Source organism: Cereibacter sp. Soil_C_27 (assembly GCF_057657095.1).
Genome location: NZ_JBDGJD010000001.1, coordinates 436,964 through 1,319,977, shown reverse-complemented (window position 1 = coordinate 1,319,977; position 883,014 = coordinate 436,964). Strand labels below are relative to the sequence as shown.

Below are 883,014 nucleotides of genomic sequence, written 5' to 3'. Positions count from 1 at the left end.
AGCGGCGGTGGCCGCCTTGGCCGCCTGCGCATCGGCCAGCGCCTGCGTCGCGGGGCCCTTCGGCAGCGTCGGGCGCGACTTCATCGGGTCCCAGGCCTCGAACTTGGTCGCGGCATCCTTCACCGCGTCCAGCCCCATGCTCTTTGCCGAGGTCGCGTTCTTCACGTCCTTGGCCACGTCTTTCAGCCCGGTGTCATCCGCCGCAGCCTCCATCGCGCGCTGGAACTCGCGCGCCATGCTGCGGGCCTTGGCCGTGAAGCGGCCCAGCGTGCGGAACATCTCGGGCAGGTCTTTCGGCCCGATCACGATCAGCGCCACCACCCCGATCACCATGAGTTCGGACCAGCCGATATCAAACATGAGTCACCTCAGCGCTGCGCGGCAAGGTCAGACCTTATCCCGTTCCACCGGCGTCACGTCGCGCACGTCGGTGCGGGCGTCGCTGCGCAGGTCGGGGGCCGTCGCCGGCTTCTCCAGTTCGGCGGTTTCTTCCTTCACGCCCTTCTTGAAGGCGGAGATCCCCTTGCCAACCTCGCCCATGAGCGAGCTGACCTTGCCGCGGCCGAACATCACCAGCACGACGACTGCGATCAAAAGAAGGCCGGGCAAACCGATATTGTTGAGCATGTGTCTCTCCTTCGGGCCGCGGAACGGCCTCAGACTGTTCACTGACCTCATTTATTGATTAGAACGGCCTAATCAAAGCCCCATTCCATCAATGCGACGGAATTTCTGCGTGAACGCGGCGAACCGCTCACCGATGCGCCGGGAAGACGAAGCAGCGGTCGCGGCGGATCATCAGCCAGAGCGGGGTGCCCGTCTTGGGCATGAACACCCCCGGCACCGAGGCGGTGAGCCGCGAGCCGTCGAAATCCATGGAGAATTCGACGAGGCTCTCGCGCCCGAGGAACCGCGCCCGGACCACCGTGCCACGCGCCGCCGTCCCGTCGGAGGGCGTCGGCAGCGGGCCGCGGCCGCCGCGGTCGAAATCGATCTTCAGATGCTGCGGACGGATCACGATCTCCACCGGGGCGCCGTCGGCATGGCCGGGGGTGAGGAAGGCGCCGAAGGGTGTCTCGGTCAGCGCGCCGCGCGACTGGCCGCGGATCACATTCACGTCGGAAAAGAAGGCCGCTGCCGCCCGGTCCACCGGCGCGTTGTAGACGTTGTAGGGCGAGCCGCGCTGCACGATCCGCCCGTCGCGCATCAGCGCGATCTCGTCGCCCATGCGGAGCGCCTCGTCCGGCTCATGCGTCACCAGAAGGACCGCCGTGCCCTCCTCCTTCAGCACCTCGAGCGTGGTGTCGCGGATGCCATCGCGCAGTCGGTTATCGAGCCCCGAGAAGGGTTCGTCCATCAGCATCACCCGCGGGCGCGGCGCCAGTGCGCGCGCCAAGGCCACCCGCTGCTGCTCGCCGCCCGACAGCTCGTGCGGATGCTTCGCGCCGTAGCCGCGCAGGTTCACCCGCTCCAGCAGTTCGTCCACCCGCCGCGCCTTGGCCTCGCGCCCGTCGCGCAGGCCGAAGGCGACGTTCTGCGCCACCGTCAGATGCGGAAACAGCGCGAAATCCTGGAACATCAGCCCGACGGAGCGGGCCTCGGGCGGCAGAAAGCCGCCCTCGCCCGCAACCAGCCGTCCGTCGATCTCGATCCGGCCTGCGTCGGCGCGCTCCACCCCGGCGATCATCCTGAGCGTGGTGGACTTGCCGCAGCCCGAGGGGCCGAGCAGGCAGGTCACCTGCCCCGCCGCCACGGTCAGCGACAGATCGGCCACCACCGGCTTGCCGCCGAAGGCGCGGGTCAGGTGCCGGACCTCGAGCCGGGCGGCGGGGGCGGAGCTCTGGGTCACGGGGCGCAGTGTCCGATCAATTTCGTCAGGTTTCTCCCGGTTCTGCCGGGAAATGCGGCGGAGTTCAACCCGTCAGCCCTGCGACGCTTTCCATCCGGCGCCAGCCATGCCGCGCCCGGCCCGTCTCGCGCTCCACCTCCCAAGCACAGCCGCCGCCCGCGGGTTGATCCTCCGCCCGCCGGATCGCCGCGCCGGTCAGGGCGCACCACAGAAGCGTGCCCACCGCGCCATGCCCGACCAGCAGCAGATCCCCCGGCCCGAGGTCGGCCAGAGCCCTGAGCATCCGCGCCTGCGCGTCCACCGCCCGCTCCCAGCCTTCGGCGCTCTGCGAAGGCGCCGCGAACAGCGCATCCGCCAGCGCCTCGTGCCGGTCATGCGGCACATAGCCGGTGGCGGAGCGGTCCACCTCGCCCATGCCGGGATGCAGCTCGAACGTCCCGAGCAGCGCCGCCGTCTCCTGCGCCTTGCGCTCGGGGCTGGCGACGATGCGCAGCGGGCCGGGCCAGCCCGCCGCCGCCACCGCCTGCACCCGCGCCCGACCGAGAGCACTGAGCCCCCAGTCGGGCACCGGCACGGCCGGGTCGATCTCGACCTGCGGATGGGTCAGATAAACCAGCCGCGCCATCAGATCGTGGCGTTGGTCGCCCCGCCGTCCACCAGCAGGTTCTGCCCGACGATGAACTTCGCCTGCTGCGAGCAGAGGAAGGCACAGGCCGCGCCGAAATCGTCCTGCGCGCCATAGTGCCGCGTCGGGATCGTCGCCTGACGCTGCTTGCGCGCCTCTTCCATGCTGACGCCCTGCGACTTGCTCACGCCGGTATCGAGCGCCTCGGCACGGGCCGTGTCGTGGATGCCCGGCAGCAGGTTGTTGATGTTGACGCCATGCTGCGCCACCTGCCGCGCGGTCCCCGCGACATAGCCGGTGAGCCCGGTGCGGGCCGAGTTCGACAGGCCGAGCTGCGCGATCGGCGCCTTCACCGATTGCGAGGTTATGTTGACCACCCGGCCCCAGCCACGGTCGATCATGCCCGGCAGCAGTGCCGTCATCAGCGCGATCGGCGTCAGCATGTTGGCGTCCAGCGCCTTGATGAAATCGTCCCGCGTCCAGTCCGACCACACGCCCGGAGGCGGCCCGCCCGCATTGGTCACGAGAATGTCCACCGGCCCCGCCGCCGCCAGCACCTCGGCCCGGCCCGCCTCGGAGGTGATGTCGGCGGCGACCGTGGTGATGGTCACGCCGAACCGCGCCCGCAAGTCTGCCGCCGCCGCTTCCAGCGCCTCGGCGCCGCGCGCGTTCATCACCAGATCGACGCCCGCCTCTGCCAGCGCCGTCGCACATCCGAGGCCCAAGCCCTTCGACGCCGCGCATACCAGCGCCTTCTTGCCGCGAATCCCAAGATCCATCCGAGATGCCTTTCCTGCTTCCATTCCGCCAAAGGGATAGCAGCCGACCCGCCCTGCGGAAAGCCCGCGCGGCCCTCGGGGCGAGCGCTCCGGCCACGCCACAACCTGAGGTGGGCGTCGGACCTGTCTAAAAGATGCGTCAAAGAATTTGAAAAAGATGGCGCGTTGACAGGGGTTAAAAGCCTTTGCTAACGCTTCTCTGGCTTGGTGGGGACTAGGCTTTGCAATCTCGCGATTGCCTTTCAGATTTTGAAATATGGTGCTTCCGTCATGACCGTCCCGTCCCCCGCCGCCGCTCCGCTTCCCGGTCACGCCTGCGAGGTCTTCGCCGCCGACGATGTTTTCGTCAGCATCGGCGCCAATCTCGGTGACGGTCTGGACGAGCCCGACGTGGTCTGCCCCGGCGACATCTACGAACTCGCGCGCGAGGCGCGGACCCTGCGGCTGACGGTGGTCCCGGGCGAGAGCGGGGCGCTCGGCGTCGCGGCGGAGTCCGACGTGGGCCGCACCGGCGCCGCGGTCACGCTCACCGCGCGCTACACCATGATGACCGCCGACGGCGATCCGACGGACCTGCTCCTGCTCCGTGTCTCCGGCTCCGGCGGCGGGCTCTTCGCCCTGCCGCTCTCGCCGCTCGGCCCGCGCATCGAATACACGCTGGTCAAGGTCGATGCCTCCCCGCCGGTCAGCGCGCTCTCCGATCTGCTCTGCGTCTCCTTCGTGCATGGCACGATGATCACGCTTGCCGACGGCAGCCAGCGCCCCATCGAACGCCTGCGCGCCGGCGACCGGGTGTTGACCCGCGACCACGGCCCGCAGCCGGTCCGCTGGATCGGCAATGCCACGCTGCGCGCCACCGGCGTCTTCGCGCCGGTGGTCATCCCGCGCGGCACGCTCGGCAATTCCGGCGACCTGATCGTCAGCCAGCATCACCGCCTCTTCCTCTACCGCCGCAACCGCCGCCCCGACCTGCCGACGGCGGAGCTGCTGGTGCAGGCCCGGCATCTGGTCGATGGCGACACCGTCTACCTGCGCGAGGGCGGCTTCGTCGACTACTTCAGCCTCGTCTTCGACCGGCACGAGATCATCTATGCCGAGGGAATCCCCGCCGAAAGCCTGATGGTCAACGACGCCACCGTTGCCCGCCTGCCCTCCGGTCTGGCACAGGCGGTGAAGGCGCGCTTTCCCGGGCTCAGCCAGCGCCAGCATTTCGGCACCGAGGCCAGCCGCCAGATGCTCGACGTGCTCGGCCGCGGCGTGCTCTACCCGGCCCGGGGCTCCAGCGCGGCGCGCTGAACAGCCCGCTTTCCAAGCTCCGGTCCAGCCGCTATATCCCCGCCATGCTGGACCAGACAAACCGCCCCGCCCTGCCGCCCGAAATCGCCCGACGCCGGACCTTTGCGATCATCTCGCATCCCGACGCCGGCAAGACCACGCTGACCGAAAAGTTCCTGCTGTTCGGCGGCGCGATCCAGATGGCCGGTCAGGTGCGCGCCAAGGGCGAGGCGCGGCGGACCCGCTCGGACTTCATGCAGCTCGAGAAGGACCGCGGCATCTCGGTCTCCGCCTCGGCGATGAGCTTCGACTTCGCGCAGTACCGCTTCAACCTCGTTGACACCCCCGGCCACTCCGACTTCTCGGAAGACACCTACCGTACCCTGACGGCGGTGGATGCCGCGATCATGGTGATCGACGGCGCCAAGGGCGTGGAAAGCCAGACCCGAAAGCTCTTCGAGGTCTGCCGCCTGCGCGACCTGCCGATCCTGACCTTCTGCAACAAGATGGACCGCGAAAGCCGCGACACCTTCGAGATCATCGACGAGATCCAGCAGAACCTCGCGATCGACGTCTGCCCCGCCTCCTGGCCGATCGGCATGGGCCGCGATTTCCTCGGGTGCTACGACATCCTGCACGACCGGCTGGAGCTGATGGACCGCGCCGACCGAAACCGGGTGGCGGAATCGATCCAGATCAAGGGGCTGAACGACCCCAAGCTGGCCGAGCACATCCCGGCCGATCTCTTGGCCAAGCTGCTTGAGGATCTGGAGATGGTCCGCGTGCTGCTGCCCGCGTTCAACCGCCAGTCCTTCCTTGAAGGCCACATGACGCCGATCTGGTTCGGCTCGGCCATCAACTCCTTCGGGGTGAAGGAGCTGATGTCGGGCATGGGCGAATACGGCCCCGAGCCGCAGGTGCAGAAGGCCAAGGAGCGCGGCATCGCCCCCGAGGAGGATCGCGTCACCGGCTTCGTCTTCAAGGTGCAGGCCAACATGGACCCCAAGCACCGCGACCGCGTGGCCTTCGTCCGCCTCGCCTCTGGCCACTTCCTGCGCGGCATGCGGCTGAACCATGTCCGCTCGAAGAAGCCGATGGCGATCACCAACCCGGTGCTGTTCCTCGCAGCCGACCGCGAGCTGACTGAGGACGCCTGGGCGGGCGACATCATCGGCATCCCGAACCACGGCCAGCTTCGCATCGGCGACGCGCTGACCGAGGGCGAGGATCTGCACTTCACCGGCATCCCCTCCTTCGCGCCGGAACTGCTGCAGGGCGTGCGCGCGGGCGATCCGATGAAGGCCAAGCATCTGGAAAAGGCGCTGATGCAATTCGCCGAGGAAGGTGCGGCAAAGGTGTTCAAGCCGATGATCGGCTCGGGCTACATCGTCGGCGTCGTCGGCGCGCTGCAGTTCGACGTGCTGGCCAGCCGGATCGAGCTGGAATACTCGCTGCCCGTCCGTTTCGAGGGCTCGCAGTTCAGCTCGGCCCGCTGGGTCAACGGTCCGAAGGCCGCGGTGGACGCGTTCGTGAACATCAACAAGGGCCACATCGCCCATGACAGCGACGGCGACCTCGTGTTCCTGACCCGCCTGCAATGGGACATCGACCGCGTGCAGCGCGACCACCCCGAGGTGAAGCTGACCGCCACCAAGGAGATGATGGTCTGACACCGCGGCCCACCTACCCCGGCGGGGCCGAGGCGCTGATCGCCCATTGGCAGAAGCGCCGTGCCCCGCTGGATCTGGCCGAGGGCGAGGCGCTGCCGCTCGAGGCCGATCTGGCCGCCCTCGCCCGGATCACCCTGCCCGCCGAGCCTCTGCCGCTGCAGAGCCCCGCCTCCGGTCAGGCCCGGAAACTCTACGAGCTCCGCCGCGATCTTGCCGGGCAGAGCGAGTTGGCGCTGTTGAACGCGCTCTGCATCGCCCATCTGCGAAAGCGCAGCTTCCCGCCCGAGGCGCCCCGCCTCTTCCGCCGGATCTGGAGCGAACAGGGCGCGCTGCTTTGCGACAGCCTCGACACCCGCTGGCTGATCTCCTCCATCGTCACCTTCGCCGACCACGGCGAGACCGAGGCGCAGCGCAGGCTCGGCACCGCGCTGAACATGCTCTTCTCGCTGATGAAGCTCTACGAGGCCGAAAGGCTCTACTCCGGCCACGCGCCCGACGCGCCTTTCGGCTTGGGCAAGCGCGCCAAGGCGGCGCTGCCGATGGGCATGGCGGGCTTCTCGCTCACGGCGGGCGGGCTCGACGTGAACCTCCTCGCCCCGATCTGGGACGAGGCGCGGCGCACTCCCGTCGCGGGCCCCCTCGCCTGCCGGCTCCTGGAGCGGCTAAACACGGACGGCGGCACCGTCTTCCGTCGCCTCTCTCACCTGCGCGCGGCGCAGCGCGCCCGGCGGAAACCCGCGGCAAAACCGCCGGGGGTCGCCCCGAAAGCCTGAACTTTCCACAGTTTCGCCCAGAGGCGGCAGCAACCTTGACCTGAGCGTCTTTTTGCGATACTGCGCCAGCAGGCTTGACTTAGCCAAAAGACGCCGGGACGCCCGGATGATCAGCGTCCCCTTTGATTTACATGCGGTCCGATACCGCATTCACAGGACGCTCATGACCAAATTCTCCGACCTCGCGCTGGACCCCCGCGTGCTGAAAGCCGTGCAGGAAGCCGGCTACGAAACCCCCACGCCCATCCAGGCGCAGGCCATTCCGCATGCCTTGCAGGGCAAGGACGTGCTGGGCATCGCCCAGACCGGCACCGGCAAGACCGCGAGCTTCACGCTGCCGATGATCACCCTGCTCGGCCAGGGCCGTGCCCGTGCCCGGATGCCGCGCAGCCTCGTGCTGGCCCCGACCCGCGAACTGGCGGCGCAGGTGGCGGAGAACTTCGACATCTATGCCAAGCACACCAAGCTGACCAAGGCCCTGCTCATCGGCGGCGTCTCCTTCGGCGAGCAGGACAAGCTGATCGACCGCGGAGTCGACGTGCTGATCGCGACGCCGGGGCGGCTGCTCGACCATTTCGAGCGCGGCAAGCTCCTCCTGACCGGCGTGCAGATCATGGTGGTGGACGAGGCCGACCGGATGCTCGACATGGGCTTCATCCCGGATATCGAGCGGATCTTCTCGCTGACGCCTTTCACCCGGCAGACCTTCTTCTACTCGGCCACCATGGCGCCCGAGATCGAGCGGATCACCAACACCTTCCTGACCGGCGCGGTGAAGATCGAGGTCGCGCGTCAGGCGACCACGTCGGAGACGATCGAGCAGAAGCTGTTCTCGATCACCCCGGCCCGCAAGGACCGCAGCTTCGCCGACAAGCGCTCGGTCCTGCGCGCGCTGATCCGGCAGGAGGGCGAGGCCTGCACCAACGCGATCATCTTCTGCAACCGCAAGATGGATGTCGATGTGGTCGCGAAATCGCTGAAGCAGCACGGCTTCAACGCCTCGCCGATCCACGGCGATCTCGACCAGTCGGTCCGCACCCGCACGCTGGAAGGCTTCCGCGACGGGTCGGTGCACCTGCTCGTCGCCTCCGACGTGGCGGCGCGGGGGTTGGACATTCCGGCGGTGAGCCACGTGTTCAACTTCGACGTGCCGAGCCATCCCGAGGATTACGTCCACCGCATCGGTCGCACCGGGCGTGCCGGGCGGAAGGGCAAAGCCTTTACCATCGCCACGCCGCATGACGACAAGTATCTGTCCGCCATCGAGAGCCTCGTGAAGCAGCCGATCCCGCGGGGCGAGCTGCCGGAAGGTTTCGCGCTGGCCGATCCGGGCGAGGCTCCGGTGCGGGGCGAACGTGGTGAGGAGAAGAAGCCGGGCCGCAGCCGGACGCGGGGTCGCGAACGGCCGCGCGACGAGTCCGCCCGCCCGAAGGAGGCCGCGTCGATGGAGCCCGTGAAGCAGACCGAAGTGCCGGTCGAAACCGTCGCCGAGGTGCAGGAAGACCGCGCCCCGGTCCGGGAAGAGCGCGCCCCGGCACGTGAGGCGGCGCCGCGCGAAGAGCGGGCCCCGGCCCCGCGCCGCGACGATCGTCGGGGGGGGCGCGAGCATGGCCGCGACCGCCGCGAGGGGGGCAACGACCGGGTGGTCGGCATGGGCGATCATGTGCCCGATTTCATCCTGCGCAGCTTCCGCATCGACAGCGCTTCGAGCGCCGCCGAAGAAGATGGCGAGACGATGACGGATGACAGCGAAAGCTGATCCCGGCGCGTGGAACGGGGTGCCGTTTCACGCGTGAAAACCTGCGCAAGCGATTGATCTGACTGGGTTTCGGAAACGCTGTTAAGCTTTCCGAAACCTTTTCATTTGCGCCAACGGCGCCCGGGATGCCAAGCCGAATGAACAAAGCGGCGCTGCGATGCGTTGGACCGGCAGATCAACCCAACAAAGGATTGCTGCCATGCCCCGCTCCCTGACCCTGCTTGCCCCTGCCCTCGTCCTGATGCTCGCCGCCTGCGGCAGCAATGACACCGAACGCGCCGCGACGGGCGCGCTTGGCGGGGCTGTGGTGGCGGGACCGCCCGGCGCGCTGGTCGGTGGCGCGGCCGGGACGCTGGTCGACTGACGACGGTGGTCGTCAGCCCTCCATCAGGCGGCTGACGACCACGGTCACTTCCGGCTTCTTGCCGATCTCTTCCATCGCGACCTGACGCACGATCCGGCGGATCGCCTCGTCAAGCTTGTCATCGTCGCGCAGCACCTTGGCACCGGCGCGCGAGAGGAACTCGCCCAGCTGGTTTTCCAGCGTCTCGGCCAGCGGCTTGCCGGTCTTGCCGCGCTCCGGCAGGCCCATCAGCTCCACCCAGGCATCGCCCAAGGGCGCGTCGGATTCGTCGAGGATCACGGTCGCCAGCGCATGACCGTTCAACGCCATGCGGATCCGGTCGCGCACCACACCGTCTCGGGCGCCGATGAGGACGGAGCCGTCGAGATAGGTGCGGCCCGTCTCGATATATTCCACCACCTCGATGCCGCGGGTCAGATCGACCATCATGCCGTTGGTCACGACATCCGAGGTCAGCCCCTTGCCCGAGGCGATCCGCGCGTGTTCGCGCAGGTGGCGGTGCTCGCCATGCATCGGAATGACCATCTGCGGCCAGAGAAGCGTGTGCACGGCCTCGAGGTCGGGACGGTTGGCGTGACCGGAGACGTGGTAGAGCCCGCCCGCGTCATCCATGATGTCCACCCCCATCTCGGAGAAGGAGTTCATGATGCGGATCACGCCGCGCTCGTTGCCCGGGATGGTCTTGGAGGAGAAGAGGAAGAGATCGCCCTCCTTCATCTCCAGCCCGAGATACTTGCCGCGCGCCAGCTGCGCCGAGGCCGCCCGGCGTTCGCCCTGCGAGCCGGTGACGATCAGCATCAGGTGATCGCGCGGGATGTCATGCGCCTCTTCCGGGCTGACGGTGCGCGGGAAGTTCTGCAGGACGCCGGTTTCCTGCGCTGCCGTCACCATGCGGCGCATGGCGCGGCCCAGGAGGCAGACGGTGCGCCCGGCAGCCGTGGCGGCCTCGGCCAGTGTCTTCAAGCGGGCGACGTTGGAGGCGAAGGTGGTGGCCACCACCATGCCGCGCGCGCCTTTGATGAGGTCGCGCAGCGGGTCGGCCAGCGTCGCCTCGGAGCGGCCGGGATGCAGCGAGAAGACGTTGGTCGAGTCGCACATCAGCGCCTTGACCGGCTTCTCGGCGGCGATGGCCCGGAAGGCCTCGTCGCTCCAGGCCTCGCCGACGATGGGCGAGCGGTCGAGCTTGAAATCGCCGGAGTGGACGATGCGGCCCGCGGGCGTGTCGATGACCAGCGCCGAGCTTTCCGGGATCGAGTGGCTGACCGGGACGAATTGCACCTCGAAGGGGCCTGCGGTCACGGTCTCGGGGCGGGCGGCGACGATGCTGATCGCCTCGGTCGGCAGGCCGTATTCCTCGAACTTCAGCTTGCCGATGGTGCCGGTGAAGCGGCGGGCATAGACCTTGGCCTTCAGCTTGGGCCAGAGATGGCCAAGCGCGCCGATATGGTCCTCATGCGCGTGGGTGATGAAGATCGCCTCGATCCGGTCCTTGCGGGCCTCGAGCCAGGCGATGTCGGGCAGGATGAGATCGACGCCGGGCGTCGTGTCCATGTCGGGGAAGGTGACGCCGAGATCGACAACGATCAGGCGCTCGCGGTCTTCCGGGCCATAGCCGTAGACATAGCAGTTCATCCCGATCTCGCCCGCGCCGCCGAGGGGAAGGTAGATCAGTCGGTTCGTGTTCATTCCGTTTCCTTGTTGTAACGGTGGATGAGGACGAGACCCTGCATGGTCAGATCGTCCTCCACCTTGTCGAAGAGTTTGAATCCCTGGTCGAATAAGGGTGCCAGGCCCCCTGTTGCGATGACCTTCATCGGGCTTTCGCGCTCCAGCCGGATCTGGCGCACGATGCCTTCAACGAGGCCGATATAGCCCCAATACACGCCGGACTGCATGCAGGCCACCGTATTCGTGCCGATGGCATGCTGCGGGCGGCTGACATCGACGTGTGGCAGCGCCGCTGCCGCCATATGCAGCGCTTCGAGGCTGAGGTTCACGCCGGGCGCGATGACGCCGCCGATATAGGCGCCGTCCGCATCGACCACGTCGAAGGTGGTGGCGGTGCCGAAATCGACCACGATGAGATTGCCGCCATGGGCGTGGAAGCCCGCGACGGTGTTCACCAGCCGGTCGGGGCCGACGGTGGTGCCCTGATCGACGCGGGGGGCCACCGGAAGCCGGCATTCGGGCTTGCCGACGACCAGCGGGCGGCAGTCGTAATAGCGGTTGCAGAGCACGCGCAGGTTGAAGACGACGCGCGGCACGGTGGAGGAGATAATCGCCTCGGTGATCGGCGCCTCGGTCTTCGTCATCGCCATCAGGCTGGAGAGCCAGACGAAGTATTCATCCGCGGTGCGCTTGTGGTCGGTGGCGATGCGCCATGTGGCGACGAAGCGGGTGCCGTCCCAGATCGAGAAGACGGTGTTGGTGTTGCCGCAGTCGATGGCGAGAAGCATGGGCAGCCTTTCAGAAAAACACCTCGGCGGCCGGAATCGCGACGCGGCCCTCGGCGGTCATCATCACCAAAGCGCCGGTGGCGTCCACCGTCTCGAAGATGCCGTCACGGGTGGTCTGGCCGGTGCGGGCGCGGATCGGCTCGCCAAGACGCGCGGCATGGGCGAGCCAGGCGCTGCGGAGCGGGGCAAAGCCCTGGGTGGTGAAGACCTGCTCCCAGCGGGCATAGGCGGGGGCGAGCGCGTCGAGCAGCGCCGTGGGGGTGATGCGCAGGCCGGTTTCCTCGAGCAGGCTGACCGGGCGCAGGGCGCCGGGTTCGACCAGCGCGGGGTCAGGGGCGGCGATCAGGTTGACGCCGATGCCGATGGCCAGATGCTGGACCTGCGCGCCCTGACCCAGGCTTTCCAAGAGGATGCCGGCAAGCTTGCCGCCGTTCAACAGCACGTCGTTCGGCCATTTCAGGGTGAAGCTGTCCGGGAGGCCAGTGAGCGCCACGCAGGCGTCGCGCAGCGCCAGGGCGGCGGCGAAGGAGCGCAGGGCGACGATCTCGGGGCGTTCGGTCGGGCGCAGGATCAGCGTGGCGCTGAAATTGCCGCGCGGGCTGGACCAGGCCCGGCCCCGGCGGCCGCGCCCGGCAGTCTGGAGCCCCGCCATGATCCAGGCGGGGCCCGAAAGGTCGGGGGCGAGGCGCGCGGCGAAGGCGTTGGTGCTGTCCACCGTGTCGAGGACATGGCGGGCAACACCCTCGGGCCAGGGCTCAGCGGACAAGCGATTCCGCCGCCGTCGCCGCCATACCCTCGATGCCGAAGAGGTTGATCATCCCCAGAAGCATGATCGCCGCGGAGCCCATCAGCATGAGCCATTGCACCGACCCCATCTTGCCGTCGAGCCCCTCGTTCTCCTTGCCGAAGAACATCAGGTAGACGATGCGGATGTAGTAGTAGGCGCCGATGACCGAGGCGATCACCGCCAGCAGCGCCAGCCAGACCATGCCGCCATCGACCGCGGCGCGCAGCACCGAGAGCTTGGCCGCGAAGCCGAGGAAGGGCGGCACGCCGGCGAGGCTGAACATCAGGAACAGCATCGCCCAGGCCCGCATCGGCTCGCGCGTCACATACATGTTCAGGCTGTCGATGGTGGTGACGGGGCGGCCGTCCTTCTCCATCGAGAGGATGAAGGCGAAGGTGCCGATGTTCATGGTGACGTAGATCGCCATGTAGATCAGCATCGCCTGCACCCCGCCCACCGTGCCGGCGGCGAGGCCGACCATGGCGTAGCCCATGTGCGCGATCGAGGAATAGGCCATCAGGCGCTTGATGTCGCGCTGGCCGATCGCCGCCACCGAACCGAGGAACATCGAGGCGACGGCGAGGGCGGCCAGGACCTGGCTCCAGTCGGCGGTGATGCCGCCGAAGGCGTCGAAGACCACGCGGGCGATCAGCGCCATCGCGGCGACTTTCGGCGCGGTGGAGAAGAAGGCGGTGACCGGCGTCGGCGAGCCTTCGTACACATCCGGCGTCCACATGTGGAACGGCGCGGCCGAGACCTTGAAGGCGAGGCCCGAGAGCATGAAGACGAGGCCGAAGAGCAGGCCGTAGGGGATGTCCGCGTTCAGCGTCGAGAGGATGCCCGAGAACAGCGTGGTGCCGGTGAACCCGTAGACCAGCGACATGCCGTAGAGCAGCAGGCCCGAGGAGAGCGAGCCGAGGATGAAGTATTTCAGACCGGCTTCGGTGGATTTCACCGAGTCGCGCCGCAGCGAGGCCACGACGTAGAGGCCAAGGCTCTGCAGTTCGAGACCCATGTAGAGCGCGATCAGGTCGCCCGCCGAAACCATCAGCATCATGCCGACGACCGAGAGGCTGACGAGGATCGGGAATTCGAAGCGCAGGAGGTCGCGGCGGCTCATGTAATCCTGCCCCAGCGCCAGAACGGCGGCGGCGGAGACGAGGATCGTCACCTTGGCATAGCGGGCGAAGGCGTCGTCGGTGAACATGCCGCCGAAGGCGATACGGTCTCCGTCACGGCTGAGGCCAAGCCAGATCGCCAACGCCAGCATCAGCCCGGCGGTGGCCCAGACCAGCATCGGCGCCGCCTTGTCCTTGCCGGTGTAGACGCCGAACAGCAGCGCCAGCATGGCGTAGATGGCGAGGATGACCTCGGGAAGGACGGTCGAGAAATCGGCAGCGGTCATCTTGCGTCCCTCAATGCATGGCCAGTTGCGATGCCGGAGCGGCAGGTATCGCGGCCTGGTAGTCGGTCGTCAGCTTGGCCACGGAGGGGCCAATGATATCGGTCACGAGGCTGGGATAGACGCCCAGCAGCAGGGTCATCACCACCAGCGGCGCAAAGATTGCCCGCTCGCGGCGGTCCATGTCCTTGATGGTCAGCAGGCTTTCCTTGACCAGCTGGCCGAAGACGACCCGGCGATAGAGCCAGAGCGCATAGGCCGCCGAGAGGATGACGCCCGAAGTCGCCACCGCAGCCACCCAAGTGTTCACCTGGAAGATGCCCATCAGCGTCAGGAATTCACCGATGAAGCCGGAGGTGCCGGGCAGACCGACGTTGGCCATGGTGAAGAACATGAACATCAGCGCATAGACCGGCATGCGGTTCACGAGGCCGCCGTAGGCGTCGATCTCGCGGGTGTGCATGCGGTCGTAGATCACGCCGACCAGAAGGAAGAGCGCGCCCGAGATGAAGCCGTGCGAGATCATCTGGAAGATCGCGCCGTCGACGCCCTGCTGGTTGCCGGCGAAGATGCCCATGGTGACGTAGCCCATGTGGGCGACCGAGGAATAGGCGATCAGCTTCTTCATGTCGCTCTGCGCCAGAGCGACGAGCGAGGTGTAGACGATGGCGATGGCGCTCATCCACAGGACCAGCGGCGACAGCAGGTCTGCGCCGATCGGGAACATCGGCAACGAGAAACGCAGGAAGCCGTAGCCGCCCATCTTCAGCAGGATCGCGGCCAGCACGACCGAGCCAGCCGTCGGCGCCTGAACGTGGGCGTCGGGCAGCCAGGTGTGAACCGGCCACATCGGCATCTTCACCGCGAAGCTGGCGAAGAAAGCGAGGAACAGCAGCGTCTGTAGCCCGCCGACGATCTGGAAGCCGGCGATGCTCATGGTGCCCGAGGAGAACTCATGCGCCATCAGCGTCGGGATGTCGGTGGTGCCGGCGTCGAAATACATGGCGACCATCGCCACCAGCATCAGCACCGAGCCGAGGAAGGTGTAGAGGAAGAACTTGAACGCGGCATAGATCCGGTCCTTGCCGCCCCAGATGCCGATGATCAGGAACATCGGGATCAGCCCGGCCTCGAAGAAGATGTAGAACAGCACCATGTCGAGCGCGCAGAACACGCCGAGCATCAGGCTTTCCAGCACGAGGAAGGCGATCATGTATTCCTTGACCCGCACCTCGACCGTCCAGCAGGCGGCGATGGTGATGGGCATGAGCGCGGTGGTGAGCATGACGAACAGCACCGAGATGCCGTCGACGCCCATCTTGTACTTCAGGCCGAGGATCCAGTCGTAGGTCTCGACGAACTGGAAGTCGGTGTTCTGCGGATCGAAGCCCGAGAGCAGGAACAGCGAGACGAGGAAGGTCGCCGTGGTGGCCAGGAGCGCCAGCCATTTCGCGTTCCGCTGGGCGGCGGCATCCTCGCCCCGAAGGAACAGCGCCAGGATGAGGGCTGCGACCAGCGGGATGAAGGTGATGATGGAAAGCAGGTTTTCCATTAGTGCGCGCCCCCCGAGAGCGTCATCCAGGTGATGAGGATCGCGATGCCGAGGAACATGGCAAAAGCGTAGTGGAAGATGTAGCCGGACTGCGCCCTGCCCGTGAGACGGGTGAGCATCGGGATGAAGCCGAGCGCCACGCCGTTGATGGTGCCGTCGATGACATTGCCGTCGCCGCGCTTCCACAGGAAGCGGCCGAGCCACTTGGCGGAGCGGACGAAGACCACGTCATAGAGTTCGTCGAAATACCACTTGTTCAGGAAGAACAGGTAGAGCGGGCGCTGGTTGGCCGCGAGACGACCCGGCAGGCTCGGGTTGCGGATGTAGAACTGGTAGGCCAGCGCCAGACCCAGGAGCATCGCGACGAAGGGCGAGACCTTGACCCAGACCGGCGCCTCGTGCGCGGCGTGGATCACGTGGTTCTCCGGCCCGAGGAAGAGCGCGCCCTGCACCGGAGCGGCGGCGTGATGCTCGGCCTCGGCTGCGGTATCGGCCACCACGGGGGCTTCGGCTGCGGCCGGTGCTTCGATCGCGGTGTCGGCCACGGCGGGAGCTTCGGCTGCGGCCGGAGCTTCGGCCACGGCTTCCGCCCCATGCTCTGCCCCGGCTTCGGCCTGATGTTCCGCCGCGGCGGGCATGCCGAACCAGGAGCGCATCTTGGCCTCGTCGCCGAAGAAGGAATTGTACCAGACCATCCCCGAGAAGATCGCGCCGAGGGCGAGGACGCCGAGCGGGATCAGCATGACCTTGGGGCTTTCATGCGCGTGGTCATGCGCATGATGGTCGCCGCGCGGCTTGCCGAAGAAAGTCAGGAACATCAGCCGCCAGCTGTAGAAGCTGGTCATGAAGGCGGCGATCACCAGCATCCAGAAGGCATAGGTCGAGCCGACCCAGGCGCTCTCGATCACCGCGTCCTTCGACAGGAAGCCGGCGAAGCCGATGTGGGTCAGGGGGATGCCGACGCCGGTGATGGCCAGCGTGCCGATCAGCATCGCGGCGAAGGTCAGCGGGATCTTGTGGCGCAGACCGCCGTAGTTCCGCATGTCCTGCTCGTGGTGCATGGCATGGATCACCGAGCCCGCGCCGAGGAAGAGCATGGCCTTGAAGAAGGCATGGGTGAAGAGGTGGAACATCGCCACCGAATAGACGCCGACGCCGGCGGCCACGAACATATAGCCGAGCTGCGAACAGGTCGAATAGGCGATGACGCGCTTGATGTCGTTCTGCACGAGGCCCACGGTCGCCGCGAAGAAGGCGGTGGTGGCGCCGACCACGACGATCATGGTTTGCGCGTCGGGGGCGTATTCGTAGAGCGGCGACATGCGGCAGACGAGGAAGACGCCGGCGGTGACCATGGTGGCGGCGTGGATCAGGGCCGAGACCGGGGTCGGGCCTTCCATCGCGTCGGGCAGCCAGGTGTGCAGGCCGAGCTGGGCGGATTTGCCCATGGCGCCGATGAACAGGAGCACGCCGATCAGGTTGGCGGCATTCCACTCGGTCCAGAGGAAGGTGAGGTTGGTTTCGGCCAGCATCGGCCCGGCGGCGAAGACGTCGTCGAGACGGATCGAATCCACCAGGAAGAACAGCGCGAAGATGCCGAGGGCGAAGCCGAAGTCGCCGACACGGTTGACCACAAAGGCCTTCATCGCCGCGGCATTGGCCGAGGGCTTGCGGTAGTAGAAGCCGATCAGCAGATAGGAGGCGACGCCGACACCCTCCCAGCCGAAGAACATCTGCACAAGGTTGTCCGAGGTCACCAGCATGAGCATGGCGAAGGTGAAGAACGACAGGTAGGCGAAGAAGCGCGCCTTGTAATGCTCGTGATGGGTCCAGTTGTCGTCATGCGCCATGTAGCCGAAGCTGTAGAGGTGCACGAGCGCCGAGACCGAGTTCACCACCACCAGCATGATCGCGGTCAGACGGTCGAGCCGGATGCCCCAGTCGGTCGAGAGCGAGCCGCTCTCGATCCAGCGCAGCAGCACGACGTGCTCGGTGACGCCGTCATGGCTGAAGAAGATGATCCAGCTGAGGAAAGCCGAGAGGAAGACCAGCGCCGTGGCGATGACCTGCCCGGCCCGCTCGCCGATGAGGCGCCAGCCGAAGCCGCAGATCAGCGCGCCGAGGAGCGGCGCAAGGAGGATGATCGTTGCCATGATGCGCTCAGCCCTTCATCACGTTGACGTCTTCGACGTCGATGGTGCCACGGGTGCGGAAGAAGGTGACGAGGATCGCGAGGCCGATGGCAGCCTCGGCGGCGGCCACGGTCAGCACGAACATGGTGAACACCTGCCCCGTCAGATCGCCGAGGAAATGCGAGAAGGCGACGAGGTTGATGTTCACCGACAAGAGCATCAGCTCGATCGACATCAGGATGACGATGACGTTCTTCCGGTTGAGGAAGATGCCGAAGATGCCGATCACCAGCAGCAGCGCCGAAACCGTCAGGTAATGCTCAATTCCAACCATGTCCGTCCCTCCGGGTCATGCGCCCGTTATTCGTGTGCGGAGATCGCTCCGCCGTTCCGTAGGGTGGGGTTTACCCCCACCGTCCCTGCCGAGCGGGTGGGGCGGGCCCCACCCGAGGGGGTCAGAGCCCCTGCCCCGGCTTCACGTCCTTCAGCTCCATCGCCTTGCCCGGATCGCGCCACATCTGGTGCAGCACGTTCTGGCGCTTGACGTCCTTGCGCTCGCGCAGCGTGAGCACGATGGCCCCGATCATGGCGACGAGCAGGATCAGCCCGGCGATCTGGAACAGGTAGAGATACCTGTCGTAGATCAGGAGCCCCAGCGCGCGGGTGTTCTCGATCTGCAGCGGATCGGGGGTCACGGCCTGACGCAGTGCGCGGGCGTTGTCGGCCTCGATCCAGGCGCCGATGCCGAAGCTGAGCTGCAGCAGGATGATGATCCCCATCAGCAGCGCCAGCGGCATGTAGCGCGCCACCTCGCCCTTCAGCGCCTCGAAATCGACGTCGAGCATCATCACGACGAAGAGGAACAGCACCGCGACCGCGCCGACATAGACGATGATCAGCAGCATGGCGACAAACTCCGCCCCGAGCAGCACGAAGAGCCCGGCGGAGGAGAGGAAGGTCAGGATCAGCCACAGCACGGCATGGACCATGTTGCGCGACAGAACGACCAGCGCCGCTGCCGAGACGCCCATGATGGCAAAGACATAGAAGGCCAGATCGGCAATGCTCATTCGCTTTCCTCCTCGGTCTCGGCAAAGACGGACTGGGCGATATCCAGTGCCTTCTGCATGGCGGGAACCCCGCCGAACATGCTCATCTGATAGATCACTTCGGCGATCTCGCGTTTGGTGGCGCCCGCGGCGATCGCGTGGCGGATGGTGAGACGCAGCTGCGGCTCGGCCTGGGCACCGAGCACCGTCAGTGCGGCGATGGTGACGAGCAGCCGGGTTTTCGCATCCAGCCCCTCGCGGTTGAAGGTCTTGCCGAACCACATCTCCATCATGTCCTTGGAGAGCGTGGGGATCAGCTTTTCGAAGCCCTTCACCTGGAAGTTCTCCAGCGTGGGGTTGAAGGCGCGGGCCATTTCCTGGCCCTGCTCCATCATCGCCTTGAACATCCGGGTGAGATCGTCGGTCATCTGTAGGGCGCATCCAGCTCGAGGTTGCGGGCGATCTCGGGCTCCCAGCGGGCGCCGTTGTCGAGAAGCTTGGCCTTGTCGTAGAACAGCTCTTCGCGGGTCTCGGTCGAGAATTCGAAGTTCGGCCCCTCGACGATGGCATCGACCGGGCAGGCCTCCTGGCAGAAGCCGCAGTAGATGCATTTCGTCATGTCGATGTCGTAGCGCGTGGTGCGGCGGCTGCCGTCTTCGCGCGGTTCGGCGTCGATGGTGATGGCCTGCGCCGGGCAGACGGCTTCGCAGAGCTTGCAGGCGATGCAGCGCTCTTCCCCGTTGGGATAGCGGCGCAGCGCATGTTCGCCGCGGAAGCGCGGGGAGAGCGGGCCCTTTTCGTGCGGGTAGTTGATCGTCTCCTTCGGAGCGAAGAAGTACTTCAGCCCGAGGCCGAAGCCCTTGAAGAAGTCGAACAGGAGGAAATATTTCGCAGCCCGTGTGTAGTCGATCGTGCGTGCCGGACCCATCTCAGCCTCCAATCGCCCAGCGGGCCCAGAAGCCGCCGAACACTTCGAATTTCGCAAGGAACGCCACCAGCACGACCCAGCCGAGGCTCATCGGCAGGAAGACCTTCCAGCCGATCCGCATCAGCTGGTCGTAGCGGTAGCGCGGCACGATGGCCTTCACCATCGCGAAGAGGAAGAAGAAGAACGCCATCTTCAGCACCATCCAGAAGGCGCCGTCGGGCAGCCCCGGGATGGGCGAGAGCCAGCCGCCGAAGAACAGAAGGCTCATCAGCGCGCACATCAGGAAGATGGCGATGTATTCGCCGGCCATGAAGAGAAGGAACGGCGTCGAGGAATACTCGACCTGGAAGCCGGCGACGAGTTCGGATTCGGCTTCGGGCAGGTCGAACGGCGGGCGGTTCGTCTCGGCCAGGGCCGAGATGAAGAACAGCGCCACCATCGGCAGGTGCGGTAGCCAATACCAGTTGAACAGGCCGAAGTCACCGCGCTGCGCATCGACGATATGGCTGAAGTTCATCGAGCCGGTCGAGATGATGATGCCGATGATGATGAGACCGAGGCTGACCTCGTAGGAGATCATCTGTGCCGCGGAACGCAGCGAACCGAGGAAGGGATATTTCGAGTTCGAGGCCCAGCCGCCCATGATGACGCCGTAGACCTCGAGCGAGGAGGTGGCGAAGACGAAGAGGATGGCCACGTTGATGTTCGACAGCACCCAGCCATCCGAGAACGGGATCACCGCCCAGGCGAGGATGGCCAGGACGAAGCTGACCAAGGGGGCGAGGAAGAACACCGGACGATCGACGCCGGCGGGGACGACGACTTCCTTGAAGACGTATTTCGCGGCGTCGGCCACGGTCTGCAGCAGGCCGAAGGCGCCCACGACGTTGGGGCCGCGCCGCATCTGCACGGCGGCCCAGATCTTGCGGTCGCCATAGACGAGGAACAGCAGCGAGATCATCACGAAGGCGATGACCAGCAGACCCTGCGCCGCCATCAGCAACGTGATCCCCAGCCCGGTTTGCAGAAAATCAGCCATGATGCCTCGTGTCCCTCAAGCCGCTCATATCGTCGGTATTCCCTGTTCGCCGCAATCGCGCACCGTCACTTCGGCGTCGATTGTCTTCAGCCCGCGGGGCAGCGCGGACGAGATGGTGTAAACCGCATCGCCGCGCCAAATGCCACCCTCTTCTGCGACATTCGTCCGCAGATGGCGGGCGAAACCGAAGCCCCGGATCAGCGCATATTGCGCCGCCGCACAGCGGGCATAGGCATCCACATCCGGAATGCCGCGCCCGCCGGTCATCTCGACCCGGAAGTTCACCAGATCGCCGTCGAGCAGCAGCGTCTCGATGCCGTTGTAGACCGGCGGCGTGTCGGCGCGCGTCACCTCCGCCTCGCCCGCGCAGCCCATCAGCCCCGCCAGAGCGAGTCCGAGAGGTGCGAGGGCGACCGGCTGCTTCATGTCGTCACTCGGCGGCGAGCGAGGCTTTCGCCCGCTCTGCCGCATTGGCCGAAAGCTCGCCCATCAACGCGGAGGCGCGGGCAATCGGGTTGGTCAGATAGTAGTCGCGGATCGCGGGCCGGAAATCAGCCTGCCCCGGGTCGCGCAACTCCAGCGCCGGGCCCTCGTTCGCCGGCACCTCGTCGATCCGACCCAGATGCGGCACGGCCTTGACCAGTGTCTGACGGAGCGCGGCGAGGCTGTCGAAGGGCAGCGTGGCGCCAAGCTCGGCCGAGAGCGCGCGCAGGATCGCCCAGTTCTCCTTCGCCTCGCCCGGGGGGGTGCCGGCGCGGAACGCCAGTTGCGGGCGGCCCTCGGTGTTGACGAAGAGGCCGTTTTCCTCGGTATAGGCGGCGCCCGGCAGGATCAGGTCGGCACGATGCGCGCCCCGGTCGCCGTGGCTGCCCTGATAGATCACGAAGGCACCCGCCGCGATCTCCACCTCGTCGGCGCCGAGGTTGTAGACCACCTCGGCCCCGTCGAGCGCGGCACTGAGCCCGCCCTCGGTCACGGCGCCGATGTCGAGCGCGCCGACGCGCGAGGCGGCGGAATGCAGCACCAGAAGCTTGGCGCCATAGGCCGAGGCGAAGGTCATCGCCTGCGCCAGAACCGCCTCGCCGTCAGCTTCGGTCAGGGCGCCCTGCCCCACGATCACCACGCCCGGACCTTTGACATCCGGGTTCACCGGCTCGGAGGCGAGACGCACCAGCGTCGCGCGGTCGGTGCCGTAATGGGTGTAGTCATAGGTCAGATCCGCCGCGGCACCGATCAGGCCGACGGTCGCGCCGTTCAGCCAGGCCTTGCGGATGCGGGCATTGAGCACTGCCGCCTCGAGACGCGGGTTGGTGCCGATCAGCAGGATGTGGCCTGCGGTGTCGATGTCCTCGATGGTGGCGCTGCCGACATAGGCCGCGCGGTTGCCCGCCGGAAGCCGCGCACCGTCGGTGCGGGATTCGACGCGGCCACCCATGCCCTCGATCAACTGCTTCAGCGCGAAGGCCGCTTCCACCGGGGCGAGATCGCCGACCAGACCGGCGACCTTGCGGCCCTGCATGGCACGGGCGGCGACTGCCAGAGCCTCGCCCCAGCCGGCTTTGCGCAGGCGACCGTTCTCGCGGATATAGGGCGTGTCGAGCCGCTGGCGGCGCAGGCCATCCCAGACGAAGCGGGTCTTGTCGCTGATCCACTCCTCGTTCACGCCGTCATGGTTGCGCGGCAGGATGCGCATCACTTCGCGGCCCTTGGTGTCGACGCGGATGTTGGAGCCGAGCGCGTCCATCACGTCGATGGTCTCGGTCTTGGTCAGCTCCCACGGGCGGGCGGTGAAGGCATAGGGTTTGGAGGTCAGCGCGCCGACCGGGCAGAGGTCGATGATGTTGCCCTGCAGGTTCGAGTCCAGCGTCTCGTTGAGGTAGCTGGTGATCTCGCTGTCCTCGCCGCGGCCGGTCTGGCCCATCTGGGTGATGCCCGCCACCTCGGTGGTGAAGCGGACGCAGCGGGTGCAGGAGATGCAGCGCGTCATCTGGGTGGCGACCAGCGGGCCGAGGTTCAGGTTGTCGGTGGCGCGCTTCGGCTCGCGGTAGCGGCTGAAATCGACGCCGTAGGCCATCGCCTGATCCTGCAGGTCGCATTCGCCGCCCTGATCGCAGATCGGGCAGTCGAGCGGGTGGTTGATGAGCAGGAACTCCATCACCCCCTCGCGGGCCTTCTTCACCATGGGCGAGTTGGTCTTGACCACCGGCGGCTCGCCGTTCGGGCCGGGGCGCAGGTCGCGCACCTGCATGGCGCAGGAGGCGGTGGGTTTCGGCGGGCCGCCCACGACCTCGACCAGACACATGCGGCAGTTGCCGGCGATGGTCAGCCGCTCGTGGTAGCAGAAGCGCGGGATCTCGATCCCGGCCTGCTCGCAGGCCTGGATCAGCGTCATCGCGGCATCCACCTCGACCTCGACGCCGTCGATGATGATTTTCTTGAGGGTGCTCATCAGCTTACTCCGCCGAGATGATCGCAGCCGGGAGCGTGCCCGGCGGCAGGTTGTTCTGACAGGCTGCGCCGCTCATGCGCAGGCCCCCGCGAAGGTCCACACGCCCGCGCCGGTGACGCGGCCGATGGCCGAGGGGTTGAAACGGTGACCGCCCGAGAGGCAGGCGGCCTCGGCGGCCTTCTTGGCAGGCGCGCCGTCGCTGTAGTGCAGCGGCTGGCCCTCGCGGGTGACAGCCACGGAGAGGCCCGAGGTGCGGCGGGCGCCGCCCGGGGTCAGCATCTCGCCGGGGATGCCCGGACGCAGGTCGGCGCGATAGGCCACGCCCTCGACCGTGACCGGCAGCTGCGCGGCAGCAACGGGCCCGCCCGCCTGCGGTGCGCCGCAGGCCGCGAGAGCCCCCGCCCCGACCAGACCGAAGAGGACCGCTGCCCGCACCCTGCTTACTCCGCCGCCATGGCGCCCATGCGCCCGGTCCGCTTGGCCTTGATGCGGTCCTCGATCTCCTCGCGGAAATGCCGGACGAGACCCTGGATCGGCCAGGCCGCCGCATCGCCCAAGGCGCAGATGGTGTGGCCTTCGACCTGCTTCGTGACGCTCAGCAGCATGTCGATCTCCTCGACCTCCGCCTCGCCCTTCACCAGCCGGTCCATGACGCGCATCATCCAGCCGGTGCCTTCGCGGCAGGGGGTGCACTGGCCGCAGCTTTCGTGCTTGTAGAACTTCGACAGCCGCCAGATCGCCTTGATGACATCGGTCGACTGGTCCATCACGATGACGGCCGCGGTGCCCAGACCCGACTTCTGCTCGCGCAGCCAGTCGAAATCCATGATCGCATCCTCGCATTGCGCCGCGTTCAGCATCGGCACGGAGGAGCCGCCGGGGATCACCGCCTTGATGTTCTTCCAGCCGCCGCGCACGCCGCCGCAATGGCGGTCGAGCAGCTCGCGCAGCGAGATCGACATGGCCTCTTCGACCACGCAGGGGTTGTTCACATGGCCCGAGATGCCGAAGAGCTTGGTGCCGGCGTTGTTCGGGCGGCCGAAGCCTGCGAACCATTCCGGTCCGCGGCGCAGGATGGTCGGGACGACGGCGATGGATTCGACGTTGTTCACCGTGGTCGGGCAGCCGTAGAGCCCCGCCCCCGCCGGGAACGGCGGCTTCATCCGCGGCATGCCCTTCTTGCCTTCGAGGCTTTCCAGGAGCGCGGTTTCCTCGCCGCAGATATAGGCGCCGGCGCCGTGGTGCAGGTAGAGATCGTAGTCGTAGCCCGAGCCGCAGGCGTTCTTGCCGAGATAGCCGGCGTCATAGGCCTCGTCGATGGCGCGCTGCAGCGCCTCGCGCTCGCGGATGTATTCGCCGCGGATGTAGATGTAGCCCGCCACCGCGTTCATCGCGAAACCAGCGATCAGGCAGCCTTCGACCAGCGTATGCGGGTCGTGGCGCATGATCTCGCGGTCCTTGCAGGTGCCCGGCTCGGACTCGTCGGCGTTCACCACCAGATAGGAGGGACGGCCATCCGACTGCTTGGGCATGAAGGACCACTTCAGACCGGTCGGGAAACCCGCGCCGCCGCGACCGCGCAGGCCCGAGGCCTTCACCATGTCGATCAGCTTGTCACGCCCGAGCGCCAGAAGGTTCGCCGTGCCGTCCCAATGCCCGCGCGCCAGAGCGCCCTTCAGGCTGCGGTCATGCATCCCGTAGAGGTTCGTGAAGATCCGGTCCTGATCTTTCAGCATCGCGTCGTCCTCATTTGCCCTGGCGTCTGCGCCAGATCCGCCAGGTTACCACCAGCGCCCATATGAACCCGGCCAGCGCGGCCAGATCGAAGAGGAAAACATAGCGGGCTTCCCAGCCCAGCACGCTTCCCAGCCATTGCGCCCCCATCCACAGGACCATCGTCGCTACCAGCACGATGGCCACGAGCCGCGCCTGGTCTGCCAGATGCCGCTCGGGGTCGGGGGAGCCTTTCATCAGTCGTCCTTCGGCGCGTCGTCGGCGGTCGGAGCGCCGGGCTCCGCCGTGGCCGTGCCGCCGGTCGCCACACCCTCGGACTCCGGACGGCCCTTCTTCACGGCCTCGGCCTCCTGCACGGAGATGCCGGTCTTGTCGATCGTCTCGCCCGCGCCGGGGGTCGGCTCCTGCGCCGCGCCGACCGCCTCATGCACCGCTGGCTTGCGCCAGGGGGTGAGGATCGGCACTTCGGTGCCGTCGATCCGCTTCACCGTGTCGCCGATGTCGGTCGCCAGCTGCACCGAGGCGTTGTAGCGGTGACGGCCCTCGGCGTGGGACTCGAGGCTGGTCAGCCCCGACAGCGGCTCGGAGGCGTAGCGGCCGTTCTGCGGGCCGGGCACCGGAACCTCGCCCGCCGAGAAGCGGTCGATCAGGTTCGAGAGCACCTCGGCGGTGAGATCCTCGTAATAGTCCTTGCCGATCTGGGCCATCGGCGCGTTGGCGCAGGCCCCGAGGCATTCGACCTCTTCCCAGGAAAACTTGCCATCCGCCGAGAGCTGATGCGCCTTCGGCGCGATCTTTTCCTTGCAGATGCGGATCAGATCCTCGGCGCCGCAGATCATGCAGGAGGTGGTGCCGCAGATCTGGACATGCGCCACCGTGCCGACCGGCTGGAGCTGGAACATGAAGTAGAAGGTCGCCACTTCCAGCGCGCGGATATAGGCCATGCCGAGCATGTCGGCGACGGTCTCGATCGCCTTGCGGGTCAGCCAACCCTCCTGCTCCTGGGCGCGCCACAAGAGCGGGATGATGGCCGAGGCCTGACGGCCCTCGGGGTATTTCGAGATCTGACCCTCGGCCCATTCGAGGTTCGCCGGGGTGAAGGCGAAACTGGCGGGCTGGTCTTGATGCAGACGGCGAAGCATTAGCGGTCGATCTCCCCGAACACGATGTCGAGCGTGCCGATGATGGCCGCGACGTCGGCAAGCTGGTGGCCCTTGGAAATGTAGTCCATGGCCTGAAGGTGCAGGAAGCCCGGTGCGCGGATCTTGGCGCGGTAGGGCTTGTTGGTGCCATCGGCAACCAGATAGACGCCGAATTCGCCCTTGGGCGCCTCGACCGCGGCATAGACCTCGCCCGCCGGAACGTGGAAGCCTTCGGTGTAGAGCTTGAAGTGATGGATCAGCGCTTCCATCGAGGTCTTCATCTCGCCACGCGGCGGCGGCGTGATCTTGCCCCGCGCCAGCACGTCACCGGGCTCTACCCGCAGCTTGGCGATGACCTGCTTCATGATCTTGAGCGACTCGCGCATCTCGGCCATGCGGCAGAGGTAGCGGTCGTAGCAGTCGCCGTTCTTGCCGACCGGAATCTGGAAATCGAGCTCCGAATAGCACTCGTAGGGCTGCGAGCGCCGCAGATCCCAGGGCAGGCCCGAGCCGCGCACCATGACGCCGGAGAAGCCCCAGTCGAGGATGTCCTTCTCGGTGATCACGCCGATGTCGGCATTGCGCTGCTTGAAGATGCGGTTCTCGTTCAGCAGCCCCTCGATGTTGTCGAGGAGCGTCGGGAAGGTCTCGCACCAGGTGTCGATGTCGTCGATCAGCTTGGGCGTGAGATCCTGATGCACCCCGCCCGGGCGGAAATAGGCCGCGTGCAGGCGGGCGCCCGAGGCGCGTTCGTAGAACACCATCAGCTCTTCGCGGGCCGTGAAGCCCCAGAGCGGCGGGGTCAGCGCGCCGACGTCCATCGCCTGCGTGGTGACGTTCATCAGGTGGTTCAGGATGCGGCCGATTTCGGAGAAGAGCACCCGGATCAGGCTGGCGCGGCGCGGCACGACGGTGCCGGTCAGCCGCTCGATCGCGAGGCACCAGGCATGTTCCTGGTTCATCGGCGCCACATAGTCCAGCCGGTCGAAATACGGCAGGTTCTGCAGGTAGGTCCGGCTTTCCATCAGCTTTTCGGTGCCGCGGTGCAGAAGCCCGATATGCGGATCGCAGCGTTCCACGATCTCGCCGTCCAGCTCCAGCACCAGACGCAGCACCCCGTGCGCCGCAGGGTGCTGCGGGCCGAAGTTGATGTTGAAGTTGCGGATCTTCTGCTCGCCCGTCTGGGCGGCGTCGAACTGGGTGTCCATCAGGCGAGACCCTCGCATTTGCCTGCGCGGAGCAGGTGGGCATCGGTGGGCTGTGGCAGCGGCAGGGTCATGCGGTCACGCCTTCGCCTTGTCGTCGCCGGGCAGGATGTAGCTGGCCCCTTCCCAGGGCGACATGAAGTCGAACTGCCGGTACTCCTGCACCAGGCTCACCGGCTCGTAGACCACGCGCTTCTCGACCTCGTCGTAGCGCACCTCGGTGTAGCCGGTGGTCGGGAAATCCTTGCGCAGCGGATGGCCGCGGAAACCGTAGTCGGTCAGGATGCGGCGCAGGTCGGGATGGCCGGTGAAGAGGATGCCGAACATGTCGAACACCTCGCGCTCGAACCAGTTGGCCGCGGGATGCACGCCGGACAGCGAGGGCATCATCTCGTCCTCGCGCAGATTGACCCGCAGGCGGATGCGCTGGTTCTGGTACATCGACAGGAAGTGATAGACCACCACGAAGCGCGCCGGGCGTTCGGGATGGTCGATCGCGGTGATGTCGACGAGGCTGGAGAAGCGGCAGGTGCCGTCGGACTTGAGGAATTCCACCAGCGAGACCAGATGGGCCGCGGGCACCTCGAGCGACAGCTCGTCGAAGGCGATGCGCGAGGAGAGCACCGCCTGCGGCTGGCGCAGTTCGATATGGGCGGCGAGTTCCTTCAGGGCGTCGGACATGCGCGCCTCCTTCAGCGGGTGATGGTGCCGGTGCGGCGGATCTTCCGCTGCAACTGCAGGATGCCGTAGAGCAGCGCCTCGGCCGTGGGCGGGCAGCCCGGGACGTAGATGTCGACCGGCACGATCCGGTCGCAGCCGCGCACCACGGAATAGCTGTAGTGATAGTAGCCCCCGCCATTGGCGCAGGAGCCCATCGAGATCACGTAGCGCGGCTCGGGCATCTGGTCATAGACCTTGCGCAGCGCCGGGGCCATCTTGTTGGTCAGCGTGCCCGCGACGATCATCACGTCGGACTGGCGCGGCGAGGCGCGCGGCGCCACGCCGAAGCGTTCCACGTCGTAGCGCGGCATCGAGGTATGCATCATCTCGACCGCGCAGCAGGCCAGACCGAAGGTCATCCAGTGCAGCGAGCCGGTGCGCGCCCAGTTGATCAGATCCTCGGTCGTGGTCAGCAGGAAGCCCTTGTCCTGCAGCTCACGGTTGAGGCTCGCGGTCGCGTGGTCGCGATCGACCCCCGCCGTGTTGGCGCCCGCCATCATTGCCATTCCAGCGCACCCTTCTTCCATTCATAGGCAAAGCCCACCGTCAGCACCCCGAGGAAGGCCATCATCGCCCAGAAGCCGGTCATCGAGATCTCGCCGAAGGCCACCGCCCAGGGGAAGAGGAAGGCCACTTCCAGATCGAAGATGATGAACAGGATCGAGACGAGATAGAAGCGCACCTCGAACTTCATCCGGGCGTCGTCGAAGGCGTTGAAGCCGCATTCGTAGGCCGAGACCTTTTCCGGGTCCGGGTTGCGCACCGCGAGGATGATCGCGGAGAGCATCAGGACGAGGCCGAGCCCGCCTGCCAGTCCCGTCAGGATGAGGATGGGAAGAAACTCTCGGAGAAGATCGTCCATGAGCGGCTCCTTCGGCTGGCGGCTGGCCACCGGACAGGGGGGCGCAGGCGATCACGTGCTGCGCACCGTTTACTCCTCGCCCCCGCCGGGGTCAACCGAAGGTCGCGACAAAACACCGCTGCGCCACGCGCTGTTATCGCATTGGTATGCAATGGTGAACTGAAATTTCGCAGTTGCAGCAATGCGCCGCAGGCAGAGCGGAATTGCAAACCGGGCGAGTCGGGCTCAGCCGCTCCAGCCGGGTCGGCGGCGCGCGAAGAAGGCCGCGACTCCCTCGGCGGCCTCGGCGCTTTCCCAGCGCCGGACAAGGGCGGCGCCGGTGGTCTCGACGGTCTCGGCCCCGGGGGCGAGGGCGAGCCGGCGCAGGAGCGCCTTGGTCTCGGCCACCGCCCCGGGGGCGGCGGCAAGGAAGGGGGTGATCTCGGCCTCGACCGCCGCCGCAAGCTCGTCGGGCGGCAGCACGCGGGAGAGGAAGCCGAGCCGCATCGCCTCTTCCGCCTCAAAGAGCCGCCCCGAAAGCGCGATGCGCCGCGCCATCGCCTCGCCGATCCGGGCGAGAACATAGGGTGCGATGGTGGCGGGGATCAGCCCCAGCCGCACCTCGGTCAGCCCGAAGCGCGCCGAACTGGCCCCCAGCGCCAGATCGCAGACCGAGATCAGCCCGAGCCCGCCGCCGAAGGCCTGCCCCTGCACCCGGGCGATCAGCGGCTTCGGGAGTTCGTTCAGGGCGCGCAGCATCAGCGCGAGCTTCTGCGCCTCGGCAGCGCGGGTCGGGGCGTCGGCCTGCATTTGCGCCCGCATCCAGCCGAGATCGCCACCGGCGCAGAAGCTCTCGCCCTCGGCCTCGAGCAGGACGACGCGCACCGCAGGATCGGCACCAAGTGTCTCCGTCGCCTCGGTCAGCTCGGCGATCATCTGCGCCGAGAGGGCGTTGTGTTTCTCGGGCCGCGCCAGCGTCAGGCTCGCCACCCCGCGCGGATCCGTCGTCAGCCTGATCGTCTCGAACATCGCATCCCTCCCGCGCCTCTGAAGTCTCGCTGTCACCCGGTCCGCAGCCGCTGCGCCAGAGCCGCCGCCTCGGCCAGCCGCGCCGCATCGAGCCCGGTGGCATAGCCGCCCCGCGCGACATGCGCCGCCACCGCCTCGGTCGCCACATTGCCCGCCGCCCCCGGCGCATAGGGGCAGCCGCCGAGGCCGCCGACCGCCGCATCCACCACCCGCACGCCGTGCTCCAGCGCGGCGTCGATCACCTCCAGCGCGCGGCCCGCGGTGTCGTGGCAATGCACGGCGAGGCGGGTCACCGGCAGTTCGCCAGTCACCGCCGCCAGCATCCGCGCAAAGCTCTCGGGCGTGGCGCGACCCAAGGTATCGCCCAGCGCGATCTCGTGGCAACCTAGGTCGCGGAGCGCGGCGGCGACCCGGGCGACGGCGGCGGGATCGGTCGGGCCGTCGAAGGGGCAGTCGACCACCATGGAAATATAGCCCCGGAGCGGCATCGCATCCTCCCGCGCGGCCTCGGCGAGGGGGGCGAGCCGGGCGAGGCTTTCGGCCACGGAAGCGTTGAGATTGGCGCGGGAGAAGCCTTCGGAAGCCGAGACGAAGACCGCCACCTCATCCGCCCCGGCGGCGCGCGCGGCGTGGTAGCCGCGCAGGTTCGGCGCCAGCACCGACCAGCGCGTGCCGGGGCGGCGGGCGATCCCGGCCATGACCTCGGCGGCATCGGCGAGTTGCGGCACCCATGTCGGGCTGACGAAGCTCGTCACCTCGATCCGGCGGAAGCCGACCTGCGACAGGAGATCGACCAGCGCGATCTTCTCGGCGGCGGGCACGGGACGCTTTTCGTTCTGCAGCCCGTCGCGCGGGCCGACCTCGACGATCTCGACGAACTCAGCCATCGGCCTCCTCCAGCCGGATCAGCGCCGCCCCGGCCTCCACCTGATCGCCCGCCGCCACCAGCACCTCGGCCACCACGCCGTCGCGGGCGGCGGTCAGCACATGCTCCATCTTCATCGCCTCGAGCACCGCCAGCCGGTCGCCCGCCGCCACCGCCTGCCCTGCCACCACCGCGACCGCGCGCACCAGCCCCGGCATCGGCGAGAGCGTCAGCCCGCCCTGCCCCGCCGCAGCAGTGTCGCGGGCCAGAGGATCGGGCAGCGTGAAGCGGAAGGTCCCGAGCCGCCGGGCGAAGACGTCGATATGCGCGCCGTGGCGCAGCACCTTCGGCGCGGGATGGCCCTCCACCGCCCAGCCTTCGGGGGTGAGGTGGGCAGAGAGTTCGGTTCCGCCGAGCTCGACCAGCGCCCGCCCCGGCGCGGTGAGGCGGAGATGGGCGGTATGCAACTCGGCCCCCAACAGCAGCGTCACCCGGTGGCGCAACGGCTGCCAGAGGGTGAAGCCCTGCAACGCCGGGACCTTGTGGCCCAGCGCGGCGGTCAGCAGGGCGGCGGCGAGGATCCCGGGCGGGAGCGCGGGGCTCGCGGCCAGCCTGTCGATGTCGCGGGCGATCAGGCCGGTGTCGACCTCGCCGCGCGCAAAGCCCTCGTGCCGCGCGAGGGCGGCGAGGAAGCCGAGGTTGGTGACGGTTCCCGCCACCTCGGTCTCGTCCAGCGCGACGGCGAGGCGGTTCAGCGCCACGGCGCGGGTCGGGCCATGGGTGACGATCTTGGCGATCATCGGGTCGTACCACGGGCTGATCGTGTCGCCCGCCGCCACCCCGGTATCGGCCCGCGCGCCCTCCGGGAAGCGCAGGTGGTCGAGCCTTCCGGTGGCCGGCAGGAAGCCCGCGGGCACGTCCTCGGCATAGAGCCGGGCCTCGACGGCATGGCCGGTGATGGAGAGCTGGTCCTGCCGCAGCGGCAGCGGCTCGCCCGAGGCGACGCGCAGCTGCCACTCCACCAGATCGACGCCGGTGATCGCCTCGGTCACCGGATGCTCGACCTGCAGGCGGGTGTTCATCTCCATGAACCAGAAGCGGTCGGGGCGCAGGCCCTCGGAGCCGTCGACGATGAACTCCACCGTTCCCGCGCCGCTGTAGCCGATGGCGCGGGCGGCGCGCACCGCCGCCTCGCCCATCGCCGCGCGCATCTCGGGCGTCATGCCGGGGGCCGGGGCCTCCTCAATCACCTTCTGATGGCGGCGCTGCAGCGAGCAGTCGCGCTCGAAGAGATGCACGGCCTCGGCGCCATCGCCGAAGATCTGCATCTCGATATGGCGCGGGCAGTCGATCCATTTCTCGATCAGCACGGCGGCATTGCCGAAAGCGCCCAGCGCCTCGGCCCGGGCGGAGGCGAGGGCCGCCGCGAACTCGCCCGGGCGCTCCACCCGCCGCATCCCCTTGCCGCCGCCGCCCGCCACCGCCTTGATCAGCACCGGATAGCCGATGGCCGCCGCGGCCTCGGCCAGACGGTCGTCCTCTTGGTCGGCACCGTGATAGCCCGGGACCACCGGCACCCCGGCTTCGGCCATCAGCGCCTTGGCGGCATCCTTCAGCCCCATGGCCCGGATCGCGGCGGCGGAGGGGCCGACGAAGATGAGCCCCGCCGCGGTGACCCGGTCGACGAATTCCGGGTTCTCGGAGAGGAAGCCGTAGCCCGGGTGGATCGCCTCGGCCCCGGCTTCGAGCGCCGCGGCGATGATCGCCTCGCCGCGCAGATAGGAGTCGGCGGGGGCCGGGCCGCCGATGCGGATCGCCCGGTCGGCAAGCGCCACATGGCGGGCCGTGGCATCGGCGTCGGAATGGACTGCCACGGTCGCCACGCCGAGGCGGCGGCAGGTGGCGATGATGCGGCAGGCGATCTCGCCGCGGTTGGCGATCAGGAGCGTGCGGAACATGCGGCCTCGCGGCTCTGGCTGGCCCCGGAGGGCTGTCTGCCCTCCGGACCTCCCGAGGATATTTTTGCCAAGATGAAGGGGATGCGGGTCACGGGCGTCACATCCGGAACAGGCCGAAGCGGGTCGGCTCGATGGGGGCGTTGAGGGCGGCCTTCAGCGACAGGGCGAGGGTGGCGCGGCTCTTGCGCGGATCGAGGATGCCGTCGTCCCAGAGCCGGGCGGTGGCGTGGAGCGGGTGGCTCTGGCGGTCGAACATCTCGATCGTGGGGCGCTTGAAGGCCGCCTCCTCCTCGGGCGACCAAGTGCCGCCCGTCCGCTCGATCCCGTCGCGGCGCACCGTGGCGAGCACGCCTGCCGCCTGCTCGCCGCCCATCACCGAGATCCGGGCATTGGGCCAGGACCAGAGGAAGCGCGGCGAGAAGGCGCGTCCGGCCATGCCGTAGTTGCCCGCGCCGAAGCTGCCGCCGATCAGCATGGTGATCTTGGGGACGGAGGTGGTGGCCACCGCCGTCACCATCTTGGCGCCGTGGCGGGCGATGCCTTCGGTCTCGTAGCGGCGACCGACCATGAAGCCGGTGATGTTCTGCAGGAACACGAGCGGGATGCTGCGCTGCGAGCAGAGCTCGATGAAATGCGCGGCCTTGATCGCGGCCTCGGAGAAGAGCACGCCATTGTTGGCGACGAGGCCGACCGGGCAGCCCATGACATGGGCGAAGCCGGCGACGAGGGTCTCGCCGTAGCGGGCCTTGAACTCGTCGAAGCGCGAGCCATCGACGAGCCGGGCGATCACCTCGCGCACGTCATAGGGGGTGCGCAGGTCGGCGGGGACGGCGCCGAGGATCTCCTCGGGGTCATAGGCCGGGTCTTCGGGGGCCTGCCACTGCACGGTCGCGGGGGTCGCGCGGTTCAGGTGGCGCAGGGCGCGGCGCGCGAGGGCGAGGGCATGGGCGTCATCCTCGGCGAGATAGTCGGCGACGCCGGAGAGCCGCGTGTGCACATCGCCGCCGCCCAAGTCCTCGGCGCTGACCACCTCGCCCGTGGCGGCCTTCACCAAGGGCGGGCCGGCGAGGAAGATGGTGCCCTGCTCCTTGACGATGATGGTCACGTCCGACATCGCCGGCACATAGGCGCCGCCCGCGGTGCAGGAGCCCATGACCACGGCGATCTGCGGGATGCCCTTGGCCGACATCTGCGCCTGATTGTAGAAGATCCGGCCGAAATGGTCGCGGTCGGGGAAGACCTCGTCCTGATTGGGCAGGTTGGCCCCGCCGGAATCCACCAGATAGACGCAGGGCAGCGCGCAGGCCTCGGCGATCTCCTGCGCGCGCAGGTGCTTCTTCACCGTCATCGGGTAGTAGGTGCCGCCCTTCACCGTGGCATCGTTGCAGAGCACCATGACATCGCGGCCCTCCACCTGCCCCACCCCGGCGATCAGCCCGGCGGCGGGGGCCGCGCCGTCGTAGAGGCCATGCGCGGCCAGCGCGCCGATCTCGAGGAAGGGCGAGCCCGGGTCGAGCAGCGCCGCCACCCGCTCGCGCGGCGGCAGCTTGCCGCGGGCGGCGTGGCGGGCCTGCGCCTGCGCGCCACCCCCGGCGGCGGCGAGGGCGGCGGCCTCGGCGATGCCGTCGAGCAGCGCGAGATGCGCGGCGCGGTTGGCCCGAAACGACTCGGAGCCGGGGAGGAGGCGGGAAACGAGCTTCATGCGGCGCGCTCCGGAAGACGGGATGCCGCCGCATGCCATGGCATGCCCTGCGACATCTTCGCCCGGAGGCGGGGATTTGGGGTCATCGCGGGCCTCCCCGGCCGGTAGCCGACATTCGGTTGATGCAGGTCAAGGAATCCGCGGCGGGGCGCCGCGATGGTCCGCCTCGTTCGCAACCTGAAAGCAAGACCATGACCCTGAACCGTTCGGCCCTCGCGGCCACCGCCCTCGCCCTTCTCGCCGCTCCCGCCTTCGCCCAGTCGCAGGGCGACATGACGCTGGGGATCGGCTTCCATCAGGTCGCACCGAAATCCGACAACGGCAGCCTCGGCGGCGGCACGCTGGATGTGTCCGTGGGCGACGGCGCCCGCCCGACCTTCACCTTCGAATATTTCATCCGCGACAACATCGGCATCGAGGTGCTGGCCGCCACCCCCTTCAGCCATGCCATCGAGATCGACGGGCTGGGCCGGGTCGGCACCACCAAGCATCTGCCGCCGGTGGTCTCGATCCAGTATCACTTTACCAATGGCAGCGCCTTCACGCCCTTCCTCGGCGCGGGCCTGAACTACACCGCCTTCTTCAGCGAGGACACCGAAGGCGCGCTGGCCGGCGGCGATCTGAAGCTGGACGACAGCTGGGGCGTCGCGCTGCATGCGGGCGTTGACTACAAGCTCGACGAGCACGGCTCGATCCGCACCGATGTGCGCTGGGCCGACATCGACACCGACGTGAGCCTCGACGGCGCCGATCTGGGCACGGTGGAGATCGACCCGGTCATCTTCGGCTTCGCCTACGTCTACAAGTTCTGAGCCTGCCGCTGCCGGTCCGGGCGATCCGGGCCGGCAGCCCCCAGGGTGCGGGAGCCGCGTCATTCCTCGGCATCCTTCTTCAGCGACAGAAGCTCGCGGTCGAGGAAATAGGAAATGGCCGAGCGGATCAGCACCAGAAAGCCGAGATAGAGAAGATCGCCCAGCTCCTGCGACAGGGCGGTGTGGATCAGGTCGGCGACGATGAAGAGCTCGAGCGCGGCGAGGATGTAGCGCCCCAGCTCCACCCGCTCGGCATTGGTGCGCGAGACCCGCAGCGACCTCTGCCGCGTCAGCTCCGCCCGCACGCCGCCAAAGACGAAGCGGCCCGTTCCGACCAGCAGGATCAGGATCGCGGCGAGCAGGATGCCCGCCGCCAGCCATTCCAGCGGCCCGACCAGCCAGGCCAGATGCTCGTGCAGGATGTTGGGCCGGCCGAGGCTGACGAGATCCATCAGCGCCCCGCCATCAGTTCGCGGCCGATCAGCATGCGGCGGATTTCCGAGGTGCCGGCGCCGATCTCCATCAGCTTGGCGTCGCGGAACAGCCGGGCCACCGGCGCATCGGCGAGATACCCTGCCCCGCCGAAGGCCTGCACCGCCTGATGCGCCTGCACCATCGCCTGTTCCGAGGCATAGAGCACGCAGGCCGCGGCATCGGCGCGGGTGACCGTGCCCTTGTCGCAGGCCCGCGCCACCTCGTAGGTGTAGGCCCGCGCCGTGTTCAGCGCCACGAACATGTCGGCGAGCTTGGCCTGCATCAGCTGGAACGACCCGATCGGCTGGCCGAACTGCTCGCGCCCCTGCAGATAGGGCAACACCTCGTCGAGACAGGCGGCAAGGATGCCGGTGCCGATGCCCGAGAGCACCACGCGCTCGTAGTCGAGCCCCGACATCAGCACGCGGGTGCCCCGCCCCTCCTCGCCCAGCACGTTCTCGAAGGGCACCTCGCAGCCGTCGAAGATCAGCTCGCCGGTGTTGGAGCCGCGCATGCCGAGCTTGTCGAAATGCGGGCCGGTGGAAAAGCCCGCCATGCCCTTCTCGATCAGGAAGGCGGTGATGCCCTTGGAGCCCGCCTCGGGGTCGGTCTTGGCATAGACCACCAGCACATCGGCATCCGGCCCGTTGGTGATCCAGTATTTCGTGCCCGACAGCCGGTAATGCCCGTTGCGCTTCTCGGCGCGCAGTTTCATCGACACCACGTCCGATCCCGCCCCCGCCTCCGACATGGCCAGCGCGCCGACATGCTCGCCGGAAACGAGGCGCGGCAGGTAGCGGGCCTTCTGCGCCTCGGAGCCGTTCAGCACGATCTGGTTCACGCAGAGGTTGGAATGCGCGCCATAGGACAGCGCGACCGAGGCCGAGACGCGGGCGATCTCCTCCACCGCGACGGTATGGGCGAGATAGCCCATGTCGGCCCCGCCGAAAGCCTCGGGCACGGTGATGCCCAGAAGCCCGAGCTCGCCCATCTCGCGCCAGAGGTCCGCCGGAAAGACGTTGGCCCTGTCGATCGCCGCCGCCTGCGGCCTGACGCGGGCCTCGGCCCAGGACCACACGGTGTCGCGCAGCGCGCCGATATCCTCGCCCAGATCGAAGGTCGTTGCTGCGAACATGGTCCGGCCTTTTATTGAACAGTTGTTCAATAAGCTGCACGATGCACCGAGTCGGGTCAAGTGCGTCGCGGCGGGCACTGGGAAGACCGGCGGAAATGCTCCATGCTCCGCGCGAAACCAACGGAGGTATGGGCATGCGGTGGGTGTTGAGGGCGGCGGTTCTGGCGGCGGCGATGGCGGGCTCGGCAGTTGGGGGCCCGGCGGTGGCCGAGGTGGTGGGCAAGGTCGGCGTCGACTGGGTCGGCAACGACATCCTGATCGACGCGATCCCCGACCCGGGGGTCGAGGGCGTCACCTGCCACATCGCCTATTTCGACCGCTCGCTGATCGACCGTTTCCGGCAGGGCAACTGGTTCGAGGACCCCTCGAACGCCTCCATCGCCTGCCGCCAGACCGGGCCGATCACGCTGGGCGACATCGACCGCAGCAGCGACGGCGAGGAGATCTTTTCCGAGGGCCGCTCGCTGGTGCTGAAATCGCTGGTGGTGACGCGGGTCTTCGACGAGCCGAACCAGACGCTGATCTATCTGGTCCATGCCCGCGAACTGACCGAGGGCTCGGCCAAGATGTCGATCTCTACGGTGCCGCTCTATCGCCCGTGACCGGCCGCGCGCCGAGATCCTCGGCGAAGCGCAGCAGGTAGCCGTCGGGGTCGGCGACGATGAACTGGCGGTTGCCGACCTCCTCGGCGCCGCGCCGATACCAGCGCTCCTCGAGCGGCAGGAGGAGGGCGATCCCCGCGCCCTCCAAAGCCTGCAGCAGCGGCGCCACCGCGCTGACCGCGATCTGCAGGTTCAGCCCCCTGCCGAAGGGCTGCACCTCGGGGCCATGCCCGCCGTCGAACGTGCGCCCCAGCCCGATCTGGTCGAGCATCAGCTCCGCGCCTTCCCGCTCCAGATAGGCAAAACCCTCCTCGGGCCGCGCATAGCGCACCGAGAAGCCCAGCAGATCGCGGTAGAAGCGCAGGCTCGCGGCGCAGTCGCTCACCGCGAGCTCGGGCACCAGCGCCGGCATCAGGGCAGCAGCCGCGCGGCCAGCGCCGGCAGATGGTCGAAATGATCGAGCAGCGCCTCGGGCGAGAGCCGCTCCACCCCGCGCCCCTCCGGCCCGAAGGTCACCAGCGCCACCGGCACCCCGGCCGAGATCCCAGTCTTGCGGTCGGTCTCGGTATCGCCGATCAGCATCGAGCGCGCCACCGTGCCCCCCGCCTGCTCCACCGCCGCCACATAGGGCGCGGCATCGGGCTTGCGGGTCGGCAGCGTGTCGGCGCCGATCATCGCGTCGAAGAGGTGGCGGATCTCCAACAGCCCCAACAGCGTCTCGGCCAGAGCCTCGGGCTTGTTGGTGCAGATCGCCGTGGCAAAGCCCGCGTCGCGCAGCGCCTGAACCGCCTCGCGCGCACCGGGATAGAGCTGGGTATGCACGTCGATCGCGCAGCGGTAGTTCTCCAGCAGGAGCGGATACTGGATGTCCACCTCCGCCTCCGACCAGCCCTGCCCCAGCCGCTCGAACCCGAGCCGCAGCATCGCCCGCCCGCCGTGAAAGGCGGTCAGCGCATCTTCCAGCGGGTCGAGCAGGTCGCCATGGCCGAGCGCCCGGAAACAGGCATTGGCCGAGGCGATCAGGTCGGCGCTGGTATCGGCAAGCGTGCCGTCGAGGTCGAAAACAACGGTGCGCATGGGCTCTCCTGAAACAGGCCGTAAGACAGAGTGATGGCCGCCACCCTTGCGGTGCGGCGGAACCGAGGTAAAACGGGCCGACCGCAAAGGAAAGAGGCTCCATGGCATCCCCCTCCGTTTCTCTGATCGTGCTCGCCGCCGGGCAAGGCACGCGGATGAACTCCGACCTGCCGAAAGTGCTGCATCCTCTCGGTGCCGCGCCCCTGCTGCATCATGCCATGCGCGCGGGCCAGGCGCTGGACCCCGCCCGCATCGTCGTGGTGGCGGGCCATGGCGCCGAGGCCGTGACCAGGGCCGCCCGCGCCTTCGACGAGACGGTGGATGTGGTGGTGCAGGCCGAACAGCTGGGCACCGCCCATGCCGTGGCCCAGGCCGCGCCGCTGCTGGCCGGCGTGCCGGGCGAGGCCGTGGTGCTCTATGGCGACACCCCCTTCGTGCGCACCGAGACGCTGGAGGCGATGCTTGCCGCCCGCTCGCGGCATGCGGTGGTGGTGCTGGGCTTCCACGCCCGCGATCCCGGGCGCTACGGGCGGCTGGTGACCTCGGGCGACACGCTGGAGAAGATCGTCGAATTCAAGGATGCGACGGATGAGGTTCTGGCGATAAGCCTCTGCAATTCCGGCGTGATCTGCGCCGAGGCGAAGCTTCTCTTCGATCTGGTCGCCGCCGTGGACAACAAGAATGCCAGCGGCGAATACTACCTGACCGACATCGTCGAGCTGGCCCGCGCTCAAGGCCATTCGGCAGGCGTGGTGATCTGCGACGAATCCGAGACGCTGGGCATCAACACCCGCGCGCAACTCGCGGAAGCCGAAGCGGAATTCCAGAAACGCGCCCGCGCCGAAGCGCTGGAGGACGGTGTGACCCTGACCGCGCCCGAGACGGTGTTCTTCGCGCTCGACACCCATATCGGCCGCGACGCGGTGATCGCGCCGAACGTGGTCTTCGGGCCCGGCGTCACCGTCGAATCCGGCGCCGAGATCAAGGCCTTCTGCCATCTGGAGGGTTGCCATGTCAGCCGCGGCGCCACCGTCGGCCCCTTTGCCCGGCTGCGCCCCGGCGCCGAACTGGCCGAGGATGTGCATGTCGGCAACTTCGTCGAGATCAAGAACTCCGTGCTCGACGAGGGCGTGAAGGTCGGCCACCTCACCTATCTCGGCGACGCCCATGTCGGCGAGGCGACCAACATCGGCGCGGGCACCATCACCTGCAACTACGACGGCGTGTCGAAGCACCGCACCGAGATCGGCGCCCGGGTCTTCATCGGCTCCGACACCATGCTTGTGGCCCCGGTGAAGATCGGCGCCGGGGCGATGACCGGCTCCGGTTCGGTCATCACCGAGGATGTGCCGGCCGAGGCGCTGGCGCTGGGACGGGCGCGGCAGGTGAACAAGCCGGGCTTTGCCACGAAACTGATGGACGTCTACCGCGCGGCCAAGGCCGCCAGAAAGGGCAAGTGACATGTGCGGCATCGTAGGCGTTCTCGGCGATCACGAGGTGGCCCCGCTTCTGGTCGAGGCTCTGAAGCGGCTGGAATACCGCGGCTATGACAGCGCCGGCATCGCCACAGTGAACCACGGCACGCTCGACCGCCGCCGCGCGGTGGGCAAGCTGGTGAACCTGTCGGATCTGCTGGTGCACGAGCCCTTGGCCGGCAAGGCCGGCATCGGCCACACCCGCTGGGCCACGCATGGCGCGGCCACGGTGGTCAACGCCCATCCGCACAAGGCCGGCCCCGTCGCCGTGGTGCATAACGGCATCATCGAGAACTTCCGCGAGTTGCGCGCCGAGCTGTCCGAGGCGGGCTTCGCCGCCGAGAGCCAGACCGACACCGAGACCGTCGCCCTCCTCACCCAGCTGCACATGTCCAGGGGCATGAACGCGGTCGAGGCCGCCACCGCCACCATCGCCCGGCTGCACGGCGCCTTCGCGCTCTGTTTCCTCTTCGACGGCGAGGACGACCTGATGATCGCCGCCCGCAAGGGCTCGCCGCTGGCCATCGGCCACGGCAAGGGCGAGATGTTCGTCGGCTCCGACGCCATCGCGCTTGCCCCCATGACCGACGAGATCACCTATCTCGAAGAAGGCGACCGCGCCGTCATCACCCGCGCCGGGGCCGAGATCTTCGACGCCGAGGGCCGCCGGGTGAACCGCGCCATGACCCGCATCCAGCTGTCGGCCACGCGGATCGAGAAGGCCGGCTACAAGCATTTCATGGCCAAGGAGATCGCCGAGCAGCCGGTGGTCTTGGCCGATGCGCTGCGCCATTACGTGCAGGATCAGCACCTCAACCTGCCGGTCGATTTCACCGGCGTCGACCGGCTGACCATGGTCGCCTGCGGCACCGCCTCCTATGCCTGCCATGTGGCGAAATACTGGTTCGAGCAGCTCGCGGGCCTGCCGGTCGAGGTCGATATCGCCTCGGAATTCCGCTACCGCGAACCGCCGCTGTCCCCGACTTCCTGGGCGCTCTTCGTCAGCCAGTCGGGCGAGACCGCCGACACGCTGGCCGCCCTGCGCTATGCCAAGGAGAAGGTGGCCAAGATCGTCTCGGTGGTCAACGTCCCCACCTCCTCCATCGCCCGCGAATCCGATCTGGCCCTGCCGATCCTCGCCGGGGTCGAGGTGGGCGTGGCCTCCACCAAAGCCTTCACCTGCCAGCTGACAGTGCTCGCCCTTCTCGCGCTGAAGGCGTCGGTGGATCGCGGCCGGCTCGACGCCGAAGGTCTGGCGAAACACCTCGCCGATCTCGCGAGCCTGCCCGGCCTGATGAACCACGCACTCAGCGGCGGCGACTACCCCGAGATCGCCGAGGAACTGGCCGAGGCGCAGGACATCCTCTTCCTCGGCCGCGGCGCCATGTTCCCGCTGGCCCTCGAAGGTGCACTGAAGCTAAAGGAAATCAGCTACATCCACGCCGAAGGTTACGCATCGGGCGAACTGAAGCACGGCCCAATCGCGCTGATCGACGCCCGCGTGCCGGTGATCGTCATGGCGCCGCGCGACGTGCTCTTCGACAAGACCGTGTCGAACATGCAGGAGGTCATGGCCCGCCACGGCCGCGTCCTCCTCATCTCCGACGCGCAGGGTGTGGCCGAGGCCGGCGCCGGCTGCTGGCGCACGCTGACCATGCCGCAGGTGCCCGATGTGCTGGCCCCGATCCTCTACGCCCTGCCGGCGCAGCTTCTGGCCTATCACACCGCCATCGCCAAGGGCACCGACGTCGACCAGCCGCGCAACCTTGCGAAATCGGTGACCGTGGAGTAACCCGCCCGCAACAGCCGGGAGGCCCGCCATGCTCGATGCCCACCTCGACCAGATCCGCGCCCATGCCGTCTCCGGCAAGGCCCTTGAGATGCGTGCCTATCACAAGGCAGACCGGGTCTATCTCGGCACGTCGAACCCCGAGATCGATCTCCTGGTGAAGCACTGGCGCACCGAGCTCTCGCTCGAGGAGCGCCTGTCGCTGGCCGCCGATCTCTGGGCCAGCGACATCCACGAAGGCCGGATCGCGGCGGCAAAACTGCTGACCCAGGCCCGCATCCGCCCCTCCGACGAGGAGGCCTGGGCGCTGATCTGTTCCTGGGTGCCGGAGTTCGACGCCTGGGCCATTGCCGACCATGTCTGCATCGCCGCGCAGAAGCGCATCATCGCCGACCCCTCGCGGCTCGACGATGTCGAAGCCTGGACGACCTCCGAGCTGATGTGGGCCCGCCGCGCCGCCCTGGTCGCGACCCTGCCCTTCGCCAAGCTCAACAACCCCAAGCCCGCCGAGATCGAGGCGCGCGAACGGGTGCTGGGCTGGGCCGCCTCCTATCTCGGCGACCGCGACTGGTTCATCCAGAAAGCCGTCGCCTGGTGGCTGCGCGACCTCTCGAAACACGACCCCGCCCGCACCCGCGCCTTCCTCAACGAGCACGGCCCCTACATGCGCAGCTTCGCGCGCAAAGAGGCCGCGCAATATCTGCCACCAGAGGACGACGCGCCCTCTCCCCCCATTTTCTGTCCTTAAATATCCTCGGGGTTGGGGGGTGATAAGCGCCCGGAAAATCGTCCTGTGGACGATTTTCAGCGGCTCGGGGGGAGGGGCAGACAGCCCCGCCCCCCGGCTTCCGCCCTCAGCCGCCGTAGACCGTCACCTGCGGCAGGTCGGTCAGCGACAGCCCCAGCGCACGGAAGGCGGACAGCGACAGCGAGGCCGCGCCGCTGCCCGGCAGCAGCGTCACATTGGCCGATTGCCCGCCCGCCGTCTCCACCCGCCCCGGCTGCTCGGCGCTGACCAGGGACGAGCGCAGCCAGAAGCCGGGCTCGGCGGGCGGGCCCAGTGCCACCACCACCTCGCCCAGCGCGGCAGCCCCTGCGGCGGGCGGCGCCAGGGCGGCGGCGCGCTCTTCGGGCGTCGTGGTGTCCATTGCCGCGGCGCTGCTGGCGGCGGCGGGGGGCACGGCGGCGGGCCGGGGGGGCGGCGCGGTGGTCGCGGGCGCGTCCTGCATGCCGGTGCGTTGCATCAGCTGGTCGCAACCGGCCAGGAGCGGCAGGGCGACGAGGGCGATCAGGAGGGGGTTCTGCTTCATCCCTAGGACGATAGTCGCCCCCGCCCCGTCGTCAACCCGCCGCGATCGCCCTTGTGGACAGCATGTCGCAGCCCTAGGTTGGACGACATGGATGCTCCGCTCATCGACCCCTTCGCCCGCGCTATTTCCTACCTGCGCGTCTCGGTCACCGACCGCTGCGATTTCCGCTGCCTCTACTGCATGTCGGAAAACATGACCTTCCTGCCGAAGGCGGAGCTCCTGACGCTGGAGGAGCTTGACCGGCTCTGCACCGCCTTTGTCGGCATGGGCGTGGAAAAGCTGCGCATCACCGGCGGCGAGCCGCTGGTCCGGCGCGGCATCATGACCTTCTTCCGCGCCATGTCGCGCCATCTGGAGAGCGGCGCACTCAAGGAGCTGACGCTGACCACCAACGGCTCGCAGCTGCGCAAATATGCGCAGGAGCTCGCCGATTGCGGCGTCAAGCGGATCAACGTCTCGCTCGACACGCTCGATGCCGCCAAGTTCGCCGAGGTCACCCGCTGGGGCCGGCTGGCGCAGGTGCTGGACGGCATCGCGGCGGCCAAGGAGGCGGGGCTCAAGGTCAAGATCAACGTGGTGGCGCTGAAGGGCTTCAACGAGGACGAGCTCTTCGACCTCGCCGCGTGGTGCGCCCGCGACGGCCACGACCTGACCTTCATCGAGGTCATGCCGATGGGCGACATGGGCGAGGAGCACCGGCTCGACCAGTATTGGTCGCTGAAGGACCTGCGCGCCCGTCTGGCCGAGCGCTTCACCCTGATCGATCTGGCCGACCGCACCGGCGGCCCCGCCCGCTATGTGCGTCTTGCCGAGACCGGGCAGCGGATCGGCTTCATCACGCCGCTGACGCATAATTTCTGCGAAAGCTGCAACCGCGTCCGGCTGACCTGCACCGGCGAGCTTTTCATGTGTCTCGGGCAGGAGGATGTGGCCGACCTGCGCGCGCCGCTGCGTGCCTCGACCGACGACGCGCTCTTGAAACAGTCGATCCGCAATGCCATCGCCCGCAAGCCCAAGGGCCATGACTTCGACTACTCGCGGCAGAACGTGGCCGGCCAGATGACCCGCCACATGAGCCACACCGGGGGCTGAGCCTCAGGCTCTCCCCCGCGCTTCCACCATTCCGGCATACCAGCTCGCGCCAAGGGGGATGGCGCTGTCGTCGAAGACATAGGCCGGGTGATGCACCATCGCCGTGTCGCCATTGCCGAGGAAGATATAGGCCCCCGGCCGCTCGTTCAGCATGAAGGAGAAATCCTCGGCCCCCATCATCGGCGCCGTGTCGGTCTCCACACCCCCCGCGATGCCCGCCGCGACCTCGGCGGCAAAGCGCGTGTTCTCCACCGCATTCACCGTCACCGGATAGCCGCGGCGATAGACCACCTCGGCTCGCGCGCCCAGAGCGGCGGCCGTGCCGGTGACGATCTCGCCCACCCGCCGCTCGACGTACTCCTGCACGGCGGGGTCCATGCTGCGCGCCGTGCCGCGCATCTTCACCACCTGCGGGATCACGTTATGCGCCGTGCTGTCGGTCGAGACGGTGCAGACCGAGACCACCACCTGCGCCAGCGGGTCCACCCCGCGTGAGGCGATGGTCTGCAAGGCCAGCACGATCTGCGCAGAGACAACCACCGGGTCGATGCAGTCCTGCGGCTTGGCGGCGTGACCGCCCTTCCCCGTCACCGTGATGTCGAACTGGTCCGCCGCCGCCATGATCGCCCCGGGCCGGATCGCGAAGCTGCCGAGCGGGATGCCCGGCATGTTGTGCATGCCGTAGACCTCCTCGATGCCGAAACGGTCGAGAAGCCCGTCCTCGACCATCGCCCGCCCGCCGCCGCCGCCCTCCTCGGCCGGCTGGAAGATCACCACCGCCGTCCCCTCGAAGCCGCGCGTCTCGGCCAGATATTTCGCGGCTCCGAGCAGCATCGCCGTATGCCCGTCATGACCGCAGGCGTGCATCCGCCCCGGCACGGTGGAGGCATAGGCCACCCCGCTCTGCTCGTGGATCGGCAGCGCGTCCATGTCGGCCCTGAGCCCGATCACCCGCCCCGGCCCGCGCCCGCGGATCACGCCCACGACGCCGGTGCGCCCGATCCCCTCCACCACCTCGTCGCAGCCGAAGTCGCGCAGCAGTCCGGCCACCTTCCCCGCCGTGCGCTGCACCTCGTAAAGGAGCTCCGGATGGGCATGGAAATCGTGCCGCCAGGCGGTGATCTCGGGCAGCAGCTCGGCGAAACGGTTCTTGATCGGCATGGGTCTGTCCTGCGGAAGGTCTCTTGGATGGCGGTTACAGCGACGGCCCGAGGATGATCTCGGAGCCATCGGTGAAACGCGACAGGCGGAAGCGGCTGAGGTCGTGCCCCACGGCATTGCCGGTGACGAGATCGGCCACCACCCGCCCGATGCCGGGACCGATGCCGAAACCGTGCCCGCTCATCCCCGTCGCGATGGTCAGCCCCGGCACGGTCGGCGCGCGGTCGATCACCGGCACGACATCGGGCATGGTGTCGATCATCCCGGCCCAGACCGCCCGCAGCTTCGGCCGCCCGAGCCCGGGGAAAGCCTTGGCGAAGGCCGCCTGCGTGCGCGAGATCGTCGCCATGTTGGGCTGCGGGTTCAGCACCCGGATCGCCTCGAAGGGCGAGGCCCGGTCGGCATCCCAGCGCCGCGGCGTCGTCCAGCCATCGGGATAGCCCTTCGGTGCGGCGGCGCGGAAGTGGGTGGACTTGCGGTCCTTGCGGAAGACCTTGAGATATTTCGTGGCATGGCGCAGCGCGTCGGGGCCGAGGAAGAAATCGTGCTCGGCGCCGGGCGCAAGGCTCAAGCCGCCATCCTCGCGGCGGCGGAAGGCGAAATCGTCGGCCGCCGCCCCGCCGGGAAAGATCTCGGCCATCGGCTCGGTCGCCGCCACCGAAGCCAGCACCGACAGCTGCGGAATGTCCACCCCATGCGCCCGGGCAAAGAGCGAGGACCACGCGCCTCCCGCCAGCACCACCTGATCGCAGGCGATGCGGCCCTGTTCCGTCACCACCCCGGCCACCTTTCCGGCCTTCAGGTCCAGCGCCCGCACCGCGCAATCCTCGATCACCGTCACCCCGCGCGCGATGGCCCCCTCGACCAGCGCCGGCACCGCGACCCAGGGCTCCGCCCGCGCATCCGACGCGGTGAAAAGCGCCCCCGGCCAGCCCGCCGCCGACCCGGCCAGCTTCGCCGCGACCTCGCGACCGCTCAGCAGCCGGCTGTCCACCCCGTTGGCCTGCGCATGCGGCAGCCAGCCCTCGTAGCCCGCGATGGCGCTCTCCGACCCCGCCAGATACAGCACGCCGGTCTGGTGAAAGCCCAGCCGGTCCCCGAACTGCTGTGCCAGCCCCTGCCACAGCCGCAGGCTCTCCACCATGATCGGCAGTTCCGCGGCATCGCGGCCCTGCTGGCGGATCCAGCCCCAGTTGCGGCTCGACTGCTCGCCCGCGATCCGGCCCTTCTCGCAGAGCGTGACGCGCATGCCGCGCTCGGCCAGAAACCACGCGGTCATCACCCCGACCACGCCGCCGCCGATCACCACCACATCGCAGGCAGGGGGCAGCGGCGCGGTGAAGCGGGCGGGAACGGCCATCGAGATAGGGAAGTGCAGCATCAGGCAGGGTCTTTCGTGGCAAGGTCTTGGATCAGACGGTCGAGGAAAGCCTCGCCCGCCTCGAATTGCGCCAGTTCGAGGTATTCGTCCGGCTGATGCGCCTGCGCGATGTCGCCCGGGCCGCAGACCACCGCCGAATAGCCTTCGGCCTGAAACTGCCCGGCCTCGGTGCCATAGCTCACCACCCGCGTGGCATTGTCGCCCGTCAGGCGCCGCACCAGAGCCTCGGCAGGGCCATCGGTCTCGGGGCTCAGCGGCGGCACGTCGAAGATCGGCTCCATCGTAATCCCGGCGTCGGGATGCACCGCCTGCATCTCGGCCTCCAGCCGCGCCGCCTCGGCTTTCAGCGCGTCGATCCAGTCAGACGGGCTTTCATCCGGGACGACACGGAAGGAAAAGCCGAAGCGGCATTCGGCGGCGGTGATGTTCTCGGCGGTCCCGCCCGAGATCGTGCCGACATGCAGCGTCGTCCAGGGCGGATCGAAGAGGCCCGCCACCGCAGAGGGCTCTTTGGCCCGGTTCTGCTCGTTCATCCGGTTGGCCCAGTCGATCAGCCGGGCACCCGACATGATCGCATTGACCCCCTTGTGCAGCAGGGAGGAATGCACCTCATGGCCGCGCACCAGCACCCGGAAGGCGGGGCTGCCCTTGTGCGCCGTCACCACCTGCATCCGTGACGGCTCGCCGACGATGACCGAGGCGGCCTTCGGCAGACGCCGCGCCATCTCGGCGATCATCGCCGGGGCGCCGGTGCAGCCGAACTCCTCGTCATAGCTCAGCGCCAGCTGCAGCGGCAGGCGGAGCCCCGCCTCCTGCGCCCGCGGCAGCGCCGCCAGCGCCAGCGCCACGAACCCCTTCATGTCGCAGGTGCCGCGCCCGTAAAGCCGCCCCTCCCGCTCCGTCACCGTCCAGGGGTCCGAGGACCAGGCCTGCCCGTCCACCGGCACCACATCGCTGTGCCCCGACAGCACGACACCCCCCGGCACCTCCGGCCCGACATGGGCATAGAGCCCGGCCTTGGTCCGCTCGGCATTCCAGACCCGGTAGGCGGTGATGCCGAAACCGTCGAGATACTCCTCCACCCAATCGACCAGAGCCAGATTGCTGTCACGGCTCACCGTGGGAAAGGCCACCAGACGGTCGAGGATCTGGCGCGGGCTGAGCATGGTGGGCATGGGCGGTCTCCTCGTGAAGCCCGCAGCGTGGCCGGGGCATCCGGCAAGGTCAAGGGGAGGCGCCGGGAGAGGGGCGGTCTTCCCCTCCCCGCCGGGCCCTGACGGGCGTGCTCCGCTGAAAATCGTCCAGCGGACGATTTTCCGGGCGCTCATCACCCCCCCGAGGATAGTCCTCGATAGAAAAAGGGAAGAACCGAGGGCCCTAGTGCATCTTCCTGTGGATGCGCCGCACCATCAGCCAGACAAGCAGCATGACCAGCGGGGTCAGAACGGCCGTGGCCACCCCCTTGCTGATCCCCAGAGGCTCGGTCGCGGGATAGGCGACATAGGTCGCGAGATTCACCGCGTAATAGCTGATCGCCACCACCGACAGCCCCTCGACCGTGCGTTGCAGCTGCAGCTGCGTGTCCGCGCGCCGGTCCATGCTTTCGAGCAGCTTCTGGTTCTGCGCCGAGCGTTCGACATCGACCCGCGTGCGCAACAGTTCCGCGGCGCGCTGCGCCCGTTCGGCCATGTTGCGCAAGCGCGCGTCTGCGGATTTCACCGTGCGCATCGCCGGATCGTAGCGGCGCATCATGAATTCGGCGAAGGTCTGGCGCCCGCTGATCCGCTCCTCGCGCAGCGCGTCGATGCGCTGGTTGACGATGGCCTCATAGGCCCCGGTCGCGCCGAAGCGGAAGGTGAACTGCACGGCGAGGCTTTCGAGCTCGGCCGAGATCTTCAGGAGTTCATGCAGCGCGGTCTCGGGCGACTGGGCGCTCTGGTCGAGACCGGTCACCAGCGACGAAAGCTGCGGATCGAGCGCGTTCAGCCGCTTGTTCAGCTGCCTGGCCCGCATCAGCCCCAGCATCGACATCGAGCGGTAGGTCTCGATCTCGCAGAGCCGCGTCACGATCCGCCCGATCCGCCGCGGCCCGGTGCCGGGGCGGACGAAGACGGCAAAGCGCATGTGCCCGGCCGGGTCGATGCGGAAATCCCCCGCCACGATCGCCGCGCCGTCGATGATGCGCGAACAGGCGAGGCTTTCGGCCACGAACCAGTCTTCGATCTTCTCCACCAGCGCGCGGTCGTCCTCGGGCATCATCTCGATGCGGATCAGCACAGAGGACATGCGCTTTCCCGGGGTGCGCGCCAGCCAGTCCTCGGGCAGGATATCGGCCTTGGCCGGGTCGAAGGCCCGCTCGGCCAGACCGGGGACATAGGCGGTGTAGGTCACGAATTCGGTATGGCTCTCCCAGCGCAGGTCGGCGCGGCCGATGGTGCCGGCGAAATGCGTCGCCTCGGGCGGCGGATGCGCGGTGCCGTTGCGGTCCAGAAGCTCCAGCAGATGCGCCCGCTCCGCCGCGCGGTCGCGGTTGGCGGCATCGACCGGCTCCTTGAAGGTGACATAGACCGCGTGACAGGGCGCCTCCAGCGCCGGAAACGGCCGCGCGTGGAGTTCGTTGACGAGCGGGTAGCGTAGCGGGTGGTCTTCGACGGACATCTCGGGCTCCGATCCAATGCCCCGAGGGTAGTGGCGCGACCGGAGGGCGGAAAGCGGATTTGCCCGCCCCGGGCGGCGGGACGCGGGAATACATCGGCATACTGGCAGCGATGCCGCAACCCGAAATGCAAACGCCCCGCCGGAGGGGCGGGGCGTTGCTTCGGCATCAAGCGCCGGCGTCAGTCGATCATCGGCAGCAGGCTGTCGAGCGACTTCTTGGCGTCGCCGTAGAACATCCGCGTGTTCTCCTTGTAAAACAGCGGGTTCTCGATGCCGGAATAGCCGGTGCCCTGCCCGCGCTTGGACACGAACACCTGCTTGGCTTTCCAGACCTCCAGCACCGGCATCCCGGCGATGGGCGAGTTCGGGTCTTCCTGCGCCGCCGGATTGACGATGTCGTTGGAGCCGATGACGATGGCGACGTCGGTCGAGGGGAAATCCTCGTTGATCTCGTCCATCTCCATCACGATGTCATAGGGCACCTTGGCCTCGGCCAGGAGAACGTTCATGTGCCCCGGCAGACGGCCCGCGACCGGGTGGATGGCGAAGCGCACGGTCTTGCCCTTGGCGCGCAGCTTGCGCGTCAGTTCCGACACCGACTGCTGCGCCTGCGCCACGGCCATGCCGTAGCCCGGCACGATGATGACCGAATCCGCATCGTTCAGCGCGGCGGCTACGCCCTCGGCATCGATGGCGATCTGCTCGCCCGCGATCTCCATCGCCGGGCCCGTCGTGCCGCCGAAGCCGCCGAGGATCACCGAGATGAACGAGCGGTTCATCGCCTTGCACATGATGTAGCTCAGGATCGCGCCCGACGAACCGACCAGCGCGCCGGTGACGATCAGGAGGTCATTGCCCAGCGTGAAGCCGATCGCCGCCGCCGCCCAGCCCGAGTAGCTGTTCAGCATCGACACCACCACCGGCATGTCGGCGCCGCCGATGCCCATGATCAGATGCCAGCCGATGAAGCCCGCGATCAGCGTCATCAAGAGCAGCGTCCAGACGCCCGCGCCGTTGAAATAGATCACCAGCAGCACGAGCGAGGCGACGAGCGCCGCCGCGTTGATCATATGCCCGCCCGGCAGCTTCTTCGGCTTGCCGTCGACCTTGCCCGCCAGCTTGCCGAAGGCCACCACCGAGCCGGTGAAGGTCACGGCGCCGATGAAGATGCCGAGGAAGACCTCGACCTTCAGGATCGAGATCTCCACCCCGGTCTTGTGCGCCAGCACGGCGGCGAAACCGGCGAGGTTGGTCATGTCGAGCCCGGCCGCCTTCTGCGCCATCACCGAGGACAGCTCGAGCTGCGCGTTCAGACCGATGAACACCGCGGCAAGGCCGACGAAGCTGTGCAGCGCCGCCACCAGCTGCGGCATTTCGGTCATCTCGACCTTCTTGGCGACATACCAGCCCGCCACCGACCCGGCGAGGATCATCACCGCGATGATGACGTAATGCCCCATGCCCGGCCCGAAGACCGTCGCCGCCACGGCCAAAGCCATGCCGACGATGCCGTACCAGACGGCGCGCTTGGCGCTCTCCTGCCCCGAAAGGCCGCCGAGCGAGAGGATGAAGAGGATGGCCGCGGCGATATAGGCGGCGGATGTCAGTCCGATGCTCATCGGGGCCTCCTTAGGATTTCTGGAACATGGCAAGCATCCGGCGCGTGACCAGGAAGCCGCCGACGATGTTGATCGAGGCGATCAGCACCGAGATTGCCGCAAGGATCACGACCAGCCAGTTGCCCGAGCCGATCTGCAGCAGAGCGCCGAGGATGACGATGCCCGAGATGGCATTGGTCACCGCCATCAGCGGCGTGTGCAGGCTGTGCGAGACGTTCCAGATCACCTGGAAGCCGATGAAGCAGGACAGCGCGAAGACGATGAAATGCGACATGAAGCTCGCGGGGGCATAGATCCCCACCAGCATCAGGAGCGCCGTGCCCACGGCCAGCAGCGTGACCTGGCTCACCGTCGCCTTGCGGAAGGCGGCAGTCTCCTTGGCGCGTTTCTCCGCCGGCGTCAGCTCCTTGGCCTTCTCCTTGGGTTTCTGCGCCGCGATGGCCGCGATCTTCGGCGGCGGCGGCGGGAAGGTGATCGCGCCGTCATGCGTCACGGTCGCGCCGCGGATCACGTCATCCTCCATGTTCTGCACGATCACCCCGTCCTTCTTGGGCGTGAGATCGGTCAGCATGTGGCGGATGTTGGTCGAGTAGAGCGTCGAGGATTGCGCCGCCATCCGCGAGGGATAGTCGGTGTAGCCGACGACGGTCACGCCATTGGGGCTGACCACCTTCTCGTCCGGCACCGTCAGGTCGCAGTTGCCGCCACGCTCGGCGGCAAGGTCGATGACCACCGAGCCGGGCTTCATCAGCGACACCATGTCGGCGAGCCACAGCTTCGGTGCGGGGCGGCCCGGGATCAGCGCCGTGGTGATGACGATGTCCATCTCCGGCGCCAGCGCGCGGAACTTCTCCAGCTGCTTCTCGCGGAACTCGGGGGAGGACGGCGCGGCATAGCCACCCGTGGCGGCCCCGTCCTGCGCCTCGGCGAAGTCGAGATAGACGAATTCCGCGCCCATCGATTCGATCTGCTCGGCCACTTCGGGCCGCACGTCGAAGGCATAGGTGATCGCGCCGAGGCTCGTCGCCGTGCCGATGGCGGCCAGACCCGCCACACCGGCGCCGACCACCAGCACCTTGGCCGGGGGCACCTTGCCCGCCGCAGTCACCTGTCCGGTGAAGAACCGCCCGAAGTTGGCCCCCGCCTCGATCACCGCGCGGTAGCCCGCGATATTGGCCATTGACGACAGCGCATCCATCTTCTGCGCCCGGCTGATGCGCGGCACCATGTCCATGGCGATGACCGTGGCGCCCTTGGCCTTGCACTGCTCCAGAAGCTCGGCATTCTGCGCCGGCCAGAAGAACGAGATCAGCGTCTGGCCCGCGCGCAGCATCTCCGCCTCGGCAGGCTCCGGCCCGCGCACCTTCACCACCACATCGGCGGCGTCATAGAGCGCCTGAGCCGAAGGCAGGACCGTCACGCCGGCAGCGGAATAGCTCTCGTCGGAGAACCCGGCCTTCGCCCCCGCCTCGGTCTCGATGACACAGGTGTGGCCCAGCTTCTGCAGTTGCAGGGCCGAGTCGGGCGTCATGGCGACCCGCGCCTCGCCCGCGAAAATCTCTTTGGCTGCTCCGATCTTCAACAGTCTCTCCCCCTCTGGCGATGCCGCGCGGCACCGGATCAACATGCCGTGCTGTTAAACACCGCGAAAGAAAATATCACAAGCCGCTAGCGACGCTGCGTCAAAGTGCGGCCCGGAGGGCTGTTGCCGAAAGATCAGAGCCAGCGGCGCGTGCGAAGGCACCAGTCCGCGAAGTCCGGACCGAAGGCCGCGGCCAGCTTCGCCTCCTCCGGCAGGATGAAGCGCCGCGTCAGCACCGCCATCAGCACCGGCAGCATCACGAGCCCCAGCGGCGCGTCGATCCAGAGCGTGATGCCCAGAACCACCAGCACGTCGCCCAGATAGATCGGGTTGCGCGACCAGCGGAACACGCCGCCCGTCACCAGCGCCGAGGGCGCGCGATGCGGGATCACCGTGGTCGCCGCCGCCCGCATCCGCATGACCGCCGCCAGCATCAGCCCGAGCCCGGCCAGCACTGCCGCAGCCCCGACGACCCGCCCGGCCATGCCGAAGAGATCGAGCGGCAGCATCCGGTCCAGCGCCAGCACCGACCCGAGGCACAGCAGCGTCCAGAGCGGCGGAAGGTCGAAGACTTTCATTGGCACCCTCACCCAAAACCCCTGCCCGCAGGGATGCCATGCCGCCCCGCGCCGGAAAAGCCCGTTCTTCGCGCTTGAACCCGGCCCGGCTTCCTCGCTATCCCGCGACGGGGCACCCCCCGGAGGAGAGACAGATGACCGATTTCGCCGCAACCCGCGCCATGTTCGACCTGCCCGAGGGGGTGATCTACCTCGACGGCAACTCGCTGGGGCCGCTGCCGCGCGCCGCCAAGGCCCGGGTGGCCGAGACCGTGGCGGCGGAATGGGGCCAGATGCTGATCACCGGCTGGAACAAGGCGGGCTGGATGGCCCAGCCGATGCGGCTCGGCGACCGGATCGGCCGGCTGGTGGGCGCCGAGCCGGGCACGGTGGTGGTGGGCGACACGCTGTCGATCAAGGTCTTTCAGGCGCTGGCCTCGGCAGTGCAGCTGCGCCTCGACCGCAAGGTGATCCTGTCCGACACCGGCAACTTCCCCTCCGATCTCTACATGGCCGACGGGCTCTGCCGGATGCTGGGTCAGGGCTACAGCCTGCGCACCGTCGCCCCCGAAGCGGTCGAGGCAGCGATCGACGACAGCGTGGCGGCGATCCTGATCACCGAGGTGGATTACCGCACCGGGCGGCGGCACGACATGGCGCGGCTGACGGCAAAGGCCCATGCGGCGGGGGCGCTGGCGATCTGGGATCTGGCGCATTCGGCCGGGGCCGTCCCGGTCGATCTGGCCGGGGGCGGCGCCGACTTCGCCGCGGGCTGCAGCTACAAGTACCTCAACGGCGGCCCCGGCGCGCCGGCCTTCATCTATGTCGCCCCGCGCCACGCCGAAGCCGCCCTGCCGGCACTCTCGGGCTGGCTCGGCCATGCGGCGCCCTTCGCCTTCGATCTCGACTACCGCCCCGGGCCCGGTATCGAGCGGATGCGCGTCGGCACCCCGCCGGTGATCCAGATGGCGGCGCTGGAGGCGGCGCTCGACGTCTGGGACGGTGTCGAGATGGCCGATCTGCGGGCAAAATCGCTGGACCTCGGCGATCTCTTCATCAAGGGCGTCGAGGCCGCCTGCCCCATGCTCACCCTCGCCACCCCCCGCGCCCACGACCAGCGTGGCTCGCAGGTCAGCTTCCGCCACCCCGAGGGCTATGCCATCATGCAGGCGCTGATCGCCCGCGGCGTGATCGGCGACTTCCGCGCCCCCGACATCCTGCGCTTCGGCTTCACCCCGCTCTACATCGGCGCGGAGGAGGTGAGCCGCGCGGTGGAGATCCTCGCCGAGGTCATGGCCGGCGGGCTCTGGGACCGGGCAAAGTATCGCCAGCGCGCCGCGGTGACCTGAGCCGGGCAAGCAGCAGCCCAAGGGCCGTTTGCCGCAGGGTTTTCGCCAAAGCCTGCACAAAACCGTAGATGTCAGGCTTTGACCATGGCGCGAGGATGGTCTAGCCTGCGCATTCAGGCAATCCGGCGGCTCCAAGACCGCCCGCAGGCAGGAATGACGGAATGCAAGGCATCGGCATGAAACTGGCCTCGGCCGCGATGGTGGCTCTGATGCTGGGGGCCTGCGTGCCCGATCCGGCGATGGTCGAAGCGGGTCTGGCCAAGCCCCCCGCCCCGCAACTGATCCCCGACGTCTATGCGGCCCGCGCCGACGGCACCTTCACCGTGCCCGCCGTGCCGGTCGACAAGGTGCCGGTGCAGTATCAGCGCCAGTCGGTCTATTTCCCGACCGAGGAAGCGCCGGGCACCGTGATCATCAACCCGCAGGCCCGGCTGCTGCATCTGGTGACCGGCAAGAACCAGGCGATCCGCTATGGCATCTCGGTGGGCGCCGCCGGCTTCGAATGGTCGGGCGAGGCGATCATCGCCAACCGCCGCCACTGGCCGACCTGGACCCCCCCGCCGGAGATGATCGAGCGCAAGCCGCAGCTGGCGAAATGGGAAAAGGGCCAGCCCGGCGGGCCGACCAACCCGCTCGGCGCCCGCGCGCTCTATCTCGAGACCAACGGCCGCGACTACGGCTACCGCATCCACGGCACGCCGGAATGGCAGTCGATCGGCAGCAATGCCTCCTCGGGCTGCATCCGCATGATCAATCAGGACGTGATGGATCTCTACGAGCGGGTGCCGGACGGGGCGAAGGTGATCGTGATGACCCGCGACGGCCAGATGCCGACCGGCCTCACCCTGCCGCCGCCCGCGCCGAAAAAGCCGAAGCCGGCGGTGGTCGCCGCCGTCGAGCCGGTCGAGAAGGTCGTGGTGCCCTCGGGGCTGAGCAACCTGCCGATGCTCTCGCCGATGGGCGCCGCCGCCGGTGCGCCGGTCGTGACCGCCCCGGCTGCCGCGACGCCCGAAGCCGCGGCCCCTGCCCCCGCAGCCGAAACACCTGCTGCCGAGACACCTGCCGCCGACACGCCGCCGACCGCGCTCGACACGCCTCCGGCAGCGACGCCTGCCCCGGTCACCCCGGCTCCGGCAGCCCCGGCCCCTCAGGCCGAAGCCCCCGCCGCCCCGGCGCCGGTGCTGCCCACGCCGGGCACCACCACCGGGGCCACCGGCTCGCTCTGACAAAAGAACGGCCCGCCTCATTGGCGGGCCGTTTCAGTTTCGGGCCCACGCGCTGGCGGATCCCCTTCCAGACAGGATCAGGCGCTGAGCCGGGCCGGGGCCACCCCATGCGCCCAGTCACGCACCGCATCGCCGAAGGCCGAGAACAGCGGTCGCGACACCGGGTCTGAGGCCGCGTTCCATTCCGGGTGCCACTGCACCGACAGGGTGAAGCCCGGCGCGTCCTTCACGTAGATCGCTTCCGGCGTGCCATCCGGCGCCGTGCCATCGACGACGATCCGCCCGCCCGGCCGGTTGATCCCCTGCCCGTGCAGCGTGTTGGTCATCACCTCTTCCGCGCCCATCAGCCGATGGAACACCCCACCGCTGGAAAACTTCACCGGATGGCGCAGGGCGAATTTTTCCTCGATCGTGCCATCGGGCGGCATGCGGTGGTTCATCCGCCCCGGCAGGTCGCGGATCTCGGGGAAGAGCGTGCCCCCCATCGCCACGTTCACCTCCTGAAAGCCGCGGCAGATGCCGAAGAAGGGCTGGCCGCGCTCGACGCAGGCCCGCACCAGCGGCAGGGTGATCGCATCGCGCGCCCGCTCGAAGGAGCCATGCGCCGGGGTTTCGTCCTCGCCATATTCCGACGGGTGCACATTGGGCCGCCCCCCGGTCAGCAGGAAGCCGTCGCAGAGCTCCAGAAGCTCGGCCACCGAGACGAAATTCGGATCGGTCGGGATGATCAGCGGCAGGCAGCCCGAGACGAGCGCCACGGCTTCGGTGTTCATCGTGCCGCCGGCATGAACCGGGTAGGTTTCGTTCAGAAGCGTCATGTTGCCGATGATGCCGACGACAGGACGGCGGGTGGAGAGGCAGTGCATGGCGGGGCCGGTATGAGAGGAGTGCATCGTTAAAGAATAGGGTCTTGTGACGCTTCGGTGAAGGGGCAATGCGGATCTGCTCCGCTCGTGACTGCACAGACTGCCTGCGGAATGTGCAACAAGGCCGCGGTCTGGCCGCAGCAAGGCGCTGCCGCGCTGCCCTGTCGCAGGGCTCTCACGCCGCTGTGACTTGCCTTCCCGCCACCGGAAGGCCCGATCAGGAGGCATCCCAATCAGGAGCCTGCACATGACCCTTCTCCGCCTCACCCTCGCCGCCCTCGCCCTCGGCGCCGCCCCGGCCTTCGCCCAGGGGATGGACCACTCGGCCCACGGCATGACGGGCGACGACAGCCCGGCGACCATGGCCTACCGCGAGGCCAACGAGGCCATGCACGGCGCGATGGCCATTCCCTACAGCGGCGATGCCGATGTCGATTTCATCCGGGGCATGATCCCGCACCACGAGGGTGCCGTGGCCATGGCCCGCATCGTCCTCGAACACGGCAGCGACCCCGAGGTGCGCAAGCTGGCCGAGGAGATCGTCGCCGCGCAAGAGAAGGAGATCGCCTTCATGCAGGACTGGCTCGCCCGCCACCCGCAGTAAGGACCCTCAGTTCCCCGCGGCTTCGGCCAGCGCCGGGCGGATCGTGTCGTTCAGCGACCGCTCGGTGATCGGCCCGGCAAAGCGCAGAACGATCTTGCCCTCGCCGTCGATCACATAGGTCTCGGGCACGCCATAGACGCCCCAATCCAGCGCCATCCGCCCCGAGGCATCGGCGCCCATCCCGGCGAAGGGGTTGCCCAGCTCGTCGAGGAAGCCCATCGCGTTCTCGGGCTTGTCCTTGTAGTTCACCCCGAGGATCGGAATGCCTTCCGCCGCCAGCGCGGTCAGCGAGGGATGCTCGGCCCGGCAGGGCGCGCACCAGCTCGCCCAGTAGTTCACCAGCTTCACCCCAGGCGCACGCAGGCTCTCGTCGGTGAAGGGCGCCTCCGGCCCCAACGGCTCCAGCTGCACCGCAGGCGCCGCCTTGCCGGTCAAGACCGAGGGCAGCCCGTCCGGGTCGTCGCGCTGCATGCCGATGTAGAACATCGCCGCCAGCCCGGCGAAGATCACCGGGGGGGCCAGCATCAGAACCTTAGCCATTCCGTTTCGCCTGCCGTTCTTCCAGATCGCGCAATATCCGGCGCACCCGCGCACCGCGCCAGAGGCTCGCGCCGATCAGCACGAGGATCAGCCCGATGCTGGCCCCGTAGGCCGTCAGCACCGCAGCCGCGTATTTGCCGAGATCGGGCATCATGCCATCCGGTCCCGCGCCAGCAGCGCCTGCACCCGGCGCACGCGGATCTCGGTCCGGGTGCGGAGCAGCACCAGTGTCACGAACAGCGCGACGAAGCCCGCAATGCACAGGAGCAGCGGAAAATAGAACACATCCGACACGTTCTCTTCCTTGTCGAGGCTCAGCGAGGCGCCCTGATGCAGCCCCTGATTCCAGAAGTTCACCGCATAGCGGCTCAGAAGCGCGAAGACCGAGCCCACGAGGCAGAGCACCGAGGTGAGATCCGCCGCCGTATCCGGCGTGTCGATCGCCTGCCAGAGCGCGATATAGCCCAGATAGAACAGCCCGAGGATCAGGAACGAGGTCAGCCGCGGGTCCCAGGCCCACCAGGTCCCCCACATCGGCTGGCCCCAGACCGCGCCGGTCACCAGCGCCACCAGCGTGAAGGTCAGCCCGATCGGCGCCGCGGCCTTGGCCGCCAGCGCCGAGACATGGTGCCGCCGGATCAGCCAGATCAGCGAGGTCACCAGCATCATCAGCCAGGCATTGATTGCCATCAGCGCGGCGGGCACATGCAGGTAGATGATCTTGACGGTGGAGCCCTGCTTGTAGTCGTCAGGGGTGAAGAAGAAGCCCCAGACCAGCCCCGTCGCAAGGCAGATCACGGTCAGTGCGCTCACCCAGGGAAGGGCGGCGGCGGAGGTCGTCATGAACCTCTTCGGATTGGCATATTCCCAGATCGACATGGCGTTCCGACTAGGGCCTCCCGGCTTCTGATGCAAGCCTAGCATGCTGCTTTCACCGAAGGTTGACGCGGATTGCCGCAGCAGAGGCGAAGGGCAGCAATGCCGTCACGCCCAGCGTCAGACCGGCCAGCAGCAACAGCGGCGCGCCGACCTCCAGCCCCGCCGCGCCGCGCTTCACCACCTCGGCGCCGAAGATCAGCGTCGGCACATACAGCGGCAGCACCAGCAGGCTCAGAAGCAGCCCGCCGCGCTTCAGCCCCACGGTCAGCGCCGCGCCGAAAGCGCCGATCACCGACAGCGCCGGGGTGCCGAGCGCCAGCGAGGCGACGAGCCAGAGATAGCCCTGCGGCGGCAGGTTCAAAAGCAGCGCCAGCACCGGCGAGGCCAGCGTCAGCGGCAGGCCGGTGACCGCCCAATGCGCCAGCGATTTCACCGCAACGGCCCCCTCCAGCGGCATCGGCGCCGTGGCCAGAAGATCGAGCGAGCCATCCTCGAAATCGAGCGCGAAGATCCGGTCCAGCGACAGAAGGCAGGCGAGCAGCGCGCCGACCCAGAGGATCCCCGGCGCGATCTTCGCCAGCGTCGCAGGCTCCGGCCCGACGCCCAGCGGCACCAGCACCGCCACCAGCAAAAAGAAGGCCAGCCCGAGACCGAAGCCGCCGCCGGCCCGGATCGCCAGCCGCAGGTCGCGCAGCAGAAGGGCGATCATGCGAAATCCCCGCCGAACGGATCGTCGGCCGCCAACTCGGGCCGCAGCTCGGCACGGAACGGCGTCAGGTCCAGCACCTCCGCCTCCAGCCCCAATTCGATATGCGTGGCAATCAGCGCCGAGCCGCCCTCGGCCAGATGCGCCCGCACCACATCGCCGAAGAGCGCCACCGAGGCCGCGTCGAGCGAGACGGTGGGCTCGTCCAGCATCCAGAGGGGCCGCCCCGTCACCAAGAGCCGCGCGAGGCCCAGCCGGCGTTTCTGCCCGGCGCTCAGGTTCTGCGCCTGCCGGTCGGCCAGCGCGCCGAGGTTCATCCGCGCCACGGCCCCCGCCACGTCGCGCGTGCCGTAGACCGCAGCCCAGAAGCTCAGGTTCTCGGTGACCGTCAGCGTCGCCTTCAGCCCGTCGGCATGGGCGGCATAGGCGATGACCTCCGGCGGCATCGAGATCCGCCCCGCCACCGCCGGCTGCAACCCGGCCAGCGTGCGCAGAAGCGTCGTCTTGCCGATGCCGTTCGGCCCGCGCAGGATCAGCGCCCGCCCCGCGCCGAGCGTGAAGCCCACACGCTCCAGCACGGTGACGCCGCCACGGGCGCAGGCAAGGTCGGTGACTGTCAGGTCCATCGCCCTGCCCTAGCGCATCTTTTTCGTTACGGGAAGCTCAGACCGGCAGCAGCAGGACGGCGATCCGCCGCCCCTCCGACAAGAGCACGTTGTAGGTCCGGCAGGCCGCGGGCGAGGACATCACCTCCACCCCCATGCCCGCCGCCTCCATCGTGTCGCGGAATGCCTTCGGTGCATGGGCGACATCGCCGCCCATCCCGACAAAGAGAACGTCGATCCGCCCCTTCAGCGCCAGGGGCGTCTCGGTATCCTCGAGCCCGCCCCAGGTCCCCGCCCCCCAGGGCGAGATCAGGCAGGCGCCCTCCAGCCGCTGACCGCCGATGCGGAAGAAGCCCGGGCCGTAGCCCTCGATCGGCATGGCCTCGTCATAGGTGATTTCGGTCAGCTGCACCGCCGCCTCCTCAGTTCTCCGCCTCGGCAAAGCGCGTGCCCGCAGCCGAGTCCTGCTTCGGCCCACTCCGGTCCACGCCCAGCATCAGCACGATGTTCTTGGCGACATAGAGCGTCGAATAGGTCCCGACCACCACGCCGAACATCATCGCAAAGACGAAGCCGCGCAGCACGTCGCCGCCGAAGACCAAAAGCGAGGTCAGCGCGATCAGCGTCGTCAGCGCCGTCATGATCGTCCGGCTCAGCGTCTCGTTCGTGGTCAGGTTCATCAGGTCGCGCAGCGGCATCTTCTTGTATTTCGGCAGGTTCTCTCGAAGCCTGTCGAAGATCACCACCGTGTCGTTCACCGAATAGCCGAGGATGGTCAGCAGCGCCGCCACGATGGTCAGGTCGAACTTCAGCTGGAAGACCGCGAAGATCCCCACCGTCAGCAGCACGTCATGGATCAGCGCCGCCACCGTCCCCACGGCGAACTGCCACTCGAACCGCAGCCAGACATAGATCCAGATCCCCGCCGACCCCGCCGCCACCGCCAGGAGCGCCGACCAGATCAGCTCGGCCGACACCTTCGGCCCCACCGATTCCACCGACGGGAAGGTGATCGCCGGATCGACCGCCCTGAGCGCCGTCTCGATCGCGCCGATCACCTCGGGCGTGATCGCCTCGTCGCCGTCCTGCGCCTCGATGCGGATCATCGCGACATGCTGATCCGGCCCGAAGGTCGGGTCGAACACCTCCGAGATGGTCACGTCGCCCAGATCCAGCGTCTGCATCGCGTCGCGATAGGTGCCGACATCCACCGCCTGCGTCGACTCGGTGCGGATCGTCGTGCCGCCGCGGAAGTCGATGCCGAAGTTCAGCCCGAACACCGCCACCGCCAGCAGCGACAGGACCATCGCCACCACCGAGGCGCCGAAGGTGACATATTGCCAGCGGAAGAAGTCGATGCTGGTCTTTTCGGGAACGAGTTTCAGACGCATGGGTCTTCCCTTACACGACGATGGACTTGGGGCGCCGGAACGCCAGCCAGGTCGCGATGATGAGCCGGGTCACGTAGACGGCGGTGAACATCGAGGTCAGCACCCCGATCCCCAGCGTCACGGCAAAGCCGCGCACCGGACCCGAGCCGATCCAGAACATGATGACCGCCGTCAGGATCGCCGTGATGTTGCTGTCGACGATGGCCGACAGCGCCTTGTCGAAGCCGATCTCGATCGCCCGCGCCGGTCCCTTGCCCTGCCGGATCTCCTCGCGGATACGCTCGAAGATCAGCACGTTGGCATCGACTGCCATGCCCATGGTCAGCACGATGCCGGCGATCCCGGGCAGCGTCAACGTTGCCCCGATCACCGACAGAAGCGCGAAGATCATGGCGATGTTGATCGCCAGCGCCACATTGGCCATCATGCCGAACCAGCCGTAGCAGGCGACCATGAACAGCACGACCGCGATCATCCCGATCACCGAGGCACGCGACCCCGCATCGATGCTGTCCTGCCCCAGTTCCGGCCCGATGGTCCGCTCTTCCAGCCAGGTCATCTCGGCGGGCAGCGCGCCCGCGCGCAGCAGGATCGCCAGCTCCGACGACTCCTCGACCGTGAAGCTGCCGGTGATGATGCCCGATCCGCCCGGGATATGGCTCTGGATCACCGGGGCCGAGATCACCTCGCCGTCGAGCACGATGGCGAAGGGGGCGCCGATGTTGTTGGCGGTGTAGTCGCCGAACCGGCGCGCGCCGGTCGGATCGAAGCGGAAGCTGACCGCCGGGCGGTTGTTCTGGTCGAAGGCGGGCTGCGCATCGACCAGATCCTCGCCGGTGACGACCGGCGTGTTCTCGATGATGTAATAGGCGCCCGGCTCGTCTGCGGCGGGCAGCAGCAGGTTGCGCGGCCCGGGGTTGGCCCCGGCGTCGGTGGTGCGGTTGACCACCGGATTGAAGGTGAGCTTGGCCGTTGTGCCGATCAGCGCCTTCAGATCCGCCGCCGAGCCGATGCCCGGCACCTGGATCAGGATGCGGTCATCGCCCTGCCGCTGGATCGTCGGCTCGCGCGTGCCCACCTCGTCCACCCGGCGACGGATGATCTCGAGGCTCTGCTGGATGGTGCGCGTGTCGGTCGCGGCGCGTTCGGCGGGCGACAGCTGCACGACGATCGTATCGCCCTCTGCCGTCACTTCCAGATCGTTCTGCCCCACCCCTGTCAGCGAGACCATCGGCTGGGCCAGCGCACGCACCGCCTCCAGCGCCTGCGGCATCGCCTCGGGGTTGGAGATCGCCACCCGCAGCACGCCGGGCGGCGAGGGCTGGCGGCGGACGTTGCCCACCGTGTCGCGCAGCGGACGCAGCGCATCGCGCACGTCCGGCCACATGGCGTCGATCCGGTTGGCATAGACATCGGCGACCTGGACTTCCGCCAGCAGATGCGCCCCGCCCCGCAGGTCGAGGCCGAGGTTCACCAGCTCCGACGGAAGCCAGCTGGGCCATTGGGCCACTGCCGCTTCCTGTTCGGCAGTGGCGGTGCCACCGGCCACCTCGATGGCCGCGACCGCATCGTTATGACCCTCCACCCGCGTATAGAACATGTTCGGCACGGCATAGGCGATGCCGAGGGCGCAGATCGCCCAGATCAGAAGGCGTTTCCAGAGCGGGATGTAGATCATCGGTCAGGTCCGGTTCAGGCGGCGGGTTCGGTCTTGGACATGACTTGCACGATGGTGGCTTTCATCACCCGCACCTTCACGCCCTCGGCAATCTCGACTTCGACGACGCCGTCCTCATGGACCTTGGCGACCTTGCCGATGATGCCGCCGCCGGTCACGACCTGATCGCCGCGACGCAGCGCCTCGACCATGAGCTTGTGCTCTTTCAACTTCTTCTGCTGCGGACGGATCAGCAGGAAATACATGATCGCGAAGATCAGGATCAGCGGCACGAAACTGGTGAAAGCGCCGGCAGCGCCACCGGCGGCCTGTGCATAAGCGGGGGTCACAAACATGAATCGTCCTCTTGGTTCACCGGGGTTTCCCCCCGAAATTCGGTGGCGCACCCTATCCACGGGGGGATTGGAAGGCAAGCGAACCCCTGTGGATCTACAATCCCCGCTGGCGCAACGGAAGTCACGGATGCGACAACGCGGCGGCGGCTTCCGCAAAACAAACCTGCGCGCTGCGGCGAAGCGTGGTAGACCGTAGCTGCATCTTGCGTCCCTTCCCTGCAGTTCGACTCCTTCTGCGGCGGCCCCGGAGTCTCCGGCGCCTGCTGCGCGTGTCCCATTTTGTGCGTTTGCGCAGGAAGACCTTCAAATGCCCGCGTCGCCCTCGCCTGCCGATCTCTCCGTGGATCTGGCGCTCGCCGTCATCCTGACCTCGGATGCGCCGCTGTTGCTCCTGAACAGCGATCTGGCGGTTGTCGCCGCCAGCCGCTCCTTCTGCCGCGCCTTCCGCATCGACCCGATTCTATCACCGGGCTGAAGGTCTCGGCGCTGGGGAGCGGCGAATGGGATAACCCCCAGCTCGAGTCGCTGCTGCAGGTCACCGCCTCCGGTGCAGCGGCGGTGGAGGATTACGAGATGGACCTGCGCCGGCCCGGCCAGCCGATCCGCAAGCTTCTGGTGAATGCGCATCGGCTGGAACAGGGCAGCGAGGGCCGGACGCTGGTGCTCCTCTCCGTCTCCGACCAGACCGAGGCGAGGGCCCGCGATGCCCACAACGCGGATCTGATGCGCGACAAGGCCACGCTGATGGCCGAATTGCAGCACCGCGTCGCCAACAGCCTGCAGATCATCGCCAGCGTGCTGATGCAGAGCGCCAAGCGGGTGCAATCCGATGAACCCCGCACCCATCTCTATGACGCGCACAACCGGGTGATGTCGGTCGCAGCCCTGCAATCGCAGCTCTCCGCGGCGCAGGTCGAGGATGTGGAGCTGCGGCCCTATTTCACCAATCTCTGCCGCAGCATCGGCTCCTCGATGATCCGCGACCGCGACTCGGTGATCCTCGAAGCCGTGGTCGATGGCAGCGTGGTGAAGGCCGAAGTCTCGCTGAACCTCGGGCTGATCGTCACCGAGCTGGTGATCAATGCCCTGAAACACGCCTTCCCCGGGCAGCGCAGCGGACGCATCACCCTCGATTTCCGCTCCGAGGGCGAAGACTGGACGCTGACCGTCACCGACGACGGCATCGGCATGCCCGGCAGCGCCGCGGACGCCAAGCCCGGCCTCGGCACCAGCATCGTCAAGGCGCTGATCACCCAGCTCGACGCGACCGTCGGCACCGCCGATGCCGGCCCCGGCACCCTCGTCACGGTCCGGCACCGCGCCTCGGACAGTGCGTTCCGGGCGCCGGGCGCCGCCGCAGCGAAGAAAGCAGTCTGACCCGCAGCCGATGCGGCAGAAGTTGCCAATTCGTTAACAGATTGCGGGTATTCCTGCGATTACAGCGGCTTAACCGTCGTTTCACGCGTGAAAATTCCCGGTTCACCTGAGCCCCGCAATCGGGCATACCTTGCCCCGGACAAGAACCCCGAGGTCTGACATGCACGACATCCGCGCGATCCGCGAAAACCCCGCAGCTTTCGACGCCGCCCTTGCCCGCCGGAACCTGCCGGGTCAGTCGCGCGAGATCCTCGCCCTCGACGAGGCCCGCCGCGGCAAGATCCTCGCTGCCGAGACCGCCGCCGCCGAACAGAACCGGGCCAGCAAGGAAGTCGGCGCCGCGAAAGCCGCCGGCAACGATGCCGAATTCGAACGGCTGCGCGCCCTCGTCGCCGACAAGAAGGCCGAGATCGCCCGCCTCACCGAAGAGGCGAACGCCGAGGACGCGAAACTGCGCGACCTCCTGCTGACGATCCCCAACCTGCCCCACCCCGACGTCCCCGTGGGCCGCGACGAGTCGGAAAACGTCGAGCTCCGCCGCTGGGGCACGCCGCGCGGCTTCAACTTCGCCCCGCGCGAACATTTCGACATCCCCGCCGTGAAACCCGGCATGGATTTCGCCACCGCCGCCAAACTCTCCGGCTCGCGCTTCGTCGTGCTGAAAGGCGCCGTCGTCCGCCTCCACCGCGCGCTGGCCCAGTTCATGCTCGACACCCACGTGGCCGAGCACGGCCTGACCGAGATGTGGACCCCGGTCCTCGTCAAGGAAGAGGCGATGTATGGCACGAACCAGCTGCCTAAATTCGCCGAGGACAGCTACCAGACCACCAACGGCTGGTGGCTGATCCCCACCTCCGAGGTCACGCTGACCAACACCGTCGCGGGCGACATCCTCGAGGCGGCGAGCCTGCCGATCCGCATGACCGCCCTCAGCCAGTGCTTCCGCTCCGAAGCGGGCTCCGCCGGCAAGGACACCTCCGGCATGCTGCGCCAGCACCAGTTCGAGAAGGTGGAGATGGTGTCGATCACCACCCCCGACACCAGCCTCGCCGAACACGACCGCATGACCCGCTGCGCCGAGGCGATCCTGGAAAAGCTCGGCCTGCCCTATCGCACGATCGTGCTCTGCACCGGAGACATGGGCTTCGGCGCGCAGAAGACCCATGATCTGGAAGTCTGGCTGCCCGGTCAGAACACCTACCGCGAGATCTCCTCGGTCTCGGTCTGCGGCGATTTCCAGGCCCGCCGGATGAACGCCCGCTTCCGCCCCGTTGGCGAGAAGCCCGAGTTCGTCCACACGCTGAACGGCTCCGGCCTCGCCGTGGGGCGCTGCCTGATCGCGGTGCTGGAGAACGGACAGCAGGAGGATGGTTCGGTCGAGCTGCCCGAGGTGCTGCACCCCTATCTTGGCGGCAAGACCCGGATCAGCGCCGCCGGCGTGCTGGAATGACGAAGGGGGCCGCGGCCCCCTTTTTCGTCGCCGCCCTCAGCGGCCCCAGATCACCTGAACGTAGTTCTTGGTCTCGGCATAGGGCGGAATGCCCGCGTGCTTCTCGACCGCGCCGGGGCCGGCGTTGTAGGCGGCGAGCGCCAGCTGCCATGTGCCGAACTTGGAATACATCATCTTCAGATAGCGCGCCCCGCCCTCGAGGTTCTCGTGCGGGTTCAGGATGTCGACCCGCAGCAGCTGCGCCGTGCCCGGCATGAGCTGCGCCAGCCCCGTCGCCCCCTTGGGTGAGACCGCGCCGGGGTTCCAGCCGGATTCCTGCTGCACCAGCCGCAGGAAGAGGTTCTCGGGAATGCCGTGCTTGCGGGCGGCGGCCTTGGCCACTTCGAGGTATTCGCCCTTGTAGCGCCCGGAATAGCTGCGCACCGGCGCGTCCGGCACCACGGGAACCTTGGGCTTCAGCCGCGCCGAGCTCTCGTATTGTCGCGACAGACGGCTGTCGAGCAGGCGGACCTGCGACTTGAACAGGCTGCCGCGGTTCTTGGTGGATTCGGAGAGCGTGAGCCCCTGGGCCGTGACCGGCCCCGCCGTATAAACTGTTGCACCCATGGAGAGAGCCGTAACGAAAACCGCACCAATCAGCCGCCGCATAATGTGTCGCCTTCATTATCCCTTGGCGTGACTATACGTTTTTTCTCGAACGGCGCCAGAGTTTTGCGCGCAACCTTCGGGCGACCGGCGGCTCCCGCCCCCGGAAAGGCCCGGCGCATCTGCGGGGTGGTGCGGGCCGGAAGGGCACGATATAGGCATTTGTTAACCAGTCCGGGCGAAGCTGCCCGGCAAAATCAGGACGAAAATCGGGATTCGGAGGACGACATGGCAGGCTCGGTCAACAAGGTCATCATCATCGGCAACCTCGGTCGCGACCCTGAGGTGCGCAGCTTTCAGAATGGCGGCAAGGTGGTGAACCTGCGGATCGCCACCTCGGAGACCTGGCGCGACAAGGCCAGCGGCGAGCGCAAGGAGCGGACCGAATGGCACTCGGTCGCGATCTTCAACGAGAACATCGCCAAGATCGCCGAGCAGTATCTGCGCAAGGGCTCGACCGTCTATGTCGAGGGCCAGCTCGAGACGCGCAAGTGGCAGGATCAGTCGGGCGCCGACCGCTACACCACCGAGATCGTCATCCGGCCGTTCCGCGGCGAGCTGACCCTGCTTGGCGGGCGCGGCGACGCTTCGGGCGGCGGCGGCGCGGGCAGCGGCTCGGGCGGCTATGAGGATCGTGGCGGCTACGACAATTACGAGGGCGGCGCCAGTTCCGGCGGCGCGTCGCGCGGCGGCTCTTCGGGCGGCGGCGCACGGCGCAACGACATCGACGACGAGATCCCGTTCTGAGAGCCGCCCCCGCGAAAGCCCGGCTTTCGCCCGATACCCATCCGATGCCCCGCCGGTCCGTCCGCGCGGGGCATCATCCTTTTTGAGGTAGGGGGTAGGCCCGGCTACCCCTATCGGCGCCTCGACACGTCTTGGCCAATTCCGCTCGCCGCATCCGAGGGTTGCACGCCCTCCTTCACGTGCATCCAGGCCGGATTCGCGCAGGAGCGGTCAATCGACGGACCATACAATCTGTGCGATCATTTCTGTCATTAATTCTTGAATTAGCCGGATGATCAGCAATGTCTTTACGCAGCCGCATGGTTTTCGTCGCCCTGTGCACCGCAGGGCTTCCCGAAGCCGCCCTGCCACAGGACGGCGCCCCCGCGCTCACGTCCCCTGCCGCGGAAAGCTCCTACCACAGCATCATCGCGCTTCTGGAGGACGAGATCGAGGAGCTGGAATCCAGCATCTCGTCGCTGACCAGCGAACGGCGGCGCGAGCTCACGCGGCTGGAGAAGACGCGGACCAGTCAGGAACAGGTGGAAAGCCGCCTCGCCCTCCTCGCCCGGCGCGAGGTGCGGGCGGCGCGCGAACTGGCCGAGCTGGAGGCGGAGCAGAGCCGGATCATGGCCGCGATCCGGGCGACGCGGCAGGCGCGGCCCGACCTCGACGCGATGACGACGGCGCAGGCCGATCTGGAGCGGGTGAGAACCGAAACGGCGCGGGTGGCTGCCGAGGCCGAGACGCGGCGGGAGGCGGATGAGGCGGCGCTGGCCGAGCGGGCGGCCCGGGCCGAGACGCTGGACAGGGCGATCCGGGAGCGGCAGGCGATGCTGGCCACGGTCGCGGCCTCGCTGGCGGCGCTGCAGCGCGAGGCGCAGCAGGCCGAGACTGCGGTTCTGGCCGCCGCCAACGACCGCTCGGCGCAGAACGCGGCCGAGGACCGGCTGGGCGCGACGCTGGCGCAGATCGACAGGGGCACCGGCGAGCTCGCGACGCAGGCCGAGCGGCGTGCGGCACTGGGGGCGGAGCTCGACTCGCTGAGCGAGACGATCGCGCAGGGCAAATCCGAGCTGACAGGCCTGCGCGCCGAACGCGAGACGGCCGCGACCGAGCTTGCCGAACTGGCGGAGCGGCAGGCGGCGGTGCAGGTGGAGCTGGAGGGCCTCGGCGCGGCGCTGGATGAAAGCCGGGCGGAGCTTGCCGCGCAGGGCGAACAGCGGGTGGCGCTGGAGGCCGAAGTTGGCGCGCTGACGCAGGCGCTGGCCGAGAGCACGCAGGCTCGGGACGCGGCTCTGACGGCGCGCAATGCGGCGGAAGCGGAGGCGGTGGCGCTGCGGGAAGCGACGGAGAAGACGCGTTCGGAAGCAGAAGCTTATGCGACGAAACTGGCGGCGGACATCAAGAGCGCGGAGGCCTCGCTGGCGGCGCTGACCGAAGAGCGGGCACGGGTTGCCGGAGAGGTCGAGGCCGAGGGCGCGACACGACGGGAGGCGCTCGGCGCGGAGGTCGCTGGGCTGGAGGCGGAACGGGAGCGACTGGCGCGGGAGGTGGAGAGCGCCGGGGGCGAGGTTGCGGCGCGGAAAGCCGCGTTGGAGGCTGAGGTTGCAGAGCTTGGGGCCGAGCGGCAGCGGCTGGCGCAGGAGCTGGAGGCCGCTGGAGCCGAGGCTGCCGGGCGTGAGACGCTGGACGCCGAGGTCGCGGCGCTCCGGGAGGAGAAGGCGCGGCTGGCTGCGGAGGTGGAGGCTGCTGGGGCCGAGGCTACCGAGCGGGAGGCGCTCCAGACTGAAGTTGCGGCGCTGCGAGATGAGAAGGTGCGCTTGGCCGCGGAGGTCGAGGCCGCTGGTGACGAAGGCGCGAAGCGAGCGGCGCTTCAAGCCGAGGTCGCGGGGCTGGAGGGAGAGCGCGAGCGGCTGGCTCGGGAGGTCGAGGCCGCCGAAGCCGCAGAAGCGGCGCGGAAGGAGGCGCTCCAGACCGACATGGCGGCGCTTGAGACGGAACGGCAGCGGTTGGCTCGGGAGGTGGAGACTGCCGGAGCGGAGGTTGGGACCGCGCGGGAGCAGCTTGAGGCTGAAGTTGCGGCGCTTCGGGAGGAGAAGGCGCGGCTGGCGGCCGAGGTGGAGGCTGCCGGCGCTGAGGCTGCGCAACGGGAGGCGCTGGAGGCTGAAGTCGCGGCGCTTGGGGAGGAGAAGGCGCGGCTGGCTCGGGACGTGGAGGCTGCCGGGGCCGAAGGCAGCGCGGCGCGGGAGGCGCTTCAGGCGGAGGTCGCGGAGTTGGAGGCGGCGCGAGAGCGGCTGGCTCGGGACGTGGAGGCTGCTAACGCCGAGGCTGCGGGGGAGCGGGAGGCTCTGGCGGACGAGGTAGCCACGTTGCGGGATGAGAAGGCGCGGCTCGATGCGGATCTGGCGACGTTGAGCGAGCGGCAGGCGGCGTTGCGGGAGGAGAATTTGGCGCAGGAGCGGGGTGTTGCGGCTGCGCGGGAGGCAGAGGGGATGGTGGAAGGTGCGGGGACGCAGGTCTCTGACAGCCTCCCCGAACCTGCCGCGGCGCGGGCTTCCGCAGGCCGGGTGGAACCTGCCGTGGCGCAGGCCGCCGTGACACCCCCTGCCGTGACGCTGCCCGCGACGGAGCCGGAGGTGGCTGCCGCCGTGCCACGCGCGCTTGCGGTGGTCGAGGCGGCACTCAACCGCGCGCCCGGCTTGCCGGGGACGGGCAGTGCCGAGCGGGCGCGGTTGCGCGAACTTCTGGCCGGCGGCACCTGCCCGACCGAGGCGCTGCGCCAGAGCCTGCAGACGATCAACCGCCAGACGCTCGTCTCGCTCGTGCGCGATCTGGGGAGTTGCTGACGACCTACTTGCCGACCGATTTCTGGACCTGTTTTCATCGAAAGGTATCGACCGTGACCGTTTTCCGCCTTCTGCTGCTTCTTGCCAGCCTCGTGCTGCCAGCCCTGCCCGCCGCCGCCCAGTCCTTCGAGGCGAACATCCTCACCGGCGGGCCGAAGGGCACCTATATCCAGATCGGGCGCAACATCGCCGCCTCGGCGGAGCGTTGCGGCGTGTCGCTCACCGTGCGGGAAAGCGCGGGGTCGCTGGAAAACTTCCTCGGCGTGCGGGCGCGGCGCTTCACCCAGTTTGGCATCGTCCAGTCCGATGTCCTTGAATATCTTAAGACTTTCGCCGCCGACGATCCCGAGGTGGCGCGGGCCGTGCAGGGGGTGCGTATCGCCTTCCCGCTCTACAACGAAGAGGTGCATCTGCTGGCGCGGCGCGACATCGGCTCGCTTCAGGATCTGGCGGGCAAGCGCGTCTCGATCGGGGTCGAGGACAGCGGCACCTTCCTCACCGCCTCGCTGGTGCTAGATCTCGCGCAGGTGGCGCCGGCGGAGCGGGCGATGCTCAATCAGGACGACTCGCTGGCAGCCCTGCTGAAGGGCGATCTCGACGCCTTCTTCTATGTGGCCGGCGCCCCTGCCGCGCTGTTTCAGGCACCGGAGATCGACGGGGCGCAATACCATCTGGTGCCGATCGCGGACCCGACGCTGCAGGCGGTCTACCAGCCGACGGTGATCCCGGCGGGGGCTTACCCGTTCCAGACCGAGCCGGTCGATGTCATCGCGGTGAAGGCGGTGCTGATGACCTATGAATACGACCGCCGCCGCAACGCCTATCACCGCGAGAGCTGCCGGGTGGTGTCGAACATCGCCCATATCATCCGCAACGGCTTCGCCGAGCTCCAGGCCACGGGCCATCCGAAGTGGAAGCAGGTCGATCTGACCGACCTTCCGCCCGGCTGGGATATCGGCGATTGCGTCAACACCGGGCTCGCTCCCGATTTCTCGCTGGCCTGCACCCCGGCCGAGGGCATGGCCGAGGCGGCGGCCCCTGACCCGGCTACGGCGGAAAGTGCCGCCAATCAGGCCTATCGCCGCCGGATCTGCGCCACCGTCGGCTGCTGAGCGCGGCGGGAGCGCTTGCTCCCGCCCCGTCTTGCCACTAGCCTCGGCGCCCGGACGCCCTTCGCGACCGAAGGACGACCGATGACTGCCGCACCTGCCCGCCTGACCGTCACCAGCCGCGCCATCCTGTGGATGCTGCTGGCGATTCTTCTGTTCACCGCGATGGACGCGCTGGCCAAATCGCTGCTGCGGCTGGGCTATCCGACGCTGCAGGCGGTCTGGGCGCGCTATACCGGGCAGACGCTGATGGTGGCCCTGTTCCTGTTCCACCGGCTCGGGCCGCTGCTGCGCACCCGCCATCCGGGGCTGCAGGCGCTGCGATCGCTGTTCCAACTGGGCGCGACGGCACTGTTCTTTGCCAGCCTCGGCTTCATCGGGCTCGCCGAGGCGACGGCGATCATGGACACCAACCCGGTCCTCATCACGCTGGGGGCCGCGCTGTTTCTGGGCGAGAAGCTCGGGCCTCGGCGGCTGATCGGCATCGGTGCGGCACTGGCGGGGGCGCTGATCATCATCCGGCCTGGCTCGGGTGTCGTCTCGCTGGCCGCCCTGCTGCCGCTGGCCGCCGCGGTTTGTTATGCAGGCTATGCCATCGCCACCCGCAAGGTGGGCGCGACCGAGAATGCCTGGACCTCGCTGATCTATTCCGCGCTTCTGGGCACGGTGGTCACCACGGCGGCGCTGCCCTTCGTCTGGATGCCGATCGCGCCGGAGCATATCGCGGGCTTCGTCGGACTGGCGCTGCTGGGCACCGGCGGGCAGTTCTGCCTGATCCGCGCCTTCACCATGACCGAGGCATCGGTGGTGGCGCCCTTCGGCTATGTCGGGCTGATCTTCGCGACCTTCTGGGGCATCCTGCTCTTCGGCGAATATCCCGACCGCTGGACGGTGGTCGGTGCGCTTGTGATCGTGGCCGCGGGTCTCTATGTCTGGCATCGCGAGACAAGGGCGGCGCGCACCGCCGTTTGAGGACCAATGGCAGGAAAGAAGACCGGACCGGGAGCATGGCTGGAAGATCGCGCCCTGCGGCTCCTCTTCGCCGGATTGCTGGCCCTGCCCTACAGGTGGCGCGTGCCGCTCTGCGGCTGGGTGATGTCACGGGTGATCGCGCCGCTGGCGGGCTATCACAAGCGCGTGCGCGACAATCTCGCGCTGATCCTGCCCGACCTGCCCGCCGCCGAGGTGCGCCGCCTGATGCGCAAGGTGCCCGACAACGTGGGGCGCACGGTGATCGAGATCTACTCGGGGCAGGAGTTCATCGACCGCGCCGTGACCCATCCGCTGAACGGCCCGGGACTGGCGCCGCTGGACAAGGCCCATGCCGAGGGGCGGCCCGTCGTGCTGGTGACCGGGCATTTCGGCAATTACGAGGCGAGCCGCGCCGCGCTGATCGCGCGCGGCTATCCGATCGGCGGGCTCTACCGCCCGATGAACAACGCCTTCTTCAACGAGCATTACGTCCGCGCGATGGAAACCATCGGCAAGCCGCTGTTCCCACGCGGCAAGCGGGGTTTGGGCGAGATGGTGCGGCACCTGCGCAAGGGCGGGATGCTGGGGATGCTGATCGACCTGCACATGCGCGAGGGCGTGGCGCTGCAGTTCTTCGGGCATGAGGCGATGACGGCGCTGTCGGCGGCGGATCTGGCGCTGAAATACGACGCGCTCCTTGTGCCGGTCTACGCGATCCGCGCCGAGAACGGGCTGGATTTCGAGATCCAGATCGACGCGCCGATCCCGCATGGCACGGCGGGAGAGATGACGCAGGCGCTGAACGACTCGCTGGAAGCGGTGGTGCGCAAGCATCTGGACCAGTGGTTCTGGATCCACCGCCGCTGGCGCGCGCCGCGCAAGAAGACCTAGCGCAGGACGGCGGCGGCGAGGATCGAGGCCGGGCCCTCGTGCTGCAGGATCACCACCACCGGCTCGTCGCCCTTGGCCTCGGCCTGCATTTCGAGCGGGGCCTTGCCGCCCCATTCGCCGACGATCCGCCAGGAGGTGACGATGTTGCGGTAGGTCACGGTCTTGCCCGCATTCTCGCCGGTCTCGATATCCACCGTCTCCTTGGGGCGGTAGCGCACCAGCTGCACCCGCACCGCGCTGGTCAGCGGCGGATCGGCCTCGGCATGGATCTGCAGCAGGTCGCCCGACCGCTCCAGCCGCAGCGAGACGGGCTGCCCGGCGCCGAGATGGGTCTGCACCAGCATGGCCAGCTGCTCGGGCTGATGCCCCTCGACCCGCTCCTTGCCGCCGACGATCATCTGCGGGGTGTAGATGGTGCGACTGCCTGCCGCGCGGGCATAGGCCTTCTGCCGGTCGGTGAACTGCGGCTTGGCGAAGCGGTCCTTCCAGCCGATGTAATCCCAGTAGTCGACATGCAGCGCCAGCGGGATGATGCGCGGATCGGCGGCCAGCATGCCCAGATATTCGTCTGCCGGCGGACAGGAGGCGCAGCCCTGCGAGGTGAACAGCTCCACCACGACAACGGGTTCGGAACGGCTGGAAACCGCAGAAGATTGCGCGTGAACCGCGCCTGCAACCGCAACCCAGAGGCCGCATGCGGCGCCGACAATCATTCGCATCTCAATTCCCCGACCCCCCGCATCCTTTCCCGTTTGTAGACGCAGCCCCCCGCCCCCGCCAATCAAGGTTTTGCGAGTGCAGGGCAATGCGGGCAGCAGGCGTGCCGCAAAGGACACGAAATTCGCTCTGGATTTTCGGCATACAATTGCATACATAGGACCTGCTCGCTTGCGTCATCCGCCCCCGTCGGGCATGAACGCTGCGGAACCCGTAGCCAAATTCACCTCGCCACGTTGCCAGGAGGCCCGTATGACCGTCACCGTCGGACACGACAGCCAGAAGACCCGCCAGACCCTGACCGCGGGCGGCGCCACCGTCGCCTATTACTCGATTCCCGCCGCGGAAGCTGCCGGGCTCGGTCAGTTCTCGCGCCTGCCGGCCGCGCTGAAGGTCGTTCTCGAGAACATGCTGCGCTTCGAGGACGGCAAGACCGTCACCGTCGACGACATCCGCGCCTTCTCGGACTGGGGCGTGAACGGCGGCAAGAACCCGCGCGAGATCGCCTACCGCCCGGCCCGCGTGCTGATGCAGGACTTCACCGGCGTTCCCGCCGTGGTCGACCTCGCAGCGATGCGCGACGGCATCCTCGGGCTCGGCGGCAACGCCCAGCAGATCAACCCGCTCGCCCCGGTCGATCTGGTCATCGACCACTCGGTGATGATCGACGAATTCGGCAACCCGCGCGCCTTCCAGCTGAACGTGGACCGCGAATACGAGCGGAACATGGAGCGCTACACCTTCCTCAAGTGGGGCCAGAAGGCGTTCAACAACTTCCGCGTCGTGCCGCCGGGCACTGGCATCTGTCACCAGGTGAACCTCGAATACCTGTCCGAGACCGTCTGGCTCGACGCCGATCAGGACGGCCAGCAGGTCGCCTACCCCGATACGCTGGTCGGCACCGATTCGCACACCACCATGGTGAACGGCCTGGCCGTTCTGGGCTGGGGCGTGGGCGGGATCGAGGCGGAGGCCGCGATGCTGGGCCAGCCGGTGTCGATGCTGATCCCCGAGGTCGTGGGCTTCAAGCTGACCGGCGCCATGGTCGAGGGCACCACCGCCACCGACCTCGTGCTGAAGGTCGTGCAGATGCTGCGCAAGAAGGGCGTCGTCGGCAAGTTCGTCGAGTTCTACGGCGAGGGTCTGGACCGTCTGCCGCTGGCCGACCGCGCGACCATCGCCAACATGGCGCCGGAATATGGCGCGACCTGCGGCTTCTTCCCGATCGACAACGAGACGCTGCGCTACCTGCGCAACACCGGGCGTGACGAAGCCCGCGTGGCGCTGGTCGAGGCCTATGCCAAGGCGAACGGCATGTGGCGCGATGCGACCTACGACCCGATCTACACCGACACGCTGCATCTCGACATGGGCGAGATCGTGCCGGCCATCTCGGGCCCGAAGCGCCCGCAGGACTTCCTGCCGCTGACCGACGCGAAGGCCTCCTTCGCCCGCGAGATGGAAGCCTCGTTCAAGCGTCCGCTGGGCAAGGATGTCGCCGTCGAGGGCGAGGACTACAGCATGCATTCGGGCAAGGTGGTGATCGCCTCGATCACCTCCTGCACCAACACCTCGAACCCCTATGTGATGATCGGTGCCGGTCTGGTGGCGCGCAAGGCGCGTGCGCTGGGTCTGACCCGCAAGCCCTGGGTGAAGACCTCGCTCGCCCCCGGGTCGCAGGTCGTGTCGGAATATCTGGAGGCGGCGAACCTTCAGGAAGATCTCGACGCCATCGGCTTCAACCTCGTGGGCTACGGCTGCACCACCTGCATCGGCAACTCCGGTCCGCTGCAGCCGGAGATCTCGGCGGCGATCAACGAGGGCGACCTCGTGGCGGCGGCGGTGCTGTCGGGCAACCGCAACTTCGAGGGGCGGATCAGCCCGGACGTGCGGGCGAACTACCTCGCCTCCCCGCCGCTCGTGGTGGCCTATGCGCTGGCCGGTGACATGAACATCGACCTGACCACCGAGCCGCTCGGGATGGGCACCGATGGGCCGGTCTACCTGAAGGACGTCTGGCCGACCAATGCCGAGATCGCGGAACTGGTCGAAGCCACCGTGACCCGCGCCGCCTTCCAGAAGAAATACGCCGATGTCTTCAAGGGCGACGAGAAGTGGCAGGCGGTGCAGACGCCGGACTCCGAGACCTACGACTGGCCGGCAAGCTCCACCTACATCCAGAACCCGCCCTACTTCCGCAACATGTCGCGGGAGCCGGGGGTGATCTCCAACATCACCGGCGCGCGGGTGCTGGCGCTTCTGGGCGACATGATCACCACCGACCACATCTCGCCCGCGGGCTCCTTCAAGGAGAACACCCCGGCCGGCCGTTACCTGAACGAGCATCAGGTGCCGGTGCGCGAGTTTAACTCCTACGGGGCGCGGCGCGGCAACCACCAGGTGATGATGCGCGGCACCTTCGCCAACATCCGCATCAAGAACGAGATGCTGGCCGGTGTCGAGGGTGGCTACACGCTCGGGCCGGACGGGCAGCAGACCTCGATCTTCGACGCCTCGATGGCCTATCAGGAGGCGGGCACGCCCCTGGTGATCTTCGGCGGCATCGAATACGGCGCGGGCTCCAGCCGCGACTGGGCGGCCAAGGGCACGGCGCTCCTGGGCGTCAAGGCGGTGATCGCCGAGAGCTTCGAGCGCATCCACCGCTCCAACCTCGTCGGCATGGGGGTCATCCCCTTCGAGTTCACCAACGGCGACACCCGCAAGTCGCTCGGGCTGAAGGGCGATGAGGTCGTGTCGATCTCGGGTCTCGACGGCGATCTGGTGCCGCTGTCGATGGTGCCCTGCACCATCACCTATGGCGACGGCACGGTGAAGACCATCGAGCTGAAGTGCCGGATCGATACCGAGATCGAGATCGAATATGTCGAGCATGGCGGCGTGCTGCACTACGTGCTGCGCGATCTGGCCAAGGTGGGCTGAGGCCCGAGCCCGACGAGAAAAGCGAACGCCCCGCCGGATCGGCGGGGCGTTTGTCGTTTTGATGAAAGTCTTCAGAAGACTTTCGCGCGCAAGGCGTCAGTCGGAAGTGTCTCGGTCCGCCGGAGACGCCTCCGGCGGGAGTCCTGTCACCAGGAAGATGTCAGGGGTGCCGCGGCCTTGCCGATATGGGCTGCGGCCGCGGCGAGGGCGCCCTGCCCGTGCGGAATGTCGAGCGCGACCATGCCGGCCTCCATCACCGCGAGCGCGCCCAAGGTCATGTGGGCGTTCACATGCCCCATATGCGCGACGCGCAGGAAACCGTGAAAGGCGGGCTCGCTCGGCAGCGCCATGCCGAGGCCGATGCCCAGCGTCACCCCGCCGCGATGCTCGGTCCATTCGCGCAGCCGGCTGGCATGCGGCGCGCCGAGCCGGGCGGCGGTGACCGAGCGGCCGCGGAAGGCGGGGTCGGCGACGTTGAGGCCGATCTCGGGGTTGCCTGCGCCCCAGGCCTCGAAGGCAGCCCAGACGGCGCCCGCCAGCGCGTCGTGGCGGGCCCAGACCTGCTCCAGCCCCTCCTCGGCAATCATGTCCAGCGCCTCGCGCAGGCCGAAGAGGTGGTGGGTCGGCGCGGTGCCGGCGAAGTTCTGGTAGAACTCGGTGGCTCCCGCGCGCGGCGTCCAGTCCCAGTAGGGCGTGCGCAGGTCGGAGCCGCGGCAGCGCTCCTTTGCGCGGTCGGAGAACCAGACGAAGCCGAGACCGGGCGGCGTCATCAGCCCCTTCTGGCTGGCGGCCACCGTGAGATCGGCGCCCCAGTCGTCCATCCGGTATTCGTCGCAGCCGAGCGAGGCGATGCAATCCACCGCCAAGAGCGCCGGATGGCCGAGCGTGTCGAGCAGCCGGCGGATTGCCGCGACATCGGTGCGGATCGAGGTCGATGTGTCGACATGGGTCAGGAGCACGGCCTTCAGCTCATGCGCAGCGTCGGCCCGCAGCGCCGCCTCGACGCGGGCGAGATCGACGGGGGCGGATTTGCCGAAATCCAGCACCTCGGCAGCGACGCCCATCGCGCGGGCGGACTCGGCCCAGCCGATGCCGAAGCGGCCGCAGGCCAGCACCAGCGCCCGGTCGCCCCGGCTGAAGAGATTGGCATTCGCCGCCTCCCAGGCGCCATGACCGTTGCCGATGTAGATCGCCACGTTCTGGGTGGTGCCCGCCACCGCTTTCAGATCAGGCCAAAGGCTGTCGACCAGACGGTGCAGGTCGCCCGCATAGATGTTCGGCGCGGCGCGGTGCATGGCGGCCAGCACCCGGTCGGGCATGACGGAGGGACCGGGAATGGCGAGATAGGGACGACCGTTGGCAAGGCTCATGAGGTTCTCCGAAGGCTGCGCTCCTTGGCTACGCGGCGGCTTGACGAAGGTCAATGCGAGGGGGCTGCCTTGCAAGCCGCGCGGCTTTCGCGCTAGACCTGCGGGGACCGGCGCCGCCTGCGCCCTCCCCCGTGAAGGCCGTCCCTTGCCCCGCACACCCCAGGATCCGCGCTATGCTTCCGGCCGTCTGTTCGGTCGGCTCTGGCGGGGCTACCTTCGCCGCCATGTCGGGCTGATGGCGGTGGCTTTCGGGCTTACCGTGCTCGAGGGCAGCACGCTGGGGGCGCTCAGCTATCTGATCCAGCCGCTGTTCGACCGGGTCTTCGCCCCCGGCGGCGAGGGGCTGCTGATCTGGGTCGGCTGCGGCATCCTCGGGCTCTTCGCCATCCGCGCCGTGACCTCGGTCGCCTCGAAGGCGATTTTGACGACGGTGGCGCAGAAGAGCTCGACCGCGATGCAGGTGGATCTGCTGCGGCATATCCTGACGCTGGATCAAGGTTTCTTCCAGACCAACTCGCCGGGCGCGCTGATGGAGCGGGTGCAGGGCGACACGCTGGCGGTGCAGGGTGTCTGGTCGAGCGTGATCATGGGGCTGGGGCGCGATGCGGTGGCGCTGTTCTCGCTCTTTGCCGTGGCGCTGGCGATCGATCCGGTCTGGACGCTGGCCGCCCTGATCGGGGCGCCGCTGCTGATCCTGCCTGCTGTCGGGGTGCAGCGCTACATCCGGCGCAAGACCAAGCAGATGCGGCTGCAGTCGGGGCTGCGCTCCACCCGGCTGGACGAGATCTTCCACGGCATCCAGGCGATCAAGCTGAACCGGATGGAGGGCTATCAGACCGAGCGTTTCAGCCGGATCGTCGATACGATCGTGCGGGCGCAGACGCGGATGGCGGTCGGGCGGGCCAGTATTCCGGCGCTCATCGACATCATCACCGGGATCGGTTTCTTCACCGTGCTGATGCTCGGTGGGCGCGAGATTGCGGCGGGCGATCGCACCACGGGCGAGTTCATGTCCTTCTTCACCGCGATGGCGCTGACCTTCCAGCCGCTGCGGCGTCTGGGGGATCTGTCGGGCGTCTGGCAGATCGCGGCGGCCTCGCTGGAGCGGATCTACCGGCTGTTCGACACCGAGCCCAGCGTGGCGCGGGCGCCAGCCTCGGCCCGCCCGGCGCCGGGCGCGCCGGAGATCGTGCTCGAGAATGTCAGCTTCGCCTATGGCGACCAGCCGGTGCTGCGCGGGCTCAGCTTCACCGCGCGGGCGGGGCGGATGACGGCCTTGGTCGGCGCCTCGGGCGCGGGCAAGAGCACGGTGTTCCATCTGCTGACCGGGCTGGCCGAACCTGCCGAGGGGCGCATCCTGCTCAACGGCGTGGACAGCGCGACGCTGGGGCTTGCCGATCTGCGGGCGCAATTCGCCGTGGTCTCGCAGGATTCCGCGCTCTTCGACGAGACGGTGCGCGAGAACGTGACGCTCGGGCGGGCGGTGAGCGACGAGCGGCTGCGGGCGGCGCTCGATGCGGCGCATGTCAGCGACTTCCTGCAGGCGCTGCCGCTCGGCGTCGATACGGCGGCGGGCCCGCGCGGCTCGGGCCTGTCGGGCGGGCAGCGGCAGCGGGTGGCGATCGCCCGGGCGCTGCTGCATGACGCGCCGGTGCTCTTGCTGGACGAGGCGACCTCGGCGCTCGACGCGCAGTCGGAGACGCTGGTGGCCGAGGCGCTGAGCCGCCTCGGTGAGGGCCGCACCACGCTGGTCATCGCGCACAGGCTCTCGACAGTGCGCGAGGCCGACCGGATCGTGGTGATGGACAAGGGACAGGTCGTGGATCAGGGCAGCCATGAGGAGCTGCTTGCGCGTGGCGGGCTCTATGCCGATCTCTACCGTCTGCAATTCAATGCCGAAGGAATACGGGATGCTGGGTGAAGTGGCGCGCGACCGGGTCGTCCATGTGCTGACGGGCAAGGATGCCCTGCCCTTCCTGCAGGGCATGGTGAGCAATGATGTGCTGCGGCTGGAGAAAGGCCCCGGCATCGTCTGGGCGGCCCTGCTGACGCCGCAGGGCAAGTATCTGGCCGATTTCTTCGTGGTCAACACCGGCGAGCGGCTGCTGCTGGACATTAAGGCCGACTTTGCCGAGGTGACGGTGCGGCGGCTGACCATGTACAAGCTGCGCGCCGATGTGCAGATCGCGCCGACCGATCTGGCGGTGTCGCGCGGGCTGGGGCTGGCACCGCCGGGCGCCCTGCCCGATCCGCGGCACGAGACCTTGGGCTGGCGCGGCTATGGCGCGGCGGGCGGCGAGCCTGCCATCGACTGGGACGCGATCCGTGTCGCCGAGTGCATCCCCGAGACCGGGATCGAGCTGATCCCCGACGACAGCTATCTGCTCGAGACCGGCTTCGAGCGCCTGCACGGGGTGGATTTCCGCAAGGGCTGCTATGTCGGGCAGGAAGTGACCGCGCGGATGAAGCACAAGACCGAGCTCCGCAAGGGGCTGGCGCGCGTCAGCGTGGAGGGTGCGGCGCCGGTCGGGACCGAAATCGTCGCGGAGGGCAAGCCGGTGGGTGTGCTCTATACCCAGTCGGGCGGCCATGGTCTCGCCTATCTGCGCTTCGACCGGGCCACGGGCGAGATGCGGGCCGGGGACGCGGTACTGCGGCTGGCATGAGGAAGGCCGCCCCGAGGGGCGGCCCAAGATCCTTGACACAAGGATCTTGCAAAAATCTTGCTCAAGATTTTTGCGCGCCCGGATCAGGCGCGTTCGGAATATTCCAAGAGCTCGGTATGGACGATGATGTCCTCGTCCGGCCCGATGAACGGCGGGATCATGATGCGCACGCCGTTGTCGAGGATCGCCGGCTTGAAGCTGTTGGCCGCGGTCTGGCCCTTCTGCACCGGCTCGGTCTCCACCACCTTGCAGCGCACCTTCTGCGGCAGGGTGACGTTCAGCGGCTCGTCACCGTAGTAGTTCACCGTGGCGGTCATGCCATCCTGCAGGAAGGGCCGACGGTCGCCCAGCAGCTCGGCGTCGATCTCGGTCTGCTCGTAGGTTTCGGCATCCATGAACACCAGCTTGCCGTCGGTCTCGTAGAGGAACTGCTGGTCCTTGTTCTCCAGAGTGACCCGCTCCACCTTGTCTTCCGACCGGAACCGCTCGTTCAACTTGCGACCATCGCGCAGGTTCTTCAGCTCAACCTGTGCGAAAGCCCCGCCTTTACCGGGCTTTACATGGTTGACCTTGACAGCGGCCCAGAGACCGTTGTCGTGCTCGAGGATGAACCCCGGCTTGATTTCGTTTCCGTTGATCTTCGGCATTGCGGCGAAACCTTGACAAAAGGTTGAAGGATAACTTGCCGCCCCTATATATGCCGCTTAGCCCGCTGGCAATCCAACTAGATACGGTGATGGAAAGCGCGAGACATGTGCTACACGCATGGCAGCAATTCCAAACCGGAAAGACCGAATCGCGGTTAAACCGTCATATTCCCGGGACGCCGGAAAAGACAAGAGCAAGAACAGGACGACCTCATGGCCGATTTCATAGACAGCACCGCCTTCAACTTCGAACAGGGGCAGCGTGCCCGCAAGCTGTTCGCAGCGGTGGTGCTGGCCGCGCTGGATGACGCGATTGCCGATGACAAGAAGTATGGCAACGGTCCAGAACAGATTGCACGCTGGGCCCGCTCCCGCGATGGACGCGAAGTGCTGTCCTGCGCCGGGATCGACCCGAACGAACGGGTCGTGAAGGGCCTGATGGAATTCGTGACGAAGGGCATCCGCACCTCGGTCGCGCTGTCGCGCGAAGAGAGCGAACGCCGTCACGCGCTGGAACTGGATCAGGCCGAAGCCGCCTGATCTGCACTGGACGATCCAAATGAAAAACGCGCTCCTGCGGGAGCGCGTTTTCGTTTGTCAGGGGATGTGCTGAGGTCGCTCAGCCGATGTCGCGGCTGGTCCGGGCGCGGTTGATCTCGGCGCGCACCAGTTTGCGGACGTTGCGGGTGATGCGCTCGCCGAGCGGGCCCTGCAGCTCTTCGCGGATGATCTCGCGCACCATGTCGCGCAGCATCTGCTCGTCGAAGGCGGCGGGCTGGTCCAGCGGCGCGACCTCAACAGGCTCGTCCTCCGTCTTCAGCTCCGTCTTCAGCTCCGTCTCCGGCTCCGGCTGCAGCAGGTCCAGCGTGGCGGTGACTTCCCAGTCCTCCTGCCAGTCGTCGCCTGCGAAGGTATGCGGCGCCTCAGGCACCTCTTCGGCCTGCATCGGCTCCTCTGCCCCGATCGAGGCGTCGGAATGCAGTTGCATGAGGGTGATGCGGGCGGGCGGGGCCGCATGCTCTGCCGGGGCCTCCACGCGCAGCGCGGGGGTCAGCAGGAGCTTGTCGGCCTCGGGTTTGCGGGTGGACACGAAGTTGGGTGTCACGGGCCGGAGGTCATCGGAGACGAGCCGGCGGATTGAGGACAGCACATCCTCGATCTCGATATTGGTCATGCGGTCTGACATGGCGCCCCGCGCGGATGAGTACACCAGCAGTGTATGCCTGCTCATCCTCGGACACAAGACTTAGGCGCGGGTCCGTTAACTTTTCGGCGGGGTCGCCCCCGCCGAAAGACGTATCTGCCGACGAAGCGGGCAGAGTCAGTTCTGGCCGATCGACTGCAGCACGCGATCGAGCCGCTTGCCCTGGGAACTCGTGGCCGGGGCATGCTTGACCGAGTTGTAATAGGCCGAAGCGTCATAGGTCGGGATGCCCAGCTTGAGGTGGTCGACGGTCAGCAGACCCATCGAGGCCAGAAGCTGGTAGATGCCGATGTAGCGCTGTGCCACCGCCGAGAGCCGGTCGGCCTGCGCGTCGAGCAGGTCCTGCTCCGCATTCAGCACGTCGAGCGTGGTGCGGGCGCCGAGCGTCGCCTCTTCGCGGACACCTTCGAAGGCGGTGCGGGCAGCGCTGACTTCCTGATCGCCGGCCGAGATGCTGGCCGTGGCGACCTGCACGTTGGACCAGGCGTTGCCGACGCTCTGCGTGATGGTCACGCCGGTCTGCAGCAGGTTGGCGCGCTGCGCGTCACGGCTGGCCAAAGCGCTGCGATAGAGCGCCGAGGTTTCGCCGCCCGCATAGAGCGTCTGACGGAAGGAGAGGCCGACGGAGGAGTTCTCCTGCCCTTCGTTGTCGATGCCGACGCTGGCGTCGCCGGTCAGCGTCGGTCCGAACTGGGCCTTGCCGCGCGCCACGTTGATCTCGGCCACGGTGACCTGACGCTGGGCCTGACGCACCTGCGGATGGCTGCGCATCGCGACCTGACGTGCCTCTTCCACGCTGGGGGCGGTGCGCGGCGGGGTCGGCAGGGCAGCGAGGTTCACCGGATAGGCGCCGGTCGCCGCCCGGAAATACTCGCGCGCGACGACGAGATCGCCTTCGGCGGCAACGAGGTTCGAGCGGGCTGCGGCCAGAGCGGCCTCGGCCTGCGCCACGTCGGTCCGGGTGACCTCCCCCACTTCGAAGCGGTCCTGCGCTGCCTGCAGTTCCTGCGAGATCAGCCGGTTGTTGTTCTGCCGCAGATCGACGATCGACTGCGCCAGCTGCACCTGCACATAGGCGGTGACAGCATCGAGCAGCACGTTCTGCTCCACCGCGATCAGCGCCTCGCGGGTGGCGAGCACGGTTTCCTTCGCAGCCTCGATCGCCAGAGCGTTGCGGCCGAAGTCGTAGAGGGTCATGCTGGCGACGAGGCTGAGCGAGGAGTTCAGGCTCTCGTTGTTGCTGCGGTTCGGCGGCACAACCACGCCGTTGACGAGGCCGCCGGCATTGTGGGTGCGCGAGAAGTTGTAGTTGGCATCCGCCGCGAACTGGACCACCGGGCGCAGGGCCGCGACGGCGACAGCCACATCCTCGTCGGTGGCACGCAGCAGGGCGCGGTTCTGTTCCAGAAGGTTGCTGTTGCGGTAGGCGGCAATGAGCGTGTCGGCAAGCGTCTCGGCGCGCAACGCGCCCGCCGAGGTCAGCGCCGCCACCGACAGGGCCGCCACAGCCAGAAATCTCATCTTACGCATTCACGTCTCCAGTTCGGTCCGGTCGATTTGCAAAGCCGTGGTGGCAGTCACAGCGCGAAGGTTCGTTTCAGCGCGAAGCCGGGCAGAACCGGCGCGCTGGCATTGAAGACGGAGCGCCAGGTCATGGCGCCGTCGAGGCGGTAGCCGATGCGGGCCACGCCGAGGGCGCCCTCCATGAAGAGACAGCCGATGCGGCCGCCGTCCTTCAGTTGCGCGAGCAGCGCCTCGGGTACGGTCTCGACCCCGCCCTGCAGGGTGATGACGTCATAGGGGCCGTGCTTGGCCGCGCCTTCGGCGAGCGGGCCGACGATCACGGCGGCGTTGTCGACGCCTTCTTGCGAAAGGGTGCGCTGCGCCTCGGTCGCCAGCGCCTCGTCCTCTTCCACCGCGACGACGGCTTCGGCCAGACGGGCGATCACCGCCGTCGAATAGCCGAGCCCGCAGCCCAGATCGAGCACGGCCTCGCCGGGCTGGATGTTCAGCGCGTCGAGGAACTTGGCGAAGGTGCGCGGCTCCAGCATGACGCGGCCGGGGCCGATGGTGACGTTGTCGCTGACATAGGCAACATCGCGGCGGTCACGCGGCACATAGACTTCGCGCGGCACGGACAGCATGGCATCGATGATCGGGAATTTCGTCACGTCCGACGGACGGATCTGTGTGTCGACCATCATCACACGCCGCGTGGAAAAATCCGTCATGGGCTAAACTCTTGGGTCTAGTGAACATTGGTTCTCTTGTTGCCACAGAACAAAGGGCGCGGCAACAGAGGGCAGTCAGTCAATTCCGTGAGCGTGGCACATAATACACGTCAGCGGAAGGGCGCCCGTGCAGATTTTGCGCAGCGTCTCGGCAACCCTAGGGCGAGCCAGAGGAAACCTGCGCCCGCCGGCTGGGGATAAGCCCGCCCCGCTCCCGGGACGGCTTGCCAAGCGGCCCACCGCGCGTCCATCGTTCGCCTTGCCTGACAGGGAGCCCCAAGGATGCCGCAGACCCCCGCCCGCAACGGCGACATTTCCTTTTGGTATGCCGATATCGGCGGCCTGCCCGCCCCCCGCCCGCCACTGGAGGGCGACCGGACGGCGGATGTCTGCATCGTCGGTGCGGGCTACACCGGGCTCTGGACGGCCTGGTATCTGAAACAGGCCGATCCCTCGCTCGACGTGCTGGTGCTGGAGCGGGAGTTCGCGGGCTTCGGCGCCTCGGGGCGCAACGGCGGCTGGCTCACGGGGGGCTTTGCCTGGAACCACGAGAGCTACCTGTCGCATGGTTCGCCCAAGGGGGTGCGCGCCCTGGTGACCGCGCTCGGCGGCACGGTGGAGGAGGTGATCCGCGTGGCCGAGGCCGAGGGGATCGACGCCGACATCCGCCGCACCGACGAGCTGATGGTGGCGACCAACCCGGCACAGCTGGAACGTGTCGCCGCCGAGGTGGCGCATCGGCAGAGCTGGGGCGAGGGACCGGAGCGCATCCGCATGATCGGCGCCGAGGAGTCGCTGGCCCGGGTGAAAATTCCCGGCACGATGGGCGCGCTGCTGGTCGGCGGCGTGGCGCGGGTGCAGCCCGCCAAGCTGGTGCAGGGCCTCGCCCGCGCGGTGGAGCGCGCCGGGGTGCGGATCGCCGAGGGCACGGCGGTGACGCGGATCGACAAGGGCGTGGTGACGACCGAGCGGGGCCGCGTCCGCGCCTCGGTGATCCTGCGCGCGACCGAGGGCTTCACCGCCGGGCTGCCCGGGTCGGAGCGCGACTGGCTGCCGCTGAACTCGGCGCAGATCGTCACCGAGCCGCTGCCGGCGGAGGTCTGGGAGAAGATCGGCTGGCAGGGGCATGAGATCCTTGGCGATTTCGCCAATGCCTATTGCTATTGCCAGCGCACCCGCGAGGGGCGGATCGCCGTGGGCGCGCGCGGGGTGCCCTACCGGATGGGCTCGAAGACCGACAGGCGGGGACAGGCCGATGCCGAGACGGTCGCACGGCTGACCGCCATCCTGCAGCGGCATTTCCCGGCGGCCCGCGAGGCGCGGATCGACCACGCCTGGTGCGGGGTGATCGGCGTGCCGCGCGATTGGTGCGCGACGGTGGGGCTCGACCCTGCGACGGGGATCGGCTGGGCGGGCGGCTATGTCGGCGTCGGGGTCTCCACCAGCAACCTCGCCGGGCGCACGCTGGCAGATCTGGCGCTGGGGCGGCAGACCGACCTCACCGCCCTGCCCTGGGTCAACCGAAAGGTGCGGGTGTGGGAGCCGGAACCGCTGCGCTGGATGGGGGTGCGGGGAATGTATGCGCTCTTGAACGCCGCTGACCGGCGCGAGGCCGCGCGGCGGGGCCCGACCTCGCGGCTTGCCACCTTCGGCAACTGGCTGACCGGGCGCCACTAGCGCAAAATCCTTGGAAAGGATTTTGGGAAGAGTTTTGCGGAAAACTCTTCCCTGCGCTTCAGACCAGCCGGGGCTTGCGGGGCTGGCGCAGCGGGGTCACGCGGCCCGGTGCGAGCGCGTCGCGCAGGGTGGTCGCGATATCCTCGGCCCGGAGCCCGGCGTCGGCATACATCGCCTCGGGGCTGGCCTGCTCGATGAAACGGTCGGGCAGCGTCATTGCCCTGAGGATGAGGCCGCCATCGAGCCCGCCCGAATTGGCGAGATAGTGCAGCACATGGCCGCCGAAGCCGCCCATCGCCCCCTGCTCCAGCGTGACGAGTGCCGCGTGATGCCGGGCCAGCTGGTCGATCAGCAGGGTGTCGAGCGGCTTGGCAAAACGGGCATCGGCCACGGTGACACTGATGCCCTCCGCCTCCAGCAGCTCCGCCGCCCGCAGCGCCTCGTGCAGATGCGCGCCGAAGGAGAGGATCGCCGCATCCGTGCCCTCGCGCACCACCCTGCCCTTGCCGATCTGCAGCACCTCGCCCTGCGCCGGCAGCTCCAGCCCGACGCCCTCGCCGCGCGGGAAGCGGAAGGCGATCGGGCCCTCGTCATGCGCGACGGCGGTGGCGATCATGTGGACCAGTTCCGCCTCGTCGCCCGCCGCCATCACCGTCATGTTGGGCAGAGTGGTGAGAAAGCCCACGTCAAAGGCCCCGGCATGGGTCGCGCCATCGGCGCCGACCAGCCCGGCGCGGTCGATGGCGAAGCGGACCGGCAGGTTCTGCAGGGCGACGTCATGGGCGATCTGGTCGTAACCGCGCTGCAGGAAGGAGGAGTAGATCGCGCAGAAGGGCTTCATGCCCGAGGCTGCAAGGCCGGCGGCAAAGGTGACGCCATGCTGCTCGGCGATGCCCACGTCGAAGACCCGGCCTGGGAAGCGGCGCTGCATGATGTCGAGCCCGGTGCCTGAGGGCATGGCGGCGGTGATACCGACGATGCGCGGATCGCGCGAAGCGGCTTCGGTCAGGGTGTTGCCGAAGACGGAGGTGTAGCTCGGCGCGTTGGATTTCGACTTGGCCTGCTCGCCCGTCACCGGGTTGAACTTGCTGACGCCGTGATACTTGTCCTCGGCGAGTTCAGCCGGGGCGAAGCCCTTGCCCTTGACCGTGATCGCGTGGATCAGCACCGGCCCGGTGGTGCGGGCGCGGGCGGCGCGCAGCGTGGCCAGAAGCGAGGGCATGTCGTGGCCATCTACGGGGCCGATATAGGTGAAGCCCAACTGCTCGAACAGCGTGGAACCGCCGGGCATGCCGGTGACCAGCTGCCGCGCGCGGCGGGCACCGTCGCGCAGGGGCCCGGGCAGCACGGATTCCAGTCCGTCCGCTGCCGCCTTCAGCGCGGCGAAGGGCGCGCCGAGGCCGAGCAGGTAGCGCGACATCGCGCCCACCGGCGGGGCGATGCTCATGTCATTGTCGTTCAGGATCACGAAGAGCCGTTTGCCCAAGTGTCCGGCATGGTTCATCGCCTCATAGGCCATGCCCGCAGTGATCGAGCCGTCGCCGATCACGGCGATGGTGTCGCCCACCGGCTGGCCCAGCTCGCGCCCCATGGCAAAGCCGAGCGCCGCCGAGATAGAGGTGGAGCTGTGCGCCGCGCCGAAGGGGTCGTAGTCGCTCTCCGAGCGCTTGGTGAAGCCCGAGAGCCCGCCGCCTTGGCGCAGGCTGCGCATCCGGTCGCGGCGGCCCGTCAGGATCTTGTGCGGGTAGCACTGGTGGCCCACGTCCCAGATCAGCTTGTCGGTGGGGGTGTTGAATACGGCATGGAGTGCCACCGTCAGCTCGACCACGCCGAGCGAGGAGCCGAGATGACCGCCGGTCTCGGAGACAACCGAGATCACCTCGGCCCGCACCTCCTCGGCCAGCCGCGCCAGATCGGCGTCGGACAGCACCTTCATGTCAGCCGGTCCGCAGACGCGGTCGAGAAGCGGGGTTTCGGGGCGGGGGTGGGCCATCTGTGCCTCCTGAATGCAAAAGGATGCCGTGCGGTGAACCACACGGCATCAGGTTCCTGTCGCCACCAGGAAGGGAACCGGGCTGTGGTTGCGCCGCGGACCCGGGCCGGCGTCTGGCCCGAATGGCTGGGGCAGGCAGCGCTCCCGCCTGCCCCGGTGTTGCGTCAGACCAGCCGCGACAGCGCCGTGGCGCTCTCGTAGAGGAAGCTCGTCACCGCGGGGTCGATCGGGTTGGGGTTCTCCGGCAGCATCCGGCCGATGACGCGGATGATCCCGATGAAGATCACGGTCCCGAAGAACAGCGCGGCGGCGACGCCGGCCCCCTTCATCATCTGGAACGCGATCCAGTTGCGGAGCGCCGTCTTGGGATGGATGGAGAGGTGATCGTTGAATTTGTCAGACATGTAGATCGCTCCTCATCAGCGGGTCAAGGGCGCGTAGCCGTGGACCTGCGCCCAGACATACCAGTTGTCGACCACGGTGCCGGTCAGCAGGATGCCGATGCCGCCGGTTAGCGTGACCAGCACGGCGAACCACCAGGCCCAGCGGTGGATGCCCTCGAACGTGGCGTTGAAGCCCATGGTCCAGCGCCAGAACAGCGCGGCCCGCTCGGCGGCGGTGCCGCGGTCGACGATCTGCTCCAGCTCGCGCTCGCCGCCGAAGCGGGAGACCGCGAGGATGGTCGCGCCATGCATGGCGAACAGCAGGGCCGAGCCGTAGAGGAAGGCGATCGAGAGAGCGTGGAACGGGTTGTAGAACAGGTTGCCATAAGTCAGCGAGAACATGTTCGTCCAGTCGAGGTGCGAGAAGATCCCGTAGGGAACCGCCTGCGCCCATTCGCCCATCAGCACCGGGCGGATGAGGCCCAGCACCATCCACAGCCAGATGGCCGAGAGGAAGGCCCAGGAGGTGTGGGTGCCCATGCCGAGCGCCTTGGCGCGCAGATAGGTGCGGGCCCACCAGGCCCAGACCGAGATCAGCATGAAGAACGAGGCGATCAGCCAGAGCCCGCCTTCCTTCAGCGGGGCCGAGAGCGTCAGCCCGTATTCCGGCGCCGGCGGCTCGAGCGAGAAGTAGAACAGGTCGCGCATGAACACGGCCGGGTTCCATCCCGCCTGATACCAGAACCAGAAGCCGATGGTGAAGAACCACAGACCGCCGGCGATCAGCGACAGCACGCCGAGGCTCCCGAGGTAGATCGGGCCGAGTTGCGCGTTGCCGAAGTAGCCGAGCAGCGTGAAGAAGGGACCGGGGTTGGAGCGGTTCGAAAGGTTCACGTCCTCGGTCATCCCCAGGTCGGCAGGTCCCCGGACCTGAACCTGGGTGAAGATGTTCTGATACTCAGCCATTGACGCCTCCTGCGATATTGGCCCACCAGGGAAGGTCAACCCACCACGTCCACCAGGTCGCCCATTCGTCGAACCAGATGGTGCCCGAGATGATCATGCAGACGGCGCTGAAGAAGGTGGCGTTGAGCGCCAGGAGCAGGCCGAGGCGGTGAATGCCGAGGGTGCCGATCGAGTAGCCGACCAGGTCGCGGAAGAACGTGTCCTCATGATCGGGCCCGCGCATCTCCTTGCCCTTTTCGGGGTTGGCGGCCGAGAGCACCAGGGCGCCGTGCAGCGCCAGGGCCAGCGCGTTCGTGAAGAAGAACGTGATGGCGATCATGTGGGCGGGGTTGTAATGGAAGTTGCCGTATGTGTAGCCGGTGTTCGACACCCAATCGAGGTGGGTCCAGATCCCGTAGGGGAAGCCGTAGCCCCAGGCGCCCATGAGCACGGGCCGGATGACGACGAGCGTGATGTAGGCGAAGATCGCGAAGCCGAAGGCGACGGGGACGTGATACCCGATGCCCAACTTCCGGCAGATTTCCACCTCACGCAGCGCCCAGCTGACGAAGGCACCGATGGCGCAGATCGTGATGACCTGCCAGAGCCCGCCCTCGGCCAGCGGTGCCGCTGCCAGACCGGCCGAGACCGGCGGCGGGTTGATCGATATGAGCTGGGGGTTCCAGGTGCCCTGCATCGCAGCGCCCCAGAGGATCAGTAACGTTCCAAGGGCCGCGAAGAAAAACGTCGTGACCCCGAAGAAGCCGACGTAGAAAGGGCCGACCCAGAAGTCGAACAGGTTTCCGCCGACCAGCGTGCCCCCCGGCACGCGATATTTTCGCTCGAAGCTGAGCAGTGCCATGCTTCCCTCTCCGCTTGCAGTCGGCCCGGCCGGCACGGGATGCGCGCGGCGGAGCCGTCTCATGTGCTTGATGGTGGATCGTCGCGGGCGGTGCGCACCGCCCGCAACAGAGGGTGTTCCCGCTTATTCGACGGGAGCGACGCGCTGGTATTTCGCAGCCGCGATGTCCAGCCAGTTGTAGCTGGGCGTGCTGAGCAGGACGAGGTGGATCATCGCCGCCAGCAGGAACAGGAACACGCCCTGAGCCACGAACACGCGACGGGGGTCGAAGATCATCCAGATTTTGTAAAACTTGCTCATGATCTTGTTCTCCTCAGAACCACGGACGCCAGATGTACACCGCCAGGTGGGCGACGACGGCCACCGCTGTGAACAGCCAGAGCCCACTCATGTAGACGGAGTGCAATTCCTGCGCCTGCTCGTCCGTAAGACCTGTGTATCCCAGGTCAGATTTATCAGCCATGCTATCCTCCGGATCGTAAGACTGACGCCACGTGCCCCGTGGCGTGGTCACGGAAAGGGCACCATGCCCTCCCGATGATCCGCCATCCCGTTGGGATGGCGAATGGTGTGTACCGGGCCCTCAGGCCCGGAAAATCAGTGGCGTGATCGCCTTGGCATCGAACCAGGCGGACGCGAAGGGACCGCGCGCCGGCAGACGGCCATGGCGCACAACCGACGCCATCCAGGTGAGCAGCGCGACAGGCAGCGCTCCCAACAGGATCACGGCGAAATAGGCGTAGAACTCGGCACGCGGAGCGCGGTGGCCATGGGCCCTGGCGGCATGAACCGGTGAATTGGCGGTATGATCGCTCATTGGTTCTCTCCCCTCATCATGCCGAAGCCCGGCCCGCGCAGGGCTTCGACGGTTTCTCGCACGACCCTCTCGGCGCCCTGATCCAGGGCAGCCTTCTCCGCGGCGTCGCGCAGGGTGCGCGCGGCGCTGATCCGCGTGAGGATCGGATGTTCTTCCACGATGCGGTCCAGGGCCGCCTGCGCATCGGCATCCCAGGGGAAGTCGCGGCGCAAAGTTGTCGGCGTGGCTGCCGCACTGTCCATCTCCGTGCCGAGAGGCAGGATGTGGAACAGGGCATCGAACAGGGCGTTGCAAACTTCCTGAAGCAACCACGTTGCCCCTGCATAGCCCATAAACGGCGTTCCGGTAGCGCGCCGGATCGCCGCACCCGGAAAAGATGCATTGATAAAAGAGGGTTGCGGGCCATGCCCGGCCTTCAGCTCGGCGAGATAGATCTTCTCGTTGATCGATCCCATCATCACCAGGGGCCGATGCTGGCGCAGCAGGGCGCGCACGGCCTCGTTGTTGGTCTTCTTGCCTCTGGAACGGGCCACGGCGAAGGCGCAGGGCAGCCCCAGATCGTTTTCCAGGTAGTTCCGGATGCCGCGCGCATAGGTTTCGGTGGCCACGATGGCGAAGCTGGCGGTGCCGAAGAAATCCTGCGTGACACTGCGCCACAGGTCCCAGACCGGCTTCAGCGTCGAATGCTTCTCGCGCTCGATGAAAGGCTCGGGGTCGAGCCCCAACATCTCGCCCAGTGTGCGCAGGAAGGCGGTGGTGCTCTCCACCCCGATGGGGGCTTGCAGGTAGGGCTTCCCCAGCAGCTCGGCGAGGCCGCGGCCGAATTCGCGATACATGACGATGTTGGCGTCGGCGTTGACCAGATGTCGGATCTCGGCCAGATGCGCGCCGAGCGGCATCACCATGTTCACCTCGGCGCCGATTCCCTCCACCAGACGGCGGATCTCGTGCAGGTCCGAGGCCATGTTGAACACGCCATACATCGGCCCGAGGATGTTCACCCGCGGCCTGGCGCCTTCGGGGCGTTTCGCCTCGGGCGGCATGCGCCCCTTGGTCATCCCGAATTCCGAGAAGATCCAGGTCATCGCGCGGTCGGCGCATTCCCACTGGTCCTCGTCGATGGTGCGCGGCAGGAATCGCTGGATGTTGGTGCCCTGCGGCGTCACGCCGCCGCCGATCATCTCGGCGATCGAGCCGGTGACGACCACGGCAGGCAGCGCCGGGTCCAGCACCTTCCAGGCACGCTTCATCGACTCTTCGGTGCCCGAGCCCATCTCGCCCTCACCGAGGCCCGTCACCACGATGGGCAGTTCGTGCGGCGGCAGGCCGTCGGTGTAATGCAGCACCGAGGTCACCGGCAGGTTCTCGCAGCCCACCGGGCCGTCGATCACCACCTGCAAGCCCTTGACGGCGCAGAAGGCATAGACCGCCCCCCAGTAGCCCCCTGCCCGGTCATGATCCTGCAACAGCATCAGATCATCTCCTCGGCCTTGGCGGCCTTCGCCAGCTTGTCCAGCTTCTTCTGATGCGCGGCGCGGAAGTCGGGGCGCAGGTTGGGCGAGCCTTCCCAGATGCCAGCGGTATCGCCGCTTCCTACGCCCTCGAAGAAGCCGCGCATCTTCGTCATGCGGTCGCGGTTGGCGATGGCCGCATTGACCACCTGCGCGAGGCTCCCCGCCCCGGCGGGCCCCATCAGCGGACGGGCCGAGATGAGGTTGGTGAAATAGAGCGCCGGGATGCCGAGCGCCTTGGCCTTCTGCACCACCGGCGTCGTGCCGACGGCGAGATCGGGCTCGAAGCCTTCCATCGCGGCGCAATCGTCTTCCAGCGAGGCGCGGAACTTCACGGCGACGCCGCGATCCTCCAGCCATTGCCGGTCGAGGTCGGACCAAGGCGAGCGGGCGCAGGCGGTGCCGACGTAAGGCACATCCGCGCCGCTCTCGATCAGCAGGCGGGCGACCAGCAGCTCCGAGCCCTCGTAGCCCGAGAGGGTGATGCGGCCCTTGATCGGCGTGGCGGCCAGCGCGCCGCGGATCGCGGGCAGGAAGGCGTTCTGCGCGGCGGCGATCTTGTCGGCGGTGACGCCGTAAGCCGCGCCGATGGCGGCGAGCCATGCCGCCGTGCCGTCATGGCCCACCGGAGCGCTGCCGACGATGGTGCGACCGGCCTGCTGGAACTCGCGGACGGCGGCGGTGTAGAACGGGTGGATCGCCGCCGCCACGTCGCAGTCGAGCGCGGCGTAAAGCTCGCGCCACTCGCGGCAGGGCACGACCGGCCCGGCGGCGAGGCCCAGCGGGGCCAGCATCGCGCCGATCATCATCGGGTCGGCGGGGAACATCTCGCCCAGAAGCGCAACTGTCGGACGGTCGGAGCGACCAGAGACCGGGGCCTGCACCGGCCCGGCCTCGATCTCGGCGCGGGCGTATTTCAGCATTGCCCCGGCCAGCACATCCTTGGCCTCGGCATGGGTCGGGATGCCGAAGCCAGGCACGTCGATGCCGACGATGCGCACGCCGTTGATCTCGGAGGGCAGCAGCTTCAGCGGCACGCCGGAGGCCGTCGGCACGCAGAGGTTGGTCACCACGATCGCGTCGTAGCGGTCGGGGTCGGCCATCTCATGCACCGCGTCGCGGATGTCCTCGAAAAGCTTTCCGGTGACCAGCGTCTCGGAGTTGAACGGGACATAGCCGACCGAGCGGCGCGCGCCGTAGAAATGCGACACGAAGCTGAGCCCATAGACGCAGCAGGCCGAGCCCGACAGCACCGTGGCCACCCGGCGCATCCGCAAACCGACGCGCAGCGAGCCGAAGGCGGGGCACATGCTTTGCGGCTTGTCATGCGGGCCGACCGGATAGTCGGAGGCGAACTTGGCCATCAGCTCGGGGTTCGCGGCACGGGCGGCACCGGCCATCGTCGGGCCGGACTGGCAGCCCAGGCCCTCGGCCGAGACCGCCACCGGCGCCTCCGGCCCGGCCTGGTCCACGGACGCCTCGGTCAGGGGCGTTTCGCGGGCGCTGTCATATCCGATCTCGGAGGTCATTTCGCCCCCACGGTCACGGGTTTCGGACGGATCGCGAGCCGCTGCAGGGCACGGTCGAGTTGAGCCAGGGCATCGAGGTCAAGCATTGTCGTAGACCACTTCCAGAGACTTCTTCAGCACGGTGTTCTTGCCGCGCATGTCCTCGTCCGAGGCCGGCACCAGCACGAAATCCTTGCCGGTGGTTTCGGCGGAGAAGAGATTCAGCAGCCCGTCCTGCGACAGCGGATTCGGGCGGATCGGCGGCGCTCCGGCGACAGCTTCGGCCAGTTGCGCGAACAACTCGCCCCATTGCGTCGCATAGCTGCCGACGATCTGGTAATTGGCCGACTTGCGGCGCAGATCCTCGTCCTGCGGGATCGCCGCCAGAACCGGAATGTTCACCGCCTTGGCGAAGGCTGCTGCCTCGCCAGTGCCGTCGTCCTTGTTGATGACGAGGCCGGCCACGCCGACATTGCCGCCGAGCTTGCGGAAATACTCCACCGCCGAGCAGACGTTGTTGGCGACATAGAGCGACTGCAGGTCGTTCGAGCCGACAAGGATCACCTTCTGTGCCATGTCGCGGGCGATCGGCAGGCCGAAGCCCCCGCAGACCACGTCGCCGAGGAAGTCCAGGAGCACATAGTCGAAGTCCCAGTCGTGGAAGCCCAGCTTCTCCAGCAGCTCGAAGCCGTGGATGATGCCCCTGCCGCCACAGCCGCGTCCGACCTCCGGCCCGCCGAGCTCCATGGCGAAGACGCCGCCGCGCTTGAAGCAGACATCGCCGATCTTCACCTCCTCGCCCGCCAGCTTCTTGCGGGTCGAGGTCTCGATGATGGTCGGGCAGGCCTTGCCGCCAAAGAGCAGCGAGGTGGTGTCGGATTTCGGGTCGCAGCCGATCAGCAGCACACGCTTGCCCATCTCGGCCATCATGTGGCTGAGGTTGGCGAGGGTGAAGGACTTGCCGATGCCGCCCTTGCCGTAGATCGCGATGATCTGCGTCTTCTTTGTCGGCTCCGCCTGCGGGATCTCCAGCGTCGGCTCCTCCGCCGCCTCGTCTCTCAGCCGTTGATCGAAATCTTTGAGGTTGGGAACATCGAGCGTCATGCGGTGGCCCTCCAGTCCAGGATCATCTTGAGGCAGTCGGGGTCGGTGAAGGCCGTCTCGTAGGCCTCCGGCGCCTCAACGGCCTGGCGGGTGTGGGTGATGAGATCCGACAGCGACAGCGCGCCCGACTCGATCAGCGCGCGAGTCGCCACCATGTCTTCCGGAGCCCATTCGGCGGCGATGCGCAGCCGGGCCTCCTTCATGAAGGCGGGGATGAAGGAGAAGCTGATCGGCTGGGTGTAGAACCCGGCCAGAACCACCTCGCCGCCCTTGGCCATGCGACCGATCAGGCTGTCCAACAGCTGCGGATCGCCCGAGGCGTCGTAGATCGCCTGATAGTCGCGGCGCGGGTCTTCGGCGGGATCGACGCAAGGGTAGCCCTGCATGGCATGCCGCCGCTCGGCCCGCTTTTCCCAGACCATCGGCGCCGCCCCGCCCGCCGCGATGGTCAGCCGGGCCAGCAGCCGCCCGAGCGTGCCATGGCCGACGATCAGATCGGGCAGCGCGGTGTCGAGCCCCGCCAGCGCGTGCCGCGCGGTCGCGGCCAGCGCCAGGAGCGCGCCTTCGGCCTGAAGGCCCTCGTCGATGCGGACGGCGCGATGGGCGGGGGTGACGAGATAGCGCGAGGCGGCGCCGAAGAGGCCGCGCACCGGGCCGGTCTCGGTCGGGGCAAAGCAGTTGGCCCCGGGCACGAAAACCCGGTCGCCGGGCTTGAAGCCGGTCTCGGGTGCGGCCTCGACCACCTGCCCCGCCGCCTCGTAGCCGGGCACCAGTGGATAGCCCATGCCCGGGAAGGGCGGCATCGTGCCGGACCAGAACAGTTTCTCGGTGCCGGTGGAAATCCCGGAGTGAGAGATCTCGACCACCAGATCGCCCGCCACCGGCGCATTGAGCACGAGGCTTCCCAGACTCAGGTCCTTCGGACCGGACAGGATGACAGCAGTAGTTCTCACAGCGATTCCCCTGCGACTTGTCTGGCGTGACGTCCCTCCGAGGGACTCATCGCCAATCCGACGCTTCAGGTGTAACTTTAATCGGACATTACCAACTGTCAACTTTATTAGACAGTTTTGCCCTGCGTCGGATTTACACTTCCGCTGTCCTGCGACGCGACCAACGGACGCACGGCGGTGATCGCGCTGGTCACATAGGGCCGGAAGCCGGGCCGCGGACGGATCTCGGCGAATCCGGCCTGCGCCAGCAATGCGGAGATCTCGGCGGCAGACCGGGTCCGCCCGGTGCGCATCGCGGCGGTGTAGAGCGCGAAATAGGTATCGGTCTCGCGGTCGGGCCGGGCGCCGCCCGACATCGGCTCGGCAATGATGATCCGCCCGCCGGGCGGCAGGGCGGCGAAGACCTTGGCAAGCAGCGCCGCCACCGTCGCATCCTGATGGTCGAAGAGAATGCGGATCAGGCTGATCGCATCGGCGCCCTGCGGCAAGGGGTCGTCGCGGAAGCTGCCGCCGTGGATCTCCACCCGCTGCATCAGCCCCGCCTTGGCCAAGCGTTCCGGCGCGGCCTCGACCACCGCTGGCAGATCGAAGAGGCTCAGCCTGATCAGCGGATAGGCCCGCCCCACCGCCGCCAGAAAGGCCCCGGTGCCGCCGCCCACATCCATCAGATGTTTGATGCCCTGGAAATCCACCAGCCTCAGCGTGTCGGCGGCCACCAGCGACTGGCTGTCGGCCATGAGCCCCGAGTATTTCGCCGTCACCGCCGGATCGGAGGCGCCCGCCGCACCGAAGACATAGGGCCAGAAGCCGGAAAGCTCGGTCTCCACCTCGCCGCGGAAGAAGGCGACGGGATCGGCCAGATCGCGGTAGAGCACGTCATGGTGCCCGACCATCGCCTCGAGCCCCGGCACCGCGAGGAAGGCCGCGCCGCGGGTCGCGAGGTCGAAGCGCCCGTCGCGACGGCGTTTCAGCAGCTTCAGCGCCGCCCCGCCCTGCAACAGAAGCTGCATCCGATCCACCGGCACGGCGCAACGCGCGGCCAGCGCCGTCACGCTCTGCGGACCCTCGCGCAGCGCCGGCATCACCTTCAGCTCCACCAGCGCCAGCAGGATCTGCGAATGGACGAAGCCCGCCACCAGATCGAAGATCGCCTCGCCCTCGCGCCGCACCAGCCAGCGCAGGCCGGGGGTGCGGGCCGCCAGCGCTTGGACGCGCGGCGACCCGGCAAGGCGCAGCCCGAGCCGGGCGAGCTTGGGCAGCCCGCGCGCGGGACGGGGCGTCGCGGGCACGGCGGTCATCAGACGCGGCTGGCGACGGGGGCGGAGAGCGCGCCGGGGGTCATCTTCTCGGCATAGCGGCGGACCATCTCGGCCAGCATCGCCTCGCCTGGGCAAGAGGGGATCGAGGCGATGGCGCCGCCAAGGATGTCCTTCAACCGCTTCATCGCGCCCTGCACCCCCAGCTCCTTCACAGCGTTCGGTCGGGCGTGCAGCACGTCCTGCCCCACCGGCTTGCCGATCTCCTCGACGGCGCAGACCGCGTCGCGCAGGTCGTCGGCCACCTGGAAGGCCTCGCCGATCCGCGCGCCCAGCTCTTCCCAGGGCTCGGGCTCGTAGCCCGCCGCGATGGCGCCCATCTGGGTCGCCGCGATGAACAGCGCGCCGGTCTTGGCGCGGTGATAGGCCGAGAGGTTGATCTGGCTTTCGCTCTCCCAGCCCTGCCCGGCGCAGATGCCCATCGGCATGCCGGTGCGGGTGGCGAGGGCCGAGACGAGCTGCAGCGCGCGCAGCGGGTCGGCGGCGCCGGCACGGGCCAGCACGTCGAAGCCCATGACAATCAGGCTGTCGCCGGTCAGCACCGCCAGCGGCTCGGAATAGGCGCAGTGCACCGTGGGCTTGCCGCGCCGCAGGTCCGAGTCGTCGAAGCAGGGCAGGTCGTCATGCACGAGGCTGGCGCAATGGATCAGCTCCAGCGCGACGGCGGCGGCATCCGATAGGCCGGGCCGGTCGTCGCCGCAGGCGATGGCCACGCTGAGCAGCAGCGTCGGGCGGATGCGGGCCCCGCCGGGCGTCACCGCATAATCCAGCGCCGAGGCCAGCCGGGCGGGGGCGTCACCGCCCTGCCCGCGCGCAATCGCCGCCGTCATCGCCGCTTCAATCCGCCTGTCCAACGCCATCCGATGTTCCTCTTGCGGTTCCCGCGCGCCCCGGGCAGCCCGCCCGTTGGTCGCGTCCTCCAGCGCCGATCTGCATCGGCCGCAGTGTGTCATTTTTTTCTGACACACTATGTCATTCATACTGGACAGTTCACGGTGGAGTGTCAACAATCCCGGCCATGACGCGGACAGGCAGACGAGTGGTGGTGATCGGCGCCGGGATGGGCGGGCTGGCGGCGGCGATCCGTCTGGCCCGGGCCGGGCTCGAAGTGACATTGGTCGAGGCGCGCGACGGTCCGGGCGGCAAGATGCGCACCCTCCCGAGCATTGCCGGACCTGTCGACGCAGGGCCGACGGTGCTGACGCTGCGCAGCGTTTTCGACGATATCTTCGAGACTTGCGGGCAGAGGCTCGACGATCACCTCACCCTGCTGCGCCAGCCGCTGCTGGCGCGACACTGGTGGTCGGACGGCAGCACGCTCGATCTCGGCTCCGACCCCGAGGCCAATGTCGAGGCGATCGGGCGCTTCGCCGGGGCGGCGGAGGCGCGGGGCTTCCGGCGCTTCCACGATCTCTCGGCGCGGCTTTATGCCGCTTTCGATGCACCGATGATGCACGCGGCAGCGCCGGACCAGAGAGCCATCGCGCTGGCCGCGCTGCGCGACCCGAAGATCTGGCCCGCGCTGCTGCCCGGCATGTCCCTCGCGCGGCTTCTCGCGCTGCAGTTCCGCGACCGTCGGCTGCGCCAGCTCTTCGGGCGTTACGCCACCTATGTCGGCGGCACGCCCGACCGCTCGCCGGGGGTGCTGGCGCTGATCTGGGCTGCCGAGGCGCAGGGGGTCTGGGCCGTCGGGGGCGGGATGCACCGGCTGGCGCTGGCCCTGGCGAAGCTGGCCGAGGCGCAGGGGGTCTCGCTCCGCTACGGCAGCCCGGTCGCGCGGATCATGCGGCAGGGCGGCCGGGTGTCGGGCGTTCAGCTGGGCGACGGGCATGCGCTGCCTTGCGACCATGTGGTGTTCAACGGCGATCCGGCGGCGCTGCTGGCAGGGCTTCTGGGCGACGGGCCGAAGCAGGCGGTGGCCGAGGCGCAGGTGCATCCGCGCAGCCTGTCGGCCTGGGTCTGGTCCTATGCCGCCGTGCCGAGCGGGCTGCCGCTGGTGCATCACAACCTGTTCTTCGGCGACGATCAGGCGCAGGAGTTCGGGCCGATCCTGCGTGGCCAGATGCCCGCCGATCCGACACTCTATCTCTGCGCCGAGGACCGATCCGGGGGCACGACACCCACGGGGCCGGAGCGCTTAGAGATCATCATGAACGCGCCGCCGGGCCAGCCCCTGCAGCCGGAGGAGGACCGCCAGTGCCGCACCAGAACCTTCGACCGGCTGAGCCGCTTCGGCCTGAGCTTCGATCCGCTGCCGGGGCCGGAGTGCCTGACCGCCCCGACGGGGTTCGCCCGGATGTTCCCGGGCTCGCAGGGCTCGCTCTACGGGCTGAGCCCGCACGGGGCGCTGGCCTCGCTCAGACGACCGCTGGCCCGGACCTCGCTGCCGGGGCTCTATCTGGCGGGCGGGGGCGCGCATCCGGGAGCGGGGGTGCCGATGGCGGCCCTCTCCGGCAGGCACGCGGCCGAGGCGATTCTGGCGGACCTTGCTTCAGCGTCCAGGTAGCGCCGGACGGCTACGCCTGGTGGTATCTCGACGGCGTGTCGGACGAGGGCGACAAGGCCGTCTCGGTCATCGGCTTCATCGGCTCGGTGTTCTCGCCCTGGTATCGCTGGTCGGGCCGGCGGGAGCCGCAGGACCACTGCTGCCTCAACGTCGTGACCTACGGCCCCGGCGGGCGCTTCACCATGACCGACCGTGGCCGGGCAGCGCTGCGGCAGAGCGACGAGCGGCTGACGGTCGGCCCCAGTTCGATGCACTGGACAGGGCGGCAGCTGATCGTCGAGGTGAACGAGGTGAGCGCCCTGCCCCGCGTCTCGGCGGTGAAGGGGCGGATCGTGCTGACGCCGCAGGGGCTGACCGATGTCGAGGTGGCGTTGACCGAGGATGGCGCGCACGTCTGGCGGCCCTTCGCGCCGACCTGCCGGATCGAGGTCGATCTGACGCAGGGTCACCGCTGGCAGGGGCATGGCTATCTCGACGCCAACTTCGGCAGCGCGGCGTTGGAGGCGGATTTCCGGTTCTGGACATGGGGGCGCTACCCGGTGTCGGACGGCGCCGCCTGTTTCTATGACGCCACGCGCAAGGACGGCTCGCGGCTGGAGATCGGCCTGCATGTCACGGCGGATGGCGAGGCGCGGATGATCCAGCCGCCGCCCACCGCGCGCTTTGCCCGCAGCGGCTGGCTGGTGGAGCGGCACACCCCCGCCGATCCCGGCACGAGGCCGCGTCAGGTCATGCCGATGCTGGACGCGCCCTTCTACACCCGGGCGTTGGTCGAAACGACGATCGACGGCGAGCGGACGGTGGGGGTGCATGAGGCGCTCGACCTGCGCCGCTTTGCCTCACCGCTGCTGATGCCGATGCTGGCGGTCAGGGTGCCGCGGCGGGCGGGATGGCGCTTCGGCGACGGCTGAGCGCCGCCGCCGAAAGACCGGTCAGGCCCGCGCCTCGGGCAGCGCGCGGTTCAGCCGGATCGCCTCGAAGTTGAGGCCGGTCGCGGCGGTGGCCCAGATCAGATAGGGCACGAACAGCACCCCAGCCCAGGTGTCGAGCTGGAAGAACGACCACATCGTCGCCGCCACCGCGATCCACATCACGATCACCACGACCAGCGCCGAGGCCATCCGCTTCAGCCCGAAGAACACCGGGGTCCAGAGTGTGTTGAAGGCGATCTGCACCGCATAGAAGGCCAGCGCCTGCCCCGAGTCGGGCAGCTGCGCCACGCGCATCGCGGCAAGGCTCATCAGGAAATAGAGCGAGGTCCAAGCCACCGGGAAGACCCAGCGCGGCGGGTTCCAGACGGGCTTGTTCAGGTTGTCGTACCACTCGTCCGGTTTCATCATCGCGCCGGTGGTGGCAGGTGCTGCGCAGGCAGCGAGAAAGGTGAGGAAAAGCCCCCAGTCCATCATCATGACCGATACTCCAAGGTTACTCGCGCACAACCTAGACCGCCCGAGAGCGGTTCCCCAGTCTTTGCCGCGACATAAGCCGGTCTTGTGCTTCAAGTTGCGCCAAAACCGACAGCAAGGCCTCGCTGCGCCCGCGGTGCGCCCGGCTGCGGGCGGCGGCGCTCACCAGAAAGGCGACTTCGGGCTCCGGCGCGGCATGCAGTTGCGCCAGGGCGGGGCCGAAGGGCGAGGCGGCGGCGCGCGTGGCCGACAGGAGCAGCCAGCCCATCTTCTGCGCCTTGCCGGTATGGGCGCGCCAGCTCACGCTGTCATAGCCGTGCCGCGCCACCTCGCCGCCGATCCCGGCATAGATGTAGCGCGCGGCATAGATGCCGGGACGGCAGGCCAGAGGCAGCGCCGTCACCCCCGCCTCGGAGCGCTGATAGAGCCGGTCGGCCTCGGCCAGCAGCCGGGCGGTAACGCGGCGGATGCGGTCGCAGGCGACGGGATTGGCGAGGAAGGCCTCGGGGCTGAGCCCCTCCGCCTCCATCCAGTCGCGCGGCAGGTAGACCCGGCCCGAGCGCGCATCCTCGCCCACGTCGCGGGCGATGTTGGTCAGCTGCATCGCGAGACCCAGATCGCAGGCGCGCGCCAGCGCATCGGCCTCGCGCACCCGCATCAGCACGCACATCATCGCCCCCACCGCGGCGGCGACGCGGGCGGAATAGTCGAGCACGCCCGACAGCGTGTCATAGGTCTTGCCGACCGCATCCCAGGCCAGCCCCTCCAGCAGGGCTTCCGGCAGGGCGCGCGGCATGTCGAACTCCTCCACCACCTGCGCGAAGGCGCGGTCGGCGGGGGCGTTGCGCGGGCGGCCGGCATAGACCAGCTCCAGCCGGTCGCGCAGCGACAGCACGGCGCGGGCCTTCACCTCGGCATCCTCGGCATGGCCGGAGCCCACCGCCTCGTCCACCGCATCGTCGGCGACGCGGCAGAAGGCATAGAGCGCCAGCGCCGGATCGCGCACCGCGGCGGGCAGCAGTTTCGACGCTGCGTGGAAGGACAGCGAGCCGGTGCGGATCATCTCGCGGCAGGCCGCGAGGTCATTCGGGTCGATCATTCTGCAGCGAGCCTCAGGTCCGGGGCGGAACGGGTGGCGGTGAAGCCGGGTGCATCGGGGGCGAGCTTGCCCAGCACCTCGGCAGAGGCGACGACGCCGGGCAGGCCCGCGCCGGGATGGGTGCCCGCGCCGCAGAGGAACAGGCCCTTGGCCTCCTCCGAGACATTGTGCGGGCGGAACCAGGCCGATTGCAGGATGCGCGGCTCGATCGAGAAGGCCGCGCCGAAGGGGCTGAGGTAGCGGTCGCGGAACTGGTTCGGGGTGAAGACCAGCGAGGCGCTGATCGTTTCGCCGATGCCGGGCATATACTGCTCCAGCACGGTCTCGACGCTCTGCCGGTAGGGCTCGGCCTCGCGGTCCCAATCCACCCCGTTGTCGAACTTCAAGTTCGGAACCGGCGAGAGCGCGTAGAAGGTGTCGTCACCTTCCGGCGCGACCGAGGGATCGGTGATCGAGGGGCGGTGCAGGTAGAGGCTCATGTCCTTGGCCAGCTTGCCCTTGATGAAGATGTCGTCGCAGAGGCCCTGATAGCGCGGCGCGTTGAGGATGGTGTGGTGGCCGATGTCCTTCCAGCGGCCCGCCGTGCCCTTGGTGCCGAAATACCAGACGAAGAGGCCCATCGACCAGCGGCGGCTGGCGACATGGCTGTCGGTCCAGCGCTTGCGCGGCAGGTTGCGCAGGAGCCGGGTGTAGGTGTGGCCCGCATCGGCGTTGGAGACGACGAGCGCCGCCGGCATCACCTCGCCCGAGCCGAGCCGCACGCCCTTGGCCACGCCCTTCTCGACGACGATCTCGTCCACCTCGGTCTGCAGCCGCAGGCTGCCGCCCTGCCCCTCGATCACCTTGGCCATCGCCTCGGCGATCGCCGCCACGCCGCCCATGGCGTAATGCACGCCGAACTGCTTCTCGAGGTGGCTGACGAGGATATACATCGAGGTGACGTGGAACGGGTCGCCGCCGATGAACAGCGGGTGGAAGGACAGCGCCATCCGCAGCCGCTCGTCCTTCACCCGGGCGGCGGCATGGGCATAGACCGACTTGTCGGCGCGCAGCATGCCGAAGGTCGGCAGCACCTTGATCAGATCCCAGAGCCTGTGCATCGACCGCCGCCCCAGATCCTCGAAGCCGAACCAGTAGCGCCGCTCGCTGTCCTTGAGGAAGCGATCATAGCCCGCGAGATCACCCGGCGAGAGCCGCGCCACCTCGGCCCGCATCGCCTCGGTCGACTGCCGCGCGGTGAAGGTCGAGCCGTCGGGCCAGCGGATCTCGTAGAACGGGTCCATCGGGCGCAGGTCGACGTCGGCGTCGAAGTCGCGCCCGCAGGCCGACCAGAGTTCGCGGAACACCTGCGGCACGGTGACGATTGTCGGCCCCAGATCGAAGCGGTGGCCGTTCTGGCTGATCGACGAGCCGCGCCCGCCGGGCATGTCGAGCTTATCGATCACCGTCACCCGCCAGCCCTTCGCCCCGAGCCGCATGGCGGAGGCAAGCCCCCCGATCCCGGCCCCGATCACGATGGCATGGTTGGCGCCAGCTGTCGTGGCGTTGGGAGTTCTGGCGGGGCGCAACGGCTGATCTGTAAACATGCTCATACAGTATACTGTCTAGCCTGATTTACAATCGTCCTTGAGAGAGGTGCGACTTCGCGACTAATGTCGGGCAGGCAAGGTTGGATGTTGTATCGGCTTTACCCCGTTTCTGCAGGAGGAAAACACATGCAGACAGTTACGCTCAGCTTCTTCCGCTTCGACAGCTTCGAAAAGCGCCTCTGGGTCATCGGCCAGATGAGTGCCAATGCTCTGGGCATGCACTATATCCCGAAGGCGAAATTCTGGAAGATGTTCGGCTCCGGCACCGGCCAGGGCTTCACGCCCAAGCCGAACTGGAGCACCTGGGCCATCCTCGCGGTGTGGCCCGACGAGGCGACGGCGCGCAAGGAAACCGTCGATTCGCCGATCTTCGCGCGCTGGCACCGGATCGCCGACGAAAGCTACACGGTCCTGCTGTCGGCGACGAGCGCACGGGGCAAATGGGACATGAAGGAGCCCTTCGAGGCGCAAAAAGCCGAACCGGACATGCGGCCTATCGCCGCCCTGACCCGGGCCACGGTGAAGTTCTGGAAGGCCGAACGCTTCTGGGGCCGCGAACCCGCGATCTCGAACGCCATCGGCAAGGACACCAACGTGAAGTTCAAGATCGGCATCGGCGAGGTGCCCTTCGTGCAGCAGGTGACCTTCTCGGTCTGGCCCGACACCAAGACGATGGACGAGTTCGCCCGCGCCGAGGGTCCGCATGCCAAGGCCATCGAGGCAGTGCGCGCCGAGGGCTGGTTCAAGGAAGAGCTCTATGCCCGCTTCCGCATCCTCGGCACTGTCGGCAAATGGGAGGGCAAGGACCCCATCGGCGCGGCGCTGGCCGCATCGCCAGCCACCCCTGCGCCCGCGGTCGAACCCGCGAAACCCGCCGTTGCGGCGGCGAAACCGGCCTATCAGCCCCAAGGCAAGCCCGGAAAATCGGGCCGTAGAGAGAACGCATGAAACAGCCTTTCCCCTTCTCGGCCATCGTCGGCCAGGAGCAGATGAAGCAGGCCATGGTCCTGACCGCGATCGACCCGGGCATCGGCGGCGTGCTGGTGTTCGGCGACCGCGGCACCGGCAAGTCGACCGCCGTCCGCGCTCTGGCAGCCCTGCTGCCGCCGATCACCGCGGTCGAGGGTTGCCCGGTGAACTCTGCCAGACCCGAGGATTGCCCGGAATGGGCGCATGTCGCCTCGAGCAGGCTGGTGGAAAGACCGACCCCCGTGGTCGATCTGCCGCTCGGCGTGACCGAGGACCGTGTCGTGGGCGCGCTCGACATCGAGCGCGCCCTGACCCGCGGCGAGAAAGCCTTCGAGCCGGGCCTGCTGGCCCGCGCCAACCGGGGCTATCTCTATATCGACGAGGTGAACCTTCTGGAGGATCACATCGTCGACCTGCTGCTCGATGTGGCCCAATCCGGCGAAAACGTCGTCGAACGCGAGGGCCTGTCGATCCGGCACCCCGCGCGCTTCGTGCTGGTGGGCTCGGGCAACCCCGAAGAGGGCGAGTTGCGCCCGCAGCTTCTGGACCGCTTCGGCCTGTCGGTCGAGGTGCGCAGCCCGCGCGACATCGAGACCCGCGTCGAGGTCATCCTGCGCCGCGACGCCTATGACAGCGATTTCGACGGCTTCATGGCGACATGGGGCGCCGAGGACGGGGTGCTGCGCGAGCGCATCATTGCCGCGCGCGCCGCGCTGCCGAAGCTCAAGACGCCCAACACCGTGCTGCACGATTGCGCGGCGCTCTGCATCGCGCTCGGCTCGGACGGACTCCGGGGCGAACTCACGCTGCTGCGGGCGGCCCGGGCGCAGGCGGCTTTCGAGACCGCGCCGACCGTGACGCGGGCGCATCTGCGCGACGTGGCCAGCATGGCGCTGAGCCACCGGCTGCGGCGCGATCCGCTGGACGAGGCCGGATCGGGGGCGCGTGTCACCCGCTGCGTGGCGGAGGTGCTGCCCTGACATCCGCTCCTGCATTCACCGCCTGGGAACGGGTGGAGGCGGCGCTGGCGCTGCTGGCCGTCGATCCCGCCGGGCTGAAGGGCCTGTGGCTGCGCGCCCGCGCCAGCCCGCTGCGCGATCTGGTGACCGGGGCGCTGGCCTCGCTGCCGCTGCCGCTGCGCCGCATCCACCCGACCATCGGCGACGAGGCGCTGTTCGGCGGGCTCGATCTGGCGGCGACGCTGGCCTCGGGCGCGCCGGTCATCGCGCGGGGGCTTATTGCCGAGCCCGCGGCGCTGGTGCTGGCCATGGCCGAACGCTGCCCGGCGGGGCTGGCGGCGCGGCTGGGAGCGGCGCTGGATCAGCCGAAGCACTGCCTGATCGCACTGGACGAGGGCGCGGAGCGGGACGAGCTGCTACCGAACGGGCTGATCGACCGGCTGGGGCTGTTCCTCGATCTCGACGGGCTACAATCCGCCGACACCCGCTCCCCGGCGCTGGACGCTGACCGGCTGGCCGAGGCGCGGGCGCGGCTGCCGCAGGTCGTGCTTCCCGAACGGGCGGGCGAGACACTGGCCCGCGTCGCGGCCCAGCTCGGCATAGCCAGCCTGCGCGCGCCGACGCTGGCGCTGGCCGCCGCCCGGGCGCAGGCGGCGCTGGAGGGGCATGATGTCGTCACCGAGGACGATCTGCGCCGCGCCTGCGATCTGGTCTTTGCCCATCGCGCCCTGCCGGCGTCCGAGGAATCCCCGCCCGAACCGGAGCCGCCGGAAGACAGCGAGCCGCCTGAGGATCAGCCGCCCCCCGAGGAGCAGCAGGGCGAAGAGGTGTTCCCAGAGGAGATGCTGGTAGAGGCGACCCGCGCCGCCCTGCCCGCCGACCTTCTGGCGCAGCTCGCCGCCGGTCGTGCGGCGCGGATGGCGCGCGGGGCCAGCGGCACCGGCGCGGCCAAGGGCGGCAACCGGCGCGGGCGGCCCCTGCCCTCGCGCGCCGGACGTCTGGGCACCGGGGCGCGGATCGACCTCGTGGCCACGTTGCGCGCCGCCGCCCCTTGGCAACCGCTGCGCCGCAAGCAGCAGAACAGCGACGCGGTCCTGCTGGTGCGCCCCTCCGACATCCGGCTGAAGCGGTTCCGCGAGACCTCGGACCGGGTGCTGATCTTCGCGGTGGATGCCTCCGGCTCCTCCGCCATGGCGCGGCTGGCCGAGGCCAAGGGTGCGGTGGAGTTGCTGCTGGGTCAGGCCTATGCGCGGCGCGACCATGTGGCGCTGGTGGCCTTCCGCGGCCGCGATGCGGAACTGATGCTGCCGCCGACCCGCAGCCTGGTGCAGACCAAGCGCCGTCTGGCCGGGCTGCCGGGCGGTGGGGCCACGCCGCTGGCGCATGGCTTGCAGATGGCGCTGGCGGTGGGAATGCAGGCCCGCGCCCGCGGGCTGACACCGACCATCGCGCTTCTGACCGATGGGCGGGGCAATATCGCGCTCGACGGCTCGGCCAACCGGGCGCAGGCGGAGGAGGATGCGCAGAAGCTGGCGACCTCGATCCGCGCTTCGGGCCTGCCTGCGTTGGTGATCGACACTGCGAACCGGCCGCAACCCGGGCTCGCGGCGCTGGCCCGGGCGCTGGATGCACCCTATCTCGCCCTGCCCCGGGCGGATGCCTACAAGCTGTCGGCGGCCCTCGGTCAGGCGCTGGGGGACTGAGGATGGATCTGGCGCGCATGCCGCGGGACTGGCCGGGCCGCGCCGAGATGCGCCGGATCGACGCGGCGCCGCATCAGTGGTGCGTGTGGGAGACCGGCAGCGGCCCGACGCTGCTGCTGCTGCATGGCGCGGGCGGCTCGGCCCATTCCTGGCGCCAGCTGATCCCGCTGCTGGCGCCGCAGTATCACGTCGTCGCCCCCGACCTGCCGGGCCAGGGCTTCACCCGGGCCGGGGCGCGGCGTTTCTCGCTCGACGCCATGGCCGAGGATCTCACCCGGCTCTGCGCCCATCAGGGCTGGCGCCCGGCGGCGATCATCGGCCACAGCGCCGGGGCGGCGCTGGCGCTGCGGCTGACCGAGACCCTGCCCGAGCCGCCCCGCGCGGTGATCGGGCTCAATGCCGCGCTCGGCGCCTTCGAGGGCACGGCGGGCTGGCTGTTCCCCCTGGTGGCGAAGCTTCTGTCGCTGAACCCCCTCGTGCCGAGGATCTTCACCACGCTCTTCGGTGGGGCCGACAAGGTGGAGCGGCTGATCGGATCGACCGGATCGACGCTCGACGCCGCGGGGTTGCGCCAATATGCGACGCTGGTCGGCGATCCGGTGCATGTCGAGGGCACGCTGGCGATGATGGCGCAATGGGATCTGCAGGGCATGCGCCGCCGCTTCCCGGCAATGGACGTGCCGGCGCTGCTCATCGCTTCGGGCGGCGACCGCACCGTGCCGCCGCGCATCTCGCGCGAGGCGGCGGAGCGGCTGCCGAAAGGGCGTTATGTCGAGATCCCGCGGCTCGGCCATCTGGCGCATGAGGAAAACGCCGCGCAGGTCGCGGCGCTGATCCTGCCCTGGCTGGCGGAGAAGCTCTGACTACTGCACCAGATGCAGCTTGCCGAAGATCCGCTCCATATGCTCGGCAAGATAGATCCGGAGCCAGGGGGTGAAACGCTCCGGCGTCGCCTCCACCTCGCGGGCAAGCGCGTGCAGTTCCACCCAGCGGGTTTCCCAGACCTCTTCGGGGTCGGGCGACACCGGCAGGTCGAGCGTCGCCTCGGCGAGGAAGATGTCGACCACCTCATGCTCGATCAGCCCGTTGCCGACCTCGGCGCGGTATTCCACCCGGTCGGCGAAGACCGTGACCAGCCCGGAGATCCCCAGCTCCTCGCGCAGGCGGCGGAGGGCGCAATGCTCGGCCTCCTCGCCCCAACGCGGATGGGTGCAGCAGGTGTTGGCCCAGAGCCCGGGCGTGTGGTATTTCGACGCCGCGCGGCGCTGGATCAGCACCTTCGCGCCGCACATGACGAAAACCGAGATCGCCATGTGCCGCAGACCGCGCTGATGCGCCTCGAGTTTCTCCACCGGCATCAGGCGACCATCGACCCAGGCAGGCACCATTTCCACGGCGCTGCTCATGTCCAGACCGGCGAGACGAGCCGCATCAGATGGGCGAGGTTCTTCACGCCGATCTTGAGATGCGCCATCGGGCGGGCGCTGACCAGTTTCTTGTTCATGTAAGCCTCGAAGGTCAGTTTCTGCACATCGGTGTCATGGCACAGGCTGACGAAACGCTCGCGCCGTTCGTCATCCCGGTAATAGGCGTCCTGCATCGAGCGCAGAACCTTGAACACCGTCTTGTGATCCTTCATGAACAGCTTGCGCGCAAGCTGAAGATCGGTGGCGCGGCCGGATTTCAGCACGGCGAGGCAGGCTTTCGCCGCCACCTGACCGCCCACGAAGGCATAGTAGATCCCCTCGCCCGAGGACGGCGCCACCACCCCCGCCGCATCGCCCGCCAGAACCACGTCGCGGCCGTTGTCCCAGCGGTCCATCGGCCGCAGCGGGATCGGCGCACCCTCCTTGCGGATCGTCTCGCAATTGGTGAGCCCCGATTGCACCCGGAGCGCCGCGGTGCAGGCCTTCAGATCCACCCCGTCCACCCCGGTGCCCATGCCGACCGAGCAGTTCGGCCCGTGCGGGAAGACCCAGCCGTAGAAGTCAGGGCTGATGCGGCCGTCATAGATCACGTCGCAGCGGGTCGGATCGTAATCGACGCCCTGCGCCTCCAGCGGCGCCTTGATGATCTCGTGATAGGCGATGACATAGGGTGTCTTGTCGCCATCCGGCACCTCGGCCTTGGCCACGACCGAGCGCGCGCCATCGGCGCCGATCACCAGCTTCGTCTCGCTGCGCTGCTCCTCGCCGGTCAGCTTGTCGCGCCAGACGACGAAGGTATGGAAGCTGTCGTGCTCGATCCTGAGAAAGGTACCGGTCAGCCGCTGGGCGCCGGATTTCACCGCCCGCCTGCGCAGCCATTCGTCGAAATGCTCGCGGTCGACCATGCCGACGAAGCCGCCCTCGATCGGGATATCGACCTTGCGCCCGGTGGGCGAGACCATCCGCGCCGTGCGGATGCGGGCGACGATCTGGCTGTCGGGGATGTCGAAATCCGCGATCAGCCGGGGCGGGATCGCGCCGCCGCAGGGCTTGATCCGCCCGTCGCGGTCGAGAAGCGCCACGCGCTTGCCGGCGCGGGCCAGCTCATCCGCGGCGGTCGCCCCCGAAGGGCCGCCGCCCACCACGAAAACATCGTAAGCCATGGTCACTCTCCTGGCACAAGCCGCGTGGCGGGCATTACACGCCCGCCGTCCATGATCCGCAGCGCCATCAGGGCCGCCGCAATGAAAAGCCCGGCCTCGGCCAGGAAAACCAACCCGAAGGCCGAAGGCGCATCGGTCCAGAGCCGCAGGACATCCGCAGCCGCCGCCCCGGTCAGCCCGCCAAAGCCCGCCGCCACCGCCTGCGCCGCGCCCCAGAGGCCCATGCGCGTGCCCTCGCGTGCGCCGCGCCCCTCGCCCGCCAGCGCCATCATCGAGCCGATGGCGGCCACGGCGAACATGCCGTTGAAAAGCCCCATCAGCACGACCGCAGGCACGAGGAAGGGCAGCCCGGTCTGGCCCAGCAAGGCTATGCCGCTCAGTGCGAGCGCCGAGCCGAGACAACCCGCAATTACCCAGGTGCGCAGGCTACCGAGCTTCAGCCCGGTGCAGCCGATGCCGACCGCCAGCATGCCGACGAAGACGCCGCCATTCTGCGCCCCCGACAGCGAGGTGGACTGGCCGGGGGTGAAGCCGAAGACCATGCCGGCATAGGGTTCGAGGATGAGTTCCTGCAGGAAATAGGCGGTCATCGAGAGGAAGACGAAGATCGTGAAGGCCCGCGCCTTCGGCTCGCCCCAGACCTCGCGCAGCCCGTCGCGAAAGGGCATCGGGTCGGGCTCGGGCCGGGCGACGATGCCCCGCTCGATGCGGAAGGTGGCAAGCGCCGTGAGGGCAAGCGCGGCCGTGCAGACGGTGGCCACGATCTTCAGAAGCAGGCTGGGGGAATAGGGCTCCAGGAGCTTGCCGACGGTGCCTGCCGTCAGGGCGATCCCGAAGATCATCATCAGCCAAGTGATCGTCGCCGCCGCCGCGCGCCGGTCGGGGTGGGTGGCGGTTGCCAGAAGCGCCAGCAGCGAAGTGCCCGAGGCCCCTGCCCCCAGCCCGATCAGCGCATAGGCGACGAAGGACAGCACCAGCCCCGGCCAGAAGGCGCCCTGCATCAGCACGACCCCCAGCGCCGCCGCAAAGCCGCCGAGCGCGAGGATCGCCATGCCGCCAAGGATCCAGACCGTGCGGTTGCCGCCGGTATCCGACTTGTAGCCCCAGGAGGGCCGGGTGATCTGGATCGCGTAATGCAGCGCCACCATCAGGCCGGAAAGCACGGCAGGCAACGCCAGCTCCACCACCATCAGCCGGTTCAGCGTCGAGGTGGTGATCACCACGATGGCGCCGAGGCACATCTGCACCAGACCGAGGCGGAAGATGGCGAGCCAGCCGAGCGTCACTGGATGGCCTCCAGCGTACGGATGGCAAAGGCCGAGACCATCATCCCCGAGACGTAGAGCACGACGCCGGTTCCGTTGTACCACGGCGCCTTGGCCTTGGGATCGCGCAGCATGACCCGCATGGCGGCAAGCTGCGCCAGCAGCAGCGCCGTCACCGCCAGCGCGTGCCAGGGGCGGCCCCAGATCAGCAGCAGCGCGATGACCAGAAGCTGTGCCATCGCCATGACGGTGCAGGCGATCTTTGCCGCGACCTCCGGCCCCAGCATCACCGGAAGCGAGCGCACGCCATGCTGGCGGTCCCCCTCAAGCGCCTTGAAATCATTGAGCGTCATGATGCCATGCGCACCGAAGGCATAGAGCGCGGCCAGCGTCACGACATAGAAGCTCGGCACCCCCTGCGCCAGCACGGCGGCGCCGGTGAACCAGGGCAGCCCCTCGTAGCAGAGCCCGACCAACCCCGGCCCCCACCAGCCCGAGCGCTTCAGCCGCACCGGCTCGGCCGAATAGGCCCAGGCCGCCAGCACGCCGAAGATCGTGGCGTAGAAGCCCCAGGGCCCCAGCATCCAGCCGACCGCCAGTGCGACGGCCGACATGGCGAGCGCGATCCACAAGCCCCAGCGGCCCGGGATGCGACCCGAGGGGATCGGGCGGTAGGGTTCGTTCACCGCATCCACATGGCGGTCGCACCAGTCGTTCGCCGCTTGGCTCATGCCGCAGACGATCGGCCCGGCGAGAACCATGCCGAGGATCATCATCGGCCAGTTCGACCCGAAGCCCAGGCCCGCCGAAACGGCGCCGCAGAGATAGGCCCAGATCGGTGGGAACCAGGTGATCGGCTTGATCAGCTCCAGCATCGCTGCGGGCTGCGGGATGGTGCGGGGCTGTAAGGACAGATTTACACTCATGTGTAAACTAAACACTACATCAGGGAGTCGGGCAAGAGGATTGCCGCGCTCGGTGGGGCCGCGTCCGGGGCGTCAGCGCCCGTTCGGCAGCAGTTCGAAACGGCAGGCCGAAGCCCCGCAGGCGCAGCAGGCAGTTTCGCGCACCGCGACTTTCGGCCAGACCAGCCGGGAAAACAGCCGCTCGAACACGGCGGCGTGCCAGTGGCAGAGAGGCTCGGCCGCAACCTCGCCCGCCACCAGCGGATTGGCGGCGATCTCGAAGACCACCGGATGCTGCGACAAAATGCGGAAGCGGCCCGACCCGGCAAAGGTCCAGGCATGCTTGGCGATGGCCGCGCAGAGCAGCCGTGCGCCGAGCCGGGCCGGCAGCGCGCGGATGATCGTCTTGGCGAAGCCCGGGATCCGGTTGGCGAGGATGTAGTCGCCCGTACCGAGGCCGGCGTCACGCAGAAGCTGCGGCGCCTCGCCCGGCCAGATCCGGCGCACCACCCCGTGCAGGGTGGCGACGCCGGTTTCGGGCAGCATCCCCGCATCGGCCCCCGGTCGTGGGATACCCGCCGCCGCCAGCGCCTGCCCGGACGCGTCGGGCCCGAAAGCCCGGTCGAGCACCGGCAGGAGCTGCAGCACGGCGTTGGGGCCGATGCGGAAGACCTCCGGGGCGGCAGGGTGCCGCAACCCGGTGTTCGGCGCGTTCATCGCGCCTCACTCCGCCGGACGGACGAGGGTTCTCTCCTCGGCCGCCTTCGCCTCGGTGGGCGTCATCGGCACGTCGAACTCGTCCATCTGCTGCTTGCCACCACCGCAGGCCATCGGCACCGCGGGGGTTTCCTCCATCTGCTGCCGCCCGCCGCCGCAGGCCAGTGGCGCGAGGATCGGCACCTCGCCCCGCCCCGCCGCGGCATTGCGCTCGACGGCGCGCTCCTTGCCCTGCGCCCGCAGCGCCTCGCGGCGTTCGGCGGCCTTGGCGGCCTTGTCGGCGCTGGCCTCCCAGTCGGCCATCTGCGCGGCACCGATCTTGCGGGTCTCGTCGAAGTGGAAATCGACCTTGTCTTTCGACTGCGGCCCCCAGTAGCCAGCCTTTCCCAGATCGTAGAAGGTCCGCCCTACCCCGGCCTTGAGAAAGGCCTTGAGACAGCCGAGCAGGTAGCGGCGGCGGAAGCCGGTGCCGCGCCACGGATAGTGGAACAGCGCCTTGCGCATGTAGAAGCGGCGGTAGTTCTTCATCACCCCGTCCAGAAGCTCGCCGCGGCTCAGCGCCTTGGGCTTCATGATCGGCGTGACGAAATTGTATTTCGAGTAGTCGAAGACCTCGACCTGATCCTTCAGCTCCTGGAACAGCGGGGTGAAGGGCCAGGGGGTATACATGGCCCAGTTCGCAAGGTCGGGCTGCCAGTCCCAGGCCATCTGGAAGGTCTCTTCCAGCGTCTCCTTGGTCTCGTTGTCGAGGCCGACGATGAACTGCGCCTCTGTGAAGATGTCGGCTTCGCGAAGCAGGCGGATCGCCTCCTTGTTCTCGGCGACGGTGGTCTCCTTGTTGAACACGTCGAGCTTGAGCTGCGCTGCCGCCTCGGTGCCGAGCGAGATGTGGACGAGGCCGGCCTTGCGGTAGAACTTCAGCAGTTCCTTGTCGCGCTTGATGTCGGTGACGCGGGTGTTGATGCCCCATTTCACCCGGTCGGGCAGGCCGCGGGCGATCATCTCCTCGCAGAATTCGATGAATTTCTTGCGGTTGATGGTCGGCTCCTCATCGGCGAGGATGAAGAAGCCGACGTTGTGCTCGTTCACCAGCCGTTCGATCTCGTCCACGACCTTCTTGGGGTCGCGCACCCGGTAGTCGCGCCAGAATTTCCACTGCGAACAGAAGGAGCAGGTGAAGGGGCAACCCCGCGCCATGTTCGGAATGGCCACGCGCACGCCGAGGGGTTCGTAGATGTAGGATTTCCAGTTCAGGATCGACCAGTCCGGCTCGATCCCGTCGAGATCCTTGATCGTTGGCGCCGCCTGCGTCGCGATGATCTCGTCGCCGTCAAGGAAAGCGATCCCCTTGATCTCGCGCTTGCCGGTCTCGTAGCGCCCGTCCCGCACCGCATCGAGCAGGTTGACGAGGATTTCCTCACCCTCGCCGCGCACGATGACGTCGATCCAGGGCGCTTCCTCCAGCACCTGTCGGAACATAAAGGTGGCATGGATGCCGCCGAGCACGCGCAGCGCATTGGGAGCGGCCTCCAGCGCCGATTTCATCACCTCTTCCGCCTCGTAGATCGCCGGGGTGATGGCGGTGGTGGCGATAACGTCCGGCTTGAGATCGCGGAAGCGCTGGCGCAGCGCGTCATGATCGATGTGATCGGTCATCGCGTCGATGAAGGTGATGTCGGTGTAGCCCGCCTTCTTCAGCGCACCCGCCAGATACGCGACCCAGGCAGGCGGCCAGCTGCCGGCAATTTCAGCGCCGCCGGAATGGTAATTGGGGTGAACGAATACAATGCGCATGGTGGACTCCCGCTGTGTCCAGTTCAGTTGACACATTTCGATCTGCGGGAATTTGATACATGTCAAAGCGACTATTCGGCCCGGGATGACGGGGCGGGCCATGACGCCGCATCACCGGAAGGAGTGGCCGCGGTGGCAGGCCGATGCCGCCACCGGGGGTTTTCACTCGTCCCGGTTGATGAGCCCGAACTTGCGCAGCTTCACATAAAGCGACTGGCGCGACAGGCTCAGCATCTCCGCCGCCGCCACGCGGTTGTTGCGTGTCAGCTCCAACGCGGTCTCGATGCACATTTTCTCAACGACATCCGTGGTTTCCGCCACGATGTCCTTCAGCGTGGAGTTGCCCACCAGCTCCATCACGTTGCGCACCGGCTCCTCGGTGCTGGCGGCGGGCGCGGCGGGACGGCGCAGCGTCTCGGCCCGGCTCGCGTCGCGGATCACCAGAACGAGGAGCGGCTGGGCACGATCGGCCAGCCAGGTCGCCGAGAGCTCTGCGGCAATCTGCCCCGCGAAATCCGTCGTGAGGCGCGTGGCGTAAAGCCGCAACTGTCCGGTCCGCTTGACACTGTCGAGCAGCACCCTCAGATCCACCGTGCCCCGCGCGAGGAAATCGGCCAGCGATCGCCCCCGCACCGAGGCGAGGCTGGACGAGTCGGTGAGGTTCAGGAAGGCCTCGTTCGCGCCGCGGATGTTGCCCTCGGCATCGGTGAAGACCACCCCATCGACGCCCTGATGATAGAGCCGTGTCAGGTTGTCGGTCAGCTCGTCGGAGGAGGTCACCTGCGCCTCCGCCGGGTCGAGCTGGCAGAGCAGCAGCCGCTCGCCCGCGGCACGGAAGACCTTCGGCGTCACCAGCAGCCGCTTCTGCGAGCGTCGCGCCGAAACCTCCATTGGCGTCGCGGCATCCGCCACGGCAAGGTTGGCCATCGTCTCCATGAACTCGCCGCGCCGCCGCCCCTCGAATTCCTGGGCGATGGCGGCTCCCAGCAGATCCTGCCGCACGCCACCAAGAAGCGCCGCCGCCGCCTGGTTGAGATCGGTGATCCGCCCGGTGGACATGCTGACCAGCAGCATCGGATCGCGCGAGACGTCCATGATGACGCGATACCGCGTCTCCATCTCGCGCTGGGTCTCGTAGTCGCGCTCCATTGCCAACTGCGCCGAGACGAGCTGTTGCTGCACCTCGGCGATCGGGCGCAGGTCGTGGCCCAGCATCAGCACCGACTGGTCGGCCTCGATCCGGTGCATGGAATATCGGATCGGAAATTCGAAATTGTGGTGGTCGGCGTGGTTCAGCTCCACCGCGACCGAGCCCTTGCCGCTCTGCAGGGTCGCGAGCCGGGCCTTGAACTTGGCGACGCTCTCGCTGGTCAGCACATCGGCGATCGCGGCCCCTTCCCAGCCCGAGAGCTGGCCGAAGGAGGCATGATGCGGGTTGATCAGCACCGACTCGATCCGGCCTGCCGCAGAGACCAGCAGCGAGATGTCAGCGGTGGTCGAGATGATCTCGCTCAACAGGTCGGGGGCGATGAGCGGGATGTTTCCGCCGTTGAGAAGATGTCTACCGTCTGATGTCACGGAGGTACCGATTGTTCTTGCCGCCTACCCTGAACACGGGACAACGGGTGTTATGCACGCTTCCACGCGCGGGTGAGGCCACCGAACAGGCCGCAGGCCTGAAGGGCCACGTCGAGATCGCTGGTCACGATGTCAGCCCCCAAGCATAGCAACTCGTCCTCATTTTGCAAAAGCACAGCGCCCCCTACCGCGACCGGCACGGTGTTGCCCGAGAAGTCCTTGAGGGTTTTGACTAACTTTCTGCAAACTTCAAGTTTATCCGTGGTCGCGACGGAAAGTAGCACAGCATCAAAGCTCCGGCGCGCGAAAAGTTCCCTCAGTTCCGAAATTCCCGGCCCGATCCTGAGGCAGACCGACACGCCCATGCGCCGCAGCCGCGCCACGGCCACCATGGCGCCCAGCGTGTGCTGCTCGCCCGATGGCATCAGCACCAGCACCGTCGGCCCGTCGCGCGCCCCATGCTCGTCTGCCGACCAGACCGCCGCGATGTCGCGCAGGATGGCCTGCAGCCGGGCGGCGCCGATGCTCACCTCGGCAAAGGTCGCGGTATCCTCGTGCCAACCCTGCCCCAGCCTGCGCGCCACCTCGGGGATGTAGAGATCGGCCAGCATCGCCATGCTGACCCTCGCGCGGCGCAGGTCGGCCTTGAGCAAGGCGAGCGGCTTCGGATCGAAGCTGCGCACCGCCGCCATCAGCTGCAGCACCAACGCCTCGCGCAGCGCCGGGGGGGCTGCGACATCACGCGCCACCAGCCGGGAGACGACTTCGGCGGCGAAGTGGTTTACAGCAGCCGGAGCCTGATCCGCGCGCCCCGTCACTCCCCTGTGCTGGCCATCGTGCATCTGCTGCGCTCCGCGGTGCGCCCAGCCCTCGACGCGCCTCCGGACCGCCTCTGGGCCACGGCCCGGCTCCGGGAGGGGCGCTTGCGAGAGCCGCAGGGCGCTTGTGTCGCGACTGTCCACCAGAGCCGAAAAAATGTCAAAGTAAATTGACACTTCCCGGATGGCGCCAGGATCTGCCTGAGCCCAATCATTTGATTTCAATCATTCTATCTTCGAAATCATGCGCCGGACCCGCGACGATTTGCGCAGTCGAATCCCGCATGCAAACCGCAAAAGATGTAAGTTAGAGTTGACACTTTCAGAATCGAAACGGTAATCTTGGCCATCGGCAGCCCCCTGCCCTTGGACTTCTCTGCGGAAGGCAAAGGTAAAGATGCAGCTCTCCCATCAGACCCCACGCAAGCGCCTCTACACCGAGGCGGAGCGCGCGCGGCGCGATGCCACCCCCTGGACGCTGGTGCAGGCCATCCTCGCGCCGACGCAGTTCCTCGCCTTCGCCATCTCGCTGGTGCTGGTGCTCTGGTTCCTCGTGACCGGCGAGGGCTACACCGCCGCGACGATCTCGATCCTCGTCAAGACGGCGCTGCTCTATCTCATCATGGTCACCGGCGCGATCTGGGAGAAGACCGTCTTCGGCCAGTATCTCTTCGCCCCCGCCTTCTTCTGGGAGGATGTGTTCTCCTTCGCGGTGATCGCGCTGCACAGCGCCTATCTCTGGGCGCTCTTCACCGGCTCCGTCTCGCCCGCCGGGCAGATGGTGATCGTGCTTGCGGCCTATGCCACCTATGTCATCAACGCCGGGCAGTTCCTGTGGAAGCTCCGCCTCGCCCGCCTCGATCTGGAGGCCGTGCGATGACCATGGCCCAGCTTCCCGTCCCGCCCGCCCGCGGTTGCCGCACCACGCCGATCCTGAAGGAACGCGGCCAGCGTGAGGTGTTCTGCGGCCTGACCGGCATCATCTGGCTGCACCGCAAGATGCAGGACGCCTTCTTCCTCGTCGTGGGCTCGCGCACCTGCGCCCATCTGCTGCAATCCGCCGCGGGGGTGATGATCTTCGCCGAACCGCGCTTCGGCACCGCCATCCTCGAGGAGAAGGATCTCGCCGGCCTTGCCGACGCCAATGCCGAGCTCGACCGCGAGGTGGCGCGGCTCCTGGCGCGCCGGCCCGACATCCGCCAGCTCTTCCTCGTCGGCTCCTGCCCCTCCGAGGTGATCAAGCTCGACCTGCATCGCGCCGCCGAGCGGCTCTCGGCGCTGCACGCGCCTTCGGTCAGGGTCTACAACTACAGCGGCTCCGGCATCGAGACGACCTTCACCCAAGGCGAAGACGCTTGCCTCGCCGCCATGGTCCCCGCCCTGCCCGCCAGTCAGGCGCGCGAGCTTCTGCTGGTCGGCGCACTGCCCGATGTGGTCGAGGATCAGGCGCTGGCGCTGCTGAAGGCGCTCGGCATCGGCCCGGTGCGTTGCCTGCCCGCCCGCACCGCCGAGGACCTGCCCGGAGTCGGACCGAACACCGTCTTCGCCCTGACCCAGCCCTTCCTCGGCAACACCCATGCCGCCCTGATCGGCCGCGGCGCCCGCCACATCCCGGCCCCCTTCCCCTTCGGCGAAGAGGGCACCACCGCCTGGCTCGCCGCCGTCGCCGCCGAGTTCGGCGTCCCGGCCGCGCTCTTCGAGCAGGCCACCGCCGCCCCCCGCGCCCGCGCCCGCAAGGCTGTCGCCGCCCATTCCACGACGCTGAACGGCAAGTCGCTGTTCTTCCTGCCCGACAGCCAGCTCGAACCGCCGCTCGCCCGTTTCCTCACCCGCGAATGCGGCATGACGGCGATCGAGGTCGGCACCCCCTACCTGCACCGCGACATCCTCGGCCCCGATCTCGACCTTCTGGCCGAAGGCCCGGTGATCTCCGAAGGCCAGGACGTCGAAAGGCAGCTCGACCGCGTCCGCGCCGCCCGGCCCGATCTCACCATCTGCGGCCTCGGCCTCGCCAACCCGCTGGAGGCCGAGGGGCTGACGACGAAATGGGCGATCGAGCTCGTGTTCACCCCGGTGCATTTCTACGAACAGGCGGGCGATCTCGCCGGCCTGTTCTCCCGCCCGCTGCGCCGCCGCGCGCTGCTCAACCCGGAGGCCGCAGAATGACCTCCTTCACCTTTGCCCAAATATCCCGCGGGGGTCCGGGGGCGCGAAGCCCCCGGGGTCGGACATGAAGCTCACACTTTGGACCTACGAAGGCCCCACCCATGTCGGGGCGATGCGCGTCGCCACCGCGATGCAGGGCCTGCATTACGTGCTGCACGCGCCGCAGGGCGACACCTACGCCGACCTCCTCTTCACCATGATCGAGCGGCGCAACGCCCGCCCGCCGGTGAGCTACACCACCTTCCAGGCCCGCGATCTCGGCTCCGACACGGCGCATCTGTTCAAGACCGCCTGCAAGGAGGCCTATGACCGCTTCCGTCCCGAGGCGATCCTTGTCGGCGCCTCCTGCACCGCCGAGCTGATCCAGGACGACACCGGCGGTCTCGCCGAGGCGCTGGAGCTGCCGGTCCCGGTGATCCCGCTGGAGCTGCCGAGCTACCAGCGCAAGGAGAACTTCGGCGCCGACGAGACCTTCCTGCAGATCTGCCGCAAGCTGGCAAAGCCCATGGCCCGGACCGAGGCCGTCAGCTGCAACCTCCTCGGCGCCACCGCCCTCGGCTTTCGCCACCGCGACGACGTGGCCGAGATCACGGCGCTGCTGGGCGAGATCGGCGTCGCGGTGAATGTCTGCGCCCCGCTCGGCGCCGCGCCGCATGACATCGCCCGGATGGGGGCCGCGCATTTCAACGTGCTGCTCTACCCCGAGACCGGCGAAAGCGCCGCCCGCTGGGCCGAGAAGGCCCTGGGCCAGCCCTACACCAGGGTGGTGCCGATCGGCGCCGGCGCCACGCGCGACTTCATCGCCGAGGTGGCGGCGCTGGCGGGGCTCCCCCCGAGCGTCGACGAGAGCCGGCTGCGCCAGCCCTGGTGGTCGGCCTCCGTCGACAGCACCTATCTCACCGGCAAGCGGGTCTTCCTCTTCGGCGACGCCACCCATGTCATGGCGGCCGCCCGCATCGCCCGCGACGAGATCGGCTTCGAGGTCGTCGGCATGGGCTGCTACAACCGCGAATTCGCCCGACCGATGCGGGCGCTGGCCAAGTCCTACGGGCTCGAGGCGCTGATCACCGACGACTATCTCGAGGTCGAGGAGGCGATCCAGGGGCTCGCGCCCGAGCTGATCCTCGGCACGCAGATGGAGCGCCACATGGCCAAGCGGCTCGGCATACCCTGCGCCGTGATCTCCGCCCCGGTGCATGTGCAGGATTTCCCCGCGCGCTACTCGCCGCAGATGGGCTTCGAGGGCGCCAATGTCCTGTTCGACACCTGGGTGCATCCGCTGGTGATGGGGCTGGAGGAACATCTCCTGACCATGTTCCGCGAGGATTTCGAGTTCCACGACGCCGCCGGAGCCTCGCACCACGGCGGCAAGGCCGTGGCGGCGGTGCCGCAGGCATCCGCCCCGGCCGCCGAGGGCTCGATGCCCGAGGCGGACGGTCCCCCCGCCCCGCTCTACACCCGGGCCCCCGATCCCGCCAGCATCGTCTGGCTGAGCGACGCCGAGGCCGAGCTGAAGAAGATCCCCTTCTTCGTGCGCGGCAAGGCGCGGCGCAACACCGAGAGATACGCGGCTGACAAGGGGCTGTCCCGCATCAGCATCGACACCCTGTACGAGGCAAAGGCCCATTATGCGCGGTGATGTGAGTATCCAGAGTTCCGGGGCGAAGACCGGCTACAGCGTGGTCATCGTCACGCTCGACGCCCATGCGGCGGGCCCCGCCGCCCGGGTCGCGCCCCGGCTGCAGGCGAGCTTTCCCGGCCTCAGCCTGTCGATCCACGCCGCCGCCGAATGGGCCGAGACCCCCGCTGCGCTGGCCGAGGCCAAGGCGGCGGTCGAGGGCGCCGATCTGGTGATCTCGAACCTGCTGTTCATCGAGGAGCACATCAACGCCATCCTCCCCGAGCTGCAGGCCGCTTCCGCCCGCTGCGACGCCTTCGTGGGCATGATCGCCGATCCGGCCATCGTCAAGCTGACGCGGATGGGTGATCTCGACATGTCGAAACCCGCCTCGGGTCCGATGGCGCTGTTGAAGAAGCTGCGCGGCTCCAACAAGGAGCTGTCGGCCAACAATGGCGAGTCGCAGATGAAGATGCTGCGCACCCTGCCCAAGATGCTGAAGTTCATCCCCGGCAAGGCGCAGGACCTGCGGGCCTGGTTCCTGTCGATGCAATACTGGCTCGGCGGCTCCGACGACAATCTTGAGCAGATGATCCGCTATCTGGTCTCGCGCTATGCGAGGCACGCGGCCTGGCACAAGGTCACCGCCAAGCCGCCGGTCGATTACGCCGAGGTCGGGCTCTACCATCCCGAGCTGAAGAGCCGCATCACCACAGACCCCGCCGACATGCCGCGCCCGAAGGACGCGAAGGCGACGGTGGGCCTTCTCATGCTTCGCTCCTACATCCTCGCCTCCGACACCGCGCATTACGACGCGGTGATCTCGGCTTTCGAGGAGAAGGGCATCGCCGTGCTGCCGGCCTTCGCCGGCGGGCTCGACGGGCGGCCGGCGATCGACGCCTTCTTCCGCGACGTGCATGGGGTGAAGATCGACGCGATGGTCTCGCTCACCGGCTTCAGCCTTGTCGGCGGGCCGGCCTACAACGACAGCCCGGCGGCGGTGGAGGCTCTGGCGGCGCTCGACGTGCCCTATATCGCCGCGCATCCGCTGGAGTTCCAGACCCTCGGCCAATGGTCGCGCGCCGGCGGCGGGCTCGGCCCGGTGGAGACGACGATGCTCGTGGCCCTGCCCGAGATCGACGGCGCGACCAACCCGACCGTCTTTGCCGGGCGGCATGACATGGGCGGCTGCGACGGCTGCCCCGGCGGCTGCCACATGAAGGTCGTGGGCGCCGACGCCCGCGCCATGTCGCCCTGCCACGAGCGGATAAAGGTGCTGGCCGAGAAGACCCTGCGCCTCGCGCTGCTGCGCCGCTCGGAAGTGGCCGCGCGCAAGGTGGCCGTCGTGCTCTACGGCTTCCCGCCCAACGCGGGCGCGGTCGGCACCGCCGCCTATCTCGGCGTCTTCGAGAGCCTCTACAACGTGCTGCACGCCATGGCGCGAGAGGGCTACAGCCTGACCCCGCCCGAGTCGGTGCAGGCGCTGCGCGACGCGGTGCTGGGCGGCACCTCGAGCCAGTATGGCCAGCCCGCCAACATCGCCGCGCATGTTCCGGCCGAGACCATCGTCGCCCGCACGCCCTGGCTCTTGGATGTCGAGAAGGCCTGGGGCCCGGCGCCGGGGCGGATCCAGTCGGACGGGCGCGGGGTCTATGTGCTGGGGCAGCAGATGGGCAATGTCTTCGTCGGCATCCAGCCGGTCTTCGGCTACGAGGGCGACCCGATGCGGCTGCTGTTCGAGAAGGGCTTCGCCCCGACCCATGCCTTCTGCACCTTCTACCGCTGGCTGCGCGAGGATTTCGGCGCGGATGTGCTGCTGCATTTCGGCATGCATGGCGCGCTGGAGTTCATGCCGGGCAAGCAATCGGGCTTGAGCGGCGGCTGCTGGCCCGACCGGCTGATCGGCGCGCTGCCCAACGTCTATCTCTACGCCGCCAACAACCCGTCCGAGGCCTCGCTGGCCAAGCGCCGGTCGAATGCGATCACCGTCACCCATCTGACGCCGCCCCTGGCCAAGGCCGGGCTCTACCGCGGGCTGCAGGATCTGAAGGACAGCCTGATGCGCTGGCGCCAGCTTGCGCCCGATGCGGCGGAGCGGGCCGAGCTGGAGCTCTTGATCGCGGAACAGGCGCGCGCGGTGAACCTCGACGGGCAGGAGCCCGAGACGATGTGGCTGAAGCTCCTGGAGACGGAGGGGTCGCTGATCACCGACGGGCTGCATGTCGTGGGCCGGCCGATGACCGAAGAGCAGGTGCAGGAAAACCTTGCGCTGATGCCCGAGATGACCGAGGAGCGCCGAGCCGAGGTGGCGGCGCTGTTGCGCGACGAGACCGAGATCCGCGGCATCCTCAAGGCGCTCGGCGGGCATTTCATGCTGCCGGTGCCGGGGGGCGACCTGATCCGCGCGCCCGAGATCCTGCCGACCGGCCGCAACATCCACGCCTTCGACCCATTCCGCATGCCCACCGCCTTCGCCCTGCGCGATGGTGCGGCGCAGGCCGAGCGGCTGCTTGAGGCGCACCCCACCCTGCCCCGCTCGGTGGCGCTGGTGCTCTGGGGTTCCGACAACATCAAGTCCGACGGCGGCCCGATCGCCCAGGCGCTGGCGTTGATGGGGGCGAAGCCGCGCTTCGACCATTACGGGCGTCTGGCCGGGGCCGACCTGATCCCGCTGTCCGAGCTCGGCCGTCCGCGCATCGACGTGGTGATGACGCTCTCGGGCATCTTCCGCGACCTCCTGCCCTTGCAGACCCGCATGCTGGCCGAGGCCGCTTGGAAGGCCGCCCATGCCGAGGACGAGCCCCTGTCGCAGAACTTCATCCGCGCCCATGCCCTCGCCTATGCCGAGGAGATGGGGGTGGACATGGAGACCGCCTCGCTTCGGGTCTTCTCCAACGCCGAAGGGGCCTACGGCTCCAACGTCAACGTGCTGGTCGGCTCCTCGGCCTTCGGTGAGGAGGACGAACTGGCCGACGCCTACGAGGCGCGCAAGTCCTTCGCCTATGGCCGCACCGGCAAGCCGGTGCAGAACGCGGCGCTGCTGCAGAAGTCGCTGAAGACCGTCGACGTGGCCTATCAGAACCTCGAGTCGGTCGAGCTGGGGGTCACCACGGTCGACCACTACTTCGACACGCTGGGCGGCATCGCCCGCGCGGTGAAGCGCGCGCGGGGGGTGGAGGCGTCGGTCTACATCGGCGACCAGACCCGCGGCGCGGGCACGGTGCGCACGCTGAAGGACCAGATCGCGCTGGAGACCCGCGCCCGCAGCCTGAACCCGAAGTTCTACGAGGGGCTCTTGAAACATGGCGCCGAGGGCGTGCGGCAGATCGAGGCGCAGGTGACCAATACGCTCGGCTGGTCGGCCACGACGCAGCAGGTGGAGCCCTGGGTCTACCAGCGCCTCAGCGAGACCTTCGTCCTAGACGAGGCGATGCGCAAGCGGCTGGCCGAACTGAACCCCGAGGCGAGCGTGCGCATGGCCGAACGCCTCTTGGAAGCGAGTGCCCGTAACTATTGGCAGCCCGACGCCGCGACGCTCGCGGCGCTGCAGGGGGCTGCGGACGAGTTGGAAGACCGGCTCGAGGGGATCGCCGCCGAATAGGCGCGCGCCCGAGGCCCGGCAAGCCCTGCCTGTCAGGGATGGTGCAAACAGAGGAAAGGGGCCCAAGATGAGCCCGAGAGACGAAATACCGCTGCTGCGCGGTCAGGATGGCGAAGGGTCGGTGCAGGTGCATCTCGACCCCGAGGAGAAGATCACCAGCGCCAAGGTGTTCTCGGTCTATGGCAAGGGCGGGATCGGCAAGTCGACCACCTCGTCGAACCTGTCGGCGGCCTTCTCGATGCTGGGCAAGCGGGTGTTGCAGATCGGCTGCGACCCCAAGCATGACAGCACCTTCACCCTGACCGGGCGTCTGGTGCCGACGGTGATCGACATCCTGAAGGAGGTCGACTTCCACGCCGAAGAACTGCGCCCGGAGGACTTCGTCTTCGAGGGCTTCAACGGGGTGAAATGCGTCGAGGCGGGCGGCCCTCCGGCGGGCACCGGCTGCGGCGGCTATGTGGTGGGGCAGACGGTGAAACTGCTGAAACAGCACCACATGCTCGACGACACCGATGTGGTGATCTTCGACGTGCTGGGCGACGTGGTCTGCGGCGGCTTTGCCGCCCCGCTGCAACATGCCGACCGGGCGCTGATCGTCACCGCCAACGACTTCGACAGCATCTACGCGATGAACCGCATCATCGCGGCGGTGCAGGCCAAGTCGGTGAACTACAAGGTCCGGCTGGCTGGCTGCGTCGCCAACCGCTCGAAGAACACCGACGAGGTGGACCGCTATTGCAAGACCGTCGGCTTCAACCGGCTGGCGCATATGCCCGACCTCGACGCCATCCGCCGCAGCCGTCTGAAGAAGAAGACGCTGTTCGAGATGGAGGATGCCGAGGACGTGGTGCAGGTCCGCAAGGAATATGTCCGGCTGGCGGAAACGCTCTGGGCCGGCACCGACCCGAGCGCGCCGCATCCCCTGCCCGACCGTGAGATTTTCGAGTTGCTGGGTTTCGACTGAGCCTTTCCCCGCCGGCTGCCTCCGGTTCTTCAGGAAGATCCCATGAACGACTACTCAACCACCCGCGACCGCGTCGAGCACTATTTCGACCGTACCGCGACCCATACCTGGGAGCGGCTGACCTCCTCCGCCCCTGTCAGCCGCATCCGGCAGACGGTGCGCGAGGGGCGCGACATGATGCGCGACACGATGCTGTGGCGGCTGCCGCGCGACCTGACCGGGCTGCGCGTGCTGGACGCGGGCTGCGGCGCGGGCCAGACCACGGCGGCGCTTGCCGCGCGGGGGGCCGAGGTCACGGCGGTCGACATCTCGCCTCAGCTGGTGGAGATCGCCCGCAAGCGCCTGCCGCCCGAGCATCTGGACCGCGTGCGCTTCCATGCGGGCGACATGCTGGCCGATGAACTGGGGTCGTTCGACTACGTCGTCGCGATGGACAGCCTGATCTATTACACCGACGAGGATATCGCCCGCGCGCTCGACCGGCTCGGCGCGCGCACGCGGCATTCGGTCGTCTTTACCGTCGCGCCCAGAACGCCTTTCCTGATGGTGTTTTGGTGGATGGGAAAGCTGTTCCCGCGATCCGACCGCTCTCCGGTCATGATCCCGCACCCGTTCAAGCCTCTGAACGAGGTGACCGGGCGCAGGCTGGTGAAGATCGGTCGGGTCTCGCGCGGCTTCTACATCTCCGAGTGCCTGGAGTTCCGGCCATGATCCTGGGGCGGAAGCAGATCAAGAGACTGTCGATGCGCTCGCTTCCCTTCGCGGATGCGGCCTCGGAAGGTCTGCCGCTCGGTCAGCTCCTGCGGCTGTCGCTGTTCCAGCTTTCGGTCGGCATGGCGACGGTGCTGCTTCTGGGCACGCTGAACCGGGTGATGATCGTCGAGCTGTCGGTGCCCGCCACGGTGGTCGCGCTGATGATCGCGTTGCCGGTGCTTTCGGCCCCGTTCCGCGCGCTTCTCGGCCACCGCAGCGACACCTACCGCTCCGCCCTCGGTTGGAAGCGGGTGCCCTATCTCTGGTTCGGTTCGCTCTGGCAGATGGGCGGGCTGGCGATCATGCCCTTCGCGCTGATCGTGCTGGGCGGTGACCAGACCTTCGGGCCGACATGGGCGGGCGAGCTGCTGGCGGCCCTCGCCTTCCTGATGGCGGGTCTCGGCATGCACATGACCCAGACCGCCGGGCTGGCGCTCGCCTCGGACCGCGCGACGGACGAGACGCGGCCGCGCGTGGTGGCGCTGCTCTATGTCATGTTCCTCGTTGGCATGGGGATCTCTTCGCTCGTCGTCGGCTGGCTCTTGCGCGATTTCTCCGACATCCGGCTGATCCGCGTGGTGCAGGGTTGCGGCATCGCCACGCTGGTGCTGAACATCATCGCGCTCTGGAAGCAGGAGAAGGTGCGCCCGATGTCGGCGGCCGAGCGGGCCGAACCGCGGCCGCGCTTCCGCGACGCCTGGCGCGACCTTCTGTCGGGCGGCACGGCGGGGCGGCTTCTGGCCGTGGTCTTCGCCGGGACGCTGGCCTTCAACATGCAGGACGTGCTGCTGGAGCCCTATGGCGGCGAGATCATGGGCCTCTCGGTCTCGGCCACCACGCTGCTGACGGCGATGTGGTCGCTGGGCGCGCTCCTGGGCTTCGGGCTCGCCGCGCGCTGGCTCGCCCGCGGGCTCGACCCGATCCGCATGGCCGGGCGCGGCATCCTCATCGGCATCGCCGCCTTCGCGCTGGTGATCTTCGCCTATCCCGCCGGGTCGCAGCCGATGTTCTACCTCGGCGCCTGCTGCATCGGCATGGGCGGCGGGCTGTTCTCGGTCGCCACGCTGACCGCGGCGATGACCATGCCCGCGGGCGGCCGCGCCGGGCCCGGGCTGGCGCTCGGCGCCTGGGGCGCGGCGCAGGCGACCGCGGCGGGGCTTGCCATCTTCATCGGCGGCGCGCTGCGCGACGGCATCGGCCACTGGGCCATGGCGGGCCATCTCGGCTCCGCGCTGCAGGACCCGGCCTTCGGCTACAGCTTCGTCTATCACCTCGAGATCGGGCTGCTGTTTGCGACCCTCATCGTGCTTGGCCCGCTGGTGCGGACCACGATCCTTCACCCCGAAAGACTTGCCGGCGGTTCCAAGATGGGCATCGCCGACTTCCCCACCTGACACCGGAGGACCCTGCAATGGTTGGTGTAACTTTCTTTGGCGACTTTGACTTGGCAAGCCTCGCGATCTGGCTGTTCTGGGGCTTCTTCGCCGCCCTGATCTACTATCTGCAAACCGAAAACATGCGCGAAGGCTATCCGCTGGAGAACGAGGACGGGACCGTCGCCGCGAACCAGGGCCTGTTCCCGGTGCCGAAGCCGAAGACCTTCCTCCTCCCCTTCGGCCGCGGCTCGGTCACCTACCCCGGCCCGGAGAGCGAGGATCGCCCGATCCCGATGGCCCGCACCGCGGTGTCCGAAGGCTTCCCGCATGTGCCGACCGGCGATCCGATGAAGGATGGCGTGGGTCCGGCCTCCTGGGTGGCGCGGCGCGACATCCCCGAGCTCGACGGCCACGGCCACAACAAGATCGTGCCGATGTCGAAATGCGGCTTCGTCGTCTCGGCCGGGCGCGACCCGCGCGGCCTGCCGGTGCGCGCCAACGACCATGAATATGTCGGCAAGGTCACCGACCTGTTCATCGACGTGCCCGAACAGCTGATCCGCTATCTGGAGATCACTCTGGACAACGGCGGCAAGCGCCTTCTGCCGATGCCGATGGTGCTGGTCCGTCAGGGCCGGGTCGACGTGAATTCGCTGTCCTCGGACCTCTTCGTCGGCATCCCGACGCACAAGTCGGCCGACGAGGTGACGCTGCTCGAGGAAGACAAGATCTCGGGCTATGTCGCCGGCGGCATCATGTACTCGGCCGAGAAGCGCAAGAGCCGCTGGTCGGCTCTGGCGGGCCAGTTGGCCTGACCTCTCCGGCGCGGCCTCCAAGGGGGCCGCGCCGCATCCCCTTCCGCACGGAGCGCCCGACATGGACCACGACGATTTCGCCTTCGAGCCGCTTCCCGGCCTGCCCGCCCATCCGCCCAAGGGCGAAACGCTGCTCTGGCAGGGCAGCCCCGCCACGCTGCCCCTCGCGCGCGAAGCCTACAAGCTGACCTGGGTCGCCTGCTACTTCGTGCTCGTGGTGCTCTGGCGCGCCTCAACCGGCTATGCCGACGGCGGCGCGCCGATGGCCCTGGCCTATGGCCTGCCCTATGCGGTGATCGGGCTCTGCGCCTGCGGTCTGATCGTGCTTCTGGCCCATTGGCAGGCACGGACCGCCATCTACACCATCACCACCGCCCGCGTAATCCTGCGCATCGGCGCGGCACTCTCGGTGACGATCAACCTGCCCTTCAAGCAGCTGCTGTCGGCCAGCCTCGACAAGCGTCGCAACGGCACCGGCACCATCGCGATGCAGATCGGCGGCGACACGAAAATTTCCTATCTCGTCTGCTGGCCGCATGTCCGCCCGTGGTATCTGCGCGACGTCGAGCCCGCGCTGCGCTGCATCCCCGAGGCCGAGCGCGTCGCCCGCATCCTCAGCAATGCCGCCGAGGCCCGGCTTTCGGTACCCTCCGTCGCCCCCCGCGCCGCTGCGCAAGCGCCGCAGGGCGCCGTTCCGGCAGAGTGAGGAAAATCAGATGACAAAGACCACCAAACAGCCCGCCCTGCGCAACGAGGACAAGGAGATGATCCCCCCGGGCCTGCTGCGCATGATGCTGGCGCTGGCGATCGTCTCGCTTCTGGTGGTGACCTATGCCGTCGTGACCGATCGCGAACATGTCGGTCAACCGGTGGCAGCGGCGATTGTGAGTGAACGGACCATCATCTTCGAGGGACGCGGCGCCAAGGCGGTGGCCGTGCGCGCGGAAGATGGCTCCATGTTGTTTGAATCGGAGAACGGCGGCTTCGTCACCGTGATCCAGAACGGCCTTCAGCGCGCCCGCACCGTGGCGAAGGTGGACCAGGAACTCCCTGTGCGGTTGGTAGAGTACGAGAACGGCAGGCTTACGCTGCATGACGACGCAACGGGCTGGAGCGCGGAGCTTCAGGCCTTCGGCGATGACAACAAAGCCGCGTTCGAAAGGCTGCTCGCCGACTGATGCCAACAAAGGGAACCGAGCCATGGGAATTTTCACAAGGGTAGCGGAAGAGGTGCCTTGCACCGTCGAGGTCAGTCACAAGTTCGAAAGCCTGCATGCGCATGTGCGCTTCAACAACGGCGCGGTGGTCCATCCGGGCGACGAGGTGCTGGTGCATGGCGCGCCGGTGCTGGCCGCCTATGGCGAGGTGATCGTCGAGGACCGTCTGGCCACCATCACCCGGGCGAGCGCGCTGGAGCGGCTCTGGACCCGGCTGACCGGCGATTTCGATTTCATGGAGCTCTGCGAGTTCTCCTTCTCCGAAGAGGTGAAGCTGTGAACGCGCGCGCCCAAGAGATCGCCCCCGAGGTTTCCGCCCAGGCCGTGGCCGACACCACGGCGATGGCGACCGAGACCACGCTGCTCAATCCGCGGTTCTACACCACCGACTTCGACGAGCTGGACCGGATCGACGTCTCCTCGGTGCGGCCCGAATGGGACCGGCTGATCGCGCAGATGAAGTCCGACCCGAACAAAGGCCATTTCAAGAAGACCGACGCCTGGGACAAGGTGGATTGGGCGGGGATGGACCCTGCCCTGAAGGTGGAGTTCATCGATTTCCTCGTCTCCTCCTGCACCGCCGAATTCTCGGGCTGCGTGCTCTACAAGGAGATGAAGCGGCGCGGGAACAACCCCGACATCTGCGAGCTGTTCAACTACATGGCGCGCGACGAGGCGCGGCATGCGGGCTTCATCAACGACGCGCTGCGCGAGGCGGGGGTGGCGGTGAACCTCGGCTTCCTGACCAAGGCGAAGAAATACACCTATTTCCGGCCGAAATTCATCTACTACGCCACCTACCTGTCGGAGAAGATCGGCTACGCCCGCTACATCACCATCTACCGCCACCTCGAGGCGAACCCCGAGCATCGCTTCCACCCGATCTTCAAGTGGTTCAAGGAGTGGTGCAACGACGAGTTCAGCCATGGCGAGGCCTTCGCCCTGCTGATGAAGACCGACCCCAAGCTCACCACCTCGACGGTGAACAAGCTCTGGATCCGCTTCTTCCTGACCGCGGTCTATTCGACGATGTGGGTGCGCGACCACGCGAGGCCCGAGTTCCACAAGGCGCTGGGGGTGGACATCGACTGGTATGATCAGGAGGTCTACCGCAAGACCTCGGCCATCGCCCGGCAGATCTTCCCGGTGGAGCTCGACATCGACCATCCACGCTGGATTCCGGGGCTGAACCGGATGAACCGCGCCTTCCTCGCCATGGACGAGGCGAAGCGTTCGGGCGGTATCCGGGGCTGGGCGCGGCGCATGGTGGCGGGCGCGCAGGCGCTGACGGCCTTCGTGTCGCTCTACACCATCCCGGTCAAGACGAGCACCCTGCCCGACAGCGTGCGGATGGAGCCGGTCTATTGAGACGCGAACAGCACCGGGGGCGGGATTTTCCCGCCCCGACCGCCGCAGGAGACGAGGCGTGATCTTCACCAGCCCATGGGCCGTTGCGCTTTCGGCGATGTTCATCTGGTGGTTTTCCACCGGCATCCTGCTGATGCGCGTCCGCTATGCCGACAATCGCGGGCCCGATGCGCATATGGCCTCGGTGGTCCTCGGGCTGCCGCTGCTGTTCGGCGGGATCTTCGGCTATGTGCAGACGCTGACCGACATGAGCGTGGGGGGGGTCTATCTTGCCTTTCTCTCGGCGCTCTCGGTCTGGGCCTGGATCGAGCTGGCGTTTCTCTCCGGCGTCATCACCGGGCCCAACACCGCCCCCTGCCCGCGTTTTGCCAGCGAGGGGGAGCGCTTCCTGCGGGCGATCGGCGCCATCGCCTGGCACGAGTGCCTGCTGATCGTGGTGCTCTCGGGCATGGCGCTGCAGGCGCAGGGGGCGGCCAACCTTTTCGGGCTCTGGACCTTCCTCGTGCTGTTCATCGCCCGGATCTCGGCCAAGCTGAACCTGTTCTTCGGCGTGCCCCACATCAACACCGAGTTCCTGCCCTCGGCGATCTCGCACATCTCGACCTATTTCCGCCAGTCGCGGATGAACGGGCTCTTCCCGCTGTCGGTCACCTTCCTGACCTTCGCCACCGGCTGCTGGGTCGAACGGGCGCTGGCCTCGGCGGATGTGGGCCGATCGGTCGGCTTCTGGCTGCTTGCGGCGCTGACGGCGCTGGCGCTGCTGGAACATTGGTTCATGGTGCTGCGCCTGCAGGACCAGAAGCTGTGGCGCTGGATGATGCCCGCGCCGCGCGTCATGCCTCACGAGTCTGCCCTGTCGCGGCCCGCCCTGACCGATGAGAACACCCATGGACTCTGACAACCCCGCCTGCCTCTGCAGCGCTGCGGTGCGCGCCCGCGTCACGCACGCGCGGCGCCTTTCCGTCGCCACTGCGGCAATCCGTCACCTCAAGGCTTCCGAAGGCACGCGGCATAGTCGGCCCGATCGGGTTGCCCCCTCGCGGGCGCGGCTCGACGGTCTGGACCGTCCGCATCCGGCGCCGGAAAGCCGCATCATCCGTGGGATGATCGGCGATCGCGTCAGGCGCCGCCAGATCAGCGATGGCCTGCTGGGTGACTGGGGAAGACATGTTCTGCCGATCAACGACCCCACCGTCTTCCAGAGCAGCAGACGGCAGCCCTCCGCCCCCTTTCAGCCTCAGCGCGGCGCCGGGTTTCACCCGCGCGCGGCACGGCTGGCCCCGCTCTGGCAGCGCCCCGCGCTGGCCCCTGCCGCAGCCTGAGTTGGATGCAGCCGTGACCCCCGCCCCGAACCGCCATGCCGACCTTGTGAAGAGCCGCGCTTGGCCTACCGTTATACACTCTACAGCAATAGGGAGGACCCCCATGAAGCTTAGTACCCTCGCCGTCATCTCCGCCTTCGTCGCAGCCCCCGCCTTCGCCCAGGAAGGCGATCCGGCAGCCGGCGAAAAGGCGTTCAGCCAGTGCCAGACCTGCCACGTGGTGGTGGATGATGCAGGCAACGTGCTCGCCGGTCGCGCCGCCAAGACCGGGCCGAACCTCTACGGCGTCGTCGGGCGCACCGCAGGCTCGGTTCCGGACTTCAAGGGCTACGGCGACTCGATGAAGACCGCCGGCGAGAAGGGCCTCGTCTGGAACGAAGAGGAGTTCACCGCCTACACCAAGGACCCGACCAAGTTCCTAAAGGACTACCTCGAAGATCCCAAGGCGCGCGGCAAGATGACCTACAAGGTCCGCAAGGAAGAAGACGCCCACAACATCTGGGCGTTCCTGTCGACCTTCTCCGCCGGCCCGACCGAAGCCGCAGCTCCTGCGGCCGACGCACCCGCGGCTCCGGCAGCCACCACGAACTGAACGCTGCGAACAGAAGTCACCGGCGGGTCACCCCCGCCGGTTGTTTCATTCCCGTGGCTCAGACCGAGACCGCCTGCCGCATCCGTTCGCGCCCCAGCTCGGCCTTGGTGCCCGACACCTCGACCGTGCCGCGCTTCAGCACATAGAAGCGGTCCGCCAGATCGAAGGCGAAGTCGAAATACTGTTCCACCAGCACGATGGCGATGTCGCCCTTGGAGCGGAGGTACGAGATCACCCGCCCGATCTGCTGGATGATGTTGGGCTGGATCCCCTCGGTCGGCTCGTCCAGCAGCAGGAGCTTCGGCTTCATGATCATCGCCCGGGCAATGGCCAGCTGCTGCTGCTGTCCGCCTGAAAGATCGCCGCCCCGGCGATGGCCCATGTCCTTGAGCACCGGGAAGAGGTCGTAGATCTCGTCCGGCACCCGATGCTCGCCGCGCGGCAGGGTAGCGAAGCCGGTGTGCAGGTTCTCGGTCACCGTCAGCAGCGGAAAGATCATCCGGCCCTGCGGCACCACGCCCAGCCCGCGCCGCGCCATGCCCTGCGGCTTCACGACCGGCAGATCCTCGCCGTCGAAGATCACCCGCCCGCCCGAGCGCGGATGCGTCCCGGCGATGGCCTTGAGGAGCGAGGTCTTGCCCACCCCGTTGGTGCCCATGATGCAGGTCACCTCGCCCGCCCGCGCCTCCATGTCGATCCCGTAGAGGATCTGGCTGCCGCCATAATGCAGAGTCAGTCCTTCGGTCTTCAGCATCAGCCCCGCCCCAGATAGACTTCGATTACCGAAGGGTTCTTCGTCACATGGTCAAGCGTGCCCTCGGCCAGCACCGACCCCTCGTGCAGCACCGTCACCTTGCAGTCGAGGCGGCGGACGAAATCCATGTCATGCTCCACCACCACCACCGCGCGGGTCTTCGCCATCTCGACCAGAAGGGCGGTCGTATGCTCGCGTTCGGCCAGCGTCATGCCCGCGGCGGGTTCGTCCACCAGCAGAAGCCGCGGTTCCTGCGCCAGCAGCATGCCGATCTCCAGCCATTGCTTCTGGCCGTGGGAGAGCTCGCCCGACTTGCGCTCCAGCTGATCGCCCAGCCCCACCTCCTCGGCCAGATCGCGCACCTTGCGCGCATCGCCCTTCGAGGCGCGGAACATCAGCACGGCGAGCGGCCCGCGCGGCTTCTTCAGCGCCATCATCAGGTTGTCGAACACCGACTGATCCTCGAAGACTGTGGGCCGCTGGAACTTGCGCCCCACCCCGGCCCGGGCGATCTGCGCCTCGGACAGCGACAAGAGCGAGACCGACCGCTCGCCGAAGGTGACGCTGCCCTCATCGGGCCGGGTCTTGCCGGTGACGATATCCATGAAGGTGGTCTTGCCCGCGCCGTTCGGCCCGATGATCGCGCGAAGCTCCTGTGCGGCGATGTTGAAGGACAGGTTGTTTATGGCGCGGAAGCCGTCGAAGGTGACGGAGACGCCGGAAACCTCGAGCAGCGCGCTCATTCCACCGCCTCCTTCTCCTGGAACGAGCCGTCATCCGGCCCCAGCGGCGCGCCCCGGCGCTTGGGATGTTTCGTCCCTTGCCAGAGGTCGAACAGTCCGCCGATGCCCTGCGGCGCGAAAAGCGTCACCAGCACGAAGGCGAGCCCCAGCAGGATCAGCCACCAGTCGACCCAGTTCACCGTGTAGAAGCCGAGGTTGATGCTCGGCGCCCGCCCGCCGGTGAACCAGGAGGAGAGAAGCGAGACGAAAGCCGCGCCGATCACCGCGCCATAGAGCCGCCCGCGCCCGCCGATGGCGACCCAGACCGCGAGATAGATCGAGGCGATGGGCGCGAGCTCGGCCGGGTTGATGATCCCGGCCTGCGGGTAGTAGAGCGCGCCCGCGATGGCGGCGATGATCGCCGTGAGGGTGAAGACCGCCAGCTTGTAGCTTTCGACCGAATAGCCGAGGAAGCGCACCCGCTGCTCGTCGTCGCGGATCGCCCGGATCACCGAGCCGAACTTGCCCGAAACGACCCAGGCGCAGAGCAGATAGCCGAGCCCCAAGGCCAGGGCCGAGGCCCAGAGGAACCAGACCGAGAGCTGGTCCTGCGTCACCGCCCCCTGTCCCGGCATGTTCTGCAGGCCCGAGAGCCCGTTGTTGCCGCGCAGCCCCGAGTCGTTCTGGAAGAGATAGAGCGCCAGCGCCAGCGTCATCGCCTGGGTCAGGATCGAGAGATAGACCCCCGTCACCCGGCTGCGGAAGGCGAGCCAGCCAAAGACCAGCGCCAGGAGCCCCGGCACCAGTACCACCAGCATCAGTTGCAAAGGCAGGCTGTGGGCGAAGCTCCAGACCCAGGGGATCTCGGAGCCGCCGACCACGCCGAAGATCTGGGTGCCGATGCCCGAGACGATCTCCTCCGGCGTCGGCGGCAGTGGCGCGCCCGACAGCGCCTGCACCACGATCTCCTCGGTGCGGGCATACATCAGCCACATGCCGATCATGTAGCCGCCGAGGCCGAAGAAGGCGAAATGCCCGAGGCTGAGGATGCCCGCATAGCCCCAGACCAGGTCCATCGCCAGCGCGATCAGGCAGAGGCAGAGCGTCTTGCCCAGCGTCTTCACGAAGGAGGTGGAGAGGAAGGAGACGCCATAGGCATGCGACAAGAGCGTCACCGCGAGGGTGAAGAGCGCGAGGGCGGCGAGGAAAATCAGGACGGAGGGGTTTTTCGCGAAGAAACCTTGGGTCATGGCAGGCTCCGGCCGGAGAAGCGGGGGGCCAGCTCCCCGCGCCCCCCGGGATATTTGGACCAAGATGAAGGGGGAAGGATCATCTTCAATCCCCCGCCGCGCGGCCCTTGAGGGCGATGATGCCGCGGGGGCGGAACTGGATGAAGATGATGATAAAGATGATCATGTAGGTCTGCGCCGCCAGCGTGTTCGAGGGGTTCAGCCATTCGATCCCCTTCTGCATGCCGCCGATCATCAGGGCCCCCGCCAGCGTGCCCCAGATATTGCCGACCCCGCCCACGACCACGGTCATGAAGCTTTGCACGATGTAGTCGGAGCCGAGCTCGGAGGTGACCTTGGCGAAGAGGCCGATGGCCACGCCGGCGATCCCGGCGATGCCGGAGCCCAGGCCGAAGGTCAGCATGTTGATCCGGTCGGGGTTGATGCCCATGGAGGCGGCCATCGAGGGGTTCTGCGTCACGGCGCGGACTTCGAGACCAAGCCGGGTGCGTTTCATGATGAACAGGAAGACGCCGAGGAAGACCAGCGCCAGCGCGAAGATGGCGATGCGGATGTAGCTGATCGAGACCACGTCGTTGAACACCAGCGCCCCGTCGAGCCAGCCGGGCGAGGTGAGCGGGCGGGCCTGGGTGCCGAAGATGTTCTTGGCCAGCTGTTGCAGGGCGATGGAGATGCCGAAGGTGGCGAGCAGGGTTTCCAGCGGGCGCTTGTAGAGATGGCGGATCACCAGCCGCTCCATCGCCACGCCCGCGGCGAAGGTGACGAGGAAGGCAAGCGGCAGGGCGAGCAGGATCGACAGCGTGCGGTCGGCGACGACCTGCTGCACGACATAGCCGGTATAGGCGCCCATCATGATGAACTCGCCATGCGCCATGTTGATCACCCGCATCACGCCGAAGGTGATGGCGAGGCCGATGGCGGCGAGGAAGTAGATCGAGGCCAGCGACAGCGCGTCGAGCGAGAGGTCCGCGGCCTGCATCGCCCCGACCTTGAGGCCGATCCGGGCGAGCGCCGCCTCTGCCGCCTCGGTCACCGCCGGGTCGGGCTCGGCGTAGACGTCGTGGAAGCTGTGGGCGGCGAGCGCGGCGCTCACCTCGTCCTCGGTCGCGGCGGCGGGGGCGCGGCCCTCGGCCTCGAGCGCGGTATAGGCGCGGTCGCGTTCGGCGCGGTTGTCGAGCGCGGCGACGGGGATGCCCGCGACACTGCCGTTGTCGATGTTCTCGATCAGCGTCGTGCGCTGGTCGGCCTCGGTCAGCCGGGCCGGAGCGAGGTCGGCGGTGACGAGCAGGTCGTAGGCCGCCTCACGGGTGATTTCCTTGCCGGGGGTGAGGCTGGCGGCGAGGTTCTCCCCCTCGGGCGCCCCGCCTGCCACGGCGATGCGGCGGGTGGCCACCAGCGGGTTGAGCGCCGCGCGCAGGTCGAGCCCGAGATCGGCGCCGAAGCTCTCGATCGCGGCGACGCGGGCGGCAGAGTCGGGATCGAAGCGCAGGGTCAGCAGCCGCTCCAGCCGCACCATGGCGGGATCGGCGGCCTTGGCCATGGCGGCGCGCAGCGGCTCGAGATGGTCGGGCGATGGGTCACGGGCAATGGAGGCCAGCGCATCGGAGCGGCGCGCGGGATCGGGATCGGCGAGCTGGAACTGCACCAGCGCCGTGGCGATCAGGCCGCGCACCCCGGAATTGGGGCGCAGCTGCTTGATCTCGCCCTTGGCCGCCTGCCCCGCCTCGGCCCCCGAAAGGTCGCGCAGCGCCCAGCCGGCCTCGGCCTCGGAGATCAGGAGGAAGCGGCCGTCGTCATGCAGGCCGAGCCCGCGGTCGGCCCAGGCCGCGAGGATCGCCGCCGCTGCGGGATCGCCGCTGGAGGCCAGCGCCTCGATCACCGGCCCGATGGTCTGGCGCGAGGATTTCTCGAACAGCGCGCGGTTGTCGGCAAGGATCTGCGCGGCGGGCGTGCCCTGCGCGCCCGCGGGCAGCGCCAGGAAAAGCGCCGCAAGGATGGTGAGGAAAAGCCGCATTCTGCCCCCGGCGTGAGAGAGGGGGGCGGCGCACCGCCCCCGTCCGCATCAGTAGTTCGACTTGATCTGCACGCAGGTCTTGGTCTCGGTGTTGTACATGCCGCAGTCGAGCTCGGCCCAATCGGCCTCGAGCACCGCCGATTCCGGCAGGAAGTCGGTCCAGGCGTCGCCGGCCACCGGCTCGGTCTGGCTGACGATGTCGAACTGGCCATCGGCCTGGATCTCGCCGATCAGCACCGGCTTCGTGAGGTGATGGTTCGGCAGCATCTTGGCGGTGCCGCCGGTCAGGTTCGGCACTTCGAGCCCGTACATCGCCTCGCGCACCGCGTCGACATCGGTGGTGCCCGCCTTCTCGACCGCCTGCACCCACATGTTGAAGCCGATCACATGGGCTTCCATCGGGTCGTTGGTCACGCGGTTCTCGCCGGCGAATTCCTTCCACTTGGCGATGAACTCGTCATTGGCGGACTCGTCCGCCGACTGGAAGTAGTTCCACGCCGCCAGATGGCCGACGAGGTTCGAGGTATCGAGGCCCGAAAGCTCTTCCTCGCCGACAGAGAAGGCCACGACCGGGATGTCATCGGCCGAGATGCCCGCCGCCGCCAGCTCCTTGTAGAAGCCGATGTTGGCGTCGCCGTTGATGGTCGAGATCACGCCGACCTTCTTGCCATCCGCGCCCAGCGCCACCACGTCGGCCACGATCTTGGACCAGTCGGAATGGCCGAAGGGGGTGTAGTTCACGAAGATGTCTTCCTTCGCGATGCCCTTCTGCTGCAGGTAGCTTTCCAGGATGTTGTTCGTGGTGCGCGGATAGACGTAGTCCGTGCCCAAGAGCGCGAATTTCTCGACGCCCAGTTCCTCGAGGAAGTAGTCGGTTGCCGGGATCGCCTGCTGGTTCGGCGCGGCGCCGGTGTAGAACACATTCTTGGAGGATTCCTCGCCCTCGTATTGCACCGGATAGAACAAGAGCCCGTTCAACTCCTCGATCACCGGCAGCACCGATTTCCGGCTGACGCTCGTCCAGCAGCCGAACATCACATCCACATCCGACACGGTCAGCAGCTCGCGCGCCTTTTCGGCAAACAGCGGCCAATCCGAGGCCGGATCGACCACGACGGCCTCGATCTGCTTGCCCAGCACGCCGCCCTTGGCGTTCTGCTCGGCGATCAGCATCAGCATCGTGTCCTTCAGCGTCGTCTCCGAAATCGCCATAGTGCCCGACAGCGAATGCAGGACGCCGACCTTCACCGTGTCCTGCGCCGCGGCGGCGCCGGTCAGCGTCAGACCGACCCCCGCGCCGATGATCATTCCCCTCAACCCGTTCATGGACTTCCCTCTCGAACGGCCACCCCTAGGGCGCGCCTTCCCTTCGCGGGAAGCGGCCTGTATCCAGAGACGGCAACCATGTTGCACCCCGTGCGGTGGTGACGGAGTTCCAATCGCTCGCCACCGCACACCTGTTGTCTTCGCGGGTCTTTGCGACCTTCGCGTCAGCCAGAAGACGTGGCGCGTGACGGTGCGGCAAGGCGATGCGTTCGGCGCGGCAGGCGGGCCGAAGCGGGAGTTTACTTTTTAGGCAATTGCGCGTGAGCCGCCGCGAAATGCGGCGGGATGCGGTCGGATCAGGCGGTTTGCGGCTGGCTCTGCCCCGCGACCGGAACCAGACGCAGGCCGCCCTCGCGCTCGAGGAAGGCGACGATCTCCGCGATTCCCACACCCGCGCGCATCCGCCCCATGACATAGGGCCGGCTGCCGCGGGCGCGCTTCGCATCCTCCTCCAGCAGCACCACATCGACGCCGACATGCGGCGCGAGGTCGGTCTTGTTGACCACCAGCAGATCCGAGCGGGTGACGCCCGGGCCCCGCTTGCGCGGGATGTCCTGCCCCGCCGCCGTGTCGATGACGTAGATCGTCAGATCCGCCAGTTCCGGGCTGAAGGTCGCCGCCAGATTGTCGCCGCCGGATTCGATCAGGATCAGGTCCAGATCGTCGAACTGCCGCCGGAGATCGGCGATGGCCGCGAGGTTGATCGAGGCATCCTCGCGGATCGCGGTATGCGGGCAGCCGCCGGTCTCCACCCCCCGGATGCGCTCGGAGGGCAGCACCTGCGCCCGCATCAGGAAATCGGCATCCTCGCGGGTGTAGATGTCGTTGGTGATCACCGCCATCGAGCAGCGGTCGGCCAGCGCCGCGCAGAGCTTTTCCGTCAGCGTGGTCTTGCCTGCGCCCACCGGGCCGCCGATGCCGACGCGAAGAGGTCCGTGTTGCGTCATGTGCGAAAGATCCTTACATCCATGGTTTCATGCTGCATCGCCGCCAGATCGGCGCGCAGGGCGGAGGTCGCGAGGTCGTCGAGCGTCGCAGTCGCGGCCTCCAGCGCCAGCGCGTCGATCAGCGGATGCAGCGCCGCCAGCACCCGCTGCCCCTCGGTCTGCCCGAGGGGAACGAAGCGCACCGCCGCCGAGACGAGATTGGCGGCAAAGGCGTGCAGGTAGAGCGCCAGCACCTGCGGCACCGGCAGCGCCAGCGTGCGCGCCGCCTGCCCCACGGCAACGGGCAGCGGGCGCGGCAGAAGGTCGAGCCCGGTCAGCGCGGCGGTGGCGGCGGCGAAGCCCGCGCCCTGCTCCTCGGTCTCGCGCAGCCGCTCCGCCGATGGCGCGAGCGCGCGGGCGATGTCGGTCAGCGCGCCCAGATCGGCATCGGCGCACAGCGCCTGCGCCAGCAGGATCGCATCCGTCCGCCCCGCGCCGAAGCGCAACACGTCGCCGAGCCAGCGTTCCACCGAGGCGCCGTCACGGACCTCGCCCGCCGAGATCGCCCATTCCAGCCCGTGCGAATAGGCAAAGCCCCCGGTCGGGAAGGCCGGGGAGAGCCATTGCACGAGGCTCAGGAGGCCGGGAGGTGCGGCGCTCATCCGGGGTCGACATCGGGGGTGATGTCGTCCTCCTCCACCTTGCGCGAGACATGGACGTGGACATGCGGATGCGAATGGCCCTCGCCTTGGGAATGGCCAGCCTCCGGCCCGTGGTCATGGCCCATGGTGCGACCGTGGCCATAGGCGCCACCCTCGGGGGTGAAGGGTTCGACCGCCTCAGCCACCGTCAGCCCCAGCCCGCGCAGCATGCCTTCCAGCACATGGTCGCGCTTGATCAGCAGGCGATCGGCCTCGATCTGGCAGGGCGTGTGCCGGTTGCCGATGTGCCAGGCCGCGCGGGTCAGTGCGCCGGTCACCACCAGCACCTCCTCGGGTGCCGCGCCGATCTCGACCAGCGAGCCATCCTCCAACTCGAAGGCGTCGCCCTCGCCGAGGCTCACCGTCTCCGGCAGGTCCACCAGGAAGCCCTGCCCGTCCTCGGTCTCGAGCCGTTTGCGGCGCAGGAAGCGGGCGTCGTAGTCCAGCAGCACGCGGGCGGCGGCGGCACCCTCCCAGGCACCATGGCGCAGCAGGCGGCGGGCAGAAGGAAGGTCGGTCATGGTTGGGCCCTTTCGATGTCAGGCAAGTCAGCGATTCGGCAGCCCTGCCGTGGCAGGCTGCACGATACCAGAGTGATGAGCGGCGCGGCCCGGCACAAGCCGCAGCCTGCCCCCAGCGGCCATGCCGCAGGGCCGCGCCGTCAGGCGGGGATCAGAACAGGAAATACCGCTGCGCCAGCGGCAGCTCGGCTAGGGGCGCGCAGGTCAGGATCTCGCCATCGGCGCGCACCTCGTAGGTCTCGGGGTTCACCTCGATCTGCGGGCGATGCGCGTTCAGCCGCATCTCTGCCTTGCCGATGCCGCGGGTGCCCTCCACCGCCAGCGTCCCCTTCTGCAGCCGCAGCCGGTCGCGCATCCCGTCCTCCTGCGCCGCCTGCGACAGGAAGGTGACGGCGCTGGCATGCAGCGCGCCGCCGAAGGCGCCGAACATCGGCCTCGTGTAGAAGGGCTGCGCCGGGATCGAGCCGTTCGGATCGCCCATCTGCGCGCAGACGATCATCCCGCCCATCAGCACCATGTCGGGTTTGGCGCCGAAGAAGGCCGGCGTCCAGAGCACGAGATCGGCACGCTTGCCCTCCTCGACCGAGCCGATGTGGCGCGAGATGCCATGGGTGATCGCGGGATTGATGGTATATTTCGCAATGTAGCGCCGGACACGGAAGTTGTCGTTCGCCCCAACCTCCTCGGCCAGCCGCCCGCGCTGCACCTTCATCTTGTGCGCGGTCTGCCATGTCCGGGTGATGACCTCGCCCACCCGGCCCATCGCCTGACTGTCGGATGAGATGACCGAGAAGGCGCCCATATCATGCAGGATATCCTCGGCAGCGATGGTCTCGCGCCGGATGCGGCTTTCGGCGAAGGCCACATCCTCGGGGATCGAGCGGTCGAGGTGATGGCAGACCATCAGCATGTCGAGATGCTCTTCGATGGTATTGGCGGTGTAGGGCATCGTCGGGTTGGTGGAACTGGGGATCACATTCGCCGAGCCCACCACCTTGATGATGTCGGGCGCATGGCCGCCGCCCGCGCCCTCGGTGTGGAAGGCATGGATCGTCCGGCCGCGGATGGCGTCGAGCGTGTTCTCGACGAAGCCGCTCTCGTTCAGCGTGTCGGTGTGGATCATCACCTGCACATCCATCGCATCGGCCACCGTCAGGCAGCAGTCGATGGCGGCGGGCGTGGTGCCCCAATCCTCGTGCAGCTTGAGGCAGGAGGCCCCGGCGCGCACCTGCTCCTCCAGCCCGGCGGGCAGCGAGGCATTGCCCTTGCCGGCGAAGGCGAGGTTCATCGGGAAGGCGTCCGCCGCCTGCAGCATCCGCCCAATATGCCAGGGCCCCGGGGTGCAGGTGGTGGCGAGCGTGCCATGCGCCGGGCCGGTGCCGCCGCCGAGCATGGTGGTGATGCCGGAGTGCAGCGAATCCTCGATCTGCTGCGGGCAGATGAAATGGATATGCGCATCCATCCCCCCGGCGGTCAGGATGCGCCCCTCGCCCGCGATCACCTCGGTGCCCGGGCCGATGATGATGTCCACCCCCGGCTGGGTATCGGGATTGCCCGCCTTGCCGATCTTGTGGATCAGCCCGTCGCGCAGGCCGACATCGGCCTTGTAGATCCCGGTATGATCGACGATCAGCGCATTGGTGATGACGGTATCCACCGCGCCCTGCGCCCGGGTGATCTGGCTCTGGCCCATGCCGTCGCGGATCACCTTGCCGCCACCGAACTTCACCTCCTCGCCATAGGTGGTCAGGTCGCGCTCCACCTCGATGATCAACTCGGTATCGCCCAGCCGCAGCTTGTCGCCGGTGGTCGGGCCGAACATGGCGGCATAGGTGGCACGAGAGATCTGGGCAGGCATGATACCTCCTTCAGCGGAAGCGCAGGCGGGTTGATCCCGACCGATGCGACAAGTTGACAGGTCCGGCGGCGGCTGGCGAAATCACCGCGCTGCGAGGAAGCCCTGACGCCAGGAGGCCGGGGCCGCCCGCAGGGGGCGTATAGAAAAGAGGGACAGAATGATGACGCTGCGCAGGACCTTGCGCGGGCTGCTGCCCGTGGACCTTGCTATGGCCGTGAGCCTTGCTCTGGCCGGAATGGCCGAGGCCGGACCGACGCTGGAGCGAGGGGAATATCTGGTGCGCGGCCCGGCGGGCTGCGGCAACTGCCACACGCCGCTGGGGCCGGACGGCCCGGTGATGGATCAGGAGCTGTCGGGCCGGCTGGTGATCGAATTGCCCGAGTTCACCGCGGTCGCGCCCAACATCACCCCGGCGAGCCGCATCGCCGAGTGGAGCGACGCCGAGCTTGCCCGCGCGATCCGCGAGGGCATCCGCCCGGACGGCACGGTGATCGGCCCGCCGATGCCCTTCTCCGTCTATCGCGGCCTCTCCGACGACGATCTCGGTTCGGTGGTCCTGTTCCTGCGGACGCTCGAGCCGGTGGCGAACGAGACGCCGCCCTCGACCTACCGCATCCCGCTGCCGCCGGCCTACGGCCCGCCGGTCGAAAGCGTCACCGCGCCGCCGCGCGGCGTCAGTGTCGAATACGGCGCCTATCTCGCCGGTCCGGTCGCGCATTGCATCGAATGTCACACGCCCCTCGGCCCCCAGGGCTTCAAGTACGACACCGACCTCGGTCGCGGCGGCTTCGAGTTTCCGGGGCCCTGGGGCACCTCGGTCGCGGCGAACCTGACCAGCCACAAGGACGGGCTGGCCGATTACAGCGACGAGCAGATCGCCGCGATGATCACCAAGGGCATGCATGCCGATGGCACGCCGATGCTGCCACCGATGCCCTACGGCTATCTCGCAGGCTTCACCGAGGACGACCTGAAGGCGGTGATCCTCTATCTGCGCAGCCTGCCGCCGCTGCCGGACGCGCCCTGAGGCCGGAGGGGGGGCGGCGCGCATCGCTCAGACCTTCTTCGCGGCGCGGGTGAGCCGCGCCGCATTGGCCCGGGTCTTGCGGCGGATCGGGCGCAGCGCGGCCATCGCCACCTGATCTGGCTGCTTGCCCTGCAGCGCGGCAAGGCTGGCGGCCTGCGCCGATTGCGCGAAGGCCGCGCCCTTCTCGGCCAGCATACGCCCGTTCTCCGATGGATGCGCGGCAAGCACCCCGGTCATGCCCAGCATCCGCAGCGCGATGACCTGCTGCGCCTCGAACATCATGAGGCCCGTCTGCATCGACAGGCGCATCATCTCGGCATAGCGGAAGAAGGGGGACATGGCGGGCTCCGGTGTCTGGGGTGGGGTCAGAGCTTGCCCATGACGGCAGCGTTGAAGCCATAGACATGGCGCGCGCCGCCATAGGGCACCAGCCGGACCTCGCGGGTCTGGCCCGGCTCGAAGCGCACCGCGGTGCCCGCCGGAATGTCGAGCCGCCGCCCCCGCGCCGCCGCCCTGTCGAAGGACAGCCCGGCGTTGGTCTCGGCAAAATGGTAATGCGAGCCCACCTGCACCGGACGGTCGCCGGTGTTCGAGACGGCAAGCACCAGAGCCTCGGCCCCGGCGTTCAGGGTGATCTCGCCCTCGGCGGGGAACAGCTCTCCGGGGATCATCGCGCGCTCCTCAGGACAGGGCGAGCACGAGGCCCGCCAGCGCCGTGCCGCCGCCCAGCAAGCGCGAGGCCAGACCGTTCAGCCGCGCCAGCCCGAGCCCGGCCAGCAGCCCCGCGCCATGCAGCGCCGCGGTGGCCAGTACGAAGCCCCCTGCATAGAGCATCAGCCCCGAGGCCGGACCTTCCGCGCCATGGGCGTGGCCATGCGCCAGACCGAAGAGCGCGATCGCCCCGAGGGCAAGCGGCAGCGTCAGGCGCAGCGCCAGCGCCACAGCGGCGCCCAGCAGCACGATGGAGGCGAGGATCATCGGCTCCACCGCCGGGAAGGGCAGACCCGCGGCGCCCAGCGCGCCGCCGCCCAGCATCGCCAGCACGAAGGCCAGCGGCATCGCCCAGAGCGCCCGGCCGCCGGTCGTCGCGGCCCAGAGCCCGACCGCCAGCATCGCCAGCACATGGTCGAGCCCGCCCAGCGGATGCCCCATCCCCGAGGCGAAGGGCGAAGCCGCCACATGGCCCGGATGCGCCAGCGCGGCAGCCGGCAGAAGCAGCACCAGCGCCGCCAGCGGCAGGGCCGACAGGAGCCTCAGCGGGCGGTCATCGGCGGGTTTGGCGAAGGGGGCAGAACGCATGGAAACCTCTCAGCGGATCGGATGGTGGACGGTGACGAGCTTGGTCCCGTCGGGGAAGGTCGCTTCGACCTGGATGGAATGGATCATCTCGGGGATGCCCGGCATGCATTGCTCGGCGGTGATGACGAAGGCCCCGGCCTGCATCAGATCGGCGACCGTGCGCCCGTCGCGCGCGCCCTCGACCACGAAATCCGAGATCAGCGCGATCGCCTCGGGGTGGTTCAGCTTCACCCCCCGCGCCAGCCGCCCGCGCGCCACCATGGCGGCGACGCTGATCAGCAGCTTGTCCTTTTCCCTCGGTGTCAGGTTCATCGCAACTCCCTCTCAAACCTGCCAGACGCGCGGCAAGGCGGTCCCGCGCAAGGCGCCCAGCACCCGCGCCACCTGACGGCGCAGCGGCCAGCCATCGGGCGCGAGCAGCCGCAGCACCAGTTTCCCGTCGAAGGCCGAGGCCGCGGCCTCTACCCCCGGCTCATCCAATACGGCCCGCGCCCGGGCCAGCGCATCCTCGGCGCCCTGCCCGATCATCGCCAGCGTGGCGAAGGCCCGCGCCCCGCCCAACACGGCAAAGCCGCCCACCGCCGCCAGCGCCGCATCGTCGAAGGCCAGCGGATCGAGCAGCACCGGCCGCCCGTCGCGCCGCACCGTCCGTGCATCGCGAAATCTCAGCCGGCTCACGGTCTCGCCCATGGCGGCGCGGCCCAGCACCACCGACTCGAGCATCAGACAGCCCGCATCGCCAGCCAGCTCGATCTCGGTCCGCCTCTCCAGCGCCGCGCCGTTGTAAAGGATCGTCTCCTGCGGCAGCCAGTCGAGCCAGCCGCCCGCGCCGACCGAATGGCTGACCCGCACCTCCGCCACGCCCTCGCCCGCCGCATAGGCGCGCTCCGCCGTCTGGGTCGTCGCCAGCACCCGGCAGCCCGCGCCGACCTCGAGCCGGTAGCTCAGCCGGTCGCCCCCGGTCAGCCCGCCAGAGGTGTTGAGAAACACCACCTCCGGCACCGCTCCCGCCACCCGCGGCAGGATCGCCTTGGCCGAGCCTGCCTGCGCCAGATCGGCCAGCCGGGTCGCGCCGCGCGACTGCCGCAGCGTGACGAAGGCGCGGCCGAAACTGCGCTCCATCACGGCGGGCCGTGTCTCGGGACTCAAGGGGGTCACTGCATTCATGCCGCGCATCCGATCACCGCCGCCGGAGAGGGGCAACCGGCCGCCGCGCAACTGCCGCTTTTTGCGCCTCCCGCCGTTCAGCAGGCGACCGATCTTTCAGCACCCCGCCCAATCCGCAGGCATTCGGGGAACCCGCCGCCCCGCCCTTGGCATCCGGGCACGGATCGTCAATGATCCCGCTAGCCAAACGCCACGAGGAGCCCGCCTTGCCCGACCTGTCCCCGCCGCTCGGCGCGCTCTTGGCCTCTGCCCCGCCCGACCTCTCCGACACCGAGGCCATGGCCTTGGCCAGGCTGCATTTCGGGCTGGAGGCCGAGCCGAAGCGACTGACTTCGGAGCGTGACCTGAACCTGCTGCTGCGCGACGCGAAGGGTGCGGGCTATGTGCTCAAGATCGCCAACCGGGCCGAGCCGCATGCGGTGACCACCTTCCAGACCGAGGCGCTGCTGCATCTGGAAAGCACCGCCCCCGATCTCTGCGTGCCGCGGGTGTTGCGCACCTTGGACGGCGCGACCGAAGTCACGCTGGCCGATGGCAGCCTGCTCCGGGTGCTTACCTATCTCGAGGGCACGCCTCTGCATCTCGCGCCGCGCTCAGGCGCGCAGCGCCGGGCCATGGGGCGGGTACTTGCCGACCTGTCGCGCGCACTGGCCAGCTTCACCCACCCCGCGGCAGAGCAGGACCTGCTCTGGGATATCCGCCACGCCGCCCGGCTGCGGCCGCTGTTGCCGAGCTGCCCCGACCCCGCCTCGCGCGATCTCTCGCTGCGCTGTCTCGACATCTTCGAGGCCGAGGTGGCGCCGCTGCTGCCGACGCTGCCCTGGCAGGTGGTGCACAACGATCTTAACCCGCATAACGTGCTGGTCGATCCGCAGAACCCCGATGCGGTGGCCGGGGTGCTCGATTTCGGCGACATGGTGCGGACCGCGCGGGTTTGCGATCTGGCGGTCGCCGCCGCCTATCAGATCGACCCCGAGGATGCGCTCGGCTCGCTCACCGCTTTCGTCGCGGGCTATCACGAGGCCTATCCCCTGCTGCCCGGGGAGGTGGACGTGCTCTTCGACCTCACCGCCACGCGGATGATCACCACCATCGGCATCGCCAGCTCCCGCGCCGCGAGCCATCCGGAGAACGCCCCCTATATCCTGCGCAACTTCCCCGCAGCCCGCACCGGATTGCAGGCGCTGACCGCCCTGCCCCGCGATGCGGCGCGCCGCGCCCTGCGCCAGACCTGCGGGATGGAGTGAGCCATGAGACCCGACAGCACGATGATCAACGCCTTCGTCCCCGGCGCGGCCAACCTGACCGAGGAAGAGGCGCTTCTGGTGCGGAAGCGTCAGGCGCTGCTCGGCCCGGCCTACCGGCTGTTCTACGAGCATCCGGTGCATCTGGTGCGCGGCGAGGGTGTCTGGCTCTATGACGCCGCCGGTGAGGCCTATCTCGACGTCTACAACAACGTGGCCTCGGTCGGGCACTGCCACCCGCATGTGGTCGAGGCCACGGCGCAGCAGGCGGGCACGCTGGCGACCCACACCCGCTATCTGCATGACGGGGTGCTGGCCTATGCGGAGAAGCTGCTCGCCACCTTCCCGGCAGAGCTCGGCCATGTGATGTTCACCTGCACCGGCAGCGAGGCCAATGACCTCGCGCTGCGCATGGCCTTCGCCAAGACCGGCGGGACAGGGGTGATCGTGACCGAGACCGCCTATCACGGCGTGACGCTGGCGGTGTCGCAATTCTCGCCCTCGCTCGGGCCCAGCGTGAACCTCGGCCCGCATGTCCGCACCGTGCCCGCTCCCGATCCGGCGGGCAGCGGCGATGCGGGCTTCGCCGCAGCTGTCGAGGACGCGATCGAGGATCTGCAGCGTCACGGCATCAAGCCCGCGGTGCTGATCGTCGACACGATCTTTTCCAGCGACGGGGTGTTCACCGGCACGGGTTTCCTGAAGGGCGCGGTCGAGGCGATCCACCGGGCCGGGGGCCTCTTCATCGCCGACGAGGTCCAGCCCGGTTTCGGCCGCACCGGCGAGGCGATGTGGGGCTTCCAGCGCCACGGCGTCCTGCCCGACATGGTCTCGCTCGGCAAACCGATGGGCAATGGCTATCCGGTCGCCGGGCTGGTGCTGCGGCCCGAGGTGGTGGCCGAGTTCGGCGCCAAGGCGCGCTACTTCAACACCTTCGGCGGCAATGCGGTCGCCGCCGCCACCGCCATGGCGGTGCTCGAGGTGGTGCAGCGCGAGAGGCTGCAGCAGAACGCCCTGACCGTGGGCCGCGCCTTCCACGCGGGGCTGGAGCAGCTCGGCCAGCGGCACGGCTGCATCGGCGCCGTGCGCAGCGCCGGGCTGTTCCTCGGGGTCGAGGTGGTCAGCGACGGCGCCGCCGATGCGGCCAAGGCTGCGCGGATCGTCAACGGGTTGCGCGAGGCGCGGGTGCTGATCTCGGCCACCGGGCCGCGTGCCAATGTGCTGAAGATCCGCCCGCCGCTGGTCTTCTCCGAAGAGCATGTGGGCATCTTCCTCGATCGGCTCGACACGGTGCTGGCCGCGCTCTGAGGTGATTCCCCGGCCCCGCGGCCGCCGCCGGATCAGGATGCGGCGGCGGCGCCGCACCCCCGGGGGAAGCGCGTGTTTTTCCCGGAAATATTCTCGGGGACGTGGGTTGACAGCGCCGGACGGCAGCCAGGTCGAAAAGCCCAAAGCCAGCCATTTCTGCGCCACGCCGAGCGCCGCCCGGAGCGGGCGCTGGGCAGTGAAAACTGCGACAGATTCGACAAAATGCATTATTTACAGTGTCTTGGGAGCAAACTGCCCTTCGAACCCCAGCCAATAAGTCGCACCCGAAACGGCCATGTCAACCGCCCTTTACATTGCAAATGTCAGTAACTTGTGACACCTCTACGGGTGAGCCGGACAGGTTGGATGGCGCCGTAACAAGTGCAGACGATCCGCCCGGTCTCTTCGAAGCCAGCGTGCAGGCCCTACACGCAACGTCGAATTTACCAGTTGGGGAGACGACAAAGTGACTGACGATCTGAACAAGGTTTGGCCGACCGGGCTGACCGTAGCCGAAGCCGAAGAAGTGCAAAAACAGCTCATCCTCGGCACCCGCGTTTTCGGCGGTATCGCCCTTCTCGCGCACTTCCTGGCAGCTGCTGCCACCCCGTGGCTCGGCTAAGGAGGACATAGACATGACCAACGGAAAAATCTGGCTTGTGGTGAAACCGACCGTCGGCGTCCCGCTGTTCCTCAGCGCCGTCGCGATCAGCTCCTTCGCTGTTCACTACGCCCTGCTGACCAACACCACCTGGCTGTCGGACTACTATGCCGGCTCCGCCAAAGTGGTGGCCGCTGCTCCGGTGGCTGGCTAAGACGCCGGCGGTGAGGGCCCTCGCCGGGCCCTCGCCCCTTCGTCCGTGACCGATGTGCGCAGGCCGGGATCCTCGGGTCCCGGCCTGCGCGCACAGTGACGCCCCGCCGTCACCTTGCCCGTGCCTCGGGTCGCGTAGCGTGACTGACCCGGACCCCGACCGCAGGACGATCTTCGCCAGCCCAACGGCATTCCGGGATACCCACACATGAGCCGCTTCGCCAAAGCCCTCGTCGCCATCGGCCCACGCTTTCTGCCCTTCGCCGATGCCGCCTCCGACACGCTGCCACTGAGCCGCCTGTTGCGGCTCTCGCTGTTTCAGGTGGCGGTCGGCATGTCGGTGGTGCTGCTGGTCGGCACGCTGAACCGGGTGATGATCGTCGAGCTCGACGTGCCCGCCTCGCTCGTGGGGGTGATGATCTCGCTGCCGCTGCTCTTTGCACCGTTCCGCGCGTTGATCGGCTTCAAGTCCGATACCCATGTCTCGGCCCTCGGCTGGCGGCGGGTGCCCTTCATCTGGAAGGGCACGCTGGCGCTCTGGGGCGGCTTTGCCATCATGCCCTTCGCGCTGATCGTGCTGGGCGGCAAGAACTACGCCGAGGGCACCCCGGAGTGGATCGGCCTCAGCTCGGCGGCGCTGGCCTTCCTGCTGGTGGGCGGGGGTGTGCACACGATCCAGACCGTCGGCCTCGCCCTCGCGACCGATCTCGCCCCGCGCGAGGATCAGCCGAAGGTGGTGGGCCTCATGTATGTCATGCTTCTGGTCAGCATGATCGTCTCGGCCATCGGCTTCGGCTGGGTGCTGACCCCCTATTACGACGCACAGCTCATCAAGGTGATCCAGGGCGTCGCGGTGGTGGTGCTGATCCTGAACGGCATCGCCATGTGGAAGCAGGAGCCGCGCAACCGCGCCTATACCCAGAAGCCCGAGCGCGAGCCGGAGTTCGGTGACGAGTGGCGGCAGTTCATCAGCCGCAAGAACGCCTTGCACGGGCTGATCGTCATCGGTCTGGGAACGCTCGGCTTCGGCATGGCCGATGTGCTGCTGGAGCCCTACGGGGGGCAGGTGCTGCAGATGACGGTGGCGCAGACCACGCGGCTGACGGCCACCTTCGCCGGGGGCGGGCTCGTCGGTTTCTGGCTCGCCTCGCGGGTGCTGTCGCGGGGCTTTGATGCCTTGCGCATGGCGGGTCTCGGCGCGGCGGTCGGCATCCCCGGCTTCTTCGCCATCATCGGCGCCACGCCGGTCGCCAACACGCTGGTCTTCGGGCTGGGCACGCTGGTCGTGGGCTTCGGCGGCGGGCTCTTCAGCCACGGCACGCTGACCGCCACGATGCGGCTTGCGCCCAAGGAGCAGGTCGGTCTGGCCCTCGGCGCCTGGGGCGCGGTGCAGGCCACGGCGGCGGGTCTTGCCATCGCGGCAGCGGGGGTGATCCGCGATGTGCTGCAGGCGCTGCCGCAGGGGCAAAGCTACGGAATGGCGACGCCCTATCTGGCCGTCTTCGCGCTCGAAGCAGTCTTTCTCGGGCTGACGGTTCTTGTCATCCTGCCGCTGCTTCGCTCGGCCCTAGTGGCCGAGCGTCGGGCCTGAATCCGGCGAATCGAAGGCAGCGGTTGGACGCATCGAAGGCCGAGCAGCCGGCCCGGAAGTGCGTCCCTTGGACCGGAAGATGATTAACACCGGCTCGGCCCAAATCCCTGAGTTGATCAACGCCCGATTTTAATACCGCAAAAGTTGCAAACGGGAAATAATGATTGGCATTTTAAGGGTAGAACCCCCGCGCCCAATGTGACAGGATGCAGACACCAAAAACTTAAGCTCCGGACCGCAAGGTCTTGTATTCTTGCAATTGATTTACCATCCCTCGATGCTCTCCGGCAAAAGGGGACAGACCGCGCCCACGACAGGAGACAGTGCCCCCCGCCCCCCTTTCACCTGCTGACCGAGAACCTCGTCGGAAGGAGTATTTGTCAGGGTGTGACGATATGTTAACGTTCTCAAGGGGGCACGACTAGCAGAAGGAAATCAGTAGGGGGCGCACCCACTAATACGGAAGTGGATAGCACATAGCATGGAACACTCATCTGACACGGTTTCCGGGTCGAATACCGATTTTGAAGCATCTACACTTTCCACAGGCGTCGCGGCCAAGGCCGGTCACGCCCTGAAGCCAAGAACACTCGTTGCCATCGACCCGCGCACGCTGGAGCGACAGTGTTTCGTGCGCTGCGTCGAGCTTGCCCATCCGGATCTGCCGGTCACGGGCTGCGGTTCGCTTGGCGAATGGCAATCCCGCACCGATCTGGCCGGGGCTGCCCAGGTGATCCTGTTCAACACTGGCAACCGCGAGGTCGCCGAGCCTGCGGTGCAGGCCGAGCTGACCGCGCTGGTCGAGGCGGCACGCCCTAGCCCCGTGGTGGTGCTGGGCGTCTCCAACGACCTGCGCGAGATGATCACGGCCTTCGACTGCGGCGCGCGGGGCTACCTTCCCGCCTCAGTCGGGATCGACGATATCGTGGAGGCCACGCGGCTGACATCGTCGGGCGGGATCTTCCTGCCGATGGCCAGTCTCGGGGCGCTGCGCGAGGCTCTTGCCAACAAGCCCGAGCCGAAGTCCTCGGTCGAGGACCAGCTGACCGAACGCCAGCTTGCCGTCTGCAACGCCCTGCGGCGCGGCAAGTCGAACAAGATCATCGCCTATGAGCTGAACCTCTGCGAAAGCACGGTGAAGGTTCATATCCGCAACATCATGAAGAAGCTGCGGGCGACCAACCGGACCGAAGCGGCGTTCAAGTTGAACGCCACCTATTTCGGCAACGACGACGCCCGGGCCAACTGAAGCCGGCACCACAATGAAAGAGGCCGCCGCAGCACCCGCTGCGACGGCCTTTTGCGTTCCGACGGCTCAGGAGGCCTGCGAGTAGCGCGCCCCCGGCGTCTCGTAAGCGTCGAAGGTCTTGGCGATCATCCGGCACAGCGCCCTGCCCTCCGGCGCAATACTCAGCGAGCCTCCGTCGGTCGAGACGAAGGGCGCGAACTGCCGCGCGGCATCCTCCACCCTCTGCAACAGCTCGTCCGCCGCCGCGCCGAACTGCGCCCTGAGCGCCGGCATGTCGAGGTGGAAGTCGCACATGATCATCTCGATGGCGCGGCCGTGCAGGCGGTCGGCCTCGGTCATGCGGTGGCCGCGATAGCCCGGAAGCTCCCCCGCCTCGATCTGCTTGATGTAGGCGGCAGTAGCGGCGGTATTCTGCAGATAGCCCTGCTCGAACTTCGAGATCGACGAGGCGCCGATGCCGAGCAGCGTCGGGCACTCGTCATCGACATAGCCCTGGAAGTTGCGGCGCAGCTTGCCGTTGCGGGCGGCGACGGCCATGCTGTCCTCGGGCCGGGCGAAATGGTCGATGCCGATCCGCTCGAAGCCGCCGTCGGTGAACAGCCGCGCCGCGAGGTTCGCCAGTTCGTGCCGCTCCATGTCATTGGGCAGCACAGCCTCGTCGATCAGCTTCTGTCGCTTGGCCATCCACGGCACATGGGCATAGCCGAAGATCGCCACCCGGTCCGGCTGCAGCGACAGCACCTTGTCGATGGTCGCCGCAAGGCTCTCGCGGTTCTGATGTGGCAGGCCGTAGACCAGATCGGTGTTCAGCGAATGCACCCCGTAATGGCGCAGCATGTCGACGCAGGCCTTGGTGGCCTCGAAGGGCTGCTCGCGGCCGATGGCGCTCTGGACGATGTCGGTGAAGTCCTGGATGCCGATGGAGGCCCGGTTCATCCCCTCCTCGCTCAGCGCGCGGATCTTTGGCTCGTCCACCATCATCGGGTCGATCTCGACCGAGAACTCGTAATGCTCGGCAAAGGGGATGACCGCCTTTATCGCCTGCGCCAGCCGGTGGATCAGGTCGGGCGTGAGGATGGTCGGCGTGCCGCCACCCCAGTGCAACCGCCCCATGCGCACGCCCTCGGGCAGATGCGCGGCGACCAGCTTCAGTTCCTGCAGCAGGGTGCCGACATAGGCCTCCACCGGGGCGAGGGTCTGGGTGCCTTGGGTGCGGCAGGCGCAGAACCAGCAGAGCCGCTCGCAGAAGGGCACGTGGATATAGACGGAAATCGGCACAGCCGGGTCCAGAGCCTTGATGGCTTCGGCCTGGAACTCGGCCCCCACGGCACCCGTGAACACGGGCGCCGCAGGGTAGCTTGTGTAGCGCGGAACGCGGGCGTCGAAGAGTCCGAGACTCTGGAGTTTGGCGATATGTGTCATGTCGCCCGTCATACCCCCGCCGGGAAAACCCTGCTTTGCGCAAGATCAAATCGATCTGCCGCAGTCAGGCCGGCAGGGGCGAGACGCCGATCACCGCCTGATGCCACCACAGGATCACTGCCCAGAGCACGATTGCGATGGCGACCCGCAGCGAGAGGGCGGATTCGTTCATCTCGCGCCAGACCGGACTGAACAGCGGCAGCGGCGACAGCAGCGCCGTCGCCCGGAAGGCGATCTGCGCCTCCTGCGCCGACATTGCCCGCCGCGCCCGCGCGTCGAAGATCCGCAGCGCCGCCAGCGAAAGGCCGAGAAAGCTGCCGAACAGGATTACATGCGCCAGATCGCCATTCGGCAGCAGATGCGCCCCCGACCACAGCGCCATGGCCCAGATCAGCGGATGCCGCGTCACCGCCGCGATCCCGGGATCGAGCGGGTCGAAAGGCCGCGACCGGCGCCCCCCGAGCGTGTGCGGATAGGGCACGCCGATCCCTGCAACCACCAGAAACAGCGCCAGCGGCATGACGAGGTTGGGCACCCAGCGCTGCCACGTCAGCTGCGGCCAAAGCTGCACAAGCGGCGCCGCCCCCGCCGCCAGGATCACCCAGGCGAGGGCGACGATGGAGACGAAGCCGTAAAGCGCAAAATAGACCCGGCGCCCGAGAAAGCCGATCAGCCGCCCGCGCAGCCCATGGCGCGACGGCAGGAAATGGGTGAGGAAAAACGCTGCCAGCGCCAGCAGATAGATAAGCCAGCCCCTCATCGCACCCGCCCCCCATGACCCTTCCCTTGCGTAAACCGCGCCCGCCGACGAGAGGCGCAGGATTGGCTGGATCGAAGGCTGAACATGCGAAACTCCCGTCTCCGGCGAGGATAGAGCCGTGGCCCAGCGCATGGAAAGCCTTGGAGGGGGCGGCAGTCTGACCCGCGGCAGCCTGAGCGAGGCGGGCGGGGTCGGGCTTGTCGAGACGGCGAGAATGACACTCAGTAAATCACTGTTATTTATACCTATTTCCTAGATTTCCTAGAAAGCTTCGCCTGCCAACAATTCGATCCTGCCTCGCGTGGCGGATCGACGCACCGACGGAGACAAGCCTTGGCAGGCCGCTTCTCACCACCCTGCCCCAGCCAGGATCTCGCGCAGAAGCTCCACCGCTCCACTCCGCCGCCAGACTCCTGCCGCAATCGGGTGGCGCGGGCCGACCCTGCCCCGCAGACAGGCCGCAAACGCGCCTCATTTATGACGCACCCGGACTGCAAGTGTTAACCCTGTCCGAGGCGAGTCCCGTCGGGCTTGGAAATGCCGGGGCTTGGCGCGATCCTCGACATCACGACAGGCCCGCCACCGGCGCCTACACCGATGGGCAGGTTGTGCAGCGCCCGGGGCGAAACGTAGACGGTTGTGCCGATGTGCGGCAGGGCAGCAGGCAGTCAAGTCCAGAAGGACGCGGCGACGCAGAAGCGAGGCGAGTGGAAGATGTCCAAACTGGATGACGAGGTGGCGCGCCTCATGGCGCTGAAGCGTTATGAGCTTCTGGATACCGCGCCGGAGGTCGAATTCGACCAGCTCGCGGATCTGGCACGCTCGATCTTCGCGGTGCCGATGGCCGGGATCGCGCTTGTCGACGAGAACCGCCAGTGGTTCAAGTCGCGCCGTGGCTTCGACGCCAGCCAGTTCCCGCGCCAGCTCGGTCTCTGCGAGGAGGCGATCCGCAGCAACGCGGTGATGCTCGTCGGCGATACGCATCAGGACGAGCGCTTCGCCCATTCGCCCCTCGTCACCGGCGGGCCGATGGTGCGCAGCTACATGGGCGCGCCGCTGACCACGCCGGATGGCTACAACATCGGCACGATCTGCGTGATGGACACGCTGCCGCGCGACTTCTCGTCCATCGACCGCGAGGTTCTGGCCAATATCGCCCGGGTGATCGTGACGCAGATGGAGCTGCGGATGATCGTCAGCGAGGATCAGCAGACCGGCGCGACCAGCCGCCGCGCCTTCATGAACCTGCTGACCAAGGAGCTGGAGCGGCACAAGCGCAACTTCCAGCCCTCCTCGCTCCTGATCCTCGATCTCGACAACTTCCGCGCCATCAACGACAGCCACGGCCACCCGATCGGGGACGCGGTGTTGCGGGTGACGGCGCAGACCGTGTTCCGCTCGATCCGCCGCGGCGACGTGCTGGGCCGGATCGGCGGCGAGGAGTTCGGCATCTTTCTGTCGGGCGCCGGCGCCAGCGAAGGCATGGAGGCCGCCGAGCGCATCCGTCAGGCCATCGAGACCGCGCTGGTGCCCGACCGCCCCGACCTGCGCTTCACCGCCAGCGTCGGCGTCGTCGCCTGCTGCGAGGAATTCGGCGCGGCGAGCGACTGGCTTGCCGCGGCCCGGGCTCTGGTGAAGGAAGCCAAGAGCGGCGGGCGCAACCGCACGGTGGCCGCGATGGGCCGGGTCAACGCCGTGGCGCAGGTTCCGGCCAGCCGCATCCTCCACTGACCGCGCGCCAGCCTCAACGGCTGGCGGCGCGCAGCCCGTTGCGGGTGTCCTGAGTGGCCAGCTGGTCGTTCAGCTCCTGAAACTGCGCCCGCGCCGTCACCCGGTCGCCGTTGTTCAGATAGGCATAGGCGCGCAGCACCGCGAGGTCCCGGCGCAGCGTGCCCGTCAGCTCCTCATAGGCATCGAAATAGGCGATGGAGCGGCTGTACTGCTTCTCGTCATAGGCGCGGGTGCCGCGCTGGTCGAGGATGATGGTCTCGACCTCGACCCGCTGCTGCTGGGTCAGGTCGGTCGCTGCGGCAACCCGGGCCGCCTCCTCGGTCATCTGCTTGGCGAGGAACGCCAGCGCCATGCCGAAGCGCGCATCGCGCTGTACCTCGGCGCCGAGGCCGCTGCGCTCTGCCGCGCGGAAGGCGGCCAGCGCCTCCAGCGGACGGTCGAGGTTGTAGGCACACCAGGCCCGCTCGTAGAGCACGTCGGCCGAACGCGGATCGTTCGACAGTGCGATGCACTGGCTGTAGGCACCGCTGCGCGCCGCGGCCTGCACCCGGCCCAGACGCCCGTCGCCGCGCGTCGGCAGCGCCCGGGTCGAGGGGGCCGGCCCGCGCAGGGCGGTGGTCGCAACCCGGGGGGCGGGAGCGGCGGAGGGCGCTGCCGGGGCGGCAGGCGCGGAAGAGGGCTCCGCGCTGCGCACCGGGGCTGTCGTGCGGGCCGGGGCGGTAGGCGCTGCCGGACGAGCCGAGGGCGTCTGCCCGCGCCCGGCCTGCAGCCGCGTCTCCAGCGCCGCAAGCTCGGTCGCATTGCCCGAGAAGCGGCTGCGCGCCACCGAGAAGAGGTCGGTCATCTGCGCCGCCGACGCAACCGCATCGGCCTTCTGCAGCGTCGCGGTCACTTCAGGCAGGCTCGGACAGGAGTTGATGATGCCGCGATAGGTCTGCACCGCGGCAGTGGTGTCCTGCAGCGAGCGCTGCATCTCGGCCAACTGCCAGGCATTGTTCACCCGGTCGCAGCGCAGGAGCGAGGGCGACCGCCGCGCGATCTCCACGGCCTGCCGCCCCTGATTGGCGCGCACTGCGGCATCGAAGGCCACCTGCGCCTCGGAGGTTTCCAAGAGCCGCATCATGTCGTCGGGCGGCATCCACGAAGGGAAGGCCGCCTGCGTATCGGCGATCGATTTGCGCGCCCCGGTCAGGTTGCCGCTGGCGATCTCGCGATAGATGCGGTCGATCTCGGCAGTGGGCTGCGACTGGCGCAGGCTCGACAGGTCGCTGGGCGGCTGCCAGTTCGGGAACTGGGCGCGCAGGCGGCGCAGCTCGGCCTCGGCGGCGGTCGTGTCGTTGCTGCCGACATAGTAGTTCAGCGCTTCGAGATCGCGCGGCGAGGGGGTCGAGCCCTGCCCCAGCGCAGGCCCGGCCACCGCCGCCACACAGGCGAGCGCAAGGGCTGCATGACGCAGGCGGGTCAGATCGGAACGCATGCGGAGTAACCTTCGACTTGTGCGACAAGTGCCATCAGATGCAGCGTCGCGGGGTAATAGGGCTGGTCGACCGTGAAAGGCGGGATCGCCGCGCCGGGCCGCCCGGACAGGGCGCAACTCGCCAGCGCCGGTATCGCGCGGTAGCCCGCGTCCGAGCTCTGCTCGCGCACCGCACCGCTGGTGCCGTCGAACACCACCGGAACCGCTTGCCCGGCCGCCTCCGCCGCCTCGTGATCGGTCTGGAAGCGCCGCAGCGCCGGCGCGGCCGTCAGGCCGGACCAGAGCAGGAAGAGCGGCACTCGCATCGCATCGTAGCCCGAGTTCGGCGAAAGATCGGGCGCCGCGACATGGCCGGTGGGCGTGACCAGCGTCCAGTCCGGCACGGGGCCGCTGCGCGAGATCTGGTTGATCCAGTCCACCCCATCCTCGGCGCATTGCCGCAGCCGGGTCTGCCCCGTGGCCTCGGCCAGCTCGCGCATCGCCCGCGGCATGTAATAGGACGGGTTGAGCACCACCCCGGCCTCGGAGTTGAACCCCTCCACCGCGGGCATGAACAGCAGACGCGCCGAGCCGTCGGGATGCGGCACCACGCAGCTGAGCGCCAGCGCCTCGGCCAGCGCCCGCGCCCGCGCCTCGAAGCGGTCGGTCTCGAAAGCGGCTGCGGCCCGCACCAGCGCCCAGGCGTAGAACAGGTCGCCGTCGCTGGCGTTGTTGCGGTCGGGCACCGACAGCGCCACATCCGGCAGCCAGCGCCAGGCCAGGAGCCCGTCGGGACGGCGCGCGAGATTGCTCTCGGTCCAGGTGACGATGCTGTCGAAGGCGGCACGGTCGCCGAAGGTTACCGCCAGCGTGGCTCCATAGCCCTGCCCCTCGGAATGGCTCGCCCGCTGTTGCGGCCCGTCAACCACCCGCCCCGAGGGCAGCAGGAAAGCGGCCTTCCATGCTTCCCACGCGGCCTGCAGCGGGTGATCGCCGCCGAGCAGCAACGGTTCGCTCGGCGCCTGCGCGAAGGCAAGACGCGGCATGAGCAGGGCAGCGGCTCCGGTCCGGAGCAAGGTGCGACGCTTCATCTTTTGCGGCTCCTTCGGGTTGAGACGACAAAATACAGCGCCAGCAGCGCGGTGATCCAGGCGAGGCCGAGCATGGCTGCGGTCAGCGCGCGCGGTTGCCAGGAGACGAGATTGCCCAGAACCGGGCGGACATTGCCGACGCTCAGCGGCTCCAGCAGCAGCGGGCGCGCATCGGCGGCGGTCCAGCTGACCCACTGGCCATCGCGCTGCAGCACCGACACCTGACCATGCGGCCCCCCCGCCGAGCGACGGCCCGCATCGAGGTCGGAGGCCACATCCACCGGATCGACCCCCGGCGCCAGCACCAGCCACAGCCGCTCCGGCCGGTCGGCCTCGAGCGACAGAAGCACCGCCACACCGTTCTGCGCGGCGAGCCAGGGCGCGAGCTCGCCATCGCCGGGATGCACGAGGCTGTCGATGCCACGGGCGATCGGCGCCTTCAGCCCGGTCCAGGCGCGTTCGAGCCAGTCCGGCAGACCGCTCGGCAGTGCCACGGTCCGGTTCGGTGCGGCCCGCTCCAGCCGCGCGGGTTCCGCCTCGGCCCTCGGTTGCGCGGGTCGGGCGGGCGCGGACGTCTGCGCCGGAGCGACGACGACCGGCGCGGGCGGCAGCAGCACCGTTTCCAGCTCGCGCACCGTAAGGCCACGATGGCTCAGCGGCATCTGCGGGATGTCGCGAAAGGCGGCCACCACCAGCTCGCCCTCGGCCTCGGCCTCGGAGCCGAGGCTCTGCAGCGTGGCGGCGAAGGGCAGCGAGCGCGCCGCGGCATCGCCCACCACCTGCACGTCGCCGCCGTCGAGTCCGGAAAGGATGCGCGCCATGTCGGGCTGCTGCATCCGCGGGCTCTTCGGCACCGACAGGCTGGAGCTGTCGAGGATCGTCAGCATGTCGGTGGTGCGTACCGGGCAGGGTTGATCCGCCGGATCACCGGGGATGATCGCCTCGAAGCTCAGCGCATTCACCCCGGGCCGCAGCAGTCGCGCGTTGAAGCCCACCGGCAGGCGTGGCTGGATCGAGCCGCCGTTGCGGTCGAGCGGCAGCATCCGCACCGTCGTGCCGTTGACCTTCACCAGCATCAGCCCACCTTCCGGTAGACCCTCGGCAAAGCCGTAGTCGAGCTCCGCCGTGGCCTGTTGCGAGGCGAGGATCAGCCAGTCCTCCGGCAGGCGGAAGTTCACCTCGGTCCGGAAATAATACTCGCTCGACACCGCGGTCTCGAAGCCGAGATCCGCGAAAGGCACTTCCTGCCCCGGGGTCAGCAGCGAGGGCGACGAGGCCTGCAGCGGTTTCGGGATGCCCGAAAGCGCCTCGGTGATGAGCCGGGCATCGGGCGTCGTGCCCTCGGGGTATTCGATCACCAGCACCATGGCGCCGTCGCCGCCGCGCTTGACCGAGACGGCCCCCCGGTCGGACGGGATCAGCGCGACCCGCGCCAGCGCCGGCCCCTCGGCCATGTCCCAGGGCGAGGCGGCGGTCAGCGGCAGGGCAGCACCGCCCATGGTCTGGCCCAGCGTCATGGCGATGCTGCGCAGCGCGGCATCGCTCACCGCCGCGCCGCGGATCTCCAGCGGGCGGCCGAGCCCGGCCTGCGCCGCCAGCGCCGCGACGAAACCCGCCGTGTCGGGCCGCACCGCCGCGGCCTCCAGCTGCACGCCGCTCTGCGACAGGTCGATGTCGGTCCAGAGCGCGAAGCTCGCGTCCGGGCCGCAGTAGATCCGGTGACGCTGCCTGGCGCGCAGGGTGACGATGTTCTCCCCCGCCCGGGCGCTCGAGCCCTGCAACGGGAAGGCGACCGAGTTCAGGCTGCTGAAGCTTTCGGGGCGGAAGCTGCCGAGTTCTGCGCCATTCAGCAGCACCACGATTTCGGACGCCTCGGGCAGCACGTTGATGCTGCTCATCTGCGCGAGGGTCAGCGTGCCGCCAAGCCCGGTGGGCGGCAGCACCAGCCGGAACGACTGTTCGCCGCGCTGGCCCTGCAGCCGCGCCAGATGGTCGGGACCGACCCGCCCGAAGACCGGGCGCAGCGGCAGCAGCAGCGGCGGCGTCGGCCGCGCCTTCTCGGTCGCGTCGCGGATCAGGACCGAGGGCGTGGCCGCTGCGGCGGGAACTGCCTCGCGGCCCATCCCCTCGATGACGATCATCGGCACCGGCGCCTGCTCCTGCGGCGAGGAGGGCTGTTCTTGTGCTGCAGGCGCCTGGTCCTGCGCCAGCATCGGTTGGGCCGCGAGGGTGGCCAGCATCAGACCTGTCGCCACCCGCCTCATTGCGCGCCCCGCAAGCCGGAAGCGGCGGCTGGCCGCATGACGTCGATCTTCGGCTCGACCGGATCGGTCTCGTTGCTGAAGTCGCCGCCGAAGGCCAGAAGATGTGCCGGCTTGCCGCGCGGCGCTTCCAGATCGCGCTTGGCGCGGCGGGCGGGCTCGCGCATGAAGTCGCGCAGCGTCAGCGGGATCGAGGCGACGCTGAGCCACAGCACATAGGCCATGCCCGACAGCATTCCCTTGCGGCGGCTGGAGGACTGCCGCACCCGCAGCCAGTTCTCGCTTTCGCCGAAGATCAGATAGGCCACCGTCTCGCGCACCTGGATCGACTGGTCGGCATCGAACAGAAGTCCCACCGTCACGGTGGAGCCTTCGCGCGTCGCGCTGCGCACGCGCGAGCGCACCGGACGTTCCAGATGCGGCGCATCGGGGAAGCGCGGCTGGAAATGCAGCGTCTCACCGGGTTCGATGGCGATGCGCCCCTCAGGCGAGGGCGGCAGACGCAGCGTGATCCGCGCACCGCCGGTAGAGGCGTCGATTACCGTGGCCGGCACCGGCAGATCGCCGAGCGAGGCCGAACGCACCTCTGCCGGCGTCTGCATCACCACCCGCGGGGCGGCGCGGCGCTGCTGCTTTTCCGCGACGGCGCGCAGCGACAGCGACATCAGCAGGAAGTTGAACACCGCCCAGCCGCCGACCACCACGAGCACCGAACGGTCACCGGGGAAGGCGATCCAGCGCACGATCAGCGCGATCACCCCGGCCAGCATCAGCCCGAAGACCACCAGAAGCGGCTTGTAGATCGGCGAGATGTAGTCTTCCGACAGCGTCTCGTCCTTGGCGGTCACGTTGAACTTGGCGCCGCGCGGCTTGATCAGCGTGCCGAGCACCGCCTTGGCCAGATAGGGCGCCTGCGCCACCTCGTAGATCTCGGAGATCAGCGGCCAGCGGTGTCGGGCAAAGAGCGCGTTCTGTACCATGAAGCTGACCGCCAGGTAGCACAGCATGTAGGCCATGACCTCCTGGAAGGTCGAGACGAAGATCTGGATGCCGAAGAACAGATAGACCAGCGGCGCCAGCAGGAAGACCATGCGCACGATGGGAAAGAGCCAGAAGCTCATCGAGTTGATGTAGCAGAGCCGCTGGGTGATGTGCAGCCCGCGGCGGAACAGCGGGTTCTTCAGCATCAGCATCTGCATCATCCCCGCCGCCCAGCGCCCGCGCTGCTGGATGAACGAGGCGAAGGTTTCCGGCTGCAGACCGGCGATCATCGCGCGGTTGATGTAGAGGCTCTTCCAGCCGCTCGCGTGGATCTCCAGCGCCGTCTCGGCATCCTCGGTGATCGTCTCGCCGGCAAAGCCCCCCACCGCGTCGAGCGCCTTGCGGCGCAGGACGGCAGCCGAGCCGCAGAAGAACGCCCCGCCCCAGCGGTCGAGCCCGCGGTGGATGAAGCTGTAGAACATCTCGTTTTCCGGCGGGCAGGCCTCGGTGAGGTTGAGGTTCCGCTGGATCGGGTCCTTGTTGATGAAGAAGTGCGGCGTCTGGACGAGGAAGAGCTTGGGGTCCTCGACGAAATAGCCCACCGTCCGGGCCAGGAAATCGCGGCTCGGCACGTGGTCGGCGTCGAAGACCACCACCAGATCGCCGTCGAGCTTCTCCATCGCCGCCGACATGTTGCCGGCCTTGGCATGCTCGTTCCGCGCCCGGGTCGAGTAGGTCACGCCCAGATCGCGGCAGAGCTGCTGCAGCTCGCGCCTCCGCTCCTGCGCGGCCTGCGCCAGTTCGAGATTGTCCGACTGGCAGCGCTGATCGGTGCCGCCATCGTCGCAGAGCACCACCGTGCGCAGCTTGGCCGGGTAGATCATGTTCTTGGCCGCAGACAGCGTCACCGACAGCATCTCGGTCGGCTCGTTGTAGGAGGGCACCAGAATGTCGACGCGTGGCAGATCCTCCGGCTCGACCTTCGGCGGGAAGGGGCGCGTGGTCGGATCGGCGGTCAGGAAGCCGTTCAGGAAGAAGACGAGGATCGAGTAGGTCTCGATCGCGAAGAGGATCGCGCCGATGATGAAGGAGGGCGTGAAGCCGACCGGCGGCAGCGTTTCCAGCAGGCGCCAGGACCAGTAGCGCAGCACCACGACGCTGGCGCTGGCGATGAGGAAGAAGCGCGCGACGATATGCTCGGCAAAGGGTTTGAGCACCGCCACCGTGATGACGGTGGCGATGCCCAGCATGGCCTGTGCGGTCGTCGAGGTGGGGATGCTGGCCAGTACCGCAAAGGGCACCAGCAGGATGATCCACAGCGCCAGGACCAGATAGGGCGCGATGACGCCGCCGCTCTTTGCGCTTGCCTTGCTCATGGCATGGGCGCCGCGAGCGGGGAGAGAGATCGGCTGGCGCGGGGCCCTGCGCCCACCGCGGTGCCGGGGAAGAAGGCGACGCTTTCGGCAAGGATCGGCTGCAGCGCCTCCTCCACCGTGCCCGAGACGCAGTTGCGCAGCATGATGTCCAGCGCGTTGGTGCCGCGCGGCAGCGGCCGCCCCTCGATTGTGGCGCGGCGCAGGGCCAGCACGCAGATCGTGTCGGCCCCCAGCCGCTTTTCGGTCCAGAAGTAGCTGCCCAGCTCATCGTCGCGCGAACGAAGGTCGCTGTCACTCAGCTCGCCGAAGGGTTCCGGCGCGCCCCCTACCCGTTCGAGGAACTCCGCCAGCTGGAAGCGCGGCCGGTCGGCGCCGTCGCCGACGCGGGCCCGCAGGAGGATGGAGTTGTCGCCGCGCATTGCGGTTTCGTTGGGAAGGGCCACGATCTGCTCCTTCTCGCCGCCCAGGTCGCGCTCCAGCGTCAGGAGGCCCTGCGGCGCGCTGATCCAGGCTCGGTTGTCCGGCACCAGCCGGTATTGTGCGACGTTCTCGCGCTCGACAAGCGAGGGAACGCCGGGCAGGCTCACCTTGGCACAGGCGACCAGCAGCCCCAGAAGCGAAATTGCACCCACTTTAAGGCAAAATCCGACGGGACTATGCCGTTCATCACCCTGCCGCATGCTCAGTCCAATTCGTAAGGGGGGCCCATCGAATGAGCGGTCACGCGACACGGCCCGGCAAAGGTTCCTATCCCACAGGTGGCCCTCCTCATCAATTCTGATCAGGTTAAGATTGTCCGCAGTGCCCCCAGTGTTGCAATCCCGCCGCTGAGAGTGAATCTCCGTGACAATTTTTCGCGCTTAGCGTGTAACTGCTCTCGACAAGGATTAACGTTAAGATACGGTTAGCGACGCGCCCAACTATTCATGCTACGCTGAGAGGCGGTTTTTCGATGTTCCCGTCTGCCATTTCATCCGGCTCGGAGGCCTCGCGCGGGAGCCTGTCAGCGGCCTGTCATTGTGTTGTGTGACCACGTATTCGGTTTGACATGAAATCTGCCACTGGACTACGCTTGGCGCCGACCAACGCGACAATCCCGCTGGCTCGCAGCGCGAAGAAGCCAATCAGATGACAGCCGACAGATTGGCAGGTCCCCTCTCCCACGGCTCAGGCCGCCTCTCGGGTGCAGCCTTGACCGAAGCGCGCCTCACCCCCGCCGATGTCGTCGAGATCGTCACCACCCTCGCCCATGCCGCGAGCGATGCCGTGGACCCGGCCATTGCCGAGGCCGTCGCCCGCATGGGCACCGCCTGCGGAGCCGACCGGGTGCATGTGCTGCGCATCGGCGCCAACGACCATCTGACGCGCACGCATCACTGGTCGCGCCCCGGCACGCCCGCCACCGCCGTCCTGCGCGAGGCCCAGCGCGCGAGCCTCTTCGACAGCTGGCTCCCCTCGCTTGTGGCCCGCAAGCCGTTGATCGTCACCAAGACCCGCGCCCTGCCCGATGCCGAACCGCTGCGGGCGAGCCTTCTTGCGCAACAGGTGACCGGCCTTGTCGCCCTGCCGATGGTGGTGGACGGCGGGCTCTTCGGCCTGCTCCTTCTCTCCTTTGTCGGCGATCAGGCCACGCTCTCCGACGGCGACGTGGCCCTCCTGCAATCCCTGACCGAGATCATCCTCTCCGTCCTGACCCGCCGCGAAAGCGAGCGCCGTGCCGAGGAGGCCGCGCAGTCGCTCTGCGAGGACCGGGCGCTGCTCGACTCCATCCTGCAGACCAGCACCTCGGCGATCTTCACCTTCGACCGCGCGGGCTGCCTCGTCTTCGCCAATGACGAGGCCGAGGCGATCACCGGCCTGCCGCGCGCGGCGCTGGTCGGGCAGATGCACGACAACCCGATCTTCGGCTCGGCCACGCTCGAGGGTCGCCCGCTTCTGCCCGAGGATTATCCCGTCGCCACCGTGCTGCGCAGCGGCCGTGCGCTGCGCGACCAGCGGCTGACGCTGATCGACACCGAGGGCGACCGGCGCATCCTGTCGGTGAACGCGGCCCCGGTCGTGGTGGACGGCACGCTCATCAACGTCGTCTGCACGTTCAGCGATGTCACCGGGCAGGTCTCGGCGGACACCGCGCTGCGCACCGCGCTGGCCGAGGCGCATCAGCTGGCCTTCTTCGATCCGCTGACCGGCCTCTACAACCGCCGCGGCATCATCGAGGTGCTGCGCGACGGTCTGGCGCTCTGCGACCGCGAGGGCGGCTTTCTGGCGCTGCTCTACATCGACGTCGACGGCATGCGCTCGGTGAACGGCAACCACGGCCATTATCAGGGCGACATGCTGCTGCAGGGCGTGTCCGAGCGCCTCATGCGGCTCAGCCCGCCGAGCAGCGACCTCGGGCGGATGTCGTCGGACGAGTTCGTGCTGATCTTCGGCGAGCTGCAGCCCGATGCCGAGGCCGCCACCACCGTCGCCCGCATCCGCGCCGAGGCGATCCTGAACGGTCTGCGCGAGCCCTACGATCTGGGCGGGGTCGCCGTGGACGTGACGGTGAGCATCGGTCTCACCCCGATCGCGGCGGGCGACACCAGCGCCGGGCTGATGAAGAGCGTCGATCTGGCGGTGATGTCAGCCAAGGCCGCTGGCGGCAACCGGATCACCACCTTCGAGCCGGGGATGGAGCAGCAGCTCGCCGCCCGCATGGCATTGGCGCAGGATCTGCGCGACGGTCTGCGGCGCGACGAGTTCCGGCTCTATTACGAGCCCAAGATCCGCAAGTCCGGCGATGCGCTGACGGTGATCGGCCACGAGGCGCTGATCCGCTGGCAGCATCCCGAACGCGGCCTGATCGGCGCCAGTGACTTCGTGCCCTTCGCCGAGGAGACCGGCTTCACACAGGAGATGGACGTCTGGGTGCTGCGCGAGGCCTGCATGGAGCTGCGCCGCCGGGCCACCGACCGCAATTCGCGCAACCTGCGGCTCTCGGTGAACATCAGCTCGGCGCATTTCCTCTCCGCCGATTTCGCCGCCCTCGTGCAGCGCACCCTGAGCGAGACCGGCGCCAACCCGCGGCTGCTGGAGCTGGAAGTCACCGAAGGCACGCTTCTATCCAACCTCAGCGCCGCCCGCGCCACCATGATGATCCTGCGCGACATGGGTCTCACCCTCGCGCTCGACGATTTCGGCACCGGCTTCTCCTCGCTCAGCTACCTGCGCGACCTGCCGGTGGACGTCATCAAGATCGACCGCAGCTTCGTCGTCGATCTGATGGACCAGCGCTCGAACAAGACGATCCTCGAGGGCATCATCGGGCTGGCCCGCGGGCTCGGGGTGAAGATCGTGGCCGAGGGGGTGGAGACCGAAGCGCAGCTGGCATGGCTCTACGACAAGGGCTGCCGGGTGTTTCAGGGCTACTACTTCGGCAAACCGAACCCGGTGGCGATCACCTCGCTCGGCTCACGCCTGCAGCTTCCAACGGCCGCCGCCGCCCAGAAATGAGCGTTGCTCGCTGACCTCGTAGGTCAGCGCCTCGTCCGAGACCGCATAGCGCAGCACGTCGATCCGGTCGCCCGAGATGCGCAGCAGGTTGAAGTCGTTCACCTCTCCCCGCATCCGCGTCGAAAGCCCGGTGCCCGCATGGATCTGCAGCACCACCTCGCGGCCCGCCACCTCGGCGAAGGGCTCTGCCCGCCAGGTGTGCAGATGGCCGGTCAGGATCACATCGGCGGCGCAGCCCGACAGATAATCCACCGCCCGCTCGGCGCCGCGCATCAGCTCCTTGCGCTCGCCCGGGGCATGTTCCATCGGGTGATGCGCCACGACGATCCGGGTCTGGCTGCCCTTCCCGTCCGCGGCGCTGTCGAAGGCGCGCTTCACCCGCTCCAGCGAGCGTGAGCGGAACCAGCCCTGCTGCCAGGCCAGAGGGTTCACCGTATTGGCGCCGACGACGATCATCTCCTCGTCGCTGTAATGCGGCTCCAGATCGCGGCCGATCCAGCGCTTGTAGCGCCGCCACGGCATCACCACCCGCAGCACGAGATTGTGCAGCGGCACGTCATGGTTGCCCGGCACGCAAAGCACCGGCGCGGCCAGCGCCTCGATGAAGGCGGCAGCGGCGCGGAACTGCTCATCGGTGGCGCGCTGGGTCAGATCGCCCGAGATCGCCACCAGATCGGGCTTCGCCGCGTTCACCGCCTCCAGGAGCGGGCGCAGCAGCTCGGGGCGGTCGCGTCCGAAATGCAGGTCGGAAAGATGGACAAGCGTTCTCATCGCACCGTGGCGTCCCAGCCCTCCGGCACGGTGACGGTCAGCCCGTCCTGCAGCACCTCGAGCTTGTAGGGCGAGGCGATGCGCTCGCGCTCGCCGTCCCGCGCCACCTGGTGCGGCTTGCGGCGGCGGGTGACGATCTCGATACCTACGCTCCTGCCGCTCATCATCTCGAAGTTGCGCGACTCCGCCGCCTGCCCCACCGCCAGCGCCAGCGCGTGCCGCACCATGCCGAGGCGGGTGGAGTTGTGGGCGATGAAGACCACGAGCTCACCCGCCGCGATCCGGTCCGCGCCTTCGAGCCCGATCTGCTCGAGCTGATAGGCGTTGTTCACCACGAAGGCCAAGGGCGTGCGCACCATCCGCTCCTGCCCGTCGGCGCTGATCCGCAGCTTCATCGGCCGGCCCATCCGGGCCAGCGTCTTCAGCACCGACCAGTAGGCGGCGGTGCGGCTGCGGCCCCAGCGCTCGTAGATGTCCTCCCGCGTCTCGAGGATCGCGGGATAGATGCCGAGGCTCGCATTGTTCAGGAAGACGCGGTCATTGATCGTGGCGACACGCACCTGCGCGGTATGGGCGGCGCAGACCACGCCGACCGCCGCCTCCAGCTCCTCCGGCAGATCCAGGGAACGGGCGAAGTAGTTGAAGGTGCCGAGCGGCAGGATCCCCATGGTGCGCCCGCTGTCGCGCAGCGCCGCGGCCACGGCGCAGATCGTGCCGTCTCCGCCGGCCGCGACGATCGTGGGATAGCCCTCGTCGATGGCCTTCTTGGCAGTGGCGGTGATCCGGGAACCGTCAGTGACGAGCATCAGCGTCACCGGCACATCCAGCGTCTTGAAGACTTCGCGGACGCGCTCGGCATCCTCGCCCTTGCCGGACCCGGCGTTCATCACCACACAGATTTCGGATTGTCTCATCGACTGGCCCCTCGGTCGCCGGACCCACAGTGGCACCGGCCCGGCTTAACGGGCCGGGCCGCTGGCTGTTCCGTCGCCGGTCAGTCGGCCTGCAGCCCCTCGCCCCCCGCGAAGACGTCGATGCGGAAGCCGCGCCCCACATGGCTTGCCGTCAGCGGCCAGCCCAGTTCCTGCGCCAGACGCGCGGGCGCCCGGCTGCCGGCAAGATCCTCGCCCCGGGGGATGTCGCTCACGCAGACCACATCGGCGTCGGGTGCCACCTTCTCGATCCGCGCGGCGAAGGCGGCGATCTCCTCGGGGGTCATCGCGGCCAGACAGTCGGAGACCACGACCAGATCGAAGGCCCCCTCCGGCATCTGGGCGATGCTGCCGTGCAGGAAGGTCTGGCTCATGCCCCGCAGGGCCAGCAACTCGGCCGTGCCGATTGCCGCCGGATCGGCATCGATCCCCACATAATCGTCCGAGCGCAGCGCGAGATAGCGCGCCAGCCCGCCCTTGCCGCAGCCCAGTTCCAGAACCGACCCGTAATGCTGACGCGGCAGGAAGGCGAGTGTCTGCGCATCGCGGGCGCGACGCGCGTCGCTGCGGAAGAACAGATCCGGGCTGGCAACAGGCTGGCCATGCATGTCTTCAGACGTCATCAGGGTCATGAGGGTCTCCAGGGGGGTCGAGTTAGAAAAGAGGCGCCATGGCAGCACGGCCGCGCGCGGCACCGCCCCATCGCGGAGCAGGCTGTCGAGATATGGCAGGGGAAGTCGGGTCGAGGCCTGACCGGTATGCATATTTCCAGATCCTGTGCGATGGACCTGACAAACCTCAACAAGGGCTTCCTGTTCCCGCCCCTTGAAAGATTTTTCCGCGCCCTATGGCCGAAGTGTCACACCACCCGCTGCCACCGGTTCCGCCTCGAGATAGTCATGCACATAGAGCTCGCGGAACAGCGTCATGAACAGGGCCGCGAGCGGTGTCGCCAGCGCCAGACCCATCAACCCGAACAGCACCCCGAACAGCAGCTGCGCCGAGATGATCAGCGCCGGCGGCAGCGACACGCGCTCCTGCTGGATCATCGGCGTGATGAGATAGCTCTCCAGCGTCTGCACCAGCAGATAGACCGCGACCACCATTCCCACGGCATGCATCCCGTCAGGCATCGCCAGCAGCAGCGCGGGGGCTGCGGCGATCACCGGGCCGATGTTGGGGATGAAGGCCAGCAGCGCCGCGATCACCCCGAGGATGAAGGCCAGCGGGATGCCCAGCAGCCAAAGCCCGAGCCATGTCAGAAGGCCAACCACCGTCATCGAGATCAGCTGCGCCCCGAGCCAGCTTGCGAGGGTGCGCCCCACGTCATCCATCACCTGCTCGCCCCGCGCCCGCAGCGAAGGCGCCAGCATCGCCCTCAGCCCGCGCCGGTAGAGCCCGGGATCGAGCGCCCCGTAGAGGCCGATGAACAGGATGATGACCGCATTGCCCAGCGCCCCGAAGGTCGAGGTGACTGCCGTCGCCACGCCCCCCGCCCCGCCCGAGAACAGCCGCGACGGCGTGAGCCGGCTCAGCAGCAGCTCGCCCCCCGCAATGGCGGAGATCCGGTCGTGCAGGTCGCGGAAGGACTTGGGCAGCTGCGAGGCCAGCTCGTCGAACTGCTGCATCGCCGCCGGGGCGAAGGCCACGAAGGCGCCGCCGAAGGCGAAGAGCAGGATCAGGATGAAGAGCCCGATGCTCCACCCGCGCGAAAGCCCGGTGAGCCGCGCCAGAAGATCGCCGCCCCCGCTCAGGAACACCGCGAACAGCAGCCCGGCAAAGATCACCAGCAGCACGTCGGCGGCGACGAGCGTCAGCAGGGTGAGCGTAAAGCCCAGCACGAAAAGGGAGGTCTGGCGCCGGGTCATCTTCTCTCCGTCATCTGCCGGGGCCAACGCGCCCGGTAGGCGGAGGGTTCCGGGCGGGTTCAGAGCCAAGCCGAGGAGGCCGACGCCCCTCCCGACCAGCCCCAAATCGACGGAATCGCCGCACCTTTCACGGCTCCCCGGAACCCCTTGCGCGCTTTCCTTTCGTTTCTGCGCGCTCGCCGCAGCCCGAACCGCATGCCTCGTCAATTTTCTCTGGCATTTCAGGCGCCCAGCCCGAAGGACGCTTTCGTTACAAACGCGCTTTTCTGTGAAAAAATTGTTACCTGAGCCAACTAGACAGCTTGCAAGAATCCGCGTCGCCCCGTTACCTGATTGTTACAAATGCCGCCACGGCAGGTCAGGGCGATCGGCGCGGAGAGAACGGCATCCTCTGTTATCCAATCGGGAGACTATCATGAGTGTGAAATACGGACTGGTCGCATCGGTCAGCATCCTGTCGATGCTGAGCGGCGTCGCGGCTTCGGCGCAGAGCATGGACGAGCTGGTGGCCGCCGCGAAGGCCGAAGGCATGCTGACCACCATCGCCCTGCCGCACAGCTGGTGCGGCTACGGCGAGGTCATCGCCGGCTTCAAGGCGAAATACCCCGAGATCACCGTGAACGAGCTGAACCCCGATGCGGGCTCGGCAGACGAGGTGGAGGCCGTGAAGGCCAACAAGGGCAACACCGGCCCGCAGGCGCCCGACGTCGTGGACGTGGGCCTAGCCTACGGCCCGGCGATGAAGGCCGAAGGCCTGCTGCAGCCCTACAAGGTCTCGACCTGGGACGAGATCCCCGAGAACATCAAGGACGCCGACGGCTACTGGTATGGCGACTACTACGGCGTCATGTCCTTCATCGTGAACAAGGATCTGGTCGAAACCGCGCCGACCGACTGGGCTGACCTCCTGAAGCCGGAATATGCCGGTCAGGTGGCGCTCGCGGGCGACCCGCGCGCCTCGAACCAGGCGATCCTGTCGGTGCTGGCCGCCGGTCTCAGCAAGGGTGCCGCGGCGGGCGAAGAAGCCGGCAAGGCCGGGCTCGAATACTTCGGCGAGATGAACACCGCAGGAAACTTCGTGCCGGTCATCGGCAAGGCCGGCACGCTGGCTCAGGGCGCCACCCCGATCACCGTGATGTGGGACTACAACGCCCTCGCCGCGCGTGACGAACTGGCCGGCAACCCGCCGGTCGAGATCGTCGTGCCGAAATCGGGCGTGCTCGCCGGCGTCTACGTGCAGGGCATCTCGGCCTATGCGCCGCATCCGAACGCCGCGAAGCTCTGGATGGAGTACATCTACAGCGACGAGGGCCAGAACCTCTGGCTGAAGGGCTACTGCCACCCGGCCCGCTTCAACGCCATGGTCAAGGACGGCAAGGTTCCGCAGGAGCTGATCGACGCCCTGCCGCCGGCCGCCTCCTACGAGGCTGCCTATTTCCCGACGCTGGAAGAGGTCGACGCCAACAAGGCCGCCGTCACTGCCGGCTGGGATCAGGTCGTCGGCGCCAACGTCCAGTAACGCGCCAAGCCTGTCCGCCGCCCCGGTCCCGTGCCGGGGCGGCTGTCTTTTCCCCAAGGACCGCCCCCATGCCAGAGCCCCTGCCCGGCCGGAAACGATGGCGCCTGCCGATGAACTGGCTCGGGCTGCTGCCTTTCCTGCTGTTTTCGCTGCTGTTCCTGATCCTGCCGACGATGCATATCGTCATCGGCGCCTTCCAGACCCGTGACGGCAGCTTCACGCTGCAGAACATCCGCGATCTGAATACCGGCACGATCCCCTCCTCCTACTGGATCTCGATCAAGGTCAGCTTCACCTCGGCGGTGCTCGGCTGCCTCATCGGCTTCGGCATGGCGGCCGCCGTGACCTTCGGCGCGGTGCCGAAATGGATCCGCGCGCCGCTCCTCACCTTCTCCGGCGTCGCGTCCAACTTCGCGGGCGTGCCTTTGGCCTTCGCCTTTCTCGCCACGCTCGGCCCCGCCGGTCTGGTGACGCTGTGGCTGCGGACCGAGTTCGGCATCGTGCTGAGCCGCGATCTCGGCTTCAACCTCCTGTCCTTCTGGGGCCTGACCATCACCTATCTCTTCTTCCAGATCCCGCTGATGATCCTGATCATCGCCCCGGCGCTGGAAGGGCTGAAGCGCGAGTGGCGCGAGGCGGCGTCGATCCTCGGGGCCAGCGGCTTCCAGTACTGGCGCATGGTCGCCTTCCCGATCCTCTTCCCCTCGCTTCTGGGCACGCTGGCACTGCTCTTCGCCAATGCCTTCGGCGCGGTCGCCACCGCCATCGCCCTCACCGGCTCGGCGCTCAACATCGTGCCGATCCAGCTCTATGCGCAGATCCGCGGCGACGTGCTGGGCAATCCGCATCTGGGCTATGCCATGGCCTTCGGCATGATCGTGGTCACCGCCGCCGCCAATGTCCTCTACATCTGGCTGCGCGCGCGGTCGGAAAGGTGGCTGAAATGAGCCTCTGGACCCGTCTCACCGGCTGGTTTGCCCTGCTCTTCGGTCTGGGCTACTTCGCCCTGCCGCTGATCGGCCTCACCGAATTCTCGCTGCGCGCCCGGCGCGGGGTCTATTCGCTCGACGCCTATGCCAAGGTGATCGCCGATCCCGAATTCCAGCAGACCTTCCTCTATTCGGTCAGCATGGCGCTGGTGACCATCGCCCTCGGCGTCTTCCTCGTGCTGCCCACCGCCTTCTGGGTCCGGCTGCGCCTGCCCGCCGCCCGGCCCTATGTCGAGTTCATCACCCTCCTGCCGCTGGTGATCCCGGCCATCGTCATCGTCTTCGGCTACATCCGGCTCTACAACACCTCGAGCTGGCTGCCGCTGACCGGCACCGTCATGGGCACCAACTTCCTCCTGGCCGCGGGCTATACCACCCTCGCCCTGCCCTACATGTATCGCGCCGTCGACACCGGCCTGCGCACGATCGACGTCGCCACCCTGACCGAGGCCGCCCAGAGCCTCGGCGCGGGCTGGACGACCATCCTCGGCCGGATCATCCTGCCCAACGTGCTGGTCGCGGTGCTGTCGGGCGCCTTCCTGACCTTTGCCATCGTCATCGGCGAGTTCACCCTCGCGGCCCTGCTCGACCGCCCCGCCTTCGGCCCCTACCTGCAGCGCATCGGCGCCAACAAGCCCTACGAGCCCTTCGCGCTGTCGGTCATCACCTTCGTCATCACCTGGGGCTGCATGGGGCTGATCCAGCTCGCCAACCGCTTCACCACCTATACGAAAGCGCCGCGCTGATGTCCTTTCTCGAAATATCCCATCTGGAGAAATCCTTCGGCCCGCTGCGCGTGGTGAAGGACTTCAACCTCAGCGTCGAGAAGGGCGAGTTCGTCTCGCTGCTCGGCCCCTCGGGCTGCGGCAAGACCACGGTGCTGCGCATGGTCGCCGGCTTCGAGACCCCCGACAGCGGCGCGATCCACATCGAGGGCAAGGACGTGGTCCGGCTCGGCCCCAATCCCCGCAAGATCGGCATGGTGTTCCAGGCCTATGCGCTGTTTCCCAACCTGACCGTCTCGCAGAACGTGGCCTTCGGGCTCAAGGTCGCGGGTGTCGGCAAGGCCGAGATCGCCGACCGGGTGAAGGAAATGCTCTCGCTGATCGGCCTGCACGATCTGGGCGACCGCTATCCGTTCCAGATGTCGGGCGGCCAGCAGCAGCGCGTGGCCCTCGCCCGCGCCCTCGCCGTGCGCCCGCGCGTGCTCCTGCTCGACGAGCCGCTCTCGGCGCTCGACGCCAAGATCCGCGTCAGCCTGCGCAGCCAGATCCGCGAGATCCAGCAGCGGCTCGGCATCACCACCATCTTCGTGACCCACGATCAGGAAGAGGCGCTGTCGATGTCGGACCGCATCGTGGTGATGAACGGCGGCATCGCCGAACAGGTCGGCACCCCCTTCGACATCTACAACAAGCCCACCACCAAGTTCGTCGCCAATTTCGTCGGCACGCTGAACACCTTCAGCGCCGACGTGACCGATGCGGCGGCGGGCCGGGTCTCGGTCGGCGGCACCCCGGTGCAGCTTCCAGCGGCGGTCGAGCCCGCCAAGGGCGACCGTATCGGTCTCGCCTTTCGTCCCGAGGCGCTGCATCTCGGCCGCGCCATCGGCCGCGAGGTGACGCTGCCCGCGGTGATCCGTGCGGTGAACTTCCACGGCTCGGTGATCCGCATCGAGGTGGAGGCCGCCGGAACCAAGGTGGCTCTCGATACCTTCAACCGGGCGGACACTCCGCCGCCGCAGGTCGGCGACGCTGCCGAAGTCAGCTTCTCCGCCCGCGACGTGATCGTATTGGAGTACTGACATGGCCGACGCCTTCGCCGATCTGCACGCCGCCGCCGCGGCTTTGGGCACCAAGCTCTTCACCGTCACCGTCCACGACCCCGAGGCGCATCTGTTCCGCCGCGCCTATACCTCACATCCGATCGACTACCCGACCTCCGGCACCAAGCCGATGGTCGAGGACGACTGGAGCCGGCTGGTGATCGGCGAGGGCAAGAGCTTCGTCGCCAACACCACCGCCGCCTTCGCACCCTATTTCCCGGATCACGAGCTGATCAACGCGCTCGGCTGCCATTCGGCGATGAACATCCCGATCAAGCGCGGCGATGGCGCGGTGGTCGGCACGGTGAACCTGCTCTCCGACGCCAACCACTTCACCTCCGAGAAAGCCGCCGCCTACGAGGCGCTGGTGGATGAAGCCACCCCCGCCCTGCTGCGCGCCATCGCCGCCATCCCGCTGGCCTGAGCCGCCCGAACCGGAACCGCGGCTTCATCTTCGCCCAAATATCCCCGCCGGAGGCTCTGCCAGAAGCCCCCGGCGCATCCTTCACTCCTCAGGCGGAATGACCCCCTTGCGCAGCAGGAAGCAGCCGTAGAACCGCCGCTCCCCGGTCTGGATCACCGCATAGGCCGCCTTCGCCTGCTCGTAGAAGGCGAAGCGCTCGACGGAGACCATCTCCCGCGCCCGCCCCTCGGCGGCGTCGATCTTCGCCTGCACCTCGATCTGCACCGCCGGCCGCTCCTCGGCCGCGCCGACGACTTCCATCCGCCCGGCGAAATCCTCGACGAAAGTGTCGAGCGGCAGCACCGAGAGCACAGCTTCCACCGCCTCGGCGGCGGTCAGGTTGTCCATCCGCAATAGCTCGCCGAAGGCGGTCTGCCGCGCGATGGCATCCGCCGGAAAGTTGGTGTCGGCAATCACCAGCACATCGCCATGCCCCATGGCACGCAGCGCATAGAGCACCTCGGCATTGAGCCGCGGATCGAGACCTTTGAGCATCCTGTCCTCCCCGAATTGATGCATCGAGACATGCACCAGATCCGCCCGGCGCACCAGATCCGGCAGGGCGCGGGCAAAATCCTTCACAAGGATTTTGCAAGGATCTTTCTCAAGATCCTTGCCCGTGACGACCTTGCGACCGCGTACCGGGTGCAACCCGGGGAAAAGCTCCCTAGACTGCGGAAAAGACGGAGGATGCCATGCCACTCACCCAGCGACATCTCGACCGCCCCGGCGGCGCCCGCCTCGGCTTCACCGAGCTCGGTTTCGGCGGCGCACCGATCGGCAATCTCTACCGCGCCATCTCCGACGGCGAGGCCGCCTCGGTGCTGGCCGAAGCCTGGGCCGGCGGCCTGCGCCATTTCGACACGGCGCCGCTCTACGGCCACGGGCTTTCCGAACGCCGCCTCGGCGCCTTCCTGCAGACGAGACCCCGCGACAGCTTCCTCGTCTCGACCAAGGTCGGCCGCCTGCTTGAGCCCCTGCCCCGCGGCACGCGGCAGAAGGAAGGCCCCTTCGTCGATGACGCGACGGAACACACGGTCTTCGACTACAGCTATGACGGGGTGATGCGCAGCTTCGAGGCCTCGCTGCAGCGGCTCGGGCTCGACCGGATCGACATCCTCTATGCCCATGACCTCGACAGCCGCGCCCATGGCTCCGAGGCGGCGCTGCAGGAGCGGCTTCACGCCTTCCTTGCCGGCGGCTACCGCGCGCTTCTCGCGCTGCGGGACCAAGGCGCGATCCGTGCCTTCGGCGCCGGGGTGAACGAGGTCGAACCCTGTCTCTGGCTGGCCGAGCGCGGCGATGTCGATCTCTTCCTGCTGGCGGGGCGCTACACGCTGCTCGACCAGACCGCGGGCGAGCGTTTCCTGCCGCTGGCGCAGGAGCGCGGCATCGGCGTGGTGATCGGCGCGCCCTACAATTCGGGCATCCTCGCCACCGGCGCCAAGCCGGGCGCGCCCTTCAACTACAGCGCCGCGCCGCAGCCGATCCTCGACCGGGTGGCGCAGATCCACACGATCTGCGATCGCTATGGCGTGCGGATGTTCGAGGCCGCCTTCCAGTTCCCGCTGCGCCATCCCGCCGTGCTCTCGGTGATCCCCGGGGTGCAGAGCGTGACCGAGATGAAGGGCAACCTGATCGCCGCCGAGGCGGAGATGCCTGCCGGTCTCTGGTCCGATCTCGAGGCCGCCGGTCTCCTGCACGAGCGCCTCGCCTGAAGATTGCGGGAAGGTGACAACTGGCATATTACCATATTACCAATTCCCAACTTCCGGTCCCGCCATGACAGCCGACGCGCTCCGCCTGCATCCCGAAGACAGTGTCCTGATCGCACTGAAGGACCTGCCGCCCGGCACGGCGCTCGAAGGCTGCGTCACCGCCGCCGCCATCCCGCGCGGCCACAAGATCGCCGCCCGGGCCCTGGCCGCAGGCGCGCTGGTGCGGCGCTACGGCCAGATCATCGGTCAGGCGACCCGGGACATCGCGGCGGGTGATCACGTCCACAGCCACAATCTCGGCATGGGCGGGCATGAGGAGCGGCACGAATTCGCCAGCGACATCCGCCCCCTGCCCGCGCCCGCAGCCCCGTGCAGCTTTCTGGGCTATCACCGCGCCGATGGCTCGGTCGGGACCCGCAACTACCTCGGCATCCTCACCTCGGTGAACTGCTCCGGCTCGGTCGCCCGCTTCATCGCCGAGGCCGCCGAGAAACCCGGCTGGCTCGAAGCCTTCCCGAATGTCGACGGGGTGGTGCCCATCGTGCATGGCACCGGCTGCGGCATGTCGGGCAAGGACGAAGGCTACGACACGCTGTTCCGCACCCTGCAGGGCTATGCCCGCAACCCGAATTTCGCGGGCATCCTGCTCGTCGGCCTCGGCTGCGAGGTCATGCAGATCCCCGACCTGATCGGGGCCGGGCGGATGCGGGCCGATGGCAACTTCCGCTACATGACCATCCAGCAAACCGGCGGCACCCGCAAGACCATCGAGCGCGGGCTCGAGGTGCTGCGCGAAATGGCCGAGGTGGCCAACCGCGCCACCCGGCAGCCCGCCGGGCTCGAGCATCTGGTGATCGGCATGCAATGCGGCGGCTCCGACGGCTATTCCGGCATCACCGCCAACCCGGCACTCGGCGTCGCCTCCGACCTCCTCGTCGCGCACGGCGGCACCACCATCCTGTCCGAGACCTCCGAGATCTACGGGGCCGAACACCTGCTCACCCGCCGCGCGGTGACCCCTGAGGTCGGGCAGAAGATCCTCGACCGGATCCGCTGGTGGGAGGACTACACCGCCCGCAACGGGGGCGAGATGGACAACAACCCTTCCCCCGGCAACAAGAAGGGCGGGCTGACCACCATCCTCGAGAAATCGCTCGGCGCCGTGGCCAAGGGCGGCACCGCGCCGCTGACCCAGGTCTACCGCTTTGCCGAGCCGATCACCGAGCGCGGCTTCGTCTTCATGGACAGCCCCGGCTACGACCCCTGCTCGGTGACCGGCCAGATCGCCTCGGGGGCCAACCTGATCGCCTTCACCACCGGGCGCGGCTCGGTTTCCGGCTACAAGCCGACGCCCTGCATCAAGCTCGCGACCAATTCCGAGATGTTCACCCGGCTGGCAGAGGACATGGACATCAACTGCGGCGATATCGTCACCGAGGGTGTGACGCTGGAGGCGAAGGGGCGCGAGATCTTCGAGCTCTTTCTGCGCGTGGCCTCGGGCGAGCAGACGAAGTCGGAGGAGTTGGGCTTCGGCGGGGCGGAATTCGTGCCGTGGCAGATGGGCGCGGTGATGTAGCCGCCCGGGGGTGCCGCCCTCGGGGGCATCGAGCCCCCTCGGACGGCGCTGCCGCGGCACGACCTTTGCGGTCGCGCGAGGTGGGGCATCAGTATCTGCGCCCGGAGGGGCGCATGGTCGCGGTGGCGGGGGCTTGACGGGCGGGCGCGGGGTGGGCCTTCTGGCGGGGCGGCGCCCTTGCCGCCGCTCTGGCTGGAGGCTCCCCGTGAAGATCAATGGCACCCCGTTCCGTTCCATCTGGGTCGAGGAGGGCGAGGTCCGCATCATCGACCAGCGCTGGCTTCCGCATGAGTTCCGCATCGTCTCCCTGCGGGAGCGGGGGGAGTTCGCCACGGCGATCCGTGACATGTGGGTGCGGGGGGCGCCGCTGATCGGGGCGACGGCGGCCTGGGGGATGGCGGTGCAGATGGCGGCGGACCCGTCGGATGCGTCGCTGGCCGAGACCTGGGAGGTGCTGCACGCGACGCGCCCCACGGCGATCAACCTCCGCTGGGCGCTCGACGAGATGCGGCGGGTGCTGGCGCCGCTCCCCCCGGCCGAGCGGGCGGCGGCGGCGGCGGGGCGGGCGGCGGCGATCTGCGACGAGGATGTGGAGATCAACCGGCGGATCGGGGTGGCGGGGCTGGAGATCATCACCCGGATCGCGGCGCGGAAGGCCGGGCCGGTCAATATCCTGACCCATTGCAACGCCGGCTGGCTTGCCACGGTGGATTGGGGGACGGCGACCTCGCCGATCTATCACGCGCTCGAGGCGGGGATCGGGGTGCATGTCTTCGTCGACGAGACCCGGCCGCGCAATCAGGGGGCGCTGCTCACGGCCTGGGAGATGGCCTCGCACGGGGTGAGCCACGAGCTGATCGTGGACAATGCCGGCGGGCATCTGATGCAGCATGGCGAGGTGGATCTGGTGATCGTGGGCACGGACCGGACCACGGCGAATGGCGACGTCTGCAACAAGATCGGCACCTATCTGAAGGCGCTGGCGGCCAAGGCGAACGGGGTGCCGTTCTATGTGGCGCTGCCCTCGCCCACCATCGACTGGACGGTGCGGGACGGGGTGCGGGAGATCCCGATCGAGGAGCGGTCGGGGGCAGAGGTGACGCATGTCCAGGGCAAGGACGGGTCGGGGCGGGTGATCTCGGTCCAGATCTCGCCGGACGGGACACCGGCGCGGAACCCGGCTTTCGACGTGACCCCGGCTTCGCTGGTGACGGGGCTGATCACCGAACGGGGGGTCTGCGCCGCCGAGCCGGGAGCGATGCGGGCGATGTTTCCCGAGGCGGGGGTGTGATTTTCACGCGTGAAAATGAGGGTAAGTGGTTGAAATTTATGTTTTATTTTTCAGATATTCACTAAATATTAGTGATTGAACCGCACATAGAGTGCCCGCGCAAAGCACCGTCTGAAAATAGTAGCGACAGGAAAGAAAATGAAGTTCTTGCCCCCTGAGGAAAGTGTCGATCTCTACAATCAAGGATTCAACGATGATATCCTCGACCGTGGCTCAGTAAGCAAGGCACTTTCAGAGGTGCTTGAACGAATAGAGGATCCACTTGTCGTGGCCCTCGACGGACGATGGGGAACTGGTAAGTCCCACTTTTTAAAGCGATGGGTAGGAGCGCATACACTACAAAACGGTGGAACGGCGACAACGCTCTATTTTGACGCATTCTCGCACGACTACCTTGATGATCCCCTAATCGCTCTTGTCGGTGCCTTGGCTGAGCGCCTACCCGCTGCAAGCAAACCGAACCTCGACAGAGTTAAGGCGGTTGCCTTGAAATTCTTCCGCCCAATCGCGCGCATTGGTTTATCTGTGGCATCGTTTGGAGCTACCGAAGCTTTAGGTGATTTGGGGGATGCAGTAGTAGAGTCGGCAAAAGGCGAAGCCGACGTGGCGCTACAGGGCTTTTGGCAAAGAGAGGAAGGTCGCCGTGCCGCAATGGAAGAATTTCGCTCGGCACTCACTGCTCTAATGACCGAAGGTGCAGGGCAAGAGCAACAGATTAAGCCATTTGTTATAGTCGTTGACGAGCTGGACAGGTGCCGCCCCGACTATGCATTGGAAATTCTTGAGATCATCAAACATTTCTTTAATGTGCCTCGGCTGCATTTCGTGATGGGAGTCAATCTTCTGGCATTGGAGAATAGTGTAAAGGCGCGCTATGGTGGTAGCATCGACGCGAAGGCATATCTTGGAAAGTTCATCAGCTTCAGCTGCAACCTACCTGAGCATGTCGGTAATGATAAACGCGTTTCTTCTGTCATAAAATATGCCGAGCATATGGGAAGGCTGATGGAGACGCCACCGCTTCTACTAGATACCCTGACTAATCACCTAAGACTCGTGTCGGCACTCCATCCAATAGCCATTCGGGATATTGGAAAAATGCTGTCTGCAATTTCTCTCTTGCCAGAAGCCGTTCTGAAGCAAGAATACCTATTTGGCTGGAACTGCGTATTAGCGACACTGATTGTCACAAAGACTTCTTTCCCAGATCTTTTCCCGAAGTTTCTTAACAGCACTGTCAGCAAAGTTGAACTGGAAAGTTACTTCGGTGCAACCCAACTAGTTCTAGCGCATTACCTGCAAAACGGGGATGCAAACCCCGACTATGACCATGCAAGGTACCTGCAGTTCACACTATGGCTTTATATAGTTCAAAAGGGAAAGATAGATGATCCTGACGAGGCCAAGCAATTTGGAAAGCTGTTTGATGTTTTTGGCAATGCCAGAAGCGTTTCCTCACTGCCGAGACGGATCCACGACGACTGGCTCAACATTATGCGAGTGACTTAAGATGGGTCGATCTGGAGGATTGTTTTACCCCCGCGTCCCCCGCATCAGCACCACCGCCGCGATCGAGAGCAGCAGGATGGCCGAGGCCTCCAGCACGATGTTCTGCGGGTCCATGTCCTTCCCCTGCAGCACGATCAGCCGGGCGAGCGCGGTGATGGCGATGAAGATTGGGTAGACGAAAGGCAGGCCCGTGCCCGTGTAGAAGACGGCGACCATGGCGATGACCTCGGTGTAGAGGAACATCAGGAGGATGTCGCCGAGGCCGACCGTGCGGTTCTCGAGGATCGAGCCGATCTCCACCGCGGTGGCGGCGAGGGTCATCAGGGCGACGAAGATCAGGAGACCATGCTCGACGAGGCTCAGGGCGCGGACCACGAGGGTCTTCTCGGGCGAGGCGAGCGGCGGCGGGAGCGGGTCGGGCACGGGATCGGGCGCGGGGTTTGGCATGGGCATTGTCCGCTGGCACTGGCACGGGAGAGAGCCTAGCCGGGACGGGACGCTGCGGCAACGGGTTTGCGGGGTGGCGACGCTGTGGGCCTGCGGGCGCCGCCGGGGGCGGCGCCGCTGTAGATTTGTGGGCGCCGCTGGGGGCGGCGCCGCTGCAGGTCTGCGGGCGCCGCTGGGGGCGGCGCCTCGCGGGGGGGGGCCCTGCGGTGCCCCCTGTCAGTCCGCGGGGGCCTGGGCGAGGAAGAAGCGCAGCATCTCGCGGCTGGCGTCGGGGCCCGTGGGGGCGGTGTAGCTGCCCTCGGCGCTGCCGCCCGACCAGGCGTGGCCCGCGCCGTGCAGCACCCAGTGCTCGGCGCGCGGGATGCCCCCGGCATCGGCATGGACGGTGCGGGTGAAGGCCATGCCGCCGGCGGAGGTTCCGGTCTCCGCGCGCTCGGTCAGGGTGGCGTCGGCGGGCGGGGTGAATTGCGCCAGCACCTGCGCGCCGTTCACCGGGCTCACCGTGGTGTCGCGGTCGCCGTGGAAGACGATGGCGGGCATCTTGCGGCTGCCGCTGCCCGCCCCGCCCTGGCGCATGGCCTGGAAGGCGGAGGCGACGGAGGTGGCGGCACCATGGGCGAGGCCGGAATGGACGCCGATGGCGGTGTAGAGATCGGGATAGGTCGCGCCCATGATGGCGGCGGTGGCGCCTCCGGCCGAGAGGCCGGCGACATAGACCCGGGCGGGGTCGATGTTCTGGGCGGCGATGACCTCGCGGGTGATGCCGGCGATGAGCGCGGGTTCGCCCTGATCGCGCTGCTGGTCGGCGGTGTTGAACCAGTTCCAGCAGCGCTGCATGTTGGCGGCCTGCGGCTGTTCGGGCCAGACGGTGACGAAGCCGAGCTCGTCGGCCAGCGCGTTCATCTGCGTGCCGGCGGCGAAATCCTCGGGGTTCTGGGTGCAGCCGTGCAGCATGACGACGAGGGGGAGCGGGCCGTCATGGCCGGCGGGGACGTAGAGGCAGTAGGCACGCTGGCCCTGGGCGGCGGCGAAGCTGTGGGTGGTGAGGCCGCGGGATTTCGGCGTCGCTTTGGGGCGGAGCGACCAGGCCTTCGAGGCGGCGCCGGGCGGGGCGAGGTCGATCACGTCGGGGTCGGTGGGGCGGGCTGCGGCAGCGGTGGGGGCGGCGGGAGTGCCGCCCATGGCGCCGCGGATGACTTCCATGGCTTCGCTGAGACGGCCCTCTCGGGTCAGGCGGGTGGCTTCCGCCATTTTCGGGTTCATGGGGCTGATCCTTTCAGCGGATACGGTCGGAGAGGGCTGCACGCACCTCGGGGCTGGCCTGCAGCGAGCCGAGGACGTGGAGGCTGGCGATGGTGGCGCGGGCGAGATCCGGCGGGACGTCGCGGGCGATGATGGCGAGGCCGAGCACCTGGATGTGGAGCACCTCGCCCGCGGCCTCGACGGCCTCGAGATCGGCGCGGGAATAGGCGCGCAGGCCGAGGTCGAGCTGGTGGCGGGCGACGGATTTCTCCACCTGATCGCCGTGCCGGTCGAGCAGGTTGCGGATGGCGCTGCGGATCAGGTCGGTGCGGTTGGAGTAGAAGCCCTCCTGCACCAGAAGGTCGATGCGGCCGAGATCGACATAGCCGAGATTGATGGTGATCTTCTCGCTCTCGGGCGCCCGGGGGCGCAGTTCCTGCATGTTGCTCGACATCGGATCATCCCCTTGCCATCCACATGGATGGTATATGACTGGTAAAGTCGGTTCGGCAAGGGGGAGCGCCGGGTTTGTTGCTGCAGGTGCGAAGGGAATGCTGCGGCTGCACGGCCCTTAAAGCCAAGAAGCGCAGCCTTCTTTCGAAGACTGCGCTCCCTCGGTTCACGGCTGACGACGTCGCGTCACATCAGCTTGCCGGGCTGGTTCTTGACCGGGCGCGGCTTGGCTTCGGTGGCCTGCAGGATCGGATGTTCCTGGGTCTGGGCGACCTGGGCCAAGGCATCATGCGCCGGGGCGTCGCTGCGGGCCGGAGAGCGCTCCGGCTGGTAGGCTTTCCGGTCGGCATAGGAGGGGCCGAAGCTGCCCACCGGGTTCAGCTTGGCGGCGGAACGGGAGGCCGTGGTGAAGCCGATCAGGCAGACCGCGAGCATCCCGCCGAAGACGACGATCGCAAGAAGGAATTCCATTGCTGTCTCTCCCTTGGTGACATCGGGCGGAACCCGCGTCGCCGGTCAAAGTTCCCTCAGCCGAAGCTCACGACGTTGTGGACGCCGACATCGGGATCGCTGTCGGTCATGTTGGCCTTGGCGATCTCGTAGGCGAAGCGCGTGGTGCTGGAGGTCGAGGCCCAGAGCGCGGCGCTGTCGAGGGTGACGACGATCATCGCGAGATCCGGATCGGTCTTCTCGTCGAACCAGGCAGCGACCACCGGATTCCACATCTCTTCGAGCATGGCGCGGTCCATCTGCTCGACGATCGGACCGGACATGCAGGCGTGGAAGTCCTGCGCCTTCGAGATCACCACGAAATGCGCGACGCTGCCGGGCTGGATCGCCTTGAAGAGATCGGTGCTGCGCTTGGTCAGGAACCAGAGCTTGCGGCCCGGCTCATCGACGTGATGCGACATCGGCTGGAAATGCTGGCCCGAGCCGACGATGCCGAGCATCCCGGCACGGAGGTCTTTCAGCTCTTTCCAGAGCAGCGATTTGGGGTCGTTCTGGGCGAGGTCCATATCGGACATGGGAAAGCTCCTGAAGTTGGTTGCCCGCCTCAACCCGCCTGCCCCGGGCTTCGTTCCCTGCGCCCGGGCGCTGCGGGCGGCGGCTTTCCCCCCATCTCGCGCGCGGGACGCGGGTCGAGGCCGCGAACGCCGCGAAACCCGCTCGGTTCCCGTTTTTTAACGCCGGAGGGCTGCGGAACAAATCCCCGGCACCCCCTGTTTTACTGCCGAGCCGGGTCGCTGAGACCCTTCCCATTTTACGCGAGGAGATGAGCATGCAAACCGATAAGACGAAGCCGGGCACGGCAGATGCCGGTGGATCGCAATCGCGTCCGGGCCTCGCAGATCAGGCCAAGGACGCCGCGCGTCGCGAGATGAACGAAGCCAAGGCCGGCCTGCACAGCGCCGCCGACAAGGCCCGCAGCGAGGCGTCCAAGGCTGGCCGCAGCGTGCAGAGCCTGATGATGGACGAGATCGACAAGCGCAAGGGCATGTTCTGCGAAGGTCTGGAAGGCGTGGCGCATGCGATGCGCAAGGCCGCCGACGATCTGGACAAGAACGAGGATGCCCCCGCCGCACCGCGCATGGTGCATCAGGCGGTGAATACCATCGAGGACATGGCCGACCGGCTGAAGTATCAGTCCGCCGAGGACATCGGTCGCAACCTGTCGCGCTATGGCCGCGAGAACCCGACGCTGTTCATCGCTGGCGCGCTTCTGGCCGGTCTTGCCGCGGGCCGCTTCCTTGTCGCCAGCAACTCGGGCAGCACGCGCAGCCGCGGGTTCTGGGACGAGGACGACTATGACCGCGACCAGACCGAGCGCCCCGCCGTGCTGCACCGTGGGCCCAAGGGCCACGAGCCGAGCTATGGCCAATCGGGCGCCGCCCAGCCGGGCGCACGTCCCGACACCGCCGCCTATGGCAGCGGCCGTCACGAAGACCTGCCCTCGGGCACCGGCCAGCCTTCGGCGACGCCGAGCTCGGTTCCGGGTGGCGCGCGCGATCTGAGCTACGGTCAGGGTGGCGTCGGCCAGCCGGGCGGTGCCCAGGCCGGTGGCGTGTCGAACCTGGGCGCGGGTTCCGGCACCGCGGGGTTCACCAAGCCCGCCACGACCCCGGGAGCCAAAGATGGAAAATCGTGAGCGCGAGCCGCTGAACGGGGGCAGGTCCATCGCGGACCTGCTCGGCGATCTGATCCGCGACCTCTCCGGTCTGGTGCGCACCGAAGGCAAGCTGGTGCGGGCCGAGCTGATGGAAGCCGGCAAGACCATGGCGGTCGGTGCCGAGATGATCGCCGCTGGCGGCATCCTTCTGCTGGTGGCCCTTCTGGTGCTGGTACAGGCCCTCGTGGTGCTGCTGGCCCATTGGGTCGGGCCGGCCTGGGCCGCCACCATCGTGGGTGCTGTGCTGGCGCTGATCGGCGCGATGCTGATCCTGCGCGGCAAGAAGAGCATGAGCGCGGCCAATCTGGTGCCTGAACGCACCATCGAACAAACCAGCCGTGATGCACGGCTTGCACGGGAGCAAATCTGATGAGCGATACCGCAGACCATCTTGAACGCGAAGTCGAAGCCCGCCGGGCCAGCGTGGAAAGCACGCTGGACGCGCTGAAGGACCGCATGTCGGTCAATCAGGTGATCGACGATGTGGGCCAGTTCATCGGCATCGAGGATGCCCGCAGCGCGCTGCACAGCGCCGGGCGCCAAGTGCGCGAGAACCCCGTCGCCCTCGGCATGATCGGCCTCGGGCTGGCCTGGCTCGCGCTGAGCAACTCGGGCGGCAAGGATCGTCCGCGCCGCGTCGATTACGACGGCTACCGCGGCCGTTCGGGCAGCTATGAGCCCTACTCCGGAAGCAGCGCCTCGCGCGACTGGCGTGACGAGCGCGGCCAGCGCAGCGGCGTGATCGACCGGGTCGTTGGTGCCGTTTCGGGCGCAGCGGACAGCGTCAGCCATGCGGCTTCGGCGGCGGGCGAGAAGATCTCGTCGACGCTGAGCGGCACGCGGGATTCTGCCGGGCGCTATGCCGACGACGTGTCGGAACGCTCGGGGGCGATGCGCGACAGCGCCTATGACCGCGCCCAGCACCTGCGCGAGAGCATGGGTGAGCGGGCCGACGGGCTGCGTCACCGCGCCGACGACCTGCGTCACCGGGCGAGCGACATGCGTCATGCCGCCTATGACCGCGCCAGCCACGCCCGCGACAGCGTGTCGGCCACGATGGAGCAGCAGCCGCTGCTGATCGGTGCCGCCGCGGTGGTGCTCGGGGCCGTGATCGGCGCCGCCCTGCCCCGCACCCGGACGGAAGACCGGATGATGGGCGACTACCGCGACAGCCTGCTCGACGAGGCGAAGGTCGCGTCGTCGGAACTGCGCGAACGGGCGATGAGCGCCGCGCATCAGACCTATGACGCCGCCGTGGATGCGGCGCGCGATGAAGGTCTGGTGCCGGAGAAGGGCGAGACGGTCGTCTCGAAGCTGGAGCGCGTGGCCGATGCCGCGGTGCAGGAAGCCAAGGATCAGGTCGATCCGGTGCTGCATGGCGATGCCAAGGCCGATGCGAACAAGACCGAGACGGGCAAGTCCGAAGCGGGCAAGTCCGAGACGGGCAAGACCGAAGCGGGCAAGTCGGATTTCGGCAAGCCGGTCGGGGCCTCGGGCGTCGGCAGCACGGATGCGTCGAAGCCGAAGTACAACGTCTGATCCAAGATCAGGCCGGGGAACGGGCGGGGATTTTCCCCGCCCTTTTTCTTTGCTCTGACGGGGGCGCAAAAAGAGAGGGCGGGGAAATCCCCGCCCTTCGGTCGTCTCAGGAATAGATCGGCGGCGTTTGCTCGCCCGGGTTGGGCATCGGCGGATCGCCTGCCGGGATCGGGTCCGGGTCCGGCATCGGATCGGGATAGGGATCCGGGCCGGGATCGGGCATCGGGTCCGGATCGGGCGGGCTGATCGGCGGGTCGGTCGGAGGATCGTTCGGGCCTAGGATAAGGGTCATCTGCGACTCCTGCGTTGCTCGGGCGGTCGTGCCGCCTCTGGGTAAAAAGCGCGGATGGCGGCGGAATGTTCCCCGCCGCCGCCCTCAGAACCGGCGGCTGAGGAAGGCCGAGCTTCGCAGGCCGAAGCGCCAGGGGAGCTCTGCCGCGCGGCTGATGCCGATGCGCGGACCGGCGATGCGCGCCGTCTCCGGCAGCGGATCGGGGCGCAGGACATGGCTCTCGCCATCGAAGGCCACCCCGTCGTCGGCGCGGTCGATGCCGAGCGCCTGCCCCAGCTTGCCCGGCCCCGAGCAGAGCGCGCGCGGGTTGTCCTGGCCGCGCCGCGCCTGCATCTGCTCCACCCCCTCCAGCGGCTCCAGCGCCCGGATTAGCACCGCCTCACCGGGCAGGCAGACCACGTTGAGGCACCAGTGCAGCCCGTAGGAGCGATAGACATAGGCGTGGCCGGGCGGGCCGAACATCGCGGCATTGCGCTGTCCGGGCCCGCGGAAGCTGTGCGAGGCGGGATCGTCGGCGGCATAGGCCTCGGTCTCGACAATGCGCCCGCCGCAGCCCCGGATCACCAGCAGCGCGCCTAGAAGATCGGCGGCCACCGCGACGGCGGGGCGGTTGCAGAAGCTGGCGGGCATGGCGGTCTCCGGGCGGGGCATCGCCTCATTCTAGGGCAGCGCGTCCGGCCCCGCACGGCCAATCGGCCCTGACTTTGCGGAAGCGCCACGCTCGACGGAACATTAGGCGCGGCGCCCGGTTGAGGCCACGTCCCGGGGCCGCAGGCTGCGCCCCCCTTGCCTGACCCTGTGCAGTTCTTGTGAAAGGATCCCCCATGACCCGTTTGCCCCTCACCCTGACCCTCGCCGCCACGCTGGGCCTCGGCCTCGCCACGGGCGTCGTCGCGCAGAGCAGCGACACCACCGCCCCCGGCACGCCCGATGCCGGTGCCACCGGCACCGGCACCGCCGAGGACATCTCTGCGCGGAGCTGGAACGAGCCGGTGCGCGAGGTGTTCTTCACCGATGCCACCATGACCGAGATCCGCCCGACCGAAGAGGTCGAGACCCGCTGGGCCGCGCTCGATCCCGAGGAAAAGCAGAAGGCAAAGCGCGACTGCGCCGCCTTCCTGATCGACGCGGGTGCCATGGGCGGCGCGGGCGGCCCGAGCGACGGCGACACGGCGGCCCAGCTGCCCGAAGCCAATGGCACGACCGAGACCGGCGGCGCGCGTGACCCGAGCTCCGTCTCCACCGATACCACCACGACCTCGGATGCCCTCGCATCGCCCGGCGATGCGACGCTGTGGAACCAGGCCTGCGCGCTGGTGAAATCCTTCGATCCCGAATGAGCCCCCGGGGCCCCCGCGCCCCGGCCCTCCCCCCTTTCCCCAAGCAAGGAGCCGTCAATGTCGGCCGATGACAAGCCAGCCCACCGCCCCGGAAGTTTCGAAACCCTGGTCTCCGACTACGGCGCCGGTGGCGAGTTTCACCAGCATGCCGGCGACGGCGACAACCGGCTGACCACCGCTCAGGGCGTGACCATCGCCGACAACCAGAACACGCTGCGCGCCGGTGCGCGCGGCCCGGCCTTGCTGGAAGATTTCGTGATGCGCGAAAAGATCTTCCACTTCGACCACGAACGCATTCCGGAGCGTGTTGTCCATGCCCGCGGCTTCGGCGCGCATGGCATCTTCGAATGCACCAAGGCCCTGACCGACATCACCCGCGCCGCCCCCTTCCAGTCGGAGGGCAAGGTGACGGAGACCTTCGTGCGCTTCTCGACGGTGGCGGGCTCCAAGGGCTCGGTGGACCTTGCGCGCGACGTGCGCGGCTTTGCGGTGAAGTTCTACACCGACGAGGGCAACTGGGACCTGGTCGGCAACAACATCCCGGTGTTCTTCATCCAGGACGCGATCAAGTTTCCCGACCTGATCCATTCGGTGAAGCCCACCCCCGACCGCGGCTTCCCGCAGGCGCAGTCGGCGCATGACAACTTCTGGGACTTCATCTCGCTGACGCCCGAGTCGATGCACATGGTGATGTGGCAGATGTCCGACCGGACGATCCCGAAAAGCTTCCGCACCATGGAAGGCTTCGGGGTGCATACCTTCCGCTTCGTCAATGCCGCCGGCAAGTCGACCTTCGTGAAGTTCCACTGGAAGCCCAAGCAGGGCCTGCAGTCGGTGCTCTGGGACGAGGCGCTGAAGATCAACGGCGCCGATCCCGACCGTCACCGCCGCGACCTCTGGGACGCGATCAAGGCGGGCGACTTCCCGGAATGGGATCTGGGCGTGCAGCTGTTCGACGAGGACTTCGCCGACAGCTTCGACTTCGACGTGCTCGACCCGACCAAGATCATCCCCGAGGAGCTGGTGCCGGTGGAGATCGTCGGCACGCTGACGCTCGACCGCGTGGTCGACAACTTCTTCGAGGAAACCGAGCAGGTCGCCTTCTGCACGCAGAACGTGGTGCCGGGGATCGATTTCACCAATGACCCGCTCCTGCAGGGGCGCAACTTCTCCTATCTCGATACGCAGCTGAAGCGGCTGGGCTCGCCCAACTTCACCAAGCTGCCGATCAACGCCCCGCGCGGCTGTCCGGTGCACAACTACCAGCAGGACGGTCACATGCAGACCTCCAACCGCAAGGGCCGGGTGAACTACGAGCCGAACGGCTGGGGCGTCGGCCCGCGGGCGCATCCGCTGGAGGGCTATGTCTCCTATGTCGTGAAGGAAGAGGGCGAGAAGCGGCGGCTGCGGCCGGAAAGCTTTGCCGACCATTACAGCCAGGCGCGGCAGTTCTACCTGAGCCAGACCGAGATCGAGCAGGGCCATATCCAGAATGCGCTGATCTTCGAGCTGTCGAAATGCCACGAGGAAGAGATCCGCGCGCGGATCGTGGCGCATCTGCTGAACATCGACGCCGATCTGGCCGAGACAGTGCGCGACGGTCTGGGCCTGCCCGAGATGCCCGAAGCCGCCCCGGCGGCGCGGCCCACGCGGCAGGATCTGGCGACCTCGGACGCGCTGAGCATCCTCAAGAACGGCCCGGACAATTTCGCCGGGCGCACCGTCGGGGTTCTGGTCGGCAACGGCGCCGATGCGGGCATCCTCTCGGCGCTGAAGGCGGCGCTGGCGGCGGAGGGCGCGATGATGAAGCTGATCGCGCCCAAGGTTGGCGGCATCAGGGACAGCGCGGGCACGCTGCATCCGGCGGACGAGAAGATCGGCGGCGGGCCGTCGGTGCTCTTCGACGCGGTGGCGATCCTGCCGGGCGATGACGCGGCGATGATCGCCGAGCATCCGTCCGCGCAGGACTTCCTCAAGGATGCGCATGCCCATTGCAAGGTGATCGGCCATGACGGGGCAGAGGCGCTGGTGGCGGCCTGCGCCTTGGGCGAGAAGATCGACGGCGGCTACATGGCACTGTCGGAAGGCTCGGTCGAGGGCTTCGTCACCGCCTGCCGCGCTCTGCGCTTCTGGCCGCGCGAGGCGACGCTGGTCGGCTGAGCCTGCGGCGGACCGGGGAACCCTGCCCCGGTCCGCGCGTTTTTCCAGGCGCCTCTCGCGCAAGACAGAAAGGTATTTCGATGAGATACGATTCCGACAACCGTTCCTCCACCATCATGATCGCCTCGGCCGTGGTGCTGGGCGCCTTCGGCGCGCTGGCCGTGCGCCAGCTGATGAAATCCTCCGACCGCGCCGGCTTCCGCGAGATCCGCTCGGCGGGCACGCATGACATGGACACGCCGCCGCGCAACTGGGACGAGGTGGACGAGCAGATCGACGAGTCCTTCCCGGCCAGCGATCCGCCGGGCAACTACTGATCCGGCACCGGCGGGAGGAGAGCCGAGCGCTTTCCTTCCCGGCCCTGCGGATCGGCGGATTGCCGCCGGATTGTGCAAGGGCTTGGCGCTGCGGCGCAAAATCGCAACACCCTGTATTTTCAGTCGGAACCTGAACCGCGCGTCACTCATTTGTGCCTTGCCAAGGGAGCGGAACGTGCAATGCGTCCTGCTTTCGAAGGATCCAGGCTTGCAGAGGAGAGTGCGATTGGCGGGCAATGGCAAGCATCCGGGCTTTCTCCAGGGTGGCGGCGAGATGGCAGTGGCGGTCGCGGGTTTCGACTGGGCGGCAACCCCGCTCGGCCCGATATGCGACTGGCCGCCCGCGTTGCGCGTCTCGGTTTCCAACGTGCTCAACTCGCCCTTCCCCGCCTTCCTGGCCTGGGGGCCGGAGCTGACCACCATCCACAATGACGCCTTTCGTCCGATCCTCGGCACCAAGCCCGCACCTCTGGGCAAGCCGATGCGGGAGCTCTGGGCCGAAGCCTGGAGCGAGATCGGCCCTTTCGTCGAAAGCACCCTGCGCGGCGAGCCGGTCTTCATGCAGAATTACGAGGTCGAGATCGACCGCTCCGGCAAGATGGAGAAGGCGAACTTCACCTTCGCCTACAGCCCGCTGCGCGACGACAGCGGTGCCGTCTGCGGCATGATGGACACGGTGGTGGAAACCACCTCGAGCGTGCAGGCCGAGCGCAAAGCGCGCATCCGCAACGGCGAGCTGATGCACCGGATGAAGAACACGCTGGCCATCGTCTCGGCCATCGCCAACCAGACCTACCGCAGCTCGCAGACCGTCAAGGAGGCCAACGAACGGTTGACCCGACGGCTGACCACGCTGGGCAATGCGCAATCGGTGCTGATGAGCGACGATCACGAGGCCGCCGACATCCGCGCCGTGGTCGAAAGCGCGCTGGCCCCTTTCCGGCAGGCGGGCGTGCAGATCGACGTCGAGGGCCCCGCCCTGCATCTGGGCGAGCGGCATGTCTTCTCGCTGGCGCTGGCGCTGAACGAGCTGGCGAGCAACGCCACCAAATACGGCGCGCTGGCGACCCCCGAGGGCCGCGTGGCGCTGACATGGCAGCAGACGGCGAGCGAATTCGTGCTGGAATGGCGCGAGCAGGACGGGCCGCGGGTGAGCGAGCCCAATTCCAGCGGCTTCGGCAGCTTCCTGATCCGCAGCGTGCTGGCCGATGACTTCAACGGCGCGGTCACGCTCGACTATCTGCCCGATGGCGTGGTCTGCCGTCTGGTCACCGCGCGCGAGAACCTGACGCTGCGCCGCGACGCGCCACAGCATCACGCGGCCTGAAACGGGCGGCGAAGACGGCGCCGGCCCGAAACTGAGAAACCTTTTGTCCCGACGCGCGTTGCCTTTCCGACCCTAATGGAAAGGCTTTATCATGTTCAAGTTCATCGGTGGCACCATCGGCTTCATCTTCCTGATCGGCCTTCTGGTCGTGGTCGGGCTGCTCGCGCTGATCTTCTGAGGCCTCAGCCCCAGTCGAGCACCACCTTGCCGCTCTGCCCCGATCGCATGGCGGCAAAGCCCTCCTCGAACCGTGCGACCGGGAAGCGATGCGTGATCACCCGGCGCACGTCGAGGCCATTTTCCAGCATGGCGATCATCTTGTACCAGGTCTCGAAGATCTCGCGACCGTAGACGCCCTTGATGGTGATCGCCTTGAAGACGATCCGGCTCCAGTCCACCGGCGACTTGCCGGGCGGGATGCCGAGCATCGCGATCCGGCCGCCCATCACCATGGCGTCTACCATCTGGTCGAGCGCCACCTGCGCACCCGACATCTCCATCCCGACATCGAAGCCCTGCACGATCTTCAGCCGCGCCATGACCGCGCGCAGATCGTCGGTGGCGACGTTCACCGGGGTGACATCGGCCACCTCGGCGGCCAGCGCCAGCCGCGCCGGGTTGATGTCGGTGATGACCACATGCCGGGCGCCGACATGCCGGGCCACCGCCGCGGCCATGATGCCGATCGGCCCCGCCCCGGTGATCAGCACATCCTCGCCCACCAGATCGAAGCTGAGCGCGGTGTGGACCGCATTGCCCAAGGGATCGAGGATCGCGCCGATCTCGTCGTCGATCGCATCGGGCAAGGGCACCACGTTGAAGGCCGGCAGCCGCAGGTATTCGGCAAAGGCGCCGGGCTCGTTCACCCCGATGCCGCGCGTCTCGGGATCGAGGTGGAACTTGCCCGCCCGGCTCTGGCGCGAGTGCCGCCCGATAAGATGCCCCTCGCCCGAGCAGCGCTGGCCGAGGGAGAGCCCCTCCACGTCGCGGCCCAGTTCGACGATCTCGCCGGCGAATTCATGGCCGGTGACCAGCGGCACCGGCACGGTGCGCGCCGCCCAGTCGTCCCAGTTCCAGATATGGATGTCGGTGCCGCAGATCCCGGTCTTCCGGACCCGGATCAACACGTCGTCCGGCCCGATCTCGGGCACCGGCCGCGTCTCGCGCCAGAGACCGGGCTCCGCCCTCGCCTTCACCAGCGCCGTCATCTCGTTGGTCATATCGCCCCCACCTCGCGCCCCGCCTCGCGGAAGGCCTGCAGCGCCAGATCGAGATCGGCGCGGCCGAGCGCCGCGTTCATCTGCGTCCTGATCCGCGCCTGCCCCTTCGGCACCACCGGAAAGAAGAACCCCGCCACATAGACGCCGCGCTTGAACAGCGCCTCGGCCATGGCCTGCGCGAGCCTGGCCTCGTCCAGCATCACCGGGATGATCGGATGCTCGCCGGGTAGCAGCCGGAAGCCCGCATCCGTCAACCCCGCCCGCCAATGCGCGGCATTGTCGAAGAGCTGCGCCCGCAGATCATCCGCCGCCTCCACAAGATCGAGCGCCGCGATCCCGGCGGCGACCACGGCGGGCGGCAGAGCGTTCGAGAAGAGATAGGGCCGCGCCCGCTGGCGCAAGAGGTCGACCACCGCCTGCGGCCCGGCGATATAGCCGCCGAGCGCGCCGCCCAGAGCCTTGCCCAGCGTGCCGGTGAGGATATCCACCTCCACCCCGTGATGCGCCGGCGTGCCGCGCCCCTCTGGCCCCATGAAGCCGGTGGCATGGCAGTCGTCCACCATCACCAGCGCGCCGTAGCGTTCGGCCAGCGCGGTGATCTCGGGCAAATTCGCGAGATAACCGTCCATCGAGAAGACGCCATCGGTGGCGATGAGGATGAAGCGCGCCCCCGCCTCCCGCGCCTCCTGCAGCCGCGTCTCCAGCTCCGCCATGTCGGAATTGGCGTAGCGGTAGCGCCTGGCCTTGCAGAGCCGGATGCCGTCGATGATCGAGGCATGGTTCAGCGCGTCGGAGATCACCGCATCCTCCGGCCCCAGGAGCGGCTCGAAGAGCCCGCCGTTGGCGTCGAAACAGGCGGCGAAGAGGATGGCGTCGTCCTTGCCGAGGAACCGCGCGATGCGCCCCTCCAGCTCGCGGTGCAGATCCTGCGTGCCGCAGATGAAGCGGACCGAGGCCATGCCGTAGCCATGCTCGTCCATCGCCCGCTTCGCCGCCGCCACCAGCGCCGGATGATCGGCGAGCCCGAGGTAGTTGTTGGCGCAGAGGTTGATCACCTCGCGCCCCGCCACCTCGACCCGCGCGCCCTGCGCCGAGGTGATCAGCCGCTCGCGCTTCGTAAGCCCCTCGGCCTCGATGCCCTGAAGCACCCCGCCCAGATGCTCCAGAAATGCCACCCGTCCCGTCTGCATGTCGGATCTCCCGCGCTTTGCGCTTCTTCTTGGCTCAAATACCGATGCGGCGCCAGCCCCGCGCGCGGCGGTCAGGTTCCGCAGAAGGTGCGGTAATGACCGAAGCCCGCCGGCGCCGGCAGCGCATAGGCCTCGAGCCCCGGGCGTTCGGTGAACGGGTCGGTGACCACCGCCAGAAGCGCGTCGAAGGGCAGCATCTCGCCGCGCCCCGCCGCCTGCAGCGCCGCCTCGACCAGATGGTTGCGCGGGATATAGAGCGGGTTCGCCGCCTCGATCCGTTGCCTTGCATCCGGCGCCAGACGTGCGCGCCAGCGCGGCAGCCAGGCGTCGAGCGCCGACGGATCGGTGAAGAGCGGTCGTAGCGACCCTGCGTCTTCCACGGCTCCGGCCAGCCTGCGGAAGGTCAGCGTCCAGTCGGCGCCCTGCCCCTCCATCGCCGCGAGGAGCCCCTCGGCAAGCTCCATGTCGCCCGCCTCCTCGCCCGCAAGCCCCAGCTTGTCGCGCATCCCCGCCAGCCAGTAACCGCGGTATTCGGCGCCGACACCTTCCAGCACCGCCATCGCCTTCTCCACCGCCCGCTCGGGGTCGGCGTCGATCAGCGGCAGCAGCGTCTCGGCCAGCCGCGCGAGGTTCCAGCCGAGGATCAGCGGCTGGTTGGCATAGGCGTAGCGCCCCTGCGCGTCGATCGAGGAAAACACCGTGCCCGGCGCATAGGCCTCCATGAAGGCGCAGGGGCCGTAATCGATGGTCTCGCCCGAGATCGCCACGTTGTCGGTGTTCATCACCCCATGCACGAAGCCCACCAGCATCCAGCGCGCCACCAGCGCGGCCTGTGCCGATTGCACGGCGGCGAAAAAGGCGAGATAGGGGTTTTCGGCCCCGGCAACCTGCGGGTAATGCCTGGCGATGGCGTAATCGGCCAGCTGGCGCAGCTTGTCCTGCTCGCCGCGCGCCGCGAAATACTGGAAGGTGCCCACGCGGATGTGGCTGGCCGCCACCCGGGTGAGGATGGCGCCGGGCAGCTGGCCCTCCTGCCGCAGCACCGGCTCGCCGGTGGCCACGGCGGCGAGCGCCCGCGAGGTGGGAATGCGAAGGGAGTGCATCGCCTCGCCGATCAGATATTCGCGCAGCACCGGCCCGACCGCCGCCTTGCCGTCGCCCCCGCGCGAGAAAGGCGTGCGCCCCGAGCCCTTCAGCTGGATGTCGCGCCGCGCGCCCTGCCGGTCATGCACCTCGCCCAGAAGCAGCGCCCGCCCATCGCCCAGCTGCGGCGAGAAGCCGCCGAACTGGTGCCCGGCATAGGCCTGCGCCAGCGGATGCGCGCCCTCGGGCACAGCGTTGCCGGAAAAAAGCTCCGCCCCCGCATCCTCCAGCGCCTCGGGGTCGAGCCCGAGCTCCTGCGCCAGTGGCCGGTTCAGCCGCAGAAGCAGCGGCGCCGGAACGCGCGCCGCCTGCCAGTCGACGTAGAGGCCGGGCAGGTCACGGGCATAGCTGTTGTCGAAGGCGAAGGTCGGACCGGGCATTCTGTCTCGCTTTGCGAAGGAGGGGGTCCGCCTGATATGGGCCCCCTGCCCCCGTCCGGCAACCCGGCGCCGCCCTCAGGAGGGCGCGCGGTCGCCGCGCGGGCCGCGGTTCAGCCGGGTGGCGAGCCGCACCACATTGCCGCCGAGCGGCAGGGGCGCGGGCACCTTCTTGCGCGGCGCATCGATCAGCCGCTTCTCCATGCGCTGGATCTCCAGATCGCGGCGGGCGATCTCGGGCACGGCGGCAAGGCAGATGCCCAGCGCCGCACCGATCACCCCGGCGGCAAGCTGATTGTGGCCGGGCGACAGCGCATCGGCCACGGTCTCGGTGCCGATCGCGGTCAGAACCAGCAGCCCTGCCATGGTGATCGAGAAGGCGCCGATCAGCCGGCCATAGGCCTGGGTCCGCTCGACCATATGGCGTGTCAGGCGGCAGCGCTGCACCGGGTCGAGGCTGCGCAGGTCATGCGCGATGGTCTTCTCCGACCGCAGCAGGAGCCCCGCCACCACGATGGCCATGGTGATGAGCAATGTCGGCGTCAACCGGTCGAGCTCCGACAGGGGCACGAACCAGCCGAACAGCAATGCCATGCCAAGGGCGGTCAGAGGAAAGCTTAGCCGACCCATCCAAAGATCCCATTTCCTGAAAGGTGAGGTGACACTAGGTGGGTGATGGGGCGATTGAGTCAAACAGAGAAACGATCCGTGAGCGGGGATATGCTCTTTTCACGGATTCGCACTAAAAGATGCGGCAAGAACCCGCGCATTCAACCGGAGATGGTCACAAAATGGTCGGAGTGGAGGGATTCGAACCCCCGACATCCTGCTCCCAAAGCAGGCGCGCTACCAGACTGCGCTACACTCCGACGCGGCTGTCCTACAGCCGAACGGGCCGATTGGAAAGCCGTTATTCGGCGCAGGGCCACGCGGCCTGCGCCTGATCCAGTGCCGGATGGCGCATGACGCTGCCGGGAGCGATGCCCATGCGCCGCGCCAGCCCGCCGTTGATCTCCAGCACCGCGAGGATGCCGTCACCGCCGGGGATCGCGGTCTCGTCCATCGGCACGGCATTCTCGTGCACGGTCTTCACCACGCCATCCGGCCCGGCAAAGATCATGTCGAGCGGGATGAGCGTGTTCTTCATCCAGAAGCTGGCCTGTTGCGGACGCTCGTAGATGAAGAGCATCCCGGCCGAGCGCGGCATCTCCACCCGGTCCATCAGGCCGCGGGCGCGTTCGGTGGGGCTGTCGGCCAGTTCGACCGTGAAGCGGGCCGAGCCGCCGGGGCCGCGCAGCTCCACCGTATCCTCGCGGCAGGCTGCCTGCGCCAGACCCGGAGCCAGCAGCAGGGCGAGGACGAGCGCCTTCATTCCGGCTCCCGCGCCGCCGCTTCCCAGGAGACGACCTGCACCGCCATCCGGCCGCGCTTGCCCTCGATGATCCGCAGCGCCACCGCCTCGCCTGCCGCCAGATCGGCGAAGCCCGACATGCGCAGCACCTCGACATGGATGAAGACGTCTTCCGGGCGGCCGAAGACATTGGCGAAGCCGAAGCCCTTGCCCTTGTCGAACCATTTCACCCGGCCGGGTTCCAGCGGACGCGCGGCGATCTCCTCGGGGGTGGCCAGCTCGCTGTCTTCGCTCAGATGGAAGGCGGTCCCGACCGGCGGCTCGATCTTGAGCACCTCCACGGCCTGAACCCCGCGCTGCGTCATCTGGACCTTGACCGAAATCCCGGCGCCATCCGCGACCGAGCTCTGCCCGTAGTTCCGCAACACGTTGGCGTGCAACAGGATATCCGCCCCGGACTCTTCGGTTACGATGAACCCGAAGCCTTTCGCAGGGTCGAACCATTTCACGCGGCCATGCACAGTCTGCAGAGCCTTTTCGTCATCAATCATGTCCAGAGCCGTTTCCCCAGATGAGCCCCTAGGCTGCCAGTAGTGCCGTCAATCACGAGGCGGATTCAAGTGTAAAAGTCATGTCAAATTCTCATCTTCCGTTCGTGCAGCACGAAATTCATGGGTTCAACCGTTCAATCTTCCAGCTCTCTGACGGGGAGGATCTGGTCCAGCGGAAGCGGTCGTGCAGACGGAAAGCGCCGTCGGCCCAGAACTCAATTTCGAGCGGAGTGATCCTCACACCGCCCCAGAACGCCGGGCGGGGCGGGTTTGTTCCTTTCGACGCCGTGACCTTGGCGACCTCGGCCATCAGCGCGGTGCGCGACGACAGGGGCTGGCTCTGCTGCGAGGCCCAGGCGCCGAGCCGGCTCTTGAGCGAGCGCGAGGCGTAATAGGCGTCAGCCTGCGGCCCCTCCTCGCGCGAGGTCAGGCCGCGCACCCGGATCTGGCGGCGCAGCGACTTCCAGTGCAGCACGAAGGCCGCCTTCCCGCTGGCCTCGATCTCCTGCCCCTTCTGCGAGCCGTAGTTGGTATAGAAGACGAAGCCCGCGGGCTCGATGTCCTTCAGGAGCACCATGCGCACATTGGGCAGCCCCGCCCCGTCCACCGTGGCCAGCGCGATGGCATTGGCGTCGTTGGGCTCCAGCGGCTCGGCCTCGGCCAGCCAGTCGCGCGCGATGGCGAAGGGATCGTCGCCCGCAAAGATACCCGATCTGTCCATCCGTCCGCTCTCCTGCACCCCGGCCCCCGTGGCCGCGCGGCAAGGCTAGACCCCCCGTCCGCCAGCGGCAAGATGCACCATCTCCCGCGCCCTTGATGCGCCGCGCGGGATCGCCTAAACGTCATCTTTCAACGCTCCGGAAAAAGGCGAGGCTCTCCCCATGTCGAACGGCTTGCTGGCAGGAAAACGCGGGCTCATCATGGGCCTGGCCAATGACAAATCCATCGCCTGGGGCATCGCGAAGTGCTGCGCCGACCAGGGGGCCGAGCTTGCCTTCTCCTATCAGGGCGAGGCGCTGAAGAAGCGGGTCGAACCCCTGGCCACCAGCATCGGCTCGACCACGATGATCGAATGCGACGTGGCCGACGAAGCCTCGCTCGACGCGCTCTTCGCCCAGCTGAAGGACAGCTGGGGCACGCTGGATTTCGTCGTCCACGCCATCGGCTTCTCCGACAAGAGCGAGCTGCGCGGCCGCTATGTCGACACCTCGGCGGCGAACTTCCGCATGACGATGGACATCTCGGTCTATTCCTTCACCGCCGTCTGCCAGCGCGCTTCCGCGATGATGCCGAACGGCGGCAGCCTGCTGACCCTGACCTATTACGGCGCCGAGAAGGTCATGCCGCATTACAACGTGATGGGTCTGGCCAAGGCCGCGCTGGAGACCTCGGTGCAATACATCGCCGAGGATCTGGGCAAGGACAACATCCGCGTCAACGCCATCTCCGCCGGTCCGATCAAGACGCTGGCCGCCTCCGGCATCGGCGACTTCCGCTACATCATGAAGTGGAACGAGCTGAACTCGCCGCTGCGCCGCAACGTGACGCAGGAAGAGGTCGGCAAGGCCTCGCTCTACCTGCTCTCGGATCTGGGCTCCGGCACCACCGGCGAGGTGCTGCATGTCGATGCGGGCTATCATGTCGTCGGCATGAAGGCTGTCGATGCGCCCGACATCGACGCCACGAAGAAAGACCACTGACATGACGCTCGCAGCGTTCATCGCCGCATGGGCGCTGCATCTGGCCGCCGCCGCCAGCCCCGGCCCCGCCGTGCTGATGGCCGCACGCACCGGGATCACCGAGGGCCTGCGCACCGGCGTCTTCCTCGCCATGGGCCTCGGCCTCGGCGCGGTGTTCTGGGCCTGCGCCGCGCTCTTCGGCCTCGCCCTCCTGTTCCAGACCGCCCCCGCCCTGCTCTGGGGCTTCAAGCTCGCCGGCGGGCTCTATCTCTGCTGGATCGCGCTGCAGATGTGGCGCCACGCCGCCACGCCGCTCGACATGGGCGAGGCGGGGCGCCTGCCGCGCAGCCCGCTCTCGGCGCTGCGATTGGGGCTGCTCACGCAGCTTTCCAACCCGAAACCCGCCGTGTTCTTCGGTGCGGTCTTCCTCGGCACCGTGCCCGCCGGCACCGCGCCCTGGGTCATCGCCGCGCTGCTCGGCGTCGTCTTTCTCAACGAGGTCGCCTGCAACGTGCTTGTGGCGCGGCTCTTTTCCTTCGACCGTCCCCGGCGCGCCTATCTCCGCCTGAAGGCAAGCATCGACCGTGGATTCGGCGGCCTGCTGGCCCTTCTGGGCCTCAAGATCGCTGCCACCTAGGAGAGCACCATGAACGATCGCCTGCCCCATGAAAAAGGCTTCCACGTCAGCTGGGACCAGATCCACCGCGATGGCCGCGCCCTCGCCTGGCGTCTCGACGGGCTCGGCCCCGACAACGGCGCCTGGCGCGCCGTGGTGGGCATCACCCGCGGCGGGCTGGTCCCGGCGATGATCGTCAGCCGCGAGCTCGACATCCGCACGGTCGACACGATCAGCGTGAAATCCTACAACCACCAGACCCAGACCGCGCCGCATGTCATCAAGGCCCCGCAGGCCGAGCTGATGGGCGACGGCACCGGCATCCTCGTGGTCGACGATCTGGTCGACAGCGGCAAGACGCTGGAACTGGTGCGCAAGCTCTATCCCAAGGCGCATTTCGCCACGGTCTATGCCAAACCCTCGGGCCGTCCGCAGGTCGATACCTATATCACCGAGGTCAGCCAGGACACCTGGATCTTCTTCCCTTGGGACATGGCGCTGCAATACGTCGAGCCCTATCGCGGCAAGGACTGACCCTGCTCCGGCGGCCCGCCATGCGCGGCGCCGCCGGAGCCCGCCGCGGAAGCTCTTGCACCGGGCGGCAAAGCTTGCTCCAACAGGGCGACCCTTGCCCGGAGCCCGCCCGATGACCCTGCCGCTCAACCCCGCCATGGCCGCGACCTTCCCGCCCCCGGTGATGGAGGCGCGGCGCTGGCTTGCGGGCGCGGTCTTCCCGCCCGACCGCCCGCTGATCAACGTGAGCCAGGCCGCCCCGGTCGATCCGCCGCCGATGGCCCTGCGCGAGGCGCTGGCCGAGGCGGCGCTGCACGACCCGCAGGCGCATCTCTACGGCCCGGTGCTCGGCCTGCCCGCGCTGCGCGAGGAGATCGCCGCGCAATGGTCGGCAGCCTATGGCGGCGCCATCGCGCCCGCGCAGGTCGCCATCAGCCAGGGCTGCAACCAGGCCTTCACCGCCGTGATGTCCACCCTCGCCGGCGCGGGCGACGAGGTGATCCTGCCGACACCGTGGTATTTCAACCACAAGATGTGGCTCGACATGCAGGGCGTCACCACCCTGCCGCTCGCCACCGGCCCCGGCCTGATCCCCGACGCCGAGGCGGCGGCGGCGCTCATCACCCCGCGCACCCGCGCCATCGTGCTCGTCAGCCCCAACAACCCCGGCGGCGTCGAATATCCGGCCGAGACGCTGGCCGCCTTCCGCGACCTCGCCCGCAGCCGCGGCCTCGCGCTGATCGTCGACGAGACCTACCGCGATTTCGACAGCCGCTCCGGCGCGCCGCATGATCTCTTCACCGATCCGGACTGGCCCGACTGCTTCATCCAGCTCTATTCCTTCTCCAAGGCCTACCGGCTGACCGGCCACCGTGTCGGCGCCGTGGTCGCCTCCGAGGCGCGGCTGGCCGAGGTCGAGAAATTCCTCGACACCGTGGCGATCTGCCCGAGCCAGCTCGGCCAGATCGGCGCGCTCTGGGGCATGCGCAACCTCGGACAATGGGTCGCGGGCGAACGGGCCGAGATCCTCGCTCGCCGCACCGCGATGACCGGCGGCTTCGCGGCACTCACCGGCTGGCAACTCCTCGGCTGCGGCGCCTATTTCGCCTATGTCGAACACCCCTTTGCCCTGCCCTCCGACCAACTCGCCAAGCGCCTCGTGCACGAGGCCGGCATCCTCATGCTGCCCGGCACCATGTTCCAGCCCGAAGGCTCCGCCGAAGGGCAACGCCAGCTCCGCATCGCCTTCGCCAACATCGACACCACCGGCATCACCCAGCTCTTCGCAAGACTCGCCGCCCTTCCCCCCACCCTCTCCTGACATTTTCTGTCCCTAAATATCCTCGGGGTGGGGGTCCGGGGGAGGGGCAGACAGCCCCTCCCCCGGCTTGAGGCCAAAGGCGATGGGTCGGGGCAGACAGCCCCTCCCCCGGCGTCCGGCCAAGGGCCGCGCCCCAGCCATCTTGCCCCGAGCCCCCCTTCCGCATAGACAGTCGCAACACATCCGCATCCCGGCAGGACGACCCATGGCAAGATTGACGACGATCGAACACCACAAGCCCAAGAAGAAGGGCCAGCAGGTGGTGGTCTGGACTCTGGTCGGCATGCTGGTCGTCGGGCTCGGCGGCTTCGGCGTGACCAATTTCGGCGGCAACGTTCAGTCGATCGGCCAGGTCGGCGACCGCGACATCGAGGTGAACGACTATGCCCGGGCGCTGCAGCAGGAGCTGGCGGCCTTCGGTGCGCAGATCAAGCAGAACGTGACGCTGCAACAGGCGCAGGCCTTCGGTCTCGACGCGCAGGTGCGCCAGCGGCTGGTGGCCGAGGCCGCGCTCGACAACGAGACCGCCCGCGTCGGCCTTTCGGTGGGCGATGCCCGCGTGGCCGAGGAGATCACCGCCAACAGCGCCTTCCAGGGCACCGCCGGGCAGTTCGACCGCGAGACCTACCGCCTGACGCTGCAGCAGAACAACCTGACCGAGACCGAATTCGAGCGCGGCCTGCGCGAAAGCCTCGCCCGCTCGCTGCTGCAAGGTGCCGTCGCCGGCGGCTTCACCGCCCCCGCGCCCCTCGTCGACACGCTGCACGCCTATATCGCCGAGCGTCGCGGCTTCTCGCTCCTGCGCCTGACCGAGGCCGATCTGCCGAGCCCCTTGCCCGCCCCGACCGAGGCCGAGCTGCAGGCCTGGTATGACGCCCATCCCGAAGCCTTCACCGCCCCCGAGGCCCGCCGCATCACCTATGCGGCCCTCCTGCCCGAGGACATCGTCGACACCCTGCCGGTGGACGAGGAGGCGCTGCGCGCGCTCTACGACAGCCGGATCAACGAGTTCGTCCAGCCCGAGCGCCGTCTGGTCGAACGCCTCGTCTTCCCCGACGAGGCCGCCGCCGCCGAGGCCAAGGCGCGGATCGACGCGGGCACGCCTTTCGAGGATATCGTCGCCGAACGCGGCCTCGCCCTCTCGGATATCGACATCGGCGATGCCGACAAGGCCGCCCTTGGCGCTGCCGGTGACGCCGTCTTCGCCCTGACCGAGCCCGGCGTCGTGGGCCCCTTGCCCTCCGACCTCGGCCCGGCGCTCTACCGCATGAACGGCATCGTCGCCGCGCAGGAGGTGCCCTTCGAGGAGGCCCGCACCGATCTTCTGGCCGAGTTCCAGATGGACGCCGCCCGCCGTGCCATCGCCGACCGCACCGAGGAGATCGACGATCTTCTGGCCAGCGGCGCCACGCTGGAGGATCTGGCCGAGGATGCCGGGCTGACGCTCGGCACTGTCGATTACGTCGAGGGCGTCGACGACCCGCTCGCCGGCTATCCCGCCTTCCGCGAGGCCGCCGCCGCCGCCCAGGAGGGCGACTTCCCCGAGGCCATCGCGCTCGACGACGGCGGTCTGGTGGCGCTCAGGCTCGACGCCATCGTGCCGCCGACGCTGCGCCCCTATGACGAGGTGGCCGAGGATGTGGCCGCGGCGGTGCGCGCCGATGCGCTGGCCAAGGCGCTCGCCGCCCGCGCCGCCGAGGTCGTGGCCGGTGTCGAGGACGGTGCCTCGCTCGGCTCCTTCGGCGTGGTCGACGTGACCCCGCAGATCGCCCGCGACGGCTTCGTCGAGAACGTGCCGGACACGCTGGTGCCGACCGTCTTCGAGCTGGAGGAAGGCGCGGCCCGGCTCGTCGAAGGCCCCGGTTTCACCGGCGTCGTGCAGGTGACCGAGGTCACCCCCGCCCCGACCGAGGGCGAGGCGGCGACCGCGCTCAAGGGCTCGATCTCCGCGCAGGTCGATCAGGCGCTGGCGCAGGACGCGCTGCAGCTCTTCACCAATGCGCTGACCGCCGAGGCGGGCATCCGGCTCGATGACGCCGCGATCGCCGCCGTCCATGCCCAGTTCCGCTGACAGGTGACCCCGTGCCGCTGACCCCCACTTTCGAGGCTTTCGAACAGGGCTGGACTGCCGGCCGCAACCAGCTGGTCTACGCCCGGCTCGCCGCCGATCTCGACACGCCGGTATCGCTGATGCTGAAGCTGGCCGAGGCGCGGTCGGACACCTTCATGCTGGAATCGGTGACCGGTGGCGAGGTGCGGGGCCGCTATTCGGTGGTGGGGATGAAGCCCGACCTGATCTGGCGCTGCCATGGCACGGAAGCCTCGATCAACCGCGAGGCCCGCTTCGATCCCGCCGCCTTCCAGCCGCAGGACGAGGCCCCGCTGGAGGCGCTGCGCGCGCTGATCGCCGAAAGCCGGATCGACATGCCCGCCGACCTGCCCGCCATCGCCGCGGGTCTCTTCGGCTATCTCGGCTACGACATGATCCGTCTGGTCGAACACCTGCCCAACGTGAACCCCGACCCGCTCGGCCTGCCCGATGCGGTGCTGATGCGCCCCTCGGTGGTGGCGGTGCTCGACGGGGTGAAGGGCGAGGTGACGGTCGTCGCCCCGGCCTGGGTCGCCTCGGGGCTTTCGGCGCGCGCGGCCTATGCGCAGGCCGCCGAGCGGGTGATGGACGCGCTGCGCGATCTCGACCGCGCGCCGCCGGCGCAGCGCGACTTCGGCGAGACGATGCCTGTGGGCGAGATGCGCTCGAACTTCACCCACGAGGGCTACAAGGCCGCCGTGGAGGCCGCCAAGGATTACATCCGCGCCGGCGACATCTTCCAGGTCGTGCCCTCGCAGCGCTGGAGCCAGAGCTTCACCCAGCCGCCCTTCGCGCTCTACCGCAGCCTGCGCCGCACCAACCCCTCGCCCTTCCTGTTCTTCTTCAACTTCGGCGGCTTCCAGGTGGTCGGGGCCAGCCCCGAGATCCTCGTGCGGCTGCGCGACGGCGAGGTGACCGTCCGCCCGATCGCCGGCACCCGCAAGCGCGGCGCGACACCCGAGGAAGACCGCGCGCTGGAAGCGGACCTCTTGAGCGACCAGAAGGAGCTGGCCGAGCATCTGATGCTGCTCGACCTCGGCCGCAACGACGTGGGCCGGGTTGCCAAGGTCGGCACCGTGCGCCCGACCGAGAAGTTCATCATCGAGCGCTATTCCCACGTCATGCACATCGTCTCCAACGTGGTGGGCGAGATCGCCGAGGGCGAGGATGCGCTCTCGGCGCTGCTGGCCGGCCTGCCCGCAGGCACCGTCTCGGGCGCGCCGAAGGTCAGGGCGATGGAGATCATCGACGAGCTGGAGCCGGAAAAGCGCGGCGTCTACGGCGGCGGCGTCGGCTATTTCGCGGCCAATGGCGAGATGGATTTCTGCATCGCCCTGCGCACGGCGGTGCTGAAGGACGAGACGCTCTACATCCAGTCCGGCGGCGGCGTGGTCTATGACAGCGACCCGGAGTCGGAATATCAGGAAACGGTCAACAAGGCCCTCGCCCTCCGCCGCGCCGCCGAAAACGCCGGCCTCTTCGCCCGCCGCGGCAACGGGTAAGACGCCCTGTAGGGGAGTCCCCCCCGCGACATCGGAACGTCCCGAACGCATCCGCTGTCCGGACCTGCCGAACCGTCCTCGCAGGGTGGGGTAGAACCCCACCCTACACATGCCCCGATCGCGTGGCGTCGAGGCACCGACATCCCGTAGGGTGGGGTTCCACCCCACCCTCACCGTCTCCGAACATTGGCATCCGCGGTCACCCGGCGGCCCCGTCACCGCCTTAACAAATTCTTACCGCCCCACAAAATCCCGCGTCAAATCAACCGCGTACCCCGATTTTCACGCGTGAAAATCACTCCCCCATCGCCGCCGTCGCCGGGGCGAGCGCAACCATTCCGGCGCGGCCCTCGACCGACCATTCGACCAGCGCCTGAACCGTCTCGGGCCGCGTCTCGCCAATCACCGCGACCCGCCCGTCCTGCGCCGCCTTGAAGGCCGCGCGGTCGAGATAGCGGCGGATCGCCGGCGCGCCCTCATCCTCGCCGTCGAGTCGCCGGAAGATCACCGCCGCGGGCAGCCCCTGCCGCCGCGCCACCTGATCCGCCGCGTTCAGGCCGCGGTCATGGGTCACCATCCCCCGGCCCTGATCGGCGACGAGGGTCGCGACCTGCGCCGACAGCGTGCGGTCGCCCTGAAAGCCCGCCTCGGGCAGATCGACCAGACCCACCGCCTCGGGCAGGGCGCGGGCATGGGCGGCAAAGGTGACCTCCAGATCCGAGGCAGTCGCACCTTGCGGGATCCCGGTGGCCAGCATCAGCACCTCCTGCCCCGCCTTGCGATAGATCGCGGCGGCGGTGGCGGCGTCCGGGGCGAGCGGATCGATGACGAAGCTGACCGGGAAGGGCAGCGCCGCCAGAGCCTCGCGGTCGAGGTCCGGGCCCCCGGTATCGATCAGCAGGATCGAGAACAGCGGCTTGCCCGCCGGATTGTCGAACTCCCGCGCGAAGGCCCGCACCGGCGGCGGCGCCTCGGCCTCCTCCTCCGCCGCGGCGGGGACGTCGCCGATCCGTGGCAGGCGGTTGGTGGTCACGCCCGCTTCCGGCTCCGGCGCCGGGGTCTCTGGAACGAGCGGCGCATCGGGGGTGATGAGCCGCGGCTGGGCCAGCAGCGCCTCCTCCTCGGGGGTGAGCGGCGGCGGGGGCGGCAGGTCGGTGGCACCCGGCAGGGGTTCGGCAGCCGGCGCGCCGGGCTGGGCGCTGCCCGAGGGCAGCTCGGCCCGGGCCACCTCGCCGGGCAGCGCCGCCGGGTCGGTGGGCTCGGCCCCCGGCGCCTGCGGGGCCGCGGGGGCGGTCGGGGCGGGCTCGGGGCGGGCGGTGCTCGAGGTGTCGGGCGAGGCAGGCTCCGCCGCCTCCGGGCTGGTCACCACCGGGGCGCTTTCCAACGCGACGCTGGCATCGGGGCCGGGCAGGACCGGATCGACATCGGGCAGCGGTCTCGAGAATTCAGAGCCCGGCGGCGGGGTGAGATCGCTGGCGGGTGCGGGGCTCGCGGCTTGCATCTCGGGCGCGTTGGCCTCCCCTGCCCCGGTCGCCGTCCCGACGGGGGCGGCCTCGGCAGGCGTTTCGACAGGAGCCGCCTCGGCGGGAGCCTCGGCCTCAGCCAGGTCCTCGGAGGCCGCGGGCGTCTCCGCCTCGGCCGGCCCCTCGGACCCTGCGGGCGCGTCGGACGCCCCCTGCCCGACATCAGTCGCTGTCTCGACGACAGCCGTCTCGGCAGGCATCTCCCCCTCCATCGATCCGCCGGAACCTTCGGGCGCCTCGGCCACGGCCGGCGCCTCCGGCTCCGAGACCTCCGGCAGCGGCTCCTGCGCGGAGCTTTCGGTGGCCGGGGCCCGTGGCTGGACCGGGGCCTCGATCACCGGGCTGGCGGGAGCCTCGGCCACCTCAGGCAGCGCGTCGGCCTCGGGTGCCGCGAGGCTGCCGGGGACAGGAAGCGGGCTGTTGGCGGGCGGCGCCAGTTGCGAGGCCACGGCCAGTCCGACGGCCCCGACGACGCCGCCCCAGATCACACCAGATACAAATCCCCGGCTCACGCGCTGCTCCCTCATCGTTTTTTCCCCGCTCCGGGGCATTTGCGCGCGGCCCTCGGGCCATGCTTGCCCTTGACGCCCCCGCGTGGCTCTGACCATGTATATCCCGACCGTCGCAAGGGTTCACCCCCTATCCACCACATTGCACCGGGGCCCCGCAAGATGCTGCTTCTCATCGATAACTACGACAGTTTCACCTACAATCTCGTTCATTATCTGGGCGAACTTGGGGCAGATGTGGTCGTGCGCCGCAATGACGCGCTCGACGTGCAGGCGGCGATGGCGCTCAGACCCGAGGCAATCGTGCTGTCGCCCGGTCCCTGCGACCCGGCGCAGGCCGGGATCTGCCTTGCGCTGACCGCCGCCGCCGCCGAGGCGAAGATTCCGCTCCTGGGCGTCTGCCTCGGGCACCAGACCATCGGCGAGGCCTTCGGCGGCAAGGTGGTGCGCTGCCACGAGATCGTGCATGGCAAGATGGGGAAGATGCTGCACGAGGGCAAAGGCGTCTTCGCCGGCCTGCCCTCGCCCTTCCTCGCCACCCGCTATCACAGCCTGGTGGTGGAGCGCGACAGCCTGCCCGGCTGCCTGGAGGTCACCGCCTGGCTCGAGGATGGCACGATCATGGGGCTCAGGCACAAGACGCTGCCGATCGAGGGGGTGCAGTTCCACCCCGAGAGCATCGCCTCGGAGCATGGCCACCAGATGCTGCGCAATTTCCTCGACGCCGCCAAGGCTGCGGTGCCGGCATGAGCGACCGTCTGAAGCCGCTGATCGGCATCGCCGCCGACCGGGCGCTGACCCGCGACGAGGCGCAGCTGGCCTTCGAATGCCTGTTCGAGGGCGAGGCCACCCCGGCGCAGATGGGCGGCCTGTTGATGGCGCTGCGGGTGCGGGGCGAGACGGTGGACGAATATGCCGCCGCGGCCTCGGTGATGCGGGCGAAATGCAACAAGGTCCGCGCGCCGGAGGGGGCGATGGACATCGTCGGCACCGGAGGCGACGGCAAGGGCACGCTGAACATCTCCACCGCGACGGCCTTCGTGGTGGCCGGAGCGGGCGTGGTGGTGGCCAAGCATGGCAACCGGAACCTGTCGTCCAAATCGGGCGCCGCCGATGCGCTGACCGAGATGGGGCTCAACGTGATGATCGGGCCGGAGCTGGTGGAGCGCTGCCTGACCGAGGTCGGGATCGGCTTCATGATGGCGCCGATGCACCATCCGGCGACGCGGCATGTGATGCCGGTGCGGATGGAGCTGGGGACGCGGACGCTGTTCAACATCCTCGGGCCCCTGACCAACCCTGCTGGGGTAAAGCGGCAGCTGACCGGGGCCTTCTCTCCTCGGCTGATCCGGCCGATGGCCGAGGTGCTTAAGGCGCTCGGGTCCGAGAAGGCCTGGTTGGTGCATGGCGGCGACGGGTCGGACGAGCTTTCCATTTCCGCGGCGTCGAAGGTGGCGGCGCTGGAGGATGGCGAGATCCGCGAATTCGAGCTGCATCCCGAGGAGGCCGGTCTGCCGGTGCATCCCTTCGAGATGATCGTCGGCGGCACCCCGGCGGAGAATGCCGTGGCCTTCCGCGCGCTGCTCGACGGGGCGCAGACCGCCTTCCGCGATGCGGTGCTGTTGAACGCGGCGGCGGCTCTGGTGGTGGCCGGCAAGGTGAACACGCTGCCGGAAGGGGCTGATCTGGCGTGCGAAAGTCTCGACTCCGGCGCGGCGAAGGCCAAGGTCGCTGCCCTTGCCCGCATCACCTCGGCGGGCTAGACAGGGGATCAGACCCCCCAGAACCCCGCGAAGGAGGCCAAATGAGCACGATCCTGGACCGTATCAAGGCCTACAAGCTGGAAGAGATCGCCACCCGAAAGGCCGCGCGTCCGCAGTCCGAGGTGGAGGATGCGGCCCGCGCCGCCCCTGCCCCGCGCGGGTTCCTCAAGGCGCTGCGCGCCGCGGTGCCGAGCGGCTACGGGCTCATTGCCGAGATCAAGAAGGCCAGCCCGTCGAAAGGGCTGATCCGTGAGGATTTCAACCCCGCGGAACTGGCGAAGGCTTACGAGGAAGGTGGCGCCACCTGCCTGTCGGTGCTGACCGACGGCCCCTCCTTTCAGGGCGCCGACGCCTTCCTGACCCAGGCGCATGACGCGACCAGCCTGCCCTGCCTGCGCAAAGACTTCCTCTACGATCCGTGGCAGGTGGCGGAATCGCGGGCGCTGTCGGCCGATTGCATCCTGATCATCATGGCCTCGGTCTCGGACGCGCAGGCGCTGGAGCTGGAGGATGCCGCAATCCGCTGGGGCATGGATGCGCTGATCGAGGTGCACAACCGCGAGGAGCTGGAGCGGGCAAGCCAACTGAAATCCCGGCTGATCGGCATCAACAACCGCAATCTCGACACGTTCGAGGTGTCGCTGGACGTGACGCGCGATCTGGCGCGGCGGGTGCCGGAGGAGCGGCTGATGGTGTCGGAAAGCGGGCTCTTCACCCCCGAGGATCTGGCCGAGATCGCCCGTTACGGCGCGCGGTCCTTCCTGATCGGCGAGGCGCTGATGCGGCAGCAGGATGTGGCGGCGGCGACGCGGAGGCTTCTGGCGGCGCCGCTGACCGCGCAGGGCGGCATCTGATGGCCGAGACCAAGGCTCCGGGGCTCAGCCATTTCGACGCCGAGGGCCATGCGCATATGGTCGATGTCTCGGACAAGCCGGTGACGGCGCGGGTGGCGGTGGCGCGGGGCTCGGTGCTGATGAGCGCCGAGACGCTGGCGCTGATCTCGGAAGGCCGGGCGAAGAAGGGCGACGTCCTGGGCGTGGCGCGGCTGGCGGGGATCATGGCGGCGAAGAAGACCGCCGATCTGATCCCGCTCTGCCATCCGCTGCCGATCACCAAGGTCGCGCTGGAGCTGACCGCCGATCCCTCCCTGCCCGGCGTGACGGTCGAGGCCACGGTGAAGACCGGCGGCCAGACCGGGGTGGAGATGGAGGCGCTGACGGCGGTGAGCGTGGCCTGCCTGACCATCTACGACATGGTGAAGGCGGTGGAGAAGACGATGACCATCACCGATATCCGGCTGCTCCTGAAGGATGGCGGCAAGTCCGGGCGCTTCGAGGCCGGGGCGTGATCTCGGTCGAGGAAGCGCTGGAGCGCGCGCTGGCGCTGGTCTCGCCCCTGGAGGCGGAGACGGTGGCGCTGGCCCAGGCCTGCGGGCGCTTCATGTGCGCCCCTGCGGTGGCGCGGCGCGACCAGCCGCCTTTCGCGGCCTCGGCGATGGACGGCTATGCGCTGGCGGGCGATCCTGTGGCGGGGGACCGGTTCACGCTGATCGGCGAGGCCGGGGCGGGGCATGCCTATGCCGGGCGCATCGGCCCGGGCGAGGCGGTGCGGATCTTCACCGGGGCGCCGGTGCCGGAGGGGGCGACGCGCGTCGTCATCCAGGAGGATGTGCTGGCCGAGGGCGGCTCGATCCGGGTGCAGCCGGGCGCCGACAGCGGCACGCATATCCGCCCCGCGGGACAGGATTTCCGCGTGGGTGACAGCCTGCCGCCGCGCCGGTTGCGCCCGAACGATCTGGCGCTGCTGGCGGCGATGAACATCGCCGAAGTGCCGGTGACGCGCCGCCCGGTGCTGGCGCTGGTGGCGACCGGCGACGAGCTGGTGATGCCGGGCGAGACGCCGCGCCCCGACCAGATCATCGCCTCCAACAGCTTCGCGCTGAAGGCCATGGCCGAGGCCGAGGGGGCGGAGGTGCGGCTTTTGCCCATCGCGCGCGACACCGAGGCCGAGCTGCGCACCGTGCTGGAACTGGCCGCCGGGGCCGATATCGTGGTGACGATCGGCGGCGCCTCGGTGGGCGACCACGATCTGGTCGGCAAGGTCGCGGGCGAGATGGGGCTGGAGCGCGCCTTCTACAAGGTGGCAATGCGGCCCGGAAAGCCGCTGATCGCCGGGCGGCTGAACGGGCGGCCGATGCTGGGGCTGCCGGGCAACCCGGTGTCCTCCATCGTCTGTGCGCATCTCTTCCTTCTGCCGATGCTGCGCGTCCTGTCGGGCCTGCCCGCCGCCGCCCCGCCCCGGCGCCGGGCGCTGCTGGCCGAGGCGCTGACGCCGAACGGGCCGCGCGCGCATTACATGCGCGCAAGGCTGACGCCGACCGACGGCATGCCGGAGATCGCGCCCTTCCCGCAGCAGGATTCGGCGCTGCTGCGCATCCTTACCGAGGCCGATGCGCTCTTGATCCGCCCGCCGGGCGACGCGGCGCGGGCGGCGGGCGAGACGGTGGACTACCTGCCGCTCTGACGCTTGACACAAAGCGGGAACACGGGCAGAACAGGGGGTGAACCTGACCCCGGAGGGCACGGCCGTGTTGACGCGCAAGCAGATGGAACTTCTCGATTTCATCAAGACGAGGATGGACCGCGACGGCGTTCCGCCCTCGTTCGACGAAATGAAGGAGGCGCTGGACCTGCGGTCGAAGTCGGGCATCCACCGGCTGATCACCGCGCTGGAAGAGCGCGGCTTCATCCGGCGTCTGGCGCATCGCGCGCGGGCCATCGACATCGTGAAACTGCCCGAGGCGATGGAACGCCCCGGCTTCACCCCCCGGGTGATCGAGGGCGACAAGTCCGCCCCGGTGCGCAATGCCGTTCCGGTGGAGACGAGCCATGCGCTCGAGCTGCCGCTGATGGGCCGCATTGCCGCCGGTCTGCCGATCGAGGCGATCGGCGACGCGATGCAGCATGTCACGGTGCCGGGCTCGATGCTCTCGGGGCGCGGCCAGCATTACGCGCTCGAGGTGAAGGGCGACTCGATGGTCGAGGCCGGGATCAACGACGGCGACATCGTGGTGATCCGCGAACAGTCGACGGCGGAGACCGGCGATATCGTGGTGGCACTGGTCGACGACCACGAGGCGACGCTGAAGCGCTTCCGCCGCAAGTCGGGGATGATCGCGCTGGAACCGGCGAATGCGGCCTATGAGACGCAGCTTTACCCGGACAACCGGGTGAAGATCCAGGGTCGGCTGGTCGGGCTGATCCGCAGCTACTGACGCGCGGGGGGCTTGCGCCAGAGCCGCTCGCCCCGGGCGGTGGGCTGCAGGCGCAGGCCATCGGCCTCGGGCCAGATAGCGATGGCGCCCATGCGCGCGAGGCTTGTGCTGTCGATGACCCGGCAACCCTCCGGTGCTGCGGCCTCTCCGGCGACGATCACCAGCCGCGCCGTGCCGCAGGCTTCGGCCAGATGCTGCGGCGCCTCCCTGCCCTTCAGATGCACCACCGGGATACCGCCAAGGCTGAAGCGCCGCGCGGTCTTAGGCCCGTCGAAGCCGCTGCGCGTGGCGGCCTGCGCCTGATCCACCAGATCGCCGTCGTTCTGCAGCCATGTCTCGGCAGCAAAGCCCGCGCCGCGCGACGCGGAGAGCGCCCGCCCCTCGCCCGTCATCAGCCCGACCAGCGTGCCGTCCGGGCTGATCAGCAGCGGCGGGCGCTGCACCGTGGCCCAGAGGCCGAAGGCGAGTGCCATCGGCAAAAGCCCCAGCCCCCGCACCGCGCCGCGCCAGAGCACGACCCAGAGCGCGCCCAGCGTCAGCAGCGGCAGCACCCATGGTCCCGGCGTCGGCAGGCCGGTGACCGCGCCCTCCCATCCGGCGATCCAATGGGCAACGGCGAGGATCCAGCGCGCACCGAGCGCCATCAGCCAGAGCCCGGGCGCGGCGAGGCCAAGCGGCGCCAGCAGCGCCGCGATCACCGCGCCGGGCATGATCAGGAGCCCCATGGTCGGCACGGTCAGCAGATTGGCGAGCAGCCCGTAGTCGGTGTAGCGGTTGAAATGCGCGGCCCCGTAGGGCGCGGTGGCGAAGCCCGCGATCAGGGTGGAGAGCAGGGCGGTGAACAGCGGCAACGTCCAGCGGGGCAGCTGTTCACGCAGCACCCGCCGCTCCACCATGCCGAAGCCTGCGATCAGCGCGACGGTGGCGGCGAAGGACATCTGGAAGCCGGGGCTGAGCAGCGACTCCGGCTGCAGGAGCAGCAGGATCGTGGCCGAGATCGCCACCGAGCGCAGCGACAGCGCCCGCCTGTCGAAGAGCACCGCGCCGAGCATCACCGCCACCATGACAAAGGCGCGTTCCGTCGCCACGTTGAACCCGGCAAGGGCGAGGTAGAAGGCGGCGACGGCAAGCGCCAGCATGGCCGCAATCTTCTTGACCGGCAGGCGCAGCGCCAGCGGCGGGATCAGCGCCAGACCGTAGCGCAGGGCGGCGAAGACGAAGCCGGTGAGGAAGGCCATGTTCATGCCGGAGATCGCCAGGAGATGCGACAGGTTCGAGGCGCGCAGATCCTCGACCGTTCCTTGAGTGATGGCCGAGCGGTCGCCCGTCACCGCCCCCGCCGCGAAGGCGCCGGGCTGGCCGGGGATGCGGCTCTGGATCGCCGCCGAGAGCGAGGCGCGCAGCCGGTTGATGCGCTGCTCGCCCGGCGCGGGCGGCTCCAGCGCCAGAAGCGGCGCGCGGGTGTAGCCCACAGCGCCCAGCCGCTCGAAGAAGGCCATGCGCGGGAAGTCGAAGCCGTTCGGCTCAGACGGCGGCGGCGGGGCCGCGAGATGGCCGGTTGTCATCACGGTGAGACCGGGTGCGGGGCGGGTGTAGGGGACGGGGTGGTGCAGCGAGATCCGCACCCGGGCGGGCGTGCGTTCCGGCGCGACACGCTCCAGCACCACCCGGTCGAGCGTCAGGCGGATCAGGTCGGCCTGCGAGCGGTCGATCTCGACGATCCGCCCCTCGATCGGGCCGTAGTAGCGGAAACCGAGGATCGGCGCCGCCTGCAGATGCGCCCGCCCGCCTGCCGCCAGCACGCCAAGCGCGAGACAGCCGAGCGCAACCCAGAAGGGATGCGCAAGCTCCGGCCCGAGCCGCCAGCCGAACGCCGAGAGCCCGAGCACCGCCGCGGCGCCGAGATAGAAGGCGAGACCCGGCTCCCACGGCAGGGCGAACCACCAGCCTGCGCCACAGGCGATGAACACCGGCACCCAGGGAAACAGGATGCCCCGCGCCTCGGCCAGCGCCTGCAGCGGGTGAGCCAGAAGCCTGCCGAGGACGCGCACCTTGTCACCTGCCCCGCGATTGCCTAGACAAGCCCGACCCTATCCGCCCCGTGGTTTCCGAAAGGTTAAGACATGTCCCTGAAGCCCGTCGTCACCCGTTTCGCCCCCTCTCCGACGGGTTATCTGCACATCGGCGGCGGGCGCACGGCGCTGTTCAACTGGCTCTACGCCCGGGGCCGCGGCGGCAAGTTCCTCTTGCGCATCGAGGACACCGACCGCGAACGCTCCACCCCGGAGGCGACGGCGGCGATCCTCAAGGGACTGACCTGGCTCGGGCTCGACTGGGATGGCGATGTGGTCAGCCAGTTCGAGATGAAGGACCGCCATGCCGAGGTGGCGCGCGAGATGCTGGCCAAGGGTGCGGCCTACAAGTGCTTCTCGACGCAGGAGGAAATCGAGGCTTTCCGTGAGGCGGCGCGGGCCGAGGGCCGCTCCACCCTGTTCCAGAGCCCCTGGCGCGACGCCGATCCTTCGACCCATCCCGATGCGCCCTATGTGATCCGGATGCGCGCCCCACGCGAGGGCGAGACGGTGATCGAGGATGCGGTGCAGGGCACCGTGCGCTTCGGCAACGACCAGCTGGACGACATGGTTTGTTTACGCTCGGATGGTACCCCAACCTACATGCTGGCCGTGGTGGTCGACGATCACGACATGGGCGTGACCCATGTCATCCGGGGGGACGATCACCTGAACAACGCGGCGCGGCAGACGATGGTCTATCAGGCGATGGGATGGGACATCCCGGTCTGGGCGCATATTCCGCTGATCCACGGGCCGGACGGCAAGAAGCTGTCCAAGCGTCATGGCGCGGTGGGGATCGAGGAATATCAGGTGATGGGCTACCCCGCCGCCGGGATGCGCAACTACCTGACGCGGCTGGGCTGGGCGCATGGCGATGCGGAGTTCTTCACCACCGAGCAGGCGAAGGACTGGTTCGACCTGCCCGGAATCGGACGGGCGCCGGCACGACTCGATTTCAAGAAGCTCGAGAACCTCTGCGGGCAGCATATCGCCGCCATGGAGGATGCTGCGCTGCTGCATGAAATTCTGGCATATCTCGAAGCTGCCGGGAAACCTGCGCTGACCGGGCTGCAGCAGGACCGGCTGGGGCGCGGACTCTACAGCCTTAAGGACCGCGCGAAGACCTTCCCTGAACTGATTGAAAAGGCGGAATTTGCGCTGGTCTCCCGCCCGGTCGTGGCCGATGCGGCGGCGGGCAAGGCGCTCGACACGGTATCCCGTAGTATACTGGCAGAATTGACGCCGCGCCTGCGCAATGCTACGTGGTCAAAGGAAGATCTGGAGACGATCCTGACAGAGACCGCTGCCGCGCATGGTCTGGGTTTCGGCAAGCTGGCCGCCCCCTTGCGCGCGGCGCTCGCGGGGCGCACGGTGACGCCAAGCGTGTATGACATGATGCTGGTTCTCGGACAGGACGAGACGATTGCACGGCTGGAGGATGCTGCGGCCTGACCGGCCCCTCCCGCCCCCGGCCCTTCGGGGCACATGAGACTGACGCGATCTGCGCCCGCGCGGACCGCCCCGACCTTAAGAGGGGACGACCATGACCAAGACCGCTACCGTGACACTCGACGGCCAGGTGATCGACCTGCCGGTGCTGCACCCGACGCTCGGGCCGGATGTGATCGACATCCGCAAGCTCTACGCGCAGGGCGACGTCTTCACCTACGACCCGGGCTTCACCTCCACCGCCGCCTGCGAGAGCAACATCACCTATATCGATGGCGACGCGGGCGAGCTTCTGCACCGCGGCTACCCGATCGAGCAGCTGGCCGAGCATTCGCACCATCTCGAGGTCTGCTACCTGCTGCTCTACGGAGAGCTGCCGAACGCCGCGCAACTGGCGGATTTCGAATACCGCGTCTCGCACCACACCATGGTGCACGAGCAGATGCACTACTTCTTCCGTGGCTTCCGCCGCGACAGCCACCCGATGGCGACCATGGTGGGCGTGGTCGGCGCGATGTCGGCCTTCTACCATGACAGCCTCGACATCAACGACCCGTGGCAGCGCGAAGTGGCCGCGATCCGCATGATCGCCAAGCTGCCGACCATCGCAGCGATGGCCTACAAGTATTCGGTCGGCCAGCCGTTCAACTATCCGCAGAACCATCTCGATTACGCGGGCAACTTCCTGCACATGTGCTTTGCCGTTCCGGCCGAGCCCTATGTGGTGAACCCGGTGCTGGCCAAGGCGCTCGACCGGATCATGATGCTGCATGCCGATCACGAGCAGAACGCCTCGACCTCCACCGTGCGTCTGGCGGGCTCGTCGGGTGCCAACCCGTTTGCCTGCATCGCCGCCGGCATCGCCTGTCTCTGGGGCCCGGCGCATGGCGGGGCGAACCAGGCCTGTCTCGAGATGCTGCGCGAGATCGGCACCGTGGACCGCATCCCGGAATACATCGCCAAGGCCAAGGACAAGGACGATCCGTTCCGCCTGATGGGCTTCGGCCACCGGGTCTACAAGAACTTCGACCCGCGCGCCAAGGTGATGAAGGAGAGCGCCGACGAGGTGCTGGGCCTGCTCGGGATCGAGAACAACCCGACGCTGCAGGTCGCCAAGGAGCTGGAGCGCATCGCGCTGGAGGACGAGTATTTCGTCTCGAAGAAGCTCTATCCGAACGTCGACTTCTACTCGGGCATCATCCTCGACGCGATGGGCTTCCCGACCTCGATGTTCACGCCGATCTTCGCGCTGTCGCGCACCGTCGGCTGGATCTCGCAGTGGAAGGAAATGATCGGCGATCCCACCCAGAAGATCGGCCGCCCGCGCCAGCTCTACACCGGCGAAGTGCGGCGCGACTACATCGACGTGCGTCACCGCTGAAACGGAGAGGGCGGCTCCTGCGGGAGCCGCCCTTTCTCCTAGCCCCGACCGTCCAGTGTGGTCAGGGCGCCGTAAAGCTCCGGCCTGCGGTCGCGGAACAGGCCCCAGCTCGCGCGCAGCGCGGCGATGGCCTCCAGATCCAGCGTCGCCACCAGCACCTCCTCCGCCTCCCGCCCTGCCTTGGCCAGAAGCTGCCCGCTCTGGTCGGCGATGAAGGACGAGCCGTAGAAGGTCACTTCCGTGCCCTCGGGCGCCGCCTCGGTGCCGATGCGGTTGGAGGCCACCACCGGCAAGATGTTCGCCGCCGCATGGCCGCGCATCACCATCTCCCAATGCGGCTGGCTGTCGTAGCCGGGCGCGGGCGGCTCCGACCCTATGGCGGTCGGGTAGAGCAGCAGCTCCGCCCCCTGCAGCGCCATGGCGCGGGCACATTCCGGAAACCACTGATCCCAGCAGATGCCGACGCCGATCCGGCCGAACGCCGTGTCCCAGGTGCGAAAGCCTGTGTCGCCGGGGGAGAAGTAGTATTTCTCCTCATAGCCCGGCCCCTGCGGGATGTGGCTCTTGCGGTAGCTGCCGAGCACGGTGCCATCGGCGTCGATCATGGCGAGCGCATTGAAATGCGCCTGCCCGGCCTTCTCGAAGACCGAGAGCGGCAGCACCACGCCAAGCTCGTGCGCCAGCGCGGAGAAGCGCGCGATCAGCGGGTGGCCCTGCAGCGGGGCGGCGAGAGCCAGATATTCGGGGCGCTGGGTGATGCAGAAATAGGGCGTGGCGAAGAGTTCCTGGATCAGCACCACCTGCGCCCCCTGCCCCGCCGCCTGCCGCACCAGCGCCTCGGCGCGGTCGGCATTGGCGGGCAGATCCCAGGAACAGGCGAATTGTGTGGCGGCGACGGTGATCTGGCGCATGGGGCTCTCCGGTTTCCCCGCACTCTGCCTGCCACGGCGGCGCGGGGGAAGCCCCCTCGACAGCGGCGGGCGGGCTTGCGACAAAGGCAAAAAGCCGGAGTCTCCCATGCCCCTTTTCGCCGCCAGCCCCGCCGACCTGCCCGACCGCGAGACGCTCCTGTCGATGTCGGGGCTGGAGTTCATGCAGGGCATGATGGAGGGGCGGCTGCCGCAGCCGACCATTGCCGGGCTCTTGAACTACCGGCTTGACGCGGTCGGCCCCGGCAGCGCGCGGTTCCGCGGTACGCCGGAGTTTGCGCACACCAACCCCTTCGGCGGGGTGCATGGCGGCTGGTATGGCACGGTGCTGGATTCGGTCATGGGCTGTGCGGTGATGACCACTGTGCCGAAGGGGCGCTGGTACACGACGCTGGAGTTCAAGGTTAACATCACCCGCGCCCTGCCGGTGGGGATGGAGATCGTCGCCGAGGGCGAGATCGAACATTCCGGGCGCAGCACCGCCGTCTCGCTGGGGCGTATCCGCGGGGCGGAGGATGGCAAGCTCTATGCCACCGGCTCCACCACCTGTCTTATCATGGGCTAGGATCGGCGGTGCCCTGCCCGGAGGGCTGCCAGAGCCAACGGCGACGGCGCGGGACCGGGCGGCGGGCGCTGGGGTGCAGGTATTCGGTCGGGTCGCGCCCGACCTGACGGCGGTGGCGCAGCAGGAAGATCTTGCCCCAGCCGGTGAAGGTGCCCGCCATCGGCGCCTCGGGATCGCAGGGAAAGCGGTTGCGCCAGCCCTCGGGCAGCTCCAGCCCGCAACCCTCGGCACGCTCCAGCATCCAGACCAGCGGGATATTGGCCAGAGGGCGCGCGTCGAGCCGCCCGCCGATCTGGCCGCCGACATCGCCATGGCTGCCGCGGAACCACGCCTGCTGCACGATTTGGCCGTGATGCGGGCAATCCCAGAGCACCGGCTCGAACACGTCGCGCGTCTCGTCCAAGGCCAGCGCGTGAAAGCCGTGCCGCACCGAGCGGCCGAGCCGGTGGCTGTGGAAGGCGTGCTGATCCACGGTCAGCTTCCAGAACAACGGCAGGCAGAGGCCGAGGGCCTTCACCGTGTCCCAGACCCCGACCATCTCGATCGTTGCCTCGGGATGGCAATGCGCGCGGGCGAAAGCGCGGGCGGCGGCGCGGTCCGGCCCGCTCTGGTAGTGGCGGTAGGCGAGTTGCACGTTGCGCTCGGTCGCCTGCTCGCGGGTCAGGAGGCCGACGCGGTCGATCACCCCGGCCAGCGAACGCACGGCATAGGCGCCGCGCGAATAGCCGAAGAGATAGATCCGGTCGCCCGGCTGGTAATGCGAGGCGAGATAGCCATAGGCGCGGCGGATCTGCCGGTTGATGCCCCGCCCCAGCGCCACGTCGCCAATGCGCAGCCAGCCGCCCCATTGCACGCCCGGCTCGTAATAGACGGTGCGATGCGCCCGCCGCCGCCCCTCGCGCAAGAGGCGGAAGGTGAGCCCGGCATTGGTCTCGAAACCCGGGTCGAGCGTCGACATGGTGCCGTCGAGGATGATGACGTGATGCACGGCACCCCGGCGCGCACCATGCGCCGGAGGGGTCGCGGCCTGCGTGGCGACGACCGGATGCGGGCGGAACCAGTGGCGCAGGCGCTTGATCAGCGACATGGTGTCTCAGCCTCGGGGCAGCTGGGTCTGCGGCGGCAGGGCATCGGCTGATCGGGTCGAAACATCGCATGCGTCCACTGTTACAGGGACAAAAGTAAACCCCCGGCTGGGCGGTTCCAGCCGGGGGTTCAAATTCTTGACGGAAAAGCTGAATTACAACTTAAGCGACAGGACGGTGGCCATGCTCAACTCTCCGAAGCCGTTGAAGCGGGTGTTGGTCACGGTGGAATAGGCGCCCATGCCCTGAAACACCACGAAGTCACCTTCCTGGATGTCGGCGACCAGCGGCAGCTCGCCCGGCAGACGGTCGACCGAGTCGCAGGTCGGGCCGAACAGGATGCGGTCGCGCGTCTCGCCGTCGCGGCGCTTGCCCTCGGGGGTCAGCACCACCACACGGTCGATCACCCCGATCAGCGGCAGCTCGGTCAGCGCGCCATAGACGCCGTCGTTGAGGAAGACATGGCTGTCGTCGCGCACCGCCTTGACCCGCGCCGCGAGCGTGAAGGCGTCGGCGCAGATGCCGCGGCCCGGCTCGCAGATCAGGAGCGGACGGTTGTCGCCGAAGGCCTCGGTCGCCACGCGGTCGATCAGGTCGAAGATCGCCTCCAGCTCCGGCTCCACCCCGTTCAGCCGGTGCGACGGGAAGCCGCCGCCGACGTTGAGCCGGGCGATGGTGACGCCGGCGATCTGCGCGATCTCGGCGGCGGTGCGGATGTAGGTCTCCCAGGCCGCCGGATCGGTGCATTGCGTGCCCGGGTGGAAGGTGAGCGAGGGGATGAAGCCCGCCTCGGCCACGGTCTTCAGCAGGTCTTCGGCCAGCTCGACCGTCGCGCCAAACTTGGCGCCGAAGTTGTAGGCGGCACCCGAGACCGGCAGCTTGAAGCGCACCGAGATCTCGCAGCCGTCGGAGGGCACGAGCTCGATCAGCTTGGCCAGCTCGGTCTTCGAATCGACCGACCAGCTTTTCACGCCCATCTCGACGCCCACCGCGATTTCGGCGCGGGAGCGGACGGGGTTGTTGTAATGCAGCGCCGCATCGGGGGCGAGGCGGCGGATCATGCGGATCTCGTAGGGCGAGGCCACGTCATACCCACGGATCCCGGCGGCGGCGAGGTTCTCGATCACCACCTCTTCGGGGTTCGACTTCACCGCATAGGTGACCATGCCCGGAAAGCCGTCGATGAAGCGACGGGCGGTTGCCTGCAGCACTGCGGGCGAAATGAACAGCACCGGAGTTTCCGGGGCCACGGACCGCAGGTATTCTGCCGGATTGGTCCAGATTGTTTTCGAGAGTCCCATCGGCGCATTCCCTTCTGCCAACAAGACGCAAGCCCTCTGCCCGTGATACAAGGGAGTGGGAGGCACCTGCGCGGTTATCAAAAACCAGGCCAGGTGCGTATGAGCCGCCCTTTTCCTGAAAACAAGGATGCTTGAAATGGCGCACAACTTCACCGATCAAAAGTGTAGATTTGCGAGATATATTCGTTATAATGACGAAAAAACCGGGCACAATGTATGGACGACCTCGATAGAAGCATTCTCGGCCTGCTGGGCGCCGACGCGCGCACCTCGGTGGCGACTCTCGCCCGCCGGTTGAAGGTTGCCCGCTCCACCATTCAGGCGCGGCTGGAGCGGCTGGAGACCTCCGGCGTCATCGCGGGCTATACGCTCAAGCTTGGGGAATCGGCGCGGCAGGGGCGGCTCCGGGCCTCGGTGCTGCTGACGATCGAGCCGCGGGCGCAGGCCAACATCCTCACCCGGCTGAAGGCCATCGCCGAGGTGGAGCGGGTCTCGACCACCTCGGGGCGGTTCGACCTGCTGCTGCAGATCGCGGCGCCGAGCACGCAGGTGCTGGACCAGGTGCTGGATCAGGTGGGGGCGATGACCGGGGTGAAATCGTCGGAGAGCCTCATTCATCTGAGCACGCGGATCGACCGGGCGGTGTGATTGATGTGGGCGGAGGTGGTGGGGTTTTACTCCACCATTCCCCGCCGCCCCCCTCCTTCCGCCCGATGCACCGCGCATGCACATCCGATGCACGGGTCATGCGCATCCGACGCGGAGCTTCGGCAATAGAAGGCTTGGCCTTGCCCCCGGGCTTCGCTAGACCAAGCCCAAGCAAAAACGGGGCCATGCCATGATGGAAAAGACGTTCAACGCCGCCGAGGCCGAGGCCCGGCTCTATGCCGCCTGGGAAGAGGCCGGCGCGTTCAAGGCCGGGGCCAATGCCTCGCGGCCCGAGACCTTCTGCATCATGATCCCGCCGCCGAACGTGACGGGCTCGCTGCACATGGGCCATGCCTTCAACAACACCCTGCAGGACATCCTCACCCGCTGGCACCGGATGCGCGGCTTCGACACGCTCTGGCAGCCGGGGCAGGACCATGCCGGGATCGCCACGCAGATGGTGGTCGAGCGCGAGCTGGCGAAGAGCCAGCTGCCCTCGCGCCGCGAGATGGGGCGCGAGGCCTTCCTCGAGAAGGTCTGGGAGTGGAAGGAGCAATCCGGCGGCACGATCATCAATCAGCTGAAGCGGCTCGGCGCCTCCTGCGACTGGTCGCGCAACGCCTTCACGATGGATGCCAACTTCCAGCAGGCGGTCATCAAGGTCTTCGTCGATCTCTACGACAAGGGGCTGATCTACCGCGGCAAGCGGCTGGTGAACTGGGACCCGCATTTCGAGACGGCGATCTCGGATCTCGAGGTGGAGAACATCGAGGTCACGGGCCACATGTGGCACTTCAAGTATCCGCTGGCCGGCGGCGAGACCTACACCTATGTCGAGAAGGACGCCGAGGGGAACATCACCCTGTCGGAAGAGCGCGACTACATCTCAATCGCCACCACCCGGCCCGAGACCATGCTGGGCGATGGCGCGGTGGCGGTGCATCCGTCGGACGAGCGGTATGCGCCGATCGTCGGCAAGCTCTGCGAGATCCCGGTGGGGCCGAAGGGCGAGCGGCGGTTGATCCCGATCATCACCGACGACTATCCCGATCCGGCCTTCGGCTCGGGCGCGGTGAAGATCACCGGGGCGCATGACTTCAACGACTATGGCGTGGCGATGCGGCATGGCATCCCGCTCTATCCTCTGATGGACACCAAGGGCGTGATGCGGCGCGACGATGCCGAGGACAACATGGTGCCCGACCGCTATCGCGGGCTGGACCGTTTCGCCTGCCGGACGCAGGTGATCGAAGACATCACCGCCGAGGGTCTGGCGGTCATGGTGGCCGATGCCGAAGGCAACCTCGTGCCCTACGTCGAAGCCAAGAAGATCATGCAGCCGTTCGGCGACCGCTCGAAGGTGGTGATCGAGCCGATGCTGACCGACCAATGGTTCGTCGATACCGCCAAGATCGTGCAGCCCGCCATCGACGCGGTGCGCAAGGGCGACACCGAGATCCTGCCGGAGCGCGATGCGAAGGTGTATTTCCACTGGCTGGAGAACATCGAGCCCTGGTGCATCTCGCGCCAGCTCTGGTGGGGGCATCAGATCCCGGTGTGGTACGGGCTCGACATCTGGCCGACCGGCTTCCGCGATGACGAGGGCGATCAGGCGCTGGACGAGGTGGAGATCTTCCGCCTGCTGTCGGACGGCGCCTTCAACCACGCGGGGCCGGTGCATCATTGCGCCGCCGATCTGGCTGGCGTGGAGGCGAAGTTCCTTGACGATGTCGCCGCCCTGCCCGCGCCGCTGAACCATGCCCGCATCGTCGAGGTGGCCGACCGGGCCGAGGCGATCGACCGGCTGGCCGAGAGCCTTGCGCAGTACAACCTCAGCCAGGACCCGACGCAGCTGGTCTATCCGGTCTGGCGCGACCCGGACGTGCTCGACACCTGGTTCTCCTCGGGGCTCTGGCCGATCGGCACGCTGGGCTGGCCGGAGGCGACGCCGGAGCTCGAGCGCTACTTCCCGACCAACGTGCTGATCACCGGCTTCGACATCATCTTCTTCTGGGTGGCCCGGATGATGATGATGCAGCTCGCCGTGGTCGATCAGGTGCCGTTCAAGACCGTCTATGTCCATGCGCTCGTCCGGGACGAGAAGGGCAAGAAGATGTCGAAATCCTTGGGCAACGTGCTCGATCCGCTGGAGCTGATCGACGATTACGGCGCCGATGCGGTGCGTTTCACGGTGACGGCGATGGCGGCGATGGGGCGCGACCTGAAGCTGTCGACGGCGCGGATCGCGGGCTATCGCAACTTCGGCACCAAGCTGTGGAACGCCTGCCGCTTCGCCGAGATGAACGGCGTCTGGGAAGGCCATGTCACCGGCCCCGCCCCGGCGGCGCAGGCGACGGTGAACCGCTGGATCATCGGCGAGACCGGCCGGGTGCGCGAGGAGGTCGATGCGGCGCTGGCGGCCTACCGCTTCGACGCGGCGGCCAATGCGCTCTACGCCTTTGTCTGGGGCAAGGTCTGCGACTGGTATGTGGAGTTCGCGAAGCCCCTGTTCGACGGCGATCAGGCGGCGGAGACGCGGGCGACGATGGGCTGGGTGCTGGATCAGTGCATGATCCTCTTGCATCCGATCATGCCGTTTGTCACCGAGGAGCTCTGGGCGACGACGGGGACGCGGGCGAAGATGCTGGCGCACACCGACTGGCCCACCTACGGGGCCGAGCTGGTGGACCAGGCGGCGGATCGCGAGATGACCTGGGTGATCGGGCTGATCGACGAGATCCGCTCGGCCCGGGCGCAGATGCATGTGCCGGCGGGGCTGAAGCTCGACATGCTGCAGCTGTCACTCGACGAGGCTGGGCGTGGCGCCTGGGCGCGCAACGAAGCGCTGATCAAGCGGCTGGCGCGGTTGGAGAGCCTGACCGAGGCGGCGGTGATGCCGAAAGGCGCGCTGACCGTGGCGGTGGAGGGCGGCAGCTTCGCCATTCCGCTGGAAGGCATCATCGACATCGCCGAGGAGAAGGCGCGGCTGTCGAAGACGCTGGAGAAGCTGGAAAAGGACATGGGCGGGCTGCGCGGCCGGCTGAACAACCCCAATTTCGTCGCCTCGGCCAAGGAAGAGGTGGTGGAGGAGACCCGCGAGAAGCTGGAACAGGGCGAGGCGGAAGCGGTGAAGCTGCGCGCGGCGCTGGTGCGTCTGGCCGAAGTGGGGTGAGCCTGGGCTTGCTGGTCCGGAGCGCGGACCGGCAGATGAGGAAGGGCCGCGCCGGGGGTTGCCTCTCGGCGCGGGGGTGGCCCCTGCCGGTGACGGGTGCCGAAGCCGCGAGCTTGGGATCATGGCTGTGGCGGGGGTGGTGCCCGACGAGATGGCGCTGAAGAAGCAGGGGCCGATGCCGCGCGATCTCCCGGTGAGTCGGGCGGAGGCGGTCCTGCGGGGGGAAAGATTTTTCGGAAGATCTTGCAAGATCCTCCGCAGGATCTTGCCGGTGCGCGCGTGGTCGGTGGGGGCCAAGAGTTTTCTGAAAACTCTTGGCAAAATCCTTCTGAAGGATTTTGCCGTCCGAGATCAGCCCCGGGTCGTGCCCTTCTTCTGGCAATAGGGCTGCACGCGGGTCCAGGCGGCCATGTCGGCGCGCTTGTTGGCGTTGCGGAACGGCGCCCAGTCGCGGCCGAGGCCGAAGCGGCCGTTGCCGGCAACCATCTGGTCGCGGCTCACCTGCTTGGCCACGATTTCCACCGCGCAGGTCAGGTTGGCGCCGCCATCCTTCAACGCGCCGGTGCTGGTCGCGTCGCAGCCATGGGCGCGGGCGGTGCCGGGAGCGATCTGGGTCAGGCCGATCCAGCGGCCGCCGCCGCCCGAGGCGAGCGGGTTCCAGGTGCTCTCGTGCTTGGCCAGCGCCGAGAGGATGCCCGACCAGAAGGCACGGCGCTCCTCGACCGAGGCTTCGGGATAGCCGGGGCACCAGGTGTCGATGTCGGAGGGGACGGTCATTGTCAGTTGCGGATCGTTCTCGGCCACGGCGAGCAGGGTCTTCTGCGTCCAGATCTCGGCTTCCGGCCGGAAGTCCCAGCGCATCACGGGAAGCGTGTCCGGCTTCGGGGAACCTGCCTCGGAGCAGGAGATCGGCAGAGCCAGCACAAGGCCAAGAAGGATCGTTCGTAACTGCATCGGTTCCGCGCTCGTGGCGCCGCATCCTTGTGCGACCCGCAGCTTGTGCCAACCGCATGGGCGTTCTGGCAACCCGGTCGATGGGATGTCGGCGCCATTCCGCCCGTGGCGGACTTGCTCTCAGGCGCTCCGTTGCCTAGAACCATGCTGCGACCGGAGGGACGATTGCCATGCTTGACCTGACCTATGAAACCCCGAAACCCAAGCTGATCGCCGGGGCGAAGCACGACTGGGAACTGGTGATCGGCATGGAGATCCATGCGCAGGTCTCGTCCAATGCCAAGCTGTTCTCGGGCGCCTCGACCCGCTTCGGCGCCGAGCCGAACAGCAACGTGGCCTTCGTCGACGCCGCCATGCCGGGCATGCTGCCGGTGATCAACGAATTCTGCATCGAGCAGGCGGTGCGCACCGGGCTGGGGCTGAAGGCAGAGATCCACCTGCGCTCGGCCTTCGATCGGAAGAACTATTTCTACCCCGACCTGCCGCAGGGCTATCAGATTTCCCAGCTTTACCATCCCATTGTCGGCGAGGGCGAAGTGCTGGTCGAGATGGGTCCGGGTGTGGCGCGGCTGGTCCGGATCGAGCGCATCCATCTGGAGCAGGACGCGGGCAAGTCGATCCACGACATGGACCCGACGCTGTCCTTCGTCGATTTCAACCGCACCGGCGTGGCGCTGATGGAAATCGTCAGCCGTCCCGACATCCGCGGGCCGGAGGAGGCGGCGGCCTATGTCACCAAGCTGCGGCAGATCCTGCGGTATCTGGGCACCTGCGACGGCAACATGCAGAACGGCAACCTGCGGGCCGATGTGAACGTCTCGGTCTGTCTGCCGGGGCAATACGAGAAGTATCAGGCGACTCAGGACTTCTCGCATCTGGGCACGCGCTGCGAGATCAAGAACATGAACTCGATGCGCTTCATGACGCAGGCCATCGATTACGAGGCGCGGCGGCAGATCGCGATTCTCGAGGATGGCGGCTCGATCGTGCAGGAGACCCGGCTCTACGATCCGGACAAGGGCGAGACGCGCTCGATGCGGTCGAAGGAAGAGGCGCATGACTATCGCTACTTCCCCTGCCCCGACCTCCTGCCGCTGGAGATCGAGCAGGCCTGGGTCGATGACATCGCGGCTTCAATGCCGGAGCTGCCCGACGCCAAGAAGGCGCGGTTCATAGGCGATTTCGGCCTGACCGACTACGACGCCAACGTGCTGACGGCGGATCTCGAATCGGCGGCCTTCTTCGAGACGGTGGCCAAGGGCCGCGACGGCAAGATGGCGGCGAACTGGGTGATCAACGAGCTGTTCGGCCGGTTGAACAAGCAGGGTCTGACCATCGCCGAGACGCCGGTTTCCTCCGCGCAGCTCGGCGGGATGATCGACCTGATCGGTTCGGGCGAGATTTCCGGCAAGATGGCCAAGGAGCTGTTCGAGATCCTCTGGACCGAGGGCGGCGATCCGGCGGAGCAGGCGGCCAAACATGGCATGAAGCAGGTGACCGACACCGGGGCCATCGAGGCGGCGGTGGACGAGATCATCGCGGCCAACCCGGGTCAGGTGGAGAAGGCCAAGGCGAACCCCAAGCTTGCGGGCTGGTTCACCGGGCAGGTGCTGAAGGCCACGGGCGGCAAGGCCAATCCGGCCACTGTCAACGCGCTGGTGGCGCAGAAGCTGGGACTCTGATCGGCTCCGGGGGCGCGTCCCCCGGCGCGGTTCCGCCAGTTGCAGCAGGGTCGGGCAAAGGGACTTGGCGGGAAATGCCGAGTCCGGTTAGCATGGGATTTTAGCACCCTGAGGATCGGCGATGCAGCGATTTGAATACAAAGTTGTTCCGGCTCCGCGCAAGGGCGAGAAGGTTCGGGGCGCCAAGACGCTGCCGGACCGTTTCGCCCTGACGCTGACCCAGATGATGAATGAACTTGGCCGCGACGGCTGGGAATACCTGCGCGCCGACACCCTGCCCTGCGAGGAGCGGGTGGGATTTACCGGCAAGGCGACGAGCTTCCAGAACATGCTGGTGTTCCGCCGCGCACTGGCGGTGGCGGAGGTGGCCCCGCTCGCTCCTCGTCCCGCCGAGACGCCTGCGCCGGTCGCGGCGCCTGTGGCCCATGTACCGCCGCCCGTCGCGGCGCCTGTGGCCCACGTCGCCCCACCCGTCGCGCCCCCCGCCCCGGCCGAGCCGGTGCCCGCCTTCTTCAACCGCGCGGAAGAGCCGGAGCCGGATGCGCTGGCCGCGACGCTGTCGCCCCGCCCTGCCGATGCCGAGCCGCCGCGCGCGCCTGCGGTGGCGGCGCCGCTGGGGGCCGCGCCTTCGCTGGGACCGGCGCGGGGCAACGGGGTGGCTGCGGAATAGGGCTCAGGCCCCGGCGGCCTCGGCCAGCGCCTGCGGCAGGGCTGCGGCGAAGGCCTCGAGCTCTGCCGGGCCGCCGCAGCTGACGCGGATGCAGCGGTCATGCGGAGCGACGAAGGGCATGCGCACGAAGATGTCCCGGGCGATCAGCGCCTGCAGCACGGCGCGGGCGAAGGCGCCGTCTTTGCCGCAATCGATCGTTACGAAATTGGTGGCAGAGGGCAGCGGGGTCAGGCCGCTGGCTGAGGCGATGCGTGCGATCTCGGCGCGGGCCTCGGCGACGCGGTTGCGCACCTCGTTCAGCCAAGGCTGATCCTCCAGCGCGGCCAAGGCCCCCGCCTGGGCGATGCGGCCGACGCCGAAGTGGTTGCGCACCTTGTCGAAGCCCGAGACCAGCTCCGGCGCGGCAAGCGCGTAGCCGACGCGCAGACCGGCCATGCCGTAGCCCTTGGAGAAGGTCCGCATGCGGATCACCCGGGGATCGTCGGTGGCGATCTCGGGGGCGGTGCCCTCGGGGGCAAGATCGATATAGGCCTCGTCGAGGATCAGCAGCGTGCCCTCGGGCAGCGAGTCGATCAGCGCGGTGATCGCGGCGGCGGGGTGGTGCGAGCCCATCGGGTTGTCGGGATTGGCGAGATAGACCAGCTTGGCGCCGGTCTCGCGCGCCTTGGCGAGCAGCGCCTCCGGGTCTTCATGGTCGCCGCGATAGGGCACCTTGTGCAGCACCCCGCCGAAGCCCGCGACGTGGAAGTTGAAGGTCGGATAGGCGCCGTCGGAGGTCACCACCGCGTCGCGGGGAGCGATCAGCATGCGCACGAGATAGCCGAGGAGGCCATCGATCCCCTCGCCCACGACGATGTGCTGCGGGGTGCAGCGGTGGTGGCGGGCGAGCGCGCGGCGCAGGTCGTGGGTTTCCGGATCGCCATACATCCAGACGTCGGCGGCGGCCTCGGCCATCGCGGTGATGGCGCGGGGCGACGGGCCGAACAGGCTTTCGTTGGCGCCGAGGCGGGCCTGGAAGCGGCGGCCACGGGCGCGCTCCTGGGTTTCCGGGCCGACGAAGGGCACGGTGGCGGGGAGACTGGCGACGAGCGGGGTGTAGCGGGGACCGGACATGGCGGGAGTTGAACGCGATCCCGCCCCGCCACGCAAGCCCCTCGCGTCAGGAGACCCGTTCGGCCGGGGCAGCGGAACGCAGGCGCAACGCGCTGCGCAGGCTGGTCATCTGCACGAGGCTGACCGCGGGCGCATAGGCCCCGCCGAGTTCCAGCGTGGCGGCGCGCAGCATCTCTATCCCCTCCTCCGATTTCACCGGCAGACGCTCGGGCGGGATCGGGCGGCCCATGGTCAGGCGGAAGGGCTGGCGGTGTTTGTTCAGCACCTCGTGGAACAGGGTGATGTCGCGCAGCGTCGGGTGGATCAGGTCGAAGAGGTAGAACATCGTCGAGTTGCGGGCGCGGATGTTCACCGGAATCACCGGCAAGTCGAACTTGCGCGCGATCATCGCCGCCGAGGCCATCCAAGGCCGCTCGATCAGCTTGAGCCCGGTGCGCTTTGCCAGACGGCCCGCGGGGAAGATGACGCCCAGACGCCCGGCCTCGATGGCGCGGCGGGTGTAATCCATCGTCTCGCGCGTCTTCTGCATGCTGCGCTTTTCCTGCCGCCATTCCACCGGGGCGATCAGGTCCTCCATCTGCGGCAGGACCCGCAGGATGTCGCGGTTGGCGTAGAAGAACAGGTCGGGCCGCAGGGGGGCGATGGCGCGGTGCAGGATGATGCCGTCGGCGATGCCGGTCGGGTGGTTGCAGACCACCAGCGCCGGGCCGTTGCGTGGCAGGTTCTCCAGCCCGGAGACCTCGACATCGCGGGCGATCATGTCGCCGACATGGCGCATGATCTCGGGCGAGGTCTTGTCCTCCAGCCGCTCGGCAATGGAGACGGTCCGGGGGTAGCTGAGCAGCCGGGTGAGCGCCTGACGCGCGACCTCGTGATGCGGTTTTCCGGAAAACAGCCACGGGGCGCGTTCAGCGATGAGGGGGTCGATTCGGGACTGCATCATGAACTGCACCATGGAGTGACGTGTGGACTATGACATGAGGCCCGGTTTGTGACAGTGGCAAGCCCGGGGGCCGCGCTGCCCGCCCGGTCGGCAGTCATCCGCCAGTTTGAACGCCCTGACAAGGGTTTGGTTCCTGCGGGCCGGGCCGCGCGCGCCCTCATCCCCGGCGCATCCGCGAGGCCATCTCGGCCAGATCGCGGCTGAGACCGGGGGTGCCGAGGATGCGGTCGAGCTCGGACTGGATCAGCGCCTGCCGGTCGGCATCGTAACGCGCCCAGGTTTCGAAGGCGGTGGACATGCGCGCCGCCGTCTGCGGGTTCAAGGGATCGAGCCTGATGAGCCAGTCGGCCAAGATCCGGTAGCTGTCGCCCGAGGCATGGTGGAAGCCCGCGTGATTTCCCGACAGCGCGCCGATCACCGAGCGGAAGCGGTTGGGGTTCTTCCAGTCGAAGGCGGCGTGGTCGGTGAGGCGGCGCGTTGTCTCGGCGGTGGCCTCTGGGGCGGCGTAGAGGATCTGCAGCGAGAACCACTTGTCCATCACCAGCCGGTCCTTGCCCCAGCGGCTCTCGAACGTGTCGAGCTCCGACTGGCCGCGACCGATGTCGAGCAGGCAGGCCAGCGCGCCGACCTCCTCGGTCATGTTGTTGGCGGTGCGGAAGGCCTCGGCGGCGCGGACGCCGCCATCGGTGCGGGTGACGAGGGCGAGGGCCGCGAGACGCAGCGCGCGGCGACCGGCGGCACGGGCCTCGGGGGTGAAGGGGCCGGGCTCGGCGAGACTGTCGATCAGACCCGCGAGCCGGGGTTGCAGGTGGCGGGCCAGCGCGTCGGCCATCTGCCGCCGTGCCGCGTGGATGCGGGTGGGGTCGGGCGTGTGCCCTGCGGCATGCAGGGTCTGGGCCATGTCATCCTCGCCCGGCAGGCGCAGGGCGAGCGCACGGAAGGCCGGGTCGAGGCTGTCGTCGGTCGCGACCCGGGCCAGCGCGTCGAGCCAGTCCGGCCCGGGGGTGGCGTTGTCGGTGACCATGCGGGCGAGCAGATCCTTGGCGAGCGCCCTGCCCGCCTCCCATTTGTTGAACGGGTCGGTGTCATGCGCCAGCAGGAAGGCGCGCTCCTCGGGTGAGGTGTCGCGTTCCAGGATCACCGGCGCGGAGAAGCCGCGCAGGATCGAGGGGATCGGGCGGGTGGCGAGACCGTCGAAGCGGAAGCTATGCTTTGCTTCGGTCAGTTCGAGCACGGTTGTGGGCAGCACCTCGTCGCCGTTGGGGTTCAGCAGGCCGAGCGCCACGGGGACGACCTTGGGCTGCTTCTCGGGCTGGCCCGGGGTCGGCGGGTTCACCTGCTCCAGATGCAGGGTCCATTTGCCCTCGGCCCAATCCTCGCTGACCTTGAGGCGCGGGGTGCCCGCCTCGGAATACCAGAGCTTGAACTGGGCGAGATCGCGGCCCGTCGCATCCTCGAAGACCTTCAGCCAGTCCTCGATCGTCGCCGCCTCGCCGTCGTGGCGCTGGAAGTAGAGATCGAGCGCCTTGGCATAGCCGTCGTCGCCGACGAGGCGCTTGAGCATGCCGATGACCTCGGCCCCCTTCTCGTAGACGGTGGCGGTGTAGAAGTTGTTGATCTCGACATATTCCTCGGGCCGCACCGGATGCGCCAAGGGGCCGCCATCCTCGCGGAACTGGCGGGCGCGCAGCGTCAGCACATCCTCGATCCGCTTCACGGCATGGGAGCGCATGTCGCCGGAGAACTGCTGATCGCGGAACACGGTCAGCCCTTCCTTCAGGCAGAGCTGGAACCAGTCGCGGCAGGTGATGCGATTGCCGGTCCAGTTGTGGAAATACTCATGCGCGATGATCGCCTCGATCCGCGCGAAATCGTCGTCGGTCGCGGTTTCCGGCAGCGCGAGGACGTATTTGGAGTTGAAGATGTTCAGCCCCTTGTTCTCCATCGCGCCCATGTTGAAATCATCGACCGCGACGATGTTGAACACGTCGAGATCGTATTCGCGGCCGTAGGCCTGTTCGTCCCAGCGCATCGAGCGGATCAGGCTGTCCATCGCATAGGCGCAGCGGCCCTCGTCCCCGGGGCGGACCCAGATGTTGAGCGCGACCGGACGACCCGACATCGTGGTGAAGCCGGCGGAATGGGCGATGAGGTCACCGGCCACGAGGGCGAAGAGATAGGCGGGCTTGGGCCAGGGGTCGGTCCATTCGGCCCAGCCGGGGCCGGTGGCGGTCTCGTTGCCGTTGGAGAGAAGCACCGGCATGTCGCTTTCGATGCGGACGCGGAAGGGCGCCATCACGTCGGGGCGGTCGGGGTAGAAGGTGATCTTGCGGAAGCCCTCGGCCTCGCATTGGGTGCAATACATGCCGTTCGACATGTAGAGCCCCTCGAGCGCGGTATTGGTCGCGGGCGAGATCTCCACCTCGGCGGTGAAGGTGAAGGGGCCTTCGGGCAGGTCGGCCCAAGGCAGGGTCAGGCCGGTCGCATCCGGTTCGGCGGTGACGGGCACGCCGTCGATGGCGGCGGCGATCAGGGTGAGGTTCTCGCCATCCAGCCGCAGGTCGTGACTGCCCGGCCGCGCCCTGTTCGGCGTGAAGCGGATCGTCGACAGCACCCGCGTCGCCTCGGGCGCGAGACGAAAGGTGAGGGCCACGCTCTCGATCAGGTGGCTCGGGGCGAGGTAGTCGGCAAGGCGGATGGCGGTATCGGTCATGGGATGCTCCTTGCCGCGCAGGTTATCCTGCGGGGGGGCGGACGCAAGCGGGGGCTTTACCTTTTCACCGGATCGGTTAGGTCATGTTCCATGAATGTTCTCATCTGGTTCAGACGCGATCTGCGGGTGACAGATCACCCGGCGCTGGCGGCGGCGGCAGGAGCCCCGGTGCTGCCGCTGTTCATCGTCGATCCGGCGCAGTGGGCGCTGCCCGAACGCTCGGCGCGGCAGTGGGACTTCGTGGCGGAAACGCTGGGCGCGCTGCGCGAGGAGCTGCGCGGGCTGGGGGCGCCCTTGGCGGTGCGGATCGGCGATCCGGTGACGGTGCTGGCCAAGCTCTGCCGCCAGCACAGGATCGGGCGAATCCTCGCGCTCGCCCCCCGCTCGGCGGTGGAGCGGACGGAGGATCGCCGGGTGGCCGATTGGGCGCGCGAGGCGGGAATCGGCTGGGAACTGCTCGCGGAGGGCGAGGCCGAAGCCGGGGCGCTGCAGGCGGTGTCGGGGGTGGAGCCGGGGCCGATCCCCTCGGCGCGGGTGCTGCGGCTGGCGGAGGACCGCTGCGCGCATCGCCAGGCCGGAGGCCGGGGTCGCGGGCTGTTGCTGCTGGAGAGCTTCCTTGGCGCGCGCGGCGAGGGCTACCGCGATTGCGACGGGCCGGCGAGCGGCGAGCGCGGCTGCTCGCGGCTCTCGCCGCATCTGGCCTGGGGGGCGCTGTCGCGGCGCGAGGTGCTGGCGGCGGTGGCGGCGCGGCAGGCGGAACGGCCGGGCGGCGGCTGGGGCCGCAGTTTGGCCGCGTTTCAGGCGGCGCTGACGCGGCGGGCGGTGGAGGTGGCGCCTGAGGAGGACGGCGATACGGCGCTGCTCGCGGCCTTCGCCGCGGGCGAGACCGGGCTGCCCTTCGTCGATGCCGGGATGCGCTATCTGGCGGCGACCGGCTGGCAGACGGCGCGGATGCGCGGGCTGCTGGCGGCGGTGGCGGTGCAGCATCTGGGCCTGCCCGAGGCGGCGGCGGGGCGGGTGCTGGCGCGGCTGTCGACGGATTACGATCCGGCGATCCACTGGTCGCAGATGCGGCGGGTGGCCGAGGGGCGGATTGCCAACCCGCTGGCGCTGGCCGAGGAGCTGGACCCGGCGGGCAGCTTCACCCGGCGCTGGCTGCCGGAACTGGCGCCGGTGCCCGATGCGCGGCTGCAGGCGCCGTGGAAATGGGTGGGGGCCGGGCGGCTTTTGGGGCGGCGCTATCCGGAGCCGGTGGTCGACCCGGCCTCGGCGGCGCGGGCGGCGCGCGAACGGCTGCGCTGGCGGATGGCGGAGGAGGTGCTGGAGGGACTGGAGCCGCCGCGGCGGCCGGGTCCGGCGGCGCAGCTGCGGCTGGATCTGTAGCGCTTCGGGGCGGCGAAGGAAGGGGGCTTTCCGCCCCCTCGCGCTGCGCGCTCACCCCCGAGGATATTTTTCGACAGAAAATGCAGGGAGGGGCGCAGGAGCGGAATATTGGTAAACACATTTGACCAGACTTGCCGCGGCGGCAAATTCTGCCTAGCTTGCACCCCATCGCATACAGCCGAAGGAGAGCGCCGTGACCGACCGGATCGAGAAGCATGGCTTGCAGGTCGACGTCCGTCTGGCCGAGTTCATCGCCCGCGAGGCGCTGCCCGGCACGGGCGTTGGGGAAGACGACTTCTGGTCGGGGCTGGCAGCAGCGGTGCGCGATCTCGGCCCGCAGAACCGGGCGCTGCTGGCGCGGCGGGCCGAGCTGCAGAGCGCCATCGACGCCTGGCATGTCGCGCGGCGGGGGGCGGCGATCGATCCGGTGGCCTATCAGGATTTCCTGCGCGAGATCGGCTATCTGCTGCCCGAGGGCGGGGATTTCGAGATCGAGACCAAAGGTGTCGATCCCGAGATCGCCGATGTGCCGGGGCCGCAGCTGGTGGTGCCGGTGATGAACGCGCGTTACGCGCTCAACGCCGCCAATGCGCGCTGGGGCTCGCTCTATGACGCGCTCTATGGCACCGACGCTCTGGGCGATCTGCCACCGAAGGGCGGGTTCGACGCCGAGCGCGGCGCGCGGGTGGTGGATTGGGGCCGGGCCTTCCTCGACGATGTGGCACCTCTGGCCGAAGGCAGCCATGCCGGTGGCGCGCTCTACCGGGTGGAGAACGGTGCCCTCAGCCCGGCGCTGATGAACCCGGCGCAGTTCGTGGGCTTTGCGGGCCAGGCGGAGGCGCCGACGGCGATCGTGCTGCGCAACAACCGGCTGCATCTGGTGATCGAGATCGACGGCAGCCACCCGATCGGCAAGACCGATCCGGCGCATGTGGCCGATATCCGGATGGAATCGGCGCTGTCGGCGATCATGGATTGCGAGGATTCGGTGGCAGCGGTCGACGGCGAGGACAAGGTTCTGGCCTATGGCAACTGGCTTGGGCTGATGACCGGGGATCTGCGCGAGGCGGTGAGCAAGAACGGGCGGATGATCCTGCGGGAACTCGCGCCCGATCTCGACTTCACCGCGCCGGGCGGCGGGCAACTGCGGCTCAAGGGTCGCGCGCTGATGCTGGTGCGCAACGTGGGCCATCTGATGACGACACCCGCGGTGCTGGATGCCAAGGGGGCGGAGATCTTCGAGGGCATCCTCGACGGCTTCGTCACCGTGCTCTGCGCGATGCATGACCTGAAGAAGACCGATGGCTTGCGAAATTCCGTGGCGGGCTCGGTCTATGTGGTGAAACCGAAGATGCACGGGCCGGAGGAAGTGGCCTTTGCCGACCGGCTCTTCACCGAGGTCGAGGCGGTGCTGGGGCTGCCGGCCAATACGGTCAAGCTCGGCATCATGGACGAGGAGCGACGCACCAGCGTCAATCTGAAGGAATGCATCCGCGCGGCGAAGCACCGGGTGGCCTTCATCAACACGGGCTTCCTCGACCGGACCGGGGACGAGATCTTCACCGGGATGGAAGCCGGGCCGATGGTGAGGAAGGGCGAGATGAAGGCCTCGGCCTGGATCAAGTCTTACGAGGATCGCAATGTCGACATCGGGCTGGCCTGCGGTCTGCGTGGCCGGGCGCAGATCGGCAAGGGCATGTGGGCGGCGCCGGACCGGATGGCCGAGATGCTCGAGGTGAAGATCGGCCACCCGAAGGCGGGGGCCAATTGCGCCTGGGTGCCCTCGCCCACCGCGGCGACGCTGCATGCCACGCATTACCACAAGGTCGATGTGCTGGGCCGTCAGGCCGAGATCGCGGCGGACGGGCCGCGCGGCACGCTCGCCGACCTGCTGACCCTGCCGCTGGCGCAGGGGGTGAACTGGAGCGAGGAGGAGATCCGCGAGGAGATCGAGAACAATGCCCAAGGCATTCTCGGCTATGTGGTGCGCTGGGTCGATCAGGGGGTCGGCTGCTCCAAGGTGCCCGACATTCATGACGTGGCGCTGATGGAGGACCGTGCGACCTGCCGGATCTCGAGCCAGGCGCTGGCAAACTGGCTGCATCACGGGGTGGTGTCGGAGACGCAGGTGCGGGCGGCGCTGCGCAAGATGGCGGCGGTGGTGGACCGGCAGAACGAGGGCGATCCGGCCTATCGGCCGATGGCGCCGGATTTCGACGGGGTGGCCTTCCAGGCGGCGTCGGATCTGGTGTTCGAAGGGCGCGCCCAGCCCTCGGGCTACACCGAGCCGGTGCTGCATGCGCGGCGGCGGGAGGTGAAGGCGACGCTGACGCCGCAGGTGACGGAGGGCTGAGGCCCCCCGCGCGGCCGTCGAGCGGCGCGGATTTTCTGCGAAAATCCGGAGAACCGTGTTTTCTGCGAAAACACGGTTCTTTCGAGCTTTCGCAGAAAGATCGGGCGGCGGTCGTCTGACGGGCGGGGCGCTCAGCCGCCGACTTCGAGGGCCAGCGCATGGATGCGACCGACGAGGTCGGGGCCGAGGGCCGCATGGACCGCGCGGTGCCGGGCAAGGCGGCTCATCGGGCCGAGTTCGGCGGCGCGCATTCTCACGAGAAAGTGGGTCTCGCCGCCCTCGCGCCAGCCGCCATGGCCGCGATGCTTCTCGCTTTCGTCAATCACCTCAAGCGTTTCCGGACGGAAGCTCTGCTGCAGCCGATCACGAATTTCGTCAGTTACCGCCATTTCGTCCGTTCCCCTCTTCTATCCCGCGCCATAACCCGTAAACTCTCGCCTCCGAGTCGGAAAGGCCAGTGAATATGACAAACCGCCCCCCCTTTGAGTTCGACATCCGGGTCTCCTCGGACAAGAAGCGGCGCAAGACCGGGCGGCGTGGCATGTCCGGTGCCTTCGAGACCTCGACGCGGGGATGCGACTATCCGGGCTGCGCCGAGGCCGGGGTCTACCGCGCGCCGAAATCGCCCGACCAGCTCGATGAATTCCTGTGGTTCTGCAAGGACCATGTGCGGGAATACAACCTGAAATGGAACTTCTTTCAGGGCACCACCGAGGACGATTTCCAGAAGTTCCTCGACAAGGACCGGGTCTGGGGCCGCGAGACCCAGCCCTTCGGCAAGCGTCCCGACGAGGGGCGGGTCTGGTCGCGGCTGGGGGTGAACGATCCGATCGAGATCCTCGGCGAGAAGGCGACGCAGAACCCCGGCCGCCCGGCCAGCAGCTCGACCCGCAAGCTGCCGCCGACCGAGCGCAAGGCGCTGGAGATCCTCGACGCGCGCGACACCTGGACGAAGCCGGAAATCCGCAAGCAGTACAAGTCACTGGTGAAGGATCTTCACCCCGACATGAACGGCGGCAACCGCGACGACGAGGAGCGGCTGCAGGAGGTGGTCTGGGCCTGGGACCAGATCAAGGACAGCCGGTTCTTCCGCGACTGACCTCTGCGCCGGGGACTCCGGTGGGAGCCTCCGGCGGGGATATTTCTGGCAGGAAAGAAGGCTCAGGCCGGCAGGAAGCGCAGGGCGGCGCCGTTGAGGCAGTGGCGCTTGCCGGTGGGTTCGGGGCCGTCGTCGAAGATATGGCCGAAATGACCGCCGCAGCGGCGGCAATGCACCTCGGTGCGGGTGGTAAAGAGGGTGTTGTCCTCCTTGGTGGCCACGGCGTCCGGGAGCGCTTGCCAGAAGCTGGGCCAGCCGGTGCCGCTGTCGTATTTGGTCTCGGAGGCATAGGCGGGCAGGTCGCAGCCGGCGCAGGCGAAGGTGCCCGGGCGCTTCTCGTCATTGAGCGGGCTGGTGAAGGGGCGTTCGGTGGCTTCCTCGCGCAGCACGGCATAGGCCTCGGGAGAAAGGCGGGCGCGCCATTCGGCCTCGGTCAGGGTTAGCTCGAAACTGCCCTCGGCGGCGCGGCCGTAGCGGCCGGCAAGGCTGAGGGCGAGGAGCGCGGTGGCTCCGGTCAGAACGGTTCGGCGCAGCATGGGGGATCCTCCGGATCGGTGACGGGTCTCTGCAGACTATACGGCCGGGGCGGTGCGGGAGTTGCAGCGCTCACGCAAACGGGATCGCGCGCGAAGCGCTTTCGCGGCCCGCCTGCCCCTTGCACCCCTGCAGGATATGTTCCATCAAAGGCCGTTGGCGTCGATGGCCCCTCCGGGCGGCCCACGCCGCGCACCCGAAACATGGCGGACGGAATGCTGGATATGACTGTGAAACCCACCGAAGAAATCTCTGTCCGCGATGTCTTCGGCATCGACACCGACATGAAGGTCAGGGGTTTCGCCGAGCGCACCGACCGGGTGCCGGACGAGGACAGCACCTACAAGTTCGATCCCGACACCACGCTCGCCATCCTCGCGGGCTTTGCCTACAACCGTCGCGTGATGATCCAGGGCTATCACGGCACCGGCAAATCCTCGCATATCGAGCAGGTCGCCAGCCGGCTGAACTGGCCCTGCGTGCGGGTCAACCTCGACAGCCACATCAGCCGGATCGACCTGATCGGCAAGGACGCGATCAAGCTGGTCGACGGCAAGCAGGTCACCGCCTTCCAGGAAGGCATCCTGCCCTGGGCGCTGCGCAACCCCTGCGCCATCGTCTTCGACGAATACGATGCGGGCCGCGCCGATGTGATGTTCGTGATCCAGCGGGTGCTGGAGACCGACGGCAAGCTGACGCTCCTCGACCAGAACGAGGTCATCACCCCCCACCCGAGCTTCCGGCTGTTCGCCACCGCGAACACCGTGGGTCTGGGCGACACGACCGGACTCTATCACGGCACCCAGCAGATCAACCAAGGCCAGATGGACCGCTGGTCGCTGGTCTCGACGCTGAACTATCTGAGCCATGACGCCGAGGTGGCGATCGTGCTGGCCAAGAACCCGCATTACAACACCGAGAAGGGCCGTCGGCAGATCAGCCAGATGGTGACGGTGGCGGATCTGTCGCGCACCGCCTTCATGAACGGCGACCTCTCGACGGTGATGAGCCCGCGGACGGTGATCACCTGGGCGCAGAACGCCGAGATCTTCCGCAACCTGGGCTATGCCTTCCGGCTGACCTTCCTCAACAAATGCGACGAGCTGGAGCGGCAGACCGTGGCCGAGTTCTACCAGCGCTGCTTCAACGAGGAACTGCCGGAGAGCGCCGCGTCGATGGCGATGAAGTGAGCGGCCCCGCCCCTCTGGCGGAGCGCGTCACGCGCGCGCTGGAGGCGATGGAGCGCCGTCGCAGCCGTGGGCGGATCGAGATCGCGGCAGGGGTCCTGCTCGGCGCCTATGCCGGATCTCGCGAGGGCGGCGGGCTTTCGGGTTCGCTGGCCGGGGCGGCCATCGTCGGGCTGGCGGCCTTCCTGTCGGTGCGGCTGTCGCTGGCGCTGCGCAGGCGGGCGCTGACGCGGCTGAGCGCGGAGGATCCGGCGGAGGTGGCGCGGGTGAGCGAACGCTACCGGATCGCGCAGGCGGTCGGCCGGACCTCGCGCTGGAAGGCCTTTCGCTGAGCTTCCGCTTTCCTCGGGACTGCCCCTTGCCGGGCGCACAGACGGGTGATTTATCTCTACCATGAGCAAGCCAAGCGACAACCCCGCCGATCCGTTCAAGAAGGCCCTCGCCGAGGCCACCAAGACCATGGCCGACGACCCGGAGATGACCGTCTCCTATTCGGTCGATCCGCCGGGCATGAACAAGGACGGGATGCGGCTGCCGCAGGTCTCGCGCCGGATGACGCGGGACGAGGTGCTGCTGGCGCGCGGTACGGCGGATGCCTTCGCGCTGAAGCGGAAATATCACGACGAAAAGACCTCGGCCCGCTATGCCCCGACGGGGCAGCTGGCGCGCGAGATCTATGACGCGATGGAGACCGCGCGCTGCGAGGCGGTGGGCGCGCGGGTGATGCCGGGGACGGCGGGCAACATCGACGCCAAGATCGGCCATGAGGCCGAGCGCAAGGGCTATTCCCAGATCACCCAGCCGGCCGATGCGCCGCTGGCGGTGGCGGCGGGCTATTACGTCAGGCACATGGCGACCGGGCGGCCGCTGCCGAAGGGGGCGCAGACCGTGCTCGACCTGTGGAGCGAGCATATCGCCGAACAGGCGGGCGGCAGTCTGGGATCGCTGGACGAGGTGCTGGCCGATCAGGCGGCTTTCGCCCGGCTGACGCGCAAGGTGATCTCGGATCTCGGCTATGGCGACCAGCTGGGCGATGACCCGGACGTGGACGAGCCTTCCGACGAGAGCGGCGAGGATGCCGAGCAGGACGAGGATCAGCCGGATTCGACCGGCGACGATCAGGACGAGAGCGACGAGGCCGACGCCCAGCCGGAGCAGAGCCAGGACGAGCAGCAGGATGCGAGCCAGGCCCAGGTGTCGATGGACGATGCCGCCGACATGGAACAGGGCGACGAGGCGGAGCTGCCCGAGGGCGAGGCCCCGCTGGAGCCGCCGCCCCCTGCCCCGCATTCCGACGCCGATCCGCTCTACACCGTCTTCACCACCGATTTCGACGAGGAGATCAAGGCCGAGGATCTGGCGGAGGCGGCGGAGCTGGAACGGCTGCGCGCCTATCTCGACCAGCAGCTCGAACCCCTGAAGGGGGCGGTGTCGCGGCTGGCCAACAAGCTGCAGCGGCGGTTGCAGGCGCAGCAGAACCGCTCTTGGGAGTTCGATCTGGAGGAGGGCACGCTGGACGCGGGCCGTCTGGCGCGGGTGGTGGCCAACCCCACGACGCCGCTCAGCTTCAAGGTAGAGAAGGACACCGAGTTCCGCGACACCTGCGTGACGCTTCTGCTGGACAATTCCGGCTCGATGCGCGGGCGGCCGATCTCGATCGCCGCGATCTGCGCCGACGTGCTGGCCCGGACACTGGAGCGCTGTCAGGTGAAGGTCGAGATCCTCGGCTTCACCACGCGGGCATGGAAGGGCGGGCAGAGCCGCGAGAAATGGCTGGCGGCGGGTCGGGTGCAGCAGCCCGGGCGGCTGAACGACCTGCGCCACATCATCTACAAGGGGGCCGACTCGCCTTGGCGGCGGGCGCGGGAGAACCTCGGGCTGATGATGAAGGAGGGGCTCCTGAAGGAGAACATAGACGGCGAGGCGCTGGAATGGGCGCATCGGCGGATGCTGGCCCGGCCCGAGGCGCGCAAGATCCTGATGGTAATCTCGGACGGCGCGCCGGTGGACGATTCCACCCTCTCGGTGAACCCGGCCAACTATCTGGAGAAGCACCTGCGCGACGTGATCGCCATGGTCGAGCGGCGCAAGGCGGTGGAGCTGATCGCCATCGGCATCGGCCATGACGTGACCCGCTACTACCAGCGCGCAGTGACGATCACCGATGTGGAGCAACTGGCGGGCGCGATGACCGAACAGCTAGCGAGCCTGTTCGACGCCGACCCCAAGAAGCGCTCGGGCAAGGGGCGGCGGGTGGCGTGAGGCGGTTCTCCGCAGTCCTGACGACCGGCCCCGCAGGGCACATAGACACATCTGACAAGAGCGGCGCCCTTTGCGCGCCGACAACCGCATAGCTCAACGGGGCCAACATGTTCCAATCCTTCGATGCAACCTCTTCCCCGGCGCAGGGGCCGGCGCGGCTGGCGGATCTTCGGGCGCTTCTGGCGGCTGACGGGCTTGCCGGGTTTCTCGTGCCGCGGGCCGATGCGCATCAGGGCGAGTATGTGGCCGAGCGCGACGGGCGGCTGCAGTGGCTGACCGGGTTCACCGGCTCGGCGGGGTTCGCCATCGTGCTGCCGGAGATCGCGGGCGTCTTCATCGACGGGCGCTACCGGGTGCAGGTGAAGCATCAGGTGGATCTCGGGCATTTCACCCCGGTGCCCTGGCCCGAGGTGAAGGCGGGCGAATGGCTGCGCGAGCATCTGACAGAGGGGGTCGTGGGCTTCGATCCCTGGCTGCACACCGCCGACGAGATCGAGCGGCTGGAGACGGCGCTGAAAGGCAGCGGCCTCAGCCTGCGCCCGGTGGAGAATTACGTCGACCGGATCTGGCCCGACCAGCCCGCCCCGCCGCAGGGCCGGGCCTTCGCTCATCCCGAGGCGCTGGCCGGGCGGTCGAGCGCCGAGAAGCGCGCGGAGCTGGCCGAGGGCCTGCGGGCCGAGGGGCAGCGGGCGGCGGTGATCACGCTGCCGGATTCGCTCTGCTGGCTTTTGAACCTGCGCGGGGCGGATGTGCCGCGCAACCCGGTGCTGCATGGCTTTGCGGTGCTTCATGACGACGGGCGGGTGACGCTGTTCGCCGATCCGGCGAAGTTCGACGACGCGTTGCGGGCGGAGCTGGGCGAGCATGTCACGCTGCGCCCGCCGGCGGCCTTCGTGCCGGCGCTGGGCACGCTGCAGGGGCCGGTGCGGGTGGACCGGATGACGGCGCCGCTGGCGGTGACGCTGGAGCTGCAGGATGCGGGCATCGCGGTGGCGGCGGGCGACGATCCCTGCCGCCTGCCCAAGGCCTGCAAGACCCCGGCCGAGATCGCCGGCACCCGCGAGGCGCATCTGCGCGACGGGGCAGCGGTGGTGGAGTTTCTCGCCTGGCTCGACGGGCGGGCCCCCGAGGGCGGGCTGACCGAGATCGATGTCGTCAAGGCGCTGGAGGGCTATCGCCGGGCCACCAATGCGCTGCATGACATCAGCTTCGACACGATCTGCGGCGCCGGGCCGAATGGCGCGATCATGCATTACCGCGTGACCGAGGGCTCGAACCGGGCCGTTGGTCAGGACGAGCTGCTGCTGGTCGATTCCGGTGCGCAATATCTCGACGGCACCACCGACATCACCCGCACCGTCGCCGTGGGCGATCCCGGCGCCGAGGCGCGGGAGTGCTATACGGCGGTGCTGCAGGGGCTGATCGCCATCAGCCGGGTGCGCTGGCCGAAGGGGCTGGCGGGGCGCGATCTGGACGGGCTGGCGCGCTACAACCTGTGGCTGATGGGGCTGGATTACGACCATGGCACCGGCCATGGCGTCGGCGCCTTCCTGTCGGTGCACGAGGGGCCGCAGCGGCTGTCGCGGATCTCGGAAGTGCCGCTGGAGCCGGGGATGATCCTGTCGAACGAGCCGGGCTATTACCGCGAGGGCGCCTTCGGCATCCGGCTGGAGAACCTGATCGTGGTCGAGGAGGCCCCTGCCCTCGGCGACAAGCGCGCGCAGCTCTGCTTCGAGACGGTGACCTTCGTGCCCTTCGACCGGCGGTTGATCCTGACCGAGCGGCTGGCGCCGGGCGAGCGGGCCTGGGTCGATGCCTATCATGCCGAGGTGCGCGAGAAGATCGGGCCGCGGGTGTCGGGCGCGGTGCGCGACTGGCTCGAAGCGGCGACTGCGCCGCTTTGACGTCTTGCCCTCGGGCGCATTGCGGCTAATCTTGCCGCAACGCAGCAATTCTGGGGGCAAGCCAATGAGCGACCATATCCATCTGCGCAAGGCGGTCGGCAAATGGGTGATCCGCGCCGAGGCCGGCGTGCTGGGCGAGACGCTGGACGGAATCGAGCTGACCGAGGGCGACCGCGAGCCGGTCATCTATTTCCCCCGCGAGGATGTGGCGATGGTGATGTTCGACAAGAGCGAAACCGTCACCACCTGCCCCTACAAGGGCGAGGCCACCTATTACTCCATCGTCGGCGCCAGCGGCACGGTGAAGGACGCCGCCTGGTCCTACGAATCGCCCAAGGCGGGGCTGGAGGCGATCGCGGGCCATCTGGCCTTCTCGCCCGACTACAGCAAGGTCGCGCGCTACTGAGCGGCGGCCTCGGCCGAGACGCGGCGGATGCGCTCCACCATGGCGCGCACCCCGTTGGAGCGCTGCGAGGAGAGGTGTTCGTTGAGCCCGAGCCGACCGAGTTCGGCCACGGCATCGACGCGACCCACCTCGGCCACCGTCAGACCGGAATAGAGCGCGTGCAGCACGGCGATCAGGCCGCGCACGATCATCGCGTCGCTCTCGCCGGCGAAATCGAACTGCGCCGCGGCGCCCTCGCCCTCGATCTTCGGCACGATCCAGACCTGACTGGCGCAGCCCTCGACCTTGGTGGCGGGCACCTTCAGCGCGTCGGGCAAAGGCGGGAAGGCCTTGCCCAGATCGATGACGTGGCGGTAGCGGTCTTCCCAGTCGTCGAGGAAGTCGAAGGTTTCGGCGATGTCTTCGAAGGCGGGCGTGGCCATGCGGGTCTCCCTCTGTGGGCTCCAGAGGTAAGACCCTGGCGCCGGAAGGTCCAGCCCTGCGCGCTGCGGCTTTTCAAACGGGCCCGCATCGGCTACCCAAGGGAAAAGCCGCAACGACCGGCGAGGATGAGGGATCTGGGGATGAAAACACCGCTGCTGGCTGGACTTGCGCTGGTGCTGGCGCTCGGCGCCTGTGGATCGCGGCTGAATCCGATGAACTGGTTCGGCGGGTCGCGCGAAAGCGCGCCGGTGACGATGGATGTCGCGGGGGTTCCGGTCGACACGCGCCCGCTGGTGGCGCAGGTGATCTCGCTCGACGTGAAGCGGATGCAGGGCGGCGCCATCGTGCGCGCCGTGGGTCTGCCGCCGACGCAGGGCTATTGGGAGGCCGAGCTGGTCGCCCGCCCGCTGCAGGACGGCGTGCAGGTCTTTGACTTCCGCGTGAGCCCGCCGCCGACGCAGAACGCGGTCTCGACCCAGCGCTCGCGCGAGATCTCGGTTGCGGCCTTCATCTCGAGCTTCCAGCTGGACGGCATCCGCCAGATCACGGTGCAATCGGCGGGCAACGCGCTGACCAGCGGACGCTAGAGCGTCACCACCCGGACTTCGCTGCCCTTGGCCGAGAGCGCGATCTCGCCCCGGCAAAGGCGCAGCGCATCGTTGCCAAAGGCCTGCAGACGCCAGCCCTTGAGCGTCGGCAGATCGCGCCCGCCCGCAGCAATGGCGTCGAGATCGGCGGCCGAGGCGATCAGCTTGGCGGCGACACCGAGGCTTTCGGATTTCGCCTTCAGCAGCACGCGCAGCAGGTCGGCCAGCGCGGGGTTGACCTGAAGCTGCTCGCGGCTGAGATCGGGCTTCGGCAGGTCTTCGGGCTTGGTCTCGAGCCCCGCCTTCACCGCGGCAAGGATGCCGTCGGCGATGTCGCCCCGCCGTCCCTCGCGCATCAGGAGCCGCGAGCGGCCCAGTTCCTCGCTGTTGGTCGGACGGGTGGAGGCGATCTCCAGCAGGGCATCGTCCTTCAGCACGCGGCTGCGCGGCACGTTGTGGCTCTGCGCATAGTCCTCGCGGAAGCGGGCGAGTTCCTTGACCACGGCAAGGAAGCGGCCCGAAGTGGTGCGGGTCTTGATCCTGAGCCATGCTTCTTCGGGATGCACGGTATAGGTGGCGGGATCGGTGAGGATCGCCAGTTCCTCTTCGACCCATTTCTGCCGGTCGTTCTTGGCGATCTGGGCGGCAAGCCACTCGTAGATCACCCGCAGATGCGTCACGTCAGCCAGCGCATAGGCCTTCTGCGCCTCGGACAGCGGGCGGCGCGACCAGTCGGTGAAGCGCGAGGTCTTGTCGAGCGGCTCGTGCGCGATCTTCTTGACCAGCGTCTCGTAGCCGACCTGCTCGCCGAAGCCGCAGACCATGGCGGCGACCTGCGTGTCGAACAGCGGCGTCGGGAAGACCTTGCCCTCGACGAAGAAGATCTCGAGATCCTGCCGGGCGGCGTGGAACACCTTCACCGTCGCCTCGTGGCGGAAGAGGTCGTAGAGCGGCTCGAGCGACATGCCCTCGCCCTCCACCGGGTCGATCAGCACGGCCTCGCCGGTCTTGCCGGGCAGCGCCATCTGGATCAGGCAGAGCTTGGACCAGTAGGTGCGCTCGCGCAGGAATTCGGTGTCGATGGTGACGTAGGGGGCAGCTTTGGCGGTCTCGCAGAACTCGGCAAGAGCTTCGGTCGTCGTGATTGTTCTCATACTCGCCTGTTCCGCTGGTGACGCGTGCCGGTTCGTCCGGCACCCCTTCCTAGGCAATTATGCACAGGAAGGGAAGCACCGCACGGCAGATCGGCCACAAGCAGGGCCGCCGCTGTGACTTTCTGCGCCAATTAACCGAAAATTAACCCGGAAACCGGAAGCCTGAGTCTGCAGGAGGTCCGTCGCGAGGCCGGACCCGCCATCCTCGGGGGTCAGGGCATGAATGTCGAAGTCTACATGACCGGCGACCAGATCGGGGTCTATTCCACGGTCAGCTTCACCGGCAACAACAACGACATCGTGGTGACGCTGACCGATGTGCAGCCCCTGGGCGCGCCGACGGATGTATTCCGCGTGGTGGTGACGCAGGTCAGCCCCGGCCAGACCGAGTTCACCAACGGCCAGTTCGTCGCGATCTATGCATGGCCCGACACCGACCCGCCCTCGCCGCCGCTCTATTCGGGGCTGAACCCGCAACATGACCAGTTCCAGGACCGCGCCTCCGCGACCGACCACATGATCTTCACCACGGCGCCGGTGGTCTTCGACGTGAACGGGGTGACGCCGGGCACCATGACCTACGGGCCGGGGGACGACCCGCCGCGCATGTCGAAACTGCCGTTCTCGGCCCTGCCCTCCACCCCGCCCGCCGTACCCTGCTTCACCCGCGGTACGCTGATCACCACGCCCGAGGGCCCCGTGCCGGTGGAGCGGCTGCGGCCCGGTGATCTGGTGGAGACGCTGGACCGGGGGCCGCAGCCGCTGCGCTGGGTCGGGGCGCGGACGGTGGAGGGAATGGGGCGCTTTGCCCCGATCCACATCGCGGCGGGGGCGCTGGGGAACCGGCGGGCGCTCTGCCTGTCGCCGCAGCACCGGGTGCTGTTGCGCGACTGGCGGGCGGAGCTGTGGTTCGGCTCCAGCGCCGTCTTCGTGGCGGCGCGGCATCTGGTGACAGGGCGCTCGGTGCGCGTGGCGCCGGTGTCGCGCGTCACCTACCTGCATCTGGCCTTCGACCGGCACGAGGCGGTCTTTGCCGAAGGGCTGACCTGCGAGAGCCTGCATCTGGGGCCGATGAGCCTTGCCGCGATGGATGGGGCGCAGCGGGCGGAACTGATGGCGCTGTTTCCCGAGCTTGCGACCGGCTGGCCCGGCGAGACGGCGCATCCCTGCCTGCGGCCCTGGGAGGTGGGGCCGCTGGTGACCGGGCAGCTCTGCTAGAGAAGGACCGGGGTGCGATCCCCCGCCGCGAAGCGCCGCAGCACTGCCGGATACAGCCGATGCTCCTGCACCAGCACCCGCGCGCCAAGGGTTTCCGCCGTGTCGCCCGGCAGCACCGGCACCCGCGCCTGACCGAGCAGCGGGCCCTCGTCCAGCGCCGCCGTCACCTCATGCACCGAACAGCCCGCCTCGATATCGCCCGCGTCCAGCGCGCGCTGATGGGTGTGCAGCCCGGTGTATTTCGGCAGGAGTGAGGGATGGATGTTCAGCATCCGCCCCTCGAAACGCGCGACGAAACCGGGCGTCAGCACCCGCATGAAGCCGGCAAGGCAGAGGATGTCGGGCTCGGCTGCGAGGATCGGTTGCAGCAGCGCCGCCTCGAAGGCCGCACGGTCGCCCTTGAAGGGGCGATGCTCCACCGCCGCCGTGGCGATGCCGAGCTCCGCCGCGCGCTTCAGGCCCATGGCCCCGGGATCGTTGGAAGCGACCAGCACGGGCCGCGCCGGATGGTCGCCGGTCATGCTGGCGACAAGGGCGAGCATGTTGGAGCCACCCCCGGAAATCAGGATGGCGACGCGTTTCACAGCAGCGCGCCGGTGTAGCTGACCCCCTGCCCGGCGGTGACCTTGCCGAGCGGCACGACGGTCTCGCCATGCGCCTGCAGCAGCGCGGTCAGCGCCTCGGCCTGGTCGGCGGCGACCACGGCGATCATGCCGATGCCGCAGTTGAAGGTCTTCAAGAGCTCGGGCTCGGCCATGTTGGCGGTCTCTGCCATCCAGCGGAACACCGGGGGCAGCTGCCAGGCGCCGAGGTCGATCAGCGCGCCGTGGCCCTCGGGCAGGACGCGCGGCAGGTTCTCGGTCAGTCCGCCGCCGGTGATATGCGCCAAGGCATGCACCCCGCCCGCCCGCACCGCGGCCAGCGCCTGCTTCACATAGAGCCGCGTCGGCGTCAGCAGCGCCTTGCCGAGCTTGCCCTCGGCGAAGGGCGCGTCGGACTCCCAATGCAGGCCCGAAACCTCGACCACCTTGCGTACGAAGGAATAGCCGTTGGAATGAACCCCGTCGGAGGCGAGGCCCAAGAGCACGTCGCCGATCTGCACGCCCTGCGGCAGATCCTGCCCGCGCTCCATCGCGCCCACGGCGAAACCGGCCAGATCGAAGTCGCCCTTGTGATACATCCCCGGCATTTCCGCCGTCTCGCCGCCGATCAGCGCGCAGCCCGAGGCCTCGCAGCCCGCGGCGATGCCGTCGATGATGCGGGCGGCCTGATCGACCTCAAGCTTTCCGGTGGCGAAATAGTCGAGGAAGAACAGGGGTTCCGCGCCCTGACAGACCAGATCGTTGACGCACATCGCCACGAGGTCGATGCCGATGCTGTCCACCTCGCCGGTTTCGATGGCGATGCGCAGCTTGGTGCCGACGCCGTCGGTCGCGGCAACGAGCACCGGATCGGTGTAGCCCGCCGCCTTCAGGTCGAAGAGCGCGCCGAAGCCGCCGAGACCCGACATGGTGCCGGGGCGCTGGGTGCGCTTGGCGGCAGGCTTGATCCGCTCGACCAGCGCGTTGCCGGCGTCGATATCCACCCCCGCATCGGCATAGGTCATCCCATTGTGAGTCGTGGTCATGGCGCGGCCCCTGCAAGCAATCCCGATCCCGCACCGCATAGACGATCCCCGCCCCTCGCGCAACGCGAAGCGGCTGGCGGAAGGGGCACCGGGAGCGGCAAGGCTTGACCGCTTCCCCCGCAGGCTTTAGTGCAAACCCCGGCCGGGCCTGTAGCTCAATGGTCAGAGCAGGGCGCTCATAACGCCTTGGTTGGGGGTTCGAGTCCCTCCGGGCCTACCACTCCCCTGCCCCGTCGCTCAGAGGCCGAAGGCCTCGCCCGCCCGACCGGCGAGGGGGCCGATGTAGGGCTCGACCTCGTTGAAGCCCTCCCAGATCATCTTGAGCGCGACGTAGAGGATGATCGCCAGACCGACATAGGCGATCCAGCGGTGCTTGTTCAGCAGGCGGGCGAGGAAGCTGGCGGCGAGGCCCATCATCGAGATCGACAGCATGAGCCCGATCACCAGCACCCAGAGATGCTCGCCCGCGGCGCCCGACACGGCCAGCACGTTGTCGAGCGACATCGACACGTCGGCGATGACGATCTGCGCGGCGGCCTGCAGGAAAGTCTTGCGCGGGGCGCCCTCGGCGGCCTCGGCATGCAGGGCTGCGTCGGCGGCGTCGTAATCGTCCTGCGGGGTGCGGAGTTCCTCCCACATCTTCCAGCAGACCCAGAGCAGCAGGAGCCCGCCAGCGAGCATCAGCCCCACGATCTGCAGGATGTACTGGGTGGCGGCGGCAAAGCAGATGCGCAGCACGGTGGCGGCGATGATGCCAACGAGGATCGCCTTGCCGCGCTGCTCCTTCGGAAGACCTGCGGCGGCGAGGCCGATGACGATCGCGTTGTCGCCGGCCAGCACCAGATCGATCATCACGATCTGGGCCAGCGCGGTCAGCGCCTCTGCGGTGATGAAATCCATCGAAGCTGTCCTTGGGACGGAAAGGCCGAGTCGGGGCGTCGGCGCTCCGGCCTCCGTTTCTATCTCTCGCTCCGTGCGGCGCCAAGGCCGCGTCCGGAGCTTCGGCCGAGATGCCGCAGGCCTCTCGCGCTCCTGTCAGAGCGCCTCGCCGCCGAGTTCGTCCATCACCAGCTGCCGTGCGCGGCTGACGCGGCTCTTCACCGTTCCGACGGCGCAATTGCAGATCCGCGCGGCATCCTCGTAGCTTTCGCCGAGCATAACCACGAGGATGAGGATCTCGCGGTAATGGGTGGGCAGGCGATCGATGGCGGCCATCAGCTCGCGCCCCCGCACCGCCCATTCCTGCGACGGCGCCACGGACATCTCGCCCGAGACGCAATCCTCGGCGCCGGTCTTCTCGCGGGCGCTGATGCGGACCTTGGTAAAGAAGGTGTTGCGCAGGATGGTGAAGAGCCAGGCCCGCAGTCGGGTGCCCGCCTGGAACTTGTCGGCGTTGGACAGCGCTTTCAGCAAGGTCTCCTGCACCAGGTCATCGGCATCGGCCTGATTGCGGCTCAGCGAGCGGGCATAGGCGCGCAGAGCGGGAATGAGGTCGATTACATCCGGGATAATGGACCTGGGTGGCGTCTGATCCGTCACGGGCGGCTCCTGCATATCGTCCTCGTCTCGACTCGAACTTAACGTTCACTTGTTTGACGGGTTCCCCCTTTGCAGTTGCATAGTGTGCGGGCTCATAGCAAAACTGGCGCGAGGACAGGAGCAGACATGGCGTCAACCGAAGATGAGGACGGCAGAGCGGCGCTCGGCGAGCCCGATCTGAGGGGGTTGAGCCAGAGCCTGCTGAGGGCCATCGAAGCCGAGCCCGTGCCCGAGGCCATCCTTGCGCTCGCCCGCGCGCTGGACGAGGCGCTGGCGGCACGTGAGGGGCTCGAGCGGGTGGAGCCCGCGGTTCTCAGCCGTCGTCAGGACTGACGGAACATTCAGCGCAAGTCTCCGTTGTGCCCGAGTTCGCACGGCCGATCCGCCGTTCCCGCGACAACTCAGGAGTTGACCCATGAAAACCAAGACCTTGGACGATCTTTTTCTCGAGCAACTCAAAGACGTGTATTACGCCGAGCGCAAGATCCTGAAAGCCCTGCCGAAAATGGCCCGCGGCGCCCAATCGGCCGAACTGAAGGCCGCCTTCACCAAGCACAAGGAAGAGACCGACGGCCAGATCGAGCGGTTGCAGCAGATCTTCGAGATCATGGGCAAGCGCGCGCAGGGCAAGACCTGCCCGGCCATCGACGGCATCCTCGAAGAGGGTGAAGAAGTCATGGAAGACTTCAAGGGCTCGCCCGCTCTCGATGCTGGTCTCGTTGCCTCGGCGCAGGCCGTCGAGCACTACGAGATCACCCGCTACGGCACGCTGAAGCGTTGGGCCGACTGCCTCGGCATGAAGGACGTCTCGAAGCTGCTGGCGGCGACGCTGGAAGAAGAGAGCGCCACCGACGAGGCGCTGACCGCGCTGGCCGATGGTTCGATCAACGAGAGCGCGATGCAGTCGGCGGCCTGAGGCTGTCTGTCGCCATGCGCGAGGAAAAGCGGTCCCTCGGGGCCGCTTTTTTCATATCCGGTTCCCGCCCGACGAGGAAAAACGCTGTTTCAGGGGCGTGAACAACGGAAAAGGCGGCCCGAAAGGCCGCCTTTTTCCAGTTAGGGAGCGCAGGTCGTGTGCTCAGTGGCGACGTGCGCGCCCGGCTTGCTTGTCGCGAAGTCGGTCCAGCAGAAGGGCGAAGCGATCGCCTGTCTGATCGGGAAGGCCCGCGTCGTAGACGCGGCGGAGGTTTTCCTGGACTTGACGCTTCACCATCGCGTCATGTTCTTCCTGTATCTCGGTATACATTTTGTGCGGTCCGTTCTGTGTCTCATCACTGATACAAGTCTTGACGGGCCCGGATGTTCCACTCTGGGGTGACTCTGCGTCAGCATTCCCCGACTGCGGCGAAACGGCAACAGCCCCGGCCTTCCCCAAGGGGGTGTTGCTGCTCATGATGCTAACGCAAGATATTGGGGTGCCGAGTCCTCTTCCTCGGTCACCTCGTCGCACCAGACCTTGAAGCCGTCGAGGCGGATGTTGCCGAAGGCGGTGATCATCGGAACATCCACCGCGTCGCGTCCGCGCACCATGACGATGCGACCGATGCGGGGCGTATTGTAGCGCGCGTCGATGGTGCGCCAGACGCCGCCGACATGCACCTCGACCCAGGCGCAGAAATCGCCCTCACCGGCATAGGGCACGCCGATGTCGCCGAGATAGCCGCTGCAGTAGCGCGCCGGGATGTTCAGGGCGCGGCAGAGCGCGATGGTCAGATGCGCGAAGTCACGGCAGACGCCGCGCCCGTCGCGCCAGACATCGAGCGCGGTCTTGTTCGGGCTGGCATGGCCATAGCCGAACTGGATGTGATTGTGCACGAAGTCGCAGATCGCCTGCACCCGGCCCCAGCCCGCCTCGATATGGCCGAACATCGCCCAGGCGTCACCCGAGAGCAGGTCGGATTCGCAGTAGCGGCTCGGGGAGAGGTATTGCAGCGTGTCGGCCGGCAGATCGTCCACCGGCAGGCAGAGCGCGTCGGGGTCGAACCCGTCCGGCAGCCCGTCATCCTGCGCAACGGCATCCCAGCGCATCCGCAGCGGGCCGGAGGCTGCGGGCACGCGCAGACGGCGGTTGCCGAAGGCATCGGTGAAGGGACGCGCGCGGGAGGCGGGGGTCAGTTCGATCGGCATCGGCGCCTCGAGCCGCCAGTCCTCTTCGGGACGCGGCGACAGGGCCAGCACGACGGAGGTCTCGCCCATCCGCTCGATCGTGATGTCAAAACCGATGCGTATCTTCATGATCAAAATTCCAGGCTGTCATATTCGGGCGTCATTATTTCGCAAGCAACACGCTCGCAGGCGTTTGGTTCCGCCCGGCCGTGCTTTTCAGGCGGGGAGCTGCCGAGCCGCCCGCGAGGCCCCCTGAAATGCGGGGATGTCCGGTCAAGGAACTCTGCCCGACGCCCCCGCGTTCCCTCGCCGCGCCAAGCTTCATACCTTCCAGCCGAGGACGCCCGATGACCCGCGACCTGAAGACCTACCGGGCCAAGCGCGACTTCGCCAAGACCGCCGAACCCGCGGGGGAGGACGTGCTGCCGGAGGGCCGCAGCTTCGTGGTGCAGAAGCACGACGCCTCGCGGCTGCACTGGGATTTCCGACTGGAGTGGCAGGGCGTGCTTTTGAGCTGGGCCGTCACCCGCGGCCCGAGCGCCGATACCGGCGCACGGCGTCTGGCGGTGCGGACCGAGGATCACCCGGTCAGCTACGGCAGTTTCGAGGGCACCATTCCCAAGGGTGAATATGGCGGCGGCACGGTGATGCTGTGGGACCGCGGCACATGGGCGCCCAAGGGCGATGTGGACGAGGGTTTGAAGAGCGGCAGTCTGAAGTTCGTGCTCTCGGGCGAGCGAATGAAGGGCGGCTGGACGCTGGTGCGGATGAAGCCGCGCGGCAAGGAGAAGGGCGAGAACTGGCTGCTGATCAAGGAGCATGACAGCCACGAGGCCGAAGACACCGAAGGTCTGGTGAGCGAGCACATGACGAGCGTCAGCACCGGACGCTCGATGGCGGAGATCGCCGCGGACAAGCCGGCGCGCAAGCGAAAGGCCCCGGCGAAGATGGCCAAGGCGAAGGCCCCTGCCCTGCCCGGCTTTCGCCCGGTGCAACTGGCCAAGCTGCAGACCAAGGCCCCGGACAGCGACGACTGGTTGCACGAGACCAAGTTCGACGGTTACCGCTGTCTTGCCGCCCTCGCCGGGGGCGAGGTTCGGCTCTACACCCGCAGCGGGCTCGACTGGACGGCACAGTTCGGCACGCTGGTGCCGGAGTTCGAGCGGATCGACTGCCGCTCGGCGCTGATCGACGGCGAGGTGATCGCACCGGGGGTGGAGACGGGAATGTTCTCGGCGCTGCAGGACCGGCTGAAGCACGGCGGCGCGCTCGCCTTCATGGCCTTCGACCTGCTGGAGTTGGACGGCAAGGATCTGACGACGCAGCCGCTGATCGAGCGCAAGGTGGCGCTGGAGGGGCTGCTTGGCGAAGGTGTCGGCGCAATTCGCTATTCCAGCCATGTCGAGGGTCAGGGGGGCGAGGTCTTCCGCCGGATGTGCGAGGCGGGACAGGAGGGCATCATCTCCAAGCGCAGCAGCGCGCCCTATCGCGGCAGCCGCAACGGCGACTGGCTGAAGATAAAATGCGGCCAGCGGCAGGAGTTCGTGATCTGCGGCTTCAAGCCCTCCGACAAGCCGGGGCGGCCCTTCGCCTCGCTGGTGATGGGCACGGTGGAAAAGGGCGCGCTGGTCTATCGCGGCGGCGTCGGTACCGGCTTCGGCGCGCCGGAGTTCCGCGAGCTGAAGCCGCTTCTGACGGAGCGCAAGCAGGGGAAAAGCCCGTTCAAACGCACGCCGCCCGAGGCGAGGGGCACCGTCTGGGTGACGCCCGATCTGGTGGCCGAAGTCAGCTTTGCCGAGCTGACCGCCGATGGCAGCATCCGGCACGGCGTCTACGAAGGGCTGCGGCTGGACAAGGCGAGCCGCGAGGTGCGGCTGGAAGAGGGAGAGACCGAGATGCCGGAGCCGAAGGCAAAGCCGCGTCGGCGGGGCAAGAATGAAGCCGAGGTCAAGGGTCTGCGGATCTCGAGCCCCGACCGCAAGGTGTTCGAGGACCCGCCGGTGACCAAGCTGCAGGTGGCCGAGCATTACGCGGCACTGGCCGATCGCATCCTGCCGTTTCTCAAGGATCGCCCCGTCTCGCTGTTGCGCTGCCCGGACGGGGTGGCGGGCGAGTGTTTCTTCCAGAAGCACCGCACGCAGGGCATGCCCGATGCGATGGGCACGGTGACGGTGGAGACAAAGGACGGGCCGGAGGAGTTCATCTCGCTGTCGAACGCTGCGGGGCTGATCGGGTCGGCGCAGATGGGGGCGATCGAATTCCACATCTGGGGCTCGAAGAACGCCCGGCTCGAAGTGCCGGACCGGCTGGTCTTCGACCTCGACCCCGACGAGGGACTGGGATTCGAGGCGGTGAAGGCGGGGGCGCAGGATGTGCGGGCGCGGCTCGATGCGCTGGGGCTGCCCTCGGTGCCGATGCTGTCGGGCGGCAAGGGCATCCATGTGATCGTGCCGCTGAAACCCAAGGCGGAATGGGACACGGTGAAGCTCTTCGCCCGCGCGCTGGCCGCGCTGATGGCCGAGGCGGCGCCCGAGCGCTACGTCGCCACCATGTCGAAAGCCGAGCGCAAGGGCCGGATCTTCATCGACTGGCTTCGCAACGACCGAGGTTCCACCGCCGTGACCCCCTACAGCCTGCGGGCGCGGCCGGGGGCCAAGGTGGCGGTACCGGTCACATGGGACGAGCTCGAGGAGATCACCAGCGCCGGCGCCTTCGACATCGTCTCGGTGCGTGACCGGCTCAACCTGCCCTGCCCGCTGCGCGAGGCGGGCAAGACGGCTGTGACGTTGGGGTCGCAGGTGTTGAAACGCTTGGAAAAACAGGTCGAGGAGGGACAGGCATGACCGGACTGACGATGGAAACGCTGGAGGGGCGGCTGATCGCGCAGCGCAAGATCCTCGCGCTGCTGCTGGCGCGGCTGCCCGCGGAGGAGGCTCCGGCGCTGTGGGAATATCTGGCCGAGCGCAGCACCATGCAGGACGCGCAGGAGGACCCGGGCGCGGTGCCCGCTCCGGGTGTCGGCATCGAGGTGGCGATTGCCGAGGAGATCCGGCTGATCTCGGAGGAGGCCAAGCGCCACACCGGGCGCGACCCGCAGAAGCCGCGGGTCGGCGAGGGCTGAGGCCTCAGCGCCGCAGCAGGAGACTGTCCGACAGCGGGTCCTCGGTGGGCAGCAGGGCAAAGCTCTGCACCCCCGGCGCCACCGAAAGCGCCGCCGCCAGCCGGTCGGCCTCGGCTGTTGTGCGGCAATAGGTGGAGGTGGTGAGCTTCGAGACCCCCGTGGTGCGGTCATGGCTCTGGCTCAGGGCGTGGATGCTAAGCCCGATGTCGCTTAGGATCGCGCGCAGCGCGGGAGCGTCGAAGCCGCTGTCCGGCTCGGTCTCGATCCGCAGCCGCACCTCGGTGCGCACCGGCAGCACGGCAAAGAGCATGCGCAGCAGCACCAGCACGATCAGCGCGGCCATCGCCCCCGCCACGGCCAGCCAGTACATGCCCACGCCGTAAACGATGCCGAGCGCCGCGGTGATCCAGAGCGAGGCCGCGGTGGTCAGCCCGTGCACCGAGGGCCCCTCGCGGAAGATCACCCCTGCGCCGAGGAAGCCGATCCCGGTCAGGATACCATGCGCCATCCGCGCCGGATCGGTGACAAGCTGGCTGTCGGGCAGCATCGTCATCACCCAGTCGCCCTGATGCGCGGCGGCCAGGGTGAGCAGCGTTGCAGCGAAGCAGACGAGCGCGTGGGTCCGCAGCCCCGCGGCCTTGCCGCGCACCTCGCGCTCCAGCCCGATCAGCAGTCCGGTGGCGAGGCTGCTCAGCAGCGGCAGCGTGAAGTTGTTCTCGGTAAAACCCTGAATAAACTCGGCAATCATCGCCCGCCCCCTGCAGCTTGTCCCTAGGTAACGCAAGCCCCTGCGCATCGTTCCCCAAGGAAACAAGGCCGTGCACGTTGCCGCGATGCCACAGTGGAAGAGGAACAAAACCCCTCCGAAAACTGTCTTCTCGCTGGAAGGTCAGGCAGGCCAGAGACAGTCAAAGGAGTGGGTGGAGATGGCAATCGGTGCGGTGAAAGCTCCCCGGATTCTGGTGGTCGAGGATGACCTTCTGATCGCGATGGATCTGGTCGACGAGCTGGAAAGCGCCGGCATCCAGGTGGCTGGCCCCGCCCGCACGGTGCAGGACGCACTGCGGATGATCGAGGCGCAGGAGATCGACGCGGCCCTTCTCGACGTGCATCTGCATGACGAGGATTCCTACCCCATCGCCGCCGCCTTGCAGGAGCGCGGGCTGCCCTTCGCCTTTCTCAGCGGCCATGCGGCGGGCGCCCTGCCGCCGGAGTTCAGCGGTCATGTGGTGCTGCAGAAGCCGGTGGTGACGGCGCTGCTCACCTCGATGATCGACACAATGCTGCAGAGGTAGCGGGACCGGGGCAAGCACAGTGGCGCGGACGGGATAGAGGTCGGCGCCAATCCCTGGCCAGGCGGGAAACCGGAAAAACCTCTCCTGTCCCTCATGCCGTCGCGTCCGGTTGACACGCGCCACGATGCTCGGGGGGCGAACCGGCGGAAGCGGCGGATGTTCCCGGAGCCGCAAATGACAAACGGCCCCGCGAGGCGGAGCCGTTGTTACAGGCACGGGTGCGCCGCAAGGCGCGGTACTGGTTACGGAGTTCTGATGCCGGGTCGCTCAGCGCAGGCCGAGGAAGGACAGGATGGCGATGACCACGACCACGAGGCCGACGAGATAGATGATGCTGTTCACTGGAATGGGCTCCTTGCTGAAATCTGGTAGAGGCTGCTTACATCGGCAGCGTGGGCGGGACGGGCATCGGGTTCGAGGGTCCCTCGCCGTCCATCGGCGGCAGGTCGATGTCTTTCTGCGGCACGGGCCGCGGGTCGGGTGTCACGTCGGGAGACGGACCTTCCGGGGGAACCGGCATGGGCCCCGGCACCGGCTTGGGGTCTGACATCATGGGTCTTTCCTTTCGCGCCTTGTCGTCTGGGGCGTCCTAGCCCGCTGTCGTCACAATGCCGCTCACGGGTATTTGTTCCCTGCCTCTCGCCGCCGCCGATCCTCCGCCGTGGCGTCAAGGAGATCGCGCGCGGGGCACTGCATCCGGGGCCGCCAGCGGCGCGCTGCGTCGCCGATCCGCTGGAACATTCAGCGCAAACGCCTGTTTCACCGGCAGTCGCATGATGCGGATGGCATGAAGCCGACCGCTCAACCATCCCGGACTGAGGAGGACGACATGGCACAGCGATACGACAATCAGCGCGACCGGAACGACAGGGGCTTTGGCGGTTACCGAGCCGAAGGCGACCGGGGGCGCGGCGGGCAACGCTTCGGCGGCCCGCGCGACGATGACTCGGACCGGTTTCAGGATCGCTTCTACAACGAGGCCGGGCAGGAAGGCCCGGGATCGATGGAACGCGGGCTCGAGGACTGGCAGCAGCACGAGGGCGGCAACCGGGGCGGGCCCCAAGGCTATCGCGCTCCGCGCGGTCAGGACTGGGGCGGGCGCGACCATGTCGGCTCCGGCGGGCGTGACTACAGCGGCGGGCGCGACCTTGGCGCGGTCTGGGATCAGAGCGGGCGCGGCGACAGCCGGCGAGACTACGGTTCCGGCAGCCATGACGGACGCGACCGCGAGTTGCGCGGCTATGGCGCCCGCGACTGGATCCGGGGCGACGAAGGCCGCGACCGGGGCGGCCGGGACCGGGGCGAAAGCCACAGCGACCGCGGCTTCATGGAGCGCGCCTCGGACGAGGTCGCCTCGTGGATGGGCAGCGAGGAAGCGACCCGCCGCCGCGAGGAAGACCATCGCGGCAAAGGCCCGCGCGGCTATCAGCGGTCGGACGAGCGCATTCAGGACGATGTGAACGACCGGCTGAGCGACGATCCGCGGCTTGATGCCTCCGATATCAACGTCTCGGTTGCCTCCGCCGAAGTCACGCTGAGCGGCGAGGTCGCCTCGAAATTCGCCCGCCGCCAAGCCGAGGATTGCGCCGATGCGGTCTCCGGCGTGCGCTACGTGCAGAACAATCTGCGGGTGCGCGGCAGCCAGACGCCGGGTTCGGCCGGCGGCACCGGGGTGCGGCGCGACGAGATCGCCTCGTCACTGGAAGAGACCGGGCTCAGCGGCTCGAAGAACACGCAAGCCTGACGATGCTGCCGACCGGCCCGACATGCAGGACGGCTCGGCAAGATCTCAGGACCAACGCAGACAGGAGATACCTCATGAACCGTCTTACCTTCGCCACCGGCGCCATGGCGCTGCTGCTCGCCTCCACCGCTCATGCCCAAGGCACTACGGCGACCGGAACTACCATGGGCCAGACCTGGGATGCCCCGCTGGCCGATACCTTCTTCGTGCCCGGCGGCTCGATGGCGCTGCGGACCGAGCCGGAGATCCAAACCAGCTGGGCCTCGCTGAGCGAGGATCAGAAGCAGCAGGTGCGCGATGATTGCGCCGCCTTCGGCACCGACGCCGCCGCCCAGGAAGCAGGCGTCGCCGGAGCCGCCTCGGGCGGTGTGTCCGACGCGATGGCCAACGGTGCCGAGAGCGCGACCGGCGGCACCAGCGATATGGCCGGCTCGGGCAGCAGCACGGGCGGAACCAGCGACATGCCCTCGACCGGCGCCACGGGCGGGACGAGCGACAGTGCCGCGACCGGCACCACCGGCGGGTCCTCGGACATGTCGGCCTCGGGCGCGACCAGCAGCACAACCGGGAGCACGGCTGACACGCCCGCGACCGGCGCGGTCGACAACGGCACCACCGGCGGAATGTCGGCCGGCACCGGCACCGAGGGCTCCGACGCCGCCGACATGACGCAGCCGAAGTCCGGCTCGACCGAGAACGCCACCGTGGCCGAAGATGACGGCTCCACCGGCGCCGGCACCTCCACCCTGCCCACCGGCCCCGAAGCCTCGGGCACCGGGACGGCCACCAATCAGGCGGCGGACGGCGCGACCACCGGCAGCGGCGCGGGCACCAGCGGCATGGCGACCAACGACACCACCGCCTCGCCCTCCGAGGAAAGCACCATCGACACCAGCAGCGTCTCGCTGACGACCTGGACCCAGATCTGCACCATGGTCGAAACGCTCTGACGCGCTGCCGACCGAAGGCGTTGATTGCGCGCGTTTTGTCCCTTACGCATCGCGTTTCGCCTTCGGTCGGTCCGGTTGAATTGTCACGATACCTGCCCTCGGGATTTCCGGGGGCAGGTATGGCCTTTTGTCATCCAATGTTTTTATTTTCGTCACAGTCGTATTTTTAGCGACCACCCGCGGCAAGGCTCCGGCTGCCTTTCACGATCTGCAAATAAATATCGCACCGACAGGAAACCGATTGCGAATGTGCTGCGTTGGTTCTGTGCAGGGTGCAAGGCTCTGCTTGCACCTCCCGGTTCAAAGATCGAAAAGGAGACACTCATGAAGAAAGTCATCGCACTGTCCGCAGCCCTCGCCGCTGCTGGAGCGTTCTCGGCTTCCGCACAAGAGACTGCCCCCACCAGCGATCCCGCAACGCCCCCGGCGGCGACCGACACCACGACGCCGCCCGCGACCGACAGCACCACGCCTCCGGCGGGTGACATGCCGGCCAACGACACCACCACGGCGCCCGCCGGTGACATGCCCGCGACGACGGACAGCACTACGCCGCCCGCCGGCGACATGCCTGACGCCTCGAGCGGCGGCACCGGCACCGGCATGAACCCGGCGACCGACGACACGACGCCTTCGGCGGACACCGGCACCAGCACCATGCCTTCAACCGACATGGAGGCCACGCCGCCTGCCACCGATACCGATGCGACCGACACGATGGCGCCCGACACCATGGCGCCGACCGACGGCGCGGCCGCGCCGATGGGCGGCGACATGCAGGTACCCGAGGGCTACACGCTCTACTCCGGCGAACCGATGACCGCCGAGAACCTGCAGGATGCCGCGGTCTACGCCTCCGACGACTCGTCGGTCGGCAACATCTCGGACTTCGTGCTGGCTGAAGACGGCTCGATCACCCAGGTGATCTTCGATGTCGGCGGCTTCCTCGGGATCGGCGCGCGTAACGTCGCCGTGCCCTTCGAAGATCTGCAGATCTACACCAATGCCGATGCGACCGACATGCGCGTCTATCTTCCGATGACCAAGGAAGAGCTGGAAGCCCTGCCGGAATACACCGAAAGCTGATTTCGGAACGACGATTTTAAGGGCGCGCGGGGAAACGTTCCTCGCGCGCTTCAAATTTTCAAGGCATCACGCGGCGCCTTCACGACTTCCGTTCCGCAACCGATGCCCTTCCCTCGTAAATACGCCCACGACCAAATGACAAAATCGCGATCAAGCGAAACCAAATTGTCGAACGGGGCGTTTTTAATTCGCAGGGTGAGGAGCTCTGCTTCTTGTCCGATCCATTCATCATCTGAGGAAACTGTCATGAACAAGATTATTACCCTTACGGCTGCGCTCGCGACCATTTCGGCGTTTACGGTTCCGGTTTATGCTCAGGGCGCCAACACCCCCGGCACCACCGACAGCACCACCGATGCGGGCAACCCGCCGTCAGGCGAAAGCAACGACAGCACCACGGATGCCGGCAATCCGCCTTCGGGCAGCCCGGAAAACGATGCCAACGGCAGCACCACGACCGATGGCCAGACCACCACGCCGACCGATCTCGCCGATCCGGCCGTGAACAACCCGGCCGAAGCGTCGAGCACGCCGACCACCGACGGCTCGATGACGATGGAAGCGCCGGAAGGCTTCACCGCTCAGACCACCGGCACGCCGATCCTGGCGTCCAGCCTGCAGAACGCCAACATCTACACCACCTCGGGTCAGGTTGTGGGTGCCGCCTCGCAGATCGTGTCGGGCGCTGACGGTTCGGCCAGCCAGATCATCTTCGACGTGGGCCAGTACATGGGCGCCGACACCAAGATCGTCGCTGTTCCGGTCACCGACGTGCAGGTCTACACCAGCGCCGACAACAGCGAATACCGGATCATCCTGCCGATGAGCGAGGCCGAGATCCAGGCGCTGCCGCCCTACGCCAACTGATCGACCGTCCTTTCTAGACGGTTTTGGGGCGCGCAGGATTTCCTGCGCGCCTTTCCTTTTGGAACTTCTGCGAGCTCGAGGGGTTGGCCAGCGTATCAACCAAGGAGCGTGTGGATGGTCATTTTAAGCGGAATCGTCTTCGCCCTCTTTGGTCTGGGCTTGTTTATCCCCGGGGTCTGGCTCCTGTCGCTCGGAGGCAGCGCCTATTACGCCATAACCGGATTGGCCGTGCTCGCCGTGGCGCTGCTGCTGTTCCGCCGCCGCTCGGATGCCCTCTGGGTCTATGCGCTCGTGATCGTCGGCTCGCTCGCTTGGGCGATCTGGGAGGTCGGCTTCGACTGGTGGCAACTGGTGCCGCGTGGCGGGCTGATCGCGGTGCTGGGCATCTGGCTCTACCTGCCGCCGGTGCGCCGCCGCCTGCCGCTGGACGACGGGCGCCCTGCCCCTGGCCTGCCGATCGCGCTGAGCCTGATCGCAGCCATCGCTGTCGCCGGCTATTCGATGACGCAGGATCCCGCCAACATCGACGGCGCGCTTTCTACCGAAGTGGTCAATGCCGCCCCCGATCTCGGGCCGACCTCGCCCGACGACGAGTGGAACCAGTATGGCCGCACTCAATACGGCCAGCGTTATTCACCGCTGGACCAGATCAACCTGCAGAACGTGTCTGAGCTGGAGCAGGCCTGGGAATACCAGACCGGCGACGTGAAGCTGCCGCAGGACGTGACCGAGACCACCTATCAGGTGACGCCGCTGAAGGTGGGCGACAGCCTCTATATCTGCACGCCGCACAACCTCGCCATAGCACTGGACGCGGCAACCGGCGAAGAGATATGGCGCTATGACGCCAATTCCGGGCTGGAGCCGGATCGCCAGCACCAGACCTGCCGCGGCGTGACCTACTGGCGCGACCCGGGTCGCGCAGCCGACGCCAACTGCGCCGAGCGGGTCTACCTGCCGACCGCCGACGCTCGGCTGATCGCGCTCGATGCGCGCACCGGATCGGTCTGCACCTTCTTCGGCGACAGCGGCGTGCTGCGGCTGGAGCGGGGCATGCCCTACAATCCGGCGGGCTACTACTATTCCACGTCGCCCCCCGTGGCCGTTGCGGGTCGCCTAATCATCGGCGGCGCGGTGAACGACAATTTCTCCGTCAATTCGCAGTCCGGCGTGATCCGCGCCTATGATATCAACACCGGCGCGCTGCTCTGGAACTGGGACAGCGCGAAGCCCGAGAGCACCGCGCCGATCGATTACGAGCAGGGCGAGACCTATACGGCGAACTCGCCGAACAGCTGGTCGATCTTCTCGGTCGATGAGGAGCGGGGCATGGTCTACATCCCGCTCGGCAATCAGGTGCCGGACCAGCTCGGGATGGGGCGGACCGAGGCGGTGGAAGAGCATTCCTCCTCGATCGTGGCGCTCGACGTCACCACCGGCCAGCGGCAATGGGTCTTCCAGACCGTGCATCACGACCTGTGGGACATGGACGTGCCCGCCCAGCCGGTGCTCCTCGACCTGACGCAGGAGGATGGCACGACCGTCCCCGCACTGGTCGGGCCGACCAAGCAGGGCGACATCTATGTGCTGAACCGAGAGACCGGCGAACCGATTCTGCCGGTCACCGAGGAACCCGCGCCGGGCGGTGCCATCCCCGAGGATTTCACCGCACCGACCCAGCCCACCTCTGCGCTCACCTTCAAGCCCGACATGCTGCGCGAGAAGGACATGTGGGGCGTCACCATGTTCGACCAGCTCGGCTGCCGCATCCAGTATCACCGTCTGGCCTATGACGGGCGTTACACCCCGCCATCGCTGGGCGGCACCATCGTGCATCCGGGAAACTTCGGCGTGTTCAACTGGGGCTCCATCGCGGTAGACCCCGAGCGTCAGGTGATGTTCGGCATGCCGACCTACCTGCCCTTCACCTCGAAACTGGTGCCCGCCGCCGAGATCCCGCCGCCGAGCGAGGGCGCGACCGCCAGCGAGCAAGGCCTGAACCGCAACGAGGGCGCGCCTTACGGCGTGATCATGGGGCCCTTCCTCGGGCTGCTGCAGGTGCCCTGCGCCGCGCCGCCGTGGGGTTATGTGGCGGGGGCCAACCTGCGCACCGGCGAGATTGCCTGGATGCACAGGAACGGCACCGTGCGCGACATGACCCCGCTGCCCCTGCCCTTCAAGCTGGGCGTCCCGGGTATCGGCGGGCCGATCATCACCAAGGGCGGCGTGGCTTTCCTCGGGGCTGCGGTGGATGACTACCTGCGCGCCTATGACCTGACCACGGGCGACGAGCTCTGGCAGGCGCGCCTGCCCGCGGGCGGTCAGTCCACGCCGATGACCTATGTGCAGGAGGGTCGGCAGTTCGTGGTGATCGTGGCGGGCGGGCATGGCTCGGTCGGCACCAAACCGGGCGATTACGTCATCGCCTACGCGCTGCCCGAAAGCTGAGACGACGGTGCCGCGGCTCCGGAGAGGGGCCGCGGGAACCAACGCGCGCGGTGTCGGTTGGTTTATTGATGGAGTCCGACGCACGGTCAGACGCCGCAGGAACAAGGGCGGGAGCCCGTCACAGCGGAAAGGGGAAGCGTCATGTCCGCATCCGAAACCAACGTCAAGAAGCAGACCAAGCGACACAAGGGGCCGCTGATCGGCATGATCGCCGTGCTGGTCTTCGCGCTGGGGCTGTTTGTCTGGTGGCTCATGTACGAGGCCGCCGAGGGCACCGCTCCGCAGGGGGCCGATGTGAGCATCGACGGTCGCACCGGCGACGCCACGCTGGACCGGGCCGACCCGGTGACCGGCGAGCCCGGCGGGACCAGCACCCCCGCGACGCAGGTCCCGGCCAACTGATCTTCCTGTCTTTGCAGGCAAAGCCCCGGCCCCCGGCCGGGGCTTTCGCATTTGCGGCGGGCCCTGCTGCAACGCAGCAAATACGAAAGCCATAGATATTCGTTTACGTAAAAAACGCGCATTAACGAAAATTGCTTTTGACAAAACGTCGCAGCTGCGCTTCCTTGGCCTCCACGGCTTGAGGGGGAGATCATCGTGGCCATCGGCTCTGCGACCAACGCGACGGTCGATCTGTTCGTCATCGGCGGCGGGATCAACGGCTGCGGCATCGCCCGCGACGCCAGCGGCCGCGGGCTCAGCGTCACGCTCGCCGAGATGGGCGATCTTGCCCAGGCCACCTCCTCCTCCTCGACCAAGCTGTTCCACGGAGGGCTGCGTTACCTCGAGTATTTCGAGTTCCGCCTAGTCCGCGAGGCGCTGGAGGAACGCGAGACGCTGCTGGTGGCCATGCCGCATATCAGCTGGCCAATGCGCTTTGTGCTGCCCTATCACGAGGACATGCGCTTCGAGAGCAACACGCCGGTGTCGCGCATCCTCGGCCGGCTTATGCCCTGGCTGAAAGGCCGCCGCCCGGCTTGGCTGATCCGCGCCGCACTCTACACCTATGACCACATGGGCGGTCGCAAGATCCTGCCGCCGGCGCGCACGCTGGACCTGACCCGCGATCCGGCGGGCAAGGCGCTGAAGCCGAAGTTCACGCATGCCTATGAATATTCAGACTGCTGGGTCGAGGATTCGCGCCTCGTGGTGCTGAACGCCCGCGACGCCGAGGCCCGCGGTGCCGAGATCCTGGTGCAGACCAAGGTGGTCTCGGCGGAGCGGCGCGGAGATCTCTGGCATGTCGTGACCGAGGGGCCGGAGGGGCGGCGCGAGCATCGGGCGCGGGCGCTGGTCAACGCGGGCGGGCCCTGGGTCGAAGATGTGATCCGCAACACCCTGCGCATCAATTCGAGCGAGGGCGTCCGGCTGGTGCGGGGCAGCCATATCGTCACGAAGCGGCTCTTCGACCACGACCGCTGCTACTTCTTCCAGGGCACCGACGGGCGAATCATCTTCGCCATCCCCTACGAGCAGGATTTCACCCTGATCGGCACCACCGACCATGACCACAAGGGCGCGCCCGGCTCGGCCATCTGCACGCCGGAGGAGCAGGATTATCTCTGCACCTTCGCTTCGGAATATTTCGCCAAGCCGCTCACCCGTGCGGATATCGTCTGGACCTATTCCGGTGTCCGCCCGCTCTACAACGATGGCGCCAAATCGGCCACGGCGGCGACCCGCGACTATGTGCTGTCGCTGGACGAGAACGGCCCGCCGCTGCTGAACGTCTTCGGTGGCAAGATCACCACCTATCGTCGCTTGGCCGAAAGCGCGCTGGCAAAGCTGGCGCCGCGCTTCCCGCAGGCAAAGCCCGCCTGGACGGCGCGGGTCGCCCTGCCCGGCGGCGACTTCCCGCCCGACGGGGTGGCGGCGCTGACCGCGCGGCTGAGGGCCGAGCATCCCTTCCTGTCGCCCACCTGGGCGGCACGGCTGATCCGGGCCTACGGCACCGAGGCATGGCAGGTTCTGCGCGGCGCGCGCAATGCCGTTGAACTCGGACGCGATTTTGGTGCTACGCTCACCGAAGCGGAGGTCGACTGGCTGATGCAGAGGGAATACGCCAGACAGCCGGAGGACGTGATCTGGCGGCGCAGCAAGCTGGGGCTGCGCATGACGGTTGACGAGACGAGCGTGCTGGCCGCCTACATGCGGTCGGCACAAGACCGGGCGCTCAGCCCGGCGGCGGAGGGGGGACGATGACGCTGGAATTGCAGGGCGTGTCGCGTGTGGTCGAGGGGCGGGTGCATATCCATCCCACCGATCTCACGCTGGCCAAGGGGACGATGAACGTGCTGCTGGGGCCGACGCTCTCGGGCAAGACGAGCCTGATGCGGCTGATGGCCGGGCTCGACGCGCCGACGACGGGGCGCATCCTGTGGAACGGCGCCGATGTCACCGGGCAGCGGGTGCAGGACCGCCGGGTGGCGATGGTCTACCAGCAGTTCATCAACTACCCGGCGATGAGCGTCTACGACAACATAGCCTCGCCGCTGCGGCTGATGGGCAAGCCCAAGGCCGAGATCGATCGCGAGGTGCGCGCCACCGCCGAGATGCTGAAGCTGACGCCGATGCTCGACCGCAAGCCTTTGGCGCTGTCGGGCGGCCAGCAGCAGCGCTGCGCGCTGGCGCGGGCGCTGGTGAAGGGCGCGGGGCTGGTGCTGCTCGACGAGCCGCTGGCCAATCTCGACTACAAGCTGCGCGAGGAGCTGCGCGCCGAGATCCCGCGGATCTTCGAGGAATCGGGCGCGATCTTCGTCTATGCCACCACCGAACCGGAGGAGGCGCTGCTGCTGGGCGGCCATACCGCGACGCTCTGGGAGGGCCGGGTCACGCAGTTCGGCGTGACGCCGCAGGTCTATCGCCGCCCGGCGGATGCGACCACGGCGCGGGTGTTCTCGGACCCGCCGATGAACTTCGTGCCGGTCGCCAAGATCGGTCACCGGATGAACTTCGGCGGGCGGGCCAATGCCCCCGCCGACGGCGCCTTCGCCGCCCTGCCGGACGGGCGCTATCAGGCAGGCTTCCGCGCCAACCATCTGGCGATCAACCGCCACTCCGGGGCCGCGGTAGAGTTCGCCTGCGAGCTCGTGGTGACCGAGATCACCGGGTCGGAGACCTTCCTGCACCTGATGCATGGTGCCGACCGCTGGGTCGGGCTGGTGCATGGGGTCCATGATCTCGAGCCGGGCTCGCAGCTGTCGGTCTGGCTCGATCCGGCGCATGTCTATCTGTTCGACGAGGCCGGGGCGCTTGTGGCCCCCGCGGCCTACGCGGCTGCGGCCTGAGGGGGAGAGCATGGCACAGATCACCCTGTCGAAGCTGGCGCACAGCTACCACCCGACCCCGAAATCCGAGGCCGATTTCGCGCTGAAGGAGATGGACCACGTCTGGCAGGACGGCGGCGCCTATGCGCTGCTCGGCTCGTCCGGCTGTGGCAAGACCACGCTGCTGAACATCATCTCCGGTCTCGTGCGGCCCTCGCATGGCCGGGTGCTGTTCGGCGAGACCGACATGACCGACGCCCCCACGGCAGAGCGCAACATCGCGCAGGTGTTCCAGTTTCCGGTGGTCTACGACACGATGACCGTGCGCGACAACCTCGCCTTCCCGCTGCGCAACCGTGGCAAGGATGCCGAATACATCAAGCGCCGGGTCGACCATATCGCCGCGATGATCGGCATGGAGCAGCGACTGAACCACAAGGCACGCGGGCTGACCGCGGATGCCAAGCAGAAGATCAGCCTCGGCCGCGGCATGGTGCGCGAGGATGTCAACGCCATCCTCTTCGACGAACCGCTGACGGTGATCGACCCGCACATGAAATGGGAGCTGCGCACCCAGCTGAAATCCCTGCACCGCGACTTCGGCCATACGATGATCTACGTCACCCATGACCAGACCGAGGCGCTGACCTTCGCCGACAAGGTGGTGGTGATGTATGACGGGCGCGTTGTGCAGATGGGCACCCCGCAGGAGCTGTTCGAGACTCCGGCACATACCTTCGTCGGCTATTTCATCGGCTCGCCGGGCATGAACCTGCTCGACGCGACGGTGCAGGGCAGCGAGGCGACGGTGAACGGCGTGCCGGTGCAGCTTGGCGCAAACTACGGCTCGGTCACCGGCCGCGTGCAGATCGGCATCCGCCCCGAGTTCGTCAGCCTGACCGACGAGGAGGGCCTGCCCTTCCGCCTGACTCGGGTCGAGGACGTGGGCCGCCACCGCATCATCCGTGGCGAGGTCTTCGGCAAGCCGATGAACCTCGTCGCCCCTGAGGGCCAGCCTGTCGGCGCGGATGCGCGGGTGCGCTTCGCCTGGCAGATGGTGAACGTCTATTCCGATGACTGGCGCGTGGCGCCGATCGGCGCGAGGGCTGCCTGATGGACAAGACACAGAACAACAAGGCCTGGTTCCTCGTCCTGCCGGTGCTGCTCTTGGTGGCCTTCTCGGCGGTGATCCCGTTGATGACAGTTGTCAACTATTCGCTGCAGGACACCTTCGGCAACAACGAGTTCTTCTGGGCCGGGCTCGAATGGTTCGAGGACGTGCTGCATTCCGACCGCATCCATGCAGCGCTCGGCCGGCAGATCATGTTCACCGCGATCATCCTCGCCATCGAGGTGCCGCTGGGCATCTTCGTCGCGCTGAACATGCCGAAGAAGGGCTTCTGGTCCAGCCTCTGCCTCGTGCTGATGGCGCTGCCGCTCCTGATCCCGTTCAACGTCGTGGGCACCATCTGGCAGATCTTCGGCCGGGTCGACATCGGCCTCCTCGGTCACACGCTGGCTTGGCTCGGCGTCGACTACAACTACACGAGCAACGCGCTGGATGCCTGGCTTACGGTCATCGTGATGGATGTCTGGCACTGGACCTCGCTGGTGGCGCTGCTCTGCTACGCCGGGCTGCAGTCGATCCCCGAGGCCTATTATCAGGCCGCCAAGATCGATCAGGCCAGCCGCTGGAGCGTGTTCCGCTATATCGAGCTCCCCAAGATGCAGGGCGTGCTGCTGATCGCGGTGCTGTTGCGCTTCATGGACAGCTTCATGATCTACACCGAGCCCTTCGTCGTCACCGGGGGCGGGCCGGGCAACTCGACCACCTTCCTGTCGATCGACCTCGTGAAGATGGCCATCGGCCAGTTCGATCTCGGCCCGGCTGCGGCGTTCAGCCTCATCTACTTCCTCGTCATCCTGCTGATCTCATGGGTGTTCTACACCGTGATGACCAACCTCGACAAAAGGGACGGTGTCTGATGCCCCTGCGCGGTTCCGCCTTCGTCATGTTCCTCTATCTCCTGTTCCTCCTGGTGCCGATCTACTGGCTGGTGAACATGAGCCTGAAGACCAATACCGAGATCACCTCGGTCTTCACCCTCTGGCCGCAGGATCTCACCTTCCGCAACTACGCGGTGATCCTGACCGATCCGTCCTGGTACATGGGCTACGTCAATTCGCTGATCTATGTCGTGCTGAACACGGTGATCTCGATCAGCGTCGCCCTGCCCGCGGCCTACGCCTTCTCGCGCTACCGCTTCATGGGCGACAAGCACCTGTTCTTCTGGCTGCTGACCAACCGCATGGCGCCGCCCGCGGTCTTCGCCCTGCCCTTCTTCCAGCTCTATTCCAGCGTGGGCCTGTTCGACACCCATATCGCCGTGGCGCTGGCGCATTGCCTGTTCAACGTGCCGCTCGCGGTCTGGATCCTCGAGGGCTTCATGCGCGGCGTGCCGAAGGAGATCGACGAGACCGCCTATATCGACGGCTATTCCTTCCCGCGCTTCTTCCTGCGCATCTTCCTGCCGCTGATCGCCTCCGGCGTCGGTGTCGCCGCCTTCTTCTGCTTCATGTTCTCCTGGGTGGAGCTGCTGCTCAGCCGCACCCTGACGGCGGTCAACGCCAAGCCCATCGCCGCGATCATGACCCGCACCGTCTCGGCCTCGGGCATGGACTGGGGGGTGCTGGCCGCCGCGGGCGTGCTGACCATCATCCCCGGCGCGCTGGTGATCTACTTCGTCCGCAACTACATCGCCAAGGGCTTCGCCCTGGGGAGGGTCTGACAATGGCTTGGATGGCCTGGACAACACCGACCGCGATCTTCTTCGCCGTCATCGCTTGCCTTCTGCTGGTCTTCACCTTCCTCGCGATCCGCTTTCCCGAAACGCCGCGCGTAGGCCTCCTCCGGATCGAGACGACGCGCGGCGACCGGCTGTTCATCTCGCTTCTGGGCTCGGCCTTCCTCTGCCTCGGCTGGCTCGCCGCCTTCGGCTCTCCCCTCTGGGGCGCGCTGATCTGTTGCCTGATCTATGCCGCAGCGGTGTTCCGCTGGGTCTAGATCGGCATGTCTGACGTATAAAGGTCCAACATCTCTGGGAGGAGACAAGAATGAGACTGCGTTCCACTTCAACGGCCATCGCGCTGGCGATAATGGCCCTCGGCGCGCCCGCCTGGGCGGATATGGAGGCGGCCAAGGCCTTCCTCGACGCCGAGATCGGCGACATGTCCGCGCTGACCCGCGCCGAGCAGGAAGCCGAGATGCAATGGTTCATCGACGCGGCGAAACCCTTCGCCGGGATGGACATCAAGGTGGTGTCGGAAACCATCACCACCCACGAATACGAATCCAAGGTGCTGGCCGCGGCCTTCTCCAAGATCACCGGCATCAACCTGACGCATGACCTGATCGGCGAAGGCGACGTTGTCGAGAAGCTGCAGACGCAGATGCAGTCGGGCGAGAACATCTACGACGCCTATATCAACGACAGCGACCTGATCGGCACCCACTGGCGCTACAAGCAGGCGCGCAACCTGACCGACTGGATGGCCGGCGACGGCGCCGCGGTGACCAACCCCAACCTCGACCTCGAGGATTTCATCGGGCTGAAGTTCACCACCGCCCCGGATGGCAAGCTCTACCAGCTGCCCGACCAGCAGTTCGCCAACCTCTACTGGTTCCGCTACGACTGGTTCAACGACGCCAAGACCAAGGAAGACTTCCAGGCCAAGTATGGCTACGAGCTCGGCGTCCCGCTGAACTGGTCCGCCTACGAGGACATCGCCGAATTCTTCACCGGCCGCGACATGAGCTATGCCGGTGGGCCGACCTCGGTCTTCGGCAACATGGACTACGGCAAGAAGGACCCCTCGCTCGGCTGGCGCTACACCGACGCGTGGATGTCGATGGCCGGCATGGGCGACAAGGGCGAACCGAATGGTCTTCCGGTCGACGAATGGGGCGTGCGGGTGGACGAGAACTCGCGTCCCGTCGGCTCCTGCGTCGCGCGCGGCGGAGCCACCAACGATGCGGCGGCGGTCTATGCCATCACCAAATCGATCGACTGGCTGCAGAAATACGCGCCCCCGGAAGCCGCGGGCATGGTGTTCGGCGAGGCGGGCCCGGTCCCGGCCCAGGGCAACATCGCCCAGCAGATGTTCTGGTACACCGCCTTCACCGCCGACATGGTGAAGCCCGGCCTGCCGGTGATGAACGAGGACGGCACGCCGAAATGGCGCATGGCCCCCTCGCCGCACGGCGCCTATTGGCAGGAAGGCACCAAGGTCGGCTATCAGGACGTGGGCTCCTGGACGCTGATGGAATCGACCCCCGTCGATCGCGCGCAGGCGGCCTGGCTCTATGCCCAGTTCGTCACCTCGAAGACCGTGGACGTGAAGAAGGCCCACACCGGCCTGACCTTCATCCGCGAATCCACCATCCAGCACCAGAGCTTCACCGACCGCGCCCCGCAGCTCGGCGGTCTGGTGGAATTCTACCGCTCCCCGGCACGCGTGGCCTGGTCGCCCACCGGCACCAACATCCCGGACTATCCGAAGATGGCCCAGCTCTGGTGGCAGAACATCGGCGACGCCATGTCGGGCGACAAGACCCCGCAGGAAGCGCTCGACGCGCTCTGCGCCGAGCAGGAGAAGGTGCTCGAGCGTCTGGAGCGTGCCGGCGTGCAGGGCGACATGGGTCCGAAGATGAACGAGGAGAAGGACCCGCAGGAGTGGCTCGACGCCCCCGGCGCGCCGGTGGCGATGCTGGAGAACGAGAAGCCGCAGGGCGAGACCATCAGCTATGACGAGCTGATCAAGTCCTGGCAGTAAGACCTCGAGGGGGGCGGGCTCCGGCCTGCCCCCGTTTCTCCTTGCCCCAAGTACTCCCCCGCCGGAGGCGCCCCGGGCGCACCGCATCCCCTCCCGCGCCCGAATTTTCGCAGAAAATTCGCCCCATCCGGAAGTCCGAGCTCGGGGGGCATCGAGCCCCCGCTCGCCCGGTCTGCCGCGGAGAACACGGAAAATGGTGCACAGACCCTTGGCCGCGGCGCCTCCGGCGGGAGTATTTGGGCCAATAAGAAACCGAGGGACGACCATGAGCCATATCCTTGCCATCGATCAGGGCACGACCTCGTCGCGGGCGATCCTGTTCGACGCCGCGCTGCAGGTCGTGGCCAGCGCGCAGGAGGAGTTTCCGCAGATCTATCCGCAGCCGGGTTGGGTGGAGCATGATCCGGCGGATCTCTGGTCCACCGTCGCCGCCACGGCGCGCTCTGCGGTGGAGCGGGCGCAGCTCGGGGCGGAGGATATCACCGCCATCGGCATCACCAACCAGCGCGAGACGACGCTGGTCTGGGACCGCGAGACCGGGCAGCCGATCTACAATGCCATCGTCTGGCAGGACCGGCGCACCGCCGACACCTGCGAGGCGCTGAAGGCCGCGGGACATGAGCCGCTGATCACCGCCCGCACCGGGCTGTTGCTCGACCCCTATTTCTCCGGCACCAAGCTGAAATGGCTGCTCGACCACGTCGAGGGCGCGCGGGCGCGGGCCGAGGCGGGGCAGCTCTGCTTCGGCACGGTGGACAGTTTCCTAATCTGGAAGCTCACCGGCGGGCGGGCGCATGTGACCGACGCCACCAATGCGGCGCGGACCATGCTCTACGACATCCGCCGCGGTGAATGGGATGCGGAGATCTGCGGTCTGCTCGGCGTGCCGTTGGCGATGCTGCCGGAGGTGAAGGATTGCGCGGCGGAATTCGGCATGGCGCGCGCCGATCTTTTTGGGCGCGAGATCCCGATCCTTGGCGTGGCGGGCGACCAGCAGGCGGCGACCGTGGGCCAAGCTTGTTTCAGCCCGGGCATGATGAAATCGACCTATGGCACCGGTTGTTTCGCCCTGCTCAACACCGGGGCCGAGCGGGTGGAAAGCCGCAACCGGCTGCTGACCACCATCGCCTATCGGCTCGACGGCGAGGTGACCTATGCGCTGGAGGGTTCGATCTTCATCGCCGGCGCGGTGGTGCAATGGCTGCGCGACGGGCTGAAGATCATCCGCGAGGCGAAGGAAACGCAGCCCCTGGCCGAGAGCGCCGATGCGGCGCAGGATGTGGTGCTGGTGCCGGCCTTTACCGGGCTTGGTGCGCCCTACTGGCGGCCCGAGAGCCGGGGGGCGATCTACGGGCTCACCCGCAACTCCGGCCCGGCGGAACTGGCGCGGGCGGCGCTGGAGAGCGTCGGCTACCAGACCCGCGATCTCTTGGAGGCGATGCGGGCCGACTGGGCGGCGGCGGGGCATGCGGCGGCGGAGGGGGTCTTGCGCGTCGATGGCGGGATGAGCGCCTCGGACTGGGCCATGCAGTTCCTCTCGGACATCATCGGTGCGCCGGTTGACCGGCCTGCGGTGCGCGAGACGACGGCGCTGGGGGCGGCTTGGCTGGCGGGGATGCGGGCCGGGATCTATCCCGGCCCCGAGGCCTTCGGCTCCGACTGGGCGCTGGAGCGGCGCTTCGAGCCGGCGATGGACGAGGCGACGCGGCAGGCAAAATATGCCCGCTGGGGCCGCGCCGTGCAGGCGACGATGGCGGTCTGATCAGTCCGCCGTCTCTCCCAGCGTATCGGCCATCCGCGCGCCGCGCTCGCCCATCGGCCGTTCCGGGCCGGTGGTGGTGTCGCGTGCGGTCTGATGTTCCATCTCGGCGTTGATCTCGGCGCCGACGATCAGGATGATGCTGGCGACCCAGATCCAGAGCAGCAGGCCGATCAGCGCGCCGAGCGAGCCATAGGTCGCGCCGTAATCGGCGAAGTTTTCCAGATAGATGGTGAAGGCGATGGAGCTGAGCAGCCAGACCACCGTGGCGATGGCGCTGCCCCAGGTCACCCAGCGCCATTCCGGCGGCTCGCGGTCGGGGGCGTAGCGGTAGAGCATGGTCATGGCGAGCGCCACGATCAGGAGGAGCAGCGGCCAGCGCAGCAGCCAGAGCAGCACCGTGCCAAGCGGGCCGAGGTTCAGCACGGCCAGCGCCGCAGGCACCACGCCGACGGCAAGGATCATCAGGATGCCCAGCGTCATCGCGCCGAGGGTGAAGGTGAAGGAGAGTATCGTCACCCGGACAAAGGAGCGGGTCTCGCGCTCGTCATGGGCAATGTTCATCGCCTCGATGATCGATTTAACCCCGTTGTTGGCGCTCCAGAAGGCGACGGCGAAGGACAGAAGGAAGCCCCAGGTCAGCGATTGCTGCCCGCCCGAGGCGAGGCTGTTGAGCTGGTCGGTCAGCATGGTGAGCCCTTCGGCGGGCAGCACGCCGTGCAGCGCGTCCATCTGCTGGGCGATGCTCGCCGGATCGGCGAAGAGCCCGTAGAGCGAGACGAAGGCGGCGAGCGCGGGGAAGAGCGCGAGCAGCAGATAGAAGGTCACGCCGGCGGCAACCAGCAGCACCCGGTCCTCGCCGATGGCGGCCCAGACCCGCCAGAGAATGTCCTTCCAGCCCTTTGCCGGGAAGTTGCGCGGGGTGTCGGCGTCTCGTCCCCGTCCGGGATCTTCGGCATTGGCTGTAGCCATCGGGCAGTCTCCTTGGTCAGTCGAAGGAACACCCCGTGGCGCGGCAGGTTCCCGCGGGGTCAGCCACGGAACCATATGCAGGCGCGCATGTTGCTTCTGCAACCTCCGAAGGGAGGACAGGCACCCTCACCCCAAGCGGAGGCACCGAATGCAAACCAGACTGTCCATCAATGGCAAGACCTACGAGGTCGACGCCGACGCCCGAACAACATTGCTCGACGCGCTGCGCCACCACATCGGCCTGACCGGCACCAAGAAGGGCTGCGACCACGGGCAATGCGGTGCCTGCACCGTCATCGTCGACGGGCGGCGGGTGAACTCCTGCCTGACGCTCGCCTGCATGCAGGATGGCGCGCGGATCACCACCGTCGAAGGGCTGGGCGAGCCCGGCGCGCTGTCGCCGATGCAGGCGGCCTTCCTCGAGCAGGACGGCTTCCAGTGCGGCTATTGCACCCCCGGCCAGATCTGCTCGGCCACCGCCATGCTGGACGAGATCCGCGCGGGCTGGCCCAGCCATGTCTCGGAAGATCTCGAGGGCCCTGCCCGGCTGAGCGTCGAGGAGATCTCGGAGCGGATGAGCGGCAACCTCTGCCGCTGCGCCTGCTATCCCAACATTGTCGAGGCGATCACCCGTGTCGGCGAGGCCGAGATTGCCGCCGCGAAGGAGGCTGCGGAATGACGCCCTTCGATTACGTCCGGGCCGAGAGCCCGGCCCGCGCCACCTCGCAGGGCAGTGAGCCGGGGACGCAGTTCATCGCGGGCGGCACCAATCTGCTGGACCTGATGAAGCTTCAGATCGTCAACCCGACTCGGCTGGTCGACGTGACCCGGCTGAACCTGGGCGGGATCGACGAGACCGCCGACGGCGGGCTGCGCTTCGGCGCCTTGGTGCGCAACAGCGATCTCGCCGGCGACCCGCGCATCCGGCGCGACTATGCGGTGCTGTCGCGCGCCCTGCTCGCCGGAGCCTCGGGCCAGCTGCGCAACATGGCGACGACCGGCGGCAACCTGTTGCAGCGCACGCGCTGCCCGTATTTCTACGACACAGCGCAGGCCTGCAACAAACGCCAGCCCGGTTCGGGCTGCGCGGCGATCGGCGGCGTCACCCGCAACCATGCAATCCTCGGGGCAAGCGAACACTGCATCGCCACCCATCCGAGCGACATGGCGGTGGCTATGCGTGCGCTCGACGCGACGGTGGAGGTCGAGACGCCCAACGGCACCCGCCGTCTGGTGCCAATGGCCGAGTTCCACCGCCTGCCGGGCGACACGCCGCATATCGAGACGATCCTCTCTCCCGGCGATCTGATCACCGCCGTGCTCCTGCCGCCGCCGCTGCGCGGTCGCCACATCTACTGCAAGGTGCGCGACCGGGCTTCCTACGCCTTCGCGCTGGTCTCGGTCGCCGCCGTGGTGCGGATGGAGGGCGAGACAATGGCCGAGGTTGCGCTGGCCTTCGGCGGGCTGGCGCATCGCCCGTGGCGCGACGCAGGCGTCGAGGCCGCGCTGGTCGACAAGCCCGCGACCCGCGCCAATTTCGAAGCCGCCGCCGATCTGCTGGTCGCCGATGCCGTCGGTCAGGGCGGCAATGAGTTCAAGATCCCCCTCGTTCGCCGCGCACTGATCGCGGTGCTCACCGAGGCAGCGAAAGGCCAGACAGAATGACCGCCCAGCTGAAATTCGACGCCCCCGACGACCGCAACCGCCTGGACGACATGGCGCAGGGCGTGCTCGGCGCGCCCCTGGACCGCAGCGAGGGGCCGCTGAAGGTCTCCGGCCGCGCGGTCTATGCTGCCGAACAGGCGCGCAGCCTGCATGGCAACACCCCGCATGGCACGCCGGCCTATGGCGTGCTGGTGCGGGCCACTGTCTCGAAGGGGCAGGTGCTCTCGCTCGGGCGCGAGGCGGTGCTGGCGATGCCCGGCGTCAGGGCGGTGCTGGCCGATGCGTGCTTCCTGCGCAACCCGGCCCAAGGGACCGCTGGCAAGGCCCCGGTGCAGGGCCCGAGCAAGGTCGCCTATTACGGCCAGCCGATCGCGCTGGTCGTGGCGGATACCTTCGAACAGGCCCGTGACGGGGCGCAGAGCCTCGCCGTGAGCTACTCGGCGCTTGATGGCGCGCTCGACCCCGAGGCGGTGCCGCCGGACCTGCCGGAGAAGAAGCAGAGCGCGCAGGGCGATCTCGACGCGGCCTTCCGCGACGCGGCCTTCAGCATCGACCAGACCTACACCACGCCCTCGATGGCAGCGGCGGCGATGGAGCCGCATTGTGTCATTGCCACTTGGACGGATGGCGAGCTGCTTTGCCACGGCAGCTACCAGATGCCGAACTACAACGTGCCCGAACTGGCGGACTCGCTGGGCGTTCCGGCCGAGAAGGTGCGGATCGTCTCGCCCTACGTTGGCGGCGGTTTCGGCTCCAAGCTGGGCATCGGCCCGGAGGCGGTCGCTGCCGCCTTCGCTGCGCGCGAGCTGGGCTGCACCGTCAGCGTCGCCCTGTCACGCCCGCAGGAGTTCGAGACGATCACCCGCCGCTCGGAAACCCGCCAGCGCGTCCGGCTTGCCGCCGATGCCGAGGGCCGGCTGACCGGGCTCGGCCATGAGGCGCTGGTGTCGAACCTGCCGGGCGAGAGCTTCTCGGAGCCGGTGGCGCAGGCGACGCATTTCACCTACGCCGCTGCGCATCGCCAGATCGTGCACAAGATCGCCCGCGTCAACCTGACCGCCGCCGGATCGGTCCGCGCACCGGGCGAGGCCGTTGGGGTGATGATCTTCGAGGTGGCGATGGACGAGCTGGCCGAGGCCACCGGGATCGACCCGGTCGAGCTGAGGCTGAAGAACATCCCCGAGGCCGACCCCGAGACCGGCAAGCCCTTCTCCTCGAACATGCTGGCCGAGGCGCTGCGCGAAGGCGCCCTGCGCTTCGGCTGGGACAAGCGCCAGCCGGTGCGACAGCGGCGCGAGGGCGAATGGCTGGTCGGCATGGGCATGGCCTCGGCGGTGCGGGTGAACATGCTGGGCGAGGCCAAGGCCCGCGTCACCCTCTCGCCCGGGGGCACGGCCGTGGTCGAGACCAACATGACCGACATCGGCACCGGCACCTACACGATCCTCACCCAGATCGCCGCCGAGATGCTCGGACTGCCGATGGAGGCGGTGACGACCCATCTTGGCGACAGCACCGCGCCCGACGGCCCGGGTTCGGGCGGATCCTGGGGTGCCAGTTCGACCGGCTCGGCGGTGTTTCTCGCCTGCGAGGCGATCCGTGCCCGTATCGCCGGGATGATGGACTGCGAGGAGGAGGATCTGACGCTGAAGGACGGTCAGGCGACCTGCGGCAACGTCACCCGCCCGCTGTCGGAGCTGCTGACCGAAGCGTTGGAGGAGGAAGGCCATCTGAAGCCCGGCAAGGCCGGTGACTCAGTGCGCAACGCCACCTTCGGCGCGCATTTCGCCGAAGTGGCGGTCAACGCCGTCACCGGCGAGGTGCGGGTGCGGCGGATGGAGGGCACCTTCGCCTGCGGTCGCATCCTCAACGCCAAGACGGCGCGCTCGCAATGTCTGGGCGGGATGACCTTCGGCATCGGCATGGCGCTGATGGAGGAGATGATCCACGACGCGCGCGACGGCCACATCGTGAACCACGATCTGGCCGAATACCATGTGCCGACCAATGCCGACGTGCCGCAGCTCAAGGTGCATTTCCTCGACGAGCGCGACGCCTATGGCGGCACGCTGCAGGCCAAGGGCATCGGCGAGCTCGGGATCTGCGGCGCCGGCGGCGCCATCGTCAACGCGATCTACAACGCCTGCGGCGTCCGGGTCCGCGACATGCCGGTGACGCTGGACAAGGTGCTGGAGGGGCTGATGGCGCAGGGCATCGACTGAGCCCCATCCGCCAAGAATGCAAAGGCCGGGGCAACGCCCCGGCCTTTTGCTTTGCGAGAGGTGCCAAAGAGAAGACGGGCAGCATTTCCGAGGTGCTGCCCTTCGCTATCCTTCTCCGACACAGGCAGGGGCTGCTAGACCCCTGCCCCCGGCAAATCCGTCACCTGGGCACCAGCACCGCCACCGGCAAGCGGGCGAAGAGGGCGGCGCCGGTCAGGTCCGTCACCGGCTCGCCGGTCAGGAGATTGAGCCACTCGCCCTCGGCCAGCAGCCGCGTCGCATCGCGGTGCGACCGGCTTGCCGCCGGATGCAGCGCGCAGGCGACCAGCATCCGGTCCTCGCCATGGCGACGCTCGAAGGCGCAGAGGCTGGCCGCCCCCTTGCCTTTGGCCTCGACCGGACGGTAGTCGCCCTCTTGGAACAGCTCCGGCTTGTCGCGGCGCAGGTTCAGAAGTGCCGCCGTCAGCGCCAGCTTCACCGCACCCTGATCCTCGGGGGCCAAGGCGGCGGGTTCGGCCATCACCTCACCCAGCAGCCGTTCGCGCAGCGCGAAATCCACCGGACGGCGGTTGTCGGGGTCGACGAGGCTCTGCTCCCAGAGCTCCGCGCCCTGATAGAGGTCGGGCATCCCCGGCACCGTCAGCTTCAGCGTGGTCTGGATCAGGCTGTTGACCAGCCCATGCGGCGCCACCTCGGCGACGAAGCCGCGGAACGAGCGCAGGAAGGGCGTGTCCGGCGCCTCCAGCGCCCGGGCGATGAAGGCGCAGAGCGCGGTCTCGTACTCCTCGTTGCCGAAGACCCAGCGGGTGTTCACCGCCGCCTCGCGCACCGATTTCATCATCCCCGCCTCGACCCGCTCGCGCAGGCTGGCCAGCGCCTCGGGGCTTGGTGCAGCGGACCAGTCGGCCTCCCAGCCGCCGAAGAGGAGCTGGTAGAAGAAGTACTCCTCGTTGCGGTCGATCGGCTGGTCCTCGGAGGCCAGCAGCTCGTGCCATTCCGCGATCCGCTCGCGCCAGAGGTCGGGATGGCCGCTGAGCGCGGCGATCCGCATCCGCGCATCCTCGCCGCGCTTGGTGTCATGGGTCGAGGTGGTCAGCATGCAGGACGGGTTGCGCGCCGCATTGGCGGCATGGAAGGCCTCGAGCCCCAGCCCGAAATGGCCGGGCTCGCTGCCGACCTCGTTCAGCGCAATCAGCCGGGCGTAGCGGTAGAGCGCGCGGTCCTCGAGGCCCTTGGCCATCACCGGGCCGGTGAACTGCTGCATCCGCATCGTGGTCTTTAGGATGTCGGCCTTCTGTTCGGGATGCTCCTCGGCCAGATCCAGCGTCAGCACCAGCGCGATGAAGTCGAAGATGCCGGGGTCGATCTCGGGCGCGCGCAGCTTGGCGCGCTCCACCGCGGCCGCAACGCGGGCGCGATCCTCTTCGCGGATGCCATCCCGGTCGACATAGGTGCGGTAGACGTCGAGCCCCGCCACCACCTGCGACAGCCCGGCGCGCATCCCGGCCCGGCCGAAGTCGCGGCGGCGCGGATCGTCCTGCGCCAGCGCGAGGAAGCGGTCGGTCAGCGCCTCCAGCTCCGAAGCCATCGGCTGGGCCATGATCTCGAGCTTGGCGGTATGCACAATGTCTTCCGGCGCGGTGGTCTGGCCGGTGAAGGCGGCGTAGATCTCGCTCATCGCCGTCTCGCCCGCCGGGTCGACGATCAGGCCCACCACCTGATTGGCGAATTCATAGCCGGTGGTGCCATCCGTCTGCCAATCCTTCGGCAGCTCCTCGTCGGGGGCGAGGATCTTCTCGACATAGAGCGGGAAGGGTTTGTCGAGCGCATCGCGCAGCCGCAGGCAGTAGCCCTTGGGGTCGATCAGCCCGTCGATATGGTCGATGCGGATACCGTCGACGATCCCCTCCTGCATCAGCGGCAGGATCAGCTGGTGCGTGGCGCGGAACACCTCGGGCTTTTCCACCCGCACCCCGGCCAGATCGCTCATGGTGAAGAAGCGGCGGTAGTTGATCGCGTCGCCGTCCATCGAGAATTTCACCGGGCGCCAGTGCTGCGCCTCGATCAGCGCGTCCATCGCCTTCCAGCTGTCCAGATCGCCAGGTGTCCCGACATAGGAGGCCACGGCCTTCGTCATGTCGGCGTCGCGCAGCCGGGCGCGCAGCTCCTTCCAGACGGGGTTGGTGGGCGCCTCGCCCGCCACCGCCTCATAGGCATCGGCCAGATCGCCGAGACCGCCGCGCCGCAGGATCTCGCCATAGCATTGCGGACAGACCGGCAGCTTGTGGGTGTCATGCGCCCAGATGGCGAAGGCGGCCTTCTCCGGGTCGAATTTCAGCTCCAGATCGCCCGCCGCCAGCACCTCGCCGTAATGGTCGCCGAGGAAGGGCACCAGCACCTTGCCGGAGAGACCGGGGGTATTGCTGTCCCAGTCGATGTCGAACCAGCCCGCCACCGGGCTGAGCGGCCCCCATTCGAGCACCGAGAGCCAGAAGGCGTTGTCGGCCCCACCGACCCCCATGTGGTTCGGCACGAAATCGACGATGAGGCCGATCTCCTTCTCGCGCAGCGTCGCCGCCATGGCGCGAAAGCCCTCCTCGCCCCCGAGCTCGGGGTTGATCAGGCTGTAATGCACGCCGTCATAGCCATGGGTGCTGCCCTCGCGTGCGGCGAGGATCGGCGAGCAGTAGACGTGGCTGATCCCCAGTTCCGACAGGTAGGGAGCAAGCGCGGCCGCATCAGCGAAGGTGAAATCTGCGGTGAACTGGAAACGATAGGTCGCGCGAGGTGTCATCTGTGTCTATGTCCTTAGCCGTTCGGCCGCCAATGCCTGCGTGATGCCCTGAAACAGCGACGTTCCGGGCAGGTCTTCCAATGTTACGGTCAGCTTGCGCCGCCAGTTCGGATACTCGTCCACAGTGCTCGGTACGTTGACCGGCGCGACCTCACCGGCGATGTCCTCCAGCCGGACCGCCAGAAGCCGCGATGGCGTGCGGGCCAGATGGCGATGGGTGGCGATCACCAGCTCCTCCGGAGCCGCGTCGGTCGGTGTCTCAGACGCCGAGGGGTCGAGCAGCCCGCCCCGGATCAGGTCGCCCAGAAGCTGGCGACGCTCGTGAACCCGCGAACCGGCCTGCTGTTCCGCAGACTCCTGCGAGATGAAGCCGAAGCCGTGGCGCAGCCCCACATCGTCGCCGCGCCACCAGCCCTGGAAGGTGGGCAGGTCGTGGGTGGAGACGCAGACCAAAGCCTCGCGCGGGTAGTGTTCGGGCGAGATGAAGCCGTCATAATGCCGCTCGAACAGCAGGATGCGGTAGGACAGGATGTTCGCCGCAGCCATGACCTCGCGGAAGCCGTCCGGCACGTTGCCCAGATCTTCGCCGATGATGATGGTGCGGTTCTCGTTCGAGGCCAAGGCCAGCGCCGCGATCATCTCCTGAACCGGGTAGCGGACATAGGTGCCCTGCGGCGCGGTCAGACCGTCGGGGATCAGGAAGAGCTGCCAGAGCGACATGGCGTGATCCAGCCGGAGGGCGCCGGCGCGGTGGGTGGCATCCTGCATCAGGCTTTGGAACGGGGCGGCGTGACGGGCAGCAAGCTCGACAGGCGAGAGCGGGGCGAGGCCCCAATCCTGCCCGGCGGCGTTGAACCAGTCGGGCGAGGCGCCGATCCGCGCGCCGGAGACGATGAGCCCCGGGTCGGACCATGTGCCCGAACCGCCGGGGGATTCCCCCACGGCAAAGTCGAGATAGAGCCCGATCCGCATCCCCGCCGCGCGACAAGCGTCGCGCACCTCGGCCAATTGCCTGTCGGCCAGCCATTGCAGCCAGATGTGGAACTCCACCTCGCTGGCGTGCTCCTCGGCGAAGCGGGCGACGGTGGGGCTTTCCACGTCGCGCCACTCCTCGGGCCAGCCCTGCCAGCCCGCGCCGTGGGTCGGGCCGAAATGCAGCGAGAGCGCCTCGAACAGCGCGTGGCGACGCAGGAGCTCACCGCCCTCGACCATGAAGCCCGCAAAGCCTTCGGGATCGTCCACGCCGTGCACCCAGAGATCGCGTAGCGCATCAAGCTTCACCTCGGTCACCCCGGCGTAGTCCACCAGCTCGCCCTCGCGCAGCCGCGTCAGGTCGGGCGGGGTCGTGAAGCCCGGCACCCGGTCCACCGCGATGTAGAGCGGGTTCAGGAAGCGGCGGTTGGAGGGCGAGAACGGGCTGCATTGCTGGGGCACGGCGAGGAACAGCGCGTGCAGGGGATTGAGCCCGAGGAAATCAGCCCCTGCGTCGCCGCAGAGCAGCGCCAGCTCGGCCAGATCCTGAAAGTCGCCGATCCCCCAGTTCCGCGCCGAGCGCAGCTGATAGAGCTGCACCGCGACGCCCCACATTCGCGCGTCGCTCTCGGGCAGGAAGCAGCGCACGCCCTCGGGCGCCCAAAGCTCCGGCGGGCGGGCCTCCGGGTCGGGGCCTTCGGTCGGGATGCCGAAGGCGGTGAGCAGGCTGGTCAGCGCTTCATGCGGCGGGTGAAACAGCTCGCCGCTGATGCCGTGATAGGAGGGGCGGATGCCGAAGAGCTCGGCGCGGCGCTGCAATGGGTCGGTCATGTCGTCTCCTGAAGCGTGGCGATCACCGTGCCGGGCGGCATCGCCCCCACGTCGGAGGCTCCGGCTGTCGCATAGATCACCCGCCCCTCGGCGGCAGGCAAGGCGGCCTCGCGATCGTCGAAATTGGCGCGCAGCCGCAGGATGGCGCCATCGAGCTGCCAATCCACCGCCACCTTGTCTTCCTTGGCCATAAGCACCTTGCCGCCATGGCCCGGCGCCTTGGCCAGATGCGGCACGATCTCGGCATGGCGGACCTGCAGCAGGCTGCGGGTATAGTCGAGCCATTCCGCTCCCCGCGCCGTGTCGCGGTGCTGCCAGTCGAGGCGCGAGGACTCGAAGGTGCCCGCCGAGTTCGGGTCGGGCACCGTTGCGGCCAGATCGAGGTTCTGGAAGGCCGCGAAATGCTCGAACTCCTTGCGGCGTCCCTCGCGCACGGCATCGGCCAGCTCGCCCTTGAAGTCGGTGAAGAAGGTGAAGGGCCGCGTCTCGCCCCAGTCCTCGCCCATGAAGAGGAGCGGGATATGCGGCGAGAGCAGCAGCATCGCCATCAGCAGCCGAAGGCGGGACTCCGGCGCCAGCGTGGTCAGCCGCTCGCCGAAAGCGCGGTTGCCGATCTGATCGTGGTTCTGCAGGAAGTCGACGAAGCAGACCGGCGGCAGATGCGCGCTCGGCGCCCCGCGCGGCTTGCCGCCGTCGAAGGGCGAGGCCTCGCCCTGATAGGCGAAACCCTCAGCCAAGGCGCGGGCGTATTTCGTCCAGTGATCCTCGACGAAGTCCCGATAATAGGCCTCGGACTCGCCCGTGGCGATCACATGCGCCACGTTGTGCAGGTCGTCGTTCCACTCGCCGGTATAGAGGTCCACTGCGCCATCGGCTCCGCGCTCGTGCAGATGGGTGACGTTGCGGTTGTCCTCGGTCGTCAGATGGATCTCGCGCCCCGGCAGCGTCTGGCGGATGGTGCGCACCATGTCGATCAGGAACTCGGGGTCCGAATCCGGATCGCGGATATGGTCGGCGGCGTCGATCCTGAGCCCGTCGAAGCGGAAGTCGCGCAACCAGTAGACCGCGTTGTCGATGAAGAAGCGGCGCACCGGCGGGCGGTGGTATTCGATGGCATTGCCCCAGGGGGTGTGCCGCTCGGCGTCGAAGAACTTCGGCGCGTAGCTCGGCAGGTAATTCCCCTCCGGTCCGAAGTGGTTGTAGACCACGTCAAGCACCACGCTCAGCCCGTGCCCATGCGCCGCGTCGACGAAGGCGCGTAGGTCGTCGGGCGTGCCATAGGCCGGGTGCGGCGCATAGAGCAGCACCCCGTCATAGCCCCAGCCGCGGTTCCCCTCGAACTGCGCCACCGGCATCAGCTCGATCATGGTGAAGCCGCTGGCGGCAACATCGGCCAGCCTGTCGATGGCGGCGCGGAAGGTGCCCTCGGGGGTGAAGGTGCCGACATGCAGCTCCAGGATCACGGTCTCGTGCCAGGGGCGGCCCTGCCAGTCGCACTGCCAGTCATAGGCCGGGTCGGTGACAAGCGAGAGCCCGTGCACGTCGCCTGCCTGCTGGCGCGAGGCGGGGTCGGCCACCACCCGGCCATCATCCAGCACGAAGCCGTATTCGGCCCCGGTCTCGGCCTGCAGGGTCAGGTCGAACCAGCCGTCGTCGCTCCGCTCCATGGCGTGGTCCTGCCCTTGCAGGCGCAGCCGCACCTGCTGCTGAGACGGTGCCCAGATGCGGAAGCGGGCCCCTTCGGTGGTCAGCACTGCGCCCCAGGCGCAGATTGACTGCGGGCCTTCTCCAGATGTCATGGACGTGTCTCCTCAAGTACCAGTAGGCCGCGCGGGGGCACGGCAAGTTTCGGCAGCCTCACCGGGCTGCCCTGCGGGGTCACCTCGCCTGTCGCGCTGTCGAGCAGCATCTGCCAGCCGAGGTCGGTCGCGGCGGCGGGCAAGGTGAAATCAACCGCCTCGAAATGGCTGTTGAACAACATCAGGATGTCCGGCTCGTCACGCACCAGCATTCCCAACGTGCGAGCGGCGGGATTGTGCCAATCATTCGGCTCCATCAGCAAACCATCCGGGCGCAGCCAGCGGACCCGGATCGGCTGCTGCCCCTCGGGGGCCTTGTGCAGGAACGACGCGTGGTGGAACACGTCGCGTCCCTTGCGCAGAGCGATCACCGAGCGGGTGAATTCGAGGAACTCGGCGTCGCGCGGATCGAGATCGTCGAGCTTCAGCCAGTTCATCTCGTTGTCCTGGCAATAGGCGTTGTTGTTGCCGCCCTGGGTGCGGCCCACCTCGTCGCCCATCAGAATCATCGGCGTGCCCTGCGACATCAAGAGCGTCGCCATCATTGCCCGCCGCATCCGGTCGCGCAGGTCGAGGATCTCGGGGTCGTCGGTCGGGCCCTCCACCCCGCAGTTCCAGCTGCAATTGTGCGAATGGCCGTCGCGGTTGTCTTCCTTGTTCGCCGCGTTGTGCTTGTCGTTGTAGGCGACGGTATCGGCGAGCGTGAAGCCATCATGCGCGGTGATGAAGTTCACGCTGGCCCAAGGCCTGCGCCCGCGCCGATCGAAAAGATTGGCCGAGCCCAGAAGATGCGAGGAGAGCTCCGGCAGCAGGCCCTCGTCGCCCTTCCAGTAGGATCGGACGGAGTCGCGATACTTGTCGTTCCACTCGGCCCAGCCGGGAGGGAAGTTGCCCAGCTGATAGCCCTCGTTCCCGGTGTCCCAGGGCTCCGCGATCAGCTTCACCCGGCCCAGCACCGGGTCCTGCCGCACCGCGTCGAGGAAGACCGCATTGGCGTTGAAGCTCTGCCGGTCGCGTCCAAGCGAGCTTGCCAGATCGAAGCGGAAGCCGTCGACATGGCAGGCCTCGACCCAGTAGCGCAAGCTGTCCATCACCATCTGCAGCACCCGCTGGTGCCCGAGGTTCACCGTGTTGCCGCAGCCCGTTGTGTCGTAGTAGTAACGCGGGTCGTCGCCCAGCATGTAGTAGCTGGCGTTGTCGATGCCACGGAAGCTGAGCGTCGGCCCCATCTGGTTGCCCTCGGCGGTGTGGTTGTAGACCACGTCGAGGATCACCTCGATCCCCGCCTCGTGCAGCCGACGCACCATCAGCTTGAATTCGTGCACCCCGCCACCGGGGGAGATGAAGCGGGTGGCGGGGGCGAAGAAGGCGGCGGTGTTGTAGCCCCAGTAGTTCGTCAGCCCCTTCTCGATCAGATAGCGGTCGTCGAAGAAGGCCTGCGTCGGCATCAGCTCCACCGCCGTGACACCGAGCGTCACCAGATGCTCGATCACCTTCGGGTCGGCCAGCGCCGCGAAACTGCCGCGCACGCGGTCGGAGGTGTCGGGGTTGAGCGCGGTCATCCCCTTCACATGCGCCTCGTAGATGATCGTGTCGGCCCAAGGCGTATGGGGGCGGATATCCGCGCCCCAGGTCACAGCAGGATCGACCACCACGCATTTCGGCATGACGAAGGCCGAGTCGCGCCGGTCAAAGGAGAGGTCCGCCCGCGCATTTCCGATCCGGTAGCCGAAGACCGCGTCATGCCAGACGATGTCGCCCTGCAGCATCAGGGCATAGGGGTCGATCAGCAGCTTGTTGGGGTTGAAGCGGTGGCCGTTCTGCGGGTCGTAGGGACCATGGACCCGGTAGCCGTAAAGCTGACCGGGCCGCACTTCGGGCAGGTAGCCGTGCCAGACCTCGTGGGTGAACTCCGGCAGAGGGATGCGCGCTGTCTCGCGCCGACCGCGCGCATCGAAGAGACAAAGCTCCACCTTGCTGGCGTGGGCGGAGAAGATGGCAAAATTCGTGCCCGACCCGTCCCAGGTTGCCCCGAGCGGGTTCGGGCTGCCTTCGCGCAGCGTCATCCCTTGCGTCATCATGCGTTGCTTGGACCTTCCGGCATCACGAGAACGGTTGCGAGAGGCGGCAGGGTCAGCCTGAGCGAGGCGGGCCGTCCGTGCCACGATGTATCTTCGGCTTGTAACAAGCCCGAGTTGCCGACATCCGACCCGCCATAGAGCCCGGCATCGGTATTGAGAACCTCGCGCCAGTCGCCGCCCTGCGGAACGCCGATCCGGTAGTCGTGATGCACCTGCGGTGTCAGGTTGCAGATCACCAGCACCGGCGGGCAGCCGTCGGCCTTACGCAGGAAGCTCAGGACCGAATTCTCGGCATCGGCCGCATCCACCCATTCGAAGCCCGCCGGATCGCAATCCTGCCGGTGCAGCGCCGGGATGGCACGGTAGGTCCGGTTCAGATCGGCCACCAGCCGCTTCATCCCGGAATTGGCCGGGTTGTCCAGAAGGTGCCAGTCGAGCGAGGCATCATGGTTCCACTCCCTGTCCTGAGCGAATTCCCCTCCCATGAAGAGAAGCTTCTTGCCCGGATGCGTCCACATGAATCCGAAATAGGCGCGCAGGTTCGCGAATTTCTGCCACGGATCGCCCGCCATCTGCCTGATCAGTGAGCCTTTGCCATGCACCACCTCGTCATGGCTGAGCGGCAGCACGAAATCTTCCGAGAAGGCGTAGACGAGGCCGAAGGTCAGGTCGCTCTGGTGGTGGCGGCGATGGATCGGGTCGCGCCGGAAATAGGCCAGCGTGTCGTGCATCCAGCCCATGTTCCACTTGAAGCCGAAACCCAGCCCGTCCTCCGCCACCGGCCGGCTGACCTTCGGGAAGGCGGTGGATTCCTCGGCCATGGTCACGGCGCCGGGATGATCCAGCCGGACCCGCTCGTTCACGTCGCGCAGGAAGCTGATCGCCTCGAGGTTCTCGCGCCCGCCGTGCTCGTTGGGGATCCACTCGCCGGCGTTGCGCGAATAGTCGAGATAGAGCATCGAGGCCACCGCATCGACACGCAGCGCGTCGACATGGTAGCGGTCAAGCCAGTAAAGCGCCGAGGCCTGCAGGAAGTTCGCCACCTCCTGGCGACCGAAGTTGTAGATCTGGGTGTTCCAGTCGCGGTGGAAACCCTGACGCGGGTCGGCGTGGTCATAGAGATGCGTGCCGTCGAAATTCGCCAGCCCATGCGCGTCTGAGGGGAAGTGCGCCGGCACCCAGTCGAGGATGACGCCGATCCCCGCCGCATGCAGCCGGTCCACCAGACGGGCAAAGCCCTCGGGCGGGCCGAAGCGGCTGGTCGGGGCGAAGAGCCCGATGGGCTGGTAGCCCCAGGAGCCGGTGAAGGGATGCTCGCTGATCGGCATGAACTCGACATGGGTGAAGCCCATCTCGGTGACGTACTCCACCAGCTGATCCGCCAGCGCATCGTAGTCGAGCCCCATGCGCCAGGATCCGGCATGGACCTCGTAGATTGAGATCGGCGCGTCGCGCTGTTGTTTCGGGCCGCGATACGCCAGCCAGTCGGCATCCTGCCAGTCATGCTCGGGCAGGCCGTCGACGATCGAGGCCGTCGCGGGCGGCTGCTCCTGCGCGAAGGACAGCGGATCGGATTTCAGCGGCAGGCGCTCGCCCTGTGGGCCGATCAGCTCATATTTGTAGATCTCGCCGCGGTGCAGCCCGGGGATGAACAGCTCCCAGACGCCGACGCCGACGCGCTTGCGCATCGGGTGCCGCCGTCCGTCCCAGGCGTTGAACGCGCCGACGACCGAAACCCGGCGGGCGTTCGGGGCCCAGACGGCGAAGGCCACGCCCTCGACGTCCTCCATGGTGCAGGGATGCGCGCCGAGACGCTCGTAGAGCCGGTGATGCCGCCCCTCGCCCAGCAGGTATTCATCGAGCTCGCCCAGCACCGGCGGGAAGCGGTAGGGGTCGTCGATCTCCCAGCGATGCTCGCCGGCGGAGAGCCGCAGCCGGTAGGGGAAGCGTTCCCGTCCCGGCATTTCGCCGGCAAAGAAGCCTTCCGCACCGATCCGCTGCAGCCGGGCCACCTCAGCCCCTGCCCCGTCCAGCACCGCCACCTCGGCGGCCTGTGGGGCGAAGACGCGCAGGGTCAGCGGCTGATCTCCGCCTCCCTGCAGGCCCAGCACTGCAAAGGGGTTTCCGTGACTGCCGCGCAGGATCGCGTCGACATCCGATTGCGGCACCATCGCCGCTACGTCCAAAGTCATGCGCCATCCCCAAGTAGATCCAGAAGTCCCTGCAGAGGAATGCCCAGCCACGCCGGTCGCATCCCCAGTTCATAGCCCGCCTCGTAGATCGCCTTCTGCAACAGGAAGAGATCGAGAAGGGCCTCGGTGAGCGCGCGGTCCTCGGGCAGATTTGGCGCGCCCTCCGCAGTGCTGCGCCATGCCTCGAGAAACTCGCGCGAAGCCGCCAGCCGCCAGGCCTCGGCGCGGGCAACGGTGCGCTCGCTGGCCGGGCCGAAGCTTTCGACATGCCGTGCCAGCGCCGATTCCGCCGCATAATCGAAGGAGCGCAGCATCCCGGCCACATCGCGCAGCGGCGAGGATTTTGCCCGGCGCTCGTCCAGCGCGCGTTTCGGCTCGCCCTCGAAGTCGATGATCGCCACGTCGTTCTGCGCCAGAAGCACCTGACCCAGATGATAGTCGCCGTGGATCCGCGACAGGCTGCCCGAAGGCTCGAATTCCGCCACCCGCTTCACCCGGGCCACGAGGGGCTCGCGCGCCGCGATGACGGCATCGGCCAAGGGCACCAGCGCTTCGGGCAGGCCCGCGCGCTGACCCTTCAGCGAGGTGACCAGCGCCTCGGCTTCCGAGACGGTCTGCTCCACCCATTGCCGCAGATGCTCCGCGGTCAGCGGTTCGGTGCGGAAGGCCGGGTCGTCGGTCTCCACCGCGAAGGCGCGGTGCAGCTCGGCGGTGCGCTGGCCCAGGAGCGCGCCGATCGACAGCGGGAAGGGGAAGGCGTCCGGCTGCGGTTGCGGCTCGGCCGCCTCGCTGTCGGTCCAGGCCTCGTGCTCGCCGAGATCACGCACCAGCGCGTCGAAGATGCCGCGCCAGGCGTCGCCCCGGTTGGTGACGAAGGTGAAGGCCGCGGCCAGCGTGGTCTCTTCCTCGCCTTCGCCGTGGCTCGCCTGCCCGAGGAAGCGCGGCGTGTGCTCGTAGCCCGCCACTTCGGTCAGGAAGCGCGCCACCTCGACATCCGGCTGCTCGCCGGCGCGAAGACGACGGTAGAGCTTCAGGATCACCTTGTCGGAAAAGGCGATGGAGATGTTGCTCTGCTCCGCCCCGAGATAGCGCGGCTCGCCCGGATCGGTGAGCTCCTGCAGCGCCTCGGTCGTCTCGAAGCGCACGTCGTCCCCGGTCTTGCCCGCACGCATCGCGTCGAGCATCGCACCCGCCAGCCGCTCGTCATAGGCAGCGTCGATCAGCGCACCCATCTTCGGCCCGCGCCGGATCTTGGCCAGCGTATAGCTGAGCTTCGGCGCGCCCGGACGCAGCTGGTCGTCGCCCCAGAGCGCCGAGAGCGGCAGGAAGTAGCGCTGGCTTTCCTGGCCTACGGCCACGTCCAGCGTCATCAGCGCATGCTCGCCCAGCGTGCCGAGCGGGGTGATGCCCACCTGCCCCACCGCTTCGTCCTTCGAAGTGAACCAGCGCTGAAGCGGCAGCCAGTTCGGCAGCACGTCGACCTCGAGCTGGCTGCGCTCGCGGCCCATGACCGCGGTCTGCACCGAACCGTCGCGCGTCGTCAGCGTGATGAACTCCGGCAGGATCTCCGGGATCGCCTTGTGCCACGATGGCAGATGCTCCTGATCGCTCAGCACGAACCAGAAGAAGCCGTAGGCTGGCAGCGTCAGCATGTAGGGCAGATCACCGATTGGCGGGAAGGCCGAGCGTCCGGTCAGTTCCACCGGCACGAGGCCGCGGAACCGGCCGAGGTCCAGTTCCGCCGCCTGTGCAGAATCCGACAGGTTGGCGACGCAGAGGATGGTCGTGCCCTCGTGCTGGCGCAGATAGGCCAGCACCTTGCGGTTGCGCGGATAGAGCAGCGTCATCAGTCCGCGCCCGAAGGCCGGGTGCTGCTTGCGCACTGTGATCAGGCGCCGCATCCAGTTGAGCAGCGACGAGGCATCGCCGGTCTGCGCCTCGACGTTCACCGCCTGATGGCCGTAGACCGGATCGAGGATCGTCGGCAGGTAGAGCTGCTGCGGATTGGCCCGCGAGAAGCCGCCGTTGCGGTCGGCCGACCATTGCATCGGGGTGCGCACCCCGTCGCGGTCGCCGAGATAGTAGTTGTCGCCCATGCCGATCTCGTCGCCGTAATAGAGGATCGGCGTTCCGGGGAGCGACATCAGCATCTGGTTCAGAAGCTCGATCTTGCGCCGGTCGTTCTTCATCAGGGGCGCCAGACGGCGGCGGATGCCGAGGTTGATCCGCGCGCGGGCATCTTCGGCATAGGTCTGCCAGAGATAGTCGCGCTCCTCCGCCGTCACCATCTCCAGCGTCAGCTCGTCGTGGTTCCGCAGGAATATGCCCCACTGGCAGTTCTCCGGGATCTCGGGCGTCTGGCGGATGATGTCGGTGATCGGATGCCGGTCGGCCTGCGCCAGCGCCATGTACATGCGCGGCATCAGCGGGAAGTGGAAGCCCATGTGGCATTCGTCGCCGTCGCCGAAATAGGGCCGTGTGTCCTCGGGCCACTGGTTCGCCTCGGCCAAGAGCATCCGGTCGGGGAAATGCGCGTCGAGATCGGCGCGGATCTTCTTCAGCACCTCATGCGTCTCGGGCAGGTTCTCGTTGTTGGTGCCCTCGCGCTCCACCAGATAGGGGATCGCGTCGAGCCGGAGCCCGTCCACCCCCATCTCGAGCCACATGCGCATGATGCGCAGCACCTCTTCCAGCACGCGCGGGTTGTCGAAGTTCAGGTCGGGCTGGTGCGAGTAGAAGCGGTGCCAGTAGTAGGCGCCCGCCACCGGATCCCATGTCCAGTTCGACTTTTCGGTGTCGAGGAAGATGATCCGCGTCTCGGGGAATTTCTGGTCGGTGTCGCTCCAGACATACCAGTCGCGGGCGGCGGAGCCGGGCTTGGCCCGCCGCGCCTTCTGGAACCACGGATGCTGGTCGGAGGTGTGGTTGATTACCAGCTCGGTGATCACCCTGAGCCCGCGCTTGTGCGCCTCGGCCACGAAGGCCTTGAAGTCGCGCATCGTGCCGTAGGAAGGGTTGATCGCCCGGTAGTCCGAGATGTCGTAGCCGTCGTCACGCAGCGGCGAGGGGTAGAAGGGCAAGAGCCAGATCGTGGTCACGCCAAGCGCTTGCACATAGTCCAGACGCTGCATCAGCCCGGCGAAATCGCCGATGCCGTCACCATTGGCGTCCATGAAGGCCTTGATGTGCAGCTGGTAGATGACGGCGTCCTTGTACCAGTCGGCTTGCGACCGATCGATTTTCGGCTCGTCGCGGGTCATGGTGGCTTGGGTCAGGATCTTGTTCAACGCGGCACCCCCGGTGCAAAGAGTTGCCATGCGGCATAGGGACGAGTGGTCGGATCGAGCTCCAACCCCTGCCATTTCCCGTGCCAGGTGAAGCGGTTGCCGTTCAGCAAATCCTCGACCTCGATTGAGGCGTCATCGGGCAGGCCGAATTCCCACAGTGGCACTTCGAACTGGAAGCCCTGCGGGTTGTGCGGGTCGAGGTTGACGTGGAACAGCAGGAAGTCGCTGCCGTCCTCGCTCGCCTTGCCGTAGTAGAGCACGTTGTCGTTCACCGCGTTGTAGAAGCGCAGATTGGTGAAATCGCGCATCGCCGGGTGGCTGCGGCGGATGTGGTTCAGCAACCGGATGTCATCCTTGATGTGCCCCGGCTGGTCCATGTCCCAGACCCGGATCTCGTATTTCTCCGAGTTGAGATACTCCTCCTTGCCCGGCACCGGAGCGGCGTCACAGATCTCGAAACCGTTGTAGAGCCCGTAGTTGCCGCCCAGCGTCGCCGCGAGCGCCGCACGGATCCGGAAGCCGGGGCGGCCCGCGGTCTGCAGGTAGACCGGGTTGATGTCGGGCGTGTTGGCGAAGAAGTTCGGCCGCATGTAGTGCCGGCAGTCCTCCGTCGTCAGTTCCGTCAGGTACTCGGTCAGCTCCTGCTTGCCGTTGCGCCAGGTGAAGTAGGAATAGCTCTGCGAGAAGCCGACCTTGGCTAGCCGCTTCATCACCTTGGGCCGGGTGAAGGCCTCGGCGAGGAAGATCGTGTCGGGATGCTCTGCACGGACTTCGTCGATCATCCATTCCCAGAACGGGAAGGGCTTGGTGTGCGGGTTGTCGACGCGGAAGATCTTCACCCCCTTCTCGACCCAGAACAGCACCACGTCGCGCAGCGCGTACCAGAGCGAGGGAATGGCCTCGCGGTAGAAGTGGACGTTGACGATATCCTCGTATTTCTTCGGAGGATTCTCGGCGAACTTGATCGTCCCGTCGGGCCGCCAGTCGAACCACTCGGGATGCTCCTTGATCCACGGATGATCCGGCGCGCACTGGATGGCGAAGTCGAGCGCCAGCTCCAGCCCATGCGCCTTCGCCGAATCAACCAGCCGGGCGAAATCGTCGAAGGAGCCGAGTTCGGGATGCAGCGCATCATGGCCGCCGGCCTCGGAGCCTATGGCATAGGGCGAACCCGGATCGTCCGGCCCAGGCGTCAGCGTGTTGTTGCGCCCCTTGCGGTTCACCGCGCCGATCGGGTGGATCGGCGGGAAATACAGCACATCGAAACCGAGATCGCGGATATAGGGCAGCCGCGCGATCACGTCGTCGAAGGTGCCGTGCCGCGCCACGTCGCCCGATTGCGAGCGCGGGAAGATCTCGTACCACGCGCTGAAGGCCGCAGCCTCGCGGTCGGCAAAGACCGGTACCAGCTTGGAGCGGGTGAGATGGGTGCGCGGACCGCAGCGCGACATCGCCGCGGCCACATCCGGGCCATTCAGGTGTGCAAAGCGCTCGCCCTCGTCCTCCAGCCCCGCATCGAGCTGCATCAGCCGGTCGAGCAGCGTCCTGTCCTCGGGCCCGGCCTCGGTCACCTCGGAAATCAGCCGACGGCCTTCCTCCAGCTCCAGCGCGATCCGCTGGCCGGCGGCGTATTTCTTCGCCACCTCCTTGCGCCATGTCGCGAACAGGTCGCGCCACGCCAGAAAGCCCACCTCATAGGCGGCGTTCTCGACGAAGCTCACCGTCGCCGTCCAGCGATCATTGACCAGATAGGTCATCCGCGTCTCGGAAAACGCGCTCTCGCCCCGCTTGCGCAGGATCAGCGCCGCGTCGATGCTGTCATGCCCGTCGCAGAAGATGTCGGCCTCGATCGCCACGGGCAGACCCGCCACGACCTTGGCCGGAAAGCGCCCGCCGTCGATCTCGATACTGATGCCCTCAATGGCGACGCGGCTTGACGCGAGCGCGCGCAGCCGCGCCTCCGCGTCGCCCGTATCGGTCGCGCCGGGCGTCGCGGCTCCTGTGCCGAAGGTCTCGGTCTGGCGTCCTTCCAAACCCTGCGACTGGAGCGCCGAAGTCTCATCCAGACGCTGTGTCTGAGAAACTCTGCCTTCGGCCTGCGTGTCATTTCCTGCCACGGACAGTCCCCTTTTTGCCGAATTCATGTGATTGCCAACGGCAGAGGCAGCGGAATGTTCCCTTTTGCCTGCCCTCGCGGCACATCGGGTCGTGGCGTCACCCGCCGTCTGCCGAGAATTTCATCCTCCGTCGCAATCCGCTCGTCGCCTGCCCGCTTTTCTCAACAAGATCAGAATGCCGTCGCCTAGGCTGGGCCGGCGCCCGCCGCCATCCGTCCAATTTTATCCAGATGAAGCCCGCCGTTAGCGGTTCCTTAGCCCGTCCCCGTCAAGCCTTTCCCTGCCGGAGCCGTCCGGTGCATCCGAAAGGCCCGACGCATGCCCGCAGATCCCGCAGAGCCCAGCGTTCTTCCGCTCCCCGAACAGGCGGGGCTGTCGCAGGCCGCAGCCCTCGCCGCGACGCTGGCCGAGGCGCTGGCGCGCAACGGGCCGCTGAGGGTCGATAGTGCCGCGGCGCAGCAGGTCGATCTCTCGACGCTGCAGATCCTCGTCGCCGCGCATCGGCAGGCCGCAGCGGCGGGCCTGCCCTTCGAGGTGACAGTGCCGGAAGGCGGGGCGCTGGCCACGGCCCTCGCCGACTACGGCTTTCTGGCGGCGACGGACTGCAGGCTCGTCCTCGCGGGGGAAACATGGACGGCGGTGCAAGCGGGAGCGGAACAGGCGCAATGACAAAGACAATCCTCGCAGTGGACGACTCGCCCTCGGTGCGACAGATGGTGCGCCTCACCCTGACCGGCGCAGGCTATGCGGTGGTGGAGGCCGTCGACGGGCAGGACGCGCTCGAGAAGGCCTCGGCGCAGAAGTTCGATGCCATCCTGACCGACCAGAACATGCCGCGGCTCGACGGCATCAGCTTCATCCGCAAGTTCCGCGGCAGCGCGACCTCGGTCGGCGTGCCGATCGTGTTCCTGTCGACGGAGTCGCATGACGGGCTGAAACAGCAGGCGCGCGAAGCCGGGGCCATCGGCTGGATGATGAAGCCCTTCGATCAGGCGCAACTCCTCGCCGTGGTGAAGAAGGTGGCCGGAGCATGAACGCGGAAGAAGAAATCGGCGGCCTGTTCCGTCAGGAAGCCACCGAGCTGATGGCCTCGCTGGAACGTGGGCTGCTGGATCTGGAGCGCGCGCCGCAGGACCGCAAGATCATCGACGCGGTCTTCCGCGACCTTCACACGATCAAGGGGTCGGGCGCGATGTTCGGCTTCACCGCTCTCGCCCGCTTCGTCCATGAGTTCGAGACGGTCTTCGACCAGCTGCGTCAGGGCACGCAATCCGTCGATCAGGCAGTGATCGCGGTGGCGCTGCGCTCCTGCGACCATATCGGACGGTTGATCGAAGCCCCCGACGGGGCGGAGGCCGCCAGCGCCGAACTGCTTGATGCCCTGCGCGTCGCCGCCAGCGGCGAGCCCGCGGCCCCGCCCGCCCCCGCCGAAGTCGGGTCCAGCGGCTGGCAGCTCTTCTTCCGCCTCGGCCCCTCGGTGCTGCGGCTCGGCGGCAACCCGAAACTGCTGCTGGCCGAACTTGCCGAACTGGGCGCCTCCGATCTTGGCGCCTGTCTTGCCGCCATCCCTCCGCTTTCCGCCCTCGACCCGCAGGATTGCCTCACCGGATGGGAGATGCGCCTGCCAGCCACGGTCGCGCAATCCGCCATCGAGGACATCTTCCTCTTCTACCGCGAGGACATGCAGTTCGACCTCCGAACCCTGGGCGACGCCACAACCCCGGCGCAGACGGTGGCCACCGACATCGCCCCCCTCGCCCCGGTCGAACCCGAGGCGCCCCCTGCCCCGCCTGTCGCCCCAACACCGCCTGCGGCGCAGGCCGGCCCTTCCGCCCCTGCCGCCGCCCCCGCCGCCGAAACCATGCGGGTCGAGACCGGCCGTCTGGACGAGCTGATGGACCGCGTGGGCGAGCTCGTCATCGCCGAGGCCCGGCTCTCGGCCCTCGCGCAACGCTTCGGCGACGCCTCGCTTCTCGCCGTGGCCGAGGACATCCAGCGCCTCGCCTCGGGGATGCGCGACGCCACCATGTCGATCCGCATGGTGCCGATCGGCTCGATCATGGGGCGCTTCCGCCGCCTGATGCGCGACCTGTCACAGACGCTCGGCAAGCCGATGACCTTCACGACCACGGGCGAAGACACCGAGCTCGACAAGACCGTGATCGAACTTCTGGCCGATCCGCTGGTGCATATCCTGCGCAATTCCGCCGATCACGGGCTCGAAACCCTCGATGCCCGCCGCGCCGCAGGCAAGCCCAAGACCGGCAGAATCGAGCTCGCGGCAGCCTATTCCGGCGCCGAGGTGCTGATCACCGTACGCGACGACGGCCGCGGTCTGGATGCCGAGGCGATCCGCGCCCAGGCGATTGCCCGCAACATGATCGCGGCCGACGCAACGATGACCCAAGGCGAGATTTTCCGCCTCATCTTCGAGCCGGGCTTCTCCACCGCCAAGAAGGTGACCGAACTTTCGGGGCGCGGCGTTGGGCTCGACGTGGTCAAGCGCACCATCGAAACCCTGCGCGGTCAAATAGATCTTACCTCCGACCCCGGTCGCGGCACCACCGTCACCCTGCGCCTGCCCCTCACGCTGGCGATCATCGACGGGCTGCTGATCGAGGTCGGCGGCGAAAGCTACACCTTCCCCCTCGCTGCCGTGGAGGAATGCGTCGAACTCCCGGCCGAATTCGAGACCGAAGGCCGCAGCTCCTCCTTCCTCAACATTCGCGGCGGGCTCGTGCCCTTCCTCAGGCTGCGCACGCTCTTCTCGATCCACCAGCCGGTGCCGCCCTTCCAGAAGGTCGTCATCGTCTCGGCGGGTGGGCGGCGCATCGGCCTCGTGGTCGACCGGATCATCGGCAACAACCAGACCGTCATCAAACAGCTCTCGCGCCTGCACGCACATCTCAAGTGCTTCTCCGGCGCCACCATCCTCGGCAACGGCAGCGTTGCGTTGATCCTCGACGTGCCACAGCTCGTCAGCCTCGGTCGTGCGCAGGAGGACCGCTTGCGCGAGCAGCAAGGGGAGAAGGCGGCATGATTGCGGCGACAAGCGAAAGGGACGGTCGGATGGATGTTGTGACGCTGCGTCTCGGCGGCGAGCTGATGGCGATCCCGGCGGACTGCCTGCGCGAGATCCTCGAACCGGTACCCGTTACCCGGGTGCCGCAAGCCGGCAGCTTCGTCAGCGGCCTGATCAATGTGCGCGGCGTCGTGGTGCCCCTGGCCGACCTTCGGGTGACCTTCGGCATGGCGCAGACCGAAGCGACACCGGACACGCGGATGCTGGTCTTGGAACTGCCGGTCGCTGGCAGCGTGATCACCGTCGCGATCCTCGCCGACAAGGTCCATGACGTGACCGGGCTCGACCCGACGACGCTGGAGCCGATCCCCACCGTGGGTACCCGCTGGCCGCCCGACTGCGTCCGCGGCATCGGCAAATGGCAGGGCGGCTTCATGATCCTCCCGGATCTGGAACGGATTTTCTCGCAAGGCGCCCTGCGCGGCGCCGCACCCGCGATGGCCGAAGAGGGACTGTGACATCATGAGGCTCACCATCAAGGCAAAGCTGGGCGCGACCTTCCTCGTCATCCTGCTGCTCGCAGGCACGGGGCAGATCGTCACCCTGAACGCCGCAAGCGATGTCAACACCTCGCTCGACGACATCGTGACCCTGCAGTCGCGGCGGCTCGATCTGTCGCATGACATCATCGAGAATCAGGTGAAGACCCAGCGCGAGATCCGCAACTTCCTGCTGTCGCGCACCAAGGAGGAGCGCAAGGAGATTGAGGCTGATCTCGGCGCGGCGCGTGCGGCGAAGAAAGCCTCCTTCGATGCGCTCTTCGCCCTCTCCAGCGGCCTCGGTCAGCAGGAGCTGACCCAGTTCGCGAAGCACGAAGACAATCTGCGCAAGGTCAATGACGAGGCGATGCAGCTTGCCCGGATGGGCCTCGGTTACGAGGGCTTCAAGCTCGTCGTCACCAAGGGGCGCGAGGACTGGCAGAAGATGGAGGCGATCCTCGTCAACGTGCTGACCGAGAACCGCCGATCCTTCACCGATGCCTCGGTCCGGGCCAACAGCAGGTACGACACCGGCTGGCTCATCGCTGTGGCGACGCTGGTGGCGACCACAGTGATCGGGGCGGTTGCGGCGATCTGGATCGTGCTGTCCTTGTCCCGCGGCATCTTTGAGGCGACGCGGCTGACGCGGCTCATCGCCGAGGGCGATCTGACCCAGACGGCGCAGGTGCGCTCGAGTGACGAGTTGGCCGACATGCAGCGCGCGCTGAACGCGATGGTCGAGAAGCTGCGCGCCGTCGTGACCGAGGTCGCAGGCTCGGCCCGCAATGTCCGGTCAGGCAGCGAGGGCATGACCTCGACCGCCGAACAGCTGAATCAGGGCGCGTCGCAGCAGGCGAGTGCGACGGAGGAAGCCTCCTCGGCGATGGAGGAGATGGCGGCGAACATCCGGCAAAGCGCGCAGAACGCGGGCGAGACCGAGAAGATGGCACGCAAATCGGCGGAGGATGCGCGCGACAGCGGGGCCGCCGTCGCCGAGGCCGTCGAGGCAATGCGCACCATCGCCGAGAAGATCATGGTGGTGCAGGAGATCGCCCGACAGACCGACCTTCTGGCGCTGAACGCCGCCGTCGAGGCCGCTAGGGCGGGCGAGCATGGTCGCGGCTTCGCGGTCGTGGCCTCCGAAGTCCGCAAGCTGGCCGAGCGCAGCCAGACCGCGGCGGGAGAGATCTCGGCCCTCTCGACCGACACCGTTCGTGCTGCACAGACGGCGGGCAGCATGCTGCAGAACCTCGTGCCGGATATCGAGCGCACGGCGCAGCTGGTGCTGGAGATCTCGAACGCGGCCCAGGAACAGTCGACCGGCGCGGCACAGGTCAATCTGGCAATCCAGCAGCTCGACCGGGTGACCCAGGACAACACCTCCACCGCGACCCAGATGTCGACCACGGCCGAGGAACTCTCGACACAGGCCGGGCAGCTGCAATCCGCCGTCGCCTTTTTCCGGGTGAGCGGCGACGCCCTGCCGAGCCCGGCAGAATGCCTGCCGCCCGAGGCACCGCAGGCCCGCCCGATCTTCAAGGCGGCACCCCGCCAGAGCGCGAGGCCGCTGCCGGCCGCCCCTTCCGGAGGCTTCGAATTCGACATGATGGCAGGCGAGGACAAGCTCGATGAGGGCTTCCTGCGCCGGGACAGCGGCAGGGAGCGCGCAGCATGAGCATGGACGACAGCGTGGTTCTCACCGGCGGCGATCAGGTTCTGACCCTTGGGGTCGGAGAAGAGGTCTTCGCGGTTCCGGTCACCCGGGTGCAGGAGATCCTCGATCTGCAGCACATCTCGCAGCTGCCGAACGCCCCGGCCCATGTTCTCGGCGTGATCAACGTGCGCGGCGAGGGTATCGCGGTGGTTGATCTGCGGGTCGTGCTCAACCTGCCGCCGGTGCCCGACACCCCGACGACCCGGATCGTCGTGCTCTGGATCTGCAGCACGCAAGGACGCGCCGTGGTGGCGCTGAAAGCCGATCGGGTCTTCGAGGTGACCGCACTCGACGAGGGGCCGCTAACGCCTCTGCCCCAGGCGCGACTGCTGCGCTGGGATCAGCAGATGGTCGTCGGTCTGGGCAAGATCAACGGCGCCTTCGTCACGGCCCTCGATCTCGACCGGATGTTCGATACCGATCTCCTGAGCCGCGGCGCCGCAAGCGTCGGCGAGGCGCCGGGCGGATTTCGGGATGTCGCCTGATGACAGCCGCGCCCCCCTCCGCGCCGCTTGGTCGCAAGGGCGAAGGCTCGCATTTCGATCAGCTGACCCGGCTGATCCAGGATCAGATCGGCGTCAGGTTGCCGGCGAGCAAGCGGTCGATGGTCGAAGGCCGGCTGCGGCGACGCCGTCTGGCCTTGGGCTTCGCCTCGGTCGAAGCCTATTTTCACCACCTGTTCGAGCAGGGCGGGCTCGAGGCCGAGTTGCACGAGATCCTCGATGCGGTGACCACCAACAAGACCGATTTCTTCCGTGAGCCAGACCACTTCCGCCTGCTCACCCATCGTATCGTCCCGCAGACCCTCGCCAACCGCCAGAGCGCGCGGCGCCGCGCGCTGTTCAAGGTCTGGAGCGCGGCGTCCTCGACTGGGGCCGAAGCCTTCACCATCGCCATGCTGCTGGAGGATCTGACGACCCGCCTGCCGGACCTGAACTACGGCATCCTCGGCACTGACATCAACACCGAGGTGCTGGAGGTTGCCCGGCGCGCCATCTACCCGATCGATCAGGTGGCGCCGGTTCCGCCCGAGTTCCACGCGCGGTTTCTCATGCAAGGCGCGGGTGAGCTTGCCGGGCAGGTCCGCATCGTGCCCGAGCTGCGGCAGCGCACCCGTTTTGCGCGGATGAACCTGATGGATGCGCAATATGCGGTCGACCGGGACATCGACGTGATCTTCCTGCGCAACGTGCTGATCTATTTCGACCCAGACATCCAGGCGCGCGTCATCTCGCGGATGATCAGCCATCTCGCGCCCGGGGGCCACCTGCTGGTGGGCCATTCCGAATCGATGGTCGTGCGCAGCGACAAGCTGCAGCAGATCGCGCCCGCCGTCTTCCAGAGGAGCTGAGAACATGACGCAATCGACAGTGCCGAAGGACAGCAACGCCCTGCGGGTGATGGTCGTCGACGACTCCGCCTCGATACGCTCCGCCTTCTCGGCGATCATTGCCGCCGACCCCGGCCTCTCGCTCCTGGCCGCCGCTCCGGATGCCTTCGTCGCGGTCGAGAAGATGCGACAGGAACTGCCCGATGTCATCCTGCTCGATCTCGAGATGCCGAAGATGGACGGGCTGACCTTCCTTCGCAAGATCATGGCGCAGCGCCCGATTCCGGTCGTGGTCTGCTCCAGCCATACCGATGCCGGCTCCGAGGCGATGATAAAGGCGCTGGAGATCGGCGCAGCGGAGGTGCTTTCGAAACCCAAGCTCGACACGCCGGTCGCCCGGCAGGAGGCAGCGGTTCGGATCGGCGACGCGCTGCGCGCGGCGGCGCAGTCGCGGATGCCCGCCAGCCCGCGCCGAGCCAGGCCCTCGGCAGCGCTCGCACCCGGGGAAAAGCTGCTCGCCGACGTGATCCTGCCGCCGCTGCCGCCGCGCCAAGTGCCGGCAACCGAGCCGCTCATCGTCATTGGCGCCTCCACCGGCGGCATCGACGCGCTGAAACTGCTGCTCGAGGCGCTTCCCGCCCATGCTCCGCCCGCGGTCATCGTGCAGCACATGCCCGAACACTTCACCCTCGCTTTCGCACGACGGCTGAACACGCTCTGCACCGTGACAATCGACGAGGCCAAGGATGGTGATGCCTTGCAGGCCGGTCATGTGCTCATCGCGCCGGGCAATTACCACATGCTGGTGCGCCGGGTTTCTGCCAGCTACCGGGTCAGCATCGTCGACGGCCCCTGCGTCAGTCGGCATCGCCCTTCGGTCGATGTGCTGTTCCGCTCGGCGGCGCAGGCGGCGGGGGCCAATGCGATGGGCATCATCCTGACCGGAATGGGCGACGACGGCGCGCGTTGCCTGGCCGAGATGCGGGCCGCCGGCGCCCATACCGTTGCCCAAGACGAGGCGAGCTGCATCGTCTTCGGCATGCCCAAGGAGGCCATCGCGCGGGGCGGCGCGGCCAAGATCATGCCGCTGACCCAGATCGCCAGCGAAATCATGGGCTTTGCCGAACGTCATCACGCCACAAATCGGGGGCGCCCATGACGCTCCACACACCCCCGCGCCGTCCGCATGTCTCGGCCCGCGCAGTCATGCGGCTGACGTCGCAGATTTCCACCCTCGCCCGCGCGACGGAGGGCGCCTTCCTGCGCGCCGGCCACAGCCTCGAACAGGCGGTCGAGCGCTTCGACCGGCTCAGCGCACCGCTCAACGCGCTCTCCGCCCTCGCCGACGCAGGCGAATTCCGCTCTGCCATCGCCGGCTCCGCCCTGCTCGAACGCCGCGTCCGCGCCTTCGCCGAAAGCAGCACCGTCGTCTTCGCCCGGATCGCCGCGCTCTCCGAAGGCTCCGATCGGCTGCAAAGCGACCTCTTCGCCATGCGCCGGGTGATCCGCACGATGTCCATCGTCGCGCTGAACGCCCGCGTGACGGTCGCGGCCCTTGCCGAGCAGAATGCGGGACTCGACGTCTTCACCACCGCGGCGACCCTGCAGGTGGTGGAAGCCGGCACGATCATCGGCGAGATCAGCGATACCGTCGCCGGCATGGCCCAGCGCATCGCCATCGCCCACCAAGAGGCCGAGGCGCTGTCGAACCTGCTCGGCGCGCATCTGACCCAGACGCTTGCCGGGCTGCGCAGCGACATGACCGGCTTCGAGGCGGAGCTCGAGCGCTCGACCAAGGCCGGCAGCGTGATGATGCAGCACAGCCAGGGGTTTCAACGCGCCATCACCACCGCGGTCGTCGCGCTGCAGATCGGCGACACCACGCGGCAACGGCTGGAGCATGTCGTGGGCATCCTGAGCAGCACCGCCGAGGCCCGCGCGGAAGACGCTGCCCTGTCGCATCTCGTCTTCGCCTTGGCCGCCGCTCAGATCCGCGACGCACATGAACGTCACGCCGCGGCGATCACCACCGCGCAGGCCGCCCTGCGCGACGCCGGTCAGGAAACGGTGGAGATCGGCCGGATCGCCGCCCATACGGCAACGGCGCCCAAGCACAATCTGAAGCACAACCTGCAGCGCCTTCAAACCATCCTTGCCGATTGCGCCACCTCGCAGGTGCGGCTTCTCGACGTCGCCAAAGGTCTGTCGCAGGGCCTGTCCGGACTGCTCGTCATCCTCGAACAGATGACGGGCGTGGAAGAGCGGATGGGCATGATTGGGCTCAACGCGGTCATCGCCTGTTCCCAACTCGGCGACGAAGCACTGGCGCTCCGCGAAATATCCCTGCAGTTACGAGAGCTTGCGGTGACCTCCGCAGACCGTCTGCGCCAGATCACCGAAGGCCTGACCGCCATGGGCGAGGCTGCGGGCCAGACGAGCACCGATCTGTCGGAGGCATTCCGGAGCGATCTCGACGAGTTGACCCAGGCGGGGGCCGAGGTTTTCGGCGCCTTGTCGCGGATCGAGGCCGGCATCGCCGACACAGGCGGCGTCGTCGAACGCGAGCGCAAATGCGCGGAACGCGATCTCGCTGCGGGCATCCTCGCCCTCACGACGCATTCCACGGCCTTCCTCGATCTGGAAAACCTGATGCCCAGCTTCGATCTCTGGGCCAACCAGTTCGCCGGGTCTCCGCCGCAGGACGGCACGGCGCAGGTCATGGCGGCGCAGCGGCAGTGCTATTCCATGGCCGCGGAGCGTCTGGTGCATGACGCGCTGGTGACCTCCGTCCTGCCGGAGAGCGCGACCTTGGACGACACGACATCCGGACCGCCCGGCGGCGATGCCCTCGCCGACTTCTTCTTCTGACGGGCCAGAAGACGCTTCACCATCTGTAAAGGCGCCGCGACTAGCCTTGGCACAGGGCACCCCTGCGCCCACCAGACCAGAATCAGGACCCCGAGATGACCCAGACGGTCAAAAGCTCCCTGCTGCATTCCCTGTCCCTGCGGATGATCCTGCTGATCGGCCTCAGCATCGGCAGCATGACCATAGGTTTCGGCGCCGTCCTCCTTTGGTCGAGTGCGCGCACCATGGAAGGGCTCATCCAGGCCCAGGCCCGCGCCGTTGCGCAAATCGTTGCGAAAGAAGGCGTAGGTGCGCTCGCCTTCCGCGATACCCGCCGGGTTCAGACCCTGCTACAGACGGTGTTCGATGCCAGCGAAGGCAGCCTGATATGGGCCGTGGCGCTGGATGCCGAAGGCCGGCCGATCGCAGGAGTAAACGACCGGGCCGCCGACCCCGCGCTTCTCGCCTCCCTCGTGCAGCAGGCCATCTCCACCGGCACGTCGACGCTTGCCGAGGACGGGCTGCACTTCGGCCTTCCCGTCTTCCGCGACGATGACAACCGATTGGCGGGGGTGTTCGCGCTGGGCTGGAGCAACAAGGCCGCAGGGGCAGCTTCCGGCCCAAGCAATCTGGTGCTCCTTCTCTCAACGCTCGGCCTTGCCGTCGCCGCCACAACCGTCACAACCCTGCTTCTTCGCCGCACCTTCCTCCGCCCGCTCAGGCAGCTCACCTCCTCCGGCGACCCCGCGGCAGTCGAGCGTCTGGCGCTACGGCCCGACCTTCACGGCCAACTGGCCCGAGCCACCGCAGAGCTTCGCCAGAAGGCCAAGACAGCTGCAGCCACCGAAAGAACCCCGGTCCCCGAGGCCACCGTCTTCGCATCGATGCCGCATCCCCTGATGCTGATCGACGAGCACCTTCGCCTTACCGCCGCAAACCCGGCCCTGTCAGCCTTCATTGCCACGCTTCTCCCCGACCTCGATACACGCACGGGCATCGGCCAGCCCATCGAAGCACTTCTGCCGTCGGGAACCGCCCTGCGCGAAGCCGTCCTGCACGCCCTGCGCAGCGGGCAGCCGACCAACCTGTCGATAGGCAACCGGCGCCTCCTGCTCTCCCCATCGCCGCTCCCGACGGGCCAACCCGGGCAGCTGCTGGAATGGCAGGACGTGACTGAATTGCATGCACTTCGGGCGGTGTCCGAGGGCGTCGATGGAACGATGCTCAAGGCCGAGTTTGATGCCGCCGGCATCTTGCAGAGCGCAAACTCAGATTTCAACGCACTACTCGGTGCCACATCTATCGGGGGTGCTGCCTGGTCCCTTCACAACCTCGCCGCTGGCGGCGCGGGTGGACAATTCATGCAGCAGGCAGCACGGGGACGGGCCCAGGCAACGCTCAGCGTCAGCGGCAGTCGCGGCCCGGTGACACTGGCGTGCAGCTTGAGCAGTCTTCGAGATCTCGCGGGGCAGCCCAGCCGCTATCTGCTTCTTGCCAGAAATGTGAGCGAAGAGCAGCAGGTTCTGGATCAGCTTCAGTCGGAACGGCAGGAGTTGCAGGCGCAGCAGGCAGCGGTCGTTACTGCCCTTCGGCACGGCATGCGGCAACTGAGCAATGGCGATCTCACCACTCATATAGATCAGCCCTTCGACAGCCAGCATGACGAGCTGCGGCAGGAATTCAACCGCGCGGTAGACACGCTTGCAAGCGTCATGCGCGACGTGATCGGCAATGCCCAGAGCATCCGAAACGAGGCCCGCGATATCAGCTCGACCGCGCATACATTGGCGCAGCGCACCGAAAGCTCGGCGGCGACCTTGGAACAGACGGCTGCGGCCCTTGATGGTCTGACCGTCTCCGTGCGTTCGGCCGCGGACGGCGCCGCCGAGGCCGACCGGGTAGTTGCCGAGGCCAAGACCAACGCCGAGCAGAGTGGCAATATTGTCGTGGAGACGGTGTCCGCCATGGATACCATCGCCGCCTCTTCGGAGAAGATCACCTCCATCGTCAAGGTGATCGACGACATCGCCTTCCAGACCAACCTCCTCGCCCTGAACGCCGGTGTCGAAGCCGCGCGCGCAGGCGACGCCGGACGCGGCTTCGCGGTGGTAGCCTCCGAGGTTCGGGCCCTCGCCCAGCGCTCGTCCGAAGCTGCCCGCGAAATCAACGACCTGATCCTCAAAAGCGGCGGGCAGGTGAAGCGAGGCGTCGATCTCGTGGGCAAGACGGGGGAAGCGCTGAAGCAGATCGTCGCCTCCGTCTCCGACATTTCCGTGCTGGTTTCGGAGATCGCCGTGTCTTCGAAACAGCAATCCCTCGGGCTCGCCGAGATCAACAGCGCCGTCAATGATCTCGACCAGTCCACCCAGCAGAACGCAGCGCGTCTCGAGGAAGCGACAGCAGCCTCGGAGTCGCTGACGAATGACGCGATCGCCCTCGTTGAAAGCGTTGCCCATTTCCGGCTCGACGGCCAGGGCGGCTCTGCGGAAACTGTCGTTTCCTTTCGTGCGCGCAACCCCCAGGCTCGCGCAGCCGCTCCAGCGCCGCGTGTCGCCGCCACGGGTACCGACACCCCCCGCTCCGCGCCATCCTCTGCTTCGGATGCCGGATGGGAGGACTTTTGAGATGGCTGTTGCATCGAGGCCTTCCGCCGAGGCGGAAGCAAACAAGGGGGCACCGACGTGACCTCCCGTCAGGGCACCTCCCAAGCGGCCTCTCTACGCGCAGTCCACGTGATGCAGGGCGGCTTTGAAGCCTCAGCCTCGCCCTCGGACATGTTCACCACGATCCTCGGCTCCTGTGTCTGCACCTGTCTCTGCGACCCCGTCGCCGGAGTAGGCGGCATCAACCACTTCCTGCTCCCCGACGGCGGCAGCGGCGAGTCCCGGCAACTGAACTACGGGCTTCACGCGATGGAGCTCCTGATCAACGCGCTGCTGAAGCTCGGCGCCTCGAAGGACCGGCTGGAGGCGAAACTTTTCGGTGGCGCCATGATGAACAACCGTCTGGGCAGCATCGGTCGCGCCAATGTCGAATTCGCGCTTCGCTTCCTTGAAACGGAGTCCATTGCCTGCGTCGGCAAGAGCCTCGGCGGCACCATGGCGCGGCGCATCAGATACTGGCCAACGACGGGACGTGCCCAGCAGATGTTTCTGGGCACGAATACGCCGCCCCTCGTCGAACAGCCACCCCAACCCCTAACGAAAGGAGCCGGCGACGATGTCACCTTCTTCTGACACCCCCTTCCCGCACGACCGCATCCGCATGGCGGAGGCACGAGCATGATGGGAGCGAACACCCTCACGCTTCCCCAGCGTCTCGACCACGAGGGGACACGCGCTCTCCATGCCGCGCTGGATGCAAGACGAGGCACCGATGTGCGGATGGACGCAGCCAAGACGGTATTTCTTGGCGCGCTCGGCCTGCAACTCCTGCTGTCCGCTGCCCGCCAGTGGCGGGAGGGCGGGCAGCACTTCTCCGTCTCGCCCTGCTCACCGGCCTTCACCGACGATCTGCTGCGGCTCGGCGCAGACCTTTCCGACCTAAATGGGGACCAGCCATGACACTGACCGTATTGGCCATCGACGATTCCCGCACGATCCGGGAGCTGCTGAAGGAGGCCCTCCTGCAGGCCGGCTTCGAGGTTCACCTTGCGATCGACGGGATCGACGGGCTGGAAAAGCTCGAAGGCCTCACGCCCGATGTGGTGATCACCGATATCAACATGCCGCGGATGGACGGGTTCGGCTTCATCAAGGCGGTGCGGGACAAGGGCACGCATTCCGCCCTGCCGATCATCGTGCTGACGACCGAAAGCGCTGCCGATCTGAAGGCCCGCGCACGCGAAGCGGGGGCAACAGCCTGGATCGTCAAGCCTTTCGACGAGGTGAAGCTGGTCTCGGCGCTGCGGCGCGTCACGGCGGCCTGACCATGGAGCAAAGCGATATCCGGGCCACGTTCTTTCAGGAATGCGAAGAGCTCGTCGAAGCGCTCAACGACGGGCTGGACGAAATCGACGAAGCGCTTGAAGAAGGTCAGGCCGAGCCGGAGACGGTAAATGCGGTGTTCCGGGCCGTGCATTCGATCAAGGGCGGCGCGGGGGCCTTCAAACTCGAGACGCTCGTGCGCTTCGCCCATCACTTCGAAACCACGCTCGATGCGGTCCGCTCGGGCAAGGTCGCGCCGGATCCGGCGCTGCTGCTTCTCTTTCACCGGGCGGCCGACCATCTGTCGGACCTGCTGAATGCGGCCCGCGACGGCAGTGATCCCGGCGCAGAGAGCGGGGCGGAGCTGATTTCTCTACTGGCGGCCGTCACCGGCGGCGATGAGGAAGAATTCACCGACGGCGACGCCGAGGATTTCGGCTTCGTCCCTATGGCGCTCAGTTTTGACGAGGATCCGCCGGAGGAAGGTGCCCGCTGCTTCGAGATCAGCTTTTCCCCAACTCGGGCCCTCTATGCCAATGGCCACGACCCCTCGGTGCTGTTCCGCGTCTTGGCAGACCTCGGTCCCGTGAGCGTCACCCTCGATCGCAGCCGCCTGCCGCCTTTCGACGCACTGGACTGGCAGCAGACCTATCTTGATTGGACGCTGTCCCTGATCACGGACGAACCCGAACACCAGATCGACGAGGTTTTCGAATTCGTGGAAGGCCTCTGCAGCCTCGAGATCCATGCTCAAGGAGCGGGCTTCGTCCCTCCATCACCGATGGAGCCCGAACCTCTTGCCGAAGTGCCATCTCCGAGGATCGTGCCCACCGCGCCGCCACCGAAGCCCCGCTCCGCCGAGACCGAGGAGAGCAGCGACAAGAAGGCCTCCGCCCCCCGTGCCACCGTGCGGGTGGAGCTCGATCGGGTGGACCGGCTGATCAACGTGGTCGGCGAACTGGTGATCAATCAGGCGATGCTGTCGCAATGCGTCCAGGATGCAGGCATGCCCGCGCGTTCCGCGGTCCGCTCGGGGCTCGACGACTTCAAGAGCCTCGCGCGCGAGATACAGGAAAGCGTCATGGCGATCCGCGCCCAGGCGATCAAGCCACTGTTCCAGCGCATGTCGCGGATCGCGCGCGAAGCCTCCGACATCGCCGGCAAGCAGGTGCGGCTTCTGACCGAGGGCGAGACGACCGAGGTCGACAAGACGGTGATCGAACGCCTCGCCGATCCGCTTACCCATATGATCCGCAATGCGGTCGACCACGGGATCGAGGCGACCGAGGTCCGGCGCGCGGCGGGCAAGCCCGAGACCGGCAGCATCACCCTTTCGGCCGCGCATCGCTCGGGCCGGGTGTTGATTGAGGTGATCGATGACGGCGGCGGCATCAACCGGCCAAAGGTGAAGCAGATCGCGGCAAGCAAGGGGTTGATCCCGCCGGATGCCGAGCTTTCGGATGCCGAAATCGACATGCTGCTCTTCCTGCCGGGATTCTCCACTTCCACCGTCGTCTCGGATCTGTCGGGGCGCGGTGTCGGGATGGATGTGGTGAAAAGCGCGATCCAAGCGCTGGGCGGCCGCGTCGCCATCGCCTCGACACCGGGCCAAGGGACGACCTTCTCGATCAGCCTGCCGCTGACGCTTGCGGTGCTTGATGGGATGGTCGTCGATGTCGCGGGGCAGACCATGGTCGTTCCGATCACCGCCATCGTCGAGACGCTGCGCCCCCTGCCGGAGGATGTGCATTTCCTTGGCTCCGGCGCGCAGGTGGTGACGATCCGCGGGGCTTTCGTGCCGATCATCGATCTCGGCGCGGCCTTCGGCCACCGCCCGCCGGTGCACGACTTTTCCGAGCGGGTGCTGATGCTCGTGGAGAATGAGCAGCAGAAACAATGCGCTCTGGTGGTCGATGCGATCTACGACCAAAGGCAGGTGGTGATCAAGGGGATGGAGAACGGCTATGGCCGCATCCCCGGCATCGCGGCGGCGACCATTCTGGGTGACGGACGCATCGCCCTCATCATCGACCCTGACGAGGCCGTGGGCAGCATCTCCGCCGGGATCGGGGACATGTGATGCCGACCGCGCGCCCCCTCCAGGCCGAATCCCGCGAGCTTGTCGCCTTCCGCATCGGGCCACAGGAGTTCTGTCTCGACATCAAGATGGTGCGCGAGATCCGCAGCTGGACGCCCGCGACCATCCTGCCGCATGCGCCGCATTATGTGCTGGGGGTGATCAACCTGCGCGGCTCTGTGGTGCCGATCATCAACCTCGCCGAACGGCTGGCGCTGGGCATGCCGGAGCCCGACGCCCGCCATGTCATCATTATCGCGGTGATAGAAACCCAGGTGATCGGCATCCTCGTCGATGCGGTCTCAGACATCATGACCGTGCCGGAAAGCGCGATCCAGCCGACGCCGCATGTTGCCTCCGATTCGACCCAGGCCTTCGTGCGGGGCGTGATCGCAGTGGAGGAGCGCATGCTGCGGCTGATCGATCTTGCGACGGTCTTCCCCCCGGCGCGCAAGGACGGCCCATGACGATCCAGCACCTACCACGCCTCCTCGCCCCGCCGGAACGGGAGTTTCTCTTTACGCCGGAGGATTTCCAGCGCATCGTGGCCCTCGCCCGCAGCGAGGCCGGCATTGTTCTGGCCGATAACAAGGAGCCTCTGGTTTACGCCCGGCTCGCCAAGCGTCTGCGCCATCTCTCGCTGGCGAGCTTCGCCGCCTATCTCGAACGGCTGTCGGCCTGTGCTGAGGAGCGCGCCGTCTTCGTCTCGACCCTGACCACCAATACGACGCACTTCTTCCGTGAAAATCATCACTTCGAGACCTTGTGCCACGTCGTCCTGCCCCCGCTGGTCGCCGGCGCGCGCAAGGGGCGGCGCGTGCGGCTCTGGTCGGCGGGCTGTTCCAGCGGCGAGGAGCCTTACAGCGTAGCAATGACGCTGCTGCGGCTCTGTCCTGCCGCGCCGACGCTGGACCTCAAGATCCTTGCCACCGATATCGACCTGCAGATCCTCGAACGGGCGCGCGCCGGGCGCTACTCCTGCCAGGCGGTTGAGGCTCTGCCGCCCGAGATGCAGAACTTCTTTGATCCGCCGGGGCCCGATGGCGCTTGTGCGGTGACGGCAGCGGTGCGGGCGCTGGTGACCTTCAAGCCGATGAATCTCGTGCGGCCCTGGCCGGTCAATGGGCCCTTCGACGTGATTCTCTGCCGGAATGTCGCGATCTATTTCGCGCCCGAGACACAGGACGAGATCTGGCGCGGCTTCGCGGCGACGCTCCGCCCGGGCGGCCATCTGTTTCTTGGACATTCCGAACGGCTTTCTCCTGCGGTCAAGAACGATTTCGAAACCATTGGCATGACAACATTCCGCTTGCGCGGCACGGGCCGAACCGAACCCGGAGAAGGAGACGACGAATGTCGCTGAAAGACAGCATCAGGGTCATGGTGGTCGATGACATGTCGACCAGTCGCGGCCTGATCATTCAGGCTCTGGAAGAGCTGGGGATCAAGAAGATCGATTTCGCCAAGGACGGTGCCTCGGCCCTGCGGGCGCTGGTGGCCAACCCCGTCCATCTGGTGATCTCGGACTACAACATGCCGGGGCTCGACGGGCTCGGCCTGCTGAAGGGCATCCGCGACAACCGCACCACGGCCCGGATGGGCTTCATCCTCGTCAGCGGCAGTGCCAGCAAGGAGATCATCGAGAGGGGGCAGGCGCTCGGCATGAACAATTTCCTGAAGAAACCCTTCACCACGGACGGCATGCGCCGGGTGATCCAGGCCGTGGTGGGCGCGCTGTGACCGCGCCGCTGCGGCAGCAGATGGCGCTGCAGATGCTCCTGCACCGGGCCTCGGGCGAGGTCCGACAGCTCTGCGGCAAGGCCCTGGGTCTCGAGGAGGCGGTGGGCGCGGCGGTGAGCGGCGGGCTCGATGTCGGCCCGCTCGGCGCGAGGCTGCAGGTGCTCGACGGGCTGGTGCAGGCGCTGACCGGGATGGCCGATTATCTCGAGGGGCTGGCGGAGGAGGTCGACGCGGGGCTTCTGGTCGATCCGGCGCCGGCGCTCGGGCGGGTGCGCCAGCGCGATCTCGCCCGCGGGCTGATGGGTGAGGTTGGGACTACGGCCGTCGATGCCGGGGCGGCGGATTTCTTTTGATGTCAGCCGATCAGCGTCGCCAGCCGCCGCACCGCCGCCAGATAACCTTCGGTGCCCAGACCCGCGATGACCCCTTCGGCGCGGAGCGAGACGTAGGAGTTGTGGCGGAAACTCTCGCGCTTGTGGATGTTGGAGATATGCACCTCGATCACCGGACCGTCGAAGGCGTTCAACGCATCGAGGATCGCGATGGAAGTATGGCTGTAGGCGCCCGGGTTGATGATGATGCCCTGCGCGGCGCGGCGGGCCTCCTGGATCGTGTCGACCAGCACGCCCTCGTGGTTCGACTGCAGTGCGCGGAGGCTCAGGCCGAGGCTCCCGGCCAAGGCGGTGGCCGAGGCCTCGACATCGGCGAGGGTCTCGCTGCCGTAGATCTCCGGCTGGCGCTGGCCCAGCAGGTTCAGGTTCGGGCCGTTGAGCAGGAAGATGGTCCGGGGCATCGCAATCCTCGTCGTCGCGCGGGGCAAGAAGTCCGGGCCAGACGACGCGAAAGCCGAGCGAATGGCAAGCCCCCCTCGGGCGGTCCCGCGTCCAGCTCAGCGCTCCAGCGCCTCCTTCAGCGAGCGGGGGGCGGGGCTGATCGGGCGCAGGTCGAGCGAGGAGATCAGGTCGAGCAGATGGCCCTTCATCAACGTCTCCGCCTGATCGGCATCCTTTTCGGCGAAGGCCCGCATCAGCGCCTCATGCGCATGGCTTTCGCAGAGCGCGTTGCGCCTTTGCCAGTAGAGCGCGATGATCAGCGAAGAGCGCGCAACGAGCTGGGTGATGAAGCCGCAGATCGTGTCCTGATCCGCAATCCGCGCGATCTCGATATGGAACAGCCCCGAAAGCCGCAACGCCCGACCCGGGTCGCTGGCGGCAAGCGCGGCATGTTCCTCGTCGATATGCGCGGTCAGCCGCTTCAGATCGGCGGGCGTCGCCCGTTCGGCGGCGGAGCGGGCGGTGCGCGGCTCCAGAAGGGCGCGGGCCTCGAAGACCTCGCGCGCCTCACGGACCGTCGGCTGCGCCACGAAGGCACCCCGGTTGCGCTTCAGCGTCACCAGCCGCTCATGCGCCAGTTGCTGCAGCGCAGCGCGCACCACGGTACGGCTGACCCCGAAGATCTCGCCCACCTCGTCTTCGCTGAGCTTGGCCCCCGGCGGAATGCGATGCTCGTGGATCGCCAATGCCAGCCGTCCTGCCACCGTCTCGTTGCTGCCGCCCGCTGAGGGAGGGAGGTCGTCCATCCGTCTGCCTTCCTGTGACTGGCTTCCCTCCTCGCGCCAAATCGGCGCGAGGGCAAGGCACAGCGGACACCGGGCGGCGGCCGAGCAGATTGTATACAATTTTTTGGCAAACCGCATCCAGCCCCGGATACAGTCGCCGATAATTTGAGCAGCCAAAGATTCCCGCCGCGCTGCCCCCAGAATCTTCGTGCCCTGCCGCCTCGCATCGCCACAGCCTTGGACAGGCAGCGGCGGGGGTGGCATGCGGACCGGACACGATCTTGAACTCGTTCATGTAACCAAGCGCTATGGCACGGCCACGGCGGTCGCCGATGTGAGCCATCTGTTCCGGGCCGGCAGCTATGTCTGCCTGCTCGGCCCCTCGGGCTGCGGCAAGTCCTCGACGCTGCGGATGATCGCCGGGCACGAGACGATCAGCGAGGGATCGATCCTGCTCTCGGGCAAGGATGTGAGCCGCCTGCCCCCGGCCCGTCGCGGCACGGCGATGATGTTCCAGAGCTACGCGCTCTTCCCGCATCTCAGCGTCACCGACAACGTGGCCTTCAGCCTGAAGATGAAGGGCGTCGATGCCGCAACCCGCCGCGGCAAGGCGATGGAGCTGCTCGAGCTGGTCGACATGACCCGCTACACCGACCGCCTGCCCGCGCAGCTGTCGGGCGGTCAGCAGCAGCGCGTGGCGCTGGCCCGCGCGCTGATCACCGATCCGCAGGTGCTCCTGCTCGACGAGCCGCTCTCGGCGCTCGACCCCTTCCTGCGCATCCGGATGCGGGCCGAGCTGAAGCGGCTGCAGCGCGAGCTCGGGATCTCCTTCATCCACGTCACCCACGGACAGGACGAGGCGCTGGCCCTCGCCGACGAGGTGGTGGTGATGAACAACGCGCGGATCGAGCAGGCGGGCAGCGCGCGCGAGGTGTTCAACGCACCACGCAGCGAATTCGTCGCCCGCTTCATGGGCGGCCACAACGTGCTCGCCCTCCCCGAAGGCCGCTTCGCGATCCGCGCCGACGCGGTGCGGCTGGGCGAGGCCGGCACCCCGGCCACCGTCAGCGCGGTGGAGTATCAGGGCGGCCATGTCGCGCTCACTGCCCGCACGGCCAAGGATCAGGAAATCCTCGCCCTGATCCCCGAAGCCGATTTCTTTGCGAATCCGAAATCTCCCGGCGAGGCGGTCAGCCTCGTCTGGGACGAGGGGCGGCTGCACCGCCTCCAGGCCTGACAACCAACAAACCGACAGGAGAGATCATGACCAAGACATTCAGCCGTCGCACCCTGCTCAAGGGCGCCGCAGCGGCCACGGCGGCCTCGGCCTTTCCCGCGCCGATGATCTGGGCGCAGAACATCAAGGACATCACCCTGCGCCAGTTCGGCACCGGCGTGTCGAACCTCAACGAGGTGGCGCAGAAGGTGAAGGAAGACCTCGGCTTCACGCTGGAAATGACGGCCCTCGACAGCGACGCCGTAACCCAGCGCGCCGCAACCCAGCCCGACAGCTTCGACATCGCCGACATCGAATACTGGATCTGCAAGAAGGTCTGGCCGACCGGCAACCTGCAGGCGATGGATACCTCGAAGATCAAGAACTACGACAAGATCGTCGGCATCTTCCGCAACGGCAAGCTGACGCCCGAGAGCGTGATCGCGCAGGGCACGGCACCTCACACGGTGGGCTTCACCTCCGGTCCGGGCGGCACCGACTTCGTCGCCGAGGAATCCGGCTGGATGACGCTCATCCCCACGATCTACAACGCCGACACGCTGGGCATCCGCCCCGACCTGATCGGCCGCCCGATCGAAAGCTGGACCGAGCTTCTGAACCCCGAGTTCAAGGGCAAGGCCTCGATCCTCGACATCTCCTCCATCGGCATCATGGATGCGGCCATGGTCTGCGAGGCGATGGGCGAGATCCAGTATGGCGACAAGGGCAACATGACCCGCGAAGAGATCGACAAGACCATGGCGATCTTCACCGAGGCCAAGAAGGCCGGCCAGTTCCGCGCCTTCTGGAAGACCTTCGACGAGAGCGTGAACCTGATGGCGAGTGGCGAGGTGGTGATCCAGTCGATGTGGTCGCCCGCAATCACCGCCGTCAAGTCGCGCGGCATCCCCTGCGTCTACCAGCCGCTGAAGGAAGGCTACCGCTCCTGGGGCGGCGGCATCGGCCTGTCGAAGAACCTCAGCGGGCTGGAGCTCGATGCGGCCTATGAATACATCAACTGGTACCTCTCCGGCTGGGTCGGCGGCTACCTGATGCGTCAGGGCTACTACTCCGCCGTGCCGGAGACCTCCAAGGAGTTCATGTCCGCCGACGAATGGGGCTACTGGTTCGAGGGCAAGCCCGCCACCGGCGACATCACCTCGCCCACCGGCGAGAAGCTCGCGGGCGCGGGCGACGTGCGCGACGGCGGTTCCTTCGAGGAGCGGATGGGCCGCGTGGCCTGCTGGAACGCCGTGATGGACGAGAACCAGTACATGGTCCGCAAGTGGAACGAGTTCATCGCCGCCTGAGCCAAACGCGGGGGGCTCCGGCCCCCCGTTTCCCCATGACGAGGGCCGCATGGACAAGATCCTGAAATCCAACAGCCTGACCGGCTGGCTGATGGCCGCCCCGCTGACCGCGGTCCTGGCCTTCTTCCTGATCCTGCCGATCCTGATGATCGTCGTGGTCAGCTTCTGGACGGCGACGGAGTTCTCCATCGTCCCGGCCTTCTCGCTGGAGAATTACCAGTTCCTCTTCGGCTCGCCGGTGACCTATTCGGTCTTTCTCAACACCTTCAAATATGCCGCGATCACCTGGGCGATCACCCTCGTCCTCGGCTTCACCATCGCCTATTTCCTCGCCTTCCACGTCCGCAGCCAGACATGGCAGACCGCGCTCTTCCTGCTCTGCACCATCCCGTTCTGGACCTCGAACATCATCCGCATGATCTCGTGGATCCCCTTCCTCGGGCGCAACGGCATCGCCAATTCGGCGCTGACCTCCTGGGGGGTGATCGATGAGCCGCTGGAGTGGCTGCTGTTCTCGGATTTCGCCGTGATCCTCGCCTTCGTGCATCTCTACACGCTGTTCATGGTGGTGCCGATCTTCAACACCATGATGCGCATCGACCGCTCGCTGCTCGAGGCCGCCAATGACGCGGGCGCCACCGGCTTCCAGACGCTGGTGAACGTGATCCTGCCGCTGACCAAGCCCGGCATCATGATCGGCTCGATCTTCGTCATCACGCTGGTCATGGGCGACTTCATCACCGTGCGCTTCATGTCGGGCTCGCAGTCGGCCAATGTCGGTCGGCTGATCTCCAACGACATCGGGCTGCTGCAATACCCCTCCGCCGCCGCGACCGCCGTGGTGCTGCTGGTGACGGTGCTCATCACCATCGGCCTGATGCTGCGCCTCGTCGATATCCGCAAGGAGCTGTGATGGAACCCCGCCCCAAGTCCTTCTACATCCTCGCCACCGTCTTCGGCCTGTTCCTGCTGTTCCTCTACGGCCCGACGCTGACCATCGCCGTCCTGAGCTTCCAGGGACCGACCGGCGGGCTCACCTTCCCCATGCGCGGCGTCTCGCTGAACTGGTTCCGCGAGCTGTTCATGGAGCAGGCGGTGGGCGACATCTGGGGCAGCTTTGCCCGCTCGGCCTTGCTGGGGCTGATGGTCATGGTGACCACGGTCGTCGTCTCGGTCATGGGGGGCCTCGCCTTCCGCAAGAAATTCGCAGGCTCGGGCCTCCTCTTCTACCTCGTCCTCGCCAGCCTCGTGATCCCCTCGATCCTCGTTTCGCTCGGCGTCGGCCTCGTCTTCAGCCAGATGGGCCTGCCGATCCACTGGGCGGGCTCGGGTTTCGGCGCGCAGCTGACATGGACGCTGCCCTTCGGCCTTCTCATCATGTTTGCCGTCTTCAACCGCTTCAACGGCGCCTACGAGGAGGCCGCTCGCGATCAGGGCGCCTCCGCCTGGCAGACCATCCGCCATGTCGTGCTGCCGATCATCGCCCCCTCGCTGATCGGGGTCGCGCTCTTCGGCTTCACGCTCAGCTACGACGAATTCGCCCGCACCCTGCTGACCGCGGGCAGCTACAACACGCTGCCGCTCGAGATCTACGGCATGACCACCAACGTCACCACGCCGGTGATCTTCGCGCTCGGCACCCTCACCACGCTCTTCTCGCTGGTGATCATCGGCGGCTTTCTGGTGACGCTTTGGCTGATGAACCGCCGGCGCGCCAAGGCGGGCTCTGACGCGGGCAAGGGGATGCTATGATCCGCCTCGCCGTCATCAACCCCAACTCCACCGTCTCGATGACCGAAAAGATCGCCGCCGCCGCCCGTCTGGCGGCGCCCGAGGCCGAGATCACCGGCATCACCTGCCACGGCGCCCCCCCGGCGATCCAGGGCCCCGAGGATGGCGCCGCCGCCCTGCCCTTCGTGCTGGCTGAGGTGCGCCGCGCCGCGGCCTCCGGCGCGCAGGCCTGCATCATCGCCTGTTTCGACGACACCGGCCTCGCCGAAGCCCGCGCCGCCGTCGCCATCCCGGTGATCGGCATCGGCGAGGCGGCCTTCCACGCCGCCATGCTTCTCGGCCACCGTTACTCGGTCGTCACCACCCTCGCCGTCTCGGTCCCGGTGATCGAGGCGAACATCCGCAGCTACGGCCTCGCCTCCCACTGTCTCGCGGTCCGCGCCAGCGAGGTGCCGGTGCTGGAGCTGGAGCGCGAGGGCTCCGACGCCCGCGCGCGGATCTCGGCCGAGATCGCCACCGCGATCCGCGTTGATGGCGCCAGCGCCATCGTCCTCGGCTGCGCCGGGATGGCCGATCTGGCGGCCAGCCTCGCCGCGGAACACGGCCTGCCGGTGCTCGACGGCGTCGCCGCCGCCTGCGCTTTCGCCTCGGCGCTGGTCCAGATCGGACGCAGCGCTACCCTGTCTTCCGAAGGAGCGTGACCCATGACCAAGAAAATCCTCTGTGCCTTCGGCACCGACATCGATTCCGTCGCGGGCTGGATCGGCTCATACGGCGGCGGCGACAGCCCCTCCGACATCCAGCGCGGCATCTTCGCCACCGAAGTCGGCATCCCGCGCCTGCTGCGGCTGTTCAAGAAATACGACCTGAAGACCAGCTTCTTCATCCCCGGCCACAGTCTTGAGACCTTCCCCAAGGAGATGCAGATGATCGTCGACGCCGGCCACGAGGTCGGCGCGCATGGCTATCTGCACGAGAACCCGGTGGCGATGACGCCGACGCAGGAAGAGGATGTGCTGGTCAAGTCGATCGAGCTGATCGAGGGACTGACCGGCAAGAAGCCCCGCGGCTATGTCGCCCCCTGGTGGGAGATGTCGGCCTCCACCGCCGCCCTCCTGCAGAAATACGGCTTCTCCTACGACCACAGCCAGGGCTACCGCGATTTCCAGCCCTTCTACGCCCGCGTCGGCGACAAGTGGAACGTGATCGACTATTCCGGCGAGGCGAAAGACTGGATGCACCCGCTGCACCACGGCCACGAGATCGACCTCGTCGATATCGCCGCCAACTGGTATGTCGATGACCTGCCGCCGATGATGTTCATGAAGAAGGCGCCCAACAGCCACGGCTTCGTCAACCCGCGCGACATCGAGCAGATGTGGCGCGACCAGTTCGACTGGGTCTACCGCGAGATGGACTACGCCGTCTTCGCCTTCACGATCCATCCCGACGTGTCGGGCCGCCCGCAGGTGCTTCTGATGCTGGAGCGGCTGATCGAATACATCAGCGGCCATTCCGGCGTCGAATGGATGCCCTTCGAGGATATCGCCACCGATTTCCGTGCCCGCTACCCGTTCGAGGGCAAGGCCCGGCCCGAGGTCATCTGATGTGCAACGCCTGCGGCTATCCCGCCCGCCCCGGTCGCTGGACCGAGGCCGGGCTGGACAGCCCCGGCGAGCGGCTGCGTGCCCGCTTCCACCGCGCTGCGATGCTGCGCCGGATGCTGGCGCCCTATGGGCTCACCGCGCACGACGACGGGGTGACCGATGGCATCACCCTCTCCACCCTGTCGGGCGCGCATGTCATCGTGCAGTCGCTCGAAGAGCTCTGGGTAGAGGCGGCGCGGCTTGCCGGGCGGCCCATCGACCCGCTGACCTTGGCCGATGGCTGACCGCCGCGCCCGCCTTACCATCCTCGGCGGCTATCTTGGCTCCGGCAAGACGACATGGCTGCGCCACCGGCTGCACCATGCCACCGACGCGCCGCATGTCATCGTCAACGAGGCCGCCGAGACGCCGGTGGACGATCTGCTGCTGCAGGGCGGCGGCGGGCTGACGCTGCTTTGCGGCGGATGTGCCTGCTGCGACGGGCGCGCCGATCTGGTCGCGGCGCTGCGCGGGCTCTGCGACGCCCGCAGCCGGGGCGAGGCCACGAGCGATATCTGGCTGGAGACCTCGGGCCTTGCCGATCCGGCCGCGATCACCGCCGCGATCCGCGACGATCCGGTGCTGGTGCATCACCTGCTCATCGCCGAGACGCTGGTCGTGGTCGACGCTCTGCACGGGCTGGCGCAGCTGGCCGCCGATCCGTTGAGCCGCCGTCAGGTCGCGGCCGCCGACCGGCTGATCCTGACCAAGCCCGATATCGCCGATCCCGAAACCGTGGCGACGCTGATCGCCACCCTGCGCGCCCTGAACCCTGCGGCAGGGCTGGAGGGCGCGAGCCACGGCGCCCCATTCGTGCTTCCTGAACGGCAGGCTGCTCCGCTGCCCCTGCCCGAGACCACCCATCGCCCGATCCGCGCCGAGACGCTGACTCTCGACCGCCCGGTGGACTGGCCCGCCCTCAGCCTCTGGCTCTCAGCGCTGCTGCAGGCGCGCGGCGACGATCTGGTGCGGGTCAAGGGCGTGATCCGCACCCCCGCCGGGCGCCTGCTGCTGCAGGCCGTCCGCCGCACCGTGCAGCGCCCCGAGATCCTGCCCGACAGCCCCGCTGCCACCGACGACCGCCTCGTCTTCCTCGGCCATGGCGCCACTGCCGACCGGCTCGACCGCTCGCTCCGCGCCTGTGCCGGGTTGCCGCCGCGCGCTCCCCGCGGTACCGCTGGGCCAACAGGAGAGCCGAGATGACCGACCGTTCCTTCCGCTTCACCCACGCGATCACCCGCCGCCCGAGCCCCAGCATCACCGACGGCCTGCGCGCCGTCGATATTGGCCAGCCCGATCTGGCGCGGATGCTGCAGCACCATGCCGATTACGTCGATGCCCTGCGCAGCACCGGCGCGACGGTGGTGGAACTCGATCCGCTCGAAGCCTATCCCGACAGCGTCTTCGTCGAGGATACCGCGCTCTGCCTGTCCGAGGGCGCCATCGTCATGCGCCCCGGCGCGCCGACCCGGTTGGGCGAGGCCGCCGAAATGGCGCCGCATCTGCGCGCGCTCTACACCCATGTCGAGACCATCGAGAACGGCTTCATCGAGGGCGGCGACATCCTCGTGACCGAGCGCGAGATCCTCGTCGGCACCTCGGCCCGCACCAATGCCGCCGGCGTGGCCGATCTGGTCCGCCTCACAGCGCCCTGGGGCCATGTGGTGCGCGAGGTTGCCACCCCGCCCGGCGTGCTGCATTTCAAGACCGACTGCTCGCTGCTCGACGCCGAGACGATCCTCGCCACCGCAAGGCTCGACGCTTCGGGCTGTTTCGCGGGCTACAGGGTGATCCACACTGCCGAGGGCGACGAGGCTGCGGCCAACACCATCCGCTTCAACGACCTCGTGCTGATGCCGGCAGGCTTCCCCCGCACCGCCGAGGCGCTGGACAAGGCGGGCTACACGGTGTGCGAGATCGGCAACAGCGAATGCGCAAAGCTCGATGGCGGCATGTCCTGCCTCAGCCTGCGCTTCAGCCCGCGCTAGGGCATCAGCAGCTCCGCCCGGGTAAACGTGGCGCTGTCCGTCTCGCCATCGGCATAGGTCAGCGTCACCACCAGTTCCGTCACTGCACCTTCCGGCAGCACCGCGTAGCGCAGCCGGGTCGCGTCGGTGAAGGCATTGGGCTGCGGCAAAGCGTCATGGCATGGCTCGGTCTCCCAGACCTGCACCTCGCCGCCATTCACGGCATAGCCGATGCTGGTCAGCCCGCAACGCCAGCTTTCGAGCGCGGTGAAATACAGCAGATCCTGCGCGTCATAGTCCCGCAGCGCCACCCAGTCGGCCTTGGTCGCTCCGAGGATCGGCCGGATCTCCGACGCCGACAGCAGCGGCTCGGCCAGTGCCGGGCCCGCAAGCAGGGCAGCGGCCAAGAGGTATCGGACATTCATGTTCTGCCTCCCCCGCGCCACCGTTATGCTCACCAAGCATGTCATCCAGGGCCCCTTATGCCTGCAGCCCCCGCCGCTCCGCAACGCTTCAATATCCTTGCCATCGTGCAGCGCGGGCGGCTGCAATACGAGGCGGTGCTGCTGGCGGCCTCCCTCCGCGCCACCAACCCGGGCTTCCCCGGCACGCTCTTCCTCGCCGAGCCATCCGGCCCGCTCTGGCCCGATGATCCACGCATCGACGATCCGGCCACCCGCGCCCTGCTCGAAAAGCTCGGCGCCCGCTTCCTGCCCTTCGAGAACCGCGTCTTCGGTGCCGCCTACCCGCGGGGCAACAAGATCGAGGCGCTCGCCGCCCTGCCCGAGGCGCCCTTCCTGTTCCTCGACACCGACACGCTGATCACCGGCCCGCTTGACCGGATCGCCTTCGACTTCACCCGCCCCTCCGCCTCGATGCGGCGCGAGGGGACATGGCCGGAGCCGAGCCTCTACGGCCCCGGCCACACCGAGATCTGGCAATCGCTCTACCGCCGCTTCGGGCTAGACTTCGCCTCCACCCTCGACCCGGCCCAGCCGGAAGGTTACTGGCAGCGGTATCTCTACTTCAACGCGGGCTGGTTCTTCCATGACAGCCCGCGTCGCTTCGGCCAACGTTTCCTCGACTACGCGCAGAGCATCCGCGACGATCCCCCGCCTGAATTGCTCGGCCAGTCGCTCGACCCTTGGCTCGACCAGATCGCCCTGCCGCTGGTGATCCACGCGCTCGGCGGCGGGCGGCCCGGGCCTGCGTTGGCCGGTCTCGACGGCGATGTCACCTGCCACTGGCGGCTGATGCCGCTGCTCTATGCCCGCGAAAGCGACCTTGTGGTGCGGTTTCTGGAGGAACTGGCCGCGCAGAACGCGGTGAAGAAGGTGCTCAAGACCTACCCGCCCTTCCGCCGCATGATCTACCAGAAGAAGGGCGCAGAGGCCCGCGCCCTCTTCGACCGCACCGCCCTGCCGCGCCGCGAGCAGACGATCCGCAGCATCCTGAAGCGCGCGGGTCTCTGGGAGCGGTAGCGTCGGAGGCCCCAGCCCGCCGTTGCCCCGCGCCGGTCTTTCCCCTAGCGTCACGATGACCATTCAGGCTCACGGGGGGATGACCATGACCGAACCACGCACACTCGGCTTCGACACGCTGCAGATCCATGCCGGGGCCAAGCCCGACCCGGCGACCGGCGCGCGGCAGGTGCCGATCTACCAGACCACCGCCTATGTCTTCAAGGATGCCGACCACGCTGCCCGGCTCTTCGGGCTGGAGGAGGTCGGCTACATCTATTCGCGGCTGACCAACCCGACCGTCTCGGCCCTGGCCGAAAGGGTCTGCGCGCTGGAGGGCGGGGCCGGGGCGATCTGCTGCTCCTCGGGGCACGCCGCGCAGATCATGGCGCTGTTTCCGCTGGTGGGGCCGGGGCGGAATATCGTCGCCTCGACAAGGCTTTACGGCGGGACCATCACGCAGTTCAGCCAGACGATCAAGCGCTTCGGCTGGTCGGCCAAGTTCGTCGATTTCGACGATCTGGCAGCACTCGAGGCGGCGGTGGATGACGACACCCGCGCCATCTTCTGCGAGACCATCGCCAACCCGGGCGGCTACATCACCGATCTCGACGCCGTGGCCGAAGTGGCGAACCGCGTCGGCCTGCCGCTGATCGTCGACAACACCACCGCGACGCCTTGGCTCACCCGCCCCATCGACCATGGCGCGACGCTGGTGGTGCATTCGGCGACCAAGTACCTCACCGGCAACGGCACCGTCACCGGCGGCGTGGTGGTGGACTCGGGCAAGTTCGACTGGTCGGCCTCGGGCAAGTTCCCCAGCCTGTCGGAACCGGAGCCCGCCTATCATGGCCTCACCTTCCATGCGGCGCTGGGGCCGATGGCCTATACCTTCCACTCCATCGCCGTCGGTCTGCGCGATCTCGGCATGACCATGAACCCGCAGGGCGCGCATTACACGCTGATGGGGATCGAGACGCTGAGCCTGCGCATGGCCAAGCATGTCGCCAATGCGCAGAAGGTCGCCGAGTGGCTGGAGGCCGATCCGCGCGTCGACTACGTCACCTATGCCGGCCTCGCGTCTTCGCCCTATCACGACCGCATCGCCCGGATCTGCCCGAAGGGCGCGGGGGCGCTGTTCACCTTCGCGGTGAAGGGCGGCTATGACGCCTGCGTGAAGCTGGTCGACGGGCTGGAGCTGTTCTCGCATGTGGCGAACCTCGGCGACACGCGGTCGCTGGTGATCCATTCGGCCTCGACGACGCATCGCCAGTTGACCGAGGCGCAGCAGATCGCCTCGGGGGCGGCGCCCAATGTAGTGCGGCTGTCGATCGGGATCGAGGATGCCGAGGACCTGATCGCCGATCTGGATCAGGCGTTGACCAAAGCCACGGCCTGAACGGAAACGGGGCGGCCCTCGCGTGAAGGCCGCCCCGTAAGCTCATGTCGAGATTACGATTACTGGTTGATCGCGTAGACCACCGTCACCGTGGCCGCGGTCGAAACCTCTCCCTCGGCCACCGGCACCGCCGCATCCATCGTCGCCTCCATGCGGTACATCGGCATCGGCGGCTGGTAGCCGCCGCCCTCGCTGATCGACAGCACCTGCCCCAGTTGCACCCCCGCCGCCGTGGTCAGCAGCGCGGCCCGCGCGGCGGCATCGGCCACCGCCCGCTTGCGCGCCTCATCCTCCAGCGGCTTCGGATCGGCCAGCCCGAAACTCACGCCGTTCAGCGTGTTGGCACCATCCTGCACCGAGGCGTCGAGGATGCTGCCCAGCTTGTCCAGCGCGCGCACCCGGATCGTCAGCTGGTTCGAGGCGACGTAGCCGCTGATCGTCGCGGCACTGCCGTCGCTGTTGTTCGTCCAGTTCGGGTTGAGCGAGAGCCCCGAGGTCTGAAGGTCACGGTCTTCGATCCCGGAGGCGCGCAGCCGCTCCAGCACCCGGCCCAGCTCTTCGGAGTTGCGCCCCATCGCCTCGGCGGCCGTTCCGCCCTGCGTGGTCACGCCGAGCGAGATCGTCGCGATGTCGGGCCTGCTGTCCACCGACCCGGTGCCGGTGACGGTGATGCGGGGGCTTTCGGCCTGGGCCAGCGCGGCGGCGGCGGGCAGAACAAGGGCCGAGGCCAGCAGCAGGGCGTTGAGAAGTCGCATGGTTCATCCTCCAGGGTAAGGTGCGAGATTTCATAGTTGTGACGGCGCTCGCAAGCCGATCCTTGGGTGTTTTCCTTCCCTTCGGCAAAAACCTGCTATAGGTAGTAGGGCGTCGCGCCGGCAGACTCCCCGAATTCCCCGCAAATGTGCTAGACCCGCGAAATGAAACCCAGTTTTGCCCTCAATCTGACTTCCGACAGCGTCGGCCTTCTGCAACGGACAGCGGATGGTTGGCGGGATATCGGAAGCGTTCCCTTCGACGCGCCGGATCTTCCCGAAGCCCTCGGCGCCCTGCGCGCGACGGTAGACGGAACGGCATCGGCGGGTCTCACCACCAAGATCGTCCTGCCCAATTCGCAGATCCTCTACACCGAGGTGACAGCGCCGGGCCCGGACAATGGTGCACGCCGGTCGCAGATCCGCGCCGCCCTCGAAGGGCTGACCCCCTATGCGGTGAGGGAGCTGGTCTTCGACTGGCATGGCACGGGCGAGACGGTGAAGGTTGCCGTCGTCGCCCGCGAGACGCTGAAGGAAGCCGAGGAGTTCGCGGAGGAACATCAGTTCAACCCGCTGTCCTTCGTCGCCGCCCCCGAGGCTGACCAGTTCGGCAAGGAGCCGTGGTTCGGCACCACCGGCGGCGCGCAGAAGCGCCTGCCAAAAGGTGAGAAGGTCGAGCGCGATCAGGAGGTTGTCCGCCTGATCGGGGCTGAGGGCCCGCCCGCCGCCGAGGCGGCCCCCGTCGCGCTGCCCGAACCCGAAGCCGCCGTGCTGCCGGAACCGGAAACTGCCGCGCCGCTGCCCGAGACGCTGGAAGGCGACGTTGTGGCCGAGCTTCCGCCCGAGGCCGAGCCCGGCCCCGTCGAAGAGAGGCCCGAAGTCGAGGGACCGCAACCCGAGGCCCAAGCCGAGCCCGTTGCGCCGCCTGCCACCAAGCTCCTCGCCACGCCCGAGCCCGAAGTTCTGGCCGAGCGTTTCGCCGACGTGATCCTGCCGCCTGCCAAGGAAGCCCCAGCCGCGGCAGCGGCCGCCGACGAACCCGGCCTGCCGGCGCCCGAGCCCGAGACATCCGAAGCGGCGCCCGAAGCCCTGCCGCCCGCCGAGCCGGAATTCGTGCCGCCGCCCTTCACGCGCAGCGACAAGCCGATCCCGCATGCCCGCGACCTGCCGCCGTTTGCGCCGGTCACGCCGCCGCAGCCGGTGAAGCAACGCGCGCAACCCTCGGTTTCCGAAGCGGAGATCCCGGAAGCGCCCTATGTCGAGGTCGGCGAGGCTGCCGAGCAGGCTGCGGCCTTCTCCAGCCGCCGCGCCGCCGAGGCGAGCCTCGCGCCCGCCGGTCCGGCGTTTGGCGGCAAGCCCGTCCGCGGGGCGAAACCCGGCGCCGCGCCGGAACGCTCCGCCACACCGCCACGCCCCGTCGCGGCCAAGCCCTTCGGCGCCGGTCCCGCCCCCGCCGCACAGCGGGCCTCGGGTCTGTCGGTCACCGCGCCCGGCATCCCCGGCTCGCGCAACCGCAAGCCCGCCAAGCCCGCGCCGCAGCCGGCGATCCCGCCGCTTCCGGCCTCGCCCGCCCCGGCCCCGTCGGCCGCCAAGGGCAATTCGATGGGCACCTTCGGCGCGCGCCAGTTGCCGCAGCGTGGCAAGCCGCGCCATCTCGGGCTGATCCTGACGGTGATCCTGCTGCTGGTGCTTGCCGCCATCGCCGCCTGGACCTCCTTCTCCGGCTCCGCCAGCGAGGAGGCCCCGAGCAGCGAGATCTCGGCCCTTCCCGGCGTTGACGAGGAAATGCTGGCCGACCTGCAGGACCCGGCGGAGTTCGCCGCCCTGCCGGAGGCCGAGGCCGAAGCCGATGCGGCGATCGCTCCCGACAGCATGGCGAGCACCGCCAGCGCGGGCAGCGTCGAGGCTCCCGCCGCCGTCGAACCGGCAGCCGAGGAGGTCGCAGCCGTTGCTCCCGCCGCCGAGGCGCCGCAGGTGGCCGAGACTGCCAGCGCCCTGCCTGCCGCCTCCGGCACGGCAACGCCGGAAAGCGCGCAGGACGAGATCTTCCTGACCGCGATGGACGCGCCGCAGCCGACGCTCGACGCGGTGGCGCTGCCCAACCCGCCGGTCGCCCCCGATGCCGCCCCCGGTGCGCAGATGCCGCCGCCGCCCTTCGGCACGGTCTACGAATTCGACGCCGACGGGATGATCGTGCCCACCGCCGAAGGCATCGTGGCGCCGGGCGGCTTCCTCCTCGTCGCCGGGGCGCCGCCGATCAATCCGCCATCGCGCCCCGCGCCCGAGGTGCCCGAAGCCGCAGCGCCCGAAGCGGCCGCCAACGAGGCCGCAGCCTCCACCACCCCCGGCGCCATCCTGCAGACCGCGCCTGCCGCCACTGCGCCCGAGCCCTATGCCGATCCGGCGTTGGCCGACGCCCGCCCACGCAGCCGCCCCGCCGCGCTGGAGCCCGCGCCCGCTGCCGAGGATGACGCCGCCATCGCCCCCGAGGAGGCGACGCAGACCGCCTCGCTGCGCCCGCGCCTGCGGCCCGCCGGCATGGTGCCCGATGTGGAGACCGCGCAAGACGCCGCTCAGGGCGCCACGCTTCGGATGGTTGCCCCCGCGCCGCGTCCCGACGACATTCCCGATGTTGCTGCAGCCGCCGATGGTTCGATCAGCCCGCTGGCCATCGCCGTCTCACGCCGCCCGGCCACCCGCCCCAGCGATTTCTCCGGCGCCATCGAGGCCGCCGTCGCCGCCGCCGTGCAGCAGCCCGCGGCAGCGCCTGCCGCCGCCGCCATCGCCCGGGTCGAGCCGGAAGAGATGGAGGAGCCCGAGGTGGTCGCCGCCGTCGCCCCGCGCATTCCGACCCGTGCCTCGGTCGCGCAGCAGGCCACTTTCGCCAATGCCATCAACCTGCGCCAGTTGAACCTGATCGGCGTCTACGGCACCTCGTCGAACCGCTACGCGCTGGTCCGGCAGTCCAATGGCCGATACAGCCGCGTCACGGTCGGGGATCGTCTGGATGGCGGCACTGTCGCCGCCATCACCACCAACGAACTGCGCTACCGCAAGGGCAGCCGGATGCTCGCCCTGCAGATGCCGCGCGGCTGAGGTCACGCGGCTGGAACCGGGCGGTCAGCCGCCCGACACCCCGGCCTCGGCGAAGGTCGCCATGCCGGAATGGCACTCCACCGCGGCCTTCAGCACGCTCAGCGCCAGCACCGCCCCGCTCGCCTCGCCCAGCCGCAGCCCGAGGTCGAGCAGCGGCTCCTTGCCGAGCTTGCCCAGCAGCACCCGATGCGCCCCCTCGCGGCTGACATGGCCCGCCACCGCATGGTCGAGCGCGCCCGCAGACACGCATTCCAGCACGGCCGCCGAGACCGTGCAGATGAAACCGTCGAGGATCACCGGAATCCGCGCCAGCCGCGCCCGCGCGATCGAGCCCGCCATCGCGGCCAGCTCCCGCCCGCCGAGGCAGCGCAGCACCTCCAGCGGGTCGGAGAGCGCTTCGGCATGGCGTGCGAGCCCCTGCTCCACCACCCGGGTCTTCAGCGCCAGCCCGCCGTCATCGACGCCCGAGCCGCGCCCCGTCCACTCCGCCGCCGTGCCGCCATAGAGGCCGCAGGCCACAGCAGCGGCGGGGGTCGTGTTGCCGATGCCCATCTCGCCGGTGATGAAGAGATCCGCCGTCGGGTCCACCGCCTGCCAGCCCGCGGTCAGCGCCGCCACCATCTGCTCCTCGGTCATTGCCGGGCCTTGGGTAAAGTCCTCGGTCGGCACGTCGAGATGCAGCGGCACCACCGACATCTTCGCGCCGAAGGTCTTGCAGAGCTGGTTGATCGCGGCACCGCCCGCCTCGAAATTGCCGACCATCTGCGCCGTCACCTCGGGCGGAAAGGCCGAGACGCCGCGCGCCGCGACGCCATGGTTGCCGGCGAAGATCACCACCTGCGGGCGCTCCAGCCGGGGCCGCCCCTCGCCGCGCCAGCCCGCATACCAGACCGCCAGCTCCTCCAGCCGGCCGAGCGAGCCCGCGGGCTTGGTCAGCTGGCCGTTGCGCTCCTCCGCCGCGCTGCGGGCTGCCGCATCGGCGTCGGGCAGGGTCTGCAGCACGGCGCGAAATCCGGTGAGGGTGGTGAACGGGGCTTGCATCTGCGTTCCTTCGTTGCTCCTGCGTTGCGGCTTGGGTAACCACAAAGCCGGTGAAGGGCCAGCGCGGAAAGGTGCGTCATGAGGTTGAGAGACAGGCTGTCGCAGGCGCTCACGGATCTGAGGTCGGCCCTCGGGCTGCTGACCCGCCTGCCCTTCCCGCAGACCGGCCTGACCCCGCGCGGGGCCGAGGCCGCTTGGGCCTTCCCGCTGGTCGGCGTGGTCATCGGCGCCGTCGGCGTGCTGGCGGGGGCCGCCGCGCTCTGGCTCGGCCTGCCGAACGGTGTCGCGGCAGCGGCGGCGCTCGGGGCGCAGGCGATGGCCACCGGGGCGATGCACGAGGACGGGCTCGCCGACACCGCCGACGGGCTCTGGGGCGGCTGGGACAAGGCGCGGCGGCTCGAGATCATGAAGGACAGCAGCATCGGCAGTTATGGCGTCATGGCGCTGCTCGTCTTGGGGCTTGCCCGCTGGTCGGCGCTGACGGCGCTGCTCGCGGCAGGCGGCTGGGCGGCGCTTCTGGCGGCGGGGGCGCTGTCGCGGGTGCCTCTGGTGCTGATGATGGTGGCGATGCCCAATGCCCGGGGCGGCGGGCTCTCCAAGGCGGTCGGCGTGCCGGAGCCGGGCACGGCGGCCCTCGCGACGGCACTGGGAATGGGGCTCGCGCTTCTCCTGATGGGAAGCGCGGCCTTCGGCATGATCGCCCTCGCAGCACTCCTCTGCCTCGCCCTGGCGCGGCTCGCGCAGGTCAAGATCGGCGGGCAGACCGGCGACATCCTCGGCGCCTCGCAGCAGCTGGCCGAGGTGGCGACGCTCGCTGTGGCAGCGGCGGCCCTGACATGACGAAGCCGCAGCCGTTGCGGGCTGCGGCTCGATCTCTGCTTCGCTGACGGATCAGGCGGCGCGGCCGACCAGAACGGCGTCGACCGTCTTCTGCGCCCCGGCCTCGTCCACGCCCGAGACGGCGGCGACTTCGCGGGTCAGGCGCTCCAGCGCGGCTTCATAGAGCTGACGCTCCGAATAGGACTGTTCGCGCTGGTCGTCGGTGCGGTGCAGGTCGCGCACCACTTCGGCGATCGACATCAGATCGCCCGAGTTGATCTTCTGCTCGTATTCCTGCGCACGGCGCGACCACATCGCCCGCTTCACCCGCGCCTTGCCCTTCAGCGTGTCGAGCGCCTTGGTCACCACGTCGGGCGATGACAGCGAGCGCATGCCGATCTCGGTCGCCTTGTGGGTCGGCACCCGCAGCGTCATCTTGTCCTTCTCGAAGGAGATCACGAACAGCTCGAGGTGGAGACCGGCGATCTCCTGCTCCTCGATCGAGATGATCCTGCCCACGCCATGCGCGGGGTAGACAACGAATTCGTTGGGACGAAACTCGGGCTTCTTGGTCTTGGTCATTCAGTTCGCTTCCTCGATGCGGTCCCTTTTCCACGACATTTCACCGACCGGGGCGGCAACCCCGGCGATGTTGCTGAAAAAATGTCGGTAGAAATTCCACCTCAGGCGAGCAGCTCTGAAGTGGTGTCAGGCGTCCGTGCTTGTTTATGACAACTGTATATCACAAAAAGCAGGTGATTCCAACTGCGGCGCAACGGCTGGCGGCAGGGAGATTTGGTTGGAATCCTTGCACATTCCCGCGAGATGCGGAAATCGGGCCTGTCTTGGGCCACAAAGGTCAGAATGCCGCACCCATCCGGCGGGTATCAGCCGCCCTCGCCCGGGGCTTCCGAGAAATGCGTGGCGCGCTTGCCGGGCTGACCGTCGAGCGCCGCGGCCTCGGGCAGCGGGTCCTTCTTGGTGACGATCACCGGCCACATCTCGGAGTATTTCCGGTTGAACTCGACCCAGTCCTCCATGTCCGGCTCGGTGTCCGGGCGGATGGCATCGGCGGGGCATTCCGGCTCGCAGACGCCGCAGTCGATGCACTCATCCGGGTGGATGACCAGCATGTTCTCGCCCTCATAGAAGCAATCCACCGGGCAGACTTCGACGCAGTCGGTGTATTTGCAGGCGATGCAGTTGTCGGTCACCACATAGGTCATGGCAGGAACCTGTCTTTCTTGGTTTCGGGCGTTAGCTAATCCACTCGCCGGGATCAATCAAGCGGCGAAGCGACCCTTTCCGGGCCCTCGGGGGCATCAAGGTCGAGATAAAGCGACGCAGCCTCTGTCGCAGGTCCGCGCCGCACGGCGAGCCCGAGGATGCGGATCAGACGGACGCGACCGCCCTGCGGAAAGGTCAGCACGTCGCCAGCCCCCACCGCATAGGCGGGCTTGGAGGTGCGCTGTCCGTTCACCCGCACCCGCCCGGCCTCGCACAACTCGCAGGCCAGGCCACGGGTCTTGAAGAACCGGGCCTGCACCAGCCATTTGTCGAGCCGCATCGTCGCCCGTGCGGGCCCCTCCTGCGAGGTGGGCCGCACGCGCTGTCAGGTCCGGTCCCGCAGCGCCGCGAGAACGGCGAAGGGGTTGTCGGGGTCGATCTTCTCGCTGCGCGCCGGGCGCGATTCGAAGACCTTGGGCTGGTTCGAGCGGTCGCCGCCCTTGCCGCCCCGGTCGCCGCGCTCCTGCGGCTTGCCGCCTTTGCCCTTCGGCTTGCCCTTGAACCCCTCGCCCCGGTCCTGCCGGGGCTCGCGCGGCGGGCGCGGTGCCTCGGCCCCGGCTTCGGTGCTCTGGGCGGGCTTGGCTGCGTCACCATGCCGCGGGCCACGGTCGCCCCGTGGCGCCCCCTGCCCCTCGCGCGGGGCCCGATCGTTGCCGCGACGCGGGCCACGGCCCTCGCCACCACGCGGACGCGGGGCCCAGGTGAAGGTGTAGAACGACTCCATCTCTACCGGAGCAGCCGGAGCTTCGGGCTCGGCGGCGACCGGATCGGCAGCCGACTCGATCGGGGCCTCTTCGGTCACGGGCGCCTCGGCCGGCGCCACGTCGGAAGCGTCAGCCGTGGCCTCGACGGCCTCCGGCACGGCCTCGGCTTCCGCCGCCGGTTCGGCGGCTTCCGGAGCGGTCTCCGCTGCCGGCGCAGCCGCTTCCGGCTTCACCTTCGGCCGCTCGCCCGGCTCGGCCTTGTAGCCCAGCCCGGCCATCAGCCCCGAGAACTGCTCCAGCGTCATGCCGGTGATCGACAGCATCTCCGGCGTCGCCTCGAAGCCCGCGCGGCTGTCCTTGGCGCGCAGGAGGTCAGCCAGACGCTCCAGCATGTCGATGCGGATCGCCCGGGCGCCCGCCGGATGATAGCCCGCCAGCGTGTAATGCTGCTTGGGCACGTCCGGCAGGTTCGGGATGGTCACGAGGCCCGGAGGCGGGCTTTCGGGGAACTCCTGCAGGCCGTTGGCCAGCGACCACAGCACCAGCCGCAGCCGGGTCGGCGCGGGCTTCAGCAGCAGCGGCAGGAAGATGGTGAACTGTCCGAAGCGCACGCCATGCTTGCGCAGCGCCGAGCGGGCGTCCTGATCCAGCGCCTTGACGTCCTCGTTCACCGCCTCGCGCGGCAGCAGACCCAGCCCCTCGACCAGCCGGAAGGCAAAGCCCCGGGCAAGGCCCGTCAGCGCCTCGTCGCGGCTCATCGCCAGCAACTGCTCGAACTGCGCAGCCACCTTGCGGTCGATGAAATGCTGCAGCCGGCGACGGACCTTCTCGGCCACATCGGGGCCCGCATCCTCGTCGACGAACGCCTCGACCTGCGGACGCAGCGCCTCTGCACCGGCAACGAGCTTGCCCACCGCCTGAGTGCCCCACATCAGGCCCCCCTGCTCGGTGAAATCCATCTCGGTATCGGGCGAGTTGTAGAACTTGTCCGCCCGAAGGTGGAACTCCGGCCGCAGCGCCTGAACGGCAGCCTGCCGCAGGGTGCGCGCCTCGTCGGGCGAATTGGACGCATCCTGTCGGAAGCGGAACCCCTCGAGGCGGCCGACGAATTCGCCTTCCACCGTCACTTCACCCTTGTCATTCACCTCGGCCACAAGGCTCTCCTTTTGCTTCAACCGGCGCATCAGCACGGATGTGCGCCGATCGACAAATCTCTGAGTCAGCTGCGCGTGCAGCGCATCCGACAGGCGGTCTTCTACAGCGCGCGTTTCGTCGCGCCAATGGCTTTCGTCTTCGACCCAGCCGCGTCTCTGCGCCACATAGGTCCACGTCCGGATATAGGCCAGCCGTTTCGACAGCGCGTCAATATCGCCATCGGTGCGATCGATACGACCGATGGTGCGGGCGAGCCAGTCGTTGGGCACCTTGCCCGCCTGCAGGAAGTCGAAGATCCGCGCCAGCAGCGTGGTATGTTCGGCTCCCGACTTGCCGCGGAAATCCGGGATGCGGCAGACATCCCACAGGAGCCGGATCGACTGCGGCCCCGACAGGCGGTCCTGCACCTCGGGCTGGTCCGAGAGCACCTTGAACGCCTGAAGGTCGTCCGCCTCGCGCGAGCGGGTCAACCACTCGTTGGCGGTCGGCTCTTCCAGACTGGCGATCAGCCGCTCGACGCTGCCGAACTCCAGCGCCTCGTTGCGCCATTGCAGCTTCTGGATCGGCGCGAAGCGGTGGTTCTCGATCGCGTCGATCACCCCGTCGTCGAGTGGTCGCGCCTCGCCGGTCACCCCGAAGGTGCCGTTGTCCATGTGCCGCCCGGCCCGCCCGGCGATCTGGCCCAGCTCGTGCGGGAACAGATGCCGCATCCGCCGCCCGTCAAATTTCGACGTGGCCGAGAAGGCCACATGGTCGATGTCGAGGTTCAGCCCCATGCCGATGGCATCGGTCGCCACTAGATAATCCACGTCGCCGTTCTGGTAGAGTGCCACCTGCGCATTGCGCGTCCGCGGGCTCAAGGCCCCCATGACCACGGCGCAGCCACCCTTCTGGCGGCGGATCAGTTCGGCGATGGCATAGACATTATCAACCGAAAACCCGACGATGGCGCTGCGTGGCGGCATCCGGCTTATCTTTTTCGAACCTGACCAGCTCAGCGTCGAGAACCGTTCGCGCCGCATGAAGGTCACGTGCGGCACAAGCGCGGCAATGGCTCCCCGCATCACGTCCGACCCGAGGAACATGGTCTCCACCAGCCCCCGCGCCCTCAGCAGCCGGTCGGTGAAGACGTGCCCGCGCTCGGGATCGCCGCAAAGCTGGATCTCGTCCACTGCCACGAAATCCGCACCGATCTCCTGCGGCATCGCCTCGACGGTGCAGACCCAGTATTGCGTCCGGTCCGGCACGATGCGCTCCTCGCCGGTGACAAGCGCCACCACCGAGGGACCGCGCAGGGCGACGATCTTGTCGTAGACCTCGCGCGCCAGCAGCCGCAGCGGAAAGCCGATGACTCCCGTGCGATGCCCGAGCATCCGTTCGATGGCGTAATGGGTCTTGCCGGTATTGGTCGGCCCGAGGACCGCCGTGACCCTCGCGGTCGCGCGCATCAGTGCCTGCCTTACAGTTCCTGCCCGGCCGCCTTGGCTTCCAGCCGCTTCAGAGCGTCCTCTACCCCGTTGAGATGGGGATGTATAGCAAGCGCCGCCCGATAGGCTTCCAGCGCCTTCTCGGGATGGCCCATCTCCTCCATCATCGCGCCGAGCCCCGCCATCGCGCCGAAATGGCGCGGGTTCAGCGTCAGCGTCCGGCCGATGTCACTGATCGACGGGCCATATTGCCCCACCGAGAAATACGCCGTGGCCCGCGCGTTCCAGCCTTCGGCAAAGTCGGGGGCATGGTCGATCAGCGCGGTGAAATGCTCCACCGCCAGCTTGCCGTCGCCCGCCTCCATCGCGTCGCGCCCGCGCTGCAGCAGCAGATCCGCCGAGGCCGAGCCCGATTTCGACCACTCGTTCCAGATCTCGCGCTCGATTCGCCCTGCCTCGCGCGCATCCGCCGACTTCAGCCGGGAAAAGAGATCGTCCAGCGGCGCGGCATGGCTGGGAAGCCCGGCGCAGAGCAGAAAAATCGGCAGCGCTGCCGCAACGATACGATTGTGAAACAGCCGATGCGCTTTCATAGTCCGAATGTAACGTGAGCGCAGCAAATTGCCATATCCCTTGCCTCACGAAAAAGGCACCAGCAGGAGGCTCGACATGAGCAAGGTCATCGAGGCTGCCGTCGCGCAGCTTTCCCAGAAGGTCAGCAGCTTCGACGGCACGGCGAAGTTCATCATCGAGGACGAGGGGTCGATCCTCATGGACGAGACCGGGGTGCGGGCCGGCGACGGCGAGGCCGACGTGACGATGACCGCCACCGCCGACGTGTTCCGCGCCATCCTCGACGGCGAGATGAACCCGACCATGGCCTATATGTCGGGCAAGCTCGCGGTCGACGGCTCGATTCCCATGGCGATGAAAGTCGGCGCGGCACTCAGTTGACCGACGCCCCGCTGCATCCGCTGGCCGAAGGCCCGCCCGGCGGCTTTGCCCGCTGGCTGCGGAGCATCGACGGCCTGCGGCTCCGGGCAGCGGTCTGGCCCGAAGGCAGGCGCGGCACGGTGCTGCTCCTGCCCGGGCGCACCGAATATGTCGAGAAATACGGCCGTGCCGCCGCCGATCTGGCGGCACGCGGCTATGCCACGGCGACGATCGACTGGCGCGGCCAGGGCCTGTCGGACCGCACACTGTCCGATCCGCTCACCGGCCATGTCGACGATTTCGCCGAATACCAGCTCGACCTGCAGGCGCTGGAGCGGCTGGTGGACGAGCTGGGCCTGCCCGGCCCGCGCTATCTCATGGCGCATTCGATGGGCGGCTGCATCGGGCTCCGGGCGCTCCATCGCGGGCTCGGGGTGAAGGCCGCGGCCTTCTGCGCGCCGATGTGGGGGCTCCGGCTGAAGCCCGCGACGCGGATCGTGGCGATGCAGCTCTCGCTGATCTCGCGCCTCCTGCAGCAGTCGCACCGCTACGCGCCCGGCACCGCCCGCGCCAGCTACATGACCGACGCGACCTTCGCCGGCAACGTGCTGACCACCGACCCCGAGATGTTCGCCTGGATGAAGGCGCAGGTCGCCGCCGTGCCCGAGCTGGGGCTGGCCGGCCCCAGCCTCGGCTGGCTGCATGCGGCCCTGGTCGAGTGCCGCCAGCTGGCCGCCCGCGCCGCCCCGCCCGTCCCCGCCTTCTGCGCCGTCGGCTCGGCGGAGCGGGTGGTCGATGTCGGCCCGATCCACACCCGCATGGCCTCCTGGCCCGGCGGCAGCCTGCAGATCGTGCCGGGGGCCGAGCATGAGATCCTGATGGAGATCCCGGCGATCCGCCGCGGCTTTCTCGACAGCGCCACCGCGCTCTTCGAGGCGAACCGCTAGATCTTGATCTGGCTGAAGCCGTCGCGCAGCGCCTGCGACCAGGCCTCGCTCATCGCGCGGAAACCCTCGTCGCCCGCCTCGATCCGCCGCCGCAGCGTCACCCGGCAGGCGTCCCGCTCGATCACCGCCATGTCCAGAGGCATCCCCACCGACAGGTTGGAGCGCAGCGTCGAATCCATCGACAGCAGCACCGCCTTCTGCGCATCGGCCATGGGGGTGTCCATCTTCACCACGCGGTCGAGGATCGGCTTGCCGTATTTGTGCTCGCCGATCTGCAGGAAGGGCGTGTCCTCGGTCGCCTCGATGAAATTGCCCTCGGGATAGATGAGGAACATCCGCATCTCGCCGCCCTTGCGCTGCCCGGCGACGATCAGACTGGCCGAGGCGCCCTGCCGCATCGCCGACAGCTTGTCGTCGATATCGGCGCGGACCTTGGCCAGCATGTTGCCGATGATCTCCGCCGCCTTCAGCATGGTCGGCGCCTTCATGATCGAGGTCTCTTCATCCGACTCGGGGTCGTTCATCGCGTCGCGCAGCCGGGCGATCGTGGTCTGGGTCACCGACAGGCTGCCCGCGGTCAGGATGGTGATGACCCGCTCGCCCGGCACCTCGAAGACGAACATCTTGCGGTAGATCGCGATGTTGTCGAACCCGGCATTGGTGCGGGTGTCCGACAGCAGAACCGCGCCGTCGTTCAGAAGGAGTCCCACACAGTAGGTCATTGAGTCGTTCCGATCGCTTGGTTTGGCGCGAACCTATTGCTGCACGGCCTGAACCGCAACCGTGACGTCCAGTTTTTCGAACCCCGTGCCCCGCGCCGTCCCCCGGATCGGCGCAGCATCCTGTGCGTCGAGGCCCGATCCCAACCGGATATAGCGGTCATCCGGGCAGCAACGGTTGGCTGGGTCAAATCCGACCCATCCCAGCCCGCCGACCCAGACCTCGGCCCAGGCATGGGCCGCCTCCTGCCCCTCGTTCTCGTCCTCGACCAGCAGATAACCCGAGACATAGCGCGCCGGCAGCCCCGCCTCGCGCGCCACGGCGATCAGCGCATGGGCGTGGTCCTGACAGACCCCCTTGCCCAGCGCCAGGGCTTCAGAGGCGGTGGTGGTGGCCGTCGTCGCCCCCGGCGTGTAGGCGATGGCCTCGGCCACCTGCGCCGCCAGCCGATGCGCCGCGTCGAGCTTGTCGTCGCTTCCCGCCACCGCCGCCGCGATCTCGGCCAGCGCCAGGTCGCTGCGGGTGAAGGGGGTGCTCTGCAGATAGCAGTCGGGCGGCGTCAGCTCGCGGTGGCCGCGCAGCACGCCGGCCTGATCCTTGGTCTCGACCGTGCCGCGCACCGTCACCGCCACCTCCGACACCGGCCCCGGCACCGACCAGCCCTGGATCCAGTCACCCGCCCCGTCGCGGAAGGCGCCACCCGCCAGCCCGTCCGTCACCGTCACCGTCCAGTTCACCACGCGCTGCCCGGTGCAGGTCGAGGGCATCAGCCGATGGCTCTGCACCAGCCCGCGCACCGGGCGGTCGTAGCGATAGAGCGTCACATGATCGACCGTCAGGATCATCGCACATCTCCGCTCAGATAGGTCTCGAACACGACGCCGCCCAGCGAGGCGATGTCACCGATGAAACGGGTGAGGAACTCGTGCAAGCCCTCTTCGATGATCTCTTCCACGCTCAGCGCCGCCAGCCCCGCCTCCAGCTGCTGCGCCATCTGCTGTGCGCGCGAGCTCTTGCCGTAGTTGCGCTCCAGCCGCGCCAGATGGCCGGTAATCCCCTCGGCGCAGGTGATGAGCGAGCGCGGGCATTGCCGGTTGAGGATCAGGAAATCGGCGATCTTGCGCGCCGTCACCTCGCCACCATAGGCCCAGTGGAACGCCCGATGCGCCGACATGGCGCGCAGCAGCGTGGTCCACTGGTAGTTGTCGAGGCCCGAGCCCACGAATTCCACCCGCGGCAGCAGCACGTAATATTTCACGTCCATCAGCCGCGCGGTGTTGTCCGAGCGTTCGAGATAGTAGCCGAGGTTCAGGAAATCCCAGCCGTCGTTGCGCAGCAAGGTAGCGTCGATCGCCCCCCGCACCATGGCGGCATGGCGCATCGTCCAGTCGGTCAGCCGCGACAGCTCCAGCTTGTGCCGCGGCGTCTTCTCCAGCGCGCGCAGCTCCTGGAAGGCGGTGTTCAGCGCGTCCCAGACCTGCGCCGTCAGCGCCGTCCGCACGATCCGCGCATTCTCCCGCGCCCGGCTGATGCAGGTGGCGACGGAGGACGGGTTGTCGAGATCGAAGAACAGATAGCTCTCGATGTCGCATTGCTCGGCTTCTGCATATTTCTGGTGAAAGCCGAAGGCGGTGCCCGAGGCCTGCAGCAGGCTGTCCCACTCGTTGCGATAGCCATGCGCGGTGGGCAGCAGCGAGATGCGCGAGCCCACTTCCAGGAGGCGGGCCATGGTCTCGGCCCGTTCCATGTAGCGGGCGATCCAGTAGAGGTTGTCGGCGGTCCGGCTCAGCATCGCATCACTCCGCCAGCACCCAGGTATCTTTCACGCCCCCGCCCTGCGACGAGTTCACCACCAGCGAGCCCTCGGTCAGGGCCACGCGGGTCAGCCCGCCCGGCACCAGCTCCACCCGCTCGCCCACGAGGCAATAGGGCCTGAGGTCCACATGGCGCGGCGCGATGCCCTCGTCGACGAAGGTCGGCGTGGTCGAGAGCGCCAGCGTCGGCTGGGCGATGTAATTGCCGGGGTCGGCCTCGATCCGCGCGCGGTAGGCCTCGATCTCGGCCTTGGTGGATTTCGGGCCGACCAGCATGCCGTAGCCGCCAGAGCCATGCACTTCCTTCACCACCAGCTCGCGCAGGTTCTCCAGCACATATTTGCAGTCGTCGCCCTTGCTGCATTGCCAGGTCGGCACGTTCTTCAACAGCGGCTCCTCGCCCAGATAGAAGCGGATCATCTCCGGCACATAGGTGTAGACCGCCTTGTCATCGGCCACCCCTGCCCCCGGCGCCGAGCAGATCGACACCCCGCCGGAGCGGTAGACATCCATCAGCCCGGGGATGCCCAGCATGGAGTCGGGGCGGAAGCACAAGGGATCGATGTAGGCATCATCGATCCGGCGATAGATCACATCCACCCGCTTCGGCCCCTCGGTGGTGCGCATGAAGACGAACTCGCCCTCGACGAACAGATCCTGCCCCTCGACGAGTTCCACCCCCATCAGATCGGCAAGAAAGCTGTGCTCGTAATAGGCGGAGTTGAAATGCCCCGGCGTCAGGATGACGATGGTCGGATCGCTCTGGCACTTGGTCGGTGCGACCGAGGCCAGCGTGCGGCGCAGCTTTTCGGGATAGCTGTCCACCGGCTCGATCCGGTTGCCGCGGAACAGGTCGGGGAACATCCGCATCATGATCTCGCGGTTCTCCAGCATGTAGCTGACACCGGAGGGGGTGCGGCAGTTGTCCTCCAGCACGAAGAACTCTTCGGCCCCGGTCCGCACCAGATCGATGCCGACGACATGGGAGTAGACGCCCTTCGACGGCACGAAGCCCACCACCGCCTTCTCGTAGGCCGCGTTGCGATAGACGAGCCGCCCCGGGATGCGCCCGGCCCGCACGATCTCGCCCCGGCCATAGACATCGACCAGAAAGGCGTTTAACGCCCGCGCCCGCTGCTTGATCCCACGCTCCAGCCGCGCCCATTCGCCCGAGGTGAAGACGCGGGGGAACATGTCGAAGGGGATCAGCCGGTCCGGGTCGCCGCCCTCGCCATAGACGGCGAAGGTGATGCCGATGCGGCGGAACAGCGCCTCGGCCTCGGCCTGTTTCATTTCGCGCAATTCCGCGGGCATCGAGCGGGTCCAGTCCTCGAGCCGCGCATAGGGCAGGCGGACCTTGCCGGAGTCATACATTTCATTGAAATACGTCGTCACGTTACGCCTTTCACCCCCGTGCCCCTTGCCGGAGCTTCCGGCCAGTTAATCAGCCGCCTTTCGACGGGGGAAGGGCGCAATGTGACTTTGTGCATCATATGTTTCAGCGCCGCCCGAAATTTATGCAGAAGTCGCGAGTGGCAGGCAGCCCCCTGCGCACTATTCTCGTTTCATGACCCGCTCTCCCGTCCTGACCTTCACCGACCGCGGCATCTATTGTGCCGCAGGCGATTTCTACATCGACCCGTGGCGTCCGGTGGATCGGGCGCTCATCACCCACGGCCATTCCGACCATGCCCGCTGGGGCCACCGCCGCTACCTCTCGACCGAGGCTGCCGCGCCGGTGATCCGCCACCGGCTGGGCGAGATCGACCTGCGCACCATCGCCTATGGCGAGCGGCGGGCGATCGGCGGCGTCACCGTCTCGTTCCATCCGGCGGGCCATGTGCCGGGCTCGGCGCAGATCCGGGTGGAAGAGGCAGGCGAGGTCTGGGTGGTCTCGGGCGATTACAAGGTGGCGGAGGACGGGCTTTCCGAACCCTTCGAGCCGGTCGCCTGCCACGCCTTCATCAGCGAATGCACCTTCGGCCTGCCGGTGTTCCGCTGGACCCCGCAGGCCCAGATCGCCGCCGACCTGAACCAGTGGTGGGCCGCGAATGCCGCCGAGGGCCGGGCCTCGGTGATCGGCGCCTATTCTCTGGGCAAGGCGCAGCGCATCATGGCGGCGGTCGACCCGTCCATCGGTCCGATCCTGACCCATGGCGCGGTCGAAGCCACCACCGTCGTGATGCGCAACCAGGGCATCGTCCTGCCGCCTACCACCCATGTTACCCCGAGCTTCGACGCCAAGGCCCATCCCGGCGCGCTCGTCATCGCACCGCCCTCGGCCCTCGGCACCCCCTGGGCCAACCGCTTCGGCCCCGCCGCCGAGGCCTTCGCCTCCGGCTGGATGGCACTGCGCGGGGTGCGCCGACGCCGCGGCCTCGCCCGCGGCTTCGTCATGTCCGACCACGCCGACTGGGACGGGCTGAACGAGGCGATCCGCGCCACCGGGGCCGAGCGGGTCTTCGTCACCCATGGCTACACCTCGGTCTTCCGCCGCTGGCTGGAAAGCCAGGGCTATGACGCGGGCATCGTCGAGACCGAATACGAGGGCGAGGAAGCCGCCGAGCCGGAGCCGCTCGTCGAATGAAACGCTTCGCCACCCTGTTCGAGGCCCTCGACCGGACCACCAAGACCACCGCCAAGGTCGCGGCGCTGACCGAGTATTTCACCACCGCCCCCGAGGAGGACCGGCTCTGGACCATCGCGCTGCTCTCGGGCCGCCGCCCCAAGCGCGCGGTGAATTCCACCGAGCTGCGCGAATGGGCCTCCGAGGCGGCGGGCCTGCCGCTCTGGCTGTTCGAAGAGGCCTATCCGGTGGTCGGCGACCTGTCGGAAACCATCACCCTGATCCTGCCGCCGCCGCAGCACGAGAGCGACCGCAGCCTCGCCACATGGATCAAGGAACTGATGGCGCTGACTGGCCAGCCCGCTGAGGCGCGCAAGGCCGCCATCTTCGCCGCCTGGGACCAGCTGACCACCGAGGAACGCTTCCTCTTCAACAAGCTCATCACCGGCGGCTTCCGCATGGGGGTGAGCCAGGGCCTGATGACCCGCGCCCTCGCCCGCGCCACGGGGATCGAGGAAACCACGCTGGCGCATCGGTTGATGGGCGACTGGAAGCCGACCTCCACCACCTATGCCGCGCTGATCGGCGAGAACGACCCCGCGGCGGATGCGTCGAAACCCTACCCCTTCGCCCTCGCCTCGCCGCTGGAGGCCGAGGCCGAAACGCTGGGCGCCCCCGCGGACTGGCTCGCGGAGTGGAAATGGGACGGCATCCGCGGCCAGCTGATCAACAGACCCTCGGCCTTCGCCCTCTGGTCGCGCGGCGAGGAACTGATCACCGACCGCTTCCCCGAACTGGCGCCGCTGGCCGATTTCCTGCCGCAGGGCACGGTGATCGACGCCGAGGTGCTGGCCTGGGGGCAGGACACGCCCCTGCCCTTCGCCGCGCTGCAAAAGCGCATCGGGCGGCTGGTGGTGCCGAAGAAGCTGCTGACCGAGGCCCCGGCGCATCTGCTGGCCTATGACCTGCTGGAAGACGCGGGCGAAGACCTGCGCAGCGCCCCCCTCACCCATCGCCGCGCAAGGCTCGAGGCGATCATCGCGGCCCTGCCTCCCGGCCTGCCGCTCTCCGCCTCGCCCGCCCTGAGCTTCGACAGTTGGGAGGCGCTGGCCGAGCAGCGCCTGACCGCGCGCGAGCGGAACTCCGAAGGGCTGATGCTGAAACGCCTGTCCTCCTCCTATCACGTCGGGCGCAAGCGCGGCGACTGGTGGAAATGGAAGCTCGATCCCTACACGGTCGATGCGGTGATGCTCTACGCGCAATCCGGCTCCGGTCGCCGCGCCACGCTCTTTACCGACTTCACCTTCGGCGTCTGGGACGGCGACCAGCTGGTGCCCTTCACCAAGGCCTATTCCGGGCTCACCGACGCCGAATTCCGCAAGATCACCGACTGGGTGAAGAAGCACACGCTGGAACGCTTCGGCCCGGTGCGCCGCGTGCCGCCGGAACTGGTGTTCGAGCTGGCCTTCGAGGGCATTCAAGCCAGCCCGCGCCACAAGTCCGGCATCGCCCTGCGCTTCCCGCGCATGCTGCGCTGGCGGCAGGACAAGCCGGTGGCCGAGATCGACACGATCGACAACCTGCGCGCGCTTCTGGCCGCGAGCGGGGGCCAGCCCCCGCACCCCCGGGATATTTAGACCAAGATGAAGGGGCCTGGGTTGAAGTCACGCCCCGCCACGGCCTACATCAGGTGAAACCACGAAAGGATTTCCCATGACCCTGCCGCTTCCCCGCCCGGTCTTCGACGCCAACGCCACGAGCGGCGGGTTCGGCTCCCTGCCAGAATGGGATCTCTCCGACCTCTACGCGGCCCCCGACGCGCCGGAAGTGGCGCGCGACATGGGGTGGCTGAAGACAGCCTGCGCCGATTTCGCCGCCGATTACGAGGGCAAGCTGGCGACGCTCGACGCGGAGGCTCTGCTGGCCTGCATCCTGCGCTACGAGGAGATCGACATCGTCGCCGGGCGGCTGATGTCCTACGCGGGGCTGCGCTACTACCAGAACACCATGGACAGCGAGCGCGCCAAGTTCATGGCCGACAAGCAGGACAAGGTGACCGATTTCACCACGCCGCTCGTCTTCTTCAGCCTCGAATTCAACCGGCTGGAGGAAAGCCATCTCGACGGGCTGCTGGCGGCCAATGCCGATCTCGCCCGCTACAAGCCGGTCTTCGACCGGATGCGGGCGATGCGGCCCTATCAGCTGTCGGACGAGCTGGAGAAATTCCTGCACGACCAGTCGGTCGTCGGCGCCGCGGCCTGGAACCGGCTCTTCGACGAGACCATGGCGGGGCTCACCTTCGAGCTGCCTGGCGAGGAGGAGCCGCTGAACCTCGAGGCGACGCTGAACCTTTTGACCGACCCCGACCGCGCCAAGCGCGAGGCGGCGGCGCGGGCGCTGGCGGCGGTCTTCGACAAGCACATCAAGCTCTTCTCCCGGGTGCACAACACGCTGGCCAAGGAGAAGGAGGTGCACGACCGCTGGCGCAAGATGCCGACCCCGCAGACCGGGCGGCACCTCGCGAACCATGTCGAGCCCGAGGTGGTCGAGGCGCTGCGCAACGCCGTGGTCGCGGCCTATCCCAAGCTCTCGCACCGCTACTACCGGCTGAAGGCGAAATGGATGGGGCTCGACCGCCTGCAGGTCTGGGACCGCAACGCGCCGCTGCCGCTCGACGCGCCCAAGGTCGTCGGCTGGGACGAGGCCCGGGACACCGTGATGGGCGCCTATGCCGCCTTCGCGCCGAAGATGGCCGAGATCGCCCAGCCCTTCTTCGACAAGGGCTGGATCGACGCCGGGGTGAAGCCGGGCAAGGCCCCGGGCGCCTTCGCCCATCCGACCGTCTCGACCGTGCATCCTTACGTCATGCTCAACTACCTCGGCAAACCGCGCGACGTGATGACCTTGGCGCATGAGCTCGGTCATGGCGTGCATCAGGTGCTGGCCGCCGGTCAGGGGGAACTGCTCAGCTCCACCCCGCTCACCCTGGCCGAGACGGCGAGCGTCTTCGGCGAGATGCTGACCTTCCGCCGCCTGCTCGACGCGGCCCAGACCAAGGCCGAGCGCAAGACCCTGCTCGCCGGCAAGGTCGAGGACATGATCAACACGGTCGTGCGCCAGATCGCCTTCTACGATTTCGAATGCAAGCTGCATGCCGCCCGCGCCGAGGGCGAGCTGACGCCGGACGACATCAACGCGCTCTGGATGAGCATCCAGGCCGAAAGCCTGGGCGATGCCTTCGACTTCATGGAGGGCTACGAGACCTTCTGGGCCTATATCCCGCATTTCGTCCACTCGCCCTTCTACGTCTATGCCTATGCCTTCGGCGACGGGCTGGTGAACGCGCTCTACGCCGTCTATGCCGAGGGCACGCCGGGCTTCCAGGAGAAGTATTTCGACATGCTCTCCGCCGGCGGCTCCAAGCACCACAAGGAGCTGCTCGCCCCCTTCGGGCTCGACGCCAGCGACCCGACCTTCTGGGACAAGGGCCTGAGCATGATCGCGGGCTTCATCGACGAGCTGGAGGCGATGGAGGACTGACCGGGCGCGAACCAAGCAAAGGGCGCGGTCGCCTACGGTCGAAAACGTAGGGTGGGGTTTCACCCCACCCTTGCGGAACGGCGACTGCCGGGCGGCCGGCCCCCCAAGGATCATCCTGCGGAAGCCGCGGCAGCCACCGCGCCCGTTCCGCCCGCCGCCGTTAAGGGTTTCTTGGAACTTTCGCCTTACGCAGGAGAGGTCTCTTCAGGCGAGGTGTGCGATGTGTCAGCTTTCAACCTGCCCCCACAAGGGGCCGGACCGGCGGGGGGTCTTGGCGGGGCTTGCGGCGATGGGAGCCACGCTGGCCCTCCCGGCGCAGGCCGGGGGCCATGCTGACGCCATCCTTCTGTCCTGCATGGATTACCGGCTGATCGACGATCTGGCGATCATGCTGCACCAGATGCAGTACGGCAATTCCTACGATCATGTGATCCTCGCCGGTGCGGCGCTCGGCGCGGTGCATCCGCAGTTCGAGGCCTGGCATCAGGTGTTCTGGGATCACGTCGGGCTGGCGGTGAAGCTGCATTCGGTGCACGAGATCCTGGTCATCGACCACCGCGACTGCGGCGCGGCCAAGCTCGCCCTGGGCGAAGAGGCCATCGCCACCCCGGAGAAGGAGATGGAGGCCCATGCCGCCGTCCTGTCGCAATTCACGGTGGCCGCCCATGGCCGTTTCCCCGACCTCAGGGTGCGCGGCTTCCTGATGAACCTCGACGGCAGCATGGAGCGGATACGGGCCGGGACCGAAAGCCACTGACCCGCCGCCGCCTCACAGGCTGATGTCGGTCGCCACGGCGAAGATCCGGTCGATCATCGCCTGCGTGCCGCGGCTGAACTCCAGCGGCACCGGATAGGCGACGCCCTCGCGGACCGAGCGGCAGAAGGCCTCGACCTGCAGCTTGTAATGCCGCGCCGCGGGGAAACGCTCCACGGTCACGCTCAGCCCGGGGCGGTGCAGTTCCACCTGCGCCTCGCCGAACACGGCAGCGTTGAACGGCGCGGTCAGGCGGATCAGCCCCAGATCGCCCTGGAACACCACCTCCTGCCGCGGGAACAGCCGCATCGAGGTCAGCGCCGAATAGGTGAAGCGCTGCCCCTCGCCCGCCATCACCCCCGTCACCTGCGCAAAGGTGTCGACGCCATTCTCGCGGATCAGCCGCGCCTCCAGCGCCTCCGGCTCCGCCCCGGTGACATAGCGCACCGAGCCATAGGTATAGACGCCGATATCGCGGATGCCGCCGCCGCCGGTCTCGGGCCGGTTGCGGATATTGGTGCCGTCGCGGTTGTCATAGGAGAAGACCGCATCGACATGGCGCACCGGCCCGATGGCGCCCCCGCGCACCAGCTCGCGCGCCCGCTGCCATTGCGGGTGGTGCAGGATCATGAAGGCCTCCGCCGCCAGCAGCCCCGAGGCGTCGCGCGCCGCGATGATCCGGTCGATCTCATCGGCCTGCAGCGCGATCGGCTTTTCGGTCAGCACATGCTTACCCGCCGCCAGCGCCTTCAGCGTCCATTCCACATGCAGATGGTTCGGCAGCGGGATATAGACCGCCTCCACCGCCGGATCGGCCAGCAGCGCCTCGTAGCTGTCGTGCAGCCGCAGGCCCGGGGCGAAGGCGCGGAACGGTTCGGCCTTCGCCGGGTCGGAGGTGGCGAGCGCCACGAGTTCGGCGCCCAGCGCCTCGTGGATGGCCGGGGCCATGAAGTGACGCGCGAAATTGGCGGCGCCGAGCACGCCCCAGCGGACCGGATCTGTCATGCGGATCTCCTGATTTTGCGCCGAAGCTACCCCGCGCCCCGGCCGGCGTCACCCATGAAAAAGCCGCCCCGGAGGGCGGCTTCGGACCGGCGCGCCGAGGTCACGCCGGGATCGACATGCCCTTGCCGCGCGCCAGCTCGCGCATCTTGTTCTGCAGCTTCTCGAAGGCGCGCACCTCGATCTGGCGGATGCGCTCCCGGCTGACGCCATAGCCGTCCGACAGCTGCTCCAGCGTCACCGGCTGCTCGGCCAGACGGCGCTGCACCAGAATGTCCTTCTCGCGCTCGTTCAGCACCGACATCGCCTGCGCCAGCAGCTCGCGCCGCGCCTCAAGCTCGTCCTTCTCGGCGTAGTCGTTGGCCTGATCGCTGTCCTCGTCCTCGAGCCAGTCCTGCCACTGGGTCGAGCCGTCGCCGTCCGACCCCACCGTGGCGTTGAGCGAGGCATCCCCGCCCGACAGCCGCCGGTTCATGTCGATGACCTCGGTCTCGGTCACGTTCAGGTCGGTGGCGATCCGCGCGACATTCTCGGGCCGCAGATCGCCCTCCTCCAGCGCGCCGACCTTGGCCTTGGCCTTGCGCAGGTTGAAGAACAGCTTCTTCTGCGCCGAGGTCGTCCCCAGCTTCACGAGGCTCCAGGACCGCAGGATGTATTCCTGGATCGAGGCGCGGATCCACCACATCGCATAGGTCGCCAGCCGGAAGCCTTTTTCAGGGTCGAAGCGTTTCACCGCCTGCATCAGCCCGACATTCGCCTCCGAGATCACCTCGGCCTGCGGCAGCCCGTAGCCGCGATAGCCCATGGCGATCTTGGCGGCGAGCCGCAGGTGCGAGGTCACCATCCGATGCGCCGCCTCGGTGTCCTGATGGTCCACCCAGCGTTTCGCCAGCATGTATTCCTCTTCCGGCTCCAGCAGAGGAAACTTGCGGATTTCCTGCATGTAGCGGTTCAGCCCCTGTTCGGGACTCGGTGCGGGAAGATTTGCATAGGTACTCATTCATGACCCCCTTACGGCTTCCTTGCGACAAGATCCGCGGAAACCCTCGTTTCTGCCGCTCGTGCCACGCGGTTTTGCGCTAACACTGGCAGTTTAACGCCAGATGTTCATTTAACCGTCGCCAAGCCAGCAATGTTGCGGAAACTCACGCGATTGTAACTAAGAGTGGGGTTGTGCCGCGCGCAAGACATCCAAGAGGGCCTGCATATCGGGCGGCAGCGGCGCTTCGAACATCAGCTCCTCCCCCGTCACCGGATGCTCGAATCCCAAGGAGGCTGCATGCAGCGCCTGCCGGGGAAAGCTCTGCGCCGCCTCCGCTGCGGCCACACCCGCCGCCTTCGCCGCCACCTTGCGCCGGCCGCCATAGGTCTGATCGCCGATCAGTCCGTGCCCGGCATGGGCCATATGCACCCGGATCTGATGCGTCCGCCCGGTCTCCAGCCAGCACTCCACCAGCGAGGCCACCGGCGGCTGGCCGAAGTCTTCGAGAATGCGCACCCGCGTCACCGCATGCCGCCCACCGTGGAACAGCACCGCCTGCCGCTGCCGGTCGGTCTTGTGCCGGGCGAGCTGCGTCGCGATCTTGACGATTCCGGCGCTCTCGAAGCTCACCCCCTTGATGCCGCGCAGCCGCGGGTCGGCGGCGTCGGGGCGGCCATGCACCAGCGCGATGTAGTGCCGCGTCACCGTATGCGCCTCGAACTGTGCCGCAAGCCCGTGATGCGCCCGGTCCGATTTCGCCACGACCAAGAGCCCCGAGGTGTCCTTGTCGATCCGATGCACGATCCCCGGCCGCTTCTCGCCGCCCACGCCCGACAGCGTGTCGCCGCAATGGTGCAAGAGCGCGTTCACCAGCGTGCCGGTGTAGGAGCCCGGCGCCGGATGCACCACCATGCCCACCGGCTTGTCGATGACGATCAGATCGTCATCCTCCCAGACCACGCTCAGCGGGATGTCCTCGGCCAGCGTGTCGGTCTCCACCGCCTCGCCCAGCGTCACCGCAAAGACCTGCCCCTCGGCCACCTTGGTCTTGGGGTCGGTCACCGCCACCCCCTCCAGCGCCACGGCGCCCTCGGCGATCAGCTTCATCAGCCGCGAGCGCGACAGCGCGGCTTCCTCTGGCACCTCGCGGGCAAGCGCCTTATCAAGGCGATCGGGAGGGTTCTCCCCGATCGTCACCAGCAGGATGCCCGTCTCGGGGCTGAAGGAAGTCGCCATGGATCAGGCTCCGGCACCGGATGGGCTTCCGCCCAGCCTCAGGTTTCTCAAGGGTCTCGTGATCACGCTGACGTTCACGATGATCGTCGGTGTCATAGTCGTCGTGGCGCTGCTTGTCACCCGCATGCCGCAGGCCCGGCGCAGCCTGCCGCCACTGCCCGCCGAGATCACCCTGCCCGAGGGCAAACAGGCGCTGGCGGTGACGCAGGGCGGCGACTGGTATGCCATCGTCACCACCGACGACCATATCCTGATCTTCGACCGCGCGAGCGGAGAGTTGCGTCAGGACGTGACGATTTCCCCCACAGCACGCTGAACCTGCGGTAGAAAGGGGCACACGCCCCAGATGCAAGGCCGCCGATGACCCGAGCGCCGCGAGACACCGCCACCCTGCGAGACGAGCTGGCGCGGCAGAGCGACCTTCTGAACCGCGAGCGTCCGGTGCGCTTCGCCGCCATGGCGCTGGCCTTCGCCATCCTCGCCACGTTCCTGCCGCTCTGGCTGGTCGCCCTCTCCATTGCCGTCGTGGGTCTCGGTGAGACCGCCCAGCACCTCCTCGGCCGCTCCGCCGACCAGATGATGCGGCCCCGGCGCTACTGGCTCTACCTTCTGGCCGCCTTCGTCACCGAGGGCGCCTTCGCCGTGCCAGCCGCCGTGACATGGCACATGGAGGACCAGAACCTGAAGGCCTTCGCCGTCGGCCTCGTGGTCTGTGCCATGCTGCACATCGCCACCGTCCGCGCCATCCACTTGCCGGTGGGGCTTGCCGGGGCAGCGGCCGTCTCGTTGCTCACGCTCGGCAGCAACACGCTCTACTGGAGCTGGCGCGGCGACTATGCGGAACTCGCCGTCAGCACCGCCTGCGCGCTGGTCGCCATCGGCTATTCGCTCGGCGCGATCTTCGTCAGCAACACGCTGCACCGCGAAACCGTGCAGGGCCGCTCCGAAGCACAGGCCGCCAATGCCGCGAAGGACCGTTTCCTCGCGCAGATGAGCCACGAGCTGCGCACCCCGCTCAACGCCATCCTCGGCATGGGCCATGCCGAGCTGCGCCGCACCCAGGACCCGCTCAGCCGCGACCGGCTCTCGGTGCTCATCACCTCGGCCGAGGGTCTCAGCACCATCCTCGACGACATCCTCGACATGTCGGCAGTGCAGGAAGGCCGCCTGCCGATCCGCCCCCAGCCGGTCTCGCCGCGCGACCAGATCAGCGCCAGCGCCGAGCTCTTCCGCCCCAGCATCGAAGAGGCGGGCATCGCCCTCACCCTCGATCTGGCCGAGGATCTGCCCGCCCGCGCCCGGCTCGACCCGCAGCGGCTCAGGCAGTGCCTCTCGAACCTTCTGTCCAACGCGCTGAAACACACCGCCACCGGCAGCATCCACATCCTCGCCCGCAACGAATGGCGCAGCAACGGCCCGCCGCTCCTCTGGATCGAGGTCAGCGACACCGGCACCGGCATCTCGCCCGAGCAGCGGGAGACCATCTTCCAGCCCTTCGTGCGCAACATCGACGACGACGCCAAGGCGCCGCCCGGCAACGGGCTCGGCCTGTCGATCAGCCGCGCGCTGGCCCGGCAGATGGGCGGCGACCTCATCGTCGCCAGCGCCCCCGGCCAGCCCGGCGCCCGCTTCGTGCTGACCCTCGTGCAGGAGATCGTCGCCGCAGCCCGGCTGCCCGCCGCCGCCCCTAAATTGCCCGAACCTGCGCAACCCGACCCCGACAGCCTGACGGGCCTGCGCGTTCTGGTGGTGGATGACATCGCCACCAACCGCCTCGTGGCCAAGGCCTACCTGCATCTTCTGGGGGTGGCGACGCTCGAGGCCAGCAGCGGCCCCGAGGCGCTGCAGATCGTGCAGAGCGATCCGGTGGATCTCCTGCTCCTCGACATGAACATGCCCGGCATGGACGGGGTGGAGACCTTCCACGCGCTGCGCGCCCTGCCCGGCCCGCGCGGGCGTCTGCCGGTGGTGGCGATGACCGCCGACGCGCTGGAAGACCAGCGCACCGCCTATCTCGCCCACGGGCTCGACGGCTACGTGTCCAAGCCCGTCACCCCCGACCGCATCGCCGGCGAGCTGCGCCGCGTGCTGGCCGGCGTCGCCGCCTGAGCCTCAGCCCTGCGCCGCGCGCCAGCGCAGCCAGTCGGCTGTCGCCGCCGCCACCGCGCCGCGCACCGCAGCCCCCACCGCCTCGCCCGCCGCCGTGTGCTTGCCGGCATAGCGCCCCGCCCCCGGCAGGCAGGCCAGCGCCACGCAATCCGTCCCGGTCCCGGTCGCCGTCCCCGTGGCGAGCTCCCAGCCCGCCGCCATCACCGCCGCCGTCCGCGCCTCGACCGCGATCGACAGCGCCTCGAGCTGCGCCGCCTCGGTCAGCTCCGCCTCGACTGCCACCGCCAGATTGATCGTGCCGAACTCCGCCGCATGCCACGGCAGCCGCCGCCCGACGCTCTCGGCATTGGACAGCCCTACCGTCGCCAGACAGGCCGCCCGCAACCCCTCGACCGTGACCACCTCCAGCCGCCATGTCCCCACATCTCGCGAGGTCATCATCGCCACCGCCTGCCCCAGCCCCGCCGCGCCCAAGGCCTCGGCCAGCCACGCCTCGGCATCGAAGCCCGGCACCAGATCGGCATTGCGCACCTCGCGCCAGACGATCCGGTCGGTGGTGACGAACCCCGCCCGATGCGGCGCCCAGCTCAGCACCCGCATCGGCTGGGCCAGCTCCGCAATCAGCCAAGGCCGCTCCAGCCTTACCTCGATCACCGCGTGACCCCCAGCGGCTGGACCACCGGCCCCTCCGGCGTCTCGGCATAGAACACCCGCACGCCGAAGACCGCCGCCATGTTCTCCGCGGTCAGCACCTGCGCCGGGGTGCCATCCGCCACCACCTGCCCGCGCGCCAAGAGCACCAGCCGTGTGCAATGCCGCGCCGCCAGCCCCAGATCGTGGATCGAGGCGACCACCGCCCGCCCCTCCGCCGCCAGATCCTGGAACACCTGCATCGCCCGGATCTGGCTCTCCGGGTCCAGCCCCGCCACCGGCTCGTCGGCCAGAAGCAGCGGCGTCTCCTGCGCCAGAGCCCGGGCGATCAGCACCCGCGCCTGCTCGCCGCCCGACAGCGCCGTGGCAACGCGCGCGCGGTAGCCCTCCAGCCCCATCCGCTGCAATGCCCGCTCCACCGCCGCGCGATCCTCGACCCCCATCGCCCGGCCCAGATGCGGCACCCGGCCCAGCGCCACCAGCGTCTCCACATCCACCGGCCAGGCGATCTCGCGCGCCTGCGGCAGGAAGGCCACCGCCCGCGCCCGCTCGCGTGGCGTCAGCCGGGCCAGCGAGCTTTCCCCCTCATGCGGCAGAAACCCCAGCGCCGCGCGCAACAGCGTGGTCTTGCCCGCCCCGTTCGGCCCGATCAGCCCGACGAACTCGCCCGGACCCACGGCCAGCGTCACCCGGTCCACCACCGGGCAGTCGCCGCGCCGCACCGTCAGCTCCGTCAGCTGCACGCTCATGCCTCGAGCCTCCGCATCCGCCAGATCAGGTGCAAGAAGAACGGCGAGCCGACCAGCGCCGTCAGCACCCCCAGCTTCAGGTCGCGGTCCGGCGCGATCACCCGCACGGCAATATCGGCGGCCAGCAGCATCGCCGCCCCGCCAAGCGCCGCCGCGGGCAAGAGCCGCGAGGGCCGCGCCCCGACCAGAGGCCGCAGCACATGCGGCACCACCAGCCCGACGAAGCCCACTGTCCCCGCCACCGCAACCGCCGCGCCCACCGACAGCGCCGTGCCGAAGATCAAGACCAGCCGCAGCCGCCCCAACCGCACCCCCATCGCCTCGGCGGCATCCTCGCCCAGCGTCAGCGCATCAAGCCCCCGGCCCAGCGTCAGCAGCATCAGCGTGCCCAGCAGCATGAAGGGCGCGGCCAGCGCGACATGCACCATCGACCGATCGGCGAGCGAGCCCATCATCCAGAACACGATTTCCATCGCGGCAAAGGGGTTGGGCGACAGGTTCAACACCAGCGCCACCCCGGCCCCCGCCAGCGCGGAAATGGCGATCCCGGCAAGGATCAGGGCCAGCGCCCCGCCCCGCGGCCCGGCCAGCCCGAGGATCAGCAGCACCGACAGCGCCGCCCCGGCCAGCGCCGCCAGCGGCAGGGCCAGCGTGAAGGCGGCGGCGATCCCGGTCTGCAGCGCGATCACCGCCCCCAGCGCCGCCGAGGAGGACACGCCGATCAGCCCCGGCTCGGCCAGCGGATTGCGCAGGAACCCCTGCATTGCCGCCCCCGACAGCCCCAGCACGGCGCCCACCATCAACCCCAGAAGCGCCCGCGGCAGGCGGATCTCTCGCATCACCAGCACCACCGCCTCGCCACGCCCGGTCAGCAGCGCCACGATGGAATCCGTGAACCCCAGCGCCGCAGGCCCGACCAGCAGCGACGCCGCGAACAGCAGCGCCACCAGCGCGCCCAGCGCCGCGAGAATCGCGCGATAGCTCAAGGCGCGGCCTGCGACAGCTGCACCGCATCCAGTCCGCGCCGCGCCTCGCCCATCCCCGCCACCGCGCGCAGGACATGGGGCGTGCCGCAGATCCAGTCGGCGTCGGTCACCTCGGCCGACCCCGCCCGCTCCCGCACCGCCTGCAACGCCGGATGCACGAGGATCTCCTCCGACCGCGACGCGCCGGGATAGGGCAGCGAGGTCACCACCATCTCGGGCTCGGCCATCACCAGCCGTTCCAGCGGCAGGATGCCGCCCCCGGCGAGCCCCGCCGCCACCGCGACATTGGAAAAGCCGGTATGGCGCAGGATCTCGTCGGCCAGCGTCCCCGCCCCCGTGGTATAGCCGTTCGGGTAATACATCGCCGCAGGCGCAGGCTCGGCGCTCACCCGCAACCGCGCGAGATCGGCCTCGTAGCGCGCCACCAGCCGCTCGGCCTCCGCCTCCCGGCCCATCGCCGCGCCCACCAGCCGCAGATGCGCGGCCACGTCGTCGAGACTGTCGGCCGGCGGCAGTTCCACCACCGTCACCCCCAGCCTGCGCAGCAGATCCACCGTCGCCCGCGCCGTGAAGGTGCCGGCCAGCACCAGATCGGGCCGCAGCAGAAACACCTGCTCCGCCTGCCCGAAGTTCTGCGGAAAGCCCCGCGCCTCCTCCACCATCGACGACGACTGCGGCTCCACCGCCAGCGCCGAGACCGACACCAGCTGCCCCGGCGCCGCCAGCATCATCGCCAGCTGATCGGTGCAGAGATTGATCGAGACGACCCTTTCCGGCGCCCCGGCCCGCGCGCCGCCCGCACCCAGCGCAAGCGCCACCGCGACGCACAGCGCCCCGGCGACGCGACGCGCGTCCCGTCTGTCAGAACCGCGCACGCAGCCCTGCAAAGATCGACCGGCCCGGTTGTCCATAGCCCCTCACCGTCTGATACTCCTCGTCGAACAGGTTCTCGACCCGCAGATAGGCATCCGCGCTGTCGGAGACCGCGTAGGTCACCGAGGCATTCGTCAGCGTGTAGTCGTCGAGCGGCTCGTCCGGGTTGCCGAAAACCGCGGCGGTGTCCATCACGTCCGACACATGCTGCACGGTCAGCGAGCCGATCAGCCCGTCGGCCAGCCGCCCGTCCACGCCCAGCACCAGATCGTGCCGCGGCACCCGTACGCTCCGGGTCTCGACGCCCAGATCGGTCGTCTTGGCGTCGGTATAGGTATAGTTGCCGAACAACTCCCAGCCTTCGGCGATCGTCATCCGCCCCGACAGCTCCACCCCGCGGCTGCGCGTGTCGCCATCGACCTGCGCATAGCAGCCGAAGCCCGACCCGCAGCTCGTTTCGGCGAAGTCGAAGCCGATCCGGTCGGTGATCGTCGTGTCGAACAGCGTCACCTCCAGACTGCCGGCGTCGCCGAACAGCCGCTCTACCCCCAGCTCGTAGCTGCGGCTCGTCTCCGGCTGCAGGTCTTCCGATGCATAGCCGCCGAAGCGTTCGTAGGTCGAGGGCAGCCGGAATCCGGTCCCCGCTGCGCCGCGCAGGATGGTCGCGTCGGCAATCCGCCAGGCTGCCGCCAGCCGGCCCGTGGTTTTGCCGTCGAAGTCGCTTGGCTCGTCATGCCGCAGCGCCAGCGACACGTCCACATCGGGCGTCGCCGCATAGCGCAGCTCGCCGAACAGCGCGTCCGTTTCGTTGCTGCCCGGCATGCCCGCCCCGGCGATCAGCTCCTCCTTGGTCCGCTCCGCACCGAAGGCCAGCCGGATCTGCTCGGTCAGATCGGCGCCGCCCAGATAGGCGATCCCGGTCTGCGTGCCCTCGTAATAGCCGATGTCCCAGACCTCTTGCACCGGCGTCTCGCGCTTCGTCGTGGTCTGGAACAGCGAGAAGCTGTGATCCACCGCCCCCGTGCTGAACTCGGCAAAGACCCTCCCGCCGCGCAGGCTGCCGCGGGTCGTGTCGAACGAATCTGCCGGCCCGATCGCGCCGAAGCCGTCGAAGTCGAGCACCGTGTCGGCAGACAGCGCGCTTGCACCGACGCGGAGCGTGTCCGTCAGATCGAAGGCGCCGTAGAGCGTCGCGAAGGTGCTGGCGAAACTGTCGCGCTCGCTGCCCGAGGCCGCCGAGGAAATGCCGTCGGTGATCGTCCGCGTCACCGTAAAAGCCAGTTCCGCGCGGTCGGTCAGCAGCCCGCTCGACAGGTTGCCCGACCAGGTATCATTGCTCCCCGTCTCGACAGAGGCCGCACCGCTTACCCCCGGATCGGTCGGGCGGAAGCTGCGAATGTCGATCACGCCCGCCACGGCCTCGGAGCCGTAGAGCGCCGATTGCGACCCGCGCAGCACCTCCACGCGCGACAGGCCGCCCGTGGCCAGCCCGCCGAAGTCGAAGGCCGTCTGGGTGGCGGAGGGGTCGGCCACGTCCAGCCCGTCGATGCGCACCGCGGCATATTCCGACCCGAGGCCACGGATACGCAGCTTGCTCGTCGCCCCCAGCCCGCCATTGCGCGATAAGGACAGGCCCGGCAGCCGCGCGAGGCTGTCCGCCAGCGAGATTTCGTTCGCCTGCAGATCTTCCTCGGTCAGAAGGCTGACGCTCGCCCCCGTCCGGCTCGCCTCGGTCTCTTCCAGACCGGCCGTCACCACTATCTCCTCCAGCTGGATCACCTGCGCCAGACCCGGCAGCGGGGTGGCGGCGATCAGGGCCAGCAGCGAGACGCCTGCGTATTTCATGGTTCACTCCCTTTTTCCCCGCGCGGCCCGGAAAGGCGGCGGGGCAGCTTTGCGACAGTGCCGGCGGAGGGACAGCCCTTGCCGGCGGTTCGTCACCTGAAGCGGGAAGACCGCCTCCGGAACGCGCCCCGCGCCCCGGAAAGGGTGATCGCTGCGGCAGGTCTCCTGACTCGCGGGTCTTCGCTCGGGTCGGCCTTCCCGGGGGAGATCCCAGTGGCACAGTCGACCGTCGCTCGCCGCTCACAGTTGCGGGGGCAGCCGCGGGATGGGCCGGATGGCCGCACCGCGTTCCCTTTTCATCCGGGGTCAGCCGGAACCGAAGCACGTCCTCATTAGGTTAACGCTCCGGCCTGTCAAGCCCCGCCTTCGGCCAGCTTCTGCGACGAAAGGCGTCGTAAAAGGCACATGGGGCGGCGAATCCGGGTGGACCTGCCCCGCCCCCCGCCGCAGCATGCCCGCTCGACTGGCAGGAAGGCGGAAGGGAATCGCATGTTTCGGACTTTTGGCGCAGAGGATGCGACCGATCTCGCCGCCCTCGTCGCCCGGCGCGACGTGACGCCCGACGAATTGCTCGACGCCGCCCTGCAATCGGTGGAAGAGCTGAACCCGATGCTGAACGCCGTCGTCCTGCTGCAGGAAGACGTCGCCCGCCGCGCCATCGCCGCGGGCCTGCCCGCGGGCCCCTTCACCGGCGTGCCCTTCCTCCTGAAGGATCTCGGCTGCGAGGCGGTGGATTTCCCCTCGCACAACGGCTCGCGGCTGCTGGCCAACACCCGCTATGCGCAGGATTCCGCGATCTTCGAGCGGATGCGCGCCACCGGCGTCGTCACCTTCGGCCGCACCACCTCGCCCGAGGGCGGCATCGGCGCCGCGACCGAGGCGGCGGTCTATGGCGGGCCGACCCGCAACCCGTGGAACCCCGACCACACCTCCGGCGGCTCCTCCGGCGGATCGGGCGCCGCGGTCGCCGCGGGCATCGTCGCCATGGCGCATGGCTCCGACGGCGGCGGCTCGGTGCGCATCCCCGCCTCCTCCTGCGGCCTCTTCGGCTTCAAGCCGACCCGCGCCCGCCTGCCCGACGGCCCCTACTCCGGCGAGGGCTGGGCCGGCATGGCGATCGACGGCTTCCTCACCCATTCGGTGCGCGACACCGCCGCCATGCTCGACGCCTGCGCCGGCGCCGACCCCGGCGCGCCCTACTGCGCCCCGCCGCTCCTCCGCAGCCATGCCGATGCCATCTCGCGCCCGCCGACCCGGCTGCGCGTGGCGCTTTGCGATACCACCTTCAGCGGCGCGCCGATCCATCCCGAGGTGCGCGACGCGGTGCTCGAGACCGGGGCGCTGCTCGAAAGCCTCGGCCATGTGGTCGAACCGATGCGGCCCCATGCCGATGTGGCGACGATGATGGCCGCCTGGACCGACATCGTCGCCTGCGGCACGGCGCTCGGCATCCGCAAGGCGCTGAAGGGCCGCGACCTCGCCCCCGGCGAGGTGGAGGGCGTGGGCCGCGGCGCCATGGCCCGCGCCGCCGAGATCTCGGGCGAGCGCTACCTCGAGGCGGTGGGCGAGATCCATGCCTTCGGGCGGCAGATGGCCCGCTTCTTCGATCCGCAGCGCGGCCCCGACATCCTGCTCTCGGCCACCCTCGCCGAGCCCCCCGCCCGGGTCGGGCGCTTCTCGCATGACACCGAGGATTACGTCGCCTTCCGCACCGGCCCCGAGGGCATCTTCGCCTATTCGCCCTTCTGCGCCGTGTTCAACGCCTCGGGCCAGCCCGCCGCCTCGCTGCCCTTGGGCATGTCGGCGGGCGGTCTGCCCATCGGCATCCATCTGGCCACCCGCTTCGGCGAGGACGAACTCCTGATCGCGCTCTGCGCAGAAATCGAGCGCGCTGCCCCCTGGAGCCACCGCCGCCCCGCCCCCCTGCCTCTCAGACCCGCGTGAGGGTTGCCAGAGGCCGGAGGGCCTGCTTAACCTTGGCGAAACGACAGCGGGGAAATCAGTGACCGAAGCCATAGCCGTCGAAGCTCGCAATGCAATCAAGGCCTTCGGTCAGGGCGATGTCGCCGTCCGCGCACTCGATGACGTCTCGGTCCAGATCCGCAAGGGCGAGTTCTTCACCCTCCTCGGCCCCTCCGGCTGCGGCAAGACCACTCTCCTGCGGCTGATCGCCGGGTTCGAGACCCCGACCTCCGGCGCCATCCTGCTCGACGGCAAGGACATCACCACCGACCCGCCGAACCGCCGCCCGGTGAACACCGTCTTTCAGAGCTACGCGCTCTTCCCGCACCTGACCGTGGCGCAGAACGTGGGCTTCGGGCTTCAGATGCAGGGCCGCCCCAAGGCCGAGGTTGCCGCCACCACCGACCGGATGCTGGCCCTCGTCCGGCTCGAGGCGATGGCGGGGCGCAAGACCAGCCAGCTCTCCGGCGGCCAGCAGCAGCGCGTGGCCCTCGCCCGGGCGCTGGCGCCGCAGCCCAAGGTGCTGCTCTTGGACGAGCCGCTCTCGGCGCTCGACCTGAAACTGCGCAAGGAAATGCAGACCGAGCTGAAGCGGCTGCAGACCGAGACCGGGATCACCTTCATCTTCGTGACCCACGATCAGGAAGAGGCGCTCACCATGTCCGACCGGATCGGGGTGATGAGCGCTGGCAAGATCCTGCAGATCGGCAGCCCGCGCGACATCTACACCCGGCCGGCCAACCGCTTCGTCGCCAGCTTCATCGGCGAGACCAACTTCCTGCCCGGCACGCTGCGGGATGGCCGCGTCACGCTGGCCTCGGGCGGCAGCATCGACGTGGCGGCGACGCTGCGCAGCGCAGGCCCGGTGACGGTCGCCGTGCGCCCCGAACAGGTCCGCCTCGTCCAGCTGACCGACCCCGAGGCCCTGCCCGCCACCGTCACCGATCTCGTCTACTTCGGCACCGACACCCATTGCCACCTCGCCCTCCCCGACGGCACCGAGGTCGTGGCGCGCCTGCAAAGCAGCGCCAGTGGCGAGGCGGGGCTGCAGCGGGGCACGCAGGTCGGGCTGCGCTTTGCTCCCGGTGCCGCGCAAGTGCTGGGGGACTGACCGATGTCGGCAGGCGAAGACACCGCAAGGAGACGCAGGATCCGCGACGGCTGGCTGCTGTCGGCCCCCGCGCTGGTCGTCCTGACCCTCGCCGCGGCGGGCCCGCTGCTCGTGGTGCTGGTCTACAGCTTCCTCACCCCCGGCCAGTATGGCGGCGTGGTCTGGGACTTCTCGACCGACGCCTGGGTCGGCATCCTCTTCACCCGCGACATCTTCACCGAGACGATGGCCCTCGCCGACGCGCATCTGACGATCTTCTGGCGCTCGGTGCGGCTCTCGCTGCTCACCACGCTCATCACCTTCGTCGTCGGCTTCCCGACCGCATGGTTCATCGCCACCCGCTCGCCCAAGGCCCGGGCGCTCTGGCTCTTCCTCATCACCATCCCGTTCTGGACCAACCTGCTGATCCGCACCTTCGCCATCAACGAGGTGATCCGCAACGAGGGCATCCTGAACTCGGTGCTGCTGGCGATGGGGGCCATCTCCAGCCCGATCCAGATCCTCTACACCGACACCGCCGTGCTGATCGGCATGACCTATGTCTACCTGCCGCTCATGGTGTTGCCGCTCTTCGCCGCCATCGACCGCTTCGACATGCGCCTGCTCGAGGCGGGCTACGACCTCTACGCGACCCGCTGGCAGGTGTTGCGCCGCGTGGTGCTGCCCATCGTGAAGCCCGGCATCGTCGCGGGCTCGATCCTCGTCTTCGTGCCCTCGCTCGGCGCCTATGTCACCCCGCGGGTGCTCGGCGGCGGCAAGCAGATGATGATCGGCAATTTCATCGAGCTGCAGTTCGGTCAGGGCCGCAACTGGCCGCTCGGCGCCTCGCTGTCGATGCTGCTCCTGCTGATCGTGCTGGCGGCGCTGCTCGTCTATGTCCGCGCTGCGGGGAAAGGCGGCGCGCATGGCCAGTAAGGGCTTCGACGCCACCACCCTCCCCGGCTTCACCGCCATTGCCGCGCTGGCCTTCGTGGCACTCTATGCCCCGATCATCACCCTCGTTGCCTATTCCTTCAACGGCGCCAATTCCATCTCGGTCTGGGGCGGCTTCTCCTTCCGCTGGTACGAGGTCGCCTGGGCCAACGACACCGTGCAGCAGGCCACGATCCGCTCGCTGGTCATCGCCGTCTCCGCCTCGCTGATCGCCACCACCGCCGCCACCATGGCCGCCCTCGGCACCACAAGGCGCGGCGCCTTCACCGGGCAGACCTTCATCTACGTGATGATCAACCAGCCGCTGATGGTCCCCGAAATCGTCACCGCCGTGGCCCTGCTGATCGTCTTCGCCAGCGTCAAGGTCGCCACCGGCTACACCGGCCTCGGCTACCTGATCCTCGCCCATTCCGCCTTCTGCATCCCCTTTGCCTATCTCCCGATCCGCGCCCGCCTCGAAGGCATGGACCTCAGCCTCGAGACCGCCGCCGCCGATCTCTACGCCAACCCCTGGCAGACCTTCCGCCATGTCACCCTGCCGCTGGTTCTCCCCGGCATCATCGCCGGCGCGATGCTCGCCTTCGTCATCTCGCTCGACGATGTGGTCATCACCGAATTCGTGAAATCGGCGGGGCAGGACACCCTGCCCACCTACATGCTCGGCCAGCTGCGCCGCGGTGTGACGCCCGAGGTCAACGCCATCTCCACGGCGCTGCTCGGCCTCACGGTGCTCCTGCTCACCGCCTTCTTCCTGCTCACCCGCAAGCGGGACTGAACCCGCGCCAAGACCAACATGGAGAGACCGATGAAACGACTGATCACCGCCACCGCGCTGCTGCTGGCCAGCAGCTCGCTCGCCAGCGCCGAAGGCGTGCTGAACCTCTACAACTGGGGCAACTACACCTCGCCCGAGCTTCTCGCCAAGTTCGAGAAGGACACCGGCATCAAGGTCACCGTCACCGATTACGACAGCAACGACACGGCGCTGGCCAAGATCGAGGCGGGCGGCGCGGGCTTCGACCTCGTGGTGCCCTCGGCCAACTACGTCGGCATCTTCCGCGACAAGGGCCTGCTGACCGAGCTCGACCTGACCAAGATCCCCAACCACAAGAACATCGCCCCCGACTGGATGGATGTCGCCTGGGATCCGGGCCGCGCCTATTCGGTGCCGTGGCAGTGGGGCACGACCGGCGTCGGCGTGAACACCACCGTCTATCAGGGCGATATCAACACCTCCGCCATCTGGCTCGACGTGCCGGACGAGCTGAAGGGCAAGGTCAACGTCACCCCCGAGATGAACGATGTCGTGGCCCTCGCCACCATGTATGCCGGCGGCGAGCCCTGCACCGAGGATGTCGAGGTGCTGAAAAAGACCCGCGACCTGCTGATGGCGGCCAAGCCGAACTGGATGAGCATGGATTACGGCATGGAGGACAAGATGGCCTCCAACGATGTCGCAGCCTCGGTCTACTGGAACGGCGCCATCCTGCGCGCCCGGCTGAAGAATCCCGACATCGCCTATGGCTATCCCAAGGAGGGCTACATCCTCTGGATGGATTCGGTCACCCTGCTGAAGGATGCGCAGAACGTCGAGAACGCCTATACCTTCATCAACTACATCCTCGAGCCGGAACACGCGGCCATGCTCTCGGCCTTCGCGCGCTATTCCAACGGCGTCGCGGGCTCCGAGGCCTTCATGCCCGACGACATGAAGACCGCCCCCGAGGTGGTCGTCCCCGAGGAGTTCAAGGCGGCGGGCCACTTCCTGCCGGCCTGCGGTCCCAAGGCGCAGGAATACATCACCGCGATCTGGACAGAGCTCCAGAAGTAACCCTGCCCCGCAGTCCCGGGCGGAGCCGCTCCGGCTCCGCCCGCTTTCACGGAATCCCATGACCGACCTCACCAGCCTCTCGGCCTCCGATCTCTCGCGCCTCGTTGCCACCCGCAAGGCCGCCCCCTCCGAGATCATGCAGGCCTTCCTCACCCGCATCGCCCGCCTCAACCCCGCGCTCAACGCCATCGTGGCGATGCGCGACCCTGATGATCTGCTGGCCGAGGCGAAGGCTGCGGACGACAGCACCGGCGGCTGGCTGCACGGGCTACCGCTGGCGGTGAAGGATCTGGTCGCCGTGCGGGGCATCCGCTCCAGCTTCGGCTCGCCGATCTTCGCCGATCTCGTCCCCGAGGCGGACGAGATGCTCGCCGCCCGGATGCGCGCGGCAGGGGCGATCTTCATCGGCAAGACCAACACGCCCGAATTCGGGCTCGGCTCGCACAGCTTCAACCCGGTGCATGGCGTCACCGCCAACCCCTATGCCCCTGAGCGGACGGCGGGCGGCTCCTCCGGCGGGGCGGCGGCGGCGCTGGCCGGGCATCTCGTGCCCGTCGCCGATGGCTCCGACGCCATGGGCAGCCTGCGCAACCCCGCCGCCTTCTGCAACGTCTACGGCTTTCGCCCCAGCTTCGGCCTCGTGCCTTCCGATCCCGTGGGCGACAGCTTCCTGCACCAGCTCGCCACCGACGGCCCGATGGCACGCTGCGTCGAAGACCTCGCCCGGCTGCTGGAAACCCTGGCCCAGCCCGATGCCGCCAACCCCCATTCCCGCCCGTGGCAGCCCTATGCCACCGATCTCGACGCCGCTCCCGAAGGGCTGCGCATCGGCTGGCTCGGCGACTGGGGCGGCGCCTATCCGATGGAGCCGGGCATCCTCGACACCTGCGAGACCGCGCTCAAGACTCTCACCGACCTCGGCCACCATGTCGAACCGCTGGCCCCGCCCTTCCCCGCCACCGAGCTTTGGGAAAGCTGGACCACGTTGCGCAGTTGGTCCAACGCCGCCGCCCGCGCCGCGCTCTACGACGATCCGGCCAAGCGCCGCCTGCTGAAGCCCGAGGCGATCTGGGAAATCGAGCGCGGCCTCGGCTTCGACGCGATGCAGGTCCACCGCGCCTCGGTGATCCGCTCGGCATGGTTCACCACGCTGGCCGATCTCTTCACCCGCTTCGACGCGCTGGTGCTGCCCGCCGCACAGGTCTGGCCCTTCCCGAAGGACTGGCGCTACCCCGAAAGCATCGCCGGCAAGCCGATGGACACCTACCACCGCTGGATGGAGGTGGTGATCCCGGCCAGCCTTGCCGGCCTGCCCACCCTCGCCGTGCCCGCGGGCTTCCGCGACGGCCTGCCGATGGGGCTGCAGATCCTCGGCCCGCGCGGCGCCGACCGGGCGATCCTGCGCCTTGGCCAGCAGTATCACCGCGCGACCGACTGGCCCTCGGCCCGCCCGCCCGTGCTCTGACTCGGCTCGAAGGGCGCCGGGGCGGGGACTCTTCGGGAGTCCCCGTCTCTGCGCCCCGCCACTCTGCCCGTGAAACCGACAAGCAGCCCAGGATTCAGCCCTCGGCGATCAACCCGCAATTGCGCGCCGCGGCAATCGCTCACCTGTCAAATGCAAAGCGCGGCGGCCCGAGCCAATTCGCTTTTACCTTCCTCGATTCGGGCTATTATGCCGCAGATAGATGGTTGTCTGCTTATCCAGTGCTCAGAATTTTTTAGTCCTGCTCGAAATCTTTAAACCTCGACGACCTTATTTGCAGGAAGCATTCGATGGAGCTCAGACAGATTCAATCGTCGGCGTCCGAACCCGTCCGGGTCGGTCGCGGCGCGAAACCCGATCCGGCCTCGCGCAAGCCCGTCGGCAAGGTCGCGACCCTGCCGCTCACGGACCCGCTCAACCCGACGATCTTCCACGAATCGTGGTGGCTCGACGCCGCAGCCCCGGGCGCCTGGAGCGAGACCACCGTCAGCTCCGGCGGCAAGGTGGTCGGCCGCCTCCCCTATCTGCTGCTGCAGGAGCCCCTGCGCCGCACCGCCTGCACCATGCCCGACCTCACCCATTTCCTCGGGCCCGCGGTCAATGCCGGCAATGGCGCGCCTTGCAACAAGGCGCTGAAGGTCGGGCAGATCACCCGCGAACTGCTCGAGGCCCTGCCGCCGGTCGGCGCCTTCAACCAGCGCATGCACCGCGGCGTCGAGGATGTGCTGATCTTCTCCGAGCTCGGCTATCAGACGCTGGTGCAATTCACCTTCGAGATCGCGCCCGACGCCCCCGAGGCGATCTGGTCCAACATGCGCGACAAGACCCGCAACATCATCCGCCGCGCGCAGGAGCGCTACGAGGTGGCGGAGTGCCTGACCCCCGCCGCCTTCGCCGCCTATTACCTCGCCAATCTCGAGACGACCGGCCGCGACTCCTACTATGACGAGGCGCAGATGGCCCGCGTCTGCGCGGCCGCCGTGTCGCGCGACCGCGGCCGCATCCTCGCTGCCCGCGCCGATGACGGCACCATCGCCGCGGCGATCTTCTGCGTCTGGGACAACACGACCTGCTACTATCTCCTGTCGATGCGCGACCGCGGCATCGATCAGGGCGCCACCAGCCAGCTGATCTGGGAGGCCGTCCGCCGCGCCGCCGCCATGGGCCTGACCTTCGATTTCGACGGGCTCCTGACCAAGGGCAACCGGGTGTTCTTCACCGGCTTCGGCGGCACCGTCCGCCCGCGCTACGTCGCCTTCCACAAGACGAAATACTACCGCATGGCGAGCCATGCGATGAACCTCTACTACCGCCTGCGCGGCTGAGGCAGGAAGGGCGGCCCCCACCGCCCTTCCCGATCCCTCGCTACTGCACGACCTCCACCGTAGGTCGCGGCGTCGCCGCCGTCTCCGGCGGCAGCGTGGGCAGCGAGACCGGGGGCACCGACCCCGTCAGGCTCTCCAGAAACGCCACCAGCTGCGTCACCTCCGCCTCCGGCAGCGCCTCGCCCAGCTGCGATTCCGCCATGATCGCCACGGCGGTCTCCAGATCCCAGACCTTGCCCGAGTGGAAATAGGGCGCCGTCAGCCCGACATTGCGCAGCGGCGCCGCGCGGAACACATATTCGTCGTCCACCGTCGCGGTGACGGCAAAGCGCCCCTTGTCGCCCTCGGGCAGGATGTCGGCCCCGGGCTTCTCGATCAGCCCGAACGGGTAATAGCCATGCCCGCCGACGTTCACCCCCGAGTGGCAGCTCGAACAACCCTTGTCGACGAACAGCGCCAGCCCCGCCTTCGCCTCGTCCGACAGCGCCTCGTCATCCCCGTTCATCCAGGCGTCGAACGGCGCCGGGGTGATCAGCGTCGCCTCGAAGGCCTCGATCGCCCGCGCCATGTTGTCGAAGTTCACCGGCGCCGCCTCCTCAGGGAAGGCCTCCGAGAACCAGCTCACATATTGCGGCATCGAGCGCAGCGTCGCTTCCACCTGCCCCGGCGTGTTGGCCATCTCCACCCCGGCCTGTACCGGCCCCTTGGCCTGCGCCTTCAGGTCATCCGCCCGCCCGTCCCAGAACTGCGCCTCGTTCAGCACCGCGTTCAGCACGGTGGGCGAGTTGCGCGGCCCCTTCTGCCAGCCATGCCCGACCGAGGTCTCCATGTTGTCGTCGCCGCCCGTCGCGAGATTGTGGCACGAGGCGCAGGAAAAGACCCCCGACGCCGAGAGCCGCGGATCGAAGAACAGCGCCTTGCCCAGCGCGATCTTCTCCGGCGTGATCCGGTTGTCCTTCACCGCGGGCACCGTCGAGGGCAGCGGCGCAAAGATCTCGCGGGCGGTGTCACGCAGCGCATCGGCCTGAGCCGCGCCTGCCAAGGCCGTGCTGGCGACAAGGGCGGTCATTAAAAGGCGCATTTTAGTCTCCTGTAATCGTTTACCCGTGCTAGAAAACCCTAGCGCATCCCCGCGCCGCCGGATTTGACTTCGATCAATTCTAATTCTCATGGTGCAATCGGTTTAAAAGCGATTAAAAACCACCTGATTACAGCCGCTTGCCGCCGTCCGCTTTTCCGGACAAGACGCCGCCCGAAGGAGCCTCCGGTGCTGACCCTCTACCGCCTGATCTTCACCCTTGCCCTGCCCGTGCTTCTGGCCGGGGTTTCCTGGCGCAAGTGGCGGGGGCGTGCGGTGGCCGATGAGGCGGCGCAGCGCCTTGGTCGCATCGCGCCGCAGCAGGGCAGGCCGCTCTGGCTGCACGGCGCCAGCAATGGCGAGATCACCTCCGCCCGCTGGCTGATCGAGGATCTTCTGGCCCGCCATCCCGACCGCCCGCTGCTCGTCACCTGCAACAACCCCAGCGCCCGCCGCATGGTCGAGGGCTGGGGCCTGCCCCGCACCACCGCCCTGCTCGCGCCGTGGGATGCGCCGTCCTGCCTGCGCCGCTTCCTCGCCCGCGCCCAGCCCCGCGCGCTCCTGACCATCGAGAACGAACTCTGGCCCGAGCGCATCTGCCAGAGTGCCGCCCGCGGTCTGCCGGTGATCGCCCTCGGCGCCCGGCTTTCGGCCCGCTCGGCCCGGTCCTGGTCGCGCTTTGCCCCGCACCTGCTCGGCCAGCTGCTGACCCGCCTCACCTGGGTCTCGGCGCAGGACGAGGCTTCGGCCCGCCGCCTGATCGACGCGGGCCTGCCGCAGGACCGGCTCGGCCCCCGTGTCGTGCTGAAATCCCGGCTGACCGCCGCGCCGCAGGTCACCCCGCCCTTCGCCACCCCGCCGCGCGCCCGCTGCCTGCTCGCCGCCTCGACCCATGAGGGCGAGGACGCGATCCTGCTCGACGCCTTCGCCAAGGTGCGCGACCGCTTCGATCTGCTGATCGTCGCCCCGCGCCATCCGCAGCGCGGCGCCGCCATCGCCGCTCTGGCCGCGGCGCGCGGCCATGCCACCGCCCGCCGCGCCGAGGGCGAGACGCCGAGCCGGAAAACCTCCGTCTATATCGCCGACACGCTGGGCGAGATGCCGCTCTGGTATGCGCTCTGCGGCGCCACCTTCATCGGCGGCTCGCTCGTGGAAAAGGGCGGCCACACGCCTTTCGAGCCCATCGCGCAGGACACGGCCCTGCTGCACGGCCCCTCGACCTTCAACTTCACCGAGGTCTTCGCCGCGCTCGATGCCGCTCAGGCCGCCCTCCCGGTCTCCGACGTGCCCAGCCTCGTCGCCGCCCTCGCCCGCCTTACCCCCGAGGAACAGGGCCGCATGGTCGCCGCCGCCCGCCGCGCCCTGCCGCCCTCGGGCGACGAGGCCGCGCTGATCGCCGCCATCGACCGGCTCACCGCCTGAGATTTTTCGCCGTGACGTGACGGCACAATCCGCGCGCCCGGCTTTTCCGGCGCGCGGGCCAGCCTAGCTCAAAGCTGAACGGTGTTTGCATCTTACCCAGTGACGGAGCGCTTTGCTTATGGTGCTGTTGACGATTGGTCTCTTTCTCTTCATCGCCGCCCATCTCTTCAAACGCCTGTTTCCCACGATGCGGGCGCGGATGGGCGAGCCGGGGAAGGGGCTGATGACGATCATCATGCTGGTGGGCCTCGTGCTGATCGTCATCGGCTACCGCGGCATTCCCTATATCCCGGTCTACGCACCGCTGCCGGGCATCGGCTATCTCAACAACGCGCTGATGCTGGTGGCCATCGTGCTCTTCGGCGCCAGCGTGCTGAAGGGCGTGCTCTGGACCCGCATCCGCCATCCGCAGTTCATCGCCACGATCCTCTGGACTGTCGCGCATCTTCTGGTGAACGGCGATCTCGCCTCGATCGTGCTCTTCGGCAGCATCGGCCTCTGGAGCCTCGTCTCCATCCTGCTGATCAACGCGCAGGAGGGCCGCTGGACACCCCCCACCCCCGGCTCCGCCCTGCGCGACGTGGCCCTCTTCGGCATCGCCCTGACGCTCTACGGCGCGATCACCTCGACCCACATCTGGCTCGGCCACAACCCCTTCATCGGCACCTTCGGCTGAGGGGTTAAGATTTCCTGAACGCCGCCGGGAATATCCTGTTACATCAATTTGATAGGCCGATTTTCACGCGTGAAATCCCAGCGGATGGCAGGCCAGTTCCTCGTAACGGTTCCCCTTCACCCCCAGATGCGAGCGATAGAGCCGGAAATCCCGCACCTCCACCTCGCCGCCCCGGAACCCGCCGCCCTCGGCCACCGCCCGCTCCAGCCGCATCCGGTCCTCGAGCCCCGGCGGGGTGAACCGGCCGAGCGTGACATGCGGCACGAATTTCCGCCGCTCCACCTCGATCCCCGCCACCCGGGCCGCCCGCTCGACCTTCGCCTGCAGCCGCGCCAGTTCCTCGCAGGCCGAAACCCCGGCAAAGACCGCCCGCGGCTTCTCCCCGCCGAACATCCCTAGCCCCTCGATCCCCAGCCGGAACTCCGGCATCCGCAGCGCCAGAAACCCCTCATGCGCCGCCTCCAGCACCTCGTCCCGCACCTCCCCGAGGAAGGCCAGCGTCAGGTGGAACTCCTCCGGCTCCACCTTGCGTGGCAGGGGCAGCAGGAACTGCTGGACCGCCAGTTGCGACCGCACCGCCTCCGGCAGCGGGATCGCCACGAAGGCCCGGATCATCGCCGCGCCAGCATCGCCAGCCGCTCCCTGATCTCGGCCCGCACCGGCCCCTCCCGCGGCGGGTCGAGCAGCGTGGTCAGCATCGCCTCTCCCGGCAGCGCCCGCCCGCCCCCCATCCAGCTCAGCCCCCGCAACACCGCCGCCGCCGCCCCCGGCAGCCGGTCGGGGATCTCGCAGCCGTTCAGCACCGCCCAGACCCCGGCCCAGCAACGCCCCACCGACCACGGGTTGTAGCCGCCGCCCCCCAGCACCAGAAACCGCGGTGCCAGCCCCCGCAGCGCCGCCACCACCGCCAGATGGGCATTGTTCGACAGCGCGAGCCGCGACAGCGGATCTTCCTCCAGCGCGTCGGCCCCGCATTGCAGCACCACCGCGTCGGGCCGGAACGCCGCGACCCGCGGCAGGATCAGCCTCTCCAGCACCGCCCGCATCTCGGTGTCGTTGAACCCGCGCGGCACCGGCAGGTTGAAACAGTTGCCGCCGCCGTCGTCCTCCAGCCGCCCGGTGAAGGGCCACCGCCCCTCCTCATGCACCGAGATCAGCAGAGCCTCCGGATCGCCGGCAAAGCCATGCTCCACCCCGTCGGCATGATGCGCGTCGATGTCCACATAAGCGATCCGCCGCACCCCGGCCCGGCGCAGCACCAGCATCCCCAGCACCGGGTCGTTCAGATAGCAGAACCCGTTCGCCCGCCCGGGCATCCCGTGATGCGTGCCGCCGCCCGGCACATGGATCACCCCGCCGTCGCGCAGCAGCTCCGCCGCCAGCATCACCCCGCCCGCCCCGGTGGCGGGGCGGTGGAACATCTCGGGGAAGACCGGGTTCGACAGCGTGCCCAGCCCGAAGCCGAGCCGCATCGCCTCGTCCGCGCCCTCGGTCTCGGCCCGTTGCAGCGCGGCGACATAGGCCGGGTCGTGCCAGAGCCCGAGCGCCGCAGGCTTGGCGCGCGGGCTGGTGCGGAACTGCGTGCGGGGCAGCCAGCCGAGGCTGCGAGCCAGATCCATCACGGTCGAGACGCGCGGCACCCGCAGGGGATGCGCGCCGCCATAGGTGGAGGTGCGGTAGATCTCGGATCCGATGAACAGCGGCGCCGCTCCGGGCGCCGCGGCGGGGGCTGTCACGGCAGGAGCGCCTCGATCGGGCCGGTGATCGCCGCCGAGGTCGGGCTGACCGCCGATCCCCAGGTCTGCACCATCTCGCCATCCGGGCCGAGCAGGACCTTGTTGAAGTTCCAGCCCGGGGTGAAGCCGTGGTCGCTGGAGAGCCAGAGATAGAACGGATGCGCGCCCTGCCCGACCACCGAGGTGATCTCGGTCATCGGGATTGTCAGGTCGAAGTTCACCGCGCAGAAATTCTTCACCTCCTCGCCCGTCGCCAGCTCCTGCCGGAAATCGTTGGAGGGCACCGCGAGCACCGTCAGCCCCTGATCGGCGTAGCGGTCCGACAGGGCCTGCAGATCGTCGTATTGCGGGGTGAAGGCGCAGAGCGAGGCGGTGTTGACCACCAGCACCGGCTTGCCGCGCAACGCGTCGAGCGCGATCTCGCCGCCGTCGATCGATTGGAAGCGGATGCCCGGCGGGGCGGCGGCAAGGGCGGGCAGCGCCGTCAGGAGGCTGGCAAGGGCAAGAACGGCAAGGCGCATCGCGGTCTCCTGTCGCCGCATCGGCGGGCGGGCGTGCTGAGCAAGATAGCGCAGGTCAATTCGGCGTCAAATCCGTCATCTGACGGCCGCGCCAGTGGAAATTTGCATCAAGGGGTGCGATAGTGGCCAAAGTATTGCGAAAGGTTTTTTCTCCCGCGTTCCATCCCGTTAATCATATCAAAAGCCGCAAACGCGAACATGGGCGAAAAGCCTGGACGAGCAGAAGGCACAGCAGATGACAGCAGACATGAGCCCGGTGTTTCACGCCGATCAGCAGGTGCCCATCCTGCGCGCGCAATATGGCGCGCTCTGCTGGCGTGTCGAAGAGGGCGCGGTGCAGGTTCTGCTCATCACCAGCCGCGATACCGGGCGCTGGGTCATCCCGAAGGGCTGGCAGGTCGCGGGCCTCTCGCCCGAGGCCTCCGCCGCGCGCGAGGCCTTCGAGGAGGCTGGCGTGCAGGGCGAGGTGGATGGCAGAAGGCTCGGGTGCTTCCGCTATGACAAGGCGCTCTGCCGCAGGCGCGGGCGCGAGGCGCATGTGCCCTGCGTGGTCTCGGTCTATCCGCTGAAGGTCGACAGGCTCGCCAACCGCTTTCCCGAGCGGGGGCAGCGCAAGCGCAAGTGGTTCGCCCCCGACAAGGCCGCCCGTCGCGTGGCGGAACCCGAGCTGCGCGCGCTTCTGGCCGGGTTTACCCCGCCGCCGGGCGCGCTGCACGATGGAATGCCGCGTCAGCCCTCTTGAACCGGGGCGGGCCCGGATTTAGGTGACAGGGGCAGCCGCCCTTCCGGCGCGGCGCCCTCTCGGTAGAAACATGATCCGCTACAGTCTCAGATGCGACAAGGACCACGGCTTTGAAAGCTGGTTTCAATCGGCTCAGGCCTTCGACGATCTCGCCGCGGCGAACCGTCTGTCCTGCCCGGTCTGTGGCTCGGCCACGGTCGAGAAGACCCTGATGGCCCCGTCGGTCCGCCCGGCCCGTTCCGCAGCGGCCGGCGCGCTGGCCGCCCCCGGCACCAAGGTCGAGGAGGCGCTGGCGGCCCTGCGCAAGCAGGTCGAGGAAAACTCGGAATATGTCGGGTTGAACTTCGCCGCCGAGGCCCGCGCCATCCACGAGGGCGAGGCGCCGAAACGCGCGATCTATGGCGAGGCCAAGCTCGACGAGGCCAAGCGTCTGGTCGAGGATGGCGTGCCGGTCGCGCCGCTGCCCTTCATGCCGCCGCGCAAGGTCAACTGAGACGGCGGGCGGGGAGGCTCCCCACCCTCCCCGGTATCAGATCTGCTTCTCCGGCATCTGCACCACGAGACCGTCCAGCGCGTCCGAGACCTTCAGCTGGCAGGTGAGGCGCGAGCGGACCGGATCGGGCTGCCAGGCGAAATCCAGCATGTCCTCTTCCATCGCGTCCTTCTTCGGCAGCTTCTCCACCCACTCCGGCGCCACATAGACATGGCAGGTGGAACAGGCGCAGGCGCCGCCGCAATCGGCCTCGATGCCCGGCACGCCATTGTCGCGCGCGCCTTCCATCACCGTCAGGCCATTGGCCACCTCGATCACATGTTCCGTGCCGCCGTGTTCGATGTAGGTGATTTTCGCCATCGCTTGCCTCTTGCTTGCCCCCAGGGGGTATGGCCGAGCCATAGGGCAAAATCCGGGGATTTGCCAGAGCCCCCGCAGAGGGTTGACGCCAGCGTGACAGGCTGCGGCCCGCGCGGCGTCGCAGGCCTTTCCAGCCGCGGCGTCATGCGCCATGGTGCGGCAGGGTGGCTGCGGACGGGCGGATGATGAGAGGGTTTCTTCTGGGCGGGATGCTGGCGCTGGCCGCCTGCCAGAGCGCACCGGTGCCGGAGGCGCCGACCCGCGCCGACCTGTCCGCCGAGATCCGGCGCGGCGCGCGCGCGCCCACGGCGGCGCCCGGCGAGTGCTGGGGCAAGGACACGACGCCCGCGATCTACGAGACGGTGACCGAGCAGGTCACGGTCTCGGACCCCGAGACGGCGCCACGCTACGAGACGGTGACGCAGCAGAAGCTGGTGCAGGACCGCCAGACCGTCTGGTTCCGCACCCCCTGCCCGGAGGCGATGACGCTCGACTTCGTCGCGACGCTGCAACGGGCGCTGAAGGCGCGCGGGCTCTATGCCGTGCCGCTGACCGGCGCGCTCGACGCGCCGACCGAGGCCGCGGTGCGGCGGTTCCAAGCGCCGCTCGGGCTGGACAGTGCCGTGCTGTCCCTGGCGGCGGCGCGGGATCTGGGGATCGTGCCCAAGGAATTCCCGCGCAACTGAAAAGGGCGGCCGGTTTCCCGACCGCCCCTGAAGATCGCCTCAGCGCTGGCTCACTTGTCCAGCGACAGCGCCACGAAGCGCGGGTCGCCGCCGCGGCGCACCAGAAGCAGCAGCGACTTGCGCCCGGCATCCTTGGCCTCGGTGATGCGGTCCTGCAGATCCTTGATCTGCACCACCTTCTGCTGACCGGCCTCGGTGATCACGTCGCCCTCGCGCAGACCCTTGGTATAGGCCTCCGACAGCTCGTCCACCGACGTCACGGCCAGACCCTCGGTGCCCGAAGGCAGGCCAAGCTCGGTCGCCTGTTCCGAGGACAGCGGCGTCACCGTGAGGCCCAGCACGTCGGCGGTGGCCGGATCGGCATCGGGAGCGGCGACCGCGGGCACCACCTCGTCGCCCTCCGCCTCTTCACGGCGGCCGAGCGTCACCGAGAGCGTCTCGTTATTGCCCTCGCGCAGCACCAGCACCTCGACCGCCTCGCCGATCGGCGCATCGGCCACACGGCGCACCAGCTCGCGGGTGTCGGCCACTTCCGCCCCGTCGAAGGAGAGGATGACATCACCCGCCATCATGCCCGCGTCCTTGGCGGGACCGTCCGGCACGTCGGTGATCAGCGCGCCCTTGGCCGCGCTGAGCCCCATCGCCTCGGCCACGTCCGGCGTCACGTCCTGGATGCGGACGCCGAGCCAGCCGCGGCGGGTCTCGCCGAACTCGCGCAGCTGACCCACGACCTTGGTCACCACGTTCGAGGCCATCGAGAAGCCGATGCCGATGGAGCCGCCGTTCGGCGAGAGGATCGCGGTGTTCACGCCGATCACCTCGCCCTCCATGTTGAACAGCGGGCCGCCCGAGTTGCCGCGGTTGATGGCGGCGTCGGTCTGGATGTAATCGTCATAAGTGCCCGACAGCGCCCGGTTGCGGGCGGAGACGATCCCGGCGGAGACCGAGAAGCCCTGCCCCAGCGGGTTGCCCATGGCCACGACCCAGTCGCCAACGCGGGCCTGATCGCTGTTGCCGAAGCTCACGAAGGGCAGCGGCGTCGGGCTCTCGACCTTCAGGAGCGCGATGTCGGTCTTGGGGTCGGTGCCGACCAGCTTGGCTTCCAGCTTGTTGCCCGAGAAGAACTCGATCTGGATGTCGTCGGCGCCCTCGATGACGTGATTGTTGGTGACGATGAAGCCGTCCTCAGACACCACGAAGCCCGACCCCAGCGCTTCCGAGCGGCGCGGGCCGCCCTGCTCGCCGCGGTTCTGCGGGTCCATGAAGTCGCGGAAGAAGTCTTCGAAGGGCGAGCCTTCCGGCACGATCGGGGAAGAATCCTGCGCGGGGGCCGCGATGGTGGTCGAGGTGGTGATGTTGACGACCGACGGGCTGATCTTGTCGGCGAGGTCGGCAAAGCTTTCCGGCGCGCCCTGCGCTTTGGCCGGAAGCACCTGCGACAGCGCCAACGTCAAGCCGAGCATCAATGCGAGGAAAACGCGCAAGGCGGCCTCCGGCATGGCTTCAACCTTGCGGCTGAGGGATATGGCGTGAGGATGCACCCCGAACTCCTTTCGAATTGCGAAAATTGCAGTCGGCGCGGCGCCGAGTCTGCCGATAGCCAACAGTTAGGCAGGATTGGGCGCAATGCAAACCGGGTCGCGCCTCGTCAATTGGATGTGAAGATGGCACAGGTCGGGCGGAAACAGAAAGGGCCGGCATCTGCCGGCCCTTCCCTTGAGTTGATTTTCGCTCAGGGCGTGCCCGCCGCAGGCTCTGCAGGCTCTGCAGGCTCTGCCGGAGCCGCAGGGGCCTCCGGTGCCGGCGCTTCCGGTTCCGCTGCCGGGGCGGTTGCCTCGGGAGCCGGAGCAGGCGCCGCGGGTGCTTCCGGTGCAGGCGCTGCCGGTTCGGCTGCCGGGGCGGTCGCCCCGGATGCCGGGGCCGCAGCGGGCTCTGCCGGGGCCTGCGGCGCCTCGGTGCCTTCGGGCATCGCGTCGCTGCGCAGATACTCGAAGAACTGGCTGTCAGGCTGCATCACGATCGAGGAATTCTCGCCCTGCAGCGAACGCTCGTAGGAGGTGAGCGACCGGGTGAAGGCGAAGAATTCCGGGTCGCGCCCGAAAGCCTCGGCATAGATGGCGTTCCGCGCGGCATCCGCCTCACCGCGGATCACCTCGGCCTCGCGCCGGGCTTCCGAGGTGACCTCGACCACCGTCCGGTCGGCCGAAGCCCGCACCCGCTGCGCCGCCTCGTTACCGCGGGCGATCTCGTCCGCGGCCTCGCGCTCGCGCTCGGCCCGCATCCGGGCGAAGGTGGCGGCGAGGTTCTGCTCCGGCAGGTCGGTGCGGGTCAGCCGGACGTCGATCACGTCGACCCCCAGCGCCAGAGCCTGACGCCGCGCGATATCGCGGATCTGGTTCATCAGCGCCGTCCGGTCCTCGGACAGCACGCGGTTCGACGGCACGGACCCCAGAACCTCGCGGATGGCGGGGTTCATGATCCGCTCCAGCCGGGTCTGCGCGGCCTCGATGCCGCCCGCGCCCACCGCTTCGCGGAACTCGACCACGTCGACGATCTGCCAGCGCGCGAAGGCATCGACCACCAGACGGCGGTCATCCAGCGGCGTGACTTCCAGGGGCTGCGTGGGCAGGCCGAGGATACGGCCGTCGTATCTCACGACTTCCTGGATCAGCGGGATCTTGAAGCCGAGACCCGGCTCCTCCTTCACCGCCTTGACCTGACCGAACTGCAGCACCAGCGCCTTCTCGCGCTCGTCCACGATGAAGACTGACGACAGCAGCACCGCGACGATGACGGCCAGCACCGGAAGGATAAGGGATGTACGGTTCATCAGTTGCTCCCCGTGGATGCGGCTGCGGCAGGCGCGGGCCGGCTCAGCTCGTTCAGCGGCAGGAAGGGCACGACGCCCTGACCGGCCTCGCCTCCGCTCACCCCGTCGAGGATCACCTTGTTCATCCCGCCGAGCACCTTCTCCATCGTTTCCAGATACATCCGACGACGGGTCACATCCGGCGCCTTCACATATTCCTCGTAGACCGACAGGAAGCGGCTCGCTTCACCCTGCGCGTTGTTCACCACCTCGGCGCGGTAGCCCTCGGCCTGTTCGGTCAGGCGCGCGGCTTCACCGCGGGCGCCCGCCGTCACCTGGTTGGCATAGGCGTCGGCGGTCCGCTCCAGACGGTCGCGCTCCTGCTGCGCGGCCTGGACCTCGCGGAAGCTGTCGATCACCTCTTCCGGCGGGTCGGCCTTGTCGAAGTTCACCCGGATGACGTTGATGCCGGCCTGATAGCTGTCGAGCGTGGTCTGCACCGCCGCCAGCAGGTCGGAGGCGATCACGCCGCGGTCCCGGTTGAGGATCGGCGACAGTTCCGACCGCGCGATGATGTCGCGCATCGCCGAGTCGGAAACGGCGCGGATCGTGTCGGTCGGGTCGGCCAGGTTGAACAGGAACTGCGACGGGTCGGAAATATTCCAGACCACCTGGAAAGCGATGTCGACGATGTTCTGGTCGCGCGTCAGCATCAGCCCCGAGTCGGCATCGCCGCTGCGGCCGTTGCCGATGTCGGTCTGGCGTTCGCCGGTCACCTGCACCACCTCGGCGGTGACGAGGGGCCAGGGCGCGAAGTTCAGACCGGGCGTGCCGATGGTGCTGAATTCACCGAGGAAAAGCTCCACCGAACGCTCTTCCGGGCGCACCGTGTAGAACGACATGTAGGCCCAGAGGCCTGCCGCCACCAGCGCCCCCAGCGCCAGCCCCTGCCGGGTGAAGAGCGGTCCCATCGGGTTGCCGCTGCGGCCCCCGCCACCGCCGCCACCGCTGCCGCCGGTGCGGCCGCGACCGCCCATCAGCACACGGAGCTGCTCCTGCCCCTTTTTCACGATCTCGTCGATCTCTGGGATCTGCGAGCCTTCGTTGCCGGGCCGCCGCGGACCGCGCGGCTCCTTGCCATCCTTGCCGTCGCGGTTGTCCCCGCCCGATCCGCCTCCGCCCCAAGGCCCTCCGTTTGACATACGCCGTCTTCCCTTTTGTTGCTTACCGCCTTAACTGGTCATTCGTACGGTAAAATCAAGCTGTTCTCACCGGCTTACGAAGGGTGACGATTTCCTCCGCCATGGTCGGGTGAACCGCCACCGTCCGGTCGAAATCTTCCTTCGTCGCCCCCATCTTTACTGCGATCGCGGCCAGCTGGATCAGTTCGCCCGCATTCGGGGCGACGATGTGGCAGCCGAGCACCTTGCGCGTCTCGGTGCTGACGATCAGCTTCATCAGAATCCGGTCCGGACGCCCCGCGAAAGCCGACTGCATCGGGCGGAACGCGGCGGCATAGACCTCGATCGGCTCCTGCTCGCGCGCCGCCTCCTCGGTCAGCCCGACCGAGCCCAGCTCCGGCTGGGTGAAGACCGCACTCGGCACCAGCTCGTGATCGGCCTTGGTCGGCACGCCGCGGAACACGGTGTCGGCGAAGGCATGGCCCTCGCGGATCGCCACCGGCGTCAGGTTGATCCGGTCGGTCACATCGCCCACGGCGAAGATCGAGGGCACGGCGGTCTGGCTCCACTCGTCGACGATCACCTGCCCGTGCCGGCCAAGCTCCACCCCCAGCGCCTCGAGCCCGAGCCCCGCCGAATTCGGCGCCCGGCCCGTGGCATACATCACCGCGTCGAACTCGGCGTCCGATCCGTCGGTCGAGATCACCCGGATGCCGCTCAGGCTCTTCTCCAGCCGGATCACGTCGGTGCCGCAACGGATGCGGATGCCGCGCTCAATCATCGCATTGGCGACATGGCCGCGCGCCTCATCGTCGAAGCCGCGCAGGATCTGCGCGCCGCGGTAATACTGGCAGACCTCCACCCCGAGCCCGTGCAGGATGCAGGCGAATTCGCTGGCGATATAGCCGCCGCCCACCACCAGCAGCCGCTTCGGCAGCTCCGGCAGATGGAAGATCTCGTTCGAGGTGATGGCATGTTCGCAGCCCGGAAACTCCGGCACGAAGGGCCGCCCGCCGGTGGCGATCAGGATATGCTTGGCGGTGAAACTCTCGCCCGAGGCGAGCTTCACCGTATGCGCATCCTCGACCACCGCCCGCGCGTCATGGATCATCACGCCCGCGTTCTTCAGCGTGCCGCGATAGGCCGCCTCCAGCCGGTCGAGCTCCTTCTCCAGATGCCCGCGGAAGCGCGGCCAGTCGAAACCGCCGATCTGCGCCGTCCAGCCATAGGCCTGCGCATCCTCGGCCATCGTGGAATAGCCCGAGGCGAAGACCATCAGCTTCTTGGGAACGCAGCCGCGGATCACGCAGGTGCCGCCCATCCGGCTTTCCTCGGCCAGCCCCACCTTGGCACCGCCCTCCGAGGCCGCGATCCGCGCCGCGCGCACCCCGCCCGAGCCGCCACCGATGACGAAAAGGTCGTAGTCGAAGTCCAAGCTCACTCTCCCAGATCAGCGAAGATATTGTCGCCGGGGGCCACCTCGATGCGGTCCTCGCTCTCGGTGCCCTGGCCGATGTCGCGCACCGTCACCCGCCCGTCGCCATGGCCGATGATCACCGTGTCGCAGATGTCGATGAACAGCCCGTTCTCGACCACGCCCGGGATCTGGTTCAGCATCAGCGCGAGCTGGCGCGGATTGCCGATCCGCGTCAGATGCAGATCGAGGATGAGGTTGGATTCGTCGGTCTTCAGCGGCTGGCCGCCGCTCAGACGCAACGAGACCTCGCGGCTCATCACGTCGAGCCCGACCAGCGTCTCCTCGATCAGCGTCTTCGTGGTCTGCCAGCCGAAGGGGATCACCTCCACCGGCAGCGGAAAGGCGCCAAGCTGCGCCACTTCCTTGGCCGCATCGGCGATCACGATCATCCGGTCGCTCGCCGTCGCCACGATCTTCTCCTGCAAGAGCGCCGCACCGCCGCCCTTGATCAGGCAGAGCTCGGGGTCGAACTCGTCGGCGCCGTCGATGGTCAGGTCGAGCCATTTCGCCTCATCGAGCGTGGTCAGCGGGATGCCGAGTTGCCGCGCCAGGTCCGCCGTGCGGTTCGAGGTCGGCACGCCCTGCACCCGCAGCCCCTCCTCGCGCACCCGCTCGCCCAGACAGCGCACCATCCAGGCCGCGGTCGAGCCGGTGCCGAGCCCGAGCTTCATGCCATCCTGCACGAAATCCACCGCACGCCGGGCGGCCACGAATTTCGCCTTGTCGATCGGGGAAAGCTCTGCCGCCATGCGGGTCTCCTCTGCTGGGCTGCCAAAGCTTATAGGCAAAGCGGGCGGGCGGGGCGAGGGGCAATCGCCGCCCTCCCCCCGGGCCTGCCGCGTCTTCCTGGCGAAAACACTCCCGCCGAAGGCGTCCGGATCCGACCGGAGGAGCCGGCATCGGGGGCATCGAGCCCCCTCGCCCGGCGCTGCCGCCGCCCCCGGAACCCCAGCGCCTCAGGCACCCTCCCGGAGCGACCTTGGCCTGCGCCGCCGCCTCCGGCGAGCGTGTTCCGGCCAGGAAGAAGACGGAACCGCGCGGCCTGGCCATGGCAATGCCGTCCGAGGGGCCTCGATGGCCCCGAGGGCGGCTCCCCCGGGGCGGGGATGCCGCGAAATCCCGTGGCTTGTCGCTTTCCGCCTGCCGGAGCGGGGCACGGGCCCCTATGTAGGAGGGACAGCAAAGCGGGGTCTCAGGTGTTTCTTTCCGTCTTCGACATGTTCAAGATCGGCGTCGGGCCGTCCTCGTCGCATACGATGGGGCCGATGGTCGCCGCCGCGCGGTTCCTCGATCTGCTGCGCGGCAGCCCGTTCCATGCCCATGGCCTGCGCGCCTCGCTGCATGGCAGCCTCGCCTTCACCGGCGTCGGCCATGCCACCGACCGCGCCACCATCCTCGGCCTCGCCGGTTTCGAGCCCGCCAGCTATGATGCCGATAAGGCCGACGCGGTACTGGCGGCGATCCACGAGAGCCACATGATCGAACCGCCGGGGCTGAACCCGCTGCGCTTCGATCCGAAGGCCGATCTCGTCTTCGACTACGGCCCCGCCCTGCCCGGCCATGCCAATGGCATGGTGCTGCGTGCCACCGACGCGCAGGGCGACGTGATCCTGCAGGAAACCTACTACTCCGTCGGCGGCGGCTTCGTGCTGACGGCGGCGGAGCTGGCGGAGAGCAAGGCCGAGCGGGTGAAGCCCCCGGCCAACGTGCCCTTCCCCTTCGAGACCGCCGAGCAGATGCTCGGCATGGCCACAGCCTCGGGCAAGTCGATCGCCGAGATGAAGCGGGCGAACGAGCTCGCCTTCCGCTCGGCGGCGGAGCTCGATCAAGGCATGCTGCGGATCTGGCAGGTGATGACCGATTGCATCAGCCGCGGCATGGAGGGCACCGGCATCCTGCCCGGCGGGCTGCATGTGCGGCGCCGGGCGCGCGGCATCCACGAGGCGCTGCTGGCCGAGCGCGGGCTGAACATGACCGCGCCGCATACGATCAACGACTGGATGAGCCTCTACGCCATGGCGGTGAACGAGGAGAATGCGGCGGGCGGTCAGGTCGTCACCGCGCCGACCAATGGCGCGGCGGGGGTGGTGCCGGCCGTCATCCGCTACTGGCTCGACCATGTGCCGGGCGCCTCGATCAGCCGGCTCGGGGATTTCATGCTGACCGCCGCCGCCATCGGCGGGCTGGTGAAGCACAACGCCTCGATCTCGGGCGCGGAATGCGGCTGTCAGGCCGAGGTCGGCTCGGCGGCGGCGATGGCTGCGGCGGGGCTGGCCGCCGTTCTGGGCGGCACGCCCGAACAGGTGGAGAATGCCGCCGAGATCGCGCTGGAGCATCATCTGGGCATGACCTGCGACCCGGTCCGCGGGTTGGTGCAGGTGCCCTGCATCGAGCGCAACGGCCTCGGCGCGATCAAGGCGGTGTCCGCCGCCAGCCTCGCCATGCGCGGCGACGGGGTGCATCTGGTCAGCCTCGACGTCTGCATCGAGACGATGCGCCAGACGGGCCGCGACATGCACGAGAAATACAAGGAAACCTCGATGGGCGGGCTGGCGGTCAACGTGCCGAACTGCTGAGGGCATAACCGGCGCGCTTGTCCGAGGGGACGCCCCCTGCGGGGCGGCGTCCGGGCCTTCCCCCCGAGCGGCGGCAGCGGAAGAAACCGCTCCCGCCCCTGTCTCAGTGGCTCTCGCGGGCCACCGCATTGCCCCGGCAGCCGACGAGGAAATCGAGGTCCGCCCCGGTATCGGCGCCCTGCACGTGGTCGTGGTAAAGCTGGGCATAGCCCCCGTTCGGCCGCGTCACCGGGTTCACCCACTCCGCCCGCCGCCGCGCCAGCTCCTCCTCAGAGACCTCCAGATGCAGCCGCCGCCCGGCGACGTCCAGCTCGATGAAATCCCCGCTGCGCACCAGCGCCAGCGTGCCGCCACGCGCCGCCTCGGGCGAGACATGCAGCACCACCGTGCCATAGGCCGTGCCCGACATGCGCGCGTCCGAGATCCGCACCATGTCGGTGATCCCCTTCCTGAGCACCTTCGGCGGCAGGCCCATGTTGCCGACCTCGGCCATGCCCGGATAGCCGCGCGGGCCGCAGTTCTTCAGCACCATGACGCAGGTCTCGTCGATCTCCAGCGCCTCGTCCTCGATCCGCGCCTTGTAATCGTCGATGTCCTCGAAAACGACCGCCCTGCCGCGGTGCTGCATCAGATGCGGCGTCGCCGCCGAGGGCTTCAGCACCGCCCCGTCCGGCGCAAGGTTGCCGCGCAGCACCGCGATGCCGCCCTGCTGGGTCAGGGCATGCTCCACCGGGCGGATCACGTCCTCGTTCCAGTTCCGCACCTCCTTCACCTCGTCCCAGATCGAGCCGCCGGAGACGGTGAGCGCGTCGCGGTTCAATTTCCCCGCCTCGCCCAGCATGCGGATCACCACCGGCAGGCCGCCGGCATAGAAGAACTCCTCCATCAGATAGGCGCCCGAGGGCATCAGGTTGACGATGGTGGGAATGTCCCGCCCCTGCACGTCCCAGTCATCCAGCGTCAGGTCGAGCCCGACGCGCCCGGCCATCGCCAACAGGTGGATCACCGCATTGGTCGAGCCGCCGATGGCACCGTTCACCCGCATCGCATTCTCGAAGGCGGCGCGGGTCATGATGTCGGAGGGTTTCAGATCGTCCTTCACCATCTGCACGATGCGCCGCCCGGTCAGATGCGCCATCACCCGCCGCCGCGAATCCACCGCCGGGATTGCCGCATTGCCCGACAGCGCCATCCCCAGCGCCTCGGCCATGCTCGCCATGGTCGAGGCGGTGCCCATCGTGTTGCAGGCCCCGGCCGAGCGGCTCATCGAGGCTTCCGCCTCGACGAATTCCGCCGCCGTCATCTCGCCCGCCTTCACCGCTTCGGAGAATTTCCACAGATGCGTGCCCGATCCGACCCGCTCCCCGCGGAAATAGCCGTTCAGCATCGGCCCGCCCGAGACGAGGATCGCCGGAATGTCCACGCTCGCCGCCCCCATCAAGAGCGCGGGCGTGGTCTTGTCGCAGCCCGCGAGCAGCACCACCCCGTCGATCGGCTGGCCGCGCAGGCTCTCCTCCACATCCATGGCGCAAAGATTGCGGAACATCATCGCCGTCGGTCGGAAGGCCGATTCCGACGGCGACATCACCGGGAACTCCATCGGTAAGCCGCCCGCCTCGTAGATGCCATGCGCCACCCGCTCGGCCAGATCGCGCAGATGCGCGTTGCAGGGGGTGAGCTGGCTCCAGGTGTTGCAGATGCCGATCACCGGACGCCCGTCGAACAGGTCGGCGGGCAGGCCCTGGTTCTTCATCCAGGAGCGATGATAGATCGCATCCTTCGTGGTGCCGCCGAACCACTCCTGCGAGCGCAGCTTGCGGGGCCAGGGGGCGGGGGTGAAGGTCATCGTCAATCCTTTCGCAGCGCGGTCCGCGCCTGTCCTTTCAGAGCACATGCACCTGCGGAACATCGTCCGCAGCAATCGTCAGCCGGTTGGTGAGCGGCAGGCCGAAGGCCTCCGCCTCGATCTCGAACGCGTCGCCCGCCTCGGTGCGGATGCCGTCGGCATAGGAGAGCGTCGCCGTGCCGAACATATGCACATGCAGATCGCCCGGCTGGCGGAAGAGCCCGTATTTGAAGTGGTGATGTTCGAGATTTGCGAGGCTGTGCGACATGTTCGCCTCGCCCGACAGGAACGGTTTCTCCCAGATCACCGCGCCGTCGCGCCGGACCCGGCTCATGCCGCGCACGTCGGCGGGCAGGTCGCCCACCAGCAGCTCCGGCCCGAAGGAGGCCGGGCGCAGCTTGGAATGGGCGAGGTAGAGATAGTTGATCCGCTCGGTCACATGGTCGGAAAACTCGTTGGCGAGGCTGAAGCCGACCCGGTGCGGCGTGCCGTCCTCGCCGATCAGGTAGAAAGCCGCGATCTCCGGCTCCTCGCCGCCGTCTAGCGCGAAGGACGGCGAGACCAGCGGTGCCCCCGGTCCCGTCGCCATGACGCCGGTGCCCTTGTAGAACCACTCGGGTTGCACACCTACGCCTTCGGAGGGCTTGCCGCCTTCGATCCCCAGGCGGAACATCTTCATGCTGTCGGTCATGCCGGTGACATCGGCATGCATCGCATCCCGCGCCGAGGCGCTGCCGAGATGGGTGAGCCCGGTGCCCGTCACATGCATATGCGCCGGGTCCGGATGGCGCAGCGGGCAGTCGAGCCGCCCCGCCGCCAAGAGCGCCGCCAGATCCACCGTCTCGCCCTGCCCGCGCGCGGCCACCACCTCGGCCAGCCGCCTGCCCGAGGCGATCGCCGCCTGCGCCAGCTCGAGGATCGTCCCCGCCCCCGGCACCGCGAAGGCGGTCGTCCCCTCGCGGCAGATCACGCCGCCACCGATCAACTGGCTCAGATGCATAAGGTCCTCAGGATTTGGATTTGTTGTAGACATCGAAGATCACCGCCGCCAGCAGCACCAGCCCCTTGATGACCTGCTGATAGTCGATGCCGATGCCGATGATCGACATGCCGTTGTTCATCACCCCCATGATGAAGGCGCCGACGACCGCGCCGACGATGGTCCCTACCCCGCCCGACATCGAGGCCCCGCCGATGAAGACCGCCGCGATCACGTCGAGTTCGAAAGACACCCCGGCCTTCGGCGTCGCGGTGTTCAGCCGCGCGGCGAAGATCAGCCCGGCCAGCGCCGCGAGGAACCCCATGTTGGCGAAGGCGAGGAAGGTCAGCCGCTCGGTCTTGATGCCCGACAGCTTCGCCGCCTTCTCGTTGCCGCCGATCGCATAGATGCGGCGGCCCACCGTGGTCGAGTTGGTGACGAACATGTAGAGCACGATGAGAATGCCCATGGTCACCAGCACGTTCGGGATGCCCCGGAAGGTGGCGAGCAGCCAGGTGACGTAGAGGATGGCCGCCCCCACCACGAGGTTGCGCCCGACGAAGAAGCCGAAGGGCTCGTCCGCCATGCCGTAGGCCGCCGCCCGCGCCCGGGCGCCGATCTGCAGCCAGAGGATCGCGGCGACGATCGTCACCCCCACCGCCAGCGCGAAGCCGTTCAACCGCTCCATCCCCAGCATCGGGGCGACGAAGGGCAGGAAGTCGGGCACGAAGCCGGTGGAGAGCGACTGGAACCCCTTGGAGAACGGCCCGACCGACTTGCCGTTCAACAGCCACAGCGTCGCCCCGCGGAACACCAGCATCCCCGCCAGCGTCACGATGAAGGAGGGGATCTTCCAATAGGCCACCCAATAGCCCTGCGCCGCCCCGATCAGCGTGCCGAGCCCGAGGCTCAGCACGATCACGACAAGCGGGTGCAGATCCCAGTTCACCATGGCGACGGCGGCGAAGGCGCCGATGAAACCCGCGACCGAGCCCACAGACAAGTCGATATGCCCCGCCACGATCACCAGCAGCATCCCCAGCGCCATGATGATGATGTAGCTGTTCTGCAGGAACAGGTTGGTCAGGTTCACCGGCCGCATCAGCGTGCCGCCGGTCTGGATCTGGAAGAAGACCATGATCGCAACCAGCGCCAGCAACATGCCGTACTCGCGCATGTGGTGCCGCAGATAGGTCATGGCCGACCGGCTGTCCTGCGGTTTCGCGACATCCACCATCAGTTGCCCTCCGCCACGCGGTCACCGGCCATGATGCTCTCCATGATCCGCTCCTGACTGGCCTCGGCGCGGCCGAACTCGCCGACGAAGGCCCCCTTGTTCATCACGTAGATCCGGTCGCAGATGCCCAGCAGCTCGGGCATCTCCGACGAGATCAGGATCACCCCGCGGCCCTGATCGGCCAGCGTGTTGATGATCGAATAGATCTCGAACTTCGCCCCCACGTCGATGCCGCGCGTCGGCTCGTCGAGGATCAGCACATCGGGATCGGTGAAGAGCCATTTCGCCAGCACCACCTTCTGCTGGTTGCCGCCCGAGAGGTTCACAACCCGCTGGAAGACCGTCGGCGTGCGGGTGTTCAGCTGGCTCTTGTAATCCTCGGCCACCCGCCGCTCGCGGTTGGCGTCGATTACCCCGCGGCTCGACACGCCGGGCAGGTTCGCCATCGAGGTGTTGCGCAGGATGGTCTCGTCCAGCACGAGACCCAGCGCCTTGCGGTCCTCGGTGACATAGGCGAGCCCGGCGTTGATCGCGGCGGGCACCGAGCTCAGATCCGCCGGCTTGCCGCCGATCGTCACCTCGCCACTGATCTTCGCGCCCCAGCTCCGCCCGAACAGGCTCATGGCGAATTCGGTCCGCCCCGCGCCCATCAGCCCGGCGATGCCCACCACCTCGCCGCGCCGGACGGTGAGGTTGCAATCGCGGATCACCTGCCGGTCCGAATGCAGCGGGTGCCAGACCGACCAGTCCCTCACCTGCATCAGCACCTCGCCGATCCGCGGCTCGCGCGCCGGATAGCGATGCGCCATGTCGCGCCCCACCATGTCGCGGATGATCCGGTTCTCGGTAATCTCGCCCCGCTCCATCCCCGACACGGTCGCGCCGTCCCGCAGCACGGTCAGCCGGTCGGCGACGCGGGAAATCTCGTTCAGCTTGTGGCTGATGAGGATCGAGGTGATCCCCTGCGCCTTGAACTCAAGGAGCAGCTCCAAGAGCGTCGCGGAGTCGTTTTCCTGCAGCGCCGCCGTCGGCTCGTCGAGGATCAGGAGCTTCACCTTCTTCGACAGCGCCTTGGCGATCTCCACCAGCTGCTGCTTGCCCACCCCCAGCGTGTCGATCCGCGCCTGCGGGCTCTCGCGCAGGCCGACCTTGGCCAAGAGAGCCTCGGTGCGCTTCCAGGTCTCCTGCCAGTCGATCACGCCACGCCGGGTGATCTCGTTGCCGAGATAGATGTTCTCGGCGATCGACAAGAGCGGTACCAGCGCCAGCTCCTGATGGATGATGATGATGCCCTTCTCCTCCGAGTCGTGGATGCCGGCGAAGCGGCATTCCTCGCCCTCGAACAGGATCGAGCCCTCGTAGCTGCCATGCGGATAGACGCCAGACAGCACCTTCATCAGCGTCGACTTGCCCGCCCCGTTCTCGCCCACCAGCGCATGGATCTCGCCCGGCAGCACGCTCAGGGTCACGTCGTCCAGCGCCTTGACGCCGGGAAAGGTCTTGGTGATGCCGCGCATCTCGAGGATGGGGACCATGGTGCATTCCATTCGTCGAAGGCGGCCCCGTCCCGCGCGGGGACGGGGCCAGCGCGCGTCACTTCAGGTCTTCGGCCTTGTGATAGCCCGAGTCGATCACGATCTGCTGGTAGTTGGTCGCGTCGACCGACACCGGCTCCAAGAGATAGGACGGCACCACCTTCACCCCGTTGTCATAGGTCTCGGTGTCGTTGATCTCCGGCTCGCCGCCCTGCAGCAGCGCATCGACCATGCCCACCGTCACCCGCGCCAGTTCGCGCGTGTCCTTGAACACCGTCGAATACTGCTCGCCCGCGATGATCGACTTGATCGACTGCAGCTCGGCGTCCTGACCCGAGACGATCGGCATCGCCAGATCGCCCGACCCGTAGCCCACGCCCTTCAGCGACGACAGGATGCCGATGGACAGCCCGTCATAGGGGCTCAGCGCGCCATGCAGCGCCTTGTCGGTGTAATTCGCCGACAGCAGGTTATCCATCCGCGCCTGCGCCACCGCGCCATCCCAGCGCAGCGTGCCGACCTGATCCATCCCCATCTGCCCCGAGGGGATGACGATGTCGCCCGCGTCGATCATCGGCTGCAGCACCGACATGGCGCCGTCGTAGAAGAAGAAGGCGTTGTTGTCGTCGGGCGAGCCGCCGAAGAGCTCCACGTTCCACGGCTTCACATCCGGGAACCGCTCCTTCATCCCGTTCACGAGGCTCGTCGCCTGCTGCACGCCCACCTTGAAGTTGTCGAAGGTGGCGTAATAATCGACGTTGCCAGAGTCGCGGATCAGCCGGTCATAGGCGATCACCTTGATGTCGGAGGCCGCGGCATTCTCCAGCGCGTTCGACAGCGTGGTGCCGTCGATGGCGGCGATCACCAGCACGTTGACGCCCTTGGTGATCATGTTCTCGATCTGCGCCAGCTGGTTCGGGATGTCGTCCTCGGCATATTGCAGGTCCGTGGCATAGCCAGCCGCGGTGAACTGCTCGACCATCGACTCGCCGTCCGAGATCCAGCGGGCCGAGGATTTGGTGGGCATCGCGATGCCGACGGTGCCCTTGTCCTGCGCCAGCGCAGGAGCCGCAGACACCGCCGCACCAAGCGCAAGCGACGCCAGAACCGACGTGAAACTCTTCATGGATTGTCCTCCCTGACGCTGGCTGTCGGCGGCGTCTCCTCCCCCCGGCTCCAGGTCTGTTGTCATCGGATCAGGCTGATCCGTGGCGCCAGACTAGACGCGAGAAACCATACCGTGCAAATATGATTTCCGCTCATCCACATACGGAAAATGGTATGTCCGCCCTCGCCGCCCGGCTGCATCTGAAGCACCTGCGCCTGATCGCGGCCATCGCCGAGGACGGCCAGCTCTCCGTCGCCGCCGCGCGTCTCGGCATGACCCAGCCCGCCGCCTCCCGCACGCTGGCCGAGGCCGAGGACCGGGTCGGCGCGCCGCTCTTCGAGCGTCACCCGAAGGGCATGCTGATGACCGACATCGGCGAGAGCCTCGCCCGCCGCGCCCGCAACATCGTCGACGAGCTGAACGACGCCTCGGTCGAGGTGGACCGGCTGCGCTCGGGTCTCGGCGGCGTGGTGCGGATCGGCGCGGTGACCGGTGCTGCGGTCGGCTATGTCGCCCCGGCGATCCGCCACCTGCGCCGGACAGCCCCCGAGGTGGAACTGCATGTCGAGGTCTCGACCAGCGACACGCTGATGGCAGGGCTCCTGTCGCTGCGGCACGACATGATCCTCGCCCGCGTCCCGCTCGGCGTCGCCCCCGGCGCGCTCAGCCTGCGCCGCGCCCGCGGCGAGGAGGTGAGCATCGTCGCCAACATCTCCCACCCCGGCTTCGCCCGCCCGCCGGGTCTGGCCGATCTCGCCGGGAACGACTGGGTGATCCAGGGGCCCGGCTCGCCGATCCGCCGTGCGGTGGAAGAGGCCTTCCTCGCCCGCGGCTCCAGCCTGCCGCGCAACGTCATCAACACCTCCTCGCTGCTGATGCTGCTGGCGCTGCTGCAGGGCCCCGACACGGTGACCGCCGTCAGCCGGGAAGTGGCGACGCTCCTGACCGCAGGCCACGCCAGCCTCGCCATCCTGCCGCTGCGCGACACGATCACGGTGGAGCCCTATTCCCTCGTCACCCTGCGCGACCGCCGCCTCTCCCCCGCCGCCGCCCGCTGCCACGACCTGCTTTCCGCCCTCGTCGCCGCCGGCTGACCCCACGCACCCCCTCCCCTTCATTTTCTGTCCAAAAATATCCCGCGGGGGTGACGAGCGTATAGAAACCTTCCTGTGGAAGGTTTCAGCGAGGAACGCCCGATCGAAGATCGGGCTGGGGGGGCGCGAAGCCCCCGGCGGCCAGCCACAATCCCGCCATTCCCCCTTTACGCACCCGCCGCCGCCAGCTAACGCTGCGTCATGCACTCCTCCGACCGCATATTGCCGGGCGTCGCCCTGATGCTCGCCTTCTGCGTGCTGGCGCCGCTGCTCGACGTCTCCTCCAAGCTTGCCGCGGCCACCATTCCCGTCGGCCAGATCACCACCGCCCGCTTCGTGGTGCAGGGCGCGCTGATGCTGCCCGTGGTGCTGGTGATGCGGCTCGACTGGCGGATGTCGCGCGGGGTGGGGGGCATGGTGCTGCTGCGCGCGCTCTTCCTGATCCTCTCAACCTACAGCTTCGTTGCCGCGGTGCAGGTCATGCCCATCGCCGACGCGCTGGCCATCGCCTTCGTCGAACCCTTCATCCTGCTGATCCTCGGCAGGTTCCTCTTCGGCGACGAGGTCGGACCGCGCCGGATCGCCGCCAGCGTGGTCGGCTTCGGCGGTGCGCTTCTGGTGATCCAGCCCTCGCTCGCCGCCTTCGGCCTCGTGGCGCTCTGGCCGCTCGGCACCGCCTTCTTCTTCGCCTTCTACATGCTGGCCACCCGGCAGATCTCGCGCAGCATGCATCCGGTGACGATGCAACTGCACACCTCGCTCGCCGGGATGGCGGTGCTGCTGCCGGTGATGCTTCTGGCCGATCTCTGGGCGCTCCCGACCCTCGATCCGGTGATGCCGCAGGGGCTTGACTGGCTCTGGCTCTTCGGCGTCGGCTTCTGGGCGGCGCTGAGCCACATGTGCATGACCTATGCGCTGAAATTCGCGCCCTCCGCCACGCTGGCGCCGCTGCATTACCTCGAGATCGTCGCGGCGGTCGGGCTTGGCTATGCAGTCTTCGGCGATTTCCCCAATGCGATGACCTGGGCCGGGATCGGCGTCATCACCCTCTCCGGCCTCTACATCATCTCGCGCGAGCGGGCCGCGGCGCGGGGCCGCGCCATCCCGGCACCAGCGCCCTGAGCGCCGAATCGAGCCTGCGGCGCGGCAGCATCACCAGCATGCCGGGGCCGTCGAAGCAGAGCCGCACCTCGGGCGCCGCCACCTCGTTCGAGGTGCCGATCACCCCGTCGGGCGCGAAGGCGAGCCCGTCGATTGGCCAGCGCAGCCCCTCGCTGCGCCCCGTGACCGGCGCCAGCGGAAACAACGACAGCCGCTCGCCCACACCCATCGCGATCCGCAACTCGGGCGGGGCGACGAAGACCACATCCTCCGGCCCGATCAGGAGGCACAGCCGGTCCGCCCGCCGGACCAGCCCGTTCATCACCGCAAGCCCATGGTCGATCCGCGCCCCCGCCACGCCCAGCGCCAGCACGAAGGGCGCATCAATGCTGCGCAGGCATTTGTCGAAATCGGTGCTGTCCTGATCGGGCCGGTGGTGCACGCGCGCGCCGAGCTCGGCCCGCCCGGCCTCGGAGAGCGAATCGAGATCGCCGATCACCGCTTCCGGCAGATGGCCGAGCGCCAGCGCCCGGTCACCGCCACCATCGGCGGCCACCAGCATCGGCGCGCGGGACAGGGCAAACCGCAGGTCACGCCGCGTCACGGGGCCACCGGCGATCAGCGTCACCCCTTCGGAAGATTCGACAATGGGGTGATTCATGCGGATACTGTTCTTCAAATAAGGCGGAATGTCGAAGTGGGGCCACAATCAATCCTTCAAATCACCCCTATCTGTCCATGGAAATGATCACGCGGCGCATCAGGTTCACGCAAGACGTATGGCAGAAAGCGAGCATCCGATGATCGGGGCCAGTAAGATCCTCACGGTAAGCTACGGCACCTTCTCCTGCACGCTGGAGGGGTTCGACGAACCCTTCAACACGATGAAGGCGATTGCAGAGTATTTCCGCGACCTCGCCGCCGACGATCGCTACTTCGGCGCCGAGCCTCCGACGCCCGATGCCGCCATGCTGCACCGCATCGCCGAGCGCGAAATCCATCGCCGGGTCGAGGCCAAGGTGCAGGAGAATGGGGTGATTCTGCGCGCGGGAGCCCTGCCCGACGCCCGCCCCGAACCTGCCGCCCCGCAGATGGCCCCGGCAGCCGCCGCCCCGCGCCCCGCCGCCCCGGCGGAAGCCGCGCCCGAAAGCGTTGCGGCGAAGCTCTTGCGCATCCGCTCCGCCGTGGCCGCGCATACGCCGGTCACCGAAGCCGCGACTGCCGCCCCCCTCGCCGATTATGTCGAGGACGAAGCCGTGACCCCGCCGCCCGCCATTGTCGCCGCCCCGGTTGCCATGGCCGAAGCCCCGGCCCCGGTTGCACCCGTGGCAGAGCCGACCGCCGCCGCCGAACCCCCGGCCCCCGCCGCAACCGAAGCCGCTCCCGCCCCGGTCGCAGAACCGACCCCCGTCGCGGCCTCGGCAAGCCCGGCCCCGGCCGAACCTCAGGCCACTGCGCCAGCAGCGACCGAAGCCGCACCCGTTGCGGAGCAGGCCGTTGCCGCTCACCCGGTTCCCGTCGCGCCACAGGCCCCCGCAGCCGCCCAGCCCGCCCCGCCGCCGCTCGTTCTCGCCCATCCCGCTCCCGTCGAAGCCCACGCCGCGACGCCGCTCGCTGCCATCGACCCGCTGGCCGTGCAGGCGCTGGAGGATGGCGACGACTGGGATCTGGCCGAGGTCGAGCCGGAACCCGAGGCGCTGCCCGAGATCCCGGCCCAGCCGGAGGATGCGCTTCCCGAAGACGTTTCCGCCGACTCCACCGCGGCGCAGCCCGAGGACATCCTGCCGGAAGACCGCGCCGAAACGACGCCCGAGGACTTCCCCGAAGGCCTGATGGCCCGCCTCGTCACCGAACCGCCGGAGCCGCTGCTGCCCGAGACGGTCGAGACCGACGGCGCCCTGCCGGTCGAGGACCTGGCCCGTGCCGAAGACTTGGCCGAAGACATGGCCGAAGACCTGGCCGAAGCCGATCAGGACGCGGCCTTCCTCGCCTCGCTGAACGACCTGATCCGCCCGGCGCAGCTTGAAGCCCCCGCAGAGGAAACCGCCCACGCGGAAGCAGAGGCGCCTGCCTACGAAGAACCGTCCCTCGAAGAACCCACTGTCACGGAAGCCGTCGCGGAGCCGACCCTTGCGGAAGCCGCCGAAGAAGAAGCTCTGACGCAAGCCCCAGAAGAGTCCGCCCAGGCGGAGCTTCCCAAGGCCCCCGCCCCCGTCCTGCATCTCACCCCCGCGCTCGCCCCGACGCCCGAGCCCCGGTCCACCGAACCCACCTCGCTCTCCGAGCGGCTGATGCGCGCCCGGGCCCGCGTGGTGAAGATCCGCCGGCCCGAGCCGACGCCGCCCGCCCGCGCCACCCTCAGCCCCGAGGCCGAGGCCGACCTCGCGCGCGAGCTGGCGCAGGTCGCCACCGAAGACACGCTGCCCACCCGCCCCGAAGGCGGTGCGCGGCAGCAGCTGGCCGAAGCCTCGGGCGAGGCCGCGCTGGAGCGGATCCTCGAACACACCAATTCCGAGATGCGCGGGCCGGAAAGCCGCCGCCGTCTTTCCGCGCTGCAGCACCTCAAGGCCGCCGTCGCCGCCACCGTGGCCGAACGGCTGAGCGGCGGTCGCGCCGCCAACGCCGACAACCCGTCGCGGCTCGACCCCTACCGCAACGATCTGGCCCGCGTGGTGCGCCCGCACCATCCCGCCGCCAATACCAGCGAGCGCCCGGCGCCGCTGGTCCTCGTCTCGGAACAGCGGATCGACCGCCCGACCACCCCGCCGCAAGCCCCGGCCCAGCCCTATATCCGCCCGCGCCGCGTCACCTCGGCCACGATGGTCGCCGAAGCGGTGAAGCTGCAGGTCGAGGAGGAGGAGGACGAGGAAGACGAGATCGACGCCCCGCCGACCGATGCCAAGCGCTTTGCCGATTTCGCCGACAGGCTTGGCGCGGCAGCGCTGCCCGATCTTCTGGAGGCGGCGGCGGCCTATACCGAATGTGTCGAGGGACGACCGCATTTCTCGCGCCCGCACCTGATCCGCCACCTGAACGCCGTCGCCCCCGAAGGGGGCTTCAGCCGTGAATCGGGGCTGCGCAGCTTCGGCACGCTGCTGCGTCTGGGCAAGATCGAGAAGGTGAAGCGCGGTCAGTTCGCCCTGACCGATGCCTCGCACTACCGCGCCGAGGCCCGCAAGATCGCTCCCTGAGCGGCGGGCCGGCGCGCGAGCTCAGGCGGAGGGGTCCTGCCCTTCCGCCTTTTTCGCATCCGGGTCGACCTGCCCGATGCCGCGGAACACCGCCTTGAACGGCAGGATCCACAGGAAGCCGAGCAGCACATAGACGATCAGCTCCAGCCAGAACGGCGGGCGTTCCAGCAGGTTCACCAGCGTCACGGCGACCACGATATAAAGCGGCATGCCGACCAGCAGGATCAGCAGCGACAGACGGCGGCGGGTCTTGTAGCTCAGCGCCATGCGGCCTCCTTGCGCGGTTCGGGGGGCATAGCGCCCCCCGCACGGATCAATCCTCGAAGGGGTCGGTCACCAGAATCGTGTCGTCCCGCTCCGGCGAGGTCGACAGCAGCGCCACCGGGCACTGGATCAGCTCCTCGATGCGGCGAACATATTTCACCGCCGCCCCCGGCAGCTGCGCCCAGCTGCGCGCCCCGGCGGTGCTTTCCGACCAGCCTTCCATCTCCTCGTAGATCGGCGTGCAGCGCGCCTGCTGATCGGCGGCGGTCGGCAGATAGTCGAGCCGAACGCCATCGAGATCGTAGCCCACGCAGATCTTCAGCGTCTCGAAACCGTCGAGCACGTCGAGCTTGGTCAGCGCGATGCCCGACACGCCCGAGGTGGCGCAGGTCTGGCGCACCAGCACCGCGTCGAACCAGCCGCAGCGCCGCTTGCGCCCCGTCACCGTGCCGAACTCATGCCCGCGCTCGCCCAGACGCTCGCCATCGGCATCGTGCAGCTCCGCCGGGAACGGGCCCTCGCCAACCCGGGTGGTGTAGGCCTTCACGATACCCAGCACGAAATCGATGGCCCCCGGCCCGATGCCGGTGCCGGTCGCTGCCTGCCCGGCGATCACGTTCGACGAGGTGACATAGGGATAGGTGCCGAAGTCGATGTCGAGAAGCGCACCCTGCGCCCCCTCAAACAGGATCCGCTTGCCCGCCTTGCGCGCCTCGGTCAGCACCTTCCACACCGGCTTTGCATAGGGCAGCACCTGCGGTGCGATCTCGCGCAGCTGCGCCAAGAGCGCCTCGCGGTCGATCGGCTCCATGCCGAGCCCGCGGCGCAGCGCGTCGTGATGCACCATCAGACGGTCGACCCGCAGCGCCAGCGTCGCCTCGTCAGCCAGATCGGCCACGCGGATCGCCCGGCGACCCACCTTGTCCTCATAGGCAGGGCCGATGCCGCGCCCGGTGGTGCCGATCTTGGCGACCGAATTCTGGCTTTCGCGTGCCCGGTCCAGCTCGCCATGCAGCGGCAGGATCAGCGGCGCGTTCTCGGCCACCATCAGATTCTCCGGCGAGATCTCGACGCCCTGCGCGCGCAGCTTGTCGATCTCCATCACCAGATGCCACGGATCGAGCACCACACCGTTGCCGATCACGCTCAGCTTGCCGCCGCGCACGATTCCCGAAGGCAGCAGCGACAGCTTGTAGACCTTGCCGTCGATCACCAGCGTATGGCCCGCGTTATGCCCGCCCTGGAAGCGCGCGATCACGTCGGCCCGCTCCGAGAGCCAGTCGACGATCTTGCCTTTTCCCTCGTCGCCCCACTGGGCGCCTACGACGACGACATTGGCCATGTCTGATCCTTAGCTGTGAGTAAAACCCGGCTCCCCTATAGACGCAGCCCCCCGCCGGTGAAACAGCTAAATCATCGCGCGGGCCGCCGCCGGGCGCCGCTGATCCGGCGAGGACGGCGCGAAGGGCTTGCGGCCATCGGCGCTTGGTCCTAGATAGGCGCGTCAGTACCGGAAAGCTCTGCCCGCATGGAAAACGTCGTCCTCACCGTCCACCTCATCCTCGCGTTGCTGCTGGTCGGCATTGTGCTCGTGCAGCGGTCGGAAGGCGGTGGCCTCGGCATGGGCGGCGGTGGCGGGGGGGCCATGTCGGGCCGCGCGGCCGCCAACGCCATGACCCGGCTGACCTGGATCCTTGCGGTGGCCTTCATCGCCACCTCGATCACCCTGACGATCTTCGCCGCGCGCGACTCTGCCGGCTCCTCGGTCATCGACCAGATCCGCGGTTCGGCCCCGGCTCCGGCAACGCCCGAAGCGCCGCTCGGCACCGACCTTCTGCCGCCCGCGCCGACCAACGCCCCGCTGACCCCGCCGCGCGCCGATGACACGGCCGCCCCGGCGACCGAAGCGCCCGCGGCTCCGGCGCCTGCAGCCCCGGCCACCGAAGCCCCCGCCGCACCGGCGACTGAAGCCCCGGCCACCGAGGCTCCGGCAACCGAAGCTCCGGCCACGGAAACCCCGGCCACCGAGACGCCTGCTCCGGCTGCGACCGAAGTTCCCGCCGTCGAGACCCCGGCAGAACCGGCCCCGGCCCCCGAAGCCGAAGCTCCGGCAGCGGCACCCGCCGCTCCCGAGGCCACCGCTCCGGCGACCGAGGCTCCGGCCAATGACGCCGTGGTTCCGCCTGCTCCGGCGACCGGCGCGGGCAACTAAGCCCGCTTCCACTACCTTTTGATCGGCCTGCCAGAAGAACGACAGCATCTTGCGGTCGGGTTGCGGATCGCATTGCGATCGGTTATATCTCGACTCCCGTGATGATGCGATTCCGGCGACCGGATTGCAGCACTGAAACAGACATTCACGGGGGCCCCCACCGCATGGCACGATACGTTTTCATCACCGGCGGAGTTGTGTCCTCCTTGGGCAAGGGGCTGGCCTCCGCGGCCCTCGGCGCCCTCTTGCAGGCGCGCGGCTTCTCGGTCCGCCTGCGCAAGCTCGACCCCTACCTGAACGTCGACCCGGGCACGATGTCACCTTTTGAGCATGGCGAGGTCTTCGTCACCGACGACGGCGCCGAGACCGACCTCGACCTCGGCCATTACGAGCGTTTCACCGGCGTCTCGGCCCGCAAGACCGATTCCGTCTCCTCGGGCCGCATCTATTCCAACGTGCTCGAGAAGGAGCGCCGCGGCGACTACCTCGGCAAGACCATCCAGGTCATTCCGCACGTCACCAACGAGATCAAGGACTTCCTCCGCGTCGGCGAGGATGAGGTCGATTTCATGCTCTGCGAGATCGGCGGCACCGTCGGCGACATCGAGGGCCTGCCCTTCTTCGAGGCAATCCGCCAGTTCGCCCAGGACAAGCCGCGCGGCCAGTGCATCTTCGTGCACCTGACGCTCCTGCCCTATGTCACGGCGAGCGGAGAGCTGAAGACCAAGCCCACCCAGCACTCGGTGAAGGAGCTGCGCTCCATCGGCATCGCCCCCGACGTGCTGCTGCTGCGCTCCGAACACCCGATCCCGGACAAGGAGCGCGAGAAGATCGCCCTGTTCTGCAACGTGCGGAAAGAGGCGGTCATCGCCGCTCCCGACCTCAAGACCATCTACGAGGCCCCGCTCGCCTATCACCGCGAGGGCTTCGATCAGGCCGTGCTCGACGCCTTCGGCATCTCGCCCTCGCCCAAGCCGAACCTCGCGCGCTGGGAAGACGTGATGGACCGGCTGACCCATGCCGAGGGCGAAGTCCGCGTCGCCATCGTCGGCAAGTATACCCAGCTGGAAGACGCCTACAAATCCATCGCCGAGGCCCTGACCCACGGCGGCATGGCCAACCGGACCCGGGTGAAGGCCGAATGGATCGACGCCGAGATCTTCGAGCGCGAAGATCCTGGCGTCTATCTGCAGGGCTTCCAGGCCATCCTCGTTCCCGGCGGCTTCGGTGAGCGTGGCACCGAGGGCAAGATCCGCGCGGCGCAATATGCCCGCGAGAAGCGCATCCCCTATCTCGGCATCTGCCTCGGCATGCAGATGGCGGTGATCGAGGCGGCGCGCAACCTGGCCCATGTCACCGACGCGGGCTCCGAGGAGTTCGACCACGAGGCGGGCCGCAAACGCTTCACCCCGGTGGTCTATCACCTCAAGGAATGGGTGCAGGGCAACCACGTCGTCGAGCGCAAGCACAGCGATGACAAGGGCGGCACCATGCGGCTCGGCGCCTATACCGCCGCCCTGACCCCCGGCTCGCGCGTGGCCGAGGTTTACGGTGCGGTGGAGATCGAGGAACGCCACCGCCACCGCTACGAGGTGGACATCAAGTATCGCGAGCAGCTCGAGACCTGCGGCCTCAGCTTCTCCGGCATGAGCCCCGACGGCCGCCTGCCCGAGATCGTCGAGATCAAGGACCATCCGTGGTTCATCGGCGTGCAGTTCCACCCCGAGCTGAAGTCGAAACCCTTCGCCCCCCACCCCTTGTTTGCCGATTTCGTCCGCGCGGCGGTCGAGGTGAGCCGGCTGGTGTAAGGCCCCGGTACGGTGGGGTGAAACCCCACCCTACCGATGTGGCCTGTAGGGTGGGGTTCCACCCCACCTTCCTCCTCTCCCCCCACCGCCCCGCCCCCTTCCCCCCCGCGCCCTTGACATGCTACCCCTTCCCGACCGAAGGAGCCTGCGCATGAAAAAGCAGATCGTCTGCATCAACTGGGGCACGCGCTACGGGCCGCGCTTCATCAACCGGCTCTATGCCATGGTGGCGCGCAACATCACGCCGCCCTTCTCCTTCACCTGTTTCACCGACAACGATCAGGGCGTGCGGCCCGAGGTCGACTGCCAGCCGCTGCCGCCGCTCGACTTTGTGATGCCGAAGAACACAAAGGGCAAATGGCCCAAGGCGCGGCTCTGGAGCAAGACGCTCGGCACGCTGACCGGGCCGGTGCTGTTTCTCGACCTCGATCTGGTGATCACCGGCAATCTGGACGAGTTTTTCAGCTACGGCACCCCCGATCAGGTGATCCTCGCCCGCAACCCGGCCAAACCCTTCGAGCGGGTCGGCCAGACCTCGGTCTTCCGCTTTCCCGTCGGCAAGCTCTACCCCCTGCAGGAACGCTTCCTCGCCGATCCGCAGGCGGTGGCCGACGAATACCGTTACGAACAACGCTTCGTCACCCGCAACGCGCCCGGCGGGGTGGAGCTGTTTCCACGCCGCTGGGTGCAGCATTTCCGCTACCAGTGCATGCCGACCTTCCCGCTGAATCTGGCGCTGGAGCCTCGGCTGCCCGAAGGCACCAAGATCGTCATCTTCCCCGGCGGCGTGCTGCCGGAACACGCGATCCGCGGCGGCTGGGCCGGGCGCGAGGGCTGGAGTTTGGGCCAGCATCTGCGCGGCGTGACCGAGCGGCACGAGGACGGCTCGCGCTGGCGCTACCTGCGGCACTACATCAAGCCGACCAAATGGGTCGAGGATGTCTGGCATGAATGAGGCGGCGACAGCTGCACGGACCGTGCATGCGCCGTGCATCGGTCGTGCATCGTCGATCTAGCGGAGAACGGGGCTGATGCTCTCCTATCAACATCTCTACCACGCGGGCAATCTCGCGGATGTCCACAAGCATGCGCTGCTCTGCGTCATGCTCGATTACCTGACGCAGAAGGACAAGCCGGTCAGCTATATCGAGACCCATGCCGGCCGCGGGCTCTACGATCTTGGCGCGCCCGAAGCGGTGAAGACCGGCGAGGCGGCGCAGGGGATTTCCGTTCTGGAACAGGCCTTTGCCAAGGATCACCCCTATCGGCAGCGCCTTGCCGAGGTCCGCGCCCAGCATGGGCCCGAGGCCTATCCCGGCTCGCCGCTCCTCGCGGCCCTGTCGCTGCGCGACACCGACAGGCTGCATCTGGCGGAGCTGCACCCGCAGGAACACCAGATGCTGACGCGCAACCTCCTTCCTTGGGGTGCCCATATCCATCAGGCGGACGGCTTCCAGCAGGCCCTTGCCCTGACGCCCCCCACTCCGCGCCGGGGGCTGATGCTGATCGACCCGAGTTTCGAAGTGAAGGCCGATTACGCCAATATTCCCAAGCACATGGCCGCACTGAACCGCAAGTGGAACGTCGGCATCATCGCGCTGTGGTATCCGCTGCTTGCCAACGCCCCGCATCGCGCGATGCTGGAGGCGCTGGAGCAGCAGTTCCCCGAAGGCTTGCGCCACGAGGTCCGCTTCCCCCCGGTGCGCGAGGGGCACGGGCTGGTGGGCTCGGGCATGTTCATCGTCAACCCACCCTGGGGCACCGAGGCCGAAGCGAAGGAATTGACGCGCATCTTCAACGGCTTGTCGCGCTGATCGATGGAAAGACGATCCCCGTTGGCAGGCCTGCGCGCGCGGCCTATATAAGAGGGATGTTCGACGCATTGCTCCGCCGCCTCACGGTGCCCGCCCCCGACCGTCTGCCCGAACCCGAGGCGGATCTTGCCCTTGCGGCGCTGCTCGTGCGCATCGCGCGGGCCGACGGCCATTATGCCGAGGCCGAGATCGACCGCATCGACAAGGTGCTTGCCGCCCGCCACGGCCTCTCACCCGCCGATGCCGCAGCACTCCGGCGCGAGGCGGAGGCTTTCGAGGCCGAGGCGCCCGATACCGTCCGCTTCACTCGCGCGCTGAAGGAAGCGGTCGCGGTCGATGACCGCGCGGCCGTGATGCAGGCGCTCTGGACCGTGGCGCTGGCCGATGGCGGGCGCGACGACGAGGAGGATCAGGTGCTGCGGCTGGTGTCGAACCTGCTCGGCCTCACCGATCAGGAGTCGGCCTTGGCCCGGCAGCGGGCGGAGCGTCGGGAGTGACAGCCTCCCTGCCGATGTATGACCGCGCCGAGACCGAAGCGGCGAATGATCGGCTCTGGTCGGAGATCCGCGAGCGGCTGCGCCGGATCGGCATCGCGGCGCCCGAAACGCTGAACCGCGACCTGCCCGAGAGGATGCCGCATTGGCTCTCGCCGCATCTGGTCTTCTCGCAGACCTGCGGATTTCCCTATCGCGCCAAGCTCTTCCGCCACGTGACGCTGATCGGCACCCCGGATTACGGGGTGGAGGGCTGCCCGCCCGGCTATTACCGCTCGGTCTTCGTGGTGCGCGCGGACGATCCGCGCAGCACGCTGCAGGCCTTCGATGGCGCGCGCTTTGCCTATAACGACGGGCTGTCCCAATCCGGCTGGGCGGCACCGCAGACCCACATCGAGGGGCTGGGCCTGACCCTGCCCGCCACGCTCTGCAGTGGCGCACACCGGCTTTCGGCGCGGGCGGTGCTGGAGGGGCGGGCCGATCTTGCCGCGCTCGACGCCGTGACGTGGCGGATGCTGAACCGCTGGGAGCCGGAGATGGCGGGGCTGCGCGTCTTGGCGCTGACCGAGCCCACGCCGGGCCTGCCCTACATCACCGCCAAGGGCAATAATGCGGAAGCGTTTTTCAACGTCACCGCCGAGGCCATCGCCGCGTTGTCGCAGGCGGATCGCGACCTCCTCGGTCTGCGCGGTTTCGTCCGCATTGCGCCCGAAACCTATCTCTCCGTGCCTACCCCTGCGGCAGTCGCACCGGAACCGCTCGCTGTTTGAGCATCTGCCCCGGAGCCCCCTCAGAATGCCCGTTGCATTGGCACAGGATTTGTTCCCTACTCATTCGCGTGACCAAGGAACAAGCGAGTAACCGTGACCGCCCGACCAAGCCCTGACAGCCGGACGCCCACGGCCCCCGTCATCGAGATCCGCAACCTCCACAAAAGCTATGGCAGCCTTGAGGTGTTGAAGGGGGTCGACATGGTGGCGCCGCGCGGCCATGTGGTTTCGCTGATCGGCTCGTCGGGCTCGGGCAAATCCACGCTGCTGCGCTGCTGCAACCTGCTGGAAGACAGCCAGGACGGCGACATCAAGTTCGAGGGCGAGAGCGTGCGCTGGAAGGGCACGGGGCTCGGGCGGCATCCGGCGGACCGGGCGCAGGTGATCCGCATCCGCACCAACCTGTCGATGGTGTTCCAGCAGTTCAATCTCTGGGCCCACATGACCATCCTGCAGAATGTCATGGAGGCGCCGGTCACCGTGCTGGGCCGCCCGCGCGACGAGGTGGAAGCCTCGGCCCGCAAGTATCTGGCCAAGGTCGGCATCGGCGAGAAATGCGACGCCTACCCGGCCATGCTCTCGGGCGGCCAGCAGCAGCGCGCGGCCATCGCCCGCGCGCTGTGCATGGAGCCGCGCGCCCTTCTGTTCGACGAGCCGACCTCGGCGCTCGACCCCGAGCTGGAGCAGGAGGTGGTGCGCGTCATCAAGGCGCTCGCCGAGGAAGGCCGCACCATGCTGCTGGTCACCCATGACATGCGGCTTGCCGCAGATGTGTCCGACCATGTCGTCTTCCTGCATCAGGGCCGGATCGAAGAAGAGGGCCCGCCCGAACGCCTGTTCGGCGCGCCGCAGACCGAGCGCCTGCGGCAGTTCCTCTCCGCCACCGCCTGAACCACCAAGAACAAGAACACAGCTAACTGGGAGTATCCGATGAACAAGCTGATCCTGACCACCGCCCTGCTGGCGCTCACCGCCGGTGGCGCCTTCGCCCAGCAGACCGTCCGCATGGGCACCGAGGGCGCCTACCCTCCCTACAACTTCATCAACGACGCGGGCGAGGTCGACGGATTCGAGCGCGAGGTGGGCGACGAGCTGTGCAAGCGCGCCTCGCTCACCTGCGAGTGGGTCACCACCGACTGGGACAGCATCATCCCCAACCTGCAGTCCGGCAACTACGACACGATCATCGCCGGGATGAGCATCACCGAAGAGCGCGACAAGGTGCTGGATTTCACCCAGAACTACTTCCCGCCGGCGGTCTCGGCCTATGCGGCGCTGACGCCGGATGCGGATGTGGCGGCGGGCGTCGTCTCGGCGCAGGTCGGCACGATCCAGGCGGCGCATGTCGCGGAATCGGGTGCCACCGTGCTCGAATTCGCCACGCCGGATGAAAGCGTCGCCGCCGTGCGCAACGGCGAGGCCGATGCGGTCTTTGCCGACAAGGATTATCTGGCGCCGATCGTGGCGGAATCGAACGGCCAGTTCTCCTGGGCGGGCGAGGACGTGCAGCTCGGCGGCGGCATCGGCATCGGCATGCGCGAGAGCGACACCGAGCTGAGGGGCAAGTTCGACGCGGCCATCCAGTCGATGAAGGACGACGGCACGCTGAACACCATGATCACCAAGTGGTTCGGCCCCGAAGCCCAGACCTTCTGAGAGAAAGGGCGTCAGGGCCGCCGGTCCTGACGCCTGCACCCCATGTTCGCAAGCTGCGCCGATCCCTCCACACTCGAAGGCCTGAGCTGGCTGCTGTGCTATCTGACGACCGGCAAGCAGATCGCCTTCTACTGGTCCTTCCTGACGGTGCTGACGCTTCTGGCGGTCACGGCGCCCACCGCGCTGGCCTTCGGTTTCGTCGGCGCGATGGCGGCGCGTTCGCCGCTGCTGCCGGTCAGCCTGATCGGGCGCGGCTATACCGCGATGGTGCGCGGCATCCCCGACATCGTCTTCTTCCTGTTCTTCGTCATCGCTCTCGATCAGGGGATCGAGTGGCTCACCCACCAGATCCGCTGCCCCGACTGGACAGAGCCCGTGCGTCAGGGGCTGGAGTTCCGCGTCTGCCCCGAGGCAAAGGTGCCGCCGGGCACCGCGCCGCAGCTCGCCCACCAGATCTATGGCTTCGCCCTCGCCGTCGTCACCTTCGCGCTGGTCTTCGGCGCCTTCGCCGCCAATGTGCTGCTGGGCGCCATGCAGGCCGTGCCGCGCGCGCAGCTCGAGACCGCCGAGAGCTACGGCATGAGCCAGCGGCAGGTGTTCCGCCGCATCCTCGTGCCGCAGATGTGGGTCTATGCCCTGCCCGGCCTGTCTAACCTGTGGATGATCCTCATCAAGGCGACACCGCTTCTGTTCCTGCTCGGCGTACAGGACATCGTCTATTGGGCACGCGAGCTGGGCGGGGCCAAGACCTCGGCCTATGCCTTCCCCCATCCCGACTGGCGGCTCTACTACTTCCTCGTGCTGCTGGTCTTCTACCTCTGCATGACCCGGGTCTCCGAGATCGTGCTGGGCCGTGTGGCGCAGCGGTTGAGCTTCGGTCAGGCCACCGCCGCGGGTGAAGCGCAACGGAAGGCCGCCGCATGAGCTGCTGGGAAACCCTCGGACAATACGCCTTCCGCAGCCTCGGCTTTGGCGAGCGGCTGCTGCCGCGCAGCGATTTCACCCTTTGCCAGCAGTTCACGCTGATCGGTTCGGGGATGATCTGGAACATCTACTTCGGGGTTCTGTCGCTGGTGGCGGGGTTCTTCTTCGCCAACGCGCTGGCGATGGCCAAGGCCAGCCGCCACGCCTGGCTGCGCAAGCCCGCCGAATGGTTCATCTTCGTCTTTCGCGGCTCGCCGCTCTTCATCCAGTTTTTCCTCGCCTACGAGGCGCTGGTGATGCTGCCGCGCGCGGGCATCGTGCTCTGGGGCCTCACGGTCGAGACCTCGTGGCTGACGAAGGCCTGGGCGGGGGCGCTCATCGTGCTCTTCCTCAACACCGCCGCCTATTCGGCCGAGATCTTCTTCGGCGCCTTGCGTTCCATCCCCAAGGGTGATCTGGAGGCCGCCGACGCCTATGGCCTCTCGGGCTGGGCGAAGTTCCGCCGGGTGCAATGGCCGACGATGCTGCGCCTCGCCTGGCCCGCCTATACCAACGAGGCGATCTTCCTGTTCCACGCCACCACGCTGGTGTTCTTTTCCGGATTTCCGGCCTTCCAGCAGCGGGGCGATGCGCTCTATTATGCCAACTACTTCGCCGACAAGACGTTCAACCCCTTCGTGCCTTATCCCATCGTGGCCTTTTACTTCATCTGTCTGACACTTCTGGTCATCTGGCTGTTCGGGGTCGTGAACACACGGCTCAACCGGCATCTGCCGGCAAACACGAGGTCGCGCATCCGGCTGCGACCGCAGATCATCAGGTGAGAGTATGAAAGACTGGCTGAGAAAGCATCCCGAGGTGCGCACCATCCGCGTTGCGGCCGCAGATCTGAACGGTCAGGCCCGCGGCAAGCGCATCCCCGCCCGCTTTGCCGACAAGGTGGTGAAGGAGGGCACACGCTTTCCCTTCTCGGTGCTGAACCTCGACATCTGGGGCGAGGATATCGACAACAGTCCTCTGGTCTTCGAGGAAGGCGATGCCGACGGCATCCTGAAGCCGACCGAGCGTGGCTTCATGCCGATGCCCTGGCTCGAGGCGCCGACGGCACTTCTGCCGATCTGGATGTTCCGCGAGGATGGCCGGCCCTATGACGGCGATCCGCGCCACGCTCTGCGCGCCGTGGTGCAGCGCTACAAGGACCGCGGCCTTACCCCGGTCTGCGCGGTCGAACTGGAGTTCTTCCTGATCGACGACTCCGGCAAGACGCTGCAGGTGCCGCCCTCCCCCCGCTCGGGCAAGCGGCGCAAGGCGTCGGAGACGCTGTCGATCCGCGCGCTCGACGCTTTCGATACGTTCTTCACCGATCTCTACGACGCCTGCGAGGCGATGGACATTCCGGCCGACACCTCCACCTCCGAAACGGGCCTCGGCCAGTTCGAGGTGAACCTGATGCATTGCGACGACGCGCTGCGTGCCGCCGACGATGCCTGGCTGTTCAAGATGCTGGTCAAGGGCCTCGCCCGCCGCCACGGCTTTGCCGCGAGCTTCATGGCCAAGCCCTATCCGGAATATTCCGGCTCTGGGCTGCATGTGCATTTCTCGGTGCTGGATGCCAAGGGCGACAACATCTTCGACTCGGGCGGGCCCAAGGGCACGGCGGCGATGCGGCATGCGGTGGCGGGCTGCCTCAACGCGATGCACGACTCGACGCTGGTCTTCGCACCCCATGCCAACAGCTACGAGCGGCTGGTGCCGGGGATGCATGCGCCGACGGCGATCTCCTGGGGCTACGAGAACCGCACCTCGGCGGTGCGTATCCCGGCGGGTAACCCGCAGGCGCGGCGGATCGAGCATCGCGTGGCAGGCGGCGACGTGAACCCCTACCTCCTGCTCGCCACCATCCTGGGCGCCGCGCTGACCGGCATCGAGGATGGCGACGAGCCGCCCGCCGCGGTGATGGGCAACGCCTATGCGCTGGAAAACCTGCCGCATATCCCGGCGACCTGGGACGACGCGATCGAGGCCTTCGAAAATTCCGCCGTGCTGCCGCGCATCCTGCCACGCGAGCTGATCCGCAACTATGTGCTGACCAAGCGTCAGGAAGCGCATTATCTGGCGGAGCTGAGCCCGGAAGAGCAGGTCGAGCTCTATCTCGACACCGTCTGAACTCTTGCCCGCCCCCGCTCTGTGGGGGTAGGCTCTCGGCCAAACCAAACGGACATTTCATGCTGATCGGCATCCTGCAAACCGGCCTCGCGCCCGACAACCTGTCGGGCGAGATGGGCGATTATCCCGACATGTTCGCCCGTCTGCTCGACGGGCATGGCTTCACCTTCCGCACCTACCGCGTGGTGGACATGGAGTTTCCCGCCGACGTGCAGGACTGCGACGGCTGGCTCCTGACCGGCTCGCGCCACGGCGCCTACGAGGATCACCCCTTCATCCCGCCGCTGGAGGCGTTCATCCGCCGCGCCTATGCGGCGCATGTGCCGATGGTGGGGATCTGCTTCGGCCACCAGATCATCGCCCAGGCGCTCGGCGGCAAGGTCGAGAAATACAAGGGCGGATGGTCGGTCGGCCCGACCGACTACGACTTCGACGGCGAGACCCTGACGCTGAATGCCTGGCACCAGGACCAGGTGACCGAACTGCCCGACAGCGCGACCGTCATTGCCCGCAACGACTTCTGCGAGAACGCCGCCCTCGTCTACGACGACCGCGCCTTCACCGTGCAGGCCCATCCCGAGTTCCGCGACGAGTTTGTCGACGGGCTGATGCGGACCCGCGGCAAGGGCGTGGTGCCGGAAGACCGGATGAAGGCCGCGACCGCCCGGCTCGGCACGAAGCTCGACGCGCCGACCATCTCCGACCGCATCGCCGATTTCTTCAAGCGCCCGCGCGCCCAACACCCCAGAGAGTGACCCATGTCCGACTGGACCAGCAAGATGCCCGAAGCCGCCCGCGACTACATCGCCGGGCGCCGTGTCGACGAGGTGGAGTGTATCGTCTCCGACATTGCCGGCGTCGCCCGGGGCAAGGCGATGCCTGCCTCGAAATTCGGCAGGCAAATCAGCTTCTTCCTGCCGAACTCGATCTTCCTGCAGACCATCACCGGCGAATGGGCCGACAACCCCTCGGGCGCCTTCACCGAGCCCGACATGATCCTCGTGCCGGATTTCTCAACCGCCACCGCCGCGCCCTGGACGGCGGATGTGACGCTGCAGGTGATCCACGACGCCGAAGACCAGCAGGGCCGCCCGGTGCCGACCGCGCCGCGCAACGTGCTGCGCCGGGTGGTGGAGCTCTACAACGCCGAGGGCTGGCAGCCGATCGTCGCGCCGGAGATGGAGTTCTTCCTCACCGCGCGCAACCTCGACCCCAACATGCCGGTCATGCCGCCGATGGGCCGCTCCGGTCGCCGCGCGGCGGGCAAGCAGGCCTACTCGATGAGCGCGGTAGATGAATACGGCAAGGTGATCGACGACATCTACGACTTCGCCGAGGCGCAGGGCTTCGAGATCGACGGCATCCTGCAGGAGGGCGGCGCGGGTCAGGTGGAGATCAACCTCGCACATGGCGACCCGGTGAAGCTCGCGGACGAGATCTTCTTCTTCAAGCGGCTGATACGCGAGGCGGCGCTGCGGCACGACTGTTTCGCCACCTTCATGGCCAAGCCCATCGAGGGCGAGCCGGGCTCGGCCATGCATATCCATCACTCGGTGGTGGATGCGAAGACCGGCCGCAACATCTTCTCCGACAAGAAGGGCGGCGAGACCGAGGCCTTCCTGCATTTCATCGCCGGGATGCAGAACCACCTTCCCGGCGCCATCGCGCTGCTGGCGCCCTACGTCAACAGCTACCGCCGCTACGTCCCCGACTTCGCCGCGCCGATCAACCTCGAATGGGGCCGCGACAACCGCACGACCGGGCTGCGCATCCCGATCTCGGGGCCGGAAGCGCGGCGGCTGGAGAACCGGCTGGCGGGGATGGATTGCAACCCCTACCTCGGCCTCGCGGCCTCGCTCGCCTGCGGCTATCTCGGGCTGAAGGAGGGGAAGACGCCCCGCCCGGAATGCACCGGCGACGCCTACATGTCCGAGACCGATCTGCCCTACAATCTGGGCGACGCGCTTGACCTGCTGGAAGAGAACACCGCGCTGCAGGACGTGCTGGGGCCGGAGTTCTGCCGGGTCTACGATTCGGTGAAGCGCAACGAATACAAGGAGTTCCTGCAGGTCATCAGCCCGTGGGAGCGCGAGCATCTGTTGCTGAACGTATGAACCTGCTCTACGCCAACGACCGCCCCGGCGAATACCCGGCCTCATGGTATGCCGCGACCGCCACGGCGCTCGCCGCCTTCCCGCCCCTGCAGGGCGAGGCGGTGGCCGATGTCTGCGTGGTTGGCGGCGGCTATACCGGGCTGTCGGCGGCGCTGCATCTGGCGCAGCGCGGCTTCTCTGTCGTACTGCTCGAGGCGCATCGGATGGGCTTCGGCGCCTCCGGGCGCAATGGCGGGCAGGTCGGGTCGGGGCAGCGGCTGGAGCAGGACGATCTGGAGCAGATCGCCGGGCGCGAGGACGCGCGGCGGCTCTGGGATCTGGGGGAGGAGGCCAAGGCCCTCGTCCGCGCGCTGATCGCCGATCACGCCATGCCCGTCACCTTCCACCCCGGCATCGCCCATGCCTGCTGGCACGAGCGCGAGGTGGCCCATGCCGAGGCCAATGCCGAGAAGCTGGCGCGGGACTATGGCTATACCGGGATCGAGGTGCTGGACCGCAAGGCGATCCACGCGCTGATCGGGTCAGAGGCCTACAAGGGTGGCGATCTCGACCGCGGCGCCGGGCATCTGCACCCGCTAAACTTCGCGCTGGGGCTGGCCGCCGCCTGCGCCGGGGCCGGGGTGCGGCTGCATGAACGAAGCGCCGTGACGCGGATCGAGGACGGGCCGCAACCGGTCGTGCACACCGATCAGGGCCATGTCCGGGCGCGCCATGTGATCCTCGCCTGCAACGGCTATCTCGGCGGGCTGGAGCCGCAGGTGGCGGCCAAGGTCATGCCGATCAACAATTTCATCGTGGCGACCGAACCTCTGGGCGCGCGCGCCAAGGAGATCCTGTCGCAGCCCATCGCGGTGGCCGACACCAAGTTCGTGGTGAACTACTGGCGGCTCTCCGAGGACAACCGCCTGCTCTTCGGCGGCGGCGAGAGCTATGGCTATCGCTTCCCCGACATCATCAAGACCGTCTCGAAGCCGATGCTGCAGATCTATCCGCAACTCAAGGACACGAAGATCACCCATGCTTGGGGCGGGACGCTGGCGATCACCCTGAACCGCCTGCCCTGCTTCACCCGGCCCCGGCCCAACGTGCTGTCGGCCTCGGGCTATTCCGGGCATGGCCTGGCGATGGCGACGATGGCGGGCAAGGTGATGGCCGAGGCGGTGGCCGGACAGGCCGAGCGCTTCGACCTGATGGCCAGCCTGCCCCAGCCGCGCTTCCCGGGCGGCGCGGCGCTGCGCTGGCCGCTTCTGGTGCTGGCGATGACCTGGTATTCGATGCGCGACCGGCTGGGGCGCTGAGCCCCACTTCTGCGCGGGGCTGCACATCAGCCTTGCGTTGCGGAGGGTGGCGGAGGCTCCCCCGAAAGGTCATGTCCTTGGCCACACCTTCATCCCAAGGACGTATCCCATGACCACCATCCTGCGCCTCGAAAGCTCCATCAAGGGCGAAGCCGCCGTCTCCCGCAAGCTGACCGACCGGATCATCGCCCGGCTGACCGCCGCCCATCCCGACGCGACGGTCATCACCCGCGACCTGTCCAAGGGCCTGTCGCACATCAACGGCGCCTGGCTGGGCGCGGTCTATACCCCCGCCGATGCCCGCGACAGCGACCAGCAGACCATCGCCGCCACCGCCGACGCGCTGCTCGACGAGGTGAAGGCCGCTGATACGCTGGTCATCGCCCTGCCGGTCTACAACTTCGGCATCCCGGCGCATCTGAAAGCCTGGATCGACAACATCGCGCGCAAGGGCGAGAGCTTCACCTATACCGAGAACGGCCCGATCGGCCTGCTGACGGGCAAGCGCGCCATCGTCGCCTTCACCTCGGACGGCACCAAGATGGGCTCCGAGCTTGACCACGCCTCGGGCTACCTGCGCCAGATCCTCGGCTTCTTCGGCATCACCGATGTCGATTTCGTCGCCGCCGACCAGATTGTCTTCGGCCCGGAAGCCGCAATGGCCAAGGCCGAGGCCGAGATCGACGCGCTGGCCGCCTGAACTGCCTCTGCCCGCCGTGGGCGGGCCGCCCACCCCGAGCCCCGTTCCCGGCAGATCGCCCGGAGCGGGGCTTTCCAGCCTTCAAACTGCCCGACAACGCTGCATTCTGCCGGGGCGGCCTGCGAGCCGAGTTGAACCGGGCCCGCCGCCCGGATAGCGTGGCGCACAACCGTAACCGTAAGAGGATCTCCATCATGCGTGACGACGCACCGAACTCGTGGGAATCGCGCGCCGATACCTATTCGCTCTACGGCTTCACCGACCTGCCCTCCGTCGAGCAGCGCGGCGCCGTGGTGCTGACCCATGGCAAGGGGCCCTACGTTTACGACGTGCATGGCCGCAGCTATCTCGATGCCAACTCGGGTCTGTGGAACATGGTGGCGGGCTTCGACCATCCGGGTCTGACCGAGGCCGCCAAGGCGCAATATGACAAGTTCCCCGGCTATCACGCCTTCTTCGGACGGATGTCGGACCAGACGGTGATGCTGTCCGAAAAGCTGGTCGAGGTCTCGCCCTTCGACCGGGGCCGGGTGTTCTACACCAACTCGGGATCGGAAGCGAACGACACGATGGTCAAGATGCTGTGGTTCCTCGGCCTCGCCGAAGGCAAGCCGCAGCGCCGCAAGATCATCACCCGGATCAACAGCTATCACGGCGTGACCGCGGTCTCGGCCTCGATGACCGGCAAGCCCTACAACTCGGTCTTCGGCCTGCCGCTGCCGGGCTTCATCCATGTCGGCTGCCCGCATTACTGGCGCTTCGGCCAGGACGGCGAGAGCGAGGAGCAGTTCACCGCCCGCATGGCCGCAGAGCTGGAAGCCACGATCATCAAGGAAGGCCCCGACACCATCGCGGGCTTCTTCGCCGAGCCGGTGATGGGCGCGGGCGGGGTGATCCCGCCGTCCAAGGGCTATTTCCAGGCGATCCAGCCGGTCTTGAAGCGCTACGGCATCCCGCTGATCTCGGATGAGGTCATCACCGGCTTCGGGCGCACCGGCAACACCTGGGGCTGCGAGACCTACGACTTCATGCCCGACGCGATCATCTCGTCGAAGAACATCACCGCGGGCTTCTTCCCGATGGGCGCGGTGATCCTGGGGCCGGAACTGTCGGACCGGATCCAGGCGGCGGCGGAAGCCATCGAGGAATTCCCGCACGGCTTCACCGCCTCGGGTCACCCGGTCGGCTGCGCCATCGCGCTGAAGGCGATCGACGTGGTGATGAACGAGGGTCTGGCCGAGAACGTGAAGAGCCTGACGCCGAAGTTCGAGGCCGGGCTGTCCTATCTGGCCGAGAACCCCAACATCGGCGAATGGCGCGGCAAGGGCCTGATGGGCGCCTTGGAAGCGGTGAAGGACAAGGCCACCAAGACCCCCTTCCCCGGCACGCTGTCGGTGTCGGAGCGGATCGCGAACACCTGCACCGATCACGGGCTGATCTGCCGCCCGCTGGGTCAGGCCATCGTGCTCTGCCCGCCGTTCATCATGACCGAGGGCCAGATGGACGAAATGTTCAACAAGCTGGGCGAGGCACTGAAGAAGGTCTTCGCCGAAGTGGCCTGACCGAACGACTGCGGGCGCCCTTCGGGGCGCCCGCATCGCATTCCGGCAGGGCCGGTCAGAGGTTCGAGAGTTTCTTCTGCAACTCGGCCAGCTGCTTCTTGATCTGCGCCAGCTCGTCGGCATTGGCGGGATCGAGCGGCGCCTCTTCCTTGCTGGCCCCCGGCGTGGTCCAGCCCGGCAGCGCCATCATCGTCTTCATGAAGGCTTCCTGCTGCTTGCGCATCACCTCGAAGCCCGGCATCGCCGTCATCGGATTGGGGATCGCCGTCAGGTTTTCCATCATCTTGGTCTGGCCGGTCCGGAGCATCTCGAAGGAGGCGGCGAGGAACTGTGGCACGACCGACTGCACCTCGGTGGTGTAGCTGCGCACCAGGTCGGTCAGCACCCCCAGCGGCAGCACGTTGTCGCCCTTGCTCTCATGCTCGGCCACGATCTGCAGCAGATACTGCCGCGTCAGGTCATCGCCGGATTTGAGATCGATGATCTGCACTTCGCGCCCGGCCCGGATGAACCCCGCGATGTCCTCCAGCGTCACATAGTCGCTCGTCTCGGTATTGTAGAGACGGCGGCTGGCATAACGCTTGATGAGCAGCGGCTTGTCGGTCTCGGCCATCAAAAACGATCCTCTTTATGCGCCTGCGGAAAAGCTTAGGGCAGCGCAGCATAAAAAGAAAGGGCGGGCTTTTGGCCCGCCCCCGCATCCTGCTCCGGGAGGAAAGATCAGGACGCTCAGTCGGATCAGCGCGCCGGCGTCGAGACTTTCTTGGCGGCGGTGGTCACGTCGGAGGTGGCTTTCTTGACGGCGGCGGTCGCGTCTTCCGACATGTCCTTGCCAGCGGCCAGCATCAGCTCGACGGTTTCCATCTGCACCTTCTTCGCCACTTCGGCGAAGGCGGCCATGTTCTCGGCAGCCATCTCGGCCGCGGCCGAGGCGAAGTCGGTGGCGGCTTTGGTGTATTCGGTCGGCTCGGTCTTGGCCTTCGACATGTCGCCGAACTTGGCGATCGTGTCCTTGGCCCATTTCGAGGTGATCTCGGTCGACTTCTCGGCGGCTTCGAGAGCCACTTTCGACAGTTTCTCGGTCATCGCGGCCTGGGTCTTGAAAGCGTTCTGGAATGCAGTGGAGTCCACCGGGAAGGAGGACATCATATCTTGCATGACTTTGGTAAAGTCCGGGGTCTTCGTCATGTGCCTTGCTCCTGCGATCGGGCGCCATGCCCGTGTTTCCTGATGCCCAAGATATAAATGCTGCAGTGCAGAAAATCAAGTATTATTCTGCACTGCAGCATTTAGCGGGCTGCGGGAGCGGGCCGCGGCTTCAGACAGGAACATCAACCGCTTGCCGGGCCGCCTCCTGCCGGTCGGCAGGCAGGACATAGGTTCCCGGCGCGGGCGCCAGCACCGGATGCTTCGAATCACCCAAGGGCCGGGCCTTGATCTGCTTGCCCGAACGCTTTGCCAGCCACTCGCCCCAACGCGGCCACCACGAGCTCTGCACGAAGCTCGCGCCATCGCGGAACTCTTCGGGCGTGGTGAGCGGCGCCTCGTTCAAATAATGGCCGTATTTGCCCTTGGAGGGCGGGTTGACGATGCCGGCGATATGGCCCGACTGCGACAGGATGAAGGTCTTGTCGGTCGAGCCGAACTGCCGGATGCCGTTGTAGCTGCTGCGCCAGTCGGCGATGTGGTCGGTCTCGCAGGCGATGGCACAGACGGGCAGCTTGATGTCGGACAGCGAGACCGGGGCGCCCAGCACCGGAAAGCCGCCCTGCGCCAGCCGGTCCTGCTGGCAGAGACCGCGCAGGTATTCCACCGCCATCTTGGCCGGGAGATTGGTGCCGTCGCCGTTCCAGAACAGCAGGTCGAAGGCGGGCGGAGACTCCCCCAGCATGTAGCTCTTGATCGCGGGCTGGTAGATCAGATCGTTCGAGCGCAGGTAGCTGAAGGTCCGCGCCATGAAGGTCTTGTCGAGAATGCCATCCACCGCGACCTGACGTTCGATCCCGTCGACGAAATCGTCGTTCAGGAAGACGCCAACCTCGCCCTGATCCGAGAAATCGGTGAGCGTGGTGAAGAAGGTCGCCGACTTCACCGACTGGTCGCCCGCGTTTTCCAGATGGCCCAGCGTCAGCGACAGAGTGGTGCCGGCGATGCAATAGCCCACCGCGTTGATCTGCTTCTGCCTGGTGATCGAGCGCACCTCGGCGATCGCGCGCATGTAGCCGTCACGGATGTAGTCGTCCATGCCGACATCGGCATAGCTCGCATCCGGGTTCACCCATGACACGACGAAGAGCGTGAAGCCCTGATCGACGATCCACTTGATCAGCGAGTTCTGCGGCTTGAGGTCGAGGATGTAGAACTTGTTGATCCACGGCGGGAAGATCAGCAGCGGCGTCTCGTGCACGGTGGGGGTGGTCGGGGAATACTGGATCAGCTCCAGCATCCGGTTGCGATAGACCACCGCCCCTTCCGAAGTGCCGATGTTGTGGCCGACCTGAAAGGCGTCACGATCGGCCAGCGTCACCAGAAGATCGCCGGAATTGGCCTCGATGTCGCGGACAAGGTTCTCCAGCCCCTGCACCAGGCTCTCGCCATCGGTCTCCACCGCCCGCTCCAAGGCGTCGGGATTGGTGCCGAGGAAGTTCGTCGGCGAAAACATGTCGACGATTTGCTTGGAAAAATACTCGACGCGCTTCTTGTCGGCGGGCTCGATCGTCTCCAGCCCCGAGACCGCCTGCGACACGGCCTCGGCATTCATCAGATACTGCTGCTTGAGGTAGTTGAAGAAGGGATGCGTCTCCCACAGCGGGTTGGAAAAGCGGCGGTCCTTGGGGGTCGGGTCCGGCGGAGCCTTGAGCTCGCCCCTCACAAGCGCCTGTTGCGCCTCGACATAATGCTTCAGGCTCTTGCCCCAGAAGCTGATCTGATGCTCGAGGATCTTGGCGGGGTTCTGCATCATCTCGGCGACATAGGCGGTCGCCGCCTTGAGGAAGACCTCGTTGCTAGGGCCGTGCAGCGCGGGATCTGCGGCCTTTCGGCGCGTCAACGCCGCCGTCAGGCGCTTGGAAAGGGCGTCGATCTTGACCAGATTGGCGTTCAACCGCTCCAGATGTGCCTCTTCCGATGGCCGGGCGCCATTCTCTTCAGTTGTCATACGCCAGATTCCCCCCTAAAATTCTGCTCTGCAGCATCGTGTCGCCTGACTCGGGCGTTTCAGCGACGGGTTCTGAATCCGCCCCAACCGGGCAAGGAGACGCAATGAAGTATATGGCAACCTACGATCTTATGGAAACCGCGCGCAACACCAACGAGTGGATGGGTGCGACCGCGCGGGCGATGGCCTCCTATCCGATGTTCGCCATGACCATGAGCCCGATGCTGGCGCTAAGCGCCGCCTGGGGCGAAGTGACCGAACGCAGCTTCTCCCGCATGGTCGCCAAACCCGACTGGGGCATCCGCTCGGTTGTCGGCAAGGACGGCACCGACCATCTGGTCGATGTGCTGCCGGTGGTGGAAAAGCCTTTCGGCAGCCTGATCCACTTCTCGGTCCGCCGCCGCGAGCCGATGGCGCGCAAGGTGCTGCTGGTGGCGCCGATGTCGGGGCATTATGCCACACTGCTGCGCTCCACAGTGTCGAGCCTGCTGCCCGACTGCGATGTCTATGTCACCGACTGGCACAATGCCCGCGACATTCCGGTGTCGGCAGGCAAGTTCGATATCGAGGATTACACGCTCTACCTCGTCGATTTCATGCGGGCGCTGGGGCCGGACATCCATGTGATCGCCGTCTGCCAACCCGCGCCGCTGACGCTGGCCGCCACCGCCTATCTGGCGGGCGAGGATCCCTCCGCGCAGCCGCGCACGCTGACGCTGATCGGCGGGCCGATCGACCCGGATGCCGCGGCGACCGACGTGACCGATTTCGGCCGCCGCATCACCATGGGCCAGCTGGAGCAGCTGGCGGTCCAGCGCGTCGGCTTCAAGTACAAGGGCGCCGGGCGGCTGGTCTATCCGGGGTTGCTGCAGCTGCAAAGCTTCATCTCGATGAACCTCGAGCGGCACCAGAAGGCGTTTTCCGAACAGATCATGCGGGTGGCGCAGGGCGAAGCCTCGGACCATGACGCGCACAACCGCTTCTACGACGAGTACCTCGCGGTGATGGACATGACGGCGGAGTTCTATCTGTCCACCGTCGAGCGCATCTTCAAGAATGGCGAGATCGCGAAGAACGAATTCGTGGTGGCCGGCAAGAAGGTGGACATCGGCGCGATCACGCAGGTCGCGGTGAAGACCGTCGAGGGTGAGAAGGACGACATCTCCGCCCCCGGCCAATGCGTCGCCGCGCTGAAGCTGCTGACCGGCCTGCCCGACAGCAAGAAAGCCAGCCATCTGGAGCCGGGAGCGGGCCACTACGGCATCTTCGCCGGGAAAAGCTGGCGGCTGAACATCCGCCCGCTGGTCCTGAACTTCATCGACGCCAACTCACCGAAGAAGCCGGTGATCGCGCTGGCCTCATCGAACTGAGGAGGGCCCGTCGAGGAAGGCCCGGAGCGCCGCCGTGACAGCCTCGGGCTGTTCCAGCGGCGCGAGGTGGCCGGCATCCTCGATGATCTGCAGCCGACCGTAGGGCATCAGCGCCGAGAGGAAATCCTGCCGGCGCAGCGGCACCACCGTGTCGAGCCGCCCGGCGAGGATCAGCACCGGCAGCATCGCCCGCCGCATCACCTTCTGCTGGTCGGGACGCCGCTGCATCGCCCGCGACTGGCCGAGGAAGGCGTCGGCCCCCAGCCCCACCGCCATCTCCTGCAACAGCGCCAGCGTGGCGTCGCGCGTCTCCAGCGGGGCCAGCGCGCCGGGCGGGATCTCGTCCAGCGCCACCTGCGCGATGCGCCCCATCCGCGCGCCCACCATTCGCGCTTCACGGGCGGCGGCAAGCTGCGGCGTCTCGGCCATCGGGTTCGAGGCGATCAGCGCCATGCGGCTGACCCGCTCCGGCGCGCGGCGGAACACGTCGAGCGCCACATCGCCCCCGAGCCCATGCCCGACCAGCGCCACCTTCGCCGGCGTCGCCTCCAGCACCGCTTCCGACATCTCCTCCACCGTCGCCTGCAGCGGCAGCATCACCGTGACGGCGCGGCTCTGCGACAGCTGCAGGATCTGGTGCAGGAACAGCCGCGCATCGCAGAGCATGCCCGGAATGAAGATCACCGGCTCGGCCATCAGCGCATCCCCGCCAGCAGATCGGTGACGGTGGCCTCGATCAGCGCCAGACAGTCCGGGCTGGAGAAGCGGTGGTCGGCGCCCTTCACCAGCGTTAGGCGGATATCGCCGCCCGTCGCGTGGTCCAGCAGCCGCAGCGCCACGGCGGGCGGCACGTCGGTGTCGGCGGTGCCCTGCAGCAGCCGCACCGGGAAGGGCAGCGGCAAGGGCTCGCGCAGCACCAGCCGGTTGCGACCTTCCTCGATCAGGCGGCGGGTGATGATATAGGGCTCATCGGAATAGTCCGAAGGCTGCGCCACCTGCCCGTCGCGCAGCAGGGCGGCGCGCTGATCGGCGTCGAAGGCCGTCCACATGCTGTCCTCGGTGAAATCCGGCGCGGCGGCGATTCCGACCAGCCCCGCGATCTGCTCGGGCATAGCCTTCGCCAGCAGCAGCGAGATCCAGCCACCCATCGACGAGCCGACGAGCAACAGCGGTCCCGGGGCAAGCGTCAGCGCCGCCCGCGCATCCTCGAACCAGTCGCCGATCGCCCCGTCGAGAAAGGCGCCCGAGGAGGCGCCGTGGCCGGAATAGTCGAAGCGCAGGAAGCCCCTGCCCTCGCGCTCGGCCCAGGCCTGCAGGTGCTGCGCCTTGCTGCCCTCCATGTCGGAGCGGAAGCCGCCGAGAAAGACTACCGTCGGCCCCTGCCCCGGCGTCAGGCGATAGGCGATGCGCCGTCCCTCTGGTGTCGTCAGGAATTGCGGCTCGGACATGGGGCCTCCTCGGATTTTTGCCTTGCATAACAAAGCCCGGCCCCTGCGGCCAGCCGCCGGTTGACTTTCCCCGGCGCGAAAGGCAAAACCCCGCCCGACATAACCCGCAACCGGGCGCATCGTGGGCGCCAAACCGACGAGGAGAGCCATATGGCCCAGATTTCCCTCACATTTCCCGACGGCAACAAACGCGAGTATCCCGCGGGCGTGACCGCGGCCGAGGTGGCCGCCTCGATCTCGACCAGCCTCGCCAAGAAGGCGATCTCGGCGCAGGTCGATGGCAAGCACTTCGACCTGCAGTGGCCGATCCCGGCGGATGCCAGCATCGCCATCAACACCCTGCAGGACGAGGCTCCGGCGCTGGAGCTGATCCGTCACGATCTCGCGCATATCATGGCGCGGGCGGTGCAGGAGATCTGGCCCGAGGTGAAGGTCACCATCGGCCCGGTGGTGGCGAACGGCTGGTATTACGACTTCGACCGCGCCGAGCCCTTCACCCCCGAAGACCTCGGCGCCATCGAGAAGAAGATGAAGGAGATCATCAACGCCCGCGACCCGGTGAAGACCGAGGTCTGGGAGCGGGATCGCGCCATCGCCTATTACGAAGAGCGCTGCGAGCCCTTCAAGGTCGAGCTGATCGAGGCCATCCCCGGCGACGAGCCGCTGCGGATGTACTGGCACGGCGCTTGGCAGGACCTCTGCCGCGGCCCGCATCTGCAGCACACCGGGCAGGTCCCGGCGGATGCGTTCAAGCTGATGTCGGTGGCCGGCGCCTATTGGCGCGGCGACAGCAACCGCCAGATGCTGCAGCGGATCTACGGCGTGGCTTTCAAGAACCGCGAGGATCTGAAGGCGCATCTGCACATGCTGGAGGAGGCCGCCAAGCGCGACCACCGCAAGCTCGGCAAGGAAATGGAGCTGTTCCACCTGCAGGAGGAAGCTCCCGGCATGGTGTTCTGGCACCCGAACGGCTGGCAGATCTACCGCACGCTGGAAGACTACATGCGCATGCGCCAGCGTGCCGCGGGCTACAAGGAAATCCGCACGCCGCAGGTGGTGGACCGCAAGCTGTGGGAGGCCTCGGGCCATTGGGAGGCCTACAAGGAGAACATGTTCATCGTCGAGGTCGAGGAAGAACATGCCAAGGAAAAGCGCATCAACGCGCTGAAGCCGATGAACTGCCCCTGCCATGTGCAGGTCTACAACCAGGGCCTGAAGTCCTACCGCGACCTGCCGCTGCGCCTGGCCGAATTCGGATCGTGCCACCGCTACGAGTCCTCGGGCTCGATGCACGGGCTGATGCGGGTGCGGGGCTTCGTGCAGGATGACGCGCATATCTTCTGCACCGCCGAGCAGATCGAGGGCGAATGCGCCGATTTCATCGCGCTCCTCTCCAGCGTCTACAAGGACCTCGGCTTCGACAGCTTCGAGATCAAGCTCTCCACCCGTCCCGATGTCCGCATCGGCTCGGACGAGGACTGGGACACGGTCGAGACCGCGCTGGAGAACGCCATCAAGAAGGTCGGCGCGGCCTACGAGATCGACCCCGGCGAAGGCGCCTTCTACGGGCCGAAGCTCGACTTCAAGCTGACCGACGCCATCGGCCGCAAGTGGCAGTGCGGCACCTTCCAGGTCGACCCGAATCTGCCGAACCGGCTCGGCGCGGAATACATCGGCGAGGATGGCGCCAAGCACCGGCCCTACATGCTGCACCGCGCGATCCTCGGCTCCTTCGAGCGGTTCATCGGCATCCTGATCGAGAACTACGCCGGCAAGCTGCCGTTCTGGCTGGCACCGCGGCAGGTGGTCGTGGCCTCCATCGTTTCGGATGCCGATGCCTATGTGGCCGAAATCGTTGCCGCCCTCAGAGCGCGTGGCGTGAAGGCCGAGGCCGATACCCGCAACGAGAAGATCAACTACAAGGTCCGCGAGCATTCGGTCGGCAAGGTGCCGGTGATCCTCGCCATCGGCATGCAGGAGGTCGAGGCGCGCACCGTCTCGCTGCGCCGTCTGGGCGAGACCCGGGTGGAGAGCCTGACGCTCGACGCGGTGATTAACCAGCTTGCGACCGAGGCCAAGCTGCCCGGCGCGGCCTGAGCCTCTGGCCGGGCGCCCGTCAGTGGGCGTCCGGCTGCCGCGCCGCCAGGGCCAAAAGGCCGCCGAGCGCGCACATGGCGATCGGGAACATCGTGAAGACGTTGAAGCCGAAGCCGAGCCACAACAGCCCTGCCGCCACCAGCATCAGCCCCCCGCCCAGCACATTGACCGAGCGCGCCATCGCCGCCCCGGCAATGGCCAGCACCGGCGCGAGGAAGGCCGAGGCCTGCACCAGCCGCACGTTCTCCACCTGCCGCGCAAGCTCGCCGATCTCGCCATGCTGCGAGATGAACTCGGTATAGCCGAAGCCGAAGAAGCCGACGAGCATCGCCCAGAGGCCGCCGATGATGCCCAGCACCAGTGCCGCGTTTCGCATGTCGCTCCTAAAGGTCGGAAAACACTCGATTGTTTCCAACGCCACATCCCGCTTGATTTTCATCCGGGTTTTGGCATGATTTTGTCCGTGACAACAGCCGTTCTGACGCTTTCCTGTTTCCAGGCAGTACGCGGAAGACCTGGATGCACGACCCGGGGCAATGACGCTCAGGGTGAAGGCTGATGATAGGGAGAGACGGAATGCCGACGGGCACCGTGAAATGGTTTAACAGTACCAAAGGCTTTGGCTTCATCGCGCCGGATGACGGCGGCAAGGATGTGTTCGTGCACATCTCGGCAGTGGAACGGGCGGGCCTGAAGGGCCTGAACGACAACCAGAAGATCGGCTACGAGCTGCAGTCGGGCCGCGATGGCCGGGCCTCGGCCAGCGATCTGCGCCTGCTCTAAACCATTGTTCTGACAAGACAGCTTAACAGCCCGCGGCAACGCGGGCCGTTTCACCCGAGAAGCTTCGCCTGCACGTCCGCGCCCCAGCCGAGGTGGAGCTGGTCACCCTCGCGGATCACCGGGCGCTTCATCAGCGTCGGCTGCGCGGCAAGCTGCGCCTCGGGCTCCGAGGCTTTCAGCCAGTCCGACAGCCCGCGCCAGGTGGTCGACTGACGGTTGATGATCGCATCGCCGAAGGTCGAGACCATCTCGTCGATCTCGGCCTCCGACAGCGGCTTGGCGCGGATATCGCGGAATTCCGGTGCCTTGCCGGCCGAGTCGAGCGCCTTCATCGCCTTCTTGCAGGTGTCGCAGGTGGAGATGCCGTAAATGATCATCGTGAGCGATTCCGGGGTTGTGCGTCAGATGCACATCCTATGCACATCCGATATGCATCGCAAACCGGTCAGGCATTCGTCAGCGCCCGTGTGACCGCGACGCCCGCCCAGGCCGAGAAGCCGGTGAGCAGCGTGCCCCAGATCAGGTCGGTCGCCACCATCGAGGGATGCCAGTCGCGCAGGATGGCGTAGCTGGTGAACTCGTAGGTGCCGTAGGCCATGGCGCCGACCACCGCCCCCATCACGAAGGCATTGCCGCCGTCGCGCAGCGCCGGGAGCGAGACCAGCCAGACCAGCCCGGCGACATAGGCGAGATAGAAGATTGCCGCCGCGGCGAAACGCGGGCTCTCGAGCATCAGCGCGCCGATGTGGCGGGTGAAGAGCGGCTTCATCACGAAGCTCAGCATCAGCGCATCGAGCGCGAGGAAGGTGACGGCGGTGGCGGCGTAGAGGATCAGAACGGACATGGACGGCCCCTTGTTACGGTGTTTTCGGGAGGTAGGGCGGGACGGGCCCCCGGGTAGGGCAAGGCGTTGTTAACCATGATGGCGGAGGATGGCGGGATGTCGCAATACATCCGCCCGAAGCGCCCCGGCGCGACCGTGTTCTTCACGGTGAGCCTCGCCCAGCGTGGCTCGGACCTGCTCCTGCGCGAGATCGCCGCCCTGCGCGAGGCGGTCCGGGCGACCCGGGCCGAACGGCCCTTCGCGATCGACGCCTGGGTGGTGCTGCCCGACCACATGCATTGCGTCTGGACCCTGCCGGAGGGGGATTGCGGCTATGGGGTGCGCATCGGCGCCATCAAGTCGCGCTTTACCCGTAGGGTGGGGTTCCACCCCACCCCGGCGCAGGGGGTGGTGGGGTGGAACCCCACCCTACGCTCGCCGTCGAAGGTCCGGAAAGGCGACGCCGGGATCTGGCAGCGGCGATTCTGGGAGCATCATATCCGTGACGGGGAGGATTATGCGGCGCATGTCCGGTATTGCTGGTTCAATCCGGTGAAACATGGATTGGTCGAAGATCCGGCGCAGTGGCCCTATTCGTCCTACCGTCGCGACAACCCGTCGGGGGCTGCGGGGAATGGGTGTGGTGGAACCCCACCCGACGCAGGCTTCGGTTCACGGGCGTAGGGTGGGGTTTCACCCCACCATGCGCGACGCCGAACGGCACGGGGGGGGTGGAACCCCACCCTACGGGCCGGGGCCGATCTTCACCCCACCGCCGCCATGAACTCCCGCCACTCGCCCTTCGACATGCCGGAACTCTCCTGCGTCACGGTCTCGCCCTTCAGCATCCGCCGCAGGCAGGCCATCGCCTTGGCCGACAGGTTCACCCCGCCCATGCGATAATCCTCGAAGGCGGCGAAGGCCGAGGGCACCCAGTCGGCCACCACCTTGCAGATCTCGTCGGCATAGACCCGGATCTCGTATTGCGCATGGGCGTCGGCGCGCAGGCGGAGGAAGTGGAAGAGGTTGTGCAGATCCACCTTCCAGTACCACTGGGTGTAGATGTTCATCGGCAGGTTCATCCGCGCCAACTCGCGGGCGAGGCCCTGCTGGCCCTCCTGGCTCAGCATCGATTCGTAATTGTCATAGGCCCGGCCCGCGTCGGACTTCAGGATCTCCAGCACCCGCGCCGCCTCCTCGCCCTCCAGCACCGCGCCGCGGCCCTGGTTGTTCACCGTGCTCTGCGCCGCGAGCTGGGCCGGATTCGGGATGTAGAACTCGCGGTCGAGGATCGAATAGCGGGCCGAATACTCGTTCACATTCGCCGTGCGGTGGCGGATCCACTGGCGGGCGACGAAGACCGGCAGCTTCACGTGCAGCTTGATCTCGCACATCTCGAAGGGCGTCGAGTGCCAGTGCCGCATCAGGTAGCGGATCAGCCCCTCGTCATTCGACACATGCTTGGTGCCGGCGCCATAGGAGACGCGGGCGGCCTGCACGATGGCCGCGTCATCGCCCATGTAGTCGATGACCCGGATGAAGCCGTGGTCGAGCACCTCATGCGCGCGGTAGAGATGCCCCTCCATGCCGGGGCTGACGGCGCGCAGCGTGGCCTGCGGATTGCCGCGGGCCTCTTCGATCTCGGCACGCTGTTCGGGGGTGAGGGGCATGGGCGGGGCCTCCGGCTGTGTGTGCCATATCTATGGGGTTTGGACAGGCAGCATACGAGATCCGGGGGGGATGCGGCAAGTCTTGCCGGGGTGGAGCGACCTTTTTGCATCGGCGCCCGAGGTCACGAACCGGCGGCTTATTGACAGGGCGCAACGGCCTCGGCAGGGTTTCACGAACCCGTGTCCGGCTTACAGGCAGTCCTATCCATGAGCATTCGTACTCTCGCGCCTCTGGCGTTCTCGCTGGTGCTGGCGGCGTGCAGCGGCAATTCCCTCAACAACGGCACCCCGGATGACGGGACCGGCGGTGGCGACGGCGACGGGGATGGCGGCGAGTCGCAGCTGGTCGTGCCGGCGGAGGTGGCGCGGAACCTGCGGGCGATCAGCTATGATCCGGCGGGCAAGGGCACGCTGACGGTGGACATGGACGGGCTCGTCGGGTCGCCGCAGGGGGTGAAGTTCGTCCGCACGGCGAAGCTCGACATCGAGGGCTACGAGGCCTTCACCTATCAGGAGACCAACCTGCAGCGCTCGCATCTGGCGCTCGTCTCGGTGAACAAGCGCGGCAACCTGCAGGCAGGGGTCGTGGCCGATGGCGGCCAGTTCGGGCGGCATTTCGGCGGCGGACATTTCGCCCGGATCGACGTCTACACCCCGCCGACGATCAAGCCGGGGGTGGAGACCGGGCAGTTCAGCTATGCGGGCACCTATGCCGGCGTCTTCGTCACCGGGCCGACCGCGGAAACCAACGTGAATGCCGGGCTGCCGGATCTGATCCTGCCCGGGCACAACTACCGCACCACCGGCACGGCGCTGATCAACGCGAGCTTTGCCAACAACAAGGTGAACGGCGGGGTGGGCAACCGGGAGCTGCTGGACGACAAGGGGCGCAAGGTGCTCGACCTCGCGGCGATCAACTTCCCGGCGACCGACATTGATGCCGAAGGCCAGTTCCTCGGCCCGGTGGAGTTCACCGAGGATAACAGCGGTGCCGGGTCGGTTGCCGGGATCTTCGGCGGCAAGGGCGCGTCGGATGTGGCGGGAGCGATCGTCATCAACCCGATCTCGGGTGAGGACGGCATCTGGGAATACGGCACCTTCAACCTGCCGCGCTGCGATCTGGCGGGGTCTTCGCCGCTGTGCATTCCCCGGTGAGACGCGGGCTCGGGCGGGCGGTTCTGGCCAGCCTGCTGCTGGCGCTGGGGGTGGCCCGGGCCGAGGAGGTCTCGCTCGGTCTCGATCAGGCGCTATGGGTGGCGCGGCAGGCGCAGCTTTCGGGCGATCATGCGCTGGCCAATGCGCTGGCGCGGCGGGTGGCCGAGGCGCGGCCCGAAGATGCGCGGGCGCTGCTGCTGATGGCCGCGACCGAGACGGCGCTGGGGCGGCCCGGCGAGGGGCGACGCTTCGGCCGGAAGGCCTGGGGCAAGGCCGGCGAGGAGCCGGGGCTGCGGCACGAGATCGCCCGGCATACCGCCTATGCCGCGATGGCCGATGGCAGCCCGCTGATGGCGCAGTTCTGGCTGCGCCGCGCGGTGGATACGGCGGCAACACCGGAAGAACGGGCGCAGGACATTGCCGATGTGCGGCAGGTGCGGGCCGGGACGCGGCTGAAGTTCGCGCTGGATCTGGCGGTGGCGCCGTCGAACAACCTCAACAACGGCGCGCAAGGCGGGCTGCTGGTCATCGACGGCGATTATGTCGTCGGCCCGCTGAGCGGAGCGGCACAGGCGCTGTCGGGGACGCTGGCGGTGGTGCAGGCGCGGCTGAGCTATGCCCTGCCCGCCCGTGCCCAGTCTCAGACCACGCTGGGCGTGCGGCTTTACCAGAGCTTCAACTGGCTGTCGGACGAGGCCAAGGAACTGGCGCCGGAGATAGGAGGCTCGGATCTGAACCAGACCACGCTGGAAGCGGTGGTGGATCACGGCTTCCGGCTCGGGTCGTCGCAGGTCTTCGGCCTGTCGGTGGCGGCGGGCAACAGCTGGGTCGGGGAGTATGACATCGGCGAGCATCTGCGGCTGGAGCTGGCCTATCCGCTGCTCACCAGCGAGCGGCGGGCCGTGCGGCTGAAGGGGTCGGCGGAACGGCAGTTTCAGGAGCCGGGGGCAGTGACCGCCGAAGGGCTGACGCTGGAGGGCGTGGAGCTTCTGCCGCGCGGCGACAGGTTCGGCTGGTCGCTGACGGCGCGCGACGTCACCGGGCCGAGCGTCAACGACAGCTACCGAAGTGTTGCCGGCGAGGTCAGCTATGCCTTCGCCGAGCCGCTGGGGCCGGTGACGCTGGCCGCGCGGCTGGGGGCGGGGATGAAGGATTACCCCGATTTCCTGCTCGGCCCCTTTGCCGTGACCGAGGGGCGCCGCGACGAGTATCTGGCGGCCTCGCTCGACCTCAGCTTTCCCGACGTGGGGATGCTGGGCTACGTGCCGACCGTCAGCCTGACCGGGCGCGACACGAAATCGAACGTCAGCCGCTATGAAACCGAACAATACGGCATCAGCTTCGGCTTCGCTTCGAGCTTCTGACCCTCGCCTTCCCGGCGTGGCGTGCTAGTCTCTGGCCCGGAAATAAGGAGACGGTCATGCAGATCAAATATCTTCACACGATGGTCCGGGTTCAGGATCTTGAGGCGACCATCGCCTTCTTCAAGCTGCTGGGGCTGGAAGAGACCCGGCGCACCGACAACGAGAAGGGCCGCTTCACGCTGGTCTTCATGGCGGCCCCCGGCCAGCCGGAGACCCCGGTCGAGCTGACCTACAACTGGGACGGCGACGAGGGCCTGCCCTCGGACAGCCGCCACTTCGGCCATCTGGCCTACCGCGTCGGCAACATCTACGAGATGTGCGCGCATCTGCAGAAGAACGGCGTCACGATCAACCGCCCGCCCCGCGACGGCAACATGGCCTTCGTACGCAGCCCCGACAACGTGTCGATCGAGCTGTTGCAGGAAGGCGATGCGCTGGAGCCGGCAGAGCCTTGGGTGTCGATGCCCAACACCGGGCATTGGTGATCAGTCGGCGGTGAACAGACGGGGATGATCAGACAGGCAGCCAGCGCTGCATGAGATCCTCGCCCACCGCCTCCGCCGCCACCAGACGGAAACGCGGTGCGGCAGCGAGGAGCGAAAGGCCAAGGGGGCCGAGGGCGGGATGGCCCTCGGCCCCGATCAGTTTTCCGGCCTGGAACACGGTGAGCGCGTCGCAGAGCCCGGCGCGGATCAGGCTGGCGCCAAGCCCGGCGCCGCCCTCGCAGAGGATGCGGGTAAGGCCCTTGTCCGCCAGCAGGCTCAGCGCGGCGCGCAGGTCGATCCGGCCGTCCTCGGTGGGGCAGTCGATCAGGGAGGCGCCGGTGGCAGCCCAGGCGGCGCGGGCCTCGGGCGGGGCGTCGGGGCCGTGCAGCAGCCAGACCGGGTGCTGGCCTGCGGTGCGGCCGAGGCGGCTCTCGGGGCTGTGGCGCAGGCGGCTGTCGAGGACGAGGCGGAGCGGCTGGTGAGACGCGCCCATGTCGCGCACCGTGAGGTCGGGATCGTCTGCAAGCGCGGTGCCGGAGCCGACCAGCACCGCATCATGCGAGAGCCGCAGCGCATGGACAGCGCGGCGCGCCGCAGGCCCGGTGATCCAGCGGCTTTCGCCCGTGGCGGTGGCGATGCGGCCATCGAGCGTAGTGGCGAGCTTCAGCGTGACCAGCGGCAGGCCCTCGGTGACGCGCTTGAGGAAGCCCGCATTGGCCTCGGCGGCCTCGGTCGAGAGGAGGCCTTGGCTCACGGCGATGCCTGCGGCCGCGAGCATGGCATGGCCGCGACCCGCCACCCGCGGATCCGGGTCTTCCAGCGCCGTCACCACGCGCGACACGCCCGCCGCGATCAGTGCCTCCGCGCAGGGCGGGGTCTTGCCGTGATGGGCGCAGGGTTCGAGGCTGACGAAAGCGGTGGCGCCGCGCGCCGCCTCGCCCGCCTGCCGCAGCGCCATGACCTCGGCATGCGGGCGGCCGCCAGGCTGGGTCCAGCCGCGACCGACGATGCGGTTGCCCTGCACGATGACGCAGCCGACGGCGGGGTTTGGCCAGGTGCGCCCGAGGCCCCGCGCCCCGAGGGAGAGCGCGAGGGCCATGTAGCGCGTATCGCTCACTCCTCGACGGCGCCGGCGGGCCGCAGTTCGGAGACGAACTTGTCGAAGTCGTCGGCGGCCTGGAAGTTCTTATAGACGCTGGCAAAGCGCACATAGGCCACGGTGTCGATCCGGGCGAGGCTTTCCATGACGATCTCGCCGATCACCTTGGAGGAGATGTCGGTATCGCCCAAGGACTCAAGCCGCCGCACGATGCCCGAGATCATCTGGTCGATGCGTTCGGGGTCGATCGGCCGCTTCTGCATGGCGATGCGGATCGAGCGTTCGAGCTTGGTGCGGTCGAAATCCTCGCGCTTGCCGGAGGTCTTGATCACCACGAGGTCGCGCAGCTGCACCCGCTCATAGGTGGTGAAGCGCCCGCCGCAGGCCGGGCAGAAACGGCGGCGGCGGATCGAGACGTGATCCTCCGCGGGTCGGCTGTCTTTCACTTGCGTGTCGATGTTTCCGCAGAATGGGCAGCGCATGCCTCCCCCTTCGATTGTCCGGTGCCTGCCTCATCGGGGGTTGCACCCCTTCTTATCCACAAGACTATAGGCAAGGGTCGATTTGTTGCACAGGGGAAAGTTCCCACCACTAGATGAGGGGGCGAACCTGTGGCGCGGGAGACTCAATCCTCTGACGCGCCTGTGATCGCGACTTTCTTTGTAACCGGGCTACCCTTGATGCGCATCAATGAAACAGGGAGAGCCCCATGACCCGGATGACGGCCAAGGACTTCGATCAGGAGCTGCTGGAGCTTTACGACTATTACGCGCATGGCAAGATCAGCAAACGCGAATTTCTCGACCGCGCCGGCAAGTTCGCCGTGGGCGGTCTGACCGCGGCGGCGATCCTGTCGATGATGAGCCCGAACTATGCGCTGGCCGAGCAGGTCAGCTTCAACGACGAGAGCATCGTCGGCGAATACATCATGTACCCCTCGCCCAACGGTCATGGCGAGGTGCGCGGCTATCGGGTGCGGCCTGCCGAGGGCGAGGGCCCCTGGCCCGCGGTGGTGGTGGTGCATGAGAACCGGGGGCTCAATCCCTATATCGAGGATGTGGCGCGGCGGTTGGCCAAGGAGGGCTTCCTCGCGCTGGCGCCGGACGGGCTGACCACGGTCGGCGGCTATCCGGGCAATGACGAGAAGGGCCGCGAGCTGCAATCCTCGGTCGATCCCGAGAAGCTGATGAACGACTTCTTCGCGGCGGTCGAGTTCCTGATGGCCGATCCGCAATCCACCGGGAAGGTGGGGATCACCGGCTTCTGCTATGGCGGCGGTGTCGCCAATGCGGCGGCGGTGGCCTATCCGGAGCTGGGCGGGGCGGTGCCCTTCTATGGCCGCCAGCCGAACCCGGCGGATGTGTCGAAGATCGAGGCGCCGCTGCTGATCCACTACGCTGAGATGGACGAGCGGGTGAACGAGGGCTGGCCGGCCTATGAGGCGGCGCTGAAGGAGGCGGATGTCGAGTATGAGGCCTATATCTACCCCGGCGTGAACCATGGCTTCCACAACGACTCCACCCCGCGCTACGACGAGGCGGCGGCGGAACTCGCGTGGCAGCGGACGGTGGATTTCTTCAAGACCAATCTGGCCTGAGACCGGCCCCCGGAAATGACAAAGGCGCAGGGCCCCGCGGCCTTGCGCCTTTGTCATGCGGGCCTGCGGGCAGGCTCAGTCGTCGTCGTCCTCGCGGTCGAGCATGCGGAAGCAGTGCTGCTGGGCGAAGGAGGCGTTGATCGAGGCGCCCTCTGCCCCGATGACGAAGAGCCCGGTCTTGCTGGCCGCCCCCTCGGGCGAGAGCGAGAAGCTGACACCTTCGCCCTGACGCCGCGGCGGCTCGGAGGTGCGCCAGATCCGGGTCAACGGGTCCATCCCGAGACCGCGGATCACGAAATCCCCCGCCGCACACCAGGATTGCGACGCCCCCTGCCCCGGCGAGGTACGCACATGGAAGGCCTGCGCGGTGCCGTCGACGATCAGATCGTTCTGGGCGCGGAAGGCATGGGCGGGAGCGGCGGCGAGCATGCCGGTCAGCGCGAGGGCGGCAAGGGCGGGGAGAGAGGCGCTCTTCATGCGGATATCCTGTCTGTGCGCGGCCGACGAAGGTGGCTGCGACCTGCTGGAAATGTGGCGCGACGGCCCGGCGCTGACAAGGCCGGGTCGTGCACAATGCGGCGTGGAAGGGTGCGTGAGCGGTGGGCAGCGGATGAGACCGCTGCCCGGAAGGCTCACTGATCGAGGAAGCTGCGCAGCTTGCGCGAGCGGCTCGGGTGCTTGAGCTTGCGCAGCGCCTTCGCCTCGATCTGGCGGATGCGCTCGCGGGTCACGCTGAACTGCTGGCCGACTTCCTCGAGCGTGTGGTCGGTGTTCATGCCGATGCCGAAACGCATCCGCAGAACCCGCTCCTCGCGCGGGGTGAGGCTGGCCAGAACGCGGGTCGTGGTTTCCTTCAGGTTCTCCTGAATGGCGGAATCCAGCGGCAGGATCGCGTTCTTGTCCTCGATGAAGTCGCCGAGCTGGCTGTCCTCCTCGTCGCCGATCGGCGTTTCGAGGGAGATCGGCTCCTTGGCGATCTTCATCACCTTGCGGACCTTCTCCAGCGGCATCTGCAGCTTTTCGGCCAGCTCTTCCGGGGTCGGCTCGCGGCCGATCTCGTGCAGCATCTGGCGTCCGGTGCGGACCAGCTTGTTGATCGTCTCGATCATGTGGACCGGGATGCGGATGGTCCGGGCCTGATCGGCGATGGAGCGGGTGATCGCCTGACGGATCCACCAGGTCGCGTAGGTCGAGAACTTGTAACCGCGGCGGTACTCGAACTTGTCCACCGCCTTCATCAGGCCGATGTTGCCTTCCTGGATCAGGTCGAGGAACTGCAGGCCGCGGTTGGTGTATTTCTTTGCGATCGAGATCACGAGACGCAGGTTGGCCTCGACCATTTCCTTCTTGGCCTGCCGGGCTTCCTTCTCGCCCTTCTGCACCTGGTTCACGATGCGGCGGAATTCCTGGATGTCGACGCCGATGTACTGGCCGACGCGCGCCATGTCGCTGCGCAGGTCCTCGACCTTGTCGCGGCTCTTTTCCATCAGTGCCTGCCAGCCGCGGCCAGACTTGGCCGCCATGCGGTCGGCCCAGGTCGGATCGAGCTCGTAGCCCTGATATTCCTCGATGAACTCGCGCCGGTTGATGCGCGCGGCATCGGCCAGCTTCACCATGCTGGAGTTGATCGTCATGATCGAGCGGTTGATGCCGTAGATCTGGTCGATCAGCGCCTCGATCCGGTTGTTGTGCAGGTGCAGACCGTTGACGAGCACGACGATTTCCGAGCGCAGCTTCTGATAGGCCGCCTCGTCGGTGGTCGAGAAGCGGCTGGCGGCGTTCATCGTCGCCGACATCCGCAGATCCTGCATCTCGGCTAGCGTGGCATAGTCGCGCGCGATCAGCTCCAGCGTTTCCAGAACGCGGGGCTTCAGCGCGGCTTCCATCGCCGCGAGCGACATGGCCGAAGCCTCGTCGTCGTCATCCTCTTCCTCGGCGCGGCTGATCGGGTTCCCGTCGGCATCGAGCTCCGGCTCCTCGCCAGCGGTGCGGCGCGGGGCGGCCGAGACATCGACCTCGTCGAGCCCCGCGCCTTCAAGCTCGTCGTCACCGTCGAGCGAGCGGCCGAAGGTCGCCTCGAGGTCGATCACGTCGCGCAGCAGGATGTCTTCCGACAGAAGCTCGTCGCGCCAGATGGTGATGGCCTGGAAGGTCAGCGGGCTCTCGCAGAGCCCGGCGATCATGGTGTTGCGACCGGCCTCGATGCGCTTGGCGATGGCAATCTCGCCCTCGCGGCTCAGAAGCTCGACCGAGCCCATCTCGCGCAGATACATCCGCACCGGATCGTCGGTACGGTCGAGCGCCTCGGCGGAGGTGCCGGATACGGCGATCTCGCGCGAGGAGGACGTGGTCTCGACCAGCTCGCCCGCAGACTCACCCTCTTCGGCCTCGTCATTCTCGATGACGTTGATGCCCATCTCGGAGAGCATCGACATCACATCCTCGATCTGCTCGGACGAGGCCTGCTCGGGCGGCAGGACGGCGTTGAGCTGATCGTAGGTGATGTAGCCGCGCTCTCGCGCATCGGCGATCATCCGTTTGACGGCGGCTTGACTCATGTCGAGCGAGGCTTCGGCGTCCTGCTCTTCTGGTTTGCCGTCGTCGGTATCTTTGACTGCCATGAGGGCTCCTAAGGGGAGGGGCGAGAAGTATAAGCCAGCTCGGGCTCGAATCGTTCCGGGCTATGTATCGAATCAATAGCGCGAATCACAGAAGGGGGAAGCGCATTAGCCCCTTTTCTTTATCCACACCTGTCCGTCGATCAAGTTTTGCAGGTGTTGGGACAGGGCAGAGCGGTCTTCGCCCAGATCCGATGAGTCGTCGAGTCGCGATCGGTCGGCACGATGTCGCGCCGCCGCCGCCTGCGAGAGCCGCCATGTCAGCCCCTCGTCGGCCAGTCCCGAGAGGTCTTCCACCGCGTCCTCGATCTCTTGTCTTGCCCCGCGCCGTGCGTCCAGCTTGGCCAGTTCTTCCGCGACGCACATCATCGCCATCGCGGTGTCCTGCGGATTTCGCACGGGTGGACAGATGCGGACATGGGTGAGGCCGAGCAGCGTTTCAAGGGCTTGGCCCGCCGCGGCTGCCAGATTCTGCCGCGCCATCGCGGGATCCGGAGTGTCGGCTTCGGCCAGAAGGGCCGAGCGCAGGCGCTGGTGGTCGATATTCGACAGGGAAAGCATCTCGAGCGCGGATTCGAATCGGTGCACGAGATTGGGATGCACCGCCAGCACGGCGAGAATCACCGCGATGCGCATCTCGTCCTCGATATGCTCTGAGGCCGAGGTCGCCAGCAGGGACGCGCGGGTGGAGGCGACGGGCGGCTGCGGCACGTCCTTGCGGAAACCCTTGATGAAGGGCCGCTTCGGCATGGCGGAGCCGAAGATCTCCTGCCGCAGGCGGTTGATCTCCTCGCCGTAGTGGTGGCGGATCGAGGGATCCTTGATCCGCTTGATCGCGGCGCGCAGCGTCTTGTCGAGCGCGGCGCGGCGTTCAGGGCTGTCGAAGACCTTGCCGTCGGTCTCGCGCCGCCAGAGCAGGTTGACCATCGGCTGCGCGGTGTCGATGACCTTCTGCATCGCCGGCGCGCCCTGGGTCTTGAGCAGGTCGTCCGGGTCGAGCCCGGCAGGCATGACGGCAAAGCGCAGCCCCTGCCCCGCCTCGAGCAGCGGCAGGGCAAGGTCGATCACCCTGAGGGCCGCGCGGATGCCGGCGGTGTCGCCGTCGAGCGCGATCACCGGCTCGGAGTGGATGCGCCACATCAGCTGCAGCTGGTCCTCGGTGACGGCGGTGCCGAGCGGGGCCACCGTGGCGCGGAAGCCCGCCTCGCTCAGCGCGATCACGTCCATGTAGCCTTCGGCCACCACCAGGGGCTGGCCCTTGCCCGCCGCCTCGCGCGCGGGGCCGTGGTTGTAGAGGTTGCGGCCCTTGTCGAAGAGGTCCGTTTCGGGGCCGTTGAGGTATTTCGCCCGGGCGTTCGGATCCATCGCCCGCCCGCCGAGGCTGATCGCCCGTCCCCGCCCGTCGCGGATCGGGAAGATGATCCGGCCGCGGAAGCGGTCATAGGGCTCGCCGCCGTCGTCCGGCTTGGCGCAGACGCCGGAGGCGACGATGAGCTCGGGCGAAAACCCCTTTGCCTTTAGCGCATTGAGCAACCCCTGCCGCGCATCCGGCGCAAAGCCTAATTCGAAACGATCCTGCCCCTCCTGCCCCAGCCGACGCTTGGCCAGATAGTCGCGCGCCGCGGCACCCGCGCCGGAGCGGAGCTGCAGGCGGTAGTATTTCACCGCCTCCTCCACCACCTGCACCAGCTGGGTGCGGTGGTCGGCCTTCTGCGCCGCGCGCGGGTCGCGGGCGGGCATCGGCATCCCGGCTTCGCGGGCGAGGATCTCCACCGCCTCCATGAAGCTGACGTTCTCGGTCTCCTTGATGAAGCCGATGGCATCGCCCTTCGCGTGGCAGCCGAAGCAATAGTAGAAGCCCTTACGGTCGTCGACGTGGAAGCTGGCCGATTTTTCCTGATGGAAGGGGCACGGCGCCCACATGTCGCCCTTGCCTTGGTTGGACTTGCGCAGATCCCACGTCACCTTGCGCCCGACCACCTGGCTGAGCGAGATGCGGTTGTTCAACTCATCAAGGAATCCGGGCGGGAGGCTCATGCCTCCTATATCGGGTCTGGCGCGGCGCGAGTCCAGCGGTGCGCGGGGTCAGGGGCGCTGCGGCAGCGGTCAGCCGAGCGCTGCCCGCGCCGCCACGGCCCGCATCGCCGTCTCGATCTCGTGCCAGGCGGTCTTCGCCATCGAACGGAACACCATGACGGCAAAGCTCTCGGCCCCGCTGCGCATCAGGATCGCCTGCATGTGGTTCAGCGGTGCCCGGGCCACGCGGCCCTGCGGGAACTGGGTCAGCCGCAGATCCAGCGGCACGAGGCGCGACAGCACCTGATCCGCCGCCCTGCCCTCCAGCAGCAGCGTGGCCCAGCCGTCGGACTGATCGGTCGCGGCGCAGGCCCCGGCCAGACCCTCGGGCGGCGGGCCGAAGAGGAAGGCCTGATCGCGGCCGGTCCAGACCAGACGGTGCGTGTCGGTGCTGACCATGGTGTTCGGTGCGGGAAAGCTCAGCCCTGCCGCCGCCAGCAGCGCGTCGAGCGGGCGGTCCTGCAGCCGGGCCAATGAGGTGATCGGGCCGGGATGATTTTCGGCAAGGCGCAGCCCGCCCAGCGTCAGCGGGGCATGACCGGCGAGGGCAGAGCGGGCGATGAGGCTAGCCACGGAGTTTGACCCCTTCCTTGTCGTGGAACACCGGATGCGTGACCTCGCAGAGGATGTCGATGTTGCGCAGGTGATCGACCAGCCGCACCGTCTCGCCCTTGCGGGCGCGCCCGTTGCGCAGGAAGCCGAGCGCCAGCCAGTGACCCAGCGTCGGGGAATGGCCGACCGAGGTGACATAGCCCTGATCGGCCTCGCGCGTCACCTCGTCGCCCAAGGTGAAGAGGTGTGCGCCGGCGGAGGGCTGGGCCTCGCCCAACGGGCGCAGCCCGACGAGCTGTTCGCGCGACGCACCCAGAAGGCCCGGGCGCTGTGCCGCCGCCTTGCCGATGCAGTCCTTCTTGGCCGAGACCATGCCCTCCATGCCGATGTCGAAGGCGGTGGTGCGGCCATGGATCTCGGCATGGGTGATGAAGCCCTTCTCGATCCGCAGCACGTTAAGCGCCTCCATCCCGTAGGGGCCGCCGCCAAGCGTTTCGGCGCGGTTCACCAGATCGCGGAACAGCGCCTCGCCATAGCGGGCGGGGACGGCGAGTTCATATCCCTCCTCGCCGGAGAAGGAGATGCGGAACAGCCGCGCCGGGGTGCCGTGGACGCTGACGGCGCCACAGGCCATGAAGGGGAAATCGCTGAGCGGCGCGTCGAGCAGCGAGTTCAGCAGCGCGCGGGCCTTTGGCCCGGCGACGGCGAACTGCGCCCAGGCTTCGGTGACCGAGATGGTGCGCACATCCCAGCCCTTGCAGAAGGCCTGCTGCACGAAGTCGAGATGCCGCATCACCAGCCCCGCCGCGGCGGTGGTGGTGGTCATCAGGTAGTGCTGCTCGCCCAGCCGCGCCGTGGTGCCGTCGTCGAGCACATGGCCATCCTCGCGCAGCATCAGCCCGTAGCGCACCCGCCCGACCGGGAGATTAGAGAAGGTGTTGGTATAGACCAGATCGAGGAAGCGCGCGGCATCGGCGCCCTGGATGTCGATCTTGCCCAGCGTCGAGACGTCCGAGACGCCGACACAGCCGCGCACCATGCGCACCTCGCGGTCGCAGGCCTCCCGCCAGGTGGTCTCGCCGGGTTTGGGGAAATAGCTCGGGCGATACCAGAGCCCGGCCTCGATCATCGGCGCGCCACGCTCGACGGTGGGCCGGTGCGAGGTGGTGAAGCGTTGCGGGGCAAAGCCCTCGGCCCGCCCGCCCGCGCCCATCGCGGCGATGGAGACCGGGCTGAACGGCGGGCGGAAGGTGGTGGTGCCGGTCTCGGGGATGCCGCGGCCGGTGGCATCGGCCAGCACCGCCAGCGCGCCCACGTTGGAGTTCTTGCCCTGATCCGGCGCCATGCCCTGCGTGGTGTAGCGCTTCATGTGCTCGACCGAGCGGAAGCTTTCCTGCGCGGCGAGTTCGACGTCCTTCACCGTCACGTCATTGGCGAAATCGAGCCAGGCCCGGCCCTTCCCCGGCACGGCCCAGAGCGGCTGCAGGGTGTAGGCCGCATCCTCCGCCTCGGGCAGCGCCATCTCGGGGGCGGTGAGGTCGAGCGCGCCCAGCGCCTCGACCGCCGCGCGCCGCCCGTCGGCAAGGCAGGCGGCGGTGGAGAACAGACCCTTCGCCGCCCCCGCCGGGATCAGCCCCGGCACGGCGCCGGGCGTCGGCACGAAGGCCGCCAGCCCCGCATCCCATGTCGGGCGGCCGTTCAGGTGGCAGGTCAGGTGCAGCGTCGGGTTCCAGCCGCCGGAGAGGCCGAGGCAATCGGTGTCGAGCGTCAGGCTTCCGCCGGGGTGGCTGACGCTGATCTGGCTCAGCGCGTGACGGCCCCTGGTGTCGGTGACCGTGCCGCCGGCGATGACGCGGCAGCCGTCCTCGAGGGCGGCGTCGGGGCGGCTGTCGATGATGGCGGCGACGCTGACGCCGGCGGCGATCAGGTCGCGGGCGGCGCGGCGGGCCCCGTCGTTGTTGGCGAACAGCGTCACCTTGCGGCCCGGCGCCATGCCGTAGCGGTTGAGATAGGTGCGGATCGCGCTGGCGGTCATCACGCCGGGGCGGTCATTGTTGGCGAAGGCGATGGGCCGCTCCAGCGCGCCCGCCGCCAGCACCGCCTGCCGTGCCACGATGCGCCAGAAGCACTCGCGCGGCAGATCGGCCGCGGGTGCAAGATGCAGCCCCACCCGCTCCAGCGCGCCATAGGTGCCGTCGTCATGCACGCTGGTCACGGTGGTGCGGGTCATCAGCCGGACATTGGGCAGGCTGCGCAGCTCGGCGAGCACCCGCTCCACCCAGTCGACCGCAGGACCGCCATCAAGTGGCGCCGTCTCTGCCAGGAGCCGCCCGCCCATCCTTGCATCCTCGTCGGCGAGGATCACGTCGGCCCCGGCCCGGGCCGCGGTCAGCGCGGCCATCAGCCCCGTCGGCCCCGCGCCGATCACGAGGAGGTCGCAGAAGGCATAGGCCTTCTCGTAGGCCGCCTCGTCATGCTTGCCCGACAGGCTGCCGAGCCCCGCGGCGCGGCGGATCATCGGCTCGTACAGGCTTTCCCAGAAGGCGCGCGGCCACATGAAGGTCTTGTAGTAAAACCCCGCCGAGAGGAAGGGCGCGGCCAGATCGTTCACCGCCAGAAGATCGTATTTCAGCGAGGGCCAGCGGTTCTGGCTGCGGGCGACCAGCCCCTCGTGCAACTCCTGCACCGTGGCGCGGACGTTCGGGGTCTGCTGGTTGCCCTCCATGATCTCGACTAGCGCCGAGGGTTCCTCCGATCCGGCGGTGAGGATGCCGCGCGGGCGGTGATACTTGAAGCTGCGCCCGACCAGCCTGATACCATTGGCCAGCAGCGCCGAAGCCAGCGTGTCGCCCCGGTAGCCGGTCAGCGCCTGCCCGTCGAAGCGGAAGCCGATGCGGGTGGAGCGGTCGACCAGTCCCTTGCCGTCGATCCTCATGCCGAGACCTCCGCCACCAGTTCGACCGCGGAGATCTCATGCGTGACCGTGTTGCGGGTGACGACCAGCCAGGAGGCGCAGCCCAGCTCGTGATACCAGAGATCGCGCGTCTCCCCGGCGGGGTTGTCGCGCAGATGCAGGTAGTCGTCACAGGCCTCCGGCGCGGCATCGGGCGCGGGGCGGTGCAGGTAATCCTCCGCGCCGTAGTAATAAAACTCGCGCCGGTCGCGGGCGCCGCAGAGGGGGCAGGTGATGCGCATGATGATCCCTCAGTGCAGGTTGTGCTGCGAGCCGGTGCCTTCTTCGTCGAGAAGATGGCCGGTGGCGAAACGGTCGAGGCGGAAGCGGCGGGCGACCTCGTGCGGCTGGTCGGTGGCCATCAGATGCGCCATGCACCAGCCGGAGGCCGGGACCGCCTTGAAGCCGCCGTAGTTCCAGCCGCAATCGACGTAAAGCCCCTCGACCGGCGTGCGGTCGATGATTGGCGAGCCGTCGGGCGTCATGTCCATGATGCCGCCCCAGGAGCGCAGCACCTTGGCGCGGCCGATCATCGGCATCAGCGTCATGCCGGCCTCCATCACATGCTCGACCATCGGCAGGTTGCCGCGGCTGGCGTAGGAGGCGTAGAAATCGAGATCGCCGCCGAAGACCAGCCCGCCCTTGTCGGACTGGCTGATGTAGAAATGCCCCATGCCGAAGCTGACCACATGGTCGATCACCGGCTTCAGCCCCTCGGTGACGAAGGCCTGCAGGATGTGGCTCTCGACCGGCAGCCGCATCCCGGCCATCGCCGCCACCTGACCGGAGCGGCCCGCGGCCACCATGCCGACCTTCTTCGCCCGGATCGCGCCGCGCGTGGTCTGCACGCCGGTGACGTGGCCGTTCTCGATGTCGATCCCGGTCACTTCGCAGTTCTGGATCAGATCCACCCCGCGCCGGTCGGCCCCCCTCGCATAGCCCCAGGCCACCGCATCGTGCCGCGCCGTGCCGCCGCGCGGGTGCAGCAGGCCGCCGTAGATCGGGAAGCGGGTCTGTTCGAAATCGAGATAGGGCAGATGCTCGCGCACGCCCTCGCGGTCCAGAAGGATCGCGTCGTCGCCCTGGTTGATCATCGCATTGCCGCGCCGCACGAAGGCGTCGCGCTGGCCGTCGGAGTGGAACAGGTTGATCAGCCCGCGCTGCGAATGCATCACGTTGTAGTTCAAATCCGCCTCCAGCCCCTCCCAGAGCTTCAGCGAATGGGAATAGAACTCGGAGTTGCCGGGCAGGAAGTAGTTGGCGCGCACGATGGTCGTGTTGCGCCCGATGTTGCCGGAGCCGATGTGGCCCTTCTCGAGCACCGCTATATTGGTCAGGCCGAAGTTCTTGGCGAGGTAATAGGCCGTGGCAAGCCCGTGCCCGCCGCCGCCGATGATCACCGCGTCATATTCCGGCTTCGGCGCCGGGTCGCGCCACATGCCGCGCCAGCCACGGTTGCCGAGGAACCCTTGGGCGATCACCTTCAGCCCGGAATATCGCATCGCGCCCTGCCCCCTCGTTTCCCGGCAGCTTGAACCGGGTTGATCCCAAGTTTCAAGGACCGACGTGCGATGCTGTTCCTGTGGCGACATCCGACGTCGCATCTCGGCCAGCATGGTGATCCGTGGCGCAGAGCGCATGATCGGCAAGCGTTTCCAGAATGCGGCAGGTGGCGGCCCGGTCATGCGCGCAGAGCCCGATCATCCGCTCCAGCTCGCCGGCGAGGCTCTGCAGTTGGGAGATGCGGCGCTGCACCTCGGCCAGCTGGCGCCGGGCGATGGCGTCGGCCGCATCGCAGGGCGCCTCGGGCCGGTGGGCGAGGTCCAGGAGGTCGGCCACCTCGGGCAGCGGAAAGCCCAGATCGCGCGCATGGCGGATGAAGCGCAGCCGCGCCACATGGTCGTCGCCGTAGAGCCGCTGGTTGCCATCCGAGCGCGGCGGCGCGGGCAGGAGGCCGCGGTCCTCGTAGAAGCGGATCGTGTTCACCTTCACGCCGCTCAGTCGGGCGGCCTCGCCGATGGTGATTTCCATGAAGAAACTCCTTGCAGCTACAGCGACTGTAGATGTTACGCCCGAGTCGACGTAGACACAAACGGAGTTCCCCATGTCAACCGGATGCCATTGCCACGCCGCCCCACCGCGTTTCGAAGGCCTGTCGCCCGCCTATCGCCGCGCGCTCTGGCTGGTGATCGCGATCAACGGGGCGATGTTCCTCGTCGAGATGACCGCCGGAGCGCTGGCCGGGTCGCAGGCGCTGCGGGCCGACGCGCTGGATTTCCTGGGCGACACGCTGACCTACGGGCTGAGCCTCGCGGTCATCGGCATGCCGCTGGCCCGGCGGGCGCAGGTCGCGCTGCTGAAGGGGCTGTCCTTGGGCGCGATGGGGCTCTGGGTCTTCGGCTCGACGCTCTGGCAGCTGATGGTGCTGGGCGTGCCCGAAGCCTCGGTGATGGGCGTGGTCGGCGCGCTGGCGCTGGCGGCCAATCTCGCCAGCGTGGTGATCCTGATGCGCTACAAGGACGGCGATGCCAATGTGCGCTCCGTCTGGCTCTGCAGCCGCAACGACGCGGTGGGCAATGTGGCGGTCATGGGCGCGGCGGGCGCCGTGGCGCTGACCGGCGCCGCCTGGCCCGACCTGCTGGTTGCCGGGCTGATGTCGGGGCTGTTCCTGTCCTCCTCGGTCCAGATCCTGCGGCAGGCGCTGGCCGAGCGGCAGGAGGCGGCGGCGGCCTGAGCCGCCGCGCCGGAGCCGCCGTGTCTGGGCGGAAGGCGGCGGCGGTGCCGCCGCCGGGTCAGAGCCCCTTCGACTTGTAGGTGGCCGCGACGCGGCCGATCGAGACGATATAGGCCGCGACGCGCAGATCCTCGACATCGTTGCGCCCATGCCAGACCTCGCGCATCGCCTGATAGGCGGCGCGCATCGTGTCGTCGAGGCCGGAGCGCACGAGGGCCAGCTCGTCGGAGCCCTGCATGAACTTCTCCTTGAAGTCGGGCGAGAGCTGCCAGCCCAGCCCCTGATCCGACGACAGCCGCTCCAGCTCCTCGACCAGCGCCCGGCTGCGCGCCTCCTCGGCGCGGCGCTGCATCCGGCCGAAGCGGATGTGGCTGAGGTTCTTCACCCATTCGAAATAGGACACCGTCACCCCGCCCGCGTTGGCGTACATGTCGGGGATGATGACGATGCCCCTCTGGCGCAGGATCTCGTCGGCGCCGAAGGTGATCGGCCCGTTGGCTGCCTCGATCACCAGCGGCGCCTGGATACGGGCGGCATTGGCCTTGGTGATCACCCCCTCCAGCGCGGCGGGGATCAGGATGTCGCAGGCATGTTCCAGCACCGAGGCGCCATCCTCGACCACGGTCGCCAGCGGATATCCCTTCACCGAGCCGGTCTTGGCGATCCACTGCGACACCGCCTCGACGTCGAGCCCGGTCTCGGAGACCAGCGCGCCGTCACGCTCGATGATGCCGGTGATGATCGCGCCGTCTTCCTCCGACAGGAACTTGGCGGCATGGTAGCCGACGTTGCCTAGCCCCTGCACGATGACCCGCTTGCCGTCGAGATCGCCGGAGAGCCCGGCCTTGGCCTTGTCCTCGGCATGGCGGAAGAATTCGCGCAGCGCGAATTGCACGCCGCGCCCCGTCGCCTCCACCCGGCCGCGGATGCCGCCTGCATGCGGCGGCTTGCCGGTGACACAGGCCTTGGCGTTGATGTCGGTGGTGTTCATCCTTGCGTATTGGTCGGCGATCCAGGCCATCTCGCGCTCGCCGGTGCCCATGTCGGGCGCGGGCACGTTCTGTGCCGGGTTGATCAGGTCGCGCTTGATCAGCTCATAGGCGAAACGGCGGGTGATCTGCTCCAGCTCGTGCTCGTCCCAGGCGCGCGGATCGATGCAGAGCCCGCCCTTGGACCCGCCGAAGGGCGCCTCGACCAGCGCGCATTTGTAGGTCATCAGCGCCGCCAGCGCCTCGACCTCGTCCTGGCTGACGGAAAGGGCATAGCGGATGCCGCCCTTCACCGGTTCCATATGCTCGGAATGGACCGAGCGGTAGCCGACGAAGGTCTCGATCTTGCCGCGCAGCCGCACGCCGAAGCGCACGGTATAGGTGGAGTTGCAGACCCGGATCTTCTGCTCCAGCCCGGGCGAGAGATCCATCAGGCCGATGGCCCGGTTGAACATCAGATCGACGGATTCGCGGAAACTCGGTTCACCAGCCACTTGCATGCCATATCTCCTTGTCAGGCCGCTCCGCCCGTCGCCGGGCGCTGGCAAGCACCCTAGTCCGCGGCGGCCAAGAATCCACCCCGCATCGCCATGGCGGTCGCCGATTCGCCTCTCCACCGCCGAGGCCGTGGCGTCACAAGACGGGCGCGCCCCGTGCGGCGGTGGCGGCGCTGCGAACAATGCGCTTGGGCCCCGGGCGGTCGTTTCCGCCGCCCCGGAATTTGCCGGATTTTCCCTGCAGGACGCCACATTTCCGCCCTATCGCTTCCGGTAAATAAGGGGTGATTCAGCATTTCTGAATGCGTCGCCCTTCAGCCCCGGACCGGCCGGGAGAAGAGCGAGCGAGGAACGAGTAATGGACCGTCAAAACATTCCGACCCAACGTCACCCGCACCCGTCTTCCCTCCACCGCTTCGCCCGCGACGAGGACGGCTCGATGATCGTCTTCGGGCTGATCCTGTTCACGATCATGCTCATGATCGGCGGCCTTGCCGTCGACCTGATGCGCTTCGAATCCACGCGCACGGCGCTGCAGCAATCGACCGACCGCTGCGTGCTGGCCGCCGCCAGCTTCACCCAGGCGCTGGAGCCGGAAGACGTCGTCAACGATTGCATGGAGAAGGCCGACAAGGCCGAATACCTGACCGGCATCGTTGTCGATGAGGGGCTAAACTACCGCGAAGTGACCGCGACGGCGACGGCAGCGACCAACCCGCTCTTCATGCATTTGATGGGCATCGACGAACTCGACGCCCCTGCCGCCTCGAAAGCCGAACAAAGGATTACCAACGTCGAGATCGTGCTGGTTCTGGATGTGTCGGGGTCGATGAGCGGCAGCAAGCTTTCTAAGCTGAAAACTGCCGCCAGAGAATTCGTCGACACGCTGCTCGCAAAGGACATCAACAACAGGATTTCGATCGCCATTGTGCCGTACAATGCGCAGGTGAACTTGGGCTCGGTGCTGCGGAACAAATACAACGCCGTAAATCGGCATGGCGTGACCGACGTCGACTGTCTGGAAGTTCCCGCAAACTCCTATGCATCCACAGGCGTTTCACGGGAGCTGGCCATACCGATGGCCGCCTATGCAGACGTGAGCAATGGCACCTACCGGAGCGACGGTTACGTCAGCTATACAAATTCGGATTACGCCAAACCCGAATACAATTCGCAATTCTGCCGCAAGCAGCAGAAAAATATCATTCGCCTTCCGTCGCATGACATCGCGGCCCTGAAGTCTCACATCGGCAATCTCGAGGCAGGTGGCAACACCTCGATCATGCTGGGGATGAAATGGGGCTTGGCGCTCCTCGATCCGACGGCCCGGCCGATGTACAACGAGTTGATCGCGTCCAGCAAGATTCCCGGCTATTTCGCCTCCCGTCCCTTCGACTGGGACGATGAAGAGGCGATGAAGGTGATCGTGCTTATGACTGACGGCGATCATGTTTCCCACAACAAGATCAATGACAACTACAAGACGGGGCCGTCGCCAATCTACCGCAGCAACTCCGACAACAACTATTCGATCTATCTGCCCAGCTATGCGCCCAATTCCAGTCGTCCGTACTACGTACCCCACAAGGATAGCTGGACAGTCGGCGCCTGGATTTCGGACAGTGGGAAGGGCACGGCGACCAGGCAGAATTGGGAGGATATCTGGGCAACCATGCGACTGAGCTATGTCGCTTGGCAGTTCTATGGCCGGAGCGCGAACGAGCAAGCGCGGTGGGCTCGATACTCAGCCGCTCTAGACATGCTCGCTTCCACATATGAAGGTGTCTCGCAGATGAACAGCCAGTTGCAGCAATCCTGCAGCCTGGCCAAGCAGAACGATGTGCTCGTCTACGGCATCGCGTTCCAAGCTCCCCCTGATGGGACGGCACAGATCCGCGATTGCACCCTCACCGACAATCCATCTGACATTCGCTTCTGGGACGTAAACGACCTTGAGATCCAGAACGCTTTCCGCGCCATTGCCAGCCAGATCAGCTATCTCAGGCTGACCCAATGAAACGGCTCCTTAGGCGACTGGGCTCCGCCTTCAGGCGGGAGGATGGCACGGCGACGATCGAATTCGTGCTCTGCGTTCCGCTGATCATGACGATCTTCATGGCCTCTGCCGAAGGCGGGCTGTTCATGACCCGTGAGGTGATGCTGGAGCGTTCGGTTGACATGACGATGCGCGACCTGCGGCTGGGCAACTACCCAGAGCCGTCCCCGGAGCTGCTCAAGCGGGAAATCTGCTCCTACGGAGTGATCCTCAACGACTGCATCGACAACATCCTCGTAGAACTGCAGCCAATCAGCACGGTCAGCTGGACCATGCCGAACATCCCCGTCGAATGCATCAACCGCGACGAAGAGATCGATCCGGTGGTCACCTTCGAGAACAGCACAGACAAGGAAGTGATGCTGGTAAGGGTCTGCCTGATCATGGACCCGATCTTCCCCTCCACCGGCCTCGGGCTGTCGCTCAAGCGCGCGGGCGGCGGCTATGCGCTCGTGTCGGTGAGCGCCTTCGTCAACGAGCCTTCGACATGAGGCGCGGAATGGGAAAATTGCTCGCGGCCTTCGGCAGGAACGAGAGCGGCACGGTGCTGACCGAGACCATCATGATCCTGCCGATCCTGATCTGGGCCTACATAGGGCTCTTCACCTACTGGGACGCCTATCGATCGCTCAACGTCACGCAGAAGGCGAGCTATACGGTCGCCGACATGATCTCGCGCTTCGACACGATCGACCCGAACTCGTTCCTGCCGGGCCTGAAGAAGGTCATGACCTATCTGATCGACAACAACGAAACCGCCGATCTGCGGGTGACCGCCGTCACCTGGAACGACACCCGTCGGCAGTTCGAGGTCATCTGGTCGCGGACGACGAACGCGCGCTCCTACCCGACACTCACCACCAGCACGCTGCAGGCCAAGGCAGCCAAGATCCCCACCACCGTCGCCGGGGATTGGACGGTGATCGTGGAGACCTGGGTCGAGTTCGTGCCGGCCTTCGACCTCTCCTCGATCCCCTTCGCCAGCGCCCTGTCCGACGACCCGTTCTACCAGTTCATCGCGACGCGGCCCCGGGCGGGCAGGACCTGCCTCACGAACGTCACCTGCTCCTGAGGGTCATTCCCCGCTCACCGCCTTCAGCACCATGTCCGCATAGATCGCCTCCACCTCGGCAGCTCCCAGCCGACCGTCCGGGCGGAACCAGCCGGTGACGCCGGTCAGCATGGCGATCAGCGCCAGTGTCGCCAGCTTGGCGTCCGGCAGGGTGAAGGCGCCGGTGGCGGCGCCCTCTCGCAGGATGGTCTCCAGCCGGTCCTCGTAGCGGCGGCGCAGCGCCTCGATGGCGGCGAAATGGTCGGGCGTGAGGTTGCGCAGCTCCATATAGGCGATGAAGACCGCTTCGGGACGCTCCAGATGGAAGCGGATGTGGAACCGGGCGAACTGTTCCAGCGCGCCGCGCGGATCGGGGGCGGCGGGGAGGGCTGCCAGCGCGGCGAGCAGGTCTTCCATGTGGCCGCGCATCAGGTCGTAGAGCAGCGCCTGCTTGTCGAGCGTGTAGAGATAGAGCGCCCCCGCCTGCACTCCGACCTCCGCCGCGATCTGCCGCATCGAGACGGCGGCATAGCCATGGCGTGCGATCAGCCGCTGCGCCGCGGCGCGGACCTTAGGGCCGGTGATGTCGGAATGCGAGCCGGTCTTGCGTGCCATGGCGTGCAGAGTATCTGAACGCACGTTCAGTTCAAGCCTCCCCGGCAGCGCCAGCTACCCCTTGCCGCCCCGGCAGCATCAACCCACCCTTGCCGCCCAGCGATGCCCGCTGGCCCTTGCCGCCTCGCCCCCAGCAGGCGTAGTGTCGCGCCATGCGATCGCTCCTCCTCCTCCCCGCCCTGCTCTGGCTTTGCGCCTGCGCCCCCTTCCCCGAAGTGGAGGCGCCGCAGGGTCTCGCGGTTCCGGCCGAGGCGCCGCCGCTGCTGCCGCTTGACCGGCTGGTGGCCGAGGCGGGGGCGGCGCAGATCACCCCGGCCACGACCGGCAGCGTCGAAGCGCGGGCGGCAGCGCTGCGGGCACGGGCGGCGGCACTGCAGGCCAGCCCGGTGCAGGCGGAAACCGCGAACGGCGGCTGAGCGCGGCACAGGGCAGCAGGGCAAATCCTTCGAAGGATCTTGCATGAGTTTTCGAAAACGCCTGCCCCCGCCCGACCGGCGCCGCGGCAATTCTGCCTGCCCGCGTTGCAAGCCCGGCGGCAACGCGCTAACAGACCGTCGCACCCACCCCCGGCCCGAGGCCGGGTCATGCTTTCGGAGGTTACATGGCTGCGCCCCTGCGTCTTGGTCTTGCCGGTCTCGGCACCGTCGGCATCGGCGTCGTCAAGATCGTGCAGCGCCATGCCGCGCTGATCGAGGCGCGCTGCGGCCGCCCGGTGGTGATCACCGCCGTCTCGGCGCGCGACCGCACAAAGAACCGTGATGCCGACCTTTCCGCCTATGCCTGGGAGACCGATCCTGTGGCGCTGGCACGGCGCGACGACATCGATGTCTTCGTCGAGGTGATGGGCGGCTCCGAAGGTCCGGCGAAGCTCGCCACGGAGGCGGCGCTGGCAGCCGGCAAGGATGTGGTGACGGCCAACAAGGCGCTGCTCGCGCATCACGGACAGGCGCTGGCCGAGGCCGCCGAGGCCAAGGGGCTGGCGATCCGCTTCGAGGCGGCGGTGGCCGGCGGCATCCCGGTGATCAAGGCGCTGACCGAAGGGCTGGCGGGCAACGGCATGCGCCGGGTGATGGGCGTGATGAACGGCACCTGCAACTACATCCTTACCCGGATGGAGAGCGCCGGCCTGCCCTATGACACGGTGTTCGAGGAGGCGCGGCAGCTTGGTTATCTGGAGGCCGACCCGAACCTCGACGTCGGCGGCATCGATGCGGGCCACAAGCTGAGCCTGCTCGCCGCCATCGCCTTCGGCACGCAGGTCAGTTTTGAGGCGGTGGAGCTGGAGGGGATCGGCGCGATCTCGATCGACGATATCCGCCACGCCGCCGATCTGGGCTTCCGCATCAAGCTTCTGGGCGTGGCGCAGATGTCGGGCCGCGGGCTCGAGCAGCGGATGACGCCCTGCCTCGTGCCGATGGACAGCCCGCTGGGCCAGCTGCAGGGCGGCACCAACATGGTGGTGCTGGAGGGCGACTCGGTCGGCCAGATCGTGCTGCGCGGTCCCGGCGCCGGCGAGGGCCCGACGGCGAGCGCGGTGATGGCCGATGTGATCGATCTCGCGCGCGGGCTCAGGCTGCCGACCTTCGGCCAGCCCGCAAGCCGTCTTGCGGTGCCGGTGGCCGCCAAGGTGGCGACGCCTGCGCCCTATTACCTGCGCATGACGCTCCTGGACAAGCCGGGGGCGCTGGCCAAGATCGCCACGACGCTGGGCGATGCCGGGATCTCCATCGACCGGATGCGGCAATATGGCCATGCGGGTGGCAATGCCCCGGTGCTGATCGTCACCCACAAGGCGACGGGCGCCGATATCGCCCATGCCATCGGCCGTTTCGCGGCGACCGGGGTGCTTGTCGGCGATCCGGTGGCGATCCGCATCGAAGAGGTTTGATCCCCGGGCCGGCCTTCACTAGAGAGGGGGGCGGAGACTTGCACCCTAAGGATAGTAAAATGGCTGACGCCCAAGAATTTCATGACCGTATGCTTTCACTCGGCCTTGCCCGCGTGTCCGAGGCCGCAGCGCTGGCCTCGGCCCGGCTGGTCGGGCGCGGCGACGAGAAGGCCGCCGATCAGGCCGCCGTCAACGCGATGCGCGAACAGCTGAACCTGCTCGACATCGCCGGCGTGGTGGTGATCGGCGAAGGCGAGCGTGACGAGGCACCGATGCTGTTCATCGGGGAAGAGGTCGGAACCGGCAATGGCCCTGCCGTGGATATCGCCCTCGACCCGCTGGAAGGCACGACGCTGACGGCCAAGGACATGCCCAACGCGCTGACCGTGATCGCCATGGCGCCGCGCGGCTCGCTGCTGCATGCGCCCGACGTCTACATGGAAAAGCTGGCCATCGGCCCGGGCTATGCGGTCGACACCGTGACGCTGGCGATGTCGCCCGCCGAGCGGGTGCGGGCGCTGGCCAAGGCCAAGGGCGGCGAGGCAGCCGACATCACCGTCTGCATCCTCGAGCGTCCGCGCCACGAGGCGCTGATCGAGGAGGTCCGCTCCACCGGCGCGGCGATCCGGCTGATCACCGATGGCGACGTGGCCGGGGTGATCCACTGCGCCGAAGCGCATCTGACCGGCATCGACATGTACATGGGCTCGGGCGGCGCGCCCGAGGGTGTGCTGGCGGCGGCGGCGCTGAAATGCATGGGCGGGCAGATGTATGGCCAGCTCCTGTTCCGCAACGATGACGAGCGGATGCGCGCCAAGCGCGCCGGGATCACCGATCTCGACCGGATCTACACCCGCGACGAGCTGGTGACCGCCGACGTGATCTTCGCCGCGACCGGCGTCACCTCCGGCTCGATCCTTGCGGGCATCCAGCGCGAACCCGGCTGGGTTACCACCGAAACCATCCTGATGCGGTCCAAGACCGGCTCCGTGCGTCGCATGAGCTACCGCAGCCCGGTGAAATGACGGCTCCGGCGGCGCGCGCGTTCCTTGGCGTCGAGACGTCAGCGACCGGCCGCCGCTGGGTCGGCCCCACGGGCGAGGAGGATCGTCTGGCCGAAGCCATGGCCCAGACGACCCGCCTGCCCCTGCCGCTGTGCCGCACCCTCGTGCGGCGCGGCGTGGCGGCAACGGATGCTGAGCTCTTCCTCGCCCCTGCCCTGCGCGACCTGCTGCCCGACCCGCTGAGCCTGCGCGACATGGGCCCCGCCGCCGACCGGCTGCTGGCGGCGCTGCGCCGCCGCGAGCGGATCGCGATCTTTGCCGATTACGACGTCGATGGCGGCACCTCGGCGGCGCTGCTCATCACATGGCTCAGGGCGCTGGGGCTTGCCTCGACGCTCTACATCCCCGACCGGATCGACGAGGGCTATGGCCCGAACGTGCCCGCCATGCAGCAACTGGCGGCGGCGCATGACCTGATCATCTGCGTCGATTGCGGAACCCTGTCGCACGAGCCCATCGCCGCCGCAGCGGGCACGGATGTGGTGGTGCTCGATCATCACCTCGGCGCCGAGACGCTGCCCCCGGCGCTCGCCGTGGTGAACCCCAACCGGCAGGACGAGGATGGCTCGCTCGGCCATCTCTGCGCGGCTTCGGTGGTCTTCCTGCTGCTGGTCGAGGCGAACCGGCGGCTGAGGCTGGAGGGCCGGCAGGGGCCGGACCTGATGGCCATGCTCGATCTGGTGGCGCTGGCGACCGTGGCCGACGTTGCCCCGCTGATCGGGGTGAACCGGGCGCTGGTGCGGCAGGGGCTGAAGGTCATGGCGCGGCGCGAGCGGCCGGGGCTGGTGGCTCTGGCCGAGGTGGCGCGGATGGATGCGGCGCCGAACAGCTATGCCCTGGGCTTCCTGCTCGGGCCGCGGGTCAATGCGGGCGGGCGGATCGGGCAGGCCGATCTCGGCGCGCGGCTCCTGGCGACCGACAACCCGATCGAGGCCAAGGCCCTGGCCGAGCGGCTCGACCAGCTGAACACCGAACGTCGCGACATCGAGGCGCGGGTCCGCGCCGAGGCGCTGGCGCAGGCCGAGGCGCGCGGGCTCGACGGGCCGCTGGTCTGGGCGGCGGGGGAAGGCTGGCATCCGGGGGTGGTCGGCATCGTCGCCGCCCGGCTGAAGGAGGCGACCAACCGACCCGCCGTGGTGATCGGGCTGGAGGGCGGCATCGGCAAGGGGTCGGGCCGCTCGGTCGCGGGCGTCGATCTCGGCGCAGCGGTGCAGCGGCTGGCGGCCGAGGGGCTGCTGCTGAAGGGCGGCGGACACCGGATGGCGGCGGGGCTGACCGTGGCCGAGGACCGCATGGCTGAGGCGATGGCCCGGCTGGGCGACCTGCTGGCGCGGCAGGGGGCGGGGCTCGGCGGGCCGGCCGACCTCCGGCTCGACAGCCTCTTGATGCCCTCGGCGGCGACCACCGCCTTCTGCGAGCAGATCGATTGCGCCGGCCCCTACGGCGCCTCGGCCTCGGCCCCGCGCTTCGCCTTTGCCGAGCAGCGTGTCACCACGCGGCGGATGGGCGAGAACCACCTGCGGCTGAGCTTCGGCGACGGCGAGGGCGCGCGCGTCGAGGGCGTGGCCTTCGGCGCCTTCGACGGCCCGCTCGGGCCACTCTTGGAGAACCCGGGCGTCGACCGCTTCCATCTGGCCGGGCGGCTGGAGATCAACACCTGGGGTGGGCGCAGCAAGGTGCAGTTCCGGCTGGAGGATGCGGCGCGCGTCTGACAGGTTTTTGCGCCGGGGAGGTGAATTTCCCCCTTGCGCTGTCCGTCGCGGCGATTTAACACCGCGCCACTGCCAGCGTGGCCCGTTCGTCTATCGGTTAGGACACCAGGTTTTCAACCTGGTAAGAGGGGTTCGACTCCCCTACGGGCTGCCACTTCTCCCCCCGCCTCGATCTGTGATCCGTCCTGCCATCGCAGGGCCGCCGCGGGTGAGCCACGAGGGCAGCATGACCACCTTCCTTGTCTTCATCGCCGCCGCCTGTGCCGAAATCGCCGGCTGCTTCGCCGTCTGGGCGGTGCTTCGCCTGGGCAGGTCGCCGCTCTGGCTCGTGCCGGGGATGCTGTCGCTCGCGCTCTTCGCCACGTTGCTGGCGCTGAGCCCGACCGATCAGGCCGGGCGGGCCTTTGCCGTCTATGGCGGCGTCTATATCGCGGCGTCGCTGGTCTGGCTCTGGGCGGTGGAGGGGATGCGGCCCGACAGGTTCGACCTGATCGGCGGGGCGGTCTGTCTGGCGGGGGCGGCGATCATCCTCTGGGCGCCGCGGGGATGACCCCGGCGAGCACCGCCCTGCCCCGCCCGTCGCGCTTGGCGGCATAGAGCGCGCGATCGACATCGGTCAGCAGCGTCTCGGCGGTGGCGGCGCTGTAGAAGGCCGAGAGCGTCATGCCGATGCTGGCCGAGACCCTGCACTGATCGGGGCCGAAGGCGATCGGCTGCTGCAGCCGCGCGATCATCCGCCCCGCCACCGCCGCCAGACGGTCGGTGCTGGTCATGCCCGGAAACATCACCACGAATTCGTCGCCGCCGACCCGCGCCACGGTATCGTCGCTGCGGGTCTCTTCCGACAGGATGCGCGCCACCTCGCGCAGCACATGGTCGCCCGCCGGATGGCCCAGCGTGTCGTTCACCTCCTTGAAGAAATCGAGGTCGATATGCATCAGCCCGAAGCTTTCCCCGGCCTCGATGGCGGCGGAGACCAGCTGATCGATGGCGCGGCGGTTGCGCAGCCCGGTGAGCGGATCGGTCAGCGCCTGCGCTTCGGCCTCGGCCTTGGCCTGATGCAGGCGGCGGTTGAGGTGGCGCAGCTCCTCCAGCACGGCCCCCTTGGCTTCGACCATGTAGAGGAGCTCGACGGCGAGATCGGTGACGGCGAAATCGGCATCGGTCAGCGCATGGCTGCGGACAGCCTCCATCAGCGCGATGCCGAAGGAGAGATTGAGCAGGATGCCCTGCCCCGCGCCCAGCGGCGTCGCCACGCCGCGCAGCGGGGTCTGCGGCGCATGGCTGAGGCCCAGGGTCAGCCGGTCGCCCATGTGACGGCGCAGCCGCGCCATGCCCGTCACGCCGCCGGGGCGGCGGACGGTGAAGAGGTCGAAGAACGGCAGTCCGACAGGCTCCACCGTAAAGAGCTTGTGCAGGGTGGGGCCGCAGGCGAAGACCGTGCCGGAGGGGGCGATGCAGAGGTTCATCGGCATCAGCAGATCCAGCCCCGCCCGGTCGACCCGGATCATGCCCCCCATCAGCCCGCCCGCGCCGCCAGCGGGAAGCCCCGCCGCTCGCCATGGGACGCATCGAGGAGGCGGATGGCGATCACCTCGCCCCGCGCATCGCCGCCCTGATGGTCGAGCAGCACCAAGGCCCCGTAATCGTCGGCCATGGCGCGCAGCAGGCCCACGAGCACATGGCCCATGCCGACGATCGGCGAGCGACAGGTCAGCGCGAACCGCCCGGGGGCGGAGCTGCAGAGCTCCAGCTCCGGCAGGTCGAGATCGGGGAGGGCAAGCTGCGCCCGCCCCGGCAGGTCGTCGAGCGAATGCAGGAAATCGGCAAAGCCGACGCCGCCGAAGCGCAGCAGCCGCCGCAGCGGATCGGCGGTCTTGTGCGAGATGAGATAGGTTCCGAGATCCTCGAGCAGCGTGTCGCGCGGCCGGTCGAGCAGCCGGGCCGCGGCGGCCAGCACGGCCTCGGTCTGCGACAGGTCATAGGTCAGCAGGGTTTCGAACGAGTCGAACCCCAGCTGCGCCTCGCGCGCAACCTCGGCCCAGAGCGGGATGCCATAGGTATCCCGCAGGTAGCACTCGATCGCCCTGTTGACCAAACCGTGCATCGCGCAGCGCTTTCCTTCTCTCCGCAGGAAGATAGCCGGGGCGCGTTAACAAACCGCCAAGAGGCGACGGAAGGAGCCGCGCCTGGGGGCGTCGAGCCCCCACGCGCGGCGCTGCCGCGGACAGGGGATGCGGAAGCGCGGTGAGGACCGGAGGCGCCCTTGGCGGGCGGCGGATGCCTCCGGAGGGGATATTTTGGCCAAGATGAAGGCGGGAACGCCTCAGGGGGAGAGGTAGAGGGTTTCGCCCCCGGCCTGCAGCCCGTTCAGCGGCACGGGGGCGAGCGTGGGGGCGGCGGCGATCAACCCGCCGATGGCCTCTTCGGCGGCGCTCGGGTAGCCGCCGCTCAGCGTCATCACCGCGCGGCGCTGCAGCACGCCCTCGACCAGGACCAGCCCCTCGTAGCTGACATCGCCCGGCCCGTTGCGCATCAGCGCCACCGCCTCGGGGCCCGCATTGCCCGGCCAGAAATCGCCCAGCACCAGCACGCAGCCCGGGCGGCCATCGGCCAGACGGTTGCGGCAGCGCTGCAGCCAGAAGCTGCGGTCGGTGGCGTCGAGCGCGCCGAGCAGGATGTCGCGCTCTGCTGTGGCGGAGGGCGGTTGCAGCGGCAGGAGCGCGGTGAGCTCCGCCGTCACCTCGGCATCGGAGGGCGCGGGTTCGCCGCTGGTCACGAGGCCCGCCAGCCGCTCGGCCAGAGCCTCCTGTCCCGGCTGGCTGGCGCGGGTCTGAAGCTCGGCCAGTGCCGCCTCCCCGGCCCGCCCCCAGCGGCCCAGCGCATAGAGGTCGAGCGTCTGCAGCGTGCCGCGCCCGTCGGTGAAGCGGGCGAGCTGGTCGCGGGCCGAGATCCGCTCGGCGTCGAGCACCGGGGTGAGCCAGAGCGCCGAGACAAGGAGCAGCACAAGCGCCATGACGATGTTGCCCTGCCGGATGCGTCCGCGCCAGCCTGCGCCGCGCAGCACGGAGAGCGCGTAGATCAGCCCGTAGGCCAGGGCCATCCCGGCGGCGAGGGCGGCGAACACCCGGTCGGGCGTCCAGCCGTATTGCACCACCCGGAGCCAGACCGCCCAGGCCGCGAGCCCTGCCGGCACCGGCAGGAGCACGGCCAGCGCCTGCGTCGCCCGGGTCATCAGCGGGCCATGCGCGCCCTCGGCATCGGTCTGGTCAACGGCGGTGGTGACCAGCGTCGCCGCCAGCGCCGCCATGGCGAGCAGCGTCGCCGCGACCGAGAGCCCGCCCAGAAGCCCCGAGAGCCCCTTGAACGGCAGCGCGGCGATGAACAGCGCCATCACCACCAGCACGAGCGGCAGCAGCAGACGCAAGAGCCGCAGGATGAGATAGGGCGAGACCAGATCGGAAAGCTCGGTCACCACGGCGAGGGCGAGGCCCAATGTGATGCCGGTGATGATCCAGGGCGCGGCGTCGAGCCGGATGATGTCGTCGATCACATGGATGTCGACGATCTTCAGCAGCGCCTGGGACAGCAGCAGCAGGGCCCAGAGCACGCCGACGAAGAGCCAGGCCGAGGCATAGCGCACCACGACATTCCAGGCCTCGGTAAAGAGCGTGGGATAGTCGCGCCAGCCGGGTCCGGAGAGGGCGATGAAGAAGGGCAAGGGGATGGTGGAGAGCAGCAGCACCGCCAGCACCGTCATCGGCTGGTCGAAGATTCCCTCCACCAGCGTATGGCGCAGGCTGGCCAGCGTCAGGAGGAGTGCCACGACCACGCCCAGCACCAGCGCGGCCAATACCGCCCGCCCGGTGCGGAGCGGGCCCGCGAGCGCCAGCCAGCCGCCGAAGAACACCGCCGAGAAGGCGGTGAGCGCCAGCGCGGCACGGTCGGGCAGCAAATGGCGGCTCAGCACCTCGAGCAGGAGATAGAGGCTGATTCCCGCCAATCCGCCGATCCCGGCCATCACCAGCCGCTGTCGCATGTTCCGGTCCATCGGTCTCTCCCGCCGTTTCGCGGGGGAAGCTAGCGCGGATGGCTGCGGGGTGCCAGCAGGCCCCGAGGGCAGCGGCAGAGGCGGGCGGCTGCGCCAGTTTGTCGCGGGGTCGCTCGCAGGGGCCGCGCCACCGGACGGGGGCCTTCGCAACCTACGACATTATAATGGTTAATTGACTATCCCCACCCTTTTAGAGCCCTGTTCCGGGTAGTTTCCCCGGCTTTCCCCCGCATCCGGAGCCCGGCGCGCGGAGACCGCTTTCGCGCGGCGGCAGGCAGCGGTTTGCCGGCAGCGTGGCTTTGCCACACAGGGGCTTGGCGTCGATTTTGCGCCCCGTTGACAATCCGGGGTCCGACACTCAGATACCGGGACGCAGAGAATGACATCTTCCCTTCTCCGAAGTGACCATGCCCCGGTCGCTTCGGAGGTGGAGCCTTCAGAAATGAAGGTTCGGGCCAAGGTCATGTGGCAGGTTTGTCCCCGTGCGCGTGACCTTGGTTCCTCTTCCTCCGATGCCGGCGGGGCGTCCAGCTGCACTATTGGACAGGTGGCCCGCGTGAGGTGAAGACCGGCGCGCAGCCCGCTGAATTCCTGCGGCTTTCAGAAGTCCGTCGGCGCCCCGCCCTCCTGCTTGCGCCGTGCCACGAACTGTCGCAGCGCCTCCTGATGGTCGCCGTCCATCGCCGGGGCCTCGAACTCGGCCAGGATCGACTTGAACACACGATGCGCCCGCTCCGGGGTCGAGACAGCGCCGTCCTGCTCCCAGGCCTCGTAGTTGCGCCAGTCCGAGACGAAGGGCGCATAGAAGGCGGTGCTGTAGCGGTCCTGGGTGTGCTGGCAGCCGAAGTAATGGCCCGAGGGGCCGACCTCGCGGATCGCGTCGAAGGCGATGTCGTCGTCGGTGGTGGCGAAGGTCGCCTCCTCGAAGTAGCGCTGGATCATCTGCAGCACTTCGCAATCCATGATGAACTTCTCGGGGCTGGCGATCAGCCCGCCCTCGAGCCAGCCCGCCGCGTGATAGACCATGTTGGTCTGCGACTGCACCGCCGCCCAGAGCGAATTCGAGGTCTCCCACATCGACTGCCCGTCGGGGATATTGGCGGCGCAAACCCCGGAGGAGCGCAGCGGCAGCTTGTAGAACCGTGCGAGCTGGCCGGTCATCTGCGTGGCGCGCATGTATTCCGGCGTGCCGAAGGCGGGGGCGCCCGACTTCATGTCGACGTTGGAGGTGAAGGTGCCGATGGCGACCGGACAGCCCGGCTTGATGTATTGCAGGAGCGCGATGGCGGCGAGACCCTCGGCAAGGCTCAGCGCCACCGCCCCCGCCATGGTCACCGGTGCCATCGCCCCCGCCAGGGTGAAGGGCGTCACCACCACCGGCTGGCCGCGCCGCGCCAGCCGCATCGCGCCGTCGAGCATCGGGAAATCGTGCTTCAGCGGCGAGACCGAGTTGATGTTTGTATACATCCGTGGCTTCGCGTCGAACTCGTCATGCGACAGCCCGGCGGCGAGGCGGGTCATCTCCATCACGTCCTCGACCCGCTCGGCCCCTAGCGAATAGGCGTGCACCACCTTGTCGGTCAGCGTCAGCTTTTCATAAAGACAGTCGAGGTGCCGGACGGCGGGGTGGATATCGACCGGCTCCACCGGATAGCCGCCCGCGACATGGATGCAGTTGAAATACTGCGTGAGCTTCATGAACTCCTTGAAGGTCTCGAAGTCGCCCGACCGCTTGCCGCGCTCCAAGTCCCAAGCGTTCGGCGGGCTCGAGACGTTGACGAAGACCATGTGCTTGCCGCCCATGATGATCTCGCGCTCGGGGTTGCGCGGGGTGATGGTGAATTGCGCGGGCGCGTGGCCCAGCATCTCCATCACGAAGTCCTCGTCCATGCGGACATTGGTGCCTTCCACCCGGCACCCCGCCTGTTTCAGGATTGTCACCGCCTCGGGGTTCAGGAACTCGATGCCGATCTCCTTGAGGATGCGCATCGCCCCCCGGTGGATCTTCATCACCCCGTCCATGTCCAGCGGCTCGGTCGGGCGGTCGGGGTTCACCGGGATGCGCCAGGGCATCTGGTCGATGGCGGCGGAGCCTGCGCGCATCTTGTTGCCGGCCCGTCCCCCGGCGCGGCGCTTGCGGTTCGGCTCTTCGGTCATGCTGATCCCCTCCGTGGTCGCAGGGCAGCACCCCGCCCGCTCAGGATGACCGAAGCGGCGTCAGAATGGACACTCGGTTACCGACGCTGAAGCGTCGTTTTTCGCGGGAGGCGCGGATCAGGCGGCGCGGAGCCCGTCGATCCAGCTGCCGAGACCGCCGATGTCGGGCAGCACGATATCGGCAAAGCCCACGAGCTCCTCGGCCACAGCAATGCCGGTCAGCACGGCGACCGTGCGCATCCCCGCCGCGCGCCCCGCGATCAGGTCATGCGCCGAGTCGCCCACCATCACCACCGAAGCGGGCTCCAGCCGCATCGCCGTGGCGAAGGCCAGCAGCATTCCGGGCTCCGGCTTGCCGCCATGGCCCGAATCGAACCCCGCCACGAAGTCGAAGAGCTCGGTGATGCCATGCGCCGCCAGATGCGCCCGCGCCGGGGCCTCGCCGTCGTTGGTCGCGAGCCCGATCTTCAGCCCCCGCTCGCGCAGCGCGGTCAGCAGGGGCGTCAGCGGCACGGCCTGCGTCATCTCGGCGCGTGCGGCCAGCCGGTTCATCTCGGCCACCAGCGCGCCATGCGACAGCCCCGGCAGATGCGGCAGCAGGATCTCGGCCACCTCGTCGGGTGTGCCGGCGATCACCGGGCTGTCGCTGGCGAAGGCGTTGGTGTCGAGGTCATAGCCGATGACCCGCCCCAGATGCCGCGCCTGCGCCTCGTCCGCCGCAATCTCGCGCAACAGCCGCGCGGCCCAGCCGCCCCAGCTGCGCCGGAAGTCGAACAGCGTTCCGTCCTTGTCGAAGATGATGCCTTGGATCATGCCAGCCCCGAGATTTGCTCCGCGGCAGAGTGACCCGCCGCGCGCCCGAAGGCAACCGGCTCAGGTCCAGTGCACCGCCTCGCCGCCCGGCAATCCGGCCCGCGCCTGCATCGGCACCTGATAGTCGAGCCCGGCCGCATCGCAGAAGGCCACGATCCAGGCGTCGTCCATCAGCAGGAAATCCAGCACGGAGCCAAGAAATTCGGGCCGTGTCGCCCCCCGCCGCAGGTCGTCGGCCGAAGCGCCGGTGGCATTGAGGAACAGCGGCAGCAGATCCTCGTTGCCCGCGATCCACGCCAGCGCCTGCAGCGCCACGGTTTCGGCGGATTGATGCCCGGCCATGCGGTCCTCCTATTTGCTTAAGCCATTCCCGACCATTGATCGAAAAATTGAAAGGAATCCTTAACCTGTGTGGCGGAGAACGTGAAGAAGGCCCGCAGGGAAAGGGGAACCCAGGGATGGTCGGACGGATTCTCATCGTGGACGATGTGGCGACGAACCGTATCGTGCTCAAGGTCAAGCTGGGGGCCGCCTGTTACCGGCCCCTCATGGCCTCGGACGGGGCCGGATGTCTCGCCATCGCCCGCGCCGAAGCCCCCGATCTGATCCTGCTCGACCTCAAGCTGCCCGACATGTCGGGGATCGAGGTGCTGCGCCACCTGCGGGCCGATCCGACGACGCGCGACATCCCGGTGGTCATGCTCTCGGCCACGCCCGACCTCGCCAGCCGCATGGCCGCGCTGACCGAGGGCGCGGACGAGTTTCTGGCCAAGCCCTTCGACGACGCCCTGCTCATGGCGCGCCTGCGCAGCCTCCTGCGCGAGCGGGACATGCCCGCCGACGTGGGCCCGCGCGGCGCGGCGCTGCAGGCCTTGGGGCTAGCCGAGGATGGCGCGGGGTTCGAGGCGCCGGGGCTCATCGGCCTCGTCGCCGAACGGTCGGAGACGGCCTTGAAATGGCGCAAGGATCTGGCGCCGCTGATGCCCGACCGCGTGGTGATCCTGACCAGGGAGGAGGCGCTGGACGAGGGCGGGCCCGCCCCCGATCTCTTCCTCATCTCGGCGGGTGTCGCCGGCGCCGGGCTGCGGCTGATGTCGGATCTGCGCAGCCGCCCCGCCACGCGCCACGCCGCCGTCTGCATCGTGCAGGCCCAACCCTCGGCGGAGCGGGCGGCGATGGCCTTCGATCTCGGCGCCAACGATCTGGTGCCCACAGCCTTCGACCCGCGCGAGCTCCGGCTGAGGCTGCGCAACCTGATGCGGCGCAAGCAGCGCGGCGACCGACAACGCGAGACAGTGCAGAACGGGCTGCGGCTGGCGATCATCGACCCGCTGACCGGGCTCTACAACCGCCGCTACGTCGCGGCGCATCTGGCGGCGATGGCCGACCGTGCGCAGGAAAGCGGCCATCCCTTTGCGGTGATGGTCGTCGATCTCGACCGCTTCAAGTCGGTGAACGACCGCTGGGGCCATGCCGCGGGCGATGCCGTGCTGGTCGAGGTGGCACGGCGGCTGGAAGCCAATCTGCGGCAGGGCGATCTTCTGGCCCGTATCGGCGGCGAGGAATTCCTTGTCGCCCTCACCGACATCCGCCTGCCCGAGGCGCGCACCGCCGCCGAGCGGCTCTGCTGCGCGGTGCAGGAGCGTCCCGTCGCCCTGCCCGGCGGCGAGGCGCTGTCGGTCACGGTTTCCATCGGTCTCGCGGTGAACGACACCGAGCTTGTCGGGCTGGAGCCGGTCTCGGCTGTGGTCAATCGCGCCGACCTCGCGCTGATGATGTCGAAGAACGCCGGGCGCAATCAGGTGACGATCAGCCGCTCCGCCGCCTGAGCCTATTCCCCGCCCGGTTCCCGCCTTCCCTCGCGCCCGTCACGGTCGCCCCGCCCGTCGCGGTCGCCCCGGCCATGCTTGCGGGTCAGGTTCTGCTCCAGCCGGTCGGCGAAGGCACGCCGCGCCTCGGGCTCCATGCCGGCGATCCGGTCGAAGATCAGCTTCTGGCCGAAGGCGAAGAACTCCGCCCCCCGCGCATTCTGCCGGTCGAGCACTGCCTGCAACGCCCCCGGGTCGAAGGGATCGGCCCGCAGTGCCGCGAGGATCTCCGAGAAGTCCTGCCGCATCGCCCGCCGCGCGCCGCGGAAATCCGGGCCCTCGTCAACGAAGGCACGGCGCAGCTCCTGCCGGTCCTCGGGGCTCAGCGCCCCGTCGAAGGCGCCGAAGCCCAGATCGCGCACCGGCAGCGGATGCCGCCCGTCATGCGAGCGCAGCACGGCGCCGCCCACCATGCCCAGCACGGCGAGGTTCAGCGTCAGCGACACCGCAAGCAGGATGCGCATCCAGAGCGGCGAGCCGGTCTTGGCGGCGGGAGGCGGAAGATCGGTCATCGCTCAGCCCTCCGTCATGAAGCCGTCGAGCGACGGGATGAGATCGAGGCTCGGCTGCAGATCGACCGTGTCGATCTCCTCGAAGGCGGGCTGCCAGAGCGCATCGGTGACCGGCACCATCGAGGCAGGCTGCGCGAACCCGATCCAGACCCCGGCCAGCGTCGCCGTGGCCATCCCCGCTCCGGCCAGCATGCCGCCCCGCAGCCCCGCCAGCCAGCCGGACCAGCCCTTCGGCGGGACAGAGGCCACCGGGCGCGGCGGCACGGGCTGCGGCTGATGCGCGATCGCATCGGCCATCACCCGCCCCATCAGCGCGTCCGAAGGGGCCGGAGCCCTCGTGCGGGCTTCGGCAAACAGATCGTCAAGATCGCTGTCGCGCATCTCAGCCTTCCTCATATCCCAACTCGGCCCGCTGCCCCGAGAGCAGCGCCGCCAGAGACCGCTTGCCACGCGCGGTCAAACTTTCGACCGCTTCCACACCGATGTCCATCACCTCGGCAATCTCGGGGTTGGTCAGCCCCTCGAGATGCCGCAGGACCACCGCCTGACGCTGCCGCTCGGGCAGCGCCGCCAGCGCCGCGTCGAGCGCCCGAATCCGGTCGCCCTCGATCAGCGCCGCCTCGACGCCCGGCGCGGCATCTGCCACCTCGGGCGCATCGTCCAGCGCCGTGGCCGAGCGCCGCTTGCGCCCCCTCAGCCGGTCGGTGCAGAGGTTGCAGGCTACGCGGTAGAGCCAAGTCGAGACCTTCGCCTCGCCCTGCCGCCATTCGCCCGCCACCTTCCAGAGCCGCAGCATCGCTTCCTGCGCCACATCCTCGGCCTCGGCCCGGTCCGACAGCATCCGCGACGCCACCGCGAGCACGCGGGGCGTCAGACGGTGGGTCAGCGCACGGCCCGCCCCCGGGTCTCCATTGGCATAGAGCACCAGAAGCGCCTCGTCCGAGACATCCGAAAAGGCATCAAACGGCATTTCCATCCTGCCCGGGCTTAGCGCCAATCCGCGAAACCTTCAAATGCCGCGCCCGTGAGACAGGCCCCGGGCGCGGCGGTCCTTCGCGCGGGATCAGTCGCGGCCGAACCAGCCGTGCTTGCCGCCGTCACGCCGCCCGCCATGGCGACGATCGCCGCGGCGGTCCTGCATGCGCTCCTGCGCCGCATCGGCCTCGGCCCTGGAGACGGCGCCATCCTTGTCGGTGTCGAGCCGGTCGATCATGTTCATCGGGCGCGGACCGGCGGCGAATTCGGCCGCCGAGATCTGGCCGTCGGCATTGGAGTCGAACCGCTCCACCATCGCGGCCGCCCGCTGGTCGGCCCGGGCCTTCATCCCCGCCATATACATCGCCGAAAGCTCCGGAGCACCGATCTGGCCGTTGCCATCGGCATCCAGCGCCTCGAGCCGGGCCTGACGCGGGGCGTCGATCTCGGCCTGCGTCACCTTGCCGTCCTTGTCGGCATCCAGCGTGTCGAAGTCGAACATCGGCCCGGCACCCCGCCCCATCCGGTCGCCCATCATGCCGTCCATCGGGCCATCGCCACCCATCGGACCGTTCCCGTCCATCGGGCCATTCCCGCCCATCGGGCCGGTCGGCATCTCGCAGGCGGCACCGGGGGCGCAGGGCGGCTCTGGCTGCGTCTGGGCGAAGCCGGCGGTCGAGAAGGCCGTCGCGGAAGCGAGGGCGAGGGTCAGCGTGGCGAGGGGGAACATGCGTTTCATCAAGGTCTCTCCGTTTGGGTCGAGGCATCGTCTGCTGCCTTCTGATCCTCAAACGCCCGCTTCCGCGGCTTCCGTCGCCGGAACGGCGTGAATTTCGACAAGGGTTAATAAATCATCCTTTTGGCCCTCAACTTTTGCGAGGGAACCCCCTATCTCTGTTGGCGTTGGGCCCCGTTGCCCTTGTGTCGAGGAAGGGCCTGCATGACCGACCGACAGGTGAACATGGAAGACGACCGCCCCCTGATGCCCGCCCTCCTGCGGGGATGGCGCTGCCGCTGCCCGAACTGCGGGGCCGGTCCGATGCTGCGCGGCTATCTGACGGTGCGTGAAAGCTGCCCCGTCTGCGGCGAGGATTTCCACCACCACCGCGCCGACGATGGCCCCGCCTATCTGACGATCCTGATCGTCGGGCACCTGATGGCGCCGCTGATCCTCTGGGGCTTCGTCGAATACCGGCCCGATCCGTTGATGCTGGCCACGATCTTCACCATCGGCACCGTCGCCCTGTCGCTCTTCCTGCTGCCCCGGCTCAAGGGGGCCATGGTGGCGCTGCAATGGTCGCGGCGGATGCACGGCTTCGGAAATGCTGCCTGAGGCGGAGCCTCGGGTCCGTCCAGCCGCCACCGTCGTCCTGATCCGTCAAGGGGCCAAGGGCCCCGAGGTTCTGATGGGGATGCGCGGGGCCGCGGCCGTGTTCATGCCATCGAAATACGTCTTTCCGGGCGGCGCCGTCGATCCCGGCGATGCCGCCGTGCCGCTGGCCAACCCCCTGCCCGCCGCCTGCGCCGCGCGTCTCGGTGCCGAGGCCACAGCCCTCGCCGCCGCCGCGATCCGCGAGCTCTGGGAGGAAACCGGCCTCGCCCTCGGTCAGCCCGGCACCTGGCAGGCCCCGCCCGACTGGCAGAGCTTCGCCGCCCGAGGCTTGATCCCCGACGCGGCGGCACTGCGCTTCATCTTCCGCGCCATCACCCCGCCCGCCCGGCCGCGCCGGTTCGACGCGCATTTCTTCCTCGCCGAGGCCCGCCACATCGCCGGCGACCCCGAGGACTTCTCGGCGGCCTCCGACGAGCTGTCGCATCTGCACTGGATCGGGCTGGCCGAGGTGCGCCGGCTCGACCTGCCCTTCATCACCGAGGTGGTGCTGGCCGAGGTCTCAGCCCTGCTGCGCGATGGCGACGCTGGTCAGGGGGTGCCGTTCTTCGACAACTCCGGCAATGCTCCGATCTTCCGCCGCCTGACCTGACCCGAAGGGCCAGAGCGGGTGCGGCACCGGGTCCTTGGCCCGGAACAGGTGCAGCCCGAAGATCTCGGCATAGGAGCGGTAGACGTAACCATCGTTGCGCCGCAGGTAATGCTCGCGGTTCGAGGCATAGAGCGAGGGCAGCCGATACCACGGGACCTTGGGGTGCATGTGATGCACGACATGCAGGTTGTTGTTCAGAAACAACAGCGCCAGCGGCCCGCGATCCTCGATCACCACCGTCCGCGCCCGCGCCGCCTCATGCGCCCGGTGCTCAAGGAAGGTGCGGATCTTCAAGAGCCCATGCCCGACCCAGGCCGCCAGCAGATAGCCGCCCCAGCCCATCCCGGCCTCGGCAAGCCACAGCACCACAGGCACCAGCCCGGCCAGATGCAGCAGCCAGGCCTGCCGCGTCGCCACATCCCCCTGCCGGATCAGCCGCAGGTCGCCCCGCACCCACAGCAGGTTGCCGACGATCGGCCCCAGCACGATCCGCCCCAGCAGCGTGTTGTTCACCGAAAGCAGCGCCCGCACCGCCAGCGGCAGCCGCGCCCAGATCGCCGGATCGAAGTAGTTCGACTCCGGGTCGTCATAGGGGTCGGTCAAGAGCGGGTCGTGGTGATGCTGCAGATGTGTGTCGCGGAAGCGGCGGTAGGGCACGGTCAGCGCCAGCGCCGGGAAGACCAGCGCCTCGTTCAGCCGCTCGCTCGGGAAGGGATGGCCGTGGAGCGCCTCGTGCTGCAGCGACGAGAACTGCGCGATGGCGATGCCGGTGGCAACAATGCCCAGAGGCAACCAGACGCCGGCGAGAACGGTCGTTCCGAGGGCCCAGAGAGTGTAGGTTGCGATCAGAAGGACGATGGTTGGCCACTCGACGGCCGGATGACTGCGCAACCTTGAAAACTCCTGCAAATGGATCAGCTGAGAGTTAGCACTTGCAGCAGGGCGTGATAATCCAGATCTTGAGCAACATAAACGCAACTTTGGTGATAAAAGTCACATGGCGTCGGAAAAAATAGACAAGCGCGACCGGGCCGCTCTGTTCCGCGACCGTCTGGCCGAGGCCATGGGCGAACGCGGCATGACGCAGAGTGCGCTGGCCCGGCAGGTGCAGGTCGACCGCTCGACCATCTCGCAGCTTCTCGCGCCACAGACGACGCGGCTGCCCAATGCCCAGCTCGCCGCCGATTGCGCGCAGGCGCTGGGGATCAGCGCCGACTGGCTGCTCGGCCTCTCGGGCCGGCCGGAGCCCTTGGCCGATCTGCTGGCCATGTCGCTGACCATCACCGAGGCCCCGCGCGCGCCGATCGACGAGACGATCTACCGCTGGCACCGTGAAGCGGCGGGCTACAAGATCCGCCACGTTCCGGCCACCCTGCCCGACATGCTCAAGACGCCCGCCATGCTGGAATGGGAATACCGCCCCCAGCTCGGCCGCACCGCCGAACAGGCCATCGGCGCCTCCGAGGACCGGCTGCAATGGATGCGCGCCGCCCGCTCCGACTACGAGATCGCCCTGCCGCTGCACGAGCTTGCCGCCTTCTCCTCGGCCAGCGGCTATTACGAGGGGCTGCCCGCCGAGGTCCGGCGGGAGCAGCTCGACCGGCTGATCAGCCTGTCGGGCCAGCTCTACCCCTCGCTGCGCATCTACCTCTTCGATGCGCGCCGCGTCTTCTCGGCGCCGATCACCGTCTTCGGCCCGCTTCTGGCCGTGCTCTACCTCGGCCGCCACTACCTCGCCTTCCGCGATTCAACCCGCATCACCAGCTTCACCCAGCATTTCGACTGGCTGGTGCGCGAGGCGGCAATCAGCGCCCGCGAGGTGGGCGACCACCTGCGGATGCTGCGCGACCGCACGGAGTGAGGCTGGACGTCAGGGAGCAGCCTTCTCGCGCAGCCCCTCGGCCTGACAGAGCGCATCGGCCTCCTCCAGCGACATCTCGTCCGGCCGCTCGATCGCGCGATCCCAGCGCACGATCCCCTTGGTGTAAAGCTGGCAGACCACCGGCCCCTGTTTCGAGGCCAGCGTCACCGGCGGCGTCTCGAAGTTGCGGGGGTCGAAATCGCATCCGCTCAGGATGCAGCAGGCGGAAACAACGGAAATCACACGGAACATCGACAGCCTCGAAGGTTTCACCAACACAGACCCTCAACCGGGGCAGTGCCATTGAAACGGCTGCAATCCCCGCGTCAACAGACGCAGCGTCGCACCACCTCTGCGTGTATCGGGATCAGTAGACCGTGAGGCGCGACAGGTCGTAGCCGTTCCACTCGAAGATCTCGCGCGCCGCCGTCAGCCGATCGGGCGGCAGCGGCCCGGCGCGGTTCAGGAGGAAGCCGAAAGACCCCGAAGGCGTGCCGATGGCCAGCGTGCGATAATCCGTATCGACCCAGATCACCCACCAGGGCTCGCCGATCCCCGCCGCATCCGCTCCACGCAGCGCCAGCCGCCCCGGCGCCGTCTGGGCATAGGGCCCGGCAAAGGCCTGCTCGCGCCCGGCAAGGCAGAGGGTCGTGCGCAGCTCGTTCCCGGTGAAACGCGCCGCCCCCGGGGCGCAGCCGCCGCCGAAGGAGGCCACCTGCACCCAGTCGCCCTCGAGCCGGCCCGGCTCGAACACCGCGTTGGAATAGATCGGCGTCCCGGCGCTGCGGAAGCTGGGCGGCTGTTGCGGCTTGGGGGCGGAACAGGCCGCCGTCAAAGCCAGCAGGATCAGCATCAGTCGAGACAAAGGGTCACCCTTCTTCCGTCGGATTGGAGGATTTCGTTGCAGCCGAGCAGCGGCGTCATCGGTGCGCAGGTGTTGGACCGGGCAAGGCACTGGCCCGAACAGTCGCCATCCCGGCGGCACTGCTTGCCGCCATCGCGGGTCGGCGTCACGCAGGTCCGCGCCCCGGTGCCGCCGAGGGCCACATAGCGACCGCCGCGCTCCTCGCAGGCGATCTCGCCCGGCGACTTCACCTCGACCACCTCGGGCGCGGGCGGCGGCGCGGCAGGCGCGACCTCCTTCCACCGCGAGGCAGGTTCGGCGGGCCCCGCGGCGGCAGGCGTGTCGAGCGGCGTCACGTCGATCGCCTCCGCCGCCAGCGGGCTCGGCGCCTCGGGCGAGGCAGTCTCGCCGCCGGGCAGCATCCCGCAGGCGGCGAGGCCGATCAGCAGACACATCAGCGCAAGTCGATGCCGCATCGGCCCTCTCCCCCGTCCATCGCGCCACAGGACCCCAAGCCCGACGTCGCCGCAAGCCGTTTCAGTAGGGCGCGGGCCAGGCGCGATGGGCCGCGTCGATCTCGGCCAGCACCTCGGAGGAAAGCGTGACCTCCACCGACTGCAGATTGCTCCGCAGCTGCTCGGGCGAGGTCGCGCCGATGATCGGGATCAGCGGGAAAGGCCTCGTGCGCAGGAAGGCCAGCGCCATCTGGCAGGGATCGAGCCCGTGCCGCGCGGCGATGCCCAGATAGGCGGCGATCGGCTCGAAAACGTAAGGCGTGATCCGCCCGCCGAGATCCGGCGTGCGCTCGCGCCGCGTGCCGTCGGGCGTCACGTCACCCGCATATTTCCCCGACAGAAGCCCCGCCGCCAACGGCGAGAAGGCCAAAAGCGGCATGTCCTCCATCACCGCAAGCTCGGCCCAGTCGGTGTCGAACTGGCGGCAGAGCAGCGAATATTCGTTCTGCACCGTCGCCATCCGCGGCAGCCCGTTCTCCTCGGCCAGCCGCAGCCATTGCGAGGCGCCCCAGACGCTCTCGTTCGAGAGACCGATGGCGCGGATCTTGCCCTCGGCCACCAGCGCCTGCGCGGTTTCCAGCACGTCGAGCATGTTGGCGAGCACACCCTCGCGGTCGCCGTTCGGCGTATAATTCCACATCTTGCGGAAATGGTAGGAGCCACGGTTCGGCCAGTGGATCTGGTAGAGGTCGATGTAATCGGTCTTCAGGCGCCCCAGCGAGGCCTCGACCGCGCCGCGCAGGCTGTGGCCGGTGACCGGCTCGCCGCCGCGCGCCCTGCTGCCCTCGCCGGCGATCTTGGTGGCCAGCACCACCCGGTCGCGCCCGCCCTTGGCGAACCACGCGCCGATGATCGTCTCGGTGTCGCCGATGGTGCGTTCGGTCACCGGGTTGGTCGGATACATCTCGGCGGTGTCCCAGAAGGTCACGCCATGCTCCAGCGCCATCTCGATCTGGGCATGTGCCTCGGCGGCGGTGTTCTGGCTGCCCCAAGTCATCGTGCCGAGGCAAAGCTCGGACACGCTCAGGCCGGTTCTCCCAAGCGGAAGCTGTTTCATCGCGGGCTCCTCATATAGGGTGCAGACCCTAGCGGCTGCGGACGAAATGGCAAGACGCGGCGGGCCGGAACGCGACTGCGCGGCGGCGGGCGTTTGGGGGTGGGCTTTCCTGCCGGGCTCGGCCAAGCTGCGCCGACCCTGCGATGCCGGTAGACTTCTCGATGCGCCTCCTCATCTCCTTCGCGGCCCTGTTCCTCTCGGTCGTGCTGCTGCAACTCGGCTCTGGAGGGGTGGCGCCGCTGGATGCGATCTCGGGCGCGGCGCTCGGGTTTTCCACCACCGAACTCGGCATGCTCGGCTCCGCGCATTTCTTCGGCTTCTTCGTCGGCTGCTGGTGGGCGCCCCGGCTCATGGGCGAGGTCGGCCATTCCCGCGCCTTCGCCGCCTTCACCGCCGCCGGCACCATCGGCATCCTCGCCCACATGCTGATCATCGACCCCTGGGCCTGGGGGATCATGCGGATGGGCTCCGGCCTCTGCGTCGCGGGCTGCTACACGATCATCGAGGCCTGGCTGCAATCCAAGGTCACCAACGAAACGCGCGGCCGGGCGATGGGGATCTACCGCATCGTCGATATCGGCGGCTCGCTCGGCGCACAGCTGATGATCGGCGTGCTGGAGCCCGCCTCCTACGTCTCCTACAACCTGCTGGCGCTCCTCTGCTGCGCCGCGATCTTCCCGCTGACGCTGACCAAGGCCGCCCCGCCCGAAACCCCCGACGCCCCCCGCCTGCGCCCGCGCCTTGCCTGGGACCGCTCGCCGCTGGCGGCGCTGGGGGTCGTCGTCTCGGGCATCAGCGGCGCCTCCTTCCGCATGGTCGGGCCCGTCTACGGCATCGAGGTCGGCCTGCGCGCCGACCAGATCGCGCTCTTTCTCGCGGCCTATGTGCTGGGCGGGGCCGTCGCGCAGTTCCCCATCGGCTGGGTCGCCGACAAATACGACCGGCGCTGGGTGCTGATCTGGCTCTCGGCGGCGACCATCGCCACCTGCGCCGCGACCATCCTGCTGGCCGGCTCCGGCACCGTCGCCGTGTTCAGCGCGGCGGCGCTCTTCGGCTTCGCCACCCTGCCGGTCTATTCCGTCTCCACCGCCCATGCCCATGACTTCGCCGAAAGCCGCGAACGGGTGGAGCTGTCGGCGGCGCTGATGTTCCTCTACGCGGTCGGCGCCATCGCGGCGCCCATCCTGTCCTCGGTGCTGATCGACGGCTTCGGCCCCTCGGCGATGTTCGTTCTGATCGCGGTCTCCTACCTCTTGCTCATCGCCTTCGGCATCAGCCGGATGTGGGTGCGCCCCACCCCCGCCGAGCGCACCGCCTATACCTACGAGCCGCGCACCTCCTTCCTCATCGGTCGGCTGCTGCGGCGCAAGCGGTCGGATTGATGGCTCTGGCTCTTGGCCCGCAACGAGGCTAAACAGCGCCGGACCGGGACGAAAGGCATGATCATGGCGCGGATTCTCATCACCTCGGCGATTCCCTACATCAACGGGATCAAGCATCTGGGCAACCTCGTCGGCAGCCAGCTGCCCGCCGACCTCTTCGCGCGCTACATGCGGGCGCGGGGCCACGAGGTCATGTTCATCTGCGCCACCGACGAGCACGGCACCCCGGCCGAGCTTGCCGCCGCCAAGGCGGGCAAGCCGGTGGACGAATTCTGCGCCGAGATGCATGCCGTCCAGAAGGACATCGCCGACGGCTTCCGGCTGTCCTTCGACCATTTCGGCCGCTCCTCCAGCCCGCGCAACCACCGCCTGACCCAGCACTTCGCGGGGGCTCTGGCCGAGAACGGCTTCATCGAGGAAGTCTCGGAAAAGCAGGTCTTCTCGATCGCCGACAATCGCTTCCTGCCCGACCGCTACATCGAGGGCACCTGCCCGAACTGCGGCTATGACAAGGCCCGCGGCGACCAGTGCGAGAACTGCACCAAGCAGCTCGACCCGACCGACCTGATCAACCCGCGCTCGGCGATCTCCGGCTCGACCGAGCTCGAGGTGCGCGAGACCAAGCACCTCTACCTCAAGCAGCGCAGCCTGCGCGCCGATCTGGAGGCCTGGATCGACAGCAAGACCGACTGGCCGGTGCTGACCACCTCGATCGCCAAGAAATGGCTGAACGACGGCGACGGGCTGCAGGACCGCGGCATCACCCGCGACCTCCACTGGGGCGTCCCGGTGAAGAAGGGCGACCAGCCCTGGCCGGGGATGGAGGGCAAGGTCTTCTACGTCTGGTTCGACGCCCCGATCGAATACATCGCCGCCACCGCCGAATGGGCCGACGCCCACGGCAAGGCCGACGCCGACTGGGAACGCTGGTGGCGGACGGACAAGGGGGCGGAGAACGTGCGCTACGTCCAGTTCATGGGCAAGGACAACGTGCCCTTCCACACCCTCTCCTTCCCCGCCACCATCATGGGCTCGCGCGAGCCGTGGAAGCTGGTCGATTACATCAAGTCCTTCAACTACCTGAACTACGACGGCGGCCAGTTCTCCACCTCGCAGGGTCGCGGCGTGTTCATGGATCAGGCGCTGTCGATCCTGCCCGCCGATTACTGGCGCTGGTGGCTGCTGTCGCATGCGCCGGAGAACAGCGACTCCGAGTTCACCTGGGAGAACTTCCAGACCTCGGTGAACAAGGATCTGGCCGACGTTCTGGGCAATCTCGTCAGCCGCGTCACCAAGTTCTGCCGCTCGAAATTCGGCGAGACGGTGCCGGCGGGCGGGGAATTCGGGCCGCGCGAAGCGGCGCTGATCGCCGAGCTTCAGGGCCGGCTCGACGCCTATTCGGCCTGCATGGAGGCGATGGAGGTCCGCAAGGCCGCGATCGAGCTGCGCGGGATCTGGGTGGCGGGCAACGAATACCTGCAGGCCGCCGCCCCCTGGACCGTGGTCAAGACCGACCCCGAGCAGGCCGCCGCGATGATCCGGCTCGCGCTGAACCTGATCCGGGTCTATGCGGTGATTTCGCAGCCCTTCATCCCGGATGCCGCCGCCTCGATGATGGCGGGCATGGGGACCGAGGACTGGAGCTGGCCGGAAGACATCGCCTCGGCGCTTCAGGTGCTGCCGGTGGGGCATGAGTTCACCGTGCCGGAGGTCCTGTTCCGCAAGATCACCGACGAGGAACGGGCGGAGTGGCAGCAGAAGTTCTCGGGCGTCCGGGCCTGAGGCGCGCGGGTTTTCACGCGTGAAAATATGGCTATGCCGTTGGAATGGTTGAGATAGTTCGGCGGCGTTCAGGGTTTGTCAGTGATTTGATGGCGGGTCGGGCGGCCTTGGCGTGGCGCCTTGATGGGGGGGCCGCCCTTCGAAGGTGCGCAATGAATGCGCACCCTACGGGGGGAGAGTCGCCGGGCGGGGCCCATCGCGCGCGCCGGTGAAGACGCAGGCTTTCGTCATGCGCCGGGTGGGGTGGAACCCCACCCTACGAGAGACGGGAGAGTTGCATGGGGCGCGGCTTCTCCCCACCCGGCGAAGGTCATGAGAGACCGACGACGGCCAGGTGGTCTGTAGGGTGGGGATTCACCCCACCTTGCGCAGCGCCGGGCCGGGGGCCCGGGTGGGGTGGAACCCCACCCTACGGGGTGCCGCCCAGCCTCACGCCACCTCGTCGAGATCCAGCGTCACGCCGCGTTTGGCGGCGCTGTCCTGCACCGCCTGCTGCAGCGCGGTGTTGCCGCGCAGCAGGGCCTTGAACTGCACCTCGTCGAGGCCGAGCAATGTGCCGTGGCTGATCGCCGTCACCTGCGCCCGGCGGGTCTTGCGGGTGAGGATCGCCAGTTGACCGAACATCTCGCCGCGGCCGAGCAGCAGCTTCTGCCCTGCCACCTCGGATTCCACGGCGCCTGAGGCGATGAAGAACACGTTGCGCGGGGTCTCGCCGCGGCGGATCAGCACCTCGCCCGGCTGCACATAGACCGTCTTCAGCGCATGGCCGAGCGCGCGGCGCTGCTCCGCCTCCATGTCGGCGAAGAGCGGGAACTGGCGCACCAGTTCGGATTTCTGCACCGCGAGATCGAGCTTCGGGCGCTGCTCGACCCGCGCGCGCTCCACCCCGATGCGCTGGCGCAGCGTCAGGTGCAGCTCGGGGCCGATCAGCCCGTCGCCGTGCAGCACGTCATACTCGCGCTCTTCCATCCGCAGCGCGGTGCGGCGGATGAAGCGACGCTCCATCTCGTCGGAATAGCCGGGGTATTGCAGCCGCAGGCCTTCCAGCGCCCGCTGCGCTTCCTCCTCGCGCCGCTTCAGCAGTTCGTGCAGCAGGTCGGCGATGCGCTTGCCGTGAATGCGGCGGATCTTGGCGTTGATGTAGCCGTGCAGGTCGCTGAGGATCAGCCGCTGGTTCAGGAGCATCTCGAAACGGTCGGCGGTCATCTGGCTGAGCCAGCCCGAGAGATAGAGCCGGTTGTGCGCCCAGACCGCCGCGCGGTAGCGCCGCCCGTAACCCAGGGCCAGCCGCCCCGCCGCGCGGTAGCCGTCGCGGCCCCCCAGACGGGTGCGCTCCATCAGCCGGTCGACGTCGGACAGCATCTGCTCGATCAGCCGCGAGGAGATGAGCTGCTGGCGGAAGCTCTCGAGGATCATGTCGCGCTCGCGCCCGGCCAGCGCCACGAGGCCGAGGGTGATGCGGTCGCGGTCGGCGATCTCCTCGGCGCTTTCGGCGCGGCTGACCGCCGCCTCCAGCCGCTTGGCGAAACGCTTGGCCTCGGCGCGGACGATCTCGCGGTCGAGATCGTGTTCGCGCGCGGTCTCGGCCACCTCCTCGCGCACGTTCTGCAGCGCGACGGCGATCACCTGATTGGAGAGCGCCAGATCGAGCGGGGCGAGCCGCCCCAGCCCCAGCCTGCGGATCACCCAGCGCAGGGAGGTGCCCTGCACCAGCAGGGTGAAGAGGGTGAAGCCGGTGGCGAGGATGCCGACCTCGCGCTTGATATGCGGCGGGACCAGCGGGTTTTCCGTGACCGCCAGCGCCAGTGCGAGCGTGATCGCGCCGCGCAGGCCGCCCCAGAGCAGCGCGACGCGGTAGGGCCGGTCGACCTTTGGCGAGAGGTTGCCGCGCGCCAGAAGCGGCAGCAGCCCGAAGAGCATCAGCGCCCGCGCCGCCACCGCCGCCAGCACCACCACGGCGACGAGGAAGATGTCGAAGAGCGTGGCCTTGCCCAGAAGCCGCGGGATCAGCAGGGCCGCCAGCACGAAGATCAGGGAGCCCGCCCAATGGGCCAGCATCTCCCAGATCTCGGTCAGGTAGGTCCAGATCGCGGGGGCGAGCCGTCCCGGCCCCGAGAGGTTCATCGACAGCCCCGCCACCACCACGGCGATGACACCCGAGGCATGCAGCGCCTGTTCGGCGATGACATAGGTGATGTAGGGCAAGGCGAGGCTGAGCGAGACCTGCGCGGTGGGATGCGAGGAGATCATCGACATGCCCGCCAGCCCGAGCCGCGCGGTGACATAGCCGGTGGCGACGCCGCCGAGGATCAGCAGCGGGAAGTCGATCAGCGCGTCTTCCCAGGTCGGGTCGGGGATGCCCGCCATGACGAATGTCAGAAAGAAGCTGAAGAGCGCGATGGCCGCGGCGTCGTTCAGGAGGCTCTCGCCCTCGACGATGCGGGTCAGCCGCTGCGGGGCGGCGATGTTGCGGAACACGCTGATCACCGCCGAAGGATCGGTGGTGGAGACGATGGCGCCGAGGAGCAGGCAGGCCATGAAGGACATGTCGCTGAACGGCAGGAGCGCCGAGCCGATCAGCACGGTCGAGGCGATCACCGCCGCCACCGCCATGACGAGGATCGGCACCCAGTCGTCGAACATCCGCCGCAGGTTCAGCCCGAGCGCGACCTGGAACAGCAGCGTCGGCAGGAACATGTAGAGAAAGACGCTGGAGCGGATCGGCAGCGACAGCATCTCGATCACTTCGGGCGGGAATTTCTGGCTGAGGTCGCTGCCCTGCAGCAGCAGCGCCAGCGTGCCGAGCAGCCCGCCCACCACCGCCAGCACCACCGAGAACGGCAGGCGCAGCCGGGACGCCACCGGCTCGCAGGCGGCGATGACGATGAAGAGGCAGGCCATGACGGCGACGAGCAGGACGATGTTCATGCGGTCCCTGATACGGCTGATGCCGGAGCGGCGAAAGCCGTCGTCACACACATTGGCATGAGGCCGCGGGCGACGGGGCCAGACGGCGGCGGCCCCTGTCGGCAGGGGCAGGCGCCGTCACCCACCCCATCCGTGGCCGGGGGTCAATGGGCCAGCCGCCCCGCCATCCGGCCGAGCTTGTAGGCCCGGGCCTTGGTCAGCGGCGCGTGATCGACGAAGCCCTTCTCGACCAGCGAGCGCAACGCCCGGTGGAAGGTCGGGGTGGCGATGGCGCTGCAGAGATTGTGGCGGCGGATGGCGTCCGACCGCACCACGGACTCCTCTGATTCGCCCAGAAGCTTCAGGGCGTAGAGGACGTCCAGCTCATTCCGAGACAATTCGCCGATCCCGAGGTCATGTTCCAGCCCCAGAAGCAGCTCTCGGAGTTGTGCAACGCTTTGAAACCTTCTTGTTCCGGTTGTGCGCTCGTCCATTTTGTTCATTACCACCACATGTGCCATCTAACCAGCATCGCCACACTGCTAAACTCGCTACGTCCACGCAGCACCGCACGGCTGTCGAAAAAAAGCTAGCGCCAAAATGCCACGCCGAACAAGCCATTCGAAGAGCCGCCGGGCCATTTCCCTCCTTCGGGGGGCGGACAGGCGCTCTTTTGCTCATTCTGAGAGGTTAAAGGTTAACGGTGGAAAGCGGTTCGCGGCGTGATGTAAGGGGCTTGGCAGCGGCCGTTCCGGCCTCTGCCCGCGCTTTGCCGATGAGGGAGGTTCGCCATGCCTGACCATCCCGACCCGCCCTCCCCCGGCCCCGAGGGGCCGCGCGACGAGACGCGCGGCTGGCGCGCGGGCTGGTGGATCCTGCCGGTGGTGCTGGGCGGCGCGGTGGGCTGGGCGCTGATCTTCTGGCTGATGCTCTAGCCGAGGCTGCGGCGCAGCGCCCCGGCCATTATCGCCGCGGTGTCGGCCCAGCTCGGCAGCGCCTGCCCGGCGGCGGTCGCGGCCTTGGCCATGGCGCTGCGGCGGGGCTCGTCGGTCAGCAGGCTGCGCAGGGCGGCGGCGAAGGCTTCGGTGTCGTCGGTGGGCACGAGGATGCCCGCTTCGGGCGGCACGGTGTCGGGGACGGCGCCGCTGGCGCAGGTGACGATCGGCAGGCCGTGCAGCAGCGCCTCGCTGAACACCATGCCGTAGCCCTCGTAGCGGGTGGCCAGCGCGAAGACCGAGGCGCGGCGGAAGCCGTCGCGCAGCGCCGCCTCGCCCAGCGATCCGGTGAAGCGCACCCGCGACGCAAGGCCGAGCGCCACGCTCTGCGTCTCCAGCGCCTCGGCGGTGGCGGGATCGTAGCGCGCGCCGACGATCCACGCCTGCCAGTCGAGATCGCCCAGCCGCGCCAGCGCGTCGAGCAGCATGTCATGGCCCTTGCGCGGCACGAGGATGCCGACGGCGAGGATCAGCGGCGGTTGGTCGGGGGTGCGAACCGGGTCGGGCGCGCCGAAGCCCGGCAGGGCGATGGAGATCTTTTCGGCGGGCACGGCGTAGCGCTCGCGCAGGATGGCGGCGGTGTGCGGGCTCGGCACCACCACCTCGGCGGCGAGCGCCAGATTGTCGGCCTCGCGCCGGTGCAGCAGTGCAGCGCGCTCGGGCGAAAGCCCGGTCTCCAACGCCAGCGGGTGATGGATCATCGCGACGATGGGGGCGCGGACCTGCGCCAGCCCCTCGGTCTCGATGGCGCCGTAGACCAGCCCGTCGAGGATCAGCGGCGCATCGGCAGGCAGGGCGGCGAGCGCGGCGACCGCCTCGGCCATCTCGGGTTCGGTCGGATCGGGGAAGCCCGCGGGCAGTTGCAGATGCGCGACGTCATGCCCGGCCTCGCGCAGCGCCATCAGCAGCGCGCGTTCGTAGATGAACCCGCCGGTGCGGGTCTCGATGTCTCCCGGGATGGCAAAGACGGCTTTCATGTCACCTGCTCGCTGGCATAGCGCGCCAGCACGGCCCGCTCGATACGTTCGATCCCGAGATAGGCCAGAGCCGCCAGCAGCGCCAGCAGGACGGTGGCGCTCCACAGCATGCCATAGGCCGAGGTGGAGGCGGTCAGCGCCATCAGCGCGCCGACGCCGGTGCCGGTGGCGAGCCATTCCGCTGTGGTGGCCGCGAGCAGCGCCGCGGGCACCGCCATGCGGGCGGCGGCGAAGAAGGCGGGCAGCATGGCGGGCAGTTGCGCATGGATCAGCCGCCGCACCGGGCTCGCGGCATAGCTGTCGAACAGCTCGCCCACCTGCGCCGGGGTCTGGCGCATGCCCTGCAGGCAGGCGACCAGCGTCGGGAAGAAGATCATCACCGCGACGATGGTGATGGTGCCGGTCGCCCCCCGCCCCAGCGCCAGCACCAGAAGCGGAGCGGTGGTGACGATGGGGATGGAGCGCAGCGCGATGGCGGCGGGCAGCAGCAGCTGCGCCGTGCGCGGCCAGAGCACGACCCCCGCCGCCAGCGCCGCGCCGAGCAGGAGCCCGGCGAGATAGCCCGGCAGGGCGAAGGCCAGCGTCTCCGCCAGCGCTGCCCCGAGCGTGGCGCGATGCGCGGCGGCGTCGGGAGCGGTGACGAGGAAGGCCCAGACATCCCAGGGACGCTTGGCGAAGAAGGGGCTGAGGCCGAAGCCCTCCATCGCGAGGGTCCAGAGCGCCAGCACCGCCAGCGCCACCAGCCCGGCGGTGACGAGCGGCCTGCCCTGCCGCGCTTGCCTCGGCGGCGACAGCAGCAGCGCGGGCGGGATCTGCAGCCGCTGGGCCAGCGCGCCGATCCCGGCATAGGCGGCGACCGAGACCGAGGCCGCGACCAGCGCCAAGGCCCAGGTGCCGGGCGCGTCGAGGCCGCGCATGGTTCGGATCACCAGCACGCCGAGGCCGCGCTCGGCCCCGGTGAACTCGCCCACCAGCGCGCCGAGAAGTGCTGCGGGAGCGGCGATCTGCAGCCCCGCCATGAGATAGGGCAGCGCGGCGCGGGCGCGGACCTGCAGCAGCTCCTGTCCCGGGCCGCGGCCATAGCTGCGCACCAGATCGAACCATGCGGCAGGGGCGGCGCGCAGACCGACGAGCAACGCGAGATAGGTGGTGTAGTAGACGGCGAGGGCCGCCAGCGTGACCTGCGGGCCGATGCCGGGGCCGTAGAGCACGCGCAGGATCGGGCCGGTCGCCACCAGCGGCAGGCAGAAGCAGAGGAGCGCCAGCGCCGAGATCACCCGCTCCGCCCGTGGCAGGAGGAGTGCTGCGAGGGCAAGGATGGCGGCGGCGAGGTTGCCGAGGAGGAAGCCGAGCGCCGCCTCGCCCAGCGTCACCGCGAGGGCGCGGCTGACCAACCCGGCGTTGCGCCAGAGCCAGAGCAGCACTTCGAGCGGGCCGGCCAGCAGGAAGGAGCCTGCGAGCGCGAGGGCCGCGGCCTGCCAGAGCGCCAGCGCCAGCAGGAGGCCCCAGGGCAGGCGCGGCAGTTGGGCAGTCATTGCGCCGCCAGAGGCCGCGCCGCAGGCTCGCTTTCGGCCAGCGAGGCCGAGATCTGGTCGACCAGATCGAGAAACCGGGCCTCCCGCACCATCCCGGCCCGGCGCGGCTGCGGCAGGTCGATGGCGATATCGGCCAGCACGGTGGCCGGGCGGGGCGAGAAGACCACCACACGGTCGGAGAGCAGCACGGCCTCGCTGACCGAATGGGTGACGAGGATCGCCGTCGTCCCCCGTTCCTGCCAGAGCCGCGGCAGGTCGAGGTTCAGCCGGAGCCGGGTCTGTTCGTCGACCGAGCCGAAGGGTTCGTCGAGCAGCAGAAGCCCCGGCTCGGTCACCAGACAGCGGGCGATGGCGGCGCGCTGGCGCATGCCGCCGGAAAGCTCGGCCGGGCGGCGCTGCTCGAAACCTTCGAGGCCGACCAGCGCGATCAGCCGCTGCACCGCCTCGGGGTCGGCGCGGCGGCGGGCGAGGGTCAGGGCGAGGCCGATGTTGCCGGCGACGCTGCGCCAGGGCAGCAGTGCGGCCTCCTGGAAGGCCATGGCGAGGCCGGCGCGGCGGCGCAGCTGCAAGGGCGTCTCGCCGCCAATACGCACCTCGCCCGCGGTCGGCTCCTCCAGCCCGGCGATCATGCGCAGGACGGTGGACTTGCCGCAGCCGGAGGGGCCGAGCAGCGCCGTGGTGCGACCCGCCGCGAAGGTCAGGTCGAGCGGGCGGACCGCCTCGACCGGAGCGCCCGCGTCATAGGTCTTGGCCAGCCCGCGACAGGCGACCTCCGGCGGCAGGTCAGCCGCCATGGGCTTCCTCGAGCAGCGAGCGGTCCCAGAGATCGGGCGTCACCTCGCGCCCCAGAAGGGCCAGCGTGCGGATATTGGCGGCCACGGTGTCTTCGGTGAACCAGCCGAAGCCGCGCGCCTCGGTCAGGTCGGAGAACATCAGCTGAAGCTGGCGTTCGGCCTGCAGCTCCTGCGTCGGCAGGTCGAGGCCGGCGTCGGGGAATTTCGCCATCGTGAGGGCGGCGGCGGCCTTGGTGTCCTGACGGTAATCCTCCCAGCCGCGCGCCTCGCCCTTCAGCAGCGCGATCAGGTCGGCGCGGCGGTTGGCGATGCTGTCGTCGGTGGCGATGTAGGTCTGCGAATGCAGCGCATAGCCGTGGTCGGCCATCAGCATCGTCTCGGCCTCGATCCCCTGGATCTGCATCGCCACCGGCAGGTCGGTGGCCCAGCAGAGCAGGCAATCCACCTGCCCCGCCACCAGCGGCGCCGCGTCATACTGGGTCGGCACGATCTCGATCGCGTTGATGTCGACATCGTTCAGCGTGCAGAGCGCCTGCAGCACCGGGGTGTTGGCCAGCGCCATGCCGATCTTCTTGCCCGCGAGGTCGGCGGGGCTCAGCACCGGGTTCTTGGGCAGCGAGGCGATGGCGAAGGGGTTCTTCTGCATCGCCACGCCGATGATGCGGAAGGGCGCGCCCTCGGCCACCGCCGCCGCGGTGTAATCGGCGGCCGAGATGCCGACCAGCGCCTGCCCCGCCACCACCGGCGGCTCGACCGGGGCGTTGGGGCCGCCGGGGTTCAGCGCCACCTCCAGCCCCTCGTCGCGCCAGTAGCCGCGCTCCTGCGCGATGTAGCTGCCGGCGAATTGCACCGAATGCAGCCAGGAGAGCTGCATCGCCACCGCGGTCTGGGCCCGGGCGGGCCAGCCGAGGGCGGCGCCGCCGAGCCCCGCCAGACCGAGCCCGAGAACGCCGCGACGTGATGGCCGATAGTTCTGCATCCGCTTTCCCCCCGTTTCATTGGAAGATTAGGGCAATGCCCCCTCCGGGCAAGCCTAGACTGGCTCAGCCCGGGGCTGCGGGGCTTACGGCGTCGAGAAAGCGGTCGCGGAAGCTTTCCATCGGCCAGGCGGCGAGGTCGGCGTCGGGGACGAAGCCGGGGGTCCAGCCCCAGCCGTCGAACAGCGCCAGAACCTCGGGCGGGCCGATCAGATGCACCGGCACGTCGCGGCTCGTGCCTTGCGCCACGAAGGGCGCGGGCTGGTGGTCGCCGAGCACGATCGTCAAGGGCAGCCGCGCCCGGGGCCGCGCCGCGTCGGCGGTTACTGCCTGCAGCGCATAGTCGATCGAGCGGCGGTAGGCGTCCTGGATCAGGGCGGTGTCGCTCCAGACCGCCTCCGGCGTCTCGCCGCCCTCGACCTGTGCCGCGAAGCCGCTGCCGTCGCCGAGGCTGTCCCAGGGCAGCATCCGGGGCACCGGCACCCAAGGCGCGTGGCTGGAAAGGAGGGTGATCTGGGCGAGGCTCGGCCCCTCGACCGCGGCGAGCAGCCGGTCGGCGGCGGCGAGGGTGAACTGGTCGGGCACCGTCACCCAGTCGAAGGCGGGGCCACGATAGCCGAGATCGCCCGCCGCATGGATGCGTCCGAAGCCGAGGCGCTGACCCTCGGGCCAGTCGCGGGTGATGCCGGGCGCCACGGCCACAGTGCGATAGCCCGCCTCGCGCGCCAGATGGAACAGCGTCCGGCGCGGGCTGGCGAGCATGGCGCCGTAGCGGCTCTGCCCGTCGATCCTGAGGCCCGAGGCCAGAGTGCCATGCGCGAGCCAGCTCTGCCCGCCCGAGATCGGCGAGGTGAGCCAGCCCGAACGCACCGCGAGCCCCGCCTGCAGCAGCGGGCCCTCGGCGCCGCGCAGCGTGGCGAGATGGGTCTCGGCATAGGCGGGCACGTCGAAGCTGGCGCGGCCATAGCTTTCGACGAAGACGATCCGCACATCGCGCCCGCCGAGCCGCCCGAAGAGGCTGTCGCGCCCGGTATACGGATCCTGCTCTGCCGCCAGCTCGAAACGGGCGAGGTCGTCGAGGGTGCGGCGCACGGCCTCGACCCGCTCCAGCGCCAGCCGCGTGGTGAAGGCGGCGCCCGGCAGCTGCACCGCGCGCAGCCCGTCGGCCATGGCGAGCCCGGCGAAGACCAGCGCCACCGCCCCGGCCCAGCGCAGGCCGAAGCCGGTCCAGACCCCGGTCGCCCACCAGAGCGCCGCGATCAGCGCGCCGAGGATCACCGCGCCGCCGAAGGCCGCCAGCACGGCGAGACCGACGCCCAGCGCGCCGCGCCCGAGCTCCCAACCAGAGAGGATCAGCGGCAGGTCGGTCACCAGATCGAAGGGCCGCCCGAAGGCGCTGAACATCGCCAGATCGGCGGCCTTCAGCACGGCGCCCGCGACCAGCAGCGTCACCAGCACCGCCCGCAGCACCCGGCCCCGGCCGCTGACCGCCATCAGCGCCAGCAGGATCACCGGCAGCTCCAGCGGGAAGAACCCAAGCGCGCCGAGCGTCATGGCGCCGGGGTGGTTCGGCTGGATCAGCACCAGATCCAGCACCAGCGCACCGAGGAGAAGCGACAGCGCCCTCATCGCCGCGCCGCCAGCCAGCGGATGTCGCGGGCAAAAGACCAGATCAGCGCCACGCTCGCGACGGCCGCGAGGATCTGCGACAGGGGTGGGCCGACGAAAGGCACGAGGAGCAGGATCAGCACGGCGATCTGCAGCACGCAGACGGCCTTGCGCGAGAACCGCTCCGGCAGGGCGCCGCCGAGCCACGGCAGGGCGAGCTGCGCCAGAACGAACGCATAGCGGATGGCGCCGAGCACCAGCACCCACGGCCCGGCCTTGTCGAGCCGGAGCACCAGCACGGCGAGAAGGAGCGCGAAGGCGGCATCGACCTCCATGTCGAAGCGCGCGCCGAAGCCGGAGACCAGCCCGCTGCGACGCGCCAGCCAGCCGTCGAGCCCGTCGAGCGCGAGCGCCAGAAGCGCGAGGCCGATCACGGCGGCATCAAACGCGTCCGATGCCATCATGCCCGGAGCAAGGATCGGCATCAGCAGCGCCGAGGCCAGCGCCGCGCGCAGCTGGGTCACGGCGTTGCAGGCGCCAAGGCGTTCGTGCGGGTAGCTGCGCGACAGGAAGACCGCGCCCAGCGCCACGCTGGCGGTGAAAAGTAGCAGCGCCGCGGCGATCACTGGGGCGGCAGCGGGGGTCCAGGCCCCGAGGCGCCAGAGGAGGGCAAGATGCCCGACCCCGAGCAGCAGGAACAGGGGGACGGCCCGTTGGCCCGGGCGGGCGGCGGAAGGGCCGAGCGCGCTGTCTGGTGGGTGCGTCATCCGGGTTGGTCTAGCCCCGCCCTTCCGGCTGTCAAGAAAACTGTCCGTCAGCCGCGCTGCCGGATTTCGGGCGGCCGGGCACCAGTCTGCCGGAAAAACTTGCGCTGGCGCGAGAGCGCGACTTGCCGCAGACTGGCGGGAAGATCTCGCGAGGGGGGCAGCATGCACGGCAGCTACACCGCGACGGCGCGCTTCCTGCACTGGATCGTGGCGCTGATCGTGCTGGGGATGATCCCGGCGGGCAAGATCATGATTCAGGAGGGATTGGCGCGCGGCCTGCAGGATACGCTGTTCCTGTTCCACAAGAACGCGGGCGTGATCGTGCTTCTGCTGATGATCGTCCGGCTGGTCTGGCGCTGGCTCAATCCGCCGCCGCCCCTGCCCGCCTCGGTGCCCGAATGGCAGGCGCGGGTGGCGCATCTGACGCATGTGCTGCTTTACGGGCTGATCTTCCTGATGGCGATCTCGGGCTATATCCGCGTCGTCGCCGGGGGCTTCCCGCTGGAGCTGCCCGACGCGCTGGGCCTGCCCCGGCTGCTGCCGAAGATGGAAAGCCTCGGCGCTGCGGCGAGCACGGTGCATTACCTGACGCATTACGCGGTGATCGTGCTGATCGCGCTGCATATCGGCGCCGCGCTGTTCCACGGCATCGTGCGGCGCGACGGGGTGTTCTCGCGGATGTGGCCCGGGCGGGGCTAGTCGGGTCGTTGCGAGGCCAGCACCAGAAGCCCGCCGGCGATGGCCCAGTTCTTGACGAAGATGCTGATCTGCCACGGATCGGCGGGGATCAGGTGGAAGAAGCTGGTCGCCATGCAGTAGAGCGCCAGCGCCATGGCCCAGCTCTGGACGGCGGGGCCGGTCACCAGACAGACCGCCGCCACCGCATCGAAGATCGCGGCGGGCCAGACCAGCAGCGGCGGCAGCCCTGCCCCGGTCAGCAGGCCCCGCACCGCCTCGGGATCGACCAGTTTCTGCACCGCCCCCGCGACGAAGAGCGCCGAGATCAGCACCCGCCCCGCCAGATTCAACCCACGTTCCACTCGTCTCTCCTTCGATCCTGATTGCAGCCTGCGGCAGGCCCGAGCGCCGCGCCAGCCCGCCGAAGGGCGCAGCCGCCTCGCTCGACCGGCGGAGCGGGTTTGCCCCCGGCGAAATCCGCTTTCCCCGGTCGGGCGGCGGGTCTACCACTGGCCGTCCCCGCCTCCGCAAGGCCCGCCCGATGTCCAGCACGCCCCGCATACCGCCTCAGCCACCGCAGAGCTTCCGCGCCCGCTGGTCGGCGCTGCGCAACATCGGCCCCTTCCTGCGCATGGTCTGGCGCGCCTCGCCCGCGCTGATGCTGACGAGCCTCGTCCTCAGGCTCATGCGGGCGGTGCTGCCGATCGCGGCGCTGTGGTTCGGCAAGCTGATCATCGACGAGGTGGTGCGGCTGTCGGGGCTCGGGGGGCCGACGACCTTGACCGGCTGGGCCACGGCACCCGAGACGCGGGCGCTGATGCTCTATCTCGCCGCCGAGTTCGGCCTTGCCGTGCTGTCCGATCTTCTGACCCGCAGCAGCGGGCTGATCGATGCGCTGCTGTCGCAGCGGCTGACGATCTCCTCCTCGGTGCGGCTGATGGAACATGCGGCCACGCTGGATCTGGAGGATTTCGAGGATGCCGAGTTCCAGGACCGGCTGGACCGCGCGCGGCGGCAGTCGAGCGGGCGGATGACGCTGATGGGCCAGCTCTTCGGCCAGATGCAGGACATGGTGACGGTGGCGACGCTGGCGGGCGGGCTTCTGGTCTACAACCCCTGGCTCATCGGCCTCCTGATCCTCGCGCTGATCCCGGCCTTCCTCGGCGAGGCGCATTTCAACGCGCAGTCCTACACGCTGGATTTCAACCGCACCCCGGAGCGGCGCGAGCTGGACTATGTTCGTCAGACCGCCGCCAGCGCCGAGACGGCCAAGGAGGTGAAGATCTTCGGGCTGAACCCCTTCCTGACCAACCGCTACCGGGTGCTGTCGGAAAGCTACTACCGCGCCAGCCGCCGGATCGCGCAGAACCGCGCGCTCTGGGGCGCGGGCTTCACCGGGGTCGGCACCATCGGCTATTACCTCGCCTATGCCTGGATCATCGGCAGCACGTTGACCGGCAGGCTGTCGATCGGCGATCTGACCTTCCTCGCGGGGTCGTTCCTGCGGCTGCGCTCGCTCCTGGAAGGGCTTCTCTTCAGCTTCTCCTCCACCGCGGCGCAGGCGCTCTATCTCGACGATCTCTTCGGCTTCTTCGAGGTCAGGCCCGAGATCCTGTCGCCGCCGCACCCGCTGCCGATGCCGCAGCCGATCCGCGAGGGCTTCCGCTTCGAGGATGTGGGCTTCCGCTATCCGGGCGCCGAGCGCTGGGCGGTCAGGCATATGAGCTTCACCCTGAAGGCGGGCGAGACGCTGGCCCTGGTGGGCGAGAACGGCGCCGGCAAGACGACGCTGGTGAAGCTTCTGTGCCGGCTCTACGACCCGGACGAGGGGCGCATCCTTCTGGATGGCCGCGACCTGCGCGACTATGATGTGGAGGCGCTGCGCAGCGCGATGGGCGTGATCTTCCAGGATTTCGTGCGCTACAACCTCACCGCCGCCGACAACATCGCGGTGGGCCGCATCGCCGCGCGCGACGACCGGGCGCGGGTGGAGACGGCGGCCAAGCGCAGCCTCGCCGACCGGGTGATCGAGGGGCTGCCCGCGGGCTATGACCAGATGATCGGCAAGCGCTTCCGCAACGGGGTGGAGCTGTCGGGCGGCGAATGGCAGAAGATCGCCATCGCCCGCGCCTACATGCGCGATGCCGAGGTGCTGATCCTCGACGAGCCGACGGCGGCGCTGGATGCGCGGTCGGAGTTCGAGGTGTTCCAGCGTTTCAAGGATCTCAGTGCGGCCAAGACCGCCGTGCTGATCTCGCACCGCTTTTCCTCCGTGCGGATGGCCGACCGCATTCTGGTGCTGTCGGGAGGCGCGGTCGAGGCGGCGGGCACCCATGCCGAGCTTCTGGCCCAATCGGGCCGCTATGCCGAGCTGTTCGAGCTTCAGGCCGCCGGCTATCGCTGAAGGGTCGGCGCGCGTCCGCTCCGACCCTCCCGCGGGCGATCCGTGACGGCGCCCGTCAGCTGTTCTTGTGGCTCTGCTTGCCGGCGTTCACATGCTGCTCGTGCGTGCCGCCCTGCGTGCCGCGCGAACCGCCGTCGTTCTGGCTCATCTGCTTGCCCGAGGCCTCGCCCTGATGCTGGGTCTTGTGGCTTTGCTGGCCGGCCTTCACATGCTGCTCATGCGTTCCGCCGTGCGAATTGTTGTTGTTTGCCATGATGGTATCTCCAATGCGCCGGTCCTCCTCGACCGACGCTGGATGAACCGGAAAGCCGGGCCGATGTTCCGGCCCGAGGCGTCACGCCGGATCGCATCGGATCACCGGAGCGCGAGGCCCGCCATCTCGAGCGAGGAGATGCGGGCGGGCTCGCCGATCTCGCGCAGGAGCTTGCGCTTCATCGCATCGGCAAAGCCGCGGGTGTCGGCGACCTCGACCACGAAGGAGGTGCTGCCCAGGGCCACCTTGTCGCGGTAATATCCCGCAAGCCCCGCATCCTGCGCGGTGATTGCAAGCCCGTTCACCGTCACCCCCATCCGCTCGGCCCGGGCGCGCGAGGCCGCCAGCGTCACGCGCTGCGACTGGCGGAACAGCGGTGTCTCGCGCCCGTCGCCCGAGACGTTGACGATCCGGCGCGAGGCGCAGTTGCCGGGGTCTTCGAGCAGATCGAGCGCCGCGCCGAGCCCGACGCCGAGGTCGGTGTTGCCGGCAACCGCGCGGCTTTGCCCGGCCAGCCGCGCCGCAAAGCGCTCCGCCGGCGCCGGGCCGTCGACCAGCGCCCAGGACAGCCGCTGGGTGCCATAAGCCGCGTCGCCCCAGATCACCGCCGCCAGCGCCACCCCGCCGACCGCCTGCATCGCCGCCACCACCTCGGGATCGCTCAGCGCGCGGGCGGTGGCGGTGGTCTGAAGGGCGAACTCGACGGGGTCGATGCTGCCCGAAGCGTCGATCGCCAGCACCAGCGCCACATCGGCGCAGGGCATCTCGGCACGGGCGGGCGGGGACAACAAGAGCGCGATGAGCGCGAGGCGGAACAGCATGACTCTCTCCACAGCGGACCATGGCAAAAGGTTAACGCGTCTTGCCACATTTCCGGCGTGAAATCGCCGTCAAATCGCCGTCTTTCGCCTAGCGCGGCGTTGACGAAACCGGGTGCAGCGGCGCGCCCGTCGTCTCGAAGGCGGTGATGTTGCCGATGGTGGTCTCGGCGATGGCGGTCAGCGCCTCGCGGGTGAAGAAGCCCTGATGGCCGGTGATCAGCACGTTGGGGAAGGTCAGGAGCCGGGCGAAGACATCGTCGACGATGGCCCGCGCCGAGAGATCCTCGAAGAAGAGCGCCGCTTCCTCCTCGTAGACGTCGAGACCCAGAGCGCCGATCACCCCGCTCTTCAGCCCGCGGATCACCGCGCTGGCATCGACCACCGCACCGCGGCTGGTGTTGATGATCATCACCCCATGCTTCATCTTGGCGATCGCGGCGTCGTCGATCAGGTGATGCGTCTCGGGGGTCAGCGGGCATTGCAGGCTGATGATGTCGGAGGCGCCGAAGAGCTCGTCCAGCCCGACATAGCGCAGGCCCTCCGCCGCGATCCCGGCATTGGGATAGGGGTCCGAGGCGATCACCTTGCAGCCGATTCCCAGCATGATCCGGGCGAAGACCTGCCCGATCAGCCCGGTGCCGACGATGCCCACCGTCTTGCCCGCCAGATCGAAGCCCAGAAGCCCCTCCAGCGCGAAATTGCCCTCGCGCACCCGGTTGTAGGCGCGATGCGTGTTGCGGTTCAGCGTCAGGATCAGCGCCACGGCATGTTCGGCCACCGCATGCGGCGAATAGGCGGGCACCCGGCCGACGGTGAGCCCGGCAGCCTCGGCGGCCACCAGATCGACATGGTTGAACCCGGCGGAGCGCAGGGCGATGAACTTCGTGCCGGCGGCAGCCAGCGTGGCGATCACCGGGGCCGAGAGATCGTCGTTGACGAAGGCGCAGACCGCCCCTGCCCCATCGGCAAAGCGCGCGGTCTCGTCCGACAGCCGCGCCTCGATGAAGGTCAGCCGGTGCCGCCCGTCATTGGCCTCGGCCAGAAAGCGGCGGTCGTGCGGCTTGGCGCTGAACACGGCAACATCCATCGCGGGTCTCCTTGCGGTCGGGGGCTAAAGCGTAGAGCCGCGCCGCGGGGGCGCGTCAACCCTGCCGCGCCTTCGGGAGTCTTGCGAGTCGCCGAACGCCCGGCATCGCGGCGTTCCGCCGCAGGTCAGACCCCGGCGCGCGACAGATAGTAGTTCCGCTTTTCCTCATACATGCCGAGATCGGCGCGGCGGGCGATGGCCTCCACCGTCTCGCCCACATCGCCCGTCGCCCGCCCGATCGACAGCGAGATCGGCATGGTGGAGTGATACTGGTTGTTCAGCGCCAGAATCCTGAGGATCGTCGTCTCCATCGCCGCCGCCTCGGCCTCGTTGCAGCCGGGCATCACCACGGCGAATTCGTCGCCGCCGATCCGCGCCGCGTGGCAGGCGTTGCCCGCCGCCTCCTTCAGCACCTCGCCCACCCGGCGCAGCAGGTTGTCGCCCGCGTCATGGCCCCAGCTGTCGTTGATCTCCTTGAGCCCGTTCAGGTCGAGTATCACCACCGACACCGGCCGCGTGCCCATCCGTTCCAGCCGGTTCAGCTCGTCGATGTAATAGGCGCGGTTGTTCAGCGTGGTCAGCACGTCGTGGCGGCCGAGGTATTCGAGGTAAGCCTCGGCCTTCTTGCGCGCGGTGATGTCGGTCAGGGCCACCTGCACCAGCGACCAGTCGCCCTCGTGCCCCGGCAGCACCGAGAACTGCATGATGACATGGCGCGGCGTGCCGTCGAGCGCGAAGTTCACCACCTCGCGGTGGTGGAACAGGTTGCCGTTCCACAGCTCGATCAGCTGCTCGCGGAAATGCGCGGCCATCCCGTCGCGGAACACGTCCTGCAGCCGGTGCAGCAGGGTCTGCTTGTCGGGCGCGCCGAACATGTCGAGCGTCGCGCGGTTCACGTTGATCACCCGGATCTCGCTCATGCACTGGCGGACGAATTCGGGATGCACGTCGGTGAAGACCCGCAGATCGACGATGCCGCGCGTCCGCAGCCCCTCGAGCAACTGGCGGATGCGGCTGAAATCCTCGACCCAGAGCGAGACCGGCGAATGTTCGAAGATGCCCTCGGCATAGCGGCGGCTGGAGATCTCGCCCCGCCGCGCCATCTCGCGCCCGGTCTGGTCCTCGATGGTAATCAGCAGCCGCTCCCATGTCCGCTCGTAGCCCGGCAGCACCGCGCCGCGCAGCTGGATGTCGAGCTTGCGCCCGGTGAGCGTGTAGTTCACCGCGTCGCTGGCGAATTCGGTCTTGCCGTCCCAGAGCTGCGCGAGCTCGATCACATGGGTGCGCAGCATCTCGTCGCGGAACACCAGATGCAGGTTCTCAGTCAGATGGCCGAGGTTGTTGGCCTCGAACAGCGTGAGGGTGCGGGCATTGACCTTGAGGATGCGGATCCGGCGCGAACATTCCGCCACGCGGGACGGATCTTCGCGGAAGAAGTCGAGCAGATCCTCGACCCCTTCGGCGCGCCAGCGGTCGAAGAGCTGGCGGACGCCCGAGAAATCCTCGATCCACATGGAGATGGGAGCCAGATCGAAAACGCTGTCACTCGTCTGATCAGAGACCGTCATCTGCATCACGTGCGCCTCTCAGTTTGATAATCTAGACTCATACATCTCCGCTCGGGCAAGTGCGAGGCGGTTTGAGCGCGGCGGCGGCCGATTGCCCGCGTGGTAGCGGCAAATCTGCCATGCGTCGCCCAGCGATCGGGCAGGTGCGCAAGCCTCCGCCAGCCGCCGCGGCGACCGCTTCCACTGCGGTTTGACAGGGCGGGCGGCGCCGACTAAGCCGGGCGGCGACCCCAGACGAAGGATGCGCCCGCATGGCTGCGGTGCCCGGCGACCCGCCAGACGTTCAGGAAGCACGGATTTCCGGCGCGGTCCGCGTGGCCGGGCACTTGGGCGAATTGCTGCAGGGCCGTCTCGGGCCGGAGGGGCCGGTGGTGCTGGTCACCCTGCCCTGCCCGCCGCTTGCTGCCGAGGCCGCGCGGCGCCCGGGGCCGCTGGCGCTGAACCAGACGGCGCCGGTGATGCCGCCGGGGCAGCTCGGCGCCTTCCTGCGGGCCCTCGGCGCGCCCTTGGAAGGCAGCTTCCGGCTGCGGCTGGAGATGCCTCTGGGCGGCGGTGCCGGGGCCTCGACCGCGGCGCGGGTCGCGCTGGCCCATGCGGCGCAGGTGACCGATGCCGCCGTGGTCGCCCGGGCCTGTCTTGCCAGCGAAGGGGCCAGCGATCCCTTGATGTTCCCGGCGCCGGGGCGGCTCCTCTGGGCGTCGCGCGAGGCGCGGGTGCTGGCCGAGCTGCCGCCCTTGCCGGAGATGGAGATTCTCGGCGGTTTCTTCGGCCCGCCGCATCGCACCGACCCCACGGACGGCAATTTCGCCGTGATCGGCGATCTGGTGGCGGATTGGCGGCGCGCGCCCGACCTCGCGACGCTCGCCGCCCTCGCCAGCGCCTCGGCGCGGCGCTGTCTGGCGCAGCGCGGCCCCGCCGACGATCCGACGCCCGCGCTGGCGGCGGCGCTCGGCGCGGCGGGCTTTGCCATCGCGCATACCGGCTCGGCCCGGGCGCTGATCTTCACCCCCGGCGCGGTGCCGCGCGGGGCGGAGGAGCGGCTGGCCGCGGCGGGCTTCCGCCAGATCCTGCGCTACCGGCTCTAGCGGGCCAGCGCGAACAGCGCGTCAATGTCCAAATGCCGCTCCAGATGCGCGGCCAGCGCGTCGAGCACCCGCTCCACCTCGGCGCCATAGCCTGAGCCGGAAGCCTCGGCCCCCAACCCGGCGAGGAAGGCGGCGCGGAAGGCGTCGTCGGTGAACATGCCGTGCAGGTAGCTGCCGGTCACCCGGCCATCGGCGGAGACGGCGCCTTCGGGTCGCCCGTCGATGCGGGCGAAGGGGCGCACGCAATCCGCGCCTTCGGTGCGGCCGATATGGATCTCGTAGCCCTCGAGCCCCAGCCCCGTCGCCTCGTGCCGCGCCGCGGTCCGCGTCAGCCGCTTGTCAGGCGTCATCACCGTGGCGACATCGAGCAGCCCCAGACCCTCGGTCTCGCCCGCCGCGCCCTCGATCCCCTCGGGGTCGGCGACCGAGCGGCCAAGCATCTGATAGCCGCCGCAGATGCCCAGCACATGCCCGCCGCGCCGGTGATGCGCCTTGAGGTCGATGTCCCAGCCCTGCGCGCGGAGGAAGGCCAGATCACCCCGCGTCGACTTGGTGCCGGGCAGGATCACCAGCCGCGCCTCGGCCGGGATCGGCTGGCCCGGGCGCACCATGACCACGGTCAGCCCCGGCTCCTGTTTCAGGGGGTCGAGATCGTCGAAGTTCGCCACGCGCGAAAAGGCGAGCCAGGCCACCGTCACCGCCCCGCCCCGGACGGGCGAGGAGAGATCCAGCGCATCCTCGGCGGGCAGGCGCGACGCCTCAGGGAAGAAGGGCACGACGCCGAAGCCGCGCCAGCCGGTGCGCTCCTCGATGAAGCGGTAGCCGTCGTCGAAGAGCCGCGGATCGCCGCGGAACTTGTTGACGATGAATCCCGCGATCATCGCCCGGTCCTCCGGATCGATCACCGAGGCGGTGCCGACGAGCTGCGCGATCACCCCGCCGCGGTCGATGTCGCCCGCCAGCACCACCGGCACGTCGGCGGCGCGGGAAAAGCCCATGTTGGCGATATCCGAAGCGCGCAGGTTCACCTCGGCAGGCGAGCCCGCGCCCTCGACGATCACCAGATCATGCGCCGCCCTGAGCCGCCCGAAGCTTTCCAGCACCGGCGCGATCAGCGTCTTCTTCGCCGCGAAATAATCCCGCGCCTTCAGCGTGCCGATCCGCTTGCCCTGCACGATCACCTGCGCGCCGACATCGGTCTCGGGCTTCAGGAGCACCGGGTTCATGTCGGTCAGGGGCTCCAGCCCCGCCGCCCGGGCCTGCAGCGCCTGCGCCCGGCCGATCTCGCCCCCATCGGCGGTGACGGCGGCGTTGTTCGACATGTTCTGCGGCTTGAAGGGCGTGACCGACAGCCCGCGCAGCCGCGCCGCGCGGCAGAGCCCCGCCACCAGCAGCGACTTGCCGACATCGGAGCCGGTGCCCTGGATCATCAGCGCGGTCATCGGGCGGTCTCGGTGCGGGGGAAAGGCATCATCTGCGGCTCCGGTTTTTCCGCCTCTCTCTTGCGCCGTTCTGCCCGGCTTGCCAAGCACCCGGCAGGCGGGACCGATCGCCGCTGACCCGGCGCTGGTCCGCTCAAGCCCGAAAGAGAACCGTCGCCGATCGAAAATGCCTGCGATTCGCGCATTTTCGCTCTTGCGAAGCTGCGCGAAGCATTTGATCCTTTCGCCTGACGAGCGCCGAACGCTGCGCAGCCGCAACCGGGAGAGGAGGCCCGGCCTTTGCGCCAGCGTTCGAGGCATCGGTGCCGCCCGGCGGCCTCGGTATCGCACTGCTGTCACATATCGCAGGTAGGTCCGGTCCACACCAAAGAGGCACCTGCAACATTCAGGGAGAAGACCATGATCAGAAAAGATTTCCTCGCCGCGAGCGCCATGTTCCTGGCCCTCCAGGCCGGAGCCGCGGCCGCCCAGACCGAGATCAGCTGGTGGCATGCGATGACCGGCGCGAACAGCGAAGTGGTGGAGAAGATCGCCAGCGATTTCAACGCCAGCCAGTCCGACTACAAGGTGATGCCGGTGTTCAAGGGCACCTATCCCGAAACGCTGAACGCGGGCATCGCCGCCTTCCGCGCCGGTCAGGCCCCCGACATCATCCAGGTCTTCGACGTGGGCACGGGCGTGATGATGGCCGCAGAAGGCGCGATCATGCCGGTGGCCGACGTGCTGTCGATGGGCGGCGCGACCTTCGACAAGTCGAAATACCTGCCGGGCATCGTGGCCTACTACTCCAAGCCCGACGGCACCATGCTGTCCTTCCCCTACAACTCCTCCTCGCCGATCCTCTACTACAACAAGGACATCTTCGAGAAGGCCGGGCTGGACGTGAACACCCCGCCGAAGACCTGGAACGAAGTCTGGGACATGTCGAAGAAGATCAAGGAAAGCGGCGCGGCGGAGTGCGGCTACACCTCGACCTGGCTGACCTGGATCCATCTGGAGAATTTCGCGGCCTGGAACGATGTCTCCTACGCCACGAACGAGAACGGCCTCGCCGACGTGAATGCCGAGCTGAAGATCAACGAGCCGGTCTTCGTCAACCACTTCCAGGCGCTCGCCGATCTGGCCAAGGACGGCACCTTCAAATACGGCGGCCGCACCTCGGAGGCCAAGCAGATCTTCCTCGCCGGCGAATGCGGCATCTTCACCGAGAGCTCGGGCGGTCTGGGCGACATCGTGAAATCGGGCATGAACTACGGCATCGGCCAGATGCCCTATGACACCGACGCGGGCGGCCCGCAGAACACCACCCCGGGCGGCGCGAGCCTCTGGGTGATGGGCGGCAAGTCGGACGAGACCTATGCCGGCGTCGCCTCCTTCTTCGGCTATCTCTCGCAGGTCGAGGTTCAGGAATACCTGCACCAGACCTCGGGCTACCTGCCGGTGACGCTGGAAGCCTATGAGGCGACCAAGGCTTCGGGCTTCTACGACGAGAACCCGGGCCGCGAGGTTCCGATCACCCAGATGATGGGCAAGGAGCCGACCGCCAACTCCAAGGGCGTGCGTCTGGTGAACCTGCCGCAGGTCCGCGACATCCAGAACGAGGAGTTCGAGAAGATGCTCGCCGGCCAGCAAACCGCTCAGGAAGCGCTCGACAACGCGGTGGAGCGCGGCAACGAGGCCATCAAGCAGGCCATCGGCGGCTGAAAAGGCAAGGGCCGCCCGTCTCAGGGCGGCCCATCCCCGGATGAACCGAGCCACATTCCCCCACCGCCTGCTGCCCTGGCTGCTGGTTGCCCCGCAACTCGCGATCTCCTTCGTGTTCTTCTACTGGCCCGCCGTGCAGGCGCTGCGCCAGTCGACGCTGCGCGAGGACGCGTTCGGCTTGAAGACCCAGTTCGTCGGTCTCGCCAACTTCCGCCGGGTGCTCTCCGACCCGGCCTATGTGAATTCCATCCAGGTCACCGCGGTCTTCTCGGTGCTGACCGCCTTCTTCTCGATGGCCATCGCGCTTCTGCTGGCGGTGCAGGCCGAGAAGGTCGTGCGCGGCAAGGGTTTCTACCGGACGCTGATGATCTGGCCCTATGCGGTGGCCCCCGCCATCGCCGGGATGCTCTGGCTCTTCATGTTCAACCCCTCCTTCGGCACGCTGGCCTGGCCGCTGCGCCAGCTGGGGATCAACTGGGACCCGCTCCTGAACGGCAGCCAGGCGATGACGCTGGTGGTCGCCGCGGCGAGCTGGAAGCAGATCAGCTACAATTTCCTGTTCTTCGTCGCCGGCCTGCAGGCCATCCCCCGCTCGCTCTTGGAGGCGGCGGCGATCGACGGCGCGGGCTCGGCCCGGCGGTTCTGGACCATCGTCTTCCCGCTGCTGGCGCCGACGACCTTCTTCCTTCTGGTGGTGAACACGGTCTACGCGCTGTTCGACACCTTCGGCATCATCCATGCCGTCACCGGCGGCGGCCCCGGCAAATCGACCGAAACGCTGGTCTACAAGGTCTACAACGACGGCTTCGTGAACCTGATCCTCGGCGAATCGGCGGCGCAATCGGTGATCCTGATGGTGATCGTCATCAGCCTGACCGCCTTCCAGTTCAAATATGTCGAGCGGAGGGTGCATTATGGCTGAGGGTGAGATGATCGGCGTGAAGACCCGCAGCCGGGTCATCGCGCATTTCCTTCTGGTCATCGGCGTGATCGTCGTGGCCTTCCCGATCTACTACGTGTTCATCGCCTCGACCCATTCGATCCAGACCATCCTGCGCCCGCCCCTGCCGCTGCTGCCCGGGCCGGAGCTGGTGGAGAATTACGGCGACGCCATGACCGGCGGCGTGGGCCGCATCGGCGGCGTGGGCGTCGGGCGGCTCCTCTGGAACACCACGGTCGTCGCCCTCGGCATCGCCTTCGGCAAGATCGTGATCTCGATGGCCTCGGCCTATGCCATCGTCTTCTTTCGCTTCCCGCTGCGCATGGTCTGCTTCTGGCTGATCTTCATCACCCTGATGCTGCCTGTGGAAGTCCGCATCCTGCCGACCTACAAGGTCATGGTCGACCTCAAGCTGATCGACACCTACGCAGGGCTCATCCTGCCGCTGGTCGCCTCGGCCACCGGGACGCTCCTGTTCCGGCAGTTCTTCATGACCATCCCGAACGAGCTGCTCGAGGCTGCCCGCGTCGATGGCGCGGGGCCGTGGCGCTTCTTCAAGGACATCCTGCTGCCGCTGTCCCTGACCAATATCGCCGCGCTCTTCGTGATCCTCTTCATCTACGGCTGGACGCAATATCTCTGGCCGCTCTTGGTCACGAACTCGAACTCGATGAACACCATCGTCATCGCGCTGAAGAAGATGATCTCCTTCGCCGATGCCGACACCCCCTGGAATCTCGTGATGGTCACCTCGATGCTGGCGATCCTGCCGCCGATCCTCGTGGTCGTGCTGATGCAGCGCTGGTTCGTGAAGGGCCTCGTGGAAACGGAGAAGTAATGGCGCGGATCACCCTGACGGACGTTCGGAAAAGCTATTCCGGCATGGAGGTCATCCATGGCGTGTCGATCGACATTGCCGATGAGGAATTCGTGGTCATCGTCGGCCCCTCGGGCTGCGGCAAGTCCACGCTGTTGCGCATGGTGGCGGGGCTGGAGGAGATCACCTCTGGCACCATCGCCATCGACGGCCGCGTGGTGAACGATCTGGAACCCAGGGCGCGCGACATCGCCATGGTGTTCCAGAACTACGCCCTCTACCCGCATATGACCGTGCGCGAGAACATGGCCTACGGCCTGAAGATCTCGGGCATGCCCAAGGCCGAGATCGCCGAGCGGGTGGCGCGCTCGGCCGAGATGCTGGAGCTGCAGCCCTATCTCGACCGCAAGCCCCGCGCGCTCTCGGGCGGGCAGCGGCAGCGGGTGGCGATGGGCCGGGCGCTGGTGCGCGACCCGGCGGCCTTCCTGCTGGACGAGCCGCTGTCGAACCTCGACGCCAAGCTCAGGGTGCAGATGCGGCTGCAGATCAAGGAGCTGCAGCGCCGCGTCGGCACCACCTCGCTCTATGTCACCCACGATCAGGTCGAGGCGATGACCCTGGCCGACCGGCTGATCGTGATGAACGCGGGCGTGGCCGAGCAGATCGACACGCCGATGCGGATCTACGAACGCCCCGCCACCACCTTCGTCGCGGGCTTCATCGGCTCGCCGGCGATGAACATCCTCGCAGCCACCGTCACGTCCGACGGCGCGGGCCTGACCCTGCCCGGCGGCGCGGTGCTGGCCTGCCCGGCTCCGGCCGAGCCCGGCCAGCCGATCCTCTTCGGCATCCGCCCCGAGCATATCCGCGCTGTAACGCAGCCTGGAGGCGTCGGGGCCATCGAGCTGACCGTGCTGGCGGTGGAGACGCTGGGGGCCGACGCCTATGCCCATTGCGCCTTCCCCGGCCATGTCACCTCGGCCGCCGAGGCGATGGTGGTGCGTCTGCCCGGCAATGCCGCGCTGAAGCCGGGCGAGCGGCTGCATGCCGTCTTCGACATCGAGGCCGCGCATTTCTTCGACCCCGCGACCGGGCGGCGGGTCGACCCGCGACGATGACACTCGCGTCAGTTGTGCCGCGCGGCTCTTGCGCGACGCAACGGTCAGCCTAGAGTGGCGTGATTGACCTCAACAGGATCTCACGATGCGCCTTATCCCAGCCCTTTGCCTCGCAGCCCTGCTGCCCTCCGCCGCGCTTGCGGCGCCCTGCGGCGACACCTCCGCCGGATACGAGGCCTGGAAGCCGCAGATGGCGCAGGAGGCCGCCGCGGTCGGCGTCGGGCAGCGCGGCATCGACGCGCTGATGGGCACCAGCTATTCCAAGGCGACGATCTCGGCCGACCGCAACCAGAAGAGCTTCAAATACTCGCTGTCGAAGTTCATGGAGGTGCGCGGCGCCAGCACCATCGTCTCGCAGGGCCGCTCGCGCAAGGCGCGCAACGCCGAGCTCTTCGCCGCGCTGGAACGCGCCTATGGCGTGCCGCCCGGCATCCTCCTCGCGGTGCATGGCATGGAGACCGGCTTCGGCGGCTTCATGGGCGACACCAATGTGGTCTCGGCCATCGCCACCCTGTCCTACGACTGCCGCCGCACCGAGTTCTTCACCGGACACCTCCTCGCCGCGCTGCAGCTGGTCGACCGCGGCACGATCACCACGCAATCGGTCGGGGCCAAGCATGGCGAGGTCGGCCATACCCAGTTCCTGCCGGGCAACGTGCTCGCTTACGGCGTCGACGGCAACGGTGACGGCCGGATCGACCTCTACAACCTGACCGACTCGATGGCCTCGACGGCGAATTTCTTCGCCCAGAAGGGCTGGCGGCCGGGTGCCGGCTATCAGGAGGGCGAGCCGAACTTCGCCGTGATCCGCGAGTGGAACGCCGCCACCGTCTACCAGCAGGCCATCGCCATCATGGCGGCCCAGATCGACCGCTGACCGCCCCTCCCCCGCATGACGGAAACTCTCCCCGTCATGCGACATTCCTGCGTTTTGCCTCTTGCGCGCCGCCGCGCCGCGTTCTAGAACCCGCCACGTCCAGCGTGGCCCGTTCGTCTATCGGTTAGGACACCAGGTTTTCAACCTGGGAAGAGGGGTTCGACTCCCCTACGGGCTGCCACTTTCCCTCACGGAAACAAGACCTTGCCTTCGCCCCCCGCATGGGGGTGGCCGAAGGCTTACCCCTTCCGCGTCACCAAGAGCTTGTCGATCCGTCGGCCGTCGAGGTCCACCACCTCGATCGCCCAGCCGTTGAAGACCAGCGTCTCGCCCACCACCGGCAGGTGGCCGGTCAGCTCCAGCACCAGCCCCGCCACGGTCTCGTAGCCGCGGCTCTCGGGCAGGTCGGCGTGCAGCAGTTCGGCAAATTCGTCCACCGGCATCCAGCCCGCCACGAGCAGCGAGCCATCGGCGCGGGTGACGACCTTGGGCTCGTCCTCCACCGCGTCGCTGAACTCGCCGGTGATCGCCTCCAGCACGTCCATCGCGGTGATGATGCCCTCGAAATGGCCGTATTCGTCATAGACCAGCACCATATGCGAGGGCGAGTTGCGTAGCCGTTGGATCACTTCCAGCGCGCCCAGACCGTCGCGCACCACCGGCGTCTCCTGCACCGCGGCGCGCAGGTCGTAACCGGGGCGCAGGAAGCCCGGCGTCAGGATGTCGCGGATGGTGACCACGCCGATGATGTTCTCGTCGTCGCCATCCCGCACCGGCAGGCGCGAGCGGCGCGAGTTCTGGAAGCGGCTGCGGATCTCGCGCGGGGTATTGGCCAGATCGACGATCTCGACCTCGTGGCGCGGCGTCATCAGCCCGCGCGCGGTGCGGTCGGCGATGCGCATCACCCCGGCGATCATCTTGCTTTCGGCAGGCTGCATCGCCCCCGAGGTCTCGGCCTCGGCGATGACATAGCGCACCTCCTCGTCGCTGACATTGCTCTCGGCGCCCCCCGACTGCGACAGCAGTTTCAGCACCAGCCGACCGGAGTTGTCGAGCAGCCAGACCAGCGGCGCCGCCACCCGAGAGATGCCGAGCATCAGCGGCGCCACCTTCGCCGCCACCTTCTCGGGCGCCTTCAGCGCGATCTGCTTCGGCACCAGCTCGCCCACGATCAGCGACAGATAGGTGATGAGCACGACGACCGTCCCCACCCCCAGCGTGTTCGAGGCGACGGGCGACAGCCCCGCGTCGCGCAGCGTGTCGGCGAGCCTTGCCCCCAGCGTCGCGCCGGAGAAGGCACCCGACAGCACGCCGACCAGCGTGATGCCGATCTGCACGCTGGAGAGAAACTTGCCCGGCTCCTCCGCCAGCCGCATCGCGGTGGCGGCGCCCTTGCTGCCGCGGTCGGCCAGCATCTTCAGCCGCGGTGTCCGGGCGGAGACGATGGCCAGCTCCGACATGGCGAGCATCCCGTTCAACACTGTCAGCAGCAGAACAAGGGCTATTTCAAAGATCATTCATCCATTCCGGCAATCGACACCACGGGGCGAAAGCCGACCATCCCCGATCCCACGTCCAGTTTCAATGGCGGCGAGGCTCGGGCGCCGACCGGGCGCAGCCTATCTTGCCTTTGTCGCGGGCTGATGTCAGCTTCCGGCGATGATGCGCGCCGCCCAGCCCCTTGCCGGAGTGTTGCCTGCCCTGCTGTTGCGGATCGTGCTGGCCTGCCTCTGCCTCATCGGCACGCCGGGTCCCTTCCCCGGCAGCGCGGGCGAAGGGCAGAGCGGGCTCGCCGCCGAAATGCCGCGGCTTGCGCCTGCCCTGCCCGAAGACGGCGCGGGCGATCCTCCGCTGGCCGCAGATGCCCTAACACCGGGGCCCGAGCTGCTGCCCCGCCGCGCCGATCTGGCCGCGGCTCTCACCGCCGCCCCCGCCGGCCGCAGCCTGCCCGCCCCCCGGGCCCGCGCCCCGCCGCGGCAGGCCTGACCCGGCCCGAGGCCGGAGCCTGCCGCCCCTGGAGCGGGCGGCCCCGCATCTTCCATTCCTTCCCCTCCGGCCACAGCGCCGTCGAGGGTCGATCCGAAAGGTCATTTCCCATGTTCGGCAGACTCGGTCTTCCCGAAATCCTCATCATCGGCGCCGTGGTGCTCGTGCTCTTCGGGCGCGGCAAGGTCAGCAGCCTGATGGGCGAGGTCGGCAGAGGTATCGCCGCCTTCCAGAAGGGCGTCAAGGACGGCGCCGCGGAAGAGCCCGCCGCCACCGACCCCAAGCTGGTCGAAAAGGTCTGAGCGCTGCTCAGGCCCGCCGGGGGCGCCCTGCCCCCGGTTCCCGTCAGTTGACAGGCGTCAACAGCGGCTTCCCGGCGAAATGCGCCGCCAGATTGTCCACCACCAGCTGCGCCATCGCATCGCGCGTCTCTTCCGTCCCGCTCGCGTGGTGCGGATAGAGCGTGACATTCGGCAGCGCGGTCAGCGCCGGGTCCGGGGTCGGCTCGTTCAGGAAGACATCGAGCCCCGCCGAGCCGAGCCCGCCGTCGCCCAGCGCCGCGATCAGCGCGGGCTCGTCCACCACCGTGCCACGGGCGATGTTGACCAGCGTGCCCTCCGGCCCCAGCGCCCGGATCACCGCCTCGTCCACCAGATTGCGCGTGTCGGGCCCGCCCGCCACCGCCACCATCAGCACATCGGCCCAGCGCGCCAGATCGACCGGGGCGGCGATATAGGCCTGCGGCAGGTCCTTCTTCGACCGACCGCTATAGGCGACCTCCATCCCCAGCCCCTCGCAGCGCCGGGCGATGGCCTGACCGATCCGGCCCATGCCGACGATGCCGAGCTTCTTGCCCCGGATCGAGGTTTGCAGCGGATACATCCCCTGCCGCCCCCAGTCGCCGGACCGCACATAGGCATCCGCGCGCCGCAGGTCGCGCCGCGCCGCCAGCATCAGCATCAGCGCGGTATCGGCCACGTCGTCGAAGAGCGCGTCCGACGTGGTGGTCATCCGCACCCCCCGCTCGGTGAGCGCGTCGAGGTCGATGCTCTCGAACCCCGCCGAGACGCAGGCCACGAGCTGCAGCGCCGGCAGAGCCTCGATCATCGCGCGGTCGAGCGGCGCATGGCCGTTGGTCACCGCCGCCACGCAGGACGGCCCGACCTCGGCCAGAAAGGCGGCCTTCTCCGCCGCCTGATCGTAGCGGTGCAGCCGGTAGCTGGCTTCGAGCAGCGCCATCTGCTTGGGGCGGATCGGGGCGATCACCAGAACATCGGGTTTCATGCGGGGGGTCTTTCCAGTTGGGAGGCGTGGATCGGCGCTCCCCAGCCCGTCGGGGCCGCGGAGGCGGTGGCGGGGCGGCGGCTCAGCGCCCGGCGGCCTGTGAGGCGGCGCGGATCTGGCTCAGCGAGCGGGCGGGGGTCAGGGCCTCGGGGTCGGTCACGCAATGCAGGATCGCGGGCTTGCCGCTGTCCTGCGCGCGGCGGAAGGCGGGCATGAACTCGGCCGTGGTCTCCACCCGCTCGCCATGACCGCCGAAGGCGCGGGCATAGGCGGCGAAATCGGGGTTCTTCAGCTCGGTGCCGATCACCCGGCCCGGGTATTCCCGCTCCTGATGCATGCGGATCGTGCCATACATGCCGTTGTCTACCACGACGACGATCACCGGCAGATCGTATTGCACCGCCGTCGCGAACTCCTGCCCGGTCATCAGGAAACAGCCGTCGCCGGCGAAGGCCACCACCGTCTTCTGCGGCATCACCCGCTTCGCCGCCACCGCCGCAGGCAGGCCGAACCCCATCGAGCCGGAGGTCGGCGCAAGCTGGGTGCCGAACTGGCGGTAGCGGTAGTAGCGGTGCAGCCAGATCGCATAATTGCCCGCGCCATTGGTCACCACCGCATCGCGCGGCAGCTCGTTGCGCAGCGCCACCATCACCTCGCCGAGGTTGAAGCTGCCCGGCACCTCGGTCGGCGTGTCGCTCCAGCTGTGATAGATGGCATGGCCCTCGGCCAGAAGCCCCTTGCGGTCGCGGCGGCCCTTCAGCGCACCCACCCCGGCAAGGAAGGCGCGCGGGGTCATGTTGAAGGCGAGATCCGGGCGATAGACCCGGCCAATCTCCTCGGCCCCCGGATGGACGTGGATGAACTTTTGCGACGGGCTGGGAATGGTCAGCAGACTGTAGGACTGGCTCGGCATCTCCGACAGCCGCCCGCCCAGAAGCAGCACCAGATCGCTCGCCTTGGCATAGTCCACCAGCTTCGGGTTGGCGCCGACGCTCAGATCGCCGGCGAAATTCGGATGGTCGCAGGGAAACAGCCCCTGCCGCCGGAACGAGACCGTGACCGGGCAGGAGAAGGCCTCGGCGAAGCCCGCCAGCCGCGTCACCGCCTCGGCATCCCAGCCACTGCCGCCCGCCACGATCAGCGGGCGCTCGGCGGCATCCAGAAGCGCGGCGAGCTCGGCCAGCGCCCCGGCGCTCGGCGCCGCATCGGCGGGCCGCATCGGCGGCACGGCCTCCGCCCCCGTCATCGCCACCAGCATGTCCTCCGGCAGCGCGATCACCACCGGCCCCGGACGACCCGAGGTCGCCACATGGAAGGCCCGCGCGACGAGCTCCGGCACTCGGTCGGCGTCGTCGATCTCGGTCACCCATTTCGCCATCGAGCCGAAGACCGCGCGGTAATCCACCTCCTGAAACGCCTCGCGCTCGCGCATCCCGGTCTCGATCTGGCCGACGAACAGGATCATCGGCGTCGAATCCTGCATCGCCACATGCACCCCGGCGGCGGCATTGGTCGCCCCCGGGCCGCGCGTGACGAAACAGATGCCGGGCTTGCCGGTCAGCTTGCCATGCGCCTCGGCCATCATCGCCGCCCCGCCCTCCTGCCGGCAGATCGTCACCTTGACCTCCGCGTCATGCAGCGCGTCGAGCACGGCGAGATAGCTTTCGCCGGGCACGCAGAACACATCCGTCACGCCTTCGGTGACCAGCTGGCGCACGATGGCTTCTCCGCCGGTGAGCGTGGCGAGGGAGGTTGACTGGTCCATGGCGGTATCTCTGTGCAAGGAAAAGGGGCAGGCCGGGGGCCTCTCTCTGCCTATCCGGTTTTCCGCCGCAGATTAAGCCCTTTATGCCGCCCGCCCCCGCGCCCGGGCGCCGCTTTGCGGTTGCCCGCCGCGCCGAATCCCGCCACTCTCGCCCGCGCGACATTTCAACAGGCCTCCCGCGCGGAGGCGCATTTCCAGACCAGAGGCCCTCGCCCAATGCGTTTCATTCCCACCACCCTGCAAGATGCCTTCATCATCGAGGAAGAGCCCCGCACCGACGAGCGCGGCTATTTCGCCCGCAGCTTCTGCGAGACCGAGATGGCCAACGCCGGGCTGAAGACCCGCTTCGTGCAGCACAACAACTCCTTCAACCACCTGAAGGGCACGCTGCGCGGCATGCATTACCAGCACGCCCCCCATGCCGAGGTGAAGGTGGTGACCTGCATCCGGGGCAGCATCCATGACGTGATCATCGACCTGCGCGAGGACTCCTCCACCTACATGAAGTGGGAAGGCTTCACCCTGACCGCGGGCGACCACCGCCAGCTCTACATCCCCGAGGGCTTCGCCCATGGCTACCTGACGCTGGCGGACGGCGCGGCGGTCTCCTACCTCGTCTCGACCGCCTATGCGCCGGGCACCGAAGGCGGCGTGCGCTGGAACGACCCGGCCTTCGGCATCGACTGGCCGGTGGAGGTCACGGTGATCTCGGAAAAGGACGCGGCCTGGCCGGATTACACCGCCGGCTGAGGCGGGCCCTAACAGCAGAAGTCCAACCCCGGGACCGCAGCTCCGGGCGCGGACACCCAGACGCAGGGTTCGCAGCGGCAACCACCGCTCGGAGCCCCTGTCGATGATCGCGACATCGGGAACAACGTCGGCTTCTCCCTGCGTCATGCTAGGATGCAGGGGAGAGCCGCCACCTTCCGGATGAGCACCATGCCCACGATCACAGCGTTCAGGACATCGCCGGACAAAGGCGCAGGGCTTGCGCGGGACATGCGGGTGCGCTGGGCGCTTGAAGAAATCGGCCGTCCCTATGACGTGCGATTGGTCTCCTTCGATGAGATGAAGGCGCCTCCCCACCTCAAGCTCCAGCCGTTCGGCCAGATACCGACCTATGAAGACGGGAACGTGGTGTTGTTCGAATCCGGTGCCATCGTGCTTCACCTCGCGGAGAGCCATGCCGGCCTGTTGCCTGAAGATGCGGCAGGGCGCGCCACCGTCAAAAGCTGGATGTTCGCCGCCTTGAACACGGTCGAGCCCCCCATCGTGGAGCGCGATCACGTCAAGTATTTCGAAGCCGGCAGGAGTTGGCAGCCTGAGCGCTTCGCCATGGTCGACGACAGGATCAGGATGCGGCTGGATCAGCTTGCAGCAGCGCTCGGGACCTCGATCTGGCTGGCCGGGACGTTCAGCGCCGCAGATATCCTGATGGTCCATGCACTCCGCAGGCTGGAAGGATCGGGGCTTCTGGAAGACCATCGACCGCTCATGGGCTACATCGCCCGTGCAACCGGACGGCCCGCCTACAAGCGCGCCTTCGAGGCACAATACGATGTGTTCCGAAGGAACTCATCGACCTAGATGTGGACGTCGCTCGTGGCGCGGCGATCGTTACAAAGCAGAAGGCCGGCCCCGCGGGACCGGCCTTCCTGTTCCTGCGCCCCAGTCCTCAGACCAGCCCGAACGCCTGCTCCATCTCGGCATAGAGCGCGTCGATGCGGCGGCCTTCCGGGATGCGCACATCGGCGAAGGTCAGCACCTCGTCCTTGGCCACGTCGCGCGTCAGCACGCAGCCCTCGGCCAGACCCATCGGCAGCAGCCGCTCCTTGGCGATCACCTCGGAATTGTCGGCCTGTCCGTAGGCCATGAAGCCGCCGATCCCATCGAGCGTCTCGCCCGCCGTCAGGTCGCGCTTGGCCACCGCCACCACGCCGACCAGCGGCCCGTCGATCGGCGCCAGCGCCGCATCGTCGAACAGCACCGCGCGGGCGACGGTCATTGGCACCTCGAAATGGCACAGGTGATAGGGCGTGTAGAACAGGTAATACGGCCCCTCCCCGAGCTTGTAGAGGTTGAGGTAATGCTTCTGCACCGGATCGTCATGGGTGCCGAGCACGAAGACCCCCGGCCCGGGCCGCGCGCCGACGATGTAATCGACGATCCCCGGCCCCTCTGGGTCGAGATGCGGCGCGAACATCGCCACATAGTCTTCGAGCGGGCGCAGCGGCAGCGTCGGGTTCTTGTTGGTCGGGTCGATCCCGATCATCCCGCGCTTGGCCACCCGCATGCCGGTGCCGTTGGCGACGATGGCCTGCTCGTAGGAGATCTTGGTGCCATCGGCGAAGGAGGTCACCATCTCGGCCTTCTGGCCCCATTTCTCGGCAAAGCCGCGCTGGGTCTCGGGCGTACGGTATTCGTCCTGCAGCGCCTTGATGTTGCCGCAGAGCACCGGCTTCACCCCGATGCCCTTGACGAAGCGCCAGAGGTTCATCTGCACCCCGGGCTGGTCGCCATCGCAATTGGTGTAGATCACCCCCGCCGCATCGGCCTTCTTCTTCAGAAGCGGGCCCACGGTGCCATCAAGCTCGGCATTCATCAGGATCACATGCCGCTTGGTGGCAATCGCCATTTCCACCGCCGACAGCGCATAATCCATCGAGCCGGTCACTTCCACCAGCGCGTCATAGCCCCGCGCCTCGGCCAGCACTGCCGGGTCCTCGGTCACCACCGGCACGCCCTCGGCCATCGCGGCCTCGACCTCGGCCACGGTGGCGGCGGTGCGCACCGTCTCGCCCTCGCGGCTCTTCTCGAAGGCGGCGATGCCCTGTTCGGCGCGCCGCGCGGCGATGCCGACCAGCACCATGCCCGGCACCGATTTGGCGATCTGCACCGCGATGCCGATCCCCATGAAGCCCGCACCCACCATCGCCACCCGGATCGGGCGGCCTGCTGCCTCGCGCTTGGCCAGCGCCGTGTCGACGATGATCATGCGTCCATCGCCTCGACAACCGGGTTGGCCCAGAACAGCTTCTCGTCGAGAAGCCCCGTCTTGCGCAGCCGGTTCAGCATCTTCAGCCGGGTGAAGGGCTCGGAGGAGAATTCCTCGGCGGTCATGCCGATCCGCTCGAAGACCTGCCGCATCTGCTGGGCGCCCTTCTCGGCGGTCCACTGGCATTTGAACTCGGGGAGAACCTTGCCGATCTTGTCGAAATTCACCCGGTAGGAACGGTTGTCGGCCGAGGGCTGGCCCACTTCCAGCTCGCAGCCCGGGAAGCTGCGCGCGACGATCTGGGCGATCTCCAGCACGCGGTAGTTCTGGTCGTTGGAGCCGACGTTGTAGCGCTGGCCACGGATCGCGTCGGCCGGGGCCGTCAGCGACAGATGCACCGCCTGACACATGTCCAGCGCATGCACCAGCGGGCGCCAGGGCGAGCCGTCGGACAGGAGGGTGATCTTGCCCGTGGTCCAAGCCAGACCGCAGAGGTCGTTCAGCACGATGTCGAACCGCTGGCGCGGGCTCGCGCCATAGGCGGTGGCGTTGCGCAGGAAGCAGGGCTCGAAATCGTCGCCCGCCATCTTGGTCAGGTCTTCCTCGACCTTCACCTTGCATTCGGCGTAGGCGGTCTGCGGGTTCACCGGGCTCGTCTCGTCGAGGATCTGGTCGGGCTGGCCCACGCCATAGACCGAACAGGACGACATGTAGACGAAGCGCTTGATGCCCGCCTTGCGCGCCATGTTGGCCAGATGCACCGAGCCGCCGTGGTTGATCTCATGCGTCAGACCCGGGCTCTGCTGGCCGAGCGGGTCGTTCGACAGTTCGGCCAGATGGGCGATGGCGTCGAAGCCCTGCAGATCCTCCGCCGTGACCGAACGGATGTCCTTGGTCAGCACCGCCGGACGCGGCGCCGAAGTCGGGTAGAGCCAGCCCTTGCGATAGAAACCCGTGTCCAGCCCGACGGCATCGAGGCCCTTCTGCAGCAGATACGGGCCGAGCAGGCCACCGATATAGCCGTCCGCGCCAGTGAAAAGGACTTTCATCGTCATCAATGTCTCCAAAAAATACGCCACCGTCACGGTGAGGCGTCAGAATGCATGTATTGCAGATTGCCGGTGCTTGAAATGACATTCCCCGACAATCGGGTGGCGCGATATTCAGAAAGCCGCCCGTCCGAGTCAAGACGCGAACCGCTGCCGCAGATGCGGCACTGATGCTGCGACCGAACCAATCCCCGCTGTCGCGCGTTGATTGAGCATCTCCCGGAAAGGATACCGCATGACAAAGAAGACCCTCTTCATCACCGGCGCCTCCAGCGGCATCGGCGAGGCCACCGCCCGCGCCGCCGTGGCGCAAGGCTGGAACGTCGGCCTCTTCGCCCGCCGCGCCGAAAAGCTGGAACCGCTCGCCGCCGAACTGGGCGAGGCCGCGCTGGCCCTGCCCGGCGACGTGAGCCGCGCCGAAGACCTGACCGAGGCGCTTTCGCAGCTTGCGGACCGCTTCGGCGCGGTCGATGCCGCCTTCGCCAATGCCGGCATGGGGCTGGAGCAGCCCGGTGTCGAGAAGGGCGATCCCGAGGCATGGCACCGGATGATCCATGTGAACGTGATGGGCGTGCTCTACACCGCCCATGCCGCCCTGCCGCATCTGCGTGCCGCCAAGGGGCACATGCTGCTCACCGGCTCCGCCGCCGGACGGCGCGAGATCAAGGGCTCGGTCTATGGCGCGAGCAAGTGGTTCGTGCATGGCTTCGGCGCCAATCTGGCTGCCGAGATGGCCGAATGGGGCGGGCGCTGCACGGTCATCGCCCCGGGCATGGTGAACACCGCCTTTTTCGACCAGCCCAAGCCCGACAAGATCCAGCCCGACGACGTGGCGCAGGCCGCGCTCTTCGCGCTTCAGGCCAGCCCCACCGCCAGCCTGCGCGAGATCTTCCTGATGCCTGAGGGCTGAGGGCTGAGGGCTGAGGGCTGAGAGCCCGAACTTCAGGCGGCGGTGGTCGGCAAAGCCATGATCTCGGCCATCGTCGCCTGCGACCCGGCCAGATCGGCCAGCGTCAGCGATTCGATCAGCAGCAGGTAAGACCAGAACACCTCGGCAAAGACCTTGCGGATGCGGCAGGCGGTCTCGTCCCGGCAATCCTCGCAGCGCTGGTAGGCCCGGCGCGAGAGACAGGGCAGCGGCGCGATCGGCCCGTCGATCATCCTGAGCAGGTCGCTGAGCGGGATCGAGGAGGGCTCCTTGATCAGCAGGTAGCCGCCATTGCGGCCGCGGATGCTGGCGATGTAGCCCGCGTTGCGGATCTCCAGCAGGATATGCTCCAGAAACCGCTTCGGCGTCTCCGACCGTTGCGCGATATCCTCGATCCGCAACGCCCGGCCCTCACCTGCCTTTTCATCGGCAAGCGCCATGAGCGCCTTCAGGGCATATTTCATCTTCTGGGTGATCATGCCGAATGCTAGATCGGCGCCGCAGGGGGTGCAACGGCAAGCCCCGCAGGGCTTGCACACAAGACATTACACTTTATGTCGAAAAGCCACGCGGGCCGCCGCTCAGCGCAGCCCGGTTTCTTCCAGAAGCCCCATCCGCTTGGCCTCGTAGTAGTAGCCCTTGGCATACCACATCTCGGCGCGGTCATGGTCGCCCCGCGCCACCAGCCAGGCGCCGCGCAGGTATTTCCCGGCATAGCGCAGATTGGTCTCGGCATCGAGCAGCTGATGCGGCTCGCCGCGGAAGCCCATGGTGCGGGCGGTCTGCGGGTGGATCTGCAACAGCCCGTAATAGGGCCCGTTGCGCGCCCCGGGGTTGTAGCCGCTCTCGCGCTGCACCATCCGGTGCAGCAGCTCCTCCGGCACCTCGTAATGCTGCGCGTAATCCGAGATCAGCCGCATCACCTCGACCGCGCCCGCAGGCTGCGGCGTGGGATCGGGCGCGCTGCCGGGCTTGCCACAGGCTGCCAGCAGCAGCAGCCCCGCCATGGCCATCCGGCGTGTCATCCCCTGCATCGGCGCCCTCCCCTTTCGGCTCATCCAGCGGCGGCCAGAACCGCCTGCAGCCCGTCCCAGACCTGAGGCTGCGCGGCGATCACCATGCCACCCGATCCGTCGCCGGGAAAGGGGGCAACGCGCCCTCCGGCCTCGCGGATCATCAGAAGCGCCGCCAGACAGTCCCAGGCGTTCATGTGCGGCTCGTAATAGCCGCCAAGCCGCCCCGCCGCGACCGAGGCCAGCATGATCGCCCCTGACCCGTTGCGGTAGAACAGCCCGCCCGCCGTCATCAGCTCGCGGATCACCGCGGCGCAATGGTCGGGCGGGGTGCGGTGGCTCGCGCCGATGGCGATCACCGAATTGGCCACCACCATCTCGGGCCGCGGTTTCAGCTGCACCCCGTTGAGGAAGGCTCCCTGCCCGGCCCGCGCGGTAAAGCGCTCCTGCATCAGCGGCTGCTCGATCACGCCGGCCAGCGTCTCGCCGTCCTTGACCAGCGCCAGCACCACGCACCAATGCGGCAGGCCGTTCAGGAAAGGTGTCGTGCCGTCGATCGGGTCGATCACCCAGACGAAGCCCGAAGAGCCCCCCTGTGTGCCGCCCTCCTCACCGAGAAAACCGTCATCGGGATAGACCGCCGAGATCCGCGCCCGGATCAGCTCCTCGACCTCGCGGTCGGCGCGGCTGACGATGTCCTGCGGGCTCGCCTTGTCCTCGATCACCAGCGTGTCGCGGTTCTGGAAGAAGTCGAGCGCCAGCGCCGCGGCCTCGCCGACCACGGCTTCGGCCAGCGCAAACCGCTCGGTTATGGCATCTGGCATCGTCTACTCCTTGAAAGGATGCGCCTGCGACCAGCGCCAGGCGTCGGTGATCATCGCGGGCAGGGTCGAGCGTGTCGGCTCCCATCCCAGTTCCCGCACCGCCCGGGCCGAGCCGGAGACCAGCGCCACCGCATCGCCCGCCCGCCGGTCGCCCATGACGACGGGCACCTCGCGGTTGGTGACGACGCGCGACTGCTCGATCACCTCGCGCACCGAGAAGCCCTTGCCGGTGCCGAGGCAGTAGACCCCGTTGCCCTTGCCGGCCAGCAGATGCTTCAGTCCCAGCACATGCGCCTCGGCCAGATCCATCACATGCACATAGTCGCGGATGCAGGTACCGTCCGGCGTGTCGTAATCGGTGCCGAACACCGTCAGCGCCGGGCGCTTGCCCTCGATCGCTTCCAGCATCAGCGGAATGAGATGCGTCTCGGGCTCGTGCTGCTCGCCGATCTCGCCGTCGGGGTCGGCGCCCGCCACGTTGAAATAGCGGAAGATCACGTGGTTGAGGTCATAGGCCGCGCCGAAATTGGCCAGCATTTCCTCGATGGCGCGTTTCGAGGCGCCATAGGCGTTGATCGGGCGCTGCGGCGTGTCCTCGTCGAGGATCACCCCGTCCTGATCGCCATAGGTGGCGCAGGTCGAGGAGAAGACGAAGTTGCGGCAGCCCGCCGCCACCGTCGCCTCGATCAGGTTCAAGGATCCGTTGACGTTCACCCGCCAGTAGGTGCCCGGGTCCTTCATCGACACGCCGACCAGCGACAGCGCCGCGAAATGCATCACCGCCACGGGCTTGTATTGCGCGAAGGCCGCGTCGATGCTGGCGCGATCCATCAGGTCGCCCTGCGCCAGCGGGCCGTAACGCACCGCCTCCGACCAGCCGGTCGAGAGATTGTCGAAGGCCACGGGCACGAACCCCGCCGCCTTCAGCACCTTGCAGGCATGCGAGCCGATATAGCCCGCCCCGCCCGTCACCAGCACATGATCCGCCATTCCGGCCTCCGTTCTGTCGCCGCCTCAGCGGCCCACGCCGATATAGGCGTCGAAACCTGCGTCCAGTGCTTCGCGTTCCGAATAGACGTTGCGCAGATCGGCCATCCGGGCCGAGGTCATCTTCTCGGCGATCCGCCCCAGATCCAGCGCGCGGAACTCGTTCCACTCGGTCAGGATCACCACCACCGAGGCATCCTCGGTCGCGGCATAGGCATCGTCCATCCAGGTGACGCCCGGCAGCAGCGCCTTGCCCTCGCGCAGCCCCTCCGGGTCCACCACCCGCACCTTGGCGCCCATGCCGACCAGCGCCGGCACGATGGTCAGCGAGGGCGCGTCGCGCATATCGTCGGTGTTCGGCTTGAAGGTCACGCCCAGCACCGCCACGGTCTTGTCATAGACCGAACCGTCGCAGAGGTCGGTGATCTTGTCGATCATCCGCCGCTTGATCTCGTCGTTCACTTTGATGACCGTCTCGGTGATCTGCATCGGCACCGCATGCTCCTGCCCCATCCGGGCCAGCGCCCTGGTATCCTTGGGGAAGCACGACCCGCCATAGCCCGGCCCCGCATGCAGGAACTTGTTGCCGATCCGCCCGTCGAGCCCGATGCCCTTGGCCACCGCCTTGATGTCGGCCCCGACCCGCTCGGACAGCGCCGCGATCTCGTTGATGAAGGTGATCTTGGTGGCGAGGAAGGCGTTCGCCGCGTATTTGATCATCTCGGCGCTTTCGAGCCCGGTGTAGACCACCGGGAAGTCGCGCAGGAACAGTGGGCGGTAGATGTCGGCCATCACCTTCTTGGCGCGCTCGGATTCGACGCCGACCACCACGCGGTCGGGCCGCATGAAGTCGTCGATCGCGGCGCCCTCGCGCAGGAACTCGGGGTTGGAGGCCACGTCGAATTCCGCCGCCGGATTGGCCTCAGCCACCACGGCCTGCACCTTGCGGTTGGTGCCGATCGGCACGGTGGATTTCGTCACCACCACGGCATAGCCGGTCAGCGCCCGGCCGATCTCCGCCGCCGCCGCCATCACATAGGTCAGGTCCGCATGGCCGTCGCCGCGCCGCGTCGGCGTGCCCACCGCGATGAACACCGCATCCGCCCCATCGACCGCCGCCGCCAGATCCAGCGTGAAGGTCAGCCGCCCGGCAGCCACGTTCTTCACCATCAGGGCTTCCAGCCCCGGCTCGAAGATCGGCACCTGCCCGTTGGTCAGCATCTCGATCTTCGCCGGGTCCTTGTCGACGCAGATCACCTCATGGCCGAAGTCCGAAAAACAGACCCCCGACACTAGGCCGACGTATCCGGTGCCGATCATCGCAATCTTCATGTTCCGCCGTCCTTCTGGAATTTTCGCCTGTCTATGCCGCGCCGCGCGCCAGTGTCAAACCGGGCCCTGCGTCTGGGGCGCCGCGGGCGGCGTCACGCCGCGGTTCGCGACGGCTTCCCGCCACGTGATATAGCTGATCGCCCCGATGATGATCGCCCCGCCCAGCAGCACGAAGACATCCACCCCCTCCCCGAAGACCAGCGCGCCCAGCAGAGTCGCCCAGATCAGTTGCAGGAAGGTGACAGGCTGCGTCACCGCCAGCGGTGCGGCGTGGAAGGCCCGCGTCATGCAGTAATGCCCCGAGGTGGCGCAGGCCGCGACCAGCGCCAGCCAGCCGATCTGGCTCGGGCTCACCGGCACCCAGACCCAGAGCGCGAAGGGCAGAAGCCCCAGCGTCACGCAGAGCGACATCATCGCCACGATGGCCCCCGCCCCGGAGATGCCGCTCAGCCGCTTCACCAGCAGGTAGCTGCCGGCGAAGAAGGTCGCCGCCATGAGCTGCGACAGATGGCCCGCGTTCAGTTCGCGCAGCCCCGGGCGCAGCACGATCGCCGTGCCGACCAGCGCCACCGCGATGGCGAGCATCCGCCGCCAGGCCAGCCGCTCGCCGAAGAACAGCGCCGCCCCCAGCGTCACCAGCACCGGGTTCAGATAGCCGATGGCCGTCACCTCGGCGACCGGGATGCGCGCCATGGCGTAAAACCAGAAGACCACTGCCGCGGTATGGAAGGCGCCGCGCCAGACGAAGACCGGCAGCGACCCCGCGGGCAGCCCGTCGCGCAGGAGCGACCGCAACGCGGGCAGCACGAAGATCAGCCCGATGGCAAAGCGCAGGAAGGCCGATTGCGCGGCGGGCAGGTCGGTGCCGAGATAGCGCACCACCCCCGTCACCCCGACGAAACTCAGCCCCGAGGCGAGCATCCAGCCGACGCCCTCCAGCGTCCGGCTCCGCGAAGGGGAAAGGGTGTCGGTCATGGCGGCATGAAAGCCCTATCTCGCGCGCAGCTTCAACCCCCGATCTCGCCCTCAGCCGCCCAGCGCCAGCCCCGCCGCGATGGCCCACATGGTGCAGCCCACCAGCAGCTCCAGCACCACCCAGGCCCGCGGGCGGGCAAAGACCGGCGCCAGCAGCCGCGCGCCGAAACCCAAGGCCGAGAAGAACGCCAGCGAGGCCGAGGCCGCGCCGATCCCGAAGGCCAGCCGGTGCGGGTCGTATTGCGCCGAGATCGAGCCGAGCAGCACCACCGTGTCAAGATAGACATGCGGGTTGGCGAAGGTCAGCACCAGCACCGTCCCCAGCACCCGGCCCAGCGGCACCGCGCCGCCCGCCGCAGGCACCAGCGCCTCGCCGCCCCGCAGCGCCGCGCGGAACCTGAGCGCGCCATAGACCAGAAGAAAGGCCACCCCGCCCCAGCGCATCGCCAGCCCGAGCCAGGGCAGCAGCTCCGATGCCGCGCCGAAGCCCGCCACCCCCGCCGCGATCAGCAGCGCATCCGACAGGGCGCAGGTCAGCACCACCGCCAGCACATGCTCGCGCCGCAGACCCTGCCGCAGCACGAAGGCATTCTGCGCCCCGATCGCCGCGATCAGGCTCAGCCCCATCAGAAACCCCGAAACCGCCGCCTGCCCCATGCCCGCACTCCCTATCCCGCACTCCCTTGCCGCGCTTGACATGCCCCGCCGCGCCGCCTTAGTCGAGTTAATGTTCCTCAGCCAGATGAAGCCGCGCTAATGCTGGACTATCCCCTGCTCGAAGCCCTCGCCGCCGTGCACCGTCGCGGCAGTTTCGATCTGGCGGCGGCGGTGCTGAACCTCACACCCTCCGCCGTCTCGCAACGGATCAAGGCGCTGGAGGAGCGCACCGGCACCCTTCTGATCCGCCGCGGCCAGCCTTGCGCCGCGACCGAGACCGGGCTGCGCCTGATCCGGCATCTGGAGGAGGTGACGCTGCTGGAACAGGCGCTGGCCCGGGATCTGCCCGGCCAACCCGCCGGCCCCGCGACGATCCGGCTCGCGGTGAATGCCGACAGCCTTGCCACATGGGTGATTCCGGCGCTCGCGGCGACCGAGGGGATGCTCTTCGATCTGGTGATCGACGATCAGGACCATTCGCAGGACTGGCTGCGGCGCGGCGAGGTGGCCGCCGCGATCACCGGCCATCCCGGCCCGCTGCAGGGCTGCGACACGGTCCCGCTCGGCGCGCTGCGCTACTATGCCACCGCCAGTCCCGGCTTCGTCGCCCGCTGGCTGCCCGAGGGCCCGACCCCCGCGGCGCTGGCGCAGGCTCCGGCCCTCACCTTCTCCGACAAGGACCGGCTGCAGGGCGACTGGCTTCTGGCGCTCACCGGCAGGCGCTTTGCCTATCCGACCCACGGGCTCGCCTCCTCCACCGGCTTCGTCGACGCGGCGCTGGCCGGCCTCGGCTGGGGCATGAACCCCGAACCGCTGGTTGCCGCCCCTCTCGCCGAAGGGCGGCTGGTGGAGCTGGCACCGGACCGCCCGCTCGACGTGCCGCTCTACTGGCAATACGCCCGCCTCACCGCAGCCGCGCTCGCGCCGCTGACCCGCGCCATCCGGCAAGCCGCGGCCCTCACCCTGCGCTGAAACGCGAACGGCCCCCGGAGAACCGGAGGCCGTTTCGTCTGCATGACCTGTGCATCGGATGTGCATCACCCGTGCATCGCGGTTTCAGGCGTCGAGTTTCGCCGCCACATCCTCGGGAATGTCGAAGTTGCCGGTGACGGTCTGCACGTCGTCATCCTCTTCCAAAGCGTCGATCAGCTTCATCAGCTTCACTGCCGTGTCGAGATCGACATTGGTCCGGTTCTGCGGGCGCCAGACCAGCTTGGCCTCGTCGCTTTCGCCCAGAGCCTTCTCCAGCGCCTCGGTCACGTCGTTCAGCGCCGTGTCCGAGCAATAGATCCAGTGGCCTTCCTCGTCGGATTCCACATCATCTGCCCCGGCTTCCAGCGCCGCCATCATCACCGTATCGGCATCGCCGACGCTCGCCGGATAGGTGATCTCGCCCACCTTGTCGAACATGAAGCTGACCGACCCGGTGGTGCCGAGGTTGCCGCCATGTTTGGTGAAATAGCTGCGCACGTTCGACGCGGTGCGGTTCAGGTTGTCGGTCATCGCCTCGACGATCACCGCGATACCCTCGGGGCCATAGCCCTCGTAGCGGATCTCGGTATAGTCCGCCGCATCGCCACCTTGGGACTTTTTGATAGCCCTTTCAATGACATCCTTCGGCATCGACACCGATTTCGCCGCCTTCACCGCCAGCCGCAGACGCGGGTTCTTCTCGGGATCGGGATCGCCCATCTTGGCCGCGACGGTGATTTCCTTCGCCAGCTTCGAGAACATCTTCGAGCGCAGCTTGTCCTGCTTGCCCTTGCGATGCTGGATGTTCGCCCATTTCGAATGGCCTGCCATAGCCGTCTCCCCGTGACTGTCGCGGCTCTATATACAAGGGCCGGGGGGGCCTGCAAGCCCGCCGCCCGCCGGCACCGCCAACAGCTTGGGCCGCGGCTGCACCAGAAACAGCCCCAAGAGCATCGCCGCCAGCGCCGCCCAGACCCAGAGGCTGAAGCGCTCGCCCAGCATCACCATCGCCCAGAACACCCCCGCCCCGGTCACGACATAGGAGGTCTGCGCCGCAAACACCGCCCCCGCCTGCGCCGCGAGCCAGACATATCCCGTATAAACAAGGCAATGCACGGTCGAGGCCGCCACCAACGCCAGTTCGGCCTGCCCCCAGGGCCGGAACGGGTCGATGAACTGCCCGCTGGCCAGTGCCAGCGGCAGGCAGATCACCGCGCCCACCACCGAGGCCAGAAACATCGCCGGCACCGCATCCAGCCCCGCCGTGCCGAATTTCGCGACGTAGTTGCCCTCCATCGCGTAGAACAGCGGCCCGATCAGCGCCACCGGCAGATAGGCGGCCAGCGCGGGTGACGGCAGGCTCTCGCCCGGCAGCGCTATGAAAGCGACACCGACCAGCCCGCACACCAGTCCCGCGAGCCGCGTCCTGGAGAAATTGTCCATTCCCAAGGCCAGCGCGATCGGGAAGGCGAGAAGCGGCACGGCGGAGATCAGGATCGACATGACGCCCGCCGGCAGCTCGGCCACCGCGTAATAGAAGCTGGAGTTGGGGATGATCGTGCCAATCAGCGCGATCACCACGGCGAAACCCAAGGTCTTTGCGTTCAGCGGCAAGGGCTTGCGCTGCACCAGCGCCAGCGCGCCCAGCACGGCGACCCCCACCACCAGCTGCCAGAAGATCAACCCGAAATGCCGGTGCCCGGTCGAGACGGCGATCTTGCCCAAGGGTTGCGTGACGCCCCAGCCGAAGCCCAGCACGAGCAGGACTGCGACGAAGCGCCAGCGCTCTGTCACGGTCGCGCTTCCTGCAGCCGACCGCCGACCCGGATCATCGACACCTTCTTGGCAAGCCCCGTCCGGTCATCGGTCTCGACATAGACGCCCGACAGCGTCGCCGGGCCCGCCGCAGGCTCGAAACGGGCCTTCGGCATGCCGGTGATGAAGCGGCGCAGGGGTTCGGCCTTGTCCATGCCGATCACCGAATTGTAGTCGCCGCACATCCCGGCATCGGTCAGATAGGCCGTCCCGCCGCCGAGGATCTGCGCATCGCCGGTCGGCACATGGGTATGCGTGCCCACCACGACCGAGGCACGTCCGTCGCACCAATGGCCCATCGCCATCTTCTCCGAGGTCGCCTCGCAATGCATGTCGACCAGCGTGGCATTGGCCAGCCCGCCCAGCGGATGCGCCTTCAGCACCGCCTCGACCGCCGAGAAGGGATCGTCGAAGGGCCGCTTCATGAAGACCTGCCCCAAGGCCTGCAGCACCAGCACCTTGCGGCCGCCCTGCGCGGTGAACAGTCGCGCGCCCTTGCCGGGGGCGCCCTTGGCATAGTTCAGCGGGCGGATGATGCGCGGCTCCTGCTCGATGAACTGCAGCATGTCCTTCTGGTCGAAGGCATGATCGCCCAACGTCACGCAATCGGCGCCCGCCGCCAGCAGGGCCTTGGCGTGATCGGGCGTCAGCCCCGCGCCGGAGCTGGCGTTTTCGCCATTCACCACGACGAAATCGAGCCCCCATTCGGTCCTGAGACCGGGAAGCCGCTCCGTCACCGCCGCACGTCCCGCGCGGCCCATCACATCGCCGAGGAAGAGAATTTTCATGACAGAAGCGTTAGGTCGCGGCCTGCGCGAGAGCAAGGGAAATTGCGCCGCCCCGCGCGCCGTGCCCTTCCCGCGGCCGGGGCGGCGCCCTACCTTGCTGCCATGCTCGCCCTGCCCCCCTCCCTCACCGACTGGTTCTCTGCCAAGGGCTGGGCGCTGCACCCGCATCAGCTGTCCATGCTGGAGCGCGCATCCGAGCCTGCCTCGCTGTTGATCGCGCCCACCGGCGGCGGCAAGACACTTGCCGGATTCCTGCCAACGCTGGCCGAACTGGGAGCGAAACCGACCTCCGGCTTGCACACGCTCTACATTTCGCCGCTCAAGGCGCTGACCGCCGACATCCGGCGCAACCTGCGCGCGCCGCTGGAAGGGGCGGGCCTTGCGATCCGGGTCGAGGACCGCACCGGCGACACCTCCTACACCCAGCGCCGCCGCCAGCGGGCCGATCCGCCGCATATCCTGCTGACCACGCCGGAAAGCCTCGCGCTGCTGCTCAGCTACGAGGATGCGCCGCGCCTCTTCGCCGGGCTGCAGCGGGTGATCGTCGACGAGATCCATGCGCTGGCCGAGTCGAAGCGCGGCGATCAGCTGATGCTGGGCCTCGCGCGGTTGCAGCGGCTCGCGCCGGGGCTGCGCCGGGTCGGGCTGTCGGCCACGGTGGAAGACCCGCCGGCGCTGGCGCGCTTTCTCGCCCGACATCCCGACCCCTGCGCCATCCTCGAGGCCGATCCCGGCCCCGATCCCGACATCTCGATGCTCGAGACCGAGGCCCCGCCGCCCTGGGCGGGCAATGGCGGGCGCTATGCGATCCCTGCGATCCTGGAAGAGGTCCGGCGGCACAAGACCACGCTGATCTTCCACAACACGCGGGCGCAGGCCGAGATCTTCTTTCACGAGCTCTGGCTGCAGAACCTCGAGGATCTGCCGATCGGCATCCACCACGGCTCGCTGTCGCGCGAGCAGCGCGAGCGGGTGGAGGCGGCGATGGTGGCGGGGCAGCTGCGCGCCATCGTCTGCACCGGCTCGCTCGATCTGGGGATTGACTGGGGCGACGTGGATCTGGTGATCCAGGTCGGCGCGCCGAAGAACGTGAAGCGGCTGGTGCAGCGGATCGGGCGGGCGAACCACCGCTACAACGCGCCCTCCAAGGCGCTGCTGGTGCCTGCCAACCGTTTCGAGGTGGTGGAATGCGTGGCGGCGCTGGAGGCGGTGCTGGCCCATACGCTCGACGGCGAGCCGCGGGGGCCGGGGCCGCGCGACGTGCTCTGCCAGCACATCCTGATCGCCGCGGCCTCCGCCCCCTTCGAGGCGGACGACCTCTATGCCGAGGTGACGACGGCGGGGCCCTATGCCGCGCTCAGCCGCGCCGCCTTCGACGATTGTCTGGATTTCGTAGCAACCGGGGGCTACGCCCTGCGCGCCTATGACCGTTGGCAGCGGCTGATGTTGCGAAATGGCAAGTGGCAACTGCGCGACCCGCGGGCGACGCAGGTGATCCGGATGAACATCGGCACGATCATCGACACCGAGACGCTGAAGGTGCGGATGAAGGGCCGGGGCGGGATGCCCCTGGGCGAGATCGAGGAAGGCTTCGCCGCGACGCTGACGCAAGGCGATACCTTCCTGATGGGCGGTCAGGTGGTGCGCTACGAGGGGCTGCACGAGCTGACCGTCGAGGTCAGCCGCAACCCGGGGCGGGAGCCGCGCATCGCCACCTTCATGGGCACGAAATTTGCCACCTCCACCCTGCTGACCCAGCGCATCCTGACCATCTTCCAGCAGGAGCGCTGGCCGCAACTGCCGCGCCACACCGCCGAGTGGCTGTCGCTGCAACGCGAGGTCTCGCGCCTGCCGGAGCCCGACCGGCTGCTGGTGGAAAGCTTTCCGCATGACGGGCGCGAGCATCTCTGCATCTACGGCTTTGCCGGGCGCAATGCGCAGCAGACGCTGGGGCTTCTGCTGACCAAGCGCATGGAGGAGGCGCAGCTGGCGCCGCTCGGCTTCGTCGCCACCGATTACGCCACGCTGATCTGGGGGCTGGAGGCGGTGACCGACCCGGCGCCGCTTTTCGATCTGGAGGCGCTGCGCGACGGGCTGGAGACCTGGCTTGCCGGCAATGCGGTGATGAAACGCACTTTCCGCAACGCCGCTATCATCTCGGGGTTGATCGAGCGCACCCATATGGGGCGGCGGAAGTCGGGGCGGCAGGCGACGTTTTCCTCGGACATCCTCTATGACACGCTGCTGCGGCACGATCCCGGCCACCTGATGCTGCAGATCACCCGCGAGGAGGCCGAGCGCGGGCTGGTGGATTTTGGGCGGATCGAGGAGATGCTGGGGCGGATCGACGGCCGGATCGACACCATCAGGCTGAACCGGGTGACGCCGCTGGCGGCACCGCTGTTCCTCGAGATGGGCCGGGTGCCGGTGGAGGGCGTCGCGCGCGAGCGGCTGGTGGCCGAGGCCGCCGAGGCGCTGATGGCGGCGGCCGGGCTGGGCTGAGGCCCGGGCCGCGCAGGGGTCTTGCGGAACGGTGGCGGATCGGGGAAGAACAGGCCATGAACGGCTATCGTTTTCTCCTCGCCGGCGTGCCGCTGGTCGCCCTGCCCTCCGGTGCGTTGTTCTGGCCGGAGCGGGCGCTTCTCTGTGTCAGCGACCTGCATCTGGGCAAGGCCGAGCGCATCGCCCGGCGCGGCGGCACGCTGCTGCCGCCCTACGAGACCCGGGCCACCCTCACCCGGCTCGATGCCGATCTGGAGGCGACGGGGGCGGCGGAGGTGATCTGCCTCGGCGACAGTTTCGACGATCTGACTGCCGCCGAGGCGCTGCCGGAAGACGAGCGGCTCTGGCTGCTGCGGCTGATGGCGGGGCGGGAATGGACGTGGATCCTGGGCAACCATGATCCGGCCCCGGTGGACTACGGCGGCAGCCACCGGCGCGAGGTGGCGCTGGGGCCACTCAGCTTCCGGCATGTGGCGGAACGGCCCGAGCCGGAGATCTCGGGCCATTTCCACCCCAAGGTCAGGCTGGCGGGCAAGGCGCATCCCTGCTTCCTGCTCGACACCGCGCGGCTGATCCTGCCGGCCTATGGCGCCTACACGGGCGGGATGTTCTGCCACGAACCCGCGCTCTGCGACCTGATGGCGCCGGGGGCGCTGGCGATCCTCACTGGCAGACGCGCCCTGCCCCTGCCGATGCCGCGCACAGCCCCTCAGATCAGGCCCCGGTTCTCCAGCTTCGCCAGGTGAGCCCGGCTGACCGGCAGGCGCGCGCCGTCGGCCATGGTCAGAAGCACCCGCCCTTCGATCCGCGCCACCCCGCGCACCGCCTCCCAGGCCACCCAATGCGAGCGGTGGATCTGGTCGCCCGGCACGCCCGAAGTCTCGTCGATCGCATCCGAGAAGCGCAGCAGCACGCTCGCGGTGCCTGCGCTGGTCACCACGTCGAGGTAATGGCCGCGCACCGAAATCGAGATCAGATCGCCTTGTCGGTTCGGCGGCAGCCGCCTGAGCAGCTTGGGTCTGCCGTCGGCGGCGGGGGCCGGGCCGCAGCCCAGGAGCACGAGGGCGAGCGCGGTGCAGAACACCACGCCCGCCACCTCGGCAAAGCGCGGCGGCGGCGTCATGTCGCGCAGCCCGAGGCGGATCAGCAGCCAGACCGGCGCCGCCAGCGCGCCGAAGAGCGTCGCCGCCACCACCAGCCCGCCGAGCCGCCCCGCCCCCCTGCCCGGCGCGCAGAGCCAGGCGCGCAGCGCCAGCCCTGCCAGCAGGATGAGCCCGACCAGCACGCTCCACATCAGAAGTCCCTGCGGCAGCGGCAGGGCGCGGTAGCTGCCGAAGGGCCCGGCCAGCGCCAGCGCCAGCGACAGGAGCGCCCAGCCGAGCCAGAGCAGCGGCTGACCGAGGGCGGCGGCGTATCTGCGGGGAAAGGACGACATGAGCCTCCGGCATCTGACAGGACCCTGACGGATCGCTATCAGCCCGGAGGCCCCTGAAACAACTATGCCGAGTGACGCAGCCCGATCAGGCGGTGAGGCCCTGCGGCTCCGCCAGCCCCTGCGCGCGGCAGAAGGCGGTGAGGGTATTGGCCAGAAGACAGGCGATGGTCATCGGCCCGACGCCACCGGGCACCGGGGTGATCGCCCCGGCCACCTCGGCAGCGCTGGGGTAATGCACGTCACCCACGAGCTTCTTCTTGCCGTCGCGCTCGATCCGGTTGATGCCGACGTCGATCACCGTCGCGCCGGGCTTCACCCAGTCGCCGGGGATCATCTCGGCCTTGCCCACCGCCGCCACCAGAATATCCGCCGTGCGGCAGACGGCGGCCAGATCCTTTGTGCGGGAATGGGCGATGGTCACGGTGCAGCTGTCGCCCAGCAGAAGCTGCGCCATGGGCTTGCCGACGATGTTGGAGCGGCCCACGACCACCGCCGTCAGCCCGGAGAGCGAGCCGTGATGGTCGCGCAGCATCATCAGGCAGCCAAGCGGCGTGCAGGGCACCATGCTCTTCTGCCCGGTGCCGAGCCGGCCGACGTTCGAGATGTGGAAGCCATCGACATCCTTGGCCGGATCGAGCGCGTTGATCACCAGATCGGAGTTCAGATGCGGCGGCAGCGGCAGCTGCACGAGGATGCCATGCACCTCGGGATCGCGGTTCAGCCGGTCGATCAGCGCCAGAAGATCGGCTTCGGAAGTCTCGGCCGGGAGGCGATGCTCGAAGGAGGCCATGCCGACCTCGACCGTCTGCTTGCCCTTGGCGCCGACATAGACCTGACTCGCCGGGTCTTCGCCCACCAGCACCACCGCCAGTCCGGGCACCTTGCCCGTCTCGGCCTTCAGCCGGGCGACATGGGTCGCCACCTCACCCCGCACCCGCGCCGCGAATGCCTTGCCGTCGATCACCTCTGCCGTCATTCAATCCCCCGTGGGGCCCTCCGGCCCGAGCACCTCCTCCTCGCGGGCAATCGACCACTCGATCAGCTGCCGCCAGAGGCTTTCCACCAGCGCGGGATCGAGCCCTTCGGCCATCGCCCGCACCCGCACATTCCGCACCACTTCCTCGACGCGGGCATCGACCCGGGCCGCCATGCCTTCCGACGGCTTCAGCTCGATCGCACGGTCGATGTATTCTGCCCGGCGCGCGAAGGCTGCGACAATTTCGGCATCCAATGCGTCGATCTCGTCACGCAGGTCCTGCATCGAGTGGCATTCGTTGGGAGCTTTCACGGCATCATCCTTACGTCTCGCACCTGCAGCGTTATGGACGCCGCAGACGCGAGGTCAAGAGGATGAAACGCGCAGGTCAGAACAGCCCCTCGACCTGCCCCGCCGCGTTCAGCCGGATCACCTCTGCCGAAGGCTCGCGCGGCAGGCCGGGCATCGTCATGATTTCCCCGCAGATTGCCACCACGAACCCCGCCCCCGCCGAGAGCCGCACCTCGCGCACCGGGATGGCGTGGCCCGTGGGCGCGCCGCGCACATTGGCGTCGGTGGTGAAGCTGTATTGGGTCTTGGCCATGCAGACCGGCAGGTGGCCGTAACCCGCCTCTTCCCATTGGCGCAGCTGGTCGTGGATCGTGTGATCCGCGATCACCTCGTCGGCATGGTAGATGCGCTTGGCGATGGTCTCCATCTTCTCGAAGAGCGGCATCGCGTCGGGATAGAGCGGGGCGAAGTTCGACGGGTGGTCGGCAAGTTCCACCACCTTGTGCGCCAGATCCTCGATCCCGGCAGAGCCTTCGGCCCAGTGCCTGCACAGGATCGCCTCGGCGCCCTGCTCGGCCACATAGGCCTTCACCGCCGCCAGTTCGGCCTCGGTGTCGCCGGTGAAATGGTTCAGCGCCACCACCACGGGGATGCCGAAGCCCTTGGTGTTGGCGATGTGCCGCCCGAGATTGGCGCAACCCTGCCGCACCGCCGCGACGTTCTCCGCGCCGAGATCGGCCTTGGCCACGCCGCCGTTCATCTTCATCGCCCGCACCGTCGCCACGATCACCGCGGCCGAGGGCATCAACCCGGCCTTGCGGCACTTGATGTCGAAGAACTTCTCCGCGCCCAGATCGGCGCCGAAACCCGCCTCGGTCACCACATAGTCGCCGAGTTTCAGCGCCGTGGTGGTGGCGATCACCGAGTTGCAGCCATGGGCGATATTGGCGAAGGGGCCGCCGTGAACGAAGGCCGGATTGTTCTCCAGCGTCTGCACGAGGTTGGGCTGCATCGCGTCCTTCAGAAGCACCGTCATCGCACCATCGGCCTTCAGGTCGCGGCAGAAGACCGGCGTGCGGTCGCGGCGATAGGCCACGACGATGTCGCCCAGACGCCGCTCCAGATCGTCGAGGTCGCGGGCGAGGCAGAGGATCGCCATGACCTCGGACGCCACGGTGATGTCGAAGCCGGTCTGGCGCGGGAAGCCGTTCGACACGCCGCCGAGGTTCACCACGATGTCGCGCAACGCGCGGTCGTTCATGTCCATCACCCGGCGCCAGACGATGCGGCGGGCGTCGATCTCCAGCGCGTTGCCCCAGTAGATGTGATTGTCGATCATCGCCGCCAGCAGGTTGTGCGCTGCGGTGATGGCGTGGAAGTCGCCGGTGAAATGCAGGTTCATCTCTTCCATCGGCACGACCTGCGCCCGCCCACCCCCGGCAGCGCCGCCCTTCATGCCGAAATTGGGGCCGAGCGAGGCTTCGCGGATGCAGATCACCGCCTTCTTGCCGATCCGGTTCAGCCCGTCGCCCAGACCCACGGTGGTTGTGGTCTTGCCCTCGCCCGCAGGTGTCGGGTTGATCGCGGTGACGAGGATCAGCTTGCCGTCGGGCCGGTCAGCGAGGCTGCGGATGAAGGGCTGCGCCACCTTGGCCTTGTCATGGCCATAGGGCACCAGGTCCTCGGGCGGGATGCCGAGCCGGGCGCCGATCTCGAGGATCGGCAGTTTCCGGGCTTGGCGGGCGATCTCGATATCCGTCGCAACACTCATGCGCTTCCTCCTCGCTGGCCGCAGGCGTCCGCCTTCCGGTGTAACCCGCAAAGGGCCTGACGCAACCAGAAATCAGGCGGCGGACCGGCTGGAGGCCGCGCCCGAGGCAAGGGCGATGGCCTGGATCAGCAGCATGACGAAGACCAGTTCCAGCAGTTCCTCGATCCGTCCGGCGCGGCGACCGACGATCTCGGGCAGCTCGATGCCGAAGGGGGCGAGCTTGCGCCCCAACCCGTCGATGGATTTGGCGACCACCCCGGCCAGCCCGGCCCCCGCCACCAGCCAGGCAGAAAGATCGCGCTGCCGCAGCCTCGCGAGCCAGGGCCGCAGGTTGCGCCGCGCCAGCCGGTAGAGCATCAGCGCGAGCACCAGCATCACCCCGATCCCGGCGAGCTTGTGGCTCGGCAGATCTGGCGAGGTGTAGTAGCGCAGCTTCAGCAGCCCCTCGTCGGTGAAGCGCTTGTCGAAGTCGAGCTCGCGCAGCGCCATGAGAAAGAGCGCCAGCGCCAGTTGCCATTCGCTCAGGCTGCGGCGCAGGCCGAGCCGCGCGATCAGCAGCACGAAGGCCCAGAGCAAGAGCAGCACGGTGACCCGCTCGATCCCGACGCCTTCCTTGAAGTAGGGCTCGATCCCGTCGATGAAGATCAGATCCCAGCCCAGCAAGATCAGCGTCAGCGTCGCCGTCAGCGCCAGAATGGTAACAGGTTGCAAATGCCGCATCGATCTCTCCGAGACGGCTAGTATCGGAGAGGGTCGGGCAGGAGAACCGCCCAAGGCGGCTTGTCACGGAAGCGTTACAATTCTGTCGCCGCCCGCCCCTGCCGCGCGGCGTCGAGATGCGGCCAGACCGGCTGGTCGGGCACATGCAGCACGATGCGCTGGCCGAGCCGCAACATCCCCTCGGCCTCCACCCAGGCGGTGATGCCGCGGCGGCCCTTGGCAGCGGTCTTGAAGCGCTTGCCAAAGCCCGGATGCGCCGCCTCGATCGGCTTGGCCGGCAGCACGCAGGGCCGGTTCTCCATATCCACCACCAGCGTCGCCCCGCCATCGGCCTGCAGCCGCGACGAGGGTGGCAGATGCGAGAGATCGGGAATGCCCTCGATCACCATGGTGGCCCCCAGCAGCGCCGGGTCGAGCCGGTCCAGCCCCATCGCCGCCGCGGTCGCCGCGAGATCCTCCGCAGAGAGGATCGAGAACTGCCGCGTGTTGCGGATCGGCGTGTTGCGCTTGTAGAGCTTCAGCACCCGGCTGCAGGAGGGGCGGGTGAGCCCGCCATGCGCCTCGTCCTCCGGCCCCTCGAACCGCGCTACTAGCGCCTCGCGCGGTGTCGCCTCCAGCGCCGCCTCGCGGTCAGGCACGGTGCCGAGCCAGGTGATGAGGCCAGAGAAGGCGGTCGGGATCAGCGCGGGCATGGGTCAGACCTTCAGGGTGAAGAAGCAGCGGCGGAAGGGGAAGATCGCCCCGCAATCGGGCAGGAGCGGATAGGCCGAGGCCAACGCCGTGTCATAGGCGGCAAGAAAGGCGTCGCTCTCCGCCACGGTCAGTTTTGCAAGATAGGGCCGCATCGCCGTCGACTCGGTGAAGCGGCGCACCGGATGTGCCTCGCCCGCAGGCTCCAGCCGCTGGACATATTCCGTCTCCCAGGCCTGCACCTCGCCGAGAGGGGCGAGGAGCTGCCAGTATTGCGCGGCGGGGCGCACCCGCGGCTCCTCCGGCCCGGCGTCGAAACGGTCGGGGAAGAGCGAAGCGGCGATGTCGCGCAGGAAACGGTGCGAGGGCGCACTGCCCTGCCGCGGCATCTGCACGGCGAGGACGCCACCCGGGGCCAAGAGGCCTGCAAGCCGGGGCAGCAGCCGGTCGTGATCCGGCAGCCATTGCAGCGCGGCGTTGGAGAAGATCAGCGCGGGCGGCGCCTCGGCCTGCCACAGCGCGGCGTCAGCCTCGACCAGCCCGTCATAGCTGCCGCCCTGCCGTGCCCGGTCCAGCATGGTGGGCGAGGCATCCACCCCGATCCGCTGCCGGTCGGGGTAACGCAGCGCCAGCGCCGGGCCCACCGCACCATCGCCGCAGCCGAGGTCGACCACTGCGCCCTTGGGCAGCGCGCCGACCTGCGCCAGCAGATCAAGTGCGGGGCGCAAACGCAAACCCCGAAACCTTGCGTAGGTTTCGGGGTTCCAGTCCTTCGTCACGTCCGCCACGTCAGGCCGTCGGTTCGAACCCGCCGTCGGCCTTGATGACCTTGGGCTTGGTCTTCGGGATCGAGGCGATGCTGCCGCCGCCGACCGAGGGCTTGTCGTCCTCGTCGTCTTCCAGCTTCTCGCCCGCGATGACCCGCCGGATCTGGTCGCCGGTCAGGGTTTCGTATTCCAGAAGCCCCTTGGCCAGACGCTCGAAGTCGTCGGCCTTGTCGGTGAGGATGCGGTAGGCGGTCTGATAGCCCTCGTCGATCAGGTTCTTCACCTCGGTTTCGATCATCTTCTTGGTCTCTGCCGAGACCGAGAAACCGGCGGTGTTGCCCTGATAACCTTCATGCGCCTCGGCATAGTCAATGTTGCCGATGGCGTCGGACATGCCCCAGCGCATCACCATCGCCCGGGCCAGAGCCGAGGCCTGCTGGATGTCGCCAGCGGGGCCGGAGGAGACGCCTTCCTCGCCATACTTGATGATCTCGGCCGCCTTGCCCGCCATGGTCATGGCGATCTTCTGCTTGCCCTCGTCCTTGTGCATGTTCAGCCGGTCCATCTCGGGCAGGCTGACGACCATGCCCAGAGCGCCGCCGCGCGGGATGATCGTTGCTTTGTAGACCGGGTCGCATTTCGGCATGTTGATGCCGACGATGGCGTGACCGGCCTCGTGATAGGCGGTCTTTTCCTTCTGGTCGGCCGTCAGCACCATGGAACGGCGCTCGGCCCCCATCATCACCTTGTCCTTGGCATTCTCGAAATCGTCCATGGTGACAAAGCGGCGGCCGACGCGGGCGGCAAGCAGCGCCGCCTCGTTGACAAGGTTCATCAGGTCGGCGCCCGAGAAACCCGGCGTGCCGCGCGCGATCAGGCGCAGGTCGACGTTGGGGCCTAGCGGCACCTTGCGGGCATGGACGCCAAGGATCTTCTCGCGGCCCTTGATATCGGGGTTCGGCACATGGATCGTGCGGTCGAAGCGGCCCGGGCGCAGCAGCGCCGGGTCGAGCACATCCTTGCGGTTGGTCGCGGCGACGATGATCACGCCCTCGTTGGCCTCGAACCCGTCCATCTCGACCAGAAGCTGGTTCAGCGTCTGCTCGCGTTCGTCGTTGCCGCCGCCGATGCCCACGCCACGGGCACGGCCCACGGCGTCGATCTCGTCGATGAAGACGATGCAGGGCGCATTCTTCTTGGCCTGCTCGAACATGTCGCGGACACGGGAAGCACCCACACCGACGAACATTTCCACGAAGTCGGAACCCGAGATGGTGAAGAACGGCACGCCCGCCTCCCCCGCGATGGCGCGGGCCAGCAGCGTCTTGCCGGTGCCGGGCGGGCCGACCAGCAGCGCGCCCTTCGGGATCTTGCCGCCGAGGCGGCTGAACTTCTGCGGGTTGCGCAGGAATTCGACGATCTCCTCCAGCTCTTCCTTGGCCTCGTCGATGCCGGCCACGTCATCGAAGGTCACGCGGCCATGCTTTTCGGTCAGCAGCTTTGCCCGGCTCTTGCCGAACCCCATGGCGCCGCCACGCCCGCCGCCCTGCATCCGGTTCATGAAGAAGATCCAGATGCCGATCAGCACGAGGAACGGCAGCCAGAGCGAGATCAGCGAGAAGAAGCCCGACTGTTCCTGCGCCTCGGCGCGCACCTCGACGTCCTTGGAGATCAGCCGATCGGTGACCTCCTCGCCCGCGGGCTTGATCGAGACGTATTGCGTTCCGTCCTTGCCGCGGATCAGCACCCGCTCGCCGTCCAGCGTCACCGAGGCGACATCGCCGTTGTCCACCCGTTCGATGAAGTCCGAATAGGAGATGGTGCGGGAATTGCCGGTTGTCTGGCCGCCGCTGAACAGGTTGAACAGCGCCAGTATCAGCAAAAACAGGACAACCCAGAATGCGATGTTCCGTGCGTTACCCACGAATGGTCTCCTTGCGGTGGCTCTCCGCGGACCGGGCCGCAGCGTTGCGCATAATGTAGACAATAGCACGGGGGGTTCAATGCGATAAAACAGAAAGAAAAAAGGCTTCTTGCAATCTTTCGGTTTCGGCGCTCCAGCCATTGTCCGCACCCGCCAGCGGCGCCGCCACCAGCCGGTCGCCCTGCCAGACGGCGGGAGAGGCGATGAGGCTGGCCCGTGGGCGGCCCGTGGCGCGCCAATCCTTGCAGGCGGCAAGACCCTCGGTCCCGAGACTCCTGATCTCCAACCCGTTGTTTTGCGGCCCCCTCAGCCGCCAGCGCCCGTCCCAGAGCGCGTCAGAGGCGGCGACGCAGCCTGCCACGGCCCGCGCCTCGCGGCAGATGCGCAGGCCGTCGCGGCCCGGCAGCATCCGGCAGCCGTGCAGCGTCACCGGCCTGCCTGCGCGCAGCAGCGTTGTCGCCCGCTGCAGCGCCGGGCCGCGTGGGCCGTATTCCGCCGAGGACACGAATGCGAGAGCCTGCAGCAGCAGCCGGCGCAGGATCTCGGCGGGCAGATCGAAGACCGCCGGAGCCAGCAGCACATCGCCAGCATCGATCCGCGCAAGGCGCCGCGCGGCCTCGAGCATCGTCGCCTCCAGGGCCTCGCGCACCTCGGCCAGATGGCCCGCCACCCCGGCCAGCCGCTCCGGCCCCAGACCCAGTTCGGCAAGCCCGACCATCGCCTGCCGCATCCGCACCCGGTCGAAGGCGGGATTGTCGTTGGAGGGGTCATCGGCCCAGACCACGCCCCGCGCCACGAGATCGGCGCGCAGCTCGGCGCGCGCGCAGCCCAGCAGCGGGCGCAGCCATGTCACGCCAAGATGGAGCCGCCGCGCCTGCATCGCCGCGAGCCCGTCCACCCCCGCGCCTCGCGCCAGCCGCAGAAGGAAGGTCTCGGCCAGATCGTCCTCGGTATGCCCAAGCGCCACCGCGCCGATACTATGCGCCAGCGCCCAGTCGGCGATCAGCCGGTAGCGCGCGCGTCGCGCCTGATCCTGCAGATTGCCGCGCCGATCCCAGCCCTGCCATCGCAGCACCGCATGCGGCACGCCGAGCCCGGCGCAGATCCGCGCCACAGTCTCGGCCTCCGCCGCCGCCTCGGGCCGCAGCCCATGATCGACCGTCACGGCACGGCAGGTCAGGCCCGCCTCGACCGCCAGATGCAGCAGCCCGAGGGAATCGCTGCCCCCGGAAACGCCAAGGCCCAGGACCGGCGCTTCCGCCAGTCCCGGGCCTTGAAGGAACCGCTCGAGCAGCGGCGCCGGCATCAGGAACAGCCGAGCCCCTGCATCGCCGTTGCCGCCGCCTGTGCCGAGGGATTGCCGGGAAAGCGCACCCCGACCTCGGTCAGCGTCACGCAGGCCTCGGGCGTCTGGCCCAGCTGGCCGAGCGCCTGCCCCAGCTTCAGCAGGGCCTCGGGCGCACGCGGGCCGTCCGGCTCGCCCGAGAAGCTTTCCAGATAGGCGCGCGCGGCATTGGCCGTCTCGCCGAGCTGGCTCAGGGCCTCGCCGCGCAGGAAATGCGCCTCGTAGGTCAGGGGGCCACCCGTGTAGGTCGTGGCAAAGGTCGCAAGGAGGTCAGCGGCGGTGCGAAAGTCACCTTGACCGAGCACCTCCTTGGCCCGGTCAAAGTCGGCTTGTTCGCTGATGGCAAGTTCGGCCCCGCCGGGAGCGGGCGCAGGCGTGGGGCTCACGGCAGGGGCGGCGGGCGCACCGGCAGCGCCGCCGATCGGGGCGGTCTGGCCGATGGCGCCGATGTCGCAGCCTTCTTCCATCTCGCAGAGCCGGAATTCCAGATCGCCGAGCCGGTTGGTGCCGTCGGCCACCAACCGGTTCAGCCGCAGCTCCAGCTCTTCGGCCTTGGCGGTCAGCGTGGTGATCGCCGCCTCCATCGTGTCCATCCGCTGCAGCGCCGAGCCCCCGGCGCTGCCGCTCTGCACCGCGCCGGTGCTGACCAGCTCCTGCTTGAGCGCGTTGAACTCGGCGTTCAGCGCGGTGAGCTCGGTGCGGATATCGGCCAGCGTCTGCGCCCGGTCCTGTGCAAGCACGGGAGCGGGCAGCAACGCCGCCGTCAGCAGCAGGGCGCGCAGCAGACGCATCTGATCAGGCCCCCGCGCCCATCGAGAGCACCGTCACGGCGCGACGGTTCTTGTTGTAGCACTCCTCGGTCGAGCAGACCTCCACCGGGCGCTCCTTGCCGTAGGACACGGTGCGCATCCGCGACGGCGCGACGCCCTGGCTGATAAGATAGTCCTGCACCGCCGAGGCGCGACGGGCACCGAGCGCGAGGTTGTACTCGCGCGTGCCCTGCTCGTCGGCATGGCCTTCGATGATGATGGCGTAATCCGGATTGGTCTGCAGCCACTGCGCCTGCTGGTTCAGCGTGCCGCGCGCGGCATCCGACACGTTGCTCTGGTCGACAGCGAAGAAGACCCGATCCCCCAGCGTCTGCTGGAAATAGGCGACCGAGGTCGGATCGCCCGGCCCGCCGAGCCCCGCGCTGTCGATGCCGCCCATGCCACCCGGGCCGCCCGGACCACCGATGCCCCCGGCACCGGCGCCACCCGCGCCGTAGCGGTCGGGATTGTTGCAGGCCGCGAGGCCAAGAGCCGCCACCAGCAGCATGGCTTTCGGAAGATAGGTCATTCAGCGTGTCCTTTTTGCACTCGGCGCAGGGCCGACCATAACAGGTTTGCGCCGCCGTGAAAATCGGCGGCGCGGAAGATCGTCAGGGCAGCAGCGGCGACCATGCCGGGTCGGAAGAGGGCGAGCCGGTATCGACCTGCCGCAGGTTCCGCCCCGAGATGTCCACCGAATAGAGCGCCGGCTGACCGCCCGCCCCCGCGCTTTCGCGGGTGAACATGATCACGCGACCGTTCGGCGCCCAGGTCGGGCCCTCGTCGAGGAAGGAGGCTGTCAGCAGCCGCTCGTCCGAGCCGTCGGTGCGCATGACGCCGATATGGAAGCGGCCCTGATGCTGCTTGGTGAAGGCGATCAGGTCACCGCGCGGCGACCAGACCGGGGTGCCGTAGCGCCCCGCCCCGCCGGAGATCCGGCGCGGCTCGCCGCCGCCCGCGGACATGATGTAGAGCTGCTGGGTGCCCGAGCGGTCGCTTTCGAACACGATCTGGCTGCCGTCCGGGCTGTAGCTCGGCGCGGTCTCGATCGCGGGCGAATTGGTCAGCTGGCGCAGCCCACCGCCCGAGTTGGCGTCGAGCGTGTAGATGTCGGTGTTGCCGCCCTGCTCAAGCGAGAAGACCACCGTCCGCCCGTCGGGGGCGAAGCGCGGGGCGAAGGTCATGGTGCCGGGCAGTTGCTCCAGCGCACGGGCGCGCACCGAGGCCACGTCCATGACGTAGATGTTCGGGAAGCCGCTGGCATAGGAGGTGTAGAGGATGCGGTCGCCGGTGGGCGAGAAGCGCGGCGCCAGCACGATCGACGAGGAGTCGGTCAGATACTGCACGTTGGCGCCATCGTAATCCATCACCGCCAGGCGCTTGGCGCGCTGGTTCTTCGGCCCGCTCTCCGAGACGAAGACCACGCGGCTGTCGAAATAGCCGCCCTCGCCGGTGATCCGGCTGTAGGCCACGTCGGCCACCTTGTGCGCCATGCGGCGCCAGCTCTGCGCGGTGCCGGCAAACTGCAGCCCCTCGCCCAGCGGCTGGTCGGAGAACACGTCGTAGAGGCGGAACTTCACCACGATCCGGTCGCCCGAGGCCGAGACCGAGCCGGTCAGCAGCGCCTGCGCGTTGACGGCCTTCCAGTCGGCATAGGCCACCGGCGCGTCGAAGCTGGTGACGCGGCTGATATGGGCGCTCGACGGGATCTCGCGGAAGAGGCCGGTGCCGGAGAGATCGGCGGCGATGACGCGGGCGATGTCGGCGGCATACTGGCCCGCCGCACCGTTCTCGGCGATGAACTCGGGGATCGCAAAGGGCAGCGGCTCGATCACCGGGTTGTTGAGCTCCAGTCGCAGCGGGCCGTTCTGGGCCAGCGCAACCGGCGCCTGCCCGGCGACGAGCGCCGCCGACAGCGCCAGGGCGGCGGTAAGGGTTCTGAACAGGGTCATCCGATCCTCATGTTCTCGGGTTTGCGGGGAGGGCAGAGCCGGGGGCGTCCGGCTGCCGCGACGTTCGGGGAAAGGACCGGGCGGCTCATCTCAGCACCATCCCCTGGCCTTGCGGGTTGAAGACGAGTTCCATCTCGCGCCACTGGTCGTATTTCTCGGGCGGCAACGGGAAGCCGGAAGCGCCGCAGCGGATGATCGCGCGCCGGGCCGCCTCATAGGCCTGCCGCGCCGCGTCCTCGCTGCCGCCGCTGAACTCCAGCATCCGCATCGAGCCTGCATCGGGCCGGCCGTCCTGCCCCACCGACAAGGCAACCGTCACCGTCATGGCCAGCGCCTCGGTCGACAGCGCGCCGACGTTCCAGCAGCGCTGCACCGCCACACGCAGCGAGTCCTTCTCGCCGCTGGTCATCGGCGGGCCGGAGGGTGCGGTGGCCCCGCCGGTCTCGGCGGCGGGTTCGGCGGCATCGGCCAACGCCTGCGCCAGCGCATCGGCAACGGCCTCGCTTTGGCTGCTGCTCTCGGCGGGCTCTTCCGCCGGGGTGGCAGTCTCGCTCTCGGCAGCGGCGGTTTCCGTCTCGGTCTCGGTCTCGGCGGGCTGCGGCGCCGCGGCCGGTCTCGGGCGGCGCTGCGGGCGGGCGGAGCTGGTCGGGGCGAGCGAGGCGACCTCCTCGGTCTCGTCGGCTTCGGTGACGATCTCGGTCGTCGCCTCTTCTGGCGCGGCCTCGGGACGCTCCTCTTCCACCACCTCGGCCTCGGCGGGCGCGTCGGGAGTGACGGCGGGGGTCGGCGTCTCGGCCACCTCGGCATCGGGCTCGGGCGCCTCGGCGGGAAGCGGGGCCACGCGCGGCGCCGGGCGCGGTCTGGGCCGGACGCTGGACTGCGGCACGAGGATCGGCTGCTCGACCGAGGCCACCGGGGCCACGGGTTCGGGCGCCTCGACCACCTCGGGCTCGGGGAGCGGTGCGATCTCTGTCACGTCGGGCGCGGCATCGGGCTCGGGTGCGGGCTGCGGCTCGGCCAGCTCGGTCGGCGGCGGGGTCTCCTCCACCGGCTCGGCCTCGGGGGCGGGCTCGGGCTCGGCGGGGGCCACGGCCTCCGGCGCGGGCGCAGGCTCCGCCGGCTGCTCGGACGGCGCCGGCGCCGTGGGGGCCGCCGCGCTCATCGCGTCGAACTCGGCACTCGACATCAGCGAGACCGAGGTGACCGCGACTTCGGGCGCGTGATCGGGCGTGAGGAAGTAGCCTCCGAACAGCGCCCAGAGGATCAGGCTCACATGCCCGATGCCGGAAAAGATGACGCCTTTGTTCATGCCTTCAGGCCTAGCCGTCGCTTCCGCCGAATGTCGGACCGCCCACATCGGTGACGAGGCCGATCTCGTTGAAGCCGCCCCGGTTCAGCGCGCCCATCATCTGGGCCACGCGCTCGTAAGGAATCGTGCCATCCGCGCGCAGGAACAGCTTCTTGCTGGTGCGCTCGGCGGCGATCGCCTGCAGCCGCGGGATCAGCTCGCCTTCCGCGGTCTCGGTCTCCTGGATCATCAGGCGACCGTCGGCCACCATGGTGATCGTCAGCGGCTCCTCCTGCTCGGTCGGCAGCGCATTCGCCGCCGTCTCGGGCAGTTGCACCGGCACGCCCACCGTCAACAGCGGTGCCGCCACCATGAAGATGATCAGCAGCACCAGCATGACGTCCACGAAGGGCGTCACGTTGATCTCGGACATCGCCGCCGAGTGACCCCGCCGCTTGCCGCGCCGTCCGCCGGATTTCTTGACTACACCCGCGCCCATGGCTCAGGCCGCGTCCAGCTGGCGCGACAGGATCGTGGCGAACTCGTCGGAGAACGCATCATAGCCGCCGATGATCCGTTCGGCATCGGCATTGAGCTTGTTGTAGAACACCACCGCCGGAATGGCCGCGACCAGGCCCGCCGCGGTCGCCAGCAGCGCCTCGGCGATGCCGGGGGCCACGACGGCGAGGTTGGTGTTCTGCGAGATGGCGATCTGCTCGAAGGCGTGCTTGATGCCCCAGACCGTCCCGAAGAGACCGATGAAGGGCGCGGTCGAGCCGACCGTCGCGAGGAAGGACAGGCCGGAGTTCAGGCGCTCGCTCTCCTTGTCGATGGCGACACCCATCGAGCGGTCGATGCGCGCCTGCGCCCCGGCGATCAGCCCGCCGTCCTGACGGTGGCTGCGGCGCCATTCCAGCATGCCGGAGGCAAAGATCTTCTCCGACGCGCCTTCCGGCTGCGGCCCGATCTTCTCGAAGAGCTCGTCCAGAGGGTCTCCGGACCAGAAGGCACGGTCGAAGACGCTGGCTTCGCGCTTGGCCATCCGGAACAGGATGTGCTTCTGGATGATGATGGCCCAGGACCAGAACGACATGATGATCAGCGCGATCATCACGAACTTCACCGTCAGGGTAGCGCGCGCGAAAAGGGCGAGCATGGAGAAATCAATCTCCTGCGCCATCGCAAGGGTTTCCGTTTCCATATGCCTGCTCTTGCTGGGGCCGTTCTTGCGGCCGTTCTTACAGATGATTCTATCCGCTTTTGAAGGGGATTGCCAACACAAGTCTGTCACCCGGCAGAAGGGTGCCGGATCACGCGGTTTTGTCAGCGGCGTGAGCGTCCAGACGGCTGCGCAGATCGGGCGGAAGCCGGGCTGCCGCCCCCTCCGCCGTCAGGCAGACGAGCGTCACCGTGGCGGAGAACAGCCGCTCTGCGCCGCGCCGCACCTCCTGGCTCAGCACGATCCGCGCGCCGGTGATGCCCTGCACCTCGGTCAGCACCTCCAGCACATCGTCGAACAGCGCCGGGCGCAGGTAGTCGGCCTCGACCCGCCGCACCGCAAAGACGATCCCCTGCTCCGCCTTCAGCCGCCGCTGGTCCACTCCCAGCGTCCGCACCCATTCGCTTCGGGCGCGCTCGATGAACTTCAGGTAGTTGGCATAATAGACGATACCGGCGAGGTCGGTATCCTCATAGTAGACACGCAGGGAAAAGCTGTGGGGCATGGCCGGTGTTCCGCTCTGGACGGGGCCGACTAGACCAGCTTTTGCGGGCGCGCAAGCCGCCCCCGCCCTGCGGTGCGAGTGTATGCCGCACCTTTCCGGCCGCCTTTTGGCGTGTGGTCTGCGCGCCGCGTGGTAACGTCACAAACGCAGGCGCATCCGCAGGCGATGCCGCGCAGCGCTTCTGATCCGTAAGAGTTCGAGACCCATATAATGGAGAGCACTATGTCGAATTGGGAAACCGCCGTGACCGCGATGCTCGCGGACATCACGCCCAAGAAACTGCTGACCAACGAAGAAGTCTTCGGCAAGGGCGCCGAGATGGGCGACGCCAAGGCGATGGGCTTCACCGACATGCTCGATGCGATGACCCCCAAGAAGCTGCCGACCAACGAGGAACTCTTCGGCCAGATGGCCGAGATGGACACGACCCACATCATGCCGATGCTCGACATGATCACGCCGAAGAAGCTGATGACCTATGACGATCTCGGCGCGCTGATCGGCTTGAAATTCTGAGACGACCCCGCATCGCCCCGCCGATGCGACGCTTCTTCGCTCTGCGCGCCGCCGGTCCGGGCGATCGGTGGCGCGCGGGTGCCGCCTGCCCCGCCGCGGCCCGGCTTTCCCGCGCTCCCCTGTTGCCCCGCCCCGCCCCGGCGGCGTAAACCGACCCTGCGCCCCGCCCGGCGCGAGGAGAGCTGACCCTTGGCCCAGACCGCCCTCGAGGATATCCCCGAGCCCGACCGCGTCGAAGGCGCGCCGCATCCGCGCGACACGGCACGGCTGATCGGCCATGCCGCGGCGGAGGCAGAGTTCCTGTCGTCCTTCACCTCGGGCCGCCTGCACCACGGCTGGCTGATCACCGGCCCGCTCGGCGTCGGCAAGGCGACGCTTGCCTGGAAGATCGCCCGGTTCCTGCTGGCCACGCCCGAGGACACGGGCGGCATGTTCGCCGCCCCGCCCCCCGCCACGCTCGACATCGCCGCCGACCATCCCGTTGCCCGCCGCCTCGCCTCGCAGGCCGAGGGGCGGCTCTTCCTGCTGCGCCGGGCCTGGGACGAGGACAAGAAGCGGCACAAGACGGTGATCACCGTCGACGAGGTGCGGCGGATGAAATCCTTCTTCGCCCTCTCCGCCGCCGATGGCGGGCGGCGCGTGGCCATCGTCGATCCCGCGGACGAGATGAACCCCTCCGCCGCCAACGCGCTGCTGAAACTTCTGGAGGAGCCGCCCGCCGGGGTGACGCTGATCCTGATCAGCCACCAGCCCTTCCGCCTCTTGCCGACGATCCGCTCGCGCTGCCGCGAACTGCGGCTCGGCCCGCTCGGCCCGGAGGAGATGGCCGAGGCGCTGCTCGCCGCCGGGGCCGAGGTCGAGGCGCCCGAGGCGCTGGCCGAACTTGCCGGCGGCTCGGTGGGCGAGGCACTGCGGCTGACCAATCTCGACGGGATGCGGCTCTACCAGTCGATGATCGCGCTCTTCGGCACCCTGCCCCGGCTCGACCGCCCCCGCGCGCTGGCCCTGGCCGAGGCCGGGGCGGGTCGCGGCAACGAAGCGAAGTTCGAGCTGATCCTGACGCTGCTCGATCTCTTCCTCGCCCGCCTCGCCCGCGCCGGCACCATGGGCTACTGCCCGCCCGAGGCCTGCCCCGGCGAGGCGGCGCTGATCGCGCGGCTTTCGCCCTCGCCCTTGGCCGCCCGCACATGGGCCGAACTCGCGCAGAGCCTCGGCCTGCGCGCAAGGCGCGGCCGGGCGGTCAACCTTGACCCTGCCGCGCTTCTCATGGATATGCTTCTCAGGATCGACGAGACGGCGGGACTGCTCGCCCCAAGGTAAGCTTCCCCCATGACCCTCGCCCCCACCCCGCAGATCGTTGACAGCCATTGTCATCTCGATTTCCCCGATTTCGACGGCGAGCTGCCGCAGGTCATCGAACGCGCCCGCGCCGCCGGCGTGACGCGCATGGTGACGATCTGCACCCGTCTGGCGCTGGAGCCGCAGGTCCGCGCCATTGCCGAGGCGCATGACGGCATCTGGTATGCGGCGGGCGTGCATCCGATGCGCGCCGGCGAGGATCACCTCCCCACGGTCGAGGATCTGGTGGCGCTGGCCGCCCATCCGAAGTTCGTCGGCATCGGCGAGACCGGGCTCGATTATTTCTACACCGCCGAGACCAAGGACCGGCAGCAGGAGAGCCTGCGCATCCATATCGAGGCGGCGCGGCAGACCAAGCTGCCGCTGATCATCCATGCCCGCTCGGCCGATGAGGACATGGCGCGCATCCTGACCGAGGAGCATCGCGCCGGTGCCTATACCTGCGTCATGCATTGCTTTTCCTCCAGCGCGGAGCTGGCGCAGGCCGCGCTCGACCTCGGCTTCTACCTGTCGATGTCAGGCATCGCCGCCTTCCCCAAATCCGCCGAACTGCGCGGGATTTTCGCCGCCGCCCCGCTGGACCGCATCCTGCTGGAAACCGACAGCCCCTACCTCGCCCCGCCGCCGCATCGCGGCAAGCGCAACGAGCCCGCCTATACCGCCCATACCGCGGCGAAGGGGGCCGAAGTCTTCGGCCTGAGCCTCGAGGCGTTCGCCGCGGCCACCAGCGCCAATTTCGAGCGGCTGTTCTGGAAGGCCAGATCATGAGCGCCTTGCTGCGCTGCACCATCCTCGGCTGCGGCTCCTCCGGCGGCGTGCCGCGATTGGGCGGGCATTGGGGCGACTGCGACCCCGGCAACCCCAAGAACCGCCGCCGCCGCTGCTCGCTGCTGATCGAGCGGATCACCGAGGCGGGCACCACCCGCGTGCTGATCGACACCACGCCCGACCTGCATCCGCAGCTGCTCGACGCGAAGGTGGGCGAGCTCGACGCGGTGGCCTGGACGCATGCCCATGCCGATCACGTTCACGGCATCGACGACCTGCGCCAGATCGTCTTCAACATGCAGAAACGCCTGCCCGTCTGGGCCGACCCGGTGACGCAGGATTCGCTCGTCACCCGCTTCGGCTATGCCTTCGCCCAGCCCGCGGGTTCGCTCTATCCGCCGATCCTCGATCTCAACACCATCGACGGTCCCTTCGAGGTCGAAGGTGCGGGCGGCACGCTGCGGCTGATCCCGTTCCGCGTCAGCCATGGCCCGACCGAGGCGCTGGGGTTCCGCGTGGCGGGGCTGGCCTATCTGCCCGATGTGGTGGAGATCCCGGCGGAAAGCTGGCCACATCTCGAAGGGCTCGACATGTGGGTGGTCGACGCGCTTCGCCGGAAGCCGCATCCGACCCATGCGCATCTCGCTCTCACCCTGAGCTGGATCGAGCGGGTGAAGCCGCGCCGTGCGATCATCACCAACATGCATCTCGATCTCGACTATGCGACGCTGACCGAGGAGCTGCCTGAGGGCGTGATCCCGGCCTTCGACGGGCTGACCTTCGACCTCGACGGATGAGCGCGCTTCTCGACGTCATCCTGCCGGTCTTTCTGGTCATCGGTTTCGGCTATGCCGCGGCGCGCGCCGGGCTCTTCGGCGAAAGCGCCGTCGACGGGGTGATGCGCTTCGCCCAGACCTTCGCCGTGCCCTGCCTGCTGTTCGCGTCGATCTCCAAGCTCGACCTCGCGGCGCACTACGACCTCGGGCTGTTCTTCGCCTTCTACAGCGGCGCCTTTGCCTGTTTCGGGCTGGGCTATGCCGGATCGCGGCTGCTGTTCAACCGCCCGGTGCAGGATTCAGTGGCCATCGCCTTCGCCTGCCTCTTCTCCAACACGCTGCTGCTGGGCCTGCCGATCACCGAACGCGCCTATGGCCCGGATGCGCTGGCCGCCAACTTCGCCATCATCTCGATCCATTCGCCGATCCTCTATGCCTTCGGCATCACGGTGATGGAGCTGGTGCGCAACCACGGGCTCGGCCATCCGGCGCCGAAGCTCGCCGGTCAGGTGGTGCTGGCCATCCTGACCCAGCCTCTGGTCATCGGCATCTCCGCCGGGCTCGCGGTGAACCTGAGCGGGCTGGTGCTGCCCGCCTCGGTCGCCAGCGCGCTCGACATGATGGTGCGCGCGGCGCTGCCGACGGCGCTGTTCGGGCTGGGGGGCGTGCTGTTCCGCTACCGGCCCGAGGGCGACATGAAGGCGATCTTCATGGTCTGCGCCCTGTCGCTGGTGGTGCATCCGGCGATCACCTACAGCCTCGGCCGCTGGGTCGTCGGGCTGGACGTGGCGCAGATGCGCTCGGCGGTGATCACCGGGGCGATGGCGCCGGGGGTCAATGCCTACCTCTTCGGCGCCATGTATGGCGTGGCCAAGCGGGTGACCGCCTCGGCGGTGCTGCTGGCGACCGGGGCCTGCATCCTCACGACATGGGTCTGGCTGCAGATCCTGCCCTGACCTGACCCGATGGAAAAGGCCGCCCGGAGGCCGCCCCTGCCAACTCCGCGCGATCTCAGCTGTTGCTCACGCCGCGCAGCTTTTCCGACCGGCGCCGCAGGATCTCGACCGTGGCCAGCAGCGCCACCGAGACGATGACGAGGATCGTCGCCACCGACAGGATCGCCGGGCTGATCTGCTCGCGGATGCCGTTCCACATCTGGCGCGGGATGGTCTGCTGGTCATGCGCCGCGACGAAGAGCACCACCACCACCTCGTCGAAGGAGGTGACGAAGGCAAAGAGCGCGCCCGAGATGACGCCGGGCAGGATCAGCGGCATGGTGACCTTGAAGAAGGTCGTCGTCGGGCTCGCCCCCAGCGAGGCGGCAGCGCGGGTCAGCGAGCGGTCGAAACCGATCAGCGTCGCGGTGACGGTGATGATGACGAAGGGAATGCCCAGCGTCGCATGGGCCAGCACCACCCCGACATAGGAGCCGGCCAGCCCGGTGGCCGAGTAGAAGAAGAACAGCCCCGTCGCGGTGATGATGATCGGCACGATCATCGGCGAGATCAGGATCGCCATGATCGCCCGACGGTAGGGCATCTCGGGCCGCGACAGGCCGAGCGCCGCGATGGTGCCCAGCACCGTGGCCACGATGGTCGAGGAGACGCCGATGATCACCGAGTTCTTCGCCGCCCGCACCCATGTCGCGTTGTTCCAAACATCCGCCCACCACGACCCGCCGCGCGCCGCGTCGGGCGCCGTCATGCCGAAGGTCAGCAGCATGTCGTACCAGCGCAGCGAATAGCCGGTCGGATCGAGCGACAGCATCTTTTCGGTGAAGGTGAAATAGGGCTCGGCGTTGAAGCTGAGCGGGATGACGATCAGGATCGGCGCGATCAGGAAGGTGAAGATCGCGACGCAGATGGCGATGTAGGTGTAATGCCAGATACGCTCGAGCGGGCTGGCGTAGACGGGAAGGGCCATCGGGCGGTCTCCTGTGGACGGCGGCCGGGGGCTCTGCCCCCGGACCCCCGGGTTATTTGGGCCAAGATGAAGGGGCCGGGGTCAGCCCAGCTTCAGGTTGTCGATGCCGATGAGACGGTCGTAGAGCCAGTAGAGCACCAGCACCGCCGCCAAGAGCACCGCGGCGATGGCGGCGGCCAGCGACCAGTTCAGGCTGTCCTGCATGTGGAAGGCGATCAGGTTCGAGATCAGCTGCCCCGAGGCCCCGCCGACCAGCGCCGGGGTGATGTAGTAGCCGACGCCGAGGATGAAGACGAGAAGCGCGCCGGCGCCGATGCCCGGCAGGGTCTGCGGCAGGTAGATCCGGCGGAAGGCGGTCCAGCTCGACGCGCCGAGCGAGCGGGCGGCGCGGACATAGGAGGGCGGGATCGGCCGCATCACCGAATAGAGCGGCAGGATCATGAAGGGCAGCAGGATATGCGTCATGGCGATGATCGTGCCCATCTGGTTGTAGATCATCTGGATCCGCGTCTCATCGGTCAGGATGCCGGTGGCCACCAGCGTGTTGTTCACCACCCCCTGCCCCTGCAACAGCACGATCCACGAGGTCGTCCGCACCAGAAGCGAGGTCCAAAACGGCAGGAGCACGAGGATCATCAGCAGGTTGGAATAGCGCAGCGGCAGCGTGGCCAGCAGATGCGCGATCGGAAAACCGAGCAGCAGGCAGAGGAAGGTGATCAGCGCCGCGATCAGGAAGGTCCGCTCGAAGAGCATGACATAGACCCGGCGATCCTCAGGCGCCTGCACGATGTTGCCGGCGTTGTCGCGCGCCAGATCGACGGCGGCGAGGAAGAAGTTTGCGGTATAGGCATCCGAGACCTGACGCATCGTGCCCCAGAGCTGCGGATCGGCCCAATCCTCGTCGGCATCGAGAATCGCCTGCATGTAGGGCGGCTCGAAATTCTTCGCCTTGCGCCCGGTGGAGGTGAAGAGCGAGCGGGTGCCCGACATCTCGTAGTTCACACGAGTGCCGACGACGCCGATGGTCTTGGCCTCGGCCGCGGATTTCAGATCGGCGGCGAGGGCGGCATAGGCGGTCTCGTCCGGCTCGGTGCCGGCGGGCGTGTCGGCGAACCACTGGGTCAGCTGCGGCATGTTGGCCGCGAAGCCGTCGTTGAAGATCGAGCGGTGCAGCATCTGCCCGATCGGCACGATGAAGGTCAGCACGATGAACAGAAGGAGCGGCAGCACCAGGAGGAAGGCGCGCCGCCGCGCCCGCGACTGGGCGCGCGCGAGGGCCGATTTCAGCGACCGGCCGTCTGCGGTGGTGAGTTTTGCCGGGGTGGTCCCTGCGAGATCTGCGGTTGCGTCGGCCATCGTCATCCCTTCCGGCGGAGAGGCGGCGCGCAGGGCCGGAACCCCGCGCGCCGCCGTCGGATCAGTTCGCGGCCAGCCAGGCGTTGAAACGCTCGTTCAGCTCCGAATCACGGTCGACCCAGAACTCGTAGGAAGAGGCGAGCGCGTTAGTCAGGTTGGCCTCCGACGTCGGCATGTGCGGCGCCATGTCGGTCGTGCCGTCCATGAACTTGCCGACCAGCGCGCCCGAGGATTTCCGGGCCGGGCCGTAGGAGATCCACTTGGCCTGATCGGCCAGACGCTGCGTGTCGGTCGAGAAGGTCAGGAACTTCTTCGCGTCCTCGAGGTTCGGCGCGCCCTTCGGGATCACGAAGAGGTCGTATTCATAGACCTGCCCGTCCCAGACCACCTCGAAGGGTTTGCCTTCCGACACCGCCGCCGCGAAGATCCGCCCGTTGTAGGCGGTGGTCATCGACACTTCGCCATCGGCCAGAAGCTGCGGCGGCTGGGCGCCGGCTTCCCACCAGATCGTGTCGGCCTTGATCGTCTCGAGCTTGGCGAAGGCGCGGGTCACACCTTCCTCGGTCTCCAGCATGGCATAGACATCCGCCGCCGGAACGCCGTCGGCCATCAGCGCCATCTCGAGGTTGGCCTTGGCCCCCTTGCGCATCGCGCGCTTGCCCGGGAAGGTCGCCGTGTCGAAGAAATCGGCGATGCTGTCGGGCTTCTCGCCCGAGAACTTCGACGTGTCATAGGCGAAGACGGTCGAGAACACGATGGTGGCCACCGCGCAATCGGTCAGCGCGCCGGGCAGGAAGTCTTCCTCCGCCGGGGTGCCATCGGGGGCCGCGGCGAGGATCGACGGATCGATCTCTTCCAGGAGGCCCTCGTCGCAGAGGCGGATCGCATCGGCATATTCGACGTCGGCGACATCGACCGACACGTTGCCGGCCTCGACCTGCGCCTTGATCGGGGTGGCGGGGTTGTCGGCGTCAACCGAGATCACCTTGATGCCGGTCTCGGCGGTGAAGGGCTTGTGATAGGCTTCGACCTGGCTCACGGCATAGGAGCCGCCCCAGGACATGACCGTCACATCCGCCGCGGCCGTGAAGGCCACGCTGGTCAGGGCGGTGGACAGGATAAGCAGCTTCTTCATACGGTAGGCTCCCTTGTTGAACTGGTATTCTTGTTGATTATGGCTGTGGCCGCTTTCTGCGGTCTTACCGGCGAAGGGCCGGTTTTCAGAGCGGGTCGAGCGCGCGCGCGTCTTCGGGCGCCCAGCCGATCCTGATCTTCTCGCCCGGCTGCAAGACGCGCTGGCCGAGGGTATTGCGGGATTTCATCACGAAATCCTCCGATCCGGCAACCCTGACGCGGGTGCGGAAGATGTCGCCCATGTAGATGAACTCCATCACCTCGGCCTCGAGCGTATGCGCGCCCTGCGGCAGCAGTTCGGGCTTGTACTCCACCCGCTCCGGGCGGATCGAGACCAGCGTCTGCTGGCCCTTGCGCGCCACGTTGACCGGAGTCGCGTCGATCAGCTCGCCCGTCGGCAGCCGCACCAGCGCGCGACCGTCGGCGATATCCTCGACCACGCCCGGCAGCTTGTTGTTCTCGCCGATGAAGCCCGCGACGAAGCTGTTCTTCGGCCGCTCGTAAAGCTCGGACGGCGGGGCAAGCTGCTGGATGCGGCCATCGTTGAACACGGCGATCCGGTCGCTCATCGTCAGCGCCTCGCCCTGATCATGCGTCACATAGACCACGGTGATGCCAAGGCTGTCGTGCAGATGCTTGATCTCGAACTGCATGTGCTCGCGCAGCTGCTTGTCGAGCGCGCCCAGGGGCTCGTCCATCAGCACGAGCTTCGGGTCGAAGACCAGCGCCCGGGCCAGCGCGATGCGCTGCTGCTGGCCACCCGACAGCTGCGCCGGGCGGCGGTTGATGAAGGCGCCCATCTGCACCATGTCGAGCGCCCGCTTGATCTTGGCCTCGCGGTCCGACTTGCCCATGCCGCGCACTTCCAGCGGGAAGCCGAGATTCTCGCCCACGGTCATGTGCGGGAAGAGCGCGTAGTTCTGGAACACCATGCCGATGCCGCGCTTGTGCGGCGGCACCGTGTTGATCGGCTTGCCGTCCAGCTTGATCTCGCCATGCGTGGCGGTCTCGAATCCGGCAAGCATCATCAGGCAGGTGGTCTTCCCTGAGCCGGAGGGCCCTAGCATCGTGAGGAACTCGCCCTTCGCGATGGTGAGGTTCAGGTCTTTGACGACGAGCGTTTCGCCGTCGTAGCTTTTCTGCACGTGATCGAACACGACAAAGCCATCGGCGCGGGTATCAGCCACCAACCAAGTCTCCCCATTTTTACCGGCAGGTTTCCTGCACTCGTTGGAACCTTTTAAAACAGCCGCCTCGCATCATTGCAATCTTGTTGTGCAGATGCTGCCCTGCAGCGAACCGATGCTCAGAAATTGGGCCACGACGCTCGTCACCCGGCGATCAGATCGCCGCAGTGCGAAATTGCGCCAGCGGAAAGCGACGCTTCCGGGCGAAAGGCGACACGCACGCAACGGCACGCAACGGCACGGAAGCGGGGGAGCGGAAATGCCAAAGGCGGCCCCGGGGGCCGCCTTGGTGGTCCTCTCGAGGAGGAGTGGTGCGGTCGAAAGGACTCGAACCTTCACGGGTGTTACCCCACAGCGACCTCAACGCTGCGCGTCTACCAATTCCGCCACGACCGCACAGTCTTGGCTTGGTGGCGGGTTATTAGCCAAGGCTTCGCAGGAAGGAAAGCGGATTTTTCATCCGACCGAGAAATGCTGTGGCGAGGGGGGCCGGGGCCCTCCCCCGCCCCGCCTCTCACTGACCCATCAGCAGGAACGGCAGCCGCGCCGCCATGCTCACCGCCTTGGCCCCGTCGATCGGCAGCGCTGCGCCGCCTTGAGCAAAGGCCATGGTCGGCGCCGGGGCCGCAGCCTCGGGTGCGACATCGGGAAGCACCGGGGCGCTGGCCTCCTGCTGCGGCGCCGCCGGGGCGAAGACCGGCAGCGTCGCCGGCGGCGCGGGCAACAGATCGACCCGCCCGCCCACGGTGTAGGCCGCCTTGCGAATCACCTCTGACCGGTCCGGCATGTTCGGCGCGAAGACCGTGCCGCCCGCCTGAGTCGCCGTCAGCCCCATCTCGTACCAGTCGAGCGCCAGATCCGGCCGGGTCGCCGCGCCGAAGCCCTGCGACAGGTGATGGCCCAGCAGCTCGGCATAGCCCTTCTGCCCCAGCGCCGTCAGCATCAGCGCCGAGCCGATCGCCACATCCATCGAGTCGGAGGCATAGCCGACGCCGAGGCAGATCTTCGCCGTCCCGGTCAGCTGCGCCGGGGCCATGCCGCTGGTCTGCACGAAGCCCGACACGCCCTGCAGCACCTCGTCGCGCGGTTGCAAGGACAGCGCCGCCACATGATCCTTCAGCACCGGGCCGAAGGCGGCGCATTGCTCCGAGATCTGCTGCGGGGTGAAGCCCGCCACCTGCGCCGACATCTGCTCGCCCGAGGCGATGGCAGAGCTGCGCGCCAGACAGAACTGCTCGGCCAGCGCGAAGCCCGGGTCGGTCATGGCACCGACCGTCGTGTAACCGCCGTTGCTGTTGGTGGTCAGCCCCACCGTGTTGCACTTCGAGGCGAGCGAGACCATCGTCGCCCCGTTGCCGAGGAACGAGGGCAGCGTCGGCGCGGCGGGCTCCGGCTCGGGCTCCGGCTCGGCGGCCAGCACCGGCAGGCTCGGCAGCGCGGGCGCGGGCATCGCCGGGGCGGTGGCGGCGGGCACCGGCATCGCGGGCGCGGCCATCGGCATCATCGGCGCCGCGACCGGCTGGGTCACGATCCCCGCCATCTCGTCGCGCTGGGTCAGGATCATGCCGCGCAGCCCCTGCGGATGGGTCGAGACGGTCTGCGCAACCATGGGCCCGCCCGCCACGGCGCGGTGATAGGCCGAGGTCAGGATCGTGCGCTCGTAATCGGTCAGCTGCCCGGTCGGCGGATAGCCGATCAGTACCTGATACTGCGAGATCGCCCCGCGCGACCGCGACCCCAGCGCCCCGTCGACCGCGCCGACCGGATAGCCGAAGTAGTTCAGCGCCGTCTGCACCTCCTTGTTGGCCGCGCGCTGCGCCGAGGAGATCGAGGACTGCGACGAGCGGGTGCTGCGTCGGACGGTAGTTTGCTGCTGGCGGCGGCGGTTCTGGTCATTGGCGATGGCATGGCCGATGAAGCCGCCCACGAGCGCCCCGGCAAGGGCATCGCCCGCATCTGCCTGCACCGGCGGCGCGGGGGCAAACCCCATGAGCGCGGCGAGACTGGCAGTCGTAATGGATTTCAAATACATCGGATCTCTCCTGCGGGCAAAGGACTCAATCGGCCAAGCCTAGCACGGGTCCGAAGCCCGTTCGGCATATTTTCTGCGCCCCGCGGCATCGGGAAAAAGGAGAAGAGCGATGAGTTTTCCGGAATGGACGGTGCTGCCCGGGCTCGCCCCCTATGCCGAGACCCTCGCGGCGATGGAGACGCGGGTGGCGGCGATCTCGGCGGGCGAGGCGCCCGAGGCGATCTGGCTGCTGGAACACCCGCCGCTCTACACCGCCGGAACCTCCGCCCGGGCCGAGGATCTGGTGGCCCCCGACCGTTTCCCGGTCCATGTCGCCGGGCGCGGCGGGCAGTATACCTACCACGGCCCGGGGCAGCGCGTGGCCTATGTCATGCTCGACCTCAACCAGCGCGGCCGCGACGTGCGCCGATTCGTCTGCGCGCTGGAGGATTGGGTGATCGCCACCCTGGCCGAGTTCAACGTGACGGGCGAGCGGCGGCAGGGTCGGGTCGGCGTCTGGGTCACGCGGCCCGACCGCCCTCCCCTGCCCGACGGCAGCCTGCGCGAGGACAAGATCGCCGCCATCGGCGTGAAACTGCGCCGCTGGGTCAGCTTTCACGGCATCTCGATCAATGTGGAGCCCGATCTGGCGCATTTCGACGGTATCGTGCCCTGCGGCATCCGCGAGCATGGCGTGACCAGCCTCGTCGATCTGGGCCTGCCGGTGACGATGGGCGATCTCGACACCGCGCTGCGCACCACCTTCCCGCGGCATTTTCCGGGCTGACGCTGCGTCATACGGCCGCGTCAAGCCGATGATCAACGTCATGTTTTCTTGATCTGGATCAAAGTCTGACATTGCCGTTGCCAGTGCGTGGCACTAAAAACATGCAGCAAGCAGCGGCGACGTGTCTCAGTGCGGTGCCGGTTCCAGATCAACGCAAGCGGGAGGCAAGCATGGCCGACGCAGCCATTCATGGCCACGACCATGACAACCGCGGGTTCTTCACCCGCTGGTTCATGTCAACGAACCACAAGGATATCGGCATCCTGTATCTGTTCACCGGCGGTCTCGTCGGGCTGATATCGGTTGCCTTCACGGTCTACATGCGGATGGAGCTGATGTCTCCCGGCGTGCAGTTCATGTGCGCCGAGCACCTCGATTCGGGCTTCTTCCGTGGCATGGCCCAGTCGCTCTGGCCCTCCTCGATCGACAACTGCACCCCGAACGGCCACCTCTGGAACGTGATGATCACCGCCCACGGCATCCTGATGATGTTCTTCGTGGTGATTCCGGCGCTGTTCGGCGGCTTCGGCAACTACTTCATGCCGCTGCACATCGGTGCGCCCGACATGGCCTTCCCGCGGATGAACAACCTGTCCTACTGGATGTATGTCGCCGGCACCTCGCTTGCCGTGGCGTCGCTGTTCACGCCGGGCGGCAACGGGCAGATGGGCTCCGGTCTGGGCTGGGTGCTCTACCCGCCGCTCTCGACCTCCGAAGGCGGCTATTCGACCGACCTCGCGATCTTCGCCGTCCACCTCTCGGGCGCCTCGTCGATCCTCGGTGCGATCAACATCATCACCACCTTCCTCAACATGCGCGCCCCGGGCATGACGCTGCACAAGGTGCCGCTCTTCGCCTGGTCGATCTTCGTCACCGCCTGGCTCGTCCTGCTGGCCCTGCCGGTGCTCGCCGGCGCCATCACCATGCTGCTGACCGACCGGAACTTCGGCACCACCTTCTTCCAGCCTTCGGGCGGCGGCGACCCGATCCTCTACCAGCACATCCTGTGGTTCTTCGGCCACCCCGAGGTCTACATCATCATCCTGCCGGGCTTCGGCATCATCAGCCACATCATCGCCACCTTCTCGCGCAAGCCGATCTTCGGCTACCTGCCGATGGTCTATGCGATGGTCGCCATCGGCGTGCTCGGCTTCGTCGTCTGGGCGCACCACATGTACACCGTCGGCATGTCGCTGACCCAGCAGAGCTACTTCATGATGGCCACCATGGTGATCGCGGTGCCGACCGGCATCAAGATCTTCTCCTGGATCGCCACCATGTGGGGCGGCTCGATCGAGATGAAGACCCCGATGCTCTGGGCCTTCGGCTTCCTGTTCCTCTTCACCGTCGGCGGCGTCACCGGCATCGTGCTGAGCCAGGCCGGCGTGGACCGCGCCTATCACGACACCTACTACGTCGTGGCGCACTTCCACTACGTGATGAGCCTCGGCGCCGTCTTCGCCATCTTCGCCGGGATCTACTTCTGGATCGGCAAGATGTCGGGCCGGCAATATCCGGAATGGGCGGGCAAGCTGCACTTCTGGATGATGTTCATCGGTGCGAACCTGACCTTCTTCCCGCAGCACTTCCTCGGCCGTCAGGGCATGCCGCGCCGCTACATCGACTATCCGGAGGCTTTCGCCACCTGGAACATGGTCTCGTCGATCGGCGCCTTCCTGTCCTTCGCCTCGTTCCTGTTCTTCATCGGCGTGGTCTACTACACCCTGACCCGTGGCGCCCGCGTCACCCAGAACAACTACTGGAACGAATACGCCGACACGCTGGAATGGACCCTGACCTGCCCGCCGCCGGAGCATACCTTCGAGCAGCTGCCGAAGCGGGAAGACTGGGACAAGAGCCACGCCCACTAAGGGCTGCCTCGCGCTCCCATGCCCTATGAATGGATGACACGACAGGAAAAGGCCCCGGATCGCTCCGGGGCCTTTTCCGCATCTCCCGCCGCCCTGCCCGGGGAAAGCCCGGCCTTCCGCCTGCACCTCTGGCCGCACCGCTCGCTGCCGCGCCGCGGCTTCGTCGGCTTCATCGCCGCCACCTGCCTGATGATCAGCCTGCCGCTCCTCGCCGTGCTCGGCTCGCCCGTGCTTTGGATGCTCCTGCCCTTCCCGGCTTTGGCGGTGACGGGGATCTGGCTCGCCCTGAACCGCAGCTACCGCGACGGCGAGATCGTCGAGGAACTGACGCTCTGGCCCGACCGGATGACCCTGCTGCGCCACGGTCCGCGCGGGCGGCGGCAGGAATGGCAGGCCAACCCGCATTGGGTGAGCCTCAAGCTGCACCCTTCCGGCGGCCCGGTGCCGAACTACCTCACCCTGCGCGGCGGCCCGCGCGAGGTCGAGATCGGCGCCTTCCTCAGCGAGGAGGAACGCCTGTCGCTGCATGGCGAGCTGCAGAGCGCGATGGCGGGGGCGCGGTGACCCACAGCGGGCATGCGCCGCTCGGGGCCATCGAGGCCCCTCGCGCCGCCTTGCCAGCGCAGAACGTCAGCCGGTCGCAGACGGCGGTGCGCTGCGTCGAGGCGGAATGAAAAGTGGAGCAAAGAGAAACGGCAGGATCCGCCTGCCGTGGAGGCAGGTCAGCCCAGCCGGTCCTTGACCCGCGGGCCGACGGCGCCGAAGTCCATCTGACCGGTGTAGCGGCTCTTCAGCACAGCCATCACCTTGCCCATGTCGCGGATGGTCGTCGCCTCGGCCTCGGCGATGGCGGCGGCGATGGCGGCCTCCACCTCGTCGGCGGTCAGCTGGCGCGGCAGGAATTCCTCGATGACGGTGATTTCCTCGCGCTCCTTCTCGGCCAGCTCCAGCCGGCCGCCCTCCTCGTAGGCGCGGGCGCTTTCCATGCGCTGCTTGACCATCTTGCCGAGGATGCCGGTGATCTCCTCGTCGGTGACCATGCCCTCGCCCCCGTCGACACGGGCGGCGATGTCGCGATCCTTGATGGCGGCGTTGATCAGCCGGAGCGTTGAAAGACGCTCGGCCTGCTTCGCCCGCATCGCATCCTTCAGAGCGTCCTGAAGCCGGTTGCGCAATGTCATGGTCATCCCATCCTCGTCATTGGTCGAATGTGCGACAATACAGTGCCACGTCGCGCAAGACAACGGGGCACCGATTGCACAAGTCATTGATCTTCAAGGCCAAGTCATTTGGCTGCCGGTCTTGACCCCGCCCTCCCCTGCTCTTAGTGTCCGCCAGATTTTGCCGGGGAGTCGCATCATGGCCGCCACCAGTCACCAGACCCAAGCCAAGCCGACCGCCTGCCTCGCGCTCGCCGATGGAACCGTGTTCTACGGCATGGGCTTCGGCGCCACGGGCGAGACGGTCGCCGAGCTGGTCTTCAACACCGCAATGACCGGCTATCAGGAGATCATGACCGATCCCTCCTATGCCGGGCAGATCGTCACTTTCACCTTCCCGCATATCGGCAACGTCGGCGTCACCGCCGAGGATGACGAGACCGCGCAGCCGGTCGCGGCCGGCATGGTGGTGAAATGGGATCCGACCGACGCCTCGAACTGGCGCGCCACCGGCGAGCTCACCGAATGGCTGAGACTGAAGGGCCGGATCGGCATCGGCGGGCTCGACACCCGGCGGCTGACCCGGGCGATCCGCCAGCAGGGCGCGCCGCATGTCGCGCTGGCGCATGACCCGGAAGGCAAGTTCGACATCGGCGCGCTGGTCGCCAAGGCCCGCGGCTGGCGCGGCCTCGTCGGGCTCGATCTCGCGCGCGACGTGACCTGTGCCCAGAGCTACCGCTGGGACGAGCAGCGGTGGGCCTGGCCCGAGGGTTACACCCGGCGCGAGGGCGACGGGCTGCGCGTCGTCGCCATCGACTACGGCGCCAAGCGCAACATCCTGCGCTGTCTCGCCTCGGCGGGCTGCGACGTGACGGTGCTGCCGGCGACGGCCACCGCAGAGGACGTGCTGGCGCTGAACCCCGAGGGTCTCTTCCTCTCCAACGGTCCGGGCGATCCGGCGGCGACCGGGGCCTATGCCGTGCCGATGATCCGCGGCGTGCTCGACAGCGCGCTGCCGGTGTTCGGCATCTGCCTCGGCCACCAGATGCTGGCGCTGGCGCTCGGCGCCAAGACGGTGAAGATGAACCACGGCCATCACGGCGCCAACCATCCGGTGAAGGATCTCGACACCGGCAAGGTCGAGATCACCTCTATGAACCACGGCTTCACCGTCGACAGCCAGACCCTGCCGAAGGGCGTGCTGGAAACCCATGTCAGCCTGTTCGACGGGTCGAACTGCGGCATCCGGGTCGAGGATCGGCCGGTGTTCTCGGTGCAGTATCACCCCGAGGCGAGCCCCGGCCCGCAGGACAGCTACTATCTGTTCGAGCGCTTCGCCGCCGCCATGCGCGCCCGCCGCGCCGCCTGACACACCTGCCGCGGGCTTTCCACGCCGGAAAGCCCGCGGGAAGTGCGCGGGTTAACCCGCTGTTAACCCCGTTTCGGCGAAGCTCTCGGCATTGACGAGGGTCTTGCCGTGTCCGCCACCCTGCACCCGCTTCCACCCACCCCCGACCGCGCCTCCCCCGCGCGCACGGCGGGGCTGCGGCTTCTCGGCGCGCCCGATCACCCGCTGGCGCTGAGCCTGCTGCGCGACGGGCTGGTGGCGCCGCATGATCTGGTCGATGCCCTCAGCCGCCAGACGCAGGAGGGCGAGGCGCTGAGCGAGATCTTCCTCGCCCGGGGCATGATCGACGAGGCAGCGCTCTACCGCCGCCTTGCCCGCCATCACCACGCCACCCTCGCCAAGCCCGAGGCCGATCTGCCGGACCCCCGGCTGATCGACCGGCTGGGGCGCACCCTCTGCCTGCGCGAGGGGCTCTTGCCGTGGAAACAGGCCGGCGAGACGACGCTGGTGATCTCTGCCGTGCCCGAACGGTTCGAGGCCTTCCGCCCGCTGCTGGAGCGGACCTTCGGCAAGGTGGCGATGATGGTGGCCCCGCGCCACAGTCTCGAGGCGGCGGTGCTGGCGGTGCGTGGCGACGAGATCGCCCGCGAGGCCGAGACCCGGGTGGCCGAGGCTGAAAGCTGCCGCCACTGGGGCGGCCGCCTGATGCCCGCGAGCCTTCTTCTGCTGCTGGCAGCGCTCTCCCTCGCCGCTCTGCTGCAACCCCTGCCGGTCATGGCGGCGCTCAGCCTCTGGGCCATCGTCACGCTCGCCCTCTCGGCGGGGCTGAAGCTTGCCGCGGCCCTCGCCGCCCTCCGCATCCCGCCGCCCGAGCCCCCCGCCCCGGTGATCGCCCAGCTGCCGGTCGTCTCGATCATCGTGGCGCTCTATCACGAGGCCGATATCGCCGGGCGGCTGGTGGTGTGGCTGTCGCGGATGGATTATCCGCGCGACCTTCTCGACATCGTGCTGGTGGTCGAGGCGGGCGACGAAGGCACCCGCGCGGTGCTGGCCGAGGCCGGGCTGCCGCCATGGATGCGGGTCGTCGTCTCGCCGGCGGGGCGGCTGCGCACCAAGCCGCGGGCGCTGAACGTGGCGCTCGACCATTGCCGCGGCTCGATCATCGGCGTCTACGATGCCGAGGACGCGCCCGCCGCCGACCAGATCCGCAAGGTGGTGGAGCGCTTCCACCGCCGGGGCCCGCAGGTCGCCTGCCTGCAGGGCGTGCTCGATTTCTACAACCCGCGCAGCAACTGGCTGTCGCGCTGCTTCACCATCGAATACGCCACATGGTTCCGGCTGATCCTGCCCGGTCTGGAACGGCTCGGGCTGGCGGTGCCGCTCGGTGGCACCACGCTCTTCTTCCGCCGTTCCGCGCTGGAGGAGCTGGGTGGCTGGGATGCCCATAACGTCACCGAGGATGCCGATCTCGGCATGCGCCTTGCCCGCCACGCCTACCGGACCGAACTGATCGACACTGTGACCGAGGAGGAGGCCAACTGCCGCCCCCTGCCCTGGGTGCGCCAGCGCTCCCGCTGGCTCAAGGGCTACATGCTGACATGGGCCGTCCACATGCGCGATCCGCGGCTGCTCTGGCGCCAGCTCGGCCCGCGCCGCTTCGCCGGGTTTCAGGTGCTCTTTCTATGCACCCTCTCGCAATTCCTGCTGGCGCCGCTCCTCTGGTCGTTCTGGCTCCTCAGCATCGGCCTGCCGCATCCCGCGAATGCCCTGCCGCCCCTGCTCGTTGCCGCAGTCGTGGCGCTCTTCATCGCGGCCGAGGCGGTGAACATCACCTTGGGCATCACGGCCGTCCGGATGACACGCCACCGGCTCAACCCGCTCTGGGTGCCGACGCTGACGGTCTATTTCCTGCTCGGGGCGCTCGCCTCCTACAAGGCGGTATGGGAGCTGATCGCGGCCCCCTTCTTCTGGGACAAGACCAGCCACGGTCACTACCCGCCGACCGACCCGAAACCCTAGCGCAGCCGCAATTCCCCGGCATCGACCCGCAGCCGCGTCTCGAAGGCCTTGGAGATATGGTTGCGCAGCGCCTGATAGGCCGCCTCGCCGTCGCGCTGTTCGATGGCGCGCACGATCTCCTCATGCTCGGCCATCGCCACCTCGTCCCGCCCCTCGGCGGCGAAGGAGGTCGTGGCCATCAGCGCCATCGACCGATGCACCAGATCGAGCTGCTGCACCAGGAAGCGGTTGTGCGAGGCCAGATGGATCTGCTTGTGGAACCGCTTGTTGGCCCGGCTCAGCGCCCGCGGATCGCCGGCCAGCAGATGCTTGTCATCCTCGACCATGCCGCGCAGCACCCGCACCTCCTCGTCGGTCGCATGCCGCGCCGCCAGCCGCGCCGCCAGACCCTCGAGCTCGGTGCGCACCGCATAGAGCTCGGCCAGCTGGTTGTGGTCCAGCGAGGCCACGATCAGGCTGCGCCCGTCGCGCGTCAGCATCGACTGCGTCTCCAGCCGTTGCAGCGCCTCCCGCACCGGGGTGCGCGACACGCCCAGCCGCTCGGCCAGCTCGGATTCGACCAGACGGTCGCCCGGCTTGTAGACCCCGGCATCGATCGCCTCGAGGATCAGCGTATAGGCATCTTTCTGCACGGGGGGATCGGCCTTTCGTCACGGGCAATATCCGGCGACGTTATCCGCGCCGCGCCGCCGGAATCAACCGCAAAGCATTGCCGCGCCCGGGCCTGCGGGATAGGGTCGCGGCCATGGTAGCGCATCATTTTTCCCACGTCCGCGACTGGGTCTTCGACCTCGACAACACCCTCTACCCGCCCTCGGCCCGCCTCTTCGACCAGATCGAAGTGAGAATGACCGATTGGGTGATGACCGCGCTCAAGGTCGAACGGGCCGAGGCCGACCGGCTGCGCAGCCACTACTGGCGCACCTACGGCACCACGCTGGCCGGACTGATGTTGGAACACGGCGTGGATCCGGCGCCCTACATGACCCATGTTCATGACATCACCCTCGATCATCTCGAGAAGGACATGCTGCTCGCCGCCCGCATCCGCGACCTGCCGGGGCGCAAGATCGTCTTCACCAACGGCTCGGCCCCCTATGCCGAGCGGGTGATTGCGGCGCGCGGCCTCTCCGGCCTCTTCGACGCGGTCTATGGCGTCGAGCACGCGGGCTACCGCCCCAAGCCCGAACGCGCCGCCTTCGAGACGGTCTTCGCCGCCGACAGCCTCAGCCCCGCCACCGCCGCGATGTTCGAGGATGACGCCCGCAACCTGCTCGCCCCGCACGAGATGGGCATGCGCACCGTCCATGTGGCACCCGAGGCGGCCCCCGCCCCGCATATCCACCACCACACGCTCGATCTCTCCGACTTCCTCGCGCGGCTGCTGCCCTGATCCGCCGCGACGAATTGCCCCATGCGGCTGCGGCATTCCGGCACTACCTAGACGTCGCAGCCCAGGAGACAGCCGATGACAGCCCCCGCCACCTTCCCCGCCGACAATACCCTCATCCCGCAGATCGAGGGCTACACCAAGCACATCACCCGGACCGAGGTCACCGTCTTCCTCGCGATCGCGCTCTTCGTCGCCCTCGTCAGCCTCGCCACCGCCACATGGGGCCTCGTTGCGCTCGCCATGTCGGCGCTGGCCCTTGTCCCGGTCGTGCTGGGCCTTATCCTGATGATCACATTCGGCTAGGCACCCCCGCCCGCCGCTCCAGAAGGCTCGCCCCATGACCCGCATCCGCACAGACATCCTGATTTCCGGCGGCGGCGTCGCCGGGCTGACGGCGGCCGCGGGCTTCGCCTCGGCGGGCTATGACGTGATCTGCGTCGATCCCGCCCCGCCCGTCACCTCGGCCGAGGCCGAGGGCGCCGACCTGCGCTCCACCGCCTTCCTGCAACTCTCGATCCCGGTGCTGCAGGCGGCAGGCCTCTGGGACCGCCTCGCCCCCCATGCCGCCCCCCTGCAGGTCATGCGCATCATCGACGCCGGCGGCGCCGTGGAAGAGCCGCGCATCGTCAAGGATTTCGACGCCTCCGACATCTCCGACCAGCCCTTCGGGTGGAACCTGCCAAACTGGCTCCTGCGGCGCGAGATGGTCGCCCATCTCGCCACGCTCCCCAATGTCGATTTCCGCCCCGGCACCGCCACCCGCAGCGTGCTCACCCGCGAAAGCGAGGCCGTCATCAGCCTGACCGACGGCAGCCGCATCTCGGCCCGACTGCTGATCGGCGCCGACGGCCGCAACTCCCCGGTGCGCGAGGCTCTGGGCATCGGCGCCCGGGTCATGCGCTACGGCCAGAAGGCGCTGGCCTTCACCGTCACCCATGAGGTGCCGCACCGCAACGTCTCGACCGAGATCCACCGGTCCGGCGGCCCCTTCACCCTCGTCCCCCTGCCCGACCGCGACGGCCAGCCCGCCTCCGCCATCGTCTGGATGGAGACCGGCGCCGAGGCGCAGCGCCTGCAGGCCCTCCCGGTTCCGGCGTTCGAGGCGGCGATGAACGCCCGCTCCTGCGGCATCCTCGGCCCGCTCCGCCTCGCCTCGCGCCGCACCCTCTGGCCGATCATCAGCCAGATCGCCGAGCGCATGACCGGCGAACGCACCGCCCTGATGGCCGAGGCCGCGCATGTCATGCCGCCGATCGGCGCGCAGGGGCTGAACATGAGCCTCGCCGATCTCGCCGCGCTCCTCGACCTCGCACGCCCCGAGACGCTCGGCGAACCGGCGATGCTCGAGGACTACCACCGCCGCCGCCATCTGGAGGTTAAGGCCCGCATCATGGGCATCGACGCGCTGAACCGCGCCTCGATGCTGGGCGATCCGGTCTGGCGCGACCTGCGCGCCACGATGCTCAACGCGATGTATTCCCTCGCCCCGGTGCGCAAGACCCTGATGAAGGCCGGGCTCGGCGTGCGTTAGAGCACGCGGTCGAGCACGCCCTTCAGCCGCGCCAGCGTGCCCTCGACATCATAGAGCTTGTCCAGCCCGAAGAGCCCCAGCCGGAAGGTGCGGAACCCCTCGCCCTCGCCGACCTGCAGCGGCACCCCCGCCGCGATCTGCATGCCCTCCGGCAGGAACTTCCTGCCGTTCTGCACCTCGGGATCCTCGGTGAAGCTCACCACCACCCCCGGAGCGCCGAAGCCTTCCGCCGCGACCGAGGCCACGCCCTTCTCCGCCAGCATCGCCCTGACCCCGATCCCCAGCTCCCATTGCGCCGCCTTCAGCGCCTCGAAGCCATGCGCCTTCGTTTCTGCCATCGCATCGCGGAAGCCGACCAGCGCATCGGTCGGCATGGTGGCGTGATAGGCATGTCCGCCCGCCTCATAGGCCGCCATGATGCTGCGCCATTTCTTCAGATCCAGCGCGAAGGAATTCGACGCCGTCTCCTCCAGCCGCGCCAACGCCCGCGCCGAGAACATCACGAGCCCCGCCGAAGGCGAAGCCGACCAGCCCTTCTGCGGCGCCGAGATCAGCACATCGACTCCGGTCGCCGCCATATCCACCCAGACGCAACCGCTGGCGATGCAGTCGAGCACCATCAGCGCCCCCACCTCATGCGCCGCCGCCGCCATCCGCGCGATATAGTCGTCCGGCAGGATCAGCCCGGCCGAGGTCTCGACATGCGGCGCGAAGACCACATCGGGCCGGGTCTCGGCGATCTTGGCCACCACCTCCTCGATCGGCGGCGGGGCAAAGGCCGCCCGTGCCCCGTTGCCCGCAGGCCGCGCCATCACCACCGTCTGCCCGGCGGCAAAGCCGCCCGCATCGAGGATCTGCGTCCAGCGATAGGAGAACCAGCCGTTCCGCACGATCAGCGCCTGCCGCCCGGTCGCGAACTGCCGCGCCACCGCCTCCATCCCGTAGGACCCGCCCCCCGGCACCAGGGCCACCGCCTCGGCGTGATAGACCTCCTTCAGCATCGTCGAGATGTCGCGCATCACGCCCTGGAACTTCGCGGACATGTGGTTCAGCGAGCGGTCGGTGAAGACCACCGAAAACTCCATCAGACCGTCGGGATCGACGTCGGGGCGCAGCGCGTTCATGGGCATCTCCTCCAGCTTGCCCCCAGTGATACGGTCGCGCCCCGCTTCGCACCAGCCGGAAAAACGGATGAGCGCCGCGCCCATCAACCGCACCGACTCCCCCTCCCCCCATTTTCTGTCGAAAAATATCCTCGGGGGTGGGGTCCGGGGAGGGGGCAGACAGCCCCCACCCCGGCTTCCGGCCTCACCCCAAGGGCCCCGGCCGCCGCTCCTCGGTCAGAAGCACATTCGCCTCCACCTGCCCCACCCCCGGCAGGGTCATGATCCGCCGCCGCAGCACCCGCTCGAAATCCGCGATATCCCGCGCAACCACCCGCAGCCGGTAGTCGAACAGCCCCAGCACATGCTGCACCACCTGCACCTCCGGGATCGCCGTCACCGCCCGCTCGAAATCCTCCAGGGAAACCCGCCCCTTGGTCGCCAGCTTCACCCCGAGGAACACCGTGACGCCGAAGCCCAGCGCCGCCCGGTCCACCTCCAGCCGCCGCCCGGCGATCACCCCCGCCTCCTCCAGCCGCCGCACCCGCCGCCAGGCCGCGGGCTGCGACAGCCCGAACCGCCGCCCGAGCGCCCCCGCCCCCTGCGAGGCGTCCAAGGCCAGCGCCCGCAGCAGCGCCCGGTCGATATCGTCGAGCTCGATCACAGCGGTAACGCCTCCGCGTCCTTGATCGTGGCGATCAGCATCAGCGCCTCGATATCGGCGATATGCGGCAGGGTCAGGATGCGGCGGCGATAGACCTCCTGATACTGCTTCATGTCACGCGCGATCACGTTCAGCCGCACATCCACCCTGCCGAGGAAGGTCTCGATGCCAATCACCTCCGGCACCTCGCGCGCCGCCTCGAGGAATTCGTCGAAGGCGCGCGGGTCGGTCTTGTCCAGCGTGAAGCGCAAGCTGACCTCGACCTCGTAACCCAGCCGCCGCCAGTTGATCACCGCCTGCCGCGCGCCGATCACCCCGCGCTCGGTCAGCTTCTCCAGCCGCCGCCAGCAGGTCGCGGTGGTGACCCCGGCGCGCTCGGCCAGATCCGCGGTGGAGAGCGCCGGATCGGCCAGCATGTGCCGCAACAGCCGGCGGTCGGTATCGTCGAGCATGGAAATTCCGCCATATGCCATTTCAGCGAATGAATTTTCGCAGAAAATTCGCAACCCGTCAAATTATGAACCCATCATCCCGCCCCGCTCCCTATTCTGCCCGGCAATGAACCACCAAGGAGACCGCCATGCGCGTGTATTATGACCGGGACTGCGACATCAACCTGATCAAGGACAAGAAGGTCGCCATCCTCGGCTACGGCAGCCAGGGCCATGCCCATGCGCTGAACCTGCGCGACTCGGGCGCGAAGAACCTCGTCGTCGCGCTGCGCGAGGGCTCGCCCTCGGCCAAGAAGGCCGAAGGCGAGGGCCTCAAGGTCATGGGCATCGCCGAGGCCGCCGCCTGGGCCGACCTGATCATGTTCACCATGCCCGACGAGCTGCAGGCCGAGACCTACAAGAAATACGTGCATGACAACATCCGCGAAGGCTCGGCCATCGCCTTCGCCCACGGCCTCAACATCCACTTCGGCCTGATCGAGCCGAAGCCGGGCGTCGATGTCATCATGATGGCACCGAAGGGCCCGGGCCACACCGTCCGCGGCGAATACGTCAAGGGCGGCGGCGTGCCCTGCCTCGTGGCCGTCGACAAGGACGCCACCGGCAAGGCGATGGAAATCGGCCTGTCCTACTGCTCCGCCATCGGCGGCGGCCGCTCGGGCATCATCGAGACCAACTTCCGTCAGGAATGCGAGACCGACCTCTTCGGCGAGCAGGCCGTGCTCTGCGGCGGTCTGGTCGAGCTGATCCGCATGGGCTTCGAAACGCTGGTCGAAGCGGGCTACGAGCCCGAGATGGCCTATTTCGAATGCCTGCACGAGGTGAAGCTGATCGTGGACCTGATCTACGAAGGCGGCATTGCCAACATGAACTACTCGATCTCGAACACCGCCGAATACGGCGAATACGTCTCCGGCCCGCGCATCCTGCCCTATGCCGAGACCAAGGCCCGGATGAAGGAAGTCCTCACCGACATCCAGACCGGCAAGTTCGTGCGCGACTTCATGCAGGAAAACGCCGTCGGCCAGCCCTCCTTCAAGGCGACCCGCCGCATCAACGACGAGCACCAGATCGAAAAGGTTGGCGAGAAGCTGCGCGCGATGATGCCGTGGATCTCGAAAGGCAAGATGGTCGACCGCGCCCGCAACTGACCTCTGCCCACCTTTGAAACGAGACAGGCGCCCCGCGGGGCGCCTGCTTTCATTCCAGCACCGGCTCGGCGTCCGGCTTCCAGGCCGTCGGCCCGTCCTTACGCAGGAAGGCGACGCCGCCCTGCGGGCCGTCCTTGGCCAGCGTCGATTTCGGCGCGTTCGGGTCGTGGCGCCGCTCTTCGACCTTGCCCTTGCTGATCAGCGCGAAGGCCAGGACCGCAAGCAGGGTGACGAGCGACAGGAGCGGGATGATCCAGGAAAAGTCCATTCTCTCTCTCCGTATCGGGGGTGAAGCGGCGGGCGCACGGCGCCAACCGCGCGGAGCGGCCCCGCCGCTCCGATCCCCCTCAATGCCGGGAGCGCGCGACGGTTCCCGTTACGCCGCGTCCTTCACCGCCGCGACGATGCCGTCGACCACGTCATGCAGCAGCGCCTCGTCCTCGCATTCGGCCATGACGCGGATCAAGGGCTCGGTCCCTGACTTGCGGATCAACAGCCGCCCCGCCCCGTTCAGCCGCACCTCGGCGTCGCGGATCACCGCCTGCACCGAAGCCGCCTTCAGCGGCTCCTGCCCGGCGGCATAGCGCACGTTCTTCAGAAGCTGCGGCACGGTCTCGAAGCTCCGGCTCAGGGTCGAGGCCGCCTCGCCGCTCTGCGCCATCGCCGCGAGGAACTGCAGCCCGGCGATCAGCCCGTCGCCCGTGGTGGCGTAGTCGGTCATCACGATATGGCCTGACTGCTCACCGCCGAGGTTCCAGCCGCCGCGGCGCATCGCCTCCACCACATAGCGGTCGCCCACCGGCGTGCGCTCCAGCCGGAGCCCGCGCCCGGTCAGGAAGCGCTCCAGCCCGAGGTTCGACATCACCGTGGCCACCAGCGTGCCGCCCTGCAACCGCCCGGCGCTGGCCCAGCGGTCGGCCAGGAGCGCCATGATCTGGTCGCCATCGGCCACCTTGCCGGTCTCGTCGAGGATCATCACCCGGTCGGCGTCGCCGTCGAGGCAGATCCCGACATCGGCCCCATGCGCCACCACCGCCTCGGCGGCGGTCTGGGTATGGGTCGAGCCGCAGCGCAGGTTGATGTTGGTGCCGTTCGGGCTCACCCCCACCGGGATCACCTCGGCCCCCAGTTCCCACAGCACCTCTGGCGCCGCGCGATAGGCCGCACCATTGGCGCAGTCGATCACCACCTTCAGCCCGTCGAGCCTGAGCTTCGACGGGAAGGTGGTCTTGGCATATTCCTGATAGCGCCCGCGCCCGTCCTCGATCCGCCGCGCCCGGCCGATGTTCTGCGGCTGGGCGGGCAGGATCTCACCGGCGATGATCGCCTCGATCTCGGCCTCGGCCTCGTCCGACAGCTTGAAGCCGTCCGGGCCGAAGAACTTGATGCCATTGTCCTGATGCGGGTTGTGGCTGGCCGAGATCATCACCCCAAGATCGGCGCGCATCGACCGGGTCAGGAACCCCACCGCGGGCGTCGGCACCGGGCCGAGCAGCAGCACGTTCATCCCCGTCGAGGTCAGCCCCGCGGTCAGCGCGTTCTCCAGCATGTAGCCTGACAACCGCGTGTCCTTGCCAATCACCACCCGGTGCTCGGTGCTGGCATCGCGACGGAAGTAGCGCCCGGCGGCCGCCCCCAGTCGCAACGCCATCTCGGCGGTCATCGGATAGCTGTTGGCTTGGCCCCGCACCCCGTCGGTGCCGAACAGTTTCCTCGTCATCCCTGCCTCCTCTGCCTCGCAGACTCCGCTGCGACTTCACCTGTCATCGCCTGCCACAGCCGCAGCGCCTGCCGCGTCTCGGCCACATCATGCACCCGCAGGATCTGCGCCCCCTGCGCCGCCCCCGCCAAGGCAACCGCCACCGATCCCGGCATCCGCCGGTCGGCCTGATCCTCGCCGCCGAGCGTGCCGATGAACCGCTTGCGCGAGGCGCCCAAGAGCACCGGGCAGCCGAGCGCGTGGAACAAGGACAGCCGCCGGATCAGCGCGAGGTTCTGCTCCGCCGTCTTGGCGAAACCGATCCCCGGATCGACGACGATCCGCTCGCGCGCGATCCCGGCAGCCACGGCCAGGTCGATCCGCCCGGCCAGATAGTCGTAGACATCCAGCAACACATCGTCATAGCCGGTCTGGCCCGCCATGGTCTCGGGCGTGCCGCGCGCATGCATCAGGCAGACCGGCGCGCCCGATCGCACCACCGCCGCCGCCATGGCCGGATCGAATTCCATCGCGGAGACGTCATTGACCATCCCCGCCCCTGCCGCCAACGCCGCCTCGGCCACCGCAGCCTTGCGCGTGTCGATCGACACCGGCACCCGCAGCCCCGCCTCGCGCAGGGCGGCGATCACCGGGGTGGTGCGCCGGATCTCCTCCGGCACCGCCACCTCGGCCGCCCCGGGCCGCGTGCTCTCGCCGCCGATGTCGAGGATATCGGCCGCCATCGCCCGCGCCTGCGCCACCGCCGCGGGCAGCGCCGCGAAGCGCCCGCCGTCCGAGAAACTGTCGGGCGTCACGTTCAGGATGCCCATCAGCCGCGGCTGCTCCAGCGTCAGCCCGGCCAGCGCGGGCCGCGGCCCGGTCAGCGCCGCCAGATCGGCCAGTTCGGTCGCAGGCACCACCTGCGGCGCCCGGCCCCGCTCCAGCAGTTCCACCCGGTCGAACCAGCACGGACCTCCCGCCAGCGGCAGCGCATCTGCGGGCCGCGCGGGGTCAGTCATCGCAATGGGTCGGACGTAGATCATGCCAAAGGTAATGAGCCTTGCACCCCGGTTTTGGCAAGCCCCCGCACCTCAGGCGCGCTCCACCGCCACGCGGCTTCCCGCCGGGAGTGTTACAGAGCCGTGAACCACCAGCCGCTCCGCCGCCAGCATCTCGGCCAGCCACAGGGCCAACGCCACCGGGTCGCGGGTCTGCGGCCCGTCCACCGCGTCGAGCACCAGCTTCGACGGAGCCCAGACGATGCTGCGCCCGTGTTTCATCGCCCAGTCGATCTCGGTCCGAGTCGCCACCACCACGCAGCGCGGATCGCGCGCCGCCAGCGCCCAGGCGTTCTGCTCGATGGCCAGAAGGTCGATCCGCCGCTGCGTCGGCCTGTGGCCGGTCTGCGGCGGCGCCTCGTCCGGCAGTCCGACGGCGAGGATCAGCGGCAGCCCCCGCGCCTCCAGCGCATCGAGCCGGGCCGACAGGTCGGACGCGGCGATCGTCGCATTGTCGAGGAAGACCACCAGCGGATGCAGCGCGGCTTCCTTGCCCTCCGCCGTCACCGCCCGCGTGGGCTGCTCGGCGCGCGAACGCATGATCTCGACGCCAAGCGCCCCCGGCCCGCGGTCCAGCTTCTCGATCCGCACGAAGACCCGCATCGCCTGCGGTTCGGCCAGGATCCGCTCCGCCACCCGCTCGGCCAGCGTCTCGAGCAGGTTCAGCCGCTCGGCCGACAGTTCCGCCGCGATGGATTCGGTCAGCGTGTCATAGGACAGGATGCGGTCCACATCGTCCTGCAGCGGCGCCGGATGCGGTCGCACCTCGACCACCACGTTGAAGCGCACCCGCTGCCTCGTGCCGCGTTCCTGCTGGAAGGCGCCGATCTCCACCTCGACCACATGGTCGCGCAGGCTGATCCGGTCGCGCGGGGCAGCGCCCGCCGAGGCGTCAGCCCGTTCCTCGGGATGCGCGAAGGCTAGGCGGATGTCGTTGGTCAAGGCGGCCTCCCGGCGTCACGGTCTGCCCGCAGCATAGGAGAACGGACGGCCCTGCCTTTGCCCGAAGGCGGCAGTCAAGGCAAGCGCGACGACATTCACCCGGCGGGGATCGCCGCGCCCGGCTGGCGGTAGAAGTAATGCGCGCCGATGGCCACGGTGCGCGGAAAACGGTGCGCCCAGCCGGGCCGCACGGCATTGGTGTGGAAATGCGTGGCGCCATTGGTCAGAAGCCGCGGCGCCCCGGCCAGCATCACCGAGGCGATCTTGCCGGCCTGCGCGAAGGCGCCCTTCTCGCGGATCGTGTCGGGCTTGCCGTCGAACGTGTAGGAGAACTGCCCGCCCTGATGCACCACCCCGCAGACCGACCCGGGATAGCGCGGGCTGTCGGTGCGGTTCAGGATCACCTCGGCCACCGCGAACTGGCCGCGGATCGATTCCCCCCGCGCCTCGAAATAGAGCGCCTGCGCAAGGCACTGCCAGTCGGCGGTGCGCTGTGCCGAGGGCTGGCGCGCCAGCCAGTCGGCATCGTAGCGGATCTGCACGGGCTCGACCGTCCGCCCGGCCTTGGTCTGCTCGACCTTGCTGCTCAGCTTGGCGGGGATCACCCGCTCCGTCGGCGCGGCCTGCCGCGTCGGGTCGGCCACCGCCCCCGCCAGCATATCGAGCCGTGCCACCGGCACCGTGCCGAGCGCGTTCCGCTCGGCCCCTAGAAGCGCCGACAGCTGCCCGCCAAGCGAGGCCGTCGGGTCGTTGGACTGGCTCACCGTCACATCGGCGAAGGCCGCACCACTCAGGACAAACAGCAGCGCGAGGCTGCGCGTCCAGGTCTGTAGCAAGCACATTTACTCTTGTTCCCGGTCGTTTCCCGTCCCGTTTCGCACCGTCCCGGCGATGGCCGGGCGATCTGTGCAATCCGCAACAGGCGCCGGAGGTAGAGGAAAAACCCTAACGAGTCCACCCATGTAACAATTATGCAACGCAAAGGCGATATTCCATCAGCCATTTCCAGCCGACAGCAAGAGTCAGCCGCTGCGACAGAATGCCCGAATCACTTCGGCAAGTCTTTGTGGTCAAACGTTTTTGATCCCCTGGCGCTCGCGCAGCGCCAGATGGGCCGCCGCCAGCCGCGCCAGCGGCACCCGATAGGGCGAACAGGAGACGTAGTCGAATCCCGCAGTCCGGCAGAAGGCAATCGATTCGGGATTCCCCGCATGTTCGCCGCAGATCGACACCGTCAGATCGGGCCGAGTCGCCCTCCCCCGGTCCGCCCCGATGTGCAGCAGTTCCCCCACGCCGTCCACGTCGAGGATGTGGAACGGGTCTTCCGGAAACACCCCCTTCTGCACATAGGTGTTCATGAACCGCCCCGCGTCGTCGCGGCTGAGCCCGTAGGTCATCTGCGTCAGATCGTTGGTGCCAAAGGACAGGAACGAGGCATGCTGCGCGATCTCCCCCGCCCGCAAGGCGGCGCGCGGCGTCTCGACCATAACCCCCAGCTTGTAGTCGAAATCCGTCCCCGCCTTGGTCCGCACCATCGCCGCCACCGCGTCGATCCGGGTCTTCACCAGTTCCACCTCGCGCTTGGCCGAGACCAGCGGGATCATGATCTCCGGCACCACCGAACCGCCGCGCCGGGCGATCTCGATCGTCGCCTCGAAGATCGCCTGCGCCTGCATGTCGTAGATCTCGGGCAGCACCACCCCCAGCCGCACGCCGCGCATCCCAAGCATCGGATTGAACTCGGCCAGCGCCTCGGCCCGCCGCGTCACCTCCGACAGCGGTCGGTCCAGCGCCTCGGCCAGTTCCAGCATGCCCTCGCGCGAATGCGGCAGGAACTCGTGCAAGGGCGGGTCCAGCAGCCGGATGCAGACCGGCAGGCCCTGCATGATCTCGAACAGCTGCACAAAATCCGCGCGCTGCATCGGCAACAGCCGCACCAGCGCCGCCGCCCGATCCTCCGACGTGTCGGCAAAGATCATCTCGCGCATCACCACCAGACGGTCGTCGGTGAAGAACATGTGCTCGGTCCGGCACAGCCCGATGCCCTGCGCCTCGAAGTTACGCGCCATCTGCGCATCGGCGGGCGTGTCGGCATTGGCGCGCACCCCGATGTCACGCACATCGTCGGCCCAGGACAAGAGCCGGCGGAAGTTGTCGTCCAAGGCCGGCCCCAGCATCGCCGCCGCCCCGGCCAGCGCCTCGCCCGCCGTGCCGTCCACGGTGATGATGTCGCCCTCGCGGAACACCCGGCCATCGGGCGCCACCAGCCGCTTCTCCCGCGCATCCAGCCGCAGCTCCGACGCGCCCACCACGCACGGCAGCCCCAGCCCGCGCGCGATCACCGCCGCATGGCTCGTGACCCCGCCGCGCTCGGTCAGCACCCCGGCGGCCGAGTTCATCCCCCGGATATCCTCCGGCGCGGTCTCGCGCCGCACCAGGATGCAGGGCTCGCCCCGCGCGGCCGAGGCCTGCGCCGCCTGCGACGAGAACACGATCCGCCCCACCGCCGCCCCCGGCGAGGCCGGGATGCCGCGCACGAAGCGGTCGCGCCCGCCGCGCGGATCGACCTGCGGGTGCAGAAGCTCCGACAGCGCCCGCGGCTCCACGCGCAGCAGCGCCTCCGACCGGGTGATCACCCCGTCATCGGCCAGCGCCACCGCGATCCTGAGGCCCGCGCGCGACGACCGCTGCACCTTCACCGCATCCAGCACCGACAGACGCCCGTCCTCGATGGTGAACTCGATCTGCATCTCCTCGCGCAGACGCACCCGGCAGACGGCGCCATGCTTCACCAGCTGGGCAAAGACCTCCGGCGCCAGATCCTCCAGCGAGGGCCCGCGCGGGTCGCGGATCAGATACATAGCCTGGGGCTTGGCATGCCGCCCGCCCGCCTGATCGAAGTAGCGCCCGGTCACCTGCCCCGCCCCGGTCACCGGATCGACGAACTGCATGACGCCCGAGCCGGACATGCCCTGCCCGATGCCCTGCGCCATCTCCTGCACCACCAGCCCCAGCCCCGCCGCCTCCGGCGCGCCCTTGGCCTGCCGCAGAAGCCGTGCCGAGGTGCCCTCCCAGGCCCGCGCCATCGAGCGCAGCACCTCGCCCAGCTGCCGCGCCGGGTCTTCCGGGAAGGCTTCGTCCATCTCCTCGCGATAGGCATGCAGCGCCGCGCGCAGCGCCTCGCCCGAGGCTTCGGCCTGATCGAACATGTCGGGGTCGAGCCGCGCCACATGGATGGCATAGCTCTGGATGAAGCGCAGATAGAGCGCGTCCGCAGCATCGATCCCGTGGGTCTGGGCCAGCAGCGCATGGCGCGCGGCATTCATCCCGATGTTGAGCACTGTCGCAGGCCCGCCCCAGTCGGGATTCTCCGGGCTCGGCCGGACCGAGATCAGCGGCCCCGCGCCGAAGTTGCGCAGGATGCCTTCGCAATCAACGGTTTGCCCCGCCGCGATGGCGCGCACCGTGGTCGCGGGCAGCGCCACGGTCTGCGGCACCGGCAGCTCCAGCCGCACCAGCCGCTGCAGGCATTTCGCCCGCCAGCCATGGGTCTTGGGCGTGATCGCCGCAGTCGGGGTGATCGGCGCGAAATCGGTGATCGGCTCGAGTTTCTGCACTGCGGCACTCCTTCCGGCGCAGGATAGCCGAGTTGGGCCTTGGCGCAAGCGGATAGGGCGGAGGGAGGGCCCAGCCCTCCCCACTGCCGTCGGATTTTCCGTTCCGAAACGAAGGGTTTGGGCTCAGCCCTCGACCTTGGTCAGATCCGCCACCTGCCCGCAGATCGCGCGGATGCGGTGCAACAGGTTCAGCCGGTTGCGCCGCAGGATCGGGTTCTCGGCATTCACCTGCACCGCCTCGAAGAAGGCGTCGATCGGCGCGCGCAGGCTGGCCATGGCGCTCATCGCCGCCGCGAAATCCTCCTCGCGCATTGCCGGGCGGATCACCGCCTCGGCCCCGTCGAGCGCGGTGAACAGCGCGCGCTCCGCATCGGTCTCGGCGAATTTCTCATCCGCCCCGAAGGAATACTCCACCCCGTCCTTCGCCTCGGCCTGGCTCAGGATGTTGTTGGCCCGCTTGAAGCCCTGCAAGAGGTTCGTCCCGTCATCGGTCTTGAGGAACCCCGCCAGCGCCTCCGCCCGCTTCACCAGCAGGGTCAGATCGTCATTGCCGGGCATGGCGAGGCAGGCGTCGATGACATCATGCCGGACGCCCTGATCGCGCAGGTAGACCTTCAGGCGGTCGTGGAGGAAGGAGAGGAGGTCGGCTTCCGCATCTCCAACTTTTCGCAAGCCCGTAAAGACCTGCTGAGCACGAAGGCTGGCGTCGATAAGAGTTGATGATGCTACTGCTTTTCGCAGCTTTTCGCTCTCAGCGCTATTCGGCAGCGCATCTACAAGAGCCCTAAGTTCTTGGGCAAACTGCTTGCTGTCGAACACATGTGGCAGCAACCGGGTCACTTCTTCCCAGGAAAGTGCTCCGACATCAAAGCTAGAAATGCATCCCTTAAGGTGTAGCGAGGTGCCCTTTACAAGCAAACTGCTAAGCTGGGCGCGAGAATTAGCTGCCAACACCAACCGAATAACCCCCAACGCCGCCCGCCGCAGCGCATAGGGGTCCTTGCTCCCGGTCGGCTTCTCGTCGATCGCCCAGAACCCGGTCAGCGTGTCGATCTTGTCGGCCAGCGCCACCGCGACCGAGACCGGATCGGTCGGCACCGCGTCCGAGGGTCCGAGCGGCTGGTAATGCGCCTTGCAGGCGGCGGCCACCGGCTCGGGCAGGCCCGCCGCGCGGGCATAGTAGCCGCCCATCGTGCCCTGCAACTCGGGGAACTCGCCGACCATCGCCGATTGCAGATCGGCCTTGGCCACCCGCGCCGCCTCCGCCGCGAGGTCCGGGGAAGCCCCGACCAGCGGCGCGATCTCGCGCGCCAGCGCCTCGATCCGGGCGATGCGGTCGGCCTGCGATCCCAGCTTGTTGTGGAAGGTCACCGAGGAGAGGCCCGCCGCCATGCCTTCCAGCCCGACGCTCTGCACCGTGCGCAGGTCGTTCTCCCAGAAGAACTTCGCATCCGACAGCCGCGCCGACAGCACCTTCTGATTGCCCTTCAGGATCGTCTCGCCATGGTCCGCCGTCTCGCGGTTGGCCACGGTCACGAATTTCTCGATCCGGCCCGACTTCGGGTTCTTCACCGAGAAGAACTTCTGATGCTCGCGCATCGAGGTCTGCAACACCTCCGGCGGCAGGCCGAGGAAATCCTCGCCGATGGCCCCCATCAGCACCACCGGCCATTCCACCAGCCCCGCCACCTCGGACAGCAGCCCCGCATCCGGCACCACCTCCAACCCCTGCGCGAAGGCTTGCGTGGTGGCATCATGCCAGATGGTCTGCTCGCGCTCGGCGGCATCCAGCACCACGAAGGCGCGCTTCAGCTTGGCCGCGTAATCGTCGAAGGACGAGACGGCAAACCGCCCCGGCGCCATGAAGCGATGGCCCTCGGTCGTGTTGCTGGCACTCAGATGATCCACCGTCACCGGCACCACCTCGGCGCCGCTCGCGTCGCTCAAAAGGCAGAGGATCGAATGCAAGGGCCGCACCCAGCGCAAGCTGCCGCTGCCCCAGCGCATCGACTTCGGCCAGGGGAAGCCACGGATCGCCCCCTCCACCGCCTCGGCCACGATCTCGGCCGCCTTGCGCCCGGGCTTTTCCAGCACGGCGAAATAAACCTGGCCCTTCTTGTCGTCGCGCAGCTCCAGCTGCTCGCGCGAAAGCCCGGTCGAGCGCAGAAACCCCTCCAGCGCCGCGGCGGGCGCATCGGCCTTCGGCCCCTTGCGCTCCTCGCGCTGCATCGGGCTCTCCGCCGTCAGCCCCTGCACCGTCAGCACCAGCCGCCGCGGCGTCGAAAACGCTCCGGCGGAGGCATAGGTCAGCCCCGCCTCGACCAGCGCATCGGTGACGAGCTTCTTCAGATCCTCGCGGGCGCGGGCCTGCATCCGCGCCGGGATTTCCTCGGAGAAGAGTTCAAGCAGAAGATCGGGCATGGGTCACTCTTCCTCGGGATTGAGCTGGTGCCAGGCATAGCCCCGGCCATCGGCAAAGACCGCCACCACGCGGTCGATGCCATCGGCAACCTCGGCCTCGGACAGGAAGGCGATCGCCTCGCCGGTCTTCAGCGCCGCATCGATCTGGCCCGCGTCGAAACAATCGAACCAGCCCGGGGCCACCAGCGGCGTCGCCTCGTCGTAGACGCGGTAGGTCTCGGTCAGCATGGCTTGGCTCAAGGGCGTGGTGAAACAGGCGCGGAAGCGCAGCGGCGAGGAATTGGCGTCGATCCCGGTCACGTCGTTGGCGACGATGACCTCGGGCTCCTCGCCGATGATCGGCGTCAGCCGGATCTCCTCGCCGGGGGTGAAGGCCACGGGCTCGTAGAAGGCGTAGATCTGCAGCCAGTAGATCGCCGCCCCGGCCAGAAGCGCACTCATCACGATGCCCCCCACGACGATACGGCCATTCACGCGTCCGCTCCCGCTTCGGTCTGCCTGAAGGCGTCGGCGCAGCGCTTCGCCAGCGCCCGCACCCGCCCGATATAGGCCTGCCGCTCGGTGACCGAGATCACGCCGCGTGCGTCGAGCAGGTTGAAGAGATGGCTGGCCTTGATGCACTGGTCATAGGCCGGATGCGCCATGACGATCTCGCGCCCGGCCTTGTCCAGCGGATCGGCGCTCAGGATGCGGTCGCATTCCTTCTCGGCGTCCTCGAAATGCGCCAGCAGCATCGCCGTGTCGGCCTGGTCGAAGTTCCAGCGCGAATATTCCCGCTCGGTCTGGCGGAACACGTCGCCATAGCTCAGCGGCGTCGGGCTGTCGGGGTCGTTGTAGGGCATGTCCATCACGTGATCGACGCCCAGCACATACATCGCCAGCCGCTCCAGCCCGTAGGTCAGCTCGCCCGAGACCGGGCGGCAGTCATGCCCGCCAACCTGCTGGAAATAGGTGAACTGGCTGACTTCCATCCCGTCGCACCAGACTTCCCAGCCCAGCCCCCAGGCGCCCAGCGTCGGGCTCTCCCAGTCATCCTCGACAAAGCGGATGTCATGCAACCCCGCGTCGATGCCGATCGCCTCGAGCGAGCCGAGATACAGCGCCTGCAGATCCGGCGGCGAGGGTTTGATCAGCACCTGATACTGGTAGTAATGCTGCAGCCGGTTCGGGTTCTCGCCATAGCGCCCGTCGGTCGGGCGGCGCGAGGGCTGCACATAGGCCGCGGCCCAGGGCTTCGAGCCCAGCGAACGCAGCGTGGTCGCCGGGTGGAAGGTGCCCGCGCCGACTTCCATGTCATAGGGCTGCAGCACGGCGCAGCCCTTGCTGCCCCAATAGGTCATCAGCCGCAGGATGATCTCCTGAAAGCTGCGCGGGGAAACGGGTTTGCCGGTCATGTCTGGCCCTCTTGCAAAGCGCCTTCTCCATAGGCAAGAGGCGCGAAAGGGTCAATGCGGCCCGGGCTTTCGCTGAGGCAGAAGTGATGTGCATCCGCGGGAGCGTCTGGTAGCGTCGCGGCAATGAATTTTACGGGAATGACGGCACGATGAGACAAGCGATTTTCCTCCTGGGTCTGATGACCGCGCTGATATTTGGCGCAGCGGCCATGGCGCAGGACCGGGTCTGGGTACAGATCGAGGCGCAGCCGACGCTGCGCGAGGGGGAAGAGCGGGCCCGCGCCTATTCGGGTGCCTTCCCGGATGTCTCCGGCTTCCAGATGACCTCGGGATGGTATGCCATCGTGCTCGGCCCCTACGGCCGCGAGGTGGCCGACCTGCGGCTCGCCAGCCTGCTCGGCGAACGGCTGATCCCCGGCGACAGCTTCATCGCCGACGGGCGCAACTTCCGCCAGCAGTTCTGGCCCGCGGGCCAGCTCGGCGCCACCCCGCCGCCCCCCGTCGCCATCACCCCGCTGGAACCTCTGGCCCCCGAAGAGGCCCCCGTCCTCGGCGCCCCGCTCTCCGAACCCGCGCCGCTGCAGCCCGCACGGCTCCCCGAGGAAACCCCCGCCGAGGCCCGCGCCTCCGAGGCGCTCCTGACGCTCGCCGAACGGCAGGATCTGCAGCGCGCGCTGCAGTGGTTCGGCTTCTACAGCGCCAGCATCGACGGCGCCTTCGGGTCGGGCACCCGCAACTCCATGGCCGCCTGGCAGGAGGCGAACGCCCATCAGCCGACCGGCATCCTCACCACCTCGCAGCGCCTGAGCCTGATGCAGGCCTACGGCACCGCCGAAGCCGAACTCGGCCTGCGCACCGTGACCGAAGCCGAGGCGGGCATCGAGATCACCCTGCCCACCGCGCTGGTGGAATTCGATCATTACGAGCCGCCCTTCGTGCATTACGCCGAAAAGAACGGCTCCGGCGTCCGCGTCATCCTGATCAGCGAGCCCGGCGACCGCAACACGCTCTTCGGCCTCTACGACACGCTGCAGACGCTCGAGGTCGTGCCCCTCAACGGCACGCGTGAGCGCAACGACACCAGCTTCACCATCGAAGGCCGCGGCACCGATCTGGCGAGCTACACCCGCGTCGAGCTCAATCAGGGGCTGGTGAAGGGCTACATGCTGATCTGGCACCCCGGCGACGACGAGCGCATCTCGCGCGTGCTGACCGCGATGCAGGCGAGCTTCCGCCCCGTCGGCGACCGCGCCCTCGACCCCGGTCTGGTGATGATGGAGACGGCGCAGCGCCAGTGGCTGCAGGCCGGTCTCGACGTGCGCCGCCCCGCCCTCTCGCGCTCGGGCTTCTACATCGACGCCAAGGGCAGCGTGCTGACCACGGTGGAGGCGGTCGGCTCCTGCGGCCGCATCACCCTCGACCGCGACACCGAGGCCGAGATCGCCTTCGAGGATGCCGGGCTCGGCATCGCCGTCCTCACCCCCAAGACCCCCCTCGCCCCGCAGAGCTACGCCAGCTTCGAGACCGCCCCCCTGCGCCCCGGCGCCGAGATCGCGGTGGCGGGCTATTCCTACGAGGACCAGCTCCCTGCCCCGACCCTGACCTTCGGCCAGATGGGCGCCGCCACCGGCCTCGACGGCGAGCCCGACCTGCGCCGCCTGACCCTCGCCGCCCTTCCCGGCGACGCGGGCGGCCCGGTGATGACCACCTCCGGCGCGGTGCTGGGGATGCTCCTGCCCAAGGCCAGCGACGGCGCGCGCCAGCTTCCGGCCGAGGTGGGCTTCGCCGCCGCCGCAGGCGCGATCTCGGCCCGGCTCGCGCAGGCGGGCCTCGCCCCCCGCTCCGCCACCCCGACCGGCGCCCTCGCCCCCGAGGATCTGACCCGGATCGGCGACGGCATGACCGTGCTCGTCTCCTGCTGGGAATGACCGGCGACGGGGGCGCGCCCGCACCCCCTCACGCCCGCCAGAAACGCGGCATGAACATCACATAGACCGCCAGCAGTTCCAACCGCCCCACCAGCATCCCCAGAAGCATCAGCCACTTGGCGCTCTCCGGGAAAGCATGCACCGCCCCCGTCCCGCCGACCTCCGGCCCGAAGGCCGGCCCCACATTGGCGATCGAAGTCCAAGCCGCCGTCACCGCCGTGATCGTCTGCAGCCCGGTCAGCGACAGCATTACTGTCAGCAGGCCGAAGGTCAGGATGAACATGGTGAAGAACAGCACCACCGAGCTGATCACATCCTCATCCACCCGCCGTCCCTCGTAATCGAGAAAGATGATCGCGTTCGGGTGCTGCAACCGGCGGATCTGCACCTTCATCGCCTCGATCAGGATCAGAAACCGGAAGACCTTGATCGAACAGCTGGTGGACGAGGTGCAGCCGCCGATCAGCCCCGCCACCACCAGCACCACGAAGGGAAACGGCCCCCAGAGCGTCAGGTCAACACTGGTGAACCCGGTCCCCGAGAAGGTCGAGACCACGTTGAAGGTGCTCTCGCGCAGCGTCTCCCAGAACGGCTGCTCGCGCACGATCAGCTCGTGCAGCACGATCACCATGATCGCATAGCCGTTCCAGCGCAGATAGGCCCGCACCTGCGCATCGCGCCACAGCGGGCCCGCGATGCCCTGCGCCAGCTGGACGTAGCGGATGAAGGGCAGCGAGGCGAGCAGCATGAACAGCACCGCGGCATATTCCGCCGCTCCGGCGAAGGGCGTGAAAGAGGCGTCATACATGGTGAAGCCGCCGGTCGACACGGTCGACAGCGCCAGCACCAGCGCCTCGAAGGCGCTCATGCCCAAGGCGAAATAGACCACGACGCAGGCCAGCGTCAGCGCGAAGTAGATCTGGATCAGCGCGGTCGAGATATCCAGCGCCCGCGGCAGGATCTTGCCCAACGTATCGAACCCTTCCGACCGGAAGAACTGCATCCCGCCGACCTTCATCACCGGCAAGAAGATCATCGCCACGATGACGATCCCGAGGCCGCCCAGCCATTGCAGGATGCCGCGCCACAGGTTCGTGCCCAGCGGCAGCGCATCCAGCCCGATGAAGACCGTGGTGCCGGTGGTGGTCATGCCCGACACGCTCTCGAACACCGCATCGGTGAACCCGGCACCGGGCGCGCCCAGCATGAAAGGCAGCGCCCCGAACAGCGGCAGCGCCACCCAGACCCCTGTGGTCAGCATGAAACTCTGCTGCAGGCTCAGCCCCTGCCCCCGCGGCGCGCCATTGGCACAGGCCATGGCGACCATCATCCCCGACAGCACCGAGATCAGCGCCGATTGCGCGAAGGCCAGCCAGTGCGGATCGTTTGACATGTAATCCAGCGCCAGCGGAAACAGCATCATCCCGCCCATCGCGGCGACGAGCAGACCGATGATGTAGCCGACGGGTCGCGGATCAAGCATGGCGCAGGCTTGTCGTCACGGGCCGCCCTGTCAACCTACGAGCGCCAGAAACGCGGCAGCACCAGCACGAAGACCGCCAGCAGCGCCAGCCGCCCCATCAGCATCGCCACGATCATCAGCCATTTCGCAGCCTCCGGGAAGTCGATAAAGGTGCCGGTCGGCGCGACCAACGGGCCGTAGCCATAGCCGATATTGCCCAGCGAGGTCCATATGCCGAACAGGGCCGACAGCGTATCCACTCCGGTCAGCGTCATCATCACGCTCAGCACGCCGATGGTCAGCACATAGCTCGTCAGATAGAGGATCAGCGCGTTCATCACGTCATCCTCGACCCGCCGCCCGTCATAGCGCACCGCCGTCACCAGATGCGGCGCCGCGATCTGCCGTGTCTGCGCCGCGATGGCGGCGAACAGCACCTGCACCCGGAACACGCTCAGAGCCCCCGAGGATGACCCGGAACAGCCGCCGATCATGCCGACGCTGAAGGCCACCAGCATGGCAAAGCCGCCCCATCCGCCGAAACTGCCGGAGAAGAACCCGGTGCCGGTGAAGATCGAGGTCACGTTGAACAGCGCCTCGCGGAACACCGCTTCCGCCGCCTGATCCGACGTCAGGATGCGCCAGAGCGTCACCATGCCCACCGCATAGGCCAGCCAGCGCAGCAGCGCCCGCACCTGCGCATCGCCCCAGACGGCGGTCGGCACGCCGTTCACCATCTGCGCGAAGCGGATGTAGGGCAGGCTCCCCAGAAACATGAAAAGCGCCCCGGCATATTCCGCAGCGCCCGGATATTTGCCGAAGGAGGTGTCCGCCGGAGAAAAGCCGCCCGTGGCGATGGTCGCCATCGCATTCACCGCCGCATCCAGCACCGACATGCCCAGCGCCAGATAGGTCAGCCCGCAGACCGCCGTCAGCCCGACATAGACCTGCAGCAGCGCCCAGGCGATGTCGGTGGCGCGCGGCAGCACCTTGCCCATCGTGTCGAAACCCTCGGTGCGGAAGAACTGCATCCCCCCCACCCGCATCACCGGCAGGAAGATCATGGCGATGAAGGCGATCCCCAACCCGCCCAGCCAGTTCATCATGCCGCGCCACAGGTTCATGCCGACGGGCAGCCTGTCCAGCCCGACGATCACCGTCGATCCGGTGGTGGTGATGCCCGACACGCTCTCGAACAGCGCATCGGTAAAGCCCAGACCCGGCGCGCCGAAGATGAAGGGCAAGGCGCCGAAGAACGAGAGCGAGATCCAGATGGCGAAGGTCAGCACGAAGGCCTGCCGCAGGCTGAGCTGACCCTTCACCCCATTGGCACAGGCCAGCGTCACCATCGCCCCCGAGAGCAGCGTCAGGATCGCCGCCCCCAGCACCTCCAAGCCGTTCGGATCGCCCAGAAGCAGATCCACCGCGACGGGCACCATCATCGAGATGCCCATCAGCACGACCAGAAGGCCAACCACAAATCCGACAGGGCGCAGGTCCAGCATGATGCGCGAGCCCTGCCCCCGCCCGGGGCCAGAGTCAATGCCGCCCGCGCGGGCCAAGGCCCTGCGGCTCAGCCGACGTGGAACAGCGTGCCGAACAGCCGCGGATCGAGGCTGTCCGCGGCAAAGGTCGCCCCCTCGGTCAGCACCGAGACCGCATCATGCGAATGCAGCGATTCCTGATGGCTGGCCACGACGCGGAAATCGCCGATCCGCGGCTCCGCCAGCAGCTGCGCCGCGAAACTGCGCGCCGCATCCTCGACGAAGATCGGGTTGGCCGCGTTCAGCTCGGCAAAGGCCTGCTCGTCCTCGCGCTTGACCATCACCTGCGTCTCGGTCGGCACCGCCGCCCGCGCCAGATCGATCAGATCCTCGAACCAAAGGCAGGTCTTGCCCACCACCTCCACCGAGATCCGCGCCACGGAGCGCTGCGAATGCGGCGTGGCCAGCTGGCCCCGCTCGCGCCGCGCGTGCTCCGACAGCTCCAGCGAGCAGGGGCAGGTGCTGGAATAGACGTAATCGAGATGCAGGAACTTCTTGCGCACCCCGCCCTTGTCCACCAGCTCCAGCGCGATGTCGTAATACTGCCAGCCCGACAGCCCCGAGCGCAGCGACTGCACCCGCACCGGGAAGGAGAACCGCATCTGGATCCGCGCGTCGAAACTGTCGAGGTCGCGCTTGTAATCCTCCAGCGCGTGCTCGATCACCTCGAAGCTGAAGCTGCGCTCGGCATGGGCATAGAACGACCGCATGATGCGGCTCATGTTGATGCCCTTCTTCTCCGCCTCGAGGCTCACCGTCCCGGTCACCGAGGTCTCCAGCATCAGATCGCCGTTGTCGCGCGTGTGATAGCGGATCGGCAGCCGGAAGTTGGAGATCCCGACATGCTGGATCAGCCGGTTCGCGCCCACGATCAGGCTTGCCGGCCCGTTCTGCAGGTCGGGCAGCGTGTCCTTGTAGGCCGCGTCCACCCGGAACTGCTTCGGATAGGCCCGGCTCAGCTCGGGGTAGACCAGCGCCGTCGCCGCCGGGTCCAGCGTGGCGATCTCGGCGTCGGAGGACTTTCCCGCCCATTGCCGCAGCACCGCCAGAGCGGCTTCGGCCTCTTCCCGGCTTGGCTTGCGGTCGGCAACCGGAGTCTGGATGTTCATCGCGCGCCCCTTCTCATAAGACTGCGGAGTAACCCCGCCTATATAGGCGAAGTCCTACAGTTCCCCAAACGAACTCTCCTGATACGCGCGACGCAACGGATCAGATCACCGACCGATGACGCCGATGGGGCGGCTCAGATCACCGCCCGACGCCATTGCGGCGGATCAGATCGCCGACAGCGCGGCCATCAGATCGGCGATCAGGTCGTCGGGGTCTTCCAGCCCGACCGACAGCCGGATCAGCCCCGGGGTGATCCCCAGATGCACCTTCTGCTCGTCGGGCAGCCGCTGATGCGTCGTAGTCGCCGGATGGGTCGCGATCGACTTGGCGTCGCCCAGATTGTTGGAAATCTTGATGATCTCCAGCGCGTTCAGAAAGCGGAACGCCGCCTCCTTGCCGCCCGCGATGTCGAAGGCCACCATCGTGCCGCCGCGTTTCAGCTGCCGCGCCGCCAGCTCGTGCTGCGGATGGCTCGCCAGCCCCGGATGGATCACCCGGCTCAACCGCGCGTCGCCCTGCAGCGCCGCCGCGATCTTTTCCGCGCCCTCGGCCATCGCCCGGCAGCGCAGGTCCAGCGTCACCATCCCGTTCAGCATGATCCAGGATGTGAACGGGCTCATCGAGCCGCCGGTATGCTTCATGTAGGGCTCGACCACCTTGCGGATGAACTCCACCGTGCCGCAGATCACGCCGCCCAGCGCCCTGCCCTGCCCGTCGATATGCTTCGTGGTGGAATAGACCACCACATCCGCGCCCTGCTCCACGGCCTTCGAAAAGACCGGCGTGGCGAATACGTTGTCCACGATCACCAGCGCGCCCGCGGCATGGGCGATCTCGGCCACGGCGGCGATGTCGATCACCTCCAGCGTCGGGTTGGAGATCGATTCGAAGAACACCGCCTTCGTCCCCGGCCGCACCGCCGCACGCCACTGGTCCAGATCGGCGCCGTCGACAAAGCTCACCTCGACGCCGTAGCGCCCGAGAACTTCCTCGAGGATATAGAGACACGATCCGAACAGCGCCCGCGCCGCAACCACATGGTCGCCCGCCCGCAGCATCGACACCAGCGCCCCGTTCACCGCCGCCATTCCCGAGGCGGTGGCGAAGGCATCCTCCGTCCCCTCGATCGCCGCGATCCGCTCCTCGAACATCCGCGTCGTCGGGTTGCCGTAGCGGGCGTAGATGAACTCGTCCTCGCCGGTCTTCACGAAACGCGCTTCCGCCGATTCGGCAGTCTCGTAGACGAAGCCCTGCGTCAGGAAGATCGCTTCGGCCATCTCGCCATACTGGCTGCGGCGGCTGCCTTCGTGCACCAGTTGCGTGCGGGTTTTCCAGTCCTTCGTCATCGTCTTGCCCTTCGCAGCAAAAAGCCCCCGAGCCGGTAGAGGCATCGGGGGCTGCAAAGCCCTCACCCTCTTTAGCGGTTTGTTTAACGTGGCCCGCAATCCGGTAACAAAGCGCCACGTCTGGCGGCATACGCCTTGGCTTGCGCTGCGTCAACAGGCCGAATCGGCCGGGCCTGCGGGCTTTTGCCAGAGCCTGCGAACCTCCACCCAAGGGTAGCTGCGTGCGATCTCCCGGCCCCAGAACGCGCCCGCGGCCCAGACATCGGGATGCTCGGGGTCAAGCCCGTAGTCGATCTGGGCGATCCGCTCGGGCGACATGCGCAGCGTGTAGCGCAGCAGCAGGAACTGCTCCAGCCACGCCTCCTCGTCCTTGTTGGTGAACAGGTCGGGGCGCGGCGTCGGCTCCGGGTCGTGCATGGCGGGATGACCTCCGTAAGATGCGCAACCGTCCTGCACGGTCGCCTCGGGCGCAGCCGATGCTCCGCCCCGCGCCGCCGCCTGTCAACGGGCGCAGCGCGTCCCGGCCGCTTTGCCCTTGCCGCTGCCGTCATTTGCGCCATCCTTGGTTTTCCGACAAAAGGAGTCCCCCATGCCGCAGGACATCGACCTTTATTACTGGCCCACGCCGAACGGCTGGAAAGTCACCATCGCCCTCGAAGAGCTGGGCCTGCCCTACCGGCTCAAGCTGGTGAACATCAACGCGGGCGACCAGTTCGACCCCGATTTCCTCAAGATCGCGCCGAACAACCGCATGCCCGCCATCGTCGATCCAGAGGGCCCGGACGGCAAGCCGATCTCGATCTTCGAATCCGGCGCGATCCTGCAATATCTCGCCCGCAAGACCGGCAAGCTCGGCGGCCCAACCGAGCGCGACCGCATCGCGGTGGATCAGTGGCTGATGTGGCAGATGGGCGGCGTCGGCCCGATGGCCGGTCAGGCGCACCATTTCCTGAAATACGCCCCGCAGATGGACCCGCCGCAGGACCTGCCCTATGCGCAGAACCGCTACCGGACCGAGGTCGGCCGGCTCTACGGCGTGCTCGACCGCCAGCTGCGCGGGCGCGACTTCGTCGCCGGCGATTTCCTCTCCATCGCCGACATCGCGATCTGGCCCTGGGCACAGAACTGGGAGGCCCAGCAGCAGAGCCTCGACGACAAGCCCGACCTCGCGCGCTGGCTGAAGGCGCTGGCCGAGCGTTCGGCCTTCCTCAAGGGCAAGGCCGTGGCGGCCGAGGCCCGCAGCACGGCCCCGCTCGACAAGGCCTCGCAGGACCGGCTCTTCGGCATCAAGCGCGACTGACGCGAAAGGCCGCCCCTCCCGGGGCGGCCCTCTCTTGCCAAATCCTTAACAGAAATCTTGAAGTCCTTTCCGATCAATGGCTTGACCGGATTTTCACGCGTGAAACCTCACGCCTCGGGCTTCTCCTCGACCCCGTATTTCTTGAAGAGCCCGCCCTGGGTCATGAAGAACAGGAAGATCGCCCCCGGAAGCCCGAAAGTCTTGAAGCTGACCCAGGCCTCGGTGCTCATCGTCCGCCAGATCGCCTCGTTCGCCACCGCCAGCGCGAAGAAGAACAGCGCCACCCGCTTCGTCAGCAGCATCCACCCGGCGGGCTGCAGCGGCACCGCCTCCTCCAGCACCAGCTTCAGCCAGCTCTGCCCCCTGAGCAGCCCGATCCCGAGGATCGCCGCGAACAGCAGGTAGATCATCGTCGGCTTCATCTTGAAGAACCGCTCGTCGTTCAGCCAGACCGACAGCCCGCCGAACAGCACCACCAGCACCACCGTCGCGACCTGCATCTTCGACAGCTTGCCGGTCAGCGCCCAGAGGATCCCCGTGGTCAGGATCAGCAGCGGAATGAACGCCGCCGTGACCACGATGAAGCCATGATACTCGGTCCCGCCGAAGGTGTAGACCTCGTCCTTCAGCCTCCCGTAGCCGATGAAGAAGGCCACGATCGGCCCGTACTCCAGCAGCATCTTCAGGATCGGGTTGATCTTGCGTGTCATCCGTCTCTCCTATCCCGCCGCCTGCACCAATATGGCGCCCGCCGCGATCATTCCCATCAGGCCGATCCGCACCGGCCCGCTCTTCTCGCCCAGAACCAGCCAGCCGATGGCGGCGGCGAACAGCGTCGAGGTCTCGCGCAGCGCCGCCACCTCGGCCACCTTGCCCAGCCGCGTCCCCAGCATGACTCCGCCGAAGCTCACGAAAGCCACCAGCGCCCCGATCATCCCGCGGACCATCAGCGGCCCGAAAGCCTCGGGCCAGCACCCCGCCCTGCGGATGCGATAGGCCGTCAGCAGCGGAAAATCCACCGAGGTCATCAGGAAGAACCACGCCAGAAACGTGAACGGATCGGGGGTGAAGCGGATGCCCCAGGCGTCGTAGGTGGTGTAGAAGGCCACGATCAGCCCGCCCGCGAAGGCCCAGGCCAGCCCCACCTTCAGCTCCGCCCGCCCGATCACCGCCCCGCCGAGGTTGATCCGCGCCAAGAGCAGGATCGCCCCCGACAGCATCGCCACCCCGACCCACTGCAAGAGCACGTAATGCTCGCCCAGAAACAGCGCGGCGAAGGCCAGCGTCGCCAGGGGGCCGGTGCCGCGCACGACGGGGTAGACCACGGTATAGGCGGCGCGTTCGTAGGCCAGCGCCATGGTCAGCTTGTAGGCGAAATGGATCGCCATCGCGCCCACCAGAACCAGCCACTCGGCCCCCTCGGGCCGCGGCACCAGAAACAGCGCCACCGGGGCCGAGAAGATCAGGATCCAGAGGTCGATCGCCCCCCGCGTGTTCCACGGGTCGTGGCGGCCCTTCTGCAGCGCGCCGAAACAGGCATGGGCCACCGCCGACATCAGCGCCAGCCCCATGGCCAGCCGCGCGCCCTCCGGCGTGCCTTCGAGCGAGACCAGCCACTCGGTCATCGACAAGACGGCATCAGGCGTCGAGACCCATCAGCGCGCGGGCGAAGTCCTCGGGGTCGAAGGGGGCGAGATCGTCGATCTGCTCGCCGACGCCGATGGCATGGATCGGCAGGCCGAACCTGTCGGCCAAAGCCACCAGCACCCCGCCCTTGGCGGTGCCGTCGAGCTTGGTCATCACGAGGCCCGAGACATCGGCCAGCTTGCGGAAGATCTCCACCTGATTGAGCGCGTTCTGCCCGGTGGTGGCGTCCAGCACGAGGATGGTGTTGTGCGGCGCCTCCGGGTCCTTCTTGCGGATGACGCGGACGATCTTGGAGAGCTCCTCCATCAGGTCGGCGCGGTTCTGCAGCCGCCCCGCCGTGTCGATCATCAAAAGGTCCGCCCCGTCGGCCTGCGCCTTGGTCATGGCGTCGAAGGCCAGCGAGGCCGGATCGGAGCCTTCGGGCGCGGTCAGCACCGGCACGCCGGCGCGCTGGCCCCAGACCTGCAGCTGCTCCACCGCGGCGGCGCGGAAGGTATCGCCCGCGGCGATCACCACCGATTTTCCTGCGCCCTTGAATTGCGAGGCGAGCTTGCCGATCGTCGTCGTCTTGCCCGAGCCGTTCACCCCCACGACAAGCACCACCTGCGGGCGCGTCGGATAGAGCGGCATCGGCCGGGCCACCGGCTCGAGGATGCGGGCGATCTCGGCGGCGAGCGCCTCCTTGATCTCGCGCGAGGAGACGCGCTTGCCATAGCGCCCCTCGGCGATGTTGGCGGTGACGCGCAGCGCGGTCTCCACGCCCATGTCGGCCTCGATCAGCATCTCCTCGAGGCTTTCGAGCATTGCGTCATCGAGCACCCGGCGCGGTTCCTCGGTCTGACCGAAGAGCCTGCCGAAGAGGCCCGGGCGCGCGGGTTCGGGTTCGGGCTCGGGGATCGGCGGGCGCAGGGGTTCGGGGGCGACGGGCGGCGGCGCGGGGGTTGCGACCGGCGGCTCGGGGCTGCGCAGCACCAGAGGGTCGGCTGCGGGCGGCTTCGGCGCTGGCTCCGGCGGCGGTTCGGGGCGCGGAGCGGGAGCCGCCTCGGGCCCGGCCTCGACCAGCGCGTCGACACCTTCCGACAGCCGGTCGGAGGACCGGAACATCTTTTCGCGCATCTTCTTGAAGAACGACATCCGCGCCTCCGCTGCTCCCATGCCTTCTCACCTAGTCGCTTCGGCGCGGGGAGGGAAGGGGCGAAGGCGCCGCCGGGCTGTCGTTGCGGCAGGAAGCGGCGTCCGGTGCAGGGGTGACTGGCCATCGGGCGGAGGCTCTGGCACTCTGGCAGGCGTCACGGAACGGAGACGATCATGCGCCCCCTGTTGCTCACCTGCCTGCTGCTGGCCCTGCCGGGCGCGAGCCTCGCTGACGAGCCGATCAGCGCCAGCGAGTTCGAGGCCTATGCCACCGGCAAGACCCTTTCCTATGCCGTCGGCGGCCAGATCTACGGAGCCGAGCAATACATGCCGGGGCGCAAGGTGCTCTGGGCCTTCAAGGGCGAGGAGTGCAACCGGGGCATCTGGTACGAGGAAGGCGGGCAGATCTGCTTCGTCTACGAGAATGGCGGCAGCCCGCAATGCTGGACTTTCTACCGCGATGAGGACGGGCTGCGGGCGCGGTTCGGAGATGACCCCGAGGGGACGGAGCTTTCGGAAGTGGCGCAGAGCAAGTCGCCGCTGATCTGCGCCGGGCCGGATGTCGGGGTGTAGGCCCTACGGTCGGGGCTGATCACCGGCAGGGTGCGGCCACGCCTTAGAGCAGGCTGCCCTGTTCCGGCGGCGGCTCGGGGGCCTTGCTGCGTTTCGGCTTGCGCGGGCCGAGGGCGAGGCGCCCGTCGCGGAACTCGATCTCCAGGGCGCTTGCCTGTTCGGCCTCGGCCTTCGTCGTGACCACGGCGCCGTCGCCCCGCACCACCGCATAGCCGCGGCGCAGCGTCTCGGTATAGCCAAGGGTCTGTCGGATGCGGTCCAGCGCCTCCAGCCGGTCGGAGAGATGGCGCAGCCGCAGCGCAGGCGTCGCCTCCAGCCGCTGCGCGAGCGTGGCGAGGGCCGTGCGGTCGCGGGCGGTGTGGCGCGCGGCCTCGGCCACGGCGCGGGCGAGCGCCGGATCGAGCCGGGCGGAAAGCGAGGCGAGCCGGTCGGTGGCGCGTTCGGCGCGGCGGGCGTGGCAGACCTCCAGCGCGCGGCTGCGGTCGGCCAGCCGCTCGCGCCCGCGTCCGACGAGATCGGCCAGCAGCCGCGGCCGCAGATGCGCGCCGAGCGGGTCGAGCCGGGCGTGCTTGGCCCGGACCAGCGCGGTCAGCGCCCCGCCGAGCCGCCCGGACCAGAGGTCGAAGCGCTGCGCCGCGCCTTGGGTCAGCGCGTCGAGCCGGGGCAGTGCGCGGGACAGATCGCTCAGCCGCTGGCGCCGGGCGAAGACCGCCTGCGCCACCGAGCGCGACATGCGCGCGCCCTGCCCGTCCACCGTCGCCTGCAGGTCGAGCCGCACCGGCACTGCCATCTCGGCGGCGGCGGTCGGGGTCGGGGCACGGCGGTCGGAGGCGAAATCGATCAGCGTGGTGTCGGTCTCGTGGCCCACGGCGGAGATCAGCGGGATGGTGCTGGCCGCGGCGGCGCGCACAACGATCTCCTCGTTGAAACCCCAGAGGTCTTCAAGGCTGCCGCCGCCGCGGGCGACGATCAGCAGGTCGGGGCGCGGGATCGGGCCACCCGGCTCCAGCGCGTTGAAGCCGCGGATGGCGGCGGCGACCTCGGGGGCGCAGCGCTCGCCCTGCACGGCAACCGGCCAGATCAGCACATGGCGCGGGAAACGGTCGCGCAGCCGGTGCAGGATGTCGCGGATCACCGCGCCGGAGGGCGAGGTGACGACGCCGATCACCTGCGGCAGATAGGGCAGCGGGCGCTTGCGCTCGGCATCGAAGAGGCCCTCGGCGGCCAGCGCCGCGCGGCGTTTCTCGAGCATGGCCATGAGCGCGCCGGCCCCGGCGGGGGCGACATCCTCGACGATCAGCTGGTATTTCGACTGGCCGGGGAAGGTGGTCATCCGGCCGGTGGCGATAACCTCCATCCCCTCCTCGGGGCGGACCTGCATCCGTGACGCCTGGCCCTTCCAGGCGATGGCGGCGATCACCGAACGGTCGTCCTTGAGGTCGAAGTAGAGATGGCCCGAGGCGGGGCGCGAGACGCGGCCGATCTCGCCGCGCACCCGGACGAGGCCGAATTCGCCCTCGATCACCCGTTTCACCGCGCCGGAGAGTTCCGACACGGTATATTCGGGGGAGTTTCCGGCGGGCGGGTCTTCGAACAGGTCGCTCATCGGCCCTTTCTGCCCGAGCAGGCCGCCACAGGCAACCGGCTCACTGCCCCTCTTCGCCCTCGCCGTAGAGATAGCCGGAATGGGCGCGATGGCTGAGCGCCTGCAGATAGGCCTCGGCATCCGCCGGCCCGTTCAGCGGGATCGTCACCCGGCCATAGGAATTGTCGTGGAGGAAGGTGAGGGACGCGAGCAGCGCATTGCGCGTCCCGGCGCCGCCCTGCCCGTCGATCCGCCCGGAATATAGACCGGCGAGGCTCAGCTCCTCCTGCACGGTGCGGCGGTCGGTGTCACCGAGGGCGCCGAAGGCCGTGCCGAGCCAGCGGCTGGCCGCCTCCTCGGCTGAGGCAAAGGGGGCAAGGCAGAGGGAGAGGAGAAGGACGAACAGGAAGCGGGGCATCGGCACCTCTGGGGGAACGGGAGACGAGGCCCAGCCTCGCAGCTTTTGGCAAAGGAAAGCTTAAGCCGCACCTTGCTCCAAGCCCCTTGCCCGACTAGGACAACGGGCAAACCGCAACGGGGGCGCGCATGAACATTCTGATCCTTGGCAGCGGCGGGCGCGAACACAGCCTCGCCTGGGCGATCAAGCAGAACCCGAAATGCGACCGGCTGATCGTCGCCCCCGGCAATGCGGGCATCGCCCAGCTGGCCGAATGCGCCGATCTCGACATTCTGGACGGCGCCGCCGTGGTGGCGTTCTGCGAGGCCAACGCGGTCGATTTCGTCGTGGTAGGCCCCGAGGCGCCTCTGGCGGCGGGCGTCGCCGACATGACGCGGGCGGCGGGCCTTCTGACCTTCGGGCCTTCAGCCGAGGCGGCGCAGCTCGAGGCGTCGAAGCGCTTCACCAAGGAGGTCTGCGACGCCTGCAACGCGCCGACCGCCGCCTGGGCGCGGTTCGACGAGGCGGAGCCGGCGAAGGACTACATCCGGGCGCAGGGCGCGCCCATCGTGGTGAAGGCCGACGGGCTGGCGGCGGGCAAGGGCGTGATCGTCGCCATGACCGAGGCCGAGGCGCTGGCGGCGATCGACGACATGTTCGGCGGCGAATTCGGCGCGGCCGGGGCCGAGGTGGTGATCGAGGAGTTCATGGCGGGCGAGGAAGCGAGCTTCTTCGTGCTGACCGATGGCGAGACGGTGCTGCCCATCGGCACGGCGCAGGACCACAAGCGCGCCTTCGACGGCGACGAGGGGCCGAACACCGGCGGCATGGGCGCCTATTGCCCGGCGCCGGTGCTGACCACGGCGATCCAGCGGCAGGCGCTGGACGAGATCGTGAAGCCGACCGTGGCCGAGATGACCCGGCGCGGCATGCCCTATCGGGGCGTGCTCTATGCCGGGCTGATGATCGAGAACGGGCGGGCGCGGCTGGTGGAATACAACGCCCGCTTCGGCGACCCGGAGTGCCAGGTGATGATGATGCGGCTCGGCGCGCAGGCGCTGGACCTGCTTCTGGCCTGCGCCGAGGGGCGGCTGGCCGAGGCGCAGGTGAGCTGGGCCACCGACCATGCGCTGACCGTGGTGATGGCAGCCAAGGGCTATCCCGGCAGCTATGCCAAGGGATCGACGATCGGCGGGCTGGAGACGCTGCCGGAAACGAGCTCGCAGATGGTGTTCCACGCGGGCACCGCCGAGCGCGACGGCAAGATCGTGGCCAATGGCGGGCGGGTCCTGAACGTGACCGCGCGCGGCGCCACGCTGGCCGAGGCGCGCGAGCGGGCCTATGCGATGGTGGAGGCGATCGACTGGCCCGAAGGCTTCTGCCGCAAGGACATCGGCTGGCGGGCGCTTTAGGCGCCCTCGCCCCAGACCCGGAGCGGGCCGAGCCGGTCGGATTTCTTGGCGTGGTGCCGGTCCATCCGGCCGAGGATGCCGCGCAGGAAGCCGACGGCGGCCACGACATGCGGGCCCTTGTTCAGCATGACGCAGTCGGCGCGCTGGCTCATGGCGGCGTCGGTCACCTCGGCGCGGCTGGCCTGACCTTCCTTCACCATGCCCTCGAGCACCTGCGTCGCCCAGACCACCGGCACCTGCGCCGCCTCGCAGAGCCAGAGGATCTCCTCCTGGATTTCCGACAGCCGGTCGAAGCCGATCTCCACCGCCAGATCGCCGCGCGCGATCATCACCGCGACCGGCAGCACGCCGCCCGCCTCGACGATCAGCTCGGGCAGGTTGCGCAGGCCGAGCGGGGTCTCGATCTTCAGCAGCACCGCAGGCAGGGCACGGCCCGGCACCGCGCGGGCCTGCATGGCGGCGATCAGGTCGCGCACGTCCTGCGGCGTCTGCACGAAGGAGAAGGCGACGAGATCGGCATGGGGCACCACGAAATCCAGCGCCGCGAGATCGGCGGGGGTGAGTGCCGCGACGCGCAGATTGGCGCCGGGCAGGTTCACGCCCTTTTCCGGCTTCAGCTTGGCGCCCTTGGTGGGCGCGTGGATCACCTCGAGCACGGCATGATCCGGGGCGACCAGCCGCACCTTGGCGCGGATCTTGCCGTCGTCAACAGAGACCTCGGACCCCGGTTGCAGCGCCGCCCGCAGCGCGGGATGGCTGAGCGTGGCGCAGGCCATGCCCTTGGGCCCGGTCTCCAGCCGGTCGACGAAGGCGAAGCGGTCGCCGGGGAAAAAGCGGCGCTTCTGCTTGTCGCTGATCTCCTGGATGCGGAACTTCGGCCCGCCGAGATCCATCGACACCGGAATGTGCCGTTCCGGCGCCGCAGCGCGGATATGGGCGATCATCGCCGCCCAGGCCTCGGGGTCGTCATGGGCGCAGTTGATGCGGAAAGCATCCGCGCCCTCGGCCAGCAGCGCGCGGGTCAGATCGGGGTCGGTGGCGGCCTCGGTGGGCAGGGTCACCATGATCCGGGTCTGCGGGCCCTCGTCGCGCGCCCCGAAGAGCGCGTCGCGCCGCTCGGTCAGACAGCCCTGCTCGCGCGTGAAGCTGTCGGCATCGGGAAAGCTCGCCGCCTCGCCCGCGATGGTGGCAAGCGCCGCGATCACCGCGTCGAGCGAGGGGCGCACATGGCCGTCGAGCCGCCCGAGCGTCGAGAGGCCGAGACGGCTGAGATCGGCCTGCAGCGGAGTCAGGTCGGCCTCGCGCAGCGCCAGCCAGTCGGCCATGTTGCAGACCGAGCCGAGGAAGGCCTGCCGCTGCAACCGGGGCGCCCAGCGGGCCATGCGGGCATCGGAGCGTGCCAGAAGATCCGCCCTGAGCGCGGTCAGCTCCGCCAGCAGGCGGCGCGCGACCTCGAGCGGCCCGGTCTCTGTCGAAAGCCCATCCGTCATCGACCCATCCATCACTCTTCCCCCGAACCTGTCACATTGTCCCGCTAGCAGCGCTCTGCGACAGGGATGTGTCAGACGCCTGCGGTCTGTCGCCTCTTGCCCTTCCCCCCTGCCCCGCATAAGAACCGCGGCAAATCCGGGGTCCGGCAGCAGGGGTTCGCCATGCCGCTTCTAGTCATGAAATTCGGCGGCACGTCAGTTGCCGATCTCGCCCGCATCCAAAATGCGGCGCAGAAGGTGAAACGCGAGGTCGAGCGCGGCTATGACGTGATCGTCATCGTCTCGGCGATGTCCGGCAAGACCAACGAGCTGGTCGGCTGGGTCGAGCAGACCTCGCCCCTGTTCGATGCGCGCGAATATGACGCGGTGGTGTCGTCGGGCGAGAACGTCACGGCGGGGCTGATGGCGCTGACGCTGCAGGAGATGGACGTGCCGGCACGCAGCTGGCAAGGTTGGCAGGTGCCGATCCAGACCACCTCGGCGCATTCCGCCGCCCGCTTCCTGTCGATCCCGCGCGAGAACATCGACGCGAAATTCACCGAAGGCTTCAAGGTTGCCGTGGTCGCGGGCTTCCAGGGCGTGAGCCCTGAGGGCCGGATCACCACGCTGGGCCGCGGCGGGTCGGACACCACCGCCGTCGCCTTCGCCGCCGCCTTCGGAGCCGAGCGCTGCGACATCTACACCGATGTGGACGGCGTCTACACCACCGATCCGCGCATCACCGCCAAGGCGCGCAAGCTCGAGAAGATCGCCTACGAGGAGATGCTGGAGCTGGCCTCGCTGGGCGCGAAGGTGCTGCAGACTCGCTCGGTCGAGCTGGCGATGCGCTACAAGGTCCGGCTGCGGGTGCTGTCCTCCTTCGAGGATACGGACGAGACTTCGGGAACTCTGGTTTGCGACGAGGATGAAATCATGGAATCGAAAGTGGTCTCTGGCGTCGCCTATTCGCGCGACGAGGCGAAGATGACGCTGGTCACCGTCGAGGACCGGCCCGGCGTCGCCGCGGCGATCTTCGGCCCGCTGGCCGAGGCGGGCGTGAACGTCGACATGATCGTGCAGAACATCTCGGAGAAGGATCTGGGCGGTCGCACGATGAACGTGACCGACATGACCTTCTCCTGCCCGGTCAATCAGGTGGCCCGCGCCCGCAAGGCGCTGGAGGATGCCAAGGTCTCGGGCTCGATCATGTATGACGAGCTGGTGACCGATACCGACGTGGCCAAGGTCTCGGTCGTGGGCATCGGCATGCGCAGCCATGCGGGCGTCGCCGCGACCATGTTCAAGGCACTGGCGACGGACAACGTGAACATCAAGGTCATCGCAACCTCCGAGATCAAGATTTCGGTGCTGATCGACCGGAAATATATGGAACTCGCGGTGCAGGCGCTCCATGATGCCTTCGCACTCGAAACGGCACAATAAGGCCGAACCACGCCCGGGGGGACATGCCCGAACGCAGCGAAAGCGAAAGCCGCAAGCTTCTCAAGCGGTTGCGTGACAGTCTTGCCGTGCCCGGCAAGGGGCAGGACAGGCTTGACCGGATCACCAGCCTGATCGCGGACTCGATGGGGACCGAGGTCTGCTCGATCTACCTGTTCCGCGACCGCGAAACGCTGGAGCTTTGCGCCACCGAAGGGCTCAACCCCGACGCCGTGCACAAGACGCGGCTGAAGCTCGGCGAGGGTCTGGTGGGCCGCGTGGCCCGGACGGCGACGCCGGTCAATACCGGCAATGCCCCGGCCGAGCGCGGCTTCCGCTTCATGCCCGAAACCGGGGAAGAGATCTATTCCGCCTTCCTCGGCGTACCGATCCAGCGGGTCGGCGAGAAGCTGGGCGTTCTGGTGGTGCAGTCGCGCACCCAGCGCGAATATTCCGATGACGAGATCTACGCCCTCGAGGTCGTGGCCATGGTGCTGGCCGAGATGACCGAACTCGGCGCCTTCATCGGCGAGGGCGAGGCGCTGTCGGCCAAGCATACCCAGCCGGTGCTGTTCCGCGGCAGCACGGGCCAGGAGGGCGCGGCGGAGGGCAATGTCTGGCTGCACGAGGCCCGGGTCGTGGTGACCAACCCGGTGGCCGACGATCCGGTGGCCGAGACCGAACGCATCCGCGCGGCGGTGCTGCAGCTGCGCGTCTCGGTCGATGACCTCCTGTCGGCGGCGAGCCTCGACAAGGAGCAGAAGCAGGTGCTGGAGGCCTACCGGATGTTCGCCCATTCGCGCGGCTGGCTGCGGCGGATGGAGGAGGACATCGGCGCCGGCCTCTCAGCCGAGGCGGCGGTGCAGAAGGAGCAGTCGGCGGCGCGCGCCCGGATGGAGCAGGTGCCCGACGCCTATCTGCGCGACCGGCTGCACGATCTCGACGATCTCTCGCACCGGCTGCTGCGCATCCTGACCGGACAGGGCAAGGATACCGGCGCCGCCATGCCGGAAAACCCGGTGCTGGTGGCGCGCAACATCGGCCCGGCGGAACTGCTGGACTATGGCCGCAAGCTGCGCGGCGTGGTGCTGGAGGAAGGCTCGGTCGGCAGCCATGCCGCCGTCGTCGCCCGGGCGCTGGCGATCCCGCTGGTGATCCATGCCGAGCGCATCACCACCGAGGCGCTGAACGGCGATCACATTATGGTCGACGGCGATCAGGGCATCGTCCACCTGCGCCCCGAGGCCACCGTCGCCGCCGCCTTCCGCGACAAGATCGCCATGCAGGCCAAGGCGCAGGAACGCTACGCCTCGCTGCGCGGCCTGCCGGCGCAGTCGCGGGACGGCGCGGTGGTGAAGCTGCAGATGAACGCGGGCCTGATGGCCGATCTGCCCTCGCTGGAGAGCTCCGGCGCCGAGGGGGTCGGGCTGTTCCGCACCGAGCTGCAGTTCCTGATCCGCAACCAGATGCCCAAGCGCGACGAGCTGGCGCGGCTCTATGCCCGGGTGATGGACGCGGCGCAGGGCCACAAGGTGGTTTTCCGCACGCTGGACATCGGCTCGGACAAGGTCTTGCCTTACATGAAGCCGCAGGACGAGCCGAACCCGGCGATGGGCTGGCGGGCAATCCGGGTCGGGCTGGACAAGCCGGGGGTGCTGCGGATGCAACTGCAGGCGCTGCTCCGCGCCAGCAACGGGCGCGACCTGACGGTGATGTTCCCCTTCATCTCGGAGCAGCACGAATTCGCCTCGGCCCGCAGCCATCTGCTGCGCGAGGTCCACCGCGAGCGCAGCCTCGGCCATCCGGTGCCGAAGGACCTGAAGATCGGCGCCATGCTGGAGACGCCGAGCCTCGCCTTCGCGCCGAGGAGCTTCTTCGAGACGACGGATTTCATCTCGATCGGCGGCAATGACCTGAAGCAGTTCTTCTTCGCCGCCGACCGCGAGAACGAGCGGGTGCGGCGGCGCTATGACGTGCTCAACGTCAGCTTCCTGAACCTGATCGAGCAGATCATCCAACGCTGCGCCGAGACGGACACGCCGCTGTCCTTCTGCGGCGAGGATGCGGGGCGCCCCATCGAGGCGCTGTGCTTCGCCGCGCTCGGCATCCGCACCCTGTCGATGCGCCCCGCCTCGATCGGCCCGGTGAAGGCGCTGCTGCGCCGGGTGGACCTGACCGCGGCCCGCCGGGTGATCGACGCGGCGCGGGCGGAAGGGGCGGAGACGGTGCGGCCGGCGGTGCTGGACTGGCTGGCGACGCAGGTCGACTGAGCGCGGGAAGCAAAATTTCTGCGAAATTTTGCGGGGGGCTGTCTGCCCCCCGCCGCCTGATGGCGGCTCCCCCCGAGGATATTTTCGGACAGAAAATCGTCAGCGGTTCAGTCTGGGCGGGGCGACGGCATCCTGGAAGGCAATGAGCACCTGCGGCGCGCCGTGGGTCTGGGACAGGCGCAGCAGGGCGAAGCGGATCTCGGCGATCTCGCGGTAGTAGCTGAGATAGGCGGCGTTCAGGGTGGCGCCGGCCACCGCGCCGAGGATCGGCACGGCTTGGGCCATCAGCTTCTGGCCGAAGGCGGCAGCCAGTTTCGGCACCACCGAGGCGATGACCTTCTGCATGGCGCTGCCGCTGAGGGCGATCCGCGCGCCGATGAAGCTGGAGTTCACCCCGTCATCTTGGCTGAGCGGGCCGCCGGCCGAGAAGACGCGCAGGCATTCCACCCGGATCGCCGGATCGTCGGGATCGAAGCCCTCGGCCTCGGCGGCGCGGCGGATGGCGTGAAGGATGAGGGTGATGGTGACCGGCAGTTCGGCGATGGAGGTGGCGATGCCGCCTGCTCCGCCCGCGGCCCCGGTGAGCGCGGCCAGCGCCGGGGCGGACCGCGGCCCGAGCGGGGCGGCCCGCCCTGCCCCGGCGATGCGATGGCCCTGTTCTAGCGCGCGGCGGATCGCGAGCTCGATCTGGCGCTGCACGGGTGCCGGCAACATGGTCATGCGGTGCTCGACCGAGCCGCCGATGCGGTTCATCAGCGCCATCACCGGGCCGTTGGCGCGGTTGAAGCGCAGCGCCAGCGCCGCGATCTCGGGGGCGGGGTCGGTCAGCGGGGCGGGAAGCTCTGCGGCGGGCTGGGTCATGTCAGATAGGTAGGGTGGGCGGCTGCCTTCGGCAAGGATCAGCCCCGCGCCTTGGTCACCGTTCCGCGGACCCCCGCCCAGGCGCCGGCGACCAGAGGCAGGCCCAGCACGCGGTCGGGGTTGGTGGGCGGCGGCATCACCACATCCTCGAGCTTGCGGAAGCCGAAGCGGCTGTAATAGGGCGCGTCGCCCACCAGCAGCACCCGCTCCCAGCCGAGCTTCTTCGCCTCGGCGAGGCTCTCGGTGATCAGGAGCGCTCCCAGACCCTCGCCCTGCCGGGTGGGGTGGACGGCGACCGGGCCAAGGAGCAGCACGTCCTCGCCGCCGACCTCGGCCGGCCAGTAGCGGATCGCAGCGGCCAGCGTGCCGTCGGCGTCGCGCAGCACGGCGCAGAGATCGGAGACCGTGGGCACCCCGTCGCGCAACCGGTAGGAGGACAGCGCCGTGCGACCCGGTGCGAAGCACAGGTCGTAGAGCGCCTCGACCTCCCACCAGTCGGCCTCGGTTTCCTCTTCCAGACGGTACAAGGCCTCTCCCTCGGGGCGGAATCTGCTGGAAACGCCCGTAACACGCGGGCACAACAGGTTCAAACCGGAAAGGACCCGCATGTTCTATCGTCCCGAGGAAGGCCACGGCCTGCCGCACAACCCGTTCAACGCCATCGTGACGCCGCGGCCGATCGGCTGGATCTCCACCCGGGGGCCCGAGGGCGACAATCTGGCGCCCTATTCCTTCTTCAACGCGGTGGCCTATGTGCCGCCGCAGGTGATGTTCGCCTCGACCGGGGCGAAGGATTCGCTCGCGGCGCTGCGGGCGAGCGGGGTGTTTTGCGTGAACATCGTCGAGGCGGCGGCGGTGGATGCGATGAACGCCACCTCGGCGGCGCTGCCGCGCGGGACCGACGAGTTCCTGCATGCCGGGATCGCCAAGGCGGATTGCGCGACCATCGACTGCCCGCGGGTCGAGGGGGCCCCGGCGGCGCTGGAATGCCGGGTGACCGAGGTGATCGCGCTGAAGGGGCGGGACAATTTCCTGATCATCGGCGAGGTGACGGGGGTGCATCTGCGCGACGACTGTCTTGTCGACGGGCGGTTCGAGGTCACGCGCTTCTCGCCGCTGTCGCGGCTCGGTTACCGCGACTACGCGGTGGTGCGCGAGACCTTCGAGCTGACGCGGCCGGGCGAGAAGTAGCCCCCTGCCCCCGCGCCCTGCCGCAAGGAAGGGCAGCGGCAGGGCCGGAACCATTTACCGCACCCGGAGGCACCGCTATCCGCTTTCCCTCGGCCCGCCCTGCCCCTAGTCTCACGCGCGGCAAGCAACGGGGGCAGGCATGCAAACCATGATCGGGGTCGTCGGCGGTTCGGGGGTCTATGACATCGACGGGCTGGAAGAGGCCCGCTGGACGAGGGTCGAGACACCCTGGGGCGCGCCCTCGGACGAGATCCTGGTGGGGCGGCTCGGCGGGATGCCGATCGCCTTCCTGCCGCGGCACGGGCGGGGGCATGTGCACAGCCCGACCACCGTGCCCTACCGCGCCAACATCGACGCGCTGAAGCGGCTGGGGGTGACCGATGTCGTCTCGGTCTCGGCCTGCGGGTCATTCCGCGAGGAGATGGCGCCGGGCGATTTCGTCATCGTCGACCAGTTCATCGATCGCAGCTTCGCGCGGGAGAAATCCTTCTTCGGCACCGGCTGTGTCGCGCATGTCTCGCTGGCCCATCCGACCTGCCCGCGGCTGTCGGCGGTCTGCGCCGATGCGGCGCGGGCGACGGGGGTGAAGGTGCATATGGGCGGCACCTATCTCTGCATGGAGGGGCCGCAGTTCTCGACGCTGGCGGAATCGCTGATGTATCGCAGCTGGGGCTGCGATGTGATCGGCATGACCAACATGCCCGAGGCCAAGCTCGCCCGCGAGGCGGAGCTTTGCTATGCCTCGGTGGCGATGGTCACCGATTACGACAGCTGGCATCCGCATCACGGCGAGGTGGACATCACTGCGATCATCGCCACGCTCGGTGCCAATGCGAGCCATGCCCGCACGCTGGTCGCCGGGCTGCCGCAGCGGCTGGAGGCCGAGCGCGCGCCCTGCCCGCATGGCTGCGACCGGGCGCTGGATTTCGCGATCATGACCGCGCCGGACAAGCGCGATCCCGCCCTGCTGGCGAAACTCGACGCGGTCGCGGGCCGCGTGCTGAAGGGCTGAGACCATGACCAAGACCGTGAAGGACTATATCCGCACCATCGTGGACTTCCCGCATGAAGGGATCCTGTTCCGCGACGTGACCACGCTGTTCGCCGATCCGCGCGGCTTCCGCATGGCGATCGACCAGCTGCTGACGCCCTATACCGGGCTGCGGATCGACCGGGTGGCGGGGCTGGAGGCGCGGGGCTTCATCTTGGGCGGGGCGGTGGCGCATCAGCTGTCGACCGGCTTCGTGCCGATCCGCAAGAAGGGCAAGCTGCCGGGGGCGGTGATCTCGCAGGCCTATCAGCTGGAATATGGCGAGGCCGTGGTCGAAGTGCATGACGACGCGCTGCAGCCGGGCGAGAAGGTGCTGCTGGTCGATGACCTGCTGGCGACGGGCGGCACGGCGGAGGCGGGGATCAGGTTGATCGAGGCGCTGGGGGCCGAGGTGATCGGCTGCGCCTTCGTGGTCGATCTGCCGGACCTCGGCGGTCGCAAGAAGCTGGAGGCGATGGGCATGGAGGTTCATGCGCTCTGCGCCTTCGAGGGTCTGTGAGGCGGGGTGCGATTAACCACGCTTTAAGCGAATCGATCTACTCCTGAGCCTACCGGGTGATCCGGTCGCTGCTTGCAAGACACGTGACCTCTACCCCACCCAAGCCCCGCCGGTTCACCCCGGCGGGGCAATCCGTTTCGGGGTCAGCGCAGCACGGCGCCGGGGTTCATGATGCCATGCGGGTCGAGCGCCGCCTTGATCGCCCGCATCGCCGCCAGCTTCGCCGGATCGCCGTAGCGTTCCAGTTCCGCCACCTTCAGCCGCCCGATGCCGTGCTCGGCGCTGACCGAGCCGCCCATCGCATCGACCATGTCATGCACCAGCCGCGTGCCCGCCGCGCGCAGGGCGTCGTAGTCGCCCCGCTTGCGCCCCCGCGCCGGGTAGAGGTTGTAATGCAGGTTGCCGTCGCCCAGATGGCCGAAGCAGTTGATCCGCCAGTCGGCCATGCCCGCCAGCGCCGCCCCGGCCTCAGCGATGAAGCGCGGCAACTCGCTCAGCGGCAGCGAGATGTCGTGGCTCGCCACCGCGCCGACCAGCCTGTTCGCCTCGGGGATCGACTCGCGGATCGTCCAGAACTCGGTCCGCTGCGCCTCGGATTGCGCCACGAGACCGTCGCTTACCAGCCCCGCCGCGTGGCCCGCCAGGAACAGCGCCTCCAGCGCCTCGGCGGGGTCGAGGGCCTGCGGCAGGCCGATGTCGATCAGCACCAGCCACTCCGGCGGATCGGCGAAGGGCTGGCGCACCTGCGGCATGGTCTCGGCAAGAAAGTCGAGGCCGGAGCGGTGGATCAGCTCAAACCCCGAGACGAGGCCCGCGAGCCTGCTTTGCGCCAGCCCCAGAAGGTCCAGCGCCGCAGCGGGCGAGGCGACGGCGAGCAGCGCCGTGCCATTGGCCGCCGGGCGCGGCATCAGCTTCAGGCTGGCGGCGGTGATGACGCCCAGCGTGCCTTCGGCCCCGATGAGCAGGCCGCGCAGGTCGTAGCCGGTGTTGTCCTTCCTGAGCCGCTTCAGCCCGTGGAAGATCGACCCGTCCGGCAGCACCGCCTCCAGCCCCAGACAGAGATCGCGGGCGTTGCCATAGCGCAGCACCGCCGTGCCGCCCGCATTGGTCGAGAGATTGCCGCCGATCCGTGCCGAGCCCTCGGAGGCGAGCGACAGCGGGAAGAGCCGGTCCGCCGCCAGCGCCGCCGCATGGATGTCGGCAAGGATCATCCCGGCCTCGACCAGCATGGTGTTCTCCGACGGGAAGACCCCGCGCAGCCGGTTCATCTTCTCGAGCGACAGGAGCAGGGGCAGCGGCCCCTCAGGCATCACCTGCCCTGCCACGAGCCCCGTGCCGCCGCCCCATGGCACCACCCCCACCCGCGCTGCCGCGCAGGCGCGGATGATGGTCGCCACCTCCTCGGTGCTGCGCGGCAGGGCCACCGGACCGGGCTGACCGGGATAGCGGCCTCGCGGCTCGGTCAGATGACGGGCCTCGGCGGAGGTCAGGCGGCCATCGGGCAGCTCTGCGGCAAGGCGGGACAGGAAATCGCTATCGGCGGGATTGAGCATCAGGCACCTCTCCCGCCCTGCTTAGCAAGGCCAAGGCGCGGGGGCCATTACGGAATCCAGTCGGGCTGCAGCACCATGATCGTCGGGCGCGAGGGCAGGCCCGCCAGCGACAGCTCGATATCCGGCTGTTCCAGCCGCACCACGTCGAACTCCGCTTCCATCTCCGACAGGAAGATCTCCAGCGAGCGGCCCGAGAACCAGTGCATCGGCAGCACCACCGAAGAGCGCAGCCGCCGCACCACCTTCTCCATCGTCTCGAGGTTCACGGTATAGCCGCCGTCCACCGGCACCATCAGCACATCCATCCGCCCCAGCGCCGCATATTGCGCGGCATCGGGCTCGTGGTGCAGATGGCCGAGATGGCCGATGCAGAGGCCCGCCACCTCGAAGACGAAGATAGAATTGCCGTTCGGGCGCACCCCGTCGCCGAAGCGGTCGCGCACATCGGTCGGCACGTTGCGCACCAGCATCTCGCCCAGATCGACCGCATGGTCGGCGGCGCTGCCATCCTCGGCCCAGCCGCGCAGCACGTTGGGAATGCGCGGGTCGGGAAGGTCGGTCCAATGGGTCGAATGGGCGTTGTTCATCGTCACCACATCGGGGACCAGATCGCCGACGCCGAGAAAGCCGGTGTAATCCGTCACCGCGCTCAGCCCGCCCGGCGTCTCGATCAGGAAGGAGGCGTGGTTCAGGTAGCGGATGCGCACCCGGTCCTCTTCCAGCGGATCGCCATAGGCAGCGTGGTGCAGCACCTCGAGCCCCGGCGCCTCGGCCAGGGCGATGCAATGGCTCGGAATGCGGTCCTGCGCGGCGGCAGGCGCGGCGGCGGGCAAGGCGAGGGCGAGACAGGGCAGGACGTAACGCAGCATGGGCGGCTCCTCCGAAAAGAAGCCTAGCATCCTCGCGGCGCGGCGGGGGTCACAGCCGCGTGGGTCAATGTCGCGGCAGTTTGCGAAGGGCGCGGGTCAGCCGACGTCGGTGCGCCCGCGCCGGTCGCTGCGCAGGTTGGAATAGAGCACATGGTTGCGCCAGCGGCCCGCGATCTGCAGGTAGCTCTGCGCCACGCCCTCGTATTTGAAGCCGCATTTCTCCAGCACCCCGCGCGAGGCGGCGTTCTCGGGCAGGCAGGCGGCCTCGACCCGGCTGAGGTCCATCACGCTGAAGGCGTGATGCGTCACCGCCTGGATCGCCTCGCGCATGTAGCCGTGGCGGACATGCGGCTGGCCCATCCAGTAGCCGAGCGTTCCGGCCTGCGCCGGGCCGCGCCGGATGTTGTCGAGCGTGATCGCACCCAAGAGCACCTGATCGTCGCGTCGGATCAGCAGCAGAGGCAGCGCCGTGCCCTGCACATGGGCGCGCGCTGCCCAATAAACCCGGTTGGTGAAGGCCTTGCGCGACAGATGGTCGGGCGCCCAGACAGGCTCCCACGGGGTAAGAAAGGCGGCGCTGCCGGCCCTGAGATCGGCCCAGTCGCGGAAGTCGCTGTGCTGCGGCAGCCGCAGCGTCATGCGCTCGGTCTCGAGCCTGACCTTGCGACGCAGGCCCAGCATCAGGCGGCCAGCCCCTCGCGGATCGTCTCGAGGTCGGGCGCGTTGGCCACCGGGCCGTAAAGCGCCAGCGCCGTGCGGGCCTGCGCCATCTCCTCGGCATAGGCACGCACGCCAAAGGTGGTCACCGCGTCGATCTTGGCGACCGCCTCGTCGACATCCGGCACGCGGCCCCAGATCGCCAGCAGGCGCGCCAGACGCTCGGCACGGCTGGAGGGGCTTTCCAGCCCCATCAGCAGCCCGGCCTTCAGCTGCGCCCGCGCCCGGTTCACCTCGGCCTCCGACATGTCGCCGGTGGCCCGCTTCAGCTCGTCGATGGTCAGATGGGTCAGCGCGCCGATCTCCTCCGCCGAAGTGCCGGCGTAGATGGTGATCTGGCCGGTGTCCTCATAGGCGCCCGACTGGGCGAAGATCGAATAGCACAGCCCCCGCTCCTCGCGGATCTTCTGGAACAGCCGCGAGGACATGCCGCCGCCCATCGCCGTCGCATAGACCTGCGCGGTGTAGACATCGGGTGCGCGGTAGTTCGGCGATTCGAAGGCCAGAGCGAAATGCACCTGCTCCAGCTCCTTCACCTCGCGCTTCTCGCCGCCGAGGAAGGAGGCCGGTTGCAGCAGCGACTTGCCCACCGGCTTCAGATGGCCGAAGAGCTCGGTCGCCCGCGCGAGGATCGCGTCGTGGTCCACCCCACCCGCCGCGGCGAGGATCATCTGGTCGGGACCGTAATGCTCGGCCACGAAGCGGGTCAGGTCGTCGCGCGAGAAGCCCGCCACCCGTTCCTCCGGCCCGAGGATGGTGCGGCCGAAGGGCTGGTCGGGGTAGGACACCTCCTGCAGCCAGTCGAAGATGATGTCGTCGGGCGTATCCAGCGCCTGCCCGATCTCCTGCAGGATCACGTGGCGCTCGACCTCGATCTCCTTCTTGTCGAAGACCGGGTTCAGCACGATGTCGGCGATCACGTCGAGCGCGAGGCCCACGTCATTCTCCAGCACGCGGGCGTAATAGGCGGTCATCTCGCGCGAGGTATAGGCGTTGATGTAGCCGCCCACATCCTCGATCTCCTCGGCGATGCGGAGCGCGGTGCGCTTCTTCGTGCCCTTGAAGGCCATGTGTTCGAGGAAATGCGCGATGCCGTTCTGCTCGGCCCGCTCATGCCGCCCGCCGGCGGTGACCCAGATGCCGATCGAGGCGGATTTCAGCCCCGGCATGTTCTCGGTGACGATGCGGAATCCATTCGGCAGGGTGTCGAGGCGAAGCGTCAACGGCCGGTCCTTTCGCGGATGAGGGCCTCGATGGCCCCGAGATCGTTGCCGATGCGCGTGACGCGCTCGGGCCGGTCGAAGAGATCGGCCATGCGCGGCGGCAGTGCGGGGCGGCTGCCCATCGCCTGCTCCACGGCATCGGGGAATTTCGCCGGATGCGCCGTTGCCAGCGTGATCATCGGCGTGGTTCCGAGATAGTCAGCCGCCACCTTCACCGCAACGGCGGAATGCGGGCATAGCACCTCGCCGCTGGTGGCATAGGTCGCGCGGATCGTGGCCGTGGTCTCCTCTTCCGAGCAGCGGCCGGAGGCGAAGGTCTCGCGCAGCATGCCGAGCGCGCCCTGGCTGATGCGGAAGCCGCCCTGCTTCAGCTCGGTCATCAGCTGCTGCACGGCATTGCCGTCGCGGCCGTAGGCATCGAACAGCGCCCGCTCGAAATTGGAGGACACCTGAATGTCCATCGACGGGCTGATCGAGGGTTTCACACCGTCCTTGGTGTAGTCGCCCGAGCTGAGCGCGCGGTGCAGGATGTCGTTCTGGTTGGTGGCCACGACCAGCCGCTCGATCGGCAGGCCCATCTGCCGGGCGATATAGCCGGCGAAGACATCGCCGAAATTGCCGGTCGGGACGGTGAAGCTGACCGGGCGGTGCGGCGCGCCGAGGCTGACGGCGGAGGAGAAGTAATAGACCACCTGCGCCAGCACCCGCGCCCAGTTGATCGAGTTCACCCCGGCCAGCCCCACCGCATCGCGGAAGGCGAAGTCGTTGAACATGTCCTTCACCAACGCCTGACAGTCGTCGAAGTCGCCATCCACCGCCAGCGCATGCACGTTCGGCTCCGAGGGCGTGGTCATCTGGCGGCGCTGCACGTCCGACACCCGGCCATGCGGGAAGAGGATCACCACATCGACGCCGGTCAGGCCCCGGAAGGCCTCGATCGCCGCCGAGCCGGTATCGCCCGAGGTGGCGCCGACGATGGTCACATGCTTGCCCGACCGCGCCAGAGAGGCCTGGAACAGCTGGCCGATCAGCTGCATGGCGAAGTCCTTGAAGGCCAGCGTCGGGCCGTGGAACAGCTCCAAGAGGAAGTGGTTGGCCTCCAGTTGCACCAGCGGCGCGCGGGCGGCATGGCCGAAACCGGCATAGGCCTGGGCGATCAGGCGGCGGAACTCGTCGTCGGTGAAGGCGTCGCCGATGAAGGGGCGCATGACGCGGAAGGCCACATCCTCGTAGGAGAGGCCGGCCAGCGCCGCGATCTCGGCCTCCGGCATTACCGGGATCTCGCTCGGCACATAGAGCCCGCCATCGCGCGCCAGCCCGGTCATCATCGCTTCGTCAAAGCCCAGCACCGGGGCGGCGCCACGAGTCGAGATATACTGCATCAGCCTTGCCTTCGTTATGTCCGACGCCTGATACGCCACAGGAATAGCAGTGTCATCCCCACCCAGCCGAATGCCAGCGAAAACCACGTCACCGCATAGCCGAGGTGGTCGTTCGGGATGCCCGCACTGTCCACCGGCAGCGGGTCGATGCCATCTCCCGTCGGGCTGCGGGCAACGACCAGCACCGGCTCTGTCTCCAGCGCCTCGGCCATGGCGGGCACGTCGCGGGCGAACCAGAGGCCGCTTTTCGGATCGGGCGCGGGGGTGAAGCTGTCGACCTCGGCGGGCCAGTGCAGGTTGCCGATGATCTCGGCGGCGAGGGCCTCGCGCGGCAGGCCGCGCATCTCCTGCGGCAGGAACCCGCGGTCCACCATGATCCGTCGCCCGGTCTCGGTGACGAAGGCCTGCACCACCCGGTAGCCCGCGCCGATCTCCTTGCGCGAGGTCAGCACGTCGATATGGGCCGTGGTAAACTCCCCCTTCACCGTCACCGGCAGGAAGCGATCGCGCTCGGGGTCGAGCGGGTTGGGCAGCGCCACCGGCGCCGCGCCGATCCGGGCCTCGATATCGGCGAGGATCGCTTCCTTCCATTGCAGCCTCTGCACCTGCCAGAGCCCGAGCGAGACGAGAATCGCCGCGCCGATCAGGCCGAACAGCAGGGGAAGGAGGAAACGGCGGTTCATGGGAAATTCCATCAAAGAAAAAGCGCGCGCCAGATCTGGCCCGCGCTTGATAATACCCTGAGCCCTGCCGGTCCAGCCCGACCGGCAGGTCACGGTTCGGTCTTACTGACCCCAGACGTAGATCGAGGCGAAGAGGAACAGCCAGACCACGTCGACGAAGTGCCAGTACCAGGCAGCAGCCTCGAAGCCGATGTGCTTTTCCTGGGTGAAGTGGCCCTTGTAGACGCGGATCAGGCAGACGGCGAGGAAGATGGTGCCGATCACGACGTGGAAGCCGTGGAAGCCGGTCGCCATGAAGAAGTTCGCGCCATAGATGTTGCCGGCGAAGCCGAAGGCGGCGTGGCTGTATTCATAGGCCTGGAAGAAGGTGAAGATCACGCCGAGGCCGATGGCCAGCATCAGCCCGTGCTTCAGATCCTTGCGGTTGTTCTCGTGCACCAGCGCATGGTGCGCCCAGGTCGCGGCGGCGCCCGAGCAGAGCAGGATCAGCGTGTTGATCAGCGGCAGGTGCCACGGGTCGAAGGTGGCGATGCCTTCCGGGGGGAAGACGCCGTCGATGCGCGGGCTGTCCGGACCCATCGGGTAGAGCGCGTGCTTGAAGAAGCTCCAGAACCAGGCCGCGAAGAACATCACTTCAGACATGATGAACATGATGAAGCCGTAGCGCAGGCCGATCCGCACCACAGGGGTATGATCGCCGACGAGGCTTTCGGTGATCACATCCGACCACCAGGCGAACATGACGTAGAGCACCAGCGCGAAGCCGATGAGCCCCATCCACGGCCCGGAGCCATGCATCCACAGCACCGCGCCGTAGAACATGATGAAAGCCCCGACTGCGCCGAGGAACGGCCAGATCGAAGGCGGCAGGATGTGGTAGTCGTGGTTCTTGGCGTGGGCCATGGTCCGTTCCCTCGGTTCTTGGCGGTGTTTGGGCCTGTGGTCGTCCGGCTGTCCGGCGATGCCGGTTTCAGTTCACGTCGGTGGCAGGGGTCGTGGCGAGCGCCGCCTGTTCGGCGGGCAGCTCGGTTTCATGGAAAGTGTAGGACAGCGTGATGTGCTTGACGTATTTCGCCTCGCGATCGTCGACGATCTCGGGATCGACATAGAAGGTCACCGGCATCTGCACCCGCTCGCCGGGCTGGAGCACCTGCTGCTGGAAGCAGAAGCAGTCGATCTTGGTGAAGAACCCCCCGGCCTGATCCGGCGTGACGTTGTAGCTGGCCGTGCCCGCCACGACGCGGTCGGTCGGGTTGTAGGCCTCGTAGAACGCGAGCCCTGTCTCGCCGATCTTCAGCTCCATCTCGCGGACGACGGGCTTGAACTCCCACGGCATCCCCGCCTCGCGCGAGCCGTCGAAGCGGATGGTGATGGTCTTGTCCAGCACGGTCTCCGAAGCCTCGGCGGCGACGGCGGTGGTGCCGGCATAGCCCGTGACCCGGCAGAACCAGTCGTAGAACGGCACGGCGGCGAAGGAGAGCGACAGCATGACGACGGCGACACCGGCCAGCTGCGCAGCGGTCTTCTTCTGCGGCGAAAGGCTCATTGCGCGGCCTCCTGCGGCGGCACCAGTTCGGGGCGCACGACATGGTCGAAGCCCTGCACCTGCCCGACCTGGGTCACCTTCACCACCGTCAGCCCGAAGACCAGAACGATGAAGGCCACCAGCGTCAGGCCCAGCCCGACATTGCGCGACAGCCGACGCTTGTAGATTTCATGCTGCGGGGGAAATGCCATGTCACCAGCCTCCAAGACCGTAGGGCTTCAGGGCCGCCTCGGCGAGGATCGCCCCGAAATGCAGGAAGAGGTAGTAGAGCGAGAAGCGGAACACCTTCTTCTCGACGAGATAGGCGTCGGCCTCGGCCTGAACCTCATCCCGCCGCCAGATCCGCCATGCGCCCCAGAGGAAGATCGCGTTCAGCACCAGCGCCGTCGCCAGATAGATCGGCCCGCCGACCCCGGTGAAGGCGCCACCGACGGCGACCGGCGCCAAGAGCAGCGTGTAGACCAGCACATGCTTGCGGGTCGACTTGCGGCCATGGGTCACGGTCAGCATCGGCACGCCGGCGTTGGAATAGTCTTCCTTCATGAACAGCGCCAGCGCCCAGAAATGCGGCGGGGTCCACATGAAGATCAGCGCGAACATGAAGGCGGATTCGATCGAGACGCTGCCGGTCGCCACGGCCCAGCCGATCATCGGAGGGAAGGCACCCGCAGCACCGCCGATGACGATGTTCTGCGGCGTCGAGCGCTTCAGCCACATCGAATAGACGACCGCGTAGAAGAAGATGGTGAAGGCCAGAAGCCCCGCTGCCAGCAGGTTCGAGGCGAGCCCCAGCATCACCACCGCGATGCCCGAGAGCGCCAGACCGAGGCCGAGCGCCTCGCCGGGCTGGACGCGGCCCGAGGGGATCGGGCGTTTGCGGGTGCGCCGCATCACCGCGTCGATATCGGCGTCCCACCACATGTTCAGTGCGCCGGAGGCCCCTGCCCCGAGCGCGATGAACAGGATGCCCGCCACCGCGACCACCGGATGCACCGAGACCGGCGCCACGAGAATGCCCACAAGCGCCGTGAACACGACAAGCGACATCACCCGCGGCTTCAGCAGGGCGACGTAATCGCCAAAGCCCGCCTCGTTCGGCTGTTCGATGGCGTTGAAGTCGGTCATGCACTCAGTCTCCTCGTGAAGCGCAACAGGCCGGGCACGCCTGCAACAGCAGGGCGGCCCGGATGTTCCTGAAGGCCCGTGTCCTTATTCGACCACCGGGGTGGCCGTCGGCAGAGCCGACAGTTTCGTGTCCGCCGGCAGGGCCGACAGCTCGACGTTGCCGCCCTTGGCCTGCTCCAGCCACTGGGCATAGGCGGCTTCCGACACGACCTTCACGGTGATCGGCATGTAGGCATGCGCCTGACCGCAGAGTTCCGAGCACTGGCCGAAGTAGATGCCTTCGCGGTCGGCGCTGAACCACAGTTCCGCCAGACGACCCGGGACGCCATCCTGCTTCACGCCGAAGGCCGGGATCGTCCAGGAGTGGATCACGTCGGCGCCGGTGACCTGAACCACGATGGTCTTGCCGACCGGCACGACGACGGCGGTGTCGGTGGCCAGCAGGAATTCGTCACGGGTGTAGCCCGCCGCGATCAGCTGCTGCTCGACCTCGGGGGTCATGCGGTTGTCGCCGCCCGTCGCCGGAGCGCCGATCATGTTGCTGTCGAAGGCCAGCGTCTCGCCGTCGGCGGTCTGCTCGTCGACATATTCGTAGCCCCAGTACCACTGGTAGCCGGTCGCCTTGATGGTGACGTCGGCAGTCGGGATCTCCTGCTGGCGGAACAGCACCGGCAGCGAGTAGGCGCCGATGACCACGAGGATCACGATCGGAACCACCGTCCAGGCGATCTCGAGCGGCGAGTTGTGGGTGAACTTCGCCGGGATCAGGTTCTTCTTCTCGTGGAAGCGCCAGGCCGAATAGAGCAGCAGGGCGGTCACGAAGATGGTGATGATCGTGATGATGATCAGCAGGAAGTTGTCCAGCCCGTGGATATCCGCGGCCAGCCGGGTGGCGGCAGGCTGGAAGCCCATCTCGCCATCCACCGGACGCCCCACGATCTCCAGCGTCTGCTGCGCCCAGGCAGCGCCGCCAGACATGAGGGCAGCCGCCGAGAGGGCAAGGCCGGAGAAGAAGGTGAATATCCGCATGTCCAATTCCCGTACGAAGACGCAGCTTTCGTGCCGCTTGTCCGACTGCCCGGCGCTCGGGCAGAATCCCGTTGTTTCTGGAAACTGTGAAACCATATTAGAGCGAGATCGACAAGCAGAACAGTGCGTCATTCAGGCGCAATTGATCCATATCAAGGACATCGCCCCATGACAGACAGCCCCTTCCGCCCCTTCGAGACCCATCTTGACGAGGCGACCGCCCTCTCGGTGCTGCGGGCGGCGACGGCGGGGGCCGAGGATGGCGAGCTCTTCCTCGAACGGCGCCACTCCGAGGCGCTGGTGCTCGACGACGGCCGGGTGAAGACGGCCAGCTATGACGCGGCCGAGGGCTTCGGCCTGCGCGCGGTGAAGGGGGAGGTGGCAGGCTACGCCCATTCCACCGAAATCTCGGAGCGGGCGCTGCGCCGGGCCTCCGAAACGGCGCGGCTCGCGGTGGGCGATGGCGGTGGCACGCTGGCCGATGCGCCCTCGGGCACCAACCAGCGGCTCTACACCGATGCCGATCCGATCGCGGACGCGGCTTTTGCCACCAAGATCGACCTCCTGCGCGAGATCGACGCCTATGCCCGCGCGCTCGACCCGCGGGTGATCCAGGTCTCGGCCACCATCGCGGCCGGGCTGCAGCAGGTGGAGATCCTGCGCCCCGAGGGGCTGCGGCTCAGCGACGTGCGCCCGATGGCACGGCTGAACATCTCGGTCATCGTCGAGCAGAACGGGCGGCGCGAGTCCGGCGGCATGGGCGGCGGCGGGCGCTACGGTCTCGCCCGGCTGATGGAGCCTTCGCATTGGCAGGGCGTCGCCCGCGAGGCCTTGCGCATCGCGCTGGTGAACCTCGAGGCAGTCCCTGCCCCGGCCGGGACGATGGATGTGGTGCTGGGCGCCGGCTGGCCGGGCATCCTGTTGCACGAGGCCATCGGCCACGGGCTCGAGGGCGACTTCAACCGCAAGCAGACCTCGGCCTTCGCCGGGCTGATGGGCCAGCAGATCGCGGCGCGCGGCGTCACCGTGCTCGACGACGGCACGATCCCCGACCGCCGCGGCTCGATCTCGGTCGATGACGAGGGTACGCCCTCGGGCAAGAACGTGCTGATCGAGGATGGCATCCTCGTCGGCTACATGCAGGACAGGCAGAACGCCCGGCTGATGGGGGTGAAGCCCACCGGCAACGGGCGACGCGAGAGCTATGCGCATATCCCGATGCCGCGGATGACCAATACCTACATGCTGGGCGGCGATGCCGAGCCCTCGGAGATCGTCGCCTCGCTGAAGGACGGGATCTATGCGGTGGGCTTCGGCGGCGGTCAGGTCGACATCACCAACGGCAAGTTCGTCTTCTCCTGCACCGAGGCCTACCGGGTGCAGAACGGCAAGATCGGCGCCCCGGTGAAGGGCGCCACGCTGATCGGCGACGGCGCGACGGCGCTAAAGCAGATCCGGGCGATCGGCAACGACATGGCGCTCGACCCGGGCATCGGCAATTGCGGCAAGCAGGGCCAATGGGTGCCGGTGGGCGTGGGCCAGCCGACGCTGCTGATCGGCGGGCTGACCGTGGGCGGCAGCGCGACCTGACCGCGATCGGGGCAGCGAGACCTCGGGCCTCCTGCCCCCAAGACTTTCAGAAAAGTCTTGGGAAAATCCTTCTGAAGGATTTTCCGTCCCGCCGCCGGTCAGTCGCGCTTGAAGGCCCCGCGCAGCGCATCGCTGAAGGCATTGCCCGAAGACGCGCCCTGCGGCGCCGCGGATTTCGGCAGGGGCTTCGCCCCCCGCTGCGGCGCCGGTCCGCGCGGCCCGCGTTCGGCCACCGCCTCGCGCGCCTCGGCACTGTCCTTCTTCATGGTCAGGCCGATACGCTTGCGGGCCACATCGACCTCGACCACCCGCACCTTCACCACATCGCCGGCCTTCACCACCTCATGCGGGTCCTTCACGAAGCGGTCGGCCAGCTGGCTCACGTGCACCAGCCCGTCCTGATGCACGCCAATGTCGACGAAGGCACCGAAGGCCGCGACATTGGTCACCGTGCCTTCCAGCATCATCCCCGGCTTCAGATCCTTGATGTCCTCCACCCCGTCGGTGAAGGTCGCGGTCTTGAACGAGGGGCGCGGGTCGCGGCCCGGCTTTTCCAGCTCCGCCAGAATGTCCCTCACCGTCGGCAGGCCGAAGCGCTCGTCGGTGAAGTCCGAGGGGTCCAGCGCCCGCAGCCGCGAGGGCTCGGCGGTCAGGCTGCGCAGGTCGCGGCCGCAGGCCGCCACGATCCGCCGCGCCACGTCATAGGCCTCGGGGTGGACCGAGGAGGCGTCGAGCGGCTCCTTGCCATCCGGGATGCGCAGGAAGCCCGCCGCCTGCTCGAAGGCGCGCGGGCCAAGCCGCGCGACTTTCAGGAGATCGCGGCGCTTGGCGAAGGGGCCGTTGGCGTCGCGATGCGCCACGATGGCCTCGGCCAGCGTCGGGCCGACGCCCGAGACCCGCGCCAGCAGCGGCGCCGAGGCGGTGTTGAGATCCACCCCCACCGCGTTCACCGCATCCTCCACCACCGCCTCCAGCGAACGACCGAGGCGGTGCTGGTCCACGTCATGCTGATACTGGCCGACGCCGATCGACTTCGGCTCGATCTTCACCAGCTCGGCCAGCGGGTCCTGCAGGCGGCGGGCGATGGAGACCGCGCCGCGCAGCGAGACGTCGAGGGTCGGGAACTCGGTCGCCGCCAGCTGGCTCGCGGAATAGACCGAGGCCCCCGCCTCCGAGACGATGACCTTCACCGGCTTCGGCGCGTCGCCCGGCAGCACGGCCAGCATGTCGGAGACCATCTTTTCCGTCTCGCGGCTGGCGGTGCCGTTGCCGATGGCGATCAGCGCCACGCCATGCTTGCGGATCAGCTGCGCCATCTCCACCTGCGCGCCGCGCAGGTCGTTCTTGGGCTGGAACGGGTAGATGGTCGAGGTGGCGAGCAGTTTGCCCGTGCCATCCACCACCGCGATCTTGCAGCCGGTGCGGATGCCTGGGTCGATGCCCATGGTCGCCTTGCCGCCCGCGGGCGCCGCCAGCAGCAGGTCCTTGAGGTTGCGCGCGAAGACCTGGATCGCCTCGGCCTCGGCCCGCTCGCGCAGCTCGCCCATCAGGTCGAGCGTCAGCGAGGTGCGCAGCTTCACCCGCCAGGCCCAGCTTGCCGCCTCGCGCAGCCACTGGTCGCCCGGCCCCTTGCCGCCCGCCTGCAGCGCCGCCCCCGCCATCCGCTCCGCCGGGCTGTCGCCCCGCGCCGCGTCGGCATCCACCTCCAGATCGAGCGTCAGGAACCCCTCGTTCCGCCCGCGCAGCATGGCGAGCACCCGGTGGCCCGCCGCCTTCGACCAGTCCTCGGAATGGGCGAAATAATCGGAGAACTTGGCGCCCTCGGCCTCCTTGCCCTCCACCACCTTCGCGGCGACCCGGCCGACCGATTTCATGTGGCTACGCAGCCGCCCGAGCAGATCGGCGTTCTCGGCCAGCCCCTCCGCCACGATGTCGCGCGCGCCCTCCAGCGCCGCCTTCACATCCGACACCGCCTCGGTGACGAAACCTGCCGCCAGCTCGGCGGGCGCCTGACTGCGGTCGGCCAGAATCGCCTCGGCCAGCGGGCCCAGCCCGTTCTCGCGGGCGATCATCGCCTTGGTCCGGCGCTTCACCTTGTAGGGCAGGTAGATGTCCTCGAGCTCGGCCTTGGTCACCACCTTGGCGATCGAGGCTTCCAGCTCCGGCGTCAGCTTGCCCTGATCGCGGATCGAGCCGAGGATCGCCACCCGCCGCGCTTCCAGCTCGCGCAGATAGGCCAGCCGCTCCGAGAGCGTGCGCAGCTGCGTGTCGTCCAGCCCCCCGGTCGCCTCCTTGCGGTAGCGCGCGACGAAGGGCACCGTGGCCCCGCCGTCGAGCAGGTCGATGGCGGCGGCCACCTGATCGGGGCGGGCGGCGATCTCAGTAGCGATGAGGGCGGGAATCCGGCGAAGGGCGTCAGTCATGGAGGGTCCGGTCACTGGGGAAACGAGCGCGGACCATACCCCTCCGCCCCCCGGAGGGGAAGTCTCAGGTCAGCGCCTTCGCATCGGCCAGGATCATCTCCGCCGCCTTCTCGGCGATCATCACCGTGGGCGAGTTGGTGTTGCCCGAGGTGATCGTCGGCATGATCGAGGCATCCGCGATCCGGAGCCGCCCCAGCGCGCGGAAGCGCAGCCGTGGGTCCACGACGCTGGCCTCGTCCGCGCCCATGCGGCAGGTGCCGACGGGGTGGAAGATCGTCGTGCCGATCTCGCCCGCCGCCCGCACCAGATCCTCGCGGCTCTGCAGGGCGGCGCCGGGGCGGTATTCCTCGGGGCGGAAGCGGGCGAAGGCGGGCTGCGCCGCGATCTCGCGCGTCAGCCGGATCGAGCGCACCGCCACCTCGCGGTCGCTCTCGGTCGAAAGGTAGTTCGGCGCGATGGCGGGCTGCTGCATCGGATCGGCGCTGGTCAGATGCACCGAGCCGCGGCTGTCGGGGCGCAGGTTGCAGACCGAGGCAGTCATCGCCGGGAACGGGTGCACCTTGTCGCCGAACTTGTCGAGCGAGACCGGCTGGACGTGATACTCCAGATCCGCCGTCTCCTTCTCGGGCCCCGAGCGGGTGAAGATGCCGACCTGACTGGGCGCCATCGACATCGGCCCCTTGCGCGACAGAAGATATTCCGCGCCGATGCTGGCCTTGCCGAACAGGCTCGAGGCCTTCTCGTTCAGCGTCGGCACGCCATGCACCTTGTAGACCAGCCGCAGCTGCAGATGGTCCTGCAGGTTCTCGCCCACCCCGGCCACCTCCTTGACCGGCGCGATGCCCGCGGCAGACAGCACATCGCCGCGCCCGATGCCCGACAGCTCAAGGATATGCGGCGAGCCGATCGCGCCGGCGCTCAGCACCGTCTCGCGGGTGGCGCGGGCCTCTTTCAATTCGCCGCCGTGGCGGAAGCTGACGCCGGTCACCTCGCCGTCCTCGACCACCAGCCGCTGCACCTGCGCATGGGTCAGCACCCGCAGGTTCGGCCGCTTCATCGCCGGGCGCAGGAAGGCCTTCGAGGTGTTCCAGCGGATGCCCGAGCGCTGGTTCACGTCGAAATAACCACCGCCCTCGTTGTCGCCGGTATTGAAATCCTCGACCCGCGGGATGCCCGCCTGCTCCGCCGCCTCGAGGAAGGCGTCGAGCACCGCCCAGCGGATGCGCGCCTTCTCCACCCGCCATTCGCCGCCGGTGCCGTGATGCTCGCCCACGCCGCGGTAATGGTCGAGCTGGCGGCGGAACACCGGCACCACGTCGTCCCAGCCCCAGCCGGTGCAGCCCAGCTGCCGCCACTGGTCGTAGTCGCGCGACTGGCCGCGCATGTAGATCATGCCGTTGATCGAGGAACAGCCGCCCAGCACCTTGCCGCGTGGATAGTTCAGCACCCGCCCGTTCAGCCCCGGCTCGGGCGCGGTGGTGAAGCACCAGTCGGTGCGCGGGTTGTTGATGCAGTAGAGATAGCCGACCGGGATATGCACCCAATGGTAGTTGTCGCTGCCCCCCGCCTCCAAGAGCAGGACGCGGGTCTTCGGGTCGGCCGAAAGCCGGTTGGCCAGCACGCAACCGGCGCTGCCCGCGCCGATCACGATGTAGTCGTAGCTGTCCATGCTCATTTCTCCGGATTGAAGCCCAGCGAGCGGCCGATGCGCGAGGCGTAGAACTCGCCCACCAGACCGCGGCGGAACAGGAGCACGCAGGCCATGAACACCACGCCGGTGATGATCGTCACCGGGAAGTCCGAGGTGGCGAGATAGTTTTGCAGCGTCACCACGATGCCCGCGCCGAAGACCGGGCCGATCAGCGTGCCGATGCCGCCCAAGAGCGTCATCAGGATCACCTCGCCCGACATCTGCCAGGTCACGTCGGTCAGCGTGGCGAACTGGAACACCAGCGCCTTCAGCCCACCCGCCATGCCGGTGAGCGTCGCCGACATGACGAAGGCCGCCAGCTTGTAGCGCGCCACCGAATAGCCGAGCGAGATCGCCCGGTTCTCGTTCTCGCGGATCGACTTCAGGATCATGCCGAAAGGCGAGTTCACGATGCGCCAGATCAGCGCCATGCCGATCAGGAACACCGCCAGCACGAAGAAATACATGTTGGTGGTGTCGGAGAGGTTGATGAAGCCGAAGAGATGCCCGCGCGGGATCGATTGCAGCCCGTCCTCGCCATGGGTGAAGCTGGACTGCACGCAGAAGAAGAAGAACATCTGGCTCAGCGCCAGCGTGATCATGGCGAAGTAGATCCCCTGCCGCCGGATGGCGATCAGCCCCATGACGAGACCCAGCACGGCGGCGCCTGCCATCCCCAAGAGGATGCCGAGCTCCGGCGGGAAGCCCCAGACCTTCACCGCATGGCCGGTGAAATAGGCCGCGCCGCCGAAGAAGGCCGCGTGGCCGAAGGACAGAAGGCCGGTGTAGCCGAGGAGCAGGTTGAAGGCCGCCGCGAAGAGCGCGAAGCACAGGAGCTTCATCAGGAAGATCGGGTAGAGGAAGAACGGCGCTGCCAGCAGCAGGGCCAGCAGGATCAGCAGGAGGCCGGTCTTCAGCGCGGAGGCCTTCGGATGCGCGACCCGTGCCTCGGTGTTTGTGTGACTATGCGCCATCTCAGACATCCTTTCCGAACAGACCCGCCGGGCGCAGGATGAGAACGATCGCCATGATGACGAAGATCACGATGTTGGAGGCTTCGGGGTAGAAGACCTTGGTCAGCCCCTCGGCGATCCCCAGAAGATAACCGGTGACGATAGCCCCGAGGATCGAGCCCATGCCGCCGACGACGACCACCGCGAAGACGATGATGATCAGGTTCGATCCCATCAGCGGCGAGACCTGATAGACCGGCGCCGCCAGCACCCCGGCAAAACCCGCCAGCGCCGCCCCGAGCCCGTAGGTCAGCGTCAGCAGCAAAGGCACGTTCACGCCGAAGCTCTGCACCAGCGTCGGGTTCTCCGTCGCCGCCCGCAGATAGGCGCCGAGCTTCGTCTTCTCGATCAAGAGCCAGATGCCGAGGCAGACCGCCAGCGAGGCCACGACCACCCAGCCGCGATAGACCGGCAGGAACATGAAGCCGAGGTTCATCCCGCCGCCCAGCGAGGGCGGTGCGGCATAAGGCGAGCCCGAGGCGCCGAAGAAGTAGCGGAAGGTGCCCTCAATGGTCAGCGCGAGGCCGAAGGTGAAGAGAAGCCCGTAGAGCGGATCGAGCTTGTAGAGCCGCGACAGCATCGTCCGCTCGATCACCGCGCCGAAGAGGCCGACGATCAGCGGGGCGAGGATCAGCGCCGGCCAGTAGCCGATGCCGCCATGGGTCGCCAGCAGCAGCGCCACGAAGGCGCCCAGCATGTATTGCGCGCCGTGGGCGAAGTTGATGACCCGCAGCAGACCGAAGATCACCGCGAGGCCGAGCGACAGCAGCGCATAGAACGACCCGTTGATCAGGCCGACCAGCAGTTGCCCCATCAGCGCCTGGACGGGGATGCCGAATATCATCGTCATGTCAGACCCCCAGAACCGTGTTGAGCATGTCCATCCGCTGCGGCAGCTCGCCCACCGGGAACTCCGCGACCATCTCGCCGTGGTCCATCAGGTAGAAGCGGTCGGCGACCTTGGAGGCGAAGCGGAAGTTCTGCTCCACCAGCACCACGGTCATGCCGCGCTTCTTCAGCTCCACCAGCACCTCGCCGATCCGCTGGATGATGACCGGGGCCAGCCCCTCGGTCGGCTCGTCGAGCAAGAGGCACTTTGCCCCGGTGCGCAGGATGCGCGCCATGGCCAGCATCTGCTGCTCGCCGCCCGACAGCTTGGTGCCGGGGCTGGAGCGGCGCTCCTCGAGGTTCGGGAACAGCGTGTAGATCTCGCGCACCGTCATGCCACCCGGCGCGACCACCGGCGGCAGCATCAGGTTCTCCTCCACCGTCAGCGTGGCGAAGATCCCCCGCTCTTCCGGCACGAAACCGAGACCCGCCTTCGCCGTCTTGTGCAAGGGCACGTTCATCATGTCCTGCCCGGCGAAGCTGATCTGCCCCGTCCGCTTGCGCAGGATGCCCATGATGCTGCGCAGCGTCGTGGTCTTGCCCATGCCGTTGCGGCCGAGAATGCAGATCATCTCGCCTTCGTTGACATGCAGATCCACGCCATGCAGCACATGGCTTTCCCCATACCAGGCCTGAAGCCCGGCCACGTTCAGAAGCGGGGCCATCTAGTCCTCCGTTCCCATATAGGCGGTGCGCACCCGGTGGTCCTGACTGACGCTGGCGTAATCGCCTTCGGCGATGATCTCGCCGCGCTGCAGGACGGTGACGTGGTGGCAGATGTCGGCGACGACGCTGAGGTTGTGTTCCACCATCAGCACGGCGCGGGTTCGGGCGACGTCGCGGATGATGTCGGCCACCATGCGCACGTCCTCCTGCCCCATCCCGGCCATCGGCTCGTCCAGGAGCAGCACTTCGGGATCGAGTGCCAGTGTGGTCGCGATCTCCAGCACGCGCTTGCGGCCGTAGGACAGGTCGGCAGCGCGGGTGTCACGGTATTGCGTCAGCCCCAGGTCCTCGATCAGCGTTTCGGCCCGCGCGTCGAGCCGGTCGAGCGAGGACAGCGGCAGCCAGAACTGCACGGCGAGCCCCGCCGGCCGCTGCAGCGCCACCTTCACGTTCTCCAGCACCGTCAGATGCGGAAAGACGGCCGAGATCTGGAACGACCGCACCATCCCCATCCGCGCCACCTTGTCGGGCTTGGTATGGGTGATGTCGGTCCCCAGCAGGGTGATCTTGCCGGTCGTCGGCTGCAGGAACTTGGTCAGCAGGTTGAAGACCGTGGTCTTGCCCGCGCCGTTCGGCCCGATCAGCGCGTGGATCTGGGCATGATGCACATCGAGGTTGACGTTGCTGACGGCCGCGAAGCCGCCGAAGGTCTTGCCGAGGCCGCGGGCGGTAAGCACCACCCGCGGCTGGCTCTGCGTCTGGGCAGAGGCGGTCATGCTGCGGCCCGGATCAGTTGGTGACCAGCGGGCAACCGCTTTGCGCCGGGTCGAGATAGGCCTGATCGCCGGGGATCGTCGCCTTCACGTTGAAGTAGTCCCAGGGCGTTTCGCTCTCGCCGGGCTTCTTCACTTCCAGCAGGTAGACGTCCGAGATCATCCGCCCGTTGGCCGCGACCTTGCCGTTCCCGGCGAAGATGTCCTCGACCGGCAGCTCGTGCAGCTTGGCCGCAACCGCCTCGGTCTCGTCGCCGCCCGCAGCCTCGATGGCCTTGAGATAGGACATCACCGCCGAATAGGTGCCGGTGTGGACCATGTTCGGCATGACGCCGGTCTTCTCCATGAAGCGGTTGCCGAATTCGGCCGTCTCCGGGGTGCGGTTCCAGTAGAAGCTCTCGGTCAGCGTCAGACCCTGCGCCGCTTCCAGCCCCAGCCCGTGCACTTCGGCCAGCGTGAACAGCAGCGCCGCGAGACGCTGGCCCGACTGGACGATGCCGAATTCCGAGGCCTGCTTGATGGCGTTCTGCGTGTCCATCCCGGCATTGGCCAGACCGATCACCTTGGCCCCCGAGGCCTGCGCCTGCAGCAGGAAGGAGGAGAAATCGGTGGTCGAGAGCGGGTGCCGCACCGCGCCCATCACGTTGCCGCCCTCTTCCTTCACATAGGTCGAGGTCTGCTCTTCCAGCGAGTAGCCGAAGGCATAGTCGGCGGTCAGGAAGAACCACGAATCCCCGCCCTGCTCCACCAGCGCGCCGCCGGTGCCGACGGCCAGCGCATGGGTGTCATAGGCCCAGTGGAAACCGATGGGCGAGCATTGCGCCCCGGTCAGCTCCGTCGTGGCCGCGCCGGTGGTGATGGTGATCTTGTTGGCTTCCTTCGACAGCGCCTGCACGGCGAGCGCCACGGAAGAGGTGGTCAGCTCCATGATCGCATCGACCTGTTCGGTATCGTACCACTGGCGCGCGATGTTGGAGGCGATATCGGCCTTGTTCTGGTGGTCGGCAGTGACGACCTCGATCGGCATGTCCATGACGGTGCCGCCGAAATCCTCCACGGCCATCTTCGCGGCCTCGAAGCTGTACTTGCCGCCGAAGTCGGCATAGACGCCCGACTGGTCGTTCAGGATGCCGATCTTGACCTTGCCGTCCGAAATCTCGGCCAGAGCCGGTCCCGCCGTTGCAATGACAGCCGCCGACAGAAGAAGTTTGCGCATGGTTTCCTCCCAGAAATCGCCTCAGACCTGCTTGTGCCACCGGCCCCCGGCAATTCCGGGCGACGGCGGCTGGATCTGTTCAAAAACGTCCCGTCCGGCCTCCTCAAACCGGATGGACGCGTAACGATCATACGGATTCCCTTTTGACACAAGCCTCAGCCGTTAACTAATTTCATACAGGGTCTGTTCTTTTTCGGACAGACAAGGAGTGACGTATGGTCAATTTCACATGGGACGACCTGCAATTCTTCCTTGCAGTCGCCCGCACGGGACAACTTTCGGGTGCGGCGCGGCAGCTGCGCACCAGCCATGTCACCGTTTCGCGGCGGATCGACCGGCTGGAGGGCTCGTTGAAGCTGCGGCTGTTCGAGCGCAATCCGCGCGGCTACGAGCTGACCGCCATGGGCCGCCGGCTGGTCGAGACCGCCGAGCGGATGGAGGCCGAGGCGGAGCGGATGAACGTCGACCTTCTGGGCGACGGCGCCGGGCAGCGCGGCCTGTTGCGCATGGCGACGCCCGAGGGGTTCGGCAGCTACTTCAGCCGCAACCTCCTCGGCCCCTTCAGCCGGCGCTATCCAAACATCGCGCTGGAGCTGATCACCCTGCCGCAGATCATGGCCCTGTCACGGCGCGAGGCCGACATCTCGGTGGTGCTCGACCCGCCCAAGGCCAGCCCCTACCGCTCCGAGAAGATCAGCGACTACAGCCTGCACATCTTCGCCGCCCGCAGCTATCTGGAGCAGCATCCGCCGATCCTGACCCGCGACCAGCTGCTCGACCATCCGTTCATCGGCTATATCGAGGAGATGATCTTCGCCCCCGGACTCGACTATCTGGGCGAGGTGCATCCGGGCATCCGGGCCAGCGTGAAGAGCTCCAGCATCTTCAACCAGCTTGCGGCGACGAAGCTGGGCCTCGGGCTCTGCGTGCTGCCGCATTTCATTGCCGGGCGCCGGCCCGACCTGCAGATCGTGCTGCCCGAGGAAGTCGCGCTGCGGCGCAGCTACTGGCTCACCACCCACCGCGACGTGGGCACCATGCCGCGCGAGCGCTCGGTCATGGCCTTCCTGCTGGAAGCGGGGCGCGAACATGCGCCCCACCTGAACCGCCCGGCCTGATCAGGGCCTGAGCTCGCCCGCCTCGATGCGGAACGGCAGGATGTTCTCGCGCGGGGGCAGCGGGCAGATCGCGAAATCGGTGAAAGCGCAGGGCGGGTTGAAGGCCTTGTTGAAATCCAGCGTGATCCCGCCCCCGCCGATCTCCTCGCCATAGAGGAAGCGCGAGGCGGCATAGGTCGCATCGCGCGCGGTCAGGTCGCGGAAGACGAACATCGGCTTGCCGGCCTTCACATGCGTCGGCAGCAGTTCCACCTCGGCGCCCTCGTGGTGGAACACCGCGCGATGGGTCAGCGTGACCGAGGTCGTGACGCCATTCACCATGCCGATGGCAAGGCTGGATGGCGCCGCCATCTCCCGCCACTCCGCCCGCAGCCGCCATGCCGGATCGAGCGGGAAATGCCTCAGCCCGGCGAAGCCGTTTCGCGAAACTGGATCGGTATCGCGCACCCGCAGCGCATGAACGCCTTCCAGCAGCGTCATCTCAAGCAGAAGCCCGGCATGAAGCAGGCGCGGCGGTGCGTCGGGCACGGGCTCAAAGGCCAGCGGCGCACCGCCCTCGGGCGTCAGCCGCGTGCCGGAAGCATCCCCGGAAGCATCCAGCGTCAGCTCGCCAAGCCGGGCCGGACCGACGCTCAGCACGATATCCAGCCCCGGCGCCGAGCCGATGCTGTAGCGACCCGGCTCCAGCTCCACCCGATCCGTCAGGTTGAGCCAGCCGTCATCGGCCAGAAGATCCGCCAGCCGCCACGCGCGCCAGCCCTCTATCTCGGTCGCATAGATGTCCTGCGCCATGTCGCCCCCTTGATGAAGGCGGCGATCCTAGCCGAGGTCGGCGGCAGCGCAAGCCCTGCGGTCAGGCGGCGCGGAACAGATGCGGCGCGACGATCAGCACCATCAGCGCGGCATAGGCCAGACCGAAGACCACAAGTGCCAAGACCCGCTGGGCCTTGTGGCGGCGCTCGAAGCCGGTCTGCCAGGTCTGCGCGACCAGCGGCGCGGGCCCGACCTTGACCGAGTCATTCAGATGTGTGGCAGCTACATTTCTCATCGCAAGACCCCCCCGGGCAGCGTCCAGCATTCGAATCCTCGAATACTCTATAAACTGACTGTAGTATTTTCCGGCCAAAAGTCCATCCCAATCTCCCCACCCCCACCGGGCCGGCAAGAGCCCGCAAATCCATCTCGACGGTTTCAAGGCGCCCAGGCTTGCATTAGGCTGGCTGCGGACAAAGTGAGGGACAGATGAGCATATCCGATGTGACCGCCCGCGTCGTCGCCATGGTTGGCGCGGCGCTGATCGTGAAGCGGCGCTGGGGCGTGGGCGAGGCGGCGCAGGCCGTCGGGACCGCTCCCGCGATCCCGCCCGCCAAGCCGCAGGCCATTCCGACGCTGAAGATGCCCACCGCCAAGGGCTGGGACGCCGGGCGCACCCCGGTCGCCGCCGCGGGGCTCAAGGTGAACGGCTTCGCGCTGGGGCTGAAGCATCCGCGCTGGATCCAGACCATGCCGAACGGCGACGTTCTGGTGGCCGAGGCCCTGTCGGAGCCGGGCGGCATCAAGTCGATGTTCGATTACGCGATGCAGAGCACGATGAAGCGCGCCGCCGCCTCGGGCGTCAGCCCCAACCGCATCACCCTCCTGCGCGACAGCGATGGCGACGGCGTGGCCGAAGTGCGGCATGTTTTCAAGGACGGGCTGAACCAGCCCTTCGGCATGGCGCTGGTGCAGGGCACCTTCTACGTCGGCAACACCGACGGCGTGGTCGCCTTCCCCTATACCGAGGGGGCGACCCGGCTGGAGGGCGAGGGCAAGAAGCTCGTCAGCTTCAAGCCCGCCGGCCACTGGACGCGCAGCCTCCTGCCCAGCCCCGATGGGCACAAGCTCTATGCCGGGGTCGGCTCGCTCAGCAACATCGCCGATGACGGCATGGCGGTGGAGGAAGGCCGGGCGGCGATCCACGAACTCGATCTGGAAACCGGCGCCTCGCGCATCTTCGCCGGCGGCCTGCGCAACCCGGTCGGCATGGCCTGGGAGCCGCAGACCGAGACGCTCTGGACCGTGGTGAACGAGCGCGACGGTCTGGGCGACGAGACCCCGCCCGACTACCTCACCTCGGTGCAGGACGGCGGCTTCTACGGCTGGCCCTATTGCTACTGGGGCCAGACGGTCGATGACCGCGTGCCGCAGGACGCGTCGATGGTGGCCAAGGCGATACGCCCCGACTACGCGCTCGGCGGGCATACCGCCTCGCTCGGTCTCTGCTGGATGCCGGCGGGCACCCTGCCCGGCTTCCCGGACGGCATGGTGATCGGCCAGCACGGCTCGTGGAACCGCAGCACCCTGCGCGGCTACCGCGTGGTCTTCGTGCCCTTCGAGAACGGCAAGCCTGCGGGGCCGCCGCGCGACATCCTCACCGGCTTCCTCGCGCCGGACGAGAAGGTCTCCTACGGGCGCCCGGTGGGCGTGGCGATCGGGCCCGACGGCTCGCTTCTGGTGGCCGACGACGTGGGCGACGCCATCTGGCGCGTCACCGGCTGAGCCCGACCACCCGGCCCCTACGACCTCAAGGCGCAGCCCCCGGCTGCGCCTTCTGCCTTTCCGCAGGGTCAGGTGCGGCGCCATTCCGCCCAGCCGTTGACCGTTCCGGGGGCACCTCCGCGCGCGAATGCAACCTGGGGTTGCCGTGGAAAGTTTTGGCGCAACCTCAATAAGTTAGTGCGGCAAATTCACGGCGGAGAACTGCCGAAAGCGCTTGCGCGAGTCGGGCGTTGTGCAACATTGACAGTCAGATTACGTGGTTGAGTTGGAGTGCCAGTCTGTTTCGCGACTAGCCTATGAGTATCGCCCGAAGTTATTGCCAGACCCGCCCGTGACCCGTGGCCATGGAAGATTGCCCGCAATCTGACAACCCTTCGGCCCGCGCACCGGCAAACCCGAAAGACCCCACGGCATCTGTCCGCATTTTCGCGGATCCCGGCCCCGCTGACCTGCCCGCCGTATTTTTGAGACCAGAGGATTGCACCGATGACCGCCCGCAACTGCCTTTTCATTTCGACCTTCAACATGGACGCGCGGCCCTGGAGCGGTGTGCCCTTCGAATTCGCCGATGTGGTCTCGCAGATCGAGACGACGACGGTCCTCGCCCCCCGCGACCGCTTCTACGACAAGAGCAACCAGAGCAAGCCGCCGTCGCTGTCGCTCGCGGCCAAGCTCGACGTGAAGCTGCGCAAGCTGCAGGACAGATATGTCCCGCGGATGGAGCCGGTGACGCTGGACGAGGATTACGACGTCACATTCTACACCTGCCAGTTCATCTACGAGATCGAGGAGATCGAGCAGATCCGCCGCTGGCGTCAGCGGTCCGGCATCGCGGTGCTCTTCATCCTCGAGACCTTTTCCTCGACCTTCGAGCGCTGGAAGGAGAAGCTGAAACGGCTCGACTCCTTCGACCACATCTTCGTGCTGAACGGCTCCAGCATGTCGCAGCTCGCGCGCTACACCAGCACGCCGATCACCCAGCTCTCCACCGCCACCGACTGCATGCTGACCACGCCCTTCGATCGCCAGCCAGAGCGCGGCATCGACATCTGCTGCCTCGGCCGCCGCGATCCCAAGCTGCATGAGCGCCTGCTGAGCATCTCGCAGGAGAAGGGCTGGCTCTACCACTACGACGTCTGGACCAACTTCGAGATGCGCGACAGCTGGGGCGAGGTGCGCCGCTACAACGCCGAGATGATCAAGCGCAGCCGCTACTACCTGTCCTTCGATCCGGGCGACAAGTCGGCGGTGCGGGAATCGGTTGCCAAGGACCGCGTGCTGACCACCCGCTATTTCGAGGGCGCGGCCGGCGGCGCCGTGGTGCTGGGCACCGCGCCGGACTGCCCCGAGTTTCACGACGCCTTCGACTGGGACGATGCGCTCGTCCCGGTAGAGGGCGATCCGACCGGGGTGCTGCGCGCGCTGGAGGCCGACCCCGCGCGCGTCGCCCGCATCCGCCGCGACAACGTGGCCAATTCGCTGCGCAAGCACGACTGGGCGCATCGCTGGAAGCGGGTGGTCGATGCCCTCGGTCTCGCCCCGACGCTGAACCACGAACGCCGCCTGCAGCGCCTCGCCCTGATGGCCGCGCAGGTCGACAGCTTCGAGGCCCCGCAGGTCGAGGGCGACAACGTGATCCCCTTCGGCGTCGTCGCCACCGGCTGACGCGGCGGCACCGCCGGAATGCAAAAGGGGCGCCACCGGCGCCCCTTTTTCGTATCCCCTCGCGCCGCCTCAGCCGGTCGGCGCGTCCCGCGTCTGCAGCTTCAGCCGCCCCGGCAGGCGCGAACCGATCAGCGTCGCCGCCTCCTTCAGCGTGCCCCGCCCGCTCGCGGTCAGCGAGATCAGCAGCATGAAGGCCAGATAGCTCAGCAGCCCCGCCGTCAGCAGCTCCAGCACCGGATGCCCCTCGAGCATCGGGCGCGCCAGCCACGCCGCCCCCATTGCGCCATGCGCGGCAAGGATCAGCGGCCCCATCCAGCGCACCACGTCGCGGAACCGGATCGCCCCCGACCGCCCGACCAGCATCCACAGCAGCGGCGTCTTGACGTATTCCGCCACCGACAGGCCGATGGCGATGCCCACGGCGCCGTAAGGCATTCCGGCCAGCACCGCGCAGAGCGTGCCCGCGGCGTTCAGCAGCCCGCAGCGGAAGAAATCGCCCGACCGGCCTTGGCTGATGAACAGCCAGCCCGAGGGGTTGTTCACCGGCTGCATCAGCGCGGCAAAGCCCAAGGCGGTGAAGATGGCGATGGCCCCGGTCCAGTTCGAGCCGAACATCAGCGGGATCAGCACATCCGCCATGACGATGGCACAGGCCACCCCCGGCAGGATCGCCAGCAGCATCAGCCCCGTCACCCGCTCGAAGGCGCTGCGGAAACGGTCGGGCTCGTCCACCATGCGCGACAGCGCCGGCACCATGACCCGCGCCAGTGGGTTGCAGATCGCATTCGAGGGCAGTTGCACCAGCTTGTAGGCACGGTCGTAATAGCCCAGCGGGATGCCACCGAACATCCGGCCGATCATCACCTTGTCGAGGTTCATCGCGAAGAAATTGGCGAAGTTGAACCCGGTGATCCCGGCGCCGAAGCCCAGCAGCGACCGCCAGCCCGCCACCATGCGTGGCACGCCCGGACGCCAGCGCGACGCGATCCAGAACGAGACGGTGGGCACCAGCGTCCCCGCCAGCGAACCGCCGAACAGCGCCCAGTAGCTCGGCTGGATCACCGCCCAGATGGCCGCCACCAGCAGCGCCGAAACCGCGCCCAGGACGCTGATGATCGCATGCGCGTTGTAGGCCATGCGCCGGTACAACAGCGCCGCATGCTGCGCCCCCAGCCCGTTAAGCGCGATGATCGAGGCAAGCCCGCAGATCAGCGGCGTGATCCGCGGCTCGTTGTAGAACAGCGCGATCAGCGGGGCTGTCAGCAGCAGGAGCAGCGTCAGGCTGAGGCTGATGACCACGTTGACCCAGAAGAGGAAGTTCACCTCGTCGCGCTGGATGCCCGGCTTCTGCACGGTGGCGGCGATCAGCCCGAAATCCTGCAGCATGCCCAGAAGGGCGATGATCGGCGCGCACATGGCCACGAGCCCGAAATCCTCAGGGCTCAGGAGCCGCGACAGGATCACCACCGATCCGATCTGCGTCACCATCATCACCGACTGGGAGGCAAGCGTCACGACGGCCCCGCGCCCTACCGAAGACCGGAGAGACCCTTGTGGAGGGTCGAACGGAGACTGTCCGTCTGTCACTGAAATGCTCCTGAAAAACGTTCGTCTGAAAAAGTCTGTAACTCGGCGCAATCTAGCGCAGCCAGCGGCGGAGGTAAGCTTGATTCTGCATGAACGGGGCCTGTCCGTCCCGTTGATTACCACTATTCGGGCAGCCGCTCACCCTCAGGCTGCAGGATCCGCATAGCGATGCACGTTTCCCCTGTAATCGGTGATCAGGTGCTCGCCGCTCTCGGGGTCGCGCGTCACATAGCCCGGGCCGAGCGGCACCTTGCCGAAGCCGCCGGGGATGTCGAGCACATAGGTCGGGATGCAGAGCCCCGACAGCCTGCCGCGCAGGTCCGCCATGATCGCCTGCCCCTCGGCGATGGTGGTGCGGAAATGGCTGGTGCCGCGCGCCAGATCGCAATGGTGCAGGTAATAGGGCTTCACCCGGTTGCGGGCCAGCGTGCGGAACAGGTCGGCCAGCACCGCGGCATCGTCGTTGATCCCGCGCAGCAGCACCGTCTGCGACAGCAGCGGCACCCCGGCATCGGCCAGCCGCGCCAGCGCCGCGCAGGCCTCCGGGGTCAGCTCGTCGCGGTGGTTGGTGTGGACCACCACATAGACCGCGGGCCGCACCTTCAGCGCCGCCACCAGCTCGTCGGTGATGCGCTGCGGCGCAACGACCGGGACCCGCGTGTGAAAGCGCAGCACCTCGACATGCGGGATCTCGGCCAGCCGCTGCAACAGCACGCCGATCCGGCGGGCCGACAGCACCATCGGGTCGCCGCCGGTCAGGATCACCTCATGGATCGCGGGCGTCGCGCGGATATAACCGAGCGCCGCCTCCAGCTCCGCCTCGCCCAGCGTGCCATCGTCGCCCACCGTCTCGCGCCGGAAGCAGAAGCGGCAATAGACCTCGCAGGTCTGGGTCGTGTGCAGGATCACCCGGTCGGGATAGCGATGGGTCAGCCCCTCGACCGGGCTGTGCGTCGCATCGCCGATCGGGTCGAACAGCTCTTCCTCGCGGATCTGCAGCTCGGCCGGCGTCGGCACGAACTGCCGCCCGACGGCGCTTTTCGCATCGCCCGCCATGGCGCCGCGCATTTCGGGCGTCACCCGGATGCGGAACTCCTCGGCCACCTGTTCCAGCAGCGGAGCCTGCTCCGGCGCGATCAGACCGTCGCGCAAGAGATCGGCGACACTGGTTGCGGGACGCGAGGATGCGGGGCTGGACAGGGCGGGCCTCTGGCTGACGAACCCCGACCGTCGGGGCGCGCCGGTTATCGCGCGGGCCAGCACGGCTGGCAACCCACGATCCGGCGAAACGGGTCGGCGGCTCTCCGCGCGCCGCCAAGCAGGATCGTGCCGGGATGCTCCTCCCCTTCCCCCGGCCTGTCCCTTTGGTGTGCTTCACCCTCGCCGCCCCTCATGTTATTTCTTGAGGGGTAACGAGTGCTGTCTTCCCGCACCCTCGAACGAGGCGGGCTCCGTGTTCTGGTGAGGCCGGATTGCCTGGGCGCAGGGCGAAACGGCATGAGTTTGGCGACCCACGGCCACCGGAAGGACGGTCCATGACAGCGCTGCTGATCTTCCCCTGTCTGGCGATACTCTGGCTCCTGCTCTTCGACCGGATGGGCTGGCTCCGCGACCAGCCGCTGCGCACCCGTTCCCGCCCGCAGCCGGAAGCCCCGCCTGCCCCGGTCGAACACGCCTGCCCGCCGACCGCCATCGCCGGGCCGCATTTGCACAGCGCGCCGAGCAAGGGCACCCGACGCTGAGCCAAGCCATCGGCGGAAGCCGCCGCCCCGCCGCCGATCGCATTGCCGTTCGCGCCCGATCCGCTAGGGTAGGGCAAACGGCAAGAAAATGAGGCGGGCACATGCAGGCGACACGACGGGCAGTCCTTTTCGGCATTTCGGCAACGGCACTCACCGCCTGCTCGGGCGGCGGCGGCGCAGGCTTTGCCCCCCGCGCGCCGGAGCCCGCGATGCGGGCGGTGCCCAACGCCGCCTATGACGCATGGGTCGCCGCCTTCAAGGGCCGCGCCACGGCCAGCGGCATCTCGGCGGGCACCGTCGAAACCGCGTTCCGCTCGGCGGGCTTCCTGCCCGACGTGATCGACCGCGACCGCAACCAGACCGAATTCACCCGCACGCTGGAAGACTATCTCGCCATCGCCGCCTCGGACGAGCGCATCAGCAAGGGCCGCGCCGCCTTCGCCCGCGAGCGCGGCACCCTGGCCGAGATCGAGGCGCGCCACGGGGTCGAGGCCCATGTGGTCTGCGCCGTCTGGGGGTTGGAGAGCACGTTCGGCGAGCGCCGCGGCACGGTGCCGGTGATCTCGGCGCTCTCGACACTGGCCTTCGAAGGCCGGCGCGGCGCCTTCTTCGAGAGCCAGCTGATCGCCGCGCTGAAGATCCTGCAGAACGGCGACGTGAGCCCGCAGGGCATGACCGGCAGCTGGGCCGGGGCGATGGGCCATACCCAGTTCATCCCGACCTCCTATCTCGCCTATGCGGTGGATTTCCGCGGCGACGGGCGGCGCGACATCTGGTCGGACGATCCGACCGACGCGCTGGCCTCCACCGCCGCCTATCTTGCCCGCTCGGGCTGGACCCGCGGCCAGCCCTGGGGCGTCGAGGTCCGGCTGCCGCAGGGCTTCTCCGGCCCGCTCGGACGCAGCACCACCCGCAGCCCCTCGGACTGGGCGGCGGCGGGCGTGCGCGACATGGACGGGCGGGTGGTGCCGAACCATGGCGCGGCCTCGATCCTCGCCCCGATGGGGCTCTCCGGCCCGGCCTTCATGGTGTTCCGCAACTTCACCGTCATCACCCGCTACAACAACGCCGAGAACTACGTCATCGGCGTGGGTCACCTGTCCGACCGGCTGCGCGGCGGTCCGGCGATCCGGGGCGCCTTCCCGCCCGACGCGCGCGGCATGACCATCGCCGACCGGCAGGATCTGCAGCGCCGCCTCACCGCCGCGGGCTATGACACCGGCGGCAGCGACGGGGTGATCGGCCCGAAGACGCGCGAGGCGGTCAGCGGCTGGCAGCGCGCCAATGGCATGGCGGCCACCGGCGAGCCCTCGCTCGACATCCTCGCGCGGCTGCGCTGAGCCTCAGACGAAGAGGAAATCCGCGTCGGTAAGCTGACCGGCGCGGACATCGTCCAGCAGGATGCTGTCCTTGGCCGAAAGCCGGATCAGCAGATCGTCGCCCCGCTGGACCGTCTCGTAGCTGTCATGGCCGTGGATCTCGATCCGGTCCATCTTGCCTCCGGCGTCGAAGTCGGTGATCCGGTCCCGGCCATCCCCGGCGCGGAAGCGGAAGGTGTCGTCGCCACCGCCCCCGGTCAGCACGTCGCGCTTCTTGCCGCCCCCGAGCAGGTCATCCCCGCCCCGGCCGAACAGCCGGTCCGTGCCCTGCTTGCCGAGGATCGTGTCGCTGCCCGCGTTGCCGGCGATCCGGTCGCTCTTGTGGCTGCCGGTCAGCACCCGTCCGGCATCCTCGGCGCCCGAGCCCGCGACCTTCGCCGGGACAGGAAAGCCGAAATCGGCGGTGGTCAGCGTCTTGGCAATCACGTTCTTCAGCAGGATGCTGTCCGACCCGGCGAAGACCACCCGGGTATCCAGCCCCTCCTGCCGCAGTGCGGTATAGCCGGTGTAGCCCGTGACCTCGATCCGGTCCTCGGTCCCGCCCGCGCGGAAATCGGTGATGACATCGGCGCCATGGCCCTTGGCAAAGATGAAGGTGTCATGCCCGCTGCCGCCCGTCAGCGTATCGGCCCCGACATTGCCGGCCAGCCGATCGTTGCCGCCCTGCCCGTTCAGCCGGTTGGCCGCCCCGTTGCCGATCAGCGTATTGGCCAGCCAGTTGCCCGTCCCGTCGATCGCGGCGCTGCCCTGCAGGGCCAGCACTTCGACATGATCGGCCAGCGTCCAGCTCATCCCCGCATTCACCTGATCGCGGCCCTGCCCGGAATATTCGCGCACCTGATCCTGCAGGCTGTCGACGAAGTAAAGATCATCCCCCGCCCCGCCAAAGGCGATGTCCGCTCCGCCGCGCCCGTCCAGACGGTCGTTGCCGCCATTGCCGTAAAGCTGGTCCACCCCGCTCGTGCCGATCAGCGTGTCGGCATTGGCGCCGCCGACGAAGGCTGAATCCGACGGCAGGCTGAAGGCATCGACCCGCGCCACCAGAGGCCGCCCCGGATCGACCCATGTTCCCGACCACGGCGCCTGTTCCGGCGCCGCGACCCAGAGATCGGTCAGCCCGTTCAGCGGGCCCGGATCCCAGACCTCGCCCTGAATGTCCGATGCGTCGAAGCTCTCGACCACCACGCCATCGACGGTGAAGCGCACATCGGTCGAGGTCAGGGTGATGCCGTAGAGATGCATCGACTTCGAGGCATCGAAGCCGAGCTCGATGATCGACGGCGCCTTCAGCGTGACATGCTGCCCCTTCTCGTTCAGGAAATGCACCGCCAGCCGGATCTGGCTGGTGTTCTCGCCGACGAACTCGATGTCATACTCCCGCCAGGGCTGGGTCCGGTAATCGTCCTGATAGAGGAACATGCCGAAGATCGCGCCGTCGACCATGTCGGGCGTCTGCGCCATCCATGTCCATGTCCCGGTCGAGGCCGCCGCCAGCGACTGCAGCTCCGCCCCGTCATAGGGCCGCGTATCGCCCGGCTCGGCCCGGTCGAGCGTGAACTCGATCGACCCGTTGCTCTGCCGCTTCACGTTGTCCGGATTCCAGCCGACCAGATAGGATTGCCCCGCATCCCATTCAGAGACCAGCCACTTGTTGTCGATCGTCGTCATTGCCTTGCCCCTTCGCCGCAGTCCGCCCCCATCGGCGCCGCCTCGCTGGAACAACCGCTGGTTGTCTTGGCGAGGCAGAGGGAGTTATGCAACGCAATGCGGCGAAGGTGCGGCAGGGGTCGAGCAAAACAAAGAAAACCCCAAGGAGCGCAGCCTTGGGACCAAATGCAGACTGCCGCCCCGAGGGGCGGCAGTCGCAGAACTGTCACATCTTGAAGTTGCGCCGTGCCCGGCTCAGGAGGGGCAGGCGGAGCCCGTGTCGATCCAGGCGCGGGTCAGTTCGCCGAAGAGCTCCTGCGATCCCGGCGCGGGAGTGCGACCCTCGCCCGGCTCCCAGCCCCAGCCGACCAGCCCGTCCTCGGCATTGTGCTCGTGCAGCGCCTCCAGATCCTTGCCGCCATTGCGCTCAGGATCCTTGATCTGCTCGCAGATCTCGCCAAGGCTCAGCCCCACCCAGCCCATGCTCAAGGGCGCCAGCGCCCAGGGCTCGTGCCCCGGGATGCTGCCCGGCGAGCCGACGAACTCCACGTTCTCGGCGCTGTGGCAGGTGGTGCAGTTCATCCCCGGCGCGCCGAAATCGGCCTCGCCGCGCACGACGGGCGGCTCGTGCGGCTGCATGTCGTCGCCCTGGGTCGGCCCGCCGTTCACCGGATGGCAGTTCAGGCAGCGCGGATGGGTCAGCACCTTGCCCATCTCCTCGAACAGCGCAACCGAGCGTTCGGTCTCGTCGGTGATCCCGGAAAAATCACCCGGGCCGCGCAGATCCTGGGCGGCGGCAGGCGACACGAAAGCGGCAAGCGCCGCGGCAAGCATGATACGCATGTGTCTATCCCTTCAAGCGGTCAGGGTGGAGAAGGGAAGCTGGTGAACCGTCTGCCCGGTCAGCGCGCGCCAGGCATTGGCAAGCGCGGGGGCCAGAGGCGGCACACCCGGCTCTCCGACCCCGGTCGGGTCTTCGCCGCTCTGGAGGATCGCCACCTCCACCTTCGGCATCTCGCCGATCCGCAACATCCGGTAGCCGTCGAAGTTGTGCTGCTCCACGCCGCCGCCTTCACCCAGCGTGATCTCGTTGAAGAGCGCCGTGCCGAGCGCATAGCCGATGCCGCCCTCCATCTGCGCCCGGATCACGTTGGGGTTCACCGCCACGCCGCAATCCACCGCGCACCAGACCTGCGTCACATGCGGGAAACCGTTGCGGTCCTCGACCTCGAGGATCTGCGCGACATAGGTGCCGAAGCTCTTGGCCAGCGCCACGCCATAGCCCTTGCCCTCGGCCCTGCGCCCGGACCAGTTGGCGATCTCCGCCACTTTCTCCAGCACGGCCCGCTGCCGCGTGGCCTCGGGCAGCATCAGGTCGAGCCGCCCCTGCACCGGATCCTTGCCGGCCTTCTCCAGCACCTCGTCGAGGAAGACCTCCACCGCATAGGCGGTATGGGTATGCCCGACCGAGCGCCACCAGAGCACCGGCACCGGGCTGTCCACCCGCGCCCAAGTGATCCTGCGGGCCCCCACGTCATAGGGCAGGTCGTTCGACCCCTCGTAGGAGGTCGCGTCAAGCCCGTTCTGCATGGTGGCTTCCATCGGCGTGCCCGCCATGATCGACTGGTTCGCGACCGCGTTCTCCCAGCCGACGATCCGCCCCTCGGCGTCGATCCCGGCGCGCAGCCGGTGCACCGTCGCCGGGCGGTAGTAGCCGCCCTGCAGATCGTCCTCGCGGGTCCAGACCAGCTTGAACACCCCGTCGCGCTCCGCCGCCTTGGCGACCTCGGCCACTTCCTGGGCCAGATGCGCCGAGCCCTGCGCCCGCCGCCCGAAGGAGCCGCCCGCCAGAAGCACGTTGATCTGGACGTCCTCGGGCTTCATCCCCAGCACGCCCGCCGCCGTCGGCTTGTCGAAGGACGGGAACTGGCTGCCGAACCACATCTCGGCCTTGCCCTCCTTGGTCTCGATCACCGCATCCAGCGGCTCCATCGGCGCATGGGCGAGATAGGGGAAGCGGAATTCGGCCTCCAGCACCTCGGCCGCGCCGTCGATCGCCCCGGCATCGCCGGCCTCCTCGACCATTGCGCCGCCCGACTTGGCCGCATCGGACAGATCCTGCAGCATCTGCGCCGAGCTGCGCGTCTCGGCGCCGCTCTCGTCCCACTCCAGCACCAGCGCATCCCGGCCCTTCAGCGCCGCGAAGGTGCCGGTGGCATAGACTGCAACCCCCGAGGAGATCTCCCGCACCATCTCCACACCCTTGACCTGCAGCGCCGCGGCATCGTCCACGCTGCGCAGCTTGGCGCCGAACTTCGGCGCACGCGCGACCACCACGGTCAGCATGCCCTCGCGATAGACGTCCATGGTGAAGCCCGCGGTGCCATTGGCCTTGGCCACGCTGTCGAGCTTCGGCCGGTCGGTGCCGATCAGCACGAAATCCTTCGGGTCCTTCACCGGCGGATCTTCCGGCACGGCCATCCCGGCAGCCGCCGCCGCCAGAGCGCCGAAGCCCGAGGACTTGCCGCTGGCATGCGCGACCTTGCCGGCGCTGACGGTGATCTCCTCCGCCGGCACGCCCCATTCGGCGGCCGCCGCCTCGACCAGCATCGCCCGGGCCGCGGCCCCGGCCTTGCGCATCTGCATATAGCTGTTGGCCATGGCGGTGGACCCGCCGGTGCCCTGCGCCCCGAACAAGAGGTTCGCATAGAGCGCGTCATTGCCCGGCGCCCCTTCGGCCCGCATCTGGCTCCAGTCGGCGTCGAGTTCCTCGGCCACCAGCGTGGCAAGCCCGGTATAGGGCCCCTGCCCCATCTCCAAATGCTTGATCATCACCGTCACCGTATCGTCGCTGGCGATGCGGACGAAGGCGTTCGGCGCGAAGGGCGTGCTGCCGGCGGCAGCCGCGGTCTGCGCCCGCGCGCCGCCGAGCGGCAGCGTCAGCGCGAGGGTGAAGCCTGCGGTTCCTGCAAGGAAACCGCGCCGGGAAAGTCGGGGGGACATATGGGTCATGGCTCAGCCCTCCAGCGTCTTGGCGGCGTCATGGATCGCCTGCCGAATACGGACATAGGTGGCGCAACGGCAGACATTGCCGTTCATCGCATTGTCGATGTCCTCGTCGGTCGGATTGGACACCAGCTGCAGCAGCGCCGTCGCCGACATCACCTGCCCCGACTGGCACCAGCCGCATTGCGGCACGTCGAGCGCCGCCCAGGCCGCCTGCACCGCCTCGATCTCCGGCCCTTCCATCCCTTCGATGGTGGTCACCTCCGACCCGTCGATGCTGCCGATCGGCGTCACGCAGGACCGGCGCGGCATGCCGTCCAGCATCACCGTGCAGGCACCGCATTGCGCCACGCCGCAGCCGAATTTCGTGCCCGTCAGCCGCAGCTCGTCGCGCAGCGCCCAGAGCAGTGGGGTCTCGGGATCGAGGTCGAGCGTGACCTCCTTGCCGTTCACACCGAGTTTTATCATGGCTGCCTCCTGAGGTCGCTTTTCCGGCTGCAGCTAGCGGAAAAGCTGACTCCGTCAAGGGATGATTGGACGTTATCTTGCCCGGGTCGGGAACTCCCGCCTGCCGTCCTGCATTGGCCCAGCCCGAGGGTCGGAGATCATCATGCCGCAGCGCAGCTTCTGGAAGGGCTATCTCAAGCTCTCGCTCGTCACCTGCCCGGTGACGATGATGCCCGCCACGACCGAGAGCGAGCGCGTCCGCTTCCGCACGATGAACGCGAAATCCGGCCATCCCGTCGCCAGCCGCTATGTCGATGCGGTGACCGGCAAGCCGGTGGCCGATGACGACCTGACCAAGGGCTATCCGCGCGGCGAGGACGAGCATGTCATCCTCGAGGAGGAAGACCTCGACAGCGTCGCCCTCGACAGCACCCGCACCATCGACATCGAGACCTTCGTCGAGGCCGAGACGATCGGCTGGATCTTCTACGACAAGCCGCACTACCTGCTGCCCTCCGACGCCGTGGGCGAGGAGGCCTTCGCGGTGATCCGCGAGGCGATGGCCGCGACCGGTCGGGTCGGCATCTCGCGGCTGGTGATGGGCGGGCGCGAACGTGCGGTGATGCTCGCCCCGCGCGGCGACGGCATCGTGCTCTGGACGCTGCGCTACGGCGACGAGGTGCGCAAGGCCGATGCCTATTTCGGCAAGCTCGGCAGCGCCAAGCCTGAGGCGAAGCTGATGACGCTGGTGAAATCCCTGATCGACGAGCGCACGGCGGAATGGGATCCGAAGCTGGTCGAGGACCCAGTGCAGGACAACCTGCTCGAGATGATCGCGAAGAAACGCAAGTCGAAAAAGACGGTCGCCGCCCCGCGCAAGGGCGCGCCAAGCTCGGGCAATGTGGTCAACATCATGGACGCGCTGCGCCAGAGCCTGAACAAGAAATCCTGACGCTTGCGAAACGGGCTTTCTGCGAAAGCCCGGCGCCACGATCTTTCTGCGAAAGATCCCTGTCAGCGTTTTCGCAGAAAACGCGCCCTTCCCGGATCTTCGCAGAAGATCCGTCGCCCTCACCCCGCCTTGCGCCGCGGCGCCGCCGGCTTGGCCTTGGGCTTTGCCGCCTTCCGCGCCGGCGTCTTCTTCCCCGCGCTCTCGCGCAGCGCCGCCAGCAGATCGCCCGGCTCGGAGGCCTTCGGCGCGGGCTTCGGCGTCAGCTTGCGCCCCTCGAGCTTGGCCTGCACCAGCTCCGCCAGCGCCGCGTCATAGCGGTCGTCGAAGCCGGTCGGATCGAAACTGCCCGCCTTGGTCTGGATGATATGCTTGGCCAGATCCAGCATCTCGCCCTTGATCTTCATCTTCGGCGCCTCGGCAAAGGCCTCCTCCGCCGAGCGCACCTCGTAGTCGAAGTTCAGCGTGGTCCCCACCAGCCCGTCGTCATGCGGCCGGATCAGCAGGGTGCGCAGCCGGCGGAACAGCACGGTCTGCGCCAGCGCCGCCACCTTCTTCGCCCGCATCCCCTCGCGCAGCAGCACGAAGCTCTCCTCGGCCTCGGGGTCGGCGGGGCCGATGTAATAGGGCTTGTCGAAATAGACCGCATCCACCGCCGCGCAGCCGATGAAGCTCTGCACCGCCAGCGTCTTGTCCGACTCGGGGATCGCCCCGGCGATGTCCTCGGGCGTGAGCAGGATGTATTCGTCCGCGGCCACCTCGTAGCCCTTGGCCTGATCTTCCTTGGCCACCGGCTTGCCGCTCTCGGAATCGACGAAGTCGCGGTGCACGCGATGCCCGGTCTTGCGATTGATCGTGTGAAAGCTCACGCGCTCCGCTGTCGAGGCTGCCGCATAGAGCGCCACCGGGCAGACCAGTTCGCCGACCTTCAGATAGCCTTTCCAGATCGCTCTCGGCATCGCGGCGCCTCCATCGCTTGTCCCCGAAGCCACAAGCCGCCCGGCCCGCCCCGGGTTCCCGCGGGCGGCGGCACGATGCGACGGGTTCCTGCAATTATCCGGAAGGTCAGGTGGTGCCGCCGCCGGATTCCACCCTACATTCGGTTCATGCAAAGATTTCTGCCACCCCGCGCCGGATACAGTCGGGCCGAACGCCTTTCGGATGCGGCCGTGCATGTCTCGGGGCTCGCCGCGGCGCTGCTCGGCGCGCCGGTGCTGATCGCGCTCGCCGTGATCTGGCGCGGCGACGGGGCGGCGATCGCGGCGGCGGTGATCTATGGCGTCACCCTGATCGCGATGATCCTGTTCTCCGCGCTGTGCAACATGGTCGACGCCCCGGGCTGGTCGGTGCTGTGGAAGCGGCTCGACCATTCGGCGATCTACGCCAAGATCGCCGGCACCTTCTCGGCCTTCGTGCTGCTCTCGGGTCAGGGGCTCGCCCTCATGGCCGCGCTCTGGGCGGCGGCGGTCTGCGGCATGGCGCTGCGGGTGCTCTCGCCCGACCGGTTCCGCTGGCTGGCGGTCAGCCTCTATCTGGCGATGGGTTGGGCCGGGGCGGCCTTCGGCTGGCCGGTGTTCGCGGGCTATTCCGGCACGGTGCTGGGGCTGATCGCCGCAGGCGGGGTGCTTTACACCATCGGCACCGGGTTCTTCCTGCTCGACCGGCTTCCGTTCCACAACACGATCTGGCATGTCTTCGTCCTGATCGCGACGGTGATCTTCTATGTCGCGGTGATGATGCATCTGGCCGAAACCTCGGCCCTCGAAGGCGGCTGAGATGTCCGGCAACGACCCCCATGACCTGCAGCGCTTCGTCAAGGCGCAATGGACCGCCTATGAGGCCGCGATGACCGAGCTGCAGGCGGGGCGCAAGCAGGGCCACTGGATGTGGTTCGTCTTCCCGCAGCTGCGCGGCCTCGGCCGGTCCGAGACGGCGCAGCGCTTCGGCCTCGCCTCGCTGGAGGAGGCGCGGGCCTATCTCGCCCATCCGATGCTCGGACGGCGGCTGGAGCTCGCGACCGAGACGGTTCTGTCGCGCGACCCGGCCTCGGTGACCGACATGTTCGGCACGCCCGACGACCTGAAGTTCCACTCCTGCATGAGCCTCTTCGCCGAGGTCGATCCCGGCCCCTACACCCCCTTCCGCATGGCGCTGGGGCGCTGGTTCGACGGCAGGCCCGATGCGGGCACCGCGCGGCTGCTCGGGCTCTAGACCCTCTCCGGCTGGCGGCGCTCGTAGGACGAGGGGATGCCCAGCGCCTCGCGGTATTTCGTCACCGTGCGCCGCGCCAGCACCGCCCCCGCCTCCCGCGCGCGCTTGACGATCGCATCGTCGCTCAGCGGCTTGCGGCGGTCTTCGGCGGCGACGATCTCGCCCACCAGCGCGATCAGCGCGTCCTGCGATTGCGGCGCGGCAGGGCCTTCCGCCACCACCGAGCGGCTGAAGAAGGCGCGCAGCGGGATCAGCCCGCGCGGCGTCTCGATCAGCCGGGCGGCGGTGGCGCGGCTGATGGTGGAAGGGTGCAGCGACAGCTCCGCCGCCACCTCCTCCATCGACAGCGGCAGAAGCTGCCGCGCGCCCTGCTCCAGAAATGCCGTCTGATGCGCGACGAGACAGCCCGCCGTGCGCAGCAGCGTGCTCTGCCGCCGCTCTACCGCCCGCTGCAGCCAGCGCGCCGCGCTTTCCGCCCGTGCGAGCCAGACCTGCGCCGCCGGGTCGGCCACACCCGCAGCACTCACCCTCAGCCGCGGCAGCTGCGAGCGGTTCAGCTCCACCTCCCAGCCGAGCGGCCCGCGGATCACCCGCAGGTCGGGCGGCTGGATCGGCGGGCGGTCGCTGGCGAAGCCCTCGCCCGGCTTCGGCTGGAAGCTGCGGATCAGCGCCAGCGCCGCGCGCATGTCGGCCTCCTCGGCATCGCAGAGCCGGGCCAGCTCGGCAAACCGCCCCGCCGCCAGCAGATCGAGATGGCCGAGGATCGTCTGCATCTCCCAGGTCAGCAGGTCGCGGTCGCGCGCCTGCAGCGTCAGGCACTCCGCCAGATCGCGGGCGAAGAGTCCCGGCGGATCGAAGCGCTGCAGATGCTCCAGCACCGCCGCCGCCTCTGCCTCCTCGACCCGGCAGCGCGCGGCGACCTCGGCCACCGTCTCGCCCAGCCAGCCCGACGGCTCCAGCGCCTCGGCGAAGGCCAGCGCGATGCGGCGGTCGTCGCCGAAGAAGCCCGTGTCGATCTGCGCCAGCACATGCGCCTCCAGACTGACCGGCGCCGCCTCGATCCGAGCAAATTCGTCGCGGTCGGCGCCCGCCTGCACCGACCCCGCCCGCGCCGGCGGCGCCAGCCCGGTCGAGCCGCTTTCCGGCAGCCGCACATCGAGGCACGGGTTCCCCAGCGCCTCCGCCGCCAGATAGTCGCACAGATCGGCATTGGTCATCTGCAGGATGCGCAGCGAGGCCTGCATCCGCTGGGTCATGGCGAGCCCGGTCGTCTGACGCTGGATGTGCATCATGTCCATGACGCGATCCTACCATGAAGCGGAGAGGCGACGCCCTCCGCAGGACGTCGCAGGGGCAAGCCTGTCGCTCAGCCGAACTTGAACAGGATGCCGTAGCCGCCGCGCGGATAGGCCCATTCGATCTCGCCGGTTTCCTGACAGACGATCCGGCAGGAGCCGCATTCCATGCAGCCATCCGCCACCACCTCCACCCGCCCGTTCTCGGTCGGCCGGTAGCAGCCCGCCGGGCAGATCGCCATCAGCGCCTGCAGCTCCGGCGAATCCTCGGCCTGCGGATGGATCTTCACATGCGGGCGGCCCTCGTCGACCTGATAGCGGTTCTGGTAGAGCCGCTCCTCCATCCTGCCGCCTTCCGCGGGGTCCTGCTTGTCGCTCATCTCCATGCCCTCGCCACCTTGACCAGATCCGTCGCCACGCTCCACCAGCCGCCGCGCGCCTTGGCGACGTTGCGCAGCGCGATGCCTTCCTTGCTGCGCTTGTCCATGCCATCGACGCGGAAATAGGCCTGCATCACCTGATTGATCGCCCGCGGATAGGTGGCGAAGAGCTGGCGGTTCTTCTCCAGAAGATGCGGCACCTTGCGGTATTTCTTCATGTCCTTCATCACGAAGCTCTCGCCCAGCCGGTCGCGGAACAGCTTGAGGTTGTCGTTGGTCGGAGCCAGTCCCTGCGCCTTCAGCTCGGCAAGGCACTCCCCCGCCAGCCGCCCCGTGGTCATGGCAAGGTTCGACCCCTCGCGATGCACCGCGTTCACGAACTGCCCGGCATCGCCGACGATCACCCAGCCGTCGCCCGTCAGGTTAGGAATGGCGTCATAGCCGCCCTCCGGGATCAGATGCGCCACATATTCCTTCATCTCGCCACCGCGCAGCAGCGGCACCACCGCCGGATGCCGCTTGAAACGGTCCAAGAGCTCGTAGGGCGGGATCTTTGTCTTGGCGAAATCGGCCAGCAGGCAACCGACGCCGATAGATATCGACTCTTTGTTCGTATAGAGGAACGCCGTCCCCACCATCCCCGAGGTGACCGAGCCCAGAACCTCGATCACCACGCCGTCGTCCTCCCCCTGCAGGTTGAAGCGTTCGCGTATCACCTCCTCGGGGAAGAAATGCGTCTCCTTCACCGCCAGCGCCACATGCTGCGGCTTCAGCTCGGGCCGCAGCTTCGCCCGCTGCCCGACAACGCCGTTCACCCCTTCGGCAAGCACCACCACATCGGCATAGATCGGCCCGCCCTCGCGGTCGGTCAGCACGCCGATCACCTTGCCCTTGGCGTTCTTCACCAGATCGACCACCGTCGTCTCGGTGATCAGCACCGCCCCCGCCTCGCGCACCTTCTTCGAGAACCACTTGTCGAAGGGCGCCCGCAGGATGGTGTAGCGGTCGGGCTTGCCATCCTCGAACCCGTCGTTGCGATGCGAGGCGCTGGTGTTCGATGTCTCGGACAGCATCCAGAACCGCAGTTCGGAAACATGCCGCTCCAGCGGCGCCGAGTCGCGGAAATCCGGGATGATCCGCTCCAGCGCATCGGAATAGAGGATCGCTCCCTGCACGTTCTTCGACCCGGGATATTCCCCCCGGTCGATCTGCAGCACGTTCATCCCGGCCTTGGCCATCGTATAGGCGCAGGCATTGCCCGAAGGCCCGGCGCCGACCACGATGGCATCGAAATGCTCTGACATCTGTCCCTCCTTCAGCTGGCCAGCGCCGGGGCGCGCAGCCGCCGGGCAAAGGCATCGGAAAGCGCCGGCAGAACCGTCAGCGCATCGGCCACCACGCCCAGATGGGCGAACTCGAAGATCTTGGCATCGGGATCGGTGTTGATCGCCACGATGAGATCGGCGCCTTCCACCCCGACCCGGTGCTGGATCGCGCCGGAAATCCCGGCGGCGATGTAGAGCCTCGGCCGGATGGTGTTGCCGGTCTGGCCGATCTGCCGCTCGGCGGGCAGCCAGCCCTTCTGCACCACGGGGCGCGAGCAGCCGTAGTCGCCGCCCAGCACCTGCGCCAATCGTTTCACATGGCGGAAGTTGGCCTCGTTCTGCAGACCCATCCCGCCTGCCACCACGATATCGGCATAAGCAAGGTTCGCTTCGGACGAGGTACTGTCAGCCACGAACTCGAGGATCTTCGTCACGATGTCGTCTTCCTTCATCCGAAGCGATTCCCAGACCATCCGCCCGGCCCGCGAGGTATCAGCCTCGGGCATCGCGAAGACACGCGGGCGGACGGTGGCCATCTGCGGGCGGAAGTTCAGCGTGTAGATCGTGCAGAGCAGCGTGCCGCCGAAGGTCGGGCGTGTCGCGGCAAGGCTGTTGTCGTCGTCGATCCGAAGCTCGGTCGAATCTGCCGTCAGCCCGGTGCCCAGCGTCGTCGCCACCGACCCGGCAAGATCGCGGCCCAAGGGCGTCGCCCCCAGCAGCAGGATCTCCGGCTTATGCTTGTTCACCAGATCGGTCAGGATCTCGGTATAGGGCGCGTTGCGGTAATCGGTCAGCGCCGCATCCTCGCAGATGTAGCAGACATCCGCGCCATAGTGGTAGGTCTGCTTCACCGCCGCCTTGGTCGAGGCCGCCTTCGGCCCCAGCACCACGGCGCAAAGCTGCACGCCCAGCCGGTCGGCCAGCTTGCGCCCCTCGCCCATCAGCTCCCAGGACACCGGATGCACCCGGCCGCGCTCGATCTCGACCACGACCCAGACGTTCTTGTAGTCCTTGAACCGCTCCGGCAGTTCCTTCTTCATCGAGGCGCGGCCAGCTGCGGCGGGTTTGGCGGGTTCTGTCATCTCGCGTCTCCTTTCAGGAAGCGGTGGCGGTCAGCGCCACCTCGAGTTTCGGGTCGCGGGCAAAGATCAGGTCGATGATCGCATCGCCGATCCGGGCGGGGTCCTTGCCTTCCACCGTCACCATCTCGGCGCTCTCCTCGCGCGGGCTGGGGGCGAAGACGCGCTTGACCACGGTGGGCGAGCCGCGCAGCCCGCATTTCAGCGGGTCCTCCACCCCGGCCTCCTCCGCCGACCAGATGGTGACGAGCGCCCGGGCGGCGCGCAGCATGTCCTGGATCGAGCCGCGCCGGACCACGTTGCTGTCCTCCAGCATGGTGATGAGGCACGGCAGCGCCGAGCGCAGCACCTGCACGCCCCCCTCCGACCGGCGGCGCACCACGATGGAGCGGCGGACCATGTCGAGCGAGTCGATGGCGCTGACATAGGTCAGCTGGTTCAGCCCCATCCGCCGGGCGATGCCGGGGCCGACCTGCGCGGTATCGCCGTCGATGGTCTGCTTGCCGGTGAAGACGATGTCGATCACCCGCTCCTCGGCGATCTTGCCCAGCGCCGTCGCCAGGGCGAAGGAGGTGGCCAGCGTGTCCGACCCGGCAAAGCGCCGGTCGGTGATCAGCACCGCGCGGTCCGCCCCCAGCCCCAGCGCGCGGCGCAAGGCGTCCTCGGCCATCGGCGGCCCCATGCAGAGCACCGTAACTTGCCCGCCGTATTCGTCCCGGATCCGCATCGCCTCCTCCAGCGCGAAGAGGTCATAGGGGTTGATGATCGTCGGCACGCCCTGCCGCATGATGGTGTTGGTCACCGGATGCACCCGGATCTGCGCCGAATCCGGCACCTGCTTGATGCAGACGAGGATGTTCAGGCCCGTGGGCGCGGGCGGCGGCGGGTCCAGCCCCTCGATGATCGGCTCGTCCATGGCTCGGGCTCCTTTCTGTCAGTCTGCGGTGCGGATGCCGGCAAGCGGCACGAAGCTGCGGGCGGGGCGGGCGAAGACCTTGAACAGCTTCTCCTGCTGCGGCGTGCTCTCGAGGAAATCCTGATAGGCCTGCTTCATCGCGGCCCGGGCGCGCAGGAAGCCCTCGTCCTCGTCCAGCGCGGCGAAGTCGATCTTCGCCAGATGCTGCCCTGCCCGCTTCATGATGTGCAGGCGCGAGACATCCAGAACCTCCTGCCGCCAAGGCAGCAGCAGATAGGTGAACATCTCCTCCGCCGAGGACAGCGCGCGCAGGCGCTCCGATACGCTGGGTCTTGTCGTCGTCGCGTCCGTCATCTCGTCACCTCGCTCTGTGCCAGCAATTCCGCCAGATCCTCGGGCCCCGCCGAGCGTTTCGCCGTTTCCGCGAACGCGCGCAGCGCAGGCAGCAGCGCCTCCGCCGTCGCGCGGTCCGAAGGCAGCCCCGCCTCGGCCAGCGCCCGCGCCAGCCCCGAAGCCGCCGAATGTTTTCCCAGCGCGATGCGATGCGCCCGCCCGAACCGCTCGGGGCGCAGCGCGGCGCTCTCGTAGGTGGCGCGGTCCTTCAGCAGCCCGTCGACATGGATGCCCGACTCGTGGGTGAAGACCCCCGCGCCGACGATCGGCTTGTCCACCGGCAGCACCCGCCCCGAAGCCCCGGCGACCAGCGCCGACAGCGCGCAGAGCCGGTCCAGCGCGATGCCCGTCGGCCGCCCCTGCGCCTCCATCGCCGCCGCGACCTGTTCCAGCGCGGCATTGCCCGCCCGCTCGCCCAGCCCGTTCACCGTCACCGACAGATGCGTGGCCCCCGCCCTCGCCGCGGCGACGCTGTTGGCCGTGGCCATCCCCAGATCGTCATGCGCGTGGAACTCCACCGGCAGCGTCGTGCGCGACACCAGCCCCGCCACCAGATCATGCGCCGTGAAAGGGTCCAGAACGCCCAGCGTGTCGGCCAGCCGGAAGCGGATCGCCCCGGCCTCGGCGGCGATATGGGCGATCTCGGCCAGAAAGAACGGATCGGCGCGCGAGGCATCCTCGCCCCCGACCGAGACGAGATGCCCGGCCCAGGTCGCCGCGCGCACCAGCTCCGCCACCCGCCGCCGCACCCAGTCGGCGTCCACCCCGAGCTTGGCCGTGATCTGCCGCTCCGACATCGGCACCCCGATGTGCAGCCGCCGCACCCCCGTCGCCTGCCCTGCCGCCAGATCCTCGGCACGCAGGCGACACCACACCACCGGCGCCGCCACCGTCAGCCGGGCGGCCACCGCGCGGATGTCGGCCCGCTCCGCCTCGCCCATCGCCGGCACGCCGATCTCGATCTCGGTCACGCCGCAGGCTTCCAGCGCCAGCGCGATCTCCAGCTTCTCCGCGCGGGTGAAGGCCACCCCCGCCGTCTGCTCGCCATCGCGCAGCGTCGTGTCGCACAGCACCACCGGCGCCAGCGGCGCCCGCCTGTCGAACCCGGCCGAGGCCTGCGGGCGGCTCATTGCAGCCTCCCCGGTACCAGCGTGTCCAGATCGGCGCCGAAGGGCGACAGCGCCCGCAGCTGCTCGACGATGGGCGGCAGCACCTCGAGCACCTGCCGGATCTCCGCCGCCGTGGTCTCGCGCGACAGCGAGAAGCGGATCACGCCATGCGCCGCGGTGAAGGGCACCTTCATCGCCCGCATCACATGGCTCGGCTCGATCGCCCCCGAGGCGCAGGCCGCCCCCGAGGAGACCGCGATCCCGGCGCGGTCCAGCATCATCAGGATTGCCTCGCCCTCGATGAAGTCGAAGGCCATGCAGGAGGTGTTGGGCAGCCGGTCCAGAAGGTCGCCCAGCGCCGCGCATTTCGGCACCCGGGCGAGGATGCCCCGCTCCAGCTCGTCGCGCAGAGCCGTCATGCCCGACCGGTCGGCCCGCAGCGCCAGCTCCGCCGCCGCGCCGAAGCCGACGATCCCCGGCGTGTTCTCGGTCCCGGCGCGCCGCCCGCGCTCCTGCTTGCCACCGCGCAGCAGCGGCTGGAACGGCACGCCCTTCCGCACATACAGCGCGCCGATGCCCTTCGGCCCGTGCAGCTTGTGCGCCGAGAGCGACAGCATGTCGATATCCGTGCCGCGCAGCGAGATCGGCAGCTTGCCCGCCGCCTGCACCGCGTCGGTATGGAACAGCGCCCCCGCCGCGCGGGCGATCTCGGCCAGCCCCTCCACCGGAAACACCGTCCCGGTCTCGTTGTTGGCCCACATCAGCGACACCAGCGCCGTTTGCGGCCCCACCGCCGCGCGATAGGCGTCGAGATCCAGCCGGCCGAAGCGGTCCACCGGGATCAGATGTACCGTCGCCCCCTCCTGCACCAGCCGGGCGCAGAGCGCGAGGATCGCCGGATGCTCCACTGCCGAGGTGACGATCTCGCGCCGCGCCGGATCGGCAGCCAGCGCCGCGTGGATCGCCATGGCATTGGCTTCCGTCCCGCCCGAGGTGAAGACGATCTCCGACGGATCCACGGCCCCCACCAGCGCCTGCACCGCGCGCCGCGCCTCGGCCACAGCCAGCGCCAGAGCCCTGCCGAAGCGGTGCAGCGACGAGGGATTGCCGAACTCCTCGGTGAAGAAGGGCAGCATCCGCGCCAGCACCTGCGGCGCAACCCGCGTCGTCGCGTTGTTGTCGAGATAGACCCCCGTCACCGGCCCACCCCCGCAATCCTGACGAGCGGCGCCGCCGCCCCCGGAACCACCCGGATCGGGCGGCCCAGCGCATCGGCCAGCCGCTTCTGCAGGCCCCCCAGCGTCAGCGCCGCCAGCTGGCAGCCCGAGCAGTTGCCGGTCAGATGCACCCGCACGATGCTGCCCTCGACGCACAGAAGCGTCACATCCCCGCCATCGGCCCGCAGGTTTGGGCGCACCGCCTCGATCACCGAGGCGATCACCTCCGCCTCCTCGGCGGGTGACAGCGGCACCTCCCGCGCGACCTTCGGCCGCGATTCATGCTTCGGCGCGAGGATCTTCACCTCTGCCGCCGGCACAACCGGCTTCGGCGGCGGCAGATCGATGCCGAGAAACTGCGCCAGCGCCGCCTGCAACGCCTGCTGCCCGAGATCGGCACAGTGCCGCCGCTCGCCCAGCCCCCCCAACGCCGCGTCGATATCCGCCCCGGTCAGCCGCAGCGCCGCCTCGACCGAGCGCCCCTCGACCAGCTCGGTCAGCACCGAACAGGCGGCGATGGCCGGCCCGCCGAAGGCCTGGAACCGCGCCGCCTCGACGATCCGCGTCGCGGCGTCGATCCGCAGCATCAGCCGGATCGCATTGCCCTCGGTCAGCGAGCCTGCCTCGCCCACCGCATTGGCCGCCTCCAGCACGCCCGCGTTGCGCGGGTTGAAGAAATGGTCCCTGAGCTGATCGGTGTAATCGAGCATGGCGCGCCTCAGCAGAAGGATTTGCCGCAGCCGCAGCCGCCGGTCGCATTGGGGTTGTCGAAGACGAAGCCGGACTGGTCGACGCCATGCACGAAGTCGATGGTGACGCCCGCCAGATGCACCGCGCTCTCGGGGTCGATCAGCACCGTCACCCCGTCGCTCTCGATCACCCGGTCGTCCGCCGCAGGCGCCAGCTCCAGCGACATGCCGTATTTCATCCCCGCGCAGCCGCCGGTCTGCACCATGACGCGCAGGCCGATCACCGGCTGGGCGGCGCCTTCGATGGCTCCGCGGATCGCGTCGCGGGCGGCTGGGGTGAGTTCGATCATCGGTCTCTCCTCGGGGCGAGTGGTCCTGCCGGGGGAGAAGCACGAGCCGTGCCAAGTTCCGATCTTCTGGAAACTCAAGGTTTTGGCGAGGCGGCTGTCGCAATGTCGTCATACGGAAAAGCCGACATTGGCGGGTTTGTTACACGGTCTCCGCGCGGGCCACGCCGCTGGTCTCCGGGCCGAAGCACAGCGCCTTCTCGGCGCAGCCGTCGCAATTCGGCGCAAGGCACATGGTCCCGCCCGCGTCGTTGCAGATCTGGCGATAGAAGAACCGCTTCCAGCGCATGTTGCGCGTGTTGGCGGCATGGAGGCGCGGGAAATGCCGCTGCATCAGCGCCCCCAGATGCGCCCGCGACGGCAACCCGAGGTCTTCCCACAGATGGCTCGGCTCCATCGCCCGTCGCGCGAGGATCTGCGCCAGCCATTGGGCCTCCTCCCGCCCCGAGCCGCCGCGCCACAGCAACAGCAGCGCCAGATCCTCCTGATCCTGCGGCACAGGCCCGCGCTTGGGCAGCGCGGCGGGCAAGGCGAACTCCGGATGCCACTTCGCCGCCAGCCGCAACAGCTCCGCCGGGGTCAGCCCCAGCAGATCGGTCAACGCGCCCTTCCCGGCGAGGGATTCCCGCCGGGCATGGTCGAGCATCGCCATGAAGTCCGCCCGGTCGGCCTCGACCGCCCCGGGCAGCGGGTCAGGCCTCGAGGGGTTCATGGGTCTGGCAGTCCTTGGGGCAGACCCGGTTGCAGGCGCCGCAGCCGATGCAAGCGTTGGCATCCACCATGACCATCACCTTGCGCAGGATCTCGTCATCGTCGTCGTCATCCTCCGACACCTCGACCAGCTCGCCTTCCTCGTTCACCCCGCGCAGCGTCATCACCCCCTGGGCGCAGACCTTGTAGCAGCGCCCGCAGCCGATGCAGGTCGCGGCATTGATCGCGGTCAGGAACTTCGGAATATACTCCGTGCCGCCCCGGGTTCTGGATGTCAGATACATGGCTTGTCCTTTCAGGCCCGCGCCGCATCGGGATGGGCGGCGATCATCGCCGCCGCCTCGGCGGTCAGCTTCTCGCCCGCCTCGGCCAGCTTTTCAAAGCTGGTGAAGCCGAAGCGGTGCACGTCGCGCAGGTGTTTCGAGATCACCACCAGCCGCCCGGCGATCAGCACCACCCGGCCGAAGCCCTCATGGCTGATCCTGCTCATCTGCGCCGCCATGATGCCGCTGCGCTTCTCCAGCAAGAGCCCGATGGCGTCGTAGAACTTCTCGATTCGGTCCAGCACCTCCGGCTCGGGATCGGCGATGATCGGCATGTCCCGCCGCTCCTCCGCCGTCACGATGTAATCGGCCAGAAGATCGGCATCGGTCTTGCCGTCCCATGTGCCATAGCTGTCCTGCGCCCGGATCACCGCGGCCAGCTGCTCCAGATACTCGCTCTGCGGATAGATCCCGCCGCGCACCTCCGTTGCCAGATCGCTCAAATCGCATCCTCCTCGACAAAGCTCGCCGTGCCGCGCCCCAGCGCCTTGCGCAGGAAGGGCGGCGGGTTGCCGCGCAGCATGACCTGCACCTGCTCGACGACCGATGCGATGCTCTCGGGGTCCTTGCGCTTGATCGGATGCACCCCGGCCCGCACCACCTTGGCCGCCGCGGGCCCGCCGATGGCCAGCGCGAACAGAAGCGCGCAACCCTCCAGCGCCGCCACCTTGGGCGTGATCTTGTCGTCGAGATCGTCATGCTTGCCGCTCTGCGCCGTCGCCTCGAAGCCGATCGCCTCGACGAAGCGCGCCGCCCCGGCCGAGACCTCCCAGATCGCGAAGCTGCGGGCCGAGCCGAAATGGGCGTTCAGGGTTTCCAGATCGTTGGTGGCGATGGCGATCTTCAGCGGGGTGTCGGCAGGGTCGGTCATGGTTGGCTCCGGTTCAATGAGACGCAGGCGGCGGGGGGGCATGGTCGAACTCCATCGGCGGGCGGGAGGCCCCGAAATCCTCGGGACGCGGACGGTGCAGCTGGCCGAGCATCGCGTTGGCGACCTCGTAGAGAAAGGCGCGCGTGCCCCGGTAGCCGATGCGGCAGACATCCTGCGCGCCGATCCGGTCGAAGACCGGAAAGCCGCAGCGGACATGCGGCAGATGCAGCTTCTCCGCCATCATCCGCCCATGCGAATGCGTCAGCAGGATCTGCGCCCGCGCGGCTTCCGCCCCGCGCTCCAGATCGCCCAGATCGCCCAGGATCACCTCCGCCGCCGGGATCCGCTCCGCCGCGGGCGAAAGCCCCGAGGTGGTGACGGCGGCGACGATCTCGGCCCCCATCGCCACCAGCGCCCCGCCGAGGCTCACCGCCAGATCCGGCTCGGCGCCCAGCGCGACCCGCAGGCCCCCGGTCTGGAAATGCGCGTCGAGCATCGTGTCGGCGAGCCGCGCCCGGTCGCGCCGGACTGCCGCCGGAGCTTCCCGCCCCGACAGCCGCATCAGCGCCGCGACGAAGCCATCCACCTCCGCAAGCCCGGTCAGCGAGCCGAAGACCTCCGCCGGCACGCCCTTCGCCGCCAGCATCTCGGCGGCCGGCCGCATCGCCTCGCCGATGGCCAGCGTCGCCACGCTCCGCCCCATGCGGGCGATATCGGCGAGCCCCGTGCCGCCCAGCGAATGCCCGGCCCAATCCTCCGACAGATGCCCGTCGAGCGAGGCCGAGATGTCGGGCAGCACGATCGGCGCCAGCCCGAAGGCCCGCACCATCCCCGCCACCTCCTCCACATCGGCGGGCGTCAGATGGCTGCCCGCCAGCAGGTTCACCTGCCCCGGCAGCACCGGCCCACCCTCCGGCGCCAGCGCCGCGATGATCGCCTCCACCGCCCGCGCCCAGCCATCCTCCAGCCCGCCCGTGAACTCCGGCGTCGCGGCATAGACCACCGCCGTCCCGGCGAAATCGCTCCGCCGCAGCAGCATCTCGCGCAGCTCGCCCGCCACATCCTCGCCCCGCGTCTCGACCAGCGCGGTCGAGGCGATGCCGATGAACTTCGGCTTGGCGCGCTTCCTGAGGGTCTCGATCGCCTCCTCGATCTGCTCGCCCCCGCCGAGGATCGCCGAGATCTCGTTCATCGCCGTGGTCTGCAGCGGGATCGCCTCGCGGAAATGCCGCACCAGATGCACCATGGCGAAGGCCGTGCAGCCCTGCGCGCCATGAAACAGCGGGATCGCCCCCTCAATCCCGAGATAGGCCATCGCCGCCCCCAAGGGGGCCGAGGTCTTCAACGGGTTGGTCGACAGCGCGCGGCGCGGGTGGATGAGCTTCGCCATCAGCAATCCTCGAAATCGGTTTCGACGAGGGCACGGCCGCCAGCACCAGCGGCGCGACCGCGGCCACGACCGCCCCCGCCTCCCAGGGCGCCGGGGCCCGCAGTGCCGCCCACATCGGGTTGTTCACCGACCGGTCGATGGCGCGCACCAAATCGACCATGCCCATGTAACCCGCATAGGGCTCGTGCTTTTCCTGGTTCACGTCGACCCAAGGCACCCGGGCCTTCAGCGCCACGAACTGCGACCGCCCGCCCGACATCAGCACATCGGCCCTGGCCTCGCGCAGGAGCGTATACATCTCGCGCGGCGCCATGTTGTCGAACATGTGGCTCTCGTCGCCCATGATCTCCACCACCCGGCCCTTGTCCTCCTCGGTCGCCTTGCGCATCGAGGTGCCGACCACCTCCATCCCCAGCTCCTGCAGCGCCGAGACCACCGACCAGGTCTTGTGCCCCCCGGTGTAGAGCAGCACCCGCTTGCCCTCGACCCGCGCGCGATAGGGCGCCAGCGCCGCCCGGGCCTTCGCCTCCTCCTCCGCGATCAGCGCCTCGCAACGCGTCAGCAGATCCTCCGGCGCCCCCCGCTCCACCAGCAGCGCGCAAAGCCGGCGCAGCGCCGCCGACGTGTCGGAGATGCCGTAGAACGACCCCTCGAAATACGGGATGCCCCAGCGCTCCTCCAGCTTGCGCGCCATCGGCAGGAAGGCATGCGAGCAGACGACCATCGTCACCCGCGCCCGGTGCATCATGGCGATCTGGCGATACCGCGCATCGCCCGACACGCTGCCCAGCACCCGCACGCCCAGCCGGTCCAGAAGCGGCGTCACCTGCCACAGCTCGCCCGACAGGTTGAAATCGCCGATGATGTTGATGTCCGTGGGCCCCGGCGCCTCGGGCTCCATCGTGCCCACCACATGCTCGATGAGCGCCGCCGCCCCCAGCTTGTTGCCGAGGTTCTTCGAACCGACATAGCCCGGCGCGTTGATCGGGATCACCGGCGTGCCGAAGCGCATGGCGGCGACCTTGCAGACGGCGGCGATATCGTCGCCGATCAGCGCGGGCACGCAGGTGGCATAGACGAAGACCGCCGCCGGATGCTCCGCCTCGATCACCTCGCGGATGGCGCGGTAGAGCTTCTTCTCCCCCTCGCCCATCACGATGTCGAGCTCGGTCAGATCGGTGGTGAACCCCTTGCGGTAGAGCTGCGACCCCGACGAGGCCGAGCCGCGGTTGTCCCAGCCATTCCCGGCGCAGGCCAGGGGCGCATGCACCAGATGCGCCACATCGACGATCGGCTGCAGCGCGATCATCGCCCCGTCGAAGGCGCAGCCCCCCGCAGCCGCCCCCGGCGTCAGCGGCTTGGCGCAGCCCTTCCTGCGCACCGCCTCCGATTTGGCCCGGTTGGTCTCGCAGGCGGGCGCGACGAAGGCCTCGGCGATCTGCTGTTTCAGTGGCTCGGCCATGGCATCCCCTTCCCGGCAAGGGCGGCCCCCGCGAGGGGGCCGCCGAGGATCTCAGCGCGTCAGGTCGAACGAGATATCCGTCTCGCCCGCCGTGCCGGTATCGGCGTCGAGCTTGTCGAAGATCTTGTCCAGAAGCTTCACCAGCACGGTCAGCGCCCCCTGATAGCCGAAGGTCGGGAAGCGGTGGTGGTGGTGGCGGTCGAAGATCGGGAAGGTCAGCCGGATCAAGGGCGTGCCGGTGTCGCGCTCCAGATACTTGCCGTAGGAATTGCCGATCAGCAGATCCACCGGCTCCGTCACCATGATCGAGCGCAGGTGCCACAGGTCCTTGCCCGCCCAGACCTGACAGCCCTTGCCGAAGGGCGAAGAGGCCAGCAGCGCCTGCATCTTCTCCTCCCAATCCTTGGTGCCGTTGGTCGCCAGGCAATGCCGCGGCTCGCCCCCGGTCTCCATCACGAAGCGCGCCATCGAATAGACGAAGTCCGGATCGCCATAGATCGCATAGGTCTTGCCGTGCAGATGCGACTGGCTGTCGGCCATCGCATCGACCAGCCGTCCCCGCTCCAGCCGCAGGCTTTCCGGAATGTCCTTCCCGGTCAGTTCCGCGATCTTCATCAGGAACTCGTCCGTCCCCTGTACCCCCATCGGGTAGTGGAAGGCCGCCGTCTCCTGCCCCTGTTCGGCGCAATAGGCGAGCGTCTTGCGGGTGCAGAACTCCTGCAGCGACACGGTGGCCTTGGCGTTCAGCGCGGTCTTCACCTCGTCCAGCGTGGTGCCGCCCGCATACATCCGGTATTCGCCATCCGACGGCGTGTCATAGACCTCCGAGACATCCGACAGCACCGTGGCCTCGACCCCCATCAGCCCCAGCATCCGCTTCAGCTCGCGGATATTGGCCACGGCATAGCCGTCGAAGCCCGGGATGATGTTGAGGCTCTCCCCCGCCTCGCGGGTCGCCTCCTTCCAGAAGCTCGACAGGATGCCCTTCTGCATGTTGTCATAGCCATCGACATGGCTGCCGACGAAGGCCGGGGTATGGGCGAAGGGCACCGGGTAATCCGCCGGAACGCTCTCCTTCTCGCGCGCCTTGATGATGAAGGAATTCAGGTCGTCGCCGATGACTTCCGCCATGCAGGTGGTCGAGATGGCGATCATCTTCGGGCTGTAGAGCGCATGGGTATTGGCCAGCCCCTCGATCAGGTTGTTCAGCCCGCCGAACACCGCCGAATCCTCGGTCATCGACGAGGACACCGCCGAAGCCGGCTCCTTGAAATGCCGCGCCAGATGCGAGCGGTAATAGGCGACGCAGCCCTGCGAGCCATGCACGAAGCTCATCGTCTCCTCATACCCGGCGGCCGCAAACACCGCGCCCAGCGGCTGGCAGGCCTTGGCCGGGTTGATGGTGATGCAGGCCCGGGCGAGGTTCTTCTCGCGGTAGTCCCAGCTGCGCGTCCAGTCGTCGGTCTCGGCGACCTTTTCCGGCGGATGGCCGGCCTCATAGGTGGCGCGCTTGTTGTCCAGCATCGCCTTGTATTCGGGTTGGTGGAACAGATCGGTGTGGTCGAGAACCTTGTCTGCCGATTGGGGCATCGTCACATTCCTTCTGCTGGCCGTCCGCTTTCCGGGACGCGCCGCAAGGTGGAGGGGAGGAAGGCGGGGGAGCGGGAGCGGCGCTCCCCCGGAGGATCAGGCCGATTTCTTCCAGGGAGCGTCGAACAGGCCCCAGACCGGATTGTTGATCGCCAGATCCATGTCGCGCGCGAAGATCGCGTAGCCGTCATAGCCGTGATAGGGGCCCGAATAGTCCCACGAGTGCATCTGGCGGAACGGGATGCCCATCTTCTGCACCGAATACTTCTCCTTGATGCCCGACCCGACCAGATCCGGCCGGATGCGCTCGATGAACTTCTCCAGCTCGTAGCCCGAGACGTCATCGTAGATCAGCGTGCCTTCCTTGATGTAATGGCCGGTGCGCTTGTAATCGTCGGCATGGGCGAATTCGTAGCCCGTCCCGGCGATCACCATGCCCAGATCGTGATAGGCATCGACGACGTGGCGCGGACGCAGGCCGCCGACGTAGAGCATCACCGTCTTGCCCTCGAGCCGCGGGCGATACTTGGCGTTCACCGCATCGACCAGCGGCTGATACTTGGCGATCACCGCCTCGGCCTTGGCCTGGATCGTCTCGTCGAAGCGCGCGGCGATGGCCCGCAGCGACAGCGCGATCTGGCTCGGCCCGAAGAAGTTGTATTCCATCCACTGGACGCCATACTTCTCTTCCATGTGGCGGCAGATGTAGCTCATCGAGCGGTAGCAGTGGATCAGGTTCAGCTTGGCCGTCGGCGCCGCCTCGATCTCGGCCAGGGTCGCATCGCCCGACCAGTTGCCGATCACGTTCAGCCCGATCTCTTCCAGCAGGATGCGCGACGACCAGGCGTCGCCGCCGATGTTGTAGTCGCCGATGACGTTCACGTCATAGGGGCCGGCCTCGCGCCGCGTCTCGGCCTGCATCGCCGGGTCGATCACCCAGTCGCGCAGCGTGTCGTTGGCGATGTGGTGGCCCAGCGATTGCGACACGCCGCGGAACCCCTCGCAGCGCACCGGCACGATGGTCTTGCCAATATCCTTCTTCTTCTTGCGCGATACCGCCTCGATGTCGTCGCCGATCAGCCCGATCGGGCATTCCGACTGGATCGAGATGCCGTTGTTCAGCGGGAACAGCGTGTTCAGCTCGTCGATCGCCTTCTCCAGCTTCTTGTCGCCGCCGAAGACGATGTCGTTCTCCTGGAAGTCGGTCGTCACCTGCATCGTCACGAAACTGTCCACCCCGGTCGTGCCGGTGTAGTAGTTGCGCCGCTGCGACCAGCTGTAATGCCCGCAGCCCACCGGGCCGTGGCTGATGTGCAGCATGTCCTTCACCGGCCCCCAGACCACGCCTTTCGACCCGGCATAGGAACAGCCGCGGATCGTCATCACGCCGGGCACCGACTTGATGTTCGATTTCACGGTGTCGCATTTCGACAGGATGCCCGGCTCTTCCGCGACCGGCTGGGCCACGCCAAGATGCTTGGCGCGCTTCTTCCTCGCCTTCTCGGGATAGGCGGCGAGAACCTCTTCGATCAGCTGTTCATGCTGCTCGACGGTGGAGTTGATGTCTTTGGCCAAGGGAAAGCTCCTTTCGGCGGGAGAGGGGCGGACCGGCGCGGGGCCGGTCCGGGGGGAAGGCGGCTCAGGCCTGGCTGGCGGCGATGGCGGCCAGACGGTCTTCCTCGGATTGCATGATGCCGAATTCCATCAGCATCTCCTCCAGCTCGTCCATCGAGATCGGCGTCGGGATCACGCCCTTGCCCGAGTTGTCGTGGATCTTGCGGGCCAGCTCGCGGTATTCCGCGGCCTGCTGGCTGTCCGGCGCATACTGGATCACCGTCTGGCGACGCAGCTCGGCATGCTGCACGATATTGTCGCGCGGCACGAAATGGATCAGCTTGCAGCCGAGCTTGGCGGCCATCGCCTCGGCCAGCTCCAGCTCCTTGTCGGTCTGGCGCTCGTTGCAGATCAGGCCGCCCAGACGCACGCCGCCGGAGTTGGCGTATTTCAGGATGCCCTTGGCGATGTTGTTGGCGGCATAGAGCGCCATCATCTCGCCCGACATGACGATGTAGATTTCCTGCGCCTTGTTCTCGCGGATCGGCATGGCGAAGCCGCCGCAGACCACGTCGCCCAGCACGTCGTAGGACACGTAGTCCACGTCGTCGTAGGCGCCGTTCTCCTCGAGGAAGTTGATCGCGGTGATCACGCCGCGCCCCGCGCAGCCGACCCCCGGCTCCGGCCCGCCGGCCTCGGTGCACTTGATGTCGCCGTAGCCGATCTTCAGCACGTCCTCGAGCTCGAGATCCTCGACCGACCCCTTCTCGGCCGCCAGATGCAGCACGGTGTCCTGCATCTTGGTGTTGAGGATCAGCCGGGTGGAGTCGGCCTTAGGGTCGCAGCCGACGATCAGGATCTTCTGACCCAGCTCGACCAGCGCGGCCAGCGTGTTCTGCGAGGTGGTGGACTTGCCGATACCGCCCTTGCCGTAGAAAGCGATCTGCCGGAGTTTGCTCATGCTCAGTTCCTTTTGCAACGGTGTCTCTGTTGGAAGCGGCGTCGTCGCCGGTCTCGTCCACAGGGAAAGCAGGGAGCATGCCAAGTGCCACCTCGCGTGGTTTTCCATTGCTTTCCCGGCGGTTAGCCAGTCACCCGCCCCACCTGCCGCGCCCATCGGTCATGTGCGAAAGCCGACAATGGCGCGACACTCGCCCCCGGAAATGCCGAAGGGGCAAGGCGCCGCCGCACCCTGCCCCCTTCCCGCCGTCACCAACGCCTCAGACGCCGGAGACCTCCGCCCCCAGCGCCTCCACCACCGCCGCCAGCGGCAGGTCGATCCGCTCGATCCCCAGCTCCTCAAGGAACAGCCGCTCCATCCGCGTCAGCTCCCCCGCGATCACCGCCACATGCCCGCCGCCCGACCGCTTGGCGATCTGGCGCGCATAGGTCCGCAGCATCTGGTCGTCGAAGCGGCAGCCGAGGAACAGGAACCCCCGCCCCGCGCGGCGGTTCTGCACCTCCTCCGGGATCGGGGTCTGGATGTCGATCTCGGTCAGCACCTCGACATAATCCGAATCCGAGATCAGGAAGGAATGCCCCGGCAGCGCCACGCCATGCGGCTTGTAGACCAGCATAGGCCAGCCCGGATCGGTCTCGCCCACCAGCGTGCCCGCGGCGTCATAGGCCCGGTGCCAGATCTCCGCCCATTCGCCGTTGCGGCTCACTCCCTGCACCAGACCCCAAGCCCCGCCAGCCGCCCGGCAGGCCTCCAGCAGCCCCGCGTCATACCAGGCATCCACCACCAGCGGCGGCCTGACCCGGGCAATCCAGTCATGCACCGGGTTCGGCTTCGTGGGCTCGGCGAAGGCCTGCCTTATGATCACCTCCAACGTCGCGCGGAACCTGCGGCTCTCGACGAACTGCGCCGCCGACCACAGGTTGCCCTGCGCCCGCTTCGGCACCCGCACCGAGGCCTCGATCTCGGTGCAGAGCGCCTCGGGCGAGGCGATGGCCCCGCCGAGCCCCGCCACCTCCGGCCCGAGATAGGGCAGCAGCCGCCCCTCCCGCACCGCGCCCAGCGCCTGCTCCAGCGCCGCGCTCATGCCTCCGGCCGCTTGCGCGCCTCCACCGTCACCGGCATCTGCGGCGCCACCTCATAGGCGGGCAGCTCCAGCACCCAGCCATTGGCCAGCCGCGCCCAGCCGCCCCAGACCGTGGCATGTTCGGTCGCCACGATCGGCTCCTCAAGATCCTTCTTCGGCACATAGGCCAGAAGCCCCTTCGGGCCCGCGCTGATCGTCACTTTCATGATGTTCCCTCCGGCATGGGCAGGCCAACCAGTTCCCGCGCGCGCATCCCCACGATGGCGCGCCGGTCGATGAAATCGACCGCGTAGATGTAATATTCCTGCAGGTAGGTGCCGATATCGCGGACATAGCCGATGTCGCCCTTGCGCACGACGATCTCGCCGATCTCGACGCCCCACATCGTGCCGTCGTTCTTCACCGTGAAGCGCGACTGCACCTTGTCGCCGGGGCTGAACACCGGCTCTCCCCATGTCTCGGGCCCCTCGTCATCGCGCATCCTCGTCCCTTTCCAGTTCGGCCAGCCGCGCCTCTGCCGTCTCGCGCACCAGAGGCTCGGCATCTTCGGTCATCACCCGCGCCAGATCGGCCGGGGCGCGCTCGGCCACCACATGCCGCACCCTGATGTCGGGATCATGGGCAAAGACCCCCAGCCGCTCCGCCGCGATCCGCTCGGCGGCGACGCGGCGCACCAGAGGGTCGGGGTCGCCCGCGAAATGCACCAGCCACCCCGCATCGATCCGCGCCGCCACCAGACAGCGCACCTCGGGGTCGGGGTCATGCGCCATCACCGGCAGCACGCCGGTCTCGATCCGCCGCGCCGCCACCAGCCGCACATAGGGGTCGGGGTCGCGCAGCAGGGGATGCAGATCGGCGGGCGGCAGGCGATGCGCCACCGCCACCCGCACCGCGCGGTCGGGGTCGTGGATCCGTCGCCGCGCCTGTATCGCCGGCAGCCGCAGGATCGCCACCGCCCGCACCGCCGGGTCGGGATCGTCGAGCAGCGGCGGCAGGCGGAACAGCGTCGCCACCCGCGCCGCCTGCGCCCGCGCCTCGAAATAGGGCAGGGTCAGGCAGTCGTCGGCCAGTTCCGGGTTGAGCAGGAAGAACCGCTCCACCCGCCGCGAATAGCGGTCCTGCACGCAGGCCCAGCCCGGCCCGCACAGGCCTTGGGCGATCCGCTCGCGATGCGGGCAGGCGCCGCAGTCGATGGCGGCACCCTGCCAGTCGACCGGCTCCGGGCCTTCCGGCATGGCTCAGGCCGGCACGCAGGTCTTGGGTACCGGGCAGACCTCGGCGCATTGCGGCGCATCCGCCTGCCCCGCGCATTCGGTGCATTTCACCGGGTCGATCACATAGGTGTCGTTCTTGAACTTGATCGCGCCATTCGGGCATTCGAACTCGCAGGCGCCGCAGACGGTGCATTGCGAGACTTTGATCTTGTAGGCCATGGGTCGTTTCCTTGTCTTCAGGGCAGAGATCGGGCGCAGCTCGCGCCGGGGGCAGAAAGCTCAGGCGCTCAGCGCGCCGGTGTCGGAAGGGGCGTTGCGCAACCGGAACAGCGCCGAGATCGCGGGTTCGAGATAGTCCTGCGCATAGGCGTCGATCACCTCGATCCCGGCGGCAGCCATCTTCGCCCGCGGCGCCTCGCCGATGCGGGCGCAGAGCACCACCGGCACGCCGTCGAGCGTGCGGATCACCTCGGCCAGCGTGTCGTCGTCGCCATGCCCGCCCACGCAATAATTGTCGGCCCGCCGATGCGTGACGAAGCGCACCCCGTTGCGGTCCACCTCATAGACCTGGAACTCGGTCGCATGGCCGAAATGCTGGTTGATCCGCCCGCCGCCCTTGGTGCAGACCGCGACCAGCAGCGGCGGCGCCTCCACCACCTCGGCGGCGACCTGCGCCGCAGCCGTCGCCGCGCGCCGGTCCTCGCGCTCGCGCGCCACCCAGTCGCGGTAGGCCGCGCGTTTCTCGGGATCGTCGCTCACCACCTCCGGCAGCTTGTCCAGCGTGAACTCCTGCCCGCGGTCCTCGCCCAGAAGCCCCACCGCATCGGCGCGGCACTGGCGGCAATGCTTCATCAGGTTCGCCCCGCCGGAACAGGCCTCCTGCACCGCGCGCAGCTCCGCCGCCGAGGGCCCGCGCTGCCCGGTCAGCCCGAACTGCGTGCCATGCGCCGGGTCCGAGATCAGCGGCATGATGTTGTGCAGGAAGGCCCCCTTGGCCTTCACCACCCGGTTCAGCTCGATCAGACCGGCATCGTTGATCCCCGGGATCATCACCGAATTCACCTTTACCAGCACACCCCGCGCCACCAGCATATCGAGGCTCTGCATCTGCCGCGCGAGCAGGATCGTCGCACCCTCCACTCCGGTATGCCGCCTGCCACGGTGGAAGACCCAAGGGTAGATCCGCGCCCCCACCTCGGCGTCCAGCGTGTTGATCGTCAGCGTGACGTGGTCGACATTCATCGCCACGATCTCGTCGACATGGTCCGGCAAGGCGAGCCCGTTTGACGAGAGGCACAGCTTGATGTCGGGAAGTCGCCGCGACACCAGATCGAAGGTCGCCTTGGTCTTGCGCCAGTCATAGGCCGCATCCCCCGGCCCGGCGATGCCCAGGACCGACAGCTGCGGCACCTCCGCCGCCACCGCGATCACCTTGCGCGCCGCCTGCTCCGGCGTCAGCCGCTCCGACACCACACCCGGACGGCTCTCGTTGGCGCAGTCATACTTGCGGTTGCAGTAGTTGCACTGGATGTTGCAGGCCGGCGCCACCGCCACATGCATCCGCGCGAAATAGTGGTGCGCCTCCTCCGAGTAGCAGGGATGGTCCTTCACCTTGGCCCAGGTCTCGGGGGCCATGTCGGTCGGCCCCTCCGCCGATCCGCAGGAACTGGAGGCGCAGCTGCCGCCCGCCAGCGCCTTGCCCAGATCTTCGCGGCTGGCGACCTGAAGCCCGCCCAGAGAGATGATGTTCGCCATGCCCGATCCCCGCTAACCCTGTCGGCAGGGGAGAAGCACGAAGCGTGCCAAGGTCCATCCGCAAGCGTTGACAAGGGCTTCGCCGGCGCGTGGCGCCGCCCTGTCGCAAACCCGACAGGGGGCTGTCGGGTCAGAACTTCTCGACGGTGATGCCGTGCTTCTTCAGCGCATAGCCGATCTGGCGCGGCGTCATCCCGCGCAGCCGGGCGGCCTTGGCCTGCACCCAGCCCGCCCGCTCCATCGCGTCGATCAGCGCCTCGCGCTCCGCCGCATCCCCGTCACCCACCGCACGCGCAGGCTCGGGCACCGCGCGCGCAGGCTCGGGCGCGGGGTCGGGCCGCCGCGGCAGCACCGGCAAGTCCAGCGGCCCCGCCGCCAGCCCGCCGATGGGCGAGCGGTCGCCGTTCTGCAGCCGCCACAGATCCGCCGACAGGCAGTGGTCGTGATAGCAGGCCAGATCGTCGGCCACGATCAACGTATCCGGCGACAGCGCCGCCACCCGGCTGATGCAATTCTCCAGCTCGCGCACGTTGCCGGGAAAGTTGCACCCCGCCAGCGTCTTCAGCGCCGAGGCATCGAGCCGCTTGTGCATCCCGTTGCGCTGGTTGAACCGTTCCAGGAGCCCCTGCGCCAGCAGTGCGATGTCGTCGCGCCGCTCGCGCAGCGGCGGCAGCACGATCGGCACCACGCAGATGCGGAAATAGAGATCGGCGCGGAAGCTGCCATTGGCCACCGCCTGCTCCAGATCCTTGTTGGTCGCCGTCACCAGCCGCACATCGACCTTCAGCGTCTTCGACCCGCCGACCCGCTCGAACTCGCCCTCCTGCAGGATGCGCAGCAGCTTGGCCTGAAACTCCGGGCTGATCTCGCCGATCTCGTCGAGAAACAGCGTCCCGCCATCGGCCAGCTCGAACCGCCCCTTCTTCTGCGCCATCGCCCCGGTGAACGACCCCTTCTCATGGCCGAACAGCTCCGATTCCAGCAGCGACTGGCTCAGCGCCGCGCAGTTCACCTTGATGAAGGGCCGGTCCTTGCGGTCGCTCAGCGCATGCAGCGCCCGGGCGAACAGCTCCTTGCCGGTACCGCTCTCGCCGCGCAGCAGGACCGGGGTCTGCGTCGGCGCCACCTTGCGGATCTGGTTGGTCACCCGCTGGATCGCCGGGCTCGACCCGATGATCCCCTCCAGCGCCGGGGCGGGCGCCGGCTCGGGCACAGCCGTCGCCTCCGCCGCCACCCGGATCGCCTCGCGCGCCTCCTGCACGATGCGGTCGCGGTCGCGCGCCACCAGCCGGCGGAAGCGGATCGACTGTTCGAGGATCGAGGCCACCATGTTCAAGACCCGCAGATCGGTGTCGAGATGCCGGGCCCCGCCGCCGTCGAGATCGCGGTAAAGGCACAGCACCCCCAGCACGAAGGGCGAATGCGCCTGATCGCGGATCGGCACGGCGACGGCCGCCAGCCGCTCGGTGCCCGCCATCGGCGGCAGCGCCTCGCGACCGAACTCCTCGGCCAGATCGCGCGACACCAGCGCCACCCCGTTGCGGAACACATGCCGCGCCACCGCCTGCGGGATCGCCCGGCAGGCCGAGGGCTGGGTCGGCGCCCCGGTCGCCGTCGCCGCGATCACATAGGGGTTCACCGGATGCCCCGCCCGCGGCGCCCCGCCATCCTGCAGCAGGGCCAGAGCCCCCAGCCGCAGCCCCATGAACGAGGCCAGCACCCCGAACACGGAGGGCATCGCCGCGATCGGGTCGCTGACGCCGGTCAGAAGCTTGGCGACCTCGCAGAGCGCGTCGAGCGTCAGATACTCGTCGGCGCGGGGGGTCGGGTGCGGGGCGGAGTCGGTGCCGATGCGGGATGCGTCCACTTGGGTGCCCTCCATCTTCTTCCTGATGATCGCTGCTGTCGGGTGGTCTTGTCCACCGTTACGCAAAGCGCGCCGCCGCCGCGCCCGGCTTTTTCGCCGCACCCGGGCCGGTTGTGGCGCAAAGCGATCCAGACACCGGCCGCAGTCGCGCTGCGCGGTCAGAAATCATGCGGTTCTGCCATTGAATTGTGCAGCCTGCTGACGGGCCGCGCGCCCCCGTCCGGGGCGTCGCCCGGCGCCTGTCGCGGCGCCGGGCGCAGTGTCACATCCCCGGGTCGGTCACCACCTCGACAGTGCCGCCGCCCTCGGCCCAGTCCTTCAGCCCACCGAGGTTGTAGACCTTCTCGAATCCCATATCCTTCAGCAGCTTGCCCGCCAGCGCGGCCCGCCCGCCCGAGGCGCAGTGCAGCACGATGGCGCGATCCTTCTGCAGCACCGGGTCGTGATAGGGCGACTCGGGATCGGCGCGGAACTCGAGCATCCCGCGCGGGATGTGGTGCGAGCCCTCGGCCCGCCCGCTCTTTTCCAGCTCCGGCGCGTCGCGGATGTCGAGCAGCAGCCCCCCCTCCGCCAGCAGCGCCTGCGCCCGCTCCGTGTCGACCCGCTCGACCGCCGCATTGGCCTCGTCGAGCATCTGCTTCACCGTCAGTCCCATCGTCCGCTCCTTCGCGCTGTCGCGGCCTCGGCCGCCCCGCCCGAGCCTAGTGCCGCCCCGCCTCCGCTGGCAAGCGCCGCTCCCGCCCGGCGCGGCAAAGCCCGTCCGCTCACGCAGCCTTTACCGGATCGCGGCGGCAGCACGGCGCCTGCCGCCAAAACCGGGCAAGCCGCACTCTTTCCACCTGCAGCCATCGCGCCTATGATGCGCGCCAGCGCAATCCGGCGCGGCGGGCATCAGTCCTTCGGGGCGCAGGGACAAGCGCGGCACAGAATCCGCGCACGATTGGGGGCGAGCATGGAAAGAGCGGCGATCAGGCAGCTGATCCTGGCGGCGGCAGCGGGCATTGTGCTGGCAGGCTGCGAAGACGGCATGAAGAACCCCTTCGCCAAATCCGGCAGCGACGAGGCCGAGCCCGGCGGCGTGGCACAGGCCACCTCCGTCCGGCTCGTCGACCGCGACGTCGAGGCCCCCGAGGTTTTCCAGGTCACCGAGAACGCCCTCTGGGACGGCCGCCCCTCGCTCGGCGGCGTCTGGGTCGCCTCGCCCGACGCGAAAGACCCCGAGCGGGTGATCCTGCGCAACCCCGCCAACGGCAAGTTCGTCATCGGCGCCCTGTTCCGCCGCGAACGCGACAACCCCGGCCCGCGCCTGCAGATCTCCTCCGACGCCGCGGCGGCCCTCGGCCTGCTCGCCGGCCAGCCCGCCAAGCTCAACGTCACCGCCCTGCGCCGCGAAGAGGGCCCCACCGCCCCCGACGCCAGCAACCCCATCCTCGACGCCGCCGAAACGGTGGAAACCACGCCTCTCCCCGCCGCAGCCGCCATCGACCGCGCCGAGGCCAAACCTGCCCCGACCCTCCCCCCCGCCGCCCCCGCACCGACCACCCCGGCAGCCAGCGGCGGGCTGATCCAGATCGGCATCTTTAGCGTCGAGGCCAACGCCAAGCGCGCCGCCGACACGCTCTCCAAGGGCGGGGTGCAAGCCACCGTCCGCCCCGAAAAGACCCAAGGCAAGGACATCTGGAGCGTGACCGCCGGTCCCGCCACCGACCGCGCCACCCTCCTCGCCAAGGTCAAGGGCCTCGGCTTCTCCGACGCCTATTTCCTCTCCCGCTGAAGGACGCACCGGCCATGCTCAAACGCCTCCGCCTCGCCCTCGCGCTCGCCCTGATGGCAGCCCTGCCCGCCCACGCCTTCGAAACCCGCGCCACCGCCGCCTGGGTCTATGACGTGACCACCCACACCGTGCTCCTCGACAAGAACGGCGACACCCCGCTGCCCCCGGCTTCCATGTCCAAGCTGATGACGCTGAACATGCTCTTCGAGGCGCTGCGCGACGGCCGCGTCACCATGGACACCACCTTCGCCGTCTCGACCAAGGCGCGCGAGATGGGCGGCTCCAAGATGTTCGTCGAGGAACGCGACCGCCCCACCGTCGAAGACCTGATTCATGGCATCATCATCAACTCCGGCAACGACGCCTGCGTGGTGGTGGCCGAAGGCCTCGGCGGCACCGAGGCCGATTTCGCCCGCCAGATGACCGCCCGGGCCAAGGCGCTGGGGATGAACGACAGCACCTTCGCCAATTCCTCCGGCTGGCCAGACCCCGACCACAAGATGAGCGTGCACGATCTCGGCGTGCTCGCCACCCGGCTGATCGAGGAATTCCCCGAGTTCTACCCCTATTTCGCGATGACCGACTTCAACTACAAGGATCGCGTCCCTTCCAACGCCAGCAACCGCAACCCGCTGCTGCGCCTCGGCCCCGGCGGCGACTGGACGGCCGACGGGCTCAAGACCGGCCACACCCAGGAGGCGGGCTACGGCCTCGTCGGCTCCGCCGTGCAGAAGGACGGCCGCCGCATCGTCTTCGTGCTGACCGGACTCTCCTCCGAGGCCGAGCGGGCGCAGGAAGGCGAGCAGGTCACCAACTGGGCCTTCCGCCAGTTCGTGCAGAAGACCATGGTCAAGGCCGGCCAGCGCGTCACCGAGGCCGATGTCTGGATGGGCAATGCCGCCAAGGTCGGCCTCGTGCCGCAGAAGGACGTGAGCCTGCTCGTTCCCGCCCTGACGCAGGACGGCATCACCGCCGAGGTCTCCTACACCGGGCCGATCACCGCGCCGATTGTCACCGGCCAGCCGATCGGCGAACTGGTGATCCGCGTCCCCGACATGCCCGAGCACCGCGTGCCGCTGGTGGCCGAGGGCGATGTCGCCAATGGCGGCTTCCGCGCCCGGCTGACCACCGCCGCGCAGGTGCTCATCGCCCGCTTCCAGCAAGAAGCACCCACCACCTGATGCGGCTCCAGCCGGCGCTGATCGCGGTCGAGGGCATCGACGGCTCCGGCAAGAGCGGCGTGGTGCGCCACCTTGCCGCCCATCTGCGCGGCCTCGGCGCCGATGTGCTGGCCACCCGCGAACCCGGCGGCACCCCCGAAGGCGAGAGCCTGCGCGCCCTCGTCCTCGCCGGCAAGGACGAGACCTGGGAGCCGGCCTCGGAACTCCTGCTGATGACCGCCGCCCGGGTGCAGCATGTGCGCCGGGTGATCGAACCGGCGCTGGCCCGGGGGCAGATCGTGGTGACCGACCGCTTCGTCGGCTCCACCCTCGCCTATCAGGGCAAGGGCCGCGGCCTCTCCACCGGCTTCATCCTCGATCTGCACCGGCAGGCGGTGGGTGATCTCTGGCCCGATCTCACGCTGATCCTCGATCTCGATGTCGCCACCGGCCTCGGCCGCAGCCGCCACCGGCTCAGCACCGATGCCATCGACGAGGGCCGCTTCGAGGGGCTAGATCTGGCCTTCCACGAAAGCATCCGCAGCGCCTTCCGCGATCAGGCCCTGGAGGCGCCGGAGCGTCACGCGCTGATCGACGCCTCCGGCACCCCGGAAGAGGTGCAGGCCGCCGCCCTCGCCGCGGTGCTCGACCGGCTCTCGGCCTAGCCCCCTAGATCTCCGGCCCGATCCGCGCCGCCAGCCGATAGGCGTGGCTCGGCTGATCCGCCATCGCCGGCAGCACCGGGTCGTAGCCCGCCCGGATCACCGCGCCGATCTCCGGCCGCAGCACCAGCGTCTCCCCGGCCATGGCCAGCGGCGAGGCCTCGGTGAAGGCCCGGTCCGACCAGAGCAGCATGATCTGCGCCGCCTGTGACAGCGCCAGCGCCTCGGCAGGCACCGCCTCCAGATGCGCATCCATCCGGATGAAGACGAAGGCGGCACGGATCGCCCCCGCCGCATCGAAGCGGAAGACACGGTATTGGTTCGCCTCCGCCGCCTCGAGCCGGGCGCAGAGCGGGCCAAGCCCCTCCACCAGCCGGTCGAGATTCGGCACCTCCGGCAGTTCGGCCCAGTCGCGGAAGAAGAAGACCATCAGGTTGGCGCCAAGCTCAGGATCGGTCTCGGCCATCCGGTGCCCGGCCAGCGTCGCCACCGCCTCCACCGCGCCCTTGACCAGCGCCAGCGTGGCCTCGTCGACGCCGAAGACCACCGGCACGATGGGCCGCCCCCAGCGCGCGAAAAGATACTGCCCGTCGGAGCGGGTGAAGAGCGTCTCGATTGCGGATGGCGTCATCAAGGCCCCTCCCTGCCGGTCCGCGACAGGCTTAGCCGATCTCGCCGGGGCCCTCAACCGACGCCCCCCTCTCACCTCGGCCAAATATCCCCGCCGGAGGCTCTGCGGCCTGCCCCGCAGCGCGCGATTGACCTTTTCCGCGCCAGACGGAAAGGATGGCGCAGCCCTTTGCAGGATCCGCCCATGCCGCTCGCCGTCGCCTATGCCTATCTCCTCGTCGCCATCGTCGCCGAAGTCGTCGCCACCACGGCGCTGGCCCGCTCGGAAAGCTTCACCCGGCTCGTGCCGAGCCTCGTCACGGTGTTCGGCTATGCGCTGGCCTTCTACTGCCTGTCCTTCCCGCTCAGGGTGATGCCGACCGGGGTGATCTATGCGATCTGGTCCGGCCTCGGCATCGTCTTCATCACCGGCATCGCATGGCTCTGGTATGGCGAGAAGCTGGATACGGCGGCGCTGGTCGGGCTCGGCTTCATCGTCACCGGCGTGGTGATCGTCAACCTGTTCTCGAAATCCCTCAGCCACTGACCCCCGGCCCTCTCGCGCGCAAGAGTTTTCAAAAAACTCTTGCCAAAATCCTTCCAAGGATTTTGGTGCCCCGCCCCCGACCGAGCGCTCCAAGAGTTTTCAGAAAACTCTTGGCAAAATCCTTCAAAGGATTTTGCGTCGCCCAAGTCTTGACAACAGATGAAGATTCTTCGCAAAATCATTCTAAATCAACGACTTGACCCGCCTTTCACGCGTGAAACTCAGCCGAAAAGATCCGCCTGCCCCGGCCCTTTCGGCGGCTCCAGCCCCAGATGCCGCCAGGCCTTCGCCGCCAGCATCCGCCCCCGCGGCGTCCGCTGGATCAACCCCTGCTGCAGCAGGTAAGGCTCGATCACCTCCTCCACCGCATCCCGGCTTTCCGACAGCGCGGCGGAAATCGTCTCGATCCCCACCGGCCCGCCGCCGTAATTTTCGGCCAGCAAGATCAGATACCGCCGGTCCGCCCCATCAAGCCCCAGATGATCCACCCCCAGCCGCGTCAGCGCCCGGTCCGCGATCCCTTGCGTCAACCGCCCGTTGCCCTCGACCAGCGCGAAATCCACCACCCGGCGCAAGAGCCGCCCCGCGATCCGCGGCGTCCCCCGCGCCCGCCGCGCGATCTCCCGCGTCCCCTCCGGGTCGCTGGAGATCCCCATCATCCGCGACCCGCGCGTCACGATCAGGTCGAGCTCATCCTCGGTATAGAACTGCAGCCGCGTCGGGATACCGAACCGGTCCCGCAGCGGCGTGGTCAGGAGCCCCAGCCGCGTCGTCGCCCCGACCAGCGTGAAGGGCTGCAGGTCGATCCGCACCGTCCGCGCCGCCGGCCCCTCGCCGATCACCAGATCCAGCGCGAAATCCTCCAGCGCCGGATAGAGCACCTCCTCCACCACCGGCGACAGGCGGTGGATCTCGTCGATGAACAGCACGTCGCGCGGCTCGAGATTGGTCAGGATCGCCGCCAGATCCCCCGCCTTGGCCAGAACCGGCCCCGAGGTCATGCGGAAGCCCACCCCCAGCTCGCGCGCCATGATCTGCGCCAGCGTGGTCTTTCCCAACCCCGGCGGGCCGTGGAACAGGGTGTGGTCCATCGCCTCGCCGCGCATCTTGGCGCTTTCGATGAAGACCCGCAGGTTGGCCCGCGCCTCGGCCTGACCGACGAACTCCTCCAGCGTCTGCGGGCGCAGCGCGCGGTCCATGTCTTCGGGCAGCCGCTCGGGCCGGAGGGTGGGGTCGCTGTCGTTCATGTCACCGCGCTCGTTTGGGGAACAATCCCCGAACGCGCGCCGGTATGCAAGGGCTCAGCTCCACGGGCCCCGCTTGGCCGCGCCGGGCGTTACCCGCGGCACCGAGCTGCGCGCCGGGGCCTGGGCCGGCGTGCCCGCCACCATCGCCTGCAGTGCGGCGATGCGGTTGGCGGTGTTGGGGTGGGTGGCGAACAGCCGGTCGTGCCGGTGGGCGTGCAGCGGGTTGATGATGAACATATGCGCGGTGGCCGGATTGCGCTCGGCGGCGTTGTTGTCGATCCGCTGGGCAAAGCCTTCGATCTTGGCCAGCGCCGCGGCGAGCCAGAGCGGCTGGCCGCAGATCTCGGCGCCGATCCGGTCGGCCTCGTATTCGCGCGAGCGCGAGATCGCCATCTGCACCAGACCCGCCGCCAGCGGCGCGAGGATCATCAAGGCCAGCGTGCCGATCATGCCGCCCGGACGGTCGCGGTTGCCGCCGAAGAACAGCGCGAAATTGGCCAGCATCGAGATCGCGCCGGCGAAGGTCGCCGTCACGGTCATCAGAAGCGTGTCGCGGTGCTTGATATGCGCCAGCTCATGCGCGATCACCCCGGCCAGCTCCTCGCGGCTGAGGGTGCGCATCAGGCCGCGCGTCACCGCCACGGCGGAGTTTTCCGGGTTGCGGCCGGTGGCGAAGGCGTTGGGCTGGTCGGTTTCCATCACATAGACCTTGGGCATCGGCAGGTCGCCACGCTCGGCCAGATCGCGCACCATCGCCACCAGATCGGGGGCGGAACGGGCGTCGACCTCGCGGGCGCCATGCATGCGCAGCACCGCCTTGTCGGAGTTCCACCAGGCGAAGACGTTCATCAGAGCCGCCACGGCGAAGGCGATCAGCGCGCCGTTGGTGCCGCCGAGCAGCATCCCCATGCCGAGGAACAGCGCCGTCATGGCGGCCATCAGGATCGCGGTGCGCATGTAGCCCATTGGCGAAGTCTCCTTCATCTCCGGATGGATATGGGAGCGCGGCTGCCGGGCGGCAAGATCAGTTGCGCGGGGCGAGCAGCTTCAGGGCGAGGCGGATCAGGGTCGCGGTATCGGCCTCCGGCGCGTCCTGCGCGGCCTGGGCCACGGCCTGCGCCGCATCGCCCGGCTGATAGCCGAGATTGGTCAGCGCCGAGAGCGCATCGGCGGTGAAGGCGGCCCGGCTCGGCGGTTTGGCGGCGGGCTTCGCGGCGCGGGGCGCGGGCGTCGGCGCGGCTTCGATCACCTCGTCGGTTTCCGCCGCGGTGCCCAAGTGCACGCCCATCGCCATGACCGAGGGCGCCTTGGCCTTCAGCTCCAGCACGACGCGCTGCGCGATCTTTGGGCCGATGCCGGGCGCCGCCTGGATCGAGCGGGCATCGCCGAGACCGATGGCACGCGACACGCCCTCGGCCCCCAGCGTGCCGAGGATCGCCATCGCGGCCTTGGCCCCCACCCCCTGCACCGTCATCAAGAGCCGGTGCCACTCCTTCTCCAGCAGCGTCGGGAAGCCGAAGAGCTGCAGCAGATCCTCGCGCACCAGAAGCTCGGTATAGAGCGCCACGGCCTCGCCCGGGCCGGGCAGGCTGGCCAGCGTGCGGTCGGAGACATGGACGATGTAGCCCACGCCGCGCACGTCAATCAGCACGTGGTCCATGGCCTTGTAATCGAGCCGTCCGGCAATCTTGCCGATCATCGCGCCGCCCTCGCCAGAGCCGCCTCGAGCCGACCGGAGGACTGGACGTGATGCGCGTGGCAGATGGCGATGGCCAGCGCGTCGGCGGCGTCGGGCCCGTTGATCTGGACGCCCGGCAGATGGATGCGCACCATGTGATCGATCTGCGCCTTGGCGGCATGGCCGACCCCGACCACGGTCTTCTTCACCGCGTTCGGCGCATATTCTCCGACCTTGATCCCGGCCTGTGCCGGAACCAGCAGGGCGATGCCGCGCGCCTGACCGAGTTTCAGCGTCGCTACGGCGTCCTTGTTGACGAAGGTGTTCTCGACCGCGGCGGCATCGGGCGCGAATCGGCGCAGCACCTCGGTGAGGTCGCGGTGTAGCGACAGCAGCCGTTCGGCGAGGTCGCCGGGCTCGGAATGGCAGATGCCGTTCGCGACATGTGTCAATCTTGCACCACTGACATCGATCACGCCCCAGCCCATGTTCCGCAAACCAGGGTCGATCCCCAAGACACGCATGCCGCCCCCTGCTTCCAGTTGCCGCAACTGCTAGCACGAAGCAAGAACATCCGCCAGCCGGAACTGCCGTTCTGCCCACAGCGGAGGCATCGGACAGCGGTCCCGAGGCGAAATGCGACGCGCCATCCGGGAAAAGCGACGGTTGCACCCCACTTGCCAGAAAGCCCCGTAAAACATGAAAAAATCATGAAGAAGAGCCATGCACTTTCTGCATTGCTGCGTTGCTTTGTGCCGCATTGTGTTGTGCAGGGCGCCGGATTATTTGCCGTGTCAGACGCAGGATCGCTTTGATCTTGTGCAGTTTGAAAACAAGGATAACCGCCATGGCCGCCTTCGAGACGACCCGCCCGGCGCCCTTCGGCGCCATCTCCACCTTCCACGCCGTTCAGTCGGTCAGCAACGTCTTTGCCGCGATTTCGGCTTGGAACGATGCTCGCGTGACCCGCAACGCCCTGGCCAAACTGTCGGACCGCGAACTGGACGATATCGGCCTCTGCCGCGGCGACATCGACGAGATCGGCTCGCGCTGATCCGGACGCATCGGCGCATCCCTCCGCGCCTCATGCTCAAGGCCGCGCCCCTTTGGGACGCGGCCTTTTCGTTTGCCTTGCGTCAGATGTCGACCGGGATCAGCACGCGGAGCTGCTCCGACAGGAGCCGCGTCACAGGATCGGCTTGCATCAGGTAGCCGCCCAGCCGCTCCACCCCCTCGCCCTGCATCAGCAGTGCCACGCGCTTGTCGTAATCCATCGCCCCGACCCGGCTGTGGATCGCGGCCTTCAGACCGATGCCGCAGGTCAGCACGATCAGCAGCGGCTTGATCAGCGAGGTGCGGCGCCTGACCGGAGGGCGGGAATGCGATCGGCCCAGGGTCCCCTCGGCTTCGAAGCCGAGGCCGCGCGCGTGATCCTGCTGGATGCGGGCGACGCGGAGATAGAACTCCGCCAGATTGGGGTCGGATGACATTTACACACTCCAGAACCTCGGCCCCCGCCACCGGCAGGGATAGGTCAGGAGATGGGCACAATTATGGCATCCGGAAGACGGGTGGGAGAATTGGTCAATTCTTCCTAAGGGTTAGCGCCGACCACTCGCCGATATCCTCACGGTTGTAGAGCGTGAAGCCGGCGGCGTCATAGGCCTCGAGGATCGACTCCGCCTGCACGACCAGAAGGCCCGAGAGGATGGCGATGCCGCCGGGGGCGATATGGGCGGCCATGTCGGGGGCAAGCTCGACCAGCGGCCCCTTGAGGATATTGGCGAAAACCAGATCGAAGGGCGCGGCGTCGGCCAGACGCGGATGGTCGAAGCCTGCGGCCTCCAGGCACTCGACCCGGCCTTCCAGCTGGTTGATCGCCACATTGGCCAGTGCCACGTCCACCGCCACCTCGTCGATGTCGGAGGCGATCACCAGCGCCTCGGGCAGCACCGAGGCCGCCGCCATCGCCAGAACGGCAGTGCCGCAGCCGATGTCGGCGACCTTGGCCGGGGTGAAGCCCTCGTCGGTCAGCCGGTCGAAGGCGCGCAGGCAGCCGAGCGTGGTGCCGTGGTGGCCGGTGCCGAAGGCCACGGTCGCCTCGATCTGCAGCGCGATGCGGCCTTCCGGGACCTTGTCGGCGTCATGGCTGCCGAAGACGAAGAAGCGCCCGGCCTCGACCGGCGACAGTTCGCGGCGGACCTTGGCGACCCAGTCGATTTCGGGCAGTTCGGAGAGGGCGAAGGGCTTGGCGCCGAAGGCCATCGCCAGCATGTCGAGGAGCGCCGACTGCGGCTCTTCCAGATAATAGGCCCCGACCTCCCAGAGACCCGAGCCGTCCTCGATCTCGAAGACGCCGACGCCGATCGGCTCCGGCTCCATCTTCTCCATCGCTTCGGCGAGGGCCAGAGCGGGATCTTCGCCGGGAAGGGTGGTGAGCGCGGAATAGGTGGGCATGGCAGATCCTGACGTTTTCAGGGGCCGAAGCCCGCCGGGGATGGGGCCGGATAGCCCCGCCCCCGGCGAAGGTCAAGCTCAGCGCGCGGCGATGCCGGTGCCGATCGGGCAGGTCACGCCGGTGCCGCCGATGCCGCAATAGCCGCCGGGATTCTTCGCCAGATACTGCTGGTGATAGTCCTCGGCGAAGTAGAATTCCGGCGCGGGCAGGATCTCGGTAGTGATCTTGCCGCGACCCGAGGCGCTGAGCGCGCCCTGATAGGCGGCGAGGCTGGCCTTGGCAGCCGCCATCTGCGCGTCGTTGAAGGTGTAGATGCCCGAGCGATACTGCGTGCCGCGGTCGTTGCCCTGCGCCATGCCCTGCGTCGGGTCATGGTTTTCCCAGAACAGCTTCAGGAGCCCCTCGTAGGACAGCACCGAGGGATCGTAGATCACCCGAACCACCTCGTTATGGCCGGTGAGGCCGGTGCAGACCTCCTGATAGGTCGGGTTCGGCGTGTAGCCCGCGGCATAGCCGACCATGGTCAGCCAGACGCCCTTCGGCGCCTGCCAGAACTTGCGTTCTACGCCCCAGAAACAGCCCATGCCGAAGACGGCCTGTTCCATGCCCTCGGGCACCGGCGATTTCAGCGGCAGGCCCGAGAGGAAATGCGTCTCGGCGGTGGGGAGCGGCGTGGCGCGGCCCGGCAGGGCGTCGGCGGGCGAGACCATCTCGGTTTTCTTGCGGGTCAGCGAAAACATGGGGGAGCCTCCGGTTGGGATTGTCGGAATATAGGATGTGGCGTTGCCTCTCACCAGTCACTCCGCGCGCCAGAGATGAACACAGTCTCGTGCCCGGCGGGCGCGAGGCCCTCAGAGGAAGCTCTGCGGGTCGATGTCGACGGCCAGCCGCAGGTTGCTCGGCGGCTTCAGCTGCGCCAGCCATTCCGCCAGCGCCGCCTGCAGGGGCGCGCCCTTGTCGGCCTTCACCAGAAGCCGCACCCGGTGCCGCCCCCTGACCCGCGCGATCGGCGCGGGCGCGGGCCCGAAGACCTGCGCGCCGATCCGGCGCAGCGGGCCGTCGCGGCGGGCGAGCTCGCCGCCGAAGTCGAAGACCTGCGCCACGTCGGGCGACGACAGGATGATCCCCGCCATCCGCCCGTAGGGCGGCACCCCCGCCGCGCGGCGCTCGGCAGCCTCGGCGCGCCAGAAGGCCTCCTCGTCGCCGCCGAGGATGGCGCGGATCACCGGATGCTCTGGCTGGTAGCTCTGCAACAGGGCCACGCCGCGCTTCTCGGCACGCCCGGCCCGGCCCGCCACCTGCCGCATCAGCTGGAAGGTCCGCTCCGCCGCGCGCAGGTCGGAGCCCTGCAGCCCAAGATCGGCGTCGATCACCCCCACCAGCGTCAGGAGCGGGAAGTTGTGGCCCTTGGCGACGATCTGCGTGCCGATGATGATGTCGGCCCCGCCCGCCGCGATCAGGCCGATCTGCTCCTTCAGCGCGCGGGCCGAGCCGAAGAGGTCGGAGGACAGCACCGCCACCCGCGCCTCGGGGAAGCGTTCGGCCACCTCCTCGGCCATGCGCTCCACCCCCGGGCCGACCGGGGCCATCTTGCCCTCGACCTTGCAGGAGGGGCAGGCCACGGGCATCGGCTTCGTCGCGCCGCATTGGTGGCAGACGAGACGCTTGAGAAAGCGGTGCTCCACCATCCGCGCGTCGCAGTCGTCGCAGCCGATCTGGTGACCGCAGGCCCTGCAGATCGTCACCGGCGCATAGCCGCGCCGGTTGAGGAACAGCAGAGACTGCTCGCCCCGCGCCACCCGCGCCTCGACCGAGCGGGCCAGCGTGCCCGAGATCCAGCGGTTCGAGGGCAGCTGCTCGGCGCGCATGTCGATGGCATGCATCTCGGGCATCTCGGCCACGCCGAAGCGCGCGCCGAGGTCGAGCCGCGTGTATTTGCCGGCATCGGCATTGGCCCAGCTTTCCAGCGAGGGCGTTGCCGAGGCCAGCACCACCTGACAGCCGCAGATCGAGGCGCGCAGCACCGCCATGTCGCGGGCATTGTAGAAGACGACCTCCTCCTGCTTGTAGGAGGTGTCGTGCTCCTCATCGACGACGATCAGGCCCAGATCGCGGAACGGCAGGAACAGCGCGGAGCGCGCGCCGACCACGAATTGTGCACCGCCCTCGCCCACCATGCGCCACAGCCTGCGCCGTTCGGTGGAGGTGACGCCGGAATGCCATTCTGCGGGGCGGGCGCCGAAGCGGGCCTCGACGCGGGTGAGGAATTCCGAGGTCAGCGCGATCTCTGGCAGGAGCACCAGCGCCTGCCGCCCCTGCCGCAGACATTCGGCCACCGCCTCGAGATAGACCTCGGTCTTGCCCGAGCCGGTGACGCCTTTCAGGAGCGTCGTGCCATAGCCGCCCATCGCCACCGCCGCGACCAAGGCATCGCCCGCGGCGATCTGGTCGCCGGCCAGTCGGGCGCCCTGCATTTCGGGGTCGAGCGGCGGATAGGGCAGATCGCGCGGGGCGTCCTCTTCGAGAACGGCGCCGGATTTCACCAGCCCCTTGACCACCGAGGTCGTCACCCCGGCCTCGGCCGACAGCTCGGCCAGCGTCACCGCCGCCCCGCCATAGGCGCGCAGCGTATCGAGCACGCGCAGGCGGGCGTCGGTGGCGCGGGAGGGTTCGGCATCACCGAGACGGTAGACGCGGCGGGTCGAGGGCGGCTCGCCCAGACCCGGGGCGCGCGTTGACAGCCGCAACATCGAGGCGAGCGGCGTCAGCGTGTATTCCGACGCGCGGGCGAGGAAGGCGCGCATCTCGTCGCGCATCGGCAGCGCCTCGAGCACCCGCGTCACCGGGCGGACCTTGGCCAGATCGTAGCCGCCCTCGCCCGGCCCCCAGACCACACCCAAGACCCGGCGCGGGCCCAGCGGCACCTCGACATAATCGCCCAGCCCGCAGCCCCCTTCCGGCGCGCGGTAGTCCAGCACGCGGCCCAGAGGCTCGGTGGTCAGGATGCCCACCAGATCGCCCTCTGCAAACTGTGCCGTCACGGCGCTCCCTTTCCCCATCGGTTCCGTTGCGCTATCTACACCCCTGACCGCCGGGGCAACACCCCCGCACCCCAGAACCTCGAGGAACGCGCATCATGAAATTCTTTGTCGACACCGCCGATGTCGCAGCAATCGCCGAACTGCACGAGCTTGGCATGGTGGACGGGGTGACGACGAACCCCTCGCTGATCCTGAAGTCGGGGCGCAACATCCTCGAGGTGACCAAGGAGATCTGCGAGCTGGTGCCGGGCCCGGTCTCTGCCGAGGTGGTGGCGCTGAAGGCCGAGGACATGATCGCCGAGGGCCGCAAGCTGGTCGAGATCGCGCCGAACATCGTGGTGAAGGTGCCGCTGACCTGGGACGGGCTGCGCGCCTGCAAGGTCCTGTCGGAAGCCGGGCACATGGTGAACGTGACGCTCTGCTTCTCGGTCAATCAGGCGCTGATCGCCGCCAAGGCCGGGGCCACCTTCATCTCGCCCTTCGTCGGCCGGCTCGATGACATCAACATCGACGGGATGGAGCTGATCGCCGACATCCGGCAGGTCTATGACAACTACGACTTCCAGACCCAGATCCTCGCCGCCTCGATCCGCTCGGCCAATCATGTCGCCGAATGCGCCCGCATCGGCGCCGACGTGATGACCGCGCCGCCCTCGGTCATCAAGGCGCTGGCCGGCCATGTGCTGACCGACAAGGGGCTCGACCAGTTCACCAAGGACTGGGCGAAGACCGGGCAGACGATCCTTTCCTGAGCAACGGGGGGCGGCATCAGGTGGGGGACGGCATGATCGAACAGGATGTGCGCGACCGCATTCTCGCGGAGCCCGAGGTGATCCTCGAAGACCGCGACCTGATGAAGGCGCTCATCGCCGCCAACGAACGGGCGATGGGCAACAACATCGTCGATCTGCGCGGCATCGCGATGGAGCGGCTGGAAGGCCAGCTCGACCGACTGGAGGACACGCATCGCTCGGTGATCGCTGCGGCCTACGAGAATCTCGCGGGCACCAATCAGGTGCATCGGGCGATCCTGCAGATGCTCGACCCGCTGACCTTCGAGGATTTCCTCGTCAGCCTCGCGGGCGACGTGGCGCAGACGCTGCGGCTCGACTGCGTGCGGCTGGTGCTGGAATCGGTTCAGAGCGCCGAAGATCCCTCACTGCGCAAGCTGGGCAAGGTGCTCTATGTGGCCGAGCCCGGCTTCATCGACAGCTATCTGGCGGGCGGCAAGGCGCTGGCGCCGCGCCCGGTGACGCTGCGCGCAACCGATGCGGCCTCGGCCACGATCTATGGCGAGGCGGCGGGCAGCATCCGGTCGGAGGCGCTGATGCGGCTCGACTTCGGCAAGGGGCGGCTGCCGGGCATGCTGGTGATGGGATCGGACGATCCGCATCACTTCAAGCCGACGCAGGGCACCGATCTTCTGGCCTTCTTCGCCTCGGTTTTCGAGCGCACCATGCGCCGTTGGCTGTCGTGAGCCTCGCCATCTCTCCGGCCGCCCGCGCGGCGCTGGAGGCATGGCTCGGGCATCTGCGGGTGCTGGACGGGGCTGCGGAGAACACGCTGAAGGCCTACAACGCCGACGTCGCGGCTTATCTCGCCTTCATGGCCGGGCATCGCGGCGGCACCGAGGGGCTGGCCGGGCTCGCCACCCTTCCCCACGCCGATCTGCGCGCCTGGATGGCGCATGAGCGCGGGCGGGGCGTGAGCGCGCGGTCGCTGGCGCGCGCGCTCTCGGCGGTGAAGGGCTTCACCGCCTGGCTTGCCGAACGCGAGGGTCTGGATGCGACGGCGGTGCTGTCGGCCCGCAGCCCCAAGTTCCGCCGCAAGCTGCCGCGCCCTCTGGCCGAGGGCGATGCGCGAGCAATGATCGCCACCGTCGCGGATCAGTCGCTGGAGGACTGGATCGCCGCGCGGGATCAGGCGGTGGTGACGCTGCTCTATGGCTGCGGGCTGCGGATCTCGGAGGCGCTGGGGCTGCCCGGCACGGTGCATCCGCTGCCCGAGGTGCTGCGCATCACCGGCAAGGGCGACAAGCAGCGCCTGGTGCCGGTCCTGCCCGCCGCCCGCGCGGCCGTGGCGCGTTATGCGGCGCTCTGCCCCTTCGATCTGGGCTCGGGCGTGCTGTTTCGTGGCGCACGGGGCGGGCCGCTGAACCCGCGCCAGATCGCCCTGGTGATGGAGAAGGCGCGCAACGCGCTCGGCCTGCCCGCGACGGCGACGCCGCATGCGATGCGCCATTCCTTCGCCACGCATCTCCTGAACGCGGGCGGCGATCTGCGGGCGATCCAGGAGCTGCTCGGCCATGCCTCGCTTTCGACGACCCAAGCCTATACGGCGGTGGATTCCGCACGGCTGATGGAGGTCTATGCCCGGGCGCATCCGCGGGCGTGACGCCTAGAGTTTTATTGATTTTAAACGGCTTTTTTGAGCCACGTTAATTTCACGTTAAGGCTCGGGTGCCAATATCGCGCCACGTCCCAAGATAGAGAGGATGTGTTCCGTGACCGTTTCGCAAGTCTATTCAGGCACCGCCGCCGATCTCATTTCGGCAATCCAGAAGGCCGTGGCGGCACATCAGGCAGATGTAAACACCGAAACCCGCCGCCCGCCGCCGCCTCCCCCGCCGCCGCCGCCGTCGTCGACCAGCGACATCGACGTGGCCTCGCTGGTGCAGGCGCTGATGGCAGCGGACACCGACAAGGACGGCTCGCTATCCTCGGACGAGCTTCTGGCGCTCAGCGAAAGCGCCGTGCCCGCGCAGGTGGCGGTCGCCGCCCCGGGCGGTGCCATCGACGCGGAGCCGCAGATCGCCGAGGTCGGGCGGGCCGAGGAACCCGACGCCCCGCCGCCGGAGGAGCCGCCAAAAGCGGCGCCGGAGCCCGAACAATCGCCGCTCGGCACGCTGGAAAATGCCATGGCAATGAAGGCTGCCGACAACGGCGCACCGACCGATGCGACGCTCGCGCGGCGCTTCCTGACGCTGCTGGCAGAGGTGGGCTGACCCCGGGTCACGGCGGGACGGGCGGTCGCAGTCCGACGGTGCGGCTTGCCAGCTTGTCAACTTTCCGGCATGACAGGCCGATGCACTCCCGTCTCAAAGCCCTTTCCGTCCATCTGCTCACCGCCACGGGCGCGGTTCTGTCGATGCTGGCCATGCTCGCCGCCGTCGAGGAGCAGTGGAGCCTGATGTTCCTCTGGCTGGTGGTGGCGCTGTTCGTCGATGGCATCGACGGCCCGCTGGCGCGGCGCTACGACGTCAAGTCCAACTGGCCGACCTATGACGGGGTGCTGCTGGATCTGATCATCGACTACCTGACCTATGTCTTCATCCCGGCCTATGCGCTGTTCAAGTCGGGGATGCTGCCGGGCTGGACCGGGTGGATCGCGATCATCGTCATCGTCTACGGCTCGGTGGTCTATTTTGCCGACACGCGGATGAAGACGAAGGATTATTCCTTCGCGGGCTTCCCCGCCTGCTGGAACATGGTGGTGCTGGTGCTCTTTGCCGCGCAGCCCAGCCACATGACGATCCTGCTGATCGTCATCGCCCTGACCGTGGCCATGTTCACCAACCTGAAATTCGTCCACCCCGTGCGCACCGACCGCTGGCGCGGCGTCACCCTGCCCGTCGCCACCGCCTGGGTGTTCTTTGCCGGTTGGGCGGCCTGGGTCGATTTCCACCCGCAGAGCTGGGCGCATTGGGGGCTGGTCAGCACCTCGCTCTACCTCGTCTTCGCCGGGGTCGCGCAGCAGATCATCCCCGAGCGCCGCCTGCGCTGAGCGTCAGAGCCGCGTCAGCACCACGCCGAGCACGATCAGCCCTGCCGCCAGCGCCTTGTCGCGCGTCATCCGCTCGCCGAAGACCAGCCAGCCGATCAGCACCGCGAAGAGGATCGAGGTCTCGCGCAGCGCCGCCACCACCGCGATCGGCGCGACAGTCATCGCCCAGATCGAGATCGCATAGGCGCCGTAGGAGGCCACGCAGGCCAGCCCGCCCATCATCCAGGCCCGCGCCCCGCCCGCGAGCACCGAGCGCCCGCGCAGCCCCAGCATGCCGAGGCTGAACAGGAGCCCATCCACCACGAAGACCCAAGCGACATAGGCCACCGCATCGCCCGAGACCCGCGCCCCCAGCCCGTCGATCAGCGTGTATGTCGCGGTCGCCGCCGCCGAGCCGAGCGCGAAGGGCAGAAGCCTGCGCTCCTCTCCTTGGGTGAACACGCCCCGCGCCATCAGCAGGATGCCGCAGCCGAGCACCGCGATCCCGGCATATTGCGCGCCGCTGACCCGGTCGGCCAGGAAGGCCGCCCCCACGAGCGCCACGAACATCGGCGCGGCGCCGCGGGCGATGGGGTAGACCCGGCTCAGGTCGCCGCGCTCATAGGCGTAGGTCAGGAAGAACTTGTAGCAGAAATGCGTGCAGCCCGCCGCCAGCACCCAAGGCCAGACCTCCGGCGCGGGCATCGGGCGGCTCAGCGCGATGGCAAGGCCGATGGGAATCTCGGCGACCGAGAGGATGACCATCGCCCCGACCTTCGAGGTCTCGAGCTTGATCATCGCGTTCCACGTCGCGTGGAGCAGGGCGGCGCCGAGGACCGCCAGAAGGATACCGACGCTCATCCGTCCCGTTCGCCTGTCATGAATCTGTCATGTGGCTATCGGGCTGCGGCGGCTCCTGCAACCCCGGCGCTCAGATCAGCAGCGAGGCTGCGCCCTCGTGCCTGAGCAGCGCCACCTTGGTCTCCACCCCGCCGGGCGCCGAGAAGCCGCCGAGGCCGCTGGCGCCCAGCACCCGGTGGCAGGGGATCAGGATCGGCAGCGGATTGGCGCCGCAGGCCTGGCCGATGGCCTGCGCTGAAACGCCGAGTGCCTTGGCAAGCTCGCCATAGCGCCGGGTCTCGCCGAAGGGGATCGCCTGCAGCGCGGCGAGGAAGCGGGCGGGAAAGCCTTCGCCCAGGGCAAGCGGCAGGTCGAAGCGGGTCAGGCGGCGGGCGAAATAGGCGTCGAGCTGACTGCGGGCCGCATCGAGCAGGGGCGAGCTGTCGTCGGTCCCGCCCTCCTCCCAGCGCAGCCGGGTCAGGCGCCCCTCCACTTCGGTCAACACCAGTGCGCCGAGCGGGCTGAGGTAGCGCCCCTGTTTCATCGCAGCGCCAGCCGGATCGGGCCCTCGGCAGTACGGGGATCGACCGGCTTGCCGTCTTGCGAAGCCTGCAGCGCGCCTTCGTCCTGCAGCGCCCCGGCCACGGCTCGAACGTCGGGCATCAGCGCCCGCCAGTCGCCGCCGATCTCGCGGGCGGCTTCGGAGGGGCAGAAGGTCTTCCCCCTGCCCCGCCGATGGGCGAGGTCCATCAGGACCGCGCGGATCGCCTCATCCGAGGGCATCGTTGCAGCGGGCGCAGGTGCAGGGATGGGCATGCGTGCCGACATCCGGCAGGATCTGCCAGCAGCGTTCGCATTTCTGCCCCTCGGCCAGTTCGAAGACCACGCCCACACCCGGCACTTCCGGCAGGCGGAAGGCTTCGGCCGGTTCCGGATCGCCGGTCAGCTGCAGGTCGGAGGTGATGCAGATCTCGGCGAAATCGACCGAGCGCAGTGCGGCCAGCGTATCGGTATCGGCCACATGCACCACGGGCGCCGCCTCGAGGCTGGCGCCGATCACCTTGGCGGTGCGCTGCACCTCCAAGGCCGCCGTCACCACGCGGCGCACCTGACGGATGCCCGCCCATTTCGCCGCAAGCTGCGGATCGAGCCAGCCTGCGGGCGTCTCCGGCATGTCCTGCAGATGCACCGAGCCTTCGGGGAAACGCTGCAGCCAGACCTCCTCCATGGTGAAGACCAGCACCGGCGCGAACCATGTGACCAGCCGGTGGAAGACCAGATCGAGCACGGTGCGGGCGGCGCGGCGGCGCAGCGCGGTGGGTGCGTCGCAGTAGAGCGAGTCCTTACGGATGTCGAAGAAGACCGACGACAGATCGGTGGTGCAGAAGGCGAAGAGCTTCTGGAACACGCCCTGGAAGTCGTAGGCGGCATAGCCCTTGCGCACCTCGACATCCAGCTCGGCCAGCCGGTGCAGCACCCAGCGCTCCAGCTCCGGCATCTCGGCGGCGTCAACCCGCTCGGCCTCGGAGAAGCCTTTCAGCGCCCCCAGCAGGAAGCGCATGGTGTTGCGCAGGCGGCGGTAGCTGTCGGCGGTGCCCTTCAGGATCTCCTTCCCGATGCGCAGGTCGATGGTGTAGTCCGACTGCGCCACCCAGAGCCGCAGGATGTCGGCCCCGTATTCCTTGATCACCTGCTCGGGCGCCACGGTGTTGCCGACCGATTTGGACATCTTCATGCCCTTCTCGTCCAGCGTGAAGCCGTGGGTCAGCACGCCGCGATAGGGCGCGCGGCCCTTGGTGCCGCAGGCCTGCAGCATCGAGGAGTGGAACCAGCCACGGTGCTGGTCGGTGCCTTCGAGATAGAGATCGGCCAACCCGTCCTCCGACCCGTCGGGACGGTCGCGCAGCACGAAGGCATGGGTGGAGCCGCTATCGAACCAGACGTCGAGCACGTCGAAGACCTGTTCGAAGTCCTGCGGATCATGCAGCCCGTCGAGGATCTTCTCCTTGAACCCCGGCACATACCAGACATCGGCGCCGTTCTCCTCGAACTCGGCGAGGATGCGGGTGTTCACTTCCGGATCGCGCAGCAGGAAGTCGGCATCGGTCGGCTTGGTGCCCTTGCGGACGAAGCAGGTCAGCGGCACGCCCCAGGCCCGCTGGCGCGACAGCACCCAGTCGGGCCGCGCCTCGATCATCGAGTAGAGCCGGTTGCGCCCGGTCTGCGGCGTCCATTGCACGAGGCTGTCGATCGAGGTCAGCGCCCGGGTCCGGATGGTATCGCCATATTGGCCCATGCCGTCGTCGAGCGGCTTGTCGATGGCGACGAACCACTGCGGCGTGTTGCGATAGATCAGCGGGGCCTTGGAGCGCCACGAATGCGGGTAGGAGTGCTTCAGCTTGCCCTTGGCGAAGAGCTTGCCCGCATAGGCCAACTGCTTGATGACCGAGACGTTGGCCGGGCCCTCTTTGCCCTCTACCGTCAGGATCGCTTGCCCGCCGAACAGCGGCAGGTCGGTACGGTAGGAGCCGTCGGGCTCGACGTTGTAGGTCATCGGCAGGCCGAATTTCTGGCCGAGCTGATAGTCGTCATCGCCGTGGCTCGGCGCGGTGTGCACGAAACCGGTGCCCGCATCGTCGGTGACATGATCGCCAGGCAGCAGGGGGACATTGTAGTCCCATTCCCCTTGCGCGCCTTCAAGGCCATGGAACGGGTGGCGGCAGCCAAGACCTTCCAGCTGCGCTGCCGGGACCGTTCGCACCAGCTCGAAGGTCTCAACCCGAGCCTGCTTCATAACATCAGCGGCAAGCTTGCAAGCGAGAAGCACCGTCTCACCAGCTTGCACCGCACTGTTTTCACCAACGGTGAGAACGCGGAACAACCCGTATTCAATAGTGGGATTGAAAGCGATGGCGCGGTTCTGCGGGATGGTCCAAGGCGTCGTGGTCCAGATCACGACAGCAGCCTGCATCAGATCCTCTGAGGGCGTGAGATCGAGCTCGTCCTGCTGCGCATGCATCCAAGGGGCAAACCGAACCCAGATCATATGCGAGGTGTGGTCGTGATACTCCACCTCCGCCTCGGCCAGGGCGGTCTTCTCGACCGGCGACCACATGACCGGCTTCGAGCCCTGATAGAGCGAGCCGTTCATCAGGAACTTCATGAACTCCTCGGCGATCACCGCCTCGGCGTGGTAGTTCATCGTGAGATAGGGGTCGGCCCAGTTGCCGGTGACGCCCAGCCGCTTGAACTCCTCGCGCTGGATGTCGATCCAGCCCTCGGCGAAGCGGCGGCATTCCTGACGGAAGGTCACCTTGTCGACGTCGTCCTTGTTCTCGCCCCGCGCGCGGTACTGCTCCTCGATCTTCCACTCGATCGGCAGGCCGTGGCAGTCCCAGCCGGGCACATAGCGGGCATCCTTGCCCATCATCTGCTGGCTGCGCACCACCATGTCCTTCAGCACCTTGTTCAGCGCGTGACCGATGTGCAGATGGCCGTTGGCATAGGGAGGGCCGTCATGCAGCGTGAAGGGGGTGCGGTTGCCGGCCTTCTCGCGCAGGCGGTCGTAGATGCCGATCTCTTCCCAGCGCTTCAGCCACTCCGGTTCGCGCTGCGGCAGGCCGCCGCGCATCGGGAAGTCGGTTTCGGGCAGGAAGACGGTGTCCTTGTAGTCGGGGACGGTGGTCGTGTCGGCGCACATCTGATGCGGTCCTTCGGCGGGAATGTCAGGGAAGGCGCGGCCCTCGTGGGCTCTCGCGCCATGGCATGGCAGCGGTCCCGGCGCCTGAGAATGTCAGAGCGCCGGGCCGGTAATTCGGGCGATGATCGCGCAAAGGTGCATCATGCGGGCCTTATAGCCAAGCCGCAGGGGCCGGTCCAGTGGCGCTCAGCGGTCGAAGAGGCCGGTGAGCGCGCGGCTGATGAGGTTGGTCACCTTGGGCTTCGGCGCGGTGTGGAAGGGCAGCGGGCGGCAGAGCTCCATCGCAGCGACGCCGACCCGGGCGGTGAGCGCGCCGTTCACCACGCCCTCGCCGAAGCGGCGCGAGACCTTCGACAGCACGCCGCCGCCGGCGACCGAATGGATCAGGTCGTCGGTGATGGCGACGGCGCCGGTGGCGACGAGATAGGAGAACACCCGGCGCAGCAGGCGGAAGCTGCCGAAGCTGCCCGAGCGCCCGCCGTAGATCTCGGCGATCCGCCGCACCATGCGCAGATTGGCGAAAAGCGCCGTCGCCACATCCGCGAGCGCCAGCGGCACCAGCGCCGTCACCGTCGCCACCTGCCGCGCCGCCGCTTCGATCTCGCGCCGCGCCATCTGGTCGAGCGGAACAAGAAGCTCGTTCTCGGCCAGCCCCAGCAGCCCGTCCACGTCGAAGACCTCGGCCCGCCGCTCCTCCAGCCGGGCGCGGCCCCAGCGCAGGTCGGGGCGCGCCGCATAGAGCCGCTCGAGGCTGTGGGTCACGGAACGCGCCAGCTTCAGGTCCTCGCCGCTGCGGGCAAGGGCGGCGTCGCGGCGAAGGTGGTCGAGTTTCGCCAGCCGCAGGAAGGACATCCATTCGCGCAGCGCAAGCGTCAGCGCCGTCAGGATGGCGGCACCGACCAGCACCAGCGCCACGCTGCCGATCACCGTGTTGCGGTTGATGAGGTCGGTCACGAACTCCCACGCCGCCACCGACAGCACGAAGGTGAAGGTGGTGACGAAGACCCATGTGGCGAAGCGCCCGAAGCGCGAGCCGCGCACGGTGGCGATGCGGCTGGCGGCCAGCATCGCCTGCCCCTGCGGCAGGTCGAGATCGGGGACGGGCGGCGCCTCGGCGGGGTCGGCCCAAGCCTCGTCCCCGGCCTCGTCCCAATCCATCAGCAGCGGCTTCTTTGGCGGCGGAATATCGGTCACAGCCGGTCTCCGATCAGGAATTCGGCGGCGCGGTCCAACCGGATATGCGGCGGCCCCTCGCCGGGTTTCAGCGCGATCCGCGCCGGCCCGAAGCGCATCAGTGCGAATTCGGCGTCGAGCCAGCGCTCCGCCCCCTCCCGCGCCGGCGAGAGCAGCCGCGCCGGATCGTCGGGCAGCTCGCCCGGATACATCGCCGCCTGCCGCCCGCTCTCCATCAGCCGCCCGCGCACCGCCTCCACCGTCTCGCCGTGGCGCGTCACCGTCTCCTCGACCGTGGCGCGCAAGGAGGACAGCGACATGGCGGCGGTCAGCGCCCCGGCGAAGGCGGCGCGGTCGCGCGCCTCGCGCAGCATGGATTGCATGATCGCGGTCAGCTTGGGGTGCTGGGTGTGGTGCAGGTGGTCGGCCATCGTCGCGGCGAAGAGGATGCGCTCGACCCGGTGACCGAGCAGCAGCTGGCTGAGGAAGGTGTTCCGCCCGGGACGGAAGGCCTGCAGGATCTCGGCCATGGTGCGGCGCAGATCCTCCAGAGCCTGCGGCCCGGCATGGATCGCCCCCAGCGCATCCACCAGCACCACCTGCCGGTCGATCCGGCTGAAATGCTCGCGGAAGAAGGGCTGCACGACGTGGCTCTTGTAGGCCTCGAAGCGGCGGTCCATCTCGCGGTAGAGGCTGCCCCGGGGCGCCTGCGACGGCGCCGGCAGCGGCGCGAAGGTCAGCACCGGCGACCCCGCCAGATCGCCCGGCAGTATGAAGCGGCCCGGCGTGCAATCGGACCACCCGGCCTTGCGCGCCGCGTTCAGATAATCGGTGAAGCTCGCGGCCAGCGCCTGCGCCCGCGCCTCCTCCAGCTTCAGCGAACCATCCTCGGCCCGGGACATTGCCATGAAGGGCCGGGCCTGCGGACGGTTCGCCAGCCGGGTCAGCGTGTCGTCGGACCATTGCGCATAGGTCTTGGTCATCAACGAGAGGTCCAGAAGCCACTCGCCGGGGTAGTCGATGATGTCGAGATGCACGGTGCGCGGCCCGGTCAGCCCCGAGAGCATGCCCGAGGGCCTGACCCGGAACGACAGCCGCAGCTCCGAGATCGAGCGGGTGGAGGCGGGCCAGCGCGGATCGTCGCCGGTCAGCGCCGCCAGATGCGCCTCGAAATCGAAGCGCGGCAGGGTGTCGTCGGGCTGGGGCTGCAGGAAGACCGCCTCGATCCGCCCCTCGGCCTGCGCGCGCAGCTGCGGCATGCGGCCCCGGTCGAGCAGGTTGGCGACCAGCCCGGTGATGAACACGGTCTTGCCCGCCCGCGACAGGCCGGTGACGCCCAGCCGCACCACCGGCTCGAACAGCGTCTCGGACACGGCGCCGAGCGCGCCTTCGATGCCGCGCGTCACGCCGTCGGTAAGGGTTCGGAAAACCAAGCGCTGCCCCTTCATTGCGTCCGCGTCAGGATAGCGGCTCTTCTGCGTCTATGTAGGCGCGCGGGGTCGCCGTGCCAACAGGACGCAGCTTGGCTTGGCGCGGCGGCGATGCTAAGCGCGGCCCATGCCGAGATATGCGCTGAAGATCGAGTACGACGGGGGCCCCTTTGCCGGCTGGCAGCGGCAGGCGAGCCTGCCTTCGGTGCAGGGCGCGATCGAGGCGGCGCTGGCGCGGCTGGAGCCGGGCGTCCATGCCATCGCCGCCGCGGGGCGCACCGATACCGGGGTGCATGCCACGGGACAGGTGGCGCATTGCGATCTGGCGAAGGACTGGGACACGTTCAAGCTTTCGGGCGCGCTCAACGCCCATCTGCGGCCGCAGCCGGTGGCCGTGGTGGCGGTGGCCCGGGTGGCGGACGATTTCCACGCCCGCTTCTCGGCCCGCGAGCGGCGCTATCTCTTCCGCCTGCTCAGCCGCCGCGCCCCGGCGGTGCATGACCGCGGCAAGGTCTGGCGCGTGCCGCATCCGCTGGATCTGGCGGCGATGCAGGCCGGGGCGGCGCATCTGCTGGGAAAACACGACTTCACCACCTTCCGCGCGGCGGGCTGTCAGGCCGCCTCGCCGGTGAAGACGCTGGACGAGCTGTCGATCACGCAGGTCGAGGTGCCCAACGGTATTGAATACCGCTTCACCCTGCGCGCCCGCAGCTTCCTGCACAATCAGGTCCGCTCCATCGTCGGCACGCTGGAACGCGTCGGCGCCGGGGCCTGGGCGCCCGAAGCGGTGGCCGAGGCGCTCGCGGCCTGCGACCGGGCGCGCTGCGGCCCGGTCTGCCCGCCGGAAGGGCTCTACCTGACCGGCGTGGGCTATCCGGAAGATCCCTTCGCCTGAGCCAGAGCTTCGTCGACGCTCTGCATGTCGGGCAGGTAATGCACCTTCGGCTCCCTCAGCCCCTGCACGATCAACGCGCGGCGCACCTCGACATTGGCGCCGGTGATGTAGAAGGCCGTTCCCTGCCGCGCCGTCTTGCGCGCCAGAAGCTCGAAGGAGCGCGCGCCGGAGCTGTCGATGAAGGGCACATGGGTGAAATCCAGCACGAAGGCGCGCGGATGGTCGGCGAGCCGCGCCAGCACCGTGCCGAGCCGCGCCGCCGCCCCGAAGAAGAACGGCCCGTGCAGCTGATAGACCACCCGGTCGCGCGACTGCGCGGTCTCGACCTCGGGCGAGGCATCGCCGCGCACCTCCGCCGCGCCGGACATCCGGCTGATGAAGACGAGCCCGCCCAGAGCGAAGCCCACCACGATGCCCTCGGTCAGGTCACGGAACACCACCAGCAGGAAGGTGACCACCACCACCAGCGCATCGCCCCATGAGGCGCGCAGGAGCGACCAGAATTCCTCCTTCTCGAACATGTTCCACGCCACCACCGCCAGCACCCCCGCCAGTGCGGCGAGCGGGATATAGGCGGCCAGCGGGGCGGCGATCAGCATGAAGGCCAGAAGGAACAGCGCATGCAGCATCCCCGAGACCGGCCCGTGCGAGCCCGCGCGCACATTGGTCGCGGTGCGCGCGATGGTGCCGGTGACACAGAACCCGCCGAAGAGCGCCGATCCCACGTTGGCCCAACCCTGCGCGATCAGCTCGGCGTTGGAGCGGTGCTGCCGCCCGGTCATCCCGTCGGCCACGACGGCGGAGAGCAGCGACTCGATGGCGCCGAGCAGCGTGAAGCTGACGGCGAAGGGCATGGCCTCGGCGATTGCGCCAAGGCTCAGCGCGGGCAGCGCCGGGGCGGGCAGCACCCGGGGCAAGGCGCCGAAGGTGCTGCCGATGGTCTCCACCGGCAACCCGGCCAGCGCCGCGACCAGAGCGGCCAGCACCACCGCCACCAGCATCCCCGGCCAGCGCGGCAGGAACCGCCGCAGCGCAAGGATCACCGTCACCGTCCCCAGCGCCACCGCCATCGCGGCCGGGCTCGCCGTGGCCCGCGCCGCCCAGAGCGCCTGAAGCTTGCCGACAAGCTCGCCCGGCTCGGCCCCCGGGCTCAGCCCGAAGAGGTCGCGCAGCTGGCTGGCGAAGATGATCACCGCGATCCCGGCGGTGAAGCCCACTGTCACCGGATAGGGAATGAAACGGATGTAGCTGCCGAGCTTCAGCGTCCCCATGGCGATCAAGAGGAAGCCCGACAGGAAGGTGGCGAGGATCAGCCCCGCGATGCCGATCTGCATCACGCAGACCGAGACCAGCACGATGAAGGCCCCGGCAGGCCCGCCGATCTGGTGCCGGCTGCCACCCAGCGCCGAGACGAGGAAGCCCCCGACGATCGCCGTGAAGAGCCCCCGCTCCGGCCCCACCCCCGAGGCGATGGCGATGGCCATCGACAGTGGCAGGGCCACGATGGCCACCGTCAGCCCCGCCAGCGCATCGGCGCGCAGCTCGGCACTGCCGTAGCCTTCGCGCAGCACGGTGACGATCTTGGGCAGATAGGTGTCGGCGTAGGGGTGGATGAAGGTCCGCTTGAACTTTTCGACAAAGCTCTGCGAAAGGGAAAGTCTTGTCTCCGGCATAGTGCGCCTGTACCGCTGAACTCAGGCAGCACAGCGCCCGTCGTTCCACCTTGTCAATCCCCATGAGGGCCCATGCAGAACCGCCCGGACCCGGTCGGACCCGCCGATGCAGATGCGCGCACGCTGGCGCAGACCCTGATGTCGAAGGCCCGCCATGCCTCGCTGGCGGTGATCGACCCCGATCAGGGCGGCCCGGGCATCAGCATGATCGCCTTCGGCCTTGATCCGCAGGGCGTTCCGCTCACCCTGATCTCGGGGCTGGCACCGCATATGGCGGCGCTGAAGGCGAATCCCGCCGCCTCGGTCATGGTGGGCGACCCCGGCCCCAGGGGCGACCCTTTGGCACACCCCCCGCCTGATGATCCGGGCGGAGGCGCAGCTGGTGGAACGGTCGTCGGACGATCACAACCGTTTGCGCGATCATTGGCTGGTCGAGCATCCCAAGGCCAAGCTCTACGTCGACTTCGCCGATTTCGCCTTTGCCCGGCTGATCCCGGTCTCGGGCCTGCTGAACGGCGGCTTCGGGCGGGCCTTCCGGCTCTCGGCCGAGGATCTGCGCCGCGTCTGAACCCGGCTCAGACCGGGTTGTCGCAGCGCAGCGTGACGTGCACGCGCCCCTTCACGTCCTGCGGCCAGCGCAGGTTCACCTGCTTGCCGCCCGAGCCCTGCTCCACCTGCACGTAGGGCATCGCATATTGCGCCGCCCCGGCGCCCGTGGTGATCGCCCCTTCGGCCACCAGTCCGGCCACATTGCGCGCCCGGGCCCCGAAGGGCAGATAGGCCCCCGCATCCACCACCCATGTATCGGCGGCGGTGTTCTGCACATGCTCCACCATCACCGGGCTCGCGGTGATCTGATCGACGCCGTTATAGGTGTTGCTCTCGATCACCACATTGCGGAAGCGGGTGAAATCGAGTGTCGCGGTCGAAGTGTCGATCTTCTCGATCCGGTCGATGTTGCCGTTCACCGCGCGGAAGGCGTTGCCGGTCATGCTCAACCCGTTGAGGAAATGCCCTGCCCCGCGCGGCGTCACCACGAACCAGCGGAACGAGGGCGCGACATCGGTCGAGGTGAAGATGTTGTCGCTGACCGTCAGCCCGCCGAAGGAATACTCATCGGCATAGCCCGGGGCCGAATCGTGCTCGTTCGACCATTCGATGAAGCAGTTGTCGATGTAATTGCCCGTCACCAGCGATTTGGCATTGGTCTGGGTAAAGATCACCCCGGCCCGCCGCAGCCCCGCCGTTTCGTCGTCGCCCTGGAAGATGTGGTTGCCGATCAGCATGTGCCCCGTGCCATTCAGCACCGCGAAATGCGCAAACCGCACCACGCGGCTGTCGCGGATCTTGATGTCGTTGCTGTTCACGTTCAGCCCGACGGTCGTGCGGTCTTGCGCCCGCGCCGACTGCTCGTTCGACAGGAACTGGCACTGGTCGATCAGCATCCCCTGACAGCCCGAGCCGATCGAGGTGATGCCGCGGTCCTTCGGTCGGTTGATCACACAGTCGGCCAGCCGGAAGGTGCTGCCCGCCACCGGCAGCAGGATGCCGCTCGCCTCGCCATTGCACTGCAGCTCGACATCGGTGATCTCGAACTTCGACAGCGAGGAGAAGCCGCTGAAATCCAGCATGTACCTGTTGCGGGTGAAGGTCAGCGTCCGCGTCCCCGCCGCCGCCCAGAGCGGCAGGCTCAGCTCCACCGTGCCCGCGCCCACGTTCTTCGACAGCACGTGGACCTCGCGCCCCACCCCGGTGCCGCTGACCCGCGCCCCCACCGGCACATTGGCCACGTTGCTGACGCCCGTCAGCCGCGTCGGCGCGCTGGTGGAATAGGTGGCCGTCGAGGTGACCGTCTCTGTCGCCCAGCCGCTGCCCGCCACGGCGTTCAGCTGCCCGTTGGTCAGCACCCGCCGCGTGGCAAAGCTGATCATCCCGGCCACGGAAGCCACGTTGATCGGCGCCGTCAGATCGACCCGCCGCCCGCTCAGATCAAGCGCCACATGATCCGAGAAATAGAACAGCACCTGCAGCGCCTTAATGAAGCCCAGAAGCTCGCTGCCGAAGGCCGCCGCATAGGTATCGAGATCGAAGTTCCGCGTGCAGGCCAGCCGCGAGCCCGCGGGCATGGTCAGCGTGCCCTGAAACAGCACCCGCGCGTTCAGAGTCAGATGCCCGGCGATATAATAGCTCCCCGCCGAAACCAGCACTTCCCGCCCCGCCGCCGCCGCATCCGCCGCAGCAAAGGCCGCCGTGTCATCCGTCACCCCGTTGCCCACGGCGCCATAGTCGCGCACATCGACCCAATCCATCATCTTGCGGTGGAAGACTTCGGTCACGTCCTCGATGACGATGTCGTCGACCCGCACGATCCCCCCGGTCGGCCCGGTCAGGTCCAGCCCGAAATGCCCGTAGACCGCCGAGGTGCCCCAGACCATGTCGACACCCTGCCGGTTGCCCGAGCCGACGATGGCCGTCACCGTCACCACATCGCCGTAACTCGCCAGCGTCACCGAAGGCCCGACCTGCACCACGCCGGGCACGTTGGTCCCGTTCGACCGCCCGGCCCAGCCCGCGATCCGCACCGAAGGCAGGCTGCCCGCCACAGCCTTCACCCGCGCAGTGATCCGCAGGTAGAGCCCCGGTTCCAGGGGGATCTGCTGGAAGCAGCGCAGCTTCTGCGTGGCCGAGATCTTCTGCAGTTCCAGACAGCCGCCGAAATCGGCATCCGCCGCCACATAGGCCGCATTTGGCTGGCTGGCATAGCTGCCCGAGCCCGGCACCCCGTCCTCGCGCGACCAGAGCGACAGCCCCGCCGAAAACGGCGGCGGCATCAGCACCAGCCCGTCAGTGATCGCCATATTCATCGCAAACCCTCGCCTTGTCGCCGAAATCCGGCGTGAGGCCCGAGAGTTGCCGAAAACACCTGACGCCGCCTGAACGGGGCGCGCGCCACAGGTGTTTCTTCCCTGTTAAAATATCCCCGCCGGAGGCAGCCGAGGCATCGGCTCGCGCTCCGGCGGCGATCGGTCGCGCAGGCCTCAGGCCAGCGTCGCCGTCATGCTGATCTCGGCGGTCAGAAGCTTCGATACCGGGCAATTTGCCTTGGCGTTCTCCGCGGCCTTCTGGAAGGTCGCGTCATCCGTGCCGGGAATGGTCGCCGTCACATCGAGATGCACCGCGGTGATGGCAAAGCCGCCCTCGGCCTTGTCCAGCGAGACGGTGGCGGTGGTCTCGATCTTGTCGGCGGTCAGCCCCTGCTCGCCCAGCACGTTCGACAGCGCCATCGAGAAGCAGCCGGCGTGGGCCGCGCCGATCAGCTCTTCGGGGTTGGTGCCGGGGCCGTCCTCGAAGCGAGTGTTGAAGCCGTATTGCGCCTCGCTCAGCACGCCGGACTGCGTGCTCACCCGGCCCTTGCCGGTCTTCAGGTCGCCTTGCCAGATGGCCGATCCCTTGCGTTTCATCGCGTCTCTCCCGTGAAATGACGGGGCATGCGCCCCCGCGGACCAACCCGCGCGCCCCGGCCCGGTTCCCTGCGCCCCAGGCGCCGCCTGCCATGGCAATGCCGCCCGAGGGGCCTCGATGGCCCCGAGGGCGGCTCCCCCGGCGCCGAAGCTCAGGCGCCGACGCCCATCTGCGGCAGAAGCTGCACCGCGTTGATCTGCCAGCCCTCGGCGGTCTCGATCATCTGGTAGTCGAGCATGTGGATCTCGCCCGCCGCGTCGCGTACCATGACCCGCTGCCACAGCGCCCCGGCCACCTCGCGCAGCTCCAGCATCTTCACGTCGGAGGGCTGCCAGACCATCGGATAGGCGTTCTGCACCATCATGCCGAACCGGTCGGCAGAACCGAACATCTGCTTGATCGAGGGCGAGGCGAAGGTGAAGGCGCGGGCGGCATCTTCGGCCAGAAAGGCGTCGAACTGGTTCCGGATGGTCGCCTCTATTCCCGGGTTGCGCGCCTCCTGCGCCAGCCCCGGCCCGGTGAAAGACATCGCCACGGCCATCAGGGCCGCAGCACAAGTTCCGCATATCCTCAGTCGCATGATCCGACCTTCCGCAAAACGTCCCCGTCAGCGAAGGGTAGACCGGGACGACCCCGCGTCAAGCCGGGCTCAGGCGGCGAGTTCGCCCGCCAATGCCCGGTCGATCAGCGCGATCGTCTCCTCGACGCCGTAGAGCGCCACGAAGCCACCGAAGCGCGGCCCTTCCGAGGCGCCCAGCAGCACCTCGTAGAGCGCCTTGAACCAGTCGCGCAGCGGCTCGAAACCGTGCTCCTTGCCGACCGCGAAGACCATGGTCTGCAGCGCATCGGCATCGAGCCCGCCTTCCCAGACCGCCAGCCTGCCACGCAGATCCTGCATCGCCGTCCGCTCGGCGTCGCTGGGCAGGCGGAACACCCGCTTCGGCGCCACGAAATCCTGGAAGTAGCGCAGGGCAAAGCCCGCCGCCGCGTCGAGGTCGGGATGGGTCGCGGGCGAGGCCTCGGGCGCATAGCGCCGGATGAAGCCCCAGAGCCCCTCCTTGTCCTTGGCCGAGGCCACCGAGGCGAGATTGAGCAGCATCGCGAAGGGCACCACCATCTTCGACTCGGGCGGATTGCCGCCATGGATGTGCCAGACAGGGTTGTTCACCTGCGCCGCCGCATCCTGCGTCGGATAGGCGCGCAGCTGCTGGTGATATTCGTCGACCGCGCGCGGGATCACGTCGAAATGCATCCGCTTCGCCGTCTTCGGCTTCTGATACATGAAATAGGACAGGCTCTCGGTCGAGGCGTATTTCAGCCAGTCGTCGATGGTCAGCCCGTTGCCCTTCGACTTCGAGATCTTCTCGCCATTATCGTCGAGGAACAGCTCGTAGGTGAAATGCTCGGGTTTCTTGCCGCCGAGAATCTCGCAGATCGAATCGTAGATCGGCGTATTGGTCGAGTGGTCCTTGCCATACATCTCGAAATCGACATCCAGCGCCGCCCAGCGCGCGCCGAAATCGGGCTTCCACTGCAGCTTCACATTGCCGCCCGTCACCGGCAGCGTGCAATCCCGCCCGTCCTCGTCGGCGAAGGTGATCGTGCCATCCTTGGCATTGACCTCCTTCAGCGGCACGTAGAGCACCCGGCCCGAGATCGGCGAGATCGGCAGGAAGATCGAATAGGTCTGCTGCCGCTCGTCGCGCAGGGAGGCGAGCATGACCTCCATCAGCGCGTCATAGCGCTCGCAGGCGCGCAGCAGCGTCTCGTCGAACCGGCCCGACTTGTAGAAATCGGTGGCCGAGTAGAATTCGTACTCAAACCCGAAGGTGTCGAGGAAGCGCCGCAGCATGGCGTTGTTGTGATGCCCGAAGCTCTCGAACTCGCCGAACGGGTCCGGCACCACGGTCAGCGGGCGCTGCAGATGCTCGCGCAGCATCTCGGGTTGCGGCACGTTTTCCGGGATCTTGCGCATCCCGTCCATGTCGTCCGAAAAGCAGATCAGCCGCGTCGGGATATCCGATATCTCCTGGAAGGCGCGGCGGATCATCGTCGTCCGCGCCACCTCGCCGAAGGTGCCGATATGCGGCAGACCCGAGGGGCCATAGCCGGTCTCGAACAGCACATAGCCCTTCTCGGGCATCTTGCCGTCGTAGCGTTTGAGGATGCGGCGGGCCTCTTCGAAGGGCCAGGCTTTCGAATTCATCGCAGCATCACGCAGGGCCGACATCGGCGCATTCCTCATCGTCGAACGAAGGCCCCATGCCTCCGCAACCCCCGTCTCCTATTGCCGGGGGGGGCGCGCGTCAATATTCTGCGGGCCGAACCGCCCCGCGCAAAGGACGATCCGTGCCCCAGACCCCGCCCTCCCTGACCCCGCAGGACGCGCTGGTGGCGATCATGATCGCCGTCTCCGCCTCCGACGAACAGGTCCGCACCTCCGATCTGATGGCGATCCAGCGCATCGTCGGGCATCTGCCGATCTTCGACAGCTACGACAGCGACCGGATCGGCCCGGTGGCGCAGATCGTCTTCGACCTCTTCGAGGAGGACGAGGGTCTGGACGCGCTCTTCGGGCTGATCCGCGACGCGCTGGAGGAGCGGTTGTTCGAAACGGCCTATGCCATCGCCTGCGATGTCGCCGCCGCCGATGGCACGCTGGGCCAGGCCGAGCTGCGGCTCCTGGAGGAAATCCGCCACGAGCTGCAGATCGACCGTCTGCATGCCGCCGCCATCGAGCGCGGCGCCCGGGCGCGCCACCTGCGGGTCTGACCCCGGCTCAGGCGGCGCGCGAGATGCGCCTCCCGCCCCGCCGCGCCGGCGGCGGCTCGGCCCCGGCGAGGGTCTGGCCCACCTGATCGAGCCGCTGGATCGCGCCGTTGATCTGCTCCACGCCGATGGTCTGCTCGCGGCAGGCCGCCGAGATCTCGGCCACCAACTCGGACGTGCGGCGGATGTCGGGCACCAGCGAACGCAGCCGCGCGTCGGCCTCTTCCGAGATCGCCAGCGTCCGCTCCGACAGGGCGCCGATCTCGCCCGCCGTGCGCGCAGATCGTTCCGCGAGCTTGCGCACCTCCGCCGCGACCACGGCAAAGCCGTTGCCATGCTCGCCCGCCCGGGCCGCCTCGATCGCCGCGTTCAGCGCCAGAAGATCGGTCTGCCGGGCAATCTCCTGCACCACCTGCACCTGTTCGGCGATGGTGCGCATCGCCTCCACCGCCTGCTGCACCGCCTCGGCGCCATGCTGCGCCGTCTGCGCCGCCCGCCCCGCACGTTCCTCGGTCTGGGTGGCGTTGTCGGCGTTCTGCCGGATCGCCGCGGTGATCTCCTCCATCGCCGAGAAGGCCTCGCCCAGCGAGCGCGCCTGTTCCGCCGCCACCTCCTGCCGCTCCTCCTCCAGCCGCGCCTTCTCGGCCATCAGCGCGTCGAAATAGGTGGAAACGCCGTAATCCATGTCCATCAGCGCGAGCTTCGCCACGGTCCCCACCAGCTCCGCCGCCTTCTGCGCACCGCGCCCGCCGAACAGCCCTGACGGCGCCAGCGCCGGGAACATCGCTTTCATCACCTCGTCGAGGATCAGCGCATAGCCCCCGAGATACCAGCGCGGCTCCAGCCCGATCCGGGCATGCACCTGACCGACGCGGCTCACCTCCTCGACATAGGCCTCGTCCATCGCGCCCGCGGCGATGCGTCCCCAATGTTTGACCTGCAGCGCCCTCGCAGTCCCTATCCGCGCCCCATCGGGAAAGAACCGCGCCACCTCGGGCGTCTGCTGCAACCTCTCGTAGAAGGCGGTCAGCCCACGGTCGACCGCAGCCGCGATCAGCTCGCGATGCGCGGCCATGGCGGCCAGATCGGCCCGGCTCACCTTGATGAAGTCGAGACGCTGGTCGAGGTCGTCCGTCGAAGCCATGGCGCAAAATCCTTTATGGGCGCGTCGCGGCAGAGGGGGGGCGCCCCGTCCGCACGACAGATGCCGCAAAGCCTCGCAGCCAATCCCTAAGGAGTGACGTTTCGCCGCCGACGATCTGCCTAAAATGCCCCCGAGCCGCTCAGGCGTGGACCGCCGTCCAGCGCTCGATCAGTCGGCTCTGCAGGATGCGCGCCCGCCGCGCCCAGTCCGGCCCGCCCGGCGGCTGCTCGCGCTGGTCCAGCGCCAGCCTGTCGCGCCGCTCGGGATCGGCACAGAAGATCGCGAAGACCAACTCGCGCCCCGCAGGCCCCCGCGCATGCCCCGCCAGCGCCGAGACGAAGTTCAGCGTCCCGGTCTTGGCCTGCACCGTCACCGGCCCCTCGCGCCGCTCGCGCCCCCTGGCATCGCGCAGCCCGACCTCGCGCAGAATGCCGCGCAGCCCCGCCCCCGAGGCCGTGTGCTGCGCCTTCACCAGCGCCGCCACCATGTCCGCCGCCGAAATCCGCGACCGCCCGCCAAGCCCCGAATGATCGTGAAACTCCGCCGCGATGCCGAAGCGCTCCGACGCCCAGAGGCTCATCGCGCGGCCGGAGTCCTCCAGCGACCCGGCGCCGGAGGCCGTCAGCCCGACCACCTCCGCCGTCAGGTTGGTGGAATAGCGCAGCATGTCGCGCAGAACCTCGCGCAGCGGCTCGCCCAGACCCTCGGCCAGCACATCGCCGTCGGCAGGCAAGGCCCGCACCACCTGTGCCGTGGGCAGGGCGATGCCCTGCGCCTTGGCCAGCGTCTGGAACACCTCGGCGGCATAGGCGGCCGGATGGCGCACCGGCAACCAGCGGCTGCCGCCCTTGCCGAGCGCCGTGCTCGCCACCGTCCAGTTGTCCGACCCCTGCGCCGCGACATAGGTGTAGAGCGGCAGGTCGCGCGCCACCACCTCCATCCGCGCCATCGCCACCTTGGGCACGAAACGCTCGGCCCGCGCATCCATCGTCACCTCATAGCCCGAGGCGGCGCGGCGCCATTCGAAATGCACGCGGTTGTAGTTCAGGTTCAACCCCGAGATCGCCGGGTTGTAGCCGACGTGATCCGGCTGCTCGGGATCGATCGCCGTCACCACGGGCAGTGCCCCGGCATAGGCGAGATACCGCCCGGTCACCCCGCGCACCCCCGCCGCCTTCAGCTGCGCCGCGAGATCGCCCAGCGTGTCGGTCGAAAGCGTCGGATCGCCGGTGCCTGCCAGCACCAGATCGCCCTGCACGATGCCGCCCTGCACCGGCCCGGTGGCCAGCACCCTCGTGGCGAAGCGGTAATCCGGGCCGAGCCGGTCCAACGCATAAAGCGCGGTAATCGCCTTGGCGACGCTTGCCGGAGGCTGGCGCAGCCCGCCCTCGCGCTGCTCCAGCACCTCGCCGGTCCGCGCATCGGCCACCACGAAGCCGACCGCGCCGCCGAGCCGCGCCTCCTCGATCAGCGCCGCGGCCTCCGGCACGGGCCGGCCGGACTGGCCTCCGCGCCGCACCGGGCGCGGCGAGGTCGCCGGCGCCTCGGCCCAGACCGGCAGCACGGGCAGCGCCGCCCCGCCGAGCAGCATCCCGAGCATGTCGCGCCGCCTGACCCTCATCCCGTCCCTCCCGCCGGTTTTCGCGCCCAAGCCTACAGTCTCGCGCCCCGGCCTGACAACCGTCACGGGCGATCCGGCGCGCAGGAAGGCCCGCCCCGGCCGAGGCCTGCAAATCTTCTGCGAAGATTTGGCCTCCCGACCTGCCGCGCCCTCCTCCCTCACGACGCCCGACCCGGGGGCCACCCCAAAATCTTCGCAGAAGATTTTGGCCTCACCCCCGCGACCAGCCCCCCCTGGCCCGGATCGCCGTCGACGAGAGATCCACCATCGGCATATCGACGAAGCACCAGGCCGGCGCCGCCCGCCGTCCCAGGGACTGCGCCGCGCCCTCGGGCACCCGTGCCGCGTCGAACACCTGCGCCGCCCGGCTCATCCGGCCCCGCACCCCCTGCCCCGGCCGCGCCAGCACGCCGACCGGCACCTCGGCCATGATCTGCCGCCAGCGGTCCCAGCGGTGGAACTGCGCCAGATTGTCGGCGCCCATCAGCCAGACGAAGCGAACCCCCGGATAACGCGCCTGCAGCCCCTGCAGCGTATCCGCCGTCAGCCGGGTGCCCATCCGCGCCTCGAGATCCGAAATCACCACCCGCGGATGGCGCATCACCGCGCGTGCCTCCGCCATCCGCGCCGCCAGAGGCGCCGGCCCCTCGGGCTTCAGCGGATTGCCCGGCGAAACCAGCCACCAGACCCGGTCGAGCCCGAAGCGCTTCAGCGCCTCGCGGGTGATATGCGCGTGGCCCTCATGCGCCGGGTCGAAGGACCCGCCCAGAAGGCCCACAACCATCCCCGCCCGTGCCACCGGCCAGCCCTGCACCCTGTCTTTCCCCCAAGCCCATCCGAAAGCCCGGGTCGAGAAACCACCCCCACGTTGCCCTTGTCCAGCGTTATCGCTACAACACCCGCCAAACCGCGCTCAGGGAGTCTCGCATGGCCTCGTATCAATACATCTATCACATGGAAGATGTCTCCAAGACCTACCCCGGCGGCAAGAAGTGCTTCGAGAACGTCCATCTCAACTTCCTGCCCGGCGTGAAGATCGGCGTCGTCGGGGTCAACGGCTCGGGGAAATCCACCCTGCTCAAGATCATGGCAGGCATGGACAAGGACTTCAAAGGCGAGGCCTGGGCTGCCAAGGGCGCCCGCGTCGGCTATCTCGCCCAGGAGCCCGAGCTCGATCCGGCGCTCGACGTGCGCGGCAACGTGATGGAGGGCGTCGCCGCCAAGCGCGCCATCCTCGAGCGCTACAACGAGCTCGCGATGAACTACTCCGACGAGACCGCCGACGAGATGGCGACCTTGCAGGACACTATCGACGCGCAGAACCTCTGGGATCTCGACAGCCAGGTCGACGTGGCGATGGAAGCTCTGCGCTGCCCGCCCGACGATGCCGATGTCGAAAGCCTCTCGGGCGGCGAGCGCCGCCGCGTGGCGCTCTGCAAGCTGCTGCTCGAAGCGCCCGACATGCTCCTGCTCGACGAACCGACCAACCACCTCGACGCCGAGTCGATCGCCTGGCTGCAGCAGCACCTGATCGCCTATACCGGCACCATCCTGATCGTCACCCACGACCGCTACTTCCTCGACGACATCACCGGCTGGATTCTTGAGCTCGAGCGCGGGCGCTCGATCCCCTACGAGGGCAACTATTCCTCCTGGCTGGAACAGAAGGCCAAGCGCCTGCTGCAGGAAGCCCGCGAGGACAAGGCCAAGCAGAAGGTGCTGCAGCGCGAACTGGAGTGGATCCGCTCCGGCGCCAAGGCGCGTCAGGCCAAGCAGAAGGCCCGGATCAACAAATACAACGAGCTGGCCGGCCAGTCCGAGCGCGAGCGTATCTCCACCGCGCAGATCATCATTCCGAACGGCGAGCGTCTGGGCGGCAAGGTGATCGAGGTCACGGGCCTCAAGAAGCACATGGGCGACAAGCTCCTGATCGAGGATCTCAGCTTCACCATCCCGCCGGGCGGCATCGTCGGGGTGATCGGGCCGAACGGTGCGGGCAAGTCGACGCTGTTCAAGATGATCACCGGGCAGGAAAAGCCCGATGAAGGCACGATCGTGCTGGGCGATACGGTGAAGCTCTCCTACGTCGACCAGTCTCGCGACGCGCTCGACCCGGCCAAGACCGTCTGGGAAGAGATCTCCGAGGGGCTGGAGGTGATCCATCTGGGCGATGCCGAGATGAACTCCCGCGCCTATTGCGGCGCCTTCAACTTCAAGGGCCCGGACCAGCAGAAGAAGGTCGGCCTGCTGTCGGGCGGTGAGCGCAACCGCGTCCACATGGCCAAACTCCTGCGCTCCGGCGGCAACGTGCTGCTGCTCGACGAACCGACCAACGACCTCGACGTGGAAACGCTGCAGGCGCTCGAATCGGCGCTCGACGACTTCGCCGGCTCGGCGATCATCATCAGCCACGACCGCTTCTTCCTCGACCGTCTCTGCACCCATATCCTCGCCTTCGAGGGCGATGCGCATGTGGAATGGTTCGAGGGCAACTTCGAAGCCTACGAGGAAGACAAGGTGCGCCGCCTCGGCCCCGATTCGATTGAGCCGACCCGGGTAAAATACAAGAAGTTCACCCGCTGACAGGCCGCTCTGGAGCCACAGGATGCCGCCCTCCCGGGGCGGCATCCTTCATTGCGGGCAGCGAGAAGTTTACTTCCGCCGCATTGCATTTTCGCCGCCGGCGCCGATCTATGGACCAGCGGCCCGGGCTGATCCGGGCTGCAGCCCGCCCCGCTTGCGGCGGGAGGAAGGCCCTCATGCACGCTCCTCTCCGGCTGATTCTCGCCCTGATCCTGTTGCCCCTGCCGCTCGCGGCAGAGACCGCCTGCCTGCCCAGCAAGGGCAAGGCCCTGCGCACGACCGACGACATCACGCTGGACTATCTGATGTGTCAGCACCGCAAGCAGGTCGAAGCCTTGGGCGGCGCGGGTCCGATCCCGGCGGAGCCGAAGGACGAACTGCGCATCGACGATGGAGCGGTGCAGCAGGTGGAGGAGAAGGTGACCCCCTTCATCGCCAACACCGCCCGCACCCAGCGCAGCCTCGACAGCATGTCCGACCTCAACGCCCGCACCGGCGACCGCTTCAAGGCCCTCACCCCCCGCCGCCTGCCGTAAGAGGGAATCACATGCCCCGTAGGGTGGGGTTCCACCCCACCGCCGCCGCCCGACTGGTGAAGCACGCGCCCCGGTGAGCCCATCCCCACCGCCTGCCTTCCCCCGCGTCACGCCCCCGAGGGAACCGCCCGGGCTCCGCGACGTTTCCCATCCACAAGCCGGAGCAACCGGCCACTGGAAGGGACCGCCATGACCATTTCGACCATTCTTATCATCATCCTGATCCTGATCCTGATCGGTGTTCTGCCGACCTGGGGTCACTCCAGAAACTGGGGCTACGGTCCCTCGGGCGGGCTCGGGCTCGTCGTGGTGATCCTGCTGATCCTGATCCTCATGGGCCGGATCTGACCCCACCCTGACGTCGCGCGCCGGTCCAACCGGCGCGCGCTTCCGCTAGGAGGCCGCCGGCGATGCCACGACCGCCGCCGCTTCGCTCGACAGCGCCATCCGACTGCGCAGCCCGGTCGCCCAGTCGCCGCCCAGTTCGCCCAGCTTGCGCCAGACCGCTACCTGCACCTCGGGCAGGTCCGAGCGCGCCGCCGCCTCGAGGCAGTGCCAGTGCTCCGCCGGCGGCTCGCCCTGACAGGTCTCGCACAGCAGAATCTCCCCCGCCCCCGGCACATCGCAGGGCAGAAGCTCGTCCGTCCCGCCGCAAAACTCGCACATGCCGCCCGCGCGGCTCATCAGCGTTCCCCAGGTCATCGTCCCTCTCCGGTCATTCGCCCCCAGCCTAGCGGGGCGCCGAAGACGTGCCAATGCGACGCAGGGAACCAGCCCCCGGGCGAGGGGGGGGGGGTGAAAGCCAATCTTCTCGAAACGAGAGACTGTTGCAGCCACACATCCGGAGGCACAGGGAGTTGCGCATTTTTTGATTATCATCCGTTGAATCGGAGCCGCGGATTTGGCAGAAAGCCGCAACGGATTTCGCCGCGTCATGCGGCACCGCCTTGTCAATCCGGCGGGTCCCTGATGAAATTATCTTGCTTTTACACTGCGCCGAGGGCATAAAAAGCTGGCGACGTTATCTCTATCGACCACTGTCTCCCTTCCAAGGCAACAGTCTATCGATCTTGCCCTGACTGAGCCAGGCCGCCGCAGTTCCGCGGGCGGCAAAGTAGAGGAGACATCACGATGGCTAAAGGCACCGTGAAATGGTTCAACGCCACCAAGGGTTTCGGCTTCATCGCCCCTGAAGGCGGCAAGAAGGACGTGTTCGTTCACATCACCGCTCTCGAGCGCGCTGGCATCCGTTCGCTGGCCGACGGTCAGGCCGTGACCTTCGACATCGAAGCTGGTCGTGACGGCCGCGAATCGGCGACCAACCTGGCGCTCGCCTGAGCTCAAGGGCCCACCGGCCCGAACCGAATTTGCAGCGGGGCGGATCCGACGATCCGCCCCGTTTGCCATTCCGGCCCCTGTCAGGCCAGCCAGACCAGCCGGTCGCGCAGCGCATATTCCAGCCCGATCCGCAGCGAGACCGCCGAAAGCGGCGAGCGCAGCAGGACCGGTGCGCCACGATCGGCTGGAAACGTCTGCTGCCGGCAATCGCTGCTGATCAGGATCACCGGGATCCGCTGGGTCACCGCGCTCAACCGCGAGAAGGCCCGGTAGCCACCGCTGATCCCGCCATAGCCGTCGCAGGCCATCACGAAGAGCCCGTAGCCCCCCGGATCGTCCAGGAGCATCGACAGCCCGGCGTAAAGCTCATGCTCCGCCTCCACCCTGCCGCCCAGCGCCGCGATCCGTGCCGTGAGACCACCCTGCGCCGCCTCCGGCGCCAGAAGAAGCACCCTGACCCCCAGCCCCACCGTCTGGGCATTCTCCTGCTCGGCCTCGCGGAACAACTGCATGTCTCAACCTACCCCCAAAAACTCGCCACAAACGTGTTTTATCCCAGAGTTGGTGTTGGATTAAGTTTAAAATTGTCCCCGCCACCGCGCAAAGCCTCGGCCCTGCGCCGATTCGCATCATGACGATGCACCCCCAAAGCCGAACCGAAAGCCAGAAGATGTCCGCACCCGATTATTCCCGCCTCTGCGATGCCGAGACCTGGGCCTTTATCCGCAAAACCGAGAGTTTCTATCCCGCCGACACCGCCAGCCGCAGCATTTCCGAACAGCGGGCGGTCTATGACGAAATGTGTGCGGCATTTCACCGCGCTCCCCCGCCAGGCGTGACCAGCACCGACCGCCCCTTCGGCGGCGTGCCTTGCCGGCTCTATGAGGGGCCCGCGGTGGCGGGCGTGGCGGTATATCTGCATGGCGGTGGGTTCGTGGTGGGGGGATTGCACAGCCATGACGATGTCTGTGCCGAGATTTGCGGGCGGGCGGGGTTGCGGGTGGTGAGTGTGGATTATCGGCTGGCGCCGGAGGATCGGCATCCGGCGGCGTTCGAGGATGCCTGGGCGGCGACCCGGGCTGTCGTGGAGGCGTTCGGGGCGGTGGTTCTGGTGGGGGACAGCGCGGGGGGGAGTTTGGCGGCTTCGGTCGCTCATGCCCTGCGAGGAACGGGGGCGGTGCGGGGGGTGGTGCTGGTCTATCCGGGGCTGGGGGGCGATCCGGATCGGGGGAGTTACCTGACCCATGCCGAGGCGCCGATGCTGAGCCGGGAGGATGTGCTGTTCTATGCCCGGACCCGGCACGGGGGGGAGCCTCCGGTGACGGACCCGACGGCGGAGGTGCTGAAGGATAGCGATTTCTCGGGGCTGCCGCCGACCTTCATCGTGACGGCGGAATGCGATCCCCTGTCGGATGACGGGCGGGAGTATCGGGACCGGATCGTGGCGGCGGGCGGGGTGGCCCGCTGGATCCAAGAGCCGGGGCTGGTGCATGGCTATCTTCGGGCCCGGCATGATGTGGGGCGGGCGCGGGAGAGTTTCGGGCGGATCGTTGCGGCGATCTCCGACATGGCGAAAGGGGATTTTCACGGGTGAAAATCCCCTCAAGGCCTTGATCTCACGCAACTTCCCGAAGCGTGTTAGGGGTTTCTTAACCCCTGCCCCGCCTCAGTTGCCCGCCGCTTCCATGCTGCGGGTCTCGATCACCTTCTCGAGCCAGCCGAGCTTCATCTCGGGCACCGAGGACAGCAGCAGGTCGGTGTAATCGTCGAAGGGCGGCGAGAGCACGTCGGTCTTGGTGCCGTAGCGCACCACCTCGCCGCGATACATCACCGCGATCCGGTCGGCGATGGCGCGCACCGTCGCAAGATCGTGGGTGATGAACAGATAGGCCACATGCTCCTGCGCCTGAAGCTCCAGCAGCAGCTTCAGGATGCCGTCGGCCACCAGCGGGTCGAGGGCCGAAGTCACCTCGTCGCAGATGATGAGCTTCGGCTTGGCCGCCAGCGCCCGGGCGATGCAGACGCGCTGCTTCTGCCCGCCCGAAAGCTCTGCCGGGTAGCGGTCGATATAGCCCGAGCCCATCTCGATCTGGTCGAGCAGCTCCTGCACCCGCTTGCGCCGGGCTTCGCCCTTGAGGCCGAAGTAGAACTCCAGCGGGCGACCGATGATCGTGCCGACGGTCTGGCGCGGGTTCATCGCGGTATCGGCCATCTGGTAGATCATCTGCAGCTCGCGCAGATCGTCCTTGCTGCGCGCCCGCAGTTCCGGCGAGAGCACCCGCCCGGCGAAGGTGATCTCGCCGCGCGAGGCGGGCAGGAGCCCGGTGATGACCCGCGCGAGGGTGGATTTGCCCGAGCCGCTTTCGCCCACCACCGCCAGCGTCTGCCCGGCGGGCAGATCGACGTTGATGTTCTTCAGGACGTCGAAATTGGTGCCGCGATAGCGCGCCGTCACGTTGCGCACCGACAGCACCGGCTCGGCCTCGGCCTTTTCCTTGTGGTCGATGGAGCGGACCGAGACCAATGCGCGGGTATAGTCTTCGCGCGGCGTCTCGATGATCTGCTGCGTCGTGCCGTATTCGACCTTCTTGCCCGCCCGCAGCACCATGATCGCATCCGCGACCTGCGCCACCACGGCGAGGTCATGGGTGATGTAGAGCGCGGCCACCCCGGTATCGGCGATGGCCTCCTTGATCGCGGCCAGAACCTCGATCTGGGTGGTCACGTCGAGCGCGGTGGTCGGCTCGTCGAAGATCACGAGGTCCGGCTTGGGGCAGAGCGCCATGGCCGTCATCACCCGTTGCAGCTGGCCGCCCGAGACCTGATGCGGGTAGCGCCGCCCGATGCTTTCTGGATTGGGCAGGCCGAGCTTGCGGAACAGCGAGATCGCCCGCTTCTCCGCCGCCTCTTTCGACAGGATGCCGTGGCGCAGCGAGGTCTCGATCACCTGATCCATCAGCCGCAGCGCCGGGTTGAAGGCGGCAGCGGCGGATTGCGCGACATAGGTGACCTCGCGCCCGCGCAGCTTGCGCAGATCGGACGAGCCGGCCAGCCGGATGTCGCGCCCGTTGAGGCGGATGGTGCCGCCGGTCAGCCGCACCCCGCCCCGGCCGTAAGCCATGGAGGAGAGGCCGATGGTGGACTTGCCGGCGCCGGATTCACCGATCAGCCCGAGCACCTTGCCCTTTTCCAGCGCGAAAGACACATCCTCGACCAGCACCACATCGCGCGGCGGCTCACCGGGCGGATAGGCGGTGGCCTCGATGCGCAGGCCTTCGATCGTCAGCAGGGGTTCAGCCACCGCGCCCTCCTTTCAGGCTCGTGGTGCGGTTCAGCACCCAGTCGGCAACGAGATTGACCGAGATCGCCAGCGTTGCGATGGCAACGGCGGGGATCAGCGCGGCGGGGATGCCGTAGACGATGCCGTCCTTGTTCTCCTTCACGATGCCGCCCCAGTCGGCCAGCGGGGGTTGCACGCCGAGACCGAGGAAGGAGAGCGTCGAGATGAACAGCACCATGAAGATGAAGCGCAGCCCCATCTCGGCCACCAGCGGCGAGAGCGCGTTGGGCAGGATCTCGCGGGCGATGATCCAGCCCTGCCGTTCGCCGCGCAGGCGGGCGGCCTCGACATAATCCATCACCGCGATATCGACGGCGACGGCCCGGCTGAGCCGGAAGACGCGGGTCGCATCGAGGATGCCCATGACGAGGATCAGCACCGGCAGGGTGACGGGCATGACCGAGAGCACCACCAGCGCCGAGATCAGCGAGGGGATCGACATCATCAGGTCCACCAGCCGCGACAGCACCTGATCGACCCAGCCGCCGCGCACGGCGGCGAGGAAGCCGAGCACCGAGCCCAGCGTGAAGCTGAGCAGCGTCGCCGCGGTGGCGACGAGGATGGTGGTGCGCCCGCCGTAGATCATCCGGCTCAGGAGGTCGCGGCCGATGCCGTCGGTGCCCAGCCAATGCTCGGCCGAGGACGGCTCCCAGACGCCGCCGACGACCTCGGCCATGCCGTAGGGGGCGAGCAGGTCGGCGAGGATGGCCGCAAGGAAATAGGCGGTGGTGAAGACCAGCCCGATGAGGGCGGAGATCGGGATACCCCTCATTTCGGATGCCTCAATCTCGGGTTGGTGAGGATGGAGATGACATCGGCGAGGATGTTCATGCTGATGTAGACGGCGGCGAAGACGAGGCCGCAGGCCTGCACCACCGGCACGTCACGCTTGGCCACATGGTCCACCAGATACTGCCCCATGCCGGGATAGACGAAGACTACCTCGACCACGACGACGCCGACCACGAGATAGGCCATGTTCAGCATCACCACGTTGACCACCGGCGCGATGGCGTTGGGCAGCGCGTGGCGGGCGATGACGGTGAAGGGACGCAGGCCCTTCAGCTCGGCCGTCTCGATATAGGCCGATTGCATGACGTTGAGGATCGCGGCGCGGGTCATGCGCATCATGTGACCGAGGACGGTCAGCACGAGGACGAGGACCGGCAGGCTGATGGCCTGCAGTTTCGCGCCGAGCGACATGCTGTCGTTGATCATCGCCAGCGAGGGGGCGATGGGGAAGGTGACCGACAAGAGGAAGATGGCGATGTAGCCCAGGAGGAACTCGGGCACCGAGACGGTGGCGAGGGTGATGGTGGAGATCACCTTGTCGGGCCAGCGGTCGCGGTAGCGCACGGCGATGAGGCCCAGAAGGATCGCCAGCGGCACCGAGACCACGGCGGCCCAGAAGGCGAGGAACAGCGTGTTCCAGAGCCGTCCGCCCATGCTGGTGGCGATGTCCTGACCGTTGGTCAGAGCGGTGCCGAGATCGCCCTGCAGCACGCCGCCGAGCCAGTTGAAATACCGCACATAGGCGGGATCGTTCAGCCCCAGCTGCGCGCGAAGATTCTCGAGCGCCTGCGGGGTTGCCCCTTGGCCTAGGATGTTCTGCGCCACATCGCCGGGGAGGATGGTCGTGCCGACGAAGATCAGCACCGAAGCGGCAAAGAGCAGCACGAGGCCCAGCGCGATGCGCTGGACCAGAAGTTTCAGGATGGGATTCATCCGCGGACCTTACGCGAGCCAGGTCTTGTGCGGCGCGAGGCCGTTCATGACCTCCTGCACGCCATTGGCTTCCCAGCCCTGCACCTGATTGCTCACCGCTTCGATGAAGTCGTTGAACATCGGGCAGATCAGGCCGCCCTCCTCGTGCAGGATCGAAGCCATCTGGGCATACATGCCCTTGCGCTTGGCCTCGTCGAGCTCGCCGCGGGCCTGCAGCAGCAGGGTGTCGAACTCGTCGTTGAAGAAGCGCGTGTCGTTCCAGTCGGCGGAGGACTGGTAGGCGGTGGAGTACATCTGGTCCTGCACCGGACGGCCGCCCCAGTAGGAAGCGGAGAAGGGCTGCTTGTTCCAGACCTCGGACCAGTAGCCGTCGCCGGGCTCGCGCTCGATCTGCAGCGGGATGCCCGCCTTCTGCGCCGACTGCTGGAACAGCGCCGCGGCGTCGATGGCGCCGGGGAAGGCCACGTCGGAGACGCGCAGGATGATCGGGCTGCCGTCATGGCCGGAGGCCTTGTAATGCTCGGCGGCCTTCTCGACCGAGAATTCGCGCTGCGGCAGGCTGTCGTCAAACAGCGGATAGGCGGCGTTGATCGGGATGTCGTTGCCGATGGTGCCGTAGCCCATCAGGATCTTGTCGAGCATCTCCTGACGGTCGATGGCGTATTTCAGCGCCAGCCGCAGATCCTTGTTGTCGAAGGGTGCGGTGTTGCAATGCATGATGAAGACGTAGTGGCCGCGACCGGCGACGTTCTTCACCGTCAGGTTCGGCGCGCGCGACAGCAGACCCGCGACCTTCGGCTCGACCCGGTTGGCGATATGCACCTGACCCGACTGCACCGCCGCCATCCGCGCCGTGGCGTCGTTGATGACGATGAACTCGACCCGCTCGTAATGGCCGCGCTCGCTGTCCCAGTAGTTCGCATGCTTCTCGAAGACATGGCGCACGCCGGGCTCGTCGGTGACGATCTTGTAGGCCCCTGCTCCGATGCCGTCGGCCGGAGTCTCGATGCCGCCGCCGGGCTGGATCATCAGGTGATAATCCCCCATCAGATAGGGCAGGTCGGCGTTCGGCGTGCTGAGCGTGACCGAGACGTAATCGCCGTCGACCTTCATCGACTCGATGCCCTGCATGATGCCGAGGGCACCCGACTGGGCCTTCTCGTCGCTGTGGCGCTGCAGGGTCTTGAGCACGTCATCCGGCGTCAGCGTCGCGCCGTTGTGGAATTCGACGCCCTTGCGGATCTTGAACATCCAGGTCTTGGCATCGGGCGTGCTTTCCACGCTTTCGGCCAGCCGCATCTCGAGCTTGCCGTCGGCGGAGGTGTCCACGAGGCTTTCGCCCGTGGTGCGCAGCACATGGAAGGGCACCTGGCTTGCCGCCAGTGCCGGGTCGAGGCTGTTGGTGCTTTCGCCGCCGCCGAGGCCCATGAGCAGCGTACCACCCTTGACCGGCTCCTGCGCGCGCAGGCCGGTCGCCAGCAGGGTGTTGGCCATCGTCGCGGTGATCCCCAGCGCGGCGGCCCGTCCCATGAAGGCGCGGCGGCCGATGCGGCCCTTGGCGGCGCGGGCAACCAGATAGTCGAGTTCGTCGTTCATTCGAAGTCTCCCTGTGGCATTTCGTCTTTTTTGTTGATTACTCAATCAATAACCCCCGAATCTTTTTTCGGGCAACGATTTCCTGCGATCCGCAGAAAATCTTGTTCAGATGAAGTCCCGTGGCACCGTCTCGTCGAAGCGCCGCGTCAGGATCAGGCTGTCGCCCTCGTAGGCGGTGAGTTCGGCCTGCATCCTGAGCCCGTCGGCGTCGCCGGTCATCAGCGTGGTGCAGCGCGTCATCACCGACCAGTCGCCGCGCGACAGGCGCTGCTCCCAGAAGATCTCGGACCGGGCCGAGAGCGGATCGTCGGGATGGATCGACCAGACCTCGCGCAGGGTCTCGCCGCTGACGAGGCCATGGGTCAGGTTCTCGCGCTCGCCGCCGTCATCCTCGACGATCAGCGACCAGCGCCCCGAGATCAGGTCGCGCTCCACCCGCCGGGCGGCGGAGCCCTCGCGCTGCACGCGGTGCTGCCACGGCGTGGCGCCCTCGGCGGGCGGCGGCTGCCATTCCGGGCCGCTTTCCTCGTGAACCGGCAATTCCAGCATGCCGTCCTGCAGGATCAGCGTCACCGGCTCGGGGCTGGGCCAGAGGAAGGGCCAGTAGCTGTTGGACAGCGCCAGCCGCAGCCGGTGGCCCGGCGCCAGACGATAGGCCATCTGGTCGAGCACCAGCTCCACCGCGATCTCCTCGCCCACCGGAACGGGGGCCGGGGTCTCGCGGCTGTCGCGGTGGCAGAGGTTCAGCATGCCATGGGCGATCCGCACCGAAGAGCCGTCGGGCGCCACGTCGCAGAGCCGCGCCACGATGAAGCCGCGCGGCTTGTCGCTGACGAGCCGCAGCTTCAGCACCGCCGCGCCCAAAAGCTCCACCGGGGTTTCCGCCTGCCTCGTGTCGAAGCAGAGCGACATGGCGTCGTCATGGCGCTGGTCGCCCGGCATCTCGGCGTTGAGGCCCATCGGGAAGAACTCGCCCGCGTCGAGACCCAGATGCTGCGGCGTGGAGATCGGCAGCTCCAGAAGCCCGCCGTCGCCGTCGAGCATACCGTCGAAGGAGAGTGCCATCTGCCGCGTGTAGGTGCGGTCGGAGGGCCAGGTGCTTTCCGCCAGCCAATGCCCCTCGCGATGCGGGGCCGAGGCGTCGGGCGGGGCGGAATGCAGCATGTAGGCGCGCATCGCCGGATCGGACTCGGCGCCGTTCTCGATGCCCTTCAGCCAGCGGTCCCACCATCGGATCGCCAGTTGCAGGAAACCCACCGTCGGCCCCGGCACCGCCTGATGCGGATATTGATGCACCCATGGCCCGACTATGCCTTGCACCGGGGCGGGCACATTGGCCACCAGATGACCCACGGTGTTCATGTAATTGTCGGCCCAGCCGCCGAAGGACAGCACCGGCACCTGCATCCGCGCGTAATCCTCGCGCACCGAGCCATGTTTCCAATAGGCGTCGTAGCTCTGGTGCGAGGCCCAGCGCGGCGCGAGGAAGGGCTCGGCCTCCAGCCGCTCCAGCCACTGCTCGCGCCAGTCGTCGCGCAGCGCCGGATCGGCCGGACGCGAGGAATAGGACAGCATCACCGCGCCCCAGCCGATGTTCTCGCCCAGCAGGCAGCCGCCCTTGAAGTGGATGTCACTCTCGAAACGGTCGGTGGTGGAATAGACCGAGATCACCGCCTTGAGCGCCGGGGGCTGCAGGAAGGCGGTCTGCAGGCAGTTGAAGCCGCCCCAGCTCTTGCCCATCATGCCGACGCTGCCGCTGCACCAGGGTTGGGCGGCGAGCCAGGCGATCACCTCGCAGGCGTCGGCGAGCTCCTGTTCGGAATATTCGTCCGACATCAGCCCGTCGCTGTCGCCATTGCCGCGCATGTCGACCCGGACGCAGGCATAGCCGTGCCCGGCAACGTAAGGGTGCATGATCTCGTCGCGCGCCAGCGTTCCGTCGCGCTTGCGATAGGGGATGTATTCCAGCACCGCCGGCACCGGATGGGTCGCCGCATCGGCGGGCATCCAGACCCGCGCCGAGAGCCGGCAGCCGTCGGCCAGCACGATCCCCACATCGGGATTCTCGACCACCGGGTGCGGCAGTTCGGTTACGATTTTCATCTGGCTCTCCTGTCGGTCTGGCGCGGAATTCCGTAAAGGGTCGCGGGCAGGACAGACGGGGCACAGGGCTCCAAGACAGTCATTGCGCGCAGCTTTGCCACAGAACGACCGGAAAGGCCACCATGACACGCCCCAATATTCTCATTTTGATGGTTGATCAGCTGAACGGGACGCTGTTTCCCGACGGCCCGGCGGACTGGCTGCATGCGCCCAACCTGAAGAAACTGGCCGAACGCTCGGCGCGTTTCGCCAATGCCTACACGGCGAGCCCGCTCTGCGCCCCGGCCCGCGCGTCCTTCATGTCGGGGCAGCTGCCCTCGCGCACCCGGGTCTATGACAACGCCGCCGAATTCGCCTCGGACATCCCGACCTACGCGCATCACCTGCGCCGCGCGGGCTATCAGACCACGCTGTCGGGCAAGATGCATTTCGTCGGGCCAGACCAGCTGCATGGATTCGAGGAGCGGCTGACCACCGACATCTACCCCGCCGATTTCGGCTGGACCCCCGACTATCGCAAGCCGGGCGAGCGGATCGACTGGTGGTATCACAACCTCGGCTCGGTGACCGGCGCGGGCGTGGCCGAGATCACCAACCAGCTGGAATATGACGACGACGTGGCGCATCAGGCCTGCCAGAAGCTCTATGATCTCTCGCGCGGGCTCGACGACCGGCCCTGGTGCCTGACGGTCAGCTTCACCCATCCGCACGATCCCTTCGTCGCCCGCCGCAAGTACTGGGACCTCTACGAGGATCACCCGATGCTGGCCGCGCCGACGCCGATCCCCTACGAGGATCAGGACCCGCATGCCCAACGGCTGATGGATGCCTGCGATTTCCGCGCGCTGGAGATCACCGACACGCATATCCGCCGCGCCCGTCAGGGCTATTTCGCCAATATCTCCTATGTCGACGACAAGATCGGCGAGGTGCTCGACGTGCTGGAGCGCAGCCGGCAGGAGGCGATCGTGATCTTCGTCTCGGATCATGGCGAGATGCTGGGCGAGCGCGGCCTCTGGTTCAAGATGAACTTCTTCGAGGGCTCGGCCCGGGTGCCGCTGATGATCTGCGCGCCTGAGGTGCCCGCCGGCCGGATCGACACGCCGGTGTGCAGCATCGACGTGACGCCGACGCTCTGCGCGCTGGCCGGCGTCGACATGGCCGAGGTGATGCCCTGGACCGACGGCATGAGCCTCGTGCCGCTGGCGCAAGGAACCGCCCGCAGCGAGCCGGTGCTGATGGAATATGCCGCCGAGGGCTCGATCACGCCCTTGGTGGCGATCCGCGAGGGCGAGTGGAAATACATCCGCTGCGCCGCCGATCCCGAGCAACTCTTCAACCTCGCCAGCGACCCGCAGGAACGGCAAAACCTCGCCGCCGATCCGGCCCATGCCGAGACCCTCGCCCGGCTGCGTTCGGCGTCCGAGGCGCGTTGGGATCTGGCCCGTTTCGACGCGCAGGTGCGCGAGAGCCAGGCCCGGCGCTGGGTGGTCTACGAGGCGCTGCGTCAGGGCGGCTACTACCCCTGGGATTACCAGCCGCTGCAGAAGGCCTCGGAGCGCTACATGCGCAACCACATGGATCTCAACATCCTCGAGGACAGCAAGCGCTTCCCCCGCGGCGAGTGACCCCTGAAGCCGCAGCGCCCCCGCTGCGGCTTCTTCTTTGCCCAAATTAATCAACGAAGCCCCCCGCGCCCCGTCGCCACACCGCGACCGGGAGCGACCCGCCATGGCAATGCCGCCCGAGGGGGCTCGATGCCCCCGAGGGCGGCTCCCCCGGCTAGCGGGCATCCGCCAGCACCCGCTCGGCGCCCTTCCAGCCCATCAGCATCGAGGGCGCGTTGGTATTGCCGGCGATGATGTTGGGGAAGGCCGAAGCGTCGATCACCCGAAGCCCCGCCACCCCATGCACCCGCAGCGAGGCGTCCACCACCGCGCTGCCCTCGTCGGGCCCCATGCGGCAGGTGCAGGACGGGTGATAGACCGTGCCCGACCGGGCGCGGAAATCGGCGATCAGCGCCTCGTCCCCCACCACCTCCGGCCCGGGGCGCAGTTCCTCGGCCATCACCGAGGCCAGCGCCGGTTGCGCCGCCAGATGCCGCAGGAACTTCACCGCCGCCAGCATCTCCTCGACATCGTGGTTGGTCGAGAAGGCATTGGCGGTGATTACCGGTGCCGCCAGCGGATCGGGGGTGCGCAGCCGGATATGGCCGCGGCTGGTGGGCCGGCAGTTCGACAGGCCGAGCGAGAAGCCCGGGAAGGGATCGGGCGACAACACCGGGCGCTCGCCCTCGCGCGGCATCAGGGTCGAGAAGGCCTGACAGTAGAGCTGCATGTTGGGCCGGTCGAGATCCGGCGAGGTGCGGAAGAAGCCGCCGCCGTGGTTGATCGACTTGGCCAGCGGGCCGTCGCGCAGCGCGAGCCAGCGCAGCCCCACCGCGAGCTTGCCATACCAGGGCCGCAGCAGGTCGTTGTAGGTCGGCCGCGTCATCCGCCACGTGTAGTTGATGCCCTGATGATCGGCGAGATGGTCGCCCACATTCGGATTGTCGCGCAGCACCTCGATGCCGAGCCCCTGCAGCAGCGCCCCCGGCCCGATGCCGGAGAGCTGCAGGAGCTGCGGCGAGTTCACCGCGCCACCGGCGAGGATCACCTCGGCCTTGCAGCGCAGGGTCTTCAGCTCGCCGCCGTGGCGATATTCCACCCCCACGGCGCGGCCTGCCTCCATCAGCACCCGCGTCGCCTGCGCGCCGGTGACGACGTGCAGGTTCGCGCGCTTCATCGCCGGGCGCAGGAAGGACCGCGCCGCCGAATTGCGCCGCCCGCCCTTCACCGTCAGCTGGTAGGGCCCTGCCCCCTCCTGCCGCGCGCCGTTGAAGTCGGGGTTGAAGGCGAGCCCCGCCTCGGCGCAGGCGTCGATGTAGCATGTGACCAGCGGGTGCAGCCCGTCGCGGTTGGCCGAGACGAAGAGCGGCCCGCCCTTGCCGCGGAAGGCGTCGCCGCCGGCCTCGTTGTCCTCCATCGCCCGGTAGGCGGAAAGCACCTCGTCCCAGCCCCAGCCCGGATTGCCCGCGGCCTGCCAATCCTCGTAATCCTGCCGGTGGCCACGGATCCAGACCATGGCGTTGATCGAGGACGACCCGCCGAGCACCTTGCCCCGCGGCCAGAAATCCGCCTGACCGGCCAGACCGGGATCGGGCTCGGTGCGGTACATCCAGTTCACCGAGGGGTCGTAGAACAGCTTGCCATAGCCCAGCGGCATCTGCACGAAAAGGCGCCGGTCGCTGCCGCCCGCCTCAAGCACCACGACGCGGTGCCTGCCGCCGGCGCTCAGCCGCTCGGCCAGGACCGAGCCTGCCGAGCCTGCGCCGACGATGATGTAATCCGGTGTTTCGATCACGCGGCTTCTCCTGCGGTCTGCGGTCAACCTAGCCGCCGGCAAGGCGGCGGCGCGGCGGAACGCGACAGTTCATGTCGGAACCCGACCGCCCTCAGGCGGCGTCGAGCAGCCCCCGACCTTTCAACAGCGGCTCCACCCCCGGCATCCGGCCGCGGAAATCGGTGTAGAGCGCCTCGGCCTCGCGCGAGCCGCCCGCCGAGAGGATGAACCGCTCCAGCTTTTCGGCCATCGCCGGATCGAAGGCATCGCCGGTCTCCTCGAAGGCGGCGAAGGCGTCGGCATCCATCACCTCGGACCACATGTAGCTGTAATAGCCCGAGGAATAGCCGTCGCCCGAGAAGATATGCGCGAAATGCGGCGTGGCATGGCGCATGCGGATCGCCTTGGGCATGCCCAGATCCGCCAGCACCTCGGCCTGTTTCGCCATCGGATCGGCGGGGGCCGCGCCCTCGTGGAAGGCCAGATCGACCAGCGCCGACGACACGAACTCAACCGTGGCGAAACCCTGGTCATAGGTCGAGGCGGCGAGCAGCCGCTGCACCATGTCGGCGGGCATAGGCTGGCCGGTCTTCCAGTGTTTCGCGTGTTTCTCCAGCACCTCGGGCACCGAGAGCCAGTGCTCGTAGAGCTGGCTCGGCAGTTCGACGAAATCGCGCGCGACCGAGGTGCCGGAGATGAAGCCATGCGTCACGTCGGACAGCATCTGGTGCAGGGCGTGGCCGAATTCGTGGAACAGGGTGCGGGCATCGTCCCAAGACAGGAGTGCCGGATCGCCCTTGGCGAAGTTGCAGACATTGACCACGATCGGCCGCACCTCGCCGCCGAGCTTGCGCTGGCTGCGCATCGCCGAACACCAGGCGCCGGAGCGCTTCGAGCCGCGCGCGAAGTAGTCGCCCAAGAACACCGCGACATGCTTGCCGTTCCGCGTCACCTCCCAGGCCCGCACGTCGGGATGGTAGAGCGGCACGTCGAGCGGGCGGAACTCCAGCCCGAACAGGCGGTTGGCGCAGTCGAAGGCGGCGCCGATCATCGCTTCGAGCGAGAGGTAGGGTTTCAGCGCCGCCTCGTCGAGATCGTGCTCCTCCAGCCGTCGGGCCTGCGAATAATAGCGCCAGTCCCAGGCTTCGAGATCGCCGTTCACGCCTTCGGCATGCATCCGGCCCTCCAGCACCGCGGCATCGGCCTCGGCCTTGGCCCGCGCCGGGGTCCAGACCCGCATCAGCAGGTCGCGCACCGCCTGCGGGGTCTTGGCCATCTCCGGCTCGAGCTTGTAGGCGGCGAAGCTCGGGTAGCCCAGGAGCTTCGCCCGCTCCTCGCGCAGGCTGAGGATCTCGGCGGCGATGGCGCGATTGTCGCTGGCATTGCCATTGGCGCCGCGCGCCACCCAGGCCTCGTAGGCGCGCTGGCGCAGGGGGCGGTTCGGCGAGGATTGCAGGAAGGGCACGATCAGCGAGCGGTTCAGCGTCAGCACATGGCCCTCGAGCCCGCGCTCCTCGGCGGCGGCGCGGGCGGAGGCGATGACGAAATCGGGCAGGCCTTCGAGATCGTCGGCGGAGAGCGGGAGGAACCAGTCGCGCTCGTCGGCGAGAAGGTTCTGGCCGAACTCGGTGCCGAGCACCGCCAGCCGCGCCTTCACCGCCGTCAGCCGTTCGGCCTCCGCGCCGTCGAGCTGCGCGCCGGAGCGGACGAACATGCGCCGATAAAGCGTCAGCACCCGCAGCTGCTCGTCGTCGAGGCCCAGCGTCTCGCGCTCCTGCCAGAGCGTCTCGATTCGCTGGAACAGCGCGCGGTTGTTGATGATCTCGGAGGAGAAGGCCGACATCTTCGGCGCGAGATCCCGCTGCAGCGCCTCGCGCGCCGGCGTGCTGTCGGCGCCGGCGAGATTGTAGAACACCCCGCCGACCCGGTCGAGGCTCTCCTCGGCCAGCTCCATCGCGGCGATGGTGTTGGCGAAGCCCGGCGCCTCGGGGTTGGTGGCGATGGCGGCGATATTGGCCCGCGCCTCGGCCAGGGCCGTATCGAAGGCGGGCATGAAATCCTCGTCGCGGATCGCGGCGAAGGGCGGCAGGGCGAAGGGCGTGTCCCAGGGGGCGAGCAGCGGATTGGTCATGCGGGCGGTCTCCTCGGGTGGCGGATGCGGCGGGCGCGTTGCGGCAAGGCTAGGCAAGGCCCCGGCGAAGGTCCAGCCCGGAGCCGCAGCGTCACGCAGATGCGATGGGGGGAGGAGGAAAAATCTTGAGAAAGATTTTTCCCGCCCGGCCTCAGCCGTGGACCCAGCCCTTCAACGCCCCGCTGTGGCCTCCGCGGGGTAGAAAAATCTTCCTCAAGATTTTTCCCGCCCGGCCTCAGCCGCGAGCCCTGCCCTCCGGCGCCGCGCGGGGGCCTCCGCGGGACGGAAAAATCTTCCTCAAGATTTTTCCGCCTCCGCCTTCTGCCATTCCCAGGGCCGGGTGAACTCGCCCAGCACCGCCGTCACCGCGGCCTCGTCCGCCGCGCCGCGCGACAGGAGCGCGATCAGGCCGCGCTTCTTGTCCTCGATCACCTCGGTCACCCGGGTATCGAGCCCGGCCTTCTCCAGCGCCGCGTCATAGACCCGGGCGATGGCGAGGCGGCGCAGGTCGGGCTTGAACACCTTGCCGACGGCGGTCTTGGGCAGCTCCTCCAGCACCTCGACGTGTTTCGGCACCGCGGCGCGTTCGTGGATATGGCTGCGGGCGAAGTCCATCAGCTCGGCCGGCGTGGCGGTCGCGCCCTTGACCAGCTCGACATAGGCGCAGGGCAGTTCGCCCGCGAAGGCGTCGGGCTGGCCGATGGCGCCGACGAAGCTGACCGCCTCGTGCCGCATCAGCGCCGACTCGATCTCGGCGGGGTCGATGTTGTGGCCGCCGCGGATGATCAGATCCTTCGCCCGCCCGGTGATGAAGAGATAGCCGTCGGCGTCGAGCCGCCCCAGATCGCCGGTGCGCAGGTAGCGGCCTTCGGCAAAGAGCCCGCGGTTCTTGTCGAGCTCGGTATAGGTCGAGCCCTCGAAGACGCCGGGATTGGCGACGCAGATCTCGCCCACCTCGTCCACCGCGCATTCCTTCACCACCTCGCCCGCGCCGTTGGAATGCAGGATGCGGATATGGGTATGCGGGAAGGGCAGCCCGACCGAGCCGATCTTCTTGTCGCCCTCGGGCGGGTTGACCGAGACGAGGCAGGTGCATTCGGTCAGGCCGTAGCCCTCGACGATCTGCACCCCGGTGGCCTTCTCGAAGCGGTTGAAGAGTTCCACCGGCAGCGGGGCCGAGCCGGAGAAGGCGCCGCGCAAGGATGACACATCGGCGTCGATCGGGCGCTGCATCAGGGCGGCGAGCGCGGTGGGCACCGTCACCAGATAGGTGCATTTCCAGCGCTCGATCAGCTTCCAGAGATTGTCGAAGACGCCCTCGCCGCGATAGCCCGCCGGGGTCGGGAAGACGACATGCGCGCCGGAGGCGATCATCGACATCAGGATCGGATAGGTGGCGAAGACGTGGAACATCGGCAGCGGGCAGATCACCGTGTCGCTCTCGCGGAACAGGAGGCGCTGGCCGCACCAGCCGTTGTAGACCATGCCCGAGACCTTGTGCTGCGCCACCTTCGGCATGCCGGTGGTGCCCCCGGTATGGAAATAGGCCGCCACCCGGTCTGCCGAGGGATCGTCGAAGCCCAGCCGGTCGGAGGGGAAACGCTTCGCCTCGGTGAAGCTTTTCACGTCGGCCAGATGCGAGACCGGGTTCTTCGGGCGGATCAGCGGCACGATCCAGGATTTCGGCGGGGTCAGGTAGCGGTTGAGATCGACCTCGATCACCGTGCGCACCGTGGGCGCATGGGCCACCGCCTCGGCCACCTTCTGCGCCACGTCGGTCTTGGGGAAGGCCTTCAGCGTGACCACGACCTTCGCCCCGGTCTCGCGCAGGATGGCGCTGATCTGGCCCGCTTCCAGCAGCGGGTTGATCGGGTTGACGATGCCCGCCACCGCCCCGGCCAGCAGCGTCACCGCCGTCTCGATGCTGTTGGGCAGCACGAAGGCGACCACGTCCTTCTCGCCGATGCCGAGGCTGCGGAACAGGTTCGCCGCCTGCGTCACCTGCCCGTGCAGCTCGGCCCAGCTGAGCGTCACGGCCTTGTCCTTCGGGCCCGAGAGCAGCTGGAAGGAGATCGCCGGGCGGGTGGCGTGCCGGTCCTTCGCGGCGGTGAGAAAGCGGTAGATGCTGGACGGGGTGCCGAGGTCCGTCCAGGCGCCTTCCGCCTCGATGGCCTTCAGGTCCGCGAGCGACGCGAAACGTCCCATGACTTCCTCCTCCCCAGGGCCCTCCTGTGGCGGAGGGACGTCATCTTGTTGGAAAACATGGGCGGTTTTGTCGCAGCCCGCAAGCCGACTGTGTCGCAAAAACGCAACGTCAGGCGGTCAGGCCTGACCGTCGGTGAATTGCAGCCGCGCCAGCCGGGCATAGAGCCCGCCTTCGGCCACCAGCTCGTCATGGGTGCCGGTGGCGACAATGCGGCCCTGATCGAAGACCACGATCCGGTCGGCCTTCTTCACCGTGGCGAGCCTGTGCGCCACGACCAGCGTGGTGCGGCCCTGAGCGAGGCTTTCCACCGCGGCCTGCACCGCGCGCTCGCTTTCGGCGTCGAGCGCCGAGGTCGCCTCATCCAGAAGCAGGATGCGCGCGTCGCGCAGGATGGCCCGGGCCAGCGCCACGCGCTGCTTCTGCCCGCCCGACAGCATCACCCCGCGCTCGCCCACATAGGTGTCGTAGCCCTGCGGGAGGGCGCTGAGGAAATCATGCGCGGCGGCGGCGCGGGCGGCGGCCTCCACCTCGGCGTCGGTGGCCTCGGGGCGGCCGAAGCGGATGTTCTCGCGCGCGGAGGCGGCGAAGATCACCGGGTCCTGCGGCACCAGCGCGATGGCGCGGCGGAAATCGTCGCGGGTCATGTCGCGCAGGTCGATGCCGTCGATCCGCACCGCGCCGTCCTGCGGGTCGTAGAAGCGCAGCAGAAGCTGCAGGATCGTGGTCTTGCCCGCGCCGGAGGGGCCGACCAGTGCCACCGTCTCGCCGGGGCGCACCACCAGATCGACGCCGTCCAGCGCCGAGATCTCGGGCCGGGCCGGATAGCGGAAGCGCACCGCGTCGAAGGTGATCTCGCCGCGCACCGGGCGCGGCAGGGGCTTGGGCGCGGCGGCATCCTGCACCGCATCCTCGGTGGTCAGGAGTTCCGACAGCCGTTCGGTGGCGCCCGCGGCACGCTGCAACTCGCTCCAGATCTCGGACAGCGCGCCGACGGAGCCGGCGACCATCACCGCATAGATCAGGAACTGCACCATCTCGCCCGGCGACATGGTGCCCGCCCGGACGTCGCGCGCCCCGATCCAGAGCACGCCGACGATGCCGGTGAAGACGAGGAAGATGACGATCACCGTCATCAGGGCGCGCGTCTGCACCCGGGTCTTGGCGGAGTCGTAGGATTGTTCGGTGACATCGCCGAATTTCTTGCGCGACGGGCCTTCATGGGTGAAGGCCTGAACGGTCTGCACCGAAAGCAGCGCCTCGGAGGCGTTGCCGGAGGATTCCGCGATCCAGTCCTGGTTCTGGCGGCTGAGCTTGCGCAGGCGGCGGCCCAGCACGACGATCGGCACGACGATGGCGGGCACGATCAGGAGGACGAGCCCGGTGAGCTTCACCGAGGTGAAGAACAGAAGCACCAGCCCGCCGATCAGGATCAGGAGGTTACGCAGCGCGATCGAGACCGAGGAGCCGATGACCGAGAGGATCAGCGTGGTGTCGGTGGTCAGGCGCGAGAGCACCTCGCCGGTCATGATGCGCTCGAAGAACGAGGGGCTCATGCCCATCATCCGGTCGAAGAGCGCACGGCGGATGTCGGCCACGACCCGCTCGCCCAGGAGGGTGACGAGATAGTAGCGCAGCCCGGTGCCGATCGCGAGCGCGGCGGCAATCAGCAGCGAGGCGCCGAAATACTGGTCGAGCAGCGCCGCGTTGTTCTCGGTGAAGCCATCGACCACCCGGCGCACCGCCAGAGGCAGGATCAGGCTGACCGTGGCGGTCAGCACGAGCGCTGCCAGCGCCGCGAGAGTGAGCTTGCGGTAGGGGGCAAGGAAGGGGACGAGGCCGCGCAACGCACCCACCCGTTTGGAGCTGTCGCGTTCTTCGAGTATCGCTGTCGTCGGTCGTCTTGCCATCGTCCCGCCTCTTGTCCTCGCGCCGAGGGTTTAGGCTCTGCGACGCTCTGGAGCAAGCAAAGCCTTCGATCCCGCCTTCCCGCTTCCCCCCGGGGGAAAGCTGTGCAAGGTTCGCCCCGATGCCCGGAGACCCGATGACGCACCGTGAGTTCACCGCCAGCGACGGCACGCGCCTCGCCTACACCGACGAGGGGGAAGGCCTGCCGCTGCTCTGCCTGCCCGGCCTGACCCGGACGGGGGGCGACTTCGATTATCTCGCGCCGCATCTGCCCTGCGTCCGGCTGATCCGCCCGGATTACCGCGGGCGCGGCGCTTCGGGCTGGAGCGGGGCGGCAAGCTACACCGTGCCGCAGGAAGCGCGGGACGTGCTGGAGCTGCTCGACCATCTCGGGCTCGGGCAGGTGGCGATCTTGGGAACCTCGCGCGGCGGGCTGATCGGGATGATGCTGGCGGCGGTGGCCAAGGAGCGGCTGCTGGGGCTTTGCCTCAACGACGTGGGGCCGGTGATCGAACGCGCGGGGCTGGAGCGGATCTTCGATTATGTCGGGCACAACCCCGCCGCGCGCAGCCACGAGGCGCTGGCCGAGGCCCTGCCCCGGCTGATGACGGGCTTTGCCAACGTGCCGCCGGAACGCTGGCTTGCCGAGGCGCGGCTGCATTACCGCGAGACGGCGGAGGGGCTGCGCATCACCTATGACCCGGCGCTGCGCGAGGCCTTCCTTGCCGCCTTCGAGGGCGAGACGCCCGATCTCTGGCCGCTGTTCGACGCCTGCGCCGGGCTGTCGCTGGCGCTGATCCGCGGCGCGAACTCCGACCTGCTGTCCGAGGCGACCGTCGCCGAGATGCGCCGCCGCCGCCCCGACATGATCTGCGCCGACGTGCCAGACCGCGCCCATATCCCCTTTCTCGACGAGCCCGAAAGCCTCGCCGCGATCCATGCCTTTCTGAGAGCCCTGCCATGACCGATATGACCATGATCGAAGCCGCCGCCCGCCGTCTGGAAGGCCACGCCCGGCGCACGCCGCTGCTTTCCTCGCCCTTCCTCGACGAGATCGCCGGGCGGCGGGTCTTCGTGAAGGCGGAATGCCTGCAGCACACCGGCTCGTTCAAGTTCCGCGGCGCCTGGTCGGCGGTCTCGGCGCTCGACCCCGAGACGCGGCGGCGCGGGGTCATCGCCTATTCCTCGGGCAACCATGCGCAGGGCGTGGCGCTGGCGGCGCGGCAGCATGGCGTGCCGGCGGTGATCGTCATGCCCGCCGACGCGCCACGGCTCAAGATCGACAACACCCGCGCGCTGGGGGCCGAGGTCGTGCTCTACGACCGCGCCACCGAGGATCGCGACGCCATCGGCAATGCGCTGGCCGCCGAGCGCGGGCTGACGCTGATCCGCCCCTATGACGAGCCCCTGGTGATCGCCGGGCAGGCCAGCGTCGGGCTGGAGATCGCCGAGCAGGCCGCCGACGAGGGCATCAGCCGCGCCGATGTCATCGTCTGCTGCGGTGGCGGCGGGCTGACCTCGGGGGTGGCGCTGGCGCTGGAGGCCCGCGCCCCCGGCCTGCGCGTCCGCACCGCCGAGCCTGCGGGCTTCGACGATGTGGCGCTCTCGCTCGCGGCGGGCGAGGTGATCCGCAACCCCTCCGCCTCGGGCTCGATCTGCGACGCCATCGTGACGCCGGAGCCGGGGCAGATCACCTTCCCGATCCTGCAACGGCTCTGCGGCCCTGGTCTGGTCGTCACCGATGACGAGGCGCTGGAGGCGGTGGCGCTGGCCTTCCTGCGGCTGAAGCTGGTGCTGGAGCCGGGCGGCGCGGTGGCGCTGGCCTCGGCCCTGTTCCGCCGCGACCGGATCGAGGGCGAGTCGGTGATCGTCGTGGCCTCGGGCGGCAACGTCGACCCCGACACCTTCACCGCGGCACTGACGCGCTTTCTCGACTGATCGCAAGATCCAACCTTTTCGCCTTCGTTTCCGCACCGTAATCCGTCTCCTCTTGTCCTTCTGCAACATCGGCCCGCCATGCCTCTCGCCTATCTCCCGGATCTCCGCTTGAACTACCGCGACGAGGGCAAGCCCTCCGGCCCGCCGGTGATCTTCGCCCATGCGCTGGGCTCCGACCTGCGCATCTGGGACAGCATCCTGCCCTTGATGCCGGAGGGGCTGCGGCTGATCCGCTACGACCTGCGCGGCCATGGCGGCTCCGACACGCCCTCGGGCCCCTATGCGATGGGCGCGCTGATCCGCGACGCGGAACGGCTGCTGGAGCATCTGGAGGTGAAGGAGGCGGTCTTCGTCGGCTGCTCGATCGGCGGGATGATCGCGCAGGGGCTGGCGGTGAAGCGGCTGGACCAGATCCGCGCGCTGGTGCTGACCAGCACCGCGACCAAGATCGCCACGCCCGAGATCTGGCAGGAGCGGATCGATCAGGTTCGCGCCTACGGGATGATCACGCTGGCCGACCCGACGCTGCAGCGCTGGTTCCCCAAGGCCTTCCGCGACAGCCCCGAGGGGCTTTTGTGGCGCGAGCGGCTGATCGCCTGCGACCCCGAGGGTTATGCCGCCTGCGCCGCCGCCATCGCGGGAAGCGATTTCTACACCACCACCGCCAGCCTCACCTTGCCGACGCTGGCCATCGCCGGCAGCGAGGACGGCTCCACCCCGCCCGATCTCGTGCGCGAGACGGCGGAGCTGATCCGCGGCAGCCGGTTCCAGCTGATCCGCGGCGCCGGGCATATCCCGGCACTCGACCGGCCCGCCGAATATGCCGCGGCGCTGGTCACCTTCCTCGACAGCATCGGCCACGGCTGAGCCGCTCTCCTCCCTGGACCCGCGTCATCCCGCCCCACGGGCTTCCGCGGCGGGGCCGCGCCCGGTAGTCTCGCCCCGTCCCGATCCCCGGGCCGGACATGCCGATGCCAAGCCCGAAGCTCGCGCTGACCTTCATTCTCGTGACCGTCTGCCTCGATGCCATCGGCATCGGGCTGATCTTTCCGGTGATGCCCCGGCTGATCGCCGAGGTCACCGGCGGCTCGCTGTCGCAGGTGGCGCTCTGGGGCGGCATCCTCTCCACCTCCTATGCGGTGATGCAGTTCCTGTTCGGCCCGGTGGTCGGCAGCCTGTCCGACTGTTTCGGCCGCCGGCCGGTGCTGCTTGCCTCGCTGGTGGTGATGAGCGCCGATTACCTGCTGATGGCGCTGGCCCCGACCATGGCGCTGCTGCTGCTCGCCCGGGTGATCGCCGGCATCGCCTCCTCCACCTATGCCACGGCGCTGGCCTATATCGCCGACATCACCCCCGAGGCCGAGCGGGCGCCGCGCTTCGGGCTGATCGGCGCGGGCTTCGGCATCGGCTTCGTGCTCGGCCCGGCGATCGGCGGGCTTCTGGCGGGGGTCGATACCCGCGCGCCCTTCTTCGCCGCCGCCGCCATGGCCGCCGCCAATCTGGCGCTGGGCTGGTGGGTGCTGCCCGAGACGGTGACCGAGGCCACGCGACGCCGCTTCAGCCTCGCCCGCGCCAACCCGCTGGGCGCGCTCGGCGCGGTGTCGCGCCTGCCGGGGCTGCGGCGGCCGCTGGCGGTGTTCCTGATCCTTGGCATCGCCATGAACGTCTACCCCTCGGTCTGGGCCTATTACGGGCAGGCCCGCTTCGGCTGGGGCGAGGGGATGGTCGGCGCCTCGCTGGCGCTCTACGGCGTGGCCTTCGCCGCGGGTCAGGTGGCGCTGGTCCGCCCCGCCATCGCCCGCTTCGGCGAGCATCGCGCCGTGGTGCTGGGGATCTGGGTCGATATCGTCACGCTCACCGGCTATGGCCTCGTCACCTCGGGGCTGGCCGCGCTGCTGATCACCCCGGTCACGGCGCTGGGCGGGGTCGTCACCCCGTCGCTACAGGCGATCCTGTCGCGCGCCGCCCCCGCCGACGCGCAGGGCGAACTGCAGGGCGTGCTCGCCTCGCTCAACGCGATCGCCATGATCGTCTCGCCGCTGGTGATGACCGGCGCCTTCAGCGCCTTCACCGGCCCCGGGGCTCCGGTCTTCGCCCCCGGCGCGCCGTTTCTGCTGGCGGCGCTGATGATGGTCGCTGCCATGCTCCTGCATGTCGCGGGACCGCGCGATGCCCGCGCAGAGCCCACCTAGCCTTCTTCCCTGTCAAAATGCCCCCTGACGGGGTAAGAAGCACCCGGAAACCCCTCCGGCGGAGGGCTCAACGAAGACCGGCGGGCCGAGGGGCGCGACGCCCCTGCCCTGCCGCAAGCACCCAAGGGAGGCATGATGCGCCTGACCGACCTCGAGATCTTCACCGTGGCCCCGCCCGCCCCCGGCTGGGGCGGCCGCTACTGGACCTTCGTCAAACTGACCACCGATGACGGCATCGTCGGCTATGGCGAATGCTATGCCTCCACCGTCGGGCCGAAGGCGATGAAGGCGGTGATCGAAGATGTCTTTGCGCGCCACATGGCGGGCCAGAGCCCCGAGAACATCGAATGGATGTTCCGCCGCGCCTATTCGGCAGGCTTCACCCAGCGCCCCGACCCGACGGTCATGGGCGCCTTCTCGGGGCTTGAGATCGCCTGCTGGGACATCCTCGGCAAGGCGCGCAACCGTCCGGTCTGGGCGCTGCTGGGCGGCATGGTGAACGAACGCATCCGCTCCTACACCTATCTCTACCCCGCGCCGGGCAAGCTCGACCCCGATTTCTGGGTCTCGCCCGACATGGCCGCGGAAGCCGCGCTGCGCTTCGTCGATCTGGGCTTCACCGCGGTGAAGTTCGACCCCGCCGGCCCCTACACCATCCGCGGCGGGCATGAGCCGGCGATGTCCGACATCAGCCGCTCCGCCGCCTTCTGCAAGGCGATCCGCGAGGCGGTGGGCGACCGGGCGGACCTTTTGTTCGGCACGCATGGCCAGTTCACCACCCCCGGCGCGATCCGGCTCGGGCAGGCGATCGACCCCTATCTGCCGCTCTGGTACGAAGAGCCGATCCCGCCGGACAATCTGGCGGAATTCGCCGTGGTGGCGGCTTCCGTCCGCACGCCGCTGGCCACGGGCGAGCGCCTGACCACCAAGGCCGAGTTCGGCGCGCTGTTGCGCATGGGCGGGGTGAAGATCCTGCAACCGGCGCTGGGCCGGGTAGGCGGCATCTGGGAGGCCAAGAAGATCGCCGCCATGGCCGAGGTGTTCAACGCCGAGATGGCGCCGCATCTCTATGCCGGGCCGGTGGAATGGGCGGCGAACATCCATTTCGCCGCCTCGATCCCCAACCTGCTGATCGCCGAGACCATCGAGACCGGCGGCAGCTTCCACCAGAAGCTGATCCGGAACTCGATCACCTGGGAGGAGGGCTACATCATTCCGCCGACCGCGCCGGGGCTCGGGATCGAGTTCGACGAGGATGTGGCCCGTGCCCATCCCTATACCGGGGACCGGCTGCATCTGGAGATGCAGGAAGCCCCCTGCGACTATCGCCACGGCAACCGTTTCGAGGGCGGCGCGCCCTCCTTCGAAGCCTAGGCCACGACCCGCTCGCGCCGCGTCGCCAGAACCTTCTCGGCGTCGCGGCCGGTCACCTCCTGCAGGTGGTCGAAGGCGCAGGTGTAGCTGCCGACGCCGAGGCTCTGCGAGCGCAACTCGACGATCAGCCCCTCGGTCTCGCCCTGCGGCATCAAGGCCTGCACCTCGTCCCAGCCCGGCCAGCCCGGCTTCGCGTCATAGCCGAGGATCTGGCCGCGCCGCCCCGAGACGATGCGCTGCACCTTCGGCGTGAACTCGGCGGGCACCGAGAGCCAGACTTTCAGCACCGGCTCCAAGAGCACCGGGCCGCAGCCGGGCAGCGCCTCGGCCATCGCCTTCTGCGCCGCCTTCTGGAAGGCCATGTCGGAGCTGTCGACGGGATGGGTCGCGCCGTCGGTCAGCGTCACCGCCAGATCGACCACGGCAAAGCCGAGCGGTCCCTTGGCGAGCGCGGCCTGCACGCCCTTCTCGACCGCGGGGAAATAGGTCTTGGGCACCACGCCACCGGTGATCCGCTCGGCAAAGACGAACCCTTCGCCGCGCGGCTGGGGGGCGATCTCCAGCGCCACGTCGGCAAATTCGCCATGCCCGCCCGACTGCTTCTTGTGCCGCGCCCGCTGGGTCGCCCCCCTGGTGATTGTCTCGCGGTAGGGCACCTGCGGGCGGCCTTGGGCCACGCCGAGCCCGTATTCGCCCTTCAGCCGCGACAGGGCGATCTGCAGATGCAGCTCGCCCTGCCCGCTCAGGACCAGCTCGCCCTCGGGCGAGGAGCCGAAGCGCAGCGAAGGGTCTTCCTCGCAGAGCCGGGTCAGGGCCGAGACCAGCTTCACCTCGTCGGCCTGTTTCTCGGCCCGGATCGCCAGCGCCTGCAGCGGCGCGGGCGGCTCGGGCCAGTCGGCCCCGAGGCTCGTGCCCTCGGTCAGAAGGTCGCCCGCCACCGCATTGGCCATCCGGCCCAGCGCCACCACCTCGCCCGCCACGGCGCTGCCCTTGGGGCCCGCCTTGCGCCCCAGCATGGTGCCGACGCTGCCCACCCGGTCGCGGCCCAGCATCATGCCGTCGCGCAGCTCGCCCGACCAGACGCGGGCATAGGAGAGCTTGCCCGACTGCCCGGCGTGGACGGTGCGGAACACCTGCGCGACCGTGCCCTCCGCCGCGATCCCCAGCCGTTCCGCCGTCGTGGCCACTCCCGGCGCCTCGTGGCGCAAGGCCTTCAAAAGCCGCCGGATGCCGTTCTCGTTCTCGGCGGAGCCGAAGAACACCGGCACGATCAGGTCGCGCTGCAGGTCGCGGGTGAGGTTGGCATAGATCTCGTCGGTCGAGGGCACCACGTCCTCGAGGAGGTCCGTCATCAGCGCATCGTCGAAATCGGCCAGCGCCTCCAGCATCTCGCCGCGCGCCGTGCCTTCGGCGCCCTTCAGCGCCTCGGGCAGGCTGACCAGATCCGAGGGCTTGTGCGGCGTCCAGCGCCAGGCCCGCTCGCTGACCAGATCGACCATCCCGGTGACCTTGCCGGCCGCATCGCGGATCGGGATCTCGCGCAGCACCAGAGGCCGGCCCGAAACCGCCTGCAGTGCCTCGAAGGTGCGGCGGACCGAGGCTTCTGGCAGGTCCATCTTGTTGATGTAGACCAGATGCGGGATCGCCCGGTCATCGAGAAAGCGCAGCAGCGGCGAGAGGGTGACGGCGCGCTCCGGCATCGGCTCGGCCACCACCACGACGATATCGGCCACCATCATCGCCGCGCGCGCGTCATGGGTCAGCTCCACCGAGCCGGGGCAGTCGATCAGCGCCCAGGGCTCGCCCAGATAGTCGAAGCTCGCCAGCGTCAGCTCGGTGCTCATCGCGCGGGCTCGGGCCTCGGGGGCGCTGTCGCCCACGGTGGTGCCGTCCTTCACCGCGCCGCGCCGGTCGATGGCGCCCGCCGCGAAGAGCAGATCCTCGAACAGGGTGGTCTTGCCCGCGGTATAGCTGCCGACAAGCGCGGCGCAGCGCGGGCCTGATGATGTGGTGCTCATGGTTCGTCCCCCTCGCATCCTCCGGAGTCGGAGCCGCGCCCGGGAAGGGCCGACCCCGTCCATCTCCAGTGTGCTGTTTTCTTGTGCGGCTGACCAGCCTGCGATCGCCGGCCCACCCATGGCCATTGGTGGCACCGCGCCCCGCCGGGCGACCATGACCTGCATCAAGCCCCCGGTTTGACCTTGCCGCCACCGCTGCCTAAGGTGGGCCATGGGCAGGGAAAGAGCATGAGCGGGCACCACCATCACCACCACGCGCATGGCGCGGGGGCCGAGGGCGGGGATCGCAAGATGGCCTGGGCGGTCGCGGTGAACCTCGCGCTGACCGTGGCGCAGATCGTCGGCGGCATCCTCTCGGGCTCGCTGTCGCTGATCGCGGACGCGCTGCACAATTTCAGCGACGCGGTCTCGCTCGTCATCGCCTTCGCGGCGCGGCGCATCGCCCGCAGGCCCTCGGACGCGACGATGACCTTCGGCTATGTCCGGGCCGAGATCGTCGCGGCGCTGGTCAACTACACCACGCTGATCCTCATCGGGCTCTACCTGATCTACGAGGCGGTGATGCGGCTGGCCGATCCGCAGCCGATTGCCGGCTGGATCGTGGTGATCGTCGCGGGCGTGGCGCTGGTGGTCGACCTCGTGACTGCGGCGCTGACCTATTCGATGTCGAAGGACAGCATGAACATCCGCGCGGCCTTCCTGCACAATGTGGCCGATGCGCTGGGCTCGGTCGGCGTGATCCTCGCGGGGACGCTGGTGCTGCTCTACGACTGGTGGCTGGTCGATCCGCTGGTGACGCTGCTGATCGCCGCCTACATCCTGTGGCACGCGCTGTCAGAGATCGGCGGCGCGATCCGCATGCTGATGCTGGGCACCCCGCCCGACATCGATCTGCCCGCGCTGATCGCCGGGCTGCGCGATGTGGAGGGGGTGGCCGGGGTGCATCACGTCCACCTCTGGGCCATCGACGAGGAGAGCAACGCGCTCGAGGCGCATCTGGTGCTGGCACAGGGCGCCGAGGCCGAGGCGGTGAAGGCCCGCGTCCGGGCCGAGGCCGCGGGGTTCGGCATCGGCCATTGCACGCTGGAGACCGAGGCCGCCGCCGACGCCTGTCACGGCGCGGCGGCGCAGGTCATCGGCCATCGCGCGACGGGCCACCGCCCCTGAGGCTCAGCCCCAGGTCCGCTCCAGCACGGCGAACCAGTTCTCGTAACAGAGCTTCTTCATCAGCGCCTCGTCATAGCCATGCGCCCGCATCGCCGCCTGCAGCGCCGGCAGGCCGGTGACGTCGCCGATGCCCTGCGGGATCGTCGCGCCGTCGAAGTCGGAGCCGAGCCCGACGTGATCCTCGCCCAGCCGGTCGATCAGGTGGTCGAGATGCTGCAGCATCGGCTCCCAGCCCATGTCGGCCGACTGCCGCCCGTCGGGGCGCAGGAAGGAGGTGGCGTAGTTCAGCCCCACCATGCCCCGGCTCTCGCGGATCATCGCCAGCTGACGGTCGGTCAGGTTGCGGGTCGAGGCGGTGACGGCATGGGCATTGGAATGGGTGGCGACCAGCGGCGCATCCGACAGCCGCGCCACATCGTCGAAGCCCTTCTCGTTCAGATGCGAGAGATCGAGCATGATCTTCAGCGCATTGCAGGCCGAGACCAGCGCCTTGCCCGCCTCGGTCAGACCCTCGCCGGTGTCGGGATCGCCCGGAAAGCGGAAGGGCACGCCATGGCCGAAGACGGTCGGGCGGCTCCAGACCGGACCGAGCGAGCGCAGGCCCATGGCGTGGAAAGCGTAGAGCGCGTCGAGATCCGGGCCGATCGCCTCGGCCCCCTCCATGTGCATGATCCCCGAGATCACGCCCCTCGCCAGACAGTCGCGCAGCTCCGCCACCGTGCGGCAGACCTTGAACGCGCCGTCCGAGGCGCGCTCCATCCACAGCAGATGCCCGGCCATGGCCAGGGCCACCGGCTGCGCCTCTTCATGGCCGATCAGCGCGGGCAGCGGCAGGTCGAAGGGCGGGTTGTTCATCATCGCCTCGAAGTCGGGCGAATCATGCGCCTGCGGCGAGGAGATGTAGATGGCGAAGAAGCCGCCGGCGAAATGGCCCTGCTTCATCCGCGGCAGGTCGAGATGGCCCTTGCCATTGCCGGTCAGCCAGATCGCCTCGCGGCTGCGGGGGTCGCGCAGAAGGCGCAGCAGGAAGTCGTTGTGGCCGTCGAAGACCGGAAGCACGTCACTCATTCGTCAGGCATCCTGAAGGGGCCGATAGCCCTCGGAGGCCAGCAGCAGATCGCGGGTATAGGGTTGGGTGGCCTCGCGGGCCTGCAGCCGGGCGCGGGTCAGCTCCTCGACCGCCTTGCCGTGCTGCATCACCAGCAGCCGTTCGCACATATGCGCCACCACGGCGAGATCGTGGCTGACGAGGATATAGGTCAGCCCGCGCTCGGTCCTGATCCGGTCGAGCAGGTTCAGCACCTCGGCCTGGATCGAGGCATCGAGCGCCGAGGTCGGCTCGTCGAGCAAGAGCACGCGCGGCTCGAGGATCAGCGCGCGGGCGATGGCGACGCGCTGGCGCTGGCCGCCCGAAAGCTGGTGCGGATAGCGGAAGCGGAAGCCCTTGCCGAGCCCCACATCCTCCAGCGCCTGCTCGATCCGCCGCTCGCGGTCGGTGAAGCCGTGGATCGCCAAGGGCTCCGACAGCACCCGGTCGATGGTGTGGCGCGGGTGGAGCGAGGCATAGGGGTCCTGGAACACCATCTGCACCCGGCGGTAGAAATCGGCCTGCCGCGGGCTCTTCAGCGCGGCGCCGTCATAGCGCACCGCGCCCGAGGAGGTCGGCGCCAGCCCGCAGATCGCGCGCAGCACGGTCGATTTGCCCGAGCCGCTCTCGCCGACGATGCCGTAGCTCTCGCCTTCCGCCACCTCGAAGAACACGCCGCGCACCGCATGGACCGATGTGCCGAAGACCACATGCAGGTCGGAAACCTCGATCATCGCCATCAGACGGCCCACCCGGCTTCGCGCTGCAACACCGGAAGCGGGCGCTGGCCGCCCTCGATCCGGGGCAGGCAGTTGTAGAGACCCTGCGTATAGGGATGCTGCGCCTGTTTCAGTTCCGAGGCCTTCACCTCTTCCACCACCTGCCCGGCATACATCACCAGCACCCGGTCGCAGAAGCTGGAGACCAGCCGCAAATCGTGGCTGATGAAGATCAGCCCCATGCCGCGCTCGTTCACCAGCCGGTCGAGGATGCGCAGCACCTCGATCTGCACGGTGACGTCGAGCGCGGACGTCGGCTCGTCGGCGATCAGCAGGTCGGGCTCGGTGATCAGCATCATGGCGATCATCGCCCGCTGGCCCATGCCGCCCGACAGCTCGTGCGGGTAGGTCTTGAAGACGCGGGCCGGGTCGCGGATCTGCACCGCCTCCAGCATCGCCATCGCCCGGTCCTTCGACTCGGACCGCGACGAGGTGCGCCGCGCCGCCTCGATCAGCTGGCGCCCGATGGTCATCACCGGGTTGAGGCTGAACTTGGGGTCCTGCATCACCATCGACAGCCGGATGCCGCGCAAGGAGCGCCATTTGGCGGCGCTGGCGTCGCGCAGGTCGATGCCGTCGAATTCCAGCCGCTTCGCCGTGGCCTTGCCCGGCGGCGGGGTCAGCCCGAGGATGGCCCGCCCGGTCTGCGACTTGCCCGAGCCGCTTTCGCCGACAATCCCCAGCCGCTCGCGCCCGAGCGAGAATGTCACACCGCGCACCACCTCCACCGGGCCCTGCCGGGTGGGGAAGGAGATGCGCAGGTCTTCGACCTCGAGAAGGCTCATGTCATTTCACCGCTTTCGGATCGAGAACGTCGCGCAGCCCGTCACCCAGCAGGTTGAAGCCTAGCGAGACGACGAAGATGGCGATGCCCGGCATGGTGGCGACCCACCAGTAGTCGATGATGAAGCGCCGCCCGCCCGCGATCATCGCCCCCCACTCCGGCTGCGGCGGCTGCGCGCCGAGCCCGAGGAAGCCGAGCCCCGCGGCGGTCAGGATGATCCCCGCCATGTCGAGCGTGACCCGCACGATCACCGAGGACAGGCACAAAGGCGTGACATGGCCCCAGAGGATGCGCAGCCGCGAGGCGCCCTGCAGACGCGCCGCGTTGATGAAATCGCTGTCGCGGATGGTCAGCGTCTCGGCCCGGGCAAGCCGGGCGTAGGGCGGCCAAGAGGTGAGCGCGATGGCGATGATCGCATTCTCGATCCCCGGCCCCAGCGCCGAGACGAAGGCCAGCGCAAGGATCAGCCGCGGGAAGGCGAGGAAGATGTCGGTGACCCGCATCAGCACCACATCGACCCAGCCGCCGAGATAGCCCGCCGTGGTGCCGATGGCGAGGCCGATCGGCGTCGCGATCACCGCCACCAGCGCCACCACCATCAGCGTCAGCCGCGCGCCATGCAGGACCCGGCTGAAGATGTCGCGCGCCAGATCGTCGGTGCCCATCAGGTGCTCCCACGAGGGCGGCTGCAGCCGGTCGAGCCGGAGGTCGCCGCCGATCAGCGGGTCGTAGGGCGCGATCAACGGCGCGAAGACCGCCATCGCCACCAGCGCCAGCACGATCCAGAGCCCGACCATGGCCAGACGGTTGGATTTCAGTGCGAGCCAGGTGCGGTAGCTCTGCCCCGCCCGCGCCTGACGGCGCGACTGCGGATAGTCGCTCAGAAGCCATTCGCGCCGGGTCATTTGCGCACCTGCCGCCGCACGCGCGGATCGAGGAGCGAATAGAGCAGGTCAGACAGCAGGTTCAGCCCGACGAAGATCGCGCCGATCACCAGCGTCCCGCCCAGCACCGCGTTCATGTCGGCCACCTGCAGGCTGTTGGTCAGGTAAAGCCCGAGCCCCGGCCAGGCGAAGACCGTCTCGGTCAGCACCGAGCCTTCCAGAAGCCCGGCGTAACTCAGCGCGATCACCGTCACCAGCGGCACCGCCGCGTTCTTCAGCGCATGCACCCAGATGATCCGCCACTCCGGCACGCCCTTGACGCGGGCCGTGGTCACATATTCCTGCGCCAGTTCCGCCAGCATGAAGCTGCGGGTCATCCGGCTGATATAGGCCATCGAGAAATATCCCAGAAGCGAGGCGGGCAGGATGATATGCGAAAAGGCATTGCCGAAGGCCGCCCATTCGCCCTGCATCGCCGTGTCGAGCAGCATGAGCCCGGTGACCGAGGTGAAGGAATATTCATAGGCGATGTCGATCCGCCCCGGTCCCGCCACCCATTGCAGGTTCGCGTAGAACACCAGAAGCCCCAGCAGGCCCAGCCAGAAGATCGGCGCCGAATAGCCCACGAGGCCCAGCACGCGCACGATCTGGTCGAAGGCCTTGCCCGCCTTCACCGCCGACCAGACGCCCACCGGCACGCCCACCAGCGTCCCGATCAGGATCGCCACCGTGGCCAGCTCCAGCGTCGCCGGGAAAGCCCGGGCGATATCGCCCATCACCGGCTTCTTGGTCAGGAAGGAATTGCCGAAATCGCCGCTCAGCACCTTCTGGAGATAGATCCAGAACTGCTGCCAGATCGGCTTGTCGAGCCCCATCTGCAGATACATCGCGTCATAGGTCGACTGGCTGGCGCGGTCGCCCACGACCCGCAGCACCGGATCGACCGACATGACATGGCTGATGAGGAAGGTAATGAGCAGCAGCCCGAGGAAGGTCACCGCCACCGTCAGGACGAGCTTCACCGCCTTCCAGAGCCAGAACGAGAGGGCGCTGCCGCGCCCTCCCACCTTTGGCGCGAACTCCGCCATTTATTTCGTCACGCCCCGGAAGGAGTTGTCGTTGAACGACGGGCCGATGATGTAGCCCTCGACGTTCGAGCGCATCGCCACGACTTCGCTTTCCTGGAACATGATGATGAAGGGCGAGGTCTCGAGATGCTCCTGCTGCAGCTCGTGATAGATCTCGACCCGCTTGGCCGAATCCCGCTCCAGCACCGCCGAGTCGGCCTTCGTGGTCATCTCCGGGATTTCCCACGAGTTGCGCCAGGCCAGCGGCTTGGCGGCCGCATCGTCCGAGTTGTCGGGGTTCTGCGCGAAGGTCACATTGGTATGGGGGTCCTGATAGTCCGGGCCCCAGTTGCCGATGTAGATGTCATGCGTGCGGGCGCGGTATTTCTCCAGCGTCTGCCCGCCGTCGCCGGGGATGATCTCCAGCGTGATCCCAGCCATGGCCATGGTCTGCTGGATCGCCTGCGCGATGGCGGTGACGTCGGGCGTGTTGCGCGTGTCCATCGTCACGGTGAAACCGTCGGCCAGACCGGCGGAGGCCAGCAGTTCCTTGGCCTTTTCCACGTTCAGCGAGTAGGGCGTCTCTTCCAGCGCGCCCAGCATGCCGGACGGCAGGAAGGTCTGGTGGACCTCCATCTTGCCCTTGACGATGGTCTCGGCGATCGTGGCGTAATCGACGAGATATTTCATCGCCTCGCGCACTTCCGGCTTCGACAGGAACTCGTTCTTCTGGTTCAGGCCGAGATAGAACAGCGTGCCCTTCACGCCCTTCTCGATCTTGATGTCGGGATTGGAGGACAGCGCGTCCAGCTCTTCCGGCAGAAGGTCGCGCGCCACGTCGATGTCGCCCTGCTCCAGCAGAAGACGCTGCGTCGCGGCCTCGGGGATGTGGCGGTAGATCGAGCGCGCCATGGCGGGCTTCGGCCCGTCGTAATTGTCGTTGCGCTCCATCACCACAGCCTCGTTGGCGCGCCATTCGCGGATGGTGAAGGCGCCCGAGCCGGCATAGTTGGTCTTGAGCCAGTTGTAGCCGAAGTCGCCGTCGACCTCGTTCTCCATCACCAGATCCTTGTCGACCACCGAAGAGATCGTCGCGGTCAGGCAATAGAGCAGGAAGGTCGGCGCATAGGCCTTGTCCATCGTGAAGTCGAAGGAATAGTCGCCGGTCTGCTTGATCATCGCGTCGACATTGTCGGCGGTCAGGCCGAACTGGCCGAGGATGAAGGCGGGCGACTTGTCGAGTTTCACGGCGCGCACGAGGCTGAACACCACGTCCTCGGCGGTCAGGTCGTTGCCGCTGGCGAATGTCTTTCCTTCGCGGATCTTGAACGACATGGTCATGCCGTCCTCGGACAGCTCCCAGCTTTCCGCGACCACGCCGAAGATCTTCGACACGTCGTCGAGCTCGTAGCCGATCAGCGGCTCATAGCTGTTGCCGATGATCTCGGAGGCCGTGAATTCAAAGACTTCCGCCGGATCGAGCGAGATGATGTCATCCAGCGTATAGGCCTGGATGATCGTGTCGTCCGGTGTCGCCGCAAGCAGCGGCCCCGTTGCGGTCAGCGTCAGCGCGGCAATCGCCGCGGTCGCCATCAGGCGTGCTCGGATGAACATTGGTAACCCCCTGTCGATGTTTTCAGTGGCTCCTGCCGGGCACGATGCCGCACCCACGGGCCAGCGCCAAGTTAGGCCCCCGCCTCCCGAGGGTGTCAAGAGCCACGCGTTCGCCGCCTGCGCTTTCAGCGGCGGGAATTTTCCGAATGCCCCCAAACGGAAAATCCGCGCGGCTTCGGCGCGCAGGGGCAGCGATCGAAAATCGCAGGCGCGGTCGGGGCTTGCCGCTTGACCCCGCCGCGCCGATCCCCAACATCGCGGCAAAGGAGACGCCGATGCCCATCCCCAACCCCGCCGTCCTCGATTTCCTGCTGGCGCGCCGCTCGCGCCCGGCCAAGACCCTCGCCGCCCCCGCGCCCGACCGCGCGGCGCTGCTGCCGCTGCTGACCGCGGCGGCGCGCTGCCCCGATCACGGCAAGCTCGAACCCTGGCGCTTCATCGTGCTGGAGAAGGCCGCCATGCCGCGGATGGCCGCCCTGGCCGAAGCCCGTGCCACCGCGCTCGGGCTCGACGACGAGCGCCGCGCCAAGGGACGCGCCCAGTTCGACGCCTCGCATCTGGCGGTGGTGGTGGTCTCCAGCCCCAAGCCCTCCGAGAAGGTGCCCGAGATCGAGCAGACCCTTTCGGCCGGGGCGGTCTGCCTTGGCCTGCTGAACGCCGCCGAGGCGGCGGGCTGGGGCGCCAACTGGCTGTCCGGCTGGGTCGCACATGACCGCGGCTTCGTCACCGAAGCCTTCGGCCTCGCCCCGCAGGAGATCGTCGCGGGCATCGTCCATCTCGGCAGCGAGACCGCCGCCCCGCCCGAACGCCCGCGCCCCGACCTCGCCACCCTCGTCACATGGGTGCAGGCATGATCCTGTCGGATTTCGCCAAGGCGCTGTCCCAGCTCGGCGACCGCCGCTTCCGCCGGGTGGTGCTCTTGGGCGTTGCCCTGTCGCTGGCGCTGCTGATCGCGCTCTATGCGCTGGTGCTCTGGGGGCTGCAGAGCTTCGTGCCCGACGCCGTCACCCTGCCCCTCGTCGGTGATTTCAACGGGCTCGACGACATCCTCGGCTGGGGCTCGGCCCTCCTGATGCTGGGGCTCTCGGTCTTCCTGATGATCCCGGTCGCCTCGGCCTTCTCGGGCTTCTTCCTCGACGACGTGGCGCAGGCGGTGGAGGACCGGCACTATCCCGGCCTGCCCCCCGCGTTGAAGCTTGGCTTCGGCGACCAGCTCATCGACAGCGCGAATTTCTTCGCCCTGCTGATCGCGGTGAACCTCGTGGCCATCGTGCTCTATTTCTTCGCCGGGCCGCTGGTGCCGGTGGTGTTCTGGGCGCTGAACGGCTTCCTGCTCGGGCGCGAATATTTCACCCTGGTCGCCATGCGCCGGCTCGGTCCCGCGGGGGCGAAGGCGCTGCGCAGCCGCCATGCGGGCCGGGTCTGGGCCGCGGGCACGCTGATGGCGATCCCGCTGTCGATCCCCCTGGTCAATCTTCTGGTGCCGGTCCTCGGGGCCGCCACCTTCACCCATCTCTTCCACCGGCTGAACCGGCAGGGCTGAGCCTCAGGGCTCGACGCCCCAGGTCAGCCGCTCCAGCAGGTCGACCGAGATCACCCCCGACAGGATGATCCCCGCCAGAACCAGCCAGACGACGATCGTCACCAGCGTGGTGATGATCGCCTTGCGCCGCACGACGAAGCCCGCGGGCGCCGAGCGCGGCGTGCCGGGCACGACCTCGCCCGCCTCCTCCTGCGATTCGAAGCGCAGCGGCAGCACGATGAAGAACACCATGAACCAGGAAACCGAGAACAGCACGACGGCGGCGGTGATGGTCATATCTGTTCGAGCTCCACGAGACAGCCGTTGAAATCCTTGGGATGCAGGAACAGCACCGGCTTGCCATGCGCGCCGATCCTCGGCTCCCCCGTCCCCAGCACCCGCGCGCCCGAGGCGGCTAGCCGGTCGCGCGCCGCGAGGATATCCTCCACCTCATAGCAGATGTGATGGATGCCGCCCGCCGGGTTCTTCTCCAGAAAGCCCCGGATCGGCGAGGCCTCGCCCAGAGGGTAGAGCAGTTCGATCTTGGTGTTGGGCAGGGTGATGAAGACCACCGTCACCCCATGCTCCGGCTCGTCCTGCGCCGGGCCGACATCGGCGCCCAGCGTGTCGCGATACTGCGCCGCCGCCGCGTCCAGATCCGGCACCGCGATGGCGACGTGGTTCAACCGTCCGATCATCCCTGCACTCCTCACAAACCTGCCCGTATATGCGGGCAAGCCCCCCGCGAGGCAAGGGCCAGCCTGCCGCGCCCCTTTTCGCCTCGCGCGCCGCATCCCCGCCCGGCGCCCAAAATTTCGCAGAAATTTTGCCCCTTCCGGCGCGCGCGCCGCGGCGCTTTACCCGATCTTAGCCTTCGCAGCCTATCGCAGGGCATCCTTCGCCCAAGGCCCGCCATGCCCCGCCCGCATCTCACGCCCGAAAGCCCGGTCATCCTGCCCGCCGCCCCGCGCCTCTCGGGGCTGCGCTCGCGCCTGCCGCTCGAGGGCGCCGTGCTTCTGGGGGTGGAGGACAGCCGTTTCGCCGCCGAGGCGCTGCGCCTTCTCTGCCAGCGGTCCGGCTGCAGGCTGCGCCGCGCCGAAACCCTGCAGGCCGCCCGCGCCCATCTGCGCGCCTACCGGCCCGATGCGGTGATCGTCGATCTCGGCCTGCCCGACGGCAGCGGCCTCACCCTGATCCGCGATCTCGCCTGCTCCGGCCCCGGCGCCCCGCCGATCCTCGCCACCAGCGGCGATCCCGACCTCGGGCAGATCGCGCTCGACGCCGGCGCACAGGCCTTCCTCGCCAAGCCGCTCGACAGCCTCGCCAGCTTCCAGCGCCGCGTCGCGGCCCTGCTGCCCGACCGCCCCGCCCCTGCCGAGGCGGCAGGCGACCAGCCGCTCGCCCCCGATCCGCTGGCCCTGCGCGACGACCTGCTGCATGCCGCCGAACTCACCGCCTGGCTCGCCGCCGAAGCCCGGCCCGACCCCGAGGTGACGGGTTATCTCGCCGCCTTCGTCGCGGGCCTCGCCCGCATCAGCCATGATCCCCCGCTCGACAGCGCCGCCCGCGCCACCCTTCACAGCCCTGCCGCGCTCGAACCGCTGGCGATCCTGCTGCAAGACCGCATCCGCAGCAGCAGCACGCTCTGAGCCTCAGCGCAGCAAAGGGTCTGCCCCGCCGCGCACCAGCCGCGTCAGATCCGACAGCCGCTCGCGCTGCCGCCCCTCGGCGTCGAAATTGCGCGGCGCCAGCCAGACCTCATAGGCCTCGCGCAGCCCCGGCCATTCGCCGTCGATCACCGAATACCAGGCCGTGTCGCGGTTGCGGCCCTTCACCACCGCCGCCTGCCGGAACAGCCCCTCATAGCTGAACCCCAGCCGCCCCGCCGCCCGGCGCGACGCGAGGTTCAGCGCATCGCATTTCCACTCGACCCGGCGATAGCCTGCCTCGAAGGCCCAGCGCAGCATGAGATACAGCGCCTCGGTCGAGACCCGGCCGCGCTGGATCTCCGGCCCGATGACGATATGCCCGATCTCCAGACTGCCCTGCTCGGGGGCCACGCGCAGATAGCTCGCAACCCCGCCGCAATGCCCGGTCTCGCGGTCGCGGATCGCGTAGAACAGGGGGTCGGCTCCCGCGGCATGGTCCTTCACCCAGCGGTGATAGCGCGCCGCCGAGCCGAAGGGCCCGTAGCCCATGTAGTCCCAAAGCCCGTCATCGTCGCCGAAAGCCCTGTGCAGATCGGCCGCATGCTGATCGGCGTCGAGCCGTTCCAGCCGGGCATGGCGCCCTTCCAGCACCGCGCCCTCCGGCGCGGGCGGCGCCACCCATCCCGTCAGTTCTGCTCCGAAGCTCTTCCGCATCCCGCTCTCCCCGCGCCTCTCCCCCGTTTATGCGCGGGGAAAGGCGCCGCGGCAACGGCCTCAGTCCTTCGGCACCACGCGCAGCCGCAGCTCGCGCAGCTGCTCGTTCAGGGGCTCCGAGGGCGCGCCCATCAGCAGGTCTTCCGCGCGCTGGTTCATCGGGAACATGATGACCTCGCGGATATTGGCCTCCTCGGCCAGGAGCATGACGATCCGGTCGATCCCGGCCGCACAACCGCCGTGCGGCGGCGCGCCGTAACGGAAGGCCTTCACCATCCCGCCGAAGCGCTTCTCCACCTCCGAGGCCGGATATCCCGCAAGCTCGAAGGCCTTGAACATGATCTCCGGCTTGTGGTTGCGGATCCCGCCCGAGATCAGCTCGTAGCCGTTGCAGGCAAGGTCGTACTGATAGGCATAGACCTGCAGCGGATCGCCCTGCAGCGCCTCCAGCCCGCCCTGCGGCATCGAGAACGGGTTGTGCGAGAAGTCGATCTTGCCGTCGGCATCCTTCTCGTACATCGGGAAATCGACGATCCAGGCGAATTTGAAGCAGTTCTCCTCGGTCAGCCCCAGCTCGCGGCCGATCTCGTTGCGCGCCCGCCCCGCCACCGCCTCGAACTGCTCGGGCTTGCCGCCAAGGAAGAAGGCCGCATCGCCCTCGCCCAGATCCAGCTGCTGCCGGATCGCCTCGGTCCGCTCCGGCCCGATGTTCTTGGCCAGCGGCCCCGCGGCCTCCATGCTGCCATCTTCGGCCTTGCGCCAGAAGATATAGCCCATCCCCGGCAGACCTTCCTTCTGGGCGAAGGCGTTCATCCGGTCGCAGAACTTGCGCGACCCGCCGCCCGGCGCCGGGATCGCCCGCACCTGGGTGCCGTCGGTCTCGAGAAGCTTGGCGAAGATCGCAAAGCCCGAACCCGCGAAATGCTCGCTGACGATCTGCATCTTGATCGGGTTGCGCAGGTCCGGCTTGTCCGATCCGTACCACAGAAGCGCATCGCGATAGGCGATCAGAGGCCAGTCGGGGTAGACGGTCTTGCCCGGCGCGAATTCCTCGAAGATCCCCTGGATCACCGGCTGCACCGCGGCGAAGACATCCGCCTGCTCGACAAAGCTCATCTCGAGGTCGAGCTGGTAGAAATCGGTGGGCGAGCGGTCGGCGCGCGGGTCTTCGTCGCGGAAGCAGGGGGCGATCTGGAAATAGCGGTCGAAGCCCGCCACCATGATCAGCTGCTTGAACTGCTGCGGCGCCTGCGGCAGGGCGTAGAACTTGCCCGGATGCAGACGGCTCGGCACCAGGAAGTCGCGCGCCCCTTCCGGCGAGGAGGCGGTGATGATCGGCGTCTGGAACTCGTTGAAGCCCTGATCCCACATCCGGTTGCGGATCGAGCGCACCACGTTCGAGCGCAGCATCATGTTGCGGTGCAGCTTCTCGCGCCGCAGGTCGAGGAAGCGATAGGTCAGCCGCGTCTCCTCGGGGTAATCCACCTCGCCGAACACCGGCATCGGCAGCTCGTCCGAGGCGCCGAGAACGGTGACGCCCTTGGCATAGACCTCGATCTCGCCGGTCGGCAACTTGGGGTTCACGAGGCTCGCATCGCGCCCCTTCACCACGCCGTCGATCCGCACCACCCATTCGGCGCGCACGCCCTCCAGCGCGGCAAAGCCCGGCGAGTCGCTGTCGGCGATCACCTGGGTGATGCCGTAATGGTCGCGCAGGTCGATGAACAGCACCCCGCCATGGTCGCGCACCCGATGCACCCAGCCGGAAAGCCGCACGTCCTGACCGACATGTCCTGCATTCAGTTCCGCACAAGTGTGGCTGCGATAGGCGTGCATCACGCTCCCCTTTCCGAGGCTCGATTTCATTTCGCGCCGATACACACGCGCGCAGGCCCGAAGTCAAGCCCGCCCGCCCTTCCGCTTCTTCCTTGCAGCGATACTCCCGCGCGAAGCGCGCCCGAGCCAAGCGGCTTGCCGCGCAGGCGAGGCAAAGGCGTGGCGCGGCACGCGCCTCCGCTTCACTGGCAGCGGGAACGCCCGGAGGAAGCGTGCGCCTCCGGCGGGGATATTTTCAGACAGAAAATGGGCTCAGCCTGCCCAGTCGGCCCGCACCAGCCCGCGCAGCGAGTTGCCGAGCCAGAGTTGGGCGCGCCCGAGATCGGCGCCCTGCAGCACCGCCTCGCGGCAGCGGCCCTCGGCAAGCATCTCCTCGCGCAGCACGCCGGGCAGAAGGCCCGAGGACAAGGGCGGGGTGCGGAGACCCTCGCCTGCGTCGAAGAACAGCGTGGTGATCGTGCCGTCGCAGACCTCGCCCCGCTCGTTGAGGAAGACCAGCTCGTCGAGCCCGGGCGGCAGCGCGGCGCGGGCCGCGTCATAGGCGGCGCGGCGGCTCGACTTCACCTGCAGCCAGGGATCGTCCGAGGCAAGCCGCGCCTCGGCCAGCCCCAGCCGCCAGATGGGCTTGCCCGGCGGCAGGGGCGCAGCCGTCACCTCGATCGCCCCGCTGGCGGCCAGCGTCAGCCGCATCCGCGCCGGTCCCTCGGGCGCCGCCGCGCGCAGCGCCTGCGCCGCGCCGTCGCAGCACCAGCCGAAGCGCGCGGCGGCGCGGGCCAGCCGCGCCAGATGCCGCTCCTCGCGCGGGAAAACCGCGCCATCCCAGCCCAGCGTCTCGATCAGCCTCAGGGTGTCGTCGCCGGCAGCTCCGCGAAACGTGCCTTCCACAGCGCTTCCTCCCATTCGCCCTGCGCGGTGGAATCCTGCACCACCCCGCCGCCCACGTTCAGCCGCACCCGCCCGCCCTGGAACAGCCGCAGCGTGCGGATCGCCACGTTGAAGGCGGCGCGTCCATCCGGCGCCATCCATCCCAGCGCGCCGCAATAGGCCCCGCGCGGGAAGGGCTCGACCTCGCGGATGATCTGCATCGCCCGGATCTTCGGCGCGCCGGTGACCGAGCCGCAGGGGAACAGCGCCGCAATCAGCGCGCCAAGCCCGGGACGCCCCTCCAGCCGCCCGACCACCCGGCTCACCATCTGGTGCAGCGTGGCATAGCTTTCCACCGCGAAGAGCTCGGGCACCTTCACCGAGCCCACGGCGCAGAGCCGCGAGATGTCGTTGCGCAACAGATCAACGATCATCAGGTTCTCGGCCCGGCCCTTCTCCGACAGCCGCAGCTCCTCGGCCAGCGCCGCATCGCGCGCCGGATCGGGGTGGCGCGGCGCGGTGCCCTTCATCGGCCGGGTGGAAATGCCCCCCTCGGCGTCGCAGGCGAAGAACAGCTCGGGCGAGCGCGACACCACCACCGGCCCGGCGCCCATGTCGCAATAGCCGCCATGGCCCACCGGCTGCCGCGCCCGGAGCGCGCCGTAGAGCCCGAGCGCCGTGCCCGCCTCCAGCCGCGTCTCGATCGGAAAGGTCAGGTTCACCTGATAGACATCGCCCGCCGCAATATAGTCGGCGACCGCGGCGAAGGCCCGGTCGTAGCCCGCGCGGTCCACCAGCGGCCGCAAGGGCCCCAGCCGCGCCGCGCCGGCCTCTGCCGCCGCCTGTGCCAGAAGCGCCGCCGGGTCGCCGGGCCCGTCATAGGCCCCGAAGGCCAAGAGCGGCCCCTCGCGATCCGCCGGCATCAGCCCCGCCAGCCGCGGCTCGAAGACCAGCCCGGCCTCGTAGGCGGCATAGCCCGCGAGCCAGGCCCCCTCGGCGCGCAACGCCTCCAGCCGGGCGAGCGCGGGCTCCACCTCGTGAGGCTCCCAGGCGACGACATGCTCCGCCGCGCCGGAAAACAGCACCGGCCCGCCCGAGGGTCCATTTTCGCACAGGATCACGCCCAACTCCGCCTTGCCGTCCGTGGGCCGCATCTAGCACGCCCCCCGGCCAAGGCACAGGCCGCGCGCGACCCATCGGAACAGGGTTGCGCCGCGCCGCCACCCGACTATAACCGCGCCAATTTGCGCAGAGCGTAAGAATCCGGACATCCTGCGGCCCTTTGGCCCCGGGAACATAGCTGTGGGGCCCAACATGCCGAAAAGAACCGATATCAAGTCGATCATGATCATCGGCGCAGGGCCCATCATCATCGGTCAGGCCTGCGAGTTCGACTACTCGGGCGCACAGGCCTGCAAGGCGCTGCGCGAAGAGGGCTACCGCGTCATTCTGGTGAACTCGAACCCCGCCACGATCATGACCGATCCGGGTCTGGCCGACGCCACCTATATCGAGCCGATCACCCCCGAGGTCGTCGCCAAGATCATCGAGAAGGAACGCCCCGACGCGCTGCTGCCGACCATGGGCGGGCAGACCGGGCTGAACACCTCGCTGGCGCTGGCCGACATGGGTGTGCTGGAAAAGTTCAACGTCCAGCTGATCGGCGCCAATCGCGAAGCCATCGAAATGGCGGAAGACCGCAAGCTCTTCCGCGAGGCGATGGACCGCATCGGGCTGGAGAACCCCAAGGCGACCATCGTCGCCGCGCCGAAACTGCCGAACGGCAAATATGACATCAGCGCCGGCGTGGCCGAGGCCATCGCCGCCATCGAATACGTGGGCCTGCCCGCCATCATCCGCCCCGCCTTCACCCTCGGCGGCACCGGCGGCGGCGTCGCCTACAACCGCGACGATTACGAGCGCATCGTCCGCTCCGGTCTCGACGCCTCGCCGGTGGCGCAGGTGCTGATCGACGAATCCCTCCTCGGCTGGAAGGAATTCGAGATGGAGGTGGTGCGCGACCGCAAGGACAACGCCATCATCGTCTGCGCCATCGAGAACATCGACCCGATGGGCGTGCACACCGGCGACAGCATCACCGTCGCCCCGGCGCTGACGCTGACCGACAAGGAGTACCAGATCATGCGCAACGGTTCGATCGCCGTGCTGCGCGAGATCGGGGTGGAGACCGGCGGCTCCAACGTGCAATGGGCGATCAACCCGGCAGATGGCCGCATGGTGGTGATCGAGATGAACCCGCGCGTCTCGCGCTCCTCGGCGCTGGCCTCCAAGGCCACCGGCTTCCCGATCGCCAAGATCGCGGCGAAGCTCGCCGTCGGCTACACGCTGGACGAGCTCGACAACGACATCACCAAGGTGACGCCCGCCTCCTTCGAGCCCTCCATCGACTATGTCGTGGTGAAGATCCCGCGCTTCGCCTTCGAGAAATTCCCCGGCTCCAAACCCGAACTCACCACCGCGATGAAATCGGTCGGCGAGGTCATGGCCATCGGCCGCACCTTCCACGAGTCGATCCAGAAGGCGCTGGCCTCGCTCGAGACCGGCCTCACCGGCTTCGACGAGATCGCCATCGAGGGCGCGCCCGACAAGGCCGCCGTCATCAAGGCGATCTCGGCCCAGACCCCCGACCGTTTGCGCCTCATCGCGCAAGCCATGCGCCACGGGCTGTCCGACGACGACATCCAAGCTGCCACCGCTTTTGATCCGTGGTTCCTCTCGCGCATCCGCGAGATCCTCGAGGCCGAGGCCGAGGTGCGGGCCAAGGGCCTGCCGCTGAAGGCCGACGGCCTGCGCAAGCTGAAGATGCTCGGCTTCACCGACGCCCGGCTCGCCACGCTGACCGGCCGCGACGAGGCGCAGGTGCGCCGCGCCCGCCGCAACCTCGGCGTCACCGCGGTGTTCAAGCGCATCGACACCTGCGCCGCCGAGTTCGAGGCCCAGACCCCCTACATGTATTCCACCTACGAATCCCCGGTGATGGGCGATGTGGAATGCGAGGCCCGTCCCTCCGCGGCCAAGAAGGTCGTCATCCTCGGCGGCGGCCCGAACCGGATCGGTCAGGGCATCGAGTTCGATTACTGCTGCTGCCACGCCTGCTTCGCGCTGACCGAGGCCGGCTATGAAACCATCATGATCAACTGCAACCCCGAGACGGTCTCGACCGACTACGACACCTCGGACCGGCTGTATTTCGAGCCGCTCACGCTGGAGCATGTGCTGGAGATCCTGCGGGTGGAGCAGGACAACGGCACGTTGCACGGCGTCATCGTCCAGTTCGGCGGCCAGACCCCGCTGAAGCTGGCCAATGCCCTGCATGACGAGGGCATCCCGATCCTCGGCACCACCCCCGACGCCATCGACCTCGCCGAAGACCGCGAGCGCTTCCAGCAACTGCTGCACAAGCTCGATCTGCGCCAGCCGATCAACGGCATGGCCCGCTCGCGCGACGAGGCCTTCGCCATCGCCGGCCGCATCGGCTACCCGCTGGTGATCCGGCCCTCCTACGTCCTCGGCGGCCGCGCCATGGAGATCGTGCGCGACGACGCCCAGCTCGAGCGCTACATCCGCGAGGCGGTGCATGTCTCGGGCGACAGCCCGGTGCTGCTCGACAGCTATCTCGCCGGCGCGATCGAGGTGGATGTGGACTGCCTCTGCGACGGCGAGGCGGTGCATGTCGCCGGGATCATGGAGCATATCGAGGAAGCCGGCGTGCATTCGGGCGATAGCGCCTGCTGCCTGCCGCCGCACTCGCTCTCGGCCGAGACCATCGCCGAGCTGAAGCTGCAGACCGAAAAGATGGCCCTCGCCCTGCACGTCAAGGGGCTGATGAACGTCCAGTTCGCCATCAAGGACGGCGAGATCTTCGTGCTCGAGGTGAACCCCCGCGCCAGCCGCACCGTGCCCTTCGTGGCCAAGGCGACCGACTCGGCCATCGCCTCCATCGCCGCCCGGCTGATGGCCGGCGAGCCGCTGTCGAACTTCCCGCTGCGCGAGGCCTATCCCGCCGGCGTCGGCCCCGACACCGACCTGCCGCTCGCCAACCCGCTGACCCTCGCCGACCCGATCACCCCGTGGTTCTCGGTCAAGGAATCGGTGCTGCCCTTCGCCCGCTTCCCCGGCGTCGACACGCTGCTCGGGCCGGAGATGCGCTCCACCGGCGAGGTGATGGGCTGGGACCGCAGCTTCGCGCTGGCCTTCCTCAAGGCGCAGATGGGCGCCGGCACCCACCTGCCGGAAGAGGGCCGCGTCTTCCTCTCGGTGAAGGATGCCGACAAGTCCCCGGCGCTGGCCACCGCCGCCCGCGACCTCACCGCGATGGGCTTCGAGCTGATCGCCACCCGCGGCACGGCGGGCTGGCTCTCCGAGCAGGGCATCGCCGCGACCCGGGTGAACAAGGTCTACGAAGGCCGTCCGAACATCGTCGACATGCTGAAGAACGGCGAGATCGCGCTGGTCCTGAACACCACCGAGGGCTCGCAGGCGGTGTCGGACTCGCGGGACATCCGGGCGGTCGCTCTGTATGACAAGATCCCCTACTTCACCACGGCGGCGGCAAGCATCGCGGCGGTCGAGGCGATGAAGGCCCGGGGTGAAGGCTACGGGGTGAGGACGCTGCAGGGGTGAGAGGCGTCCGGCGATCTTCCAGTGGAAGATCGCCAGCCTCGAACGCCCGGAGCGCGAGCGGAGGGCTGGGAGAGGCGCGCCCGGACGATCTTCCAGTGGAAGATCGTCAGCGCCGAACGCCCGCCGCGCAAGCGGCGGGCCGGGCGAGAGGCAACCCCCGTAGGGTGGGTTTCCAACCCACCCCTGCTCCCCACGCCGTAGGGTGCGCATTCATTGCGCCCCCCCTCTAGGGCGGGTTTCCACCCCACCCCTCCCCGCGCAACCAAGCCCACCCCGTAGGGTGCGCATTCATTGCGCACCACACCCTCACCCCTCCTCACTCATCCGCCGCATCCGCGCCCTGAGCGCCTCCCGCGCTTCCCGCTCCGCCTCTCCCGGCGCCTCCGGCACGTCCTCCCCCAGCTCCCGCGCCGTGTCGCCCCACCTTGGCCGCTCGCCGTCATACGCCCCTTCGCGCTGGCGGTAGAAGTCCGCCGTCTCCGCCCCGCGGATCACGCCGGCGAGCCGCGCGTGCATGTAGACGCGCAGCACCTCGTTGATGCGCGGACCGTGCCCGGCGCCCATCGACTTGAAGAAGCGCAGCACGTCCTCCTCCAGCCCCAGCGTCACCCGGACCTTGCGTTTCGGCGTCCGCGCGCGGGCGATGGCAAACCACTCGGGCGGGATGCGGCCGGTGTCCTCGATCGACTGGTGCAGGTCGTATTCCAGCCGCCGCATCGCATCGGCCATGTAGTAGTAGTTCTCGCGCTGCCGGGCGCTCTGCTTCGAAAGATCGGTCATCGGCATCTCCCTTCGCCGCGAATCCTTCGACAAATCGGTTAAAATCCGCCTCTCCCACCATCTGCATGGGCCGTGCATCGCCCGTGCATCGGAATCATATCCTTGACTTCGGGGGCGAAAGGCCTCATCTCCCCCTCAACCGACGCCCGCTGCCGCGTGAGCAGCCGTCCCGCATTCCAACCCGGAATCCGGTCCAGGGCAGGTGATCCAGGTTCCCACCTTCACGCAGGGGCACCGCGACCAGATCGGCGCGTGTGGCATCCGGCTATGTGCGCGAGACTTTGGCCGCCCCTTCTGCCGGCTGTCGCGTCGTGGCGGCCAGATCCCCTTCCGGCGGGACAAGTCCCGCATTTGAAAGCACAAAATGTCCACATTCGACGCCCTCGGCCTCAGCCCGAAACTCACCAAAGGTCTGGAAAAGGCCGGCTACACCACGCCGACGCCGATCCAGACCCAGGCGATCCCGCATATCATGCAGGGCCGCGACCTCATGGGTCTGGCCCAGACCGGCACCGGCAAGACGGCGGCCTTCGGCCTGCCGCTCTTGCACCGCCTGCTCGACATCGGCCACCCGCCGGGCCCGCGCAACGTCCGCGCCCTGATCCTCGCCCCGACGCGGGAACTGGTCAGCCAAATCTCTGACAACCTTGAGGTTTTCACCAAGGGGACCCCGGTCAAGGTGGTCACGATCACCGGCGGCGCCTCGATCTTCCGCCAATCGGAAAAGCTCGCCCGCGGCGCCGACGTGCTGGTCGCGACCCCCGGTCGCCTGATCGATCTGCTCGATCGCAACGCCCTGACGCTGGAGATGACCGGCTATCTGGTGCTGGACGAGGCCGACCAGATGCTCGACATGGGCTTCATCCATGCGCTGAAGAAGATCGCCAAGCACCTGCCGATGAAGCGCCAGACGCTGCTGTTCTCGGCCACCATGCCGAAGCTGATCGAGGATCTGGCCCAGACCTATCTGCGCGACCCGATCAAGGTGCAGGTCGCTCCTCCGGGCAAACCCATTGAAAAGATTGTCCAAGGCGTGCACTTCACCCCGCAGGGCGACAAGGCCAAGCTCTTGGAGACCTACCTCAAGCAGCACCCGGGCGAGATGGCGCTGGTCTTCGGCCGCACCAAGCACGGGTCGGAGAAGCTGATGAAGCTGCTGGTCAGCTGGGGCTTCAAGGCCGGCTCGATCCACGGCAACAAGAGCCAGAACCAGCGCGAGCGCACGCTGAGCGAGTTCCGCGACGGCACGCTCGACGTGCTGGTGGCGACCGATGTCGCGGCGCGCGGCATCGACATCTCGGGGGTGCGGCACGTCTACAACTACGACATGCCGAACGTGCCGGAGAACTACGTCCACCGCATCGGCCGCACCGCGCGCGCCGGGGCCGAGGGCAAGGCGGTCGCCTTCTGCGCACCGGCCGAGATGGACGAGTTCAAGGCGGTGGAAAAGCTGCTGAAACAGCCGATCCCGGTGCTCGGTGGCGCGCCCTGGGCGATGGACGCGGGCGCTGCCGCGCCGCGTCCGGGCCAGAACCGGGGCGGTCAGGGTCGCGGCAAGCCGATGGGCCATGGCAAGCCGATGGGCGCCAAGCCCGCCGGTCAGGGCAAGCCCAAGCCGCAGGGCCAGAAGCCCGCGCGGCCCGAGGGCGGCACCGACGCCCCGCGCAAGGCCTTCCGTCCGCGCCGCAGCGGCAACCGCACCGCGGCCTGACACCCCGGGATCGCCGCCTGCTTCCGGTTGCCGCAGGCAGCGATTCCGCCAAGCCTTCCGATGGCCGATACCCCATAATGGGGGTCCGGCCCGCCGGAGTTGTAACGAGTTGCCGGCGACTGCAGCGCCGGAGGTTTTGTTTACGAGTACCAAAGCTTTGCGCAAAGGGAGCCCGGTTTCACCCGCTGCTCAGTCGACGGCCTGCCGAACACTCCCTTTGCTGCTTTGCCCATCTTGCACCCCGGCGCCCCTGCGGGCTATCTGCGCGGATGGCAAAACTCTACTTCCATTACTCGACAATGAACGCGGGCAAATCGACCGCGCTGCTGCAGGCCTCGCACAATTACCGCGAGGGCGGCATGGCGACCTATCTGATCACCGCGCAATTCGACAACCGCGCCGGTCAGGCCCGGATCGCCAGCCGGATCGGCATCGCCGAGGAGGCCGACACTTTCGCGCCCGACGAGGATCTCTACGCCAAGATCGCGGCGCGGCTGACGCTCGGCCCCGTGGCCTGCATCTTCATCGACGAGGCGCAGTTCCTGTCGCAGCGTCAGGTCTGGCAGCTGGCGCAGACGGTGGATGAGCTGAACGTGCCGGTGATGTGCTACGGGCTGCGGGTGGATTTCCGCGGCGAGCTGTTCCCCGGCTCGGGCGCGCTTCTGGCCTGGGCGGACGAGATGCGCGAAGTGCGCACCATCTGCTTCTGCGGCAAGAAGGCGACAATGGTGGTGCGCAAGGGTCCCGACGGGCGGCCTCTGCGCGAGGGCGATCAGGTGCAGATCGGCGGGAACGAGACCTATGTCTCGCTCTGCCGCCGCCACTGGCGCGAGGCGATGAGCGATCAGACCGCAGGCGGTGGCGTGACCGCCTGAGGCACCTGCGCCCGAAGCGCGATCATCCCCCCGGCGCTGGCGATCAGCGCCATTCCCAACACGGCCATCGGCGTCAGGTATTCACCCCAGAGCAGCCAGCCCCAGAAGGCAGAAGCGGGCAGGATGATGTATTCGAAGACCGAGACCCGGCTGGCCGCGGCGACCTGGTAGGCGCGGATCATCATGCCGACCCCCAGCAGCGAGCCCGCGGCCTGAACGAAGGTCCAGAACCAGAAGCCGCCCGAGGGCCAGACGAAGCCGCGCTGCAGGAAGCCTGCCGCCCCCTCGCTGACCGCCATCGGCGCCAGCGTCAGGACCAGAAGTCCCAGGGCGCCCAGCACGCCGAGCGCCGCGAAGAAGCCGCCCAGCAGCGTCTCGGCGCTTTCCTCGGGGCACCATTCGCGCGTCGCGATGTTTCCCAGCGCATAGAGCAGTCCCGCCAGCACCGGCAGCAGCGCCGCGAGCGACGCCTCGCCCGCCGCGCTCGGTCCCAGCACCAGCACGACGCCGAGAAAGCCGACACCGACGGCAAGGATGCGGATCGGGCCGATGTGGTGGCCATAGGCGAAGCGCGAGATCAGCAGCACGAAGATCGGCGCGGTGAAAAGCCCCGCCGCCACCTGCGCCACCGGCAGGAAGGCGAGCGCGCCGAAATAGATCAGCATCGCCGCCCCGTGGATCGCCGAGCGCGCCAGCACCGCCCGCCGGTTCACCGGGCGCAGCCGCAGCCGCAGCGGGATGGCGACGAGCCCCAGGAGGGCCAGCGCCATGATCGAGCGCGTCAGGTGAAACTGCCAGAGCCCGGCCTCGGCAGCGATGACCCTGACGTAATTGTCGGTGAAGCCGATCACCATCGCATAGATCAGGATGAACCCTGCGGCGGCCAGCGTGCGGTCGGGGGAAATCATCGGCATGTTCCTCGTCTTGGCTCTTCCCTAAGACCGCGCCAGAGGCCAGACTGCGCGCCAGTATGCGACATTTTCTGGTTCATTGCGGGAGGATCACCGATGGGATGGCTGGCAGATGAACGCGGTCTGGAGAAATGCGCCGCCAACCACGCGCCGCTGACCCCGCTGTCGCATCTGGCGCGCGCCGCCGATGTCTATGCCGAGCGCACGGCGCTGGTGCATGGCGCAACCCGGCGCAGCTATGCCGAGTACCACGCCCGCGTCAGCCAGCTTGCCTCGGGTCTTGCCGCGATGGGCATCCGGCCCGGCGATGTGGTGGCGACGCTGCTGCCCAATGTCCCGGCGCAGGCCGAGGCGCATTTCGGGGTGCCGGCCTGCGGCGCGGTGCTCAACACCATCAACACCCGGCTCGATGTCGACACGGTGACCTATATCCTCGGCCATGGCGGGGCGAAGCTGATCCTCTGCGACACGGCTTTCCTCGGGCTGGCGAAGGCCGCCTGCGCGGCTCTGGAGGGCGCGGCGCCGCAGATCGTCGAAGTGGCCGACCGCGACTCCGGCTTCAGCCCGACCGGGGAGCACCCGACCTACGAGGATCTGCTGGCCCAGGGCAGCCCCTGGGCGCCCTGGGTGATGCCGGAGGACGAGTGGGAGAGCCTCGCGCTGAACTACACCTCGGGCACGACGGGGCGGCCCAAGGGCGTCGTCTATCACCACCGCGGCGCCTATCTCGCCACGATGGGCAATGCGATCTCGTGGCGGATGGTGCTCTACCCCGTCTATCTGACCATCGTGCCGTTGTTCCATTGCAACGGCTGGTGCCACACCTGGATGGTGCCGATGCTGGGCGGCACGCTGGTCTGCTGCCGTGATGTAACCGCCAAGGCGATCTATGCCGCCATCGCCGAGGAAGGCGTGACGCATTTCGGCGGCGCGCCGATCGTGCTGAACGCGCTCATCAACGCCGCCGAGGAGGACCGCCGTCCCTTTTCGCATGTGGTCGAGGTCTTCACCGCGGGCGCGCCTCCGCCTGCGGCGACGCTGGCGGCGGTTGAACCTCTGGGCTTCAACGTGACACAGGTCTATGGGCTGACCGAAGTCTATGGCCCGGCGACCGAATGCACCTGGAAGCCGGAATGGGACGCGGCGGCGGGCGAAGAGCGCGCGGCGCTGAAGGCGCGGACGGGGGTGGCGATGCCGACACTGGAAGGGGCGGATGTGCATGACACACATGGCAAGCCCGTTCCGCGCGACGCGGCGCATCTGGGCGAGATCGCGCTGCGCGGCAACATGGTGATGAAAGGGTATTTCAAGAACCCGGAAGCCACGGCCGAGGCCTTCAAGGGCGGCTGGTTCCGCACCGGCGACATCGCCTTCCAGCACCCCGACGGCTATATCAAGATCACCGACCGCGCCAAGGACATCATCATCTCGGGCGGCGAGAACGTGAGCTCGGTCGAGGTGGAGGGGGCCTTGATGCATCATCCGGCGGTCAGCCTCTGCGCTGTCGTGGCCAAGCCCGACGAGACCTGGGGCGAGGTGCCCTGCGCCTTCGTCGAGCTGAAGCGCGGCCAGACGGCGGATGAGGCGGAGCTGATCGCTTTCGTCCGGGCGCGGCTGGCCGGGTTCAAGACGCCGAAACAGGTGATCTTCTGCGAGCTGCCGAAGACCTCGACCGGCAAGATTCAGAAATACGAGCTGCGTGCCGTGGCAAGGCTGTCCGCCAAGTGATTGTGACCGCCGTTCAAGCACGTTACTGTCGCCGCGAGAGCAGTCCAGACGAAGGCCGCATCACCGCATGACGGCGCTGACGAAGTATCAGAAACTCGAATGCACAGGGCTCTGGCGCCATGCGCCGGATGCGCAGCGTCGTGAGGTGGTGGTCTCCTTCGGTGAGGCCTCGCTCACCATGTCCGACCCGCGCACCGAGCTTGCCCTGTCGCACTGGTCGCTTCCGGCGGTCGAGCGGCTGAACCCGGGCGAGCTGCCGGCGCTCTATGCCCCCGGCCCCGATGCCGACGAGACGCTGGAGCTGGACGATACCGACATGATCGCGGCGCTCGACACGGTGCATCAGGCGCTGGTCTCGACCCAGCCGCATCCGGGGCGGCTGCGCAACTCGATCTTCGGCGGGATCACGGTGCTGGTGCTGGGGCTCGGCATCTTCTGGATGCCCGGCGCGCTGGTGACGCATACCGCCTCGGTCGTGCCCCCGGCGACGCGGGCCGAGATCGGGCGCATGGCGTTGGAGGACATGATCAGGCTGAGCGGCATGCCCTGCGAGCAGCCTCTGGGCGCGAGGGCGGTGGAGCGGCTGACGGCGCGGATCTTCGGCGCCGAGGCGGCGCCGCTCTTGGTCATGCCCGAGGCGCTGACCACCAGCGCGCATCTGCCCGACGGCCGCATCCTGCTGAGCCGCGCGATGATCGAGCGGCAGGACGGGCCGGAGGCGGTGGCGGGCTATGCGCTGGAGGAGGCGGCACGGATGGCGGAGGTCGATCCGCTGATCCCGCTGCTCGACTATGCCGGCACCAGCGCCACCTTCCGGCTGCTGACCAGCGGCGCCCTGCCCGAGGAGGCGGTGGAGGGCTACGCCGCGCAGATGCTGCGCGAGACCCCTGCCCCGGTGGCGGAGGACCGGCTGCTGGGAGCGTTCGAGGCGGCAGGGATCTCCAGCTCGCCCTATGCCTTTGCCCGCGACGCGAGCGGCGAATCCGTGCTGCCCCTCGTCGAGGCCGACCCGTTCCGGGCGGGCTCGCCCGAGCCGGTGCTGACCGACGGCGATTGGATAAGCTTGCAAGGCATCTGCCAGGACTGAAAAGAAAGACGCCCCACCGCGAGCGATGGGGCGCAAGGTTCGTTCTGCCCGACTTTTTCTTGCCGTCCCGTAATCTATCTGATGAAGGCGTCTCCGAAGCCCGCGTGCCGCGCCGCGACAAGCGCCGCGCGCAGCTGCACAGTGTCGTTGAAGGGCCCCGCCAGCACCACCTGCAGCGGCCTGTTGCCCTGCCGCACCTGCATCCCGGCCACCGGAAGCCCCAGATCCGAGATCCGCGCCTTGGCGCCCGTGGCATTGGCAGGCTCGGCATAGGTGCCGACCTGCACGAAGGCCCGGACCGTTGCAGGCAGCGGTGGCAGCGCCCCGCCGCGCAACACGATGGGCCCCGTCATATGCTCCGGCACCAATGCCGGGATCGGAACCGTCGCCACCCGCACGCCACGGCGCGGATCGGAGGAGCAGATGCCCATGACGACCCCATCCCGCGCCTCGAAGGTGCCGCGATAGGGCGCATCCTCCGGGCAGGTCGCGGGCTCGGCCGGGGCCTGGACCACAGCCCGGGCCGGGGCCTTGACCGAAGCGCGCCGCTGGGTGGCCTGACGGGCGACGCGACGCACCGGGGCCTCGGCGGCAGCGGGCGGGGGAGGCGGCGGGGCGGCGGCCGGCGCTGCCACGCCGGCCACCGTCTCCTCGACCGGCGCTTCGGGTGTCGCGCTCGCCACGCTGGGCGGGTAGCCGCAAAGCACCGTCCGGTCCGGGGTCAGCCGCGCCACCCAGGTCGTCTCGCCGCCGAAGCCCGCGCGCATGAAGACGCAGCCGCGGCTGTCGACATATTGCGCGCCCGAAAACGCTGCCGGGGGCTGCTCGCTTGGCCCCGCACCGGCGGGAACCTCTTGCGCAAGTGTCATACCGGCACAGGACAGACTGGCCACAAGCGACAGGGTAAAGGCACGCAGCATGGGGTCTCCCGGATCATCCGCGGGAATCATGCCGCGCGGCTGGCCTCAAGTAAAGCAAAATTACCCTTATTTTGTGCCGAACATGCGGTCACCCGCATCCCCTAGCCCAGGAACAATATATCCATGGTCATCCAGCTTTTCATCCACAGCCGCTGTGACGATGGGCACGTCCGGATGGGCTTCCTTCATGCGCTGCACGCCCTCGGGCGCGGCCAGGAGGCAGAGGAAGCGGATGTTCTTCGCGCCCTTCGCCTTCAGGAGGTCGATAGCTGCCACCGAGCTGTTGCCGGTCGCCAGCATCGGATCGACGGCGATCACCAGCCGGTTCTCCAGCATGTCGGGCACCTTGGCGTAATATTGCACCGGCTGCAGCGTCTCGGGGTCGCGGTAGAGTCCGATGAAGCCGACGCGCGCCGCCGGGATCAGCTCGAGGATGCCGTCCATCAGCCCATTGCCGGCGCGCAGGATCGAGATCAGCGCCAGCTTCTTGCCGTCGAGGATCGGCGCGTCCATCTCGCAGATCGGCGTCTCGATGGTCATGGTGGTCATGTCCAGCTCGCGCGTGACCTCATAGGCCAAGAGCAGGCTGATCTCGCGCAGCAGGCGGCGGAAACCGGCGGTCGAGGTCTCCTTCTTGCGCATGATGGTCAGCTTGTGCTGCACCAGCGGGTGGGTGACGACAGTGAGATGGTCAAGCATGGTCGGGCTCCAGTCGCTTGAGGATGCGGGCGCGGGTATCGGCATCGCAGAAGGCCGCGTCAAGACTGGTGCGGGCAATCTTGCGGAACACGGCCTCGTCCCAGTCGAAGGCTTCGTGCAAGAGATCGTATTCACGCTGCATCGTGGTGTGGAAGAAGGGCGGATCGTCGGTGGAGACGGTCACCTTCACCTCGCGCTCGAAAAGCTCGCCGATCGGGTGCTTTCGCCAGCCGGGATAGAGCCCGAGGGCGATGTTCGATCCGGGGCAGACCTCCAGCACGATGCCGCGCTCGGCCAGCTCGTCGACCAGCGCCAGATCTTCGATGGCGCGCACGCCGTGGCCGATGCGCTCTACCCGCAGGTCGGTCAGCGCGTCGCGGATGCTCTCCGGCCCGCCCCATTCGCCGGCGTGGCAGGTGAGCCGGAGCCCGGCCTCCCGCGCCATGTCGAAGCTCCAGGCGAAATCCTTGGGCTTGCCGATCTTCTCGTCCCCCGCCAGCCCGAAGCCGACGATGAAATCGCCCGCCGTCTCGGCGGCGCAGCGCGCGGTCTCGCGCGCCTTGTCGGGGCCGAAGTGGCGGATCGGGGTGACGATGCCGCGCAGGGTGATGCCCATCTGCGCCTCGGCGGTGGCGGCGGCCTCGGTGATGGCGTGGAGGTATTCGCGCCATGCCCCCAGATCGCGCCCGCCGCAGAAATCGGGCGAGAGGAAGGTCTCGGTATAGATCACACCGCTCTTCGCGCTCTCCTCCAGCACGGCGAGGGTGAGGCGGTGGTAATCCTCGGGCCGTTGCAGGGTAGAGGTGGCGGCCTCGTAGACCTTCAGGAAGTGCCAGAAATCGGTGAAGGCATAACTGCCGTCGGGGTTGAAGATCCCGCCGATGTCGATGTGCTTTTGCTTCGCCAGCCCGCGGATGAAGGCGGGCGGGGCCGCGCCTTCGAGGTGGAGGTGCAGTTCGATCTTGGGCAGCGGCGTCACAGAAAGCTCCTTCCCGGGCCTTGGGCCGGGATGTCGAGATGGGCGGCAAGGCTGGCCGCGACATCGGCGAAGGCGACGAGGCCGAGGCTTCCGGCCCCTGCCCCGGCGACCAGCACCGGCACGCGCTCGCGGGTGTGTTCGGTGCCGGGCCATGTCGGGTCGTTGCCGTGATCGGCGGTGAAGACCGCCAGATCACCGGGCCGCAGACGGGCAAGGAAGGCGCCGGTGCGGGCGTCGAACCTCTCCAGCGCGCGGGCATAGCCCGAGACGTCGCGGCGGTGGCCGTAGAGGCTGTCGAACTCGACGAAGTTGGCGAAGGTCAAGGAACCGGGCTCGGCCTCGTCGGCCAGACGCAGCAGATGTTCGAAAAGGTCGGAGTCCGATTTGCCCTTGTGCAGCATGCCGATGCCCCGGTGCGAGAAGATGTCACCGATCTTGCCGACCGCATGGGTCGGACGGTCCGCACCCTGCACCCAGTCGAGCAGGGTCGGCGCGGGCGGGGCGATGGCGAAATCGCGGCGGTTGGCGGTGCGCTCGAAGGCGCCTTCGCTGCCGGTGAAGGGCCGCGCGATCACCCGGCCGACCTTCATCGCGTGCAGCGTCGGTGCCAGCGCCTCGCAGAGCGCGATCAGCCGGTCGAGGCCGAAGGCGCCCTCATGCGCGGCGATCTGGAAGACGGAATCGGCGGAGGTATAGCAGATCGGCCAGCCGGTCCGCAGATGCTCGGCGCCAAGCGCTGCGATGATCTCGGTGCCTGAGGCGTGGCAGTTGCCGAGAATGCCTTCGGTCCCGGCAAGGCGGCAGACCTCGGCCACCAGCGTCTCGGGGAAAGCCGGGCGGGTGTGGGGGAAATAGGTCCAATCCCAGGGCACCGGCACCCCGGCCAGCTCCCAATGGCCCGAGGGCGTGTCCTTGCCGAGCGAGACCTCGGTCGCGGCGCCCCAGCGGCCCGAAGGCTCGGCCCCCATCCCCGGCATCGCGTCGCCGGAAGCGAGGCGCACCGCCGCCGACAGGCCGAGCGCATCAAGCACCGGCATCCGCAGCGGGCCGGAGCGGTCCTGCTCGGCCCGCCCCGCGGCACAGGCCTCGGCGATATGGGCCAGCGTGTTGGCTCCCGCATCGCCGAAATCGGCGGCGTCGGGCGCGCCGCCGCAGCCCACGGAATCCATCACGATGAGAAAGGCGCGGGCCATCAGGCGATCCTCTCGTGGATCAGGGGAGGCTCCTCCGGCTCGGCGTCACCGAAGCCGTAGGCCGCCTGCACCGCGCGCACCGCCGTCTCGGCATCGGACTCGGTCGCGGCATGGACCATGGCCAGCGGCAGGTCGCGGCTGACCTCCTCGCCGATCCCGGCCAGATCCGAGAGACCGACCGACGGGTTCACCCGGTCGCCCTCGCGCAGACGCCCGCCGCCCAGATGCACCACCGCCTGTCCCAGCGCCCTGCCGTCGATACTGGTGACGAAGCCCGCGCGCGGCGCCGGAACCTCGCGCATCACCGGGGCCGAGGGCAGCCGGTCCGGCCAGCGTTCGACGAAATCGGCAGGGCCGCCCTGCGCCGCGATCATCCGGGCGAAGACCTCGGCGGCGGCCCCGGAATCGAGCGCCTGCTCGATGCGGATCGCGCCGTCGGCGGCATCGGCGGCAAGCCCGCCCAAGGCCAGCGCCTCGCCGCCGAGCGCCGCCGTCAGATCCCAGAGCGCGCCGTTGACCGAGGTGCCGGTCAGCGTCTCCATCACCTCGATCACCTCCAGCGCATTGCCCGCGGCGGTCGCGAGCGGCTGGCTCATGTCGGTGATCAGCGCCGTGGTCATGCAGCCCGCGCCCTGCGCCGTGGCCACGAGTGCCCGCGCCAGCGCTTGCGCCTCGGCCATGGTCGTCATGAAGGCGCCGGAGCCGACCTTGACGTCCAGCACCAGCCCTTCGAGCCCCGCAGCCAGTTTCTTCGACAGGATCGAGGCGGTTATGAGATCGATGCTTTCCACCGTCCCGGTCACGTCGCGGATCGCATAGAGCCGCCGGTCCGCCGGGGCCATCCGGTCGGAGGCGGCGACGATGGCGCAGCGGATGTCGCCGACCTGCGCGCGCAGCTGCGCCTCGTCCAGCGCGCAGCGGAAGCCCGGGATCGCCTCCAGCTTGTCGAGCGTGCCGCCGGTATGACCCAGCCCCCGGCCCGAGATCATCGGCACATAGGCACCGCAGGCCGCCAGCGCCGGGGCGAGCAGCAGCGAGACGCAATCACCGATGCCGCCGGTGGAATGCTTGTCGAGCACCGGGCCGGGCAGATCCCAGACCAGCACCTCGCCGCTGTCACGCATCGCCCGGGTCAGCGCGACGCGCCCCGCCTCGCCCAGCCCCTTCAGGCAGACCGCCATGGCGAAGGCTCCCGCCTGCGCATCGCTCACCGCACCGCTGGCCAGCCCCGCGGCAAACCAGTCGAGCTCGGCAGCCGAGGGGGTCTCGCCTCCGCGCAGCCGGGCGATGATCGAGCGGGCGTCCACCTCAGGCGCGGTCCATATGCGCGGCGGAGAAGACGCCGGGCAGCAGGTCGGCGACGGTCATGGTGCGCGACACGCCGTCGGTGGTGCAGAGCGTGACGCGGGTGTCCTGCGGGGCGAATTCCGCGATCTTCTGGCGGCAGCCGCCGCAGGGCGGCACGGGGGACGGGCTGTCGGCGATCACCAGCAGCTCGGTGATCACCGTCTCTCCGGCGGCGACCATGGCGGCGATGGCGCCGGCCTCGGCGCAGGTGCCTTCGGGATAGGCCACGTTCTCGACGTTGCAGCCCGCATAGATGGCGCCCGAGGCGGACCGCAGCGCGGCGCCGACCTTGAAGCGGGAATAGGGGGCATAGGCGTTTTCACGAACGGCGGTGGCAGCTTGAAGCAGGGACATGTCGGTCTCCGGTCTGGACCCTGACCGCAGGGTTCACGTTGCGCGACTTTGCGACCTCGACGGGGCGGATGCAAGCGTGGCGCGGCGGCAGGCGGATCGGCGGGCCGCCGCGGCGCCGGGGATTGTGGGGTTTGCAGCCTTGGGTAGATAGTTTAATGGTCAACCATCTTGCGGAGAGGCGATGATGGACGAAGTTCGGCACGACAACACCCGGCAGGCGGCACTGGATTACCACGAGTTTCCGAAGCCCGGTAAGCTCGAGGTGCGGGCCACCAAGCCCTTGGCCAACGGTCGCGATCTGGCGCGCGCCTATTCGCCGGGCGTGGCCGAAGCCTGTCTGGAGATCAAGGCTGACCCCTCGACCGCCAGCCGCTACACCTCGCGCGGCAACATGGTCGGCGTGGTGACCAACGGCACCGCGGTGCTCGGCCTCGGCAACATCGGCGCGCTGGCCTCCAAGCCGGTGATGGAGGGCAAGGCGGTGCTCTTCAAGAAATTCGCCGGCATCGACTGCTTCGACATCGAACTGAACGAGCCCGACCCGGTGAAGCTGGCCGAGATCGTCTGCGCGCTGGAGCCGACCTTCGGCGCGATCAACCTCGAGGATATCAAGGCGCCGGATTGCTTCATCGTCGAGAAGCTCTGCCGCGAGAAGATGAACATCCCGGTGTTCCATGACGACCAGCACGGCACGGCCATCGTCGTCGGCGCCGCGGCGACCAATGCGCTGCATGTCGCGGGCAAGCGCTGGGAGGACATCAAGGTGGTCTCCACCGGCGGCGGCGCAGCGGGGATCGCCTGCCTCAACATGCTGCTGAAACTCGGCGTGCGGCGCGAGAACGTCTGGCTCTGCGACATCGCCGGGCTGGTCTATCAGGGCCGCGAGGTCGAGATGACGCCGCAGAAGGCCGATTACGCGCAGGCCTCCGAGCTGCGGACGCTGGGCGAGGTGATCGATGGCGCCGACCTGTTCCTCGGCCTCTCCGGCCCCGGCGTGCTGACGCAGGACATGGTCTCGCGCATGGCACCGCGCCCGATCATCTTTGCGCTGGCCAACCCCACGCCCGAGATCCAGCCGCATGAGGTGCGCGAGGTCAGCCCCGATGCAATCATCGCCACCGGTCGGTCGGATTACCCCAATCAGGTGAACAACGTCCTCTGCTTCCCCTTCATCTTCCGCGGCGCGCTGGATGTGGGCGCGACGCAGATCAACGACGCGATGCAGCTGGCCTGCATCGAGGGCATTGCCAGTCTCGCCCGCGCCACCACCAGCGCCGAGGCCGCCGCCGCCTACAAGGGCGAGCAGCTGACCTTCGGCGCGGATTACCTGATCCCCAAGCCCTTCGACCCGCGGCTGATCGGCGTGGTCGCCTCGGCAGTGGCCAAGGCGGCGATGGAGACCGGCGTCGCCACCCGCCCGCTCGACGATCTGGCGGCCTATCGGCGCAAGCTCGACAGCTCGGTGTTCCGCTCGGCCATGTTGATGCGCCCGGTGTTCGAGGCGGCTTCGCAGCAGTCGCGCCGCATCGTCTTCGCCGAGGGCGAGGACGAGCGGGTGCTGCGCGCGGCCAATGCCATCCTGGAAGAGACCGAGCACAAGCCGATCCTGATCGGCCGCCCCGAAGTGGTGGAGATGCGCTGCGAACGCGCGGGCCTGCCGATCCGTCCGGGCCGCGACTTCGACCTGGTGAACCCCGAGAACGACCCGCGCTACCGCGACTACTGGGGCACCTATCACGAGCTGATGGCCCGGCGCGGCGTGACGCCCGACACCGCCCGCGCGGTGATGCGTACCAACACCACCGCGATCGGCGCGATCATGGTGCATCGCGGCGAGGCCGACAGCCTGATCTGCGGCACCTTCGGCCAGTATCTCTGGCACCTGAACTACGTGACGCAGATCCTCGCCCGCAAGGGCCTGTGCCCGGTCGGCGCGCTGTCGCTGATGATCCTCGAGGACGGCCCGCTGTTCATCGCGGACACCCATGTGAACCACGAGCCGACGCCCGAGCAGATCATGCAGACCGTGCTCGGCACCGCGCGGCATGTCCGGCGCTTCGGCATCCAGCCCAAGATCGCGCTCTGCTCCTCGTCGCAGTTCGGCAACCTCGACTGCTCCACCGGGCGGCGGATGCGGCAGGCGCTGGACCTGCTCGATGCGCAGCAGCCCGACTTCGCCTATGAGGGCGAGATGCACATCGACGCGGCGCTCGACCAGTCGGTGCGCGACCGCATCTTCCCCGGTGGGCGCTTCGAGGGCCCGGCCAACGCGCTGGTCTTCGCCAATTCCGACGCAGCCTCGGGGGTGCGCAACATCCTGAAGATGAAGGCGGGCGGGCTTGAGGTCGGGCCGCTCCTGATGGGGATGGGCAACCTCGCGCATATCGTGACCCCCTCGATCACCGCGCGCGGCTTGCTGAACATGTCGGCACTCGCCGGCACCCCGGTGGACCGCTACAGCTGAGCGGTCCACCGCCCGCCCGGCGTCCTGGTAGCGCAAAACGCGACAGGACGCCGCGGCACCCCCCTTGCAAGAATCTTGCGCACCGGCTTACCCCGGCGTAACAGATCGAAAGGACCGGGGGAGGGTATACGATGGCATACGCCGATATCTACGCAGCATCGCTCGACGATCCGGAGGCCTTCTGGATGGAGCAGGCGGGGAAGATCGACTGGGTGACCCCGCCGACCCGTGCGCTCGACGACAGTGCCGCCCCCTTCTACAGCTGGTTTGCCGATGGCCGGCTCAATGCCTGCTGGAACGCGGTGGACCGCCATGTCGAGGCCGGTCGCGGCAAGCAGATCGCCATCAAGCATGTCAGCCCGATCACCCATTCCACCAAGGGCATCACCTATGCCGAGCTGCAGGCCCGCGTCGCCAGCCTCGCCGGGGCCCTGCGCGCCAAGGGGGTGCAAAAGGGCGACCGGGTGATCATCTACATGCCGATGATCCCCGAGGCGCTGGAGGCGATGCTGGCCTGCGCCCGGCTGGGGGCGATCCATTCGGTGGTCTTCGGCGGCTTTGCCGCGCATGAGCTGGCGGTCAGGATCAACGACTGCACGCCCAAGGCGATCATCGCCGCCTCCTGCGGGCTGGAGCCGGGCCGGGTGGTGCATTACAAGCCGCTGCTCGACAAGGCGATCGAGGAGGCGACCCACAAGCCCGAGTTCTGCGTGGTCTTCCAGCGCGAACAGGAGGTGGCCAAGCTGATCGAGGGCCGCGACGTGGCCTGGCATACCTTCCAGTATGGCGTCGAGCCCGCCGAATGCGTGCCGGTGGAGGGCGACCATCCGGCCTATATCCTCTACACCTCCGGCACCACCGGCCAGCCCAAGGGCGTGGTCCGCGCCACGGGCGGGCATCTGGTGGCGCTGAACTGGACGATGAAGGCGATCTACGACATCGACGCGGGCGACGTGTTCTGGGCGGCCTCGGATGTGGGCTGGGTCGTCGGGCACAGCTACATCTGCTACGGTCCGCTGATCGCCGGAGCGACCACCATCGTCTACGAGGGCAAGCCCGTCGGCACCCCCGATGCAGGCGCCTTCTGGCGGGTGATGCAGAACCAGCGGGTGAAATCCTTCTTCACCGCCCCCACCGCCCTGCGCGCCATCAAGCGCGAAGACCCCGAGGGCAAGCTGATCGCCGACTACAACCTGCGCTCCTTGAAGACCGTCTATCTCGCGGGCGAGCGGGCCGACCCCGACACGATCCTCTGGGCGCAGCGGCATCTGAACGTGCCCGTGATCGACCACTGGTGGCAGACCGAAAGCGGCTGGGCGATCGCCGCGAACCCGATGGGCATCGAGCCGCTGCCGGTGAAGCTCGGCAGCCCCTCGGTGCCGATGCCGGGCTACGACATCCGCGTGCTCGACGAGGGCGGGCATCAGATGGCCGCGGGCGAGCTCGGCGCCATCGCCATCAAGCTGCCCCTGCCGCCCGGCACCCTGCCGACGCTGTGGAACGCCGCCGAGCGTTTCGTGAAATCCTACCTCACCCATTTCCCCGGCTATTACGAGACGGGCGACGCGGGCTACATCGACGAGGACGGCTATGTCTACATCATGGCCCGCACCGATGACGTGATCAACGTCGCCGGTCACCGGCTCTCGACCGGCGCGATGGAGGAGGTTCTGGCCAGCCACCGCGACGTGGCCGAATGCGCGGTGATCGGCGTCTCCGACGCGCTGAAGGGCCAATCGCCGATGGGGTTCCTCTGCCTCAACAAGGGCGCCAACCGCGAGCCCGCCGAGGTGGTGAAGGAATGCGTGGCGCTGATGCGCGACAAGATCGGCCCGGTCGCCGATTTCAAGCGCGCCTGCGTGGTGGAGCGGCTGCCCAAGACCCGCTCGGGCAAGATCCTGCGCGGCACCATGGTCAAGATCGCCGACGGGCAGGAGTTCAAGACCCCGGCCACCATCGACGATCCGGCGATCCTCGACGAGATCCGCGTGGCGCTGAAGACGCTGGGCTACCCCGCTGCCTGACCGGACAAGCGGCGCCTTGACAGGAGGCGCCGCTCTGGCTCATCTTTTAGACAGGTTGATCTCTGGACTTTTTCAGCACGTGGGGTAACCTGCCGTGCCATGCAGCTTTTCAAAATGCACCGAACGCCCCGCATCTGCCCCGCCGCTGCGGACCTCCGGCCGTGAGCCTGGCCCCACAGGCTCTGGCGCTGGATCGGATGTGCCACGATCTTGCCGTGGATCTGGGCAGTGCCATGGAAGCCGTTGACCAGCTCGACAAGGCCGACCTGCCACCGGGCCTGCGCCAGCAGGTGGTGAAGCTCACCTCCGCCATGTCGGCGCTGGCCTCCGACATCGACCGCGTCGTGCTGGCGCTGCGCCAGCAGGACACCATTCCCGAGACCGCGATGGACGAGACGCGCTTCCTGCGTCTGCTGGAGATCGCCGGGCCGCAGGATTCGGTCGAGCTGGTGGCGCGGCTGCATCTCGACCTCAAGACGGTGCGCAGCGGCCTCTTCTTGGCGCTCGACCAGCGCACACCGGACTGGGAGGAGGTCCGCGCCCAGACCCATGTGCTGATCGCGCTCGCGGGCGCCGTCGGCGCCGATGCGCTGCAGCATCTGGCCGAGGCAATGAACGCCGCCGCCCATCGCCGCGACCTGCAGGAGGCGAGCGACCTGCGCAACGACACCGCGCGGCAGCTCGATCTGCTGATCGCCTATATCGCCCGCCGCGACATGACGGAGCCGGGATGAGCACTGTCAGCCGCCCCTCTGCCCCGCCGGCCCCGCGCCCGCGTGCCCCGCACGAGACCGAGGCGCAGCCGCGCCCGATCCTGCTGATCGAGGACACGCCCTCGCTGCAGATGGTCTACCGCTCGGTCCTCGCCTCTGCCGGGCACCGGGTCGCCGTGGCCGGCACCGCCGCCGAGGGTCTGGCGCGGTTTCAGGAGGTGCAGCCCAGCATCGTGCTTCTGGACCTGATGTTGCCCGACCGCGACGGGCTGGAGCTGATGCATGACATGCTCAGCGCCCGGCCCGAGACCAATGTCATCGTCATCACCGCCAACGGCTCGATCAACAAGGCGGTCGAGGCGATGCGCGCCGGGGCGCATGAGTTTCTGGTCAAGCCCTTCGACGAGCAGCGCTTTCTCGGCGCGGTCGAAAACGCCGGCGGCGCGCGCGGCAGCCGTGCCCTGCGCCGCCCCGCGCCCGAGCCGGAAAAGGTCAAGACGCCGCTCGCAGGCGCCTTCCTCGGCTCTTCCGAACCGATGGCGCGGATACAGGCCAAGATCGGCTCGGCGGCGAAATCGATGGCCACCGTCTTCATCACCGGCGAAAGCGGCACCGGCAAGGAGCTCTGCGCGCTGGCGGTGCATGACAACTCGCCGCGCGCCTCCGGCCCCTTCATCGCGCTGAACTGCGGCGCGATTCCGCAGGACCTGCTGGAATCCGAGGTCTTCGGCCATGTGAAGGGCAGCTTCACCGGCGCCATCGCCGACAAGCCGGGCGCGGCGGCGGCGGCGGACAACGGCACGCTGTTCCTCGACGAGATCTGCGAGATGGCTCCGGCGCTGCAGACCAAGCTTCTGCGCTTCCTGCAGACCTCGACCGTGCAGCCCGTGGGGGCGACGCGGCCGCGCAAGGTGAACGTGCGCATCGTCTGCGCCACCAACCGCGACCCGCTGGAGGCGGTGCGGCGAGGCCAGTTCCGCGAGGATCTCTACTACCGGCTCTATGTCGTGCCGATCCACATGCCGCCGTTGCGCGAGCGCAGCAACGACGTGCTGGAGATCGCCGAGGCCGCGCTGGAGCGCTTTTCCATCGAGGAGGGCCGGGTGTTCGAGGGCTTCGACCCCGAAGTGCAGGCACTGTTCCGCCGCCATCCCTGGCCCGGCAACGTGCGGCAGGTGCTGAACGTGATCCGCAACGTCGTCGTGCTGAACGAGGGCGGGGTGGTGACGCTCGACATGCTGCCCGACGATCTGACCGATGCCGAGGCCGCCTCGCCCAGCATCGCCGCCAGCCCCAGCCTGCTCGCCGGCCCGCCGGAGCCGACGCTCGACGGGCTGATCGGGCGGACGCTGGCCGAGATCGAGCAGCTAGTGATCGAGGCCACGATCGAGCGGCACGGCGGCTCGGTGCCCAAGGCCGCGCGCATCCTCGACGTCTCGCCCTCGACGCTCTACCGCAAGCGCGAAGGCTGGTTCAAAGGCTAGCCCCCGCGCGTCATACTTTTTGGCCGATGGGCCATCCCGCCGCCCCGCCCTATCCTCGCTCTGCGGGCCCGATCGCCCGCGCAGGGAGGAACAGGATGCGGAAATATCTCGTGGCTCTGGCGGCCAGCCTCGTGCTGGTGGCAGGCATGGCCGAAGCTCATGGCCCGTCGCGGCAGAAGACCAGCCAATCGGTGAAGCTGGATGCCACGCCGGAAGAGGTCTGGGCGGTCGTTGGTTCGTTTTCCGACATGAGCTGGTTTCCCGGCATAGCCTCGGTCGATGCGCCCGAGGGCAACACCAAGGATGGCATCCGCACGGTGGTGCTGGAGGATGGCACGGCGCTGACGCAGGAGCTGACGAAATACGACGAGGCCAAGCACATGATCTCGTGGCGCTGGACCGCCGACAACATCGAGGTGCTGCCCGCGACGAACTTCTCCACCGCGATGACGGTGAAGGATGACGGCGGCAAGGCGCTGGTGGAACTGCGCGGCGCCTATTACCGGGGCTTTCCCAACAACGATCCGCCGCCCGAGCTGAACGACGAGGCGGCAACGGCGGCGGTCGACGCCTATTACAAGACCGGGATCGACGCGCTGGTCGAACGCTTCGGCGCGGCGGAGTGAGAGCCCGCGCCGCCGCCCTGCTCCTGCTGGCGGCAACGGCGACGGCGACGGCCTCCGCGGGCGAGCAGGCGGTGATCACCTCGCAGAACGCGGGCGCCGTCAGCTTCGTCGATCCGGCGAGCGGCGAGGTCACGGCCACGCTCGCGCTGCCCGGCAAGCCCGCCGCCGTCGCGGTCGATGCCGAGAGCGGTCAGGCCTATGTGGTGGCGGTGGAGACGGCGCTGCTGCATGTGCTCTCGCCCGAAGGGGTGGAACTGCGCCGCATCGCCCTTCCCGGCGCGCCTTTCGGCGTGGCGGTGAACCCCGTGACCCATCGCGTCTATGTCTCCGACTGGCAGGGCACCGAGATCCACGAGGTCGATCCCGAGAGCGGCCGGGTGCTGCGCAGCTTCGCCACCGGGGCCGCCCCCTCGGGGATCGCGGTCAGCGCCGATGGCGCGCTGATCGTCACCGCCGACCGCGATGCCAACCAGATCAGCCTGATCGACGCCGGAACCGGCGCGTCCGAGGCCGTTGCGGTCGGCGAGCACCCCTTCGGCGTCACCCTGCGGGACGGGCGCGCCTATGCGGTGAACGTGCTCTCCAATGACGTGACGGTGGTCGACCTCGCCCGCCGCGCGGTCATCGGCACGATCCCGGTGGGCGAGCACCCCTATGCCCTGGCCTTCGCCGCCGGAAAGGGCTTCGTCACCAACCAATATGCCGAGAGCCTGACGGTCTTCGACGCCGCGAGCCATGCGGTGCTGGCCGAGGTGACGGTGGGCGAGTACCCCGAAGGCATCGCCGCCACGGCAGCGGGCGACCGGGTTCTGGTGGCCAACTGGTTCTCCGACACGCTGACGATCCTCGACGCCCGGACGCTGGAAATCCTCGACGAGATCGCCATGCCCGAGGGGCCGCGCGCCTTCGGCGCCTTCCTCGGGCCCGACGCGGCGGCCGCTGCGGCGCAAAGGCGCGCAAACTAGGGGAAAATCCTCCGGAGCCGCTGGTTCGGCTCGACTTCGGCGGCGCCAGCCCCTAGGTTCGCCGCTATAACTGGATGGACCCCTCGTTGACGCAACTTGCCCGCATCGCAAGAACGAAGACCTTTGCCGCGCTTCGCGTGGTTCTCTGCGCTGTCGTGCTGCTTGCGGTGCAGTCAAGCCTCGTCCACGCCCAGCACGCCGCCATCCCGACAAGGCTCGACATCGACCGCCAGACCGAGACGGTGGCGCTGCCCGCGCTGCAGGCCCCGGCGCTGAGACTGCGCGCGGCACTGCCCACGGGCGGCGGCGAGGCGGCGGGCAAGCCGCTGCCGGTGCCGGGCGGCCCGGTCTGGCAGGTGCCCGCGACGGTGACGGCGGCCGAGTTCACCCAGCCGCCCCGGCGGGTCCACGAGGTCAGCGCGACCCTGCGCTCGGGACGCGGGCCCCCGGTCTGAGCACGGGGCCGCCGGCCGCGCTGGCGGCCGCGTCTTTCTCTGCCCAGATCCCGCCCGTCTTCCGGGCGGTCCGTCGCCTGTCCCTGCCCCTCCCGTCCCTGCGGAGCGCCCGTCCTTGCCCATCGAGCAAAACCTCCTCCTCGCCCTCGTCATCCTGCCCTTCCTCGGCAGCCTGCTGGCCGCCACCCTGCCCGCCAACGCCCGCAACGCCGAAGCCTGGCTCTCGGGCCTTCTGATGCTGGCCGGGCTCGGCCTCCTGGCCGCGCTCTACCCCTCGGTCGAGGGCGGGCAGATCGTGCGGGCGCCGGTGTCCTGGGTGCCCTCGCTGGGGCTCAACCTGACCTTCCGGCTCGACGGCTTCTCGTGGCTCTTCATGCTCCTCGTCCTGGGCATCGGCTTTCTGGTGGTGCTCTACGCGCGCTACTACCTGTCGCCGAAAGACCCGGTGCCGAAATTCTTCAGCTTCCTTCTGGCCTTCGCGGGCTCGATGACCGGGCTGCTGCTCTCGGGCAACATCATCATGCTGGTGGTGTTCTGGGAGATGACGAGCCTCTTCTCCTTCCTGCTGATCGGCTACTGGCACCAGAGCGGCGCTGCCCGGGACGGGGCGCGGATGGCGCTGGTGGTCACCGGCGCCGGGGGTTTCTGCCTGCTGGCCGCGATGCTGCTGATCGGCCATGTCGTCGGCAGCTACAATCTGGACCGGGTGCTGGGCGCGGCAACCACCCTGCGGCAGAGCGGGCTCTATGTGCCGATCCTCTTGCTCTTCCTGCTCGGCGCCTTCACCAAGTCGGCGCAGGTGCCCTTCCACTTCTGGCTGCCCAATGCCATGGCCGCGCCGACGCCGGTCTCCTCCTACCTGCACTCGGCCACCATGGTGAAGGCCGGGGTCTTCCTGCTGATCCGCTTCTCGCCCGCGCTCGGCAACACCGAGCTGTGGTTCTGGCTGGTCGCGGGCACGGGCATGGTGACGCTGGTGGTCGGCGCGGTGGTGGCGCTGTTCCGCCATGACCTGAAGGGACTTCTGGCCTATTCCACCATCAGCCATCTCGGGCTGATCACCGCGCTCGCCGGCATCGGCAGCCCCGGCGCCATCGTCGCCGCGATCTTCCACATCGTGAACCACGCGGTGTTCAAGGCCTCGCTCTTCATGGCTGCCGGGATCATCGACCACGAGAGCGGGACACGCGACATGCGGCGGCTGAGCGGGCTCATGCGGCTGATGCCGATCACCGCCACCCTCGCCATCGTCGCGGCAGGCTCGATGGCCGGGGTGCCGCTGCTCAACGGCTTCATCTCGAAGGAGATGTTCTTCGCCGAGGCGGCGGACTGGCACAACGGCTCGATCCTCGACGACGCCCTGCCCTATCTCGCGACCTTCGCCAGCATCTTCAGCGTGGCCTATTCGCTACGCTTCATCCACACCGTCTTCTTCGGCCCGCCCCCGGTCGATCTGCCGAAGATGCCGCACGAGCCGCCGCAGCTGATGCGTCGCCCGGTGGAGCTGCTGGTCATCGCCTGCCTCGTCATCGGCATCATGCCCTCGGCCTCCCTCGGCCCCTATCTGTACACCGCCGTCGTCTCGGTGCTGGGCCGGGCCACGCCGGACTACAGCCTCGCGATCTGGCACGGGATCAACACGCCCTTCGTGATGAGCCTGATCGCCATGGGCGCGGGTATTGTTCTCTATGCCGCCACCGCGCGCTGGCTCCCGACCAGCCCCGAGGGCCCGCCGCTCCTGCACCGGATCAAGGCGCAGAAGATCTTCGACCGGATGATGCTGCTGCTATCCTGGAAATGGCCGCGCCGCGCCTTCCTGCGGCTGGGCACGGACCGGTTGCAGCCGCAGCTGCGGATTCTGGTGGCCCTGTCGCTGGGCGCCGCGATCTGGGTGCTCTACGGCGCCGAGCGGCTGATCCCCGATGTCACCCTCGGCCAGTTCGAGCCCGCCTTCACCCTGGTCTGGCTGGTCGGCGCCGGCTGCGCGCTGGCCGCCGCCTGGCAGGCGAAATACCACCGCTTCGCCGCGCTCGTGCTTCTGGGCGGGGCGGGGCTGGCCACCTGCATCACCTTCGCCTGGCTCTCGGCCCCCGATCTCGCGCTGACGCAGCTGCTGGTCGAGATCGTGACCACGGTGCTTCTGCTTCTGGGCCTGCGCTGGCTGCCGCAGCGCCGCACCGACATCGCCGCCGACCGGCTGATGGCGGCGCGGGTGCGGCGCGGGCGCGATCTGGTGATCGCCTCCTTCTGCGGTCTGGGGCTTGCCGCCATCTCCTACACGGTGATGACCACCGCGCCGGGACCGAGCATTGCCAACTGGTTCCTCGCCAACGCCTACAGCGAGGGCGGCGGCACCAACACGGTGAACGTAATCCTTGTCGATTTCCGCGCCTTCGACACCTATGGCGAGATCACCGTGCTCGCCATCGTGGCGCTCACGGTCTTCGCCCTCCTGCGCCGCTTCCGTCCCGCCAGCGAAAGCACGGGCCTGCCAGAGCAGCAGGTGGTGCAGGACGCGGCCGACAACGACGTGGATGGCCGCGAGCCCGGCGACACGTTGAGCGACTACCTGCTGATCCCCTCGGTCATCATGCAGTGGATGTTCCCCGCGATCATCCTGCTCTCGGCCTATCTCTTCCTGCGCGGCCACGACCTGCCCGGCGGCGGCTTCTCGGCGGGGGTGACGCTGGCCATCGCCTTCCTGCTGCAATATCTCGCCGCCAACGTGCGCTGGCTCGAGGACCGGCTGCGCATCCTGCCGATCCGCTGGATCGGCATCGGCCTCCTGACCGCCACGGCCACCGGGACGGGCGCCTTCCTCTTCGGCGCGCCGTTCCTGACCGCCCACGCGCAATATATCGACCTGCCGCTGATCGGCGAGGTGCCCGCCGCCACCGCGCTCATCTTCGATCTCGGGGTCTATGCCGTGGTGGTCGGCGCCACCGTGCTGATGCTGATCGCGCTGGCGCACCAGTCGCTGCGCCACAGCCGCAGCCGTGACAAGGAGGACAGCTGATGGAACTCACGCTCTCGATCGCCATCGGCATCCTGTTCGGCTCGGGCGTCTGGCTGATCCTGCGCCCGCGCACCTTCCAGGTGATCGTCGGGCTCTGCCTGATGTCCTATGGCGTGAACCTGTTCATCTTCTCGATGGGCCGGCTGCGCATCGGCGCGGCCCCCATCCTGTCGAAGGGGCGCGAGCTCGATCCCTCCTTCTACACCGACCCGGTGCCGCAGGCGCTGGTGCTGACCGCCATCGTCATCAGCTTCGCCACCACGGCGCTCTTCCTCGTCGTGCTTCTGGCCTCGCGCGGCCTCACCGGCACCGACCATGTCGACGGCAAGGAGCGCGAGCAATGAGCGGCCATCTGATGATCCTGCCGATCCTGATCCCGCTGGTCGCCGGTGCCTTGATGCTGCTCTATGACGAGCGGCAGCGCCGGGCCAAGATGGTGATCAGCCTGCTCTCGGCGCTGGCGCTTCTGGCCTGCGCCATCCAGCTTGTCGCCTTCTCCAAGGGCAGCGACGCCACCGGCGGCAACCAGATCGGGCTCTACCTCCTGGGCAACTGGCCCTCGCCCTTCGGCATCGTGCTGGTGCTCGACCGGCTCTCGGCGCTGATGCTGCTCGTCACCTCGGTCCTGGCGCTGGCCTCGCTGATCTATGCCGCCGCGGGCTGGCACCGGCGCGGGCAGCATTACCACAGCCTGTTCCAGTTCCTGCTGATGGGGGTGAACGGCGCCTTCCTGACCGGCGACCTGTTCAACCTCTTCGTCTTCTTCGAGGTGATGCTGGCGGCGAGCTACGGTCTCCTGCTCCACGGCTCCGGCCCGCAACGGGTGGGCGCGGGGCTCCACTACATCGCGATCAACCTCGCCGCCTCGCTCCTGCTGCTGATCGGCATCAGCCTGATCTACGGCGTCACCGGCACGCTGAACATGGCGGATCTGGCGGTGAAGCTGCCCATGATCGCCGCCGCCGACCGGCCGCTCCTGCACATGGCGGCGGCGATGCTGGGGGTGGCCTTCCTCGTCAAGGCCGGGATGTGGCCGCTGTCGTTCTGGCTGGCCAATGCCTATATGGCGGCGGCGGCCCCGGTGGCGGCGATGTTCGCCATCATGACCAAGGTCGGTGTCTACGTCATCTTGCGGCTGACCTCGCTCCTCTTCACCGGCAGCCATGCCTCGACCGGCTTCGGCGCCGAGGTGCTGATGGCGGGCGGGATCGCCACCATCGCCTTCGGCTTCATCGGCGTCCTGGCCTCGCAGGGGCTGGGGCGGATGGCGGGGCATCTGGTGCTCGTCTCCTCCGGGACCATGCTGGCGGTGATCGGCATGGCCCTGGGCGGTGCCGGGCCCGGGCTGGTGGCCGGGGCGCTCTACTACATGGTCAGCTCCACCCTCGCCCTCGCCGCGCTTTTCCTGCTGCTGGAGCCGATGGGCCGCGAGCAGGGCTCCATCGCCGCGATGCTGGCGCTCACCGCCGACGCCTACGGCATCGACAGCGAGGACGAGGGGCCGGAGCTCGGCCTTGCCATCCCCGCCACGCTGACCGTCCTTGGCCTCTGCTTTGCCGCCTGCACGCTGCTCCTCGCCGGGATGCCGCCGTTCGCGGGCTTCGTCGGCAAGTTCGCCATGCTCTCCTCGGCGCTCAACCCCGCCAACCTCGCCTTCCGCAACGAGGTGACGCTTTCGGCCTGGGTCTTCACCGGGGTGCTGCTGCTCTCGGGGCTGGCCACGATGATCGCCCTCGTACGGGTCGGGGTGCAGACCTTCTGGGCCAATGAGGATGACGTGCCCAAGGTCATGGCGCTGGAGATCGCGCCGATCATCGGCCTTCTGGCGCTGACCGTGCTTCTGACCGTCGAGGCGCAGCCGGTGATCCGCTACATGGACAATACCGCCCGCGCGCTGAACCGGCCCGAGATCTATACCAATGGCGTGCTGCAGGCGAGCCGCCAGCGCGAGGTGGCGCAATGACGAGGCTGATCCCGCATCCGCTGCTCTCGGCGCTGCTGACGCTGGTCTGGATGATCCTGACCAGCTTTTCGCTGGGCAACCTGATCCTCGGCCTTGCCGTGGCGCTCGTCGCGGGCTGGTCGATGGCCACGCTGGAGCCGGACCGGCCGGGCGTTCGCCGGTTGCACATCGTCCCGGGGCTGCTGCTGCGCATCCTCTGGGACGTGCTGCGCTCCAACATCACCGTCTCGCGCCAGATCCTGACCAACGCCCCGCGCCGCCCGGGCTTCATCGAGATCCCGCTGGAACTGCGCGACCGCAACGCGCTGGCGCTTCTGGCCATCGTCATCACCGCCACGCCGGGCACGGCCTGGATCGACCTCGACCGCGCGCGCAACGTGCTGACGCTGCATGCCTTCGATCTGGATGGCGAGGCCGATCTCGTCACCTTCATCAAGACCCGTTACGAAAAACCCCTGCTGGAGATCTTCGGATGAGCGCCCAGATCCTCGTCGCCGCCCTCACCTTCGCCCAGATCGCCCTCGGGCTGGCGCTGGTCTGCGCCGCCCTGCGCTGCCTCTGGGGCCCGCGCGCTCAGGACCGGGTGGTGGCGCTCGACACGCTCTACGTGAACGCCATGCTGCTGCTGGTCACCAGCGGCGTCCGCACCGGCAGCTATTTCTTCTTCGAGGCGGCGGTGGTGATCGGCATGCTCGGCTTCGTCGCCACCGTGTCGCTCGCCAAGTTCCTGATGCGTGGCGAGGTGATCGAATGAGCCATCTCGAAGCCATCCCGCTCTGGGCCGCCATCCTGATCGCGGCGCTCCTCGTCGCCGGCGCGGGGATCACGCTGATCGGCTCCATCGGCCTGCTGCGCCTCGGCAGCTTCTACGAGCGCATCCATGCCCCCACCCTGGGCACCAGCTGGGGCACCGGCGGCATCGTGCTCGCCTCGATGCTGATCTTCTCGATCCTCGGCGGTCGGCCCGTGCTGCACGAGCTGATCATCGCGCTCTTCATCACCATCACCACACCCGTGACGCTGATGCTGCTGGGTCGCGCCGCGCTCTACCGCGACCGGGCGGAGCCGCCGAAGAAACCGCCCAGCGATCCGGCATGACCGGGACCTCTTGCCAAGGGCTGCCTCGAATGTCTTGACTTTCTGCGGACTTCGGAAATCCTCTGTCTCACGGACAGGTTTCATCAAGGAGGCTCGGCATGTGCGACATCTGCGTGACCAATGCGGTGAAGGAGCGGATGCTCTCGCGTCGCAGCTTCTTCAAGGGGGCGGCGGTCAGCGGCCTTGCCGCCGCCAGCGGCAGCCTCGCCGCGGCACCTGCCGCTTTGGCACAGGGCCACAGCTCGGTCGAAGACCTGACGCATGAGCTCTACCCCGAGTTTCCCACCTATTTCGGCGAGCAGCAGTTCTTCTACGAGCAGAAGTTCACCTTCGCCAAGGACAAGTTCAATCTGGGCGAGATCCGGGTGAACGAGCATACCGGCACCCATGTCGACGCCCCGCTGCATTTCTCGGCCGACGGGATGAGCGTGGCCGAGATCCCGGTGCAGAACCTGATCGTGCCGCTCTGCATCATCGACATCGCCGCCAAGGCCGAGACCGACGCCGACGCGCAGGTGACGCCTGACGACGTGAAGGCATGGATCGCCGCCAACGGCGAGATCCCGGCCAATGCCTGCGTCGCCATGCATTCCGGCTGGGCACGGCATCTCGGGACCGACAAGTTCCGCGGCGCCGATGCCGAGGGCAAGCAGCACTACCCCGGCTTCCATGTCGAGGCGGCACAGATGCTGCTGGAGACGGCGGCAGGCTCCATCGGGGTCGACACGCTCTCGCTCGACCACGGGATCTCGCCCGATTTCGCCACGCATTACGCCTGGCTGCCCGAGGGCCGCTTCGGCATCGAATGCCTCGCCAACCTCGACCGGCTGCCGGTCACCGGGGCGACGCTGGTCGTGGGCGCGCCCAAGCATCGCGGCGGCACCGGCGGCCCGGCGCGGATCTTCGCGCTGGTCTGACACAACGCCCGGCCTTCGCGGGGCCGGGCCCGCATCGGGGGAAGGCAATGGCCACGGTCCGGCTCTGGTCCGACGAGGAGGCGGCGGCGGATGCCCGCGTCGCCGCCGTCTTCGCTGACATCCGCGCCACGCGGAAATCGGAGTTCGTCAACAACTTCTGGCGCGCGCTCGCCAACCAGCCCGAGGTGCTGGAGCAGACATGGGGGCGGCTGAAGCAGGTGATGGCCGCAGATGGCGCGCTCGATCCGCTGACCAAGGAGCTCGTCTACATCGCCGTCTCGGTCACCAACGGCTGCAGCTACTGCAGCCATTCCCACACCGCCGCCGCCCGCGCCAAGGGCATGACCGAGGCGCAGCATGGCGAGTTTCTCGCCGTGCTGGCCATGGCGGCACAGACCAACCAGCTCGTCACCGCGCTGCAGGTGCCGCTCGACCCGGAGTTCGACGCGCTGGCCTGAATGGCCTCATTTCTTCGCCATCGTCTCGAGGAACAGCGTCTGCTCGGCAGTTGCGCGCAGCTGGCACATCGAGGCGACCACGCTGCGGTCGGGCTTGCCCCGCCGCCGCATCGCCTCGAAGAAGCAGCGCTTCTCGCTCCAGTCGCGCCACGCGGCCTGCATCGCCGCCAGATCGTCGGTCATGCGCGGCGCGCCACTGGCCAGCGCCTGCGCGAACTCGACATCCGACAGCCTGGCCCGCTGCATCACCCGGTCATAGCCCTCGGCCATCCGGTCGCGCCACCATTCCGTCTCGGCATTGGCACAGCTGGCCGCCTCCACCTCCGCCGCGCCGCGGATCGCCTTGACGCAGGCCTCGGCGGCGCGCCCGGCGCAACCGCGCGCGGCAGCGGGGTTGGCGGCAGCGGCAAGACAGCTTTCGGTCGGTTCGGGCGAGAAGACGCTGGTCTGCGCCACCACCGGCGCGGCAAGAAGAAGGCCAAACAGGGCCGGGAACACGCGCACCACAACCGACATCATTGCACCGCCAACTCGTCCCAGCAGGCGAGCGCATGGGCGGCATACATCAGCCCCGGCCCGCCGCTCATCTGCACCGCCATGGCCAGCACATCGCCGAGTTCCTCCCGCGTGCCGCCCGCTTTCATCAGCGCCTCGACATGCAGCACGATGCAGGGCTCGCAGCGCTGCACCAAAGCCATCCCAAGGGCGATGAATTCCTTTTCCTTGTGGCCGAGAACCCCGCCGTCCTTCACGGCTTTCGACAACATGCCGAACCCCTGCGTCTGCTCGGGCAGCGCCTTGTAGAGCTGCTTCAGCTCGCCGCGCATGTCGTCGATCTTCGCCTTGTATGCCATCGCCTGATCCTTTGCCTTGGCCTTTGCGGTCACATGCGATCTATTGCATGTGAGACGAGGCTGCCGTGACCCAGATCAAGGGCGCGGGTCAGGCGGTCAGCGCGCCCCGCTCCGGCAGGCTCTGGACCTCTTCGCACCAGACCTTGAAGCCGGTGAGCATATGCGGCCCGAAGGAATGGATCAGCGGCACGTCCGCCGCGTCGCGACCGCGCGCCACCACGGTCCGGCCGATACGCGGCATGTTGTTGCGCGGATCGAAGGTCATCCAGCGCCCGCCGATATAGACCTCCATCCAGGCCGAAAAATCCATCGGCAGCACCACCGGCACGCCGATATCGCCAAGATAGCCGTTGATGTAGCGGGCCGGGATGTTCATGCAGCGGCAGAGCGCGATGCCCAGGTGGGTGAAATCGCGGCAGACCCCGGTGCCCTCCTGCCAGGCCTCGTAGGCGGTGCGGGTGTTGCGGGCGTTCTGGTAGTCGAAGCGGATGTGGTTATGGACGAAGTCGCAGATCGCCTGCACCCGGCCATACCCCGGCGGAATATGCCCGAACATGTCCCAGGCCATCTGGCTCAGCCGGTCGGTCTCGCAATAGCGCGAGCCGAGCAGGTAGACGAGCGTGTCGTCGGGCAGATTGGCGATCGGCGTCTCCTGCGCAGTCCAGTCCACCGGATCGGTGAGCCCGGAATCCGCGATCACCCCATCGGCGGTGATGGTGAAATCACCGGCGGGGGCGACGAAGCGGCGGCAGGTGTTGCCGAAGAGATCGCGGTAGAGGCTGGTCGGCACCTCGGGCGTCGTCATCACCGTGTCGGGCATCCGCAGATCCGACAGGCGTTCATCGCGCAGGGCGAGCAGGCAGATCATCGGGGTCGGCTGCTGGCAATTGACCGAGATTTCATATCCGAACCGTATCAGCATGGGGCCCACCTTGTGTGATTATGCGCGAGAACGATCATCAGCGACAGAACCGCAGTCCCGGGCCTTGGTTCCGCCCGAAGCCTGCGGGCCGGGGCGGCAAAATGCTCAAACCGGAATTCCCCGCCCCATTCAGGGCGGGGATGCCGCAAAAGCGGGCAGTATCGCGAAGGCTCAGACCCGCTTCAGTCGGATCACCACATCAACCCGGCTCAGCTCCGCCCCCTCGGGCAGTTGCGGGATACGGCTGATCTCAAGCTGGTCGGCCGGCGCATCGAACAGATCCGCCGTATCCTCCCAGAAGAAATGCGGGTGATTGTCCATCCGCGTGTCGAAATAGCTGCGGGCGCCGTCGACGACGACTTCCTGGATCAGCCCGGCCTCGCAGAAGGCGCGCAGGGTGTTGTAGACGGTGGCGAGGCTCACCTTCTCGGGGCCCTTGACCGACAGCGCGAAAAGGCTTTCGGCGGTGACATGGCGATGCTCGCCATCGCCCACCAGAAGGGCCGCCAGCGCCACCCGCTGACGTGTCGGACGCAATCCGCCACGCGCCAGCCACTCGGTGCCACGCTCGATCGCCGTGCGTCCTATCTGACTTCCTGTTGCCATAGGGGCATTATATCGTGCTCGTTCCGCATATATCAAATGAAAAGCGTCGCAGCCCGCTGGCCGCACCTGCCCTTGCCAGTGCTCGGACCCGGGTGATAGAGGGAAGCAATTGAGATTGGGAGGACGAGGAGACGCAATGGCGCAGTTCCCGACATATTTCGACAAAGAGGCGCTGCTGCAATGTGCCCGCGGCGAGCTTTTTGGCCCGGGTAACGCGCAACTGCCCTTGCCCCCCATGCTGATGATGGACCGCATCACCGAAATCAGCGCCGATGGCGGTCTGCATGGCAAGGGCCATGTCGTCGCCGAATTCGACATCACGCCGGACCTGTGGTTCTTCGCCTGCCACTTCCCCGGCAATCCGGTGATGCCGGGCTGTCTCGGCCTTGACGGCCTGTGGCAGCTCACCGGCTTCAACCTCGGCTGGCGCGGCTGGCAGGGCCAGGGCTTCGCGCTCGGCGTCGGCGAGGTGAAACTGCAGGGCATGGTGACACCGGCCCGCAAGATGATTACCTACCACGTCGATTTCACCCGCGTGATCGACCGCCGCCTGAAGATGGGCGTTGCGGACGGGCGCGTGGTCGCCGATGGCGAAGAGATCTACAACGTGAAGGACATGAAGGTCGGGCTGGCCGCCGCTGCCGTCTGACACTGTGAAGGAGAGCGCCATGCGCCGCGTCGTCATCACCGGGATCGGGATCATCTCGCCGATCGGAAACAACGCGACCGAGGTCGAAGCCAGCCTGCGCGCTGGCCGCTCCGGCATTGTCGCCTCGCCGCAATATGTCGAGCATGGCTTCCGCAGCCGCGTCCACGGCATGCCGCAGATCGTGCTGGAAGACCACATCGACAAGCGCGACCTGCGCTTCATGGGTCCGGGCGCCGCCTACAACTTCCTCGCCATGCAGCAGGCCATCGCCGACAGCGGGCTGGACGCCGCCGAGGTGTCGAACCCGCGCACCGGCCTCATCATGGGCTCGGGCGGCCCCTCGACCTCGAACTTCTTCGAAGCGCACCGCATCGTCATCGAGAAGGGTGCACCCAAGCGCATGGGGCCGTTCATGGTCACGCGCTGCATGTCATCGACCAACTCCGCCTGCCTCGCCACGCCCTTCAAGATCAAAGGCGTGAACTACTCGATCACCTCGGCCTGCTCCACCTCGGCGCATTGCATCGGCAATGGCACCGAGCTGATCCAGATGGGCAAGCAGGACGTGGTCTTCGCCGGCGGCGGCGAGGAACTGGACTGGACGCTCTCCTGCCTCTTCGACGCGATGGGCGCCATGTCGTCGAAATACAACGACACGCCCGAGACCGCCTCGCGCCCCTTCGACGCGACGCGTGACGGCTTCGTCATCGCGGGCGGCGGCGGCGTGGTGGTGCTGGAAGAGCTTCAGCATGCCTTGGCCCGCGGCGCCAAAATCTACGGCGAGGTCACCGGCTACGGCGCCACCTCCGACGGCGCCGACATGGTCGCCCCCTCGGGAGAGGGCGGCGAGCGGTCGATGAAGCTCGCAGTCGCCACCCTGCCCGAGGGCCGCAGGATCGACTACATCAACGCCCACGGCACCTCGACCCCCGCGGGCGACGTGACCGAGGTGAAGGCGATCCGCCGGGTCTTCGGCGAAGGCCATGTGCCGCCGATCTCCTCGACGAAATCGCTCACCGGCCACAGCCTCGGCGCGACCGGGGTGCATGAGGCGATCTACTCGCTCCTGATGATGAACGGCGACTTCATCGCCGCCTCGGCCAATGTCACCCAGCTCGACCCCGAACTCCACCCCGAGGAGATCGTCACCGAACTGCGCGAGGGCGTGACGCTCGACTCGGTGCTGTCCAACAGTTTCGGCTTCGGTGGCACCAACGCCACCCTCGTCATGAGCAAATTCAACGGGTGAGGGTTTCGGCATGGCCGATCTGATGAAGGGCAAACGCGGGCTCGTCATGGGCGTCGCGAACGAACGCTCGATCGCCTGGGGCATCGCCCGGGCGATGGCGGCGGAAGGCGCGGAACTGGCCTTCACCTATCAGGGCGAGGCCTTCGGCAAGCGGGTCGAGCCGCTGGCCGCCTCGGTCGGATCGTCCTTCCTCGTCGATGTCGACGTGACCGACGACGCCTCGATGGATCTGGCCTTCGGCCGGCTGAAGGACGAATGGGGCAGCCTCGATTTCGTGGTCCATGCCATCGCCTTCTCCGACAAGCACGAGCTCGCGGGCCGCTTCATCAACACGTCTCGCGACAACTTCCGCAACTCGCTGACGATCTCCTGCTATTCCTTCATCGACGTGGCCCGCCGCGCCTCCGAGCTGATGCCGCAGGGCGGCACGCTGCTGACGCTAACCTATCAGGGCTCCAACAAGGTGACGCCCTATTACAACGTGATGGGCGTGGCCAAGGCGGCGCTGGAATCGGCCGTGCGCTACCTCGCCAACGATCTCGGCCCGCAGCAGATCCGCGTCAATGCCGTCTCGCCCGGCCCGATGAAGACGCTTGCCGGCGCCGCCATCGCCGGCGCGCGTAACACCTACCGCCACAGCGACACCAACGCCCCCCTGCGCTCCAACGCCACGCTGGAGGCAGTCGGCGGCACGGCGGTCTGGCTCGCCTCGGATTATGGCGCCTGCACCACGGGCGAGATCGTCCATGTCGACGGCGGCTACCACATCCTCGGCATGCCGCAGCCCGAGAACATCTAGGCTTTCCGCAAGACCGTTCGGCAAGGGCCCGCCACCGTGCGGGCTTTTCCTTTGGCGGCGGGCGCGGCCTCTGGCAGTCTGATCCTCTCACCCCGAAAGGATTTCCCATGCCGCAGATGATCTTCGTCAACCTGCCTGTCTCGGATCTCGACCGCGCAAAGGCCTTCTACGAGGCGATCGGCTTCAGCATCAACCCGCAGTTCAGCGACGACACCGCCGCCTGCGTGGTGGTCTCGGAGACGATCTTCCTGATGATCCTGACCCATGCGAAATTCGACAGCTTCACCCCCCTGCCCCGCGCCGACACCAGCGCCAGCACCGCGGCGCTCATCGCCCTCAGCCGCGACAGCCGCGACGCGGTGGACGATCTGGCGGCGGCGGCGCTGGCGGCGGGCGGGTCGGAGCCGAGGCCCGCGACCGATCACGGCTTCATGTATACCCGCACCGTCATGGACCCCGACGGCAACGTCTTCGAGCCGTTCTGGATGGACATGGAAGCGGCGCAGACCGCCGAGAAGATGTGAGTGGAGCGGGTAGCGGGAATCGAACCCGCACCAAGAGCTTGGAAGGCTCGTGTGATACCACTTCACCATACCCGCGTCGGGAAAAGCGATAGCACCATCCGGGGCCGGGCTCAAGGGTCGGCGCGCGGCGCCTCGGGGCTCACGGCTCCCCCCGCGGCTCCTCGCCCGGCTCGGGCGTCAGCCCGTAGGGCGCCACCAGCCGCCAGACATGGGCCGGGACCATGTTCTTCATCCGCGCCGGATGGGTGCGGCGCAGGTGCAGCACCGTCTCCACCGCCTTCATCTCCACCCGCGCCCGGGCGAATTCCAGCCCGCGCGGCCCGATCCGCGGCTGCAGGAAGGCGACAACCGGCCGCAGCCAGTCGGGCATCGAGCGCAGCGGCAGCCCGCCCGCCGCCCGCGCCGTGTTCTGCAGGAACCCCGCCACCGCGCCCCTGCGCTTGCCCTTGCTGGTCAGCGGCGCCAGCACCAGCCGCTCCTGCAGCAGGCTCAGCATCGCCGCCCCGCGCGCGTTGCGCACCAGAAGCCACTGATCGCCGTCCCCGCCCATGTAGCCCACGGTGATATCGGCCAGCCGGTTGGTGTAATCGACGCAGGTCTTGCAGGTCATCGGGAAGAAATCGGCGGGCAGCTTCGAGATCGGCAGCTTCAGGAAGGGGATCGTCCGGTCGGCCCGGCCATCGTCATAGCGCAGCTCCACCCGGAAATCGGCGCGGAACTCCAGATAGCTGACCCCCGCAGGCTTGGGGTCGAGCAGGTCGAGAAAGCCGTGGAAATTCGCGGTCGTCGTGTTGTCCGAACAGGGCGTGCCGATCACGAAGACCCGCTCGAACCCCAGCTCCGCCTCGATCGCTCTCAGCGCGTAGACCTGACAGGGAATCCCGATCACCGCGATCCGCCGATGCCCCGCCGCCCGCGCCGGCTCCAGCAGCGCGAGCGTGGGCGCATAGCCCATCCGCATGCCCCGGCAGCGCGCCATTTCGGCGGCCTCGGTCACGATCACCGGCATCGGCTTCCAGCGGTCTTCGGGGTCGGGCGCCACCGCCAGCACCGCATCGACCTCGCCCGCCTCCAGCAGCGCCGCCGCAAGGCCCGTGGTGATCCCGGTCCATTGCGCACCCTCGGCCGCAGGCTCCAGCCGCGCCCGCAGCATCTCGCGGTAGGGGCCGAAGAAAGCCTCCTCCTCGCGCTCGGGCTTGGCCTCGCGGCCATGCACCCACCGCTCCTGCGCCGGATAGTCGGGATGGATGAACTGGCAGGCCCGCCCGCAGGCCTTGCCGTCGCCCAGTCGCGACACGCCGCAATCGGTGCAGAGCCCGGGGCGCGGACCGCCGGGCAGCGCGGGCGCCGAGAGGCCGGGAAGGAAGGGCATGTCCATCGCGCGCTCCATGCTGGGCGTCACCCCCAGCAGTAGCCCAGCCCCCCGCAGCCGTCGAGACCGGAGCCCGGGGCGCGGCGAAGCGCCCCAGCCCCTACTCGCGCGACAGCGCCACCACCGGATCGAGCCGCGAGGCCGAGCGCGCCGGCAGGAAGCCGAAGGCGATGCCGATCACCGTCGAGGAGAGGAAGGCCGAGACCACCGCCACCGCCGAGAAGGTCAGCCCGAAGGGCAGGAACTCGCTGGCGATCAGCCCGATGCCATAGGCCACCCCCACCCCCAGCACCCCGCCCAGAAGGCAGACCAGCACCGACTCGATCAGGAACTGCATGACGATGTCGCTGCTGCGCGCCCCCACCGCGATGCGCACGCCGATCTCCTTGGTCCGCTCCGTCACCGAGACCAGCATGATGTTCATCACCCCGATGCCGCCGACGATCAGCGAGATCACCGCGATGGCCGAGACCAGCAGCGTCAGCAGCTGCGCCGTGCTCTGGATCGTCTCGCGGATCGTGTCGGAGTTGGTGGTGAAAAAGTCCTTCACCCCGTGCCGCCGCAGCATCAGCGCCTCGATCATCTCCTGCGCCTCGTCCATCTCGTAATCGTCGCGCACCTTCACCGAGATCGAGTTGATGCTGTCCGACCCGGTGATCCGCGCCGCCACCGTGGTATAGGGCACGAAGACCCGCAGCGAGTCCGGCCCGAACTGCTGCGCCGCGCTCTTCACCACGCCGATCACCTGCATCGGCACCCGGCCCAGCAGGATCACCTGCCCGATCGGATCCTCGTGCTGCAGGAACAGCGTCTCCGCCGTGGCCTCGTCGATCACCGCCACCTGATCGCGGGCGGCGATGGCGTCGGGGCCGAAGAGCTGGCCCTGCACCACCTCATAGGTCGCCACCTCGAAATACCCCCCCGCCACGCCCCGGACCGAGGCCGAGGTCGCCACCGAGCGATAGGCGAGCGTGGCACTGGTGCTCACCTCGGGCGAGACCGAGACGGTGAACGGCTGCTGCGCCAGCGCCTGCGCATCGGCGGGCACCAGCGTGTCGATGGCATTGGCCCGCCGGTCGCCGAAGCCCGTGCCCGCCCGGATCGAGATGGTGTTGGTGCCGATGGCGGCGATATTCTCCAGCACCTTCTGCTGGCTGCCCGCGCCCAGCGCCACCACCAGCACCACCGAGGCGATGCCGATGATGATGCCGAGCATGGTCAGGAAGCTGCGCAGCCGATGCGCGTTCATCGAGCGCGTCGCCATGACGAAAGCCTCGAACATCCGCTCGGCCAGCCCGCCCCTCGGCCGCGCCGTCGTGGTCTTCACCTCGGGCGGCGTGCCAAGCGGCGTCTTGCGGGTATCGGCGATGATCAGCCCGTCGCGGATCTCCACCACCCGCTCGGCCAGCGCCGCAACCTCGGGATCATGGGTGACGATGATGATGGTGTGGCCCTGCCGGTGCAGATCGGCCAGCAGCGCCATCAGGTCGGCCCCCGACTTGGTGTCGAGCGCCCCGGTCGGCTCGTCGGCCAGGATCACCTCGCCGCCGTTCACCAGCGCCCGCGCCACCGACACCCGCTGCTGCTGGCCGCCCGACAGCGCGTTGGGCCGGTGGTCCATCCGGTCGCCGAGCCCCAGCTGGGTCAGCAGCGCCTTCGCCGTCTCGCGCCGTTCCGCGCGGGGGGTCGCCTTGTAGATCGCCGGCACCTCGACATTCGACAGCGCGTCGAGATCGGGCAGCAGCTGGTAGCGTTGAAAAATGAAACCGAAATGCTCGCGTCTCAGCCGCGCCCGGTCCTCCGCCGACAGCGCCCCCACGTCGCGCCCGTTGTAGAGATAGGTCCCGGCGCTCGGGCGGTCGAGACAGCCCAGCACGTTCATCAGCGTCGACTTGCCCGACCCGGAGGAGCCGATGATCGCCACCATTTCCCCCGCCTCGATGTCGAGCGAGACGTCCTTGAGCACGGTGATCTGCTCATCGCCCGCCTGAAAGGCGCGCCCGATGCCGCGCAGCGAGATCAGCGCCATGTCAGAAGCCCATCATCCGCGGCCCGCCCCGGCGGCTGCCGCCCGCCGCGGCCCCCGGCGCGGCGGCGTCGGCGATGACCCTCTCGCCCTCCGCCAGCCCGGATGTCACCTCGGCGGTGATGTTGTTGTTCAGCCCGACGGTGACGCTGCGCTCCTCCGTCTGCCCGGTCGCCGGATCATAGACCCGCACCGCGTAATTGCCTTCCTCGTCCCGCGCCCCCAGCACCGAGGAGAGCACAGTCAGCACGTCCTTCGCCTCGGCGATCTGGATCGACACCTGCGCCGTCATGCCGATGCGCAGCTTGCGGTCCGGGTTCTCCACGTCGAACAGCCCCTTGTAATAGATCGCCGTGTCGGTCGAGATCTCGTCGCTCTCCTTGATCGAGGCCGGCGCCGGCTCGACATCGCGCACCACCGCCTCGAAGGTCATGTCGGGCTCGCCCAAGAGGGTGAATCCTACCACCTGCCCCGGCTCCACCCGGATCACATCTGCCTCCGAGACATCGGCCTTCACCACCATCCGCTCCAGATTGGCCAGCTTGACGATGGTCGGCGTATCCATCCCGGCATTCACCGTCTGGCCCTCGCTGGTGACGATCGCCACCACCGTCCCATCGATCGGCGCGGTGATCTTCGTCCGCGCCAGCTCCAGCCGCGCGTTGGAGATCGTGACCTCCGCCCGCTGCTTCTGCGCCTCCAGCGAGATCAGCCCGGCCCGCGCCACCGCCAGCGCCGCCTCCGCCGCCTCCAGATCGCCGGTCGAGGACAGCCGGCGCTCGCTCAGCTGCTGATTGCGCTCCAGTGTCAGCTCCGCCTCGCGGATCGAGGCATTCTTGGCGAGGATGTCCGCCTCGATCTGCGCCAGATCCGCCTCGGCCTGCAGCACGTCATTCTGCTGGCTCAGCGAGTCGATCTGGGCGATCAGATCGCCCTCCTTGACTTCCTGGCCCAGGGTCACCGCCAGCGTCTCGACCTGCCCCGACACGCGCGACCCGACCGAGACCAGCGACGAGGCCTCTATCACGCCCGAGGCCAGTACCGTCTGTTCCACCGTGCCCCGCTCCACCGCGACCGTGGTCGGCACCACGACCACCTGCGACGCCTGCCAGCGCGTCCAGCCATAGCCCCCCGCCGCGACGACCAGCACGGCCAGCAGCCCGAACCAGAACTTCTTCATTGTGCCTCACTTCCACTCATCAAGCCTGTAACGTGACGTAGGCGGATTTCCGGCGCGACAGACGCGCCTTATCGCAAATTCGCGAAAACAAATCCGTGATCAGTGCGGAAAGCCGTAGCGCGCGATCATCGCCGCGATCTGCCGGTCGTTGCCGTTCCCGGTCAGGTTGCCCTGCCTGAGCTGGGTGACCTGACTGCCCGGCCATTCGACGATCCGCTGCGGCGGCCCGACCTTGCGCGCCACCGCCCCGGTGAGCCGATACATCCACCAGAGCCAGACATCGTCGGCAGCAGGCGTCAGCTCGCGGAACAGGCGCGCGTCGCAGGTCTCCGGGTGGAACACCCCCGGCGGATAGAGCACGCCCGAGACGCCGGTGGAAAACACCAGCGGCCCCACGGCGGGACCGATGTTCGCCTCCCACGCGGCATAGGGCAGCGGCAGGCGGTCCGGCCCCAGCGCCACGCGCCGCGCGCGGTGGCACAGCACCTCTGGCCGGGCGGGATCGCCCCCCGCCACCAGATCCTCGATCCAGCGCGGGCCATAGGCGATGTCGTCATCCGCGGTCAGGATGAAGCTCTCGGGCGCCTCGCGCAGCATCGGCACGATCTTGGTGAAGGAGCGCAGGTTCTCCGACACGCCGATCTCCAGCCCCTCGGCCTTCAGCGCCAGCACCTCGGGCGGCAGCTGCCCCACATCCTCGGCGGCAAGCCACAAGACCACCCGGTCGGCCCGCACCGTCTGGCGCAGCACGGCGCGCAGCGTCAAGGCCAGCGTGCCGAACCGCCCGGGATAGCTGGTCAGCGACACCACCAGCGGCGCCGGCAGGCCATGCGGCCGCCCGGTCACCGACCGCGCCTCCAGCTCGGCCAGCGCCGCGGCGACCCGCCGCTTGCGCTTCCACTCGCGGATCAGATCGCCCAGCATCAGCCCTGCCACGCCTTCCTCAGCCAGCCGATATTGCCGATCCGCCGATACCAACGCTGCCCGCCGCCCTCCAGCACCTCGGTCATCTTCGGATTGCCGGCGAAGACCACGATCTTCGCGCCCTCCGGCAACATCGGATCGCCGAGATAGCTGCGCAGCCCGCGCGGCACGCAGGCATTCTTGAAGCTGACGCACCAGTCGCTCGGCCAATAGGCCAGATCGCCATGCGCAGCGAGTTGCGCGCTCTGGAACTGTTGCGAAATCTCGTACTTCGCCATCGCCGCCTCGGGATCGGCCACATAGGCGTCATGGATATAGCCATGCGCGCCGATCTCGTAGCGGAACACCGAGGAATTGCCGACCGAATGCAAAAAGCGGTCCCGCTCGGGGTTCACCCGGCGCAGCGGCTTGGCGCGGAACAGATCGTCATCGCGGATGATGAGGAACTTGCCCGGATGGGCAAAGAACGGCTCCAGATCGTCGAGGATCACCAGATCCAGATCGAGAAACAGCGCCGTGCCGCTCAGCCCGGCGAGATCGTGACGGAACAGCGCCAGCTTGCGCCAGCGCCGGTCGGTCTTGCCCTCAGGCAGGTTCAGCTCCGGCAGAGGCAGCGCCTCGATCCCGGCGTCGAGCCCGGTGGTGGTGTCGGTGAAGCAGACGAAGCGGTGGGGCCGCTTCAGGTGGCGCGCTACGCCGCGCGCCAGATTGTTCACATAATCAGGCCCGTAGAGCGAGCCCCATTTCATGCAGATGACGTTGACCGTCTCCGGTTGTTGCACCGCTTCGCCCCTCGCATCCGGCATGACCGCATCTTAGGCCATGCCGGAGCGATGGGGAAGCCCGGCTCAGATCAGCCCGCGCAGCTCGTCATCCGAAGGCACCCGGCCCTGCGGGGTAAGGCGGTTCACCGCCTCGGGCAGCGCCGCCGACAGCCGCTCGACCAGCTCCGCCCGGCTGAGGCCGGTCTTGCGCGACAGCTCGTCCAGCGTCTCGGCATCTAGCACCTGCTCGATGTCGGTCGGCTGCACCGGCTCGTTCTGGGCCGTCGAGACCCAGGAGTCCGCCTTCTGCCCCTGCCCCGCCGAACGGAAGCGGTCGAGCAGCTCGCCGATGCCCCCGGCCAGCCCACCCGAGGCCCCCGCCCCGGCCGCACCGCCGCCGAACATGCCGGCAAGGTCCGACATCATGCCGCCCAGCCCGCCTTCCGGCTGAGGCGCCGCCGGATCGCGCGGCGCGGACCCGCTGTTCAGCATCTGCCCCAGCTTGTCGCGGTTCTGATAGCCCGCGACGGCAACCAGCCCCAGAAGGGCCATCAGTGAGGGAGTGGATCTGGCCATGGCTCAGTCTCCTTTACGCTGTGACGGTCAGGCGCGCTTCTTCGAAACCATGCCCCAGACCACGAGCACGATGATCGCACCCACGACGGCCCCGATCAGCCCGGCACCCTCGCCCGGCCCATACCAGCCCAGAGCCTGCCCCAGCCAGGAGGCGACGAAAGCACCGACGATGCCGAGGATGGTGGTGAGGATGAACCCCGAAGGCTCGTTGTTGCCCGGCGTGATGAACTTGGCGATGACGCCGGCGACGAAGCCGATGATGATGGTCCAGATAATGCCCATGGTCCCGATCCCCTTTTGGTTGGACGCTGCCTCCCCGCAACGCACAATCTCTTTCCCGGGTTCCCTCGCGTCGGGCGCGGGCGTTGATGTTGCTGAGGGAATCCCCTGTCCCATCCTGCAGATCCTGCGGTCACGCTGCTGAGGGGCGACATTCACATCGGAAGGAAGCCGGAAGAGGCGGGGAAGATGTGGGAAATTCTGGCCGACCGCGGAGACGACCGGCGACTAGCAGGGTCGCTGAGGGGTGACATTCACATCTGCAAGAAGCCGGAAGAAAGCGGGAAGATGCGGGCAAAGCTGGCTGACCGCGGAGACGACCGGCGACTAGACCGCCATTTGGCCAAGCTGAGGACTACAAATTCGTGAGGATGAGCAGGCCACCCGCCCGATCACAAAGCCCCATGTTCTGCGCAACTTTCCATGGGTAAGCCACCCGAAAGGGCGCTTATGTAATATCTGCGATTTCATTAACGCTCTGATTTACTTACATCTTGAGAGGGCGAGGCAGTGGGAGCGAAGCTTTGCAGCCAAGCATGTTCTTGTTGTCCAGCGCTGGCAGCCGTCTCGTCATCACCTGCTCAAAGGCGCGCGAGGACGCGATCTCTCGTGGCGGATCCCAAGCGCATCCTCCGTCTCGCTACGCTTCGCGGTGCCAGGCTATCTCAAGACCTGCAGTGGTGGTCAAACAGCCCGTTTACAGCCGCTTAGAGAGAAGAAGAGCCACGCACCGTCGACCGAACGGGCGACCGTTTAAATCACTGATGCGTAATGATTTTCTGAGGAAATGGGCGGCTTTGGACGCTCTGCAGCGCCGGCTCTGACAATCCGAACATGCAAATTTACCCGCAAGTTTGCCGCAGCTGTTGCATGTTCAATTTTCCATAGCGATTTCAACGATATAGAGAAGCCGCCCCAGTGGCGAGCGGCCGCCGAACATGCAACGGATTTTCAGCTCTGTGGGCGATGCGACGCCACCAGAAGCTCGGCCGCGGGCCGCGCTCCGCCCGCCTGGATCGTGTAGCTTGTCGCCACGGGCGTCAGATGGAAGCGCCCAAAGGCTTCTCGGATTTCGGGCACGTCATTTATCGACAAAATGAATCTCCCGCGAATTGCGGCTAATTGGCCGGCCATCCTCGAAAAATCGTCACGTGAAAAGAGAGATTTGCCGTAATCGTCTTCACAGCCCCAATAAGGCGGATCGAGATAAAAGAGTGTATCCGCGCTGTCATAGCGGCTTATGCAGTCCGACCAGTCCAAACACTCGATAACGACGCCTGCGAGGCGGATATGAAGGTCTTCAAGCATAGGCTCAAGTGTCGTTAGATTGAACCGCCCGCCCCTCTCCCGAGCTACGCCAAAATTCCTGCCGGATACCTTGCCGCCAAAGGCGGTGCGCTGCAGGTAAAGAAACCGCGCTGCCCGCTCGAGGTCGGTCAGTGTCGAAGGATCGACCGCGACCAGTCTCTCGAACTCTGCCCTCACAGTAAGCTGGAAGCGCATCATGTCGAGAAAGGCAACGTAGTGTCTTTGCAGGATCCGGAACAGGTTCGCCACGTCTCGGCCGCGATCATTGATGACCTCTGCTCGGGGACGCCGGCTGCGGCGCAGAAATATCCCGCCCATGCCGACGAACGGCTCGACGTACGTCACGCACTCGATCTCATCGAGCGCCGCGACAATTCTCTTTGCAAGGTTGCGCTTGCCGCCGATCCAAGGAGCGGCGGGCAAGGTTGGGTTCACAAGTAGCACGGGAGGTGTCCTTAGAAAGTTCTGCCCCACCATAACAGGCCGCCAGACATGATGAAGAGACCAACCCAATGATTTCTGTGGACTAATATGTCATCATCGCGTAGTGCCTGAGTGGCAAGGCACGTCTTCGTTGTTGACCTTAGCGAAATCCTCAAGAATTGTGCCCCTACGTTAGATCGCGCCCCACCCGGGCAGCCACGCCGATCCGATGGGTTCGTAGCTCAGAACCGCCAGAAGTTCGGAACATCCGGGCGTAGGGAGGGTTAAGGATGCGCCGAACGTAGTGCGAGTGGGTCCCGCATGCGATTGCTCCCCGAATTTCTTGATGGTCTCCCCTGGCCAAGGAACTGAAAGATATATCTAGGTGGATCACCATATTGAACTGCCCGACCTCCCGATCGCTGCCTATGCAACTGATCCGGCAGGATTTATCACCTCGCACAACGACATGGCGATCTCCTTCTGGGGACAATCTCCCGAGCTCGGTGCCACACGATGGTGCGGGGCGTGGCGCCTTCTGGACATTTTGGGAAATGAGCTTCCAAAGGATCGTTCCCTTGTGGCTCTCGCTCTTCGCGACGGAAGTCGAGTTGCCCAGGGGGATGTCATCATGCAGCACGCCGACAATTCGCGGGTCAGGGTGAACTCCGTCACGAAATTAATTTTTCGCGGAGAGGCCCTCGATCACACGCTGACGCTCCTTTCGCAGTCGCCGGATACTGCAACGAGCGATCTTGAGAAAGAGCGCCTGGCGGCAATCGTCGCCTCCTCCGAGGACATCATCATCGCAAAGACCCTCGATGGCACAGTCACGTCATGGAATGCGGCGGCACATCGCATCCTCGGATATGATTCCGACGAGATCATCGGCCAGTCGATCTTGCGTATCATTCCACCCGAGCTCTACGACGATGAGCGGATGATCATGGAGCGCCTCCGCAGAGGCGAGAAGATCGATTCCTTCGACACAGAACACGTCGCGAAGAATGGGCGGAGAGTTCCTCTTTCCGTCACGATCTCACCCTTACGGAACCGCGCCCAAGACATCGTCGGCGCGTCCAAAATCGCACGCGATATCACGGCAAGAAAAGCGTCCGAGGGCCTACAGCGGCGCCTGTTTGATGAACTGAACCACCGGGTGAAAAATACGTTGGCCACGGTTCTTGCCTTGGCCAAGCAGTCTGCACGACAAACCAATGATCCTGCAAAGTTCTCCAAGAGCTTCACCGCGCGTGTCCAGTCTTTGGCCCGGGTGCACGACCTTCTCGTGCGTGGCGATCTGGTTGGAAGTGAGCTATCGAGCTTGGTGCATGCCGAGGTGCTCCAGCAAGCTGACTGTGACGGCCGGGTTTGCGTTTCCGGCCCTCAAATAATGGTCGCCCCAAAAGCCTCGGGGCAGATCGGACTCATCCTGCATGAATTGGCGAGCAACGCGCGGGAGCATGGCGCGTTGAGCATCGAGGGCGGCTGGGTAGATATTCAGTGGGAAGTCCTCGCCGACGAGGGGGAACTCTGCCTGACATGGACGGAAAAGGGCCTACCGTTCACCCCGCAAATTTCGAGAGCGGGATTCGGCCTGTCCATCATAGCACAGACCGTAGAATCCGCCGATGGATCGATGCAGACCGCAACGTTGAACGACGGTCTTGCCTTTGAAATAAGGGTTCCGCTGGCACATGCCCTCGCCAGAGAGGCGGGATTCGACATCGGTACTGAGACCGCTGGAAAGTGGTCATGATTTGTTCTACTCTTGCCACGGACTAACGGAACCGGTTACGGCCTTTTTGAGTTGGAAGCTTTAATCCTCTGACGGGCATTGGAAGGGCAAGCTTAATTGACCACTTTGGAAATTGGCCAGACTGGCTTGGGTCAGGATGAGTTGCAAAGGGCCATCGACGCGGCCGGCGTAGCTGTGTGGTCGTGGAACGTCGACACCAACGAGTTCGTGATGGATGCACGGGGCTACGATATGTGGCACATCGCGCCGAGACGGGTGTTGACCTTCGAGCAGCTTTCGGAGCGGATCCATCCGGCTGACAAGGACCGCGTCCGTGTTGCCTTCAGTGCGACGCGTGCCGTTACTGGGCCTTACGAGATTGATTTCCGCACACTCGTCGATGGTGACGTTAGGTGGATCTCGGCCCGCGGCCGGGGAAATGACGAAGGCATCCACAAGCGGCGCATGACGGGCATTTTCCTTGATGTTACCATCCGCAAGCAGGCGCAGGAGAGCAGCGAACTCCTTGCAGGCGAGATGGGCCATCGGGTCAAGAACCTCCTGACCATCGCAGCCGGGCTGACGCAGATCACTTCGCGCTCGTCGGAATCCGTCGCCGACATGGCGACCCAGTTGACCACCCGGCTGACAGCGCTCGGGCGGGCACATGATCTCGTGCGTCCCCTTCCCGGCGGGCAAGGCAAGGCCGCACTTTTGGGCGATCTTCTTGCCGTCCTCCTTGCGCCCTACGATGAGAAGGCCGCCTTCTCGGGGCGCATCCGCGTCGCGGTGCCGCGCATCGGCGTTGGTGACAGCGCCGCAGCGGGACTGGCCCTCGTGCTCCACGAACTGGCAACGAATTCGCTCAAGTATGGAGCGCTCTCTGCAGAATTCGGCCTTCTCGATGTGTCCGGGACGCTGACGGGCGAAGATCTTACGATCGCCTGGACTGAGCAGGGCGGCCCCCCCGTGTGCCAGCCGGAGGAACATGACGGCTATGGCAGCCAGCTTGTTTCGCAGACGATCATCGGACGCTTCGATGGCCACATGGAATATGATTGGGATCCAAAGGGCGTGGTCATCACGATCAGACTCAAGACAGGAATGCTTACCGACTGATTCGGCGAAGCGGCTTTTGACGCCCCATGCGCCCAAGAGCTTGGCAACTGCAGTCGGACGGCAGTCAACGTTCATCAAGATTGTGAAGAAAATCGCTGGAACCGCGGTTCGGTGATCGCGTTCTGATCGCGCCACTCAAGGAGATCATGGCCGTGAACAAAGATAAGATTGAAGGCACTGCAAAAGATGTCGGCGGCAAACTCAAGGAAGCCGCTGGCAAGCTGACGGGCGACAGCAAGCTCCAGGCGAGCGGAAAGGCCGATCAGGTCGCCGGCAAAGCGCAAAAGGCGGCCGGTGATGTGAAGGACGCGGTCAAGGGCAAGTAGTCCAAAGACGGCGATTTCAGGTCAGACTTCATCCTCAAACCTGTTTCTCAGACTTAGAATTTATTTTGGCAGGCCCGGGCAACAGCCCGGGCTTTTTATTGGGGCGCGTTCAGTCGCTTCACGTCACGCGTGCAGGCGCTCTCGCAGAAGCGCGCCGACGATCGGGAGCAAGGCCTCGAGTTCGTCACCGTCGGATGGATCCGCCATTCGAGAGCGAAGCTCCGCAGCCATCCAAGTCGTCTCTGTGAGGTGCTTCTCATGTGGCAGATCCACCCCGGCAGCAGAGTATTCCTGGCGGACGGCACCGGCGCAGATGACGAGCATGAGCGGATCGATCTCCGCGGGCTGCGCAGCAGAAGGACCTGCACTGCCTTCGGCCGCGCCGATCCCGTGCAGGATGTAGTCGGCGCGAACCCCGAACCTCTCTTGCAAGCTGACTAGGAAGTTTCGCGACGGCTCGCTGCGACCTGCTTCGATATTGCCAATGTAACCTTGGCTGACATCGATCTCTTGCGCCAGCTCACGCTGACTTAGGCCCTTGGCCATCCGCCAGCCCTTCAGTCTCTGGCCGTAGTTTACGCTCGCCGCCATCTAGCCCCTTGACTTGAACACAAATAGTGTTCAATCGTTGTCGTGAACACAAATTGTGTTCGATAGTCTGATCTTGAGGCATAGTATATGTCAGAAAAAATAAAATCCATCCAGCCGGGGCCGGTCTTTTATGACGTGTTCCTGGGGTACCTGCGGGTGATGGGCACCAATCTCAAGGAATGGTGTGAGCCTCGCCACGTCTCGGCAAACAATGCAAAGAATGCCGCGACGGGCGCCTGGAACGGTGCGAAAGCCCGCGATCTGCGCCAGAAGATGATCGACGAGGTGGGGGAAGGAACGTTCCTGCACCTCTATGCGGCTCGTATTCGGCGGGACGCAGCATGATGCCGAGCAGATCAGACGTCCCGCTGAGTGACCATCTCGACCTCGCGGTCTCACCTATTCAGAAATCCGTCGCGGCCCGGGTGTGTTCTGCGCTGCGCCGTATCACGCGCGGGGTCGTCCGGATCAACGTACGGATTGAGGGCAGCCTGCTCGGCAACATCCTCGGCGTCATCTCGCTCTTTCTTGGTCTCTATGGGCTGCTGCTTGCAGCGCCCGTCATTGAAGGTTTTTTTCAGTGAGCTCGATCCCCCTTGATCTAGTGAAGGCAATCCGAGCCCAGGTCGCCGCAGCCTCCGGCGCTCGCGCCGTGGCCCTATCCGCTGCAGACCAGCAGACGATCGATGAACACTGGCAGTCTTTCGATGCTTCAGTCGATCGACTGCTCGACACACTGATCGAGGCCGAGCAGCGCGGCATGATCGATGGTCTGGAGACCCTGCTGACCACCCTCCGGGCTCAGACATCGGAGGCAAGCTGATGACCATTTTTGCCGTACGGGGAAGCGGCCCTCGCGTCGTTCGCTACGCAGACCGCGAGTGGGAAGTGCTTGGCCTGCGAGAAGTTTCGCCCATTTTTCATGTAAAGGCCGAGGCCGAGCAATGGATGAAAGAGCAGCTGGCCCTGCTTCCAAAGTCCCATCTGCCGAAGGTACGGACCTGCCTTTGCTGCGGCTCCGTATTCCAGTCCGAAGGATTCCATCACCGCATGTGCACCAGCTGCCGGCACTTCGGAGGCGATGTAGCGGGAATGGCTGCAACCATCGCAAGCGCCCGACTTCGCCGGGTAACGCGCTGAACTCTCCGAGGAACGCACCATGGCAGAGCCCATTTGCCTGCAGATCGACAAGATTACTGTCGAAGACGTCGTCGTCCGCAACCGCCTGCGCCCCGTGAGCGAAGCCGGCGTCGAGAGCCTGATTGCCTCGATCAACGAGCTCGGGGTGATGAAGGATCCGATTCATCTGCGGAAGAAGAAGGACGGCAAACTCTACCTGATGGCAGGAGCGCATCGGCTGGAGACGGCGCGGCGCCTCGGCTGGGATGAAATCCCAGCCAAAGTCTGGACGAACGTCACCGACGACTGGGCGCTGATGGTCGAGATCGACGACAACCTCGCCGGCGCCGAGATGAACGCGCTCGATACGGCGGTCTTCCTCGCCACGCGCAAGCAGGTTTACGAGCGGCTGCACCCCGAGACAAAGCGGGGGGTTGCCGGCGCGCTTGCGCGTTGGGATGCCACTGAACCGAGTTCAGTTGCATTCGTGCAGGCGACTGCGGACAAGTTCGGCATGACCGCGCGACAGATCTACAAGATCGTCGCCGCAGGCTCAGCACTTCCTCCCGGCTCGGTTGCTCAGCTCCGCGCCGCGCCCCGCCCCGTCTCTCTAAAGGATCTGACCGAAATCGCCAAGATCGGCGACAGCTACGAGCGCACGACCGTGATCGAACGGCTCGCGGCAGGAGAGGCTAAGTCGGCAGCCGAAGCATGGCGCAGCTTGAAGTCCGAACTGGCCGGCGAGGTCCTTTTCAAAGACCCTGTTGAGGAACAGTTTAAAGCCCTGCTCACGGCATGGTCTCGCGCCGGCGTCAAAGCTCGCCGGCGCTGGCTCAGCGAAGTCGGCGCTGAGGTCACGGCGCTCCTGCCGCATGCTGGAGGCGCTGAGTGATGAGCGGCTCCACCCCTTGCAAAGCGTGGTGGACGGCTGAGGAGATTGCCTCGAGCGGTCTTCCAGATATGCCCACCACGCGGCAGGGCGTCGAGGCTTTGCTCAAGAAGCAGGGCTGGCGCGCGGACGCCAAGAATGTCCGTCACCGCACAGGCCGCGGCGGTGGTTGGGAGTACAGCTGGCGCCTCTTTCCTTCTCGAGCACAGCGGCAACTTCTCCTGCATGCAAAGAACGCGGCAGACCCGTTCGCGCAGCAATCACGCGAGGAAATCTGGGCGTGGTACGAGGGACTGCCTCAGCGTTTGAAAGACAAAGCCCTGAGCCGGTTGGCACTCCTGGGGCAGGTCTTTGAGCTGGAGCCGGTGCTCAACCGCTATCTCGCAGTTGAGGCCATTGCCCGCAGCTCCGGCACCGGCGCGCGCACCCTCTGGTCTTGGCTTGCGCTGATCGAAGGGGTGCGCCCTGACGACCGTCTGCCCTACCTCGCGCCCCGGCACCGCGCCGTCACCAGACGCTCGCGCAGCCTCGACTGCGATCCCGAATTCTTCGACCTGATCAAGAGCGACTACCTGCGCCTTGCCGGTCCCTCCTTCACCAGCTGCTACCGCCGCGCGGTCCGCGCCGCCGAGGCGAAAGGCCTTGCCACCCTGCCCCACCGGACCATGCAACGCAGGCTAAATTCAACCGTCAGCCGGGTCACGCAAGTGCTCTGCCGCGAGGGGATCGAGGCTGTGAAGCGCCTCTTCCCGACCCAGCGCCGCGACAAGTCCGCACTCCACGCGCTGGAAGCCGTGAACGCCGACTTCCACAAGTTCGACGTCTTCGTGCGCTGGCCGAAGCTGCCCGGCCAGAGAGAGGCTGGCTACGTCGGGCGCCCGCAGATGGTGGCCTTCCAGGATATCTTCTCGGGCCGGATCCTCGCTTGGCGCGTCGACCAGACCCCGAACAGCACGGCAGTGCTCTTGGCCGCCGGCGACATGATCGAGGACTGGGGCATCCCGGGCCATGTGCTTCTCGACAACGGCCGCGAATTTGCCGCCAAGGTCGTCACCGGCGGCGCCGCGACCCGCTACCGCTTCAAGGTCCGCGAGGACGATGTGCCCGGGCTCTTCACCGCGCTCGGCTGCGAGATCCACTGGGCCACGCCCTACAGCGGCCAGTCGAAGCCGATCGAGCGCGCCTTCCGCGACATGTGCGACAGCATCTCGAAGGATCCACGCTTCGACGGCGCCTGGACCGGCAATCGGCCTGAGGCCAAGCCCGAGGATTACGGCAGCCGCGCGGTGGAGCTGGAGGACTTCCTGCGGGTGCTGGCCGAGGGGATCGAGGAGCACAACACCCGCCAAGGCCGCAGATCCGAGATCGCCTACGGCCGCAGCTTCGCCGAGGTCTTCGACGAGAGCTATGCGACCGCCCCGATCCGCAAGGCCACCGAGGCGCAGCGCCGCCTCTGGCTCCTTGGCGCCGAGGGTCAGCGGCTGAACACCAATACCGGCGAGATCGCCTTCCAGAACAACCGCTACTGGGCCGAGTGGATGCAGGACTACGCGGGCGAGCGGGTCATCATCCGCTTCGATCCCGCCGATCTCTGGTCGGGGCTGCATGTCTACAGCCATGACGGCGGCTACCTCGGCCACGCGCCGGCGCTGGAGCGCAGCGGCTTCTTCGATCTCGACGAGGCCCGCATCACCGCCCGCGCCCGCCGCGCCTGGCTCAAGGCCGAAAAGGACGCCGCAGCGGCCCACCGCCGCTACACCGCCGCCGAGCTCGGGCGTCAGCTCGATCAGATCAGCCCGATGGCGCCGACGCCGCCCGAAGCCAAGGTGGTGCGGCTGGTGAAGCCCAAGACGTCGGCCTCCGCCCCGGTCCAGGCAAAGGCCGGCACCGTCACCGCATTGCCCTTCCGAGGCCAGCCGACCGGGGCCGACGAAGAACCCCGCCAGCGCTTCCGCCGCGCGCTCGAGATGGAGCGCGCCATCGAGCGCGGCGACACCGTCACCCGCGAGCAGAAGAAGTGGCTCGCGGGCTACCAGACCAGCTCGGAGTACCGCTCGGAGCTGATGCTGTGGCGCGTCCACGGCGACCAGATGTTCGGATGAAGCCGGGTAACCGGCCAAAAAAAGTGAGGAAGTGAGGGAGCATGACAGACACCCTTTATGAAAGCGTAGCTCCGCTGCGCAACGTCTCGGCGCTGATGACTCTGATCGACCGGGTGCAGCACCGGGCTTTCGGTCTCCCCGGAATGGCCACCTACTACGGCCCCTCGGGCTTCGGCAAATCGACCGCCGCCGTCTACGCGACCAACGCCTTCCGCGCCTGCCACGTCGAGGTGCAGCCGCTCTGGCGCTCGAAGCAACTCCTCTCCGGCATCGCCTTCGAGCTGGGCCTGCGACCCGCCCGCACCGCGGCCGACATCTTCGAGCAGGTCTCGCGCGAGCTCTCGGTCAACCAGCGTCCGCTTCTGATCGACGAGGCCGACAGGCTGATCCGCGATGACATGGTCGAGGTGGTGCGCGGGCTCTACGAGGCTTCCGCGGTGCCGGTGATCCTGATCGGCGAGGAGGAGCTGCCGACCAAGCTGATGAAATGGGAGAGGGTGCATGGCCGCATGCTCGACTGGGTCGCGGCCCAGCCTGCCGACATGTCGGACGTCATCCAGCTCGCGCCGATCTATGCCTCGGGCATCGCGCTGCGCGACGATCTGAAGGCGCGGCTCCTCGATCAATCCAGCGGCTCGCACCGCCGGGTCTCGACCAACCTCAGCCACGTCAAGGAAACGGCCCTGACCCTCGGCCTCACGACGGTTGGCCTCGCGGAATGGGGCGCGCGCCCCTTCTTCCGCGGTGAGGCTCCCCCGCCCCGCCGCGAGCACGCGGTTGAGCGGTCGCGCCAGCAGGCAGCGGCCCGCACGGCGCGGAGGGCGTGATCCATGCTGATGAACACACATGAGACGACCACCGCCCGCCGCCGCCCGATCGTCCAGGCGAGGGCCTGGGCCACGGCGCTGCGCATGGAGGTCTTCGGCTACGCCGAGATTGCCGCAGAGACCCTGATTGCCATGGAAGCCGCGACCGAGATCGTGCGCGGCTGGGAAGCGGCAGGCAGGGTCCGCGTCCAGCGCGGCGGCAACGGCTCTTCGCGCAAGATGTTCGAGCTGACCCCGGAATACCGCGAGCCGAAGGACCGCAGCAGCCAGGTGGCTCAGCAGCTCTGGACCGCGATGCGCGGGCTCAAGAGCTTCACCCCGGTGGATCTGGCGAGCCACTGCCGGGCCGACCTCCGGGTGGATCTGCGCGAGGCCGTCTCCTACTGCCACGCGCTGCTCCGGGCGAAGTATCTGCGCGTCACCTCCACCGCCGTGCCCGGCAAGCGCGAGGCGAGCTACCGGCTGGTGAAGAACACCGGCCCGCGCGCCCCGCGCGAGAAGCGGATCGTGGCGGTCTGGGATCCGAACGACTGCGCCTATGCCTATGTGCCCGGCATGACGGGGGTCGCAGGATGAGCGGCCCCCTCGACATCGCCCGCGAGGCCTGGGGCGAGGGTCTGCCCGACTGGGTCGAGACGCTCGCCATCGAATGCGGCAAGGCTTCGCAGAACCGCGTCGCGGCCCAGCTCGAGCGCAGCCCGACGGTGATCAGCCAGGTGCTGCGCATGAAGTACCCCGGCAATCTGGCGGCCCTGGAAGAGCGGGTGCGCGGCATCTTCGAGGCTGCCGTCATCCTCTGCCCCGCGCTCGGCACCATGCCCTCGCACATCTGCCAAGACTGGCGCGCCAAGGGCCGCGACTTCCAGACCGGCAACCCGCTCCGCGTCCGCATGTACCGCGCCTGTCATGGCTGCGCTCGCGCGAAAAAGGTGGAAAGCGCATGACGGGTGCAAAGGCTGATCCTCGCCGCGAGGCGCCTTCTACCAGCTCATTCGCGCTCGAGGATTCCTGCTTCGAGGACGGCTGCAACGAACATGAGACGAGCGTTACCGCAACCGATTCGCCCTTCAGTGGCTCTCGTGCAAACGCTTGCTGCATCCTCGTAGGTGCTGGTCTTCGGAAATTGCCACCGCTTGAGGAGAAAGTCTCGCGCTTCGAATGCGTTACGCACAAGCACAAGACCGTCTGGAGGCGCGAGCCGAACGGTCACCGGACCGATCCATATGTGTCGAGCCACGAGTCCTTATCCTCCTGGAGCCGTCCGAGCAGGCGCCCGACGCGCCGTCCTGGGTTCTCACGGAACTTTGAGCACAACGATCTGCAGAGGTCTCCCGAAAAGTCTCGCGCTGAGAAAAATTCCCCGTGGAGCGGCGGGATCATTTGCTTAGGCCTCGACGCGGAGTCCCGCTTCGCGAGCGGCTTCGATCAACGCCGTCCTCACCGCCGATGGACCGACCTGCCCGCCGATGCACATGGAACAAGCGTTAGTCGCCTGCCAATACGTCCTGCTCCTCGGTCCCGGCCAATGGTTCAAGAGGAGGCTCATAGCCTCATCCACGGTGACGATCACGGCCGGCTCAACTCCATCAACAAGTTGAACAAGGACGGGGGTTTGCCAGCGACGTCGGTTCCAAGACATGCAGCCTCCACTTGCAGCATCAATTTCCAACCGGGGTCGCGCCTCGATGTTCCAGAGCTAAGACTAGCGCGCGCGGCTGTGCTGCGCGCAGCACAAAACTGCACGCGAAAACAACACCAGCAGGAGGCCTAGAATGGGCATGCAATCCGATTTCACCCCCGCGCCGATCCCAGACGGCCGCGTCAGCATCGGCGACAGGATCTACATGCCCGATGCGAACGGTCGCCTGACGCCGGTCGAGACCATCAAGGCGCAGCACCTGCTGGAGGACGGGGTGGTGCGCAAGATCTTGGGCTTCGCCATGGCGCTCAGCGACCAGGTCGCCCGCTTCAAAGGCCACACCTTCACCGACCTGGGCGATTTCGACGCACTGCTGGCGCAGGAATACGGGTTGACCAAAGGAGGTGCCAAGGGCAACCGCACCTATTCGAGTTTCGACGGGCTGATGAAGGTAGAGATCCGCGTGGCCGACCTGTTTGACTTTGGCCCGGAGCTGCAGATCGCCAAGGGGCTGATCGACGAATGCCTCAACGAGTGGTCGGCAGACAGCGGCCCGGAGATCCGCGCCATCGTCACCCGCGCCTTCAATACCGACAAGGAAGGCCAGATCAACCGCTCGGAGATCTTCATGCTTCTCCGGCTCGACATCGCCGATGACCGCTGGCAGCGCGCCATGCGGGCGATCCGCGAGGCGATGCGGGTGGTCGGCTCGAAGAGCTATGTCCGCATCCAGACCCGGCCGGATCAGACCGCGGCCTGGTCGACCGTCACGATCGATCTCGCCAAGGCCTGACTGTCATGGGGATCGTGGTCTTTCTTTCTGCCAGCTTCGCCGCTGCTATGGCCATGGCGCTCGGCGCCCTCCTGGTCGGGCCGACGGTGCGCGAGCGCGACAATCCCCGCCGCGCTCGGTTGCGCGGCTGGCTTGCTGTCGGTTTTCTGACGCTGCAGGCCGTTCTCTGGGCAATCGCCGGCAGTGGCCTGGGGCAATGGCAATGACCGCCCGGGCGCTGCAACGGATGATCCATGTCGGTTGTCGCGAGCTCGGCATCGACGCCGACACGCGCCATGATCTCCAGCTGGTCACGACCGGCAAGGCCAGCATGGCCGAGATGTCGGAGGCCGAGCTGGCGAAGCTTCTGGAAGCGCTCAAGACGCGTGGCTTCAAACCGGGTGTAAAGCCCGGTGCAAAGGGGTGCCGACCGGCGGCGTCCCGCCCGGATCTGCGCTACATCCATGTGCTCTGGGGCCTCCTCGGCAAGGCAGGCGCGCTGAAACGACCCGGGCGCGACGGGCTGAATGCCTTCCTGCGCGCCCGCTTCGAAGGCAAGTGGCAGTCGGTCCCGATCGACATCGACGCCCTGCGCAACTCCGCCCAGATCAACGACGTCACCCGCGCCTTGAAGGACATGTGCCGTCGCGGCGGGGTGCCTCTCGAATGACGAGCGCACCGCATCCTCCGCAACACGTCATGCCCTTCGTGCGCATCCTCGGCGTCGCGGGTGCGGTCGAGTTCCTCCTGATCTTCGGCGGCGGCGAGGTTTACCTGCCAACCTCGCCGAAAGCCCGTTCCGCGCTGGTCGAAATGATCGGCGCGGAAAAGACCGCAGCGCTCGGCGAGGCGCTCGGCCATCTGAAGGTCCGCATCCCGACCGCCAAGCCGTGGATTGCGCGGGTACTGCGCTCTGAGGGCTTGCCGGTTGCCGCGATCGCACGCAAACTGCACACGTCGGACGTGACCATCCGGTCCTACCTGCGGGCCGACGAGCTGGTCAAAGGGCAGCATCCGGCCCAGCTCCGCCTCTTCTGATCCCCTCTCCCGGCCTCATCCGCAAGCCCTTGCGGATGTTTTGCTTTTGCCGAGACGCGCACTTTGGCCGCGGGATCTTCCCGCTTTCCGGAGGCAGCGCATGCGCATCGACACCCACAGGCTCTCAAGCATCCCCTTCCAACCGGCCCGTGCCTTCGGCGGCGAGATCACGCCCTCTATCGTCGTGCTGCACGACACCGCGAGCCGGCTGGAAAAGGGAAATGCCGCCGCCTATCTGGCCGGCTCCGACAAGGTCAGCGTGCACTTCGTGGTCGAGCGCGACGGGACAATCGTCCAGCAGGTGCCGACCAACCGCCGGGCCTTCCATGCTGGCAAGTCGACCTTCAACGGCCGGGCCAGCTGCAACGACTTCTCGATCGGCATCGAGATCGTCAACCCGGGGCGCCTCACCCGGCTCTCCGACACGCAGGCCATCGCCTGGTATGGCCAGCAGTTCGCCATTAGCCTGCAGGACATCCGCGAGGTCGAGACGCCCGAGCACGGCAAGGGCCTCTGGATGCCCTACAGCGAGGCACAGATTTCGGCGGTGCTCGGTCTGCTGCAGGCGCTCTTCCGCGATCTGCCGATGCTGACCGACATCACGACACATTGGTACGTGAGCCCCGGCCGCAAGGTCGACACCAACCCCCTCTTCCCGCTGGAGCATATCCGCGCCCGCATCCTCGGCCGCGACGATCCGGCCGATACCGCCGCCGAGGCCGCGTCGCAGCCGGTGCTGCCGACGCCGACCGACCAGCAGTTCGTCGAGATCGAGGTGCCGCCGGGCGACCACCTCAACCTCCGCCGCTGGCCCTCTTTCAATCCGAACGTCCTCGCCAGGATCCCCGCCGGCACGGCGGTGCCGGTGATCCGCAAGGGCATCTTCGGCGGCCGCCTCTGGCTCGCCGTCACCTACGCCGGGCGCGAGGGCTGGATTCTCGGCGCCTACACCGCCCCTGTCGTCTTCTCCTGACCCGAAAAGGACCTGCCCATGTCCCGCCATCTGCGCGCGCTGCTGCCCCTTCTCGCAAGCGCGCTCACCCTGCCCCGGCTCTCGAACAACACCGCGCTCCCCGATCTTCCCGCCTACAAGGCGCGGAGCTTCTGGGTCGGGCTGGTCACGACGCTGGTCGTCCTCCTCAACACCTGGCAGATCGACCTCCTGGGAACGCTCCGTGACATGGGCCTCGGCGACACGCCCGACGAGGTGGTGGCCAAGGGCGAGCGTGCCGTCACCGCCTGGCAGATGGTGGCGCCGCTGGTGGGCGGGGTCTGGATCTGGCTCGAGCGCCGCGCCCCGAACTTCCGCCTCGTCTGGTGGGGCGGCAGAACCACGACCAACACGCTCCGCACCTGGTTCTTTGCCATGCTCCTCGTCGGCCTCGCCTATGCCGCGGCCCATGCCGATCCCGGCGCCCGGCCGCGAGGTCTGGTGTGAGCGGAGCGTCGATGCTCGACATCGGCCCGCTCGTCGCTTGGGCAGTGGGGCTTGGCGCCCTGCTGTCCTTCGGCACCAGCATCTGGAACATCTTCGGCGCCAGCTCGAAGCAGAACGCCGCCCGCATCGCCGCCATGGAAGCCCGCTTCTCGGTGCTCGAGCGCGAGGTGCAGCGGATCGCAGACAAGCTTGTCGAGATGCCCGACACCAAGATGCTGCACCGTCTCGAGCTCACCCTCGCCCGGATGGAGGGACACATCGACAAGCTGGACGAGCGGCTGAAGCCGGTCACGGCCATCGCGGAACGGATGCAGGATCTCTTGATCGAACAGGGACGGAAGTGACATGACCATGGACCAGCTGATCCGCGAGCAGGCGCGGCTGATCATCCTGAAGGCGCTCATGGCGCAGGCAGACGAGACGCTGAACAGCGATCTCCTCGTCTTCGAGCTGCAGACCTTCGGCATCCGCAAGTCGCGCGAATGGGTGCATGCCGAGCTCGCCTGGCTGGCGGAAATGGCCGCGGTCTCGCTCGTCCGGGCGGGCAGCATCATGGTGGCGAGCCTTACCGAGACTGGCCATCGCCACCTCGACCGCCAGATCGCGATCGAGGGTATCAAGCGCCCCTCCCGGCCCGGGGCCTGACATGGCCAAGGCGAAAGTCACACGCGGCAGGCTCTCCTCATTCGACCTCCTGCCCCAGCAGTGCGACGGCATCATTTCATGGGCCGCGCAGGAGTTGGGCAAGCGCGAGCGCACCCAGACCGACATCTACGCCGAGTTCGTCAGGCAGTGCGAAGCCCTGATGGCCGAGCACCGGGGCGAGCTGGAGTTCGCCATCCCGGCCTTCAGCTCGTTTAACCGCTACTCGGTACGCCTCGCCCGGCTGACCCGCCGCCTCGACGAGACCCGGCAGATCGTCGCCTCCCTGTCCGAGAGCTTCGACGCGAAGAACAGCGACGACCTGACGGTGATGACCGCCGAGACGATCAAGGCGCTGGTCCTGCACATGCTGGGAGACGCTGCGGACGGGCTGGAGCCGAAGGATGCGATGCACCTCGCCGCCGCTTTCAAGAACGCGGCCCAGGCCCAGAGCATCTCGACCGACCGCCGCCGCAAGGTCGAGGCCGAGTTCAGCAGCCGCGTCGGCGAGGCCGTCGAGACTGTGGCCCGCGCCAAGGGTCTGACCGCGGAAACCGCCGAGGCCATCAAGGCCCAGATTCTTGGAGTGTCGTGATGGAGCCTCTATTGCCTTGTGCTGATGCGGCCACCGATATCGATATCGATGTCGAGATAATGACGTATGCGATCAAGGGCGGCGCCGACATTTTTGGCCTTTCCATGGAGACGCAGCTCAAGCTGCGGACGCAAGGTTTCATTGAAAAAAGCCGCAGTGGATTGCTTGGGCTGCTCCTCGTCGCGAAGCATCCGCACGCCTCGCCAGACGACAACGTAGAGCTCTTCCTGCAATGCGTGGCCCAAGATAAGGCCATATCTCTCGAGCCGACGCTCGACGAGATCAAGCAACTCCCTCTCAACTCTGTCGAGCAGGTCAGGAAGCGGCATGGCGCGCCTCGATCCAAATTGGATGACGCCAATATCGCACCTGAGGCGCGAGTCGTGCAAGGTGGCGTCGCATCATCCCGCCGCGTTCTGCCTCATTTTGGACATGCGAGCGCCGGGCGATCGCCGGGACGACGCCTGACGTCGTGGGGCATCTCAGCCACTCCTCGTGTCACGCAATGACCTGTCGGAATCCGCTCCGCTCGAAGCCTGGAAGGCCCCAGACGCGCGTCGTCATCTCTGCTTCATTGATCGCCGGAGGGATCGTCGGCCGTCAGCAGCAAAAAGAGGCCGATCTGATTGAGGGTTTCTTCCACTGCGTGGGGTTCACCCTCCACCATCGGCGACAGGATGGGGCGCAGAACCTCATTGAAATATGCCTCGACAGCCTGTCCCGGTCGTTCTTCGTCTCGGAGCGCCCGCACGCCCCGCCAAGCCGTGACGAATTCATGCTCTTTGCCGTCTTCATAAAGGGGGCGGCCGTGGTCGCTCAGGCGGCCTCTGACAAGCTTCAAAAGCTGAGCTTCCACCGCACTCAGCAGATCCAAATTCGCACGCATCTCAAGTTCCTCTGTTGCGCAGCGGCACAAAACGTAGGGGCACAAAATGACGACTCGGGAAAAAAGTTCGCTGGGAATTACCAGTTATGAGCTCGCCTGTCTCTACCGGCGATTGGGAGCGCCAGCGACGGGCCGCGACAGAGGCGATGCCCGAGGTCATTGCACAGGTCGGCCTGCCCAAAGTTCTGCTTCCCTATCAGGCGCGGACCGTCTCCCTTCTGGAGACCACGGCCTGCCGCGTGCTCTTCATCGAGAAGAGCCGCCGCATCGGTCTGACCTGGGGCCTCGCGGCCTATGCCGTCCTGCGCGCGGGTCGCGAGAAGAGCGCGGGCGGGATGGACGCGATGTACATCTCCTACAGCCAGGAGATGACCCGCGAGTTCATCGACGCCTGCGCCATGTGGGCTCGCGCTTTCTCGACAGCGGCGATGGAAGCCGCCGAGCTCCTGTTCGAGGATGCCAACCCGGCCGATCCGAGCGACACCAAGCACATCCAGGCCTTCCGCATCCGCTTCGCCTCGGGCTTTGAGATCCTCGCTCTCTCCAGCGCCCCGCGCGGCCTGCGCGGCAAGCAGGGCATCGTGATCATCGACGAGGCCGCCTTCGTCGACAATCTCGCCGAGCTTCTGAAGGCAGCCCTCGCCTTCCTGATGTGGGGCGGCCAGGTCATCGTCTGCTCGACGCACAACTCGGCGGAGAACCCCTTCAATCAGACCATCCAGGAGATCCTCGCCGGCCGCGCCCCGCACAAGCATCTGCGCATCGACTTCGACGACGCGCTGCGCGACGGGCTCTACCAGCGCATCTGCCTCGTCACCGGCAAGGACTGGTCAGCCGAGTCCGAGGCGCAGTGGCGCCAGGACATCATCGACTTCTACGGCGACGGCGCCGACGAAGAGCTCTTCTGCATCCCCTCGCTCTCGACCGGCGCCTGGCTGCCCGCCCCGCTGATCGAGGCTCGGATGACCCTGCCAGTGGCCGAGAGCCACATCCTGCGGCTGGAACTCCCCGCCGACTACCTTCAGCGCACGAAGCTCGAGCAGGCGATGCTGCTCGCGCCCTTCCTCAAGGATCTGGCCGATGCCATGGCCGGGATCGACCTCTCGCTGCACTATGCCTTCGGCTTTGACTTCGCGCGCGTCGCCGACCTCACGGTGGGCGTGCTGCTCGCGATCGAGCAGCGTTTGAAGCGCCGTCAAAGGCTGGTGTTCGAGCTGCGCAACGTGCCTGGCGACGAGCAGAAGATGATCGTCGCGGCGGTGCTCGACGTAGTGCGCGCCCGCTTGGTCGGCGCGGCCTTTGACGCAACAGGTATGGGCTGGACCGTGGCCGAGGACATGGGCCGGAAATACGGCCTGCGCGAGACCGACGACGGCGGCGGTCTGGTCTGGGCGATCAAGTTCACCGAGGAATGGTACCGACTGAACATGCCGCCGCTGAAGGGCGCCTTCGAGGATGACAGCATCGCCATCGCCAGGGATGCCGATCACCTCGCCGACCTGCGGGTGGTGAAGCTCCTCCGCGGTATCCCGCGCGTGCCCCCGACCCGCGAGGGCGAGAAGGGCAAGCGGCGGCACGGCGACTATGCAATCGCCCTTGCCCTGGCGCACTTCGCGAGCCGGATGCGCTGGGTGGAATACGGCTACCAACCGGCGCGACCGGCGGCGGCAGAGCCCGGCCGCCTCTCGGCATTCCCAGAAACCGATGACCAGCGCGGCTGGTGGAAGGCGCCGCTCGGCGCGGGCCTGAGAGGAGGCCTCTGATGACACGACCCGTCCTGCTCGACAGCCGCGGCAATCCGGTGAGGAAGGCGGAGCTGAAGACCGAGGTCTCGGCCGCCACCTTGGGCGGCGTGCGCACGCCGATCGCCGGCTATCCCGCCGATGGGCTGAACCCGGTGCGTCTCGCGACCATCCTGCGCGAGGCCGATGCCGGCGATCCGGTGCGCTATCTGGAACTGGCCGAGACGATCGAGGAGCGGGATCTGCATTATCTCGGCGTGCTCGGGACCCGCCGTCGCTCGGTCAGCCAGATCGAGATCTCGATCGACGCCGCCTCGGACGATCCGGCGCATGTTGCGCAGGCCGACATGATCCGCGACTGGCTGCAGCGCGACGAGCTCGCCGAAGAGCTCTTCGACATCCTCGACTGCATCGGCAAGGGCTACAGCTTCACCGAGATCATCTGGGACACCAGCGCCGGGCAGTGGCAGCCGCAGAGGCTCGAGTGGCGCGACCCGCGCTGGTTCCGCTTCGCCCGGCACGATCTGGCGACGCCCATGATGCTCGGCGAGCATGGCGAGGAGCGCCCGCTCCCGGCCTTCAAGTTCATCTACGCGACGATCCGCGCCAAATCGGGTTTGGCGCTTCGCTCCGGCCTCGCCCGCGCCGCCGCCTGGGCCTGGATGTTCAAGGCCTTCACCCAGCGCGACTGGGTGATCTTCACCCAGACCTACGGCCAGCCGCTGCGGGTCGGCAAATGGGGTGCCGGCGCCTCCGAGACCGACAAGGAAACCCTGTTCCGCGCGGTCGCCAACATCGCCGGCGATTGCGCCGCCATCATCCCCGAGTCGATGACGATCGAGTTCATCGAGACCGGCAACGTCGGTGGCACGGCCGATCTCTACAAGTCGCGCTGCGACTGGCTCGACCAGCAGATCTCCAAGGCCGTGCTCGGCCAGACCGCGACCACCGATGCTGTCACCGGCGGGCTCGGCAGCGGCAAGGAGCATCGCCAGGTGCAGGAGGACATCGAGCGCGCCGACGCGAAGGCCCTCTCCGCCATCCTCAACCGGGATCTGGTGCGCCCCTGGATCGACCTCGAATACGGGCCTCAGAAGCAGTATCCCCGGCTGAAGATCGCCCGCGCCGAGGCCGAGGATCTCACGGCGCTGTCCGAAGCCTTGGGCCAGCTCGTCCCGCTCGGTCTTCGGGTCTCGGAAAAGCGCACGCGCGACCGTTTCGGCTTCGACGAACCGGAGAACGAGGGAGATATTCTGCGGGTTTCGGCCACGGCGGCCCCGTCGGCTGCACCTTCGACCGAACCTCAGCCCCGCAGTCCGTCAATTAAACGGTTTTCCGGCGAATTTAAACGGGGTGAGCCCGTCTCAGGGGCAACACCTGCCCTGCAAGCTGAAGGGGCTCTGGCGGCGATTTCTGAGGGGGGTTCGCCGGAGGCCATTCTGGCCGATCGGCTGGCTGTCGAGGCGCATCCTACCATGGCCGGGCTGATGGGCAAGATCGAGGCGATGCTGGAGGCGGCGGGCAGCCTCGAGGAGTTCCGCGCCATGCTGCTCTCCGGCTTCGACGCGCTCGGCGCGGACGCCCTGGTCGAGGTGCTCGCCCTCGGCCTCCTCGCGGCGCAGGGGGCGGGCCGGCTTGCCGCCAGGGACGACGCTGATGCCTGATCTCGCCGCCATGCTGGGCCGACCGTTCAAGGAGCAGGTCGCCGCCTTCCGCCTGCGCCTCGGCGAGCTGGTCCCGACCAGCCGCTGGGACGACATCAGCCACGAGCAGCACGAGCGCGCCTTCATGGTCGCGGGCGCGCTGAAGGCCGATCTGCTGACCGACCTCGCCGCCGCCGTCGACAAGGCCATCGCCGCTGGCACCGGGATCGAAGCCTTCCGCAAGGACTTCCGCGCCATCGTCGAGCGCCGGGGCTGGCACGGTTGGACCGGCGAGGACACCGCGAAGGGCGAGGCCTGGCGCACCCGGGTGATCTACCGCACCAACATGTCGGTCTCCTATGCCGCCGCCCGCTTCAAGCAGCTGGTGGAGAGCAAGTTCAAGTACTGGGTCTACCGGCACGGTGCCTCGCTCGAGCCGCGCCTGCAGCACCTCGCGTGGGACGGGCTGGCGCTTCCTCCGGATCATCCCTTCTGGGAGACGCATGCGCCGCCGAACGGCTGGGGCTGCACCTGTTTCATCGCCGGTACCAATTCGGAGGCGGGGATCCGTAGGCTGGGCGGCGATCCGGCGAAGACGCTGCCCGAGGGCTGGCAGAAGATCGACCCGAAGACCGGGGCGCCCCTCGGCGTCGGCAAAGGTTGGGACTATGCGCCGGGCGCCAGCACCTTTCTGGATCTGGTCGAGATGACGGCGCAGAAGGCAGTCAGCTGGCCCGCCGATATCTCGAAGGCCTTCATGGCATCCCTGCCGCCGGGTCGGGCCAAGGCCGTGGCGAAGGCCTACCGCGCCCTTCCCTCACTCGCCGACGACCTCCGCCGCTGGGCCGAGCGCGTCCAGGGCGAACGGACCGGCGCCCCGATCGGCGCGGCAATCACGATCGAGCCGCTGCGCTCGCTGGGCCTCCTGGCGCAGCCGGCGCAGCTGCCGTCCGCCATTGCCGGTGCCGAGATCGCCGGCACCGACTTCGCCGTCGCGCGGGACGACCTCCTCCGCATAATGGGCACCGGCACGCAGGTCGGCCGGGCGCTGACCCCCGGCGACATCGGTCGCCTTGCCGCCCTCCTTGACCGCGTGGTCGAGGTGCGGGCTGCAAAGGGCTCTTCTGGAGATCTGCTCGACTGGATCATCAGGACCGAGAGCGAGGAGTGGGTGGCAAGCTTCGAGAAACGGGGCGACCGTCTGTTCCTGGTCGCGCTGCAGATCACCACACGGAGGCGCGGATGATCCGCTTCGAGCTCGAGCAGGACCAGATCACGCCCCGGCTGCAGGATCTGTCAAGGCTGCTCGCCGACCTCACTCCGGTGATGCAGGAGATCGGCGAGCAGATGGTCACCACGACCAAGGCACGCTTTGCCGCCGGCGAAGCTCCCGACGGCACGAAATGGGTGCCGAAGTCGCAGACCACGCTCGACAGCTACGCGCGCCGCGGCCAACGCATCGACATCCGGCCGCTCTTCGGCGAGACCGGCATGCTCTCCTCGCAGATCTTCTATGAGGCCGCGGCCGACAGCGTCGAGATCGGCTCCAACCTGATCTACGCCGCCGTGCAGCAGTTCGGCGCAGCACAGGGCGCCTTCGGGGCCGACAAGGCCGGCCATCCGATCCCCTGGGGCCCTATCCCCGCCCGCCCCTTCCTCGGCATCTCCGACGTCGACAAGACGGCGATCCTGGAGATCATCTCGGACTGGCTAGGAACCATAGAGGTTTGAATACACGCCGCGATCAAGCGCGCAGACGAGAACAGCCTTGCTATATCCGACCGCATCCTGACGCATGCGCTCCAGCCGGAGCGCCATGGAAATATCAGGGGCCGTATCAGCACAAGCCACGCAATTCAGGCCGGTATCGGTCACCCGTCCCTTGACGCTGAGCGTCGCCCTCTCGACACCGAATGCGGAAGCCACTCCCTGAGAGCCGCCGTGCGACAGCATCAATATGCGCGCGTGGAAGCAGTCTCCTTCAATCTCATACGTGCCGTCATAGGACACGAGAGAATCGCTGCCGCAGAGGCTGCCGCCCGACAAGAACGCGACACCTGAGCCCGTGCTCAACTGGGTGAAGAAGCTGATCTTGTAGAAGCCCTCGATCATCCGTTTCTCCCAAAAGCGAAACGGCACATCGGACCTGCAGCAGCGATTCTGCAATGGCTGACGAGGTTTCGACTGGGAATGTCCATGCCTGTTGCCTCCGCCACGCGGTCCTTGACCGGCACAAGATTCGCGAGCAATCTGGTTTCGTTGTCCCCCGTCTCTACCAAAACATCCGCAAACCCCTTGCGGATGTTTTGCTTTGTGCAGGGCCGCGATACTCGGCCCATGACCAAGCGCACCGACACCCCCTGCACCGCCCTGATGGCCGCGATCCCGCTGCCGACCGACGCTGCGTCGGGCGCACCCGACTGGGTGCATCTGCTGCCAGGCCCGGCCGACGGGCTGGTGCGGACCGCCGACAGCCGCGGCCCCTACCGACTTGCCGACGCCGCAGGGATCATCGCCGCCAGCTTCGCCGCCTCCGACCGGCTGGAGATCGACGTCAACCACTCGACCTTCCTCGCCGCCCCGCGCGGCGAGCGCGCCGATGCCATGGGCTGGATCTGCGAGATGCAGGCCCGCGAGGACGGAATATGGGGCCGCGTCGAATGGAACGCGGAAGGCGCGGCGCTGGTGACCGGCAAGGCCTATCGCGGGATCTCGCCCGTCATCATCCACGACGCCGCCAAGACCATCCTGCGCATCGCCAATGCGAGCCTCGTCAACCGGCCGAACCTCCAGGGCCTGACCGCCCTCAACTTTGAACAGGACCCCGCCATGACCCTGATGGAACGACTGGCCGAGCTGCTCGGCCTGGAGAAAGGCGCTACCGAGGAGCAGATCCTCGCCGCGCTGACCGAGCGCCTGAAGAAAAAGCCCGAGGCCGAGCCCGCCGCGGCGCTGCAGTCGGCGCTGACCGCGATCGGCACTGCCCTCGGCGTGGCGACCTTCACGCAGGATGCCGTCCTTGCCGCCGCCCGCGCCGCTAGGGTCGCGCCCGAGGCCGAGGTGGTCACCGCGCTGCAGTCCGAGATCGCGGCACTGACCACCCGCCTCAACAGCGTCACCGAAGGCCAGAAGCGCGGCGCGGCCGAGGCCTTCGTCGATGGCGAGATCCGGCGCGGCCGGGCCGGGGTGAAGCCGCTGCGCGACCACTACGTCGCCATGCACATGGCCGACGCCGCCCGCGTCGAGAAGGAGCTGGGCGCTCTGCCGATCCTCGGCCCGTCCAACACGCTGGTCACCCCGCCGATCGAGAAGGACGGCGAGATCTCCCTCAACGCCGAGCAGAGCGCGATCGCCGCGCAGCTCGGTATCGATCCCAAAGCCTATGCCGCGACGCTCAAGGCCGAGCGCGCCGAGAAGGAGGCCCTGTGAATGACCGCGCTGACCGCTGACCGCAACACGCAGGAGCTCTCGGGTGTCGAGCGCGAGGGCCTGCTCGGCGCCTCGCAGGCGATCTTCATCGGCGCCCTCCTGATGCGCAACGCCTCGGGCCATCTGGTCAAGGGCGCCACAGCCACCGGCGCCGTCGGCGTCGGCCGCGCCGAGGAGCGTGGCGCCAGCACCGCCGCGGGCGTCACGCTCCAGCGCTACCGGCCCGGCACCTACCGCTTTGCCAACTCAACGGCGGGCGACCTGATCGTCACCGCCGACATCGGCGCCGTCTGCTACATCGTCGACGACCAGACGGTGGCCAAGACTTCGGCCACCAGCACCCGCTCGCCCGCCGGCATTGTCGACGGCGTCGACGCTCTCGGCGTCTGGGTCCGCTTCGACGAAGCCCTGACCCGCGCCCTCCTGTCCTAAGGAAACCCCGACCATGCTGATCAACTCCGCCTCGCTGGAGGCCCTCCGCGTCGGCTTCAAGACCGAGTTCCAGAAGGCCTTCGACGCGACCCCGAAGTTCAAGGACCGCGTCGCCATGACGGTCCGCTCCACCAATGCCCAGAACACTTACGGCTGGCTCAACAGCCTCTCGGGCATGCGCGAATGGCTGGGCGGGCGCGTCATCGACAACCTCTCGGAGTCGAGCTACGCGATCCTCAACCGCCACTTCGAGAAGACCGTCGGCGTCGACCGCAACGACATCGAGGATGACAACCTCGGCACCTATGCCACCAGCTTCCAGCTGATGGGCGATGCGGTGGCGGCGCTGCCCGAGCAGCTGGTCTGGGATCTCCTGAAGGCGGGCTTTGCCACCAACTGCTTCGACGGCCAGTACTTCTTCGACACCGACCACCCGGTGGTGCTCGCCGACGGCTCGACCGGCACCTATGCCAACACCGACGGCGGCGCGGGCACGCCCTGGTTCCTCCTTTGCACCAACCGCCCGCTGAAGCCGATCATCTACCAGGAGCGCAAGGCGCCGGTCTTCGTCTCGAAGGACAAGGAGACCGACGACAACGTCTTCGACCAGCGGCGCTTCATCTACGGCGCCGACACCCGCTGCAACGTGGGCTTCGGCCTGCCGCAGCTCGCCTGGGGCTCGAAGCAGGCGCTGACCCCGGCGAACTATGCCGTCGCTCGCGCCGCCATCCAGGGCTTCAAGGCCGACGGCGGCCGCCCGCTCGGCCTCGTGCCGAACCTGCTCGTCGTGCCGCCGTCGCTCGAAAGCGCCGGGCGCCAGATCCTCAACTCCGAGTATGGCACCGCCGGCGTCACCAACGAGTGGAAGGGCACGGCCGAGCTCCTGGTCGTGCCGTGGCTGGCCTGAGCGGAGGGATCGACATGACGAAGGGAAAGATCCCTGCCGCCGACCCGGCAGACCCGGCTGGAGCGCCCGCGGCCGGCGAGACGCCTGAGGCCTTCCCGCGCGATGACCGGACGGTCGTGGTGCGCGGCCCGGCCAAGGGGCGCTGGCGCATCGGGCGGCACTTCACGCCGGAGCCGGTGACGATCCCGGCCGCCGAGCTCGGCCCCGAGCAGGTCACCGCGCTCCTCGACGATCCCGAGCTAACCGTGCTGCTGATCGCCACCCCCGACTGAGGCTCTGCCTCGGCCGCGCCTCCCTGGCGCCATAGCAACCCCGGCGGCGACTGAGGATCGCCGCCGGAAACGTCACGAAAGCGCAGCCCATGCCCTACGTCACCCTGCAGCAGCTGATCGACCGCTACGGCGAGAGCACCCTGGTTCGTGCGACCGATCGCGGCGAAGTCGCCGTCGGCACCATCGACCAGGCGGTGATCGACCGCGCCATCGCCGATACCGACGCGGTGATCGACGGCTATCTGGCCGGCCGCTACGCGCTGCCGCTCAACACGCCGCAGCCCCTGCTTGCTGACATCGCCGGGGCCGTCGCGATCTGGAAGCTGCACACCTACGAGCCCGATCCGAAGATCAAGGCGGATTACGAAGCGGCGCTCAGGTCGCTTCGCGAGATCTCCGCAGGCACCATCCGCCTGAGCGCTGCCGGCATTGAGGCCGCAGGCACCGGGGGCTCGGGCGCACGCATCACCGACCGCGAGCGGCCCTTCACCGCCGAGAACCTGAAGGGCTTTATCTGATGCTCCTCGACCAAGTCATCGCCCGCATCGAGGCCGGCGTGCCGCTCCTCGCCGGCCGCACCGCCGCCGCCGCCGATCTCTCGGCGCTGATGGCGGCGAACGCCCTGCCGCAGGCGACGGTCGCGGCCCATGTCCTGCCCCTTGGGCTGCAGGGCGGGCGGGCCGAGGCGGCAACCGGCCTCTTCACCCAGGCGGTGGAGGAGGTCGTCGCCGTGCTCCTCACCTTCCGCGCCGCCGGCCGCACCGGCGAGCAGGCCATCGCCCAGGTCCGCGAGATCATCCAGGCGGTAATCGCCTCGGTCGCCGGCTGGGGGCCTGACGAGATGCCCGGCGTCTTCCGGGTGCTGCGCGGCTCCATCGTCCGCTTCACCGGCGGCACCCTCGTCTACCAGATCGACTTCGCGATCGGCGACCAGCTGAGGATCAACCCATGACCGACGAACTCCCCGCCGCGGGCGGCAGCTACATCCGGGAAGCCAACGGCGCGCTGCGCCCCGCCGAGGCTCCGCAGGCGCCCGTTTCCGACCCCGTTAAACCCCCTGTTAAACCCGCCGCCAAGGAGGCGTGACCGTGCCGATCTACTGGAAGAACAAGATCCTTCTCGCCAAGATCGAGACCGTCTACGGCACCGATGCGGTGCCGACGGGTGCTGCCAACGCCATCCTTGCCACCGACGTGAAGCTCACGCCGATGGAAGGCAACGACGTCAGCCGCGACCTCGATCTGCCCTACTTCGGCAGCCAGGGCAGCATCGCGGCCGAGCTGCATGCCAAGCTCGGCTTCCGGGTCGAGCTCGCGCCCTCGGGCACCCGCGGCACCGCCCCTGCCTGGGGACCGCTGCTCCGCGCCTGCGGTGTGGCCGAGGTGATCGTGGCGGGTGCCTCGGTCACCTACAACCCGATTTCCTCGGCCTTCGAGTCGGTGACGATCTACCTCTGGGTCGGCGGCACCCAGTTCAAGATGGCGGGCACCCGCGGCAACGCGAAGATCGTGGTGAGCGCGCAGGGCATCCCCTATCTGGAGTTCGAGCTGACCGGCCTCTTCAGCCAGCCCGCCGAGGTGGCCCGGCCGACCCCCACGCTCACCGCCTTCCAGCAGCCGCAGCTCGCGACCAGCCTCAACACGCCGACTTTCTCCCTCGGCCCGACGGCGATGGTGCTGCGTTCCTTCAAGCTCGACCTCGGCAACAAGGTCGAGCCCCGCTTCCTGATCGGCTCCGAAGCCGTGCTGATCACCGACAAGCAGGACAGCCTCGAGGCGACGGTGGAGGCGGTGCCGCTGACGACGCTCAACCCCTTCTCGCTCGCCGCCGCCAACAGCACCGTCGGAGTGACGCTCATCCACGGCACCGGCAACGGCAAGATCTGCACCCTCAGCGTCCCGCTCGCCCAGATGCAGCGGCCCGGCGGGCTGGAGAACGCCCAGAACATCGTCGAGTGGCCGCTCCGCCTCGTGCCAAAGCCCGCCTCGGGCAACGACCAGTGGACCCTCGCCCTCACCTGATCCCCCGCCGTTTCAAGGACCCCGCCATGTTCAAACTCGCCACCGACCCGCAGTTCACCCACACCGTCCCGGTGCTTGTCCCGACCGATGGCGGGCATCGCGAGGAAAGCATCCGCGCCCGCTTTCGCGTGCTCGGCCTCGACCGGATCGAGGAACTCCTGAAGGACAACAAGAAGGGCGTCTCGGCCGTGCTGCAGGCGGCGATCGTGGCGCTCGAGGATCTGGTCGACGAGGCCAATCAGCCGGTGCTCTATTCCGACGCCGTCCGCGACCAGCTCCTGAACACGCCCTACGCCCGCGATGCGCTCTTCCGCGCCTACACCGCCGCGCTCGCCAAGGCCCGCTCGGGAAACTGACCTGGGCCGGGCGTGCCTGGGCTACGGGCACGCTGGGCCGCACCGCAGGGAGAGCGGCCGATGACGAGGCCGAGGCCGACGCCCGGCGCTGGGGGCTCGAGCTCGCCCCGGCCTGCCCCGCAGAGGACGGCGTCTGGCCAGAGAACGTGGCGGCGGTCGAAGCTTTCCTCGCCGTCTCGACCCAGTGGCGCTTCGCGGGCGGCGGCATGGGCAGGCTTCTGGCCCTCGGCCTCGACTATGCGGGCGCCCGCGCCGGCTTGGCACTCGCCGGGATCCCGGTCACGCGCGCGCTCTGGAGTGACCTGATGCTGATCGAGCTCGGCGCCCGCAGCGCAATGAACGAGGAACCCTGATGACGTTTCAGCTCTCCGGCCGGATCTCGATCGACGGCAAGACCGCCCGGTCCGAGCTCGACCAGACGGCGGCTGCGACGACCAAGGTCAAGACGGCAACCGCCTCGCTCGGCCAGGAGGGGCGCGAAGCTGCGGCGGATCTTGCCGCACTGAAAGGCGAGGTCACGGCCTACAAGGCGCAGATCGAGGCGCTGACGGCGGCGCAGCTCCAGAGCACGAACCGCATGGAGGCCATGGCCGCCGAGCACAAGGCGGCGATCGCGGCGCTGCAGAACGGCATGGGCGGCGTCGGCCGATCGAGCCAGGTAGCGGCGGGTCAGGTGGGCAATCTCACCGCCCAGTTCAACGATATTGGCATGATGCTGATGGCGGGGCAGAACCCGCTGCAGCTCGCCATCCAGCAGGGCACGCAGATCACCCAGGTGATCGGACCGATGGGCGCGGGCGGCGCGGTGCGGGCGCTGAGCGGCGCCTTCATGGGCATGCTGAACCCGGTGAGCCTGATCACCATGGGCGCCATCGCCGCCGGCGCCGCGACCGTCCAGTGGCTCACCTCCGCCGGGGAGGAGGTCGCCACGCTGGAGGAGGCGCTCGAGAGCCTGACCGAAGGCGTCGAGAGCTATGCCGCAGCCAGCGAACGCGCCCGGAGTTCGGCCGCGGATCTGACCGACAGCTTCGGCAGCCAGGCAACGGCGGTCCGCGGGCTCCTGAAGGACATGGCCGAGCTCGAACGCCGCGAGACCGAGCGCGATGCCCGGCTTGCGGCGGCGAATGCGCGCTCCGACGTGATGGACAATCGCTGGCTGACGCTCGACTTCTCCGACCAGGCCACGACGGCGAAGTTCTTCGATCTCGACACCCAGATCGCCGGCGTCTGGGACCGGGTGAACGCCCTGATCGGCGGCTTCAACCGGCTGCGCGATGCGGCGACGCTGGAGGAGCAGATCGGTGCCGCGACGGCGCTGACCGCGCAGTTCCTGGAAGCCGCCGCCGCCTCGGGCACCATCACGAAGGAGGAAGACGAGGCCCTCCGCGCGCTCCTCGGCATGACCGAGCAGCTGCATCTCTTCCAAGCCGAGCAGACGCAGGCGGCGCTCGCCAGCAGCGGGCTCGCCGAGGTGATGGACGAGCTGCAGGAGCTCTTGACCGACGCCTCGAACACCAACCTCTCGCATATCTTCACCGACGCAAACGGCCCTGCGCAGGCGCTCTTGGATCAGGTCGAGCGCCTCGGCACCCGTCTCTCCGCGATGGCGCGCGAGGCGGCCGACATGGCAGCCGAGGCCGCGATCCCCCCGGCGAACGCGCCGGAGATCGAGGGCAAGGGCGCCTACGCCCCCGGCAACATCCAGTTCGGCAACCCCTTCGGTGGCCCCAGCGCCGCCCCCAGCACCTCGCCCCGCCCGCGGGCCGCGCCGACCGGCGTCGACTTCGGCCTGCCTCCCCTGCCGCCGCGGGGTGCCGGGGGCGGCGCCAGCGAGGTCGAGAAGCAGCACCGGGCGCTCCTCGAGCTAATCGCGGCCGAGCAGGACCATCTGGCGATCCTGCGGGAAGCCGACCCGGTGCAGAAGGAGATGCTGCGCAACCGCGAGGCGCTGGTGGGGGCGACCGATGCCGAGCGCCAGGAGCTCGAGGCCCTGATCACCGCGCGCCTCGCCGAGCAGGAGGCGGCGAAGCAGGCCAAGGAGGTCTCGCAGGCTTTCGGCGGCGCCATCTACGACTCGCTCGACGGGCTGATCCTCAAGGGCCAGTCGGCCTCCGACGTGCTCGACAACCTGATCGGCAAGCTCGCCGAGGCCGCCCTGCAGGCGCTGGTGCTCGGCACCGGGCCGATGGCCGGGATCTTCGGGCTGGAGGGCGGGATCGTCGGCGCGCTGCTGCCCGGCAAGGCCACGGGCGGCATGATCTACGGCCCGGGCTCGGGCACCTCGGACGATGTGCTGATGTGGGGCAGCAACGGCGAGTTCGTGGTCAACGCGGCCGCCACCGCCCGCAACCGCCACCTGCTCGAAGCGATCAATGCCGGCGCCTCCCTCCCCGGCTTCGCCCAAGGCGGCACGATCGGCGGGGCGGGCAGCGGTGGCGCGCCGGCGGGCGGCAGGGGCGAGCTCGCCATCTACATGGATCTGCGCGGCGTCCAAGGCACCGAGGAGATCGAGGCGCGGGTCACCAAGGCGATCGAGCGGGCGCTCGACGCGCATGACCGCCAGGTGCTGCCCGGGCAGATCAAGCGCCACATCCGCAACGAGCGGCGGGTCGGCTGATGCTCGGCTTCCCCCTCACCACCGCCCAGTTCTTCGACTGGCTGCCCGTCGCCTCGATCAGCATGGACTGCCCGGAGACCGTCGAGCTCTCGCGCACCGAGGATGGCGATGTGCTGACGGCCGACCGCGGCGCGCGGCTCTGGCAGGGCACGGTCACCCTCGGCCGACTCACCGCCGACGAGGCGGCCCGGGCCGAGACGATCATCGACGTGCTGCGCTCGGGCGCCGCGAGCTTTCTGGCCTACGACCTGCGCCGCCCTGCCCCGGCCTGGGATCCGACCGGCGCGATCCTCGGCGCGGCAAGCGTGACCCTCCATACCCTCGCCGCGAACAACCGCGAGGCCCGGCTGCAGGGCCTGCCCGCCGGCTACCGCCTGACGGTCGGCGACCGGCTGGCCTTCGACTATGGCAGTTCGCCGGTGCGCCGTGCCCTGCACCGCGTCGTCAACACCGTGGTCGCGCCCGCCGACGGCGTGACACCGACCTTCGAGCTGGTGCCGCCGATCCGCCCCGGCGCCGTCGTCGGCGCCGCCGTCCTCCTGAAGAAGCCCAGCTGCTATGCGCGGCTCGTGCCCGGCTCGGTCGAGATCGGCGCGACCCGCCGCCAGATCTCCGAGGGCACCACCTTCCGCTATCTCCAGAAGCTGAGGCCCTGATGCGCAGCTACCCGACCGCCGTCGCCACCCATCTCGCCGCCCGCTCGGGTCTCCATGCCCGGGTGCTCCTCTGGCTCTCGGCCCGCAACCGCGAGACCGGCGCACTCGAGACCATGGGGCTCTGGAACGGCGACGACCACCAGAACTTCACCATCGGCGGCCAGACCCGGACCTACTACGCCGGCGGCGCGCTGATGGAGATGGAGCCGATCACCCTGCAGACCGGCCTCGTGGTCAGGATGCAGCGCGTGATCCTCTCACCGCTCTCGCCCGAGGTCGCGATGGCGATGCGCGGCTACGAGCCCCGCTTCGCGCCGGTGGAGATCCACCAGGCCTTCTTCGACCCGGCCAGCATCACGCTTCTGGCCGAGCCGACGCGGGTCTTTAAAGGCTTCATTAACGAGGTGTTGTTCACCACCGCCGAGGTCGGCAGCGCCTCGACCTGCACGCTGACGCTGGCCAGCAACAGCCAGATCCTGACCCGGAAGCTCGCGCTCAGGAAGTCGAACGAGGCCCAGCAGCAGCGCTACCCGGGCGACACGATCCTGCAATACGCCGATGTCTCGGGCGCTGTGCCCGTGGTCTGGGGCGACAAGATCGCGGGGCAAGCTCAGGCCACGCGCCGGGAGGTCCGATGAGACATCCCGACTGGCGCAGCCGCCTCACGGCCTACCTGACAGAACACGCCCAGGTCCGCTTCCGTCCGGGCCGGATGGACTGCGCCCTCTTCGCGGCGGGCGCCGTGGCGGCGATGACCGACACCGATCCCGGGCGCGGCTGGCGCGGCGCCTACCGCTCGCTCCGGCGCGGGCAGGAGCTGATGCAAGCGGCAGGCCATGCCGACCATATCGCCTACTTCGCCAGCCTCTTCCCCGAGGCGGCGCCGGCCGAGGCGCATCAGGGCGATGTGGCGGTGATCGAGGAGGAGGGCATGGCCTGCCTCGGCATCGTCCAAGGCGAGATGATCTACGTCGTCACGCTGGCAGGCTTCGGCCTCGTGCCGCGCGAGCGCATGGTGCGGGCGTTCCGGGTATGACCTTCCTGCTCCTCTTCGCCGCCCTCCTCGCCGCCCTCCTGCTCGCCGCCGACCCCGCCCAGGCCGGGCCGGTCGCAACCGTCGTCGCGCTCATGGCCAACGGCGTCGGCTTCGGCGCCGCCATGAGTGCCACCTTCGGCGCGCTCGGCATGTTCGCCCTGCGCCTCGCCGCGACCATCGGGCTGAGCGCGCTGGCCCGCGCTGCCCAGAAACAGCCGCGCCCGCCGGGCATTCAGACCGACTACACCCAGCAGGGCGGCACCAATCCGGCGAGCTTCATCCTCGGCAAATACGCCACGGCAGGCACGATGATCTGCCCGCCGCCCGCGCATGGCGAAGGCCCGAACGACACGCCGAACGCCTGGCTGACCTATGTCGTCAACCTCGCCGACATGCCGGGCCACGGCTTCAGCCGGCTTATGATCAACGGCGAGTATGTCACTCTGGATGCAAGCGAGAGCGGCGACTACGGGCGCAAGGTGCTCGGCAAGTATCTCTCCGACGGCGAGGTCGACTACGGCTCGACCGCCTGGCTGCGCTTTTACGACGGCAGCCAGACTGCGGCCGATCCCTACCTCTTGGCGAAGTACGGCGCGCACCCGGAGCGGCCTTGGACCAGCGCCATGGTCGGGCGCGGCATGGCCTATGCCATCCTCACCTTCCTCTACGACCGCGCGCTCTTCACCGGCCTGCCCGAGGTCCGCTTCGAGCTCCTGGGCCCACCGCTCTACGATCCGAGGAAGGACAGCTCGGTCGGCGGCAGCGGCAGCCAGCGGTGGGCGACGCCCTCGACCTGGGCGCGGACCGACAACCCGGTGGTGATGATCTACAACATCCTGCGCGGGATCGATCTGCCCGGCGGCATGGTCTGGGGCGGCGACTGCGCCGCCGAGGATCTGCCGCTCGCGAACTGGTTCACCGCGATGAATGTCTGCGACGAGCCGGTCACGCTGAACGCCGGCGGCACGCAGCCGCGCTACCGGGCGGGCTTCGAGGTGAAGGTCGCCGAGGACGAGCCGGCGGCGGTGATCGAGGAGCTCCTGAAGGCCTGTGCCGGCACGATCAGCGAGATCGGCGGCGCCTACAAGATCCGCGCGGGCGGCCCCGGCCTGCCGGTCTTCAGCTTCACCGACGGCGATCTGCTCATCACCCTGCCGCAGGACTACACCCCCTTCCGCGGCCTCGACGAGGCGCACAACGCGGTCTCGGCCACCTACCCCGAGCCCGGCAATGCCTGGGAGCAGCACAACGCGCCGCCGTTCTCCAACGCCGCCTTCAAGGCCGAGGATCAGGGCCGCCAGCTCGTCGCCGACCTCTCGCTGCCGGCCGTGCCCTACGGCAGGCAGGTCGGGCGGCTGATGCAGGCCTGGCTGAAGGACAGCCGCCGCGGCCGCTGGCACAACCTGCCCTTCGGCCCCTATGCCGCAATGCTGGAGCCCTTGGACGTCGCCGGCTGGACCTCGGCGCGCAACGGCTATGTCGGCAAGGCGATGGAGATCGAGCAGGTCTCGATCGACCTCGTCACCTGCGTCACCTCGGTCGCCGCCCGCGAGTGCGATCCATCGGACTACGACTGGTCGCCCAGCTCCGAGATTCTGAGCGCCGTGCCCTCCTCGGGCTGGTCGCTGCCGCCCGAGACCGGCGTGCCTGCCTGGGCCGTCACCGGCACCGCGCTGAAGGACGCTGCCAATGCCAGCCGCCGCCCCGCCCTTCTGCTCAGCTGGGACGGCACCGGCCAGCGCGACGCCCGTGGCCTCGCCTGGGAGATCCGGCTCGCCGGCGCTACGACTGCGATCCTGCGCGGCTCGATGCAGAACGTCGCCGCGGGCGCGCTCATCGTGGCCGAGGGCATCCTGCCCGCCACGAGCTACCAGGCCCGCGGCCGGATCCTCGCCGACCGCAGGACCGTCTGGTCGAACTGGGGGGCGGCGACGACGCCGAACGTGAAGCTCGGACCGAACGATCTCAGCTATGCCGACATCACTGCCCAGGTGAACGAGGATCTCGACGAGCTGGCCGACTGGGTGGTGACCGAGACCGGCACGCTGGCCGACGACATCCTCGCCAACAGCAACGAGCTCGCCGCCCAGCAGGCACTGATCGACGGGGTGCGGGCCACGCTTTCGCATGTCAGCTCGATCTTCGGGGAGTTTGCCTCCGCGGAGCGGTTCGGCTGGGGGCCGATCCCTTCGGAGTGGGGCGTGATCGCGCGCGGCTCGAACGCCTCGGGCTCGGTCATCAACGCCCCGACACCGTTTGTCCTCTACGCGCTGGCGCAGCCCGAGACCAAGCAGGCCCGCGTTTCCGAGCGGTTCTCGGTGGCGCCGGGCGACAAGCTGGAGGCCTCCTTCCGCATTGCCGGGACCGGGACATTTTCGGCATCAGCCGCGATTGCCGTCTACTGGCATGACCCCGAGGGCACCCAGTTCGGCCCCTCGTTCATCACGACCACGGGCGGCTCCAAGACCTCCCTCGGCTGGCAGGAGTTCTCCGGCAGCCTGATCGTTCCGACGAACGCCGCCTTCGCGACCTTCTACCTGCGGCGCGACGCGGGCGGGGTCAGCACCGCCTATTTCACCCAGATCCGGGGCGGGCGCGTGACGGGCGGCGTGCGCGACCTCGCCACCGCGCAGTCGAGCCTCGCGGCGCAGGTCGCGACCATCGGCGGCCAGGTCAGCGCCCAGGCCGAGTCGCTCACCGAGGTCGAGGCCAGCGTCGGCGAGGCCACGGCCGAGGGGCTCCTGCGCGTCACGGTGAAGACCACGCCCGAGGATGCGCTGAGCCGGATCGGCATCGCCGCCGCCGCCTCGGCCGGCGAGGGCACCGACCGCTCGGCCGCGATGTTCCTCGAGGCGATCGCCGGCAACCTGAGCCAGGTGCTGTTCAACGCCGACCGCGTCGCTTTCATCAATGCCTCAGCCCGGCATAAGCCCTTCGTCTTCACAAACGGCAACCTCTACCTCGGGGGCGACGTCTCAGTGGAAGGCGATCTCCTGGTCGGCGGCTCGGTGAAGACCGCGGCCATGCAGGACAACGCCGTCTCGGTCGACCGCCGAGTCACCAGCGCCGGCGGCTCGGACAACTCCGCCAACTGGACGCAGGTCTTCTCGCTTAGCTTCACCCCCTACGCCGGCAGCAAGATCGTCGTCGCCCTGAACGGCGCAGGCGCCGCGGTGACGACGGCCGAGGCCGCCTCCCCCCTGCGCTACAGCACGCTGCAGATCCGCTACCTCTGGCGCGGCGCGGTGATCCGCGGTCCGATCAAGCTGATGCGCTCCGTCTCGCGCTACACCGGTGGCGAGAGCTTCGACGTGGGCCACGAGGCGCGGGTCACCGACGGCTTCTCCTTCGACGCCGGCGCCAACACCAGCGGCACGCTGGTGGGCCAGATCCGCCGCCAGGAGACCGGCGTGGTGAGCCTCACCGACATCACCGGCATCGTCACGGAGCTGAAGAAATGATCGAGGCCACCATCCACGACCTGTCGGGCCGCATCCTGCAGGTGGTCACCGTGCTGAGCTTCGACGAGCTGGTCGACAACCTCCCCGACGGCACGCTCTTCACCCTCGGCCGCGGCGATCCCGAGACGCAATACGTGAAGGACCAGCAGATCCGCTGGTACCCGGAGCGCCCCGGCGACTGGGCTGTCTTCGATCTGCAGACAGAGAGCTGGAAGGATCCGCGCTCGATCGAAGAGGTCGGCGCCGCCTACGCCGCGGCGCTTGCGGCAAAACGCGCAGCCATGGCCTGCTCGCGGATGCAGGGCATCCTTGCCCTCGGCGCCGAGCGCTGGGGCCAGGTGCTGGCCTATCGCGACGCCCCGGGCACCAGCTTCGGCGAGCGCGCCATCATCGACTGCGCCGGCATCTGGCGCCGCCAAAGCCAGAACATCGCCTTCTTCGCCTGGCTCTTGGGGCTGGATGATGCGGCGGTCGATGCGCTGTTCGAGGTGGCAATGGGGATCGAGGCGTGAGGTAAGGATCGCTCAAGTGGTGATGTCCCGTCGCTGCAAAAAGAAACTACCACGAGTGGACGTCCAGCGGGCAGCTTTGCTGCCACAAGGCCACGACGCGGCACATCGTCCGCCGTCCGACAGTTGACGAAAACTCACTAGACTACCAATGATTACCCATTTAGCCTTGTTTCGCCGAGTTCTGACACCGGCGCGTGGCCGGGGAATACTATGCACATCAATAAGGTCGTCGTAAAAAACTATCGTTGCCTGCGAAATTGCACGACGCATTTAAACGACAAGCTTAATATAATTGTTGGCGACAATGAGTGCGGAAAGTCCACGCTTCTTGAAGCCATTAATTTGGGCCTGAGCTCGCAAATCAACGGCCGGCCCATTGCCACCGAAATTCATCCGCACCTGTTCAACCAAGAAACGGTGCGAGAGTATATACAAGCCCTACTGGTGGGAAGCAGCCCGCCTCCGCCGAGCATTCTGATCGAGCTCTACTTTGCGGACATTCCTGAGCTTTCATCATGCAAAGGAACAAATAACTCCCTGCGAGAGAATGCCCCCGGCGTCAAAACTATCATCGAATTCAACGAAGATTACGCAACTGAGTATGCGTCCTACATAAAGGATCCCGGTCGCGTCAAGAGCATTCCAATCGAATACTACGCGGTTCGCGTGAGGAACTTTGCTGATAGCGACATCACTCCGAGAGGAATTCCGATCAAACCGAGTCTGATTGATGCCAGCACCATCCGGAGCAATTCAGGAGCGAGCCGATACGTCCTAGACATTATGAAGGGCAGCCTGTCAACGAAGGAGCAGGTAGACCTCACTCTATCTTATCGTCTCATGCGAGATAGCTTCCTAGATGATGCAAAAGTAAAGGCTATCAACAAGGAGCTAGAGACAAAGAAGGACAACATATCTGCCAAGACGCTCTCGATCTCCCTAGACACGTCCTCCAAGTCAAGTTGGGAAGCGGGTGTCATGCCTCACCTGAACGAGATTCCTATGACGCTGATTGGCAAGGGGGAGCAAAGCAGCGTAAAAATAAAGCTGGCGCTAGAAACGAGCGCTGAATCTAACATAGTCATGATTGAGGAGGCTGAAAATCACCTTTCGCATTCAAACTTAAACACGCTAATTGAGCACATTTCGAGCCGAAGCCTCAATCGTCAAATTCTGATCACGACGCACAGCAGCTATGTCTTGAACAAATTAGGCATAGAGCACGTTCTCTTGTTTGGCCGCGGGGCGAACGCTACACTGAACATGCTCACGCCTGAGACACGAAACTACTTCGTTAAGCTCCCAGGCCATGAGACACTAAGGCTTATACTAGCCCGTCGCACAATCTTGGTTGAAGGGCCATCTGACGAACTCATAGTACAAGCAGCCTTTAAGAAAAAGCACGGGCGAATGCCTCTTGAGGCGGGCGTGGACGTTATAGCCACGCGTTCTCTTGCCTTCAAGCGCTTCTTAGAAATTGCGCAGCTCTTGAAGTTAAGAATTGACGTAGTCACTGATAATGATGGGGATGTTTCCGCCTTGGAAAGAAAGTACGTCTCTTATCTGGGCTTAGATCAGATAAAGATTCGCTACGATCAGAACGAAAACTTTTCAACCTTGGAGCCACAGCTGCTTGCGGCCAATAGCCGGCAAAAAGTCAACAAGATACTCGGCAAGGCCTTCTTAACTGATGAAGACCTTCTAGCTTACATGACCAAAAACAAGACAGAGGTTGCATTGCGCTTCCTTGAGACTTCCGAGGAATGGGATGCTCCTCATTATATTGAGGCAGCAATTGATGAGTGAATTGGTAATCGCCGCCGCAGGAGGAGGAAAAACAACCCAGCTTGCTGCCCGGGCGAATGGCCAAACGGAAGGCAAGGCCGCAATAATTACTTACACTACAAACAACGTTGAAGAGATCAGCCAGCGCTTCTATAGGTCAGGGCCCACAATACCCCCGCACGTAGAGGTGTGGTCTTGGTACCGCTTTCTTTTGCAGGAGTTAGCCCGCCCATACCAACTATCCGTTTTGCCACGAAGAATAGAAGGGCTGCATTGGGTAGAGGGGCAGTCAGCGCCTCGCATCCCCCGCAACAAGACACTCCCATTCTTTTTAGCAAACTCCAATTTCATCTATTCTGATAAAATTGCTAGATTTGTCATTGAATGCAATATTGCATCCGACGGAGATGTTGTTCGTAGGCTGGAAGACCGTTTTAGCACAATTTATATTGACGAGGTTCAGGACCTGGCGGGGTACGACCTAGAGATACTTGAGATGATCCTTAAGTCGAAGATAAAACTTGTGATGCTAGGAGATCATCGTCAAGCGACCTACGCAACTAATCATGCCGCAAAAAATAGCGCCTATGGCGGCATAAAAATAATCAAAAAATTCCGCGAGTGGGAAAAAACAGGGCTTTTGCAGATCAAGTACTCACGCGATACATTTAGATGCAACCAGCTAATTGCTGATTTAGCAGATAGCTTCTACCCGACCGAGCCAAGCACACTGTCCCAAAACCAAGTTGTTACGGGTCATGACGGCATATTCACAGTTTCCGAGGAAGCCGTGGATGATTATATGCGGGAGTTTGCGCCTCAGATCCTTCGCCTAGACAGCAGGACGAAATGTGGAAATCGCCCAGCGCTCAATTTTGGGGTCTCTAAAGGACTCACATTCGACCGAGTACTAATTTTCCCCCATAAAAAGGGGCGCGACTGGCTAAGATCAGGGGACTACGCTCATGTCCAAGGCTCTTTGGCCAAAATGTATGTTGGGGTGACGCGCGCTCGTTACAGCGTCGCATTCGTGCTCAGTGAGCAGAGTAGTTTGCCATCGCTTGTTCGTCACTCTTAATCGACGAGCTGGCAGGAGACGCTTTCAGCGCTCTTGCCTATGCAGATGCTGGAGCGCATGCGTCTGTCGAGACGCAGGCCGCTTCCGGCAGTAGAGATCTCTAGAGCCGCGGGTGTGCCAGCGGTCGTCAGATCGTTCTGCTGCCAACTTCAGTGTCCCGTCCTGCAGATCCTGCTGTCACGCTACACGCACCACACCCATTTCATCCACAGAAGATCGCGCGAGAAAGCGCTTTACAGCCTTCCCCTTTGGCCACACCATATCTAGTATGGGCAGCACCCGGTGAACGCCGTTGCTTGCCGGGTGCCCCGCTGCTTGTGGGTAACTGCCCAGTTTGGGGCTTAATGAAGAGGCCGGGCAATGTCGCTATCCGAAGATTTCCTGTCAACCGACATCCACCCGATCGACATCGTCGAGACGCTGGCCGAACACAACGACTGGGAATTCGACCGGCTCACCGACGACCAGATCGCCATGGCCGTCGAGGGCCAGTGGCGCACCTATTCGCTCACCCTCGCCTGGTCGCCGCAGGACGAGACGCTGCGGCTGATCTGCACCTTCGAGATGGAGCCGCCGACGCACCGGATGGGCGAGCTCTACGAGGTGCTGAACCGCTGCAACGACATGGTCTGGACCGGCGCCTTCACCTATTGGGCCGAGCAGAAGCTGATGGTCTGGCGCTACGGGCTCCTGCTCTCGGGCGGGCAGATCGCCGGTGCCGAGCAGATCGACCGGCTGATCGGCAACGCGGTGATGGCTGCGGAGCGGTTCTACCCCGCCTTCCAGATGGTCGCCTGGGCCGAACATACCCCCGCCGACGCCATGAATGTCGCCATTGCAGAGGCTTACGGCCGCGCCTAGTCTGACCCCCGGATCTGTCCCGGGGGAACGAATGGAACTGTCAGAGGTGAACCGCCGCGGTCTGGGGCTCCTGGGCTGCGGCAAGATGGGCTCGGCGCTGCTCGAGGGCTGGCTAGGGCGGGGGCTGGCGCTGTCGGCGGTCTGGGTCACCGATCCGCATCCCTCCGACTGGCTGCGCGGCCTCGCCGCCAAGGGGCTGCGGCTGAACGAGGGCCTGCCCGCCTCTCCCGCCATCGTGCTGATCGCGGTGAAGCCGCAGATGATGGCCGAGGCGCTGCCGACACTCACCGCCTTGGGCAACGGCAGCACGCTGTTCCTGTCGGTGGCCGCGGGCACCTCGATCGCGCATTACGAATCCGTGCTGGGCGCCGGGACGCCAATCGTCCGGGCCATGCCCAACACCCCCGCCGCCGTGGGCCGCGGCATCACCGCGCTGATCGGCAATGCCCACGCCAGCGCCGAGCAGGTGGCGCTGGCCGAGACGCTGCTTTCCGCCGTCGGCCAGACCGTGCGGCTGGAGACCGAGGCGCAGATCGACGCGGTGACCGGCGTCTCCGGCTCGGGCCCGGCCTATGTCTTCCACCTGATCGAGGCGCTGGCCGCCGCGGGCGAGGCCGAGGGCCTGCCGCCCGCGCTCGCCATGCAGCTCGCCCGCGCCACGGTGACCGGGGCGGGAGAGCTCGCCCACCGCGCCCCCGACAGCGCCGAGCAGCTGCGCATCAACGTGACCTCCCCCGGCGGCACCACCGCCGCCGCGCTGAAGGTGCTGATGGACCCGGAGACCGGCTTCCCCCCCCTGCTGCGCCGCGCCGTCAAGGCCGCCGCCGACCGCGGACGGGAGCTCGGCCAGTGAGCATCACCTACGACGATTTCGCAAAGCTCGACATCCGCGTCGGCCGCATCACCCGCGCCGAACCCTTCCCCGAGGCACGCAAGCCCGCCTTCAAGCTCTGGGTCGATTTCGGCGGCGATCTGGGCGAGAAACGCTCCTCGGCGCAGATCACCCGGCATTACACGCCCGAGACGCTGATCGGGCGGCAGGTGCTGGCGGTGGTGAACTTCCCGCCGCGGCAGATCGGCAAGGTGCTCTCCGAAGTGCTGGTGCTGGGCGTGCCCGATGCCGATGGCGAGGTGGTGCTGATCGGCCCCGACCATGCGGTGCCCGATGGAGGGCGGCTGTTTTGACCCGGCTCCTCATCACCCGCCCGCTGCCCGAGAAGGTGATCGCGGCCGCCCGCGCCCGCTTCGACGTCACCCTGCGACCCGAGACGACACCGCTCACCCCGGCGGAACTGCGCGCCGCGCTCGACTATGACGCGGTGCTGCCGACGCTGGGCGATCTCTTCCGCGCCGAGGTCTTCGCCGACGTGCCCGCGCCCAAGGCGCGCATCCTCGCCAATTTCGGCGTCGGCACCAACCATATCGACATCGCCGCCGCCCGCGCCGCCGGGCTCGCCGTTACCAACACCCCCGGCGCCGTCACCGACGCCACCGCCGACATCGCCCTCACGCTGATCCTGATGACCGCCCGCCGCGCCGGCGAGGGCGAGAGGCTGGTGCGCTCCGGCCAATGGCAGGGCTGGCACCCGACGCAGATGCTCGGCATGCATGTCACCGGCCGCAGCCTCGGCATCATCGGCATGGGCCGGATCGGCAAGGCCATCACCCGGCGCTGCCACCACGGCTTCGGCATGGAGGTGCGCTTCTTCAACCGCTCCCCGGTCGCCGACCCCGGCCTGCCCGCCCGCCAGACCGATCTGGCCGAGACGCTCGCCGCCGATATCGTCGTCGTGGCCGTCCCCGCCACCCCCGCCACGCATCACCTGATCGACGCGGCGGCGCTGGCCCGGATGCGGCCCCACGCCCTGCTCATCAACATCGCCCGCGGCGACATCGTCGACGAGGCGGCGCTGATCGAGGCGCTGCAACAGGGCCGCATCGCCGGCGCCGGCCTCGACGTCTACGAGCACGAACCCACCGTGCCCGAAGCGCTCATTGCGATGGAGAACGTCACCCTCCTGCCGCATCTCGGCACCGCCGCGCTCGACGTGCGCGAAGCCATGGGGATGATGGCGCTCGACAACCTCACCGCCTTCTTCGACGGGCGCGACCCGCCCCACCCGGTCTGACCATGCTTCCCCCGCTGGCCCCCCTCCCCCCGCCAAAGGCGTCCCCTGCGCGCCGGGGCAACGGGCCAGCCCCCCAAGGAAGGCTCCGCTCCGCACCGCCCCTCATCTTCGCCCAAATATCCCCGCCGGAGGCATCCGCCGCCCAACCGGGGCGTACCCGGTCAAGGTCTCCCGCCAAACCCACCCTCCGCCCGCGTCGGGCATCCTTCGGACCCGCGCCCACCACCCGCGCGCGCCGCCCATCCGCCTCCTCCCCGCCCTTCATCTTCGCCCAACGATCCCCGCCGGAGGCATCCGCCGCCCCACCGCGGCGCGCCGCACTCCCCACCCGCTCCGCACCGCAGCCGTTTCTCCCGCGGCAGCGCCGGGCGCGGGGGCTCGATGCCCCCAAGCCCGGCTCCCCCCGGCCCGGGCCCCCGCGATGATCATCTCTCGCGGGCGCCGCTTCATCTTCGTCCATATCCCCAAGACCGGCGGCACCGCGTTGTCGCTGGCGCTGGAGCGGCGGGCGAGGAAGGACGACATCCTGATCGGCGACACGCCAAAAGCCCGAGCGCGGCGCGGCAGGTTGCGGGGCGTCAAGGCGATGGGGCGGCTCTGGAAGCATTCGACCCTCGCCGATATCGCGGGCCTTCTCACCGATGCCGAGATCGAGATCTTCTTCACCACCGCCATCGTCCGCAACCCCTGGGACCGGGCGGTCAGCTACTACCACTGGCTCCGCGGCCAGAGCTTCGCCCATCCCGCCGTCGGCCTCGCCAAGAGCCACGGCTTCTCGGCCTTCCTCAACCACCCGCAGACCCGCACCGGCTTCCGGCTCTGGCCCGCCTCGGCCTATCTGCGCGACCGCCACGGGGTGGAGCGGGCCAGCCTCTACCTGCGGCTCGAACATCTCGCCGAAGACCTCGCCCCCTTCGAGACACATCTCGGCTTCCGCCTCTCGCCCCTGCCGCGGGTGAACGACTCGGCCCGCCTGCCCGACTGGCGCGGCTACTATTCCCAGGCCGATGCCGCGCTGATCGCCAGCCTTTGCGCCGAGGACATCGCCCGCTTCGGCTATGGCTTCGACGATGCCGCCGCGCGCTGAGCCGCGAAAAACGCCGCAGGACAGTCTCTTGACATCCGGCGGCGGCTGGGCCAGATAACAGCCCGTTGGGGTCGTAGCTCAGTTGGGAGAGCGCGTCGTTCGCAATGACGAGGTCAGGGGTTCGATCCCCCTCGACTCCACCAGATTTCCCTCCGTCCGCCTGCCGCACCCCGCTTGGGGGCGCCCCTTTGTCGCACCCCCACCGCGGCCCGCAAAATTTCCCCTTCCGCCTGATCCGCATCAAATCGCGCCGTCCCGCGGCTCGGCAGGATGCGTGCAGACAATCCCTGCGGAGGCTGACATGCTGCGCCTGACCATGATCCTGTTTTCGATGATCTCGACCACGCTGATGGGCGTCGGGATCGTGATCGCCCTGACCACCGGCTACGACAGCCTGCAGCCGATCCTCCTGGCTGCGGCAATTGGCTTCGTGCTGGCCGTGCCGGTCAGCGCCATCATCGCGCGCAAGCTGGCCTGAGTCCGCGTCAGCGCGAAAGGATCCGTCATGCGCAAAGCCAGACCCGCCGCCTTCTCGCCGATGCAGATCCGGCTGCACTGGATCGTCGCGGCGCTCGTCGTCTTCCAGTTCCTGTTCAACGCGCCGATGCGCTGGACATGGGAGGCGCAGCAGCGCGGCGAGGACCCGGGCTTCAGCCTGCTCGCCTGGCTGCATGTGGCGGTCGGCCTCGTGATCGGGCTTCTGGTGATCTGGCGCATCGTGCTGCGCTTCACCCATGGCACCCCCGGCCCGATCTCGCCGCTCGACACCGGCGAGAAGAGCCTCGCGCAATTCGTCGCGACCGAGACGCAGGTCTTCCTGCTGTTTGCGCTCTTCGTGGTGCCTGCCAGCGGCGCCGTCGCCTGGTTCAAGGGCATCCCGCTCGCGGGGGCGCTGCATGCCGATCTGAAGCTTCTGATCCTCGCGCTGGTCGGCGTGCATGTGCTGGGGGCGCTGGCGCACAAATTCGTGATGCGCGACGGGCTGATGGAGCGGATGCGCCTGCCGCGCGACTAGGACAGGAAGACCCGCAGCGTCTCCTCGAACTCGCGCGGCTTCTCGGCATGCAGCCAATGCCCTGCCCCGGGGATCTTCGCAAAGCGCGCCGCCGGAAACAGCCCGCGGATCGTCTCGCGATGCTCCGGCAGCACATAGCGCGACTCGCCCCCGCTCAGGAACAGCACCGGCCCGTCGAACTGTCCCGACACCTCGGGCCAGCCGAGGATCTGCGGCATCTCCTGCCGCAGCACCGGCAGGTTCAGCCGCCAGCGCGGCGGGTCTGCCTTCAGATCCAGCGACTGCAGGAAGAAGGCCCGCAGGCCCGCATCGTCCAGCAGTGCCGCCAGCCGCCGGTCCGCCTCGCCGCGCGTGGTCACGCCGGCGAGGTCCAGCGCCTCCATCGTGTCGATATGCTGGCGCTGGTCATGGCCATAGCCCACCGGCGCGATATCGGCGACCACCAGCCGCCGCACCCGCTCCGGCCGCGTCAATGCCAGCATCGTCGCGGCCTTGCCGCCCATCGAATGCCCGACCACATCCGCCAGCCCGCCATGCGCCTCGATCACCTCGGCCAGATCGGCGGCCATCTCGGGATAGCGGTGCACCTCCGACCGGGGGCTCGTGCCGTGGTTGCGCATGTCCACCGCCAGCACGTCGCGGCTCTCGGCCAGCCGGCGTGCGATCACCCCCCAGTTCCGCGCCGAGCCGAACAGGCCATGCGCGATCAGCAGAGGGGGAAGGCCCGAGGGCCGCTCGGCGGGGTGGATCACTGTGGTCAGCATGCCCTCTTCATAGCCGCTCGCTCCCCCAACGGCCAGAGCAGTTGAAGACGGCGCGGCCGCCGCCTAATCTCCGGGCGAAGACAGCGAGGCGCAGATGAGTGCAGTAACGATACAGCAGATGGCCGCCCGCGTGGCCGGGCTGATGGAAGAACGGTTGCGTATCCGGGGCAAGGGCCTGCCGGAAAAGCTGCGCAGTGGCGGCAGGCGCCTGCCGCGCAAGGTGCGCCGCTCCGCCGAACGGCTGGCCGAGGCGTCGGAGCTGGCGCAGAACCCCAGGCTCCTGCTGCAGCTCGACCACGAGTCGGTGGCCGGCGCCTATGACATCTGCGTGCGCTATCTTTCGGGGGTGAACCGCTGGGACCGCTGGCGCATGTTCCTGTTGAACTTCGCCGCCTCGACCCTGCTGATCGTGCTCGTGGTCGGCGGGCTCTTCGCCATGGCGATGAAACTGCGCGGCGAGCTTTAGTCTGGGCGGGCGCGGCGGGCTTGGCCTCCGCGCCCTGCCGGTCTCACAGCGTCGGATAGAGCGGGAACTGCCCGCAGAGCGTTTCGACCTTGGCCTTCACCGCGGCTTCCACCTCGGCATTGCCCTCTTCGCCATTCGCCGCCAGCCCGTCGACCACCTCGACGATCAGCCGGCCGATCTCGCGGAACTCGGCCTCGCCGAAGCCGCGCGTCGTGCCCGCCGGGGTGCCCAGACGCACGCCGCTCGTCACCATCGGCTTCTCCGGGTCGAAGGGGATGCCGTTCTTGTTGCAGGTGATATGCGCCCGGCCCAGCGCCTTCTCGGTCGCATTGCCCTTCACGCCCTTGGGGCGCAGGTCCACCAGCATCACATGCGTGTCGGTCCCACCGGTGACGATGTCGAGCCCGCCCTTCATCAGCTCGTCGGCCAGCGCCTGCGCGTTCTTCACGACCTGCGCGGCATAGCTCTTGAACTCGGGACGCAGCGCCTCGCCGAAGGCCACGGCCTTGGCGGCGATCACATGCATCAGCGGCCCGCCCTGGATGCCCGGGAAGATCGCGGAGTTCACCTTCTTGGCGATCTCCTCGTTGTTGGTCAGGATCATCCCGCCGCGCGGCCCGCGCAGGGTCTTGTGCGTCGTGGTGGTCGCGACATCGGCGTAGGGGAAGGGCGAGGGATGCTGGCCACCGGCCACCAGACCCGCGAAATGCGCCATGTCCACCATGAGATAGGCGCCCACCATGTCGGCGATCGCGCGGAACTTGGCGAAGTCGATCTGCCGCGGAATGGCCGAGCCGCCCGCGATGATCAGCTTCGGCTTGTGCTCCTTGGCCAGCGCCTCCACCTGATCGTAGTCGATCAGGTTGTCCTGCTGGCGCACGCCATACTGGATTGCGTTGAACCACTTGCCCGACTGGTTCGGCGCCGCCCCATGCGTCAGGTGCCCGCCCGAGGCCAGCCCCATGCCGAGGATGGTATCGCCCGGCTTGATCAGCGCCTGGAACACGCCCTGGTTCGCCTGGCTGCCCGAGTTCGGCTGCACGTTGGCGAAGTCGCAGCCGAACAGCTGCTTGGCCCGCTCGATCGCCAGCGTCTCGGCCACGTCGACCCAGTCGCAGCCGCCGTAATAGCGCTTGCCCGGATAGCCTTCGGCATATTTGTTGGTCATCACCGACCCCTGCGCCTCCATCACGGCGCGGCTGACGATGTTCTCGCTGGCGATCAGCTCGATCTCGTCGCGCTGACGGCCGAGCTCTCCGGTGATCGAGGCATAGAGCTCGGGGTCACGGGAGGACAGGCTTTCGGTGAAAAAGCCGGCGTCGCGGTGCGGGGCGTTCATGGGCGTCTCCTGATCGGATGCGGGGTTGGGGGTATTTAGAGCATCCCTTGCGCTACAGAAAGGCAAGAAAACGACGCATGACCCGGTTTGCGCGAAATCGGCTTGCGCGACGGCCCCGCACGGCCCACGGCAGGGGTTGAGTTTGCCCGCCCCGCCCGCCAAGACTGGGCCCCAACCTGACGGAGACTGCCTCATGGCGCATCTGCGCATCGCCTTCACCGCCAGTCCCGCGCCCGTCGCGCAGGAGGCTCTGGCGCAGCTGGTGGCGCGCTACGGCCAGTGCCCGCTGCCCGAGGCCGATGTCATCGTGGCGCTCGGCGGCGACGGCTTCATGCTGCAGACCCTGCACGAGACGCAAAGCCTCGACATCCCGGTCTACGGCATGAACCGCGGCACCGTCGGCTTCCTGATGAACGCCTACCAGCCCACCGGCCTTTCCGACCGCGTGGCGCAGGCGGTGGAGGAGGTCATCAACCCGCTGGCGATGACCGCCGTCACCGACAGCGGCGAGGTGCATCACCGGCTCGCCATCAACGAGGTCTCGCTGCTGCGCGCCGGCCCGCAGGCGGCGTGGCTGCAGATCTCGGTCGATGGCCGCGTGCGCCTGCCGGAACTCGTCTGCGACGGCGCGCTGGTCGCCACCCCCGCCGGATCGACGGCCTACAACTATTCCGCCCATGGCCCGATCCTGCCGATCGGCGCCGATGTGCTGGCGCTCACCGCCATGGCCGCCTTCCGCCCCCGGCGCTGGCGCGGCGCGCTCCTGCCCAAGACGGCGCTGGTGCGTTTCGACGTGCTCGATGCTGAAAAACGCCCGGTGATGGCCGATGCCGATGGCCGCTCGGTGCGCGACGTCATCTCGGTCGAGATCCGCTCCGAACCCAAGATCCGCCACCGCATCCTGTTCGATCCCGGCCACGGGCTCGAGGAACGGCTGATCCGCGAGCAATTCGTCTAGCGGAACCGATCCGCCAGCCGCTGCAACGCATTGCGCGTGTCGGGCTCCGCCGCAGGCTCCGGCGCCCCGGCTTCCGGCTTCGTCTCACCCTCCGGCTTCGCCCTGCCCTCCGGCTTCGGCTTCGCCCCGCCCTCCGGCCGCGTCCCGGTCGAGCTGCGCGGCGGCGCCACACGCAGCGCCACCATGTTCAGGAACCGTGCGCCATCGCCCTCGGCCAGATGCGCCGCACCATCGGAGATCCCGCGCAGCAGATCGTCCAGCCAGCCCTGCTCGGCCTTGGCGAAATCGCTCAGCACATAGTTGGCCACCGCATCCTTGTGCCCCGGATGGCCGATCCCCAGCCGCACCCGCCCGTAAGCCTCGCCGATATGCTGATGCATCGAGCGCAGCCCGTTGTGCCCGGCATGGCCGCCGCCCTGCTTCACCTTCAGCTTGCCCGGCGCCAGATCCAGCTCGTCATGGAACACCATCACATCGGCAGGCGTCAGCTTGTAGAAGCGCATCGCCTCGCCGACCGACTGGCCCGAAAGGTTCATGAAGGTCTCGGGCTTCAACAGCATCACCTGCTCGCCCCCCAGCCGCCCCTCGCTCACCAGCCCGCGGAACCGCGCCTTCCACGGCCCGAAGCCGTGATCCGCCGCGATGGCATCCACCGCCATGAAGCCGATGTTGTGCCGGTTGCCCGCATATTTCGCGCCGGGATTGCCGAGGCCGACGAAGAGTTTCATGCCGATGCTCCGTGAAAGGCCCTGTGAAAGGCTCCGTGAAAGCCGCCCGAGCTATCTACGGGCGCCCCTCCTGCCCTGCAAGTCTTGACCTTGCCGGCAGGCGCGCGCCACAGTGCGGCGGCCAGCCTCCGCCAGCCCTTCCCCCTCAGCCCAAGGATGCCGCGATGTATCTCACCATGAACCGCTTCCGCGTGAAACCCGGGCAGGAGACCGCCTTCGAGACGGTCTGGAAAAACCGCGACAGCCAGTTGCCGCAGGTGCCGGGCTTCGTCTCCTTCCACCTGATGCGCGGCCCCTCGAAGGAGGATCACACCCTCTACGCCTCGCACACCCTCTGGGAGTCGGAAGAGGCCTTCACCGCCTGGACCAAATCCGAGGCCTTCCGCACCGCCCATCGCGGCGCGGGCGGCAATGCCGATCTCTACGCCGGCCCGCCGGAGCTGGAGATCTTCGCCTCGGTCCAGCACATCGCCGCCTGAGCTCACAGCTGCGCTGCGATGGCCCCGGTGTCGATGACCGAGCGCACGTCATGGATCAGCCCGTCGCGGTAGGCGTAGAACACGTTCTCGGCAAAGCGCACCCGCCTGCCGTTCACCGCCAGCCCGAACAGCTCCCCAACCGGGGTGCAGTCGAAGGCCAGCCGGCTCGCCACCTGCGGCGGGTCGGCCAGCAGGAGCTCGATCCGGAAGACGAGATCGGGAATGGCGCGGAAATCGCCCTCGAGCATCGCGCGATACCCTGCCAGCCCCAGCGCCCGCCCGTTGTGCCGCACCTCGGGATGCACGAACCGTCCCAGCACGGCCCAGTCCTGCCGGTTCAGGCAGTCGAGGTAGCCGTGGTAAAGGGTGCAAAGGGCGTTCCGGTCCATCCGCCGACCCTATCGCGCGCCCCCGCCCCCGCAAATGAAAAACGCGGGAGCCTTCGCCCCCGCGTTCCCCGAAACGTCCTGTCGAAAAGGCTCAGGCCTCTTCGGCGGTCTCTTCATTGTCCGCCGACCGCAGCCCCGACGGAGCCGAGATGTTGGCGATCACGAAGTTCCGGTCGATGGTCGGAACCACGCCTTCCGGCAGCACGACATCCTGGATGTGGATGACATCGCCGATGTTCTTGCCGGTCAGGTCGACGGTGATGTGATCCGGGATTTCCCCGGCCAGCACGTCGAGCTCGACTTCCGGGCGCACCACGGTGAGCGTGCCGCCACGCTTCAGCCCGGGGGCGTCGGCATGGTTTTCGAAGGTCACGTGGATGAACAGGTTCACCCGGCTCGTGCGGCGCAGGCGCATGAAGTCGACATGCGTCGGCAGGTCCTTCACCACGTCGCGCTGGACGCCGCGGCAGATCACGCGCACGTCTTCCTGCCCTTCAACCTTCAGGTTGAACAGGGTCTGGAGGAAACGGCCTTTCTTCAGCCGGTTCAGCAGCGTGTTGTACTTGATGTTGATGGACAGCGGCTCCGCGCCACCACCATAAACGATACCGGGTACGTAGCCCTCACGACGAGCTTGACGAGCGGCCCCCTTGCCTGTCCCCGTCCGTACCTCGGCGTGAAAATCAGGGATTTCACCAGCCATTGAGGTTCTCCATATGTAAAGCGCCCCATCCTCCAAGGGTGCATGGGCGCGCGAACCGGGCCTATAGGGCAGAATCCCCCCCAAGGGAAGCGCCAAACGCGCGCCCCTCCCGCAATCGCTGCAGGAAATCCGCCACGGGGGCCGGATTCCGCCCCTGCCGCGCCGCTCCCGTCCTTCACCCCGCCCGCAGTCTCGGCTAGACCGGGGCTCAACCGGAGTCTCCAATGTCCCTCCTCGCCCCTGCCCGCATCGCGCGCGCCCCGCTCGCGTCCTTCTCCGCGATGGGCCTCGTCTGGGGCAGCTTCGCCGCCGTCCTGCCCGACACCAAGGCGATGCTCGGCGTGACCGAGGCGCAACTGGGCCTCCTGATGCTCGCCGCCCCGATCGCCGCCGTCAGCGCCATGCTCGCCGCGCCGCACACCGGCACGCTGCTCGGCCGTCTCGCCCTGCCGGCGGCGACGCTCGCCATGGCTGCGGCCTTCCTGCTCCCCGGCCTCTCCCCGACGCTCTGGGTCTTCGCCCTTGCCCTCGCCGCCTGCGGCGCCACCACCGGCACGCTCGATGTCCTCATGAACGCCCGCGTCGCGGTGCTGGAAAACGAGCGCGGCCTGCACCTGATGAACCTCTGCCACGCCGTCTACTCGCTCTCCTATGCCGCAGCCGCGCTCGGCACCGGCCTCGCCCGCGGCGCCGGCTGGACCCCCGGCATGATCCTCGTCGTCACCGGCCTCACCGCCGGCCTCATCGCCCTCGCCGCCTTCGAGCGCGACGGCACCATCCGCGGCCTCACCCGGCAGAACGGCGCCGCCCACAGCGCCCTTGGGCTCGGCCCGCTGATCGGCGGCGCCATCGTGATGATCGCCTTCCTCTCGGAAAACGCCGCCGAATCCTGGTCGGCCCTGCATATCGAGCGCACGCTCGGCGGCTCGCCCACCCAAGGCAGCCTCGGCCCCGCGGTCATCGCCATCACCATGGGGCTTGCCCGGCTCGCCGGCCAGGGCATCATCGCCCACATATGCCCGGCGAAGCTGCTGCGCGGCGGCGCGCTCACCGCCGGTCTCGGCGCCGTGCTCGCCGCCTCGGCCGTCAGCCCGCCGATGGCCTATGCGGGCTTCATCGTCATGGGGCTCGGCGCCTCGGTCATCGCCCCCACGGCCTTCTCGATGGTCGGCCGCAACGCCGCCCCCGAGGCCCGTGCCCGCGCCGTGGCCCGCGCCACGCTCTTCGGCTATTTCGGCTATTTCTTCGGCCCGCCGACCCTCGGCTTCATCGCCGGCGCCTTCGGCCTGCGCGCCGCCTTCGGCTTTGCCGCACTGGCGCTCCTCAGCGTGCTGATCCTCGCCCCGCTCATGGCCCGCCGCGGCTGATCCCGGCGCCTTCCCGACACAAGCGCAGGCCAGCCCCGCGCACGCGGCCAGCCGTCCTGCCCAATTCTTCGCAGAAGAATTGCCCCTCTCCTGACGGGAAAATTCTTCGCAGAAGAATTTCCCCCGCCCTCAGGCCCAGTCGCCCTCGAACCCCCGCGGCACCAGCAGGTTCTCCCGCCGGAGCGCCGTGACACTCTTCTCGCCGCAGAGCGCCATCGAGATGTCCAGCTCCTTGCGGATCACCTCCAGCGCCTGCCGAACCCCCTCCTGCCCCATCGCGCCCAGCCCATAGATGTAGGACCGGCCGATATAGGTGCCCTTCGCCCCCAGCGCGAGCGCCTTCAGCACGTCCTGCCCCGAGCGGATGCCGCTGTCCATATGCACCTCGATCCGGTCGCCCACCGCCGCCACGATCGAGGGCAGCATGCGGATCGCCGAGACCGCCCCGTCGAGCTGCCGCCCGCCATGGTTCGACACCACGATCGCATCGGCGCCGAAATCCGCCGCCAGCCGCGCGTCATCGGCGTCGAGGATCCCCTTCAGGATCAGCTTGCCGCCCCATTGGTCGCGGATGCGGGCGATCTTGCCCCAGTCGAGATGCGGGTCGAACTGTTCCGAGGTCCAGCTCATCAGGCTCGAGGTATCGCCCACCCCCTTGGCATGGCCGACGATATTGCCGAAGGACCGGCGCTTCGTCTTCAGCATCTCCAGCCCCCAGCCCCATTTGGTCGCGAGGTCCAGCATCACCGGCAGCGTCAGCTTCGGCGGCGCCGAGAGCCCGTTCTTCAGATCCTTGTGCCGCTGGCCGAGGATCTGCAGATCCAGCGTCAGCACCAGTGCCGAGCAGTTGGCGGCCTTGGCCCGGGCGATCATCCCGTCGACGAACTCCTCGTCCTTCATCACGTAGAGCTGGAACCAGAAGGGCTTCGTCGTATGCGCCGCCACATCCTCGACCGAACAGATCGACATGGTCGACAGCGTGTAGGGCACGCCGAAGGCCTCCGCCGCCCGCGCCGCCTTGATCTCGCCATCCGCCGCCTGCATGCCCGTCATGCCCACCGGTGCCAGCGCCACCGGCATCGAGACCTTCTGCCCGATCATCTCGCTGGCGGTGGACCGCCCCGACATGTCGACCGCCACCTTCTGCCGCAGGCGCAACGCCGCGAAGTCCGAACAGTTGTCGCGGAAGGTCTGCTCGGTATAGCTGCCGCTCTCGCAGTAATCGAAGAACATCTTCGGCGCCCGGCGGCGGTGCATCCGCTTCAGGTCTTCGATGCAGGTGACGACGGCCATGGGAACCCCTCTGCGCTGGATCGGTCATATTTCCTTACCAATTGCCCCGATGCAGATCAATCCGCTTCTGCGGCTCGCCGGGGCCGCGGTCGGCTTGCGCCGCCCCGCCCCGGGAGGATGCGGCAGCCGCCGTTCTGCGCTATGCTGGCGCTCAGCCACACGTCAGCCTCCCCCGCGAAAGGACAAGCCATGAGCGTTGCAAAGACCCGGATCTGCCTCTGGTATGACACCGAGGCCGAAGCCGCCGCGCACTTCTATGCCAGCGTCTTCCCGCAAAGTTCGGTCGATGCGGTCACCCGCGCGCCGGGCGACTATCCCTCGGGCAAGGCGGGCGACGTGCTGACCGTCGATTTCACCGTCGCGGGCCTGCCCTGCCTGGGCCTCAACGGCGGCACCGCCTTCCGCCAGAGCGAGGCCTTCTCCTTCCAGATCGCCACCGAGGATCAGGCCGAGACCGACCGCTACTGGTCCGCCATCGTCGGCAATGGCGGTCAGGAAAGCGCCTGCGGCTGGTGCAAGGACAGATGGGGCGTCTCGTGGCAGATCACCCCGCGCAGCCTCACCGAGGCGATGTTGGCCGGAGGCGACGAGGCGAAACGCGCCTTCGCCGCGATGATGGAGATGACAAAGATCGACGTCGCAAGGATCGACGCCGCCCGCCGCGGCTGACCTCGTCGCCTCCTCCCGCTCGGAACAGCCTGCCGTCCAGCCACCGCCGCTCGCGACCTCACCGCGCTGCCCGGCCCCGCGCCGCAGCGCGGGAAAACCCTTGCCAGAAAGTTAACGCCTTAGGAAAACCGCCACGCCAACAAGGACATGGCGGGATTTTCACGCGTGAAACTCACGCCTGATGCGCCCCTGCCGCCAGTGCCGCCACCCGGTCCAGCACCTCGGCCACCGGCCGCCCCTCGCCCACCAGCTTGACGATGGCCGAGCCCACGACGCAACCATCCGCGATCCCGGCGATCCCCTTGGCCGCCTCGGGCGTGGTGATCCCGAAACCCACGATCACCGGCAGCGCCGTCGCCGCCTTGATCCGCGCCACCTCCGGCGCCACATCCTCCGGCCGCGCCGCCCCCGCCCCGGTGATCCCGGTGATCGAGACGTAATAGACGAAGCCAGAGGTATTCTGCAGCACCTTCGGCAGCCGCTTGGCATCGGTCGTCGGCGTCGCCAGCCGGATGAAGTTGAGCCCCGCCGCCTGCGCCGGCAGGCAGAGCTCGCTGTCCTCCTCCGGCGGCAGATCGACCACGATCAGCCCGTCGATCCCCGCGGCCTTGGCCTCGGCAAGGAAGGTGTCCACCCCCCGGGCATAGATCGGGTTGTAATAGCCCATCATCACGATCGGCGTCACCTGATCCTCCTCGCGGAAGGCCCGCGCCATCGCCAGCGTCTTCTCCAGCGTCTGCCCGCCCTCCAGCGCCCGCTGCCCGGCGAGCTGGATCGTCTCGCCATCCGCCATCGGATCGGTGAAGGGCATGCCCAGCTCGATGATGTCGACGCCCGCCGCCGGCAGCCCCTTCATCACCGCAAGCGAGGTCTCCAGATCCGGATCGCCCGCCATGATATAGGCCACGAAAGCCTTCTTCCCCTCGGCCGCGAGCCGCGCGAAGCTGTCGTCAATCCGTGTCATGTCCCGTCCCGCCCTTTGCCAGCCTCGCCTGTCGGGGACGGGTGTGCGACAGCGGCGCGGGAAAATCAATGGGGCCGAGGCGCCGCCGGAGGCCGGCAAGCGCCCCGCCCCGCCTTGCCTAACGCCAGCCCCTTGCCTATGAAGCGGCAAACCTTCAACCGGAGTGCGCGTCATGGGCTTTCGTATGGGCATCGTCGGCTTGCCGAACGTGGGCAAATCCACGCTCTTCAACGCTCTGACCCGAACCGCTGCGGCACAGGCCGCCAACTTTCCCTTCTGCACCATCGAGCCGAACGTCGGCGAGGTCGCCGTCCCCGACGCGCGGCTGGAGACGCTGGCGGCCATCGCCGGCTCCAAGCAGATCATCCCGACCCGCATGACCTTCGTCGACATCGCCGGTCTCGTGCGCGGCGCGTCGAAGGGCGAGGGTCTGGGCAACCAGTTCCTCGCCAACATCCGCGAATGCGACGCCATCGCCCACGTGCTGCGCTGCTTCGAGGATGGCGACATCACCCATGTCGAGGGCCGCATCGATCCGGTGGCCGATGCCGAGACCATCGAGACCGAGCTGATGCTCGCCGACATGGAATCGATCGAGCGGCGGCTGGCGAACCTCTCCCGCAAGCTGAAGGGCGGCGACAAGGAGTCGGTCGATCAGGACCGGCTGCTGCGCGCGGCTCTGGCGGCGCTGGAAGCGGGCAAGCCCGCCCGCACCGTCGCTATCTCCGAGGACGACGCCCGCAACTGGCGCCTGCTGCAGCTTCTGACCGCGAAACCCGTGCTCTATGTCTGCAACGTCGAGGAGGCCTGCGCCGCCGAGGGCAACTCGCAATCGGCCCGCGTGGCCGAGATGGCCCGCGCGCAGGGCGCCGCCTCGGTGGTGATCTCGGCCCGGATCGAGGAGGAGATCAGCCAGCTCGCCGATGACGAGGCCGCGATGTTCCTCGAGGAGATGGGGCTCGAGGAGGCCGGGCTCGACCGGCTGATCCGCGCCGGCTACACGCTGCTCGGGCTGCAGACCTATTTCACCGTCGGCCCCAAGGAGGCCCGCGCCTGGACGATCACCAAGGGCATGCTGGCGCCGCAGGCGGCGGGGGTGATCCATGGCGATTTCGAGAAAGGCTTCATCCGCGCCGAGACCATCGCCTATGACGATTACGTCGCGGGCAAGGGCGAATCCGGCGCCAAGGAGGCCGGGAAGTTCCGCGTCGAGGGCAAGACCTACGAGGTCAAGGACGGCGACGTGCTGCATTTCCTGTTCAGCGGCTGATCCTCTGTGGGGGGCAAATTACCCCGTTCTTTCCCCTTGCCCCCTCCCGCCGACCCCGCTAAACCCGTCGGCGGAGATGTGGCCGAGTGGTCGAAGGCACACCCCTGCTAAGGGTGCAGGCCCGGAAGGGTCTCGAGGGTTCGAATCCCTTCGTCTCCGCCATTACCACATGATTACCTGACGTTGAGGCCCGCAGCCGGCCTCCGTTTCCCCTCTTCTGGAACTCTGCCCCCTGCCAGCCGTTGCCTCCCACGAAGGGGGTGGCTATGGCGGATCAGACGGGTGGCGCGCATGTGGTGGTTCTGGGCGCCGGGTTCGGCGGGCTGGAGGTGGCCAAGGCGCTGGGGAAGCGGGGCGTGCGGGTGACGGTGGTCGACCGGCAGAACCATCACCTCTTCCAGCCGCTGCTCTATCAGGTGGCCACGGCGGCGCTGTCGGCGCCCGACATTGCCGAGCCGATCCGCAGCATCCTCAGCCGCTATCCCAGCGTCGGCGTCCAGCTGGGCGAGGTGACGCGGATCGACACCGCCAGCCGCACCCTGCACTTCGCCCATCGGGCCGAGATGTCCTACGACTGGCTGGTGCTCGCCACCGGGGCGGAGACCGGCTATTTCGGGCAGGACGATTGGGGACGGGTCGCGCCCGGGCTGAAGAGCGTCGAAGATGCGCGGCAGATCCGCACCCGTGTGCTGATGAGCTTCGAGCATGCCGAGCGCTGCGAGGATGACGCCGAACGCGAGCGGCTGCTGACCATCGCGGTGATCGGCGGCGGCCCGAGCGGGGTGGAGCTGTCGGGCGCGCTGGCCGAACTGAGCCGCTTCACCCTCGCCCGCGATTTCCGCCGCATCCGCCCCGAGGCGGCGCGGGTGCTGCTGGTCGAGGCCGGGCCGCGGCTGCTTTCGGCCTTCTCCGAGGGCTCGTCTGAATTCGCGCAGCGCAGGCTGGAGCGGCTGGGGGTGACGGTTCTGACCGGGCGTCCGGTGAAGGCGATCGGCGCCGACAGCCTGACCCTGGGCGAGGAGGTGCTGCCGGTGGGGCTGGTGGTCTGGGCCGCCGGGGTCACCGCCTCGCCTCTGGCGCGTCAACTGGGCGAGGTGGACAAGGCCGGGCGCATCGCGGTGACGCCGGAGCTTGCCGTCATCGGGCAGGAGCGGGTGCTGGCGCTCGGCGATGTCGCGGCCTTTCCGGGCGAGGATGGCCGCCCCCTGCCCGGTCTGGCGCAGGTGGCCAAGCAGCAGGGCCAGCATCTGGGCGCGAGCCTCGGCAGACATCTGGAGACCGGGGCGCCGCTCACCGCCTTCCGCTACCGCAGCCGGGGCAACACCTCGATCGTCGGGCGGCATGCGGCCGTCTACGAGGCCAGGGGCTGGGCGCTGCGCGGCTGGCTGGCTTGGGCGCTCTGGGCGGTGGTGCATGTCTATCTGCTGGTGGGCTTTCAGAACCGCATCGCCGTCTCGCTGCAATGGCTCTGGCGCTACCTCTCCTATCACCGGGGCGCGCGGCTGATCTCGATGGCCGAGATCGGGCCGGCGAAGGTGAAGGAGGCCTTGGGCGAGCCAGCGGAGGCCGCAGCGGATCAGCCGACCGGCAGGTAGACGCCCGTATCGAGGAAGCGCTCGATCATCGCCCGGTGCGGGGCGATATCGATGCCATGCTCGGCCAGCCAGTCGGGGTTGTAATATGTCCCGGCATAGCGGTCGCCGCTGTCGCAGATCAGGGAGACGAGCGAGCCCTGCCGCCCCTCCTGCAGCATGTTGGCGGCAATCCAGCAGAGGCCGAAGAAGTTCGTGCCGGTGGAGCCGCCAACCCGGCGGAACAACCGCTCGGACAGCACATGCATGGCGGCGATGGAAGCGGCATCGGGCACGCGGATCATGTGGTCGATGACGCCCGGAATGAAGGAAGGCTCCACCCGCGGCCGCCCGATCCCCTCGATCCGCGAGCCGGGGGCGGTGGTCTCCATGTCGCCGCTCTGCCAGGCGTCATAGAAGGCCGAGCCCTCCACATCCACCACGCAGAGCCGGGTCGCGAGGTTGCGGTAGCGGATATACCGCCCGATGGTGGCGGAGGTGCCGCCCGTTCCCGCGCTCATCACCACCCAGTCGGGCACCGGATGCTCCTCGCCCTGCATCTGGCCGAAGATGCTCTCGGCGATGTTGTTGTTGCCGCGCCAGTCGGTCGCCCGCTCGGCATTGGTGAACTGGTCGAGGTAATGCCCGCCCGCCTCATCGGCCAGACGCTGCGCCACGGTATAGACCTCGTCCGCGCGGTCGACATAGTGGCAGCGCCCGCCGAAGCGCTCGATCGCCTCGATCTTCTGCCGGCTGGTCGTGCGCGGCATCACCGCGAGGAAGGGCAGGTCCAGCAGATGCGCGAAATAGGCCTCCGACACGGCGGTGGAGCCGGAGGAAGCCTCGACCAGCGTGGTGCCTTCGGTGATCCTGCCGTTGCAGATGCCGTAGAGGAACAGCGACCGCGCCAGCCGGTGCTTGAGGCTGCCGGTCGGATGGGTGCTTTCGTCCTTGAGATAGATCTGGATGCCGCGCAGCCCCTTGAAGGCCGGGTTCACCAGATGGGTATCCGCCGAACGTCGGCCGTCGCCCTGCAGCAGCGCGATGGCATGGCGCGCCCAGTCGCGGTTCTCGCAGGCAGGCAGGGGGGCAAGGCTGGGGCAGGAGCAGGTCATGGAATCCTCGGAGACGGGGCAGAAGGGGCGCGTCGCCCATGACCCGGGTTCGACCATGACGGGGCCGAGGTCAAGCCTGCCACCCGATCCGGGCAAGATATCTCGCAGCTTCGCCCTTCCCCACAAGGCTTGGGGCCGCTATATCGGCGCGATGTCACAGAACCCGCCCAGCCTCCGCCCCGATCTGGCCCCGCGCCTGATCCTCGACAGCCCGCGCCGCGAGGGCCAGTCGACCATCGGCATGGTCAGCCTCGGCTGCCCCAAGGCGCTGGTGGACAGCGAGCGCATCCTGACCCGGCTGCGCGCCGAGGGCTATGCGATCAGCCCCGACTATGCCGGGGCAGATGCGGTGATCGTCAACACCTGCGGCTTCCTCGACAGCGCCAAGGCCGAAAGCCTCGACGCCATCGGCGAGGCGCTGCGCGAGAACGGGCGGGTGATCGTGACCGGTTGTCTCGGCGCCGAGCCCGCATACATCACCGGCGCGCATCCGAAGGTGATGGCGGTGACCGGGCCGCATCAGTACGAGCAGGTGCTGGACGCGGTGCATCTGGCGGTGCCGCCCGCGCCCGATCCGTTCATCGACCTGCTGCCCGCCAGCGGCGTGACGCTGACGCCGCGGCATTACAGCTATCTGAAGATTTCCGAGGGCTGCAATCACAAGTGCAAGTTCTGCATCATCCCCGACATGCGCGGCAGGCTGGTCAGCCGCCCGGTGCATGCGGTGCTGCGCGAGGCGGAGAAGCTGGTCGAGGCCGGGGTGCGCGAGCTGCTGGTGATCTCGCAGGACACCTCCGCCTACGGGGTGGACCGCAAGCATGACCTCTCGCCCTGGAAGGGCGGCGAGGTGCGGGCGCATGTCACCGATCTGGCGCGCGAGCTGGGCAAGCTCGGGGCCTGGGTGCGGCTGCATTACGTCTACCCCTATCCGCATGTGCGCGACCTGATCCCGCTGATGGCGGAACGTCTCGTGCTGCCCTATCTCGACATCCCCTTCCAGCACGCCCATCCGGATGTGCTGCGCCGGATGGCACGGCCCGCCGCCGCCACCCGCACGCTGGACGAGATCGCGGCCTGGCGCGCCGCCTGCCCCGACATCACGCTGCGCTCGACCTTCATCGTCGGCTACCCCGGCGAGACCGAGGCCGAGTTCCAGACCCTGCTCGACTGGCTGGACGAGGCGCAGCTCGATCGCGTCGGCTGCTTCCAGTACGAGAACGTCGCCGGCGCGCGGTCGAACCTGCTGCCCGACCACGTTCCCGCCGAGGTGAAGCAGGACCGCTGGGACCGCTTCATGGAGAAGGCGCAAGCGATCTCGGCGGCGAAGCTCGAGGCGAAGGTTGGCCGGGTGATGCCCGTGATCGTCGACAGCGTCGACGAGGAAGGCGCGACCTGCCGCACCATGGCCGACGCGCCGGAAATCGACGGAAACCTCTTCATCGACGAGGGCTTCGAGACGCTGAAGCCCGGCGTTATCGTCAACGTGACGGTGGAAGAGGCCAGCGAATACGATCTCTGGGGCCGGCTGGCATGAATACGGCCGCGCCTTCGGGAGAAGACGCGGCCGGTGCCGAAAATTCTGCGGGCTGACGCGCGGTCAGATCCAGTAGGGGGCGATACCGTAGTAATTGTAGGTCGCCGCACTCCAGTCGCGGTCGTCGCGCCAGTTGTTCGGACGCGCCGGGGCGCCCTCGAGCTGCTGGCGGTCGATGTCGGTCACGAAGCCGCCGAGCGAGGGATCGTAGCTGAGCTTTTTCCACGGAACCGGATGGTGGTCTTCGCCCATCCCGAGAAACCCGCCGAAGCCCATCACCGCATAGGCGATGTTGCCCGACTGCTTGTCGATCATCAGATGGTCGATGTGACCCAAATGCTCGCCCGTGAGGTTGTAGACGGCGGTGCCGTTCACATCGGCGCTCGACACCATGGTGCCAGTCGTGGTTGAGGTCGCGGTATCCATGACGCTCTCCTTCGTTTCTGGTTACACAGAAAAAACGCAAAGGAGCCTTCGAGGTTCCCGGCCTCAGCCCAAGAGCACCGCGAGCCAGCCGACCCCGGCGGCGAGCGCCGTCATCGCCACCACCGCACTGCCGCAATCCTTGATCTTGCCCGCCCGCGGATCCTGTGCCGTCGAGATGTAATCGACCAGCTCCTCCAGCGCCGTATTGGCCAGCTCCGCCGCCAGCACCAGCAGCCCCAGCGCCAGCACCAGCGCCCGTTCGCCCGCCGTCAGATCGAGCCCGAAAGCCAGGACCGCCGAGGCGAGATTGGCCAAGGCCCATTGCCGCAGCGATTTCTCGCTGCGCCAGGCCGCGCGCCAGCCCTGCCACGACCAGCGTGCGGTGTTCCTGAGCCGCAGCACCTCGCCCCGCATCTGCCTCAGCATGGTTCCCCCGTTCGCTGCCGGCTCAGCGCGCGGCGAGATAGGCGCGGACCGCCGAGACGACATGGCGAAACCGGTCTCCGCCAAGATTCACCCCGCCATACCAGCGCGTGACGACAATGAGATGATCCTGCAGCCCCTCGCGCTCCAGCATGCGCAGGATGGCGGCGGCGGCCCCCGCCTCGCCATCGTCATCCTTGAGCGGCGGGCCCTCGCTGGGCAGGAGCGCCCAGCTGTTATGGGTGGCCTTGGCGTATTTCTTCGCCCGCTTCAGATCGGCCAGAAAGGCCTCCACCTCGGCCCGGCCCGTGGCGGGACCGCCGGAGACCGCATATTTCGACCCGCGGTCGCTGACGACATTCTCGATCTGCAGCATGGCACCTCCGGGACGCAGAGTAGCGTCCCGGCGCGGGCGAGGCCAGTGTCAGGCCAGCGCCTCGATCTCGTCCTTGTTGCGACAGAAACCGGGCAGCGCGCCCGCCTTGCGCGAATGGCTAAGCCAGCCGGTGCAGGCCTCGGTCGCGGCGCAATGCTCGCAGCGATCGACCAGCCGGGCAAGCTCGCCGCGGGTGAGCCAGCCGTCGAGCACCGCATCGGGCAGATCGACGCCGACCGCCCGCGCCATGCCCTGCGTATGCGACCAGGCGCCCGGCGCTTCGACATATCCGATCATCGCATCCTCCTCGGCAGATCCTCCGCGAGGGTGCGGCAGGCGCGGCGTCGGGGCCTTGATTCAGATCAAGCCTAAAAACCAAGCTCCGCCGCGCGGCGCTGCACGATCGCTACGCGCTGCGCATTGGGCGGGTGACTGCCAAGGAAGGTCTGGCCCGGATCGGGCAGGCGGCTGAAGAAGGCAGCCCCCCGCACCGGGTCGTAGCCCGCCAGGAGCGTCACCTCGGTGCCCAGCGAATCCGCCTCCAGCTCGAAATCCTTGGAGAAGGTCCGCGCGCCGACGCTGGCGCCCATCTGCTGCACCGAGCGGATGGTCTCCACATCCGCCCCGCCCATCTGCGCCAGAACCCCAGCCAGCATCGCTCCGGTCATCGCCGTCTCCTGCTGGCGCGGGATATGGCCGAGGATATGGTGCGAGGTCTCGTGGCCCAAGACGAAAGCCAGTTCGTCGGCGTTGCGCGCATCGTCGATCAGCGCCAGCGTGAGCGCCACCACCGGGCGCCCGCCCGGATCGAGCGTCTGATAGGCGTTGGCAGGCTCGCCCGGGCGCATGTCGACGACGATCTGGAAGTCGCAGGGCACGTTGCGGGTGCGTTGCAGGCAGACCGCCTCGGCCACCGGCTCCACCCGCGCCACCACGTCCTCGAAGGCCCGCGCGGCATCGGCCGGGGTCACCAGCGGGCCGGGATCGGGGGCGCGCGACATCGGCACCGGACCCTGCGCCGGGCCCATGCCGATCGGCACCCCGGCGCCACAGCCTGCCAGCCCGAGGCAGGCCACGGCACTCCACATCCAACGCATGCGCATCCCTTCGCTGATCCGCCCGCCAGCCTAGCAAAACGCTTGGCGGGGGGAAGCCCATCTCACAGAAAGGTGCGGAGGGGAAGGCCATTGAGTTCGCCCCTCCCCTGCCCTAGCATCGGGCCATGTTCACCATCGAGCACGACTTCGACGCCACCGTGATCACGCTTGTCGACGAAGGCTCGGTGAGCCTCCAGGAAGACGTGACGATCTGCGCCTTCGAGGATTGCGTCACCGTCGAGCAGTTCGACGAGCGCCGCAACGAGACGGTGCGGCTGACCCTGTCGCTGACCCAGCTCCGCGACCTCGCCGCGGCGCTGGACCTGCCGGAGGGCAGCTACCGCCTAGCGCCCAAACCCCGCCCTAAAGCGTGATCCGGTAGCGGGCATAGCCATCCGCCGCCTCGCCCGCAGGCTCGATGGTCAGACCGCGGGCGCGCACGTCCTCCAGATATTTCTCGGCGGCAGGCCCGGTGTCATAGGTCACCGTTGCCCCGCCCGCCGGAGCGAAGCGCCAGTTGCCATCCGCAGCGGGGGCGATGGTCTTCTGCTCGATGATGTAGCGCACGATCACGTCGCGGTTGGTGTCGGGCGCCTCGAAGATCAGCGTCGAGCCATCCGCCCCCGGGAAGCTGCCGCCGCCGCCCGCGCGGTAGTTGTTGGTCGCCACCACGAACTCCTGCGCCGGATCGACCGGCTGGCCGTTCCACTGCAGATCGGTGATGCGGCTGGCGGTCTCGTCCAGCAGCACCCCATCGGGATCGTATTTCGAGGGCTGCGTCACGTCGATCGCATAGGTCACCCCGTCGATCACGTCGAAATTGTAGGAGCGGAACGCGAGGTCGATCAGCGGCTGGTCGGGCTTTCCCGGCTCGATCCGGTTGAAGATCCCGGCGGAGCGTTCCAGCCAGTCCTTCAGCTGTGCCCCGGTGATCCGCACCGCCTGGATGGTGTTGGGATAGAGGTAGAGGTCCGCCACGTTCTTGATCGCCACCGGCCCGGTCTCAACGTCGGTGTAGTAGTCCGGCCCGCCGCGTCCGCCCGCCTTGAAGGGTGCCGCCGCCGACAGAAGCGGCAGCCCCTCATGCGGCGTGCCCTTCAGCTGCTCTGTCAGATACCAGATCTGCGCGAGGCTCACGATCTGCACCGAGGGATCGTCGGCCACCAGCGCGAAATAGGAATGCAGCGGGGCCGAGGTCTGGCCCACCTCGGCGCGCACGTACTCAAGCGTCGCGGCATGCATCTCGGCGGTGGCGGCGATGGCCGGGGCGAAATCGCCGACCAGCGCCGTCACGCTGCGGTCTTCGCCGCGCTCGTAGATCGGCCGGGTGGAGCTTTCGGCCCCGGCGACCGTCCAGCCCTCGCCGTCGCGCGCCAGCATGAGGTCGATCAGCCCCAGATGCGAGCCCCAGAACCCGGCCATCACCACCGGCTTGCCGTTGATCAGCCCGGTCCCGGCATCGAAGCCCTCGCCCTCGAAATCCTTGCCCGGCCAGACCAGATGCTGATGTCCGCTCACCACCGCGTCGATGCCGTCGATCCCGGCCAGCTGGAACGAGGCGTTTTCCATCATCTCGGTCTCCGGCCCCGGCTGGATGCCGGAATGGCTCAGCGCGATGACGATCTGCGCGCCCTCCTCGCGCATCTGCGGCACCCAGGCGCGGGCGGCCTCCAGAATGTCGCGCGTGGCGAACTGCCCCTCAAGATGGCCCCGGTCCCAGTTCATGATCTGCGGCGGCACGAAGCCGATCAGCCCGATCCGGATCGGATGCACCTCGCCCGCGCCGTCGGTCAGGTCGCGGTCGAGGATGATATAGGGCTTCAGATGCAGCGCATCCTCGCGCGGGTTGCCACCGAGCGTCCTGGCGAAATTGGCGCAGACCACCGGATGCTTTGCCCCGGCATTCACCTTGTCGAGGAAGGAGACGCCATAGTTGAACTCGTGGTTGCCCAGCGTGCCCGCGTCATAGCCCAGCGTGTTCATCGCGGCGATTACCGGATGGAGGTCACCCTCCTGCATGCCGCGCTCATAGGCGATGTAATCGCCCAGCGGGTTGCCCTGCAGATAGTCGCCGTTGTCCACAAGCAGCGTGTTGCCCGCCTCGGCCCGCAGCGCCTCTATGATCGAGGCGGTGCGCGCCAGACCCATCGTGTCGCTCGGCGCATCGGCGTAATAGTCCCAGGGCTGGACATGGCAGTGCAGGTCGGTGGTGGCCATGAGCCGCAGATGCGCCTGCCCTGCTTGCGCGCGGGCGGCATAGGGATGCAGCAGGATCAGGCCGCCGGCGGCGGTCGAACCGACGAGGAAGCCACGGCGGGAAAGGCTGACGGGCATGGGATCATCTTTCGCGAGGACAGCAGGTGCCTGCCGCGCAGACGGACCCGCAGGGGAGGAAGGATGCCGCCAACCTGCAACCGGCAGGGCTTGTCGGTCAACCCCTGACAGCCGCGCCGCCCGTCCCCCGCAAGGGGACGGGCAAAATCCTTCTCAAGGATTTTGCCAAGAGTTTTCCTGAAAACTCTTGGCCCCGCCCGGCCTCAGGCGATCAGCTTCGCCGCCATCTCGACCAGACGCTTGGCCTGATGCGAGATCGAGGCCACGGCCTTCTCGTCGAACTCGGCGCCCTGGGTGTGGCTGTAGCCATAGGGGTTGCCGCCGGTGGCGTAGATCGCCGGATCGGTGTAGCCCGGCGCCACGATGATCGAGCCCCAGTGCAGGAAGGTGGTATAGAGGCTCAGGAGCGTCGCCTCCTGCCCGCCATGGGTGTTCTGCGCCGAAGTCATCGCCGAGGCCGCCTTGTTGGCGAGCTTGCCCTGGCTCCAGACGCCGCCCAGCGTGTCGATGAAGGCGCGCAGCTGGCTCGGGCCGTTGCCGAAGCGGGTCGGGGCCGAGAAGAGATAGGCATCGGCCCATTCCATGTCGGCCGGCGTCGCCGCGGGCAGGGCAGAGGCCTTCTCGACCTGCGCCTTCCAGGCGTCCTGGCCCTCCACCACCGACTGCGGCGCGGTCTCGGCGATGCGCAGCAGCTTCACCTCGGCCCCGGCGGCGCGGGCGGCCTCGGCGGCGATTTCCGCCATGCGGTGATTGGTGCCGTAGGTCGAGTAGAACAGGATCGCGAGCTTGACGGGCATGGAGACCTCCTTGGTTATTTGCAGACAGAACATAGCGTGCCGCGGCGTCTTGCCACCATTCGGCAGTTTCGCAAGCCATCTGTGCGTCCTTGCGCGCCGCGCCGCGGCATTGTTAACCGCTGCGGGCTCTGTCACTCTGACAAAAAACGCAGGACCCTCCGCATGACCCCCATCCTGACCCTGACGCTGAATCCGGCGATCGACCTTGCCGCGGATGTCGGCGAGGTGCTGCCGGGCCTCAAGCTGCGCTGCACCCAGCCGAAAGTCGATCCGGGCGGCGGCGGCATCAACGTCAGCCGCGCGATCCGCATCCTCGGCGGCGAGAGCACCGCCTTCGTGGCGCTCGGCGGCGCACTCGGGGCGCGGCTGGCCGATCTGCTCGGGGCCGAGAACATCCGCTTCACCGCCTTCGCCGGGCCCGGCGAGACGCGCGAGAGCCTGACCGTCACGGAAACGAGCACCGGCCACCAGTTCCGCTTCATGCTGCCGGGCGCGGTCTGGGAACCCGAGCGGGTCGCCGCGGCGCTGGACGAGATCGACCGCGCGGTGGCGCCGGGCAGCATGGTGGTGCTCAGCGGCTCGCTGCCGCCGGGGGTGCCCGACGACTTTCCGGTGGCGCTCTCGGCCCGGATCGGCGGGCGGGCGGCGCTGGTGGTCGACACGTCCGGCCCGCCGCTGGCGCTGTTGGCCGAGCAAGGGCTGCCGGGGCTCGACATCCTCAGGATGGATGACCACGAGGCCGAAGGGCTGGCGGGCCGCCTGCTGACCGGGCGGACCGAGACTGCCGATTTCGCCGCAGCCCTCGTGGCGCGCGGCGTGGCGCGGACGGTGATCGTGGCGCGCGGCGCCGATGGCTCGGTGATGGCCGATGCGCGCGGCCGCTGGTTCTCGAAATCCGCGCCGGTGGTGGTGAAGAGCAAGGTCGGCGCGGGCGACACCTTCGTCGGCGCCTTCGTGCTGGCGCTGGCGCAGGGCCATCCGCCCGAGGTGGCGCTGGCGCATGGCGTGGCCGGAGCGAGTGCGGCGGTAATGACCGCGGCCACCGACCTCTGCCGCCGCGAGGATGCCGAGCGGCTGCGGACCGACTGCATCGTGGAGCCGATCTGAGCCGCCGTTCGTGAAGCACGAATGACGGCCCTCTCCGCGCCGCCTCAGCCCTCGTCGCGCCAGCGGTTGACGATCGGATAGCGTCGGTCGAGCCAGAAGGCACGCGATGTCAGCCGTGTGCCGGGCGCCGACTGGAAGCGCTTGTATTCGCTGAGATACAGCAGCCGCTCCACCTTCTTCACCGTGTCGCGGTCCTGCCCCTCGGCCACCAGATCGGCCACCGAGGCCTCGCGGTCCACCAGCCCCTGCAGGATGGCGTCGAGCACCTCGTAGGGCGGCAGGCTGTCGTCGTCGCGCTGGTCGGGGCGCAGCTCGGCGCTCGGCGGCTTCTCGATCACCCGCGCCGGGATCACCTCGCCCGCCGGGCCCTTCATCCAGGGGCGATGGGTCGCGTTGCGCCAGCGGCAGGTCTCGAAGACGCGGGTCTTGTACATGTCCTTGATCGGATTGTAGCCGCCGTTCATGTCGCCGTAGATCGTGCAATAGCCGACCGCGACCTCGGACTTGTTGCCGGTTGTCAACAGCATCTCGCCGAACTTGTTCGACAGCGCCATCAGCAGAAGCCCCCGCAGCCGCGACTGCACGTTCTCCTCGGTCAGGTCCGCCTCGGTTCCGGCAAAGAGCCCGGCCAGCGCCTCGCCCACCGCGGCCTGCGGGCCGGAGATCGGCACCGTGTCCAGCCGGCAGCCGAGCGCGCGGGCGACCAGCGTCGCATCCTCCAGCGAATGTGCCGAGGTATAGGCTGAGGGCAGCATCACGCAGCGCACGTTCTCGGCCCCGATGGCATCGGAGGCGATGGCGGCGACGATGGCGGAATCGATGCCGCCCGAAAGACCCAGCAGCACCTTGCGGAAGCCCGACTTCGCCAGATAGTCGCGCAAGGACAGCACCATGGCGTGATAATCCGCCTCCCAGAGATCTGGCTGCGGGGCGAAGCTGCCCTTCTCGGCCCGCCAGCCCTCGTCGGTCAGCGCGAAATCGATATGCCGCAGTTCCTCGGTGAAGGCGGGAAGCTGGGCCATCAGATGCCCGCCCGGGTTCAGCACGAAGGAGGCGCCGTCGAACACCTGATCGTCCTGCCCGCCCACCATGTTGAGATAGACCAGCGGCAACCCGGTCTCGACCACCCGGGCGACCATCAGGTTGATCCGCACCTCGAGCTTCTCGCGGTGATAGGGTGAGCCGTTCGGCACCAGGAGGATCTCGGCCCCGGTCTCGGCCAGCGTCTCGCAGACATCGGGATGCCAGCTGTCCTCGCAGATCGGCGTGCCGATGCGAAGGGGTCCGACCCTGTAGGGGCCATGCACGTCGGAAGGGGTGAAGATGCGCTTCTCGTCGAAGACATCGGTATTGGGCAGGTGATGCTTCAGCACCGTCGCGGCAACCTTGCCGCCCTCCAGCACGTAATAGGCGTTGTAAAGCCGCCCGTCCTTCAGGCAGGGCCCGCCTATGCCGATGGCCGGCCCTTCGGCGCAGTCCCGCGCCAGCTGTTCCACCGCGGCCATCGCGGCGCGGGCGAAGGCGGGCTTCATCACCAGATCCTGCGTCTGGTAGCCGGTGATGAACATCTCGGTGAGCGCCAGCATCTGCGCCCCCGCCGCCCGTGCCTCCTGCCACGCCGCCTCTGCCATGCGGGCATTGCCCGAAAGATCGCCGACGGTGGGGTTCAATTGCGCCACTGTCAGGCGGAACCGTTCAGCCATGCCCTGCCCTCTGCTTGCTGCTCACGCGGTGTTGGCTTGTGTTCTAGCAGGTTGGCGGGCAAGGAAAAGCCGATAGCGGTGCGGACGCTTGTCAGTGCGGGATGCGGCGGCTAGGCTCTCCGGCGGCTGGCGGCACGGGCCGGATTTCACGGCAGGCCGCAAACGGGGCGGGGTGACATGCAGGGTAAAGACGGAACCATCAGGCAGGCCGTGCGGGCCGGGCTGTTCGGCGTGGCACTGGCCTGTGCAGGCCCGGCGCTGGCGCAGGACGACGGGGCGGTGACGACCAAGCAATATGACGATGGCTCGGTCTACGAGGGCACCTTCCGCAACGGGCTGCAGCACGGCACCGGCACCTACCGGCTGCCCAACGGCTATGAATATACCGGCGAATGGGCCGAGGGCGAGATCCGCGGCACCGGCACGGCGCGCTTTCCCAACGGCTCGGTCTACGAGGGCAGCTTCGTCGCCGGCAAGCCGGAGGGCAAGGGCAAGATCACCTTCTCCGACGGCGGCACCTACGAGGGCGACTGGACCGACGGGCAGATGACCGGCACCGGCACGGCGCGCTATGCCAATGGCGGCAGCTATACCGGCAGCTTCCTCAACGCGGTGCACAACGGCAAGGGCGTGATGGAGGGACCGGACGGCTACCGCTACGACGGCGACTGGGTCGGCGGCGTCAAGGAGGGCAAGGGCAGGATCACCTATCCCGACGGCGCGGTCTACGAGGGCGATCTGGTCAAGGGCCAGCGTCAGGGCATGGGCACGCTGACCATGCCGGACGGGCTGGTCTATGTCGGCGAATGGGCCAATGGCCAGATCAACGGCACCGGCAAGCTGACCCAGCCCAATGGCGACGTCTACGAGGGCCCGCTGAAGGATGGCCAGCGCGAGGGGCGCGGCAAGGTCACCCACAAGAACGGCGATGTCTACGAGGGCGACTTCGTCGACGACCGCCGGCAAGGCAAGGGCACCTTCCGCGGCGCCGATGGCTATGTCTACGAGGGCGACTGGGTCGAAGGCCGGATCGAGGGTCAGGGCAAGGTGACCTATCCAGACAAGTCGGTCTATGTCGGCGCCTTCAAGGCCGACCAGCCCGAGGGCAAGGGCAAGATCACCTATCCGGACGGCGCCACCTATGACGGCGACTGGAAGGCCGGGGTGATCGAGGGCAGCGGCCGGGCGACCTATGCCAACGGTCTGGTCTACGAGGGCCAGTTCAAGGCGGCGCAGAACAATGGCAAGGGGGTGATGACCTACCCCGACGGCTACAAATACGAGGGCGACTGGGTCGACGGCCAGCGCCACGGTCAGGGCATCGCCACCTATGCCGACGGCACGGTCTACCGCGGCAGCTTCGTCAAGGGCCAGCGCGAGGGCGAGGGCGAGATCGTGATGGCCGACGGCTTCCGCTACATCGGCGGCTGGAAGGCCGGCGAGATCGACGGTCAGGGCGTGGCCACCTATGCCAATGGCGATGTCTACGAGGGCAATTTCCGCGCCGGCAAACGGCAGGGTCAGGGCGTCATGCGCTATGCCACCGGCCAGGAGAGCGTGGGGGAGTGGAACGACGGCATGCTCGCGACGCCCGCCCCGGCGGCTGCGGAAGCGGAGGCCGGAGAGCCGGGAACCGAGGCGGCGCCGGCGAACTGACCGGGGCGAGCCTGGCTCGGGGGCATCGAGCCCCCTCGCCCGGCGGCTGCCGCGGAAGGTGTGAGGGGCAGTGCTGGGCGTTCCGGCGTGCCCCAGGCCGCGGCGGTGGAGCCTCCGGCGGGGATACTTGGGCAGGAAAGATCGGAAAGAGAAGGCGCGGAGGCTACCAGGGCACCGGCTTTCCCTGCCAGTCGAAGAAGCCGCCGCTGTCGGCGGGGGTGAGGCTGCCCAGCACATCGACCAGATGGGTGCCGGCTTCGGCGGGGCTGAGCTTGTCCCGGCCGGGGTAGTCGGCGCTGAAGCTCGTCGCGACGGTGCCGGGATGCAGGCAGACCACCACCGCCTGACGGTGGCTGCGGGCGATCTCGATCGCGGCGGTGTGGATCAGCTGGTTGAGCGCGGCCTTGGCGGCGCGATAGCCATACCAGCCGCCCAGAGCGTTGTCGCCGATCGAGCCGACCCGGGCCGAGAGCGCGGCAAACCGCGCGGGGCGGTCGCGCGGCATCAGCCGCAGCGCGTGCTTCAGCACCAGCGTGGGGCCGATGGCGTTGAGCTGGAATTGAGCGGCGAGCGCGGGCCCGTCGACCGCGCGCAGCGTCTTCTCCGGCCCCTGCCCGCCATGCAGCGCGCCGGTGGCGACCAAGATCCGGTCGAAAGGCGGCTCAAGCGCGCCGAGGTGATGCGCCACCGAGCCCTCGTCGGTCACATCGAACCCATCGGCGGAGCGCGAAAGGCCCACGGCCTCGCCCTCCTCCGCCAGCCGTGCCAGCAGGGCCGCGCCGATTCCGCCCGACGCGCCGATCACCAGTGACCGCATCATCCGCCTCTCCCCCTTGTCATTGCCGCTAAACAAGCGCGATCGGCGGCGGTGTCCAGTGCGGATGGGGGTGGAGGCGGCCCCCTGCGGGACCGCCCCCGTCAGGCCGGACAGGCGCGGCACCTTCCAGAGGCCGCGCCGGGCCGGTCAGTTCGCCTCGAAGTTCTGCAGCACCTTGTCGAACATCGGTGCGAAACGGGCCGTGGCACGCGGCGCATGCGGGACCGACAGCGCCTCGGTCAGGTTCACCGGCTCGCCGACCTGAATCAGCGCGACCATGCCCAAGCCGTAATAGGGCATGCTCTTGATCCCCCAGAGACCTTCCTGCGTCAGGGTGATCGTCACCGGGCGGTTCATCTCGCCGCGGAAGCCGCGCGCGCCGAGCGGCAGCATGCCCGGAATGATCTCGGCGTTGAAGCCCCTGTCGACCGGCAGGAAGGTGACGGTATCGCCGACCTCGGCACTGAGGAAGGCGGGCTCGAACACCTTGGCGCCCCCGGCGCCGATGTTGAGCATGGCGATTTCGTGATGCGCGGCCTCGGCGGCGGGGGCGGTGAGCAGGGCGGCGAGGCAGGCGGCCAGAAGCGGTTTCGCGGACATGGGAGGCTCCTTTCGGCGGACCGTGGGACATGCGGCTTGCCATGGTCTACGCCCATGGCCTTGCCGAAGGCTTGCGCTGCATCAAACCCGGCTGGCGCAAAGTGGCGCAGGCGATTTTGCCGTGTCAGCCCTGCAGGCGGCGAAGGGTGACGCATCGTCAGCCAACTGCCGTCGCGAGGCGTTTTGCCGCTTTTCTTTTCCGACAGGCTCCGTATGATCCGCGCCATGACACGGGACAGCATCATCGCAAACGCTTCGAGGGCCATCTGCCCTCCGGCCGCCCGTGCGCTTCTTCTCCTTAGCCGCCTCTGAGCGTGCCCTTGGGCGCGACCGCTCGGAGGTGACCAGCGCCCGCGGACGATGCTAAGGAAAAAGAAGGATATTCACATGACCGATACGACCAAAGCCACCCAGGACCGAGTGGTGATCTTCGACACGACGCTGCGCGACGGCGAACAGTCGCCCGGCGCCACCATGACCCATTCCGAGAAGCTGGAGATCGCGGGCCTCCTGGACGAGATGGGGGTCGACGTGATCGAGGCGGGCTTTCCCATCGCCTCGGAAGGCGATTTCGAGGCGGTCTCGGCCATCGCCAAGGCGGCGCAGAACGCGGTGATCTGCGGGCTGGCGCGGGCCAATTACAAGGACATCGACCGCTGTTGGGAGGCGGTGAAACATGCGCGCCAGCCGCGCATCCACACCTTCATCGGCACCTCGCCGCTGCACCGCGCCATTCCCAATCTGGACATGGACCAGATGGCCGAGCGCATCCACGACACCGTGACCCATGCCCGCAATCTCTGCGACAACGTGCAATGGTCGCCGATGGATGCGACGCGGACGGAACATGACTATCTGTGCCGGGTGGTCGAGATCGCGATCAAGGCGGGCGCCACCACGATCAACATTCCCGATACCGTCGGCTACACCGCCCCGCGCGAGAGTGCGGCGCTGATCCGCATGCTCCTGGAGCGGGTGCCGGGGGCGGACCGGATCATCTTCGCCACCCATTGCCACAACGATCTGGGCATGGCGACGGCGAACTCGCTGGCGGCGGTCGAGGCCGGGGCGCGGCAGATCGAATGCACGATCAACGGTCTGGGCGAACGCGCGGGCAACACCGCGCTGGAAGAGGTGGTGATGGCGCTGAAGGTCAGGAATGACATCATGCCCTACCGCACCGGCATCGACACCACCAAGATCATGAACATCAGCCGCAAGGTGGCCACGGTCTCCGGCTTCCCGGTGCAGTTCAACAAGGCGATCGTCGGCAAGAACGCCTTCGCGCATGAGAGCGGCATCCATCAGGACGGCATGCTGAAGAATGCCGAGACCTTCGAGATCATGCGCCCGACCGACATCGGTCTGGCCGATACCAGCCTCGTCATGGGCAAGCATTCGGGCCGGGCGGCGCTGCGCGCCAAGCTGCGCGATCTGGGCTATGAACTGGCCGACAACCAGCTGGCCGATGTCTTCGTGCGGTTCAAGGCCTTGGCCGACCGCAAGAAGGAGGTCTACGACGACGATCTGGTGGCGCTGATGCAGGACCAGACCACCAGCGCCGAGCATGACACGCTGCAGGTGAAGCGGCTGCGGGTGATCTGCGGCACCGAGGGCCCGCAGGAGGCCGAGCTGACGCTGAGCATCGACGGGGTGGACCACTCGATCGACGCCACCGGCGACGGGCCGGTGGATGCCTCGTTCAATGCGGTGAAGATGCTCTACCCGCATGCAGCCAAGCTGCACATCTATCAGGTCCATGCCGTGACCGAGGGCACCGACGCGCAGGCGACGGTCTCGGTCCGGCTGGAGGAGGATGGCAAGATCGCCACCGGCCAGGCTGCCGACACCGATACGGTGGTGGCCAGCGTGAAGGCCTATGTCAACGCGCTGAACCGGCTGATCCATCGCCGGCAGAAATCGGCGCCGGGGTCGGATGTGAAGAACGTCCACTACACGTCGCGGGCCTGACGCTTAGAGCAGTGGCAGCCGCCGGTTCAGCAGAACCAGAAGCGGCGCCAGCGCCGCCGACACCGCCAGCCCGATCAGGGTTCTGGCGGTGTCACCCATCTCGACGTAGTAGGTCAGGTGCAGCACCCAGACATGGATCAGGTAGATCCCGGTCGCAAACAGGCCGATGCTGCGATTGCGGCCCATCAGGGTGCGGGCCTTCACCGTCAGGAACAGCATCGGGCAGAGCAGCGCCAGCGAGAGGTAGATCTCGAACACCGAGTTCCGCCGGTTGAAGTGGTAGTTCAGCCCCCATTCCAGCGTCAGCGCGGCAAGGCCCAGAATCGTCAGCGGCAGATACCAGCGGCTCAACCGGGCGATCACCGGCTCGAACCGCGCGATCAGCACGCCGAAGGCGAGGAAGGGAAAGCCGAAGAACAGGAAGTTGCGGTAGCTGTCGACTGTGTTCATCCAGTCGTCCACCGCCGCATTGGGGATCAGGTGGAAGTTGCCGAGATACTGGATCGAAAGCCCTGCCGCGAAGGTCATCCCCGCGGCCAGCGCCAGCGGGCCGGAGCGGCGGCCGAAGCGCCAGCGCAGCAGCTGCACCAGAAAAGCGGCGGCGATCAGCGCGATCAGATACCACAGGTGGTAGAAGCCGATCACCGCGTCCTTGGCGATATCCTCCAGCGGGCGCACGTCGGGGCGCAGCCAGCGCGGGCCGTAGATCAGCATCCACAGCCCGTAGAGCACCAGCATCCGCCGGAACCAGGGCCACACGCCTCGGTCGAGCAGGCGCTCCAGATAGTAGCCGTTGATGAGGAAGAAGGTCGGCACCGCGATGCGGAACAGGCCGTTGGTGAAGTAGCTCGCGGCGGTGGTGTTCACGTCGCGCAGGAAACCGCCGTGCAGGCCGATGACCATTGCTGCCATGACGACCTTCAGCACGTCGAGCGACAGGTTGCGCGTGCTGGCCTGAGGGCCGGGCGCTTGGCCGGGCGGAGAAGAACGGGTCACGGGGCTTTCCTTCAGGCCAGAACGCGGGCGAGCATAGTCAAAGCCGGGAGTGCCGTAAACTTGGCCCGAAGCCCTCGGCGGAGGCTCGCGGAGGCGGCGAGCAGAAAGATTTTTTCCGGGGTTCCCGAAAGATCCGGGAAATATCGGCCTTGCGATTTGAGAACCTTTCCGGCCCCCTCTCGACCTCGAGCGTGCCACGCCTTTCCCATATCGAACCTTTTTGCCCTTCCTCCCCCGTCGCGTGGGGCTGGCGGAGGGCCGCCCGGCCCCCCTCGCGGGCGGATTGGCGCGCAGCGCGGGGTCCAAGGGCCTTTTCCTTCTCCGGACCCCTTCCTATAAGGACGCGGCCTGCCTTACACCAGAGTCGCGGGCGTCCATCGGTTTACAGGACAGGATCCCCCCAGGATGTCGATACTCTCGAGCCTCTTTTCTTCGGACATGGCCATCGACCTCGGCACTGCCAACACGCTCGTCTACGTCCGCGGCAAGGGGATCGTTCTGAACGAACCTTCGGTGGTCGCCTATCACGTGAAGGACGGCAAGAAGCAGGTGCTCGCGGTCGGTGAGGATGCCAAGCTGATGCTGGGCCGCACCCCCGGCAGCATCGAGGCGATCCGCCCGATGCGGGACGGCGTCATCGCCGATTTCGACACGGCGGAAGAGATGATCAAGCATTTCATCCGCAAGGTGCACAAGCGCACGACCTTCTCGAAGCCCAAGATCATCGTCTGCGTGCCGCATGGCGCGACGCCGGTGGAAAAGCGGGCGATCCGCCAGTCGGTGCTTTCCGCCGGTGCTCGCCGCGCCGGGCTGATCGCCGAGCCGATCGCCGCAGCCATCGGCGCGGGCATGCCGATCACCGACCCCACCGGCAACATGGTGGTCGATGTCGGCGGCGGCACGACCGAGGTCGCGGTGCTGTCGCTGGGTGACATCGTCTATGCCCGCTCGGTACGCGTCGGCGGCGACCGGATGGACGAGGCGATCATCAACTACCTGCGCCGTCACCAGAACCTGCTGATCGGCGAATCCACCGCCGAGCGGATCAAGACCTCGATCGGCACGGCACGGATGCCCGACGACGGGCGCGGCTCGTCGATGATGATCCGCGGTCGCGACCTGTTGAACGGCGTGCCGAAGGAAACCGAGATCAACCAGGCCCAGGTGGCCGAGGCGCTGGCCGAACCCGTGCAGCAGATCTGCGACGCGGTGATGCAGGCGCTGGAGGCGACCCCGCCGGATCTCGCCGCTGACATCGTCGACCGCGGCGTGATGCTTACGGGGGGTGGCGCGCTTCTGGGCGATCTGGATCTCGCGCTGCGCGAGCAGACGGGCCTGTCGATTTCGGTGGCCAACGAGTCACTGAATTGTGTTGCCCTCGGCACCGGGAAAGCGCTGGAGTATGAAAAGCAGCTCCGGCATGTGATCGACTACGACAGCTGAGCGCGATCTGACCCGCGCCTGACACGAGGCCGCCGTGGCAAGAGACCGGAACGGACCGGAAGAATTCACCCGCCCGCTGCGCCGCATCCTTGTCGGCGGGCTGGTCCTGCTGTTGCTTGCCGTCTTCCTGCTCTGGCGCATCGACAGCCCGCGGGTGGAGCGGTTCCGCGCCGCGCTGATCGACCGTCTGGTACCGAGCTTCGACTGGGCGATGACCCCGGTGACCAAGGTCGCCGGGATGATCGACGACTTCCAGTCCTACACCCGGATCTACGAGCAGAATCAGGAGCTGCGGCGCGAGCTGCAGCAGATGAAGGCCTGGAAGGAAGCGGCGCTCCAGCTCGAGCAGAAGAACGCCCGGCTGCTCGACCTCAATCAGGTGCGGCTCGACCCCAAGCTGACCCATGTGACCGGCGTGGTGATCGCCGATTCCGGTTCGCCCTTCCGCCAGTCGGTTCTGCTGAACGTCGGTGCGCGCGACGGCATCCGGGACGGCTGGGCGACGATGGACGGGATCGGCCTCGTCGGGCGGATCTCGGGCGTGGGGCGCAACACGGCGCGGGTGATCCTGCTCACCGATAGCAACAGCCGGATCCCGGTGATCGTGCAGCCCTCGGGGCAGCGGGCGCTCCTGTCGGGCGACAACTCCCCTGCCCCGCCGCTGGAATTCCTCGACAAGCCCGATCTCGTGCGCCCCGGCGACCGGGTGGTGACCTCGGGCGATGGCGGGGTGTTCCCGGCCGATCTGTTGGTGGGACAGGTGGCGCAGGGGCCGGACCGGCGGATGCGGGTGCGGCTGGCGGCCGACTATGGCCGGCTGGAGTTCCTGCGCGTCTTGCGCAGCCACGAGCTGCAGCCGATCACAGATCCCGGGGGGCTGGTGGCCACGCCCGTCCCGCCGCTGCCCGCAGCCCCCGAGACCGCGGAGGCCACCGATGGCTGACCGGGTGCGCGGATTGGCCTGGGCCTATCCCACCGCCTTCGTCGGCATCGCGGTCATGCTGCTGATCGCGCGGCTGATGCCCCTGGGCGGAGAGGCGGGCAGCTGGCCCGGGCCCGACATCCTGCTTTGCCTCGTGATGGCCTGGGTCACCCGGCGGCCCGACTACCTGCCCGCCCTGCTGGTGGCGCTGGTGGTCTTGGCCGAAGACCTGATCCTGATGCGCCCGCCGGGGCTCTGGGCGGCGCTGGTGCTGATCGGCTCGGAATTTCTGCGCTCGCGCGGCGCGCTGACCCGCGAGCTCAGCTTTCCGGGCGAGTGGCTTCTGGTCTCCGGCGTGATGGTGGGGATGATGCTGGCCTACCGGCTGGTCTTCCTCATCGCCTTCCTGCCGCAGCCCGGCTTCGGCTTCGCGATGATCCAGACAGTCGCCTCGATCGTCTGCTATCCTTTCGTCGTCGGGCTGTCCTGGCTGCTTCTGAACCTGCACAAGCCCGCGATGGGGGAACTCGACGCCTACGGGAGACGGATGTGAGACGCTCAGCCCGCGATACCGAAGACAGCTCCAAGCGCATCAACCGCCGCGCCCTGCTTCTGGGCGGCGGCTTCGGGGCCATGTTCGCCGTGCTCGGCGCGCGGATGCGCTACATGCAGGTCGATCAGGCCGACCAGTTCCGCCTGCTGGCCGAGGAGAACCGGATCAACATCCGCCTCATCCCGCCGAACCGGGGCCAGATCTTCGACCGCAACGGCAAGCTGATCGCCGGGAACGAGCAGAACTACCGCGTCGTCATCACCCGCGAGGATGCGGGCGACGTGGAAGAGGTGCTGCACCGCCTTTCCGGGGTGATTCCGCTCGCGCCCGAGGTGATGCAGGCGACGCTGGCCGAGACCAAGCGGCGCAGCCCCTTCATCCCGATCATCGTCGCCGACCGGATGGACTGGGACGATCTGTCGAAGGTGGCCATCAACGCTCCCTCCTTGCCCGGCGTCACGCCCGAGGTCGGTCTGTCGCGCACCTATCCGCTGGACACCGATTTCGCCCATGTCGTCGGCTACGTCGGCCCTGTGTCGGAATCCGATCTCGCCAAGCTGCAGAACCCCGATCCGCTGCTGCAGATCCCGGAGTTCCAGATCGGCAAGATCGGCGTCGAGACCTGGATGGAAGACACGCTGCGCGGCAAGGCGGGCACCAAGCGGATCGAGGTCAACGCCTATGGCCGCATGATGCGCGAGCTCGACCGCATCGAGGGCGAGGCGGGCGAAGATATCCGCCTGACGATCGACGCCGACGTGCAGAACTTCGCGCAGGCCCGGCTCGGCGGCGAGAGCGCCGCCGCGGTGGCGATCGACGTGACCAATGGCGACATCCTCGCCATCTGCTCCTCGCCCTCCTTCGATCCGAACCTCTTCGTGCGCGGCATCTCGTTCAAGGACTACTCGATCCTGACCGAGAACGACCACCGTCCGCTGGCCAACAAGGCGGTGCAGGGCGCTTATCCGCCCGGCTCCACCTTCAAGATGGTCACTGCCCTCGCCGCGCTCGAGGCAGGCGTCATCAGCTCCGAGAGCACCGTCTATTGCCCGGGCCATTACGAGATGGGCGGGCGGCGCTTCCACTGCTGGAAACGCGGTGGGCATGGCTATGTGAACCTGCAGAAGTCGCTCTCGGAAAGCTGCGACGTCTACTACTACGACGTCGCCCAGCGGGTCGGCATCGACAAGATGGCCGAGATGGGCAAGCGGCTCGGGCTGGGCCAGCGCCACGATCTGCCGATGTCGGCGATCACCGAGGGGGTGATGCCGAACAAGGCCTGGAAGCAGGAGCGCTACCAGCAGGACTGGCGGATCGGCGACACGATCAACGCCTCGATCGGTCAGGGCTATGTGCTGGCCTCGCCGATGCAGCTTGCCGTGATGACGGCGCGGATCGCCAGCGGCCGGGCGATCTCGCCCCGGCTGGTGCACAGCATCGGCGATGTCGAAGTGCCGGTGCCCGAGGCGCCGCTTCTGGGCATCGACGGCTCCAAGCTGCGCGCGGTGCGCGACGGCATGAACGCGGTGATGAACTCGCAGCACGGCACTGGCCGTTCGGCGCGCATCGCCGAGGAGTCGATGGTCTTCGCCGGCAAGTCCGGCACCAGCCAGGTGCGCAACATCAGCGCGGCGGAACGGGCGCGCGGCGTCATCTCCAACGACGACCTGCCCTGGGAGCGGCGCGACCATGCGCTCTTCGTCGGCTTCGGCCCCTATGTCGATCCCAAGGTCGCGGTGTCCGTGGTGGTGGAACACGGCGGCGGCGGCTCGTCGGTCGCGGGTCCCATCGTGCGCGACATCCTGCTGCGCTGCCTCACCGGCGGCATGCCACCGCTCAGCGCCTACCCTTCCGCCCAGCGGGGCCGGATGGAGACGCTGCTGAACGGGCTGAAGCTGCGCCACACCGAACCCGAAGTCACGGCCAAGTCGCGGGCATGAGCGCATGAGCTTCCTCGAATACCGCGTCAAGACCGCCCCCACCGGCATGGCGAAGGTGCTGCACCTGAACTGGGCGCTGGTCCTTCTGGTCACGGCCACCGCCTCGGTCGGCTGGCTCATGCTCTACTCGGTTGCGGGCGGCAACATCGACACCTGGGCCGAGCCGCAGATGAAGCGTTTCGCCGTCGGTCTCGTGATGATGCTGGGCATCGCCTTCGTGCCGATCTGGTTCTGGCGCAACATGTCGGGCGTGGCCTATCTGGTCTCGCTGGTGCTGCTGGTGATCGTCGAATTCTTCGGCACCGTCGGCATGGGGGCGCAGCGCTGGATCAGCATCGGCCCGATGGTGCTGCAACCCTCCGAGCTCGCCAAGGTGACGCTGGTGATGATGCTGGCCACCTATTACGACTGGCTCGACGTCAAGAAGGTCTCGCGCCCGCTCTGGGTGCTGATCCCGGTCATCATGATCCTCGTCCCGACCTTCCTCGTCGTGATCCAGCCCAACCTCGGCACCTCGCTCCTGATGCTGATGGTCGGCGCCTCGGTGATGTTCATGGCCGGGGTCAGCCTGTGGTATTTCCTCTTCGTCGGCGCGCTCGGCGTCGGTGCAGTGGCCTCGGTCTTCACCACGCGCGGGACACCCTGGCAATTCCTGCACGACTACCAGTATCGCCGGATCGACACCTTCCTCGACCCGACCGCCGATCCCCTGGGTGCGGGCTACAACATCATCCAGGCCAAGATCGCGCTCGGCTCGGGCGGCTGGACCGGCAAGGGCTTCATGCAGGGCACCCAGAGCCGGCTGAACTTCCTGCCCGAAAAACACACCGACTTCATCTTCACCACGCTGGCCGAGGAGTTCGGCTTCATCGGGGCCTTCTCGCTGCTGGCGCTCTACGCGCTGGTCATCGCCTTCTGCATCGCCTCCGCGCTGCAGAACAAGGACCGCTTCTCCTCGCTGCTGATCCTCGGCATCGCCGCCAATTTCTTCTTCTATCTCGCGGTGAACCTCTCCATGGTGATGGGCATGGCGCCGGTGGTCGGCGTCCCGCTGCCGCTGGTGAGCTACGGTGGCTCGGCGATGCTGGTGCTGATGGTCGCCTTCGGGCTGGTCCAGAGCGCCCATGTCCACAGGTTGCGATGATCCGGATCTATTTTGCCGCCGGCGCCAGAAACTGGCCCGACTACCGTGACACCCTGCCCGCCGCCCTGCGCGAGGCGGGGATCGAGGCCGAGATTTTCACCGAGGCGCCCGACCCGGCGGCGGTGGACTACATCGTCTTCGCTCCGGGGGGAGACATCGAGGATTTCTCGCCCTTCACCCGTACGAAAGCCGTGCTGAACCTCTGGGCCGGCGTGGAGCGGATCGTCGGCAACCCGACGCTGACCCAGCCGCTCTGCCGCATGGTCGATCCCTCGCTGACCGAAGGCATGGTGGAATGGGTGGTCGGCCACACGCTGCGCCATCATCTCGGGATGGACCGGCACATCCTGAAACGCGACGCGGGCTGGACCCAGATCGTCCCGCCCTTGGCGCGCGAGCGCCCCGTCGCGATGCTGGGTATGGGCGAACTCGGCACCGCCTGCGCCCGCGCGCTTGCGGCGCTGAACTTCCCCGTGACCGGCTGGAGCCGCTCGCCCAAGACGGTCGAGGGCATTCCTTGCGCGCATGGCGAGGCGGGGCTGGAGGCCCTGCTGCGCCACGCGCAGATCGTGGTGACGCTGCTACCGAAGACGCCCGAGACCGAGAACCTGCTCGACGCCCGCCGCCTCGCCTGGCTGCCGCCGGGGGCGGTGATCCTCAACCCCGGGCGCGGCGCGCTGATCGACGACGCGGCGCTGCTGGCCGCGCTCGACGGCCCGCTCGGCCATGCCACGCTCGACGTCTTCCGGGTGGAGCCGCTGCCCGCCGACCATCCCTTCCGCCGCCACCCCAAGGTGACGGTGACCCCGCATATCGCCGCCGACACCCGCCCGGCCAGCGCGGCGCGGGTGGTCGTGGAGAACATCCGCCGCGGCGAGGCCGGGCTGCCGTTCCTGCACCGCGTGGACACACGCCGGGGCTACTAGCCCCGGTTTCACCGCTTCCGCGTCGGTAACGGAACAGACGTGACCCCGCCCGCCCCGCAGTCTTTCGCCAAAGGCGAGGGATCGGATGCGATACGGAACGGGAGTGGTGCTGGTCGTGCTGGCGGCCTGTCTGTGGTCCTTCATGGGCCTCGCCATCCGCCAGATCGGCGAGGCCGGGACATGGGCGATCCTGTTCTGGCGATCGGTCGGCATGGTGCCGGTGCTCTTCGCCTTCATCGCTTGGCGCTCGCGCGGCCACCCCATCGCCCGGCTGCGCCGCGTCGGCCTTGCGGGCTGCGTCGGCGGCATCGGCCTCGTCCTCGCCTTCGCGGGGGCGATCTACGCCATTCAGGCCACCACCATCGCCAACGCGGTCTTCCTCTTCGCCGCCTCGCCCTTCCTCGCCGCCCTGCTCGGCAGCCTCCTGCTGCGCGAATATGTCCGCTCCGCCACATGGGTCGCCATCGCCGTCGCCGGGGTCGGCATGTTCGTCATGGTGCGCGAGGGGCTGGCGATGGGCGAAATGGCGGGCAATGTCGCGGCGCTGCTCTCGGCGCTCGGCTTCGCCGCCTTCACCCTCACCCTGCGCTGGGGCAAGCTCGAGGACATGATGCCCGCCGTGGTGCTGGGCGGCGGCTTCTCGATGATCGCGGCGGCGCTGGTGCTGGGGCTGCAGGGCGCCTCGCTGATGGTGCCGCTGCGCGACATCCTGATCTCGATGCTGATGGGCGCGGGGCTGCTCGGCACCGGCATGGTGCTCTACACCCTGGGCAGCCGGGTGATCCCCGCCGCCGAACTCACGCTGCTGTCGATGGTCGAGGTGATGCTCGCCCCGGTCTGGGTGTTCCTGATGCTGGGCGAGACCGCCAGCAGCGGCACCTTCCTCGGCGGCGGCATCCTGATGGCGGCGGTGGCGGGCAACGCGCTGTCGGGAATGCGGCGCAAGCCCTATGCGCCACCGATCACCTAGCGATGCCTGCGGAAGAAGCGCGAACGGTCGTAGAGCTCTTCCAGCCGCTTCATCCGCGCCTCGGTCTGGCCCCAGCTCAGGTCCTGAACCGCCGCCAGCAGCGTCTCGACCAGCACGAGGATCGACACGGTGGAATCCCAGGCCGAGGGCGCCTCGATATGGCAACTCAGCGTGTGGCGCGCATGGCTCGCGGCGGGCGAGACCCAGCGGTCGGTGATCAGCACCACCTCCGCCCCCTGCTCCACCGCCATCTCGACGACCTGCAGCACCGTGTTCTCGTACCGGCGAATATCGAACACCAGCAGCACATCGCCCGCCTTCATGTCCAGCAGAGCCGGGGGCCAGGTATTGGACATATCGGACATCAGCGTCACATCGGGCCGAACCACCTTCATCAGGGTCACGAAATAGTCGGCCATCGCATGGGTGATCCGCCCGCCCAGCGCGAAGACCCGGCGCGCGGGGTCGGCCAGGAGCCGCGCGGTGGCGTCGAACTCGGCATGGTCGATCTGGTGCAGCGTCGCCTGCAGGTTCGCCACCACCGCATCGGCAAAGCGGTTGAGGATATGCGTATCCGGCACGCCCCCCGCCCAGCGCTCGTGCTTGGCCAGCGGCGAGACTAGCATCGCCTCCACCTCGCCCCGCAGCGAGTTTTGGAAATCGGGGTAGCCCTTGAACCCCAGCTTCTGCACCAGCCGCACCACCGTGGGCGTGGAGACCTCCGCCGCCTTGGCCAGCGCGGTGATCGAGCCCAGCGCCGCGACCGGATAATGCCGCAGCACATGGGTCGCCAGCTGCCGCTCGGCCCGCGTCATCTCCGGCAGCGCCGCCCGCATCTGGTCCTCGATCGGGTTGGGGGTCATGGCCGCTCCTGCTCTGCCCTTGCGGCAGGCATGCCGCATCGGAATGATTCAGTAAACTTTGTAACAGCGGCGCGACGCAAGAAATATTCTTGACAGAATGCCGCGCGGCGGTGGAGCCTTGCCGCCGACGAAGAAGACTCGGGGAGGCGCCATGACGGCACCGACAGAGGCGGCCGCGACCTATCCGGCGCTGGTGGAGAACGAGACGGCGCGGAGCCGGTTCGTCTTCGTCTGCGACCATGCTTCCAACGCCTTCCCCGCGCCCTGGGGCGATCTGGGGCTGAGCGCCGAGCAGCGGCAGGCGCATATCGCCTGGGATCCGGGCGCGCTGGGGCTGGCGCGCGGTCTGACGCAGCGGCTCGACGGCCTCCTCATCCATGCTCCTGTCTCGCGGCTGATCTACGATTGCAACCGCGCGCCCGACATGGCGGGGGCGATGCCCGTCCGTTCCGAGGTGCATGACATTCCCGGCAATGCCGCCCTCACCCCCGCCGAACGAGCGGCACGGACGGCGGCGGTCTATGCCCCGTTCCACGCCACGCTGCACGCCCGGATCACCCAGCGCATCGCTCTGGGTCTGGCGCCGGTGATCGTCACCGTCCATTCCTTCACCCCCATCTACCACGGCCAGCGCCGCACGCTCGACTTCGGTGTGATCCACGACGCCGACGACCGCCTCGCCCGCGCCATCACCGCCGAGGCTCAGGCACGGACCAACCTGCAGACGGCACTGAACCAGCCCTATTCCGCTGCCGACGACGTGACCCACACGCTCCGCCTGCAGGCCACGCCCTACGGCCTGCCCAATGCCATGCTGGAGCTGCGCAACGACCTGATCGCCAGCCCTACCGCCGAGGCGGCCATGGCCGATACGCTCGCCCCGGTGCTGGCGGCGGCGCTGGCCGCGATCACCGCCCTTCCCGACACGGAACAGAAAGAGGCCCGCCATGCCCGGTAACATGACCTTCGACGCCCTGAAGAAAGCCGTGAAAGCCGGCGAGATCGACACGGTTCTGGTGGCCGGGGTCGACATGCAGGGCCGTCTGATGGGCAAGCGGTTCCATGCCCAGTTCTTCGTCGACAGCGGCCACGCCGAGACCCATTGCTGCGACTACCTGCTGGCCGTGGACATGGAGATGACCACCGTTCCCGGCTACAAGAGCTCCAGCTGGGAAAGGGGCTATGGCGACTATGTCATGCGCCCCGACATGGCGACGCTGCGCCCGCTCCCTTGGCTGCCCGGCACGGCGCTGGTGCTCTGCGACCTGCTCGACCACCACCACCACGAGGTGCCGCAATCGCCCCGCGCCATCCTCAAGCGCCAGATCGCCCGGGCCGAGGCGATGGGCTTCCGCGCGATGATGGCGACCGAGCTCGAGTTCTACCTGTTCGAGACCAGCTACAACGCGCTGCGCGACAGCCAGCAGGCGCATGGCCAGATCCGCGATCTCAAGGCGATCAGCGCCTATAACGAGGATTACCACATCTTCCAGACCACGAAGGAGGAAGAGGTGATGCGCGCCCTGCGCAACGGGCTCTACGCTGCGGGCATTCCGGTGGAATGCTCCAAGGGCGAGGCCGATGCGGGGCAGGAGGAGATCAACGTCAAGTATTCCGACGCGCTGGACACGGCCGACAACCACGCTATCACCAAGACCGCGGTGAAGGACATCGCCGCGTCGAAGGGGCGTTCGGTCACCTTCATGGCGAAATACGACCACCGCCGCGCCGGCTCGTCCTCGCATGTCCACCAGTCGCTCTGGACGCTCGACGGTGAGCCCGCCTTCCGGGACGCCTCCGACCCGCATGGCATGTCGGCGACCATGAAGCACTTCCTCGCAGGCCAGCTTGCCCATGCCGGGGCGATCACCGCCCTGCTCGCCCCCTATATCAACAGCTACAAGCGCTTCTGCATCGGCATGTTCGCCCCGACCAAGGCGGTCTGGAGCCGCGACAACCGCACCGCGGGCTTCCGCGTCTGCGGCGAGGGCACCTCGGCCATCCGCGTCGAATGCCGGATCGGTGGCGCCGACCTCAACCCCTATCTCGCCATGGCGGGGCTGCTGGCGGCGGGGCTTGACGGGATCGAGCAGAAGATGGAACTGGAGCCCGAGATGAGGGGCGACATGTATTCGGCAGCCGGCGTCCGCGAGATCCCCAAGACCCTGCGCGAGGCGGCGGCCATGCTGCACGGCTCGGCCATGCTGCGCGCGGCGATGGGCGACGATGTCATCGACCACTACCACCACGCCGCCCTCTGGGAGATCCAGGAGCAGGACCGCGTGGTGACCGATTTCGAACTCAGCCGCCTGTTCGAGCGGGCGTGACCGCCGGTCGCGCGCAGAACGGCGAATGCTCAACGAAGGACCAAAGATGAAGCCCATCCAACTGATCTCTCCCGTCGACGGTTCGGTCTATGCCGAACGCCAGCCGCTGAGCCATGACGAGGCGCAGGCCACCGTCGCCCGCGCCCGCAGCGCGCAGAAGGACTGGGCCGCGCGCCCGCTGGCCGAGCGCATCGCGCTGGTGAAGGCCGGGGTCGAGAAGCTCAACGGCATGAAGGACAAGCTGGTCGAGGAGCTGGCCTGGCAGATGGGCCGCCCGACCCGCTACGGCGGCGAGTTCGGCGGCGTCGGCGACCGGACCAACTACATGTCCGAGATCGCGGAACAGGCGCTGGCCCCGATCGTGGCCGAAGCCTCCGACCGCTTCGAGCGCCGCATCGTCAAGGAGCCGGTCGGCGTCGTCTTCATCGTCGCGCCGTGGAACTACCCCTATCTCACCACGATCAACACCCTCGCCCCGGCGCTGATCGCCGGCAACGCGGTGATCCTGAAACACGCGAGCCAGACCCTTCTGGTCGGCGAGCGTCTGGCCGAGGCCTTCCACGCCGGCGGCGTGCCCGCCGATGTGTTCCAGAACGTTGTCCTCGACCACGCCACCACCGAAAGCCTGATCGCCGGCCGCGCCTTCAACTTCGTCAACTTCACCGGCTCGGTCGGTGGCGGCGCCGCGATGGAGAAGGCCGCCGCGGGCACCTTCACCGGGCTGGGGCTGGAGCTGGGCGGCAAGGATCCGGGCTATGTCCGCGCCGATGCCGATCTCGACGCAGCGGTGGACAGCCTGATGGACGGGGCGATGTACAATGCCGGGCAATGCTGCTGCGGCATCGAGCGCATCTATGTCCATGAAAGCCTCTATGACGCCTTCGTCGAGAAGTCGGTGGCCTGGGTGAAGGGCCTGACGCTCGGCAACCCCTTCGACGCCGCCACCACCCTTGGCCCGATGGCCAACAAGCGCTTCGCCGCCGTGGTCCGCGCGCAGGTGGCCGAGGCCATCGCCGCCGGCGCCACCCCGCTGATCGACCCGGCGCTGTTCCCCGCCGATGACGGCGGCGCTTACCTTGCGCCGCAGATCCTCGTCGACGTCACCCACGACATGCGGGTGATGAAGGAGGAGAGCTTCGGCCCGGTTGTCGGAATCATGAAAGTCTCGGGCGATGACGAGGCGATTTCCTTGATGAACGACAGCCCCTACGGCCTGACCTGTTCGATCTGGACAAGTGACGCCGAAGCCGCCGCCGAGATCGGCGCGCGGATCGAGACCGGCACCGTCTTCATGAACCGCTGCGACTACCTCGATCCGGCGCTGTGCTGGACCGGCTGCAAGGACACCGGGCGCGGCGCCGCGCTGTCGGTGCTGGGCTACAACGCGGTCACGCGACCGAAATCCTACCATCTCAAGAAGGTGACGAAATGACGATCCGGGCGAACTGGTCCTACCCCACCGCCATCAAGTTCGGCGCCGGCCGCATCGCGGAACTGGCAGAGCAGTGCAAGGCCGTGGGCCTCGAGCGACCGCTGCTGGTCACCGACAAGGCGCTGGCCGCGCTGCCGATCACCCAAGCCGCGCTCGACCAGCTCGATGCGGCGGGGCTTGGCCGGGCGGTGTTTTCCGAGGTCGATCCGAACCCGAACGAGACGAACATGGCCGATGGCATCGCGGCCTACAAGGCGGGCGGGCATGACGGGGTGATCTGTTTCGGCGGCGGCTCGGCGCTCGATCTGGGCAAGATGATCGCGCTGATGCATGACCAGACCGTGTCGGTCTGGGATCTGGAAGATATCGGCGACTGGTGGACCCGCGCCGATGGATCGAAGATCGCCCCGATCATCGCCGTGCCGACCACCGCGGGCACCGGCTCCGAAGTCGGGCGCGCTGGCGTGCTGACCAACAGCCAGACCCACAAGAAGAAGATCATCTTCCACCCCAAGCTGCTGCCCGCCGTCACGATCTGCGACCCGGAGCTGACCGTCGGCATGCCGAAGTTCATCACCGCCGGCACCGGCATGGATGCGCTGGCGCATTGCCTCGAAGCCTACTCTTCGCCCTTCTACCACCCGATGAGCCAGGGCATCGCGCTGGAGGGCATGCGGCTGGTGTTCGAGAACCTGCCCAAGGTCTATGCCGACCCGAACGACCTCGAAGCCCGCGCCCATATGATGAGCGCGGCGGCGATGGGGGCGGTGGCCTTCCAGAAAGGCCTCGGCGCCATCCATTCGCTGAGCCACCCGGTCGGCGCGGTCTACGGCACGCATCACGGCACCACCAATGCCGTGGTCATGCCGATGGTGCTCGATTTCAACCGCGCCGCCATCGAGGACCGGATCGAGAAGGCCGCGGCCTATCTGGGCATCGCCGGCGGCTTCGACGGCTTCCGCGCCCGGATCATGGAGCTGCGCGCGACGCTCGGCATCCCGGAGACCCTGACGGCGATGGGGGTGGAGGCCGCGCGGCTCGACGAGCTGACGGAGATGGCGCTGGAGGACCCCTCCTGCGGCGGCAACCCGGTGGAGATGACGCGCGAGAACACCCGCGCGCTGTTCGAAGCCTGCCTCTGACGGCAAAGGATGGTCCGCCCCCGGCGGGCCATCTTGCCGAACCGGCGCGGAGCGGCGACAAGGGGCCATGATCCAGCATCTCGCTTCAGACACCGTCATCATCGGCGCAGGCGTCGTCGGCCTGACCATCGCGCTGCGCGTGGCCAGCCGCGGCCGCTCGGTCATCCTGATCGACCCGGAGGAACCCGGCGCGGGCGCCTCCTACGGCAACGCCGGGACCATCGCAGACTATGCCGTGCTGCCGGTCGGCACGCCCTCGGTGCTGAAGTCGCTGCCCTCGCTGCTCTTCGACCGCAACTCGCCGCTCGCCCTGCGCCACGCCGCGCTGCCAACGCTGGCGCCGTGGCTCTTGCGCTTCACCCGCCAGTCGCTGCCCGGCGCCGCGAAACTCAACGCAGAGAACCTCGCGGCGCTGCTTGCCACCGCGAATGCCGACTGGAAGGCGCTGGCCGCCGAGGTCGGCGGCGAGGCCATCATGGCGCATCGCGGCTGTCTCTATGCCTATGAGACGAAATCCGCCTTCCGCGCCGCCTCCGCCGACATGGAGTTCCGCCGCAGCCTCGGCGTCACCGCCGAGCTGGTCTCGCCCGAGGAGCTGGCGCGGATGGAACCCGGCCTGCCCCCCGTGGCGGGTGGCGGGGCGTTCTTCCCGAAGGCGGTGTTTCTGGAAGACCCGGGCCGGATGGTCGGGCTGATCGCCGCCGCGGCCCGCAAGGCCGGGGTCCGCATCGTCAAGGCCCGGGCCGAGAAGCTGGAGCGTCGGGTGGACGGGGTGATCGTCACCGGCCCCGGGCTGCAGGCGCATGGCCGCCGCGTCGTCATCGCCGCGGGCGCCCATTCCCGCGCGCTGGCGGCACAGGCAGGCGACCGTATCCCGCTCGACACCGAGCGCGGCTATCACGCCGAATGGGACATGCCCGCCCCCCGCCTCACCCGCCCGGTCTGCCCGACGACCCGCGGCTTCTACCTCTGCCCGATGACCGGGCGCCTGCGCGTGGCGGGCACGGTGGAGCTGGGCGGGCTCACCGCGCCGCCCTCGCCGCATCGCATCGCCCGGCTGGTGGCGGGTGCCCGCGCGCTCTTCCCCGACCTGCCGGAGCCGACGCGGACCTGGATGGGCTTCCGCCCCTCGATGCCCGATAGCCTGCCGGTCCTCGGCCCGTCCCGCGCCGGGCCGGAGATCCTGCATGCCTATGGCCACGGCCATATCGGCCTGACGCTGGCGCCGATCACCGCCCGGATCATCGCCGATCTGATCGGCGGCAAGACGCCGGAACTTCCGCTGACGCCCTATCTGCCGACGCGGTTCTAGCAGGGGGCTCCGCCCCCCGCGCTGCGCGCGCGCCCCGGGATATTTGGACCAAGATGAACGAGGCGGCTTGACCTGCGCGACGGGCCGGGCAACGAGACAGGCAACGATCGGAGAAAGCGATGACGCGCAAGGCAGTGGTCACCGGATCGGCGGGCTTCATCGGCTATCACCTCTGCCGGCGCCTGCTGGACGAGGGCTGGCAGGTGGTCGGGCTCGATGCGATGACCGATTACTATGACGTGGGGCTGAAGCGGCGGCGACAGGCGATGCTGATGCAGTCGCCGGGATTCCGTGCCGTCGAGGCGCGGGTCGAGACGCCGGGGGCCATGGCGGAGCTGATGGCGGGCGGCGTCGATGCGGTGATCCACCTCGCGGCTCAGGCCGGGGTGCGCTATTCGATCGAGGCGCCACGCTCCTATGTCGAGGCCAATCTGGTTGGCACCTTCGAGGTGCTGGAGGCGGCGCGCGCGCATCCGCCGGGCCATCTGCTGATCGCCTCCACATCCTCGGTCTATGGCGCCAACACGGCCATGCCCTATGCCGAGACCGACCGCGCCGACCACCAGATGTCCTTCTATGCCGCCACCAAGAAGGCAACCGAGGGCATGGCCCATGCCTATGCCCATCTCTATGCCCTGCCGGTGACGATGTTCCGCTTCTTCACCGTCTACGGTCCCTGGGGGCGGCCAGACATGGCGCTGTTCAAGTTCGTGAAGGCGATCCTCGAAGGCACGCCGATCGAGATCTACAACCACGGCGAGATGCGGCGCGACTTCACCTATATCGACGATCTGATCGAGGGCATCGTCCGGCTGATCGATGCGGTGCCGGGCGCGCCGGTCGAGGACGACTCGCTCTCGCCCGTGGCGCCATGGCGGGTGGTCAACATCGGCAATGCCGCGCCGCTGGAACTGATGGCCTTCGTTCGCGCGGTCGAGGCGGCGCTGGGGCGCGAGGCCGAGAAGCACTTCCTGCCGATGCAGGCGGGCGACGTGCCCGCAACCTGGGCCGACACCGCGCTGATCGAGGCTCTGGTCGGGCCGCTGCCCCATACGGAAATCGACATGGGGGTCGCGCGGTTCGTGGCGTGGTATCGCGACTATTACCGGGTCTGACCCCGGCGCTCAGCCGAAGGTCGCCGGATCGGGCCCGGTGCGCTCGCCCTGCTCCAGCGTGGCGATGGCGGCGAGATCGTCCCCGGTCAGGGCGAAGTCGAAGAGGGCGAGGTTCTGCGCCAGCCCCTCGCGCCGGGTCGAACGCGGGATGACCGAGAGGCCGAGCTCCACATGCCAGCGCAGGATCACCTGCGCCGGGCTGCGACCCATCCGTTCGGCGATTTCTCGGATCACCGGCGCGTCGAAGCTGCGCCCCTGTCCCAGCGGCGTCCAGCTCTGGGTGACGATGCCGCGCTCGGCCTGGCCCTTGCGCAGGGTGGCCTGCTGCAGCCGCGGGTGCAGCTCCACCTGGTTGAGCACCGGCATCACCCCGGTCTCCGCCTTCAGCCGGTCGAGCTGCGCCAGATCGAAGTTCGAGGTGCCGATCGAGGTGATCACCCCCTCGTCGCGCAGCGCAACCAGCGCCTGCCAGGCCTCGACATAACGGTCCTGCTGCGGCGCGGGCCAGTGGATCAGGCAGAGATCGAGCCTGTCGAGCTTCAGCCGGTCGAGGCTCTCGCCCACCGCACGTCGCGCGTCGCCATGCCGGTCGTTCCAGATCTTCGTGGTGACGAAGACCTCGTCCCGCGGCAGGCCAGAGGCGCGCAGCCCCTCGCCCAGACCTTCCTCGTTGTGATAGAGCGCCGCGCCGTCGATCAGCCGGTAGCCAAGCTCCAGCGCCTCCGCCACGACACGCGCGGCCTGCTCAGCCGGAACCTGCCAGAGGCCGAAGCCGAGCTGCGGGATGCTGTGGCCGTCGTGAAAGCTGAGTCTCGGGGTCATGGTCGTCTCCTTCTGCCGGGGCCAAAGGGTGATGCGCGAAGCGACCGGGTCAAGGCGGAGCGGCCAAAAGCAAAGCCCGGCACGAGGGCGGGGCCTTGCCTTGACTGCAGGGTCGGGCGGCTTTCACAGCATCCCGGGCAGCACCTGGTCCGGGGGGCGGTGGCCGTCGGCGAAGGTCTTGATGTTGATGATGACCTTCTCACCCATCTCGATCCGCCCCTCCACCGTGGCCGATCCCATATGCGGCAGCAGAACCACGTTCTGCAGCTCGCGCAGGCGCGGGTTGATCTCGTGGCCGTGCTCGAAGACGTCGAGCCCCGCCCCGGCGATCTCCCCGGCGCGCAGGCCGCGGGTCAGGGCGTTCTCGTCGATCACCTCGCCGCGCGAGGTGTTCACGATCACCGCCGTCGGTTTCATCAGCTTCAGCCGCCGCGCGTTCATCAGGTGGAAGGTCGAGGGGGTATGCGGGCAATTGACCGAGATGATGTCCATCCGCGTCACCATCTGGTCGAGGCTCTCCCAGAAGGTCGCCTCGTGCTCGGCCTCGATCTCGGGGCGCAGGCGCTTGCGGTTGTGGTAGTGGATCTGCATGCCGAAAGCCCGCGCCCGCCGCGCCACAGCCTGCCCGATCCGCCCCATGCCGAGGATGCCGAGCCTGCGGCCGCGCAGCCGCCCGCCCAGATGCGCCATCGGCGCCCAGCCGGCCCAGTTGCCGGCCTGCATCTCGGCCAGCCCCTCGGGGATGCGGCGGGTCACGGCGAGGATCAGCGCCAGCGTCATGTCGGCGGTATCCTCGGTCACCACGCCGGGGGTGTTGGAGACGAGGATGCCGCGCTGCCGGGCGGTCGAGACATCGATGTGATCCACCCCCGCGCCGTAATTCGCGATCAGCTTCAGCTTCTCGCCCGCCTGCGCCAGCATGGCCGCATCGATCTGGTCGGTGACGCAGGGCACCAGCACATCGGCGCGGCTCATCGCCCGGGTCAGCTCCTCGCGGGTCATCTTCACGTCGGGGTCGCGCAGCTCGACGTCGAAAAGCTCCTTCATCCGGGTTTCGACCGCCTCGGGAAGGCGTCGCGTCACGACAACACACAGGCGTCCAACTGGCATTGCTTCTCTCCCTGCCCTTCCAAAACCGGCCTCGTGGTGGCAAGGTGACGCCAAGCGGGGCAAGGCACAAGCCCCGGATGAGGCGGGACGGCGCGGCATGGAGGCCATGCGGCGCAAGGACGAAGGCGGATCGGCATGATACGGAATTGGCTTGCGGGCGCGGCTCTGGTGGTGGCGCTGGGGCTCGGCCTGACCGCGACCGCGCAGGACACGCCCGCCCCCGAGGCCGAGCCGGCGGTGGCCGAGAAGGAACCGCCGCGCGACCCCAACATCGGGCAGGTGACCAGCCTGCCGCTGCCGCGCTACGTCACGCTGAAGACCTCGGAAGGCAACGCAAGGCGCGGGCCGGGGCTGAGCCACCGGATCGACTGGGTGTTCAAGCGCGCCGGGATGCCGCTGCGGGTCACGGCCGAATACGAGAACTGGCGCCGGGTTCAGGATGCCGAGGGCGCGGGCGGCTGGATGCATTACACCCTGCTTTCCGGCGTGCGCTCGGCGATGATCGTTGCACAGATGGCCGATCTGCACAGCGACCCCGAAAGCGACTCGGAGGTGGTGCTGCATGCCGAACAGGGCGTCATCGCCCGGATATTGGAGTGCCAGAAGGACTGGTGCCGGCTGAATACCGAAGGCGGGCGCGGCTGGGTGACGAAGACGGCGCTCTGGGGCGTCGAGCCGGATGAAACCTTCGACTGATTAAGCCTTCCGCAACCCGACGCGCGCAGAGTGGACCCCGGCCCACAGGAAAGGCGCGCAGATGACACAGATGTTCAGGCCCCCTCTGTCAGGCCGCACCGGCCGCATCGCAAAGGCAATGGGGATCGCCCTGCCGAAGCTCGGCTGCCCGCTCTCCCCCGGCGAGGCCGTGCGGACCGAGGCGCGCTGCCGGCAGTGCCACGCTCCGGCGGAATGCGACCGGCTGGTGGAACGCGGCGCCGCCCGGGGAGAGGCGCCGGGCTTCTGTCTCAACCTGCGCACCCTGCGCGATCACCAGCCGCATCTGGGCCTCAGGCCACCTTCGCCGGCCGCCGCTGCTCCAGCCAGCGGAAGCCCAGCACCAGCACCCCGGTGATCAGCATGTAGACCACCGCGAGCAGCAGAAGCGGCTCGTAGACGATGAACGTGTCCTGCCGCACCCGGCCCGCCACGGCATAGATGTCGACCACGGTGATCGTCGCCACCAGCGGCGTCGCCTTCAGCTGCAGCACGGTTTCGCCGCCCAGCGTCGGCAGCGCCCGCTGGATCGCCTGCGGCAGCCAGATCCGCCGCAGGATCGTCAGCCGCGGCATGCCCATGGCCTTCGCAGCCTCCAGCTGCCCCCGCGGCACCGAGCGGAAGGCGCCGCGCATCACCTCGCCCTCGTAGCCTGCGAAGCTCAGCGTTAGCGCCAGCACCGCATAGGGCCAGGCCTGTCGCAGATAGGGCCAGAGCTCGCTGCCCCGGATCCACGGATATTGCGGAAACAGCGAGCCGAGCCCGTAATACAGGAGCCACAGCTGCAGCAGCAGCGGCGTGCCGCGGATCACCGTGCAGAAGGCCCGGGCCGGGGCGGCAAGCACCCAGGGCCCCGCCGCCTGCGCCAGCCCCAGAGGGATCGCCAGCAGGAACCCCAGCACCGCCGTCACCACCAGAATCCAGACCGTGCGCCAGATGCCCTCGGCGATCAGCGGCAGGTATTTCGGCAGCCAGTCCCAGCGCAGCGAGACAGCGCACCAGACGACCAGCGCCGCCGCCAGCAGGATCAGGAGGATGCGATGCGGATAAAGCCTCATCCCCGCGCCCGCCCCATGTCGCGGTCGCCGCGCCGCGCCCAGCGCTCGATCCGCCCGAAGAGCCAGCCCGAGACCAGCGTCAGCGTCAGATACAGCGCCCCGGCGGCGAGAAAGAAGGTGAAATAGGCCTTGGTCGACCCCGCCGCCTGCCGCGTCTCCAGCGTCAGCTCGCCGAAGCCGACGATGGCCAGGAGCGCGGTGTCCTTGGTGGCGATCAGCCAGAGGTTCGCGAGCCCCGGCATGGCGAAGCCCAGCATCGCCGGCAGGGTGATCCGCCGCGCCAGCATCACCGGCGGCATGCCCATGGCGCGCGCCGCCTCCACCTGCCCGACCGGCACGGCGAGGATCGCGCCGCGCAGCACCTCGGTGGCATAGGCCCCCTGCACCACGCCCAGCACGGCAATGCCCGCCATCAGCCCCGAGACCTGCACCCGCGCATAGCCGAAGGAGACCAGCGCCTGGTTCACCAGATCGGTGACCGCATAGTAGAGGATCAGGATCAGCACCAGCTCCGGCACCGCCCGGACCACGGTGGTGTAGATCGCCAGCAGGTCGCGCAGCACCGGCCCGCCGTAGAGCTTGCCGTAAGCCCCCAGCGTGCCGATCACGAGGCCCAGCCCGAAGGCCCCCAGCGCGATCTGGATCGAGTTGACCAGACCGCGCAGGAGGTTGCCGCCCCAGCCGGGCGGCTCCAGCGCCAGAAGCCCCAGCGACGGAAAGGCTTCGAGCAGCGCCTCCAAACCTCAGCCGCCGTAGATCGACGAGGCGAAATAGGGGGCGGAGACCTTCTCGTAGGTGCCGTCCTCGACGACCTTGGCGATGCCGGCGTTGAACTTCGCCTTCAGCTCCTCGTCGCCCTTGCGCAGGCCGACGCCCACGCCGAGCCCGAGGATCGCCGGATCGTCGGCGACCGCGCCCTTGCTGTCGCAGCAGGCCCCGGAGTCGGAGGCGAGGAAGGCATCGAGCGCGATGCTGTCGGCCTGCGTCGCGTCGATCCTGCCGGCGACCAGATCCTGGTTGGCCTCGTCCTGGGTCTGGTAGAGCTTGATCTCGGCCGCGGTGTCGGCGAAATGCGCCTGCGCATAGGCCTGATGCACGGTCGAGACCTGCACGCCGATGATCTTGCCTTCCAGCCCCTCCGGCGTCGCCGCGAAGTCGTCGCCCTTGGCGCCGATGATGACGGTCGGCGTGTTGTAATACTTGTCCGAGAAGTCGATGGTCTTCAGCCGCTCCTCGGTGATCGACAGCGAGGCCATGATCGCGTCGATCTGCCCCGAGGTCAGCGCCGGGATGATCCCGTCCCAGGCGACCGGCGTCACCTCGCACTCCAGTTCCGCCGCCGCACAGACCGCGCCGATCATGTCGACCTCCCAGCCCACCCAGTTGCCCGAGGCGTCGGGCGAGGCGAAGGGCGGATAGGGCTCGGCGGCGATGCCGACCTTCACCGGCTCAGCCAGCGCGGCGGAGCCCAGCAGAAGCGTTGCGGTCAGCGTCAGGATCGTGGTCTTCATGGGATACCTCTCGTTGGTTGTTTCCGTGTTAACCCACGGATTTCAGGAATTGCTTCAGCCGCTCCGAGCGGGGCGCGCCGAACAGCTGCTCGGGCGGGCCCTCCTCCTCGATCACCCCGTTGTGCAGGTAGATCACATGCGAGGCGACCTCGCGGGCGAATTTCATCTCGTGGGTGACGAGGATCATCGTCCGCCCCTCGGCGGCCAGATCGCGGATCACGCCAAGCACCTCGCCCACCAGTTCCGGGTCAAGCGCCGAGGTGGGCTCGTCGAACAGCATGGCGCGTGGCTCGATCGCCAATGCGCGGGCGATCGCCGCCCTTTGTTGCTGACCGCCCGAAAGATAGGCGGGATAGACATCGGCCTTCTCGGCCAGCCCCACCCGCGCCAGCAGCTTCCGCGCCCGCTCCACCGCCTCGGCCCTGGGCACGCCCAGCACATGCACCGGCACTTCGATCAGATTCTCCAGCACCGTCTTGTGGGTCCAGAGGTTGAACTGCTGGAACACCATCCCCAGCCGCCGCCGCGCATGTTCGATCTGGCGGCGGCTCGACGGCGTGCCGTCGGCCCTCAGCGCGATCTCCTCGCCCGCGATGACGATGCGCCCCGAGCTTGGCGTCTCGAGGAAATTGATGCAGCGCAGCATGGTGGATTTGCCCGAGCCCGAACCGCCGATGATGGCCACCACATCGCCCTCATGCGCCAGCAGCGACACGCCCTTCAGCACCTCGAGCTCACCGAAACTCTTGCGCAGACCCTCGATGCGGATCGCCTCGGCACGGGCACCCATCGCGGTGCTCGGGGGGGCGGGTTGGGAAGCGGAAAGCGGGTCTGGCATCGAACCTCATCGGGATTGTGATTGCAGTAAGACGGCTGGTTTGTAATTATGCAAGCGTATAATTGGAGCGGCGGGTGACCGGAGAGCGGCGGAAATATGTGCGGGAGGGCGAGGAGCGGCGGCGCGAGGCGCTGATCGCCGCGGCGCTGGAGCTTCTGGCCGAGGGCGGCATGCAGGCCGCCACGGTGCGCGCCATCGCCACCCGCGCCGGCGTCACAGCCGGGCTGATCCGCCACTATTTCCAGACCAAGGAAGACCTGACCCGCGCCGCCTACCAATGGGTGATGGACCGCATGATCGCGGACAATCTCGCCGTGCTGGCCGGCGCCCCGCCCGACCCCGCGGCGCGGCTCGCGGCCTTCGTCGCCGCCTCGCTGCGCCCGCCGGTGGTGGACGGCGCGGCGATGGGGCTCTGGGCCGGCTTCATCCACATGGTGCGCAGCGATCCGGACATGCGCGAGATCCACCGCGGCACTTATCTGCACTACCGCGACCAGCTGCAGCAGCTGATCGCCGCCCTCGGCCTGACCGACGACCCGCAGACCCTGCGGCGTCAGGCCATCGCCTGCAACGCCGTGATCGACGGGCTCTGGCTGGAAGGCTCCGCCATCCCCGACGCCTTCGATCCCGGAGAACTGGAGCGGATCGGCCTCAAGGCCGTGGGCGCCATGATCGGCGCAGATCTGCTCTCATCCCTTCCCGATACCGAGGATAGCCCATGAAATATGCCGACGTGACCGAGCGCCTCGCCCATCTTGGCGGCGCGAAATGGGAGATCCATGCCCGCGCCCGCGCGCTGAAAGCCGAGGGCCGCAAGGTGATCGAGCTGACCATCGGCGAGCCCGACGTGCCGACGCCCGAGGCCCTGACCGAGACCGCCATCGCCGCGATGCAGGCCGGGCGCACCGGCTATTCCAACGGGCGCGGCGAGCCGAACCTGCTGCGCGCGCTGGCCGCCCGCTATTCGGCCCGGCGCGGCCGGCACATCGGCCCCGATCAGGTCATGTGCTTTCCCGGCACCCAGACCACGCTCTACGCCGTGCTCACAGCACTGGTGCAGGGCGGTGACGAGGTGCTGATCGGCGACCCGATGTATGCCACCTACGAGGGCCTCATCGCCTCGACCGGCGCCACCATGGTCGCGGTGCCGATGCGCCCCGAGCACGGCTTCCGCCTGCAGGCCGAGGATATCGCGGCCCGCATCACCCCGCGCTCGCGGGTGATCTTCCTCAACTCGCCGCACAACCCCACCGGCGCGGTGCTCACGCCCGCCGATCTCGCCGCCATCGGCGATCTGGCGATCCGTCATGACCTCTGGATCCTCTGCGACGAGGTCTACGAGGATCTGGTCTTCCCCGGCACCCGCTTCACCTCGCCGCTCGACGACCCGCGTCTGGCCGAGCGGGTGATCGTCGCCTCCTCGATCTCCAAATCCCACGCCGCCCCCGGCTTCCGCTCCGGCTGGTGCGTCGGCCCGGCGGAGTTCTGCGCCCGGCTGCTGCCGCTCTCGGAAACCATGCTCTTCGGCAACCAGCCCTTCATCGCCGACATGACAGCACAGGCGGTCGCCCATCCCTCGCCCGTCGCGCCCGGAATGGCCCGGCGCTTCCAGACCCGGGCGCAGATGATCCACGCCCGGCTCGACGGCGCCGCCGGGCTGCGCGTCCACCGTCCCGAGGCGGGGATGTTCACCCTGATCGACGTCAGCGCCGTCTCCGGCAGCGGCAGCGCCTTCGCCCATGCCCTGCTGGAAGAAGCCGGAGTCGCGGTGATGCCCGGCAGCTCCTTCGGCGCGGCGCTCGGCGGCTGGGTCCGCGTCGGCCTGACCCAACCCGATGCGGTGATCGCCGAGGCCTGCGAGCGCATCGCCGCCTTCGCCGCCCGCCCGATGGTGACGGCATGAGCTCGGTCGGCGAAGCCCTGATCGCCGGGCTGAAGGCGCGCGGCGTCGATGTGGTCTTCGGCATTCCCGGCGTCCACACGATCGAGCTCTACCGCGGCCTCGCAGGCTCCGGCATCCGCCATGTCACCGCCCGGCACGAGCAGGGCGCGGCCTTCATGGCCGATGGTTACGCCCGCGTCTCCGGCAAGCCCGGCGTGGCGCTGGTCATCACCGGCCCCGGTGTCACCAACGCGCTGACCGCCATGGCGCAGGCTAGGGCCGATTCGATCCCGATCCTGGTGATCTCCGGCGTGAACCGCCGCGGCTCGCTCGGTCGCGGCCTCGGCCTCCTGCACGAGCTGCCAGATCAGGCGGCGATGGTCGCAGCACTCTGCCCGACCGAACGGATCGACGACCCGGCAGAGGTGGAGCCCGCCCTGACCCGCGCCTTCGCCCGTCTCGGCAGCGGCCGCCCCGGCCCGGTGCATCTCGAGGTGCCGACCGACGTCATGCCCCTGCCCGCCCCGCCCGCCGCCCCAGCGCAGCCCGAGCCCCGCCCGGCCCCCGATCCGACCCGGATCGCCGAGGCCGCCCGGCTGCTCGCTGCCGCGGAGCGCCCGCTGATCCTCGCCGGCGGCGGCGCGCGCCATGCCGGAACGGCGCTGCGCGCCCTGGCCGAACGGCTCGACGCGCCGGTGGTGCAGACCACCAACGCCCGCGGGCTGATGCACGGCCACCCGCTCACCGTCCCCGCCAGCCCCAGCCTCGAGGCGACGCGGCGCCTGATCGCCGATGCCGACCGCATCCTCGCCCTCGGCACCGAGCTGGGGCCGACAGACTATGACATGTATGTGCGCGGCGGCCTGCCCGACCTCGGGCAGATGATCCGCGTCGATCTCTGCCCCGAACAACTCGGCCGCCACCCCGCCGCCCTGACGCTGGAAGCCGACTGCGGCGCCGTGCTCGACGCCCTGCTGCCCCTGCTGCCGCAGGGCAAAGCCGACGCTGCCGCCCGCGCCGCCGCCACCCGCGCCGCGGCCCGGGCCGAGCTTTCGCCCGCGATGCGGCGCCAGCTTGCGATGCTCGAGGCGCTGCGCGACGCGGTCCCCGGCGCCATCGTGGTGGGCGACAGCACCCAGCCGATCTATGCCGGCAACCTCTACCACGACCACGACCGCCCCGGCGGCTGGTTCAACGCCGCGACCGGCTATGGCGCGCTCGGCTTCGCCCCCGGCGCGGCGGTCGGTGCGGCGCTCGCCGCCCCCGGCGTCCCGGTCATCTGCCTGATCGGCGACGGCGGGCTGCAGTTCAGCCCAGGCGAGCTGCGCACCGCCGTGGACGAAGGCCTGCCGATCACCTTCCTCCTCTGGAACAACGCAGGCTTCCGCGAGATCGCCGAGGCCATGCAGGAGGCCGGAACCGACGTCATCGGCTGCACCCCCTCGCCGCTGAACCTCGAACCCTTCGCCGCCGCCTGCGACCTGCCCTTCACCTCGGTCGAGAACACCCCCGAAGCCCTGCGCGCCGCCCTCACCCCGACCAGCGGTCCCCGGCTGATCGAGATCCGCGTGCCCTGAGTTGCTTCTCGGCGAGAACTCATCCGCCACCGCCCGGAAGAACCGTCCTCGGGGGCATCGAGCCCCCTCATCCGGTGCTGCCGCGCCCCGGATGGGAGAGGGCCCGCCGGAGTCAGGCACCGCGGTGAAACCTTGGGCCAGGACGAAGCCAGAGGCGCGGGCACGGCCGCAGGGCGGGGTTCGATGCCCCGCCCTGCGGCTCCGCCGGCTCAGGGGGCGAGGCCGAAGGTCGTCTCCAGCGACTGCCCGAGCGAGAGGGTCGGGTCGAACCGGCCGTGGCGCAGGAAATGCACGGTTTCGGCGATCACCAGCGGGCTCACCATCATGAAGGTATGGGTCACCGGCAGCACCAGATGGTCGCGCATCCCGGCAATGCGGGTGCTGGCGACCGAGACCTTGCCGTCATCCGCCCCCTCGATCAGCGAGGAATAGACCGGGTTCAGCGAGCGGCTGCCGGCGATCACCCCCAGCTCGAAATCGGGCAGCGGCAGGCTCAAGGGCACCGAGCCGTCGCCGGTGCCGAGCTCGAGCCCCGCCGGCCCGTTGATCCATTCGAAGGCGGCGATGCTGCCCAGGGCATCCACCAGTTCCGAGCCACGGTTCGGCGGCGCCAGCATCACCACCCGGCCCATGCGCGCGGGGCGGTGATCCACCAGCCAGTCGCGCACGAGGATGCCGCCCAGCGAATGGGTGACGAAATGCACCTGCGCCTCGCCGCAGCGCGCCACCGCCGGACCGACATAGGCATCAGCCAGCTCGGCGATGGTGGCCCTTGTCGAGGGATAGCCCTGATTGACCACGGTGAAGCCCTGCCCCGCCAGCGCCGCCTGCATCGGCATCAGCGACAGCTCGCTGCGCGCCAGCCCGTGCAGCAGCACCACGCAGTCGGCGGCGGCGGCGGGTGTGGCGGCCAGAAGGCCCAAAAGGGCGAGAAGCTTGCGCATCTCCCACATCTAGGCATCGGCGGGGCCATGGACAATTCCCCCCGGCCTTGCGACGCTGCGCAGATGAGCCCCCGCCCCGCCTCTCCCCGTCTCGCCGTCCGCGCGCTGATCCTCGACGAGGACCGGCTGCTCCTGGTCAACGCCTATCCCCACGGCGTCTCGGATCTCTGGTGCGCGCCGGGCGGCGGGGTGGAACCCGGCCAATCGCTGCCCGACAACCTGATCCGCGAGGTGCAAGAGGAGACCGGGCTCGGCATCGCGGTGGGCGATCCCTGTCTGGTGAACGAATTCCACGATCCCCTGAACGGCTTCCATCAGGTCGATGTCTATTTCCGTTGCACCATACTCAGTGGTCGTCTCGACACCGCCTGGCGCGATCCCGAGGGCATCGTCACCGAGCGGCGCTTCTTCTCGCGGAACGAACTGGCGGCGATCCGGTTCAAGCCCGACAGCCTGCCCGACACCGCCTGGGGTGCGGGCATCCTCTACGACCCGCTGGAGGTGATCGTCCGATGAGCCGCGCTTTCGTCAAGGAGGACGGGCCCGACAATGCGCCGCT

The 883,014-nt window shown here is 68.0% G+C and carries 862 protein-coding genes, 8 tRNA genes, 1 pseudogene and 2 riboswitches (2 of these 873 only partly in view); of the genes and pseudogenes, 408 read left to right on the top strand and 463 right to left on the bottom strand.

The features are described from left to right. The 5 genes from tatB to AC3A5Z_RS06480 form a co-directional block, all read right to left on the bottom strand. A protein-coding gene (tatB, locus tag AC3A5Z_RS06500; protein WP_487518524.1) for a Sec-independent protein translocase protein TatB crosses the window boundary here: on the bottom strand, positions 1-360 show its 5' portion. Its footprint begins 126 nt before the window's first position; only the first 360 of its 486 coding nucleotides appear in the window; its start codon is at positions 358-360; the stop codon falls past the left edge of the window. Between the two features lie 27 nt (positions 361-387). Further along, positions 388-627 carry a twin-arginine translocase TatA/TatE family subunit gene (locus AC3A5Z_RS06495; RefSeq protein ID WP_136794545.1) on the bottom strand — a complete coding sequence of 80 codons (240 nt, stop codon included), beginning with the start codon at positions 625-627 and terminating at the stop codon, positions 388-390. A 127-nt stretch (positions 628-754) separates the two neighbouring features. Next, a complete protein-coding gene (locus AC3A5Z_RS06490; protein ID WP_487518523.1) occupies positions 755-1,849 on the bottom strand; it encodes an ABC transporter ATP-binding protein in 1,095 nt (364 codons plus the stop codon). A gap of 64 nt (positions 1,850-1,913) precedes the next feature. Continuing rightward, entirely contained in the window at positions 1,914-2,474 is a 561-nt protein-coding gene (locus AC3A5Z_RS06485) for a histidine phosphatase family protein (protein ID WP_487518522.1), read from the bottom strand. Then, on the bottom strand, positions 2,474-3,253 hold the full coding sequence (locus AC3A5Z_RS06480) for an SDR family oxidoreductase (protein WP_487518521.1): 780 nt from the start codon (positions 3,251-3,253) through the stop codon (positions 2,474-2,476). Before AC3A5Z_RS06480 ends, AC3A5Z_RS06485 begins: the two co-directional genes overlap by 1 nt. A 270-nt stretch (positions 3,254-3,523) precedes the next feature. On the opposite strand from AC3A5Z_RS06480, the gene AC3A5Z_RS06475 reads away from it, so the two are divergent. The 5 genes from AC3A5Z_RS06475 (at position 3,524) to AC3A5Z_RS06455 (ending at position 9,094) form a co-directional block, all read left to right on the top strand. Continuing rightward, positions 3,524-4,549, top strand: coding sequence for a Hint domain-containing protein (locus AC3A5Z_RS06475; RefSeq protein WP_487518520.1), 1,026 nt, complete (start codon positions 3,524-3,526; stop codon positions 4,547-4,549). 44 nt (positions 4,550-4,593) lie between these two features. Beyond that, on the top strand, positions 4,594-6,198 hold the full coding sequence (locus tag AC3A5Z_RS06470) for a peptide chain release factor 3 (RefSeq protein ID WP_487518519.1): 1,605 nt from the start codon (positions 4,594-4,596) through the stop codon (positions 6,196-6,198). Continuing rightward, a complete protein-coding gene (locus AC3A5Z_RS06465) occupies positions 6,126-6,971 on the top strand; it encodes a hypothetical protein (protein ID WP_487518518.1) in 846 nt (281 codons plus the stop codon). The genes AC3A5Z_RS06470 and AC3A5Z_RS06465 overlap by 73 nt, the downstream gene beginning before the upstream one ends. A 163-nt stretch (positions 6,972-7,134) precedes the next feature. Beyond that, on the top strand, positions 7,135-8,730 hold the full coding sequence (locus tag AC3A5Z_RS06460; protein WP_487518517.1) for a DEAD/DEAH box helicase: 1,596 nt from the start codon (positions 7,135-7,137) through the stop codon (positions 8,728-8,730). A 199-nt stretch (positions 8,731-8,929) separates the two neighbouring features. After that, positions 8,930-9,094: a hypothetical protein gene (locus tag AC3A5Z_RS06455; RefSeq protein ID WP_487518516.1), complete on the top strand. Its 165-nt coding sequence runs from the start codon at positions 8,930-8,932 to the stop codon at positions 9,092-9,094. A gap of 12 nt (positions 9,095-9,106) precedes the next feature. On the opposite strand, the gene AC3A5Z_RS06450 is transcribed toward AC3A5Z_RS06455, so the two are convergent. From AC3A5Z_RS06450 to AC3A5Z_RS06350, 21 genes are all read right to left on the bottom strand, one after another. Beyond that, positions 9,107-10,780, bottom strand: a complete 1,674-nt coding sequence (locus AC3A5Z_RS06450; protein ID WP_136792778.1) for a ribonuclease J — start codon at positions 10,778-10,780, stop codon at positions 9,107-9,109. After that, on the bottom strand, positions 10,777-11,550 hold the full coding sequence (locus AC3A5Z_RS06445) for a type III pantothenate kinase (protein ID WP_136792776.1): 774 nt from the start codon (positions 11,548-11,550) through the stop codon (positions 10,777-10,779). The genes AC3A5Z_RS06450 and AC3A5Z_RS06445 overlap by 4 nt, the downstream gene beginning before the upstream one ends. Before the next feature lie 10 nt (positions 11,551-11,560). Beyond that, positions 11,561-12,316: a biotin--[acetyl-CoA-carboxylase] ligase gene (locus tag AC3A5Z_RS06440; protein WP_487518515.1), complete on the bottom strand. Its 756-nt coding sequence runs from the start codon at positions 12,314-12,316 to the stop codon at positions 11,561-11,563. Beyond that, positions 12,306-13,742: an NADH-quinone oxidoreductase subunit NuoN gene (gene nuoN / locus AC3A5Z_RS06435; RefSeq protein ID WP_487518514.1), complete on the bottom strand. Its 1,437-nt coding sequence runs from the start codon at positions 13,740-13,742 to the stop codon at positions 12,306-12,308. The genes AC3A5Z_RS06440 and nuoN overlap by 11 nt, the downstream gene beginning before the upstream one ends. Before the next feature lie 10 nt (positions 13,743-13,752). Then, positions 13,753-15,291, bottom strand: a complete 1,539-nt coding sequence (locus AC3A5Z_RS06430; RefSeq protein ID WP_107663829.1) for an NADH-quinone oxidoreductase subunit M — start codon at positions 15,289-15,291, stop codon at positions 13,753-13,755. Next, positions 15,291-17,444 (bottom strand): NADH-quinone oxidoreductase subunit L, encoded by a 2,154-nt coding sequence (nuoL, locus tag AC3A5Z_RS06425; RefSeq protein ID WP_487518513.1) that lies wholly within the window; start codon positions 17,442-17,444, stop codon positions 15,291-15,293. Before nuoL ends, AC3A5Z_RS06430 begins: the two co-directional genes overlap by 1 nt. A gap of 7 nt (positions 17,445-17,451) precedes the next feature. Continuing rightward, positions 17,452-17,757 carry an NADH-quinone oxidoreductase subunit NuoK gene (nuoK, locus tag AC3A5Z_RS06420; RefSeq protein WP_107663831.1) on the bottom strand — a complete coding sequence of 102 codons (306 nt, stop codon included), beginning with the start codon at positions 17,755-17,757 and terminating at the stop codon, positions 17,452-17,454. 121 nt (positions 17,758-17,878) lie between these two features. After that, positions 17,879-18,493: an NADH-quinone oxidoreductase subunit J gene (locus tag AC3A5Z_RS06415; RefSeq protein WP_487518512.1), complete on the bottom strand. Its 615-nt coding sequence runs from the start codon at positions 18,491-18,493 to the stop codon at positions 17,879-17,881. After that, positions 18,490-18,900: a carboxymuconolactone decarboxylase family protein gene (locus tag AC3A5Z_RS06410; protein ID WP_487518511.1), complete on the bottom strand. Its 411-nt coding sequence runs from the start codon at positions 18,898-18,900 to the stop codon at positions 18,490-18,492. The genes AC3A5Z_RS06415 and AC3A5Z_RS06410 overlap by 4 nt, the downstream gene beginning before the upstream one ends. Next, complete coding sequence (gene nuoI / locus AC3A5Z_RS06405) at positions 18,897-19,400, bottom strand: NADH-quinone oxidoreductase subunit NuoI (RefSeq protein ID WP_487518510.1); 504 nt, start codon at positions 19,398-19,400, stop codon at positions 18,897-18,899. The genes AC3A5Z_RS06410 and nuoI overlap by 4 nt, the downstream gene beginning before the upstream one ends. Before the next feature lies 1 nt (position 19,401). After that, positions 19,402-20,439: an NADH-quinone oxidoreductase subunit NuoH gene (gene nuoH / locus AC3A5Z_RS06400; RefSeq protein WP_487518509.1), complete on the bottom strand. Its 1,038-nt coding sequence runs from the start codon at positions 20,437-20,439 to the stop codon at positions 19,402-19,404. Between the two features lie 24 nt (positions 20,440-20,463). Then, the gene (locus AC3A5Z_RS06395) at positions 20,464-20,865 is read right to left on the bottom strand and encodes a hypothetical protein (protein WP_487518508.1); all 402 of its coding nucleotides are present in this window, start codon (positions 20,863-20,865) and stop codon (positions 20,464-20,466) included. Between the two features lie 4 nt (positions 20,866-20,869). Beyond that, positions 20,870-22,888, bottom strand: a complete 2,019-nt coding sequence (gene nuoG / locus AC3A5Z_RS06390) for an NADH-quinone oxidoreductase subunit NuoG (protein WP_487518507.1) — start codon at positions 22,886-22,888, stop codon at positions 20,870-20,872. A gap of 72 nt (positions 22,889-22,960) precedes the next feature. Then, positions 22,961-23,323, bottom strand: coding sequence for a hypothetical protein (locus AC3A5Z_RS06385; protein ID WP_487518506.1), 363 nt, complete (start codon positions 23,321-23,323; stop codon positions 22,961-22,963). 5 nt (positions 23,324-23,328) lie between these two features. Further along, on the bottom strand, positions 23,329-24,624 hold the full coding sequence (nuoF, locus tag AC3A5Z_RS06380) for an NADH-quinone oxidoreductase subunit NuoF (protein WP_487518505.1): 1,296 nt from the start codon (positions 24,622-24,624) through the stop codon (positions 23,329-23,331). Between the two features lie 10 nt (positions 24,625-24,634). After that, entirely contained in the window at positions 24,635-24,859 is a 225-nt protein-coding gene (locus AC3A5Z_RS06375) for a DUF5337 domain-containing protein (protein WP_487518504.1), read from the bottom strand. Then, positions 24,859-25,764, bottom strand: coding sequence for an NADH-quinone oxidoreductase subunit NuoE (gene nuoE, locus AC3A5Z_RS06370; protein WP_487518503.1), 906 nt, complete (start codon positions 25,762-25,764; stop codon positions 24,859-24,861). The genes AC3A5Z_RS06375 and nuoE overlap by 1 nt, the downstream gene beginning before the upstream one ends. Next, the gene (locus tag AC3A5Z_RS06365; protein WP_487518502.1) at positions 25,764-26,972 is read right to left on the bottom strand and encodes an NADH-quinone oxidoreductase subunit D; all 1,209 of its coding nucleotides are present in this window, start codon (positions 26,970-26,972) and stop codon (positions 25,764-25,766) included. The genes nuoE and AC3A5Z_RS06365 overlap by 1 nt, the downstream gene beginning before the upstream one ends. Before the next feature lie 75 nt (positions 26,973-27,047). Then, on the bottom strand, positions 27,048-27,650 hold the full coding sequence (locus AC3A5Z_RS06360; protein WP_487518501.1) for an NADH-quinone oxidoreductase subunit C: 603 nt from the start codon (positions 27,648-27,650) through the stop codon (positions 27,048-27,050). 11 nt (positions 27,651-27,661) lie between these two features. Beyond that, positions 27,662-28,186 (bottom strand): NuoB/complex I 20 kDa subunit family protein, encoded by a 525-nt coding sequence (locus AC3A5Z_RS06355; protein WP_487518651.1) that lies wholly within the window; start codon positions 28,184-28,186, stop codon positions 27,662-27,664. Further along, positions 28,186-28,551: an NADH-quinone oxidoreductase subunit A gene (locus AC3A5Z_RS06350; RefSeq protein ID WP_487518500.1), complete on the bottom strand. Its 366-nt coding sequence runs from the start codon at positions 28,549-28,551 to the stop codon at positions 28,186-28,188. Before AC3A5Z_RS06350 ends, AC3A5Z_RS06355 begins: the two co-directional genes overlap by 1 nt. Between AC3A5Z_RS06350 and AC3A5Z_RS06345 the strand changes: the two genes are divergently transcribed. Next, entirely contained in the window at positions 28,550-28,714 is a 165-nt protein-coding gene (locus AC3A5Z_RS06345) for a hypothetical protein (protein ID WP_169310986.1), read from the top strand. The two genes, AC3A5Z_RS06350 and AC3A5Z_RS06345, sit on opposite strands and share 2 nt — an antisense overlap. A gap of 62 nt (positions 28,715-28,776) precedes the next feature. Here the strand turns inward: AC3A5Z_RS06345 and AC3A5Z_RS06340 are convergent, their stop codons facing one another. The 4 genes from AC3A5Z_RS06340 to AC3A5Z_RS06325 all read right to left on the bottom strand — a co-directional run bounded on the left by AC3A5Z_RS06340 (position 28,777) and on the right by AC3A5Z_RS06325 (position 34,084). After that, entirely contained in the window at positions 28,777-29,559 is a 783-nt protein-coding gene (locus AC3A5Z_RS06340; protein ID WP_487518499.1) for a crotonase/enoyl-CoA hydratase family protein, read from the bottom strand. Between the two features lie 32 nt (positions 29,560-29,591). After that, positions 29,592-30,446, bottom strand: a complete 855-nt coding sequence (locus AC3A5Z_RS06335) for a hydroxymethylglutaryl-CoA lyase (RefSeq protein ID WP_487518498.1) — start codon at positions 30,444-30,446, stop codon at positions 29,592-29,594. Beyond that, positions 30,439-32,382 carry an acetyl/propionyl/methylcrotonyl-CoA carboxylase subunit alpha gene (locus AC3A5Z_RS06330; protein WP_487518497.1) on the bottom strand — a complete coding sequence of 648 codons (1,944 nt, stop codon included), beginning with the start codon at positions 32,380-32,382 and terminating at the stop codon, positions 30,439-30,441. Before AC3A5Z_RS06330 ends, AC3A5Z_RS06335 begins: the two co-directional genes overlap by 8 nt. A 97-nt stretch (positions 32,383-32,479) precedes the next feature. Continuing rightward, on the bottom strand, positions 32,480-34,084 hold the full coding sequence (locus tag AC3A5Z_RS06325) for a carboxyl transferase domain-containing protein (RefSeq protein ID WP_487518496.1): 1,605 nt from the start codon (positions 34,082-34,084) through the stop codon (positions 32,480-32,482). A gap of 191 nt (positions 34,085-34,275) precedes the next feature. Between AC3A5Z_RS06325 and AC3A5Z_RS06320 the strand changes: the two genes are divergently transcribed. Then, positions 34,276-34,896: an OmpW/AlkL family protein gene (locus tag AC3A5Z_RS06320; RefSeq protein ID WP_487518495.1), complete on the top strand. Its 621-nt coding sequence runs from the start codon at positions 34,276-34,278 to the stop codon at positions 34,894-34,896. Positions 34,897-34,955: 59 nt separating this feature from the next. Here AC3A5Z_RS06320 and AC3A5Z_RS06315 read toward each other — a convergent pair whose 3' ends face one another. Both AC3A5Z_RS06315 and AC3A5Z_RS06310 read right to left on the bottom strand, forming a co-directional pair. Continuing rightward, positions 34,956-35,348 (bottom strand): DUF1622 domain-containing protein, encoded by a 393-nt coding sequence (locus tag AC3A5Z_RS06315; protein ID WP_487518494.1) that lies wholly within the window; start codon positions 35,346-35,348, stop codon positions 34,956-34,958. Beyond that, a complete protein-coding gene (locus AC3A5Z_RS06310) occupies positions 35,348-36,505 on the bottom strand; it encodes an acyl-CoA dehydrogenase family protein (RefSeq protein WP_487518493.1) in 1,158 nt (385 codons plus the stop codon). Before AC3A5Z_RS06310 ends, AC3A5Z_RS06315 begins: the two co-directional genes overlap by 1 nt. A 173-nt stretch (positions 36,506-36,678) precedes the next feature. Between AC3A5Z_RS06310 and AC3A5Z_RS06305 the strand changes: the two genes are divergently transcribed. Then, positions 36,679-37,107 (top strand): CreA family protein, encoded by a 429-nt coding sequence (locus AC3A5Z_RS06305; protein ID WP_487518650.1) that lies wholly within the window; start codon positions 36,679-36,681, stop codon positions 37,105-37,107. On the opposite strand, the gene AC3A5Z_RS06300 is transcribed toward AC3A5Z_RS06305, so the two are convergent. Together AC3A5Z_RS06300 and AC3A5Z_RS06295 are read right to left on the bottom strand one after the other, a co-directional pair. Next, positions 37,082-37,519, bottom strand: a complete 438-nt coding sequence (locus tag AC3A5Z_RS06300; protein ID WP_487518492.1) for a bleomycin resistance protein — start codon at positions 37,517-37,519, stop codon at positions 37,082-37,084. The two genes, AC3A5Z_RS06305 and AC3A5Z_RS06300, sit on opposite strands and share 26 nt — an antisense overlap. Then, positions 37,519-38,184, bottom strand: coding sequence for an HAD family hydrolase (locus AC3A5Z_RS06295; RefSeq protein ID WP_487518491.1), 666 nt, complete (start codon positions 38,182-38,184; stop codon positions 37,519-37,521). Before AC3A5Z_RS06295 ends, AC3A5Z_RS06300 begins: the two co-directional genes overlap by 1 nt. 101 nt (positions 38,185-38,285) lie before the next feature. Here AC3A5Z_RS06295 and glmU point away from each other — a divergent pair, with 101 nt between their 5' ends. The 3 genes from glmU to AC3A5Z_RS06280 are packed head-to-tail and all read left to right on the top strand — an operon-like array spanning position 38,286 to position 42,196. Then, complete coding sequence (gene glmU, locus AC3A5Z_RS06290) at positions 38,286-39,644, top strand: bifunctional UDP-N-acetylglucosamine diphosphorylase/glucosamine-1-phosphate N-acetyltransferase GlmU (RefSeq protein WP_487518490.1); 1,359 nt, start codon at positions 38,286-38,288, stop codon at positions 39,642-39,644. Position 39,645: 1 nt separating this feature from the next. Further along, on the top strand, positions 39,646-41,451 hold the full coding sequence (glmS, locus tag AC3A5Z_RS06285) for a glutamine--fructose-6-phosphate transaminase (isomerizing) (RefSeq protein ID WP_487518489.1): 1,806 nt from the start codon (positions 39,646-39,648) through the stop codon (positions 41,449-41,451). Positions 41,452-41,479: 28 nt separating this feature from the next. Continuing rightward, the gene (locus AC3A5Z_RS06280) at positions 41,480-42,196 is read left to right on the top strand and encodes a DNA alkylation repair protein (RefSeq protein WP_487518488.1); all 717 of its coding nucleotides are present in this window, start codon (positions 41,480-41,482) and stop codon (positions 42,194-42,196) included. A gap of 106 nt (positions 42,197-42,302) precedes the next feature. Here AC3A5Z_RS06280 and AC3A5Z_RS06275 read toward each other — a convergent pair whose 3' ends face one another. Continuing rightward, positions 42,303-42,758: a hypothetical protein gene (locus AC3A5Z_RS06275; RefSeq protein ID WP_487518487.1), complete on the bottom strand. Its 456-nt coding sequence runs from the start codon at positions 42,756-42,758 to the stop codon at positions 42,303-42,305. A gap of 87 nt (positions 42,759-42,845) precedes the next feature. Between AC3A5Z_RS06275 and moaA the strand changes: the two genes are divergently transcribed. Further along, positions 42,846-43,850, top strand: a complete 1,005-nt coding sequence (gene moaA, locus AC3A5Z_RS06270) for a GTP 3',8-cyclase MoaA (protein WP_487518486.1) — start codon at positions 42,846-42,848, stop codon at positions 43,848-43,850. Between the two features lie 3 nt (positions 43,851-43,853). On the opposite strand, the gene AC3A5Z_RS06265 is transcribed toward moaA, so the two are convergent. The 7 genes from AC3A5Z_RS06265 to AC3A5Z_RS06235 all read right to left on the bottom strand — a co-directional run bounded on the left by AC3A5Z_RS06265 (position 43,854) and on the right by AC3A5Z_RS06235 (position 52,829). Beyond that, on the bottom strand, positions 43,854-45,011 hold the full coding sequence (locus AC3A5Z_RS06265) for a M20 aminoacylase family protein (protein WP_487518485.1): 1,158 nt from the start codon (positions 45,009-45,011) through the stop codon (positions 43,854-43,856). A 34-nt stretch (positions 45,012-45,045) separates the two neighbouring features. Next, complete coding sequence (locus AC3A5Z_RS06260; RefSeq protein ID WP_487518484.1) at positions 45,046-46,392, bottom strand: NAD(P)/FAD-dependent oxidoreductase; 1,347 nt, start codon at positions 46,390-46,392, stop codon at positions 45,046-45,048. Next, positions 46,392-47,567 carry an acetylornithine deacetylase gene (argE, locus tag AC3A5Z_RS06255; RefSeq protein ID WP_487518483.1) on the bottom strand — a complete coding sequence of 392 codons (1,176 nt, stop codon included), beginning with the start codon at positions 47,565-47,567 and terminating at the stop codon, positions 46,392-46,394. Before argE ends, AC3A5Z_RS06260 begins: the two co-directional genes overlap by 1 nt. Before the next feature lie 202 nt (positions 47,568-47,769). Then, positions 47,770-49,050, bottom strand: coding sequence for a DUF3422 family protein (locus AC3A5Z_RS06250; RefSeq protein WP_487518482.1), 1,281 nt, complete (start codon positions 49,048-49,050; stop codon positions 47,770-47,772). A 179-nt stretch (positions 49,051-49,229) separates the two neighbouring features. After that, positions 49,230-50,669: an NAD(P)(+) transhydrogenase (Re/Si-specific) subunit beta gene (locus AC3A5Z_RS06245; protein ID WP_487518481.1), complete on the bottom strand. Its 1,440-nt coding sequence runs from the start codon at positions 50,667-50,669 to the stop codon at positions 49,230-49,232. A gap of 10 nt (positions 50,670-50,679) precedes the next feature. Continuing rightward, positions 50,680-52,251: a Re/Si-specific NAD(P)(+) transhydrogenase subunit alpha gene (locus tag AC3A5Z_RS06240; RefSeq protein WP_487518480.1), complete on the bottom strand. Its 1,572-nt coding sequence runs from the start codon at positions 52,249-52,251 to the stop codon at positions 50,680-50,682. 134 nt (positions 52,252-52,385) lie between these two features. Then, positions 52,386-52,829, bottom strand: coding sequence for a methyltransferase family protein (locus AC3A5Z_RS06235; protein WP_487518479.1), 444 nt, complete (start codon positions 52,827-52,829; stop codon positions 52,386-52,388). Between the two features lie 134 nt (positions 52,830-52,963). On the opposite strand from AC3A5Z_RS06235, the gene kynU reads away from it, so the two are divergent. Together kynU and AC3A5Z_RS06225 are read left to right on the top strand one after the other, a co-directional pair. Continuing rightward, on the top strand, positions 52,964-54,157 hold the full coding sequence (gene kynU, locus AC3A5Z_RS06230; RefSeq protein ID WP_487518478.1) for a kynureninase: 1,194 nt from the start codon (positions 52,964-52,966) through the stop codon (positions 54,155-54,157). 161 nt (positions 54,158-54,318) lie between these two features. Then, a complete protein-coding gene (locus AC3A5Z_RS06225; protein WP_487518477.1) occupies positions 54,319-55,383 on the top strand; it encodes a L,D-transpeptidase in 1,065 nt (354 codons plus the stop codon). Between the two features lie 77 nt (positions 55,384-55,460). Here AC3A5Z_RS06225 and AC3A5Z_RS06220 read toward each other — a convergent pair whose 3' ends face one another. Then, positions 55,461-56,276: a gamma-glutamyl-gamma-aminobutyrate hydrolase family protein gene (locus AC3A5Z_RS06220; protein ID WP_487518476.1), complete on the bottom strand. Its 816-nt coding sequence runs from the start codon at positions 56,274-56,276 to the stop codon at positions 55,461-55,463. 220 nt (positions 56,277-56,496) lie between these two features. Here AC3A5Z_RS06220 and copM point away from each other — a divergent pair, with 220 nt between their 5' ends. After that, positions 56,497-56,853: a CopM family metallochaperone gene (gene copM, locus AC3A5Z_RS06215; protein WP_487518475.1), complete on the top strand. Its 357-nt coding sequence runs from the start codon at positions 56,497-56,499 to the stop codon at positions 56,851-56,853. A 6-nt stretch (positions 56,854-56,859) separates the two neighbouring features. Here the strand turns inward: copM and AC3A5Z_RS06210 are convergent, their stop codons facing one another. From AC3A5Z_RS06210 to yajC, 9 genes are read right to left on the bottom strand one after another with little or no spacing between them, the layout of a single operon-like run. Then, positions 56,860-57,393: a DsbE family thiol:disulfide interchange protein gene (locus AC3A5Z_RS06210; RefSeq protein ID WP_487518474.1), complete on the bottom strand. Its 534-nt coding sequence runs from the start codon at positions 57,391-57,393 to the stop codon at positions 56,860-56,862. Beyond that, positions 57,386-57,547: a heme exporter protein CcmD gene (ccmD, locus tag AC3A5Z_RS06205; RefSeq protein WP_487518473.1), complete on the bottom strand. Its 162-nt coding sequence runs from the start codon at positions 57,545-57,547 to the stop codon at positions 57,386-57,388. The genes AC3A5Z_RS06210 and ccmD overlap by 8 nt, the downstream gene beginning before the upstream one ends. Continuing rightward, on the bottom strand, positions 57,544-58,272 hold the full coding sequence (locus AC3A5Z_RS06200; RefSeq protein ID WP_487518472.1) for a heme ABC transporter permease: 729 nt from the start codon (positions 58,270-58,272) through the stop codon (positions 57,544-57,546). Before AC3A5Z_RS06200 ends, ccmD begins: the two co-directional genes overlap by 4 nt. 52 nt (positions 58,273-58,324) lie before the next feature. Then, positions 58,325-58,981 carry a heme exporter protein CcmB gene (ccmB, locus tag AC3A5Z_RS06195; protein WP_487518471.1) on the bottom strand — a complete coding sequence of 219 codons (657 nt, stop codon included), beginning with the start codon at positions 58,979-58,981 and terminating at the stop codon, positions 58,325-58,327. Next, positions 58,978-59,604 (bottom strand): heme ABC exporter ATP-binding protein CcmA, encoded by a 627-nt coding sequence (gene ccmA / locus AC3A5Z_RS06190; RefSeq protein ID WP_487518470.1) that lies wholly within the window; start codon positions 59,602-59,604, stop codon positions 58,978-58,980. Before ccmA ends, ccmB begins: the two co-directional genes overlap by 4 nt. Before the next feature lie 37 nt (positions 59,605-59,641). Beyond that, positions 59,642-59,995 (bottom strand): Mth938-like domain-containing protein, encoded by a 354-nt coding sequence (locus tag AC3A5Z_RS06185; protein WP_487518469.1) that lies wholly within the window; start codon positions 59,993-59,995, stop codon positions 59,642-59,644. 10 nt (positions 59,996-60,005) lie between these two features. After that, the gene (gene secF, locus AC3A5Z_RS06180; protein ID WP_487518468.1) at positions 60,006-60,974 is read right to left on the bottom strand and encodes a protein translocase subunit SecF; all 969 of its coding nucleotides are present in this window, start codon (positions 60,972-60,974) and stop codon (positions 60,006-60,008) included. A 10-nt stretch (positions 60,975-60,984) separates the two neighbouring features. After that, positions 60,985-62,652 (bottom strand): protein translocase subunit SecD, encoded by a 1,668-nt coding sequence (gene secD / locus AC3A5Z_RS06175; RefSeq protein ID WP_487518467.1) that lies wholly within the window; start codon positions 62,650-62,652, stop codon positions 60,985-60,987. A 14-nt stretch (positions 62,653-62,666) separates the two neighbouring features. Then, entirely contained in the window at positions 62,667-62,987 is a 321-nt protein-coding gene (yajC, locus tag AC3A5Z_RS06170; RefSeq protein WP_487518466.1) for a preprotein translocase subunit YajC, read from the bottom strand. Positions 62,988-63,294: 307 nt separating this feature from the next. Here yajC and AC3A5Z_RS06165 point away from each other — a divergent pair, with 307 nt between their 5' ends. From AC3A5Z_RS06165 to serS, 3 genes are all read left to right on the top strand, one after another. Continuing rightward, the gene (locus tag AC3A5Z_RS06165; protein WP_487518465.1) at positions 63,295-63,462 is read left to right on the top strand and encodes a hypothetical protein; all 168 of its coding nucleotides are present in this window, start codon (positions 63,295-63,297) and stop codon (positions 63,460-63,462) included. A gap of 98 nt (positions 63,463-63,560) precedes the next feature. Continuing rightward, on the top strand, positions 63,561-64,364 hold the full coding sequence (locus AC3A5Z_RS06160; protein WP_487518464.1) for a sensor histidine kinase: 804 nt from the start codon (positions 63,561-63,563) through the stop codon (positions 64,362-64,364). 160 nt (positions 64,365-64,524) lie between these two features. Further along, positions 64,525-65,814, top strand: a complete 1,290-nt coding sequence (gene serS / locus AC3A5Z_RS06155; protein ID WP_487518463.1) for a serine--tRNA ligase — start codon at positions 64,525-64,527, stop codon at positions 65,812-65,814. A gap of 36 nt (positions 65,815-65,850) precedes the next feature. Here serS and AC3A5Z_RS06150 read toward each other — a convergent pair whose 3' ends face one another. Further along, a complete protein-coding gene (locus AC3A5Z_RS06150; RefSeq protein ID WP_487518462.1) occupies positions 65,851-66,462 on the bottom strand; it encodes a lytic transglycosylase domain-containing protein in 612 nt (203 codons plus the stop codon). A 225-nt stretch (positions 66,463-66,687) separates the two neighbouring features. Here AC3A5Z_RS06150 and ssb point away from each other — a divergent pair, with 225 nt between their 5' ends. From ssb to AC3A5Z_RS06125, 5 genes are all read left to right on the top strand, one after another. Further along, positions 66,688-67,206 carry a single-stranded DNA-binding protein gene (gene ssb / locus AC3A5Z_RS06145; protein WP_487518461.1) on the top strand — a complete coding sequence of 173 codons (519 nt, stop codon included), beginning with the start codon at positions 66,688-66,690 and terminating at the stop codon, positions 67,204-67,206. A gap of 299 nt (positions 67,207-67,505) precedes the next feature. Further along, complete coding sequence (locus tag AC3A5Z_RS06140; RefSeq protein ID WP_487518460.1) at positions 67,506-70,034, top strand: coiled-coil domain-containing protein; 2,529 nt, start codon at positions 67,506-67,508, stop codon at positions 70,032-70,034. A 53-nt stretch (positions 70,035-70,087) separates the two neighbouring features. Continuing rightward, entirely contained in the window at positions 70,088-71,146 is a 1,059-nt protein-coding gene (locus tag AC3A5Z_RS06135) for a TAXI family TRAP transporter solute-binding subunit (protein WP_487518459.1), read from the top strand. Positions 71,147-71,227: 81 nt separating this feature from the next. Continuing rightward, the gene (locus AC3A5Z_RS06130; protein ID WP_487518458.1) at positions 71,228-72,115 is read left to right on the top strand and encodes a DMT family transporter; all 888 of its coding nucleotides are present in this window, start codon (positions 71,228-71,230) and stop codon (positions 72,113-72,115) included. A gap of 6 nt (positions 72,116-72,121) precedes the next feature. Then, entirely contained in the window at positions 72,122-73,006 is an 885-nt protein-coding gene (locus AC3A5Z_RS06125; protein ID WP_487518457.1) for a lysophospholipid acyltransferase family protein, read from the top strand. Here the strand turns inward: AC3A5Z_RS06125 and AC3A5Z_RS06120 are convergent. Then, a complete protein-coding gene (locus AC3A5Z_RS06120) occupies positions 73,003-73,731 on the bottom strand; it encodes a DUF1223 domain-containing protein (protein ID WP_487518649.1) in 729 nt (242 codons plus the stop codon). The genes AC3A5Z_RS06125 and AC3A5Z_RS06120 overlap by 4 nt on opposite strands. A 244-nt stretch (positions 73,732-73,975) precedes the next feature. Between AC3A5Z_RS06120 and acnA the strand changes: the two genes are divergently transcribed. Further along, the gene (acnA, locus tag AC3A5Z_RS06115; protein ID WP_487518456.1) at positions 73,976-76,663 is read left to right on the top strand and encodes an aconitate hydratase AcnA; all 2,688 of its coding nucleotides are present in this window, start codon (positions 73,976-73,978) and stop codon (positions 76,661-76,663) included. A gap of 146 nt (positions 76,664-76,809) precedes the next feature. Here acnA and AC3A5Z_RS06110 read toward each other — a convergent pair whose 3' ends face one another. After that, complete coding sequence (locus tag AC3A5Z_RS06110; RefSeq protein WP_487518455.1) at positions 76,810-78,033, bottom strand: pyridoxal-phosphate-dependent aminotransferase family protein; 1,224 nt, start codon at positions 78,031-78,033, stop codon at positions 76,810-76,812. A 145-nt stretch (positions 78,034-78,178) separates the two neighbouring features. Between AC3A5Z_RS06110 and AC3A5Z_RS06105 the strand changes: the two genes are divergently transcribed. Together AC3A5Z_RS06105 and ygfZ are read left to right on the top strand one after the other, a co-directional pair. After that, positions 78,179-79,954 (top strand): ABC transporter ATP-binding protein, encoded by a 1,776-nt coding sequence (locus tag AC3A5Z_RS06105; RefSeq protein WP_487518454.1) that lies wholly within the window; start codon positions 78,179-78,181, stop codon positions 79,952-79,954. Further along, entirely contained in the window at positions 79,944-80,699 is a 756-nt protein-coding gene (gene ygfZ, locus AC3A5Z_RS06100) for a CAF17-like 4Fe-4S cluster assembly/insertion protein YgfZ (protein ID WP_487518453.1), read from the top strand. Before AC3A5Z_RS06105 ends, ygfZ begins: the two co-directional genes overlap by 11 nt. 83 nt (positions 80,700-80,782) lie before the next feature. Here ygfZ and efp read toward each other — a convergent pair whose 3' ends face one another. Beyond that, the gene (efp, locus tag AC3A5Z_RS06095) at positions 80,783-81,346 is read right to left on the bottom strand and encodes an elongation factor P (protein WP_487518452.1); all 564 of its coding nucleotides are present in this window, start codon (positions 81,344-81,346) and stop codon (positions 80,783-80,785) included. A gap of 213 nt (positions 81,347-81,559) precedes the next feature. Here efp and AC3A5Z_RS06090 point away from each other — a divergent pair, with 213 nt between their 5' ends. Further along, positions 81,560-81,886, top strand: coding sequence for a DUF6280 family protein (locus AC3A5Z_RS06090; RefSeq protein ID WP_107664455.1), 327 nt, complete (start codon positions 81,560-81,562; stop codon positions 81,884-81,886). 79 nt (positions 81,887-81,965) lie between these two features. Here AC3A5Z_RS06090 and AC3A5Z_RS06085 read toward each other — a convergent pair whose 3' ends face one another. The 3 genes from AC3A5Z_RS06085 to AC3A5Z_RS06075 all read right to left on the bottom strand — a co-directional run bounded on the left by AC3A5Z_RS06085 (position 81,966) and on the right by AC3A5Z_RS06075 (position 84,781). Beyond that, entirely contained in the window at positions 81,966-82,532 is a 567-nt protein-coding gene (locus tag AC3A5Z_RS06085) for a hypothetical protein (RefSeq protein WP_487518451.1), read from the bottom strand. Positions 82,533-82,667: 135 nt separating this feature from the next. Further along, the gene (locus tag AC3A5Z_RS06080) at positions 82,668-84,080 is read right to left on the bottom strand and encodes a TolC family outer membrane protein (protein ID WP_487518450.1); all 1,413 of its coding nucleotides are present in this window, start codon (positions 84,078-84,080) and stop codon (positions 82,668-82,670) included. Positions 84,081-84,127: 47 nt separating this feature from the next. After that, a complete protein-coding gene (locus AC3A5Z_RS06075; RefSeq protein WP_487518449.1) occupies positions 84,128-84,781 on the bottom strand; it encodes a protein-L-isoaspartate O-methyltransferase family protein in 654 nt (217 codons plus the stop codon). Between the two features lie 282 nt (positions 84,782-85,063). On the opposite strand from AC3A5Z_RS06075, the gene AC3A5Z_RS06070 reads away from it, so the two are divergent. After that, a complete protein-coding gene (locus AC3A5Z_RS06070) occupies positions 85,064-86,458 on the top strand; it encodes an NAD(P)/FAD-dependent oxidoreductase (RefSeq protein WP_487518448.1) in 1,395 nt (464 codons plus the stop codon). A gap of 58 nt (positions 86,459-86,516) precedes the next feature. Here the strand turns inward: AC3A5Z_RS06070 and dxs are convergent, their stop codons facing one another. From dxs to AC3A5Z_RS06005, 13 genes are all read right to left on the bottom strand, one after another. Further along, positions 86,517-88,451: a 1-deoxy-D-xylulose-5-phosphate synthase gene (gene dxs, locus AC3A5Z_RS06065; RefSeq protein WP_487518447.1), complete on the bottom strand. Its 1,935-nt coding sequence runs from the start codon at positions 88,449-88,451 to the stop codon at positions 86,517-86,519. A gap of 164 nt (positions 88,452-88,615) precedes the next feature. Beyond that, complete coding sequence (pufX, locus tag AC3A5Z_RS06060; protein WP_487518446.1) at positions 88,616-88,855, bottom strand: RC-LH1 core complex protein PufX; 240 nt, start codon at positions 88,853-88,855, stop codon at positions 88,616-88,618. Between the two features lie 15 nt (positions 88,856-88,870). Then, positions 88,871-89,800 (bottom strand): photosynthetic reaction center subunit M, encoded by a 930-nt coding sequence (gene pufM, locus AC3A5Z_RS06055; protein WP_487518445.1) that lies wholly within the window; start codon positions 89,798-89,800, stop codon positions 88,871-88,873. Further along, positions 89,793-90,641 (bottom strand): photosynthetic reaction center subunit L, encoded by an 849-nt coding sequence (gene pufL / locus AC3A5Z_RS06050; protein WP_487518444.1) that lies wholly within the window; start codon positions 90,639-90,641, stop codon positions 89,793-89,795. The genes pufM and pufL overlap by 8 nt, the downstream gene beginning before the upstream one ends. A gap of 123 nt (positions 90,642-90,764) precedes the next feature. Then, positions 90,765-90,941: a light-harvesting antenna LH1, alpha subunit gene (pufA, locus tag AC3A5Z_RS06045; RefSeq protein ID WP_107664446.1), complete on the bottom strand. Its 177-nt coding sequence runs from the start codon at positions 90,939-90,941 to the stop codon at positions 90,765-90,767. A gap of 13 nt (positions 90,942-90,954) precedes the next feature. After that, complete coding sequence (pufB, locus tag AC3A5Z_RS06040; RefSeq protein WP_107664445.1) at positions 90,955-91,104, bottom strand: light-harvesting antenna LH1, beta subunit; 150 nt, start codon at positions 91,102-91,104, stop codon at positions 90,955-90,957. Positions 91,105-91,224: 120 nt separating this feature from the next. Next, entirely contained in the window at positions 91,225-91,458 is a 234-nt protein-coding gene (pufQ, locus tag AC3A5Z_RS06035; protein ID WP_487518443.1) for a cytochrome PufQ, read from the bottom strand. After that, positions 91,455-92,930, bottom strand: a complete 1,476-nt coding sequence (bchZ, locus tag AC3A5Z_RS06030; protein ID WP_487518442.1) for a chlorophyllide a reductase subunit Z — start codon at positions 92,928-92,930, stop codon at positions 91,455-91,457. Before bchZ ends, pufQ begins: the two co-directional genes overlap by 4 nt. Further along, positions 92,930-94,369 carry a chlorophyllide a reductase subunit Y gene (bchY, locus tag AC3A5Z_RS06025; protein ID WP_487518648.1) on the bottom strand — a complete coding sequence of 480 codons (1,440 nt, stop codon included), beginning with the start codon at positions 94,367-94,369 and terminating at the stop codon, positions 92,930-92,932. Before bchY ends, bchZ begins: the two co-directional genes overlap by 1 nt. A 207-nt stretch (positions 94,370-94,576) precedes the next feature. Continuing rightward, complete coding sequence (locus tag AC3A5Z_RS06020) at positions 94,577-95,581, bottom strand: chlorophyllide a reductase iron protein subunit X (RefSeq protein WP_487518441.1); 1,005 nt, start codon at positions 95,579-95,581, stop codon at positions 94,577-94,579. Further along, positions 95,578-96,534 carry a chlorophyll synthesis pathway protein BchC gene (gene bchC / locus AC3A5Z_RS06015; protein WP_487518440.1) on the bottom strand — a complete coding sequence of 319 codons (957 nt, stop codon included), beginning with the start codon at positions 96,532-96,534 and terminating at the stop codon, positions 95,578-95,580. Before bchC ends, AC3A5Z_RS06020 begins: the two co-directional genes overlap by 4 nt. A gap of 107 nt (positions 96,535-96,641) precedes the next feature. Continuing rightward, on the bottom strand, positions 96,642-97,832 hold the full coding sequence (locus AC3A5Z_RS06010) for a methyltransferase (RefSeq protein WP_487518439.1): 1,191 nt from the start codon (positions 97,830-97,832) through the stop codon (positions 96,642-96,644). Next, positions 97,832-98,710 carry a polyprenyl synthetase family protein gene (locus AC3A5Z_RS06005; RefSeq protein ID WP_487518438.1) on the bottom strand — a complete coding sequence of 293 codons (879 nt, stop codon included), beginning with the start codon at positions 98,708-98,710 and terminating at the stop codon, positions 97,832-97,834. The genes AC3A5Z_RS06010 and AC3A5Z_RS06005 overlap by 1 nt, the downstream gene beginning before the upstream one ends. 158 nt (positions 98,711-98,868) lie before the next feature. On the opposite strand from AC3A5Z_RS06005, the gene crtD reads away from it, so the two are divergent. After that, the gene (gene crtD, locus AC3A5Z_RS06000; protein WP_487518437.1) at positions 98,869-100,356 is read left to right on the top strand and encodes a 1-hydroxycarotenoid 3,4-desaturase CrtD; all 1,488 of its coding nucleotides are present in this window, start codon (positions 98,869-98,871) and stop codon (positions 100,354-100,356) included. 35 nt (positions 100,357-100,391) lie between these two features. Continuing rightward, the gene (crtC, locus tag AC3A5Z_RS05995; protein ID WP_487518436.1) at positions 100,392-101,267 is read left to right on the top strand and encodes a carotenoid 1,2-hydratase; all 876 of its coding nucleotides are present in this window, start codon (positions 100,392-100,394) and stop codon (positions 101,265-101,267) included. A 21-nt stretch (positions 101,268-101,288) separates the two neighbouring features. Here the strand turns inward: crtC and tspO are convergent, their stop codons facing one another. Genes tspO through AC3A5Z_RS05980 form a run of 3 tightly spaced genes read right to left on the bottom strand, consistent with a single transcriptional unit; the run spans position 101,289 to position 104,447 of the window. After that, a complete protein-coding gene (gene tspO / locus AC3A5Z_RS05990) occupies positions 101,289-101,765 on the bottom strand; it encodes a tryptophan-rich sensory protein TspO (RefSeq protein ID WP_487518435.1) in 477 nt (158 codons plus the stop codon). 31 nt (positions 101,766-101,796) lie between these two features. After that, positions 101,797-102,861: a 15-cis-phytoene synthase gene (crtB, locus tag AC3A5Z_RS05985; protein WP_487518434.1), complete on the bottom strand. Its 1,065-nt coding sequence runs from the start codon at positions 102,859-102,861 to the stop codon at positions 101,797-101,799. Continuing rightward, positions 102,858-104,447: a phytoene desaturase gene (locus AC3A5Z_RS05980; protein WP_487518647.1), complete on the bottom strand. Its 1,590-nt coding sequence runs from the start codon at positions 104,445-104,447 to the stop codon at positions 102,858-102,860. The genes crtB and AC3A5Z_RS05980 overlap by 4 nt, the downstream gene beginning before the upstream one ends. Positions 104,448-104,576: 129 nt before the next feature. Here AC3A5Z_RS05980 and crtA point away from each other — a divergent pair, with 129 nt between their 5' ends. The 4 genes from crtA to bchO are packed head-to-tail and all read left to right on the top strand — an operon-like array spanning position 104,577 to position 108,944. Further along, on the top strand, positions 104,577-105,398 hold the full coding sequence (gene crtA / locus AC3A5Z_RS05975; protein WP_487518433.1) for a spheroidene monooxygenase: 822 nt from the start codon (positions 104,577-104,579) through the stop codon (positions 105,396-105,398). Beyond that, positions 105,395-106,399 (top strand): magnesium chelatase ATPase subunit I, encoded by a 1,005-nt coding sequence (bchI, locus tag AC3A5Z_RS05970; RefSeq protein WP_487518432.1) that lies wholly within the window; start codon positions 105,395-105,397, stop codon positions 106,397-106,399. Before crtA ends, bchI begins: the two co-directional genes overlap by 4 nt. Then, positions 106,396-108,081 (top strand): magnesium chelatase subunit D, encoded by a 1,686-nt coding sequence (locus AC3A5Z_RS05965; protein ID WP_487518646.1) that lies wholly within the window; start codon positions 106,396-106,398, stop codon positions 108,079-108,081. The genes bchI and AC3A5Z_RS05965 overlap by 4 nt, the downstream gene beginning before the upstream one ends. A 2-nt stretch (positions 108,082-108,083) precedes the next feature. Continuing rightward, positions 108,084-108,944, top strand: coding sequence for an alpha/beta fold hydrolase BchO (gene bchO / locus AC3A5Z_RS05960; RefSeq protein ID WP_487518431.1), 861 nt, complete (start codon positions 108,084-108,086; stop codon positions 108,942-108,944). On the opposite strand, the gene idi is transcribed toward bchO, so the two are convergent. The 8 genes from idi to AC3A5Z_RS05920 all read right to left on the bottom strand — a co-directional run bounded on the left by idi (position 108,945) and on the right by AC3A5Z_RS05920 (position 117,772). Further along, on the bottom strand, positions 108,945-109,487 hold the full coding sequence (idi, locus tag AC3A5Z_RS05955; RefSeq protein WP_487518430.1) for an isopentenyl-diphosphate Delta-isomerase: 543 nt from the start codon (positions 109,485-109,487) through the stop codon (positions 108,945-108,947). It abuts the gene before it with no gap. Next, entirely contained in the window at positions 109,484-110,671 is a 1,188-nt protein-coding gene (locus AC3A5Z_RS05950; protein WP_487518429.1) for a geranylgeranyl diphosphate reductase, read from the bottom strand. Before AC3A5Z_RS05950 ends, idi begins: the two co-directional genes overlap by 4 nt. Before the next feature lie 2 nt (positions 110,672-110,673). Further along, a complete protein-coding gene (locus AC3A5Z_RS05945; protein WP_487518428.1) occupies positions 110,674-111,957 on the bottom strand; it encodes a BCD family MFS transporter in 1,284 nt (427 codons plus the stop codon). Next, the gene (gene chlG, locus AC3A5Z_RS05940) at positions 111,954-112,862 is read right to left on the bottom strand and encodes a chlorophyll synthase ChlG (RefSeq protein ID WP_487518427.1); all 909 of its coding nucleotides are present in this window, start codon (positions 112,860-112,862) and stop codon (positions 111,954-111,956) included. Before chlG ends, AC3A5Z_RS05945 begins: the two co-directional genes overlap by 4 nt. A 72-nt stretch (positions 112,863-112,934) precedes the next feature. Then, on the bottom strand, positions 112,935-113,558 hold the full coding sequence (bchJ, locus tag AC3A5Z_RS05935; RefSeq protein WP_487518426.1) for a bacteriochlorophyll 4-vinyl reductase: 624 nt from the start codon (positions 113,556-113,558) through the stop codon (positions 112,935-112,937). A gap of 6 nt (positions 113,559-113,564) precedes the next feature. Then, the gene (bchE, locus tag AC3A5Z_RS05930) at positions 113,565-115,352 is read right to left on the bottom strand and encodes a magnesium-protoporphyrin IX monomethyl ester anaerobic oxidative cyclase (protein ID WP_487518425.1); all 1,788 of its coding nucleotides are present in this window, start codon (positions 115,350-115,352) and stop codon (positions 113,565-113,567) included. 162 nt (positions 115,353-115,514) lie between these two features. After that, positions 115,515-116,930 (bottom strand): transcriptional regulator PpsR, encoded by a 1,416-nt coding sequence (gene ppsR / locus AC3A5Z_RS05925; protein WP_487518424.1) that lies wholly within the window; start codon positions 116,928-116,930, stop codon positions 115,515-115,517. A gap of 50 nt (positions 116,931-116,980) precedes the next feature. Continuing rightward, positions 116,981-117,772 (bottom strand): cobalamin B12-binding domain-containing protein, encoded by a 792-nt coding sequence (locus AC3A5Z_RS05920; protein ID WP_487518423.1) that lies wholly within the window; start codon positions 117,770-117,772, stop codon positions 116,981-116,983. Between the two features lie 373 nt (positions 117,773-118,145). Between AC3A5Z_RS05920 and bchF the strand changes: the two genes are divergently transcribed. The 15 genes from bchF (at position 118,146) to AC3A5Z_RS05845 (ending at position 133,540) form a co-directional block, all read left to right on the top strand. After that, entirely contained in the window at positions 118,146-118,628 is a 483-nt protein-coding gene (gene bchF / locus AC3A5Z_RS05915) for a 2-vinyl bacteriochlorophyllide hydratase (RefSeq protein ID WP_487518422.1), read from the top strand. A gap of 2 nt (positions 118,629-118,630) precedes the next feature. After that, positions 118,631-119,914 (top strand): ferredoxin:protochlorophyllide reductase (ATP-dependent) subunit N, encoded by a 1,284-nt coding sequence (locus AC3A5Z_RS05910; RefSeq protein ID WP_487518645.1) that lies wholly within the window; start codon positions 118,631-118,633, stop codon positions 119,912-119,914. Between the two features lie 64 nt (positions 119,915-119,978). Then, complete coding sequence (gene bchB / locus AC3A5Z_RS05905) at positions 119,979-121,553, top strand: ferredoxin:protochlorophyllide reductase (ATP-dependent) subunit B (RefSeq protein ID WP_487518421.1); 1,575 nt, start codon at positions 119,979-119,981, stop codon at positions 121,551-121,553. Further along, positions 121,543-125,133 (top strand): magnesium chelatase subunit H, encoded by a 3,591-nt coding sequence (locus tag AC3A5Z_RS05900; protein WP_487518420.1) that lies wholly within the window; start codon positions 121,543-121,545, stop codon positions 125,131-125,133. Before bchB ends, AC3A5Z_RS05900 begins: the two co-directional genes overlap by 11 nt. A 67-nt stretch (positions 125,134-125,200) precedes the next feature. Next, complete coding sequence (gene bchL, locus AC3A5Z_RS05895) at positions 125,201-126,097, top strand: ferredoxin:protochlorophyllide reductase (ATP-dependent) iron-sulfur ATP-binding protein (protein WP_107663667.1); 897 nt, start codon at positions 125,201-125,203, stop codon at positions 126,095-126,097. Between the two features lie 42 nt (positions 126,098-126,139). Next, positions 126,140-126,808: a magnesium protoporphyrin IX methyltransferase gene (gene bchM, locus AC3A5Z_RS05890; protein WP_136792015.1), complete on the top strand. Its 669-nt coding sequence runs from the start codon at positions 126,140-126,142 to the stop codon at positions 126,806-126,808. Next, a complete protein-coding gene (locus tag AC3A5Z_RS05885) occupies positions 126,805-128,244 on the top strand; it encodes a PucC family protein (RefSeq protein WP_487518419.1) in 1,440 nt (479 codons plus the stop codon). The genes bchM and AC3A5Z_RS05885 overlap by 4 nt, the downstream gene beginning before the upstream one ends. Before the next feature lie 17 nt (positions 128,245-128,261). After that, on the top strand, positions 128,262-129,041 hold the full coding sequence (gene puhA / locus AC3A5Z_RS05880) for a photosynthetic reaction center subunit H (RefSeq protein ID WP_487518418.1): 780 nt from the start codon (positions 128,262-128,264) through the stop codon (positions 129,039-129,041). A 61-nt stretch (positions 129,042-129,102) separates the two neighbouring features. Continuing rightward, positions 129,103-129,747, top strand: a complete 645-nt coding sequence (puhB, locus tag AC3A5Z_RS05875) for a photosynthetic complex putative assembly protein PuhB (protein ID WP_487518417.1) — start codon at positions 129,103-129,105, stop codon at positions 129,745-129,747. 10 nt (positions 129,748-129,757) lie between these two features. Beyond that, positions 129,758-130,219 (top strand): photosynthetic complex assembly protein PuhC, encoded by a 462-nt coding sequence (puhC, locus tag AC3A5Z_RS05870; protein ID WP_487518416.1) that lies wholly within the window; start codon positions 129,758-129,760, stop codon positions 130,217-130,219. Positions 130,220-130,241: 22 nt separating this feature from the next. Next, positions 130,242-130,538, top strand: a complete 297-nt coding sequence (locus AC3A5Z_RS05865) for a hypothetical protein (protein ID WP_107663673.1) — start codon at positions 130,242-130,244, stop codon at positions 130,536-130,538. Next, positions 130,535-131,626 (top strand): magnesium-protoporphyrin IX monomethyl ester (oxidative) cyclase, encoded by a 1,092-nt coding sequence (gene acsF / locus AC3A5Z_RS05860; RefSeq protein ID WP_487518415.1) that lies wholly within the window; start codon positions 130,535-130,537, stop codon positions 131,624-131,626. Before AC3A5Z_RS05865 ends, acsF begins: the two co-directional genes overlap by 4 nt. Positions 131,627-131,687: 61 nt before the next feature. Continuing rightward, the gene (gene puhE / locus AC3A5Z_RS05855; RefSeq protein WP_487518644.1) at positions 131,688-132,524 is read left to right on the top strand and encodes a putative photosynthetic complex assembly protein PuhE; all 837 of its coding nucleotides are present in this window, start codon (positions 131,688-131,690) and stop codon (positions 132,522-132,524) included. Beyond that, positions 132,514-132,948 carry a hypothetical protein gene (locus tag AC3A5Z_RS05850; RefSeq protein WP_487518414.1) on the top strand — a complete coding sequence of 145 codons (435 nt, stop codon included), beginning with the start codon at positions 132,514-132,516 and terminating at the stop codon, positions 132,946-132,948. The genes puhE and AC3A5Z_RS05850 overlap by 11 nt, the downstream gene beginning before the upstream one ends. Before the next feature lie 103 nt (positions 132,949-133,051). Continuing rightward, positions 133,052-133,540, top strand: coding sequence for a c-type cytochrome (locus AC3A5Z_RS05845; RefSeq protein ID WP_487518413.1), 489 nt, complete (start codon positions 133,052-133,054; stop codon positions 133,538-133,540). A gap of 58 nt (positions 133,541-133,598) precedes the next feature. On the opposite strand, the gene urtE is transcribed toward AC3A5Z_RS05845, so the two are convergent. The 9 genes from urtE to ureC all read right to left on the bottom strand — a co-directional run bounded on the left by urtE (position 133,599) and on the right by ureC (position 143,612). Beyond that, a complete protein-coding gene (gene urtE / locus AC3A5Z_RS05840) occupies positions 133,599-134,294 on the bottom strand; it encodes an urea ABC transporter ATP-binding subunit UrtE (protein ID WP_169310893.1) in 696 nt (231 codons plus the stop codon). Beyond that, complete coding sequence (gene urtD, locus AC3A5Z_RS05835) at positions 134,294-135,037, bottom strand: urea ABC transporter ATP-binding protein UrtD (RefSeq protein WP_107663677.1); 744 nt, start codon at positions 135,035-135,037, stop codon at positions 134,294-134,296. The genes urtE and urtD overlap by 1 nt, the downstream gene beginning before the upstream one ends. Then, positions 135,034-136,266 carry an urea ABC transporter permease subunit UrtC gene (gene urtC, locus AC3A5Z_RS05830; RefSeq protein WP_487518412.1) on the bottom strand — a complete coding sequence of 411 codons (1,233 nt, stop codon included), beginning with the start codon at positions 136,264-136,266 and terminating at the stop codon, positions 135,034-135,036. The genes urtD and urtC overlap by 4 nt, the downstream gene beginning before the upstream one ends. A gap of 85 nt (positions 136,267-136,351) precedes the next feature. Then, positions 136,352-138,280 carry an urea ABC transporter permease subunit UrtB gene (gene urtB / locus AC3A5Z_RS05825; protein ID WP_487518411.1) on the bottom strand — a complete coding sequence of 643 codons (1,929 nt, stop codon included), beginning with the start codon at positions 138,278-138,280 and terminating at the stop codon, positions 136,352-136,354. A gap of 48 nt (positions 138,281-138,328) precedes the next feature. Beyond that, positions 138,329-139,606: an urea ABC transporter substrate-binding protein gene (gene urtA / locus AC3A5Z_RS05820; RefSeq protein WP_444665875.1), complete on the bottom strand. Its 1,278-nt coding sequence runs from the start codon at positions 139,604-139,606 to the stop codon at positions 138,329-138,331. A gap of 296 nt (positions 139,607-139,902) precedes the next feature. After that, positions 139,903-140,553: an urease accessory protein UreG gene (gene ureG, locus AC3A5Z_RS05815; protein WP_487518410.1), complete on the bottom strand. Its 651-nt coding sequence runs from the start codon at positions 140,551-140,553 to the stop codon at positions 139,903-139,905. Further along, positions 140,550-141,194, bottom strand: coding sequence for an urease accessory protein UreF (locus AC3A5Z_RS05810; RefSeq protein ID WP_487518409.1), 645 nt, complete (start codon positions 141,192-141,194; stop codon positions 140,550-140,552). The genes ureG and AC3A5Z_RS05810 overlap by 4 nt, the downstream gene beginning before the upstream one ends. Further along, positions 141,191-141,754: an urease accessory protein UreE gene (gene ureE / locus AC3A5Z_RS05805; protein WP_487518408.1), complete on the bottom strand. Its 564-nt coding sequence runs from the start codon at positions 141,752-141,754 to the stop codon at positions 141,191-141,193. The genes AC3A5Z_RS05810 and ureE overlap by 4 nt, the downstream gene beginning before the upstream one ends. Before the next feature lie 151 nt (positions 141,755-141,905). After that, positions 141,906-143,612, bottom strand: a complete 1,707-nt coding sequence (gene ureC, locus AC3A5Z_RS05800) for an urease subunit alpha (protein WP_487518407.1) — start codon at positions 143,610-143,612, stop codon at positions 141,906-141,908. A 157-nt stretch (positions 143,613-143,769) separates the two neighbouring features. Between ureC and AC3A5Z_RS05795 the strand changes: the two genes are divergently transcribed. Beyond that, a complete protein-coding gene (locus AC3A5Z_RS05795; protein WP_487518406.1) occupies positions 143,770-144,639 on the top strand; it encodes a cytochrome C in 870 nt (289 codons plus the stop codon). A 27-nt stretch (positions 144,640-144,666) separates the two neighbouring features. On the opposite strand, the gene AC3A5Z_RS05790 is transcribed toward AC3A5Z_RS05795, so the two are convergent. The 5 genes from AC3A5Z_RS05790 to AC3A5Z_RS05770 are packed head-to-tail and all read right to left on the bottom strand — an operon-like array spanning position 144,667 to position 147,105. After that, the gene (locus tag AC3A5Z_RS05790; RefSeq protein WP_487518405.1) at positions 144,667-144,978 is read right to left on the bottom strand and encodes an antifreeze protein; all 312 of its coding nucleotides are present in this window, start codon (positions 144,976-144,978) and stop codon (positions 144,667-144,669) included. A 26-nt stretch (positions 144,979-145,004) separates the two neighbouring features. After that, a complete protein-coding gene (locus AC3A5Z_RS05785; protein WP_107663687.1) occupies positions 145,005-145,310 on the bottom strand; it encodes an urease subunit beta in 306 nt (101 codons plus the stop codon). Between the two features lie 10 nt (positions 145,311-145,320). Beyond that, positions 145,321-145,938, bottom strand: coding sequence for a HupE/UreJ family protein (locus AC3A5Z_RS05780; RefSeq protein WP_487518404.1), 618 nt, complete (start codon positions 145,936-145,938; stop codon positions 145,321-145,323). A 9-nt stretch (positions 145,939-145,947) separates the two neighbouring features. Next, on the bottom strand, positions 145,948-146,250 hold the full coding sequence (locus tag AC3A5Z_RS05775; RefSeq protein WP_136792574.1) for an urease subunit gamma: 303 nt from the start codon (positions 146,248-146,250) through the stop codon (positions 145,948-145,950). A 12-nt stretch (positions 146,251-146,262) separates the two neighbouring features. Then, complete coding sequence (locus AC3A5Z_RS05770) at positions 146,263-147,105, bottom strand: urease accessory protein UreD (protein WP_487518403.1); 843 nt, start codon at positions 147,103-147,105, stop codon at positions 146,263-146,265. A 170-nt stretch (positions 147,106-147,275) separates the two neighbouring features. Between AC3A5Z_RS05770 and AC3A5Z_RS05765 the strand changes: the two genes are divergently transcribed. The 6 genes from AC3A5Z_RS05765 to AC3A5Z_RS05740 all read left to right on the top strand — a co-directional run bounded on the left by AC3A5Z_RS05765 (position 147,276) and on the right by AC3A5Z_RS05740 (position 153,311). Further along, complete coding sequence (locus AC3A5Z_RS05765; RefSeq protein ID WP_487518402.1) at positions 147,276-148,352, top strand: phosphotransferase; 1,077 nt, start codon at positions 147,276-147,278, stop codon at positions 148,350-148,352. Positions 148,353-148,355: 3 nt separating this feature from the next. Further along, complete coding sequence (locus tag AC3A5Z_RS05760; protein WP_487518401.1) at positions 148,356-149,657, top strand: aspartate aminotransferase family protein; 1,302 nt, start codon at positions 148,356-148,358, stop codon at positions 149,655-149,657. Positions 149,658-150,123: 466 nt separating this feature from the next. Continuing rightward, complete coding sequence (locus tag AC3A5Z_RS05755; protein WP_107663691.1) at positions 150,124-150,279, top strand: light-harvesting protein; 156 nt, start codon at positions 150,124-150,126, stop codon at positions 150,277-150,279. 13 nt (positions 150,280-150,292) lie between these two features. Continuing rightward, positions 150,293-150,472: a light-harvesting protein gene (locus tag AC3A5Z_RS05750; RefSeq protein ID WP_107663692.1), complete on the top strand. Its 180-nt coding sequence runs from the start codon at positions 150,293-150,295 to the stop codon at positions 150,470-150,472. Positions 150,473-150,679: 207 nt separating this feature from the next. Further along, complete coding sequence (locus AC3A5Z_RS05745; protein ID WP_487518400.1) at positions 150,680-152,062, top strand: PucC family protein; 1,383 nt, start codon at positions 150,680-150,682, stop codon at positions 152,060-152,062. A gap of 481 nt (positions 152,063-152,543) precedes the next feature. Next, complete coding sequence (locus AC3A5Z_RS05740) at positions 152,544-153,311, top strand: LuxR C-terminal-related transcriptional regulator (RefSeq protein WP_487518399.1); 768 nt, start codon at positions 152,544-152,546, stop codon at positions 153,309-153,311. Between the two features lie 66 nt (positions 153,312-153,377). On the opposite strand, the gene hemN is transcribed toward AC3A5Z_RS05740, so the two are convergent. After that, entirely contained in the window at positions 153,378-154,733 is a 1,356-nt protein-coding gene (gene hemN, locus AC3A5Z_RS05735; RefSeq protein WP_487518398.1) for an oxygen-independent coproporphyrinogen III oxidase, read from the bottom strand. 64 nt (positions 154,734-154,797) lie between these two features. Next, entirely contained in the window at positions 154,798-155,493 is a 696-nt protein-coding gene (locus AC3A5Z_RS05730; protein ID WP_487518397.1) for an NnrU family protein, read from the bottom strand. Between the two features lie 714 nt (positions 155,494-156,207). Between AC3A5Z_RS05730 and AC3A5Z_RS05725 the strand changes: the two genes are divergently transcribed. Continuing rightward, complete coding sequence (locus AC3A5Z_RS05725; RefSeq protein WP_487518396.1) at positions 156,208-157,224, top strand: GGDEF domain-containing protein; 1,017 nt, start codon at positions 156,208-156,210, stop codon at positions 157,222-157,224. Positions 157,225-157,237: 13 nt separating this feature from the next. Here AC3A5Z_RS05725 and AC3A5Z_RS05720 read toward each other — a convergent pair whose 3' ends face one another. The 5 genes from AC3A5Z_RS05720 to AC3A5Z_RS05700 are packed head-to-tail and all read right to left on the bottom strand — an operon-like array spanning position 157,238 to position 165,021. Further along, positions 157,238-158,701 carry a tetratricopeptide repeat protein gene (locus AC3A5Z_RS05720; protein WP_487518395.1) on the bottom strand — a complete coding sequence of 488 codons (1,464 nt, stop codon included), beginning with the start codon at positions 158,699-158,701 and terminating at the stop codon, positions 157,238-157,240. Beyond that, positions 158,686-159,771 (bottom strand): family 8 glycosyl hydrolase, encoded by a 1,086-nt coding sequence (locus AC3A5Z_RS05715; protein ID WP_487518394.1) that lies wholly within the window; start codon positions 159,769-159,771, stop codon positions 158,686-158,688. The genes AC3A5Z_RS05720 and AC3A5Z_RS05715 overlap by 16 nt, the downstream gene beginning before the upstream one ends. Then, positions 159,768-162,026 carry a cellulose biosynthesis cyclic di-GMP-binding regulatory protein BcsB gene (locus AC3A5Z_RS05710; RefSeq protein WP_487518393.1) on the bottom strand — a complete coding sequence of 753 codons (2,259 nt, stop codon included), beginning with the start codon at positions 162,024-162,026 and terminating at the stop codon, positions 159,768-159,770. Before AC3A5Z_RS05710 ends, AC3A5Z_RS05715 begins: the two co-directional genes overlap by 4 nt. A 5-nt stretch (positions 162,027-162,031) precedes the next feature. Further along, on the bottom strand, positions 162,032-164,389 hold the full coding sequence (bcsA, locus tag AC3A5Z_RS05705) for a UDP-forming cellulose synthase catalytic subunit (RefSeq protein WP_487518392.1): 2,358 nt from the start codon (positions 164,387-164,389) through the stop codon (positions 162,032-162,034). Then, positions 164,386-165,021 (bottom strand): hypothetical protein, encoded by a 636-nt coding sequence (locus AC3A5Z_RS05700; protein ID WP_487518391.1) that lies wholly within the window; start codon positions 165,019-165,021, stop codon positions 164,386-164,388. The genes bcsA and AC3A5Z_RS05700 overlap by 4 nt, the downstream gene beginning before the upstream one ends. A 559-nt stretch (positions 165,022-165,580) precedes the next feature. On the opposite strand from AC3A5Z_RS05700, the gene AC3A5Z_RS05695 reads away from it, so the two are divergent. Continuing rightward, positions 165,581-167,884 carry a putative bifunctional diguanylate cyclase/phosphodiesterase gene (locus AC3A5Z_RS05695; protein ID WP_487518390.1) on the top strand — a complete coding sequence of 768 codons (2,304 nt, stop codon included), beginning with the start codon at positions 165,581-165,583 and terminating at the stop codon, positions 167,882-167,884. Here the strand turns inward: AC3A5Z_RS05695 and AC3A5Z_RS05690 are convergent. From AC3A5Z_RS05690 to AC3A5Z_RS05675, 4 genes are all read right to left on the bottom strand, one after another. Further along, entirely contained in the window at positions 167,843-168,655 is an 813-nt protein-coding gene (locus AC3A5Z_RS05690) for a metallophosphoesterase family protein (RefSeq protein ID WP_487518389.1), read from the bottom strand. The genes AC3A5Z_RS05695 and AC3A5Z_RS05690 overlap by 42 nt on opposite strands. Beyond that, a complete protein-coding gene (locus AC3A5Z_RS05685; RefSeq protein WP_487518388.1) occupies positions 168,652-169,569 on the bottom strand; it encodes a diacylglycerol/lipid kinase family protein in 918 nt (305 codons plus the stop codon). Before AC3A5Z_RS05685 ends, AC3A5Z_RS05690 begins: the two co-directional genes overlap by 4 nt. 80 nt (positions 169,570-169,649) lie before the next feature. Further along, on the bottom strand, positions 169,650-170,219 hold the full coding sequence (locus AC3A5Z_RS05680; protein ID WP_487518387.1) for a class I SAM-dependent methyltransferase: 570 nt from the start codon (positions 170,217-170,219) through the stop codon (positions 169,650-169,652). Between the two features lie 213 nt (positions 170,220-170,432). Beyond that, positions 170,433-171,455, bottom strand: a complete 1,023-nt coding sequence (locus AC3A5Z_RS05675) for an AI-2E family transporter (protein WP_487518386.1) — start codon at positions 171,453-171,455, stop codon at positions 170,433-170,435. Between the two features lie 415 nt (positions 171,456-171,870). On the opposite strand from AC3A5Z_RS05675, the gene AC3A5Z_RS05670 reads away from it, so the two are divergent. The 5 genes from AC3A5Z_RS05670 to AC3A5Z_RS05650 all read left to right on the top strand — a co-directional run bounded on the left by AC3A5Z_RS05670 (position 171,871) and on the right by AC3A5Z_RS05650 (position 176,212). Continuing rightward, complete coding sequence (locus AC3A5Z_RS05670) at positions 171,871-172,974, top strand: ABC transporter substrate-binding protein (protein ID WP_487518385.1); 1,104 nt, start codon at positions 171,871-171,873, stop codon at positions 172,972-172,974. Positions 172,975-173,042: 68 nt separating this feature from the next. Continuing rightward, positions 173,043-173,921 (top strand): ABC transporter permease, encoded by an 879-nt coding sequence (locus AC3A5Z_RS05665; protein WP_487518384.1) that lies wholly within the window; start codon positions 173,043-173,045, stop codon positions 173,919-173,921. Continuing rightward, on the top strand, positions 173,918-174,709 hold the full coding sequence (locus tag AC3A5Z_RS05660; RefSeq protein WP_487518383.1) for an ABC transporter permease: 792 nt from the start codon (positions 173,918-173,920) through the stop codon (positions 174,707-174,709). The genes AC3A5Z_RS05665 and AC3A5Z_RS05660 overlap by 4 nt, the downstream gene beginning before the upstream one ends. Further along, positions 174,709-175,767, top strand: coding sequence for an ABC transporter ATP-binding protein (locus AC3A5Z_RS05655; protein WP_487518382.1), 1,059 nt, complete (start codon positions 174,709-174,711; stop codon positions 175,765-175,767). Before AC3A5Z_RS05660 ends, AC3A5Z_RS05655 begins: the two co-directional genes overlap by 1 nt. 1 nt (position 175,768) lies before the next feature. Beyond that, positions 175,769-176,212, top strand: a complete 444-nt coding sequence (locus AC3A5Z_RS05650; RefSeq protein ID WP_487518381.1) for a GAF domain-containing protein — start codon at positions 175,769-175,771, stop codon at positions 176,210-176,212. Between the two features lie 81 nt (positions 176,213-176,293). On the opposite strand, the gene AC3A5Z_RS05645 is transcribed toward AC3A5Z_RS05650, so the two are convergent. After that, positions 176,294-176,833: an RbsD/FucU family protein gene (locus AC3A5Z_RS05645; protein ID WP_487518380.1), complete on the bottom strand. Its 540-nt coding sequence runs from the start codon at positions 176,831-176,833 to the stop codon at positions 176,294-176,296. 113 nt (positions 176,834-176,946) lie between these two features. Here AC3A5Z_RS05645 and AC3A5Z_RS05640 point away from each other — a divergent pair, with 113 nt between their 5' ends. The 4 genes from AC3A5Z_RS05640 (at position 176,947) to AC3A5Z_RS05625 (ending at position 182,345) form a co-directional block, all read left to right on the top strand. Further along, positions 176,947-177,969 carry an aldo/keto reductase gene (locus AC3A5Z_RS05640; RefSeq protein ID WP_487518379.1) on the top strand — a complete coding sequence of 341 codons (1,023 nt, stop codon included), beginning with the start codon at positions 176,947-176,949 and terminating at the stop codon, positions 177,967-177,969. Positions 177,970-178,033: 64 nt separating this feature from the next. Further along, on the top strand, positions 178,034-179,545 hold the full coding sequence (locus AC3A5Z_RS05635; RefSeq protein ID WP_487518378.1) for a UxaA family hydrolase: 1,512 nt from the start codon (positions 178,034-178,036) through the stop codon (positions 179,543-179,545). 205 nt (positions 179,546-179,750) lie between these two features. Then, positions 179,751-180,836, top strand: coding sequence for an S-methyl-5-thioribose-1-phosphate isomerase (gene mtnA / locus AC3A5Z_RS05630; protein ID WP_487518377.1), 1,086 nt, complete (start codon positions 179,751-179,753; stop codon positions 180,834-180,836). 138 nt (positions 180,837-180,974) lie between these two features. Further along, positions 180,975-182,345 (top strand): KAP family P-loop NTPase fold protein, encoded by a 1,371-nt coding sequence (locus tag AC3A5Z_RS05625; RefSeq protein WP_487518376.1) that lies wholly within the window; start codon positions 180,975-180,977, stop codon positions 182,343-182,345. Between the two features lie 24 nt (positions 182,346-182,369). On the opposite strand, the gene AC3A5Z_RS05620 is transcribed toward AC3A5Z_RS05625, so the two are convergent. The 5 genes from AC3A5Z_RS05620 to AC3A5Z_RS05600 form a co-directional block, all read right to left on the bottom strand. Next, positions 182,370-182,792 (bottom strand): phosphate-starvation-inducible protein PsiE, encoded by a 423-nt coding sequence (locus AC3A5Z_RS05620; RefSeq protein ID WP_487518375.1) that lies wholly within the window; start codon positions 182,790-182,792, stop codon positions 182,370-182,372. A gap of 216 nt (positions 182,793-183,008) precedes the next feature. Next, positions 183,009-184,055 (bottom strand): extracellular catalytic domain type 1 short-chain-length polyhydroxyalkanoate depolymerase, encoded by a 1,047-nt coding sequence (locus tag AC3A5Z_RS05615; protein WP_487518374.1) that lies wholly within the window; start codon positions 184,053-184,055, stop codon positions 183,009-183,011. A gap of 13 nt (positions 184,056-184,068) precedes the next feature. Then, a complete protein-coding gene (locus AC3A5Z_RS05610) occupies positions 184,069-184,476 on the bottom strand; it encodes a CopG family transcriptional regulator (RefSeq protein ID WP_487518643.1) in 408 nt (135 codons plus the stop codon). A 197-nt stretch (positions 184,477-184,673) separates the two neighbouring features. After that, positions 184,674-184,958, bottom strand: a complete 285-nt coding sequence (locus tag AC3A5Z_RS05605) for a hypothetical protein (protein ID WP_487518373.1) — start codon at positions 184,956-184,958, stop codon at positions 184,674-184,676. A gap of 56 nt (positions 184,959-185,014) precedes the next feature. Next, on the bottom strand, positions 185,015-185,512 hold the full coding sequence (locus AC3A5Z_RS05600; RefSeq protein WP_487518372.1) for a pyridoxamine 5'-phosphate oxidase family protein: 498 nt from the start codon (positions 185,510-185,512) through the stop codon (positions 185,015-185,017). A 254-nt stretch (positions 185,513-185,766) separates the two neighbouring features. Between AC3A5Z_RS05600 and AC3A5Z_RS05595 the strand changes: the two genes are divergently transcribed. From AC3A5Z_RS05595 to AC3A5Z_RS05585, 3 genes are read left to right on the top strand one after another with little or no spacing between them, the layout of a single operon-like run. Then, positions 185,767-186,633 carry a hypothetical protein gene (locus AC3A5Z_RS05595; protein ID WP_487518371.1) on the top strand — a complete coding sequence of 289 codons (867 nt, stop codon included), beginning with the start codon at positions 185,767-185,769 and terminating at the stop codon, positions 186,631-186,633. Further along, positions 186,620-187,024, top strand: coding sequence for a phage holin family protein (locus AC3A5Z_RS05590; protein WP_487518370.1), 405 nt, complete (start codon positions 186,620-186,622; stop codon positions 187,022-187,024). The genes AC3A5Z_RS05595 and AC3A5Z_RS05590 overlap by 14 nt, the downstream gene beginning before the upstream one ends. Continuing rightward, positions 187,024-188,193: a DUF3618 domain-containing protein gene (locus AC3A5Z_RS05585; protein WP_487518369.1), complete on the top strand. Its 1,170-nt coding sequence runs from the start codon at positions 187,024-187,026 to the stop codon at positions 188,191-188,193. The genes AC3A5Z_RS05590 and AC3A5Z_RS05585 overlap by 1 nt, the downstream gene beginning before the upstream one ends. A gap of 106 nt (positions 188,194-188,299) precedes the next feature. Here the strand turns inward: AC3A5Z_RS05585 and AC3A5Z_RS05580 are convergent, their stop codons facing one another. Further along, positions 188,300-188,485 (bottom strand): hypothetical protein, encoded by a 186-nt coding sequence (locus AC3A5Z_RS05580; RefSeq protein WP_487518368.1) that lies wholly within the window; start codon positions 188,483-188,485, stop codon positions 188,300-188,302. 84 nt (positions 188,486-188,569) lie between these two features. Beyond that, a complete protein-coding gene (locus AC3A5Z_RS05575; protein WP_487518367.1) occupies positions 188,570-189,136 on the bottom strand; it encodes a DNA-3-methyladenine glycosylase in 567 nt (188 codons plus the stop codon). A 173-nt stretch (positions 189,137-189,309) separates the two neighbouring features. On the opposite strand from AC3A5Z_RS05575, the gene AC3A5Z_RS05570 reads away from it, so the two are divergent. From AC3A5Z_RS05570 to AC3A5Z_RS05550, 5 genes are all read left to right on the top strand, one after another. Then, positions 189,310-189,825 carry a hypothetical protein gene (locus tag AC3A5Z_RS05570; protein WP_487518366.1) on the top strand — a complete coding sequence of 172 codons (516 nt, stop codon included), beginning with the start codon at positions 189,310-189,312 and terminating at the stop codon, positions 189,823-189,825. Positions 189,826-189,882: 57 nt separating this feature from the next. Further along, positions 189,883-191,985: a catalase gene (locus AC3A5Z_RS05565; protein WP_487518365.1), complete on the top strand. Its 2,103-nt coding sequence runs from the start codon at positions 189,883-189,885 to the stop codon at positions 191,983-191,985. An 80-nt stretch (positions 191,986-192,065) separates the two neighbouring features. Further along, positions 192,066-192,302 (top strand): hypothetical protein, encoded by a 237-nt coding sequence (locus tag AC3A5Z_RS05560; protein WP_487518364.1) that lies wholly within the window; start codon positions 192,066-192,068, stop codon positions 192,300-192,302. Between the two features lie 208 nt (positions 192,303-192,510). Continuing rightward, the gene (locus AC3A5Z_RS05555) at positions 192,511-193,629 is read left to right on the top strand and encodes a sensor histidine kinase (protein WP_487518363.1); all 1,119 of its coding nucleotides are present in this window, start codon (positions 192,511-192,513) and stop codon (positions 193,627-193,629) included. Between the two features lie 91 nt (positions 193,630-193,720). Then, the gene (locus AC3A5Z_RS05550) at positions 193,721-193,807 is read left to right on the top strand and encodes a small membrane protein YohP (protein WP_107665127.1); all 87 of its coding nucleotides are present in this window, start codon (positions 193,721-193,723) and stop codon (positions 193,805-193,807) included. A 4-nt stretch (positions 193,808-193,811) separates the two neighbouring features. Here the strand turns inward: AC3A5Z_RS05550 and tdh are convergent, their stop codons facing one another. From tdh to pdxH, 8 genes are all read right to left on the bottom strand, one after another. Further along, on the bottom strand, positions 193,812-194,837 hold the full coding sequence (tdh, locus tag AC3A5Z_RS05545) for an L-threonine 3-dehydrogenase (protein ID WP_487518642.1): 1,026 nt from the start codon (positions 194,835-194,837) through the stop codon (positions 193,812-193,814). A gap of 8 nt (positions 194,838-194,845) precedes the next feature. Further along, positions 194,846-196,039 (bottom strand): glycine C-acetyltransferase, encoded by a 1,194-nt coding sequence (locus AC3A5Z_RS05540; protein ID WP_487518362.1) that lies wholly within the window; start codon positions 196,037-196,039, stop codon positions 194,846-194,848. 71 nt (positions 196,040-196,110) lie between these two features. Beyond that, positions 196,111-197,562, bottom strand: a complete 1,452-nt coding sequence (locus AC3A5Z_RS05535; RefSeq protein WP_487518361.1) for a protein adenylyltransferase SelO — start codon at positions 197,560-197,562, stop codon at positions 196,111-196,113. Positions 197,563-197,637: 75 nt separating this feature from the next. Then, positions 197,638-198,189, bottom strand: a complete 552-nt coding sequence (locus tag AC3A5Z_RS05530) for a hypothetical protein (RefSeq protein WP_487518360.1) — start codon at positions 198,187-198,189, stop codon at positions 197,638-197,640. A 162-nt stretch (positions 198,190-198,351) separates the two neighbouring features. Further along, positions 198,352-198,428: transfer RNA gene (locus AC3A5Z_RS05525), tRNA-Pro, on the bottom strand. Positions 198,429-198,469: 41 nt separating this feature from the next. Beyond that, on the bottom strand, positions 198,470-198,931 hold the full coding sequence (locus tag AC3A5Z_RS05520) for a DUF192 domain-containing protein (protein ID WP_487518359.1): 462 nt from the start codon (positions 198,929-198,931) through the stop codon (positions 198,470-198,472). After that, the gene (locus AC3A5Z_RS05515; RefSeq protein ID WP_487518358.1) at positions 198,928-199,461 is read right to left on the bottom strand and encodes a cold-shock protein; all 534 of its coding nucleotides are present in this window, start codon (positions 199,459-199,461) and stop codon (positions 198,928-198,930) included. Before AC3A5Z_RS05515 ends, AC3A5Z_RS05520 begins: the two co-directional genes overlap by 4 nt. 118 nt (positions 199,462-199,579) lie before the next feature. Next, positions 199,580-200,182 carry a pyridoxamine 5'-phosphate oxidase gene (pdxH, locus tag AC3A5Z_RS05510; protein ID WP_487518357.1) on the bottom strand — a complete coding sequence of 201 codons (603 nt, stop codon included), beginning with the start codon at positions 200,180-200,182 and terminating at the stop codon, positions 199,580-199,582. A 160-nt stretch (positions 200,183-200,342) separates the two neighbouring features. Here pdxH and fabI point away from each other — a divergent pair, with 160 nt between their 5' ends. From fabI to trpE, 6 genes are all read left to right on the top strand, one after another. Continuing rightward, positions 200,343-201,161, top strand: coding sequence for an enoyl-ACP reductase FabI (gene fabI, locus AC3A5Z_RS05505; RefSeq protein ID WP_487518356.1), 819 nt, complete (start codon positions 200,343-200,345; stop codon positions 201,159-201,161). Position 201,162: 1 nt separating this feature from the next. Next, a complete protein-coding gene (locus AC3A5Z_RS05500) occupies positions 201,163-201,777 on the top strand; it encodes a LysE family translocator (RefSeq protein WP_487518355.1) in 615 nt (204 codons plus the stop codon). 9 nt (positions 201,778-201,786) lie between these two features. Beyond that, positions 201,787-202,290: a xanthine phosphoribosyltransferase gene (gpt, locus tag AC3A5Z_RS05495; RefSeq protein WP_107665440.1), complete on the top strand. Its 504-nt coding sequence runs from the start codon at positions 201,787-201,789 to the stop codon at positions 202,288-202,290. 112 nt (positions 202,291-202,402) lie between these two features. Continuing rightward, positions 202,403-203,590, top strand: coding sequence for an aminotransferase (locus AC3A5Z_RS05490; RefSeq protein WP_487518354.1), 1,188 nt, complete (start codon positions 202,403-202,405; stop codon positions 203,588-203,590). Between the two features lie 205 nt (positions 203,591-203,795). Continuing rightward, positions 203,796-205,661: a peptidylprolyl isomerase gene (locus AC3A5Z_RS05485; RefSeq protein ID WP_487518353.1), complete on the top strand. Its 1,866-nt coding sequence runs from the start codon at positions 203,796-203,798 to the stop codon at positions 205,659-205,661. Positions 205,662-205,672: 11 nt separating this feature from the next. Next, positions 205,673-207,181, top strand: coding sequence for an anthranilate synthase component I (gene trpE / locus AC3A5Z_RS05480; RefSeq protein WP_487518352.1), 1,509 nt, complete (start codon positions 205,673-205,675; stop codon positions 207,179-207,181). A 295-nt stretch (positions 207,182-207,476) separates the two neighbouring features. Here trpE and AC3A5Z_RS05475 read toward each other — a convergent pair whose 3' ends face one another. Continuing rightward, entirely contained in the window at positions 207,477-209,216 is a 1,740-nt protein-coding gene (locus AC3A5Z_RS05475; protein WP_487518351.1) for a divergent polysaccharide deacetylase family protein, read from the bottom strand. 159 nt (positions 209,217-209,375) lie between these two features. Between AC3A5Z_RS05475 and AC3A5Z_RS05470 the strand changes: the two genes are divergently transcribed. From AC3A5Z_RS05470 to lexA, 6 genes are all read left to right on the top strand, one after another. Beyond that, positions 209,376-209,963, top strand: coding sequence for an anthranilate synthase component II (locus AC3A5Z_RS05470; protein WP_487518350.1), 588 nt, complete (start codon positions 209,376-209,378; stop codon positions 209,961-209,963). Further along, positions 209,960-210,976, top strand: coding sequence for an anthranilate phosphoribosyltransferase (gene trpD / locus AC3A5Z_RS05465; RefSeq protein ID WP_487518349.1), 1,017 nt, complete (start codon positions 209,960-209,962; stop codon positions 210,974-210,976). The genes AC3A5Z_RS05470 and trpD overlap by 4 nt, the downstream gene beginning before the upstream one ends. 41 nt (positions 210,977-211,017) lie before the next feature. Next, positions 211,018-211,830, top strand: coding sequence for an indole-3-glycerol phosphate synthase TrpC (trpC, locus tag AC3A5Z_RS05460; protein WP_107663384.1), 813 nt, complete (start codon positions 211,018-211,020; stop codon positions 211,828-211,830). Then, a complete protein-coding gene (gene moaC, locus AC3A5Z_RS05455; RefSeq protein WP_107663385.1) occupies positions 211,830-212,324 on the top strand; it encodes a cyclic pyranopterin monophosphate synthase MoaC in 495 nt (164 codons plus the stop codon). The genes trpC and moaC overlap by 1 nt, the downstream gene beginning before the upstream one ends. After that, positions 212,321-213,499, top strand: a complete 1,179-nt coding sequence (locus tag AC3A5Z_RS05450) for a molybdopterin molybdotransferase MoeA (RefSeq protein ID WP_487518348.1) — start codon at positions 212,321-212,323, stop codon at positions 213,497-213,499. Before moaC ends, AC3A5Z_RS05450 begins: the two co-directional genes overlap by 4 nt. Before the next feature lie 64 nt (positions 213,500-213,563). Further along, positions 213,564-214,250, top strand: a complete 687-nt coding sequence (lexA, locus tag AC3A5Z_RS05445; protein WP_487518641.1) for a transcriptional repressor LexA — start codon at positions 213,564-213,566, stop codon at positions 214,248-214,250. On the opposite strand, the gene AC3A5Z_RS05440 is transcribed toward lexA, so the two are convergent. Further along, the gene (locus tag AC3A5Z_RS05440; RefSeq protein ID WP_487518347.1) at positions 214,244-216,301 is read right to left on the bottom strand and encodes a ComEC/Rec2 family competence protein; all 2,058 of its coding nucleotides are present in this window, start codon (positions 216,299-216,301) and stop codon (positions 214,244-214,246) included. The genes lexA and AC3A5Z_RS05440 overlap by 7 nt on opposite strands. Before the next feature lie 72 nt (positions 216,302-216,373). Here AC3A5Z_RS05440 and gltX point away from each other — a divergent pair, with 72 nt between their 5' ends. Both gltX and gltA read left to right on the top strand, forming a co-directional pair. Next, the gene (gene gltX / locus AC3A5Z_RS05435; protein ID WP_487518346.1) at positions 216,374-217,777 is read left to right on the top strand and encodes a glutamate--tRNA ligase; all 1,404 of its coding nucleotides are present in this window, start codon (positions 216,374-216,376) and stop codon (positions 217,775-217,777) included. A gap of 91 nt (positions 217,778-217,868) precedes the next feature. Beyond that, positions 217,869-219,155 carry a citrate synthase gene (gltA, locus tag AC3A5Z_RS05430; protein WP_487518345.1) on the top strand — a complete coding sequence of 429 codons (1,287 nt, stop codon included), beginning with the start codon at positions 217,869-217,871 and terminating at the stop codon, positions 219,153-219,155. Positions 219,156-219,193: 38 nt separating this feature from the next. On the opposite strand, the gene aguB is transcribed toward gltA, so the two are convergent. Further along, positions 219,194-220,066: an N-carbamoylputrescine amidase gene (aguB, locus tag AC3A5Z_RS05425; protein WP_487518344.1), complete on the bottom strand. Its 873-nt coding sequence runs from the start codon at positions 220,064-220,066 to the stop codon at positions 219,194-219,196. A 106-nt stretch (positions 220,067-220,172) separates the two neighbouring features. Between aguB and AC3A5Z_RS05420 the strand changes: the two genes are divergently transcribed. Then, entirely contained in the window at positions 220,173-220,649 is a 477-nt protein-coding gene (locus AC3A5Z_RS05420) for a PaaI family thioesterase (protein ID WP_487518343.1), read from the top strand. On the opposite strand, the gene AC3A5Z_RS05415 is transcribed toward AC3A5Z_RS05420, so the two are convergent. Beyond that, positions 220,639-221,736, bottom strand: coding sequence for a T6SS phospholipase effector Tle1-like catalytic domain-containing protein (locus tag AC3A5Z_RS05415; RefSeq protein ID WP_487518342.1), 1,098 nt, complete (start codon positions 221,734-221,736; stop codon positions 220,639-220,641). The two genes, AC3A5Z_RS05420 and AC3A5Z_RS05415, sit on opposite strands and share 11 nt — an antisense overlap. 153 nt (positions 221,737-221,889) lie before the next feature. Further along, complete coding sequence (locus AC3A5Z_RS05410; RefSeq protein ID WP_487518341.1) at positions 221,890-223,035, bottom strand: type III PLP-dependent enzyme; 1,146 nt, start codon at positions 223,033-223,035, stop codon at positions 221,890-221,892. 216 nt (positions 223,036-223,251) lie between these two features. Here AC3A5Z_RS05410 and AC3A5Z_RS05405 point away from each other — a divergent pair, with 216 nt between their 5' ends. Both AC3A5Z_RS05405 and AC3A5Z_RS05400 read left to right on the top strand, forming a co-directional pair. Continuing rightward, positions 223,252-223,683 carry an Lrp/AsnC family transcriptional regulator gene (locus AC3A5Z_RS05405; protein WP_487518340.1) on the top strand — a complete coding sequence of 144 codons (432 nt, stop codon included), beginning with the start codon at positions 223,252-223,254 and terminating at the stop codon, positions 223,681-223,683. Positions 223,684-223,876: 193 nt separating this feature from the next. Next, entirely contained in the window at positions 223,877-226,855 is a 2,979-nt protein-coding gene (locus tag AC3A5Z_RS05400; protein ID WP_487518640.1) for a valine--tRNA ligase, read from the top strand. A gap of 351 nt (positions 226,856-227,206) precedes the next feature. Here the strand turns inward: AC3A5Z_RS05400 and AC3A5Z_RS05395 are convergent, their stop codons facing one another. Then, entirely contained in the window at positions 227,207-227,809 is a 603-nt protein-coding gene (locus AC3A5Z_RS05395; RefSeq protein ID WP_487518339.1) for a transglycosylase SLT domain-containing protein, read from the bottom strand. 170 nt (positions 227,810-227,979) lie between these two features. Between AC3A5Z_RS05395 and gatB the strand changes: the two genes are divergently transcribed. Further along, entirely contained in the window at positions 227,980-229,491 is a 1,512-nt protein-coding gene (gene gatB / locus AC3A5Z_RS05390) for an Asp-tRNA(Asn)/Glu-tRNA(Gln) amidotransferase subunit GatB (protein ID WP_487518338.1), read from the top strand. Between the two features lie 121 nt (positions 229,492-229,612). Further along, positions 229,613-230,161 (top strand): DUF4177 domain-containing protein, encoded by a 549-nt coding sequence (locus AC3A5Z_RS05385; protein ID WP_487518337.1) that lies wholly within the window; start codon positions 229,613-229,615, stop codon positions 230,159-230,161. Positions 230,162-230,164: 3 nt separating this feature from the next. On the opposite strand, the gene AC3A5Z_RS05380 is transcribed toward AC3A5Z_RS05385, so the two are convergent. The 3 genes from AC3A5Z_RS05380 to pepN all read right to left on the bottom strand — a co-directional run bounded on the left by AC3A5Z_RS05380 (position 230,165) and on the right by pepN (position 234,930). Then, positions 230,165-231,274, bottom strand: a complete 1,110-nt coding sequence (locus AC3A5Z_RS05380; protein ID WP_487518336.1) for a pyridoxal phosphate-dependent aminotransferase — start codon at positions 231,272-231,274, stop codon at positions 230,165-230,167. A 46-nt stretch (positions 231,275-231,320) separates the two neighbouring features. After that, on the bottom strand, positions 231,321-232,214 hold the full coding sequence (locus AC3A5Z_RS05375) for a lysophospholipid acyltransferase family protein (protein ID WP_487518639.1): 894 nt from the start codon (positions 232,212-232,214) through the stop codon (positions 231,321-231,323). 160 nt (positions 232,215-232,374) lie between these two features. After that, a complete protein-coding gene (gene pepN, locus AC3A5Z_RS05370; RefSeq protein WP_487518335.1) occupies positions 232,375-234,930 on the bottom strand; it encodes an aminopeptidase N in 2,556 nt (851 codons plus the stop codon). 90 nt (positions 234,931-235,020) lie between these two features. Between pepN and AC3A5Z_RS05365 the strand changes: the two genes are divergently transcribed. Next, positions 235,021-236,313, top strand: coding sequence for an FAD-binding domain-containing protein (locus AC3A5Z_RS05365; protein ID WP_487518334.1), 1,293 nt, complete (start codon positions 235,021-235,023; stop codon positions 236,311-236,313). A gap of 193 nt (positions 236,314-236,506) precedes the next feature. Next, positions 236,507-238,666, top strand: a complete 2,160-nt coding sequence (locus AC3A5Z_RS05360; RefSeq protein WP_487518333.1) for a malate synthase G — start codon at positions 236,507-236,509, stop codon at positions 238,664-238,666. 131 nt (positions 238,667-238,797) lie between these two features. Here the strand turns inward: AC3A5Z_RS05360 and AC3A5Z_RS05355 are convergent, their stop codons facing one another. Beyond that, positions 238,798-239,055, bottom strand: a complete 258-nt coding sequence (locus tag AC3A5Z_RS05355) for a BolA family protein (protein ID WP_487518332.1) — start codon at positions 239,053-239,055, stop codon at positions 238,798-238,800. A gap of 74 nt (positions 239,056-239,129) precedes the next feature. Between AC3A5Z_RS05355 and AC3A5Z_RS05350 the strand changes: the two genes are divergently transcribed. Next, positions 239,130-239,765 (top strand): DnaJ domain-containing protein, encoded by a 636-nt coding sequence (locus tag AC3A5Z_RS05350; protein WP_487518331.1) that lies wholly within the window; start codon positions 239,130-239,132, stop codon positions 239,763-239,765. Between the two features lie 62 nt (positions 239,766-239,827). Here AC3A5Z_RS05350 and msrB read toward each other — a convergent pair whose 3' ends face one another. Beyond that, positions 239,828-240,301: a peptide-methionine (R)-S-oxide reductase MsrB gene (gene msrB, locus AC3A5Z_RS05345; protein WP_487518330.1), complete on the bottom strand. Its 474-nt coding sequence runs from the start codon at positions 240,299-240,301 to the stop codon at positions 239,828-239,830. 201 nt (positions 240,302-240,502) lie between these two features. Between msrB and cobS (AC3A5Z_RS05340) the strand changes: the two genes are divergently transcribed. The 5 genes from cobS (AC3A5Z_RS05340) (at position 240,503) to AC3A5Z_RS05320 (ending at position 246,058) form a co-directional block, all read left to right on the top strand. Then, positions 240,503-241,489 (top strand): cobaltochelatase subunit CobS, encoded by a 987-nt coding sequence (cobS, locus tag AC3A5Z_RS05340; protein WP_487518329.1) that lies wholly within the window; start codon positions 240,503-240,505, stop codon positions 241,487-241,489. Then, positions 241,486-241,818 carry a hypothetical protein gene (locus tag AC3A5Z_RS05335; RefSeq protein WP_487518328.1) on the top strand — a complete coding sequence of 111 codons (333 nt, stop codon included), beginning with the start codon at positions 241,486-241,488 and terminating at the stop codon, positions 241,816-241,818. Before cobS (AC3A5Z_RS05340) ends, AC3A5Z_RS05335 begins: the two co-directional genes overlap by 4 nt. A 61-nt stretch (positions 241,819-241,879) precedes the next feature. After that, on the top strand, positions 241,880-243,748 hold the full coding sequence (gene cobT / locus AC3A5Z_RS05330; protein ID WP_487518327.1) for a cobaltochelatase subunit CobT: 1,869 nt from the start codon (positions 241,880-241,882) through the stop codon (positions 243,746-243,748). A 107-nt stretch (positions 243,749-243,855) separates the two neighbouring features. After that, positions 243,856-245,652 (top strand): M24 family metallopeptidase, encoded by a 1,797-nt coding sequence (locus AC3A5Z_RS05325; protein ID WP_487518326.1) that lies wholly within the window; start codon positions 243,856-243,858, stop codon positions 245,650-245,652. Between the two features lie 64 nt (positions 245,653-245,716). Further along, on the top strand, positions 245,717-246,058 hold the full coding sequence (locus tag AC3A5Z_RS05320) for a DUF427 domain-containing protein (protein ID WP_487518325.1): 342 nt from the start codon (positions 245,717-245,719) through the stop codon (positions 246,056-246,058). Here AC3A5Z_RS05320 and AC3A5Z_RS05315 read toward each other — a convergent pair. Continuing rightward, positions 246,052-246,480 carry a SufE family protein gene (locus AC3A5Z_RS05315; protein ID WP_487518324.1) on the bottom strand — a complete coding sequence of 143 codons (429 nt, stop codon included), beginning with the start codon at positions 246,478-246,480 and terminating at the stop codon, positions 246,052-246,054. The two genes, AC3A5Z_RS05320 and AC3A5Z_RS05315, sit on opposite strands and share 7 nt — an antisense overlap. Before the next feature lie 141 nt (positions 246,481-246,621). On the opposite strand from AC3A5Z_RS05315, the gene AC3A5Z_RS05310 reads away from it, so the two are divergent. Next, positions 246,622-247,068, top strand: a complete 447-nt coding sequence (locus AC3A5Z_RS05310) for a hypothetical protein (protein ID WP_487518323.1) — start codon at positions 246,622-246,624, stop codon at positions 247,066-247,068. Here AC3A5Z_RS05310 and rnd read toward each other — a convergent pair. Beyond that, entirely contained in the window at positions 247,065-248,222 is a 1,158-nt protein-coding gene (rnd, locus tag AC3A5Z_RS05305; protein WP_487518322.1) for a ribonuclease D, read from the bottom strand. The genes AC3A5Z_RS05310 and rnd overlap by 4 nt on opposite strands. Before the next feature lie 219 nt (positions 248,223-248,441). Between rnd and AC3A5Z_RS05300 the strand changes: the two genes are divergently transcribed. Then, complete coding sequence (locus tag AC3A5Z_RS05300) at positions 248,442-249,440, top strand: Hint domain-containing protein (protein ID WP_487518321.1); 999 nt, start codon at positions 248,442-248,444, stop codon at positions 249,438-249,440. On the opposite strand, the gene purN is transcribed toward AC3A5Z_RS05300, so the two are convergent. Beyond that, positions 249,437-250,024: a phosphoribosylglycinamide formyltransferase gene (gene purN / locus AC3A5Z_RS05295; protein WP_487518320.1), complete on the bottom strand. Its 588-nt coding sequence runs from the start codon at positions 250,022-250,024 to the stop codon at positions 249,437-249,439. The genes AC3A5Z_RS05300 and purN overlap by 4 nt on opposite strands. Next, positions 250,021-251,067, bottom strand: coding sequence for a phosphoribosylformylglycinamidine cyclo-ligase (gene purM, locus AC3A5Z_RS05290; protein WP_487518319.1), 1,047 nt, complete (start codon positions 251,065-251,067; stop codon positions 250,021-250,023). Before purM ends, purN begins: the two co-directional genes overlap by 4 nt. A gap of 144 nt (positions 251,068-251,211) precedes the next feature. On the opposite strand from purM, the gene AC3A5Z_RS05285 reads away from it, so the two are divergent. Continuing rightward, positions 251,212-251,287 (top strand) — tRNA-Ile (locus AC3A5Z_RS05285). A gap of 17 nt (positions 251,288-251,304) precedes the next feature. Here AC3A5Z_RS05285 and AC3A5Z_RS05280 read toward each other — a convergent pair. Both AC3A5Z_RS05280 and AC3A5Z_RS05275 read right to left on the bottom strand, forming a co-directional pair. After that, positions 251,305-251,967 (bottom strand): TerC family protein, encoded by a 663-nt coding sequence (locus AC3A5Z_RS05280; protein WP_487518318.1) that lies wholly within the window; start codon positions 251,965-251,967, stop codon positions 251,305-251,307. A gap of 135 nt (positions 251,968-252,102) precedes the next feature. Beyond that, the gene (locus AC3A5Z_RS05275) at positions 252,103-252,606 is read right to left on the bottom strand and encodes a sigma-70 family RNA polymerase sigma factor (protein WP_487518317.1); all 504 of its coding nucleotides are present in this window, start codon (positions 252,604-252,606) and stop codon (positions 252,103-252,105) included. A gap of 126 nt (positions 252,607-252,732) precedes the next feature. Here AC3A5Z_RS05275 and AC3A5Z_RS05270 point away from each other — a divergent pair, with 126 nt between their 5' ends. Both AC3A5Z_RS05270 and AC3A5Z_RS05265 read left to right on the top strand, forming a co-directional pair. After that, a complete protein-coding gene (locus AC3A5Z_RS05270; RefSeq protein WP_487518316.1) occupies positions 252,733-252,939 on the top strand; it encodes a hypothetical protein in 207 nt (68 codons plus the stop codon). An 82-nt stretch (positions 252,940-253,021) separates the two neighbouring features. Continuing rightward, on the top strand, positions 253,022-253,522 hold the full coding sequence (locus tag AC3A5Z_RS05265; protein WP_487518315.1) for a YciE/YciF ferroxidase family protein: 501 nt from the start codon (positions 253,022-253,024) through the stop codon (positions 253,520-253,522). 162 nt (positions 253,523-253,684) lie between these two features. Here the strand turns inward: AC3A5Z_RS05265 and AC3A5Z_RS05260 are convergent, their stop codons facing one another. Both AC3A5Z_RS05260 and AC3A5Z_RS05255 read right to left on the bottom strand, forming a co-directional pair. Further along, positions 253,685-253,852, bottom strand: a complete 168-nt coding sequence (locus AC3A5Z_RS05260; protein WP_487518314.1) for a NepR family anti-sigma factor — start codon at positions 253,850-253,852, stop codon at positions 253,685-253,687. Between the two features lie 143 nt (positions 253,853-253,995). Continuing rightward, positions 253,996-254,841, bottom strand: a complete 846-nt coding sequence (locus AC3A5Z_RS05255; RefSeq protein WP_487518313.1) for a transglutaminase-like domain-containing protein — start codon at positions 254,839-254,841, stop codon at positions 253,996-253,998. Positions 254,842-255,059: 218 nt separating this feature from the next. Between AC3A5Z_RS05255 and ligD the strand changes: the two genes are divergently transcribed. Next, positions 255,060-257,555 carry a DNA ligase D gene (ligD, locus tag AC3A5Z_RS05250; protein ID WP_487518312.1) on the top strand — a complete coding sequence of 832 codons (2,496 nt, stop codon included), beginning with the start codon at positions 255,060-255,062 and terminating at the stop codon, positions 257,553-257,555. After that, positions 257,552-257,833: a hypothetical protein gene (locus AC3A5Z_RS05245; protein ID WP_487518311.1), complete on the top strand. Its 282-nt coding sequence runs from the start codon at positions 257,552-257,554 to the stop codon at positions 257,831-257,833. Before ligD ends, AC3A5Z_RS05245 begins: the two co-directional genes overlap by 4 nt. Positions 257,834-257,837: 4 nt before the next feature. On the opposite strand, the gene AC3A5Z_RS05240 is transcribed toward AC3A5Z_RS05245, so the two are convergent. Then, on the bottom strand, positions 257,838-258,581 hold the full coding sequence (locus AC3A5Z_RS05240; RefSeq protein WP_487518310.1) for an MgtC/SapB family protein: 744 nt from the start codon (positions 258,579-258,581) through the stop codon (positions 257,838-257,840). 178 nt (positions 258,582-258,759) lie between these two features. Between AC3A5Z_RS05240 and AC3A5Z_RS05235 the strand changes: the two genes are divergently transcribed. Next, positions 258,760-259,128: a response regulator gene (locus AC3A5Z_RS05235; RefSeq protein WP_487518309.1), complete on the top strand. Its 369-nt coding sequence runs from the start codon at positions 258,760-258,762 to the stop codon at positions 259,126-259,128. 379 nt (positions 259,129-259,507) lie between these two features. On the opposite strand, the gene AC3A5Z_RS05230 is transcribed toward AC3A5Z_RS05235, so the two are convergent. Continuing rightward, positions 259,508-259,681 carry a hypothetical protein gene (locus AC3A5Z_RS05230; protein ID WP_487518308.1) on the bottom strand — a complete coding sequence of 58 codons (174 nt, stop codon included), beginning with the start codon at positions 259,679-259,681 and terminating at the stop codon, positions 259,508-259,510. A gap of 276 nt (positions 259,682-259,957) precedes the next feature. Here AC3A5Z_RS05230 and AC3A5Z_RS05225 point away from each other — a divergent pair, with 276 nt between their 5' ends. From AC3A5Z_RS05225 to AC3A5Z_RS05215, 3 genes are all read left to right on the top strand, one after another. Then, positions 259,958-260,872, top strand: coding sequence for a BON domain-containing protein (locus AC3A5Z_RS05225; protein ID WP_487518307.1), 915 nt, complete (start codon positions 259,958-259,960; stop codon positions 260,870-260,872). Between the two features lie 74 nt (positions 260,873-260,946). After that, a complete protein-coding gene (locus AC3A5Z_RS05220; RefSeq protein WP_487518306.1) occupies positions 260,947-261,822 on the top strand; it encodes a hypothetical protein in 876 nt (291 codons plus the stop codon). A gap of 324 nt (positions 261,823-262,146) precedes the next feature. After that, positions 262,147-262,908 carry a PRC-barrel domain-containing protein gene (locus tag AC3A5Z_RS05215; protein WP_487518305.1) on the top strand — a complete coding sequence of 254 codons (762 nt, stop codon included), beginning with the start codon at positions 262,147-262,149 and terminating at the stop codon, positions 262,906-262,908. A gap of 50 nt (positions 262,909-262,958) precedes the next feature. Here AC3A5Z_RS05215 and AC3A5Z_RS05210 read toward each other — a convergent pair whose 3' ends face one another. Beyond that, on the bottom strand, positions 262,959-263,156 hold the full coding sequence (locus tag AC3A5Z_RS05210; RefSeq protein ID WP_487518304.1) for a hypothetical protein: 198 nt from the start codon (positions 263,154-263,156) through the stop codon (positions 262,959-262,961). Here AC3A5Z_RS05210 and AC3A5Z_RS05205 point away from each other — a divergent pair. From AC3A5Z_RS05205 to glpK, 11 genes are all read left to right on the top strand, one after another. After that, complete coding sequence (locus AC3A5Z_RS05205) at positions 263,155-263,775, top strand: hypothetical protein (RefSeq protein ID WP_487518303.1); 621 nt, start codon at positions 263,155-263,157, stop codon at positions 263,773-263,775. The two genes, AC3A5Z_RS05210 and AC3A5Z_RS05205, sit on opposite strands and share 2 nt — an antisense overlap. A 114-nt stretch (positions 263,776-263,889) precedes the next feature. Then, on the top strand, positions 263,890-266,223 hold the full coding sequence (locus AC3A5Z_RS05200) for a glucose/quinate/shikimate family membrane-bound PQQ-dependent dehydrogenase (RefSeq protein ID WP_487518302.1): 2,334 nt from the start codon (positions 263,890-263,892) through the stop codon (positions 266,221-266,223). Positions 266,224-266,364: 141 nt separating this feature from the next. Next, entirely contained in the window at positions 266,365-266,625 is a 261-nt protein-coding gene (locus AC3A5Z_RS05195) for a hypothetical protein (protein WP_487518301.1), read from the top strand. 195 nt (positions 266,626-266,820) lie between these two features. Further along, positions 266,821-268,425: a glycerol-3-phosphate dehydrogenase gene (glpD, locus tag AC3A5Z_RS05190; RefSeq protein WP_487518300.1), complete on the top strand. Its 1,605-nt coding sequence runs from the start codon at positions 266,821-266,823 to the stop codon at positions 268,423-268,425. After that, a complete protein-coding gene (locus AC3A5Z_RS05185) occupies positions 268,422-269,510 on the top strand; it encodes an ABC transporter ATP-binding protein (RefSeq protein WP_487518299.1) in 1,089 nt (362 codons plus the stop codon). Before glpD ends, AC3A5Z_RS05185 begins: the two co-directional genes overlap by 4 nt. Before the next feature lie 10 nt (positions 269,511-269,520). Further along, positions 269,521-270,603 (top strand): ABC transporter ATP-binding protein, encoded by a 1,083-nt coding sequence (locus tag AC3A5Z_RS05180; protein WP_487518298.1) that lies wholly within the window; start codon positions 269,521-269,523, stop codon positions 270,601-270,603. Next, positions 270,603-271,475 (top strand): carbohydrate ABC transporter permease, encoded by an 873-nt coding sequence (locus tag AC3A5Z_RS05175; RefSeq protein WP_107663726.1) that lies wholly within the window; start codon positions 270,603-270,605, stop codon positions 271,473-271,475. The genes AC3A5Z_RS05180 and AC3A5Z_RS05175 overlap by 1 nt, the downstream gene beginning before the upstream one ends. Next, entirely contained in the window at positions 271,475-272,278 is an 804-nt protein-coding gene (locus AC3A5Z_RS05170; RefSeq protein ID WP_487518297.1) for a carbohydrate ABC transporter permease, read from the top strand. Before AC3A5Z_RS05175 ends, AC3A5Z_RS05170 begins: the two co-directional genes overlap by 1 nt. Positions 272,279-272,280: 2 nt before the next feature. Next, entirely contained in the window at positions 272,281-272,553 is a 273-nt protein-coding gene (locus AC3A5Z_RS05165) for a DUF2160 domain-containing protein (protein WP_487518296.1), read from the top strand. Positions 272,554-272,603: 50 nt separating this feature from the next. After that, positions 272,604-274,322: an ABC transporter substrate-binding protein gene (locus AC3A5Z_RS05160; RefSeq protein WP_487518295.1), complete on the top strand. Its 1,719-nt coding sequence runs from the start codon at positions 272,604-272,606 to the stop codon at positions 274,320-274,322. Between the two features lie 265 nt (positions 274,323-274,587). Further along, complete coding sequence (gene glpK / locus AC3A5Z_RS05155; RefSeq protein ID WP_487518294.1) at positions 274,588-276,084, top strand: glycerol kinase GlpK; 1,497 nt, start codon at positions 274,588-274,590, stop codon at positions 276,082-276,084. Here the strand turns inward: glpK and AC3A5Z_RS05150 are convergent, their stop codons facing one another. Next, positions 276,085-277,053 (bottom strand): YihY/virulence factor BrkB family protein, encoded by a 969-nt coding sequence (locus tag AC3A5Z_RS05150; protein ID WP_487518293.1) that lies wholly within the window; start codon positions 277,051-277,053, stop codon positions 276,085-276,087. It lies immediately after the preceding gene. 148 nt (positions 277,054-277,201) lie between these two features. On the opposite strand from AC3A5Z_RS05150, the gene AC3A5Z_RS05145 reads away from it, so the two are divergent. Genes AC3A5Z_RS05145 through AC3A5Z_RS05135 form a run of 3 tightly spaced genes read left to right on the top strand, consistent with a single transcriptional unit; the run spans position 277,202 to position 280,940 of the window. Next, the gene (locus tag AC3A5Z_RS05145; RefSeq protein ID WP_487518292.1) at positions 277,202-277,732 is read left to right on the top strand and encodes a 2Fe-2S iron-sulfur cluster-binding protein; all 531 of its coding nucleotides are present in this window, start codon (positions 277,202-277,204) and stop codon (positions 277,730-277,732) included. After that, complete coding sequence (locus AC3A5Z_RS05140; RefSeq protein WP_487518291.1) at positions 277,729-278,718, top strand: FAD binding domain-containing protein; 990 nt, start codon at positions 277,729-277,731, stop codon at positions 278,716-278,718. The genes AC3A5Z_RS05145 and AC3A5Z_RS05140 overlap by 4 nt, the downstream gene beginning before the upstream one ends. Further along, positions 278,715-280,940 (top strand): xanthine dehydrogenase family protein molybdopterin-binding subunit, encoded by a 2,226-nt coding sequence (locus AC3A5Z_RS05135; RefSeq protein WP_487518290.1) that lies wholly within the window; start codon positions 278,715-278,717, stop codon positions 280,938-280,940. Before AC3A5Z_RS05140 ends, AC3A5Z_RS05135 begins: the two co-directional genes overlap by 4 nt. A 160-nt stretch (positions 280,941-281,100) precedes the next feature. On the opposite strand, the gene treY is transcribed toward AC3A5Z_RS05135, so the two are convergent. Genes treY through AC3A5Z_RS05100 form a run of 7 tightly spaced genes read right to left on the bottom strand, consistent with a single transcriptional unit; the run spans position 281,101 to position 296,848 of the window. Then, positions 281,101-283,734, bottom strand: a complete 2,634-nt coding sequence (gene treY / locus AC3A5Z_RS05130; protein ID WP_487518289.1) for a malto-oligosyltrehalose synthase — start codon at positions 283,732-283,734, stop codon at positions 281,101-281,103. A 6-nt stretch (positions 283,735-283,740) separates the two neighbouring features. Further along, on the bottom strand, positions 283,741-285,537 hold the full coding sequence (gene malQ / locus AC3A5Z_RS05125; RefSeq protein ID WP_487518288.1) for a 4-alpha-glucanotransferase: 1,797 nt from the start codon (positions 285,535-285,537) through the stop codon (positions 283,741-283,743). Beyond that, entirely contained in the window at positions 285,534-287,336 is a 1,803-nt protein-coding gene (gene treZ, locus AC3A5Z_RS05120) for a malto-oligosyltrehalose trehalohydrolase (RefSeq protein WP_487518287.1), read from the bottom strand. The genes malQ and treZ overlap by 4 nt, the downstream gene beginning before the upstream one ends. Further along, the gene (gene glgX, locus AC3A5Z_RS05115) at positions 287,333-289,414 is read right to left on the bottom strand and encodes a glycogen debranching protein GlgX (RefSeq protein WP_487518286.1); all 2,082 of its coding nucleotides are present in this window, start codon (positions 289,412-289,414) and stop codon (positions 287,333-287,335) included. Before glgX ends, treZ begins: the two co-directional genes overlap by 4 nt. Further along, complete coding sequence (gene glgB, locus AC3A5Z_RS05110) at positions 289,414-291,609, bottom strand: 1,4-alpha-glucan branching protein GlgB (RefSeq protein WP_487518285.1); 2,196 nt, start codon at positions 291,607-291,609, stop codon at positions 289,414-289,416. The genes glgX and glgB overlap by 1 nt, the downstream gene beginning before the upstream one ends. Then, complete coding sequence (gene treS, locus AC3A5Z_RS05105) at positions 291,606-294,869, bottom strand: maltose alpha-D-glucosyltransferase (RefSeq protein WP_487518638.1); 3,264 nt, start codon at positions 294,867-294,869, stop codon at positions 291,606-291,608. The genes glgB and treS overlap by 4 nt, the downstream gene beginning before the upstream one ends. Before the next feature lie 23 nt (positions 294,870-294,892). Beyond that, positions 294,893-296,848, bottom strand: coding sequence for an alpha-1,4-glucan--maltose-1-phosphate maltosyltransferase (locus AC3A5Z_RS05100; protein ID WP_487518637.1), 1,956 nt, complete (start codon positions 296,846-296,848; stop codon positions 294,893-294,895). 483 nt (positions 296,849-297,331) lie between these two features. Between AC3A5Z_RS05100 and AC3A5Z_RS05095 the strand changes: the two genes are divergently transcribed. From AC3A5Z_RS05095 to AC3A5Z_RS05010, 18 genes are all read left to right on the top strand, one after another. Further along, complete coding sequence (locus AC3A5Z_RS05095) at positions 297,332-297,682, top strand: STAS domain-containing protein (protein WP_487518284.1); 351 nt, start codon at positions 297,332-297,334, stop codon at positions 297,680-297,682. After that, positions 297,679-298,047 carry a response regulator gene (locus AC3A5Z_RS05090; RefSeq protein WP_487518283.1) on the top strand — a complete coding sequence of 123 codons (369 nt, stop codon included), beginning with the start codon at positions 297,679-297,681 and terminating at the stop codon, positions 298,045-298,047. The genes AC3A5Z_RS05095 and AC3A5Z_RS05090 overlap by 4 nt, the downstream gene beginning before the upstream one ends. Further along, positions 298,044-300,053 carry a chemotaxis protein CheA gene (locus AC3A5Z_RS05085; protein ID WP_487518282.1) on the top strand — a complete coding sequence of 670 codons (2,010 nt, stop codon included), beginning with the start codon at positions 298,044-298,046 and terminating at the stop codon, positions 300,051-300,053. The genes AC3A5Z_RS05090 and AC3A5Z_RS05085 overlap by 4 nt, the downstream gene beginning before the upstream one ends. A gap of 29 nt (positions 300,054-300,082) precedes the next feature. Next, positions 300,083-300,553 (top strand): chemotaxis protein CheW, encoded by a 471-nt coding sequence (locus AC3A5Z_RS05080; protein WP_487518281.1) that lies wholly within the window; start codon positions 300,083-300,085, stop codon positions 300,551-300,553. 4 nt (positions 300,554-300,557) lie between these two features. Further along, positions 300,558-302,249, top strand: a complete 1,692-nt coding sequence (locus AC3A5Z_RS05075; protein ID WP_487518280.1) for a methyl-accepting chemotaxis protein — start codon at positions 300,558-300,560, stop codon at positions 302,247-302,249. Beyond that, positions 302,246-302,773, top strand: coding sequence for a chemotaxis protein CheW (locus AC3A5Z_RS05070; RefSeq protein ID WP_487518279.1), 528 nt, complete (start codon positions 302,246-302,248; stop codon positions 302,771-302,773). Before AC3A5Z_RS05075 ends, AC3A5Z_RS05070 begins: the two co-directional genes overlap by 4 nt. Beyond that, entirely contained in the window at positions 302,773-303,639 is an 867-nt protein-coding gene (locus AC3A5Z_RS05065; RefSeq protein ID WP_487518278.1) for a CheR family methyltransferase, read from the top strand. The genes AC3A5Z_RS05070 and AC3A5Z_RS05065 overlap by 1 nt, the downstream gene beginning before the upstream one ends. A 4-nt stretch (positions 303,640-303,643) precedes the next feature. Next, a complete protein-coding gene (locus AC3A5Z_RS05060; RefSeq protein WP_487518277.1) occupies positions 303,644-304,777 on the top strand; it encodes a protein-glutamate methylesterase/protein-glutamine glutaminase in 1,134 nt (377 codons plus the stop codon). Continuing rightward, positions 304,774-306,486, top strand: a complete 1,713-nt coding sequence (locus AC3A5Z_RS05055) for a chemotaxis protein (RefSeq protein WP_487518276.1) — start codon at positions 304,774-304,776, stop codon at positions 306,484-306,486. Before AC3A5Z_RS05060 ends, AC3A5Z_RS05055 begins: the two co-directional genes overlap by 4 nt. Before the next feature lie 95 nt (positions 306,487-306,581). Then, positions 306,582-309,089 (top strand): methyl-accepting chemotaxis protein, encoded by a 2,508-nt coding sequence (locus AC3A5Z_RS05050; RefSeq protein ID WP_487518275.1) that lies wholly within the window; start codon positions 306,582-306,584, stop codon positions 309,087-309,089. Positions 309,090-309,146: 57 nt separating this feature from the next. Continuing rightward, positions 309,147-309,701, top strand: coding sequence for a chemotaxis protein CheD (locus AC3A5Z_RS05045; RefSeq protein ID WP_487518274.1), 555 nt, complete (start codon positions 309,147-309,149; stop codon positions 309,699-309,701). Between the two features lie 45 nt (positions 309,702-309,746). Next, on the top strand, positions 309,747-310,028 hold the full coding sequence (locus tag AC3A5Z_RS05040; RefSeq protein WP_487518273.1) for an STAS domain-containing protein: 282 nt from the start codon (positions 309,747-309,749) through the stop codon (positions 310,026-310,028). Continuing rightward, positions 310,025-310,393 (top strand): response regulator, encoded by a 369-nt coding sequence (locus AC3A5Z_RS05035; RefSeq protein WP_487518272.1) that lies wholly within the window; start codon positions 310,025-310,027, stop codon positions 310,391-310,393. The genes AC3A5Z_RS05040 and AC3A5Z_RS05035 overlap by 4 nt, the downstream gene beginning before the upstream one ends. Before the next feature lie 2 nt (positions 310,394-310,395). Next, positions 310,396-312,471 (top strand): chemotaxis protein CheA, encoded by a 2,076-nt coding sequence (locus AC3A5Z_RS05030; RefSeq protein WP_487518271.1) that lies wholly within the window; start codon positions 310,396-310,398, stop codon positions 312,469-312,471. Continuing rightward, a complete protein-coding gene (locus tag AC3A5Z_RS05025; RefSeq protein ID WP_487518270.1) occupies positions 312,471-312,935 on the top strand; it encodes a chemotaxis protein CheW in 465 nt (154 codons plus the stop codon). The genes AC3A5Z_RS05030 and AC3A5Z_RS05025 overlap by 1 nt, the downstream gene beginning before the upstream one ends. Positions 312,936-313,012: 77 nt before the next feature. Next, a complete protein-coding gene (locus AC3A5Z_RS05020; RefSeq protein ID WP_487518269.1) occupies positions 313,013-313,831 on the top strand; it encodes a CheR family methyltransferase in 819 nt (272 codons plus the stop codon). Beyond that, complete coding sequence (locus AC3A5Z_RS05015; protein ID WP_487518268.1) at positions 313,822-314,208, top strand: response regulator; 387 nt, start codon at positions 313,822-313,824, stop codon at positions 314,206-314,208. The genes AC3A5Z_RS05020 and AC3A5Z_RS05015 overlap by 10 nt, the downstream gene beginning before the upstream one ends. Beyond that, positions 314,205-314,561 carry a hypothetical protein gene (locus tag AC3A5Z_RS05010; RefSeq protein ID WP_487518266.1) on the top strand — a complete coding sequence of 119 codons (357 nt, stop codon included), beginning with the start codon at positions 314,205-314,207 and terminating at the stop codon, positions 314,559-314,561. Before AC3A5Z_RS05015 ends, AC3A5Z_RS05010 begins: the two co-directional genes overlap by 4 nt. Before the next feature lie 2 nt (positions 314,562-314,563). Here AC3A5Z_RS05010 and aroQ read toward each other — a convergent pair whose 3' ends face one another. Together aroQ and AC3A5Z_RS05000 are read right to left on the bottom strand one after the other, a co-directional pair. Next, positions 314,564-315,001, bottom strand: coding sequence for a type II 3-dehydroquinate dehydratase (gene aroQ, locus AC3A5Z_RS05005; protein ID WP_487518265.1), 438 nt, complete (start codon positions 314,999-315,001; stop codon positions 314,564-314,566). Positions 315,002-315,097: 96 nt separating this feature from the next. Then, on the bottom strand, positions 315,098-315,787 hold the full coding sequence (locus tag AC3A5Z_RS05000; RefSeq protein ID WP_487518264.1) for a GntR family transcriptional regulator: 690 nt from the start codon (positions 315,785-315,787) through the stop codon (positions 315,098-315,100). Between the two features lie 241 nt (positions 315,788-316,028). Here AC3A5Z_RS05000 and AC3A5Z_RS04995 point away from each other — a divergent pair, with 241 nt between their 5' ends. Genes AC3A5Z_RS04995 through AC3A5Z_RS04955 form a run of 9 tightly spaced genes read left to right on the top strand, consistent with a single transcriptional unit; the run spans position 316,029 to position 323,657 of the window. Further along, complete coding sequence (locus tag AC3A5Z_RS04995; protein ID WP_487518263.1) at positions 316,029-317,003, top strand: ABC transporter ATP-binding protein; 975 nt, start codon at positions 316,029-316,031, stop codon at positions 317,001-317,003. Between the two features lie 26 nt (positions 317,004-317,029). Next, positions 317,030-318,292, top strand: coding sequence for an ABC transporter substrate-binding protein (locus AC3A5Z_RS04990; RefSeq protein WP_487518262.1), 1,263 nt, complete (start codon positions 317,030-317,032; stop codon positions 318,290-318,292). Between the two features lie 49 nt (positions 318,293-318,341). After that, the gene (locus AC3A5Z_RS04985) at positions 318,342-319,205 is read left to right on the top strand and encodes an ABC transporter permease (protein ID WP_487518261.1); all 864 of its coding nucleotides are present in this window, start codon (positions 318,342-318,344) and stop codon (positions 319,203-319,205) included. After that, positions 319,205-320,044, top strand: a complete 840-nt coding sequence (locus AC3A5Z_RS04980; protein ID WP_487518260.1) for an ABC transporter permease — start codon at positions 319,205-319,207, stop codon at positions 320,042-320,044. Before AC3A5Z_RS04985 ends, AC3A5Z_RS04980 begins: the two co-directional genes overlap by 1 nt. Next, positions 320,044-320,724, top strand: a complete 681-nt coding sequence (locus AC3A5Z_RS04975; RefSeq protein ID WP_487518636.1) for an aspartate/glutamate racemase family protein — start codon at positions 320,044-320,046, stop codon at positions 320,722-320,724. The genes AC3A5Z_RS04980 and AC3A5Z_RS04975 overlap by 1 nt, the downstream gene beginning before the upstream one ends. A gap of 3 nt (positions 320,725-320,727) precedes the next feature. After that, complete coding sequence (locus tag AC3A5Z_RS04970) at positions 320,728-321,630, top strand: polysaccharide deacetylase family protein (protein WP_487518259.1); 903 nt, start codon at positions 320,728-320,730, stop codon at positions 321,628-321,630. Then, a complete protein-coding gene (locus tag AC3A5Z_RS04965) occupies positions 321,630-321,914 on the top strand; it encodes a hypothetical protein (RefSeq protein ID WP_487518258.1) in 285 nt (94 codons plus the stop codon). The genes AC3A5Z_RS04970 and AC3A5Z_RS04965 overlap by 1 nt, the downstream gene beginning before the upstream one ends. Beyond that, positions 321,907-322,872 (top strand): CobW family GTP-binding protein, encoded by a 966-nt coding sequence (locus AC3A5Z_RS04960; RefSeq protein ID WP_487518257.1) that lies wholly within the window; start codon positions 321,907-321,909, stop codon positions 322,870-322,872. The genes AC3A5Z_RS04965 and AC3A5Z_RS04960 overlap by 8 nt, the downstream gene beginning before the upstream one ends. Next, a complete protein-coding gene (locus AC3A5Z_RS04955) occupies positions 322,869-323,657 on the top strand; it encodes a dimethylarginine dimethylaminohydrolase family protein (protein ID WP_487518256.1) in 789 nt (262 codons plus the stop codon). The genes AC3A5Z_RS04960 and AC3A5Z_RS04955 overlap by 4 nt, the downstream gene beginning before the upstream one ends. On the opposite strand, the gene AC3A5Z_RS04950 is transcribed toward AC3A5Z_RS04955, so the two are convergent. Beyond that, positions 323,654-324,061, bottom strand: coding sequence for a hypothetical protein (locus AC3A5Z_RS04950; RefSeq protein ID WP_487518255.1), 408 nt, complete (start codon positions 324,059-324,061; stop codon positions 323,654-323,656). The two genes, AC3A5Z_RS04955 and AC3A5Z_RS04950, sit on opposite strands and share 4 nt — an antisense overlap. Before the next feature lie 57 nt (positions 324,062-324,118). Between AC3A5Z_RS04950 and AC3A5Z_RS04945 the strand changes: the two genes are divergently transcribed. Together AC3A5Z_RS04945 and AC3A5Z_RS04940 are read left to right on the top strand one after the other, a co-directional pair. Next, on the top strand, positions 324,119-325,117 hold the full coding sequence (locus AC3A5Z_RS04945; RefSeq protein WP_487518254.1) for a hypothetical protein: 999 nt from the start codon (positions 324,119-324,121) through the stop codon (positions 325,115-325,117). An 85-nt stretch (positions 325,118-325,202) separates the two neighbouring features. Continuing rightward, on the top strand, positions 325,203-326,495 hold the full coding sequence (locus tag AC3A5Z_RS04940) for an O-acetylhomoserine aminocarboxypropyltransferase/cysteine synthase family protein (RefSeq protein ID WP_487518253.1): 1,293 nt from the start codon (positions 325,203-325,205) through the stop codon (positions 326,493-326,495). Between the two features lie 59 nt (positions 326,496-326,554). Here AC3A5Z_RS04940 and AC3A5Z_RS04935 read toward each other — a convergent pair whose 3' ends face one another. After that, positions 326,555-327,250: an SIMPL domain-containing protein gene (locus AC3A5Z_RS04935; protein WP_487518252.1), complete on the bottom strand. Its 696-nt coding sequence runs from the start codon at positions 327,248-327,250 to the stop codon at positions 326,555-326,557. Positions 327,251-327,412: 162 nt separating this feature from the next. On the opposite strand from AC3A5Z_RS04935, the gene AC3A5Z_RS04930 reads away from it, so the two are divergent. Beyond that, a complete protein-coding gene (locus tag AC3A5Z_RS04930; RefSeq protein WP_487518251.1) occupies positions 327,413-330,343 on the top strand; it encodes a translation initiation factor 2 in 2,931 nt (976 codons plus the stop codon). A 24-nt stretch (positions 330,344-330,367) separates the two neighbouring features. Here AC3A5Z_RS04930 and cobT (AC3A5Z_RS04925) read toward each other — a convergent pair whose 3' ends face one another. After that, positions 330,368-331,384, bottom strand: a complete 1,017-nt coding sequence (gene cobT, locus AC3A5Z_RS04925) for a nicotinate-nucleotide--dimethylbenzimidazole phosphoribosyltransferase (RefSeq protein ID WP_487518250.1) — start codon at positions 331,382-331,384, stop codon at positions 330,368-330,370. Between the two features lie 84 nt (positions 331,385-331,468). Between cobT (AC3A5Z_RS04925) and cobS (AC3A5Z_RS04920) the strand changes: the two genes are divergently transcribed. After that, the gene (cobS, locus tag AC3A5Z_RS04920) at positions 331,469-332,224 is read left to right on the top strand and encodes an adenosylcobinamide-GDP ribazoletransferase (protein WP_487518635.1); all 756 of its coding nucleotides are present in this window, start codon (positions 331,469-331,471) and stop codon (positions 332,222-332,224) included. A gap of 51 nt (positions 332,225-332,275) precedes the next feature. Here the strand turns inward: cobS (AC3A5Z_RS04920) and AC3A5Z_RS04915 are convergent, their stop codons facing one another. The 5 genes from AC3A5Z_RS04915 to AC3A5Z_RS04895 all read right to left on the bottom strand — a co-directional run bounded on the left by AC3A5Z_RS04915 (position 332,276) and on the right by AC3A5Z_RS04895 (position 337,369). Next, complete coding sequence (locus tag AC3A5Z_RS04915) at positions 332,276-332,785, bottom strand: CarD family transcriptional regulator (protein ID WP_107663195.1); 510 nt, start codon at positions 332,783-332,785, stop codon at positions 332,276-332,278. 305 nt (positions 332,786-333,090) lie between these two features. Beyond that, the gene (fdxA, locus tag AC3A5Z_RS04910; RefSeq protein WP_107663196.1) at positions 333,091-333,429 is read right to left on the bottom strand and encodes a ferredoxin FdxA; all 339 of its coding nucleotides are present in this window, start codon (positions 333,427-333,429) and stop codon (positions 333,091-333,093) included. A 53-nt stretch (positions 333,430-333,482) separates the two neighbouring features. After that, positions 333,483-333,770 carry an RNA-binding S4 domain-containing protein gene (locus AC3A5Z_RS04905; RefSeq protein ID WP_487518634.1) on the bottom strand — a complete coding sequence of 96 codons (288 nt, stop codon included), beginning with the start codon at positions 333,768-333,770 and terminating at the stop codon, positions 333,483-333,485. A gap of 45 nt (positions 333,771-333,815) precedes the next feature. Beyond that, positions 333,816-336,797 carry a helicase-related protein gene (locus AC3A5Z_RS04900; RefSeq protein ID WP_487518249.1) on the bottom strand — a complete coding sequence of 994 codons (2,982 nt, stop codon included), beginning with the start codon at positions 336,795-336,797 and terminating at the stop codon, positions 333,816-333,818. Between the two features lie 11 nt (positions 336,798-336,808). Beyond that, a complete protein-coding gene (locus AC3A5Z_RS04895) occupies positions 336,809-337,369 on the bottom strand; it encodes a tetratricopeptide repeat protein (RefSeq protein ID WP_487518248.1) in 561 nt (186 codons plus the stop codon). A 76-nt stretch (positions 337,370-337,445) separates the two neighbouring features. On the opposite strand from AC3A5Z_RS04895, the gene AC3A5Z_RS04890 reads away from it, so the two are divergent. Together AC3A5Z_RS04890 and AC3A5Z_RS04885 are read left to right on the top strand one after the other, a co-directional pair. Then, a complete protein-coding gene (locus tag AC3A5Z_RS04890; RefSeq protein ID WP_487518247.1) occupies positions 337,446-337,730 on the top strand; it encodes an SCP2 sterol-binding domain-containing protein in 285 nt (94 codons plus the stop codon). Then, positions 337,727-338,656 (top strand): alpha/beta fold hydrolase, encoded by a 930-nt coding sequence (locus AC3A5Z_RS04885; RefSeq protein WP_487518246.1) that lies wholly within the window; start codon positions 337,727-337,729, stop codon positions 338,654-338,656. Before AC3A5Z_RS04890 ends, AC3A5Z_RS04885 begins: the two co-directional genes overlap by 4 nt. Here the strand turns inward: AC3A5Z_RS04885 and AC3A5Z_RS04880 are convergent. From AC3A5Z_RS04880 to AC3A5Z_RS04865, 4 genes are read right to left on the bottom strand one after another with little or no spacing between them, the layout of a single operon-like run. Then, on the bottom strand, positions 338,653-339,378 hold the full coding sequence (locus AC3A5Z_RS04880) for a proteasome-type protease (RefSeq protein WP_487518245.1): 726 nt from the start codon (positions 339,376-339,378) through the stop codon (positions 338,653-338,655). The two genes, AC3A5Z_RS04885 and AC3A5Z_RS04880, sit on opposite strands and share 4 nt — an antisense overlap. Positions 339,379-339,411: 33 nt before the next feature. Then, positions 339,412-340,221, bottom strand: a complete 810-nt coding sequence (locus tag AC3A5Z_RS04875; RefSeq protein ID WP_487518244.1) for a transglutaminase family protein — start codon at positions 340,219-340,221, stop codon at positions 339,412-339,414. After that, entirely contained in the window at positions 340,218-341,168 is a 951-nt protein-coding gene (locus tag AC3A5Z_RS04870; protein WP_487518243.1) for an alpha-E domain-containing protein, read from the bottom strand. Before AC3A5Z_RS04870 ends, AC3A5Z_RS04875 begins: the two co-directional genes overlap by 4 nt. A gap of 4 nt (positions 341,169-341,172) precedes the next feature. Then, positions 341,173-342,564: a circularly permuted type 2 ATP-grasp protein gene (locus AC3A5Z_RS04865; protein ID WP_487518633.1), complete on the bottom strand. Its 1,392-nt coding sequence runs from the start codon at positions 342,562-342,564 to the stop codon at positions 341,173-341,175. A gap of 193 nt (positions 342,565-342,757) precedes the next feature. Here AC3A5Z_RS04865 and AC3A5Z_RS04860 point away from each other — a divergent pair, with 193 nt between their 5' ends. From AC3A5Z_RS04860 to AC3A5Z_RS04845, 4 genes are all read left to right on the top strand, one after another. Next, the gene (locus AC3A5Z_RS04860; protein ID WP_487518242.1) at positions 342,758-343,777 is read left to right on the top strand and encodes a ligase-associated DNA damage response exonuclease; all 1,020 of its coding nucleotides are present in this window, start codon (positions 342,758-342,760) and stop codon (positions 343,775-343,777) included. Continuing rightward, positions 343,774-345,393, top strand: a complete 1,620-nt coding sequence (locus tag AC3A5Z_RS04855) for an ATP-dependent DNA ligase (protein ID WP_487518241.1) — start codon at positions 343,774-343,776, stop codon at positions 345,391-345,393. Before AC3A5Z_RS04860 ends, AC3A5Z_RS04855 begins: the two co-directional genes overlap by 4 nt. 76 nt (positions 345,394-345,469) lie before the next feature. Further along, positions 345,470-347,296 (top strand): M3 family oligoendopeptidase, encoded by a 1,827-nt coding sequence (locus AC3A5Z_RS04850; RefSeq protein WP_487518240.1) that lies wholly within the window; start codon positions 345,470-345,472, stop codon positions 347,294-347,296. Positions 347,297-347,516: 220 nt separating this feature from the next. Next, positions 347,517-348,053: a carbonic anhydrase gene (locus AC3A5Z_RS04845; protein WP_487518239.1), complete on the top strand. Its 537-nt coding sequence runs from the start codon at positions 347,517-347,519 to the stop codon at positions 348,051-348,053. 12 nt (positions 348,054-348,065) lie between these two features. On the opposite strand, the gene AC3A5Z_RS04840 is transcribed toward AC3A5Z_RS04845, so the two are convergent. From AC3A5Z_RS04840 to AC3A5Z_RS04830, 3 genes are all read right to left on the bottom strand, one after another. Beyond that, positions 348,066-349,055, bottom strand: a complete 990-nt coding sequence (locus AC3A5Z_RS04840) for a Gfo/Idh/MocA family protein (RefSeq protein WP_487518238.1) — start codon at positions 349,053-349,055, stop codon at positions 348,066-348,068. A 100-nt stretch (positions 349,056-349,155) separates the two neighbouring features. Next, positions 349,156-350,052, bottom strand: coding sequence for an RNA polymerase sigma factor RpoH (gene rpoH, locus AC3A5Z_RS04835; RefSeq protein WP_136792678.1), 897 nt, complete (start codon positions 350,050-350,052; stop codon positions 349,156-349,158). 159 nt (positions 350,053-350,211) lie between these two features. After that, entirely contained in the window at positions 350,212-351,270 is a 1,059-nt protein-coding gene (locus AC3A5Z_RS04830) for an RluA family pseudouridine synthase (RefSeq protein WP_487518237.1), read from the bottom strand. Between AC3A5Z_RS04830 and AC3A5Z_RS04825 the strand changes: the two genes are divergently transcribed. Both AC3A5Z_RS04825 and AC3A5Z_RS04820 read left to right on the top strand, forming a co-directional pair. Continuing rightward, positions 351,269-351,586 carry a DUF6476 family protein gene (locus tag AC3A5Z_RS04825; protein WP_487518236.1) on the top strand — a complete coding sequence of 106 codons (318 nt, stop codon included), beginning with the start codon at positions 351,269-351,271 and terminating at the stop codon, positions 351,584-351,586. The two genes, AC3A5Z_RS04830 and AC3A5Z_RS04825, sit on opposite strands and share 2 nt — an antisense overlap. A 44-nt stretch (positions 351,587-351,630) precedes the next feature. Beyond that, on the top strand, positions 351,631-353,379 hold the full coding sequence (locus tag AC3A5Z_RS04820) for an ATP-binding protein (RefSeq protein WP_487518235.1): 1,749 nt from the start codon (positions 351,631-351,633) through the stop codon (positions 353,377-353,379). A 3-nt stretch (positions 353,380-353,382) separates the two neighbouring features. Here AC3A5Z_RS04820 and AC3A5Z_RS04815 read toward each other — a convergent pair whose 3' ends face one another. Genes AC3A5Z_RS04815 through AC3A5Z_RS04795 form a run of 5 tightly spaced genes read right to left on the bottom strand, consistent with a single transcriptional unit; the run spans position 353,383 to position 358,483 of the window. Further along, positions 353,383-354,033, bottom strand: coding sequence for an adenosylcobinamide amidohydrolase (locus AC3A5Z_RS04815; protein WP_487518234.1), 651 nt, complete (start codon positions 354,031-354,033; stop codon positions 353,383-353,385). Next, positions 354,030-354,779 carry an ABC transporter ATP-binding protein gene (locus AC3A5Z_RS04810; RefSeq protein WP_487518233.1) on the bottom strand — a complete coding sequence of 250 codons (750 nt, stop codon included), beginning with the start codon at positions 354,777-354,779 and terminating at the stop codon, positions 354,030-354,032. The genes AC3A5Z_RS04815 and AC3A5Z_RS04810 overlap by 4 nt, the downstream gene beginning before the upstream one ends. Next, a complete protein-coding gene (locus AC3A5Z_RS04805; RefSeq protein WP_487518232.1) occupies positions 354,776-355,765 on the bottom strand; it encodes a FecCD family ABC transporter permease in 990 nt (329 codons plus the stop codon). The genes AC3A5Z_RS04810 and AC3A5Z_RS04805 overlap by 4 nt, the downstream gene beginning before the upstream one ends. Next, a complete protein-coding gene (locus AC3A5Z_RS04800) occupies positions 355,762-356,676 on the bottom strand; it encodes an ABC transporter substrate-binding protein (RefSeq protein WP_487518231.1) in 915 nt (304 codons plus the stop codon). The genes AC3A5Z_RS04805 and AC3A5Z_RS04800 overlap by 4 nt, the downstream gene beginning before the upstream one ends. Then, positions 356,627-358,483, bottom strand: a complete 1,857-nt coding sequence (locus AC3A5Z_RS04795) for a TonB-dependent receptor plug domain-containing protein (protein WP_487518230.1) — start codon at positions 358,481-358,483, stop codon at positions 356,627-356,629. The genes AC3A5Z_RS04800 and AC3A5Z_RS04795 overlap by 50 nt, the downstream gene beginning before the upstream one ends. A gap of 138 nt (positions 358,484-358,621) precedes the next feature. Next, positions 358,622-358,819: riboswitch (cobalamin riboswitch) on the bottom strand. A gap of 153 nt (positions 358,820-358,972) precedes the next feature. Here AC3A5Z_RS04795 and AC3A5Z_RS04790 point away from each other — a divergent pair. The 7 genes from AC3A5Z_RS04790 (at position 358,973) to AC3A5Z_RS04760 (ending at position 367,128) form a co-directional block, all read left to right on the top strand. Next, the gene (locus tag AC3A5Z_RS04790; protein ID WP_487518229.1) at positions 358,973-360,427 is read left to right on the top strand and encodes an amidase; all 1,455 of its coding nucleotides are present in this window, start codon (positions 358,973-358,975) and stop codon (positions 360,425-360,427) included. A gap of 58 nt (positions 360,428-360,485) precedes the next feature. After that, positions 360,486-361,556: an ABC transporter ATP-binding protein gene (locus tag AC3A5Z_RS04785; protein WP_487518228.1), complete on the top strand. Its 1,071-nt coding sequence runs from the start codon at positions 360,486-360,488 to the stop codon at positions 361,554-361,556. A gap of 3 nt (positions 361,557-361,559) precedes the next feature. After that, positions 361,560-362,471, top strand: coding sequence for an ABC transporter permease (locus tag AC3A5Z_RS04780; RefSeq protein ID WP_487518227.1), 912 nt, complete (start codon positions 361,560-361,562; stop codon positions 362,469-362,471). After that, complete coding sequence (locus AC3A5Z_RS04775; RefSeq protein ID WP_487518226.1) at positions 362,461-363,264, top strand: ABC transporter permease; 804 nt, start codon at positions 362,461-362,463, stop codon at positions 363,262-363,264. Before AC3A5Z_RS04780 ends, AC3A5Z_RS04775 begins: the two co-directional genes overlap by 11 nt. Positions 363,265-363,294: 30 nt before the next feature. Continuing rightward, positions 363,295-364,320 (top strand): extracellular solute-binding protein, encoded by a 1,026-nt coding sequence (locus AC3A5Z_RS04770; RefSeq protein ID WP_487518225.1) that lies wholly within the window; start codon positions 363,295-363,297, stop codon positions 364,318-364,320. Between the two features lie 58 nt (positions 364,321-364,378). After that, positions 364,379-365,785 carry an amidase gene (locus tag AC3A5Z_RS04765; RefSeq protein WP_487518224.1) on the top strand — a complete coding sequence of 469 codons (1,407 nt, stop codon included), beginning with the start codon at positions 364,379-364,381 and terminating at the stop codon, positions 365,783-365,785. A gap of 308 nt (positions 365,786-366,093) precedes the next feature. After that, the gene (locus AC3A5Z_RS04760; protein WP_487518223.1) at positions 366,094-367,128 is read left to right on the top strand and encodes a GNAT family N-acetyltransferase; all 1,035 of its coding nucleotides are present in this window, start codon (positions 366,094-366,096) and stop codon (positions 367,126-367,128) included. A gap of 40 nt (positions 367,129-367,168) precedes the next feature. On the opposite strand, the gene AC3A5Z_RS04755 is transcribed toward AC3A5Z_RS04760, so the two are convergent. Next, complete coding sequence (locus AC3A5Z_RS04755) at positions 367,169-368,209, bottom strand: cytochrome-c peroxidase (RefSeq protein ID WP_487518222.1); 1,041 nt, start codon at positions 368,207-368,209, stop codon at positions 367,169-367,171. A 186-nt stretch (positions 368,210-368,395) separates the two neighbouring features. On the opposite strand from AC3A5Z_RS04755, the gene AC3A5Z_RS04750 reads away from it, so the two are divergent. Both AC3A5Z_RS04750 and AC3A5Z_RS04745 read left to right on the top strand, forming a co-directional pair. After that, positions 368,396-369,628: a 3-deoxy-D-manno-octulosonic acid transferase gene (locus AC3A5Z_RS04750; protein ID WP_487518221.1), complete on the top strand. Its 1,233-nt coding sequence runs from the start codon at positions 368,396-368,398 to the stop codon at positions 369,626-369,628. A 118-nt stretch (positions 369,629-369,746) separates the two neighbouring features. Next, complete coding sequence (locus AC3A5Z_RS04745; RefSeq protein WP_487518220.1) at positions 369,747-370,304, top strand: NnrU family protein; 558 nt, start codon at positions 369,747-369,749, stop codon at positions 370,302-370,304. A 63-nt stretch (positions 370,305-370,367) separates the two neighbouring features. On the opposite strand, the gene thpR is transcribed toward AC3A5Z_RS04745, so the two are convergent. The 3 genes from thpR to AC3A5Z_RS04730 are packed head-to-tail and all read right to left on the bottom strand — an operon-like array spanning position 370,368 to position 372,561. After that, positions 370,368-370,919, bottom strand: a complete 552-nt coding sequence (gene thpR / locus AC3A5Z_RS04740; protein ID WP_487518219.1) for an RNA 2',3'-cyclic phosphodiesterase — start codon at positions 370,917-370,919, stop codon at positions 370,368-370,370. Beyond that, positions 370,916-372,040 (bottom strand): acetoin utilization protein AcuC, encoded by a 1,125-nt coding sequence (locus tag AC3A5Z_RS04735; RefSeq protein WP_487518218.1) that lies wholly within the window; start codon positions 372,038-372,040, stop codon positions 370,916-370,918. Before AC3A5Z_RS04735 ends, thpR begins: the two co-directional genes overlap by 4 nt. Continuing rightward, positions 372,037-372,561, bottom strand: coding sequence for a glutathione peroxidase (locus AC3A5Z_RS04730; RefSeq protein WP_487518217.1), 525 nt, complete (start codon positions 372,559-372,561; stop codon positions 372,037-372,039). The genes AC3A5Z_RS04735 and AC3A5Z_RS04730 overlap by 4 nt, the downstream gene beginning before the upstream one ends. Positions 372,562-372,796: 235 nt before the next feature. Here AC3A5Z_RS04730 and AC3A5Z_RS04725 point away from each other — a divergent pair, with 235 nt between their 5' ends. Both AC3A5Z_RS04725 and AC3A5Z_RS04720 read left to right on the top strand, forming a co-directional pair. Then, positions 372,797-373,303: an NUDIX hydrolase gene (locus AC3A5Z_RS04725; RefSeq protein WP_487518216.1), complete on the top strand. Its 507-nt coding sequence runs from the start codon at positions 372,797-372,799 to the stop codon at positions 373,301-373,303. Positions 373,304-373,373: 70 nt separating this feature from the next. Beyond that, positions 373,374-373,796: a DUF1178 family protein gene (locus AC3A5Z_RS04720; protein ID WP_487518215.1), complete on the top strand. Its 423-nt coding sequence runs from the start codon at positions 373,374-373,376 to the stop codon at positions 373,794-373,796. A gap of 36 nt (positions 373,797-373,832) precedes the next feature. Here AC3A5Z_RS04720 and AC3A5Z_RS04715 read toward each other — a convergent pair whose 3' ends face one another. Continuing rightward, positions 373,833-374,156: a 2Fe-2S iron-sulfur cluster-binding protein gene (locus AC3A5Z_RS04715; protein ID WP_487518214.1), complete on the bottom strand. Its 324-nt coding sequence runs from the start codon at positions 374,154-374,156 to the stop codon at positions 373,833-373,835. 182 nt (positions 374,157-374,338) lie between these two features. Between AC3A5Z_RS04715 and AC3A5Z_RS04710 the strand changes: the two genes are divergently transcribed. Further along, positions 374,339-374,842, top strand: coding sequence for a peptidoglycan-binding domain-containing protein (locus AC3A5Z_RS04710; protein WP_487518213.1), 504 nt, complete (start codon positions 374,339-374,341; stop codon positions 374,840-374,842). A 50-nt stretch (positions 374,843-374,892) separates the two neighbouring features. Here AC3A5Z_RS04710 and AC3A5Z_RS04705 read toward each other — a convergent pair whose 3' ends face one another. The 5 genes from AC3A5Z_RS04705 to rpiA all read right to left on the bottom strand — a co-directional run bounded on the left by AC3A5Z_RS04705 (position 374,893) and on the right by rpiA (position 381,058). Continuing rightward, complete coding sequence (locus AC3A5Z_RS04705) at positions 374,893-376,383, bottom strand: DegQ family serine endoprotease (protein ID WP_487518212.1); 1,491 nt, start codon at positions 376,381-376,383, stop codon at positions 374,893-374,895. A gap of 191 nt (positions 376,384-376,574) precedes the next feature. Next, positions 376,575-377,672, bottom strand: a complete 1,098-nt coding sequence (gene hflC, locus AC3A5Z_RS04700; protein ID WP_487518211.1) for a protease modulator HflC — start codon at positions 377,670-377,672, stop codon at positions 376,575-376,577. Beyond that, on the bottom strand, positions 377,672-378,853 hold the full coding sequence (gene hflK / locus AC3A5Z_RS04695) for an FtsH protease activity modulator HflK (RefSeq protein WP_487518210.1): 1,182 nt from the start codon (positions 378,851-378,853) through the stop codon (positions 377,672-377,674). Before hflK ends, hflC begins: the two co-directional genes overlap by 1 nt. Before the next feature lie 55 nt (positions 378,854-378,908). After that, the gene (gene gor, locus AC3A5Z_RS04690) at positions 378,909-380,267 is read right to left on the bottom strand and encodes a glutathione-disulfide reductase (RefSeq protein WP_487518209.1); all 1,359 of its coding nucleotides are present in this window, start codon (positions 380,265-380,267) and stop codon (positions 378,909-378,911) included. Positions 380,268-380,269: 2 nt separating this feature from the next. Beyond that, positions 380,270-381,058 (bottom strand): ribose-5-phosphate isomerase RpiA, encoded by a 789-nt coding sequence (rpiA, locus tag AC3A5Z_RS04685; RefSeq protein WP_487518208.1) that lies wholly within the window; start codon positions 381,056-381,058, stop codon positions 380,270-380,272. Positions 381,059-381,505: 447 nt separating this feature from the next. On the opposite strand from rpiA, the gene AC3A5Z_RS04680 reads away from it, so the two are divergent. Beyond that, on the top strand, positions 381,506-382,885 hold the full coding sequence (locus AC3A5Z_RS04680; RefSeq protein WP_487518207.1) for an L-serine ammonia-lyase: 1,380 nt from the start codon (positions 381,506-381,508) through the stop codon (positions 382,883-382,885). A 103-nt stretch (positions 382,886-382,988) separates the two neighbouring features. Here AC3A5Z_RS04680 and araD read toward each other — a convergent pair whose 3' ends face one another. The 5 genes from araD to chvE are packed head-to-tail and all read right to left on the bottom strand — an operon-like array spanning position 382,989 to position 389,608. Continuing rightward, positions 382,989-384,731 carry an L-arabinonate dehydratase gene (araD, locus tag AC3A5Z_RS04675; RefSeq protein ID WP_487518206.1) on the bottom strand — a complete coding sequence of 581 codons (1,743 nt, stop codon included), beginning with the start codon at positions 384,729-384,731 and terminating at the stop codon, positions 382,989-382,991. A gap of 37 nt (positions 384,732-384,768) precedes the next feature. After that, positions 384,769-385,731 carry an AraD1 family protein gene (gene araD1, locus AC3A5Z_RS04670; protein ID WP_487518205.1) on the bottom strand — a complete coding sequence of 321 codons (963 nt, stop codon included), beginning with the start codon at positions 385,729-385,731 and terminating at the stop codon, positions 384,769-384,771. Between the two features lie 7 nt (positions 385,732-385,738). Beyond that, entirely contained in the window at positions 385,739-386,947 is a 1,209-nt protein-coding gene (gene mmsB / locus AC3A5Z_RS04665; RefSeq protein ID WP_487518204.1) for a multiple monosaccharide ABC transporter permease, read from the bottom strand. Continuing rightward, a complete protein-coding gene (mmsA, locus tag AC3A5Z_RS04660) occupies positions 386,947-388,482 on the bottom strand; it encodes a multiple monosaccharide ABC transporter ATP-binding protein (protein WP_487518203.1) in 1,536 nt (511 codons plus the stop codon). The genes mmsB and mmsA overlap by 1 nt, the downstream gene beginning before the upstream one ends. A gap of 58 nt (positions 388,483-388,540) precedes the next feature. Further along, positions 388,541-389,608: a multiple monosaccharide ABC transporter substrate-binding protein gene (gene chvE, locus AC3A5Z_RS04655; RefSeq protein ID WP_107663791.1), complete on the bottom strand. Its 1,068-nt coding sequence runs from the start codon at positions 389,606-389,608 to the stop codon at positions 388,541-388,543. A gap of 155 nt (positions 389,609-389,763) precedes the next feature. Between chvE and AC3A5Z_RS04650 the strand changes: the two genes are divergently transcribed. Further along, the gene (locus AC3A5Z_RS04650) at positions 389,764-390,684 is read left to right on the top strand and encodes a LysR family transcriptional regulator (RefSeq protein WP_487518202.1); all 921 of its coding nucleotides are present in this window, start codon (positions 389,764-389,766) and stop codon (positions 390,682-390,684) included. A 201-nt stretch (positions 390,685-390,885) separates the two neighbouring features. Beyond that, a complete protein-coding gene (locus tag AC3A5Z_RS04645; protein WP_487518201.1) occupies positions 390,886-391,806 on the top strand; it encodes a DMT family transporter in 921 nt (306 codons plus the stop codon). Here the strand turns inward: AC3A5Z_RS04645 and AC3A5Z_RS04640 are convergent. After that, positions 391,748-392,446 carry a thiamine diphosphokinase gene (locus AC3A5Z_RS04640; protein ID WP_487518200.1) on the bottom strand — a complete coding sequence of 233 codons (699 nt, stop codon included), beginning with the start codon at positions 392,444-392,446 and terminating at the stop codon, positions 391,748-391,750. The genes AC3A5Z_RS04645 and AC3A5Z_RS04640 overlap by 59 nt on opposite strands. 139 nt (positions 392,447-392,585) lie before the next feature. Here AC3A5Z_RS04640 and AC3A5Z_RS04635 point away from each other — a divergent pair, with 139 nt between their 5' ends. Then, complete coding sequence (locus tag AC3A5Z_RS04635; protein WP_487518199.1) at positions 392,586-394,976, top strand: hypothetical protein; 2,391 nt, start codon at positions 392,586-392,588, stop codon at positions 394,974-394,976. 21 nt (positions 394,977-394,997) lie between these two features. Here AC3A5Z_RS04635 and AC3A5Z_RS04630 read toward each other — a convergent pair whose 3' ends face one another. Together AC3A5Z_RS04630 and AC3A5Z_RS04625 are read right to left on the bottom strand one after the other, a co-directional pair. Next, entirely contained in the window at positions 394,998-395,243 is a 246-nt protein-coding gene (locus AC3A5Z_RS04630; RefSeq protein WP_487518198.1) for a DUF2842 domain-containing protein, read from the bottom strand. 46 nt (positions 395,244-395,289) lie between these two features. Then, complete coding sequence (locus tag AC3A5Z_RS04625; RefSeq protein WP_487518197.1) at positions 395,290-396,582, bottom strand: adenylosuccinate synthase; 1,293 nt, start codon at positions 396,580-396,582, stop codon at positions 395,290-395,292. Positions 396,583-396,768: 186 nt separating this feature from the next. Here AC3A5Z_RS04625 and secG point away from each other — a divergent pair, with 186 nt between their 5' ends. From secG to AC3A5Z_RS04545, 16 genes are all read left to right on the top strand, one after another. Then, positions 396,769-397,452 carry a preprotein translocase subunit SecG gene (gene secG / locus AC3A5Z_RS04620; RefSeq protein ID WP_487518196.1) on the top strand — a complete coding sequence of 228 codons (684 nt, stop codon included), beginning with the start codon at positions 396,769-396,771 and terminating at the stop codon, positions 397,450-397,452. A gap of 164 nt (positions 397,453-397,616) precedes the next feature. Next, positions 397,617-399,260 (top strand): CTP synthase, encoded by a 1,644-nt coding sequence (gene pyrG, locus AC3A5Z_RS04615; protein WP_487518195.1) that lies wholly within the window; start codon positions 397,617-397,619, stop codon positions 399,258-399,260. 151 nt (positions 399,261-399,411) lie between these two features. Continuing rightward, complete coding sequence (locus AC3A5Z_RS04610; RefSeq protein WP_487518194.1) at positions 399,412-400,215, top strand: glycosyl transferase; 804 nt, start codon at positions 399,412-399,414, stop codon at positions 400,213-400,215. Positions 400,216-400,291: 76 nt separating this feature from the next. Next, positions 400,292-401,074 (top strand): 23S rRNA (adenine(2030)-N(6))-methyltransferase RlmJ, encoded by a 783-nt coding sequence (locus AC3A5Z_RS04605; RefSeq protein ID WP_487518193.1) that lies wholly within the window; start codon positions 400,292-400,294, stop codon positions 401,072-401,074. Between the two features lie 56 nt (positions 401,075-401,130). Further along, positions 401,131-401,571, top strand: coding sequence for a tellurite resistance TerB family protein (locus AC3A5Z_RS04600; protein WP_487518192.1), 441 nt, complete (start codon positions 401,131-401,133; stop codon positions 401,569-401,571). Further along, positions 401,568-402,338: a phosphate/phosphite/phosphonate ABC transporter substrate-binding protein gene (locus AC3A5Z_RS04595; RefSeq protein ID WP_487518191.1), complete on the top strand. Its 771-nt coding sequence runs from the start codon at positions 401,568-401,570 to the stop codon at positions 402,336-402,338. Before AC3A5Z_RS04600 ends, AC3A5Z_RS04595 begins: the two co-directional genes overlap by 4 nt. A gap of 93 nt (positions 402,339-402,431) precedes the next feature. Then, on the top strand, positions 402,432-403,229 hold the full coding sequence (locus AC3A5Z_RS04590; RefSeq protein WP_487518190.1) for an ABC transporter ATP-binding protein: 798 nt from the start codon (positions 402,432-402,434) through the stop codon (positions 403,227-403,229). Between the two features lie 39 nt (positions 403,230-403,268). Beyond that, a complete protein-coding gene (locus AC3A5Z_RS04585) occupies positions 403,269-403,994 on the top strand; it encodes a transporter substrate-binding domain-containing protein (protein WP_487518189.1) in 726 nt (241 codons plus the stop codon). 42 nt (positions 403,995-404,036) lie between these two features. Continuing rightward, the gene (locus AC3A5Z_RS04580; RefSeq protein ID WP_487518188.1) at positions 404,037-404,918 is read left to right on the top strand and encodes an ABC transporter permease; all 882 of its coding nucleotides are present in this window, start codon (positions 404,037-404,039) and stop codon (positions 404,916-404,918) included. Next, positions 404,915-405,742: an ABC transporter permease gene (locus AC3A5Z_RS04575; protein WP_487518187.1), complete on the top strand. Its 828-nt coding sequence runs from the start codon at positions 404,915-404,917 to the stop codon at positions 405,740-405,742. Before AC3A5Z_RS04580 ends, AC3A5Z_RS04575 begins: the two co-directional genes overlap by 4 nt. A gap of 4 nt (positions 405,743-405,746) precedes the next feature. Further along, positions 405,747-407,084: a glutamine synthetase family protein gene (locus AC3A5Z_RS04570; protein WP_487518186.1), complete on the top strand. Its 1,338-nt coding sequence runs from the start codon at positions 405,747-405,749 to the stop codon at positions 407,082-407,084. Between the two features lie 59 nt (positions 407,085-407,143). Then, complete coding sequence (locus AC3A5Z_RS04565) at positions 407,144-407,839, top strand: type 1 glutamine amidotransferase (protein ID WP_487518185.1); 696 nt, start codon at positions 407,144-407,146, stop codon at positions 407,837-407,839. Between the two features lie 3 nt (positions 407,840-407,842). Then, positions 407,843-409,198: a glutamine synthetase family protein gene (locus AC3A5Z_RS04560; protein ID WP_107663772.1), complete on the top strand. Its 1,356-nt coding sequence runs from the start codon at positions 407,843-407,845 to the stop codon at positions 409,196-409,198. Beyond that, positions 409,195-410,496, top strand: a complete 1,302-nt coding sequence (locus AC3A5Z_RS04555) for an NAD(P)/FAD-dependent oxidoreductase (RefSeq protein ID WP_487518184.1) — start codon at positions 409,195-409,197, stop codon at positions 410,494-410,496. Before AC3A5Z_RS04560 ends, AC3A5Z_RS04555 begins: the two co-directional genes overlap by 4 nt. Positions 410,497-410,605: 109 nt before the next feature. Continuing rightward, entirely contained in the window at positions 410,606-411,196 is a 591-nt protein-coding gene (locus AC3A5Z_RS04550) for an FMN-dependent NADH-azoreductase (RefSeq protein ID WP_487518183.1), read from the top strand. A gap of 194 nt (positions 411,197-411,390) precedes the next feature. Continuing rightward, positions 411,391-412,758, top strand: coding sequence for an aminotransferase (locus AC3A5Z_RS04545; RefSeq protein WP_487518182.1), 1,368 nt, complete (start codon positions 411,391-411,393; stop codon positions 412,756-412,758). A 55-nt stretch (positions 412,759-412,813) separates the two neighbouring features. Here AC3A5Z_RS04545 and phaR read toward each other — a convergent pair whose 3' ends face one another. From phaR to phaC, 3 genes are all read right to left on the bottom strand, one after another. Next, a complete protein-coding gene (gene phaR, locus AC3A5Z_RS04540; RefSeq protein ID WP_487518181.1) occupies positions 412,814-413,371 on the bottom strand; it encodes a polyhydroxyalkanoate synthesis repressor PhaR in 558 nt (185 codons plus the stop codon). Positions 413,372-413,496: 125 nt separating this feature from the next. Beyond that, positions 413,497-413,946, bottom strand: coding sequence for a phasin family protein (locus AC3A5Z_RS04535; protein WP_487518180.1), 450 nt, complete (start codon positions 413,944-413,946; stop codon positions 413,497-413,499). A 130-nt stretch (positions 413,947-414,076) separates the two neighbouring features. After that, complete coding sequence (phaC, locus tag AC3A5Z_RS04530; RefSeq protein WP_487518179.1) at positions 414,077-415,915, bottom strand: class I poly(R)-hydroxyalkanoic acid synthase; 1,839 nt, start codon at positions 415,913-415,915, stop codon at positions 414,077-414,079. Positions 415,916-416,019: 104 nt separating this feature from the next. Here phaC and phaZ point away from each other — a divergent pair, with 104 nt between their 5' ends. Further along, on the top strand, positions 416,020-417,285 hold the full coding sequence (gene phaZ, locus AC3A5Z_RS04525; protein ID WP_487518178.1) for a polyhydroxyalkanoate depolymerase: 1,266 nt from the start codon (positions 416,020-416,022) through the stop codon (positions 417,283-417,285). On the opposite strand, the gene AC3A5Z_RS04520 is transcribed toward phaZ, so the two are convergent. Continuing rightward, the gene (locus tag AC3A5Z_RS04520; protein WP_487518177.1) at positions 417,274-417,981 is read right to left on the bottom strand and encodes an alpha/beta fold hydrolase; all 708 of its coding nucleotides are present in this window, start codon (positions 417,979-417,981) and stop codon (positions 417,274-417,276) included. The genes phaZ and AC3A5Z_RS04520 overlap by 12 nt on opposite strands. Then, a complete protein-coding gene (locus tag AC3A5Z_RS04515) occupies positions 417,981-418,733 on the bottom strand; it encodes an alpha/beta fold hydrolase (protein WP_487518176.1) in 753 nt (250 codons plus the stop codon). Before AC3A5Z_RS04515 ends, AC3A5Z_RS04520 begins: the two co-directional genes overlap by 1 nt. Positions 418,734-418,883: 150 nt before the next feature. Here AC3A5Z_RS04515 and thrS point away from each other — a divergent pair, with 150 nt between their 5' ends. Next, positions 418,884-420,830 carry a threonine--tRNA ligase gene (gene thrS, locus AC3A5Z_RS04510; protein ID WP_487518175.1) on the top strand — a complete coding sequence of 649 codons (1,947 nt, stop codon included), beginning with the start codon at positions 418,884-418,886 and terminating at the stop codon, positions 420,828-420,830. A gap of 19 nt (positions 420,831-420,849) precedes the next feature. On the opposite strand, the gene AC3A5Z_RS04505 is transcribed toward thrS, so the two are convergent. After that, positions 420,850-421,206 carry a hypothetical protein gene (locus tag AC3A5Z_RS04505; protein WP_487518174.1) on the bottom strand — a complete coding sequence of 119 codons (357 nt, stop codon included), beginning with the start codon at positions 421,204-421,206 and terminating at the stop codon, positions 420,850-420,852. 200 nt (positions 421,207-421,406) lie between these two features. Here AC3A5Z_RS04505 and AC3A5Z_RS04500 point away from each other — a divergent pair, with 200 nt between their 5' ends. Then, positions 421,407-421,613: a cold-shock protein gene (locus tag AC3A5Z_RS04500; RefSeq protein WP_107665719.1), complete on the top strand. Its 207-nt coding sequence runs from the start codon at positions 421,407-421,409 to the stop codon at positions 421,611-421,613. Positions 421,614-421,663: 50 nt separating this feature from the next. Here AC3A5Z_RS04500 and AC3A5Z_RS04495 read toward each other — a convergent pair whose 3' ends face one another. Both AC3A5Z_RS04495 and AC3A5Z_RS04490 read right to left on the bottom strand, forming a co-directional pair. Continuing rightward, positions 421,664-421,990, bottom strand: coding sequence for an arsenate reductase family protein (locus AC3A5Z_RS04495; protein ID WP_487518173.1), 327 nt, complete (start codon positions 421,988-421,990; stop codon positions 421,664-421,666). Positions 421,991-422,058: 68 nt separating this feature from the next. Continuing rightward, positions 422,059-422,457 (bottom strand): DUF2177 family protein, encoded by a 399-nt coding sequence (locus AC3A5Z_RS04490; protein WP_487518172.1) that lies wholly within the window; start codon positions 422,455-422,457, stop codon positions 422,059-422,061. Between the two features lie 96 nt (positions 422,458-422,553). On the opposite strand from AC3A5Z_RS04490, the gene AC3A5Z_RS04485 reads away from it, so the two are divergent. Beyond that, positions 422,554-423,120 (top strand): REP-associated tyrosine transposase, encoded by a 567-nt coding sequence (locus AC3A5Z_RS04485; RefSeq protein ID WP_487518632.1) that lies wholly within the window; start codon positions 422,554-422,556, stop codon positions 423,118-423,120. 80 nt (positions 423,121-423,200) lie between these two features. On the opposite strand, the gene thyX is transcribed toward AC3A5Z_RS04485, so the two are convergent. Then, entirely contained in the window at positions 423,201-424,106 is a 906-nt protein-coding gene (gene thyX / locus AC3A5Z_RS04480; RefSeq protein WP_487518171.1) for an FAD-dependent thymidylate synthase, read from the bottom strand. A 207-nt stretch (positions 424,107-424,313) separates the two neighbouring features. On the opposite strand from thyX, the gene AC3A5Z_RS04475 reads away from it, so the two are divergent. The 3 genes from AC3A5Z_RS04475 to AC3A5Z_RS04465 are packed head-to-tail and all read left to right on the top strand — an operon-like array spanning position 424,314 to position 427,110. Then, the gene (locus tag AC3A5Z_RS04475; protein WP_487518170.1) at positions 424,314-425,261 is read left to right on the top strand and encodes a hypothetical protein; all 948 of its coding nucleotides are present in this window, start codon (positions 424,314-424,316) and stop codon (positions 425,259-425,261) included. Then, entirely contained in the window at positions 425,258-426,625 is a 1,368-nt protein-coding gene (locus tag AC3A5Z_RS04470; RefSeq protein WP_487518169.1) for a tetratricopeptide repeat protein, read from the top strand. The genes AC3A5Z_RS04475 and AC3A5Z_RS04470 overlap by 4 nt, the downstream gene beginning before the upstream one ends. A gap of 56 nt (positions 426,626-426,681) precedes the next feature. Beyond that, on the top strand, positions 426,682-427,110 hold the full coding sequence (locus AC3A5Z_RS04465) for a VOC family protein (RefSeq protein WP_487518168.1): 429 nt from the start codon (positions 426,682-426,684) through the stop codon (positions 427,108-427,110). Positions 427,111-427,138: 28 nt separating this feature from the next. Here the strand turns inward: AC3A5Z_RS04465 and ribD are convergent, their stop codons facing one another. After that, on the bottom strand, positions 427,139-428,209 hold the full coding sequence (gene ribD / locus AC3A5Z_RS04460) for a bifunctional diaminohydroxyphosphoribosylaminopyrimidine deaminase/5-amino-6-(5-phosphoribosylamino)uracil reductase RibD (RefSeq protein WP_487518631.1): 1,071 nt from the start codon (positions 428,207-428,209) through the stop codon (positions 427,139-427,141). A 14-nt stretch (positions 428,210-428,223) separates the two neighbouring features. Next, complete coding sequence (nrdR, locus tag AC3A5Z_RS04455; RefSeq protein ID WP_487518167.1) at positions 428,224-428,691, bottom strand: transcriptional regulator NrdR; 468 nt, start codon at positions 428,689-428,691, stop codon at positions 428,224-428,226. A gap of 227 nt (positions 428,692-428,918) precedes the next feature. Here nrdR and yghX point away from each other — a divergent pair, with 227 nt between their 5' ends. Further along, positions 428,919-429,806 (top strand): YghX family hydrolase, encoded by an 888-nt coding sequence (gene yghX / locus AC3A5Z_RS04450; RefSeq protein ID WP_487518166.1) that lies wholly within the window; start codon positions 428,919-428,921, stop codon positions 429,804-429,806. 75 nt (positions 429,807-429,881) lie between these two features. Here yghX and AC3A5Z_RS04445 read toward each other — a convergent pair whose 3' ends face one another. The 8 genes from AC3A5Z_RS04445 to AC3A5Z_RS04410 all read right to left on the bottom strand — a co-directional run bounded on the left by AC3A5Z_RS04445 (position 429,882) and on the right by AC3A5Z_RS04410 (position 440,036). Then, on the bottom strand, positions 429,882-430,283 hold the full coding sequence (locus AC3A5Z_RS04445) for a hypothetical protein (RefSeq protein WP_487518165.1): 402 nt from the start codon (positions 430,281-430,283) through the stop codon (positions 429,882-429,884). A 155-nt stretch (positions 430,284-430,438) separates the two neighbouring features. Continuing rightward, positions 430,439-432,427 carry an RNA polymerase sigma factor RpoD gene (gene rpoD, locus AC3A5Z_RS04440; RefSeq protein WP_487518164.1) on the bottom strand — a complete coding sequence of 663 codons (1,989 nt, stop codon included), beginning with the start codon at positions 432,425-432,427 and terminating at the stop codon, positions 430,439-430,441. A gap of 105 nt (positions 432,428-432,532) precedes the next feature. Then, a complete protein-coding gene (dnaG, locus tag AC3A5Z_RS04435) occupies positions 432,533-434,461 on the bottom strand; it encodes a DNA primase (RefSeq protein WP_487518163.1) in 1,929 nt (642 codons plus the stop codon). Positions 434,462-434,530: 69 nt separating this feature from the next. Then, entirely contained in the window at positions 434,531-435,073 is a 543-nt protein-coding gene (locus AC3A5Z_RS04430) for a sarcosine oxidase subunit gamma (protein WP_487518162.1), read from the bottom strand. Beyond that, a complete protein-coding gene (locus AC3A5Z_RS04425) occupies positions 435,066-437,987 on the bottom strand; it encodes a sarcosine oxidase subunit alpha family protein (RefSeq protein ID WP_487518161.1) in 2,922 nt (973 codons plus the stop codon). Before AC3A5Z_RS04425 ends, AC3A5Z_RS04430 begins: the two co-directional genes overlap by 8 nt. Beyond that, a complete protein-coding gene (locus AC3A5Z_RS04420) occupies positions 437,984-438,247 on the bottom strand; it encodes a sarcosine oxidase subunit delta (protein ID WP_487518160.1) in 264 nt (87 codons plus the stop codon). Before AC3A5Z_RS04420 ends, AC3A5Z_RS04425 begins: the two co-directional genes overlap by 4 nt. Positions 438,248-438,256: 9 nt before the next feature. Continuing rightward, positions 438,257-439,507 (bottom strand): sarcosine oxidase subunit beta family protein, encoded by a 1,251-nt coding sequence (locus AC3A5Z_RS04415; RefSeq protein WP_487518159.1) that lies wholly within the window; start codon positions 439,505-439,507, stop codon positions 438,257-438,259. Positions 439,508-439,559: 52 nt separating this feature from the next. Then, the gene (locus AC3A5Z_RS04410) at positions 439,560-440,036 is read right to left on the bottom strand and encodes a MerR family transcriptional regulator (protein ID WP_487518158.1); all 477 of its coding nucleotides are present in this window, start codon (positions 440,034-440,036) and stop codon (positions 439,560-439,562) included. Positions 440,037-440,109: 73 nt separating this feature from the next. Here AC3A5Z_RS04410 and AC3A5Z_RS04405 point away from each other — a divergent pair, with 73 nt between their 5' ends. Next, positions 440,110-440,739 (top strand): cation efflux transmembrane domain-containing protein, encoded by a 630-nt coding sequence (locus tag AC3A5Z_RS04405; RefSeq protein ID WP_487518157.1) that lies wholly within the window; start codon positions 440,110-440,112, stop codon positions 440,737-440,739. A gap of 58 nt (positions 440,740-440,797) precedes the next feature. On the opposite strand, the gene AC3A5Z_RS04400 is transcribed toward AC3A5Z_RS04405, so the two are convergent. Then, complete coding sequence (locus tag AC3A5Z_RS04400) at positions 440,798-442,228, bottom strand: Glu/Leu/Phe/Val family dehydrogenase (RefSeq protein WP_487518156.1); 1,431 nt, start codon at positions 442,226-442,228, stop codon at positions 440,798-440,800. Between the two features lie 355 nt (positions 442,229-442,583). On the opposite strand from AC3A5Z_RS04400, the gene AC3A5Z_RS04395 reads away from it, so the two are divergent. The 3 genes from AC3A5Z_RS04395 to AC3A5Z_RS04385 are packed head-to-tail and all read left to right on the top strand — an operon-like array spanning position 442,584 to position 445,353. Continuing rightward, complete coding sequence (locus tag AC3A5Z_RS04395; protein ID WP_487518155.1) at positions 442,584-444,242, top strand: pilus assembly protein; 1,659 nt, start codon at positions 442,584-442,586, stop codon at positions 444,240-444,242. After that, on the top strand, positions 444,239-444,772 hold the full coding sequence (locus AC3A5Z_RS04390; protein WP_487518154.1) for a TadE/TadG family type IV pilus assembly protein: 534 nt from the start codon (positions 444,239-444,241) through the stop codon (positions 444,770-444,772). The genes AC3A5Z_RS04395 and AC3A5Z_RS04390 overlap by 4 nt, the downstream gene beginning before the upstream one ends. Positions 444,773-444,780: 8 nt before the next feature. Next, complete coding sequence (locus AC3A5Z_RS04385) at positions 444,781-445,353, top strand: TadE/TadG family type IV pilus assembly protein (protein WP_487518153.1); 573 nt, start codon at positions 444,781-444,783, stop codon at positions 445,351-445,353. Between the two features lie 3 nt (positions 445,354-445,356). Here AC3A5Z_RS04385 and AC3A5Z_RS04380 read toward each other — a convergent pair whose 3' ends face one another. After that, positions 445,357-445,947, bottom strand: coding sequence for a TetR/AcrR family transcriptional regulator (locus AC3A5Z_RS04380; RefSeq protein WP_487518152.1), 591 nt, complete (start codon positions 445,945-445,947; stop codon positions 445,357-445,359). Between the two features lie 152 nt (positions 445,948-446,099). Between AC3A5Z_RS04380 and AC3A5Z_RS04375 the strand changes: the two genes are divergently transcribed. From AC3A5Z_RS04375 to AC3A5Z_RS04350, 6 genes are all read left to right on the top strand, one after another. Then, a complete protein-coding gene (locus AC3A5Z_RS04375) occupies positions 446,100-446,363 on the top strand; it encodes a hypothetical protein (protein ID WP_487518151.1) in 264 nt (87 codons plus the stop codon). Between the two features lie 185 nt (positions 446,364-446,548). Beyond that, on the top strand, positions 446,549-447,835 hold the full coding sequence (locus tag AC3A5Z_RS04370; RefSeq protein ID WP_487518150.1) for a homoserine dehydrogenase: 1,287 nt from the start codon (positions 446,549-446,551) through the stop codon (positions 447,833-447,835). A gap of 59 nt (positions 447,836-447,894) precedes the next feature. Further along, positions 447,895-448,860 (top strand): class II fructose-bisphosphatase, encoded by a 966-nt coding sequence (glpX, locus tag AC3A5Z_RS04365; protein ID WP_136793003.1) that lies wholly within the window; start codon positions 447,895-447,897, stop codon positions 448,858-448,860. Further along, positions 448,857-450,611 (top strand): single-stranded-DNA-specific exonuclease RecJ, encoded by a 1,755-nt coding sequence (gene recJ / locus AC3A5Z_RS04360; protein WP_487518149.1) that lies wholly within the window; start codon positions 448,857-448,859, stop codon positions 450,609-450,611. The genes glpX and recJ overlap by 4 nt, the downstream gene beginning before the upstream one ends. A gap of 79 nt (positions 450,612-450,690) precedes the next feature. After that, positions 450,691-450,765, top strand: a tRNA-Glu gene (locus tag AC3A5Z_RS04355). A gap of 72 nt (positions 450,766-450,837) precedes the next feature. Further along, complete coding sequence (locus AC3A5Z_RS04350; protein ID WP_487518148.1) at positions 450,838-451,161, top strand: YnfA family protein; 324 nt, start codon at positions 450,838-450,840, stop codon at positions 451,159-451,161. On the opposite strand, the gene AC3A5Z_RS04345 is transcribed toward AC3A5Z_RS04350, so the two are convergent. The 6 genes from AC3A5Z_RS04345 to AC3A5Z_RS04320 form a co-directional block, all read right to left on the bottom strand. Next, the gene (locus tag AC3A5Z_RS04345; protein ID WP_487518147.1) at positions 451,136-452,122 is read right to left on the bottom strand and encodes a GGDEF domain-containing protein; all 987 of its coding nucleotides are present in this window, start codon (positions 452,120-452,122) and stop codon (positions 451,136-451,138) included. The two genes, AC3A5Z_RS04350 and AC3A5Z_RS04345, sit on opposite strands and share 26 nt — an antisense overlap. An 8-nt stretch (positions 452,123-452,130) precedes the next feature. After that, on the bottom strand, positions 452,131-452,718 hold the full coding sequence (locus AC3A5Z_RS04340; RefSeq protein ID WP_487518146.1) for a heme NO-binding domain-containing protein: 588 nt from the start codon (positions 452,716-452,718) through the stop codon (positions 452,131-452,133). 219 nt (positions 452,719-452,937) lie between these two features. Beyond that, entirely contained in the window at positions 452,938-454,662 is a 1,725-nt protein-coding gene (locus AC3A5Z_RS04335; protein ID WP_487518145.1) for a DUF4153 domain-containing protein, read from the bottom strand. Between the two features lie 600 nt (positions 454,663-455,262). Further along, entirely contained in the window at positions 455,263-456,819 is a 1,557-nt protein-coding gene (locus AC3A5Z_RS04330) for a trimethylamine methyltransferase family protein (protein WP_487518144.1), read from the bottom strand. Positions 456,820-456,936: 117 nt separating this feature from the next. Beyond that, positions 456,937-457,632, bottom strand: coding sequence for an HAD family hydrolase (locus AC3A5Z_RS04325; protein ID WP_487518143.1), 696 nt, complete (start codon positions 457,630-457,632; stop codon positions 456,937-456,939). A 60-nt stretch (positions 457,633-457,692) separates the two neighbouring features. After that, on the bottom strand, positions 457,693-457,974 hold the full coding sequence (locus tag AC3A5Z_RS04320; protein WP_487518142.1) for a DUF3572 domain-containing protein: 282 nt from the start codon (positions 457,972-457,974) through the stop codon (positions 457,693-457,695). A 116-nt stretch (positions 457,975-458,090) separates the two neighbouring features. On the opposite strand from AC3A5Z_RS04320, the gene AC3A5Z_RS04315 reads away from it, so the two are divergent. Then, positions 458,091-459,461, top strand: coding sequence for a diguanylate cyclase (locus AC3A5Z_RS04315; RefSeq protein WP_487518141.1), 1,371 nt, complete (start codon positions 458,091-458,093; stop codon positions 459,459-459,461). A 2-nt stretch (positions 459,462-459,463) separates the two neighbouring features. On the opposite strand, the gene AC3A5Z_RS04310 is transcribed toward AC3A5Z_RS04315, so the two are convergent. From AC3A5Z_RS04310 to AC3A5Z_RS04295, 4 genes are all read right to left on the bottom strand, one after another. Further along, positions 459,464-460,012, bottom strand: coding sequence for a periplasmic heavy metal sensor (locus tag AC3A5Z_RS04310; protein WP_487518140.1), 549 nt, complete (start codon positions 460,010-460,012; stop codon positions 459,464-459,466). A 3-nt stretch (positions 460,013-460,015) separates the two neighbouring features. Further along, a complete protein-coding gene (locus tag AC3A5Z_RS04305; RefSeq protein ID WP_487518139.1) occupies positions 460,016-460,393 on the bottom strand; it encodes a dihydroorotate dehydrogenase in 378 nt (125 codons plus the stop codon). 1 nt (position 460,394) lies between these two features. Continuing rightward, complete coding sequence (locus AC3A5Z_RS04300) at positions 460,395-460,988, bottom strand: RNA polymerase sigma factor (RefSeq protein WP_487518138.1); 594 nt, start codon at positions 460,986-460,988, stop codon at positions 460,395-460,397. A gap of 87 nt (positions 460,989-461,075) precedes the next feature. After that, on the bottom strand, positions 461,076-461,726 hold the full coding sequence (locus AC3A5Z_RS04295) for an EF-hand domain-containing protein (RefSeq protein WP_487518137.1): 651 nt from the start codon (positions 461,724-461,726) through the stop codon (positions 461,076-461,078). A 201-nt stretch (positions 461,727-461,927) separates the two neighbouring features. Here AC3A5Z_RS04295 and AC3A5Z_RS04290 point away from each other — a divergent pair, with 201 nt between their 5' ends. After that, positions 461,928-462,320 (top strand): DUF983 domain-containing protein, encoded by a 393-nt coding sequence (locus AC3A5Z_RS04290; RefSeq protein ID WP_487518136.1) that lies wholly within the window; start codon positions 461,928-461,930, stop codon positions 462,318-462,320. Beyond that, positions 462,310-462,969, top strand: coding sequence for an NUDIX hydrolase (locus tag AC3A5Z_RS04285; protein ID WP_487518135.1), 660 nt, complete (start codon positions 462,310-462,312; stop codon positions 462,967-462,969). Before AC3A5Z_RS04290 ends, AC3A5Z_RS04285 begins: the two co-directional genes overlap by 11 nt. Here AC3A5Z_RS04285 and AC3A5Z_RS04280 read toward each other — a convergent pair. Continuing rightward, a complete protein-coding gene (locus AC3A5Z_RS04280; RefSeq protein ID WP_487518134.1) occupies positions 462,880-463,860 on the bottom strand; it encodes a fatty acid desaturase in 981 nt (326 codons plus the stop codon). The two genes, AC3A5Z_RS04285 and AC3A5Z_RS04280, sit on opposite strands and share 90 nt — an antisense overlap. A gap of 106 nt (positions 463,861-463,966) precedes the next feature. On the opposite strand from AC3A5Z_RS04280, the gene AC3A5Z_RS04275 reads away from it, so the two are divergent. Continuing rightward, positions 463,967-464,830: a helix-turn-helix domain-containing protein gene (locus AC3A5Z_RS04275; protein WP_487518133.1), complete on the top strand. Its 864-nt coding sequence runs from the start codon at positions 463,967-463,969 to the stop codon at positions 464,828-464,830. 9 nt (positions 464,831-464,839) lie between these two features. Here the strand turns inward: AC3A5Z_RS04275 and AC3A5Z_RS04270 are convergent, their stop codons facing one another. The 4 genes from AC3A5Z_RS04270 to AC3A5Z_RS04255 form a co-directional block, all read right to left on the bottom strand. Beyond that, on the bottom strand, positions 464,840-465,103 hold the full coding sequence (locus AC3A5Z_RS04270; protein ID WP_487518132.1) for a hypothetical protein: 264 nt from the start codon (positions 465,101-465,103) through the stop codon (positions 464,840-464,842). Positions 465,104-465,197: 94 nt separating this feature from the next. Next, entirely contained in the window at positions 465,198-465,695 is a 498-nt protein-coding gene (locus tag AC3A5Z_RS04265; protein WP_487518131.1) for a lipocalin family protein, read from the bottom strand. After that, on the bottom strand, positions 465,683-466,150 hold the full coding sequence (locus AC3A5Z_RS04260; RefSeq protein WP_487518130.1) for a hypothetical protein: 468 nt from the start codon (positions 466,148-466,150) through the stop codon (positions 465,683-465,685). The genes AC3A5Z_RS04265 and AC3A5Z_RS04260 overlap by 13 nt, the downstream gene beginning before the upstream one ends. A 61-nt stretch (positions 466,151-466,211) precedes the next feature. Next, positions 466,212-467,246, bottom strand: a complete 1,035-nt coding sequence (locus AC3A5Z_RS04255; protein WP_487518129.1) for an aldo/keto reductase — start codon at positions 467,244-467,246, stop codon at positions 466,212-466,214. Positions 467,247-467,407: 161 nt separating this feature from the next. Here AC3A5Z_RS04255 and AC3A5Z_RS04250 point away from each other — a divergent pair, with 161 nt between their 5' ends. Together AC3A5Z_RS04250 and metG are read left to right on the top strand one after the other, a co-directional pair. Next, positions 467,408-468,628 carry an MFS transporter gene (locus AC3A5Z_RS04250; RefSeq protein WP_487518128.1) on the top strand — a complete coding sequence of 407 codons (1,221 nt, stop codon included), beginning with the start codon at positions 467,408-467,410 and terminating at the stop codon, positions 468,626-468,628. 63 nt (positions 468,629-468,691) lie between these two features. Next, positions 468,692-470,410, top strand: coding sequence for a methionine--tRNA ligase (metG, locus tag AC3A5Z_RS04245; protein WP_487518127.1), 1,719 nt, complete (start codon positions 468,692-468,694; stop codon positions 470,408-470,410). Between the two features lie 429 nt (positions 470,411-470,839). Here the strand turns inward: metG and AC3A5Z_RS04240 are convergent, their stop codons facing one another. Next, entirely contained in the window at positions 470,840-473,338 is a 2,499-nt protein-coding gene (locus AC3A5Z_RS04240; RefSeq protein WP_487518126.1) for a cation:proton antiporter, read from the bottom strand. Between the two features lie 143 nt (positions 473,339-473,481). Further along, positions 473,482-473,715, bottom strand: a complete 234-nt coding sequence (locus AC3A5Z_RS04235; RefSeq protein WP_487518125.1) for a hypothetical protein — start codon at positions 473,713-473,715, stop codon at positions 473,482-473,484. A 393-nt stretch (positions 473,716-474,108) separates the two neighbouring features. On the opposite strand from AC3A5Z_RS04235, the gene AC3A5Z_RS04230 reads away from it, so the two are divergent. Then, complete coding sequence (locus AC3A5Z_RS04230) at positions 474,109-474,252, top strand: hypothetical protein (RefSeq protein WP_487518124.1); 144 nt, start codon at positions 474,109-474,111, stop codon at positions 474,250-474,252. Here AC3A5Z_RS04230 and AC3A5Z_RS04225 read toward each other — a convergent pair. The 6 genes from AC3A5Z_RS04225 to AC3A5Z_RS04200 form a co-directional block, all read right to left on the bottom strand. Next, positions 474,249-475,289, bottom strand: a complete 1,041-nt coding sequence (locus AC3A5Z_RS04225) for a glycosyltransferase family 4 protein (RefSeq protein WP_487518123.1) — start codon at positions 475,287-475,289, stop codon at positions 474,249-474,251. The two genes, AC3A5Z_RS04230 and AC3A5Z_RS04225, sit on opposite strands and share 4 nt — an antisense overlap. Then, on the bottom strand, positions 475,286-476,824 hold the full coding sequence (locus AC3A5Z_RS04220; protein WP_487518122.1) for an ABC transporter permease: 1,539 nt from the start codon (positions 476,822-476,824) through the stop codon (positions 475,286-475,288). Before AC3A5Z_RS04220 ends, AC3A5Z_RS04225 begins: the two co-directional genes overlap by 4 nt. Next, positions 476,821-477,618 carry an ABC transporter ATP-binding protein gene (locus tag AC3A5Z_RS04215; protein WP_487518121.1) on the bottom strand — a complete coding sequence of 266 codons (798 nt, stop codon included), beginning with the start codon at positions 477,616-477,618 and terminating at the stop codon, positions 476,821-476,823. The genes AC3A5Z_RS04220 and AC3A5Z_RS04215 overlap by 4 nt, the downstream gene beginning before the upstream one ends. Beyond that, on the bottom strand, positions 477,608-478,597 hold the full coding sequence (locus AC3A5Z_RS04210; RefSeq protein ID WP_487518120.1) for an ABC transporter substrate-binding protein: 990 nt from the start codon (positions 478,595-478,597) through the stop codon (positions 477,608-477,610). Before AC3A5Z_RS04210 ends, AC3A5Z_RS04215 begins: the two co-directional genes overlap by 11 nt. Before the next feature lie 64 nt (positions 478,598-478,661). Then, positions 478,662-480,224, bottom strand: coding sequence for a sulfatase (locus tag AC3A5Z_RS04205; protein WP_487518119.1), 1,563 nt, complete (start codon positions 480,222-480,224; stop codon positions 478,662-478,664). Next, positions 480,221-480,970 carry a CDP-alcohol phosphatidyltransferase family protein gene (locus AC3A5Z_RS04200; RefSeq protein ID WP_487518118.1) on the bottom strand — a complete coding sequence of 250 codons (750 nt, stop codon included), beginning with the start codon at positions 480,968-480,970 and terminating at the stop codon, positions 480,221-480,223. Before AC3A5Z_RS04200 ends, AC3A5Z_RS04205 begins: the two co-directional genes overlap by 4 nt. 162 nt (positions 480,971-481,132) lie before the next feature. On the opposite strand from AC3A5Z_RS04200, the gene AC3A5Z_RS04195 reads away from it, so the two are divergent. After that, positions 481,133-481,669 (top strand): cytochrome b, encoded by a 537-nt coding sequence (locus AC3A5Z_RS04195; protein WP_487518117.1) that lies wholly within the window; start codon positions 481,133-481,135, stop codon positions 481,667-481,669. Here AC3A5Z_RS04195 and AC3A5Z_RS04190 read toward each other — a convergent pair. Continuing rightward, a complete protein-coding gene (locus AC3A5Z_RS04190) occupies positions 481,666-482,010 on the bottom strand; it encodes a DoxX family protein (protein WP_487518116.1) in 345 nt (114 codons plus the stop codon). The genes AC3A5Z_RS04195 and AC3A5Z_RS04190 overlap by 4 nt on opposite strands. 179 nt (positions 482,011-482,189) lie before the next feature. On the opposite strand from AC3A5Z_RS04190, the gene AC3A5Z_RS04185 reads away from it, so the two are divergent. Further along, entirely contained in the window at positions 482,190-484,052 is a 1,863-nt protein-coding gene (locus AC3A5Z_RS04185) for an ABC transporter ATP-binding protein (protein WP_487518115.1), read from the top strand. A gap of 55 nt (positions 484,053-484,107) precedes the next feature. Here the strand turns inward: AC3A5Z_RS04185 and AC3A5Z_RS04180 are convergent, their stop codons facing one another. The 4 genes from AC3A5Z_RS04180 to AC3A5Z_RS04165 form a co-directional block, all read right to left on the bottom strand. Next, positions 484,108-484,305 carry a hypothetical protein gene (locus tag AC3A5Z_RS04180; RefSeq protein ID WP_487518114.1) on the bottom strand — a complete coding sequence of 66 codons (198 nt, stop codon included), beginning with the start codon at positions 484,303-484,305 and terminating at the stop codon, positions 484,108-484,110. Between the two features lie 101 nt (positions 484,306-484,406). Next, positions 484,407-485,126 (bottom strand): DUF1194 domain-containing protein, encoded by a 720-nt coding sequence (locus tag AC3A5Z_RS04175; protein WP_487518113.1) that lies wholly within the window; start codon positions 485,124-485,126, stop codon positions 484,407-484,409. Positions 485,127-485,214: 88 nt separating this feature from the next. Beyond that, a complete protein-coding gene (locus AC3A5Z_RS04170; protein WP_487518112.1) occupies positions 485,215-486,213 on the bottom strand; it encodes a 2-hydroxyacid dehydrogenase in 999 nt (332 codons plus the stop codon). A 125-nt stretch (positions 486,214-486,338) separates the two neighbouring features. Next, complete coding sequence (locus AC3A5Z_RS04165) at positions 486,339-487,781, bottom strand: sensor domain-containing diguanylate cyclase (protein ID WP_487518111.1); 1,443 nt, start codon at positions 487,779-487,781, stop codon at positions 486,339-486,341. Positions 487,782-488,032: 251 nt separating this feature from the next. Between AC3A5Z_RS04165 and AC3A5Z_RS04160 the strand changes: the two genes are divergently transcribed. After that, complete coding sequence (locus AC3A5Z_RS04160; RefSeq protein WP_487518110.1) at positions 488,033-488,866, top strand: propanediol utilization protein; 834 nt, start codon at positions 488,033-488,035, stop codon at positions 488,864-488,866. Here AC3A5Z_RS04160 and AC3A5Z_RS04155 read toward each other — a convergent pair. Continuing rightward, positions 488,863-490,308, bottom strand: a complete 1,446-nt coding sequence (locus AC3A5Z_RS04155; RefSeq protein WP_487518109.1) for a cobyric acid synthase — start codon at positions 490,306-490,308, stop codon at positions 488,863-488,865. The two genes, AC3A5Z_RS04160 and AC3A5Z_RS04155, sit on opposite strands and share 4 nt — an antisense overlap. Positions 490,309-490,707: 399 nt before the next feature. Here AC3A5Z_RS04155 and ugpB point away from each other — a divergent pair, with 399 nt between their 5' ends. The 6 genes from ugpB to AC3A5Z_RS04125 all read left to right on the top strand — a co-directional run bounded on the left by ugpB (position 490,708) and on the right by AC3A5Z_RS04125 (position 495,945). Further along, positions 490,708-492,012, top strand: coding sequence for a sn-glycerol-3-phosphate ABC transporter substrate-binding protein UgpB (gene ugpB / locus AC3A5Z_RS04150; protein ID WP_487518108.1), 1,305 nt, complete (start codon positions 490,708-490,710; stop codon positions 492,010-492,012). 40 nt (positions 492,013-492,052) lie between these two features. Continuing rightward, positions 492,053-492,934: a sn-glycerol-3-phosphate ABC transporter permease UgpA gene (gene ugpA, locus AC3A5Z_RS04145; RefSeq protein WP_136793630.1), complete on the top strand. Its 882-nt coding sequence runs from the start codon at positions 492,053-492,055 to the stop codon at positions 492,932-492,934. Continuing rightward, entirely contained in the window at positions 492,927-493,790 is an 864-nt protein-coding gene (ugpE, locus tag AC3A5Z_RS04140) for a sn-glycerol-3-phosphate ABC transporter permease UgpE (protein ID WP_107663976.1), read from the top strand. Before ugpA ends, ugpE begins: the two co-directional genes overlap by 8 nt. Further along, positions 493,790-494,887: a sn-glycerol-3-phosphate import ATP-binding protein UgpC gene (locus tag AC3A5Z_RS04135; RefSeq protein ID WP_487518107.1), complete on the top strand. Its 1,098-nt coding sequence runs from the start codon at positions 493,790-493,792 to the stop codon at positions 494,885-494,887. Before ugpE ends, AC3A5Z_RS04135 begins: the two co-directional genes overlap by 1 nt. Positions 494,888-494,972: 85 nt before the next feature. After that, positions 494,973-495,764: a lytic murein transglycosylase gene (locus AC3A5Z_RS04130; protein WP_487518106.1), complete on the top strand. Its 792-nt coding sequence runs from the start codon at positions 494,973-494,975 to the stop codon at positions 495,762-495,764. 106 nt (positions 495,765-495,870) lie between these two features. After that, positions 495,871-495,945 (top strand) — tRNA-Glu (locus AC3A5Z_RS04125). Between the two features lie 58 nt (positions 495,946-496,003). Here AC3A5Z_RS04125 and AC3A5Z_RS04120 read toward each other — a convergent pair. After that, a complete protein-coding gene (locus tag AC3A5Z_RS04120) occupies positions 496,004-497,281 on the bottom strand; it encodes a hemolysin family protein (RefSeq protein WP_487518105.1) in 1,278 nt (425 codons plus the stop codon). A gap of 142 nt (positions 497,282-497,423) precedes the next feature. Here AC3A5Z_RS04120 and AC3A5Z_RS04115 point away from each other — a divergent pair, with 142 nt between their 5' ends. After that, entirely contained in the window at positions 497,424-497,750 is a 327-nt protein-coding gene (locus AC3A5Z_RS04115; protein ID WP_487518104.1) for a hypothetical protein, read from the top strand. A gap of 110 nt (positions 497,751-497,860) precedes the next feature. Beyond that, entirely contained in the window at positions 497,861-498,052 is a 192-nt protein-coding gene (locus AC3A5Z_RS04110; RefSeq protein WP_487518103.1) for a twin-arginine translocase TatA/TatE family subunit, read from the top strand. A gap of 43 nt (positions 498,053-498,095) precedes the next feature. On the opposite strand, the gene AC3A5Z_RS04105 is transcribed toward AC3A5Z_RS04110, so the two are convergent. Together AC3A5Z_RS04105 and AC3A5Z_RS04100 are read right to left on the bottom strand one after the other, a co-directional pair. Then, on the bottom strand, positions 498,096-499,034 hold the full coding sequence (locus AC3A5Z_RS04105) for a 2-hydroxyacid dehydrogenase (protein WP_107663970.1): 939 nt from the start codon (positions 499,032-499,034) through the stop codon (positions 498,096-498,098). Between the two features lie 82 nt (positions 499,035-499,116). Next, the gene (locus AC3A5Z_RS04100) at positions 499,117-500,799 is read right to left on the bottom strand and encodes a thiamine pyrophosphate-binding protein (protein WP_444666931.1); all 1,683 of its coding nucleotides are present in this window, start codon (positions 500,797-500,799) and stop codon (positions 499,117-499,119) included. A 216-nt stretch (positions 500,800-501,015) separates the two neighbouring features. On the opposite strand from AC3A5Z_RS04100, the gene rfbC reads away from it, so the two are divergent. Together rfbC and AC3A5Z_RS04090 are read left to right on the top strand one after the other, a co-directional pair. Then, positions 501,016-501,549, top strand: a complete 534-nt coding sequence (gene rfbC / locus AC3A5Z_RS04095; RefSeq protein ID WP_487518102.1) for a dTDP-4-dehydrorhamnose 3,5-epimerase — start codon at positions 501,016-501,018, stop codon at positions 501,547-501,549. Between the two features lie 189 nt (positions 501,550-501,738). Then, complete coding sequence (locus AC3A5Z_RS04090; RefSeq protein ID WP_487518101.1) at positions 501,739-502,386, top strand: glutathione S-transferase family protein; 648 nt, start codon at positions 501,739-501,741, stop codon at positions 502,384-502,386. 88 nt (positions 502,387-502,474) lie between these two features. Here the strand turns inward: AC3A5Z_RS04090 and AC3A5Z_RS04085 are convergent, their stop codons facing one another. Next, positions 502,475-503,794, bottom strand: a complete 1,320-nt coding sequence (locus AC3A5Z_RS04085) for an NAD(P)H-dependent oxidoreductase (RefSeq protein WP_487518100.1) — start codon at positions 503,792-503,794, stop codon at positions 502,475-502,477. Next, positions 503,791-504,849, bottom strand: a complete 1,059-nt coding sequence (locus AC3A5Z_RS04080) for an NAD-dependent epimerase/dehydratase family protein (protein ID WP_487518099.1) — start codon at positions 504,847-504,849, stop codon at positions 503,791-503,793. The genes AC3A5Z_RS04085 and AC3A5Z_RS04080 overlap by 4 nt, the downstream gene beginning before the upstream one ends. A 229-nt stretch (positions 504,850-505,078) precedes the next feature. Between AC3A5Z_RS04080 and AC3A5Z_RS04075 the strand changes: the two genes are divergently transcribed. Next, positions 505,079-505,753: an SDR family oxidoreductase gene (locus AC3A5Z_RS04075; protein ID WP_487518098.1), complete on the top strand. Its 675-nt coding sequence runs from the start codon at positions 505,079-505,081 to the stop codon at positions 505,751-505,753. 32 nt (positions 505,754-505,785) lie between these two features. Here AC3A5Z_RS04075 and AC3A5Z_RS04070 read toward each other — a convergent pair whose 3' ends face one another. The 7 genes from AC3A5Z_RS04070 to AC3A5Z_RS04040 form a co-directional block, all read right to left on the bottom strand. Next, on the bottom strand, positions 505,786-506,250 hold the full coding sequence (locus AC3A5Z_RS04070) for an RrF2 family transcriptional regulator (RefSeq protein WP_487518097.1): 465 nt from the start codon (positions 506,248-506,250) through the stop codon (positions 505,786-505,788). A 102-nt stretch (positions 506,251-506,352) separates the two neighbouring features. Continuing rightward, the gene (locus AC3A5Z_RS04065) at positions 506,353-506,805 is read right to left on the bottom strand and encodes a transglycosylase SLT domain-containing protein (protein ID WP_487518096.1); all 453 of its coding nucleotides are present in this window, start codon (positions 506,803-506,805) and stop codon (positions 506,353-506,355) included. Positions 506,806-506,825: 20 nt separating this feature from the next. Continuing rightward, positions 506,826-507,608: an inositol monophosphatase family protein gene (locus AC3A5Z_RS04060; RefSeq protein ID WP_487518095.1), complete on the bottom strand. Its 783-nt coding sequence runs from the start codon at positions 507,606-507,608 to the stop codon at positions 506,826-506,828. 3 nt (positions 507,609-507,611) lie between these two features. Then, on the bottom strand, positions 507,612-508,598 hold the full coding sequence (gene galE / locus AC3A5Z_RS04055) for a UDP-glucose 4-epimerase GalE (protein WP_487518094.1): 987 nt from the start codon (positions 508,596-508,598) through the stop codon (positions 507,612-507,614). Positions 508,599-508,622: 24 nt separating this feature from the next. Continuing rightward, positions 508,623-509,927, bottom strand: a complete 1,305-nt coding sequence (locus AC3A5Z_RS04050) for a UDP-glucose dehydrogenase family protein (protein WP_487518093.1) — start codon at positions 509,925-509,927, stop codon at positions 508,623-508,625. A 54-nt stretch (positions 509,928-509,981) separates the two neighbouring features. After that, complete coding sequence (locus tag AC3A5Z_RS04045; protein ID WP_487518092.1) at positions 509,982-510,902, bottom strand: DMT family transporter; 921 nt, start codon at positions 510,900-510,902, stop codon at positions 509,982-509,984. Between the two features lie 51 nt (positions 510,903-510,953). Further along, a complete protein-coding gene (locus AC3A5Z_RS04040; protein WP_487518091.1) occupies positions 510,954-511,559 on the bottom strand; it encodes a LysE/ArgO family amino acid transporter in 606 nt (201 codons plus the stop codon). Positions 511,560-511,658: 99 nt separating this feature from the next. Here AC3A5Z_RS04040 and AC3A5Z_RS04035 point away from each other — a divergent pair, with 99 nt between their 5' ends. Further along, positions 511,659-512,531: a LysR family transcriptional regulator ArgP gene (locus tag AC3A5Z_RS04035; protein ID WP_487518090.1), complete on the top strand. Its 873-nt coding sequence runs from the start codon at positions 511,659-511,661 to the stop codon at positions 512,529-512,531. A gap of 84 nt (positions 512,532-512,615) precedes the next feature. Here the strand turns inward: AC3A5Z_RS04035 and AC3A5Z_RS04030 are convergent, their stop codons facing one another. Genes AC3A5Z_RS04030 through AC3A5Z_RS04020 form a run of 3 tightly spaced genes read right to left on the bottom strand, consistent with a single transcriptional unit; the run spans position 512,616 to position 515,134 of the window. Continuing rightward, the gene (locus tag AC3A5Z_RS04030; protein WP_487518089.1) at positions 512,616-513,362 is read right to left on the bottom strand and encodes a YebC/PmpR family DNA-binding transcriptional regulator; all 747 of its coding nucleotides are present in this window, start codon (positions 513,360-513,362) and stop codon (positions 512,616-512,618) included. A 27-nt stretch (positions 513,363-513,389) separates the two neighbouring features. After that, complete coding sequence (locus tag AC3A5Z_RS04025; protein ID WP_487518088.1) at positions 513,390-514,325, bottom strand: DMT family transporter; 936 nt, start codon at positions 514,323-514,325, stop codon at positions 513,390-513,392. After that, positions 514,322-515,134: a TIGR00282 family metallophosphoesterase gene (locus tag AC3A5Z_RS04020; protein WP_487518087.1), complete on the bottom strand. Its 813-nt coding sequence runs from the start codon at positions 515,132-515,134 to the stop codon at positions 514,322-514,324. Before AC3A5Z_RS04020 ends, AC3A5Z_RS04025 begins: the two co-directional genes overlap by 4 nt. Before the next feature lie 102 nt (positions 515,135-515,236). On the opposite strand from AC3A5Z_RS04020, the gene AC3A5Z_RS04015 reads away from it, so the two are divergent. Continuing rightward, complete coding sequence (locus tag AC3A5Z_RS04015; protein ID WP_487518630.1) at positions 515,237-517,636, top strand: ligase-associated DNA damage response DEXH box helicase; 2,400 nt, start codon at positions 515,237-515,239, stop codon at positions 517,634-517,636. Positions 517,637-517,692: 56 nt separating this feature from the next. Beyond that, positions 517,693-518,382 carry a ligase-associated DNA damage response endonuclease PdeM gene (gene pdeM, locus AC3A5Z_RS04010; protein ID WP_487518086.1) on the top strand — a complete coding sequence of 230 codons (690 nt, stop codon included), beginning with the start codon at positions 517,693-517,695 and terminating at the stop codon, positions 518,380-518,382. Here pdeM and AC3A5Z_RS04005 read toward each other — a convergent pair. From AC3A5Z_RS04005 to ybgC, 16 genes are all read right to left on the bottom strand, one after another. Further along, positions 518,346-519,071 carry a LytTR family DNA-binding domain-containing protein gene (locus AC3A5Z_RS04005; RefSeq protein WP_487518085.1) on the bottom strand — a complete coding sequence of 242 codons (726 nt, stop codon included), beginning with the start codon at positions 519,069-519,071 and terminating at the stop codon, positions 518,346-518,348. The genes pdeM and AC3A5Z_RS04005 overlap by 37 nt on opposite strands. Before the next feature lie 85 nt (positions 519,072-519,156). Continuing rightward, entirely contained in the window at positions 519,157-520,047 is an 891-nt protein-coding gene (gene folD, locus AC3A5Z_RS04000) for a bifunctional methylenetetrahydrofolate dehydrogenase/methenyltetrahydrofolate cyclohydrolase FolD (protein WP_487518084.1), read from the bottom strand. Beyond that, positions 520,048-520,359, bottom strand: coding sequence for a chorismate mutase (locus AC3A5Z_RS03995; protein WP_487518083.1), 312 nt, complete (start codon positions 520,357-520,359; stop codon positions 520,048-520,050). Positions 520,360-520,435: 76 nt separating this feature from the next. Continuing rightward, complete coding sequence (locus AC3A5Z_RS03990) at positions 520,436-522,109, bottom strand: formate--tetrahydrofolate ligase (protein ID WP_487518082.1); 1,674 nt, start codon at positions 522,107-522,109, stop codon at positions 520,436-520,438. Positions 522,110-522,181: 72 nt separating this feature from the next. Further along, entirely contained in the window at positions 522,182-522,829 is a 648-nt protein-coding gene (locus AC3A5Z_RS03985) for a hypothetical protein (protein WP_487518081.1), read from the bottom strand. Positions 522,830-522,903: 74 nt separating this feature from the next. After that, a complete protein-coding gene (locus tag AC3A5Z_RS03980; RefSeq protein WP_487518080.1) occupies positions 522,904-523,521 on the bottom strand; it encodes an MOSC domain-containing protein in 618 nt (205 codons plus the stop codon). 3 nt (positions 523,522-523,524) lie between these two features. Then, positions 523,525-524,298 carry a methyltransferase domain-containing protein gene (locus tag AC3A5Z_RS03975; protein ID WP_487518629.1) on the bottom strand — a complete coding sequence of 258 codons (774 nt, stop codon included), beginning with the start codon at positions 524,296-524,298 and terminating at the stop codon, positions 523,525-523,527. Positions 524,299-524,308: 10 nt separating this feature from the next. Beyond that, entirely contained in the window at positions 524,309-526,210 is a 1,902-nt protein-coding gene (ftsH, locus tag AC3A5Z_RS03970; protein WP_487518079.1) for an ATP-dependent zinc metalloprotease FtsH, read from the bottom strand. Positions 526,211-526,286: 76 nt separating this feature from the next. After that, positions 526,287-527,516, bottom strand: a complete 1,230-nt coding sequence (gene tilS / locus AC3A5Z_RS03965) for a tRNA lysidine(34) synthetase TilS (RefSeq protein ID WP_487518078.1) — start codon at positions 527,514-527,516, stop codon at positions 526,287-526,289. Continuing rightward, the gene (gene ybgF, locus AC3A5Z_RS03960; protein WP_487518628.1) at positions 527,516-528,337 is read right to left on the bottom strand and encodes a tol-pal system protein YbgF; all 822 of its coding nucleotides are present in this window, start codon (positions 528,335-528,337) and stop codon (positions 527,516-527,518) included. The genes tilS and ybgF overlap by 1 nt, the downstream gene beginning before the upstream one ends. A gap of 13 nt (positions 528,338-528,350) precedes the next feature. Next, entirely contained in the window at positions 528,351-528,893 is a 543-nt protein-coding gene (pal, locus tag AC3A5Z_RS03955) for a peptidoglycan-associated lipoprotein Pal (protein ID WP_487518077.1), read from the bottom strand. Between the two features lie 82 nt (positions 528,894-528,975). Beyond that, positions 528,976-530,316: a Tol-Pal system beta propeller repeat protein TolB gene (gene tolB / locus AC3A5Z_RS03950; protein ID WP_487518076.1), complete on the bottom strand. Its 1,341-nt coding sequence runs from the start codon at positions 530,314-530,316 to the stop codon at positions 528,976-528,978. Between the two features lie 85 nt (positions 530,317-530,401). Beyond that, positions 530,402-531,625 carry a cell envelope biogenesis protein TolA gene (locus tag AC3A5Z_RS03945; RefSeq protein WP_487518075.1) on the bottom strand — a complete coding sequence of 408 codons (1,224 nt, stop codon included), beginning with the start codon at positions 531,623-531,625 and terminating at the stop codon, positions 530,402-530,404. A gap of 10 nt (positions 531,626-531,635) precedes the next feature. Then, positions 531,636-532,103, bottom strand: a complete 468-nt coding sequence (gene tolR, locus AC3A5Z_RS03940; RefSeq protein ID WP_487518074.1) for a protein TolR — start codon at positions 532,101-532,103, stop codon at positions 531,636-531,638. A gap of 3 nt (positions 532,104-532,106) precedes the next feature. Next, positions 532,107-532,805, bottom strand: a complete 699-nt coding sequence (gene tolQ, locus AC3A5Z_RS03935) for a protein TolQ (RefSeq protein ID WP_487518073.1) — start codon at positions 532,803-532,805, stop codon at positions 532,107-532,109. Between the two features lie 109 nt (positions 532,806-532,914). Next, complete coding sequence (ybgC, locus tag AC3A5Z_RS03930) at positions 532,915-533,328, bottom strand: tol-pal system-associated acyl-CoA thioesterase (RefSeq protein WP_487518072.1); 414 nt, start codon at positions 533,326-533,328, stop codon at positions 532,915-532,917. Between the two features lie 222 nt (positions 533,329-533,550). Between ybgC and AC3A5Z_RS03925 the strand changes: the two genes are divergently transcribed. The 5 genes from AC3A5Z_RS03925 to AC3A5Z_RS03905 all read left to right on the top strand — a co-directional run bounded on the left by AC3A5Z_RS03925 (position 533,551) and on the right by AC3A5Z_RS03905 (position 537,703). Next, positions 533,551-533,844 carry a hypothetical protein gene (locus tag AC3A5Z_RS03925; RefSeq protein ID WP_487518071.1) on the top strand — a complete coding sequence of 98 codons (294 nt, stop codon included), beginning with the start codon at positions 533,551-533,553 and terminating at the stop codon, positions 533,842-533,844. A gap of 189 nt (positions 533,845-534,033) precedes the next feature. After that, positions 534,034-535,164 carry a DNA polymerase III subunit delta' gene (locus tag AC3A5Z_RS03920; RefSeq protein ID WP_487518070.1) on the top strand — a complete coding sequence of 377 codons (1,131 nt, stop codon included), beginning with the start codon at positions 534,034-534,036 and terminating at the stop codon, positions 535,162-535,164. Positions 535,165-535,173: 9 nt separating this feature from the next. Next, the gene (locus AC3A5Z_RS03915; RefSeq protein ID WP_487518069.1) at positions 535,174-535,971 is read left to right on the top strand and encodes a TatD family hydrolase; all 798 of its coding nucleotides are present in this window, start codon (positions 535,174-535,176) and stop codon (positions 535,969-535,971) included. Beyond that, positions 535,968-536,768, top strand: coding sequence for an MBL fold metallo-hydrolase (locus AC3A5Z_RS03910; RefSeq protein ID WP_487518068.1), 801 nt, complete (start codon positions 535,968-535,970; stop codon positions 536,766-536,768). The genes AC3A5Z_RS03915 and AC3A5Z_RS03910 overlap by 4 nt, the downstream gene beginning before the upstream one ends. Next, on the top strand, positions 536,765-537,703 hold the full coding sequence (locus AC3A5Z_RS03905; protein WP_487518067.1) for an AEC family transporter: 939 nt from the start codon (positions 536,765-536,767) through the stop codon (positions 537,701-537,703). Before AC3A5Z_RS03910 ends, AC3A5Z_RS03905 begins: the two co-directional genes overlap by 4 nt. Before the next feature lie 55 nt (positions 537,704-537,758). Here the strand turns inward: AC3A5Z_RS03905 and AC3A5Z_RS03900 are convergent, their stop codons facing one another. From AC3A5Z_RS03900 to AC3A5Z_RS03875, 6 genes are all read right to left on the bottom strand, one after another. After that, a complete protein-coding gene (locus tag AC3A5Z_RS03900) occupies positions 537,759-538,670 on the bottom strand; it encodes an ABC transporter permease (protein ID WP_487518066.1) in 912 nt (303 codons plus the stop codon). Between the two features lie 81 nt (positions 538,671-538,751). After that, positions 538,752-540,026 (bottom strand): ABC transporter permease, encoded by a 1,275-nt coding sequence (locus tag AC3A5Z_RS03895; RefSeq protein ID WP_487518065.1) that lies wholly within the window; start codon positions 540,024-540,026, stop codon positions 538,752-538,754. Between the two features lie 61 nt (positions 540,027-540,087). Continuing rightward, on the bottom strand, positions 540,088-541,161 hold the full coding sequence (locus tag AC3A5Z_RS03890; RefSeq protein ID WP_487518064.1) for an ABC transporter substrate-binding protein: 1,074 nt from the start codon (positions 541,159-541,161) through the stop codon (positions 540,088-540,090). 85 nt (positions 541,162-541,246) lie between these two features. After that, on the bottom strand, positions 541,247-542,350 hold the full coding sequence (locus tag AC3A5Z_RS03885) for an ABC transporter ATP-binding protein (RefSeq protein ID WP_487518063.1): 1,104 nt from the start codon (positions 542,348-542,350) through the stop codon (positions 541,247-541,249). A gap of 306 nt (positions 542,351-542,656) precedes the next feature. After that, a tRNA-Leu gene (locus tag AC3A5Z_RS03880) sits at positions 542,657-542,743 on the bottom strand. Between the two features lie 118 nt (positions 542,744-542,861). Then, a complete protein-coding gene (locus tag AC3A5Z_RS03875; protein ID WP_487518062.1) occupies positions 542,862-544,379 on the bottom strand; it encodes a peptidoglycan-binding domain-containing protein in 1,518 nt (505 codons plus the stop codon). 109 nt (positions 544,380-544,488) lie between these two features. Between AC3A5Z_RS03875 and lipB the strand changes: the two genes are divergently transcribed. From lipB to AC3A5Z_RS03860, 3 genes are all read left to right on the top strand, one after another. Next, positions 544,489-545,145, top strand: coding sequence for a lipoyl(octanoyl) transferase LipB (gene lipB / locus AC3A5Z_RS03870; RefSeq protein WP_487518061.1), 657 nt, complete (start codon positions 544,489-544,491; stop codon positions 545,143-545,145). 170 nt (positions 545,146-545,315) lie between these two features. Further along, the gene (gene ctaD / locus AC3A5Z_RS03865) at positions 545,316-547,016 is read left to right on the top strand and encodes a cytochrome c oxidase subunit I (RefSeq protein ID WP_487518060.1); all 1,701 of its coding nucleotides are present in this window, start codon (positions 545,316-545,318) and stop codon (positions 547,014-547,016) included. Positions 547,017-547,034: 18 nt separating this feature from the next. Further along, positions 547,035-547,580, top strand: a complete 546-nt coding sequence (locus AC3A5Z_RS03860; protein WP_487518059.1) for a DUF2244 domain-containing protein — start codon at positions 547,035-547,037, stop codon at positions 547,578-547,580. A 158-nt stretch (positions 547,581-547,738) separates the two neighbouring features. Here AC3A5Z_RS03860 and AC3A5Z_RS03855 read toward each other — a convergent pair whose 3' ends face one another. Beyond that, a complete protein-coding gene (locus AC3A5Z_RS03855; protein ID WP_487518627.1) occupies positions 547,739-548,197 on the bottom strand; it encodes a GatB/YqeY domain-containing protein in 459 nt (152 codons plus the stop codon). 178 nt (positions 548,198-548,375) lie between these two features. Between AC3A5Z_RS03855 and carA the strand changes: the two genes are divergently transcribed. Both carA and AC3A5Z_RS03845 read left to right on the top strand, forming a co-directional pair. Then, on the top strand, positions 548,376-549,545 hold the full coding sequence (carA, locus tag AC3A5Z_RS03850) for a glutamine-hydrolyzing carbamoyl-phosphate synthase small subunit (protein WP_487518058.1): 1,170 nt from the start codon (positions 548,376-548,378) through the stop codon (positions 549,543-549,545). Positions 549,546-549,653: 108 nt separating this feature from the next. Further along, positions 549,654-551,543, top strand: a complete 1,890-nt coding sequence (locus tag AC3A5Z_RS03845) for a glycosyltransferase (protein WP_487518057.1) — start codon at positions 549,654-549,656, stop codon at positions 551,541-551,543. Here the strand turns inward: AC3A5Z_RS03845 and AC3A5Z_RS03840 are convergent. Continuing rightward, complete coding sequence (locus AC3A5Z_RS03840; protein ID WP_107665874.1) at positions 551,540-552,175, bottom strand: GntR family transcriptional regulator; 636 nt, start codon at positions 552,173-552,175, stop codon at positions 551,540-551,542. The two genes, AC3A5Z_RS03845 and AC3A5Z_RS03840, sit on opposite strands and share 4 nt — an antisense overlap. Positions 552,176-552,288: 113 nt before the next feature. Here AC3A5Z_RS03840 and AC3A5Z_RS03835 point away from each other — a divergent pair, with 113 nt between their 5' ends. The 3 genes from AC3A5Z_RS03835 (at position 552,289) to AC3A5Z_RS03825 (ending at position 554,467) form a co-directional block, all read left to right on the top strand. Further along, complete coding sequence (locus tag AC3A5Z_RS03835; RefSeq protein ID WP_487518056.1) at positions 552,289-552,936, top strand: pyrimidine 5'-nucleotidase; 648 nt, start codon at positions 552,289-552,291, stop codon at positions 552,934-552,936. Between the two features lie 75 nt (positions 552,937-553,011). Next, on the top strand, positions 553,012-553,239 hold the full coding sequence (locus AC3A5Z_RS03830; protein ID WP_487518055.1) for a hypothetical protein: 228 nt from the start codon (positions 553,012-553,014) through the stop codon (positions 553,237-553,239). Between the two features lie 34 nt (positions 553,240-553,273). Then, on the top strand, positions 553,274-554,467 hold the full coding sequence (locus AC3A5Z_RS03825; RefSeq protein ID WP_487518054.1) for a UbiH/UbiF family hydroxylase: 1,194 nt from the start codon (positions 553,274-553,276) through the stop codon (positions 554,465-554,467). Here AC3A5Z_RS03825 and AC3A5Z_RS03820 read toward each other — a convergent pair. From AC3A5Z_RS03820 to AC3A5Z_RS03810, 3 genes are all read right to left on the bottom strand, one after another. Beyond that, positions 554,464-555,591, bottom strand: a complete 1,128-nt coding sequence (locus tag AC3A5Z_RS03820; RefSeq protein ID WP_487518053.1) for an aminotransferase class V-fold PLP-dependent enzyme — start codon at positions 555,589-555,591, stop codon at positions 554,464-554,466. The genes AC3A5Z_RS03825 and AC3A5Z_RS03820 overlap by 4 nt on opposite strands. Before the next feature lie 184 nt (positions 555,592-555,775). Beyond that, complete coding sequence (locus AC3A5Z_RS03815; protein WP_487518052.1) at positions 555,776-556,234, bottom strand: Lrp/AsnC family transcriptional regulator; 459 nt, start codon at positions 556,232-556,234, stop codon at positions 555,776-555,778. After that, on the bottom strand, positions 556,231-556,686 hold the full coding sequence (locus tag AC3A5Z_RS03810; protein ID WP_487518051.1) for an Lrp/AsnC family transcriptional regulator: 456 nt from the start codon (positions 556,684-556,686) through the stop codon (positions 556,231-556,233). The genes AC3A5Z_RS03815 and AC3A5Z_RS03810 overlap by 4 nt, the downstream gene beginning before the upstream one ends. A 128-nt stretch (positions 556,687-556,814) precedes the next feature. Between AC3A5Z_RS03810 and ilvC the strand changes: the two genes are divergently transcribed. Then, positions 556,815-557,837, top strand: a complete 1,023-nt coding sequence (gene ilvC / locus AC3A5Z_RS03805; protein WP_107664346.1) for a ketol-acid reductoisomerase — start codon at positions 556,815-556,817, stop codon at positions 557,835-557,837. Between the two features lie 49 nt (positions 557,838-557,886). Here the strand turns inward: ilvC and AC3A5Z_RS03800 are convergent, their stop codons facing one another. The 9 genes from AC3A5Z_RS03800 to AC3A5Z_RS03760 form a co-directional block, all read right to left on the bottom strand. Next, positions 557,887-558,105 (bottom strand): hypothetical protein, encoded by a 219-nt coding sequence (locus AC3A5Z_RS03800; RefSeq protein ID WP_487518050.1) that lies wholly within the window; start codon positions 558,103-558,105, stop codon positions 557,887-557,889. 108 nt (positions 558,106-558,213) lie between these two features. After that, complete coding sequence (glmM, locus tag AC3A5Z_RS03795; protein WP_487518049.1) at positions 558,214-559,557, bottom strand: phosphoglucosamine mutase; 1,344 nt, start codon at positions 559,555-559,557, stop codon at positions 558,214-558,216. Then, positions 559,554-560,579, bottom strand: coding sequence for a dihydropteroate synthase (gene folP, locus AC3A5Z_RS03790; protein WP_487518048.1), 1,026 nt, complete (start codon positions 560,577-560,579; stop codon positions 559,554-559,556). The genes glmM and folP overlap by 4 nt, the downstream gene beginning before the upstream one ends. A gap of 48 nt (positions 560,580-560,627) precedes the next feature. Next, positions 560,628-561,536, bottom strand: coding sequence for a dihydroneopterin aldolase (locus tag AC3A5Z_RS03785; protein ID WP_487518047.1), 909 nt, complete (start codon positions 561,534-561,536; stop codon positions 560,628-560,630). Between the two features lie 95 nt (positions 561,537-561,631). After that, positions 561,632-562,378: a cell wall hydrolase gene (locus tag AC3A5Z_RS03780; protein WP_487518046.1), complete on the bottom strand. Its 747-nt coding sequence runs from the start codon at positions 562,376-562,378 to the stop codon at positions 561,632-561,634. Positions 562,379-562,606: 228 nt separating this feature from the next. Next, positions 562,607-565,153: a putative PEP-binding protein gene (locus AC3A5Z_RS03775; RefSeq protein ID WP_487518045.1), complete on the bottom strand. Its 2,547-nt coding sequence runs from the start codon at positions 565,151-565,153 to the stop codon at positions 562,607-562,609. A gap of 123 nt (positions 565,154-565,276) precedes the next feature. Further along, positions 565,277-567,574 (bottom strand): glycine--tRNA ligase subunit beta, encoded by a 2,298-nt coding sequence (gene glyS / locus AC3A5Z_RS03770; protein WP_487518044.1) that lies wholly within the window; start codon positions 567,572-567,574, stop codon positions 565,277-565,279. A 3-nt stretch (positions 567,575-567,577) separates the two neighbouring features. Beyond that, positions 567,578-568,048 carry a DUF6446 family protein gene (locus AC3A5Z_RS03765; protein WP_444667013.1) on the bottom strand — a complete coding sequence of 157 codons (471 nt, stop codon included), beginning with the start codon at positions 568,046-568,048 and terminating at the stop codon, positions 567,578-567,580. Continuing rightward, the gene (locus AC3A5Z_RS03760) at positions 568,045-568,968 is read right to left on the bottom strand and encodes a glycine--tRNA ligase subunit alpha (RefSeq protein WP_487518043.1); all 924 of its coding nucleotides are present in this window, start codon (positions 568,966-568,968) and stop codon (positions 568,045-568,047) included. Before AC3A5Z_RS03760 ends, AC3A5Z_RS03765 begins: the two co-directional genes overlap by 4 nt. Before the next feature lie 149 nt (positions 568,969-569,117). On the opposite strand from AC3A5Z_RS03760, the gene AC3A5Z_RS03755 reads away from it, so the two are divergent. Next, positions 569,118-570,896: a serine protease gene (locus AC3A5Z_RS03755; RefSeq protein WP_487518042.1), complete on the top strand. Its 1,779-nt coding sequence runs from the start codon at positions 569,118-569,120 to the stop codon at positions 570,894-570,896. A 28-nt stretch (positions 570,897-570,924) separates the two neighbouring features. Here AC3A5Z_RS03755 and AC3A5Z_RS03750 read toward each other — a convergent pair whose 3' ends face one another. The 5 genes from AC3A5Z_RS03750 to AC3A5Z_RS03730 form a co-directional block, all read right to left on the bottom strand. After that, entirely contained in the window at positions 570,925-572,379 is a 1,455-nt protein-coding gene (locus AC3A5Z_RS03750; RefSeq protein WP_487518041.1) for a TrkH family potassium uptake protein, read from the bottom strand. A 35-nt stretch (positions 572,380-572,414) separates the two neighbouring features. Continuing rightward, positions 572,415-573,863, bottom strand: coding sequence for a TrkH family potassium uptake protein (locus AC3A5Z_RS03745; RefSeq protein WP_487518040.1), 1,449 nt, complete (start codon positions 573,861-573,863; stop codon positions 572,415-572,417). 68 nt (positions 573,864-573,931) lie between these two features. Then, positions 573,932-575,011, bottom strand: a complete 1,080-nt coding sequence (folE2, locus tag AC3A5Z_RS03740) for a GTP cyclohydrolase FolE2 (RefSeq protein ID WP_487518039.1) — start codon at positions 575,009-575,011, stop codon at positions 573,932-573,934. 165 nt (positions 575,012-575,176) lie between these two features. After that, positions 575,177-576,358, bottom strand: a complete 1,182-nt coding sequence (gene metZ / locus AC3A5Z_RS03735) for an O-succinylhomoserine sulfhydrylase (RefSeq protein ID WP_487518038.1) — start codon at positions 576,356-576,358, stop codon at positions 575,177-575,179. A 50-nt stretch (positions 576,359-576,408) separates the two neighbouring features. Further along, positions 576,409-576,486, bottom strand: a riboswitch (SAM riboswitch). Positions 576,487-576,508: 22 nt separating this feature from the next. Beyond that, entirely contained in the window at positions 576,509-576,775 is a 267-nt protein-coding gene (locus tag AC3A5Z_RS03730) for a hypothetical protein (protein ID WP_487518037.1), read from the bottom strand. 172 nt (positions 576,776-576,947) lie between these two features. Here AC3A5Z_RS03730 and AC3A5Z_RS03725 point away from each other — a divergent pair, with 172 nt between their 5' ends. Continuing rightward, positions 576,948-577,658 (top strand): glutathione S-transferase N-terminal domain-containing protein, encoded by a 711-nt coding sequence (locus tag AC3A5Z_RS03725; RefSeq protein WP_487518036.1) that lies wholly within the window; start codon positions 576,948-576,950, stop codon positions 577,656-577,658. A 107-nt stretch (positions 577,659-577,765) separates the two neighbouring features. Here AC3A5Z_RS03725 and AC3A5Z_RS03720 read toward each other — a convergent pair whose 3' ends face one another. Genes AC3A5Z_RS03720 through ftsY form a run of 3 tightly spaced genes read right to left on the bottom strand, consistent with a single transcriptional unit; the run spans position 577,766 to position 580,439 of the window. Further along, positions 577,766-578,368, bottom strand: a complete 603-nt coding sequence (locus AC3A5Z_RS03720) for an inner membrane-spanning protein YciB (protein WP_487518035.1) — start codon at positions 578,366-578,368, stop codon at positions 577,766-577,768. 9 nt (positions 578,369-578,377) lie between these two features. After that, complete coding sequence (locus AC3A5Z_RS03715; protein WP_487518626.1) at positions 578,378-579,283, bottom strand: EamA family transporter; 906 nt, start codon at positions 579,281-579,283, stop codon at positions 578,378-578,380. Between the two features lie 13 nt (positions 579,284-579,296). Next, a complete protein-coding gene (gene ftsY, locus AC3A5Z_RS03710; RefSeq protein ID WP_487518034.1) occupies positions 579,297-580,439 on the bottom strand; it encodes a signal recognition particle-docking protein FtsY in 1,143 nt (380 codons plus the stop codon). Between the two features lie 174 nt (positions 580,440-580,613). Between ftsY and AC3A5Z_RS03705 the strand changes: the two genes are divergently transcribed. After that, positions 580,614-581,012 (top strand): hypothetical protein, encoded by a 399-nt coding sequence (locus AC3A5Z_RS03705; protein WP_487518033.1) that lies wholly within the window; start codon positions 580,614-580,616, stop codon positions 581,010-581,012. Between the two features lie 43 nt (positions 581,013-581,055). Here the strand turns inward: AC3A5Z_RS03705 and xseA are convergent, their stop codons facing one another. After that, positions 581,056-582,618, bottom strand: a complete 1,563-nt coding sequence (gene xseA, locus AC3A5Z_RS03700; RefSeq protein WP_487518032.1) for an exodeoxyribonuclease VII large subunit — start codon at positions 582,616-582,618, stop codon at positions 581,056-581,058. A gap of 40 nt (positions 582,619-582,658) precedes the next feature. After that, positions 582,659-583,015, bottom strand: coding sequence for a hypothetical protein (locus AC3A5Z_RS03695; RefSeq protein WP_487518031.1), 357 nt, complete (start codon positions 583,013-583,015; stop codon positions 582,659-582,661). Positions 583,016-583,143: 128 nt separating this feature from the next. Here AC3A5Z_RS03695 and purD point away from each other — a divergent pair, with 128 nt between their 5' ends. Beyond that, a complete protein-coding gene (gene purD, locus AC3A5Z_RS03690; protein WP_487518030.1) occupies positions 583,144-584,406 on the top strand; it encodes a phosphoribosylamine--glycine ligase in 1,263 nt (420 codons plus the stop codon). Here the strand turns inward: purD and AC3A5Z_RS03685 are convergent. After that, on the bottom strand, positions 584,403-585,896 hold the full coding sequence (locus tag AC3A5Z_RS03685) for a pyruvate kinase (protein ID WP_487518029.1): 1,494 nt from the start codon (positions 585,894-585,896) through the stop codon (positions 584,403-584,405). The genes purD and AC3A5Z_RS03685 overlap by 4 nt on opposite strands. A 162-nt stretch (positions 585,897-586,058) precedes the next feature. On the opposite strand from AC3A5Z_RS03685, the gene AC3A5Z_RS03680 reads away from it, so the two are divergent. Together AC3A5Z_RS03680 and ptsP are read left to right on the top strand one after the other, a co-directional pair. Then, a complete protein-coding gene (locus AC3A5Z_RS03680) occupies positions 586,059-587,318 on the top strand; it encodes an aspartate kinase (protein WP_487518028.1) in 1,260 nt (419 codons plus the stop codon). 23 nt (positions 587,319-587,341) lie between these two features. Then, positions 587,342-589,585, top strand: coding sequence for a phosphoenolpyruvate--protein phosphotransferase (gene ptsP, locus AC3A5Z_RS03675; protein ID WP_487518027.1), 2,244 nt, complete (start codon positions 587,342-587,344; stop codon positions 589,583-589,585). A gap of 99 nt (positions 589,586-589,684) precedes the next feature. Here the strand turns inward: ptsP and AC3A5Z_RS03670 are convergent, their stop codons facing one another. Then, on the bottom strand, positions 589,685-590,446 hold the full coding sequence (locus AC3A5Z_RS03670) for an EcsC family protein (RefSeq protein ID WP_487518026.1): 762 nt from the start codon (positions 590,444-590,446) through the stop codon (positions 589,685-589,687). A 38-nt stretch (positions 590,447-590,484) separates the two neighbouring features. After that, positions 590,485-590,973 carry a GNAT family N-acetyltransferase gene (locus tag AC3A5Z_RS03665; RefSeq protein ID WP_107663741.1) on the bottom strand — a complete coding sequence of 163 codons (489 nt, stop codon included), beginning with the start codon at positions 590,971-590,973 and terminating at the stop codon, positions 590,485-590,487. A 79-nt stretch (positions 590,974-591,052) separates the two neighbouring features. On the opposite strand from AC3A5Z_RS03665, the gene AC3A5Z_RS03660 reads away from it, so the two are divergent. From AC3A5Z_RS03660 to AC3A5Z_RS03650, 3 genes are all read left to right on the top strand, one after another. Beyond that, entirely contained in the window at positions 591,053-591,637 is a 585-nt protein-coding gene (locus AC3A5Z_RS03660) for a flavin reductase family protein (RefSeq protein WP_487518025.1), read from the top strand. Positions 591,638-591,776: 139 nt separating this feature from the next. Continuing rightward, positions 591,777-592,649, top strand: a complete 873-nt coding sequence (locus AC3A5Z_RS03655; protein ID WP_487518024.1) for an S-methyl-5'-thioadenosine phosphorylase — start codon at positions 591,777-591,779, stop codon at positions 592,647-592,649. Between the two features lie 4 nt (positions 592,650-592,653). Beyond that, positions 592,654-593,187, top strand: coding sequence for an adenine phosphoribosyltransferase (locus AC3A5Z_RS03650; protein ID WP_487518023.1), 534 nt, complete (start codon positions 592,654-592,656; stop codon positions 593,185-593,187). 143 nt (positions 593,188-593,330) lie between these two features. Here the strand turns inward: AC3A5Z_RS03650 and AC3A5Z_RS03645 are convergent, their stop codons facing one another. The 11 genes from AC3A5Z_RS03645 to coxB all read right to left on the bottom strand — a co-directional run bounded on the left by AC3A5Z_RS03645 (position 593,331) and on the right by coxB (position 603,314). Then, the gene (locus tag AC3A5Z_RS03645) at positions 593,331-594,740 is read right to left on the bottom strand and encodes an FAD-binding oxidoreductase (protein ID WP_487518022.1); all 1,410 of its coding nucleotides are present in this window, start codon (positions 594,738-594,740) and stop codon (positions 593,331-593,333) included. Positions 594,741-594,787: 47 nt separating this feature from the next. Further along, entirely contained in the window at positions 594,788-595,609 is an 822-nt protein-coding gene (locus AC3A5Z_RS03640) for an MBL fold metallo-hydrolase (protein WP_487518021.1), read from the bottom strand. Between the two features lie 96 nt (positions 595,610-595,705). Then, entirely contained in the window at positions 595,706-596,290 is a 585-nt protein-coding gene (locus AC3A5Z_RS03635; protein WP_136791152.1) for a GNAT family N-acetyltransferase, read from the bottom strand. After that, positions 596,290-597,549, bottom strand: coding sequence for a M16 family metallopeptidase (locus tag AC3A5Z_RS03630; RefSeq protein WP_487518020.1), 1,260 nt, complete (start codon positions 597,547-597,549; stop codon positions 596,290-596,292). Before AC3A5Z_RS03630 ends, AC3A5Z_RS03635 begins: the two co-directional genes overlap by 1 nt. After that, the gene (gene thrC / locus AC3A5Z_RS03625) at positions 597,546-598,931 is read right to left on the bottom strand and encodes a threonine synthase (protein WP_487518019.1); all 1,386 of its coding nucleotides are present in this window, start codon (positions 598,929-598,931) and stop codon (positions 597,546-597,548) included. Before thrC ends, AC3A5Z_RS03630 begins: the two co-directional genes overlap by 4 nt. A 14-nt stretch (positions 598,932-598,945) precedes the next feature. Next, the gene (locus AC3A5Z_RS03620; protein ID WP_487518018.1) at positions 598,946-599,614 is read right to left on the bottom strand and encodes an SURF1 family protein; all 669 of its coding nucleotides are present in this window, start codon (positions 599,612-599,614) and stop codon (positions 598,946-598,948) included. A gap of 102 nt (positions 599,615-599,716) precedes the next feature. Next, the gene (locus AC3A5Z_RS03615; RefSeq protein ID WP_487518017.1) at positions 599,717-600,517 is read right to left on the bottom strand and encodes a cytochrome c oxidase subunit 3; all 801 of its coding nucleotides are present in this window, start codon (positions 600,515-600,517) and stop codon (positions 599,717-599,719) included. A 67-nt stretch (positions 600,518-600,584) separates the two neighbouring features. Beyond that, positions 600,585-601,160 (bottom strand): cytochrome c oxidase assembly protein, encoded by a 576-nt coding sequence (locus AC3A5Z_RS03610; RefSeq protein ID WP_487518016.1) that lies wholly within the window; start codon positions 601,158-601,160, stop codon positions 600,585-600,587. Then, the gene (locus AC3A5Z_RS03605; protein ID WP_487518015.1) at positions 601,157-601,351 is read right to left on the bottom strand and encodes a hypothetical protein; all 195 of its coding nucleotides are present in this window, start codon (positions 601,349-601,351) and stop codon (positions 601,157-601,159) included. Before AC3A5Z_RS03605 ends, AC3A5Z_RS03610 begins: the two co-directional genes overlap by 4 nt. 1 nt (position 601,352) lies before the next feature. After that, the gene (gene cyoE / locus AC3A5Z_RS03600; protein WP_487518014.1) at positions 601,353-602,285 is read right to left on the bottom strand and encodes a heme o synthase; all 933 of its coding nucleotides are present in this window, start codon (positions 602,283-602,285) and stop codon (positions 601,353-601,355) included. An 84-nt stretch (positions 602,286-602,369) separates the two neighbouring features. Further along, the gene (gene coxB / locus AC3A5Z_RS03595; RefSeq protein WP_487518013.1) at positions 602,370-603,314 is read right to left on the bottom strand and encodes a cytochrome c oxidase subunit II; all 945 of its coding nucleotides are present in this window, start codon (positions 603,312-603,314) and stop codon (positions 602,370-602,372) included. Positions 603,315-603,482: 168 nt separating this feature from the next. Here coxB and tldD point away from each other — a divergent pair, with 168 nt between their 5' ends. Beyond that, positions 603,483-604,904 (top strand): metalloprotease TldD, encoded by a 1,422-nt coding sequence (gene tldD, locus AC3A5Z_RS03590; protein ID WP_487518012.1) that lies wholly within the window; start codon positions 603,483-603,485, stop codon positions 604,902-604,904. A 98-nt stretch (positions 604,905-605,002) separates the two neighbouring features. Here tldD and AC3A5Z_RS03585 read toward each other — a convergent pair whose 3' ends face one another. From AC3A5Z_RS03585 to AC3A5Z_RS03555, 7 genes are all read right to left on the bottom strand, one after another. Continuing rightward, positions 605,003-607,327, bottom strand: a complete 2,325-nt coding sequence (locus AC3A5Z_RS03585) for a Tex family protein (protein ID WP_487518011.1) — start codon at positions 607,325-607,327, stop codon at positions 605,003-605,005. 64 nt (positions 607,328-607,391) lie between these two features. After that, positions 607,392-608,996, bottom strand: coding sequence for a GMC family oxidoreductase (locus AC3A5Z_RS03580; RefSeq protein WP_487518010.1), 1,605 nt, complete (start codon positions 608,994-608,996; stop codon positions 607,392-607,394). 2 nt (positions 608,997-608,998) lie between these two features. Beyond that, entirely contained in the window at positions 608,999-609,991 is a 993-nt protein-coding gene (locus AC3A5Z_RS03575) for a branched-chain amino acid ABC transporter permease (protein ID WP_487518009.1), read from the bottom strand. 1 nt (position 609,992) lies between these two features. Further along, positions 609,993-610,880, bottom strand: coding sequence for a branched-chain amino acid ABC transporter permease (locus tag AC3A5Z_RS03570; protein WP_136791164.1), 888 nt, complete (start codon positions 610,878-610,880; stop codon positions 609,993-609,995). Position 610,881: 1 nt separating this feature from the next. Beyond that, positions 610,882-611,583, bottom strand: a complete 702-nt coding sequence (locus AC3A5Z_RS03565; RefSeq protein WP_107663761.1) for an ABC transporter ATP-binding protein — start codon at positions 611,581-611,583, stop codon at positions 610,882-610,884. Then, complete coding sequence (locus tag AC3A5Z_RS03560) at positions 611,584-612,360, bottom strand: ABC transporter ATP-binding protein (protein WP_487518008.1); 777 nt, start codon at positions 612,358-612,360, stop codon at positions 611,584-611,586. A 13-nt stretch (positions 612,361-612,373) separates the two neighbouring features. Continuing rightward, complete coding sequence (locus tag AC3A5Z_RS03555; protein ID WP_487518007.1) at positions 612,374-613,573, bottom strand: ABC transporter substrate-binding protein; 1,200 nt, start codon at positions 613,571-613,573, stop codon at positions 612,374-612,376. A gap of 215 nt (positions 613,574-613,788) precedes the next feature. Here AC3A5Z_RS03555 and AC3A5Z_RS03550 point away from each other — a divergent pair, with 215 nt between their 5' ends. Further along, a complete protein-coding gene (locus AC3A5Z_RS03550) occupies positions 613,789-614,691 on the top strand; it encodes a LysR family transcriptional regulator (RefSeq protein ID WP_487518006.1) in 903 nt (300 codons plus the stop codon). On the opposite strand, the gene AC3A5Z_RS03545 is transcribed toward AC3A5Z_RS03550, so the two are convergent. Both AC3A5Z_RS03545 and AC3A5Z_RS03540 read right to left on the bottom strand, forming a co-directional pair. Then, positions 614,692-615,483 carry a DUF1684 domain-containing protein gene (locus tag AC3A5Z_RS03545; protein ID WP_487518005.1) on the bottom strand — a complete coding sequence of 264 codons (792 nt, stop codon included), beginning with the start codon at positions 615,481-615,483 and terminating at the stop codon, positions 614,692-614,694. A gap of 61 nt (positions 615,484-615,544) precedes the next feature. Further along, positions 615,545-615,739, bottom strand: coding sequence for a hypothetical protein (locus tag AC3A5Z_RS03540; protein ID WP_487518004.1), 195 nt, complete (start codon positions 615,737-615,739; stop codon positions 615,545-615,547). A 194-nt stretch (positions 615,740-615,933) separates the two neighbouring features. Here AC3A5Z_RS03540 and AC3A5Z_RS03535 point away from each other — a divergent pair, with 194 nt between their 5' ends. Beyond that, a complete protein-coding gene (locus AC3A5Z_RS03535) occupies positions 615,934-617,229 on the top strand; it encodes a PQQ-dependent sugar dehydrogenase (protein ID WP_487518003.1) in 1,296 nt (431 codons plus the stop codon). A gap of 486 nt (positions 617,230-617,715) precedes the next feature. Then, entirely contained in the window at positions 617,716-618,894 is a 1,179-nt protein-coding gene (locus AC3A5Z_RS03530; RefSeq protein ID WP_487518002.1) for a glycosyltransferase, read from the top strand. 69 nt (positions 618,895-618,963) lie between these two features. On the opposite strand, the gene AC3A5Z_RS03525 is transcribed toward AC3A5Z_RS03530, so the two are convergent. Next, positions 618,964-620,481, bottom strand: a complete 1,518-nt coding sequence (locus AC3A5Z_RS03525; protein ID WP_487518001.1) for a lipopolysaccharide biosynthesis protein — start codon at positions 620,479-620,481, stop codon at positions 618,964-618,966. A 144-nt stretch (positions 620,482-620,625) separates the two neighbouring features. Then, positions 620,626-621,681 carry a lysine-2,3-aminomutase-like protein gene (locus tag AC3A5Z_RS03520; protein ID WP_487518625.1) on the bottom strand — a complete coding sequence of 352 codons (1,056 nt, stop codon included), beginning with the start codon at positions 621,679-621,681 and terminating at the stop codon, positions 620,626-620,628. A gap of 335 nt (positions 621,682-622,016) precedes the next feature. On the opposite strand from AC3A5Z_RS03520, the gene AC3A5Z_RS03515 reads away from it, so the two are divergent. Beyond that, positions 622,017-622,223 (top strand): hypothetical protein, encoded by a 207-nt coding sequence (locus AC3A5Z_RS03515; protein WP_487518000.1) that lies wholly within the window; start codon positions 622,017-622,019, stop codon positions 622,221-622,223. Between the two features lie 101 nt (positions 622,224-622,324). Further along, complete coding sequence (locus tag AC3A5Z_RS03510; protein ID WP_487517999.1) at positions 622,325-623,563, top strand: lytic murein transglycosylase; 1,239 nt, start codon at positions 622,325-622,327, stop codon at positions 623,561-623,563. Positions 623,564-623,566: 3 nt separating this feature from the next. Here the strand turns inward: AC3A5Z_RS03510 and AC3A5Z_RS03505 are convergent, their stop codons facing one another. The 4 genes from AC3A5Z_RS03505 to AC3A5Z_RS03490 all read right to left on the bottom strand — a co-directional run bounded on the left by AC3A5Z_RS03505 (position 623,567) and on the right by AC3A5Z_RS03490 (position 628,723). Beyond that, on the bottom strand, positions 623,567-625,270 hold the full coding sequence (locus AC3A5Z_RS03505; RefSeq protein WP_487517998.1) for a family 16 glycosylhydrolase: 1,704 nt from the start codon (positions 625,268-625,270) through the stop codon (positions 623,567-623,569). Between the two features lie 234 nt (positions 625,271-625,504). Beyond that, entirely contained in the window at positions 625,505-626,092 is a 588-nt protein-coding gene (locus tag AC3A5Z_RS03500; RefSeq protein ID WP_487517997.1) for an Isoquinoline 1-oxidoreductase subunit, read from the bottom strand. Between the two features lie 12 nt (positions 626,093-626,104). Further along, a complete protein-coding gene (locus AC3A5Z_RS03495) occupies positions 626,105-628,252 on the bottom strand; it encodes a xanthine dehydrogenase family protein molybdopterin-binding subunit (protein ID WP_487518624.1) in 2,148 nt (715 codons plus the stop codon). A 12-nt stretch (positions 628,253-628,264) separates the two neighbouring features. Then, positions 628,265-628,723 carry a (2Fe-2S)-binding protein gene (locus AC3A5Z_RS03490; protein WP_107662490.1) on the bottom strand — a complete coding sequence of 153 codons (459 nt, stop codon included), beginning with the start codon at positions 628,721-628,723 and terminating at the stop codon, positions 628,265-628,267. Between the two features lie 142 nt (positions 628,724-628,865). On the opposite strand from AC3A5Z_RS03490, the gene ku (AC3A5Z_RS03485) reads away from it, so the two are divergent. Then, positions 628,866-629,654 (top strand): non-homologous end joining protein Ku, encoded by a 789-nt coding sequence (gene ku / locus AC3A5Z_RS03485; RefSeq protein WP_487517996.1) that lies wholly within the window; start codon positions 628,866-628,868, stop codon positions 629,652-629,654. Between the two features lie 119 nt (positions 629,655-629,773). Here the strand turns inward: ku (AC3A5Z_RS03485) and ku (AC3A5Z_RS03480) are convergent, their stop codons facing one another. Beyond that, on the bottom strand, positions 629,774-630,610 hold the full coding sequence (gene ku / locus AC3A5Z_RS03480; protein WP_487517995.1) for a non-homologous end joining protein Ku: 837 nt from the start codon (positions 630,608-630,610) through the stop codon (positions 629,774-629,776). Between the two features lie 147 nt (positions 630,611-630,757). Here ku (AC3A5Z_RS03480) and trhA point away from each other — a divergent pair, with 147 nt between their 5' ends. Next, on the top strand, positions 630,758-631,426 hold the full coding sequence (gene trhA, locus AC3A5Z_RS03475) for a PAQR family membrane homeostasis protein TrhA (RefSeq protein WP_487517994.1): 669 nt from the start codon (positions 630,758-630,760) through the stop codon (positions 631,424-631,426). 1 nt (position 631,427) lies between these two features. Further along, entirely contained in the window at positions 631,428-631,862 is a 435-nt protein-coding gene (locus AC3A5Z_RS03470) for a DUF1810 domain-containing protein (protein WP_487517993.1), read from the top strand. Here the strand turns inward: AC3A5Z_RS03470 and rpoN are convergent. The 27 genes from rpoN to AC3A5Z_RS03335 form a co-directional block, all read right to left on the bottom strand. Then, positions 631,859-633,160, bottom strand: a complete 1,302-nt coding sequence (gene rpoN / locus AC3A5Z_RS03465) for an RNA polymerase factor sigma-54 (RefSeq protein ID WP_487517992.1) — start codon at positions 633,158-633,160, stop codon at positions 631,859-631,861. The genes AC3A5Z_RS03470 and rpoN overlap by 4 nt on opposite strands. Positions 633,161-633,228: 68 nt before the next feature. After that, a complete protein-coding gene (locus AC3A5Z_RS03460) occupies positions 633,229-633,537 on the bottom strand; it encodes a ferredoxin family protein (RefSeq protein WP_136792330.1) in 309 nt (102 codons plus the stop codon). Continuing rightward, positions 633,534-634,841: an FAD-dependent oxidoreductase gene (locus AC3A5Z_RS03455; RefSeq protein ID WP_136792331.1), complete on the bottom strand. Its 1,308-nt coding sequence runs from the start codon at positions 634,839-634,841 to the stop codon at positions 633,534-633,536. Before AC3A5Z_RS03455 ends, AC3A5Z_RS03460 begins: the two co-directional genes overlap by 4 nt. Before the next feature lie 11 nt (positions 634,842-634,852). Beyond that, positions 634,853-635,944, bottom strand: a complete 1,092-nt coding sequence (locus AC3A5Z_RS03450; RefSeq protein WP_487517991.1) for an electron transfer flavoprotein subunit alpha/FixB family protein — start codon at positions 635,942-635,944, stop codon at positions 634,853-634,855. Positions 635,945-635,957: 13 nt separating this feature from the next. After that, the gene (locus tag AC3A5Z_RS03445; RefSeq protein WP_487517990.1) at positions 635,958-636,857 is read right to left on the bottom strand and encodes an electron transfer flavoprotein subunit beta/FixA family protein; all 900 of its coding nucleotides are present in this window, start codon (positions 636,855-636,857) and stop codon (positions 635,958-635,960) included. A gap of 18 nt (positions 636,858-636,875) precedes the next feature. Further along, positions 636,876-637,211: a nitrogenase-stabilizing/protective protein NifW gene (gene nifW, locus AC3A5Z_RS03440; RefSeq protein WP_487517989.1), complete on the bottom strand. Its 336-nt coding sequence runs from the start codon at positions 637,209-637,211 to the stop codon at positions 636,876-636,878. Next, positions 637,208-638,380 carry a homocitrate synthase gene (gene nifV / locus AC3A5Z_RS03435; protein WP_487517988.1) on the bottom strand — a complete coding sequence of 391 codons (1,173 nt, stop codon included), beginning with the start codon at positions 638,378-638,380 and terminating at the stop codon, positions 637,208-637,210. Before nifV ends, nifW begins: the two co-directional genes overlap by 4 nt. Next, a complete protein-coding gene (gene nifS, locus AC3A5Z_RS03430) occupies positions 638,377-639,558 on the bottom strand; it encodes a cysteine desulfurase NifS (protein WP_487517987.1) in 1,182 nt (393 codons plus the stop codon). Before nifS ends, nifV begins: the two co-directional genes overlap by 4 nt. Beyond that, positions 639,555-640,286, bottom strand: coding sequence for an iron-sulfur cluster assembly scaffold protein (locus AC3A5Z_RS03425; RefSeq protein WP_487517986.1), 732 nt, complete (start codon positions 640,284-640,286; stop codon positions 639,555-639,557). Before AC3A5Z_RS03425 ends, nifS begins: the two co-directional genes overlap by 4 nt. Positions 640,287-640,294: 8 nt before the next feature. Next, positions 640,295-640,615 carry a HesB/IscA family protein gene (locus AC3A5Z_RS03420; RefSeq protein ID WP_487517985.1) on the bottom strand — a complete coding sequence of 107 codons (321 nt, stop codon included), beginning with the start codon at positions 640,613-640,615 and terminating at the stop codon, positions 640,295-640,297. A gap of 139 nt (positions 640,616-640,754) precedes the next feature. Further along, entirely contained in the window at positions 640,755-641,324 is a 570-nt protein-coding gene (locus AC3A5Z_RS03415) for a nitrogen fixation protein NifQ (protein ID WP_487517984.1), read from the bottom strand. Next, positions 641,305-641,607, bottom strand: coding sequence for a ferredoxin III, nif-specific (gene fdxB, locus AC3A5Z_RS03410; RefSeq protein WP_487517983.1), 303 nt, complete (start codon positions 641,605-641,607; stop codon positions 641,305-641,307). The genes AC3A5Z_RS03415 and fdxB overlap by 20 nt, the downstream gene beginning before the upstream one ends. A gap of 11 nt (positions 641,608-641,618) precedes the next feature. Further along, positions 641,619-642,089, bottom strand: a complete 471-nt coding sequence (locus AC3A5Z_RS03405; protein ID WP_487517982.1) for a NifX-associated nitrogen fixation protein — start codon at positions 642,087-642,089, stop codon at positions 641,619-641,621. Continuing rightward, positions 642,086-642,517: a nitrogen fixation protein NifX gene (gene nifX, locus AC3A5Z_RS03400; protein ID WP_487517981.1), complete on the bottom strand. Its 432-nt coding sequence runs from the start codon at positions 642,515-642,517 to the stop codon at positions 642,086-642,088. The genes AC3A5Z_RS03405 and nifX overlap by 4 nt, the downstream gene beginning before the upstream one ends. Before the next feature lie 13 nt (positions 642,518-642,530). Then, positions 642,531-643,907: a nitrogenase iron-molybdenum cofactor biosynthesis protein NifN gene (nifN, locus tag AC3A5Z_RS03395; protein WP_487517980.1), complete on the bottom strand. Its 1,377-nt coding sequence runs from the start codon at positions 643,905-643,907 to the stop codon at positions 642,531-642,533. After that, positions 643,813-645,369, bottom strand: a complete 1,557-nt coding sequence (gene nifE, locus AC3A5Z_RS03390) for a nitrogenase iron-molybdenum cofactor biosynthesis protein NifE (protein WP_487517979.1) — start codon at positions 645,367-645,369, stop codon at positions 643,813-643,815. The genes nifN and nifE overlap by 95 nt, the downstream gene beginning before the upstream one ends. A gap of 51 nt (positions 645,370-645,420) precedes the next feature. After that, complete coding sequence (nifK, locus tag AC3A5Z_RS03385; protein WP_487517978.1) at positions 645,421-646,959, bottom strand: nitrogenase molybdenum-iron protein subunit beta; 1,539 nt, start codon at positions 646,957-646,959, stop codon at positions 645,421-645,423. 96 nt (positions 646,960-647,055) lie between these two features. After that, positions 647,056-648,534, bottom strand: coding sequence for a nitrogenase molybdenum-iron protein alpha chain (nifD, locus tag AC3A5Z_RS03380; RefSeq protein ID WP_487517977.1), 1,479 nt, complete (start codon positions 648,532-648,534; stop codon positions 647,056-647,058). A 64-nt stretch (positions 648,535-648,598) separates the two neighbouring features. Then, the gene (gene nifH / locus AC3A5Z_RS03375; protein WP_136792344.1) at positions 648,599-649,474 is read right to left on the bottom strand and encodes a nitrogenase iron protein; all 876 of its coding nucleotides are present in this window, start codon (positions 649,472-649,474) and stop codon (positions 648,599-648,601) included. A gap of 259 nt (positions 649,475-649,733) precedes the next feature. Beyond that, positions 649,734-650,558: an SIR2 family NAD-dependent protein deacylase gene (locus AC3A5Z_RS03370; protein ID WP_487517976.1), complete on the bottom strand. Its 825-nt coding sequence runs from the start codon at positions 650,556-650,558 to the stop codon at positions 649,734-649,736. Beyond that, complete coding sequence (nifT, locus tag AC3A5Z_RS03365) at positions 650,555-650,764, bottom strand: putative nitrogen fixation protein NifT (RefSeq protein ID WP_136792346.1); 210 nt, start codon at positions 650,762-650,764, stop codon at positions 650,555-650,557. Before nifT ends, AC3A5Z_RS03370 begins: the two co-directional genes overlap by 4 nt. After that, entirely contained in the window at positions 650,761-651,039 is a 279-nt protein-coding gene (locus tag AC3A5Z_RS03360; protein WP_487517975.1) for a nitrogen fixation protein NifZ, read from the bottom strand. Before AC3A5Z_RS03360 ends, nifT begins: the two co-directional genes overlap by 4 nt. Beyond that, entirely contained in the window at positions 651,029-651,793 is a 765-nt protein-coding gene (locus tag AC3A5Z_RS03355) for a 4Fe4S-binding leucine-rich repeat protein (protein ID WP_487517974.1), read from the bottom strand. The genes AC3A5Z_RS03360 and AC3A5Z_RS03355 overlap by 11 nt, the downstream gene beginning before the upstream one ends. A 3-nt stretch (positions 651,794-651,796) precedes the next feature. Beyond that, positions 651,797-651,991: a 4Fe-4S dicluster domain-containing protein gene (locus tag AC3A5Z_RS03350; RefSeq protein WP_107662516.1), complete on the bottom strand. Its 195-nt coding sequence runs from the start codon at positions 651,989-651,991 to the stop codon at positions 651,797-651,799. Positions 651,992-652,051: 60 nt separating this feature from the next. Then, positions 652,052-653,527 (bottom strand): nitrogenase cofactor biosynthesis protein NifB, encoded by a 1,476-nt coding sequence (nifB, locus tag AC3A5Z_RS03345; RefSeq protein WP_487517973.1) that lies wholly within the window; start codon positions 653,525-653,527, stop codon positions 652,052-652,054. A 130-nt stretch (positions 653,528-653,657) separates the two neighbouring features. Then, on the bottom strand, positions 653,658-655,409 hold the full coding sequence (gene nifA / locus AC3A5Z_RS03340) for a nif-specific transcriptional activator NifA (RefSeq protein WP_487517972.1): 1,752 nt from the start codon (positions 655,407-655,409) through the stop codon (positions 653,658-653,660). A gap of 247 nt (positions 655,410-655,656) precedes the next feature. Further along, positions 655,657-656,049, bottom strand: a complete 393-nt coding sequence (locus AC3A5Z_RS03335) for a rhodanese-like domain-containing protein (RefSeq protein WP_487517971.1) — start codon at positions 656,047-656,049, stop codon at positions 655,657-655,659. A gap of 297 nt (positions 656,050-656,346) precedes the next feature. On the opposite strand from AC3A5Z_RS03335, the gene AC3A5Z_RS03330 reads away from it, so the two are divergent. From AC3A5Z_RS03330 to tmk, 3 genes are read left to right on the top strand one after another with little or no spacing between them, the layout of a single operon-like run. Further along, entirely contained in the window at positions 656,347-657,168 is an 822-nt protein-coding gene (locus AC3A5Z_RS03330; protein ID WP_487517970.1) for an SPOR domain-containing protein, read from the top strand. Positions 657,169-657,182: 14 nt separating this feature from the next. Continuing rightward, the gene (locus AC3A5Z_RS03325; protein ID WP_487517969.1) at positions 657,183-658,349 is read left to right on the top strand and encodes a D-alanyl-D-alanine carboxypeptidase family protein; all 1,167 of its coding nucleotides are present in this window, start codon (positions 657,183-657,185) and stop codon (positions 658,347-658,349) included. Beyond that, the gene (gene tmk / locus AC3A5Z_RS03320) at positions 658,349-658,993 is read left to right on the top strand and encodes a dTMP kinase (RefSeq protein WP_487517968.1); all 645 of its coding nucleotides are present in this window, start codon (positions 658,349-658,351) and stop codon (positions 658,991-658,993) included. Before AC3A5Z_RS03325 ends, tmk begins: the two co-directional genes overlap by 1 nt. A gap of 4 nt (positions 658,994-658,997) precedes the next feature. On the opposite strand, the gene AC3A5Z_RS03315 is transcribed toward tmk, so the two are convergent. Continuing rightward, positions 658,998-659,621 (bottom strand): hypothetical protein, encoded by a 624-nt coding sequence (locus tag AC3A5Z_RS03315; protein WP_487517967.1) that lies wholly within the window; start codon positions 659,619-659,621, stop codon positions 658,998-659,000. Between the two features lie 183 nt (positions 659,622-659,804). On the opposite strand from AC3A5Z_RS03315, the gene AC3A5Z_RS03310 reads away from it, so the two are divergent. After that, on the top strand, positions 659,805-660,146 hold the full coding sequence (locus tag AC3A5Z_RS03310) for a DMT family transporter (protein WP_487517966.1): 342 nt from the start codon (positions 659,805-659,807) through the stop codon (positions 660,144-660,146). A 221-nt stretch (positions 660,147-660,367) separates the two neighbouring features. On the opposite strand, the gene ruvB is transcribed toward AC3A5Z_RS03310, so the two are convergent. Genes ruvB through ruvC form a run of 4 tightly spaced genes read right to left on the bottom strand, consistent with a single transcriptional unit; the run spans position 660,368 to position 663,595 of the window. Continuing rightward, complete coding sequence (gene ruvB / locus AC3A5Z_RS03305) at positions 660,368-661,393, bottom strand: Holliday junction branch migration DNA helicase RuvB (protein WP_487517965.1); 1,026 nt, start codon at positions 661,391-661,393, stop codon at positions 660,368-660,370. A gap of 54 nt (positions 661,394-661,447) precedes the next feature. Then, positions 661,448-662,359: a zinc metalloprotease HtpX gene (gene htpX / locus AC3A5Z_RS03300; RefSeq protein WP_487517964.1), complete on the bottom strand. Its 912-nt coding sequence runs from the start codon at positions 662,357-662,359 to the stop codon at positions 661,448-661,450. A gap of 58 nt (positions 662,360-662,417) precedes the next feature. Further along, the gene (gene ruvA / locus AC3A5Z_RS03295; RefSeq protein WP_487517963.1) at positions 662,418-663,092 is read right to left on the bottom strand and encodes a Holliday junction branch migration protein RuvA; all 675 of its coding nucleotides are present in this window, start codon (positions 663,090-663,092) and stop codon (positions 662,418-662,420) included. Then, a complete protein-coding gene (gene ruvC, locus AC3A5Z_RS03290) occupies positions 663,089-663,595 on the bottom strand; it encodes a crossover junction endodeoxyribonuclease RuvC (RefSeq protein WP_136793515.1) in 507 nt (168 codons plus the stop codon). The genes ruvA and ruvC overlap by 4 nt, the downstream gene beginning before the upstream one ends. A 323-nt stretch (positions 663,596-663,918) precedes the next feature. Between ruvC and AC3A5Z_RS03285 the strand changes: the two genes are divergently transcribed. Continuing rightward, positions 663,919-664,125 carry a DUF1127 domain-containing protein gene (locus AC3A5Z_RS03285; RefSeq protein WP_487517962.1) on the top strand — a complete coding sequence of 69 codons (207 nt, stop codon included), beginning with the start codon at positions 663,919-663,921 and terminating at the stop codon, positions 664,123-664,125. A gap of 82 nt (positions 664,126-664,207) precedes the next feature. On the opposite strand, the gene AC3A5Z_RS03280 is transcribed toward AC3A5Z_RS03285, so the two are convergent. The 4 genes from AC3A5Z_RS03280 to AC3A5Z_RS03265 form a co-directional block, all read right to left on the bottom strand. Continuing rightward, complete coding sequence (locus AC3A5Z_RS03280; protein ID WP_487517961.1) at positions 664,208-664,561, bottom strand: hypothetical protein; 354 nt, start codon at positions 664,559-664,561, stop codon at positions 664,208-664,210. 94 nt (positions 664,562-664,655) lie between these two features. Then, complete coding sequence (locus AC3A5Z_RS03275) at positions 664,656-665,528, bottom strand: 50S ribosomal protein L11 methyltransferase (RefSeq protein WP_487517960.1); 873 nt, start codon at positions 665,526-665,528, stop codon at positions 664,656-664,658. A 78-nt stretch (positions 665,529-665,606) separates the two neighbouring features. Next, positions 665,607-666,269, bottom strand: coding sequence for a peptide-methionine (S)-S-oxide reductase MsrA (gene msrA, locus AC3A5Z_RS03270; protein ID WP_107662531.1), 663 nt, complete (start codon positions 666,267-666,269; stop codon positions 665,607-665,609). Positions 666,270-666,380: 111 nt separating this feature from the next. Further along, positions 666,381-668,588: a primosomal protein N' gene (locus AC3A5Z_RS03265; protein ID WP_487517959.1), complete on the bottom strand. Its 2,208-nt coding sequence runs from the start codon at positions 668,586-668,588 to the stop codon at positions 666,381-666,383. A gap of 77 nt (positions 668,589-668,665) precedes the next feature. Between AC3A5Z_RS03265 and fsa the strand changes: the two genes are divergently transcribed. The 5 genes from fsa to AC3A5Z_RS03240 all read left to right on the top strand — a co-directional run bounded on the left by fsa (position 668,666) and on the right by AC3A5Z_RS03240 (position 672,353). Continuing rightward, positions 668,666-669,322 carry a fructose-6-phosphate aldolase gene (gene fsa, locus AC3A5Z_RS03260; protein ID WP_487517958.1) on the top strand — a complete coding sequence of 219 codons (657 nt, stop codon included), beginning with the start codon at positions 668,666-668,668 and terminating at the stop codon, positions 669,320-669,322. A gap of 32 nt (positions 669,323-669,354) precedes the next feature. Then, positions 669,355-670,047, top strand: a complete 693-nt coding sequence (locus tag AC3A5Z_RS03255; RefSeq protein ID WP_487517957.1) for a DUF484 family protein — start codon at positions 669,355-669,357, stop codon at positions 670,045-670,047. Then, a complete protein-coding gene (locus tag AC3A5Z_RS03250; protein WP_487518623.1) occupies positions 670,044-670,964 on the top strand; it encodes a tyrosine recombinase XerC in 921 nt (306 codons plus the stop codon). The genes AC3A5Z_RS03255 and AC3A5Z_RS03250 overlap by 4 nt, the downstream gene beginning before the upstream one ends. Before the next feature lie 109 nt (positions 670,965-671,073). Beyond that, complete coding sequence (locus tag AC3A5Z_RS03245; protein ID WP_487517956.1) at positions 671,074-671,574, top strand: hypothetical protein; 501 nt, start codon at positions 671,074-671,076, stop codon at positions 671,572-671,574. Positions 671,575-671,654: 80 nt separating this feature from the next. Then, positions 671,655-672,353: a CDP-alcohol phosphatidyltransferase family protein gene (locus AC3A5Z_RS03240; RefSeq protein ID WP_487517955.1), complete on the top strand. Its 699-nt coding sequence runs from the start codon at positions 671,655-671,657 to the stop codon at positions 672,351-672,353. Positions 672,354-672,356: 3 nt separating this feature from the next. Here the strand turns inward: AC3A5Z_RS03240 and AC3A5Z_RS03235 are convergent, their stop codons facing one another. From AC3A5Z_RS03235 to AC3A5Z_RS03210, 6 genes are all read right to left on the bottom strand, one after another. After that, positions 672,357-673,193 (bottom strand): DMT family transporter, encoded by an 837-nt coding sequence (locus AC3A5Z_RS03235; protein ID WP_487517954.1) that lies wholly within the window; start codon positions 673,191-673,193, stop codon positions 672,357-672,359. Between the two features lie 70 nt (positions 673,194-673,263). Next, on the bottom strand, positions 673,264-673,716 hold the full coding sequence (locus AC3A5Z_RS03230) for a methylated-DNA--[protein]-cysteine S-methyltransferase (protein WP_487517953.1): 453 nt from the start codon (positions 673,714-673,716) through the stop codon (positions 673,264-673,266). Next, positions 673,713-673,955, bottom strand: a complete 243-nt coding sequence (locus AC3A5Z_RS03225) for a DUF3253 domain-containing protein (RefSeq protein ID WP_487517952.1) — start codon at positions 673,953-673,955, stop codon at positions 673,713-673,715. Before AC3A5Z_RS03225 ends, AC3A5Z_RS03230 begins: the two co-directional genes overlap by 4 nt. Further along, the gene (ileS, locus tag AC3A5Z_RS03220) at positions 673,942-676,872 is read right to left on the bottom strand and encodes an isoleucine--tRNA ligase (protein ID WP_487517951.1); all 2,931 of its coding nucleotides are present in this window, start codon (positions 676,870-676,872) and stop codon (positions 673,942-673,944) included. The genes AC3A5Z_RS03225 and ileS overlap by 14 nt, the downstream gene beginning before the upstream one ends. Before the next feature lie 186 nt (positions 676,873-677,058). After that, on the bottom strand, positions 677,059-678,030 hold the full coding sequence (locus tag AC3A5Z_RS03215; protein WP_487518622.1) for a YcjF family protein: 972 nt from the start codon (positions 678,028-678,030) through the stop codon (positions 677,059-677,061). 32 nt (positions 678,031-678,062) lie between these two features. Continuing rightward, positions 678,063-679,478, bottom strand: coding sequence for a YcjX family GTP-binding protein (locus tag AC3A5Z_RS03210; RefSeq protein WP_487517950.1), 1,416 nt, complete (start codon positions 679,476-679,478; stop codon positions 678,063-678,065). Between the two features lie 124 nt (positions 679,479-679,602). Here AC3A5Z_RS03210 and truA point away from each other — a divergent pair, with 124 nt between their 5' ends. Then, positions 679,603-680,370, top strand: a complete 768-nt coding sequence (gene truA / locus AC3A5Z_RS03205; protein WP_487517949.1) for a tRNA pseudouridine(38-40) synthase TruA — start codon at positions 679,603-679,605, stop codon at positions 680,368-680,370. Here truA and AC3A5Z_RS03200 read toward each other — a convergent pair. Beyond that, complete coding sequence (locus tag AC3A5Z_RS03200) at positions 680,346-682,043, bottom strand: SulP family inorganic anion transporter (RefSeq protein ID WP_487517948.1); 1,698 nt, start codon at positions 682,041-682,043, stop codon at positions 680,346-680,348. The two genes, truA and AC3A5Z_RS03200, sit on opposite strands and share 25 nt — an antisense overlap. 72 nt (positions 682,044-682,115) lie before the next feature. Between AC3A5Z_RS03200 and AC3A5Z_RS03195 the strand changes: the two are divergent. Continuing rightward, positions 682,116-682,611, top strand: a pseudogene (locus AC3A5Z_RS03195) (HugZ family pyridoxamine 5'-phosphate oxidase). 7 nt (positions 682,612-682,618) lie between these two features. On the opposite strand, the gene AC3A5Z_RS03190 reads toward AC3A5Z_RS03195, so the two are convergent. From AC3A5Z_RS03190 to AC3A5Z_RS03175, 4 genes are all read right to left on the bottom strand, one after another. Then, positions 682,619-684,907 carry a glycosyl hydrolase family 28-related protein gene (locus tag AC3A5Z_RS03190; protein WP_487517947.1) on the bottom strand — a complete coding sequence of 763 codons (2,289 nt, stop codon included), beginning with the start codon at positions 684,905-684,907 and terminating at the stop codon, positions 682,619-682,621. A 174-nt stretch (positions 684,908-685,081) separates the two neighbouring features. Next, positions 685,082-685,504: an OsmC family protein gene (locus tag AC3A5Z_RS03185; RefSeq protein WP_487517946.1), complete on the bottom strand. Its 423-nt coding sequence runs from the start codon at positions 685,502-685,504 to the stop codon at positions 685,082-685,084. Positions 685,505-685,656: 152 nt separating this feature from the next. After that, positions 685,657-686,046, bottom strand: a complete 390-nt coding sequence (locus AC3A5Z_RS03180; protein ID WP_487517945.1) for a DUF4864 domain-containing protein — start codon at positions 686,044-686,046, stop codon at positions 685,657-685,659. Between the two features lie 108 nt (positions 686,047-686,154). Continuing rightward, complete coding sequence (locus AC3A5Z_RS03175; protein WP_487517944.1) at positions 686,155-687,735, bottom strand: lysine--tRNA ligase; 1,581 nt, start codon at positions 687,733-687,735, stop codon at positions 686,155-686,157. 119 nt (positions 687,736-687,854) lie between these two features. On the opposite strand from AC3A5Z_RS03175, the gene AC3A5Z_RS03170 reads away from it, so the two are divergent. Continuing rightward, entirely contained in the window at positions 687,855-688,277 is a 423-nt protein-coding gene (locus AC3A5Z_RS03170) for a tellurite resistance TerB family protein (RefSeq protein ID WP_487517943.1), read from the top strand. Positions 688,278-688,284: 7 nt separating this feature from the next. Here the strand turns inward: AC3A5Z_RS03170 and AC3A5Z_RS03165 are convergent, their stop codons facing one another. From AC3A5Z_RS03165 to AC3A5Z_RS03155, 3 genes are all read right to left on the bottom strand, one after another. Further along, on the bottom strand, positions 688,285-689,418 hold the full coding sequence (locus AC3A5Z_RS03165) for a protoglobin domain-containing protein (protein WP_487517942.1): 1,134 nt from the start codon (positions 689,416-689,418) through the stop codon (positions 688,285-688,287). A gap of 139 nt (positions 689,419-689,557) precedes the next feature. Further along, the gene (dacB, locus tag AC3A5Z_RS03160) at positions 689,558-691,039 is read right to left on the bottom strand and encodes a D-alanyl-D-alanine carboxypeptidase/D-alanyl-D-alanine endopeptidase (protein WP_487517941.1); all 1,482 of its coding nucleotides are present in this window, start codon (positions 691,037-691,039) and stop codon (positions 689,558-689,560) included. Between the two features lie 211 nt (positions 691,040-691,250). Then, on the bottom strand, positions 691,251-691,853 hold the full coding sequence (locus AC3A5Z_RS03155; RefSeq protein WP_487517940.1) for a nicotinate-nucleotide adenylyltransferase: 603 nt from the start codon (positions 691,851-691,853) through the stop codon (positions 691,251-691,253). Between the two features lie 113 nt (positions 691,854-691,966). Between AC3A5Z_RS03155 and ettA the strand changes: the two genes are divergently transcribed. From ettA to AC3A5Z_RS03140, 3 genes are all read left to right on the top strand, one after another. Further along, positions 691,967-693,622 carry an energy-dependent translational throttle protein EttA gene (gene ettA, locus AC3A5Z_RS03150; protein ID WP_487517939.1) on the top strand — a complete coding sequence of 552 codons (1,656 nt, stop codon included), beginning with the start codon at positions 691,967-691,969 and terminating at the stop codon, positions 693,620-693,622. 176 nt (positions 693,623-693,798) lie between these two features. Beyond that, complete coding sequence (locus AC3A5Z_RS03145; RefSeq protein ID WP_487517938.1) at positions 693,799-694,158, top strand: hypothetical protein; 360 nt, start codon at positions 693,799-693,801, stop codon at positions 694,156-694,158. Between the two features lie 189 nt (positions 694,159-694,347). Continuing rightward, positions 694,348-694,506, top strand: a complete 159-nt coding sequence (locus AC3A5Z_RS03140; protein WP_487517937.1) for a DUF3309 family protein — start codon at positions 694,348-694,350, stop codon at positions 694,504-694,506. Between the two features lie 45 nt (positions 694,507-694,551). Here AC3A5Z_RS03140 and AC3A5Z_RS03135 read toward each other — a convergent pair whose 3' ends face one another. Continuing rightward, a complete protein-coding gene (locus AC3A5Z_RS03135; protein WP_487517936.1) occupies positions 694,552-694,860 on the bottom strand; it encodes a hypothetical protein in 309 nt (102 codons plus the stop codon). Positions 694,861-695,289: 429 nt separating this feature from the next. On the opposite strand from AC3A5Z_RS03135, the gene AC3A5Z_RS03130 reads away from it, so the two are divergent. Further along, complete coding sequence (locus tag AC3A5Z_RS03130) at positions 695,290-695,496, top strand: cold-shock protein (protein ID WP_008028299.1); 207 nt, start codon at positions 695,290-695,292, stop codon at positions 695,494-695,496. 80 nt (positions 695,497-695,576) lie between these two features. Here the strand turns inward: AC3A5Z_RS03130 and AC3A5Z_RS03125 are convergent, their stop codons facing one another. Beyond that, on the bottom strand, positions 695,577-696,008 hold the full coding sequence (locus tag AC3A5Z_RS03125; RefSeq protein WP_487517935.1) for a hypothetical protein: 432 nt from the start codon (positions 696,006-696,008) through the stop codon (positions 695,577-695,579). Between the two features lie 158 nt (positions 696,009-696,166). Here AC3A5Z_RS03125 and AC3A5Z_RS03120 point away from each other — a divergent pair, with 158 nt between their 5' ends. Then, on the top strand, positions 696,167-697,090 hold the full coding sequence (locus tag AC3A5Z_RS03120; RefSeq protein WP_487517934.1) for an alpha/beta hydrolase: 924 nt from the start codon (positions 696,167-696,169) through the stop codon (positions 697,088-697,090). Positions 697,091-697,162: 72 nt separating this feature from the next. On the opposite strand, the gene AC3A5Z_RS03115 is transcribed toward AC3A5Z_RS03120, so the two are convergent. From AC3A5Z_RS03115 to AC3A5Z_RS03095, 5 genes are all read right to left on the bottom strand, one after another. Then, positions 697,163-698,797 (bottom strand): ABC transporter ATP-binding protein, encoded by a 1,635-nt coding sequence (locus AC3A5Z_RS03115; RefSeq protein ID WP_487517933.1) that lies wholly within the window; start codon positions 698,795-698,797, stop codon positions 697,163-697,165. Then, positions 698,790-699,608, bottom strand: coding sequence for an ABC transporter permease (locus tag AC3A5Z_RS03110; protein WP_444668214.1), 819 nt, complete (start codon positions 699,606-699,608; stop codon positions 698,790-698,792). Before AC3A5Z_RS03110 ends, AC3A5Z_RS03115 begins: the two co-directional genes overlap by 8 nt. Next, the gene (locus tag AC3A5Z_RS03105; RefSeq protein WP_107663143.1) at positions 699,605-700,561 is read right to left on the bottom strand and encodes an ABC transporter permease; all 957 of its coding nucleotides are present in this window, start codon (positions 700,559-700,561) and stop codon (positions 699,605-699,607) included. The genes AC3A5Z_RS03110 and AC3A5Z_RS03105 overlap by 4 nt, the downstream gene beginning before the upstream one ends. A 9-nt stretch (positions 700,562-700,570) precedes the next feature. Beyond that, complete coding sequence (locus AC3A5Z_RS03100) at positions 700,571-702,157, bottom strand: ABC transporter substrate-binding protein (protein WP_487517932.1); 1,587 nt, start codon at positions 702,155-702,157, stop codon at positions 700,571-700,573. 105 nt (positions 702,158-702,262) lie between these two features. Continuing rightward, complete coding sequence (locus tag AC3A5Z_RS03095) at positions 702,263-704,260, bottom strand: CocE/NonD family hydrolase (protein WP_487517931.1); 1,998 nt, start codon at positions 704,258-704,260, stop codon at positions 702,263-702,265. A 122-nt stretch (positions 704,261-704,382) separates the two neighbouring features. Between AC3A5Z_RS03095 and betC the strand changes: the two genes are divergently transcribed. Beyond that, a complete protein-coding gene (betC, locus tag AC3A5Z_RS03090) occupies positions 704,383-705,888 on the top strand; it encodes a choline-sulfatase (protein WP_487517930.1) in 1,506 nt (501 codons plus the stop codon). Positions 705,889-706,042: 154 nt separating this feature from the next. Here betC and AC3A5Z_RS03085 read toward each other — a convergent pair whose 3' ends face one another. The 4 genes from AC3A5Z_RS03085 to AC3A5Z_RS03070 form a co-directional block, all read right to left on the bottom strand. Next, the gene (locus AC3A5Z_RS03085; protein ID WP_487518621.1) at positions 706,043-707,659 is read right to left on the bottom strand and encodes a GMC family oxidoreductase; all 1,617 of its coding nucleotides are present in this window, start codon (positions 707,657-707,659) and stop codon (positions 706,043-706,045) included. A gap of 94 nt (positions 707,660-707,753) precedes the next feature. Beyond that, a complete protein-coding gene (locus AC3A5Z_RS03080) occupies positions 707,754-709,772 on the bottom strand; it encodes a M3 family metallopeptidase (RefSeq protein ID WP_487517929.1) in 2,019 nt (672 codons plus the stop codon). A 297-nt stretch (positions 709,773-710,069) separates the two neighbouring features. Beyond that, a complete protein-coding gene (locus AC3A5Z_RS03075; RefSeq protein WP_487517928.1) occupies positions 710,070-711,977 on the bottom strand; it encodes an acyl-CoA synthetase in 1,908 nt (635 codons plus the stop codon). A 117-nt stretch (positions 711,978-712,094) separates the two neighbouring features. Continuing rightward, on the bottom strand, positions 712,095-713,885 hold the full coding sequence (locus tag AC3A5Z_RS03070) for an ABC transporter transmembrane domain-containing protein (RefSeq protein WP_487517927.1): 1,791 nt from the start codon (positions 713,883-713,885) through the stop codon (positions 712,095-712,097). 134 nt (positions 713,886-714,019) lie between these two features. On the opposite strand from AC3A5Z_RS03070, the gene AC3A5Z_RS03065 reads away from it, so the two are divergent. From AC3A5Z_RS03065 to AC3A5Z_RS03045, 5 genes are all read left to right on the top strand, one after another. Continuing rightward, on the top strand, positions 714,020-714,847 hold the full coding sequence (locus AC3A5Z_RS03065) for an alpha/beta fold hydrolase (protein ID WP_487517926.1): 828 nt from the start codon (positions 714,020-714,022) through the stop codon (positions 714,845-714,847). Beyond that, positions 714,844-715,821, top strand: coding sequence for a threonine ammonia-lyase (locus AC3A5Z_RS03060; RefSeq protein WP_487517925.1), 978 nt, complete (start codon positions 714,844-714,846; stop codon positions 715,819-715,821). The genes AC3A5Z_RS03065 and AC3A5Z_RS03060 overlap by 4 nt, the downstream gene beginning before the upstream one ends. A gap of 78 nt (positions 715,822-715,899) precedes the next feature. After that, the gene (gene pcaD / locus AC3A5Z_RS03055; protein WP_487517924.1) at positions 715,900-716,688 is read left to right on the top strand and encodes a 3-oxoadipate enol-lactonase; all 789 of its coding nucleotides are present in this window, start codon (positions 715,900-715,902) and stop codon (positions 716,686-716,688) included. Between the two features lie 104 nt (positions 716,689-716,792). Further along, entirely contained in the window at positions 716,793-718,013 is a 1,221-nt protein-coding gene (locus tag AC3A5Z_RS03050) for a TCR/Tet family MFS transporter (protein WP_487517923.1), read from the top strand. Positions 718,014-718,148: 135 nt separating this feature from the next. Continuing rightward, positions 718,149-719,387 (top strand): mandelate racemase/muconate lactonizing enzyme family protein, encoded by a 1,239-nt coding sequence (locus AC3A5Z_RS03045; protein ID WP_487517922.1) that lies wholly within the window; start codon positions 718,149-718,151, stop codon positions 719,385-719,387. On the opposite strand, the gene AC3A5Z_RS03040 is transcribed toward AC3A5Z_RS03045, so the two are convergent. After that, positions 719,384-721,405 carry an elongation factor G gene (locus AC3A5Z_RS03040; RefSeq protein WP_487517921.1) on the bottom strand — a complete coding sequence of 674 codons (2,022 nt, stop codon included), beginning with the start codon at positions 721,403-721,405 and terminating at the stop codon, positions 719,384-719,386. The genes AC3A5Z_RS03045 and AC3A5Z_RS03040 overlap by 4 nt on opposite strands. 228 nt (positions 721,406-721,633) lie before the next feature. Here AC3A5Z_RS03040 and AC3A5Z_RS03035 point away from each other — a divergent pair, with 228 nt between their 5' ends. Next, the gene (locus AC3A5Z_RS03035) at positions 721,634-722,572 is read left to right on the top strand and encodes a cation diffusion facilitator family transporter (protein WP_487517920.1); all 939 of its coding nucleotides are present in this window, start codon (positions 721,634-721,636) and stop codon (positions 722,570-722,572) included. A gap of 3 nt (positions 722,573-722,575) precedes the next feature. Here AC3A5Z_RS03035 and AC3A5Z_RS03030 read toward each other — a convergent pair whose 3' ends face one another. From AC3A5Z_RS03030 to AC3A5Z_RS03005, 6 genes are read right to left on the bottom strand one after another with little or no spacing between them, the layout of a single operon-like run. Next, positions 722,576-723,640 carry a dipeptidase gene (locus AC3A5Z_RS03030; RefSeq protein WP_487517919.1) on the bottom strand — a complete coding sequence of 355 codons (1,065 nt, stop codon included), beginning with the start codon at positions 723,638-723,640 and terminating at the stop codon, positions 722,576-722,578. A gap of 3 nt (positions 723,641-723,643) precedes the next feature. Beyond that, positions 723,644-724,399, bottom strand: coding sequence for an ABC transporter ATP-binding protein (locus AC3A5Z_RS03025; RefSeq protein ID WP_487517918.1), 756 nt, complete (start codon positions 724,397-724,399; stop codon positions 723,644-723,646). Next, the gene (locus AC3A5Z_RS03020) at positions 724,399-725,223 is read right to left on the bottom strand and encodes an ABC transporter ATP-binding protein (RefSeq protein ID WP_487517917.1); all 825 of its coding nucleotides are present in this window, start codon (positions 725,221-725,223) and stop codon (positions 724,399-724,401) included. The genes AC3A5Z_RS03025 and AC3A5Z_RS03020 overlap by 1 nt, the downstream gene beginning before the upstream one ends. 1 nt (position 725,224) lies before the next feature. Then, positions 725,225-726,127, bottom strand: coding sequence for an ABC transporter permease (locus AC3A5Z_RS03015; protein ID WP_487517916.1), 903 nt, complete (start codon positions 726,125-726,127; stop codon positions 725,225-725,227). Then, positions 726,124-727,194, bottom strand: coding sequence for an ABC transporter permease (locus AC3A5Z_RS03010; protein ID WP_487517915.1), 1,071 nt, complete (start codon positions 727,192-727,194; stop codon positions 726,124-726,126). The genes AC3A5Z_RS03015 and AC3A5Z_RS03010 overlap by 4 nt, the downstream gene beginning before the upstream one ends. Further along, on the bottom strand, positions 727,195-728,787 hold the full coding sequence (locus AC3A5Z_RS03005; protein WP_487517914.1) for an ABC transporter substrate-binding protein: 1,593 nt from the start codon (positions 728,785-728,787) through the stop codon (positions 727,195-727,197). Between the two features lie 275 nt (positions 728,788-729,062). Between AC3A5Z_RS03005 and AC3A5Z_RS03000 the strand changes: the two genes are divergently transcribed. Continuing rightward, positions 729,063-729,641, top strand: a complete 579-nt coding sequence (locus tag AC3A5Z_RS03000) for a nitroreductase family protein (protein WP_487517913.1) — start codon at positions 729,063-729,065, stop codon at positions 729,639-729,641. Then, positions 729,641-730,330, top strand: coding sequence for an EI24 domain-containing protein (locus AC3A5Z_RS02995; protein ID WP_487518620.1), 690 nt, complete (start codon positions 729,641-729,643; stop codon positions 730,328-730,330). Before AC3A5Z_RS03000 ends, AC3A5Z_RS02995 begins: the two co-directional genes overlap by 1 nt. Positions 730,331-730,333: 3 nt before the next feature. On the opposite strand, the gene AC3A5Z_RS02990 is transcribed toward AC3A5Z_RS02995, so the two are convergent. Further along, positions 730,334-730,606, bottom strand: a complete 273-nt coding sequence (locus tag AC3A5Z_RS02990) for a DUF1467 family protein (RefSeq protein ID WP_487517912.1) — start codon at positions 730,604-730,606, stop codon at positions 730,334-730,336. Then, the gene (gene mce, locus AC3A5Z_RS02985) at positions 730,603-731,007 is read right to left on the bottom strand and encodes a methylmalonyl-CoA epimerase (RefSeq protein WP_487517911.1); all 405 of its coding nucleotides are present in this window, start codon (positions 731,005-731,007) and stop codon (positions 730,603-730,605) included. The genes AC3A5Z_RS02990 and mce overlap by 4 nt, the downstream gene beginning before the upstream one ends. Before the next feature lie 216 nt (positions 731,008-731,223). On the opposite strand from mce, the gene AC3A5Z_RS02980 reads away from it, so the two are divergent. Further along, positions 731,224-731,958, top strand: coding sequence for a response regulator (locus tag AC3A5Z_RS02980; protein ID WP_487517910.1), 735 nt, complete (start codon positions 731,224-731,226; stop codon positions 731,956-731,958). A 3-nt stretch (positions 731,959-731,961) separates the two neighbouring features. Here AC3A5Z_RS02980 and AC3A5Z_RS02975 read toward each other — a convergent pair whose 3' ends face one another. From AC3A5Z_RS02975 to AC3A5Z_RS02960, 4 genes are all read right to left on the bottom strand, one after another. Further along, a complete protein-coding gene (locus AC3A5Z_RS02975) occupies positions 731,962-732,672 on the bottom strand; it encodes a GNAT family N-acetyltransferase (protein WP_487517909.1) in 711 nt (236 codons plus the stop codon). A 60-nt stretch (positions 732,673-732,732) separates the two neighbouring features. Continuing rightward, on the bottom strand, positions 732,733-734,508 hold the full coding sequence (gene aspS / locus AC3A5Z_RS02970; protein ID WP_487517908.1) for an aspartate--tRNA ligase: 1,776 nt from the start codon (positions 734,506-734,508) through the stop codon (positions 732,733-732,735). A gap of 252 nt (positions 734,509-734,760) precedes the next feature. Then, on the bottom strand, positions 734,761-735,408 hold the full coding sequence (locus tag AC3A5Z_RS02965) for an aminotransferase class IV (RefSeq protein ID WP_487517907.1): 648 nt from the start codon (positions 735,406-735,408) through the stop codon (positions 734,761-734,763). Further along, positions 735,351-736,493, bottom strand: coding sequence for an aminodeoxychorismate synthase component I (locus tag AC3A5Z_RS02960; RefSeq protein ID WP_487518619.1), 1,143 nt, complete (start codon positions 736,491-736,493; stop codon positions 735,351-735,353). Before AC3A5Z_RS02960 ends, AC3A5Z_RS02965 begins: the two co-directional genes overlap by 58 nt. 193 nt (positions 736,494-736,686) lie before the next feature. Between AC3A5Z_RS02960 and carB the strand changes: the two genes are divergently transcribed. Then, positions 736,687-740,016 (top strand): carbamoyl-phosphate synthase large subunit, encoded by a 3,330-nt coding sequence (gene carB, locus AC3A5Z_RS02955; RefSeq protein ID WP_107664117.1) that lies wholly within the window; start codon positions 736,687-736,689, stop codon positions 740,014-740,016. Positions 740,017-740,322: 306 nt separating this feature from the next. On the opposite strand, the gene AC3A5Z_RS02950 is transcribed toward carB, so the two are convergent. Further along, positions 740,323-740,796, bottom strand: a complete 474-nt coding sequence (locus AC3A5Z_RS02950; protein WP_487517906.1) for a BrnA antitoxin family protein — start codon at positions 740,794-740,796, stop codon at positions 740,323-740,325. A 364-nt stretch (positions 740,797-741,160) separates the two neighbouring features. Between AC3A5Z_RS02950 and AC3A5Z_RS02945 the strand changes: the two genes are divergently transcribed. Both AC3A5Z_RS02945 and AC3A5Z_RS02940 read left to right on the top strand, forming a co-directional pair. After that, complete coding sequence (locus AC3A5Z_RS02945) at positions 741,161-742,507, top strand: DEAD/DEAH box helicase (protein WP_487517905.1); 1,347 nt, start codon at positions 741,161-741,163, stop codon at positions 742,505-742,507. Positions 742,508-742,776: 269 nt separating this feature from the next. Beyond that, complete coding sequence (locus AC3A5Z_RS02940) at positions 742,777-743,382, top strand: thymidine kinase (RefSeq protein WP_487517904.1); 606 nt, start codon at positions 742,777-742,779, stop codon at positions 743,380-743,382. On the opposite strand, the gene AC3A5Z_RS02935 is transcribed toward AC3A5Z_RS02940, so the two are convergent. Beyond that, positions 743,352-744,290 (bottom strand): DMT family transporter, encoded by a 939-nt coding sequence (locus tag AC3A5Z_RS02935; protein WP_487518618.1) that lies wholly within the window; start codon positions 744,288-744,290, stop codon positions 743,352-743,354. The two genes, AC3A5Z_RS02940 and AC3A5Z_RS02935, sit on opposite strands and share 31 nt — an antisense overlap. 99 nt (positions 744,291-744,389) lie before the next feature. On the opposite strand from AC3A5Z_RS02935, the gene AC3A5Z_RS02930 reads away from it, so the two are divergent. Continuing rightward, a complete protein-coding gene (locus AC3A5Z_RS02930; RefSeq protein WP_487517903.1) occupies positions 744,390-746,021 on the top strand; it encodes an acyl--CoA ligase family protein in 1,632 nt (543 codons plus the stop codon). Positions 746,022-746,088: 67 nt separating this feature from the next. Next, positions 746,089-747,108 carry a hypothetical protein gene (locus AC3A5Z_RS02925; RefSeq protein WP_487517902.1) on the top strand — a complete coding sequence of 340 codons (1,020 nt, stop codon included), beginning with the start codon at positions 746,089-746,091 and terminating at the stop codon, positions 747,106-747,108. A gap of 74 nt (positions 747,109-747,182) precedes the next feature. Here the strand turns inward: AC3A5Z_RS02925 and AC3A5Z_RS02920 are convergent, their stop codons facing one another. From AC3A5Z_RS02920 to cdd, 6 genes are all read right to left on the bottom strand, one after another. After that, positions 747,183-747,977 (bottom strand): SPOR domain-containing protein, encoded by a 795-nt coding sequence (locus tag AC3A5Z_RS02920; RefSeq protein ID WP_487517901.1) that lies wholly within the window; start codon positions 747,975-747,977, stop codon positions 747,183-747,185. Between the two features lie 117 nt (positions 747,978-748,094). Continuing rightward, the gene (upp, locus tag AC3A5Z_RS02915; protein WP_487517900.1) at positions 748,095-748,727 is read right to left on the bottom strand and encodes a uracil phosphoribosyltransferase; all 633 of its coding nucleotides are present in this window, start codon (positions 748,725-748,727) and stop codon (positions 748,095-748,097) included. Then, positions 748,720-749,706 carry an adenosine deaminase gene (locus AC3A5Z_RS02910; protein WP_487517899.1) on the bottom strand — a complete coding sequence of 329 codons (987 nt, stop codon included), beginning with the start codon at positions 749,704-749,706 and terminating at the stop codon, positions 748,720-748,722. The genes upp and AC3A5Z_RS02910 overlap by 8 nt, the downstream gene beginning before the upstream one ends. Next, positions 749,703-750,899: a phosphopentomutase gene (locus AC3A5Z_RS02905; protein WP_487517898.1), complete on the bottom strand. Its 1,197-nt coding sequence runs from the start codon at positions 750,897-750,899 to the stop codon at positions 749,703-749,705. Before AC3A5Z_RS02905 ends, AC3A5Z_RS02910 begins: the two co-directional genes overlap by 4 nt. Continuing rightward, positions 750,899-752,206 (bottom strand): thymidine phosphorylase, encoded by a 1,308-nt coding sequence (locus AC3A5Z_RS02900; protein ID WP_487517897.1) that lies wholly within the window; start codon positions 752,204-752,206, stop codon positions 750,899-750,901. The genes AC3A5Z_RS02905 and AC3A5Z_RS02900 overlap by 1 nt, the downstream gene beginning before the upstream one ends. 1 nt (position 752,207) lies before the next feature. Then, positions 752,208-752,600 (bottom strand): cytidine deaminase, encoded by a 393-nt coding sequence (gene cdd / locus AC3A5Z_RS02895; RefSeq protein ID WP_487517896.1) that lies wholly within the window; start codon positions 752,598-752,600, stop codon positions 752,208-752,210. Between the two features lie 184 nt (positions 752,601-752,784). Between cdd and AC3A5Z_RS02890 the strand changes: the two genes are divergently transcribed. The 15 genes from AC3A5Z_RS02890 to AC3A5Z_RS02820 all read left to right on the top strand — a co-directional run bounded on the left by AC3A5Z_RS02890 (position 752,785) and on the right by AC3A5Z_RS02820 (position 768,783). Further along, positions 752,785-755,064: an NADP-dependent malic enzyme gene (locus AC3A5Z_RS02890; RefSeq protein WP_487518617.1), complete on the top strand. Its 2,280-nt coding sequence runs from the start codon at positions 752,785-752,787 to the stop codon at positions 755,062-755,064. Between the two features lie 131 nt (positions 755,065-755,195). Continuing rightward, positions 755,196-757,088, top strand: coding sequence for a propionyl-CoA synthetase (locus tag AC3A5Z_RS02885; protein WP_487517895.1), 1,893 nt, complete (start codon positions 755,196-755,198; stop codon positions 757,086-757,088). Between the two features lie 161 nt (positions 757,089-757,249). Then, on the top strand, positions 757,250-757,822 hold the full coding sequence (locus AC3A5Z_RS02880) for a hypothetical protein (protein ID WP_487517894.1): 573 nt from the start codon (positions 757,250-757,252) through the stop codon (positions 757,820-757,822). Between the two features lie 110 nt (positions 757,823-757,932). Next, positions 757,933-759,285: a sigma-54-dependent transcriptional regulator gene (locus AC3A5Z_RS02875; RefSeq protein WP_487518616.1), complete on the top strand. Its 1,353-nt coding sequence runs from the start codon at positions 757,933-757,935 to the stop codon at positions 759,283-759,285. Positions 759,286-759,380: 95 nt separating this feature from the next. Continuing rightward, positions 759,381-759,911 carry an SRPBCC family protein gene (locus AC3A5Z_RS02870; RefSeq protein ID WP_487517893.1) on the top strand — a complete coding sequence of 177 codons (531 nt, stop codon included), beginning with the start codon at positions 759,381-759,383 and terminating at the stop codon, positions 759,909-759,911. After that, positions 759,908-760,876 (top strand): YncE family protein, encoded by a 969-nt coding sequence (locus AC3A5Z_RS02865; RefSeq protein WP_487517892.1) that lies wholly within the window; start codon positions 759,908-759,910, stop codon positions 760,874-760,876. The genes AC3A5Z_RS02870 and AC3A5Z_RS02865 overlap by 4 nt, the downstream gene beginning before the upstream one ends. A gap of 86 nt (positions 760,877-760,962) precedes the next feature. Beyond that, positions 760,963-761,331 carry a hypothetical protein gene (locus AC3A5Z_RS02860; protein ID WP_487517891.1) on the top strand — a complete coding sequence of 123 codons (369 nt, stop codon included), beginning with the start codon at positions 760,963-760,965 and terminating at the stop codon, positions 761,329-761,331. Positions 761,332-761,446: 115 nt separating this feature from the next. Then, positions 761,447-764,347, top strand: coding sequence for a monovalent cation/H+ antiporter subunit A (locus AC3A5Z_RS02855; protein WP_487517890.1), 2,901 nt, complete (start codon positions 761,447-761,449; stop codon positions 764,345-764,347). Continuing rightward, the gene (locus AC3A5Z_RS02850; protein WP_487517889.1) at positions 764,347-764,691 is read left to right on the top strand and encodes a Na+/H+ antiporter subunit C; all 345 of its coding nucleotides are present in this window, start codon (positions 764,347-764,349) and stop codon (positions 764,689-764,691) included. The genes AC3A5Z_RS02855 and AC3A5Z_RS02850 overlap by 1 nt, the downstream gene beginning before the upstream one ends. Beyond that, a complete protein-coding gene (locus tag AC3A5Z_RS02845; RefSeq protein WP_487517888.1) occupies positions 764,688-766,310 on the top strand; it encodes a monovalent cation/H+ antiporter subunit D in 1,623 nt (540 codons plus the stop codon). Before AC3A5Z_RS02850 ends, AC3A5Z_RS02845 begins: the two co-directional genes overlap by 4 nt. Further along, on the top strand, positions 766,307-766,786 hold the full coding sequence (locus AC3A5Z_RS02840) for a Na+/H+ antiporter subunit E (RefSeq protein WP_487517887.1): 480 nt from the start codon (positions 766,307-766,309) through the stop codon (positions 766,784-766,786). Before AC3A5Z_RS02845 ends, AC3A5Z_RS02840 begins: the two co-directional genes overlap by 4 nt. After that, complete coding sequence (locus AC3A5Z_RS02835; protein WP_487517886.1) at positions 766,783-767,064, top strand: K+/H+ antiporter subunit F; 282 nt, start codon at positions 766,783-766,785, stop codon at positions 767,062-767,064. The genes AC3A5Z_RS02840 and AC3A5Z_RS02835 overlap by 4 nt, the downstream gene beginning before the upstream one ends. Continuing rightward, the gene (gene mnhG, locus AC3A5Z_RS02830) at positions 767,061-767,408 is read left to right on the top strand and encodes a monovalent cation/H(+) antiporter subunit G (RefSeq protein ID WP_487517885.1); all 348 of its coding nucleotides are present in this window, start codon (positions 767,061-767,063) and stop codon (positions 767,406-767,408) included. Before AC3A5Z_RS02835 ends, mnhG begins: the two co-directional genes overlap by 4 nt. 98 nt (positions 767,409-767,506) lie before the next feature. Further along, the gene (locus AC3A5Z_RS02825; RefSeq protein WP_487517884.1) at positions 767,507-768,325 is read left to right on the top strand and encodes a cyclase family protein; all 819 of its coding nucleotides are present in this window, start codon (positions 767,507-767,509) and stop codon (positions 768,323-768,325) included. Between the two features lie 47 nt (positions 768,326-768,372). Continuing rightward, positions 768,373-768,783 carry a carboxymuconolactone decarboxylase family protein gene (locus AC3A5Z_RS02820; protein ID WP_487517883.1) on the top strand — a complete coding sequence of 137 codons (411 nt, stop codon included), beginning with the start codon at positions 768,373-768,375 and terminating at the stop codon, positions 768,781-768,783. A gap of 6 nt (positions 768,784-768,789) precedes the next feature. On the opposite strand, the gene AC3A5Z_RS02815 is transcribed toward AC3A5Z_RS02820, so the two are convergent. The 4 genes from AC3A5Z_RS02815 to irr form a co-directional block, all read right to left on the bottom strand. Then, entirely contained in the window at positions 768,790-769,299 is a 510-nt protein-coding gene (locus tag AC3A5Z_RS02815; RefSeq protein ID WP_487517882.1) for a lysozyme inhibitor LprI family protein, read from the bottom strand. Beyond that, positions 769,299-769,637, bottom strand: a complete 339-nt coding sequence (locus AC3A5Z_RS02810; RefSeq protein ID WP_487517881.1) for a carboxymuconolactone decarboxylase family protein — start codon at positions 769,635-769,637, stop codon at positions 769,299-769,301. The genes AC3A5Z_RS02815 and AC3A5Z_RS02810 overlap by 1 nt, the downstream gene beginning before the upstream one ends. An 88-nt stretch (positions 769,638-769,725) precedes the next feature. Then, positions 769,726-770,559 carry a transglutaminase-like domain-containing protein gene (locus AC3A5Z_RS02805; RefSeq protein ID WP_487517880.1) on the bottom strand — a complete coding sequence of 278 codons (834 nt, stop codon included), beginning with the start codon at positions 770,557-770,559 and terminating at the stop codon, positions 769,726-769,728. A 171-nt stretch (positions 770,560-770,730) separates the two neighbouring features. After that, positions 770,731-771,165, bottom strand: coding sequence for a Fur family transcriptional regulator Irr (gene irr / locus AC3A5Z_RS02800; RefSeq protein WP_487517879.1), 435 nt, complete (start codon positions 771,163-771,165; stop codon positions 770,731-770,733). A 136-nt stretch (positions 771,166-771,301) separates the two neighbouring features. On the opposite strand from irr, the gene fabA reads away from it, so the two are divergent. The 4 genes from fabA to AC3A5Z_RS02780 all read left to right on the top strand — a co-directional run bounded on the left by fabA (position 771,302) and on the right by AC3A5Z_RS02780 (position 774,386). Beyond that, positions 771,302-771,814 (top strand): bifunctional 3-hydroxydecanoyl-ACP dehydratase/trans-2-decenoyl-ACP isomerase, encoded by a 513-nt coding sequence (gene fabA / locus AC3A5Z_RS02795; protein WP_487517878.1) that lies wholly within the window; start codon positions 771,302-771,304, stop codon positions 771,812-771,814. Between the two features lie 19 nt (positions 771,815-771,833). After that, entirely contained in the window at positions 771,834-773,063 is a 1,230-nt protein-coding gene (gene fabB, locus AC3A5Z_RS02790) for a beta-ketoacyl-ACP synthase I (RefSeq protein ID WP_487517877.1), read from the top strand. A 10-nt stretch (positions 773,064-773,073) separates the two neighbouring features. Beyond that, positions 773,074-773,862 (top strand): enoyl-ACP reductase FabI, encoded by a 789-nt coding sequence (locus AC3A5Z_RS02785; protein WP_107665135.1) that lies wholly within the window; start codon positions 773,074-773,076, stop codon positions 773,860-773,862. A 107-nt stretch (positions 773,863-773,969) separates the two neighbouring features. After that, positions 773,970-774,386, top strand: coding sequence for a VOC family protein (locus tag AC3A5Z_RS02780; protein WP_487517876.1), 417 nt, complete (start codon positions 773,970-773,972; stop codon positions 774,384-774,386). Position 774,387: 1 nt separating this feature from the next. Here AC3A5Z_RS02780 and AC3A5Z_RS02775 read toward each other — a convergent pair. The 9 genes from AC3A5Z_RS02775 to AC3A5Z_RS02735 form a co-directional block, all read right to left on the bottom strand. Next, positions 774,388-774,461, bottom strand: a tRNA-Gly gene (locus AC3A5Z_RS02775). Positions 774,462-774,525: 64 nt separating this feature from the next. Next, the gene (locus tag AC3A5Z_RS02770) at positions 774,526-775,764 is read right to left on the bottom strand and encodes a Coenzyme F420 hydrogenase/dehydrogenase, beta subunit C-terminal domain (protein ID WP_487517875.1); all 1,239 of its coding nucleotides are present in this window, start codon (positions 775,762-775,764) and stop codon (positions 774,526-774,528) included. A gap of 94 nt (positions 775,765-775,858) precedes the next feature. After that, entirely contained in the window at positions 775,859-777,787 is a 1,929-nt protein-coding gene (locus tag AC3A5Z_RS02765) for a MacB family efflux pump subunit (protein WP_487517874.1), read from the bottom strand. Between the two features lies 1 nt (position 777,788). Next, positions 777,789-778,964 (bottom strand): efflux RND transporter periplasmic adaptor subunit, encoded by a 1,176-nt coding sequence (locus AC3A5Z_RS02760; protein ID WP_487517873.1) that lies wholly within the window; start codon positions 778,962-778,964, stop codon positions 777,789-777,791. 99 nt (positions 778,965-779,063) lie between these two features. After that, positions 779,064-779,900: a glycosyltransferase family 2 protein gene (locus tag AC3A5Z_RS02755; RefSeq protein ID WP_487517872.1), complete on the bottom strand. Its 837-nt coding sequence runs from the start codon at positions 779,898-779,900 to the stop codon at positions 779,064-779,066. Beyond that, positions 779,888-780,694: a hypothetical protein gene (locus tag AC3A5Z_RS02750; protein WP_487517871.1), complete on the bottom strand. Its 807-nt coding sequence runs from the start codon at positions 780,692-780,694 to the stop codon at positions 779,888-779,890. Before AC3A5Z_RS02750 ends, AC3A5Z_RS02755 begins: the two co-directional genes overlap by 13 nt. Before the next feature lie 42 nt (positions 780,695-780,736). Then, positions 780,737-781,228, bottom strand: a complete 492-nt coding sequence (locus AC3A5Z_RS02745) for a YidB family protein (RefSeq protein WP_487517870.1) — start codon at positions 781,226-781,228, stop codon at positions 780,737-780,739. A 27-nt stretch (positions 781,229-781,255) separates the two neighbouring features. After that, complete coding sequence (locus AC3A5Z_RS02740) at positions 781,256-781,510, bottom strand: GlsB/YeaQ/YmgE family stress response membrane protein (protein ID WP_487517869.1); 255 nt, start codon at positions 781,508-781,510, stop codon at positions 781,256-781,258. A 948-nt stretch (positions 781,511-782,458) separates the two neighbouring features. Continuing rightward, the gene (locus tag AC3A5Z_RS02735) at positions 782,459-783,259 is read right to left on the bottom strand and encodes a DNA adenine methylase (RefSeq protein WP_487517868.1); all 801 of its coding nucleotides are present in this window, start codon (positions 783,257-783,259) and stop codon (positions 782,459-782,461) included. 364 nt (positions 783,260-783,623) lie between these two features. On the opposite strand from AC3A5Z_RS02735, the gene AC3A5Z_RS02730 reads away from it, so the two are divergent. The 3 genes from AC3A5Z_RS02730 to AC3A5Z_RS02720 all read left to right on the top strand — a co-directional run bounded on the left by AC3A5Z_RS02730 (position 783,624) and on the right by AC3A5Z_RS02720 (position 786,421). Further along, positions 783,624-784,997, top strand: coding sequence for a sensor histidine kinase (locus AC3A5Z_RS02730; protein ID WP_487517867.1), 1,374 nt, complete (start codon positions 783,624-783,626; stop codon positions 784,995-784,997). A 96-nt stretch (positions 784,998-785,093) separates the two neighbouring features. Then, positions 785,094-786,095 (top strand): sensor histidine kinase, encoded by a 1,002-nt coding sequence (locus AC3A5Z_RS02725; RefSeq protein ID WP_487517866.1) that lies wholly within the window; start codon positions 785,094-785,096, stop codon positions 786,093-786,095. Between the two features lie 146 nt (positions 786,096-786,241). Next, entirely contained in the window at positions 786,242-786,421 is a 180-nt protein-coding gene (locus AC3A5Z_RS02720) for a CsbD family protein (protein WP_487517865.1), read from the top strand. A 123-nt stretch (positions 786,422-786,544) separates the two neighbouring features. Here AC3A5Z_RS02720 and AC3A5Z_RS02715 read toward each other — a convergent pair whose 3' ends face one another. Then, entirely contained in the window at positions 786,545-787,012 is a 468-nt protein-coding gene (locus AC3A5Z_RS02715; protein WP_487517864.1) for a helix-turn-helix domain-containing protein, read from the bottom strand. Between the two features lie 87 nt (positions 787,013-787,099). Here AC3A5Z_RS02715 and AC3A5Z_RS02710 point away from each other — a divergent pair, with 87 nt between their 5' ends. Genes AC3A5Z_RS02710 through AC3A5Z_RS02700 form a run of 3 tightly spaced genes read left to right on the top strand, consistent with a single transcriptional unit; the run spans position 787,100 to position 787,835 of the window. Continuing rightward, complete coding sequence (locus AC3A5Z_RS02710; RefSeq protein WP_487517863.1) at positions 787,100-787,357, top strand: hypothetical protein; 258 nt, start codon at positions 787,100-787,102, stop codon at positions 787,355-787,357. After that, a complete protein-coding gene (locus AC3A5Z_RS02705; protein WP_487517862.1) occupies positions 787,354-787,596 on the top strand; it encodes a hypothetical protein in 243 nt (80 codons plus the stop codon). The genes AC3A5Z_RS02710 and AC3A5Z_RS02705 overlap by 4 nt, the downstream gene beginning before the upstream one ends. Beyond that, positions 787,593-787,835: a hypothetical protein gene (locus AC3A5Z_RS02700; RefSeq protein ID WP_487517861.1), complete on the top strand. Its 243-nt coding sequence runs from the start codon at positions 787,593-787,595 to the stop codon at positions 787,833-787,835. Before AC3A5Z_RS02705 ends, AC3A5Z_RS02700 begins: the two co-directional genes overlap by 4 nt. Here AC3A5Z_RS02700 and AC3A5Z_RS02695 read toward each other — a convergent pair. After that, positions 787,814-788,173 (bottom strand): hypothetical protein, encoded by a 360-nt coding sequence (locus tag AC3A5Z_RS02695; protein WP_487517860.1) that lies wholly within the window; start codon positions 788,171-788,173, stop codon positions 787,814-787,816. The two genes, AC3A5Z_RS02700 and AC3A5Z_RS02695, sit on opposite strands and share 22 nt — an antisense overlap. Here AC3A5Z_RS02695 and AC3A5Z_RS02690 point away from each other — a divergent pair. The 5 genes from AC3A5Z_RS02690 to AC3A5Z_RS02670 are packed head-to-tail and all read left to right on the top strand — an operon-like array spanning position 788,172 to position 792,893. Beyond that, positions 788,172-789,023 (top strand): ParB/RepB/Spo0J family partition protein, encoded by an 852-nt coding sequence (locus AC3A5Z_RS02690; protein WP_487517859.1) that lies wholly within the window; start codon positions 788,172-788,174, stop codon positions 789,021-789,023. The two genes, AC3A5Z_RS02695 and AC3A5Z_RS02690, sit on opposite strands and share 2 nt — an antisense overlap. Further along, positions 789,023-791,122 carry a transposase domain-containing protein gene (locus tag AC3A5Z_RS02685; protein WP_487517858.1) on the top strand — a complete coding sequence of 700 codons (2,100 nt, stop codon included), beginning with the start codon at positions 789,023-789,025 and terminating at the stop codon, positions 791,120-791,122. Before AC3A5Z_RS02690 ends, AC3A5Z_RS02685 begins: the two co-directional genes overlap by 1 nt. Positions 791,123-791,163: 41 nt before the next feature. Continuing rightward, on the top strand, positions 791,164-791,949 hold the full coding sequence (locus AC3A5Z_RS02680) for an AAA family ATPase (RefSeq protein ID WP_487517857.1): 786 nt from the start codon (positions 791,164-791,166) through the stop codon (positions 791,947-791,949). A gap of 3 nt (positions 791,950-791,952) precedes the next feature. After that, on the top strand, positions 791,953-792,525 hold the full coding sequence (locus AC3A5Z_RS02675) for a hypothetical protein (RefSeq protein ID WP_487517856.1): 573 nt from the start codon (positions 791,953-791,955) through the stop codon (positions 792,523-792,525). Beyond that, on the top strand, positions 792,522-792,893 hold the full coding sequence (locus AC3A5Z_RS02670; RefSeq protein ID WP_487517855.1) for a hypothetical protein: 372 nt from the start codon (positions 792,522-792,524) through the stop codon (positions 792,891-792,893). Before AC3A5Z_RS02675 ends, AC3A5Z_RS02670 begins: the two co-directional genes overlap by 4 nt. Before the next feature lie 44 nt (positions 792,894-792,937). Here AC3A5Z_RS02670 and AC3A5Z_RS02665 read toward each other — a convergent pair whose 3' ends face one another. Together AC3A5Z_RS02665 and AC3A5Z_RS02660 are read right to left on the bottom strand one after the other, a co-directional pair. Further along, a complete protein-coding gene (locus AC3A5Z_RS02665) occupies positions 792,938-793,159 on the bottom strand; it encodes a DUF982 domain-containing protein (protein WP_487517854.1) in 222 nt (73 codons plus the stop codon). 174 nt (positions 793,160-793,333) lie between these two features. After that, complete coding sequence (locus tag AC3A5Z_RS02660) at positions 793,334-793,588, bottom strand: DUF982 domain-containing protein (RefSeq protein ID WP_487517853.1); 255 nt, start codon at positions 793,586-793,588, stop codon at positions 793,334-793,336. A 139-nt stretch (positions 793,589-793,727) separates the two neighbouring features. On the opposite strand from AC3A5Z_RS02660, the gene AC3A5Z_RS02655 reads away from it, so the two are divergent. The 10 genes from AC3A5Z_RS02655 (at position 793,728) to AC3A5Z_RS02610 (ending at position 798,582) form a co-directional block, all read left to right on the top strand. Then, a complete protein-coding gene (locus AC3A5Z_RS02655; RefSeq protein WP_487518615.1) occupies positions 793,728-794,381 on the top strand; it encodes a DUF3164 family protein in 654 nt (217 codons plus the stop codon). Between the two features lie 5 nt (positions 794,382-794,386). After that, positions 794,387-794,587, top strand: a complete 201-nt coding sequence (locus AC3A5Z_RS02650; protein WP_487517852.1) for a hypothetical protein — start codon at positions 794,387-794,389, stop codon at positions 794,585-794,587. After that, positions 794,578-795,030 carry a gp16 family protein gene (locus AC3A5Z_RS02645; RefSeq protein ID WP_487517851.1) on the top strand — a complete coding sequence of 151 codons (453 nt, stop codon included), beginning with the start codon at positions 794,578-794,580 and terminating at the stop codon, positions 795,028-795,030. Before AC3A5Z_RS02650 ends, AC3A5Z_RS02645 begins: the two co-directional genes overlap by 10 nt. A 29-nt stretch (positions 795,031-795,059) precedes the next feature. After that, complete coding sequence (locus tag AC3A5Z_RS02640; RefSeq protein ID WP_487517850.1) at positions 795,060-795,398, top strand: helix-turn-helix domain-containing protein; 339 nt, start codon at positions 795,060-795,062, stop codon at positions 795,396-795,398. Positions 795,399-795,498: 100 nt separating this feature from the next. After that, complete coding sequence (locus AC3A5Z_RS02635) at positions 795,499-796,371, top strand: N-acetylmuramoyl-L-alanine amidase (RefSeq protein WP_487517849.1); 873 nt, start codon at positions 795,499-795,501, stop codon at positions 796,369-796,371. Between the two features lie 18 nt (positions 796,372-796,389). Next, positions 796,390-796,836: a hypothetical protein gene (locus AC3A5Z_RS02630; RefSeq protein WP_487517848.1), complete on the top strand. Its 447-nt coding sequence runs from the start codon at positions 796,390-796,392 to the stop codon at positions 796,834-796,836. 11 nt (positions 796,837-796,847) lie between these two features. After that, positions 796,848-797,180 (top strand): DUF2730 family protein, encoded by a 333-nt coding sequence (locus tag AC3A5Z_RS02625; protein WP_487517847.1) that lies wholly within the window; start codon positions 796,848-796,850, stop codon positions 797,178-797,180. A gap of 1 nt (position 797,181) precedes the next feature. After that, on the top strand, positions 797,182-797,481 hold the full coding sequence (locus tag AC3A5Z_RS02620) for a VpaChn25_0724 family phage protein (protein WP_487517846.1): 300 nt from the start codon (positions 797,182-797,184) through the stop codon (positions 797,479-797,481). Between the two features lies 1 nt (position 797,482). After that, a complete protein-coding gene (locus AC3A5Z_RS02615; protein WP_487517845.1) occupies positions 797,483-798,073 on the top strand; it encodes a phage protein Gp27 family protein in 591 nt (196 codons plus the stop codon). Continuing rightward, positions 798,073-798,582 (top strand): hypothetical protein, encoded by a 510-nt coding sequence (locus AC3A5Z_RS02610; protein ID WP_487517844.1) that lies wholly within the window; start codon positions 798,073-798,075, stop codon positions 798,580-798,582. The genes AC3A5Z_RS02615 and AC3A5Z_RS02610 overlap by 1 nt, the downstream gene beginning before the upstream one ends. Before the next feature lie 62 nt (positions 798,583-798,644). Here the strand turns inward: AC3A5Z_RS02610 and AC3A5Z_RS02605 are convergent, their stop codons facing one another. After that, positions 798,645-798,959: a hypothetical protein gene (locus AC3A5Z_RS02605; RefSeq protein WP_487517843.1), complete on the bottom strand. Its 315-nt coding sequence runs from the start codon at positions 798,957-798,959 to the stop codon at positions 798,645-798,647. A gap of 146 nt (positions 798,960-799,105) precedes the next feature. Between AC3A5Z_RS02605 and AC3A5Z_RS02600 the strand changes: the two genes are divergently transcribed. The 4 genes from AC3A5Z_RS02600 to AC3A5Z_RS02585 are packed head-to-tail and all read left to right on the top strand — an operon-like array spanning position 799,106 to position 804,075. Next, complete coding sequence (locus AC3A5Z_RS02600) at positions 799,106-800,722, top strand: terminase large subunit domain-containing protein (protein WP_487517842.1); 1,617 nt, start codon at positions 799,106-799,108, stop codon at positions 800,720-800,722. Further along, the gene (locus tag AC3A5Z_RS02595; protein WP_487517841.1) at positions 800,722-802,365 is read left to right on the top strand and encodes a DUF935 domain-containing protein; all 1,644 of its coding nucleotides are present in this window, start codon (positions 800,722-800,724) and stop codon (positions 802,363-802,365) included. The genes AC3A5Z_RS02600 and AC3A5Z_RS02595 overlap by 1 nt, the downstream gene beginning before the upstream one ends. Beyond that, positions 802,358-803,590 carry a phage head morphogenesis protein gene (locus AC3A5Z_RS02590; RefSeq protein WP_487517840.1) on the top strand — a complete coding sequence of 411 codons (1,233 nt, stop codon included), beginning with the start codon at positions 802,358-802,360 and terminating at the stop codon, positions 803,588-803,590. Before AC3A5Z_RS02595 ends, AC3A5Z_RS02590 begins: the two co-directional genes overlap by 8 nt. Beyond that, the gene (locus tag AC3A5Z_RS02585; RefSeq protein WP_487517839.1) at positions 803,587-804,075 is read left to right on the top strand and encodes a phage virion morphogenesis protein; all 489 of its coding nucleotides are present in this window, start codon (positions 803,587-803,589) and stop codon (positions 804,073-804,075) included. The genes AC3A5Z_RS02590 and AC3A5Z_RS02585 overlap by 4 nt, the downstream gene beginning before the upstream one ends. Here the strand turns inward: AC3A5Z_RS02585 and AC3A5Z_RS02580 are convergent. Further along, a complete protein-coding gene (locus AC3A5Z_RS02580; protein WP_487517838.1) occupies positions 804,055-804,456 on the bottom strand; it encodes a hypothetical protein in 402 nt (133 codons plus the stop codon). The genes AC3A5Z_RS02585 and AC3A5Z_RS02580 overlap by 21 nt on opposite strands. Before the next feature lie 225 nt (positions 804,457-804,681). On the opposite strand from AC3A5Z_RS02580, the gene AC3A5Z_RS02575 reads away from it, so the two are divergent. The 26 genes from AC3A5Z_RS02575 (at position 804,682) to AC3A5Z_RS02450 (ending at position 825,998) form a co-directional block, all read left to right on the top strand. Then, complete coding sequence (locus AC3A5Z_RS02575; protein ID WP_487517837.1) at positions 804,682-805,773, top strand: phage protease; 1,092 nt, start codon at positions 804,682-804,684, stop codon at positions 805,771-805,773. Beyond that, on the top strand, positions 805,774-806,205 hold the full coding sequence (locus tag AC3A5Z_RS02570) for a hypothetical protein (protein ID WP_487517836.1): 432 nt from the start codon (positions 805,774-805,776) through the stop codon (positions 806,203-806,205). A gap of 13 nt (positions 806,206-806,218) precedes the next feature. After that, on the top strand, positions 806,219-807,112 hold the full coding sequence (locus AC3A5Z_RS02565) for a Mu-like prophage major head subunit gpT family protein (protein WP_487517835.1): 894 nt from the start codon (positions 806,219-806,221) through the stop codon (positions 807,110-807,112). A gap of 14 nt (positions 807,113-807,126) precedes the next feature. Next, complete coding sequence (locus AC3A5Z_RS02560; RefSeq protein WP_487517834.1) at positions 807,127-807,384, top strand: HI1506-related protein; 258 nt, start codon at positions 807,127-807,129, stop codon at positions 807,382-807,384. An 89-nt stretch (positions 807,385-807,473) separates the two neighbouring features. After that, the gene (locus AC3A5Z_RS02555; RefSeq protein WP_487517833.1) at positions 807,474-807,902 is read left to right on the top strand and encodes a gp436 family protein; all 429 of its coding nucleotides are present in this window, start codon (positions 807,474-807,476) and stop codon (positions 807,900-807,902) included. Beyond that, positions 807,902-808,336 (top strand): phage tail terminator protein, encoded by a 435-nt coding sequence (locus AC3A5Z_RS02550; RefSeq protein WP_487517832.1) that lies wholly within the window; start codon positions 807,902-807,904, stop codon positions 808,334-808,336. The genes AC3A5Z_RS02555 and AC3A5Z_RS02550 overlap by 1 nt, the downstream gene beginning before the upstream one ends. Beyond that, the gene (locus AC3A5Z_RS02545) at positions 808,333-808,470 is read left to right on the top strand and encodes a hypothetical protein (protein ID WP_487517831.1); all 138 of its coding nucleotides are present in this window, start codon (positions 808,333-808,335) and stop codon (positions 808,468-808,470) included. The genes AC3A5Z_RS02550 and AC3A5Z_RS02545 overlap by 4 nt, the downstream gene beginning before the upstream one ends. Before the next feature lie 2 nt (positions 808,471-808,472). Then, positions 808,473-809,405, top strand: coding sequence for a phage tail tube protein (locus tag AC3A5Z_RS02540; RefSeq protein ID WP_487517830.1), 933 nt, complete (start codon positions 808,473-808,475; stop codon positions 809,403-809,405). 26 nt (positions 809,406-809,431) lie between these two features. Further along, entirely contained in the window at positions 809,432-809,761 is a 330-nt protein-coding gene (locus AC3A5Z_RS02535; protein WP_487517829.1) for a hypothetical protein, read from the top strand. Next, the gene (locus AC3A5Z_RS02530; RefSeq protein WP_487518614.1) at positions 809,758-810,114 is read left to right on the top strand and encodes a DUF1799 domain-containing protein; all 357 of its coding nucleotides are present in this window, start codon (positions 809,758-809,760) and stop codon (positions 810,112-810,114) included. Before AC3A5Z_RS02535 ends, AC3A5Z_RS02530 begins: the two co-directional genes overlap by 4 nt. Continuing rightward, a complete protein-coding gene (locus AC3A5Z_RS02525) occupies positions 810,114-812,378 on the top strand; it encodes a phage tail length tape measure family protein (protein ID WP_487517828.1) in 2,265 nt (754 codons plus the stop codon). Before AC3A5Z_RS02530 ends, AC3A5Z_RS02525 begins: the two co-directional genes overlap by 1 nt. After that, the gene (locus AC3A5Z_RS02520) at positions 812,378-813,034 is read left to right on the top strand and encodes a hypothetical protein (RefSeq protein ID WP_487517827.1); all 657 of its coding nucleotides are present in this window, start codon (positions 812,378-812,380) and stop codon (positions 813,032-813,034) included. The genes AC3A5Z_RS02525 and AC3A5Z_RS02520 overlap by 1 nt, the downstream gene beginning before the upstream one ends. Beyond that, complete coding sequence (locus tag AC3A5Z_RS02515) at positions 813,034-813,672, top strand: hypothetical protein (RefSeq protein ID WP_487517826.1); 639 nt, start codon at positions 813,034-813,036, stop codon at positions 813,670-813,672. Before AC3A5Z_RS02520 ends, AC3A5Z_RS02515 begins: the two co-directional genes overlap by 1 nt. Continuing rightward, a complete protein-coding gene (locus AC3A5Z_RS02510; protein ID WP_487517825.1) occupies positions 813,669-814,070 on the top strand; it encodes a DUF6950 family protein in 402 nt (133 codons plus the stop codon). Before AC3A5Z_RS02515 ends, AC3A5Z_RS02510 begins: the two co-directional genes overlap by 4 nt. Beyond that, entirely contained in the window at positions 814,067-817,531 is a 3,465-nt protein-coding gene (locus AC3A5Z_RS02505; RefSeq protein WP_487517824.1) for a phage tail protein, read from the top strand. The genes AC3A5Z_RS02510 and AC3A5Z_RS02505 overlap by 4 nt, the downstream gene beginning before the upstream one ends. Further along, positions 817,528-818,043, top strand: a complete 516-nt coding sequence (locus AC3A5Z_RS02500) for a hypothetical protein (RefSeq protein ID WP_487517823.1) — start codon at positions 817,528-817,530, stop codon at positions 818,041-818,043. The genes AC3A5Z_RS02505 and AC3A5Z_RS02500 overlap by 4 nt, the downstream gene beginning before the upstream one ends. Before the next feature lie 210 nt (positions 818,044-818,253). Then, complete coding sequence (locus AC3A5Z_RS02495) at positions 818,254-819,849, top strand: ATP-dependent nuclease (RefSeq protein ID WP_487517822.1); 1,596 nt, start codon at positions 818,254-818,256, stop codon at positions 819,847-819,849. Then, complete coding sequence (locus tag AC3A5Z_RS02490; RefSeq protein WP_487517821.1) at positions 819,842-820,906, top strand: UvrD-helicase domain-containing protein; 1,065 nt, start codon at positions 819,842-819,844, stop codon at positions 820,904-820,906. The genes AC3A5Z_RS02495 and AC3A5Z_RS02490 overlap by 8 nt, the downstream gene beginning before the upstream one ends. A 360-nt stretch (positions 820,907-821,266) precedes the next feature. Further along, positions 821,267-821,767, top strand: a complete 501-nt coding sequence (locus AC3A5Z_RS02485) for a type III secretion system chaperone family protein (RefSeq protein ID WP_487517820.1) — start codon at positions 821,267-821,269, stop codon at positions 821,765-821,767. Between the two features lie 31 nt (positions 821,768-821,798). Then, positions 821,799-822,620, top strand: coding sequence for a pyrroline-5-carboxylate reductase (gene proC / locus AC3A5Z_RS02480; RefSeq protein ID WP_487517819.1), 822 nt, complete (start codon positions 821,799-821,801; stop codon positions 822,618-822,620). Beyond that, complete coding sequence (locus AC3A5Z_RS02475; protein WP_107664319.1) at positions 822,617-822,952, top strand: tRNA-binding protein; 336 nt, start codon at positions 822,617-822,619, stop codon at positions 822,950-822,952. The genes proC and AC3A5Z_RS02475 overlap by 4 nt, the downstream gene beginning before the upstream one ends. Further along, positions 822,949-823,896, top strand: a complete 948-nt coding sequence (locus AC3A5Z_RS02470; RefSeq protein ID WP_487517818.1) for a 2-hydroxyacid dehydrogenase — start codon at positions 822,949-822,951, stop codon at positions 823,894-823,896. The genes AC3A5Z_RS02475 and AC3A5Z_RS02470 overlap by 4 nt, the downstream gene beginning before the upstream one ends. A gap of 421 nt (positions 823,897-824,317) precedes the next feature. Further along, the gene (locus tag AC3A5Z_RS02465; protein ID WP_487517817.1) at positions 824,318-824,983 is read left to right on the top strand and encodes a sulfotransferase family protein; all 666 of its coding nucleotides are present in this window, start codon (positions 824,318-824,320) and stop codon (positions 824,981-824,983) included. Positions 824,984-825,050: 67 nt separating this feature from the next. Continuing rightward, a tRNA-Ala gene (locus AC3A5Z_RS02460) sits at positions 825,051-825,126 on the top strand. Between the two features lie 158 nt (positions 825,127-825,284). After that, positions 825,285-825,461, top strand: coding sequence for a CTP synthetase (locus AC3A5Z_RS02455; RefSeq protein WP_487517816.1), 177 nt, complete (start codon positions 825,285-825,287; stop codon positions 825,459-825,461). Positions 825,462-825,488: 27 nt separating this feature from the next. Continuing rightward, complete coding sequence (locus tag AC3A5Z_RS02450; RefSeq protein ID WP_487517815.1) at positions 825,489-825,998, top strand: cytochrome b; 510 nt, start codon at positions 825,489-825,491, stop codon at positions 825,996-825,998. Here AC3A5Z_RS02450 and AC3A5Z_RS02445 read toward each other — a convergent pair. After that, complete coding sequence (locus AC3A5Z_RS02445; RefSeq protein WP_487517814.1) at positions 825,995-826,762, bottom strand: alpha/beta fold hydrolase; 768 nt, start codon at positions 826,760-826,762, stop codon at positions 825,995-825,997. The two genes, AC3A5Z_RS02450 and AC3A5Z_RS02445, sit on opposite strands and share 4 nt — an antisense overlap. A 94-nt stretch (positions 826,763-826,856) precedes the next feature. On the opposite strand from AC3A5Z_RS02445, the gene AC3A5Z_RS02440 reads away from it, so the two are divergent. Further along, the gene (locus AC3A5Z_RS02440) at positions 826,857-827,228 is read left to right on the top strand and encodes a hypothetical protein (RefSeq protein WP_487517813.1); all 372 of its coding nucleotides are present in this window, start codon (positions 826,857-826,859) and stop codon (positions 827,226-827,228) included. Between the two features lie 43 nt (positions 827,229-827,271). On the opposite strand, the gene glyA is transcribed toward AC3A5Z_RS02440, so the two are convergent. Then, entirely contained in the window at positions 827,272-828,567 is a 1,296-nt protein-coding gene (glyA, locus tag AC3A5Z_RS02435; RefSeq protein ID WP_487517812.1) for a serine hydroxymethyltransferase, read from the bottom strand. A 193-nt stretch (positions 828,568-828,760) separates the two neighbouring features. Here glyA and AC3A5Z_RS02430 point away from each other — a divergent pair, with 193 nt between their 5' ends. Then, positions 828,761-829,525, top strand: a complete 765-nt coding sequence (locus AC3A5Z_RS02430; RefSeq protein WP_487517811.1) for an NAD kinase — start codon at positions 828,761-828,763, stop codon at positions 829,523-829,525. Here the strand turns inward: AC3A5Z_RS02430 and pth are convergent. Then, positions 829,522-830,253: an aminoacyl-tRNA hydrolase gene (gene pth / locus AC3A5Z_RS02425; protein WP_487517810.1), complete on the bottom strand. Its 732-nt coding sequence runs from the start codon at positions 830,251-830,253 to the stop codon at positions 829,522-829,524. The two genes, AC3A5Z_RS02430 and pth, sit on opposite strands and share 4 nt — an antisense overlap. A 164-nt stretch (positions 830,254-830,417) precedes the next feature. Here pth and hmuQ point away from each other — a divergent pair, with 164 nt between their 5' ends. Beyond that, a complete protein-coding gene (hmuQ, locus tag AC3A5Z_RS02420) occupies positions 830,418-830,732 on the top strand; it encodes a heme-degrading protein HmuQ (protein WP_487517809.1) in 315 nt (104 codons plus the stop codon). 2 nt (positions 830,733-830,734) lie between these two features. Here the strand turns inward: hmuQ and AC3A5Z_RS02415 are convergent, their stop codons facing one another. Both AC3A5Z_RS02415 and AC3A5Z_RS02410 read right to left on the bottom strand, forming a co-directional pair. After that, positions 830,735-831,121, bottom strand: a complete 387-nt coding sequence (locus tag AC3A5Z_RS02415; protein WP_487517808.1) for an ester cyclase — start codon at positions 831,119-831,121, stop codon at positions 830,735-830,737. A gap of 91 nt (positions 831,122-831,212) precedes the next feature. Then, entirely contained in the window at positions 831,213-831,824 is a 612-nt protein-coding gene (locus tag AC3A5Z_RS02410; protein WP_107664308.1) for a 50S ribosomal protein L25/general stress protein Ctc, read from the bottom strand. 224 nt (positions 831,825-832,048) lie between these two features. On the opposite strand from AC3A5Z_RS02410, the gene AC3A5Z_RS02405 reads away from it, so the two are divergent. After that, positions 832,049-833,191: an MFS transporter gene (locus AC3A5Z_RS02405; protein ID WP_487517807.1), complete on the top strand. Its 1,143-nt coding sequence runs from the start codon at positions 832,049-832,051 to the stop codon at positions 833,189-833,191. A gap of 129 nt (positions 833,192-833,320) precedes the next feature. Here the strand turns inward: AC3A5Z_RS02405 and AC3A5Z_RS02400 are convergent, their stop codons facing one another. Further along, the gene (locus AC3A5Z_RS02400; RefSeq protein ID WP_487517806.1) at positions 833,321-834,484 is read right to left on the bottom strand and encodes an alpha-hydroxy acid oxidase; all 1,164 of its coding nucleotides are present in this window, start codon (positions 834,482-834,484) and stop codon (positions 833,321-833,323) included. 189 nt (positions 834,485-834,673) lie between these two features. Between AC3A5Z_RS02400 and AC3A5Z_RS02395 the strand changes: the two genes are divergently transcribed. Next, on the top strand, positions 834,674-835,153 hold the full coding sequence (locus AC3A5Z_RS02395; RefSeq protein WP_487517805.1) for a VOC family protein: 480 nt from the start codon (positions 834,674-834,676) through the stop codon (positions 835,151-835,153). 172 nt (positions 835,154-835,325) lie between these two features. On the opposite strand, the gene trpA is transcribed toward AC3A5Z_RS02395, so the two are convergent. Beyond that, positions 835,326-836,117 carry a tryptophan synthase subunit alpha gene (gene trpA, locus AC3A5Z_RS02390; RefSeq protein ID WP_487517804.1) on the bottom strand — a complete coding sequence of 264 codons (792 nt, stop codon included), beginning with the start codon at positions 836,115-836,117 and terminating at the stop codon, positions 835,326-835,328. 172 nt (positions 836,118-836,289) lie between these two features. Here trpA and ychF point away from each other — a divergent pair, with 172 nt between their 5' ends. The 3 genes from ychF to AC3A5Z_RS02375 all read left to right on the top strand — a co-directional run bounded on the left by ychF (position 836,290) and on the right by AC3A5Z_RS02375 (position 838,982). After that, positions 836,290-837,387, top strand: a complete 1,098-nt coding sequence (gene ychF / locus AC3A5Z_RS02385; protein WP_487517803.1) for a redox-regulated ATPase YchF — start codon at positions 836,290-836,292, stop codon at positions 837,385-837,387. Between the two features lie 72 nt (positions 837,388-837,459). Beyond that, positions 837,460-837,549, top strand: a tRNA-Ser gene (locus AC3A5Z_RS02380). 104 nt (positions 837,550-837,653) lie between these two features. Beyond that, complete coding sequence (locus tag AC3A5Z_RS02375; protein ID WP_487517802.1) at positions 837,654-838,982, top strand: NAD(P)/FAD-dependent oxidoreductase; 1,329 nt, start codon at positions 837,654-837,656, stop codon at positions 838,980-838,982. Here the strand turns inward: AC3A5Z_RS02375 and AC3A5Z_RS02370 are convergent. After that, on the bottom strand, positions 838,964-840,073 hold the full coding sequence (locus tag AC3A5Z_RS02370; RefSeq protein ID WP_487517801.1) for a PLP-dependent cysteine synthase family protein: 1,110 nt from the start codon (positions 840,071-840,073) through the stop codon (positions 838,964-838,966). The genes AC3A5Z_RS02375 and AC3A5Z_RS02370 overlap by 19 nt on opposite strands. Before the next feature lie 151 nt (positions 840,074-840,224). Here AC3A5Z_RS02370 and rimO point away from each other — a divergent pair, with 151 nt between their 5' ends. Beyond that, positions 840,225-841,607: a 30S ribosomal protein S12 methylthiotransferase RimO gene (rimO, locus tag AC3A5Z_RS02365; protein WP_487518613.1), complete on the top strand. Its 1,383-nt coding sequence runs from the start codon at positions 840,225-840,227 to the stop codon at positions 841,605-841,607. Between the two features lie 63 nt (positions 841,608-841,670). Here rimO and AC3A5Z_RS02360 read toward each other — a convergent pair whose 3' ends face one another. From AC3A5Z_RS02360 to AC3A5Z_RS02340, 5 genes are all read right to left on the bottom strand, one after another. Then, positions 841,671-842,033, bottom strand: coding sequence for a PRC-barrel domain-containing protein (locus AC3A5Z_RS02360; RefSeq protein ID WP_487517800.1), 363 nt, complete (start codon positions 842,031-842,033; stop codon positions 841,671-841,673). 63 nt (positions 842,034-842,096) lie between these two features. Beyond that, a complete protein-coding gene (locus tag AC3A5Z_RS02355) occupies positions 842,097-842,459 on the bottom strand; it encodes a diacylglycerol kinase (RefSeq protein ID WP_487517799.1) in 363 nt (120 codons plus the stop codon). Positions 842,460-842,481: 22 nt separating this feature from the next. Further along, positions 842,482-842,832, bottom strand: a complete 351-nt coding sequence (locus tag AC3A5Z_RS02350; RefSeq protein WP_487517798.1) for a YigZ family protein — start codon at positions 842,830-842,832, stop codon at positions 842,482-842,484. Positions 842,833-842,880: 48 nt separating this feature from the next. Beyond that, positions 842,881-843,129: a DUF6455 family protein gene (locus tag AC3A5Z_RS02345; RefSeq protein ID WP_487517797.1), complete on the bottom strand. Its 249-nt coding sequence runs from the start codon at positions 843,127-843,129 to the stop codon at positions 842,881-842,883. Between the two features lie 71 nt (positions 843,130-843,200). Beyond that, complete coding sequence (locus AC3A5Z_RS02340; RefSeq protein WP_487517796.1) at positions 843,201-843,929, bottom strand: M48 family metalloprotease; 729 nt, start codon at positions 843,927-843,929, stop codon at positions 843,201-843,203. Positions 843,930-844,054: 125 nt separating this feature from the next. On the opposite strand from AC3A5Z_RS02340, the gene AC3A5Z_RS02335 reads away from it, so the two are divergent. Next, positions 844,055-844,303: a hypothetical protein gene (locus AC3A5Z_RS02335; RefSeq protein ID WP_487517795.1), complete on the top strand. Its 249-nt coding sequence runs from the start codon at positions 844,055-844,057 to the stop codon at positions 844,301-844,303. On the opposite strand, the gene AC3A5Z_RS02330 is transcribed toward AC3A5Z_RS02335, so the two are convergent. Both AC3A5Z_RS02330 and wrbA read right to left on the bottom strand, forming a co-directional pair. Beyond that, the gene (locus tag AC3A5Z_RS02330; RefSeq protein ID WP_487517794.1) at positions 844,293-846,263 is read right to left on the bottom strand and encodes a bifunctional 2',3'-cyclic-nucleotide 2'-phosphodiesterase/3'-nucleotidase; all 1,971 of its coding nucleotides are present in this window, start codon (positions 846,261-846,263) and stop codon (positions 844,293-844,295) included. The genes AC3A5Z_RS02335 and AC3A5Z_RS02330 overlap by 11 nt on opposite strands. A gap of 203 nt (positions 846,264-846,466) precedes the next feature. Beyond that, on the bottom strand, positions 846,467-847,060 hold the full coding sequence (gene wrbA / locus AC3A5Z_RS02325) for an NAD(P)H:quinone oxidoreductase (protein ID WP_487517793.1): 594 nt from the start codon (positions 847,058-847,060) through the stop codon (positions 846,467-846,469). Positions 847,061-847,222: 162 nt separating this feature from the next. On the opposite strand from wrbA, the gene AC3A5Z_RS02320 reads away from it, so the two are divergent. Next, a complete protein-coding gene (locus AC3A5Z_RS02320; RefSeq protein WP_487517792.1) occupies positions 847,223-848,167 on the top strand; it encodes a 1-phosphofructokinase family hexose kinase in 945 nt (314 codons plus the stop codon). Positions 848,168-848,211: 44 nt separating this feature from the next. Here the strand turns inward: AC3A5Z_RS02320 and AC3A5Z_RS02315 are convergent, their stop codons facing one another. Next, entirely contained in the window at positions 848,212-849,870 is a 1,659-nt protein-coding gene (locus tag AC3A5Z_RS02315) for an NAD+ synthase (RefSeq protein WP_487517791.1), read from the bottom strand. A 177-nt stretch (positions 849,871-850,047) separates the two neighbouring features. On the opposite strand from AC3A5Z_RS02315, the gene AC3A5Z_RS02310 reads away from it, so the two are divergent. Beyond that, the gene (locus AC3A5Z_RS02310) at positions 850,048-851,526 is read left to right on the top strand and encodes an MORN repeat-containing protein (RefSeq protein WP_487517790.1); all 1,479 of its coding nucleotides are present in this window, start codon (positions 850,048-850,050) and stop codon (positions 851,524-851,526) included. 163 nt (positions 851,527-851,689) lie between these two features. On the opposite strand, the gene AC3A5Z_RS02305 is transcribed toward AC3A5Z_RS02310, so the two are convergent. Then, entirely contained in the window at positions 851,690-852,343 is a 654-nt protein-coding gene (locus tag AC3A5Z_RS02305; protein ID WP_487518612.1) for an SDR family NAD(P)-dependent oxidoreductase, read from the bottom strand. A gap of 147 nt (positions 852,344-852,490) precedes the next feature. Continuing rightward, positions 852,491-852,943, bottom strand: coding sequence for a pseudoazurin (locus AC3A5Z_RS02300; RefSeq protein ID WP_487517789.1), 453 nt, complete (start codon positions 852,941-852,943; stop codon positions 852,491-852,493). Between the two features lie 387 nt (positions 852,944-853,330). Between AC3A5Z_RS02300 and AC3A5Z_RS02295 the strand changes: the two genes are divergently transcribed. Beyond that, entirely contained in the window at positions 853,331-854,914 is a 1,584-nt protein-coding gene (locus AC3A5Z_RS02295; protein ID WP_444668150.1) for a 2-isopropylmalate synthase, read from the top strand. Positions 854,915-854,917: 3 nt separating this feature from the next. Here AC3A5Z_RS02295 and AC3A5Z_RS02290 read toward each other — a convergent pair whose 3' ends face one another. Beyond that, on the bottom strand, positions 854,918-855,910 hold the full coding sequence (locus AC3A5Z_RS02290) for an acyltransferase family protein (protein WP_487517788.1): 993 nt from the start codon (positions 855,908-855,910) through the stop codon (positions 854,918-854,920). A gap of 405 nt (positions 855,911-856,315) precedes the next feature. Here AC3A5Z_RS02290 and AC3A5Z_RS02285 point away from each other — a divergent pair, with 405 nt between their 5' ends. The 7 genes from AC3A5Z_RS02285 (at position 856,316) to AC3A5Z_RS02255 (ending at position 863,808) form a co-directional block, all read left to right on the top strand. Further along, positions 856,316-857,353: a rod shape-determining protein gene (locus AC3A5Z_RS02285; RefSeq protein ID WP_487517787.1), complete on the top strand. Its 1,038-nt coding sequence runs from the start codon at positions 856,316-856,318 to the stop codon at positions 857,351-857,353. A 34-nt stretch (positions 857,354-857,387) separates the two neighbouring features. Continuing rightward, on the top strand, positions 857,388-858,296 hold the full coding sequence (gene mreC / locus AC3A5Z_RS02280) for a rod shape-determining protein MreC (RefSeq protein ID WP_487517786.1): 909 nt from the start codon (positions 857,388-857,390) through the stop codon (positions 858,294-858,296). Beyond that, positions 858,289-858,828 (top strand): rod shape-determining protein MreD, encoded by a 540-nt coding sequence (locus AC3A5Z_RS02275; protein WP_487517785.1) that lies wholly within the window; start codon positions 858,289-858,291, stop codon positions 858,826-858,828. Before mreC ends, AC3A5Z_RS02275 begins: the two co-directional genes overlap by 8 nt. Continuing rightward, the gene (gene mrdA / locus AC3A5Z_RS02270; protein WP_487517784.1) at positions 858,825-860,768 is read left to right on the top strand and encodes a penicillin-binding protein 2; all 1,944 of its coding nucleotides are present in this window, start codon (positions 858,825-858,827) and stop codon (positions 860,766-860,768) included. Before AC3A5Z_RS02275 ends, mrdA begins: the two co-directional genes overlap by 4 nt. 4 nt (positions 860,769-860,772) lie before the next feature. Continuing rightward, positions 860,773-861,912, top strand: a complete 1,140-nt coding sequence (gene rodA, locus AC3A5Z_RS02265; RefSeq protein WP_487517783.1) for a rod shape-determining protein RodA — start codon at positions 860,773-860,775, stop codon at positions 861,910-861,912. After that, a complete protein-coding gene (locus AC3A5Z_RS02260; protein WP_487517782.1) occupies positions 861,909-862,838 on the top strand; it encodes a 2-hydroxyacid dehydrogenase in 930 nt (309 codons plus the stop codon). Before rodA ends, AC3A5Z_RS02260 begins: the two co-directional genes overlap by 4 nt. Positions 862,839-862,923: 85 nt before the next feature. After that, complete coding sequence (locus AC3A5Z_RS02255; protein ID WP_487517781.1) at positions 862,924-863,808, top strand: DMT family transporter; 885 nt, start codon at positions 862,924-862,926, stop codon at positions 863,806-863,808. On the opposite strand, the gene AC3A5Z_RS02250 is transcribed toward AC3A5Z_RS02255, so the two are convergent. Then, a complete protein-coding gene (locus AC3A5Z_RS02250) occupies positions 863,805-864,671 on the bottom strand; it encodes a MurR/RpiR family transcriptional regulator (RefSeq protein ID WP_444668144.1) in 867 nt (288 codons plus the stop codon). The genes AC3A5Z_RS02255 and AC3A5Z_RS02250 overlap by 4 nt on opposite strands. Before the next feature lie 151 nt (positions 864,672-864,822). Here AC3A5Z_RS02250 and AC3A5Z_RS02245 point away from each other — a divergent pair, with 151 nt between their 5' ends. From AC3A5Z_RS02245 to AC3A5Z_RS02220, 6 genes are all read left to right on the top strand, one after another. Further along, positions 864,823-865,629 carry an N-formylglutamate amidohydrolase gene (locus AC3A5Z_RS02245; protein ID WP_487517780.1) on the top strand — a complete coding sequence of 269 codons (807 nt, stop codon included), beginning with the start codon at positions 864,823-864,825 and terminating at the stop codon, positions 865,627-865,629. Continuing rightward, on the top strand, positions 865,619-866,998 hold the full coding sequence (locus tag AC3A5Z_RS02240) for a glutamine synthetase family protein (RefSeq protein ID WP_487517779.1): 1,380 nt from the start codon (positions 865,619-865,621) through the stop codon (positions 866,996-866,998). The genes AC3A5Z_RS02245 and AC3A5Z_RS02240 overlap by 11 nt, the downstream gene beginning before the upstream one ends. A 46-nt stretch (positions 866,999-867,044) precedes the next feature. Further along, positions 867,045-868,430, top strand: a complete 1,386-nt coding sequence (locus AC3A5Z_RS02235) for an aldehyde dehydrogenase family protein (protein WP_487517778.1) — start codon at positions 867,045-867,047, stop codon at positions 868,428-868,430. Beyond that, on the top strand, positions 868,427-869,572 hold the full coding sequence (locus AC3A5Z_RS02230) for an iron-containing alcohol dehydrogenase (RefSeq protein WP_487517777.1): 1,146 nt from the start codon (positions 868,427-868,429) through the stop codon (positions 869,570-869,572). Before AC3A5Z_RS02235 ends, AC3A5Z_RS02230 begins: the two co-directional genes overlap by 4 nt. Before the next feature lie 67 nt (positions 869,573-869,639). Continuing rightward, complete coding sequence (locus AC3A5Z_RS02225; protein WP_487517776.1) at positions 869,640-870,884, top strand: NAD(P)/FAD-dependent oxidoreductase; 1,245 nt, start codon at positions 869,640-869,642, stop codon at positions 870,882-870,884. A gap of 119 nt (positions 870,885-871,003) precedes the next feature. Next, positions 871,004-871,999 carry an SDR family NAD(P)-dependent oxidoreductase gene (locus tag AC3A5Z_RS02220; protein WP_487517775.1) on the top strand — a complete coding sequence of 332 codons (996 nt, stop codon included), beginning with the start codon at positions 871,004-871,006 and terminating at the stop codon, positions 871,997-871,999. A 9-nt stretch (positions 872,000-872,008) separates the two neighbouring features. Here the strand turns inward: AC3A5Z_RS02220 and AC3A5Z_RS02215 are convergent, their stop codons facing one another. After that, positions 872,009-872,821 carry an aldo/keto reductase gene (locus AC3A5Z_RS02215; protein WP_487517774.1) on the bottom strand — a complete coding sequence of 271 codons (813 nt, stop codon included), beginning with the start codon at positions 872,819-872,821 and terminating at the stop codon, positions 872,009-872,011. A 123-nt stretch (positions 872,822-872,944) separates the two neighbouring features. Further along, positions 872,945-873,931 carry a 2-hydroxyacid dehydrogenase gene (locus AC3A5Z_RS02210; protein WP_487517773.1) on the bottom strand — a complete coding sequence of 329 codons (987 nt, stop codon included), beginning with the start codon at positions 873,929-873,931 and terminating at the stop codon, positions 872,945-872,947. Positions 873,932-874,066: 135 nt separating this feature from the next. Between AC3A5Z_RS02210 and AC3A5Z_RS02205 the strand changes: the two genes are divergently transcribed. Both AC3A5Z_RS02205 and AC3A5Z_RS02200 read left to right on the top strand, forming a co-directional pair. After that, entirely contained in the window at positions 874,067-874,627 is a 561-nt protein-coding gene (locus AC3A5Z_RS02205; protein ID WP_487517772.1) for an SH3 domain-containing protein, read from the top strand. Between the two features lie 61 nt (positions 874,628-874,688). Then, on the top strand, positions 874,689-875,003 hold the full coding sequence (locus tag AC3A5Z_RS02200; RefSeq protein WP_487517771.1) for a DUF6455 family protein: 315 nt from the start codon (positions 874,689-874,691) through the stop codon (positions 875,001-875,003). Here AC3A5Z_RS02200 and AC3A5Z_RS02195 read toward each other — a convergent pair. From AC3A5Z_RS02195 to AC3A5Z_RS02180, 4 genes are read right to left on the bottom strand one after another with little or no spacing between them, the layout of a single operon-like run. Continuing rightward, entirely contained in the window at positions 874,939-875,703 is a 765-nt protein-coding gene (locus AC3A5Z_RS02195) for an ABC transporter permease (RefSeq protein ID WP_107662383.1), read from the bottom strand. The two genes, AC3A5Z_RS02200 and AC3A5Z_RS02195, sit on opposite strands and share 65 nt — an antisense overlap. Further along, positions 875,700-876,443, bottom strand: coding sequence for an ABC transporter permease (locus AC3A5Z_RS02190; RefSeq protein WP_487517770.1), 744 nt, complete (start codon positions 876,441-876,443; stop codon positions 875,700-875,702). Before AC3A5Z_RS02190 ends, AC3A5Z_RS02195 begins: the two co-directional genes overlap by 4 nt. Positions 876,444-876,446: 3 nt before the next feature. Then, positions 876,447-877,214 (bottom strand): transporter substrate-binding domain-containing protein, encoded by a 768-nt coding sequence (locus tag AC3A5Z_RS02185; protein WP_136791296.1) that lies wholly within the window; start codon positions 877,212-877,214, stop codon positions 876,447-876,449. Positions 877,215-877,242: 28 nt separating this feature from the next. Next, entirely contained in the window at positions 877,243-878,004 is a 762-nt protein-coding gene (locus AC3A5Z_RS02180) for an ABC transporter ATP-binding protein (RefSeq protein WP_487517769.1), read from the bottom strand. Positions 878,005-878,126: 122 nt separating this feature from the next. On the opposite strand from AC3A5Z_RS02180, the gene AC3A5Z_RS02175 reads away from it, so the two are divergent. Genes AC3A5Z_RS02175 through AC3A5Z_RS02165 form a run of 3 tightly spaced genes read left to right on the top strand, consistent with a single transcriptional unit; the run spans position 878,127 to position 881,511 of the window. Beyond that, entirely contained in the window at positions 878,127-878,774 is a 648-nt protein-coding gene (locus AC3A5Z_RS02175; RefSeq protein WP_136791298.1) for a TetR/AcrR family transcriptional regulator, read from the top strand. Continuing rightward, on the top strand, positions 878,771-879,955 hold the full coding sequence (locus AC3A5Z_RS02170; RefSeq protein WP_487517768.1) for a pyridoxal phosphate-dependent aminotransferase: 1,185 nt from the start codon (positions 878,771-878,773) through the stop codon (positions 879,953-879,955). The genes AC3A5Z_RS02175 and AC3A5Z_RS02170 overlap by 4 nt, the downstream gene beginning before the upstream one ends. After that, entirely contained in the window at positions 879,952-881,511 is a 1,560-nt protein-coding gene (locus tag AC3A5Z_RS02165; protein ID WP_487517767.1) for a 5-guanidino-2-oxopentanoate decarboxylase, read from the top strand. The genes AC3A5Z_RS02170 and AC3A5Z_RS02165 overlap by 4 nt, the downstream gene beginning before the upstream one ends. 209 nt (positions 881,512-881,720) lie before the next feature. Here the strand turns inward: AC3A5Z_RS02165 and AC3A5Z_RS02160 are convergent, their stop codons facing one another. Continuing rightward, positions 881,721-882,455 (bottom strand): esterase/lipase family protein, encoded by a 735-nt coding sequence (locus AC3A5Z_RS02160; protein ID WP_487517766.1) that lies wholly within the window; start codon positions 882,453-882,455, stop codon positions 881,721-881,723. 63 nt (positions 882,456-882,518) lie between these two features. Between AC3A5Z_RS02160 and AC3A5Z_RS02155 the strand changes: the two genes are divergently transcribed. Both AC3A5Z_RS02155 and AC3A5Z_RS02150 read left to right on the top strand, forming a co-directional pair. Next, positions 882,519-882,971, top strand: a complete 453-nt coding sequence (locus AC3A5Z_RS02155) for an NUDIX domain-containing protein (protein ID WP_487517765.1) — start codon at positions 882,519-882,521, stop codon at positions 882,969-882,971. Beyond that, positions 882,968-883,014 carry the beginning of a GreA/GreB family elongation factor gene (locus AC3A5Z_RS02150; RefSeq protein ID WP_487517764.1) on the top strand. Its footprint extends 451 nt past the window's final position, so only the first 47 of its 498 coding nucleotides appear in the window; the start codon lies at positions 882,968-882,970; its stop codon lies off the right edge, out of view. Before AC3A5Z_RS02155 ends, AC3A5Z_RS02150 begins: the two co-directional genes overlap by 4 nt.

What these genes read in the sequence shown, in the direction of transcription:
- AC3A5Z_RS04340 (WP_487518146.1), bottom strand. Translation starts at nt 452,718, where the DNA reads ATGCACGGTTTGGTCAACAGGGCGATCGAGTGCTACCTGCGGGATACC.
- AC3A5Z_RS03580 (WP_487518010.1), bottom strand. Translation starts at nt 608,996, where the DNA reads ATGGACAGCTACGACTACATCGTGATCGGCGCGGGCAGCGCCGGTTGC.
- gatB (WP_487518338.1), top strand. Translation starts at nt 227,980, where the DNA reads ATGCTTGACCTGACCTATGAAACCCCGAAACCCAAGCTGATCGCCGGG.
- AC3A5Z_RS02620 (WP_487517846.1), top strand. Translation starts at nt 797,182, where the DNA reads ATGACCATGGACCAGCTGATCCGCGAGCAGGCGCGGCTGATCATCCTG.
- AC3A5Z_RS02765 (WP_487517874.1), bottom strand. Translation starts at nt 777,787, where the DNA reads ATGGCGCTGATCTCGCTGCGCGGCATCGGGCGCGCCTTTCAGGCGGGC.
- AC3A5Z_RS05090 (WP_487518283.1), top strand. Translation starts at nt 297,679, where the DNA reads ATGACAAAGACAATCCTCGCAGTGGACGACTCGCCCTCGGTGCGACAG.
- AC3A5Z_RS04870 (WP_487518243.1), bottom strand. Translation starts at nt 341,168, where the DNA reads ATGCTGAGCCGGACCGCCGACAACCTCTACTGGATCGCCCGCTACATG.
- AC3A5Z_RS04555 (WP_487518184.1), top strand. Translation starts at nt 409,195, where the DNA reads ATGAACCTGCTCTACGCCAACGACCGCCCCGGCGAATACCCGGCCTCA.
- AC3A5Z_RS06165 (WP_487518465.1), top strand. Translation starts at nt 63,295, where the DNA reads ATGCCCGCGTCGCCCTCGCCTGCCGATCTCTCCGTGGATCTGGCGCTC.
- ligD (WP_487518312.1), top strand. Translation starts at nt 255,060, where the DNA reads ATGACCCGCGACCTGAAGACCTACCGGGCCAAGCGCGACTTCGCCAAG.
- nifX (WP_487517981.1), bottom strand. Translation starts at nt 642,517, where the DNA reads ATGACCGACCCTGCCGACACCCCGCTGAAGATCGCCATCGCCACCAAC.
- AC3A5Z_RS05910 (WP_487518645.1), top strand. Translation starts at nt 118,631, where the DNA reads ATGGCCCAGCTTCCCGTCCCGCCCGCCCGCGGTTGCCGCACCACGCCG.
- AC3A5Z_RS02400 (WP_487517806.1), bottom strand. Translation starts at nt 834,484, where the DNA reads ATGGCCGTCGTCACCTGCATCGAAGACCTGAAGCGGATGCACCGCCGC.
- AC3A5Z_RS06315 (WP_487518494.1), bottom strand. Translation starts at nt 35,348, where the DNA reads ATGGATCTCGTCAGCCTCGGCCGGCCCAACATCCTGCACGAGCATCTG.
- AC3A5Z_RS04775 (WP_487518226.1), top strand. Translation starts at nt 362,461, where the DNA reads ATGGCCAGTAAGGGCTTCGACGCCACCACCCTCCCCGGCTTCACCGCC.
- folD (WP_487518084.1), bottom strand. Translation starts at nt 520,047, where the DNA reads ATGACGGCAGAGGTGATCGACGGCAAGGCATTCGCGGCGCGGGTGCGG.
- cobT (WP_487518327.1), top strand. Translation starts at nt 241,880, where the DNA reads ATGAGCAAGCCAAGCGACAACCCCGCCGATCCGTTCAAGAAGGCCCTC.
- rimO (WP_487518613.1), top strand. Translation starts at nt 840,225, where the DNA reads ATGTCACAGAACCCGCCCAGCCTCCGCCCCGATCTGGCCCCGCGCCTG.
- AC3A5Z_RS05200 (WP_487518302.1), top strand. Translation starts at nt 263,890, where the DNA reads ATGGTCATTTTAAGCGGAATCGTCTTCGCCCTCTTTGGTCTGGGCTTG.
- xseA (WP_487518032.1), bottom strand. Translation starts at nt 582,618, where the DNA reads ATGAGCGACCTGTTCGAAGACCCGCCCGCCGGAAACTCCCCCGAATAT.
- AC3A5Z_RS04035 (WP_487518090.1), top strand. Translation starts at nt 511,659, where the DNA reads ATGCTGGACTATCCCCTGCTCGAAGCCCTCGCCGCCGTGCACCGTCGC.
- AC3A5Z_RS03450 (WP_487517991.1), bottom strand. Translation starts at nt 635,944, where the DNA reads ATGACAGAACCCGCCAAACCCGCCGCAGCTGGCCGCGCCTCGATGAAG.
- AC3A5Z_RS04970 (WP_487518259.1), top strand. Translation starts at nt 320,728, where the DNA reads ATGACCAAGAAAATCCTCTGTGCCTTCGGCACCGACATCGATTCCGTC.
- phaC (WP_487518179.1), bottom strand. Translation starts at nt 415,915, where the DNA reads ATGACAACTGAAGAGAATGGCGCCCGGCCATCGGAAGAGGCACATCTG.
- bchL (WP_107663667.1), top strand. Translation starts at nt 125,201, where the DNA reads ATGAGCCCGAGAGACGAAATACCGCTGCTGCGCGGTCAGGATGGCGAA.
- AC3A5Z_RS04075 (WP_487518098.1), top strand. Translation starts at nt 505,079, where the DNA reads ATGACAAAGAAGACCCTCTTCATCACCGGCGCCTCCAGCGGCATCGGC.
- AC3A5Z_RS04085 (WP_487518100.1), bottom strand. Translation starts at nt 503,794, where the DNA reads ATGATCATCGTCGACACGGCGCTGGCCAAGCGCGAGGCAGCAGGCCGC.
- AC3A5Z_RS04400 (WP_487518156.1), bottom strand. Translation starts at nt 442,228, where the DNA reads ATGCAAGTGGCTGGTGAACCGAGTTTCCGCGAATCCGTCGATCTGATG.
- AC3A5Z_RS03860 (WP_487518059.1), top strand. Translation starts at nt 547,035, where the DNA reads ATGCCCTATGAATGGATGACACGACAGGAAAAGGCCCCGGATCGCTCC.
- AC3A5Z_RS02210 (WP_487517773.1), bottom strand. Translation starts at nt 873,931, where the DNA reads ATGCCAGTTGGACGCCTGTGTGTTGTCGTGACGCGACGCCTTCCCGAG.
- AC3A5Z_RS03255 (WP_487517957.1), top strand. Translation starts at nt 669,355, where the DNA reads ATGATCGAACAGGATGTGCGCGACCGCATTCTCGCGGAGCCCGAGGTG.
- AC3A5Z_RS04100 (WP_444666931.1), bottom strand. Translation starts at nt 500,799, where the DNA reads ATGGACCAGTCAACCTCCCTCGCCACGCTCACCGGCGGAGAAGCCATC.
- AC3A5Z_RS06245 (WP_487518481.1), bottom strand. Translation starts at nt 50,669, where the DNA reads ATGAGCATCGGACTGACATCCGCCGCCTATATCGCCGCGGCCATCCTC.
- AC3A5Z_RS02345 (WP_487517797.1), bottom strand. Translation starts at nt 843,129, where the DNA reads ATGATCGGATATGTCGAAGCGCCGGGCGCCTGGTCGCATACGCAGGGC.
- AC3A5Z_RS04080 (WP_487518099.1), bottom strand. Translation starts at nt 504,849, where the DNA reads ATGACGATGAAAGTCCTTTTCACTGGCGCGGACGGCTATATCGGTGGC.
- AC3A5Z_RS02220 (WP_487517775.1), top strand. Translation starts at nt 871,004, where the DNA reads ATGACGCGCAAGGCAGTGGTCACCGGATCGGCGGGCTTCATCGGCTAT.
- AC3A5Z_RS06325 (WP_487518496.1), bottom strand. Translation starts at nt 34,084, where the DNA reads ATGAAGCTCGTTTCCCGCCTCCTCCCCGGCTCCGAGTCGTTTCGGGCC.
- moaC (WP_107663385.1), top strand. Translation starts at nt 211,830, where the DNA reads ATGGCCGAGACCAAGGCTCCGGGGCTCAGCCATTTCGACGCCGAGGGC.
- AC3A5Z_RS02375 (WP_487517802.1), top strand. Translation starts at nt 837,654, where the DNA reads ATGGCGGATCAGACGGGTGGCGCGCATGTGGTGGTTCTGGGCGCCGGG.
- AC3A5Z_RS04305 (WP_487518139.1), bottom strand. Translation starts at nt 460,393, where the DNA reads ATGCGCGACAGCGATCTTGACGATCTGTTTGCCGAAGCCCGCACGAGG.
- bchF (WP_487518422.1), top strand. Translation starts at nt 118,146, where the DNA reads ATGCAGCTCTCCCATCAGACCCCACGCAAGCGCCTCTACACCGAGGCG.
- AC3A5Z_RS02240 (WP_487517779.1), top strand. Translation starts at nt 865,619, where the DNA reads ATGCCCGGTAACATGACCTTCGACGCCCTGAAGAAAGCCGTGAAAGCC.
- treZ (WP_487518287.1), bottom strand. Translation starts at nt 287,336, where the DNA reads ATGACATCTGGAGAAGGCCCGCAGTCAATCTGCGCCTGGGGCGCAGTG.
- mmsB (WP_487518204.1), bottom strand. Translation starts at nt 386,947, where the DNA reads ATGGTGGATGTCGCGAAACCGCAGGACAGCCGGTCGGCCATGACCTAT.
- bchI (WP_487518432.1), top strand. Translation starts at nt 105,395, where the DNA reads ATGAAACAGCCTTTCCCCTTCTCGGCCATCGTCGGCCAGGAGCAGATG.
- AC3A5Z_RS02465 (WP_487517817.1), top strand. Translation starts at nt 824,318, where the DNA reads ATGATCATCTCTCGCGGGCGCCGCTTCATCTTCGTCCATATCCCCAAG.
- AC3A5Z_RS03570 (WP_136791164.1), bottom strand. Translation starts at nt 610,880, where the DNA reads ATGACGATGATATTCGGCATCCCCGTCCAGGCGCTGATGGGGCAACTG.
- AC3A5Z_RS05220 (WP_487518306.1), top strand. Translation starts at nt 260,947, where the DNA reads ATGAACCGTCTTACCTTCGCCACCGGCGCCATGGCGCTGCTGCTCGCC.
- AC3A5Z_RS05075 (WP_487518280.1), top strand. Translation starts at nt 300,558, where the DNA reads ATGAGGCTCACCATCAAGGCAAAGCTGGGCGCGACCTTCCTCGTCATC.
- AC3A5Z_RS04115 (WP_487518104.1), top strand. Translation starts at nt 497,424, where the DNA reads ATGATGCGCGCCGCCCAGCCCCTTGCCGGAGTGTTGCCTGCCCTGCTG.
- nuoF (WP_487518505.1), bottom strand. Translation starts at nt 24,624, where the DNA reads ATGCTGAAAGATCAGGACCGGATCTTCACGAACCTCTACGGGATGCAT.
- AC3A5Z_RS03095 (WP_487517931.1), bottom strand. Translation starts at nt 704,260, where the DNA reads ATGAAAATCGTAACCGAACTGCCGCACCCGGTGGTCGAGAATCCCGAT.
- AC3A5Z_RS03715 (WP_487518626.1), bottom strand. Translation starts at nt 579,283, where the DNA reads ATGACCGAGTGGCTGGTCTCGCTCGAAGGCACGCCGGAGGGCGCGCGG.
- AC3A5Z_RS04810 (WP_487518233.1), bottom strand. Translation starts at nt 354,779, where the DNA reads ATGAGCGTGCAGCTGACGGAGCTGACGGTGCGGCGCGGCGACTGCCCG.
- AC3A5Z_RS02350 (WP_487517798.1), bottom strand. Translation starts at nt 842,832, where the DNA reads ATGCTGCAGATCGAGAATGTCGTCAGCGACCGCGGGTCGAAATATGCG.
- AC3A5Z_RS03575 (WP_487518009.1), bottom strand. Translation starts at nt 609,991, where the DNA reads ATGGCGCATAGTCACACAAACACCGAGGCACGGGTCGCGCATCCGAAG.
- bchZ (WP_487518442.1), bottom strand. Translation starts at nt 92,930, where the DNA reads ATGCTGTTGCAGGATCATGACCGGGCAGGGGGCTACTGGGGGGCGGTC.
- AC3A5Z_RS04770 (WP_487518225.1), top strand. Translation starts at nt 363,295, where the DNA reads ATGAAACGACTGATCACCGCCACCGCGCTGCTGCTGGCCAGCAGCTCG.
- AC3A5Z_RS05810 (WP_487518409.1), bottom strand. Translation starts at nt 141,194, where the DNA reads ATGAGCGCCGCACCTCCCGGCCTCCTGAGCCTCGTGCAATGGCTCTCC.
- ccmA (WP_487518470.1), bottom strand. Translation starts at nt 59,604, where the DNA reads ATGGACCTGACAGTCACCGACCTTGCCTGCGCCCGTGGCGGCGTCACC.
- AC3A5Z_RS03140 (WP_487517937.1), top strand. Translation starts at nt 694,348, where the DNA reads ATGACCATTTCGACCATTCTTATCATCATCCTGATCCTGATCCTGATC.
- AC3A5Z_RS05300 (WP_487518321.1), top strand. Translation starts at nt 248,442, where the DNA reads ATGAATGTCGAAGTCTACATGACCGGCGACCAGATCGGGGTCTATTCC.
- AC3A5Z_RS02930 (WP_487517903.1), top strand. Translation starts at nt 744,390, where the DNA reads ATGGGATGGCTGGCAGATGAACGCGGTCTGGAGAAATGCGCCGCCAAC.
- AC3A5Z_RS03100 (WP_487517932.1), bottom strand. Translation starts at nt 702,157, where the DNA reads ATGAACGACGAACTCGACTATCTGGTTGCCCGCGCCGCCAAGGGCCGC.
- AC3A5Z_RS04915 (WP_107663195.1), bottom strand. Translation starts at nt 332,785, where the DNA reads ATGACCAAGACCAAGAAGCCCGAGTTTCGTCCCAACGAATTCGTTGTC.
- AC3A5Z_RS03685 (WP_487518029.1), bottom strand. Translation starts at nt 585,896, where the DNA reads ATGACGGATGGGCTTTCGACAGAGACCGGGCCGCTCGAGGTCGCGCGC.
- metG (WP_487518127.1), top strand. Translation starts at nt 468,692, where the DNA reads ATGGCGCGGATTCTCATCACCTCGGCGATTCCCTACATCAACGGGATC.
- AC3A5Z_RS03610 (WP_487518016.1), bottom strand. Translation starts at nt 601,160, where the DNA reads ATGAGCCTTTCGCCGCAGAAGAAGACCGCTGCGCAGCTGGCCGGTGTC.
- AC3A5Z_RS06320 (WP_487518495.1), top strand. Translation starts at nt 34,276, where the DNA reads ATGACCCTGAACCGTTCGGCCCTCGCGGCCACCGCCCTCGCCCTTCTC.
- AC3A5Z_RS02625 (WP_487517847.1), top strand. Translation starts at nt 796,848, where the DNA reads ATGCTCGACATCGGCCCGCTCGTCGCTTGGGCAGTGGGGCTTGGCGCC.
- AC3A5Z_RS03605 (WP_487518015.1), bottom strand. Translation starts at nt 601,351, where the DNA reads ATGGCATTTCCCCCGCAGCATGAAATCTACAAGCGTCGGCTGTCGCGC.
- treY (WP_487518289.1), bottom strand. Translation starts at nt 283,734, where the DNA reads ATGACACCTCGCGCGACCTATCGTTTCCAGTTCACCGCAGATTTCACC.
- AC3A5Z_RS02580 (WP_487517838.1), bottom strand. Translation starts at nt 804,456, where the DNA reads ATGATCGAGGGCTTCTACAAGATCAGCTTCTTCACCCAGTTGAGCACG.
- pufM (WP_487518445.1), bottom strand. Translation starts at nt 89,800, where the DNA reads ATGGCTGAGTATCAGAACATCTTCACCCAGGTTCAGGTCCGGGGACCT.
- AC3A5Z_RS05720 (WP_487518395.1), bottom strand. Translation starts at nt 158,701, where the DNA reads ATGCGTTCCGATCTGACCCGCCTGCGTCATGCAGCCCTTGCGCTCGCC.
- AC3A5Z_RS03925 (WP_487518071.1), top strand. Translation starts at nt 533,551, where the DNA reads ATGTCGAATTGGGAAACCGCCGTGACCGCGATGCTCGCGGACATCACG.
- AC3A5Z_RS03910 (WP_487518068.1), top strand. Translation starts at nt 535,968, where the DNA reads ATGAGCGCCTTGCTGCGCTGCACCATCCTCGGCTGCGGCTCCTCCGGC.
- AC3A5Z_RS06350 (WP_487518500.1), bottom strand. Translation starts at nt 28,551, where the DNA reads ATGGACGATCTTCTCCGAGAGTTTCTTCCCATCCTCATCCTGACGGGA.
- aroQ (WP_487518265.1), bottom strand. Translation starts at nt 315,001, where the DNA reads ATGCCCCGGACCATCTTCCTGCTCAACGGCCCGAACCTGAACCTGCTG.
- rpoD (WP_487518164.1), bottom strand. Translation starts at nt 432,427, where the DNA reads ATGGCAGTCAAAGATACCGACGACGGCAAACCAGAAGAGCAGGACGCC.
- AC3A5Z_RS04855 (WP_487518241.1), top strand. Translation starts at nt 343,774, where the DNA reads ATGAAACGCTTCGCCACCCTGTTCGAGGCCCTCGACCGGACCACCAAG.
- AC3A5Z_RS03760 (WP_487518043.1), bottom strand. Translation starts at nt 568,968, where the DNA reads ATGACCGGCAAACCCGTTTCCCCGCGCAGCTTTCAGGAGATCATCCTG.
- dxs (WP_487518447.1), bottom strand. Translation starts at nt 88,451, where the DNA reads ATGGCCCACCCCCGCCCCGAAACCCCGCTTCTCGACCGCGTCTGCGGA.
- AC3A5Z_RS04345 (WP_487518147.1), bottom strand. Translation starts at nt 452,122, where the DNA reads ATGATCCGGGTCGACCGGGCGGGGCTGGATCTGCTGATGCCGATGAAC.
- gltA (WP_487518345.1), top strand. Translation starts at nt 217,869, where the DNA reads ATGACCAAGACCGCTACCGTGACACTCGACGGCCAGGTGATCGACCTG.
- AC3A5Z_RS04880 (WP_487518245.1), bottom strand. Translation starts at nt 339,378, where the DNA reads ATGACCTACTGTGTGGGACTCCTTCTGAACGACGGCGCGGTTCTGCTG.
- AC3A5Z_RS05205 (WP_487518303.1), top strand. Translation starts at nt 263,155, where the DNA reads ATGAACAAGATTATTACCCTTACGGCTGCGCTCGCGACCATTTCGGCG.
- AC3A5Z_RS04040 (WP_487518091.1), bottom strand. Translation starts at nt 511,559, where the DNA reads ATGGGGCAGGCGGCGGTTTCGGGGTTTCTGATGGGGCTGAGCCTGATC.
- AC3A5Z_RS02360 (WP_487517800.1), bottom strand. Translation starts at nt 842,033, where the DNA reads ATGGATACCGCGACCTCAACCACGACTGGCACCATGGTGTCGAGCGCC.
- aguB (WP_487518344.1), bottom strand. Translation starts at nt 220,066, where the DNA reads ATGCGCCAGATCACCGTCGCCGCCACACAATTCGCCTGTTCCTGGGAT.
- AC3A5Z_RS05845 (WP_487518413.1), top strand. Translation starts at nt 133,052, where the DNA reads ATGAAGCTTAGTACCCTCGCCGTCATCTCCGCCTTCGTCGCAGCCCCC.
- AC3A5Z_RS02920 (WP_487517901.1), bottom strand. Translation starts at nt 747,977, where the DNA reads ATGACACTTGCGCAAGAGGTTCCCGCCGGTGCGGGGCCAAGCGAGCAG.
- AC3A5Z_RS06360 (WP_487518501.1), bottom strand. Translation starts at nt 27,650, where the DNA reads ATGTCCGACGCCCTGAAGGAACTCGCCGCCCATATCGAACTGCGCCAG.
- AC3A5Z_RS05625 (WP_487518376.1), top strand. Translation starts at nt 180,975, where the DNA reads ATGAAGTTCTTGCCCCCTGAGGAAAGTGTCGATCTCTACAATCAAGGA.
- AC3A5Z_RS02500 (WP_487517823.1), top strand. Translation starts at nt 817,528, where the DNA reads ATGATCGAGGCCACCATCCACGACCTGTCGGGCCGCATCCTGCAGGTG.
- AC3A5Z_RS02645 (WP_487517851.1), top strand. Translation starts at nt 794,578, where the DNA reads ATGGCAATGACCGCCCGGGCGCTGCAACGGATGATCCATGTCGGTTGT.
- ccmB (WP_487518471.1), bottom strand. Translation starts at nt 58,981, where the DNA reads ATGATCGCCCTTCTGCTGCGCGACCTGCGGCTGGCGATCCGGGCCGGC.
- AC3A5Z_RS05420 (WP_487518343.1), top strand. Translation starts at nt 220,173, where the DNA reads ATGCCCCTTTTCGCCGCCAGCCCCGCCGACCTGCCCGACCGCGAGACG.
- AC3A5Z_RS04250 (WP_487518128.1), top strand. Translation starts at nt 467,408, where the DNA reads ATGCGCCTCCTCATCTCCTTCGCGGCCCTGTTCCTCTCGGTCGTGCTG.
- AC3A5Z_RS02155 (WP_487517765.1), top strand. Translation starts at nt 882,519, where the DNA reads ATGAGCCCCCGCCCCGCCTCTCCCCGTCTCGCCGTCCGCGCGCTGATC.
- nifH (WP_136792344.1), bottom strand. Translation starts at nt 649,474, where the DNA reads ATGAGCAAACTCCGGCAGATCGCTTTCTACGGCAAGGGCGGTATCGGC.
- AC3A5Z_RS06480 (WP_487518521.1), bottom strand. Translation starts at nt 3,253, where the DNA reads ATGGATCTTGGGATTCGCGGCAAGAAGGCGCTGGTATGCGCGGCGTCG.
- argE (WP_487518483.1), bottom strand. Translation starts at nt 47,567, where the DNA reads ATGCCCACCATGCTCAGCCCGCGCCAGATCCTCGACCGTCTGGTGGCC.
- wrbA (WP_487517793.1), bottom strand. Translation starts at nt 847,060, where the DNA reads ATGCCCGTCAAGCTCGCGATCCTGTTCTACTCGACCTACGGCACCAAT.
- AC3A5Z_RS03285 (WP_487517962.1), top strand. Translation starts at nt 663,919, where the DNA reads ATGGCCGCCTTCGAGACGACCCGCCCGGCGCCCTTCGGCGCCATCTCC.
- AC3A5Z_RS02785 (WP_107665135.1), top strand. Translation starts at nt 773,074, where the DNA reads ATGGCCGATCTGATGAAGGGCAAACGCGGGCTCGTCATGGGCGTCGCG.
- AC3A5Z_RS02525 (WP_487517828.1), top strand. Translation starts at nt 810,114, where the DNA reads ATGACGTTTCAGCTCTCCGGCCGGATCTCGATCGACGGCAAGACCGCC.
- AC3A5Z_RS06335 (WP_487518498.1), bottom strand. Translation starts at nt 30,446, where the DNA reads ATGGCTGAGTTCGTCGAGATCGTCGAGGTCGGCCCGCGCGACGGGCTG.
- AC3A5Z_RS05325 (WP_487518326.1), top strand. Translation starts at nt 243,856, where the DNA reads ATGTTCCAATCCTTCGATGCAACCTCTTCCCCGGCGCAGGGGCCGGCG.
- AC3A5Z_RS05185 (WP_487518299.1), top strand. Translation starts at nt 268,422, where the DNA reads ATGACGCTGGAATTGCAGGGCGTGTCGCGTGTGGTCGAGGGGCGGGTG.
- AC3A5Z_RS02170 (WP_487517768.1), top strand. Translation starts at nt 878,771, where the DNA reads ATGAAATATGCCGACGTGACCGAGCGCCTCGCCCATCTTGGCGGCGCG.
- glmU (WP_487518490.1), top strand. Translation starts at nt 38,286, where the DNA reads ATGGCATCCCCCTCCGTTTCTCTGATCGTGCTCGCCGCCGGGCAAGGC.
- AC3A5Z_RS03050 (WP_487517923.1), top strand. Translation starts at nt 716,793, where the DNA reads ATGCCAAGCCCGAAGCTCGCGCTGACCTTCATTCTCGTGACCGTCTGC.
- AC3A5Z_RS04955 (WP_487518256.1), top strand. Translation starts at nt 322,869, where the DNA reads ATGACCGACCGTTCCTTCCGCTTCACCCACGCGATCACCCGCCGCCCG.
- AC3A5Z_RS03985 (WP_487518081.1), bottom strand. Translation starts at nt 522,829, where the DNA reads ATGCGGCATTTGCAACCTGTTACCATTCTGGCGCTGACGGCGACGCTG.
- metZ (WP_487518038.1), bottom strand. Translation starts at nt 576,358, where the DNA reads ATGACGAAGGACTGGAAAACCCGCACGCAACTGGTGCACGAAGGCAGC.
- AC3A5Z_RS02555 (WP_487517833.1), top strand. Translation starts at nt 807,474, where the DNA reads ATGCCCTACGTCACCCTGCAGCAGCTGATCGACCGCTACGGCGAGAGC.
- AC3A5Z_RS02890 (WP_487518617.1), top strand. Translation starts at nt 752,785, where the DNA reads ATGGACGAAGTTCGGCACGACAACACCCGGCAGGCGGCACTGGATTAC.
- araD1 (WP_487518205.1), bottom strand. Translation starts at nt 385,731, where the DNA reads ATGCATCTGAGCCAGTTGATCGGTGGCGGCGTGATCTGCCGCGAGGGG.
- nuoN (WP_487518514.1), bottom strand. Translation starts at nt 13,742, where the DNA reads ATGACCGCTGCCGATTTCTCGACCGTCCTTCCCGAGGTCATCCTCGCC.
- AC3A5Z_RS02905 (WP_487517898.1), bottom strand. Translation starts at nt 750,899, where the DNA reads ATGGCCCGCGCCTTTCTCATCGTGATGGATTCCGTGGGCTGCGGCGGC.
- AC3A5Z_RS05675 (WP_487518386.1), bottom strand. Translation starts at nt 171,455, where the DNA reads ATGACCCGGCGCCAGACCTCCCTTTTCGTGCTGGGCTTTACGCTCACC.
- pcaD (WP_487517924.1), top strand. Translation starts at nt 715,900, where the DNA reads ATGCCTCTCGCCTATCTCCCGGATCTCCGCTTGAACTACCGCGACGAG.
- AC3A5Z_RS05070 (WP_487518279.1), top strand. Translation starts at nt 302,246, where the DNA reads ATGAGCATGGACGACAGCGTGGTTCTCACCGGCGGCGATCAGGTTCTG.
- AC3A5Z_RS06485 (WP_487518522.1), bottom strand. Translation starts at nt 2,474, where the DNA reads ATGGCGCGGCTGGTTTATCTGACCCATCCGCAGGTCGAGATCGACCCG.
- ureE (WP_487518408.1), bottom strand. Translation starts at nt 141,754, where the DNA reads ATGACCGACCTTCCTTCTGCCCGCCGCCTGCTGCGCCATGGTGCCTGG.
- AC3A5Z_RS06130 (WP_487518458.1), top strand. Translation starts at nt 71,228, where the DNA reads ATGACTGCCGCACCTGCCCGCCTGACCGTCACCAGCCGCGCCATCCTG.
- AC3A5Z_RS05670 (WP_487518385.1), top strand. Translation starts at nt 171,871, where the DNA reads ATGAGTGTGAAATACGGACTGGTCGCATCGGTCAGCATCCTGTCGATG.
- glmM (WP_487518049.1), bottom strand. Translation starts at nt 559,557, where the DNA reads ATGACGAGGAAACTGTTCGGCACCGACGGGGTGCGGGGCCAAGCCAAC.
- rpiA (WP_487518208.1), bottom strand. Translation starts at nt 381,058, where the DNA reads ATGGCGGCAGAGCTTTCCCCGATCGACAAGGCGAAATTCGTGGCCGCC.
- secG (WP_487518196.1), top strand. Translation starts at nt 396,769, where the DNA reads ATGGAAAACGTCGTCCTCACCGTCCACCTCATCCTCGCGTTGCTGCTG.
- AC3A5Z_RS03535 (WP_487518003.1), top strand. Translation starts at nt 615,934, where the DNA reads ATGAGCATATCCGATGTGACCGCCCGCGTCGTCGCCATGGTTGGCGCG.
- AC3A5Z_RS04005 (WP_487518085.1), bottom strand. Translation starts at nt 519,071, where the DNA reads ATGTCGTCCTTTCCCCGCAGATACGCCGCCGCCCTCGGTCAGCCGCTG.
- AC3A5Z_RS06070 (WP_487518448.1), top strand. Translation starts at nt 85,064, where the DNA reads ATGCCGCAGACCCCCGCCCGCAACGGCGACATTTCCTTTTGGTATGCC.
- AC3A5Z_RS02260 (WP_487517782.1), top strand. Translation starts at nt 861,909, where the DNA reads ATGATCCGGATCTATTTTGCCGCCGGCGCCAGAAACTGGCCCGACTAC.
- galE (WP_487518094.1), bottom strand. Translation starts at nt 508,598, where the DNA reads ATGGCGGATCATGTGCTGGTGACGGGCGGGGCGGGCTATATCGGCTCG.
- nifB (WP_487517973.1), bottom strand. Translation starts at nt 653,527, where the DNA reads ATGGCGAACATCATCTCTCTGGGCGGGCTTCAGGTCGCCAGCCGCGAA.
- AC3A5Z_RS05790 (WP_487518405.1), bottom strand. Translation starts at nt 144,978, where the DNA reads ATGTCCCCCTTCTTCCGCTATGCCGAGATGATGCGCCTGTCGATGCAG.
- AC3A5Z_RS03325 (WP_487517969.1), top strand. Translation starts at nt 657,183, where the DNA reads ATGCTCAAACGCCTCCGCCTCGCCCTCGCGCTCGCCCTGATGGCAGCC.
- AC3A5Z_RS02275 (WP_487517785.1), top strand. Translation starts at nt 858,289, where the DNA reads ATGGCTGACCGGGTGCGCGGATTGGCCTGGGCCTATCCCACCGCCTTC.
- AC3A5Z_RS02945 (WP_487517905.1), top strand. Translation starts at nt 741,161, where the DNA reads ATGTCCACATTCGACGCCCTCGGCCTCAGCCCGAAACTCACCAAAGGT.
- AC3A5Z_RS03010 (WP_487517915.1), bottom strand. Translation starts at nt 727,194, where the DNA reads ATGGCGGAGTTCGCGCCAAAGGTGGGAGGGCGCGGCAGCGCCCTCTCG.
- AC3A5Z_RS05740 (WP_487518399.1), top strand. Translation starts at nt 152,544, where the DNA reads ATGGAACACTCATCTGACACGGTTTCCGGGTCGAATACCGATTTTGAA.
- mnhG (WP_487517885.1), top strand. Translation starts at nt 767,061, where the DNA reads ATGAGCCATCTCGAAGCCATCCCGCTCTGGGCCGCCATCCTGATCGCG.
- AC3A5Z_RS05760 (WP_487518401.1), top strand. Translation starts at nt 148,356, where the DNA reads ATGAGACCCGACAGCACGATGATCAACGCCTTCGTCCCCGGCGCGGCC.
- trpD (WP_487518349.1), top strand. Translation starts at nt 209,960, where the DNA reads ATGAGCGACCGTCTGAAGCCGCTGATCGGCATCGCCGCCGACCGGGCG.
- AC3A5Z_RS06010 (WP_487518439.1), bottom strand. Translation starts at nt 97,832, where the DNA reads ATGACCGCCGTGCCCGCGACGCCCCGTCCCGCGCGCGGGCTGCCCAAG.
- AC3A5Z_RS05560 (WP_487518364.1), top strand. Translation starts at nt 192,066, where the DNA reads ATGAGATACGATTCCGACAACCGTTCCTCCACCATCATGATCGCCTCG.
- AC3A5Z_RS06450 (WP_136792778.1), bottom strand. Translation starts at nt 10,780, where the DNA reads ATGAACACGAACCGACTGATCTACCTTCCCCTCGGCGGCGCGGGCGAG.
- phaR (WP_487518181.1), bottom strand. Translation starts at nt 413,371, where the DNA reads ATGGCCGAGACCGACAAGCCGCTGCTCATCAAGCGTTATGCCAGCCGC.
- acnA (WP_487518456.1), top strand. Translation starts at nt 73,976, where the DNA reads ATGACCGTCACCGTCGGACACGACAGCCAGAAGACCCGCCAGACCCTG.
- AC3A5Z_RS04845 (WP_487518239.1), top strand. Translation starts at nt 347,517, where the DNA reads ATGTGTCAGCTTTCAACCTGCCCCCACAAGGGGCCGGACCGGCGGGGG.
- AC3A5Z_RS04800 (WP_487518231.1), bottom strand. Translation starts at nt 356,676, where the DNA reads ATGGACAACCGGGCCGGTCGATCTTTGCAGGGCTGCGTGCGCGGTTCT.
- AC3A5Z_RS04825 (WP_487518236.1), top strand. Translation starts at nt 351,269, where the DNA reads ATGGATCAGGCTCCGGCACCGGATGGGCTTCCGCCCAGCCTCAGGTTT.
- crtD (WP_487518437.1), top strand. Translation starts at nt 98,869, where the DNA reads ATGACGCGGACAGGCAGACGAGTGGTGGTGATCGGCGCCGGGATGGGC.
- bchO (WP_487518431.1), top strand. Translation starts at nt 108,084, where the DNA reads ATGGATCTGGCGCGCATGCCGCGGGACTGGCCGGGCCGCGCCGAGATG.
- glpX (WP_136793003.1), top strand. Translation starts at nt 447,895, where the DNA reads ATGGCTGACGCCCAAGAATTTCATGACCGTATGCTTTCACTCGGCCTT.
- AC3A5Z_RS04260 (WP_487518130.1), bottom strand. Translation starts at nt 466,150, where the DNA reads ATGCGGCATCGACTTGCGCTGATGTGTCTGCTGATCGGCCTCGCCGCC.
- pufX (WP_487518446.1), bottom strand. Translation starts at nt 88,855, where the DNA reads ATGTCTGACAAATTCAACGATCACCTCTCCATCCATCCCAAGACGGCG.
- AC3A5Z_RS06465 (WP_487518518.1), top strand. Translation starts at nt 6,126, where the DNA reads ATGGGACATCGACCGCGTGCAGCGCGACCACCCCGAGGTGAAGCTGAC.
- AC3A5Z_RS03005 (WP_487517914.1), bottom strand. Translation starts at nt 728,787, where the DNA reads ATGTTCATCCGAGCACGCCTGATGGCGACCGCGGCGATTGCCGCGCTG.
- dnaG (WP_487518163.1), bottom strand. Translation starts at nt 434,461, where the DNA reads ATGAGCCTCCCGCCCGGATTCCTTGATGAGTTGAACAACCGCATCTCG.
- AC3A5Z_RS05395 (WP_487518339.1), bottom strand. Translation starts at nt 227,809, where the DNA reads ATGCAGTTACGAACGATCCTTCTTGGCCTTGTGCTGGCTCTGCCGATC.
- hflK (WP_487518210.1), bottom strand. Translation starts at nt 378,853, where the DNA reads ATGTCAAACGGAGGGCCTTGGGGCGGAGGCGGATCGGGCGGGGACAAC.
- AC3A5Z_RS04715 (WP_487518214.1), bottom strand. Translation starts at nt 374,156, where the DNA reads ATGGCGAAAATCACCTACATCGAACACGGCGGCACGGAACATGTGATC.
- AC3A5Z_RS04610 (WP_487518194.1), top strand. Translation starts at nt 399,412, where the DNA reads ATGAAAAAGCAGATCGTCTGCATCAACTGGGGCACGCGCTACGGGCCG.
- AC3A5Z_RS03615 (WP_487518017.1), bottom strand. Translation starts at nt 600,517, where the DNA reads ATGGCCCACGCCAAGAACCACGACTACCACATCCTGCCGCCTTCGATC.
- efp (WP_487518452.1), bottom strand. Translation starts at nt 81,346, where the DNA reads ATGCCGAAGATCAACGGAAACGAAATCAAGCCGGGGTTCATCCTCGAG.
- tmk (WP_487517968.1), top strand. Translation starts at nt 658,349, where the DNA reads ATGCGGCTCCAGCCGGCGCTGATCGCGGTCGAGGGCATCGACGGCTCC.
- AC3A5Z_RS04165 (WP_487518111.1), bottom strand. Translation starts at nt 487,781, where the DNA reads ATGACGGTCTCTGATCAGACGAGTGACAGCGTTTTCGATCTGGCTCCC.
- AC3A5Z_RS05260 (WP_487518314.1), bottom strand. Translation starts at nt 253,852, where the DNA reads ATGTATACCGAGATACAGGAAGAACATGACGCGATGGTGAAGCGTCAA.
- tspO (WP_487518435.1), bottom strand. Translation starts at nt 101,765, where the DNA reads ATGATGATGGACTGGGGGCTTTTCCTCACCTTTCTCGCTGCCTGCGCA.
- nuoG (WP_487518507.1), bottom strand. Translation starts at nt 22,888, where the DNA reads ATGAGCACCCTCAAGAAAATCATCATCGACGGCGTCGAGGTCGAGGTG.
- AC3A5Z_RS05950 (WP_487518429.1), bottom strand. Translation starts at nt 110,671, where the DNA reads ATGGCTTACGATGTTTTCGTGGTGGGCGGCGGCCCTTCGGGGGCGACC.
- AC3A5Z_RS02340 (WP_487517796.1), bottom strand. Translation starts at nt 843,929, where the DNA reads ATGCGTTGGATGTGGAGTGCCGTGGCCTGCCTCGGGCTGGCAGGCTGT.
- AC3A5Z_RS03165 (WP_487517942.1), bottom strand. Translation starts at nt 689,418, where the DNA reads ATGGCTTCGACGGACGACCTCGACCAGCGTCTCGACTTCATCAAGGTG.
- AC3A5Z_RS05365 (WP_487518334.1), top strand. Translation starts at nt 235,021, where the DNA reads ATGAATGTTCTCATCTGGTTCAGACGCGATCTGCGGGTGACAGATCAC.
- AC3A5Z_RS05770 (WP_487518403.1), bottom strand. Translation starts at nt 147,105, where the DNA reads ATGAATGCAGTGACCCCCTTGAGTCCCGAGACACGGCCCGCCGTGATG.
- AC3A5Z_RS02335 (WP_487517795.1), top strand. Translation starts at nt 844,055, where the DNA reads ATGTTCACCATCGAGCACGACTTCGACGCCACCGTGATCACGCTTGTC.
- AC3A5Z_RS05210 (WP_487518304.1), bottom strand. Translation starts at nt 263,156, where the DNA reads ATGACAGTTTCCTCAGATGATGAATGGATCGGACAAGAAGCAGAGCTC.
- folP (WP_487518048.1), bottom strand. Translation starts at nt 560,579, where the DNA reads ATGATCTACGTCCGACCCATTGCGATGACTGACCCCGCGCGGCCCGCA.
- recJ (WP_487518149.1), top strand. Translation starts at nt 448,857, where the DNA reads ATGACGGCTCCGGCGGCGCGCGCGTTCCTTGGCGTCGAGACGTCAGCG.
- AC3A5Z_RS02570 (WP_487517836.1), top strand. Translation starts at nt 805,774, where the DNA reads ATGACCGCGCTGACCGCTGACCGCAACACGCAGGAGCTCTCGGGTGTC.
- AC3A5Z_RS05415 (WP_487518342.1), bottom strand. Translation starts at nt 221,736, where the DNA reads ATGTCGCTGATCAAGCGCCTGCGCCACTGGTTCCGCCCGCATCCGGTC.
- AC3A5Z_RS06455 (WP_487518516.1), top strand. Translation starts at nt 8,930, where the DNA reads ATGCCCCGCTCCCTGACCCTGCTTGCCCCTGCCCTCGTCCTGATGCTC.
- AC3A5Z_RS04900 (WP_487518249.1), bottom strand. Translation starts at nt 336,797, where the DNA reads ATGCGCGCGACCGCGAGGGTCACGGCGGTCCTCGGGCCGACCAATACC.
- nifA (WP_487517972.1), bottom strand. Translation starts at nt 655,409, where the DNA reads ATGGAGGGCACCCAAGTGGACGCATCCCGCATCGGCACCGACTCCGCC.
- AC3A5Z_RS06220 (WP_487518476.1), bottom strand. Translation starts at nt 56,276, where the DNA reads ATGCACTCCTCTCATACCGGCCCCGCCATGCACTGCCTCTCCACCCGC.
- thrS (WP_487518175.1), top strand. Translation starts at nt 418,884, where the DNA reads ATGGCCCAGATTTCCCTCACATTTCCCGACGGCAACAAACGCGAGTAT.
- AC3A5Z_RS04175 (WP_487518113.1), bottom strand. Translation starts at nt 485,126, where the DNA reads ATGCTGTTCCGCCTCGCGCTCATCGCGCTCTTGTTGTCCCCGCCCGCC.
- AC3A5Z_RS05715 (WP_487518394.1), bottom strand. Translation starts at nt 159,771, where the DNA reads ATGAAGCGTCGCACCTTGCTCCGGACCGGAGCCGCTGCCCTGCTCATG.
- AC3A5Z_RS06375 (WP_487518504.1), bottom strand. Translation starts at nt 24,859, where the DNA reads ATGAAAGGCTCCCCCGACCCCGAGCGGCATCTGGCAGACCAGGCGCGG.
- AC3A5Z_RS05315 (WP_487518324.1), bottom strand. Translation starts at nt 246,480, where the DNA reads ATGGCCACGCCCGCCTTCGAAGACATCGCCGAAACCTTCGACTTCCTC.
- AC3A5Z_RS04390 (WP_487518154.1), top strand. Translation starts at nt 444,239, where the DNA reads ATGAAACGGCTCCTTAGGCGACTGGGCTCCGCCTTCAGGCGGGAGGAT.
- treS (WP_487518638.1), bottom strand. Translation starts at nt 294,869, where the DNA reads ATGACCCGCGACGAGCCGAAAATCGATCGGTCGCAAGCCGACTGGTAC.
- AC3A5Z_RS04635 (WP_487518199.1), top strand. Translation starts at nt 392,586, where the DNA reads ATGATCGGGGCCAGTAAGATCCTCACGGTAAGCTACGGCACCTTCTCC.
- AC3A5Z_RS04625 (WP_487518197.1), bottom strand. Translation starts at nt 396,582, where the DNA reads ATGGCCAATGTCGTCGTCGTAGGCGCCCAGTGGGGCGACGAGGGAAAA.
- AC3A5Z_RS06410 (WP_487518511.1), bottom strand. Translation starts at nt 18,900, where the DNA reads ATGACCGACGATCTCACCCGGATGTTCAAGGCGATGATGGAGCAGGGC.
- AC3A5Z_RS04985 (WP_487518261.1), top strand. Translation starts at nt 318,342, where the DNA reads ATGGACAAGATCCTGAAATCCAACAGCCTGACCGGCTGGCTGATGGCC.
- rpoH (WP_136792678.1), bottom strand. Translation starts at nt 350,052, where the DNA reads ATGAGTACCTATGCAAATCTTCCCGCACCGAGTCCCGAACAGGGGCTG.
- AC3A5Z_RS03875 (WP_487518062.1), bottom strand. Translation starts at nt 544,379, where the DNA reads ATGTATTTGAAATCCATTACGACTGCCAGTCTCGCCGCGCTCATGGGG.
- AC3A5Z_RS02440 (WP_487517813.1), top strand. Translation starts at nt 826,857, where the DNA reads ATGAGTGCAGTAACGATACAGCAGATGGCCGCCCGCGTGGCCGGGCTG.
- bchJ (WP_487518426.1), bottom strand. Translation starts at nt 113,558, where the DNA reads ATGAACGCGCCGAACACCGGGTTGCGGCACCCTGCCGCCCCGGAGGTC.
- AC3A5Z_RS03540 (WP_487518004.1), bottom strand. Translation starts at nt 615,739, where the DNA reads ATGAGAAATGTAGCTGCCACACATCTGAATGACTCGGTCAAGGTCGGG.
- AC3A5Z_RS03280 (WP_487517961.1), bottom strand. Translation starts at nt 664,561, where the DNA reads ATGTCATCCGACCCCAATCTGGCGGAGTTCTATCTCCGCGTCGCCCGC.
- nifK (WP_487517978.1), bottom strand. Translation starts at nt 646,959, where the DNA reads ATGCCCCAATCGGCAGACAAGGTTCTCGACCACACCGATCTGTTCCAC.
- AC3A5Z_RS02925 (WP_487517902.1), top strand. Translation starts at nt 746,089, where the DNA reads ATGACGGCGCTGACGAAGTATCAGAAACTCGAATGCACAGGGCTCTGG.
- AC3A5Z_RS06415 (WP_487518512.1), bottom strand. Translation starts at nt 18,493, where the DNA reads ATGAGCATTGCCGATCTGGCCTTCTATGTCTTTGCCATCATGGGCGTC.
- AC3A5Z_RS03745 (WP_487518040.1), bottom strand. Translation starts at nt 573,863, where the DNA reads ATGCTGGACCTGCGCCCTGTCGGATTTGTGGTTGGCCTTCTGGTCGTG.
- AC3A5Z_RS04790 (WP_487518229.1), top strand. Translation starts at nt 358,973, where the DNA reads ATGTTTCGGACTTTTGGCGCAGAGGATGCGACCGATCTCGCCGCCCTC.
- idi (WP_487518430.1), bottom strand. Translation starts at nt 109,487, where the DNA reads ATGAGCAGCGCCGTGGAAATGGTGCCTGCCTGGGTCGATGGTCGCCTG.
- AC3A5Z_RS03000 (WP_487517913.1), top strand. Translation starts at nt 729,063, where the DNA reads ATGCCCATCCCCAACCCCGCCGTCCTCGATTTCCTGCTGGCGCGCCGC.
- AC3A5Z_RS03030 (WP_487517919.1), bottom strand. Translation starts at nt 723,640, where the DNA reads ATGAGTGACGTGCTTCCGGTCTTCGACGGCCACAACGACTTCCTGCTG.
- AC3A5Z_RS05665 (WP_487518384.1), top strand. Translation starts at nt 173,043, where the DNA reads ATGCCAGAGCCCCTGCCCGGCCGGAAACGATGGCGCCTGCCGATGAAC.
- ctaD (WP_487518060.1), top strand. Translation starts at nt 545,316, where the DNA reads ATGGCCGACGCAGCCATTCATGGCCACGACCATGACAACCGCGGGTTC.
- pdeM (WP_487518086.1), top strand. Translation starts at nt 517,693, where the DNA reads ATGAACGGCTATCGTTTTCTCCTCGCCGGCGTGCCGCTGGTCGCCCTG.
- AC3A5Z_RS05320 (WP_487518325.1), top strand. Translation starts at nt 245,717, where the DNA reads ATGAGCGACCATATCCATCTGCGCAAGGCGGTCGGCAAATGGGTGATC.
- AC3A5Z_RS02515 (WP_487517826.1), top strand. Translation starts at nt 813,034, where the DNA reads ATGCGCAGCTACCCGACCGCCGTCGCCACCCATCTCGCCGCCCGCTCG.
- nifE (WP_487517979.1), bottom strand. Translation starts at nt 645,369, where the DNA reads ATGGCCGAGCCACTGAAACAGCAGATCGCCGAGGCCTTCGTCGCGCCC.
- AC3A5Z_RS04950 (WP_487518255.1), bottom strand. Translation starts at nt 324,061, where the DNA reads ATGAATGTCCGATACCTCTTGGCCGCTGCCCTGCTTGCGGGCCCGGCA.
- AC3A5Z_RS04160 (WP_487518110.1), top strand. Translation starts at nt 488,033, where the DNA reads ATGGCTGCGGTGCCCGGCGACCCGCCAGACGTTCAGGAAGCACGGATT.
- AC3A5Z_RS03075 (WP_487517928.1), bottom strand. Translation starts at nt 711,977, where the DNA reads ATGGGACGTTTCGCGTCGCTCGCGGACCTGAAGGCCATCGAGGCGGAA.
- AC3A5Z_RS02370 (WP_487517801.1), bottom strand. Translation starts at nt 840,073, where the DNA reads ATGACCTGCTCCTGCCCCAGCCTTGCCCCCCTGCCTGCCTGCGAGAAC.
- serS (WP_487518463.1), top strand. Translation starts at nt 64,525, where the DNA reads ATGCACGACATCCGCGCGATCCGCGAAAACCCCGCAGCTTTCGACGCC.
- AC3A5Z_RS05865 (WP_107663673.1), top strand. Translation starts at nt 130,242, where the DNA reads ATGGGAATTTTCACAAGGGTAGCGGAAGAGGTGCCTTGCACCGTCGAG.
- AC3A5Z_RS02550 (WP_487517832.1), top strand. Translation starts at nt 807,902, where the DNA reads ATGCTCCTCGACCAAGTCATCGCCCGCATCGAGGCCGGCGTGCCGCTC.
- AC3A5Z_RS05885 (WP_487518419.1), top strand. Translation starts at nt 126,805, where the DNA reads ATGATCCTGGGGCGGAAGCAGATCAAGAGACTGTCGATGCGCTCGCTT.
- ruvC (WP_136793515.1), bottom strand. Translation starts at nt 663,595, where the DNA reads ATGCGTGTCTTGGGGATCGACCCTGGTTTGCGGAACATGGGCTGGGGC.
- AC3A5Z_RS06075 (WP_487518449.1), bottom strand. Translation starts at nt 84,781, where the DNA reads ATGACGGATTTTTCCACGCGGCGTGTGATGATGGTCGACACACAGATC.
- AC3A5Z_RS04560 (WP_107663772.1), top strand. Translation starts at nt 407,843, where the DNA reads ATGTCCGACTGGACCAGCAAGATGCCCGAAGCCGCCCGCGACTACATC.
- ku (WP_487517995.1), bottom strand. Translation starts at nt 630,610, where the DNA reads ATGCCGAGAGCGATCTGGAAAGGCTATCTGAAGGTCGGCGAACTGGTC.
- tolQ (WP_487518073.1), bottom strand. Translation starts at nt 532,805, where the DNA reads ATGGAAACGGAAACCCTTGCGATGGCGCAGGAGATTGATTTCTCCATG.
- AC3A5Z_RS05900 (WP_487518420.1), top strand. Translation starts at nt 121,543, where the DNA reads ATGCGCGGTGATGTGAGTATCCAGAGTTCCGGGGCGAAGACCGGCTAC.
- AC3A5Z_RS04415 (WP_487518159.1), bottom strand. Translation starts at nt 439,507, where the DNA reads ATGCGATATTCCGGGCTGAAGGTGATCGCCCAAGGGTTCCTCGGCAAC.
- AC3A5Z_RS05655 (WP_487518382.1), top strand. Translation starts at nt 174,709, where the DNA reads ATGTCCTTTCTCGAAATATCCCATCTGGAGAAATCCTTCGGCCCGCTG.
- AC3A5Z_RS02805 (WP_487517880.1), bottom strand. Translation starts at nt 770,559, where the DNA reads ATGCTGATACGGTTCGGATATGAAATCTCGGTCAATTGCCAGCAGCCG.
- tolB (WP_487518076.1), bottom strand. Translation starts at nt 530,316, where the DNA reads ATGACCCTGTTCAGAACCCTTACCGCCGCCCTGGCGCTGTCGGCGGCG.
- AC3A5Z_RS04570 (WP_487518186.1), top strand. Translation starts at nt 405,747, where the DNA reads ATGAAAGACTGGCTGAGAAAGCATCCCGAGGTGCGCACCATCCGCGTT.
- AC3A5Z_RS02815 (WP_487517882.1), bottom strand. Translation starts at nt 769,299, where the DNA reads ATGTCGGTTGTGGTGCGCGTGTTCCCGGCCCTGTTTGGCCTTCTTCTT.
- AC3A5Z_RS03025 (WP_487517918.1), bottom strand. Translation starts at nt 724,399, where the DNA reads ATGGCGATGATCGAGGTTTCCGACCTGCATGTGGTCTTCGGCACATCG.
- AC3A5Z_RS02740 (WP_487517869.1), bottom strand. Translation starts at nt 781,510, where the DNA reads ATGGGCATTATCTGGACCATCATCATCGGCTTCGTCGCCGGCGTCATC.
- AC3A5Z_RS04375 (WP_487518151.1), top strand. Translation starts at nt 446,100, where the DNA reads ATGCGATCGCTCCTCCTCCTCCCCGCCCTGCTCTGGCTTTGCGCCTGC.
- thyX (WP_487518171.1), bottom strand. Translation starts at nt 424,106, where the DNA reads ATGCCCCTCACCCCCGAACAGCGTGCCGAGATCGAAGAGGCCCGCGGC.
- AC3A5Z_RS03680 (WP_487518028.1), top strand. Translation starts at nt 586,059, where the DNA reads ATGCCGCTTCTAGTCATGAAATTCGGCGGCACGTCAGTTGCCGATCTC.
- AC3A5Z_RS04465 (WP_487518168.1), top strand. Translation starts at nt 426,682, where the DNA reads ATGCAGATCAAATATCTTCACACGATGGTCCGGGTTCAGGATCTTGAG.
- AC3A5Z_RS05485 (WP_487518353.1), top strand. Translation starts at nt 203,796, where the DNA reads ATGGCAAGATTGACGACGATCGAACACCACAAGCCCAAGAAGAAGGGC.
- AC3A5Z_RS04255 (WP_487518129.1), bottom strand. Translation starts at nt 467,246, where the DNA reads ATGAAACAGCTTCCGCTTGGGAGAACCGGCCTGAGCGTGTCCGAGCTT.
- AC3A5Z_RS06305 (WP_487518650.1), top strand. Translation starts at nt 36,679, where the DNA reads ATGGCGGGCTCGGCAGTTGGGGGCCCGGCGGTGGCCGAGGTGGTGGGC.
- AC3A5Z_RS04710 (WP_487518213.1), top strand. Translation starts at nt 374,339, where the DNA reads ATGATGAGAGGGTTTCTTCTGGGCGGGATGCTGGCGCTGGCCGCCTGC.
- ssb (WP_487518461.1), top strand. Translation starts at nt 66,688, where the DNA reads ATGGCAGGCTCGGTCAACAAGGTCATCATCATCGGCAACCTCGGTCGC.
- AC3A5Z_RS02255 (WP_487517781.1), top strand. Translation starts at nt 862,924, where the DNA reads ATGCGATACGGAACGGGAGTGGTGCTGGTCGTGCTGGCGGCCTGTCTG.
- chvE (WP_107663791.1), bottom strand. Translation starts at nt 389,608, where the DNA reads ATGAAGAGTTTCACGTCGGTTCTGGCGTCGCTTGCGCTTGGTGCGGCG.
- AC3A5Z_RS04325 (WP_487518143.1), bottom strand. Translation starts at nt 457,632, where the DNA reads ATGATCCAAGGCATCATCTTCGACAAGGACGGAACGCTGTTCGACTTC.
- AC3A5Z_RS05680 (WP_487518387.1), bottom strand. Translation starts at nt 170,219, where the DNA reads ATGACCCTGATGACGTCTGAAGACATGCATGGCCAGCCTGTTGCCAGC.
- puhA (WP_487518418.1), top strand. Translation starts at nt 128,262, where the DNA reads ATGGTTGGTGTAACTTTCTTTGGCGACTTTGACTTGGCAAGCCTCGCG.
- AC3A5Z_RS02810 (WP_487517881.1), bottom strand. Translation starts at nt 769,637, where the DNA reads ATGGCATACAAGGCGAAGATCGACGACATGCGCGGCGAGCTGAAGCAG.
- AC3A5Z_RS03230 (WP_487517953.1), bottom strand. Translation starts at nt 673,716, where the DNA reads ATGAAACAGGGGCGCTACCTCAGCCCGCTCGGCGCACTGGTGTTGACC.
- AC3A5Z_RS04760 (WP_487518223.1), top strand. Translation starts at nt 366,094, where the DNA reads ATGGAGCTCAGACAGATTCAATCGTCGGCGTCCGAACCCGTCCGGGTC.
- AC3A5Z_RS05080 (WP_487518281.1), top strand. Translation starts at nt 300,083, where the DNA reads ATGGATGTTGTGACGCTGCGTCTCGGCGGCGAGCTGATGGCGATCCCG.
- AC3A5Z_RS03045 (WP_487517922.1), top strand. Translation starts at nt 718,149, where the DNA reads ATGCGCCTGACCGACCTCGAGATCTTCACCGTGGCCCCGCCCGCCCCC.
- AC3A5Z_RS04445 (WP_487518165.1), bottom strand. Translation starts at nt 430,283, where the DNA reads ATGAAGAGCGCCTCTCTCCCCGCCCTTGCCGCCCTCGCGCTGACCGGC.
- AC3A5Z_RS03650 (WP_487518023.1), top strand. Translation starts at nt 592,654, where the DNA reads ATGACCAAGACCGTGAAGGACTATATCCGCACCATCGTGGACTTCCCG.
- ychF (WP_487517803.1), top strand. Translation starts at nt 836,290, where the DNA reads ATGGGCTTTCGTATGGGCATCGTCGGCTTGCCGAACGTGGGCAAATCC.
- AC3A5Z_RS02230 (WP_487517777.1), top strand. Translation starts at nt 868,427, where the DNA reads ATGACGATCCGGGCGAACTGGTCCTACCCCACCGCCATCAAGTTCGGC.
- AC3A5Z_RS03510 (WP_487517999.1), top strand. Translation starts at nt 622,325, where the DNA reads ATGCAGGCGACACGACGGGCAGTCCTTTTCGGCATTTCGGCAACGGCA.
- AC3A5Z_RS05095 (WP_487518284.1), top strand. Translation starts at nt 297,332, where the DNA reads ATGCCCGCAGATCCCGCAGAGCCCAGCGTTCTTCCGCTCCCCGAACAG.
- AC3A5Z_RS05540 (WP_487518362.1), bottom strand. Translation starts at nt 196,039, where the DNA reads ATGCAGACGGGACGGGTGGCATTTCTGGAGCATCTGGGCGGGGTGCTT.
- phaZ (WP_487518178.1), top strand. Translation starts at nt 416,020, where the DNA reads ATGAAGTATATGGCAACCTACGATCTTATGGAAACCGCGCGCAACACC.
- AC3A5Z_RS02445 (WP_487517814.1), bottom strand. Translation starts at nt 826,762, where the DNA reads ATGCTGACCACAGTGATCCACCCCGCCGAGCGGCCCTCGGGCCTTCCC.
- ugpB (WP_487518108.1), top strand. Translation starts at nt 490,708, where the DNA reads ATGATCAGAAAAGATTTCCTCGCCGCGAGCGCCATGTTCCTGGCCCTC.
- AC3A5Z_RS03460 (WP_136792330.1), bottom strand. Translation starts at nt 633,537, where the DNA reads ATGAGCGACAAGCAGGACCCCGCGGAAGGCGGCAGGATGGAGGAGCGG.
- AC3A5Z_RS05650 (WP_487518381.1), top strand. Translation starts at nt 175,769, where the DNA reads ATGGCCGACGCCTTCGCCGATCTGCACGCCGCCGCCGCGGCTTTGGGC.
- AC3A5Z_RS02410 (WP_107664308.1), bottom strand. Translation starts at nt 831,824, where the DNA reads ATGGCTGGTGAAATCCCTGATTTTCACGCCGAGGTACGGACGGGGACA.
- AC3A5Z_RS06260 (WP_487518484.1), bottom strand. Translation starts at nt 46,392, where the DNA reads ATGCTGCACTTCCCTATCTCGATGGCCGTTCCCGCCCGCTTCACCGCG.
- AC3A5Z_RS05170 (WP_487518297.1), top strand. Translation starts at nt 271,475, where the DNA reads ATGCCCCTGCGCGGTTCCGCCTTCGTCATGTTCCTCTATCTCCTGTTC.
- AC3A5Z_RS02160 (WP_487517766.1), bottom strand. Translation starts at nt 882,455, where the DNA reads ATGCGCAAGCTTCTCGCCCTTTTGGGCCTTCTGGCCGCCACACCCGCC.
- AC3A5Z_RS02650 (WP_487517852.1), top strand. Translation starts at nt 794,387, where the DNA reads ATGGGGATCGTGGTCTTTCTTTCTGCCAGCTTCGCCGCTGCTATGGCC.
- AC3A5Z_RS06460 (WP_487518517.1), top strand. Translation starts at nt 7,135, where the DNA reads ATGACCAAATTCTCCGACCTCGCGCTGGACCCCCGCGTGCTGAAAGCC.
- AC3A5Z_RS05570 (WP_487518366.1), top strand. Translation starts at nt 189,310, where the DNA reads ATGACCCGTTTGCCCCTCACCCTGACCCTCGCCGCCACGCTGGGCCTC.
- yghX (WP_487518166.1), top strand. Translation starts at nt 428,919, where the DNA reads ATGACCCGGATGACGGCCAAGGACTTCGATCAGGAGCTGCTGGAGCTT.
- AC3A5Z_RS04930 (WP_487518251.1), top strand. Translation starts at nt 327,413, where the DNA reads ATGAAACCCAGTTTTGCCCTCAATCTGACTTCCGACAGCGTCGGCCTT.
- msrB (WP_487518330.1), bottom strand. Translation starts at nt 240,301, where the DNA reads ATGCTGCGCCGAACCGTTCTGACCGGAGCCACCGCGCTCCTCGCCCTC.
- AC3A5Z_RS02595 (WP_487517841.1), top strand. Translation starts at nt 800,722, where the DNA reads ATGACACGACCCGTCCTGCTCGACAGCCGCGGCAATCCGGTGAGGAAG.
- AC3A5Z_RS05000 (WP_487518264.1), bottom strand. Translation starts at nt 315,787, where the DNA reads ATGGACGACCTCCCTCCCTCAGCGGGCGGCAGCAACGAGACGGTGGCA.
- AC3A5Z_RS03240 (WP_487517955.1), top strand. Translation starts at nt 671,655, where the DNA reads ATGCACTCCCGTCTCAAAGCCCTTTCCGTCCATCTGCTCACCGCCACG.
- AC3A5Z_RS05690 (WP_487518389.1), bottom strand. Translation starts at nt 168,655, where the DNA reads ATGAGAACGCTTGTCCATCTTTCCGACCTGCATTTCGGACGCGACCGC.
- AC3A5Z_RS05725 (WP_487518396.1), top strand. Translation starts at nt 156,208, where the DNA reads ATGTCCAAACTGGATGACGAGGTGGCGCGCCTCATGGCGCTGAAGCGT.
- AC3A5Z_RS05685 (WP_487518388.1), bottom strand. Translation starts at nt 169,569, where the DNA reads ATGAGACAATCCGAAATCTGTGTGGTGATGAACGCCGGGTCCGGCAAG.
- AC3A5Z_RS05765 (WP_487518402.1), top strand. Translation starts at nt 147,276, where the DNA reads ATGATCCCGCTAGCCAAACGCCACGAGGAGCCCGCCTTGCCCGACCTG.
- AC3A5Z_RS02635 (WP_487517849.1), top strand. Translation starts at nt 795,499, where the DNA reads ATGCGCATCGACACCCACAGGCTCTCAAGCATCCCCTTCCAACCGGCC.
- pepN (WP_487518335.1), bottom strand. Translation starts at nt 234,930, where the DNA reads ATGACCGATACCGCCATCCGCCTTGCCGACTACCTCGCCCCGAGCCAC.
- AC3A5Z_RS04865 (WP_487518633.1), bottom strand. Translation starts at nt 342,564, where the DNA reads ATGTATGACTCCGGCAAGGTCCGCCTGCCCTATGCGCGGCTCGAGGAC.
- AC3A5Z_RS03855 (WP_487518627.1), bottom strand. Translation starts at nt 548,197, where the DNA reads ATGACATTGCGCAACCGGCTTCAGGACGCTCTGAAGGATGCGATGCGG.
- lipB (WP_487518061.1), top strand. Translation starts at nt 544,489, where the DNA reads ATGAGTTTTCCGGAATGGACGGTGCTGCCCGGGCTCGCCCCCTATGCC.
- AC3A5Z_RS04600 (WP_487518192.1), top strand. Translation starts at nt 401,131, where the DNA reads ATGTTCGACGCATTGCTCCGCCGCCTCACGGTGCCCGCCCCCGACCGT.
- crtB (WP_487518434.1), bottom strand. Translation starts at nt 102,861, where the DNA reads ATGATCGACCCGAATGACCTCGCGGCCTGCCGCGAGATGATCCGCACC.
- AC3A5Z_RS02870 (WP_487517893.1), top strand. Translation starts at nt 759,381, where the DNA reads ATGCGGAAATATCTCGTGGCTCTGGCGGCCAGCCTCGTGCTGGTGGCA.
- pth (WP_487517810.1), bottom strand. Translation starts at nt 830,253, where the DNA reads ATGAAACTCTTCGTCGGCCTCGGCAATCCCGGCGCGAAATATGCGGGC.
- AC3A5Z_RS05520 (WP_487518359.1), bottom strand. Translation starts at nt 198,931, where the DNA reads ATGAAGGCGCTCGTCCTCGCCCTGCTGCTGGCTCCGGGTCTGGCGCAG.
- AC3A5Z_RS03020 (WP_487517917.1), bottom strand. Translation starts at nt 725,223, where the DNA reads ATGAGCCTTCTCGAGGTCGAAGACCTGCGCATCTCCTTCCCCACCCGG.
- hemN (WP_487518398.1), bottom strand. Translation starts at nt 154,733, where the DNA reads ATGACACATATCGCCAAACTCCAGAGTCTCGGACTCTTCGACGCCCGC.
- fsa (WP_487517958.1), top strand. Translation starts at nt 668,666, where the DNA reads ATGAAATTCTTTGTCGACACCGCCGATGTCGCAGCAATCGCCGAACTG.
- AC3A5Z_RS04505 (WP_487518174.1), bottom strand. Translation starts at nt 421,206, where the DNA reads ATGCGAAACGCGGCACTGGTGCTGGGCATCATCGGCGGCCTCTGGGCG.
- htpX (WP_487517964.1), bottom strand. Translation starts at nt 662,359, where the DNA reads ATGGGCTACATGCGCACCGCGATCCTGATGGCCGCCATGACGGCGCTG.
- nuoI (WP_487518510.1), bottom strand. Translation starts at nt 19,400, where the DNA reads ATGGGTCCGGCACGCACGATCGACTACACACGGGCTGCGAAATATTTC.
- AC3A5Z_RS02720 (WP_487517865.1), top strand. Translation starts at nt 786,242, where the DNA reads ATGGCCGTGAACAAAGATAAGATTGAAGGCACTGCAAAAGATGTCGGC.
- folE2 (WP_487518039.1), bottom strand. Translation starts at nt 575,011, where the DNA reads ATGAACATCCAGACTCCGGTTGCCGACCGCAAGCCAAGCCGGGAAGAG.
- AC3A5Z_RS02225 (WP_487517776.1), top strand. Translation starts at nt 869,640, where the DNA reads ATGATCCAGCATCTCGCTTCAGACACCGTCATCATCGGCGCAGGCGTC.
- urtC (WP_487518412.1), bottom strand. Translation starts at nt 136,266, where the DNA reads ATGACCCAAGGTTTCTTCGCGAAAAACCCCTCCGTCCTGATTTTCCTC.
- AC3A5Z_RS02285 (WP_487517787.1), top strand. Translation starts at nt 856,316, where the DNA reads ATGTCGATACTCTCGAGCCTCTTTTCTTCGGACATGGCCATCGACCTC.
- AC3A5Z_RS02820 (WP_487517883.1), top strand. Translation starts at nt 768,373, where the DNA reads ATGGCCACGGTCCGGCTCTGGTCCGACGAGGAGGCGGCGGCGGATGCC.
- AC3A5Z_RS04350 (WP_487518148.1), top strand. Translation starts at nt 450,838, where the DNA reads ATGACCACCTTCCTTGTCTTCATCGCCGCCGCCTGTGCCGAAATCGCC.
- AC3A5Z_RS03415 (WP_487517984.1), bottom strand. Translation starts at nt 641,324, where the DNA reads ATGAACCCCTCGAGGCCTGACCCGCTGCCCGGGGCGGTCGAGGCCGAC.
- AC3A5Z_RS04210 (WP_487518120.1), bottom strand. Translation starts at nt 478,597, where the DNA reads ATGCAGAACTATCGGCCATCACGTCGCGGCGTTCTCGGGCTCGGTCTG.
- AC3A5Z_RS02760 (WP_487517873.1), bottom strand. Translation starts at nt 778,964, where the DNA reads ATGAAGAAGTTCTGGTTCGGGCTGCTGGCCGTGCTGGTCGTCGCGGCG.
- AC3A5Z_RS03120 (WP_487517934.1), top strand. Translation starts at nt 696,167, where the DNA reads ATGTCCGCACCCGATTATTCCCGCCTCTGCGATGCCGAGACCTGGGCC.
- AC3A5Z_RS04060 (WP_487518095.1), bottom strand. Translation starts at nt 507,608, where the DNA reads ATGCCAGATGCCATAACCGAGCGGTTTGCGCTGGCCGAAGCCGTGGTC.
- AC3A5Z_RS04335 (WP_487518145.1), bottom strand. Translation starts at nt 454,662, where the DNA reads ATGGACCGGAACATGCGACAGCGGCTGGTGATGGCCGGGATCGGCGGA.
- AC3A5Z_RS02670 (WP_487517855.1), top strand. Translation starts at nt 792,522, where the DNA reads ATGAGCGGCCCCCTCGACATCGCCCGCGAGGCCTGGGGCGAGGGTCTG.
- AC3A5Z_RS05040 (WP_487518273.1), top strand. Translation starts at nt 309,747, where the DNA reads ATGATGGGAGCGAACACCCTCACGCTTCCCCAGCGTCTCGACCACGAG.
- AC3A5Z_RS02565 (WP_487517835.1), top strand. Translation starts at nt 806,219, where the DNA reads ATGCTGATCAACTCCGCCTCGCTGGAGGCCCTCCGCGTCGGCTTCAAG.
- AC3A5Z_RS02415 (WP_487517808.1), bottom strand. Translation starts at nt 831,121, where the DNA reads ATGGACCGGAACGCCCTTTGCACCCTTTACCACGGCTACCTCGACTGC.
- AC3A5Z_RS03990 (WP_487518082.1), bottom strand. Translation starts at nt 522,109, where the DNA reads ATGAGTGTTGCGACGGATATCGAGATCGCCCGCCAAGCCCGGAAACTG.
- AC3A5Z_RS02575 (WP_487517837.1), top strand. Translation starts at nt 804,682, where the DNA reads ATGACCAAGCGCACCGACACCCCCTGCACCGCCCTGATGGCCGCGATC.
- glgB (WP_487518285.1), bottom strand. Translation starts at nt 291,609, where the DNA reads ATGACTTTGGACGTAGCGGCGATGGTGCCGCAATCGGATGTCGACGCG.
- AC3A5Z_RS02330 (WP_487517794.1), bottom strand. Translation starts at nt 846,263, where the DNA reads ATGCCCGTCAGCCTTTCCCGCCGTGGCTTCCTCGTCGGTTCGACCGCC.
- AC3A5Z_RS04645 (WP_487518201.1), top strand. Translation starts at nt 390,886, where the DNA reads ATGCACTCCTCCGACCGCATATTGCCGGGCGTCGCCCTGATGCTCGCC.
- AC3A5Z_RS04860 (WP_487518242.1), top strand. Translation starts at nt 342,758, where the DNA reads ATGACCCGCTCTCCCGTCCTGACCTTCACCGACCGCGGCATCTATTGT.
- AC3A5Z_RS03915 (WP_487518069.1), top strand. Translation starts at nt 535,174, where the DNA reads ATGACCCTCGCCCCCACCCCGCAGATCGTTGACAGCCATTGTCATCTC.
- trpC (WP_107663384.1), top strand. Translation starts at nt 211,018, where the DNA reads ATGAGCACGATCCTGGACCGTATCAAGGCCTACAAGCTGGAAGAGATC.
- AC3A5Z_RS03455 (WP_136792331.1), bottom strand. Translation starts at nt 634,841, where the DNA reads ATGTCAGAGCATTTCGATGCCATCGTGGTCGGCGCCGGGCCTTCGGGC.
- AC3A5Z_RS05385 (WP_487518337.1), top strand. Translation starts at nt 229,613, where the DNA reads ATGCAGCGATTTGAATACAAAGTTGTTCCGGCTCCGCGCAAGGGCGAG.
- AC3A5Z_RS02680 (WP_487517857.1), top strand. Translation starts at nt 791,164, where the DNA reads ATGACAGACACCCTTTATGAAAGCGTAGCTCCGCTGCGCAACGTCTCG.
- AC3A5Z_RS03835 (WP_487518056.1), top strand. Translation starts at nt 552,289, where the DNA reads ATGGTAGCGCATCATTTTTCCCACGTCCGCGACTGGGTCTTCGACCTC.
- crtA (WP_487518433.1), top strand. Translation starts at nt 104,577, where the DNA reads ATGCAGACAGTTACGCTCAGCTTCTTCCGCTTCGACAGCTTCGAAAAG.
- AC3A5Z_RS02200 (WP_487517771.1), top strand. Translation starts at nt 874,689, where the DNA reads ATGACACAGATGTTCAGGCCCCCTCTGTCAGGCCGCACCGGCCGCATC.
- AC3A5Z_RS03530 (WP_487518002.1), top strand. Translation starts at nt 617,716, where the DNA reads ATGACCGCCCGCAACTGCCTTTTCATTTCGACCTTCAACATGGACGCG.
- truA (WP_487517949.1), top strand. Translation starts at nt 679,603, where the DNA reads ATGCCGAGATATGCGCTGAAGATCGAGTACGACGGGGGCCCCTTTGCC.
- secD (WP_487518467.1), bottom strand. Translation starts at nt 62,652, where the DNA reads ATGATCTACATCCCGCTCTGGAAACGCCTTCTGATCTGGGCGATCTGC.
- AC3A5Z_RS02990 (WP_487517912.1), bottom strand. Translation starts at nt 730,606, where the DNA reads ATGACCATCACCGCCGCCGTCGTGCTGTTCTCGGTTTCCTGGTTCATG.
- fdxA (WP_107663196.1), bottom strand. Translation starts at nt 333,429, where the DNA reads ATGACCTATGTGGTGACCGACAACTGCATCGCCTGCAAATACACCGAC.
- AC3A5Z_RS05145 (WP_487518292.1), top strand. Translation starts at nt 277,202, where the DNA reads ATGCAAACCAGACTGTCCATCAATGGCAAGACCTACGAGGTCGACGCC.
- AC3A5Z_RS05255 (WP_487518313.1), bottom strand. Translation starts at nt 254,841, where the DNA reads ATGAAGATACGCATCGGTTTTGACATCACGATCGAGCGGATGGGCGAG.
- AC3A5Z_RS04180 (WP_487518114.1), bottom strand. Translation starts at nt 484,305, where the DNA reads ATGGCAAACAACAACAATTCGCACGGCGGAACGCATGAGCAGCATGTG.
- bchM (WP_136792015.1), top strand. Translation starts at nt 126,140, where the DNA reads ATGAACGACTACTCAACCACCCGCGACCGCGTCGAGCACTATTTCGAC.
- AC3A5Z_RS03425 (WP_487517986.1), bottom strand. Translation starts at nt 640,286, where the DNA reads ATGCTCGATTACACCGATCAGCTCAGGGACCATTTCTTCAACCCGCGC.
- AC3A5Z_RS05400 (WP_487518640.1), top strand. Translation starts at nt 223,877, where the DNA reads ATGGAAAAGACGTTCAACGCCGCCGAGGCCGAGGCCCGGCTCTATGCC.
- AC3A5Z_RS05350 (WP_487518331.1), top strand. Translation starts at nt 239,130, where the DNA reads ATGACAAACCGCCCCCCCTTTGAGTTCGACATCCGGGTCTCCTCGGAC.
- AC3A5Z_RS04370 (WP_487518150.1), top strand. Translation starts at nt 446,549, where the DNA reads ATGGCTGCGCCCCTGCGTCTTGGTCTTGCCGGTCTCGGCACCGTCGGC.
- AC3A5Z_RS02215 (WP_487517774.1), bottom strand. Translation starts at nt 872,821, where the DNA reads ATGACCCCGAGACTCAGCTTTCACGACGGCCACAGCATCCCGCAGCTC.
- AC3A5Z_RS05635 (WP_487518378.1), top strand. Translation starts at nt 178,034, where the DNA reads ATGACAGCCGACGCGCTCCGCCTGCATCCCGAAGACAGTGTCCTGATC.
- kynU (WP_487518478.1), top strand. Translation starts at nt 52,964, where the DNA reads ATGACCGATTTCGCCGCAACCCGCGCCATGTTCGACCTGCCCGAGGGG.
- tilS (WP_487518078.1), bottom strand. Translation starts at nt 527,516, where the DNA reads ATGCCGGCGCCGCTGCTCGAGCGGTTCCTTCAAGGCCCGGGACTGGCG.
- bcsA (WP_487518392.1), bottom strand. Translation starts at nt 164,389, where the DNA reads ATGAGCAAGGCAAGCGCAAAGAGCGGCGGCGTCATCGCGCCCTATCTG.
- AC3A5Z_RS04755 (WP_487518222.1), bottom strand. Translation starts at nt 368,209, where the DNA reads ATGCGCCTTTTAATGACCGCCCTTGTCGCCAGCACGGCCTTGGCAGGC.
- AC3A5Z_RS02315 (WP_487517791.1), bottom strand. Translation starts at nt 849,870, where the DNA reads ATGGCTGAACGGTTCCGCCTGACAGTGGCGCAATTGAACCCCACCGTC.
- AC3A5Z_RS03755 (WP_487518042.1), top strand. Translation starts at nt 569,118, where the DNA reads ATGAGACAAGCGATTTTCCTCCTGGGTCTGATGACCGCGCTGATATTT.
- ccmD (WP_487518473.1), bottom strand. Translation starts at nt 57,547, where the DNA reads ATGATGCCCGATCTCGGCAAATACGCGGCTGCGGTGCTGACGGCCTAC.
- AC3A5Z_RS03780 (WP_487518046.1), bottom strand. Translation starts at nt 562,378, where the DNA reads ATGTGCTTGCTACAGACCTGGACGCGCAGCCTCGCGCTGCTGTTTGTC.
- AC3A5Z_RS02710 (WP_487517863.1), top strand. Translation starts at nt 787,100, where the DNA reads ATGTCAGAAAAAATAAAATCCATCCAGCCGGGGCCGGTCTTTTATGAC.
- AC3A5Z_RS04725 (WP_487518216.1), top strand. Translation starts at nt 372,797, where the DNA reads ATGACAGCAGACATGAGCCCGGTGTTTCACGCCGATCAGCAGGTGCCC.
- AC3A5Z_RS05055 (WP_487518276.1), top strand. Translation starts at nt 304,774, where the DNA reads ATGACGCTCCACACACCCCCGCGCCGTCCGCATGTCTCGGCCCGCGCA.
- AC3A5Z_RS02355 (WP_487517799.1), bottom strand. Translation starts at nt 842,459, where the DNA reads ATGCTGAGGCAGATGCGGGGCGAGGTGCTGCGGCTCAGGAACACCGCA.
- ku (WP_487517996.1), top strand. Translation starts at nt 628,866, where the DNA reads ATGCCGCAGCGCAGCTTCTGGAAGGGCTATCTCAAGCTCTCGCTCGTC.
- AC3A5Z_RS04515 (WP_487518176.1), bottom strand. Translation starts at nt 418,733, where the DNA reads ATGTCCGAGCCGCAATTCCTGACGACACCAGAGGGACGGCGCATCGCC.
- AC3A5Z_RS04580 (WP_487518188.1), top strand. Translation starts at nt 404,037, where the DNA reads ATGTTCGCAAGCTGCGCCGATCCCTCCACACTCGAAGGCCTGAGCTGG.
- AC3A5Z_RS03350 (WP_107662516.1), bottom strand. Translation starts at nt 651,991, where the DNA reads ATGGCCTACAAGATCAAAGTCTCGCAATGCACCGTCTGCGGCGCCTGC.
- AC3A5Z_RS04225 (WP_487518123.1), bottom strand. Translation starts at nt 475,289, where the DNA reads ATGAAAGCCGTCTTTGCCATCCCGGGAGACATCGAGACCCGCACCGGC.
- AC3A5Z_RS03275 (WP_487517960.1), bottom strand. Translation starts at nt 665,528, where the DNA reads ATGCCCACCTATTCCGCGCTCACCACCCTTCCCGGCGAAGATCCCGCT.
- AC3A5Z_RS03370 (WP_487517976.1), bottom strand. Translation starts at nt 650,558, where the DNA reads ATGAGCGCGGCGCTGGAGCAGGCGCTGGGCGCGGTGCGGGAGGGGCGG.
- AC3A5Z_RS05410 (WP_487518341.1), bottom strand. Translation starts at nt 223,035, where the DNA reads ATGGGACTCTCGAAAACAATCTGGACCAATCCGGCAGAATACCTGCGG.
- AC3A5Z_RS04285 (WP_487518135.1), top strand. Translation starts at nt 462,310, where the DNA reads ATGCTGCCTGAGGCGGAGCCTCGGGTCCGTCCAGCCGCCACCGTCGTC.
- mmsA (WP_487518203.1), bottom strand. Translation starts at nt 388,482, where the DNA reads ATGGTCCCCATCCTCGAGATGCGCGGCATCACCAAGACCTTTCCCGGC.
- pdxH (WP_487518357.1), bottom strand. Translation starts at nt 200,182, where the DNA reads ATGGACAGATCGGGTATCTTTGCGGGCGACGATCCCTTCGCCATCGCG.
- AC3A5Z_RS03080 (WP_487517929.1), bottom strand. Translation starts at nt 709,772, where the DNA reads ATGACCAATCCGCTGCTCGCCCCCTGGGACACGCCCTTCGCCCTGCCG.
- AC3A5Z_RS04765 (WP_487518224.1), top strand. Translation starts at nt 364,379, where the DNA reads ATGACCGACCTCACCAGCCTCTCGGCCTCCGATCTCTCGCGCCTCGTT.
- pufL (WP_487518444.1), bottom strand. Translation starts at nt 90,641, where the DNA reads ATGGCACTGCTCAGCTTCGAGCGAAAATATCGCGTGCCGGGGGGCACG.
- AC3A5Z_RS03065 (WP_487517926.1), top strand. Translation starts at nt 714,020, where the DNA reads ATGACGCACCGTGAGTTCACCGCCAGCGACGGCACGCGCCTCGCCTAC.
- AC3A5Z_RS02510 (WP_487517825.1), top strand. Translation starts at nt 813,669, where the DNA reads ATGAGACATCCCGACTGGCGCAGCCGCCTCACGGCCTACCTGACAGAA.
- urtA (WP_444665875.1), bottom strand. Translation starts at nt 139,606, where the DNA reads ATGAACGGGTTGAGGGGAATGATCATCGGCGCGGGGGTCGGTCTGACG.
- AC3A5Z_RS04840 (WP_487518238.1), bottom strand. Translation starts at nt 349,055, where the DNA reads ATGACAGATCCGGTCCGCTGGGGCGTGCTCGGCGCCGCCAATTTCGCG.
- AC3A5Z_RS04230 (WP_487518124.1), top strand. Translation starts at nt 474,109, where the DNA reads ATGCCTGACCATCCCGACCCGCCCTCCCCCGGCCCCGAGGGGCCGCGC.
- AC3A5Z_RS04205 (WP_487518119.1), bottom strand. Translation starts at nt 480,224, where the DNA reads ATGAGGGCGCTGTCGCTTCTCCTCGGTGCGCTGGTGCTGGATCTGGTG.
- AC3A5Z_RS05215 (WP_487518305.1), top strand. Translation starts at nt 262,147, where the DNA reads ATGAAGAAAGTCATCGCACTGTCCGCAGCCCTCGCCGCTGCTGGAGCG.
- AC3A5Z_RS06085 (WP_487518451.1), bottom strand. Translation starts at nt 82,532, where the DNA reads ATGTCAGACCGCATGACCAATATCGAGATCGAGGATGTGCTGTCCTCA.
- AC3A5Z_RS05750 (WP_107663692.1), top strand. Translation starts at nt 150,293, where the DNA reads ATGACCAACGGAAAAATCTGGCTTGTGGTGAAACCGACCGTCGGCGTC.
- AC3A5Z_RS04935 (WP_487518252.1), bottom strand. Translation starts at nt 327,250, where the DNA reads ATGCGACTTCTCAACGCCCTGCTGCTGGCCTCGGCCCTTGTTCTGCCC.
- AC3A5Z_RS05535 (WP_487518361.1), bottom strand. Translation starts at nt 197,562, where the DNA reads ATGCCCGGTCCGACCTTCGCCTTCGACAACAGCTATGCCCGTGACCTG.
- AC3A5Z_RS05310 (WP_487518323.1), top strand. Translation starts at nt 246,622, where the DNA reads ATGAAAACACCGCTGCTGGCTGGACTTGCGCTGGTGCTGGCGCTCGGC.
- AC3A5Z_RS04395 (WP_487518155.1), top strand. Translation starts at nt 442,584, where the DNA reads ATGGACCGTCAAAACATTCCGACCCAACGTCACCCGCACCCGTCTTCC.
- AC3A5Z_RS04385 (WP_487518153.1), top strand. Translation starts at nt 444,781, where the DNA reads ATGGGAAAATTGCTCGCGGCCTTCGGCAGGAACGAGAGCGGCACGGTG.
- AC3A5Z_RS03705 (WP_487518033.1), top strand. Translation starts at nt 580,614, where the DNA reads ATGCGCCCCCTGTTGCTCACCTGCCTGCTGCTGGCCCTGCCGGGCGCG.
- AC3A5Z_RS04980 (WP_487518260.1), top strand. Translation starts at nt 319,205, where the DNA reads ATGGAACCCCGCCCCAAGTCCTTCTACATCCTCGCCACCGTCTTCGGC.
- AC3A5Z_RS02840 (WP_487517887.1), top strand. Translation starts at nt 766,307, where the DNA reads ATGACGAGGCTGATCCCGCATCCGCTGCTCTCGGCGCTGCTGACGCTG.
- AC3A5Z_RS04185 (WP_487518115.1), top strand. Translation starts at nt 482,190, where the DNA reads ATGTCCAGCACGCCCCGCATACCGCCTCAGCCACCGCAGAGCTTCCGC.
- upp (WP_487517900.1), bottom strand. Translation starts at nt 748,727, where the DNA reads ATGCTTGACCATCTCACTGTCGTCACCCACCCGCTGGTGCAGCACAAG.
- AC3A5Z_RS03905 (WP_487518067.1), top strand. Translation starts at nt 536,765, where the DNA reads ATGAGCGCGCTTCTCGACGTCATCCTGCCGGTCTTTCTGGTCATCGGT.
- AC3A5Z_RS04780 (WP_487518227.1), top strand. Translation starts at nt 361,560, where the DNA reads ATGTCGGCAGGCGAAGACACCGCAAGGAGACGCAGGATCCGCGACGGC.
- AC3A5Z_RS05565 (WP_487518365.1), top strand. Translation starts at nt 189,883, where the DNA reads ATGTCGGCCGATGACAAGCCAGCCCACCGCCCCGGAAGTTTCGAAACC.
- AC3A5Z_RS04940 (WP_487518253.1), top strand. Translation starts at nt 325,203, where the DNA reads ATGACCGAACCACGCACACTCGGCTTCGACACGCTGCAGATCCATGCC.
- yajC (WP_487518466.1), bottom strand. Translation starts at nt 62,987, where the DNA reads ATGTTTGTGACCCCCGCTTATGCACAGGCCGCCGGTGGCGCTGCCGGC.
- AC3A5Z_RS04020 (WP_487518087.1), bottom strand. Translation starts at nt 515,134, where the DNA reads ATGAAAATTCTCTTCCTCGGCGATGTGATGGGCCGCGCGGGACGTGCG.
- AC3A5Z_RS04220 (WP_487518122.1), bottom strand. Translation starts at nt 476,824, where the DNA reads ATGACTGCCCAACTGCCGCGCCTGCCCTGGGGCCTCCTGCTGGCGCTG.
- AC3A5Z_RS06495 (WP_136794545.1), bottom strand. Translation starts at nt 627, where the DNA reads ATGCTCAACAATATCGGTTTGCCCGGCCTTCTTTTGATCGCAGTCGTC.
- AC3A5Z_RS04850 (WP_487518240.1), top strand. Translation starts at nt 345,470, where the DNA reads ATGACCCTGCCGCTTCCCCGCCCGGTCTTCGACGCCAACGCCACGAGC.
- AC3A5Z_RS05355 (WP_487518332.1), bottom strand. Translation starts at nt 239,055, where the DNA reads ATGGCGGTAACTGACGAAATTCGTGATCGGCTGCAGCAGAGCTTCCGT.
- AC3A5Z_RS04330 (WP_487518144.1), bottom strand. Translation starts at nt 456,819, where the DNA reads ATGACCGAAGAGCCGAACCGCAAGCGCCGCGCCGGGGGACGGGCCGGC.
- bchY (WP_487518648.1), bottom strand. Translation starts at nt 94,369, where the DNA reads ATGGCCGGTGCCGCCCGTGCCGCGAACCCCGAGCTGATGGCCAAGTTC.
- rfbC (WP_487518102.1), top strand. Translation starts at nt 501,016, where the DNA reads ATGCGTTTCATTCCCACCACCCTGCAAGATGCCTTCATCATCGAGGAA.
- ygfZ (WP_487518453.1), top strand. Translation starts at nt 79,944, where the DNA reads ATGCTGGGTGAAGTGGCGCGCGACCGGGTCGTCCATGTGCTGACGGGC.
- AC3A5Z_RS06160 (WP_487518464.1), top strand. Translation starts at nt 63,561, where the DNA reads ATGGACCTGCGCCGGCCCGGCCAGCCGATCCGCAAGCTTCTGGTGAAT.
- AC3A5Z_RS03330 (WP_487517970.1), top strand. Translation starts at nt 656,347, where the DNA reads ATGGAAAGAGCGGCGATCAGGCAGCTGATCCTGGCGGCGGCAGCGGGC.
- AC3A5Z_RS03015 (WP_487517916.1), bottom strand. Translation starts at nt 726,127, where the DNA reads ATGACCCGGCGCGAATGGCTTCTGAGCGACTATCCGCAGTCGCGCCGT.
- AC3A5Z_RS02395 (WP_487517805.1), top strand. Translation starts at nt 834,674, where the DNA reads ATGAGCGTTGCAAAGACCCGGATCTGCCTCTGGTATGACACCGAGGCC.
- AC3A5Z_RS04155 (WP_487518109.1), bottom strand. Translation starts at nt 490,308, where the DNA reads ATGACCGCGCTGATGATCCAGGGCACCGGCTCCGATGTCGGCAAGTCG.
- AC3A5Z_RS02885 (WP_487517895.1), top strand. Translation starts at nt 755,196, where the DNA reads ATGGCATACGCCGATATCTACGCAGCATCGCTCGACGATCCGGAGGCC.
- AC3A5Z_RS03310 (WP_487517966.1), top strand. Translation starts at nt 659,805, where the DNA reads ATGCCGCTCGCCGTCGCCTATGCCTATCTCCTCGTCGCCATCGTCGCC.
- AC3A5Z_RS03495 (WP_487518624.1), bottom strand. Translation starts at nt 628,252, where the DNA reads ATGTCCCCCCGACTTTCCCGGCGCGGTTTCCTTGCAGGAACCGCAGGC.
- AC3A5Z_RS03125 (WP_487517935.1), bottom strand. Translation starts at nt 696,008, where the DNA reads ATGCAGTTGTTCCGCGAGGCCGAGCAGGAGAATGCCCAGACGGTGGGG.
- nrdR (WP_487518167.1), bottom strand. Translation starts at nt 428,691, where the DNA reads ATGCGCTGCCCATTCTGCGGAAACATCGACACGCAAGTGAAAGACAGC.
- fdxB (WP_487517983.1), bottom strand. Translation starts at nt 641,607, where the DNA reads ATGTATCTGACATCCAGAACCCGGGGCGGCACGGAGTATATTCCGAAG.
- AC3A5Z_RS02300 (WP_487517789.1), bottom strand. Translation starts at nt 852,943, where the DNA reads ATGTCCGCGAAACCGCTTCTGGCCGCCTGCCTCGCCGCCCTGCTCACC.
- AC3A5Z_RS02180 (WP_487517769.1), bottom strand. Translation starts at nt 878,004, where the DNA reads ATGGGTGCCCGTGCCGAGGCGATCCGCATCGAGGGTCTGCGCAAGAGT.
- AC3A5Z_RS04110 (WP_487518103.1), top strand. Translation starts at nt 497,861, where the DNA reads ATGTTCGGCAGACTCGGTCTTCCCGAAATCCTCATCATCGGCGCCGTG.
- ugpE (WP_107663976.1), top strand. Translation starts at nt 492,927, where the DNA reads ATGGCTGAGGGTGAGATGATCGGCGTGAAGACCCGCAGCCGGGTCATC.
- bchB (WP_487518421.1), top strand. Translation starts at nt 119,979, where the DNA reads ATGAAGCTCACACTTTGGACCTACGAAGGCCCCACCCATGTCGGGGCG.
- AC3A5Z_RS04895 (WP_487518248.1), bottom strand. Translation starts at nt 337,369, where the DNA reads ATGAAAGCGCATCGGCTGTTTCACAATCGTATCGTTGCGGCAGCGCTG.
- cobT (WP_487518250.1), bottom strand. Translation starts at nt 331,384, where the DNA reads ATGCAAGCCCCGTTCACCACCCTCACCGGATTTCGCGCCGTGCTGCAG.
- AC3A5Z_RS05610 (WP_487518643.1), bottom strand. Translation starts at nt 184,476, where the DNA reads ATGCAGGAACTGCGCCCCCGGGCGCCCGAGAGCGAGAAGATCACCATC.
- AC3A5Z_RS06150 (WP_487518462.1), bottom strand. Translation starts at nt 66,462, where the DNA reads ATGCGGCGGCTGATTGGTGCGGTTTTCGTTACGGCTCTCTCCATGGGT.
- carA (WP_487518058.1), top strand. Translation starts at nt 548,376, where the DNA reads ATGGCCGCCACCAGTCACCAGACCCAAGCCAAGCCGACCGCCTGCCTC.
- AC3A5Z_RS03265 (WP_487517959.1), bottom strand. Translation starts at nt 668,588, where the DNA reads ATGGGGAAAGGGAGCGCCGTGACGGCACAGTTTGCAGAGGGCGATCTG.
- AC3A5Z_RS06355 (WP_487518651.1), bottom strand. Translation starts at nt 28,186, where the DNA reads ATGGCGGGCGCCAACACGGCGGGGGTCGATCGCGACCACGCGACCGCG.
- pal (WP_487518077.1), bottom strand. Translation starts at nt 528,893, where the DNA reads ATGACCTATCTTCCGAAAGCCATGCTGCTGGTGGCGGCTCTTGGCCTC.
- AC3A5Z_RS02535 (WP_487517829.1), top strand. Translation starts at nt 809,432, where the DNA reads ATGTTCAAACTCGCCACCGACCCGCAGTTCACCCACACCGTCCCGGTG.
- AC3A5Z_RS02205 (WP_487517772.1), top strand. Translation starts at nt 874,067, where the DNA reads ATGATACGGAATTGGCTTGCGGGCGCGGCTCTGGTGGTGGCGCTGGGG.
- AC3A5Z_RS04030 (WP_487518089.1), bottom strand. Translation starts at nt 513,362, where the DNA reads ATGGCAGGCCATTCGAAATGGGCGAACATCCAGCATCGCAAGGGCAAG.
- AC3A5Z_RS03725 (WP_487518036.1), top strand. Translation starts at nt 576,948, where the DNA reads ATGCCGCAGGACATCGACCTTTATTACTGGCCCACGCCGAACGGCTGG.
- AC3A5Z_RS05025 (WP_487518270.1), top strand. Translation starts at nt 312,471, where the DNA reads ATGCCGACCGCGCGCCCCCTCCAGGCCGAATCCCGCGAGCTTGTCGCC.
- AC3A5Z_RS03360 (WP_487517975.1), bottom strand. Translation starts at nt 651,039, where the DNA reads ATGCGCGATGACGAGGGGCCCGAGACATGGGGAGAGCCGGTGTTCAGC.
- purM (WP_487518319.1), bottom strand. Translation starts at nt 251,067, where the DNA reads ATGACCACGACTCACAATGGGATGACCTATGCCGATGCGGGGGTGGAT.
- AC3A5Z_RS03505 (WP_487517998.1), bottom strand. Translation starts at nt 625,270, where the DNA reads ATGACGACGATCGACAACAAGTGGCTGGTCTCTGAATGGGATGCGGGG.
- AC3A5Z_RS04520 (WP_487518177.1), bottom strand. Translation starts at nt 417,981, where the DNA reads ATGGCCGAGCCGGTGATCTTCATTCCGGGCATGCTCTGCGATGCGCGG.
- AC3A5Z_RS02630 (WP_487517848.1), top strand. Translation starts at nt 796,390, where the DNA reads ATGTCCCGCCATCTGCGCGCGCTGCTGCCCCTTCTCGCAAGCGCGCTC.
- fabI (WP_487518356.1), top strand. Translation starts at nt 200,343, where the DNA reads ATGTCGAACGGCTTGCTGGCAGGAAAACGCGGGCTCATCATGGGCCTG.
- AC3A5Z_RS04545 (WP_487518182.1), top strand. Translation starts at nt 411,391, where the DNA reads ATGCGTGACGACGCACCGAACTCGTGGGAATCGCGCGCCGATACCTAT.
- AC3A5Z_RS02165 (WP_487517767.1), top strand. Translation starts at nt 879,952, where the DNA reads ATGAGCTCGGTCGGCGAAGCCCTGATCGCCGGGCTGAAGGCGCGCGGC.
- AC3A5Z_RS05240 (WP_487518310.1), bottom strand. Translation starts at nt 258,581, where the DNA reads ATGATTGCCGAGTTTATTCAGGGTTTTACCGAGAACAACTTCACGCTG.
- AC3A5Z_RS05030 (WP_487518271.1), top strand. Translation starts at nt 310,396, where the DNA reads ATGGAGCAAAGCGATATCCGGGCCACGTTCTTTCAGGAATGCGAAGAG.
- AC3A5Z_RS02975 (WP_487517909.1), bottom strand. Translation starts at nt 732,672, where the DNA reads ATGCGGAAGAGCTTCGGAGCAGAACTGACGGGATGGGTGGCGCCGCCC.
- nuoL (WP_487518513.1), bottom strand. Translation starts at nt 17,444, where the DNA reads ATGGCAACGATCATCCTCCTTGCGCCGCTCCTCGGCGCGCTGATCTGC.
- AC3A5Z_RS05780 (WP_487518404.1), bottom strand. Translation starts at nt 145,938, where the DNA reads ATGCGTTCTGCCCCCTTCGCCAAACCCGCCGATGACCGCCCGCTGAGG.
- pufB (WP_107664445.1), bottom strand. Translation starts at nt 91,104, where the DNA reads ATGGCTGATAAATCTGACCTGGGATACACAGGTCTTACGGACGAGCAG.
- AC3A5Z_RS02585 (WP_487517839.1), top strand. Translation starts at nt 803,587, where the DNA reads ATGATCCGCTTCGAGCTCGAGCAGGACCAGATCACGCCCCGGCTGCAG.
- AC3A5Z_RS05550 (WP_107665127.1), top strand. Translation starts at nt 193,721, where the DNA reads ATGTTCAAGTTCATCGGTGGCACCATCGGCTTCATCTTCCTGATCGGC.
- thpR (WP_487518219.1), bottom strand. Translation starts at nt 370,919, where the DNA reads ATGATCCGGGCCTTCGTGGCGATCCCGCTGCCGGAGGCGGTGCGGTCG.
- AC3A5Z_RS02605 (WP_487517843.1), bottom strand. Translation starts at nt 798,959, where the DNA reads ATGCGTGCGAATTTGGATCTGCTGAGTGCGGTGGAAGCTCAGCTTTTG.
- AC3A5Z_RS06020 (WP_487518441.1), bottom strand. Translation starts at nt 95,581, where the DNA reads ATGACGCTCGATGTTCCCAACCTCAAAGATTTCGATCAACGGCTGAGA.
- AC3A5Z_RS02430 (WP_487517811.1), top strand. Translation starts at nt 828,761, where the DNA reads ATGGCGCATCTGCGCATCGCCTTCACCGCCAGTCCCGCGCCCGTCGCG.
- AC3A5Z_RS02185 (WP_136791296.1), bottom strand. Translation starts at nt 877,214, where the DNA reads ATGAAGACCACGATCCTGACGCTGACCGCAACGCTTCTGCTGGGCTCC.
- AC3A5Z_RS05270 (WP_487518316.1), top strand. Translation starts at nt 252,733, where the DNA reads ATGGCGTCAACCGAAGATGAGGACGGCAGAGCGGCGCTCGGCGAGCCC.
- AC3A5Z_RS02505 (WP_487517824.1), top strand. Translation starts at nt 814,067, where the DNA reads ATGACCTTCCTGCTCCTCTTCGCCGCCCTCCTCGCCGCCCTCCTGCTC.
- AC3A5Z_RS06250 (WP_487518482.1), bottom strand. Translation starts at nt 49,050, where the DNA reads ATGTCCGTCGAAGACCACCCGCTACGCTACCCGCTCGTCAACGAACTC.
- AC3A5Z_RS06445 (WP_136792776.1), bottom strand. Translation starts at nt 11,550, where the DNA reads ATGCTTCTCGCCATCGACTGCGGCAACACCAACACCGTCTTCTCGATC.
- hflC (WP_487518211.1), bottom strand. Translation starts at nt 377,672, where the DNA reads ATGAACCGTACATCCCTTATCCTTCCGGTGCTGGCCGTCATCGTCGCG.
- AC3A5Z_RS03555 (WP_487518007.1), bottom strand. Translation starts at nt 613,573, where the DNA reads ATGCGCAAACTTCTTCTGTCGGCGGCTGTCATTGCAACGGCGGGACCG.
- AC3A5Z_RS05575 (WP_487518367.1), bottom strand. Translation starts at nt 189,136, where the DNA reads ATGCCCCGCCCGGAGACCGCCATGCCCGCCAGCTTCTGCAACCGCCCC.
- AC3A5Z_RS02770 (WP_487517875.1), bottom strand. Translation starts at nt 775,764, where the DNA reads ATGGACATGCCCTTCCTTCCCGGCCTCTCGGCGCCCGCGCTGCCCGGC.
- AC3A5Z_RS02655 (WP_487518615.1), top strand. Translation starts at nt 793,728, where the DNA reads ATGCAATCCGATTTCACCCCCGCGCCGATCCCAGACGGCCGCGTCAGC.
- AC3A5Z_RS03470 (WP_487517993.1), top strand. Translation starts at nt 631,428, where the DNA reads ATGTCCGGCAACGACCCCCATGACCTGCAGCGCTTCGTCAAGGCGCAA.
- AC3A5Z_RS04490 (WP_487518172.1), bottom strand. Translation starts at nt 422,457, where the DNA reads ATGTCCGTTCTGATCCTCTACGCCGCCACCGCCGTCACCTTCCTCGCG.
- AC3A5Z_RS04380 (WP_487518152.1), bottom strand. Translation starts at nt 445,947, where the DNA reads ATGGCACGCAAGACCGGCTCGCATTCCGACATCACCGGCCCTAAGGTC.
- coxB (WP_487518013.1), bottom strand. Translation starts at nt 603,314, where the DNA reads ATGCGGATATTCACCTTCTTCTCCGGCCTTGCCCTCTCGGCGGCTGCC.
- proC (WP_487517819.1), top strand. Translation starts at nt 821,799, where the DNA reads ATGGAACTGTCAGAGGTGAACCGCCGCGGTCTGGGGCTCCTGGGCTGC.
- AC3A5Z_RS03810 (WP_487518051.1), bottom strand. Translation starts at nt 556,686, where the DNA reads ATGCTCGACGATACCGACCGCCGGCTGTTGCGGCACATGCTGGCCGAT.
- copM (WP_487518475.1), top strand. Translation starts at nt 56,497, where the DNA reads ATGACCCTTCTCCGCCTCACCCTCGCCGCCCTCGCCCTCGGCGCCGCC.
- malQ (WP_487518288.1), bottom strand. Translation starts at nt 285,537, where the DNA reads ATGACCGACCCATTGCAGCGCCGCGCCGAGCTCTTCGGCATCCGCCCC.
- AC3A5Z_RS05225 (WP_487518307.1), top strand. Translation starts at nt 259,958, where the DNA reads ATGGCACAGCGATACGACAATCAGCGCGACCGGAACGACAGGGGCTTT.
- trpA (WP_487517804.1), bottom strand. Translation starts at nt 836,117, where the DNA reads ATGACACGGATTGACGACAGCTTCGCGCGGCTCGCGGCCGAGGGGAAG.
- AC3A5Z_RS04820 (WP_487518235.1), top strand. Translation starts at nt 351,631, where the DNA reads ATGACCCGAGCGCCGCGAGACACCGCCACCCTGCGAGACGAGCTGGCG.
- AC3A5Z_RS06125 (WP_487518457.1), top strand. Translation starts at nt 72,122, where the DNA reads ATGGCAGGAAAGAAGACCGGACCGGGAGCATGGCTGGAAGATCGCGCC.
- AC3A5Z_RS03900 (WP_487518066.1), bottom strand. Translation starts at nt 538,670, where the DNA reads ATGGCCCTTCCCGTCTACGCCAGCCCGCTCGAGCGTATCTGGCATTAC.
- ribD (WP_487518631.1), bottom strand. Translation starts at nt 428,209, where the DNA reads ATGGCCCTCGCGCTCTCCCTCGGGGCGCGGGGCCTCGGGCGCACCTGG.
- moaA (WP_487518486.1), top strand. Translation starts at nt 42,846, where the DNA reads ATGGATGCTCCGCTCATCGACCCCTTCGCCCGCGCTATTTCCTACCTG.
- AC3A5Z_RS05470 (WP_487518350.1), top strand. Translation starts at nt 209,376, where the DNA reads ATGCTGCTTCTCATCGATAACTACGACAGTTTCACCTACAATCTCGTT.
- AC3A5Z_RS04890 (WP_487518247.1), top strand. Translation starts at nt 337,446, where the DNA reads ATGAGCAAGGTCATCGAGGCTGCCGTCGCGCAGCTTTCCCAGAAGGTC.
- AC3A5Z_RS02320 (WP_487517792.1), top strand. Translation starts at nt 847,223, where the DNA reads ATGACCCCCATCCTGACCCTGACGCTGAATCCGGCGATCGACCTTGCC.
- AC3A5Z_RS04300 (WP_487518138.1), bottom strand. Translation starts at nt 460,988, where the DNA reads ATGGAAATGCCGTTTGATGCCTTTTCGGATGTCTCGGACGAGGCGCTT.
- AC3A5Z_RS02825 (WP_487517884.1), top strand. Translation starts at nt 767,507, where the DNA reads ATGTGCGACATCTGCGTGACCAATGCGGTGAAGGAGCGGATGCTCTCG.
- glgX (WP_487518286.1), bottom strand. Translation starts at nt 289,414, where the DNA reads ATGACGCAAGGGATGACGCTGCGCGAAGGCAGCCCGAACCCGCTCGGG.
- AC3A5Z_RS02305 (WP_487518612.1), bottom strand. Translation starts at nt 852,343, where the DNA reads ATGCGGTCACTGGTGATCGGCGCGTCGGGCGGAATCGGCGCGGCCCTG.
- AC3A5Z_RS03110 (WP_444668214.1), bottom strand. Translation starts at nt 699,608, where the DNA reads ATGAGGGGTATCCCGATCTCCGCCCTCATCGGGCTGGTCTTCACCACC.
- AC3A5Z_RS04410 (WP_487518158.1), bottom strand. Translation starts at nt 440,036, where the DNA reads ATGGAAATCACCATCGGCGAGGCCGCCCGACTGAGCGGCGTGAAGGTG.
- AC3A5Z_RS04425 (WP_487518161.1), bottom strand. Translation starts at nt 437,987, where the DNA reads ATGAGGATCGACGGCAAGGGACTGGTCGACCGCTCCACCCGCATCGGC.
- AC3A5Z_RS03730 (WP_487518037.1), bottom strand. Translation starts at nt 576,775, where the DNA reads ATGCACGACCCGGAGCCGACGCCGCGCCCCGACCTGTTCACCAACAAG.
- AC3A5Z_RS04485 (WP_487518632.1), top strand. Translation starts at nt 422,554, where the DNA reads ATGTCGCAATACATCCGCCCGAAGCGCCCCGGCGCGACCGTGTTCTTC.
- AC3A5Z_RS05280 (WP_487518318.1), bottom strand. Translation starts at nt 251,967, where the DNA reads ATGGATTTCATCACCGCAGAGGCGCTGACCGCGCTGGCCCAGATCGTG.
- AC3A5Z_RS03565 (WP_107663761.1), bottom strand. Translation starts at nt 611,583, where the DNA reads ATGGCCCCGCTTCTGAACGTGGCCGGGCTTCAGGCCTGGTATGGGGAA.
- AC3A5Z_RS05795 (WP_487518406.1), top strand. Translation starts at nt 143,770, where the DNA reads ATGATGACGCTGCGCAGGACCTTGCGCGGGCTGCTGCCCGTGGACCTT.
- AC3A5Z_RS05620 (WP_487518375.1), bottom strand. Translation starts at nt 182,792, where the DNA reads ATGCCAAACCCCGCGCCCGATCCCGTGCCCGACCCGCTCCCGCCGCCG.
- AC3A5Z_RS04195 (WP_487518117.1), top strand. Translation starts at nt 481,133, where the DNA reads ATGCACGGCAGCTACACCGCGACGGCGCGCTTCCTGCACTGGATCGTG.
- AC3A5Z_RS04135 (WP_487518107.1), top strand. Translation starts at nt 493,790, where the DNA reads ATGGCGCGGATCACCCTGACGGACGTTCGGAAAAGCTATTCCGGCATG.
- AC3A5Z_RS04405 (WP_487518157.1), top strand. Translation starts at nt 440,110, where the DNA reads ATGTCAACCGGATGCCATTGCCACGCCGCCCCACCGCGTTTCGAAGGC.
- AC3A5Z_RS04240 (WP_487518126.1), bottom strand. Translation starts at nt 473,338, where the DNA reads ATGAACATCGTCCTGCTCGTCGCCGTCATGGCCTGCCTCTTCATCGTC.
- AC3A5Z_RS03820 (WP_487518053.1), bottom strand. Translation starts at nt 555,591, where the DNA reads ATGAACGCGCTGCGCCCCGACGTCGATCCCGACGGTCTGATGGAGTTT.
- AC3A5Z_RS02980 (WP_487517910.1), top strand. Translation starts at nt 731,224, where the DNA reads ATGCCCCGCCCGCATCTCACGCCCGAAAGCCCGGTCATCCTGCCCGCC.
- AC3A5Z_RS02295 (WP_444668150.1), top strand. Translation starts at nt 853,331, where the DNA reads ATGACCGATACGACCAAAGCCACCCAGGACCGAGTGGTGATCTTCGAC.
- AC3A5Z_RS05920 (WP_487518423.1), bottom strand. Translation starts at nt 117,772, where the DNA reads ATGCACGATGGCCAGCACAGGGGAGTGACGGGGCGCGCGGATCAGGCT.
- AC3A5Z_RS03695 (WP_487518031.1), bottom strand. Translation starts at nt 583,015, where the DNA reads ATGCCCCGCTTCCTGTTCGTCCTTCTCCTCTCCCTCTGCCTTGCCCCC.
- thrC (WP_487518019.1), bottom strand. Translation starts at nt 598,931, where the DNA reads ATGCAGTATATCTCGACTCGTGGCGCCGCCCCGGTGCTGGGCTTTGAC.
- AC3A5Z_RS03035 (WP_487517920.1), top strand. Translation starts at nt 721,634, where the DNA reads ATGAGCGGGCACCACCATCACCACCACGCGCATGGCGCGGGGGCCGAG.
- AC3A5Z_RS06140 (WP_487518460.1), top strand. Translation starts at nt 67,506, where the DNA reads ATGGTTTTCGTCGCCCTGTGCACCGCAGGGCTTCCCGAAGCCGCCCTG.
- AC3A5Z_RS03545 (WP_487518005.1), bottom strand. Translation starts at nt 615,483, where the DNA reads ATGGCGCAGGACATCTATGCGACCGAGATAGAGGGCTGGCGCGCGTGG.
- AC3A5Z_RS05980 (WP_487518647.1), bottom strand. Translation starts at nt 104,447, where the DNA reads ATGTTTACAGATCAGCCGTTGCGCCCCGCCAGAACTCCCAACGCCACG.
- AC3A5Z_RS03720 (WP_487518035.1), bottom strand. Translation starts at nt 578,368, where the DNA reads ATGACACGCAAGATCAACCCGATCCTGAAGATGCTGCTGGAGTACGGG.
- AC3A5Z_RS02965 (WP_487517907.1), bottom strand. Translation starts at nt 735,408, where the DNA reads ATGGGAGGAAGCGCTGTGGAAGGCACGTTTCGCGGAGCTGCCGGCGAC.
- AC3A5Z_RS03635 (WP_136791152.1), bottom strand. Translation starts at nt 596,290, where the DNA reads ATGCTGGGCCTGCGTCGCAAGGTCAGGCTCGAGACCGAGCGCATGACG.
- AC3A5Z_RS04995 (WP_487518263.1), top strand. Translation starts at nt 316,029, where the DNA reads ATGCGGACCGGACACGATCTTGAACTCGTTCATGTAACCAAGCGCTAT.
- AC3A5Z_RS04905 (WP_487518634.1), bottom strand. Translation starts at nt 333,770, where the DNA reads ATGCGGCTCGACAAATGGCTGGTGCAGGCCCGGTTCTTCAAGACCCGT.
- cdd (WP_487517896.1), bottom strand. Translation starts at nt 752,600, where the DNA reads ATGTCCCTGCTTCAAGCTGCCACCGCCGTTCGTGAAAACGCCTATGCC.
- AC3A5Z_RS04070 (WP_487518097.1), bottom strand. Translation starts at nt 506,250, where the DNA reads ATGATCACCCAGAAGATGAAATATGCCCTGAAGGCGCTCATGGCGCTT.
- nuoH (WP_487518509.1), bottom strand. Translation starts at nt 20,439, where the DNA reads ATGGCTGATTTTCTGCAAACCGGGCTGGGGATCACGTTGCTGATGGCG.
- AC3A5Z_RS05585 (WP_487518369.1), top strand. Translation starts at nt 187,024, where the DNA reads ATGAGCGATACCGCAGACCATCTTGAACGCGAAGTCGAAGCCCGCCGG.
- nifW (WP_487517989.1), bottom strand. Translation starts at nt 637,211, where the DNA reads ATGACGGACGCGACGACGACAAGACCCAGCGTATCGGAGCGCCTGCGC.
- AC3A5Z_RS05245 (WP_487518311.1), top strand. Translation starts at nt 257,552, where the DNA reads ATGACCGGACTGACGATGGAAACGCTGGAGGGGCGGCTGATCGCGCAG.
- nifV (WP_487517988.1), bottom strand. Translation starts at nt 638,380, where the DNA reads ATGAGCCGCCCGCAGGCCTCGGCCGGGTTCGACAGGCGGGCGCCGCTG.
- AC3A5Z_RS06330 (WP_487518497.1), bottom strand. Translation starts at nt 32,382, where the DNA reads ATGTTCCGCACGCTCCTGATCGCCAACCGCGGCGAGATCGCCTGCCGC.
- urtD (WP_107663677.1), bottom strand. Translation starts at nt 135,037, where the DNA reads ATGAGCGCGCTGCTCGAGGTTTCCGGCGTCTCCGTCACCTTCGACGGC.
- irr (WP_487517879.1), bottom strand. Translation starts at nt 771,165, where the DNA reads ATGGCAACAGGAAGTCAGATAGGACGCACGGCGATCGAGCGTGGCACC.
- AC3A5Z_RS04310 (WP_487518140.1), bottom strand. Translation starts at nt 460,012, where the DNA reads ATGACCGATCTTCCGCCTCCCGCCGCCAAGACCGGCTCGCCGCTCTGG.
- AC3A5Z_RS03070 (WP_487517927.1), bottom strand. Translation starts at nt 713,885, where the DNA reads ATGGCAAGACGACCGACGACAGCGATACTCGAAGAACGCGACAGCTCC.
- AC3A5Z_RS05175 (WP_107663726.1), top strand. Translation starts at nt 270,603, where the DNA reads ATGGACAAGACACAGAACAACAAGGCCTGGTTCCTCGTCCTGCCGGTG.
- AC3A5Z_RS02835 (WP_487517886.1), top strand. Translation starts at nt 766,783, where the DNA reads ATGAGCGCCCAGATCCTCGTCGCCGCCCTCACCTTCGCCCAGATCGCC.
- AC3A5Z_RS03830 (WP_487518055.1), top strand. Translation starts at nt 553,012, where the DNA reads ATGACAGCCCCCGCCACCTTCCCCGCCGACAATACCCTCATCCCGCAG.
- AC3A5Z_RS04640 (WP_487518200.1), bottom strand. Translation starts at nt 392,446, where the DNA reads ATGAATCACCCCATTGTCGAATCTTCCGAAGGGGTGACGCTGATCGCC.
- AC3A5Z_RS06080 (WP_487518450.1), bottom strand. Translation starts at nt 84,080, where the DNA reads ATGCGTAAGATGAGATTTCTGGCTGTGGCGGCCCTGTCGGTGGCGGCG.
- AC3A5Z_RS02935 (WP_487518618.1), bottom strand. Translation starts at nt 744,290, where the DNA reads ATGATTTCCCCCGACCGCACGCTGGCCGCCGCAGGGTTCATCCTGATC.
- AC3A5Z_RS03895 (WP_487518065.1), bottom strand. Translation starts at nt 540,026, where the DNA reads ATGGCCGACGCAACCGCAGATCTCGCAGGGACCACCCCGGCAAAACTC.
- AC3A5Z_RS06210 (WP_487518474.1), bottom strand. Translation starts at nt 57,393, where the DNA reads ATGGCTAAGGTTCTGATGCTGGCCCCCCCGGTGATCTTCGCCGGGCTG.
- AC3A5Z_RS04960 (WP_487518257.1), top strand. Translation starts at nt 321,907, where the DNA reads ATGGCTGACCGCCGCGCCCGCCTTACCATCCTCGGCGGCTATCTTGGC.
- AC3A5Z_RS05135 (WP_487518290.1), top strand. Translation starts at nt 278,715, where the DNA reads ATGACCGCCCAGCTGAAATTCGACGCCCCCGACGACCGCAACCGCCTG.
- glyS (WP_487518044.1), bottom strand. Translation starts at nt 567,574, where the DNA reads ATGCCCGATCTTCTGCTTGAACTCTTCTCCGAGGAAATCCCGGCGCGG.
- AC3A5Z_RS04475 (WP_487518170.1), top strand. Translation starts at nt 424,314, where the DNA reads ATGAGCATTCGTACTCTCGCGCCTCTGGCGTTCTCGCTGGTGCTGGCG.
- AC3A5Z_RS02875 (WP_487518616.1), top strand. Translation starts at nt 757,933, where the DNA reads ATGGTCTACCGCTCGGTCCTCGCCTCTGCCGGGCACCGGGTCGCCGTG.
- AC3A5Z_RS03825 (WP_487518054.1), top strand. Translation starts at nt 553,274, where the DNA reads ATGACCCGCATCCGCACAGACATCCTGATTTCCGGCGGCGGCGTCGCC.
- AC3A5Z_RS02610 (WP_487517844.1), top strand. Translation starts at nt 798,073, where the DNA reads ATGGAGCCTCTATTGCCTTGTGCTGATGCGGCCACCGATATCGATATC.
- AC3A5Z_RS04875 (WP_487518244.1), bottom strand. Translation starts at nt 340,221, where the DNA reads ATGATCCTGACGGTCGATCATGTGACGCTCTATCGCTACGACCGCCCG.
- gpt (WP_107665440.1), top strand. Translation starts at nt 201,787, where the DNA reads ATGAACGATCGCCTGCCCCATGAAAAAGGCTTCCACGTCAGCTGGGAC.
- AC3A5Z_RS05660 (WP_487518383.1), top strand. Translation starts at nt 173,918, where the DNA reads ATGAGCCTCTGGACCCGTCTCACCGGCTGGTTTGCCCTGCTCTTCGGT.
- carB (WP_107664117.1), top strand. Translation starts at nt 736,687, where the DNA reads ATGCCGAAAAGAACCGATATCAAGTCGATCATGATCATCGGCGCAGGG.
- purD (WP_487518030.1), top strand. Translation starts at nt 583,144, where the DNA reads ATGAACATTCTGATCCTTGGCAGCGGCGGGCGCGAACACAGCCTCGCC.
- AC3A5Z_RS03040 (WP_487517921.1), bottom strand. Translation starts at nt 721,405, where the DNA reads ATGAGCACCACATCATCAGGCCCGCGCTGCGCCGCGCTTGTCGGCAGC.
- ureG (WP_487518410.1), bottom strand. Translation starts at nt 140,553, where the DNA reads ATGACGCAACACGGACCTCTTCGCGTCGGCATCGGCGGCCCGGTGGGC.
- araD (WP_487518206.1), bottom strand. Translation starts at nt 384,731, where the DNA reads ATGACCTTCACCCCCGCCCCCTGGCCCCGCAAGCTGCGCTCGCAGGAG.
- AC3A5Z_RS03945 (WP_487518075.1), bottom strand. Translation starts at nt 531,625, where the DNA reads ATGAACAAAGGCGTCATCTTTTCCGGCATCGGGCATGTGAGCCTGATC.
- AC3A5Z_RS03620 (WP_487518018.1), bottom strand. Translation starts at nt 599,614, where the DNA reads ATGAACCGCCGTTTCCTCCTTCCCCTGCTGTTCGGCCTGATCGGCGCG.
- mce (WP_487517911.1), bottom strand. Translation starts at nt 731,007, where the DNA reads ATGATCGGACGGTTGAACCACGTCGCCATCGCGGTGCCGGATCTGGAC.
- AC3A5Z_RS03500 (WP_487517997.1), bottom strand. Translation starts at nt 626,092, where the DNA reads ATGCGTATCATGCTTGCCGCGGCGCTTGCCGCTTTCGTGTCGCCTGCC.
- AC3A5Z_RS04200 (WP_487518118.1), bottom strand. Translation starts at nt 480,970, where the DNA reads ATGACGCACCCACCAGACAGCGCGCTCGGCCCTTCCGCCGCCCGCCCG.
- fabA (WP_487517878.1), top strand. Translation starts at nt 771,302, where the DNA reads ATGGCGCAGTTCCCGACATATTTCGACAAAGAGGCGCTGCTGCAATGT.
- AC3A5Z_RS05590 (WP_487518370.1), top strand. Translation starts at nt 186,620, where the DNA reads ATGGAAAATCGTGAGCGCGAGCCGCTGAACGGGGGCAGGTCCATCGCG.
- AC3A5Z_RS05065 (WP_487518278.1), top strand. Translation starts at nt 302,773, where the DNA reads ATGACAGCCGCGCCCCCCTCCGCGCCGCTTGGTCGCAAGGGCGAAGGC.
- AC3A5Z_RS02705 (WP_487517862.1), top strand. Translation starts at nt 787,354, where the DNA reads ATGATGCCGAGCAGATCAGACGTCCCGCTGAGTGACCATCTCGACCTC.
- AC3A5Z_RS04170 (WP_487518112.1), bottom strand. Translation starts at nt 486,213, where the DNA reads ATGGATGTTGCCGTGTTCAGCGCCAAGCCGCACGACCGCCGCTTTCTG.
- AC3A5Z_RS05165 (WP_487518296.1), top strand. Translation starts at nt 272,281, where the DNA reads ATGGCTTGGATGGCCTGGACAACACCGACCGCGATCTTCTTCGCCGTC.
- AC3A5Z_RS03640 (WP_487518021.1), bottom strand. Translation starts at nt 595,609, where the DNA reads ATGCTGCGTTACGTCCTGCCCTGTCTCGCCCTCGCCTTGCCCGCCGCC.
- AC3A5Z_RS03060 (WP_487517925.1), top strand. Translation starts at nt 714,844, where the DNA reads ATGACCGATATGACCATGATCGAAGCCGCCGCCCGCCGTCTGGAAGGC.
- AC3A5Z_RS03550 (WP_487518006.1), top strand. Translation starts at nt 613,789, where the DNA reads ATGGTCAATTTCACATGGGACGACCTGCAATTCTTCCTTGCAGTCGCC.
- glmS (WP_487518489.1), top strand. Translation starts at nt 39,646, where the DNA reads ATGTGCGGCATCGTAGGCGTTCTCGGCGATCACGAGGTGGCCCCGCTT.
- AC3A5Z_RS02660 (WP_487517853.1), bottom strand. Translation starts at nt 793,588, where the DNA reads ATGTCTTGGAACCGACGTCGCTGGCAAACCCCCGTCCTTGTTCAACTT.
- AC3A5Z_RS03130 (WP_008028299.1), top strand. Translation starts at nt 695,290, where the DNA reads ATGGCTAAAGGCACCGTGAAATGGTTCAACGCCACCAAGGGTTTCGGC.
- AC3A5Z_RS03335 (WP_487517971.1), bottom strand. Translation starts at nt 656,049, where the DNA reads ATGGGACTGACGGTGAAGCAGATGCTCGACGAGGCCAATGCGGCGGTC.
- AC3A5Z_RS06005 (WP_487518438.1), bottom strand. Translation starts at nt 98,710, where the DNA reads ATGGCGTTGGACAGGCGGATTGAAGCGGCGATGACGGCGGCGATTGCG.
- AC3A5Z_RS06110 (WP_487518455.1), bottom strand. Translation starts at nt 78,033, where the DNA reads ATGAGCCTTGCCAACGGTCGTCCCTATCTCGCCATTCCCGGTCCCTCC.
- AC3A5Z_RS03215 (WP_487518622.1), bottom strand. Translation starts at nt 678,030, where the DNA reads ATGGATTGGGACGAGGCCGGGGACGAGGCTTGGGCCGACCCCGCCGAG.
- AC3A5Z_RS05595 (WP_487518371.1), top strand. Translation starts at nt 185,767, where the DNA reads ATGCAAACCGATAAGACGAAGCCGGGCACGGCAGATGCCGGTGGATCG.
- AC3A5Z_RS02940 (WP_487517904.1), top strand. Translation starts at nt 742,777, where the DNA reads ATGGCAAAACTCTACTTCCATTACTCGACAATGAACGCGGGCAAATCG.
- AC3A5Z_RS05015 (WP_487518268.1), top strand. Translation starts at nt 313,822, where the DNA reads ATGTCGCTGAAAGACAGCATCAGGGTCATGGTGGTCGATGACATGTCG.
- ruvA (WP_487517963.1), bottom strand. Translation starts at nt 663,092, where the DNA reads ATGATCGGCAAGATTGCCGGACGGCTCGATTACAAGGCCATGGACCAC.
- AC3A5Z_RS03645 (WP_487518022.1), bottom strand. Translation starts at nt 594,740, where the DNA reads ATGCTCAATCCCGCCGATAGCGATTTCCTGTCCCGCCTTGCCGCAGAG.
- AC3A5Z_RS05730 (WP_487518397.1), bottom strand. Translation starts at nt 155,493, where the DNA reads ATGAGGGGCTGGCTTATCTATCTGCTGGCGCTGGCAGCGTTTTTCCTC.
- puhC (WP_487518416.1), top strand. Translation starts at nt 129,758, where the DNA reads ATGACAAAGACCACCAAACAGCCCGCCCTGCGCAACGAGGACAAGGAG.
- AC3A5Z_RS06345 (WP_169310986.1), top strand. Translation starts at nt 28,550, where the DNA reads ATGAGCGGCTCCTTCGGCTGGCGGCTGGCCACCGGACAGGGGGGCGCA.
- AC3A5Z_RS05180 (WP_487518298.1), top strand. Translation starts at nt 269,521, where the DNA reads ATGGCACAGATCACCCTGTCGAAGCTGGCGCACAGCTACCACCCGACC.
- AC3A5Z_RS02640 (WP_487517850.1), top strand. Translation starts at nt 795,060, where the DNA reads ATGCCCTTCGTGCGCATCCTCGGCGTCGCGGGTGCGGTCGAGTTCCTC.
- pyrG (WP_487518195.1), top strand. Translation starts at nt 397,617, where the DNA reads ATGGCACGATACGTTTTCATCACCGGCGGAGTTGTGTCCTCCTTGGGC.
- AC3A5Z_RS03445 (WP_487517990.1), bottom strand. Translation starts at nt 636,857, where the DNA reads ATGGACGAGCCGATCATCGAGGGGCTGGACCCGCCGCCGCCCGCGCCC.
- ybgC (WP_487518072.1), bottom strand. Translation starts at nt 533,328, where the DNA reads ATGCCCCACAGCTTTTCCCTGCGTGTCTACTATGAGGATACCGACCTC.
- AC3A5Z_RS03515 (WP_487518000.1), top strand. Translation starts at nt 622,017, where the DNA reads ATGACAGCGCTGCTGATCTTCCCCTGTCTGGCGATACTCTGGCTCCTG.
- tldD (WP_487518012.1), top strand. Translation starts at nt 603,483, where the DNA reads ATGACAGACAGCCCCTTCCGCCCCTTCGAGACCCATCTTGACGAGGCG.
- AC3A5Z_RS05500 (WP_487518355.1), top strand. Translation starts at nt 201,163, where the DNA reads ATGACGCTCGCAGCGTTCATCGCCGCATGGGCGCTGCATCTGGCCGCC.
- AC3A5Z_RS05600 (WP_487518372.1), bottom strand. Translation starts at nt 185,512, where the DNA reads ATGTCCGATATGGACCTCGCCCAGAACGACCCCAAATCGCTGCTCTGG.
- AC3A5Z_RS04605 (WP_487518193.1), top strand. Translation starts at nt 400,292, where the DNA reads ATGCTCTCCTATCAACATCTCTACCACGCGGGCAATCTCGCGGATGTC.
- AC3A5Z_RS02490 (WP_487517821.1), top strand. Translation starts at nt 819,842, where the DNA reads ATGAGTGAATTGGTAATCGCCGCCGCAGGAGGAGGAAAAACAACCCAG.
- AC3A5Z_RS05380 (WP_487518336.1), bottom strand. Translation starts at nt 231,274, where the DNA reads ATGTCCGGTCCCCGCTACACCCCGCTCGTCGCCAGTCTCCCCGCCACC.
- AC3A5Z_RS02690 (WP_487517859.1), top strand. Translation starts at nt 788,172, where the DNA reads ATGGCAGAGCCCATTTGCCTGCAGATCGACAAGATTACTGTCGAAGAC.
- AC3A5Z_RS04015 (WP_487518630.1), top strand. Translation starts at nt 515,237, where the DNA reads ATGCTCGCCCTGCCCCCCTCCCTCACCGACTGGTTCTCTGCCAAGGGC.
- AC3A5Z_RS02545 (WP_487517831.1), top strand. Translation starts at nt 808,333, where the DNA reads ATGACCGACGAACTCCCCGCCGCGGGCGGCAGCTACATCCGGGAAGCC.
- rnd (WP_487518322.1), bottom strand. Translation starts at nt 248,222, where the DNA reads ATGAGAACAATCACGACGACCGAAGCTCTTGCCGAGTTCTGCGAGACC.
- cobS (WP_487518329.1), top strand. Translation starts at nt 240,503, where the DNA reads ATGGCGGACGGAATGCTGGATATGACTGTGAAACCCACCGAAGAAATC.
- ruvB (WP_487517965.1), bottom strand. Translation starts at nt 661,393, where the DNA reads ATGAACGACAGCGACCCCACCCTCCGGCCCGAGCGGCTGCCCGAAGAC.
- AC3A5Z_RS04105 (WP_107663970.1), bottom strand. Translation starts at nt 499,034, where the DNA reads ATGAAACCCGATGTTCTGGTGATCGCCCCGATCCGCCCCAAGCAGATG.
- AC3A5Z_RS04045 (WP_487518092.1), bottom strand. Translation starts at nt 510,902, where the DNA reads ATGACCGACACCCTTTCCCCTTCGCGGAGCCGGACGCTGGAGGGCGTC.
- gltX (WP_487518346.1), top strand. Translation starts at nt 216,374, where the DNA reads ATGTCCCTGAAGCCCGTCGTCACCCGTTTCGCCCCCTCTCCGACGGGT.
- ilvC (WP_107664346.1), top strand. Translation starts at nt 556,815, where the DNA reads ATGCGCGTGTATTATGACCGGGACTGCGACATCAACCTGATCAAGGAC.
- rodA (WP_487517783.1), top strand. Translation starts at nt 860,773, where the DNA reads ATGAGCTTCCTCGAATACCGCGTCAAGACCGCCCCCACCGGCATGGCG.
- AC3A5Z_RS06225 (WP_487518477.1), top strand. Translation starts at nt 54,319, where the DNA reads ATGCAAGGCATCGGCATGAAACTGGCCTCGGCCGCGATGGTGGCTCTG.
- urtB (WP_487518411.1), bottom strand. Translation starts at nt 138,280, where the DNA reads ATGCGGCTTTTCCTCACCATCCTTGCGGCGCTTTTCCTGGCGCTGCCC.
- AC3A5Z_RS03185 (WP_487517946.1), bottom strand. Translation starts at nt 685,504, where the DNA reads ATGAAACGCAAGGGATCGGCCATCTGGCAAGGCGACCTGAAGACCGGC.
- tolR (WP_487518074.1), bottom strand. Translation starts at nt 532,103, where the DNA reads ATGGGCGCGGGTGTAGTCAAGAAATCCGGCGGACGGCGCGGCAAGCGG.
- pufQ (WP_487518443.1), bottom strand. Translation starts at nt 91,458, where the DNA reads ATGAGCGATCATACCGCCAATTCACCGGTTCATGCCGCCAGGGCCCAT.
- AC3A5Z_RS04720 (WP_487518215.1), top strand. Translation starts at nt 373,374, where the DNA reads ATGATCCGCTACAGTCTCAGATGCGACAAGGACCACGGCTTTGAAAGC.
- AC3A5Z_RS06475 (WP_487518520.1), top strand. Translation starts at nt 3,524, where the DNA reads ATGACCGTCCCGTCCCCCGCCGCCGCTCCGCTTCCCGGTCACGCCTGC.
- AC3A5Z_RS05050 (WP_487518275.1), top strand. Translation starts at nt 306,582, where the DNA reads ATGACCCAGACGGTCAAAAGCTCCCTGCTGCATTCCCTGTCCCTGCGG.
- AC3A5Z_RS05195 (WP_487518301.1), top strand. Translation starts at nt 266,365, where the DNA reads ATGTCCGCATCCGAAACCAACGTCAAGAAGCAGACCAAGCGACACAAG.
- AC3A5Z_RS04650 (WP_487518202.1), top strand. Translation starts at nt 389,764, where the DNA reads ATGTCCGCCCTCGCCGCCCGGCTGCATCTGAAGCACCTGCGCCTGATC.
- AC3A5Z_RS02485 (WP_487517820.1), top strand. Translation starts at nt 821,267, where the DNA reads ATGTCGCTATCCGAAGATTTCCTGTCAACCGACATCCACCCGATCGAC.
- bchE (WP_487518425.1), bottom strand. Translation starts at nt 115,352, where the DNA reads ATGCGCATTGTATTCGTTCACCCCAATTACCATTCCGGCGGCGCTGAA.
- nifT (WP_136792346.1), bottom strand. Translation starts at nt 650,764, where the DNA reads ATGAAAGTGACGATCAGCGCGGGCCCGAAGGGGCTTCTGGCCTATGTG.
- AC3A5Z_RS04795 (WP_487518230.1), bottom strand. Translation starts at nt 358,483, where the DNA reads ATGAAATACGCAGGCGTCTCGCTGCTGGCCCTGATCGCCGCCACCCCG.
- AC3A5Z_RS06200 (WP_487518472.1), bottom strand. Translation starts at nt 58,272, where the DNA reads ATGTCGATCTGGGAATATGCCAATCCGAAGAGGTTCATGACGACCTCC.
- AC3A5Z_RS06365 (WP_487518502.1), bottom strand. Translation starts at nt 26,972, where the DNA reads ATGGACACCCAGTTCGACGCCGCCCAGACGGGCGAGCAGAAGATCCGC.
- AC3A5Z_RS05580 (WP_487518368.1), bottom strand. Translation starts at nt 188,485, where the DNA reads ATGACCCTTATCCTAGGCCCGAACGATCCTCCGACCGACCCGCCGATC.
- AC3A5Z_RS03315 (WP_487517967.1), bottom strand. Translation starts at nt 659,621, where the DNA reads ATGACGCCATCCGCAATCGAGACGCTCTTCACCCGCTCCGACGGGCAG.
- AC3A5Z_RS03750 (WP_487518041.1), bottom strand. Translation starts at nt 572,379, where the DNA reads ATGCTTGATCCGCGACCCGTCGGCTACATCATCGGTCTGCTCGTCGCC.
- AC3A5Z_RS02405 (WP_487517807.1), top strand. Translation starts at nt 832,049, where the DNA reads ATGTCCCTCCTCGCCCCTGCCCGCATCGCGCGCGCCCCGCTCGCGTCC.
- AC3A5Z_RS02950 (WP_487517906.1), bottom strand. Translation starts at nt 740,796, where the DNA reads ATGACCGATCTTTCGAAGCAGAGCGCCCGGCAGCGCGAGAACTACTAC.
- AC3A5Z_RS04050 (WP_487518093.1), bottom strand. Translation starts at nt 509,927, where the DNA reads ATGAAGATTGCGATGATCGGCACCGGATACGTCGGCCTAGTGTCGGGG.
- AC3A5Z_RS02750 (WP_487517871.1), bottom strand. Translation starts at nt 780,694, where the DNA reads ATGCCGGATGCGAGGGGCGAAGCGGTGCAACAACCGGAGACGGTCAAC.
- AC3A5Z_RS04830 (WP_487518237.1), bottom strand. Translation starts at nt 351,270, where the DNA reads ATGGCGACTTCCTTCAGCCCCGAGACGGGCATCCTGCTGGTGACGATC.
- AC3A5Z_RS05605 (WP_487518373.1), bottom strand. Translation starts at nt 184,958, where the DNA reads ATGGAATTCCTTCTTGCGATCGTCGTCTTCGGCGGGATGCTCGCGGTC.
- AC3A5Z_RS06470 (WP_487518519.1), top strand. Translation starts at nt 4,594, where the DNA reads ATGCTGGACCAGACAAACCGCCCCGCCCTGCCGCCCGAAATCGCCCGA.
- AC3A5Z_RS04945 (WP_487518254.1), top strand. Translation starts at nt 324,119, where the DNA reads ATGCCTGCAGCCCCCGCCGCTCCGCAACGCTTCAATATCCTTGCCATC.
- urtE (WP_169310893.1), bottom strand. Translation starts at nt 134,294, where the DNA reads ATGCTGAAGACCGAAGGACTGACTCTGCATTATGGCGGCAGCCAGATC.
- AC3A5Z_RS05530 (WP_487518360.1), bottom strand. Translation starts at nt 198,189, where the DNA reads ATGGGTCGGCTAAGCTTTCCTCTGACCGCCCTTGGCATGGCATTGCTG.
- secF (WP_487518468.1), bottom strand. Translation starts at nt 60,974, where the DNA reads ATGCGTCTGAAACTCGTTCCCGAAAAGACCAGCATCGACTTCTTCCGC.
- cyoE (WP_487518014.1), bottom strand. Translation starts at nt 602,285, where the DNA reads ATGACCGACTTCAACGCCATCGAACAGCCGAACGAGGCGGGCTTTGGC.
- AC3A5Z_RS02615 (WP_487517845.1), top strand. Translation starts at nt 797,483, where the DNA reads ATGGCCAAGGCGAAAGTCACACGCGGCAGGCTCTCCTCATTCGACCTC.
- AC3A5Z_RS03180 (WP_487517945.1), bottom strand. Translation starts at nt 686,046, where the DNA reads ATGGCCGTGGCGATGTCTTTCACCGGGCCGGGGCTGGCGCAGGAGGCG.
- AC3A5Z_RS05850 (WP_487518414.1), top strand. Translation starts at nt 132,514, where the DNA reads ATGGACTCTGACAACCCCGCCTGCCTCTGCAGCGCTGCGGTGCGCGCC.
- ureC (WP_487518407.1), bottom strand. Translation starts at nt 143,612, where the DNA reads ATGCCTGCCCAGATCTCTCGTGCCACCTATGCCGCCATGTTCGGCCCG.
- ftsY (WP_487518034.1), bottom strand. Translation starts at nt 580,439, where the DNA reads ATGTCGTTCTTCAAGAAGATGCGCGAAAAGATGTTCCGGTCCTCCGAC.
- AC3A5Z_RS03225 (WP_487517952.1), bottom strand. Translation starts at nt 673,955, where the DNA reads ATGCCCTCGGATGAGGCGATCCGCGCGGTCCTGATGGACCTCGCCCAT.
- AC3A5Z_RS02195 (WP_107662383.1), bottom strand. Translation starts at nt 875,703, where the DNA reads ATGAGGCTTTATCCGCATCGCATCCTCCTGATCCTGCTGGCGGCGGCG.
- AC3A5Z_RS04550 (WP_487518183.1), top strand. Translation starts at nt 410,606, where the DNA reads ATGACCACCATCCTGCGCCTCGAAAGCTCCATCAAGGGCGAAGCCGCC.
- AC3A5Z_RS02310 (WP_487517790.1), top strand. Translation starts at nt 850,048, where the DNA reads ATGCAGGGTAAAGACGGAACCATCAGGCAGGCCGTGCGGGCCGGGCTG.
- aspS (WP_487517908.1), bottom strand. Translation starts at nt 734,508, where the DNA reads ATGCACGCCTATCGCAGCCACACTTGTGCGGAACTGAATGCAGGACAT.
- AC3A5Z_RS04535 (WP_487518180.1), bottom strand. Translation starts at nt 413,946, where the DNA reads ATGACGAAGACCCCGGACTTTACCAAAGTCATGCAAGATATGATGTCC.
- AC3A5Z_RS02845 (WP_487517888.1), top strand. Translation starts at nt 764,688, where the DNA reads ATGAGCGGCCATCTGATGATCCTGCCGATCCTGATCCCGCTGGTCGCC.
- AC3A5Z_RS05160 (WP_487518295.1), top strand. Translation starts at nt 272,604, where the DNA reads ATGAGACTGCGTTCCACTTCAACGGCCATCGCGCTGGCGATAATGGCC.
- AC3A5Z_RS03560 (WP_487518008.1), bottom strand. Translation starts at nt 612,360, where the DNA reads ATGACCGCCTCTGCCCAGACGCAGAGCCAGCCGCGGGTGGTGCTTACC.
- AC3A5Z_RS06090 (WP_107664455.1), top strand. Translation starts at nt 81,560, where the DNA reads ATGGCCGATTTCATAGACAGCACCGCCTTCAACTTCGAACAGGGGCAG.
- ptsP (WP_487518027.1), top strand. Translation starts at nt 587,342, where the DNA reads ATGCCCGAACGCAGCGAAAGCGAAAGCCGCAAGCTTCTCAAGCGGTTG.
- glyA (WP_487517812.1), bottom strand. Translation starts at nt 828,567, where the DNA reads ATGAACGCCCCGCACCGCGACGCCGGCTTTTTCACCGAAAGCCTGTCC.
- AC3A5Z_RS02450 (WP_487517815.1), top strand. Translation starts at nt 825,489, where the DNA reads ATGCGCAAAGCCAGACCCGCCGCCTTCTCGCCGATGCAGATCCGGCTG.
- tdh (WP_487518642.1), bottom strand. Translation starts at nt 194,837, where the DNA reads ATGACGGCGCTGGTGAAGGCGAGGGCGGAGCCCGGTCTCTGGCGCGAG.
- AC3A5Z_RS02520 (WP_487517827.1), top strand. Translation starts at nt 812,378, where the DNA reads ATGCTCGGCTTCCCCCTCACCACCGCCCAGTTCTTCGACTGGCTGCCC.
- msrA (WP_107662531.1), bottom strand. Translation starts at nt 666,269, where the DNA reads ATGTTTTCGCTGACCCGCAAGAAAACCGAGATGGTCTCGCCCGCCGAC.
- AC3A5Z_RS03980 (WP_487518080.1), bottom strand. Translation starts at nt 523,521, where the DNA reads ATGCCCGCGCTGATCCCGACCGCCTTCTCTGGCCTCATCACCTGGCTC.
- AC3A5Z_RS04420 (WP_487518160.1), bottom strand. Translation starts at nt 438,247, where the DNA reads ATGCGCATCACCTGCCCCCTCTGCGGCGCCCGCGACCGGCGCGAGTTT.
- AC3A5Z_RS02745 (WP_487517870.1), bottom strand. Translation starts at nt 781,228, where the DNA reads ATGGCCAGATCCACTCCCTCACTGATGGCCCTTCTGGGGCTGGTTGCC.
- AC3A5Z_RS03420 (WP_487517985.1), bottom strand. Translation starts at nt 640,615, where the DNA reads ATGATCGAACTCACCCCAGCCGCCCGCGACGCGATCCGCGGAGCCATC.
- AC3A5Z_RS04295 (WP_487518137.1), bottom strand. Translation starts at nt 461,726, where the DNA reads ATGAAACGCATGTTCCCCCTCGCCACGCTGACCCTCGCCCTCGCTTCC.
- AC3A5Z_RS03670 (WP_487518026.1), bottom strand. Translation starts at nt 590,446, where the DNA reads ATGACCCAGCCCGCCGCAGAGCTTCCCGCCCCGCTGACCGACCCCGCC.
- AC3A5Z_RS02780 (WP_487517876.1), top strand. Translation starts at nt 773,970, where the DNA reads ATGCCGCAGATGATCTTCGTCAACCTGCCTGTCTCGGATCTCGACCGC.
- AC3A5Z_RS04965 (WP_487518258.1), top strand. Translation starts at nt 321,630, where the DNA reads ATGTGCAACGCCTGCGGCTATCCCGCCCGCCCCGGTCGCTGGACCGAG.
- AC3A5Z_RS03490 (WP_107662490.1), bottom strand. Translation starts at nt 628,723, where the DNA reads ATGATAAAACTCGGTGTGAACGGCAAGGAGGTCACGCTCGACCTCGAT.
- AC3A5Z_RS05375 (WP_487518639.1), bottom strand. Translation starts at nt 232,214, where the DNA reads ATGCAGTCCCGAATCGACCCCCTCATCGCTGAACGCGCCCCGTGGCTG.
- AC3A5Z_RS06280 (WP_487518488.1), top strand. Translation starts at nt 41,480, where the DNA reads ATGCTCGATGCCCACCTCGACCAGATCCGCGCCCATGCCGTCTCCGGC.
- AC3A5Z_RS05775 (WP_136792574.1), bottom strand. Translation starts at nt 146,250, where the DNA reads ATGAACCTGACACCGAGGGAAAAGGACAAGCTGCTGATCAGCGTCGCC.
- AC3A5Z_RS06275 (WP_487518487.1), bottom strand. Translation starts at nt 42,758, where the DNA reads ATGAAGCAGAACCCCCTCCTGATCGCCCTCGTCGCCCTGCCGCTCCTG.
- ettA (WP_487517939.1), top strand. Translation starts at nt 691,967, where the DNA reads ATGGCCTCGTATCAATACATCTATCACATGGAAGATGTCTCCAAGACC.
- AC3A5Z_RS05085 (WP_487518282.1), top strand. Translation starts at nt 298,044, where the DNA reads ATGAACGCGGAAGAAGAAATCGGCGGCCTGTTCCGTCAGGAAGCCACC.
- ileS (WP_487517951.1), bottom strand. Translation starts at nt 676,872, where the DNA reads ATGTGCGCCGACACGACCACCGTCCCCGACTACAAGGACACCGTCTTC.
- AC3A5Z_RS05235 (WP_487518309.1), top strand. Translation starts at nt 258,760, where the DNA reads ATGGCAATCGGTGCGGTGAAAGCTCCCCGGATTCTGGTGGTCGAGGAT.
- AC3A5Z_RS02695 (WP_487517860.1), bottom strand. Translation starts at nt 788,173, where the DNA reads ATGGTGCGTTCCTCGGAGAGTTCAGCGCGTTACCCGGCGAAGTCGGGC.
- AC3A5Z_RS04315 (WP_487518141.1), top strand. Translation starts at nt 458,091, where the DNA reads ATGGTCGGACGGATTCTCATCGTGGACGATGTGGCGACGAACCGTATC.
- AC3A5Z_RS03660 (WP_487518025.1), top strand. Translation starts at nt 591,053, where the DNA reads ATGTTCTATCGTCCCGAGGAAGGCCACGGCCTGCCGCACAACCCGTTC.
- AC3A5Z_RS04065 (WP_487518096.1), bottom strand. Translation starts at nt 506,805, where the DNA reads ATGCAGGGGATGACACGCCGGATGGCCATGGCGGGGCTGCTGCTGCTG.
- AC3A5Z_RS03105 (WP_107663143.1), bottom strand. Translation starts at nt 700,561, where the DNA reads ATGAATCCCATCCTGAAACTTCTGGTCCAGCGCATCGCGCTGGGCCTC.
- AC3A5Z_RS04320 (WP_487518142.1), bottom strand. Translation starts at nt 457,974, where the DNA reads ATGGCCGGGCATCAATCCGCCGAAACCGTGGCGCTGCAGGCGCTGGCG.
- AC3A5Z_RS05515 (WP_487518358.1), bottom strand. Translation starts at nt 199,461, where the DNA reads ATGATTGATGACGAAAAGGCTCTGCAGACTGTGCATGGCCGCGTGAAA.
- glpK (WP_487518294.1), top strand. Translation starts at nt 274,588, where the DNA reads ATGAGCCATATCCTTGCCATCGATCAGGGCACGACCTCGTCGCGGGCG.
- AC3A5Z_RS03655 (WP_487518024.1), top strand. Translation starts at nt 591,777, where the DNA reads ATGCAAACCATGATCGGGGTCGTCGGCGGTTCGGGGGTCTATGACATC.
- hmuQ (WP_487517809.1), top strand. Translation starts at nt 830,418, where the DNA reads ATGTATCTCACCATGAACCGCTTCCGCGTGAAACCCGGGCAGGAGACC.
- AC3A5Z_RS05140 (WP_487518291.1), top strand. Translation starts at nt 277,729, where the DNA reads ATGACGCCCTTCGATTACGTCCGGGCCGAGAGCCCGGCCCGCGCCACC.
- nuoE (WP_487518503.1), bottom strand. Translation starts at nt 25,764, where the DNA reads ATGCTTCGCCGTCTGCATCAAGACCAGCCCGCCAGTTTCGCCTTCACC.
- AC3A5Z_RS06340 (WP_487518499.1), bottom strand. Translation starts at nt 29,559, where the DNA reads ATGTTCGAGACGATCAGGCTGACGACGGATCCGCGCGGGGTGGCGAGC.
- AC3A5Z_RS04745 (WP_487518220.1), top strand. Translation starts at nt 369,747, where the DNA reads ATGGTGCTGTTGACGATTGGTCTCTTTCTCTTCATCGCCGCCCATCTC.
- AC3A5Z_RS03135 (WP_487517936.1), bottom strand. Translation starts at nt 694,860, where the DNA reads ATGACCTGGGGAACGCTGATGAGCCGCGCGGGCGGCATGTGCGAGTTT.
- AC3A5Z_RS03200 (WP_487517948.1), bottom strand. Translation starts at nt 682,043, where the DNA reads ATGCCGGAGACAAGACTTTCCCTTTCGCAGAGCTTTGTCGAAAAGTTC.
- betC (WP_487517930.1), top strand. Translation starts at nt 704,383, where the DNA reads ATGACACGCCCCAATATTCTCATTTTGATGGTTGATCAGCTGAACGGG.
- AC3A5Z_RS03175 (WP_487517944.1), bottom strand. Translation starts at nt 687,735, where the DNA reads ATGTCGGCCCTGCGTGATGCTGCGATGAATTCGAAAGCCTGGCCCTTC.
- AC3A5Z_RS05150 (WP_487518293.1), bottom strand. Translation starts at nt 277,053, where the DNA reads ATGGCTACAGCCAATGCCGAAGATCCCGGACGGGGACGAGACGCCGAC.
- dacB (WP_487517941.1), bottom strand. Translation starts at nt 691,039, where the DNA reads ATGAGGGTCAGGCGGCGCGACATGCTCGGGATGCTGCTCGGCGGGGCG.
- AC3A5Z_RS04215 (WP_487518121.1), bottom strand. Translation starts at nt 477,618, where the DNA reads ATGGCGGCTGACCTGCCGCCGGAGGTCGCCTGTCGCGGGCTGGCCAAG.
- chlG (WP_487518427.1), bottom strand. Translation starts at nt 112,862, where the DNA reads ATGAGTGTAAATCTGTCCTTACAGCCCCGCACCATCCCGCAGCCCGCA.
- AC3A5Z_RS02235 (WP_487517778.1), top strand. Translation starts at nt 867,045, where the DNA reads ATGAAGCCCATCCAACTGATCTCTCCCGTCGACGGTTCGGTCTATGCC.
- ugpA (WP_136793630.1), top strand. Translation starts at nt 492,053, where the DNA reads ATGAACCGAGCCACATTCCCCCACCGCCTGCTGCCCTGGCTGCTGGTT.
- AC3A5Z_RS05745 (WP_487518400.1), top strand. Translation starts at nt 150,680, where the DNA reads ATGAGCCGCTTCGCCAAAGCCCTCGTCGCCATCGGCCCACGCTTTCTG.
- AC3A5Z_RS02685 (WP_487517858.1), top strand. Translation starts at nt 789,023, where the DNA reads ATGAGCGGCTCCACCCCTTGCAAAGCGTGGTGGACGGCTGAGGAGATT.
- AC3A5Z_RS04090 (WP_487518101.1), top strand. Translation starts at nt 501,739, where the DNA reads ATGCCCACGATCACAGCGTTCAGGACATCGCCGGACAAAGGCGCAGGG.
- AC3A5Z_RS03355 (WP_487517974.1), bottom strand. Translation starts at nt 651,793, where the DNA reads ATGCCGGAAGGCCCGGAGCCGGTCGACTGGCAGGGTGCCGCCATCGAC.
- fabB (WP_487517877.1), top strand. Translation starts at nt 771,834, where the DNA reads ATGCGCCGCGTCGTCATCACCGGGATCGGGATCATCTCGCCGATCGGA.
- AC3A5Z_RS04575 (WP_487518187.1), top strand. Translation starts at nt 404,915, where the DNA reads ATGAGCTGCTGGGAAACCCTCGGACAATACGCCTTCCGCAGCCTCGGC.
- AC3A5Z_RS05640 (WP_487518379.1), top strand. Translation starts at nt 176,947, where the DNA reads ATGCCACTCACCCAGCGACATCTCGACCGCCCCGGCGGCGCCCGCCTC.
- AC3A5Z_RS05230 (WP_487518308.1), bottom strand. Translation starts at nt 259,681, where the DNA reads ATGATGTCAGACCCCAAGCCGGTGCCGGGGCCCATGCCGGTTCCCCCG.
- AC3A5Z_RS02455 (WP_487517816.1), top strand. Translation starts at nt 825,285, where the DNA reads ATGCTGCGCCTGACCATGATCCTGTTTTCGATGATCTCGACCACGCTG.
- AC3A5Z_RS03190 (WP_487517947.1), bottom strand. Translation starts at nt 684,907, where the DNA reads ATGAATATGGCGATCACTGACGGGCTGGTGCTGATGCCGCCGCCGTTT.
- AC3A5Z_RS04275 (WP_487518133.1), top strand. Translation starts at nt 463,967, where the DNA reads ATGGCGTCGGAAAAAATAGACAAGCGCGACCGGGCCGCTCTGTTCCGC.
- AC3A5Z_RS04630 (WP_487518198.1), bottom strand. Translation starts at nt 395,243, where the DNA reads ATGGCGCTGAGCTACAAGACCCGCCGCCGTCTGTCGCTGCTGATCCTG.
- AC3A5Z_RS03585 (WP_487518011.1), bottom strand. Translation starts at nt 607,327, where the DNA reads ATGACTGACGCCCTTCGCCGGATTCCCGCCCTCATCGCTACTGAGATC.
- rpoN (WP_487517992.1), bottom strand. Translation starts at nt 633,160, where the DNA reads ATGGACATGATGCACATCCAGCGTCAGACGACCGGGCTCGCCATGACC.
- trhA (WP_487517994.1), top strand. Translation starts at nt 630,758, where the DNA reads ATGCAAAGATTTCTGCCACCCCGCGCCGGATACAGTCGGGCCGAACGC.
- puhB (WP_487518417.1), top strand. Translation starts at nt 129,103, where the DNA reads ATGGACCACGACGATTTCGCCTTCGAGCCGCTTCCCGGCCTGCCCGCC.
- AC3A5Z_RS06300 (WP_487518492.1), bottom strand. Translation starts at nt 37,519, where the DNA reads ATGCCGGCGCTGGTGCCCGAGCTCGCGGTGAGCGACTGCGCCGCGAGC.
- AC3A5Z_RS04495 (WP_487518173.1), bottom strand. Translation starts at nt 421,990, where the DNA reads ATGATCATTTACGGCATCTCCACCTGCGACACCTGCAAGAAGGCGATG.
- pufA (WP_107664446.1), bottom strand. Translation starts at nt 90,941, where the DNA reads ATGAGCAAGTTTTACAAAATCTGGATGATCTTCGACCCCCGTCGCGTG.
- AC3A5Z_RS06395 (WP_487518508.1), bottom strand. Translation starts at nt 20,865, where the DNA reads ATGAAGCAGCCGGTCGCCCTCGCACCTCTCGGACTCGCTCTGGCGGGG.
- AC3A5Z_RS04565 (WP_487518185.1), top strand. Translation starts at nt 407,144, where the DNA reads ATGCTGATCGGCATCCTGCAAACCGGCCTCGCGCCCGACAACCTGTCG.
- AC3A5Z_RS05405 (WP_487518340.1), top strand. Translation starts at nt 223,252, where the DNA reads ATGGACGACCTCGATAGAAGCATTCTCGGCCTGCTGGGCGCCGACGCG.
- AC3A5Z_RS04990 (WP_487518262.1), top strand. Translation starts at nt 317,030, where the DNA reads ATGACCAAGACATTCAGCCGTCGCACCCTGCTCAAGGGCGCCGCAGCG.
- AC3A5Z_RS02560 (WP_487517834.1), top strand. Translation starts at nt 807,127, where the DNA reads ATGACGAAGGGAAAGATCCCTGCCGCCGACCCGGCAGACCCGGCTGGA.
- AC3A5Z_RS05615 (WP_487518374.1), bottom strand. Translation starts at nt 184,055, where the DNA reads ATGAACCCGAAAATGGCGGAAGCCACCCGCCTGACCCGAGAGGGCCGT.
- AC3A5Z_RS06310 (WP_487518493.1), bottom strand. Translation starts at nt 36,505, where the DNA reads ATGTTCGCAGCAACGACCTTCGATCTGGGCGAGGATATCGGCGCGCTG.
- AC3A5Z_RS02250 (WP_444668144.1), bottom strand. Translation starts at nt 864,671, where the DNA reads ATGACCCCCAACCCGATCGAGGACCAGATGCGGGCGGCGCTGCCGGAG.
- AC3A5Z_RS05785 (WP_107663687.1), bottom strand. Translation starts at nt 145,310, where the DNA reads ATGATCCCCGGAGAGCTGTTCCCCGCCGAGGGCGAGATCACCCTGAAC.
- nifN (WP_487517980.1), bottom strand. Translation starts at nt 643,907, where the DNA reads ATGGCGAAGCTCATCCACCCGCGCCGCGCGCTGTCGACCAACCCGTTG.
- AC3A5Z_RS05490 (WP_487518354.1), top strand. Translation starts at nt 202,403, where the DNA reads ATGACCCTGCCGCTCAACCCCGCCATGGCCGCGACCTTCCCGCCCCCG.
- AC3A5Z_RS06430 (WP_107663829.1), bottom strand. Translation starts at nt 15,291, where the DNA reads ATGGAAAACCTGCTTTCCATCATCACCTTCATCCCGCTGGTCGCAGCC.
- AC3A5Z_RS06265 (WP_487518485.1), bottom strand. Translation starts at nt 45,011, where the DNA reads ATGCCGATCAAGAACCGTTTCGCCGAGCTGCTGCCCGAGATCACCGCC.
- AC3A5Z_RS03235 (WP_487517954.1), bottom strand. Translation starts at nt 673,193, where the DNA reads ATGAGCGTCGGTATCCTTCTGGCGGTCCTCGGCGCCGCCCTGCTCCAC.
- AC3A5Z_RS03890 (WP_487518064.1), bottom strand. Translation starts at nt 541,161, where the DNA reads ATGAAGAAGCTGCTTATCCTGTCCACCGCCCTGACCAGCGTGGCCTTC.
- AC3A5Z_RS04730 (WP_487518217.1), bottom strand. Translation starts at nt 372,561, where the DNA reads ATGCGCCTTGCCGTTCTTGCCCTTGCCAGCCTCCTGACGGCGCTGCCC.
- AC3A5Z_RS04500 (WP_107665719.1), top strand. Translation starts at nt 421,407, where the DNA reads ATGCCGACGGGCACCGTGAAATGGTTTAACAGTACCAAAGGCTTTGGC.
- AC3A5Z_RS03145 (WP_487517938.1), top strand. Translation starts at nt 693,799, where the DNA reads ATGCACGCTCCTCTCCGGCTGATTCTCGCCCTGATCCTGTTGCCCCTG.
- AC3A5Z_RS06295 (WP_487518491.1), bottom strand. Translation starts at nt 38,184, where the DNA reads ATGCGCACCGTTGTTTTCGACCTCGACGGCACGCTTGCCGATACCAGC.
- AC3A5Z_RS06235 (WP_487518479.1), bottom strand. Translation starts at nt 52,829, where the DNA reads ATGAAAGTCTTCGACCTTCCGCCGCTCTGGACGCTGCTGTGCCTCGGG.
- AC3A5Z_RS05265 (WP_487518315.1), top strand. Translation starts at nt 253,022, where the DNA reads ATGAAAACCAAGACCTTGGACGATCTTTTTCTCGAGCAACTCAAAGAC.
- AC3A5Z_RS02850 (WP_487517889.1), top strand. Translation starts at nt 764,347, where the DNA reads ATGGAACTCACGCTCTCGATCGCCATCGGCATCCTGTTCGGCTCGGGC.
- AC3A5Z_RS04290 (WP_487518136.1), top strand. Translation starts at nt 461,928, where the DNA reads ATGACCGACCGACAGGTGAACATGGAAGACGACCGCCCCCTGATGCCC.
- nuoK (WP_107663831.1), bottom strand. Translation starts at nt 17,757, where the DNA reads ATGGTTGGAATTGAGCATTACCTGACGGTTTCGGCGCTGCTGCTGGTG.
- AC3A5Z_RS04585 (WP_487518189.1), top strand. Translation starts at nt 403,269, where the DNA reads ATGAACAAGCTGATCCTGACCACCGCCCTGCTGGCGCTCACCGCCGGT.
- AC3A5Z_RS02590 (WP_487517840.1), top strand. Translation starts at nt 802,358, where the DNA reads ATGCCTGATCTCGCCGCCATGCTGGGCCGACCGTTCAAGGAGCAGGTC.
- AC3A5Z_RS02245 (WP_487517780.1), top strand. Translation starts at nt 864,823, where the DNA reads ATGACGGCACCGACAGAGGCGGCCGCGACCTATCCGGCGCTGGTGGAG.
- AC3A5Z_RS04120 (WP_487518105.1), bottom strand. Translation starts at nt 497,281, where the DNA reads ATGATCTTTGAAATAGCCCTTGTTCTGCTGCTGACAGTGTTGAACGGG.
- AC3A5Z_RS02675 (WP_487517856.1), top strand. Translation starts at nt 791,953, where the DNA reads ATGCTGATGAACACACATGAGACGACCACCGCCCGCCGCCGCCCGATC.
- AC3A5Z_RS05035 (WP_487518272.1), top strand. Translation starts at nt 310,025, where the DNA reads ATGACACTGACCGTATTGGCCATCGACGATTCCCGCACGATCCGGGAG.
- AC3A5Z_RS02600 (WP_487517842.1), top strand. Translation starts at nt 799,106, where the DNA reads ATGCCCGAGGTCATTGCACAGGTCGGCCTGCCCAAAGTTCTGCTTCCC.
- AC3A5Z_RS02715 (WP_487517864.1), bottom strand. Translation starts at nt 787,012, where the DNA reads ATGGCGGCGAGCGTAAACTACGGCCAGAGACTGAAGGGCTGGCGGATG.
- AC3A5Z_RS03800 (WP_487518050.1), bottom strand. Translation starts at nt 558,105, where the DNA reads ATGGACTTTTCCTGGATCATCCCGCTCCTGTCGCTCGTCACCCTGCTT.
- AC3A5Z_RS02495 (WP_487517822.1), top strand. Translation starts at nt 818,254, where the DNA reads ATGCACATCAATAAGGTCGTCGTAAAAAACTATCGTTGCCTGCGAAAT.
- AC3A5Z_RS05060 (WP_487518277.1), top strand. Translation starts at nt 303,644, where the DNA reads ATGACGCAATCGACAGTGCCGAAGGACAGCAACGCCCTGCGGGTGATG.
- AC3A5Z_RS04130 (WP_487518106.1), top strand. Translation starts at nt 494,973, where the DNA reads ATGCGCCTTATCCCAGCCCTTTGCCTCGCAGCCCTGCTGCCCTCCGCC.